This is a genomic window from Pseudonocardia abyssalis (assembly GCF_019263705.2).
In the GTDB taxonomy this organism is placed as follows: Bacteria; Actinomycetota; Actinomycetes; order Mycobacteriales; family Pseudonocardiaceae; genus Pseudonocardia; species Pseudonocardia abyssalis.
Genome location: NZ_JADQDK010000001.1, coordinates 4,811,542 through 5,707,159, shown reverse-complemented (window position 1 = coordinate 5,707,159; position 895,618 = coordinate 4,811,542). Strand labels below are relative to the sequence as shown.

Below are 895,618 nucleotides of genomic sequence, written 5' to 3'. Positions count from 1 at the left end.
GCTCGCGGATCTTCGCGAAGGAGACCCGGGTGGGGGCTCCGGGGAGGGCCATGTGGTCCGAGGTGGTCGCGGGGGTCTTGGTGGCGTGCGGCGATGCCAAGATGCGTCCTTCCGGAACTGCGCTCTTCATCTGGCGTGGTCCGGGTTCCTCGCGCTACCGTTTCGTTCAGTCCGGTAGGAGCGGGAAGTTCCGGGTCACGCCGTCTGTTGTCAGGGCGCGACCGCCGACCACCTTCGCGAGCAGTTCGGGGTGGACCACCGGGGTGGGACTCCTCGAAGCGCGCGCAAAGCTGGACGGAGGCAGCGCAAAGAGGCAGTCTAGCTGCATATGCAGCCGCTGTCGAGACAGGTCCCCAAGGAAGCCATCGAGACCTAAGAGTGACCTGACAGGCGCACCGAGTCAAGACGCTACGCGTCGGTAAGTGGTCCGTTTCGTGGGACGACCGGCCTCTACGGCCCCGTTCCTGCACTCCGCAACCGTTCACCCGGGAAGTTCACCCCGTCGGGTCGACCGCCGACGGAGCCTCGGTTCGCCGTCGCTTTCCGTGTCCACCCGGCCGGCGGCACGGTGAACGGCGGCACCTTGACAGGCTGTGAGAGGCGACACGACCATCACGGGCGTCAACACTTCTGTCGACGCACGAGGAGACAACGATGTCCGACGCCCCCGCCATGCGCGATCTACTGGGCGCCGACGCCCCGTCCAACTGGGGCAAGTGGGGTCCGGACGACGAGCTCGGGGCTCTGAACTACCTCGACGCCGGCGAGGTGCTCCGCGGCATCCGGCACGTGAAGTCGGGCGAGACCTTCACGCTGCAGATCCAGATGGGCCGCACCGACGGCCCCGGCGACCCGCTGTGGCCCGGCCGCGAGGGCATCAAGCGCAAGAACGAGCTCGACGAGGGCACCTGGGACGGCGAGGGCGCACCGGCGTTCCCCGGCGGCCTGCACTACGCCGACGACACCGCGCACATCTTCCTGCAGGGCTCCACCCAGTACGACGCGCTGGGCCACGTCTGGTACGACGGCAAGCTGTGGAACGGCTACGACGCCCGCTCCACGATCGACGCGATGCAGAAGGCCTCGGTGCTCCCGATCGCCGAGAAGGGGATCGTCGGCCGCGGCGTCCTCATCGACATGGCCCGACACCGCGGCAAGGACTACCTCGACAAGGGCGAGACGTTCGACCACACCGACCTCGAGGCGGCCGCGGCGGCCCAGGGCGTCACCATCGAGCCGCACGACATCCTCTGCGTCCGCACCGGCTGGATGAAGTACTGGTACGAGCTCAACGACCCGGCCGCGTTCTACGACGGCTTCAAGGAGCCGGGCCTGACCTACTCCCGCGAGCTCGTGCAGTGGTTCCAGGACCGTGAGGTACCCAACCTCGTCACCGACACCATCGCCAACGAGGTCACCTACGAGCCGGAGACCGGCGTCGCGCTCCCCCTGCACTGCGCCCTGATGCGCAACCTGGGCGTCACCCTCACCGAGATCGCCTGGCTCGACGACCTCGCCGACGCCTGCGCCGCCGACGGACGCTGGAGCTTCCTCTACGTCGCCGCGCCATTGAAGGTCGTCAACGGGACGGGTGCGCCGGTGAACCCGATCGCGATCCGATGACGCCCGCCGCCGAGTCGACGATCTACGGTTCGAAGCCCTGGCTGGCCCGCTACGCGGCCGGTCAGCCCTCGTCGATCACGGTCGAGTTCGACAGCGCGCTGGACATGTTCCGGGCCGCCGTCGAGCGCGACCCGGACGGCGACATCATCCGGTACTTCGACGGCCGCATCACCCTGCGCGAGCTCGACGGCCTCACCGACGCGTTCGCCGCGGCGATCGTCGACGCCGGGTTCACCGCGGGCGAGCGGGTGGCCGTCTACCTGCAGAACGTGCCGCAGTTCCTGATCGCGCAGATCGGGGCCTGGAAGGCCGGCGGCATCGCCGTGTCGATCAACCCGATGAACAAGGAGCGGGAGCTCACCGAACTGCTCACCGACTCCGGCGCGACCGTGCTCGTCTGCCTGGAGAGCCTGCACCGCGACGTCGCGGCGAAGGTCGTGCCGGGCACCGCGGTCCGCACGGTGATCACCACCTCGGAGCTGGAGTACCAGACCCGCGACGACCCCCGGATCTTCACCGGGGTCGAGCGGATCGCGTGCGAGGGCACCCTGGACATGGCGCAGACGCTGGAGCGGTTCGCCGGACAGGCCCCGCCCGCGGTGGTTCTGGGTCCGGACGACATCGCGTTCCTGACCTACACCTCCGGCACCACGGGCCCGCCCAAGGGTGCGATGACGACCCACCGCAACGTGGTCTTCAACGCGCAGACCTACCGCGACTGGGTCGGCCTGACCAGCGACGACGTCGTGCTCGGCGTCGCCCCGCTGTTCCACATCACCGGCCTGATCGCGCACATCGCGATCTCGCTGCTGATCGGTGCGCCGCTGGTGCTCATGTACCGGCTCGACCCGGCCGTCACGATCGAGACGATCCGGGACGAGCAGGCGACCTTCACGGTCGGCTCGATCACGGTGTTCATCGCGCTGATGAACTCCCCCGCGGCCGAGAAGGACGCGCTGGCGACGCTGACCAAGATCCTGTCCGGTGGGGCCCCCATCCCGCCGTCCACGGTGAAGGCGTTCGCATCGACGTTCGGGCACTACATCCACAACGTCTACGGCCTCACCGAGACGACGTCCCCGAGCCACGGCACGCCGTTCGGCTCGGAGGGTCCGGTCGACGAGGCGTCCGGCGCGCTGAGCGTCGGCGTGCCGGTCTACGACACCGTGGTCCAGATCGTCGACGACCAGGGCGACGACCTCCCGGTCGGCGAGATCGGCGAGCTGGTCACCACCGGCCCGCAGGTCGTCGTGGGGTACTGGAACAAGCCCGAGGAGACCGCCAAGGCGCTGCCCGGCGGCTCGTTGCACACCGGCGACGTGGGTTACATGGACGCCGACGGCTGGTTCTACATCGTCGACCGCAAGAAGGACCAGATCAACGCGGGCGGCTACAAGGTCTGGCCGCGCGAGGTCGAGGACGTCCTCTACGAGCACGAGGCCGTCCGGGAGGCGGCCGTCGTCGGAGTGCCGGACGAGTACCGCGGCGAGAGCGTCAAGGCGTTCGTCAGCCTGCGTCCGGGGAGGTCGGTGACGGAAGCGGAACTCATCGCGTTCGCGAAGGAGCGGATGGCGGCATACAAGTACCCGCGGGCGATCGAGTTCCTCGACGAGATCCCCAAGACCGTGACGGGCAAGCTGCTGCGGCGCGAGCTGCGCGGGCGGTAGCGAACGCGCGACAGGGGCGGCACCCGGTCCGGGTGCCGCCCCTGTCGTGCGTGCGGTGGTGACGCGGTGATCAGCTCAGGCTGACCTTCGCGCCGGCCTCCTCGAGCTTGGTCTTGGCGGCCTCGGCGGCAGCCTTGTCGACGCCCTCGAGCACCGACTTGGGGGCGGCCTCGACGAGGTCCTTGGCCTCCTTGAGGCCCAGGCCCGAGACGAGCTCGCGGACGACCTTGATGACCTGGATCTTCTTGTCACCGGCGGCGTCGAGGACGACGTTGAACTCGTCCTTCTCCTCCTCGGCGGGGGCGGCGGCAGCGGCACCGCCGGCGGCGGCGACGGCGACCGGGGCGGCCGCGGTGACGTCGAAGGTCTCCTCGAACTTCTTCACGAACTCCGACAGCTCGATGAGGGTGAGGTCCTTGAAGGCCTCGAGCAGCTCGTCGGTGGACAGCTTCGCCATGGTGGCGGTCCTTTCTCAGGGGTGCAGCACAGGTGCAGCAGGTGGGGGTGGAGCTCAGCTCTCGGCGTCGGCCGGGGCCTCGGTGGTGTCGGCGTCGGCGGCGGCGTCATCGGTGGCGGCGGCCGGGGCCTCGCCACCCTCCTCCGCACGCTTGTCGGCGAGCGCCTGCGCCAGGCGCGCGACCTGCGACGCCGGAGCGGCGAACAGACCGGCGGCCTTGGACAGGTTGGCCTTCATCGCGCCGGCCAGCTTGGCCAGCAGGACCTCGCGCGACTCCAGGTCGGCGAGCGAGGCGACCTCGGCGACGGTCAGGGCGCGACCGTCCATGTAGCCGCCCTTGACGATCAGGGCCTTGTTGTCCTTGGCGAAGTCGCGGATGGCCTTCGCGGCCTCCGACGGCTCGCCGTTGATGAACGCGATGGCCGTCGGGCCGACGAGCAGCGACTCGATGCCGCTGACTCCGGCATCCTCCGCCGCCCGCTTCACCAGGGTGTTCTTGGCGACGCGGTAGGTGGTGTCGTTGCCCAGAGCGCGCCGCAGGGCGATCAGCTGGGTCATGCTGAGGCCGCGGTACTCGGTGACGACCGAGGCGGACGCGCCCCGGAACCGGCTGGCGATCTCGTCGACCGCAGCGACCTTGTCGGATCGAGCCATTCCCTGCCTCCTCTCGGGTAGTCGTCGGTGATGTGAACCCACCGGCGACTGCCCCTGGAGACGCGAGACGCCCCGGCGCAGAGCGCACGGGGCGTGAACGGGCGCACGACGGCGACCGGAGCTACCTCGTCCTCCTGCGCGGGTCGCCCGCTCCTGGCGGGGCCTTCGTACGCCCCCGTGATGGCGGGCGCAGACCTGCGGTCTTCGGTGGAACCGTGCGCCAGACTACGCCCCCGCGCCGGGTCCCGGCGCAGGGGGTGGCCGGGTCAGCGGCTCTCGACCGAGGCGATCCTCCAGCGGCCGTCGACGCGCTCACCGGTGACGGTGAGGCGGCCCGCCGCGGCGACCTGCTCCGTCGAGGCCGCGGTGCTGGCCTGCTGGTCCATGAACGCGACGAGCACCGCGGTGTCACCCTCGATCGATTGCACCGCGGAGACCGTGACGACCGCCGAGACGACCGCCTGCTGCTGCGGGGCGAGCTCGCGGACCTGGGTGAACAGGCGGTCGAACTCCGGCGTGAAGCCCTCGGTGATGACGTCGCGGGCCGCGCGCTCGTTCTCGTCGAGGCGGGCGAAGTCGTAGGAGTAGAGCAGCTCCAGCGCGTCGCCGAGCTGGGTGCTCACCTCCGACGTCGCCGTGAGGTCGGTCAGGGCCGTGTTCGCCGCCGACGGGGAGCTCCGCAGCGCCGCGGTGGCGATCCCGAAGAACACCGACAGGGCGACGAGGACGACCAGCAGCGCGGCGAGCACGGGCATGGTGCGCAGGCGGGAGAGCACGGCGGCCCCGCGGCCGGTACCGGTGGGCTCGGCGGGGTCGCCGGATCCTGCGGCGGGCCGTGACCTGCGACGGCCGCGGGGAGTGGTCGCGGGGTCGGCCCCCGTCGTGGGCTCCGCCGGGTCGACCGACGCCGGGTCCCCGGCGGGACCGGCCGGTGCGTCGGCGACCGCTGCGTCGCTGGGGGCGTCGGCGACCGGGGCGTCGGCGACCGGGCCCGCCGGCTGCGTCCGGACGCGGGCCGCGACGGATGCCGGGGGCCGGGGCCCGCGGACCCCGGTGAGAGTGGGGCCTTCGCCGTCGGTCTCGGGACGGCCGGGGGCCGCGGTGCCCGCGACCTTCGGACGGCGGGTGGCGGGACTGGGGATCGTGCGGCGGCGTGCGGGCATCGGTCGCACCTCCTGCTCGGGGCGGTCGGGTCGGGGGCCGGTCAGCGGACGACGTCGGCCCGGCTGGCCTTCCAGCCCTGGTCGGTGCGGGTCATCTCGATCTGCAGGCGCTGCCGCAGCAGCACCGGGTCCTCGTCGGGCACCGTGACCTGCACGTCCACCCCGACGACGACGCGGGCCACGCCGGAGCGCAGGTCCAGCTCGGCGACCGCGGCGTCGGTGACGGACGCGGAGGTGCTGCGGCCGGACTCCGTGACCAGCCCGGCGTACTCGGCGCGGTTGGCGCGGAACTCGTCGAGCAGCCCGCCGGTGGAGGACTGCTCCCACAGGTCGAGGCCCGGCTCCACGTCCGCCGAGTCGAGGGTGTTCAGGTTGATCGCGGCCTGGCGGGCGTCGAGCAGCACGACGTCGCGGGACTGCGCGAGGTCGCGGTCGTCGTCGGTGACCGTCAGGGCCCACAGCACGCCGAGCACCAGAGCGACGACGGCGGCCGCGGCGACCAGCACCGTGAGCAGCCGGACCGGGTCGCGGCGGGGCGCGGCGGCCGGTTCTCCGGCGGTGTCGCGTTCGTCGAGCAGGGTCATGCGCCCTCCATGGGGGAACGCGGCCTAGGGGAGCAGGCCGGTGAGGATCTGGGCCGGGCTGCTCAGCGGGGTCTCCGAGCCGACCGGCGCCGTGCCGGCGAACACACCGCCCGACGGCGGTCCGACCGGGGCGTCCTTGGGCGGCATGGGGGTCTCCGCCCGCGGGACATTCTGCGCCCCGCGCACCGAGATCGGGCTACCGGGGGGTTCCGCGCAGTACGCGTCGGCGTTCGCCGGGGTGTCCTCGATCTCGATGCCGGAGCGCCGCTGGGTGCCCTCGTACCCCTGCGTGCACGGGTAGGGGTCGAACAGGTTGACCGCGAGGCCGAGGTGCGCGGTGCCGTCGCCGGGGGCGACCGTGTAGGCGACCGAGGCGAAGGCCGGGTAGGTCACCAGCAGCTGCCGCAGGCCCGCCTGGCGCGGCTCGGCGACGCGGGCGACGGTGAGCAGGTCGGAGATCAGCGTGGACAGCCCCGGACCGCTCTCGCGCAGGAGCCCGGTGATCTGCTCGGAGGCCTCCGGGGCGGTCTCCAGCAGACGCCGCAGGTCCGGGTCGGAGGTCCTGAGCTGCTCGGCCAGCAGCGCCAGGTCGGCACTGAAGTTCTGGAACGACCCGGACACCTCGTTCTGCGTGGTGAGCACGGTGCGCCCGTCGCGCAGCAGGTCGAGGGTCTGCGGCAGCGCCTCGACGGCGTCCTCGCTGAACGCATCGGTGGTGGCGAGGATCCGCTGCAGCGGGCCCGCGGTGCCGTCGAACGCCGTGCCGAGCTCGGAGACCACGGTCTGCAGCGACTGCAGGGGGACCGAGCGGGCCAGGTCGTCGACGCCGACGACGAGCTCCTCCACCGGCACCGGTGTCGAGGTGCGGTCGACGGGGATGACCGACCCGTCCTCGAGCAGCGGCCCGCCGTCGGAGGCGGGCTGCAGGTCGACGTACTGCTCGCCGATCGCGGAGAGGTTCCGGACGGCCGCGTCGACGTCGACGGGGATGTCCGGGGCGCTCCGCTCGACGTCGAGCTGCACGTCCACGCCCTGGGGCGTGAGCGTCAGCGCCCCGACCCGACCGACGGAGACGCCGCGGTAGGTGACGTCGGCGCCGGTGAAGATGCCGCCGGAGTCGGCGAGCCGCATCGTCACGGGGTAGGTCGTGGTGCCGAGGACGTCGCCGAAGCCCGCGTACCGGAAGCCGGTGTACCCGACGCCGAGCACGGTGAGCAGCAGGAACGCCACCAGCTGGATCTTCGTGGCCCGCGTGATCATCGTCCGCCTCCCAGCAGGCCGCCGAGCAGGCCGCCGTCGCCCTGTCCGGCGTCCGGCTGCCGGGTCGGTGTGGCGGGCGGCGGGGTCGTGGATCCCTCCGGAGCACGCTCGGGCAGGGGTTCCACCTGGCCCGGCAGGATCGGCAGCGCGTCGCCGAGCAGCGGGAACTCCTGCAGTCCCTGCAGCGCGCCGGTCGGGCCGAGCAGCGGCCCGAGCAACTGGCCGGTGGGCGGCAGCGCGGCGAGCGGGCTGTCCGGGCCCAGCAGCGGTTGCTCGGACCGGGTCAGGTTCGCCAGCACGGAGCCGAGGTCGAGGTCGACCGTGGCGTAGAGGTTCGCGTAGTCACCCGCGAAGGCCGCCTCGCCCGCGTCGGTGAACGGCGGGGTGAACAGCAGCTGCAGCGACTCCGGCAGGTCGGCGCCGGACTCCGCGAGCTTCTGCAGCACCGGGCGCAGCAGGTCCAGGTCGGCCAGCAGGTCGTCGCGGCTGCGGTTGACCACGTCGGTGCCGACGACGGAGAGCCGGTCGAGGGCCTGGAGCATGTCGACGAGCTGCTCGCGCTGGTTCTCCAGCTCGGTCAGCCCGGGCTCGAGGTCGTCGAGGGCCACCTCGATCTGCCCGCGGCGGTCGGCCAGCGTGATGCTCAACCGGTTGACCTCGTCGAGAGCCCGGGTGATCTCGGTCTTGCGCTCGTCCAGCGCGCCGACCAGCGTGTCGACGTCGTCGAGCAGCGCCCGGATCTCCGGCTCGTTGCCGTCGAGGGCCTGGTTCAGCTCGTCCGCGATGGTCCGGATCTGCGCGACCCCACCGCCGTTGAGCAGCATCGACAGCGCGCCGAGCACCTCCTCGACCTCGGCGGCCCGGCCGGAGCGCTCCAGCGGGATCACCGCGCCGTCGGCGAGCGAGCCGGCGCCCGCGCCGTCGGACGGGCCGCCGAGCTCGACGAACTTCTCCCCCAGCAGGCTCGTCGTGCGGACCCGGGCGGACGCGTCCGACGGCAGCTCGACGTCGTCGTTGACGAGCATCGTGACCATGGCGGTCCACCGGTCGCTGACGGTGATGCCGGTGACGGTGCCGACCGGCACGTCGTCGACCATCACGAGCGACTGGGGCACGAGGTCGACGACGTCGCTGAACTCGGCGGTCACCTCGAACGGCGTGTCGCCGAGGTCGGCACCACCGGGGAGGGTGACCCCGCGCAGGCCGTCGGACAGCAGGCCGCAGCCGGAGGTGAACACGGTCGCGACCGTGAGCACGGCCGCCAGCCGCAGCTTCCGGGCGATCATCGGCCACCCTCCAGGGGGACGGCGGGCGCGGCGGGCGCCGCGGCCGCGGGGGCGGTGGGCAGCGCCAGCCCCGGGACCGGGGGGACCTCGCCCGCCTGCAGCGAGGTGATCACCTCGGCCGCCGACGGCAGCGGCAGCTGGTCGAGCGGGCCGAGCGCGGCGCAGGCGTCGGAGACCCCGATCGGGAGGTCGGCCAGCGCCTCCGGCGTGCCGCGCTCGAGCAGCTCGCAGATCAGCACGAGCGGCGGGAGCGTCAGCTCGTTGATGTTGGCCCGGGTGTCGAGCGTGCCCGACGAGCCGTTGTAGGCGTTGGCGAGGTTGCCCAGCGCGGTCGGCGCGGTGTCCAGGGTCTCGGCGAGCGCCTGCTGCTGCCGGACCAGCACCCCGGTGACGTCGGTGAGCCGGTCGACGTTGGAGGCGAGGATCTCGCGGTTGTCGCGGACGAACGCCGCGACCTCGCCGAGGGCGATCGAGAGCTCCTGCAGGGCCGCGCCGAGGTCGCCGCGCTCGTCGGCGAGGAAGCCGGAGACGTCCTCGAGGCGGGTGTTGAACTCGCGGACCTCGGCGTCGTTCGCGGCGATCACCGAGACGAACCGCTGCAGCTCGGTGACCGTGCCGAACAGTTCCTCGCGGGAGTCGGCGAGGGTGCCCGACAGCTCCCCGAGGTCGGTGATGGTGTCGTTGATCGCCTGGCCGTTGCCGCCCAGGTTCTCCGCGCCGACGTCGAGCAGTCGCGACAGCGACCCGTCGCGGTTGACTCCGTTGGGGCCCAGCGCCTCGGTGAGGTCGGTGGCCGTGCGGGCGAGGTCGTCGACGTCGAGCGGGACCGCGGTGCGCTCCACCGGGATCTCGGCGCCGTCGGCCAGCTCCGGGCCGCCCGAGTACGTCGGCGTGAGCTGGACGTAGCGGCCGGTGACCAGGCTCGGCGAGATCACGACGGCGCGGGCGTCGGCGGGCAGGACCAGGTCGGGGTCGTCGATCGTCATCTCCACGCGGACCCGCGTGCCCTCGGGGACGACCCGGTCGATCGTGCCGACGTTCACGCCGAGCACCCGCACCGAGTTGTCCTCGAACACCGCGGTGGCCGAGGTGAAGTAGGCGACGACCGAGCGGCCCGGCGGGCGGGCGATGACGACGAACGCCGTCGCCAGCAGCACCGCGATCACCGCGACCAGCCCGACGAGCTGGAACTGCCGACGGTCGGTTGCGTTGAGCGCCATCAGCAGCCGCCTTCGTTGATCGGGCCCAGCGGCGGGAAGACGAGGCCGCAGATGTAGTTGTCGAACCAGCGGCCGTTGCCGACCGCGTTGCTGAACAGGCGGGTGAAGACCGCCTGCCGCTCCAGGGCCAGGTCGAGGTTGTCGCGGTTGCGCTGCAGGATCTCCGCGACCCCGTCGAGCGCCTCCAGGGTGGGCGTGAGCTGCTCCTGGTTGTCGGCGACGAGCCCGCGCAGCTGCACGGACAGGTCCCGGGTGCCGTCGAGCAGGGCACTGATCGCGTCCTTGCGGCGCTGGATCTCCGCGAGCAGCAGGTTGCCGTCGGAGAGCAGCCGCTCGAACTCCGGCGCCCGGTCGGCCAGCACACCGGAGAGGTTCTGCGTGCCGGCGAGCAACCTGCGGATCTCCTCGTCGCGGCTCGCGATCGTCTGCGAGAGGCGCGACAGGCCGTCGAGCGCGCCGCGGACCTCGGGCGCGGTGCCGGAGAACGTCTCCGACAGCGTGTCCAGGCTCGCCGCGAGCTGGTCGGTGTCGAGCGCGTCGATGGTGCTCGACAGCCCGTTGAAGGCCTCGACCACGTCGAACGGGGACGCGGTGCGGTCGAGCGGGATGACGGCGTCGGAGACGATCTCGGCGTCGCCCTGCGGGTCGAGCGCGAGGTACTTCGCGCCGAGCAGCGTCTTGACCTCGATCGACGCCGTCGTCCGGTCGCCGACCCAGGCGTCCTTGACGTCGAAGGTGACCAGCACGCGGTCGCCGGCGAGCTCGACCGACTCGACCCGGCCCGCCTCGACACCGGCGATGGTGACCAGGTCACCGGACTGCAGCCCGGCGGCCTCGCTGAACTCGGCCCGGTGGATCTCGCCGCGGGTGAGCGCGGCCGGGAGGGTGAACGCCGCGACCAGCACCGCGAGGATGACCACGATGCCGATCAACGCGATCGGGACGGGTCCGCGCTTCTCGGGCATCAGTTCTCCCCCAGCAGCGGGATCGCGGGCAGGTCCGGCGAGGACGGCAGGGCCGGCAGCGGCCCGCCCAGCAGGCTGGTGTCGCCCTCCGCGCCGCCCGACGGGTCGGCGCCGCAGCGCGGCTGCGTGTTCGTGTAGGCGTCGAACTGGAACGACGGGACGAACGGCGAGAGGCCGACCGTGCCGCTCGCCTGGCAGAGGTAGAAGTTGAACCAGCTGCCGTAGCTGCCGGCCCGGGTGATCGTGTTGAGCTTGCCGGGCCAGTTGACCAGGAAGCTCTCCAGCGCGGGCTCGCTCGCGTTGAGGTTGTCGGACAGGTCGCCGAGCGCGGCGATGTCGTCGCGCAGCGCGGGCCGCCCGTCCTCCACGAGGTCGGCGGTGACCTGGGTGAGGTCCCCGATCGAGGCCAGCGCCTGACCGATCGGCTCGCGGTCCTGCGACAGCCCGGACACCAGCTCCTGCAACGAGATCACGAGGTTCGACAGCTCCTCGTCGCGCTGGTTGACGGTGTCGAGCACGAGGTTGAGGTTGTCGATGACCTGGCCGATGACCGCGTCGCGGTCGGCGATCTCGTTGGTCAGCGACGCGGTGCTCGCGAGCAGGCTCTGGATCGTGCCGCCCTGGCCCTGCAGCACCTCGATGATCTCGAAGGAGAGCTTGTTGACCTGGTCGGCGTCCAGCGCGGCGAACAGCGGCTTGAACCCGTTGAACAGCGTCGTCAGGTTCAGCGGGCCGCGGGTGCGCTCCACCGGGATGGTGGCGCCGTCGGCGAGCACCTCCCCGGTCGGGCCGGACCCCTGCGCCAGCCCGAGGTAGCGCTGGCCGACGAGGTTCTTGTAGTTGATCGACGCCGACACCGACGCGGGCAGGTCCTGCGCGCGGTCGACGCTGAACGAGACCTCGGCGAAGCGGCGGTCGACGATCCGGACGTCCTCGACGGCGCCGACGACGACACCGGCGATCCGGACGTCGTCGCCGACCAGGAGGCCCGCAGCGTCGGTGAAGCGCGCGCTGTAGGTCGTGCGCTCGCCCCCGGAGCCGTTCGCGATGGTCACCCCGAGCACGGTGGTGGCCAGCGCGACGACGACGGCGAGCGCCAGGAACTTGAGCAGGGGCGCGAGAGGCAGGTTCCTCACGTCAACGTCACCTCCGCACCGCGGTAGAGCGGGCCGACCATCATCGAGCTCCAGCTGGGCACCGCGGCCGGGTCGCCACCGTCCTGCGCCGCGACCAGCTCGGCGACGAGCTGCCGCTCACCGGGCGAGTTGGGCAGTCCCATGCCCTCGTAGGCGATGGCCTCGACCGGGAGCCCCGGCAGGCCGGGCAACCCCGGTAGGCCGGGTAGGCCGCCCTCGGGGGCCTCGCCGCGGGCGCTCGAACCGTCCTCGCAGGTGTAGGAGGCGTCGCCAGTGCCGAAGGTGTCTCCGCCGAGGTCGTCGACGTCGCCGCGGGGCGAGTCGGCAGGCGGGGGCGGCGAGAGCGATCCGTCGCAGAACGGGCCGTCCGGCGGCTCCTGCGGACCCAGCGGCAGGATCGGGTAGCAGCGCGGGCCGCGGTCGTCGAGGTACTCGGGCTCGTCCTGGTTCGGCACGTACTTGCCCTTGTTGTTGACGATCTCCACCGTCACGTAGACGCCGGGACGGCCGTTGCCGGCGCCGAACACGTCGTCGAGGCGCGGGATGAGCCCGTTGAGCTGCTGGAAGAAGCAGGGGAACTCCGGCGAGTAGCGCGCCAGGCTCTCCAGCGTCGGCCGCGAGGCCGCCGACAGCGAGATGATGTTCTCGCCGTTGCGGTCGAGGAAGCCGCGCAGATCGTCGGACGCGGTGGTGACCCCGCCGATCAGTGCCCGGAGCTGCTCGCGCTGCTCCGACACCGTCCGCGTGGTCACGGTGAAGTCCTCCAGCGCGTCGAGCAGGTCCGGCGCGGCCGAGTCGAGGTTGGCCGCGAAGTCGGCGAACTGCGTGATGTCCTCCTGCAGGTCCGGGATCCCCGGACGGAGGCCACCGGTCAGCTCCTGCAGGCGCACGAGGGTGTCGCCGAGCCGCTCGCCGCGGCCCGACAGCGCCTGCGACAGCGCGCCGAGGGTCGTCGCGAGGTCGTCGGGCTTCACGGCCTGCAGCAGCGGGAGCAGGCCGTCGAGCGCCGCGTCGATCTCACGGGCGGTCTCGCTGCGGTCCATCGGGATGACGTCGCCCGCCGCGATCGTGCTGCTCCCGCCGTTCTCCGGCGGCACCAGCGACACGTACTTCTCGCCGAACAGCGTCTTCGGCAGCAGCCGCGCGGAGACCCCGGCGGGGATCATGTCGATCATGTCGGGCCGCAGCGACAGGGTGACGTCGGCGCCCGAGCCGGTGGTGCTGATCTGCTCGACCGTGCCGACGATCAGGCCGCGCACCTTGACGTCGGAGCGCTCGGTGAGCTGGTTGCCCGCGCGGTCGACCTGCAGGGTCACGGGGACCCCGCTCTCGAACGCACCGTTGTACTTCGCGATCGCCAGCCCCAGCAGGGTGACGATGACCAGGACGAACGCGAGGCCCTGGATCCGACGCCTGATCATCCGGCCACCCGCACCGAGGTCTCCGTCCCGTAGATCACGAGGGTGAGGAAGAAGTCGAGGATCGCCGTGCTGACGATCGACAGGCGGACCGAGCGGCCAACCGCGATACCCACGCCCGCCGGCCCGCCCTTGGCCGAGTAGCCGTAGTGGCAGTGGATCAGGATGATCACGATCGCGAAGACGATGACCTTGAGATAGGAGTACAGGACGTCGCTGACCGGCAGGAACAGGTCGAAGTAGTGGTCGTACGTGCCGCCAGGCAGCCCGTTGATGAGCGTGACGTTGAGGCGGGAGGAGATGAAGCTCGCAAGCAGGCCGATCGTGTAGATCGGGATGATCGCGATCGTCCCGGCGATCACGCGGGTGGTCACGAGGAACGGCACCGACGGCACCGCCATGACCTCCAGTGCGTCGACCTCCTCGGAGATCCGCATGGCGCCGAGCTGGGCGGTGAAGCCCGCGCCGAGCGTGGCCGTCAGCGCCGCGGCGGCGACCAGGGGCGCGATGTCGCGGGTGTTGAAGTAGGCGGTGATGAAGCCGGTGAGGGCCTCGACGCCGAGCGAGTCGAGTGCGCGGAAGCCCTGCAGACCCACCAGCGAGCCGACGAACAGCGACAGCGACAGCATGACGCCCGCCGTGCCGAGGATGACGATGAGCGCACCGGACCCGAAGCTCACCTCGGCGAGCAGCCGCGCGATCTCCGAGCGGTAGCGCCGCAGCGTGCGCGGGATCCAGCCGATCGCGCGCCCGTAGAGCGAGAGCTGGTCGCCGAACTCGTCGAGCTGCTCGAGCGGACCCCGGACGAGGCTGCGGGCCCGGGAGGTGAGGGTCGCCATGTCAGGAGCCCTTCGGCGGGACGAGGTCCAGGTACAGCGTCGTCAGAACGAGGTTGAGGAAGAACACGAGCACGAAGGAGATGACGACGGCCTGGTTCACCGCGTCGCCGACGCCCTTCGGCCCGGGAGGGGGGTTGAGGCCCCGGTACGCCGCGACGATGCCCGCGGTGAACCCGAACAGCAGGGCCTTCAGCTCGCTCACCAGGATGTCGCTGACCTGCGCGATCGAGGAGAACGCCGCGATGTAGGCGCCGGGCGTGCCGCCCTGGACGATGACGTTGAAGAAGTAGCCGCCCGCGACGCCGACGACCGTGGCCAGCCCGTTGAGGACGACCGCGGTGGTGGCCATCGCGAGGACCCGCGGCACGACGAGCCGTTGGATCGGCGAGATGCCCAGGACCTCCATCGCCGCGATCTCCTCGCGGATGGTGCGCGCCCCGAGGTCGGCGCAGACGGCGCTGCCGCCCGCACCGGCGATCAGCAGCGCGGTGACGATCGGTGCGGCCTGCTGCACGATCGCCAGGACGCTGCCGGCCCCGGTCTGGCTCTGCGCGCCGAACTGGCGGGTGAGCTCACCGAGCAGCAGCGCGATCGTCGCGCCGAACGGGATGGTGAACAGGGCGGTCGGCAGTGCCGACACCTTCGTGACGAACCAGGTCTGCTCGATGTACTCGCGCAGCTGGAACGGCGGCTTGAAGGCGCTGACGACGACGTCGACGCCGAGGGAGAACAGGCGGCCGACCGGGGTCAGCGCACGCGTGAGGGGAGCGCTCATGGTGTCGGGGCCCTACATCCGCGGCCGGTGCCGGCCGGGACCGGTGAACCAGGTGGGCGGGTTGTCGCCGGGGTTGAGGACCTCGGTGGCTCCCGGCGCACCGGGCGGGACGCGCTGCGGCAGCGGCCCTCCCCCTCCGGCCATCGCGGTCACCGGCTCGTTCGCGTAGCTGCGGCGGATCGCGTCCTGCGCGGCGGGCGGCAGGGTGTGCAGCATCTGCTGCACCCGCTCCCGACGTCGGCCGACGGCCTTGCGCTCCGGCACGCCCGGACTGACCTCGAGCTGCGGCTTCATCTCCGGCAGCCCGGCCAGCTCACCGGCCTCGGCCATCTCCCGCTGCGCCTGCGCGGTGTCCTTCTCCTCCGACATCCCGATCGGCCCCTGACGGCGACCGTTGAGGAACTGGCTGACGACCGGCTCCTCGCTGGTCAGCAGCACCTCCCGCGGGCCGAACATCGCCAGGTGCTTGCGGTAGAGCATCCCGATGTTGTCCGGGACGGTCTGCGCGGTGTTGATGTCGTGGGTGACGATCAGGAACGTGGCGTCGGTCTGCGCGTTCAGATCGATGATCAGCTGGTTCAGGTACGCCGTGCGCACCGGGTCCAGGCCCGAGTCCGGCTCGTCGAACAGGATGATCTCGGGGTCCAGCACCAGCGCCCGGGCCAGGCCCGCCCGCTTGCGCATCCCGCCGGAGATCTCCCCGGGGAGCTTCTTCTCGTCGCCCTTGAGGCCGACCAGGTCCATCTTCTCCGCGACGATGTCCTTGACCTGGGCCTCGGACTTCTTCGTGTGCTCGCGCAGGGGGAACGCGATGTTGTCGAACAGGTTCATCGACCCGAACAGCGCGCCGTCCTGGAACAGCACCCCGAACAGCTTGCGGATCTCGTAGAGCTTCGACTCCGAGCACCGCACGAGATCGACGTCGTTGATGACGATCGAGCCCTTCTCCGGCTTCAGCAGCCCGATCAGGGTCTTGAGGAACACCGACTTGCCGGTACCCGACGGACCCAGCAGGACCGACACCTCACCGGGCGGCAGCGTCAACGACACGTCCGACCAGATGTTCGCCCGGCCGAAGGACTTCGAGAGCCCTTCCACCTTCACCTCGACACCGGCCACGGCGCCGCCTCCTCGTTCAGGTTCCGGGCGGATCGCGACCGCGGTGCGGGGAGCGGGCGGCCGACTGCCCACAACATCCCAACGACGAATAGTGAGGTGGGTTACTGACCAGTTGCTGGGAAACCCCAGGTTGGTCCGATCGCGCGGCACGCATCACCCAGCAGGTGTAACCAACGGTACCCCCAGCTCACGGTGTCGCTACGCTCGGTCCGTCGTCGCTACCGAGCGTGCGCGCGGACGATTGCCTCGAAGTCGTCGAGGAGCCCCCCGAGGACGTCGACGACGGGGGGCACGCACGTCTGCTGGAAGCCGACGAGTACCGCGAGCCCGAGCACCGCGAGACGGCGCGCGACCTCCGGATCGTCGACGATCCCGGAGACGACCCGTTCCACCGCCGCCCGGCGCTCGTCGTCGACGCGCGCCTGCGCACGGCCGACGTCCGGGTCGAGCGCTGCCCACACCCGGATCGCCGCCTCCGCCTCGTGCGGCACCGTCGCGGCCAGCTCCTTGAGCACTGTGACGCGCTCGCCCGGGTCGGCGGTCGCCGCCGCGAGCGCGACGATGCGCGCGGTCTGCTCGGTCTCCCAGTGCTCCAGCAGCGCGACGACGAAGCCCGCCCAGCTCCCGAAGTGGTGGTAGAACGACCCACTGGTGACGCCGAGCGCGCGGCACAGCGGCGCGATCTTCAGCCCGGACGTGCCGTCGTTGGCCAGAATCGCCATGGCGCCGTCGAAGTACTGCTCGGGTCCGACCTGGACGGACTTCCCCGCCACGTCAGATCACCTTCCGCAGCAGCTTCTCGGCCAGCGTCCCGTAGGGCGGGTAGACGAACCCCGGGTCGGGGCGGGTCGGCTTGGTGAGCACCGAGCGGCGGTGGCTGAACGTCTCGAACCCCCACCGCCCGTGGTACGCGCCCGTCCCGCTGCGCCCGACGCCGCCGAAGGGCAACTGCGGCACGAGCACGTGGAACATCAGGTGGTTGACGACGGTCGCGCCGGCGTCGAACTCGGCCGTCACGCGGTCGGCGGTGGCACGGGACCGGCTGAACAGGTAGACGGCCAGCGGCTTGGGCCCGGCGACGACGTGCGTGATCGCCTGCTCCAGCCCGTCGACGGTGACGACCGGCAGGATCGGGCCGAAGATCTCCTCCCGCATCAGCGCCGATCCCGGGTCGGGGTCGAGCACGACCGTCGGCTCGCCGGTGCGGGCGCCGGGGTCGATCCGGCCGCCGGTGACGACCGTGCCGCCGCAGCCGTCGAGCAGGCCCGCGAGACGGGCCGCCTGCCGGGCGTCGACGATCCGGACGGCGCCGGCGGGGCGCATCCGCTCCAGGGCGGCGACGATCCCGGCCACCAGCTCGTCGCGGACCGACCGGACGACGAGCACGTGGTCGGGCGCGACGCAGGTCTGCCCGGAGTTCATCAGCTACGTCCACGCGATCCGCTTCGCCGCGATCTCGACGTCGGCGTCGGCCGCGACGATCACCGGGCTCTTGCCGCCCAGCTCGAGGGTCACCGGGGTGAGGTGCGGCGCGGCGGCCGCCATGACCTTCGCCCCGACCTCCGGGCTGCCGGTGAAGAACGCGTGGTCCAGGCCCTGCGCGAGCAGCTCCTGGGTCTCCCCCGGCCCGCCGGTGACGACGGCGACCGCACGGGGGTCGAGGTACTCCGGCAGCAGCCGGGCGAGCAGGGCGGCGACCGCGGGCGCGTGCTCGGACGGCTTGACGACCGCGCAGTTGCCCGCGGCCAGCGCCGCGACGAGCGGGGCGAGCGTCAGGTGCACGGGGTGGTTCCACGGCCCGATGACGAGCACGACGCCGAGCGGCTGGTACTCGTAGCGCGCCGACCCGGGCTGCACGGACAGCGGCAGGCCCACGCGGCGCGGCCGGGCCCAGCGGTGCAGTCGCTTGCGGGCGTACGCCGACTCCGCGGTGGTGGGCGCCAGGTCGGCCGGCCATGCGTCGACGGCGGGGCGGCCGAGGTCCTCGGCCAGCGCCGCGGAGAACTCGGACTCCCGCTCCGCGAGCATCCGCTCCAGGCCGCGCAGCTGCGTGACGCGCCAGGCCAGGTCCTTGGTGACCCCGCTCGCGAAGGTGGCGCGCAGCCCGGCGACGACCGCGTCGACGGGCCTGGACTCCGTGGTCGTCGCCTCGGTCGTCATGCCGCTCCGTCGCTCGATGGGGTGTGGTCCGGGTAACATAACCCATGTTACGTTCCGGCCGAAGGGACCACCCCTGCTACTCGACGTGGAGGATTCCGTGGCCGGTTTCGCCGACGAGGACGAGCTGTACCGCTACATCGGCGGCATCTTCGAGACCGCTCTGGCGGACCCGGAGCTCGCACCCAAGCTCAACGCGACCGGGCTGGTGCTGCGGATGCAGTGCACCGAGCCGGACAGCGCACTGATCATCGACCTGCCCGGCGGCGTCGTGCACAAGGGCTCCGCGCCCGACCTCCCCGCGGCCGGCGCGACGATGGCGATGAGCACCGAGACCGCCAACGCGTACTGGCAGGGCAAGGTCAACCTCACGTTCGCGATGGCCAAGGGCAAGGTGAAGGTCGAGGGCACCGTCACCAAGCTGCTCCAGCTCGCGCCGCTGTCCAAGCGGCTGTTCCCGGTCTACGTCGAGCGGCTGCGCGCCGACGGCCGTGACGACCTGGTCGTCGCGTGACCACCACCGAACGGGCCTACGACCCGATCGACATCTCCAGCCACGCGTTCTGGGCGAAGAGCCCCGCCGAGCGCGAACCCGCGTTCGCCGAGCTGCGCCGCGAGCGCCCGCTGTCCTGGCACCGGCCCGCCGAGACCGACCTGCTGCCCGACCCCGACGCCCCCGGCTTCTGGGCGCTGGTCACCCACGCCGACATCGTGGCCGTCAGCCGCGACGCCGAGACCTGGGGCTCGGGCCAGCAGTACGGCGGCGTGATGCTGGAGGACGTGCCCGAGGACGTCCTGGAGGCCGCGCACTCCATCCTCGCGATGGACGCGCCGCGGCACACGGTGTCGCGCAGGGTGATCAGCTCGGTGTTCACGCCGCGCCGCGTCGCCCGGATCGGCGACCAGATCCGCGAGCAGGCCCGCCGGATCGTCGACGACATCGCACCGCTGGGTGAGATCGACTTCGTGGAGGCCGTCGCGGCCCGGCTGCCGATGTGGACGGTCTCGCAGATGATCGGCATCGCCGAGGCCGACCGGGAGCGGGTGGCCCGCGCGGCCAACGCGCTCGTCGCCTGGAACGACCCCGAGTTCGTCGGGGACGGCGACCCGATGGGTGTTCTGCTCGACGGGCTGATGACGCTGCACACCGCGGCGTTCGACCTCGTGGAGAAGCGCCGTGCGGCGCCGGCCGACGACCTGATCACGGCGCTGGTACAGGCCGAGGTCGAAGGCGCCCGGCTCACCGAGGAGGAGATCGCGGCCTTCTTCGTGCTGCTGTGCGTGGCGGGCAACGACACCACGCGGCAGACCGCGAGCCACAGCGTCCTCGCGCTCGACCGCAACCCCGAGCAGCGCGCCGCGCTGATGGAGGACTTCGACGGGCGCATCGACGGGGCCGTCGACGAGTTCGTGCGGTGGGCGAGCCCGGTGCTCACGTTCCGGCGCACGGCCCGCCGCGACACCGAGATCCGCGGGCAGCACATCGCCGCGGGCGAGCGGGTCGTCATGTTCTACCTGTCGGGCAATCGCGACGAGACCGTGTTCGCCGACGCCGACCGCTTCGACCTCGCGCGGCGACCCAACCCGCAGATCGGCTTCGGCGGCGGCGGGCCGCACTTCTGCCTGGGCAGCCACCTCGCCCGGATGCAGCTCCGTGCCCTGTTCGACGAACTGCTGCACCGGCTGCCGGACCTCACCGTCGGCGAGCCCGAGCACCTGGCGGGCAACTTCATCAACGGCATCAAGCGGCTGCCGGTGCGGTTCACGCCGGTCTGACGGTGATCAGGCGGCGGACAGGTCGGCCTGGTCCTCGGCGTGGAAACGCTCCTCGAGCGCCTCGGGGGTCGCGTCCACGTCGATGACCAGCAGATCCGCTCCGCGGGCCGACTCGATGGCGCCGAGGCGACGGCCGATCTTGTCCATCGCGTACTCGGCCAACTCGTTCAGCTCGATCGCGAACGGGGGCTCGTCGCCCTCGGCGATCCGGTCGAACGGCTCGGCGACCACGCCCATGGCCGGTACCAGCAGCTCCTGCATGCGCTCGTCGACGACGTCCCACAGGGTGTCGTCGGCGGCGACGTGTCGACGGCAGGTGAACGTGCCCCACGCCATGTGGCGGCGCTCGTCGTCGCCGATGTGCTTGATGAGCTGCTGCATGCCGGGCAGGATCCCCCGGCTCCTGCAGATCCTCGCCCAGATGAAGTAGCCGGTGAGCGCGAGCGTGCCCTCGACGATGTGGTTGTAGGTGACGGAGGCGCGGATCTGGTTGCGCGGCGACGGGTCCCCGGCCAGCGCGTACAGGCTGTCGGGCAGCTCCTGGGTGAAGATCTGCTGGTAGGAGGCGTTGTCCGCGATGTAGGGGTGCAGGTCCTCGGTGATGCCGACGGCGTCGAACCACCGCCGGAAACCCTCGGTGTGCTTGGCCTCCTCGAACACGAACTGCGTCAGGTACATCTCGTCGGCGAGCCGGCCCTCCGCGGCCATCGCGGCCACGAACGGCTGCAGGTCCTGCGTCACCGACTCCTCGCCCGCCATGAACTGGGTGGCGAGCATGGTCGTCCACCAGCGCTCGGCGTCGGTCATCGCGGCGACGTCACGGGCGTCCTGGGCGAAGTCGATGTCGGCCGGGTTCCAGTGCCGCGCGTTGCCCTTGGCGAACAGCCGCATCGGGAACGAGTCGAAGTTCAGGCCGCCCTTGCCCAGGGTGGCGAAACCGGTCCGCTTGCCGTGCTCGATCGATCGCGTCATTGCGGTGATCCCCTCGTCAGTACCGGATGAGACCGCGGATGTTGCGGCCCTCACGCATGTCCTCGTAGCCCTGGTTGATCTCCTCCAGGGAGTACTCGCGGGTGATCAGCTCGTCGAGCTTGAGCTGCCCGAGGTTGTACATCTCCAGCAGCCGCGGAACGTCGTGCTGACCGTTGGAGCTGCCGAACAGGGCCCCGCGGATCTGCTTCTCGTAGAGCGTGAGGTCGAGCAGCGACAGCGACGCGGTGTCCTCGTCGGGGTGGCCGAGCGCGGTGACGACCACGCGGCCCCTCTTGCCGACGAGCTGCAACGCGGGCTGCAGGTAGGAGCCCTCGGCGACGCCCGTCGTCAGGATGGCGGCGTCGGCTAGCTGGCCACGGGTCAGGCTGGACACGACGTTCCATGCCTCGTCCATGCTGGCGGCGGAGTGCGTGGCGCCCAGCTCCAGCGCCTTCTCGCGCTTGAACTCCACCGGGTCGACGGCCACGACGTAGCGGCAGCCGGCGATCCTCGCCCCCTGCACCGCGTTCGCCCCGATCCCGCCGATGCCGATGACGACGGCGGTGTCGCCCGCGCGCAGCTCCGCGGTGCGCACGGCACTGCCGAAGCCCGTCGTCACGCCGCAGCCGACGAGCGCGGCGAGGTGCAGCGGGAAGCCCTCGTCGATCTTCACGACCGACTTGACCGGCACCACGGTGTGCTTGGCGAACGTGCCGAGCAGGCACATCTGGCCGACGTCCTCGCCGCGCGCGTGGAAGCGGTAGGTGCCGTCGAGCTGCGGGCCGAGGGTGGCGCCCGCGCCGTCGTCGCACAGGGCGGTGTAGCCGCGCACGCAGTACGAGCAGCGCCCGCAGCTGGGCAGGAACGTCATGACGACGGGGTCGCCGACCTCCACGTCGGTGACGCCGGGGCCGATCTCGACGACCCGCCCGGCACCCTCGTGCCCGCCGACCATCGGGTACCCGACCGGCAGGTCCCCGGTGACCAGGTGCTCGTCGGAGTGGCACAGCCCGCTCGCGGCGAGCTCGACCAGCACCTCACCCGCGTTCGGGGGATCGAGCTCGACCTCCTCGACCTCCCACTTGCCGCCCTGCTCCCACAACACCGCCGCCTGCGTCAGCATGGGGGAAGCATGGCGGGCCGACCGCCGGCGACGCACCGGTCCGGGGGTTCCGCCCTTGGCCCGCGGGTGCCACCCACCCGCCCGGGCGCCGGGACTCGTGGGCGCGGGAGCAGCGACTCGCGGGCCCGAGAACAGCGACTCACGGGCGGGGATCCAGCGACTCGCGGGCGGGGATCCAGCGACTCGCGGAACGGGATCACCCCCACCCCGCGAGTCGCTGTTCCTCCGCCCCTGAGTCGCGGGTCAGGGGGCGGGGAGGGGGAGCTCGAGGTGGGCGACCAGGCCGCCGCCGTCGCGCGGTTCCAGGCTCAGCTCGCCGTCCATCGCCGCCACCAGCGCCTCGACGATCCACAGCCCCAGACCGGCAGTGCCGCGCCGCTCCCCCAGCGCCACACCCTTGGCCGTGACGACGCCCTCCTGTCCGGGCGGGAGGCCGGGGCCGCGGTCGCGGACCTCGGCGACCAGCACGCCGTCGGCGTGGCGCAGATCCAGCTCCACGGGGGCGTCGCCGCTGTGCCGGGCCGCGTTCTCGACGAGGTTGGTGAGCACGCGGCGCAGGCGTTGGGGGTCGCAGCGGACCGCCGCACCCTCCGGCGCCACCGACGGGCGGCGCCGCGCCGCGGCCACCCCGGCCGCGTCCAGCACCGCGTCGGCCAGCTCGGAGAGCGCCACGACCCGGGCCCGCACCCGCCCGATCGGACTCCCGTCGGTGACGGCGACGTCGGCGAGTCCGTCGAGCATGTCGCGCAGGTGCACCGCGTGCTCGGCCAACAGGCGCGTCGCGACCGCGCGGGACGGCTCGGGCAACCGGTCCGCGGCGAGGTCGGCGCTCAGCGCGGTCAGCGACGCGACCGGCGTGCGGAACTCGTGCAGCACGACCCGCACGCCGTCGAGCCGGGCCTGCTGGGCGGCGAGCAGCCGGGCCCGCAGGTCGCGCTCCTCCAGGAACGCCTCGTGCTCCGACCGCGCGGCGGCCGCCGCAGCCAGCTGTCGCTCCAGCATCTGCACCAGCGCGCCGACCAGCACCGCCGCGGCCACCAGGAACCCGGTCCACCACGCCCCGGCGAGCCAGCGGTCGGCGAGCGGGACCTCGGCGTCGGACCCGAGGACCGACCCCACGGTGAACCCTGCCCCCGCGACGACCGCGGCGAGCCGCCCGACCACCGCGCCGCCGCGCACCGACGCCGCGATCACGATCAGCGGCAGCAGCGCGACCATGATGCTCTCGGCCCCACCGGTCAGCCCGCAGGCGACGAGCACCAGCACGCCGTCGAACGCGGTGGCGACCCGCGGCGGGAGCAGCCGCCACCCCCGGAACTCCGCGACGGCGAGCAGCACGGCGTAGGCGAACGCGGCCACCACCAGCGCGGTGAGGGGCGCGACGAGGCCGCGGGCGAGCTGCGGCCCCAGCAGCAGCGCCAGCCCGACCGCCGCCACCGCGACGACCCGGATGACGACCGCGGGCCGGTCCTCCCCTGAGTGCTCCACGGGACGAGCATGACGGGCCGGTGCTCAGTAGTAGCCCGTCACCCCGTCGAGCTGCTCCCGGATCGTGTCGAGGTGCCCGACGTGGCGGGCCGTCTCCTCGAGCATGTGCAGCAGGATCCAGCGCAGGCTCGCCGCTCCCGCGGAGAAGTCGGGGTGCCGCCCGGTGTCGTCGAGGGAGTGCGCGGCGACGATCTCGTCCGACCTCGCCCACTGCGCGTCGAACTCGTCGAGGAGCCGGGCGAGCGGGACGCCGTCGGGCCGCATGTCGGCGTCCTCGACGTCCGTGTCGAACTGCGGGTTGCCCGCGGACGGGCCGCCGAGGAAGAGCACCTCGAACCAGCAGTGCTCGGTCCAGCGCAGGTGCGACACGAGCCCGGCCACCGTCATCAGCGGGGAGCCGGGCAGGACCGCCCGCCGCGCCTGCTCGTCGGTCAGCCCCGCGCACTTCCACCGCACCAGCGCGCGCTGCAGGTCGAGCCAGCCGACGAGCTGGGTGCGCTCGTCGGCGACGACGGGTGGCCGGGCGTGGGAGGGGGGCACGGGCGGACGGTAGGGCCGGCGGCCGTGGCCCGTCGCCTGGTTTAGTGTCCGCTCCGTGCGCGACGGCCGCTACGTCGTGGTCATCGTCGACGACCACGCCCTCTTCTCCCAGGGTCTCGCCCTGCTGCTGGAGTCCCGCGCGGGCGACACGTTCGTCGTGGCCGGCTCCACCACCGCGGGCGAGGACGCGGTCGCGCTCGTCGGTCGCGAGGCCGCCGACATCGCGATCGTCGACCTCGCCCTCCCCCCGCTCGGCGGCGTCGAGACGATCCGGCGGGTCACCGCGGCGTACCCGCGGACGCACGTGCTCGCCCTCTCCGGCACCGACGACCTGGGGCTGGCCACGGCGGCGCTGCGGGCCGGGGCGGGCGGGTTCCTCGGCAAGTCCGCCGACCCGGAGGTGCTGGTCGCGCCACTGCTGGCGATCCTGGCCGGGGTGCGGGTGGTGCGCCCCGACCTGCTCGACGCCCTGCTCGCCGCGGGCGACCGCACCGGCGACGGGCTGCTGGAGCGGCTGGGCCCGCGCGAGGTGACGCTGTGGCGGCTACTGGCCCGCGGCCTGGAGACCAGCGAGATCGCGAAGCCGATGCTGGTCAGCGAGCGCACCGCGAAGCGGATGATCGCCTCGCTGCTGCACCGGCTCGGTGCGGCCAACCGCATCGAGGCGGCCGCGCTGGCCGGGCGCTACGGCCTGCTCGACGACTCCGACGACACCACGGGACGCTGAGCCGGGAGCACCGCCGGCACGGACAGCTCGACGGCGGGGGCGGGCCAGGGCCCCGAGCCGACCCTGGCCCGCACGGGCCGCACATGGCCCGTCCGTGGTCCTGCGCCCGGTCGCCGCGATGCGCGAGACTCCCCCGACCAGCAACCCACCCAGCGAAGGGGCCGACGTGGCGGCGTTCAGCAGCGAGGCAGAGGTCTACGAGTTCCTGGGCGGGGTGTTCCGCCGAGGCATGGACGACGCCGACCTCGTCGCCAAGCTCGAACCGACCGGCATCGTCCTGCGCATCACCTACACCGACCCCGACGCCGTGATCACCGTCGACATGCCGGGCAAGGAGATCCACGAGGGCGCGGGGCTCGGCCCGGAGCCCAACGTCGAGCTGTTCATGACCGCCGACACCGGCAACCGGTTCTGGCTCGGCAAGGTGATCCTGCCGGTTGCGCTGGCGAAGGGGCAGGTCCGCGCGAAGGGACCGGTCGCGAAACTGCTCAAGGTGCTGCCGCTGGCCAAGCAGATGTTCGGCCCGTACCGCGAGCACCTGGAGTCCGCCGGGCGGTCGGACCTCCTCGGCGCGTGACCCGATCGGGTGATCCGCCGCGCCGCCGATCGCGGGCACCCCGATACTCCCGGTCCATGGACCAGGTGTGGCTCGACGTGCAGATGTGGACCGGGCTCCGCGGCAACTTCCACCCGTTCACCGACGTCGTCTGCGACGCACCCGAGCCGCTGCCCGAGGTCGTCGACGACTGGCAGCGGTGGGCGGCGGCCTACCTCGACGCCGTCGCGACGCACGAGGGATGGCAGTCCGGCCGCTACCACTACAGCGCCGAGCAGCGCGACGACGGCGGGCACACGCTCGCCGTCTTCGCCCGCGGCACCTGGGACTGGAACACCTGACCCAGCCGGGCGAGGTCACCACGCACCGTCGGGCCCCGACGCGGGTGCCCGTCCCACCGGCTGTCGACGCCGTAGCGGGGGGCCGCGACGGCGATCAGGACGAGGACCACGTACACCCAGATCTCCATGCCGCTCATCGTCATCCCGATTGGCCTTGGCATCGAGGGCCAATTCCGCGAAGGTGGACCGCATGGACGATGTGGACCGCCGGATCGGCGCGCGCAGCTTCACCCGGCTGCTCGGCGACTGGCGCCCGCCCGACGGGCGGGGCCTCGCCGACGCTCTCGCCGACCGCGTCCGGCTCCTCGTCCTCGACGGCCGGCTGCCGCTGCAGACCCGGATGCCCGCCGAGCGGGAGCTGGCCGGCGCGCTGGGCCTCAGCCGCACCACCGTCGCCGCCGCCTACGACACGCTGCGCGACGCGCGCGTCCTGCACAGCAGGCGGGGGTCCGGGAGCTGGACCCGGCTCCCCGACGAACCCGCGGGCGGCAGCACCCAGTCACCGTTCTCCCCGCACGGCGACCGGTCGCTGTTCGACCTCGCCCACGCCGCCCTCCCCGCACCCAGCGCCGAGCTGCGCCGGGCCGCGGCGGGCGCCGTCCACGATCTCGACGCCCTGCTCGGCGGCCACGGGTACGACCTGCTCGGGCTCCCCACCCTGCGCTCCGCGATCGCCGACCGGTTCACCCACCGCGGGCTGCCCACCACACCGGACCAGGTGCTCGTCACGGCGGGTGCGCAGAGCGCGATCGGGCTGGTGCTGGCCGCGTTCACCGCGCCCGGTGACCGCGTGCTCCTGGAGCACCCGACCTACCCCAACGCCCTCGACGCCGTCACGGCCCGCGGCGCCCGCGCCGTCCCGCTCCCGATGGGTGCGAGCCCGGACGGCACCGGCAGCTGGGACCTCGACCTGCTCGCCACCGCCGTCCGCGACGCCGCTCCGCGCCTGGCGTACGTCATCCCGGAGTTCCAGAACCCCACCGGTGCGGTGCTCGACGCCGCGGGCCGCGAGCGGCTCGTCGACCTGACGCGCCGTACCGGAACCCCGTTGGTCGTCGACGAGACGCTCGCCGAGCTCGCGCTGGACGGTCCGCTGCCGCCGCCGGTGGCGACGTTCGGCGACTCCGCGAACCTGCTCACCGTCGGGTCGGCGAGCAAGGTCTTCTGGGGCGGGCTGCGCATCGGGTGGATCCGCGGATCGGCGTCCACCGTCCGACGACTGGCGGCGCTGCGCGCGTCGATCGACCTCGGCGGGCCCGCACTGGAACAGCTCGTCGTCGCGCGTCTGCTGGCCGACGTCGACGCCGTGGCGGCCGCGCGCCGCACCGAGCTCACCGCCGCCCGGGCCCACCTGCTCGACCGCCTGGCCGAGCTGTTCCCGCGCTGGCAGCCGTCCCGGCCCGGGGGTGGCCTGAGCCTGTGGGTCGACCTCGGCGAGCCGGTGTCGAGCCGGCTCACCGTCGCCGCCCGCCGGCACGACGTACTGCTCGCCGCCGGCCCGCGTTTCGGCCTCGACGGCGCCTTCGAGAGACGGCTGCGGCTGCCCTACACGCTGCGTCCCGACCGCGTCGACTCCGCGCTGGAGCGGCTGCTGCTGGCCTGGCGCGGACTCGATCACGTCGACGCGGGAGCGACCTCGGAACCCGTGGCGGTCGCCTAATGTCGGGTCGACGATCACGAGGAGGTAATCGGTGAGTGGACCGTTGACAGGGTGCAAGGTCGTGGAGCTGGCCGGGATCGGACCCGGCCCGCACGCCGCGATGATCCTGGCCGACCTGGGGGCCCAGGTCGTGCGCGTGGACCGTCCGGGCGGGCTGCAACTCGGTGACGCGGACGCCCCGGACCCCACTCTGCGCGGTCGTCGCCGGGTGGCCGCCGACCTCAAGTCGCCCGACGGCGTCGAGACCGTGCTGCGGCTCGTCGAGCAGGCCGACGTGCTGATCGAGGGCTACCGGCCCGGTGTCACCGAGCGACTCGGCGTCGGCCCGGCCGACTGCCACGCGCGCAACCCGAAGCTCGTCTACGCCCGGATGACCGGCTGGGGGCAGGACGGCCCGATGGCCCAGCGCGCCGGGCACGACATCAACTACATCTCGCTGACGGGCGCGCTGCACGCCATCGGCCGCGCGGGCGAGCGCCCGGTGCCGCCGCTGAACCTGGTCGGCGACTTCGGCGGCGGCTCGATGCTGCTCGTCGTCGGAGTGCTCTCGGCACTGTGGGAGGCGGGCCGCTCCGGTGAGGGGCAGGTCGTCGACGCGGCGATGGTCGACGGAGCGTCACTGCTGAGCCAGATGTTCTGGGGATTCCTGTCGCAGAAGGTCTGGGTCGACGAGCGCGACTCCAACGTCCTCGACGGCCACTGCCCGTTCTACGACACCTACACCTGCTCCGACGGCAGGCACGTCGCCGTCGGGTCGCTGGAGCCACAGTTCTACGCGGCGCTGCTCACCGGGTTGGGCATCGACCCCACCGACCTGCCGCAGCAGTACGACCGCGAGCAATGGCCCGTGCTGCGCACCCGGTTCACCGAGGTCTTCGCGAGCCGCAGCCGCGACGAGTGGGCGGCGGTGTTCGACGGCACCGACGCCTGCGTCACGCCGGTGCTCGCGTTCGGGGAGGTCGCCACGCACCCGCACATCGCGGCGCGCTCGACGATCGTGGAGGCCGACGGTGTGCCGCAGGCCGCCCCCGCCCCCCGCTTCTCCCGCACGACGCCTGTCCTCCCACGGTCGGCGACCGCCCCGGAGGACGTCGACACGGTGCTGGCCGACTGGTCCTGAACCCCGCACACGAGAACGCCCCCGCGGCCCGGAGTGGGCGGCGGGGGCGTCGTCGAGGGTTCGGCGTCAGGCCGAGGGGTTCTCGTCCACGAGCAGGTTGCGCGTACGCAGCGGGTCGATCTGGATGCCCGGTCCCGTCGTGGTGGAGACGGTGATCTTCTTGATGTACTTGCCCTTGGCGGCACTCGGCTTGGCGCGCAGGATCTCGTCGAGCGCGGCGCCGTAGTTCTCCACCAGCTTCTCGGTGTCGAACGAGGCCTTGCCGATGACCATGTGCAGGTTGGCCTGCTTGTCGACGCGGAAGTTGATCTTTCCGCCCTTGATGTCGTTGACGGCCTTGGTGACGTCGGGCGTCACGGTGCCGGTCTTCGGGTTCGGCATCAGGCCACGCGGGCCGAGGATGCGCGCGATCCGGCCGACCTTGGCCATCTGGTCCGGGGTGGCGATGGCGGCGTCGAAGTCGAGCCACCCGCCCTGGATGCGCTCGATGAGGTCCTCGGCGCCCACGACGTCGGCGCCTGCGGCCTCGGCCTCGGTGGCCTTGTCGCCGGTGGCGAACACGATGACGCGGGCGGTCTTACCGGTGCCGTGCGGCAGGTTGACGGTGCCGCGGACCATCTGGTCGGCCTTGCGGGGGTCGACACCCAGCCGCATGGCCACCTCGACGGTGGCGTCCATCTTGGTGCTCGCCGTCTCCTTGGCCAGGGCGGCGGCCTGGAGCGGCGTGTACAGGTTGTCCTTGTCGATCTTCTCCGCGGCTTCGCGGTAGGCCTTGCTGCGCTGTGCCATCTGAATCCTCAGTCTTGTTCAGGTCGTGGTGCGAGCCGCGCCCGGCTCTCCCACGCATGCATGTGGGGTGGTGCTCAGCCCTTGATCGTGATGCCCATCGAGCGCGCGGTACCGGCGATGATCTTCGCGGCCTGCTCGATGTCGTCGGAGTTGAGGTCGGCCATCTTCGTCTGGGCGATCTGGCGCACCTGGTCCATGGTCACCGAGGCGACCTTGGTGGTGTGCGGCGTGCCGCTGCCCTTGTCGACGCCGGCTGCCTTGAGCAGCAGGCGCGCGGCCGGCGGCGTCTTGAGCGCGAACGTGAACGAGCGGTCCTCGAAGACCGAGATCTCGACGGGGACGATGTCGCCCCGCTGGGACTCGGTGGCCGCGTTGTAGGCCTTGCAGAACTCCATGATGTTGACGCCGTGCTGGCCGAGCGCGGGGCCGACCGGCGGGGCCGGGGTCGCGGCCCCGGCCTTGATCTGGAGCTTGATGATCGCGGAGAGCTTCCGCTTCTTGGGGGGCATCTCTGTGTCCTCGTACTAGATCTTGGAGACCTGGCTGAATGCCAGCTCGACAGGTGTCTCGCGGCCGAAGATCGACACCAGCACCTTGAGCTTCTGGGCGTCGATGTTGACCTCGTTGATGGTGGCCGGGAGCGTGGCGAACGGACCGTCCATGACGGTGACGGACTCGCCGACCTCGAAGTCGACCTCCACCGTGGGCTTGCCGCCGGTGCTCGCGGCACCGTCACCCTTGCCGCCCCCGGCGGCCGGCTTCGGCTCGACCTTGGGCAGCAGGAACTTGAGGACGTCGTCGTGGCTCAGCGGCGACGGCTTGTTCGTGGCGCCGACGAACCCGGTCACGCCGGGGGTGTTGCGGACCGCACCCCACGACTGGTCGTTGAGATCCATCCGGACCAGGATGTAGCCGGGCAGCACCTTGCGCTGCACCTGCTTGCGCTGGCCGTTCTTGATCTCGGTGACCTCCTCGGTGGGCACCTCGACCTGGAAGATGAAGTCCTCGACGTCGAGCGTCTGCACGCGCGTCTCGAGGTTGGTCTTCACCTTGTTCTCGTAGCCGGCGTAGGAGTGCACGACGTACCAGTCGCCGGGGGCGCGCCGCAGGGCGGTGCGCATCTCCTCGACGGGGTCGACCTCTTCCTCGACCTCGGGCTCGGCGGCGACCTCGTCGGTCGCGACCTCGCCGGCCGCGGCCTCGTCGGTCGCGGCGTCGTCGGCGCCGGGCTCGTCCTCGGTGTAGCTGTCGGACACGGACTCGGTGCCGTGGGCGGCCTCGACGTCGGCGTCCTGCACGGCCTGCTCGGGGAGATCAGCGTCGGGAGTGGCCTCGGCCGTGGCGTCGAGCGCGGCCTCGTTGGCCTCGATCTCGCTGTCGGACAGCTGTGTGCCGCCGTCTGGGGAACTCACGTACGTCTCGCTTCCTTCTCCGTGTCGTGCCGGGTCACGTGCCGAACAGGTACGTGACACCCTGCGCGAACACCAGATCCAGCAGTGCGACGAACGCGACCATGAAGGACACGAAGACCAGCACGACGATCGTGTAGGTGATGAGCTGCTTGCGCGTGGGCCAGATGACCTTGCGCAGCTCGGCTATCACCTCGCGCAGGAACCGGATCAGCCTGCTCGGCAGCGAGACCTTCTCGGGACGGCCGTCCCGGACCGCGGTGGCCCGACCCTTGCCGCCGTCGCCGGTCGGCGTGGAGCCGGCCCGTCGACCCCGACGGTCGGCAGCGGAGCCCGGGCGTTCCCGCCCGTCTTCGCTTGCCTCGCGCTCGTCCGTCACGACCGTCCTCCAGCTCGCCGTCGGATGGCCGACCGGCAGGAACTGCCGGTCGGATCCGCTGCTTCCGTCCTGTACGCAGTGCAGGGGTGACAGGACTTGAACCTGCAACCTGCGGTTTTGGAGACCGCTGCTCTGCCAGTTGAGCTACACCCCTAGACCACCCCGCCGGGAGACCTGCCCGCCGACGGAGAGATACGTCGCATGACGACGCACCCAGCACGACGAGTGTACGGCACCCGGTGGAGCGGTTCCGCCCGCCCTACTTGTCCAGCGGGCCCAGCGCGACGAGCGCGGCCGCGCGCTGCGCGTACTTCCAGTTGCCCAGGTCGGCGACGGTCTTGATGCCGAGGTCGGCGAGGATGGCGTCGTGCCGCTCGCTCAGACCCTCCAGGGCCGACGGCGGGGCGGCGAGGACCTCCTCGGCGGACTTGTCCTCCCACGCCTTGTCCACGAGCTTGCCGAACTTCACGTGGTGCTCCCTCCGGTCGGTGTGTTCCTGACGCGGGGCAGCATCGACCCAGCGCCGGAACGCGGGCAACTCGGGGCGCTCAGGACGGGAGCGCGACCTCGGCCACGGCCCGCCCCAGCACGGTCTTCCCGTCGCAGCGGGCGGTGATCGCGACCTTGGCGATCCCGTCCGTCACGTCGGTGACCTTGCCGGACAGCTCGACCAGAGCGCCCTCGTCGTCGTCGGGGACGACCACGGGACGGGTGAAGCGGACCCCGTAGCTGCGGACGGCGGACGGGTCGCCCACCCACGCCGTGACGAACCGGGCGGCCAGCGCCATCGTCAGCATCCCGTGCGCGATCACGCCGGGGAGGCCGACACCGGTGGCGACGCGGTCGCTCCAGTGGATCGGGTTGAGATCGCCGGACGCGCCCGCGTAGCGGACCAGGTCGGCCCGGGTGACGCGCAGCTCCAGCGGGGGGAGCTCGGTGCCCTTCTCGACGGCGCTCACGAGTCCTCCTTGCTGACGCTCGCCGGCCGCGTCCGCGGCGCAGCTGCGTCCGATGGTGAGCTCACGAGCCCGTCACCAGCAGGGCCTTCGTGGTGGCGACCGCGGTGCCGTCGACGGCGGTGACCTCGCAGCGCAGCGTCAGCATGTGACTGCCGGCACGGGTGCTGAGGTCCTCGACGTGGATCACGGTGACGAGCTCGTCCCCACCGTGGATCGGGCGGTGCAGCACGATCGACTGGTCGCCGTGGACCATCCGCGAGTAGTCCCATCCGAAGGCCGGGTCGCGCAGGAAGCCCTCGATCAGCGGCATCGTGAAGGTGACGGCGAAGGTGGGCGGCGCGACGACGTCGGGATGGCCCGCGGCCCGGGCCGCGTCGACGTCCGAGCACACGGAAGCGCCCTCGCCGACGGCGAGGGCGAATTCCTTGATCTTCTCCCGGCCGACCAGGTACGGCGCCGAGGGCGCCAGTGCCGTGCCGACGAACGAGGCGTCGGGCACCGTCAGCGGGTCTCGCGGTGCTCGCGGTGCGTGCCGCAGTTGGCGCAGAACTTCTTGATCGCGAGGCGATCGGGGTCGTTGCGCCGGTTCTTCTTCGTGATGTAGTTGCGGTGCTTGCACTGCTCGCACGCCAGCGTGATCTTCGGCCGGACGTCCGTGGCCTTACCCATCGCGGGTGCCTCCATGATTGGTCTTCTGGAACTGGTAGCGGTGGCCGGACTTGAACCGGCGACACAGCGATTATGAGCCGCTTGCTCTACCAGCTGAGCTACACCGCTGTATGAGGCGGCTCACGCCGCCTCATCGAGCCCCTTTACGGAATCGAACCGTAGACCTTCTCCTTACCATGGAGACGCTCTACCGACTGAGCTAAAGGGGCGGTACGGACCTGCGGGCGGTCACTTCCCGCGGCCGTTGAAGATGCTACACACCCTCCGCGGCGACCCGAAATCGGCTCCCGTCACCAGCTCGACTTGCGCACCCCGGGCAGGTGGCCGGCGTGCGCGAGCTCCCGGAGCTTCACCCGGGAGACGCCGAACTTCCGCAGGTAGCCGCGCGGGCGACCGTCGGCCGCGTCGCGGTTGCGGACACGGGTGGCGCTCGCGTCGCGGGGCTGGCGGTTCAGCTCACGGATCGCGGACGCGCGGTCGTCGTCGGACGTGGTGGGCCGGGCGATGACGGCCTTGAGCCCGGCGCGGCGCTCCGCGTACTTCGCCACGACCGCCTTGCGCCGCTCGTTCTTCACGATCTTGCCGGTCTTGGCCATCAGACCTTCCCCCCGCGGGCCCGGATGCGGGCCACCGCGGCGTCGATGCCGATGCGGTCGATCGTCCTGATCGCGTCGGTCGAGAGGCGCAGCCGCACCGTGCGGCCCTCGAACCGGTAGCGCTTGACCTGGATGTTCGGGTCCCACCGGCGGCTCGTGCGGCGGTGGGAGTGGGAGACGTTCTTGCCGAAGCCGGGTTCGCGCCCGGTCAGCTCGCAGCGCATCGACATCAGGACCGTCCGGGGTGCGGGAAGGGCAGCAGCGCCATCTCGCGGGCGTTGCGGATCGCGGTGGCGACCTGCCGCTGCTGCTGCACGGTCAGACCGGTCACGCGGCGGGCGCGGATCTTGCCGCGGTCGGAGATGAACTGGCGCAGCAGGTTCGTGTCCTTCCAGTCGACCTCGGTGATCTTCTTCGCGTGCAGCGGGTTGACCCTCTTGCGCGGCACCCGGGTAGGGCGGACGGCCATCTCAGCGCTCCTCACGGAACTCGACGTGGCGCCGCACGACGGGGTCGTACTTGCGCAGCGTCATGCGGTCGGGATCGTTGCGCCGGTTCTTCCGCGTGACGTACGTGGTGCCGGTTCCCGCCGTCGAGCGCATCTTCACGATCGGCCGGAGCTCGTTGCCGCGGGCCATCGCCCACCTCCTTGTGTAACGACATTCGTTTTCATCTACGGTGGAGGCTACCCCACCCCAGGAGGTCCCGTGTCCCGCCCCGAGCTCCTCGTGCTCACCGGGCTCACCGCGCCCGGCGTCGAGGACGTCGTCACCCGCATCCGCTCGCTCGACCCCGACGTGGCCGTGCTGCACCACGACCTGCGCGACGTCGGCGACGGGCTGGTGCGGCGCAGGCTGCGCAGCCGCGACTCCGACGTCACCACCACCGTCGGGCTGGCCCACGGCTGCGTGTCCTGCACACTGCGCGAGGACCTGCTCCCACAGCTCCGGGAGCTGGCCGGGCCCGGTGGACCGGCGCGGATCGTGCTACACCTCGACCCGGCGCTCGAACCCGAGAACCTGTGCTGGTCCCTGCTGCACGTGCTGGTCGGCGACCGGCCCGTCGTCGACGACGTCGAGCTGCTCGGGGTGGTGACGGTCGTCGACGCGGGCACGTGGTTCGCCGACGCCACCGGCGACGCGACGCTGCCCGAGCGCGGCTGCCCGGAGCTCGGGCGGGCGGAGGACGGCGCGGACGAGCGGACCGTCGCGCAGGTGGCCGTCGGGCAGGCGGAGTTCGCCGACGTCGTCGTGGTCACCGGCACCGCGGACCCGTGGGAGCTGGCCCGGCTCGACGCCGTGCTCGCCCGGCTCGCCCCCGCCGCGGTGCGGCTGCGCGCGGGCGGACTCGACGAGCGGGTCCTCGCACCCGGTGCGGCCCGCCGCGGGCGGCCCGACGACGTGCACGCGCCGCTGCTGCGCGGCACCCCCCCGCTCGACGGCGAGTGCGGCGTGCGGCTCGTCGTGTTCTCCGCGCGGCGCCCGTTCCACCCGTTGCGGCTGCACGACGCGCTCGACGTGCTGCTCGACGGCGTCGTCCGCGCCCGCGGCCGGATCTGGCTCGCGACCCGACCCGACGCGGTGCTCTGGCTGGAGTCGGCGGGTGGCGGCCTCCAGGTCGGCCACGCGGGCGGCTGGCTCCACGGCGCGGGCGACGGGGCGTGGGAGGCGGCGTCACCGGAGCGGCAGGCGTTCGCGGCACTGGGCTGGCACCCGCGCTTCGGCGACCGGGCGCAGGACCTCGTCGTCCTCTCCCACGCCGCCGACCCCGACGAGATCGACGCCGTCCTGCGCGAGGCCCTGCTCACCGACCTCGAACTGGCCGCCGGACCGGACGTGTGGAGCGCCCTGCCCGACCCTTTCGGCTGGTGGCACACCGACCCCTGCGAACCCGCCGCCGATGTGGTGGCGGGCGCCGAGCACCACTCCGAGGAGGAGCACTGATGGCCGTTCCCAAGCGCCGGATGTCCCGGTCCAACACCCGCAGCCGGCGGGCGCAGTGGAAGGCGGCGGCGCCCGACCTGGTGCCGGTGCGGATCGACGGACGCGAGTACCGCGTGCCCCGGCGGCTGGTGCGGGCCTACCAGCGCGGCCTGATCACCCCTCCCGGGCAGCCGCGGGGGTAAGGGTCCTTACCCCGGCCCACACCCCGGGCGGACGGGAACCGGCGTGATCGCCCGATGTCGGGCCCCGGGCCTCAGCACGAGGCTCGTCGCATGTTCTTCGACAGCCCGGGCCACTCCCGCACCGCCGAGCTCCGCCACCGCGAGCTGCTCGCGGAGGCCGAGCAGTTCCGGCTCGGCCGCCTCGCCCGCGCCGCACGCCGGGCCCGCAGGTCGGAGCGGTCACCGATGCCTCCCGCACCGCCGGACCGTCCCACCTCACCCGCCGCGAACACGGACGCGAACTGTCGGTACGCCGTGCCACGATGACCCGCGTGACGCGGATCGGGGCGGGCATCGAGCTGGTGGGCCGCCGGCACGAGGTGTCGGCGCTGGCCGCGGCGCTCGAGCGTGCGTCCACGGGCTCGCCGACGGGGGTGCTGCTCTCCGGCGACGCGGGCGTCGGCAAGTCCCGGCTCGTCGCCGAGGCGGTCGCGCGGGCGTCCGCGGCGGGGTTCTCCGTGCTCACCGGGCGCTGCCTCGACACCGCGGAGGCCGCGCTGCCGTACCTCCCGTTCACCGAGATCGTCGGCGCGCTCGCGGTGCGGCGGCCCGAGCTGGTCGCCGCGCACGGGGCCCTGCGCCACCTGCAGCCCGGCGGTCCGCCGCGGGCCGAGCCGGAGGCTGACCGGTCGCTGGGCCAGCTCCGGGTGTTCGACGCCGTGCTGTCGGTGCTCGACGAGCTCACCGCCGACCGGCCCGCACTCGTCGTGCTGGAGGACCTGCACTGGGCCGACCGGTCGAGCCGCGACCTCGTCGTCTTCCTGCTCTCCCGGCTCGACGCGCAGCGCCTGGTCGTGCTGGCCACCTACCGATCCGACGACCTGCACCGCCGCCACCCGCTGCGGCCGGTGCTGTCGGAGCTGGTGCGGCTGCCGGCCGTCGAGCGGGTGGAGCTGGAGCCGCTCGACGCGGCCGACGTTCTCGCACTCGTCCGGCTGCTCGCCGACGGGTCGCTCACGCCGCAGCTGCTGCACAGCGTCGCCCGGCGCAGCGAGGGCAACGCGTTCTTCGCCGAGGAGCTGGTCTCCAGCTGTTCCGACGGCCTGCCGCACAGCCTCGTCGAGGTGCTGCTGGCCCGCGTCGAAAGCCTCACCCCGGCCACGCAGCGGCTGCTGCGGGTGGCGTCGGTCGCCGGGCGCCGGGTCCGGCACGACCAGCTCGCCGCCGTCGCCGGGCTCGACGTCGACGAGCTGGAGCTGGGGCTGCGCGAGGCGGTGCACCACCACGTCCTGGTCGCCGACGGGCACTCCGGCGACGACTACGTCTTCCGGCACGCGCTGCTGCGCGAGGCGATCCACCACGACCTGCTCCCCGGGGAGCGCAGCCGGCTGCACGCCGCGTTCGCCGCGCTGCTGGCCGACCCGTCCGCCCCCGACGAACCGGGCCGCGCAGCGATGCTCGCCCACCACGCGCTGGCCGCGCACGACCTGCCCACCGCGCTCACCGCATCGGTGTCGGCGGCCCGCGAGGCCGACGGGCAGGAGGCCCCCGCCGAGCTGCTGCTGCACGCCGAGCGGGCGCTGGAGCTGTGGCCCGCCGTCCCCGACGCGGAGACCGTCGCCGGCGCGCCGGAGCACCAGCTCACCCGGATGGCCGCCTGGGCCGCGAGCGCCACGGGCGACCCCGAGCGGGGCACCGCGCTGGGCCGGCGCGCGCTGGAGCTCGCCGAGCGCCACGGCGACCCGGTGCTCACCGCGACGGTGCGGGTCAAGTACGCCCTGCGGCTGCTGGAGCGCAGCGACGACAGCTACGCCGATGCCCGCGACGCCGCCGAGCAGGCGATGACGGTGTTCGGCGCGCGCCCGCCGTCCGGTGACCTCGCGTGGTGCCACGCCGTGCTCGCCAGGGCCCACTACCGGGTCGACGAGTTCCCCGACGCGGTGCGCGAGGCCGAGCGGGCCGTGGGGGTCGCGTCCGCCCTCCCCGACGCCGACCGCTTCGCCCACGCCGCGGCCGCCGACGCACTGGTCACGATGGCGGGGTGCGAGGCGTACTCGGGCCGGCCGGAGCAGGCGCGGGCGCGGCTCGCCACCGCGCGCTCGCTGGCGCGCCGCGCGGGCGACCTCGGGGCCGAGCTGCGCACGTACTCCGGTGTCGGCTTCTCGCTGCTGGAGGAGTGCCGCTTCGCCGACGCGGCCGAGGAGCTGGCCGAGGGCGAGGACCGCGCCGCCGCCACCGGCCTGCGGTGGAGCATGCCGGGGCTCGACGTCCGGGTCGCCCACGTGGCGGCCCGGTACCTCGGCGGCGACTGGGACGCCGCGGAGACGGCCGCCGACCTGGCCGGGGCCGCGGTCCCGGCGTCGGTGTCGGCGCGGCTCGTCGCGGCCGGGCTGCTCGTGGCCACCGCACGCGGCCGGTTCGACGTGGTGGAGCGGCGCTACGCCGAGCTGACGGCGCGGCCGCTGGAGGGCATGCAGGCCACGGTCTACCTCGGGGTCGCCGCCGCGGAGGCCGCGCTCTGGCAGGACCGGCCCGACGACGCCGTCGCCCGGGCCGCCGCCGCGCAGTCGGCGCTGGACGCGATCGAGGGGTACGCGTTCGGCGGGATCGCGCTCGCCGCACTGGGCATCGCGGGCCTCGTCGCCGGCGCGGGCGACGTCGAGGGCCACGCGCGGCGGCTGGTCGCCCACGCCGAGGAGACCGCGCGGCGCGGCCTGCCCCGCGGCACGGAGATGGGGCCGGAGGGCCGGGCCTGGCTGCTGCGGGCGCACGCCGAGCTCACCCGGCTCACCGCGCCCGACCCGTCGGCGTGGGACGCCGTCGTCGAGGCGTTCGCCTACGAGCCCGCCGGCCTCGGGTACCGCGGTGCATACGCGCGGCTGCGCCGGGCCGAAGCCCGGCTCGCCACCGGGCTCGCCGCGGCCGACGTCGCCGACGACCTCCGCCACGCCCACCGCACCGCCACCGCCCTGCGGGCCGTCCCGTTGCTGACGGCCGTCGACGCTCTGGCAGCCCGGGCCGGGGTCACGCCCGACGGGAAGACCCCGGCCCCCGACGTCCTCACCCCGCGGGAGCGCTCGGTGCTGGAGCAGGTCGCGCAGGGCCACACCAACCGGCAGGTCGGCGCGGCCCTGTTCATCAGCGAGAAGACGGTGAGCGTGCACCTGTCGCGGGTGATGGCGAAGCTGGGTGCCGCCAGCCGTACCGAGGCCGTGAACATCGCCTACGCCCGCGGCCTCCTCGCCCCACCGGTGCCCGCGTGACGCGGCGGATCGTCGCGCTCGGCGGGGGGCGGGTTCTCCACCGCGACGGCACCCGCCCGACCCACCTGCCCCCCCGACCGCGCCGTATCACCGCGCGAGCCGAGCGGCTGGCCCCCGCGGTCCGGGGCGCGGCCCCTACGGCCCCTTGCCCGCTACCTCCCGGTAACTAGTGTGGGTGATCCGACCCACAGCGAGGAGGTTCGGCGATGCCGCCGAGCACCACCTGGGCCACCCGCCCGGACCTGTCCGACATCGAGCGGTTCTGGACGGCCCCCATCTCCGAGCGGGCCGCGGCGTTCGCGGCGCTGCGCGAGCGGGAGCCGGTGCCGTTCTTCGCCGAGCCTGAGGCCTCGTTCCTGCCGAAGGGCCCGGGGTACTGGGCCCTGACCCGCCTCGACGACCTGGTCGAGGCCAGCCGCAACGCGAAGGTGTTCACCTCCGGCGCGGGTGCGACGAACGTCGCCGACCTGCCGCCGGAGTTCCTCGAATTCTACGGTTCGATGATCAACACCGACGACCCGCGGCACGCCCGCCTGCGCCGGATCGTCTCGCGCGGGTTCACCCCGAAGCGCCTCGCCGCGATCACCGACGACGTGCAGGCGATCGCCACCCGGATCGTCGACGACGTGGTCGACGCCGGGGAGTGCGACGCCGTCTCCACCATCTCCGCCCGACTCCCGCTGAAGATCGTCTGCGACATGATGGGCGTGCCGGAGAGCCAGTACGACTTCGTGTTCCGGACGTCGAACGTGATCCTCGGGGCGAGCGACCCCGAGTACGTCCCGGACGCCGAGAACGTCATCGTCGCGCTGCTGCAGGCGGGCAACGAGCTCGCCGAGCTCATGCGCGACCTGGCGGAGCACCGCGAGCAGCGACCCACCGACGATGTGACGTCCGCGCTGATCAACGCCGAGATCGACGGCGAGCGCCTCACCCCCGACGAGCTCGCGAGCTTCTTCATCCTGCTGGTGGTGGCCGGCAACGAGACCACTCGCAACGCGATCAGCTGGGGCCTCAAGCTGCTCACCGACCATCCCGAGCAGCGCCGGATCTGGCTCGGCGACCTCGACGGCGTCACCCCGACCGCCGTCGAGGAGATCGTCCGCTGGGCCTCACCGGTGATCTTCATGCGCCGCACCCTGGCCGTCGACGCCGTGCTCGGCGGGCAGGACATGACCGCGGGCGACAAGGTGCTGCTCTTCTACTGGGGCGCCAACCGCGACCCGGCGCACTTCACCGACCCCGACGCGTTCGACGTCCGCCGCTCCCCCAACCCGCACGTCGGGTTCGGCGGTGCCGGTCCGCACTTCTGCCTCGGCGCGCACCTCGCCCGCCGCGAGATGTCGGTGATGTTCCGCGAGCTGCTCACCCGGGTGCCCGACATCCACGCCACCGCCGAGCCCCGGAGGCTGCAGTCGATGTTCATCAACGGGATCAAGGCGATGCCGGTGAGCGCCCGGTGATCTACCCCGAGGTTCCCGTCGGCGCCCTGCTCGCCGGGTCGGCACGGCGGTTCGGCGAGCGCACCGCGATCCACTACGCCGGTCGCGAGCTGACGTTCGCCGCGCTCCACGAGCGGGCCTGCGCCTTCGCGAACGCACTCCGCGCGGAGGGGGTCGGCCGCGGCGACGTCGTCGCGATCCACCTGCCCAACTGCCCGCAGTACGCGATCGCCTACTACGGGACCCTGCTCGCGGGGGCCACGTTCTCCCCGACCAACCCGCTGCTCCCGCCACCCGACCTCGCCGCGCAGCTCGCCGACTCCCGGGCCGTCGCCGCCGTCACCTGGGCCCCGGCCGCCCCGGCGCTGGCCGCCGTGCGCGACCGCACCGTGATCCGGCTCGTGCTGGTCACCGACCGCGAGCAGGCGCTCGACCCGACGCACCGGCTCGCCGTCGACGGGATGGTCGACTTCGAGGCCTTCCACGGCGACGCCCCGACCACCGCGCCCGTCGTCGACATCGACGTGCACCGCGACCTCGCCCACCTCGCCTACACCGGCGGCACGACCGGGCGGTCGAAGGGCGTGCAGCTGCCGCACCGCAACGTGGTCGTCAACGTGCTGCAGTACGCGTGCCGGGGCTCGGGCTCCCTCCCCGCGCTCGACGGCGAGGGCGGCGTGGTGCTCGACCAGGTCGAGCCGGCCGAGGAGTACCCGACGCGGCTGGGCACCGGCGTCGCGATCGGCCTGGCCCCGTGGTTTCACGCGATGGGCACGATCGGCGGGCTCAACGTCCCCACCGTCACCGGCGCCACGACGGTGCTGCACGAGCGGTTCGACCCGGCGGCCTACCTCGCCGACGCCGAGCGGTTCGCCGTCACCGGCATGAGCGGGGCCCCGCCGATCTACGGGGCCCTGCTGCAGCACCCCGACTTCGCCACGCGCGACCTCTCGTCGATCCGCAGCATCAGCTCCGGGGCCGCTCCGCTACCCGTCGAGATGATCAAGGGCCTGCAGCGCAGGCTCGGTGCGGACGTCGTCATCGCCGAGGGGTACGGACTCACCGAGGTCACGATGGGCGCCACGATCGGCCCGGCGGCGCGGTCGGCGGTGCGCAAGGTCGGCACCGTGGGCCTGCCGGTGCCCGACACCGAGGTGCGGATCGTCGACCCTGCCGGCGACGACCTCGCCGCACTGCCCGTCGGGGAGCCGGGCGAGGTCGTGATCCGCGGGCCGCAGGTGATGGTCGGGTACCAGGACCGGCCCGAGGACAACGCGGCCACGCTGGTCGACGGCTGGCTGCGCACCGGCGACATCGGCGTCCTCGACGACGACGGCTACCTCTCCATCGTCGACCGCAAGAAGGACATGCTGATCTACAAGGGCTACAACGTGTACCCGCGCGATCTGGAGGAACTGCTGCACGCACAACCCGGGGTGGCGGGGGCCGCGGTCGTCGGGCGCCCCGACCTCAGCGCCGGCGAGCTGCCCGTGGCGTTCGTCGTGGCGCCGGGCGCCGACCCCGACGCGCTGATGGAGGCGGTGAACGCGCAGGTCGCGCCGTACAAGCGGATCCGGGAGCTGTTCCTCGTCGACGCGATCCCGGTGTCGGCGGCGGGCAAGGTCCTCAAGCGAGAGCTGCGGGAACGGCTACAGAAGGACACGAACGGGTGACGCACAGCTAACGATCGGCGGTACGGGGGCGATAGGTCGTACGTACGGACACCCGGCAGCGCGCACCGGCCCGGACACCTCTCCCGTCCCGCTGATCGAAACGGTGCCGCCATGTCCGCTTCATTCCTGACCGCAGGACGCCACCACCGCACCACCACGTCCCGCCGCGAGCGCGCCCTGCGCGCCCTCGACGTGGCGGGCCGGCTGGGCACGCTGGTGACGCTCGCGGCCCTGCTGGTCGTCGCGGGGGCCGTCGGCGGCCTGTTCGACGGCACCCCCGCGACCGAGAACGCCACGGTCACGGCGACGTTCGGACGCTGACGCTCCGGGCGCTCAGGCGGCCTCCGCCTGCCCCAGCGGCGTCTTGAGCACGTGGTCGACCAGCCGCATGACCAGCTGACCACCGCCGAGGCGGTACCCGAACTCCTCCCAGGTGAGCAGCTCCCGCGAGAGCACCTCACCGACCGGGCCGGGGTACAGACGGGTCACCCGGAACGCGGCTGCGCGCAGCCGCATCTTCTCGTGATGATCCATGGGTACGGGGCTCATTCCGACTCACCTCCGCGTGCGATGCGGGGCTCTCAGCGTTGAGTGGCCACCCTGGGTTCCGTTCATAGTGCTGCCGGCTGCGCTGCCCGCACCCCATCGTACCCGAAGAGTGACTAGGATCTCACCCTCCGCGCACAGGTCGTACGGATGCCGTGACCGAGCGCTAACGTGATCTTCGTGGCCCCCCGTGACGTGCTCTGGTCCGACATCACCGGCATCTACGAGGCGATCCTCGCCCACCCGTTCCTGTCCGGCCTCGCCGACGGCACGCTGCCGCGCGAGTCGTTCCGGCACTACGTCGTACAGGACGCGCACTACCTGCGCGGCTACGCGAAGGCCCTCGCGGTGTGTGCGGCGAAGGCCCCGACCGAGGACGCCACCGTGATGTTCGCCCAGCACGCCGCCGGGGCGATCGCGGCCGAGCGCGACCTGCACGCGTCGCTGCTCGACGAGCTCGGAACGCTGGACGACCCGGTCGCCCCCGCCACCCAGGCCTACCTCAGCTACCTGCTCGCCACCGCGCACGGCGGCTCCTACGCCGACGCGGTCGGCGCGGTGCTCCCCTGCTACTGGATCTATGCGCGCGTCGGCGAGACCCTGCTGGAGACGGGCTCGCCCGATCCCCTCTACGCCCGCTGGATCGCGATGTACGGCGGCGACGACTACCAGGGCGTCGTCGACGCGGTGCTGGCCGAGACCGACCGCGCGGCCGGGACCCTGTCGGAGCCCGACCTCGCGCGGATGCGACGGCACTTCACCACGACGTCGCGCTACGAGTGGATGTTCTGGGACGGGGCGTACCGGCAGGAGACGTGGCCCGTCTGATCAGCGCTGGTCGATCCGGTCCGGGATGACGACGTGCAGCACGAACCCGACCACGGCCACCACGATCGCTCCGACGAACGCCGCCCCGAACCCGCCGACGGTGAACGGCAGCCCGAGCCCGCCCGCGATGAAGCCGACGAGCAGGAACAGCAGCGCGTTGACGACGAGCCCGACCAGCCCGAGCGTCAGGACGTAGAACGGGCAGCCGACGACCTTGATCAGAGGCTTGAGCACGGCGTTGACCAGGCCGAAGATCAGCGCGACGGCGACGAGCGTCCCGACCCGCGCCCCGGTGCCGCCCGCGGAGTTGTCGATGCCGGGGACGATCAGCGTGGCGATCCACAGGCTGACGGCGACGACCGCCACCCGGACGACGAAGGCGAGTGCGTTCGACATCAGGCCACCAGCGCCTGGGTCACGAGCGTGCGGAGCTGCGGCCGGATCGGGTACGTGCTCGACGGCATGAGCTGGGTGAAGAACATGGCGGTGATCTCCTCGACCGGATCGACGTAGAACGCGGTGCTGGCCAGCCCGCCCCAGGCGTACTCACCGGTGCTGGTGAGGGCCTTCCCGGCCGCCGGGTCGACGACCACGGAGAAGCCGAGGCCGAACCCGACGCCGTGGTAGGTCGACTCGGCGAAGATGGGCCGGCCGAACGCCTGCAGGTCGACGTTGCCCGGCAGGTGGTTGCGGGTGGCGTAGGCGACGGTGCGCGACCCGAGCAGTCGCACCCCGTCGACCTCGCCCCCACGGGCGAGCATGCGGGTGAAGCGGTGGTAGTCGGCCGCGGTGGAGACGAGCCCGCCGCCGCCGGACAGGAAGGTGGGCGCGCGCAGCGCGGCGTCACCCATGCGGTCGTGCCGGTGCAGGCCCCCGCCCGGCCGCGGGACGTAGAGCGCGGCGAGCCGGTCGGGGTCGGCCGCGCCGAACCCGGTGTCGGTCATGTCGAGCGGGCGCAGGATCTCGTCGGTGAGGAACGCGTCGAGCGACCGGCCGGACGCCACCTCCACGACGCGGCCGAGCACGTCGGTGGCCACCGAGTAGTTCCACTCCGCGCCCGGCTGGTGCACCAGCGGCAGGCTCGCCCATGCGTCGCAGGCGGCGGTCAGGTCCATCCCGGCGGGCACGCCGAACTCGAAACCGCGGCTGCGGTACGCCTCGTCGACGGGGTGCGCGTGGTGGAAGCCGTAGGTCAGGCCCGCGGTGTGGGTGAGCAGGTGCCAGATCCGCACCGGCTCGGCCGCGGGCTCGGTGCCGGGGTCGGCCGCCGAGCCGCCGCGGTAGACGCGCAGGTCGGCGAACGCCGGGATGTACCGCGAGACCGGGTCGGTCAGCGCGATCAGCCCGCGCTCGTAGAGCATCAGCGCGGCCACCGAGGTGACCGGTTTGGTCATCGAGTAGATCCGCCACAGCGTGTCGTCGCCGACGGGGCGGGCGGCCTCGACGTCGGCCAGGCCGTGGTGGCTCAGGTGCACGACCCGGTCGCGCCGGGCCACCGCGACGGTCCAGCCGGCGAGCCGCCCGTCGTCGACGTAGCGGGCGAAGTGCGCATCGATCCGGCCCAGCCGGTCGGGGTCGAAACCGACCTCCGCCGGCTCCGCGTCCACCTTCAGTTCCGCCACGCCTCCACCCTACTGATCACCGGGCGGGGCGAGTCCGGCCGCGACGTCGTCGATCACCAGGACCCAGTCCAGGTCGGCGTCCTCCGGCCCTGTGACGGGCGGGAAGAACGACGTCGACCCCGAGCGCTGCACCGACCCGGCGTCGACGGGCTCGCCGGTGCGCGGGTCGAACCACCACGCGTGCAGCGCGTCGCCGGACAGGCCGGTGGTGTCCAGGGCGAAACCCCGGCCCGCCGGGGCGTGGGCCAGCAGGTGGTCCGGGCCGCGCAGGACGCCCGCGACCCCCTCGGTGAGCAGATCGGGGGCCGGGGTGCGGGCGCCGCGGGAGTCGGTCAGGGCGCGCAGGTGCGCCATCTGCGTCGCGCCCTCGTCGACGAGCGCGGCGGCGCGGGCCGCGGGGTCCTCGGCCCAGGCCGCGTGGTGGCCGTAGGTGTGGCCCGCGGCTCCGGCGAAGACGTCGGCGTAGGCGCTGCGACGCACGTCGAGCGCGTCGGCGCGGCCGGGGCCCGCGCAGTCCGGGGCGTCCTCGTAGGTCGGCTGGGCGTCGAGGACGGGGCGGACGGGCGGGCGGCTGCGCAGCCGGGCGACGAGGTCGTCGACTGCCCCGTGTCCTGCGGGAGAGCACAGCCCGCCGCTGTACTGCGCGAACGACAGCCACGACGCCGCACCGACGGCGTCGGACGACGACGTGCCCGGGCCCGGCACGAAGGTCATGAGCGGGTCGGCACCCGCGGCTGCCGCGATACCGTCGGCGACCGCCGACCACTCCTCGGCGTCGTCGCCGCTGCCGTCGCCGAGCACCCACACGACCCGGTCGTCGTAGCGCCGACCGAGGAACTCGCCCAGCCCCGGCTCCGGCTCCGCCGGGGTGATCGCCATGCGGAGGCCGCGCTCGGCCGCCTCCGCCACCGCGGTGTCGACGCGGGACCACTCGCCCCCGTCGGGGATCGCGGTCTGCACCACCGTGAAGCCCTGCGCCGCGCGGACATCGAGGTAGCGCTCGACCTCCACCGGGTCGGTCGAGGACAGCAGCCCCCACGCCGTGTCGCCCAGCCAGAGGAACGGCGCACCGCCCGCGGTGAACGAGCGGCCGTCCGGGCCGACCTCCAGCGGCGGCAGCCCGGGCGCTGCGGCCGCGGTGAGAGGTCCGGCGAGTGCGGCGACGAGCACCGCGGCCAGGGTCCGGTTCTTCACGGGGCCACCTCCAGGAGACGGTCGAGTGCACGGCGGAGCAGGACGCGCTCGTCGGGCGCGAGCGGGGCCAGCAGCCGCTGCTCGCACTCGGCCAGCCGCCGGGCCGCGTCCGCGAGCAGGGCCGAACCGTCGGGCGTCAGCTCCAGGACGAGTACCCGGTTGTTGCCGGGCATCGGGGTGCGCCGGACGAGGCCGCGGTCGTCGAGGCGGCGCACCAGCGACGCGGTGGTGGTGCGGTCCAGCCCGATCGCGGCACCGAGCTCGTGCTGGCGCGCGACCGGGCCGCCGGCCAGGAGCTCCAGCAGCGCGAAGTGCCGCACCGGCAGGCCCACCTCGGCCAGCGCGCGCTCGTCGAGGTCCTCGGCCCGGCCCAGTACGGACCGGAGCCGTGTGGTCATGGTGTCCATCGGTCCTCCGTCCGGTCGGGGACCGATCCTCACCGGGCCGGGGCCGGGGCACGCGATGGCGCGCGGCGAGGACACCCGAACGGGAACGGGCCGGTGCAGTCGGCTGATCCGGTCACACTCCTCCCGGTAGGGAGGCGACACCGGGGATGATCCGGGCATGCTCCCCCTCCCCGGTGACGACGAGGTGCTCCGCGCGCTGGTCCGCCGCCGCGACGCAGGGGTCCGCGACGACGGCCACCGCATCGCCCTCGTCGTCAGCGGCGGCGGGATGCGCGGGGTCTACGCGGGCGGGATGGCCCACGCACTCGACGACGCCGGGCTCGGCGACTGCTTCGACGTCGTCTACGGCAGCTCCGCGGGCGCCTACATCGGCGGCGCGCTGCTGCTCGGCGACGGCCGTGGCGCCGCGCACATCTTCTTCGAGGACATGGCGTGCCGGGCGTTCATCGACCCGCGACGCCTGGGCACGCGGCGTCCGATGGTGTCGCTGGACCACCTGCTCGGCCACATCCTCACCGTCGCCAAGCCGCTGCCGTGGGAGCGGCTGATCGGCTCCCCTCTGCAGGTGGTCGCCACCGCGGCCGACGACCTCACCGGGCACGTCCTGGAACCGCGGTCCGCGCCGGAGTGGCGGCTCGCGCTGCGCGCCACCGCGGCGATCCCGGTGCTCGCCGGGCCTGCGGTCCGGCTGCACGGGCGCCGCTGGATCGACGGGTCGGTGGCCGAGCCGCTGGCCGTGCAGCGGGCCCTGCGCGACGGGGCCACGCACGTCCTCGCGCTGCTCAACCGCACCCTGCCCGAGCTGCGCGCCGCCGACCCCGGCGCGGGTCCGGCCCGTTGGGCCCGCGCACTGGACCGGTTCGCCCCCGGCCTCGGTGCGATGGCCCAGGAGAGCGCCCGGCACGGCCCGTCCCTCACCGTCCTCGACGACGCCGCCCACCCGTCGCGCAGCGGCGTGCACCTGCTCGCGGTGCTCCCCACCGCCGACCTCGGCGTCCGGGGGTTGACCATCGACGCGGAGCGCGTGGAGCGCGCCGCACGGGTCGGGTACACCTCGATGGAGGGGGCACTGGGCCGGGTCGACGGCTCGACTCGCCCCGCCCGGGCCGCGGACGGGCGGCGTCCGTAGGCTCCGCCCGCAGTCCGAGATGCCCCGGACACCACCGGACGCTCGCCGCTCGGCGTGGAGGTGTCGTCGCGATGGGGCTGTCCCCGCATGGATGAGACCGCCGCGCTGGTGGCGATGCTCGCCGGCATCGTCGCCGACAACGGGCCGACGAGTCCGCGGCGGATCGGCGAGGCCTGCGTCGCCGCGCTCCCCGTCGACGGCGCCGCGATCACGGTGATGGTGAGGCCGGACCGGCAGGAGCCGATCTGGGTGAGCGACGACGAGGCGGGGCGCCTCCAGGAGCTGCAGTTCAGCCTGGGCGAGGGTCCGTGCGTCGAGGCCGTCACCGAGCGCCGCCCGGTCCTCGTCCCCGATCTCCGCGCCGCCCAGGGCGACCGCTGGCCGGTGTTCGCCGCGGCCGCCCGGCGCACCACGACGCGCGCGATATTCGCGCTGCCCCTGCAGGCCGGCGCGATCTGCGTCGGAGTTCTGGACCTGTACCGGCGGGAACCCGGCATGCTGGGACCGATCGAGCTCGCAGGGGCCCTGCGCGGAGCCGACGCCGCGCTGTGGTCGCTGCTCGGTCTGCGGTCCGACGACGGGCACGACGGCACGGGGGACGACGCCTGGCTGGCGGGGTCCCCGCTGCGGCACACCGAGGTGTACCAGGCGACGGGGATGGTGATGGTCCAGCTCGGGGTCACCCCCGAGGTGGCGCTGAGCAGGCTCAGGGCGTTCGCGTTCGTCCGCGACCGCGCGATCGACGAGGTCGCCCGCGACGTGGTGTCGCGGCGGCTGCGGTTCGACGAGGAGGAGCGAGGATGAGCACAGCCGAGCACGACAACCGTGAGCGGTCGCTGGCCGAGGCGTTCGTCGGGCTGGCCGACACCCTCGTCGCCGGGTACGACGTCATCGAGCTGCTGCACCGGCTCAGCGCCGACTGCGTCGCCCTGCTCCCCGTCGACGCGGCGGGGCTGATGCTCTCCGACCAGCGCGGCAGGCTGACCGTCGCCGCGTACTCGACCGGGGCGGCCCACGACCTGGAGCAGTTCCAGCTCCGGTCGGCGGAGGGTCCGTGCGTCGACTGCTTCCACGACAGCACGCAGGTCGTGGCGGCCGACCTGGCCGAGGAGTCCCGCTGGCCGCAGTTCACGCCGTACGCCCGCGACGCCGGCTACCTCTCGGTGCACGCGTTCCCGCTCCGGCTGCGGGCGGAGACGATCGGCGCGCTGAACCTGTTCGGCGCGGTCCCGGCCGAGATGTCGGCCGACGACCGCCGCATCGGGCAGGCGCTGGCCGACGTCGCCACCATCGGGATCATCCAGGAACGGGCGATCGCCCGCCGCGACCTGCTCGCCGAGCAGCTGGAGGGGGCGCTGAACAGCCGGGTGACGATCGAGCAGGCGAAGGGCGTGATCGCCGAGCGTCGCGACGTCGACATGACCGTGGCGTTCGACGTGCTCCGGCGCCACGCCCGCGCCACCAACCGGCAGCTCACCGAGCTGGCCCGCGCGGTCGTCGACGACAGCACGGTCGTCGACGACCTGCCCCCGGTCTGAGGCCGATGGAGGCCGCCGACGTCGTGGCCCGGCTGCGCGCCGCGGGCTGCGTGTTCGCCGAGGACGAGGCCCGGCTGCTGCTCGCGGCCGAGGTCCCCCCGGCCGCCCTCGACGCGCTGGTCGGGCGGCGGGTCGCGGGCGAGCCGCTCGAGCACCTCCTGGGGTGGGCGGAGTTCTGCGGGCTGCGGATCGCGGTCGGTGCGGGGGTGTTCGTCCCGCGCAGGCGGACGGAGTTCCTCGCGGAGCGGGCGGTCGCGCTGGCCAGGCCGGGGGCCGTCGTCGTGGACCTGTGCTGCGGCACCGGGGCCGTCGCCGCGGCCGTGCACGCCGCCGTCCCGGACGCGGAGGTGCACGCCGCCGACGTCGACCCGGCCGCGGTCGCGCTCGCCCGGCGGAACCTCCCCGGCGGGCACGTCCACGAGGGCGATCTCGACGCCCCGCTGCCCGCCGCGCTCCGCGGCCGCGTCGACGTCCTCGTCGCGAACGCCCCCTACGTCCCGACCGACGCGATCGCCCTCATGCCGCCCGAGGCCCGCCTGCACGAGGCCCGCGCCGCGCTCGACGGCGGTCCCGACGGCACCGGGATCCAGCAGCGCGTGGCCGCCGCCGCACCCCGCTGGCTCGCTCCCGGCGGGCACCTGCTGATCGAGACCAGCGACCGCCAGGCCCCGCTGACGGCCGCGGCGATGGAGCGCCACGGCCTCGTCGCCCGCACGGTCGTCGACGACGAGCGGGAGGCGACGGTGGTGATCGGTAGCGTCGCCGCCGTGGACGAGCCCGAGTTCCTGCGCCGCACCCGCGACTCCTACGACGCGATCGCCGCCGAGTACGTCGGGTACGTCGGTGACGAGCTGCCCCGGCGGCCGGCGGAGCGGGCGCTGCTGCGCTGGTTCGCCGACGTCGTCGGGAGCGGCCCGGTCGTCGACGTGGGGTGCGGCACCGGGCGGATCACCGCGCACCTGCACGGCCTCGGCGTCGACGTCTCCGGGATCGACCTGTCGCCGGGGATGGTCGAGCAGGCCCGCCGCTCGTACCCGGAGCTGCGGTTCTCCGTCGGGTCGATGACGGCCCTGCCGCTGCCCGACGCCTGCGTCGACGGGCTCGTCGCCCACTACTCGACCATCCACGTCCCCGACGACGAGCTGCCGGGGGCGCTCGCGGAGTTCGCCCGCGTCCTCTCCCCCGGCGGCCACGCCCTGCTGACGTTCCAGGTCGGGGACGAGCCGCTGCACCTCACCGACGCCCTCGGCCACCCCGTCGACCTGCTCTTCCACCGCCGCCGCCCGGAGCGGATGGCCGCCCTGCTGGAGGCCGCAGGCCTCCCGGTGCACGCGCAGACCGTCCGGCAGGCGGAGGACGGCGAGCGGACGCCGCAGGCCTCCCTGCTGGCCCGCAGGCCGTAACCCGGTCGCACCCGGCCCGGTCACGACGGCAGGGTGGGCCCCGATGCTCCCGATCGACGAGTCACTGGCCCGGCGGCTGGTCGCCGCGCAGTTCCCGCGGTGGGCCGACCTCCCGGTCGTCGCGGTGCCCCGCCAGGGCGTCGACAACCGCACGTTCCGGCTCGGGGAGAGCCTGTCGGTCCGGCTGCCGAGCGCCGCGGGCTACGTCGCGGCGGTGGAGAAGGAGCTCCGGTGGCTGCCCCGGCTGGCCCCCGGGCTGCCGCTGCCGATCCCGTCCCCGTCGCGGCGGGCGCGCCGTCGGAGCACTACCCCTGGGCGTGGTCGGTGCGCCGCTGGATCGACGGCTCCCCCGTGAGCGACGCCCCGCCGCCCGACCCGCACGCCTTCGCGCGGGACCTGGCCGGCTTCCTCGGGGCCCTGCGGCGGATCGACGCGTCCGGCGGCCCGGTCGCCGGGGCGCACAGCTTCCAGCGCGGGGCCGACCCCGCGTTCTACGACGACGAGGCCCGCCGCGCGCTGGCCCCGCTGCCCGCCGCCCTGACCGCGATCTGGACGGACGCCCTCGCCGCGACCCGGGACGGCGACCCCGTCTGGTTCCACGGCGACGTCGCCGCGGGCAACCTCCTGCTCGACGCCGACGGGCGGCTCGCCGCGGTCATCGACTTCGGGACGTGCGGGGTCGGCGACCCGGCCTGCGACCTCGTGATCGCCTGGACCCTCCTCGACCCCGACGCCCGCGCGACCTTCCGGGCCGCGACCGGCGCCGACGACGCGACCTGGGCCCGCGCCCGCGGCTGGGCGGTCTGGAAGGCCGCGATCTCGCGCGACGCGCGGGTGCTCGACGAGCTGCTCGCCGAGCGGCGCGGCGGGACGACCGGGTGACCGTCCGCCGCGCGACCGCCGCCGACCTCGACGCCCTCGCCGCCTTCCCGCTCGACGACCCGGTCGGCGGGATCGACGCCGCGCGCCTCCGGGCCGAGCACGCCGCGCACCGCCTCCGTCCGGAGTGGACCTGGGTGGCCGAGCAGGACGGCGCGATCGTCGGCCGGGCGTTGTGGTGGGGGCGCTCGGACGACGCCGCTCCGGTCGCGCTGGACTGCCTGCACGTCCGGCCGGGTGTCCCCGATCGGGCGGGGCTCGCGCACCGGCTCCTGACCGCAGGGCACGCCGCGCTGGCCGCCCGGCCGCGGTACGAGCTGACGCTGCCCGGCGGCCGGCGCGACCGGCCGGACGTCGTCGCCGCCGTGGCCTGGCGGACGGACGCGGCCCGGCGGGCGGGGCCGACCGTGGAGGTCGAGCGGCTGCGCTACGAGTGGACGCCGGACGCCCCGGTCCCGCCCCCGTCGACGCGGCTCGCGTTCCGCCCCGAACCCGACGACGAGGTGTTCGTCGACGCGTTCCGGCGGGTCGCCGCGGGCAGCCTGGACGTCGCGACGCGGCGCGAGGTCGCCGACGTCGGGGCGGAGCGGCAGGCCCGTGACGACCTGGAGTTCTACCGGGGCTGCCCCGGGGATCGGGAGTGGTGGCGGCTCGCGCACACCCTGGACGGGGCCCTCGCCGGGTTCGCCGTCCCGTCGGCCACCCCGTACGGCCGCAACGTCGGCTACCTGGGCGTCGTGCCCGGGATGCGCGGGCGCGGGTTCGTCGACGACGTGCTCGGCGAGGTCACCCGCATCCACGCCGCCGACGGGGCCGAGTGGATCACGGCCACGACCGACGTCGTCAACGCCCCGATGGCCGCGGCGTTCGGGCGGGCCGGCTACCGCGCCACCGAGGTCCGGCTGGTCATCGAGTTCAGAGGGTCCGGAAGTAGCGGCTGATCGGGAGGTGCGTGAACCCGGCGGCCTCGTAGGTGGCGCGCGCCGGCGCGTGGCCCGGGTCGCCGCCGGTCTCGACCATCGCCGTCGTCATCCCCTGCTCGCCCATCCACCCCGAGCGCGAACGCCGTCAGCCGCGCCCCGAGACCCCGGCGCTGGAACGCGGGGTCGACCGCGACCATGTGGATCTCGCCGATGCGGTCGTCGGCGTGCAGGACGACGGCGACGAACCCGGCGACGACCCCGTCGACCTCGATCACCCAGACCTGCCCGGAATCGCACACCTCCCCCACCGCCTCAGCCTGCGCGGCCGCCCACCCACGCGGGTTTGGAGGTCGAACACACCGGACCCGTGCAGCACGGACCGCAGCGAGGCGAAGACGGGCTCCCAGGCGCGCAGCGACAGCGCCACCACGGCGTCGCGGTCCCCGGACCCGAGCGGACGGATCGTCATGCGCCGCATCCTCACCGACCGCCGCCGCGGCGCCACGGGAATCCGCCGGCCGGCGCGGTCGTCCCCGGCGGGGATCGTGCCCGTCGTGGCCCGGGAGGACTGCGAGCCACCTGTCGGTGGGGCCTGGCACGGTCCGTTCCATGCCCACGCAGAAGGACGATCTGCTCCAGTACCTGAACGAGGCCCGCGAAGCGGTGCTCTGGAAGCTCACCGGCCTCGACGAGTACAGCGCGCGCCGCCCGATGACACCCACGGGGACGAACCTGCTCGGCCTGGTCAAGCACCTGACCAGCGGCGAGCTCACCTACTTCGCCCGCACGTTCGACCGGCCGAGCCCGGACCTCGGCTACCTCGACACCGTCGACGCGTGGGAGAACGGGGACATGTGGGCGCGCGCCGACGAACCGCGCGACGAGATCGTCGACCGCTACCGCCGCGTCGCCGCGCACTCCGACGCCATCGTCACCGCGCTCCCGCTCGACACCGTCGGGCGCGTTCCGCACTGGCCCGCCGAGAGGGCCGGGACGACGCTGCACCACGTGGTCGTCCGCATGATCGGCGAGACGCACCGCCACGCCGGGCAGGCCGACATCGTCCGGGAGACCCTCGACGGGGTCGTCGGGTACCGGGCCGACAGCGACTCGCTGCCGTCCGACGACCGCGCCTGGTGGACGCGGTACGTGGAGAGCGTCGAGTCGGCGGCCCGCAGGCGTCCTCCTGACCCGGCGTCCCCTTCGGGGCTCCGCCGGGGCGGTGCTGCACCACCACGATCCCGGGCGTTCCGCGGAACGCGTTCACCCGTCCCGGTCGGCCGCGCCCGCCAGGTCGCCCGCCTCACCCGAGAACGGAACGACGATGTCGAGCAGCTGGAGCACCCGCGCCGAGACCGACGCGGACATCCCACCATCCACGAGATCACCAGCGCCGCCTTCGACACCGCGGCCGAGGCGGACCTCGTCGACGCCCTGCGCGCCTACCCGCACTGGATCCCCGAGCTGTCCGTCGTCACCACCGACGAGGCGGGCACCGTCGTCGGCCACGCGCTGCTGACCCGGTGCCACATCGGCGACACCGCGGCCCTGTGCCTGGCCCCGTGCGCGGTCCTGCCGCGCTACCAGCGCACCGGCGCCGGGTCCGCGGCGATCCGCGCCGGTCTGGACCGGGCCCGCGAGCGGGGCGAGAGGTACGTCGTCGTCCTCGGCCACCCGTCCTACTACCCGCGCTTCGGGTTCGGCCGGGCGAGCGAGCACGGCATCCGGCTGTCGGTCGAGGTGCCCGACGACGCCCTCATGGCGCTGTCGCTCGACGGCAGAGGCGGACGTCGAGCACGTCGTACGGACCCAGGTCGCCGTCGAGTATCCATGCAGGCTGCTCGATGACGTCCGCTTGGACACGGCGCCACTCCGCAGGTGGCAGCGGGTTCAGATCCGCGTGCTGCCAGAACACCGTGTCCAACTCGATCACGGGGACGTCGATGACAGCGCTGAGCTGCCTGGACAGGACGGATTTGCCGGCCCCGCCGCGGCCGAGAACGAGTACACGTCGCACAGGATGATCCTCGCGGGCCCGCGACGCCTCGTCTCCGGCCAGGATGCGACGGTCCGGCGCCGGGTCGAGGACGCGCTGAGACAGGGAAGTTCATGATCGCGTACGTGGATGGTCGTGAACAGCCGGACAGACGCAGAAGCGGCCCCCGACCGTGTATCTGCTGGTCAGGGGCCGCTTCTGCGGGGTGTGGCAGGTGAAGGATTCGAACCTTCGTAGGCTAAGCCGACGGATTTACAGTCGCCGATTTCACCCGGCTGGAGTAGACGACCTGGGACTATGCGGGCAGGAGAGGCACGGTCGACCGCCGCAGGTGCAGGGTGGGACGCGAGTTCATGGACAAGTCCATGGACAGATGATCAACAACGTGCAGGCTCGCGCGGCTACCGGCGTAGCGGGCGAACTCGCCGGACGAGGTCGCTGATCGCAGCCTCGTCGAACTCGGGTGGTTGCCGGTCGTCGTCGCAGCAGGGCGGCTTCGTCCGGGGCTGGGCCGGGCGGGGGACGCCGGCGAGTTCGTACAACATCCACGGCGGCGTCCCCGTCGGTGTGCGGGCCGACCAGCAGCACCCATGCTTCGTCGCCGGAGAACGCGACGACGACCCGATCGTTGCCGCGCAGGTGCTTCACGCACAAGTTCGGAAGCGGCTCGTCACCGGTGAGCCGGTAGCCGAGCGCGGCGCATCCCTGCAGGGCGAGCGCATGCTCGAACTCGTTGTAGGCCTTGCGCCGGGGCCCGCGAAGACTGTTGATCTGCCGATCGGACACTCGCGTCGACCTGACGAGGTAGGGCACCGGGGGACTATGCCGAAGGCTTCGCCACCCGTGTGGTTCCCTCGCCGTGGCGCATCTGTTGCAGCGACTCGGCCAGGTCGTCGCGCTCGAGCCAGGTGGCGTCGACGAGTCGGCGATGGACTTCGTCGAGCAGCCCGGTGGTCCGGCCGGCGACGCGCAGGTCCGCCAGCAGGTGCAGAACCTCGTGGACCCTTCTGGCGTCGAGCAGGAGCCGGGAGGAAGATCCGGCGGCCCGGGCGAGGACTCCTTCCTCAACCCATGCACGGACCGTCTTCTCCGACAGCCCCAGCAACTCGGCGGCGATGCGCGGCCTGAGCGCAGGCGCCCCGGCCAGATCCTTCTCGACGAGGTCGAGCAACGCCGACCGTCGTTCGTCCTGGTCGGGGAGAGACTTCGCCACGCTCTCCAGCGTCTCGATGCGCTCGATCAGATCGAGGGCTTGAGTCGTCTCGTGCGCGACCGTGGACATGGCGACCTCCCACCAACGGTTCTGATTATTGGCTACATTATCGGAAGCCACAAGCCCACCCGAACGCTGCCTCAGCAACCACGCATCGATCACACCCCGACTGCGCGACGCCATCAGCACCTCGGAACGCCCCCGTTCCAGCAGCCACGGGTCTGGCGATATACATCGCCACTATCTCGCTGCTTCTTCAGCCGTGGGTTCAGCCTGAACGTACTGTCTACAACTCGGCCCATAGTCCCAGTTGGACACAGATCCAAGGCGGTTGGGCAGCGTCCGCTGCGCACAGACACCTCGTCGCCGCGATAACCGCTCCCGGCTCAGGCTGCGAACGAGCGCTCGGCGGCTACGACCTCAGCGACGCCGGGTGCGCTCGTCCAGCTGGGATGAGTCCGTCACGGAACCGCGGTGTGATCAGACGGCGCCGGTACGGGGGGCGTACATGATGACGGCGACCCCCGCCAGGCAGACGAGCGCGCCGGTCACGTCGTAGAGGTCGGGCCGGTAGCCGTCGGCGACCATCCCCCACACCAGCGAGCCGGCGACGAACACCCCGCCGTAGGCGGCCAGGATCCGGCCGAACTGGGCATCGGGCTGAAGGGTGGCAACGAATCCGTAGAGGCCCAGGGCGATGACCCCGGCACCGATCCACACCCATCCCCGATGCTCGCGGACTCCCTGCCAGATCAGCCAGGCGCCGCCGATCTCGAACAGTGCGGCGATGACGAACAACGCGATGGACCGGGCGATCAGCACTGTCCCCGGTCCGGCGTCAGCGGGCAACCACACCCATCGTGGCCCCCGCGCCACCGGACCGGAAGAACCGGTTTCAGCGCGGAACGCGCGGCCCGCCAGGGATACAAAGGCTGAGTCGGGATCAAAACGGTACGGAGGCCGTGTGTGCGGCGACGACCGCCGCGCTAACCCGCGCGATCAACTGACGCAACCGCCCAGGCCGAGCGAAGGCCGACTCGGCCGTGTCCGCGACCGTGCGGGGACGCCTGGTCGCGGGCCGGGTCGCGCGGAATGTCGTGGACGTGGAGTTCATCGGATCCTCGGCTCAGGGGGCGACAGGACAACACGCCACATCCGAGGGCCGCAGGCCGCTCAGCGGATGTGGGAGTCCTGACAACAGAGCCGGTCGTCGATGGAGAGCTGATCCATCGCGAGCAGGCACACACAGAACGTGTGCGCCTTCCACGACGCTCCGGCGGTCATGCCACCAGTGGACCATTCCGAAGCCGGTGAACGCAACGCCGCCCCCGGCCGAGCCGGCGACGGGGCCAGGCGATACCGCGCAGCATCCCCGCGCGGGTGGAGGCCGGGGGTCGGCCGGCGCAGTCCAGCTCGACAGTTGCTCGACGCCCGTCGCGGCCCACGTCCGCCCCGGGCCGGTGACCTTCGGCCAGTCCGGCGGGATCCCCGGGCACCTCACAAGGTGGTCGAGCGTGACCGCCAACCCGTCGTCGAGCCTGCCGCATCCCGTTCGGCGGGACGGGCCCCGCAGCGAGGACGTGTCGTCATGCTCGTTGCTCTGATCGGGTGAACAGTGACCGGCTCGTCAACAGCGGGGCGGCCGCCCGGTAGTCCCCTGCGTAGGAGGTGAGGCGGTGTCGCGGACAGCGCTGGGGGACGAGCGGGCGGTGGGTGCGGCCTACGCCGCGCACGGTGCCGAGCTGTTCCGGCTGGCGCACCGGCTGCTGCTGGACCGCTCGGCCGCCGAGGACGCGGTGCAGGAGACGTTCGTACGGGCCTGGCGGTCGTCGGCGCACTTCGACCCGGCCCGCGGATCGCTGCGCACGTGGCTGTTCGCGATCGCGCGCAACGTGTGCGTGGACGCCGCCGCCGCGCGGGGCCGCCGGCCGTCCCCGCAGGCCCGGGAGGTCCTCACCCCGCTGTTCGTGGCCGAGCCCGCCGACCCGTTCGACGCCGTGCTGGCCGGCTGGCTGGCCGACGAGGCGGCCCGCCGGCTCAGCGCCGAGCACCGGGAGGCGCTGCTGCAGGTGCACCTGCTCGGCCGCGACTACACCGACGTCGCCGCGGAGCTGGGCATCCCGGAGTCGACATTGCGCAGCCGCGTCTACTACGCCCTGCGCGCGGCGCGGCTCGCGCTGGAGGAGATGGGATGGACCGGATGAGCGCACGGTGCCGGGACCGGCGTCCCGAGCTGGTCGACGTGGCGCGCGGCACCGCCGCGCCGTCACCGGGGCTGCTCGCCCACCTCGACGGCTGCCCGGACTGCGCCACCGAGCTCCGGGAGCTGACGGCCGTCGCGGCCGCGATGGCGCGCGCCGACCCGGCCGCGCTGCGGACGCCCGGCGCCCACACCTCGGGTCCGCAGCCCTCCGGGGCGCTGGGCGCCCGGGTGGTCGCCGCGGTCCGCGCCCGGCGCAGGCGGCGCACCGTCACGGCGGCGCTGGCCGCCGCCGCCGTCGTCCTCGCTCTGGCCGGCGGCGCCGCGGTGCTCGTCACCCGGGCGGCCCCGGCGGTCCCGGCCACGACGGTCGCGCTGAGCGTGGTCGAGACACCGGTGCCGTGGGGCACCCGGCTGCAGATCGAGGCCACCGGGCTCCCGGCCGGCGGCCCGTTCCGGGTCTGGGTCGAGGACGCCACCGGCACCCGCACCCCGGTCGGCTCGTTCGGGCCGACCGACGACGGGCGGGCCTCCGTGCCCGCCGCCACCGAACTGGCCCCGGGCGGCATCCGCCGCGTGGGGCTGTCGACGGCCGGCGGCGAGGATCTCGCCGCCGTCGACGCCTGAGCACCAACACGAGGAGAGCACATGAAGTTGACCAGGATCCTGACCGCCGCCGCCGCCGCGGCCCTGCTGACCGGCGTGTCCGGCGGCATCGCACTCGCCCAGGAGACCGACCCGGTCACCCTGACCACGTCGGGCAGCGGCGCGGAGGAGGTGCCCTCGGGCACCGGGCAGGACGGTGCCACGCTGGCCGGCACGTTCACCCTCGCCGCCGACGACACCCTCACCTACACGCTGTCGGTCACCGGGGCCGATGAGCCGCTCACCATGGGCCACATCCACCAGGGCGCGGCCGGCGCCAACGGCGACGTCGTGGTGCCCCTCGACATCGCGGCGATCAGCGCGGGTACCGAGGCCACCGCGATGGTGCCCGCTGAGGTGGCCGACGCGATGCGCGCCGACCCCAGCGGCTTCTACGCCAACGTGCACTCCGCGTCCTACGCCCCGCCCGCCGGGGTGGCCCGCGGCCAGCTCTCGCTGGACGGGGCGGCCGCCCCGTCGGTGGTGAACACCGGTACCGGTGGCCAGGCCGCCGGACCCGACGCCGGAGCGCTCGCACTGCTCGGCGGCGTCGGCCTGGCCGCGGTGGCCGGTTCCGTGCTCGTCGCGCGGCGCCGTCGCACCTCGTGACACCCGGTTCGCCGCGTGATCAGGTGTGCTCCGTGGTCCGGCGCGTCCCGTGACCGGAAGCCCCCCGTGATCGCGCGTCCGGCGCCGGCCCCGGTCCTCCGGGGCCGGCGCCTGGCCGCGGGGCTGCTGGTCGCCGCCCTCACCACCGGTTGCGCCGGCCCCGCAGCCACCACCCTCCCGGCCACCACCCTCCCGGCCGCAGCCCCCGTCCCCGCCACGGCCACCGCCGCGGGCGGGGTGGTACCCGCGGCGCTCGAACTCCCCGAACAGCAGGTGCGGGCGGGCGTCCAGCCGTCCGCGGCGGCACCCGACGGCGAGCTCGCCGTACCCGAGGACCCGCAGCGACTGGGCTGGTGGGTCGGCGGCGCCCGCCCCGGGGACCCCACCGGCACCGCGGTCGTCGCCGGACACGTCGACTCCGCCCGGGCCGGGCTCGGCGCGTTCGCCGCCCTGCGCGACACCGACGTGGGCGACCCGGTCACCGTCCGCGCCGCCGACGGCACCGCGCGCGAGTTCGTCGTCACCGACGTGCTGGAGTTCGGCAAGCAGAACCTGCCCGCCGAGCTGTTCACCCGGGACGGCCCGCCCCGGCTGGCCCTGATCACCTGCACCGGCGCTTTCGACCGCGAACGCGGCAGCTACGCCGACAACCTCGTCGTCCTGGCCGCCCCGGCCCCGGATGTGTCCGAACGATGACGGTGACGCCGGACCGCACACCCCACTCAGACGATCATGAAAGGGTCGGATCATGCGACGCATCCCGGTTCTCGCCCTCCTCGCCCTCCTCGCCGCCCTCGCCGCCGGCTGCTCGACCGCCCCCGCGACCACCGCACCGACCCCGTCAACGTCCGGCACCCCGGCGGCCGATACCCCTGCCGACGACTCCGGCGCGGTGACGGAGCAGCGCTTCCCCGACATCGTCGACGTCGCGGTCACCGGTTCCGCGCCCACGTTCTCCTTCGCGGTGACCGTCAGCTCGCCCTACGACTCTCCCGAGCGCTACGCCGACGCGTTCCGGGTCCGCGGCGAGGACGGCACCGTCTACGGCGTCACCGAGCTGACCCACGACCACGCCACCGAGCAGCCCTTCACCCGCAGCCTGTCCGGCGTCACCCTGCCCGCGGGGGTGAGCAGCGTGGTCGTCGAGGGCCGCGACCAGGCCAACGGCTGGGGCGGCGGCACGCAGACGATCGACGTGACCGGCTGACCGGGCCTGCGCCGGCCGGGGTCTCGATCAGGCGGGGGCCGGGGCGGGCGGCAGGAACAGGTGGCCCCGGGCACTCCCCCGGGCGGTTCGGGCCGCGACCGTGATCCACGCGCCGACCAGCCCGGCGTAGAACACCACCGCCAGCACGGCCAGCACGGAGTCCCCGGTGTGCAGCGCCAGCGCGCTCGTGCCGGTGACGACGGTGCCCACGGGGAAGGTGAACGACCACCAGGTCAGCGAGAACGGCAGGCCCGCCCGGGCGGTGTGCACGGTGACCGCGCCGGCCAGCGCGATCCAGAGCAGCGTGAACCCGAACACCGGCACCCCGTAGACCACGCCGAACACCTCCAGCGCGGTGGACAACGGGGCGGGCAGGGCCAGGTGTGCCACCCCGCCGAGCAGGTTGACCGCGGTGATCGACTGGCCGAGCCAGCCCAGCACGATCCACATCGTCGGCACCGTCGCCGCGGGCCCGGTCCCGTGCACCGCCAGCCGGTACAGGATCAGCGTGGTGATCATCACCGACGCGAGCAGGCTCAGCCCGAACATGGCGTAGCAGGCCAGCAGCAGCGATAGCCGGGCCTGTCCCGGCGCGGCGTAGGGCACCAGCAGCGCCCCGGTGGCGGCCGAGACCATCGGCGGCACCACCGGCATCAGCCAGCCGGCGAAGACCGAGTCCGAGCGCAGCTCGTGGCGGGTGATCATGAGAAACGGGATGATCACCGCGCTGGCCAGCCCGGCGACGGTGCCGACGGTCCACAGCACCCAGTCGATGTGCACGGCCAGGCTCTCCCCCAGCAGGTCGCGGCCCAGCAGCAGCGTGCCCGCACCGACGGTGAGCAGCGCCATCGGCGGGGCGCCGTAGAACTGCGCCATCACCGGGTTCGCCGCGTGCCCGCGGGCGTGGTCCCGGTGCCGGGTCCAGTGCGCCGCCCACGCCACCGTCAAGGCCACCAGCATGATCGCCGCGACGCCCCAGACGACCGTGGCCGCCGCGCGCAGACCGGCGAACTGCAGCGGGAGCGTCACCGCCGCGTTGGCGACGATGCCGGTGCCCATGATCGAGGCGTACCAGTTCGGTCCGAGGTGCGCGATGACGTGGCGCGGGTGCTCCAGGTCGGCGAACAGGCCGATCCGGTGCAGCAGGTGCGGCGTGGCTGCCGGACGTCCGGGGGCGGTCGTGGTCGTGGTCATGGTCCCGATCATCGGCGGGTGTCCGGCCGTCCGGTAGCCACCCCGTCGCGGGGTATCCCCAAAGCGGCTTTGTGGCTCGGCCTACCCTGCGGACGTGGCCCTGTCCCCGCACGTCCCCGACCTGAGCTCGCTGGAGCTGCTGGTCACCGTGGCCGGCACGGGCAGCTTCGGGGCGGCCGGACGCGAGCTCGGCCTGACCCAGCAGGCGGTCTCGGCCCGCATCCGCACGATCGAACGGCTTATCGGCGTCCCGCTGGTGCAGCGCACCCCCCGGGGCAGCCGCCTGACCGACGCCGGGCGGCTCCTCGTCGGCTGGTCCACACCCGTGCTGAACGCCGCCGCCGAGCTCGACGCCGGCATCGACTCGCTGCGCGAACGCCGCGACGGGCACCTCGCGATCGCGGCCAGCTTCACCGTCGCCGAGTACCTGCTCCCCGGCTGGCTCGTCGCGCTGGCCGCCGAGCAGACCGCCGCCGCGCGTCCCCGCACCGCCGTGCACCTCGCCGTGCACAACAGCGACCAGGTGATCGCCGAGATCCTCGACGGCACCACCGAGCTCGGCTTCGTCGAGGGACCCGACCTGCCGCCCGGGCTCGCCCACCAGGTCGTCGCCCGAGACGAGCTGGTCGTCGTCGTGCCGCCCGGCCATCCGTGGACCCGCCGGGCCCCCGACGTCGCCGCGCTCGCCGCCACCCCGCTGGTCGCCCGCGAGGCCGGCTCCGGCACCCGACGGGCCTACGAACGCGCGGTGTCCCCCGCAGATCCCGCCGTGGAACTGTCGTCCACCTCCGCGATCCGCAGCGCGGTGCTCGCCGGCGCCGGGCCCGCCGTGCTCTCCGACCTCGCCGTCCATGACGACCTCGCCACCGGCCGGCTCATCCGAGTGCGGGTGCACGGCCTCGTCCTCACCCGGGACCTGTCCGCGGTCTGGGCCGATGGCTCCACCCCCACCGGACCCGCCCGCGACCTGCTCCGCATCGCCACCCGCCGCCGATGACCCTCGGACAAGCGCCGGCCGTCACGAGACGTACGGTCCGCGGTCAGCCGCCCGCGGCGGTGCCGGTGAAGGTCGTCGTAGCCGTCTCGACCATGTCCAGCACGCCGTCCACCCCGCTCAACCCGTGCCGCTGCGCCAGTACCCGGATGTCGGGATGCCCGACGTGCACCACACCCGCCTCGTCCTCCCAGGCCAGATAGCGCACCGGCAGGTCGATGCCCATCGTCTGGTTCGCCTGCAACAACATGGTGCCGACCTGCGGGTTACCGACGAACGTCACCGACGTCGGGCGCAACTGCTCCCCGATCGACGCCGCACCCGCCGCGTGGTCCACCGTCGCCACCGGCATCAGGTCCTTCGCGGCGAACGCCTCCTCGTAGCGGGTGATCGCCTCGGCCACGCCGACGTCGCTGACCTGCTCGACGAGGTAACCGTCGCCGGACACCTCACCCTCACCGGTCGTCACCGGCTCGTCGTTGCCGCCGGCCGTCGCGGAGATCATCGCGGAACCCATCCGCAAGCCCTCCAGAGCCTCCGAGCCGGCCGCGATGCCCGCGCGGGCACCGATGTACTCCGCGGAGTTGTAGCCCAGGTAGACGGTGCCGTCCTCGGCCTCCCAGCTCAGGTACTTCTGCGGCAGGTCGACCCCGGCGGTCTGAGCCTCGCTCATGACCGGGGTGCCCGCCATCGGTGCGCCGCCGATCACCAGCGTGGTCGGGCGCAGCTCCTCTCCGACCGACTCGGCGTTCGCGGCGTGGTCGACCACCGCGGTCACCATCCCGGCCTCGGCCAGCCCGGACTGCACCCGCTCGCTGGTCTCGGCGACGTCGTAGGCGCTCTCGTACACCACCAGGCCGGGCACCTGCGGCGCCTCCGCACCGCCCGCCGCCGGTGCCGCCGCCGGGGCGTCCCCGGTGCCGCCTCCACCGGATCCGCAGCCGGCCAACGCGAGCGCCGCGGCCGCGGCGAGGGTCAAGGTCGTTCGGCGCATCGTCGAACCTCTCGTTGTCGTGATGGTGAACTCAGGCCACGCGGCCGGGGGTGCCGTCGGCGCCCCGGACCGGCAGCCCGTCGCGGGTCCCATCCCTGCATGCCGTCGACCATCACCTGCGCCGACAGACCCGCTTCGGTCAGGTGCTCGGTCGCCTTGGCCGCACGCCCGCCGGTGCGGCACACCGTGACGACGGGGCGGCCGTGTCGAGCTCATCGAGGCGGTCCCCCAGCTGTCCAGCGGGATGTGTCGGGCGCCCTCGACTCGGCCCGCGGACCACTCGTCGTCCTCCCCGACGTCGAGCACCTCCAACTCGGCGCTGCGGTCGTACACATCTCGGGGCTGCACTGTCGTACCCCTCTCGTGATCGATGAGCTCAGTCGGGACGGCGTCTGCGCCGGTACCGCACGAACGCCTCCCCGAGGCTGCCCACGAGCATTCCGAACGACCCCACCACGAACAGCCACAACGCGGCCGTCTCCAGGCTCGGGACCAGGAAGAACGCGCTCCCCACCAGGAACGTCGCGTTCCCGACCCCGCCGATGATCAGATGGATCACCGGGAAGTCGTCGACGAAATCACGGACCAGGGCGGAGCCCACCCCGCTCCACTGCTCACCCATACCCACCAGCCTCCGCATCCGACGCCACGGGCTGTCGCCGGGGCCTGGAGCAACGCCCGGGACGGTATCGAGGATCACTGATCGGCGCAGGCCGGGCGGCCGGCGTGGCGTGGTGGCTCCATCCGCCGCCGGACCCGGCCGGCACGGCCTCGACCCGAGCACGCCGGGGATCCAGGACGCGTCGGGCCTGCGCCTCCGGTCCGCGGCGTCGGGGTCGATCGGGTAGTCGCCAGGCTGATCGCGGTACGAGATGCACGGCGCCCGGCGAGGTCGGCGGAGACGGCCGGTGCCGTCTCGTCGGACGGGTGGCCGCTGTAGCCGGTCGCCCTCGTCCTGGGTGAGGTGGTCGGTGCGCCCCGCTGCCCCCACCTCCGCGATCCACGGCGACCGCGAACCAGACCAGCCGGTCCACGGCCACCGTCACCGCCACGGCGCCGATCAGCGCGACCGCCCGGACGAGCTCGCGCGGTTCGGTCGCGCCGAACGCGGGTCGCACCTGCAGACCCACCAGCACGAACAGCGCACCGTTGAGCAGGAACGTGGTCAGCTGCCAGGAGGCGCGCGACGGCAACCGGGTCCGTGCCCGGATCCCCCGCGGGCTCAGCCTGCTGTGCGCCAGGCCGTAGACCACCACCGCGATCACCCCGAGCCGTGCACCACCTCCGCGGCGAGCAGTACCGACCGGCAACAGCGACCGGATCTCCCGCAGGGAGGTCGTGCGAGCCTCCCAGCAGAGCAGTGCGAAAGGAAGATTCAGCACCACGACGCCGGGAGCGAACCCGACCTCGTCCGGACCCAGAAGGAACGACAGACCGATCCCACCGGCGACCAGGACGGCGGACGACGGCCGCAGCGAGAGTCGGCCCCGGCCACGTTCAGGGTGCGGCGGGCTGCGCGGTGTCTGCCCGACAGTCCGCCGACGCCCGCTGCGGCCCGGCTGTTGCTCGCCCGCGGCAACCGGCCGGACACCATGCCCCGACCGCCGATAGGCTCCGCGGATGCCGCTGCCACCTCGGGTGCCCGACATCGGGGCCCTGGACCTGCTGCTCAGCGTGGCCCGGCTGGGCAGCCTGGGACGGGCCGCGCAGGCGCACGGGATCTCCCAGCCCGCGGCCGGGTCGCGGATCAGGCACCTCGAGGGTCTGCTCGGGCTGTCGCTGATCGACCGCTCCGCCCTGGGCTCGGCGCTCACCGCGGACGGTGCGGCGGTGGTGGGGTGGGCCCGGGACGTGGTGGACGCGGCCGTGGCCCTCGACGGCGGGGTCGAGTCGCTGCGCAGCGGCCACACCCGGCAGCTGCAGGTCGCGGCCAGCCTGACCGTGGCGGAGTACCTGGTGCCCTCGTGGCTGACCGGGCTGCGGGCCCGGCGGCCGGACGCGGTCGTCTCGGTGCGGGTGGTGAACTCCGCGCAGGTGGCCGAGCAGGTGCTCACCGGCGGGGTCGGTGTGGGTTTCGTGGAGGGCCCGTCGACACCGGCCGGCCTGGAGAGCTGCCCCGTGGGGCACGACCGTCTCGTCCTGGTCGTGGCGCGCGAGCACCCCTGGACGCGGTGTGGCCGGCCGGTGGAGGTCGCCGAGCTGGCCGGCACACCGCTGGTGCAACGCGAGCCGGGGTCGGGCACGCGCGAGACGACCGAGCTGCTGCTGCACGGGCTGCCGGACGTGGCGGCGCCCTCGGTCGAGCTGTCGTCCACCACCGCGATCAAGGCCGCGGTCGCGGCCGGGGTCGGACCCGCGGTGCTGAGCTCGCTCGCGGTGGCCGAGGAGCTGCGACACGGTCAGCTGGTGGCGGTACCGGTCATCGGGGCCGCTCTGGACCGCACGCTGCGTGCGGTGTGGGCCACCGGGCGCACGCTCGGACCGGAGTCGCGCGACGTGCTCGCGGTGGCCACGGCGCACTCCGCGGCCAGGCCGGACCCCGGCGGTTGACGGCGGTCAGGACGGGGGGACCACGAGGACCGGCCGGTGCTGGCGGTGGATCACCGCGTGCGACACCGACCGGTCGAGCACCCGCTCGAACACCGCGGACACCCCCTCCCCCTGGGTCCCGACCACGATCATCAGCGCGTCGACCTCCTGGGCGAGAGCGACGAGCAGGTCGGCCGGGTCGCCGCGGCCGGCGTGGTAGCTCCACCCACCGAGGGCGCCACCGGCGACGTCGCGCACCGCCCGCCGCTGTTCCTCCAGCGCGCGGGCGGCCTGCTGGTCCCAGTCCGCGCTGTCCGGATCGATCGGGTAGTCGTCGAGATCGACACCGTGTACCACGTGCACCGCCGCCCCGCCGAGCCGCCGGGCGAGGTCCACCGCCACCTCCAGGGCCCGCCCGGCCGACGCGGAACGGTCGTGGCCGACCACCAGATGTCCCGCCGCCGGGCCGGCGGCGGCCTGCAACTGCACCCGGTCGCTCATGTCACCCTCATCCCGATCAGGTAGCCCAGCGACGCCGCGGCCAGGCCGGCCACGACGCTCCCCACCACGTACGCGGCCGCGACCCGCACCCGGCGGCGCTCCAGCAGCCCGGCGCTCTCGTAGGCGAACGTGCTGTAGGTCGTCAGCGCCCCGCAGAAGCCGACACCGACCGCGGCGACGAGCGCCGGGCCGGGCGCCAGGCCCGTCACCAGGCCGAGCACGAACGACCCGGCGACGTTGACGACGAACGTGCCCCACGGGAACGACGAGCCGTGCCGGCCCTGCACCGCCCGGTCCACCAGGTAGCGTAGCGGCGCGCCGACCGCGGCCCCCACCGCCACCGCGAGCACCCCGACCAGCGCCGTCACCGCCGCACCCCCGCCCACCTGCGGGTCACGACCACCCCGAGCGTCGCCGCCGCGACTGCCAGCAGCGGGGTGACCACGACGTAGCCCAGCGCGATCCACGGCCGCCCGGCCACGACGGCGCCGAGGGCCTCGACGGTGTAGGTGGAGAACGTGGTGTAGCCGCCGAGCACCCCGACCCCGAGCAGCGGCCGGGCCAGCGGGTGAGCCCGGTACCGCTCGGTGACCAGCACCATCAGCACCCCGATCAGCAGGCACCCCGAGACGTTGGTCAGCAGCGTCGCCCACGGGAAGCCGCCGGCGCGGTGCGGCAGGACCATCCCCAGCACGTAGCGCGCCTGCGCGCCGATCACCCCGCCGACCGCGATCGCCGCCAGTACCCGCCACCGGGCCGGCGCGGCGAGCTCGGCCCGCTGGGCCGGAACGTGCAGGTCGACGTCCGGGTCGACGGCCCGCCGCGCGTCCCTGCCGGTCATCGCGGCTGCGCCCCGCCGGGATCGGCGGCGTACCGGGCCGGGATCCAGCACAGCAGCAGCGCGACCATCCCACCGGCGACGAATCCGCCGTCGGGCAGCACCACACCGGCCAGCAGCATCAGCGCGCCACCCCAGGCCAGTGACCGCGTCACCCACCGGCCGACGACCAGCAGCCGACCCGGCCCCTCGCTCAGCGCGGCAGCCAGCACCGGGTCGTCGACCGACAGCGCCCGCTCGATGTCGCGCAGCGCCCGGCGCTGTCGTCGATCCAGGGTCACCGCCCACCACCGGAACGGCTTGACGTCGCATTCACGAGGACGGCCTCCTACCCACGGTGGTCCGGGTAGGAGCTATCAGCCTGGACGGCGGTTGACGGCGAGCCCCATCGCCTGTGCTGGGAGGCTACGCCCGTCCCGGCGTGGACGCACCCCGTCGCCGGATAAAGGAATGCCGTAGCCGGGCCATGGAGGCCCGGCGCGGGCACAACCGCGATCATCGGCCGCTGCGGGCCGACGACACGGAACATCTCCCGGACGGCCCGAAGGGCGGGTCCGACCCGGACTACCGGTTCGCCCTCGCCAACGAGCGCACCTTCCTGGCGTGGTTGCGCACCGCGCTCGCGCTGGACGCCGGAGGGATCGCCGTGGTGACCCTGCTGCCACGGTTTGGTCCGGCCGGTGGCCGCGAGGCCGTCGGGATGGCCCTGACCGCGCTGGGAGTGGCCGTGGCCGCCGCGGCCGTGTGGCGCTGGCACCGGGTCCAGCAGGCGATGAGCCGCGACGAGGACCTCCCGCCGACCCGGATGCCGGTGCTGATCGGCGCCGCGCTGGTGCTGCTCGGCGCCACCGTGGCGGTACTGCTCGCCCTACCCGCATGACGCGGCCGCACCGCACGGCCGCCGGGGTGCGCGGAGGCCGTTCGGACCGGCCCGGGCGCCAGGCCGAGCGCACCGGGCTGGCCTGGGAACGCACCGCGCTCGCGCTGCTGGTCAACGGCAGCCTGCTGTTGCTGCGGCACAGCGCCACCGGCGGCCCCGCCGTCCTCGCCGCGGTGATCGCCACCGTCGCCGCCCTCGCCACCGCCGCCCTCGGGCTCCTCAGGGCACGACGCATCCGGGCTGCGGCGCACCGCGTCCCGGTCGAACGCGGTGCGATGTGGACGGTCGGGGTGCTGGTGATCGGGGTCGGCGCAGCCGTCGGCGCGGCCGAACTCCTGTTTCGGGCCTGAACCCACCCGGCCGGGTACAAGCCCGGACTTGGGACTTCCGAGGCCGGCGTGGGGTGGCGCCCGGCTCGGCGCCGCTCCAGGCTCTGCGCGATGCCTGTTCCCGACCCGACCCAGGCCGAACGGGCCCGCGTGGCCGCCCGGATCCGCGCCTGCCGGCGCTGCCCCCGCCTGGTCGCCTGGCGCGAGGACGGCGACCGCGGCCTGCCGGTCCCCGGCTTCGGCGACCCGGCCGCCACGGTGTTCCTGCTGGGCCTGGCCACCGCGGCGCCCGGCAACCCGACCGGCCGCCCGTTCACCGCCAACCGGTCGGCGGACTTCCTCGTCGCCGCCCTGCACCGGGCCGGCCTCGCCGACCAGCCGCGATCCGAGCACGCCGGCGACGGCCTGCGGCTGAGCGGGGCGTGGATGGCCTCGGCGGTCCGCTGCCCGCCACCGGGCCACCGCCCGCTGGCCGCCGAGCGCGACGCCTGCCTGCAGCACCTGCGCGACGAGTGGCACGCGCTGCCGCACCTGCGGGCCGTCCTCGCCCTCGGCGCGTTCGCCTGGGACGCCGCACTGCGCGCCGCCGACGTCGACCCGAGGCCCCGGTTCACCCACGGCGCCCGAGTCGCCACGCCGGACGGCCCCGTCCTGCTGGCCAGCTACCACCCGAGCCCACAGAACACGAACACGAACCTGCTCACCGCCGCCATGTTCGACACCGTGCTGGGCCGGGCCTGCGCAGAGGGCCGGTACGCGCCCCCGACCACCTCCGAGGAGTCGACATGACACAGGTCCAGCCCGAGCCGTCACCACCCGGGAGTACCCGGCGCGCCGGACCGGGAAAGGATCGACGTTCCTGAAGATGATCAGGACGAGCGATCCGAAGGACATCGCGATCCTGTACCTGGTGACCGCGTTCGGGTTCTTCCTGGCCGGTGGGGCGATGGCGTTGCTGATACGCGGGGAGCTGGCCGCGCCGGGGATGCAGTTCCTGTCCACCGAGCAGTACAACCAGCTGTTCACCATGCACGGCACGATCATGCTGCTGCTCTACGCCACCCCGATCCTGTTCGGGTTCGCCAACTACATCCTGCCGCTGCAGATCGGTGCCCCCGACGTCGCGTTCCCGCGGCTCAACGCGTTCTCCTACTGGCTGTTCCTGTTCGGCGGGCTGATCGTGCTCTCGGGGTTCCTCACCCCGGGCGGGGCGGCGGACTCGGGATGGTTCGCCTACGCGCCGCTGTCCGGGCCGGTGCACTCGCCCGGCGCTGGGCAGGACCTGTGGATCGTCGGGCTGATCGTGTCCGGGCTGGGCACCATCCTGGGCGCGGTCAACATGATCACCACGGTGGTGTGCATGCGGGCGCCCGGGATGACGATGTTCCGGATGCCGATCTTCGTGTGGAACATCTTCGTCACCAGCCTGCTGATCCTCATCGCCTTCCCGGTGCTCACCGCGCTGCTGGCCGACCGCCATCTCGGGGGGCACGTGTTCGACCCGGCCAACGGCGGGGCGATCCTCTACCAGCACCTGTTCTGGTTCTTCGGCTCGTCGGTGGGCGCGTTCGTGCTCGGGGCGTCGACGCTGCCGTTCATCTGGAACGTCTTCAAGTCCTACCGCTACGGCCGGGTCGTCACCGTCGACGACCCGTGGGGCTTCGGCAACTCCCTGGAGTGGGCCACGAGCTGCCCGCCGCCGCGGCACAACTTCACCGAGCTGCCCCGGATCCGTTCGGAGCGCCCGGCGTTCGAGCTGCACTACCCGCACCTGGTCGAGCAGACCCGGTCCGAGGCACACAGCGGGCGAGCCGCAGCCTGGGGAGGTGCCCCGTCCGAACGGCTCGCCCAACGCGCCGGCCGGGAGAACCAACCCGACGACGACCCCCGCTCCCGCTGAGCCCCACGACCACCGCGATGGCTTCGCTGGACGACTCGGGGGACCGGCCCCTCGACGCCCGGGAGCGGCGCGCGCTCACCCACATCGAACTGGGGCTCGGCCGGGCACGGCGGCGCCGATGGGGCGTCGGGCTCGCCGTGGGCTGCGTCGCCATCGGGGTCGGCGCGGCCGCCGGTGCCGTGGCGCTCGTGCTGCTCGTCGTCGCGGTCATGACGATGACGGCCGTCCGTGCCCTGTTCTGACTGCCGCGCAGCACGCTGCAACCCGGCCGTCACCGCCCTCGTCGGCAGTGTGCTCTTCCTGATCCCCGGCCTGGAGCAAGTGGCTCAGGGGCTGAGGTACGGCTCCCCTCCGACCCGCCTTGCCACCGAAGTAGTCGACGACCTCCTTTAGCTTGGTTCGATCGTGCGGGTCGGTCCGTGGTCAGCCAGTGACCACGGACCGACCACGCATCGACAACCCGATCGACCACGCTGCGGCAGCGGCCGTCGACGAGGCTCGCCGCGATGGAAGCCAACCCAGCATCGGTCCCGCGTCGCGGTCAGCCGCACGCGGCTGCGCCGCGGCGGCGGCAGGTGTTGGTGCGACTGTCCGACGCCGACCTCGCGGCGGTCAAGGCCGGTGCGGCGCGGGAGGGGCTCGCGGTCGGGGCATGGATGCGGGAGCTCGCCGTCCGCGCGGCCGACGGCGGCGCGGGCTGGGACCTGGCGACGTCCCGGCGCGAGGTCGTCGCGCAACTGGTCCGGGTGCGGGTCGAGGTCGCCGATATCCTCGGTGCCGACGACGTCCCGGCCGTCCGCGAGCGCGTCATGGTCGCGCTGCTCGGTCTCGACACGCTGATCGGTGACGCCGCCCGGAAGCCACCCCGGCGGTGATCACCAAAGTGGTGCACGGCTGGCGTCCGGGCGGGCTGATCGCCTACCTGATGGGCCCCGGCCGCGCCGAGGAGCATCGACACCAGCGGGTCATCGCGAGCTGGGACGGCCTCGACGCCGCATGGCAGCCGGCGCGGACCGGTACGGGTCCATGGGATCTGGACCTCGGGCCGCTCGCCGCGGCCCTGCGCGCGCCAGCGGTCGCCGCCGGGCTGCCCGACCGCCGCGACGACAGCGGCAAGCGCGGGTACGTCTGGCACTGCTCGGTCCGGCTCGCGGCCAACGATCGGGTGCTCAGCGACGGCGAGTGGGTGGGGATCGCCCGCGAACTGCTCGACGGTGCGGGTATCGCGGGCCGGGACGACCCGGGCGGGCCGCGGTGGTTCGCCGTGCGGCACGCCGATGACCACATCCATATCGCCGTCGTGCTGGTCCGGCAGGACACGGGCAGGCGGTTCTGGCCGTACCGGGACTACCCGCGACTGCGCGAGACCGCGCGGGCGGTCGAGCGACGCCTCGCGCTGACCGAGACGGCGGCGGCCGATGGGACCGCGGCGCGGTCGCCGTCGCGTGGGGAGATCGAGAAGGCGACACGGCAGGGCCGGGAGCCGGCGCGGGTGGGGCTGGTGCGTGCGGTGCGCGAGGCCGCGATCGCGAGCAGCGGCGCCGAGGCATTCATCCAGGCGTTGTGCGCCGCCGGGTATCTGGCCGAGCTGCGGCGGGCCCCGTCCGGCGATCCGATCGGGTTCAAGGTGGCGCGACCCGACGACCTCAGCTCGGCGGGTCAACCCGTGTTCTACAGCGGCAGCAAGCTCGCCGCGGACCTGTCCCTGCCCAAGCTGCTGCAGCGCTGGGCCGACAGCGCCGGAGGATCCGCTACCGGTCGTTCGGCCACGGCCGGGCAGGTCGCACGGGCCCGCCGCGCGGTGGCTGCGGCCCGTCGTGGCGCAGGCGTCGAGGACGTCGACGGCATCGGACACGCGACCGGCGACCTGCTGACCGCGCTCCGCGGATGGCCGGGTGCGGGACGAGACCTCGGGGAGGCGGCGGACCTGTTCGACCGGGCCGCCAGGGCACCGGGTCGCAGCGTCGGGCGGGCGGGTCCGTCGAGTGTCGGTCTGCGCCGCATGGCGCGGCAGCTGATCCGGCAACGGCGGGTCGCGACCGACGACGACCTGGGCGCGGTCATCGTGCTGGCCGTGGCGGTGGCCGTACTGGTCCGGGAGATCGCAGCGTGGCAGCGGGAAGGTGGCCGCACCCACCAAGCCGACGCGGCGGACGCAGCTGCGGACGTGGTCGACCGATGGTCCGCGTCGCGCCCAGGCGCCGTCCGGAAGGTCCAGGCACAGCGAGCCCGCCCGGGCCTCGACCGCGGTACGACCGCCATCAGGCCACGACACGGGTCGCCCGCTCCGCGGCTCTCGCCCTCCGTTCGGGCCTGATGCTCCGGCGTTCCCAGCAACGCCACGACCACGGATCCGCAACGCTGCGACCACCGACCGGGTCGGGATCCCTCCGTGGGGTCGATGGAGCCGTTGCCCGCGACCACGCATCCGCCGCCGGTGCTCGGCACGCTCGTCGGACGGATGTCGGCAGCTCGGCGACGTTCGGAGACGCACCCGAGGGAGCCCGCCATGACGACGAACGGACCCATCTTCTACACCGTGGCCGAGGTCGCCGAGATCCTGCGAGTGGATGCTGCGACCGTCTACCGGTCGATCCGCGCGGACGCGTTCCCGGCGGTCCGGATCCGGAGCCGCTACGTCATCCCAGCAGGCGCGGTCATCGAGATGGCAGAGGAGGCGGCGAGGTCCGGTGGCTGCATCGACCTCGCCCGCCGCACGCAGTCGGCCCGCCACCACCGAGCAGACCACCAGCGCTGATCAGCTGCGGCCGGGGCGCTTGGGCATCCGGGAGCCCAGGATCTCCGCCGCCTGGCGATCGGTCGCCGCCACCCACGCCGCGTACACCCGCAGCGTCGTGGCTCCGCCGCCACCGTGACCGAGCCGGCCGGCGACGGTGCGCAGGTCCACGCCGGCGGTCAGCAACTCCGTCGCCGAGTAGTGCCGCAACGCGTGGATGTGGGTGTCGATGCCGAGCCGGCGGGCGAGGTTGCGGTACCGGCTCGACACCGAGTGCGGCGAGCACGGCGTGGTCGGCTCGAAGCGGCGGGAGTTGGAGAACACGTACATGTCATCGGCCAGCTCAGCCCCGAGCTCGCGCAGCCGCTGCGCGCAGCGGTCCTTGTGCTCGGTAAGCAGGACGACGGTCTCGGTGTCCAGCGCGATGCGGCGCATCTGGTGGGTCTTCGTGTCCTTCTCCGTCCCGACGCCGTGGCGCAGCCGGTAGCTGCGGCGGACGTCGACCACGCCGGTGTCCAGGTCGATGCGCGACCAGCGCAGCGCGCAGACCTCGCCCCGTCGCATCCCGGTGGTCATCACCAGCCACACGAGCGTGCCCCAGTCGTCGTCGACGGCGAATGCCCCGTCGACGAGCCGTGCCGCGTCCGACGGCGACGGCGGATCCGGCTGGGGCGGCAGCTGCCGGGGCCGCTGCGCACCGCGGGCCGGGTTGGTCGTGATCCAGTCCCAGCGCACCGCGGCGCTCAACGCACCGCTGATGACGGCGTGGACCTGACGGACCGTCGAGGCCGCCATCGGCCGGCAGACGTGCGGGTGGCAGCCGGACGGGTCGCAGTCGTGCTGCCCCTCGACCTGGTGGACGACGAACGAGCGCCCCCCGCACCGGGCCCGGCACCGCCGGAGCTCGGCGTAGAGCGTCTCCAGCATCCGGGTGGAGATGCGCGAGATCGGCACCTGGCCGAGCGCGGGGCGGATCGTGCGCTCGACGTAGCCGACGTAGGTGTCGCGGGTGCTGTCCTCGATCTCGACGGTGCTCAGCCACTCGTTGATGGCGTACTCCAGAGACACCGTGCTCTGCGCGGAGCGCTGGCCGTCGACCTGCGCCTGCAGCCGGGCGAGGACCTTGTCCGCTTCCCGGCGCGCGGCGCGGTCGGTCCCGCGGACCGTCTCCGACAGGTACCGGTCGCGCGCCGTCACCGGGTCGACACCGGCGAACACGCGGACCTGGAGTGACCCGCCGCGGACGCGCACGCTGCCCCGCCTGCGGTCCGCCGACGTGCCACCTGCCCTGGTCACGCCGCTATGGTAGGCAGAAATCCATGGACGCGGGCATGGACGACGATCGGCGGCTGATCACGCGGGCCCGGACAAACCTACGGCCCCCTGACCTGTTCTAGCTGGTCAGAGGGCCGTAGACCGGGGTGTGGCAGGTGAAGGATTCGAACCTTCGTAGGCTAAGCCGACGGATTTACAGTCCGCTCCCTTTGGCCACTCGGGCAACCTGCCCCGGTGCGCCTCGGCGCTGGAGAAGGATACGACAGCCGGTAACCGGGTTCGTCCCCGGCCCCGGTGATCAGGAGGACACATGGCAGACCCGTCGTTCGACGTCGTGAGCAAGGTCGACCGCCAGGAGGTCGACAACGCCCTCAACCAGGCCGCGAAGGAGCTCTCGCAGCGCTTCGACTTCCGCGGCACGGGCACGTCCATCGAGTGGGCGGGCGAGGAGGCGCTGACGATCGAGTCGGAGACCGAGGAGCGTGCGCTCGCCGCGGTCGAGGTGTTCAAGGAGAAGCTGGTCAAGCGCAGCATCTCGATGAAGGCGTTCGAGGCGGGCGAGCCGGCGATCTCGGGCAAGGTCTACAAGGTCAACGGCAAGATCCTGCAGGGCATCGAGGCGGAGAAGGCCAAGGAGATCAGCAAGGCCATCCGCGACGAGAAGTTCAAGGGCGTCCAGGCGCAGATCCAGGGCGACCAGCTGCGCGTCTCGGGCAAGAAGAAGGACGACCTGCAGGCCGTCATCGCCCTGCTCAAGAGCCGGGACTTCGGCATCGCGCTGCAGTTCACCAACTACCGGTGACCCACCGGCCCTGACCTGCCCGGGCCACGGTCCTGCGCCCCGGCGATCACGCGACTACGGTCCCGGTCCATGGTCGTCGCCAAGCCGCCCGTCGTGTCCCTCGCCGACTGGAAGGAGGCGGTCGCCCGGACGAACGAGCAGGAGGTGGCCGTCGCCGCCGAGATCGACCGGCTCACCGCGGCGCGCAAGCGGATGCCGATGGTCCGGGTCGAGGGCGACTACCGCTTCGAGGGTCCCGACGGGCCGGTCTCGCTGCTCGAGCTCTTCGAGGGGCGCAGCCAGCTGATCCTCTACCGGTTCTTCTTCGAGGAGGGGGTCGGCGGGTGGCCCGACGCCGGGTGCGTCGGGTGCTCGTCGTGGGCGGACGGGGTGGCCGAACTCGGTCTCCTGCACGCCCACGACGTCACCTTCGCGATGGCCTCGCCCGCACCGCAGCAGGCATTGAGGGCCTACGCCGAACGGATGGGCTGGACCGGCCTGCCCTGGTACACGATCGCGACCGACTCCTTCACCGAGGACTTCGACGCGACGGAGTGGTTCGCGATCAACGTCTTCCTGCGCGACGGCGACGACGTCTACCGGACCTACTTCCTGCAGAACGGTCCGATGGTGCGGCACATCGGCAGCGTCGCCGGCCTGCTGGCCCTGACCCCGTACGGCGACCAGATCGAGGGCGAGGACGTACCGGACGGGTGGCCGCAGGCGCCCTTCTCCTTCTGGATGCGCCGCCACGACGAGTACGACGAGCCCGCACCGTCCGCCCGCGGATGATCCGCATCCCCCGGACGACAGCGCTGCCGCGGTCGGCGGGTCACCGCAGCTCCGACTCGCGCCGGGTGAGCACCAGCGGCGCGTCCTCGGTGACGGCCACGGTGTGCTCCGAGTGGGCGGTGCGCGAGCCGTCGGCCGACCGGATCGTCCAGCCGTCGGGGTCGTGGACGATCCGGTCGGTGGTGCGGGCGAACCAGGGCTCGAGGGCGAGGGTCAGGCCCGGCCGGAGCCTCAGGCCGCGGCCCGCCCGGCCCGTGTTCGACACGTGCGGGTCCTCGTGCATCGTGCGGCCCAGGCCGTGGCCGCCGAACTGGTCGTTGACCGGGTAGCCGTGGCGGTGGGCCACCGCCGCGATCGCCGCCGAGATGTCGCCGAGGCGGTTGCCCGGGCGCGCCAGCGCGATCGCCGCCTCCAGCGCCTCCTCGGTGGCGCGGACGATCCGCAGGTCCTCCTCCGCGGGGGTCCCGACGATCACCGTGCGCGCCGAGTCGGCCACCCAGCCGTCGATGCCGACGGCGAGGTCGGCGGTGAGCACGTCCCCGTCGCGCAGCACGTAGTCGTGCGGGAGGCCGTGCAGGACGGCGTCGTTGACCGCCAGGCAGAGGACGTTGCGGAACGGCCCCCTCCCGAAGGACGGCGCGTAGTCCCAGTAGCACGACTCGGCCCCCCGACGCCGGATCATGGCGCGGGCGTGGTGCTCGAGGTCGAGGAGGTTGACGCCCACGTCGGCGAGCCCGCCGATCTCGGTGAGCACCTCGGCGACGAACCGCCCGGTCACGTGCATGCGCTCGATCTCCGCGGGCGTCTTCAGCTCGATCACGGGCACCCTCACGTCGCCGGTATAGTTATACCGAACCTAGCACGCCCCCAGGCAGGCCGGCCGCGCCGTGAGACGGGCCCCCGTGAGCCCGGCGGGCCGCGCCTGCCGCAGGTCGGCGAACGGGACGTCGAGACGGGCGTCGGGGAAGTCCTCCCGCAGCACCTCGACCAGGACGCGCAGCTCGAGCCGGGCCAGGTGCGCGCCGGTGCAGTAGTGCGGGCCCGCGCCGAACGACAGGTCGGCCCCGGCCGCGTTGGCCCCCTCGATGTCGACGAGCACCGGACTGCCCGCCGGCAGGGTCACGCCGCCGAGCACGATCTCCTCCGTCGCGAACCGCCACAGGCTCAACGGGGCCGGCGGGTGCCGGTGCAGGACGTCGTGGACGAGGTCCTCGGCGGGGGTCCCGTCGCGGGCCCCACCCAGGAGGTGGGCGAGCACGAACCCCGCGGTCGCCTCGGTGGTGAGCTGCCCGGCGAACAGCAGCGTGAACATCAGGTAGTGGAGGGTCTCCGTGGACGTGCCGGCGGGGACCCTCCCGCGCAGCTCCGCGGCCAGCCCGGTCCTCCCCTCGCCCAGCGCGGCCGCGGCGAGCTCGGCGTAGGTGGCCATCGCCCGGCTGACCCGGCACGGTCCGAGCAGCCCCGGCGAGCTCGCGAGGAGGGTCGGCCTGACGAGCGGGGCAGCGTCCCGCATGATCGAGCGGCCGCCGGCCACGTCCGCCGCGTGCCCGACCCGCACGACCGCAGGCGGGTGCTGGTCGAGCCGACGCCGGAGAGCCCGGAGCGGGTCGCGCGGCTCTACGCCCCGCTGACCGACCGCCTGCACGCCCACCTCGCCGCACTCGACACCGACCAGCTCGCGGCGAGACTGGAGTTCGCCACCGCCGCGCAGGCGAGCACCGACGCCGAGATCCGCGACCTCGGCGCCGGGTGAGGTCCGGTCAGGGCGTGTAGGTCAGGTGCACGACGCCGTTGTCGAACGACTCGCTGCCGCCGAGCCTCAACGTCGACCGCGTCCCCTCCGGGAACAGCTTCGGCCCGTCGCCGACCGCGACCGGGTAGAGCCACAGGTGCAGCTCGTCGACCAGGCCGTCGGCGAGCATCGCGCGCACGAGGGTGCCGCTGCCGTAGCAGTAGATCCCGCCGTCGATGCCGTCCTTGAACCTCCGCAGGGCCGCGGCGTCGTAGCCGCCGAGCAGCGAGGAGTGCGCCCAGCCGTCGGCGTCGGTGCGGGACGCGGACACGACGTACTTGGGCGTGTCGTTGAAGAACGGGGCGCCGGGGTCGTCCGCCATGTCGCGCGAGGTCCAGGCCGGGCCCGACTCCTCCCACGTGGTGCGCCCGAACAGGATCGCCTCCGAGCCCCCGGAGGTCAGCCGGCCCATGGCCTCGCCCATCGCGTCGGTGAACGGGTACTCGAACGTGAAGGTGGGCGCCCCGATCACCCCGTCGAGGGTGATGAACTCGCTGACCTTGATCTGTCCCACGGTGGTCTCCTTCGGCAGGGGTGTCACAGCATGGACGACGACACCGGCCCGGACTCATCGCACAATCGACGGATGGACGTCCGTGAGATCTACACCCGGTGCAGCGCCGCGTTCGGCGAGCGCGTGCAGGCCGTCGACGGCCGCTGGGCCGCACCCACCGTCAACCCCGGCTGGGACGTGCGCGACCTGGTCGACCACCTCGTCAACGAGGAGCGGTGGACGCCGCTGCTGCTCGGCGGGGCGACGATCGCCGAGGTCGGCGACCGGTTCGACGGGGACCTGCTCGGCGCCGACCCGCTCGCCACCTACGACGAGGCCGCGGCCGCCGCGCTCGCCGCGGTGCTCGCGGAGGGCACCGTGGAGGGGGTCGCACACCTGTCGTTCGGCGACCGGCCCGCGCGCGAGTACGTGCTGCAGCTCTCGGCCGACCACCTGGTGCACGCCTGGGACCTCGCCCGCGCGCTCGGCACCGACGAGACGCTCGACGCGGAGGTCGTCGAGGCGCTGCTGGCCTGGTACGTCGAGGAGACCGAGGCCCTCTACCACCGCATCGAGGTGATCGGCCCGCGCGTCGAGGTCCCGGCCGGGAGCGGGGCGCAGGCGGAGCTGCTGGGGAGGTTCGGCCGCACCCCGTAGGGGCCGCACCCCGGAGAGGGCGACCGGTCAGTGCCGGTGCAGGCCCATCTCCTCCAGCCGCCGGATGCGGTCCTCCATCGGCGGGTGCGTGGCGAACAGCCGGGCCATGTGCTCCCCCGCCCGGAACGGGTTGGCGATCATCAGGTGCGACTGGGCGGTGAGCTGGGGGTCGGGCGGCAGCGGGGCGAGCTGGGTGCCCGCCGCCAGCTTGCGCAGCGCCGACGCCAGCGCCAGCGGGTCACCCGTGAGCGCCGCACCGCTCGCGTCGGCCTGGTACTCCCGCGACCTGCTCACGGCCATCTGCACCAGCCCCGCGGCCACCGGTCCGAGGAAGGCGATCAGGATCATCGCGATCGGGTTGGGACGGTCCTCGGAGCTGCCGCCGAACAGGCCGGAGAACATCGCGATGTTGGCCAGGAAGCCGACGGCCGTGGCGAGTGCACCCGCGACCGAGGAGATGAGGATGTCGCGGTTGTAGACGTGCGAGAGCTCGTGGCCCAGCACCGCGCGCAGCTCGCGCTCGTCGAGGATCTCCAGCAGCCCGGTGGTGGCGCAGACCGCGGCGTGGCGGGGGCTGCGGCCGGTGGCGAACGCGTTGGGGGCGGCCGTCGGGGAGATGTAGAGGCGCGGCATCGGCTGGCGCGCGGCGCGGGAGAGCTCGCGGACGATCCGGTACATCGCCGGGTGCTCCGGCTCGGTGACGGGCCGGGCGTGCATCGCCCGCAGGGCCACCTTGTCGGAGTTGAAGTACGCCCACCCGTTGATCGCCAGCGCGGCCACGACGGCGATCACGAGCCCGGCCCGGCCGAACATCGACCCGACGAGCAGCACCAGCCCGCTCATCCCACCGAGCAGCAGCGCGGTCCTGAGGCCGTTCATGACGGGTTCCGTCCCTTCCGGTGTCGCTTGCACCTTCAACGAGCCACGACGGGGTGGTGTTCCGAAACCGCTTGACGTCCACCCGCTGTCAGGTCGCACTCTCGGCGCGTGACCACGCTCGACGCCGACGGCTACCTGCTGCTCCCCGACCTCCTCGACGCCGCCGCGCTCGACGGCGTCCGGTCCGCGATGGCCGACGCCCTGGACCGCGACGGCCCGCGCGGCCCCGGCGGGACGCTGCACGTCGACGACCTGCGCGGGCCCGCGGTCGAGGCGGTCTGGACGGCCCCGCGGCTGGTCGCGGCGGTCGAGCACGTGCTCGGGCCGGACCCCGGCCGCGGCGCGCTGCACGTCCGCGCCCCGCACCCCGGGTTCGGCGCGCAGGCCCTGCACGCCGACTTCGGCGGGCCGCCACCGCCGCAGCCGCAGGTCGCCGTGGCGATCGTCGCGCTCGTCGACGTCAGCGAGGACGGCGGCGCTACCCGCGTCGTCCCGGGCACGCACGTCTGGAAGCGCGCCGCGCCGGGCGACACGGTCGACCGCACCTGGCCCGGCGAGCGGCGCATCGCCCTGACGGCCGGGTCCGCGGTGGTCCTCAACGGGCACCTGTGGCACTCCGGCACCCGCAACCGCTCGACGGTCCGGCGCGACGCGCTGCAGGTCACGTGGCGGCGCCGGTGACGGACGACTGCCCGGGCTGCGGCACCGGGGACGGCCCGCCCGTCCCGTCCGCGGCGTGCGCGGAACGGGCGCTGGTCGTCGCGGAGCGCGAGTTCTCCGATCCGGCGTACTTCGCGGTGCACCGGATCACCGTGGCCGCCTACACCCTGCAGCACCCGGCGTCGTCGAGCGGGCACGCGGTCGCCGTGCACCTGGCGGCGCTGCGGGGCGCGGTCGAGCAGGGGCTGGACGCCGACGCGCTGGGCCGGCACGTGCGATGGGCCTCCGACGCCCTGCGGCGCCGCCCGACCGGGCCGCTCGTGCCGCCCGCCCGGCGGGGCGCCCTCACGATCGTCGACGTGGTGGCCGCGCGTGACGCCGGGGAGCACTGCACGCTCGTGCGGCGCTGGGCCGCGCAGGTCCGGGAGGCGTGGAGGCCCGTCGCCGACATGCCGGAGGTGTGACTCACCAGCCGCGCAGGTCCACCGCCCAGGTGTCGAGGACCTCGTCGCCCCGGACCGGGTGCACCCGCTCGTGCAGCGCCATGGTCGGGTCGACGTGCGCGGGCACCACCCGGACCCGGTCTCCCACCGCGACGGGCGCGTCGGGCGCGAACGTCAGGTGCTCGTCGGAGCAGAACCACACCTGGGCGCCCGGGACGGCGGGGTTGCCGTGGTCCATCCCGAGCGCCTTGAGCCCGACGTCCGCGACGGCCCAGCCGGGCGTCTCCCCGGCGGGCGCGGTCACGGAGATCACGGTCCCCAGCACCGTGAGCGCCTGGCGGAACGGGATCCCGGCCGCGGTGTAGGCGGTGTCCATCAGCGCGTAGGAGCCGGCCTGGACCTCGGTGACCCAGGTGTTCAGCGCGTACGTGCCGGTGCCGCCGCCGGACACGATCTCCCCGCCGACGTCGGCGTGCGCCGCGAGCAGCCGCTCCATGCACTCCTGCGTGAGCCGCCCGCGCTCGGCGACGTCGTCGAGCATCATCAGGTGCCCCTCGTAGCCCATGACACCGCGGACGGTCAGCCCGGCGGCGCGGGCCCGGTCGGCCAGCCACCCCGCCCGCGACGGCGCGATCCCGCACCGCGGCAGCCCCACGTTGACGTCGACGAGGACCTCCCGCACCCCGCCGTCGACGGCCGCGCGCAGGGTCTCCTCGGAGTCGATCGCCAGCGTGACCCGGGCGTCCAGCACCCCGAGGCGGCGGGCGTCGAGGACCTCGTTGGCCAGCAGCAGGTCCTCCCCCAGCCCCGCGGCGGCCATGCCCTCGACCTCGCGGACCGTGGCGCAGGTGAACCCGGCGTGGCCGATCGCGGCCTGCCGGGCGGCGAGGGCCGTGGTCTTGTGCGCCTTCACGTGCGGGCGCAGCCGGGGGCCGGGCAGCGCGGCGGCCATGTCGGCGAGGTTGGCGTCCAGCGCGTCGACGTCGACGAGCAGGGCGGGCGTGGTCAGGTCGTGGACGGTCGTCATCCGAGCACCCGGTCCAGGTAGGGGTTGGTGAAGCGGCGGTCGGGGTCGAGGCGGTCGCGCAGGGCCGTGAACGCGTCGAACCCCGGGTAGAGCGGGCGGAGGTCGTCCGCCGTGCGCGTGTGCAGCTTGCCCCAGTGCGGGCGCCCGCCGAGCGCGGTCATCACGTCCTCGACGGCCCCGAAGTACGCCTCGTGCGGCTGCCCGCGGTGAACGTGCACGGCGACGTAGGCGCTGTCGCGGCCGCACGCCGTCGACAGGGGGACGTCGTCGGCCGCCGCGACCCGCACCTCCACCGGGAACGGCACGACCCGCGCGTGCCGGGCCGCCGCGGCGCGCATCCCGTCGAACGCCTCGCGCAGCGCGGCGCGCGGCACCGCGTACTCCATCTCCAGGAACCGCACCCGGCGCGGGCTGGTGAACACGCGGTAGGAGCGGTCGACGTACTCGCCCGCCGCCATCCGCCCGGCGACGAACCGGTTGAGCCGCGGCACGAGCACCGGCGCCGCCCGCCCGAGCCGGCAGACCGCGCCGAACCCGGCGTTGCCGAGCACCTCGTCGCCGACCCAGCGCGCGACCCGTCCGCGGTCGGGCCCGGGGGCGACGGGGTCGTTGCGCTTCGTCGCCGCCGTGCCGGAGTGCGGGAACCAGTAGAACTCGACGTGCTCGGCGGAGGTGAGGAACGCGTCGAGGTCGCCGAGCACCGCGGCCAGCGGCTCCACCCGCTCGACGGCGCGGAGCCGGAACGCGGGGACCGTCGCCAGCGTGACGCCGACCAGCACCCCGAGCGCCCCGAGCCCGACCCGCGCGGCGGAGAACACGTCCGGGTGCGACGACGGGGACAGCTGCAGCAGCGTCCCGTCGGCCGTCACGAGGTCGAGCGCCCGGACCTGCGCGGCGATCCCGCGGTGCGCGGCCCCGGTGCCGTGCGTGCCGGTGGAGATCGCGCCCGCGACGGTCTGGACGTCGATGTCGCCGAGGTTGGGCAGGGCGCGCCCGCGGTCCCAGAGCAGCGCGTTGAGCGCGTGCAGGGACAGCCCGGCCGGCACGGTGACCAGGTCGCCGTCGACGCGCACCGCGGCCGGGGCGGCCGGGGCCCGCACGGCGACCCCGAGCGGCGCCCCGATCGCGGTGAACGAGTGCCCGGAGCCGAGCGCGGTGACCCGCAGCCCGTCGTGCCGCGCCGCCCGCACCGCGTCGACGACGTCACCGGCGTCGCGCGCCACCACCGTGCGCACCGGGTCGGCGCGCTGGTTGCCGGCCCAGTTCCGCCACATCGGCTACTCGGGGGTGCCGTGCTCGGCGAAGTGCGTCATCGGCACGACGACGAACAGCGCCGTCGCCGTGGCCGCGAGCGGACCGTCGGGCGCGTCCAGCCGGGCCTCGCCCTCGCACCAGACCTTGCGGCCCTCGCGCCCGACGATCCGGGTGCGCAGGTGCAGCACGGAACCGACCGGCACGGGCTTGCGGAACTGGGTCTGCAGGCTCGCGGTGACCGCGGGCTCGCGGTGGTGCACGGCGAGCAGCCCGAGCGCCTCGTCGAACGCGGCCGAGACGACCCCGCCGTGCGCGATGCCGGGGGCGCCCTGATGGTGACGCTCGACCGGGAACGTGCTGGTGACCACCAGGTCGTCCCCGACGACGAAGCGCATCCGCATCCCGCCCTCGAGGTGACCGCAGCCGAAGCAGCCGTCGTAGTGGGCCGGCAGCTCGGTGCCGGGCGGGGGCGTGTCGGGATGCGAGGCGGGCCGGACGGCGCTCTCGGGCACGGAGAGGGACATGTACCGGACGGTAGCCGGGGCTGGGGCAGGATGCGGCCATGGCCGACATCACTGTCCACAGCGCGATCACCGACGGCGTCGCGCTCCTCACGCTGTCGCACCCGGCGCGCCGCAACGCGATGAACCTGGAGCTGTCCGGGCTGCTGGAGGCCGCGGTCGCCGCGGCCGTGGCGGACCCGGCGGTCGGGGCGATCGTCGTCACCGGGGAGGACCCGGGCTTCTGCGCGGGCGGCGACCTGGCCGAGCTGGCGACGGCGGACCCGGCCACCCTGAGGCGGGTCTACGCGGGTTTCCTGGCGATCGCCGACTGCCCGCTGCCGACGATCGCCGCCGTCAACGGGGCCGCGGTCGGGGCCGGGATGAACCTCGCCCTGGCCGCCGACGTCCGCCTGGCCGGCCCGAAGGCGAGGTTCGACGCCCGGTTCCTGCCCCTGGGCCTGCACCCCGGCGGTGGCTACACCTGGATGGCGCACCGGGTCCTCGGCGCGCAGGCCGCGGCCGCGCTGACGCTGTTCGGCGAGGTCGTCGACGCCGCCGAGGCCGAGCGGATCGGGCTGGCGCACCGCGCCGTCGACGACGTGGTGGCGGCCGCGATCGAGATGGGCGCCCGGGCCGCGGCCAACCCCCGCGACCTCACGATCACGACCAAGGCGACCATGCGGTTGGCGGCGGCGCTCTCGACGCAGGCCGAAGTGCTGGAGATCGAGGTCCGGGCCCAGGCCGAGTCGGTGCACTCCGAGGAGTTCCGCACCCGCCTGGCCGCGCTCCAGGCGAAGATCAGCCGTTCCTGAGCACGGGACGCCGACCTGTTGACGAGGTGTGACATCAGGCAGGGTGCGGGGGCACTGGGACGAATTGGGAGTTAACCTCGCCTCAGTACTCTCCGCACCCGTCCGGAATGAGGACACGACCGACCTATGACTGCCACCCCCGACACCGCCGTCGACCGTTCGCAGGTCGTGGAGAAGGACCGTGTCGTCATCCGCTTCGCGGGCGACTCCGGCGACGGCATGCAGCTCACCGGTGACCGGTTCACCTCCGAGACCGCCGCGTTCGGCAACGACCTCTCGACGCTGCCGAACTTCCCCGCGGAGATCCGGGCGCCTGCCGGGACGCTGCCGGGCGTGTCGTCGTTCCAGCTGCACTTCGCGAACTACGACATCCTCACCCCCGGCGACCGCCCCGACGTCCTCGTGGCGATGAACCCGGCCGCGCTCAAGGCCAACATCGCCGACCTGCCCCCGGGTGGCGTGCTGATCGTCAACACCGACGAGTTCACCAAGCGCAACCTGACGAAGGTCGGGTACGCGGCGAACCCGCTCGAGGACGACTCGCTGGAGCAGTACGCGGTGCACGAGGTCGCGATGGCCACCCTGACGATGGGTGCGCTGTCGGAGACCGGGCTGAGCAAGAAGGACGCCGAGCGGGCGAAGAACATGTTCGCGCTCGGGCTGCTGTCGTGGATGTACCACCGCCCGCACGAGGGCACCGAGCGGTTCCTGCGGGAGAAGTTCGCGCGCCGCCCCGACCTGGCCGAGGCCAACATCCTGGCGTTCAAGGCCGGGCACGCCTACGGCGAGACCACCGAGGCGTTCGCCGTCACCTACGAGGTGAAGCCCGCCCCGCTGCCCACCGGCACCTACCGCCAGATCACCGGCAACACCGCGCTGTCCTACGGCCTGGTCGCCGCGGGCCAGGTCACCGGGCTGCCCGTGTTCCTCGGGTCGTACCCGATCACGCCGGCGTCGGACATCCTGCACGAGCTGAGCAAGCACAAGGGCTTCGGCGTCACCACGTTCCAGGCCGAGGACGAGATCTCCGGCGTCGGCGCGGCGCTGGGTGCGTCGTTCGGCGGCGCTCTCGGGGTCACCACCACCTCGGGGCCCGGCCTGTCTCTGAAGTCGGAGACCGTCGGCCTCGCGGTGGCGCTGGAACTGCCGATGATCGTCGTCGACGTCCAGCGCGGCGGCCCGTCCACCGGCCTGCCCACCAAGACCGAGCAGGCCGACCTGCTGCACGCGATGTTCGGCCGCAACGGCGAGTCGCCGGTGCCGATCGTCGCCCCACAGAGCCCGGGCGACTGCTTCGACGCCACGCTGGAGGCCGCGCGCATCGCGGTCACCTACCGCACGCCGGTGCTGCTGCTCTCCGACGGATCGCTGGCCAACGGCTCCGAGCCGTGGAAGGTGCCCGACGTCGACACCCTGACGCCGATCGACCCGGGCTTCGCCACCGAGACCAACGCGCCCGACGGGTCCGGCGAGTTCTGGCCCTACCTGCGCGACGACGACACCCTCGCCCGCCCGTGGGCGATCCCGGGCACGAGGGGTCTCGAGCACCGGATCGGCGGCCTGGAGAAGGCCGACGGCCGCGGCTCGATCTCCTACGACCCCGCCAACCACGACCGCATGGTGCGGCTGCGCGGGGCGAAGATCGACGGCATCACCGTCCCCGACATCGAGGTCGACGACCCCACCGGCGACGCGTCGCTGCTGGTGCTGGGCTGGGGCTCCACCTACGGTCCGATCGGCGCCGGTGCCCGCCGCGTCCGGGCGCTGGGCCACAAGGTCGCGCAGGCCCACATCCGGTTCCTCAACCCGTTCCCGGCCAACCTCGGTGAGGTGCTGGCCCGCTACGACACCGTCCTGGTGCCCGAGATGAACCTCGGTCAGCTGGTGCTGCTCCTGCGCGCGCGGTACCTCGTCGACGCGAAGAGCTACACGAACGTCACCGGCCTGCCGTTCAAGGCCGAGGAACTGCAGGACCTGTTCCTGAGCTACCTGTCTGGAGAGCTGGCATGACCGCGCTCGATCTCGGACTGCCGTCGATCGGGGGCCTCGACGGGGTCCCCACCACGACCGACAAGCAGACCGCCAAGGACTTCACCTCCGACCAGGAGGTGCGCTGGTGCCCCGGGTGCGGCGACTACGCCGTGCTCGCCGCCGTCCGCCAGTTCCTGCCCACGCTGGGGATCAAGCGCGAGAACACGGTGTTCGTGTCCGGCATCGGCTGCTCGTCGCGGTTCCCGTACTACCTCAACACCTACGGCATGCACTCGATCCACGGGCGCGCCCCGACCATCGCCACCGGCCTCGCCGTGTCGCGGCCGGACCTGTCGGTGTGGGTCGTCACCGGCGACGGCGACGCGCTCTCGATCGGCGGCAACCACCTGATCCACGCGCTGCGCCGCAACGTCAACCTCAAGATCCTGCTGTTCAACAACCGGATCTACGGTCTGACGAAGGGCCAGTACTCGCCCACCTCCGAGGTCGGGAAGGTCACCAAGTCCACGCCGATGGGCTCGGTCGACCACCCGTTCAACCCCGTCTCGCTCGCGCTCGGGGCCGAGGCCACGTTCGTCGGGCGGGCGATCGACTCCGACCGCAAGGGGCTCACCGCCGTCCTCGGCGCGGCCGCCGCCCACCGCGGCACCGCACTCGTCGAGATCTTCCAGGACTGCCCGATCTTCAACGACGGGTCCTTCGACGTCCTGCGCAAGGGCGACGACGTCGAGGAGCGGCTGATCCACGTCACCGACGGTGAGCCGATCCGCTTCGGCCCCGCGGGCGACGACGGCCTCGGCACGTTCGCCGTGGTCCGGGAGGGCTTCGGACTGGGCATCGCGAAGGCCGCCGAGGTCGACGCGTCGGAGATCGTGGTGCACGACGCGAACGACCACAACCTCGCGTTCGCGCTGTCGCGGCTGTCCGACCAGGACCTCACGCACACCGTCACCGGGATCTTCCGCAACGTCGACAAGGTCACCTACGACGACGCGGCCCGCGCCCAGGTGAACGCCGCGAAGGAGAAGACCGCCGCGGCCGGGGGCCCCGACCTGCAGGCCCTGCTCAACGGCCGCGACACCTGGACCGTCGTCGGCTGACCCAGCCCGCACGTCCCACGGATCCGGTCCCTCACGAGGGGCCGGATCCGTGCTGTCAGGGGGTCTCCTCGTCGGCGGGGCCGTGCTGCGTCGGGATCGTCGGGGCCAGCCCGGACGGGGAGACGCCGAGCCGGTCGAGCGCGTCGCTCGCCCGCACCCCTGTACCCCGGGGACGGGCCGGGGCCTCCAGGGCCGACAGCGCGGGGTCGGTCGGCGGGGCGGCCGGGTCGACCAACCGCGGCTCCTCGCGCGGGGCCGCGGGCACGGGCTCCGCCGCCGGGGCCACGGGCGGAGCCGCCGCCATCGGACGCGCCTCCCGCAGCGGCCGCACGAACAGCAGCCAGGTGACGCCCGAGCCGAGCACGAACGCCACCGCACACAGCACCCACACCTGGGCGACGAAGCCGGCCACGGTGCCTCCTACCGGATCTCGAACTCGACGCGGCGGCTGGCCGCCCTGGTGTCCAACGGTTCGGCCGCGCCCCGGCCCGCGGTCGTGATCCGGGTGCGGTCGACCCCGCCGGTGACGAGGGCGTCGGCGACGGCCTCGGCCCGGCGCAGCGACAGCGCCTGCGCCCCCTCCGGCGACCCCGGGGTGTCGGCGACGTGGCCGGTCAGCACCACGGTCGCCTCCGGAGCGACGGCCAGCACGGCCGCGACCGCCCGGACGGTGTCGACCGCCTCTCCCTCGAGCGCGGCGCTGTCGGCGGTGAAGCGGACCGGTCCGGCCGTCACGAGCGCGGCGACCTGCTCGGCTGCGGGGACCGTGCCGGTCGTCGGGGCCGGGGCGGTCGGGGCCGAGCCGTCGACCGGCCCTGGCCCGTCCGGATCGGGGGTGGCCGGGACGGTGGCCGTCGCGACGTCCGTCCCGTCCGTGCCCCCCGCGCCGGCTGCTGCGGCGGCGGTGGCTGCGGGGGCCCCGGGCCACACCGTGCCCACTCCCGCGAGCACCGACGGCACCACGACGAGCGCCGCGCACCACAGGAGCACCGGGGTGCGACGAGGGGCCATCGGGTCTCCAGGTGGGTCGCGAACGAGAGCAGGATGCCACGACGCGATGTCGGCCGGGTCACGGATACCCCTGGAGCGACCGTCCGGACGCCCTCGGTGATCGTTCCGAGGTGGGGGCGGTGGTGGTTCCGAGCATGTCGTCGCCCGGCTCGCGGCGATCCCCGGCGACGCGGCGGATCCGGAACCCCGCGGGAGGCCCGACGCGGCGGACCGGCCCGCCCGGTGTTCTGATGGCGGCATGGCGTCGACAGGGCTGGACGGGCGGGGCGTCGCGGCGGCCGTGGGGGCCTACTCGATCTGGGGTCTGTTCCCGGCCTTCTGGCCGCTGCTCGCGCCCGCGGTGCCGGTGGAGGTGCTCGCGCACCGCATCGCCTGGGCCGCGGTGCTGATGGCCGTCGTGTTCACGCTGGTCCGCGGCTGGGGCGAGCTCGGCACCCTGCGGCCCCGCGGCTGGGCCATGGTCGCCGCCGCGGGCGTGCTGATCACCGTCAACTGGGGCTTCTACATCTACGCGGTGTTCGCCGGGCACGTCGTGGAGGCCGCGCTGGGGTACTTCATCAGCCCGCTGGTGAGCGTCCTGCTCGGCGTCGTGGTGCTGCGCGAGAGGCTGCGGCCGGTGCAGTGGGTAGCCGTCGGCCTCGCGGCAGTGGCGGTCGTCGTCATCGCGGCGGAGAGCGGCAGGCCGCCGTGGCTGGCCCTGACGCTGGCGTGCTCGTTCGGCCTCTATGGGCTGATCAAGAGCACCGTGCCGCTCACGGCGACCGCCAGCCTCACCGCCGAGGGGCTGGTGCTGGGGCCGATCGCGCTGGGCGTCGTCGCGTGGTTCGAGCTGACCGGCGCCGGCACGATGACCGGCCACGGCTCCGGCCACGTCGTGCTCCTGCTGCTCGCGGGCCCGGTCACGGCGATCCCGTTGCTGCTCTACGGCGTCGCCGCACGGCGGGTCCCGCTGAGCACCATCGGCGTGCTCATGTACATCAACCCGACCCTGCAGTTCCTGTGGGGCGTGCTCGTCCTGCGCGAGACGATGGAGCCGACGCGCTGGATCGGCTTCGTCCTGGTCTGGGCCGCGCTCGCGGTCTTCACGGCCGATCTGATCCGTACGTCCCGCTCCGACCGCCGGGCCGCCCGACTCGCGCCGGTCGCGTAGCCCGTACCGCATCGGCCAAGACCCCGGGCGTCATCGGCAAACTCGCCGGGTGGGGGCGGCAAACTCGCGGGGGGTGGGCGCGAGTTTGCCCCTCGTGTGCGGTGTCTTGGCCGATCGTGTGCGGCGGCTCAGGCGGTGCGGTCGACCATGTACGCGGTCAGGGTGGCCAGGGCGTCGGCGGCGGGGCAGGCCGGGAGCTGGGCCAGTTCCTGCTGGGCCTCCTTCGCCTGCAGCGCCAGTACCTCACGGGCGCGGGCGATGCCGTCGCTGCGCCGCAGCAGGGCGAGCGCCTCGTCCACGAGTGCGTCGTCCTGGATCGGCTTCGCGAGCAGCACCCGCAGGCGGTCGGCGTCGGGGCCGGTGCCCTGCAGCGCGAACAGCATCGGCAGCGTCTTGACGCCCTCGCGCAGGTCGGTGCCGGGCGTCTTGCCCGAGTCCTCCGACGCCGAGGAGATGTCGATGATGTCGTCGGAGATCTGGAACGCGGTGCCGACGACCGCCCCGAAGCGGTGCAGCGACTCGATCTGATCGGGCGAGCAGCCGGAGAACATCCCGCCGTAGCGCCCGGACGTGGCGATCAGCGACCCCGTCTTCTGGGCGATGACCGTGAGGTAGTGCTCGACCGGATCCTCGTCGGGGCCGGGGCCGCGGGTCTCCCGCATCTGGCCCGTGACGAGCTCGGCGAACGTCTCCGCGATGATCCGCACCGCGTCGGGTCCGAGGTCGGCCACGAGCCGCGAGGCGTGCGCGAACAGGAAGTCGCCGGTGAGGATCGCGACGGTGTTGTCCCAGCGCTCGTTCGCGCTCTCCGCGCCGCGCCGCATCGTGGCGGAGTCCATGACGTCGTCGTGGTAGAGCGTGGCCAGGTGGATCAGCTCCACGACCGCCGCCGCTGTGACGACGTCGGTCGAGTCGGGCCGCGGCCCCATCTGCGCCCCGAGCAGGGTGAACAGCGGGCGGAACCGCTTGCCCCCGGCCTCGATGAGGTGCAGCGACGTCTCGGTGACGAACCGGTAGTCGCTGTGCACCTCGCGGCGCAGCAGGTCCTCGACCTGCTCCAGGCCGGCCGTCGTGGCCCCCGCCAGCTCCGCGTCACCCAGCTCGACGCCCGCCACCTCGTAATTGCTCACCACGTCAGCTTACGAACACTCCGCCGGCCGCCCACTCCAAGGCCAGCGTCGGGAGGATGCCCAGCAGCAGGGTGATCAGCACACCGAGTGTGATCGCGGCCGTGGTGAACGCCCCGGGGATGCTGACGGCCGGGCCGTCCGCGGCCGGCTCGTTGAAGAACATCAGCACGATGACGCGCAGGTAGAAGAACGCCGCGATCGCGCTCGCGACCAGCGCGATCACCACCAGGGGGGTCATCCCGTCGGCCAGCGCCGCCGAGAACACGGCGAACTTGGCGGTGAAACCGCTGGTCAGCGGGATACCGGCGAGTCCGAGCAGCAGGAACGCCATCGTGTACGCGAGCACGGGCGAGCGCTTCGCCAATCCGGCCCACTGCGACAGGTGCGAGGCCTCGCCGTCGGCGTCGCGGACGAGGCTGATCACCCCGAAGATCGCGATCGTGTTGAAGCCGTAGGCGAGCAGGTAGAACAGCGTGCCCGAGATGCCCTCCGGCGTGACGGCCATCGCACCGAGCAGCAGGAATCCCGCGTGCGCGACCGACGAGTACGCCACCATCCGCTTGATGTCGGTCTGGGTGAGACCGATCACGGCCCCGATCGCCATCGACGCGATCGCGACGGCCCACAGCACCCCGCGCCACTCCCAGCGGGTGTCGCCGAACGCCACCTGCAGCACGCGCAGGATGGCACCGAACGCCGCGACCTTCGTGCAGGCCGCCATGAACGCCGTGACGGGCGTCGGGGCACCCTGGTAGACGTCCGGGGTCCAGGTGTGGAACGGACCGACCGACGCCTTGAACATCAGGCCGACGACCAGCAGCGCGAGCCCGCCGAACAGCAGCGCGTCCGACCGCGCGGAGCCGACCGAGGCCTCCGCGATGTCGGAGAACCGCACCGAACCCGCGTAGCCGTAGATCAGTGCGAGGCCGTAGAGGAAGAACGCCGAGGCGAACGCGCCCAGGAGGAAGTACTTGACCGCCGCCTCTTGCGACAGGAGCCGGCGCCGCCGCGCGAGCCCGCACATCAGGTACAGCGGCAGGGAGAGCACCTCGAGCGCGATGAACATCGTCAGCAGGTCGTTCGCCGAGACGAACGTCATCATGCCGCCGAGGGCGAAGAACGTGAACGGGAAGACCTCGGTCTGCATGGTCGGCGCCTGGTCCGGCGAGCCGTAGTCGCGGTCCTCCGGACCGGTCCCCGTGCCCGTCGTCCCGCCGCCGACGGCCGCGCGCGCGATCGCCGACGGGATGAACGCCCCGCCGGGCTCCACCGAGCGGTCGGCGATCAGCAGCACGCTGGCCAGGCCGAGCGCGAGGAGGGTGCCCCACAGGAACAGCGTGGGCCGGTCGACGGCCAGCGCCGCGGACAGCGTGACCACGCCCTCCGGGCCGCTGTTGCCCGCGTACACGCCGAGCGAGAGCCCGGCCGCCGCGATGCCGACGACCGACAGCGCGACCTGGGCCGGCCAGCGCTGGTGGCGCGGCAGGAACGCCTCGACGAGCACGCCGACCAGCGCCGTGCCGAGGATGATCAGCAGCGGTGCGACGGCCGCGTAGTCGATCGGGGGCACCTCGATGCCCTGGGCCAATACGGAACTCACTGGGCCAGTCCTCCCACCGGGTCGGACAGGCCGACCTCGTTCAGGGTGTCGATCACCGACGGGGTGATGACGTCGAGCACCGGGCCGGGGAAGAACCCGAGCACCAGGATGAGCACGATCAGCGGGGTGAGCACGGCGATCTCGCGCCTGCCCAGGTCGGGGAAGTCCGACGAGTCACGGGATGCCTCGACGGCCGGGTCGAGCATCGTGCCCGGCCCGCCCTTCCCACCGACGGCGGCGAGGACCGCGGCGCCGCGCACCGGGCCCTGCATGACCTGCTGGTAGACCCACAGCACGTACAGCGCGGCGAAGATGATGCCGACCGTGGCCAGGATCGTGAAGACGGGCTGGCGCGGGTAGGACCCGACGAGCACCAGGAACTCGCTGACGAACGAGTTGGTGCCCGGCAGCGCCAGCGACGACAGTCCGGCGATCAGGAACGACCCGGCCAGCAGCGGCGCGAGCTTGTGCACGCCGCCGTAGTCGCCGACGAGCCGCGACCCGCCGCGGGCGATCAGCAGGCCGACCACGATGAACAGCATCCCGGTCGAGATGCCGTGGTTGACCATGTAGAGCGTGGCCCCGGCGAACGCCTGGCTGGAGAAGGAGAAGATCCCCAGCGCGATGAAGCCGAAGTGCGCGATCGAGGTGTAGGCGACGAACCGCTTCATGTCGGTCTGGCCGACGGCGAGCAGCGCGCCGTAGAGGACGCCGATCACCGCGAGCGTCAGGACCAGCGGCGCGAGGCGCTGGCTGGCCAGTGGGAACAGCGGCAGGCAGTAGCGCAGGAAGCCGAACGTGCCGACCTTGTCCAGGACGCCGACCAGCAGCACGCCCGCCCCGACCGGGGCCTCGGCACCGGCGTCGGGCAGCCAGGTGTGGAACGGCACCAGCGGCGCCTTGATCGCGAACGCGAGGAAGAAGCCGAGGAACAGCCAGATCTGGGTGGTCTCGTCGACGCCCGCGGCCATCCGCTGCAGCTCGACCCAGGTGAACGTGCCCTGGCCCAGCTCGGTGCCGCTGACGACGAACAGCCCGATCACCGACGCGAGCATGATCAGCCCGCCGAGCAGCGAGTACAGGAAGAACTTCACCGCCGCGTACTGGCGGCGCGGGCCGCCGAAGCGCCCGATCATGAAGTACATCGGGACGAGCATCGCCTCGAAGAACACGTAGAACAGGAAGACGTCGGTGGCCGCGAAGACCCCGACGAGCAGGCTCTGCGTGGCGAGGATCAGCGCGAACAGCCCGCTGACGCTGCGGCCCTCGGGGAGCTTCTCCTCCCACGAGAACAGCAGCACGATCGGCACCAGCACCGCGATCAGCGCGAGCATCACCAGCGCGATGCCGTCGATGCCGAGCGCGAACGACGTGCCGAACGCGGGGATCCAGGGCACCGACAGCTCGAGGGCGAACCGGCTGTCGGACCGCGCGCCGAGGTAGGCGAACCAGACGACGGCGGTCAGCGCCAGCGAGGCGAGCGAGAAGCCGATCGCGACGAGCTTGGCCAGCCGGGCGTTGGCCCCCACGGTGGCGACGACCGCGGCCCCGACCATCGGGAGCAGCAGCAGGGTGAGCAGCAGCAATCCTGAGTTCATCAGACGAACCTCACCGCGAGCAGGGCCGCGATGACGAGCACCGTGCCACCGAGCATGGACAGCGCGTAGGACCGGACGAACCCGGTCTGGAGCCTTCTCATCCGCCCCGACGTGCCGCCGAGCAGGGCGGCGGTGCCGTTGACGACCCCGTCGACGCCCCTGTTGTCGACGAACACCAGTGCGCGGGTGAGCCAGGTGCCGGGCCGCGCGATGAGGGCCTCGTTGACGGCGTTGGCGTAGAGGTCGCGCCGGGCCGCCCGCACCGGCAGGGACACCTGCTCCGGGCGCTCGACCGGGGTCTTCCTCCGGCCGACCGTCAGGTACGCGACCAGCACGCCGATCACCGAGATCCCGACGACCAGGAACGGGGTGAGCGAGTGCGGCACGGCGTTGGCCTCGCGCTCGACCAGCTCGCCGATCGAGGGGGCGAGCCACTCCTCGAGCACGTTGCCGTTGTGGAGCAGGAAACCGGCGAAGACCGAGCCGAACGCCAGCACGATCATCGGCACCGTCATCGACAGCGGCGACTCGTGCGGGTGGTAGTCCTGCCCGTCGGCCGACTTCAGGTCCTTCCAGCGCTTCTCGCCGAAGAACGTCATCAGCATCAGGCGCGTCATGTAGAACGCGGTGAGCCCGGCCGCGAGCAGCGCGGCCCCGCCGAAGACGTAGCCCTGCCAGCCCGGCGAGTCGAACGCCGCGGCGATGATCTCGTCCTTGGAGAAGTAGCCGGACAGGAACGGGAAGCCGATCAGCGCGAGGTAACCCAGGCCGAACGTGACGAACGTGATCGGCATGTAGCGGGCGAGCCCGCCGTAGCGGCGCATGTCGACGTCGTCGTTCATCGCGTGCATCACCGAGCCCGCCCCGAGGAACAGCCCGGCCTTGAAGAAGCCGTGGGTGAGCAGGTGGAAGATGCCGAGTGCGTACCCCGCCGGGCCGAGGCCGACGGCCAGGATCATGTAGCCGATCTGGCTGACGGTGGAGTAGGCGAGCACCTTCTTGATGTCGTCGTAGGCGCACCCGATGATCGCGCCGATCAGCAGCGTGATCACACCGATGATCGTGACGACGAGCCGGCCCGTCTCGGACAGGTCGTAGATCGGGCTCGCCCGCGCGATCAGGTAGACGCCGGCGGTGACCATCGTCGCCGCGTGGATCAGCGCGGAGACCGGCGTCGGGCCCTCCATCGCGTCGGGCAGCCAGGACTGGAGCGGGAACTGGCCGGACTTGCCGCACGCCCCGAGCAGGAGCAGCAGCGTGATCGCGAGGACCGCGCCGGGGTCGATCTCCCCGATGCCCGCGAAGACCTCGGTGTACTGGACGGTGCCCAGCTGCGTCCACAGGATGAAGATCGCGATGGCCAGCCCGACGTCACCGACGCGGTTCATCAGGAACGCCTTCTTGGCGGCCGTGGCCGCGGACGGGCGGTCCTGGTAGAAGCCGATCAGCAGGTACGACGCCAGGCCGACGCCCTCCCAGCCGAGGTAGAGCATCACGAAGTTGTTGCCCAGCACCAGCAGCAGCATCGCGGCGACGAACAGGTTGAGCTGCCCGAAGAACCTGCGGCGGCCCGGGTCGTGGCTCATGTAGCCGACCGAGTAGATGTGGATCAGCGATCCCACACCGGTGATGAGCAGCACGAACGTCAGCGACAGCGGGTCGAGACGCAGCCCGAAGTCGATGTTCAGCCCGGCGACGGAGATCCAGTCGAACAGCGACAGCTCGCGGGTGCGCTCCTCCGCCGGGAGCGCGACCGTCTCCAGGAAGATCGCCAGCCCGACGCCGAACGAGGCGAGCACCGTGAGCACGCCGAGCCAGTGGCCCCACGCGTTGGCCCGTCTGCCCGCGACGAACAGCAGCAGTGCCCCGACCGCGGGCAGCACGAACAGCAACCAGGCCAGCGACGCGACGCCGGTGGCGGTGCCGACCTCGGGCAACTCCGTCACGGGGTCACCTCGCGTCGGTACGGGGTCCTGAGCACGGGGAGCACTCCTAGTACTTGAGCAGGTTGGCGTCGTCGACCGACGCGGTCCGGCGGGTGCGGAAGATCGAGGTGATGATCGCGAGGCCGACCACGACCTCGGCGGCGGCGACGACCATCACGAAGAACGCCATGACCTGGCCGTCGAGGTCGCCGTTGATGCGCGCGAACGTCACCAGCGTCAGGTTCACGGCGTTGAGCATCAGCTCGATGCACATGAACACGACGATCGCGTTGCGGCGCACCAGCACGCCCACCGCGCCGATGCTGAACAGCAGCGCGGAGAGCAGCAGGTAGTAGGTGGGGGTCACTTGTCCTCCACGTCGCGGGCGGACTTGTCGGAGGAGCGGCCGGTGAGCGCGTGCGCATCGGGGAGCACGTCGTCGACCGGGGCGACAGGGGTGGCATCGATGATCGCCGCGACCGACTCGGGGGCGATCGAGCCGTCGGGAAGCAGTGCGGGCACCGCGACCGAGTTGGCCGTGGCGAACACGCCGGGGCCGGGCAGCGGGGAGATGCGGTCGTGCTCGCCGCGCAGGCGGGCCTCGACGGTGGCGCGCTGGCCGCGCTTGTTGTGCGCGGCGGACTGCGCGAACGCCAGCACCATCGCCCCGAGCGCCGCGGTGATCAGCAGCGCCGAGGTGAGCTCGAACGCGAACAGGTACTCGGTGAAGATCAGCTGCCCGATGCCGGCGATGTTGTTGCCGGAGCCCTGGCCGCCCGCGGTGAGCCCGGCCGACTGCACCGAGACCAGCGACGGGCCGATGCCCGCGACGAGCAGACCGGCCAGGCCGACGCCGAGCACGAGGCCCGCGACGCGCTGGCCGCGCAGCACCTCGACCACGGAGTCGGAGCTGTCGCGCCCGACGAGCATGAGCACGAACAGGAACAGCATCATCACCGCGCCGGTGTAGACGATGATCTGCACGAACCCGAGGAACGGGGCCTGCTGCACCATGTAGAACACGGCCAGGCAGAACATCGTCAGCACCAGGAACAGCGCCGAGTGCACGGCGTTGCGGGCGAAGATCATGGCCAGCGCCGCGGCGAGCGCGACCGGGCCGAGGATCCAGAAGACGACCGCCTCACCGGTGGAGACGGTGTCGACCGCGGCCTGGGCGAGAACCATGCTCATCGGCCCGTCTCCGCGGCCACCGCGGTCATGTCGACCTTCGCCAGGCTCGGGCCCTGCACGTAGTAGTCCTGCTCGTGGTCGCCGAGCCGCATCGGGTGCGGCGGCTGCTCCATGCCGGGCAGCAGCGGGGCCAGCAGGTTCTCCTTGGTGTAGATCAGGTTCTGCCGGTCGTCGTCGGCCATCTCGTAGAAGTTGGTCATCGTGAGCGACCGGGTGGGGCAGGCCTCGATGCACAGGCCGCAGCCGATGCAGCGCAGGTAGTTGATCTGGTAGATCGCGCCGTAGCGCTCACCCGGGGAGTAGCGCTCCTCCTCGGTGTTGTCGCCGCCCTCGACGTAGATCGCGTCGGCCGGGCAGGCCCAGGCGCAGAGCTCGCAACCCACGCACTTCTCCAGCCCGTCCGGGTGCCGGTTGAGCTGGTGGCGCCCGTGGTAGCGGGGGGCGGCGGGCGGGAAGTTCTCGGGGTACTCCTCGGTGACGACCTTCTTGAACATCGTCGAGAAGGTGACGCCGAAGCCCTTGAAGAACTCGAACATTCTCTTCACTCCTTCCCGGAGGAGAGGGGGGCGGGCTCGCGGGCGGGCGGCCGGGCGCGCAGCTTGTGCCGCGACGGGGTGGGCACGGCGAGGTCGAGCGGCGGCACCGGGTAGTCCGACGCCAGCTCGATCACCGACTCGGTCTGCTGGCGGTCGGGCACCAGGAACGCCACCAGCAGGACGACGGCCAGCACGATCCCGATGACGAACAGCAGCGCGGTGAGGTCGCCGCCCTCGCTGTTGCGCCAGGTACGGATCGCGAAGATCGTCAGGATCCACAGCAGGCTGCCGGGGACCAGCACCTTCCAGCCCAGCCGCATGAACTGGTCGTAGCGCAGGCGGGGCAGCGTGCCGCGCAGCCAGATGAACAGGAACAGGAAGATCGAGGTCTTGATCAGGAAGGCGACGAACTGCAGCCAGCCGTTGTCGGCGATGAACGCGGGGAGGAACGGGATCTGCCCACCGCCGAGGAACAGCGTGGTGGCCATCGCGGAGACCGTGACCATGTTGACGTACTCGGCCAGGAAGAACAGCGCGAACTTCAGCGACGAGTACTCGGTGTGGAAGCCGCCGACCAGCTCCGACTCGGCCTCGGGGAGGTCGAACGGGGCCCGGTTGGTCTCCCCCACCATCGCGATGACGAACACCACGAAGCTCGGGATCAGGAGCCAGCCGAACCAGCCGTTCGCCTGGGCCCCGACGATGTCGGCGGTGCTCATCGACCCGGAGTAGAGGATGACCGCGACGATCGAGAGGCCCAGCGCGATCTCGTAGGAGATCACCTGGGCCGCGGAGCGCAGCGCCGCGAGCAGCGGGTACGGCGAACCGGAGGACCAGCCGCCGAGCACGATCCCGTAGACGCCGATCGAGGAGCAGGCCAGCACGACCAGCACGCCGACGGGGAGGTCGACGAGCTGCAGCACCGTCTGCTCGCCGAAGATCGTGACCTCGCCGCCGAACGGGATCACCGAGAACGCGACGAACGCGGGGATCGTCGCGATGATCGGCGCGATGAAGTAGACCGGTTTGTCGGCCATCACCGGCATGATGTCTTCCTTGAACGCGAGCTTGAGCCCGTCGGCCAGGGACTGCAGCCATCCGCCCGGTCCGGTGCGGTTGGGGCCGGGACGCTGCTGCATCCGGCCCACGACCTTGCGCTCGGCGTTGATCATGACCAGCGTCAGGACCACGCCGATCGCGAACAGCACCACGACCTTGAGCAGGATCAGCCAGATCGGGTCGTCGGCCAGCAGCTGCTGGGTCCGGGTCAACCCCTCCACCGGCTCGGGCTCCTGCGCGAGGTAGGAGATCATGCGGTCACCTCCACCAGGTCGCCGTGCCCGGCGCCGAGCAGCGCGCGGACGCGGGAGTCACCGGAGTTGCCCGGCAGCCACACGACGCCGTCGGGAAGGTCGGTCAGCGCCACCGGCAGCGTGATCATGCCGCGCGTGGTGCGGACGGTCGCCGGGGCGCCCTCGGTGAGCCCGAGGCGCTCCGCGGTGGCCACGTTCACCCGCACCAGCGCGGGCCGCGCCGTGCCGGCCAGTGCCGGCTCGTCGACGGCCAGGCTGGCGTGGTCGATCAGCTGGCGCCAGGTGGCGAGCACCGCCTGGCCGGGCGACGTGGGCCGCTTCGGCTGGCCGGGGGCCGTGGTCGGCGCCGCGGGGGCGGGACCCGAGCGGACGCCGAGGCGGTCGAGCTCGCCCCCGGCGGCCGCCGGGGTCTGCGTGAACAGGTCGACGTCCATCTCGACGGCGAGGGTGTCGAGCACCCGGCAGTCCGGCAGCACGCCGCTGGCGTCGAGGGCGGGCTCGAACGCGCGGCGCCGGCCCTCCCAGTTGACGTAGCTGCCCGCGCGGTGCGCGTCGGGGGCCACCGGGAGCACGACGTCGGCCAGCTCGGTGACCGCGGAGGTGTGCATCTCCAGGCTCACCAGGAACCCGACCTCGCGCAGCGCGGTGATCGCCGCGGCCGGGTCGGCCAGGTCGTAGGGGTCGAGCCCGCCGACGACCAGCGCGGCGAGCTCGCCGTCGGCCGCGGCGGTGAGGATCTCGGCGGTGCCGCGGCCGGGGGTGGCCGGCAGGCTCCCCGCGGCGAGGCCCCACGCCGTCTCGACCTCGGCGCGCGCGGCGGCGTCGGCCACCGGGCGTCCGCCGGGCAGCAGGTTCGGCACCGCGCCGGCCTCGAGCGCACCACGGTCGCCCGCGCGGCGCGGCACCCAGCCGACCGCCGCGCCGGTGCGGGCACCGAGTGCCGCCACCGCGGAGTACAGACCGGGCACCTCGGCGGCGCGCTCGCCGACGAGGACGACCCCGCCGCCGGTCAGCGCCTCGATCACGTGCGCGGGCAGGTCGGCCAGCACCGCGGCCTCGGCCCCCGGGACGGCCGGGACCAGGTTGTCCTTCGCGGCGGGCGAGGCCGCGCCGGTCTCGGGCGAGGTGCGCTCCACCGCGGGGGTGGTCCACTGGCCGAGGTGGAAGACCCGCTGCCCGTGCTTGCGGGCGGCCTTGCGCAGGCGGAGGAAGACGACGGGCGCCTCCTCCTCCGGCTCCAGCGCGACGCACAGCACGGCGGGGGCGGCCTCGAGCCGCGTGTAGCTCAGCTTCTCGGGGCCCTGCCCGACGACGTGGGCGGCCAGGAAGTCCAGCTCCTCGGCCGAGTGCGGCCGGGCGCGGAAGTCGACGTCGTTGGTTCCGGCGGCGACGCGGGCGAACTTGCCGTAGGCGTAGGCGTCCTCGACGGTGAGCCGGCCACCGGCCAGCACCCCGATGCCGCCCTCGCGCGCGGCGGCGAGGCCCCGGGCGGCGACGGACAGCGCGTCGGTCCAGGACGTCTCGGCGAGCACACCGTCGGCGCCCCGGACCATCGGCCGCGTGATCCGGCCGGCGGAGGAGAGGTAGCGGAACGCGAAGCGCGTGCGGTCGTCGATCCACTCCTCGTTGACCTCGGGGTCGTTGCCGGCGAGGCGCCGCAGCACCGTGCCGCGGCGGGTGTCGACGCGGATCGCGGCCCCGCTCGAGTCGTGCTCGGTGACGCCGGGCGTCGACTTCAGGTCGAACGGGCGCGAGCGGAAGCGGTAGGCCGCGCTCGTGAGTGCACCGACCGGGCAGATCTGGATCGTGTTGCCCGAGTAGTAGCTCTGGAACGGCTTGTCGTCGGCCACGCCCACCTGCTGCTGCGCGCCCCGCTCGAGGAGCTCGATGAACGGGTCGCCGGCGATCTCCTCGGAGAACCGGGTGCACCGCTGGCACAGGACGCAGCGCTCGCGGTCGAGCAGCACCTGGGAGGAGATCGGGAGCGGCTTGGGGAACGTCCGCTTGGTCTCCTCGAAGCGCGACTCGGTGCGCCCGGAGGTCATCGCCTGGTTCTGCAGGGGGCACTCGCCGCCCTTGTCGCAGATCGGGCAGTCCAGCGGGTGGTTGATGAGCAGCAGCTCCATCACCCCGGCCTGGGCCTTCTCGGCCACCGCGGAGGTGTGCTGGGTCTTGACGACCATCCCGTCCGCGACGGTCATCGTGCAGCTGGCCTGCGGCTTGGGCATCGGGCGCCCGCCCATCTCCACCTCGACCAGGCACTGGCGGCAGGCGCCCGCCGGGTCGAGCAGGGGGTGGTCGCAGAAGCGCGGCACGATGATGCCGAGCCGCTCGCAGGTGCGGATGAGCAGCTCGCCCTGGGGGGCGTCGATCACGCGGCCGTCGATCGTGAGCCGGACGTGCCCCTCGGGGACGGGCGTGGCGTCGGTGCCCGAGTCCTGGGTCAAGGTCATGCCATTGCTCCAACGGGTTCGACGTTCTGCGCCGCGCACAGGTCCAGGAACTCCTGGCGGAAGTACTTGATGGCGCTGGTGATCGGGCTGGTGGCGCCGTCGCCGAGCGCGCAGAAGGACCGGCCGAGGATGTTGTCGCAGATGTCGAGCATCGTCTCGACGTCGGTGGCGGTGCCGTGGCCCTCCACCATCCGCTCCAGGATCTGCACCAGCCAGTAGGTGCCCTCGCGGCACGGGGTGCACTTGCCGCAGGACTCGTGCTTGTAGAACTCGGTCCACTTCATGACGGCCCACGGCACGGACACGGTCTCGTTGAAGACCTGCACCGCGGTGGTGCCGAGCATGGAGCCCGCGGCCGCCGCTCCCTCGAAGTCCAGGGGGACGTCGAGGTGCTCGGCGGTGAACAGCGGGGTGGACGAGCCGCCCGGCGTCCAGAACTTCAGCGGCACGCCGCCCTTCATCCCGCCCGCGAGCTCGAGGAGCTGGCGCAGGGTGATGCCGAGCGGGGCCTCGTACTGGCCGGGGTGCTCGACGTGGCCGGAGACCGAGTAGATCTTCGGGCCGGGGCTCTTCTCGCTGCCCATCGAGCGGAACCACTCCGAGCCGCCCTGCACGATCGCGGGAACCGAGGCGATGGTCTCCACGTTGTTCACCACGGTGGGCGAGGCGTACAGACCGGACGTGGCCGGGAACGGGGGCTTGAGGCGGGGTTGACCGCGACGACCTTCGAGCGAGTCGAGCAGTGCCGTCTCCTCGCCGCAGATGTAGGCCCCGGCGCCGGCGTGCACCACGATGTCGAGGTCGAAGCCCGAGCCGAGGATGTCCTTGCCCAGGTAGCCCTTCGCGTACGCCTCGTTCACGGCGTTGCGGACGCGGCGGATCGGGTGCAGCGCCTCGCCGCGGATGTAGATCGCGCAGAAGTTCGCGCGGATCGCGAAGCTCGTGATGATGCAGCCCTCGATGAGCGAGTGCGGGTCGGCCATCATCGTCGGGATGTCCTTGCAGGTGCCCGGCTCGCCCTCGTCGGCGTTGATCACGAGGTACTTGGGCTTCGCGCCGGGGCCGTCGGGACCCTGCGGGATGAAGCCCCACTTCAGGCCGGTCGGGAAGCCCGCGCCACCGCGGCCGCGCAGGCCGGAGTCCTTGACGAGCTGGATCAGCTGGTCCGGGTGGGCGGTCAGCGCGGTGCGCAGGGCCTGGTAGCCCTCCAGCTGCTCGTAGGTCTCCAGCGACCACGAGCGCGGCGACTGCCAGCGGCGCGTGAGCACCGGCGTGAGGATGTCGGTCATGACTTCTTCTCCGGCGGGCTCGGGAAGGCGGGCGGGGAGTCCGGCATCGACGGGGCGCTCCAGCCCCGGTCGGTGGCCAGGCGGGCCCCGCGCATGGTCTCGACGGCGCTCGACGCACCCTCGACGGTGTGCTCCAGGTCGGTGAACACCCCGGCCAGCTCCAGGGACACGGTGCGGAAGTCGGTGAGCGCCGCGCCGCGGGTGGGGTGCGGCTTCTCGCCGCGCTGCAGCGCGTCGACCAGCGCGTCGGCGGTGTCGACCGTCTGGTTGTCGAAGAACTCGTAGTTGACCTGCACCACGGGCGCGAGGTCGCACGCCGCGAGGCACTCGGCGTGCTCGAGGGTGATCGAGCCGGTGGAGCCGGGCTCTCCCGCCGTCTCCTCGTGACCGACACCGAGCTTGGTCTTGAGCCGGGTGTAGATGTCGTCGCCGCCGAGCACCGCGCACAGCGTGTTGGTGCAGACGCTGACCAGGTGCTCACCGCAGGGCGTGCGCTTGTACATCGTGTAGAACGTGGCGACCGCGGACACCTCGGCGGTGGTCAGCTCCAGCGCGTCGGCGCAGTAGCGGATGCCGTCCTGGCTGACGTGGCCCTCGACGGACTGCACGAGGTGCAGCAGCGGCAGCAGCGCCGACCGCGACTGCGGGTACAGCGCGATGATCTCCTTGGTGCGCTGGCGCGTGAGCTCGTCGAACACCGGGGAGACCGGCGACTGCGGCGGCGGGCCGTCCCAGACGCGCTCCTCCGGAGCGGCCACGGGCCCGTTCGTCTCCGGGTTGGGGGTGGTCATCGGTCCACGCCTCCCATGACGGGGTCGATCGACGCGACGGCCGCGATGACGTCGGCGACCATGCCGCCCTCGCTCATCGCGGGCATCGTCTGCAGGTTCACGAAGCTGGGTTCGCGCACGTGCACGCGGACCGGACGGGTGCCTCCGTCGGAGACCAGGTGGAAGCCCAGCTCGCCGCGCGGCGACTCGACGGAGGTGTAGACCTGCCCCGCCGGGACGTGGAAGCCCTCGGTGACCAGCTTGAAGTGGTGGATCAGCGACTCCATCGACTGACCCATGATCTTGCGGACGTGCTCGAGCGTGTTGCCCATGCCGTCGGAGCCGACGGAGAGCTGCGCGGGCCAGGCGACCTTGCGGTCCTCGACCATCACCGGGCCCGGCTCCATCTTCTGCACGGCCTGCTCGACGATCTTGAGCGACTCGTGCATCTCCGCGACGCGCAGCCGGTAGCGCGCGTAGCAGTCGGCCTCCGTGGCCACGGGGACCTCGAAGTCGTACTCCTCGTAGCCGCAGTACGGCTCGACCTTGCGCAGGTCCCACGGCAGGCCCGCGGAGCGCAGGATCGGACCGGTGGCACCGAGGGCCAGGCAGCCGTCGAGCGGCAGGTAGCCGACGTTCTCCAGGCGCTGGCGCCAGATCGGCTGGCCGGTGAGCAGCTTGTCGTAGTCGGGCAGGCGCGACCGCATCAGCGCGACGAACTCGGTGACCTTCTCCTCCCAGCCGTCCGGGAAGTCCTGTGAGAGCCCGCCGGGGCGGACGAAGGCGTGGTTCATGCGCAGGCCGGTGAGGAACTCCAGCAGGTGGAGCACCTCCTCGCGCTCGCGGAACCCGGCCGTCATGCCGGTGAGCGCGCCGAGCTCCATGCCGCCGGTGGCCAGGCACACCAGGTGCGAGCCGATCCGGTTGAGCTCCATGAGCAGCACGCGCGCGACGGTGGCGCGGCGCGGCGCCTCGATGCCGAGCAGCTTCTCGACGGCGAGGCAGTAGCCGACCTCGTTGAAGATGGGCGCGAGGTAGTCCATGCGCGTCACGAACGTGACGCCCTGGGTCCAGGTGCGGTACTCGCAGTTCTTCTCGATGCCGGTGTGCAGGTAGCCGATCACCGAGCGGGCCTGCTGGACGGTCTCGCCCTCCAGCTCCAGCACCAGGCGCAGCACGCCGTGCGTCGACGGGTGCTGCGGGCCCATGTTGATGACGATGCGGTCGTCGTGGTCCTCGTCGAGGAGGGTGTCCCAGTCGCCACCGGTGACGGTGTAGACGGGCCCCTCGGTCGTGATCCGCTCGTCTGCCGGAGTGGGAGTGGTCACGAGTACGACCTCCGCTCATCGGGCGGCGGGATCTCCGCACCCTTGTACTCGACGGGGATGCCGCCGAGGGGATAGTCCTTGCGCTGGGGGTGGCCCTCCCAGTCGTCCGGCATGAGGATCCGGGTCAGGGCCGGGTGACCGTCGAAGATCACGCCGAACATGTCCCAGCACTCGCGCTCGTGCCAGTCGGCCGTGGGGTAGACCTCGACGACGCTCGGCAGGTGCGGGTCGTCGACGTCGAGGGCGACCTCGAGCCGGATCCGGCGCCTGTAGGTCATCGACGTCAGGTGGTAGACGACGTGCAGGCGCTGCGCGACGCTCTCGCCGTAGTCGACCCCGGAGATCGAGCTGCACAGCTCGTAGCGCAGGCCCTCGTCGTCGCGCAGGGTGCGGCAGAGGTCGAGGATCCGCTCGGGCTGCACGTAGAACGTGATCTCGCCGCGGTCGACCGTGACCTGCTGGATCGCGCCGGCCGGCACGCCGCGCTCGGCGAGGGCCTCGGTGAGGTCGTCGGCGAACTCGTCGAACCAGCCGCCGTAGGGCCGCTCGGCCGGGGCCGGGGCGTAGCCGGGCAGGCGCAGGCCGCCGAAGCCCGACGTGTCACCGGAGCCGGAGACGCCGAACATGCCCTCGCGGGCGCGGGCGGGGGCCTGCCGGGTGCCGCCCTCGGCGGTGGTACCGGTGCGGTCGACCTCGGCGCCCTCGGCGTCGACGGCCGCCTGCTCGGGCTCACCCGCGGCGGGGGTGGTGCCGCCCGCCGCGCGCTGGGCGTCGCGGTCGGCGCCGCTCGACTCGGCGGAGGACTGCTGCCCGCCGGTGGGTTCGGCCCCGTCCTTGGAGGTTCCTGCGGTCACGACGTCGCCTCGATGGTGTCGGCCGACTTCGGCGCGGTCTTCTTCGCCTTGGGCGCGTACTTGACCGACGACGGGATCATCGGCGTCTTGTAGCCGCTCTCGGCGAGCTCCGTGGCGCGCTTGGCGCCCAGCGGCTCGTCCATGATCTTGGCGTGGATCTTGAGGATCGCGTCCATCAGCATCTCCGGGCGCGGGGGGCAGCCCGGGAGGTACATGTCGACGGGGACGACGTGGTCGACGCCCTGCACGATCGCGTAGTTGTTGAACATGCCGCCGGAGCTGGCGCACACGCCCATCGCGAGCACCCAGCGGGGCTCGGGCATCTGGTCGTAGATCTGGCGCAGGACCGGGGCCATCTTGTTGCTGACCCGACCGGCGACGATCATCAGGTCCGCCTGGCGCGGGGAGGCGCGGAAGACCTCCATGCCGAAGCGCGCGAGGTCGTAGCGCGGCGCACCGGTCGTCATCATCTCGATCGCGCAGCACGCCAGCCCGAAGGTGGCGGGCCACAGCGAGGACTTGCGGGTCCAGTTGACCAGCTTCTCGACGCTGGTCAGCAGGACGCCGCTGGGCAGGTTCTCTTCGAGACCCATGTCAGTTCCAATCCAGGCCGCCGCGGCGCCACACGTAGACGTAGGCGAACCCGACGGTGACGATGAACAGCACGATCTCCACCAGCCCGAACAGCCCGAGCATGTCGGCGCTCACGGCGAACGGGTAGAGGAAGACCATCTCGATGTCGAACAGGATGAACAACATCGCGGTGAGGTAGTACGCCACCGGCATGCGTCCGCCGCCGACGACGGGGTCCGGCGACGGTTCGATGCCGCACTCGTAGGCGTCGAGCTTGGCGCGGTTGTAGCGCCGCGGGCCGATGTAGGGCGCGGACACCACCGAGAACAGCGCGAATGCACCGGCCAGGGCGAACATCAGCACCAGCGGGAGATACGGATCGAGCATCCTGCGCAGTCCTCGCCGTCGACGGATCACATTCCGGGCGCGACCCTAGGTCGCGGTGACCCTCCCGGCCGAAGCCAGGGGAGCCTTACTCGCACCCCGTGCGGGCCTGGTCACCGTCGTGGTCGTCGGTCTCGACGCCCGCTGCGAGTGGTGGTCCGCATGCGGCCTTGCGACTCCTTGTGAAGATATTCACGAAGTCGGGGTGAGTCTAGACACCCGGGTGCGGACGCGCTCGTCCGGTTCGCTCAGCCGTAGCTGCGGCGGGCCCGGTGCAGGGCCACGGCGCCGAGGGTGAGGTCGCGCCAGGCGACCTCACCCCAGCCGGCGCCGGCGATGCGGTCGGCCAGCTCGGGCTGGGGCGACCAGTCGCGGATCGACTCGCCGAGGTAGCGGTAGGCCTCGGCGTTGCTCGAGACCCGCGAGGCGATCGCGGGGAGCACCGTCTCCAGGCCGAGATAGTAGGCGGCGCGGAACGGTGCCCAGGTCGGGGTGCTGAACTCGCAGACCACGAGCCGGCCCCCGGGGCGGGTGACCCGGGCGAGCTCGCGCAGGGCCAGGTCGGTGTCGGCGACGTTGCGCAGGCCGAAGGAGATCGTCACGGCGTCGAAGGACGCGTCGGCGAACGGGAGGTGCAGCGCGTCGGCGGCGACCTTCGGCACGGCGCGGTCGGACCCGGCGCGGAGCATGCCGAGCGAGAAGTCGGCGGCGACGCACCATGCGCCGGAGCGCTCCAGCTCGACGGTGGAGACCGCGGTGCCCGCGGCGAGGTCGAGCACCTTCTCCCCCGGGCGCAGGTCCAGCGCCTGTCGGGTGAGCCGGCGCCAGCGCCGGTCCTGGCCGCCGGACAGGACGGTGTTCGTCACGTCATAGCGCCGGGCGACACCGTCGAACATGGCGGCGACGTCGCGGGGCTTCTTGTCCAGGTCGGCGCGGCTCACGGTGTCGACGCTACCCGCCGGGTACCCGCTCCAGCTCGTTCAGGTACCCGACGCGGGCGCGCTCGGCGAGCTCGTCCCACTCCGGCTCGGGGCGGCCGAGCGCGGTGCCGTCGGCGAGGGACGCGCCCATGCCGTGCAGGCTGATCCAGCGGTGGTCGTAGTCGTGCGGGGTGGCGCGGTCCCACGCGACGGCGTGCGGTGGACGGCGATCATCAGATGAGGCGCGCGCCGGTCGGGCGCTACGCGGCGGCGCGGGCGGTCGTCGACAGGCCGATGACGTCGGAGTAGTGGGCCAGCAGCTCGTCGCACACCGTCGACCAGGTGCGGCGCAGCACCGACTTGCGGGCGGACGCGCCGAAGCGGCGGCGCAGGGCGTCGTCCTCGGTGAGGGCGAGCACGGCGGCGCGCAGCCGGGCGTCGGCGGCGACGGACGCCGGGTCGTCGACGTCGGCGTGATCGGGGCGGGGCGGCACGAGGTAGCCGGTGCGCCCCGGCAGGACGAGGTCGCGCGGCCCGCCCGCGTCCGGCGCGACCACCGGCAGTCCCGACGCGAGCGCCTCCTGCGCGGCCTGGCAGAACGTCTCCGAGGGGCCGGTGTGCACGAACACGTCGAGCGAGGCGTAGATCCGGGCCAGGTCGTCGCCGCCGCGGAAGCCGAGGAACGCCGCGTCCGGCAGCGCCGTGCGCAACCGCTCCTCGCTCGGCCCCGCACCGACGACGACGAGCCGCGTGCCGGGCAGCCCGTCCAGCGCGACGAGCCGCTCGACCTGCTTCTCCGGGGCGAGGCGCCCGACGTAGCCGATCAGCAGTTCGCCGTTCGGGGCGAGGTCCGCGCGGATCCCGGCGTCGCGCTTGGACGGGGTGAACCGGCAGGTGTCGACGCCGCGCGCCCACTGGTGCACCCGCGGCACCCCACGCGCCCGCAGGGCCTCGGTCGCCCAGCTGGACGGCGCCAGGGTGCGGTCGGCCTGGCCGTGCAGCCGGCACGTCCAGCGCCACGCGGCGCGCGCCGTCAGCCCGAGGCCGTAGGAGGAGGCGAAGCCGGCGACGTCGGTCTGGTAGACCGCGACGGTCGGGATCCCGAGGCGCCGCGCGGCGTGGAGCCCCCGGTACCCGACGACGAACGGGGCCGCGAGGTGCACGACGTCCGGGCGGAACCCGCGCAGCGCCGTCAGGATCCGACGGCTCGGGACCCCCACCGGCATCGAGGTGACGACGGGCAGGTCCAGCGAGGGCACGCGGACGATCGGTGCGCCCAGGTAGTCGGTGGGTCCGCCGGTCCCGGGGGCGATCACGAGGACGTCGTGCCCGGCCGCGGTGAGGTGCTCCACCACCCGCAGCACGGAGTTGGTGACGCCGTTGACGACGGGCAGGAAGCACTCGGACACGATCGCGACTCGCACGGGGTGAACGTCCCGCACGCCCATGACCACACACCCAACTCACGGACAACTCCGCATGGCGGTCGCACAGTTGGCCCGGTGATGGGCGACACGTCACCCGGCCGTTCCACCCCCGACACCGGGTCCGGTGACCCTCGGGACACATGAGCCTCCAGCACGAGACGCGCCGCATCCCGCCCGCGGACCCGGGGCTGCTCTCGCGCGCGCTGGAGGTGGCGGGGCGCCTCGCGAACGACGCGGCCGAGGTGATCACCGCGACGGCGGGGCGGGACCGGCTCACCGACACCGTCAAGGCGCACCCCTTCGACTGGGTCACCGACACCGACCGCACGCTGGAGCGGCACACCCGCCGCGTGCTCGCCGCGGAGTTCCCGGACGTGCCGGTGCTCGGCGAGGAGTACGGCGCCGACCCCGGCGTCCACTCGGCGCCGCTGCGCTGGGTCGTCGACCCGGTGGACGGCACCGCCAACTACGTGGCCGGGTTCCCGTGGTGCGCCTACAGCCTGGCCCTGGTCGACGCGTACGGGCCGGTCGTCGGGGTGATCGCCGACCCCAGCCGCGCCCAGATCTACGCCGCCGCCCGCGGTCGGGGGGTGCGCGCGAACGGGGTGCCGGTGCGGATCGCGCCGCGCCCGGTCGTCGGGGGCCTGGTGTGCGCGGAGCTGTCGCTGGAGCGCGCACCCGGGTTCACGGCGCGGGCTGCCGCCGCGCACACCGGCGTCCGCGTGCTCGGGTCGGCCGCGCTGGCGATCACGCAGGTGGCGCTCGGGCACGCCGTCGCCGCCGTGCTGGACCGGTACGAGGAGTGGGACGTCGCAGGGGCACTGTGCCTGGCCTCGGAGGCGGGGGCCGTCGTCGTGGACGCGCAGGGCAACCCCGACCCCCTCCCCACCGACGACCTGATCGTCGCCGTCCCCGGGGCCCTGGACACGGTCCTGGACTGGTGGCACCACCCCTGACCCGGGTTAGGGTCAAAGCCGTTCAGTTAGCGGTCGCGGCTGCTGGTCAAGGATCTTGTTGCGGCGTGTCGTTGCCGGAGATGGGAGCGGAGCTCCGGTAGGAGAGGGCGTCCTCCAAGACAGCCTCGACACCACCGGGAGCTCCGCTGAGCGCGAATTCTGTCATCACCCGGGTCGTCACCGTGGCCGGTGGGTGTTTCGCTCCTGGTCATCTGGGCGAGTTGACCCGGATTGTGCCCTTCGAGATGGTCGATGCCGCGTTGGTCGAGACCCACAGCGTGCAGCGGCGGCTGCGGTTGTTGCCCTCGCGGGTGGTGGTCTACCTCCTGCTCGCGGCCGGGTTGTTCACCGAGATCGGCTGGTCACAGGTCTGGGCGCGGCTGTGCACGGGCCTGGACGGGCTGGGGGTGGCCACCCCGAGCGCGAGCGCGTTGGCCGCCGCCCGAGCCCGGGTGGGGGTGGCGCCGTTGCGGGTGCTGTTCGACCTGCTGCGCGGCGCCGAGACCGGCTGTGTGCAGATCGGCGCCGCCCGCGCCGCCCGCCCGGGAGTGTTCTGGCGGGGCCGGTTGGTCACCGCGGTGGACGGCACCATCCTGTGCTGCCCGGACACCCCGGCGAACCTGACCGAGTTCAGCAAGGGCGGCAGCTCGCACGGCACCACCACCGGCTATCCGATGGTGCGGGTTCTGGCGCTGGTGGCGTGCGGCACCCGCACGATCATCGACGCGGTGTTCGGCACCGACCGGGTCGGTGAACTCGGCTACGCCCCACAGCTGCTCGCATCGACCCGGGCCGGGATGATCGTGCTCGCCGACCGCAACTTCGCCGCCGCCGACTGGATCACCGCACTGGCCGCGACCGGCGCGGACGTGCTGGTCCGGGTCAAGAACCACCGCCGACTCCCGATCTGCCGCACGCTGGCCGACGGGTCGTCGGTGTCCCGGATCGGCCGGGTCGAGGTCCGAGTGGTCACCGCCAAGGTCACGATCACCACCAGCGACAGCGCCCGGACCGAGACCTACCGGCTGGTCACCACCGTGCTCGACCCCGACGTGCCCGCGGTCGAGATCGTCGGGCTCTACCACGAACGCTGGGAGATCGAGACCTGCTTCGCCGAGCTCAAGTCCACCAGCCTGGGCGGGCGGGTCCTGCGCTCACGCACCCCGACCGGGGTCGCCCAGGAGATCTACGCCCTGCTGATCACCTACCAGGTGCTGCGGATCGCGATCAGCGACACCACTCTGCACCGAGCCGACGTCGATCCCGACCGCGGTAGCTTCACCGTCGCCCGCCACGCCGCCCGTGACCAGCTCATCGCCGCCGCCGGCATCATCGCCGACACCGTGCTCGACCTCGTCGGCACGATCGGCCGCCACGTCCTGGACCAGCTCCTGCCCGCCCGCCGAGTCCGAACCAACCCGCGCGTGGTCAAACGCGCGATCTCCAAGTACGTCGCCAGCACCGCCAAAGGCCGCCACCGCGGCCCCAGCCGCCCCGCGCTGATCACCATCGAGATAGAACCGATCTTGACAGCCCAGCCACCGGACTAACTGAACGGCTTTGGGGTTAGGGTCGGACCATCGCCACCACCTCCGGGACCCGCGACGCCGCGGCCCTCCTCGTCCGCGCCACGCCTGTGCTGTTCGTCCTCATCTGGGCCACCGGGTTCGTCGTCGCCAAGTACGCGGCGCCCTACGCCGAGCCCCTGAGCTTCCTGCTGGTCCGCTACGCGGGCGTCGTCGTGCTGATGCTCGTGCTCGCCCTCGTCGCGAGGGCGCGCTGGCCGCGCGGGAGGGCGATCGGGCACCTCGCCGTCGCGGGGATCGGGATCCAGGCCGGTTACCTCGGCGGGGTCTGGGGCGCCGTCGCCGCGGGTATGCCGGCCGGGGTCGCCGCGCTCGTCGTCAACCTGCAGCCGGTGCTCACCGCGGTCGTCGCCGGGCTCACCGGGGCACGACTGGGGCGCGTGCAGGTGGCCGGCCTGGCGCTGGGGTTCCTCGGGGTCGTGCTGGTGGTGTCGAGCAAGCTCACGACGGTCGGGATCACCGCGACGACGCTCGGGCTCACCACGATGGCCCTGCTGACGATCACGATCGGCACGCTCTACCAGAAGCGGTTCTGTCCCGAGTTCGACCTGCGCACCGGCCAGGTCGTGCAGTTCACCGCGTCGATCCTGGTGACGCTGCCGTTCGCGTTCGCGTTCGAGTCGTTCCGCCTCGACTGGACGCCGCAGCTGATCGGCGCGCTGTCGTGGTCGGTGCTCGTACTCACCGGCGGCGGGATCTCACTGCTGTTCCTCATGCTGCGGCGTGGGGCGGCGGCGCAGGTGACCAGCTACTTCTACCTCGTACCCGGCATCACGGCGTTGCTCGCGTTGGTCATGTTCGGCGAGACGCTGGGGTGGTTCGCGGTCGTCGGGATGGTCGTCGCGGTGCTCGGGGTGGCGCTGGCGACGCGCGCGGCACCGCCGACGCCGCAGCCCCCGCAGTAGTCAGGCGCGGCTGCGGCGGCGACGCAGCCAGAACGCGAGCGGGCCGAGCACCACCCACGTCCCGACGACGCCCAGCACCGTCGGGACGATCCCGTCGACGGTGCTGCGACCGGCCACGCGGACCAGTTCGGGCTCGGTGACGTCGTACTCCACGGCCACCCGCTCGCCCGCAGAGAGCCCGCGGGGGTGGAAGACCCCGTTCTCGGGGACGACCGACTGCCCGTTCGCGACGGTGAACCGCACGAGCGTGCGGAAGAACGTCGAGCCCTCCAGCACGTCGGCCTGGGCGGTGGCGCGGTTGCGGTCGATGGCGGCGTCGTCGACGGCGGAGCCGATCAGGGCGAGCCCGGCCAGCACCGTGACCAGCACCGCGAGTCCCAGAACCAGCTCGGGGAGGCGCCTGCGGACGAACCGCGCGGTGGGCGCGACGGTCGCCGCCATCTCGTCGAGTGCCCGCGGTTCCGCCACGGCGACGGAGTCTAGACGCCGTCGCCGAGGCCACTGTGGCCAGCGACTCCCCGGGGCGGACGAGCGTTCGGCCCCCGCGCCTCCTACGCTCGGAAACGTGACGATCGCTCCGCTACCGGCCGGTGTGCGCGTCCGAACCAGGCCTGTCGACGACCTCGGCGGCCTGCTCGAGCTGCTCCCCGACGCCCGTACCCCGAAGTCCTGGGTGCGCGGCGACGACGGTCTGGTCGGCTGGGGCGAGGTCGCCCGATGGACCGGGTCCGGGCCCGACCGCTTCGCCGACGCCGACGAGTGGTGGCAGGCGTTCGTCGACGGCGTGCAGGTCCGCGACGAGGTCGGCGAGCCCGGAACGGGGCCCGTAGCGTTCACCAGCTTCACCTTCAGCGACGACTCCGCCGGGTCGGTCGTCGTCGTCCCGCGGGTGGTCGTGGGGCGCCGCGGCGGCCGTGCCTGGATCACCGAGTTCTCCCACGGCGACGGCCCCTCCGGCGTCCACGCGATCGACCCGGTGCGGCCGGCGGGCACCCTGCGCTACTCCGACGGCCGGCTGCCCGTCGACCGCTACCGCGCCGCCGTCGCCGAGGCCGTGCGCCGGATGCGGGAGGGCGAGCTGGACAAGGCCGCGCTGGCCCACGACCTGCTCGCCGTCGCCGAGGCCCCGCTCGACCCGCGGCATCTGCTGGGCGGGCTCGCGCGCCGCTACCCGACGTGCTGGTCGTTCGCGGTGGAGGGGCTCGTCGGGGCCACCCCGGAGCTGCTGGTCCGGCGCACCGGAGACGTCGTCGAGTCCCGCGTGCTCGCGGGCACGATGTGGGCCGCCTCCCCCGGCACCGGCACGCTGGGCGACCGGTTGATGAGCTCGGCCAAGGACCGCCACGAGCACGCGCTGGCCGTCGACTCGCTCACCTCCGCGCTCGCGCCGCTGTGCGCCTCCCTCGACGCCCCCGCCGTTCCCGACGTGCTGACGCTGCACAACGTCTCCCACCTCGCCAGCGACGTCCGCGGCCGGCTCGACCCCCTCGGCCCCGCCTCGCTGCTGCGCCTCGCCGGGGCCGTGCACCCCACGGCGGCCGTCGGCGGCACCCCGCGCAAGATCGCCGTCGAGCTGATCACCGAGCTGGAGGAGATGGACCGCGGCCGCTACGCCGGGCCCGTCGGCTGGATCGACTCCCGCGGCGACGGTGAGCTCGGCATCGCCCTGCGCTGCGCCCAGCTCGACGGCCCCACCGCCCGCCTGTTCGCCGGGTGCGGGATCGTCGCCGACTCCGATCCCGACACCGAGGTGCGCGAGGCGGCGGCCAAGCTGGTGGCCGTCCGCGACGCGCTCGAGGGCTAGCCGAGCTCCAGACGCGGCCAGTGCGCCGTGTCGCGCAGCAGCCGCCGGTCGTGGGTGGCGAGCACGACCGCGGCCGCGGTGGTCTCCAGGGCCTCGGTGAGCTCGTCGACGAGTGCGGCCGAGAGGTGGTTGGTCGGCTCGTCGAGCAGCAGGACGTGCGGGAGGTCGGCGAGGACGCGGGCCAGGTCGAGGCGCCGGCGGGTGCCGACCGACAGCCCTTTCACGTCCTCCACCAGGCCGAACGCCGGGATCGCCGACCGTCCGGAGGCATCCGACTCCTGGGCCAGCCGGCCGACCCGGACACCACTGCCGCGGGTGACGGCCCCGGTGTCCGGTTCGAGGGATGCGCCCAGCACCGCGAGCAGCGTCGACTTCCCGGCCCCGTTCGGTCCGGTCACCACGAGCCGCGCCCCCGACGCCAGCGCGACATCGCAGGGCCGCGGCAACCGCCCGTCGACGGTCACCGCGTCGGCGCGCAGCAGCAGCCCGGGCCGGACCGGCAGCTCGGGCGGGGCGAACCGCAGCGGTGGCCGCGGCACCGACACCGTGTGCGCGGCGAGCTGTTCCTGCCGCCGGTGCACGGCCCGGACCAGCGCGGGAGCCCGTGTCGCCCGGGTGTGCTTGCCGGTGCCCTTGTCCGGGCGCCACCCGTCGCGCAGTCGGTTCTGCGCGGTGGAGAGGTCGTCGGCCAGGCGGCGGCGCTCCCCGATCTGGTCGAGGTGCAGCGCCTCCCAGCGCTCCCGCTCCGCCCGCCGCCCCGCGACGTACCCGGCGTAGCCGCCGCCGTAGGTGCGCGGGCGGCCGTCGGAGGTGGGGTCGAGGTCGAGCACGGTCGTCGCGACGTCGGCGAGCAGGGCCCGGTCGTGGCTGACCAGCACGACCGCGCCGGGGTGGTGCAGCAACCGGTCGGTGAGGTGGTCGAGCCCGGCGGCGTCGAGATGGTTGGTGGGTTCGTCGAGCAGCAGCACGTCGTGCCCCGCACCGAGCAGGCAGGCGAGCCGGACGCGGTGCCGCTGCCCGACCGACAGCGTCGCCAGCGCGCGCGACCGGTCGTCGACGGCACCGAGCGCGGCCAGCGACACCTCCACGCGCCGGTCGGCGCCCCACGCGTCGAGGGCGTCGACGGTGGCGAGCGCGGCGGTGTAGGCGTCGGTCGACCCCGGCCGGCCGGTGGCGAGCGCGTCCGCCGCCTCGTCGAGAGCGCGCAGCGCGGCGCGGACCGTGGCGAGCTCGACGTCGATCAGGTCGCCGACGGTGCCGTCGACGGGGAGCTGCTGGTCGGCGACCCCGAGGCTCCCCGAGCGGTGCACCCCACCCCGGTCGACGGGCAACCGCCCGGCCAGTACCTGCAACAACGTGGTCTTGCCGCGGCCGTTCTCGCCGACGACGGCGAGGCGGTCACCGGCGGAGGCGGTGAGGTCGACCCCGGCGAGCACGGGGCGCCCGCCGCGGGAGAGGTGGACGTCGACGGCGCTCACGTGGGCCGTTCGGACAGGGGACAGCCGGGACATGGGGGTACCTCGGGGTGATGGCAGGAACGACGGAAGGGCGCCGCGTCACGCGGCGCCTGTGGGGGTCTCGTCGTCGCTCAGTGGAAGAGCAGTTGCTGCATCACGGGTCGAGGATACGGCGGGAACGGCGGCGGGTCGCCCGGTTCATCCCTTCCGGGCCTGTGCGAGGGCGGACACCTCGAGCTGCGAGGTGACCTCCAGCTTCGCGAGGATCGACCGGATCTGGGTCCGGACCGTCGCCACCGAGACGACGAACTCCTCGGCGATGGCGGCCGGGCGGCGGCCCGCGGCGATGCGGTCGACGATCTGCAGCTCGCGCGGTGTCAGCCGGTCCCAGCGGTCCCGGACCAGGCGCCGCTCCTGCGACCGCACCGATGCCGTGGCCTCGATCCGCCTGCGCTCGTCGTCGCCGATCAGGGGGCGGCCCTCCGCAGCTCGGGTCGCTGCGGCGACCAGCTCGGGGAACGGGGCCGACTTGCGGACCCGTCCCAGCGCGCCCGCCGCGATGCCCGCGGCGATGCGGTCCTCGTCGGTCGAACCGGTGACCAGCACGACACGCCATCCCGAGCGACGCAGCCGCGGGACGAGGTCGACGCCGTCGAGGCCGTCACCGAGGTCGAGGTCGAGCAGCACGAGCGCCCCGGGCGCGGCGGGCACGTCGACGCGGGGCAGGAACTCGGCGGGCAGCAGCGCCGTGGCCTCGATCCCGCCGGAGCGCAGCGCCATCACGAGCGCGCCGGCGACGAGTGCATGGTCGTCGACGATGACGACCGGACCACCCGTCACGCGAGGACCGGGGTGCGGCACGCCGCGGCCGGCAGCTCGAGCACCGCCGTGCACCCGGCGCCGGAGACCAGGGAGAAGGTACCGCGGTGCCGCTCCACCAGCTCGGCGGTGATCGACAGGCCGAGCCCGCCACCCGACGACGCCGGCCCGCGCACGCCGCGTTGGAGTACGACCTCGGGTGGCGCGCACAACCCGGGGCCGTCGTCGGCCACCTCGATGCGCACCTTCCCGGCCTGCACACCTGCGCGCAGGGTCACCGATGCACCCGGTGCGTGCCGGCGGCAGTTGATCAGCAGGTTCGTGATCACCTGGGCGAGAACGGCCGGGTTGATCGCGGCCTCGGGCTCGCCGACGACGTCGACGTCCACGTCCAGCCCCGCCGCGCGGTGCACCACCGCCAGGTCCTCGAGGATCGTGGTGACCCGTGCCTCCGCCGGGCCCTGCTCGAGGACGGCGCCGTCGAGCATCTGCTGCAGGCGCGCGAGCTCCGCGGTCGCGGCCAGCAGCAGTTTGCGCCCGTCGTCGGACCGGCCCAGCTCGTCGTCGCGCAGGACGCTGGCCGCACCGTTCAGTCCGGCGACGACGTTGCGGAGCTCGTGGTCGCGCTCGGCGACGGACGCCATGACCGCCTCGACCTCGGCGAGCCGGCTGCGCGAGAGCTCCTGCTGGCGCCCGATCGCCCCGATCGCGGCCACCATCAGCGTCGTCGCTGCGACGAGGAGCATCGCGACCGCACCGAGCTCCAGAGCACCGGCGAGCAGGGGACGTCCGGTGAGCGTCCCGAGCGCGTGCGCGGACCCGAGCGCGGCGAACGCCAGACCGGTGCGTCGAAGCAGCGGATGACCGGCCGCCAGTCCCCTCCCGACCAGCAGCAGTCCGGCGGCGCCGACGACGGCCCACCCGGCGAGGTCGGTCCAGCGCACCAGATCGGGCGACGGGGTGTAGGCGGGCGCGAGCAGCGCCACCACCGCCATCGGCACCGTCCCGGCCACGGCGACGACCGAAACGCCGCGACCGCGGCCCATGCGCCACGACGGGCGGGCCGCGAGCACCAGAAGCCCGGCCACGGCGAGGACCGAGACACTGCCGACGATCGCCCACACCCCGCCCTCGGCACGCACGGCCTGGAGCCACAACGCCCCGGCGGTGTACACGCCGACGGCCGCGGCGACGCGACGGGCCCGACGGCTGGCGCTGAGCCAGGCCGCGACCCCCATCAGGATCGTGGCGGCGACGCCGGCGGCGAAGGTCAGCGTGCCGAGGCCCCGCTCCGGCATCTCTCGTCCCTGCAGGTGGCCCACGACGGCCACCGCGAGACCGACGAGGACCACCTGGAGGACGATCTCCACCGCGGCGGTGCATCGGTGACGCCGTCGTGCGACCGGACTTCGCTGCCCGGTGGAAGTGCTGGTCACGAACAGACCCCTCGGACGTACGGGGGCGATCGGCCACGCGGACCGATCGGGTGCTGGGGAGCTCCGGTCAGTCCTTCGTGTGTTCCGCCAGGGCGTTACGGCCGTACACGCTCCGTGTTCGTTCAGTGGACCACGGCTCAACGGTCCTGGCGCCTGCGCCGATCGGCGGTCACAGGCGTGCGCGAGCGGGGGACCAGCAGATACGCCGCCACGGCCAGCAGCGCCACACCGGCGGCGAAGTACACACCGGGCGGTGTGAGAAGTCGTTCCCTGAGCAACCCCACGTAGGGCACGTGGTACCACTGCACGCCGCGGACGTCGACGGCCTCGACGACACCCGGGTCGTCGGCGTTGTTCGCATCGCCCCGCGTCACGAACACCGGTCCGGGCTCGACCCCGACCACCCGGTGCGTGACGACCCGCGTCTCGACGCTGCCCTCGTCGCGGTCGGTGAACGTGATGACGTCGCCGACGACGATCTCCGCGGCCGGGCGCGGCCGGACGATCACGGTGGACCCGACCGGCAACGCCGGTTCCATGCTCCCGGACAGGACCGTCAACGGGGTGGCCCCGCCGATCGCCGGGACGATCGCGACGGCGACGGCGAGCCCGACCACCAGCAGCAGGGCCGTCGCGGCCGCCCACCCCAGCACCCGGCGCATCGGGTGCGGCTCGGGCTCACGCTCCCCCACGATCGGAATGCGCTCGGTCACCGGTTCCGCAGCCATCGTCCCCCCTCGGACACACGAAGAGCGCAGTATGCGGCCGCGTGGAAGCGCCTGTCGTACCTCAGATGAGGTACGTGCTGAGCAGGGCGAATACCCAGGTTGGGGTATGCGCGGCAGGGCCCGTCGCCGTCATCGTTCCCGGCAACGCGGTCCGACGGATCGCCCAGCACATCGCGATCCCGAGGAGCACCCGTGTCGATCCTGCAGAAGAACAAGAAGCTCGCCGCCGGCATCGGCGTCGCCGCCGTGGCCGCCGCCGCCATCGCGCTGGGCGCGGGCACCTACGCCGCGTTCACCGACACCGAGGCCGGCCCCGGCGGGACCCTCGCCGCCGGTACCCTCAACCTCGACGTCACGACGAACGGCTCGTCGACCATCGAGCTGTTCAGCGCCGACAACATCGCGCCCGGCTACGTCTCGCCCGCGCGGACCTTCACCATCAAGAACTCCGGAACCATCAACGGCGTCCTGAACGGCTCCTCGACGGTCACCGAGAACACCGGCGGCGATCTCGACAGCCAGCTGTTCGTCAGCGGCAGCTGCACGGGCACGCCCACGTTCAACAACGTGCCCGTGACCGCCCTGGCCACCACCTTCTCCAACGTGCCGCTCAACGCCGGCGCGTCGGCCAACTGCTCGCTGGTCTTCTCGTTCCCGGACGCCTTGAACAACAACCTGGCGCAGGGCGACAAGGTCGTCATCACCTCGACCCTGAACCTGACGCAGGCGCCCTGATCCCGGGACTCCACACGAGCGGCGGGCCGGAACTCCCGGCCCGCCGCTCCGTCGTCGTACAGCCCGCCGCTCCGACCGATCGGCCGCACCCGAGATACCCACGTTGAGGTATGCGCGGCACCTGGTCGTCGCGCCACCCTTGACGCAAACGCGGTCCTCCGGTCCGCACACCCGCATCACGAGGAGCACCGTGTCGATCCTGCAGAGGAACAAGAAGCTCGCCGCCGGGATCGGCGTCGCCGCGGTCGCGGCTGCCGCCGTCGCTCTCGGCGCGGGCACCTACGCCGCCTTCACCGACACCGAGACCGGTCCCGGCGGGACTCTCGCGGCCGGCACCCTGAACCTGGACATCGCGTCGACCCCGACGGCCACCACCCAGTTGTTCAGCGCGTCCAACATCGCACCCGGGTACGACTCGGGCCCGCTGGTCTTCACGCTCACGAACACGGGATCGATCGACGGCACGCTGCGGGGCGACGCGACCGTCGAGGAGAACACCGGCGGCGACCTGGACCGGGAACTGCGTGTGTCGGGCAACTGCCCGGGCACCGCCTCGAACTTCGCCGACCAGCCGGTCAGCATCCTGCTCACCGGGTTCAACGCCGACCTCGATGCGGGCCAGACCGTCACCTGCACGTTCCGGTTCACCTTCCCGGACGGGCCGAACAACAACGACGCCCAGGGCGACACCGTCACCATCGCCTCGACGTTCGTCCTGACCCAGAGGTAGATCGACTTCGCAGGGCGGGGCTGCCGCCCGGTGCCCCGCGATGTCCACGTCACACAGCACGTCCTGCACCCCGGCTGGTCCGGGACCGCGGGAGCATCACCGCTCATCCCGGGGGAACCGTGAACTCACGCCTTGTCGCCATCGCCGTCGTCGGTTCCGTGGCGGTGGTGGGCGTGGCTGTCACGGCTGCGCTCTCCGGGGGCACCCTCGCCTCGTTCTCCAGCACCGTCACGAGCTCGCCGAGCACCATCGGCGCCGCTCGGGTCACCCTCGGCGGTGGTGACGACGCCGGTCCGGAGCTCGGCTACACCGACCTCCGGCCGGGTGCGTCCCAGACCGTGGAGCTGACGGTCGCCTACGAGGGCACCGTCGCCGCGGAGATCGGGCTGTCGCTCACCCCCGCCGCCGGTTCGCCGTTCTGCGAGCAGCGCGACGGCAGGTGGGTCGCGAAGCCCGGAACGGCCGTGACCCTGAAGATCGGCAGCAACCCGGCCGAGAGCTACTGCTCCCTCTACGACGGGCGCGTGGTGCCCCTCGGCACCGCACAGCCGAGCGCGGAGCCCGTGCGCATCCCCGTCACGCTGACCCTCGCCGAGGGTGCCGCTCCCGGGTCGGCGGGTCTCGACCACACCGACGTCGCGACGATCCACGCCGAGGGCGGGTTCACCGACCGTGCGGACGGCCACCTCCGCGTCGCCACCGCCGCCGACCTCCCGTCGGACACCGCTCCCGCGCCGGTCTCCGTGGCGTTGGCCCTTCCCGGAGAGGCCCCGCCCCCCGACCTGGCCGACCCGGCCGGATCCGCCCGCGGCGAGGGCGGCGCCGCCGCAGTGGCACTTCCCGCCGAGTGCACCGCCGCCGGGATGACCGCCGCGGACTTCGTCGAGGTCATCGCGCTGGACCCGGCGAAACCGGTCTGGGACGCGGTGGTGAGCCGGGGTCGAGGCGCCGGCCCGTTCGTCGTGCTCGGCACCCCGGGCGACGACACGATCATCGGCTCGGCCGTCGACGACTGCATCGTGGGCGGGGCCGGCGACGACTCCCTCACCGGTGGCGACGGTGACGACGTGCTGATCGGTGGGGCCGGCGACGACGTCCTCCACGGCAACGCAGGCGCCGACATCCTCCTCGGCGGCCCCGGGCGCGACGATCTCCGCGGCGGCGACGGCCGCGACGCCTTCGACGGCGGACCCGGCAGCGCGACCTGTGACGCCCTCCCGACGGAGAGCACGGTCGCGTGCACGGCCCCTGCGCCCGCTCCGGCACCCGTGGCGCCCCCCGCCCCGGCTGCACCCGCACCCGCCGCCCCCGAACCCCGGCCCGAGTCGGCCCCACCGGTGGCTCCCGAGCCCGCGCCGCCCGCGCCGCAGTCGGCCGAGCCGGCGCCCGCTCCGCTGGTCGAGGAGGCTCCGTCGGTCGAGCCGAGCCCCACGGCCTCCCCCGCGGTCACCACCGAGGCCGCGCCGGTCGAGCCCGTCGCCTGATCACGACGCCGCGCCACGGCCTCCCGCAGCGCCGCGTGCACGTCGCGCGACGTCGCCCGCTAGGCGTGCACCTCCACCGCCCGGATCCCCGGCGGGAGGGTGTCGGACCGCACCTCGTGTGGATCCCCGGCGATGTCGAGGTCCCCGGCCGATCCCGGCCGCCGCGCCGGAACACCTCGTCCGCACGGCCGCACGATGGTCGCGCGGGATCGTCGTCGGGGCGCTGGTCATGGGGGTGGGCGCCACCGCGGTGCTGCCGGTCCCCGCGTCGGCGACGGCACTGGCGATCGCCGGGCACTCCTCGGCGCGCTCGGCGCGTTCGCCCCGCCGCTGTTCGCGTTCGCCGTCTGGTTCGGCGGCTGGCCCGCGCTGCGCCAGGGTGGGCGGCTGTTGCTCGCCGAGCCCGGCTGCGCCGCACTGGTGGCGGCCGGCCGGGACGGGCCGCCGCGCGCCGACTCGTCGGGATGGCGGCACGGCCCTCGCTCGCGGCCGTCGCGACGCTCGGCGCGCTCATCGCCTTCACCGTGACCGCACCCGATCCGCAGGCCGCGACCGCCGAGGTGCTGCGGGTACTGCTCGCGCTGACGGTGCCGCACATGCTCGTGATCGGGTGGCTGGGCCGCCGCGCCCGGTGACCGGTCGGGTCACCGCCGCGCCACGGCCTCCCGCAGCGTCGCGTGCCCGCCGCGCAACGTCGCCCGCTCCGCGCGCACCTCCACCACCCGGATCCCGGACGGCGGATCGAGGCGCAGGCCCAGCGCGTGCTCGACGCCCATCGCCGTACACAGGGCGGCCAGGTCGACGTCCTGCGGCGTGCCGAACATGCGCTCGAACGCCGCCGAGTGCTCGGCCGCGCCCTGCTCCAACAGGCCGAAGATGCCGCCACCGGAGTCGTTGAGGACCACGATCGTCAGGTCCGGGCGGGGTTCGCCGGGCCCGATCAGCAGGCCGGTGGTGTCGTGCAGGAACGTCAGGTCGCCCATCAGCGCGTAGCTGGGGCCGTCGTGCGCGAGCGCCGCGCCGACCGCCGTCGACACCGTGCCGTCGATGCCGGCCACACCGCGGTTGGAGTGCACCGTCAGCCCGGGTCGCGGGACGGCGGCCAGCGCGACGTCCCGGACGGGGTTGGACGAGCCGAGGACGAGCTGGGCGCCGTCGGGCAGGGCGGCCACCACCGCGCGGGCCAGGCGGAGGCCGACGGGGGCATCCCCCAGCGAGCGGTCGAGAGCGGCGGAGGCGGCCGCGTCGGCGGTGCGCCACCGGTCGAGCCAGCCTGCGGGGGGCGTCAGCCCGGGCAGTGACCCGACGGCCCGGACCGTGCCGGGCACGTCGGTCCACGGCCCGTCACCGGCGAGCGCGTACACCGCGACGGCCGGGTCGGCGAGCAGCCGGGCGACTCCGCGGTGCAGCGTCGGGCGGCCGGCGACGACCACCTGGGCCGGGCGCAACGCCGGGTCGTCGAGCAGCCACGGCCCGGCGCGCACCGCGTCCGGCCAGGCCGCCGACGACGGCTCCGCGACGACGGGAGCCGCCACCCCGCTCAGCGCGGGCGCCCCGGGACCGGCGATCACCAGGGTGGGGGCGGACGGGTCGAGCGGGAGCGGGTCGGCGGTCCGCGCGTGGGGCGTGACCGCCGTCCACGGGGCACCGCCCGCGCGCCCGTCCGGGAACCCCGGCCCCGACGGCACCAGCGGCTCCGTGAACGGCGCGTTGAGGTGCGCGGGACCGCCGACCGCCAGCACCCGGGAGACGACCGAGCGCCAGTGCGCGTTGCCGCCGGCGAGCGACGCGGTGACGGTCGGCAGGCCCAGCACGCCGTCCTGCTCGATCGTCTGGCTGGCCCCGGTGCCGATCAGCTGCGGGGGCCGGTCGGCGGTGAGCGCGATCACCGGGACCCCCGAGTAGGCCGCCTCCAGCATCGCGGGGTGCAGGTTCGCGACGGCGGTGCCGGACGTCGTGCAGACCGGGACCGCGCGCCCCGACCGCAGCGCCAGGCCGAGCGCGAGGAAGCCCGCCGTGCGCTCGTCGATCCGGACGTGCAGCCGCAGCAGGCCCGCCGCGTCGGCGTCGTGCAGGGCGAACGCCAGCGGCGCGTTGCGCGAGCCGGGGCAGAACACCGCGTCGGTGACGCCGCCGCGCACCAGCTCGTCGACGAGCACGCGGGCCATCGCCGTCGAGGAGGTCACCGCGCGAGCCTAAACCGTGATCATCCGCACGGCCCGGCACGGAACAGCACGCGCGACCCGGATGGTTGAGACCTCACGTGACTCAGAAGCCGCTCACGTCCGACAGCCCGCTCCTCCAGCCGGTCACCGCCGGTGCGCTGCAGGCGAAGAACCGTCTCTGGATGGCGCCGCTCACCCGCAACCGCGCCGACGCCGACGGCACCCCGAACGACCTGTCCGTCGAGTACTACCGCCAGCGCGCGGAGGCGGGCGTGATCGTCAGCGAGGGCAGCCAGCCGTCCGCGGTGGGCCAGGGCTACCCCAACACCGCCGGCGCCGTGACCGACGCCAACGAGGCCGGTTGGGCGCGCGTCGCCGATGCCGTCCACGCCGACGGGGGCCTGCTCGTCGTCCAGCTCATGCACGCGGGCCGCATCTCCCACACCTCGACGATCGCCGGGCAGACGCCCGTCTCGTCGACCGCCACGCAGGCCGCGGGCCAGATCTTCACCGTCGACGGCCAGCAGGACCACACGCCGCCGCGCGCGCTCGCCACCGACGAGCTGCCCGGGGTGGCCGCCGAGTTCGCCGACGCCGCGCGCCGCACGGTCCGCGCCGGTGCCGACGGCGTCGAGCTGCACGCCGCCAACGGCTACCTGCTCCACCAGTTCCTCGCCGACGGCGTCAACGACCGCACCGACTCCTACGGCGGCTCGCCGGAGAACCGCGCGCGCTTCGTCGTCGAGGTGGCGAAGGCCACGGCGGACGCGATCGGCGCCGACCGCGTCGGCATCCGCCTCTCGCCCGGGCACCCGTTCAACGACATCACCGAGGACGACCTGTCGGTCTACGAGACCCTCGTCGCGCAGCTCGCCGACCTCGGCCTCGCCTACGTCCACCTGCTCGCCGAGGCCGACGACCCGATCGTCGGCAAGCTGCGCGCGGTGTGGCCGGGCACGTTCGTGCTCAACACCGGCTTCGGCGTCGACGACGCCCGCGACGAGATCGAGCGGCTGCTGGCCGACGGCGTCGCCGACGCGGTGGCGGTCGGACGCCCGTTCCTCGCCAACCCCGACCTCGTGACGCGCTGGACCCAGGGCGCCGACCTGAACGAGCCGGACCAGGAGACGTTCTACGGCGGCGGCGCCGAGGGCTACACCGACTACCCCCGACTCGCGGGCTGAGACCCCGCGGGCCCACCACGGCCCGCGGTGACGAGGGCGGGCGTCCGGGCGATCCCCGGACGCCCGCCCCGTCAGTAGCGGCACACTCGGCGGGCGGCCGCGGCACACTCGCCGGGCCGGAACGGCACACTCGCCGGTGGGGTCCGCGCCGGCGGGCTCACAGGGCGATCAGCTCGAACGCCGTCGCCAGCGTCGCCCCCGGCAGGAGCGCACCGTCCGCCTCCGCGATCGGCCGCAGAAAGCTCCCCGGGTCGGACATGTCCCCTTCGAGCGCGTCGAGGTAGGCGCGGTGCGCGGCGAGCGAGGCGACGCCGCGGTCGAAGTGCTCGCCGACGTCGACGGCGTGCGAGTTCTGCGGTGACGCCGCGACCGCCACCCAACGCACCCCCGTCCACGGCTCCCCCACCTCGGGGAAGAGCCAGCGGTTGCCCGCGTCGCGCGCCGCGTCGAGGACGGCCCGCCCGACGGCGACGTGGTCGGCCATGTTGTACCCGCCGCCCGGCCAGGTCTCGTGGAAGTTGCCGGTGACGACCAGCTCGGGTCGGTGCCGCCGGATCGCCGCGGCGATGTCGCGGCGCAGCGGGATCCCGTGCTCGATCAGCCCGTCGGGGTGGTCGAGGAACTCGACGACGTCGACGCCCACCTCCGCCGCCGCGGCCCGCTGCTCGGCCTCGCGCAGCGGCCCGCACTCCGCCGGCGGGAGCGTGTCGATCCCCGCCTCCCCGCGCGTGGCCAGCAGGTACCGGACGTCCTTGCCCTCCGCCGTCCAGCGGGCGATGGCGGCCGCGCCGCCGTACTCCAGGTCGTCGGGGTGTGCGACGACCGCCAGCGCACGGGTCCAGTCGGTGGGCATCGGCTCGTAGGTCACGCCGCTTATCGTGGCCCGACCGGGGACCGCGATCTACCCGACATCGGGCAGCGGTGCGACGACCGCGCAGACCCGCGGTCACCGCGCAGGGCGCCGGCGGTCTGCGCGGTGACGCGGGGGTCTGCGTGGTGACGCGGGGGTCTGCGCGGTGACCGCCCTGGCGCGCCGCACCGCCGGGGACGCCCCGGGGAGACCCGTTCCGGCCGCCGGGGCAGCAGCAGCCCCGCACCCTCCATGACGCTCCCGCCCCACGGCACCGAGTACCACCCGACACCGCGGACGTCGGCGGGCGCGACCAGGCCGGTGTCCGGCACGGTCTCGATCACGACGACCGGGGTCATCGGACCGCGATCGCTGACGGTGGCCGCCCCGGCCGCCGCGCGCACGGCCGCGGTCGCCGCGCCTGCCCCCGCCGAGTGCACCGGGTCGTACGCCGAGACCGTCGTCCTGACGGCCGACCGGCCGCGGTTCGTCGCGGCCGAGGACCGGCCGGGCGCACCGGGCCCGTTCCTGGTGCAGGGCACGGGCGGCGACGACGTCGTCACCGGCTCCGCGGCGGGCGACCGCCTCGTGGGCGGCGGCCAGGCCGACGGCGGCACCTGCGACGCCGACCCGGCCGACACCGTCATCTCCTGCACGGTCCCCGTCCCGGTCGCGACGCCGGAGGGCACTCCGGACGCCCCCTCCCCGCTCCGCCCGCCGATCCGGTGCCGGTCGCGGCACCCGCGCCGACCCCGGCCGAGCCCGCACCCGCACCCGTCGAACCGCGCCGGTCGCGCCGACGGAACCGGTACCGGCCGATCCCGCGCCGGTCGAACCCGCACCCGCGCCGGAGCAGGGCGCGCCCGTGCCGGAGGGTTCGGCCGATCCCTCCGCGGGCCCCGGCGGGTGGCGACCGACGTCCCGGTAGCGTTCGCCCCGTCATGAGCGCGACCCTGCAGGCCACCGACCTCGCCGCCGGCCACGGCGCCCGCGTGCTGTTCTCCGGGCTCGACCTCGTCGTCGCCCCCGGAGACGTCGTCGGGCTCGTCGGGGCCAACGGCGCCGGCAAGTCGACGTTGCTGCGCCTGCTCGCGGGCGAGCTCGACCCCGAGGACGGCACGGTCGCGCTCAGCCCGCCCGACGCGACCGTCGGGCACCTCCCGCAGGAGCCCGAGCGACGCGACGGCGAGACCGTCGCCGCGTTCCTGGCCCGGCGCACCGGCGTCACGGCGGCGCAGGTCGCGATGGACGCGGCCGCGGAGGCCCTCGGCGTGGGCGCCCCCGGCGCGGACGACACCTACGCCACCGCGCTCGACCGCTGGCTCGCCCTCGGCGGCGCCGACCTCGACGAGCGCGCCGGCGAGGTGGCCGCCGACATCGGGCTGGGCGTCGACCTGGACACCCCGATGACGGCGCTGTCCGGCGGGCAGGCCGCCCGCGCGGGGCTCGCCGCGCTCCTGCTGTCGCGCTACGACGTCCTGCTGCTCGACGAGCCCACCAACGACCTCGACCTCGACGGCCTGGAACGGCTGGAGCGGTTCGTGCAGGGGCTGCGGAGCCCGGCCGTCGTCGTCAGCCACGACCGCGAGTTCCTGGCCCGCACCGTCACCCGCGTCGTCGAACTGGACCTCGCGCAGCAGCAGGTCGGCGTCTACGACGGCGGGTACGACTCCTACCTCGCCGAGCGCGAGGTGGCGCGGCGGCACGCCCGCGAGGCCTACGAGGAGTACGACGACAAGCTCGGCTCGCTCAAGGACCGCGCGCAGATGCAGCGCAACTGGATGGCCCAGGGCGTGCGCAACGCCCGGCGCAAGAGCACCGACAACGACAAGATCGGCCGCAACAAGCGCGCGGAGACCAGCGAGAAGCAGGCCGCGAAGGCCCGCCAGACCGCGAAGATGATCGAGCGGATGGACGTCGTCGAGGAGCCCCGCAAGGAGTGGGAGCTGCGGATGACGATCGCCGCGGCCCCGCGCTCGGGCACCGTCGTGGCGTCGATGAGCGCGGCGGTGGTGCGGCGCGGGTCGTTCGTCCTCGGGCCGGTCGACGCCCGGGTCGACTGGGCCGACCGCGTCGTGATCACGGGCGCGAACGGGTCGGGCAAGACCACGCTGATCGCCGCGCTGCTCGGCCGGATCCCGGTCGACTCCGGGAGTGCGGGTCTGGGGTCGGGCGTCCGCGTCGGGGAGATCGACCAGGCCCGCGGGCTGTTCCTCGGGCCGCAGCCGCTCGCGCGCGCGTTCGGTGACGCGGTGCCGGACTGGGCGGAGTCCGACGTGCGCACGCTCCTCGCGAAGTTCGGCCTCACCGGCGACCACGCCCCGCGCCCCGCGGTGTCCCTGTCCCCCGGCGAGCGCACCCGCGCGGCGCTCGCCCTGCTGCAGGCCCGCGAGGTCAACCTCCTCGTCCTCGACGAGCCCACCAACCACCTCGACCTGCCCGCCATCGAGCAGCTCGAACAGGCCCTCGACGGCTTCGGAGGCACCGTCCTCCTCGTGACGCACGACCGCCGGATGCTGGAGTCGGTCCGCACCACCCGGCACTGGACCATGGCCGACGGGCGGCTCCGCGAGTCCTGATGGGCCGTTCGGGGTCGACGGGTCAGCGGATGTGACACCCCGTGCCGGGCCCGGCACTCGATCCGGGCCGGTCCGGCCCGTCGCGTTAATGGGTCCCTCCGGATCGCCGACGATCGGGGTATGGCGACCGCAACGGCGACCGGCGCAGTGGCGACGAGCCTGCCGCCCGGTGGCGCCACGCTGGCCCGCTGGGTCGGCGACCGGCCGCACGACGCCGTCGTGGCCACCGTGCTCGGGCCGGGCGGCACCGGCAAGTCCATGCTGCTCGACGTCCTCGCCGACCTCTACACCGATTCCGGGGTGCCGGTGGTGCGCTACGACGGCGCGTCGCCGCTGGCCCCGTCGACCGCCGTCCTCGTCGACGACGCCCACCGGCTTCCGCCCGACCGGCTCGACGCCCTGCGCGCATTCGCCCGCACCGACGGCGCCCGGATCGTGCTCGCGCACCGGCCGTGGCCGCGGCCCGACGGGCTCGCGGAGCTCAGCGCGGGCGTCGGGGCGCGGCGGATGGTCGCGATCGTCGGGCACCTAGACCGGGCCGCGGTCGCCGACCGCCTCGCCACGCGGCTGGGCGGCGAGGCGCCCGGGCCGATGGTCGATCTGGTGCACCGGCAGTCCGGTGGGCTGCCCGCACTCGTCGACCTCGTCACGCAGGGCCTGGTCGACGGCGGCCGCGTCGACCTCGCACGTCCCGAGCGGTTCGCCGCGCCGGAGCGGATCACCGTCTCGACGGCACTCGCCGAGCGGCTGCGCCACCGCGTCGACGCGTTGCCCGCACCGGTGCAGGACCTGCTCACGGTCCTCGCGCACGGGGCACCCCTCGACGGCGACGTCCTCGCGCAGCTGCTCGCCCCCGGCGCGGAGCTGGAGGCTGCGGTCGAGGCCGCGCGCGCGACCGGGCTGCTCACCGAGAGCGGCGAGCTGATCCCGCTGATCGGCGCCCTGTTCGTCAAGCTGACGCCGGTGCTGCGCACCCGCGACCTGCACCGGCGGCTGGCCACCATCGAGCTGGACCGGGGCGGGTCCGTGCTCGCCGCGGGCCGTCGCCTGCTCGGCACCGGGGCGAGCGGCACGCATATCGCCGCCGTCCTGTGCAGCGCGGCGGAGGAGGCGCTGGCCGAGTCGCCCGCGCTCGCCGCCGAGCTGCTCGCCGCCGCCGTCGACGCCGGGCACCCACGGCTCGCCGTCGCGGGCCGCCGTGCCCACGCGCTCGCACTGGCCGGGGAGATCGGGCCGGCGTTGCAGGTCGCGGACGAGGCGCTCGACGGGCCGGACCGGGCCGACGCCGTGGTCGCCGCGGCCACCGCGCTCGCCCACCGCGGTCTGCCCGGACGCAGCGCCGAGCTGCTGGGCACGCTGGAACCGGGCCGGGCCGTACTCGCAGTGCCCACGCTCGTCGTCACCGGGGACCTCGACGGGGCCCGCGCCGCCCTCGCCGCCGCCCACGCCACCTCTGGTTCGGGCACGCTGCTGGAGGGTGCGGCCCGGATGCTCGGGCAGGGGATGGTCGGCACGGCCACCGGGTCCGCCGCTGCACTGTCCCGGCTGGCGCAGGCCGCGTCGATGCTCGAACCCGTGGCCGCCTCCACGCTGCTGCCCGACACCCCGGCCGCGCTCACCGCCGTGGTCGCGGGCCTGTCCGGGCAGCCCGGGGTCGCCGAGTCGACGCTGCGCCGCGCCATCGAGGGCCGCCACGGCGGGCGGGTCGCGGTGCTGCGGCACCGGCTGCTGCTGGCGTGGGTGCTGATGTCGCGGGGCACGATCGGGCCGCCGACGGGCCTCGTCGAGCGGATCTCGCGCCAGGACTCCCCGCCGGAACCGCGGGATGCGCTGCTCGCCGCGACGCTCGAGGTCGCGCTCGCCCGGCGCCGCGACGACGCCGGTGCACTCGCCGGGGCGTGGGCCCGCGCCCGCGACGCCCTGGTCCGCCAGCCCGCCGACCTCACGCTCATCCCGCTGCTCGGTGAGCTCTCCGTCGCGGCCACCCGGCTCGGCGAGGGCTGCTGGCTCGACGGGGCCGTCGAGGACGTCGAGGACGTCCTCCGCAGCCTGGGCCACCCCGGTCTGTGGGCCGCGCCGCTGGCCTGGGGCCGGTTGCAGGCCGCCGTCGCCGCGGAGGATCCCGCCGACGTCGCCCGGCACGCCACCGCCCTCGACGCCACGGCCGACGCCTCGCCGTACGCCGCCGTCCTCGCCGCCGCGGGCCGGTGCTGGACCACCGTGCTCACCGGCACCCCGGACGTCGACGACGTCGTGGCGACCGGACGTCGGATGGCCGGGGTCGGTCTGGGCTGGGAGGCCGCGCAGCTCACCGGCCGGGCCGCGGGGAGCACGGGAGACCGCCGCGCGGCGCAGGGCCTGCACGCCGTCGCGCGCTCCCTCGACCCGGCCGCCGCCGCGGCTCCCCCGGAGGAGGGGGCCCCGGTCGAGAAGGCCGACACCGGCACCCTGACCGAGCGCGAGAAGGAGATCGGGCGGCTCATCCTTGCCGGTCGGACCCACAAGCAGATCGGGGAACGGCTCTACATCTCGGCGAAGACCGTGGAGCACTACGTCGCCCGGATGCGCCAGCGGCTCGGCGTGGCGACCCGCGGCGAGCTGTTCGCCCTCCTGCAGTCCACCCTCGACCCCACCCCCTGACCCGGCGAGTTTGCCGATCCCGTGCGGCGCGTTGGCCGATCCCGTCCGTGCGTGGGTGGCCAAGACACCGCTCCTCGACGGCAAACTCGCGCTAGGTGGTGACCAGGCCCTCACAGGTCCGCACCACCGTGCGGCACGCCGCGGTGACGGAGCGGTCGAGCATCGGGTTCTCCGCGTGCTCCTGCCAGCGGGCCAGCGCGTCGAGGGCGGCGGCACGCAGGTCGTCGGGCCCGGCGTCGGCGGGCAGGCCCAGGCGCGCGGCCGGGCCGGCGCCGGTCCCCCCGAGCAGCGCGGCCCCCTCGGCCGCGATCGCGCGCGGCAGCACCACCGAGCCGAACCGCAGCTCCCCGAGCAGCCGCAGCTCGGTGAACTCGTGCGCGCCGGTGAGGATCCGCTCCAGCTCCGCCGACAGCTCGCGCGAGCCGGGCACCGGGTCGTCCTGCACGACCTGGTGCACGGCGAGCAGGGCCGAGCGCGCCTTGAGCACCGTGCGGCGCTCGACGAACTGGCTCTCCAGCGCGGCCTGCAGCTCGCCGAGGCCGCTGCGTTGCACCAGGTCGGCGGCCAGCGCGGCCGGCGTCGCGACGCCCTGGCGGATCAGCATGGTCGACAGCCGCAGCCCGAACACCCCGAACCGCCGCAGCAGCCCGGCCCGCTGGGCCGCCGTCAGCTCCGGCACCGCGCGGGCGATCGGCGAGTCCGCCGCGACGAACCGGTCGACGGTGAGCAGCGACGCCTCGACCGCCTCCTTCGGCTGCCGCGCCAGCGACGCCAGCACCGTGAACTCGGTCTGGCGCAGCGTCCGCGCGGTCTCCCCCACCAGCCCCGCCACCGCGACGATGTTCTGCGCCAGCCCGCGCAGCGCCGGATCGGAGCGGTAGCGCCGGGCGATCGCGCGCGCCGAGACCATCGCGTCGACGCGCCCGCCGCCGATCTCGTCGGCGCGGGAGATCACCGCCAGCGAGTTCACCGACGCCGTCTGCGCGACGCCCCGCCCGCGGAACGCCTCCAGGAACTCCGCGTCGCCGGCGTGCAGGTGGCGCATGAGGTAGACGACGGCGTCGGCGTCGGTCGGGCGCTCGTCGTCGGGGTGCAGGAAGCGCAGCGTCCGGCGCCCCACCTCGTGCGAGAGCGACGCGAGCCCCGGCGTGTCGATCAGCGTCGCCACCCGCAGGCTCTGCGACGGCCAGTCGACGACGAGCATCTCGACGTCGTCCGCCGACCTCCCCTGCAGGTCGATCAGCAACGCACCGTCGCGACGGTCGACGGGCAGCTCGTGCAGCGACCCGTCGGTGCCGACCATCGTCACCGCGGACGTCGGCGCGTCCCGGAACCAGGTGACGACCTTCGTACACTCCCCCGCGTCGACGGGTGCGAGCCGCTCCCCGACGAGCGCGTTGAGCAGCGTCGACTTGCCCGCCTTGACCTTCCCCGCGACGGCGAGGCGCAGCGGCTCCTCCAGCCGGTCGACCTGGTGGGTGAGCCAGCCCGCGGCGCCCGGGTCGTCGCGGTAGACGCGGGCGGCGTCGAGGAGGAGGTCGCGGGCGGCGTCGGTGAGGGAACGGGTCACGGGGTCGGCACGGGCACCGGTTCGACGGCGATCCGGCCCGGCTGGGCACCCGTCGCGGGCACCAGCGTGCGCACCCGCGCCTGCAGCTTCTCCAGCGCCGCGATCTGCTCCGGGATCTGCGCGAGCCGCCGCGCCCGCTCGCCCTCGGTCGTCTTCACCGAGCGTTCCGCGGTGGACAGCGAGTCCTTGAGCGAGGTGTTGAGCTGCTCGGCGAGCTCACCGAAGTGGTCGCGCAGGTCGCGCTGGACGTCGCGGAGCATGTCGCGGGAGTCCTTGCCGACCTGGAAGGTGACGTCGTCGACGTAGCGGCGCACCGCGCCCTTCGCCTCCCCCTGGCGACGGCTGACGATCCGGCGGCGCTCGTCGCTGATCGTCTTGCCGCCGAGCAGCAGCCCCGCACCGAGGGAGAACGGGTTGATCAGCGTCAGGCCGACGAGCGTGCCGAGCAGGCCGAACATCAGCACGCCGATGTAGCCGCCGCGCAGCCCGGCGAGCGCCTGCTGGCCCAGGTTCCACGGCTCGCCGTCGCGCACGCGCATCTCCCGCGCCGCCCCGACCGCCGCCGACGCCTCGGTGCGCAGCGCGGGCAGCACCGCCTCCCGGTCCTCGGCGAAGTGCGACGCGACCTGGCCGGCCAGGAACCGCGCCCGCTGCGTCGCCCACAGGAAGTTCGTCGACGCCGCCGCCGCGACCTGCTGCTGGATCCACGCCGAGAGCTGGTCCCAGTTCTTCGTCGGGTCACCGCCGTCGTCGATCTCCTCCTCCGCGAGGCGGGTGATCTCCCGCATCCGGTCGCGGAGGTCGTGGTCGATGTCGGCGTTGAGGTCGGCGACGCCGTCGCCCAGAGTGTGCTGCCAGCGCGCCGAGCGCTCCTTGAGCGCCGCCGCCCGCTCCTGGGCGCCGCGCAGCGAACGGATGAGGTCCTGCACGCCGTTCGGGTCGCGGTGCGAGGACTCCTCGGCGCGCAGCCCGTCGCGCAGCTGGTCGGTGACCGCCACGACGTCGTGCACGGTGGAGCGACGCGCCAGCAGGTCGGCCTGCCCCAGCACCTTCCGCGCGAGGTAGGTCTCCAGCGCGGGGAAGCCGGACTCGGCGTTGAGCGCGGCGTCGGCGGTGACGACGGCCTGCCAGCGCACCGTCGACGACACGGCGATCAGCTCGGCCTCGATCCCGGCGTCGCGCAGGTGGCGACGGTCGAGCTCGGCGATGCGCCGCCACTCCGGGTACATGTCGGTCTTGGTGAGCACGCACGCGACGTTGGGGCACAGCCGGATGGCCTGACGCAGGAACTCCAGCTCGGGTGCGGTGTACTCCTGCGAGGCGTCGGAGACGAGCAGCACGGCGTCGGCCGAGGGCAGCGCGGCCATCGTCGCGGCGCCGTGGATCGAGGTGAGCCCGCCGACCCCGGGGGTGTCGACGACCTCCAGCCCGGCCTGCAGGATCGTGCGCGGGATGCCGATCTCGACGGCGGCGAGACCCTGCGCGTTCTGGGGGTTGCGGGCCTCGGTGACGTACCCGGCGACGACGTCGGAGAGGTCCTGCAGCGGGATGTCGGCGCGGTGCGTGCGGACCTGCGTCGGCAGGCCGTCGGGCCCGTCGGCCCGGGTGTGGACGAGCGTGAGCACCGGCTCGTCGGCGTAGGACACCGCGGTCGACACGGCCGTCGCGACGTCGTCGAAGACGGGGCAGACCGGGGCACTGAGCAGCGCGTTGACCAGCAGGCTCTTGCCCTGCTTGAACTCCCCGACGACGAGGACGCGCACGCGGTCGTCGAGCAGGCGGGCGCGGGCCTGCTGCAGCCGCGACTCCAGGTCGGGCCGGTTGTACGGGGCGATCGTCGCCAGCGCGAGGTCGACGGCCTTGACCGTCAGGGGACGCTCCACGGGATCCTCCACGCGGCTCAGTCTGGGACACCGCACGGGCGTACGGCGGCGCCCTCCCCCGGACGGGGGAGGGCGCGTGTCGGACGGGTCACACGCCGTCGGGCACCAGGTCCGGCGCGGCGTCGGCGGGGGCCTGCTGCACCACCGCGTAGGAGTCGCCCTCGGCATAGGTGTCCACGACCGCGGTCGTGCTCGAGTCGTCGAAGCTGTCGGTCACCGTCGTCGAGTCGTCGCTCGCGTCGTTGAGCGAGTCGACGATCACCACGGTCTCGCCGGCCTCCTCGTTGTAGGAGTCCTGCACCACCGTCGTCTCCGTGGTGTTGCCCGCGGTGTTCTCGTCACCGACGACGACGGTGCTGTCGTCGATGACGCCGCCCTTGTTGTCGACGCCGTCGTTGTCCTGGTTGAACGAGTCGCGGACGTAGGTGCCGCCGTCCTCCACGTACACGCTGTTGTCCGTGTAGTGGAACTCGCTCGTGTACTGCTTGTACTCGATGTTGGTCGTGACCGACGGGCCGTCGTGGTGCTGCTCGCGGACGACCTCGCGCTCGGCGCTGTGGCTGCGCGTCACGTGGTGGATGACCCGGACCGGGTCGTCGTCATGGGCGTACCCGCGGTGGCCGCCGCCCCCGTTGCCGCCGCCTCCGTTGCCGCCGCCACCGTTGCCGCCGCCGTCGTTGCCGCCGCCGTCGCCGCGGTAGGAGACGCCGTCGCAGTCGGCGAGCATGGGCTGCACGTCGCGGACGTCCTGGGCGGTGATCCCGGCGAGGTCGTGGCGGGCCAGCACCCCCTGCGGGTCGCGCGCGAACTCCGCCTGCGCGTCCTCGTCACGCAGCAGGCCGAGCAGGAAGTCGATCAACGAGGACAGGGAGAGCATCGCGTTTCACCTCCGGAGGTGGGGACGGTCCGGGCCCGCTGCTCGCGGACCCGGACCGGGGTGGCTGGATCAGGGGACGAGGCCGTCGATGCCGTTGCCGGAGAGGATGTCCCCGATCTCCAGGTCGACGTCGAGCAGGTCGGGGTCGAAGTTGTTCGAGTCGTTGACCGAGTTGTCGTCACCGGTGTCGTTGTTGTTGCCGACCACGATGTCGTCGATGTCCAGGTCGAGGTCGAGGGACTGGTCGTTGAACGAGTCCGACACGGTCGTCGAGTTGTCGGAGTAGTCGTTGCCGACGTTGTCCAGGACCGTGCGGACGCTCTCGTCGACGTTGTAGGAGTCGCGGATGGAGATGTTCTCCGTGACGTTGCCGATCGAGTTGCCGTCGCCGTTCGCCACGTTGGAGTTGACGATGTAGCCGTGGCTGTTGTCGATGCCGTCGTTGTCCTGGTTGAACGAGTCGACCACGTAGCCGTCGTTGTCGAAGCCGTCGTTGTCGCCGAACGCGCCGTTGTCGAAGCTCAGGTCGGCGGTGGTCGTCGTGGCCTGGCCGTTGACGTTCGCGCCGCCGTTGCCGCCCGCGCCGCCCGCGCCGGTGCCCGCCGCCTGGCCCAGGGCCGGGCCCGCACCACCCGCTCCGCCGCCGGCCGCGCCGCCCGTCGCCGCGCCGTTACCCGCCGCACCGAGACCGAGGCCCGCGCCGCCGACCCCGGTACCGACACCCGGTCCGCCCAGGCCCAGCAGCGACAGGAACGCGTCGCCGCCCTCACCGAGGCCGAAGCCGCCGCCACCCGTACCGGTGCCGGTGTCGCCGATGTCCTGCGAGGCGTCCCCTCCGGTGGCGCCGCCGCCCGCACCGCCGTCGCCGAGTGCGAGGCCGAGGTTCGAGGCGTCGCCGCTGTCGCCGCCCGCGCCGCCCGAGGCGTCCTGGTCGTTGTTGTTCACGGGGACGACGAACTGGGCGAAGTTGAAGCTGGGGCCGTTGGCCATGGTTCCGGTCCTCTCTCGGGGTGCCGGTCGCTTCCGGCTTGGGAGAAGACTGGCGCCGGGGCCGCCCCCGAGGCAGCGGGGACGATCCCGTACCCCGCACCGACCCCCATGGGGGTCCGGGGGCGGACCCCCATGGGGCTCAGCCGGGGAGGGCGGCGAGCACGGGCGGGAGCAGCGACTGCAGCGCGGTGCACGAGTCGGGGGCGCCGCCGTCGAGTGCTCCGCCGTCGAGGGAGACGAGCAGGACCTGGTCCGCAGCCACACCGATGTCGTACTGGCAGAACTCGCCGGAGCCGGTGAACGTCTCCAGTGCGGGGTAGCCGGCCAGCCGCACGCGCGTCGTCGTCGGCTCGCTGTTGGAGGCCAGCGTGGCCAGCCCGCCGTCACCGGTGAAGACGGTGACGGTGAGCAGCTGCCCCGCCGGGCCCCGCCACTCGCAGCGCGGCCCCTCCGGTCCGACCCCTGCCGTGCCCGTGCCGCCGACGCCCGCCGCGGCCAGCGCGGCGCCGTCGGGGACCGCGCAGGCGTCGAGCCCGCGGACGTCCCGCGGGTTCTCCACCGGCGGCACCCCGGGCGTCGTCGACGGGGCCGAGCACGCCGTGAGCAGCGTCAACCCGACCGCGAGGGCACCCGCGCTCCACATCCGGCCCATCCGCACCCCCTCTGATGCACCCAGTGTGACCGACTAGCTCCTTCGGGCGACATTGGGCCGTTCGGCGCTAACGGATACATCATTCTGGCCGATGACCGAACGATCGCGGTGGGTTTCCGACTCGTCACGGAGCGACAAGGGGGCGGTTCGTCATGGCTTATCAGCTCGGTATCGACCTGGGCACGACCTGGACCGCGGCCGCGGTGTGCCGCGACGGCCAGGAGCGGCCGGAACTGCTGCACCTGGGCGGCGCGTCGAGCGCCGTCGCCACCGTCGTCTTCCGCGCCACCGACGGCACCCTCGTGCACGGCGAGGCCGCCCAGCGGCGCGCGCTGACCGAGCCCCGCCGCGTCGCCCGCGAGTTCAAGCGGCGCATCGGCGACGACACCCCGATGGTCGTCGGCGGCGAGCCGATGACCGCCGCCGACCTGTGCGCCCGGTTCGTGGCCTGGGTCGTCGGGGAGGCGGAGAGCCGCGAGGGCGGCCCGGCCGCGTCGATCGCCGTCACGCACCCCGTCGAGTGGGGCGACCACAAGCGCGCGACGTTCGCCGCCGCACTCGCCGACCACGGCCTCGGCCACGCCGTCTTCCTCACCGAGCCGCAGGCCGCGGCCGTCGGCTACGCCAGCACCGAGCGCATCGAGCCCGGCGGGATCGTCGGCGTCTACGACCTGGGCGGCGGCACGTTCGACGCCGCCGTCGTGCGCAAGCTCCCCGACGGCGGGTTCGTGCTGCTCGGGCGCCCCACCGGCATCGAGCGGCTCGGCGGCGTCGACTTCGACGACGCGATCCTCGGCCACGTCCGCACCGCCCTCGGTACGGCGTGGGGCGAGCTGGACGCCGCCGACGCCAGCGTGCAGGCCGCCGTCGCCGGGCTCCGGCGGGAGTGCACCGCGGCGAAGGAGGCGCTCTCCGCCGACACCGAGGTCATGGTCCCGGTGATGCTTCCGGGCACCCACACGCAGGTCCGGCTGGGCCGCGCCGAGTTCGAGGACATGATCCGCCCGTCGGTGGGCGAGACCGTCGAGGCGCTGCGCCGGGCCGTCGACTCCGCCGGGCTCACCCCCGCCGACCTCGACGCCGTCCTGCTCGTCGGCGGGTCGTCGCGGATCCCGCTGGTGTCGCAGCTGGTCTCGGCCGAGCTCGGCCGGTCGATCTCGGTCGACGCCGACCCGAAGGCGGTCGTCGCGGCCGGGGCGGCGCTGACCGCGCGGTCACTGGTGACGCCCGTCGCGCCCGTCGCGCCCGTCGACGAGGTGCCGGACGTGCTCCCGGTCGTGCCCGCCGTCGCATTCGACGCCCCGCCCGACGAGGACGCCCCGCGCCGTCGCCGCGGCGGCACCCTGGTGGTCGCCGCGTCGATCGCGGTGATCGCCACGTTCGGGCTGTCCGCGACGCTCGCCACCGGTGTGGTCCCGCTGCCGGCTGCGGTGTTCGGGGACGCCGTCGCCGTCGGTGACGGGGTGGCGCAGGCCGAGACCGTGCTCGCCGACGCCCCCGCGATCGACCCGTGGACCGGTGCGGCGCCCGCCGAGACCACGGTCGCCGGCCCGCGCCGGCCCGAGGCCGTCGCGGCGGCGGTCCGGCCGGTCGCGCGGGTCACGCCGACCGGTGCGGTCGGGGCGTCGCGGACCGTCCCGACGCGCGCGGCCCCCGTTCCCGCCGCGCCGGCGGCCCCTGTTCCCGCTGCCCCAGCTGCCCCCGTTCCCGCCGCTCCGGCGGTTGCGGTCCCCGGGCCGACAGGTACCGAGGGCACCACGACCGACCCCGGTGGGTCGACGGGCGGCGGCAGCACGGACGGCGGCGACACCGGTGGCGGGTCGACCGGCGGTGAGACCGGTGACGGATCGACCGGCGGAGACACCGGCGGCAGCACGGGTGGGGACACCGGTGGCGGCACTGGTGGGGACACCGGTGGCGGCTCGACGAGCGGCGACACCGCGGACCCGGGCACCGGCGGTGGAGCCGAGGGCGGCGGGACCGAGGGCGGCGGGACCGAGGGCGGCGGGACCGAGGGCGGCGCGTCGGGCGGGGGCGGCGCGTCGGGCGGGGGCACGACCGCCCCCGGCACCCCGACCGGCGGGACCGAGGCGGTCGCCGCAGGTCCGTCCACGGTGTCGGCCGCGCCGGCCGCGCCGTGAGACGCACCCTCGGCGTCACTTTCGGTGCACGGGCCGATGGGTACGGTGACGACGTGACGCCGCACGATCCTCAGCCACCCGGCCGGCCCCGCTTCGAGTTCCGGCAGCGGCCGTCGGAGGCGGTGGCCCGCCGGGCCCGCTCCGTCGACGTCTCGTTCGCCCTGTGGTCGGTCGCCGCCCTGCTCGGGCTCGCCGCCGCACTCGTGATGCTGCTGGACCTCGACGGGGTGCAGGCCGCGGTGCGCACCGTCGTCGACCGGGACTTCTCGAACGAGACGGCCGTGACGCGCGACCGGGCCGTCGCCGCGGCGGCCGCCGTGCTCGTCGGGGGCGCGTTCCTGCTCGGCGTGCTCACCGGCATCGCCGCCACCGCGATGCGGGCGGGGCGGGGCGGGGCGCGGTTCGTGCTGCTCCTGCTGCTCGCCGTGACGGTCGTGGAGATCGTGCTGGCGGTCGGTGTGGTGCCGCCCGCGGTGGTGGCGCTGTTCGTCGTCGCCGCGGCACTGGGCGTGGTCGCCGCGGTGCAGATGTACCTGCCGGGTGCCAACCGCTGGTTCGCCGCCCGCCGACGCTGACACGCGTCGGGCCCCACACCCGGAGGTGCGGGGCCCGACGGAGTGCCGATGCCGTCAGTCGTCCGGCTGGTCCTGCCGCAGATCCGCCTGCGGCCCGATGGCGAACCGCAGTTCCTGCTCGCCGTCGACACCCTGGACGGGCTGCACGTCGAGCACCTTGTCGTCGAGGACCTGCGCCGCGACCGGTTCCAGGAACACCGCGACGCCGTCCCCCGACAGCACGACGTCGTCGGCACCGGGCTGCCCCGCGAGGGACAGCTCGAGACCCTGGTCCGGACTCGGAGCGGCGATGCGCAGTCCGCCGCCGTCGGGCAGCTCCGCATCGGTGGTCAGCGACTTGATGGCTTCGGCCGCGATATCGGTGATTGCCAACATGGGCGTCGACAGTAGGCGCGGACCACGGATCCCGCAGTGCGGGGCGCCGGATCAGCCGAAGTCGTCGGGGTTCGGGCCCATCCGCTCACCGGTGTCCAGCTCACCGATCGTCGCCATGTCCACAGGCGCGAGCTCGATGTCGAAGACGTCGATGTTCTCGCTGATCCGCGACGGGGTGACCGACTTCGGGAACACGATGTTGCCGAGCTCGATGTGCCAGCGCAGCACGATCTGCGCGGGGGTCTTGCCGTACTTCTCGGCGAGCCCGACGAGGCGCTCGTTGCTCAGCAGGTCGCCGCCCTGGCCGATCGGGCTCCACGCCTCGGTCGCGATGCCGTGCTCGCGGTGGTAGGCGCGCAACTCCTCCTGCGGGAGGTGCGGGTGCAGCTCGATCTGGTTCACCGCGGGGACGGTGCCGGTCTCGGCGGCGAGGCGTTCCAGGTGCGGGACCTGGAAGTTGGAGACGCCGATCGCGCGCGCCCGGCCGTCGGCGGCGAGCTGCTCGAAGCCCTTCCAGGTCTCGACGTAGCGGTCCTCGGACGGCCGCGGCCAGTGGATCAGGAAGAGGTCGACGTGGTCGAGGCCGAGCCGGTCGAGGCTCTCGCCGAGCGCGGTGACGGCCTCGTCGTGACCGTGCCGGTCGTTGTCGAGCTTGGTGGTCACGAAGACCTCGTCGCGACGCAGACCGGAGGCGGCGATGGCCTTCCCGACCTCGGTCTCGTTGCGGTACATCTGCGCGGTGTCGACGTGCCGGTAGCCCGCCTCGAACGCCGCGCCCAGTGCCGGGCCGACGCCGTCGGGGTCGATCTGGAAGACGCCGAATCCGAACTGGGGGATCTCTACGCCGCTGTTCAGACGAATGTTCGGTACCTGAGCCATGTCGGGCGGTTACCCGTTATGAGTGCCCCCAGACCGCCACGATGGCGTCCGTCACGTCCGCGGCCTGGGCCCGGCCGGCGCGCGCCGAGCCGGCACGCCGGGCGGGGTCGAGCACGTTGCGCCCGATCGCGGCGACGGACGCTGCGTCGGGGGCCACCAGCACGACCCGCGACCCGGCCGCCCGCAGCGCCTCGACCTGCGGCGCGACCGCCACCTGTGGGCCGATCCCGCGGACGATCGGCGCGAGCACGACGACCCGCTCCGCGCCCTCGGCGAGATCGGCGTTGACGGGTGAGCGGACGCCGCCGTCGACGTACCGGGTGCCGCCGGTCGTCACGGGCGGGTAGACGCCCGGCACGGCGCAGCTCGACGCGACGGCCTCCACGAGCGGTACCCCCGAGGTGCGGTCGAGCACCCGGAACGCGCCGTCGTGGGCGTCGACGGCGGTGATCCGCAACGACCGCTCCGGCCACTCCTGCACCGGCAGCCGCGCACCGATGACCGCGAGCCGCTCGGTCTCCGGCATGGTCACCGTCCTCGACGCGAGCCGACCGATCCGGGCCCGTACGCGCTGCGGGTCGCGCGGCCCGATCAGCGCCAGCCCGAGCCGCAGCATCGTGCCCACCCCGAGCGAGACCGCGACCTCCCCGGCCGGGTCGACGAGCTGCGCGGCGTAGCGCTCCTCGATGTCGACGCCGGTGGCCAGCTGCGTCGCGACCACCGACCCCGCCGAGGTGCCGACGACGTCGTCGGCGGCACGCAGGTCCACCCCCCGCTCCGCGAGCCCGGCCACCAGCCCCAGCATCCACGCGATCCCGGTGATCCCACCGCCGCCCAGTACCAACGTCCGACCCGTCATGCGGTGATCGTCGCACCCCGCGGACCGGGCGCGGACGCGACGACCCGCGGACGGGAAGGCGGCGACTCAGGCGGTGCGGAGGCCGAGGGCCCGGGCGGCGAGCTGGGCCAGGTGCACCGGTTCGCGGGTGCCTGCCTGGCGCAGCTGGGTGCGGCAGGAGAAGCCGTCGGCGAGCACGGCGACGTCGGCCTCGGCGGCCCGGACCGCGGGCAGCAGCACCCGCTCCGCGCACGCCATCGACACCTCGTAGTGCCCCTTCTCGAACCCGAAGTTGCCGGCGAGGCCGCAGCAGCCGGAGTCGAGCACCTCCGCGTCGACGCCGATCGCGGCCATGACCGCGCGGTCGTCGTCGGTGCCGAGCTCGGCGTGCTGGTGGCAGTGCACCTGCACGAGCGCCTTCACCGCCGGTCCGGTCGAGGCGGCCTTGAGCTCGTCGACGTGCTCGCCGAGGACCTCTGCGAACGTCCGGACGCCCGTGGACAGCGCGGCGGCGAGCGGCTCGTCGGGCAGCAGCTCCGGGCCGTCGGCGCGCAGCGCGGCCGTGCAGGACGGCTCCAGCCCGACGACGGGCACCCCCGCCGCGAGCCACGGCTCGATCGTGCGCAGGCTGCGTCGCAGGACGCGGCGGGCGGCGTCGACCTGGCCGGTGGAGGTCCAGGTGAGCCCGCAGCAGACGTCGCGGGGCGGCAGCTCGACGGTGTAGCCGAGCCGCTCCAGCACCGCGACGGCGTCGACGGCGATGGCGGGGTCGAAGTGGTTGGTGAACGTGTCGGGCCACAGCAGCACCCGTCCGCGCGATGGCAGCAAGGCCACCTTGCCGCCATCTCCTTGCGGCATCGTGGCCTTGCTGCCACTTCCGAGCCGCCGCCGCACCACCGCGGGCAGCGCCGACCGGACCCGCGACGCCAGACGGGCGGCACCGTCGGGCCCCGCCGGACTCCGGGTGTACGGCGTGCGGGCGATCGGCGGGATCGCCCGCTCCGGGGTGATGCCCCCGGCCCGCTTCGCCAGCGCGGCGAGCGGGCTGCGCGCCGCCAGGTTCAGGACGTCGACGACGCCCGCCGGCAGCTTCCCGACGATCCGCATCCAGCGCGGCAGCGCGCCCATCGAGTAGTGCGACGCCGGGCGCACCTTGCCCTGGTAGCGCTGGGCCAGGAACTCCGTCTTGTACGACGCCATGTCGACGCCGACGGGGCAGTCGCGCTTGCAGCCCTTGCAGGACAGGCACAGGTCGAGCGCGTCGTCGACCTCGGTGGAGTCCCACCCGCCCTTGATCACCTCGCCGTTCGCCATCTCGAACAGCAGCCGCGCCCGGCCACGGGTGGAGTGCATCTCCTCGCCGGTGGCGCGGTAGCTCGGGCACATCACGCCGCCCGACTCCGTGACGCACTTGCCGACGCCCAGGCAGCGCCGCGTGGCCCGGCCGAACGAGCCGCGGTCGTGCCCGAACGCGAGCATCGGGGCGTCGACCATCGTCGGCATCCCGACGAAGATCCGCAGGTCCTCGTCCATCTTCTTCGGGCGCACGACCGAGCCGGGGTTCATCCGGTCGTCCGGGTCCCAGATGCCCTTGAACTCCTCGAACGCCGCGATGATCTCCGGCGGGTACATCCGCGGCAGCAGCTCCGCGCGGGCCGTGCCGTCGCCGTGCTCGCCCGAGAGCGAGCCGCCGTGCGCGACGACGAGGTCGGCGCCCTCCTCCATGAAGCCGCGGAAGTTGGCGATCCCCTCCTTCGTCAGGAGGTCGAAGTCGATGCGGACGTGCAGGCAGCCGTCGCCGAAGTGCCCGTAGTAGGCGCCGCGGCGGCCGTGCCGGGCGAGCAGGGCGTCGAACTCGCGGAGGTAGGCGCCGAACCTCTCCGGCGGCACCGCGGCGTCCTCCCAGCCCGGCCAGGCCTCGCCGCCGTCGGGCGAGCGGGTGAGGATGCCGGCGCCGTCCTCGCGGATGCGCCACAGCGCCTTCATCCGGCCCGGATCGCTGACGACGACCGAGCTGCGCGTGTACGGCTTCATCGCCGTGACGACGGCTTCCGCGGCCGCCTCGGCCTCCGCGCGCGTGGACCCACCGGTCTCGACGTAGAGCCAGCCGCCGCCCTCGGGCAGCGCCCGCGACGCCGTCTCCAGCGGGTTGGCCGCCTTGAGCGCCGCGATCAGGCCCGCGTCCATGCCCTCGATCGTGAGCGGGCCGAGCTCCCGGATGGGCATGACGTTGTCGGCCGCGATGTAGGCGTCCGGGAACCCGAGCACGGCCAGGGCGCGGAACGCCGGCGACTCGACGAGCCGGACCGTGGCCCCGAGCAGGGTCGCGCAGGTGCCCTCGGTGCCGACGAGCGCCTTGGCCAGGTCGAACCCGTTCTCCGGGAGGAGCTGGTCGAGGTTGTAGCCCGACACCCGCCGCGTCAGGTCGGGGAACGAGGTGCGCACCTGCCCGCCCATGCGGTCGGCGAGTGCGCGCAGCTGTGCGGGGATCCCCGCCCCCTCCGTGCCGGGGCCCAGCTCGAGGCGCTGCCCGCGGTAGGTGAGGACGTCGAGGGCGTGGACGTTGTCGACGGTCTTGCCCCACGCCACGGAGTGCGACCCGCACGCGTTGTTGCCGATCATCCCGCCGAGCGTGCAGCGGTTGTGCGTCGACGGATCGGGCCCGAACGTCAGGCCGTGCGGACGCGCGGCGTCGCGCAGCTTGTCGAGCACCACGCCCGGCTGCACGCGGGCGGTGCGGGCGTCGGGGTCGATCGACTCGATCTTGTTGACGTACTTGGTGAAGTCCAGGACCACCGCGTGGTTGACGGCCTGGCCCGCGATCGAGGTGCCCGCCCCGCGCGGCAGCACGGGCACGTCGTGCGCGGAGCACACCGAGACGGCGGCCTCGACGTCGTCGACGTCGACGGGGGTGACCACCCCGATCGGCACCCTCCGGTAGTTCGAGGCGTCCGCCGCGTACATCGCGCGGTGCGCCGGATCGAACCGGACGGGACCGCGCACGGCCCTGCTCAGGGCGGCGGACAGGTCGTCGACGTCGGAACTGCTCACGGCGTCAGTCTGATCCGCCCGCCGGGGAAGCACCCGTCGACCCCGGGGTGGGCTTCGTCGCAGGCGCCGAACCGGTGCCGTGACCATGGCCGTGCCCGCCGTGTCCGTGGCCGTGCCCGGTGGACGGGGCCGGTTCGGCGACGTCGGCCGCAGGGCCGTGACCTGCGGCTCCGCCGAGCGGGACGTCCCCGGCCCGCAGCGGCGCGGCGTGGTAGCGGCCCTCGTGCGCGATGATCGGCCGCTGGTCGCCGGCGATCTCGGGGTGCTTCGCCTCGACCTGCTGACGCTTGTCCCACTGCCGGCGCAGGTTCGTGACGTACTCGCGGTCACCGTTGTAGGTGCCGCGCCACGTCTGCGGCATCTGCTCCTTGGACAGCCCGGCGCTCGCCTGACCGCCCAGGCTGAACCCGGCGGGGATCTTCCGGGTCTCACCGCCGCACGACGGGCAGCCCGGCGCGGCGGCGTCGAACGAGGCCAGGTACTCGAAGCGGTACCCGCACCCGCACTTGAAGACGTAGATCGGCATGGGGCCCTCCGGGCCTCGTGCGCGGAGACCCTGGCCGGGGCCACGGTCTCCGCGCACAGGGGCTACCAGTTCTCGATGGACCGGGTCAGGATCCCGGCGATGTCGTCCTCGGTCGGCGTCTTCGGGCACGTCGCGAGCAGGCGGGCCTGCTTCATCGTGCCGGGGACGAGGTCCGGGACGTCCGACTCGGTGTAGCCGACGCCGCCGATCCCGTTGGGGATGTCGATGTCGCGCATCAGCGAGACGAGCACCGACGGCAGCTGCTCCGACGGCTTCGCGTGCTTGTCGGCGCGCGGGTCCATCAGCTCCGCGGCCCGCAGGTGCCGCTCGGGGGCGGACTCGAAGGAGAAGCGGAACGCCTCGGGCGCGGTCAGCGACACCGACTGGCCGTGCGGCACCATCGGCTCGTCCTGCGGGTAGCCCGCCGGGCGGTAGTCCTTGACCATGCCCGCGATCGGGTAGGCGTTGGCGTGCGGGATGTGCACGCCGGAGTTGCCGAACCCCATGCCCGCGAACGTCGCGGCCATCATCATGTTGGAGCGGTCCTCCAGCGACCCCTCCCGCACCGACCCGCGGAACGACTGCGCGATGAGCGCCATCGCCTTCTCGCACCACAGGTCCGACACCGGGTTCGAGCCGCAGTAGGTGACCCGCTCCTCGGGCTTCTTGCGGTCGAACGTCGTGTAGTAGCGCGCGGTGTAGCTCTCGACCGCGTGGCACACGATGTCCATCCCGGACGCCGCGCTGACCTCGGGGCCGAGCGTCATCGTCAGCAGCGGGTCGATGACGGCCAGGGTCGGGCGCAGCCGCCAGTGGCTGATCCCGGTCTTGACCTTCATCGACAGGATGTCCAGCACGCACATCGCGGTGGACTCCGAGCCGGTGCCCGCCGTCGTCGGCACCGCGATCAGCGGCTTGAGCTGCCCGGGCGGGGCCTTGGCCGCGCCGATCGGCTTGTTGATGTAGTCCATCAGCTCGCCGGGGTGCGACGTCAGCAGGTTGATCGCCTTGGCGGTGTCGATCGCCGACCCACCGCCGACGGCCACGAACCCGTCCCACTCACCCTGCACCCGGGCGTACTCGACGGCCTTGTTCATCGAGTCGTCGGTGGGCTCGACGTGCACGCCGTCGAAGATCTCCGAGGAGATGTCGTAGCGCGAGAGCGTGTCGGCGATGCGCTGCGGGATGCCCAGCGCGCTGACGCCCGGATCGGTGACGATCAGGACGCGCTTGACGCCGTAGCCGGACATCTCGAAGCCGATCTCGTCCGAGGCGCCCGCCCCGAACTTCAGCGGGGGCGCACCCCACGTGAAGATCGTCTCCTCCTTCAGTTCGATCCCGGTCACGTGTACGACCCGTCCGGCGCCACGCGCAGCTGGTGGATCTGCTCGGCGTCGTGGCCGAAGACCATCTGTGCGCCGGTCTTCTCCTGGATCCCGCGCAGCTTCTCGACGGACCGGTAGAAGTCCTCGAGGTTGTTGACGATCGCGGCGGGCGTGGCGGGCGGGCCGAAGCTCTCGCCCATGTAGACGGCGTCCGAGGTGAAGATCATCGTGCCGGTGTCGGGCAGGTCGACCTGCATCGACATCGTGCCGACGGTGTGGCCGGGGGTCTCGATGAGCTTGATGCCGGGGAGGAAGTCGGTGTCGCCGGAGACGGTCTGGAAGTCCAGGCCCTCGTAGTCGGCCTTGAGGTGCGCGCCGTTGAACGGGCCCTCGAAGTTGAACGCGAAGTCCTTCTCGCGCTCGTGGCAGACCAGCTTCGCGTTGGTGTTCTTGAACATCTGCGCGTTGCCGGCGTGGTCGAAGTGCAGGTGCGAGAGGATCACGTAGTCGATCTCGTCGAGGCCGACGCCGAGCTGGTTGAGCCGCGCGTCGAGGTACTCGTCGTCGCCGGCCTTGTCGTAGGGGAAGAAGTCCTGCAGGCCGGTGGGCGCCCAGCGCTCCTCCCAGTCGCTCGGACAGCTGGTGTCCCAGAGGACCTTGCCCTCGTCGGTCTCCACCAGCACGCAGTGCGTGGGCACGTCCACCCACGGCGGCGGGGCGTCCTTGTGGTGGCGGTCGGTGATCGACTTGCCGGGCTTGATCAGGAGCCAGGTGAGGTCGGCCGTCATCGCCCCGCAGGGGATGACGGTGACCTTGTTCGCGGTGGCCATGAGGGATCCTCTCGCCGTCGAGGGACGCGCTCGGACGCGCCTGACCGCACCGTGACATGTGACATGCCACTCGTCAATCCGTGCGCATCCGATCATGGGTCGTCCAGGCCAGGTCGATCTCGACGGTGCCCGCGGGCTCCCCGCTCTCCTGCGCGATGAGCAGCTCCGCGGTGTGCCGGACGTGCGCGTGCATGGCCGCCGCGGCCCCGTCGGCGTCGGACGCCTCGATCCGTTCCAGGATCACCACGTGCTCGGCGACGATGTCGTGCAGCGAGCGCGACGACCGCGCCGTCGACACCCCGCGCCGCAGGACCGTGTCGCGCAGCCCGTCGACGTACTGCGCCAACCGCCGGTTGCCCGACGCCTCCAGCACCGCCCGGTGGAAGCGCCGGTCGTGCTCCCAGAGCGCGAACTCGTCGTCGGCGTCGGCGGCGCGCTCCATCGCCCGGAAGATCCTGCGCAGGTCCCGGCGCCCGGCGGCGTCGAACAGGGCGCAGGCGCGGCGGGTGGCGGGCACCTCGAGCAGCAGCCGGAGCGCGAAGACCTCCTCGAGGTCGTGCAGCGAGGTCTGCAGCACCCGCACGCCGCGGTTGCGCTCGAACCGGACGATCCCCTGCTGCGCCAGCTGGATCAGCGCCTCCCGGACGGGCGTGCGCGACACCCCGAGCTGGGTCGCGAGCTGCTGCACCGAGTGCAGCGAGCCCGGCGCCAGCTCCCCGGAGATGACGGCCGTGCGCAGCGCCCCCAGCACCCGGGCGCCCATCGGGTCCGCGCCGACCTGCTCCACCGCTAGCCCAGGTCCCTCAGCAGCGCCTCGGCCGGGCCGTACATCGCGCGGACCGTCTTGCCGTCGTGGAACTCGCCGATCGCGGTCATCGTCCAGGCGGCGCCCGCGCGGCGCAGCACGGACATGATCACGCCGGTGTGCGGCTTCGAGTCGGTCAGCTCGAAGCGGACGAGCTCGGCGCGGGTGTCGAGGTCGACGAGGCGGCAGTAGGCCCGGGCGACCTCGGTGAACTTCTGGCCCTGGAAGGAGTTGACGACGAACACGATCGCCTGCACGTCGTCGGGGAGCTTCGCGAGGTCGACCTGGATGGTCTCGTCGTCGCCGTCCCCGGCGCCGGTGAGGTTGTCGCCGGAGTGCTCGAGCGCGCCCCTGAAGGCGCTCTTGCTCATGAACCACACCGAGTCGGTCTTCTTGCCGCGGCTGCCGATCACGACGGCGGACGCGTCGAGGTCGATGCTGCGCCCGCCGCGGGCCGGGTCCCAGCCCAGGCCCATCGCGACGCGCCGCAGGGCCGGTGCACCGGTCTTCGTCAGCGAGACGGTCTGCCGCTTGGCCAGCGACACCTTCCCCTTGTCGAGGTTGACGACGGACGGGGCGGCGGGCGGCGCGGGCGCCACCGGGGCGGCCGCCACCTGCGCCGGCTCGTCGTCGACGGAGATGCCGTAGTCGGTGGCGATCCCGCCGAGCCCGTTCGCGTAGCCCTGCCCGACCGCGCGCACCTTCCACTGCGCGCCGCGCCGGTAGATCTCCACGCACAGCAGCGCCGTCTCCGCCCCGAGTCCCTCGGGGGTGAACGTCACCAGCGGCGACCCGCCGACCGCGACGTCCATCCGCAGCCCGCCGAGCGCCCCGAACGTGGCGGGCCCGCGGCCGTCGAGGCTCGCGGTGACGACGACGGTCTCGATCGCGTCCTCCACCGCCGACGGGTCGACGTCGACGCCGTCGGGGTTGTAGCGGACGCCGGCCGCCTGCGGCTGGTTGTAGAACACGAAGTCGGCGTCGCCGCGCACCTTGCCGGTGGCCGCGACCAGCAGGGCCGAGATGTCGACGGGCGCGGCGGCCGTGACGCGCACCGAGACGGGACCGGGCGGGAGCGGCGCGTTGGCGCCCTTGGGCAGGGTCTGCACGAACCCGATCCTGCCAGTGCGGCGGGCGTCGTGGCCGCACACCGTCGCGTGCTCCCGTCCCCGCAGGCGTCCACCACGGCTCGCGTACCCGGCGCGGCCCCCACCCCGGCGGCGACGAGCGCGGCGGAGCGGCACCGGATCCGGGGGCGTGTCGGCACCGGCGCCACGGGCCGGGCGTGCCGGCCCGCCAGGACCGGCTCATGACCGGCGAGGTGCTGCGGTGTGTCAGGGCCTCCACCACCTGGCGGTCAAGCCGCTCGCCGAGGAACCGGGCGCGCTGTCGGCCACGATGTGGTCGGTCTGGGCGACTGCTGGCCCTCCCGGCGCTGCCCGCCCTGCTCGCCGACCTGCCCGACGCACCGACCGGCGCGACCGCGACGGCCGTGGCGCTCGGGATCGTGCCGTCGGCACCGGGTTGCCCGGCCTGGTCCGACCGTGTCGTGCACGACGGTCGCCCACAGCACCGTGGCGCTCCACCTGGTGCCGGCGTGGCTCGGCGAGCGGGCGACGGTGCCCGGCGGCGCACTGGCCGTCGCCGGGGTGGTGCTCGTCCGGCGGACGGGTCAGGCCGGCCGCGCCGCGTACGCCAGCGCCCCGCACCCGACGCCGATCGCGAGCACCGCCAGGCCGCCGGAGGGCCAGTAGATGTGGCCGTGCAGGAAGTTCGCCGCCCCGCCGAACAGGATCACCGCGCCGGGCAGGGCCGCCCGCCCGTCGCGGCGCACCAGCAGCACTCCGACGAGCACTGTGGCCACGAGGAACGACCAGGACCCGATCATGCCGAGGTCGTTGCCGAGCGCGCGCAGGTCGTTGGCCTCCTGGCTGCCGCCCCGGGCCTCGTCGACGAGGTACCCGGCGCCGATCCCGGCCAGCACGTCGAGCGCCGTGTAGAACGCGGCGTAGCCGTAGGCGGCGATCCGCGCGAGCCACGCCAGCACGCCCCGCTCCCCGCGCAGCAGCACCCACAGCGCCACGGCCAGCAGCGGGAACAGCGGTAGCAGGACGACGTGCAGGTTCCACCAGAGTGTGGCCGTCGACGGGGCGAGCGCACGGGGGTGGAACAGCCCGGCGACGGCGAGCACGAGCCCGGGGGCGGCGACGGCGACCACCGGCCCGACCCGGCGGCGGGTGGTCACTCCCGTGGGCGCGGTGTCCGTCACGCCCCCAGCGTCGCAGACCGCCCGTCACCCCGCCCGCAGACCGGATACACCGGATACACCGGACACACCGGACCGTCACCGCGACGGCGGGTTGCGGACGGACCCCCGGACCGGGCCCATGATCGCCGTCTCGGCGCGTGTCCGGCCGCCCACTGCCGGACACGCGCCGAACCGGTGATCATGGAGTGCCTCCGGAGGCGAGCGGCGGCGACCGCCGCACCGCCGCCATCAGCCCGGACCCGGTGGCCACCAGCAGCATCGCGAGCACGCCTACGGGGTGGAAGATGTGGCCCGTCATGAAGGGGAAGCACGCGACGGCGAGCACCGCGGCCCCCGGGAGCACCCGCACGCCGTCGCGGGGCAGCAGGGCGAGGCCGGTCAGCACCGCCGCGGCGAGCAGCATCCAGACCCCGGCGTGCCCGAGCGCGTCACCGACCCCGAACAGCCGCCCGGCGAGCTCGGGGACGCCCGCCTCGACGACGAGCCCCGCGCCGATGCCGGAGAGGACGTCGAGCGCGGTGTAGAACGTCGCGAACCCGTACGCCGCGACCCGCGCGAGCCCCGCCACCGGCCCCGTGACGCCGCGCAGCAGCGCCCACAGCGCGAGCGAGATCAGCGGGAACACCGGAACCAGGTACACGTGCACCGTCCACCAGGCCCGCGCGGTGGACGCGTCGAGGAAGCCGGGGTGGACCAGGTACCCGACCGCGGCGAGCAGCAGCCCGGGCAGGGCGACCAGCACGATCGTCAGCGGGGGTCTCATCTCGCACGATCCTGCCGGGCCGGTGGGCCTGCCGCCCGCCGCGTACGGGATCCGTAATGTGCGCGCCGTGGCCGTCTCCGAGATCTTCGACCCCTCCGCGTGGCGTCCGGTGGAGGGGTTCGACTTCGTCGACATCACCTACCACCGCGCCGTCGACACCGGTGCCGTGCGCATCGCGTTCGACCGCCCCGAGGTGCGCAATGCGTTCCGCCCCGGCACCGTCGACGAGCTGTATCGCGCTCTCGACCACGCCCGCCAGACCCCGGACGTCGGCTGCGTCCTGCTCACCGGCAACGGCCCGGCGCCGAAGGACGGCGTGTGGGCGTTCTGCTCGGGCGGCGACCAGCGCATCCGCGGCCGCACCGGCTACCAGTACGCCGATGGCGACACCTCCGACACGGTGCAGGCCGGCCGCGCGGGGCGCCTGCACATCCTGGAGTGCCAGCGGCTGATCCGGTTCATGCCGAAGGTCGTCATCGCCGTCGTCAACGGATGGGCCGCGGGTGGCGGGCATTCGCTGCACGCCGTCGCGGACCTCACGCTCGCCAGCGCGGAGCACGGCCGCTTCAAGCAGACCGACGCCGACGTCGGCAGCTTCGACGGCGGCTACGGCTCGGCCTACCTGGCCAAGCAGGTGGGTCAGAAGTTCGCCCGCGAGATCTTCTTCCTGGGCCGCGAGTACTCCGCGGCCGACGCGCACCGGATGGGTGCGGTCAACGCCGTCGTGCCGCACGCGGAGCTCGAGGCCACCGCCCTGCAGTGGGCGAAGGAGATCAACGGCAAGTCGCCCACCGCGCAGCGGATGCTCAAGTACGCGTTCAACCTCACCGACGACGGGCTGGTCGGGCAGCAGCTGTTCGCCGGCGAGGCCACGCGGCTCGCGTACATGACCGACGAGGCCGTCGAGGGCCGCGACGCGTTCCTGCAGAAGCGCGAGCCCGACTGGGCCGCGTACCCCTGGCACTACTAGGCCGCGTCCGGCACGACCCGCCGTCCCGTGCACCCGGCGGCGTACCGGATGTGGGAGGGCACGTGCCGGGCGGCGCCGCGCCGCGGGGCGGTCGTGCCGCCCGCCCGGATCGCGGCGCCCACGAGCAGGGCCAACGGCACCGACGTCGCCATCCACGTCGTCACCCCGACCGCGACCCAGCTCATGATCTCCACACCTCCCTATCGCGGGCCTGAGCTGCGGTATTTCGCGCCGACGGGGTGAGTGCACAGCACGTGTGGGTGGCGGGTTCGGCACGGTCGGTGACGCTCGGGGCCCCGGATGAACGCCGGGCGCGGCGACCGTGTGGACTCGGACCCATGCGGACGATCACGCTCGACGGCTCCCCCGACGGCGTCGACGCGCTGGTCGGGGCACTGGCGGCGGCGCTGGACGGCGGCCCCGCGGTACTCCCGTGGACCGGTGCCGCACCATTCCCGATCGAGCCGGCCCCACCGGGCACCGCGGTCGTCATCGCGACGTCCGGATCGACCGGTGAGCCCCGGCTGGTGGCACTGACCGCGGCCGCGCTGCGGGCGTCGGCCGCAGCCACGGCGGCCCGGCTCGGCGGCCCGGCCCGCTGGCTGCTCGCGCTGCCGGCCGAGCACGTCGCCGGGGTGCAGGTGATCGTGCGGGCGCTGCTGGCCGGCGCGCCGCCCGTCGTGCAGGACCTGCGCACCGGCTTCCGCCCCGACACCTTCGCCGCCGCCACCGACCGGCTGGGCCCCGGCGCGCGGCACACGAGCCTCGTCCCGACCCAGCTCCTCCGCGTCCTGGACGCCGGCGGCGACGCCCTCGACGCGCTGCGCGGCTACCGCGCGGTGCTCGTCGGCGGCGCGGCTCTGGACACGGGCCTGCGCCGCAGGGCACTCGACGCGGGCGTCGCCGTCGTCACCACCTACGGCATGAGCGAGACCGCGGGCGGTTGCGTCTACGACGGGCTGCCGCTCGACGGCGTCGGCGTCGACCTGGAACCCGACGGCCGCATCGTGCTCACCGGGCCGACCCTGGCCACCGGCTACCTCGGTGGGTCGCCGTTCGGCGGGCGGTTCCGCACCGGCGACCTCGGCCGCTGGACCGACGGTCGGCTGGAGGTGCTCGGCCGGGCCGACGACGTGATCGTCACGGGCGGGGAGAAGGTCGCGCCGGCCGCCGTCGAGCGGGTGCTGACCGCTCAGCCGGGGGTGCTCGCGGCGTGCGTGGTCGGGGTCGCCGACGCGCAGTGGGGACAGGTCGTCGCCGCCGCGGTGGTGCCCGGAGCCGACCGCCCCGACGACGACAGCCTCCGCGACGCCGTGCGCGACGCTCTCGGCCGGGCCGCGGTGCCGCGCCGGCTCGTCGACGTACCGGAGATCCCGATCCGGGGGATCGGGAAGCCCGATCGTGCGGCCGTGGCCCGGCTCGTCACGGTGACGGACCGGCCGGAGCCCCTGACCGGGTGACCGGAGGCGCCATCACATCAGGTCGCTCACTCTGCGTTGATTGACCACTACTCCCCCATCAGGTCTGCTGCGCTCTCACACGCACCATCGGTACCTGCAGTCACAGCAACAACACGGGGAGTTCTCAGCATGCGGATGAGGTTGCGCACCGCGACCCTGCTGGCCGTCGTCGGCGCACTCGCGCTCGGCACGGCCGGACCGGCCGCCGCCACCGAGCCCAGCACGGCGTCCTGGGCTCCTGATCTCGTGGCCGGGGAGACCGCGGGCGTGACCGTCGCCGACGGCACCGCGCGGCTCGACCACGCGGACACCCACCTGCTCCCCGCCGACTCCGACGGCACGCCGGTCCCGACCGGCCTCCTGACGATGCCGACGCACACCCTCGACGCCCCGACCGACCGCGTCGACGCCGCCGTCGACGGCGACCTCCCCGAGGGCAGCACCGCACTGGTCGACGTCCGCGGGCGCCGCACGTCGGGCGGCTGGACGGAGTGGGTGCCCGCCACCTCCGGCACGGCCACGCTGCCCGAGCCGACATCGGAGGTGCAGACTCGCCTGGTCCTCACCGGCGACCCGGCCGCGGAGCCGTCCGTCCGGGGCGTCACCGTCACCGCGCACCCGGCCGCGGCCCGCACCGAGGCCGTCGTCGAGTCGGCGGCGCTGAACTACCGCGTCTTCGCGACCCGCGAGGGCCTCGCGGGCGGCACCACCGCCAACGGCCACGTGATCGCCGAGCGTGACCACTTCGTCGCCCTGCCCTCCCGCCGCGCCCTCGCCCCCCGCGACTCCAGCGACTACTCCGTCAAGGTGTGCGCCCCCAACGGCCGCTGCGCGTTCGCGCCGGTCTGGGACGTGGGCCCGTGGAACACCCGCGACGACTACTGGAACCCCTCCGGCCAGCGTCAGGAGTGGCGCGACCTTCCCCAGGGCGTACCGCAGGCCCAGGCCGCACACGCCGACGGCTACAACGGTGGCCGCGACCAGTACGGCCGCACCCCCTCCAACCCGGCCGGCATCGACCTCGGCGACGGCCTGTTCTGGGACGCTCTCGGCCTGACCGACAACTCCTGGGTCACCGTCGACTACCTGTGGACCGGCTCGGTCCGCCTCTCGCTGGTGAACTCCGACGGGCCGGTCGACGTCCTCGCGGCCCCCGAGGCCGGTGCCGAGGTCGTGGGCGTCGCCGCGCAGCGCGCCGCGGTGCCGGTGGAGTGCGCCCTGTCCGCCGCGTCCGGTATCTGGCTGCGGGTCGGCACCGACCAGTACATCGAGGCGGACGAGGTGAGCGACGCCGAGGGTGTGGCCGACTGCGACACCTCCGGCCCGTCCCCCGAAACCACCCCGGCTCCCGACGCCACCGCCGACACCCCGACGGTCGCCGACGCCGACACCCCCGCCGACGCCACCCCGTCCAGCAGCACCTCCCCGTCCAGCAGCACCCCGTCCGACGCCACCCCGTCCGACGCCACCCCGTCCGACGCCACCCCGTCCGACGCCACCCCGTCCGACGCCACCCCGTCCGACGCCACCCCGTCCGACGCCACCCCGTCCGACGCCGGCCCGTCCGACGCCGGCCCGTCCGACGCCGGCCCGTCCGACGCCACCGTGTCCTCCCCGTCCGACGCCACGGACGCGACCACCGCCCCCGCCGACGACCCTGCCGCCTCCGCCCCGACGGGCGCCGCCGCTCCGGCCGGACCGACCGCCACCACCGACCCGACCGCGACCACCTCCCCCGGGTGATCGTTCCGAGCTGAGCGGCACGGTCGCCGGACCGACCACCACCCCACCTCGGAACGATCACCGACACCGCCCACCCACGGTGATCGTTCCGAGACGGGCGATGTGGCGACCGGCCCCGCCACCGCGCTCACCTCGGACCGATCACCCCTCCGCCCCGACGCCCGTCGGTGAGGCGGGCCACGTGGCGACCGGACCGATCACCACCCACCGCGGCGACCGCGGGGACCGGGCCGGATAGCGTTCCGGTGTGGCCACGTTGAACCAGTGGGTGCAGGGCGCCCGCCCGCGCACCCTGCCGACCGCCGTCTCCCCGGTCGTGGTCGGGACCGGGGCCGCGATCGGGGCCGGGACCGTCGCCCCGGGCCGGGCACTGCTGGCCCTCCTCGTGGCCGTCGCGCTGGTCATCGGGGTGAACTTCGCCAACGACTACTCCGACGGCATCCGCGGCACCGACGACGACCGGGTCGGGCCGCTGCGCCTCGTCGGGTCGAAGCTGGCGGCGGCCTCCACCGTCCGCTCCGTGGCCTTCGGCTGCTTCGTCGTCGCGGGTCTGGCGGGCCTGACGCTGGTGTCGATCTCCCGGCAGTGGTGGCTGATCGCGGTGGGGGCGCTGTGCATCGCGGGCGCCTGGTTCTACACCGGCGGCTCCCGGCCCTACGGCTACGCGGGGCTCGGCGAGGTGGCGGTGTTCGTGTTCTTCGGGCCGGTCGCCGTGCTCGGCACCGTGATCACCCAGAGCGGGCCGCCGAGCCCCCTCGCGGTGATCGGCGCGGTCGGGGTCGGGCTGCTCACGTGCGCGGTGCTCGTCGCCAACAACCTGCGCGACATCCCCACCGACGCCGTCTCCGGCAAGCGCACGCTCGCGGTCCTGCTCGGCGACACCGACACCCGCCGCCTCTACGTCGCCCTCGTCGCGGCGCCGTTCCTGCTCTCCGCACTGGCCGGCCTGCGCAGCTGGCCGATGCTGATCGCCCTGGCCGCGCTGCCGCTGGCGTTCCTGCCGGCCCGCCAGGTGCTCGCGGGGGCCGACGGGCGCGCGCTCGTCCGCGTACTCGGAGCCACCGGGGTGACGCTGCTCGGATGGTCCGTCCTCACCGGCGTCGGCGCGGCACTCAGCGGCGTGCTCTGACCCCCGGGGGCGCGCAGAGGGCGGCCCTGACGAGCGACTCCGCGCACGGGCGGCGCAGCCGCTACTCGCTCTCCCCGCGCAGCCGCGACCGCAGGGCCTCGCGTTCCACCCCGCGCCGCCGGGAGGCCTCGGCGAGGGCCGCGTCGAGCCGGGACCGCAGCCCGCGGAACAGCACCATCGACAGCGGCAGCGCGACGATCAGCCCCACGAGGACGGCGACCAGCACCGGGACGCCGGCCAGTGCGAGCAGCGCGGCGACGACGGCGACGAGCCCGAGCCGCGCGAGCGCGTAGAGCCCGATGGTGGGCAGCAGGCCCGGGGCCGGTGGTGACGTCATGCCCCGAGCCTACGACGCCGCCGAAGGGCCCGGACGATCGTCCGTTTCGTCCTTTAGGCGCCCTTTACCTCCGGACAACCGTTCGAGTACCCGGGGTCCCGAGTGTCACGATGTATCAGGACATTCCACCTGGAGGCGCACCATGGCAGCACCCACGAGCAGCGAGGAACGACTCCTCACCCCCGGCGAGGTCGCCGGCCTGTTCCGCGTCGACCCCAAGACCGTCACCCGTTGGGCATCGGCCGGTCGGATCGGCTCGATCCGCACCCCTGGCGGGCACCGTCGGTTCCGCGAGTCCGAGGTCCGCGGCCTGCTCGCCGACCTGACCAGTGAGGCGACGCTACCGCCCGCGCACGGCTGACCACCCTCCGCCGAACGCATCCGGCGGCTTCACCCCCGTCACGCCCCACCTCCGCTAACCTCGACGGCGGAGGTGGTGGCCATGCTGTTCTTCATCGCGTTCGTCGGCGCCGCGATCATCGCACTGGTGCTCTGGAAGGCGATGAGCACCGTTCGCGGTGACGCACCGCCCACCGGGGAGCCGGCCGTCCCCGGCCCGTCGCGTCCGCGCGTCAGCGGCCCGGACGACGACCCCGACTTCCTGCGCCAGCTCGACGAGCGGGTGAAGCGCCAGGACGACCCCCCGGCCTGATCCCGGGGTTCAGCCACTGCTGTGGGCCGAGGCGAACGCATCGGCCACGGCGGCGGCCAGTTCCAGCAGGGCCAGCCGCGTCTGCGGCTCCAACCTGTCCAGATCGACCTCCGCGCCCTCCTGCAGGTGCGCGTCGAAGGGGATCTGCACGACGGCCCGGCAGCGTGCCGCGAAGTGCTCGGCCACCCGGTCCAGGTCCACGCCGCCCGTCGAGCGGCTGACGCTGTTGACCACGGCCACCGCGTTGCGCACGAGGTCGCCGTGGCCGTGGGCGTCGAGCCAGTCCATCGTGGCCGACGCGCTGCGCGCCCCGTCGATCGAGCTCGACGACACGATGATCAACTGGTCGGCCACGCCGAGCACGCCGTACATCGCGGAGTGCATCAGTCCGGTGCCGCAGTCGGTGAGGACGATGTTGTAGAAGTGCTCGAGGAGGTTGACGGTGCGGCGGTAGTCGTCCTCGCTGAACGCCTCCGACACCGCCGGATCCTGCTCGCTGGCCAGCACCTCGAGCCGCGACGGGCCCTGCGAGGTGTAGGCGCGCACGTCGGTGTAGCGGCGGACGCGCTGCGCGTCGCGGAGCAGGTTGCGCACGGTGGCGCTGGTCTCCAGCGGGATCTTCTGGCTCAGCGTGCCGCGGTCGGGGTTGGCGTCGACGGCCACCACGCGGTCGCCGCGCAGCGACGCGAACGTCGCGCCGAGCGTGGCCGTCATCGTGGTCTTGCCGACGCCGCCCTTGAGGCTCAGCACCCCGATCTTGTAGCAGCCCAGCAACGGCTGGTTGACGCGCACGGTGAGCTCGCGGCGGCGCACGTCGAGCGGGCTCTCCCCCGGGTTGATCAGGCGCCCGGACAGCACGTAGACCAGCCGGCGCCACCCCGACTGCGGGGGGCGCTTGCTCGGACGCAGCAGGCGGGCCGAGGACAGGTCGGGCTGCTCGGGGTTTCGCGCGTGCTGCGCCTGCTGCGCGGCGACGGCGCCGGGGTCGGTCCACCGCGGCGCTCCGCGCGGCGGGGTGCGGGGGCCGGTGTCGGCGGCGCCGTTGCCCGTGGCGGAGGGTCCCGTGGCGGAGGGTCCCGTGGCGCCGGAGGGGTCGGGCTGGATCGGGGGGCGCGGCGGGCGCGCGGGCGGCGGTGCGGCGGCCGGGGGCCGGGACGGCACCGGGTGCGCGTCACCCGTCCCGCCTCCCGTGCGGTCGTCGACGGGAGCGGCGGCACGGCGCGGGTCCGCCCCCCGGACGTCGGCGGGCCGGGCATCGGCGGACCAGGCATCGGCGGACCGGGCTTCGGCACCGCCGCGGGCGTCGGGAAGGCTCTCGGGCATCCGGGGCTCCGGCGCGCGGGCAGCGGGAACACGGGACTCCGGTACGGGGCCAGCGGAGCGCACCTCGGTGGAACCCGCCCCGGCCTCCCGGGACCCGTCGTCACCCCCACGCCCCTCGGCACCGGTGGGCGGACGCGTCGCCGCCGCCCGCCCCCGCTCCGCCCATGCCGCGACGTCGTCGTGCCCGGCCAGCTCGTCGAGCCGGTGGGCCGGTGGTGCGGGGCGCAGGGGCAGCGAGGAGTCACCCGCGAGCTCGTCGTCGGCCGTGGTCCCGGGTTCCGGCTCCTGCACCGGCGCCACGTACGGGCGGGTCTTGCGAGGTGGGGCCGCGGCGCCCCACTGCTCGCGCACATAACGACCGACCGAGCCGTCGGCGTAGTCCCCGTCGCCCTCGGAATCACGCTCCGTCATCAACGCTTCCCGTCGAACCCGTCGTACCGACCGCTTGACCCTGCCACGGACGCCGACGGTAGTCGCGTCGCCGCCCGTGGTCGAGGCGCGTACGGGTGGCCCTGACGCGATCAGCCCAGGCCGGCGTAGGAGTGCAGGCCGGCGACCACCATGTTGATGAAGAACAGGTTGAACAGCACGGTGGCGAACCCGGCCACGTTGATCCAGGCCGCGCGGGCCGCGCGCCAGCCGGCGGTGGCCCGGGCGTGCAGGTAGGCCGCGTAGACCACCCAGGAGACGAACGCGACGGTCTCCTTCGGGTCCCAGCCCCAGAACCGGCCCCACGCCGCCTCGGCCCAGATCGCCCCGGCGATGACGGCGAACGTGAACAGCGGGAACGCGATGATCGTGACGCGGTAGGCGAGCCGGTCGAGGACGTCGGACGACGGGAGCCGGTCGGTCAGCCACCCCGCCCCGCGCACCAGGAACAGGATGCTCGCGACACCGGGCACCAGCAGCAGGCCCGACGAGATCGTGATCGTCGTGACGTGGATGACCAACCAGTACGACTGCAGCGCGGGCACGACCGGCGCGGCCTGGGCGTACAGCACGGTCCCGGCGAGGAACAGCAGCACCACGACCAGCAGCACCACGAACGGACCGACGGCGCGCGTCACCGGCGAGCGGCGCAGCATCACCAGCCATCCGACGATCGCGGCCAGGCAGATCGCGGAGACGAACTCGTACATGTTGCCCAACGGCCAGCGCTCCGCCGCCAGCCCACGGGTGACGATCGACGCGAACTGCAGTGCCGCGCCGAGCACCGTCAGCGAGACGGCCATGCGTGCACAGCGCTCGCTGCGGGCGGGCGCGGGAGCGACCTCGACCACGTCCGGTCCCCCGGCCCCCACCAGCACCGGCTTCGCCGACCGGGCGGCGGCGAACTCGACGGCGTGCAGCACCATCGCCAACACGTACACGCCGACGGCGGCCATGAAGAGGAGGTCGCTGTATTGAGCGAGCATCAGGCGTCCTTCACCACGTGGGGTTCCAACAGGTCCGCCCGGAGGCGGTCGAACTCCTCGCCGTACCCGGCGCGGTCGGTGCGGGCGAGCCCACCGAGCTCCACCACGCTACGTCCGGGCTGGTCGGAGGGGGTGAGCCGGGCCCAGAACCGGCGGCGCCGGACCCCCAGCGAGGCCGCGAGACCGGTCAGCATCGTCACCGCGAACACCAGTACCCAGATCTGGCCGGGATCGTGGCTGATCTGCAGGTTGACCCACTTGCGCACGCCGTCGAACCGGATCTGCGTGCCGTCGTCGAGCGTGAGGCTCTGCCCCGGCACCAGGTTCTCCCGTGCCACCCGCACCAGCTCGCCGGAGTCGACCTGCGCCTGGTCCACCTCGAAGATCGACTGACCGCGGCCGTCGTCGAGGCCGAGGTCACCACGCAGCACGTCGATCGCGACCTCCGGGTCGCGCAGGTCGGGGAACACCGAGGTGACGACGGTGCCGCCGGACGTCGTGGGCGCGAGCAGCCCGGTGATCGCGAGCTGCCCGGTGCGCCGCTGCTCCTCGTCGGTGACGCCGGGCGGCTCGAACTTCGTGGCCCCCTCCGACAGCAGCGTCGCCTGGTCGACGGGACGCCACTGGACGTCGCCGGTGCGGACGTCGCCGTTGGGGAAGGTGACGGTGAAGATCGGCGCGTACCCGTTGCCCAGCAGGTAGACGCGGGCGCCGTCGGTGCGCAGCGGGTTGTTGACCGACAGCGGGAACGAACGCCACGCGTCGGCGCTGCCGGTGTCGAGGTCGTCGCCGGTCTGGTAGCTCAGGGCGGCGTCGTAGCGGTCGGGCTGGCCGGTGGGCAGGTAGGTGGCGGTGAAGTCGTCGACGCGGACGCAGAACGGCGCGAGGTCGGTGCCGTCGACGAGCGTGCCGGCACGGAAGGAGTCGTAGCCGAGGATCCCGGTGTTGCAGAACTCCCCGCCGCCCGCGGGCACGATCACCTGCCCCTCGTAGCCGAACAGCTTGCCGGCCGCGAACCCGATCAGCAGCCCCACCAGCGACAGGTGGAAGACCAGGTTGCCGATCTCCCGCGAGTAGCCCTTCTCCGCGGAGAACGTGCGGCGCCCGCCGTCCTCCTCGCGCTCGGCGACCCGCCAGCCGCGCAGCTGCCCGCGCACCCGCTCGGCGGCCCCGTCGAGGTCGGCGTCGAGGGTGCCCGCGCCGTGGTGCGGCAGCCGGGCGAGGTTGCGCGGGGTGGCGACGGGTTTCGCGCGCAGCGCGCGGGCGTCGTCGACGGTGCGGGGCAGGACGCACCCGATCAGCGACACCATCAGCAGCAGGTAGATCGCGGCGAACCACGGGGCGGCGAACACGTCGAACGCGTCGACGCGGTCGAGCAGCGGCGCGAGCGTCGGGTAGTCGACGAAGTACTGGTCGACGAGACGCTGGTTGAGCGAGCGCTGCGGCAACAGCGCCCCCGGCATCGCCGCGACGGCCAGCAGGAACAGCAGGATCAGCGCGGTGCGCATGGACGTCAGCGCGCGCCAGGCGTTGCGCAGCGCGATCCAGCCCGGCGGGGGTGTGCGCGGCGGGGTGGGCCGGACGGGCGTGTCGGTGACCATCTACAGCGCCGGGGTGAAGCCGGCGATCGAGACCTGCAGCTGGGCCAGCAGCCCGCCCCACACCCCGGTGACGAGCAGGACGCCGACGGCCACCATCAGCACGCCGCCGCCGATCTGGATGGCGCGGGTGTTGCGGCGCAGCCAGCCGAGCGCGGTGACGGCGCGCGACGCCCCCAGCGCGATGATCACGAACGGCAGCCCGAGGCCGGCGCAGTAGGCGAGCGTGAGCACGACGCCGCGCAGCGACCCGCCCCCGGTGCCCGCGGCGACCGCGACGACCCCGGCCAGCGTCGGGCCGATGCACGGGATCCAGCCCAGCCCGAACACCGCACCCAGCAGCGGCGCGCCCCACAGCCCGGCGCGCGGCACCCAGTGCACGCGGCGCTCGTTCTGCAGCACCGGGATGAGCCCGACGAACGCCAGCCCCATCGCGATCATCACGACCCCGCCGACGCGCTGCAGCACCGCCTCGTTCGCGACGAGCGTGTCGGCGAGCCACACGACGCCCGTCAGGATCGCGCCGAACACCACCGTGAACCCGGCGACGAACAGCCCCGCCGCCCCGGCCACCCGCCACTTCCCGCTGCGCCGCTGCTGCGCCTGCGCCGCGGTGGCCGGCGGCGAGTCGGCGCCCACCAGACCGGCGAGGTAGGCGAGGTAGCCGGGTACCAGCGGGACGACACACGGGGACGCGAAACTCACCGCTCCCGCCAGCACGGCCACGAGGGCCGCGACCAGCAGCGGGCCGGAGACCGCGAGGGTGGTCGAGGGGTCCATCACGGTTCAGGGTAGGCCCGCCCAGCCCGGTCCCGCGCGCCGGGTTCTACAACGTGTAGTGCGAGTCAGGCGGGCTCGGCCACCAGCCGCTCGACGACCGGGATCAGCTCGGTGATCCGGATCTGCGTCAGGTACACCGCGGCGACCCGGTGCTGCTTGTCCAGCACCAGCGTCGACGGGGTGGTGTTGCGCGGGTAGCCCGACAGCTGCGCGAGCGTGCGGGCCGGGCTGTCGTAGATCGAGTCGAACGTCAGCCCCCGGTCGCGCACGAAGTCGGCGGCGGCGTCACGGGAGTCCCGGACGTCGAGCCCGAGCACCGACACCCCCTCGACGGAGTCCTGCACGAACTGCAGGTCGGGCATCTCGTCGCGGCACGGCCCGCACCACGAGCCCCAGACGTTGAGGATCACGACCTGGCCCGGGTAGTCGTCGACGCCGACCTCCGTGCCGGGGTTCAGCAGGCTCTCACCGGAGATCCCGGTGACACGACCGCGGTCGGCGGGCGGGTCGTAGAGGATCGTGGTCTGGCCGCCCGGCGCGACGAACGTGAACTCCCCGTCGTTCGCGACGGCGTCCCGGCTGGTGGAACAGCCGGCCAGCGCCAGCACCGCGACGACCGCGAGGGCGAGCCGTCTCATGCGCCGGTCGTCCGCGGGTCACTGGCCCCCGCGGGCTCGGAGTAGCGCAGCTGGGTCAGCTCGGCGTCGTCGAAGACCAGCGTCGTCAGCGAGGCCAGCCCGCACTGGCGGCGGCGCGGGTCGTGCCACAGGCGCTGCCCGGTGACGAACCGGCGCAGCGTCCAGATCGGCAGCTGGTGCGACACGCACAGGACCTCGCGCCCCGGCGCCAGCTCGCGCGCGCGGTGCACGGCCCCGAGCATCCGGTGCGCGATCTCCAGGTACGGCTCGCCCCACGACGGCGTGAACGGGTCGCGCAGCTTGGGCCAGTGCCGCGGCGAGCGCAGCGCACCGTCGCCGACGGCGACCTTGAGCCCCTCGAACTGGTTGCCCGCCTCGATCAGCCCCTCGTCGGTGCCGATGTCGAGGCCGTGCGCGGCGGCGATGGGGGCGGCGGTCTCCTGCGCGCGCTGCAGCGGCGACGCCACGACGGCGCCCAGGTCGGCCTCCGACAGCGCTTTCGCGACGAGCTCGGCCTGGTGACGGCCGTTGTCGGACAGCCGGAAGCCGGGAATGCGGCCGTAGAGGATGCCGTCGGGGTTGTGCACCTCTCCGTGGCGCAGGACGTGGACGGTCGTGCGCGTCCCTGGACGTGTCACTGGCCCGCCTCGGCGGGCGAGGTGGCCGTGGCGGCGGCCTGTGCGGCGGCGGGCAGCGCGGCCTCGATGGTCTCCCAGCACCGGTCGTCGAGGGCAGCGGAGACGAACCAGGCCTCGAACGCGCTCGGCGGCGGGTACACCCCGCGCTCGAGCAGCGCGTGGAAGAACGCGGGGAAGCGCCAGGTCGCCGCGGCCTGCGCGCCCGCGTAGTCGTGCACCTCGTCCTCGGTGAAGAACACCGAGAGCATCGAGGCCGCGTACTGCACGCGGTGCGGGACGCCCGCCGCCGACAGCGCGTCGCCGAGCAGCGTGCCGAGGCGCTTCGCGTTGGCGTCGAGGGTGGCGTAGACGGCGTCGTCGGCGGCGCGCAGCGTCGCGAGCCCGGCGGCGACGGCCACGGGGTTCCCGGACAGCGTGCCCGCCTGGTAGACCGGCCCGGCCGGGGCCAGGTGGGACATGTGCTCCACGGATCCGCCGAACGCGGCGGCGGGCAGACCGCCGGACATCACCTTGCCGAAGGTGTAGAGGTCACCCGCCACCCCGTCGACGCCGAACCAGCCCGACGACGAGACGCGGAAGCCCGTCATCACCTCGTCGACGACGAACAGCGCGCCGTGCTCGTGGCAGATGTCGCGCAGCCCCGCGTTGAACCCGGGGACCGGCGCGATCGCGCCCATGTTGCCCGCGGCCGCCTCGGTGATCACGCAGGCGATCTCGGAGCCGCGCTCGGCGAACACCGCGCGCACGGCGGCGAGGTCGTTGTAGGGCAGGACGACGGTGTCGGCCGCCTGCGCACCGGTGACGCCGGGGCTGGTCGGGAGCCCGAGCGTCGCGACGCCGGAACCGGCCTGGGCGAGCAGCGCGTCGACGTGGCCGTGGTAGCAGCCCGCGAACTTGACGATCACCTTCCGGCCGGTGATGCCGCGCGCCAGCCGGATCGCGCTCATCGTGGCCTCGGTGCCGGAGTTGACCAGCCGCACCTGCTCCACCGGCCCGACGCGGCCGATGATCGCCTCGGCGAGCTCGATCTCCGCGGGGGTCGGTGCGCCGAACGAGAGGCCCTGCCCGGCGGCGCTGCGCACGGCGTCGACGACGGCCGGGTGCGCGTGCCCGAGGATCATCGGGCCCCAGGAGCAGATGAGGTCGACGTAGGTGTTGTCGTCGGCGTCGGTGAGCCACGGGCCCTGCGCCGAGGTCATGAACCGCGGCGTGCCCCCCACCGAGGTGAACGCCCGGACCGGGGAGTTGACCCCGCCCGGGATCACGGCGGAGGCGCGGGCGAACAGTTCCTGGGACGACGTCGTGCGTGAGGCCACGGCCGCCAGTCTCACATCCGCGCGGACCGGCCGCGCGGGCGGCTCAGCGCCGGGAGAAGTAGGCGTTGGACGCGGGCAGGAACAGGATCACCACGCCCGCGACGGCCAGGGCGACCGGCCCGAGCAGGATCGCCGCGCTCGCCGGGTCGGCCGCACCGCCCGAGACCGCCGCGAACAGCAGGAACAGGGCGAACCCCACGGTCATGACGGTGACGAGGATGCGCGACCAGTTGCGGCCGGCGAACGCCAGCACCGCGAACAGGATGTAGAGCACGGCCAGGACCGCGAAGAACCCGCCGATCACCCGGACGACCGACAGCAGCGTCTCCGTCGTCAGCCCGGCCTCGGCCAGCTCCGGCGCGTCGAGCAGCTCCGGCGGGATCAACGAGGCGTCGAGCGGCACCACCAGGAACAGCACGCCGAACGCGAGGTAGGGCAGGGCCGCGAGGACCTTCAGCACCAGTGCGAGGACCATGATCCCCGGACGGGTGACCGGGCCCGACGCCTTGTCGTCGAGACCGGCCGGGTAGCCGCCGTAGGGCGACTGGCCGTACGGCGACGCCTGGCCGTAGGGGTTGTACGGGTAGCTCTGGCCCTGGTTCGCCGGCCCCGGGTACGGCTGGACCGGCGGCTGCGGCGCCGGGGCCTGGCCCTCCGGGTACGGGTACTGCACACCGCCGTACCCGGTGCCGTAGGCCGGCCGCCCCTGCTGACCGGGGTCGGGCTGGCCTTGCGCGGGGTCCGACGGTGTGCTCACGACGCCACCGTATGTCCCGGCCCGGGCGCTGTCCACGCGGCTCCCCGGACCGGGACCATGATCGTCACCGACGGTTGTGGATGTCCTCGGACATGCGCACGACGGCGTAGTAGAACTCCAGCGACACGCGCAGCAGCGCGATCGTGAACAGCGCGAAGATCGCGCCGACGATCAGGATGCCGATGCCGGCGGCGGCGCCGAGCGCGGAGAAGCCGACCACGACGTAGCCGAGCCAGCCGAGCACGATCAGCACGGTGCCGATGATGTAGAGGATCCGGATCAGGCCGGGCGTCGCGAAGCTGTTGAAGCTGAAGTCGAACAGCGCCGAGAAGAAGCTCTTCGCGTCGGGAGAGCCCTGGCCGCCACCGGGGCCGGGGCCACCGGGGCCGACACCGGGGGGCGGGCCCCAGCCTGCGGGCGGCTGCTGGCCGTAGCCACCGGGAGGCGGCGGGTACGGGGGCTGCTGCCCTCCCTGCCAACCCTGTCCTCCGGGCTGGCCGCCTGCGGGGTCGTAGCTCATCGTTCTCCTCGGTGCGCTCGCTCGGCGCTTCGCAGAAGCCCCGTGATCACTGGCGGCGCCACCGTACACCCGGAAACCGCCGGTGAGAGGCCCTCGACACTCAGCCGCGACCGAGTCGCAACGCCACTTCGGTGGCCCAGTACGTGAGGACGACGTCGGCGCCGGCGCGGCGGATCGAGGTGAGTGTCTCGGTGATCGTCCGCTCGCGGTCGATCCAGCCGTTGGCCGCCGCCGCCTCGACCATCGCGTACTCCCCCGACACCTGGTACGCCGCCACCGGCACGTCGGCGACCTCGGCCACCGCGCGCAGGACGTCGAGGTAGGACATCGCGGGCTTGACCATCACCATGTCGGCGCCCTCGTCGAGGTCCATAGCCAGCTCACGCAGCGACTCGCGGACGTTGCCCGGGTCCTGCTGGTAGGTCTTGCGGTCGCCCTTCAGCTGCGAGTCGACGGCCTCGCGGAACGGCCCGAAGAACGCCGACGCGTACTTCGCGGTGTAGGCCAGGATGCCGGTGTCGGGGTGCCCGGCGGCGTCGAGCGCGTCGCGGATGACCCCGACCTGGCCGTCCATCATCCCGCTGGGGCCGAGCAGGTGGGCCCCGGCGTCGGCCTGCGCCACGGCCATCTGCGCGTAGACGGCGAGGGTGGCGTCGTTGTCGACGGCCCCGTCGGCGTCGAGGACGCCGCAGTGGCCGTGGTCGGTGAACTCGTCGAGGCAGGTGTCGGCCATCAGCACCGACGCCTCGCCGATCTCGGCCCGGACGTCGCGCAGGGCCGCGTTGAGCACCCCGTCCGGGTCGACGCCCGCGCTGCCTCCTGCGTCGCGCACCGCCGGGACGCCGAACAGCATCAGCCCCCCGACGCCCGCCTCCACGGCCTCGACGCACGCCTTCCGCAGCGAGTCGCGGCTGTGCTGCACGACCCCCGGCATCGACGCGATCGGCACGGGCTCGGCGATCCCCTCCCGCACGAACAGCGGGAGCACGAGGTGCCGCGGGCGCAGGTCGGTCTCGGAGACGAGCCGCCGCAGTGCCGGGGTGGACCGCAGCCGACGGGGCCGCTGGGTGGGGAACGCCATGAGGAGCACCCTACGACCGCCGCAGACTCCCGCCCCTGCGACTCCGTCCCGGCCCATGATCACCGTTTCGGAACGGGCAACGGGCACCGGCCCGCAGCCCGTTCCCGAACGCTGATCACGAGCAGAACCGCGCTGACCGTCGGGAACGACCCGCAGGCACTGGCGGCTCCACGTCGCGAGTCGCAGGTCGACCTCGGTATCGGTCATCGACACCGCCGGTCGACGGCGATCCGAACGAGGTCCGGTCGACGACCCCGAGGCTCTCCATCCGGTCCCCGGAACGGCACGAAGGCTCGTCCTCGGCCCCGACGACGCGACGATCGGACAACTGGACGGCTTCTGAGCGCGTACCGAAACGGCGAGTGCCACCTGGGCAGCGCTTCTGACGCGCTCAGGTGGCACTCACGGGGGTCGCCGTATCTCAGCGGCGGCGGGCCTTCGCCTTGCGGGGCGGGGGCAACGCACCTTCGGCCCGAAGCCTCGCGGCGTGGGCGGCCAGCGCGTCGACCAGGGCCGGGACCCTGGCCTCCTCCGGCTGCACGTCGACGCGCAGCCCGAACTCGCGGGCCGTCTCCGCCGTCTGCGGGCCGATGCACGCGACGATCGTGCGGGCGTGGGGCTTGCCCGCGATGCCGACGAGGTTGCGCACGGTGCTGGAGCTGGTGAAGCACACCGCGTCGAACCCGCCGGTCTTGATCGCCTCGCGGATCGGCGCGGGCGGCGGCGCGGCCCGGACGGTGCGGTAGGCGGTGACGTCGTCGATCTCCCAGCCGCGGTCGCGCAGACCGGCGGCGAGTGTCTCGGTGGCGATGTCGGCGCGCGGGAGCAGGACGCGGTCCACCGGGTCGAGCACGTCGTCGTACGGCGGGAAGATCCCGAGCAGCCCCTCGGAGCTGGACTCCTGCGACTCCTCGATGTCGGGCACCAGCTCGGGCACGATGCCGAAGCCGCGCACCTTCTCCGCGGTGGCCGTGCCGACGCAGGCGATCTTGACGCCGGAGAACGCGCGGGCGTCGAGGCCGAACTCCGCGAACTTCTCCCACACGGCCTTGACCGCGTTGGTCGAGGTGAACACGACCCACTGGTAACGCCCGTCGACGAGCCCCTTGACGGCGCGCTCCATCTGCGTGGGCGACCGCGGCGGCTCGACGGCGATCGTCGGCACCTCCTCCGCGGAGGCGCCGTGCACGGCGAGGCGGTCGCTCATGGCGCCGGCCTGGTCCTTCGTGCGCGGGACCAGCACGCGCCACCCGTACAGCGCGCGCGACTCCCACCAGGACAGCTCGGCGCGCAGCCCGACCTCGTCGCCGACGGTGACGACCAGCGGCCCCTCGAGCTCGGAGGCGTCGGCCGCGAGCGTGGCCAGCGTGGCCTGCACGGTCTTCTGCGTGGTCTGCGAACCGCTCGCGGTGACCGCGACCGGCGTCTGCGACGCCTTGCCGTGCTCGGTGAGCCCGCTCGCGATCTCGGCGAGGTGCGTCGGGCCGGCGTGCAGCACGAGGACACCGGGCGCCACGGCGAGCGCGGCCCAGTCGACGCCCGCGCGGACGTCGGCCTCGATGTGCGCCGACCCGAGCGGGACGCCCGCGTACGCCGGCACCGCGGTGCCCGACGGCACCCCGGGGACGACGTCGAACGCCACCTCGGCGCCGGACACCGCGATGGCCTCGGCCACCACGGCGTCGACGGTCAGCGGGTCGCCGCTGACCAGTCGCGTCACGGTGCGCCCGGCGCGGGCCTCGGCGACCAGGTCACGCGCGACGTCGGCGGGCTGCCCCACGGCCGGTCGCACCTCGGCCCCCTCGGCGGCGAGCGCCAGGATGGCCTCGGGCACGTCGGGATCGGTGACGATCAGCGGCGCGGAGGCGATGGCGTCCCGTGCACGCACGGTGAGCAGGCCGGGATCGCCGGGGCCGCTGCCCACGAAGGCGACCCGTCCGGTGGTAGGTGCTCGGTTCATCTGTTCTCTGAACTCCCGGTCAGCGGTTTCCCAGGGACAGCGAGCTGCCCCCCAAGTCGAGAAGCTCCGCGGCGAGTGCCGCTCCGAGCTTCTCGGCGACGTCCATGTCTCCGGTGATCGACGCGCGGATCAGCGCGTCGTCATCGGTGCCCACCACGGCGCGTAGTGAGATGCGGTCGAGCACGTTGCCGTCGTCGTCGATGTCGGAGACGACGTCGGCGAGCGCCCCGACGGGCGCCTGACAGCCGGCCTCCAGCGTGGCCAGCACCGCACGTTCCGCGACCACGGCGGCCCGCGTGAGCGGGTCGTCGAGCGCGGAGGCGAGCGCGTCGGACAGTGCGGTGTCGTCGGCGAGGCACTCGATCGCCAACGCCCCCTGCGCCGGTGCGGACAGCATCTGCACCGGATCGAGCAGCTCGGTGGCTTCGTCGATCCGGCCGAGCCTGCGTAGCCCGGCCGCGGCCACGACGACGGCGTCGAGCTCGCCGGAGCGCACCTTGCCGATGCGCGTGTCGACGTTGCCGCGGATCGACACGATCTCCCACTCCGGGCCCAGCCCCAGCAGCTGCGACGCCCGGCGCGGCGACCCGGTCCCGATGCGGGACCCGACCGGCAGCTCGCCGAGCACCAGCCCGTCGCGGGCCACCAGAGCGTCGCGGGGGTCCTCCCGCGGCGGGACGGCGGCGATCACGAGACGGGGGTCGGGCGCGGTGGGCAGGTCCTTGTAGGAGTGCACCGCCACGTCGATCCGGCCGTCGACCAGCGCCTCGCGCAGCGAGGAGACGAACACGCCGACGCCCAGCTCGACGACGGGCGCCATCGAGCGGTCGCCCGGCGAGCTGATCTCCACGAGCTCGCACTCGTGCCCCTTCGCCCGCAACCGCTCCGCGACGTGCCCGGACTGGGCGACGGCGAGCCGGCTGGGACGGGTACCGATCCGGATCATCGGTGGTCCTCCGATCGGACTTCGAGTGCGGCGAGCACGTCGCCGCTGCGGGCGAGGGCCACGGCCGCGGGCGTCTGCGGGTCGAGCTCGAACAGCTCGCGCAGCGCCTCGGCGTAGCTGCTGCCGTCGGGGCCCTCGGCGAGGCGCTTGATCTGCACCGTCGGGGTGTGCAGGAGCTTGTCGACGACGCGGCGCACGCTGCGGCCGAACTCCTCGCGCACGCGGTCGTCGAGGTCGGGGAGCTTCGCGTCGAGACGCAGCAGCTCGGCGTCGATCACCTCGGACGCGCGGCGGCGCAGCGCGGTGACCGTGGGTGTGACGGCGGCGGAGCGCTGCGCGGCCAGGTAGGCCTGCGCCTCCCGCGACACGAGATCCTGCGCCTGTGCGACGGCGGTGCCGCGCTCGCCGGTGGCCAGGCGGGCCTGCAGAGCGATGAGGTCGACGACCGTGACGCCGGCCAGTGCGGCCACCCCGGCGTCGACGTCGCGGGGCAGGCCGAGGTCGCAGACGGCGAGCGGTCGCCCGTCGCGCGCGGCGACGGCCTCCGCCACCACGGCACGCTCGACGACGGTGCCGATCGCACCGGTGCAGGCCACCATCACGTCGGCGGCGACGAGCTCGGCGGCGAGCACGTCGAGCGAACCGGCACGGGCCGGGGTGCCGAACTCGACGGTGGTGGCGGCCAGGTGCTCGGCGCGATCGACCGACCGGTTGAGGACGACGATCTCGGACGCGCCCGCGCGGCGCAGGTGGGCCGCGGCGAGCGCGCCCATCGCCCCGGCCCCGACGAGCACGGCGCGGCGACCCGCGAGGTCACCGCCGAGGGCACGGGCGGCGTCGGCGAGCGCCTCGGAGACGACGGACGCGCCCGCGGTGTCGATGCCGGTGCTCGCGTGCACGCGCTTGCCGACCCGCAACGACTGCTGCGCGAGCTCGTGCAGCGCGCGGCCCACGGTCCCGGCCTCGTCGGCGGTGGCGTAGGCGGTGCGGAGCTGGCCGAGGATCTGGGCCTCGCCGACGACCATCGAGTCGAGCCCGGCCGACACCGCGAACAGGTGCTGCACCGCCGAGCCCGCGTAGTGGACGTAGACGTGCTCGGTGAGCTCGGCCAGCGGCATCCCGGAGTGCCGGGACAGCACGGCGGAGACGTCGGCGAGACCGCCGTGGAAGGCGTCGACGACCGCGTAGACCTCGATGCGGTTGCACGTCGAGAGCATCATGACCTCGGAGACGTGCTCCGCGCGCAGCATCTCGTCGAGGAGCTTGGGCACGTCCGGAGCGGCGACCGCGGCCCGCTCGAGCACCTCGACCGGCGCGCTGCGATGCGACAACCCGACCACCAGCACACTCATGACCGTTCCTCCGACGCCGTCGTCCCGTCCACCAGAGGGAACGTACGGACGGCTGATGCGTGCCCGTTGCCGCCGTGACCGTTCCCACCGTGCACCGCGACACCCCGAGGGTGCTCCGCGACGTGGCGCCGCGCCACGTGGAAGGCCAGGACCTGCAGTTCGACGGCGAGGTCGACCTTGCGGACCTCGACCTCGTCGGGTACCTGCAGGACGACCGGCGCGAAGTTGAGGATGCAGCGCACGCCCGAGTCGACCAGCAGGTCGCAGGCACCCTGCGCGGCCGGGCCGGGGGTGGCGATCATCCCGATCGTGACGCCGCGCTCCGCGCACACCGGCGGGATCGCACTGACGTGCTCGACGAGGATGCCGTTGATGTGGATGCCGACCAGGTCGGGATCGACGTCGAACAGCGCGGCGACGGGGAACCCGCGGCCGCCGAAACCGGTGTAGCCGGCCAGTGCGTGCCCGAGGTTGCCGACCCCGACCACCGCGACGGCCTGGCGGTGGTTGAGGCCCAGCACGCGCTCGAGCTGATGCAGCAGCGACGTGACCTCGTAGCCGACGCCGCGGATCCCGTGGGAGCCGATGTAGGAGAGGTCCTTGCGGAGCTTCGCCGGGTTGACACCGGTGACGCCGGACAGGTCGTCGCTCGATACGGTCTCCGCACCCTGCTCCGCGAGCTCACCGAGAACCCTCAGGTAGAGCGCGAGCCGGGCGACGCTGGCCTCGGGTATGGTCCGCGACCCGGCGGCTCCACCATCGGAGTCGGCCTGCGGCGGCACGGTCACGGGCGAAAGCTCCTCGGGCGGTTCGGTGGTGGTCCGACGGGCCCATGGGGCCAGGACCCGGGGTGAACATCCCCCCGGCCGGTCGATGGGGCCTTGACGGCGACTGGACAACACGGTAGCCGCTTGTGAAGACCCGCACAAAGTTGCGATCTTGAACGCGACCGTGCTCACGGAGGGCCGTCCCGGCGACCTACCGGTGGTCGCGGCGAACGGGCCGCTCGACGCCGCAGGGGCGGCCCCGGACAACCGGGACCGCCCCTGCGGACGTCGTGCTGGCGAGCTGGGATCAGCTGGCCGGCATGAGGATGGTGTCGATCACGAACACGGTGGCGTTCGCGGTCGGGACGTTGCCACAGAGGTTCGTGGCGGCGGTGCCGTTGCCACCGTCGAACGTGGGGGCGTCAGCGGTGCCACCGATGGTGACGGTGCCACCCGAGAGGACGTCGACCGAACCGGCCTCGACCAGGCCGGCGGCGTCGTAGCGGGTGCTGGAGACGTGACCCTGCAGGATCGGGCCCAGCGTCGCCGGGTCGGCCACGAGCGCCTCGACGGTGCCCGCGGGGAGCGCCTCGAAGGCACCGTTGAACGGCGCGAAGACGGTCAGCGCCGGCGCGGCGTTCAGGGTGTCGGCCAGGCCGGGGACCGCACCGACGGCGGTGACCAGCGTGGACAGGAGCGGGTTGTTCGACGCGGCGGTGGCCACCGGGTCGTCGATCATGCCGGCCGCGGAGCCTTCGCCCTCGGTCGGGACCTGGTCGCAGGCCGGGCCGAAGATGTCGTCGATCGTCGTGACGCCGTCGCTGGCGGCAGCGGCCTCGGTCGTCGCCGCGGCGGACGGGGCCGACGAGGCGGGGGCCTCGGCGGAGGGGGTCTCGGAGCTGCTGCACGCGCCCAGCGCCACGGTCAGGGCGGCCATGGCGCCGACGGCGGCCAGTCGCTGGATCTTTCGCACGGTATGTCCTCCTCGAGCTCGACCCGGTCTGTCCGGGTCGCTACATCAGAACCTTCGACATCGAGCCAAAGGTGGTTCACTCACGGGACGTAACGTTTCGGCAACGAGGCCGACCGTCTCGTGGGGGTCATCTATTCAGACCAACGGGATCGGCTGTTCGACGCACGATCCTTCATACGAGCGGCCTATGACACCGTGAAGATAGTGGCCGGCCACCCAGATGCGCCATCCGGGATGGGATCGGCACGCATCTCAGTCTGTGTTACACCATCACGGTCAGTAGCGCGCGTTTGAACGGTGTGACTGCCCGGCGTCAGGTCGAAGTCGGCGCGCCACATCCGCCAGGTGCGGGTGTTGACCTCGTCGGCCAGCTCCGCGTCCTGCCACTCGCCGCCGTCCATCCGCACCTCGACGCGGCTGATCCCGGTGGGCTGCGACCAGGCGATACCGGCCACGGTCAGCCGGCCGGGGGGCTGCGTCGACAGGCCCTTCGGGAAGTCGATCCGGGACTGGGTCTTGATCGGCGCGAACTTCCCCCACCCGCGCTGCAGCCAGTAGCCCTGCGCGGCGTCGAACGTGGTGAGCTCGATGTCGGTGACCCACTTGGTCGCCGACAGGAAACCGTAGAGGCCGGGCACGATCAGCCGCGCCGGGAAGCCGTGCTCGGCGGGCAGCGCCTCGCCGTTCATACCGACCGCGATCAGCGCGCCCCGGCCCGGCTCCATGATCACGTCGGTGGGCGACCCCGCCGTCCACCCGTCGAGACTGGTGGAGAGCAGCTGGTCGGCCCCGGGGCGGACCCCCGCCTCCAGCAGCACGTCGCGCAGCTCCACGCCGACGAAGTCCGCGGTGGAGATGTACGGGCCACCGACGACGTTCGACACGCAGGTCATCGTGATCGTCCGCTCGACGAGCGGGCGGGACATGATGTCGTCGAAATCGAGGGCGATCGGGCGGTCGACCATCCCGCCGATCCGCAGCGACCATGTCTGCTCCGACTGCAGCGGCAGCGAGAGCGCCGTGTCGACGCGGTAGAACTCGGCGTTGGACGTGACGAACGGCGGCGTGCCGCTCTCGACGAACGCGGCGCCGGCCGGGATGGCGGGAGCCGTCTCGGTCAGGGTGGCGGCCGCGAGGCGTGCGGTGACGCGGGCCCGGGCGTCGTCGATGCTGGGCGCGAGCAGCACCCCGCCCCCGCCTGCGACGACCGCACCGGCCCCGACGGCCGCGGTCCCGATCAGGACGTTGCGCCGCGAGACCTCCGGACCGCCCGTCCGCGCGACGGCGGCGCGGGTCGCGAGCCGGTGCAGCCACAGGAACGACGCGACCCCGGCGACGATCGACGCGATCGGGGCGAGCACCGACAGCGGGCCGAACGTCGGGGCGAAGATCACGACCACGAGGCCGACCACCCCGAGCACGACGACGAGCGTCAGGCCGGGGCGCGCGCTGCGCCGCGACGCCAGGCCGGCGACCGCCGCGACGATCGCGATGACGACGGCCATGCTGCCGAGCAGGATCGGCTTGTCGGCGGTGCCGAAGGTCGTCTTGGCGAACTCGGTGAGCCACTGCGGGGAGAACCGGATGACGGTGTCGCCCACCGCGAAGAACGGCGACGAGCCCGGCGCCAGGAGCGCCACGAGGTGACCGACGCCCAGGGCGGCGGCGACGGCGAGCAGTCCGATCAGTGCAGCGAGGCCGCGCGGGATCGCAGCGGGCCGTCCGGGTTCGGTGGTCTGCTCAGGAGGCGCTGCAGTGGTGCTCACAGCGGAAGGTTCGCCCGTCAGGCGGCTTGCGGTTCGCCGGAGCGCAGATCTTCACCGGACCGAGGCCAGGTCCTTCCGCAGACGCGGCTCATCGACGCGCCAGAAGCCGTGCTCGCGGTCGTCGACCAGGATCACCGGCACACGGTCGCCGTACTCGGCGCGGATCTCCGGGTCGGAGTCGACGTCCACCGCCCCCCAGCCGACGCCCAGCTCGCCGCAGATCCGCTCGACGTCCGCCTCCGCGGTGACGCACGCGGAGCACCCCGCGCGGGTGTAGACCGTCACGCGGATCACGACCCCTCCCCCGACACCTGGGCGAGCCGCCGGCGCGCGACCTTGCCGGTCGGCGTGCGCGGCAGGTCCTCGACGAACGCGATGACCGACGGCGTCTTGAACCGGGCCAGGCGCACCGCACAGTGCGCGCGCACCTCCTCCTCGGTCAGCGACGAGCCGGCCGACCGCACCAGCACGGCCTTCACCGCCTCGCCGGTCCGGTCGTCCGGCACCCCGACGACGGCGGCGTCGGCCACTCCGTCGAGCTCGGCGAGCACCCGCTCGACCTCCCGCGGGTAGACGTTGAAGCCGTTGACTATCACCAGGTCCGACGAGCGGTCGACCAGGTGCAGGTCGCCGTCGGCGTCGAGGAACCCGACGTCGGCCGTGCGGAACCAGCCGTCGTCGTCGGGGCCGCCCGCACCGTCGGGCCAGTAGCCGGAGAACAGGTTCGGCCCGCGCACCGCGACGAGCCCGGTGTCGTGGCTCGGGTCGGACACGGCGTCGAGCTCGTCGTCGTCGGGGTCCTCGGTGTCGATCGGCCGCCCCTCGCCGTCGACGAGCCGCAGCTCGATGCCGGGCAGCGCACGGCCGACCGACCCCGGCTTCGCGACGCCCCCGACCCCGTTCGTCGTGATCACGGGGCCGCCCTCGGTCAGCCCGTAGCCCTCGAAGATCCAGAGTCCGGTGGCGGCCCGGAAGTCGGCCAGCCAGCGGGCCGGCAGCGGCGCTCCCCCGGAGGTGCACATGCGCAGGTCGGCGGTGGCGGCGCGCAGGTCGGCCGCGGGCAGGTCGAGCAGCGACCGGAACATCGAAGGGACCCCGGCCACGCCGCTGACCCGCTGCTCCACGAGCACCTCCGCGGTGTGCTCGGGGTCGAACCGCTCGGTGAGCACGGCGGTCGCCCCGGCCCAGCACACCTGCAGGAAGCCCGCGGCGAGCCCGAAGACGTGGAACAGGGGCAGGGAGAGCAGCACCCGGTCGACCGGGGTGACCGGGGCCGGACGGAGCTCGGCGGCCTGCGCGCGGTTGGCCAGCAGGGCCCGGTGGGAGAGCCGGACGCCACGCGGCGTGCCCGTCGTGCCGGAGGTGTAGACGAGCAGTGCGACGTCCTCCGCACCGACACCGTGCGTGACGGACTCGCCCTCCGCGACCCGGGCGGTGAGGTCCGGCGGCCCGATCAGGGTGGCTCCCGAGGTGGCCGCGCACCCCGCCGCGTCGGCGTCGTCGGGGCTCGTGACGACGACCGTCGGCGAGCAGTCGGCGAACACGATGTCGAGCTCCCGGGGGACCGCGATCGGGCCGATCGGGACGGCCACGGCGTCGGCCCGCAGTGCACCGAGCACGGCGATGCAGAAGGGCGCACCGTTGGCCAGCCGCACCGCGACCCGATCACCGGGCCCCACCCCCGCCCCGCGCAGCCGTACGACCTCGGCCACCGTGGCCGCGTCGACATCGGCCCAGGTCAGCGTGGTTCCGCCGGCCACATCGACGATCGCCGGATGATCGGGGGTGCGGGCGGCGGCGCGCGTCACGAGCTCGGCGAGGTGCCGGGGTCCACCGGTTCCCTGCGGGCTGGTCGGGCTGTCCACGGTGCTCCTGGGTGCAGTCGGTGGGGTCGACGCGGGGGCACGGGCACGGTGCCGCGACCCGCCACCCGAGTCTGGCACGGGCGACCCGCCGCACGGGTGTGTGTCGCGCGACGCGCGACACACACCGGTAGGCGGACAACACGCCCCGCAGCCATGACGCTGACCGCGCGTAACCGTCCGCTCACCGGAACAGGACCACGGCAAGTGGATGCTGCGTGCTTCACCACATCGGTTCGCCCGTATGCTCACCGAACCTTCAGACGTCTCAACGCGTCAGCTCCCCACTAGACGCGGCGACTCACCCAAGGGAGTGGCATGCAGCCTGTAGCCAGCGCACCGCGGGCCGACCCCTGGCGTGCTGACCGACGTACCCGGTTCGCCGGTCGGGAGGCATGACCCGCCCGATGCGACCGTCCCGACTGCTCCGTACCGACACCGCCCGCCGACCCGCGGGTGGGGAGGTCGACATGTCCACGACTGCACCACCGGCGGCCCCCGAAGCCGCCATGCCGCTGCCGAGGCAGCGGCCCCGCGAGAACGCCCCCGCCGCCGCGGCCCCCGAAGCCGTCGGCCCCGACGGCGCGACCCCCGACGGGGCCGACGTGAACCCCGACGACGCCTCCCCCGAGACCGCGGGCGCCTGGTCCCTCGTCCGTGCCGCCCAGGAGGGCGACATGGAGGCGTTCAGCGAACTGTACGAGCGCTACTACGACGTCGTGTTCCGCTACGTCCTGTTCCGGATGAACGACCGGACGCTGGCCGAGGACATCACGCAGGAGGCGTTCGTCCGGGCGCTGCGGCGCATCGGCTCGGTGACCTACCAGGGCCGCGACATCGCGGCCTGGTTCGTCACCATCGCCCGCAACCTGATCTTCGACCACGTGAAGTCCAGCCGGTACCGGCTGGAGTCCACGACGGCCGACATCATCGACCTCTCCCCGACCACGCACGGCCCCGAGCAGCAGGTACTCGACGGCGCCACCAACGACGAGCTCATCCGCTGCGTCCGCAAGCTCAACCCGGACCAGCAGGAATGCATCACCCTGCGATTCCTGCAGGGGCTCTCGGTGGCCGAGACGGCGCGCATCATGGATCGCAACGAAGGGGCCGTCAAGGCCCTGCAGCACCGTGCGGTGCGCCGGCTCGCCCAGCTGCTGCCCGAGGGGCTGAGATGATCGGCGGCTATATCGTCTCACCGGTCGCAGACGTTACGGGTGCGGCGAACGAACAACTCGATGCGGTGAACGGTCTCACAGCCGTAACCCCTCGCCCGGAGGCTCGTTGTACCGGCGAAAGTCGAGCAAGCGCAGCACGACCGGGCGCCGCGACATTGAGCGCAGGGATGCAGTGAGGACGGCCAACATGCCCGCCGGACAGGGCAAGGACGCAGAGCAGCTGGATGCCGCGATCGAGCAGGGGACACCCCCCGGCTCCGTCGCCGATTCCGAGCTCGCGCGTGATCTGGAGATCGTGGCGATGCTGCGGTCCCGGCGTGCGGCGTACGACCCGCACCCCGTGGCCCGCAGCGACGCCAAGCAGCGGTTGATGGCTGCGCTGCTGGCAGCGCAGGCGGAGGACCGGGCCGCCTCGGCGGCACCGGTCCCCCATCCCGCCGAGCTCACCGCGCCTCTGCCGTCCGTCGCCGGATCGCCCGCCCCGGTCGCCGGGGCCACCGACGAGACCGCCGTCTTCGGTCGTGTCACCGACCACGACGTCGACGGGGACACCGGCCTCGAGGCCGAGCCCCTCTCCGTCGAGGCGCCGGTGGTCAGGTCCGCCCGCCCGGGACGGCACAGCATGCCGACGCGCCCCGGTTCCCGCGGCCGCTCGCGCGCGGCCGACCGCCCGCCGGCCCGCGGGCTGCGTCGCCGGTTCGCGTTCGTCGGTGCGGTCGCGATGGTCGCGCTCGTCGCCATCACCACGGCGGGCAACTTCGCCAGCCGCAACGCGCTGCCCGGTGACGCCCTCTACGGTGTGAAGCGCGCCTCCGAGGACACCGGTCTCGCCTTCACCTTCGACGACACCGAGCGCGCACAGCAGTACCTCGCGCTCGCCACCACGCGGCTCGACGAGGTGGAGCAGCTCGTCCGTCTCGGGGCCGGCGCCACGAGCGCCGACCCCGCGCTCGTCGAGAACGCGATGCGCGACTTCGACCTCTCCACCGGCGAGGGGTCGCGGATGCTGCTGGGTGCGGAGGACGCGGCCGGTGCCCCGGCACTGGGCGACCTGCGCACCTGGGCCGCCGAGCAGGCCGCCCGCCTGTCGGTACTGCGGTCCTCGCTGCCCGAGACCGCGGTCCCCGAGGCCGACAGCTCGCTCGCGCTCCTCGACCGCCTGGTCGGGCGCACCGAGGCCCTCGAGGCACGCTCGTCGTGCTCCGAGGTCACCTCGAACACCGTCGACGACCTGGGCCGGCTCCCGGCCGAGGGCACCTGCTCCCCCCAGGCGCAGGTCGCCGACGACCCGACGACGACCGTCGACGAGAGCGTCGCGCCCACGACCACCCCGGACGGCACGACGCCCACGACCACCCCGGACAGCACCACCACCCCGGAGACCTCCACCTCCGACGACGGCGGCCTGCTGCCCGAGCTCGGATCCGACGGCCTCCCGCTGCCCGACTCCGAGGGCCTGTCCACCAGTGGTGGCTCGGGCCAGGGCGACAACCAGGTGTCGGTCCCACTGCCCCTGGTCCCGCCGATCCAGCTGCCTCCGCTGCTCCCGGGCCTGCCCGGCGTGTCGATCGGCTGACGCACCGCTCGTGCTCGACCCAGGACCGCTGCGGGATCCTCCGCGGCGGTCCTGCTCGTTAGGGTGGGGCGACCCCGACCGTCGACGTACCCGAGGAGCGCAGGTGACAGGCGAGACCCCGGGGATCGACGCGTCCACGGCGCTCGATCCCGCCGTCCGCGCCGGGGAGGCCTCGGCGGCCGCGGCGGTGGCCGCCGGCGACAGCGGCCCCGGCGACGTGCCCCTCACCGACCTCACCGCGGCGGCGTTCTTCGACGTCGACAACACGATGATGGTCGGCGCGTCGATCTTCCACTTCGCCCGCGGTCTGGCCGCCCGCAAGTTCTTCACCACCTCCGACCTCGCCGGGTTCGCCTGGCAGCAGGTGAAGTTCCGGGTCGGAGGCCGGGAGAGCACGTACTCCACGACCACCGGGCGCGACACCGCGCTCACCTTCGTCGCCGGTCGCGGCGTCGACGAGATCACCGAGCTCGGCGAGGAGATCTACGACGAGCTGATGGCCGACCGGATCTGGGCGGGCACCCGCGCGCTGGCCCAGATGCACCTCGACGCGGGCCAGCGCGTCTGGCTGGTCACGGCCACCCCCGTCGAGCTCGCGCTGATCATCGCGCGCCGGCTCGGGCTCACGGGGGCGCTGGGCACCGTCGCGGAGAGCGTCGACGGCGTCTACACCGGTCGCCTCGTCGGCGAGATCCTGCACGGGCCCGCGAAGGGGCACGCAGTGCGGGCGCTCGCCGTCAGCGAAGGGCTCGACCTGCGCCGCTGCACGGCCTACTCCGACTCCGTCAACGACGTGCCGATGCTCTCGGCCGTCGGCACCGCGGTGGCCGTCAACCCCGACTCCGGCCTGCGCGACGTCGCCCGCGAGCGCGGCTGGCAGATCCGCGACTTCCGCACCGGACGCAAAGCGGCCCGCATCGGCGTGCCGTCGATGCTGGGGGCCGCGGCGGTCGCCGCGGCCGGGATGGCCGTGCGAAAGCGCTAGCTACCCCAGGAAGGCGTTGCGGCGCTGGCTGAGCAGGCGGTAGAGCGTGTGCTGGATGGTCTCGCGGACCTGGTCGGTCAGGTTGAACACCAGCATCGGGTCGTCGGCCTCGGTGACCCCCAGGCCCTCGGTGCAGATCGGCTCGCCGAACTCGATGTACCACTTCGACGGCAGCGGGATCAGGCCCAGCGGGCCCAGGTGCGGGAACGTCGGCGTCACCGGGAAGTACGGGGCGCCGAAGAGGCGGGCGAGCGCCTTGATGTCGCCGAGCTTGGGGTAGGTCTCCTCGGCGCCGACGATGGAGCACGGGATGATCGGGACGCCGGTGCGCAGCGCGGCGGAGACGAAGCCGCCGCGGCCGAAGCGCTGCAGCTTGTAGCGGTCGCGGAACGGCTTCCCGATCCCCTTGAACCCCTCCGGCCACACCCCGACGAGCTCGCCCGCCGACATGAGGCGTTCGGCGTCCGGGGCGCACGCCAGCGTGCTGCCCTGCTTGCGGGCCAGCGACCCGAGCACCGGGAGCTGGAACATGAGGTCGGCGCCGAGCATCCGCAGGTGGCGCTGGGCGGGATGGTCGTCATGCAGGGCGACCGCCGTCATCAGCGCGTCGAGCGGGATCGTCCCGGAGTGGTTGGCGACGATCAGCGCGCCACCGGTGTCGGGCACGTGGTGCATGCCGATGGTCTCGACGCGGAACCAGCGCTCGTAGAGCGGGCGCAGGGCGGGCAGCAGGACGTTGTCGGTGAGCTCGGCGTCGAAGCCGAAGTCGTCGACGGTGTAGTCGCCCGCGAGGCGCCTGCGCAGGAAGGCCAGCGCCTCGACCAGGGGCTCCTCCCCGTCGGCGACGGTGTCCGGTTCGGGCCGGAGCAGCGGCTGGGGCTCCGGGGCGGGCTGCGCACCGTCGCCGAGGCGCCAGCGGGTGCGGGCACCCGTCCGGTCGGCGTGCAGCGGGATGACGTGGGCGTCGGACACGGCAGTCCTCCTCGCGTCGGCGTGCGTCACCGGAGGCTCCGGGCGGCGGCGAGCAGGCCGCGCTCCACCGTCTCGATCTGGTCGGCGGAGATGACCGGGCGCAGCGCGCGGCCGCGCACGTAGTCGTCGAAGGCCTGGGTCGTGGTCCAGCGCGGGGTGAAGCCGAACTGGCGGCGCAGCCGGCCGGTGTCGACGACCCGGCCGAAGTTGAGGAAGCGCATCTGCTCCGGTGAGAAGTCGACGAGCCGGGCACTGCGGAAGATCCGGCTCACCGGCCCGACGGCTCCGCTCGGCACCGGCAGCGGCACGCGTCCGGCCCGCCGGATGGCCTGGGAGAGCAGCAGCACGCCGTCGGCGGCGACGTTGTAGACGCCGGGGATGTCCTGGTTCGTGGCGCGCTCCAGCACGGCGAGCGCATCCTCCTCGTGCAGGAGCTGCACCCGGGCGTCGTAGCCGAGCACGGTGGGGATGACGGGAAGCGCGAAGTAGCGCGTCAGCACCGTGTCGATGCGCGGGCCGATGAAGTTGGAGAACCGCAGGACGGTGACCGACACGTCCGGGCGGCGCCTGCCGAAGCCGCGCAGATAGCCCTCTATCTCGACGGCGTCCTTCGCGTACCCGCCCGACGGCAGGTCCTTCGGCGTGGTCGTCTCGTCGAACAGGGCCGGGTCGCGCGGGCTCGACCCGTACACCGCGGTGGTGGACTTGAGGATCATGCGCTTGATCGTCGGCGCCTTCTGGCACGCGGCGAGGAGTTGCATCGTCCCGATGACGTTCATCTCCTTCATCGTGGCGCGCCCACCGGAGGATCCCGGGTTGGCCGACAGCGACGCGTGCACGACGGTGTCGACCTCGGCGTGCTCGATGACCTTGGAGATGAGCGGGTTCCGGATGTCGGCGCGCACGAACTCCGCACGCCCCATCCGCCGCAGGAGATCGCGCGGCGGGGGGACGGTGTCGACCCCGAGGACGCGGTCGATGTCGGGGTTCGCGGCGAGCCGGGCGGCGAGGTGCCCACCCAGGAAGCCGCTGACCCCCGTGACGAGCACGACAGATGGCGTCACGGAACTACTCCGAAGAAAGAACGGTGCGGTGAGTGGCCGATGCTAGACCTTGCGCACTCACCCCGGGTCGGGTCGTGGTCACCGACACCCGCGGGAGGGGCCGGCGGTCACCCGCCGGCGCGCCTCACTTGCCGAGCTTGCGACGCTGCACGCGGGTCTTGCGGAGAAGCTTGCGGTGCTTCTTCTTCGACATCCGCTTGCGGCGCTTCTTGATGACTGAACCCATGCTGGGAGCCTTCCTGGTCTACGGGTGGAGCGGACGGGCCCGCGCGGGGTGACGACCGGTGTTCCACCTTACCGGGGCACTCCGGCCGACCGTCAGCCCGCGTCGAAGTAGGCGTTGCGGAGGTAGTCCTCGACCGCGGGCTTGGGCACGCGGAAGGAGCGGCCGACCCGGGCCGCCGGCAGTTCGCCGGAGTGCACGAGGCGGTACACGGTCATCTTCGAGACCCGCATGGTCGCCGCGACCTCGGCCACGGTCAGGAACTGCACCTGGGCGAACCCGTGCTGTTCGGACGCCATCCCACTCACCGCTTTCGTCTGGTCACCAGACACGGCACTGGTGTTCTGCATGAGCTTAGCGGTGTCCCTGTGACGACTTCGACACGCATCGCCACACGAGCGTGGGATTCAGCCTCGCGTCAGGGTGATGTGGGGTCCTCCGATCGGGTCACCGACCTGCCGCCGCGCGACCCAGTTCGACCGATCGGTCGCGCGCCGCCTCGATCGCGTCGATCAACGCCGCCCGCACACCGTGCTTCTCCAGCTCCCGGATCGCGGCGATCGTGGTGCCCGCCGGGGAGGTGACGGCCTCACGCAGGATCACCGGGTGGTCGTCGGACTCGCGGAGCATCACGGCGGCCCCGAAGGCCGACTGGATGATCAGGTCGGCCGCCACCGCGCGCGGCAGCCCGAGCAGGATCCCGGCGTCGATCATGGCCTCGACCAGGTAGAAGAAGTACGCCGGCCCCGATCCCGACAGCGCGGTCACGGCATCCTGCTGCCCCTCCGGCACCCGCACGACCCGGCCGACGGAACCGAGCATCTTCTCGACGGAGGCGAGCTGCTCGTCGGTGCTGTGCGCCCCGCCGGACACCGCGCTCATCGCCTCGCCGACCAGCATCGGCGTGTTCGGCATGACCCGCACCGCGGCCGTGCCGTCGGGCAGCCCGCCCTCGATGACGGCCAGCGGGATGCCCGCGCACAGCGACACCACGAGCGTGCCGGGACGGATCTCCGCGCCCAGCTCGGTGAGCACCGCGACGATGTCCTGCGGCTTGACCGCGATGACGACGATCTCCGCGTGCGCCGCGGCCGCCGCGACGTCGACCGCGGCGACGCCCAGGCGCCCGGTCAGCTCCGCGGCCCGCTCCGGGTGCCGCTCGGTGAACACCAGGTCTCCGGGCGCCCGCCCGGCCGCCACCAGGCCCGCCAGCAGCGCCTCGCCGATCTTCCCCGCCCCGAGCACCGCGATCCGTGTCATGGGGGGAGACGGTAGCCCGCTACCGCTGCAGCGGGGCCAGGGCCAGCTGCCGCGCCTGGCAGACCAGCCGGCCCGCCGCGTCGACGACGGTGGCGTCCTCGTCGAACCAGGTGCCCGCGACGGTCCGCGACCGCGACTCGACCCGCAGCCAGCCGGGGGCGGGCCGCGCGCGCAGCAGTGCCGTCAGCTGGACGGTGGGGGCCCAGCCGAAGCGCCCGCCGACGTTGAACACGGTGGGAGGCAGGATGTCGCCCGCCATCAGGGCGTAGAGGACGTCGGTGGGCTCGTCGCGTGGGCGTGTCCAGCCGCGCACCACCGGCGGCGCCACCTCGCGCCGCATGAACGCCGTCGACGACTCGTCGAAGCGCAGGTCGCACGACGTCGACAGGCCGAACACGGTCTGGGCCGACCCGGGGTCGAACGCGTCGGCGGGCGGCTCGGCCGCCATCTCCGGCAGCTCCGCGTACTGCGGCTCCTCGACGGGCAGCACCCCACCGGTGACGGTGGCCGCGAGCATCGCCTTCCCGCCCTGGGTCATCCGCACCTGAACGACCGACACCGTGCGCCCGAGCTTGAGCACCTCCGTCATCATCTCGACGGGACCGGGGTCGGGGGCGCGCAGGAAGTCGGCGGCGATCACCAGCGGGTCGGGGGCCGCACCGGGCGCATCGACGGCGAGCCGGGCCAGGCCCGCGCGGGTGAGCAGCACCAGCAGCAGCCCGCCGTGCGCCTTGGGGCCCACCGTCCAGTGTTGCCCGAGCTCGGCGCCGAAGCGACCGTCGCCGAGGTCCTCGATGGCGATGGCGCGGCGGAAGGGCGCCGTCTCCGTCCCTGTCGTCATGCAGAAGCTCTACCACGCACCCGGCGCGGGACTGGTGATCAGGGCAACGCGTGGTCGGGTGCGGCCTGCAGGTGCAGCCGCGCGAACAGCAGCGACTCGGCCAGCAGCGAGGTCCGCTCGTAGCGGGTGCGGCAGCGGCGCGTGCTCACCTCCAGCACCACGACACCGGAGAAACCGGACGCCGCGAGCCGTTCGCACACCTCCGCGCACGGCTGCGTGCCGCGCCCTGGCACCAGGTGCTCGTCGCGCGGCGACCCGCTGCCGTCGGTGAGGTGCAGGTGGGTGAGGCGATCGCCCATGCGGTCGAGCATCGCGAGGGCGTCGGAGCCCGCGGCCGCGGTGTGCGAGAGGTCCAGCGTGTAGTGCGCGTGGCCGACCTCGGTGGGGTCGAACCCGGGGCTGTAGGGCACCGCGCGCACCGGGCCGCGCTGCACCGGGAACATGTTCTCGACCGCCAGTGCGACGCCGCTGTACTCCCCCGCCCTGGCCACCTCGTCGGCGAACTGCGCGGCGTAGCGGCGCTGCCAGCGGAACGGCGGGTGCAGGACCACGGTCGACGCGCCCAGCTTCGCGGCGGCGTCGACGGAGCGGCGAATGCGGACGATCGGGTCGGCGCCCCAGACCCGCTGGGTCACCGCGAGGCAGGGGGCGTGGACGGCCAGCACCGGCGTCCCGTGGCGCTCGGCGAGCCGGTCGATCGCGGCGACGTCCTGGCTCACCGGGTCGGACCAGACCATCAGCTCGACGCCGTCGTAGCCCAGCTCCGCGGCCACCTCGAAGCCCGCGGCGACCGGTTCGGGATAGACCGATGCCGTCGACAGGGCGACGGGGGGCGAGGGCCTCATCTGCCCATGAGAACCAGGATCGCGGGCGACACGGTCAGCAGGAGCCCCACGAGCACCGCGAAGATCGTGGTGCGACGGTCGTCGTTGTGCAGCAGCGCGCGCACGATCACCACGAGCCCGACCGTGACCAGCACCGCCGACGCCAGCGCGACGACGGGCAGGTTGCGCCACAGGAACCGGAACAGCACCCACAGCACGGCGCCGCCGAGCGCACCGGCGATCCACTGGACCATCACCGCCGCCCATGACGGGGCCGCGGCCTCCTTCGCCGCCGAACCGCGGCCGAGACGGCGCTCGCGGGCGGGCGGGCCGTCGTCGAACTCGTCCGGGTCGACCGGCCCCAGCCCGGCGGGCTCCTCGTGGGCGTCGACGGGGCCCTCCGGCAGCGGCGGGCCGCCGTCGATCGCGGACCCGTCGCGCACGGCGTCCTCGGTGCGGGCCCGGTGCCAGGACTCGGCCCCGACGGGCGCCGCCCCGACCATCGTCGGCGGGCCCTCGTCGACGTCCTCGTCGGGCGCGGACTTCTGCTGTGGGATCGGCCGGGTGAAGAGGTCCTCGGCCTCCTGCGGTGCGTCGCGGTAGCGCGGCATCACGTCGGTGGGGCGGTCGCGCTCCGGACCGGCGGGACGCGCAGGCGGGGCGGACGTGCCCTGCTGGGCCGTCGGCTGCGGGGACGCCTGTTGCTGGCCCGCCTGCCGGGTGGCCGGCGGGGTGGTGGCCGGCGAGGCTGCGGACGGCGAGGCTGCGGACGGCGAGGCTGCGGACGGCGAGGCTGCGGACGGGGTGGCAGCGGACGGGGTGGCAGCGGACGGGGTGGCAGCGGACGGGGTGGCAGCGGACGGGGTGGCAGCGGACGGCGCCTGCCGGGCGGGCGGTGCGACCGGCGGGGCCTGCACCGTGGGGGGCTGGACCGCGGCGGGCGCCGGGCCGTCGGACGGCTGGACGGGCGCCTGGCCTGCCGGCGCCGCGACGGGTGGGGGCGACACGGGGGGGACCGGCCGGCTCTGGACCTGCTGGGGCTGGACCTGCCGAGACTGGACCTGCTGCGACGCGGACTGCCGGGGTGCGGACTGCTGGGGTGCGGACTGCTGGGGCAGCGCGGGCGCCGCCGCGCGGCGCTCGTCGGGACCGGCCACGCGGGCGGGCGGGACGGGATCGCGCAGCACCGCGCGGTCGGGCGGGGCGAACGGGGCGACCGGGTCCCGCGTGGCGATCGGGGCCTGCTGACCGGGCGGGGCGCCCTCGTCCGGCTCTTCCTCCCGGCGGCGACGACGTCGACCGGACGGACCGCCGTTGCCGTGCTCGGCGAGCAGCTCGGCGACGGTGCGCTGACGGGGGTGGTCGGTCTCGGAACTCATCCTGTACACCGTGCCTCGTACGACGTCAAGCGTCCAAGTCCGTCCGGCGCGTCCTGCGCCGAGCGGTCGGTCTGTGCCGAGGGCGGGCGGGTCGACGCCTCCAGCGTGTCGAGCCGCCGGAGGATGACGCCCTCCCGCAGGGCCCACGGGCAGATCTCCAGCTGCGTGATCTGCAGCGCGCGCATCGCGGCCTCGGCGACCAGCGCGCCCGCCACGAGCTGGTGGGCCCGGCTGGGGCTCACGCCCTCCAGCTCGGCGAGGTCGCCCGCCGACATGCGGGTGATGAACGCGGTGAGCTGGCGCAGCCCGACGTCGGTGAGCAGGCGCCGCGCCCGCGGCCCCGCGCTCGACGGCGCCGCCCCGGTGAGCCGGGCCAGCGAGCGGAAGGTCTTCGACGTGCCGACCGCGAGGTCCGGCACACCGGCCCGCCTCATCCGCCGGGCGACGGGGGCGAGCTCGGCGTCGAGGTGGGTGCGCAGGGCGTCGATCTCCCGGCGCGAGGGCGGGTCGGACCGGAACCACTCGCGCGTGAGCCGCCCGGCCCCGAGCGGCAGCGACGCGGCCACCGCCGGGTGCTCGTCGCGGCCGGCCGCGAGCTCCAGGGATCCGCCGCCGATGTCGAGCACCAGCAGCCGCCCGGCCGACCAGCCGTACCACCGGCGGACGGCGAGGAAGGTGTAGCGCGCCTCGTCGTCACCGGGCAGCACCTGCAGGCCGACCCCGGTCTCGTCGCGGACGCGGGCGAGCACGGCCGCGGAGTTGGTGGCGTCGCGCAGGGCGGAGGTGGCGAAGGCGAGGAGGTCGGTGCAGCCCGCCTCCGTGGCCGCGGCCCCGGCCTTCGCGACGGTGCGGACCAGTTTGTCGGCGCCGGCCTTCGTCAGTGCCCCGGAGGCGTCGAGGTTCTCGGCGAGGCGCAGCTCGTCCTTCTCCGACGTCATCGGCGTCGGGTGCCCACCGCGATGCGCGTCCACCACGAGCAGATGGACGGTGTTGGAACCGACGTCGAGCACACCCAGGCGCACGACCCCCACGCTACCGCCCCGCCGTGACGCGGCCGTGACCGAACCCGTCACACTGCGGGATTGTCAACTACCCGCAGTGACTTCTTGCCACCCTGAGCCCGCTGATCACGGCGCGGACGTGGTCAGTGGATCTTCGGGAGCGACGTTCGCGCCGTGATCGGCGGACTTCGGTGGTGCCGCGTGACGGTCGCGGGGTTGTCCACATCGCCGGTGGGTTGTCCACAGTCCAGCCGGTACAGCTGTTCGGCGAGCACGCGTCGCCGGACCGTCGGGGCATGCGGACCCCCTGCGCTCCTGCGCCAGCACGGTGCCTTCCAGGCCCGGCAGGCACTCGCCCGATGCTCCCCCGGCGAGGTACGGGCCAGGGTCGCGGCAGCCCTCCGTCGACGCGGCATGCGGTGGTGACCCCGCCGATCGAGGACAGACGTCGCTCCGGGTGATCCACCAGCGACATCGACGCCTTGATCGGCGGGTCTCCCACCCGCTTCAGGCCTCGAACTTGTACCCGAGACCTCTCACCGTCACCAGGTGCCTCGGGGCGCCCGGGTCGGTCTCGACCTTGCTCCGCAGCCGCTTGACGTGCACGTCGAGGGTCTTGGTGTCCCCCACGTAGTCGGCGCCCCAGACGCGGTCGATGAGCTGGCCGCGCGTCAGCACCCGCCCGACGTTGCGCAGCAGGTACTCCAGCAGGTCGAACTCCTTGAGCGGCAGCGCCACGTCGGAGCCCCCCACCGACACGACGTGCCGCTCGACGTCCATCCGCACCGGCCCCGCCTCCAGCACCGCGCCGCTGCTCCAGCCGCCGGAGCCGTCCATCTCCACGCCGCCCTCCCCACCGCGACGCAGGACCGCGCGCACGCGGGCGATCAGCTCGCGCGCCGAGTAGGGCTTGGTGACGTAGTCGTCGGCGCCCAGCTCCAGGCCCACGACCTTGTCGATCTCGCTGTCCCGCGCCGTCACCATGATCACCGGGACGGCGGAGCGGGTGCGCAGCGCCTTGCAGACGTCGGTGCCGCTCATGCCGGGGAGCATGAGGTCGAGCAGCACGATGTCGGCGCCGTTGCGGTCGAACTCCTCGAGCGCGTCCTGGCCGGTCGCGGCCACGGCGGTCGTGAAGCCCTCCTTGCGCAGCAGGAACGCGAGCGGGTCGGCGAAGGACTCCTCGTCCTCGACGATCAGAACCCTGGTCATCCTGTCCTCCTCGGTTCGTGACCCACCGGCAGGGCGATGCCCTCGGGGTCGTCGTCGTCGATGTCGTCGAGCTCCGCGGCGTGCACGGGCAGCCGCATGGTGAAGGTCGAACCGGTGCCCGGACTGCTCCACAGCCGCACCTCGCCGCCGTGGTTGGCCACGACGTGCTTGACGATCGCGAGCCCCAGCCCGGTGCCGCCGGTGGCGCGCGATCGGGCCGGGTCGACGCGGAAGAAGCGCTCGAACACCCGTGCCTGGTGCTCGGGGGCGATGCCGATGCCGCGGTCGGTGACCGAGACCTCCACCCAGTCGCCGACGCGCCGGCGCGAGACCGACACCGACGCCTCAGACGGCGAGTACGCGATCGCGTTCTCGACGAGGTTGGACAGCGCGGTGACCAGCAGCGTGCGGTCGCCGTCGACCTCCAGGCCGGTGGGCCGGTCGACGGTGATGTCGATGCGTGACCCCTCCGCGGACAGCCGACTGCGGGCCATGGCCTCGCTCACGACCTCGTCGACGTCGACGATGCCCAGCTCGGGCAGCCGCTCCGCCCCGGTCAGCCGCGACAGCGCGATCAGCTCGGTGACCAGCGCGCCGAGCCGGTTGGCCTCGTTGAGGATCTTCGTGCTGAACCGGCGGACCTCGACGGCGTCGTCGGCCGCGTCCAGCACCGCCTCGGCGAGCAGGCCGACCGCGCCGACGGGGGTCTTGAGCTCGTGGCTGACGTTGGCGACGAAGTCGCGACGGGTGGCCTCGAGCCGCACGGCGTCGGAGGTGTCGGAGGCCTCGGCGACGGTGTATCCCCCGCCCAGCGGGCGCACCTCGGCGACGACGGCGGCGGGCTGGCGACCACGCTGCTGGTCCAGCGGCGACAGGTCGACGGTGCCGGGCTGACCGGAGCTCTCCGCCCGCTGGCACGCGGCCCACGCCCGCGCGTCGGGCAGGTCGCCCCGCACGAGGCCCAGCTCGACCGCACGGTCGTTGTGCAGCACCACGTCGCCGGCGTGCGTGAAGACCGCGAGCCCCGCATCGGAGGAGCGGAACACGCGCTCGAGGAGGTCGGCCATCGGCGGCCCGGAGGTCGGCGGGGCCGGGACGGGGGCGGGCTCGACCCGCCGGCGCCCGGTACGCATCCCGACGACGACGCCGAGCACGAGAGCGGCGGCCGCGATCAGCACGCACAGCAGTGCGGTCACGGGCGGCATCGTAGGCAGCCGGAGGGCGGCATTGGCCAGCCCAGGACCCCGGTCGTGACCGCGGTGACGTCCGGGAACGGCACATTTCGGCCCGCGTTCACACCGCGTTCACTACATCGGCCGTCCGCCCCCCGATTGCAGTACAGCCACCTTCCCGCAACGAGATGGCGGGAAGGTGGCTGTGCTGCAACGGCGGGACGGGCGTCAGCGCCCCTGCGACGCCACCGCGGCCGCGGCGTCGGCCGCAGCCTGCGGGTCGAGGTACGTGCCTCCGGGGACCGTGGGGCGCATGTCGTCGTCGAGGTCGTAGCGCAGCGGCATGCCCGTGGGAATGTTGAGCCCGGCGATGTCGGCGTCGGAGATCCCGTCGAGGTGCTTGACGAGCGCGCGCAGCGAGTTGCCGTGCGCGGCGAGGAGCACCACCTTCCCGGCCCGCAGGTCCGACACCACCTCGGACTCCCAGTACGGCAGGAAGCGCGTCACGACGTCCAGGAGGCACTCGGTGCGCGGAACGGTGATCCCGGCGTAGCGGGGGTCGCCGCTCTGGTCGAACTCGGAACCGACCTCGATCTCCGGCGGCGGCGTGTCGTAGGAGCGGCGCCAGAGCATGAACTGCTCCTCGCCGAACTCCGCGAGCGTCTGCTTCTTGTCCTTGCCCTGCAGCGCGCCGTAGTGGCGCTCGTTGAGCCGCCAGTCGCGCTTGACCGGGATCCAGTGCCGGTCGCACGCGTCGAGCGCGAGGTGGGCGGTGGAGATCGCGCGGCGCATCAGCGAGGTGTGCACCACGTCGGGCAGCAGCCCGGCCTCTCGCAGCAGCTCACCGCCACGGCGGGCCTCCTGCTCACCGGTCTCGGTGAGCGGCACGTCCACCCAGCCCGTGAAGAGGTTCTCGGCGTTCCACGCGCTCTGCCCGTGACGGAGCAGCACCAGGGTTCCCATGGGAGATCACTCTGCCAGCCGGGCCTCCCGGCCGGGCCACGTGGTCGGCGCATCGAGGCCGTCCAGGATCGTCCGGCCGATCTCGCGGAGCTGGCCCACCTGCTCGGGGCTGAGCCGGTCGAAGACGTGCGTGCGCACCGTGGCGACGTGGCCAGGAGCGGCGGCGGCGAGGACGTCGAACCCGGCGTCGGTGAGGCGGGCGAGCGTGCTGCGCCGGTCGTCGGGGCATGGGATGCGGCGGACCCAGCCGTTGCCCTCCAGCCGCGACACCGCGTGCGAGAGCCGGCTCTGCGAACTCTGCGTCATGACGGCCAGGTCGCTCATCCGCAGCGTGCGGCCGGGCACGTCGGAGAGCATCGCCAGGATCAGGTAGTAGGCGTGCGGCAGGCCGGCGTCGCGCTGGAGCTGGCGGTCGAGCGCCGCGTCCAGGAGCGTGGAAGCCGCCTGGAACGTCAGCCACGCGTCGAGCTGGTCCTCGGTGAGCCACCCGTCGTCCGTCACACGGCGCAGCGTAGCCGAAGACAGTTGAACTTTCATGTGTTAATGTATGAGCGTTCAATCAAAGGAGATCCGATGCCCGTCCAGCGCCTCAACCACGCCGTCCTCTACGTCCGTGACCTCGACACCAGCGTCACCTTCTACCAGCAGGTCCTGGGATTCCGCACCGTCGCCGGCGTCCCCGGGCGAGCCGCGTTCCTACAGGCCGAGGCGTCGACCAACGACCACGACCTGGGCCTGTTCGCGATCGGCGCGCAGGCGGGGGCCTCCGGTGCGGGCCGGAGCACGGTGGGGCTCTACCACCTGGCCTGGGAGGTCGACACCCTCGGCGAGCTGCGGCGTATCGCCGGCGTGCTGCGCGAGCACGGCGCGCTCGTCGGCGCGTCCGACCACGGCAGCACCAAGGCGCTCTACGCCCACGACCCCGACGGCATCGAGTTCGAGGTGAGCTGGCTGGTGCCGGCCGCACTGCTGGACGGGGACGCGACCATGCGCACGGCGGCGCTGGACATCGACGCGGAGATCGCCCGCTACGGGGCCGACACCCGCGGCGGCGTGGGCGTGTCGGTCCCGGTCGGCTGAGCGACCCCGGCGGCGCGCAGCTGGCGACTCAGGTCGTCGAGGGTGCGCCGCAGCTCGGCGATGTCGTCGTGGGTCAGCCCGGTGGCCAGGCCGACCCGGCGCTGGATGTCGGGCACCCGCTCACGCAGCTCCCGACCCGCCGCGGTGAGCGACACGAGCACCGATCGCTCGTCGGTCTCCTGGCGGCGCCGGTCGACGAAGCCGGCGGCCTCCAGCCGCTTGAGCAGCGGCGAGAGCGTGCCGGTCTCCAGCTGCAGGGCCGCGCCGATCGAGGTGACCGTGGCCTCCTCGCGCTCCCAGAGCACGAGCATCACGAGGTACTGCGGATAGGTGATGCCGACGGCGTCGAGCTGAGGGCGGTAGCAGCTGATCATCGCCCGGGACGCGGCGTACAGCGAGAAGCACAGCTGCTCGTCGAGGTTCATCGACCACGCGGATTCCGACTGCGCCATCGACCTACTGTAGGCGCGCCCGCCGGGTCCGACGCCCGAACCCTCGGCACGACAGGGACTATGCGTCCGTTCGGCGGTATCGATTCGCCCTTTCAGTTCACTGTAGGCACCGATGAGTTCCCCCTCGCCGGACGGTCCATCCCCTCGACGACCCAGGAGGACCACATGGCCACGACCCTGTACTCCGCGACGATGTCGCTCGACGGCTTCATCGCCGGCCCAGACGGCGACATGTCGTGGCTGACCGAGCACCTGACCGGCGGGAACCCGACCGCGGAGCGCCTGCTGGCCGGGGTCGGCGCCATCCTGGCCGGCCGCACCACCTACGGCGGCGACGACCCCAACCGCGGCACCGAGAAGGAGGGGGCGTTCGGCGGCGCCTACCACGGCCCGGTGGTCGTCCTGACCCACCGTCCGCCCGCCGACCCACCACCGGACGTCGTGTTCTGCACCGACCTCCACGACGCCGTCGCGCGGGCGTGCGGGGCGGCGGGCGAGGGCTACGTCAACGTCCTCGGCGCCGACGTCGCCCGGCAGTGCGTCGCGGCCGGCCTGCTCGACGAGGTGCTGGTGTTCGTCGCCCCGGTTCTGCTCGGCGACGGCGTCCGCCTGTTCCACCACCCGGGAGGTGCGCAGGTCCGGCTCGAACGGCTCCCGGGCGAGACGGAGCACTGGTACCGCGTGCTGCGCCGGGGCGGCGCCGACGCTGCCTAGATTGGCCCGGATGCCGGCATGATCACGGTGTCGGCCCACCATGAGCTGGTGCTCGACGACGGCCGCCGGGTGCACCTGCTCGACGACCGCGGCTGGGCTCGACCGAGCGGTGGGCCGGGACGTCGGAGGAGGACGTGCGGGAGACCTCTCGGCGGAGGACATGGCGACGGGGCGCTGGACGACCCTGCGGAACGTCGCCCTGCGCCATGGCGTCACCGTCGAGGTGGACGAACTGAGGCGGCTGCCGCACGACGTCGTGCTCGGCCCGGACGTGGGCCCGTCGGTCCGGCCGTCGACGTCGGCTGCGGCACCGGCATGTCGTCGCAGGCGGTCCGGGGCGGTCGCAGCCGGGTTGCGGTTCGTCGGGGCCGAGGAGCTCGGCCACGAGGTGCCCATGACGGCCGACACCCTGACCCGCTACCTCCTGAGCCAGAGCAGCGCGACCAGCGCGATCGACTCCGGCCGCACCACGACGGACGCCCCGCACCTCGGGCTCCGGGCCGGGATCGGGCGACGGATGCCCGGCGGCCCGGTGTCGGCGCGGTCACGGGCACGGCCTGGTGCTGCCGCCGGTCGGCCTGACGACCGCCGGGAGGAGGTCCGACCGACCTGGGCACGGGCCGCCTCGCGTACGCCGAGGTGCGGCGCGGCCTACGTCCGCACGCGGAAGCGGAGCATCGTCACGGAACCCGACTGCGTGGTGCCGAACGGTTCCAGGTCGATCCTGCCGAGGCCCGGGGCCGAGAACCGCACGCCGTCACCGAGCAGCACCGGCAGGACGTAGACCAGGATCTCGTCGACGAGTCCCCGCTGCAGGCACTGACCGGCCACGTCGGCACCGAGGATCTCCAGGTCCTTCCCGCCCGCGGAGGCCCGCGCCGTGGCGACGGCCTCCGCGAGATCGCAGGTGAGGAACGTGACGCCGGGCTCCGGCTCGTCCGGCGGCCGGTGCGTCAGGACGAACACCGGTCCCCCGTCGTACTCGGCGCCCTCGGGAGGGGACATCCGCTTGGCGACCTCGTGGGTGCGCCGGCCGACGAGCATGGCGCCGGTGGCCTGCACGACCTCGGGGAACAGGTCGTTCCCGAAGTGCTCGAACATCCAGTCCATCACGTCGTCGGGGCCGGCGATGAAGCCGTCCAACGACATCGCCCTGTTCACCACGACCTTGCCCGGGCCCGCATCCGCATCGCTCATGCCGGTACTGACACGGAGTGGGGCACGAACTCATCGGTGACGCGGGCCGCAGGTCGTGGACCCGCGCGTCGTGGTCAACCCGGCGCAGGCGCGGCAACTGCTCGCAGCGGTGACCTACGTCGGGGGCCGGCGGCGTCAGGACCAGGACCGTGGTCGGCGGCTGCACGCGTTCTCCGCCCGCATCCACTACGCCGGTCTGCGACCCGGAGAGGTCCAGTTGCCGCGGGAGGCGGACTGCGCGTTGCCCGCCTCGGGTTGGTGAGCTGGTGCTCACGGGTTCGCGCTCGGAGGTCAGCGCCGGCTACTACGCACCGCGGGGGAAGCGGCACCACGAGCGTCCGTTGAAGCGCCGTGCGGGGGACGAGGTACGACCGGTGCCGATCCCGCCCGCACTCGTCGAGATCCCGCGCGCGCACCTGGCGGAGTTCCGGACGACGCGGGACGGTCGGCCGTTCTCCGGCATCGAGTCGGGCGAGAACGCGCCGGGCTCGGTCTACTCCCGGGTGTGGGAGCAGGCCCGGGCGATCGGCTCAGCCCCGCGCAGGAGGCGTCCCCGCTCGCCCGACGTCCGTACCTCCGCCACGCCGCTCTGTCGAGCTGGTGGGCCGCGGGGGTCCGCCCACCGAGGTGGCCGAGCGCGCGGAGAACTCCGTCAGGGTGCTGTCGACGGTCTACGCGACGTGTCTGGACGGGCGGCGTTCGGCCTACAACGACCGCATCACGACGCTGCTCGACGGATGAGGGCGGGAACGGCAGAGGCCCCGGCGGTCCACGGTGACAGTTCCACTGTGGACGCCGGGGCCTCTCCGCGTTCCGTACCGGTCCCGTGGACAACCCCGGATCACCCGGCACTACGCCGTTCCCTCACCGAGGGGGAGCGGGAGCGGTCGGGCGTTCGTGCTGGTCAGGGCCTCGTTCCGGCTGGTCCGCCGTCTCAGGCGTTGGCGGCTTCCCGAGCGCGGAGGTCCTTGCGCAGGATCTTGCCGCTGGCCGACTTCGGGATCTCGTCGATGAACTCGACCACGCGCACCTTCTTGTGCGGGGCGATGCGCTCCGCGACGAAGGCCATGACCTCGTCGGCGGTGATCTCGGCGCCCTGCTGCGTCACGATGAACGCCTTCGGCACCTCCTCGCCCTCGGCGTCCTTCACCCCGATGACGGCGGCGTCGGCGATCTTCGCGTTCGTCAGCAGCAGGGCCTCCAGCTCGGCGGGCGGCACCTGGTAGCCCTTGTACTTGATCAGCTCCTTGACGCGGTCGACGATCGAGAAGACGCCCTCCTCGGTGACCTCCGCGACGTCGCCGGTGTGCAGGTAGCCCTCGTCGTCGAGCGTGGCGGCGGTGGCCTCGGGGTTGTTGAGGTAGCCGACCATCACGTTGGGACCCTTGACCCACAGCTCGCCGCGGCCGCCGGGGCCGACCTCCTCGCCGGTCTCCGGGTCGACGAGCTTGCACTCGATGTTGGGCAGCGCGAAGCCCGAGGAGTTCAGGTCGAGATCGGCGCGGTCGTCGGGCATGCAGTGACTGACGGGCGAGAGCTCCGTCATCCCGTAGCCCTGCAGGACGGTGCAGCCCAGCCGCTTGCCCATCGCGTGCCCGAGCTCGGCGTCGAGCGGGGCGGCGCCGGAGAAGATGATGTCGATGCAGGACAGGTCGTACTGGTCGACGATCGGGTGCTTGGCCAGCGCGACGGCCACCGGCGGCGCGATGTAGACGCGCTGGATCTGGTACTCGGAGATGATCCGCAGGAACTCCGGCAGGTCGAACTTCGGCATCGTGATCACCGTGGCGTTCGCATGCAGGCCCTGGTTCATCATCACGGTCATGCCGTAGATGTGGAAGAACGGCAGGACCGCGAGGATCTTCGTCTCGCCGGTGACGGTGCCCATCTGCTGGATCTGCAGCAGGTTCGCCACCAGGTTGCGGTGCGTCAGGATGACGCCCTTGGCCAGGCCCGTGGTGCCGGAGGAGTACGGGAGCACCGCGGTGTCGGTGGCCACGACGTCGGCGGCGGGCACGTCGGCGGTGCTGCCGAGCAGGTCGCGCAGCGAGGGGTAGCCCTCCGCGCCGTCCAGCACGATGATCGAGTCGGCCGGCAGGCCCGCCTGCTCGACGGCCGCGGCCGCGCGCTCGAGGAACGGCGATGCGGTGAACAGCAGCTTCGCGCCGGAGTCCTTGAGCTGGTGGGCGAGCTCGCCGGGGCTGTAGAGCGAGTTGGCGCTGGTGACGATCGCGTTGGCGCGCAGGATGCCGTGGAACACCGCCGCGTAGTACGGCGTGTTCGGGGAGAAGATGCCGACGACGTCACCCTTGGTGATGCCCCGCTCGGCCAGCGCCGCCGCGATCCGCTCCGACATCCCGCGGAGCTCGGCGAAGGAGATCGACGCACCCGAGCCGCCGTCGATCAGGGCGGGCTCGGCGTCGCGGCCACCGAAATCGGTGAACAGGAAGTCGAACAGGGAGATCTCCGGGATCTCGACGTCCGGGTACGGGCTGCGAACGGGCATTGCTGCACTCCCTCGGGCACACCCGGGCGGACCTGCTCCGGCGGGCACCCCACTCTAGGTCTCGGACAGAACACCCGAACGGGGTAACCCGAAGGGGTTGTCGCGGCCGTCACTCACTGTCATCGTGGCGCGATCGGCCGGGCGGGCCACCCACCCGCCCCGGCCGTCCGGGTGGTGCCCCCGCGCCACCCGACGCCTCCGGGCGTGCGGAGCCCCCGACCGCACGGCCGCGGCGGCACGGCGCGGGGTGGGCCGAGTTCCTGACTCCCCCTCATGACCCGGACCACTCCGCGCCCCCGCTCAGCCGGGCGGCAGCACCGCGCCGGGGGTCGCGGGCGCCTCGATCGACGGGAACCCGCCGCCCAACTGCTCCAGCGCGGCCTGGGCGCGGCCGAGCTGCACGTACCCGTAGATCACCACGGCGATGAACAGCAGGCTGGCCAACGACGTGAGGACGTAGGCGGTGCCCCGCAGTGCCGTCATCGCGGTGCCGTCGCGCGGCGGGATGATGATCGTCTTGGTGCGGGTCTGCACGGGCGGGGCGGCCCGGGTGAACGGCTGCGACGGGTGCCCGTAGGGATCCCGGGGCCTGCGCTGCGGCGGTATGCCGGACTGCTGCTGGTACATGTCGGTCACGGGACCCCCGTCGTCGTTGTGCGATGACCGTCCTGTCGCAGCGTGTGGACCAGGCGTTACGTCGCCGGGGTGGAGCGTCGGCGCCGTCGCACCAGCAGCCACGCGAGCCCCGCCGGCAGTGCGACGACCGGGACGAACGGCAGGAGAAACCCGAGCACCGTCCCGACGCCGGTGCCCAGCGCCAGCAGCCCCTCCCAGCCCGCCGCCAGGCCCGGCCCGAACCCGGCGGCCGACGGCGGCTCGTCGTCGGCACCGACGTGGGGGACGCGCAGGTCGACGGTCAGGGTGGAGAACGCGACCTGGTCGCGCACCGCGGCGAGCCGCCCGGTCAGCGAGTCCAGCTCGGCCTCGCGGGACGTCAGCTCCGACTCGATCGCGACGACCTCGCCGATCGTCGTGGCCTCGGCGAGCAGCGCCCGGACGCGCGCGACGCTCGCCTGCTGGCTCGCGACCCGCGCGTCGAGGTCGACGACCTGCTCCGTCGCGTCGACGACCGACGAGGACCGGTCGGTGACCTCGCCGACCGCCCCGACGGCGTCGAGCACGCGGTCCAGAGCGTCGGCGGGCACCCGCAGCACGACGGAGCCTCCGTGGTCACCGGAGCGCTCCTCCGCGACGAACCCGCCCGCCGCGACGGCCGCCGCCCGCACGTCCCGCACCCCGGCGACGGCGTCCGCCACCTCGACGGTGACCTCCGCGGTCCGTACGAGCGAGCGTTCCACCGCACCGACGGGCACCCCCGGCGCCGCCGGCGCGACCGACGGTGCCGCCGCCGACTCGTCCGCCAGCCCGCCGGACCGCTCGGGGGCCGGCTCGGCGAACCCGATCGACGGGGCCGAGGACACCGACGCCGAGTCCCCCGACGCCGACCCTCCGCCGCCCCCGTCGACGAGCACCACCGCGAGACCGGCCAGCACCAGCAGCGCGGTCGCCACCGCGACCACCACCCTGCGCGACACCCGTCGAGCCACCCTGATCGCCTCCTCGGCACCCGGATCCGTTCCGGGACTCCCACCGCAGGGACGGGGCCGGCGCCGCGACCGGTTGGCCGGACCAGGTCACGATCAGGTGAAGAGGTGCTCGAACGCCTTCAGGTTGGCCGTGGACTCGCCGCGCTCGGAGCGCCAGGCGTGCTCGCGGCGGATCGAGCTCGCGAAGCCGAGCTCGAGGAGGGTGTTGAAGTCGCCGTCGGCGGCCTCCAGCACCTGGCCGAGCACCCGGTCGACCTCGTCGGTCGTGACGGCGTGCAGCGCGATGCGGCCGGTGAGGTGGATGTCGCCGATGCGGTCGATCGTGTAGTGCACGCCGTAGAGACGGGCGTTGCGCTGCAGCAGGAACCGGTAGACCGCCTCGAACTCCTCGTCGGGGCGGCGGCACACGAACGCCTGCACGAAGACGGCGTGGTCGCGGACGACGAGCCAGCAGTGCGTCTGCAGCCGGGCGGTGCCGGGCAGCGTGACGAGGAACTGCCCGGGCTCGCGCTGGTGGTGGTCGACCTCCAGCTCGGCGAGGGCGGCGGCGATGAGGTCGGCGGGGCTGGCACTCACAGGGCGATCATCCCCGCGGGCACTCCCTGGCGCTCGCCGAACTCCGCGGCCGCGCCCGCGTAGGTCTCCAGCAGCGACTCCGTGGTGCGGTCCCAGGAGAACCGCCGGGCGTGGACGACCGCGCCCGCGCCGAGGTCGTCGCGCCGGGCCAGGCCCGCCCGCAGCGCGTCGGCCCACTGGCCGGAGCCGTGCCCGGGCACCAGCAGCCCGGACCGCCCCTCCGCGACGGCCACCGGCAGGCCGCCGACCCGCGCCGCGACGACGGGCGTGCCGCACGCCTGCGCCTCCAGCGCGACGAGGCCGAACGACTCGTTGTGACTGGGCACGGCGACGAGGTCGGCGGCGCGGTAGACGTCGACGAGCCCGTGCCCGCGCTGCGGCGGCAGGAAGCGCACGACGTCGGTGATGCCCAGGGACGCGGCGAGTGCCTGCAGCGAGGTCGGCGCGGCCAGCCCGCTGCCCGACGGCCCGCCCGCGACGAGGACGACGAGCCGCGCGCGCAGCGCCGGATCGCGCCGGAGCATCTCGGCGGCGGCGCGGAGCAGGACGTCGGGGGCCTTCAGCGGCTGGATCCGGCCGACGAACGCGAGCACGACGGCGTCGGGGGCGAGGCCGAGAGCATGGCGGGAGGCGGCGCGGTCGCCCGGGACGAACCGGTCGAGGTCGACGCCGGGCGGGATCGTGACGACGCGGCGCGGGTCGGCCCCGTACAGCTCGATCAGCTCGCGGGCCTCGGAGTCGGTGTTGCCGATCAGGCGGTCGGCCTCGGCGACGACCTGGTCCTCGCCGATGACGCGCACCATCGGCTCGGGCGGGTCGCCCTCGGCGAGCGCGGCGTTCTTGACGCGCGCGAGCGTGTGGGCGCTGTGCACGAGCGGCACGCCCCAGCGGTCGCGGGCCAGCCAGCCGACCTGCCCGGAGAGCCAGTAGTGCGAGTGCACGACGTCGTAGTAACCGGGGTCGTGGCGGGCCTCGGTGCGCAGCACGCCCGCGGTGAACGCGCACAGCTGGCTGGGCAGGTCGTTCTTCCCCAACCCCTCGAACGGCCCGGCCGCGATGTGGCGCACCAGCACCCCGGGGGCCAGCTCCACGACCGGTGGGTGCTCCGAGGACGTGGCCCGGGTGAAGATCTCCACCTCGACGCCGCGCTCCGCCATCCGGCGGGCGGTCTCGACGATGTAGACGTTCATGCCCCCCGCGTCGCCCGTGCCCGGCTGCTCCAGCGGCGAGGTGTGCACGGACAGCACGCTGACGCGGCGGGGCCGGCGCTGGAGGGTCACGCTTCTGTCTAGCACGTGTCGTTCACTCCGCAAGTAGTGCGAGTAGGGCCCGGAGGGGGTCATCGGCGTGCCAGCCGCCCACCCCGTCGGGCCAGGCCGGAACCCGGAAACGGCCGGTGACGGGCCGGGTGACCCGCACCCACAGCTCGTCGTGGAGGATCACCGATCCACCGGGGACGGCGACGCCGAGCGTGTGGCACGCCACCACGACCTCGGCGACGTCGGCCCAGTCGACGGCCTTCCCCGCCCCCTCGACGACTCCGGCCACGATGTCGGTGGCGAGCGGGAGGTCGAGCAGGTCGGCGAGCAGTGCGGGGTCGCCCCCGGCCACCAGTTCCCCGGCCGGGAGGACGGAGGCGGGCCACGGGGCGTCGAGCACCACGGCGACGTCGACGGACACGACCGAGCCGTCGAGCGCGCGGACGTTCTCCGGCGCGTCGAGATCGGCCGGGTCGACACGCCCGGCGGCGACGGCGTCGGTCAGCGCGATGTGCGCGTCGGCGACCAGCGCGACGTCCGGGTGCCGATCGGGGTCGGCGAGGCGGTCGAGCAGGTCGGTGGCCCCACGGGCGTCGGCGACGACCAGATCGGCGCGGACACCGGCGGCGAGCCACACACCCTCCGCCGGCGAGTCCCCACCCTCCCGTGAGTCGCTGTTCCCCCGCCCCCGGGTCGCCGGTTCCGGGACCTGGTCGTAGAGAGCCGCGATCCCGTGCGCCGACGGGAGCCGCCAGTGATCGGGGCGGCGACCGTCGAGTCGGGCATGTCGGGCCAGCCACCAGGCGGTGTAACCGCCGCTCAGAGCTTCACGGGTCTCGCGGCCGGCGCCGAGCAGGGCGAGCGCGGCGGACCAGGCGTCGTCGTCGACGAGGTCGAGGTCGCGCACCGCCACCAGCCGCCGCGGGGGCTCGGGCAGCGAGTCCCACCAGCGCTCCTCGTCATCGAGGTCGTGGTCGGGGCCGGTCGGCTCCTCGTCGACGACGAGCGCGAACCCGTCCAGCACGCCGACGGCGACGAGCGCGGCGCGGTCGGCCCACGGCGCGTCGACGACGCCCAGCGGCGGGTCGTCGCCGAGCAGCGGGGCGAGCGCGGCGTCGGGGAGCATCAGCTCGTCGGCGCGGGCCGGGAGGCCGTCGTCGGCGGGCAGGGCGAGCGCACCGCAGCCGTCGACGGTGCCCACCTGCGCCACGAGCGCGAGCACCGCCTCGGCGAGCGGGCGGACGTCGAGCCCGGCGTCGGCGTCGTCCAGGGAGCTCTCGACGGCGGCGAGCAGCGCGGGGTGCTCCAGCAGCGTGCGGGCGTCGGCCGTGGTGGCGCCGAGGCGCGCGAGCAGCGGGTGCACGGCGTCGGGGTGGGCTAGGTGCAGGCCGGGCAGCGACACCCCGAACGCGACGCCCGACGGGAGCAGCACCGTCGGCGGACCGAGCGCGACGCGGCCGTCGGCGAGCGGGACGGGGAGCGCGCGCAGGTCCTCGGAGAGCCCGGGGACGACGCCGACCAGCGGCGCGAGTGCGGCGTAGAGGGACTTCCACCAGGTCGGCGGGCGGTCGACGCCGGTGAGCCGCTCGACGAGACCGGCCGCGGACAGACGCTCGACGTCGAGTGCGACGGGCGGCGGGGCGGCGGTCAGGTCGGCGAACCCGAGGAGGGCGAGGAGATCGCCCGGGTCGGGGAGGTCGAGCCACCGCGCCCGCGCCGGGACCAGGTCCGAGCCGTCGGCTCCGGGGAGCCACGCGGTGCGGCGCAGCGCCTCGACGATCCCCTCGCGCAGCCGGCCGTCGAGCGGGGAGCGCGGGAAACCGGGCTCCGGGACGAGCGCGGCCCGCTCGGCGGGCGGGGTCGCGCGGACGAGGTCGAGATAGGCGTCGACGGCCCCGGCGAGCACCGCGTCGGTTCCGGGGCCGGTGCGGGCGCGGCGGCGGTCGGGCTCCATCGGGACGGTCGCGACGAGCCGCGCGGGCAGCCCGAGGCGCTCGCCGGTGGCGGTCGGGGCGTACAGGACCTCGTCGTCGATCAGCGCACGGTCGAGCGGGAGGGCCCAGGTGGCCGACCAGTCCCGGCGTCCGCGCTGCTCGACGGCCCCGTCCGCGTCCCGCTCCAACCGCCCGGTTCGCCCGGCCAGGCGCCACCGGTCGTCGCGGGACCCGGCGTCGACGCGGGTGGCGATCGTCGCCACGTCGCCGTCGTCGGCGCGGGTCACGACGGTGCCGCCGACGGTGATCTCGACCAGGTCGGGCAGGGCGAGCAGCAGGTCCGCGGCCTCGGCGGCGGCCGACGCGAGCAGCGCACCCCCGTCGACGCCGGGACGCAGCGGCATCCGGACCTCGGTGTCGAGACCGGGTTCCCCGTCCACCGGCCAGGCCAGGCGCAGCACCGGCGGCTCGTCGCGGCGGGCCAGCTCGGCGACGACGGCGGGCAGGTCCGCGACGGCGTCGATGGTGCGGGCGGCGGAGAACGCGATCCCGCCTGTCCTCGAGAGGACGCGGGGCGCGTCGGTGACGGCGAGGACCGCGGCGAACCCGACCCCGAACCGGCCGACGGAGTCGGTGTCGCGCTTGGCCGAGGCCCGCAGCGACGCGAGAGCGGCGACCCCGGCGGCGTCCAGCGGGGTGCCGGTGTTGGCGACGCGCAGTTCGCCGTCGACCAGGGCCACCACGATCCGGCCCGGCACCCCCGCGGCGCGCGCGGCGTCGGCGGCGTTCTGGGCGAGCTCGACGAACCACGCGTCGGCGTAGCCACCGAGGCAGAGGTCCTCCTCGGCGTTGGCGTCCTCGCGGAAGCGCGTCGGTGAGGACGCCCAGGCGTCGAGGACCGCGGCCCGCAGCGATGCGGTGCCGAACGGGTCGTTCACGAGGTGGCGACCGGCTCCAGGTCGACGCCGTCGTCGTAGACCAGCTCGGCGACCATGACGGGCGAGCCGGCCTCGACCACCACGTCGGAGTGCGCGCCGCAGCCGAACCCGACGGCCACGACCGCGCCGTCGGCGGGGGCGTACTCGTTGCCGCACACGCCGAACGCGCCCCGCATCGAGCCGGCGAGGGACAGGAAGAACCCGCAGGTCCCGCACGATCCGGGGGCCGCCTTGGCCATGTCGGTACCCGGGCCGTGCGGGCCCTCGAACCAGCGCTCGGCCGCCGAGTCGCGACCGGCGCGGGAGAGCACCTTGGTGCGACCCAGCCCGACCTCGACCGCGATCTGCACGTCGAGGTCGGCGTCGTCGACCGCGACGTAACCGGGCACGAGGCGCTCGTCGTCGTCGGCTGCGGGGAGGAGGTCACCGACACCCAGGTCGCCGGGACGGACCCGCTCCTGCCACGGCACCCAGGCGGGCGCGGTGACCGCGTCGGTGCCGGGCAGCAGCACGACCTCGCACACGGTGATCGGGCCGTCGTCCTCGCCCTCGGGGGCCGCGACGGTGACCGACCAGCGCCAGCCCCGGTACCCGCCGTGGCGGGCGGCGAAGAAGTGGGTGAGCGTGCCCGGGTCCTCGACCACGGCCTCGAGGTGCTCGCCGACGGCCGACTCGGCGCTCGCGCGCCCCAGATCGGTGGTGGCGTCCTCGACGGCGGCGGCCCTGGCCAGCTCGACGGCGTGAACGAGCCGGGCGGGAGGGGTGGATTCGGCGCTCACCGCGGTGATTGTGCCACCCTGCCGACCATGACGTCCGGGCGCGCGCTCGTGTTCGCCACCGTGCTGGCGATGGCGGGCTGCGCGGCGGCCGTCCCCGCCGACGCGGTGCCGGTGCTGCGGCCCGAGGTCCTCGCCGAGATCCCGCACGACCCGTCGGCGTTCACACAGGGGTTCGAGATCGCCGACGGCGTGGTGTACGAGGGGACGGGGCTGGTCGGGGGCTCGCAGCTGCGCGAGCTGGACCCCGCCACCGGGGACGTGCGCCGGGCGGTCCCGCTACCGGACGGGGTGTTCGGCGAGGGGATCACCGTCGTCGGCGACCGGATCTGGCAGCTCACCTGGCGCGACGGCGTCGCCTACGAGTGGGACCGGGCGTCGCTGACGATGCTGCGGTCCGTACCGCTGACCGGCGAGGGCTGGGGGCTGTGCCACGACGGCGGGCGCCTCGTCCGCTCCGACGGAACCGCCCTGCTGCGCTTCCACGACCCGGCGACGTTCGCCGAGACCGGCTCCGTGACCGTCACCGAGGGCGGGGTGCCGGTGACGCGGCTCAACGAGCTCGAGTGCGTCGACGGGCAGGTGTACGCGAACATCTGGCGGACCGACCGGATCGTGCGGATCGACCCGTCGGACGGGCGGGTGACGGCGGAGGTGGACGCGAGCGGCCTGCTCGACCCCGCCCGTCGCGCGGACGCCGACGTCCTCAACGGCATCGCCGACGCGGGGGGCGGGGAGCTGCTGCTGACGGGCAAGCTCTGGCCGTCGACCTTCCGCGTCCGCCTGGTCCCCACCCCCTGACCCGCGAGTTCGCCGCCGCCGCCCGACCCCCGGGCACGCCACGCGGGCGACGCCCTCCCCGGGGTGTACGGATGCGTCAGAATGGGGACGTGGCGCGCTCCGGTTTCTCCTTCCTCCGCGGCCGCAACGCGTCCCGGAAGCCCGCACCCCGCCCGGCCGGCGGCCCGCGGCCGACCGCGCAGTTCCCGTCGCCGCAGCCCACCGCGCACCCGCCGACGGCCCCGTTCCCGGCCGCCCCCCGACCGGCCGGCCAGCACCCGACCGCCGGGCACCCCACGACCGAGCAGCCCTCGACGGCGTCCCACGACGACCGGTACGTCCCCCGCCGCCGCTACCCCTGGCACGACGACCCCGGCTACGACCCGGCCGCCCACCGCCGCACCCCGCCGCCCGCGCCGTCGTGGACCCCTGGGGCTCCGCCCGTCCCGCCGCAGTCCTGGACCCCCGGTCCGCCCGACGCCCGCGGCAAGGTGCTCTGGACCGAGGCCGGACCGCCGCCGGTCGCGGAGGCGGCGCCCGAGCCCGAGCCTCCGGCCGCGGTCGAGATGCCGCGCAAGCTCACCGTCACCCGGGTCGCGGCGATGCGCAGCCGCCAGATCACCGGCAACGGCATCCGGGCGTTCCAGCGCGCCGCCAGCGCCGACGGGGCCGACCGCTCCGGCCTCACCGCGCTCACCTACGCCACGATGATGACCTACGCCGTCGACGCCGCGGTGGCGGTCGCGCTGGCCAACACCCTGTTCTTCGCCGCAGCGAAGGCCGAGAGCGTCACCAACGTCGCGCTCTACCTCGCCATCACCGTGGCCCCGTTCGCGGTGGTCGCGCCGGTGATCGGCCCGCTGCTCGACCGCCTGCAACGCGGCCGCCGCGCCGCGCTCGCGGTCTCCTTCGGCGGGCGCGCGGTCCTCGCCGTCGTCATGGCCCTCAACTACGACAACTGGGGCCTCTACCCGGCCGCGCTCGGCGTCATGGTGCTGAGCAAGACCTACCACGTGCTCAAGTCCGCGGTCACGCCCCGCGTGCTCCCCACCAGGATCACCCTGGCGACGACGAACTCGCGCCTCACCACGTTCGGGCTGGTCGCGGGCGGGGTGTTCGGCGGTATCGCGGCCGGCATCGCGGCGCTGGCCGGCTCCCCGGGGGCGCTGTTCTTCACCGCTGCGCTCGCCGTCGCCGGCACGCTGCTCTGCCTGCGGATCCCGCGCTGGGTGGAGTCGACGGCGGGCGAGGTGCCCGCGGCCCTGCGCAGCACGCAGCGCGGGAGGCGGCAGCCCGTCAGCCGCGGGGTCGTGGTCGCGCTGTGGGGCAACGGGTCGATGCGGTTCCTGACGGGCTTCCTCACGCTGTTCGTCGCGTTCACCGTGCGGGCGCAGGCCGGTGACGACCCGACACAGCAGCTGTTCCTCATCGGGATCGTCGGCGCGGCGGCCGGGATCGGGTCGTTCAGCGGCAACGCGGCCGGGTCGCGACAGCGGTTCGACAAGATCGACACGGTGGTCGTCGGCTGCATCGCGGTGGCCGTGGCGTCGGCGGTCGTGGCCGCCGTCCTGCCCGGCATCGCGACGGCCGCGATCGTCGCGCTGGTGGCGTCCACCTGCAGCGCGCTGGCCAAGGTCTGCCTCGACGCGGTGATCCAGCGCGACCTGCCCGAGGAGTCGCGGGCGTCGGCGTTCGGCCGGTCGGAGACGGTCCTGCAGCTCGCGTGGGTCTTCGGCGGCGCGCTCGGTGTGCTGCTGCCGCACGACACCTACGGGCTCGGGTTCGTCGTCGCCTCGGCGATGGTCGCGATCGGCGGCGTGCAGACGGCCCTGATCGCCCGCGGACACAGCATCCTGCCGTTCCTGGCGCCGCGCTCGGAGCCCGCCCGCACCCGTACGTAGGGTGACGGCGTGCGCCGCGTACTCGCCCTGGCCCTCGCCGTCCCGCTGCTGGCCGCGTGCGGGACGGACGCCCCGCCCGAGGTGACCTTCGCCGCCGGGGCACAGTCGGCCGTCGCCGCACCCACCCAGTACTGCCAGGACGACTTCGTGACCTGTACCAACGACGCGAACGCCCCCGTCACGCTGCCGGTGCCGCCGGGCACGCCGGTGCTCGTCACGGTGCCGACGGCCGTGTCCGACACCCCGTGGCAGATCGTGTTCACCTACCGCGACGGCGCGGGCGAGCAGCTCGACGAGCGCACGACGGTGTTCGCGCCGCAGGCCCGGGAGAGCTACTCCCTCGAGCTCCCCGCGGACGCCCGCCTGCTCACCGCGCAGGTGCAGCAGTACGGGCCGCCCCCGGAGATCGACGAGGCGACCGGCGAGATCGTGTTCCCGATCCGGTCGAGCTGGGTGCTGACGGTCGCGGGCTGAGGATCAGCCGTCGAGGTCGCGCGCCACGGCCCGGACGACCTCGGCCGCGAGCTTCGCGATCTTGCGCTCCGGGTAGCGGCCGCGGCGCAGGTCGGGCTGCACCTTCGTGTCCAGCAACCGGATCATGTCCTCGATCAGGCTGTGCAGGTCCTCGGCGGGGCGGCGCGCGGCCTCCACGACCGACGGCGGCGCATCCACCAGCTTCACCTGCAGCGCCTGCGGGCCGCGCCGGCCCTCCGCCATCCCGAACTCGACGCGCTGCCCCGGCTTGAGCGACTCCACCCCGGCGGGCAGCGCGGCCTTGCGGACGTAGACGTCCTCGCCGCCGTCCTGCGCGAGGAAGCCGAAGCCCTTGTCGGCGTCGTACCACTTGACCCTGCCGCTCGGCACCTGGACCCACCCGTTCCTCATCGTCGCGTTCCTCGCGCACCGCGCCTTCGCGGATGCACGACGAACGCGCCCCTGATGCCTGGGCCGCCTTCTGGGCCCACCTGACGACACCGGGACGCGCCCGTCCACCTTAGCCCCGCGACACCCGTCCGTGCAGCCGCTGATCAGCGTCGGTGGGACCACTGTTCCGCACCGCGGTCCCCGCGACGACGATGAGCCGGTGCCCGACACCGCCGCACGTCACGAGCGCAGGCTGCTGCTCGCCTCCCGACCGGCACTGGCCGCGCTGCTCATCGGCGGCCGCCTCGCCGTCCCGATCCGGCGGGTGCCGCGGCTGGGCTGGGTCAGCGCGGACCCGCGGATCGCCCGGGAGATCCTCACCGACCACCGCTCCTTCACCCTCCTCGGCGAGGGCGGGGTCGGGCACCTGTGGGCTCAGGTCCTGGGCGACTGGGTGTACGACCTCTTCGACGGGCCGGGCCACCACGACCTGCGCACCCGCGCCCGGGACCTGTTCACCGAGGCGACGGCCGCGCGACTGGTGAGCGGCGCGTGGTCGCGGCGGCTCGCGACCGCCCGGGCCGACCTGGCGTCCGGCGCACCCGTGGACGTCGCCGACCTCGGCCGCGTGCTCGTCGGACGGATGCTGGCGTCGCTGCTCGGGCTGGGCGACCTCGACGACGCCGAGGCCCGCACGCTGTTCGTCACCGGCGAGCGGCTCGCGGCCACCGCACTGGGCAGCGCAGCCGACACCGCCCTCACCCCGGAGGCGGTGGCCGGGGCGAAGGCGATCGTCGACGACCTGACGCGCGGCGTCCCCGACGCCTGGCGCGACGCCCCGCCGGAGACGCTGCTCGGCCGCTGCCGCGAGCTGGGCCTCGGGTTGCGGGAGACGACCGGGCTCGCGGCGCTGCTGATGGTGGCCGGGACCGAGACCGCGGCCTCGGCGATGGCGCGCACCGTGGCGCTGCTGCACGACACCGGGGACCAGCACCGCCTGCTCGCCGACCCCACCCGGCTCCCCGACGCCGTCCGCGAGGGTCTGCGGGTGACGACCCCGGCCCCGGTGATCGGCCGGTCGGTGAAGCGTGACGTCACCGTGGCCGGGCGGCGGCTGCGCGCGGGCGAGCGCGTCCTGCTGCTGACCTGGACGGCCAACACCGCTCCCGGCGGCTTCGACCTCGACCGCCCCTACCTGCCCGACAACCGCAGGCTCTGGTTCGGCGCCGGCCGCCACCTCTGCCTGGGCGCGGCACTGGCGCAGGCGGAGGTGGGGGCGATGGTGGAGACGGTGACGGCCGCCGGCCGCCCCTGGACGGTGGAACGCCGCAGGCCGGCCCGCAGAGCCCTGATCCCCGCCTACGCGGAGCTGCGGGTGCGGCTCCCCCACCTGCAGTAAAGCCACTGTGCTGCCGTCTCGTGGCGGCACAGTGGCTTTACTGCCGAGTCGGGCCGGGGGCCGCCGGTGGACCTACGCGTTCTGCACCGCTGCCGCGTCCTCCAGGCCGAGGAGCCCGACGCTCTTCTCCCGCATCTCGATCTTGCGGACCTTGCCCGTGACCGTCATCGGGAACTCCGCCACCACCATCACGTAGCGCGGGATCTTGTAGTGCGCCAGCTTGCCGGTGGCGAACTCGCGCACCTTCTCCACCGTCAGTTCCTCGGCGCCGTCGCGCAGCGTCACCCAGGCGCACAGCTCCTCGCCGTACTTGGCGTCGGGCACGCCGATGACCTGGGCGTCGAGGATGTCGGGGTGGGTGTAGAGGAACTCCTCGATCTCGCGCGGGTACACGTTCTCCCCGCCGCGGATCACCATGTCCTTGATCCGGCCGGTGATGTTGAGATAGCCCTCGTCGTCCATGATCCCGATGTCGCCGGTGTGCATCCAGCGTGCCGCGTCGATCGACTCGGCGGTCTTCTCCGGCTCGTTCCAGTAGCCGAGCATCACCGAGTAGCCGCGGGTGCACAGCTCGCCGGGCTCGCCGCGGGGCAGCGTCAGGCCGGTCTCGGGGTCGACGACCTTGACCTCCAGGTGCGGCCCGACCCGTCCGACGGTGGACACGCGGCGCTCCAGCGAGTCGTCGGCGCGGGTCTGCGTCGACACCGGGGAGGTCTCGGTCATTCCGTAGCAGATCGACACCTCCGTCATCCCCATCCGGTCGACGACCTGCTTCATCACCTCGACCGGGCACGGCGAGCCCGCCATGATCCCGGTACGCAGCGAGGAGAGGTCGTAGTCGCCGAAGGTGGGGTCGTTGAGCTCGGCGATGAACATCGTCGGGACGCCGTAGAGCGACGTGCACCTCTCCTGCTGCACGGCGAGCAGCGCGGCCTTGGGGTCGAAGCCCTGCCCGGGGATCACCATCGTCGAGCCGTTGGACGTGCACGCGAGGTTGCCCATGACCATGCCGAAGCAGTGGTAGAAGGGCACCGGGATGCAGACGCGGTCCTCCGGCCCGTAGTCGCACAGGCGTCCGACGCTGTAGCCGTTGTTGAGGATGTTGTGGTGGCTGAGCGTGGCGCCCTTGGGGAAGCCCGTGGTGCCCGAGGTGTACTGGATGTTGATCGGGTCGTCCGGGCTCAGGTCGGCCTGGCGGCGGGCGAGCTCCGCGGCGTCGCCGGTGCGGCCGGGCTCCACGAGCGCGTCCCAGTCGGGAGTGCCGATCAGCACCACCTGGCGCAGGTCGGGGCACTTCGGCCGGACGTCGGCGATCATGGCCGCGTAGTCGGACGTCTTGAACGCCGTGGCCGCCACCAGCACGGAGATCCCGGCCTGCTTGAGCACGTACTCCAGCTCGTGCGTGCGGTACGCCGGGTTGATGTTGACGAGCACCACGCCGAGCTTCGCGGTGGCGTACTGGATCAGCACCCACTCGGCGACGTTCGGGGCCCAGATCCCGAGCCGGTCGCCCTTCTCCAGGCCCGCGGCGACGAGGCCGAGCGCGACCGCGTCGACCTCGGTGCGCAGCTCCCCGTAGGTCCATCTCCGGCCGGTCGGCACCTCGACCAGCGCGTCGACGTCGGGCTGCGCGAGCGCGGTGCGGTCGAAGTTGTCCCCGATCGTGTCGCCGAGCAGGGGCACCTCGGAGGTGCCGGAGGCGTAGGAGGGGACGGCAGGGGCCAGGGACACGGGAGGACCTTTCGCACGGCAGTGTGGTTCACCGCACATCCTGCGACGAGCGGCTCGCCCGTCGCCACCTCCGGATGGGGAGGCGTGCCGATAACCCGCTCGCGCACCGCCGATACCCTGGACCGATGCACGACCCCCGCGTCCTGCTCGACCCCGCCACCGACGCCGTCCGCAAGCTGGCGCGGCGCGGCTTCGCCCTCGACGTCACCGCGCTCGAGAAGCTGCTGGCCGCCCGCAACTCCGCGATCGGGCGCGGTGACGACGCGCGCGGGGAGTCCAAGCGCGTCGCCACCTCGGTCAAGGGCGCCTCGCCCGAGGAGCGCCCGACACTGGTCGAGCGGGCCCGCGAGCTCAAGACCGTCGTCGCCGCGGCGGAGGAGGAGCACCGCGCGCTGGAGGCCGAGCTGCAGGAGCTGCTGCTCGGCATCCCCAACCTCCCCGCCGACGAGCTGCCCGACGGCACCTCCGACGCCGACGCCGAGCTGGTCCGGAGCTGGGGTGAGCCGCAGCGGATCGAGAAGCCGCTCGACCACGTCGACCTCGGCGAGAAGCTCGACATCCTCGACTTCGCGCGAGCGACGAAGCTGTCGGGCCCGCGCTTCGCGGTGCTGAAGGGCAAGGGCGCGAAGCTCGAGCGCGCGCTCGCCCGCTACTTCCTCGACCTCGCCGAGCGGCACGGCTACACCGAGTTCTCGGTGCCCACGCTGGTCAACACCACGACGATGACCGGCACCGGGCAGCTGCCGAAGTTCGAGCAGGACCTCTTCCGGACCGGCGTCGACGAGCGCGCGCTCTACCTCATCCCCACCGCCGAGGTCCCGCTGACGAACCTGCACGCCAAGGAGACCCTCCCCGCCGAGGACCTCCCGCTCGCCTACACCGCACACACGCCGTGCTTCCGCTCGGAGGCCGGCTCCTACGGCCGCGACACCCGCGGCCTGGTGCGGCTGCACGAGTTCTCGAAGGTCGAGCTGGTGCGCCTCGTCGACCCGGCGCGCTCGCGCGAGGAGCTGGAGCTGCTCCTCGGCCACGCCGAGGCCGTCCTGCAGGGTCTGGGGCTCGCCTACCGCGTCGTGCGGCTCGCGGCGGGCGACATCGGGTTCTCCGCGGAGTGCACCTACGACATCGAGGTGTGGCTGCCCGGGCAGCAGGCGTTCCGCGAGATCGCCTCGGCGTCGGACTTCGGCGTGTTCCAGGCCCGCCGGGCCGGGATCCGCACGAAGGCCAAGGACGGCACCCGCGGCTTCGCGGCCACGCTCAACAGCTCGGCGCTGCCGATCGGCCGCACGCTCGTCGCAATCCTGGAGCAGGGCCAGCAACCCGACGGCTCGGTCCGCCTGCCGCAGGCGCTGTTCCCCTACACCGGCTTCGAGGTGCTGGAACCCGCCTGAACGACGGCGCTACAGCCCGCCGGTGTTGAGCAGCAGGTTCGGGGTGTCGCCCGTCTCGCCGCCGCGGACCACGCCGGGCGTCGCGTTCTGGACGAGCCACTGCTCGACGGTGCTGCTCGGGGCGTCGCCGAAGGTCTGCTTGTAGAGCGCGGCCACGCCCGCGGCGTGCGGGGCGGCCATCGACGTCCCCGTGTAGGACGCCGTGCCGCCGCCGGGGACGCTGGAGATGATCCCGGTGCCGGGGCCGTAGAGGTCGACGCACTCCCCCGTGCTCGACGACGACGCGCGCTGGTCGTCGATCGTGGAGTTCGCGACGACGAGCACCCCGTCGGAAGCGCGGGGGGCGACGCCGCAGTCGTCGCCGCCGGTGTTGCCCGCCGACGACGCGACGAAGACGCCGCGGCCGACCAGCTCGCTGACCGCCGCGAGCAGCACGTCGGACGGGCCGTAGCTCCACGACATGACCGCGACCGACGGGCCCCGCTGGTTGCGTGCCACCCAGTCGATGCCCGCGAGCAGCGAGGACAGGGTGCCGGCCCCCGTGCAGTCGAGGACCTTCACCGAGCGCACCTGCGCGCCCTTGGCCACCCCGAAGTCGCGGGCCGCGGCGATGCCGGCGACCACGGTGCCGTGGCCGTCGCAGTCGCCGGAGATGTCGTCGATGGTGTTGACGGCCTCGCTCGCGCGGCCGTCGAACTGCGGGTGGCTGACGTCGACCCCGGTGTCGAGCACGTAGACCGTGACGCCCTCGCCCGTCGCCCGGGTGGTGTAGCTGTTGTCCAGCGGCAGGTTGCGCTGGTCGATGCGGTCCAGGCCCCAGTTCTGCGGATTGGTCTGGGTGCCCTCGGTGAGCTGGTCGCTCATCCGCTGCGACCGCGGCTCCAGCGGCGTGATCCGCAGGTCCTCCTCGACGCCGATCACGCCCGGCCGGTCCTGCAGCTCCGCCACCTGCGTGCGCGAGAGCCGGGCGGCGAACCCGGAGAAGGCCCGTTCGAACAGCACCGTCGGCTCGACGCCCAGCGCACGCGCCGCGGCCCTCGCCTCGGCGGCCGTGCGGGCGTGCACGACGTAGTCGGAGGAGAGGTCCGGCTCGGGCTGGGTCGCGTACGCGGCCGGTCCGACGAGCGTCGAGGCGCACAGCAGCGCGATCACCAGAGGGGCGATGCGCATGATCAAGCGGGTCACAGGGAGCGACGCTACGTTCACCGCGCGATCACCGACAGGGACACGATAGGGGCTCGGGTGACGCATGTGCCTGATGGTGTGACGCTGGGTTGACGGCCCTATCCTCGGCCAGCATGAGCCGTACGCCGTCGTTCGCGCTGATCACCCCGCCGCTGATCACCCTGCTCCTGGTGGCGGGCTGCGCGGGCGCCCCACCCAGCACCCCGTCCCCGTCGGCGGTCCCGACGACGACCACGCCGCCCGCCGCGACGACGACCGCCCCCGCCCCGCCGACGGTCGTGCCGACCGCCACCGAGGCCTCCTCCGACGCCGGCGGGTTCGGGCTGCTCAGCGCGGTACGGGTGGCCGGGCAGGGTGCCACCGACCGGATCGTGTTCGAGTTCGCCGAGGCCGTCCCCGGGTACCGGATCTCCTACGTCGACCTCCCCGTCACGAGCGACCCCGCGGGCGAGGAGGTGCCGCTGGCCGGCAGCGCGGCGCTGCAGATCTCCCTGATCGGGTCGAGCGCGTACCGGGAGGTCGGCGACGCGGAGCCCGCGTTCCCGGTGCCGCGCCGGCTCTCCGGCGACACCTCCCAGGTCACCGAGCTGGTGAACCTCGGCGACTTCGAGCGCGTGCTCGTCTGGGCCGCCGGGGTGCGCGAGCGCACCGGGTTCACGGTCACCACGCTGGACGCCCCGCCCCGCCTGGTGATCGACGTCGCCCGCTGACCCGGCCCGCACACAGGCCGCGCGGGAGGTGTGTGCGGGCTCAGCCGGCGCCGTGGATGGCCACCTCGGTCGCCTTGATCACGAACCAGAGCTCGTCACCGGGCTCCACCGCCAGGTCGGCGACCGCGGCCGGGGTGACGTCGGCGGCGAGGCCGTCGGCCCAGGCCGGTCCGCCCGGCGCAGCCCCGGCGCGCAGCCGCACGACGTCGCCCCGCGGCTCGATCGCGGCGAGCCGGACCCGCAGCGCGTTGCGCGGGCTGCCGCCGGGCCGCGTCGTGTGGACGGCGACGGCCGACGGCGGGAACACCGCGACCGCCGCGTCCCCGACCTCGACGCCGTCGGCGCGACCGGAGACCAGCAGCCCGTCCGGGGTGCGCAGGCCGTCGACGTCGCGAACCCCCGGGATCAGGTCGAGCCCGGCGATCCGGGCGGTGAACGGACTGCGCGGGCGGGCCAGTACCTCGCGGGTGCCGCCGTCCTCGACGACCCGCCCCTCGGTGAGCACGACGACGCGGTCGGCGAGCACCAGCGCGTCGAGCGCGGAGTGCGTGACGAGCACCGCGGTCTGCTTGCCGTCCCGGATGACCCGGCGCAGCAACGCGCGCATCGCCGGGGTGGCATCGACGTCGAGGGCGGCGAGCGGCTCGTCGAGCAGCAGCAGCCCGGGTTCGGGCGCGAGCGCGCGGGCGAGCGCGACCCGCTGCTGCTGGCCACCCGACATCTGCGACGGCCTGCGGTCGCCGAGCGCGGCGGCGTCGACGCCCGTCAGCAGGACCTCGGCGCGCGCCTGGGCCTTGCGGCGCGGCACCCCGTGGGCCCGCGGGCCGAACGCGATGTTGTCGAGCGCGGTGAGGTGCGGGAACAGCAGCGCCTGCTGGGCCAACAGGCCCACCCCGCGCCGGTGCGGCGGGACGTGCACGCCCGCCGAGGTGTCGGTGACGACGTGCTCGCCGACCCGCACGAATCCCTCGTCCGGGCGCAGCAGCCCGGACAGCACACCGAGCAGCGTCGACTTGCCCGCACCGTTGGGTCCGAGCACCGCCAGCACCTCACCGGGTGCGGCGGTGATCGAGACGTCGAGGGTGAAGGACGGGCGCCGTACGACGATCCGCGCCTCCAGACCGGTGCTCATCGCACTCCCTCGCTGCTCGCGCTCGGTGCTGCGCGCAGGCGCTGCGTCGATGATGGGCCCGCAAGCTCGCTCATGACGCCACCGTCCGCGGCCGCGCGATCGCGATCACCAGGATCGCGACGACGACGAGCAGCAGCGACAGCGCCACCGCGGCGTCCACGTCGGACTCCCTGGCCAGGTAGACGAGCAGCGGCAACGTCCGCGTGGTGCCCTCCAGGCTCCCGGCGAACGCGATCGTGGCCCCGAACTCGCCCAGGCAGCGGGCGAAGGCGAGCACGGCCCCGGACAGCAGCCCGGGCAGCACGAGCGGCACCGTCACCCTCCGGAACGCGAGTGCGGGCGACGCCCCGAGCGTGGCCGCGACCGCCTCGTAGCGCTGCCCGGACGTCCGCAGTGCCCCCTCCAGGCTGACGACGAGGAACGGCAGCGCGACGAACGTCTGCGCGAGCACGACCGCGGCCGTCGTGAACGGCACGGTGATCCCGAACGCCAGCTCCAGCCCCTGCCCGACGAGCCCGGTGCGCCCGACGAGGTAGAGCAGTGCCAACCCGCCGACGACGGGCGGCAGCACCAGCGGCAGCAGCACGATCGAGCGCAGGAACTGCAGCCCGGGCAGCCGGCCGCGGGCGAGCACGACCGCGAGCGGCCCGCCCAGCAGGATGCAGATCGCGGTCGAGCAGGTCGCGGTGATCAGCGACAGGCGCAGCGCGTCGAGCGAGGCCTCGCTGAGCAGGAGCTCGGGCAGCCGCGGCCAGTCGGTCCGCAACCCCAGCCCGACCACGGGCAGCGCGATCAGCGCGAACGCGAGGCCGGCCGGGATCCAGAGGAAACGGGGAAGGCCGACCGCGGCCTGTTCGCTGCGGCCGACCCTCCTCGTGACGGGCGGAGCGGTCACGGAGCCCCGACGAAGCCGGCCCCCGTGAGCACGGCCTGGCCGTCGGCGCCGGTGACGAGGTCGGTCCAGGCCTGGGCCAGCTCGGGCTGCGGGGCCGAGGTCAGGACGCCGATCGGGTAGTCGGTGACGGCCGAGTCGGCCTCGGGGAACGCGATGCCCTCGACCGTGTCACCCGCCGACGCGACGTCGGTGACGTAGACCAGACCGGCGTCGGCGTTGCCGGTGGTGACGCGGCCCAGCGTCGAGCGGACGTCCGGCTCCTCGCTGACCGGGGTCAGCGTGATGCCGGTGGCCATCTCGACCTTCTCCGCCGCGGCACCGCAGGGGACCTGCGGGGCGCAGACGACCACCTGCAGGTCGGGGCGGGCGAGGTCGGCGAAGCCGGTGATGTTCTCCGGGTTGCCCGGCGCGGTGACGATCTGCAGCTTGTTCTGCGCGAACACCTCCGGGTCGCCCTCGATCAGGCCCGCGTCGGTGACGGTCGTCATCGTGGCCGCGCTCGCCGACGCGAACACGTCGGCCGGTCCGCCGTTGACGAGCTGCTGCGCGAGGTCGGAGGACGCACCGTAGTTCAGGACCACGTCGACGCCCGGGTTGTCCCTCTCGAACTGCGTCTCCAGCTCGGTGAACACGTCGGTCAGCGACGCGGCGGCGAACACCGTCAGCGTGCGCGCCTCGGGGGCAGCCGACTCCGCGGGTGCGGCGCTGTCGGTCGCACCGCCACAACCCGCCAGGGCCAGCACGGCCGCACCGACGGCCAGTAGACGCACCTTCATGACGCTCCTCCGGGGGTTTCCACGACCACGTTGGTCGACTTGATGACGGCGACCGCGAGGACGCCGGGTTCGAGCTTCATCTCGTGCACCGCTTCGGCGGACAGCAGGGAGACGATCCGGTGGGGACCGCACTGGATCTCCACCTGCGCCATCACCGAATCGGTCTTCACCGAGGTCACGAGCCCGACGAGGCGGTTGCGCGCCGAGCGCTGCACCCCCGAGGGGTCCGGTGGGACGTGGGCGCTCTCGCGCGCGAACTCGGCGAGCGCGGCCCCGTCGATCACCTTGCGGTTCGACGCGTCGGCATGCGCGGGGAGCGCCCCGGCCTCCACCCAGCGACGGACGGTGTCGTCACTGACACCCAGCAGTCGGGCGGCGTCGGCGATCCTGAACTGCGGCACGTGGCGGACCCTATATCCGATCCTGCGGTTTGGCCGATCGCCGTAGGAATATCGTGACCGGAGCGCTGTGGTCTGATGCGGGTGTGGACTTCGAACCCAGCGCCGTGGCCGCCGACTACACCGAGCGCATGCGCGCGTTCCTCGACGAGAAGGTCCTCCCGGCCGAGGCCGGGTACGACGCGTTCCGCGCCGAGCGCCGGGGCACGCCCGACGAGTGGGCCCTGCCGCCCGTCGTCGAGGAACTGAAGACCGAGGCCCGTGGCCGCGGGTTGTGGAACCTGTTCCTGCCGTCGCTCTCGGGCCTGACCAACCTCGAGTACGCGCAGGTCGCCGAGGTGTCCGGCTGGTCGCCGGTGATCGCCCCCGAGGCGATCAACTGCCAGGCCCCCGACACCGGCAACATGGAGACGCTGCACCTGTTCGGCACGCCGGAGCAGAAGGCCGAGTGGCTGGAGCCGCTGCTGGCCGGGGAGATCCGGTCCGGGTTCGCGATGACCGAGCCCGACGTCGCCTCCTCCGACGCCACCAATGTGCAGACGACGATCCGCCGCGAGGGCGACGAGTACGTCATCTCCGGCAGGAAGTGGTGGATCTCCGGCGCGGCCGACGACCGCTGCAAGATCTTCATCGTGATGGGCAAGACCGACCTGGAGGCGGCCACCCACCGCCAGCAGTCGATGGTCCTCGTGCCCCGCGACACCCCCGGCCTGACGATCACCCGCAACCTGCCGACGTTCGGCTACCAGGACCAGCACGGCCACTCGGAGCTCCTGTTCACCGACGTGCGCGTACCGGTCTCGAACCTGCTCGGCGAGGAGGGCGGCGGCTTCGCCATCGCCCAGGCCCGCCTCGGCCCCGGCCGCATCCACCACTGCATGCGCCTGATCGGCATGGCCGAGCGCGCGATCGACCTGATGGTGCGGCGCGCGCAGTCCCGTGTCGCGTTCGGCCGCCCGCTCTCGGAGCAGGGCGTGGTGCGCGAGCAGATCGCGCAGTCGCGGATCGAGGTGGAGCAGGCCCGGCTGCTCGTCTACAAGACGGCGTGGCTGATCGACCGGTTCGGCGCCAAGGGGGCCGCCACGGAGATCGCCGCGATCAAGGTGATCACCCCGCGGATCGCCTGCGACGTCATCGACCGCGCCATCCAGATCCACGGCGGTGCCGGCATGAGCGACGACACCCCGCTCGCGTACTTCTACGTCTGGGCCCGCGCGCTGCGCCTGGCCGACGGCCCCGACGAGGTCCACCTGCGCACGGTGGCCCGCCAGGAACTGGGCCGCCACAACTGACTCACCTTTCGGACAGCCGGAGAACCGGGTATCTGCGGCGCGGAACGGAGATCGGGTCCGCGTCTGCGGAGGCACCCGTTTTCGCAGGTCGGGGGCCGAATGGCCGAGTCACGGGCCGGTTACGCTGAGGGGGTGACGCCCTCCGAGCTCGGCCTCCCCGCAGTGCGTGGAGCCACCACCCGAGACCCGGCCCGGCCCGACGACGCCCGCCTGATCGACACCTTCGGGCGGGTCGCCACGGACCTGCGGATCTCGCTGACCGACCGCTGCAACCTGCGCTGCTCCTACTGCATGCCCGCCGAGGGCCTCGACTGGATGCCGCGCGACGAGCAGCTCACCGACGACGAGCTGATGCGCCTGATCGGCATCGCGGTGCGCGACCTCGGCATCGAGGAGCTGCGGTTCACCGGCGGCGAGCCGATGCTGCGCAAGGGACTGGAGGGTCTGGTGTCGGCGTCGGCCGCGCTGGAGCCCCGCCCCGACATCTCGTTGACCACGAACGGCATCGGCCTCGCGCGCCGTGCCGAGTCGCTGGCGGCCGCGGGCGTCAACCGGCTCAACGTCTCGATGGACACGCTGCGCCCCGAGCGCTTCGCCACCATCACCCGCCGCGACCGCCTCTCCGACGTCCTCGACGGCCTCGTCGCGGCCCGGGAGGCCGGACTCGGCCCGGTGAAGATCAACACGGTGCTGCTGCGCGGGATGAACGACGACGAGGCCTGCGACCTGCTGCGCTTCGCGGTCGAGGGCGGCTACGAGCTCCGCTTCATCGAGCAGATGCCGCTCGACGCCCAGCACGGCTGGGAGCGCACCGAGATGATCACCGCGGGCGAGATCCTGGAGAAGCTGCAGGCCGAGTTCACGCTCACGCCCGACGCCGTCGCCCGTGGCGGGGCCCCGGCGGAGCGTTGGATCGTCGACGGCGGACCGGCCGCGGTGGGCGTCATCGCCTCGGTCACGCGCCCGTTCTGCGGCGCCTGCGACCGCACGCGCCTCACTGCCGACGGCCAGGTGCGCTCGTGCCTGTTCGCCCGCACCGAGACGGACCTGCGCGCGATGGTCCGCGGCGGCAGCTCCGACACCGAGATCGCCGACACCTGGCGCCACGCCATGTGGGGCAAGCTCGCCGGCCACGGCATCGACGACCCGGGCTTTCTGCAGCCGGACCGTCCGATGAGCGCGATCGGCGGCTGAGGGAGGATGGCCACCGTGACCACCACCACCGTCGCCGTCCGCTACTTCGCGGCCGCCCGCTCGGCGGCGGGGGTGGAGACGGAGAAGGTCCAGCTCCCCGCCGACGCCACCGTCGCCGACGCCCTCACCGTGCTGCGCGCGCAGCACGGCCCGGGGTTCGGCACGGTGCTCGACCGCTGCAGCTTCCTGCTCGACGAGGTGGCCGTGCGCGACCGCTCGACGGTGCTGGGCGCCGGCGCCGTGCTCGACGTGCTGCCCCCCTTCGCCGGGGGCTGAGCCCCCGGCGACGAGGGGTGGGCCTCAGGACAGTGAGCGGGCGAACCCCGCCACGTCCCGCACCGCCGCGGCGTAGACGTCCGGCAACGCGGTCGGGAACAGGATCTCGCCGACGTGGCACAGCCCGGCGTTGGTCCGCCCGACCGAGCTGACCCCGGCCCGGAGCAGCAGGCGGTGGTAGGCCAGCCCCTCGTCGCGCAGCGGGTCGAGCTCGTTGACCGCGATGACGTGCGGCGGCAGCCCCTCCACGTCGGCGACGCCGGCGGCGTACGGCCAGCACGTCGGATCGGCGGCGTGTGCGCCGTCGGGGTCGTAGACGGCTCCCAGCACCGGGAACAGTGAGACGTTGAGCCAGTACCGGTCGTTCTCCCGCAGCGACGCCAGCTCCGCCGGGACCTCGGCCCACGAGCCGAGGATGTACGGGGACTGCGCGTAGACGCCGGCGATCTCGTCGGCCCAGCCGTCCCGCTTCGCCCGGAGCGCCAGCGCGAGGGACAGGTTGGCCCCGCCCGAGTCGCCCGTCACCACGACGTGCGAGCCGCCCAGCTCCGCCAGGTGCGCGTGCACCCAGCGCAGCCCCGCGACGCAGTCGTCGAGTCCGGACGGGAACGGGTGCGCCCCGAGCACCCCACCGCCGTTGCGGTACTCGACGCCCACCACGACGTTGCCCGCAGCGGCGAGCCGCCGACGCCAGTGCGTGTACAGCGGGCCCTCGGCCGCCAGCATGACCATCCCGCCGCCGTGCACCTGGTAGATGCACGGCACCGGCCCGTCGACGCCGTCGGGCCGGTGGACGTGGAGCCGGATCTCGTGCCCGCCGTCGCCGGTGATCGTGACCAGTTCCTCGCTGACGCCGTCGACCGGCGGGGCGTCCTGCGCCAGCGCGGCGAACAGCCCCTCGAACCCGACCTCCACCGCCTCGACGAACCCGAGAAGCTGCTCGCGCGGTGCGTCGGGGCCGAGCGGGGCGCCGTCGGCGTGCCCGTCGATGCCCAGCGCGGCGAACACCGCGACCATCCGGGGGTCGGCCCGCGGGTCGGTGCCGATCGTCAGGGACGGGTCGCCCAGGCGGCCGGGGGCGGTGCCCACGGTGGTGTCGGTGCTCATGCGCTCTCCTCGTCGAGATCGTGCGACACATCAGTCGTCTGTCGCGTCGATGCGACAGAGGCGCTTCTATGTCGCTAGTATGAGCTGGCTCACAGACCGCGTCAACGCCACCGGAGAGGACCCGTGTCCGCCACACCGTTGCAGCGCCGGCTCGCCGGGGGCACCGCCGAACGCCCCACCGCGCTCGACGCGTTCTCCCTCGCCCGTCGCACGTTCCAGGACGGGCAGCGGCTGGACATGCAGGCGCTCGCCGCCGAGCTGCGCGTCAATCGCGCCACGCTCTACCGCTGGGTCGGCTCACGCGAACTGCTGCTTCGCGAGGTGATCTGGTCGCTCACCGAACGCACGCTGGCCCGCCCGCCCGACGGGGCCCCGCTCGCGGAGACGCTCACCCGCTTCGTCCACGACGTCCTCGCCCACCCCGGCATGCACCGGTTCCTGGCCGAGGAGGGGGAGTTCGCGCTGCGGCTGCTCACGATGCGGGCCGGCGGGTACCAGCAGCGGTTGATCGCGCTGGTGCACGAGATGATCGACGCCGAGATCGCCGCGGGCCTGCTGCACAGCCCGGTCCCGGTCGACGACCTCGCCTACACCGTGGTCCGGGTCGTCGAGTCCTACGTGTACCTCGAGGTGATCACCGGCGAGGAGCCCGACGGCGACCGCGCGGGCCGGGTGCTCAGGGCGCTGCTGCCGACCACGTCGCGGTAGCCGCGCCAGCCGCCGACGGACTCCGCGGCGAGCACGGCGTGCACGGTCGCCCGCGAGACGACGTCGGCCGCCGCGGCCTGCAGCGCGAAGATCTCCGGCGGTCCCGCCGCCGGGCGGGCAGCGGTCGACAGGCCGAAGACGACGTCGCCGTCCATGATCGTGTGCACCGGCGAGACGGCTCGGGCGAGCCCGTCGTGCCCCATCGTCGCCAGGCGCCGGCAGCCCGCCTTGTCCAGCTCGACGTCGGTGGCGACGACGACGAGCGTGGTGGCGGTGCCCGGCTCCGGGGGTCGTCGCGGCTCCCGCAGCACGGCGCGGGCGGTCTCGTCCACCGTGATCTCCGGGAACTCCCCCGGTAGCCCCAGCCGCAGGGCGAGCGGCACGCCGGTGGCGGGGTCGAGCGCCGAGCCCACCGCGTTGAGGACGACGAGCGCGGCGACCGTCGCACCGCCGTCGAGCACGACGCTCGCGGTGCCGACGCCGCCCTTGAGACCGCCCGCGACGGCCCCCGTCCCCGCGCCGACCGCGCCCTGCCGCACCGGCCCGTCAGAGGCGTCGTCGTACGCGGCGGCACCCAGCGCGGCGTCCGGACGGGCGGCGAAGTCGCCGCCGCGGCCCAGGTCGAACAGCACCGCACCCGGGACGATCGGCACGACGCCGCCGGGTACCTCGAACCCGGCCCCCGCCGCCTCGAGCCGGGCGACCACCCCGCCCGCCGCGGCCAGCCCGTACGCACTGCCCCCCGTCAGCAGGATCGCGTGCAGGCGCTGCACGGTGGCGCCGGGGTCGAGCAGGTCGGTCTCGCGGGTGCCGGGGGCGGACCCCCGCACGTCGACGCCGCCGACGGCACCGCCGGGTGGGGCGAGCACGACCGTGGTGCCGCTGAGCGCTCCGGGGCCGTCGAGTGCGGCGTGCCCGACCCGCAGACCGGTGACATCGGTGAGGGCGTTGTGCTGTCCGGGACGCATGACGCCATCCTGACCCAGGTCAGTCGACCGCGACGGCTGCGACGACGACCAAGCGTCCGATTCCCGCCGGAGCGGACCCGCGGGAGGTGCCACGGTGGACGCCGTGCGCATCCTCGCGGTCCCGGACCCCGGCCCCCGTCTCGACGCCGACGGCGTGGCCGTCCTCCCCGGCCTGCTCACCGCGGACGAGTGCGCCGGGGCCGTCGCGCTGTTCGACGACGACGCCCGCTTCCGCAGCACCGTCGTCATGGCCCGGCACTCGTTCGGTGAGGGGAGCTACCGCTACTTCGCCGACCCGCTCCCGCCGCTGGTCCAGCACCTGCGCGAGACGCTCTACCCGCCGCTCGCGGAGGTCGCGAACCGCTGGGCGGAGCGGCTCGGCGAACGCGCGTTCCCCTCGACGCTCGACGCGCTGCGGGCCGAGTGCGCCGACGCGGGCCAGACCCGACCGACCCCCCTGCTGCTGCGCTACGGGCCGGGCGGCTACAACTGCCTGCACCAGGACGTCTACGGCGATCTGACGTTCCCGCTGCAGGTCGCGGTGATGCTCAGCCGTCCCGACGAGGACTTCACCGGAGGGGAGAGCGTGTTCGTGGAGCAGCGGCCGCGCCGGCAGTCCCGACCGGTCGTGCTGCGGCCGGCGCAGGGCGACGCGATCGTGTTCCCCGTCCGGCACCGCCCCCGGCTCGGTGCGCGCGGCTGGAGCCGGGTGCAGCTGCGGCACGGCGTCAGCGCGGTGCACGGCGGCAGCCGACATGTGCTCGGCGTGATCTTCCACGACGCGCGCTGATGGGACTCTTCCCCCGCGAACGTCGCGTGCTGGCGCCGGGCGCGGTGCACGTCCCGGACTGGCTCGACCTCGACCACCAGCGGGCCCTCGTCACGGCCTGCCGCGGGTGGGCGGCCGAGGGACCGGGGATCCGGGCCGCGACGCTGCCGAACGGCGGGCGGATGTCGGTCCGCGCCGTGTGCCTGGGTTGGCACTGGCTGCCCTACCGCTACTCCCGCACCCGTGACGACCAGGACGGGTCGGCGGTCACCGCGTTCCCGGACTGGATGGGGGACCTCGGCCGCGACGCCGTCCGCGACGCCTACGGCGACGGGCGCGACTACCGCCCCGACATCGCCGTGATCAACCACTACGCCGCCGACGCCCGCATGGGCCTGCACCGCGACGCCGACGAGTCGGCCCCCGACCCGGTCGTCTCGCTGAGCATCGGCGCGCCGTGCCTGTTCCGGCTGGGCAACACCGAGACCCGCGGCCGCCCGTGGACCGACATCGAGCTGCGCTCCGGTGACCTGGTGGTCTTCGGTGACGCGGCCCGCCTCGCCCACCACGGCGTCCCGAAGCTGCTGCCCGCCGACGACGTGCCCGACACGGGCCTGGCGGGTGGCCGGCTCAACATCACGCTGCGCGTGTCCGGCCTGACTTGATCCCGCGAGTCGCTGTTTCCACGCCCCCGAGTCGTACACCGACTCGGGGGCGGAGATCTCGCGACTCGCGGGCGTAGGAACAGCGACTCGCGGGGCGGACGCAGAACGGGCCGGTGCCGACGTCGTCGGACCGGCCCGTTCACCGAGGTGCTGCTCAGGCGCGGGCGCGCCGGATCAGGAAGACGATCAGGAACAGCAGCGCGCCGCCGCCGAGGACCGGGGCGAGGCGCTTGAGGACGGGCGAACCCGCGGTGTCGAGCAGGTCGATCGCGTCGATCTCGCTCTTCATCGGGGTGAACTGCCGCGCGGCGGGCGCGGTGGCCGTGACACCGGACGACGCCGGGGTCGACGACAGGGCCGGGCCCGCGGCCGCGGTGCCGTTCGTGCCGGCCGGGGCGTCGGCGACGGGGGCCGGGGCGGACTCCGCGGGGGCCTCCGCCTCGGGCGACAGCTTCTTCGCCACGCACGCCGCGAACTGACCGATGATCTTGTCGGCGACGTCGGAGATGACACCGCGGCCGAACTGCGCGGGGCGCCCGGTGATCGTCATGTCGGTGACCATCGTGACCGCGGTCTTGTTCGGACCGTCGGCGACCATCGTGCCGGTGACGGTGGCGTTCGCGGTGCCGTTGCCGCGGGAGTCGCGACCGCTGGCCTCGATCTTCACGGTGTGGTTGGCATCGTCGCGGTCGATGTAGGTGCCCTTGCCCTTGTAGGTGAGCGAGATCGGGCCCAGCTTCACCTTGACGGTGCCGCTGAACGACTCGCCCTCGTACTCGGTGAGCGTGGCGCCCGGGAAGCACGGCGCGATCATGTCGGGGGTGTTGAGCGCGACCCACGCCTTCTCGATGGGTGCCTCGATGGTGAACTTGTTCTCCAACTGCATGGGGTCTCCTCACGAGACAGACGCCCGCCCCGGTGGCCGGGACGGGCGTCTGCGAATCGGTACGAGCGTCAGCCCGCGGCGGCCAGCACCGCGCGGCCGGTCAGCACCTTGGCCAGGTGCTCACGGTAGTCCGCGGCGGCGTCGGCGTCACTCGGTGCCGCCGTGCCCTCCGTCGCACGCTCGGCCGCGGCGCGGATCGAGTCCGCGGTGGCGGCCTGGCCCACGAGCGCCTGCTCCACGCCGGTGGCGCGGATCGGCGTGGTGCCCATGTTCGTCAGCCCGACGCGGGCCTGCGAGATGGTGCCGCCGTCGACCTTGATGGCCGCCGCGACCGCACACATCGACCAGGCCTGCGCCGTGCGGTTGAACTTCTCGTAGTGGCTGCCCCACCCGGTGTACTTCGGGAACCGGATCTCGGTGAGGATCTCGCCCTCGCCGATGGCGGTGGTGAAGTAGTCGACGAAGAACTCCTGCGCCGACACCGTGCGGGTGCCGCCGGAACCGGCGATGACCAGCTCGGCCTCCAGAGCGAGCGCGACCGCACCCAGGTCACCGGCGGGGTCGGCGTGGGCCAGCGACCCGCCGAGGGTCCCGCGGTGGCGGACCTGGTTGTCGGCCACCGTCTCCGTGGCCTGGGCGAGCAGGTTGACGTGCTGCTTGACGAGGTCGTCCCGGACGATGTCGTGGTAGACGGTCATCGCGCCGATGGCGATCTTGTCGCCGTCCTCGCGGATCCCACGGAGCTCGGCGATCCCGCCGAGGTCGATGATCACCGACGGCGCCGCGAGGCGCAGCCGGAGCACCGGGATCAGGCTCTGGCCGCCGCCGAGGATCTTGGCGTCGTCCCCGCCCTGCTCCAGGGCCGTGATCGCCTCCGCGACGGATGCAGGCTTGACGTAGTCGAACTTGGAGGGGATCACGACTCGGTCTCTCCCTGCGGGTTGTTCGGGTCGATCGAGCCGAGGCCGGCACCCGGGCTGTGGGTGGCGACGTCGGTCTCGGTGGTGCTGACGCCCTTGGCGGCCTGGATGGCCCGCCACACGCGCTGCGAGGTGCAGGGCATCTCGACGTTCGTCACGCCCAGGTGGCGCAGCGCGTCGATGACGCTGTTGACGATGGCCGGCGTCGAGGCGATGGTGCCCGCCTCGCCGACGCCCTTGACGCCCAGCGGGTTCGACGTGGCCGGCGTCGACACCGTGGCGGTGTCGAAGTTGGGCAGGTCGGCCGCGGACGGCAGGGTGTAGTCGACGAACGTGCCGTTGACCAGGGTGCCCTGGTCGTCGTAGTTCGCCTCCTCGAACAGGGCCTGCGCGATGCCCTGGGCGAGACCGCCGTGCACCTGGCCCTCGACGATCAGCGGGTTGACGACGGTGCCGATGTCGTCGACGCAGACGTACTTGCGGAGGTCGACGTGCCCGGTCTCGGTGTCGATCTCGACGGCCGCGAGGTGCGTGCCGTGCGGGAACGAGAAGTTCTCCGGGTCGTAGACGGCGTCGGCGTCGAGGTTGGGCTCCATGTCCTCGGGATAGTCGTGCGCCATGAAGGCGGCGAACGCGATCTCCTGGATGGCCTTGCCCTTGTCGGTGCCCTTGACCGTGAACGTGCCGGCCGAGAACTCGATGTCGTCCTCGGACGCCTCGAGCAGGTGCGCGGCGATCTTCTTGGCCTTGGCGACGACCTTCTCCGCGGCCTTGACGATCGCGATGCCGCCGACGACCAGCGAGCGCGAGCCGTAGGTGTCGAGGCCCTTCGGCGAGATCTGCGTGTCGCCGTGCAGGATCTCGACGTCCTCGAACGGCACGCCGAGCTGGTCGGCGACGATCTGGCTGAACGCCGTCTCGTGGCCCTGCCCGTGCGCGGACGCACCGGTGATGACCTCGACCTTGCCGGTGGCGAGCATCCGGATGCTGGCGGCCTCCCAGCCACCGGCGCCGTAGGCCAGCGAGCCGAGCACGCGGGACGGCGCGAGGCCGCACATCTCGGTGAACGTCGAGATGCCGATGCCGAGCTGCACCTTGTCGCCGTTGGCGCGGCGCTCGGCCTGCTCGCGGCGCAGGCCCGCGTAGTCGAAGGACTCCATCGCCTGGGCGGTGGCCTGCTCGTAGTTGCCCGAGTCGTAGGTCAGACCCACGACCGTGGTGAACGGGAACTCCTCGTGGGTGATCCAGTTCTTCTTGCGCAGCTCCATCGGCTCGATGCCGAGCTCGACCGCGAGCTCGTCCATGATCCGCTCGATGCCGAACGTGGCCTCGGGACGACCGGCGCCGCGGTAGGCGTCGGTGAGCGTCTTCGTGGTGAACACGTTGGTGCAGGTGAACTTCAGCGCCGGGAACTTGTAGATCGAGTTGAACATGAACGCGCCGAGGATCGGCACACCCGGGCCGACGAGGCCGAGGTAGGCGCCCATGTCGGCGAGCAGGTGGACGTCGAGGCCGGTGACCGTGCCGTCGCGCTTGGCGGTGATCGTCAGGTCCTGGATCTGGTCGCGGCCGTGGTGCGCGGCGAGCAGGGACTCCGAGCGGGTCTCGTTCCACTTGATCGGCTTGCCGGTCTTCTGCGCGAGGACGACGCAGAGCATCTCCTCGGGCAGGACGCCGATCTTGCCGCCGAAGCCGCCGCCCACGTCGGGGGCGATGACGCGCAGCTTGGACTCCGGGACGCCCAGCGTGACCGTGGTCATGGTGCGCAGGATGTGCGGGACCTGCGTGGCGGCCCAGACGGTGATCTGCTCACCGGTCGGGTCGACGACGCACGCGCGCGGCTCCATGAACGCCGGGATCAGGCGCTGCTGGATGAAGCGGCGCTTGAGGACGATCGAGTCCGGGTCGGCCTCGGCGGCGGCGATGGCCGCGGCGACGTCCTCGCCGGTGCCGGCCGCGCCCGAGTCGAAGACCCAGGTGGCGTTCTCGTTGGTGCCCAGGTCCGGGTGGACCAGCGTGGCACCCTCCTTGATCGCGTCCTCCATGTTGAGGACGGGCTCGAGCGGCTCGTAGTCGACCTCGACGAGGTCGGCCGCGTCGCGCGCCTCGGCGGCGGAGCGGGCGAGCACCACGGCCACGCCCTCACCGGCGAAGTGCACGGTGGTGGTGGCGAGCAGCGGGCGCTGCGGGGCCTTCATGTCGGGCGTGATCGGCCAGGCGCAGGGCAGGCCGACGGCCTCGACACCCAGGTCGGCGGCCGTGTAGACGCCGATGACGCCGGGCGAGGCCTCGGCGGCGGACTTGTCGACACCGGTGATCGTGGCGTGCGCCAGCGGCGAGCGCACCACGTGCAGGTGCAGCATGCCGTTGAGGTTGATGGAGTCGGTGAACTTGGTCCGGCCGGTGATCAGGCGCGCGTCCTCCTTGCGGGTGCGCGCCTTGCCGAACTCGAGCGTGGTGGGATCAGCGGTGGTCGTCATGCTCAGTTACCCCCTCCGGCCACGGAGACCGGGGCGTCGGTCTGGGCGTGCGCGCCGGGCTTCATCTTCTGCGCCGCCGACTGCACCGCCCGGACGATGTTCTGGTAGCCCGTGCACCGGCAGAGGTTGCCCTCGATGCCCTCACGGACCTCGTGCTCGTCGGGGTCGGGGTTGTCCCCGAGCAGGTCGATGGCCTGCATGATCATGCCCGGCGTGCAGTAGCCGCACTGCAGGGCGTGCTTCTCGTTGAAGGCTTCCTGCACGGGGTGCAGCTTGCCGTCGCGGGCGATGCCCTCGATCGTGGTGACCTCAGCGCCGTCCGCCTGGACCGCGAGGACCGAGCACGACTTCACGCTCTGGCCGTTGAGGTGCACGGTGCATGCACCGCAGTTGCTGGTGTCACACCCCACGAGGGTGCCGGTCTTGCCGAGGCGTTCCCTCAGGTAGTGGACCAACAACGTACGGGGCTCGACGTCGTCGGCGTAGTTCACGCCGTCGACGGTGACCCGGACCTGTGCCATATGTGTTCTCCTAGGCAACGACATCGGTGACTGTTCACGCACCACGCCCTTGTGGTGGCGCCCACATCTCACCGCTGATCATCGGGCCGTGCAACGAAGCCCACCCTGATCTCGCCGGCCGCGATCGACCCTGGTCACGCCTATCTCACAGCGACTCCGCTGACGCGGGTCGGATTCCGAATCGACTCCGCAGGAGCGGAGCAGAATCGTCAAGTTTGTCAACCATTTGGACCAACCCTGACGGACGGCCCGGACGGCGTCAGCGGAGCGACGGTGCGGTACCCCGCGGCGCCCCACCAGAGCCCCGCGCCGTAGGCGAGGTCGTCGAGGCGGTGGGCGAGCAGGTGTGAGGCCGGGTCCGGGCGGACACGGACGTCGCGGTCGCGGTGGCGCCACCAGTCGACCGCCCCCTCGGCCAGCGCGATCGCGAGCACCCGTCGCCGGGCCCGGCGCGAGACGGCGCACGCGGCCAGCGACAGCGGCCAGTAGTGGCGCGTCACGGCGTCGGCGGTCTGCGAGAGCGCCCCCAGCGACCCGAGCCCGACCAGCCGGGCCGCGGTGGCCCGCGGGTGCCGCACGTCGAGCCTGCGGGAGAGCCGTTCGACGGCCACCGCCCCCACGACGCCCGCGGCGGCGACCGCCCACGGCCGCGCGAGCAGGGCCAGCCCGGCGACGGCCGCCGAGGTCGGGCTCAGCACCATCGGCGGCACCGATCCGTGGTGGCGCAGCGCGAGCGGGGCGGCACCCGTGCCGTACTGCGCCTTGCGCCACCACCACTTCCCGAGCGCGGTGCGGTGGTCGTGGGCGACGCGCGAGCCGGGGGCGTAGCGCAGCCGCCAGCCTGCGGCGTGCAGGCGCAGCACGAGGTCGACGTCCTCCGCGACGTGCATGTCCTCGTCGAACCCGTCGCCCACGGCGTCGCGGCGCACCACCATCGCCGCACTCGGTACGTAGGCGACCCGGGACCGCGGCACGATCAGCGCGGGGTCGGGGCCCAGGTCGAGCGAGGAGTGCACGGCCTCGTAGCGGCCCAACCAGCCGACGACCGGTGCGAGCGCGACGATCCGCGGCGCGGCCAGCCCCACGGCCGGGTCGGCGAACACCGCGAGCAACGGGGCCAGCCAGCCCTCCTCGGGCTCGACGTCGGAGTCGAGGAACGCGACCAGCGGCGTCGTCGCGGCACGCAGCCCGGTGTTGCGGGCGGCGGACGCCCCACGGCTCACCTCGTGGCGCAGCACGGTGGCCCGCGGCCCGGCGGCCGCGCGGATGGCGTGCGGGTCGGCGGAGCCGTCGTCGACGACGACGAGAGCGCCCACCTCCCCGATCGCCGCGACGAGGCGCAGCAGCCCGTCGACGCGGTCCTTCACCGGTACGACGACGGTGACGGTCTCCGGCCCCGGACCGGGCGGCCCGTCGACCGGGTGCGCGATGCCGACGTCGAGCAGGCGGCGGGCGAGCGCGCGGGATGTCGGCCCGTCGACGGTGAACGCACCCCCGGCGAGCAGGGCCCGTCCGGCGGGGGCGAGCTTGAGCATCCGTGGTGGGGCCCCGCCGAGGAGCACCGCACCGTCGTCGACGCCGCGGGTGCGGCGGTCCAGGGCCACCCGGAGCCCGTCGGGGAGCACGGTGTCGGCCGGCCCCGCGCCCGGTCGGCCCGGTCGCGTCACCGTCTCGGGCATGCCGCAGCCGTTTCGTGCATGCGGGCAGCCTAGGTGTCTGCCACGCTCGCGCCGTGGATTCCCTGCCCCGCTACGGTCACCGATCGCTCGCCGAGGTGCTGCCCGCACTCATGCACGCGCTGGGGATGCCGGAGCCGGCGTCGGACCTCGTCGTGGAGCCGGTGCGGGCGGCGGCGCTGCTGCTCGTCGACGGGCTGGGGCGCGAACTGCTCGACGCCCATGCCGCCGACGCCCCGTTCCTCGCCTCGCTGCCCGACGCCGGACCGCTGACCGTCGGCTTCCCGTCGAGCACCTCGATCAGCCTCGCGTCGCTGGGCACCGGGTTGCCACCGGGCGCGCACGGGCTGCTCGGCATCACCTTCCGCCTCGACGGCGAGCTGCTCGACTCCCTGAAGTGGACATCCCACGGCACCGGCCGCCCGGTCGACCTGCGGGAGTCGCAGCCGCCGGAGCAGGTCCAGCCCGCGCCCACCGCGCTGGAACGGGCGGCGGCCGCGGGGATCGGCGTCACCGTGGTCTCGAACCAGCTGTTCCGCGGTTCCGGGCTGACCCGCGCGGCGCTGCGCGGCGGGCGCTTCCGCGGCGTGCACGCGCTCGGCGACCTGGCCGCGGAGGTGCTCGCCGCACTGGCCGGCCCGGAGCGCAGGCTCTGCTACGGCTACCACGCAGACCTCGACGCGATGGGTCACCTGCACGGCCCCGGCAGCCTCGCCTGGCGGCTGCAGCTCTCCCAGGTCGACCGCCTGGCCGAGCGGATCGTGGAGAATCTGCCGCCCGACGCCGTCCTCGCGGTGACCGGTGACCACGGCATGGTGTCGGTCGACCGGATCTTCGACGCCGACACCGACGAGGCGCTGCAGCGCGGGGTCCTGCTGCTGGGCGGCGACCCCCGCGCCCGGCACGTCTACGCCCGCCGCGGCGCGGCCGACGACGTGCTGGCCGCGTGGCGGGCCGTCCTCGGCGACGCCGCCTGGGTGGTGCCCGGGGAGCAGGCCGTGGCCGACGGATGGTTCGGGCCGGTCTCGCCCGGGATGCGCGACCGGGTCGGCGACGTCGTGGTGGCCACCCGCGGCACGACCGCCGTCATCCGGTCCGAGGCCGAGCCGCTGATCTCGACGATGCCCGGCCAGCACGGCTCGCTCACCTCCGCCGAGCAGCTCGTACCGCTGCTGCTGGCTACCGGATGACGCGGTAGCGCAGGTGGGTCACGGTCGGCGACGCGATCACCTCGACGGGCTCCAGCCCCATCCCGGTCACGCCGCAGTCGTCAGCCGAGGCGGCCCCGGTCGTCGGGGAGCCAGCGGGCCAGGCGCTCGCGCAGCTGCCCGACCATGTCCCCGAGCAGGTCCTCGCCCTCCCGCGCGGTCGCGCCGCGGGGATCGCCGAGGATGCCGTTGGGGCTGGCCGCGGCCACCCCGCCACGGACCAGGACGGGCAGCAGGTCCCGCAGCGGGGCGGTGTTGCCGGGTTCCAGCGCCTCGATCCGGACGACCGACGGGTCGAGCGCCAGCATGATCGAGGTCTCGGTGCGCCCCGCGTGGGCGTCACCGCGCGGGACGGCGCACCCGAACCACGCGACCTCGCGGCCCTCGTGCCGGAGCTGCGCGACGGCGTCGGGCACGGTCGGGAGGTTGCCGCCGTGGCCGTTGACGAACACGAGCCGCGCCGCCCACTGCGCCGCGCTGCGGCCCAGCTCGACGAGCACCGCGCGCAGGGCGTCGTGCCCGATCGACAGTGTCCCGGCGAACCCCTCGTGCTCCCCGGACGCCCCGTACGCCAGCGGCGGTGCGACGAGCAGCGTCGGATCGCCGTCGGCGGCCCGACGGGTGACGGCGGCGGCGATGCGCGCGTCGGTGTCCAGCGGCAGGTGCGGACCGTGCTGCTCCAGGGATCCGACGGGGACGAGCACGGTGGGCCGCGGGCCGACGAGGTCGGTCCAGGCGCGTTCTCCGAGGCGGTTGGCCGTCACGGGCCCACACTATTCACAGCGCCACCGCCACGCGGTCGCCCTCGACCACGGCGGCGTGCACGCGGCGCGGGGCGAGGCAGTCGCCGACGCGGTGGACGGGGCGCGGGCCGTCGCGCAGGGCTACCCACAGGGCGTCGTCGGGTTCGGCGGGCACGACGGTGACGACGAGGTCGAACCGCCGCTGCTCGACATCGCCGACGGTGTGGTGCAGCACCGCCACCTCCGGTCCGTCGACGGCCCCGGTGATCACGCGGTCGGTAGAGAGCACGATGCCGGCGGCGTGCGCACGGCGGTGGAACAGCTCCATGTCCAGGGTGGTGCCGAGGTCCTGGGCCACGACCAGCCCCGGTGTCATGATCTCCACGGTGGCGCCCGCCGCCGCCAGCCACTCCGCGGCGGCGGGGGCCTGGTGGAAGCCCAGCTCGTCGTAGACCAGCACCGAACCCGTCGTGTGCACCCGACCCGAGAGCACGTCGCGCACGTCGACCACCCCGGCGATCCCGCGCGCCCAGTCCGGTACGCGCGCCCGCGCGCCGGTCGCCAGCACCACGACGTCGGGCGCCTCCCGGTCGACGTACGCCGGGTCGACGTCGACGCCCGTCCGGATCTCGACGCCCGCGGCCCGGCACTCCGCGAGCAGGTCGCGCACCACGTTCCCGAACTCGGCCCGCCCGGGCGCGGCGGCGGCGAGGCGCACCGCCCCGCCCGTCGCACCGTCGCGTTCGCACAGCACGACCCGGTGCCCCCGCACCGCCGCGGTGGCCGCGGCCCGCAGCCCGCCCGGCCCCCCGCCGACGACGAGCACCCGCGTCGGGACTCCCGGCGCGGGCAGAGCCACGGCCTCCCGCCCGGCCCGCGGATTGACCACGCAGCCCAGCCACCGGTTCTGTCCCACCCGCCCGACGCACTCCTGGTTGCAGCCCACGCACGCGCGCACCGGCGCCGAGGCGAACGCGGGCTCGGCGATCTGCCCGCGCACGACCCCGACGAGGTCGCAGGCCCCGTCGGCCAGCGCGCGCTCGGCGTCGGCGGGGGTGGTGAACCGCCCGACCCCGATCACCGGCAGGTCCACGGCCCGCCGGATCGCCGCCGGGATGGGCAGCGCGTAGCCCGGGGCGAACCGGAGCGACGCCTCGATCAGGTGGAGCGTCGAGGTGGCGACGCCGATGGAGGTGTTGAGGTAGTCGACGCGCGACGCCAGCCCACGGGTGGTCGCGACCGCGGCATCGATCCCGATGCCCTGGTCGATGCCTTCCTCGCCGCACAACCGCACGCCGAGCACGCGGTCGGGCCCGATCGCGGCGCGGACGGCGTCGACGACCTCGATCAGGAAACGGTCCCGGTCGCGGCCGTAGGAGTCGGTGCGGTGGTTCGTCGCGGGTGAGAGGAACTGTCGGATCAGCGACGAGTGCGATCCCTGCAGCTCGACGCCGTCGAACCCGCCCGCGACGCACCGGGCCGCGGTCTCCGCGTAGCCGTCGACGATCCGGGCGATGCCCGCGGTGTCGAGCTCGACCGGGACCTCTCGGAACAGTGGGTCCGGCACCGGCGACGGTGCTTGCACCGGCCGGCGCGAGTACATCCCACTCGCCTGCCCGCCGTTGTGGGTGAGCTGCGCGAACACGGCGGCCCCGTGGGCGTGCACCGCGTCGGTGATCGCGCGGTAGCCGGGGAGCGCGTCCGCGCACGAGTGGATCAGCTTCTCGTAGGGACGGTCGTGCCGGTCGACGCCGTGCTCCTCGGTGATCACCAGCCCGGCCCCGCCCGCGGCGCGCGCCGCGTAGTAGGCGGCGTGCTGCGCGGTCGGGAGGCCGTCGACGGCGTAGTTCGTCAGGTGGGCGGAGAAGACGACCCGGTTCCGCAGCGTCAGCGGGCCGAGGCGGAGTGGGTCGTTCAGCACGGCCGTGCGCGGAGACGCTCGCCCGGGCCGCCTCGTCCGCGCACGGCCTCCACCGCGGCCCGACGGCCCTCCAGCACGGCCTCGTGCACGGTGCGCGGCGCGACGCAGTCGCCGGCGCGCGGCAGGTGGGGCCGGGCGCGCCACAGGGCGTCCTCGGGGAGTCGGTGGCCGCAGTCGACCACCGCGGCACACGCCACGGTGCGACGCTCCCCGGTCCAGACGTGCGCCAGCACCGCCCGCCCGTCGCGCACGTGGACCAGCCGGGAGCGCAGCTCGCGCACGACCCCGGCCCGGTCCAGCCGGGCGTTGGCCGGGGCCAGGTCGCCGGTGATCGCGAGCTGGGTTCCCGCGACCTGGTCGGGGGTGACGAGCACGGTCTCCCGGCCTCCGGCGGCGAGCTGCTCGGCGATCCCGACGCCGGTCCAGTCGCCGAGCGGGTCGTGGACGAGGACGGGACCCGGCGGCAGCCCCGCTCCGGCCAGGACGCCCGCCTCGAACTCCGCCGCGGCGAGGACCGGCCCGTCGGTGTCGTACGGGAGCGGGCCGGGGCGCGACCCGGTCGCGAGGACCACGTGCGGCCCCGCGGCGTCGAGGTCGTCGGCGGTGACGCGGACACCGGTCTCGACCGCCACCCCCAGCCGCGCCAGTTCGGCGGTCCACCACGGCACCAGCAGCCCCATCCGCGCCCGCCCGTGGACCGCCGCGGCGAGGAGCAGCGCCCCGCCCAGCACGTCGGCCTGCTCGACCAGCCGCACCCCGTGCCCGGCCGTCGCCAGCACCCTGGCCGCCTCCAGCCCCGCCGCACCGCCGCCCACGACCAGCACGTCGCGGGGCGGGCCGGCCGGCGGCGGGACGGGGTCGGTCTCGTGCCCGGCGTCGGGCTCGGCCTCGTCGGAGACGATCGGGTTGCGCGGGTCGCGTACCGCGGAGCGCTGGTTGGACAGCGTGCACGGCCGGATCCGCTCCGGGGTGCCCGCGCGGACGTGGGCGACGAGGTCGGGGGCGGCGATCTGCGCGCGCGTCATCTCGACGAGGTCGCACACCCCGTCGTCGAGCGCGGCCCGGGCGTCCTCGGGGGACACGACGCTGCCCTGCAACACCACCGCGACCCGTCGACCAAGGCCGGAACGTCGTCCCTGGAGATCATCTGACGACCTCCCCGCCCTGATCGGCGGGGTTCCGCCCTCCGCTCCCAGCCCCGGCGCCGCGCCCACGGTGCCGCAGAGGGCACGGTTGAAGCCGGGAGGGGTGTGCAGGTCGGGGCGGGTGGCCGAGACGGACAGGCCGCTGCCGCGGACCGGCACGACGTAGTCGGCCTCCCCGCACCCCGCGAGGGTCGCGGCCGCCGAGTCGGGCGTGATGCCCGCCCAGGGCGCGAGCTCGTCGCAGCACAGGCGCAGGCCCAGCACGTGGGCGTCTCCGATCGCGGTGCGCACGGCCGCGAGCACCTCGCGCAGCAGCCGGTCCCGGTCGGAGTAGGCGTCGGTGCGGTGGTTCGTCAGCCCGGACAGGAACTGGCGCAGCAGCGAGTGCTGCCCCGCGTCGACCTCCACGCCGTCGCACCCGGCGTCGACGGCCCACGCGGCGGCGGCCGCGAAACCGGCCACCAGCGCGACGATCTCGGGCTGCTCCATCTCCGTCGGCACCTCGCGCGAGGCCACGTCGGCGACGCGCGACGGGGCCCACAGCGCCTGCTGCCCGTACGCCGAGCTGCCCTGTGCACCGGCGTGCCCGAGCCCGGCGAGGACGAGCGCCGGACGGCAGGCCCGGACTACGGACGCCCACCCGTCGGCGCAGTCGGCGGCCAGCGGGGCGCGCTCGTAGGGCCAGTCGGATTCGTGCACCGACGCCGTCTCGGTGACGATCACGCCCGCACCCCCGACGGCCCGCCGCGCGTAGTACGCGACGTGCCGCGGGGAGACCGAGCGCCGGGACCCGAGGTTGGTGACGTGCGGCCCGAACAGCACCCGCGACGGGGCGGTGCGCCCGCGCAGGGTCACCGGGCCGACCAACGAACGAACGGCACCCTCGTCCCCACCCACTGGACGAGAGTGCCGTTCGTGTCGCGGCGAGGTCAGGCCCGCGCCGACGCCTGCGTCAGCGCCGCCGGTGCGGCCAGCGGGCTCGGGTCGCACGACTTGTCCGGGCGGCCCATGCCGATCTGCAGCATCACCGGCGCCTTCGGCGTGCGGGAGTTCCGCGGGGCCGAGCGCGAGTGGTCGACCTCGGACTTCGGGATCTCCACGCCGTCGCGCGCCGCGAGGGCCTGCTCGCCGAACCCGCGGACGCACTCCGGGTCGGGCCCGTCGAGCGGGAGGCCGGTGAAGAACTTGGCCGCCATGCACCCGCCCTGGCACGAGTCGTAGTGCATGCAGGACGCGCACGCGCCACCGGTCTGCGGCTGGCGCAGCTCGGTGAACAGCTCCGAGTTCTCCCAGATCTCCTGGAAGCCGCCGGGCGAGCGGAGGTTGCCGGCGAGGAAGTTGTCGTGGATCGCGAACGGGCAGGCGTAGACGTCCCCGACCGGGTCAATCAGGCAGACCACGCGGCCCGCACCGCACAGGTTCAGCCCGGGCAGGGCCTCGCCGAACGCGGAGAGGTGGAAGAACGAGTCGCCCGTGAGGACCGAGTCGCCCTTGGCCACCAGCCAGTCGTACATCTGCTTCTGCTGCGACGGGAGCGGGTGCAGCTCGTCCCAGACGTCGGCGCCGCGGCCGGACGGGCGCAGCCGGGTGATCCGCAGCTGGGCGTTGTACTTGTCGGCGATCGACTTGAACTCGTCGAGCTGGTCGACGTTCTGCCGCGTCATGACCACCGAGATCTTCGGCTGGCCGAAGCCCGCCTCGGCGAGGTTCTCCAGCGCGCGGATCGCGGTGTCGTAGGAGCCGGGGCCGCGGACGTGGTCGTTGACCTCGGCGGTGGCACCGTCGAGCGAGATCTGCACGTCGACGTAGTCGGTCCGTGCGAGCTGCGCCGAGCGCTTCTTGTCGAGCTTGATGCCGTTCGTCGAGAACTTGACGCCGACGTTGTGGTCGATCGAGTAGTCGAGCAGCTCCCAGAAGTCGGGACGCACGGTCGGCTCACCACCGCCGATGTTGATGTAGAAGACCTGCATCCGCTGCAGCTCGTCGATCACCCCCTTGGCCTCGGCCGTGGTGAGCTCGTTGGGGTCACGGCGGCCGGAGGACGACAGGCAGTGCACGCACGCCAGGTTGCAGGCGTAGGTGAGCTCCCAGGTCAGGCAGATGGGGGAGTTCAGGCCGTACTGGAAGTGGTCGACCAGCTTCACGGGCGCTCCAGACTCAAGATCGCGGTTCGATGGTGCCGTTGGCGGCGAGGCCGGCCAGGGCGCGCAGGTAGGCGGGGCGCTGCGACTCCTCGACGCCGGCCGCCTCGATGGAGGCGTGCACGTCGGGGTACTGCTCCAGGTCCCGGACGACCACCACGAGCTGCGGGGTCTTCAGGAACGAGAGCTTGCGGGTGCCGAAGTGGTAGACGAGCGCGCCGAAGGGCTCGGGGCGCAGCGCCACGCTCGGGCTGCACCGGAACGGCAGACCGGGGTCGAACGCCGGGCCTGCCGAAGCAGACCCGGCGTCGACATCAGCCGCCACGGTTCTAGTAGACACCGCACATGCCGTCGATCGAGACCTCTTCGACGAGGGTCTCCTCGACCACGGGCTCCTCGGGGGCGGACTGGGCGTCGGGCGCGGGGGCCATGGGCGGCTCCTGTCGTCGAGCGATAAGGACGGGTCGGACGCTAATTGGCACCGGGTGCCAGAGACAAGACCCGCCCGCCCAACGGTCGGGGCTCCCCCTCCGATCGGAGGGGCGCAGGATGACGTCGTGAGCGACGTCCTGCTGCATCTCGCGACCACCACCGAGTGGCGCCACCACCTCGCGACGGGCGCCGTCGTGCCGTCCGTGGCGGAGTTCGTGCACCTGTCAACGCCCGACCAGGTGACCCTGCCCGCGAACCGGCTCTTCGCCGGCCGCACCGACCTGAACCTGCTGGTCCTGGACCCGTCCCGGATCGGGGTCGAGGTCCGGTTCGAGCCCGGCGTGCCCACCGATCCGGCGTCGATGCGGTTCCCGCACGCCTACGGGCCCGTCCCCGTGTCGGCCGTGCTGGCCGTCGTGCCGTACCGCGGCGCGGGCGGGTTCGGCCCGCCGGTGCTCCCGGGCGTCGACCCGGCGGGCCGCCAGGCCGCGTTCGAGCCGTCGCTGGTCCGGCGCACCGCCACCGGCGAGGTCCCGGTGACCGGCGGGGTCGCCGTGCGGACCGACCCGGTGCCCGCGTCACACAAGCACAACCGGCTGCTGCTCGACGGCGACACCGACGCCGTCACCGTGGCCGCCGACGCCGAGCGCAGCGGGACGGGCCGCGCCACCCTGTTCGGCGACCGGCACGCCTGCACGGCCGCGGCGCTCACCGGCGCCGGATGGCGGGTGCGGGAGCTCGTCGGCATGACCGGCCCGGCCGGGGGCACGTGCGGCCGCACCGAGGTCGTCGACGTCGAGGCCCTGCGCCCGACTTGGGACGCCGAGTGGCGCCGACACGGCGTCGACGACGCCGACGTCGCGCAGCTCACCGACCGCCTCCTCCTGGAGGAGCGGGTCCTCGACCTGCGGGCCCTCGCCCTGCGCGTCGACGGCGAGGTGGTGGCGTCGGCCGTACTGCGCATCGACGGGGCCACCGCCGATCTCGACGGCGTGGAGGTCGGAGCCGCGCACCGCGGGCGCGGACACGGCGACGCCCTGCTCGCCGACGCCCGCGCGATCGCCGCCGGGGCCGGCTGCGACCTGGTCACGCTCACCGCCGCGGCCGACGACCACCCCCGCTCCTGGTACGGGCGGCGCGGCTTCGTCGAGGCGAACCGGCTCTGGGACGCGGGCCGGACCTGACCCCTCCGACCGGAGGGGGCACGACCCACCCACGAGTAGCTGTTGCAGATGAATTGCAACAGGCAGGGTGTGGCGAGTCAGTAGTCGCCTCGTCGAGGAGTGCACATGGCCATCGAGCTCAACCAGATCTGGGACTTCCCGATCAAGGAGTTCCACCCGTTCCCGCGCGCCCTGCTCGGGGTCGGCGCGCACGACATCCTGGGTGTCGAGGCGAAGAACCTGGGCTTCAAGCGGACCCTGCTCGTCACGACCGGTCTGCGCGGTTCGGGGATCATCGACGAGCTCAAGGGCAAGATCGAGCACCAGGGCGTCGAGGTCGTCGTCTACGACAAGGTGGAGTCCAACCCCAAGGACTACAACTGCATGGACGCCGCCGCGCTCTACCAGAGCGAGAAGTGCGACTCCATCATCTCGGTCGGCGGCGGCTCGTCCCACGACGCCGCCAAGGGCGCCCGCGTCGTCATCGCGCACGACGGCCGCAACATCAACGAGTTCGAGGGCTTCTCCAAGTCCACGAACATGCAGAACCCGCCGCATATCGCCGTGTCCACCACGGCCGGCACCGGCTCGGAGACGTCCTGGGCGTACGTCATCACCGACACCTCGGACATGGACAACCCGAAGAAGTGGGTCGGCTTCGACGACGCCGTCGTCTGCACCCTGGCGCTCGACGACCCGCTGCTCTACTACACCTGCCCCCAGCAGTTCACCGCGTACTGCGGCTTCGACGTCCTCGCACACGGCTCCGAGCCGTTCGTCTCCCGCCTGGACTTCGACGCCTCGCTGGGCAACGCGCTGTACTCGATCGAGCTGGTCGGCAAGTACCTGCGCGAGGCGGTGTTCGAGCCGCGCAACCTGGAGGCGCGCTCGAAGATGATGAGCGCGCAGTACATCGCGGCGCAGGCGTTCAACTCCGGCGGCCTGGGCATCGTGCACTCCGCGTCGCACGCCGTCAGCGCGTACTTCGACACCCACCACGGGCTCAACAACGCCATCGCGCTGCCCCGCGTGTGGGAGTACAACCTCCCCAGCCGCTACGAGCGCTACGCGAAGATCGCGAAGGCGCTCGGCGTCGACACCACGAACATGACCACGGTGCAGGCCGCCGACGCCGCTGTCGAGGAGGCCATCCGGCTCTCCCAGGACGTGGGCATCCCGGACAACTTCGGTTCGCTGACGCCCGCGACCTACGACAAGAACCGGATGAACACCGGCAAGTACAAGGGCGTCGGCGAGGTCATCCCCACCGACGACGGGACGATCCGCAAGATCTCCGAGCACATGATGGGCGACTACTGCACGCCGGCGAACCCGCGGGAGTGCACCGTCGAGTCGCTGATCCCGGTGGTCGAGCACTCGTTCTCGAAGTCCTACTGACCCCAGCCGGATGGCAGTAAAGCCACTTTGCCGCCACGAGACGGCAGCAAGGTGGCTTTACTGCCGTTCCCGACCGCCCCGGGAGAGCCCAACCCGTGTACGAGACCGCCGAACAGGTCGCCGAGGCCCTGCGGGGCCAGGACTACGTCATCGACTCCGACCTCGCCGTCGTGGTCCTGCTCGCCACCCGCCTCGAACGACCACTGCTGCTGGAGGGGCCGGCCGGCGTCGGCAAGACCGAGCTCGCCAAGTCGCTGGCGCTCGCGAGCGGGCGCCGGTTGATCCGGCTGCAGTGCTACGAGGGCCTCGACGACGGCCGCGCCCTCTACGAGTGGGACTACGGCAAGCAGTTGCTGCACGTCCAGATGCTGCGCGACCGGATCGGGGAGACGCTCGCCGACGCCCCCGACATGGCGTCCGCGGCGAAGCGCCTGCGCGACCAGGACACCGGCCTGTACTCCGAGCACTTCCTCTCGGTGCGCCCGCTGCTGGAGACGGTGCTGTCCGAGGACCCGGTCGTGCTGCTCGTCGACGAGGTGGACAGGACCGAGGAGTCGATGGAGGCGCTGCTGCTGGAGGTGCTCGCGGAGCGGCAGATCACGGTGCCCGAGGTCGGCACGTTCACCGCGCGCTCGACGCCGTGGGTGGTGCTGACCTCCAACGACACCCGTGAGCTCTCCCCCGCGCTCAAGCGCCGCTGCCTGCACTTCCACGTCGACTTCCCGGACGCCGCCCGCGAGACCGAGATCGTCTCCCGCCGCGCCCCCGAGGTGGCCGACGACCTGATCGGCGACGTCGTCGAGCTGGCCCGGAAGCTGCGGGAGATGCCGCTGCGCAAACCACCGTCGATCTCCGAGGTGGTGGACGCCGCCCGGGCCGCCGCGGTACTCGGCGGGGTCGAGCGGGGTCCGCTGCTCGCCACGTTGCTCAAGTACTCCAGCGACGTCGACCTCGCCACCCGTCGCCTCGCCGGGGACGCCGAGCCGGAGCCCGAGGTGCCGGTCGCGAAGGACGAGTGGGTGACACCCAGCCGCCCGCGCAACACCACGACCGCGGCCTTCCGCGGCCGCGGCGGCAACAACAGCAACCGCTACGACCAGCCCCGTCGCGGACGGCGATGAGTCCCCTCGACGTCGTCGCGGCGGCGTTCGGGCGGGTGCTGCGGCGCCAGGGGGTGGCCGCGTCACCCGCCGAGGTGATCGAGGTCCGGCGCGTGCTCACGATGCTGGGCGCCGCCGACCTCGACGCCCTGCGCTCCGGGCTCCGCGCCGTCACCGTGAAGTACGACCACGAGCGCCCCGGCTTCGAGCGGTCGTTCACGGCGTTCTTCTCCGCGACGGAGATGGCCGCCGCGACGGCGGGCGGGGGGCGTGGGCTGCTCGAACCCGGCGCCGAGGGCCTGCCCACCGAGCTGGAGCTGGGCGAGGACGACGATCCGCTCGGCCGCTACGCCGACTACAACCCGCGCGCCGCCGAGGTGGGCGATCTGGTCGACGCCCCCGAGAAGGACCAGGGCTTCAACCCCCACCGCGACGACGACGACCTGTCGCTGGCCGGGGCCGACTCCGAGCTGTCGGTGTCGAGCGGGGAGGACCAGGGCCGGCGGGGCATCAGCTACACCGTCGACCTGGACCGGGCCGGCAGCGCGGTCGCGAAGGAGCTGACGTCGGGCCGCAGCGCCCCGGTCGCCGGCAGCATCGACCTCGACGACCCCGCCGCCATCCTCGCCTGGCTCGCCGCCTACGACCCGCACGCGATCTACGCCGACGGTCCGGGCGGGGACCAGCTCTCCGCGACGCAGCTCGACCGGCTCGTCGAGGCGATCACCGACTTCGTCGAGGCACTGGCCGAGCGGGCCGGGCTCGGGCGCGTCGACGATCCGGACGCGACCGGCGACGGGGACCACGCCGACGTCCGGTTCGCCTGCCACGAACTGCTGCGCCGTATGCGGGGAGCGCCGCGGCGGGTGCCGCGTGAGCACAGCCGCGGCCCGCTCGACGTGCGGCACACCGTCCGGGCGAGCATGCGCACCGACGGCGTCCCGTTCCACCTGGTGGTGCGCCGCAGCACGCCGGACAGGATCCGCCTGCTCGTCGTCGCCGACGTGTCGCTGTCGGTCCGCTCGATCACCGCGTTCGCCCTGCGGCTGGCCCAGACCCTGCACGGCATGGCGTTCCGCTGCCGCGTGCTGGCCTACGTCGACACGCCCGTCGACGTCACCGACGTGCTGCTGCGCTCGCGGGGCGACGGCGCGCTGGCCGCGGTGCTCGCCGCACCCGGCCTCGACCTGGACGCCACCAGCGACTACGGCCGTGTGCTGGCCGCGATGAACGCCGAGCACGCCGGCCTCGTCGACAAGCGCACGGCCGTGCTGTTCGTCGGCGACGGCCGCTGCAACGGGCTGCCCGACGGCGCCGAGGACCTGCGCCGCCTCACGCGCCGCGCGCACCGCGTCGGCTGGATCACCCCGGAGCCGCGCCGCTACTGGACCCAGGCGTCGTGCGCGATGCCGACCTATGCGGAGATCGTCGACCACGTGACGATCGCCCGCGATCCCGCCGAGCTCGCGGGGCAGGTGGGCGAGCTGGGTCACGCACTCTCCTGAGCACTGCTGCCATACTGTGGCAATTGCCTGGTCAGAGCATCAAAGCGGGGGCTAGCTACCCGATCAGACGGGGTTCCCCCGTCCCTCCTCATGGGCTTTCTATGCCGGGGGTCACACAGGTCCTAACGTCGGGGCCCAGACCCGTCACCTGTACAGAAAGAGGTTGCCCATGCAGGTCGAAGAGATGCTTCCGCAGTTCCCGATCAAGGAGTTCCACCCCTTCCCCCGTGCCCTCATGGGCCCGGGTGCGCACGAGCTGATCGGCCCGGAGGCCCTCAAGCTGGGCTTCAAGAAGACGCTGGTCATGACGTCGGGCCTGCGCGGCTCCGACATCGTCCACAAGATCGTCGAGTCCATGAAGTACCACGGCCTCGAGGTCGTGGTGTACGACAAGGTGGAGTCCAACCCCAAGGACTACAACGTCATGGACGCCGTGGGGATGTACCAGCAGAACAACTGCGACAGCTTCGTCTCCATCGGTGGCGGCTCGTCGCACGACGCCTGCAAGGGCGCCCGCGTCTCGGTCGCCCACGACGGCCGCAACGTCAACGAGTTCGAGGGCTTCAACAAGTCCGAGAACCCGAAGAACCCGCCGCACATCGCGGTCTCCACCACGGCCGGCACCGGCTCGGAGACCTCCTGGGCCTACGTCATCACCGACACCACGACGGACCCGAAGAACCCGCACAAGTACGTGGCGTTCGACGACGCGTCGGTCACGACCCTGGCGATCGACGACCCGGTGCTCTACTACAGCTGTCCGGTCGACTACACCGCGCAGTGCGGGTTCGACGTGCTCGCGCACGCCTCGGAGCCGTACGTCTCGCGCATCAACTTCGACCCGTCGCTGGGCAACGCCCTGCACGCGATCAAGCTGACGAACCGCAACCTCCGCGAGGCGGTGTGGAACCCGCAGGGCTACGAGGGCCGCTTCGGGATGATGAACGCGCAGTACATCGCGGCGCAGGCGTTCAACTCCGGTGGCCTCGGCATCATCCACTCGATCAGCCACGCCATCTCGGCGTTCTACGACACCCACCACGGCCTGAACAACGCCATCGCGCTCCCGCGCGTGTGGGCGTTCAACATGCCGACGCACTACAAGCGCTTCGCCGACATCGCCGAGGCGATGGACATCGACACGCACGGCATGACCAACGTCCAGGCCGCCGAGGCCGCGCTCGCCGCGTCCATCCGGCTGCTGCGCGACGTGGGCATCCCGGAGCGCTTCGTCGACGTCAAGCAGGACTCGTACTCGAAGAACCGGCTGGGCCAGGGCCCGACCGAGTTCTACAAGGGCGAGGGCATCATCAAGGGTGACGCGGCGGACGTCGACCGCATCACCAACCACGTCCTCGGCGACGCCTGCACCCCGGGCAACCCGAAGGAGTGCACGTTCGAGACCGTGCGCCCCGTGGTCGACCACTGCATGAACGGCGACCTGGACGACCTGCTCACCTGAGTTTTCCCGCTTACAGTCGAGGGGGCGCCGGCAGCTGCCGGCGCCCCCTCGACCAGGTAGTCACTGGTCATGGAGGAACGGAGCAGCATGTCGCAGTTCGAGTCCGGGAGCGGACAGTTCGATTCCGTCGACGAGGTCGTCGACGCGCTGGGCGAGCAGGGCTACATCGCCGACGCCCGCCTGGCCACCACCGTCTTCCTGGTCAACCGGCTCGACAAGCCGCTGCTCATCGAGGGTCCGGCCGGTGTGGGCAAGACGGAGCTGGCGAAGGCGCTCGCGAAGGCCACGGGCCGGCGCCTGCTGCGCCTGCAGTGCTACGAGGGCCAGGACGAGACCAAGGCCCTCTACGAGTGGGACTACGGCAAGCAGCTGCTCTACACCCAGATCCTGCGCGAGAAGATCGGCCAGGTCGTCGCCGACTCCCCCACCCTGGAGGACGCCGTCGACCGCATCGGCGCCCAGGAGAGCGTGTTCTTCTCCGAACGCTTCCTCGCCTCCCGCCCGCTGCTGGAGGCCATCCGCTCCGACGAGCCGGTCGTGCTGCTGATCGACGAGGTCGACCGCGCCGACGAGGCACTCGAGGCGGTGCTGCTCGAGACCCTCGCCGAGTACCAGGTGTCGGTGCCCGAGGTCGGCACGTTCACCACGACGACCCCGCCGTACGTGGTCCTGACGAGCAACAACACGCGTGACCTCTCGGCCGCTCTCAAGCGCCGTTGCCTGCACCTGTTCCTGGACTACCCCACCGCGGAGCGCGAGCTGGAGATCGTCCGGAGCAAGAAGACGGGCCTGCCGGACGCGTTGGCCGAGCAGCTCGTCGGCGTCGTGCGCGGGCTGCGCGAGCTGGAGCTGCGCAAGTCGCCGTCGATCTCGGAGACCATCGACTGGGCGCGCACGCTCGCCGTCCTCGGGGTCGAGGAGCTCAACGCGACGGTCCTGTCCGACACCGTCTCCGTCGTCGTCAAGTACGACAAGGACGTGCGCAAGGCCATCGGCGCGCTGCCGAAGCTGGTCGACCCGAACGCGACCGTGCCGGAGAAGGACCACGGCCACGGCCACGGCCACGGGCACGGCCACGACGAGGAGCAGCCGAAGAAGCCGGCTCGCGCCGACGAGACCGAGGACGAGGTCGACGGCCGCGCGATCCGCGCCGCGAAGGACACCCCCGGCCGCTTCGGCAACACCTACGGCAGCAACCCCCTCGGCGGCGACACCGGCGCGTCCCCGAGCAAGCCGCCGAAGGTCCCCGCCGACCGCGGCAAGAGCAGCTTCGGCGCGGGCCTCGGCCGCAAGCGGGCCCTGTGACCGCGACTCCGCCGCCCGTGCGCGGAAAGGTGCGCCCGGGCGGGCGTTTCCGCTCACGAGCACCGGAGGTGCGCTGATGGAGAACGCGCTGCACCGCTTCGTCCGGCTGCTGCGCCTGCGCGGCATCCGGATCTCCATCCCGGAGGCCCTCGACGCGATGGCGTGCGCCGCACAGCCCGGGATGATGGGCGACAAGGAGCAGCTCCGCGCCGCGCTGCGGGTCGCCCTGATCAAGGACCGGCGCGACGAGGAGATCTTCGACGACATCTTCGACCAGTTCTTCGCGCTGGTGAAGGTGGGCGGCGCCGACACCGGGCACGGCCACGGGCACGGCCACGGCGACCTGTCCGACTCCGGTGAGCTGGAGTCGTTCACGCTGTCCGAGGAGCCGAGCAACACCCCGGAGCAGGGCCACGAGCACGGCAAGCCCGCCGACATCCGGGACTACTTCGACCCCGACGACCTGGCGCAGCAGTACAACCTGCACCAGGAGGCCAACAAGATCGACATGGCCGCGATGACCGACGAGATCGTGCTGTCCAAGGACAGCCAGGGCATCGACGGCGAGGGCCAGCGGGTCCAGATCGAGACCGACAGCCTGCACAACGCGGGGATGCCGGGCGAGATCTCCCAGCAGCAGGGCACGAAGGTCGACGCCGACCTGTCCGTCGCGCAGCAGGAGATGCTCTTCGGCTGGCTCAACGACGGCGACGGCGAGTCGCAGGAGGGCACCGAGGACGACGCGGCGGCCCTGCGGCGGCGGATGACCGGCGTGCTCGCCGGGCTCCCCGAGGCGCTCAAGAAGCACCTCGAGGCGCTGATGGCGCTGGAGAACAAGATCGTCGAGGGCGTCGAGGAGCAGAAGGTCCGCGAGGTCGACCGCGTCGGCGAACACGAGCGCATGGAGCTGGAGGAGTCGATCCGGCGCCTCGCGCACACCCTGCACGGTGGGCTCACCCACAAGCGCAAGGTGTCCAGCCGCGGCCGTATCGACTCGGGCCGCACGATGCGCCGCAACATGCGCTTCGACGGCATCCCGTTCTCGCCGGTCACGGTCACGCGCTCGGAGGACAAGCCGCGGCTGGTCATCCTGGCCGACGTCTCGCTGTCGGTGCGGGCCACCGCCCGGTTCACCCTGCACCTGGTGCACGGGCTGCAGAACCTGTTCGGGCAGGTGCGGGCCTACGCCTTCGTGTCCGACATGGTGGAGGTCACCGACCTGTTCGAGGACCACCCCGTCGAGCAGGCGCTGGGCCTGATCTTCGGCGGGGAGGTGCTCGACGTCGACGCCAACTCCGACTACGGCAAGGCGTTCGGCACGTTCCAGGAGGACTACGCCTCCGCGGTCAACCGGCGGTCCACGGTGATCATCCTGGGCGACGGGCGGGGCAACGGGAACGACCCGAACACCGAGGCGTTCGCCGAGATCACCCGCCGTGCGCGGGAGACGATCTGGCTCACCCCGGAGCCCCGCTACTCCTGGGGCCTCGGCGGCTGCGACCTGCCCGAGTACGCCGAGTACTGCTCACGGGTCCGGGTCGTCCGCGACCTCACCGGCCTGGAGACCGCCGCGCACGAGATGGCGGCGGAGCTCGTCGGACGCTGAGACCCACGGTCAGGGCACCGACACCGTCGTCGCGGCGGTGTCGGTGTTCCCGCCGAAGTCGGTGACGGTCAGGCCGGCGTACAGCGTCGATCCGGACGGCAGCGGGGCCAGGTCGTACCGCAGGGCCGGCAGGTCGGCGTAGAGGCCGACGCCGGTGGTCGCGGTCCAGGTCTGCTCGCCGTCGGCGCCGACGGCGAGGACCTCCGGCACGATGATCCCGGCCGGGTCGGCCGTCAGCTCACCGAAGGTGCCGAGCTCCTCGTCGTAGGCGTAGTAGGTCTCGTTGACAACGTCGCCGGTGCCGGCGTCGATCGTGATGGTGAGCAGGACGTCCTGGTACTCCTGGGCGCCGGGCGCGTAGTAGGCCATCGGCACGTCGATGCTCAGTGCGCCGTCCCCGGCGTCGGTCAGGGTCAGGTAGGCCTGCGCGGTGTCCTGTCCGTCGGAGATCGTCAGCTGCGTCAGGTCGTAGACGCCGACCACCTGCCCGTCGTCGCCGACGGTCGCGGGCTCCTCACCGAGGAACGTGGTGCCGCCGCCGTCGACCACGAGGCCGTAGGTGATGACGGCCTCGGACACCGCACCCGCCGCGGCCGGGTCGACCGCGCCGACCAGGGTGAGGCCGTCGGCGTCGAAGGACGGGTCGGGGTCGCCGAGCAAGCGCGGCCGCTGATCGACGGGCAGGGCCTCGCCCGCGCCGTAGTAGCCCTGCAGGAACCGGGTCCACGGCCCGGCCCCCGGCACGTCGGCGTAGGCGGTGTCGAAGTACTCGGCCTGCGGCGGGAAGTAGATCGAGAGTCCGGTCGCGCCGCGCATCGCCTGCCCCGCGACGCGGTCGACGACGGCGTCGTTCAGGGCCCGGACCAGCGCGTCGGCCTCGTCGGAGACGTCGAGCGTCTCGACACCGATCTGCGCGGCGAGGATGCCGAGATCGGCCATGTGGGTGTCCTCGACGGGGTCGGGGCTGCGCCCGAAGCCCAGTGTGGACGCGCGCTGCGCGCCGACGACGGGGGCCAGTGTCGCGACCCGCTCGGTCAGCGCCCCGCCGAACGCGGTCATGGCCTCATCGACGGTCGGCATCCGCGTGAGGTCGACCAGGGACAGCGTGATGTCGGCCTCGGTTCCCTCCTCCTCCGCCTGAGCGTCGAAGCCGTCGATCAGCGCGCCGCCGAGCGCGTCGACGGTGGTGGCGGGGTCGTCGGCGAGCATCTGCAGCACGCGGTAGTCCCATCCGTGACCGGGTTCGAGCTCTTGGGAGGCGAGCATCCGGTCGGCGACGCCCGCGAACGTGCTCGCCGTCTCGTAGGTGGCCATCAGGCAGGCGTCGAAGCCGAGGAGGTCGAGCCGGTCGACACCGGCGTCGGCGAGGCCACCGGACACGGCGTCGCGCATCTCGGCCAGCGTCAGGACGTCGGAGCCCGCCGACTCGTCGCCGCCGACGCCCGACCATGCCGCGCCGTGGTCGGTGAGGATCACCGCGGTGTTCTGCGCGGGGTGCGCGGCCAGCCCGTCGGCGACGAAGCGGCGCAGCACGTCGGGATCACCGGTGTTGACCTCCCCCAGCTCCTCGACGACCTCGACCCCCGCGTCGGTGTACTGCAGGACCTTGCCGCCCTCCCAGTCGCCGAGGCCGAGCGCGGGCTCGTCGGTGTAGCCCGCGGCGCGGTCGGCCAGCGCCGAGATCGCGACCTCGCCGGTCGTGCCCACCTCGCCGATCTCGCCCAGGTCGGTGAGCAGGAACGGCTCGAGGTCGGTGTCGGCGATCGAGTAGACCAGCACGGTCCAGCCGGGCGGGGCGTCGTCGGGGACGGGCCCGGCCGAGCACCCCGCGGCGAGCAGGCAGGCGACAGCCGGCCCGGCGAGACGTCGACGCATCGGAGCCCTCCTCAGGTGCACCGACGGGCGGTGGCTGCCGATTCCTACCAGACGATCTTCGTTCTGCGCCCCGGGCAGGGTGCGCGACCTCGGACTCGCGCTCCCGCCCGCCGCCGAGGGCCTGTTCTCCGGCGAGAACCGCCCGCCGGTGCAGCTGAGCCCCGAGCAGCTCGACGTACTGGAGGCCGACGTCCTCGTCGTCGGCCTCTACGGCACGTTCGCCGACGACGCCACGATCGCCGACCCGCCGTTCCGGAACCTGCGGGTCGCGCAGGAGGGCCGCGCGATCCTGCTGCCGGAGCTGAGCGAGACCAACGGCGCGATGTCGTTCGGCTCGGTGCTGAGCCTGCCGGTCGCGCCGGAGCAGCTCGCCCCGCGCCTGGCCGCGGCGCTGGACGGCGACCCGGCCACACCGGTCCCTGCGGCCTGACCGTTCCGGCAGGTGTCCCGGAGCGGGGAGCCACATAGGGTCGGACGATGACCACCGCGGCCGTCCCCCGACTCACGATGGGCACCGACGGGCGGCTGCGGCACCGGATCTCCGTGGGCGAGATCAGCAACGACCTGGCCGGCTGGATCGCCGACGACCTCGTCGCCCCCGGCCACATCGAGGCGTCGGCGTTCGAGCGGACGTTCGTCTCGGTCGTCGCGTCGGTCGACCCCGGCTGGACCGCGTTCTACCGCAACACCCTCGACGAGCTGGGCCGCGGCGGCGCCCCGGGCGGCACCAACGCCGGGATGGCGCCGGTGCACGACCGGGCCGTCGAGCTCGCCGTCGGGTCCGTCGTCGAGCTCGGGTGCTGCTTCGGGTTCCTGTCGCTGCAGCTCGTCGCGGCCGGGCACGACGTCACCGCGGTCGACCTGTCCGCGGGCACGGTCCGGCTCCTCGCCGGCGTCGCCCCCGCACTGGACCTGCCGCTGCACACCCTCACCGGCGACGCCACCGCGGTGCCGATGGCCGACGACTGCACCGACACCGTGTTCGCCGTCCACCTGCTGGAGCACCTGCCGCCTGCACTCGCCCCGGTCGTCGTCGCCGAGATGCTGCGCCTCGCGCGGTACCGGGTCGTGGTGGCGGTGCCGTACGAGGACGAGCCGAACGAGGCATGGGGCCACGTCCGCACCTTCGACGCGGCCGCCCTCGACGCGCTCGGCGCCGCCACCGGACGCCCGTACCGGGTGGACGACCACCACGGCGGCTGGCTCGTGGTGGACGCCTGACTCAGCCGGTCGGCGCGAGGCAGAGCACCGTCCCCTTCTCCCCGACGCCCTCCCGGCCCTGCCAGTAGGACGTCGTCGCGGTGGGGAAGTCGGAGCAGGCGAACAGGCCGGCGTCGATCGACGTGCGGTCCACCAGCTTCCCGACGACGGTGTACTCCGCGGTCGGGGCGTCGCAGGCCACGACGGACAGGCTGTCGGTGCCGGTCGACTCCAGGCAGGCGCCGACGTCGGCCGCGACGGCCTCGCCTTGGCGCAGGGTCGCGAAGCCGACCGCCGCGGCGCCGAACAGGGCGAGCACCACCACCCACAGCGTGACGGTGCGGCGGCGGGAGCGAGATGGGGTGGTCACGTCGGAACCTCCGGGGATCGACGCCGGTCGGTCCGGCTGTCGCCGACGCTAGGGAGGCGGGCCCCTCGGCGGATCGGGAGAACTCCCTACATCCACGCACCAGGGTTCCCCGCCCACGGCCTGCTCCCCTCCCGGTACCCGCCCGCCGACCGGCGCTGGTCCACGGGGACGAAGCCGCCGTCGCCGAGGCGGTGGACCCACCGACGCGCAGATCGCCGAGCGCCTGTTCGCGGGCCGGCCGCGGCCCACCGACGCGGGCTCGTGCCCGATCAGGCCCGCACGTCGGAGCCACCGCGGTAGAGGTGGTGCGTGAGCAGCTCCACGGGGCCGCGGGGGAACCGCCGCAGCCACGCGGGTGCGGCCAGCAGCAGCACCAGCGAGATCCCGGCCCACAGCCCGACCACCCACCACGGCCGGGCGTCGGTGAAGCGGGTAGCGAGGCCGAGACCCCAGTCGAAGCACAGTGCCGCGGCGAGCGCGTTCTGCAGGACGTAGCACGACAGCGCCGTCCGCCCGACGGCCGCGAGCCCGCACCGCAGCACCCCGCCGCGCGTGCGGGCGACCAGTTCGGTGATCGCGCCGAGCAGCCCGAGCGCCACCAGCGGCGGCACGAGGTAGCGGTCGACGAGGACCCAGCCGGGCCCGGCGAGAGCCGTCAGGGCGTTGATCGGGACGCCGACGCCGAGCCCGGCCACCGCGAGCCGGCGCCGCAGCCGGGTGCCGCCCGCGTCGAACGCGCCCGCGCGCAGCAGCCGGGACCCGAGCAGGAACAGCACCGCCGCCGACGGGACGATCAGCAGCAGCTCCGCGCGGAACAGGGCGAACCCGGTCACCCGCTCCGCGACCTGCGCCGTCCAGCTCGCGGTGCTCCCCGCCGGGACCGGGACGCTCGCCGTCGTCGGCGGGGCCGTGACCAGCAGCGCGGTCACCCCGAGGAGCACCACCGCGAACACCGACCCGCTGCCCCACATCCAGGCGCGCACGACCCGGTCGCTGCGCCCGATCAGGTGCGCGACGAGCAGCGAGGTGATCGCATAGCCCATGAGCACGTCGAACTCGAAGACGAGCAGGTAGTGCAGCAACCCCTCGACGAACAGGATCGCGGCCCGCACCGGGTAGCGCCCCGGCCACGGGACGCCGCGGCGCACCGCGGACCCGTACTGGATCTCCAGCCCGACGCCGAACAGCAGCGTCAGCAGGGCGAGGAACTTGCCGTTCGACAGCGTGATCAGCGCGGTCCGGACGGCGTCGGTCGCGTCGACGCCGCCCTTCAGCAGCGCGGCCGGGCCACCGACGGCGGTGAACAGCCAGACGTTCGAGGCGAGCGTGCCGAGGATGGCGACGCCGCGCAGGACGTCGAGGGCCGGGATGCGGTCAGGCACGCGCCGGCTCCCGCGGCGGGGCCAGCGTCGTCCACCCCGGGCCGACGGCGAACCAGATCAGCACGACCGGGAGCAGCCGCGAGCCCCAGCCCCACATCGGGTCGGCGGGCCACGTCGTGGGGTCCGGGATCCCGGTGCCCGCGACGAGCGCCGTCGCCGCCAGCACGGCCAGCGCGATGCCCCAGCCGAGCAGCAGGCGGCCCCACCCGCGCCACTCGTGCACGACCTTCGCGGTGCCGTACCGCGGCGGACCGGCCGGGGCGGGGGCGCCGGCGAAGCGGTACGCGAACCGGCCGTCGACCCAGCGGACGACCGAGTGCCCGAACGCGACCGTGAAGCCGAGGTAGACGGCCGCCAGTCCGTGCGTCGCCCCGGGTGCGGAGCCGCCGGCCACGTCCAGCAGCGACGCCGACACCAGCACGACGTCGAGCACCGGCACGCCGACCAGCAGCACGGCGCTCAGCCGCCGCCTGCGCAGGACGTACCGCACGGCGAGCCCGCCGAGCAGGAACACCCAGAAGAACACCTCGCACGCGCCGATCAGGATGACCAGCGGGTTCTGCGACAGGAACTCGACCATGGCGACGAGCGTGCCGCCAGGAGGGGCCGTGGTCGTCGGGCGCGAGGAGCATCCCGGTGTACCTCCTTCGATCGACGCGCGTCGGCCGGACCCGTGGTGGGATGGGATCCGTGAGCGCCCGGGAGGTCTACGAGGACGTGCTGCGCGCCCTGCTGCTCCTGGCCATCGGCGTGGCCCTGCTGTTCGTCGTCCCCGACGCGGCGGTGCAGTGGGGCGGACCGCCGGGGTCGACGGGCGGGGCCGTCGGGGTGCTCGCGGTGGCCTGCTCCGGGGTCGTCCTACGTCGACGCCGTCCGGTGGCCGGGCTGCTCGTCACCACCGCGGCCCTGGTCGCGAGCCCGTTCGTCGTCGGCGCCACGCACACCGGGATGCTGCTCGCGTTCGGTGAGGTGCTCTACAGCGCGGTCCTGCACTCCTCGCGGCGGGCGAGCCGGTGGGTGTGCGCCGCCGCGGGTGCCGTGGTGGCGCTGCTGGCGCTGCGCAGCCTGCTCCTCGAGGACGCCGCCGCGGCCGTCCGCACCCTCATGAGCCTGGGGCTGCTGCTCGCGGTCCCGGTGTGGTGGGCGCAGGAGGTGCGCCAGCACCGGGAGCGCGCCGACGCCGAGCACGACCGCGCCGAGCAGGAACGCCGGATGGCCGAGCTGGACCGCGCCGCCGCCGTCACCGCCGAGCGCAACCGGATGGCCCGTGACCTGCACGACGTCATCGCCGGGCAGCTCTCGGCCATCGCGCTCCAGTCGGAGGCGGCGCTGACCGTGCCCGGTGCCGACCCGGAGACCCTGCGCCGCGTGCTGGCCCAGGTCCGCCGGGGCAGCGTCGCGTCGCTGGCGGAGATGCGCACGATGATCGGCCTGCTGCGCGCCGACGGTGCCGACGAGCCCCGCACGGCCCCGGCCGGGCTCGACCGCGTCGAGGCGCTCCTCGACGCCGGACGCGCGTCGGGCCTGCGGGTCGACCTCGACGACCGCCGCCCGCCTGGTGACCTCCCGGCCGCGGTCGACCTGGCCGCGTACCGGATCGTGCAGGAGTCGCTGACCAACGCGGCCAAGCACGCCCCCGGCAGCACGGTGCGGGTCGTCCTGCGCCAGGAGGGCGGCGAGCTGCGGGTCGAGGTGGCCAACGACCTGGTCGACGGCGCCCCCGACGGCGGCGGCACGGGCACCGGCCTGCTCGGGCTCACCGAGCGCGCCGCGGCCGTCGGAGGGCGGGTCGTCGCCGGTCCGGGCGACCGGGCGTGGACGGTGCGGGCGGCCCTGCCGACCGCGGTGCCGCGATGACCGTCCGGGTTGTCGTCGCCGACGACCAGGCCGCGATCCGCACCGGCCTGGTGATGATCCTCGACTCGGCCCCGGACGTGCAGGTCGTCGCGGAGGTGGGAGACGGCCTCTCCGCCGTCCGTGCGGCCGGCGAGCTGCGCCCCGACCTCGTGCTCATGGACATCCGGATGCCCGGCATCGACGGGATCGAGGCGACGCGGCGGCTCGCCGACACGTGCCCGGTGCTCGTCCTCACCACGTTCGACCTGGACGACTACGTCGACGGAGCGCTGGCCGCGGGCGCCGCCGGGTTCCTGCTGAAGTCGGTGTCGGCCCCGCAGTTGCTCGACGCCGTGCGCGCGGTGGCCCGCGGTGACGGGGTACTCGCCCCGGAGGTGACCCGCCGCGTGCTGGCCCGCCTCGCCGCCCCGGCCCGCGCCGTCGCACCACCGGCCGGGCTCGCCGACCTCACCCCCCGCGAGACCGACGTGCTCACCTGCCTGGGGCGCGGCCTGTCCAACGCCGAGATCGCCGGCGCACTGGCGATCACCGAGGCCACGACGAAGACCCACGTGTCCCGCGTGCTCGCGAAACTCGGGGTGCGCTCACGCGTGCAGGCGGCGATCGCGGCACAGGAGGCAGGCCTGTCCTGACGGGGGCACACCCGGTCCGACGCAGCCCGGTCCGACGCAGCCCGGTCCGACGCAGCCCGGTCCGACGCAGCCCGGTCCGACGCAGCCCGCCGATCAGGGCGTCGATGTCGCTCCGGTGACCCACTGACGACGTCTGGACCTTGACCGGCGGGGTCAGCGTTCACCGGCCGCAGGGACCACCGCAGGAGAGGCGACGACGGGGGCCGGGTCCGTCGGGCCGAGCAGCAGGGCCGTTCCCCCGGCCGCGGCCAGGACCAGAGCGGTGGCGGCGAGCGGCACGACCCCCCGACGCCGACCGGAGCTGCGCCGGTGGCGCCCGCCGCCCCCGACGGACGGGACGGCGTGGATCGGGGTCACGGCGAGCGCCGCAGCGACGGCGGCGGCCGTGGGTCGAGCGGCCGGGTCGTCCTCGGTCATCGCGATCAGTACGCCACCGAGATCGTTCGGGAGCCCGTCGGGGACGTGCGGGCGGCGGTGCAGGCGGGCGGTCGCCGACTCCGCGGCACGGCCGGGGTACTCCCGGCGCCCGGTCAGCGCCTCCAGCAGCACCAGGCCGAGCGCGTAGACGTCGGCGGGCGGTCCGACCCGCTCCCCGCGCGCCTGCTCGGGCGCGAGGAACGCTGCGGTGCCGACGATCATCCCGGTCTCGGTGGCCGCGGCGCCGTCGAGGGCCTTCGCGATGCCGAAGTCGGCCAGGTGGGCGTGGGTGCCGTCGCCGAGCAGCACGTTGGCCGGCTTCACGTCCCGGTGCACGATGCCGCCGTCGTGGACATGGGCGAGTGCGTCGGCCAGTTCCGCGCCGAGGCGGCGGACCTGCTCGGGCGGCAGCGGGGCGAGCCCGATCTGCTCGGCGAGCGTGGGGCCCTCCACGAGGTCGGTGACGACGAACGGGCGCCCGGACTCGGTGCCACCGTCGCGCAGGCCCACGAGGCCGGGATGGTCCAGGCGCGACAGCGCGTCCATCTCCCGGCGCTGCTGGCGACGGTCGTGCAGCGTTCCCCCGGGGTGGAACAGCTTCACCGCGACCCGGACGCCGTCGTGCAGGTCGCGTCCGCGGCGCACCACGGCCGAGGACCCGATCCCGATGACCGGCCCGAGCCGGTAGCGGCCTGCGACGAGCCGGCCCTCGGGTACCGCACCCTCGTCGTCGATCACACCGCTCACGTTCCCCCGTTCGCGACGTTTCATGCGCGACCGACACGGATCGTGTCCGCGGGTCCCGCGCAACACGCCCGCGAGTCGCTGTTCCCGGACCCGCGAGTCGCTGGAAACACGCCCGCGAGTCGCCGGACCCGAGCCCGTGAGTCGTGCCGTTCCCGCCCTCGGGCCGTCGTGACCCGGACCGATCACGACGACTCGGGGGCGGAGAAACAGCGACTCGCGGGGTGGGGTGGGTCGGTCAGGCTCCGGCGGCGGCCGTCGTCAGGGCCCGCTTGGTCAGCACGCGGGCGAGGTGGCGGCGGTAGTCGGCCGTGGCCGTCAGGTCCGCCGTCGGCTCGGTGCCCTCGGCGGCCAGCGCCGCGGCGTCGGCGATCGACGCCCCGCCGGCCAGCGCGGCCTCGGTGGCCGTCGCCCGCAGCGGGGTCGGGCCCATGTTGACCAGCCCCACCCGCCCGTCGACGGCGGCGACCGCGACGATCGCCCAGTCGTTGGCCCGGCGGGTGAACTTCTCGTACGCCCAGCCCGCGGAGCCGGTGCGCGGCACGCGGATCTCGGTGATCAGCTCGTCGGCCTCCTTCACCGAGGAGAACATCCCGGTGTAGAACTCCGTGATCGGCACCGAGCGCTCACCGCGCGGCCCGCGCAGAACGACCGTGCCGCCGAGCGTGAGGACGGCCGCCGGCAGGTCCGACGCCGGGTCGGCGTGCGCCAGCGACCCGCCGAGCGTGCCGCGGTGACGGATCTGCGGGTCGCCGACGGTGCGGGCGACGGCCGCCAGCAGCGGGACCTCCGCCAGCACGACCTCCGACGACTCGACGGTGCGGTGCTTGGTGCCCGCCCCGATCGCGACCTCGTCGCCGTCGACGCGCACGTAGTTCAGCTCGGTGAGCCGGCCGATGTCGATCACCAGCTCGGGGGCGGCCAGGCGCAGCTTCATGACGGGCAGGATCGAATGCCCGCCGGCCAGCACGGTGGCCTCGTCGCCGTGCTCGGCGAGCAGCGCGAGCGCGCCGTCGAGGGTGTCCGGACGCTCATAGGCGAAACCGACGGGGATCATGCGCCACTCCCGGTGGAGAAGCCGGGCGCGACCTCGACGCCACCGGAGGGCGCCTCCTCGGCGTGCCCCCCGGCGGTGAGCGCGTCGGGGTCCTGGCCGCTCGCGGCCAGCACCGCCCGGACGATGTTGTGGTAGCCGGTGCACCGGCAGAGGTTGCCCTCCAGGCCCTCGCGGACCTCGCGCTCGGTGGGCTTCGGGTTCTCGGCCAGCAGGCTGACCGTGGCCATCACCATTCCGGGCGTGCAGAACCCGCACTGGAGGCCGTGCTCCTCGCGGAACGCGGCGGCCACGGGGTGCAGGTCGTCGGCGGTGGGCGAGAGGCCCTCCATCGTCTGCACGGAGGCCTCGTCGGCCTGCACCGCGAGCATGGTGCAGGACTTCACCGACTCCCCGTCGACGAGCACGGTGCACGCGCCGCAGGAGGTGGTGTCGCACCCGACGTTGGTGGCCTTGAGCCCGAGGGTGTCGCGCAGGTAGTGGGCGAGCAGCAACCGCGGCTCGACGTCGGCGCTGGTGTCGGCGCCGTTCACCGTCATCTGGACCTTCACTTGGCGCCCTCCTGGGCAGCGGCGTTGATGGCCTCCCAGACCCGCAGGGGGCTGGTCGGCATGTCGATGTGGCGGACGCCCAGGTGGGACACGGCGTCGACCACCGCGCTCTGCACGGCGGGCGTGGCACCGATGGTGCCCGCCTCGCCGATGCCCTTGGCGCCCAGCGGGTTGATGTGCGTCGGCGTGGCCATGTCGAGCAGCGTGAAGCTGGGCAGCTCGGCCGCGGACGGGAACGCGTAGTCGGCGAACGTGGCCGTCAGCGGGTTGCCGTCGGCGTCGTAGACGACCTCCTCGAGCAGGGCCTGCGAGATGCCCTGCGCGATGCCGCCGTGGCGCTGCCCCTCGCACAGCAGGGGGTTGAGGACGGGGCCGGCGTCGTCGACGGTGATGATCTTGTCGACCACCGCCTTGCCGGACTCCACGTCGACCTCGACGACGGCGACGTGCGCGCCGAACGGGAACGTGGGCGCGCCGCTGTCGAAGTTGGAGTCGACCTGCAGCCGCTCCTTCTCCGCCAGCGCCGCGAGCGTGACGCCCTTGTCGGTGCCGCGGACGTTGACCGAGCCGTCGACGACCTCGAGGTCGTCGACGTTGGCCTCGAGCAGGTCGGCCGCGCGCTGCTTGGCCAGCTCGACGAGCTCGCCCGCCGCCTGGTAGACGGCGACACCGCCGGTCTGCAGGCTGCGCGAGCCCATCGTGCCGCTGCCGCGGGGGATGAGGTCGGTGTCGCCGTGCAGGACGGTGATCTTGTCGATGCCGATGCCGAGGTGCTCGCTGGCGAGCATCGCCCACGCCGTGGCGTGGCCCTGCCCGTGCGGCGAGGTGCCGGTGAGCACGGTGACGGTGCCGTCGGGGTGGACCTCGACGGAGGCGTCCTCGCTGAACGCGCCGCCGCCGGTGATCTCGACGAACACCGAGACACCGATGCCGAGCTGCACGACCTCGCCGGCGTCGCGGCGGCGCTTCTGCTCGGCGCGCAGCTCGCTGTAGCCCGCGGCCTCGAGGACCTTGTCGAGCGCCTTCTCGTACTCGCCGCTGTCGTAGGGCGCACCGCCCTTGGTGGTGAGCGGGAACTGCTCGGGCTGCAGCAGGTTGCGCCGGCGGACCTCGGCCGGGTCCATGCCGATCTCGGCCGCGAACATGTCCATCGAGCGCTCGATGGCCGCGGTGGCCTCGGGGCGCCCGGCACCGCGGTAGGCCGCGGTCGACGTGGTGGTGGTGACCAGCACCCGGGCCCGCGACTCGACCTTCGGGATGTCGTAGACGCCCGGGGCCATCATCCGCGTGAACATCGGCAGGACGGCGCCCAGGCGCGGGTACGCGCCCGCGTCGGCGAGCACGTCGAGGCGGTAGGCGAGCACCTTGCCGTCGCGGTTGCCGCCGATGGTGACCGTCTGCAGCTGCGCGCGGCCCTGGACCATCCCGGTCATGTTCTCCGAGCGGGTCTCGTTCCAGCGCACGGGACGGCCGGTGTGCCTGGCGAACCACGAGACGAGCGCGAACTCGGGGTCGGCGCCGATCTTCGCGCCGAAGCCGCCGCCCACGTCGGGGGTGATCACGTGCACCTGGTCGGCCTCGACGCCGAGCCAGCCGGCGACCTCGGCCTTCGCGCCCTGCGCGGCCTGGGTGGAGCACCAGAGCGTGAGCCGCCCGTCCTCGCCCCAGACGGCGCTCGCGGCGCGGGTCTCCAGCGACGCCGCGGCGAGGCGCTGGTTCACGATCTCCTTCGTGACGACGACCTCGCAGTCGTCGAACAGGTGCTCGTCGAACTCGTCCTTCAGCCCGAAGCCGTTGGAGGTGTTGGTGCCGACCTCCTCGAACAGCAGCACCTCGTCGGATGCCGCTGCCTTGAGGTCGATGACCGCCGGCAGCGGGTCGTAGTCGATCTCCACGAGGTCGGCGGCGTCCTGGCCCTGGTAGGCCTCCTCGGTGAGGACGGCCACGACCGGCTCCCCGACGAAGCGGACCTTGTCGGTCGGCAGCCAGGACCGGACCATGCCCTTGTTCGCGCCGCCGAACAGCAGCGCGGGCTCCAGGTCGATCTCCGCGCCGGTGATCACCGCGACGACGCCGGGGGCCGAACGGGCCTCCTCGACGTCGATGGAGGTGATGCGCGCGTGCGCGAGCGGGGACCGGACGAGCGTCAGGTGCAGCGCACCGGTGAGCCGTTCGTCGGTCAGGTCGTCGGTGTAGGTGGCACCCCGCGAGAGGAAGAGGGGGTCCTCTCGGCGGACCACGCGCGTGCCCATGATGCTCATTCGGGCGACACTAGCCGGGCGTCGCGCGGCACGCGCGCGCCAGTCCTGTTGTGCACGACCCTTTACGGAGGGTGTCCGGGAGATGCGGCGGTACCCCGGCCGGAACCGCCGCACCTGCGGCCAGGTGGCGTGTCACGGGCAGGTGCACCCGGCCGCCGTCCACGCGCTGCGCCGGCCGCACCCGGACGGGTTCTGCGGTCGGCGGCTGCATCCCGCCCTCTCGGCCCGCCGCGTCAGGAGCTCCCGCGTCGAATGTCCCGGGCGTCGGACTCCCACCAGGGCCGGACCGCCCACAGCGGCGACACCGGGCCGTGCCCGGCGCCGAGCGGGTACGCGTGCCGGACGGCCTCGGTGATGTAGCGCTTGCCGAACGCGACGGCCGCGGGTACGTCGAGCCCGCGCGCGAGTCCGGACGCGATCGCCGAGGCCATGTTGTCGCCACCGCCGTGGGTGTGGCCGGTGTCGAAGCGGGGGCCGGGCAGCTCGGTGAAGGTGTGCCCGTCGTAGAACAGGTCGACGCACTCGTCGGTGTCCTCGGCCAGGTGCCCGCCCTTGACCAGCACGTACCGCGGTCCGAGTGCGTGCAGCGTCTTCGCCGCGTCGTACTGGCCCGCGCGGTCGTGGACGTCGACGCCGACCAGCAGGCGCACCTCGTCGAGGTTGGGGGTGACGAGGGTGGCGCGCGGGAACAGCAGCGTGCGGAACGCGTCGAGGGCGTCGTCGGCGAGCAGGGGGTCGCCGTGCATCGACGCGGCCACCGGGTCGACGACGAACGGGGTGCGTCCGTCGGCCCCGATCCCGGCGCGGTCGCACGCCGCCGCGACGGCCTCGATCGTGGCCCGCCCGGCCAGCATCCCGGTCTTCGCGGCGTCGAGCCCGATGTCGGTCGCGACGGTCTCGATCTGCGCCGCGACCGTCTCCGGCGGCAGCACGTGCACCCCGCTGACGCCGAGCGTGTTCTGGACCGTCACCGCCGTGACGGCGACGCAGCCGTGCACCCCGCAGGCCGCCATCGCGCGCAGGTCGGCCGCGACCCCCGCGCCGCCGCCCGAGTCGGTGCCGGCGATCGTCAGCACGCGGGGCGGGGTGGTGCCCACGGTCGGTTCCATGTCCGTACCTCCTGCAGCCGGCATTACCCGGTCTGGTTCGACGGTCGGCGGCGCTGCGAACCCGCCCTCTCAGCCCGCTGCGCGCGAGCTCCCGTGTGATCCCGACCGTAACCCGCCCGGCGTGCCTCGGGGAAGGCGTGTTCGATGGGGGTATGCCGCTTGAAGGAGAATACGAGCTCAGCCCCGAGGGCTGGGTCCGCGACCAGACCGAGAAGATCCTCGAGACCGGGACCACGGAGAGCGTCGACATCAAGGGCCGGCCCGTCATCCTGCTGACGACCCGGGGCGTGAAGTCGGGGAAGCTCCGCAAGGTGCCGCTCATGCGCGTGGAGCACGACGGCGAGTACGCGATCGTCGCGTCGCTGGGCGGGGCACCCAAGCACCCCGTCTGGTACCACAACGTGAAGGCCGAGCCGCACGTCGAGCTGCAGGACGGCCGGGTGACCAAGGACTACGACGCCACGGAGATCACCGGCGAGGAGAAGGCCGTGTGGTGGGAGCGCGGCGTCGCGACCTTCGCCGACTACGCCGACTACCAGGCGAAGACCGACCGCGAGATCCCGGTCTTCAAGCTGACCGAGCGCGCCTGACCGCGTGCGGTGGGTGCCACGCTCGTCCCGACGAGGGCGGTCGGAGACGATCCAGCCGTGGCCCCCACCGCACCCCCCGTCGCCAGTCGCGTCGTCGCCGTGGGGCCCACTCCCCGGGGTCCGTGCCCACCGACCGCGTCCACGAGCGCGGTGAGCACGCCGACGCCGGCATCCCGCACTACTGGATCGTCGACGTCACCGAGCCGGTCTCCCTGCGCGCCTGCCACCTCGCCGGCGGGTTCGGCTACGGCGACGGCGGGGCGGTGACCGGCACGTCCCCGGCCACCGCACCCATCCCGTCGAGATCGATCTCGACGGGCTCCGCCGGTCAGTCCTCCCGCGCCGACTCCGTCGTCACCGACCGCAGCAGCGGACGCGACGCCGCCGACGCCCCCGCGACGAGCAGTACCCCCAGCACGACGACGACGCCGAGCAGCAGCAGACCCGACGGGGCGAACGCGTCCGACGCCACGGCGAACGGCGACGCGCAGACCAGCCCCATCGCCAGCCCGATCCCGCCGAGCACCAGCAGCGGTCGGACCGTCTCCGCGCGCCGGGCCGCGTCGAGCACGGCCAGCGGGGTTCCGGCCAGGCGCAGCAGCCGCAGCGGGCGGCGGTGATCGAGGATCCGGGCCGCCGCGGTCGTACCGGTGGCCGTCGCCGCGATGACGAACGTGCCGACGAGCACGACCAGGGTGCCACGCTGCAGGTCCTGCGCGAGGACGAGGTCCGCGCCCGTCGCCTCCCCGCCGAGCGAGGAGGTCAGAGGGGCCAGGAACCCCGCCACGAACACCGCCAGGGTGAGCCCGGCGAGCGGACGGAAGGCGCCCTTCGGGTCGTCGAGCAGCCGGCGCCCGGCGAGCAGCGTCCCCGCGGACCGGGCCGAGCGCACCATCCCCGCGCCGAGCAGCCGCACCACCAGCGGCCCGACCAGCGACACCGTCCCGAACAGGATCAGGACCCCGATCCCGAACACCAGCCCGGTGATGTTCGCGGGCCCGGCGTCGCGCACGGTGTTGACGATCCCGAACGCGACGAGGCCCGCGACCACCCCGAGCAGCCTCAGCAGCCGCACCCCGCCCGCCCCCTGGCGTCGGACCACCCCGAGCGGCCCGACGACGACCTGCCGCATCCCGCCGACCGCCGCCCCCGCCGCCAGCAGCGCGACCCCGGCGACGACGGCGAGCAGCGTCGGCGGGGCCGGGCGGACGTCGTCGGCGAACCACCGGCCGCCGCCGAGCTCGATCCACGCCACCGCGGGGGCGGCCAGCCAGTACAGCGCGACGCCCAGCGCCGCGGCCGCCGCCGCGACGGCGACGACCTCGGTGACGGCGGCGACCGTCACCTGCCGGGTCGACGCCCCGAGCAGCCGCAGCAGGGCGAGCCGTTCCGTGCGGCGCGCGGCCGTGAGCCGGGCCGACGCCCCGAGCAGGCTCGCCACCGGGAACACCAGCAGGGCCGCCGCCACGTAGGTGAGCTGGCGGTAGACCTCGATGATCCCGAAGTCCCCGGTCGGGCCGAAGCCTGCGAGCGGGACGAGGTCCGGGGCGTCGGTGGGCACCCCGACCACCGCGACCAGCTCGTCGGGCCCGCGGAGTCCGGCGTCGGCGATCGTCCCGGTCGGCACGAGGCCGTCGACCGGTCGCTGCGCGAGCAGATCCGCGAGTGCGGGCGACACCAGCACCTCCCCCGGCGCGGGCACGTGCACGAGGCCGGGCGGCGGGGCCTGGCCGGGCACGGTACCGGCCAGGTCGACGATCTCCGTGCTCCGCCCCGCCACGACCTCGGCGCGGGTCGCGGCCAGCGCCACCGGCGACCCGGCGGGTTCCCGCTGCGCCAGGTCGGTGCGCCAGCCCGTGCGCTCGTCGCGGGCGTCCCAGCCGTGCACCCCGCCGAGCGCGAGCGCCAGCAGCATCGTCCCGACCGCCACCCCGGCGCCGACCAGCCCGGCCGACAGCGCCGCCCGCCGCCCCCCGAGCCGTAGCAGCCGCAGCGACAGCCGCGCGACGCCGATCACCGGACCACCCGCTCGTCGGCGGCGAGCCACCCGACGGGCGGCGCGGCATCGACCGGCACAGGGCGACCGTCGCGCAGCACCACCGTGCGATGGCAGCGGGCCGCCACCTCCGCGTCGTGGGTGACGACGACGAGCGCGGTGCCGGTGCGCGTCACCAGGTCGCGCAGCAGCGCCATGATCCGCTCACCGGTGGCGGAGTCGAGGGCGCCGGTGGGCTCGTCCGCGAACACCACCTCCGGCGAGGTGACGAGCGCCCGCGCGATCGCGACGCGCTGCTCCTGCCCCCCGGAGAGCTGGCCGGGCCGCCGCTGCTCGAGCCCGTCGAGCCCGAGCGGCCGGAACCACGCCGCCGCCCGCGCGACGGCCTCGCCGCGGCGCATCCCGCCCAGCATCAGCGGCAGCGCCACGTTCTCCACCGCGGGCAGCTCCGGCAGCAGCTGACCGAACTGGAACACGAACCCCAGCCGGGCCCCGCGCAGCGCGGTGCGCCGCGACTCCGACCACCCGTCGATCCGGTCCGGTCCCAGCCACACCTCCCCCTCGGCGGGCCGCAGGATCCCGGCCAGGCAGTGCAGCAGCGTCGACTTCCCCGACCCCGACGGCCCCGTCACCGCGACGGTCTCGCCCGGGTGCACCGCGATGTCGACGTCGTGCAGCACCGTCGTGGCGCCGAACCGGTGGGTGAGGCGCACCCCGCGCAGGACCGGGTTCATCCGCGGTCCCCGACGTTCTCGAGCCACGGCAGCGCCGCCATCACCAGGAGCAGGAGCACGCCCGCCGTCCATGCCGCGGTGCCCAGCACCGTCGTGATCAGATCCATGACCGGGACGATGCCGCGCGGCGGGGCCCCGCCACCTCGGTCGACGGACCGAGTCCCCGTCCGGGTGCTCGTACTTCCGGACGAGGGTCCGGCGCCGGCGCCGGACCTAGGCTGCGTCCGTGATCCGACTGCTCCGCGGGGTCCGGCGGCACTCCGGGCTCACCGCCGAGATCCTCGGCTACCTGTTCTGGTACCTCGTCGACGTCGTGCTCCTGGTCTCCGGCGGATCGCGGTTCAACCTGGTGGGAGGGCTCGTCGTCCCGCTGATCGTGCTGTGGCGCCGCCGCGGGGATGTGGCGCTGGTCCCGGTCGCGGCGGTCGCGCTGGGTGCCTCGATCGTCCTGACGACGATCACGGCCGGGGCGGGCGCACCGGCCGCCACCGACATCTCCTTCGCCGAGCAGCTCGCGCTGGCCGTCCTCGTGATCGCGGTGCTCCGCAGGGCCCCCCCTGCGACCCGCGGTGCTCCTCACTGCGGTCGCCGCGCTGGCGATCGTCGGGTCGGCGCTGCTGCGCACCCCGGAGGGGGCGGCCCCGTCCCTCTCCGTGCTCTCCGCGCTGGGTTGGGGCGGCGCGGTGGGGATCGGGCTGCTCGTGCGCGACACCGAGACCCGTCGCCGCGCGGCGCTGGAGGAGGTCCGGTCCGCCGAGCGGATGGAGCTGGCCCGCGACCTGCACGACGTCGTCGCCCACCACGTCACCGGCATCATCGTGGCCGCGCAGGCCGCCTCCGTCGTGGCCCGCAGCTCCCCCGACGACGTCGACCGCGCCCTCGCCGCGATCGAGACCGCCGGCGTCGACGCGATGGCGGCGATGCGCGCGATGGTCGGCGTGCTGCGCGGCCAGGACGCGGAGGGTGCGCGCACGCCCGGTGCCGAGCTGGCCGGGCTGCCGTCGCTGGTGTCGCGGTTCGACCCCGACGGGGAGGTGGTGCGGCTCGCCGGCGACCCCGGGCTGGTGCACGCCGTCCTGCCCGCCGGGGTGGCCGCCACCGGCTACCGGGTCGTCCAGGAGGCTCTGACCAACGTCCGGCGGCACGCTCCGGACGCCGCGGCCGTGGAGGTCGATCTCCGGTTGCGTGCGGAGGCACTGCTCGTGTCGGTGCGCAACGACGGGGTGCCGTCCACGCTGCCCGCACCCGGGCCGCGCGGGTTCGGGCTGGTCGGGATGGCCGAGCGGGTCACCGCGCTGGGCGGCGACCTGACCGCGGGCCCGGCCGGGCCGGGCCTGTGGACCGTGTCGGCCCGGATCCCGCTGGTGGTGCGCCGGTGATCCGCGTCCTGCTCGCCGACGACCAGGAGATGGTCCGCACCGGGTTCCGGCTGATCCTCTCCGCCGAGGACGGCATCGAGGTCGTCGGCGAGGCGGGCACCGGCGTCGACGCCGTGGCGCGCTCCAGGGACCTGCGCCCCGACGTCGTGCTGATGGACATCCGCATGCCCGAGCTCGACGGGCTGGAGGCCACCCGCCTGCTCACCGCCGACGCCGAGCCGCCGCGGATCGTCGTCGTGACCACCTTCGACCTCGACGAGTACGTCTACGGCGCCCTGCGCGCCGGTGCGTGCGGGTTCCTGCTCAAGGACGCCGGGCCGCGGCTGCTGGTGGAGGCGGTGCGCGCGGCCGCCGCGGGCGAGGCCCTGGTCTCCCCCGCGGTCACGGTGCGCCTGCTGGAGCACTTCGCCGAGCCGACGCGCCCCGCATCCGTCGACGGGGTGCTGTCCCCGCGCGAGCTCGACGTCGTGCGCTCGGTGGCCCGCGGGCGCACCAACGCGGAGATCGCGGCGGAGCTGTTCGTCTCGCTCTCCACCGTCAAGACGCACCTGACGAACGTCCAGCACAAGCTCGACGCCCGGAACCGCACGGAGATCGCCGTCTGGGCCTGGGAGCACGGCCAGGTGCGCTAGACGTCCTCGGCGAGCTGGGTCGACGGGTCCCACGCGAGCCCGGGGACGCCCCAGCCGAGCCTGCGCAGCGTCTTCTTCGCCGCACGGGCGTTGCGCCCGACGAGCCGGTCGACGTAGATCACACCGTCGAGGTGGTCGACCTCGTGCTGCAGGCAGCGGGCGAGGAACCCGTGCCCCTCGACCTCGACCGGCGCGCCGTCCACGTCGACCCCCGTGACCTTCGCCCACTCCGCGCGGCCCGTCGGGAACGCCTCACCCGGCACCGAGAGGCAGCCCTCCTCGTCGTCGTCGGGGTCGGGCATGCCCTCCGGCCGGGGCGTGGTCTCCAGCACCGGGTTGACGACGACGCCGCGCACGCGCGAACGGGTGACCTCGTCCGGGCAGTCGTAGACGAACACCCGCAGGTCGACGCCGACCTGGTTGGCCGCGAGACCCACCCCCTCGGCGGCGGCCATCGTGTCGAACATGTCCGCGACCAGCACCTTCAGCTCGTCGTCGAACGCCTCGACGGGTCGCGTGGGGGTGTGCAGGACGGGATCACCGATGATGCGGATCGGTCGGACGGCCACGGGTCCGGAGCCTACGACGTACCGGATCGTCACCCGTCGGGCGGCGCGTCCCTGCCCCGGTCCTGTCGGTCCCCCGTGGTTGAATGGCCGCCGTGAATGACACGCGTGTCATTCAGTTGAGCGAGGCCGCGAGGAGCGTGATGGAGTCCGCCACCGAAGCCAGTGGGGCATCCGCCACAGGCAGCAGCACCGCCCGTGTCCTGGACCGCCGGGAGCGGGAGATCCTCGCCTTCGAGGGCCAGTGGTGGAAGTACGCGGGGGCCAAGGAACAGGCGATCCGCGAGCTGTTCGACATGTCCGCCACACGCTACTACCAGGTGCTGAACGCGCTCGTCGACAAGCCGGAGGCACTCGCCGCCGATCCGCTGCTCGTCAAGCGGCTGCGCAGGCTCCGGCAGAGTCGGCAACGCACCCGTGCGGCGCGTCGGCTGGGCATCGAGCCCTGGTAGGGACACCATGATCCTCCGTACGACCTGACCTGACATCGGAGGACGCTCGTGACCGCACCCGCCCCGTCCGGGGGACCGTCGCCCCTGCGGATCGGCGGTCTCGCCCTGCTCGGGGTGGGCGCCGTCGCCGGCATCATCGGCATCGCCACGCTGGCCACCGGCGGCGGCGACAGCGGTTCGAGTGCCGCCCCGGCCACGAGCGTCAGCGCCGCCCCCGGCAACGGCTTCACCCCCACCGACGGCGTCACGCCCCCCGGCGGGGTGGCCCCCACCGACGGTGCGACCGGTGGCGAGGGCGGCGTTCCCGTGCCCTCGTTCGGTCCGGAACCCACGGGCGGGATCGCGGCGCCCGGTGAGGGCGCGGACGGGACCGGCGGCACGGGCACCGGTGGCACCGGGTCCGGCACGGGCACCGGAGCAGGCGGCGGGACCGGCAGCGGCGTCGGGTCCGGCGGTGGCGCCGAGAGCGTCCGCATGCCGCTGCGCGTCTACAACAACAGCACGATCCCGGGGCTCGCGGCCCGCGGCGCGGCCGACTTCGAGGCGGCGGGCTGGACCGTCACCGACACCGGCGGCTACAACGGCCTCATCCCGACCTCCACGGTCTACTACCGCGAGGGCACCGCGGAGCGCGACGCCGCCGAGTTCCTGGGCACCGCCTTCGGCCTGCGCGTCGAGCCGCGCTTCGACGGCATCCAGGACTCCACCGCGGGCGTCGTCATCATCCTGACCCGCGACTACCAGGGCGCCTGACGCTCACCCGCGGCGCTCGGCGTACGCGGCGAGCTCCGCGAGCTGCACCGGGTCGAGCGACGCGGGCACGGCGGCCCGGGCCGCCGCGATGTGCGCCGCCGTCACCTCCGCGGCCTCGCGGGACTCCCGCATCGCGGTGAGCGCGGCCTCGCGCAGCACCGCGGCGCAGTCGGCCGCGGAGTAGCCGTCCAGGTCGGCCCCGAGCGCATCGAGGTCGACATCGTCGGCGAGCGGCGTGTTGCGCCCCGCGGCGCGCAGGATGTCGGCGCGCGCCTCGGCGTCCGGCGGCGGCACGTAGATCAGGCGCTCGAGGCGGCCCGGTCGCAGCAGCGCGGGATCGATCAGGTCGGGCCGGTTCGTCGCGCCGACGACCACGACGTCGCGTAGCGGCTCCGCACCGTCCAGCTCGGTGAGCAGCGCGGCCACGACGCGGTCGGCCACCCCGGAGTCGGTGGACCCGCCACGGCGCGGGGCCAGCGCGTCGATCTCGTCGAGGAAGACCAGCGCGGGCGCGGCGTCCGCGGCCCGGCGGAACAGCTCGCGCACCGCCCGCTCCGACTCCCCCACGTACTTGTCCAGAAGCTCCGCCCCCTTCACGGCGATGACGTTGAGCTGTCCGGTGCCCGCGAGCGCGCGCAGCAGGAACGTCTTGCCGCAGCCGGGCGGGCCGTAGACGAGCACTCCGCGCGGCGGGGCGACACCGAGCCGCGCGAACGAGTCGGGGTACTGCAGCGGCCACAGCACCGCCTCGGTCAGCGCCTGCTTGACCTCGACCATGTCGCCGACCTGATCGAGGGTGATCCCGCCGGTCTGCAGCGTCGCCGAGGACGACATGGAGATCGGCCGGACGGAGCCGACGGCGTCGAGCAGGTCCTGCTGGCCGATGTCGTCCCCGCCGCGCAGGGCTGCGCGCACGGCGGCCTCGCGGCGCAGCGCGACGAGGTCGGCGACGACGAACCCGGGCGTCCGCTCGGCCACCGCCTTCAGGTCGACGCCGTCGGCCACGGGCACCGCGGCGAGGAGGCGGCGCAGCAGTTCGGTGCGGACGCGCAGGTCGGGCAGGGCGAGACCCAGCTCGCGATCGGCGAGATCGGGGGCGCGCAGCCGCGGATCGACGGCCTCGGGGGCCGACGTCGTGGCGACCAGCACCAGCCCGGGGACGGAGAGGGTCTCGCGGAGCGCGTCGAGGACCAGCGTCGAGAGCGGCGGCGGAGCGGCCACCGGGAGCAGCGCCTCGACGTCGGTGACGAGCAGGAGCACGCGCTCCCCGGCCCGCGCCGCCGTGCGCGCCGCGGCCAGGACGTCGTGCACGCGCTGGGAGGCGTCGGCCGTGGCCACCACCGCGGGCCCGGCGAGCTCGACGCATCGCGCGCCGACCGCGGAGGCGACGCTCCGCACGAGTGTCGTCTTGCCGACGCCCTCCGGCCCCACGACGAGCACGCCGAGCCGCGCCGACCCGCCGAGCCGGGCGAGGAGCTCGGGGCGGTCCAGGCTCAGCTCCAGCCACTCCGCGAGGCGACGCGCGGCGTCGGTGTTGCCGATCAGGTCCTCGACGGACAGGGCGGGGGTCGGGGCGGCGGGCGCCATGTCGGCGACTCGGGGGCGGGAGACCGGCGACTCGCGGAGGGGGAGGGAGGGAGTCGCGGGGGTGGGTGCGTCCGCGGTCGACGGGCCGTCGTGCCAGCCGACGACGCTGCTCGGGTGCACGGTGACCGCCCCGGCCGGTTCCACCGCCGCCACCGTCAGCAGCTCCGTGGTCCACGCCCCGCCCAACGCCCCCGCGATGCGCTGCCGGGCGAGCGACGGGTCCAGCCCGGGGGCGGGTTCGAGGTCCTGCGGGAGCAGCGACACGGCGTCGCCGCCGGTCACGATCTTGCCGAGCAGTGCCAGCCGCAGCGTCTCCGGCGACACCGACGCCCTGGCCAACCGCGACCCGGTCAGCTGCACTCGCCGCGCGGGCTCGACCCCCGCCGCGGCCACGACGACCGCGGCCCCGTCGGACAGGCCGGCGTTCGACAGCGTCACGTCGTCGAGGGTGGCCTGCCCCGGCGGCCCGTCCCCCGGTGCGGCGAGTGCGGTCGTCACGCGGGCGCCGGTGAGCGTCACGGCGTCCCAGGAGCGCAGGCCGAGCGCGTCGAGCACTTCGGGATGCAGCCGCACGACCCCCCGCCGGGCATCGGCGGCGGACGCGGCGAGCCGGGCGACGAGCGTGATCACGACCCCACGCTATCCACCCCGCCGAGTGTGCCGCTCACGTACGACGGCAAACTCGCCGGGCGGGGACGGCGAACTCGCCGGGGCGGGCGTCAGCGGCGACGGGCCCGGCGCAGGCCCAGGCGGTTGCGGTCGGGCGGGGGCGCGGCCGGGCCCGGTCCGGGGGCGCGGCGCTGCGGCGGACCGTCGTCGCCCAGGCGCCGGACGGCCCCCGCGACGGCACCGCGGGCGCGGCCGGCCACCTCGCTGGCCCGGCCCGCGACGCGGCGGCGCAGCGGCGGACGCAGCCCCAGCCGCCGGGCCGACCGCGCGGCGCGGACCACGGCGCGGCGCTCACGACCGGGCACGTCCCACGCCTCCGGGTGCCGGGACAACCAACGGTGGCGGTGGACCGTGTACGGCAGCGCGCAGAGGTAGAGCACACCGATCGCGGCCAGGGTCAGGAACGGGGCGGTCACCAGCACCGCGGCCAGCAGCCCGACGAGCACCAGCAGCGGCGCGATCAGCCGCGGCGCGACCCGCACGGTCTTGAACGACAGCGTCGGCAGCCTGCTCACCATCAGCCCAGCCGCGACCAGCATCCACACCCCGACGACGACCGGGGCCGACCACCATCCCTCGCCCAGCTGCAGCGAGGTGAACAACGGGATCCCGGCCACGAGCGCCGCGGCGGGCGCGGGCACCCCGACGAAGAACTCCTTGGTGAACGGGTACGCGTCCTCCTCGTCGAGAAGCGTGTTGAACCGCGCGAGCCGCAGCGCCATGCACACGGTGAACGTCAGCGCGACGACCCAGCCGAACCGGCCCTCGCCGCCGATCTGCCACGACTGGAGCTGCCAGACGTAGAGGACGAGCGCGGGCGACACCCCGAAGGACACGAGGTCGGCGAGCGAGTCGAGCTCCGCGCCGATCCGGGTGCTGGCGTCGAGGAGCCGGGCCAGGCGCCCGTCGAGCGCGTCGCAGAGCGCGGCGACCCCGACGGCGAGCACCGCCATGTCGAACCGCTCGCCGAGCGCGAAGTAGACCGCCGACAGCCCGGCGCTCAGCGCGATGACCGTGACGGCGTTGGGCAGCAGCCGGACGCCCGCGGGATAGGGGGCGGGCACCGGTCAGGCCCCCGCCGGCAGAGCGGCCAGCACGGTCTCGCCGCCGACGGTCCGCTGCCCCACCGCCACCTCGACGACGCTGCCGGGCGGGAGGTAGGTGTCCACGCGGGAGCCGAAGCGGATCAGGCCGTAGGTCTCCCCCGCCGCGACCTCGTCGCCGGGGGCCACCTCGCAGACGATCCGGCGCGCCAGCAGCCCCGCGATCTGGACGACACCGACGCGCGCGCCGCCGGTGCTCTCCAGCAGCACGGAGTTGCGCTCGTTGTCCTCGCTGGCCTTGTCGAGATCGGCGGAGAGGAACACGCCGGGGGTGTACTCGACGGCGAGCACCCGCCCGTCGACGGGCATGCGCTGGGTGTGGACGTCGAGCACCGACAGGAAGACGCTGACGCGGGGAACGACCTCGGCCGACAGCCCCAGCTCCGGCGGGGGGAGCACCTCGGACACGGTGGCGACGGTGCCGTCGGCCGCGGCCAGCACGACCCCGGTCCGCGGCGGCGGCACGCGGTGCGGGTTGCGGAAGAACGCGGCGGTGGCGGCGGTGGCCAGCAGCCCCGTGGCGGTGCCGCGACCGGACAGGGCCCGGACGACCCCCGACACGAGTGCGACGGCCGCGACGAGCGGGCGTCCGCCGGGGTGCATGGGTGGGATCGCCTCACGCACGAGACCGGCGACGTGGCGCGGGGAGAAGCCGGCGGGGGTGTCGGGGTCGGACATGGGGTGCGTTCTCGGCTCCTCCGGCGAGGGGTGACCCGCAGAGGGGGTCACAGTGGCCGCGGCTACGGTACGCGACCGTCGGGACACAAAAGGGCCGGGGCCGTCATCCCCCGAGACGACGACCCCGGCCGTGGAACCGCTCGTCCGCTCCCCAGCGACGGGCGGTAGGTCCTTTGCGACGAGCCCTGGTTACCCGGGCCTGCGGAAAGTATCCCTGAGCGTGCGATCGATCGTCCAGATCGCGGAGAGAGGAAGCCCGCGATGTGCACCGATCGGCCGAACGTTCACCGGTATGACGTCCCCGGCCCGCCGAATGTTGCATCCATCGACTGTGACTTGCCTCACACAAAGTGCGCCACTCACCCGTCCAACAACCAGACCTCGACCGGCGAACCCGCCGGGAGGTCGGTCACGTCGGCCGGGACGGACACCAGACACTCCGCCCTGGCGAGCGCGGCGAGGAGGTGCGAGGCCGGGTTCCCCACCTCCGCCACGGTCCCGCGCACCGCGTCGACGGCCCCACGACGGAACTGCCGGCGCCCCGAGGGGGACGTCCAGTGCTCACCCAGCGTGGCGGTGACGACCGGCCGCTCCGGGTGCGGATGGCCCATCGCGGCCCGCAGCGCCGGGCGGAGGAACACCTCGAACGACACCTGCGAGCTGACCGGGTTGCCGGGCAGCGTCACGACGGCCACCCCACCGAGCGCGTCGACCCGGCCCGCCCCCTGCGGACCGCCCGGCTGCATCCCGACCTTGACGAACTCGACCCCGCGCCCGGTGAACGCGTCCTTGACGACCTCGTAGGCCCCGGCGCTGACCCCACCCGAGGTGACCACCAGGTCGACGCCCTCGATCCGCTCCGCCAGCCGACCCAGGAACTCCTCGACGTCGTCGGGCACGAACCGCAGCAGCTCCGCGACCCCGCCCGCCTCCTCGACCGCCGCCGCCAGCATCGGGCCGTTGGACTCGTAGATCTGGCCCGGACGCAGCGGCGTACCGGGCGCCACCAGCTCCGACCCGGTGGACAGCACGAGCACCACCGGGCGGCGGCGCACCGGGAGCTCGGCCAGCCCGACGGCCGCCGCGATCCCGATCTGCGCGGCCTGCAGCACGGTGCCGGCGTCGATGACGACCCGACCCTCCACCACGTCCTCGCCGATCCGGCGGACGTGCACGCCGACCTCGGGCGCGTGCCGCAGCGACACCCGCTCCGTGCCGCCGTCGGTGAACTCCACCTGCACGATCGCGTCCGCCCCCGCGGGCATCGGGGCCCCGGTCATGATCCGCGCGGCCGTGCCCGGCTCCAGCGCGGGGACGTCGGTGCGCCCGGCCGGGATGTCGGTGGCCACCGGCAGCACGACGGGCGCGTCCTCCGACGCCCCGGCCAGCTCGGCGGCCCGGACCGCGTAGCCGTCCATCGCGGAGTTCTCGAACGACGGGAGGGAGACCCCCGCCACGACGTCCTCGGCCAGCACCCGGCCGCGGGCCTGGGCCAGTGGCACCACCTCGGTGGGCTGGGCGGGGACGAGGGCCGCGACGACGGCCCGGTGCTCTTCCACGGAACGGATCACGGCACGCATCCTCCCCCACCGCGGTGTCTTGCACTCGGCATACCCGAGTGCTAGAACCGCGTTGGCACTCGGCACGGTAGAGTGCCAATCAGTCGGGCCGGCGAGATCGGCGCAGGGTTGCCGGTCGTCCGTCGCGGGCGCCAGGTTCGACACAGTGACTTTTCGGTCATCCCAAACGGAGGACTACACACCCATGGCGAAGATGATCGCTTTCGACGAGGAGGCGCGCCGCGGGCTCGAGCGCGGCATGAACGTCCTCGCCGACGCCGTTCGCGTGACGCTCGGCCCGCGTGGCCGCAACGTCGTGCTGGAGAAGAAGTGGGGCGCTCCCACCATCACCAACGATGGTGTGTCGATCGCCAAGGAGATCGAGCTCGAGGACCCCTGGGAGAAGATCGGGGCCGAGCTCGTCAAGGAAGTTGCCAAGAAGACCGACGACATCGCGGGTGACGGCACCACCACCGCCACCGTGCTGGCGCAGGCGCTCGTCCGCGAGGGTCTCCGCAACGTCGCCGCCGGCGCCAACCCGATGGCCCTCAAGCGCGGCATCGAGAAGGCCGTCGACGCCGTCTCGCAGCAGCTGCTGAAGACCGCCAAGGAGGTCGAGACCAAGGAGCAGATCGCCGCCACGGCGTCCATCTCCGCGGCCGACGCCTCCATCGGCGAGCTCATCGCCGAGGCGATGGACAAGGTCGGCAAGGAAGGCGTCATCACGGTCGAGGAGAGCCAGACCTTCGGTCTGGAGCTCGAGCTCACCGAGGGCATGCGGTTCGACAAGGGCTACATCTCGCCCTACTTCGTCACCGACGCCGAGCGCATGGAGGCCGAGCTGGAGGACCCCTACATCCTCCTGGTCTCCTCCAAGATCTCCACCGTGAAGGACCTGCTCCCGCTGCTGGAGAAGGTCATGCAGGGCGGCAAGCCGCTCGCGATCATCGCGGAGGACGTCGAGGGCGAGGCCCTGGCCACGCTCGTCGTCAACAAGATCCGGGGCACCTTCAAGTCCGTCGCCGTCAAGGCGCCGGGCTTCGGTGACCGCCGCGAGGCCATGCTGGCCGACATCGCCATCCTCACCGGTGGCGAGGTCATCTCGGAGAAGGTCGGTCTCAAGCTCGAGAACGCCGACCTCTCGCTCCTGGGTACCGCCCGCAAGGTCGTCGTCTCCAAGGACGAGACCACCATCGTCGACGGTGCCGGCGACGCCGAGCAGATCGCCGGCCGGGTCTCCCAGATCCGCAACGAGATCGACAAGACCGACTCGGACTACGACCGCGAGAAGCTGCAGGAGCGCCTGGCCAAGCTGGCCGGCGGTGTTGCGGTCATCAAGGCCGGAGCCGCGACCGAGGTCGAGCTCAAGGAGCGCAAGCACCGCATCGAGGACGCCGTTCGCAACGCGAAGGCGGCCGTCGAGGAGGGCATCGTCGCCGGTGGCGGCGTGGCGCTCATCCAGGCCGGTGCGGGCCTGTTCGAGGGCCTCGGTCTCGACGGTGACGAGGCCACCGGCGCGAACATCGTCAAGGTCGCGCTGGAGGCTCCGCTCAAGCAGATCGCCATCAACGCCGGCCTCGAGGGCGGCGTCGTGGCGGAGAAGGTCCGTGGCCTGCAGGCCGGTTGGGGCCTCAACGCGGCGACCGGTGAGTACGTCGACCTGATCGCGGCCGGGATCATCGACCCCGCCAAGGTCACGCGCTCGGCGCTGCAGAACGCGGCGTCCATCGCCGCGCTCTTCCTCACCACCGAGGCCGTCATCGCCGACAAGCCGGAGAAGGCCCCGGCCGGCGGCGGGGGCGACCCCACCGGTGGCATGGGCGGCATGGGCGGCATGGACTTCTGAGTCCCGCCTCCCCGCACGTCGCACGACCGCACGTCCCGCAGGGGCGGCACCCGATCCCGGGTGCCGCCCCTGCGGCGTTGCGACCCGGCGTCGTGGTCACGGCCCGAACTGCGCCTGGAAGACCGCCATCGGCAGCAGGTAGCCCGAGACGCTGACCAGCACCCGGACGAACAGCGCGTCGGCGTCCGGCGCGCGGCCGCCCCACACGCGGACGGCCACCGGAACCGCGAACGTGGCCAGGCAGCTGGCGAGCACCAGCACCGCCCCGCGCGCGGAGCCGTCGGCCGCCGCGAGGACCGTCACCCCGAACGCCGCCGCCAGCACGGCACCGGCGGAACTGGCCTGCACGGCCCGGGCGTGCGCTGCACTGCTCATGCGGGGAACGGTAGGTGTCCCGGCCTCCCCGCACCTCCGTACGATTACTCGTCGGTAACCGGCGTTCCCGCCGGACTTGGGGCACTGTCGGGGTGTGGGAGAACTCTGGTTCGTGCTCGCCGCGGTCTGCATCGCGGCCGGGCTGGCGCTGCTGTGGTACGACCGCCGTGGGCGGTCGCGGCCCACACCCCCGGCTCCGACCGTCGAGCCCGGCCCCGACGAGCCGGGCGCCCTGTTCCGGGACGACGGCCCCCGGTCATGATCGCCCCGCGCCGACGACGACCGGCACCCTCACGGTCGGTCGTACGGTCGGGCCGTCGCCCGCGCCCGCTCCGCCAGCGCGCGGCGCAGATCCGGCGGGGACAGCACCTCCGCGTCGGGCGACAGCGACCACAGGACCCCCATTGCGTGGTCCCGGTCGCCGAACCGGACGTCGAGCACGAGGTGGTGGCCGTCGCGTTCCTCCGCGTCGACCGGGAGGTTCGACGGCAGCGCGCCGCGCCGGGCCGCCGGGATCCGGATCCGCACGGGCAGGGTCGCCAGACCCTCCCGGAAGCGGGTGCGCCGGGCCTCCCACAGCGCCGCGACGTCGACGTCGCCCGCCGTCGCGGCGGGCTCGTCGAGCACCTCCGCCGCGCCGGCGCGGGAGAGCCGGTAGGTGCGGTCGGCGCCGTCGCGGGTGCCGAGGAGATACCACTGCCCACCCGCGTCGACGAGCCCGAGCGGGTCGACGGTGCGCCACCGCGGCTCCTCGTCGCGCGCGGCGTAGAGCAGGCGCACGCGGCGCGCGGAGAACACCGCCTCCTGGACGGTGCGCAGGACACCGCCGTCGTCGGACGCCCGGTCGTTCAGCATCCGTTCCGGGCGCTGCACGACCCGGCCCGCCGCCCGGGTCGCGGTGTCGCGCTGGGCGTCCGGCAACGCCGCGACGACCTTGCGCATCGCCGAGGCCAGCGCGGGTGACGGCGTGCGGGCCCCGGCGACCAGCAGGGCCCGCGCCTCGTCGTGGGTGAGGCCGGTCAGGTCGGTGGTGTAGCCCGGCAGCAGCGCGAAGCCACCGGTGCGGCCGCGCTCGGCGTAGACCGGGACGCCCGCGACGGACAGGGCGTCGATGTCGCGCAGCACCGTGCGCGTGGAGACCTCCAGCTCTCGGGCCAGCGCCGCGGCCGACATCCGGCCGCGGTGGCGCAGCAGCAGGATCAGCGAGAGGAGCCGGTCGGCACGCATCCGTCGAGAATGGCACGGATACACGACAGAAGGTGTCGTGATTGCGCGCGAGGCTCCTCCCATGACCACCGCAGCGATCACCGACCCCCGCCCCTACTACGCACAGGCGCTCGCCTGGGTCCGGGACCTCATGGCCGCCGTCCCGGCCGACCGGCTCGACGACCCGACCCCCTGCTCCGCGTACGACGTCCGGGCGCTGCTCGGGCACCTCGTCGCCACCGTCGGGCGCGCCCGCGTCATCGGCGAGGGCGGCGACCCCGGTACCGAGCCCGTCGTCGTCACCGGCGTGCCCGACGACGGATGGGCCGACGCGTACGCCGCGGCGGCGGAGCGGATGTGGCCCGTGTGGCGGGCGGCCGGCATGCTGGACCGCGAGGTCGTCGCCCCGTGGGGCACCGCGCCCGGCCGCACCGCGGTGTGGGCGTACCTCAACGAGACGCTCGTGCACGGCTGGGACCTGGCCGTCGCCACCGGGCAGCCCGCGGAGTTCGCCGATCCGGCGGTCGCGGAGCAGGTGCTCGCCGCCGTGGCGGACCTCATCCCGGCCGGGACGCGCGGTGGCCCGGTACCGTTCGCCGCGGTCGTCGCGTCCCGGCCGGACGCGGGTCCGACCGAGCGGCTCGCCAATTGGTCCGGGCGCGGCAGGGGCTGAGGACCGGACCGGGGATCGGCGGCCGGACCGATCTGGCCACCCGCCGCCGCGTCGTGCACCATCTGCGCATGGCGACACCACGGCGGGCCCGGCTGGAGACCCGCGACGGCCTCACCACCGTCACCACGCTGGAGTTGTTCTTCGACCTGGTCTTCGTGTTCGCGCTGACCCAGGTCACCGACCTCATGGCCGACGACCCGTCGGCGGTCGGGCTGTTCCGCGGCGCACTGATCCTCACCGTCCTGTGGTGGTGCTGGGTCGGCTACGCGTGGCTGTGCAACGTGGTGAAGGCCGACGAGGGCGTCATCCGGGTGGCGATGTTCGCCGCGATGGGCGCGATGTTCGTCGCCGCCATCACGATCCCGGAGTCGTTCGACGACCTGCCGGGCGGCCTGTCCGGCCCGGTGGTGTTCGCAGCCTGCTACTTCGTGGTCCGCGCCGTGCACATCGTCATGTTCTGGCTGGTCAGCGCGGGGGACCCGGAGCTGCGCAAGCAGGTCCTGCGGTTCGTCCCGTCGATGGCCATCGGCACGGTGCTGCTGCTCGCCGCGTCACAGACGTCCGGTGCGCTGCAGACCTGGCTGTGGGTGGCCGCGATCGTCGGCGACTACCTCGGCACGCTCGTCGCGGGCACCGGCTGGCGCCTGGCGTCGGCGGGCCACTTCGCCGAGCGGCACGGGCTGATCGTGATCGTGGCGCTGGGCGAGTCGATCGTCGCCACCGGCATCGGGATCGCCCAGAAGCCGATCAGCTGGCCGATCATCGCGGCGTCGACGCTCGCGCTGATCGTGTCCGCCGCGCTGTGGTGGGCCTACTTCGACGTCACCGCGATCGTCACCGAGAAGGCCCTGCACGCGGCCGACGGCGCACGGCAGATCCAGCTCGCCCGCAACGGCTTCTCGTTCCTGCACCTCCCGATGATCATCGGGATCATCATGATGTCGCTCGGGCTCAAGAAGGCGCTGGGGCACGTCGCGGGCGACGACGACTACACGCTGGCCGACCCGCTCTACGGGCTCCCGCTCGTCGCGCTGTTCGGCGGCGTGGCGCTGTTCCTGCTCGCGCACGTCGCGTTCACGCGGGCGGTGGTGGGCCGCACCAAGTGGGAGCGGGTCGTCGCGGCCGGGGTGCTCGTGGCGCTGATCCCGCCGTCATCGATGGTGCCCGCGATCTGGACGCTGGTGATCCTGGCGGCCGTGCTCGTGGCGCTGCTGGGCTTCGAGACCCGGCGCTACGCCGACGAGCGCCACGAGATCCGGCACGCCACCGGTCACTGAGGGGCCGGCCCCTCAGGAGGTGTGCTCCTCCGGCATCAGGATCCATGCGGCCACGTAGGCGATCGCGCCGGCACCGGCCCCGAACACGGTGAGCAGGACGAGTACCAGGCGCACCAGCGCCGGGTCGAGGCCGTAGGCGCGGGCGGCACCGCCGCAGACCCCGGCGATCATCCGTTCGTCGCGGCTGCGGGTGAGCCGGACGACGGGGCGGTGGGCGGGGGTCGTGTCCGTGTGCTGTTCCATGCGTTCCACCCTGCCGCCCGCCGACCGCCCGGAACTCCGGGACGACCCCCATCCCGACCCCGGGAAACGCCGACGGGCCCCGGGGGTGCGTACCCCGGGGCCCGTCGGTCGGGTGGGTCAGCTCTCCTGGAAGGGAGCCACGTAGGTCTCCGCCTCCGGCGCGGTGAACAGCGGCGCGACCTCGCGCAGCCCGCCCTCGACGGAGCCGTCGACCTGCGCGATGTAGACGCCGCGGGTGGGGGGCGATCCCGGCGAGCTGTAGTCGAGCACGTCGACCAGGCCCTCGGTGTCGACCGACGTCAGCGTGGTGAGCGCGGTCTTGACGCCCGCCCGGCTGAGGTCACCGGCCTCGCACGCCGCCTCGAGCACGTTCTGCCACACGAGGCCCTCGGTGTAACCGGTGGTGATGCCCGCGTTGCGCGGCGCGTCCGGGTACGCCGTCTTGAACTCCGTGGTGACCTCGACGGCCTTGGGGTTCGGCGAGGAGAACGGCGCGTTCGACGCCGAGACGTAGAGGTTGCCCAGTGCCGACGCGGCCGGGGTCTCCAGCAGCGCCGGGTCGAACGTCGGGTTGTTGCCGAGCACCGGCACGTTGAGCCCGAGAGCCTGGTTGGCGGCCAGCGCCGACGCGGTCTGGCCCGGGGTCGTGGTCAGCACGATGGCCTTCACGCCCGCGCCACGCATGCCGGTGACGATGCCGGTCAGGTCGTTGTCGGTGGAGGTCACCTTGGCCTCGTTGATCGTGATGCCGTGCTGCTCGGCGTAGTACTGCGAGCCCTTGAGGCCGTTGCCGCCGTACTCGCCGTCGATGTAGATGTGGCCGATGGTGTCGCCGTCGGCGATCAGGCCCTGCTGCTGCAGGTAGGCCAGACCGTTGACGACCTCCAGGTCGTAGGTGGTGCCGATCATCATGATGCCCGGGTTGTCGAGCACCTCCGAGCTCCACGACGCCGGTGCCGCCAGCATGTCGTCCTCGATGAGGTTCGGCTCCAGCGCGGCGAGCACCGGGGAGCCCAGCAGCTGCACCATGCCGAGGACGTTCGGCTCGAGCTGCGGGTAGAGCGTCTTCGCGACGTCGGCCTTGTAACCGTGGTCGACGACCTCGATCTCGACCTGGCGCCCGCAGATGCCGCCCGCGGCGTTGACGTCGTCGGCCCAGAGCTGGTTGCCGGCGTTGAGGCCCGCGCCGAGGTTCTTGAACACCCCGCTGGTGTCGCCCATGATCCCGAGCGTGATGGTGGTGTCGGTGACGCCCTTGTCGGTGATCACACCGCCGGCACCCTCGGTGCCGCCCGCGGTGTCGGCCGTGCTGCCGCACGCGGCGAGCAGGAGGGAGCTGGCCAGTGCGCCGGCGATCAGCGCCGACCGCCCGGCTCTACGCGCTGCGATCATGATCGATCCTCTCGGGGGGTGGTCCGTCCGCCATCGTCGGTGGACGGGACATCTGGGGAACGGCGACGGGCCAGTAGCCGCCTGCCGATGGCGGCCATGCCGCCGGGTTCGAACAGGATCACCAGCACGATCGCGGCACCGTAGACGAACGCGCTCACGACCACGGCGCTGAACCCGCCGAACGCCGCGTCGGCGAACCAGCCGAACTGCTGGGAGCCGAGCAGGAAGAACTGCTGCAGCCCGAACACCAGCGCCGCGCCGATCACTGCTCCGGGCACCGACCCGAGCCCGCCGATGATCACGACTGCGAGGAACGCGATCGCGACCGTCAGGGAGTAGGTGCCGGTGAACTCGTTCTCGTCGGGCTTGACCAGGTCGAGCCACAGCGCCGTCATGACACCCGCGAGGCCGGCGAACGCCGAGGAGATGACGAACGCCCCCGCCTTCACCCGGGTGACGTGGACGCCCATCGAGGTGGCGGCGGCCTCGTTGTCGCGCACCGCGCGCCACGAGCGCCCGATGCGGCTGTTGACCGCTCCGCGGGCCAGGAAGTAGCTGATCAGGGCGAACGCCAGGAACAGGTACCAGAGACGCTGCTGCTTCTGGATCGCGACGCCCGCGATCGTCGGCGCCGGGGTGGAGTTGGCGAACTCGAATCCGAACAGTGCGAACACCGGCGCGTTGCGGCCGCTGGACGTACCGCCGGAGAACATGTCGAGCGACTGGCCGAGCCAGAGCCCGAGGAACACCAGCGACAGCGACGCGACGCCGAGGTAGATGCCGCGCAGCCGCCCGGCCACCGGCGCGAACGCCAGCCCGACCAGCCCGCAGAGCACGATCGCCCCGATCACGGCCACCAGCGGCGGCAGCCCGAGCCCGACGAGGTCGTCGGACTCCTCCGGGTCGCCGGCCAGCACCGCGTAGCCGACGGCGCCGACGAGCAGGAAGAACGGGTGGGCGAGCGAGAGCTGCCCGGCCTGCCCGACCAGCAGCGTCAGCCCGATCCCGCCGACGGCGCCGATGAGGATGTACTGCGCGAGCTTCAGGTAGGCCACGCCCCCGTTGCCGACGATCACCGGCAGCAGCAGCAGCACGACGAGCAGCACGGCCGTGGCGACGATCTTGAGCCAGTTGGGCGGGTGTTTCGTCGTGGTCGCGGGTGCCTTCGGCGGGGCGGCGGGCGGGGTGAAGGTCTCAGACACGACTGAGCTCCTTCGTGCCGAACAACCCGCTCGGTCTGATCACCAGCACCACCAGCATCACGAGGAAGACCGCGCTCTTGGAGAACTCGAAGGAGATGTACTGCGCCGACAGCGCCTCGGTGAGCCCGACGACGATCCCGCCCACGACCGCGCCCTCCGTGGAGTCGAGGCCGCCGAGGATCGCGGCGGGGAACGCGATCAGCGCGATCGCGTGCGTGCCCCGGCCCAGCCCGGCCCCGGAGAAGTCCTGGGTGGCCATGAACAGCACCGCGACCCCGGCGAGCGCGCCCGCCACCAGCCACGCCGTGGCCGTCACGCGGGAGCTGTTGATGCCCATGAGCGCGGCGGCCTCCCGGTTCTCCGCCTGCGCGCGCATCGCGACGCCCCAGTTGGAGTAGCGGAAGGTCAGCAGGAACGCCGTGATCAGCACCGCGCCGACGACCAGCGCGATCGCCTGCGTGCGGAAGACCGTGAGGTCCCCGATCTGGATGGGCTGCGAGTCGTAGGGGTCGCCGATGAACGGGATGTCGGCGCCGACCCGGCGCACGACCTCCTCGGTGATGATCACGTCGATGCCGATGGTGAGCAGCGCCAACGAGTTGTGGTCGGCGCTGCGTGCGTTGCGCAGCAGCACCCGCTCGATCAGCAGCGCGGCCAGTGCCGCGCCCACGATCCCGATGACGGCCGCGAGCACCCAGCCGAGGGCGTCCTTGAGCTCGTAGACGAGGTAGCCGCCGACCAGCACCAGCGAGCCGTGCGCGAAGTTCACCACCTCGGTGGCCTTGAAGATGATGACGAAGCCGAGCGCGAGGAGCGCGTAGACCGCACCCTTGCCCAGCCCGTTGACCAGCAGTTGCAGGAAGGTGTTCATTCCGCGGCCTCCTCGGCCTCGGTGCCCAGGTAGGCGCGGATGACGTCGGGATCGGCCTGGACCTCGGCCGGGAGCCCGTCGGCGATCAGCTTCCCGAAGTCCAGGACGGTGACGCGGTCGGCGATACCCATGACCAGCCCCATGTCGTGCTCGACGAGCAGCACCGAGATGCCGAGCGCGTCGCGCAGGTCGCGGATGGTGACCGCCATCTCGGCGGTCTCGGTGGCGTCCAGGCCGGCCGCGGGCTCGTCGAGCAGCAGCAGGGTGGGTTCGACGGCGAGTGCGCGGGCGATGTCGACCCGCTTCGCGATGCCGTAGGGCAGGGCCGCGACCGGGGAGTCGAGCCGCTCGGCCACGCCGAGGAAGTCGCAGATCTCCTCGACGCGCGCGACGTGCCTGCGCTCGGTGCGCCGGCCCAGCCCGAGCCCGCCGGAGAGGAACCCGCCGGTGGTGAGGACGTGGCGCCCGAGCATGACGTTGTCGCGGACGGTGGAGCCCGGCGAGAGCGCGATGTTCTGGAACGAGCGGCCGATGCCGAGCGCGGCGAGCCGGTGCGGCGCGAGCGCGGTGAGCACGTCGTCGCCGAGCCGGACCCGGCCCTCGGTGGGGCGGTACAGCCCGCTGATGACGTTGAAGCAGCTGGACTTGCCCGCGCCGTTCGGCCCGATCAGGGCGTGCACGGTGCCGGGCGTGACGGTGAAGCTGACGTGGTCGAGCGCGGTGATGCCGCCGAAGCGCAGCGTCACGTCCTCGATCGCCAGCTCCCGGACGCCCTCGCGGAGCTCGACGGGGGCGGCGGTCATCCCGTCCACCTCGACAGCGTCTTGCCGGCCCGGTGGTCGAGCGCCTCGTGCTGCTCGGCCTCGGCCTGCTCCTGCGACTCGGCGTGCCCACCGAGGTAGAGCCGCTGCACGTCGTCGCTCGCGGCCAGCTCGGCGGCCGGGCCGGACAGCGCGACGCGCCCGACCTCCAGCACGACGGCGTGGTCGGCGACCTGCAGCGCCATCGTGGCGTTCTGCTCGACGAGCACGACGGCCGTGCCCTGGGAGTGGATCTCGCGGATGATCCGCGCGATCCGGCCGACCATCTGGGGCGCGAGACCGAGCGACGGCTCGTCGAGCAGCAGGAGCTTCGGGCCCGACATCAGGGCCCGGCCGATCGCGAGCATCTGCTGCTCACCGCCCGACAGCAGGCCCGCGCGTTGCCCGGACCGCTCGTCGAGGACCGGGAACAGCGTCCGGATCCGCTCGCGGGCCGCCGTGCGGACCTCCGCGGACCGCGCGCCCAGCCCACCGGCGCGCAGGTTCTCCTCGACCGTCATGCGGGCGAACACCTGACGGCCCTCCGGCACCGCGACGACGCCGGCGCGCACGATCAGCGCCGGGTCGAGCTTGTCGATGCGGTTGCCGTCGAAGACGATCTCGCCCGCGGACACCGCACCACGGTGCAGCGGCAGCGTGCCGGACACCGCCCGCAGCAGCGTCGACTTGCCCGCGCCGTTGCCGCCCAGCACAGCCAGCACGCCGTCGGCCTCGACCTCGAGGTCGACGTCGGACAGCGCGTGCACCGAGCGTCCGTACCGCACCGACAGCCCGCGCGCGCTCAGCACGGTAGTTCCCGAACCACGTTGAGGCCCCCTTGCCCGCCACCCCCGGTCGGAGTAGCGGGCACATCGTGTGGGGCGTCACACCCTTCAGGCACCCCCACGTGGAGAGGGGTCCGGGCAATGATGACTGTCCGTTACCTCCGGAGAGTCACGATCCAACGACCGGACGAAACAGCGCGACCGCTCAGAGCAGCCCGGCCTCGCTCGCCTTGCCGATCGCCTCGACACGGTTGCGCGCACCGAGTTTGTGCAGGGCGGACTGCAGATAGGTCTTGACGGTGTTGCGTGCCAGACCGGTGCTCTCCGCGATCTCCGGGTTGGTGCGGCCCTGCGCGGCGAGGCGCAGCACCTCGTACTCGCGCCGGGTGAGCCCGCTGCGGGCCAGCGCGGCACCCCGTCCGTCGACGCCCGGGGTCATCCGCGGGTCCGACACCCGCTCCCCCTTCAGCACGCGCCGTAGCGCAGCGACCAGGTCGGTGGCCGCGGCGTCCTTGAGCAGGGCGCCGTGCGCACCCGCGTCGAGCGCCGCCTGCACGCCGTGGTGGTCGCCGTGGGCGGTGAACACCACGACCTTGGCCTCCGGGCAGCCCGTCCGCAGGCCCGCGACCACCTCGGGCGCGAGCATGTCGGGCAGCCGCAGGTCGAGCAGGACGAGGTCGGGTCGCAGGCCGGGCGCCCGCTCCAGCGCGGTGCGGCCGCTCTCCGCCGCCCCGACGACCACCAGCGACGGCTCCCCGCGCAGCAGCAGCGCGACGCCGTCACGCACCACCGGGTGGTCGTCGACGACCATCACCCGCGCCGCGCTCACCGATGCACCGGCAACAGCATGCGCAACGTCGTGCCGCCGTCCTCGTCGTGGACGAGGCTGACCCGTCCGTCCAGGCGCGCGGCCCGCTCCACCAGCATCCGGATGCCCAGCCCCGCCCCGTCGGCCGGGTCGGCCGCACCGTTGTCGGCGGGCGACCCGTCGTCGGCCACCGCCACCTGCACCCCGCCGTCGACCATCCCCAGGCTGACGACGACGGTCGCGGCCCCGGCGTGCTTCTCGACGTTGAGCAGCCCCTCGCGGACGGCCCCGGTCAGCAGCGCGGTGCGCTCGGCGTCGAGCGGGACGACCTCGCCGAGCTGCACCAGCCGGGCCGGCACGCCGGTGCGGGCCTCGAAGCTGCGGCAGTGCTCGGCCAGCTCGATCGGCAGCGCCCGCTCGGGGCTCGACTCGGCCAGCGCCAGCAGCGACTCCCGCAGCGCGAGCGACGCGGCGGACACGTCGAGCTCGAGGCGCCCCAGCCGCGTGCTCAGGATCGGGTTGTCGGGCATGGTCGTGCGCAGGTCGCGGACCTGCGCCCCGATGGAGAACAGCATCGCGCCGACCGAGTCGTGCAGGGAGGCCTGCATCCGCTGACGCTCGGCCGCCACCGCGGTGGTCCGGCCGGCCTCGGCCGCGTCGGCCAGCCGCAGTGCGCGCGACGCCTCGCGGGCCACCGCCTGCACGGCGCCCACCGCGTCGTCCCCGAACTCGCCGGGCCCGCGCAGCGCCGCGTAGGCGACGGCGACCGTGTCGACCCGCCCGTCCCGCTCGGCGAGCACCGGCACGGCGAGCATCGCCGACATCGCCTCCCGGCGCACCATCCCGTCGAAGTGGTGGGTGATGCTCGACGACGTCACGTAGTCGCTGACCCGCACGGGTTCCCCGACCGCGAGCACCCGACCGCCCACGCCCTGACCGATCGGCACGGCGAGGTCCTTCAGCGAATCGGTGCGGCCCCCGGCGATCCAGCGGATGACGGCCTGGCCCGGACCGTCGAGGTCGGCGACGAACCCGGCGTCGGCACCGGCGGCGTCGCGGATCAGGCGTGCGGTGCCCTGCAGGGCGAGCACCCGGTCGAGCACGGAGAGCAGGCCGTCGCGTTCGGCGAGGAGCGCGTTGAGCGCGTGCTCCTGCTCGCGGGCCCGCTCGGCGGCGCGGTCGCTCGAGGGCATCCGCGGACGATCGCACACCGGAGGGCCTGCGCGACACACCCGATCGGCGACCCGGGACGGATCAGCGACCACGCAGCTCGCGGTCGAGCTCCACGGGCTCGGGCAGCGACTCCGGCGCCCGGCGCGGGGAGGGGATGCCGGCCACCGGCACGTCGGGCGACGCCGGGCACGGCGACCGCACGGGGCCGCGGTCGTGTACGGGGTCGCGCCGGGGGACCTGACGGTCGCGCAGGCGCACCATTGCACCGATCGTGATCGCGACGCACAGCGCTGTGACGCACCACGCCGCTGCGACCAGCGCGACCCATCCGATCACGGATCCGTTCACCCCCCGACACCTCGTGTGCACAGAGTGTGGGGCCTGCTTCCGTTCCGCGCACGACAGCGCACCCGGACGTGCGTACCTGATCGTGCACATGCCGTACCTCACGGCGACCGAACGGCGTCCCTGAACGCCCTATCCGACGTCGGGGACGGCGGGGCCCAGCAGGTCGTCGGCGTCGACGATCCGGTAGGCGTACCCCTGCTCGGCGAGGAAGCGCTGGCGGTGGGCGGCGTAGTCGGTGTCGAGGGTGTCGCGCGAGACCACCGAGTAGAAGTGCGCCTGCCGCCCGTCGGCCTTGGGCCGGAGCAGCCGCCCCAGCCGCTGGGCCTCCTCCTGCCGCGACCCGAACGTGCCCGACACCTGGATCGCGACGCTCGCCTCCGGCAGGTCGATGGAGAAGTTCGCGACCTTGCTGACCACGAGCACCGGCAGGTCGCCCTGGCGGAACTGCTGGAAGAGGACCTCGCGCTCCTTGTTGCGCGTTGACCCCTGGATGACCGGCGCGTCGAGGACCTCGCCGAGCTCGTCGAGCTGGTCGAGATAGGCGCCGATGACGAGTGTCGGCTCGCCGGGGTGCCTCGCGAGGATCGACTTCACCACGGCGAGCTTCGTGTGCGCCGTGGACGCCATCCGGTAGCGCTCCTCGGCCTCGGCGACCGCGTAGGACATGCGCTCGGCGTCGGTCAGGGTGACCCGGACCTCGACGCAGTCGGCGGGGGCGATCCAGCCCTGCTGCTCGATGTCGCGCCACGGGGCGTCGTAGCGCTTGGGCCCGATCAGGGAGAAGACGTCGCCCTCGCGGCCGTCCTCGCGCACGAGCGTGGCGGTGAGGCCGAGCCGGCGGCGGGACTGCAGGTCGGCGGTCATCCGGAAGACCGGCGCGGGGAGCAGGTGCACCTCGTCGTAGATGACCAGGCCCCAGTCGCGGGAGTCGAACAGCTCCAGGTGCCGGTACTCGCCCTTGGTCTTGCGCGTGATCACCTGGTAGGTGGCGATGGTGACCGGCCGGATCTCCTTGCGCTCGCCGGAGTACTCGCCGATCTCCTCCTCCGTGAGGCTCGTGCGGGCGATCAGCTCGCGCTTCCACTGCCGACCGGCGACGGTGTTCGTGACGAGGATGAGCGTGGTGGCCTGGGCCTGCGCCATCGCGGCCGCGCCCACCAGCGTCTTGCCCGCGCCGCAGGGCAGCACGACGACACCGGAACCACCCGCCCAGAACCCCTCGACGGCCTGGCGCTGGTAGTCACGCAGCGTCCAGCCGTCCTCGGCGAGGGAGATGGGGTGCGCCTCGCCGTCGACGTAGCCCGCGAGGTCCTCGGCGGGCCAGCCGGCCTTGAGCAGCGCCTGCTTGAGGTGTCCGCGCTCGGACGGGTGCACGATCACGGTGTCGTCATCGACGCGCGCGCCCAGCAGCGGGGCGATCTTCTTCTGCCGGAGGATCTCCTCCAGCACCGCGCGGTCGAGCGCCACGAGCACCAGACCGTGCACCGGCGACTGGACGAGCTGCAGCCGTCCGTAGCGGCCCATCGTGTCGACGACGTCGACGAGCAGCGCCTGCGGCACGGCGTAGCGGGAGAAGCGCACGAGCGCGTCGACGACCTGCTCGGCGTCGTGCCCGGCGGCACGGGCGTTCCACAGCGCGAGCGGGGTGACCCGGTAGGTGTGGACGTGCTCGGGTGCGCGTTCCAGCTCGGCGAACGGCGCGATCGCGACGCGGGCGGCAGCCGCGTCGGCGTGGTCGATCTCGAGCAGGAGCGTCTTGTCGGACTGGACGATGAGTGGTCCATCGGTCACGGCGAGTGTGCCTCCGAGCCTACGAGGATGTGATCGGCGTCTCGGTGAACGGCGCACGGTCGTCGACCGGCGGCCGTCACGACGACGGGGGCGGCGCCGAGGTTGGGCTATGCTCGATGCGCACCATCAGCGAGAACGCACGAGTCCCAGTACGATCATACCCGCTCCGAGCGGCCGCCACCCTTCCCCAGAGGGCGCGTGTCGCCGACACCCGGGTGCACGGAACGACGCGGACGCCGGCGACCCGGCGGCCGCCCACGACAGAAGGCGCGCATGCCCGACCCGACACCCCGAACGATGCTCCCCGAACCCGACAGGCGGCCACCCACCGCCGCTGGGGGGCGTTTCGGCTCCCTCGGTCTCGCGGTCGGGCACCCCGGCGTGTCAAGGTTCGTCGGATCGTCGCCGGCAATCCTCAGGGGGACGTTGACGTGACCACCACCGAGCTCGGGGCCCCGTGGTCCGAGCGCCTGAACCCGCGCAACTGGTCGCTGGCGTGGAAGCTCATCGCCATCGGTCTGGTGCCGGCGCTGCTGGCGCTCACGCTGGGGGTGCTCCGCATCTCCGACCAGGCGGGTGACGCGGCGACGCTGGGCACGAGCAACCGCCTGCTGGAGATCCGTGGGCAGGTCGCGGGGGCCGCCGACGCACTGCGCCAGGAGCGCGACGAGGCCGCTCTGTTCGTCGCCACGGGCCGCACCGACGACCGCGGCGTCCTCGACATCGGCATCGGCCAGACCGACGCCGACGTGCAGGAGGCGGTCGACGCCGTCTCGGGGGCCGGGCCGGACGAGTTCGACAACACCACCCGCAACGCGCTCGCGGGCACGCAGGACGCGCTCGGCCAGCTCGGCGCGCTGCGCACCGACGTCGCCACCAGCCAGAACACCGGCCCTGACCAGGTGGTGGAGCGCTACAGCGCGGTCATCGCCCGCGTCGACGGCCTGGAGCGCGCCCTGCTGCGCCAGCTCCGCACCCCCGACGTCGCCGGCCTGGCCGACGCCCTCACCGCGGCCACGAGCGCGAGCGAGCAGCTCGCCGTGCAGCACACGGTGCTCGGCGCCTCGATCCGCGCGGGCCAGCTCCTCGATCCCGCCCGCCAGGCGAGCATCGCCGCCGACAACCGGCTGACCTCGGCGTACAGCGACTACCAGGTCGCCCTCACCCCGGAGCAGCTCGCCGCGTTCGGCACGTTCGACGGCGGCGACGCCACCGGCGCGCTGTCCACCGTCAAGCAGCAGATCCTCGCCACCCCGGCGGACCGGCCGGTCGTCGTCGACCCCGCCCAGTGGGACGCCGCGTTCGCCACCGCGCTGGCCGCGGTGCAGAACTCCGGCTCGCTGATCCGCGACGACATGGTGGCCCGCAGTAGCGCGGCCGAGGAGCAGGCCAGCAACCTGGCCGGCATCAACTCCGTGATCCTGATGCTCGGCCTGCTGGTCGGCATCACCATCGCGATCCTGGTGGCCCGGGCGCTGGTCCGGTCGCTGCGGGTGCTGCGCACCGCGGCACTCGACGTCGCCGAGCGGCGGCTTCCGCAGGCGGTCGAGAGCATGCGCGCGGGCGACGCCCCCGACGTCACGGTCGACCCGGTTCCGCTGAACACCAGCGACGAGGTGGGCCAGGTGGCCCGCGCGTTCGACGCGGTGCACGGGCAGGCGATCCGCCTCGCGGCCGACCAGGCCGCGCTGCAGACCAACGTCAGCTCGATGTTCGTCAACCTCTCCCGCCGCAGCCAGGCCCTCGTCGAGCGCCAGCTGCAGCTCATCGAGCAGCTGGAGAGCAACGAACAGGACCCCGACCAGCTGTCGAACCTGTTCCAGCTCGACCACCTCGCCACCCGCATGCGCCGCAACTCCGAGAACCTCCTGGTCCTCGCGGGCACCGACCTCGCGAAGCGCAACATCGCGCCGGTCCCGATGGTCGACGTGCTCCGGGCCGCGGTGTCGGAGATCGAGCAGTACCAGCGCATCGTCGTGCAGGCCCCGCCGACCACCACGATCGTCGGCCGCGCCGCGAGCGACCTCGTCCACCTGCTGGCCGAGCTGCTCGACAACGCCACCAACTTCTCCCCGCCCGACTCGCAGGTGGTCATGAGCACCACCCGCACCGCGGAGGGCGACATCCTGGTCGAGATCGCCGACCGCGGCGTCGGCATGATCGACTTCGAGCTGGCCGACGCCAACCAGCGCCTCGGCGGCCCGTCCTCGGTCGACGTCTCCGCGTCGCGCCGCATGGGCCTGTTCGTGGTCGGCCGCCTCGGCGCCCGCCACAACATCGAGGTGCAGCTCAGCACGTCGTCGACGGGCGGGGCCGGCACCGGCCTCACCGCATCGGTCACCGTGCCCGCGCAGCTCGTGCCCACCACCGAGCGGGAGCTGGCCCGCCCCGTCCCCGCCATCGCGCAGGGCGGGAGCGGTCCGTCCGCGTTCGACGTGCCGCCGCAGCGCGGAGGGGCCAACGGCAGCGGTCGCAACGGTTCGCTCTCCGCCCTGGTCGCGGGCGCCGACGGCCCGGCCACGCCGGCGTCGGCGTTCGACCCCGGCCCCGGCGGGTACCCGCCGGTCAACGGATCGTCCACCGCAACGCCGTCGCTGCCCACCCGGCGGCCCGGGTCGTCGCTGCACCCGGACGGTCCCTCCGTCGCCGAGCAGGCCCGCCAGGACCAGCTCGCCGCGGCCGAGCGGTCCCGCCAGGAGCGCTCCGACCGTCCCGACCACGGCGCCGGGTACGGCACTCCCGCAGGCCAGGGCCCCGACGACACCGACGGCGTCGAGCACACCGCCAGCCTGTTCGACGGTGCCGACCGGGACGCAGAGGACCGGGACGCAGAGGACCGCGACGCAGAAGACCGCGGCGCCGCCGAGCAGGACGCAGAGGACCGCGACGCAGAGGACCGCGACGCAGAAGACCGCGACGCCGCCGAGCAGGACGCAGGCGAACAGGACACGCGCGGGGCGGACGAGCAGGACGCAGCCGGGCGCGACGACGAGCCGGACACGACGGTGGAGGGCGGGCCCGACGACACCGCCACCACGGCGTACGCGATCGTCGCCCCCCGCGAACAGCCCGCCGTGGAGGCCGACCGCGCCCGTCACGTCCTCGCCGATCCCGACGAGGACGAGACCGCGCACGCCACCGACGGGGAGCCGGGTCCCGACCCGGCCGACCGCGCGGACCCGGCCGCCGACTCCACCGACGCGGGCACCGCGCGCCGCACGGCCACCGGCCTCGCCGCCGGTGCCGCCGCCGCCGCGGGTGCCGCCGCAGCGGCCGGTGGCTCCGGGCCCGACGCCCCTCCGGCCGGGGACCGGGCCGCCTCCAACGGGGCGATGCCGCGCAACCCGTGGCCGCAGGGCGGGCCGCCGCACGCCCCGGCCGCCCAGCCGCCCCCCGCGGCACCGGCCGGCAACGGCAACGGCCCGGCCCCGCACACCGGCAACGGCTCGGCGCCCGCCCCGCAGGCCGACCCCGCCCCGCAGGCCACGCCGGCCGACCGGCCGGCCCCGCCCGCACTGCCGCAGCGCCGGCCCTCGCCGGTCCGGCCGGCCGCGGCCGAACCGGCCGAGCAGGCCGCCCCTGCCACGGCGCCGATCCCCTTCGCCCGTCAGGCGACGCCGCCGGCACCCCCCGCCTCGATGCCGCCGGCGTCGATGCCCGCCGCGGCCGCCCCAACACCCTCCTTCCCGGCGACGCCGGTCCAGGAGCCCTCCACCGCCGGGTCGGACGGGCTGTTCGCGCCGAGCACACCTGCCGACCGCACCGAGGCTCCGCCGGCCGCCGCTCCGCCGGCCGCCACTCCACCGGCCGCCGCCTCGGGGGCCCCGGCCGACGCCGTCCCGGCCGGGCGGCCCGAGGGCAGCGGGTTCGAGCTCGGCGAGACGACCCCGATCTTCGAGGAGATCGCGTCGGCCTGGTTCCGCTCCAACCGGCCGCTCCCGGTCGACTGGGAGGCGGAGGCCCGGTCCGCGGGTCCCTCGCCGCAGGTCCGGCCGCGTCCGGCCGCGGGGCTGTCGCCCGCACTCCCGGTCCGGCCCGCCCGACCCGTCACCGGGCCGCCGCCGGTGGCGCCCTACGCCCCGGCTCCGCAGCAGCCGGCCCAGCAGCCCTCGGTCCCGCAGCCTGCGGCCGCACAGCCGCCGGCCGCGCCGCCGCAGGCGGCCCCGCTGCCCCCGGCTCCCCAGCCGCCGGTGCCGCCCGCACAGGCCGTACCCCCGGTCCAGCCCCGGTCCACGCCGGTCGCGCCGCCCGTGGCGGCCCCGGCCGAGCCCGCGCCGGCGCTGTCCGCGCGGTCGGAGCCGACCGCGTTCTCCAGCTCCGCCGACGAGGGCTGGCTGGCGGCGAACAACGCCGCTCCGGTCACCGACCGGCCGGACGAGGTCACTGCAGCCGGGTTGCCGAAGCGCCGTCCGCGCGCACGGCTCGTCCCGGGCAGTGCAGGATCTGCCGTGCTGGCCCCGCCCGTCTCCCCCGCACGCAGTGCGGAGAGCGTGCGCGGCCGGCTCGCCAGCTACCAGCAGGGTGTCCGTCAGGGGCGCGAGAGCAGGCACCGCGGCGATGTCGCCAACGGTGCCACCGAGTCCGCCAACGCGGGCGGAAACCACGACGAGGAGCGACAGTGACAGCGCCACAGACACAGCCGAGCCGGTTCGGATGGCTGGTCACCAACTTCGCGGAGCGGGTCCCCGGTGTCGCGCACGCCATCGTGGTATCCGCCGACGGCCTGCTCCTCACCAGCTCCGACCGGCTCCCCCGCGACCGGGCCGACCAGCTGGCCGCGGTGGCATCCGGCCTGATCAGCCTCACCCAGGGCGCCGCACGGTGCTTCGACGCGGGCGGGGTGGTGCAGACGGTCGTCGAGATGGACCGGGGCATCGTCCTGCTGATGTCGATCAGCGACGGGTCCTGCCTGGCCGTGCTGGCGTCACCGAGCTGTGACATCGGCCTGATCGGATACGAGATGACCCTGCTGGTCGACCGCGTCGGCCAGCTGCTGACCCCCGAGCTGCGCGCCGAGCTGCAGGGCTCCTTCGGGCCCTGAGCCACGCGACCCGTCCACCACGATCGGTAGAAGAAGGCAGGTGATGTTCCGATGACCTCCGGTCCCGACGACGAGCGCCGGCAACCCTCGGAGCCGACTTTCGCCGACGTCATGAACGGCTTCAGCTTCGACAGCGCGCGTCCGTCGCGCCGTCGCCGGTGGGGTCGCAAGCGCGACGACGACGCCGAGCAGGCCCCCACGCCTGCACCGTCCTCCGTCCCCACCGCCCGCCCTGCCGTCGAGCCGGTCAACCCCGGCCCGATGACCGGGCCGATCGACATGCGGGTCAACGACGCCGAGCAGTTCGGCACGGGCGGCGGCGCGTCGGCCGTCCGGCCGTATGCGTGGACCCGCGGACGCACGAAGTCCGGCTTCGACCTGGCCATCGAGACCCTCGTCTCCACCAGCCAGCGTGGCCGCGACCAGATGGGCCTGCTGCAGGTCGAACACCGCGCTGTGGCCGAGCTCTGCGAGGCCGCGCGCTCGGTCGCCGAGGTGGCCGCCCTCCTCTCCCTGCCCCTGGGCGTCGCCCGGGTGCTGCTGGGGGACATGGCGGGCCTCGGCGTCGTCACCGTGCACCAGACCGCGAGCAGTGCCGGCAGCGCGCCGGACCTCGCCCTGATGGAAAGGGTTCTGAGTGGACTCCGTCGGCTCTAGGCCTCAGACGATCGCCACCACGGCGACGATCTCGGCCAAGATCGTGGTGGCCGGGGGCTTCGGCGTCGGCAAGACCACGTTCGTGGGCTCGGTCTCCGAGATCGTCCCGCTGACCACCGAGGCGGTGATGACCGAGGCGAGCGCCGGTCACGACGACCTCACCGCAACCCCGAACAAGACCACCACCACGGTGGCGATGGACTTCGGCCGCGTCTCCCTGGACAAGGAGCTGATCCTCTACCTGTTCGGCACCCCCGGGCAGCACCGGTTCTGGTTCATGTGGGACGACCTGGTGCGCGGCGCGATCGGTGCCGTCGTCCTCGTCGACACGCGGCGCCTGGCCGACTCGTTCGCGGCCATCGACTTCTTCGAGGACCGCGGGCTGCCCTACGTCGTCGGCCTCAACTGCTTCGACGGGCTGCAGCAGCACCGTGTCGAGGACGTGCGGGAGGCGATGTCGATCGACCCGGCCGTCCCGATCGTCACCTGCGACGCCCGGAACCGGGACTCCACCAAGGCCGCCCTGATCTCGCTGGTCGAGCACGCGATGGCCCACCGGATGGCGGCTCGCGCCGGACGCTGAGCCCGGGTCAGTCCTCCACGAGCGCGATGGAGGTGATCCGGTGCAGAGGTACGCGGTGCAGCCCGCCGTCGGTGCGGTCGCGGCCCTCGACCACGCCGCCGCCGACGGTGAGCGGCTCCAGCACGCGCTCGCCCGCCACGCCGTGCCCGTCGACGAACCCGAGCCAGACCGTCAGCTTCTCCTGCGCCGCGCGGCGCAGGGTGTCGAGCGTGCTCGACCGACCGTTGGTGGCGCTGCGGCGCACGCCGGCGAGCGCGTCACCCGCGCGCATGCGGGACACGAGCGCGGTCAGCTGGGCGGGGTCGGGTTGGGGCGGCAGGCCGCGCTCCGGTGAGCGGCGGGCGGGCGTGGTGCGCCTCCCCCGGGCCGCCAGGTCGAGGACGGCTCCGCCGGTGTCCTCCGCGGCGGGGGTGAACCCTGCGGCGCGCAGCCCGTCGAGCAGCTCCACCAGCGGCAGGGGGCTCACGACGACCGTCGGGGCGATCCGCCGCAGCTCCAGCCCGATGGTGTCCGGGTGGGCCAGCACCTCCGAGATCAGCACGTCGTCGTCGGAACGCAGGAACGCCGCGGCCGCGCCGCCGCGCAGGCGCCCGTGGCGGCGTGCGACGTCGTCGACGAGGTAGGTCAGGCCCTGGGGCACGGGCGTGGCGGAGCGGCGCGCCAAGAGCTCGTGCAGGTCGGCGGCGCTACGGCCGGCGTCCAGCGCCCGGCGGACGGTGGCCTCGGTGAAGCGGTAGACCGTGGCGCCACCCGCCGACTCGACCTCCGCCATCAGGTCGAGCTCCCTGGCCAGCTCGGGCACGAGCGGGCCGGGCGCGACGGCGGTGAGGTCGGCCTGCAGGAGCACGTGGTCGATCGGCTCGGGCAGTGCGGCCCGCAGCGCCGCGACGATCCGGTCCGGGTCCTGCAGCACCGCCCGGCCGGGCGTGGACAGCGCGTCGAGGGCGACGACGCCGAGCACGGTGCCCTCGGTGAGCGCCCAGCCGACGACCTCGTCGCGCAGCCGGCCGCCACGGCGCGGGGCGCGCCAGGCGAGGAGGTCGGCCAGCGCGGCGGGCGAGGAGGGGGCGGTACCCGGCGGGAGCTCCGCGAGCCCGGCGAGGACGCGGCGGCGGTCGCGCGGGGCCAGTGGGCGGCGCACGGCGTCGGACAGCGGGCTGATCGGACGCCCGGCGTCGTCCTTGCGGCCGACCAGCCCGGGCAGCCGGGGCAGCGCGAGCCAGGTGCGGGCCAGCAGCGACCAGCGCACCTCCGGGCCGCCGGCCAGCCACACGTCGGCGTGGGTCGTCGGCAGGAACTCCGCGGGCACGCCGTCGGTCGTCCCGACGAGGTCGGCGGCCACCATCACCTCGACGAGCAGCGCGGCCGTCGGCTCGTCGACGTCCATCTCCTTGGCCGCGCGGCGCAGCTCGCGCACGCCGAGGCCCCCGGAGCGCAGCGCGGGCGGCGGGGTGCGGCCCCAGAACGCGAGGAGCAGCTCCACCTGCCGCAGGACGCCGAGTGCGGCCCCTGCCGCGGTGCCGTCGACGACGTCCGCGCCGCGGTCGCGGGGGGCGAGGTCGGGCGGGTCGACCACCACGGACCCCAGCGGGCGGTCGCCACGCAGGACCAGGCCGACCTGGCGGGGCAGCTCGACGGTCTCGGGGTCGGTACGCAGCAGCAGCCCGCGGCTGAGCAGGCGCCCGACCGGGGTGTCGCCCGCGCCGCGGCTGCGCCCGATCGGCGGGCCCGCGGCCAGCGTGTCCAGCACCCGCCGCTCCTCGTCGTCGACGCCGGCGAGCAGGTCGGCCAGCGCGGAGGACCCCGCGGGCCCCGTCGACGCCCGGCCGAGCCCACCGGGGTGGCGGGGCACGACGTCGCGGACGGCCGGGACGACCGAGATCTCGGCGTCGGGGCCCCAGGCGACAGCGCGGGCGCGCAGGGCGTCGAGGGCGTCGGTCAGGACAGCGGCGGGGACGTCGGGGCCCAGGAGGCGGGCGATCTCGGTGCGGGGCACGGGTGCGGTGTCGGCGTCGGCCACGGCGAGGGCCTCGAGCACGGCGAGGGTGACGGTGTCGAGCTCGTCGCAGGTGCGGTGGACCGAGGCCCGGATCGCGGCGCGGGTGGCGAGCACGGTGACGTCGGCGGGCGGGGGCACCCCGAGGTCGGGGCGCAGCGCCAGGAGCCGGGCGAGCGTGTCGTCGTCCTGGGCGCGCAGCCAGTCGACCAGCGGCGTGGGCACCGGTCCACGGTAGTCGGTGGCATGGGAGATACTGGCGGTCGACCACCGACACCTGGAGGAACCGTGGCGAAGGCCGCCCCCGCAGGACGCATCGACCCCACCTGGCCGGAGCTGCCCGAGGGCGAGCACCCCGTCAGCGAGCTCGCCAGCCCCGTGCAGGGCTCGCTGTCGCCCTTCGGCGACATCGAGTTCCCGCTCGACGAGGTGCCCTACGTGCACCCCGTCACGGAGATCAACCGCTGAGCCGTCCATCGACGGTCACCGGCCTGCTGCTCGCGGCCGGTGCGGGGCGCCGGATGGGCGGCCCCAAGGCGCTGGTCGAGCTGCACGGCGAACCGCTCGTCCGCCGGGCCCTGCGCGTGCTCGCCGACGGCGGCTGCGCCCCGCTGGTCGTGGTGCTGGGCGCCGCCGCCGACGACGTGGCCGCGGCGCTGCCCGCGGGCGTGCACACCGTGCGGGCCCCCGACTGGGGGTCCGGCATGGGCGCCTCGCTGCGCGCGGGCCTCGCAGCCCTCGACGGCGACGCCGCCCTCGTGCACCTCGTGGACCTGCCGGGGGTCACCGCGGAGGCGGTGGCGCGGCTCGTGGCCGCCCCGGTGGGCCCCACCGCGCTGCGCCGCGCCGCCTACGACGGCCGCCCGGCCCATCCCGTGCTGCTCGGCCGCACCCACTGGGACGCGGTCGCCGCGTCGGCCACCGGTGACGCCGGGGCCCGCGCCTACCTCGGCGGGAACCCCGACGTCGAACTGGTCGAGTGCGGCGACGTCGCCGATCCCGACGACGTCGACACCCCCGAGGCGCTGGCCCGGTTCACGGGTCAGAGAGACAACCGCTGACCCTCGCGGATCACGTCCGGGTTCGCGGCGAGGCCCGGGTTCTTCTCGACGATGGCCTGCCAGCCGCCCGCCACGTTCCGGGCACTCGCGATACGGCTGAGCGTGTCGCCGCGCTGCACGACGTACCCGCCGTCGGTGGGGCCGCTGAGCCGCACCCGCTCCGGCTGGGCGGCCGGCGCAGCAGCCGGGGCGGAGCGCTCCGAGGCCGCCTCCCCGCGCACGCCGGTCTGGCGCGAGCAGCTCGGCCAGGCGTTCCAGCCCTGGACGGCGAGCACCCGCTCCGCGACGACGATCTGCTCCGCGCGGCTCGCCTGGTAGGCGACCGGGGCGAACTCGCCGCCGCCGAACCCGCGCCACGTGCTCGGGGAGAACTGCAGGCCACCGTGGTAGCCGTTGCCGGTGTTGATGTCCCACCGGCCGCCGCTCTCGCACTGCGCGAGGCGGTCCCACGCGCTGTCCGGCGCCGCGCTCGCGGCGGGGGCCGCGATCACGAGCGGGACACCGGCGACGGCTCCGGCGAGCGCGGTGCGGGCGATGGCCCGCCCGGCGCCGTCGAACTTCGCGGGGGCACGGTGACGGCCGCGGTATCGAGCCATGGGTCTTCTCCGGCGCGGCGCACGGACGCGGGCGGGGAGCGGCCGGTCCGTTCCTGTCCCACGCGGAATCCGTGAGGAGGTCGGGTCTCCGGGTCGCCGGACAGGGGAGCGCTGCGACACCGGGGGCCGTCCGGATCGGGGGTCCGGGCGGCCGTCGGCGACGCTACGTGCGGTTGGGGCGGACTCCAAGACGGCGTGTCCGCGCGACTCGCCGTCCAACCTGGACACGGCCGGCCCGATGGGGTGACGTCTGCGCAGGTCACCGCGACCGATAGTCACGACGCGCGTCACCGGAAAGGGTTGCGCCCATGTGAGGCACATCACTTCCGCCGGCGGTTCCGTGGCGGCCGACACGTCCCCGGGCCCGCGCCGTAGGGTCTGCGTCGTGGAGCTGACGCACGTGGACGGGGCCGGCGCGGCCCGGATGGTGGACGTCACCGACAAGGTGGCGACGGCGCGCACCGCGGTCGCGACGGGGGTGCTGCGCACCACGGCGGAGGTGGTGGACCTGCTGCGCCGCGACGGCCTGCCCAAGGGCGACGCGCTGGCGACCGCCCGCATCGCCGGGATCATGGGCGCCAAGCGCACCCCGGACCTCGTCCCGCTGTGCCACCCGATCGCACTGAGCGGCGTCGTCGTCGACCTCACGCCCGACGGCGCCGAGGTCGGCATCCGCGCCACCGTGCGCACGACCGACCGCACGGGCGTCGAGATGGAGGCGCTCACCGCCGTCGCGGTCGCCGGGCTGGCGCTGCACGACATGGTCAAGGCGGTCGACCCGGCCGCGGTGCTCGACCACGTGCGCGTCGAGCGCAAGGACGGCGGGAAGACCGGCACCTGGGTGCGGCCCGAGGACCGTTCGTGAAGCGCGCGCGGGTCGTCACCGCGTCCAACCGGGCGGCGGCGGGCGTGTACGCCGACCGCGGCGGCCCGCTGATCGCCGACTGGCTGCGCGAGCGGGGCTACGAGACCCCCGACCCCGCGGTCGTGCCCGACGGCGAGCCCGTCGGTGACGCGCTGCGCGCCGCGGTCGCCGACGGCGTCGACGTCGTGATCACCACGGGCGGCACCGGCATCTCGCCGACCGACGCCACGCCGGAGGTCACCCGCGGCGTCCTCGACTACGAGGTGCCCGGCCTGGCCGACGCGATCCGCGCCGCGGGCGCACCGACCGTGCCCACCGCCGTGCTCTCGCGCGGCCTCACGGGTGTCGCGGGCCGCACGCTGGTCGTGAACCTCCCCGGATCGACAGGGGGAGTTCGCGACGGTCTCGGCGTGCTCGCGGGCGTGCTCGACCACGCCGTGGACCAGCTCAGGGGAGGCGACCACACATGACGATCGTCGTACGTGCCGCGGTGGGCGAAGAGCCCCTCGACGTGGCCGAGCACGCCGCACTGGTCGACCACGCCGCCGCGGGCGCCGTGGTGACGTTCGCGGGCGTCGTGCGCGACCACGACGGCGGCCGTGCGGTGCGCGGGCTGGAGTACAGCGCGCACCCCACGGCCGGGTCCGTCGTGGAGCAGGTGGCCGCCGACGTGGCGGCCCGGTCCACCGGCGTCCGCGCGATCGCGGTGAGCCACCGGGTGGGTCGCCTGGAGATCGGCGAGGTCGCGCTGGCGTGCGCGGTCGCCGCCGATCACCGCAAGGAGGCCTTCGACACCTGCGCCGAGCTCGTCGAGGAGGTGAAGCGCCTGCTGCCGGTCTGGAAGCACCAGGCGTTCGCCGACGGGTCCGACGAGTGGGTCAACTCGACCTGAGCGTCAGACCTGGATCGACTGCCCGACACGCAGCACGTTCGGGTTGCTGAGCACGTCGCTGTTGTCGTTCCACAGCTGCTGCCACGTGGTGCCGTTCGCGGCGGCGATCCGGGAGAGCGTGTCGCCCGCGCGGACGGTGTAGTTGCCACCGCCGGACGACGACGGGGCTGCCGCGGCGGGGGCCTCGACGGGGGCGGAGGCGCGCACGCGGGTGGGCTCGGCGGAGCCGTTGAGTCCGAGCTTGCGGGAGCAGGCGGGCCAGGCGCCCCAGCCCTGCGCGGCGAGGGTGCGCTCGGCGACGGCGATCTGCTCGGCGCGGCTCGCGTTGTGCGGCGAGCCGGTGCCACCGAAGGCGCGCCAGGTGGTGGGACTGAACTGCAGGCCACCGGAGTAGCCGTTGCCCGTGTTGATGCTCCAGTTGCCACCGCTCTCGCACTGGGCCAGGCGGTCCCAGTCGGAGTCGGGTGCGGCATTGGCGGTTCCGGCGAGGGCGAGGGGGGCGCCCACGACAACTGCGCCGGCAACGGCCAGCCGCAGGAGACTTCGGCCCGTGGTGATTGCAGGTCGAGAAGTCATTTTCAATGCTCTCCAATTCGCACCGTATCGGAGGACGTGCTCGTCAGCGGCAGGGAGTGATCCGCGGACGCGTCCTTTGCCGGTCCTCGATCACCGTCGTGCAGTGGCCGGGAATCGGCGTCCTCATCCCTGTCCCGTGTTCATCTCGACGGACCGGAGCCGCGGGACAGGGTGTGGCGCGACGGTTCCGGATGCATTTTCGGACGACCCTCACGGATCGACCGACGGACGACGCTACGAGCCGGAACAGGCAGAACGTCCAACTTCCGTGGAGTGACGATTGTCACGGTAACGGCAGCATTACGTGGGCGATACGTGGACATCACCAGGTCACGCGCCTGCCATCACGGGTCGATCACGGCCGAACCATTGCGTTCAAAGTGAAAGTATTGCCGAACCCGTCACACCTTTTGCTCGACCGAGCGTCATCGCCCGTGCACCCACCGCGAGCGGCCCTGCCGCCCGAGGTGGCTTGTGCCCGGGCGGTCCGTCATGCTGGGGCCGTGAACGATCGCCCCGCAGGTCCGGCGGACTCCCCCGCCGCGTTGGCCGCAGCTCTGCGCTCCACCGGATATCTCGCCGACGACGGGCTGGCGACCGCCACGTTCCTCGCGATGCGGATGAATCGCCCCTTGTTCTGCGAGGGGGAACCCGGAACCGGGAAGACCGCACTCGCCCAGGCACTCGCCCAGGTACTGGGCGCGAAACTGATCCGGCTCCAGTGCCACGACGGCATCGACGCCTCCCAGGCGCTCTACGACTGGGACTTCCCGCGGCAGCTCCTGCACCTGCGCGCCCTCGAGGCCACGGCCGGTAGCGGGGCCCTCGACACCGAGGCCGTCGAAGCCTCCCTCTACGACCCGCGCTTCCTGCTCGCCCGCCCGATCCTCGAGGCGCTGCAGACCACGCCGAGCGTGCTGTTGATCGACGAGATCGACCGCGCCGACGACGAGTTCGAGGCGTTCCTGCTGGAGGTGCTCACCGAGCACGCCGTCACGATCCCGGAGATCGGCGAGATCCGGGCGACGGTCCCGCCGCTGGTCGTGCTCACCTCCAACCGCACGCGCGAGGTGCACGACGCCCTCAAGCGCCGCTGCCTCTACCTCTGGCTCGACCACCCCGACCTGGCGCGCGAGATCGAGATCCTGCACTCGCGCCTGCCCGGGATCCCGGAGCGGCTCGCCGCCCAGGTGGCCGGGGCCGTCCGCGCGCTGCGCCAGGCCGACCTCCTCAAGCCCCCCGGCGTCGCGGAGACCATCGACTGGGCCCGGGCGCTGCAGCTCGTCGGCGCGAACCACCTCGACGTCGACAGCGCGGCGGCCACCCTCGGGGCCGTGCTGAAGTACCGCGAGGACGCCGACCGCGTCCGCAAGCAGCTCGACACCCTGCTCGCCTCCTGACGGGCCCGTGACCAGCACCGAGACCCCGGTCGGCGATCCCATCGAGGGACTCGTCGGCTTCACCGTCGTCCTGCGCAGCGCAGGGCTGGCCGTCACGACCGACCGGGTGGCGGCCTTCCTGTCCGCCCTCGACGCACTCGACGTCACCAGCCGCACCCAGACCTACTGGGCCGGCCGCCTCACGCTGTGCTCCGACCCCGACGACCTGCCGCGCTACGACCGCGCCTTCGAGGACTGGTTCACCCCGCCACGCGGCGGCGGCCGCACCCGGATCGTCGACGAGCGCAAGCCGCCGCCGCCGAAGCTGGCCGCACTCACGCCGTCGACGCAGGGCGAGTCCGACGACGAGGGCACCGAGAGCACGCAGGTCTTCACGCGCGCGAGCGGCAACGAGGTGCTGCGCAACCGCGACCTCGCCGAGCTCACCCCGTCCGAGCGCGAGCACCTGCGCCGCCTCCTCGCACTGCTGCGCCCGGAGCTGCCGACCCGGCGGTCGCGGCGGTTGCGGCCCTCCCGGCACGGGGCCACCGACCCGGGCCGCACCCTGCGCGCCGCGCTGCGCGACCACGGCGAGATGCGGCACCTGCGGCGCCGCGACCAGTCCCGCCGACCGCGCCGCGTCGTGCTGCTCGTCGACGTCTCCGGGTCGATGGAGCCCTACGCCGACGCCCTGCTGCGCTTCGCCCATGTCGTCGTGCGGCGCTCGCCGGGCACCGTCGAGGCGTTCACGCTGGGCACCCGACTCACCCGCATCACCCGCGAGCTCCGCATGCGCGACGCCGACCGTGCGCTCGCCGCAGCAGGCCGGGCGATCCCGGACTGGTCCGGCGGCACCCGGCTCGGCGAGGTCATGCGCGCCTTCGTCGACCGGTGGGGGCAGCGCGGCGCCGCCCGGCGCGCGGTCGTCGTCGTGTTCTCCGACGGGTGGGAGCGCGGCGAGACCGAACTGCTCGGCGTACAGATGTCGCGGCTGCACCGGCTCGCGCACAAGCTCGTCTGGGTCAACCCGCACGCAGGCAAGGACGGGTACGCCCCGGTGCAGGGCGGAATAGTCGCCGCCCTACCGTACTTGGACGATCTGCTGGCCGGGCACAGCCTGGCCACCCTGGAAGAGCTTCTCGAGGTGGTTCGGAATGCGTGACGTACTGGGCAAGCTCGACGAGTGGTGGGCCAAGGGCGAGACGGCCGCACTGGCCACCGTCGTCGGCACCTACAGCTCCGCTCCCCGCCAGCCGGGCGCGTCGATGCTGATCGGACCGAACGGCGAGGCCGTCGGCAGCGTGTCCGGCGGCTGCGTCGAGGGCGCGGTGTACGAGCTGGGCCAGGAGGTCCTCGCCGAGGGCCGCCCGCTGTTCCAGCGCTACGGCGTGTCCGACGAGGACGCGTTCACCGTCGGCCTGACCTGCGGCGGGATCATCGACATCTTCGTCGAGAAGGTGAACCCGGAGACCTACGCCGAGCTCGGCCGGATCGCCGAGGCGATCCGCGGGGAGTCCCCCGTCGCCGTCGCCACCGTCATCTCCGGGCCCGCCGAACGACTCGGCAAGCGGCTCATCGTGTGGCCCGACCACGTCGAGGGCGGTACCGGGGCGTCGCGGCTCGACGACGCCATCCGCGACGACGCCCGCGGCCTGCTCGACGCCGGCCGCAACGGACAGGTCACCTACGGTGTCGACGGCCAGCGCCGCGGGGAGGGCCTCACCGTCTTCGTGGAGTCCTTCGCGCCGCCGCCCCGGATGATCGTGTTCGGCGCGATCGACTTCGCCGCGGCCGTCGCCCGCATGGGCAGCTTCCTCGGCTTCCGCGTCACGGTGTGCGACGCGCGGCCGGTGTTCGCCACGGCCTCCCGGTTTCCCGGGGCGAACGAGGTCGTCGTCGAGTGGCCGCACCGCTACCTGCAGGCCGAGGCCGACGCCGGGCGCGTCGACAGGCGCACGGTGCTCTGCGTCCTCACCCACGACCCCAAGTTCGACGTGCCGCTCCTCGAGGTCGCGCTGCGCCTGCCGGAGGTCGCCTACATCGGCGCGATGGGCTCGCGACGCACCCACGACGACCGGGAGGCGCGGCTGCGCGAGAAGGGCCTCACCGAGGTGGAGCTCGCGCGCATGTCGTCGCCGATCGGGCTCGACCTCGGCGCGCGCACCCCGGAGGAGACCGCGGTGTCGATCGCCGCGGAGATGATCGCGCAGCACTGGGGTGGCGCCGGCGTCCGCCTCGCGGAGCGCGACGGCCCGATCCACGTCGGCTGATCCCGTCCGGACGGGCAGGGTCGGTTCCGGAGCCTGCGACACCCGGACCACCCGACCTCCCCGATCGGCGGACACCGCACCCTTTCGCCCCGCCCACTCGACCCGCTCCTCTTGTAGCCTCGACTGCGCTGTGCATCACGTCACCTCGGTGTGCAGGCCGAAGCAATGCAAGGGGGCAATGTGGTCCTCGTCGGAGAAGCGCGCCGGGTCGGCGATTCGGTGCTCCTCGCTCGACGCAGCCCGGAGCAGCGTTCCGAGCACGAGCCGCTGCGGCTGTCGAAGTTCCATGCTCCGGAGATCGTCTTCGGGGAGGGTTCACTGTCCGAGGCCGCGCACGCCGCGGTCCGCCTCGGCGCGCGGCGGCCGTTCGTCGTCACCGATCCGGGGGTGATGGACGCGGGCTGGCCCGCGGAGCTGCTGGCCCAGCTGACCGCCGCCGGGCTCGCCCCGCACGTGTGGCTCGACCTCACGCCCAACCCCAAGGACCACGAGATCGAGGCGGGCTACGAGCGCTACCTCGAGTCGGGTTGCGACGTCGTCCTCGGCATCGGCGGTGGCTCGGTCATCGACGCGGCGAAGGGCATCGCCCTGCTCGCCGCCAACGGCGGGCGGATCCTCGACTACGAGGGCATCGACCGGATCGCGCACCCCATCCCGCCGCTGATCATGATGCCGACGACGTCGGGCACCGGGGCGGACGTCTCGCAGTTCTGCATCGTCACCGACACCGAGCGGCACACCAAGATCACGATCATGGGCCGGGCCCTGGTCCCCGACGTGTCGGTCGTCGACCCGCGGCTGCTCGTCACGATGCCGGAGTGGCTCAACGCGGCCACCGGTCTCGACGCCCTCACCCACGGCATCGAGGCGTTCGTCTCGCTGGCCCACGGCCCGCTCACCGACCACCACGCGCTGCAGGCGATCTCGCTGGTCAACTCGAACCTCGCCGAGACGATGCTGCGCCCGCGCAACCCGGAGGCCCGCTCACTGATGGCGCAGGCCGCGCTGGAGGCCGGGCTGGCGTTCACCAACGCGATCCTCGGCGCCACGCACGCGATGAGCCACCAGGTCGGCGGGATGCTCGACCTGCCGCACGGCGTCGTCAACGGGGTGCTGCTGCCGCACGTCATCCGCTTCAACGGGGCCGACTCCCCGGAGCGCTTCGTCCCCATCGCGCAGGCCATGGGCCTGGACGTGCTCGGCGCCCCCGCCGACGAGGCCGTGCACATGGTCGCGGAGACCGTGCGCGAGCTGGGCGACGAGGTCGGGGTGCCGAAGGGACTGTCCTCGCTCGGCGTCACCGACGCCGACATCCCACGCCTGGCCCAGCTCACGCTCGGCGACGCCTGCCTGACGACGAACCCGCGGGGCGCGTCGTTCGACGACATCGAGAGCCTGTTCCGGGCGGCGATGTGACGGCCAGGTGACCACCGCCGCGTGGCCCCCCAAGCGCACCCCGGCGCGGCCCCGGCCGGACCTCGAGGCACTCACCGGGCTGCGGTCGGGCAAGCCGCACTACTACCCGGAGTACCGGGTGTCCGCGGAGCGCATGCGCCGGGTCATCCATGCCCTGGATCGGATCTCCGCGGCGCTCGTCCGCACGATGGAGGGATCCGAGGCGCTGGTGCGGGCCGTCGTCGAGGCCGCGGCCAACCACCTCTCGGCGGAGTGGGTCGCGTTCGCCATCGTCGACGGTGAGCTGCCGGACGCGGCGCCGCGGCACCTCGTGCGCGGCCCGGACGGTGCCGAGTGGCCCGACCTGGCGACGGTGCCGGTCCGGATCCGCGACCACGTCCGGCACGTCCACCTCGGCGACGCCGACGACGACACCGACCACCAGCACGCGGCCGAGGTCACCCGCCGGCACCTGCACGTGCCCGTGCGGCTCGACGGGAAGGTCGTCGGCGGGTTCATCGCCTGGACGCCCGAGGACCGCGAGATCGACGCCACCGACCAGTCGGTGCTGCGCATCCTGGCCGGTCAGACCGCCGCCGCGCTGCAGAACTGCGCGCTGCACGAGCACTCCGCCCGCCTCTACGCCCGCGCCACCAGCCAGGCCGACGACCTCAAGGCCCGCAACGACCAGCTCCTCGCCACGCAGGCCGAGCTGGGGGCGGCCCGCCAGCGCGAGGTGCTCGACGAGGAGCGCCACCGGATCGCCCGCGAGCTGCACGACAGCGTCACCCAGTACGCGCTGTCGGCCGGCATGCACATCGAGCTGGTGCGCTCCGAGATCGACGACGAGCGGCTGCGCGGACAGCTCGACACCGCGAAGGACCTCACCCGCCGCGCCGTCGAGCAGCTGCGCTCGGCGATCTACGCCCTCAACGAGCGCGACGGCTGCGCCGACGAGGACCTGCCGTCGATGCTGCGGCGCCTCTCGGGTGTGCACATGCCCGACGAGCTGCGGGTCGAGGTGCGGATCGGCGGCAAGCCGGTGGCGCTGCCCGCCGACTGCGAGCAGTCGCTGTTCCGGATCGCCGGCGAGGCCCTGTTCAACACCGCGGTGCACGCCGACGCGAGCAAGGCCGTCGTGCGGCTCGCGTACACCTGCGGGCAGGTCCGGCTGACCATCTCCGACGACGGCCGCGGAAGCCCCGACGCCGTGCGGCGAAGCCTGCGGGTGAGCGTCGCCACCCCGTCCGGCGAGCACCGCGGACTGGTCAACATGCAGACCCGCGCCCGCGAGCTGGGCGGATCGCTGACGTTCCGGCGCGCCCGGCTCGGCGGGCTACAGGTGCAGGTGGACGTCCCCGTCCCCTGCGCACCCGACAGGAGCACACCGTGAATGCCGCCACCCGTACCGACACCCCGACGCGGGCCCGGCCGATGCCGACGCGGATCGTTCTGGTCGACGACCACTCGATCATGCGCCAGGGACTGCGTGCCGTGCTGGAGCGCGAGGACGACCTGCGCGTCGTCGGGGAGGCCGGCACGCCGACCGACGCCATCGCCGCCGTCGCCGCGTCCCGGCCGCACGTCGTACTGCTCGACCTCAAGCTCACCGCGGGCCCGCAGACCGACGGGCTCGACGTCTGCCGCCGCCTCTGCGCCGCCCACCCCGGCCTCGGCGTGCTGGTACTGACCACGTTCGCCGAGGACCGGCTCGTCGTCGAGTCGGTGCAGGCGGGCGCACGCGGGTACGTCGTCAAAGACGTCGACACCACCGAGCTGGTGCGCGCGATCCGCGCCGTGTCGCGCGGGGAGAGCGCGTTCGACGCCCGCAGCGCGTCGGCGATGGTGCGGTCGCTCTCCGGCGGCGTCCCCGACCGGGAGCGGCTCACCGAGCGCGAGCTCGACGTCCTGCGCCTGCTCGCCCGCGGCCTGTCCAACCGGGCGATCGGCGCGGAGCTGTTCATCTCCGAGACCACGGTCAAGTTCCACGTCGGCAACCTCATGCGCAAGCTGATGGTCAGCCGCCGCGCCGAGGCGGTCTACGCGGCCACGAAGCTCGGCCTGCTCTGACCTACTCGCCCGGTGCCTCCGGCAGCCGCTCCAGCACCTGACCGACCAGCTGCGTGAGCGAGCGCAGCTGCCCGTCGACGGAGTCGAACCGCGCCGTGTGCTCGGTCTGGACGTCCTGCACGGCCCGCACCTCGTGCCGGATCTCCTTGACGTCGTCGTCGAGCCGGAGCGCGAGCCACCGCGTCTCGGCGTGCTCGACCGACAGCTTCCGCACCCGGCGCTCGAGACCCTCGTCGGACATGACCCGATGGTCCCACGGCGTGGTCTCCTCCCGCAGCGGTTCACGTGATCCCGCCGCGGATACGCTGCGCGGCCATGCGCCCCTACGCCGAACGCCCCTCCCGCATGGCGCTCCAGATCCTCGCCGACGTGCTAGCGGTGCTGTGGGTCGTGCTGGTCGTCAACGTCGCTCAGGCGGCCAAGGCCCTGGTCAACGGGCTGCAGGGGCCGGCGATGACGCTGGCCGACGCCGGGGACGCCGTGCGGTCGGCGTTCACCGACGCCGCGAACGCCGCGCGCGGGCTGCCCTTCATCGGGGAGGACCTGGCACGGTCGCTCGGCGCGGGGACCGGGGCCGGGGAGTCGCTGGGCAACGCCGGACGCGAGCAGGTGGCCGCGGTCGCGACCGCGGCCACGGGCACCGCCGTCGGGATCGTCCTGATCGGTGCGGCCCCGGTGGTGCTGGTCTGGCTGACGCTGCGGGTGCGTTGGATCATCGCGGCCCGCTCCGCACGGACGGCCCGCGCCGTCGACACCGATCTTCTCGCCCTGCGGGCACTGACCCGTTCGCCGGTGCGCAGGCTGCTCGCCGTCTCCCCCGACCCGGCCGCGGCGTGGCGCCGCGACGACCGGGTGACCGTGCACCGCCTGGCCGAGCTGGAGCTGGCCGGCCTGGGCCTGTACCCGCCGCCCCCGCCCCCGCCGGTTCCGCCCCCGCCGGTTCCGCCCCCGCCGGTTCCGCCCCCGCCGGTTCCGCCCCCGCCGGTTCCGCCCCCGCCGGTTCCGACGCTGCCGCAGCCGACCCCGCCGCCCCTGCCCTGAGCCGGGTCGGCGTCAGCCGGTCACCGTGATCGCCTTGTCGTCGGTCAGTACGGGACGCCCCTCCCCGTCGGACGGGTCGTCCTCCGCGATCCGCACGACGTGCTCCCCCGGCGGGAGGTCGACGGTGAACGCGAACGCCGCGAACACCTGCCCCTCCGCGGTGCCCGTGAACCCGGACGCCACGACCTCGCCGTCGCTCAGCACCTGCCAGTGCAGCGTCGCCTCGAACACCGCGGCCTCGCCGGTGACCTCGACCGGACCGCCGACCACCGCCCCGTCGGCCGGGGCGTCGATCTGCACCAGCGAGCGGGTGGCGTAGGGGTCGGCGCGGGGCACCGGGTCCGCCAGCCCGTCGACCGGTTCGCCGTCGACCAGGATCCGCACCGGGTCCGTCGACCGCAACGCACCCTGCACCGTGTACACGAGCTGCTGCAGGGGCAGGCCGAGGTCCGCCGGGAGTCCCGTGAGGTCGACGGTGATCACGCCGCTCCCGGTCCCGACCGGCGCGCGCAGGGCCGTGCCGGCCGGCCAGGGTGTGCGGTAGTCGGGGTCGACCGCGCCCGCGAACATCTCCCGCACCGCGTCGCTCGCCGGATCCGCGGTCTCGACCCGGCGGAACTCCCGGTAGAGCCGCGGCCCGTCGGCGGTCTCGGCGACGAAGTAGACGGGCAGCGCCGACGCGGTGACCGCCGGTCCCGACGACGCGGGCGCGGGGACGGGCGCCGCGCACGCGGCGAGCAGGACCAGCAGTGGCGCCATCCATCGCTTCACGAGCACCAGGTTGCCCCCTGCGCGACCCATCCCCCGTCCGATCCACCCGACCGGGTGCGGCACGCTGCGACCATGCCGCTGTTCTCGTTCGAGGGGATCTCCCCCACCGTGCATCCCGAGGCGTTCGTCGCCCCCACCGCCACCCTCGTCGGCGACGTGCGCGTGGAGGCGCACGCCTCGATCTGGTACGGCGCCGTGCTGCGCGCCGACTTCGGGCCGATCATCGTGCGCGAGGGCGCGAACGTGCAGGACGGGTCGGTGCTGCACGGCGGCGACGACCCCGTCACCGAGATCGGCGCCGGTGCCACGATCGGCCACCTCTGCGTCGTGCACGGTTGCGTGATCGGCGCGGAGGCCCTGATCGGCAACGGCTCGACGATCCAGGACGGCGCCCGGATCGGGGCACGCTGCCTGGTCGGCGCGGGAGCCACCGTGCCGCCGAACACCGTCGTCCCCGACGGACAGCTGGTCCTCGGCGCGGTCGCGCGGACGAAGGGCCCGCTCACCGAGACCGCCCGGTGGTGGGTGGAGGGCAACCCGCAGATCTACCGCGACCTCGCCCGCCGACACCGCGACGGGGTGCGGCCCGTTGAGTGAGCACGACCGGCAGGTGGAGCGCCTCGAGAACGAGGTCAGCATGCTGCTGCGGCGCTCCCGGAGCGTCCTGCGCACACTCGCCACGCGCCTGCACCCCGGCGTCGACGCCGGGAGCTACGCGGTGCTGCTGGCCATCGCGCGGATGGCGCCGGTGCGCCTCGTCGACCTCGCGGAGGAGTTCGGGCTCGACAAGTCGACGATGAGCCGGCAGGTCTCGGCGCTGCTGGAGCTCGGTCTCGTGGAGCGCAGACCCGACCCCTCCGACGGCCGCGCGTTCCTGCTGGAGCTCGGCGACGAGGGGCGCGCCCGGCTCGACGAGGTCTCCCGCGCGCGGCACGAGGAGTGGCGCAGCCGGCTGGAGACGTGGTCGACGCAGGACATCGCGACGCTCGCCGACGGGCTCACCCGCCTCTCGACGACCCTGAACCCGCCGGAGGCGGACCTATAGGTTGCATGCCGCAACCATGTTCCATATAGTTGTCGTATGCACACGATCTCCGGCGACGACGCGGTCGACGAGCTGGCCGACGCCGTCACCTCCCTGGTGCGGGCCTGGCGCGGTGCGGGGCGGCGCGTCCCCAACGCCACCCACTCGACGCTGGCGCTGCTCCAGCTCGCCGGCCTCCTCGACGAGGGCGAGCACCGCGTCGGGGAGATCGCCGAGCTCCGGGGCGTCGACCAGTCGGTGGTGAGCCGGCAGATCGGCGAACTCGCCGCCCGCGGGCTGGCCTGTCGCCGCCCGGACCCCTCCGACCGCCGCGCCGGCCTCGTCTCGCTCACCCCGGCCGGCCACGCGCTCGTCGAGCGGACCCGCAGCCTCAAGCGCGACCTGGTCCGCAGTGCCCTCGAACGCAGCGACGCCGGCGACGTGCACACCGTGGCCCGCCTCGTGGTCGCGCTCGCCGAGGAGATCGACGCCCGTGCCGGCGACCTCGCCGCACTCTCCTGAACATCCCCCACCGCACTCCCGAAGGACCTCGTCATGACCACCACCGCTCCCGCGCGGGTCACCGCCACGCCGCCGGAACCCGTGCGCAGCCGGCGTGAGGTGCTCACCGCGCTGAGCGGGCTGCTGCTCGGGCTGTTCATCGCGATCCTGTCCAGCACGATCGTGTCCAACGCGCTGCCGACGATCGTCGCCGACCTGCACGGCGACCAGACCGGCTACACCTGGATCGTCACCGCCACCCTGCTGACGACCACGGCGTCCACCCCGATCTGGGGCAAGCTCGCCGATCTGTTCAGCAAGAAGCTGCTGGTCCAGGCGGCCATCCTGATCTTCGTCGGCACCTCGATCGGGGCCGGGTTCGCCGGGTCCATGGGCGAGCTGATCGCCTGGCGCGCCGGGCAGGGCCTGGGTGCTGGCGGTCTGCAGGCACTCGCGCAGGTCGTCATCGCCGCCCTGATCCCGCCCCGTGAGCGGGGCCGCTACTCCGGCTACCTCGGCGCCGTCCTCGCCGCCGCCACCGTGTCCGGGCCGCTGATCGGCGGACTGCTCGTCAGCACCCCGGCTCTGGGCTGGCGCTGGACGTTCTTCATCGGCGTGCCGATCGGCCTGGTCGCGCTCGGCGTGCTGCAGAAGACGCTGCACGTGCCGACGATCAAGCGCGAGGTGCACCTCGACTACCTCGGTGCCGCGCTGATCTCCGGTGGCGTCTCGGCGCTGCTCATCTGGATCTCACTGGCCGGCTCGCAGTTCGCCTGGGGCTCGACGGTCTCGCTCTCGCTCGCCGGGCTCGGCGTCGCCGCACTCGTCGCCGCGGTGTTCGTGGAACTGCGGGCGAAGGAACCGGTGGTCCCGATGACGCTGTTCCGGGAGCGGACCGTCGTGCTGTCGGTGGTCGCGAGCCTGGTCGTCGGCGTCGTGATGTTCGGCAGCACGGTCTACCTCGGCCAGTACTTCCAGATCGCCCGCTCCTACGACCCCACGACGGCCGGCCTGCTCACACTTCCGCTGGTCGGCGGACTGGTCGTCGCCTCGACCGGGTCCGGACAGCTGATCAGCCGCTTCGGGCGCTGGAAGGCCTTCCTCGTCGCCGGGGCGGCCCTGATCACGACCGGGCTCGGCCTGCTCTCCACGATCGACCACACCACCCCGGTGCCCCGGATCGGGGTGTTCCTCGCGATCCTCGGACTCGGGATCGGGATGAGCATGCAGAACCTCGTGCTGGCCGTGCAGAACACCGTCGACGTCCGCGACGTCGGTGCCGCGAGCTCGCTCGTCGCGTTCCTGCGCTCGCTCGGCGGCACGATCGGCGTCACGATCCTCGGGGTCGTGCTCAACGCGCGGGTCATCTCGCTCAGCGGCACGGCGTCGGGTCTCGGGGGTCTCGCGACCGACACACCCGCCCAGGCCGAGGCCGTACGCGCGGCCTACGGCGACGGGCTGGCGCTGGTCTTCGGCATCGCGGCGATCGCGTCGCTGGTGACGCTGGTGGCCGTCCTCCTGATCCGTGAGGTCCCGCTGCGGACGACGGTGGGACCGGCCCCGGAACCCGAGGACGTCCCGGACGACGAGGCGGCCCCGGTGGGGCGGCACGCCGCTCCGACCGAGGCCGCGCGTGACCGGCTCCTCGCCGTGCTCGTGCCCGAACCGCAGAAGGCACTGGAGGCCCTGGACGACGTGGAGCGCGCCCGCCGCGACCTCGACGTCACCCGCGAGCGGCTCGACGCCTCACTGGCCCGGCTCCGGGCGATCGGCCTGGACGAGCGCCAGCTCTCGCGGGTGACGCGGTAGCCCGCGCCGCCGCTCCCGCCCCCCGGGTCAGGCGTCGGGGTCCGGGCTCGACGCCTTCGCCCAGTACCGGCGCGGGATCCGGCCCGCGCCGTGGGCCGCCCGGCCGGCCTCCACGCCGAGGCGCATCGCGTGGGCCATCCGCTCGGGGTCGGCGGCGCGGGTGACGGCGGTGGCGAGCAGCACGGCGTCGCAGCCCAGCTCCATCGCCTGCGCCGCCTCCGACGCGGTGCCGATCCCCGCGTCGAGGACGACGGGGACCCCGGCCGCCTCGACGATCATCGCGATGTTGTGCGGGTTGCGGATGCCCAGCCCGGTGCCGATCGGCGACCCCAGCGGCATGACGGCGGCGCACCCGACCTGCTCCAGCTTCCGGGCCAGCACGGGGTCGTCGTTGGTGTAGGGCAGCACCGTGAACCCGTCGTCGACGAGCTGCTCGGCGGCGTCGAGGAGCTCGAACGGGTCGGGCAGCAGGGTGCGGTCGTCGGCGACGACCTCCAGCTTCACCAGCGCGGTCTCCAGCGCCTCCCGCGCGAGCTGCGCGGTGAGCACGGCCTCCGCCGCGGTGCGGCAGCCCGCGGTGTTGGGGAGGACCTCGATGCCGAGGCGGCGCAGGAGGTCGAGCACGCCCGTCCCTGTGGCGGCGTCGACGCGGCGCATCGCGACCGTCGTCAGAGTGGTGCCGGAGGCGAGCAGCGCGCGCTCGAGCACCTCCAGGTTCGCCGCACCGCCGGTGCCCATGATGAGCCGCGACGCGATCTCGTGACCGCCGATGACCAGCGTGTCGTCCATGTCAGCCTCCCTGCACCGCGGTGAGCACCTCGACGCGCGCACCCTCGGTGAGCGCCGTACCGGCCCAGTCGGCCCGCCGCACGACGGACCCGTCGACGGCGACCGCGACGCCGGTGCGCGGCACGCCGAGGACGTCCAGCACGTCGAGGACGGACGCGCCGTCGGCCAGCTCCCGGGACTCCCCGTTGAGGAACACCGTCATGCGGCCACCTCCTGGAACCGGGTCGGATCGGCGTCGGCGGGCCCGGGTTCGCCGCGCAGCAGGCCGAGCACCGCGTCGGCGGTGAGCGGCGCGAGCAGCATCCCGTTGCGGCCGTGGCCGGTGGCCACGAGCAGGCCGGTCGGACCGAGCGCACCGATCAGTGGGCGGTTGTCCGGCGAGCCGGGACGCAACCCGGCCGCGGTCTCGCGCAGCGCGTACTCCGCGATGCCCGGCAGCACGCGCTCGGCGTCGCGCAGCAGATCGCGCACGCCGCCCACCGTGACGTCGGTGTCGAACCCGGTCTCGGTCTGCGTCGCGCCGACCACGAGGCCGCCGTCGTCGCGCGGGACGAGGTAGACGGCCCGGCCGTCGACGAGCGCGCGGACGGTCCGCCGCGGCGGCGGGAACGCCCCCGGCCGGTGCCCGAGCCGCAGGATCTCGCCCTTCACCGGGCGCACCAGCCCGTCGAGGACGGGGTGCAGGGAGCCCGAGTGCGCGCCCGCGGCGACGAGCACGAAGGTGGCGGGGAGCACGGTCCCGCGCACCGGATCGTCGTCCGCGCACGTCCCGACGTGCGCGAGCGACGGATCGGTGCGCGAAGCCCCCAGGACCACGCCCGTCACGCGCTCGCCGTCGTCGACGACCGCCTGCGCCGCCGACGCGACGAACCGCACCCCGGACGCCTCGGCGGCGCGGCGCAGCGCGGCGAGCAGCACCCGGTTGTCGACGGCGAGGTCACCGGGAACGGACAGGCCGCCGCGGACGTCCGGTCCGATCGCCGGTTCCAGCCGCCGCAGCTCGCGCCCGGAGAGCCGCTCCACGTCGCGCCCCAGGCGGGAGAGGTGCCCGGCGACGGCGTCGAGCTCCGCGCGGTCACCGGACCCCGTGGCGGCCACGACGGTACCCTCGGTGCGCAGCCCGCACGGCCCCAGGTCGGCGGCGAAGCCGGGCCAGCGGCGCAGTGACTCGACACCCAGGTCGAGCAGCCGCTCCTCGCCCGGCCAGGCCTCCGTGACGGGGGCGAGCATGCCGCCCGCCACCCACGACGCCCCGGACGCGGGCGCGGGGTCGATCACCGTGACCCGCCACCCCGCCACGGCCGCACGCCATGCGCAGGACAGGCCGATCACGCCCGCGCCGATCACCGTCAGTTCCTGCATGCTCCCCGCTCCCTGCGCCGGCATGACCCGGATCAGGTTCGACGGTCGGGATCCGGGGATCCCCTCTCAGCCCCACCGGGGCTCCCGTGCGTCACCTGTCGGCCAGCCTACGCTCACGGGCGTGCCCGGACTCGATGGTGACGCCCTGCGCGCGCGGCTCGACGACGCCCGCCTCTACCTCTGCACGCCCGCCCGCCCCGACCTCGCGGAGTTCGCCGACGCCGCGCTGTCCGGCGGCGTCGACGTGATCCAGCTCCGCGACAAGGGGATGGAGGCGCGCGACGAGCTGGCCGCCCTGGAGGTGCTCGCGGAGGTGTGCGCGCGGCACGGCGCGCTGCTCGCGGTGAACGACCGCGCCGACGTCGCGCTCGCCGCGGGGGCCGACGTGCTGCACCTCGGACAGGACGACCTGCCGGTGGACTGGGCGCGCCGGATCGTCGGCGACGACGTCGTGATCGGGCGCTCCTCGCACAGCGCCGACGAGACGCTCGCGGCCGCCGACGAGCCCGGCGTCGACTACTTCTGCGTGGGCCCGTGCTGGCCGACGCCGACCAAGCCCGGCCGCCCCGCCCCCGGGCTCGGCCTGGTCCGGACCGTCGCCGACCGGGCCCCCGCGCGCCCGTGGTTCGCGATCGGGGGGATCGACCACGAGCGGCTCTCCGAGGTCCTCGACGCGGGCGCCGGGCGGATCGTCGTGGTGCGGGCGATCACCGAGGCCGAGGACCCGGAGGCCGCGGCGATGGCGCTGGCCGCGCGCCTGTCCTAACGCTGCGTGGGCTCCGTCGTGGGCTCCGCGGTGGCGGTCGCCGGTGCGTCCGATTCCGTGGGCTCCGGCGTGGCCGAGGGGTCGGCGGTCCCGCTGCCGCCGTCGTCCTCCGACGACGGCGTGAGGTCCTCGTCCGAGGAACTGTCGGAGGAGCCGTCGGAGTCCTCGGTCGTGTCGGTGGGGGTCGTGTCCGGAGCGGCCTCCGGGGCGATGACCCGGCTCACCGAGGTGCCCGTCTCGTCGGTGGTGAGGCTCGAACCGTTCGCCCACTCCAGCCCGGTGACGGCGGCCAGGCCCAGCACGAACACGACCAGCGCACCGACGACGGCCCGGCGCCACCGCCGCCGCGGCGGCGGGACCGGGGCGATGATCACCGTGTCGGCCCCCTCGGAACCCCGCTGCGCCGGGACCACCGGCCGGATGCGGGCGACGACGGTGTCCCGGGTGCGGTCGAGCGAGCGCTGGTAGAGCGTGGTGGCCACCGTGCTCGCGACCGACCCGATCGCGGCCCCCGCGACGGTGCCCGCCGCCCCCAGGTAGGAACCCAGCACCGCGGCGGTGGCCGCGGCCCCCGCCCCGGCGATGATCTTGTTTATCGTCAGGTCCGGACCCTTCGGGGGCGTCACGACCTCGACGGTGGGCGGGGCGGCGGGGTGGCGGGTCATGGCTCCGTTCGCGTTCCTGATCGGGTGGTCTTCACCCTGTTCAGCGAACGGCGGCTCTGGATCGTTTCCGATGATCACGCCCGAGTGGCGACCCTCACCGGGGGTGCCGGATCCCCCCGTGCCCTTCGGGCAGCGCCGAGCGCACCAGCGGCCAGGACGCCGCCACGCAGATCGCGACGAGCGGCCACGTCAGCACGGTCTGGGCGACGCCGAGCGCCACCACGAGGTTCGCGGAGTACAGCGGCAGGAACACCGCCAGCCGCACGACGTACTGTCCGACCCACACCCAGCTCGCGCGCTGGTAGCCGCGCAGCAGGTCCGGATCGCGGCGCCAGCGGGTCTGCTGCCCGAGCGCCGTGCCGACGACGAGCCCGAGCAGCGGCCAGCGCACCACGATGGACACCGCCCAGGCCAGCGCGCTCACGGCGTTGCCCAGCAACCGGACCAGGAAGAAGTCCGCCGCGTTGCCGGTGGCCAGCGCGACGATCGCGGCGATCGTGACCCCGAGCAGCCCGAACACGACGGCCCGCGGCCGGCTCCCCGCGCGTAGCCGCACGACCCCGATGACGCCGGCGGCGAGCACCGCGGCCCCGCCGCCCCAGGCGACCGGCCCGGACCAGCCCAGCATCCCCGCCAGGCCCCATCCGGCGACGAACGCCGCCACCGGCACCGTCGCGTCGACGGCACCACCACGGCCGCCGAGGACCTCGGTCAGCGACGGTTCGGTCGGGGTCACCCACTGAGGGTGCCCTATGGACACGGATAGATCACCGGTACTGGCGCGGATCGTCGCCGATGGGTGATCCTGGGATGACCTTCATCCGTCGACCGGATGAAGCCGACGTGAACAGGAGGCGGTCGTCATGGGCAGCTGGAACAGCTTCGTGGCCATCGGCGACAGCTTCACCGAGGGGCTCGACGACTGGAGACCCGACGGCTCGCCCCGCGGCTGGGCCGACCGCGTCGCCGAGCAGATCGCGGCGGGACGGCCCGGCTTCCGCTACGCCAACCTCGCGGTGCGCGGCAAGCTGCTCGACCAGATCGTCGACGACCAGCTGCCCATCGCGGAGCGGTTGCGCCCCGATCTCGTGGCGTTCTGCGCGGGCGGCAACGACCTGATCCGCTTCGGCTGCGACACCGACGACCTCGCCCGCCGCTTCGACGACGCTCTCGGCCGGATCGCCGCCACGGGGGCCGAGGTCTTCATCTTCACCGGCTTCGACCTGGGGCGGATGCACCCGCTGATCCGCAGGCTCCGGGGTCGCGTCGCCTGCTTCAACGAGTCGATGCGGGCCATCGCGGAGCGGCACGGCAGCCACGTCGTCGACCTGTGGGGGATGGCCCCGCTCGCCGACCCGCGCGCGTGGGGGCCCGACCGCCTGCACCTGCGACCCGACGCACACCGGCGCGTCGCGCTGCGGGTGCTGGAGACGCTCGGCCAGCCCGTCTCCGAGGACTGGCGCGCCCCGGTCCCCGACGGCGACCCGATGCCGTGGCGCGCCCGCCAGGCCGACGACCTGCGCTGGATGCGCGAGTTCGCCGTGCCGTTCGTCCGCAAGCGGATCCAGGGCAGGCGCACCGGCGACGGGTTCGTGCCCAAGCGGCCCGACCTGCTGCCGCTCGACGCCGGGTAGGGCTGGTCAGACCGGGGCCACCGCGCGCGCCGCGACGTGCCGCGGCCGCGGGGCCGGAGCCGCGAACGGCTCCTGCAACCGGTTCTGCACGCTGTTGAACACCACGAAGATGTTCGACCGCGGGTACGGGGTGATGTTGCCGCCCGAGCCGTGCATGCAGTTGGAGTCGAACAGCGTGGCCGACCCGGCCGCACCGGTGATCATCGCGATCCCGTGCCGGTCGGCCAGCGCCGTGAGGCTCTCCTGGTCGGGGGTGCCGACCTCCTGCTCCTTGAGCGACTCCTTGTAGTGGTCGGCGGGGGTCTCCCCCACGCAGGCCACGAACTCCTTGTGCGACCCCGGCATGATCATCAGGCAGCCGTTGTGCGCGTAGTTGTCGGTGAGCGAGATGGAGATGCTCACCGCGCGCGGCGACGGCATGCCGTCCTCGGCGTGCCAGGTCTCGAAGTCGGAGTGCCAGTAGAAGCCGCCGCCGCCGAACCCGGGCTTGTAGTTGATCCGGCTCTGGTGGACGTAGACCTCGGAGCCGAGGATCTGCCGCGCCCGGCCGGCCACCCGCTCGTCGGCGATCAGGTCGGCGACCTTGCGGCTCAGCGCGTGGACCTCGAAGACCGAGCGCACCTGCCCGGAGGACTTCTCGGTGATCGTGCGCTCGTCGGCGTGCACCGCGGGGTCGGTGGCGAGGCGGTCGAGCTCCGCGGAGAACTCGACCACCTCCTCGGGGGTGAGCAGCCCGGGGACCGAGACGAAGCCGTCGCGTTCGTGCGCCGCGAGCTCGTCGGCCGAGAGCAACCCCGGGGCCGTGCTCCACACCGCGGGTTCCGCCCGGTCGATGATCACCGGGCGGTCCGCCACCCGCGTGGGGTAGCGGTCGCCGTGGCGTGCCGTCCGTCGGTCCGTGACTGCCATGCCCTACGAAGCCTCCTTCTCCTCCTCGTCCACCGTGATCAGCGGGTACACGCCGTTCTCGTCGTGCACCTCACGCCCGGTGACGGGAGGGTTGAACACGCACACCGTCCGCATCTGCGTGCGCGGACGCAGCTGGTGGCGCTCGTTTCCGTTGAGGACGTAGATCGACCCGGGCGCGAGCGCGTAGGTCGTGTCGTTGTCCTTGTCGTACAGCTCGCCCTCACCTTCGGTGATGAAGACGGCCTCGATGTGGTTCGCGTACCAGAAGTCGTTGACGGTGCCGGCCTGCAGCACCGTCTCGTGGACGGAGAACCCGACCCGGTCGCCGCCGAGCACGATGCGCTTGCTGCGCCAGTTCTCGGTCTTGACGTCGCGGTCGGTGTCGGTGATCTCGTCGAGCGTGCGGACGATCATCTACTGGGACATCCCTTCGGTGACGGCGGCCACGGACTCCGCGACGATGGCGAGACCCTCTTCGAGCTCGTCGTCGGTGATGGTCAGGGCCGGGAGGATCTTCATGACCTCGTCGGACGGGCCGGAGGTCTCCATGAGCAGTCCCCGTTCGAACGCCGCGGCACACGCCTTCGCGGCGAGTTCCGGCTGCTCGAACTGGAGTCCGCGGGCGAGGCCGCGACCCTTCGGGGTCAGCTCGACGGTCTGCGAGCGGGCGGCGATCGCGGAGAACGCCTCGTGGACACGCTCGCCCTTGGCCAGCGTCGAGCGCTCCAGCGCGTCGTCGCTCCAGAACTCGTGGATGGCGGCGGTGGCGGTGACGAACGCGGGGTTGTTGCCGCGGAACGTGCCGTTGTGCTCGCCGGGGCCCCACACGTCGTGCTCCGGCTTGATCAGCGTGAGGGCCATGGGGAGTCCGTACCCGCTGATGGACTTCGAGATGCAGACGATGTCGGGCTCGATGCCCGCGATCTCGAAGGAGAAGAACGGGCCGGTGCGGCCGATGCCCATCTGCACGTCGTCGACGATGAGCAGGATGCCGTTGCGCTTGCACAGCGCGTCGAGGCCCTGCAGCCACTCGACGCGGGCGGGGTTGATGCCGCCCTCGCCCTGCACCGTCTCGACGATCACCGCGGCGGGCTCGTTGAGCCCGGAGCCGGAGTCCTGGAGGAGCTTCTCCATCCACAGGAAGTCGGGCTGGGTGCCGTCGAAGTAGTTGTCGTAGGGCATCGGGGTGGCGTGCACCAGCGGGATGCCGGCCCCGCCGCGCTTCATCGAGTTGCCGGTGACCGACAGCGCGCCCAGCGTCATGCCGTGGAACGCGTTGGTGAAGTTGATCATGGCTTCCTTGCCACTGATCTTGCGCGCCAGCTTCAGCGCCGACTCGACGGTGTTCGCGCCGGTCGGGCCGGGGAACTGCACCTTGTAGTCGAGACCGCGCGGCTTGAGGATCTTGTCCTCGAACGCGTGCAGGAAGTCGCCCTTGGCCGTGGTGTACATGTCCAGGCCGTGGGTGATGCCGTCGCGGGCCAGGTACTCCAGCAGCGGCTTCTTCAGAGCGGGCGGGTTGTGCCCGTAGTTCAGCGCGCCTGCGCCGGCGAAGAAGTCGAGGTAGGTGTTGCCGTTGACGTCGGTGAGGCGCGAGCCGACAGCGGTGTCGAACACGACGGGCCAGTTCCGGCAGTAGCTGCGGACCTCGGACTCCAGGTCTTCGAACACGGTCATCTCGTCATCACCTTCGCGTCAGCGTCTTCAGATCCATGGGCCCGATTCGGTAGAAGTACTCGGGTTCGTGCTCCGTGCCGAGTTCGGACTCGCCGAACAGTTCCGTTCGTTCCATCGACGTTCCCGTCCGCTTCGCCAGCCCGGCGAACATCGCGAGCGACGCGGCGTTGTCGTCGGTGACCGTCGTCTCGAGATACGGCACCCCGACCCGGGCGACCAGGTCGTCGAGCATCGTGGACGCCGCCCGCTTCCCGCGCGCCTCCTCGTGCACCGCGACCTGCCAGACGAACAGCGTGTCGGGCTGGTCGGGCCGGACGTAGCCGGTGACGAAGCCGACCACGCGGTCGTCCAGGCGGGCGACGATCGAGGTGGCGGCGAAGTCGCGGCACCAGAGCACGTACGCATAGCGCGAGTTCACGTCGAGGAAGGGCGAAGCGGACACGATCTCCCACATCACCGCGCCGTCGGCCGTGGTGGGAGCCCACGTCGTCATCGAGCCGGTTGCGGACATGACCAGGAAATCTACAGGTAAAGAGCTCGTCGGACAGGCGTACGGAACCTGACGTGACCCGTTCCGACGGATATCCGTGACGGCGGTCACCATCCGGTTTACCGGGTTCCGGTTGCGGCTACCGCTCCGTTCCCGCTGCTCCGGACGCCCGCCGGAGGAGGCCCGAACGCCGTGCCGGACGGCCTCCCCCGGCCTCCGCGAGGTTCCTCACAGCCGGCTCACCCCCGGCGCAGCAGGCTCGTGAACGCGCCCAGCGCCAACGCCGCCACGAGCCCCGCGAACACGACCGCGGTGGGGACCAGCCCGAACACCTGGACCCCGGCGCCGACCCCGATGACCGGGATCGAGATCGCCACGTAGACCAGCAGGAAGTAGCTCGACGAGACCTCGCTGCGGCGCGCGGCGGGCGCGGCGCCGGTGACCGACTGCAGCCCCGCTCGGAAGCTCGCGCCCTGCCCCGCTCCGGCGACGACCGCCCCGGCCACGAGCACCGGCAGCGAGACGATGCCGACCCCGAGCCCGACGACCGCGATCCCGACGGCCAGCGCGAGGCAGCCCCCGAGCAGCGACGTGCGCAGCGGGAGCCGCGCGGAGAGCAGCTGCCCGGCCGTCGAGCTGCCGAGCAGGGAGAACACGACGAGGCCGGAGAGCAGATGGCTCGGCTCGCGCAGGGTATGCGCGACGAACAGCGGCGTGACCGCGGTGAAGAAGCCGAGCACGGCGAACCCGGCGAAGCCCGCGATGCCGGCGCGGACGAACACCGGGCGGACATCGGCCGGCACGGACAGCCGCTGGATCTCCAGCCGCACCGGACCGCCGTCGCGGGTGACCGGCTCGGGCACCGCGAACACCGCGACCGCCCCGACGGCCACCAGCCCGAGGTGCACCAGGTAGGGCAGCACCAGCGGGAGGGGCGCCAGGTCGGCGAGCGCGCCCGCCAGTACGGGGCCCAGCCCGAGCCCGAGCATGTTGACGGCGGCGGCGAGCAGCCCGGCCCGCGCCCGGCCCTCCGGCGGGGCGAGGTCGACGATCGTGGCGGTCGCGACGCCGGTGAAGATGCCCGCCGAGAGCCCGGACAGCAGCCGCCCGGCGAACAGTGCGGGCAGGCTGTCCGGGATCAGGAAGACCAGCGAGCTGGCCGCGGCCAGGGCCAGGCCGGGCAGCAGCACCGGCCTGCGCCCGATCCGGTCCGAGAGCCGCCCGAACAGCAGCAGCGCGGCCAGCACCCCGACGGCGTAGGTCGCGAACACGACCGTGACCATCAGCCCGCCGAACCCGAGTTCCTGCTGGTAGATCGGGTAGAGCGGGGTGGGGAGGGTCGTGCCGATCATCGTCGCGAGGAACGCGACCGCGACGAGCAGCCCCGGCGTCCCCTTCGTCCGCACCTGATCCACTCGGCCACACTAAGCCGCTACTTCAGCGTGCGCCCCGCGACGATCGAGAACGGGCGCTGGTAGGCCGAACCCAGGAGGCGCACGAGGGCGTCGAGCACCTTCGCGTCGTTGCCGACGAGCACGCGGGCCCGGTTGCGGCGCACGCCGGCGAGGATGACGTCGGCGGCCTTCTCCGGGGTCATCCGCAGCATCTGCTTGTCGAAGCGCTCCATCGCGGCGCCGTCCTCGAAGCCCTTGCCGCGTGCGGCGTTGCGCGCGATGCCGGTCTTGATCCCGCCGGGGTGCACGCAGGTGACCTGCACCGGGTACTTCGCGATCAGCATCTCCTGGCGCAGCGACTCGGTGAACCCGCGCACCGCGAACTTCGCCGCGTTGTACGCGCTCTGGCTCGGCACCGAGAGCAGCCCGAACAGGCTGGACACATTGATCACGTGCCCGTCGCCGGAGTTGATCAGGTGCGGCAGGAACGCCTTCGTCCCGTTGACGACGCCCCAGAAGTCGATGTCGACGACGCGCTCGATCTCCTCGAACTCCGAGGTGAGGATGTTGCCCGCGAACGCGATGCCCGCGTTGTTGTAGACCTGGTTGACGCGGCCGAACTGCGCCACGACCTCGTCGGCGTAGGCCAGCACGGCGGCGCGGTCGGTGACGTCGAGGGCGTCGCTGCGCACCTCGGCACCGGACAGGGAGCCGACGGTCTCCGCGAGCCCGTCCTTGTCGACGTCCGAGAGCGCAAGCCGGGCCCCGCGCCGCGCGAGATCCTGGGCCAGTGCCCGTCCGATACCCGATCCCGCCCCGGTCACCACAGCGACGCGTCCCGCGAACTCACTCATGCCGCCAGATGGTGCCCTACTGACGAGTAACTGGCTAGCGCGAGGTGAGCTCGAACCCCGGATAGCCGTCGGCGACCACCTCGGCGCAAGCCCGCGCGTAGGCCGCGAACCCGCCCGCGTACGGCATGAAGACGCGCGGCTTGCCCGGGACGTTGGCCCCGAGGTACCAGGACGTGGCGGCCTCCGGGAGCAGCGTGCGCGCGGCCACCTCGTTGACGTGCGCGACCCACGCGTCCTCCGCGGCGGGGGTGGCCTCCATGCGGTCGATGCCCTCCTCGCGCAGGTGCACGACGGCGTCGGTGATCCAGTCGACGTGCTGCTCGATCGAGGTGGGCATGTTCGTCAGCACCGAGGGGCTGCCGGGGCCGGTGATCGTGAACAGGTTGGGGAAGCCGGCGACCTGCAGGCCGAGGTAGGTCACGGGCCCCGCCGCCCAGCGCTCCCGCAGCGTGACGCCGCCGGTGCCGCGGACGTCGATGTTCAGCAGCGGGCCGGTCATCGCGTCGAAGCCGGTGGCGAAGACGATCACGTCCAGCTCGTGCTCGCCCGCGGTCGTCCGCACGCCGGTGGACGTGATCTGCTCGATCGGCGTCGCCCGGACATCGACGAGGGTGACGTTCTCCCGGTTGAAGGTCTCGAAGTAGTGCGTGTCGATCGGCGGGCGCTTCGTGGCGAAGGGGTGGTCGAGCGGCACGAGCTTCTCCGCCGTCGCCGGGTCGTGCACGATGCCGCGGATCTTGTCGCGGATGAACTCCGACGCCGTGTCGTTGGCGGCGCGGTCGACCAGCAGGTCGGCGAACGACGCCCGGAAGCGCAGGCCGCCCCGCTCCCACGCGGCCTCGTAGATCGCCCGGCGCTCGTCCTCGGGGACCTCGAGTGCCGAGGTCGGGCTGATCAGGAAGGGATGGCCGTTGGTCGAGGCGCGCTGGACGGCGCGGATGTCGGCGTACCCGGCCTTGACCTCGTCCCGGAACGCCTGGTCCACCGGGCTGTTGCGCGCCGGGATGCTGTAGTTGGCGGTGCGCTGGAAGACCGTGAGGTGCGCGGCCTGCTCGGCGACCACCGGGATGACCTGGATCCCGGTCGATCCGGTGCCGACGACGCCGACCCGCTTCCCGGCCAGGTCGACGCCATCGTGCGGCCATCGCCCGGTGTGGAACCAGTCGCCGCCGAAGCCGTCGAGACCGGGGATCTGCGGGATGTTGGCCGCGGACAGGCAGCCGACCGCGGTGACGACGAACTGCGCCGACCACCGTTGCCCGCCGGCGGTGTGCACGCCCCAGCGGCCCGTGCCGTCGTCGAACTCGGCGCGGGTGACGCGGGTGCCGAACCGGATGTCGCGGCGCAGGTCGAACCGGTCGGCGACGTGCTCGAGGTAGCGCAGGATCTCCTCCTGCGCGGGGTAGCGCTCCGTCCACTCCCACTCCTGCTGGAGCTCCTCGGAGAACGAGTACGAGTAGTAGTAGCTCTCGGAGTCGCACCGGGCGCCCGGGTAGCGGTTCCAGTACCAGGTGCCGCCGACCCCGTCGCCCGCCTCCAGCACCACCGCCGACAGACCGGTGCCGCGGAGGCGGTGCAGCATGTAGAGCCCGGCGAACCCGGCGCCCACGACGACGACGCCGACCTCGTTGCGACCCATCGCACCACCTTCCCAGCTCGGCCGTCGATCCGCCGGGTGTCAGACTGCGCGGGTGTCGGACTTCCGTTCCGCGTACCGCCACGGCTTCGTGCGCGTCGCCGCCTGCACCCTGCACACCACGCTCGCCGATCCCGCCGCGAACGCCCGCGCCGTGCTCGAGTCGGCGCGCGCGTGCCACGACGACGGCGTCGGGGTGGCGGTGTTCCCGGAGCTGACGCTGTCGGGCTACTCGCTCGAGGACGTCGTCATGCAGGACGTGCTGCTCGACGAGGTGGAGCGCGCGCTGCTCGACGTCGTCGCCGCGTCGGCGGACCTGCTGCCGGTGCTCGTCGTCGGTGCCCCGCTGCGGCTGCGGCACCGGATCCTCAACTGCGCGGTCCTGGTCCACCGCGGCGCGGTGCTCGGGGTGGCCCCCAAGTCCTATCTCCCGACGTATCGGGAGTTCTACGAGAAACGCCAGATCGCCGCGGGGAACGACATACGCGGGACGATCCGCCTCGGCGGGGTCGACGTGCCGATCGGGCCGGACCTGCTGTTCGCCGCCGACGACGTGCCCGGTCTCGTGCTGCACGCCGAGGTCTGCGAGGACATGTGGGTGCCCGTGCCGCCGAGCGCGGAGGCCGCACTCGCCGGGGCGACCGTGATCGTCAACCTGTCCGGCAGCCCGATCACCGTCGGCCGGGCCGACGACCGCAAGCTGCTCGCGCGGTCGGCGTCGGCGCGCTGCCTCGCGGCCTACGCCTACGCGGCGGCCGGCGAGGGCGAGTCGACGACCGACCTGGCCTGGGACGGCCAGACCATGATCTACGAGAACGGGCGGCTGCTCGCCGAGACCGAGCGCTTCCCGATCGGCCCGCGCCGGTCCGTGGCCGACGTCGACCTCGACCTGCTGCGCGCCGAGCGCCTGCGGATGGGCACGTTCGACGACAACCGCCGCCACCACGCCCCCGAGACCCGAACGGTCGCCTTCCGGCTCGACCCGCCGACCGGCGACATCGGGTTGCTCCGCGAGGTCGAGCGCTTCCCGTTCGTGCCGTCGGACCCGGCGCGGCTGGAGCAGGACTGCTTCGAGGCGTACAACATCCAGGTCTCCGGGCTGGAGCAGCGGCTGCGCGCGATCGGCCAGCCGAAGATCGTCATCGGGGTCTCGGGCGGGCTCGACTCCACCCACGCGCTGATCGTCGCCGCCCGCGCGATGGACCGGGAGAACCGCCCGCGCACCGACATCCTCGCGTTCACGCTGCCCGGCTTCGCCACCGGCGACCGCACGAAGAACAACGCGATCCGGCTGTCCGAGGCGCTCGGCGTCACCTTCGAGGAGATCGACATCCGGCCGACGGCATCGCTGATGCTCGACAACCTCGGGCACCCGTTCGGCGACGGCGAGCCCGTCTACGACGTGACGTTCGAGAACGTGCAGGCCGGGCTGCGGACCGACTACCTGTTCCGCGCGGCCAACCAGCGGGGCGGCATCGTGCTCGGCACCGGCGACCTGTCCGAGCTGGCGCTCGGGTGGTCGACCTACGGCGTCGGCGACCAGATGTCGCACTACAACGTCAACGGCGGCGTGCCCAAGACCCAGATCCAGCACCTGATCCGCTGGGTCGCGGCCACCGACCTGTTCTCCGACGACGTGTCGACGATCCTCCTCGACGTCCTCGACACCGAGATCACGCCCGAGCTCGTGCCCGGCGACGACGTGCAGAGCAGCGAGGCGACGGTCGGCCCGTACGCGCTGCAGGACTTCACGCTGTGGCACGTCCTGCGGTACGGGTTCCGCCCGTCCAAGATCGCGTTCCTGGCCTGGCACGCCTGGCACGACGCGGAACGGGGTGACTGGCCGCCCGGGCTGCCGCAGGACAAGCGCGTCGCCTACGACCTCGCCGCGATCCGCCGCTGGCTGGAGGTCTTCGCCCGGCGCTTCTTCGGGTTCAGCCAGTTCAAGCGCTCCGCGCTGCCCAACGGCCCGAAGGTCTCCTCCGGCGGCGCCCTGTCCCCCCGCGGCGACTGGCGCGCCCCGTCGGACATGTCGGCCCGGATCTGGGTCGAGGAGATCCGCCGCGAGGTGCCGGATGCCTGACGGGGAGGTGGTGCTCCGGGCCGAGCGGGACGAGGACGGCGTCCGCCACCTCGCCGCGCGTCTCACCGCCGAGGGCGACCTCGTCGTGGAGGGCCAGGACATCGGGCCGGGCGTCGAGGAGTTCTTCGGCGAGGGCAACACCGAGTACGAGTGGGCCCACACCGTCCGCGTCGCGGACCTGCCGCTGCTCGTCGCGGCACTCGGCGGTGCTCCCGGCGACGACGTGCTCGCCCTCCTCGCGGAGCGCTGCGACGGACCGGACTCCGACGAGCTGTCCCGCCTGCTCGGCCCGGACGGCCCGGTGCCCGCCGACCGCTGGTCCCGGATCGGCGGCTGACGGCATCGTGGCGGCGAGCGAGCACGACCGCACCGACGCGTTCCGCGGAGCGCGGTTCACGCGGTCCGACCTGTCCGGTTCGACGTTCCACGACTGCGACCTGAGCGGGGTCCGGATCACCGGGGCCTTCCTCGACGGGCTCTCGCTGTCCGGCGTCTTCACGCGGCTCCTCGTCGACGACGTCGACGTGACCGGGTTCGTGACCGCCGAGCTGGAACGGCGGCACCCGGAGCGGGTGCTGATCCGGACGATGCGGACGGTCGACGAGCACCGTGCGGCATGGGCCGAGCTCGAACGGCTGTGGGAGCGGACCGTGGAACGGGCCAGGGGACTGCCCGAGGCGGCCCGCCACGAGCGCGTCGACGAGGAGTGGTCGTTCGTCGAGACGCTGCGCCACCTCGTGTTCGCCACCGACGGCTGGGTGGGCCGGATGATCCTGGAGCAGCCCGCGCCGTACCACCCGCTCGGCCTGGTACCCGCCGACTTCGAGTCCGCCGACGCCGCCGCCGGCCTCGACCCCGACGCACGGCCCTCGTTCGAGGAGGTGCTCGTGGTGCGCGCCGGGCGGACGGCGCTGGTCCGGGCCCTGCTCGACGACCTCACCGACGACGGGCTCGACCGCGTCTGCCCGGGGTCCCCGTGGATCGGCGACCCCGACCAGCCGCGCGCGGTCCGCGCCTGCCTGCGCGTGATCATGAACGAGGAGCACCAGCACCGCCGCTTCGCCGAGCGCGACCTGGCGGTGCTGGAAGCTCGCTGACCGTGGGGTGGTCCGGCCGCATCCGGACCGGGACGAGCGGCTACGAGGTGTGGTGCACCTCCTGCAGCCTGTAGACCGGCGTCGGGATGCCCTCGACGCGCGCCTTGAGCTGCAGGGCGAGGTAGAGCGAGTAGTAGCGGCTCTGGTGCAGGTTGCCGCCGTGCACCCACAGGTTCTCCACGTTGGTGGGCTTCCACATGTTGCGCTGCTCGCCCTCCCACGGGCCGGGGTCCTTGGTGGTGTCGGAGCCCAGGCCCCACACCTTGCCGAGCCGGTCGGCCGTCTCCTGCCCGAAGATGCCGGCCGCGGTGCCGTTCATCGAGCCGTAGCCGGTGGCCCAGACGACGAGGTCGGCCTCCAGGCGGGTGCCGTCGGCGAGCACGACCTCCTTCTCCGTGAGCTCGGTGACCTGCCCGTGCGCGAGCTTGATGCTGCCGTTCGCGACGAGCTCGGACGCACCGACGTCGATGTAGTACCCCGAGCCGCGTCGCAGGTACTTCATGAACAGGCCGGAGTCGTCGTCACCGAAGTCGAGACGGAACCCGGCCTTCTCCAGTGCCGCGTAGTAGTCGGCGTCGCGCTCGCGGATCGCGTCGTAGGTCGGCTTCTGGAACTGGTGCATGATCCGGTACGGCAGCGACGCGAAGATCGTGTCGGCCTTGAACGTGGTGACGCCCGCCTCCAGCGCCCGCTCGGAGTACAGGTCACCGAGGCCGAGGTCCATCAGCGAGTCCGACCGCACGATGTGCGTGGAGGACCGCTGCACCATCGTGACGTCCGCGCCGGCCTCCCACAGCGCCCCGCAGATGTCGTGCGCGGAGTTGTTCGAGCCGACGACCACGACCTTCTTGCCCTTGTAGGCGTCGGGGCCGGGGTGCCCGGAGCTGTGGTGCTGCTCGCCGCGGAACACGTCCTGGCCCGGCACCGTCGGCACGTTCGGCTTGCCGGAGACACCGAGCGCGATGACGACGTGCTTCGGCCGCAGCGTCACCTCCTCGCCCGCGCGGTCGACCACGACCTCCCAGGTCTCACCGCTGCGCTGCGCCGACTTCGCGGTGGTGGAGCCCCAGTAGTTGAGCTCCATGACCTTGGCGTACATCTCCAGCCAGTCGCCGACCTTGTCCTTCGGCGAGAACACCGGCCAGTTCTTCGGGAAGTCGATGTAGGGCAGGTGGTCGTACCAGACCGGGTCGTGCAGGGCGAGGGACTTGTAGCGCTTGCGCCACGAGTCACCGGGCCGCTCGTTGCGCTCCACGATGATCGTGGAGACGCCGAGCTGGCGCAGCCGCGCACCGAGCGCGATGCCGCCCTGCCCGCCGCCGATGATCACGACGTCGGGCTGGGTCGTGTAGCCCAGCTCCGCCGCCTCCTTCTCGCGGCTCTCCAGCCAGGTGACGCGGTCGGGGTTGGCCCCGTGCTCGGCCCCCATCGGGCGGCGGTCGCGCGAGGGCTCCTCGTGGCCCTTGAGCTCGTCGAGCGTGGTGAGGAACGTGAACGCCTTGCCGTCGGCGGTCAGGCGCAGCAGCCCGCTGCCCCGCCCGACGGCGGTCTCGAACGCGATCCACGCCGTGGTGACGCCGTCGGCCTCGGCCGGCTCCTCGGTCGTGCGGAAGTCGGTGGCGCCGGCGTCGGTGTTGCGGAGCAGGTCCGCGACGCCCTCGGGGCCCTCGACGGTGGTGAGGTTCCAGCTGAACGCCACCAGGTCGCGCCAGAAGCTCTCCGCACCGAACAGCGCGGCGGCCGCGTCGGCGTCACCGGAGGTGAGGGCGGCCTGGAACGCGCCCAGCCATTCGTCGACGCGGACGGCGGCGTCGGTGCGGTCGATCGTGGACGTCATGCTGCTCCTTCTGCTGTGCTGGCCATGCCTGTGACCCACCTCATCCCGTCGGACGCTCCGGGGCAACCGTTGCAGCCGGGTTGCACAGCCGTCGGATCCCCGGAGCCGTCGACGTGCGCAGCACCCCGAGATCGGGCAGCACGACGTCGACCGTGGGGGCGATCCGGTAGGGCCGGGCCAGCAGCAGGCCGCCGAGCGACCGGCGCAGCCGCGACATCTCCGCGCGCACCGTGACGAGGTGCTCCCGGTCGCCGTAGAGGGCGGCCGACAGCGCGCCAGCGTCCATCCCGACGGCGCCCGCGTCGGCGAGCAGCACGAGGACCTCCGCGTGCCGCGTGGACAGCGGGTGCACCCACCGGTTGGCGCCGTCGACGACGGCCCGGGGCGGGCGCTGCGCGAGGTCGAGTTCCAGCCGGATCGGCGCGACGCTGGCGACGCGCAGCAGCCAGCCCCCGGGAACCGGCTCCGGCAGGCAGACCCCGACCCCGTGGATCGCGATCGGGTGGCCCGGCCGGGGCACGGCGATCCGGTCGACGTTGGGCATCCCGGCGACGGCGGCGACCCAGCCGTGCTCGTCGGCCACCAGACCGGGGCCGCGCAGGTCCACCAGCAGCGGCGCGGCGACGTTGCGCAGCATCTCCAGGCGTGTCTCGTGGGTCCGCCACAGGCTCGCCTCGGCCAGCTTCACCGCCGTGCCGACGAGCGCGACGGTCGTCGGGTGGACGGTCTCGGCCGGGCCGCTGACGTCGACGACGCCGAGCAGCTCGCCGGTGCGGGGGTCGTGCACGGGGCACGCGGTACAGGTCCAGACGTGGTGGCTGCGCACGAAGTGTTCGGCGGCGAACATCTGCACCGGCGTGGCCTCGGCGATCGCGGTGCCGATGCCGTTGCTCCCGACGACGCCCTCGGACCAGTTCGCGCCCTCGGTGAAGCCCAGCCGGTCGGCGCGGTGGCGCACGGCCGTGGACCCCTCCCGCCAGAGCAGCACGCCATCGGCGTCGGTGATGACCATGATGTGGCGGGCGTCCTCGGCCACCGAGGTGAGCGCGGCGCGCAGCTCGGGGAGCACGCGCTGCAACGGGCTCGCGGCGCGGCGGGCCTCGACCTGCTCGGCCCCCATCAGATCGGGCGGGTCGCCCAGGTCGGGGTTGACGCCCTGCGCGCGGACGCGGCGCCAGGAGCGCGCCACCATGCCCCGCGGGTCGGCGGGCAGCCGGTCGCCGGAGAGCAGCGCGTCGTGCACGCGCGCGAGCATGCGGGCGTGCCGGGCCACGTCCACGCCCGATCTGACCGCGCAGACGCCTTCGTCCACGGTCACCTCCACCGATCCCGCCCTCCGGGCACCATAGCCGCCGGCGGCCCCCAACGGGGCGGGTCGCGCTCAGGCCGGGCGGCTCAGGAACGCCTCCGCGTGGAACCAGCCGTCGGCCTCCAGACCGGTCGGGTCCAGGCCCAGCAGACGCGCGTCGTGGACGGCGGCCTCGGCCTCCGCCGCGTCGGCGAAGCGGCGCTGCGGGTGCGTCCCGGGCAGCTTCTCGGTGATGAGACCGTGCCCCGCGAGCGCCGTGGCCACGTCGTCGTAGGGGAAGACCCGCAGGACGAACGCGAGCACCCAGGCGTCGGGGGCGTGGGTGAGGATCCGGTCGAACGTGGCCGGGCCGACGTAGCCGACCCCGCCGGTGCACAGGACCAGCGAGACGTCGGCGAGCGCGTCGATCAGCGACGCGGACGGGTCGGCCGCCTCCAGGTCCTCGGCCCATCCGTCCGCCATCACCCCGGTGGCGACGGCGTAGTCGATCGCGGGACGGGACACGTCGAGGCCGAGCACCCTGAGCCCGGGCCGGCGACGGCGGGCGGCGAACCACGCGGCGTCCTCGGCGATCACCTGCCCGTGGGTGAGACCCGCCCGCCCGGGCTCGACGGCGTGCGCGCCGAGCCCGTCGAGGTCGACGTCGTGGCCCAGCAGGGTGGCGTTGATCCCGTAGGAGCAGCAGACGTCGAGCACGGTGCCCGGGTGCTGCTCCAGCACCGACTCGACGACGGGCAGCGCGTGCTGCGGCACCTGGTACTCCAGCGGGATCAGCGTCCGGAAGTACTCCCGCGGGTCGCGCCCGCGGTAGATGTCGGTGAAGTCGGCCTTCTGCTCGCCGGTCTGCGTGCCGTCATTCCCCATCGGTGAGCAGCGCCTCCAGCTCGCTGACGGCCACCGGCAGCTCGCGGGCGAACACCGCCATCTGGTCGGCCACGGTGCGCGGGGTGCTGAGGTAGAGGTCGAAGCGGTCGGGGAGCATCGCGTAGCCGACCCCGATGCACTTCTCGCTCGTCGACCCGAAGCCCCAGTAGCGGATGTGCGGCGACGGGACCGCGCTGGTGCTCAGGTGGTCGTCGCGCATGACGGTCCAGCCCGGGGAGTCGAACAGCGTCATCGGCTCGCCGCCCCCGTTGCGCTTCTGCCGCATCTGCAGCTCCCACAGGTGCTGCTCCGGCGCGAGCCCGCCCTGGCACTGCCTGGCCCGCGCGACGTGCGCGTCGGCGGCGGCCCGGAACGCTTCGCGGCGCGTGTCGGGGTCCGGCTGGTCCATCGCCGCGACGAACGCCAGCACCTCGGGGGTGATCACGCGCATCGCCTCGGTCCGGCCGTGCCGGAACGAGCGCGTGGCGATCGACTCGTAGGTGGCGCCGACGTGGCCCTTCGCCCGCTGGTGCGCGAGCTGGAACGCCAGCTGCGCGAACGCGTCGGGCGAGCACTTGAGCGCCTTGGCGCGCTCGGCGTCGAAGTCGACCGAGAGTGTGACGGTGGCGGTCGACGCCGCGAATGCCGCGAAGTCGGCGCGGGCGGCGGCGACGTCGGCGCGCAGCGCGTCGTCGAGGGTCCACTCCAGCCGTCGCGTGGCAGGCACGGCGGTGCCGCCCCCGCCGGACGGCACTGCCTCCAGGATCGCGTCCAGGAAGGCGATGATCGTGGTGCCGTCGAGGTTGCAGTGCTCGCCGTTGAAGCCCGCCGTGCCGTCGGCGAAGACGATCAGCGAGACGCCCTTGTCGAACCAGCGGTTCGCGCTGTCGCCGTGCAGCAGGGCGTCGGAGGCGGCCAGGGGGTCGGCGGGCGTCGCGTCCTCGAGCGCGACGCAGAACAGCGCGCGCTCCAGCACGTCGAGGGTCCCGGCGTTGCCGGCGTCGAGCAGCGCGGCGCGGCTCGCGGCCCACTCCGCGCGGGCCTTGCTGGTCAGGGCGCCGACGCCGTCGCCGGGGGCCTCGTCGAGAACGGCGCGCAGGCCGGTGGCGATCTCGTCGGCGGTGTACGGGCGGCCGTCCGGGTCGATGACGTCGAGTGCCACCTGCGCGCCGCGGTGCAGCACCACGATGTGCCGCTCCTGCGACGGGCCGGGCCACTCGTCGGTGTAGGGCGTGCGGGAGGAGTCGCGCGGGTCGCCGGGGATGCGGGTCGCGGAGAACAGGTAGCGGTTCTGCTGCATCGACAGCGGCTTGCCGCGCTGCTCCGCGACGGGAAGCGTCTCGTCGTCGATGGAGAGCTTGTAGGCCACCGCCGACGCCGTGAGGTGCGCGGCGCGCTCGACCTGCCCGAGCTCGGAGTCCTCGAAGAGGAAGAAGAAGTTGGCGTTGAGCGCGATGCGGTCGCGGCGGCCGAGGTAGCGGTCGCGCCAGAAGTCGTCGAGCCAGCTCGCGACGCCGGGCTGCGCGTCGTAGGCGACGAGATCGGCGTGCAGGGCGTGGGCGGGCGAGCCGGGGGCCAGCAGCTCGGTGACGGCGGCCTCCGTCTCGGCGAGCTGCCCGGGGGTCAGCAGGGGCGCGCTCCAGGCGAGGAACCGGTCGGCGGACTCCTCCAGGGTGGGCAGCGGGACCCGGGGGAGCTCGTCCTCGTGGGAAAAGGTCGGCACGTCGTCGTCCTCGATCTCGTCAGTCCATCAGCTGGTCGACCCGCACGCGGGCCTCGGCCGCGCGGTGGGCGGGCGTGATGCGGCCGAAGAGCTGCCGCGTCCGGGCGACCGTACCGACCACCCCCGGCCGCTCGCTGTAGGCGAAGATCGCGGAGTGGCGCGCCGTGGCGCCCGTCACGGGGGTGACGCGGTGCAGCGAGTAGCGGCCGGCGAACAGCTGCAGGTCACCGGGGCGCAGCGCCAGCCGTTGCGCCGGGTACCGCCCGTCCAGCGCGGCGCGCACGTCGTCGACGTTCTCGGCGCGGGCCGACCGGATGTTCGGGCAGAACTCGAAGGCGCCGCCACCCTCGGGCTCCTGGGTGAGCATGCTGACCGTGAACTCGTTGGTGTCGAAGTGCCACGGGTGGCTGCGGCCGGGCGTCACGACGTTGAGGACGAGTCCGGAGAGCGGGTCGGCCAGCGGGAACACCTCGGGCAGGCCGAAGCAGTCGGCGACGAACCGCTGGAACCGCGGGTCGGTGTAGAGCCGCTCGATGATCGCGCCCGCGGGCAGGGCGTCGCGGGCGACGAAGGCGTTGCCGCGCTCGACCGTGCGGTGCGCGGGATGGTCCGGCGGCAACGTCGGGTCGGGTGCGGTGTTGTAGACGTTCACCGTCTCGACGTCGTAGTACGCGCGCGGCGCGGCCGCCGCCCCCTCCGCCCGCAGCGCCTCGCGGAGCTCCGGGGGCACGAAGTCGGTCACCACCGAGCACCCGTCCCCGGCGAGGTCCCGGCGCACCCGCGCCACCGTGTCGGCCAGCTCGACGTCGTCGTCGTCGATCAACAGCATCCGTCTATCCAAACCCGGGGACGCACCGAGTAGGAAGAGGTGTGCGTGAGATCGCCTGCGACGAGTCGGGTTACGAGGGTGCCCGGCTCGTCGGCGGCGTCACCGACGTGTTCGCGCACGCGGGGGTGGAGCTGACGATCGACGCGGCGGCCGACTGCGTCGCCGACCTGCGGCGCCGGATCCGCTCCCCCGCCCAGGAGTACAAGGCCAACCACCTGCTCCGCGCCAAGCACCGCGGCACCCTGCTGTGGCTGCTCGGGGCGTCCGGTCCGGTGCTCGGGCACGCCCACGTGCACCTGGTCGACAAGTCGGTGTTCCTGGGGCGCGGGGGGACCGACCTGCTCGTCCCGGCTCTGCTGGAGGCCTCGCGGGTGTGGGGCGACGGGATCACCGTCGTGCACGACCGGCAGAACGCACTCACCCCGGACCGCCTGGCCGCCCTCCCGTTCCCGGTGCGGTTCGTCGCGTCCGGGGACGACGCGCGCGTGCAGGTGGCCGACTTCCTCGCCGGGGTCGCGACCCGGGTGGCCTCGCAAGCGCGGGCCGGGCGGCCCGACCCGGAACTGGCCGCCCTGCTGCGGCCCTACCTGACGCCGACGTCGGACCCCCTGCTGCTCTGACCGCCTGGAGCTCGGCGTCGGCGAACGCCTGGGGGTATGGATCAGCGGTGGAGGCGCACGAGGGCGGCCGCGGTCGGTTCCAGGCCGCAGGCGTCGACGTAGAAGGGGGTCAGGTCGGCGGCGAAGTCGACGTGCAGCCAGGTGCAGCCCGCGTCGGCCGCCGACCGCACCGCGCGCGTGACCAGCTCCGTGCCGATGCCGGCACCACGGTGCGCCGGAGCGACGACCGTGTCGAGCAGGAACGCGTGCCGGTCGCCGTCCCAGGCCAGGTTGACGAACCCGACGAGCCGTTCGCCGTCGAACGCGCCGAGCCAGCTCAGGCTGTGCCGCTCCAGGCGCTCGCCCCACGCCACCAGCCGGGCGTTCTCTCCGAAGGCCGCCGCGTGCAGCTGGGACAGGGCCACGTCGTCGACGGGGCAGCGCTCGCGGATGTCCACACCGACGATGATCGCAGCTGCGCAGGCCCGGGGCGCGGACGCCGGTCAGCCCGACAGCGCGGCGATCCGGGCGAGCCGCAGCTCCAGGTCGGTGACGCGGAGCTGCGCCGCGACCAGTGCAGCCACGACCGACCCGAACGCCTCGACGGTCCGCAGGTCCGCCGGGAGCAGCCCGCGGTCGGACCGGGTGATCACGAACAGGGCACCGACGGGCTCGGCGTCGTCGACGCAGAGTGGCACCACCGCACCGTGCCCGGTCGAGCGCGGCTCGGGGAACGCGGCCTCGGCCGGGTCGAACACGCGGTGGCCGCGGCTGCGGTGGGCCTGCGCGACGGCCGCGGGGGCGGGGGTGTCGGCGAGCCGTTCGGCCAGCCAGCGCGGCACGCCGAACGCGGCGCAGAAGTGCAGGCCCGCGTCCGGTCCGGCCAGGTAGACACCCGTCGACTCGGCGTCCAGGGCCCGGGCGAGCGGCCGTACCGCGGCCCGGACGGCGGGCACCAGGTGCACGGCCTGCGGGGCCGGGACGGGGGGTGGCTGCGCGGCCACGGGATGGGCCCGCCCCAGAAAGCGGTCGAGGTCGGCGGGGTCGTAGCGGCGGTGCCCGCCCGGCGTGCGGCTCGGCACGAGCAGGCCGGCCTCCTCCGCCGCGAGCAGTGTCGTGCGGCACATCCCGAGCGCGCGAGCCGCCTCCCCCACCGTCAACCGCCGGGGCACCGTCATGAGCCGCCTCGATTCGCCCTGGATCCGTTCAGGAACGACTTGGGACCATCACCCGATGGTGGTACACCTCACTCCTTGACGCGGTCAACCCCCGACGAACCGGACACGACCGAAACGATTTCAGACGGTTCGGAGGTGGGGGACGTGGCGGCGACAGGACCCGTCGACCTCACCGGGCAGGTCGCCCTCGTCACCGGGGCCGGGCGGGGCCAGGGCCGCTCGCACTGCCTCGCCCTCGCCGACGCCGGGGCCGACATCGCCGCCCTCGACGTCTGCCGGGACCTCGACGTACCCGCCTACCCGCTGGCCACCCGCGCGGAGCTCGACGCCGTGGTCGCCGACGTGGTGGCCCGCGGCCGGCGCGCGATCCCGTTGGTGGCCGACGTGCGCGACCCCGCCGCGGTCGAGGCCGCCGTCGCCGCCGTCGAGTCCGCGTTCGGCCGGCTCGACGTGCTGGTGAACAACGCCGCCGTCGTCACCAGCGCCCCGTTCTGGGAGCTGTCGGAGCAGCAGTGGAGCGCCGTCGTCGACACGAACCTGTCCGGGGTGTGGCGCACCACCAAGGCGGCGTCGGCGCTGCTGCGGCGCTCCCCGCGCGGCCGGGTCGTGCACATCGGGTCCACCGGCGGGGTGCGCGCGGTGCCGGAGTTCGCGCACTACGTGGCGGCCAAGCACGGCGTCGTCGGGCTCACGCGGGCGATGGCGATCGAGCTGGCCCCGGACGGTGTCACCGTCAACGCGATCCTGCCCGGCGCCGTCGACTCGCCGATGCTCTCCGGCCTGGCCGACGAGCTCGGCCTCACCCCCGACGACGTGCACAAGCGCTGGCTGCACGACCAGCTGCTGATGGAGGTCATCTCGCCCGACGAGGTGACCGGGGCCCTGATGTGGCTGCTGTCCGACCCGGCCCGGCACGTCACGGGCCACTGCCTCGCCGTGGACGGGGGAGCCCTCGCCCGCTGAAGTCACCACCGACGCTCGAGGAGGAGCGATGGGGAAGTTCGACGGCAAGGTCGTACTGATCACCGGAGGGGCCCGCGGTCAGGGCCGCTCGCACGCACTGGCGTTCGCCCGCGAGGGAGCCGACATCGCGTTCTGCGACATCGCCGCGCAACTGGACTCGGTGCCCTACCGGATGGCGCGGCCCGAGGACCTCGACGAGACCGTCACGCTCGTCGAGGAGCTGGACCGGCGCTGCGTCGCCGTCCGCGCCGACGTGCGCGACCCGGGCCAGGTGCAGGCCTTCGTCGACCGGGCCCGCACCGAGCTCGGCCGCGTCGACGTCCTGCTGGCCAACGCGGGCATCTTCTCCTTCTCCACGGTCGCGGACATGACCGAGTCCGTTTGGCAGGAGATGATCGACGTCAACCTGACCGGCGTGTACCACGCGATGCGGGCCGTGGTGCCCGCGATGATCGAGCAGGGGTCGGGCCGGATCATCGCGACGTCGTCCATGGCGGGCAAGGTCGGCATGCCCAACATCGGCCACTACGTCGCCGCGAAGTGGGGTGTGATCGGCCTGGTGAAGTCGCTGGCGATGGAGGTCGGCGCGCACGGGATCACGGTCAACGCCATCTGCCCGACGAGCGTCGACACCGACATGATCCAGAACAGTGCCGCCTACGAGCTGTTCCTCCCCGACACCGAGAACCCGACGCGCGAGGACGCCGCCCCGGCGTTCCAGGCGATGAACGCGATCCCGGTGCCGTGGATCGAGCCGGTGGACATCTCCAACGCGATGCTGTTCCTCGCCTCCGACGAGGCCCGCTACGTCACCGGCGAGACGCTCGCCGTCGCCGCGGGCATGAACGCCGGCAACGCGGCCTGAGGGAGAGGAGACGATCATGGCTGGTCGATTGGAAGGCAAGGTCGCGCTGGTCTCGGGGGCCGCGCGCGGTCAGGGGCGGTCGCACGCGCTGCGGCTGGCGCAGGAGGGCGCGGACATCATCGCCTTCGACGTCTGCCGCCAGCTCGGGTCGGTGCACTACCCGATGGCGGAACCGGAGGACCTCACGGAGACGGTGCGCCAGGTCGAGGAGCTCGACCGGCGCATCGTCGCCCGGGAGGCCGACGTCCGGGACACCGGCGCGGTGCAGGCCGTCGTCGACGAGGGGGTGGGCCAGTTCGGCCGCCTCGACATCGTCCTCGGCAACGCGGGCATCGCCGGGTTCTCGGCGAACGCCTGGTCGCTCACCGACGAGGAGTGGGACGAGATGATCGGGGTTAACCTGACCGGGGTGTTCAAGACGGTCCGGGCGGCGGTCCCCGCGATGATCGAGGCCGGCAACGGCGGGTCGATCGTGCTCACCAGCTCCACGGCCGGGATCAAGGGGATGGCGCGCACCGCCCACTACGTCGCGGCGAAGCACGGCGTCGTCGGGCTGATGCGGGCGCTCGGCAACGAGCTCGCCCCGCACTCGATCCGCGTCAACACCGTGCACCCCACGGGCGTCAACACGCCGATGATCAACAACGACTACATCGGCAGCGTGCTCGCCGACGATCCGGACTTCGGTGCGAACCTGGCCAACGCGCTTCCGGTGGACATGGTCGAGCCCGTCGACATCTCCAACGCGATCCTCTGGCTCTGCTCCGACGAGGCGCGCTACGTCACCGGGGTGTCGCTGCCCGTCGACGCGGGGTTCCTGCAGAAGTGACCGCCACCCACGCGTCCCGGCGTGACGACATCGCCCGGACCGTCGTCGGGCGCCGCCGCGAGCTGGACCTGGTGCTCGCGGCGGTGTCCGCCGGACGGGACGTGATGCTGGAGGGCCCGCCGGGCACGTCGAAGTCGACGATCCTGCGCGCGATCACCGCGAACTGGGGCGTGCCGTTCGTGCTGGTCGAGGGCAACGCCGAGCTCACCCCGGCCCGGCTGGTCGGCCACCACAACCCCGCCCGGGTGCTGCGCGAGGACTACTCCGCCGACAACTTCGTGCCCGGCCCGCTCGTGGAGGCGATGCAGCAGGGCGGGTTCCTCTACATCGAGGAGCTCAACCGCGCCCCGGAGGACACCCTCAACACGCTGCTCGCCGCGATGGCCGAGCGGGAGGTCGCGGTTCCCCGCGTCGGCCTGATCACCGCGCTGCCCACCTTCCGGGTGCTGGCGTCGATGAACCCGTTCGACAACGTCGGGACCGCCCGGATCTCCGACTCCGTCTACGACCGGTGGTGCCGCCTCGCGATCGGCTACCAGGACGCGACGGAGGAGGCCGACATCGTCGCGGTCCGCACCGGTTCACCGGACGGTGAGCTGGTCGCCGACGCGGTGGCGCTGACCCGCGCGACCCGGGCGCACCCGGACCTGCGCCGCGGCTCGTCGGTGCGGGGTGCGATCGACCTGGCCGCGATCGCCGCCGAGCTGGAGCACCTGGGCAGCTACGACGGCGACCGGCCCCGCCGCATCCTCGACGCCGCCCTGCTCGCACTCTCCGCGCGGATCGGGGTGGACGAGGCGGCCGACGTCACCCCGGAGCAGGTGATCACCGAGATCTGGGAGAACCATTTTTTCTCGCGCCCCGGCGGGCCGCGCCGGGACCCCACCACCTCGACGTCGACAACGCCGTAGAGCTGCCCGGGGCCGGCGGCGGCCCGCGCGGCCTCACACCCCTGCGGCGCAGGCCCAAGCAGCTCGCCGAGGCCCCGGCGCTGTTCCGCACGGGGGCGGGCACCCCGGTGGTCGTCGACCTGTCCGGCGAGCGGGGCACCGGTGACCTGGCCCAGGCCGCGGGCGGGCAGGGCGTGCTCACCACGAAGCAGACCGCGCGGCACCGCGAGGTGGCCGAGCTGCTGGAGGACCGCACGCCCGACCCCGAGGTGGCCGCGCTGGCCCAGCGGATCGCCCGGCGCCTCGCGATCCGCCGCCGCCCGCGTGACCCCCGCGCCGAGCGCGGCTCCGGCCGGCTGGCGTCGGTGCCCTACCGGTACCGGTCCGACGACATCGACCTCGACCGCACCATCGAGGTCCTCACTGAGCGCCCGGTGCCCGAGGACACCGACATCGTGGTGCGCGAGCGGATGCGCTCGCGCCGCGACGTCGTGCTGATCGTGGATGTCTCGGGGTCGATGCGCGGGGAGAAGGTGCGGATGGCCGCCGCCACGGTCGCCGCGCTGTCGGCCGACCTCGTCGACGACCGGCTCGCGCTGGTGGCGTTCTGGTCCGACGCCGCGCTGCTCACCCCGCTCGAGCAGTACGTCCCCGCGTCCCGGCTGCTCAACCAGCTGCTCCGCATCCCCGCCCGCGGTCTCACCAACGTGCACTTCGCGCTCACCGTGGCCCACACCGAGCTGGCCCGGTCCTCGGCCCGGCGCCGCACCGCGGTCCTGCTCACCGACGCCGTCCACAACGCCGGGCCCGACCCCCGGCTCGTCGCCCGCCGCTTCCCCGAGCTGCACGTCCTGCTGCAGACCGACGGCGAGCACGACGCCCCCCTCGGCGCCGACCTCGCCCGGCTCGGCCACGGCCGGTTCGCCCCCGTCGCCGGGCACCGCGACGTCGCGCCCGCCCTGAACCGGCTGCTGCGCTGACCGGCTGCTGCGGTGACGGCTCAGTCGGCGGCGTCGCGCAGCCGCAGGACCACGCGCAGGACGTACTCCACGGCCGTCTCGTACGCCCCGCCGCGCAGCTCACCGCGCTGAGCGAGGTTGCGGGAGGCGAACTCCAGCTGCCGGTCGGGACCGGCGCGGCGGACGACCACCGCGGCGATCTCCTCGAGGTCGAGGCCGGGGTGGTCGAGCCGCGCGAGCGCGAACTCGACCACCAGCTCCTCGTCCGTCACCCCGTCATCGTCGCGCGTTGCGCACCGCCCACGCCAGGACGTAGTCGGCGATCTCCTCCCAGCCGGGCGCGGCCGGCAGCAGGTGCGGCTTCCCCCCGAACTCGACGTACTCGGTGAGCGTCCCGTCCGCCGTGTAGTGCTTCGCGTTGGAGCGCTGCACGGCGGGCGGCATGATGTGGTCCTCGCTGCCGCCGACCAGCAGCAGCGGCGCGCGGCCCGCGTTGGCGTAGTCGACGTGGGTGCCGCCGTGGCCGGGGGTGAGGTTGGCCAGTGCGCTCTCGAACAGGATCCGCCCGGAGACCGGCACGGCGTAGCGCTCGTAGAGGGCGCGGGCGCGGTCCTCGGGGAAGGTGTTGGTGAAGGCGTAGTTCCAGTGCTCGAAGTCGTAGGCGATGGCCCGGTGCCGGTTGGCCGGGTTCTTCAGCACCGGGAACGTCGACCTGACCTGGCTCAGCGGCACGATCGGCACGCCCTCGGTGGGCGCCGAGTTCAGCGCGACGCCGGCGGCGCCGAAGCCGTGGTCGAGCAGGATCTGGGTGAACGCCCCGCCCGCCGAGTGGCCCATGATGATCGGCGGCGCGTCGAGCCCGCGGACGACGGACTCCAGGTGCTCGACGATCGAGGTGATGGTCACCGCCTCGACCGGGGACGGGTCGGCGTTGAGCGCCTCGACCTCGACCTCGAAGCCGGGGTAGGCGGGCGCGAGGACCCGGTAGCCCTTCGCCTCGTAGTGCGCGATCCAGTCCTCCCAGCTCCGGGGGGTGACCCAGAAGCCGTGGACGAGGACGATGGTGTCGGGTGCGGTGGTCATGACGGGCCTTCCGGTGGGGCGATGGGGACCCGTCGAGCGTGGCGGCGGCCCCCGCCCGGCGGCGAGGTTCCCGCGGACACCGCTGGGACGTCCGGATTGTCCGCACGCACACCCGGTCCCGGGTCCTAGGCTCACGCCGTGGCCGACGTCCCGAGCGCGCTGCCCCTCGTCGCCCCCGCCCTGCTCCGGCGCCTCGACGAGGTCGCCGACCGGATCGTGGCGCGCGTGCAGGGCGACCTCCCGCTCTACCGCGACCAGACCTACGTCAGCACGGAGGCGCTGCGGACCGCCGCCGTCGACAACGTCCGGTACCTGCTGCGCACCGACCCGCTCCCCGACGGCGCCGACCTCGCCGCCGCCCGCCGCACCGGCGAGCTGCGCGGCCGGGCCGGCGCGCCGCTGCCCGAGCTCCTCGCCGGTTTCCGGATCGGTTTCGCGGTGTTCTGGGAGATCCTCGCGGCCGAGGCGATCGGGGCCGGCGTCGACGCGCGGGGGCTCGCCGCGCTGGCCACGCACGTGTTCTGGAAGGCCGACGAGTACTCCGCGGTGCTCACGACGGCCCACCGCGACGCCACCGCGCACCTGCTGCGCCGCCACGAGCAGGAGCGCTCGGCGCTGGTGGAGGCCCTGACGACCGGGGCAGTGGGCTCGGTGTGGGAGATCGCCAACGGCCTGGACCTGCCGTCGACCGGTTCGTTCGTCACCATCGCGGCGGAGGTGGCCGCGGTCGGCACGGTCGCGCTGCCGGAGATCGCGTCGAAGCTCCGTGCCGTCAACGTCTCCTCGGCGTGGCGGCTGCTGCCCGACATCGAGGTCGGCGTGGTGTCGCTGCCCGGCCCCGACGCCTCGGACGCCGTGCGGGTCGTCGGTGCTGCGGCGCCCGGGCGCGTCGGCGTCAGCCCGGTCTACCCGGCGCTCGCCGAGACGCCCCGAGCGCTCTACCTCGCCCGCATCGCGCTGCAGAGCGCACCGGCCGGGGCCCCGTCGGTCCGGCGCTTCGACGACACGCCGCTCGCCACGCTCGTCGCCGCCGCCCCGGAGGCCGCCGTGCAGATCGCCCGTCGCGTGCTCGGCGACCTGCTGGAGCTGCGCCGCGACGAGCAGGACGTGCTTCTGGAGACGCTGGAGACCTGGCTCGCCACCGGCGGCTCGGCGACCGTCACCGGCTCCCGGATGTTCGTGCACGCCAACACCGTCCGGCACCGCCTGCGCCGGATCGCCGAGCACACCGGGCGCAACCTGGAGCACCCGACCGCGCTCGCCGAGCTGTCGACGGCCCTGCACGCACTGCGACTGCTGCCGGGTGTCCGCCGTGCGTCGCACGATGAGACGCCCGGGACCATCCCAGGGTGAGACGGTCCCCTGACTGCGCGCCACCGCAGTCGGAACGGGAGAGTCCATGTCGGACGCTGAAGGACCCATCGGGGTCACCACGTGGCACCGGCACCTGTTCGCGAGGGTGGAGCGGTGGCCGTGGCTGAAGTCGCTGGAGGAGTCGGTCTCGGCGGTGTCGCAGCCGCTCTACGACCGCCACCGCGACAATCTGCTGGTCGAGCTCATGCACGGGGGCCGCTGGGCCGGGCACTCCCTGCACGCGGCGCTCAGTGACCTGCCGATCGGCTTCTGGGCCGGCACCGTCGTCCTCGACGCGCTGGGCAAGGACACGTCGACCGACGGGGGCCTCGACGCCGCGGGCACGTTGAGCGCCGCCGGGCTGCTCGCCGCCGCCGGCACGGTCGCCACCGGCTTCACCGACTGGACCGTCAGCGACGGCGACGACCGCCGCACCGGCCTGTTCCACGGCCTGCTCAACCTCGCGGGCACCGCGCTGCAGGGCGCCTCGCTGGTCGCGCGGGTCAACGGGCACCGCCGCCCCGCGCAGGTGCTGGGCCTGGCGAGCATGGCCGTCACGGGCGCCGCCGGGTACGTCGGCGGGCACCTGGTGCAGGGCAAGGCCGTCATGGTCAACCGGGTCGCCACGACGACCGGCCCGACGCGCTGGGTGCAGGCGGTCGAGGAGTCCGACCTGCCCGACGGCGCGACCGCCGGCGTCACCGTCGACGGCCGGCAGGTGATGCTGCACCGCTCGGGCGACACCGTCCACGCGATCGACGACCTGTGCAGCCACGCGGGCGCGCTGCTCTCGCGGGGCCCGGTCGTCGACTGCGTCGTGACCTGCCCGCTGCACGAGTCCAGGTTCGACGTGCGCGACGGCCGGATCGTCCGCGGCCCTGCGCACCACCCCCAGCCGGTCCTGCCCACGCGCCTGCGCAACGGCTGGGTCGAGGTCCGGGGCTCCCTGCCCGCGGCACGACGCAAGAAATCCTAGGAGGAACCATGACGTGGGAAGCGGTCGCGGACCTGGACCAGCTCGAGGAGGGCGACATGATGGTCGTCCAGCTGGCGGGCGAGCCGGTCTGCCTCGTCCGGCTCTACGAGGACGAGGTCGCCGCGGTGCACAACACGTGCACCCATCAGCAGCAGCCCCTCAACGAGGGTTATCTGCAGGAGGACGACACCCTGATCTGCCCGGCCCACAACTCGTGCTTCGACCTGCGCACGGGCGAGCCGAAGGGCGTGCCGGCCGTGGCCCCGATCCCGGTCTACGCGTGCAAGATCGAGGACGACGCGATCTGGGTCGACATGGACCAGCAGCTCAACGACGCCGCGATCCCCCACAAGCCGTACCACTAGCCGTCGTGGAGCAGTGGCGGACCGTCGACGAGGGCTGGGGTCGGCGGGCCGCCGACTTCGCCACCCTGATGGAGCCCGCCGCCGTCCGGGAGTACCTGCACGTCCACCGCCTGCTCGGGATCGGGCCGGGCAGCACCGTGCTCGACATGGCGTGCGGGTCCGGGCTCGCGATGGAGCTCGCGCGGCTGACCGGGGCCGAGGTGTCCGGTGTGGACGCCTCGGTCCGGCTCGCCGCGGTGGCCGCGCTGCGCAACCCGGACAGCCGCGTCGTCGTCGGCGACATGGCCGAGCCGCATTTCCCCGCCTCGTCGTTCGACGCCGTCACCAGCTTCCGCGGCATCTGGGCCACCACCCCGGGCGCGATCGCGCAGGCCCGGCGCGTCCTTCGCCCCGGCGGGCGGGTGGCGATCACGTTCTGGGGCGAGATGGCCGCGTCGCAGGGCGGCCCGCTGTTCGCCCCGTTCCGGCTGGCGACACCGCCGCAGGTCGACCGCCAGTCCGACATGGTCGCCCTCAAGCGACCCGGGGTGGCCGCGGAGTTCCTCGCCGCGGCCGGCCTCGAACCCGGGGAGCTCTTCGACGTCCCGTTCGTGCTGGAGTTCGCCGACGCCGAGCACTACGCCCGCGGCCTGGCGTCGACCGGACCGGGTTACGAAGCGGTCGTCGCGGCGGGCGAGGAGGCCTTCCGGGACGCGTGCCTGCAGGCGGCGGCCCCGTTCGTCAGGACTGGGCTCCCGATCAGGGCGACGCTGCAGCTGCGCGGGATCATCGGCACCGCACCCGCCTGACGACTCGGGGGACCACCGTGGACATCGTCGACAACATCGCGCGCCCCGCCGCCGCGGCCGCTGTGCTCTTCCTCGACCACGACGGGCAGGTCCTGATCGTCGAGCCCACCTACAAACCCCGCTGGGAGATCCCCGGCGGTGAGGTGGAGAAGGGCGAGACGCCGCGCGAGGCGTGCACGCGGGTCCTGCACCACCAGCTGCGGCTCGACCTGCCGCCCGGGCCCCTGCTCGTCGTCGACTGGGCCCCGCTGGTGCGCGAGGAGCGGGTCCGCTTCGTCTTCGACGGCGGCACGCTCACCGAGGCGCAGCTCGACCGCATCGAGCTGGCCCCCGATGTGCTGACGTCGTGGGCCTTCCTGTCGCCCGACGAGCTGTTCGTGATGATGGAGCCGCGGTCGGTCCGCCGCGTGCTGGCCGCCATCGACACCCGGCGGACCGGTGTGCCGGCCTACCTGGAGTCCGGGCTCCCGGCCGACTGACCCTCCCGGCCTGCGATCATCCCCGCCATGGACATCGCGGGGGGCATCGCGGGCCTCACCGCGGCCGAGGTCGAGCAGCGCCGCCGGGCCGGTGAGTCGAACGTCGCCGTCAGCGGCACCTCGCGCACCTACGCGACGATCCTGCGCACCAACGTCTTCTCCTTCTACAACTCGATCCTGTTCGCCATCGGGGTCACGCTGCTGACACTGGGCCGCTACAGCGACGCGCTGATCAGCGTCGGCCTGGGGCTGATCAACGCGATCATCAGCGCCACCCAGGAGATCCGGGCCAAGCGCAAGCTCGACGGGCTGCAACTGCTCGACCGCGCCGTCGTGGTCGTCGTCCGCGACGGCGCCGAGGTCGAGGTCCTCCCGGTCGACGTGGTCCGCGGCGACGTCGTGGCGGTGCGGCCGGGCGACCAGGTCGTCGTCGACGGACCGCTGCTCGACGGCGCGCGCGTGGAGATCGACGAGTCGCTGCTCACCGGCGAGTCCGACCCGGTCGCCAAGGCCCCCGGCGACGAGCTGCGCTCGGGCAGCCTGTGCGTGGCGGGCGCGGGCCGCATGCTCGCCCGCGACGTCGGCACGGCGAGCTACGCGGGGCGGCTCACGCTGGAGGCGCGGCGCGTCACCACCGACAAGACGCCGCTGCAGCGGCGGATCGAGTTCGTCGTCCGCCTGGTCATGGCGCTGACGGTGCTGATGAGCGGCGCGATCCTCGCCCAGGCCGCGATCGAGGGGATCTCGCTGCTGCGCGTCGTGCAGACCACGGCGGTGCTGTCCGGGCTGGTGCCCTACGGGCTGTTCTTCCTCATCGCCGTCGCCTACACCGCGGGGGCGGCGCGGATCGCCGGGCGCGGGGCGCTGGTGCAGCAGGTGAACGCCGTGGAGTCGGTCAGCAACGTCGACGTCGTCTGCACCGACAAGACCGGCACGCTGACCACCGGCAAGCTCGTGCTCGAGGAGATCGAGCCGTGCGGCGGGGCGGCAGGCGTCGAGGCCGCGCTGGGCGACTTCGCGCACAGCGTCACCGTCGCGAACCTGACGACCACCGCGCTCGCCGCCGCCCTGCCCGGCACCGCCCGCACCGTGCACGACGAGGTGCCGTTCGCCTCCTCGCTGCGCTGGTCGGGGATCACCACCGACGACGGCACGTGGGTGCTCGGCGCCCCCGACACGCTCGCCCCGCACCTCGCCGACCCCGCCGCCCTCGACGCGGCCGTCGCCGGACGGGCGGCGCGGGGCCTGCGGGTCCTGCTGCTCGCGCGGGGCGCCGACCTGCGCGACGACGACGGCCGGCCCGCTCTCGATGCGCTGGAGGCCGTCGCGGTCGTGGTGCTGGCCGACGAACTGCGGCCCGAGGTCGCGGAGTCGATCGCCCGGTTCCGCGCGGCGGGTGTCGCGCTCAAGGTGCTCTCCGGCGACGACCCGCGCACCGTGGCCGCGCTGGCCACCCAGGCCGGGCTCGACGCGGGCGACCCCGTCAGCGGACGCGATCTGGACGTCCTCGACGACCCCGCCCTCGACGCCCTGGTCGCGCGCACGACCGTCTTCGGCCGGGTCGCCCCCGAGCAGAAGGTGCGGATCGTCGCGTCGCTGCGCCGCCACGGCCACTACGTCGCGATGATCGGCGACGGCGTCAACGACGCCCGTGCGCTCAAGGGTGCCCAGGTCGGGGTCGCGATGCGCAGCGGGAGCGCGGTCACCCGCGACGTCGCCGACATCGTCCTGGTCGACGACTCGTTCGCCGCTCTCCTGCCCGCCCAGGCCGAGGGCCGCAAGATCATCAACGGCATCGCGATCTCGATGTACGTCTTCCTGGCCCGCGTCGCGACGCAGGGGGTCGTGATCCTCGCGGTCACGATGCTGGGACTGGGATTCCCCTACTCCCCCACCCAGGTCGGACTGACGCTGCTCACCGTCGGTGTGCCCACCCTGTTCCTCACGTTCTGGGCGCGGGCCGACGCACCGGACGAGAACCTGCTCGGCAACCTCGCGCGGTTCGTCGTGCCCGCCGCGGTGATCACCGCGGGGTTCGGCACCGCGGTCTACACCGTGCTCTACCAGGCGGTGCTGAACGGCTTCTCGACCGGCCGCACACCGGAGTCCGTCATCACCGCCTTCGAGGGCTACACCGGCCTGACCTACGGCACCGACACCGACTTCGTCGAGGCCGCGGCGACGATCGGCGCCCAGACCGGCCTCTCGACCTTCGTCACCCTGGCCTCGTTCGGGCTCATCCTGCTCCTCATGCCACCGGCCCGGATCTTCTCGGCGTGGACGGCCCCGACCGGTGACCGCAGGCCCGCCGTGCTGGTCGCCGTCCTCGTCGTGGCGTTCGGGTTCGTGCTGTTCGTGCCGGTGCTGTCGGACTACTTCGGGCTGACGGGCCCGGCCCGGCCGGTGTTCACCACGGTGCTGCCCGCGCTGGTGACCTGGTTCGTGGTGCTGTCACTGGCCTACCGCTTCCGGCTGCTCGACCGCCTCCTCGGCCTCGACGCCCTCCCCCGCCCACAGCGGACACACAGCTAGCTCACCGACGGCTCCCACCCCGGCCGCCCACCCTGGGCGTACCGAGCAGAAGGAGCAGTCGTGAGCGACGAGCAGCCGGCCGGCGGGTCCCGATGGGAGCCGACGGCGGACGACCAGCACTCCACCGACGTCATGGAGCAGGTGCCCCCGGCCGCTCCGCGACCGGGACGCCGCCGACGCGCTGTCGTGGCCGCGGCCGTCGCCGGGCTGCTGCTCGTCGGCGGGGCGGGCGGGTTCGCGATCGGGCAGGCGACCGCCGCCCCGGGCGCGCCGACGTCGGTCCAGCCCGACCGCGACGGCGGGCCCGGCGGGTTCCGCGGCGGGCCGGGCCGCGACGACGACTCCGCCGACCCCGGGACCGGGACCGGGACCGGGACCGGGACCGGGACGTCCACGTGACCGCGCTGCTCGACGCACCCCGGGACGCGATCGACGTCCGGGCCGCCCGGACGGACGCGACGGCCCGCACCGCGGCCGCCGTGCTCGTCGGCGCGAGCCTGCTCGTCGTCACGGGGCTGTGGGCCGCGGGCGGCGGGCCCGCGCTCTCCGGCTGGGCCGACGGCCCGACCTCGCTCGGGCGGCTCACCGGGCTCCTGGCGTCGGACCTGCTGCTGGTGCAGGTCCTGCTGATGGCCCGCATCCCGGTCGTCGAGCGGGCCGTCGGGCAGGACCGCCTCGCCCGGATGCACCGCCTCGCGGGCTTCACGTCGTTCACGCTGATGCTCGCCCACATCGGACTGATCTCGTGGGGCTACGCGGCCGGCGACCTCGCGCAGGTCCCGGGCACGCTCTGGGACCTCACCGTCACCTACCCCGGCATGCTGCTGGCCGCGGCCGGCACGGCCTGCCTGGTCATGGTGGTCGTCACCAGCGTCCGGGCCGCGCGGCGCCGCCTGCGCTACGAGTCGTGGCACCTGCTGCACCTCTACGCCTACCTGGGCGTCGGGCTCGCGCTGCCGCACCAGCTGTGGACCGGCCAGGAGTTCCTGTCCTCGACCGCCGCCACCGTCTACTGGTGGACGCTGTGGGCCGCGGCCGCCGGAGCGATCCTGGTGTTCCGCGTCGGGACGCCGGTGGCGCGGACGCTGCGCCACGACCTGCGCGTCACCTCGGTCGTGCGGGAGGACCACGACGTCGTCTCCGTCTACGTCACCGGCCGCCGGCTCGACCGGCTGCCGGTCCTCGCCGGGCAGTTCCTCACGTGGCGCTTCCTGACCGGGCCCGGCTGGACCCGCGCCCACCCCTACTCGCTCTCCGCCGCTCCCGACGGGCGCAGCCTGCGGATCACCGTCAAGGCGCTCGGCGACGGGAGCGCGCAGGTCGCGGCGCTGCGGCGCGGCACGCGGGTGGTCGTCGAGGGGCCCTACGGGCGGCTCACCGAGCGGCCCCGCACGCGGCGCAGGCTCGCGTTCGTCGGCGCGGGCGTCGGCGTCACGCCGCTGCGGGCGCTCGCCGAGGGCCTGCCCTACGCCCCCGGTGACGCCGTGCTGATCCAGCGCGGCACCGCCCTGTTCGCCCGTGAGTTCGACGTCCTCGCCCACGAGCGCGGCCTGCGGGTGCTGCACCTGCCGGGCCCGCGCCGGGCCCCGGGTTCCTGGCTCTGCTCCGGACCGGTCGACGACCGCACCGCACTGCTCGGCTGGGTGCCCGACATCGCCGAGCGCGACGTCTACGTGTGCGGCCCTGAGGAGTGGACCGCGTCGGTGCGGCGCACGCTCGCCGCGGCCGGGCTGCCCGCCGCGCAGTTGCACGTCGAGACCTTCGCGTGGTGAGCGGCGTGCGACGCGTCAGCGCGTGGTTCCTCAGCACGATCGCGATCGTGACGTTGCTGTTCGGCTACCGGACCTCGACGTCCGGCCCTGACCTCGCCGTGGCCGTCGCGGCGGCCCCGTCGACCACGTCCCCGTCCCCCACGTCCCCGTCCCCCGCGTCCCCGTCCGCGACGTCGTCCGGCACCGTCACCGGCTCGGTGGCGCAGACCCGGTGGGGCCCGGTCCAGGTGCAGCTGACCGTGGCCGACGGCGTGATCACCGCGGTCGACGTCGTGCAGTACCCGCAGGGCAACGACAAGGACCAGCGGATCAACGCCCGTGCGCTGCCGGTGCTGGTGCAGGAGACGCTGGGCGCGCAGAGTGCCGACGTCGACATGGTCAGCGGGGCGACCGTCACCTCCGAGGGCTACCTCGAGTCGCTGCAGAGCGCCATCGACCAGGCGGGCCTGGCGTGATCCGGCACGTCGAGCACGTCATGGGGATGCCGATCAGCGTCGCGCTGCGCGGCCGGCACGCCGCCGACGCCCGTGGGGCCGCGGCCTGGGCCGACGCGCTGAGCGTGCTACGCGGCGCCGACCGGGTCTTCAGCACCTACCGGCCCTGCTCGGTGATCTCCCGGCTCGGACGCGGCGAGATCGCGCTCGCCGACTGCCCGCCGGAGGTCGCCGAGGTGCTCGGGATCGGGGACGCCGCGCGCCGGGCGTCGGACGGGGCGTTCGACGTCCACCGCCCCGACGGCACCCTCGACCCGTCCGGGGTCGTGAAGGGCTGGGCCGCGGAACGCGCGGCGGTGCACCTGGGCGCCCTGCCGGACACCGACTTCTGCCTGTCCGCGGGCGGCGACATCGTCTGTCGCACCCTCGACGCGGACGCCGCGCCGTGGCGGATCGGCGTCGAGGACCCGCACGCCCCGGGCCGGATCGCGGCGGTCGTCCCGTTGCACACCGGCGCCGTCGCCACGTCCGGGGCGGCACGGCGGGGGAACCACATCGTCGACGGGCGCACGGGGCGGCCGCCGGAGGGGATCGCGTCGGTCACGGTCGTCGGCGACTCGTTGACCGTCGTCGACGTCGACGCGACGGCGGCGTTCGCCCTCGGAGCGCAGGGCGAGAGCTGGCTGGCCGGGCGCGGGCACCGGGCCGTGTTCGTCGTGCCGGTCTAGCCCGCCAGGTGCAGGCGGGCCCCGGTGGTCTGCACGACCTCAGGCTTCATCGCGGTGAGCACCATCATCAGGCGGTTCTTCGCGGCCTCGCGGGCACCGGGCTCCGGGTCGAGCGCCGGGCGCAGGCGCCGGAGCGCGTTCATCACATCGAGCTCGCGGTCGGTCGCCTCGTACGCTCCGACGCCGGTGACGTGGGTGTTCATCGGGGCTCCTTCCGATCGGGTGTCTCACGCCCTCCATCGAAGTTACCCACTGCAGCGTTTCGGTAACCACATGCTGTCACCCGATCGTGTGGTCTCCGACGACGGGAGGGCCCTGGTCTACGTTGGTCCGGTGAAGGTGCTCCTCCTGGAAAACATCCACCCGGTCGCGGCCGAGGCGTTCCGCGCCGCGGGCTTCGAGGTCGACGTGCGCTCGGGCTCCCTGAGCGAGGACGAGCTGCTCGACGAGCTGCCGGGAGTGTCCCTGCTCGGGATCCGGTCCAACACGAAGATCACGTCCCGCGTGCTGGAGGCAGGCAAGGACCTGCTGGCCGTGGGGTGCTTCTGCATCGGCACCAACCAGGTCGACCTGGCCGACGCCGCCGAGCGCGGCATCGCGGTCTTCAACGCGCCGTTCTCCAACACGCGCAGCGTCGTCGAGCTGGTCCTCGGCGAGATCCTCACGCTGACGCGCCGGCTGCCGGAGAAGACCCAGCGGATGCACGACGGCGTGTGGGACAAGTCGGCCAAGGGCAGCCACGAGGTCCGCGGCCGGACGCTGGGCATCGTCGGCTACGGCAACATCGGCACGCAGCTCTCGAACGTCGCGGAGGCCGTCGGGCTGCGGGTGATCTTCTACGACACCGCCGACCGCCTGGCCCACGGCAACGCCCGCCGCGTCCCCTCGCTCGACGCCCTGCTCGCCCAGGCCGACATCGTGAGCCTGCACGTCGACGGCAGGCCCGGCAACGCCGGCCTCTTCGGCGCCGACCAGTTCGCGAAGATGAAGCCGGGCTCGGTGTTCATCAACGCCTCGCGCGGGATGGTCGTCGACGACGCCGTGCTGCGCGAGCACATCCTGTCCGGCCACCTCTCGGGCGCGGCGATCGACGTCTTCCCGATCGAGCCCAAGGCCCAGGGCGACGCCTTCGAGTCACCGCTGCGCGGCCTCGACAACGTCATCCTCACCCCGCACGTCGGTGGCTCGACGCAGGAGGCGCAGGAGGAGATCGGCCACTTCGTCTCCACCAAGCTGATCGGCTTCGCCGCGGCCGGCGCCACCGCCCTGTCCGTCAACCTCCCACAGGTCGCCCCGCCGACGCCGGCCGGCGCGTTCCGGATGGGCTACCTGCACACCAGTCGCCCCGGTGTCCTCGCCGGCATCAACCAGCTGCTCGCCGACACCGGCGTCAACGTCATCGGGCAATCGCTGTCGACGAGCGGGGAGCAGGGTTACGTCGTCACCGACACCGACGCCGTGGTGCCCGAGGCCGCCCTGTCCGACCTGCTCCGGTCGCCGCAGACCATCTGGCTGAGGTCCTGGCGACCGTAAGCGCCGAGTGACGGGTGTAACACGTTCCGCAGTCGGGGCGAAGGCCGGTCGTACGCGCTCCCGCCGTGCGTCGTCCCGCGCGCGCGGAGTGCGTCGCTCCCCGAACTCGACGTAGAGGAACCATGCGCCCCCGTACCTTCACCGTGTCCCTCGTCGCGGCCGCCGCCGTGATGCTCCCGCTCGCCGGCGTGGCGATCGCCCAGCCCGGCGACCGCGACTGCGCGGACTTCTCCTCCCAGGAGGAGGCCCAGGCCGCCCTGCTCCCGGGCGACCCCGAGCGCCTCGACGCCAACGGCAACGGCCAGGCCTGCGAGAACTACGACTACGGCTCGGCCACCCCGGCGGAGACCACCGACCCGGTCGACGAGCAGCCCGAGGAGACCGCCGCGCCCACCACCGCACCGGTGGAGGCCGACGACTCCCAGGTCGCCGTCGTGCCCCGCGGCGGGGTCGACACCGGTGACGGCACCTCCGGCTCCGAGCCCGCCCCGTTCCTGATCGGCGGGGTGCTCGTGGTCGGTGCGGTCGCTGCGGCCGCGCGGCGCCGCGCGCACACCGCCCGCTGAGCGTGCGTCTCCGACCCCGCCACCTGGTGGCGGGCGCAGCTGCTGCGCTCCTGCTGGCCGGCTGCGGCACCCCGCAGCCGGCCACCCCCGCGCCCGCGCCCGCGGCCGCACCGGCCGCCACCCCCGCACCGGCGGAGGGCCCGACGGTGCTGACCGAGTCCCGCCCGGAGCGCGTGATCATCCCGGCCCTGGGCGTCGACAGCGCGATGATGGACCTCGGCCTGCAACCCGACGGCACGATGGAGGTCCCACCCGACGGCACCACCGCCGGCTGGTACTCGCTGTCGCCCACCCCCGGCGAGCTCGGCCCTGCGGTGCTCGCCGCCCACGTCGACTGGAAGGGCGAGCCGGGCGTCTTCTACCGCCTGCGCGACACCGAACCCGGCGACGAGGTCCGGGTGCGGCGCGAGGACGGCACCACCGCCGTCTTCACCGTCGGCCGGGTCGAGCAGTACGCCAAGGACAGCTTCCCCACCGACGCCGTCTACGGCGACGTCGACGCCGCGGAGCTGCGCATGATCACCTGCGGCGGGGAGTTCGACGACGGGACGGGGAACTACGAGGACAACATCGTGGTCTACGCCCGGCTCACCGGCGCGGCCTGAGACGGCGCCGAGGGATCAGGGCACCAGCCCGTGCTCCCACGCCCACACGGCGATCTCCACCCGGTTGCGGACCACGAGCTTGCTCCGAACGGTCGTGATGTGCGTCCTGACGGCGGAGGTGCTCACGTGGAGCACCTCCACGACCTTGCAGTTCGTGCGCCCACGGGCCACCGCGCGCGCCACGTCGAGCTCTCGGCGCGACGACGGCCGTCCCGCCGCTCCCGGACGGGCGAGAACCGCATCGGGGGCGCATCATGCGCGAGCCTCGCGGCCGACACCCTGCGATGCGGCGTGCTCGTCGTCGACCCACTCCAGCAGGTCACCGGGCTGACAGTCGAGCACCCGACACATGGCCTCCAGCGTGCTGAAGCGCACCGCCTTCGCGCGGCCGTTCTTCAGCACGGCCACGTTCGCCGGGGTGAGTCCGATCCGCTCGGCGAACTCGCCCACGCTCATCTTCCGCTTCGCCAGCTCGACGTCGATGCGCACGACGATGGCCATCAGATGACCGCCTCCATGTCGACCCGCAGCGTCGTCGCCTGCCGCAGCAGCGCCCGCATGACGACCATCAGCAACCCCACGGCCGCTCCGACGAGAACGAGCACCAGGTGCAGTGCGGCCAGGCCGGGGGCGTCGTCGAGCTCGGCGACGACGTAGACGGGCACCGCCGCACACAGCAGCAGCACCCACCCGGCGACGATCGCCCGGACGATCGCGTCCACCCACGGCAGCGCCCCGTCGCTGAAGATGCTGTCGCGGGCGACCATCGACAGCAGCTTCCCCGTGCAGACGATGACCACCTGCACGCACAACAGGCCCAGCAGGGTGACCGCCAGCATCGCCCAGCCCGGCCGCGACAGGTCGAAGGACTCCCCCGAACTCAGCTCGACCCACCCCTGGTACACCACGGCACCCTGGCCGACCGTCACGACGAGCAGCAGCAGTCCGAGCAGAACTCCCAGCGGCACCACGGCCCGACGTGTCGTCATAGGGCGAGTATCGATGTAATTCTATCGACTGTCAATCGTTCGAGACACGGCGGCGCGCCCCGGCCCGGAGGCACATCCCGTGGCACGGGCCCGATGCTCGGCGGGCCGACCTCACCAGGTGCGCCCAGACACTCCGTCCGCAACGATGTCGCGGCACATCCCGTGGCACACCGGCGGCCGAGCCGCTGATCACGACGAGTAACCGCGGCCGGGCCCGGCTCGTGCGCCGCGCGATCAATCTAGGACTGATCACCGAGGAAACCCGCGCGCGAGTGCAACGTCTCGACCGCGACCGACGACAGGAGAATGTCCGATTCGTCGTCAGTGAGGTCAGTGTGGGCATAGGCAAGGTCGTGCTGGGAGCTGTGGCGGTGCTGCTCGTGATGGGGGCCTGCAACGACGCAGGAAAGGACGGGCCCGCGCTTCCCGCCGAGGCGTCGACGGCATCAGGGATCGACCAGGAGACCGGCCTCGGCGGATCGGCTGCCGACGTCGCACCGGCGTCGACGTCCGGGGTGGGCTCGTCGGCAGTCGCCGACGACGAGACCGGTGTCGTCGCGTCAGTCATCGACGGCGACACCCTCTCCTTGACCGATGGCCGAACCGTGCGGTTGCTGGGCATCGACTCCTGCGAGACCGTCACCCACTCCGGGCGGCAGGCCCGGGCCGACGCCCAGAGGCTGTTGCGTGTGGGGCAGACCGTCAGCCTGCGCTCGGAACGAGGAGTCGACCGCGACATCTACTACCGCCACCTCCGCTACGTCTCGCTGCCCGACGGACGGGACTACGGGCAGGCGATGATCGGCTTCGAACACACGGGGATCTACGAGGGTGGAGACGCCTCCACGGCCTACACCGCGCAGCTGCGTCGCCTCGACGACGGGCCGCGGGAGTGCAGGTTCCTGACGCCGACCACGAGCGCAGCGCCGACCACCACCACTGCGCGGCCGACACCCCAGGCCGATCCGGTCCCGGCGCCGAGACCCGCCCCTCGGTACTCACCCGAGCCGGCTCCACCTGCACCTGCACCCGCGCCCGCACCCAGCCAGTCGACCGGCTCGAACTGCCATCCCAGCTACACACCCTGCGTGCCGGACGGACCGGACCTCGACTGCGGCGACATCCGAAAGCTGGTGATCGTCACCGGGCCGGACGAGTTCAGGCTCGACGGCGACGACAACGACGGGCGAGGGTGCGAGAGCTACGGCTGAACGAGCAGGCGGGCGAGGGCAAAGCCGCCGGCGGGCTCAGCGTCCCGTCGACTTTCGCCGGTCGCAACGGAGACAACTCATGGCCTGCGACGCGGACCTGGCGTTGAACCGACGGATTCGCGTGTCAGCGAACCGGAGGCTCGCCTGGCGAGCTCGTACAGGTCGCCAGCACGCCGCGACGCTGCAGTCTCGAACCGTCAAGCCCACAGCGTCACCAGCTGGTCGGTGGTCATGCCGTACAGGTCGCCGATCGTGTTGTCGCTGGAGCCTTCGGACCCGGACTCCGGATGAAGCAGACCAGCCGAGTACGCGGTCGCGACATCCTGAATCGCGGCCAGTGACTTCGGGCCGATGTTGCGGATGTTCAGCAAGGCCGACTCCGGGGTCACCACAACCTCGTCGACGGTGCGGAAGCCAGGAGCTGCTCGACCGTCGCAGAGGTGCGCGGGTTCCGCTTCTCCGCGATCTCGTGCAGGAACCGGTCGAGGGTGCGCTTCGCCTCGCGCTTGGCATCCGGGCCAGGCGGGATGATCGCCACCAGGTCGTGCCGCTTCCCCGTCACCGGTCGACGCCGGCGTACGCACGCACCCTCAGAGCACCGCTACGGAGAGTGCCGATGTTGCCTCTCGCGCGGGCCTTGCCGACCGCCGGACGCCCTGCCATGACGCCAGTTGTCCCGCGGTTCGCGGCACATCCCCTGGCACGACTGTCGCAGAGACGATCTTGCCAGCAGAGAAACTGCTGGTCAGACCTGGAGCCGGAGGTCGGGATCGAACCGACGACCTTTCGCTTACAAGACGTCCGCTCGATGACTGACAGGGCATCTACCTGCGCCGATGTTCGGCGAACGAGCCTCGTCGGATGCGTCCAAGCACTCCGTTCGCAACGGTTTCGCGGCACATCCCGTGGCACAGATGCCCCTCAGACGTTGCTCACGACGAGTGACTGTCGGGCTCAACCCGGCAAGGGCTGCCACGGACGTCCGGCCCAGGGGGCGACCACAGAAACGCTACTGCGGCAGCTGCAACATCTTGGCCCCGACCGACGACAGGAAGGTGTCCGGTTCGTCGTCAGTGAGGTCAGTGTGGGAATAGGCAAGTTCGTGGTGGGCGGCTTGGCGGTCCTGCTCATAGTGGGTGCCTGCAACAACGCAGATGAGAGCGAGAGCAGTCAGAGCCCCGTCGCCTCCGAAGCATCGGCCGACGACGCATCCGGCGGCGGTGGATCAGCGACCGGCGACCAACCGACCTCGACGTCCGGAGTCGGCTCCTCGAGCGTCGCAGAGGACGCGATCGGCGTCGTCGCCTCCGTCGTCGACGGCGACACCCTTGCCTTGGCCGACGGCCGGGTCGTGCGCGTGCTGGGCATCGACTCCTGCGAGCTCATCACTCATTCCGGTTTGGAGGCGCGCTCGGACGCTCAGCAGCTGCTCCGTGTGGGACAGACCGTGTCGCTGCGTGGAGAGCTTGGGGTCGATCGCGACGTCTATCGACGCCACCTGCGCTACGTCACAACCCCCGACGGACGGGACTTCGGGAGCGCGATGATCGGGTTCGAGCACACCGGCGTCTATGAAGGCGGCGATGCGTCCGCGGCGTACACCGCGCAGATGAGACGCCTCGACGACGGCCCACGGGACTGCACCTTCCTTCCACCAGCCACGAGCACGGCGCCAACCGCCACCGTCGCGCGGCCCATCCCGCCTGCTGACCCTGCTCCAGCACCCCGGCCGGCGCCCCGCACCGCACCTGAAGCGGCCCCCGTGCCGGAGCCCCGAGAGCCGGACGATGCGAACTGCCACCCCAGCTACACACCGTGCGTACCGGATGGACCGGATCTCGATTGCGGGGACATTCGGAAGCTGGTGATCGTGACCGGGCCGGACGAGTTCAGGCTCGACGGCGACGACAACGACGGACGTGGCTGCGAGAGCTACGGATAGGACGACGGTGAGCAATAGTCAAGACCTGTGGATGAAGATCTTTAGGCGGCTTCCGGTTGGTGGTGGTCGTCGGGTCGTTCGACGAGCTTGCCGTTGACGAACAGGGCGCCGGCGCGGACGAGCGCGACCAGGTGTGGGCCGTTCACGGCGCGCCAGCGGTCCTGGGCGGCCTCGATGAGCTTGAACGCCATCGCCAGCCCGGCTGCCCGCGAGCCGGGACCGCGAGTGATCTTCGTGCGGTGCCGGACGGTGGCGAAGGTCGACTCGATGGGGTTCGTGGTGCGCAGGTGGATCCAGTGCTCGGCGGGGAAGTCGTAGACCGCGAGCAGCACCTCGACATCGTCGGTGATCTTCGCGACCGCCTTCGGGAATTTCGCCCCGTAGGCGGCCTCGAATGCTTTCACGGCGTCGAGGGCGTGGCGGCGGTCTTCGGCGTTCCAGATCTCCGCGAGTGCCTTCTTCGCCCCCGGGTGCGCGGATTTCGGGAGGGCGCCGAGCACGTTGGCGATCTTGTGGAACCAGCAGCGCTGCTCGCGGGTCGCGGGGAACACCTCGCGCAGCGCGGCCCAGAACCCCAGCGCGCCGTCTCCGACCGCGAGGACCGGGGCGCGCATCCCTCGCCGGGCGGCATCGCGCAGCAGGTCCGCCCAGGACTCGGTCGACTCGCGGTAGCCATCGGCCAGCGCGACGAGCTCCTTGCGCCCGTCAGCACGGACGCCGATCAGCACGAGCAGGCACAGCTTGTGTTCTTCGAGGCGGATGTTGACGTGGATCCCGTCGGCCCACAGGTAGACGTAGTCGGCTCTGGACAGGTCGCGGGCGGCGAAGGTGCGCTGTTCGGCCTTCCAGGTCTCGGTCAGCTTCGTGATCACCGGCGCCGAGAGCCCGGCGGTCGAGCCGAGGAACTGGCCCAGGGCGGGCACGAAGTCGCTGGTCGAGAGCCCGTGCAGGTAGAGCAGCGGCAGCACTTCGGTGATCTTCGGGGTCTTGCGGCACCAGGGCGGCAGGATCGCCGAGGAGAACCGCGCCCGCTCCCCGGTCTGCGGGTCGGTGCGCCGGTCGTTCACCCGCGGCACGGTCACCTCGACCGCGCCGGCGCTGGTGAGCACCTCGCGGGGCTGGTGGGTGCCGTTGCGCACGACCAGCCGGCGGCCGTGCTCGTCGCGCTCGCCGACGTGGCGGGCAATGTAGTCGTCGACCTCGGCCTGCAGAGCCTCGGCGAGCATCCGGCGGGCGCCCTCGCGGACCAGCTCGTCGATCAGCGAGCCGCCGTCCCGGTGGGGTTCATCTGCGTCGGCAGCTCCAGGAACTACGGTGAGCACGGGTCGTACCCTTCCGACCGGCGTTGGCGCGCCGATCTTGCTTGATGGCCTCAAGATCACCGGAAGGGTACGGCCCCTCCGGTCATCCACAGGTTTCAAGCATTGCTCGACGACGGTCCCGGGACAGACGAGTAGGTCAGACGGGGTCAACCGAGCCGTCGCAGTCGGCGCTCCGGGCGTGGCCCTGGTCTCCGGAGTGACTCGCGCCGTAGCATCGCAAGGCCGCGCTTCCCTCACGGTCGACCAAGCATCAAAGCGTCGACGTGAGGGGTGCCCTGTGGGCAGTAACAGCCGCTACGACCGAACCGCGAAGGTCACGGGCCTCGAGGCCGACGAGGCTCGAGCTCTGCACGTGATCGCCGACCTGCTCGACGACTACCCGGGGATCGACGCACCGGTCATCGCGCGCCGGCTGGGCGAGATCCTGCGCTGCACCGCGATCGAACTGAACGCCGGGCGCGACGTGCCCATTGGGATCCGTCGAGCCGTCCGCCACCTCGCTGACGCGGTGAGGGTCGAGATGCAACCCCCGCGTAGGGACTCACGCCGCTTTGGTCGGGGTGATGGCGAGGGTGGCCGCCGGCGTTGTCCCAGTTGGCGAAAGTCACGTCGGTCGAGCCGTGGATCGCCTCGCTATCCAGCCGTACCCGGTGCCGTCCTTCTATACGACACCACAGCTCGCTCTCGATACGAACGACGTCACCCATTCACCAATCGGTAGCGGTTCAGGAGTGAATCCACTACCTCGCATTGTCGACCCTTTTCCAACCGCTCCCGTCCGGATAGATGACGCAGACACCGGCAGCGCCGAGATAAGCCAACAGGTCAGCGCGTGGCCGGGACGGCACAAGGACGGCGTGCGTCGTCGCATCAGCGAAGCGACCGTAGTCGAGCAACTGTCCGACTGCTTGGCGGAGGTGATCACGGGTGACACTGCTCTTAGCTTCAACGAGTTCCCGTGTTGTGCAATCCCAAATGTCGCTATAGATCGGGCGCGATTCGCCGGGGGGCAGCACGCGCAGGCGGCCAACGCTATGACCTATAGCCTGCAGATAGTCGCAGTAGCGGCCGACTAGCTTGGCTTCGCTGAGTTCGGCTTCGTAGGGCTCGCGGTCTGGGCTGACATAGGCGCGTTCGGTGTGCTGCTCCGCGATAGGGACAGTCTCGACCTGGGCCGAGAGTCTTGGCGTGAACGGCAATGGGGGCAGGTCGACGTTGACTTCATTGAGCGGTCGCAATTTGAACACCACAACTTGCCGAATGACATCGGGGTTGCTTGTTTCGTGTGCGTCTGTGAAGTAGAAGTCGACTAGTTCGAACTCTCCCACATACGTGACTAGTCCGCGAGACCCTCGAAAGCATTCGAGAGTTCGACCCTTGTCATGATGCGTAACGATCGCGCTGTTCATCCCCGCGAGTGTTTGATCTCCTCGCTGACCGGCGCCGTAATAGTGAAATAGCTGGTCAGCACCCCAACCGTCGTAGTAGCCATGCCTGTGCCCCGTCTTGGGGTCCGTGAAGAAGCAGACCGTCTTGGATGCGTTCGATGGTGCGATACCCCCTTGCGTCGAACATCCGTAGCGCCGGTGCAGCTCGACTCGCGTCAACTGCTCTCCTGGCTTCAGTCCATCGAGCACCCCACGACCCCCTTCTCGTTCCGATGAGGTATCGAAATTCCCACATGTTCGTCGCCGACCGATTCGCGCTTCGTCGCATCGGGGAGTCCCCGTATCTGATGCCCACGTATCGCTCATCAAGACGTCAGTCCAAGCGAGAACGAAGCTACGAATGAGACTGGGACAGAAGGTCGCCTAGTCCCCTTGTGAAAATTAGGCGTCGCGCCCAGTCTGCCACCTAAGCACTTGTCCTCGAATCAATCGGACATCGACTTCGGAGATCACTGCCGAAGCCGCGGCGAGTCTCGAATAGCGGTTCGAGTCCGCCCAGGCTAAATCAATATTTATGCGCCTACCGGACACCTGCGGCCAACCCTGAACGCTCAGCGAGCGTCCGTCAACAAAGATCACAATCCCGCTGCATTCTTCGTACATTGCTACTCGACTCTCCCTGGACTCGCAGCGCAGAACGAAACCCCAGCCGTCAAGCCGCTCCTTTCTAATCCCCATTATAGAGGCACCCACCGTGAAACGTCTAGTGCGCTTGGGGACGAGCGCCTGCAGGGAGCGGGACACCTGTAGCGCAGAAGCGGCGCCATGCGGAAAGCCAGGTGTTTCCAACTCATCTCGCTGCTGCCGCTCTTCGGCGTGCTTCTTGGCCAGGTCAGCCTTTACTGCTGCGGCGATTCTTGCCCTTCGCGCAGACTCCTGCGCCTCCTTCCGCGAGCATTCCAGACACAGAAAACGTCGGGAAACGATCGAGCTATGCAAACCGCAGCACCCGTTACCGCACTCGGCGCAATACCCGAGTGCCGGAATCCCACAATTTGTCCCGGCACAGGGGATACTTGGAAACGCTGCAGGATCAACTGGGATCTTGTAGAAGGTGCCACAAGAGTCATAGACCGGCGCAGGCAGGCCGTAGACGTGCCTCATGCCAATCAAGACATCGGACAGACATTCGACTAACTCAGGCGATATACGCCGAGTAGACGAACCGCCACATTGGGGGCAGACCGCACGACCCATGGCAGTGATCACCCTCTGCTAGAAGAGCCGGACCACGAACGATGTCGCAGCGTGTGCATGAATTGTTACTGACCCGATTCGCTGGTGGTGATCACCTAATGTTGGCCCGGGTTCATCCCTGCAGGGCAGGCAATTTGGCGTGTAGGCCATTCTAGGTTCCGAATGCAGGGACTGTCACTGTCCGACTGCTGATCGAGGAACCGTTTCCTGTGGCTGTGGCCTGCAGGCTGTGGCCTTGGCTACCGTCTGCGGAGACTGTCGGCGGGATTGACCCGCCCGGCATGGGGCAGGGGCCGGACCAGCGTTCGGTGCCGTCAAGGACTACCGCGCACCGCTCGCCTGGCGATCCGGGCCCCTCGGTCGTGAGATTGACACGCAAGGTTGTGGGCGAGACCCAGTCTGCGGCTATTGAGAGCGAGCCTGAGGTCTCGACAGCAGGTTCGGGCTCGGAGGCTTGCGGGGTCAACGGGCGAGGTGCTCTTTGCCTGGCATTTGCGATGAACAGGTTCACGGTGAGCGCGTCCCGCGAGAAGGCGAATGTCGTTGCGAGGTCGACCGTGAGGAAGGTTAGTTCGCCGATCGCGGCATAGCGAGTGAGCAGCTTCCGAGCGGACAGTAGACCGTTGATCGCTCGGTCCATCGCGGTGGCCGACACGGTGCGGCTCAGGACGTCGATCACGAGCTCCGGATGCTCAAGCGCGCACGTCGCAAGTCCCGCGACGGCACGAAGGGTGGACGCTACATCAGCGTCCTCGGGAACCGCTGCCTGCACACATCCGGCCAGCAGTGCGAGCATCACGGCAGCAGTCGAACTCGTGCCGAGCTCCCTTTCCAGTAGCCGCATCAGGATTCCCCAGGCCGCTGCATCGGGGGACACGGTTCCGACGATGCGGGCGGGTATGGGTTGTCCGTCAAAGCGATCCTGCGCGAAGCCGATGTGCACCGACTGTCCCGGGGCGAGCAGGTACGTGCGGTCGCGTGCGTCCGCGTCAATCGCGAGCCGGCCGAGCACCACGGTCAGGAGGTCCGGTGCCCAGGACTCAGCGGCCGTACCGGTGATCGTCTCGTAGGCCCAACTCGGCCGTACCGGTGAGGTGACCACCAGTCCGGTTCCTCGATTGTTCGTGATCTTCACAACGCCGATGTCGGCATCGGCGGGATCGGCCCCGACACAGACGAGCATCGGAGCGTTCGGGCCCTCCACGAAGTTCGCAGTCAGCCAGCGGGGTCTGGGCGCCTGACATTCCGGTGGGTCGAACCGTAGGCCGGCGAGGCGCCCGATCTCGGCGGTGAGGTCGTCGAGGCGGTCGGACACCCAGGACTTCCAGCTCAGGTGATCGACCCCGGTGACGATGGCGGTCATCCGGTCGGGGCTCAGCTCGGCCAGGCGTAGCCGCGTCGGAGTCATCGTTGGGCCGGCTGCGGGGTCGGCGGTGAAAGCATCGCCGTCCCCGTCGTCGTCGAGTAGGTACACGACCTGGTTCGCGGGCAGCGGGGCATCGAATCGGTAGGTGAAGGTGAGTGGCGCGGTTGGCTGTCCGGTCGAGAGGGTGAGGCGCGCGGACGCGAGAACCTCAAGTCCAGGAACCTGCGGGGGTGGGGCCGGCGAGGTCATCAGCTCACCACCGGTCGGCCCGGCAGCACCGGCGGGGAACGACACGGACCATCGGTCATCGACCGGCAACGTCACTGCAGCTCCGGATGGCACGGCGGTGATTGGGCGGTTCGTCGGCTCGTCGACCTGCGCACAACCTGAGAGCGCGAGTACTGCGGCAATGACAAGTGCCGAAGCAACGACCCAGGCCGGGCGGCGGTGCATCACGACCGGATGTCGTACTTCGGTCCGATCCCGTTACCCCAGGACCTTGGCGTCGAGGACGCACCGACCTAGACGACACAGGAGATGGCAGCCGAGAGCGAGGCGGCTAGCCGCCGTGCACGGACGGCGTATCCTGCCGCCTTGGGCAAACCCGCGCACACGCACGAATCGGAAGGCTCGAAGGTCGAGGCGCTTGCCAAGTCGCTCGACCTGACCCTATCGGATATGTAACGCCAAGGCCGATGTGGCCGACCTACGGCAGGTGGCATCTCTTGAAAGCCTCAAATTCTCGCGGCGGGAGTTTTATGAAGAGCTCAACGGCATGGGTGGGCTTCGGGCTGATAGTTGTGATAGCGATGATGTCAGGCTGCTCAGCGGGGGAGCCTTCAGCTGCCCCAGACAGGCAGCCATCAATCGGCGGAACTACAGTACCTTCTACGGCTGCCGACGCTTCTGCTCAGGACAATGCATTCACATGCCCAATCGACGCGGCGGAGGTCAGCAGTTTACTGGCCATCGATGTGAGTCTGAATCCTGGGGCCCCTAACAGTTGTACGTTCACGAACGAAGTCGGCACGGCGCTAGTTCAGATTCAGCAACTGACGGGAAGCACCTTCGATGCTGTGCGTTCCACAATCTATCCGGAAACTCAGTCCGGATGCAGTACCGTCGAGACTGAGGTTGCTCGCTTCAAAGCAATCCAGGTGGAGTGCAGCACGACCTCGTCGAAAGGGGGGTACGTTCTACGTGAATCGCTCGGACCCTCTCCGTGTAACGTAGCAATTACGACTTTCAGATCAGACCTCCGATCAGGTTCCGATTTGACCGCTACAGCACTGAGGATCGCTGGTGACACAACCTGGTGCTGATCAATTGCCGACAGTAGAGGGACTTACAGAATCTCGGGCTGACCTCTGGCCATCATCCACTCATCCCGATCTTGCTTGGCTAGGCCAGTGCTGCTGATCGGAATGTTCACCATCGAATCATGGATCGTGGCTGTCCTGGTGGACTGATCGTGAGCGGCGTCTCCGGCGAATGGCGATGCTGCGCGGAAGGCGACTGCTGATCCCACCTCGTGTTGCCTGCGTAAAGCGCGCTCAGACTCGGCAGATCGGTCGGCTGCCTTCTCAGGTCGTGCGAGTGAGACACCGGTGTCGGTGAGCATGCTCAGGTCTAGCGACCATTGCCGCGCGGATCGACTGGTCCACAGGTCCCCGGCGGCCTGGACGTGGCGGGAGATCTCTGCCTCGGTCATTCCGGTGACGGCGCGCAGGTGGGCAAGGGCGTGGTCGGCGCGGCCGGTGACGTTGGCGTACCCAAGGTGGGTGGATATGTGGCAGTCCGAGCACAGGCAGATCAGCCGGCGCAGCGCCTGCACGGCGGCCCGGGCGTCGTAGGCCCATCGCTCGTGTGCTTCCAGCCGGCGCGCCGTGGAACGGTCTTCTACCGCTCCACACGCTTCGCACCGTTGCCCGGCACGCCGGGTGATCATCCGCCGGATCCGTTCCCAGTCTTGTGGGGAGACGCAGGTGCGGACGTTGGTGAACCAGCACGAGCGCGGCACCATGTCGACGAACAGGCCGGCCCCGAACGAGCGGTCCTCTCCGGGTAGCAGGTCGGGTACCGGCGACAGCGCGGCCCATGGGGCGAGTCCGGCGGTGGGCGGGCTCGGGTCATACCAGCGGCGCGCGGCTGGGTCCCAGCGTGCGCCTAGCGCCTTCGCGGCGTCCTTCTCGGTGAAGGGAACGTCCAGGTAGGTCCGTCCGGGCGGCGACTGCGCTGGCCGGTGGGACGAGTGGTTCTGTTCCATTGACGCCTCCGCGCGGCTCGAACGGCTGCCACATGCAGCGTCGCACGCTGCCCCGACATCGCTGGGGCCGCGGAGCTCCGGCCGCGCCTGCCGGTCTGTCGCAGAGGCTGGTGCGTCGCGTCGGGGCCGGAGCGTTCGGCTGGGGCCCGGCGTTCCCGTGGTCGGGGTACCGGTCGTCACCGGATAGGTCGGTCTGAGCGGTTCCACCGTCGATCGGGCGTGCGTAGCAAGGCTGCGCCGTCGGTGGGGCTGCAAGGCACGGCGGTGGCGGTGGGTGCGAGGCATGCTGTTCGCCTCGGGCCCACCGGCGCCGTCGTGGTCTCGCCTTGCGGCCCCGCCGTCGGTGTGGCATCCCTCTGGGCGCCTGGTCGGCGGTGGAACCGCGACCCCTCACGCTCTCCACGGCCCGTTCGCCGTGCTCGTCGTGGTCGGCTCCACTGGAGCGAGGGTCGGGTCCGGGCGGAGCCCGGGTCGTTCGTGGTTCCGCATCATCAAGGTTTGGCCGATTACTCGGCTCGGCTCATGTCCACGCTGGTCTTGCCGTCACGGGTGGTCCCGGACGTCGACGCGGTGCGGCAGCGGGAGCGTGGGCCGGCTCGGGCGCCGGGCGTTGACCGCCCGCGATGCCGGCGTGGCGCCGCGCTGGTGTGGCCTGACGCTCGGTGAGGGTGTCGCCGATGACCCGACGCGGGTCGCCGGGCGAGCACCGCGCGTAGGTCGTGCTCTGCGTGGCGGCCGGAGCACCGACACCGACAGCATTAGCCCAACGCATCCGAGACAAGGTTTCGCCCTCAATCCGACCCGGTGATCTTGTCGGGAGATATCAGAACTGGCGGCCTTCCACGTGCACTCATTCGCAAGCTGTATCCCCGCTTCAGCCACGGCGACAGGCGTTCACCGATAGGTACACGGACGTAGTCCCGCTTGAATCTTGTAAAGCTTACTACGTAACAACCGTCGGCATGCTCATGTGGCCGAAGCACAAGCCCTGCATCCCGTCCGCGCACGACCACATAGGAGAACTTCGACCCCATCAAGACCTGCGGTGTCTCGATCTGTGCGGACTGAAGTATCTTCGGTTCTGGCGTACTGCTCACAGCACCTCGCTTCGAACCCTCGAGCTGCACCTCAGTTGGGCCCACACCGCGATTCATTGCCGATTCCTGCCCGTAACTCGCCAAGTCAATCAAGACTGTGGTGGCGGACGATTCCCTGGAAATTTCTACTTCGGCCCACGCCTCGCGAGCAGCGTTGAATTCTATGTACGCCTTATCCAGCCAATCGAGCCGTGCGCGGACCGGATCGGACGGGTGAAGGTCATCGCGGCTCTTCTTCCGCAGAAAGTAATCGACCTGGCTTCCGCCGGACGTTGATGGGTGCGGAAAGGCGCCCAACAGCTGATTTGCGCCGAGCAGCTGCTCATCGACGCACCAGGTCAAGGCGTCTAGCGCCGTTGGGCCGAGGGCTATGTAACGGGCAGCCGAACCCAGCACCCTCAAGGTTGGCAAAAAGTCTTTCGAAAAGCACTGGGCAAAGACCGAACTTCGCCGCACCTCGTCAAATGTTCCTGCAAAAGGGTGGCCCCTCCTGAAGGCGGCGTGCGGAATCACGGACGTGCTGTGCAGGGCGCCAGATGATGCACCCCATAGATCCGCCTCGTGTGCAATACCCAGTAGGGCGGCCACGCGGAAGTGTTGTAGTAGCCGAATCAGATTGGGCCGCATTGCCGATCCACCGAACCCAGCAACCTGCTTTACTGATCGCTCTACAGAGTCCCAGTGCTCACCGGACTGGACACGACGGCGAGCCTCGTCGTACGCTAGGCGCAGCTGGTTTGGCCCAGGCGTGATGCCGACCAATATGAGCTTGGCGCCCTGCTCGACGTGCTCGAAAGGGATATAGACGAGTTCATCGTCCTTCTTCGAGTCAATTGTAGTCATACGTCGCTCTAGCGCGCCCGCTCCGTGCGCAGCTATTGCGGCACGAAATGGCGCAATTTCGTCCGGCCGCAACAATTCAAACCTCCTCGCGACAACGCGGTATCTGGGCACAGGAGCGTACCCATCTGGGCGACGCCAACGCAACGACGTATGCCGCTCCTGTCAGCCGCTCCGGCTGATTCAGCGACACAGCCGGTCGATGTTGGCGCGTTTAGGGACTTCGACCAGAACCTTCGGACGGCGTCTTGATCGACCAAGACCCCGACGGCGCTTGTCGAGCCGAGTGCCCTCACCAGGCTTGGCACGTCGCGCGAGCCCCACTACCGCTGTGTGCACAACTCGGTTTTGGTCGGAGCTTGCCGATAGGGTCAGCCCCGGCCGGGAGCGAACACACCGGAGCCGGACGCAGCCTGACGGGAACGAGCCCACTGTGGCAGGACACCTGGGGAGAGCCGACGCGACCCTACGCGTGCAAGCTGGAAGAGCCACTGACGCCGAAGCCCGAGCTTCGAAGCCAGCGCGAGAGGCACATTATGTCTGCTACCGTTCCGGATAATCAATTTTCCGAGATCTTGCTGGATTGCCCGGATTATCTCGGTTCCCGTCGAGTCGACTTCGATAAGCGCACTATTGTTCTGCATGGGTCGATATGACACGCGCGGGATGGTGGCGCTCCATCCTAGTTGTCTTGACAGTTCTAGGCGGGGCGGTGGCACTCTGGATTTCAGTTCCCTCGTTCTATCCCATTCTTACGGACCCGCTATCCGAAGATCCAGCCGTGATAACGCAGCGAGAAGCGATTCGTTCGAGCGCAATCGTTACAACGCGCGCGAGCATTCTTGCGGCACTCGCGGGCCTTGGTGCAGTTATATCTATCGTAATAAATGCGCGGAACTCGCAGATTGCCGCCGAGACCGCCGAAATTTCTGCGAAATCATTGGCTGAGACCAGTCGCTCATTCCGGGCGGCCGAGGTGGACCGTGTACGAGACATCACTCAGCGCGAGCGGCAAGCTGAAGCGACACTCAAGCTTCAAAGCCAGATGGCTACAGATTCTGCACTCGACGCCGCCCATAGGCGGACTACCGACCTCTACGCCAAGTCTGCCGAGATGATCGGCTCAGAGAAGGTCACTGTTCGCCTAGCCGGGCTTTACTCGCTCGAACGCCTTGCCGAGAACTCGCAAGATCAGCGCCGCACGAGCCTGGATGTGCTGTGCGCATACTTGCGAATGAGTGCCCCAACTGGCGACTTCCCTGCCGAGGAAATGTTGGTTAGGCTCGCCGCTCAACGGATAGTTGTACGACATCGCCGTCGCGTGTCCCCGAAGGATTTCTGGGAGCACGATCAGATCGACCTGACCGGCGCGCAACTTGTTGGCGTATCGTTCGCTGGAATCGACTTGAAATTTGCCGATCTCGCAGGAGTTGACCTTCGTGGGTCGTCGTTAGCTGATGCACAGCTTCAATCAGCAAGGCTGTCCGATGCCAATCTTACTGGTGCCAATATGGCCCGAGCTGATCTCTCATATGCGAACCTGGAGAGGGCGAAGCTGGATAGTGCTTCGCTCGAGTACGCAGACCTTTCACGTTCTCGCCTCAACGGTGCATCACTGATTGGCGCAAATCTTCGCTCAGCGCGAATGATCCACGCTCAACTGAACGTGGGAGCCAATCTCTCGGAAGCTATTCTGGGAGGGGCCATCATGACCTACGCTCGCATGTCGAATGCCAACTTGGAAGGAGCCATTCTTGGTGGTGCAATGCTGTCAAGCGCTAAGCTGGGCAACGCTCGGCTGACCAACGCCGACCTCACGAGCGCGAAGCTGCGCGGGACAGTCCTTAATGGAGCTGATCTGACTGGAGCAACACTCGACCGCGCAGACTTGTCGAACGCAGACTTGCGGAATGCAAATTTCAACAGCGTCGATTTATCGCGCTCAGTTGGCCTCACGCTTGATTCCCTCTCGGCACGTCAGCGCTCTCAGGCAAGCCGTCTCCCGCCTCAATAGCTCGGCTAGGGCGCAACAGCCGAACCTACCCTGCGTCGCAATGAATGCCGGAGATGGCCGTCGTACTAGTAGCTGGCTGCCTCGATTCCGCTGTAGGACGGGCGTGTGCAGCAAGACCGTGCCGCCAGTGTGGCATCCCTAAGGCGACCGAGCGTCGACGAAACCTCTCGTCCACCCCCTGTCGCAGCGCTTGTCATTGGGTCTGCTCCGCCGGAGTGAGGGCCGGCGGTTCGGGGGCGAAGCCCCGTGCGGTTGCCCGTGCCTCTCGCAACGCTGACTATGCGGCCGGCTCCTCGCCGGGACCGCTTTCGGGCACCGGCTCAGTCCCGGGCGTGGGTTCGGGTTCGATCGGAGGCGGCGGGGGGTCGGTGGGCGCGACGGGCGGGACCGGCGAGTCGATGGTCGGTGGTGCCGTGGTCGGCGCCTGCGGGGGCTGCTCCGTGGTCGGCACGACCGGATCAGTGGTCGGGGTCGGCTGGGGGTTTTGGATCGGGGGTTGGCCGCTCACGGAGGTGCAGTAGTAGCCGGGGGTGCGGTTGATCGGGGTGCAGTACATGTAGAAGCCGTCGGCATTGGGCGGCGTCGCGGGGTCAGCCGGGAGTGCTGGCGACGGCGTGGATGCCTCGGCGGCGGGCACGCAGCCGGTGAGGAGACCGGTCGCGGCGGCCGCGGACAAGGCGAGCAGGACGCGGCGGATGTGCGGGGGCATTCAGAACCTTCCGGCGATGGTGCGGGTGCCCTCACTCGTCGTCGTCCGGACGTGATCGTTACGCCGGCCGTGATGGTCCTGTTCCCGGCGGGTTGTTGTGGCTGGTCAGCCGGATTCGGCCGGTTCGTCGCGATCTTGGGACTCGGCTGGCTGGGGGTCGACCCTGTCGTCGCTTTGCTCGCTGCCCGGTCGGTCTGGGTCGCAGCCGATACGGAGAAGGCGGGCTCGGATGCCGCTGGTGCTGCGCCCCATCGCCTCGGCGATCTCCTCGATTATCGGGGCGGGGGTGGTGGCGGTGCAGGCGAACCAGGTGTCGCGGAGTTGGGTGTCGAGGTCCTCGGTCCAGGGTTGATGACTGTGGGCTGGCCGCAGCTCGCCCGTCCGGCCCGCGCTGGGCAGGCCGGGTCCGGCGCCGCTGGGGTGGTCGTCGTCGTGCAGGGCGGCGCGTAGCGCGAGCAGCAGTGATCGCGCGGACACCTGGATTGCGCTGAGCTGTACGGCGGGGTCGCCGTTCTCGTCGCCGATGTGCACGCCGATGTAGGCCTGTCCGGCGATGACGGCGAGGTTGAGGAGGCGGGAGGGTGGCTCGGTGATGTCGTCGTCGTTCCAGTCGGCGGCGCTGAGCCAGACATCGCGGATCATGCCCGCGATGCTGGCACGCGGCACTGACACGTTGGGCCCGATTGGTCAAACCTGGGCATGCCGACGCGGGAACGGCGGAACCCGGGGACGGTCAGTAGTCCTGCGCGCTGATCATTGGCCAGCGGTGTCTGCTTGCACGCACGGCGAGGAGGCGATGAGAGCGACGTCCCCGCGGGCATTGACCGTGATCGTCATCCCGAAGTCCGCATCGTCGGCGGCCGCGATGGTCTGGTTCTGCGGTCGCTCGTCTCGGGTGATGCGGTAGCCCTGGGCGACCCAGTGCTCGGCCATCGCGGCGACCAGTTCGGACGTGGGGCGGTCCGCGGGCAGCCCGGCGAGGAAGTAGCTGCGGCCGGGCTGGACCTGGCCGTTGAACTGGCTGCCGTCCGCGCCGGGATCCAGGCAGGGGATGTCGGTGTCCCCGATCAGGGTCAGTTCGGGGGTCGGGGTCAGGAATGTCGCGGCATCGGAGATCAGGCGCTCGACACGATCCACCGCGTAGCTGTAGGTCACGGTCGGCACGGGCGCTCCTGGGGTGTCGGTGCTGGGGCTGAGCGGGTTCTGAATGCCCCCGCAGCCGGCGAGGAGAACGCCGGCAGCGGAGACGGCGATGATTCGGGTGATCGGGTTCATCGGGTGACCTGCTCGTAGTTGCCGGTGGCGATCCGCCCCAGGTTGAGCAGCGATTCGGAGTCGCGGTCCCAGTACTGGCTGTGGGCGTCGGGGCCGAGGCTGCCGTCCTGAGCGCCGAAGACCTGTGCGCCGAACCCGGGATCACTGGGGTTGACCCCGTGGATGAGCCCGGTCCCGCCCGGGCTGGGATCGGGCAGCCCGATCCCGACCTGGAGCTCGCTCGGGCTGATCCCGTACTGGATCGGGTCGTTGTCGATGTGGCCCGACCACACATGATCGGAATCGTGACCCAGCTCCGCGGCGGTGTCGGCGCCGACGCCGGGGCTGCCGATGAACACCAGATCATCGACGGCGAGGCCCTGCTCGCGGGCGCTGTAGCCGACCACGGTGGAACCGTAGCTGTGCCCCAGGACCGTGTTGTGCGACGGCGCCCCCTCATGGGTGGCGCGCAACCCGTCCTGGAACCGGTCGAGGCCCGGCCCGGCCTGGTGGGCGTAGTCGGGGTTGGTGGCGTCGGTGCCATCGGGCGGCAAGTCGATGATGGTCTGGGGGGCGTCGTAGCCCACCCACGTGATCGCCGCGGTACTCGCGGCCGGATCGGCCGCCCGCGCTGCCTCGACCACGGCGTCGGCGCGCATCACGTCCCCGGGTGTGCCGCCCAGGCGGGCCCCGGTACCCGGGACGTAGGTGATGACGTTGTCGGCGGTGTCCGGGTTACCGACCGCGACGATGGCCCGCCCGGTGCCGGTGGTGTCGAGGCCGAGCAGGTAGGCCGGGGGGCCGCTGGTCGCGGTGAGCCGGTGCTCGATCGCGTCGAGCGCGCGGCCCTTCTCCTCGACCGCGGCCAGCGCGGTATCGCGCGTCTCGCCCGGTGGCAGACGCAGGACCGCGTCGCGTTCGTTGGCGACCTGCTCGTGCGCTGCTGACAGGCCGATCCGGTTGGCCCGGTCCCGGTAGACCGCGGGCACCCCGTCCAGCCCGCCGATGCGGGCCGGGTCGGTGGAGAGCAGCTGCTCTCGCTGGGCCGGGTTGAGGCCGGCCCACCAGCGCGCGACCTCGGCCGGGGGAGTCGAGGACGCCGGCACCACCACCGCCGGCGACTTGCCTCCACCAGACCCGGGCGACTGGGTACCGGCCGCGCGCAGCGCGTGGGCGGTCTCGGCGTCGATCCGCGACGCTTCGGCCAAAATCTGAGTCAACTCGGCCGCGAGTTGCTCGCTGCGCTGCTGCAGGGTCGTGATCTGCCACGGCGCGAGCACCGCGCCGGCGATGGCCAGTGGGGTGACGCTCACGGTGCCGTCCGGCCCGATCTCGTGGGTCGGGCCGGCGGCCTGCGCCACCGCGATCGCCCGCCCGCGCACGGTGGCGATCCGATCCGCGTGCGCGGCCAGGACCCGGCCCACCTGCTCCAGGGTGTCCACCCGTCCGCGCCAGGTCTGCACCACACGTCGGCTGTGATCCAGCGCCGCAGCAGCGTCCCCACCGCGCCAGCCTGCGGACAGGTCCTGGTTGTGCCCCTGCAGCGCCGCCGCCTGCCCGTCGAGCTGGGTGCTCAGGCGGGTCCACGCGGTGGCTTGGTCGCGCCAGATGCTCGGCTCGGCAGCCACCAACTCGGCATGGGTGACCATGCTCAGCCGCCGCCCAGGGAGGCGGCGATCGCGGCGTCGGCCTGCTGCCACGCCGTGGCCGCCGCTGCGATGTCGTGCCCGAACTGCGCCACGTCGGTCGCGGTCTGGTCCAGCTGCCTGCTCCAGCCGGCCCACAGCTCGTTCGCGGCCAGCGTCGCGACGAATCCGGGCGGGGCATCGGGCCGCACCGTGTCGACCTCGGCAGCGGCGATCGTGCCGCGCACCTCGTCGGCCAACCCCAGCAAACTGCCCGCGGTGCGCTGGACCACCTCCGGGTCGATGTGCACATCCGGAGCCACCACGACCACTCCCTTCTGCGGCGCTTCAAGGTGCAGGATCGCACCGAGGTCCGCCGCCATGGGGCGGTTTGGAGAAACCTGAACAGGGCCCACCGTGTTGCGCTGGAAGATCGGCGCATCGAACGCTCCAACGCGGGGCGCTGCTGCCCCGCACGATTCACAACGAGATGTCGGGGGTTCGCTTCACAATGGGGCAATGGACCCCGCGTTGGACGCGCTAGTCGATGCCGTCGAATCGGGCAGCGTCGACCTGGCCGACGCTGCCTTGCGTCGGGACAGCGCGGTGCCGCCGCCAACCGTGCACCTCCTGCACAAGCATCTCCGGCAGCCGTACATCGGCAGCGTGGCCACCCGGCCATTCCGACGTGGCGCAGACGCCGCGGCTGCGGTGACCAGGCTCGGCCTGCTCCCATCGGTAACTCTCGCAACCCGGCTGGTCGTCGTCTGGGAGTACGCCGATCTGTGCGCGGCTCTCGACTTCCCCGGCGGGCCGTTTCCGCTCGGACTCGTGGTTCTGGACGCGGACCTGACGGACCACGTCGTCCATTGGCACCCCTTCCAGTTGCGCGGAGACCCCATCCGGCCGGAGTGGGGGCCGGTTTTGCGCCACCCGGCTGCGCAGCTACCGGCGCCCGTCGCCGAGCTGCTGGCCCTATGGCGCGAACTGCGCCGCCACGACGTCACCGAGACGCGAGCGAAGCTGGAAGGGGCCGGGTTCGTCATCACATGGGCGGCGGACCTGGCTGCGAGTACGGCGACAGCACCGCGGGGCCTCACTCGTCGCGACTGAGTACGGGCGCGTCATCCACTTGTCCGGACCCGTCGGCGCCGTAACCCTCGTAGCCGGCTTCGGCGGACCAGTCGGTGAGTTCGGCCCGTCGAGCGGATTCGGCAGCGTCTCGCGCAGACGCGTCGGATTCCTCCCGAGCGGCGTCTGCCGCCTCGCGCTGTGCGATCTCCGCGAGCGACAACTGCGCGCGATGGACGGCGACCGTCGTCTCGTCCACGGGCCGGACCCGGCGCCGCTGCGTCGGGTCGGCGGCCTCCGTGGGGTCCACCGTGCTGACATCCCGTGCATCAGGAACCTCAGTCTCGATGCGATCTTGTTCGGGAGGCGTCCGAGAGGTGTCCGGCCTTGTCGGGCTGATCTGCTCGTCGTCCCATCGCTCATCGACGTCGGACTCTGTGACGGGTTGATCGCGCTCCCGGTCTTCCTGCTCCGCGCGATGCAGAGCGAGCCATTCCGGGCCCGTCGTTCGGTCAGCAGGGTGGTCGGGGTCGACGCCACGAGCCTTCAGCTCGACGGTAGACCGCTCGGCGCGGTCTCGGGTGATGGCGGTGTGGGTGAACCACCGGGTCCGGGCCTCGTCCGCAACCTCGAGCTGCGTGATCTGCTCGGCGAGTCGGGCGGCTTCGGCGCGGGCTCCTTCGGCGTCGACCCGGAGCCGGGTCGCGTCGGCTGAGTCGGTGTCGGGTGCGTCGGCACGGGCGGTCCACACCGTCGCGTCGGTCGTGGCGCGGCTATGGGCCTGGTGGGCGGCGGCAAGCTCGTCGTCGACCCACCGCGGCGCCCAGGTCAGCTCCCGCTCATAGGCGCGAACCCGCGAGCGCAGGGCGCCGTCGGACAGGTTCGCCTCCTCGGCTCCGGCGTCGACGAGCGCCAGGGCCTCGTGCGCAGCCCGGAACATCACCGCGTGCTCGGCGCGACCCTTGCCCGGCGCGTTGCCGAGCGGGTCGTGCTCGTCAGTGTGGTCGACGAGTTCCCGGTAGGCCGCGGCCCATCCGGCGCGGTGCTCCCAGTCCTGGCGGGCGACGACCTGCTCCGGGTCCGGGACGGGCCCGAGGGCGTCGATCGCCCAGACGGGCGCCTGCTCCGCCGTGAGCGCGCCGAGTTCGTGGCGGCGGGTGTCCGCCGCGTCGGCGAGCTGGTGCAGTCGGGTGGCGCGCTTCTCATCCACGGGTAGTGCGTCGGCGGCGTCGCGCAGGTGATGCGGGATCAGGTCGGCCGCGCCCCCGCTGAGGTGCGGGGTGAGCCGGCCGTTCAGGGCGTGGGTGATGCGGTGGTGGATGACCTGGGCCGGGGAGTCGGCGCCCATCAGGCTGCGGGACTCGATCGCGTCCGTCAGGACTTGGTCGGCGTCGTGCCCGGCGAGCTCGGCGGTACGCAGCAGCCGCTCCAGCGAGCCGAAGGCGTCGTCAGCGGCCAGGAGGCCGCGCTCGTGCGGCGTGAGGTGCCCGCCGGCGGCGAGCCGGTCGAGCGTCGAGGCAGTGCGGCCGGCGTTGACCTCGCGGATGAGGTCGGCGATCCGGTCGACCTGGGTCATCACCGAGCGGGCCTCGGTCTCGGCGTGGGCCTGTTCGGCCTGTGCGGAGCGGTCCTCGCGCAGGTTCGCGAGACCGTCGGCGAGCACGGCCTCCGGGGTGCGCTCGGCAATGTCGAACGTCTCGCCGGTCTCGGCGTCGGGCGCGAGGTGGCGGGTGACGGCGTAGATCGTGTTCCGCTCGCGGCCGCGGGTCGCCGGGACGTAAAGCCCGGCGGCGTCGGTGCCGGGGCCGATCACGGAGTGGCTGGTGTCGACGTTGCGGCCCTGCGCGGCGTCCTTGGTGCTGGCGTAGCCCAGGCTGACGTGGTCGCGGACGTAGGTGCCGGGCAGCTGCATCGGCGCGCCGAGGATCTCTCCCCAGGCGTTCCGCTCGCCGTCCTCTGCGGCGCGGTCGACGGGTGCGACGGTCAGCCCGCCATCGGGGCGGGTGGCGAGCACCCGGTAGGTCCGGCGGGTGATCGGCGCGGCCGTGTTGCCCTCGAACCCGCGCAGGTGCCAGGCGAGCGTGCGGGCCTGCACGAGGTCGCCGACCCCGGCGACCGAGCCGCGCCAGTCGGCGAGCGCCGGCCCTTCGCCGAGTGGGACACCGTCCTCCTCGACCCGGCCAAGCCGGACCAGCTCGGAACGCAGCCCGGCCGCGACCCGCGCGGCGGTCGCGTTCGTGCCGACCATCAGCAGCGACTCGCGACCGTCGAGCGTGTCGGCCAGCCACGCCCGCGACGCGGCAGCCTCGGCCTGCTCGGCGGTCCCGCCGTCGACGAGCCGGCCGCGCTTGGCGTACTCGGCGAGCACGTCGGGATCGCCGTCGCGCAGTCGCAGCGACGCCGGGCCCTCCCAGGCGTTGTCGAACCGGCGGACCTCGGAGAGCTGGTAGGTGATGCCGTGCTCGCCGATGTCGGCGAGTGCACCGCCGGGACCGATCGCGGTCAGCTGGCGCGGGTCGCCGACGAGCAGGAGCTTCGCCCCGGCCGTCTGGCAGCGGGCGTGGATGGCGACGAGATCGCCGGTCTCGGCGGTCCCGGCCTCGTCGACGACCACCAGGTCGCCGCGCCGGAGCCGCCACGCCTCGTCGTCACCGGTCGGGCCGGTCGCGTTCTGCCCGGGGCGGGTGCGGTCGATGCGGTTCTGCGTCGCGAGCCACGCGCGGACGTTCTTGGTCGCCAGACCTTCGCCGGCGAGCACCTCGGCCGCGTTCTGGTACGGCGCGAGCCCGAACACGCGACGGGGCAGCTCGTCGTCGGGATCGCCCTCCGGGTCGGTCCACGTGCCGGCGATCGCACCGACGACGAACGACTTGCCGGTGCCCGCCGCGGCGGTCAGGACCTCGACCTGCGCGCCGGAGGTCAGCACGCCGCGCAGCGCGGCCTCCTGGTCCGGGCCCAGGCGCGTACCGGACTCGGCGAACCGCCCGCACACCTCGTCGACCCGGTCCTCGGTGAGCCGGTGCGCCCCGCGCTGCACGGCGGCCGCGATCAGTGACCGCTCCGCCGCGAGCTGGCCCGGCGTGGAGTAGCGGACCGACCCGTGCCGGGCGTAGACCGACTCGCCGTTCGCGAGCCGCAGCTCGTCGGGCAGCGCGGCGGCGTCCTCGACCGGCGTCAGGCGCTGAGCGAGGTCGAGCGCGGCGTCGGTGAGCCCCATCAGGAGCGGCTCGACGTCCTCGGGCGCGACGCCCAGGTGCCCGGGCAGCGCGTTGGAAACGGCCTGGATCATGTCCGAGCGCGAGTAGTGCGCGCGGGTCGCGCTGATGTCGGCGACCGCACGCTCGATGACGTCGCGCGGGGAGAACTCGGCGTCCTCGCCCGGGTCCTGGGCGCGGGCGACCAACTGCTCGGCGAGCGTGGTCAGCCCGCCGGTCACCCGGCCGCGGGCCATCTCCTCCCACCGGGTGAACTGCTCCTCCCGCGTCTCGCCGTCGTGCGACTTCGCCTTGCGGGTCACGAGCGTCGCCTGCTCGTGAATCACGACCTTCTCGTACGGCGACGGCTCGCGACCCTGCGCGGCGGAGAACTGGCGGATCAGCTCGGCGGCCTTCGGGCCGATCTGCGCGCGCCGCGACGAGTAGAGGTCCATCAGGCCGCGGTCGACGCCGACGACCTCGCGCGCCTTCCCGTCGGGCCGGGTCTCGGTCCGCACGCCGAGCGACTGCGCGAGGTGCGCCTCCATGACGCGCTCGGCGATCGCGCCGGCGGCGGCCTTGTGCTCGTCGATCGCGCGCCCATCGACGCCGCGCCAGACGCCGTCGGCGCACAGGACGCGGTTGAGGATCGCGTTGTGGATGTGCCACTGCGGGTCCCGCTCGCGGGAGTCGTGCTGGAAGAACTGGGCGACGACGAACTCGTGGGCGTCGATCCAGCGCCCGGACCCGCCACCGTGGTGGCCGACGCGGGAGTAGCCGGCGTGCTCCTGCAGGTAGGCGAGCCCGGCGCGGACGCCGGCCATCATCGCGTCCTCGACGGCCTGCGAGTGGGTGTCCCACGCCTGCGCGGCCTCGACGTCGCCGCGAGTCCGGGCGTCGTTCGCGGCGCGCTCGAACGCCAAGCCGGTGACGGTCACGGACTTGGGCGCGGAGAACGTGACGTCAATGAACGACACGGCCTGCCGCGCCGAGCGTCCGGCCTGCGCCCGCAGCGCCGCGCGCTCCTCGGGGCCGGCGTCCGGGCGGGCGTCGAGCAGCGAGGCATAGATCTGCTCCGCGCTCCGGTACTTGCGGTGCCCGGTCGCGAGCGCCTCCGCCTCGTCCCAGGTGGCGCGGTCGTGCGCGGCCGGGTCGCGCGGGTCGAGCAGGCGCGTGTAGACGGCCTCCATCAGATCGGCGTCGACTTCGCCCGTCAGGCCGAGGGTCTGCGCGCCCTGGCCCCACCACTGCCCCGGAGGCTCGCCCGCTGCGACAGCGCCGGTGTAGTAGCCCTCGCGGGCCTTGGCGACCTCGTCGGTGAGGTACCGGACGGAGTGCCCGCGGTGGACGCTCAACACGACGAGCTCCCGCCGTGGGCAGCGTCGTCGGCGTACCAGCGCACGAGCACGTCGTGCTGGGCCGCGCGCGCCGCGGCGGGGTCCGGGCCGATCATGGCGGCGATCGCCGCGCGGGCCCGCCTGACCGAGTCGGCGAACTCCGGCCCGTCCGCCAGATCGAGCAGTGCCCGTCCCGCGTCCGGGCTGTCGTCGTCGCGGCGGCAGGCCTCGACGGAGCGGAGCGCGCCCAGTCGGTGGAACCGCTCGCTCTCCTCCATCCGCTCGACCCAGGCCGCGTACTCGGCCACGGGGTCGGGGTTCTCCGGCTCCTCGGCCGCGAGGATCTCGGAGTTGCTCGCGCGGGCCAACCCGAGGTCGCGCTGGGCGATCGCGAGGAAGATCGCGGCGTAGCGCTCGGCCGGATGCCGGGCGTCGTGCAGGTGCTTTCCGGTGGTGGTCAAGGCGTGCTCCTCAGCGCCGAGTCGATCATGAACGGCGGGTTCCGAGCGGGCCCGCCAGGGCCCGCGACGGGCACCACGGGATCGTGATGCGTGGGTGTGGGTCTTGCTCTTGCTCGCGTTGGTACGGGTCTCTTCGTCCTGCTCTTGGTGGTCGTCCTGCTGCTGATGGGTGCTCTCGTCGTGGTCAGTCGTCATCGGGTTGTGTGGGGTCGGGATCGGATCGGGACGTCGTTGGCTCGGAGGAGTCGGAGGACGGTGTTCGGGCTGGTGTCGAGCAGTGCGGCGATTCCGGCGGAGCTGGCTCCGCCTCGGTAGAGCCGGGTGACGCGTTCGGCGTCGAGCGGTTCGCCGGTCGAGCGGCGGTGGCAGGAGCGGCAGCGCGGGCGGTAGCGGGCCAGGTCGAGGCTGTAGCGGTAGCCGCGTGACGAGTCGGTGCACTCGTCGGGATCGGCGCCGTCGTAGGACCACAGGCAGGCCGTCCGTGCGCACTCGGCGCAGGCCCGGCCGGCGGCCGGGCCGCGCGTGTCTGTGAGCCTGCGGCGAAGGGCGAAGTAGCTCGGTGCCCCCGTGGTGTCGCGGATCGGGTCGGCGGGCCGGAGAGCGCCACGACGGGCGCGGCGCCAGTGCGGCCGGCACCAGCCGCGCGCGTGGTGCGGGCGACCGCACCCAGGCACGGCGCAGCCGCTCATCTACTCCCCCGGTGCTGCGTGTACTCGGCCTGCTCGGCCTCGGCGAGGACGTCCTCCGTCGGCACAGGACCAGCGGTGCGCACGGAGACCCAGTGGGCGGCCACGGCGGCGTGATGGTCAGCGAGCGGCGGCGGGACCGGCTCCACGACGTCGGCATGGCGTCCGTTGCGGTCGGCGTGCCGCGACAACGAGCACTTGCCGAGCAGCCCGTTCAGGCGGCGCTCGACGCCGGGGCGCTGCCGGTCGTGCCAGTCCCCGGCGCGCATCCACGAGCCGTTCTCGGGGTGGTAAGCCTCGGCGTGCGCCCAGCGCAGCCACCACAGCTCCTCGATCGCCTCGGGGTGCCACAGCCAGCAGGAGGAGAGCTGCGCGCGGGTGTAGCGGACGTAGACGCGGCCCACCCAGTCCACCAGGTCGGCGGCGTCCTTCACGGCCTGCACGGTGTCGGTGGCGAGCAGCCAGGAGCGGACCCCCGCCGCCTTCGGCTCCTCGGCGGGTTCGGCCCGGCCGAGGAGCGCACGCAGGGCGGCGACGTCCGAGGCGAGCTGCAGCAGGTTGGTGTCCACCGTGTCGATCCGGCGCAGCGCGCGCGAGACCGAGCGCCCGAGCGCGGCGACGGTGGGGTCGGTGGTCATCGCGTTCCCCTCTTGGGATCACCCGGCGCCAGGCGCGGGCCGGGCGGTTCGTACCGCTGGATGGCGGGCGGCAGCCTCCATCCGGCGCCGCGGCGCCGTTGCGCTCGGCCGGCCGGGTAGCGCGGGAGGCTCCGGCGGCGGGTCATCGCCCGTTCTCCCGCGTGAGGTCGTCGCTGGCGGAGTCCTCGTCGGCGCGCCGGTCGTCGAGATGCTCGGCATCGGCACGTGGCCGGCCCTCGGGACAGCGCAGGACCACCGGTGCCACGGCTTCGGCGCCGCGCGCGGACGACTCGATCGCCGTCAGGTCGAACTCGTCGAGGCCCCACAGGTGGGCGGGCGTTCCCACCCGGTCGGAGGTGTCGTCGAGGTAGTCGCGGACCAGTGCGCGGGACTCGTCGAGGGTGCGGCCGGGCCCGGTGAGCCGCCGGGCGGCCTCCTCGGCGGACATCGGCGGCGCGGGCTCGTGCCGCCCGGCCTGGTCGGGGATGCGGTCGAGCAGTGCGCGCTTGTCGGCCAGGAACGCCGCCCGCTCGGCGGGATCGGCCTCCCGCCCCCGGGCGGACAGCTCCCGCAGGCGGGCGGTCAGCTTCGCGATCCCCCGCACCGTGGGTGGGGTGGTCATCGCGCGTCCCCCCACGGATCGTCCGGCTCGCTGCCGGGCAGCTGCGGGAACGGGATCACCTCGGCCTCGTGCGGCCCTCGGCGCTGGTCGACCACCTGCCCCGGCACTACGGTCGGGCTCTCGTAGCGGATCGGCCCGCCGCGCCCGGTGACGCGCACCCGCAGCGCCGTCCAGCGCGCGGCGCACCATCCGACGACGGCGCGACGGCGAGCCCCGAACCACGTCCGGGCAGGCCGGGTGCGGCGGGCGATGACGGCGGCGGCGCGGGTGACCTGCTGGCGCCGCCAGGCCCGGGCCCGGACGGTGAGCGCGTCGGGATGGTGGACGGCGTGCACGTCGGCCCGGCGCCAGGCCTGCTCGACACGGCCGATGACAGGCGGCATGTCCCGGCGGAACACCACGACCCGCCCGGCCGGGAGGTTCGCCAGCTGCGCGGGCGAGAGCACCGGGACCCGCCGCGTTGTGCGGGACGCCAGCCGCCCGTGCAGGTCCGTCGTCGTCGTCGGCTCGTCCCGCTCCCCTGCCAGCGTCGACCAGTAGTTGAGGTCGTCCCGGTCAGCGGTCCCTCCGAACAGTTCCCGGGCCCCGGAGTTGTTGAGGGTGACGGCCGATTTGGCCACCCCGTAACAGTCCACCAGCTGCGCCCGGCTCTGGAAGCAGGCCACGATCGAGATGCCGCGCCCACCCATGTCGGCCGACCACTTGTCGAGAGGGATGGGGCAGATCAGCGCGGCCTCGTCGAGGCGCAGCGACAGCGGCGGGTCGAGCCTGCCGCCGGGTTGACGGTCGGCCAGGCGGCGGGCCTGCCGGGCGATGTAGCCGGTGAGCGCGCAGACCAGCGGCGCGACCTGGGCCTCCTCACCGCCGAGCATGTAGACCGTTACCTTCGCGGCGAGGAGGGCGGCGACGTCGAACGGCTGCCCACCCTCGGCGATCGGCCGTGCGGCCTGCTTGGCGGGGCCGTGGGTGAGCCAGCCGATCGCGGGGGCGATGGTCGACGTGATCGACGTGCGGGTGCGCTCGTTCGTCCCGATGAACTGCCGGACGGCCGCCTCGAACGCCGGCTCCGGGCTGCGGTTGCGCAGGAGCAGCAGGATGCGCTGCTGGTGATCGTCCAGCTCGGACAGCCACGTGCCGACGTCGGCCATCGTGTGCCCGCCGAGCGCGGCAGCGTGCATGAGCGCGGCGAGGTTGCGGCGGCCCTGGTCGTCCCAGAACTCGCGGTCCGGCCCCCCTCCGCGGTTCGCGGCGGCGAGCATGTCCGCGGCCCGCTCGTTCGCGGCCACGGGGTCGTCGCAGTCGGTGAGCGGATCGAACGTGATCGTCGACGGCAGCCCGCCGAGCCCGACGGGGTTGAACACGAACACCGGCCCGACCTGGGCCCGCAGGGCAGCGGTCTGGTTGAGCAGGTCGGTACGGGTGCTGGTGACGAGTACGGCACCGGGAGCGTCGATGATCCGTCCGGCCAGCCACTGCGACTTGCCCACGCGCGGCCCGCCGAACGCGAGGACGACGTCCTCGATCGACGCCCACACCTTCAACCCGGCGACCTGGCACAGTTCGACGCCCACCGCGACGGCGGGAAGCCGGACCAGCTGCACGAGCCGCGCCCAGCGCGAGGTCGCGCGCAGCGACGGCCGGACCTGCGGGGTCCGACGGCGCATGGCCAGCGCCGATCCCGCGCGGACGATGTCGCCGGTCGAGGCGACGCCGGCCTTACGCCGGCTGCTGCTGCCCCAGCGGGTGACCGTGGCCATCGTGCGGCCGTGCCGCATCCACAACCACCCGGCCAGCGCCAGTGCCATGGCGCCGACGAGCAGCGGGTGGGAGGTGCGGACCAGGGCCCACGCGGGCATGGCCGCCAGCACGGTGGCCCCGACGGCGACCACGAAGGCGCCCCGGCGGTGGGAGATCGCGGCGATCGCGGCCAGGACCACGAACAGCGTGAGGAGGGAGGTATTCATGACGACGTCCTTCCGGAGCCGTTGACGGCGAGGGCCGGCGGCTCGGTACGGGTGCGGTCGAGTAGTTGGCGGGCCTCGTACTCGCTGATGCCCAGCTCCCGGGCCAGCCGTCGGCGGCCCGCACCGGCAGCGATCAGGTCCCCGACCCGTTCGGCGGGCCGGGCGGAGTCATTCGGTTCAGGGACGTCCATGTCGTCGACGCGGCCGACCAGCACGGCGAGGTGCACGACGGCCCCGAGCACGGCCGGGGCGACGGCAGAGACGATGACGACCACCCACCACGCCGGGGCGAGCGCGAACGCGGCCAGGCCGTGCCCGAGCGCGTTGGCGGCCACCGACAGCGTCAGCAGGGCGAGCGCGAGCGATCGGGCGAAGGTGCGGGCCGAACGCCCGGTCCGTCCGCCCAGCCACACCAGTGAGCCCGCGGCGGCGCCCGCGTCGACCACGACCGGGAGGAGCCAGGCCAGCTGTGGGGAGAACCCGCACACCAGCGCCAGGTCGCGCAGGGCGGCGAACGACAGCACCGCGGCCGCCCCTGCGACGACGGCGAGCAGGCCGTAGAGCATGGCGCGGGTCGTCATCCGTCTGCTCCGACCGCGTGGGCGACCGCTGTGGCGACCGCGCGGGCGTTGCCCGGCCCCATCGCCCGGAACCGGAAGCGGTCGGTGCCCAGCGTGATCGCCAGGTCGAGCACCGCCAGCTCCGTTGTCGACGCGGTGTCGAAGGCGCCGTGCTCGAACGCGGTCCGGGCGGCGCGGAAGTCGATCCACCACCCGCCGTCCGGGCTGTGGTGCACGCACGCGCGCAGGAAGTCCGCGCGTCGCGGCCACACCTCGTGTGCGAGCAGCAGCCAGACCGCGGCCTGCACATGCGCGTCGTGCCCGTCGATCCACCGGTGCAGCCCGGCGACCACGGCGCCGGTGCCGCCGATCGGGCGCACTCGCGCGTTCATCGGGACACCTCGCCCTCGGCGGCCGGGCCGTCCTCGACACCGATGTGGCTGATCGCGTTCCAGTAGCGATCGGCGGACCAGATCACCGAGCCCAGGGCGTCGGCGACGGCCTCCAGCTCGACGGCGGCCGCGGTGAGCCGATCGTGCGGGTCGACCTCGCCGGAGTCGTCGTAGACCTCGCGCTGCTCGCCGTAGCGCTGCACCTGCCGGTCCAGCAGCCGGGCCAGGTCCTGCAGCGCCCGCAGCGTCCCGACCATGTCCGCGCCGAGCTTGTAGAAGTCGCTGTGGTCCGCTGAGGCGTCGAGCTGGTGGCGGACGACCGTCACCCAGGCGTCGGCGCCGGCCTCGGCGTACCGGACCGCCGGTGGGCGGTCGTCGTGCTCGTCGGGGGTGTTCATCTACGCTCGGTTCCCTTCCGCTCGTGTCCCTGCCTGGGTTGCTGTGTGGGAGATCTGGAGGGGAGCCCGGTGGCCGCCGCGGCTCCCCTCCGTCATGCCCCGCCCGCGTGTTCCGGACGTCGTGCTGCGGGCCCATCGCTGGGCGGTGCGCAGGCTGACCAAGAACGTCGCGGCTACCTCCTGCACGTCCATGCCCGCGGCGAGCGCGGCCCGGCCGACTCGTGCGACCTCGGCGCGCGTCCCGCCCGCGGGTCGTTCCGGTGTGCGTCTACGGCGTCGCGCGTCGCGACGTCGGGCCTGCTCCCGACGGCGCTCGTCCTCGGTCATGCCACCGGCGATTCCGTCCGGCAGGTGCGTGATGGCCCACGTCAGACACTCGGCGCGAACCGGGCAACCGGCGCACACCGCCTTGGCCGCGCTCACCTGCCGCTCGGCCTCGCGACCCCGGACCGCGGTCGGGAAGAACACCTCGGCATCGATCGAGCGGCACGCCGCCCGGTGCCGGAAGTCGTCCGGCCGCACATGCTGGGTCGACCGTGTCGTCGCGGTGGTCATCCCACCGCCTCCGACCCGCCGGTGAGCGGCTCCGACGCCTGCGACACCGACGACATGAAGTCGGTGAGCATCCCCGGCAGCCCGGCTCCGGCCGGGGTGGAGATGAACAGCCCGAGCGCGATGAGCGAGAACACCACCGCCCCGCCCGCACTGCGCGACTTCGCACAGATCACTGCGCCGACGACGGCGAAGAAGATCAGGACTCCGATCGTTCCCACGGCTCACACCACCCATCCGGCGGCGTCGACGACGGTCTGCTCGGCGGTTGCCGTGTCGGCCATCGCGTCGACGGCCTTCGCCGGGACGATCAGCCGGCCGCGGATGCGGACGGCAGGGAACTCCCCCGCGGCGATGGCGCGGTAGAGGGTCATCGGCGACATGCCGAACATGGCGGCGACCTGGGCGACGCTGTAGAACTTCGGCGCCGCCGTGACCACCTGGGGCTGGAATGTCCTCATTGCTTCTCTCCTGACTCGGGAACCGCCTGAGGTCTAACCGTGGTACTGATATTAGCACTTACTTTAGTTGATCGGCCCGGCGTCGTGCGCAGCTTGTGGATAGGCCGCTAGCCTCGGTACTGAAATCAGCAGGTACGGAGGTATGTGTGGCGAAAGACTGGGACGGCGTCGCCGCTGCGATCCGCACCCGCATGGCCGAGATCGACATGACGCAGGCGGACCTCGCCTCCCGGGCCGGCGTGGCGCTCATGACCGTCCGGGAGCTGCAGCAGAACCTGCAGCCGCGGCGACGCAACCCGCGCACGCTTGCCGCCGTCTCCGAGGCCCTCGGCTGGCCCGGCGATCAGATAGCCCGGATCCTCGAAGGCCAGTCGGTGACGGACGTCGATCAGGACGATCCGGTGCTCGCCGAGCTGGACGCGGTCAAGGCGGACCTGACTGCGATCTACCGACGGCTCGACGCCATCGAGCGTCGGCTAGGTACCGGCGACGAGCCGTCCTGAGCTGCTCGACGCGCTGCAGCGCCGCCTCGACCTCCGTGCGGAGTTCCTGAATCGGCCCCGGAGTGTCGGGAGGCTGTGGTGCACTGGGGTTCATGCCGATGACGATCGCGACTCCGGGCGAGACAACGCAGGTCAAACGCCCGGCACCGCACGGCAGAACCCCGGCATTCCAGCGGTAGGCGGCGGAGGGACCGGCCATGACGGGCACGCAGGGCGCCATCGACGAGCCGTGGGGCCACCGGCTCCGGCACTGGCGCAGCGAGACGATGAACTGGTCTCAGGAGGAGCTCGTCGCGCACGTCACCCGCGTCGCGTACGAGAACAAGGAGGAACGCGGCACCTCGCTGGACGTCCGCCTCGTCAACCGGTGGGAGAGCGGCAGGGTCCGGCGGCCGCAGGCCGTCTACCGCCGGCTGCTCGTCCAGCTCGGAGCCCCGCCGCCCAGCGAGCCGCCCCCCGCGCTCACCACACGCCGAATGCCGGGGTCTTGCCCTCCCGATGTCCCCGAACCGCACCTAGCGTCGCTGGCGACCGCTGACGACTTCGACCTGGGAGACGGTGACCCCTCGGTGCAGCGACGCGACTTCCTCCGCACGAGCTCCACGCTCGCGATCTCCGGTCTGCTGGCCGCGGTCGTCGGTGGTGGGGCCTCCGCGGGCAGCACGACGCAGGACGTCGTCGACGAGCTGCGCCAGCGCCTAGTCAGCCTCCGCAAGCTCGACGACACGCTCGGCGGAGGCGATACCTACCGCCTCTACGCGGCGGAGGCGGAGCTGACCGGCCATCTCCTGCGCGAGGGCGTGAGCCGGGAGGTCGTACAGCGCGACCTCCTCGCGCTGCATGCGGAGCAGTCCCAGCAAGCAGGCTGGGCTGCGTTCGACGCGGGATGGCACAGCGACGCACGCGACCACTACCGGCGCAGCCACGCCGCGGCGACGGAGGCCGGCGACGCCGGTCTCGCCGGCAACGCCCTGGCCTTCCACGCTTACCAGCTCATCGGCCTCGGCCAACCCGCCCGGAAGATCTCGGAGAAGTCCGTGCACGCGGCGGAGCAGCCGGGCGTCGACCCCGGAGTCCGCGCGCTGCTCCTCTCCCGCGCCGCTTGGACCTTCGCCCTCGACGGCGACGCGGACGCCACCGCCCGCTGCCTCGGCCGCGCGGAAGATGCCCTCGCGCTCGCCAACGGCCAGACCCCGGACTACGCGGCCTGGATCGACGAGACCGAACTCGCGATCATGACCGGCCGCTGCTGGAGCGAACTCCGCCGCCCGCTGCGCGCGGTCCCTGTCCTGGAGTCAGCCCTCGCCCACTACAGCGACGCCCACTCACGCGACAAGGCACTCTACTCGTCCTGGCTCGCCGACTCCTACATCGACGCCGGCGAAATCGAGCAGGCGGCGACAGTCGTCGAATCGAGTCTCACGGTGATGGGCGACGTGTCGTCGGTCAGGCCACGTGAGCGTCTGGTGCAGGTCGCCGGCCGACTCGCCGAGCACGGCGACCTACCCGTCGTCCGCGACCTTCTTGGCCGTCACGCGCTGAACCCACTCGACGTACGACGCTGACGCTCGCGCCAATGGAACAGCCGTCACCTCCGGGTTCTGCCACTCGTGGTGCTCGATGAGATGCGCTTCCAGCTCGTCATACCGAGCGGCGGTGGTCTTGAACGAGACCACCCACTCTTCCCCCTGACCGAACTCGCCGTCGTGCCAGAAGGCGGACGCCACCGGTCCGGCCATCTGAACTCCCGCGGCGAGCCCCGCCTCGGTCGCAGACTTGGCGAGTCGCAGTCCAGCCTCGCGGGTCGGAGTAGCAGTCGAGACAGTCAGCACCTCAGTCACAGAACCAGCCTACGACCAAAGCCTCGCCCTGGTGATGTAGGCGCAGGTACCTGGGGACGATGTAGCCAGCTGCCACAAGCCGCCACGTGGGTTCCAGTCAGCGGGCAGGTCGAGCAATGAACGGCACTAGTCTTGAGCGCCGTCCAGAAAAGCCGAGCTTAGCGACCCGTATCGTGTCGGCGCATCTATCCTCAACGGGTGACCCGGATTGCGCACGATGACTCCGTCGACGATTACCGTCGTCCCTGTACGCATCCACTCATGTGATCGATCAATATCTTCGAGTCCCAAGCGAACTCGAATCTCCGCGGGCCGACCGTTTCGTGTGGTCTGCACAGCTACCTCGCCAAAACGATCCGGTGGCACATGTCGGACCTCGACAATCGGGCCAGTAACACTCTGAGGCGGATCGCGTCTTGTCGCCTTCAATAGTTGAGCAGCCTGGTCCAGCAACTCCACGCTCGCAGGCGGAATAGATACCGTCACTGGCACGTCGCTGGTCGTGCGAACTGCGGTCGCCCAGATGAACGTAGCTTCAAACTCGGCGACGGCCGGCTGGGCCACTATTCGAGATAGCGCGGTAACAAACTCACGACTAACTCCCGCAACTACAAGGCTCGGCACGTCGCTTTGTCGAGGCTGCCTAGCAGGCTCAACAATAACACGATTGACTGCGTTAAGCGCCTGCGCAAAAGTGCGCATCACACGCCGCTCCGGAGACTCCGGCGCCGCTCTATGCCCCTCAATCCCGGTGATTTCCAGATCACTGGCCGTGCTCGTCGGCTCGAATGGAAGCGGCATTAGCACTGGGATCGCATAGGAACGGTCAATTGTATGCCCCAGGCGCGCTTGCTTGACTAGCGCGTCCCCGATCTTCGAGAAGTTCCCATCGATTTGAGCCCTAGCCCGCTGAGCAGTCGTTGCACTGGACCTAAGCATCTCCTTGGCCGAAGCCACTAACGTTGCACCAGCATCCAATGGAATAGAGCCGGAGATGACGAGATCATTAGCGGCCCTCAGATGGGTAACGTCTGTGTACTGGTTCTCAATGTTGGACGCAACTTCGAGCGGATCCCTCCGCTCGTGGATCGCAATTCTTTCAACAACGCTCCGCCATGCACGATCACCTCGCTTGATCTCCCCCATTGGTACAGCAATTACGTCGACCTCGCCGGGGTTCGAGGACCGCCAAAGCGACCCGACGGGCCCTTCCGACTCACGGACCCACCCTTGCTGATCAAGGTAGGCGACTACGGAGCGGGCGAATCGAACCGGAGTACTCATGCCGCCCCCCCTGTAAAGGATTCGAGCATGTCGCGATGCCAGATCGTCAAGGTTTCAGCTGTCAAACGCTGACTCTTCGGGACATCAATTCGGGCACCCAGGTCGACCGGCGAGATCCGCGTCCAAAAGGCGGCGGCTCGGCAAGTTGTCCCGTTCTTATCATGTGAAAGCCAGGCCGCTGGATTCTTGTTGACAATCACAAGAACGAAGTAGACAGGCAGTAGCGCATCCGACCACTTGCGGATCCAAGCAGGATCAAGTTCCCAGCTAGCACTGCGACCGCCGATCGTCAGCGAGCTCGTGCACTTCACCTGCACACCCACACTCGCCTCCTTGAACTTGACGTCACCGTCGATCGCCTGTACGTCCTCGTCTGGTGAAGTCTCCGTGAAACCCACCCCCGCCTGCGCACAGATGCCCCGGACGTAGGCCACTCCGAAGCGCGCCTTCTGCCCGTTGGCGTCAAGTGACGCACACAGCCCCGACAGTTCCGGTAGGTCAGGCTCGCTGGCCGAGGCCGGTTGGGGATGGGACACGGCGCACACTGTAGGGCTAGCGGGCCCTCCGTCATGAGGAGCGAGACCGGGCGAGTCACAGGCAACCTCCGCACCTTCACCGTCGCGCGCCCACAACAGTAGACGCCTAGCGCGCGTCCTGATGATCTTGTCGCCACCGCCCGTAGATGACGGGTTGCGATGATGCTCAAGTAGCGGATGGCGCGCGAGTGGCTGCTACTCCCTCCTGGTGGGTGGACGCTTGGGCATCCGACCTCCGAGACTCCTGGCCGCTCGTTGATCAGCCTCCGATACCCAGGCTGAGTAGGTCTTTAGGGTGGTCGTGCCGCCCCCGCCGTGACCAAGCCGGCCTGCAACCGTCCTCGGGTCGACGCCCGCGGCGATGAGCTCGGTGGCCGAGTAGTGACGGAGGCGGTGAAACGTCGTCGCGATCCCGAGCCGCACTGCCAAGCGGTCGTACCGCTGCGTCACGCTGTCCGGGATCGGGGAGGTCGAGCTGTCGGGCGAGCCGGAGAACAGGAAGGCGTCGGCGGGCAGATTGAGCCCGAGGGACCTTGCACGGGTGCGGGCGCGGTCGACGTGCTCGCGCAGAATCTCTGCCGTCTCGGCGTCGAGCGCGACCCGCCGCTGCTGGTGGGTCTTCAGCTCCGCCTCGACGAGCACCCCGTGTTCCTTGCGGATCGCCCGGCGCAGCCACAGCGTCTCGCGGCCCTCGTCTAGGTCCACCGAGTGCAGGCGGAGTGCGCACAGCTCGCCTCGACGGGCGCCCGTCGTCATCGCCGTCCAGACCAGCGCGCCCCAGTCCGGGTCCTTCCAGGACTCCTCGACGATCCGGGCCGCCTCGCGCGGTGATGGCGGTTGCGGGTTCGGCCGCGGCGCGGGCGGCGGGGAGGCCATCGTGACCGGGTTGATCCCCACCCACCGCCACCGCACGGCCCGCTCGAACGCGCCGGAGAGCAGGAAGTGGACGTGGCGGACCACCGACGCGCCCAGGGGGCGGCAGACGTGCGGGCGGGCGCAGCGGCGGTCGCACGCGTGCTCGTGACGGCTCCAGTGCTGCGGGCCGCGCTTGCCGTTGCAGTGCAGCCGGCACCGGCGGAGCTCGGCGTACAGAGCGTCCAGGATCTCGGCGTCGAGCGCGCCGACCTTCACGTGCCCGATGAACGGGGAGACGTGGTTGCGCATGTAGCTGCGGTAGATCGTGAGGGTGTTGGGGGCGCCGTCGAACTGGTCGAGGTAGCGGGTGAGCAGCTGGTCGACCGTCGCGGACGTGCGCGGGTTCCGCTTCTCCGCGATCTCGTGCAGGAACCGGTCCAGGGTGCGCTTCGCCTCGCGCTTGGCGTCGGGGCCGGGCGGGATGATGGCCACCAGGTCGTGCCGCTGCCCCGTCACCGGGTCGACGCCGGCGTAGGCGCGCACCCTCAGCGCGCCGCTACGGAGAGTGCCGATATTGCCTCTCGCGCGGGCCTTGCCGACCGCTGGACGCCCTGCCATGTCGCCAATTGTCCCGCGGTTCGCGGCACATCCCGTGGCACGAGTGTCGCAAAGACGATCTTGTCGGTGAAGAAGCTGCTGGTCAGACCTGGAGCCGGAGGTCGGGATCGAACCGACGACCTTTCGCTTACAAGGCGAGTGCTCTACCACTGAGCTACACCGGCCGGTGTGTCGATCCTAGAGCGTCCGGGCCGGGTCGGCCGTGACGGCCCGGGCCAGGCGCTCGATGGCGGGGGCGGCGGCGCGGAGGAGGGCTTCGTCGTCACCGGAGAGCAGGTCGGCGAGGATGGCGGCCCAGGCCTTCTCCAGCATCTCCCGGTGCCGCACCGCGTCGGGGCTGTGCCACAGGAGCGTACGGCGCTGGTCGTCGGGATCGGTGGTGCGGTCGACCAGGCCGCGGGCGACGAGGCCGCGGACGGACGTGCTGACGTTGCTGGTCTGCAGGCGCAGGGCGCGGGCGACCTCGGAGACCGAGGACCCCGGACGGGCCCCGATCTGCTGCAGCACCTCCGACTCCGACGGCGGCAGGACGTCGAGACCCACCTGCGCGACGCCGCGGCGGTGCAGGGACCGGGACAGCACGTGGACGGCGGTGGCGATGGTCCGGAGCTCCGAGTCGGTCACATCCGGCAGGCTACGCGACTATTTTATATCTAACGTCATAACTATGCCTCGTGCCGAGAAGCTCTGGATCACCGTCCTCGCCCTGCTGACGTCGATCGCGCCGCTCGCCACGGACATGTACCTGCCCGCACTCCCCCACGTCGTCGACGACCTCGGCACGACCGCGTCGGGGGTGCAGCTGACGCTCACCGCGTTCCTGGTGGGGCTCGCGGTCGGGCAGCTCGTCATCGGCCCACTGTCCGACGCGCGCGGGCGGCGGCCGCTGCTCCTGATCGGCGCCTCGGTGTGCACGCTGGCCGGGGTCGCGGTGGCGTTCGCGCCGAGCATCGAGTTCATGGTGGGTGCGCGGTTCGTCCAGGGCTTCGCGGGAGCGGCGGGCATCGTGCTGGCGCGCGCGGTGATCGTCGACCGGACCTCGGGTCGCCGCACCGCCCAGCTGTTCACGCTGATGATGGCGATCAACGGGGTCGCCCCGGTCGTCGCGCCACTGATCGGCAGCGGACTGGTCGAGTCGATCGGCTGGCGCGGGATCTTCGGCGTACTGGCCGGGCTCGCCGTGCTGATGGTGGTCGGCGTGCTGGTGGCGGTTCCCGAGTCGCTGCCCGTGGAGCGCCGTCGCAGCGGCGGTCTGCGCCGCACCGCCGCCGACATCGCCTCGGTCCTGCGCCGCGGCCCCTACCTCGCCTGGACCCTGGTGCTCGGCCTGTCGTTCAGCACCATGTTCGCCTACATCTCCGGGTCGTCGTTCGTGCTGCAGGACGTGCTGGGCCTCTCGACGACCGGGTACGCAGCGGCGTTCGCGGCGAACGCGGGGGGCCTGGTCCTCGCCTCCCTGCTCGGCGCGCGCTGGGACGCCGACCCGCGACTCAAGGCCACGATCGGCGTCGCGGTACTCGTCACGGCCGCCGCGGCGCTGCTGGTGGTGGTGACGCTGGCCGGCGCCCCGACCTGGCCGGTGCTGGCGCTGCTGTTCCTGACCGTGGCGAGCCTGGGACTGATCATGGGCAACGCGACCGCGCTGGCCACGAACCACGTCCGTGACGTCGCCGGCACCGGGTCGGCCCTGCTCGGGGCCCTCCAGTTCGGGCTGGGTGCCGCCGTGTCGCCGCTCGTCGGATCGAGCGCGGCGGCGATGGCCGTGGTGATGCTCGCCACAGCGGGTCTCGCCGTGATCGCCCTGCTCACGGCGCGTCGGCTCGATCCCGCGGACGCCGTGACGACGCCCGCCGCAGCCGTCGTCTGACGGCCCCTACCCTGGCGTCCATGCCCCGCACGACCCTCGCCGTCACGAGCGGCTGAGCATGTCCGACCAGCCCCCCCGCTTCACCCGGCGCGTCCGCAGCAAGCTCCGCAAGGAGGCCCACGACCTGCTGCAACCCGGGCCGCCCAGCATGCAGCTGCTGTGGCCGATCGGGCCCCAGGTACCCGACGACGCCCGGGTGCAGGAGGTGCTCGACCTCTGTATGCGCGTGGGCGAGGTGCTGCTGTCCAGCGGCGAGAGCGTCGACGAGACGACGGGTGTCATGCTGCGCCTGGCGGCGGCGGCGGGCCTCTCGGCGGTCGACGTGGACATCACGTTCACCTCGATCACCATGTGCTGCCATCGCGGGATGGCCGCCGCCCCGGTGACGTCGATGCGGCTGGTGCAGTACCGCTCGCTCGACCTCACGCGGCTGATCGCCGTCGGGAGGATCATCGAGCGCGTCGAGAGCGGCTCGGTCGACGTGCGCACCGCGGCGATCGAGCTGTCCGAGGCCGTCCGCTCGCGGCACCCGTACCCGCGATGGGTGGCCACGGTCGGGTGGGCCGGGCTGGCCGCGTCGATCGCGGTGCTCCTCGGCGGCGGCTGGATCACCGGCCTCTACGCGTTCGCCGTCACCGCCGCGATCGACCGGATCGGGCGGCTGCTCAACCGCCGCGGACTGCCCGCGTTCTTCCAGCAGGTCGTCGGCGGGGCGCTCGCCACGGGCGCGACGGTGACCCTGTTCGGCGTCGGCGCGTTCCCGCCGGGCACCCGGCCGTCGCTCGTCATCGCCGCGACGATCACGGTGCTGTTGTCCGGCCTGTCGGTCGTCGGCACCGTGCAGGACGCGATCACCGGCAACTACGTCACCTCGGCGGGCCGGGCGATGGAGATCCTCCTGCTCTCCGCCGGTCTGCTGGTCGGGGTCGTGATGGGCCTGCGCGTCGGGCTGGAGTTCGCGCCGCCGCTGGAGGTGGCGGGCGAACTGCCGACCGGGATCGGGCGGTTCTGGCTGTCCACCGTGGCCGCAGGGGTCGCCGCCGCCTGCTACGCGCTCGCCGGCTACGCCCCCGGGCGCTCGCTGCTGGCCGCGGCGATCGCCGGCGCGGCCGGTTTCAGCAGCTACAGCCTGCTGGTGCAGGTCGCGGGCATCGGCCCGGTGGCCGCGACCGGCGCCGCCGCGATCGTCGTCGGGCTCGCCGCGGGCCTGTTCCGCCGCGGCGGCGGGGTGCCGCCACTGGTGATCACCCTGGCCGGCATCACCCCGCTGCTGCCCGGGTTCAGCGCCTACCGCGGCTTCTACCAGCTCGCCATCGAGGGCGTCTCCGACGGCCTGGTGACGATCACGCTCGCACTGGGCATCGGGCTCGCCCTCGCAGCCGGGGTGGCCCTCGGCGACTTCCTGACGCGCCCGGTCCGCCCGTCCGGACCGGCCGTCGCGGAACCCGCACCGGAGCCCGGCGCCGCGTAGGCTCACCGCCGTCGATGACCCGTACGACGAGGAGAGTCCGTGGCCGAACAGAGCGCCGAGTTCGTGGTGGTGGCCAACCGGCTGCCGGTGGACCTGGAGAAGCTCCCGGACGGCACGCAGCGGTGGAAGCGCAGCCCCGGCGGCCTGGTCACAGCGCTGGAGCCGATGCTGCGCAGCCGTGAGGGGGCGTGGGTCGGCTGGCCGGGTCTCGCCGACGCCGAGGCCGAGCCGTTCGTCGAGGACGGGCTGACGCTGCACCCGGTGATGCTCACGTCGAAGGACGTCGAGGACTACTACGAGGGTTTCTCCAACGGCACGCTGTGGCCGCTCTACCACGACGTCGTCGCACCGCCCGCGTTCCACCGGCACTGGTGGCAGGCCTACGTCCGGGTCAACAAGCGGTTCGCCGAGGCCGTCGCCGAGGTGGCCGCGCCGAACGCCACGGTCTGGATCCAGGACTACCAGCTCCAGCTCCTCCCCGCGGAGCTACGCGTGCTGCGCCCCGACCTGCGCATCGGCTTCTTCCTGCACATCCCGTTCCCACCCACGGAGCTCTACCAGCAGCTGCCGTGGCGCAAGGAGATCGTCGAGGGGCTGCTCGGCGCCGACCTCGTCGGCTTCCACACCCCCGGCGGCGTCCGCAACTTCCGCTGGCTCGCCACCCGCTTCACCGACGCCAAGCCGGGCGCGCGCAACGAGGTCAGCTACGACGGGCGCACCGTCAAGCTCGGCGCGTTCCCGATCTCCATCGACTCCGCGCAGCTCGACGAGCTCTCCCGCACCCCGGAGGTGCAGCAGCGCGCGAAGGAGATCCGCAACGACCTGGGCAACCCGGAGCGCGTCATCCTCGGCGTCGACCGCCTCGACTACACCAAGGGCATCGACGTCCGGCTCCGGGCGTTCGAGGAGCTGCTGCAGGAGGACCGCGCCGGCGACACCGTGATGATCCAGCTCGCCACACCCAGCCGCGAGCGCGTCGAGCACTACCAGACGATGCGCGCGGGCATCGAGCAGTCGGTGGGCCGGATCAACGGCACGTTCGCGCGCGTCGGGCACCCGGTGCTGCACTACCTGCACCAGGCGCTGCCCCGCGACGAGCTCGCCGCGTTCTTCGTCGCCGCCGACGTCATGCTGGTCACGCCCCTGCGCGACGGTATGAACCTCGTCGCCAAGGAGTACGTGGCCTGCCGCAGCGACCTCGGCGGCGTGCTCGTGCTCTCGGAGTTCGCCGGCGCCGCGATCGAGCTCAAGGAGTCGGTGCTGGTCAACCCGCACGACACCGACGGAGTCAAGAACGCGCTGCACCAGGCGTTGACGATGCCGGCGGCGGAGTCGCGCAAGCGGATGAAGTCGCTGCGCCGCCAGGTGCTCTCGAACGACGTCGACCGCTGGGCCCGCTCCTTCCTCGACGCGCTGGGGCTGCCGTCGTGACCGACCTCGACGCCGCGATCCGCGAGATCGCTTCGGCGAGAACGCTGCTCGTCGCCCTCGACTTCGACGGCGTGCTCGCCCCCCTCGTCGACGTGCCGTCGGAGTCGCGACCGCTGCCGGAGTCGGCCGCAGCGCTCGGCTCGCTCGCGACGCTGCCCGGCACCGTCGTGGCGCTGGTCTCCGGACGCGGGCTGGCCGACCTCGCCGCCACCTCCGGCTTCGGCACGCCGATCCGGCTGGTCGGCAGCCACGGCGGGGAGTTCGACGACGGCGGCGCCGTCCTCGACGACGACCAGCGCGCCCTGCTCGACGCCCTGACCGCCGAGGTCACCGCGCTCGTCGACGGCGAGCCGGGCGTGAAGCTCGAGCACAAGCCCGCGGGGATCGCGGTGCACGTGCGGGGCACCGGGCCCGAGGTCGGTCCGCGGGTGCTCGACGCCGTGCGCACCGGCCCCGCCGCCCGCCCCGGCGTCGACGCCACCCCGGGCAAGGACGTGCTCGACCTCGCCGTACTACAGGTGAACAAGGGCATGGCCGTCGACGTGCTGCGCGAGCGCGTGGGCGCCGACGCGGTGCTCTTCGCGGGCGACGACGTCACCGACGAGACCGCGTTCGCCCGGCTGGGCCCCGGCGACGTCGGGGTGAAGGTCGGCGACGGCGACACCGTGGCCGGTCACCGGGTCGCGGGCCCGCCCGACGTCGCCCGGGTGCTGGAACTGCTGCTCGCCACCCGTTCGCAGGCCTAGCTACCAGCCGGGGAACCAGCGCTCCGCGCGCGGCGCCGCCCCGGTGGTACCGACGATCAGCTCGGTGGGCAGCAGGACGGTGCGGGGTCGGTTGCGGTCGCCGCGGTCGAGCAGCAGCTCACCGGCCGCCCGCCCCTTCTCCAGGACGGGCTGGCGGACCGTCGTCAGCCCGGCGCGCAGGCCCTCCGGGACGCCGTCGAAGCCCGTGACCGTGAGGTCCTCGGGCACGCTCAGCCCGCGCTCGGCGGCGTGGCGCAGCGCGCCGAGGGCGAGGATGTCGGACGTGCAGGCGATCGCGGTGATCTCCGGGTGGGCGGCGAGGAGCTCCGCTGCGGCCGACTGTCCCGCGTCGACGCTGTGGGCGAACCGCTCGTGCACGGGGACGCCCGCCCAGTCGATCCCGGCCTCGGCGAGCCCGTCCCGCAGGCCGCCGAGCCTGTTGCGCTGTACCGGGTAGGTCGAGCCGTTCTGCCGGTCGTCGTCGGCCGGGCCGTCGTATCGCCCGGTGCCCAGGCGCATGCAGAGCACCCCGATGCGCCGGTGGCCCAGCCCGGTGAGGTGGCGGGCGAGGTCGAGCATCGCGGCGCGGTCGTCGATGCCCACCCGGTCGACACCCTCGACGTGCAGCGGCTGGTCGCACACCACGGTGGGCACCGGACGCTCCAGCACGGCCTTGAAGTGCGGGTCGTCCTCGCGCACCGAGTAGACGACGAAGCCGTCGACGCCCGCCTGGTGCACCGCGGTGACGTCGGCGAGTTCGGGACTGACCGGCACCAGCAGCAGCCCGGACCCCGCCCGCTCGCAGGCCAGCGCCAGCCCCTCCAGGAAGCCGGTGGCCGCCGGGTCGCGGAACGCGTAGGACAGCGCCTCGGTGAGCAGCAGCCCCACCGCGCCCGCGCGGCGCGTCCGCAGGGACCGGGCGACGGGGTCGGGCCCGGGGTAGCCGAGCCGCCGGGCCGCCTCCAGTACCCGCGCCCGCAACGGGGCGGAGAGCTGGTCGGGGCGGTTGTAGGCGTTGGAGACGGTGGTGCGGGACACGCCGAGCTCGGCGGCCAGGGACGCGAGCGTCGCCGGGCGCCGTACGTCACGGGATCCGCGCATCGGGGCAACCGTAACGGTTCAGACGCGGGGTCGAAAGCCCGGCGGCCCCGCACCCGCACCACACGCTAGAGTGAATCGACAACGGTTATCGCTACTGCACGGGAGTTCGTCGCATGCGACTGCGTCCACTGGCCGGGGCGGCCACCGCCCTCGCCGCCCTCACGCTGACCGCCTGCGGCTCGGGCGGGGCACCCACACCCGCCGCCGCCGACGACGGCACGCTCACCGTCGTCGCGTCGACGAACGTCTACGGCAGCATCGCGGAGGCCGTCGGGGGCGCCGCGGTCACGGTCACCTCGCTGATCAGCGACCCCGCCGCCGACCCGCACTCCTACGAGAGCACCCCCGCCGACGCCGCCACCGTCGCGGGCGGCGACGTCGTCGTCTACAACGGCGGCGGGTACGACGAGTTCATGCCGCAGCTGCTGGAGTCCGCGGGCGGCGAGCGGACCGTCATCGACGTCGCGGAGCTCTCCGGGCTGGTCCCCGCCGAGGAGGCGGGCGAGGAGCACTCGGCGGACGACGGGCACGACCACGGCGAGTTCAACGAGCACTTCTGGTACAGCCTGCCCACGATGCAGACCCTCGCCGACCGGCTGGCGCAGGAGCTCGGGGCCGCCGACCCCGCGAACGCCGCCACCTACACCGCGAACGCGCAGTCCTTCGACGCCTCGGTCGCGGGTCTCATCGAGCGGGTGGAGGCCGTCGGTGCCTCGGTGCCGGGCGGTCGCGTCGCCGTCACCGAGCCGATCCCCGGCTACCTCATCGAGACCGCGGGCCTGATCGACGCGACCCCGCCGGAGTTCTCCGAGGCCGTCGAGGAGGACACCGACCCGCCCGCGGCCGTCGTCGCCGCCACACTCGCCCTGTTCGACCCGGCCACCCCGGACCCGCTGCGCGCCCTGATCCTCAACGCCCAGACCGAGACACCCACCACCGACCAGGTGCGCCAGGCCGCGGACGCGGCGGGTGTGCCGGTCGTCGAGGTCACCGAGACGCTGCCCGAGGGCACCGACTACCTCGGCTGGATGGCCGCTCAGGTCGAGGCGCTGACCGCCGCGCTGAACCCCGTCTGATGGTCGTCACACTGGAGCGCGTGCCCGCCGTCGCCCCCGCCGTGGCCCTGCGGGGCGCGAGCGTCCGCTTCGGCGAGCGCACGCTCTGGGACGGGCTCGACCTCGACGTGGCACGCGGGGAGTTCCTCGCCGTGCTCGGCCCGAACGGCTCGGGCAAGACCACACTGATGCGGGTCCTGCTGGGACTGCTGCCGCTCTCCGGCGGTGAGGTGCGGATAGCGGGCACCGCTCCCCGCCGGGGCAACCCGACGATCGGGTACGTGCCGCAGCAGAAGGCGCTCGATCCCGACCTGCCGCTGCGCGGGCGCGATCTCGTCGGCCTCGGACTCGACGGCCACCGCCTCGGGCTCGGCCTGCGCGGGCGTCGCGAGCGCCGGGCGAAGGTCGAGGCGGCACTCGCGTCCGTCGGCGGCACCGGCTACGCCCACTCGCCGGTCGGGCGCCTCTCCGGCGGCGAGCAGCAGCGCCTGCGCGTCGCCCAGGCCCTCGTCGGCGACCCCGACGTGCTGCTGTGCGACGAACCGCTGCTCTCGCTCGACCTCGCCCACCAGCGCACCGTCACCGACCTGATCGACGCCCGGCGCCGCGACCACGACACCGCGGTCCTGTTCGTCACCCACGAGATCAACCCGGTGCTGCCGCTCGTCGACCGGGTCCTCTACCTCGTCAACGGGAAGTTCCGGATCGGGCCGCCGTCGGAGGTGATGACGTCGACGGTGCTCTCCGAGCTGTACGGCACCGACGTCGACGTGCTGCGGGTGCGCGACCGGCTCGTCGTGGTCGGTGCCGACGGCCGCAACGGGGTGCACCACTGATGGACCGGCTGTTCAGCTTCGAGGGCATCGGCCAGCTGCTGACGTTCGACTTCGTGCAGAACGCGCTGATCGCCTGCGCGGTGCTCGGGATCGTCGCGGGCGCACTCGCCCCGCTGATCGTCTCCCGCGGCATGGCGTTCGCCGTGCACGGCACCGCGGAGCTCGCGTTCACCGGCGGCGCCGCGGCCCTGCTGATCGGCGTCGGCGTCGGGATCGGGGCGGTCGTGGGGGCCGTCGTCGCGGGGCTGGTGTTCGGCATCCTCGGGCTGCGGCAACGCGAGCGCGACTCCGTGATCGGGGTGGTGCTCGCGTTCGGGCTCGGCCTCGGAGTGCTGATGCTCTCGCTCTACAGCGGACGGGCGTCCAACAAGTTCGGACTGCTCACGGGGTCGATCGTGTCGGTCAACAGTGCCGACCTGATCGTGCTCGCGGTCGTCGCCGTCGTCGTGATCGCGGTGCTCGCGGTGCTCTACCGCCCGCTGCTGTTCGCCAGCACCGACCCGGACGTCGCCGTCGCGCGCGGGGTGCCGGTACGGGCTCTGTCGCTGGTGTTCGCGGTGCTCGTCGGGCTCGTCACGGCCCTCGCGGTGCCGATCGTCGGGGCGATCCTGGTGCTGTCGGTGATGATCGCGCCGGGCGCGGCGGCCGCGCGCGTCACCGCGAGCCCGTTGGCCGCCACGGTGATCGCGGTGCTGTTCGCCGAGATCGCGCTGGTGGGCGGAGCACTGCTGTCACTGGCCCCCGGGCTGCCGGTGTCGGGCTACGTCGCCGCGATCTCGTTCGTCCTCTACGTCGGCTGCCGGGTGGTGGCCCGCCTGCGCGGGCGGGCCACCGTCGTCGCCGCCTAAGGCTCAGCGCAGGCGCGCCCGGCGCTGGCGCGCGATCTCGGCGAGCACCACACCGGCCGCCACCGAGGCGTTCAGGCTCTCGACCGGGCCGGCCATCGGGATCGAGACCGTGAGGTCGCACGTCTGCTTGACCAGCCGGCTCAGACCCTTGCCCTCCGACCCGATCACGATCACGACCGGGTCGGTGGCGAGCTCGAACTCGTCGAGGGTGACGTCACCGTCGGCGGCGAGTCCCGCGACCATCAGCCCCGCGCTCGCGTACTCCTGCAGCGTGCGGGTGAGGTTCGTGGCCCGGGCCACCGGCACGCGCGCCGCCGTGCCCGCCGAGGTGCGCCAGGCGACGGCCGTCATGCCGGCGGCGCGGCGCTGCGGCACGACCACACCGTTGCCCCCGAACGCGCCGACCGAGCGCACGACGGCACCGAGGTTGCGCGGGTCGGTGACGCCGTCGAGCGCGACGACCAGGCCGGGCTCGCCGCTGTCGGCCGCGATCTCCAGCAGCTCGTCGGGGTGGGCGTAGGCGTACGGCGGCACCTGCAGGGCGAGGCCCTGGTGCAGCGCGCCGCCCGCCATCTTGTCCATGTCGCCCTTGGCGACCTCGAGGATCGAGATGCCCATGTCGGCGGCGAGGTGCAGGGCCTCGCGCACCCGTTCGTCTGTGGTGCCACCGATGACGACCTGCAGCGCGGTGGCCGGGACCCCGGCGCGCAGGCACTCGACGACGGGGTTGCGGCCGAGCACCGTCTCCGGCGTCTCGCCGTCACCCGCACGACGGCGGTTGGCGGTGGTACCCGGCTTGCCGTGGTTGGCCGCCGAGCGCTCCGCGAGCTTGGCCCGGCGCGCCGCGGGGTGGTGGGGACGCTCCTCCTTGGGCGGGGTCGGTCCCTTGCCCTGGAGCTGCTTGCGCCGCTGACCGCCGGAACCGACGACCATCCCCTTCTTCGTGCCGTCCTTGCGCATCGCACCGCGACGCTGGGAGTTGCCGGCCATCTAGTTCTCTTCTTCCTCAAGCATCTTTGAGCGTCCAGGTGGGTCCGTCGGGGCCGTCCTCCACGGACACCCCGGCGGCGGTGAGACGGGCGCGCACGTCATCCGCTGTGGCGAAGTCGCGGTCGGCCCGCGCCTTCGTGCGCTGCGCGAGCAGCCCGTCGACCAGTGCGGTGAGCGCGGACGCGGTGGCGTCGTCGGCTCCGGAGCCCGCGAGCCAGCGGGGGTCGAGCGGGTCGAGGCCCAGCACGGCGGTCATCGCGCGCACCGACTCCGCGGCGGCCGTGGCGCCGGCGCGGTCGCCCGCGTCGAGTGCGGTGTTGCCCTCGCGCACGGTGTTGTGGACGGCCGCGAGCGCGCCGGGCGTGCCGAGGTCGTCGTCGAGCGCCGCACCGAACGCCGCGGTCGGTGCGCCGACGTCGGGCAGCCCGACCCGCTCGCGCACCCGGTGCACGAACGACTCGATCCGCCGGTAGGCCGCGACGGCCTCCTGCAGCGCCGCGTCGGAGAACTCGATCGAGGACCGGTAGTGCGGCCCGACGAGGTAGTAGCGCAGCTCGACGCCGCGGACCCTGCGCAGCAGGACCTCGATGCCGAGCGTGTTGCCCAGGGACTTCGACATCTTCTCACCGCCCATGGTGACCCAGGCGTTGTGCAGCCAGTAGCGGGCGAACGGGTCGCCCGCCGCGTGGCTCTGCGCGAGCTCGTTCTCGTGGTGCGGGAACACCAGGTCGAGCCCGCCGCCGTGGATGTCGAACTCCGCACCCAGGTACGTCGTGGCCATCGCCGAGCACTCCAGGTGCCAGCCCGGACGGCCGGCGCCCCACGGGGTCGGCCAGCTCGGCTCGCCCGGCTTGGCCGCCTTCCACAGCGCGAAGTCGACGGCGTCGCGCTTGTCGCCGCACTCCACCTCGCCCTGCTCGACCTCGTCGACGCGCTGGCCGGACAGCGCCCCGTACTCCGGGAAGGAGCGCACCGCGAAGTAGACGTCGCCGCCCGCAGGGTAGGCGTGCCCGGCGTCGATCAGCCGCTGCATCAGCTCGATCATCTGCGGCACGTGACCGGTGGCCCGCGGCTCGAGCGACGCGGGCAGGCAGCCGAGCGCGTCGTAGGCGGCCTGGAAGGCGCGCTCGTGCGTGGCGGCCCACTCCCACCAGGGGCGACCGTGGTCGGCGGCCTTGGTGAGGATCTTGTCGTCGATGTCGGTGACGTTGCGGACGAGCGTGACGTCGAGCCCGGAATGGGCGAGCCAGCGCCGGAGCACGTCGTAGTTCAGCCCGCTGCGGACGTGCCCGATGTGCGGCAGGCCCTGCACGGTGGCCCCACAGACGTAGATCGACGCAGCCCCGGGACGCACGGGGACGAAGTCCCGCTGCTCTCGTGTGGCGGTGTCGAACAGGCGCAGGGTCACACGGTCCAGAGTACGGACCCCCTCCGTCCCGGCTCCTAGCAGGGGACATCCGCTTTGTCCACGACGGGGCCCGCGCGCTGCGTCACGCTGCACCCATGACCGATCTCTACCCCCGCCTCGTCGTGGCGGACGCCGACAGCGCACTGGCCTTCTACTCCGCAGCCCTCGACGGGGAGGTGACCGAGCGCTTCACCGGACCCGACGGGAAGGTCCAGCACGCGATGGTCGCCGTGGACGGCGTCAGGTTCGCGGTGAAGGACGCCGACGACACCGATCCCGCCCCGCGGCCCGGCTCCGTGCCGGTGATCATCGCGCTCTACGTCGACGACCCGGACGCGGTGGCCGACCGCATGGTCGCCCACGGCGCGACGGTGCTCTTCCCGGTGGCCGACCACGACTACGGCGAGCGAGGCGGCCGCCTCGCCGACCCGTACGGCCACCTGTGGATGGTCGCCCGCCCCCTCTGACGCCGAGTTTGCGGTCGGAGCTCGGTGTCTTTGCCGACCAGCAGGACAAGACACCGTGCGCGAACGGCAAACTCGCGGTCAGGGGCGCAGGAGAAGGGCCGTGGCCACGGCCGCGATGCCCTCGCCGCGGCCCGTCAGGCCCAGGCCGTCGGTGGTCGTGCCGGAGACCGCGACCGGGCCGCCCACCGCGTCGGAGAGCACCTGCTGGGCCTCGGCGCGGCGGGTGCCGATCTTCGGGGTGTTGCCGATCACCTGCACCGCGGCGTTGCCGACGGTCCAGCCGTCGGCCTCGACGAGCCGGCGCACCTCGGCCAGCAGCGTCACCCCGCTCGCCCCCGACCACTCGGGACGGCCGGTGCCGAACACCGCACCCAGGTCCCCGAGCCCGGCGGCGGAGAGCAGCGCGTCGCACAGGGCGTGGGCGGCGACGTCACCGTCGGAGTGGCCCGCGCAGCCGTCGACGCCGGGCCAGAGCAGTCCGGCCACCCAGCAGGGGCGGCCCGCCTCCACCGGGTGCACGTCGGTGCCGATGCCGACCCTCACGAGCGGATCGCCCGCTCGGCGAGGGCGCGGTCCCAGTCGTCGTGGACGGCGAAGGCGAGCGGGTGTCCGGGCACGGTGTGCACGCTCTCACCCGCACCGGTCCAGGCCCGCACCGGATCGTGCTGCGCGACGTCGAGCACGGCGCGCAGCAGCGACCCGTCGAAGCCCTGGGACCCGTCGAAGCCCTGGGGCGTCTGCACGACCCGCAGGGTGGACCGGTCCGGGGTGGCGTGCAGCAGACCGCCCGCGTCGACCTCCTTGACGGTGTCGACCAGCGGCAGCACCGGCACCACGACCCGGTGGCCCGCGCACACCGCATCCACGACGGACCGCGCCGTCGCCACCGGAACGAGTGGGCGGGCGGCATCGTGGACGAGCACGCAGGAACCGTGCGTCATCAGGCCGTCACCAACGGCGCCACCCGGTCGTTGACCGGCGTGTGCCCACCGACCACCTGCGCAGAGAGCAGCGACCGAGCCGTGGACGGCTACGGGCAGCCCTGCGCACGCGACGTCCACATCGGACATGCGCGACGGTGGAACCAGGAGATGGACACGCCGGATCCCCGGAACGGCCAACATCGCCTGCACGGAACGCACCACGAGTGGTACGCCTCCGAGCAGACTGCCGGCGTCCGGGGACGGCGCGACGACCACGACCGCGTGTACGAGCACGCGGTGCGGGATCAGGCGTTGGCGGTGGCGAGAACCTCGTCGAGGAGAACCTCGGCGCGCTCCTCGTCGGTGCCCTCGGCCAGGGCCAGCTCGCTGACGAGGATCTGCCGGGCCTTGGCCAGCATGCGCTTCTCGCCCGCGGACAGGCCACGGTCCTTCTCGCGGCGCCACAGGTCGCGGACGACCTCTGCCACCTTGTTCACGTCACCGGAGGCCAGCTTCTCGAGGTTGGCCTTGTACCGACGTGACCAGTTCGTGGGCTCTTCGGTGTGCGGTGCACGAAGCACCTCGAACACCTTGTCGAGACCCTCTTGGCCCACCACGTCACGAACGCCGACGACCTCGGCGTTCTCGGCGGGAACACGCACCGTGAGATCACCCTGGGCCACCTTCAGGACGAGGTACTTGCGCTCCTCGCCCTTGATGGTCCGGGTTTCGATGGCCTCGATGAGAGCGGCACCGTGGTGCGGGTAGACAACGGTCTCTCCGACCTTGAAAACCATGTGTCCATAGCCCCTTTCGCTGACCCCAGGTTAACACGCCCGGACCGACCCCCGCCGCTCGGGCCGCACCGTCGTCGCAGGTCAGGGGATTGACAAGGAGCGGCAAACGTGGTGGGCACAGCCGCGTCGGCGGTCCCGTGATCGCTTGACTAGGCTGCAAGCCCTGGTCGCCGGTGCGCCCGTGGCGCGACGAATCCCCGCCGGCACGGAGAGGACGAAGCAACCGTGAGCCGCACTGCGCGCACCCGCCCCGCCACCCCGTCATCGAGGTCCGGCCTGCTCGCAGGCGTGCTGATCGGAGCGCTGGCCCTCACGGGCTGCGGCGCGGGCCAGGTCGCCGGCACCGCCCAGCAGCAGGCGGCGGTGGCAGGGAACAACACGACGGTGGGGCCGATCGCCGTCCGCGACGCCGTCATCGTCTTCGCCGAGCAGCCGGTCGAGGGCGGTGCCGTGCACGCCCGCGGCAGCGACGCCCCGCTGAGCATGACGATCGTCAACGAGGGCACCGAGTCCGACCGCCTCGTCTCCGCCAGCAGCCCGTGGGCGAGCTCGGTGGAGATCACCGGCACGTCGGAGGTCCCCGCCGGCCGGTCGATCGTGGTCGAGGGCGCGGCCCCCGAGGTGCTGACGCCGACGACCGGGATCCCCACCTCCGGCACGCGGCCGACCCCGTCCGCCGCTCCGAGCTCGGCGCCCGCCTCCGAGCCGGCCGCCGCCGAGGGCACGCAGATCGTCCTCACCGGGCTGCTCGACGACATCCGCGCCGGCGTGTCCTACGACGTCGTGCTGGTGTTCGAGCGCGCCGGCGAGGTCCGCTTCCAGGCCCCCGTCGGCAGCACCGAGGAGCCGCGCGAGGACGAGCCCGCCGAGTGACGGCATGACCGGTCGCACCCGCGCCCCCCGCAGCGCCTACCGCTGCTCGGACTGCGGGCACCAGGCCGCGCAGTGGGTCGGGCGCTGCCCGTCCTGTCAGGCCTGGGGCACGCTGGAGATCACCGCCGCGGCGGCCACTCCGGCGCGTTCCCGGGTCGTCGCCGCGGGCGCCCCGAGCTCGCCCGCCCGCCGGATCGGCGACGTCGACCTCGACGTCGCACGGGCCCGGACCACCGGGGTGTCCGAGCTGGACCGCGTGCTCGGCGGCGGCATCGTCCCCGGAGCGGTGGTGCTGCTGGCCGGGGAGCCGGGCGTCGGGAAGTCGACGCTGCTGCTCGAGGTGGCGGCCAAGGCGACCGGCCGCGTGTTGTACGTCACGGGCGAGGAGTCCGCGGGGCAGGTCCGGCTGCGCGCCGAGCGCACCGGGGCCGTGCGCGACGAGCTGTACCTGGCCGCCGAGTCCGACCTGGGCGCGATCGTCGCCCACATCGACGACCTGCGCCCCGACCTGCTCATCGTCGACTCGATCCAGACCATGTCCACCGCCGACGTCGACGGCTCGCCCGGTGGCGTCACGCAGACGCGCGCGGTCACCGTGGCGCTCACCGGGCTCGCGAAGGACCGCGGGCTACCGGTCCTGCTCGTGGGACATGTCACCAAGGACGGCAACATCGCCGGGCCGCGCGTGCTGGAGCACCTCGTCGACGTCGTGCTGTCCTTCGAGGGAGACAAACACTCGACGCTGCGCATGGTGCGCGGGGTGAAGAACCGCTTCGGCCCCGCCGACGAGGTCGGCTGCTTCGAGCTGCGCGACTCCGGGATCGTCGGGCTGCCCGACCCGTCGGGGTTGTTCCTGGCGCGCTTCGGCGGTCCCCCGGTGCCGGGTACGGCCGTCACGATCGTCATGGACGGACGGCGGCCGCTGCCCGCGGAGCTGCAGGCACTCGTCACCGGGAAGGACATCCCGAGCCCGCGGCGGGCCGTCAGCGGGCTCGACAACTCCCGCGTCGCGATGCTGCTCGCCGTGCTGCAGAAGCGCGCGGGGGTGAAGCTGCACGACGCGGAGGTCTACGCGGCCACCGTCGGCGGGATGCGGGTCGTCGAGCCGGCGGCCGACCTCGCGATGGCACTGGCGATCGCGTCGGCCCGCACCGACGTCGCACTGCCGTCGGACCTCGTCGTACTCGGGGAGCTGGGGCTGGCGGGCGAGGTGCGGCGGGTCACCGGGCTCGACCGGCGCCTCGCCGAGGCCGCGCGGCTGGGCTTCACGCACGCGCTCGTGCCGCCCGACCCGGGGACCACCCCGAAGGGGATGCGGATCACCGAGGTGCACGACATCGAGTCGGTCGTGCGCACGCTGCGCTGATCCCCCGGCCCGGCGCTCTGGCATCCTGGCCGCGCATCGACAAGGGGGTGGGACCGTGGCCGACTTCCGGCACCTGGTGGACCAGGCCAGGGGCGAGGGCATGGCCATCGAGCTCTACGAGCTCGCGCTGCGCAAGGACGGCGGACACACCAGTTCCACCACCGGCTACGTCTCCTCGGCGTACGCGACGCGGCAGGTCAGGATCGTCCTCGACGGTGGCGGCGCGCTGCTGGAGCCGGGGGCGCTGCAGTACGCCAAGGGCCGGCTGAAGATCGACGTGCAGAAGGCGCAGGGGGCGGGCGGGCTGCTGCGCAGGCAGGTCGTCTCCGCAGGCACCGGTGACGCGGCCTTCGCCACCCGCTACTCCGGGCACGGCGAGGTGTGGACCGAGCCGACGCGCGGACACTTCGTCCTCGCCTCGATGGACGGCCCCGAGGACTCCCTCATCCTCGACGACGGGGCGTTCTACGCCTGCGAGGGCACCGTCGAACTCGGCCACCACACCCACCGCTCGGTGAGCGGCGTGCTCTCCGGCAACGGACTCGTGCAGCCGAAGCTCACCGGCCGTGGCGTGTTCATCGTCGAGTCGCCGGTGCCGGTCGAGGAGATCGAGGCGATCGAGATGGACGGCACGGACGAGCTGATCGTCGACGGCGACGTGATGCTGATGTACAGCGCCACGCTCACGGTGGAGCTCCGCCCGCTGGTCTCCGGCCTGCGGAACGCCGCGCGGTCGGGCGAGGGTCTGGTCTTCCGGTTCACGGGCACCGGAACCGTGTGGCTCACCCCGACGGCGCGGGTGCACTGAGACCGCTCAGGGGTTGCGCAGGAACGGCGCGGGCTGGCTGATCACGTCGTCGACGCGGGTGAGCACGCGGTACGCCCCGGCCGGCACCTCGGTGCGCGTCTCCGCGCACCCCGGTGTCGACGTGCGACCCGCCCAGCGCACCGCGAACACGACCGGCTGGCCGGGCACCAGCGTGCGCAGGTCGACCGTCGTCGGGTTGACGCAGTCGTTGCTCGACCACAGCCGGTCCACCCCGTCACCGCTCCACACGACGATCTCCTGGCGGGCGCCGTCGAGGTCGCGGACGCAGGGCTGCTCGCTGATGTTGACCACGACCAGGCGCAGCGTCGGGCGTTCCCCGACGCGGTGCTCGGGCTGATCGATCTCCGCGCCGACCGAGATCATGTCGTTCGTGCACGGCACCGGGCCCGACGGTGGGACGGGCACCGACGGCGGCACCGGGACGGCCGCGCGCGGCGTGTCGTCGGGGAGCACGATCTCCGACGTCGTGGCCGGCGGTTCGGAGGTGGCCGACTCCGCCGTGCTCGAGCCGGCCGGGGTCGGCGTCGATCCCTCCCCCGCGGTGGACGACGGACCCGTCCCCGGCGACGACGCGGGCGCCGGGGACGGGTCGGCCTGCTGGGGAGCGGTCATGGCAGCCCGTCCGGGCTGGGCGGTGGGGGTCGACGCGGGCGGGGCCAGCAGCACCGCCACGGTCCAGGCCACCGCGACCAGCGCGGCGACCGTCGACAGGATCGCCACGAACCGCCGCCTCCAGTAGACGGAGGCGGGAAGCGGACCGACCGGCTCCCACATGTCACGGAGCGTATCCGAACAGTTACCACGAGTTGCGGACCGTCGCAGCGTCGGCGCGTCGTGGGTGAACGGTAACCACCCGTCCGGCGGACCGGGTTGCCCCGGGGGTGCGCGTCACGGTTGACTCATGCCGTGATGCGCATGCTGCTCGAGGCCTTCTGGCCCAGCCGTCGCGTCATGGAGTTCGACGAGTTCTGTCGCCCGGCCGCGTAGCGCGACCGCACCCTCCCCCTCCGCCCGGTCGCCGCGTGGCCGCTTCACGTCCGCACCCACCCGACCTCCCGGAACCGGAGAACACCCATGTCCGTCACGGACGACCTCCTCGCCAACAACGCCAAGTACGCGGAGTCCTTCCAGGGCCCGCTCCCCCTGCCCCCGGCCAAGCAGATCGCCGTCCTCGCCTGCATGGACGCCCGGCTGAACGTCTACGGGATCCTCGGCCTCAACGAGGGCGAGTCGCACGTCATCCGCAACGCGGGCGGCGTCGTCACCGACGACGAGATCCGCTCGCTCGCCATCTCCCAGCGCCTGCTCGGCACGAAGGAGATCATCCTCATCCACCACACGGACTGCGGGATGCTCACCTTCACCGACGACGAGTTCAAGAAGGGCATCCAGGACGAGACCGGCCTCAAGCCCCAGTGGGCCGCCGAGTCGTTCACCGACCTGGACACCGACGTGCGGCAGTCGATCAACCGCATCAAGGCCAGCCCGTACATCCCGCACACCGACCAGGTGCGCGGCTTCGTGTTCGACGTGGCGACCGGCAAGCTGAACGAGGTGGCCTGACGGCCCCGTGCGCGGAAACGGTGGCCGGGGCCGCCGTTTCCGCGCACGACCTGCGTGGCACCATCGGCCGGTGCCACTGCCCGACCTCGTGCTCACCTGGTACCGATCCGAGGCCCGCGACCTCCCGTGGCGCCGCCCCGGCACCACGGCGTGGGGCGTGCTGGTCAGCGAGTTCATGCTCCAACAGACGCCGGTAACCCGCGTCGAGCCGATCTGGACCGACTGGATGGCGCGCTGGCCCACCCCGTCGGCCCTCGCCGCGGCATCCCGCGCCGACATCCTGCGCGCCTGGGGCAAGCTCGGCTACCCGCGGCGCGCGCTGCGCCTGCACGAGGCCGCAGCCACGATCGCCGCGGCGCACGACGACACCGTCCCGTCCGGGACAGACGACCTGGAGGCGTTGCCGGGCATCGGTTCCTACACCGCGCGTGCCGTCGTGGCGTTCGGGTACGGACGGCGCGCGCCCGTCGTCGACACCAACGTCCGGCGCGTCGTCGCCCGGGCGGTGCACGGAGCCGGTGACGCCGGACCGGCCCGGACGAAGCCCGACCTCGCCGACGTCGACGCCCTGCTCCCCCCGGACGACGCCACCGCGGCGGAGATCTCGTCCGGGCTCATGGAGCTCGGCGCGGTGGTCTGCACCGCGCGCGCCCCCCGCTGCGGGATCTGCCCCGTGCACGCCGAGTGCGCCTGGCAGGCGAACGGACGCCCGGCCTACGACGGCCCGCGCAAGCCGGTGCAGGGCTTCGCCGGCACCGACCGCCAGGTGCGGGGCAAGCTGCTCGACGTGCTGCGCGGCACGGCCCACCCGGTACCGCGCGACGCGCTGGACGCGGTGTGGCCCGACGCCCCGCAACGCGACCGCTGCCTGCACTCCCTCCTCGTCGACGGGCTGGCGGAGCAGCACGACGACGGCCGCTTCGCGCTCCCCGCCTGATCCGTGCCCCGGACCTGATCATGGCCCAGACCGTGCGCTTCCGGCTCGACCCCGACGCCGTCGCGGCGCTGCACGCGCTACGCGGCAGGCTCCCGCGCGACCTCGCCGCCGTCGACGAGCCCGCGGTCACCGTCGCCGCCGCGACGTCGGTGCCGCCTGCCGCCCGGGCGGCTCTCGACGCCGAGCTGCGGTTGCTGGTGGTGCCGTCGATCTGGCTGGCCACCCTGGGCACGGTCGCGGGCCGGCCGGACCAGCTGGTGCTCGCCGCCGTCGTCGACGCGGAGCTGCTCGCCGTGCACGCCGCCGTCCACGACGCCCTCGCAGGGCGGGTGAAGGGGCCGGTGGCGGCCCACCTGCCCGGCGCGTGGCTCCCGCACTGCGTACTCGCGACAGAGCGGCCCGCCGAGGCGTTCGCCGCGCTGCACCCGGTGGCGCCGGTGCGGGCGCGCGTCGAGGGCGTGGAGGTCAGCGGGTGAGGAACCCCTCCACCGCCGCGCGGTAGGCCTGCGGCGCGGCCGCGTGCACCAGGTGGCCGGTGCCCGGGATGCGCACGTGCCGGGCGTCGGGCAGGCGCCGCGCCATCTCCGCCATCTGCCCGGGTGGCGCGACGGACTCCGCCGCCTCGATCAGCAGCACCGGGCACCGCACCGCGTCGAGCAGCGGCCAGAACGCCGTGCGCGCCCACTCCCCGGCGACGTCCGCGGCGTGCTCGGCCGACGTGCTCAGGTACAACCCGTCCGGCCCCGCCCGGACACAGCGCGCCATGTACTCGCCGAACTCCGGGCGCGGCCACCCGAACGCCTCCCGGACGACGTCGAGCGACGGGAACGGCTGCGGCACGGCCGCGAACCAGGCGCGGGCGGCGTCGGCGTCGCGCCCGACGAAGTCGACCCCCATGTCCTCGACGACGAGCGCACGCACCAGATCGGGGCGGGCGGCGGCGAGCGCGATGCCGTGCAGCCCGCCCATCGAGTGGCCGATCACGGTCGTCGGCCCCGCGAGCACCCCCGCCGCGTCGGCCGCCATCCGCTCGACGGTCCACGGACCGCGTGCTCCGGAGCGCCCGTGCCCGCGGGCGTCGAGGCCGAGCACCCGGCCGTGCGCGGTGAGCCAGCGCGCCACCGGTTCCCAGGTGTCCGCGCATCCCATCAGGCCGTGCAGCAGCAGGATGGGCGGACCCTCGCCGCCGAACTCGCGGACCGCGAGATCCACGTGTTCGCCGTCTCGCGAACTGGGGTCGACCGGCATACCGGACAACATCTCACCCCACGAAGGACTCCCGCGGGCCCGCACCGTTCGAGCACCGGGGCGACGAGCACGGCGCTAGGCGGTGCTGTTGACGGGACCCGCGGCCGGGCATCGCGATCGGGCCGCTCATCACGTCGCGCGCGACCCGACGACATCCAGCCGGCGCTCTCCACATGAACACCTGACGTGCAGCTGCGGCATGCTGGGGGGTATGGACGAGCACGTGCGTGCCGCAGAACTGGTCGCGGCGGAGGAGAAGGCCGAGCTGTTGTTCGCCGAGGTCACCCGGCGCGGTCTGGTCGCCGCCGGGGTGCGCGAGTCGGTCGTGAGCGATCGCGTCCGCGACCTCGGCGCCGAGCTGTTCGGCATCGAGCGGCACTGGCACAAGCGGGTCGTACGGGCCGGGCCGAACACGTTGGCGCCGTACCAGGAGAACCCGCCGGACCGGGTCATCGAGGACGACGACATCGTCTTCCTCGACTTCGGGCCGCTGCTGGAGCGGTGGGAGGCCGATTTCGGCCGCACCTACGTGCTCGGCGACGACCCGGCGAAGCTCGCGATCGCGGCCGCCCTGCCGCGCCTGTGGGCCGACGGCCGTGCGCACTTCGAGGCCCACCCGGACATCACAGGGGCCGAGCTGTACGCCCACGTCGGCGAGCTGGCCAGGGAAGCGGGCTGGGAGTTCGGCAACTCCCACGCCGGGCACCTCGTCGGGGAGTTCCCGCACGAGCTGGTCGACGGCGCGAAGATCGAGAGCTACATCGCGCCGGAGAACACGAACCCGATGCGGCGCACCGACCGGAACGGCGCGCAGTGCCACTGGATCCTGGAGATCCACATCGTCGACCGGGACCGGGGGTTCGGCGGCTTCCACGAGCAACTGCTCACCCTGCGCTGATGACCCCTGCGCTGATGACCCCTGCGCCGACCGCCCGCGCCGCCCGGCGCACCCGCACCGCGTAGACCAGGGCGGACCCGACGAACAGCACGCCGGTGACGCCGAGCCAGCGACCGAGGTAGACATCGGTGCCCAGCCCCGTGGCCCCGGTGAACGCATCCTCGCGCCCGCCCAGGATCAACGGGAACCAGACCAGCATCAGCAGCCCGGAGAACGCGACGGGCACCCGGAGGTGGTTGATCCACGCGACGCCCGACGCCGCGGGCAGCGGGCGGCGGCGCCGGAACAGCCGGCTCTGGGCCGTCGCGTCCGCGAAGGCGTAGACCGGCAGGAACACGAGGTCGTGCAGCACCGCGGCCCCGACGAACCAGGTCAGCAGCGCGAACCACGGCGCCCCCTCGGCCAGCACCCGGCTGGCCGCGTACCCGGCGAGCCCGATCGCGGCGAGCTGGAGCAGCAGGTGCAGCGGACGCTCGCCGTAGAACCTCCGGAACGCGTTCACGCCGTCACCACCGTGAGGCGGCCGACCCACTTGGTGGCGTGCACGCCCGGCGCCGCCGGGATGATCGTCCGGGCCGGGTAGCCGTGATCGAGCGAGAGCTCCTCGCCGCCGACGAACAGCGCGAGCAGCGACTCGTCCGCCTGCGACTGCCCGACGCTCAGGCTCACCTGCCCGAACGCCCCGCCCGCCTGGAACGACTCGACGAACAGTCGGTCCTGTGTGGACCCGCCCGCGAGCCGCACCAGGTCGGCGAGCCGCACCCCCGTCCACGTGCAGGAGATCGACCAGCCCTCGACGCACGCGATCGGCAGGTCGTAGGTGTGCTGCGGCAGGGCCGCCAGGTCGGCGCGGGTGAACCGCTGCGTCCCCGACGGCCCGGCCAGCTCGAGCCGCCAGGCGTCGGCGCGCGCCCGGGTGACACCCGCCGTCTCCGCGGTCTTGTTGACGGGGAACGCGTTCGCGCCCTCGCCGAGGTCGCGGTCGTGCGGTGCGAACAGCGCGGTGCGGCGCAGCGGCCCGTCGAGGGTCTGTCCGACGTAGAGCCCGAACAGGGTGGCCGACGCGGCCCCGACGAAGGCCGCGGCTCCGCGCCGCGACATCGTCGGCGGGGACGGGTCGGTGGCCACGAGCGGGCCGTCGGGATCGGGGCGGGTGTCGGCGGTGGACGTCGCCAGCACCTCGCGGACCGGCCGGGCGCGCAGGGACCGCACCATCGTCGGGAACTTGAGCAGCACGTGCGCGACGAACGCCCCGATGAACACCCACGCCCCGTAGAGGTGCGCGGTGTAGAAGGAGAACGGGAAGACGTAGAAGACCTGGATGTTCAGGATCCCGGTCACGAACTCGAACACGATGCCGCCGACGAGCAGCAGCAGCGAGGCCCGCTCCAATGCGTGCCCGATCGACCGGACGGGCGGCAGTTCGAACAGCTTCGGGATCACCGACCACAGCTTCGCCAGCACCACCGGCACCAGCGCGATGCCGAGCGCGACGTGCGCACCCTGGGTGAGCCGGTAGAGCCACGGCGGGTCGGTCGGCCAGTCGAACAGGTAGAACCCGAGCAACTCCTTCCCCGGCGTCGCGTCGTTGCCGGGCAGGTTCGGCTCGTACGCCGCGTAGGACAGCAGCCCCGTGACGATGACGACGACCAGCGGGACGAGCAGGGCCAGCCCGAGTGCGGCCGTCAGCCACGGGCCGCGCAGCGGACTGCGCCAGATCGTTCTCTCCCGAATCTCCACGCCACAGTGATAGCCCCCGGAAGGGCCCCGGGAGGCCCGGGTCACCGTTCCGTAAGCCGATCCCACCCGCCCGGCTAACCTGGGTGACATGTCCGTTGTGAAGATCAACGCCATCGAGGTCCCCGACGGCGCAGGCCCCGAGCTGGAGCAGCGGTTCGCCAACCGCCTGCACGCCGTCGACGGGGAGCCCGGGTTCGAGTCGTTCGAGCTGCTGCGCCCGGTCGCCGGCGAGACCCGCTACTTCGTGGTGACGCACTGGGCCGACGAGGAGTCGTTCCAGGCGTGGATGAAGGGTTCCGCGATGGCCGCGCACTCCGGCGAGCGCGCGCGGCCGGTCGGGACGGGATCGGCGGTGCTCGAGTTCGAGGTCGTGCAGCGCTCGGTCGCCTCCTCCTGAACCCCGGCCCGAGCCCCGTCCTGGACGCCGACCTCGACCGCGCCACCGACCTGCTCAGCGGGGCGGGGGCGCTGCTGGTGTGCGCGGGTGCCGGCATCGGCGTCGACTCCGGGTTGCCCGACTTCCGCGGCCCGGAGGGGTTCTGGCGCGCCTACCCGCCGTACCGGGCACTCGGGCTGCGCTTCGCCGAGATCGCCGACCCCGTGCACTTCCTCGACGACCCCGAGCTCGCCTGGGGCTTCTACGGCCACCGGCTCGGGATCTACCGCGCCACGGTCCCGCACGTCGGGTTCGAGGTGCTGCGCGCGTGGTCGCGGCAGCGGCCCACGCGCGTGTTCACCTCCAACGTCGACGGCCAGTTCCAGCGGGCCGGGCTGACCGACGTCGCCGAGTGCGACGGCTCCATCCACCACCTGCAGTGCACCCTGGACTGCGGGCAGCCGGTGTGGCCGGCCGACCGGGTCGCCGTCACGGTCGACGAGACGACGATGCGCGCGGTGTCGCCGCTGCCCCGGTGCCCGTCCTGCGCGGGCCTCGCGCGGCCCAACATCCTCATGTTCGGCGACGTCGAGTGGGACCCGGCACGCTCGGGCCTGCAGATGGCCGCGCACCGCGCCTGGCTCCGCGAGCACCGCAGCGACCTCGCCGTCGTGGAGATCGGGGCGGGCAACGAGATCCCGACGGTGCGCCGCGAGGCCGAGCTCGCCTCGGCCTCGACCGGTGCGCTCGTCCGGATCAACCCCCGCGAGCCCGATGTGCGGCACGGCCGCGGGGTCGGGCTCGCCGCCCCCGCCGCCGCGACGCTCACCGCTCTGGACGAGCGCCTCCGAGGTCGCTGAGCAGCTCGGGGTGCCCCGCGTGCCCCGCCCAGTCGGCCGCGGTGGCGTCGAACCGCCCGTCGCGGACGCCCGGGTCGGCGCCCAGGTCCAGCAGCAGCCGCGCCAGCTCCGCATCCCCCTGTCTCGCGGCGTGATGCAGCGCCGTCTCCCACCCCTGCTCCGACGGGACGTCGGTGCGGGCGCGGGCGGACACGTCCCAACCCAGCTCCACGGCGAGCCGGACGGCCTCGGGCCCGGCCGCGACGGCGGCCCACACGACGAGCCCGGGACGCACCGCGCGGGCCAGGGCGAGCGCGTCGGGATCGTCGGCGGCCGACCGGTCCCCGGCGAGGACGGCGGCGATCACCCGTTCCTCCGGTAGCAGTTCGACCGCGGCGCCCAGCCGCTCCAGCAGCTCCGCGACGGCGAACCGGCCGCTGGTCGTCGCCACGACGTACGGCGGGCGCTGCGCCACGCCGTAGCGGCCGGGCAGCGGGGCCGCCACGTCCACGCCGTGCCCGGCGAGCAGGGCGACCCGGGCGACGAGGCCGTGCGTCACCGCCCAGTCCAGCTGTTGGCGCAGCATCTCGGTCGGGCTGTCCAGCGCCGCGCCGAGCCTGCGCCGCCACGGCCCGCCGGCACCGCGGCCGAGACCGAACTCCAGGAGCAGTTCCAGGTGGTCGTCAGCGGGGGTGAACATGCGGTTGTAGAGGGTCTGGGCGTCGTTGGGGTCGGCCCCCGCCTCCAGCAGCACCCGCGCCAGTTCGGGCCCGTGCGGGTGCGCCGGCTGACCGCCCTCACCGCCCCCGAACGCGCCGGTGAGCACCGTGAACGGCGACGGCAGGCCGTGCCAGAGATATCCGGTGTCCGGATCGGCGCCGTGCTCGAGCAGCAGCCGGGCCGTGGCGACGACGGCGTCGCGGCCCGGCGCCGGGTCGTGCCGGGCGAAGGCCAGGTAGGCGATCGGGGACCAGCGGTGCGGGCCGCCCTCGCGCACGGCGAGCCCGGGGTCGGCGGCGAGCAGGCGCGCCACCTCGCCGACGTCGGCGCGGGCGGCGGCCACCCACACATCATCACGGGCGATGCCTGGGTGCTCGGCGAGCACGACGGCCGCGGACGCCTGCAGCGGGCCGTCCGCGGCGCCGAACGTCAGGCACGCCCGGCGCAGGAACTCCGTGGCCGGGTCGTCCGACGGCGGCGCGGTGTCCGGCACCCGGCGGTGTTCGGTGACGATCCCGACGTGCCGCACGAGCGCGGGCCAGCTCGGGAATCGGTACAACCGGGCGAGGACGAGCTGGGCTGCGTGCAGCGGCCAGCGCGCTGGATCGGCGGGGGCGCCGTCGGGATGGAGCTCGGCGACCAGGTCCAGCGAGCCCATCCAGCCCGAACGCACGTTCGTCTGCAGGTCGCGAGCCTGCTTGCGGAGCTGGCCGAGGTCGGGGTCATCAGGCAGGGGGACGGTCGGCATCGCGACCTCCTTCACACGGCCCGCGGTCCGCGACGCCGGCTCGGTGAGGAGGTGCGGGATCCGGGCCGTACCGAAGTGCTCCCGAGGGGCTCTGCCCTGCCCGCGGACCGGTGGCGTACGGGAACGCCGGATCCGAGGATACTGAGCGGTCGTGAAGACGTCGATCGTCGACCGCTTCCCCGCGGTCCTCCTGCTGGCCTGGCGACCGCACCTGACCGTCCTGGCGCTGGCGGTGACCGTCGCGATCACCGCCGCTTCGCGGGTGTGGGGCGGCGCCGCGGGGGCGGTCGTGCTCGCCGGGGCGGTACCCGCGGTGCTGCGCCGGCGACCGGCGCCGAGCCGGGCCTCGTCGGCCGACGACGTCGTCGTGCTCGTCCTCAACGTCTGGCACGGACGCGCCGACCCCGCCGCACTCGCCGCACTCGTCGGGCGCGCGAAGCCCGACCTCGTCGTGCTGCCCGAGGCCGGGCACGACTACCTCGGGCGGATCCTGGAGCTGGTCCCGGGCTACCACGGGGTCGCGTCGCTCCCGGCCGGACGCCGCGACGGGTGGGGCGTCACGGTGCTGGCGGGACCGCGCGCCGCGGACGTCACGATGGAGCGGGGGCACCAGATGCGGCTGCCGCACCTGCGGGTCACCGGCGGGCTGCTCGGCGACCGCGTGCTGTACGCGGTGCACACCACCGCCCCGGCGCGCCTCGGCGTGGTGCACGACTGGCGCCGCGACCTGCGCACCGCGGCCGCGTGGACGGCGGAGGGGGCGATCGTCGCGGGGGACCTCAACGCGACGGTCGACCACCGGTTGCTGCGCGCCGCCGGGCGCAGCGCGGGACCGACCGGGGCTGGCACGTGGCCGGCCCGGCTGCCACGCTGGGCGGGAATCCGGATCGACCACGTGCTGCTCCCGGACGGGGTCGGGTCCACCGGCGCATCGGTGCACGACGTGCCGGGGAGCGACCACCGGGCGGTGCTCGCGCGGGTGCGCCTGTAGTCGGGACTCCGCTAGTCCGGGATGCCCGCCGAGGTCGGGACGACGAGACCGAACAGGTCGGAGATCGCCGCGAGGCTGCTGGCCTGCAGCGCCGACGCCGCCACCGGGTTCCCGTCGACCCCGGGCAGGGCGCGGGTGGCCGTCGCGGCCGCCACGACCGACGGGCTGTGGCCGAGGCTGAACGCGCCGCGCGCCGTCGAGTTGATGCACATGTGCGTCATGAACCCGGCGAGCACCAGGTTGCTGCCGGGGGCGAGCCGGTCGTCGAGGTCGGTGGCCGTGAACGAGTTGGGGAAGTTCTTGACGATCACCGGCTCGCCGTCGCGGGGCGCGACGCGGTCGACGATCGCGCCGATCTCCGCACGCACGTCGTAGGGCGATCCCTCGCCCGAGTCGTGCTGGATGTGGAAGATCGGGATTCCCGCGGAGCGGGCGCGGTCGAGCAGTGCGGCGGCCTCGTCGATGGCGGGCTGCACGTTCTCCAGCTCCATCACGCCGCGGGTGTAGGTGTTCTGCAGGTCGACCATGATCAGCGTCGACTCGGCCAGGCTCGCCGGTTCCTGGGGCAGGCCGACCAGGTTGCGCAGGGTCGTGGGCTCGGACATCGTCGGGCGATCCTCTCGTCTGCGGAAACGGCGGGGCCGGACCAGTGCGGTCCGGCCCCACCGCGGTGTCACCCGCCGTTCAGTGCCGCCGACTCCTCGTCGGAGAACAGCCGCGAACGGATCATGAATCGGACGCCCTCCGGCGCCTCGACCGAGAACCCGCTGCCTCGACCCCTCACGACGTCGACGGTCAGGTGGGTGTGCTTCCAGTACTCGAACTGCGACTCCGACATGTGGAACCCGATGGGGGCCGGGAGCCCCTCGACGACCAGGTCGCCGAGGTGCACGTCGGATCCGCCGAGCGTGAAGTCCCCGTCCGGATAGCACATGGGCGAGCTGCCGTCGCAGCAGCCGCCGGACTGGTGGAACATCAGCGGGCCGTGGAACTCCGTCAGCTTCTTCAGGAGCTCCGCAGCTGCCGGCGTCATCGTGACCCGCTCGCCCATCAGAAGAAGCCCTGGGCGTTCTGCGAGTAGGAGACCAGGAGATTCTTGGTGTTCTGGTAGTGGTCGAGCATCATCTTGTGGTTCTCGCGACCCACGCCCGACTGCTTGTAGCCACCGAACGCCGCGTGCGCGGGGTAGGCGTGGTAGTTGTTCACCCACACCCGGCCGGCCTGGATGTCGCGGCCCGCGCGGTACGCGGTGTTGCCGTCGCGCGACCACACCGCGGCACCGAGACCGTAGAGCGTGTCGTTGGCGATCTTCAGCGCGTCGTCGTAGTCGGAGAAGCGCGTGACCGAGACGACCGGCCCGAAGATCTCCTCCTGGAAGATGCGCATCGCGTTGTTGCCCTCGAAGACGGTCGGCTGCACGTAGTAGCCGCCCGACAGGTCGCCACCGAGGTCGGCGCGCTCGCCACCGGTGAGCACCTTCGCGCCCTCCTGACGACCGATGTCGATGTAGGACAGGATCTTCTCGAGCTGGTCGTTCGACGCCTGCGCACCGATCATGGTGTCGGTGTCGAGCGGGTTGCCCTGCTTGATCTGCTCGGTGCGCTTGACCGCCTGCTCGAGGAAGTCGGTGTAGATGCCGCCCTGGATGAGCGCGCGCGACGGGCAGGTGCAGACCTCGCCCTGGTTGAGGGCGAACATCGCGAAGCCCTCGAGCGCCTTGTCGTAGAACGAGTCCTGCTGGCTCGCCACGTCGTCGAAGAAGATGTTGGGGCTCTTGCCGCCGAGCTCGAGGGTGACCGGGATCAGGTTCTCCGACGCGTACTGCATGATCAGGCGCCCGGTGGTGGTCTCACCGGTGAAGGCGATCTTGCGGATGCGCTTGTTCGACGCCAGGGGCTTGCCGGCCTCGACACCGAAGCCGTTGACGATGTTCAGCACGCCGGCGGGCAGCAGGTCGCCGATGAGCTCGATGAGCACGAGGATCGACGCCGGGGTCTGCTCGGCGGGCTTGAGCACGACGCAGTTGCCCGCGGCGAGCGCGGGGGCCAGCTTCCAGATCGCCATGAGGATCGGGAAGTTCCACGGGATGATCTGCCCGACGACGCCGAGCGGCTCGTGGAAGTGGTAGGCGACCGTGTCGTCGTCGATCTGCGACAGGCTGCCCTCCTGGCCGCGGATCGCGCCGGCGAAGTAGCGCAGGTGGTCGATCGCGAGGGGGATGTCGGCGGCGAGCGTCTCGCGGCACGCCTTGCCGTTGTCCCACGCCTCGGCGATGGCGATCAGCTCGAGGTTGGCCTCGATGCGGTCCGCCATCTTGTTGAGGATGATCGAGCGCTCGGTGACCGACGTCTTGCCCCAGGCGGGGGCAGCTGCCCACGCGGCGTCGAGCGCGAGCTCGATGTCCTCGGACGTACCGCGGGCGACCTCGGTGAACGCCTGGCCGGTGATCGGCGTGGGGTTCTCGAAGTACTGGCCCTTGACCGGCGCGACGAACTCGCCGCCGATGAAGTTCTCGTAGCGGGACTTGAAGGCGACAACACTGCCGGGCGTGCCGGGAGCCGAGTAAATGGGCACTTGTGGTCCTTCCACATCGTTGGAGAACTGGTGACAGCGGACACTAGGAAGGGAGGGGTTGCAGAGAGGTTGCACGCAGATGCGGATCACACCACCTGACCAAACCGCCAGTGCGATTTCGACGCAGGTTTGCCTTCGCTGACCGGCGGGAGGACCATCGGCACCGTGTCGGTCGACGACCAGGTGCAGCACGCTCGGGCCCTCGCGCGGGTCCGAGAGGCGACGCTGGCGGGCGACCGGTCCGGCCCCGCCCCGCGCGACGTCGTCTCGGCGTCGTGGCAGCGGTCGTTGGCGGCGCGGGTCGACCCCGACGAGCACGGCGGGCCGCCGCACGTCTACTCCCCCGCCGAGGTCGGCGGCATCCGCGGCGGCCACCCGCTCGCCGCGGTGATCCCGGTCCTGCGCGACACGCTGGTGTCCATCGCCGACGAGGCGATGCACATGATGATCGTGACCGACGCGCAGGGCCACATCCTGTGGCGCGAGGGCCAGCGCGACGTGCTGCGCCGCGCCGAGGGCGTCGGACTGGTGGAAGGCACGCGCTGGACCGAGGACAGCATCGGCACCAACGCGATGGGCACCGCGCTCGCCGCCGACCGGGCGGTGCAGATCCACTCGGCGGAGCACCTGGTCCGGACGTACCACAGCTGGACCTGCGCGGCCTGCCCCATCCACGACCCAGACTCCGGCGAGGTGATCGGCGCCGTCGACGTCACCGGGCCCGCGCGCACGTTCCACCCGACGACGCTCGCCCTGGTCGTCGCGGCGGCGCGACTGGCGGAGGGCCACCTCGGCGCCCAGCTCGCCATGCGCAACGAGCGGCTGCTCGCCCGCAACCTCACCCACCTCATCGGGCTGCGCGACGAGCCCGGCGCCCTGCTCACCCCCAGCGGACGGGTGCTGGCCGCGCAGCCACTCGGCTGGCTGCCCGCGCGCGTCGACCTGCCGTCGGTGGGCGACCGCGTGGCACTGGGCGAGGCGGGCGAGGGCCTCCTCGAGCAGCTCGCCGAGGGCTGGCTGATGCGGCTGCACCGCACCGGGTCGGCACCGCGACCGGTGCTGTCGCTGCCCTTCCTCGGGGCCACCCGCGCGCTGGCCTGCCTCGACGGCGGCCACGTCCGGCTCACGCTGCGCCACGCCGAGGTGCTCACGCTGCTCGCCCTGCACCCCGACGGCCTCACCGCCGACGAGCTCGCCACCGCCCTGCACGGCGACGCGGGCAAGGCCGTCACGGTGCGGGCGGAGATGCACCGGCTCCGCGTCGCGCTCGGGGCCGGGGTGCTGCGTACCCAGCCCTACCGGCTGCGGGCCCGGGTCGACGCCGACTTCGTCGAGGTCCGCTCGGCGCTGGCCGAGGGCAACATCCGCGAGGCCGCCCGGGCCTATCGCGGCCCGCTGCTCCCCCGCTCCGAGGCACCCGGGGTGCGGGAGGAACGGGAGCTGCTCGCCGTCGCACTGCGCCGGGCCGTGCTCGACAGCCTCGACGTCGACGCCATGTGGGCGCTGTCCGGGACCGTGGACGGGGCCGACGATCCCGAGCTCTCCCAGCGCCTGCTCCGCGCCCTCCCCCCGCGCGACCCCCGCCGCCCGGTCCTCACCGCCCGCCTCACCATCTCCGCCCCCTAGCCCGGGGCGCGGAAACAGCGACTCGCGGGCGCGAACCCGGCGACTCGCGGGCGCGAAAGCAGCGACTCGCGGAATCCGGCCCCGCGAGTCGCTCCTTCTCCGCCCGCGAGTCGCTGCGGATCAGCCCGTCAGGTGGGTCAGGGCGTGCTCCCAGAACGGGACGACGAGCAGGTGACCGACGCCGGGCAGCACCTCGAGCCGGGCCGTGGGCAGGGCCTTCCCCCACCACTGCCCGTGCTCGGGGCCGACCGCGACGTCGGCGGCTCCGTAGGCGAGCAGCACGTCCGCCCGTACGTCCGCGGGGTCGAAGCCCCAGGGTGCGAGGGTGTAGCCACCCACGTCCGCAGCCATCCCCGCGCCGCCCTGCCGCAGCGCGGCGCGGAGCATCGCCCGCAGCCGGTCGGCCGTCCCGGGCGCGTCGAGCAGGTCCGCGTCCACCTCCGGGTCGGCGACGAGCGCGAACCGCGCGTCGCCCGTCGTGTGCTCCACCATCGGTCCGAAGGCCCCGTCGAGCGCGGCCCGTGCGTCGGGTACCGACAGACCGCGCAGCGGGTCGATCATGCCTGCGAACTCCCCGTACCAGGGCACCTCCTCGTCGGGGGCGGGCGTGCCGATCACGGCGACCCGTCCGGCCAGCTCGGGGCGCCTCGCCGCCACCGCGAGCGCGACGCGTCCGCCGGCCGACCAGCCCGCCAGTGCGGCCGTGTCGCCGGGTGGGAGTACGTGGTCGAGAACCGCTGCGGCGTCGTCCGCGGCCAGATCGACGGTCGTGAGGCCCGGCACCGGGTCGGACCCGCCGTAGCCGGGGCGGTCCGGGGCGACGAGCCGGACGCCCGCGGCGGCCGTCGCGGCCGGGTCGGGGTCGAACGCGCCCGAGCCCGGGGCCGCGTGCGAGAGCAGGACGACCGGTGCACCGGCCGGGGCGTCGGGCGTGAGTTCGTGGACGGCGACGCGACGGCCGTCGGGACGGTCCAGGTGCCAGATGGTCATGTGACCAGGATGGCGGGGGGTCGGTGACACCGTGGTGTCACCGATTCTGCGGCATCCTCACGGATGTGAACCGCACCGAGCGCCTCTACGCGATCGCCGAGGAGCTGCGTGCCGCCGGCCCCGCCGGGCGCACCGGGCCCTGGCTCGCGCAGCGCCTGGAGGTCTCGACGCGCACGATCAAGCGCGACGTCGACGCGCTGCTGCAGGCGGGCGTCCCGCTGTGGGCGCAGTCCGGTCCCGGCGGCGGGTACGTCCTCGACACCGCCGCCACGCTGCCCCCGCTGAACCTGACCGGCGCGGAGGCCGCGGCGATCGCCGTGGCGCTGGCCGCCCTGCCGACGCTCCCGTTCGCCGCCGACGCCCGCAGCGCGCTGAGCAAGGTCCTCGCCGCGATGCCGGACGCGGAGCTGGCCCGGGCCGAGTCGATCGCGGCGAGGCTGTGGCTGCGCATCCCCGAGCAGGCGCCGCGCCCGGCCGTCGCCCGCGTCCTCGACGAGGCCGTCCGACGGCGGGTGGTCACCGTGCTGCGCTTCGCCGACCGCGACGGGGCCGTCACCGAGCGGGCCGTCGAACCGGCCGCGCTCGCCGCGACCGGCGGGTTCTGGCACCTGCTGGCGTGGTGCCGACTGCGGGAGGGTCCGCGCTGGTTCCGCACCGACCGCATCCTCGCCGCGCACCTGACGTCGGAGATCGGCCCCGAGCACGACCCGGCCACCCTCTTCGGCACCCCGCCCGACGACGCGCGGCCCGTACGGCTGCGCTAACCGATCAGCAGGTCCACCAGCTCCACCGGGCGGGACAGGGCGACGAGGTGGCCACCCGCCATCTCCTCGGGGTCGGTCCCGAGGCGCTCGCGGGCGATCCGGCGCTGGAACTCGACCGGGAAGAAGCGGTCGTCACGGGTCGCGACCACCCGCGTAGGGACGTCCGGCCAGGTGCCCGGCCAGGCGTCGGCGAAGATCCCGTCCTCCTGCTCGAAGGGACGCTCGAACACCGCCTGCGCCACCTCGGGGGGCACGTCGTGGAACATCGTCTCCCGTTGGTCGGGGTCGGCTGCGAGATCGCGTCCGTCGCGCTCGGCGGCACCGCTGATCGCCGCCTCGAAACCGGTGTTCTCCCACCACTGGCCCCCCGTCTCGCCGGGTGTCGGGATCATCGCGTTGACCAGGACGAGTCCGACGGCCTGCAGCGGCCGGCAGGCGAGCGGGGCGCTGAACCCGCCGAGCGAGCTCCCCACCAGCACGACGCCGGTGCGCCCGTCCGCTCCGGCCACGACCGCGTCGACGTAGTCGGCCAGCCGGGCGTCCGGGTCCCCGGACGGCAGGTCGACCGCGATCCCCTCGTGCCCGCGACGCTCCAGCTCCCGCACGACGAGGTGCCAGTAGAAGGCCGCGCCGCCCGCGCCGGGCACCAGCACGAACGCCGTCACCGCCCACGCTCCGCGAACCCGGCGGGGAAGCGGGTGCGGAAGTCGAGCGCACCCACCCAGGTCGGGCGCAGCCCGATCCGCACCATCCGGACGCCGGGCACGTCCACCTCGGCCCGGGCGGCGGCCGCGAACTCCGCTCCGAGGTAGCGGACCTGCATCTCGGTGTACTCCGGCAGCACGCCCGCCACTTCCGTCAGCTCTACGCGGCCGCGCAGCAACAGGACGTCGGGCGGCGGGCCGAGCGTGTCGATGGTGATCGCCACGTCGGGCCGGGCCCGCAGCGCGGCGACCTTCGCCGAGCCTGCGAACGAGGCGAGGACGAGCTCGTCGCCCGACCAGAGGAACCACATCGGCAGCACCCGGGGCGTCCCGTCGGTCGCCGTGTAGGCCAGCCGGGCGGGCTCCGTCGAGGCGAGGAGGCCGCGGGCGATGTCGGTGTCGAGGAGGGCGGGGTCGCCTTGCGTCAGCATCATACTCCTAATTTAGGAGTCAAGACTCCTGATTAGCAAGCTAAAGTTGTGGCATGCGGAGCTACGACGATCCCTGCGGCGTCGCCAGGGCCCTCGACGCGGTCGGTGAGCGCTGGGCCCTGCTCGTGGTGCGCGACCTGCTGCTCGGCCCGAAGCGCTTCAGCGACCTCGCCGCCGGACTCGCGGGGATGAGCCAGAACGTCCTCGCGCAGCGGCTGCGCGACCTGGAGGCGCAGGGACTCGTCCGGCGGCGACTGCTGGGGCCGCCGTCGAGAGCCCGGGTCTACGAGCTCACCGACGCGGGGTACGAGCTCGAGGAGGTCGTACTGGCGCTGGCGCGGTGGGGCAGTCGGGCCCCGCAGGTGGCCCGGGCCACCCTCACCGCCGACGCGCTCGCGCTCGCCCTGCGCACCACCTTCGACGCCGGCGCCGCGGGCGATCTGCACGCGCGCGTGGACCTGCACCTGGGCGCCGACCGGTTCGCCGCCGAGGTCACCGCCGGCCGCATCCGCATCGGCCGCGGCGAGTCCGTCGATCCCGACGCCGTGGTCACCATCGATGCGGCCGCGATGCAGGCGATCGTGTTCGGCGGCGCGGACCTGCCGTCCGACGTCGTCTCCGGCGACCGCGAGCTGGCCGAGCGCTTCGTGCGGGCCTTCCCGCGACCGGAGCCGCGCGGGGCGTCAGCGACCGGGTGAGTCCGGGTGCTCGTCGAGCCCGTCGGGGATGCCGTCGTCGTCGCTGTCGGGCAGCAGGGGGTCGGGCCGGCCGGCGCGCACGGCCTCCAGCTGCGCGGCCAGCGCGATCCCCATGAGCAGCGCGATGCCGGTGAGGTTGGCCCAGATCAACAGCGCCATCACCGCCGTCAGCGGGCCGTAGGTCTCGTCGAACCCGGCCGCGGCCACGACGTACAGAGCGAGCAGGCCCGACGCGATCAGCCAGGCCAGCACGGTGACCGCCGCCCCGACCGCGAGCCAGCTCAGCTGCGGCTGCCTGCGCCGTGGCGCGAACCGGAACAGCAGTGTGACCGCGACGACGAGCAGCGCGAGCCCCACCGGCCACCGGACGACGTCCCAGACCGTCTCCGCGGCGTCGCCCCAGCGGTAGACCTCCTCCAGCGCCTCCCCGAACGGCTCCCCCGCGACGATCAGCAGGAGCCCTGCCGCCATCGCGACGCCCGCGGTGGCGGTGAGCAGGGCCGCGTTGCCGTACTTGCGCAGGGCCGGCCGGTCGCGCTTGGTGCCGTAGATCCGGTTGGCGCCGCGCTCGAGCTGGGCGAACGCCGACGTGGCCGCCACGAACGCCGTGAGCAGCCCCAGCACGACCACGACCTCGCCGCGCTCGCTGCCCTCGTCGGCGCCCGCGATGACGTCGGCGAGCAGGGCGTCGCTGCTCCCGGGGGAGATCGCGACGACGGTGCGCGCCACCACCTGCGCGATCGACTCCGCCCCGAGCGCGGTGGCGAGCCCGGCCCCGGCGATGACGAGCGGCACGGCGGCCAGCGCGAGCTGCAGCGCGAAGGCCCGCGCGTGGCTGAACCCGTCGCCGTAGCGGAAGCGGACGAACGCCGTGGAGAACAGCTGCCCGAGGTGGTAACGGCGCACGGTGTGCCAGGCGTCGTCGGCGGAGAGCTCCTCGCCCATCAGCTCGGTCTCGGGGACCGCACGCACCGAACTCACGAGCAGAACGTACGCGAACGGCCCGCCGGGACCGAAGTCCCGACGGGCCGTGTGCGGTGGTGCGGGGTGACTACTCGTCGCCCGACTTCGCCAGGTCGACCGGCGGGGAGTCGGGGACCATGACGGGCTTGGGCTCACCGCGGAAGGTGAACTTGGCCTTGTCGTCGGCGGCCTTCGAGTCCTCGGCGTCGGGGTCGATGCCCTCGACGTCGACGAGCACGATCTGCCCGGGCGAGATCTCCCCGAACAGGATCTTCTCCGACAGCTGGTCCTCGATCTCGCGCTGGATGGTGCGGCGCAGCGGCCGCGCCCCCAGCACCGGGTCGAAGCCGCGGCGGGCCAGCAGGCCCTTGGCGGCCGGGGTGAGCTCGATGGCCATGTCCTTGTTGGCCAGCGCACCCTCGACCCGGGTGATCATGAGGTCGACCATCGTGATGATCTGCTGCTCGGTGAGCTGGTGGAACACCACGATGTCGTCGATGCGGTTGAGGAACTCCGGGCGGAAGTGCTTCTTCAGCTCGTCGTTGACCTTCGACTTCATCCGCTCGTAGTTGGACTGCTCGTCGTTGTTCTGGGCGAAGCCCAGGCCGACGGCCTTGGAGATGTCCTGCGTACCGAGGTTGGACGTGAAGATGATGACGGTGTTCTTGAAGTCGACCGTGCGGCCCTGGCCGTCGGTCAGGCGACCGTCCTCCAGCACCTGCAGGAGCGTGTTGTAGATCTCCTGGTGCGCCTTCTCGATCTCGTCGAACAGCACCACCGAGAACGGCTTGCGACGCACCTTCTCCGTCAGCTGGCCGCCCTCCTCGTAGCCCACGTACCCGGGAGGGGCACCGAACAGGCGCGAGGCGGTGTAGCGGTCGTGGAACTCGCCCATGTCGATCTGGATGAGCGCGTCGTCCTCGCCGAACAGGAAGTTGGCGAGCGCCTTCGACAGCTCCGTCTTACCGACACCGGACGGGCCGGCGAAGATGAACGAGCCGGACGGGCGCTTGGGGTCCTTCAGGCCGGCGCGCGTGCGGCGGATCGCCTTCGCGACCGACTTGACGGCCTCCTCCTGCCCGATGATCCGCTTGTGGAGCTCGTCCTCCATCTTGAGGAGACGGGTGGTCTCCTCCTCGGTGAGCTTGAAGACGGGGATGCCGGTCCAGTTCGCGAGGACCTCGGCGATCTGCTCCTCGTCGACCTCGGCGACGACGTCGAGGTCGCCCGACTTCCACTGCTTCTCCCGCTCGCCCTTCTGGGCCAGGAGCTGCTTCTCCGAGTCGCGCAGGTTCGCCGCCCGCTCGAAGTCCTGCGCGTCGATCGCGGACTCCTTGTCGCGACGGACGTTGGCGATCTTCTCGTCGAACTCGCGCAGGTCCGGCGGCGCGGTCATCCGGCGGATGCGCATGCGCGCGCCGGCCTCGTCGATGAGGTCGATCGCCTTGTCGGGCAGGAACCGGTCGGAGATGTAGCGGTCGGCCAGCGTGGCCGCCGCGACCAGCGCCGCGTCGGTGATCGTGACGCGGTGGTGGGACTCGTACCGGTCGCGCAGACCCTTGAGGATCTCGATGGTGTGCGTGACCGTGGGCTCGCCGACCTGGATCGGCTGGAAGCGACGCTCCAGGGCCGGGTCCTTCTCGACGTACTTGCGGTACTCGTCGAGCGTGGTGGCGCCGATCGTCTGCAGCTCGCCGCGGGCCAGCATCGGCTTGAGGATGCTGGCGGCGTCGATCGCGCCCTCGGCCGCACCCGCCCCGACGAGGGTGTGGATCTCGTCGATGAACAGGATGATGTCGCCGCGCGTGCGGATCTCCTTGAGCACCTTCTTGAGGCGCTCCTCGAAGTCACCGCGGTAGCGGGAACCGGCGACCAGCGAGCCCAGGTCGAGCGTGTAGAGCTGCTTGTCCTTGAGGGTCTCGGGGACCTCGCCCTTGATGATGTTCTGGGCCAGGCCCTCGACGGCCGCGGTCTTGCCGACGCCCGCCTCACCGATCAGGACCGGGTTGTTCTTGGTCCTCCGGGAGAGGACCTGCATGATCCGCTCGATCTCCTTCTCCCGGCCGATGACCGGGTCCAGCTTGCCCTCACGGGCCTGCTGGGTGAGGTTGCGACCGAACTGGTCGAGCACCAGCGACGAGCTGGGCGTGCCCTCGCCACGGCCACCGGAGGCGCCCTCGGCGGGCTCCTTGCCCTGGTAGCCGGAGAGCAGCTGCAGGACCTGCTGGCGGACCCGGTTGAGGTCGGCTCCCAGCTTGACCAGGACCTGCGCCGCGACACCCTCGCCCTCGCGGATCAGGCCGAGCAGGATGTGCTCGGTGCCGATGTAGTTGTGGCCGAGCTGGAGCGCCTCGCGCAGCGAGAGCTCCAGGACCTTCTTGGCCCGCGGCGTGAACGGGATGTGCCCGCTCGGTGCCTGCTGGCCCTGGCCGATGATCTCTTCGACCTGCTGCCGGACGCCCTCCAGGGCGATCCCGAGGGACTCCAGGGCCTTGGCGGCCACTCCCTCTCCCTCGTGGATGAGGCCGAGGAGGATGTGCTCGGTGCCGATGTAGTTGTGGTTGAGCATCCGGGCCTCTTCTTGGGCCAGGACGACAACACGCCTTGCTCGGTCGGTGAACCTCTCGAACATTTCGTCTCCTCGCCTGCTGCGCCGTGCTACGCGCCTACGCCACTGTATCGGGCGGGCCCGGGTGCGCGCCTCCGTTGCGGGCCGCACGTACGTGGTCGTCGCAACATGTGACGGTCACGCGGCATTCCGGATCAGTTCTCCCGGTGGTACGCCTCGAGCACCTCGGAGGGGATCCGGCCCCGGTCGGAGACCTTCATCCCGCGCTTGCGGGCCCAGTCGCGGATGGCCTGGTTCTGCTCGCGGTCGATGACCGGACGGCGCGCGGCGGCGGCCGAACCGCGACGGCCTCGGGCTCCGGCGACCTTGCGCGCCGACGCCACGAATTCCGCGAACGCGTCGCGCAGCCGTCCCGCATTGCTCGACGAGAGATCGATCTCGTAGCTCTTGCCGTCGATCGCGAACTCGACGGTCTCGTCCGCGGACTTCCCGTCCAGATCGTCGACGAGCCGGATCTCCTTGACCTGCGCCACCGTGAGGCCCCTGTTCCTGTCGTCCCGTACGGCGGTTCTGCCGTTCCCGGACAACATACCTACTCGCGCGTAGGTCGCTTACTCCGATCGCACCAACGGGTACAGGATCGTCTCCCGAATACCGGCGCCGGTGAGCGTCATCAGCAACCGGTCCATCCCCATTCCCATACCGCCGGTGGGCGGCATTCCGTACTCCATCGCGCGCAGGAAGTCCTCGTCGAGCTGCATGGCCTCGACATCGCCCGCCGCGGCGAGCAACGACTGCGCGGTGAGCCGTTCGCGCTGCACGACCGGATCCACGAGTTCGGAGTACGCCGTGGCCAGCTCGGTGCCGAAGACGATGAGGTCCCATGCCTCGGCCAGGCGCGGATCGTCACGGTGCTGCCTGGTCAGGGGCCGGACCTCGACCGGGTAGTCGCGCACGAAGGTGGGTTCCTGCAGCGTGTGCTCGACCAGCTTCTCGAACAGTTCCAGCACGATCTCGCCCGCGCCCCAGGAATCCTTGATCTCGACCTCGCGGTCGGCGGCGATCTTCTGCAGTTCGGCCACCGACGTGTCCGGGTTCACATCCGTGCCCACGGCCTCGGCCACCGCGTCGTGGAGGGTGACCGAGCGCCACTCACCGCCGAGATCGTGTTCCGACCCGTCCCCATGGCGCACGACCGTGGAACCGAACACGGCGCGTGCGCTCTCGACCACGAGTCGCTGAGTGAGGTTCGCCATGTCGTCGTAGGTGGCGTAGGCCTGATAAGCCTCCAGCATCGCGAACTCGGGCGAGTGCGTGGAGTCGATCCCCTCGTTCCGGAAGTTGCGATTGATCTCGAAGACCCGCTCGATACCGCCCACCACACAGCGCTTGAGGAACAGCTCGGGAGCGATGCGCAGGTACAGATCCGTGTCGAGCGCATTCGCGTGCGTGACGAACGGGCGTGCGGTGGCCCCGCCGTGCTGCAGCTGCAGCATCGGGGTCTCCACCTCGACGAACGACGCGTCGTGCAGCACGGAGCGGACCGTGCGCACGACATCCGAGCGCATGCGCACCATCTCGCGGGCCTGCGGGCGCACGATGAGGTCGACGTAGCGCTGACGCACCCGCGTCTCCTCGGACAGCTCACGGTGCGCCACCGGCAGCGGCCGCACCGACTTGGCCGTCATCGCCCACGCGTCGGCCATCACCGACAGCTCGCCGCGGCGGGACGTCGCGACCTCGCCGTGCACGAACACGTGGTCACCCAGATCGACGCTGGCCTTCCAGCGCGTCAGCTCCTCGTCGCCGACGAGCGCGAGGCTCAGCATCGCCTGCAGCTCGGTGCCGTCGCCCTCGCGCAGCGTGGCGAAGCAGAGCTTGCCGGTGTTGCGCAGGAAGATCACCCGTCCGGTGACGCCGACGACCTCGCCGGTGGACGTGTCCGGCTCGAGGTCGGGGTGGGCGTCGCGGACCGCGCGCAGGCTCGTGGTGCGCGCGACCGCGACGGGGTACGGGTCGACTCCCGCGGCGAGCATGTCCGCCCGCTTGGCCCGGCGCACCCGCATCTGCTCGGGCAGCTCGTTCTCTCCGGCGTCAGGCGCATCGGTACTCACACGCCAAGATTAGTGACGCCCGCACACCGGTTCCCGGCCGGTGCACGGGTCCGGACCTGACGGCCGCCACCGCCGACCCGTGTCGCGGATCCCGCGCGCCCGGGTCTTCGGGTCCGTGGCTGCCGCGTACGCCGAGCGCCGCCCGCACCACGCACCCGACGCCGTCGTCTGGGCGCTCGCCCCGGTGGCCGACCGGCCGTCGCCGCAGGTGGTCGACCTCGTGGCGGGCACGGGCCGGATCACCCGCTCGCTGTCCGCTCGACGCGGGTCACGGCCGTCGAGCCGGACCCGGGGATGCTCGCCGGGCTGCACCGCCTGCCGCCGGTCGTCCGTGCCCTCGCGGGCGGCGCCGGCCGGTCGACCGCGAGGCGGCGTCCGACCGGATCCGCGGCTACCTGGCGGCGCACCCGGACACGAGCGGCGGGGAGTTCGTGCCGCCGGTCGTCACCGACGGGCGGCGGGCCGTCCGGCTGCCGTGACGGGCACCTCGGCGTTGCGCAGGTAGGTCAGGCGCAGACCGACCAGGGTGAGGTCGGGGACGTACTCGGTGATCGTGTCGGACACCCCGGTCATCAGCGGGGCGAGGCCGCCGGTGCCGAGCACCGTCACCGGGCCGGCCTTCGGGCCGAGCTCGGCGAGGATGCGGCGGACCAGGCCGTCGACCTGGCCGGCGAAGCCGTAGAGCACGCCGGACTGCAGGCACTCGACGGTGTTCTTGCCGATCACCGACCGCGGCGCGACGAACTCCACGGTGCGCAGCGCGGCCGCGCGGGCGGCGAGGGCGTCCATCGAGATCTCGATGCCCGGGGCCAGCGCACCGCCGAGGAACTCGCCCTTCGCCGAGACGACGTCGATGTTCGTCGACGTCCCGAAGTCGACGACGACGCATGCCGTGCCGAACATGCGGTGCGCGGCGAGGGTGTTCATGACGCGGTCGGCGCCGACCTCGCGCGGGTTGTCGACCAGTAGGGGGACGCCGGTGCGCACGCCCGGCCCGACGATCACCGCCGGGTCGCCGCGGCGCTCGATGAGCATCCGCAGCTCGCGCAGCAGGCTCGGCACCGTCGACAGCGCGGCCACGCCCGTGACCTGGTCGGCGTACCGGCCGAGCAGGCCGCCGAACGCGACCTCCAGCTCGTCGCCGGTCATCCGCGGGTCGGTGCGCATGCGCCAGTCCCGCAGCAGGGCCGGGCGCACGACGTCGGGGTCGATGTCGGGGTAGACACCGAGCGCGATCTGGGTGTTGCCGACGTCGACGCAGAGCAGCACGGCGCTACGCCACCCCGGGCAGCTGGATCGTGATGTTGTCGATCAGCCGGGTCGTGCCCAGACGCGCGGCGACGAGCAGCCGCGCCTTCCCCTGCTGCACGTCGGGACGCAGGTCGGGATCGCGGAGCTCGAGGTAGTCGAGCACCAGCGCGGGTTCCCGTGCGAGGACCGCACCGGCCGCCTCCAGGACGGCGTCGGGACCGTGGGCCGAGACCGACGCCCCGGCCCGGAGCGCCTCCTGCAGCGCGGCCGCGCGGGGGCGGTCGGCGTCGGAGAGGTAGGCGTTGCGGCTCGACAGCGCCACGCCGTCGTCCTCACGGACGGTGGGGACGCCGACGACGTCGAGCGGGAAGTCCAGATCGCGCGCCATCTTCCTGACGAGCACGAGCTGCTGGTAGTCCTTCTCCCCGAAGTACGCGACGTCGGGTGCGACGACGTGGAACAGCTTCGACACGACCGTCAGCACGCCGGCGAAGTGCCCGGGCCGGACCGCGCCCTCCATGACGGACCCGAGCGCGCCCGGGGCGACGGTGGTGTCGGCCCCGGCCGGGTACATGTCCTCGACGCCCGGGGTGAAGACCAGCTCGACGCCCTCCTCGCGGCAGATCTCCAGGTCGGCCTCCAACGGCCGCGGGTAGCGCTCCAGGTCCTCGCCCGCGCCGAACTGCAGCGGGTTGACGAAGATCGACACGACCGTGACCGACGCGCCCTTGGCCAGCCGCGCGTGCCGGATCAGCTCGCGGTGCCCGTCGTGCAGCGCACCCATCGTCGGGACGAGCGCGATCCGTCGCCCGGCGCCCTTCAACGTGCGTGTGACGGCGTGCAGCCCCGAGGGGTCGGCGTGCACGGTGAGCCGGCCCGCGGTGAACGTCCGCGGCTTCGTCGAGGTCACGACAGCTCCTCGCCGACGCTCGACGCACCCGCGACCGAGGGTCCTGCGTCTGATGGTGATCTCGCGAGCTCGTTCACGTCGGGTCCTCCTGCAGGGTGCGCAGCACGTCCTGCGCGGCGTGGTCGGGGAGCAGTCCGGCGGCCCGCGCGCGGTGCGCGGTCCGGGTGGCGAGCGCACGGTAGGTGCGCGCGAGATCGGGGTCGGCGGCGTCGAGCTCACGCAGGTGGACCGCGACGGTGCCGGCGTCGCCGCGCGCCACCGGCCCGGTGAGCGCGCGGTCGCCGTGGCGCAGCGCATTGTCCAGAGCGGCCGAGAGCAGCGGCGCGATGAGCCGCTCGGCGGGGTGGACGCCGGCGCGCTCGAGCAGGTCGGCGCAGTCGCGCACGAGCGTGACCAGGTGGTTCGCGCCGTGCGCGAGTGCGGCGTGGTAGAGCGGCCGGACGGCCTCGGGCACGCGGACCGGCTCCGCCCCCATCTCGACGACGAGGGCCTCGCCGACGCTCCATCCGACCTCGTCGCCCTCGGTCGCGGTGACCCCGACACAGGCGCCGGCGAGCCGGGCGACGTCCTCGGCGCGGCCGGTGAACGTCAGCACCGGGTGCAGTGCGAGCGGCAGCACCCCGTGCTCGACGGCGGGGGCGAGGACGCCGACCCCGTGCGCCCCCGAGGTGTGCACGACGATCTGGCCGGGGCGGAAGCAACCCGCGGCGGCGAATCCGCGGACCAGCCCGGGCAGCACGTCGTCGGGGACGGCGAGCAGGGCGAGGTCGACGCCCGCGACGACGTCGTCGGGCGACTTCAGCGGTACGCCGGGGAGCAGTGCCTCCGCACGGCGCACCGAGTCGCGGGACACCCCGGAGGTGGCGACGACGTGGTGGCCCGCAGCGGCCAGCGCGGCCCCGAGGACCGCGCCCACCCGCCCGGCGGAGACCACTCCGACGGCGAGGCGCGCGGGACGGCCGACCGCCATCGCCACTCCTTCAACCCGTTCCGGTCCCGCGGGCGGGTACCGGACGTCGCGCCGCCGTCGTCGGTGGCGCGAGAACAGGCTAGGGCCAACCCCGTTCCGCCGACGAGTCGCGGTGACAGGCTTCACCAGCCCGCACTGCAGCATGGCCACCTTCACGCAACCGGGCGGCGTGAAGGTGGCCATGCTGCAACCAGAAGTGGGGGTGTCAGTCGTTCCGGTCGCCCCGGATGAAGTCCTCGACCGCGTCGCGGGCCTCGCTGTCGCTGTACTGCACCGGCGGGGACTTCATGAAGTAGCTGCTCGCCGACAGGATCGGGCCGCCGATGCCGCGGTCCTTGGCGATCTTCGCGGCGCGCACGGCGTCGATGATGATGCCGGCGGAGTTGGGCGAGTCCCAGACCTCGAGCTTGTACTCCAGGCTCAGCGGGACGTCGCCGAACGCGCGGCCCTCGAGGCGGACGTAGGCCCACTTGCGGTCGTCGAGCCACGCGACGTAGTCGGACGGGCCGATGTGGACGTTGTCCTTGCCCATGTCGCGGTCGACCTGCGAGGTGACCGACTGCGTCTTGGAGACCTTCTTGCTCTCCAGCCGCTCCAGCTCCTTCATGTTCAGGAAGTCCATGTTCCCGCCCACGTTGAGCTGCATCGTGCGGTCGAGCTGCACGCCGCGGTCCTCGAACAGCTTCGCCAGCACGCGGTGGGTGATGGTGGCGCCCACCTGGCTCTTGATGTCGTCGCCGACGATCGGCACGCCCGCGGCGCGGAACTTCTCGGCCCACACCGGGTCGGAGGCGATGAACACCGGCAGTGCGTTGACGAACGCCACGTTCGCGTCGATGGCCGCCTGGGCGTAGTAGCGGTCGGCCGCCTCGCTCCCGACGGGCAGATAGGACACGAGCACGTCGGCGCGGGTCTCGCGGAGCACCCGGGCGACGTCCACGGCCTCCTCGTCCGCCTCGGTGATCGTCTCGCGGTAGAAGCGACCCAGCCCGTCGAGCGTGTGGCCGCGCTGCACCGGCACGTCCAGCGGCGGCACGTCGGCGATCTTGATGGTGTTGTTCTGGCTGGCGCCGATGGCCTCGGAGAGGTCGCGGCCGACCTTCTTGGCGTCCACGTCGAACGCGGCGACGAACTCGATGTCGCGGACGTGGTAGCCGCCGAAGTCGACGTGCATCAGGCCGGGGACGCGCTGTGTGGGGTCGGCGTCGGCGTAGTACTGCACGCCCTGGACGAGCGACGCGGCGCAGTTGCCGACGCCGACGATGGCGACACGAACCTGGCTCATGGCCGGCTCCTTCTCACTCGGGGTGGGTCTCGGGGGCGTCGCGGCGCTCCGCCCGTTCGTTCTCGATCAGTTCGTTAAGCCAGCGGACCTCGCGCTCGGAGGTGTCGAGCCCCAGCTGGTGCAACTCGCGGGTGTAGCGGTCGATCTGCTCGCCGGCCCTGGCGAGCGCGGAGCGCAGACCTTCCCGGCGCTCCTCGACGGCCCGGCGCCTGCCCTCCAGGATCCGCATCCTGGCCTCGGCGGGGGTCCGCGAGAAGAACGCGAGGTGGACGCCGAAGCTCTCGTCGTCCCATGCCTGCGGCCCCGACTCGGACAGCAGTTCCGCGAAGCGCTCCTTGCCCTCCGCGGTGATCCGGTAGACCTTCCTGCCGCGCCGCGACCACGCGCCCGGCTCGGACTCCGGGCCGGTGTCCTCGACGATGAGCCCGGCCCGGGTGAGCCGGCGCAGGGCCGGGTAGAGCGAGCCGTAGGAGAAGAGACGGAACCCGCCCAACCGGACCCCGAGCTGCTTGCGCAACTCGTAGCCGTGCGCGGACGCCTCGTGGAGCAGGCCGAGGATCGCCAGCTCCAGCACGCGGACCCCCTCCTGCCCCTGTGGGCCCGTTTCGTCGACGCCGTTGTTCCGACCCATCATATCGCCGCGATACATCTGCGCGACGGGTCGAGACACTCGTCACTGCGGTCGGAGCCGACCACCCGCCGATCACCGACCGCTCGTCGGGCCGGTCACCGGGCGTTCTCCCCACCCCCTCCGGCGGCCCGCGTACCCTGACCGGGTGCGCACCCAGCGGCAGGTGGTCGACTACGCGTTGCAGCGCCGGGCGCTGCTCGCCGACGTCGCCTCCGGACGGGTCGGTGCGGCGTCGGTCTGCGACGCGGGCCCGTACCTGCTCCGGGCCGCCCGCTTCCACGGCGAGCAGACCGACCTGCCCTGCCCGCTGTGCCACAGGGAGAACCTGACGAACGTGTCGTGGATCTTCGGCGACGCGCTGAAGCACGCCTCCGGCTCGGCGCGCAAGCCCGCCGAGCTCGACGAGCTGGCCACGCACTACGACGACTTCTCCGTCTATGTCGTCGAGGTCTGCCGGACCTGCAGCTGGAACCACCTCGTCCTGTCCTACGCACTGGGCACCGGAGCCCCCACCAAGCGACGCCGGACCGCGGCCGAGTGAACTCCCCACACTCGCGGCGCGTGTACCGGACACCCCCGATCCACAGGAGCCAGTGGTGACCGACCAGCGCGACCCCCGCCTCGGCAGGGGACGTCCCCCCGGCCACGCGGACCTGCCCGCCGGTCCCCGACCGGGTCCCGTTCCCCCGCCCCGCCCGCAGCGCCCGGGCGGCGCGCCGCACGCGCAACCCCCGCACGCGCAGCCCCCGCCCGCGCAGGCCCCGCACGCGCAGGCCCCGTACGGGCCGCCGCCCGGCTCGTACGGTCCGCCGCCCGGGGCCCGCCCCGGCGGTCCGCGCCAGGCCGGGCCGCCGGCGCCGCCGCCCGGCCGGGTCCCCCCGCAGCGCCACCTGCCCCCCGCGGCCCCCGAGGAGCGCGCCCCGTACCGCTCCGGCGACATGCCGCTGCTCACCCACGAGGAGACCGGATCCGCGGCGGTCGCCCGCACCCACGCCGTCGCGTTGGCCGAGCGGCCCGAGCGCGAGAGCCGTCCCGAACGGCGGGGCCCCGCGCCCCGCGGCCGCAGCGTGTGGTCCCGGGTCCGGCGCGCGATCTACGTCCTGCTCGGTCTGCTGATCCTGGGCCCGGTGATCGCGTTCGTCGTCGGCTGGCTGATCTTCCCGGTGCCGTCCTCCGACGAGCTGGCGGTCGACCAGGTCTCGCAGTTCACCTTCGCCGACGGCTCACCGCTGGCCACCGTGCGTCCCGAGGGGGTCAACCGCCGGGTCGTCCTGCTCGACGAGGTCCCCGTGCCCGTCCGGCAGGCCGTGCTCGCCGCCGAGAACCGCTCGTTCTACAGCGACCCCGGCTTCGACATCACCGGCATCCTGCGAGCGGTCTACAACCAGCTCACCGGCGGCGTCGGCGGCGGGTCCACGATCACGCAGCAGTACGTCAAGGTGATCACCGGGGAGGACGACTTCTCGCTGATCCGCAAGTACAAGGAGGTCGTGCTCGCGGTGAAGATCACCCGCGAGCAGACCAAGGACGAGATCCTCGAGAACTACCTCAACGTCATCTACATGGGCCGCAGCTCCTACGGAATCCAGGCGGCCAGCCAGGCGTTCTTCGGCAAGGACGTCAAGGACCTCACCGTCTCCGAGGGCGCGATGCTGGCCGGCATGATCCAGGCGCCGTCGCGCTGGGACCCGGCGAAGGACCTCGAGGGGTCGCAGCGACGCTGGACCTACGTCATGGACCAGATGGTCGACGCGGGGTTCATCACCCCGCAGGAGCGCGCCGCCGACGCGTTCCCGACGAACTACCTGCCGGAGGCACCGGCCCTCGACGGCATCCCTGCCGACGACCGCGGGCACATCTACGAGCGGGCCCGCGACGAGGTCATCGCCCGGGGCATCGTCACCGAGGGCGAGTTCAACACCGAGGGCCTGACGGTCACCACCACCGTCGACCCGGCGCGGCAGCGGGAGGCGGCCGAGGCCGCCGTCGAACAGCTCGACGGCGAGGACCCCGACCTGCGCACCGCGCTCGTGGCGATCGATCCGCGCACCGGCGCGATCCAGTCCTACTACGGCGGTAGCGACGGGCAGGGCACCGACTACGCCGGGCAGGGCCTGCGCCCGCCGGGCTCGTCGTTCAAGCCGTTCGTGCTGGCCGCGGCGATGGCGCGCGACCCGTCCATCGGCCTGGGCAGCACCTACGACGGATCGTCGGGGCAGACGCTCGCCGGCACCGTCGTCGACAACTCCGAGGGCTTCGACTGCGCCCGGTGCACCGTCGAGACGGCGATGACGCGCTCGATCAACACGATCTTCTACCAGCTCGGCCTCGACGCCGGGCCACAGAACGTGATCGACACCGCGCACGCCCTCGGCATCCCGGACAACCTGTTCAACGAGGCCCGCGGCGGGGTCGCGCTCGGCGACCAGGACGTCCACCCGATCGACATGGCGTCGGCGTACGCCACGCTCGCGGCGAACGGGGTGTACCACGAGCCGTTCCTGGTCTCGCGGGTCACGGCGGCCGACGGTCGCGTGCTCTACGAGCGGGCCGAGAGCGCGGGCGAGCAGCGGATCGACCCGGGCATCGCCCGCAACGTCACCGAGTCGATGCTCGCCGTCGCCGAGTCCTCGCGCATCGGGCTCTCCGGCGGCCGCGAGGTGGCCGGCAAGACCGGCACCCAGCAGCACCCCACGCTCGACCGGCAGAACAAGGACGCGTGGATGGTCGGCTACACGCCGTCGCTGGCCACCGCCGTGTGGCTCGGTACCGACGGCAGCAAGCCGATCCAGACCGCGGGCGGCTCGCCCATCTACGGCCGCATGATCCCGGGCTCGATCTGGCAGAGCTACATGAACGCGGCGCTGCGCGGCACGCCGAACGAGGAGTTCTCCCCGTTCGTCGCGCTGGGTGCGCCGCCGTACGTCGAGCCGACCGCCACCCCCGAGCCGGACAGCAGCTCCGGGGACGAGAGCTCCGACAGCCGCGACGGCGACAACAACGGCGACAACAACGGCGACGGCGACTCCGGCAACGGGGACAACGGCAACGGCAACGGCAACAACGACGGGAACGGCGACAGCGGGAACAGCGGCGACGGCAACGGCAACGGCGACAGCACGTTCGGCGGCTTCCTCGACAGCAATCCCGGCAACAGCGACGGCGACGGGTGAACCGTCCCGACCCCGCGACAGGACCCCGCGGCGTCGGGACGCAGGAGTCGGCCGATCCCGCGCGGCCGGCCGTCCGGGTCGTCCCGACGTGGTCGGAGCCGCTGGCGGCGGCCGCGAGCCGGGTCGTCGGGGGGCCGTTGGGTCGCCACGCGTTGATCGGGCGATCGGCATTCTGGACGCCTCTGCGGGTGGTCCTGCTGGTGGCCGTGGCCGTCCTCGCGCTCGGCTGGCTGGGCAAGTCGCCGTGCCTGCAGCAGTACAGAACCGACGAGGGCGGCTTGGCGCTGGACTGGCGCGAGAGCCGCCAGTACGTCGCGATGTGCTACTCCGACACCGTCCCGCTGTGGAGCATCGAGAACCTCGACGACCCGTCGGCGCTGCCGTACCGCGACCCGTGGTTCGAGAACGCGGGCGAGCCGGACGAGGCGGTGCGGTACATGGAGTACCCGGTGCTCACCGGGTTCCACCAGTGGGCGGCGGCCCGGTTCGCCGACGGCTGGCGGGTGATGGCCGACGCGGTCGGCTGGCTGCCGTCCGGGCTGCCAGTCGTCGTCTACTTCGACGTGTCCGCGGCCTGGCTGGCGCTGGCGTGGCTGGTCACGGTGTGGGCGGTGCACGCGCTGCGCCCGTCGCGGCCGTGGGACGCCGTGTTGGTGGCCCTGTCCCCGCTGGTCGCCGTGCACGTGTTCACCAACTTCGACGCGCTCGCCGTGGCCGCGGCCACCGCCGGGATGCTCGCGCTCGCCCGCAACCGGCCGCTGCTCGCGGGGGTGCTGCTCGGGATCGGCGGCGGCTTCAAGTTCTACCCGCTGCTGCTGCTCGGACCGATCCTGCTGGTGGGGCTCCGCCGGTGGTACGACGGCTCCGGTGGGCTCGCCCCCGCCCTGCGCACGGCCGGGGCCGCGCTGGTGACGGTCGTGGCCGTCAACCTGCCGGTGGCGCTCGCCTGGCCCGTCGGGTGGGCGGAGTTCTTCCGGCTCAACCAGACCCGCCCCGCCGACCCCGACTCGATCTACTTCGCGATCAGCCACTTCAGCGGCTGGGCCGGCTTCGACGGGCAACTGGCCCCCGGTGAGCCGCCCGCGGTGCTCAACCTCGTCTCGCTGGTGCTGTTCGCCCTGTGCTGCGCCGCGATCGCGGCCCTCGCCTGGTGGGCACCCCGGACACCGCGGCTCGCGTCGCTCGCCTTCCTCGTCGTCGCGGCGTTCCTGCTGGTCAACAAGGTGTGGAGCCCGCAGTACTCGCTCTGGCTGGTGCCGCTGGCGGTACTCGCGCTGCCCCGCGCCCCGATCCTGTTGGCCTGGATGCTGATCGACGCGCTGGTCTGGGTCCCGCGGATGTACTACTACCTGACCCCGGCGAACATGGGCCTGCCCCCGGAGTGGTTCCTCGGCGCGGTGCTGTTGCGCGACGCCGCCGTGGTCGGGCTGTGCGTCCTGGTGGTCCGCTCGGTCCTGCGGCCCGTCACCGATCCGGTGCGCGCCGTCGGCCTGGAGGACCCCGACTGGCCCTCGCCCGTCGCACCCGTCAAGGTCGCGGCATGACCGACCGATCCGACGTCGCCACGGCACTGGCGGCCTTCAGCGCGTGGCCGATCGACCGCCCGGACCTCAAGCGCTCCGCGGTGGGGATCGTCCTCGTCGAGGAGCCTGCGGGCCCGGCGTTCCTGCTGACCCGCCGCGCGTCGACGCTGCGCCGCCACACCGGGCAGTGGGCGCTGCCCGGTGGCCGCACCGACCCGGGCGAGGGCCCGGGCGAGACGGCCCGGCGCGAGCTGTTCGAGGAGCTGGGTCTCGGACTCGACGACTCCGCCGAGATCGGGGTTCTCGACGACTACGCCACGCGCTCCGGCTACGTCATCACGCCGGTCGTCCTGTGGGCGGGGCCCGTCGGCGAGCTGACGCCGAACCCCGACGAGGTGGGCGAGGTGCACCGGGTGCCGCTGGAGCTGATCGACGTGGAGCCGCGCTTCCTCACGATCCCGGAGTCGGACGCACCGGTGATCCAGCTCCCGTTGTTCGACCGCTTCGTGCACGCCCCCACCGGCGCCGTGCTCCACCAGTTCCGCGAGGTCGTGCTGCACGGGCGGGCTACGCGGGTGGCGCACCTGGAGCAGCCGGTGTTCGCGTGGCGCTGACCCCGCCCCGGGAGAGGGGATCGGGCAGCCTCAGGAACATCACGAACAGCACGACCAGCAGCACCGCCCGGCCCCACACCCCGACCACGACGGCCTGGGCCGCCACCCCGTCGTAGATGCCGCCCTCGCCGGCCTTGAACGCGTAGAACCAGCGGAAGATCCCGATGCCCATGACCGCGTCGGCGACGAGGTACGCCGCGATCCAGCTCCACGGCACCGCGAGCAGCACGAGGAACGGCAGCAGCCACAGCGTGTACTGCGGCGAGTGGACCTTGTGCAGCAGCATGAACCCGCACAGCATCGCCGCGCTCACCGCGATCCACGGGTAGCTGCCCTCGCGCCGGAACCGCCACCAGCCCACCCCGGCGGCCACCGCGAACGCGAGCAGCACCAGCAGCGGCGAGACGAGGTCGACCGCGTCCTGGAAGTCGAGGTTCTCCGGGTCGGACCCGGGACGGAAGCCCCAGTACCAGATCGAGTTCGTCGTGAGGTCGACGTTGCGCAGCTGCTGGAAGGTGAACGACGCCCGCCATCCCTCGTAGCCGATCACCGCGAACGGCAGGTTGACCAGCACGACCGTGGCCGCGGCGGCGAGCGGGACGCGCAGCGCACCGCGCCAGTCGAGCGAGCCGGGCCGCGACTGCGCGAGCACGTACAGGGCCAGCGGCAGCACGAACGCGCCCGGGTACAGCTTGAGCGCGAAGCCCAGCCCGAGCAGCACCGCGGCGACGGTGGCCCGGTCGGCGAGCGGGCGGTCGCCACCCCGCCCGTGCATCACGTAGATCGCGCCCACCGCGCAGGCGACGACCGGCAGGTCCCAGTTGTGGAAGGCGTAGAGCACCAGCGGCGGCCCGACCGCCCACAGCAGTGCCCGCCAGCGCGCGAGCCGCCCCAGCATCCAGCCGGTGAGCAGACCGAACGGGGCCATCAGCACCGCTGAGGCGAGCAGGAACGCGCCGTCGGTGTGGGCGAAGAACGCGCCCGCCCAGATCAGCAGCCCGGTGAGCACCGGGTACTCGACGACCCCGCCGACGAGCTGTCCGTCGGGGGTGATCGACCCGGAGACGTAGGGGAAGACGTGCTTGTCGACGTCGCGGCCCAGCCACAGGTACTGGATGTCGGAGTAGCAGACGTCGCGGTCGACGCGGATATCGTAGTCGGGCTGGCTGCGGCCCGCCGCGTCGTACTCCGGGCCGGTGCAGCGCGCCTTGTTCGCATAGCCCAGCAGCATCGTCAGGCCGGTGAGCAGTACGAGGACGGCGACGACGACCCGCGTGCCGGCCCCGGCGCCGCGGGCGGCCCGCTCGGGCGCCCGCGGGACGTCGAGGGCCGTGCGCGTCACCGCGTCAGCCGCTCACGGAGGAACGCGATGTCCTTCGCCTGGCCCTCGGCCGGGGTCTCGACCACCACCGGCGCGTCGGCGGCGGCGCACACGGCGGCCAACACGTCGGGCTCGATGGTGCCGGAGTCGATGTTGGCGTGCCGGTCGCGCGCGGAGTCGAACCCGTCGCGGGAGTTGTTGAGGTGCACCAGGTCGATCCGGCCGGTGATCGCCCGCGCCCGGTCGACGACACCGACGAGCTCCTCGCCGCCCGCGTACGCGTGGCAGGTGTCGAGGCAGAACCCCGCGCCGAACTCGCCGATCGCGTCCCACAGCCGGGCCAGCGCGTCGAAGCGGCGGGCCATCGCGTGGTCGCCGCCCGCGGTGTTCTCGATGAGGATGGGCACCGCGAAGCCGCCGTCGTCGGCCTGGCGGGAGAAGAACTTGCGCCAGTTGTCGACGCCGGTGGCGGCGTCCTCCCCCTGCGTGACGTGCCCGCCGTGCACGACCAGCCCGATCGCCCCGACCTCGGCCGCGGCCTCCGCGTGCTGCACGACGAGCTTGCGCGACGGGATGCGGACGCGGTTGTTGAGCGAGGCGAGGTTGACGACGTAGGGGGAGTGCACGACGACCGCGACATCGCTCGCGCGCAGCTCCGCGGCCTGCGGGTGCGGCGGCGGCTTCTTCCAGCCCTGCGGATCGGCCAGGAACATCTGCACGATGTCGGCGCCCCGTTCGGCCGCCGTGGCGACCGGGTCGTCCTCGTACACATGGGCCCCGATGAGCATGGTGCCGAGGATAGTGTCCGGCACCGGCGGTCTCCGGTGCGCACTCCCCGCACCGGGCCCGTGCCGGTGCCGGGTACGCGTGTTCGCGCTGGTAGCCTCGTCGAGACACCCCGACCGGCGTCCCTCTGGACGCTGTCGTCGCACCCCCATCACCATCGCGGGGCCCGATTCTGTCGGGGTGCTCTGAGAACCTCCTGCCGCGGACGTACCGCGGCCGTCAGACCGTAGGAGGTGAGTGGTTCTCATGCGCCATTACGAATTGATGATCATCCTGGACCCCAGCCTGGACGAGCGCACCGTGACGCCGTCGCTGGAGCAGTTCCTCACCGTCGTGAAGAACGACAAGGGCACCGTCGAGAAGATCGAGGTCTGGGGCAAGCGCCGCCTGTCCTTCGAGATCCTCAAGCACGCCGAGGGCATCTACGCCGTCATCGAGATCACCTGCGAGCCGGCCACCGTGTCCGAGCTCGACCGCCAGCTCGGACTCAACGAGTCCGTGCTGCGCACCAAGGTGCTGCGTCGCGAGCCGAAGAAGAAGCGGACCGCCCCGGCGCCCGCCGTCGCGGCCGTCGCCGCGGCGAGCTGAGGCGGGCCCGATGGCCGGCGAGACTGTCATCACCGTGGTCGGCAACCTCACCGCCGATCCGGAGCTGCGGTTCACCCCGTCCGGCGCGGCGGTCGCCAACTTCACCGTCGCGGCCACGCCGCGCACCTTCGACCGCGCTTCCGGCGAGTGGAAGGACGGCGACGCGCTGTTCATGCGCTGCAACGTGTGGCGCCAGGCGGCCGAGAACGTCGCCGAGACGCTCACGCGTGGCATGCGCGTGATGGTGTCCGGTCGGTTGCGGCAGCGCTCCTTCGAGACCCGTGAGGGCGAGAAGCGCACCGTCGTGGAGCTCGAGGTCGACGAGGTCGGCCCGTCGCTCAAGTACGCCACCGCCAAGGTCAACAAGGTCAGCCGTGGAAGCGGCGACGGCGGGGGCTTCGGCGGCAGCGGGAGCGGCGGCGGATCCGGAGGCAGCTCCGGTGGCGGCGGCTACAACGGCGGCGGCGGATCCTCCCGCGGTGGCCAGAACGACGACCCGTGGGGCTCCGCCCCGCCCGCCGGGAGCGGCCCCGCCGCCGACGACGAGCCCCCTTTCTAGATCCACCCCCTCCCGCGCTCGCGCGCGGTGACCGAGAACCACCAGGAGTACCCCCATGGCCAAGCCCGTCCTGCGCAAGCCGAAGAAGAAGGTGTGCGCGTTCTGCAAGGACAAGGCCCAGGACATCGACTACAAGGACACCGGCCTGCTGCGGAAGTTCATCTCCGACCGCGGCAAGATCCGGGCCCGTCGCGTCACCGGCAACTGCCGTCAGCACCAGCGTGACGTCGCGGTCGCGGTCAAGAACTCCCGCGAGGTGGCCCTGCTGCCCTACACCTCGACCGCCCGATAAGCGAGGACTGACCAGATGAAGCTCATCCTCACCGCCGACGTGCCCAACCTGGGTGCGCCCGGCGACATCGTCGAGGTCAAGGACGGCTACGGCCGCAACTACCTGCTCCCCCGCTCGCTGGCCATCACGGCCACCCGCGGCGCGGAGAAGCAGGTGGCGTCCATCAAGCGCTCCCAGCAGGCGCGGCAGATCCGCGACCTCGGGCACGCCAAGGAGGTCGCCACCCAGCTCGGTGACCTCAGCGTCACCGTGAAGGCGAAGGCCGCCGGCGACTCGGGCCGACTGTTCGGCTCCGTCACCACGGCCGACATCGTCGAGGCCGTGCGGGCCGCGGGCGGTCCCGCCCTCGACAAGCGCGCCGTCGACGTGCCGCAGATCAAGACCACGGGTTCGCACGCGGTCACGGTCCGGCTGCACCCCGAGGTCACCGCCGAGGTCCGGGTCGCCGTCGTCGGCCAGTAGCAGTACCCGCCGGTTCACCGGCACCGATCACGCACCGTCACCGGGGCGGGGTCCGGGCTCCGCGCCCGGGTCCCGCCCCGGCGTCGTTCCTCGACGGGTCGCGGCGCCCTGCCCCCGCGGCGCGCGATGACACGCCGGATGGGTACGCCCGCGTCGACGAGTGACCGTCCCGATGCGCCGGGTGGGGATCGTTGCGACACGCCGAAGGCGGCGTGTCGCGCGACACGCCCACAATGTTGTCCACAACCACCGATCATGCTCTGAGCTGCGAAGATACCGCTTATCGGCGAGTTGTCCCCACTTTGTCCACAGCACGCTCCCGACGCCGTCCAGGGCATCCACCGATCCGTGCACAGGTCCTCCCCAGGTTCGTGCACAGGCCTGTTAGGCGGGTGCGGTCCGAGCGCCTACCTTCGGACGCAGGTTCGATCGACGAGCCGGGCGACGCCGACCGTTCACCGAGCGGTGGACGGGAGTTCGCCCGTGCGTCTCGAACGCTCGTTCGATATACTGGAAGTGGGGGTGACGCTGCGTATGAGCCGGATCCGGGTGACCCGAACACAGGTGGCGCACGCATGGCACTGACCGACGACCGGCCGGCCGGGCGACGGCCGGGCTCCGACCGTCCGCTGCGGCCCGCGGGCGAGGGCGGCGAGGGTGGCTCGCCGTTCGACCGCCAGCCCCCGCAGGACCTCACGGCCGAGCAGTCCGTCCTCGGCGGCATGCTGCTGAGCAAGGACGCCATCGCCGACGTCGTCGAGGTGCTGCGCCCCGACGACTTCTACAAGCCCGCCCACCAGACGGTCTACGACTGCATCCTCGATCTCTACGGCCGGGGCGAGCCCGCCGACGCCGTCACGGTCTCGGCGGAGCTGCAGCGCAAGGGCGACCTCATCCGCCTCGGCGGGGCCCCCTACCTGCACACGCTCATCGCCACGGTCCCCACCGCGGCCAACGCCGCCTACTACGCCGAGATCGTCGCGGAGAAGGCGATCCTGCGGCGGCTGGTCTCGGCCGGCACCCGCATCGTGCAGCTGGGCTACCACGGCGCCGACGGCGCCGACGTGGCCGATGTCGTCGACCGCGCGCAGGCCACGCTCTACGACGTCAGCGACCGCTCCACGAGCGAGGACTACGTCGCGCTGGAGGAGCTCCTCCAGCCCACGATGGACGAGATCGACGCGATCGGGTCCCGCGGAGGGGCGTCGGTCGGCGTGCCCACCGGTTTCGCCGACCTCGACGCGGTCACCAACGGCATGCACCCGGGCCAGATGATCGTCGTCGCGGCCCGGCCGGGTCTGGGCAAGAGCACGCTGGGCCTCGACTTCGCACGCTCGTGCTCCATCAAGCACGGCATGACCAGCGCGGTGTTCTCCCTCGAGATGAGCAAGTCCGAGATCGTGATGCGCCTGCTCTCGGCCGAGGCCCAGATCAAGCTGGCCGACATGCGCGCCGGCCGGATGAGCGACGAGGACTGGACGCGCATGGCGCGGCGGATGAGCGAGATCAGCGAGGCGCCGCTGTTCATCGACGACTCGCCCAACCTCACGCTGATGGAGATCCGGGCGAAGGCGCGGCGGCTCAAACAGCGTCACGACCTGAAGCTGATCATCCTCGACTACCTCCAGCTCATGACCTCCGGCCGCAAGGTCGAGTCGCGCCAGCAGGAGGTCTCGGAGTTCTCCCGGCAGATCAAGCTGCTGGCCAAGGAGCTCGAGGTGCCGGTCGTCGCGATGAGCCAGCTCAACCGCGGCCCCGAGCAGCGCACCGACAAGCGGCCGATGCTGTCGGACCTGCGAGAGTCGGGCTCGATCGAGCAGGACGCCGACATGGTGATCCTGCTGCACCGCCCTGACGCGTTCGAGCGCGACGACCCCCGCGCGGGCGAGGCCGACCTGATCCTGGCCAAGCACCGCAACGGGCCCACCACCACGATCGTCGTCGCGCACCAGCTGCACTACAGCCGGTTCGCCGACCTCGCCCACGGCTGAGGCTCAGCGCAGGTCGGCCGGTCAGCGGAGGTTGACCTGGTCGTGCCGCAGCGCGATCGCGTCGATCTCCGCGGTCGTCGGTGGCACGTCCCGGTCGGCCAACGCCGCCATCTCGGCGAAGTACTCCTCGCGGGGCTGCCCGGCCGGGGTGAACAGGATGAGGAAGCGCGTCTCGTCGTCGCCGTCGGGTCGGAACGCGTGCACGCCGCGGCGCGGCACCCGGACGAGGTCGCCGCTGCCCGCCGAGGTCCACAGGTCGCCGGTGCGCACCGCGAGGCGCCCGGACAGCACGTAGAACGACTCGCTGAACCCCTCGTGGTAGTGCGGCAGCGCGCCGGGCGCACCCGGCGACAGACGCACCTCGAACAGCCCGTACTCCTGCTCCGTGGTCGAGCCGGGGGCCACGATGACGGTCGTCATCACCGGTGAGGTGATGACCGCCTGCTCGGCGACGGTCCGGATGACGGCGTCGGGTCCGGGGAGGCTCATGTCCACGACGCTAGGACGGCCGGTCCGCAGCCGGAAGACCGCACTTCCGCGTGCTATAGGTACCTGGTGGTGCCCACCCGACGCGAGACCGGCGACGAGATCGTGATGCGCGCCCAGTGCCCGACGCACCGGCTGATGGGCGTGATCGGCGACCGCTGGTCGGTGCTCGTGCTCATCGCTCTGCACGATGGCGGGGAGACGCGCACGGCGGACCTCAGGCGGGCGGTGGAGGGCGTCAGCCAGAAGATGCTCACGCAGACACTGCGCCGGCTGCAGGACCACGACCTGGTTTCCCGGGCGGTGGAGGCCACCGTCCCGGTGTCGGTGAGCTACACGCTCACCGACCGCGGCCGCGGCCTCTGCGCCGCGCTCGCGCCGCTACGGGCGTGGGCGGAGACCCACGTCGACGACCTCAGGCGGGACTGAAGCCCGCGGCGCCGTTGCGCTGGAAGGCGACGACCAGTGCACCCGCGGCCACCGCCATGCCGAGCACCGCGACCGGGACCGCCATGACGGCGGACCCGAGCACCATCAGCGCGAGCCCGAGCACCAGGAGAAGGCTGGGGTTGACGCCGGCGCGGCGCGGGGTCGCAGCCCGGAAGAGCTGGATGAACTCCGGATCGGTGATCGCCAGGTGGTGCTCGATCCGGGCGAGGACCTGTCTCTCACGGTCGTTCAGCACGTGCGATCGCCTCCGATGGAGCTCGTGTCCGATCCCGAGCTCCTCGTCGACCCCGGTACCTCCGTCGGGCTCAGAATAGGCGGCGGCAGGCCTGGCTAAACGGAGGGGTTGGTCACGCTGTGGAGTTGCCGGCGATCAGCTCAGCGGCTTGCTCCGATTGCTCAATCGTCGCGAGGTGCGCGGCGTCGAGGACCTCCAGTCGGGCACCCGGGATGCCCTCGACGATCGTGCGCGCGTGCGGCTCGACCGGCGTCGACGGGTCCGCGGAGCCGGCGATCACCAGCGTGGGGGCGGTGATCGCGCCGAGGCGCGGGCGGTGGTCGAAGTCGCGCAGCGCCGCGCAGCAGGACGCGTACCCGTCGTCGGGCGTCATCGCGACCTGTCCGACGGCCCCGGCGACGACCTCGGGACGAGCGTCGGCGAAGGACGGGGTGAACCAGCGCGACACGATCGTCGCGGCGATCGGCGCGGTGCCGCCGGACTCGACGGCGGCGATCCGGTCGACCCACACGCTCGGGTCCGGCCAGTACGACGACGTGCAGCACAGCGTCAGCGCGCTGATCCGCTCGGGCGCCTCGGACGCCAGGTGCATGCCGACGCACCCGCCCATCGACAGGCCGCAGTAGGCGACGCGGTCGAGGCCGAGTGAGTCGAGCAGGGCCAGGACGTCGCCCGCCATGTCGGCGATCGTGTACGGACCGGGCGGGACGGGCGAGCCGCCGTGGCCGCGGTGGTCGACGCGGATCACCCGGAACCGCTCGGTCAGCGGTTCGACCTGGGGGCTCCACATCTCGACGGTGGAGCCGAGCGAACCGCACAGCACGATCACGGGCGCGTCGCGCGGGCCCTCGTCGACGTGGTGCAGGGCGACGGTCACGACGCGCCCACCGTCTTCAGCCCGCGCAGCGTCGAGAGTTCCTTCTCGGTGGGCGGTGCGGTGATCTTCAGGTCGGGCGAGATCTCCAGCTCCCAGCCGGTCTCCGCGTGCACCTGCTCGATCGTGATGCCGGTGTGCAGAGCCGTGAGCACCAGCTCCGCCGACTCGGGGTCGGGTTCGAGCACGCCGAGGTCGGTGATGACCCGGACCGGTCCGGCGCCGCGCAGGCCGAGGCGGGCGCGGTCGCCCGGGCCGGACCCGTGGCCGACCGACGTCACGAAGTCGACCTGGCTGACGAACGCCCGCAGCCGCTGGCGCATCACGACGATCACCTCGCGGCACGACGCCGCGATCTCCGGCGCCCCGCCGGACCCGGGCAGCCGCACCGACGGCTCGGCGTACTCGCCGATGACGGTGGTGTTGATGTTGCCGAACCGGTCGATCTGGGCCCCGGAGAGGAAGCCGACGTCGATCCGCCCGGGCTGCAGCCAGTAGTTGAAGATCTCCGGGACCGAGACGACCGACAGCGCGGACTCGGCGAGGATCCCGTCGCCGATGGACAGCGGCAGCTCGTCGGGCTCGGTGCCGATGGTGCCCGACTCGTAGATCAGGACGAGGTCCGGCGCGTGCAGGCGGCGGGCGAGGTTGGCCGCGGTGGACGGCAGCCCGATCCCGACGAAGCACGCCTGGCCGTCGCGCAGCGCGCGCGACGCGGCGACGCTCATCATCTCGTCGGCGGTCCACGTGAGCTCTGCGGTCGTCACGACGCGTTCTCCTTCAGGTCCTTGAGCCACACCGAGAACGCCTCGCGGTCCCGGCTGACCTTGTCCCACGCCTTGTACGCGGCGTTGTCGCGGTCGTAGTAGCCGTGGGCGTAGGACGGGGCGGCGCCGCCGGGGGCCACCACCACCGCGTCGAGCACCCAGCTCGGGAGCACGACCGCACCGGGTACCGGCGTCAGCTCGTCGACGATCTCCTCGACGGTGACGATCGCCCGCTGCGCCGCGAGCACCGCCTCCTTCTGCACGCCGAGGATGCCCCAGAACTGCACGTTGCCCGCGCGGTCGGCGCGTTGCGCGTGCACGATCGACACGTCGGGGTTCAGCGCCTTCACCGCGGCGAGCTCCTCGCCGGTGAACGGGCAGGTGACCGTGGAGATCGTGTCGGTGTGCTCGGGCAGCTCCGTGCCTGCGTAGCCGCGCAGCACCGCGAACGGCAGCCCGGACGCCCCCGCGACGTAGCGGTTGGCCATCCCCGCGTGGCTGTGCTCCTCGATCTGCAGCGGCACCGGCCAGCCGGCGCCCAGCGCGTCGCGCATGCGGTGCAGGGACCCGACACCGGGGTTGCCGCCCCAGGAGAACACCAGCTTCGACGCGCAACCCGCACCGATCATCTGGTCGTAGACCAGGTCGGGGGTCATGCGCACGAGCGTGAGATCCCGACGGCCCTGACGGATGATCTCGTGTCCCGCCGCGAACGGGATGAGGTGCGTGAAGCCCTCGAGCGCGACGACGTCCCCGTCGTGCACGAGCTCGGACACGGCCTGCGGCAGGGACTGGATCTTCGATGACGCGATCTTTGCCACGGCGGAACGCTAGCCCCCGCCGCCTGGCCCGGCAATTGCGCGTGACGCGGTCGGCGCGGCGACGACCGTCACGATCGGCTGCAGGTCGGTCGCGGACCGTGGAACGTGAGGTGATGACCTCCTCCTTCCGCATCGGCGACGGGCCGGCCGTGAACCGGCTCGGCTTCGGCACCATGCAGCTCACCGGGCCCGGCGTGTGGGGCCCGCCCGCCGACCCCGACGCCGCGATCGCGGTGCTCCGCCGGGCCGCCGAGCTGGGCACCGACCTGTTCGACACCGCCGACTCCTACGGCCCCGAGGTCGCCGAGGACCTGCTCCGGCGTGCCCTGCACCCGTACGCGGGCCTGACGATCGCCACGAAGGCCGGCCTGCTGCGCACCGGACCCGGTGAGTGGCACCCGTGCGGGCGGCCGGAGTACCTGCGCCAGCAGTGCGAGATGTCGCTGCGGCGTCTGGGCGTGGAGCGCATCGACCTGTTCCAGCTGCACCGCGTCGACCCGGCCGTCCCCGCCGACGAGCAGTTCGGCGTGCTCGCCGCGCTGAAGGCCGAGGGCAAGGTCGCCGAGATCGGGCTGTCCGAGGTGGGGATCGAGCAGATCGAGCAGGCCCGCCGGACCGTCGACGTCGCCACGGTGCAGAACCGCTACAACCTCGTCGACCGCGCGAGCGACGCCGTACTGCGGTACTGCACCGAGCAGGGCATCGGGTTCGTGCCGTGGTTCCCGATCGCCTCGGGCCGCCTCGCGGAGCCCGGCGGGCCGGTCGCCGAGACCGCCGAACGCCTCGGGGCCACCGCGTCGCAGGTGGCGCTCGCCTGGCTGCTGCGCCGGTCGTCGGTGATGTTGCCGATCCCGGGCACCTCCTCGCTCGCCCACGTCGAGGAGAACGCCCGGGCCGCCGAGCTCGTGCTCGACCAGGAGACCGTGGAGAAGCTCGACGCCGCGGCGTAGGTTCCCGATCATGGATCCCGGGAGCAGGAGCACCGCCCCGCGCCGGTGAGCGCCCCGCGCATCCGTACCCGCAGCGAGCTGCGCCGGCGCCGCAGGCCACGTCGGCACCCTGCCGGGACCACATCGTCGGCGCCCCGTTGTGGCCGCTGCACGGCACGAACTCGGCACCCCGCAGCACACCGTCGTGGTGCTCGGGCCACAGGAGCGACGGCATCCGCCGGAGGCGTCGGCACTGCTCGCCCGGGTCGTCGAGATCCCCGTGATCGGCACGGGGAGCAGCCTCGACGTCGCCGTAGCCGGATCACTCGTCGCGTACCGACTCGCCGGGCTGGTCTGAGGCGGGGCTGCGCAGCCGGCGCAGGGACAACCGGATCCGGCCCGGGGCCGGCGACGGTAGCGGGGGCCCGGGCTGGGCCTGGCGCGGGTCGACGGCGTCGATCGTGTCGGGGGCGGGTTCGGCGTCGGCGGTCAGCGACTTGACCGCGGTATTGAGCACGGCCAGCAGCGGCACGGCCAGCAGGGCGCCGGTGATCCCGGCGACGACGACTCCCGCGGCCACCGCCAGCACCACCGCGAGCGCGTGCAGTCGGACCGCCCGCCCCAGCAGCAGCGGCTGCAGGATGTGGCCCTCCAGCTGCTGCACCCCGATGACGATCAGCAGCACGATCAGCGCCGGGATCGGGCCGTTCGCGACGAGCGCCACCAGCACCGCGACACCACCGGTGACCACCGCACCGACCGTCGGCACGAACGCCCCGAGGAAGACCAGCGCAGCCAGCGGCACCACCAGCGGCACGCCGACGATCGCCAGTCCGAGCCCGATGCCCACGGCGTCGACGACCGCCACCAGTGCCGTCGCGCGGACGTAGCCGACGAGGCAGGCGAACGCGCGCCGCCCGGCCGCGTCGACGCGGTCGCGGCGCACCCTCGGCGCCGCGCGGAGCAGGAAGCGCCAGATCACCGGGCCGTCGTAGAGGAAGAAGATGAGCGCGAACAGGGCGAGTGCGGTGCCCGCGGCGATCTCGGTGACGGTCGCCGCGGTGCTGAGCGCGCCGGAGGTCAGCGCGTTGCGGTTGTCGCTGATCGTCTGCCCGAGCTCGGCGGGCAACGTGCGCAGGACGTCGGGCGGCAGCGTGAACGGCGCACCGGAGAGCACCCGCTCGATCGAGCCGAAGCTCTTCCTCAGCTGCTCCTGCAGTGCGGGGAAGCCGCCGATGAAGGTGTTGACGACGAAGGAGAGCAGCCCGCCGAGCAGCGCGAGGCCGGTGACGAGCACGAGTGCGGTGGCGACACCGCGGGGCACGCGGCGGGTCGTCAGCCACTGCACGGCCGGCGCGAGCAGGGCGGCCAGCAGCACCGCGATCGCCACCGGGATGACGACGACGCGCAGCTGCACGACGAGGTAGATCAGCAGGGCCAGTGCCGCCGCGACGACGAGCAGGCGCGCGCACACCTCGGAGGTGACGCGCAGCGGTGTGGGGATCGGCGATCGCCGTTCGGTCACGATCCGCACGGTAGCGCTCTCCGGGGGCCGTGGATCCGTGGTACCGACGCGGACGTGGCCCGGGATCCGGTGGCGGTGCCGGCCGCGGGGCACGAGCTCGACCTCGGCGGTGACGAGCTGACCTCGCCCACCGTCGACGCCCTCGACCTGACCCGCATGACGCTGGACGGGGCCTGCCCGCTACGCCCTCAACGCCTACGGCCTGACGACCGCGGAGCTGGTCGCGGAGCTCGCCGAGACACCGCGCGGGGATGGTCCGGCTCGAACAGGCACAGGTCGGCGCTTTCCGCGATTCCCCGACATTGTGGCTGGGCCGTTCGGCACGCGGATTCCGTGCTTCTCGACGGATTCGCCTACGGTGCGTTGAACGACACCCGGTCAGTGGACGTCCGAAAGCGGCTCCATTGCATCGCTCGGGTGAGTGATGGCTACGCTCCGGCGTTCTGCGACCGATTGTCCGCCGCGTACCAGTGCGCGAGGCAGGACGAGATGGCCGAGCCGGTGCTCATCGCACGGCAGCACCGACGCTACGCCACGACCGGTCCGGCGGCCCGGATCCGAGGTGCGCTGCAGCGCTGGACCGTGGGTCACGGGTACCGCCCGTGGCTGGCCGTGTGCTGGTCGATCGGCGTGTGGGCGCTCGGGACCGACTGGTTCGCGTTCCACGAACGGTGCCGATCGACGCCGACCAGAACCCCCGCCTCGAATCCCCGGTTGTTCGCCGCCGACATGCCGCCCCCGATCGTGGACCTCGGGCAGGACGGGTACCGGCGGCTCGTCGGCGCGTCGCAGTAGATCGCCGGTGCGCTCGTCTCCGCGGGCTGGATCCTGGCCACGACGGCTGCAGCGGGCGCTTCCCGGACACTCAGGAGAGTGTGATCGGGAACAGAGTCCACCCGAACGAGCGTAATCTTGCCGAATCGCTGTAACCGTCGCCCCCGAACCGTTTCCCCGAGCGAGTGTCCCCCGTTGTGGCTATCAAGTGCGCTGAACGGTCCACATGAGCGGTGCACTCGGAGCAGCGGAGGTGCGTGGTGTCGGACGTGGTCAGGGGATACGGCGAGATGCGGCGATCGGCCGTCCACGGAGGCGGTGCCGCGGGGCGGCACGCCGTCAACGAGGACGCGGTGCTGACCCCGATCTTCCACGCGCTCAATCGCGTGGACTGGCCCGGCCGCCGGGCCGAGGGGCCGGGCCGCAGGCGGCAGGACGCGCCGGCCCCCAGCGAGGTGGACGAGTTCCGCCGCGACCCGCTGACGGCGCCGATCCCGGTACAGGCCTTCGCGGCCGCCGCGGCGCCCTCGCCCGTGCTGCCACCGCGGGTCCCGCGGCGCCGCCGGTCGGCGACGACGGACTCGGGCGCCCACGCGCTCGTCGAGCCGCGCGAGGGCGGACGACACCACTTCCGGCTGGAGAGCGCCGGAAGTCGTTGAGACGACCGCCGCCCCGGATCGTGCCGGGGCGGTGGGATGTGCGGTCGGCTGGGGAGCGGACCGCACGCACGGACGGGGCCGGCGGCCCGCGGGGAGGCGACGACGGACCGCCACCCCGCGGCCCCGGCCCTTCCTACGTCCACCCCCACCCCGCCCGCGAGTCGCCACTTCCCCGCCCGCGAGTCGCCACTTCTCCGCCCGCGAGTCGCTGTTTCCCTGCCCGCGAGCGCCACTTCTCCGCCCGCGAGTCGCCCGACGGCGGGCGAGTTGTCCACATCGGTCGTCGACCATCCCCAGGTTCCGGGTTCGTCGTCGCAACCGGGCCGCTGGCCGTCACCGTCGAGGGATGTTCCCGATGGATGTCCCCCACGGCGCGTGCCTGCGCCGCGACGCGGTCCGGTTGATCGGCGAGAAGCGGGTCCGATCCGCGATCGCCGACGGCACGTTCGCCACCCCCTGGCCGGGCGTGGTGGTCGATCCGGCCCGCGCCGCCGAACCGCTCACCGTCGTCGCGGCCGGATTGCTCGCCGGCGGACCGGAGGCCCGCGCGTCGGGACCGACCGCCGCGTTCCTGCACGGGTTGGACGCCGTCGATCCGACACCGGTGGATCTCCTCGTCCCCTACGGCAGCACGCGCCGGACCGGCAGGGGCCTCGTCGTCCACAACGGGCGCGACCTCGTCGACGACACGACCGAGATCCACGGCCTCCCCGCGCTCTGCCTCGGTCGCGTCCTGTCCGATGTGCTGTGCAGCCGACGGCACCAGGACGCGCTCGCTCTGGTGGACCAGGCCCTCGCCCGGTTGCCCCCCGAGCAGCGGGAGGCGTTCCGGGCCACGCTGCACGACCGGTTGCGGCGCAGGCCCGATCCCCGGGGCACCCGGGTCGGAGCCCGACTGCTGGACCTGGCGACCGGACTCGCCGAGTCCCCGGCGGAGAGCTGGATGCTGTGGCGGATCGTCGACCTCGGGTTCCCCGTCCCGGAGGTCAACCACTCGATGAACGACGTCCAGGGGCGTCCGCGGTGGCGGCTCGATCTGAGCTGGCCGGCCCTGCGGATCGCCGTCGAGTACGACGGGCGTCTGGCCCACCTGGACCGGACCGAGCTGGACGGGATGCGCGTCCAGGCGCTGCGGGGCCTCGGGTGGATCGTCATCGTGGTGGACGTCGACGATCTCCGGAGCACGCTGCGGGTCGAGCGGGAGCTGCACGAGGCGTTCGTGGCTCGGGGGCTCGACCCCCGCGGTCGTACGGCCGGGGCGCTCCGCCCCCGACCGCATCGGGAACGACTCGTCGGATGAGCGACTCGGGGGCGGAGAGGCAGCGACTCGCGGACGTGGAGCCGGCGATTCGCGGGCCGGGAAGCAGCGACTCGCGGGCCGGTTCCGAGGAACTCGCCGGGGACGGTGGCCTGGGTCAGGCGCGGAGGCGGGTGGCCACGTCGCGGATCGCCGCGGTGGTCTCCGCGCGGGTCACCCGAGTCGGCTCGCCGTCGGCCAGCACCTGTTCACCGGCCACCCACACGTCGCGCACCAACCTGGAACCGCCCGCCCACACCAGGTTCGACAGGAGCTGGGCGTCGTCGGCGGGGTCGGTGAAGACCGGGTCGTCGAGGTCGACGTGCACCAGATCTGCCCAACGGCCGGGCTCCACCGCACCGAGGTCGTCGCGACCGATCGCGGCCGCTCCGTCGCGGGTCGCCATCAGCAGCAGCTCCGACGCGGTGAGCGCGGCCGCGTCACCGCTGGTCACACGCGCAAGCAGGCCTGCGAGACGGGCCTCGGACCAGACGTCGAGATCGTCGCCGGAGGCGGGGCCGTCGGTGCCCAGCCCGACCCGCACGCCCGCGCGGCGCAGCGCGGTGACCCTCGCGATCCCCGCGGCCAGCTTCGCGTTCGAGCCCGGGCAGTGCGCCACGGCGGTGCCGCGCGCGGAGAACAGGGCGATGTCGTCGTCGGAGAGCTGGATCGAGTGGGCGGCGAGCACGCGGCCGTCGAGGACGCCGAGGGCGTCGAGCAGAGCGGGCACCGAACCGTGCGACGCGCGCGCGGCCGCGTCCTCCTCCTCCGCCTCGGCGACGTGGACGTGCAGCAGCGCGCCCCGGGCCTGCGCGTGCTCGCCGATCGACGCGAGAGCCTCGGGCGGCAGCGTGTACGCGGAGTGCGGCCCGTACCCGAGCTCGACGCGCCCGTTCACCACGCCGTCGGCGTCGATGCGGGCGGAGATGTCGTCGCGCATCTGCTGCCACGTGCCGAGTCGGTCCCAGCCGGGGGCCGCGATGACGCCGGGCGTCAGCACGACGCGGGAACCGACGGTGTGCACGGCGTCGAGCACGGCCTGGGTGTGGAAGTACATCTCGACGCTCGTGGTGCAGCCGGTGCGCAGCAGCTCGACGCCGCCGGCCGTCATCGCGGCGCGCACGTCGTCGCCGGTGAGCCGGGCCTCCATCGGCCACATGACCTCGTGCAGCCAGCGCAGCAGCGGCAGGTCGCCGCCCGCACCGCGCAGGGCGAGCATCGGGGTGTGGGCGTGGGTGTTGATCAGCCCGGGCAGCAGGACGCCGGGCAGCGCGCGCACCGGGGCGTCCGACGCCGGAGCCGACGCGCGGGGCCCGACGAAGGTGATCCGGCCGTCGTCGGAGACGTCCACGACGCCGTCGCGCAGCACCGAGCACGCCGGGTCGCACGGAAGCACGACCGGCGCGGTCAGGCGGATCACCGGCGGGGCTCCAGCAGCGAACGCAGCGAGCGGAACGGCGGGAGCCAGGCGCCGCCGTCGGGCAGCGAGTCGAGCGTGATCCGCGGGAGCGGCTCGCGGAAGACGCCGTCGATCTCCTCGAGGTCGACGAACTCCATCACGTCCGACGCCACCGCGAACGTCGCGTGCTCGCGGAACCCGATGACCGTGACGTAGGTGCCCCTGGCCCGCAGCTCCTCCAGCGGCTCGCGGAACGCGCGGCCGTCACCGGAGGCCACGACGACGTGCTCGAGCAGCCCTTCGTCGGCGCGCAGGCGGATGTGGGCGAGCATGTCGTCGTCGACGTCGGAGTCGTCGGAGATCTTCGGCTTCGCAAACACCGCGAAGCCGACGTTGCGCAGCGCCTCCACCCAGGGGCGGACGACCTCGGTGCTGCCGGGGACGACGTTGGTGAACACGGTGGCCTCGGCGAGCGACTCCGGCCCCGCGAGGTCGAGCAGCCAGCGCCCGACCGCGTCGAACCGGGGGCGGAAGGCCGCCGTCGGCCGGGCGCCCAGGAGCGAGCCCAGGCTCATGTCCATGTTCGGCGCGTCCCAGACCAGCAGCACCCGGGGGGCAGGCGGCGAGGTCGGCGCGGGGGTCGTCATGGCCCGGACCCTATCCCCCGGCCCCGGATAGCATCCCGCCACGATGACCGAGCCCACCGAGATCGCCCGCCGCACCTCCGCCGCCATGGAACGCACCGACGCCGCCGCCCGTGGTGCGGGCATTCGGCTGCTCGACGTCGGCCCCGGAACGGCCGTCGTCACGCTGACGGTGGCCGAGCGCCACCTCAACGGGCACGGCATCTGCCACGGCGGGTTCGTGTTCCTGCTCGCCGACGCCGCACTCGCCCATGCGTCCAACAGCCACGGCGTCTCCGCGGTCGCCGCCGGGGCCGACATCACGTTCCTGCGGCCCGGTGCGTTGGGCGACGAGCTGGTCGCGACGGCCGTGGAGCGGGCGCTGGCCGGTCGCTCCGGGCTCTACGACGTGACGGTCCGGGCGGGCGACGTCGTGGTCGCGGAGTTCCGCGGCCGCACCCGCCAGGTGCCCGGCCTCGCGGCCCCGGGCTGAGGGCGACGGACGCAGGACCCGCGACTCGCGGGCCCGAGAACAGCGACTCGCGGGCGCAGATGTAGCGACTCGCGGGGTGGGGTCAGGGCGTGGGCGTCGGCGGGAGGTAGGCCGGGCGCATCTCGGGGTCGGGCTCGTCGTAATAGCGGTGGTAGACCTTCGTGAGGCCGCCGCTGACCGGGGGGACGATCCAGCTCCAGTCGGCCGGGCAGCGGCGCCCCGCGATCTCCTCGCGGGCGACATGGGTGAGGAAGCGCTCCGACTCGGTGTGGTGGTCGGCCATGGTGACGCCCACGGAGTCGAACGAGTGCTGCACCGCACGCAGCATCTCCAGCATGGCCCGGTCGCGCCAGAGCGTGCGTTCGGAGGTCGTGTCCAGACCGAGCCGGTCGCCGATCACCGGGAGCAGGTCGTAGCGGTCGGCGTCGGCGAGGTTGCGGGCGCCGATCTCGGTGCCGAGGTACCAGCCGTTGAACGGGGCCGCCGGGTAGGTGATGCCGCCGATCTCGAGCGGCATGTTGCTGATCGCCGGCACCGCGTGCCAGCGCAGCCGCAGGTCGGTGAACCACGCGAACTCGGGGTGGTGCAGCGCCACCTCCAGCACCGCGTCGGCCGGGATCTCGAACAGCTCCGGCTGCGCGTCGCCGCGGGAGATCAGGAGCGGCAGGACGTCGAACCGGCCGGGTGGCTCCGGACGTTCCCAGCCCAGCTCGACGGCCCGGTCGGTGAAGTCGGCGTACCTGCCGTCACCCCGGACCTGACCGCTCGCGGTGCGGTGCCCGGCGTAGCGGACCAGCTGCTCGTTGTGGATGCGCGGGGCGGCCTCGCCGGGGCGGTCGGGCGCGAACACCGTGATGGTGGACCGGATCCGGCCGTCGCGCCCGGCGTCGCGCAGGTGCGCGACGCACTCGGCGGCCACGTCGGCCGGCTCGGCGATCCCGCGGCGATCCCGCACACGCAGGCTGTGCCAGTACAGACGGCCGATGCAGCGGGCCGCGTTGCGCCAGGCCACCCGCGCGCCGAACGTCAGCTCGTCGGGGGTGTGGACGTAGGTGCCCGTCTCGTCGATCTCGCGGCACACCTCGTCGAGCCGGCCCGCGAGCGTCTGCGCCGGGGTCGTCTCCCCGTGGAACTGCTCCAGGAACGCCGTCGCGGCGTCGATCGAGACAGCGGCGACCGCCGCCGGGGCGGACGGACCGTGGTTCGCCGGGCAGGTACGGGGTGCCGGGACAACGGTGTTCTCATCGACGAACGCCGTCACACACGCCTCACTCTCCCCGACAGCCTTCCCCGTACCGGGGCCGTCGACCTTCCTACACGGTCACGAAGCGTGATCGCTAGTGCGCCCAGCGGAGCCGCGCCGGTAGAGAAGATCATGAACGGCACGTCCTCCCAGGTGGGCGCGCTGCTCGAACTTGGTCACCGGGCGCCAGTCCGGGCGCGGGAACCAGCCACCCGGCTCATCGGCGGCCGTGTTCACCAAGGAGTGTTCACCGTCACACACCGCACGCATCTGGGTCGCGTAGTCGTCCCAGTCCGTGGCCAGGTGCAGCGTCCCACCCGGGGCGAGCCTGGACGCGACGAGCGCCGCGATCTCGGGCTGCACCAGACGGCGCTTGCGGTGCTTGCGCTTGGGCCAGGGGTCCGGGAAGAAGATCCGGACGGCGCTGAGCGAGCCCTCGGGGACCCGGGCCCGCAGCAGCTCGACGGCGTCGCCGCGGAGCAGTGCGAGGTTGCCCAGTCCCAGCTCCTCGACGCGCATGAGCAGCTGCGCGAGGCCCGGCTCGAAGACCTCGACCGCGAGGTGGTCGTACTCCGGAGCGGCGGCGGCGAGCGCGGCCGTCGACTCGCCCATGCCGGACCCGATCTCCAGCACCAGCGGGGCGGTGCGGCCGAACCAGGCGGGCGGGTCGTAGGCGACGGAGCCGTCGACGACGTCGTCGACGTCGCGGCCCAGCACCGGCCACGACCGGTCCCAGGCCCGCTGCTGGCCCTCGGTGAGCCGCGCGCGGTGGTGCACGAAGCTGGTGATCCGGGGCCGGTCCTCGGTAGGCGGGCGCGTGGTCACGCGGGCTCCTTCAGGGGTGGGCCGGGGGCCGTTCACGATCGCACACCGTCTCGCCGTTCCTCCCCGCGCCGGTGCCCGGCCTGCCACCGTGCCGCCATGGCCGACCGTTATGCCGACGCCGTGCGCGCCCGGCGCCACGAACTGCGCGCGCAGCAGGCACTGCTCGTGCCCGGACGCACCGACCTGCGCGACGCCCTCGCCGCGGCCAGGACGGGCACCCTCGCCGAGGCCGCCGCCCATCTCGCCGACGTCCGCCGCGCGCTGGACGGCCATCCCGCGGCCGCCGTGTCCGCGGCGGCCCGGGCGATCGAGACGGCCGCGTACGCACGCTGGGCCGACCGTGCGGTCGGTGCCGAGCGCGGCACGGCCGCGGACCGGGGCGTGTTCCTCCCGGTCCCGCCGGACGATCCGCCCCCCGCACCCGTCCCGGATCCACCGATCCCGCCCCGCGCCCGGATCGTCGAGGTGCTCGCCGACGCCGGGGCCTGGCGACTGGCGGTGCTCCCGCTCGCCGCGCTGTCCGGCTTCGCAGGCCCCGCCGTGCTGCTACCCGCGCTCGGCGGGGCCGTACTGGTCCTGGTGGCCGCCGTCCGCGCCCGACGGGCCGGCGTCGACCGCGCCCGGCTCCACCGGTGGGGCACGGACCTGCTGGCCGTCACGCACGCCCGCGTCGACGCGGAACTGACCCGTCGCACCGCCGCCCGCGCGACGACGGCCACCGCCCGCCTCGACGCGGCACTGGCCCACCGACGTGCGGAGATCGACGCCGAGCTGACCCTGCTCGCACCGCGGGAGGTCGCCGATGCGTGATCCCCGCGCGGTGCCCGACGGCGACGCCTGCCCCGACGTCACGGCCGGGTTCGACACCGACGACGACGGCACGCCCGACTCGCTGTTCACCGACGACCCCTCCGGCGATCTGCTCCTGCACACCGATCTCGACGCCGACGGTCTCGCCGACCGGACCCTGGCCCTGCACGCCGACGGGAGCACCGACGTCGAGCCGTGCGTCGACGACGGCCCGCCGACCCTGGTCGACGTGCTCACGCGACTGCTGCGCTGGGGGGCGTGATGCTGGGGGTCGTGATGCCGGGGGTCGTGATGCCGGGGGTCGTGATCCATCCGTGACCGGATCCGGGTAGCCGTACGCATCCGTCCGGACCGCCCGGGCCCGATCATGGCCCCCATGACCAGCACATCCGACCCGACGGCCGCGCTCACCGCCGAGATCGCGCGCCTCGGCCACCGGCTCGACCGCGTCGAGGCCCGGCTGCAGTCGCTCGGCGCGCCGGACGTCGAGGGTGGCGAGATCACCGGGGTGCTGGAGCGCCCGGTCGTCGGCGCGTCATCGGGCCCGCCCGGCACCGCGCCGCCGTGGAGCGCGCCGCCGTGGCAGGGACCGGCCGGGCAGGGACCGGCCGGGCAGGGACCGACCGGGCAGCGACCCTGGTGGGCCGCACCGCCCGCGGACGCCGGGTACCCCGGCTGGCCGGCACCGCCCCACGCGGGCGCGCCGGGACAGCCGGCCCCTCCGTGGGCGCCGGTGCCCGGCGTGCCGTCGGGATGGACCCCGCCACCGGGGCCGCAGCCGTTCGGCCCCACCGGCGTTCCGCAGCCGCGGGCGACGGCCGGCGGCGCGCGGCTACTGGCGTGGACCGGTGCCGCGATGACGCTGCTGGGCGTGGTGCTGTTCCTGGCGCTGGCCGCGTCGCGCGGCTGGGGCACGCCCCCCGTGCGGGTCGGGGTGGGGACCGTGCTCGGCCTCGTGCTCGTGGGGGTCGCGGTGTGGCTGCACCGCACGGAGGCGCGCCGGGCCGGGGCGATGGCCCTGGCCGGCACCGGGTTCGGAGCGCTGTACCTGGTGGTGGCAGCCGCGAACCGGCTGCTCGACGTGCCCGGTCCGCTCGCGGTCCTGCTGGCACTGGTGGTGGCCGGGGCCGGGCTGGCGCTGGCCGACCGGTGGCGCTCCGCGCTGCTCGCGGGCGGGATCGTGGTCGGCGGTGCCTGGCTGGCCCCGGCGTTGGTCGAGGGGCCGCTGCTGGTCGCACTGCTGCTCGCCCTTCAGGCCGTGACCACCGTGGTGGCGCTGCGTCGTGGGGTCGAGGGTCGTGGGGGCGAGGGACGGGGCTGGGCATGGCCCGCGGTGCTCTCCGCGGTGGGCCCCGCTCTCGCCGCGTCGGCCGTCGCCGTCTCCGAGGAGCCTCTGCGCGTCGTCGCGGTGATCGCGGTGACGCTGCTCGGCCTCGCCGGTGGCGCGCTCTCGGTGCGCCGCCTGCCGGAGCAGGCGGTGGTCGCGCTCGTGGCACTGGCCCCGCTGCCGATGCTGGTGCTGGGCCCGGTCCTCGACGGCTGGGGTGGAGCGGGGGTCGCGGCCGCCGCGGCGCTGCTGGTCCTCACACTGCTCGCGGTGCCGGGCGTCGGGACCCGACTGCGCACCGCGATCGCCGCGGTCGGTGCGATCGGTGTGCTGGAGGCTGTGCTGATCGGCCTGGACGGGCCGGTCGCCACCGGCGGGCTGCTGGTCGTCGCGATCGCGCTGTCCGTCGTCGCGGTCGCCGTCGGCAACCGGCTGCCGCTGCTCGTCGCGGGTGGGTTCTGGCTGGTCGGGACCGTGCTGGCGCTCTCGGCCGACGCCCCGCTCACCGCACTCGTCGACTTCCCGGCCGATCCGTACGTCGTCGACGGGACGGCCCGACCGGGCGCGCTGGTGGCCGGGGCGGTGGTGTCGCTGCTGGTGCTGGCCGCATCGGCCGTGATCACGGTGGTGGCGGGGCGGTTGGGGCTGGTGCGGCCCGACTCGAGCACCGCCGGGATCTGGGTCCCGCTCGGCGTCGCCGGTCTCTACGGCACGGCCGGTCTGATCATCTCACCGGCGCTGCTGGTGGCCCCGGACCGCACGGCGTTCACCGTCGGGCACGCGATCGTCACGGTCTCCTGGACGGTGGTGGCGCTGGTGCTGCTGGCCCGCGGCCTGCGCCGTCCCGCGCTGCGGGTGACCGGGCTGGTGCTGGTGGCGGGCGCCGTCGCCAAGCTCGTGCTGTTCGACCTCGTGGTGCTGGACGGGCTGGTGCAGGTCGGGGCGTTCCTCGGGGCCGGGCTGGTGCTGCTGACCGCGGGCACCCGCTACGCGCGGATGGTCGCGGAGGCCCAGTAGGTAGGTTCGGCCCCATGCCAGACCTGGACCCGGCGTTCGCGGGCCTGCCGCTCGCCGCACTCGCCGACGCCGCCCTCTCCCGCGCCAGGGACCTGGGCGCACAGCACGCCGATCTGCGGGTGGAACGGATCGTGTCCCAGTCCGTCGACCTGCGCGACGGGCGCGTCACCGGCGTCGCCGACGACGTGGCGATCGGGCTGGCGGTGCGCGTGATCGTCGACGGGGTGTGGGGTTTCGCCTCCCACGGCGACCTCACCCCGGAGCGCGCCGTCGCCACCGCCGAGCGCGCGGTCGCCGTGGCGCGGACGCTGGCGCCGGTCGCGATCGAGCGGGTGGATCGGGCCGACGAGCCGGTGTACCCGGGCGTCGAGTGGATCTCCGCCTACGACGTCGACCCGTTCGACGTGCCGACGCGGGAGAAGGTGGACCTGCTCACCGAGTGGTCGCAGCGTCTGCTCGCCTCCGACGGCGTCGACCACGTGCAGGCGGGCGTCGCGCAGGTGCGGGAGAACAAGTTCTACGCCGACCTCACGGGCACCCGCACCACCCAGCAGCGCGTGCGGATCTCCCCGTCGTTCACCGCCACCGCCGTCGACCGCGGGGCCGGCGCGTTCGAGACGATGGGCACCCTGGCCCCGCCGGTGGGCCGCGGCTGGGAGTACCTCACGGGGACGGGCTGGGACTGGGACGCCGAGCTCGCGCGGGTGCCGGAGCTGCTGGCCGAGAAGACGAAGTCCCCGAGCGTCGCGGCCGGGGCGTACGACCTGGTCATCGACCCGACGAACCTGTGGCTGACGATCCACGAGTCGGTCGGGCACGCCACCGAGTACGACCGGGCCATCGGCTACGAGGCCGCGTACGCCGGGTCCAGCTTCGCCACCCCCGACCTGCTCGGCACGCTGCGCTACGGCTCCGAACACATGCACGTCACCGGCGACCGGACGGTCGAGCACGGCCTCGCGACCATCGGCTACGACGACGACGGCGTGGCCACCTCGACCTTCGACCTCGTCCGCGACGGCGTGCTGGTCGGCTACCAGCTCGACCGCACGTTCGCGCCGCGCCTCGGGCTCGACCGCTCCAACGGCTGCGCGTTCGCCGACTCCCCGCACCACGTGCCGATCCAGCGGATGGCGAACGTGTCGCTGCAGCCGGACCCGGTGCGCGACACGCCCACCGCGGAGCTGATCGCGGGCGTCGAGCGCGGGATCTACGTCGTCGGCGACAAGTCGTGGTCGATCGACATGCAGCGCTACAACTTCCAGTTCACCGGCCAGCGGTTCTACCGGATCGAGAACGGCGAGCTGGCCGGGCAGCTGCGCGACGTCGCCTACCAGGCCACCACCACCGACTTCTGGGGCTCGCTCGACGCCGTCGGCGGCCCGTCGACGTGGGTGCTGCACGGCGCGATGAACTGCGGCAAGGCCCAGCCCGGACAGGTCGCGGCGGTGAGCCACGGCTGCCCGTCGGCCCGGTTCCGCGGCGTCACCGTGCTCAACACCCAGGAGGAGGGCCAGTGAGGCCGCAGGAGATCGTCGAGCGGACGCTGGCCGCGGCCACGCACCTGCGGGGGTGCGTCGTGCTCGTGCAGGAGTCCAGCGAGGCGGTACTGCGCTGGGCCAACTCGACGATGACGACCAACGGCCACACCACCTCCGGCCGGGTCACGGTGATCGCGCTGGTCGCCGTCGACGGCGGGACGGCCGCTGGCGTCGTCAGCACGGCGGTGACGATCACCGACCCGGCCCGGCTCGAGGACCTGGTGCGCGCCGCGGAGGCCTCCGCGCGCGACGCTGGCCCGGCGGAGGACGCGATGGACCTGCCCTCGCCGACCGACACGGACGCGAGCTGGGACGACGACGCCACCGAGACGTCGATCGGCGTGTTCGGCGCGTTCGCGCAGGGCCTGGCCGAGGTGCTCGCCGGCCCGCAACGCCAGTACGGTTTCGCCAGCCACGAGCTGACGACGACCTGGCTCGGGACGTCGGCCGGGGTGCGGCGGCGCTGGGTGCAGCCGACGGGTTCGGTGGAGCTGAACGCGAAGACCCCCGACCTGTCCGGCTCGGCGTGGGTGGGCGCGTCCACCGCCGACTTCGCCGACGTCGACGTCGTGGACCTCGCCGCGCAGGCCGCGCGGCGGCTGGAGTGGGGGGAGCGGAAGGTCGAACTGCCCGCGGGGAAGTACGAGACGCTGCTTCCGCCGTCGGCCGTCTCGGACCTGATGATCTACCTGGCCTGGTCGATGGACGGACGCCCGGCGCACGAGGGCCGCAGCGCGCTGTCCGGCCCCGACGGCACGCGCGTCGGTGAACGCCTCGGCGCGCTGCCCCTGACACTCACCTGCGACCCGGCCGCCCCAGGGATGGAGTACGCGCCGTTCCTCTCCACGACCCGGTCCGGCGACGCGATCTCGGTGTTCGACAACGGCGCACCGGTCGGGCGCGTCGACTGGGTCCGCGAGGGCGTCGTCTCCGAGCTCGGCTGGTCGCGGGCGGAGGCCGCCGAGTTCGGTACGGCGTTCACCCCGCCCGGCGACAACCTCCTGCTCACCGGCGGCTCGGACGCATCGCTCGAGGAGATGGTCGGGCGCACCGAGCGTGGGCTGCTGCTGACGTGCCTGTGGTACATCCGGCTGGTCGACCCGGCCACCCTGCTGCTCACCGGCCTCACCCGCGACGGCGTCTATCTGGTGGAGGGCGGGGAGATCGTCGGCGAGGTCGACCACAACTTCCGGTTCAACCACTCCCCGCTCGACGTCCTGCGTCAGGCCACGGAGGCCGGCGCCACGGAGCGGACCCTGCCGCGGGAGTGGAAGGACTGGTTCACCCGCGCCGCGATGCCCCCGGTGCGGGTCCCGGAGTTCACGATGTCCTCGGTGTCGCTGGGTCGCTGAGGTTCGCCGCGGCCGGCCACCCGTCCGGCGATCCGCTGGTCACCTGACCAGGGGTGAGCGGTCGCACACGGCGCGTGATGGACACCATCGGGCGACACCTGGCGTGCCGATGCAGACCCGGTCGGGGTCCGTGCCGTTGACTGTGCGGGAGTCGACGTCGCAATCCCGGTTCGAGCCCGAGAGGGGCGTACCCGTGTCCTACGAGATGGTCAGCGCCTACACACTGCTGGTCGGTCAGACCGACGGCGAGCCCAACGTCAGCGTGCACACCACCGCCGACGACGCCTGGCGCGCGCTGGACCGGGTGGTCCGCGACCGCTGCGGCATGCGCCCCCGCCCGCGCCGCAAGGCCGACGCCGACGCCACCGCCCGCCTGGCCAACGCGTGGCGCGCGGGTGACCCGGAGAACCGCTACTGGAACGTCACGACGCACCGGCTGCCCATCCCGGTCCCGGAGATCGCCCGCAACCCGGCACCGCTGGAGCCCGCCCCGTCCCTGGTCCGCGCGTCCTCGCGATGGATCTTCGGCTAGAGCTTCCGGCGGAGCTCGCCGACGCGTTCTCCGACTCGCCGGGACGCCGCGCGTCGCCGGCCGACCGCTGACCCTCGACCCGCCGTTCCGGCCCGGCGGGGAGACCGCGTGGGTGGCGCCGACCCGCGACGCCGCGGGCCGTGACCTGGTGTTCGAGATCGGCCGACGGAGCCCACCAGGTCGAGGGGCCTGGAGCGGCCGCGGCGCCGTCGCGGAGCACGGGTCGTGGGCCGAGGGGCGTCGGTCGCACGGCTGCTGGAACGGGCCCGGCCCGGCACACCGCTGCGCGATCTCCGCCCGCTGCCCGAGCAGGATGAGGTCGTCGCCGCGACCCTGCCCGTGACATCCCGCCGGCGACCCGTGCCTCGACGTGCATCAGCACATCCTCGACGACCGGCGCGCCGCCGCCGACCCGCACGCGATGGCGGACCGGATGGCCGACCTCACCGGCTGGACGTCGCCCGCGTGCGCGTGTGGTCGTTCGCACGGTGCGTCGTGGAGTCGGCGTGGTCGGCGTGGTCGGCGTGGTCGGAGTGGATCGGTCGCGGCCGCGCTCGCACCCCCGGCGAACCGCCGACCCACGGACGGAATCTCGCGACTCGCGGGCGGGAATCTCGCGACTCGCGGGGTCAGGGGTCGGCCGCCGGGAAGTGCTGGCGCAGGCGGGCCAGCAGGTCCTCCACCCCGAGCCCGGGCGGGAGCGGGGTGCCGGTGAGGGTGCGCAGGTACAGGCCGTCCCCCACGAGCTGGGCGAGCCAGGCGAGCACCGGGTCGTCCAGCTCCGCCCGCAGCGCGGCGTACGCGTCGGCGTCGACCTCGGCGAGCGCATCACGGATGGCCTGACCGGTCGCGCTCCCCTCGGAGATCCGCAGGACGGCGAGGTAGCTCCGGGTGACCCCGCCCGGGATCGTCCCGCCCGGCGCGGACGTGCGCAGGTAGTAGGCGACGGCTCCGTCGGAGGAGGTGCGGATCGCGTCGGCGTCGGCGGCGCTGCGCTCGCGCAACCGGTCGAGCAGCCCCGTGACCAGAGCGTCCTTGGACGCGAAGTGGTAGAGCAGCCCGCCCTTGGAGACCTCGGCCGCCGCGGCGACGGCGTCGAGCGTGGCCGCGCCGGGGCCGTGGTCGATCAGGAGCGTCTCGTACGCGTCCAGCACGCGGTCGCGGGCGCCGGTCATCGACTGAGTCTAGGTGGGCCGGCCCACGTCGCGGACGGGCCGGGAATGCCGGGCGCTACTGTACCGTCTGGACGGTATACGAACGCGTGAGGAAGCCGTCATGACCGTCATCGCCCCCCGCCCCGTCGACGCCCGCGCCGGACTCCGCGCATGGGCCGGCCTCGCCGTCCTGTTCCTGCCGACGCTCCTGGTCGCGGTCGACAACACCGTCCTGGGCTTCGCCCTGCCCGCGATCAGCGAGGCGCTCGGACCGTCGGCCACGCAGCAGCTGTGGATCGTCGACGTCTACCCGCTCGTCCTCGCCGGACTGCTCGTCACGATGGGCACGCTCGGTGACCGCATCGGCCGTCGCCGCGCGCTGCTGATCGGCGTCACCGGGTTCGGGGCCGTGTCGTTCGCCGCCGCGTTCGCCACCGACCCCACCCAGCTCGTGATCGCCCGCGCGCTGCTCGGATTCTTCGGCGCCATGCTCATGCCGGCCACGCTCGCGCTGCTGCGCACGCTGTTCCCGCACCGGGCACAGCGGCGTACCGCGGTCGCGATCTGGGCCACCGGGTTCGCCGCGGGGGCCGCGGTCGGCCCGATCGTCGGCGGGCTGCTGCTCGCGCACTTCTGGTGGGGCGCGGTGTTCCTGGTCAACGTGCCGCTGATGCTGCTGATCCTGGTGGCGGGCGCGGTACTGCTCCCGGAGTCGCGGATGGCGGCGCCCGGCCGGCTCGACCCGTGGGGCGTGCTGTTGTCGCTGCTCGCGATGGGCCCCACCGTGCTCGCGGTCAAGACCGTCGCCCACGACGGCGTCACGGGCACCGCGGTGCTGTCGCTGCTGGTCGGCGTCGGCGCGGCCGTGCTGTTCGTCCGTCGGGCCCGCGCCCGGATCGCGGCCGGCGAGGAGCCGCTGCTCGACGTCACCCTGTTCTCCTCGCCGGTGCTGCGCCTCTCGGCGCTGGCCAACGCGACCACCATGTTCGCGCTCACCGGCCTGCTGTTCTTCTCCGCGCAGTACCTCCTGCTCGTCGTCGGGCTCGACCCCCTCGACGCCGGGCTCGTCCTGCTCCCGGGGTTCGCGATGACGATGGTGGCCGGGCTGGCGGCCAGCCGGCTCGCCCGCCGCTTCCCGCTGCGCCTGCTCGTGCCGACGGGTCTGCTGCTCGCCGCCGCGGGCTACATCCTGTGCACGCAGCTCACCGGGGCTCCCGCGGTCGGCCTGCTGGCCGTGGCCGCCGTGCTCGTCGGGGCCGGGATCGGGCTGTCCGAGACGATCACGAACGACGCGATCCTCTCCGCGGTCCCCGCCGACCGGGCCGGCTCGGCTTCGGCGGTGTCGGAGACGGCGTACGAGATCGGTGCCGTGCTCGGCACCGCGGTGCTCGGCAGCGTGCTCGCCGCCGTCTACCGCGCCGGGGTGCGCGTCCCGGGCGGCTTCGGGCCCACCTGGGCCGACTCCGCCCGCGAGACCCTCGCCGGGGCGGCCGGCACCGCGGACCGCATCGGCGGCGCCGACGGGGCCGCGCTGCTGGCGTCGGCCCGGTCCGCGTTCGACGCGGGCGTCGGCGTCACCGCGGCCGTCGGGGCCGGGGTGCTCGTCGCCGTCGCGGTGCTGGTGGTGGTCGGGCTCAGGCCACGGGCCTGAGCCGGCTCACGGCTGCTTCGGGATGACCGGGCGTGTGCCGATGCGCTCCTCGGGGGCGGGCCGGGGGGCGGGGGCGGAGCGCTCCGCGAGCCGCTCCTGCACCTGCTCGGAGACCTGGTCGACGCGGCGCCGCTCGCGGACGCGGATGAGCACCAGCATCGAGACGCCGTAGGCGACGCCGAGCACGAGCAGGACCACCCCGAGCTTGACGACGAAGTTCTGCAGCGGGGCCTGGCCGCCGGCGATGTCGATCACCGAGATGATCGCCAGCACGCCGAGGGTGATCAGGTGGAACAGGACGGACAGGAGCAGGTTCACCGACCGCGTGACCTTGGTGTCCTGGAACACCTCCTGCAGGAACGGCTCGCCCGCGGTGACCAACAGCCGGCCCACGAGGAACGTGAGGGCGATCGCCACGACGAGCAACGTGATGTACATGCCGGTGTCGCTCATCTACGCGCTCCCTCGCTGCGCCGGATACGGGCGAAACGCTACGCCCGGTGGGCCCACCGGTCCAGGCGTGGCGACGGGGCCCGAACGTCACGCACGTCACTGTCCGTCCCGGATGAATAGCTCTCTGACCTCTACTGAATCGATTAGTTGACCGGTTCTGTGAGTCAATCGACAGCGACCAGCGGTGGGGAAAGCCGGACACCGCCGGTACCGTCGCTATTCATCTTCGACAGGCGCGTCCGGCCGTTCCCACGGCTCGGGCGCGCGCAGCGTTCCCGAATGACCCGGTCCGCCGGTGAGGAGACAGGACGAACATGACAGCAGCCACCGTGCCAGGGCTCGACGAGTCGCCGACCGACAACACGCGACTGCTCTCGTGGGTCCGTGAGGTGGCCGAACTGACCACGCCGGACCGCGTCGTGTGGGTCGACGGTTCCGACGAGGAGTGGGAGCGGATGACGAGCGCGCTCGTCGACGCCGGCACCTTCACGCGCCTGGAGAAGAAACCGAATTCCTTCTACGCGGCCTCCGATCCCGATGACGTGGCGCGCGTCGAGGAGCGCACGTTCATCTGTTCCGTGGATCAGTCGGGCGCGGGTCCGACGAACAACTGGGTCGACCCCGTCGAGATGAAGTCGACGATGTCGGAGCTGTACCGCGGCTGTATGCGCGGTCGCACGATGTACGTCATCCCGTTCTGCATGGGCCCTCTCGACGCCACCCCGCCGATGCTCGGCGTGGAGATCACCGACTCCGAGTACGTCGTCGCGTCGATGAAGATCATGACGCGGATGGGCGCCTCGGTGCTGCCGCTGTTCGCCGAGCGCGGCGACTCGTTCGTCAAGTGCCTGCACTCCGTCGGCGCCCCGCTCGAGCCGGGCCAGGCCGACGTCGCGTGGCCGTGCAACGTCGACAAGTACATCTCCCACTTCCCCGAGACCCGCGAGATCTGGAGCTACGGCTCCGGCTACGGCGGCAACGCCCTGCTGGGCAAGAAGTGCTACGCGCTGCGCATCGCCTCGGCCATCGCCCACGACGAGGGCTGGATGGCCGAGCACATGCTCATCCTCAAGCTGATCTCGCCGGAGGAGAAGGCGTACTACGTGGCGGCGGCATTCCCGTCCGCGTGCGGCAAGACCAACCTCGCGATGCTGCAGCCGACCATTCCGGGATGGCGTGCCGAGACCGTCGGCGACGACATCGCCTGGATGCGTTTCGGTGAGGACGGCCGTCTGTACGCGGTCAACCCCGAGTTCGGTTTCTTCGGCGTCGCGCCGGGCACCAACTGGAAGACCAACCCCAACGCGATGCGCACGATCGACGAGGGCAACGCGCTGTTCACCAACGTCGCGCTCACCGACGACGGTGACGTGTGGTGGGAGGGCCTGGAGGGCGATCCGCAGCACCTGACGGACTGGAAGGGCAACGACTGGACGCCCGAGTCCGGCACCGACGCCGCGCACCCCAACTCCCGCTACACCGTGCCGATCGGGCAGTGCCCGGTCGTCGCACCGGAGTGGGAGGACCCCAACGGCGTGCCGATCTCGGCGATCCTGTTCGGCGGGCGCCGCAAGACGACGGTCCCGCTCGTCACCGAGGCCCGCGACTGGCAGCACGGCACCTTCATGGGTGCCACCATGTCGAGCGAGAAGACCGCGGCGGCCAAGGGCGGGCTCGGCGAGGTCCGCCGCGACCCGATGGCGATGCTGCCGTTCCTCGGCTACGACGCCGGCACCTACTTCCAGCACTGGGTGAACGTCGGCAAGGGCGCCGACGCCGACAAGCTGCCGAAGATCTTCTACGTCAACTGGTTCCGCCGCGGCGACGAGGGCCAGTTCCTGTGGCCCGGGTTCGGCGAGAACAGCCGGGTCCTCAAGTGGTGCATCGAGCGCATGGAGGGCACGGCCGCGGCCACCGAGACCGCGATCGGCTACGTCCCCACGACGGACCAGATGGACCTCGACGGCCTCGACGCCGCCGTGGCCGACGTCGAGGCCGCGCTGGCCGTCGACGTCGAGGAGTGGAAGGCCGAGATCCCGCTCATCGAGGAGTGGTTCGACAAGATCGGCGACGGCCTGCCGACGTCGATGCGCGACGAGCTCGAGGCCCTCAAGCTCCGCCTCGGCGCCTGACCCAGCCGACCGGACGGCCCGCCGCATCCCGCGGCGGGCCGTTCGTCGTCTCCGGATCGGTGCACGCGAACGGCTGACAGCGCACGATCCGGGCTTTATGGTCGCCACACACGCGGGACCGTCGGGGGGCTCCGCGAGGATTCGAGAGGTGTGGGCGACGTGGCCACCACGGAGATGTCGGGCGCGCGGAAGCCCGACGGGACGGCGCGCAGGCGGCCGGACCTGCGGCAGATCCTGATCTGGTCGGCGGTGGCCCTGGTGGGCGCCGTGGCCTGGGGGGTCATCGCGCTGAGCCGCGGCGAGGAGATCTCGGCCGGCTGGCTGGTGTTCGCCGCGCTGGCGTCCTACGCCATCGGCTACCGGTTCTACTCGCGGTTCATCTCGCGCAAGGTGCTGCAGGTCGACGACACCCGCGCCACCCCCGCCGAGCGGCTCGACGACGGGCAGGACTTCCAGCCCACCGACCGCCGCGTGCTCTTCGGCCACCACTTCGCCGCCATCGCGGGCGCGGGCCCGCTGGTCGGGCCGGTGCTGGCCGCGCAGATGGGTTACCTGCCCGGCACGATCTGGATCATCGTCGGCGTCATCTTCGCCGGGGCCGTGCAGGACATGGTCACGCTGTTCTTCTCCACCCGCCGCGGTGGCCGCAGCCTCGGCCAGATGGCGCGCGAGGAGATCGGCCCGGTGGGCGGCATCGCCGCGCTGATCGCCGTGCTCGCCATCATGATCATCCTGCTGGCCGTGCTCGCGCTGGTCGTCGTCCAGGCGCTGGCCAAGTCGCCGTGGGGCACGTTCTCCCTGGCCATGACGATCCCGATCGCCCTGTTCATGGGTTGCTACCTGCGCTACATCCGGCCAGGGAAGATCATCGAGGGCTCGGTCATCGGCGTGGCGCTGCTGCTGCTGGCCATCGTCGCGGGCGGGTGGATCGACAACTCGCCGCTGGCCGAGGCGTTCACGCTGTCCGCCAACCAGCTCACCCTCGGCCTGGTCATCTACGGCTTCGTCGCCTCGGTGCTCCCGGTGTGGATGCTCCTCGCGCCGCGCGACTACCTGTCGAGCTTCATGAAGATCGGCGTCATCGTCCTGCTCGCGGTGTCGATCCTGGTGGCCTGGCCGACGATGCAGGCCGAGGCGTTCACCGACTTCGCCGCGAACGGGATGGGCCCGGTCTTCGCCGGCTCGCTGTTCCCGTTCGTCTTCATCACGATCGCCTGCGGCGCGCTCTCCGGCTTCCACGCGCTCGTCGCGTCGGGCACCACGCCCAAGCTGATCGAGAAGGAGTCGCAGATCCGGCTGATCGGCTACGGCGGCATGCTCACCGAGTCGTTCGTCGCGATCTGCGCGCTCGCCGCGGCGTGCGTGCTCGACCCCGGGCTGTACTTCGCGATGAACATGCCGGCCACGGTGCTCGGCCCGACCGTGGAGACCGCGTCGGCCGCGGTGGCCAACATCGGGTTCACGATCTCCCCCGCCGAGCTGGCCGCCGCGGCGGCCGCGGTGGAGGAGGAGACCCTCGTCGGGCGCTCCGGCGGTGCCCCCACGCTGGCGGTGGGGCTGTCCCAGATCTTCTCCGAGGTCTTCGGCGGCGACGCCCTGCGCGCCTTCTGGTACCACTTCGCGATCATGTTCGAGGCGCTGTTCATCCTCACCACGGTGGACGCCGGCACCCGCGTCGGCCGCTTCATGCTGCAGGACACCATCGGCGCCGTCTGGCCGAGGTACAAGGACACGTCCTGGAAGCCGGCCGCCTGGTCGGCGAGCGCGATCATCGTCGGGGCGTGGGGGTACCTGCTCTACGCGGGCGTCAACGACCCGCTCGGCGGCATCTACCAGCTCTTCCCGCTGTTCGGCATCGCCAACCAGCTCCTCGCCGCGGTCGCGCTGGCCGTCTGCACGACGCTGTTGATCAAGTCCGGGCGGGCGCGCTATGCGTGGATCACACTGGTACCGCTGGCCTTCGACGCCGCCGTCACCCTCACGGCGAGCTACCAGAAGATCTTCTCGCCCGACCCGACGCTGGGCTTCTGGGCCCAGCGCCAGCGCTACCAGGCCGCCCTGGACGCCGGGGAGACGAGCCTGGGCACCGCGAAGTCGGTGGAGGACATGCAGCAGGTCGTGTTCAACACGACGCTCGACACGGTCCTGACCGCGCTGTTCGCGAGCCTCATCGTGATCATCCTGATCGACTCGATGCGGGTGTGGGTCACCGCGCTGCGCGGAGGCACGCTGCCCAGCGGGTCGGAGGACCCGTACGTCCGGTCCACCCTCGTCGCCCCGGCCGGACTCATCGCCACCCGCGAGGAGAAGGAGGCCATCCGGGAGCACGAGCTGGCCGCGGCGGGCAGCCGGAAGTCGACGTGAGCGTGCGGGAGGGGTTGCGCGAGGCGTGGCAGCTGCTGCGCGGCTTCGCCGGGGAGCAGGCCTACGAGCGCTACGTGGCCCACCACGTCGCGCACCATCCCGGGGTGCCGCCGATGGCCGAGCGCGAGTTCTGGCGGAGACACACCGATCGTGGCGACCACACACCGTCTGCACGGTGCTGCTGACCGCTCGTCGCGCTGAACACACCATTCGGCGATGAAGCCGATCAGGGGTGACGCGACACCGCCGTTCACCACGATGTCACTGTGTCGTCGTTCGGCCGTTCACTCGAACGAGTGCCGGACACCGCCGAGAGTGACCTTTCGGCGGCGCACGATTGCCCCGCCACTCGTTGGAGGTGCAACATCCTGTGGACCCTTGCGATACGAAGGGTGATCGCTGCCATGCCGGGCGGCGACAGTCGGAGGTGACCGCGGTGATGGATGTCGGACCCGGGAGCGCGCACGATCGCGCGTCTGCTGGAGAGGACGCCGAGGACCTCCTGGTGTTCGTCGACCGGCTCGCAGCGGCGGCCCAGGACGAGCCCACGACGGCTCGCGCCAAGGAGCAGATCGGCACGATCGTCCGGGCGGGCTCCACTCCCCCCGGGCTGCGCAGGCTCGCCGAGGCGCTCGCCGCGTCGGTGGCGGAGATCCCGCCCGCCCAGCGCCACCCCGCCGACGACCCGACGTCGGTCGTGCCGGCGATGCGCAACACCGCGCTCGTCGTCCTCGACGAGGCGGGGCCGGCCGAGGTGGCCACGGCGATCTCCGCACTGGTCGCCGACGGCCGGCGCGTCGTCGTCACCGCCGAGACCGACGCCGAGCTCGACGAGGTCCGGATCGGGGTGGCCACCGGCCGCACCGTCGATGCACTGCCCGACATCCCGCACGCCGAGCTGCGCGAGCTGCGCCGCCTGCTCGCCACCTCCACCGCGGCCGCCAGGGCCCGGGCAGGGCAGGACCTCCCCGCGGCCGACGCGCTGCCGCCCGTCGACGAGGTGCGCAGGCTCTGCGAGCAGGCCGCCCGGTCCGGTCACCCGGAGGACGCGGGCACCGTCGTGCCCGCACTGCTGTCGCGGGTGGAGCCCGACCGCCGCGAGGCCGTCACCTCGATCGCCCGCTGCGTCAGCGCCCGGCTCGACGCGCTCGGGACCCGCCGGCAGTTCCCGTGGGAGTGGGAGCTGCTCGGGCACCTGATCCACACCCGGCACCGCGCCACGTTCGACCGGACGCAGGAGGACGTCGCGCAGGCCGCGACGATCGTGCACGCACGGCGCAACGCCCCGCCCGTCACGTTCCTCGGGCCGCTCTCCGCCGACGCCGTCGACCTGCTCTGCAACTACTACGAGTTCCTGGAGGCCGGCGGCCGCACCCGTGCGTACTTCCGACCCACGGTGCAGCGCGACGTGCAGCCGGTACTGCGGCGCATCCGCGTGGCCGACCGCGAGCCCGTCACCGCGCCCGACGTCCTCCGCGTGCTCGACCACCTCGAGCTCGCCGAGCGCATGGGGCGGATCGTCACCGGTTGCACCGAGATGGGTGTCCCGGCCCCGCGCGGGCCGGGTGACCTCTCGGCGCTGGCCGAGCGGCTCGTGCTGGTGGCCAACGCGGCCCGGTCCGTGGGCTCGCTGCGCCACGACGTGCTGTTCCTCGCCGCCGACTCGCCGCTGTCGGTGCCCGACGTCGACTCCGCGGCCCGGGTGTCGAGCGCGATCCTCGACTACGCGGAGAACGGTTCGCCCGACGAGGCCGGGCACCGGCTGGGCCTGCTCGCCGACCAGCTCGCCGACCGGGCCGCGGTCACCGTCACCGCCCCGGAGCACCAGGTCGCCGTCGACGCGCTGCGCCGCCGCGACGCCGACGCCTACGAGAACGCCGTCGACGCGCTGGGGGCCGCCCGCCGCGAGCTGCGCGACGAGGTGCGCCGCACCACGCTGCTCCGCAGGCTGCGGGCCACCGCCCCGACGCTGGCCTCCGCGTGGGACGAGTTGCACGAGCGCGACTCCGGCTCCTACGGCCTCGCCTGCTTCACCCGTAGCGACGTCCTCCTCGGCGCGCTGCCCGCCCCCGACAGCGCCGACGTCGTCGTCGTGGTCGGGGCGGCCCAGCTCGGCGTCGAGCGGCTGCTGCTCACGGCGGTGGCCCCCCGGTTGATCGCCGTGGTCGCCCCCGACGAGCAGCCGGAGGGGTCGCCGTCGCTGCTCAGCGTGCTGCAGCGCGCCGCGGCACTGGTGATCCGCGGGCGCACCACCGACGCCGGCCCCACGGGCCGGGTCGTGCAGTTCAACCCGGCCGCGCGGGCGGCCGAGGCGGTGTCGGCGGTGGGTCAGGCCGGCGCCTGAGCCTCCAGCAGCGCGATCGGGTCCGGGCCGTCGGAGGTCCGGGTCCACCCGCCGCCGTCGGGGCGGTAGAGGGTCCAGTGCCCGGCGTCGTCGACGTCGAGGCGGGCCAGCGGTGTGCTGCTCCATTCGACGTCGAGTTCCGGGTGGGCCGGGGCGCGACGGTCGCTGATCGTCACGGTCCCGTCGTGCACGGCGTAACCGATCCGGCGGCGCTCGCGCTCGCCCTCCGGGATCTGCCGCGCGCACCAGCCCGACAGCGAGTGGCCGATCTCCTCCGGTACGTCCATGGCTCGACATCGTCCTCGGCACTACGGTCGGACGCCATGGGAGACACGCACGAGGTGAGCCGGTTCGGACACGTGGAGCTGGCCGACATGCCCGACGACCTGCGCGAGCGGATCGGGGCGATCGCGGAGAAGTCGGGGTTCGTCCCGAACGTCTTCCGGGCACTGGCGCGGCGACCGCGCGAGCTGCGCGCGTTCCTGGACTACCACGACGCGCTGATGGAGTCGAACGACGGACTGAGCAAGGCCGAGCGCGAGCTGATCGTCGTCGCGACGTCGGGGGCGAACAGCTGCACCTACTGCGTCGTCGCGCACGGGGCGATCCTGCGGGTGCGCACGAAGGACCCGGAGATCGCCGACCGCGTCGCCATCAACCCCTTCGGCGTGGCGCTGTCGCCGCGCGAGCGCGCGATCGTCGACCTCGCCCTGCTGATCGGGACCGACTCCGCCGCACTCACCGACGCCGAGCTCGACGACGCCCGCCTCGCCGGCCTGTCCGAGGACGAGATCTGGGACATCGGGGCCATCACCGCCCTGTTCGCGATGTCCAACCGGCTCGCCCACCTGACCGCGCTGCGGCCCAACCCGGAGTTCTTCCTGATGGGCCGGTTGCCCCGGCCGTGAGGGTCGGGTCGTGACCCGGCGCAACCGCGTCGATCCGTGGGGCGACCTGCACGCCGTCCCGGCGCGGGGGATGTTCACCGGCAACCGCGGCTGCCTCGTCGACGACGACGGCACGGTCGTCCGGCACCACCGGGGCAACCTGTGGATCTCCTGCGTGACGCGGTTCCGGGACCGGCGGGTCGGGCTGGCGCGGCCCGGCCGCTGGACGCCCCTGTTCTTCCTCGACGACGCCGTGGCGCTCGCCGCGGGGCACCGGCCCTGCGGCGAGTGCCGGCACGGCGCCTACCTCGCCTACCGGGAGGCGGTGACCGCGGCACTCGGTGAGCCGGTGCGGGCGGGCGACCTCAACCGGGCGCTCGCCGCTGAACGCCTGCGCCACGGCCGCGGGCTGGTCCGGGCGGGCGACCGGCGCACGTGGTGCGGCCCCGACCTTCCCGACGGGACCGTCGTGCTCGCCGACGGGCCGCGGCTGGTGCTCGGCGACCGGCTGTTCGCCTTCTCCTTCGACGGCTGGTGCGACCCCGTCCCTCGCCTGGCCGGGGATCTGACGGTGCTCACCCCCCCGACCTCGGTCGCGGCTCTGCGGTACGGCTTCCGGCCGGTACTGGCTTCCCACGATGCGGGAGGCGGGGATTACTGACGGTGGCTCTCGGTTGGTACTCCACACAGGCGCGTTAGGTCGCGCACAACAGATTTCGTCCGGAGGTTCCGCATGGCCACCGTCAACGTCAGCACCGAGAACGACGCCCCCGTCGAGCTGTACTACGAGGACCACGGCTCCGGCCGCCCGGTCGTCCTCATCCACGGGTGGCCGCTGTCCGGCCGCTCCTGGGAGGCGCAGGTGCCCGCGCTGATCGACGCCGGCTACCGCGTCATCACCTACGACCGCCGCGGGTTCGGCCAGTCCTCGCAGCCGTGGGACGGCTACGACTACGACACCTTCACCGACGACCTGCACGCCCTGCTCGTGCACCTCGACGTCACCGACGCCGCACTCGTCGGGTTCTCGATGGGCGGCGGTGAGGTCGTCCGCTACGTCGCGAAGCACGGCGACAACGGCCGCGTGAGCCGCGCCGTGCTGGCCGCCGCCGTGCCGCCGTACCTCTACAAGTCCGACGACAACCCCGACGGCGGGCTCGACGACGCCACCATCGAGGCGTTCCAGGGCGGCGTGACGGGCGACCGGCTCGCGTTCCTGGAGGACTTCACCACCAGTTTCTTCTCCGCGAACGGCGAGCTGAAGATCAGCGAGGACCAGCGGCTCTACGCGAAGGCCATCGCCGCGGGCGCGTCGCCGAAGGGCACGCTCGACTGCATCACCGCGTTCGGCCGCACCGACTTCCGCGAGGACGTCGCCGCGATCTCGATCCCGACGCTGGTGATCCACGGCGACGCCGATGCCGTCGTGCCGTTCGAGGTCAGCGGCAAGCGCAGCGCCGAGTCCATCAAGGACAGCGAGCTCGTCGTCATCGAGGGCGGACCGCACGCGATCAACGCGACGCACGCGGAGGAGTTCAACTCCGCCCTGCTGGAGTTCCTGGCCAAGTAGCACCAGGGGCGACCGGATGCTCGCCCGCATCCCGCACACGTCCGTCGCCGCCCGGAACGCCTACGCACAGGTGGCGATCCGGGCGGCGGCGAGTGCCTGGTCCTCGTCCCGGACGGCCCGCAGCGGCTGCTGTCCCCCGCCGTCCCCGGACGGTCGGTCAGGTGGCCTTCTGCAGCACCCGGGCCAGGAAGTCCCTGGTCCGCTGCTGCTGCGGGTTGCCGATCACCTCCGACGGCGGACCGATCTCGACGATCTTCCCGTCGTCGATGAACAGCACCCGGTCGGCCACCTCGCGGGCGAACTGGATCTCGTGGGTGACCACGAGCATCGTCATCCCCTCCGCGGCCAGGGTGCGCATGACCCCGAGGACGTCGCCGACGAGCTCCGGGTCCAGGGCGGAGGTGGGCTCGTCGAACAGCATGACGTCGGGGTCCATCGACAGTGCCCGCGCGATCGCGACCCGCTGCTGCTGGCCCCCGGAGAGCTGCGCGGCCTGCGCCTCGCCCCGCCCCGCGAGGCCGACCTTCTCCAGGTTGGCCAGCGCCACCTTCTCCGCGTCGGCCTTGCTCCGCCCGAGCACCCGGCGCTGGGCCAGCGTCAGGTTGGCCAGCACGTTCAGGTGCGCGAACAGGTTGAAGCTCTGGAACACCATGCCGACACTGCGGCGGGCGGCGTCGATGTCGCAGTCCGGGTCGGTCATGTCCCGGCCGTCGACGACGACGGTGCCGCTGGTCGGCTCCTCCAGCACGTTGACGCAGCGCAGCAACGTCGACTTGCCCGAACCGGACGGCCCGATGATGCACAGCACCTCGCCGCGGGGGACCGTGAGGTCGATGCCCTTGAGCACCTCGCGGGGCCCGAACGACTTGTGCAGACCGGTGATGACGACGGCCGCGTCACTCATACTGCCGCTCCCTGGGGTTGGCCCGCGCTGCCGAACCGGCGCTCCAGGCGACGGGCCAGGAACGACAGCGGCAGCGTGATGATCAGGTAGCAGAGGCCGACCACGAGGATCGGCGTGAGACCGGGGTTCTGGTTCAGCGCCGCCCGGCCGAACTGGGCGAGCTCCTGCTGGGTCAGGGTCGTGCCCAGCAGGAACGCGAGCGACGAGTCCTTCGTCAGCAGGATCAGCTCGTTCGTCAGCGGCGGCAGGATGATCCGGAACGCCTGCGGGATCACCACGAAGATCATCGTCCGCGCCGGGGACATGCCGAGCGACCGGGCCGCCTCGACCTGCCCCTTCGGCACCGCCTGGATACCCGCCCGGATCGTCTCCGCGATGTAGGCCGAGCCGACGATGCCGAGCGCCGCCGTGATCGTCACGATGCGGTCGAGCTGGATCTGGAACGCCAGCGGGACACCGAACCCGATCGCGATGAAGATCAGCAGCGCCGGCAGGCCGCGGAAGAACTCGATGTAGATGCCCGCGGCCCAGCGGTACACCGCGATCGACGACAGCCGCATCAGCGCCAGCACCAGCCCGAGGGCCAGTGCCAGTGCGAAGCCCAGCACCGTGAAGGTCAGGGTGTTGAGCAGCGCGGTCGTGATGACCGCCGGGAACAGCCCGGCCGCGACGTCGAGGTTGAAGAACGTCCGGCGGACGACGTCCCAGTCGGCGGTGAACGCCACCAGGAGGACGACCGCGACCGCGATGCCGTACTGGATCCCCCGGGACAACCGGGTGCGTTGACGGCGGGTCAGTGCCACGGCGTGCTCAGTTCGCCGGCGCCGCGGTGCCGAACCACTTCTCGTACGCCGCGTCGTAGGTGCCGTCGGTCCGCGAGGTGGCCAGCACCTCGTTGACGACCTCGAGCAGCGCGGTGTTGCCGGTGCGCACGCCCATGCCGTACTGCTCGCCGGTGTCGAACTCGGTGGTCACCGTGAACTCGGGGTTCTGGGTGGCGAAGCTCAGCAGCGGGCCGTTGTCCTGGATGACGGCGTCGACCTGGCCGGTCTGGATCGCGGTGGTGAGCAGGCCCAGGTCCTCGAAGGTGATGAGGTTGGCGCCCGGGATGTTCGTCGCGGCGTAGTCGGCTCCGGTGGTGCCGTTCTGCACACCGACGTTGCGGCCCGCGAGCTGCTCGGCGGTGGTGATGCCGGAGTCGCCGCGCACGAGCAGTGCCTGGGTGGCGTCGAAGAACGGCTCGGAGAAGTCGAAGTTCTCCTCGCGGACGGGCGTGATCGTCATGCCGGCGGCGGCCAGGTCGCAGGTGCCGACGGTGAGGTCGGTGCCGGACTGGATGCCCTCGAACGCGGTGACGACCACGGTGGGGGTGGCGTTCAGCCGCTCGGCGATCAGGGCTACGAGATCGACCTCGAACCCGACGACCTGGTCGCCCTGCTGGAACTCGAACGGCTCGTAGGGCAGCGAGGTGCACCACGTCAGCTGGCCGTCGTTGGTGAGCTCGACGCCGCCCTCGGCCGCGGGTGCCGCACCGTCACCTCCGCCGCCGCACGCGGCGAGTCCGACGGTGAGCACGGCGACGGACAGGGCCGCTGGGATGGTGCGACGCAACACGGGGGAACCTCCACGATGGTGTGATTACCGCCGGGATGTTGCCATCGAGTCACCCGATCGACACCCGGAAGCCGGTCACCGTTGCGTGAAGTCACCCTGCGTCACGATCGTCCGTTCGAGAGTGATCATCGATCGGGATGGGTACCGTGAAGAGATGTCCCTGTTCAAAAGACTCGCCACCCTCGCCACGGCCGCAGAGGCGGCCCGCCGCTACGCCAGGAGCAACCCCGACAAGGCCGGGAAGTACCTCGACCAGGCGGCCTCGTTCGTCGACAAGCAGACCAAGGGCAAGTACCGCACCCAGATCGACGGGGTCGCGAAGAAGGCCAAGGGCGCGGCGGGGATCCCCGCGGGCCCCGGCGCCGCGGGCAACGGCCACAGCACCTACGGCCAGAACCCCGCCTACGGACAGCCCACCGCGTACGGCCACGACGCCCCGACCCAGGTGAACCAGCCCGGCACCGCCGACTACCGGCCGCCGCAGCCTGGCCCGCGCGAGCACGGGGCCTGATCCACCGATACTCCACCGCGGACGCTCCCGCACCGCCGCCTCCCCGTGTCAGGATGGCGGGAAGGATCCGTCACGTGCGTGGGCCCACACCCCGGGCCCGCGCACGCCGGACGACCCGTCCCGCGCCCGCCACGAACCGGACGCGGGCCGACACCGCGAGGAGCACCCGTGTCCACACCTCAGGACTGGACGCCGCCCACGTCCACCGACTCCCACCCCGGCCACGACCACGTCGTCGCCGGGTTGAAGGGCACCGACGAGGGCGGGGCCGACCTGGTCCAGCTGCTCACGCCCGAGGGCGAGCGGGTGCCGGACCCCCGCTTCGACGCCTACGCGGCCGACGTCGACGTCGAGATGCTGAAGAACCTCTACCGCGACCTCGTGCTGGTCCGCCGTTTCGACCGCGAGGGCAACGCGCTGCAACGCCAGGGCCAGCTCGGGATCTGGGTGCCGCTGCTGGGCCAGGAGGCCGCGCAGATCGGCGCCGGCCGCGCGATGGCCCCGCAGGACATGGCGTTCCCGTCCTACCGCGAGCACGGCGTGGCGTGGACCCGCGGCGTCGACCCGACCGACCTGCTCGGCATCTTCCGCGGCACCGACCACGGCAGCTGGGACCCGAAGGCCACCGGCTTCCACCTGTACACGATCGTCATCGGCAACCAGTGCCTCAACGCCACCGGGTACGCGATGGGCCAGAAGTTCGAGGGCAGGGTCGGCGGCGACGACGCCGAGGCCACGATCTGCTTCTTCGGCGACGGCGCCACGTCGCAGGGCGACGTGCACGAGGGTTTCGTCTGGGCCGCGGTCTACGACGCGCCGGTCGTCTTCTACTGCCAGAACAACCAGTGGGCCATCTCCGAGCCCACCGAACGCCAGACCCGCGTGCCGCTCTACAAGCGCGCGCAGGGTTACGGCTTCGACGGCATCCGCGTCGACGGCAACGACGTCATCGCCTGTCTCGCCGTCACGCGCTGGGCGCTGGAGGAGTGCCGCACCGGCAACGGCCCGGTGCTGATCGAGGCGTTCACCTACCGGATGGACGCCCACACCACCTCCGACGACCCCACCCGCTACCGCCTCGCCGACGAGCTGGAGCTGTGGAAGCTCAAGGACCCGATCGAGCGGGTGCGGGTGCACCTGGTGCGCTCCCTGGGCGTCGAGCCGGAGTTCTTCGACGGCGTGCAGGCCGACGCCGATGCGCTCGCCGCGCGCTTCCGCCAACACTGCGTCGACATGCCGGCGCCCGCAGCGGACCGGATCTTCTCGGAGGTCTACGCCGACGGCTCGCCCGCGGTCGACGCCCAGCGCGAGGCCTTCCTGGCGTACCACGCGTCGTTCGAGGGGGTCTGACATGGCCGTGCTGACGATGGCGAAGGCGATCAACGACGGGCTGCGCGCCGCGATGGAGCGCGACCCGAAGGTCCTGGTGATGGGCGAGGACGTCGGCAAGCTCGGTGGCGTCTTCCGCGTCACCGACGGGCTGCAGAAGGACTTCGGCGAGCAGCGCGTGCTCGACACCCCGCTCGCCGAGAGCGGCATCATCGGCACCGCGGTCGGCCTGGCGATCCGCGGGTTCCGGCCGGTGTGCGAGATCCAGTTCGACGGGTTCGTTTTCCCCGGCTACGACCAGATCGTCTCCCAGCTCGCGAAGCTGCACTTCCGCTCGCAGGGCAAGGTGCCGATGCCGGTCGTCGTGCGCATCCCGTTCGGCGGCGGGATCGGGGCCGTCGAGCACCACAGCGAGTCGCCCGAGGCGCTGTTCGCGCACGTCGCGGGACTGAAGGTCGTCGCGTGCTCCAACCCCGTCGACGCCTACTGGATGATCCAGCAGGCCATCGCCAGCGACGACCCGGTGATCTTCTTCGAGCCGAAGCGTCGGTACTGGGAGAAGGCCGAGGTCGACGTGACCGCCGAGCCGCAGCCGCTGCACACCTCGCGGGTCGCGCGGCCCGGCTCGTCGCTCTCGATCGCCGGGTACGGGCCGGTGCTCAAGACCTGCCTCGACGCCGCGGAGGCCGCGGTCGCCGACGGCCACGACATCGAGGTGATCGACCTGCGCACGCTGTCCCCGCTCGACCTCGGCCCGGTGTTCGACTCGGTGCGGCGCACCGGGCGGCTCGTCGTGGTCGCGGAGGCACCGTCGGAGACGTCGGTGGCCGCGGAGGTCTGCGCGCGGGTGCAGCAGGAGTGCTTCCACTCGTTGGAGGCCCCGGTGCTGCGGGTGACGGGGTTCGACACCCCGTACCCGCCGTCGAAGTGCGAGGAGGACTACCTCCCCGACCTCGACCGGGTGCTGGACGCCGTCGACCGCTCGATGGGCTGGTGACCGCGATGCTGCGCGAGTTCGCCATGCCCGACGTCGGCGAGGGGCTGACCGAGGCCGAGGTCGTCACGTGGAACGTCGCCGCGGGTGACGTCGTCACGGTCAACCAGATCCTGTGCGAGATCGAGACGGCGAAGGCCGCGGTGGAGCTGCCGTCGCCGTACGCCGGGACCGTCGGGAAGCTGCTGGTGGAGCCGGGGCAGACCGTCGCCGTCGGGTCGCCGATCATCAGCATCGAGACCGCCGAGGCGGCCCCCGCCCCTGCGGCCCCGGTGGAGGAGGAGCAGGGCGCGAAGATCGGCGAGCCGGGCAAGGACGGCCGGATCGCCAACCTGGTGGGCTACGGCCCGCGCCCCGGCGCCCAGACCCGCCGCCCCCGCCGCGGCACCCCCGCACCGCCCACGGCCGCCGCGCCGCCCGCGGCCCCTCCGCCCCCCGCCCCGGTGCAGCACAGCCACTTTGCTGCCACCTCACGGCAGGAAAGTGGCTTTACTGCCATTCCGGGGGACGTTGTGACCGCCGGGGCGTCCGTCGTGCCGTTGGCCAAGCCGCCGGTCCGGAAGCTCGCGCGGGACCTCGGGGTCGACCTGCGGGCCGTCACCCCCTCCGGCGCCGGGGGCGTGATCACGCGGGAGGACGTGCAGGCGCACGTCGCCGCACCCGCCCCGGTCGCCCCCGCCGCCGTCGCCTCCACGGGCGGGGTCCGGCGCGAGCCGATCCGCGGCGTCCGCAAGCACACCGCGGCGGCGATGGTGAGCAGCGCGTTCACCGCGCCGCACGTCACGGAGTTCCTGGCCGTCGACGTCACGGCCACGATGGCGCTGCGCGACCGGCTCCGCGCCACCCGCGAGTACGCCGAGGTGAAGCTGACGCCGCTGGCCTTCGTCGCGAAGGCCGTGTGCCTGGCCGCGCGACGCACCCCGGAGCTCAACGCGCGGTGGGACGAGGCCGCGGGCGAGATCGTCTACTTCGACCGGATGCAGCTCGGGATCGCCGCGGCCACCCCGCGCGGGCTGATCGTGCCGAACGTCCGCGACGCCGACACGCTCACCCTGCGCGAGCTGGCGTCGGCGCTGGGCGAGCTGACGGCCACGGCGCGGTCGGGGAGGACGCCGCCGGCCGACATGGCGGGCGGCACGTTCACGATCACCAACGTCGGCGTGTTCGGCGTCGACACCGGCACGCCGATCCTCAACCCGGGCGAGGCCGGGATCCTGGCGGTCGGCGCGATCAAGCCGACGCCGTGGGTCGTCGACGGCGAGCTGGCGGTGCGCACGGTGTGCCAGCTCGCGCTGTCGTTCGACCACCGACTCGTCGACGGCGAGCAGGGCTCCCGCTTCCTCGCCGACGTCGGCGCGCTGCTCACCGACCCTGGGCTCGCCCTCACCTGGTAGCGGCGGGAAGCTTCTTCAGCAGGCGCCGGTACCTCGGGCCCAGCACGAGGTCGTGCAGCACGAGGACCGGCGCCGGCAGTCGGTCACGCAGGAACGCGACGCGGTCGGGCTGGGAGTAGGCCAGGAACATCGGCAGCAGCACCGAGGTGTCGCGGCCGTGTCCCTGGTCGGCCAGTGCCTTCTCCAGCGCCGTCCAGTCGGCCGCGCCGATGCGGTGGCGCATGACGGGCAGCACGAGCTCCTCCTCCGAGGCCAGGTGGCGGCGCAGGTAGGTGTCGAGACGGGAGAGCGCGGCCGCCAGCTCCTCGGCGGCGGGCCGGAACCCGGGCTCCGCGAGGGTCCCGATCCGCTCCAGGGCGGTGGTGACGGCCGCGAGGTCGGCGTCGAGCGGCGCGTGCTCGGCCTCCAGGCGCCGCACCTCCGCGGCCAGCTCGGGGGCGGTGGCCAGCACGAGCGGCCAGAGCTCGGTGTCCTCCGCGACGTGGTGGTGGTGCAGCGCCCGGGAGAACACCGCCCACCAGCGGACGAGGGCCCGGGCGGCGCGGCGGTCGCCCGGGCGCAGGGCCCGGACGTGGCGGGCCGCCTCCGGGACGACGGCGCGGATCTGGTCGTGCATGAGCAGGAAGCCCCGGACGTCGTTGCCGGAGATGTCCAGGGACGGATCTGTCGTGGTCATGCCGGGATCGTGCGCGCGGGCGCTTGGCGCGGACTGCGTCCCGCGGCACCAGCGCGCCGCAAGCCGGCCACAAGTCGACCCGGCACACTGGCGGCATGGCCGAGTCGCACCTCATGCGCCGCACGCCGCACCGGGGCACGGGTCCCGACGGCACGGTCCGGTACACGCTGGAGGACCTGACGGACCCCGCGGGCGAGGACCCCAAGGCCGTCATCGAGGTGCGGCGGACGGGGCCGGTGGCGCGGGTCGTCGGCGGGGGCGTGCCCGAACGGCACCTCGGCCACGGCCACGGGCGGCGCCTCGCCGCACAGGTGATGGCCGCGCAGCGGGCTGAGGGCTGCCGCACCGTGCTCATGGCGGAGCCGGCCGAACCCGCCGGCCTGCGGATGATGCGGGAGCTGGGCTTCGTGCCGGTGGAGCCGGGCACGTGGCAGCTCACGCTCTAGCCGCCTACCCTGCGTCCGTGCAGTTCCGGGTACTCGGACCCCTGGAGGTCGTCTCCGACGGACGGCCGGTCGACCTGGGCAGCCCGAAGCTGCGCGCGCTGCTCACGCTGCTGCTCGCCGACCACGGCCGGGTCGTGCCGCTCGACCGCATCAACGAGACCCTCTGGGCCGGCGAACCGCCCGCGACCGCCACCGGGACCCTGCAGTCCTACGTCTCCCAGCTGCGCCGCCTGCTGGAGCCGGACCGCGCCCCGCGCGCCGCGCCGCGCGTCCTGCTGACCCGCCCGCCGGGCTACCTCCTCGACGCCGACGACCTCGACGTCGTGCGGTTCGAGCGGCTCCTCGCCGACGGTCAGCGGCTGCTCGCGGCGGGCCGACCGGCCGAGGCCGACGCGCTGCTGATCGACGCGCTGGCGCTGTGGCGTGGCGAGCCGTTCTCCGACCTCGGCGACGGCGAGCGCGCCGCCGTGACCGCCGACCGCGCCCGCCTCGCCGAGCTGCGGGCGGTGGCGCTGGAGCGTCACGTCGAGGCGCTGCTCGCCGACGGGCGGCCGGAGAGCGCCGTCGCGGAGCTGGAGCGCCTGGTCGCGGTGCACCCGATGCGCGAGCGGCTGTGGGGTTCGCTGATGCTCGCGCTCTACCGCACCGGACGCCAGGCCGACGCCCTGCGCGCGTTCACCACCTGCCGCGACCTGCTGCGCGACGAACTGGGCATCGACCCCGGCCCCGAGCTGCGCCGCCTGGAGCAGGCGATCCTCACGCAGGACGCGACCGTCGACGGCCCGCAGCCCGTTCCGGCGCCCGTCCCCGTCACCTCCGCCCCGGTCGAGCCGCCGCGCCGGACCGGGTTCGTCGGACGTCGGACGGAGCTGTCCGCACTGGTCGGGCGGCTGTCCGCCGCCGCGGACGGCTCCGGGTCGGTGGTTCTGGTCGGGGGCGAGGCCGGGATCGGCAAGACCCGTCTCGCCGAGGAGGCCGTCGCCGCCGCCGCGGCGGTCGGGGCCCGGGTGGCGTGGAGCCGCTGCGCCGACGAGGCCGCGGCCCCCGCGCTGTGGCCGTGGACGCAGGTGCTCCGGGCACTCGGCTCCGACGCCGGTGCGACGATGGCCGGTCCCGGTGACTCCGACACCCGCCGCGCCGAGCTGTTCGAGCGGATCGCCGCCGCGCTGCTCGTCGCCGCGGCCGAGCGTCCGCTGCTCGTCGTACTCGACGACCTGCACGGCGCCGACCCGCTCTCCCTGCACCTGCTGCGCTTCCTCGTCGGCCGGATCGCCGCGGCTCCCGTGCTGGTACTGGCCACCCTGCGCGACACCGCGGACGAACGCACGGACGCGCTCGTCCACACGCTCGCCGACCTGGCCAGGGAGCGGTCGGTCACGCGGCTGCGCCTCGGCGGGCTGCCGGCCGACGAGGTCGGCGAGCTGCTCGTCGACCGGGGGCTCGACGACCCGGCGCTGGCCGGGGAGCTGCGCCGCCGCACCGAGGGCAACCCGTTCTTCCTGGTGGAGCTGATCGAGCTGCTCCGCAGCGAGCGCCGCCTCGACGCGCGCCCCGCGTCGGCCGACATCCCCGCCTCGGTCCGCGACGTGCTGGAGCGACGACTCGGGCGGCTGCCCGCCGACACCCGGGCGCTGCTCACGATGGCCGCGGTGATCGGGCGCGAGTTCCCACTCGACGTGCTGGAGGCCGCGAGCGAGATCGACGCCGAGCAGATCGCCGCGCTGCTGGAGCCCGCCGTCATCACCGGGGTGGTGGTGGAGGAGGGAGACGGCTGGGTGTGGCGCTTCGGCCACGAGCTGGTGCGCGAGACGATCGTCGCCGGCCTGACCCGCCTGCAGCGGGCCCGGCTGCACCGCCGGATCGCCCAGGCGCTGGAGGGGCTGCCGGTGGCCGGACACCTCGACGCGCTCGCCCACCACTCCTACCTCGCGGGCCCGTTCGCCGGAGCGGGCGCGGCGCTGCGGCACGCGCTCGCCGCGGCCGACGCGGCGCGCGACCGGTTCGCCCACGCCACCGCGGCCGGGCACCTCGCCCGGGCCGTCGAGCTGGCCGATCCCGCCCAGGTCCAGGAGCTGCTCGTCGCGCTGGGCCGGGACCTCCGGGCCGCGGGCGACCTGGTCGGTGCGCACGCGGCGCTGTCGCGGGCGATCACGCTGGCCACCGAGGCGGGTGACGCCGACCGCGCGGCCGAGGCGACGGGCGTCTTCGGCGGGGTGGCGCTGTGGAACTGGCGCGCGTACGGCACCAGCGACGCGACCGTCGTCGACCGGATCGACGAGCTGCTCGCCCGCACCGGCGACGGCGTCCGGCGCGCCGAGCTGCTCGGCACCCTGGCCTGCGAGCTCTGCTACACCGACCGGCGGGCCGAGGGGATGGACGCCGCCCGCGAGGCCGCCCGGATCGCGCGCGACCTCGGCGACGTCGCGCTGCTCGGCCGCGCGCTGAACAACTTCTACCTCGCCGGGTGGGTACCCGGTCAGGAGGCGGCGCGGCGGGCCGTGCTCGACGAGTCGCTGGCCATGGTCGGCTCCGGGCTGCCCGCGCACACCGAGGCCGTGGCCCGACTGCACCGCGCCGCGCTGGCCCTGCGCTTCGCCGAGCCGGACCTCGCCCGGGCCGACCTCGCCCGGGCCTCCCGGCTGGCCACCGAGCTGGGGCTCGCCGAGCTGCGCGCGCAGGTGAGCTACCAGGAGGCCGGTCACGCGACGCTGCACGGCGCGTGGGACGACGCCGAGAAGCATGCCGAGGAGGCCTACGCGCTGCAGCGACGGACCAGCCTGTGGGGTGCGGGCTGGTGCCGGCTGGTGCAGCGGATGACGGTGCGCCGCGGCCAGGGTCGGCTCGACGAGGTGGTGAACGAGCTCGTCGACGGCACCACGAACGACTTCCCGGTGCTCCGGCCGGTCGCGCTGCTCGCGCTCGTCGAGCTCGGCGACGCGGACGGGGCCCGGCGGTTGCTGGCGCGCACCGAGGTGGACATCCCGGTCGACTGGAGCACCGACTTCCTGCGCTGCGCGTGGGGCGAGGTGGCCGCCGCGCTCGGTGCCCCCGATCCCGCGCGGCTCTACCGCGAGCTGCTCCCGCAGTCCGCCGAGCTGGTCGTCGCCGGCACCGCCAACGCCGCCTGGGGTTCGGTGCACGGGGTGCTCGGACGCCTCGCCGCCCGCACCGGCGACGTGGCGGCGGCACGGACGCACCTCACCGAGGCCGTCCGCGTCGACACCGCCGTGGGTGCCTGGCCATGGGCCGACCGGGCCCGCGCCGACCTCGTCCGACTGGGCCCGTAGTCGGCCTCAAGTCGGTGCCAGTCGCCCGCAAGGCCGGCGTCGCACGGTGTCCCCACCACGGCAGCCGACCGGCCGCCGGACGTACCCGGAGACCTCGATGACCTCGCCCCACCCCCGCCCCATGCTGTTGCTCGCCGCCGCCGGGCTCACCCTCCTCACCGCGTGCGGCACCTCCGCGCCGGCCGACGCCGTCGAGCAGCAGATCGTGTCGCAGCTCGGCGCCGCCACCGCCGACTGCCCCGACGACCTCGACGGCACCGTCGGCGCGGTCCTCACCTGCGGCGCGACCGACGCCGCCGGCCCCTTCGACGTGACCGTCACCGTGACGTCGCTGACCGGGAGCGACATCAACTTCGACATGGAGCGGGTGTCGTCGTGACCGCCTCCACCCATCTCGTCCCGCAGGTGAGCGGACCGGTTCTGGACGGCGCCGACCCCCGCGTCGCCGTCGAGGTCGCCGCGTTCAACACCACCCACACCGCCCGGCCGGCCGTGGTCGTCGGCGCCACCGGCACCGCGGACGTCGTCGCCGCCGTGCGCTGGGCGACGGCGAACGGCCTCCGGGTCGCCGTGCAGTCCACCGGCCACGGCCTGGTGTCCGACCTCGCCGGGACCGTCCTCGTCACCACCCACCGGATGTCCGCGGTCGCGGTCGACCCGGCGGCCCGCACCGCACGCGTCGGGGCCGGGGTGCGCTGGGCCCAGGTGATCGAGGCCGCGGCCCCGTTCGGCCTCGCGCCGCTCAGCGGGTCCGCGAGCGGGGTCGGCGTCGTCGGCTACACCCTCGGCGGCGGGCTCGGCCCACTGGCGCGGCGCCACGGCTTCGCGGCCGACCACGTCCGGTCCGTCGAGCTCGTGACCGCCGACGGCGAGGTGCGCCACGTCGACGCGATCAGCGACCCGGACCTGTTCTGGGCGCTGCGCGGCGGCTCCGGCAACTTCGGCATCGTCACGGAGCTGGAGTTCGACCTGGTGCCCGTCGCGCGCCTGTACGGCGGCGGGATCTTCTTCCCCGGCGCGGTGGCGGCCGACGTCCTGCACGCCTACCGCACGTGGGTGGCGACGCTGCCCGAGGAGACGACGACCTCGGTCGCGCTGCTGCGGCTGCCCCCGCTGCCGACCCTGCCCGAACCGCTGCGCGGGCAGTTCGTCGTCCACCTGCGTGTCGCCCACCTCGGCCCTGCCGAGGAGGGCGCGGCCCTGCTCGCCCCGATGCGGGCGGTGGCCCCGGCCCTGATGGACCTGGTCACCGACATGCCGTTCGCCGCCGTCGACTCCATCCACATGGACCCCACCGACCCGATGCCGACCTGGGACCGGGGCACCACGCTGCGCGAGCTGCCCGCCGAGGCCGTCGACGAGCTTCTGGCCATCGCGGGGCCCGACGCCGTGGTCCCGCTGATCATGGTGGAGCTGCGTCAGCTCGGCGGGGCGCTCGGCCGTCCGGCCGCGGTGCCGAACGCCGTCGCGGGCCGTGACGCCGCGTTCTCGGTGTGGGCCCTCGGTCCGACGGCGGGTCCGCTGGCCGAGACGATGCCCGCGATCACGCAGTCCGTCGTCGACCGGATGGCGCCGTGGGCCGCCCGCGGCGCCCTGCTCAACTTCCTCGGCGCGGCGGGTCCCGAACGCGTCGCCCGGCTCTGGGGCGACGCCGACCGCGAGCGGCTGCTCGCCGTCCGCGACCGGCTCGACCCGGGCCGCGTCCTCGCGCCGGGACTCGCGCTCACGAGGTGACACCAAGTCGTGACAGATCGACGGGAGCACGAACGGCCCCTCGCGCGTTGTGCGGATATGCCGTTCGTGCTCCTGTACCTCGTCGTCGAGATCGTCGCCCTCGTAGCGCTCGGCTCGGTGATCGGTCTCGGCTGGACGATCGTGGTCCTGCTGGCCGGTTCCCTGCTCGGGCTCTGGCTCGCCCGCCGGGAGGGGGTACGGGCCGCGCAGGCGCTCGCCGAGGCCGTGAACAACCGCCGGGTGGCGCACACGGAGGTCACCGACGGGCTGCTGGTGGCGGCGGGCGGGGTGCTGCTGTTCGTCCCCGGCCTGGTCACGGACCTGGCCGGGCTGCTGCTGCTGCTTCCACCCACCCGCTCACTCGTGCGCAGGCGGCTGGTCACGGCCGCGGAGCAGCGCGCCCCCGGGCTGAAGACGGCCCGGATCCACTCCGAAGGACGGGTCGTGGACGGCACGGTCGTGGACGAGCCCGCCCCGCGGGACACGCCCGTCATCGAGGGCGAGATCGTGGATCCCCGGGACCGGAAGGCGTCCTAGAAGCCCTCGGTCACGCGTCCGCTCCACACGGGCTCGACCCGCGCCCAGTCCGACGCCCAGCGGTCGCTCTCGCTGTCGTCGAGGCGGCGGCGGCCGACGGTGCCGATGCACGCCACCAGCGTCGCGCCGACGAGCAGGGTGCCGAGCGCGGCGAGCGATCCGTCACCGGTGGCGCCCCCGCCGGTGACCGACGACTCGGCGGTCGGGGTGACGACCTCCTGCCGCGCGGTCGTGCCGGCGGCACGCGCCTCGACCCGGGACTGCACGAGGTGCCCCAGGACCACGGCCGCGAGGACGACCCCGACGGCGAGGATCAGCTGGACCCACCCGAGGGTGCGCCGCAGCGCTGCGGTCGGTCGTCGGAGCGGCAGGTCCACGACTCTCTTTCGCGCCCGACACGGCAGTGTTACGCCGTCGACTACGCAGAGGTGGCCCACGTCGTCGTGCACTGCACCGTGACGCGGACCGGTTCGGGCTCCAGACCCAGCTCACGGACGTCCGGTGCCGTGGCGTCCTTCGCCATGGCCATCCGCATCGACAACCCGGACGGGTGATGGTCCGGTGCTTCCGACAGGCGCAGCAGGCCGCCCAACGTGACCCCCAGCGCGGCCGCGTAGCCCTCGGCGCGGTCGCGCGCGTCGGCGACGGCCCGGCGCTGTGCCTCCCGGCGTGCGGCGGCGGGGTCGGTCAGCACCCAGCGCGGGCCGTCGAGGCTGGTCGGCTCGGCCCCGATCAGAGCGGCGAGCACCTCCTCCAACACCGTGACGTCGGTGACGACGAGCCGGACGTCCTCGCCCGCCCGGCAGCCCACCACCCGGTCGCGCCGCCACTCGTTGTGCACCCAGAGCCTGCGGTGCTCCACGGTGAGCCCGTCGGCCTCCAGCGCGGGTGCCGCGGCGGCCAGCTGCCCGCCGAGTGCCGTGACCGCCGCCGAACGGGTCTTCGCGGTGGCGGCGAACCCGACGTCGAGCTCCGCACGGTCGCCGGGTTGCTCGAACCAGCCGCTGCCCTCGGTGACGATCTCGGTCATCGCACCAGCCAACCAGATCGGGCTCTCTGTACACATCTGCCGATGACGCTAGAGAGCCGAAGAATTCGCGAGGAAGGGCGGGACGGGAAGATGGGCGGGTGACCGGCCCGCTCGTCCGCCTGCGTCGCCTCGTCCGGGGCGGCCCCTCCGACGCGCCCGGACCGATCGTCGACGCGCTCGGGCGCGGTGGGCTCGTCGGGTACGGACTGGTGCACCTGCTCGTCGCGTGGCTGGCCCTGCAGGTCGCCTTCGGCGCCCCCGTGGCCCCGGCCGACCCGGACGGCGCGATCGGCACCGTCGCCCGCACCCCCGGCGGGTTCATCACCCTCGCACTCGGAGCCGTCGGGCTGGCGGCGTTCGCGCTGTGGCAGGTCAGCGCCGCCGCGCTCGGGTTCCGCTGGGTGCATGGCGGCGAGCGGGTCCGCAAGCGACTCGGTGCGGTGGCCAAGGCGATCGCGACGGGCGGGCTCGCGCTGGTCGTCCTCGACTACCTGCTCGGTATCCGCCGCCCCGGTGGCGACACCGCGGTCCGCTCCCTCGCCGCCACCGCGCTCGGCCTGCCGTTCGGCCGGGTGCTGCTCGGGGCGGCCGCGGTGGGGGTGCTCGGGCTCGCCGTGGCGATGACGTACACGGGCGTGCGCCGCACCTTCCTCGGCGATCTCGACCTGCGCCGGGTCGGGCCGGTCGCGCGCGCCGCCATCGCCTGGCTGGGCGTCGCCGGGCACCTGTCGCGCGCGCTCGCGCTCGGGGCGATCGGCGTGCTCGCGGGCACCGCGGCGATCTCGTCGGACCCCGGCCGCGCCGGCGGGCTGGACGCGGCCCTGCGGGTGCTCGGGTCGTCGGTCGCAGGGGCGGGACTGCTGATCGTCGTGGCCGCGGGGATCGCCGCATTCGGCCTGTTCTGCCTGGCCGACGCGGCGACCCGTCGGGCGTAGCCGAATCTACTTCTTTCTCCGGTTGACACCAGAGAGCCGGATACGGACCGATCGACGACACGCCATCGCCTTCGATAGCGATGTCTACGGTTTCACCGAGAACCGCGGATACCGTCCGATCCGTGGACCCCGTGCGCAACCCCTTCGCCCCAGGCGCCGGCCAGCGGCCGCCCGAGCTCGCCGGCCGCGACCGCGAGCTCGACGCGTTCGAGATCGTCCTGGAGCGCGTCGCGCGCGGGCGTCCGGAGCGCAGCCTCGTGCTCACCGGGCTGCGCGGCGTCGGGAAGACCGTGCTGCTGGGCGAGCTGCGGTCGATGGCCGTCCGTGCGGGCTGGGGAGCCGGGAAGATCGAGGCCCGGCCGGACGCCGACCTGCGACGCCCGCTGTCCGCGGCCCTGCACCGCGCGATCCGCGACCTCGCCGTCCGCCATCCCGACGGCGAGCGCGTCGACGAGGTGCTCGGCGTCCTCAAGGCATTCGCGCTGCGCTCCGCCCCCGCCGACGCCAAGCTGCGCGACCGCTGGCAGCCTGGCATCGACGTTCCGGTGCGCACCGGCAAAGCCGACTCCGGCGACATCGAGATCGACCTCGTCGAGCTGTTCACCGAGGTCGCGACGCTCGCGGCCGACCTGGAGACCGGCGTCGCCATCCTCATCGACGAGATGCAGGATCTCCGCGCCGACGACGTCTCGGCCCTGTGCGCGGCGTGCCACGAGCTGTCGCAGTCGCGGTCGCCGCTGGTGGTGGTGGGCGCCGGGCTGCCGCACCTGCCCGCGGTGCTGTCCGCGTCGAAGTCGTACTCGGAGCGCCTGTTCCGCTACGCCCGGATCGGCCAGCTCGACCGCGCCGACGCCGACTTCGCCCTCCTCGCCCCCGCCGAGCGCGAGGACGCCACGTTCGACGTCGACGCCCTGGACGCCCTCTACGAGCGCTCCGGTGGCTACCCGTACTTCGTGCAGGCCTACGGCAAGGCCGCGTGGGACGCCGCGCCGCGCACCCCGATCTGCGCGGCCGACGTGAAGATGGCCGCGCCGGAGGCGGAGGCGGAGCTCGCCGTCGGCTTCTTCGGGTCGCGCTTCGAGCGCGCCACCCCGGCCGAGCGCGAGTACCTGCGCGCGATGGCCGAGCTGGCCGACGGCCGTGACGAGCCCGTCGGGACCTCGGGGATCGCCGAGCACCTGGAGCGGCGGGCGTCCTCCCTGTCGCCCGCCCGCGACAGCCTGCTCAAGAAGGGCCTCGTCTTCTCCGCGCAGCGCGGCCAGATCGCGTTCACCGTGCCGCACTTCGGCCGGTACCTCCTGGCCCAGACCTGACCGTCGCTGCGCCGAACGGGTGAAAAGCCGATGCGGCGGCCGCGGACGCTAACGGTTCGGGCCCGGAGGCCGATTCCCAGTACAGCCTCGCGGTGCTGTCGGACCCCCGACCTGACAGCACCGCGGGGCTTTCCAGTTTCCGGGAGCCGTGCGGGCGCCCGTCGGGGCGTCGGCGGGGGCCCGTAGCATCTGCGCGGTGCAGGACAAGCTCGAGATCCAGATGCTGCACGACCGGGTGATGGTGCGCGACACCGAGGGCACCGGGGAGCGCCGCAGCAACGCGGGAATCGTGATCCCGGCAACCGCAGCGGTCGCCAAGCGTCTGGTCTGGGGAGAGGTGTTCGGCATCGGGCACCACGTCCGCACCGTCCAGGTGGGGGACCGCGTGCTGTTCGCGCGGGACGACCAGTACGAGGTGGAGGTTCAGGGGTCCACGTACCTCGTCATGCGGGAACGTGAGCTCCATGCCGTCGCCACCGAGCGGACGGAGCACGGCACCGGCCTGTACATGTAGGCCGTGCGACGGCGGTGACGATCGGAGCCAGGGGGCCCGGTCGCGTGTTTGAGGGGAAGTCGGACCACATGCCCGAGCGGCAGTCCTCGCCCGGCGAGGCGACGACGCGTCCCGAGACGGACGGGTCGACCAACGGGAGCTCCACCCACGAGAACGGCTCCCCCGGCAACGGGACGCCCGGCAACGGGGCGCCCGGGAACGGGGCGCCCGGGAACGGGGTCCCGGTCGACGACGGTGCCCGGACCGGAGCCACCCCGGCTGCCCGGGAGACGCCCGGGGGCACGCCCGCGCCGGTCGCCGACCAGGTGGCCGATCAGGTGGCTGCGGAGCCCGCGGCCGTCGATCCCGCTCCGGCCGGGCCGGGGGACGAGGTGCCCGACGGCGGTGAGCCGGTGATGACCGGAGACCGCGCGGTCGGCATCGCCGGGGACGTCCCCGCCGCCGCCGATGTCCCTGCCGCCGATGTCCCCGCTCACGCCCCCGCCGCGGACCGTCCCGCTGCGGTCCCCACGCCGGACGTCCCGGCCGACGCCCCTCCGGCGCACCCGGCCCCGCGGTCGTTGTTCGACCCGATCACCCCGCCCGGTGACGGGCCGTCGATGCACCCGGCCGCCCCGGCGGCCGACAGCGGTCAGCAGGCCGAGCCCGCCGACACCCCCTCCGGTGTCGAGGCGACGACCACCGCCGTCCCCGCGGCCACCCCGCGGCCACGTCCGCGCCCGGCACCGACGCCCGCCCCGGCCGACGACACGGTCCGCACCCCGGTACCCGCCGCGGAGGAGGGCCCGACCCGGCCCACGCCCCGGCCGGGCACCGACGCGCCGACCGTCGCCGTACCGGCGGCCGCAGCTGCGGCGGCCCCCGACGCGGCGCCCACCGAGACCGACCCCGCGCCGACCGAGCGCACACCGAACTGGGATTCCGAGGCGACGCAGGTGATTCCGATCAGCAAGGGTGCCGCTGCGGCACCCTCCACGACCGGACCGGCCGACCCGCCCACCGAACGCATCCCCGTCGCCGCGGCGGCGGCCGACACGCCGCCGAGCCGTCCCTCGGGCGGGGAGCCCCCGTCGACCGGACGGTCGCGGCGGCGCCTGCCGCTGCTGATCGTCGCCGCGGTCGTGGCCGTGCTGGCGATCGTCTACGTCGCCGACCTGCTGATCAGCTCCGGATCGGTGCCCCGCGGGGTCACCGTGGCGGGCGTGGCGGTCGGCGGGATGAGCCTGGTCGACGCCGAGCAGGAACTCCGCACCGAGATCGAGCCGCGCACCACGGTGCCGGTGGAGGTCACCGCGGGCGAGGTCACCACCCAGATCGACCCCATCACGGCGGGCCTGTCCGTCGACTGGGCCGGCACGCTCGCCCGCGCCGGCGAGCAGCCGCTCAACCCGATCACCCGGATCACGTCGTTCTTCACCCAGCGCGAGCTCGGCGTCGCCACCGCCGTCGACCGCGCGGCCGTCGACGGTGCACTCGGTGAGCTCCTGCCGATCGTCGACAAGGTCCCGGTCGAGGGCACCGTGCAGTTCGAGGGCGTCACGCCGATCCCCGTCGACCCGGTGCCCGGCCAGCACCTCGACCAGCCCGCCGCCGTCGACGTGCTCTCGCGCGACTGGGCATCGGGCCGTCCGGTGGCCCTGCCGCTGATCGCGGTGCCCGCCCTCACCACCCCCGAGGACGTCGCGAACGCGATCGAGCAGGTCGCGGGCCCCGCCGTGTCGGCCCCCGTCACGGTCGTCGGCGAGGAGGGCTCGGAGGGCGTGCTGGAGCCCGCCGTCATCGCCCAGGCACTGACCTTCGAGCCCGGTGAGACGGGCGGTCTGGAGCCGGTGCTCAACCCGACCGTCATCACCGACGCCCTCGACGACCAGCTCGCCGGCTCCGAGCGCGAGCCCGTCGACGCGAGCCTGGACTTCTCCACCACCCCGGCCACCGTCGTCCCGTCGCAGGACGGCCGGGGTGTCGACTACGACGCCACGCTGGCCGATCTGCTGACCGTGCTCACCGGTACGGGCCCGCGGCAGATCACGGCGGTCTACGCCGACCAGCCCGCCGAGGTCACCACCGAGGAGCTGCAGTCCCTCGGCAGCGCCGGTGTGATCAGCGAGTTCCAGACCGGCGGGTTCGCCGCGGACTCCGGCATCAACATCCGCCGGGCGGCCGAGCTGATCAACGGCATGGTCGTGGCCCCCGGCGAGACGTTCAGCCTGGATGCCGCCAGCGGGCCGCGGACCCCGGCCAACGGGTACGTCGAGGCCGGTGTCATCGACAACGGCCAGCCCGCCCGCGGCATCGCGGGCGGGGCGTCGCAGGTGTCCACGACGCTGTTCAACGCGGCCTACTTCGCCGGCATGACCGACGTCGAGCACCGCGCGCACAGCTTCTACATCAGCCGTTACCCCCCGGGCCGGGAGGCGACCATCTCCGACGGAACCATCGACATGCGGTTCCGCAACGACACGCCGACCGCGGTGCTCATCCAGACGGTGTGGACGCCGTCGTCGATCACGGTGCGGCTGCTGGGCACCAAGTACTACGACGTCGAGTCGCAGACGGGGCCGCGCACCAACCCGACGAGCCCCAACACCGTCAACGTCCCGGCGGGCGAGGACTGCAACCCCAGCCAGGGCGCACCCGGGTTCACGATCACCGACACGCGGCGCCTGACCGACGTCCGCACCGGTGAGGTCCGCACCGACCCGACCACCACCACCCGCTACAACCCCTCTCCGCGGGTCGTCTGCGGGTAGCCCGTCCCGCTCGCGCAGTAGCCCGTCCGTGGCCGGGGTCTTCCGTGACCCCGGCCACGTTCGTACCCTCGGTGCATCCAACGACGGATCGGGGACGCCATGCGCATAGCGGACGTACTACGGAACAAGGGCACCGAGGTGGTGACCGTCCTCCCCACCGCGACGGTGGCCGAGCTGCTGGGCCTGCTCGCCGAGCGCAACGTGGGTGCGCTGCCGGTCGTCGAGGACGACCGGCTGGTCGGGATCGTCTCCGAGCGCGACGTGGTGCGGCGCCTGCACGCGGGCGGCGCTGCCGTCCTGGAGGCGCGGGTCACCGACATCATGACCACCTCCGTCACGACCTGCTCCCCCGACGACGACGCCGCGAGCCTCGCCGGGGTCATGACCACCGGACGCTTCCGGCACCTGCCGGTCGTCGTCGACGGGGCGCTCGCCGGCATCGTCAGCATCGGCGACCTGGTGAAGACCCGGATCGACATGCTCGAGGCCGAGCGCGAGCAGCTGCAGAGCTACATCGCGAGCTGACCCGGGAACGGGGATCACTGGTCTCCCGGGAACGGTCGCCCGGATCGTCGGCACCTCCACCGACGATCGGAGACCGCCATGACCACCACCCCCGTCCGACCGCCCCGCACCGACGGCGCGCTCCACCGCACCGCCGGATGGGGCGCGCTGGGCGCCGCCGTCGCCTACCTCGGCCAGCCCCTCGCGGTCGCACTCCTGTTCTCCGAGTACCCCGACGACGCCCCGGTGGCCGACCGGATCGCGGCCGCACCGTGGAACGGCGCCGTCGAGGGCGTGATCTTCGGCGGGCTCGGGCTGGGCATGCTCGTCCTGGTGCTGGCCGTGGGCCGGCTGCGGGGCGGCGCGTCGGTCGCCGGCCGGGTCGGGGACGCCCTGGGCCTGGTCTCGGCCGCGGCGTGGATCCTGATCGGCGGGATGTCGCTGGCGAAGTACAGCTCGGTCACCGCAGGCATGGGTGAGGACCTTCCCGGCGCGCAGGACCAGCTCGCCGTGATCACCGCGCTCGACACCGTCATCATCGGTCTGGTCGCCACGGCCGGGATCGGGGCCGCGGGCTGGCTCGTCGGGCTGGCCACGGCCGGGCGCCGGGTCGGCGTCGTCGGCACGGGCCTCGCCGTCGTCTGCGCCGTCGCGGCCGCGGTCATCGTGGTGCCGATGTTCGTGCTCGCCGTGCCGTTCGGGGTCCTCGTGCTCATCCCCGTGCTGCTCGTCCTGGGTGCCGCGTTCCTGCTCCGCGGCCGGCGCACTACCGCGGACCGCGTCCGGACCGGATGATCCGACCATCATGGACGGCGAACCCCTCCTGCTCGCGAGCACCGTCGCGGGTCACCTGACGGCCTGGCCGCTCGTGGCCCTGCTCGCCGTGGCGGTCGCGCGGCGGCGGTGCCCGGCGCTGCCCGCGCTCGCCGTGGCCGCGCTGCTGGTGGAGCTCGCGCTGCACCGGGCCGGGATCGACTCCGGCGGCGGCGTCTGGTTCGCCGCCCTGCCGCTGCTGCTGGCGGCGTACCCGGACGGGCGGTTCGTCCCGCGCTGGTTCGTCGGGCCGGTCGTCGTCTCGCTGGCGATCGGGGCGGCCGTGCTCGTCACCGGCGGGGCCGTCACCGACGAGCCGTGGTTCGCCCCGTGGGTGGGGATCGCGCAGGGCCTGCTGATCGGCGGGCAGGTGCACCGCTACCGGCGGCGGGCCTCCACCGCCGAGCGGGAGAGCGTGCGGTGGGCGATCCTCGGTGTGGTCGTGTGCGTGCTGTGCTTCGCCCTGCTGGCGGCGGGCGGGGGCCCGATCGGGGAGGGGAGCGCGACCGCGGTGGCACTGGCCGACCTGGCCGTGCTGCCCGCGCCGGTCGGTGCGGCGATCGGCCTGCTCCGGCCCCGCGTCCTCGACGTCGACGCGCCGCTGCGGATCGTGCTCGCGGTCGCGCTCGCCGCGCCGGTGCTGGCGCTGGCCTACGGCGCGACGCTGGCTCTCGTCGGCGGCTGGTGGGGCGCGGCCGTCGTGGCCGCGGCGGCCGTCCCGGTGATCCGGCTCGCCGCCTGGACGTCGGCCTGGGTGGTGTACCGCGGACGGCGCGACGGGGCCGCGGCCGTCACCGACCTGGGACGGCGCCTCGACGCCCAGCCGCAGGCCCGGCTGGTGCCCGAGACCGTGCTGCGCACCCTGGTCGACAGCCTGCACCTCGACGGTGCCGCGCTGCGCGGGGCCGGGGCCCTCGACGCCGCCGTCGGCGAGACCCCCGAGGAGGCGGAGGAGTTCCCGGTCGTCTACCAGGGCGAGCAGCTCGCGGTGCTGGCCGTCGCACCGCGGCGCGGGGAGACCGCGCTGACCGGCCACGACCGGCACGTGCTGCGCCTGCTCGCCGTCCACGCCGCGCCCGCCCTGCACGGGGCACGGGCGCTGGACGAGCTGACCGCCGCCCACTCCCGGATGCTGCTGGCCCGCGAGGAGGAGCGCCGCAGGCTGCGCCGCGACCTGCACGACGACCTCTCGCCCACCCTCGCCGGGCTCCGGCTCGGCGCGGCGGCCGTCGCCCGACGGGCGACCGGGGCCGACCCGGAGCTGGCCCGCCTCGCCGCCGACCTGCAGGACGACATCGCCGGGGCGGTGGCCCAGACCCGCGAGATCGCCTACGGGCTGCGCCCCCCGGTCCTCGACGACCTCGGGCTGGTCGCCGCCATCGCCGGGCGCGTCCACGGCCCCGACGGGCTGACCGTACGCATCGACGGGCCCGCCGAGCCGCTGGAGCTCCCCGCCGCCGTCGACCTGGCCGCGCTGCGGATCGTGCAGGAGGCCGTGTCGAACGTCCGCCGCCACGCCGGGGCCACGCGGTGCACCGTGGCGCTGGCCCTGCGCGACGACACCCTGACCGTGCGCGTCACCGACGACGGGGTGGGGCTGCCCGCCCGGGTGCGGCCCGGCATCGGGCTCACCTCGATCCGCGAGCGGGCCACCGAGCTGGGCGGCACGGTCGAGTTCGGCACCGCCGACGGCGGGGGCGCCCGGGTGGACGTGCGGCTGCCGGCCGGGCGCGGGACGACGTGAGCACCCGCGTGCTCGTCGTCGACGACCACCCGGTCTTCCGCCGGGGGATGACGGCGCTGCTGCGGGCCAGCGGCTTCGACGTCGTGGCCGAGGCGGCGAGCGGCTCGGAGGCGGTGGCGGCCGCCGCGCGGGAGGTCCCGGACGTGGTGCTGATGGACCTCGGGCTCCCCGACCTCGGCGGTGCCGCGGCGACCGAGCGGATCACCGCGGCGCACCCCGACGTGCGGGTCGTCGTGGTCACCTCCTACGACGACGAGGCCTCGGTGCGGGCCGCGCTGGACGCGGGCGCCAGCGGCTACGTCACGAAGGACGCCTCCCCCGACCAGATCGTGGCGGCCGTCGAGGCGGCGACGATGGGTGCGCTGTGGCTCGGCAGCGGGGTGCCGCGCCCCGGTGCGACGGCCCCGACCCCCGCCCCGGCGTTCCCCGGCCTGAGCCCGCGGGAGGCGGCGGTGGCCGACCTGCTGGGCCGGGGCCTGTCCAACCCGGTGATCGCGACGCGCCTGGGTCTGTCGTCGAAGACGGTGGCCAACTACGTCTCCACGATCCTGCTGCGGGTGGGGGCCGCGGACCGGGCGGAGGTGATCCGCCTGATCCGCGACCGCCGCAGCGGCTGACGCGACCCTAGAAGGCGGCCTCGGCCAGGTCCATCAGGCTGTTGTCGGCCTGCTCCAGGATCACCCGCTGGCTGGTGAGCAGCGGGAGCTGGGTCTTGGCGAAGAACCGGGCGACGCCGAGCTTGCCCTCGTAGAAGGCCTGGTCCTTGGCGGAGACCGAGCCGCCCAGTGCGGTCAGGGCGACCTCGGCCTGGCGCAGCAGCAGCCATCCGACGAGCAGGTCGCCGAGCGCCATCAGCAGCCGCACGCTGTGCTGGCCGACCTTGTAGATGCTCGACGGGTCCTCCGCCGACGCCATGAGGTAGCCGGTGAGCGTGCCGAGCATCCCCTGGACGTCGGCCAGCGCGGTGGCGAGGAGCGCGCGCTCCTCCTTGAGCCGGCCGTTGCCCGACTCGGCGTCGAGGAAGGCCTGGATCTCCCCGGCGACGTGCCCGAGCGCCTGCCCGTTGTCGCGGACGATCTTGCGGAACAGGAGGTCGAGCGACTGGATCGCCGTGGTGCCCTCGTAGAGGGAGTCGATCTTGGCGTCGCGGATGTACTGCTCGATCGGGTAGTCCTGCAGGTAGCCGGAGCCGCCGAGCACCTGCAGCGCCTGCGGGAGCTGCTCGGTGGCGCGCTCCGAGCCGACGCCCTTGACGATGGGCAGCAGCAGGTCGTTGACGCGCTCCTCCAGGGAGACGTCCTCGCCCGCGGCCCTCCCGACGCGGATCCGGTCCTGGAACGTGGCGGTGTAGAGGTACACCGCGCGCAGGCCCTCGGCGTAGGCCTTGTTCGTCATGAGCAGGCGGCGGACGTCGGGGTGGTGGGTGATCGTGACGCGCGGGGCGGTCTTGTCGAGCATCTGCGGCAGGTCGGCGCCCTGGACGCGGTCCTTCGCGTAGTCCAGCGCGGCGAGGTAGCCGGCCGACAGCGTGCCGATCGCCTTGGTGCCGACCATCATCCGCGCGTGCTCGATGACCTCGAACATCTGCGCGATGCCGTCGTGCACCTCGCCGAGCAGCCAGCCGACGGCCGGGGTGCCGTGCTGGCCGAACGTGAGCTCGCAGGTGGTGGAGGCCTTGAGCCCCATCTTGTGCTCGACGCCGGTGACGAAGGCGCCGTTGCGCTCACCGGGCTCGCCGGTCTCCGGGTCGAAGTGGAACTTCGGCACGAGGAACAGCGACAGGCCCTTGGTGCCCGCCTTCGCACCCTCGGGGCGGGCCAGGACCAGGTGCATGATGTTCTCGGCCATGTCGTGCTCGGCCGAGGTGATGAAGCGCTTGACGCCGTCGATGTGCCAGGTGCCGTCGCCCTGCTGCACGGCCTTGGTGCGGCCCGCGCCGACGTCGGAGCCCGCGTCGGGCTCGGTGAGCACCATCGTCGCGCCCCAGGCCCGGGAGATCATCAGCTCGGCCCAGTGCTGCTGCTCCTCGGTGCCGTTGCGGTGCACCACGGAGGCGAAGTTCGGGCCGGCCATGTACATGAACGCGGCCGGGTTGGAGCCGAGGATCAGCTCGGCGGCGGCCCACTGCACGGTCGGGGGGATGCCGTAGCCGCCCAGCTCGACGGGCAGGCCCAGGCGCCACCACTCGCCGTCCCAGAGGACCTTGTAGGAGTCCTTGAACGACTGCGGCAGCGTGACCGTGTGCGTGGCCGGGTCGAAGACGGGCGGGTTGCGGTCGGCGTCGGCGAAGGGCTCGGCCAGCGGCCCGGTGGCCACGGTGTTGAGCTCCCTGAGCGTGTCGCGCGCCGTCTGGAGGTCGACGCCCTCGAACGGCCCGCTGCCGAGTCGGTCCTGGACCGCGAACACCTCGAAGAGGTTGAACTCGAGGTCTCGCAGGTTGCTCCTGAAGTGGCCCATGGCCCCGTCACTCCTTCTACCCGTCGGTAACAACAGCGTATTACTCATCGGTAACCACGACAAGGGGGAGTACCGCCCGGCGACTCACCCCTCCCGGGCGATCACACCTTGGTGTTCTGATGTTGTGCACGGTGCGTGAGCGAAGCAGGGTTCTCCTGGGTCGGATGGTGCACAGGGGGAGTAACTGTGGGTGCAGCTCGTGTCACGCGGCGTGGTTTCCTTCTCGGCGGAGCCGCCCTCCTGGCGCTCCCCGGGACGGCGCTCGCCGCGACCGCCCCGGAGATCGCCGACTGCGCCGCCTGGGGGGCCCGGCCCAACAGCCGGGTCGTCAACGTCGTGGTGCAGCGGCCGGTGAAGATCCTGGTGCACCACACCGCCACCCCCAACGTCACCGACCTCTCGCGCGGTGCGGCCGACGCACTCGCCCGCGGCATCCAGAACTTCCACATGGACCGTCGGGGATGGCTCGACTCCGGGCAGCACTTCACGATCAGCCGCGGCGGGTTCGTGCTCGAGGGCCGCCACCGCAGCCTCGAGGCGCTGCGCAACGGGCGCAAGCAGGTGGAGGGGGCGCACTGCACCGGGCAGAACCTCGTGTCGATCGGCATCGAGAACGAGGGCACCTACATGGACACCGAGCCGACCGGAGTGCTGTGGGACCGGCTCCGGGAGATGTGCGCCTACATCTGCGGCCAGTACGGGATCGCCCCCACGGAGATCTACGGCCACCGCGACTTCAAGGACACGCTGTGCCCCGGCGACGTCCTCTACGGGATGCTGCCGCGGCTGCGCGGTGAGGTCGGCGGGATGCTCGGCCAGCGACTGGAGGGGTCCTCGGTGCGCGCCGCGTCGTGGCCGGTGCTGCGCGAGGACGACCGCGGCCCGGTCGTCGAGGCCGCCCAGCGTCTGCTGCGCGGGGCCGGTCGCACCGAGGTCGCCGTCGACGGCACGTTCAGCGCAGCGATGGCGGAGTCGGTGCGCGTGTTCCAGGCCGAGCACGCCACCGAGGAGGTCAACGGGATCATCGGAGGCGAGTCCTGGCCGCTGCTCGCCGCGCCCGTGCAGGCGGGCGACGGCGGGGAGGCGGCGGAGGCGGTCGAGACGCTCGCCGCCACCAGCTCCACCCGACCTCCGTCGCGGGTCGGCCCGGAGCAGTGGCAGCAGCTCCTGACCGCCGCCCGCTGAGCCGCCTCCCGTTCGGACTCAGTCCCAGAGCTTCCAGGGCGCGTCGCCGGCGGCCCACAGCTCGTTGAGCGCCTGGTAGTCCTTGTAGGTGTCCATCGCGGCCCAGAAGCCCTCGTGCTTGTTCACGGTGAGCTGCTGGTCACGGGCGAGGCGCTGCAGTGGCTCGGCCTCCAGGAACAGGCCCTCGGAGTCGTCGAGGTAGTCGTCGAGGAAGCTGCGGTCGAACACGAAGTACCCGCCGCTGACCCAGCCGGTGACCTGCGTCGGCTTCTCGTTGAACTCCGCGACGACGTCCCCGTCGACGTTCATCTCCCCGAACTTCGACGTGGGGTGCACGCCGGTGACGGTGCCGACCCGCCCGGCCTTCTCGTGCAGCGTGGCCAGCTGCTCGATGTCGACGGCGCTGACGCCGTCGCCGTAGGTCATCATGAAGTGCGGGGTGTCGACGTAGTCGCGGATGCGGCGCAGCCGGGCGCCGGTACCGGCGTCGAGGCCGGTCTCCGCGAACGTGATCTCCCAGTCCTCGTCGCCGCGGCCGTCGGTGTACTGCGGCTCGTGGTCGCCGTCGGCGAGCGTGAGCGTGAAGTCCGACAGGTGCGCGCGGTAGTCCATGAAGAACTGCTTGATCTCCCAGCCCTTGTAGCCCAGGCACAGGATGAAGCGCCGGTACCCGTAGTGGCTGTAGAGCTTCATGATGTGCCACAGGATCGGGCGGCCACCGATGTCGACCATGCCCTTGGGCAGCTTCTCGCTGACCTCGCGGATACGGGTCCCCTGACCTCCGCAGAGGATGACGACGGGGGTGTTGGGGTCCATCAGCGGGGGTGTCCTTCCCTCGGGAGGGCGATCCTGTCCAGGATCGCGAGCTCGTCCGGCGTGGTGACGTGCAGGTTGGCGGGGTCGCCGGGCACCGTGTCGACGCGGTGCCCGCGTTCGACCAGCAACCCGGAGTTCTCGACGGGCCGGGGCCGGTCGACGTGCACCTCGCGCAGCACCGCGACGTCGAACGCCTGCGGGGCCTGGGTGAGCACGAGGTCGTGCTTGGGGATCGTGGCGACGACGCGCCCGGCCTCGACGCGCTGCACCACCTCGAGGATCGGCACCACCGGCACCGCACCGGCGGCACCGCGGCGCACGGCGTCGACGACGTCGAGGAACAGGCGGTCCGGCGCCAAGGGGTGGGCCGGATCGCAGACGACGACGATCGCCGCCTCGTCGGGGACGGTGGCGAGCCCGGCGCGCAGCGACTCCGACTGGTGGTCGCCGCCCACGGCGAGCGCGTCGACCGCCTCGCCGTCCCACGCCCGGCCCGGCGGCAGGACGACCGTGACCCCGGAGCAGGTGCGACGGGCCGCCGCCACGGTGCGGTCGATCATCCGGATGCCGCCGACGGGCTCGAACTGCTTCGGCCGCCCGCCGAAGCGCTGCCCGCTGCCGCCGGCGAGCACGAGCGCCCAGACGTCCGTCACGTCTGGGCATCCTTCCAGTGCCACCCGATCGGGCGGGGATCGGGCGGCGACGCGGGCCGGATCGTGACCGGCGCTACGCTCGCCCCCGCCCGGCCGGTACCGACGGAGGGGGAGACCAACGGTGAACACGTCGACACTCGCCGACGGAGCGCGGTCCACCCTGCGGGACATCGCGGCCGACCCCTTCACCGCCCGCCGGATCGACGTCGTCGGCCCCGGTGGGTACGGCAAGACCGTCCTGCTCGCCGCCGTCGCCGCCGCGTACACCGATGCGGGCGTCCCCGTGCGCCGCGACGCCCCGGCTCCCGGCGAGACCCTCGCCCCCGACGTCGCGCTCGTCGTCGACGACGCCCACCTGCTCCCCGACGACCTGCTGCGGCACCTCACGGCGCTGGCCGCGGGCGACGCGGGCCGCATCGTGGTCGCGCACCGGCCGTACCCGGAGTCGCGGGCGATGGCCGCGTTGGGCGCCGAGCTCGCCCAACGCGGGCGGCCCGTGGTGCTCGGGGTGCTGGACCGGTCCGGGGTCGCCACCCGTGCAGAACTCCTGCTCGGCGGGCGGCCGGACCCCGACGTCGTCGACTCGGTGCTCCGGCGCACCGCGGGGATCCCCTCTCTCGTCGACACCCTGCTCGGTGCGCACACCGCGGCCGAGGCCAGCGTCCTCGCCCAGCTCGGCTACGCGCTGGAGGAGCTGCCGCCGGGCGTGCGCGACCTGCTGCTGGCCCGGGCCATCGGCGCTCCCGTCGACGCCGAGGTGCTCGTCCCGCTGCTCGGGCTGCCCGGCGCCGGCGCCGTCGACGGGCTGGTCACCGCCGCCTGGGCCGAAGGTCGGCTGCTGGCCGACGGCGGGGCCGTCCCGCTCGTCTCGTCCGCGGTGCTGGCCCGCACGCCCCCCGCCGCCGCCACCGAGATGCGCCGCGCGCTCGCCGAGATCGAGCTGGACCGCGGCGGCGACGTCCTGGGCGCGGCCCGCGGGCTGCTGCGCGCGGGGGCCACGGGCAGGGGCGTGGCCGCGGTGTTCACCGCGGCGGGCGACCAGGCCGTCCGCACGGCGGCGGGCGAGGCCGACGAGTTCTACGAGGGCGCGATCCGGGCCGGTGCCGCCCCGCTGCTCCTGGCCCCGCGCCGGGCCGAGGCCGCCGTGATCGCCGGTGACCTCGACGTGGCGCTCGACCACGCCGACCTGGTCCTCGACAACGTCGACACCGTCGAGGACGCGGGTGCGCGCCGGGCCGGGGCCGTGGCCGCCGCGGTCCTCGCCCGCCGCGGCAACCTCGCCCGCAGCGCCGACCTCTACCGCTGGATGTCCTCCCTCGGCGGGCCCACCGTGCTCGCCGTGCCCGCACTCGTCGGGACGGGGGCGCTCGACGAGGCCCGGGCCGCGGTGGCCGGGCAGGCCGCGCCGGACCGCAGGCCTCCGACGCTGCGCTCGGGCGCCGAGGAGCTGACCGCGCAGGGCGTGCTGGAGTCGGTGGTGGGTGCCCCGACCGGCGCGATGTCGAAGCTGGTGCGCGCGGCGGGCCTGTTGGAGCCGCCCAACCGGGCCGCGCTGCTCACCGACACCCCAGCCGCCCTGGCCGCGCTCGTCGCCGTGCAGTGCGGGGAGCTCGCCGTCGCGCAGTCGGTGCTCGAGCGCGCGGAGCGCACCGGGCTCGGCGGGTGCGGCGCGGCGGTGCGGCACCGGCTGCTGCTGGGGTGGATCGCGATGTACCGCGGCGCGCACGCGACCGCGCGGGCCGCGCTCGACGTCGGGCGCCTGCTCGAACCGCGCGACGAACTGCTGGCCGCGGCGCTGGAGGTGGCGCTGGCCCGGCGGGCGAGCGACCCCGCCGCGCTGATGGTCGGCTGGGCCCGGGCGCGCGAGGCGATCGTGCAGCACCCCGTCGACCTGTTCGTCCTCCAGCCGCTCTCCGAGCTGCGCGTCGCGGCCGCCCGGCTGCGCGAGCAGAGCTGGGTCGCCCCGCACCTCGACGAGGCCGCCGCCCTGCTGGCCCGGCTGGGCAACCCGCTGCTGTGGGCGGCCCCGCTGCACTGGGCCGGGGTGCACGCGGCGATGTTCGCCCAGAACCCCGACGCCGCCGCGCCCGACGTCGCCGCGCTGCAGGCCGGGTCCTCCACCAGCCGCTACGCCGCCGCGATGGCCGTCGGGGCGCGGCAGTGGCTGCTCGTGCTGCGCGGGGAGGTCGATCCGGCCGCCGTCGAGGCCGCGGCGCGGGGGCTGCACGCCGTCGGCCTGACCTGGGACGGTGGCCGCCTCGCCGGCCAGGCCGCGATCCGGACGCGCGACAAGAAGGGCATGGCCTCGCTGCTGGGCACCGCCCGCGCGCTGCACGTCGTGGAGCAGGTGACGGCCGTCGAGTTCGCGCCGGAGTCCCCGGCGCCGGGCACCGGCCCCGACGACGTGCTCAGCGACCGCGAGCGCGAGGTGGCCGCACTCGTGCTGGAGGGGTTGACCTACAAGCAGATCGGCGAGCAGCTGTTCATCTCGGCGAAGACCGTGGAGCACCACGTCGCCCGGATGCGCCAACGACTCGGCTCCGGCAGCCGCGGCGAGCTGTTCGCCCACCTGCGCTCGATCGTCCGCAGCTAGCTGTCCTGGGTCACCACGGCTAGCGGGGGAGACTCGCGAGCAGCCCCTCGCAGGTGCGGACCAGTGTGCGGGCCGTGCTGACCTGCGCCCGGTCCGACAGCGGGCTCTCCGCGCGCCGCTGCCACCCGCCGAGCGCGTCGAGGACGGCCTCGCGCAGCTGATCCGGGTCGGCCGACGGGTCGAGGCCCAGCCGGGCGGCCGGGGTGCCGCCGTCACCGCCGAGCAGTCGCTCCGCCTCCGCCTTCACGTCCTTCGGCAGCGTCACGACCCGCGTCCGCAGTGCGGTGAGCAGCCGCAGCTCGGTGAACTCGTGCGCCCCCGCGGTGATCCGCTCGACCTCCCGCGCCAGCGGCAGGGACGCCGGGATGGGCTCGCGCTGCAACACCAGTTCGAGCGCGAGCAGAGCGGAACGCGACTTGAGCAGGTCGCGGCGCTCGGTGAACTGCGTCGTCAGCACGGTGCGCAGCTCGTCGAGCCCGCTGCGTGTGACCAACTCGGCCGAGAGCCGGCTCGGGTCGTCGGTGCCGCGGCGGATCAGCGTGATCCCCAGGCGGACGCCGAACAGGCCGAAGCGGTCGAGCAGCGCGGCGCGGGTCTCGGGGTCGAGCGGGGCCGTCTCGGACGCGCGGACGAACCGGTCGGCCGAGAGCAGCAGCGGCTCGGTGTCGGACGCCTCCGCCTTGGCCAGCGTCGCGAGCGCGGTGAACTCGGCCTGGCGCATCGTCCGCCCGCTCTGCGCGAGCAGGCCCGCCACCGCGACGACGGTCTGGCACAGCGAGCGGAGCTTGTCGTCGCGGCGGTAGCGGCCCGCGATCTGCCGGGCCGAGGCCATCGCGTCGAGCCGGCCGACGCCGATCTCGTCGGCGCGCGACAGGATCGCGACGGTGTTGACCGGAGCCGCCTTCGCGACGCCCTGGTCGTGGAAGGACTCCAGGAACCGCACGTCGGACTGGTGCAGGTGGCGCATCAGGTAGAGCACCGCGTCGGCCGGGGCGGGGGCGTCCTCGGGCACGAGGAACGCGCCCGCGCGCGCCGAGGTGTCGGCCGACATCGACGCGATGCCCGGGGTGTCGATCAGCGAGGTGGCGCGCAGGCTCTGCGACGGCCAGTCGACGACGAGCCGGTCGACGCGCTCCGCGGGCGTGCCGCCGAGATCGATCGTCAGCGCGCCGTCGCGGCGGGCGACCGTGAGCGGCCGGGACGGCCCCTCACGCGGGATCATGATGACCTTCGGGCTCGGCCCGTCCTGGTACCAGGTGACGACGCGCGTGCACTCGCCCGCGTCGGTGGGCGCGATCTCCTCGCCGACCAGCGCGTTGAGCAGCGTCGACTTGCCCGCCTTGACCTTCCCCGCGATCGCGACGCGCAGCGGCTCCTCGAACCGCGCGAGGTGCTGGCGCAGCCACGCGGTGGCCTGCGGGCTGTCGCGGTAGGCGTCGACGCCGTCGCGCAGCAGCCCCCGCACCGCGACGCCCAGCGGCGTCACGGGGACTCCTCGCCGAGGCTCGTCGCGCCCGCGCCACGGCGTGCTGTGTCGAACGGTGTCCTCGCAAGCTCGGTCACACGAGCACCTTCCGCGCCGCCGGCGCGAGTGCGCGGGCCTTGTCCTCCAGCTTGCCAATGCGGTCGAGCTCGGCCTCCAGGTCGCGGATCCGGCCCCTGCGCACGTTCTCGTCGCCGCTGACGGCCTTCTGCGCCGCCTTCACCGACGTGTCGACGGAGGTCTGCAGCTCCTCGGCGAGGGAGGTGAAGTGGTCGCGCAGCTGGCGCTGCACCTGGCGGAGCATGTCGCGGGAGTCCTTGCCGACCTGGAACGTCACCTCGTCGAGGTGCTTGCGCATCGCCGCCTTCGACTCCGCCTTGCGGCGGGCGAGCTGCCGCGCCTGCTCCTCGCGCACCGTCTTCGCGCCGAACAACAGGCCCGCGCCGATCGAGAGGGGGTTGAGCATCGCGAAGCCGGCGAGCGTGGTCGCCAGCCCGATCATCAGCATCCCGCCGTACCCGCCGCGCGCGCCGATGTAGAGCTTCTGACCGAAGCCGATCCGCTCCTGCTCGGGCCGTTCGAGTCGGCCGACCTGCCCGTGCACGTCGGAGGAGCGACCGGAGCGCAGCGCCGGCAGCACGGAGTCGCCCTCCGCCGCGAAGTGCTCCGCGACCTGCGTGGCCAGCCACTCCGCGCGCTGCCCGGCCCAGACGAAGTTCGCCGACATCGCGGTGGCGACCTGGCCCTCGAGCCACTCGGCGAACTGCTCCCAGATGTCGGCCGGGTCGGCGGCGTCGAGGAGCTGCTCACCCTCGCGGCCGATCGCCCGCAGCCGGTCGCGCATGTCGTACTCGATGTCGGCGGTGAGGTCCTGCACGCCGTCGTTGAGGGTGTGCTGCCAGCGTGCCGACCTGTCCTTGAGCGCGGCGGCGCGCCCGCGCGCGATCTCCAGGTCCGACACCAGCGCCCCCGCGAGCTGCGGGTCGCGCTGCGCGGTGAGCTCCGCGCGCATGCTCGCACCCAGCTGGTCGGCCACGGCGAGCACGTCCTGGCTGGTGGAGCGGCGGTCCAGCTCGTCGGCGCGGGCCAGCACCTCGGTGCGCAGGAACGTCACCAGCTCGGCGAAGCCGGACTCCTTGTTCAGCTCCGCGTCCTCGCTGCGCACCGCCTCCAGCCGCAGCACCGACGACACGGGGAACAGCTCCGCGGTGATCCCCGCGGTCGCGAGGTGCCCGCGGTCGAGGTCGGTGATACGCCGCCACTGCGGGTAGAGGTCGGTCTTGGTGATCACGCCTGCGACGTTGGGGCACAACCGCATCGCCGTGGACAGGAACTCCAGCTCCGGCGCGGTGTACTCCTGCGAGGCGTCGGAGACGAGCAGCACGGCGTCGGCGGTGGGCAGGGTCGCCATCGTGGCCGCGCCGTGGGCCGAACCGAGACCGCCGACGCCGGGGGTGTCGACGAGGACCAGCCCGTCCTTGAGCAGGTTGCGCGGCAGCCCGACCTCGGCGCGCGAGAGACCCTGCCGGTTGCCGGGGTTGCCCGCCTCGGAGACGTAGTCGGCGAGCTTGGCCACCGGCACGTCACTGCGCCGGCGCTGCTCGCCGTCCCAGACCAGGGTGACGGCGGGCTTCTCGGCGTAGAGGACGGCCGTGGGCACCGCGGTGGCCAGGTCGTCGTCGACGGGGCAGACGGGCGCGTTGATCAGCGCGTTCACCAGCTGGCTCTTGCCCTGCTTGAACTCCCCGACGATCAGGACCCGGACGTTCGGGTCCTCCAGGCGGCGGCGGGTGTGCTCCAGCCGGGTCGTCAGGTCCGGGCGGTCGTACGCCTGGGTCGCCCGCAGTGCGAGATCGACCAGCTCCATCGCAGCAGGTACCGCCACCGACGCATCCCTCCCCGGACAACGGGGCCACCATACGACGAAGCCGACGCCACCCCCGGTATCCCCGGGGGTGGCGCCGGCTGTGTAGCCCGGACGGGTCGAATCAGGCGTCGACGTCGTCGCCCGCGAGAACGACGTTGCCATCGTTGCCGGGGTCGCTGTTGTCGGAGTTGTCCTGGAACGAGTCGTCGACGTCGGTGTTGGCCTGGAACGAGTCGTCGATGTCGACGTCCACGGTGGTGGTGGTGCTGTTGTCGACCGTGGTCGTGGAGTTGTCGTCGTTGTCCTGGTCGTTGTCCTGCGAGTTGTCGTCCTGCGAGCCGGACGCGTTGCTGCCGTTGCTGGCGTAGGCACCACCGTCGTCGACGTTCACGTCGCCGGCCACCGAGCCGGCACCGAACGCGCCGTCGCCGACCTGGTTGCCGTTGCCGATGATGTTGTCGTCACCGGTCACGATGTTGCTGTCCTCGATGTCGTCGCCGGCCGCCACCGCGCCGTCGCCGGAGGCGGAGACGATGTCGTTGTCGAAGGTGACGTCGCCGTCGGCGATGACCGTGCCGTTGAAGGACTGGTCGTTGTAGACGTCGTTGTCCTCGTTGGTGATGTAGGTGTCGCCGTAGTTGTGCACGATCTCGGTGAGGTGCCGGGCGATGGCCTCGTGGTCGCTCTCGCCGTCGCGGGGGACCGTGTTGGTGAAGGTGCCGCCCAGGTTGACGTCGTCGCGGCCGTTGTTCTCGACGAAGGCGACGATCGCGTCGTCGAAGTCGGCGCAGGACAGGTCGTCGAGACCGTTGTCGGCCAGGAAGCCCTCGGGGTCGGCGAGGAAGGCGGCGCGCTCGGCCGGGTCGCCGAAGATGTTGTTCAGGAACTCCATGATGGTGGCGCTGAGGCTGGCACTCATGATGACTCCAGGGTGTGTGGGGAGAGCTCGGTGTGGGTCTCGCTCACCGGCTGATCCGGCGTTGAGGTGAACGTTAGGCACCCCGGGGCCCCGGGCCATCGGGGATCACCCACAGTTCGCCCGAGGTGATGACCGGGGAAACGCGTTGGGGGGCGTTAGGGGGTTGGGGGATGCAGGCCCCGATCGGGTCGTGGTCGAGACTGGGGGCTAACAACTGGGCGTGTTCCTCCGATGGCGAGGAGTAGGGCGCGCCATCGGGGGCACGAGGGGACGGCCATGGGATACCAGCTCGGGATCGACCTGGGGACGACGTACACGTCAGCAGCGGTGTGCCGGTCCGACGACCGGCGCTGGGTGGAGCCCGAGGTCGTCACGCTCGGGACCCGCGGCGCGACCATCCCCTCCGTGCTGTTCCTGGCCCCCGACGGCTCCGTCGTCGTCGGCGACGCCGCCGAGCGCCGCGCGCTCACCGACCCCGACCGCGTGGTCCGCGAGTTCAAGCGCCGCATCGGCGACCCCACCCCGATCGTCGTGGCCGGCCGCGCCTGGGCGCCCGAGGAGCTCTCCGCCCGGCTGGTCCGCTGGGTCGTCGACCGCGTCGCCGAGCGCGAGGGCGGCCCGGCCACCCGGATCGCCGTCACGCACCCGGCGTCGTGGGGCCCGCACAAGCGCGACCTGCTGGCGGGCGCCCTCGCCGCGCAGGGCGTCTCCGTCACCTACCTCGCCGAGCCCCAGGCCGCGGCCCTGCACTACTCCTCCGCCGAGCGCGTCGAGCCCGGTTCCACGATCGCCGTCTACGACCTGGGCGGCGGCACGTTCGACGCCGCCGTCGTCCGCAAGGCCGACCCGGCGCGCGCCGGCTCCGGGACCGCCGGGTTCGGCCTGCTCGGGCGGCCCGAGGGCCTGGAGCGCCTGGGCGGCATCGACTTCGACGAGGCCGTCTTCGACCACGTCCGTGACGGGCTGCCCGAGGTCTTCGCGAACCTCGACGCCACCGACCCCGCCACGCTGTCGGCCGTCGCCCGCGTGCGCCGCGACTGCACCGAGGCCAAGGAGGCGCTGAGCAGCGACACCGAGGTCTCCATCCCGGTGCTGCTGCCGGGGTCGCGCGGGTCGGTCCGCCTGCACCGCAGCGAGTTCGAGTCGATGATCCGGCCGCACGTGGAGGAGACCGTCGCCGCGCTGCGCAGCGCGGTCCGCTCCGCCGGGCTCACACCCGACCAGCTCACCGCCGTGCTGCTGGTCGGCGGGTCCTCCCGGATCCCGCTGGTCGCGCAGCTGGTGTCCGAGCAGCTCGGGCGGCCCGTCGCGGTCGACACCGACCCGAAGAACGCCATCGCGAAGGGCGCCGCGCTCGCGGTCTCGCCGAAGCCCACCGCGTCGTGGCCCGGGGTGTCGATCCCGGTCGTCGCGGGTGCCGGTGCCGCGGGTGTGGCCGGGGTGGGGGCGGCCGGGGCCGACATGGTCACCTCGCGCGTCGCCGCACCCACCGGCCCGCCGCCGCGCCCGGGGCGGGGCACCGGCACGCCGCCGCACGGGGTGGCGCAGTCGGCTCCCCCGCGGTCCCCCGCGGTCGCCCTGTCCTCCGCGCCCGCCCCACAGCAGTCCTACCCGCCCCAGCAGTCCTCCCCCCAGCAGTCCTACACCCCGGCCCGCGGCGGGCCGACGCACGAGCCGGCCACCGCGCTGCTGTCCGGTCAGGGCGCCGGCCCGTCGGCGCCGCCGCGTCCCCGGGCCCTGCCTCCCACCGACCACGACGACCACGACCGCTACGACGGCTGGTCGGACGACGAACCGCGCAGCCGCCCGATCGGCCTGCTCATCGGCATCGGCGGGCTGGTCGCCGTGGCCCTGCTGATCATCGCGGTGGTGGCGTGGCCCCGATCCGAGGGCGGTGTGACCGGCACGCCGTCGATCGGCAACGCCGGCGACACCTCCGTGCCCACGAGCGAGGTCGACGCCCCCACCGAGGCACCCACCGACCCCGGGGCCGGCAGCGGGTCGGGGTCGTCGGGCGGGAGCGGATCGGGCAGCGGATCGGGCAGCGGTTCCGGGAGCGGTTCCGGCACCACCACCGGTGGCGGTCCCACGTCGCAGGCCCCGGTGTCCTCGGACCCGCCGGTCGTCAACCCGCCGGTGGAGTCCCCGGTCGTCGAGTCGTCGGTCGTCCCGGTCGAGCCCGGCGCCGGGGCAGGAACCGGCGGCGGCACCGACACGCCGCCTGCGGGGCAGGGCACCACCACGCCGGGCGGCACCGACGGCTCGAGCACGCCGGCCGAGCCGGTGGCCAGCCCACCGACCGCGTCGACCGGAACGCCCTCCACCACCGGCCAGGCGGTCTGAGGCCACGAACTCCTCCGCCGATCAGGTGGAGGTGGAGCTGGGATCGGCGCGGAGGGGAGCCCCGCGCCGATCCCGGACTCGAGCAGGTACGACACGAATCGAGAATGCGGAGTGGGTCCTGTGGTGAGGGTGGGCGCGGCGGTCGTCGCGATGGAGGTGGCGGCGCTGGCTTTGGCGACGCTGTCGTTCGGCCTGGTGGCGCTGGTCGTCGGCACGCCGGTGCTGTTGGCGACGGTGCTGGTACTGGTCGGGCTGTGGGTGTCGCGCAGGCCGCTGCGCCGGTTGCAGGAACGGCGCGCCGCCGGCTTCGACGAGGACGGGCCGGAGCGCGGTGGCCTGATGAGCGGGTTCTTCGAGGTCCCCACGGCCTGATGCTGGACCTCCGGCGGGCACGGGCGGGAGAGGCCGCCGAGCTGGCGGCGCTGGCCGTCCGCTCGAAGGGGCACTGGCCCTACCCGCCGGAGTTCCTGGCCCGGTTCGCCCGTGTCCAGGGGTTGTCCGAGGAGGTGGTGGCCGCCAACGAGGTGTGGGTCGGCGAGCGCGACGGCGTGGTGCGCTGCTTCTGCACGCTGCTGCACCGGGCCGGGCGCACGATCCTCGACGACCTGTGGCTCGATCCCGCCGAGATCGGCCGGGGCAGCGGGCGGCTGCTGTTCGAGCACGCCGTCGCACGGGCGGTCGCCGCCGGGGCGCGGGTGCTGGAATGGGACGCCGACCCGTACGCCGTCGGCTTCTACGAGCGGATGGGCGCGGTCACCGTCGGCTGGTCGGACTCGCCGCTCGGCCGCCCCCTCCCGCAGATGCGTCTGCCGCTGGACGGGTGAACCGACACGGTTCGCGCACCCACCGGTCGTCCGCGCTTGTCCGGACGTGCGCGGACCACCATCCGGTGCGCGACACCGGGCCCGCGGCGCGGCGCGGCTGCCGGCACGGTCCGGGCCGGGCATGCTGGATCGCGTGCTGATCGGGGTGGGAGCGGCTCTCGTCGCGATGGTCCTGAACAGCCTGGGCGCGCTGCTGCAGGCCGACGGTGCCCTGCGCGCCAGCCGGACCCGCCCGATCGCGCTGCAGCCGCGCTACCTCCTCGGCCTCGGCGCCGACGTCGTGGCCTGGCTGTTCAGCGTGGTCGCACTGCGGTTCCTGCCGGTCTTCGCGGTGCAGGCCGTACTGGGCGGCACCATCGCGCTGACGGCGCTGGCCGGGGAGCGGCTGTTCGGCACGGTGCTGCGGCGCGTCGACCGGCTCGCGGTCCTCGCCTGCCTGGTCGGCCTGGTGCTCGTGGCGTCGTCGGCGGGGCAGACACGGCCGCCGATGCGCTCGCCGATCGTCGACGTCGTCCTGCTCGTCTCGGTCCTGCTGCTGTCCGTGATCGTGCTCGTGCTGCGCCGCGGGCGCCGCGCGTGGCCGCTCGCCGTCGTGGCGGGCCTCGGGTTCGGCGGGTCGACGCTCGCGGTGCGCGCCGCGCACGTGCAGGGCGGGCTGGACCCGTCGATGCTGCTCGTCCAGCCGGCCAGCTACCTCGTGCTGGGCTTCTTCCTCGTCGGGCTGCTGGGGTACTCCGCGGCTCTGACCCGCGGCGAGGTCTCGTCGATGACGGCGCTGCTGACCGTCACCGAGGTGCTCGTCCCCGGTCTCGTCGGGATCTGGCTCCTCGGCGACCCGGTCCGCCCCGGCTGGGAGCCGGTGCTCGCGGCGGGGCTGACGATCGCCGTCGCGGGCGTGGTGGTGCTGGCCCGCTCGCCGCACGAGCGACCGGCGCGTCGATGAGCTCTACTGGGCGTCATGATCGTCGAACGCGGTGACGCCCGGCTGTCCGTCGTCGACCAGGGGTCCGGGCCCGCGGTACTGCTGCTCGCCCCCGGCGGGCTCCGCTCGTCGGTGTCATGGTGGGAACGGGCCCCGTGGAACCCGATCGAGCACCTGTCCGGTACCCACCGCGTCATCGCGATGGACCAGCGCAACGCGGGCGACTCCACGGCTCCCGTCACGGGTGACGAGGGCTGGGACACCTACGCCGACGACCAGCTCGCCGTGCTCGACCACCTGGGTGTCGAGGAGTTCGCGGTGCTCGGCATGTGCATCGGCGGCCCGTTCGCGCTGACGCTCGCGCAGCGGGCCCCGGACCGGCTGCGCGCCGCCGTGGTGCTGCAGACCATCGGCCGCGACGGCAACCGCGTCGCCTTCGACGACTCGTTCCGGTCCTGGATCGGGGAGCAGGCACCCGCGCACCCGGAGGCGCACGAGGAACAGTGGGCGCGCTACCACCGGGCGATGTACGGAAGCGACCACACGCTGTTCAGCGTGCCCGACGCCGAGCTCCCGTCCATCACCACACCGTTGCTCGTGCTCCCCGGCGACGACCTGCACCACCCCGCGAGCGCGTCCCGGCTGCTCGCGACGCTGCCGGGGGCCGAGGTCGTCGAGCGCTGGAAGGAACCGGCCGACCAGCCGGCCGCCCGCGAGGCGATCGAGCGGTTCCTCTAGTTCCGCTTCGTCCACGACGACGGCCGTCCGGGCCGCCAGGATGGGCCCATGCCGAACTGGGACGACGTCGTGCGGATCGGGTGTGCACTGCCGGAGGTCGAGGAGTCGACCTGGTATCGCACCCCGGCGCTGAAGGTGAAGGGCAAGGGCTTCGTGCGGCTGCGCACGGAGGCCGAGGGGCTGCTGGTCGTCATGTGCACCCTCGGGGAGAAGGAGGCACTGCTCGCGTCGGGCGACCCCACGTTCTCCACGACGGCGCACTACGAGGGCTACGGGGCGATCCTCGTCGACCTCGACGCGGTCGACGGGACCCAGCTCGCGGAGCTGCTGGAGCAGGCGTGGCGGCTCAAGGCGCCCGCCTCGCTGCGGCCCACTCCGCGCGGGTGATCTCGTAGAGCACGTCGCCGTGCTCGGTGCCGGGCACGGGGTCGTCGTAGTGCGGGTGGACGGTGCCGACGTAGCGCATCCCCAGCTTCTCCATGACCCGCCGGGAGCCGGTGTTGATCGTCATCGTGTCGGCGACGACCGTGTCGATCGGGAGCTCGGCGAAGCCCTTGTCGACGAGCCTGCGAGCGCCCTCGGTGGCCAGTCCGCGGCCCCACGCCGCCCGGTGCAGCCGGTACCCCACCTCGATCACCCCCGGCCGCGGGTCCTTCCGCGGCGCCCGGAACAGGAACCACCCCAGGAACGCCCCGCCGTCCCGCTCGATCGCCACGCGGTAGCCGAACCCGTCGCCGAGCTCGTCGAGGGAGTGCCAGGAGGGCAGGACCGCGTCGCGCACGTGTTCGGCGGTCTCGTCACACGGGCCCAGGTAGCGCATCACGGCCGGGTCGGTGTGCAGGGCGACGAGGTCGTCGACGTCGGCGGGGGTGCAGCGGCGCAGGACCATCCGCTCGGTCTCGATGTCCACGCCACCCATCCTGCCGTCGGCGATTGACCACCGACGAGTGCGTGTACGACCATCCGGCTGCGCGGGAGGAGGCCCAGTGGCGGTGTGGGATGTCGCGGCCCGGCCCGACCGGGAGCAGTTCGACTACTGGCACGAGGTGATCTGCCAGGCCTTCGTGCCGCTGGTGCCCCGTCGCTCCGGGCCCGGCACCGGCTTCGCCGCCCGGGTGGAGACGCGCCCGCTGCAGCGCGTCGTGCGGGCCCACATCACCTCGCAGCCGCAGGAGACCGTCCACGGTCCGCGCGAGGTCTCCCGCACCGACGACGCGTACTTCTTCGTCAACCTGCAGGTCGCGGGCCGGTGCCGGGTGCGCCAGGACGGGGCGGAGTCGGTCGTCGGGCCGGGCGATTTCACGGTCGTCGACACGACCCGGCCCTACCGGTTCGACTTCGACGCGCCGTGGCAGATGCTGTCCTACCGGGTGCCGCACGCGCTGCTCGACGGCCGGGCCGCCGCGGTCCACGCGCAGGTCGGCGCGCGGTTCGACGCGACCGGGCCGGGCGGGGTGGTGCGGGCGCTGATGGCGTCGCTGTGGGACGTCGACGCCGGACCGGTCGCCGCGGCGGAGCTGGAGCAGGCGTTCGCCGCCACTCTGGCCGCCACGACGTCCGGCCGCACGGGCGACGGGCCGCCGCGCGCCGTGCTGCGGGCGGAGATCGAGCGGTACGTGCGCGGCCGGTTCGGGGACCGGTCGCTGTCGGTGCGCACGGTGGCGCGCCGGTTCGCGATCTCCCCGCGCACGCTGCACGCGACCTTCGCCGGCGGTGAGTCGTTCGCCGCGATGGTGCGGCGGCTGCGCCTGGACCGGTGTGCCGCGCTGCTCGCCGCCCCCGGCCCGGGTCCGACGATCACCGAGATCGCCGCGTCGGTGGGCTTCGACGACGCCGCGTCGTTCAGCCGGGCGTTCCGCCGTGAGTTCGGGTGCACGCCGAGCGCCGTGCGGCACGGTGCACGGGATGCACAGCCCCCGCGCGCGCAGGGACAAGACGGCGACGGCTCGTCGCGGGAGCCTGACGGCTGACCGCCACCCCGACCGTCGGAGGATCCCGTGCCCGTCTCGTTCTCCCTCTCGCCCGAGCAGGAGCAGCTCAAGCACGGTGCCCGCCAGTTCGCCGAGGCCCACCTGCGTGACCTCGCCGACGCCGTACGCGCCGAGCCCGACCCGCTGCGCCGCGCCCTGCTCGCCCGGCCCGCGTTCGAGAAGGCCGTGGAGGCCGGGTTCCTGAAGGGGTTCGTCCCGGTGCCGTTCGGCGGGGCCGGCGGCGGCGGGGTCGACGCCGCGATCCTCATCGAGGAGTGGGCCGCGCACAGCCCCGACTTCGTCATCTCGATGGCCGGGCCGCTGATCGCGCTGGCGCCGGTCTACCAGGTCGGGACGCCCGAGCAGATCGAGCGGTTCGTCGCACCCTTCCTGGCCGACGCCGGTGCGCCCGTCGCCGCGATGGCGTACTCCGAGCCCGGTGGCAGCGCCAACTTCGACCTCCCCGCCCCCGCCGAGGGCACCCGCACCACCGCGGTCGACGACGGCGACCACTGGGTCGTCAACGGGCGCAAGGCGTGGGCGTCGCACCTGCCCGGCTGGGACGGAGACGGCCCCGACGTCATGACGATCGTCTGCCGCACCCCGGGCGGCGTCTCGCTGGTCGTGGCCGAGCGCGAGCACCTCGCCGGGCACATCGAGGTGGAGCAGTACTACGACCTCCCCGGCCTGCGCGGCTGCCTCACCGCCCGGATCCGGTTGGTCGACGTGCGCGTCCCCAAGGCCAACCTGCTCGGCGCGGAGGGCCAGGGCGTCGAGCTCACGCGCAACGCGTTCGTCGGCAGCGGGGCGTCGATCGGGACCTTCGCCGTGGCCGCGATGCGCCGGGCGTTCGACGTGGCCCACCGCTTCGCCACCACCGAGCGGCGCGGCGGCGCCGTCCCGATCATCGAGCACCAGTCCGTCGCCGACGTCCTGACCGACGCCAAGGCCCGGATCGAGGCGGTCCGCCTGCTGTCGTGGCGAGCACTCGACGCCGCACTGTCCGGCCACCCGTCGGGGCTGGAGTGGGCGCTGCACGCGAAGGTGTTCGGCTCCGAGACCGGCGTGGACGTCATCAACGACCTGATCAGGCTCGTCGGGGTCTCGGCGTACGACCACGACTTCCCGCTCGTCCGGTACCTCAACGACGCGCTGGCCTACCCGGTCATCGAGGGGTCCAACATCGGCGTCCGCCGTCGACAGATGCAGGCGCTGCTGATGGGGGAGGGCTACGACGCGCTCGCGGCGTCGGGCATGAGCTGACGCGACCGGTACCGTCGGCCGCCCGCTGAGCCCGGACCGACGGCGGACGGGCCCGGCGCCGCACACCGGCCTCGCCCCCGGGGCAGCGCGCGTTCCCCGACCGGGGGTTCCCGAACAGGTGAAGCTCGACGCGTTCGCGCATCGTCCCAGGTGGGGGCGAGTTGTCCATTCGAAACCGTCCCCCGAATGGCCGAGGATGTCCATGCGCCGCCGCCCCATCACCGTGACCGCCGCACTCGGTGCCGCCGTCGTCGCCGCCACGATCCTGACCGCCCCCGTCGCCCTCGCCGACGACAGCGTCGTCGAGGTGCCGATCTCGTTCACCGTGCAGAACACGAACACCACGACCGTGCCGTGTGCCTCGGACGGCGCGGAGTACACGGTGCGGGGCACGCTCGTCGCGCCCGCGCAGGCCGTCGAGTCCGGCGGATCCGTCTCGCTGCTGCTGCACGCGGTGACGTTCGACCAGGACTACTGGCAGTTCGACGGCGTCGAGGACTACAACGTCGCGCGTCAGCTGGCCGAGGAGGGCCACGCGATCGTCGCGGTCGACCGCCTCGGCTACGGCGCGAGCGACCACCCGGCCGGCCTCGCCACCTGCTTCGGCTCCGAGGCCGACGTCGCGCACCAGATGGTGGACGCGCTGCGGTCGGGCGACTACGAGCTGGACAAGGCGAAGGCACCGGCGTTCGACCGGGTCTACCTCGGCGGCTCGTCGGTGGGCGGGATGATCTCGAACCTGACGGCCGCGCACTACGGCAACGTCGACGGCGTGCTGAACTTCTCCTGGGGCGACTTCGCGGCCTCGCCGTACGGCGTGCTCGAGGTCGCCGACGCCACGCGGCGCTGCCTGCTCGGCGGCGACCCCGGTGCGGAGCCGAACTACGCGGTGTTCGCGAAGGACAGCATCGACACGTTCTACTTCAACAGCGCCGAGCAGGCCGTCCGCGAGGCGGTCCCGACGCCGAACGCCGACCCCTGCGGCCAGGTGCTCTCCCTCGGCCCGGCACTGACGGTCGACACCGCCATGCTCGCCCGCATCGACGTTCCGGTACTGGTCCAGTTCGGCGACGCCGACGCGATCTTCCCGCCCCCGGCCGCCGACCTGCAGGCCGCCCGCTACCTCGGCAGCCCCGAGGTCACGAAGTCGATCATCGCGGACGCGTCGCACTACCCGGTGCTGGAGGCGAACCACGCTCAGGTCGTCGACGACGTCGACGCCTGGCTGGACGCGCGCACCGGCTGATCCCGCCCGCTGCGGACGACCGCGCCCCGTACACCCCCGGTGCACGGGGCGCGGTCGTCCGCCCCTCGGACCCGGCCGGGCTCAGCCGCGGCCGTTCCTGTTCCAGAACTGGTGCGTCAGGCCGCTCGACGAGGCGATCGACTCGACGGTGAAGCGGTCCTCGACACCGCTCACCCCCTCCCACAGGGACACACCCCGGCCGAGGGTGACGGGCACGACCACGAGGTGCATGAAGTCGACCAGGTCGGCCTCGAGGAACTGGCGGACCGTCGAGGGGCCACCGCCGAGGCGGACGTCCCGCCCGCCGGCGGCCTCCCGGGCCAGGGCGAGCACCTCGTGCGGCGACCCCTCGACGAAGCGGAAGCTCGTCCCGTCGGGAAGGTCGATCGGCGGACGGGGGTGGTGCGTCATGACGAACACCGGGGTACGGAAAGGCGTCTCGTCGCCCCACCACCCCCGCCATCCGTCGTCGGACCACTCGCCGACCTGCGGCCCGAACTTGCGCCGCCCCATGATCTCGGCGCCGATCCCCTGACCCCACAGGGTGGTCAGGGCGCGGTCCAGCGTGACGGGGGCATCCACGGCGTCCATGCCGTGGATGAACCGCCCGTCGAACCCCGCGAAGAGCCGTTCGGCGCCGCCGATCGGGGCGTCGAGGGTCACGTGCTCACCGGCGGCATAGCCGTCGAGCGAGATGTTCAGGTTGTGCACCCGGGTCCGGGGCATGAGGGCTCCTCGCGATCGTCGGAACGGTGTGTCACGAGGATCGACCGCGGAGGACGGCGGAACTCATCGCCGCCCGCTCCGTGGACGACGAAGGCCCAGCTCGGCGGTGACGCCTCTGAGCTGGGCCTTCGTGTCTGAGCGGATGACGGGAATCGAACCCGCGTATTCAGCTTGGGAACCAGCGGCGCGGCTGCCGCCGCGGACCTTGACCTGCGATAGCGGGTGGCTGGCAGCGACCGTGATTGACCGCTGCTCGCCGGGGCTTGTTGCTGGGTTTCGCTGCGAACGCTCACACGCCTTCGAGCTCTGCCGACGCCCGTACGACGGCGGTCCCGAGCGTCTTGCCTGGTCCACCACTCCCCCATGGAGCGAGTCGGACGTACATGAACGGCGGCAATCGAGACTACGAATGAGACTGCCTGCGGTCCGGACCCGCCCTCCGGCGGCCGGACCGTTCCCAGTCGCTGGACTGCGCCAAAGCCCTGGAGATATCTAGGAATCCCTCTAGAGCCTTGCAGAGCTACCTCAAAAGGGGCTAGAGTTACCTCAACGGAGGGCCGCGGGCTGCTCCACCAAGCGCAGGAGCAGCAATGATCGACATCACCGTGAAGGTCCCCGAAGACCGAGTTCCGGAGTTCTACTCGATGTACGGGACTTGGCTCAACAGCCCGGCACCCGTCGAACCGCTGGTCGACTTGCAGTCGCAGGGCGACGCCGGACACTTGCCGTGGACCGACGCCGACGCCGACCTGGCGGCCATCGTCTGGGACAAGCTCAGCGACACGGCCAAGGGCCTGTTCTCCGCCCTCATCGACAACCCCGAGCAGCGCTTCAGCGGAGACGAGCTGTCCGAGATGCTCAGGATCCCCAACGGCAAGCACGGTGTCGCCGGTGTGCTCGCATGGCCGGGTCGTCACTGTGCCGCGGTCAACCGGACGTGGCCCTGGTCGTGGAGCAGCTACCTGCAGGAGGGAACGCCGGGCTACTGGTTCACCCCCGATGTGGCGCAGCTCTTCCGCGACGCACGGGACCGCTGAGCCCTTCGCGTCTCACGACAAGTGGTGATCTCCTCGCGGCGCGGGTTCATCCCTGCCGGGCCGCCGGTCTGGCCGCCTCTGGCGCGCCGTGAGGAGATCACCGCCGCACCGCAACTCCCCCGATCTCTGAGCGGTGCCGGGTCCGGCCGGGCAGCGCCCGGGTACCTCGTCGTCGGTCGTGCTGATGATCGGGCTCTGGGATGAGGTCGCGTCTATCGGTGGGAGCGGGGGGGGTAGACCGAGTTCGTCGAGCCGGCGGAGGACGCGCTGGTCTTCACCGGCGTGCAGGGGAGGGCGCTGCGCCGTGGCGCATGGAGTCAGCGCGTGAAGTGGCCCGAGCTCGTGACGAAGATGCGCCTGCCCGGCGTGCACTTCCACGACCTCCGGCACGCTGGAACATCTGGGCGTCGAAGGCCGGCGTGTCGACCGAGGACCTGATGTCCCGGACCACGACGACATGCGGGCCGCGCTGATCTACCAGCGCGCGACGAGCGACGCCGACCGCCCATCGCGGATCGGCTGTCGTCACTCATCGACGAGCACCGCGACCGCGAGGAGGACCCGGACGATGACGACGGCCCGGTGGGTGCTCTGGTCCCCGTTGCCTAGTTGCTGGGCTGTTGCTGTGGACGCGAGTACCCCGTCAACGACGAAGGCCCAGCTCGGAGGGAAACACCCTCTGAGCTGGGCCTTCATGTCTGAGCGGATGACGGGAATCGAACCCGCGTATTCAGCTTGGGAAGCTGATGTTCTACCATTGAACTACATCCGCACTGCGTGATCCGAGCCTAGCAGCTCACCCTGAGCGAGGACAGTTGCGCATCCAGTACCACCAACCGGGTGGTATGAGCTCCGGATGCCTCGCCAGGTGGGATCCCCACTCGACGGGCCGTGCCGCTTCGGTTCACACTGACGGGGCCCCGTAAGGCCAGCTCCCCCGGCCGAGAAGGACCCGAGCATGACCCAGATCGAACCACCCCTGGGCTCGCTCCCGGATCAGGACCATGACCACGATGTCCTGTTGATCGCCGGTAGCCGCCCCGAGGTCGCCCGCCTGGCCCCCGTGGCCACGGCGTTCAACGATGCCGCCCGCATCCGTGCGCTCACCATCGCCACGGGTGTCGACCCGATGAGCGTGCACGAGGCGTTCGAGGCCCTCGGGGTACCCGCCGACGTCACGCTGCTGCTGCGGGAGGCCCCCGGTACGCACCCGGCGGCGGTCGGCGCGATGCTCATGACCCGGATCGACGAGCTGCTCGTCGATCTCGACCCGTCCGCGGTGATGGTCTACGGCGGTGGGATGACGGCCGCGATGGCCGCCCAGGTCGCGTTCTGGCGCCAGATCCCGGTCGTGCACCTGCAGGCGGGTGTGGCCAGCGACGACCTGCTGTGCCCCTTCCCGCAGGAGGCCAACCGGCGCATCATCGGCCAGCTCGCCTCGCTGTTCCTCACCACCGGCGGCGCGGCGCTGGGCAGCCCGATCGGGCCCAACGCGATCCCCGTCGGCGACACGATGGCCGCCAACCCGCAGCCGGCCGACCTGCGGTTCGCCCGCCTGGTCCGACGCGTCCGCGCGGGCGACTCGAAGCTGGTGCTGGTCGGTCTCGACCGGCCCGACTCCCTCGGCGTGCTCGCCGGCCTGCCGAATCTCCTCGACCGCGAGTCCGACGTCGAGATCGTCGTCTACGGCGAGCTCGCGGCCCACGGTGCCGCCGCCCCGATCGCCCAGCACGACCGGGCCATCGCGGTGCGCGCGCTCCCGCTGGCGGAGCTGGTCGGGCTCATCGCCGCGGCCACGGTGCTCGTCTCCGACGATCCCGAGCTCGTCACCGACGCCCCGGGGCTCGGCACGCCCGCGGTGCTGGTCGACGGCCCGCACGTGGCGCAGCCGGGCGACTCGATACGGAGCATCCTGAGCCCGCGCGTGATGACCACGGTGCGGCAGGTGCTGGCCGTGTCGCCCAAGCACGAGGTGGAGCCGTCCGACGGCAAGGAGGCGGAGCGCGTCGAACAGTCCGTCGCCTGGATGTTCGGGCTCACGCCGTCGCCCGTGCTCACCGAGCCGGTGGTGCCGGAGCAGGCGGCCGCGGAGCCGGTCGTCGACAGCGAGGACGCCGACGAGCCGTCGAACACCGAGGCCTAGTCTGGCGTCGTGCTCCTGTCCGACGGTGATCTGCTGAAGGAACTCGACGGCGGCCGACTGGTCCTCGATCCGTGGGACCGGGCGATGCTGCAGCCCTCGAGCATCGACGTGCGCCTCGACCGCTTCTTCCGGGTGTTCCAGAACTCGCGGTACACCCACATCGACCCGGCGGAGCAGCAGGACGAGCTCACCTCCGCCGTGGAGCCCGACGGCGACGAGCCGTTCGTGCTGCACCCCGGCGAGTTCGTGCTCGGGTCGACCTTCGAGGCCGTGACCCTGCCCGACGACCTGGCGGGGCGCCTCGAGGGGAAGAGTTCCCTGGGCCGCCTCGGCCTGCTGACGCACTCCACCGCCGGGTTCATCGACCCGGGCTTCTCCGGGCACATCACGCTGGAGCTGTCGAACGTCGCGAACCTGCCGATCACACTGTGGCCGGGGATGAAGATCGGCCAGCTGTGCCTGTTCCGGCTGTCCAGCCCGGCGCAGCGCCCCTACGGCAGCGACGGCGTCGGGTCCCGCTACCAGGGGCAGCGCGGTCCGACGCCGTCGCGGGCGCACCTCAACTTCCACCGGGTCGACACCCGGCGCTGACACCTCAGACGCGCGGGTCCCAGCGGAACCGGCGCTGGGCCAGCACGGCGAACGCCACCGTCCAGCCGATCAGGCTGACGACGCCGGGCAGCGCCGCGGGCAGTCCGAGCAGGCCCGGGGCCCAGGTGCCGCCGGTGAACGCGAGCTGGGTGAGCAGCCCGATCGGGGCGCCGGGCACCAGCACCAGCGCCTGCCACCACGAGTCGACCGGCAGGATCGGCACCACGAACGCCGCGGCGAACATGAGGAAGAACAGCGGCAGCGTGGTGATCTGCGCGCGCTCCGGCGTCGGCGTGACGATCGACGTCGCGAAGCCGGCGGTGACGCACACCGCGAGCCCTCCGACGACGGCGAGCGCCAGCGGCACGACGTCGGCCGGGAACGGCGCCCCGAGGAGCGTGTTGATGATCGCGTAGAGCACCAGGTGCACCAGCGCGATCGCGACGGCCGGACCCGTGGTGGCGATCAGCACGCCGGCGTCGGACAGGCTGCTCGTGCGCATCCGCTTGAGCACCCGTGTCTGCCGCCGCGCCACCACGGTCTGCGTGATCGTGATGTAGACGCCCATCGTGAACGTCAGCACCAGCTGCAGCGCCGCGATCGTCGCCCAGATCCCCGGCCCGCTCTCGGAGCCCGCGTCGAAGGTGAAGGCGAAGAACACGCCGAACGCGATCGGCAGGAACAACGACGAGATCGCGGCCGTCCGGTTGCGCAGCAGCAGCCGCACCTCGGCGGCGCCCAGCGCGAGGACCCGCGAGGCGTTGCTCCCGGGGGTGGTGACCGGGGTGGGGGCGGCGGTGGTCATGGCTGCTCCGATCCGGTGCGCACAGCGTGGTAGATGTCGGCGAGCGAGGCGGGTGCCGCCCGCAGGTCGGACAGCCGAACCCCTCGATCGGCCGCCCAGGTCAGGAACGCGGTGAGGTCGCCCTGCAGGTCCTCGGTGCGGACGCGGACGCGGTCACCGTCGCGCTCGACCGTCCCGCCGACGACCGGCAGCTCCCCCACGTCACCGGGCAGCGTCGCGGAGAAGCCCGACGGCTGCGCCGCGACGATCCCGGCGAGCGACCCCGCCACCGCGACCCGCCCCTCGTGCATGATCGCGACCCGGTCGGCCAGCGCCTCGGCCTCCTCCAGGTAGTGCGTGGTGAGCACGACCGTGCGCCCGGCGTCCTGCAACTCCTGGATCGCGTCCCAGGTACGGCGGCGCGACTCCGGGTCCAGCCCGGTCGTCGGCTCGTCGAGGATCACCAGCTCCGGGGATCCCCACACCGCCATCGCGAGGTCGAGCCGCCGCTTCTCCCCACCCGAGAGCTTGTTGACGCCGACGTCGCGCCGGGCCGTCAGCTCGAAGCGCTCCATCAGGCGTTCGGGACGGTCCGGCCGCTCGACGAGCCGCTGCCACAGCTGCAGCGTCTCCAGCACCGTCAGCTCGTCGACGAACCCGCCCTCCTGCAGCTGGACACCCATCCGCGGTTGGAGCGCGGCGCGGTCGACCGCGGGGTCGAGACCGAGCACCGACACCGTGCCGCCGGTACGCGAGCCGAAGCCCTCCAGCACCTCGAGCGTGGTGGTCTTGCCCGCTCCGTTCGTGCCGAGCAGGGCGAAGATCTCGCCGCGGCGGACGTCGAGGTCGATGCCGCGGACGGCGTCGAAGTCGCCGTAGCTGACGCGGAGGTCCCGCACCGAGATCGCGGTGTCCTGATCCGCCGCCCGCGGGACGGCCGCGGGTCCGGTGGTCGTCTGTGTCATGAGAGCAAGGGTGCCGACCGCGGAGGGTGCCGCAGTAGTCGCGACGGTCACCACCAGGCATGACAGCTGTCATCGACCGCGACGACGACGGAGATCGCTCGGCTACGGTTGCCGCGTGGACACCTCGCCGCCCGGTTTCGAGGAGCGCCGCGTGCGCTCGGCCCGCCGGTTCGGGCGCATCGGCCTGGTGAGCACGCTGCTCTACCTCGCGCTGGTGCCGATCCCCCTGTTCCTCGACGCGGTCCGGCCCGAGTTCGTGGTGATCATGATCGTGCTCTACGTCGCCGGGTTCGGCCTGCACCTGTGGCGGATCCGTGAGCTCATGCGGTCGCTCGGCCGCCCGGCCTCGCTCTGGTTCACGATCTCCGCGTCGGTGGTCGGGCTCGCCGTCACCATCGTCGGGCTGGGCAGCGGCGCGCTCGGGTTCACCTGGTCCCTGCTCGGCGGGGTGCTGCTCGGCGACATCGTCGGGGGCCGTCGGGCGCGGGTCACGCTCCTCTGGGTGACCGCGGCCGCCGTGCTGACGGCCGTACTCGGCTACTGGACGACCGGCCTGATCTACCCGCTCGACCCGGACTCGCAGGCCTTCCGCTGGTTCACCGTGGGCCTCGCCGTCACCTACGTCGCCGGCATGTGGATCCTCGACGTCGAGCGGCTGTGGTGGCTCAAGGCCGTGATCGACATCGACGGGTCGCGCCGCACCGCCGCCGAGCTCGCCACCGCCCGCGAGCGGCTGCGCCTGGCCGACGACCTGCACGACATCCTCGGGCACGCGCTCGAGGTCGTCGCGTTCAAGAGCGAGCTGGCCGCGCGCCACCCCGACCACGAGCGCGCCCGCGCGGAGATGGTGGAGGTGCAGCGGGTGGCCAGGGAGTCGCTGACGGAGGTGCGCGCGCTGGTCCGCGACACCCGCACGATCGACCTCGTCACCGAGCTCGTCGGGGCCCGCGCCGTGCTGGACTCCTCCGGGATCGCCCTCGTCGTCCGCGGCGACCCCGAGACCGTCGGACCGACCGCCCGCAACGTGCTGGGCCGGGTGCTGAGAGAGGCGATGACCAACGTGCTGCGCCACGCGGAGCCCAGCCACTGCTCCATCGAGATCGACGTGAGCGGTGGCGACGCGCGGCTCGTCGTCGTCAACGACGGAGCCCTGCCCACCGACGCGGCCGACCCCGGCACCGGCCTGGCCGCACTGGAGCGCCACCTCGCCGAGCACGCGGGCCACCTCGACGCCGGGCTCACGCCCGAGGGCACGTTCCGGCTCGACGCATCCCTCCCCGTGGGGGTTCGGTGACTGCCATCCGCGTCGTCCTCGCCGACGACGAGTCGCTGACGCGCGGCGCGGTCGGCGCGCTGCTCGGGCTGGAGTCCGACCTGGAGATCGTCGGGGAGGCGGGCACCGGCGACGAGGCCGTCGTCGCGATCCGGGAGCACCGGCCCGATGTCGCCGTGCTCGACGTCGAGATGCCCGGCCGCGACGGGGCCGAGGTCGCTCAGTGGGTCGCCGCCAACGAGCCCGGCACGCGCTGCATCATCCTGACCCGGCACGCCCGGCCCGGGGTCCTGCGACGCGCGCTCGCCGCCGGCGCGGCCGGGTTCGTCACGAAGAGCGCGCCCGCCACGCTGCTCGCCGACGTCATCCGCCGCGTGCACCGCGGCGGCCGCTACGTCGACCCGGACCTCGCGATGACCGCGCTGATGACGGAGGACTGCCCGCTGACCGACCGCGAGCTCGACGTCCTGCGTCACGTCGCCCCGTCCGGTACCGCCGCCGACATCGCCGAGCGCGTGCACCTCTCGCCGGGCACGGTCCGCAACTACCTGTCCTCGGCGATGCACAAGCTCGGGGCGGGCAACCGCTCGGAGGCGGTCGAGCGCGCCCGCGACCACGGCTGGTTGTAGCCGGGACCCAGTAGGGTCGGCGATCGATGGACGAGCCGCGCGCACCCGGGGGGCCACCCGTCCCGTGGAACCCCGCCCCTCCGCCCGCCCCGTGGACCGGCGACGTCCCGCCGCCGCCCCCGCCGTCGCGCGGCGAGATCCTGTGGAAGCGGCTCACCCGTACCCCCTACGGCACCGCGGCGCTGGGCATCGGCGCCACGGCGGTACTCCTGACGCCGTTCTCGGGGTGGTCGCCCTGGCCGTGGCTGGCCGGGATCGCGGTGCTGGTGCTGCTGGCCCTGCTCCGCGTCGACCGGTTGCTGGGCCGCTGGGTGTGGCCGCTGGGCGGACTCGTCGTCGTCGCCGGGTTGATGCTGTCGACCACCCCGTGGGCATGGGTGCTCGCCGCGAGCATCGGCGTGCTCGTCGCGGGGGTGCTGCGGCTGCCGCGGTGGCGGCTCGCCGCCGTCGGGGCGGTGCTGTGCGTCGTCAGCGGGGGGGCGTACGCGTTCGTGAGCGCGCAGGACGCCCGGCAGGCTGCGCAGGCGCAGGCCCGGACACAGGAGGAGAGCAAGGGTTTGCAGGGCGTCCCGGCCCCGACCCGGCTGCTCCCGGTGCTGCTCAACCGCCTGGCCTACGGCGACCGGCCCGGGGCCCCGGGGGCGGTGTGCGACAACCTGCTCGCCGAGGCCGCCCGCGCCGCCTTCGTGGCGTCCGTGCGGGCCCCCGACTGCGTCACCGCGGTGCAGGCCGTGACCGCCGGGGTCACCGATCGCAACTCCTACGCCGACGCCGAGGCCCCGACCCAGGAGCAGGGCGACGGCCTCGTCGTCGACGCGTGCGAACTGACCTGGGACGCCGGGGTCGCCGGACCCCAGATCGGGGTGCTCACGGTGGGCCGCGAGCCGACCGGCCAGAGCTACGTCGTCACCGGCTTCACCCCCTGCGGGGCACCGACGGGCTGATCACCTCGGGACGACGACGGCGGGGCCGACCGGAGAAGTCCGGACCGGCCCCGCCGTGGTCGTCGCGTCAGCTCTGCGAGTCGCCCTCGGCCGGCTCCTTCTCCTGCGCGGGCGCGGTGGCGGCGCCGTCGGTGGAGTGACCGTTCGTGGAGGCGTCGCCGCGCTTGACCGCGGTGAGCAGCATCTGCGAGACGTCCTGCACCTGCATGCCCTCGCCGGAACCCTCGCCCTGCTTCTGGGTGAGACCGTCGGACAGCATGGTCTTGCAGAACGGGCAACCGACCGCGATGGTGCCGCTCACGGCGCCGTCACCACCGGCGACGGGGGTGTCGGAGTTCGCGCCGCGGGCGTTGAGGGCGGCCTCGCCCGGCGTCGCCGCACCGGAGAGCGTGGCGATGGCCTCCTCGGTGCGGTTGACGTTCACCCGCTGCCCGATCCGCTCCTCCATCCACATCTGCGCGCCACCGGCCCCACAGCACATGGACCGGTCTGCGTGCCGCGGCATCTCGGTGATGGTCGCGACCGCACCGACGAGCTCGCGCGGCTCCTCGTAGATCTCGTTGTGCCGGCCCAGGTAGCACGGGTCGTGGTAGGTGACCGGGGCCAGCTTGTCCTCGGCCGGGGCCGCGACCGGGACGAGCTTGCCCTCGCGCACGAGCTTGTTGAGCAGCTGCGTGTGGTGGACGACCTCGTAGTGCCCGTCGAGCTGCGGGTACTCCCGGCCCAGGGTGTTGAGGCAGTGCGGGCAGGTCGTGACGATCTTGCGGGTGCCCGCCTCGCGGCCCTCGAACACCGCGTTGAGGACCTCGACGTTCTGCTGGGCCAGCATCTGGAACAGGAACTCGTTGCCCGAGCGCCGCGCCGGGTCACCGGTGCAGGTCTCCTCCGGGCCGAGGACCGTGTAGGTCACCCCGGCGCGGTGCAGCAGCTCCGCGGTGGCCTGCACGGTCTTCTTCGCGCCGTCGTCGAACGCGCCGGCGCAGCCGATCCAGAACAGGTACTCCGTCTCCGGGGCCAGCTCTCCGTCGAAGACGTTGACGGTGAAGCCGAGCTTCTTCGTCCAGTCCAGGCGCTCCTTGGCGTTCTGGCCCCAGGGGTTGCCCTTGTTCTCCAGGTTCTTGAACAGCGTGCCGAGCTCGGAGGGGAACTCCGACTCGATCAGGACCTGGTTGCGGCGCATGTCGACGATGTGGTCGACGTGCTCGATGTCGACGGGGCACTGCTCGACGCACGCCCCGCAGGTGGTGCACGCCCACAGGACGTCGGGGTCGATGACCCCGCCCTGCTCCGCGGTGCCGACGAGCGGGCGCGCGGCCTGCTCGGGGCCGGAGCCGGTGATCCGCTCGTAGCCGGACTCGGGGACGCCGTGCCCGGGGTGCGCGGTGAGACCGGCGGAGAAGTCGATCGAGCCCTCGGCGGGCATCTCCTTGCCGCCGATCATGTACGGCGCCTTCGCGTTCATGTGGTCGCGCAGGTCCATGATCAGGATCTTCGGCGAGAGCGGCTTGCCGGTGTTCCACGCCGGGCACTGCGACTGACAGCGACCGCACTCGGTGCAGGTCGCGAAGTCGAGCATGCCCTTCCAGGTGAAGTCCTCGATCTTCCCGCGGCCGAACGTGTCGTCCTCGCCCGGGTCCTCGAAGTCGATCGGCTTGCCGTCGGACTCCATGACCTGCAGCGGGCCCAGCGCCTTCGGGAAGCGCTTGGCCGAGACGTTGATCGGCGCGGTGAAGATGTGCAGGTGCTTGCTGTAGGCGATGATCACCGTGAAGACCAGCATCACGCCGATGTGCAGCAGCAGGCCGACGGACTCGATGATCTCCAGCGTCGGCTCGGGCACCCCGGCGAACAGGGTGCCCAGCCCGATCGACGCCCAGGCGCCGGAGGTGTAGGGCAGGTAGCCCAGTGCGGACGCGGCGGCGCGGTAGAGGAACAGCGTCCACAGGACGTTGAAGATCATGAACAGGATCAGCCACGCGCCACCGGTGTGACTGCCGTAGAAGCGGGAGTCCCGCGCGCGACGCTCGGGGGCGTTGCGCACGCGGATCACCGCGAACACGCCCAGGGAGATCATCGCGAGCACGGCGATGGTGTCCTGCAGGAACCCGAGCACGGGCCACGTGCCGATCAGCGGGATCGCGAAGTCCGGCACGAACAGCGCGCCGTAGGCCTCGAGATACACCGTGATCAGGATGACGAACGCGTAGAAGGTGAACAGGTGCGCCAGGCCGGGCACCGACCACTTCAGCAGCTTGCGCTGACCGAAGACCTCCACGAACTGCGCGCGGACCCGCTGGCCCAGCCCTTCGGCGCGGTCGTTGTCCGGCTGACCCGACGAGATCAGCTTGTAGATCCAGAGCGCCCGGCGGCCCGAGACCGCAATGGCGATCACGGTCATCGCCAGGCCGATGATCAGTCTCACGAGCACGGGTGGTTCCTCCCAGGACAGGTCCGCGAGTGGTGGATCGCGGACCGATGCGCAGCAGACTAGCCCGCCGCCACCTGCTCCGACGGCGTCCGGACCGCGCATGAACTTACCCGTCGGTAACAGACACCGCGGGCGCGGCACGGGTGAGAAGGTTCGCACGACGGGCTCGTGCACCGGATCGGACGCGCCGACACGCATCGGACGCGAAGCATCGGCGGTACCGCCGAACGGCGGGCGACCGCGACGCGCCCGGTCGCCCGCCGTGAGATCCGTGTGTGCGCCCGCGAACGGCCCGCGCCCGGACGGGCCGTAACCGCGCGTGCACCCTAGGATTGTCCGGTGACTCGTGTTTCACTCGGTGCCGGGCTCTGCCGGACGGCACCGCCCGCCCGCACTGGGACGTGCACGCCCCACGAACGGGAGGAGTCGCCGTGATCGATCCAGAACTGTTCGCGCTCGCGCAGGGCGGAGTGGGCACCGGTGGACTGCAGACCTGGATCCAGGAGAACGTCGTTCCCCTGGTACTCCTCGGCATCGCCGTCATCCTGCTGTGGATCGGTGGCCGCGGCGACAACGCGGGCGTCGCCCGGCGGAGCGTCGGTCTGATCATCGGACTGGTGGCGCTCGGCATCGCCGTGTCGGGGAACGGTCCGCAGATCGGCAGTTTCCTGGCCAGCCTCCTCACCGGGTGACGGGCGTGCTCGTCCGCACCGACGACGAGGTGTACCGGGTCGACTCGGTCTGGCTCGGCCCGCCGCGCGCCACCTTCCCCTGGCGCGCCCGCTACGTCTCCTACGGCGTCGGCCTGCTCGTGATGATCCTGGTGATGTTCGTCCAGCGGCGCCTGGGCATCGGGCTCGACTTCTTCTCCGTCGCCTGGTCCCTGGTGATCACGGTGGTCGCCACGCGCTTCCTCGGGCAGCGCATCGACTACGAGCGCCCGCTCGGCCAGGTCGTCGCACTCTTCGGCCACGAGGTGCGCGGGCCCCGGGCCAGCACCGCGACGGCCGGGGGTGCCGTGCGCTCCGGGCACGTCCGCACCGGCCCGCCCGTCGCACCGGCCCGCCGCAGGGGGGGGCGCCGGCGTGGCACGACGTGACGAGAACGGCGCCGCCGAGGGGAAGCCGCGCCGCCGGCGCGGGCGATCGCTGGCCGGGGAGTCCGGGCTGCCGAACTACACCCCCGAGATCGCACTGCGCTCGATCGACGGCCACCTGACGCGCACCGGCACCCAGGTCATGGCCTGGTACCGGCTCGCCGCGCAGGCCTGGAGCTTCCGCAGCGACTCGCAGCGCGAGGTGCTGATCCGTCAGATCGCCGCGCAGCTCGGCGAGCTGCAGGGCCGCTGGCTGCATCTGCGCGTCACGACGCGGCCCTACCCGGTGCACATGTGGGCGGAGTCGTTCGACAACAACGCGCTGGGCCGCATGCCCGACGTCGCGGGCGCGCTCGGCTGGGACGGGTTCCTGGAGGGCGAGCAGCGCCACCTCATGGGCCTGAGCATGAGCGACAAGGAGGTGTTCCTCGGCATCGAGGTCTCCGGTCGCGGGATGCTCGACCGCTGGGTCGACGCCGCCGCCCCCGTGCTGGAGCGGATCGCACCGGCCGCGGTGCGGGCCGAGCTGGCCGCGCTCGACTCCGAGGTCGCCCACATCGACGAGCTGGTCGCCGGCAGCGGCCTCGACGCCGTCCCCGCCCGCCCCGACGACGTCGCCTGGCTCATGCAGCGCTCCTGCGCCCTCGGCCTGCCCGCGCCGCGGACGCTGTCGGTCGTGCCCGGCGGGGTGTCGCGGTGGGAGACCGAGGACCTCGCGGGCTTCACCGACGGCGTCGACATGTACCAGGAGCCGTACGCGCCGACCGTCAAGGTGATCGGGCGGATCCGGTCGCAGACGGTGCAGCGCAACGTCGCCGTGCTCTCCGTCGGGCTGATGGAAGGGCTGCGCATCCCCGAGATCGACGACCCGTGGATGCAGCACAGCGACCGCCTCCCGTTCCCGGTGGAGTGGTCGGCACGGATCTACGTCCGGCGCCCGGAGGAGGTCGCGGGCGAGCTGCAGCGGCAGATGGGCAAGGTCCGCAGCCAGATCCGGCACTACACCCACGACCACGACCTCGACCCCCCGATGTCGCTGGCCCGCCAGGCCGACCGGGTGCTGGAGGTCGAGGACGAGCTGACCACCGGGCTGACCCAGCTCAACACCCGCCTCTACGGCTGGTGGCGGGTCGCGGTGTCCGGCAAGGACGAGGCCGAGGCCGTCAGCCGCGCGCAGCAGGTGCTCGACGTGTACCGGCCCAAGGTGCAGATGGAGCACCCGGAGGCGCAGTACAAGTACGCGCGCGAGTTCATCCCCGGTGAGCCGCTGGCGTCCACCGCGTACCGGCGGCGCGGCTCGGTCACCTGGGCGGCCGCGGCCGTCCCCGCGGCCACGGCGTCCGTCGGCGACCGCCGCGGCATCATGATCGGCGAGACCTGCACCGCCACCCGACGGCCCGTGGCCTGGGACCCGTGGCTCGCGCAGGAGGTGCGCCGGGCGTCCGGGCTCACCGCCGTCGTCGGCGGGCTGGGATCGGGCAAGTCGTTCCTGACCGGGCTGATCGTCTACAAGACACTGCGGTCCGGGGCCACGTGGACGGTGCTCGACCCGTCCGGACCCCTCGCCGAGCTGACGAAGCTGCCGGAGCTGGCGCCGTTCTCGCGGCACATCAACCTGCTACGCGCCGACCCGGGCATCCTCAACCCGTACCGCGTCGTCGCCGAGCCGCGCCAGGACCACTTCGTCGACGAGGAGGACCCCGAGCGGGCGTGGCGCCGCGAGCGATCACTGGCCGCGGCCACCCGCAGGCGTCTCGTGCTCGACGTCCTCACCGGCCTGCTGCCCTACGACATCTCGCGGATGCCGCACACCCGGATCGTGTTGCTGCGCGCCGTGCGCGAGGTGGGTGGCGCGAACGACCGCCACCCCGGGCTCGTCATCGACGCCCTGCGCCGCCACGCCCGCGACGGCGAGGAGCACGCCGGGGTCGTCGCCGACTTCCTGGAGGAGCGCCGCGAGCTGCCGCAGGCCGCACTGCTGTTCCCCGACACCACCCGCGACGACCCGTGGCACGCCGACCGCGACTACCGGCTCACGGTGCTGACGATGCAGGGCATGACGCTGCCCCGCCCGGGCAGCCCGCGCGAGGAGTGGACCGACGGGGAGTCGCTGGCCGTCGAGCTGCTCAACCTCGCGTCCTGGCTCACCCAACGCACCATCTACGAGGCCGACCGCAACCTGCGCAAGGGCGTGGCGCTCGACGAGACGCACTTCCTCTCGCAGGTGCCCACCGGCAAGGTCCTCATCGACCGCCTCGCCCGCGACTCCCGCAAGTTCAACGTGCGCGCGCTGTTCGCCTCGCAGCTCGCCGGCGACCTGCTGCGGGTGTCGGGCTTCGCGTCGCTGGTCAACGCCGTGTTCGTGGGCCGCACCGACGACGGCGAGGCCCAGGACGAGGCACTGCGCCTGCTCAAGGTGCCCACCGGCGTCGGCTACGAGCAGATGCTCGGCACGCTCTCGCCGCGCCCGCGCCACGACGACCGTCCCGACGACACGCCGCGGCAGTTCGTCTTCGCCGACGGTCACGGCGGCGTCGAGAAGATCCGCATCGACCTCGAGGGCCCGCACCTGGAGCACGTGCGCGCCGCGCTCGACACCAACCCCGACGCCAGCCGCGTCTCCGCGCGCGGGGTGCCCGTCGCGCCGACCACCGCGCCCGCCGCGGTGCGCGCTCCCGACGAGCCGCCCCCGCCCGTCACGCTGGTGGCGGGGCCCGGTTTCGCCGACGACGACGCGTACTCCGACGGTGACGTGCTCTCCGACGACGACGTCCTCGACGACTTCGCCCCGCACCTGCCGCCCGTCCTCCCCGCCGGCGCCGAACTGCTCGACGACGAGGAGCTCGACCTCGTCGACGACCTCGACGGCAGCCCCGCCGGGGACGACCGGGCGCCGCACACGAACGGCAACGGCCACGACCGGGCGCGCTCGGCCGGGGAGGCCGTCAGGTGATGGGGGCACCGGCAGGCGTGCTGCCGGTGGGGTTGGTGATCCTGGCCGCCCTGCTGGTCGCGGCCCATCGACGGCGCAGACGCGAGCGGCCCGACCGGCCGCGGTCGCGTCGCGCGGCCCTGCTGGTGGTCACCGCACTCGTCGGTGGTTCGGTGCTGATCGGCACGCCGGCGATGGCGCAGCCGTTCGACTGCAAGGAGTCGCCCGAGCCCGACCGGCCCGGCACCGGGCTCGTCGGCTCGCTCGACCCCCCGGTCTACGGCGTCGGCGAGCCGGGCAGCGTCTACGACGAGGTCGGCTACGCCGGGCTGCTCTGGCACAACTACGACCTCGGCTGTGCGGGCTCCGCGGTGTTCAACCCGGCCAGCACCACCGACACGTGGCTCGGCAACCAGGCGTTCAACGTCGCCAAGTTCACCGTCGGCGGCGTCAACTGGTCGCACTACCTGATCGCCGACGGCGGGGAGCTGCTCTCCCCCCTCGACGACCTCATCACGACGGGCACCACCGCGATGTACGACGCGGTGTTCTCCACGTTCATCGGGCCCGTCCTCGCGGTGCTCGCCGTGATCCTGCTGATGCTCGCCCTGCGCGGCGACCTCGCGCAGCAGGCCCGGCGCGGGGCGTTCGCGGTGGCGGCGCTCGTCATCGGGTCGGCGGCGTACCTCACCCCGATCGACTGGGCCAAGGCCGCCGACGGTCTGCTGCTCGACGGCGTCACGTCGATGCAGGAGGGGTTCCTCGACCAGGTCGGGCTGGGCAACCGCGACACGCTGCCGACCGTGCTGGTCGACAACGTGATCTACCAGAACTGGCTGCGCGGCGAGTTCGGCGCACCCGACGTGCCGCAGGCCCAGGAGCTGGGCCGCGACCTGCTGCGCGCGCAGACCTTCACCAAGGCCGAGATCGCCGAGGGCCGCGACACCCTGGAGCTCGCCGAGCAGAAGAAGGCCGACTTCGCCGCGATCGGCGAGCAGATGGGCGACCGCTACCCCTACTTCACCGGCGAGGCGGGCAGCCGCACCGGCGCCGGGATCCTCGCCGTCGTGCAGGCGATCTGCATCGCGCTGTTCCAGCTGCTGTCCAAGGTGCTCGTGCTCGTCGCGATGCTGATCCTGCGCCTGATGGTGATGACCGCGCCCGCGATCGCCGTCGTCGCGGTGCTCAAGCCCGACATCCTGCCCGCGTTGCTGCGCGTCGGCGGGGCGGCGATCGTCAACACGCTGGTCGTGGGCGCGCTCGCGGGGCTGCACGCACTGCTGGTCGTCTCGCTGTTCCGGCCCGGTTCGGGGATCGACCTGTGGCTCGCGCTGCTCGTCACCGGCGTCGTCACGGTGGTGCTGTGGGCCGTCGCGCGGCCGTTCCGGCGGCTGGTGTCGATGGTCTCGCTCACCCGTGAGCAGTTCGGCGGGATCGTGCCGGGCGCCGGTTCCGGGCCGATGTCGCGGGTCTGGCAGCGGATGCGCGGCGGTCCGGAGGACGACCGCCAGTCGCGCTGGTGGGACGAGCGTCGCGGCGCCGCGGCCGGGGCCACCGTCGGTGGCGGCAGCCGCCCCGAGGCCGAGGCGCCGATGCGCGTGCGGGCCACCGCCGAGCGAGTCGGGCGGCCCCGTACCGAGATCGAGATCCCGTCCACGCCCACGCTCGTGCCCGGCGCGCGGCGCCCGGCGCTGCCGTCGGGTGGCGGCGGGGTCGGGGGCTCGGGGGCGTCACCTCGCTGGTCGGAGCCCGGAGAGGTCGACGACCGCACGATCTACCGCAGGCCCGACTCCTCGCCGATGCGCCCGGGGGCCGCCCGCCCGGTGCAGGCCGAGATCGTCGACGGCGTACCCGTCTACCGCATCTACCGCCCGCCGACGCGCGGCTACTCCGGCCCCGTCTACGACCGGACCGGCGGCGGCCGTGCCGATTAGGTCCCCGCGCGGCCGCGTTGCGGCCTACCGGGCGTTGTGGCAGTGGCCGCTGCGATCCCCCGCCCGGCTCGCGGTCTCCGGGGTGGCGGCCCTCGCCGTGGTGCTGGGCATCAGCACGGCGCTCACCGCGATCAACCCTCCCGAACCGGCGCCCGCCGGCGTCACGACGACGGGCACGAACGCCACCGCTCCCGGCAGCACCCGGTCGACCCGCGCGCCGGGCACCCCGGTCCCGACCGCGCTGCCCCCGGTCTCCGAGCTCGCCCCCACCTCGCTGCCCGTCTCCAGCGCCCCCGCGGCCGCCCTGCAGGCCGCCGCGAGCTGGTCGGCCGCGTGGATCCGCCCACCCGACGGCACCCCCGCGGACCGGTGGATCGAGGGCCTGCGCCCGTTCACCACCGAGGAGTACCTCGGCGTGCTCGCCACCGTCGACCCGGGCGCGGTGCCGGCCACCGTCGTCACCGGGCCGGCGCGGGCGGTGCGGGTCGCCGCGAGCTCCGTCGACGTGGAGGTCCCCACCGACGCCCTGACACTGCTCGTCCTCGTGGTGCGCACCGAGGCGGGCGACTGGCGGGTCTCCGGCTACGACCGGGCGGCCTGACGTGCGCCTGCTGCGGCCGGTGCGCCTGCTCGTCCCGGCGGTCGCGGTGTTCGCCGCACTCGGTCTGGTGCTGGTCGTCAGCCTGATCGCGTTCACCGTCAACGGCGGCGGGGCCCGGTCGACGACCCAGACCGGATCCTGCGACGCCGGGCTGCGCGGCGGCGTGACGCTCGCGGGCGGGGCGGGCGGCACCACGGCGGCCACCCTGTCCGACGAGCAGCGCACCAACGCCGCCACGATCATCGGCGTCGCCCGGGGGATGGGCGCCCCGCCGCGGGCCTGGCTGGTGGCGCTGGCCACGGCGATGCAGGAGTCGACGCTGCGCAACATCGACTACGGCGACCGGGACTCCCTCGGACTGTTCCAGCAGCGCCCGTCGCAGGGGTGGGGGAGCCCGGCCCAGGTCACCGACCCGATCTACAGCACGACGATCTTCATCGAGCGGCTGCTCGAGGTGCCGGGCTGGGACACGATGCCGGTCACCGTCGCCGCGCAGACCGTGCAGCGCTCCGCGTTCCCCAACGCCTACGCGAAGTGGGAGAACCTGGCCGCGGAGCTGGTGCAGGGACTCGCCGACGTGGCCGACCCGATCGGCTGCCGGCCCACCGCCGTGCTCGCCGACGGCGTGGCCGGCACCGCGATCTCCTTCGCCCTCGCCGAGGTCGGCTCGCCCTACCTGTGGGGCGGCAACGGGCCCGACCGCTGGGACTGCTCCGGGCTGCTCGTCGCCGCGTTCCGCGAGGCCGGGATCACGCTGCCGCGGGTCTCGCGCGACCAGTACAACGCGGGCGGGCATCTCCCCGTCCGCGAGATGCAGCCCGGTGACCTGCTGTTCTACGCCACCGACCGCAACGACCCCCGGACCATCCACCACGTCGCCATGTACATCGGCGACGACCAGATGGTCGAGGCCCCGTACACCGGCGAGTTCGTCCGCGTGCGGCCCGTGCCGTGGGACTACGAGGAGCTCGTCCCCCTCGCCACGCGCCCGGGAACCGCCCCGAACCGAGCCTGATCAGCGCACCCAGCTGTGCTCGATCTCGATCCCCACCGACCCCGGCGCGGAGGTGGGGGCGGCGCCACCCAGGAGCTGCCGCAGACCGGGGCCGAGGTCGCGCTCCATGAACGTCTCGGCGTGCTCGCGGGAGTCCCAGACGGCGACGATGCACAGCTTGCCGTCCACCGTGCCGGCGTAGCGGGCGGCGAGGCCCTCCGGGTCGGGCAGGATCTCGGTCATCAACCGGTCGAGGTTCTCGATCGAGCCGGCGGGCGAGTCGTCGACGACGGTGACGTAGGACATGGCGGCCTCCTGGCTGCTCCGCGGCCGGTGGACCCGGCCGTCACGCAGGACGCTAGGAGCGCAGCGGCGGCGCGACATGAGCCGCATCACTCACCGTGGTGCTCATCCGCGGCGAGGCCCAGGCCGCGATCTGGCTGCGCGAGGTGAAGCCCAGCTTGGTGAGGATGTGCGCGACGTGGTTGCCCGCCGTGCGCTCGGAGATCACCAGCCGCTGGGCGATCCCGCGGTTGGACAGCCCCTCGGCCACGAGCGCGGCGACCTCGGCCTCCCGCGCGGACAGCCCGCCGTCGCCGGGGCCGAGCCGCCGCAGCAGCTCCGCGCTCGGACCGGCGAACGCCGCCATCCCGAGCGCCCGCACCAGCCGGTCGCTCTCGGTGGCGAGGCGCCGGGCCCGGTCCCGGTCGCCGGGACCGGCCCGCGCGACCAGCGCCCGGGCCAGGTGGTGGCCCGACTCGGCGAGGAACGCGGGCACGCCGGCCCGGTCGCACGCCCGGACGGCGACGTCGAGATCGGCCACGGCGTCGTCGAGCCGGCCCCGGGCGAGCGCCCCGATGCCGAGCGTCACCTCGGCCGGCCCGCAGTAGCTCACGCCGCTCCCGACGACGTGCTCCCCGCGGAACGCCTCCAGCGCGGCCAGCGCGGCGTCCCGCTCCTCCCGCCGGTCCAGCTCGATCGCCACCAGCGCGGCCAGCACCGAGCCGGGCGCGACGAAGAACACCGGCCACGACCACGCCTCGGGCGGCCCGGCCTGGCGGAACTGGACGGCGGCCTCCTCGGCGTGGCCGGCGCGCAGCAGGAGGTAGGCCCGCGAGACCCGGCCCATCGTCCGGAACCGCGGCGGCGGCTCCACCCAGGTCCGGGCGAACGCGAGCCCGTCTGCGGAGCTCCCCACGTGCCGGGCCAGGGCCCAGTGCGTGCCCAGGAACACCCCGGTGGCCGACGACGGTTCGATCCGCCGCATCCGCTCGTACCCGCGGGCCGCCGCCTCCGCCGCCTCGGCGAAGCGCCCACGGGCCTGCGCCACGCACGCGGCGACCCGGTCCAGGTGCCAGGGACCAGCCGGTCCGCCGACGCGCTCCACGTCGGCGGCGAGCGCCCCCAGCTCGTCCTCGGCCGCGGTCAGCGCCCCGTCCTCGACGAGCGCGTCGATCCGCCACAGCCGGCCCCACATCGCCGCCCGGGCGTCACCGGTCACCGCCAGCATCTCGGCGGCCAGCGCGAGGCGCTCCGGCCGTCCGGCGGGCCCGGGGCAGGCGTCGTGCCGAGCGCGCAGGGCTGCGACCAGCGCCCCGTCGTCGCCGGTGCCGCGGGCCAGCTCGACGGCCGCGGCCGCCGCCGCGCGCGTCAACTCGTGGTCGCCCGCGTAGAAGGCGAGCTGGCTGCGCCGGGCGAGCAGCCGGGCCCGCAGGGCCGGGTCACCGGGCTCGCCCACGGCGCGCAGCGCCTCGCCGCCGAGCCGGTCCAGCACTGCGGTGATCGCCGGGTCCGGCACCGGCTCCACCACGAGCGCGGCCTCGGCGAGCAGGTCCGGCCGGCCGGCCTGCCGCGCGAGGTCCCCCGCGGCGACGGCGGCGGCCAGCGCCCCGTCCAGGTCACCGGCCAGGGCGCAGGCCCGCCCGAGGTCGAGCCGGGTGCGGCACGGCCCGTCGGCGTCGGGCCAGGCGTCGGGGACGGCCAGCGCCGCCCGGTAGAGCCGCACCGCCTCCTCCGGGGCGAGCCGCCGCACCGACGCCGCGGCCGCGCGCAGCGCCCATCGGCGGGCCCGCTCTCCCTCGCCGTAGGGCGCCAGCGCGAGGCGGTGCCAGGCCAGCTCGGCGAGGTGCTCGTCCAGCTCGCCCGCCCAGTGCGCCTCCAGGGCGTCGGCCGCCGCGCGGTGCAGGGCCAGCAGCTCACCGGTCGGGACCGAGGCGCGGACGGCGTCCCGGGTCAGTGCGTGGGCGAACCGCAGCTCGCCCGCCCCGCTACGGGCGAGCAGCCCGGCGGCGACGGCCGCGTCGGCCGGCCCGGGGACGTCCGCCACCGCGACACCGAGGACGTCGGCCACGACCGCGGGTGCGAACCGCCTGCCGAGCACGGCGCCCGCCTGCAGCAGCCGCCGGACCTCGGGCGCCAGCCGGTCGACCCGGGCCCGGACCGCGTCGCGGACGGTCCGCGGCGCGGCGCCCGGCATCCAGGTCCCGTCCAGGACCGAGCGGGCGACCTCGCGCACGAAGAACGGGTTGCCGCCGGTGGCGTCGTGCACGTCGGTGGCGGGGACGCCGGTGGCGCCGAGGGCGTCCAGCTGCCGGCGGACGTCGTCCGGGCCCAGGCCACCCAGCTCGACCAGCTCGGCGTCCGGGGCGCGCTGCAGGTCCGCGAGGGCGGCCGGTCCGGTGTCGCGAACCGTGGCGACCAGCAACAACGACACTCCCGGCGCCTGGTCGGCGAGCCGCTGCAGCACCAGCACGGACGATTCGTCGGCCCAGTGCAGGTCGTCGACGACCACGAGCAGCGGCCGCGCGGCGGCCAGCACCGCGGCGGCCACCGCGTCGACGGCGTGGAAGCGGTCCTGCGGCGAGTCCGGACCGGCCGCGGGAGCGGTCACGGACACCCCGAGCGCGCGCAGCACCTGCTGCCACGGCCAGAACGGCGGGGCACCCTCGGTGTCGACGCAGTGCCCCCACGCGACGGCCACACCGTCCCGGGCGAGCTCCTGCGCGAGGCGGGTCTTGCCGATGCCCGCCTCGCCCCGGACCAGCACCAACCGCCCGTGGCCCGCGACCGCGCCGTCGAGCCAGCCGCGCAGGGCGGCCAGCTCGCGGTCGCGGCCCGGCAGTCCTGCGGTCATCCGTCCAGCATGGCGCACCGGGCCCCGGCGCGGGCGCATGTCGTGGCGGGCTGGGACGCTGGGGGGACGTACGACCCCAGGAGCGAACGATGCCCCCCGAACCCCCCGCCCCGGCCTCCACGACCCCGGTGGCGGACTACCTCGACCGACCCGCCCGCGGCGCCACCGAGGACCACCTCGTCGTGCCGCGCTCGCTCGCGCAGTCGATGCCGCTGCGCTGGCAGCAGGTGTTCGTCGGCCTGCTCGCCGACCTGCACGACGCCTACGGCGACCTCCCCTGGCCGGACTACCGCGTGGTCCCGAGCCGCTGGGAGCTGCTCACCGACCTCGACGAGGAGCAGCTCGCCGCCGCCGGCTACCACGCCGACCTGGGCGCCGACGGCGAGCTGGAGTACCGCGACGCGCGGGACGAACCGGTCACGAACCCGGCGGCGCACCGCGTACTGGCCCCGGTGGACGACCCCCTCCCCAGGTCGACGGGCGGCCGGGTCGAGCCCCGCCCCGCCGCCCCCCTGTAGGAGAGCCGGGCCACACCTCCCGGGGCGATCCGGGATCGCGGAACAAGCGCGCCCCCTCCGCCGTTGGACGGTTCGAGCAAGTTGAGCCAGACCCACTCAACCCGAGTGGACAGGTCGTGGCAGACTTGAGCCGGACCAACGCAAGGCAGAGAAAGAGGGGCATCACCATGGCTCGTGCGGTCGGGATCGACCTCGGGACCACCAACTCCGTCGTCGCCGTCCTGGAGGGTGGCGAGCCGACGGTCATCGCCAACTCCGAAGGCGCGCGGACCACGCCGTCCGTCGTCGCGTTCGCCCGCAACGGCGAGGTGCTCGTCGGGCAGTCGGCGAAGAACCAGGCCGTGACGAACGTCGACCGGACGATCCGCTCGGTCAAGCGCCACATCGGCACCGACTGGAAGACCGGCGACGTCGACGGCAAGACCTACTCCGCGCAGGAGATCAGCGCGCGCGTGCTGCAGAAGCTCAAGCGCGACGCCGAGTCCTACCTGGGCGAGGACATCACCGAAGCCGTCATCACCGTCCCCGCGTACTTCGAGGACGCCCAGCGCCAGGCCACCAAGGAGGCCGGCGAGATCGCGGGCCTCAAGGTGCTCCGCGTGGTCAACGAGCCCACCGCCGCCGCGCTGGCGTACGGCCTCGACAAGGGCGACAAGGACCAGACGATCCTGGTGTTCGACCTCGGCGGCGGCACGTTCGACGTGTCCCTGCTGGAGATCGGCGAGGGCGTCGTGGAGGTCAAGGCCACCAACGGTGACAACCACCTCGGCGGCGACGACTGGGACGAGCGGATCATCACCTGGCTCGTCGACAAGTTCAAGAGCAGCCAGGGCATCGACCTGACCAAGGACAAGATGGCCGGTCAGCGCCTCCGCGAGGCCGCCGAGAAGGCCAAGATCGAGCTGTCGAGCCAGAACACGGCCACGATCAACCTGCCCTACATCACCGTCGACGCGGACAAGAACCCGCTCTTCCTCGACGAGACGCTCTCGCGCTCGGAGTTCGAGAAGATCACCGCCGACCTGCTCGACCGCACGCGCAACCCGTTCAACCAGGTCGTGAAGGACGCCGGCATCTCGGTCGGCCAGATCGACCACGTCGTCCTCGTCGGCGGCTCCACCCGCATGCCGGCCGTCACCACGCTCGTCAAGGAGCTCACCGGCGGCAAGGAGCCCAACAAGGGCGTCAACCCGGACGAGGTCGTCGCGCTCGGCGCGGCCCTGCAGGCCGGCGTGCTCAAGGGCGACGTCAAGGACGTCCTGCTGCTCGACGTCACCCCGCTGTCCCTGGGCATCGAGACCAAGGGCGGCGTGATGACCAAGCTCATCGAGCGCAACACCACGATCCCCACCAAGCGGTCGGAGATCTTCACCACGGCCGACGACAACCAGCCGTCCGTGCAGATCCAGGTGTTCCAGGGCGAGCGCGAGATCGCGGCGTACAACAAGAAGCTCGGCATGTTCGAGCTGACCGGGCTGCCGCCCGCGCCCCGGGGCGTGCCGCAGATCGAGGTGTCGTTCGACATCGACGCCAACGGCATCGTCAAGGTCTCGGCCAAGGACCAGGGCACCGGCAAGACGCAGGACATGACGATCACCGGTGGATCCGCCCTGGGCAAGGACGAGATCGACCGGATGATGCGCGAGGCCGAGCAGCACGCCGAGGAGGACAAGAAGCGCCGCGAGGACGCCGAGGTCCGCAACCAGGCCGAGTCGCTCGTCTACCAGACGGAGAAGTTCCTCAAGGAGAACGACGAGAAGCTCCCGTCCGACGTCAAGGACGGCGTGCAGGCTGCGGTCACGGAGACCCAGGAGGCCCTCAAGGGCACCGACTCCGAGGCGATCAAGGCCGCGTCGGAGAAGCTCGCCACCGAGTCGCAGAAGCTCGGCGCCGCGCTCTACGCCCAGCAGGAGGGTGCCGCCGCCACCGGTGACGCCCCGGGCGCCGACGGTGCACAGTCCCAGGCCGACGACGACGTCGTCGACGCCGAGATCGTCGACGAGGAGAAGGACCGCACGTGAGCGACCACGACCGCAACACCGAGGGTGAGCCGGTCGTGGTCCGGGACCGGCGCCGGGTCGACCCGGTGACCGGTGAGGTGCGCACCCCGGCCGAGGAGGAGTCCCCGGCCGGGGGCGCGACCCCCGGCTCGACGCCGGCAGAGGAGGACGTTCCCGTGAGCGAGACCGGCCTCGACCCCCGGGTCGAGGAACTCACCGCCGAGGTGGCCGAGCGCACCGCCGACCTGCAGCGGGTCAGCGCGGAGTACGCCAACTACCGGCGCCGCGTCGACCGCGACCGGGAGTCGGTGCTGGTGGGGGCGCGGGTGCAGTTCGTCTCCGAGCTGCTCACGACCCTCGACGACATCGACCGGGCCGCCGCGCACGGCGATCTCACGGGCCCGTTCAAGTCCGTCGCCGACAAGATCGTCGCGGTGGCGCAGAAGCAGGGCCTGGAGCCGTTCGCGGCCGACGGCGACCTGTTCGACCCGTCGCTGCACGAGGCCGTCCAGCACGAGAGCGGCGACGTGGCCGGGCCGTCGGTCGCGGTCGTGTCGTCGGTGCTGCGCCGCGGCTACCGCATCGCCGACCGCGTCCTGCGGCCGGCGATGGTCACGGTCGTCGACCAGGCCGTCGACCCGTCCGCTCCCGACCTGGTCGAGAGCCCCGAGCAGTAGCGAGAGGAGCGAGGCGACATGACCCAGCGCGACTGGATCGAGAAGGACTTCTACCGTGAGCTGGGCGTCTCCTCCGAGGCCACCGGCGAGGAGATCAAGAAGGCGTACCGCAAGCTCGCCCGCGAGCTGCACCCGGACGCCAACCCCGGTGACCCGAAGGCCGAGGCCCGGTTCAAGACCGTCTCCGAGGCCTACGGGGTGCTGTCGGACGACAAGAAGCGCAAGGAGTACGACGAGACGCGCGCGCTGTTCGCCGGGGGCCGTGTCCCCGGCGGCTTCGGCGGCGGCGGCTTCCCGGGAGGCGGGGGCGGGGCTCAGGGCTTCGACCTCGGCGACATCTTCGGGCAGGCGCAGCGCGGCGGCGCCGGGGCCGGTGGTCTCGGCGACATCTTCGGCGACATCTTCGCGAACCAGGGCGGCGGCCGCCGCGGGGGCGCCCCCTCGGGGGCCCGCCGCGGCGCCGACGTCGAGACGGAGCTGCGCATCGACTTCGTGCAGGCCGTCCGGGGCGCCGACGTCCCGATCCGGCTGTCGTCGCCGGGCCGCTGCGACCGCTGCGGCGGTACCGGGGCGAAGCCGGGCAGCACGCCGCGCCAGTGCCCCACCTGTGACGGGGTGGGCCTGGTCAGCCGCAGCCAGGGCGCGTTCGCGTTCTCCGAGCCGTGCCGCGACTGCCGCGGCACCGGCCGGCTGATCGACGACCCGTGCCCCGAGTGCGGCGGCGACGGCGTGAGCACCCGCACCCGCCAGATCACCGTCCGCGTCCCCGCGGGCGTCGACGACGGCAACAAGGTGCGGCTGAAGGGCCAGGGCGAACCCGGCCGGGGCGGTGCTCCGGCAGGCGACCTCTACGTCACGGTGCACGTCACGCCGCACCGGCTGTTCGGGCGATCCACCCGCAACGCCGACGACCTCACGCTCACCGTGCCCGTCACGTACCCGGAGCTCGCTCTGGGCAGCACCGTGACGGTGCCGACGCTGGAGTCCACCGTGTCGCTGCGGATCGCGCCCGGCACCACGTCGGGGCGCACGTTCCGCGTCAAGGGGCGCGGGGTGGAGCGCAAGACGTCGAAGGGCGATCTGCTCGTCACAGTCGAGGTGGCGGTGCCGAAGTCCCTCGACGACACCGCCTCCGCGGCGCTGCAGTCCTACGCGGAGGCCACGAAGGGCTTCGACCCGCGGGCCGACCTGCTCAGGGACGTCCGGTGAACCTGCCGCTCGGCCCCTCTCCCGACCAACCGGTCTTCGTGATCTCGGTGGCCGCGGAGCTGGCCGGGCTGCACGCCCAGACGCTGCGCAGCTACGACCGGCTGGGGCTCGTCAGCCCCGGCCGGTCAGCGGGAGGCGGGCGGCGCTACTCCGCGCGCGACATCGCCCTGCTCCGCGAGGTGCAGCGCCTCTCCCAGGAGGAGGGCGTCAACCTCGCGGGGATCAAGCGGATCATCGAGCTCGAGCAGCTCGTCGACGAGCTCCGCACCCGGCTCGACGAGCTGGCCCAGGAGGTGCTGGCCGCCCGCGCCGCCACCGAGCAGGCCACCGCCACCGTGCACGCCTCCTACCGGCGCGATCTCGTGCCGGTGGAGCGGAACCAGGCCCTCGTGGTGTGGCGGCCGAAGCCGCGGAAGTGAATCTCAGTCCATCGTGAACGGGTCGTAGCGGATGCGGTCGAGCGGCGTGCCCGCCACCAACATCCGCGAGACCGTGGCCCGGATCATCGACGGCGAGCCGCAGACCAGCACGTCGTGGTCGGCCCACGCGCCGTAGCGGGTGACGACGTCGGCGAGCGTGCCACGCTCGGCACCGGTCTCGTCGTCGTCGGACTCCACCACGGGGACCACGTCGAGCCAGTTGTTGGAGTACGACAGCTTGCGCAGGGCGCCGAAGTCGTAGAGGTCCTCCCAGGTCCGCCCACCGACGAACACCTGCGTGCGGGGCCGCTTCGGCTGGGCCACGAGGTCCTCCAGCAGTGCCTTGAGCGGCGCCATGCCGGTGCCTCCCGCGATCATCAGCAGCTCGCGGGTGGACTCCTTGTCGATGCTCATGCGGCCCATCGGGGGGCCGATGCGCCAGGTGTCGCCGATGCGGGAGTGGGCAACGATCGCGCGGCTGACCCATCCGCTGTTGACGGCGCGGACGTGGAAGTCCAGCGTGCCGTCGGGGCGGGGGGCGTTGGCCGGGGAGAGGTAGCGCCACAGCCGGGGACGCTGCGGGGTCTCGACGCTGAGGTACTGACCGGCCCGGTACGGGATCGGCTCGCTGGTCTGCACGGTGATGACGGCGAGGTCCCAGCCCAGGCGCCGGTGCCCGACGACCCGGCCCAGCCACGACGCCGGGCCGCGCTCGTTCTGCGCGGCGGTGCGCATGGCGTTCGCGACCACGACGTAGGCGTCGGTCCACGCCTTCTCGACCGGAGGGGTCCAGGCGTCGCCGGCGAACTCGCCGATCGCCGACACCAGGGCCGCACCGACCGCGTCGTAGTGCTGGGTGAGTACACCGAACTTGCGGTGGTCGCGCCCGAGCTGTTCCAGGAACGGCACCAGGTCGTCGGGCTGGTCGACCATCTGGACGACGTGCACGAGCGCCCGGAGCAGGCGGCTGCGCTGCACCTCCATGTTGACCGGGAAGAGGTCCCGGGTCTCGGGGGCGCGGCTGAACAGCGTGGCGTAGAAGTGGCGGCCGACGTTCTCCGCCTGCGGTTCGACCACCGCCCAGCTGGACCGGATGACCTCGACCATCCCGGTCGCCTCGCTGCGGGTCTCACCGACCGTGGGGAGATCGGCGGTGAGCAACTGTTCAGCGGTCATCGACGGCCGGCTCTCTCTGCTCGTGGTGGACCTGCGTCGGGGAGCGGTGACGCGGGGTGCTAGCGGGTCAGCCTAAAGCACGGACGGGGGGGTGACGCCACCCAGGCGACCGAGTCCGCGCGTGACCGGAGGTGGTCCCGGATGGCACGGTGGGGGTGTGACGTCGCGCAACTCCCCCCTCTCCCGCCGTCCGCCGGCGGCACCCACCGAGGTCACGGCACCGGTCGAGCCCCACGACCAGCCCGGTTCCGAGGGCGAGCACGCGCTCCAGTGCGCGTACGGCACCGCCGACCGCGCCGGGAAGTTCTACGCCGAACAGGTGAGGGACCGACTGCTCCCCGCGATGGCCGCCTTCGTCCGACGGATGGAGATGGTGTTCGTCGCGACCTCCGATTCCCGCGGTGAGTGCGACGCCTCGCTGCGGTCCGGTCCGCCCGGGTTCCTCGCCGTCCTCGACGACCGCACGCTCGCCTACCCGGAGTACCGCGGCAACGGTGTGCACGCGAGCCTGGGCAACATCTCGGAGAACGCGCACGTCGGGCTGCTGATGCTCGACTTCGAGCACGACCGGATCGGGCTGCACGTCAACGGCACCGCGCGGATCGTCGACGCGGAGCCGTTCCACGCCGCGCAACCGGACGTCCCGCGCGACCCGGCCCCCGGACGTCAGCCGGACCGCTGGGTCGTGGTGGACGTCGAGGAGGCGTACGTGCACTGCCGCAAGCACATCCCGCAGATGCAGCGCGTGCCGCTGCGCCGGGCGTGGGGCACCGACGACCCGGCCCGCAAGGGCGGCGACTACTTCGGGGCGAAGGACAACCCCTGATCAGGACCGCCGGTTGCGGCGGGCGAGCCCGACGACCACCGCGACCACGGCGAGCAGCGCCAGCACCCCCCACACCAGCACCGCGATGACGGCGACGCCGGTCACCGCCACCAGGGCGAACAGCCCCACGCACAGCACGAGCGCGACGCCGGTGAACGCGAGCGGCCGGTCGGCGCGCACCGCGGCGAGCGTGGCGGGCCGGGTGCTGGGCGGCAGGTCCCGGACCGTGCGCCAGGTCAGGAACGCGACGACGGCGAGCACCAGCGCGCCGGCGATCCGGACCGCATCCGTCGGCGTCGCGCCGTCCTGCGCCCCCACCCCGATCACGACGAACACCGCCACGACCAGCACGATCCGCAGCAGCCAGGCCAGCTGCCACAGCACGGCGGCGATGTTGCCCAGCACCAGCGGCTGCGTCGGGTCCATGGTGCCCGCCTCCACCAACCCACGGAGGGCGTCGCCGGGGCGGCGGGAGTGGAGGTCGAGCACGGCGAGGTCGTGGCGGGCCGCGGCGTTGTCGGGGTCGAGCCTCAGCGTCTCGGCGTAGGCGCGGCGGGCGGTGGCGGTGTCGCGGCGCTGGGCGGCGATGTCGGCCAGCCGCAGGTGCGCAGCAGGCTCCTCCGGGGCGAGCGCGACGGCCCGCAGCGCCACCTGCTGGGCGTCGTCGAGGCGCCCGGCCAGCTGCAGGACGGTGGCGTAGCCGAGCGCGGCGAACGGCTCGTTCGGAGCGAGGCTCACGGCCGCGTACCCGGCCTGCAGGGCCTCGGGATGGCGGCCCAGCCGGGCGAGCAGCACCCCGCGGATGCGGTGCACGCGCTCGTCCTGAGGTGCGACGGCCGCAGCGGCGTCGGCCGCGGTGAGCCCGTCGGCGTTGCGCTCCGCGGACAGCAGGACGGCGGCCAGCTCGGTGAGCACGGCCGCGTCCTGCGGGTCGACGGCCAGCGCCTCACGCGCGATCCGCTCGGCCTCGTCGAGCCGGCGCAGCGTCCGGAGCTGCGCGACCCGGGACGCGGCGCCGCTCACAACTTCCGGTTCCGCTTGAGGTAGGCGGCCAGGTCGTCGTAGCTCCCGTCGGTGTTGGCGAACGCGACGACGTTGCGGGCCGTGCCGAACCACGGGCCGGTGCTCGGCCGGACCTCGCGCAGCGCGGCGTCGAAGTCGGGCATCCCGACGGGCCGGATCGAGCCCAGGCGCACCGAGTCGGCCAGCGCACGCTCGACGGCGGTGGTGCACAGGTGGGCGAGGTCGGCGCCGGAGAAGTGCTCGGTGGAGCGGGTGAGCCGGTCGAGGTCGATGCCGCTGACGGGCCGGTCGCGCAGGTGGTGGCGCAGGATCGCCGCGCGGGCGGGCGGGTCGGGCGGCAGCACCAGCAGCATCCGGTCGAAGCGGCCGGGGCGACGCAGCGCGCTGTCGACGTCCCACGGGTGGTTGGTGGCGCCGAGCACGAACACGCCCTCGTTACGGCCCGCGTCCATCTCCGCCAGGAGCGTGTTGACGGTGTTGCGCATGCTCGAGGAGTGCGTCAGGTGCGAGCGCTTCTGCCCGAGCGCGTCGACCTCGTCGAAGAACAGGACGCACGGCGCGTTGCGGCGCGCGGCCTCGAAGACCTGGGTGAGGTTGCGCTCGCTGGAGCCGGTGTACATGTCGAGCACGTCGGAGATCCCGACCTCGTAGAACGACGCCCCCAGCTCGCCCGCGACGGCCCGCGCCACGAACGTCTTGCCGCAGCCGGGCGGGCCGTAGAGCAGCAGTCCGCCGCCGGTGCTCGTGCCGAACGCCTTCGCCAGCTCGGGGTTGCGCATCGGGCCGAGCAGCGTCAGCTCCAGGCGCCGCTTGACGTCCTCCATCCCGCCGACGTCGGCGAGGCGCAGCGACGGCCGCTCGACGTCCTCGGTGACGGCGTCGGGACGGAACTCCTGCGTGAACTCCTTCTGGGCGAACTCGGGAACCGGCCCGATCTCCTCCTCCGCGCGCCCCCAGTCGAACGGCTCCGGCTCGACCGGGCGCGCGATCGCGGCGGTGAGTCGCTGCAGCATCGCGACGGCCCCCGGGTCGCCCGGCGCGCGGGTCAGCGCCTGCGTCACGTGCGCGAGCGCCTCGGGGAGCCGGTCGCGGGAGGCGAGCAGGTCGGCGACGTGCAACCGCAGCGGCACGTCGTCGGGGGTGGCTTCGACCGCCGCGAGGAGGCTGGTGAGGAGGGCGTCGTCGGGCACGTCCCCAGTATGGCGACGCCGCCCGGGGACCCTCCCGGTGATAGGACAGGCGCATGACCCCGACGCGCGTGGCGCAGTTCTGCGACCGGTTCGGCCTGCGGATCCCGGTCCTGTCCGCCCCGATGGCCGGGGCCTGCCCGCCTTCGCTCGCCGTCGCCGTCGCGGAGGCGGGCGGGATGGGCGCGGCCGGTGTGGTGCTCGACGGCCCGGAACGCATCGCGGGGTGGACCGCGGAGTTCCGGGCGGGCTCGGCCGGGGCGCTGCAGCTCAACCTGTGGATTCCCGACGAGCCGGTCGACGACCCCGCGGGTACCGCCGCCGCGTCCGCGTTCCTCGACCGCTTCGGCACCCCCGGCGGCCCCGGACCGGCCGCCCCGGTGTTCGCCGAGCAGTGCGACGCGGTGCTCGCGGCCCGGCCCACCGCCGTCTCCTCGATCATGGGGGTGTTCGACGCCGCGTACGTCGGGCGGCTGCACGCCGCGGGCATCGCCTGGTTCGCGTGCGCCACCACGCTCGACGAGGCACTCACCGCGCAGGAGGCCGGCGCCGACGCCGTCGTCGCGCAGGGGATGGAGGCCGGCGGGCACCGGGGGACGTTCGCCCCGGCCGCCGCCGAGGCCACGACGGTCGGCCTGTTCGCACTGGTCCCGCGCCTGGCCGACGCGCTGGACGTCCCGGTGATCGCCGCGGGCGGGATCGCCGACGGCCGGGGCGCGGCGGCCGCGATCGCGCTCGGGGCGAGCGCGGTGCAGGTCGGCACGGCGCTGCTGCGCAGCCCGGAGACCGCGATCGCGGCGGAGTGGGCGGCCGCGCTCGACGGGCTCGCCCCGGAGGCGACCGTCACCACCCGGGCGTACACCGGGCGCCTGGCCCGCGCCGCCCCGACGCCGTACGTCACGGCGTGGGCCGCCCCCGACGCCCCGGCCCCGGCGCCGTACCCGCAGCAACGCGCGCTCGTCGCCCGGATGCGGCGCGGGGAGCCGGGCAGGCTCGACCGGTCCAACCACTGGGCGGGGCAGTCGGCGGCGCTCGCCACCGCGGAGCCGGCGGGCGAGGTCGTGACGCGGATGTGGCGGGAGGCGGAGGCCCTGCTCGGGTGAGTTCGCCTCGACGGTCGGGGAGTAGGCGCGGTGGCGCCGGCGTCCCGGCTGAGCGGACGCATCCCCAGCCGCATGGGCACCGATGAGGAAGTCGGGCCGGGCCGACGTGCGGGCACCGCGCGCCGCGGCGATGGTCGCGCAAGCACCGGGTCGCGCAAGCACCGGGTCGCGCAAGCACCGGGTCGCGCAAGCCACGATCTCGGCGGTGCCCAGATCGACGTCGGCCTCGCCGAGCAGCGCCTCGACCATCCGGCGGCCGAGCGCGGTTCGTGTCGGACCTGCGGGGGGCGTGGTGATCTGACCCCTGGCGCCGATACGCACCAGGGAATCCTACTTGAGCGGAACACACTCAACTTTCCTGACGTTAGGAGAGTCGATGGGCACGATAGATGCCCTGGCGACACGCAGGAGGACCCGAGCGGATGGACTCGTTCAACCCCACCACCAAGGCCCAGCAGGCCATCTCCGCCGCGGTGCAGGCCGCAGCGCTGGCCGGTAACCCCGACGTCGGCCCGACCCACCTGCTCGGTGCACTGCTCGCACAGGGCGACGGCATCGCCGCGCCCCTGCTCACGGCCGCGGGCGCCGACCCGGCCGCCGTGCGCTCCGAGCTGGCCCAGCTGGGCAACCGACTGCCCTCGGCGTCGGGCTCGACGGTCAGCGCCCCGCAGCTCAGCCGCGACGCGCTCGCCGCGATCACCGCGGCCCAGCAGCTGGCCACCGAGATGGGCGACGAGTACGTCTCCACCGAGCACCTGCTCGTCGGGCTCGCCTCGACCGGGAGCCCGGTGGCGCAGCTGCTCGGGCGCCACGGCGCCACCCCCGACGCGCTGCGCGAGGCGTTCAGCAAGGTCCGCGGCTCCGCGCGGGTCAGCAGCCCCGACCCCGAGGGCACCTACCAGGCGCTGGAGAAGTACGGCGTCGACCTCACCGAGCGCGCCCGCTCCGGCGAGCTGGACCCGGTGATCGGGCGCGACACCGAGATCCGCCGCGTCGTGCAGGTGCTCTCGCGGCGCACCAAGAACAACCCGGTGCTGATCGGCGAGCCCGGCGTCGGCAAGACCGCGATCGTCGAGGGGCTGGCGCAGCGGATCGTCGCCGGTGACGTGCCGGAGTCGCTGCGCGGCAAGCGCGTCGTCTCGCTCGACCTCGGCTCGATGGTCGCGGGCGCGAAGTACCGCGGCGAGTTCGAGGAGCGGCTCAAGGCGGTGCTCAAGGAGATCACCGACTCCGCGGGCCAGGTCGTCACCTTCATCGACGAGCTGCACACGATCGTCGGCGCGGGCAACGCCGAGGGTTCGATGGACGCCGGCAACATGATCAAGCCGATGCTGGCCCGCGGCGAGCTGCGCCTCGTCGGCGCCACCACGCTCGACGAGTTCCGCCAGCGCATCGAGAAGGACCCCGCGCTGGAGCGGCGCTTCCAGCAGGTCTACGTGGGCGAGCCGTCCGTCGAGGACGCCGTCGGCATCCTGCGCGGGCTCAAGGAGCGCTACGAGGTGCACCACGGCGTACGGATCACCGACGCCGCACTCGTCGCCGCGGCCACGCTGTCCGACCGCTACATCACCGCACGCTTCCTGCCCGACAAGGCGATCGACCTCGTCGACGAGGCAGCCTCGCGGCTGCGCATGGAGATCGACTCGCGGCCGGTGGAGATCGACACCGTCGAGCGGTCGGTGCGCCGGCTGGAGATCGAGGAGATGGCGCTGGCGAAGGAGTCCGACGCCGCGTCCGTCGACCGGCTGGCCGCTCTGCGTGCCGAGCTGGCCGAGAAGAAGGAGACGCTCTCCGCCCTCACCGCGCGCTGGCAGAACGAGCGCGGCGCGATCGAGGACGTCCGCGAGCTCAAGGAGCAGCTGGAGTCGCTGCGCGGGGAGTCCGAGCGCGCCGAGCGCGACGGCGACCTCGGGCGGGCCGCCGAGCTGCGCTACGGCCGCATCCCGGAGTTGGAGAAGCGGCTGGCCGCGGCCCCGGTCTCGACGGGGGCCGACCTCATGCTCAAGGAGGAGGTCGGGCCCGACGACGTCGCCGACGTCGTCTCGGCCTGGACCGGCATCCCCGCCGGCCGGATGCTGGAGGGCGAGACCGCGAAGCTCCTGCGCATGGAGGACGAGCTGGGCAAGCGCGTCGTCGGGCAGACCGAGGCCGTGCGCGCCGTCTCCGACGCCGTGCGTCGTGCCCGCGCGGGCATCGCCGACGAGAACCGGCCCACCGGCTCGTTCCTGTTCCTCGGGCCCACCGGCGTCGGCAAGACCGAGCTGGCCAAGGCGCTCGCCGGGTTCCTGTTCGACGACGAGCGCGCGATGGTGCGCATCGACATGAGCGAGTACTCCGAGAAGCACTCGGTGTCCCGCCTCGTCGGCGCCCCTCCCGGCTACGTCGGCTACGACCAGGGCGGGCAGCTCACCGAGGCCGTGCGGCGCCGCCCGTACACCGTGGTGCTGTTCGACGAGGTCGAGAAGGCGCACCCGGACGTCTTCGACACGCTGCTCCAGGTGCTCGACGACGGCCGCCTCACCGACGGCCAGGGCCGCACGGTCGACTTCCGCAACACGATCCTGGTGCTGACGTCGAACCTCGGCTCGGGCGCCAACCAGGACCTCGACGACACCGAGCGGCGCCGGTTCGTCATGGACGCGGTGCAGCGGCACTTCAAGCCGGAGTTCCTCAACCGGCTCGACGACGTCGTGGTCTTCCATGCGCTGTCGACCGAGGAGCTGACGCACATCGTCGACATCCAGCTCGACGTCCTGCGCACCCGGCTCGCGAAGCGGCGCCTGACGCTGGACGTGTCCGACGCCGGACGCGAGTGGCTGGCGATGAACGGGTTCGACCCCGTCTACGGGGCCCGGCCGCTGCGGCGGCTGGTGCAGAGCTCGATCGGCGACCAGCTCGCGAAGGAGCTGCTATCCGGGGAGGTGCGCGAGGGCGACACGGTCCGCGTCGACCTCGACCCGACGGCGGCGGGGGGAACCGGCGGCCTCCTGGTCGGGAGGACCCTCCCGGCGAAGGCCCTCTGACCCCGCGCCACGCCCGCGCGGGCAGCCCGCCCCGCGGACCGCAGTGGGGTGGCTCTGCTCCGACCTGGTTGGAGTGGAGCCACCCCACTGCAACGCGCGCGACGCGGCCGCGCGGCGGGGCGGCGCGCGACGCGGCGTGTCGCGGTTCCCGGGTTCCGCCACCGCGCGGGGCTAGGGTCAAAGCCGTTCAGTTAGTCCGGTGGCTGGGCTGTCAAGATCGGTTCTATCTCGATGGTGATCAGCGCGGGGCGGCTGGGGCCGCGGTGGCGGCCTTTGGCGGTGCTGGCGACGTACTTGGAGATCGCGCGTTTGACCACGCGCGGGTTGGTTCGGACTCGGCGGGCGGGCAGGAGCTGGTCCAGGACGTGGCGGCCGATCGTGCCGACGAGGTCGAGCACGGTGTCGGCGATGATGCCGGCGGCGGCGATGAGCTGGTCACGGGCGGCGTGGCGGGCGACGGTGAAGCTACCGCGGTCGGGATCGACGTCGGCTCGGTGCAGAGTGGTGTCGCTGATCGCGATCCGCAGCACCTGGTAGGTGATCAGCAGGGCGTAGATCTCCTGGGCGACCCCGGTCGGGGTGCGTGAGCGCAGGACCCGCCCGCCCAGGCTGGTGGACTTGAGCTCGGCGAAGCAGGTCTCGATCTCCCAGCGTTCGTGGTAGAGCCCGACGATCTCGACCGCGGGCACGTCGGGGTCGAGCACGGTGGTGACCAGCCGGTAGGTCTCGGTCCGGGCGCTGTCGCTGGTGGTGATCGTGACCTTGGCGGTGACCACTCGGACCTCGACCCGGCCGATCCGGGACACCGACGACCCGTCGGCCAGCGTGCGGCAGATCGGGAGTCGGCGGTGGTTCTTGACCCGGACCAGCACGTCCGCGCCGGTCGCGGCCAGTGCGGTGATCCAGTCGGCGGCGGCGAAGTTGCGGTCGGCGAGCACGATCATCCCGGCCCGGGTCGATGCGAGCAGCTGTGGGGCGTAGCCGAGTTCACCGACCCGGTCGGTGCCGAACACCGCGTCGATGATCGTGCGGGTGCCGCACGCCACCAGCGCCAGAACCCGCACCATCGGATAGCCGGTGGTGGTGCCGTGCGAGCTGCCGCCCTTGCTGAACTCGGTCAGGTTCGCCGGGGTGTCCGGGCAGCACAGGATGGTGCCGTCCACCGCGGTGACCAACCGGCCCCGCCAGAACACTCCCGGGCGGGCGGCGCGGGCGGCGCCGATCTGCACACAGCCGGTCTCGGCGCCGCGCAGCAGGTCGAACAGCACCCGCAACGGCGCCACCCCCACCCGGGCTCGGGCGGCGGCCAACGCGCTCGCGCTCGGGGTGGCCACCCCCAGCCCGTCCAGGCCCGTGCACAGCCGCGCCCAGACCTGTGACCAGCCGATCTCGGTGAACAACCCGGCCGCGAGCAGGAGGTAGACCACCACCCGCGAGGGCAACAACCGCAGCCGCCGCTGCACGCTGTGGGTCTCGACCAACGCGGCATCGACCATCTCGAAGGGCACAATCCGGGTCAACTCGCCCAGATGACCAGGAGCGAAACACCCACCGGCCACGGTGACGACCCGGGTGATGACAGAATTCGCGCTCAGCGGAGCTCCCGGTGGTGTCGAGGCTGTCTTGGAGGACGCCCTCTCCTACCGGAGCTCCGCTCCCATCTCCGGCAACGACACGCCGCAACAAGATCCTTGACCAGCAGCCGCGACCGCTAACTGAACGGCTTTGGGGCTAGGGTGCCGCCGTGGGCATTCCGTCGGGCGTGTGGTTCGTCATCGCCGTCATCGCACTGCTGGTCGGCATCGCGCTGCTGGTCCTCGACCGGCGCCGGGCCGACGGGGGCGGGGCGCGCGACCGGCGCCGCTGGGCCGCGGCCCGCGGCTGGGAGTACCTGGACAGCGATCCGGTCCTGCCCAGCCGCTGGCGCTACGGCACCATCCACCAGGGCGGGCCGGGCATCGCCCGCAACCTGATCAGCGGCGACGTCCCCACCCCCGACGGCCCGCGCCAGGCCTACCTGTTCGACCACGAGCAGGCCGGGCGCCTCAGCTCGGTCCTCGCCGCGGTGCAGGTGCGCAACCCGGTGCCTGCCGCCGTCGAGCTCCGGCTGCCCTCGGCCCCGCTCCCCGACGACGCCGGTCTCGACCTGCTCGAGCCCGTGGGCGCCCGCTACGCGTTCGTCGCCGACGCCGAGGCCGTGCGCCCGCTGCTCACCCCGCGCCTGGCCAAGGCCGCCGACGAGGTCGGTGACGACGTCGAGCTGCTCTGGGCCGAGGAGGCCTGGGTGCTCGCGACGGCGCCGCTGAACTCCACCGTCGAGCGCCTGCAGGACCTGCTCGCCGACCTGTCCGAGGTCGCGACCGCCCTGGAGCGCGCCGACCGCAGCACCACCCCGCACTAGCACCGATGCCCACGGCCCTGGTCACCGGCGCCACCGCCGGCATCGGTGCGGCGTTCGTCTCACGGCTGGCCCGCGAGGGCCGCGACCTCGTGCTCGTCGCCCGCGACCGCGAGCGCCTCGACGCCACCGCCGCGTCGCTCACGGGCGTCGACGTCGAGGTGCTGCCCGCCGACCTCGCCACCCCCGACGGCCGCGACGCCGTGGCCGAGCGACTGGCCGGTGCGCCCGTCGACCTGCTCGTCAACAACGCGGGCTTCGCGATGCGCGGCACGTTCCTGGAGTGCGCACCCGACGACCTCGCGCGCCAGCTCGCCGTCAACGTCGAGGCGGTGCTCCTGCTGACCAGGGCGGCGCTGCCCGGGATGGTCGCGCGCGGGCGCGGCGGGGTGGTCAACGTCTCCAGCGTCGCGGGGTTCCTGGCCGGGCGTGGATCCACCTACAGTGCCGACAAGGCGTGGGTCACGGCGTTCACCGAGGGGGTCGCGGCGACGCTGCACGGCACCGGGGTGCGCGCGATGGCGCTGTGCCCGGGGTTCGTGCGGACGGAGTTCCACGAGCGCGCGGGCATCGACGTCGGCACGCGCTCCGGACCGCTGTGGCTCGACGCCGACCGGGTCGTCTCCGACGCCCTGGCCGATCTCGCGAGGGGGAAGACCGTGTCCGTACCGAGCCCGCAGTACAAGGCGATCGTCGCGCTGGCCGACGTGCTGCCGCGTGCGCTGATGCGCCGGATCACCGCCACGTTCGACCGGGACCGCACATGACCTCCCCTGCGCAGGCGAGCGCGGAGCTCGCCGAGCTGGCCGCACTCGTCCGCGAGCTCGGCGTGGTGCACGGCAAGGTCACGCTGTCCTCCGGCGTCGAGTCCGACCATTACGTCGACCTGCGGCGCGTCACGCTGCACCACGCCGCCGCCCCGCTGGTCGGGCGGCTGATCCGGGTACTCACCGCCGACTGGGACTACGTCGCCGTCGGCGGGCTGACGCTCGGCGCCGACCCGATCGCCGACGCCGTGCTGCACGCGGCGTCCGTGGAGCCCGACGCCGCACCCGTCGACGCGTTCGTGGTGCGCAAGTCCACCAAGGAGCACGGGATGCAGCGGCTCATCGAGGGCCCCGACATCACCGGCCGCCGCGTGCTCGTCGTCGAGGACACGTCGACGACCGGGGGCTCGGTGCTCACCGCCGTCCGCGCCGTCCGCGGGGCGGGGGCCGAGATCGTCGGCGTCGCCACGATCGTCGACCGCGACACCGGCGCCCGCGAGGCCATCGAGGCCGAGGGACTCGCCTACCGCGCGCTGCTCGGACTGCCCGATCTGGGTCTCTAGGGCTGTCTAGTCGGTTACCTGCCGGCAACCGTTCGGGCGATCCGCCGCGCCGTTTCGTGACGCATACTCGTGCATCACGAGAAGGTCACGGCGGGAGGCCCTCATGCGGTTTCGCACTGGTCAGCGTTCCGTCGCCGCTCTGGTCGTGGCCGTTGTCGGCACCCTTCTGACCGTTTCGTGTGGTTCGCCGGAATACAACTACGTCGCGAACTCCGACGATCGCACGTACGTCCGGCTGCCCGTCGCATGGCAGGCCGTCGACGAGACCGAGCTGGCCACCTCGCTGGGTCTCGACCCGAGCCTGACCGCCGACGAGCAGGGCATCTGGCTGGAGGGTTACGACGCCGATCAGCTGCCCTCCAGCACGCACCTCCTGGGCCCGCACGCCCCGGCACCCACCGGGCTGCTGCTCGTCCAGGACGTCCCGCAGCCGATGCGCGGGCAGTACTCCCTCGATCGTCTCCGCGACCTGTTCCAGCCGACGTCGGCGAGCGGGCGCCAGCAGCTCGCGTCCAACCCGGGTACCGCACTGAGCGACTTCGCGCTGCTCGCCGACGAGGTGCTCACCCCCGGCGACGGCATCCGCGGCGTCCACGTCGTCTACCGCTACCGGGTCGCAGGCGGCCCCATGCAGGTGTTCGACAAGACCGCGTACGTCAACGACGACGCCAGCAAGTTGTACGTGTTCGTCGCCCGCTGCTCGTCGGAGTGCTACGGGCAGCGCCAGCAGGAGATCGAGCGGGTCGTCTCCTCGTTCACCGTCCTGGAGGGGTCATGACCACCACCGAGACAGCCGAGGGCCTCACCCCTCCCGACGGGCACCCGACCCCGAAGCGCCCGACGCGCAAGCCCGCGGCGCCGTGGGACCGCGTGCGGCTGCTCCTTCTGCTGGCGCTCGCGTGGTTCGTCGTCGTGTGGTCGGCGATGGCCGACAACCCGCTGCTGCCCTTCGTCGACGCGATGCGCATACACCTGGTCGAGTCGCAGTGGCTGCTGTGGCTCGCGGGCGCGGAGGTCGTCCGCCAGCTGCACTTCCTCGTCAGCGAGCGGTCCGCCGGCTACCACCGGTTCTGGTCGCACACCGTGTTCGGCGGCACCGACCGCCAGCTGCGCCGCAGGCTCTCGGACTGGTCGCGCTTCCGGCTCTCCCGGCTCCTCAAGTGGCTGGCGTTCATCACGCTGTTCGCGCTGGTCGCGGCGCAGATCCTGGAGACCAGCCCACCGCTGGCACTGTTCGAGGCACCCGCGCTGCTGTTCTCCGCGCTGCCGTTCGTCCTGCAGCTCTCGTTCGGGTTCCTGTTCGTCGCGGTGCAGTTCGGCGGCCTGTTCTGGCTGCTCTCGCGCGGCGGCGTCGACACCTACTACCCCGACGACATCTCCACCCGATTCCACGACGTGTGGGGCCAGGACCACGTGGTCGACCGGATCAAGGAGAACATCCTGTTCCTGGAGGACCCCGAGGAGATCGAGCGCAAGGGCGGCTACGTCCCGGGCGGCATCCTGCTGTGGGGACCGCCCGGGACCGGGAAGACGCTGATGGCCGAGGCGGTGGCGGGGGAGACCGGGAAGCCGTACGTCTTCGTCGACCCGGGCGCGTTCATCAACATGTTCATGGGCGTCGGGATCCTCAAGGTCAAGTCGCTGTTCCGGAAGCTGCGCAAGCTCTCGCTGCGCTACGGCGGCGTGATCGTCTTCTTCGACGAGGCCGACGCGCTGGGCAACCGCGGCTCGCTGGCCGGCGTCGGGCCGGGCGGGGTGCGCGGGTTCGGCCCGTTCCACGCCGCCGGCTGCCACGGCGCCACCTACCTGTCGAACGACACGCGCTGGATGCTGGCCCGCTCGTCGGCGGCGGCCGGACCGGTCGACACCGGCCGCGACAAGATCATGATGGGTGGCATGGGGGGCGGCGGCGGAGGGATGGGCACGCTGCAGGCGCTGCTCACGGAGCTGTCCGGGCTGAAGAAGCCGCGCGGCCTGATCAACCGCTGGGGCCGGCGGGCGCTGGGGATGCGCCCGAAGGCACCGCCCAAGTACCGGCTGCTGGTGATGATGGCGACGAACATGCCGGAGTCGCTCGACGAGGCGCTGCTGCGCCCTGGCCGCATCGACCGGATCTACAAGGTCGGCTATCCGAGCAAGGCCGGCCGGATCCGCACGTACCGGGGCTACTTCGACAAGGTGCCGCACGAGGTCACCGACGAGCAGCTCGACAAGCTCGCCACGATCACGCCGTACGCCACCGGCGCCACGATCAAGGACCTGGTGAACGAGTCGCTGATCACCGCGATCCGCGACGGTCGCGAGGTCATCGCGTGGCGCGACGTGCTGAAGGCCAAGAAGCTCAAGGACCTCGGCCCGCCCGAGGACGTGGAGTACATCGAGCGCGAGCGGCACGCCGTCGCCGTGCACGAGGCCTGCCACGCCGTCGTCGCCTACCGCACGCGCCACCACATGGAGATCGACCTCGCCACCATCGAGAAGGGCAGCGACTACCTGGGCATGGTCGCGTCGATCCCGCCGGAGGACCAGTTCACCCGGTGGCGCTCGGAGTTCGAGGCCGACATCCTCGTCTCGCTCGCGTCGCTGGCCGGGGAGCGGATGTTCTTCGACGGCGACTCGTCGTCGGGGGTGTCGGGCGATCTGGAGTCGGCCACCGCGATCGCGTCGTTCATGGAGGGCTACTGGGGAATGGGCGCCACCGTGTCGTCGTACTCGACGGCCCGGCGCCTCGAGGTCGGCAGCCCCGGTGGCGGCCGGGGCGCGCCCACCGAGAACGCGGACGCGGTGCTGCGGCGGGCTCTCGCCGACCGGATCGAGGACTCGTTGGCCGACCTGCTGGGCCGGGCCGAGCAGATCCTGCGCGACAACCGGTCGTCCGTGCTCGCCGTGGCCCACGCCCTGGAGACGCACAAGACGCTGACCGGCGACGACATCGAGGCTGTTCTCGACGGCCGCGAGGGAGTCTCGGTCGACGGACGCGATTACCACGACCCGGCCTTCGTCGCGAAGCTCGAGGAGTACCACGCGGCCGCTGCGGGGGCCCACCACGGCCACAGCGCGGTGACCCTCGCCCTCCCGAACGGCGGACGACTGGCCCGACCCGGCTCGGAGGCGGCCGCCACCCCGCACACGGAACCCTGACCACCACCCCGCGAGTCGCCGTTCTCCCGCCCGCGAGTCGCCGCTCCCCGCCCGCGAGTCGCTGTTCCCACGCCCGCGAGTCGCTGCTCCCACGCCCGCGAGTCGCTGTTCCCACGCCCGCGAGCCGCTGCTCCCACGCCCGCGAGCCGCGGAGCACGGCCGGTGTGCGGGTGATCGTCACCGCGGCGGATCATCTTCCGGGTGGAACCGGACGAGCCTCCCGCCCAGGGCACCGGCCCCGAGGGCGCGGATCCCGCGACTCGGGAGCAGAGGAACCGCGACTCGCGGGAGGAGGCGGAACGGGGCGGCGAGGGGGCCGGGCCGAGCGAGTGGGGCGGGTCGGGGCAGGTGGGGGTCGGGCCGTGGCCGGGCGACCGACCCACCGGCGAGCACTACGACCCCGAGCTCCTCGAGCACGGCGACACCCGCAACGTCGTTGATCCCTACCGCTACTGGCGCCGGGAGGCCGTGGCCGCCGACCTGGCCCGGCGGGCGCACCCGTTCCACGTGGCGATCGAGAACTTCGGGCACGACCACAACATCGGCACGGTGGTGCGCACCGCGAACGCGTTCGGTGCGGCGGGGGTGCACATCGTCGGGCGGCGGCGCTGGAACCGGCGCGGGGCGATGGTGACCGACCGTTACCTCGACGTGCACCACCACGAGGACGTGGCCGGTCTACTCGCGTTCGCCGCCGCACACGGTCTCGCGGTGGTCGCCGTGGACAACACCCCTGGTGCGCAGCGGCTGGAGACCGCCGACCTGCCGCGCGACTGCGTGCTGCTGTTCGGCCAGGAGGGCCCCGGCGTGACCGACGACGCCCACGCCGCAGCCGCGCTCACCGTGTCGATCGCGCAGTTCGGCTCCACCCGCTCGATCAACGCCGGGGTGGCGGCGGGCATCGCGATGCACGCCTGGGTGCGGCAGCACGCCGACCTCGACACCGCCTGGTAGGCGCAGCCCCGGTCAGCGCGACCGCACCGCAGTCGTGGGGACCGCACCGGCGCCCCGACGGCGGTGCGGTGGGCGGAACGGCGGTGCGGTGGCGCTCACCCGCAGAACGCGCAGCGGCCGTCCTCCCCGGGCGTCTCGACGAGGTCGTCGGCCGGCACGACCAGCATCGCCGGGACCTGCCCGCCGTAGAGATCGCGCGCGGCGTAGAGCCAGTGCTCGGCCTCCGGGAACGCCAGCAGGTGCACCCCGCCGCTGCGCAGCGCCACGCGCTCACCCGGCTCCAGGATCCGACCCGCGCGCACCAGCTCGCCGAGGTCGTTGAGCACCGTGGCCGCCGTGGCCTGGGAGGTGGCGAACAGGATCAGCTCGGGATGGCCGAAACCGTAGAGCCCGATCGTGTAGACGAACGGGGGCGACTCCTCGTCGCCCAGGACCGCCTGCAACGCCCAGCCGTGGTGCCGGATCGTCTCGCGCTGCCACGCGTCGTACTGGTCGACCTGGTGGATGAAGCGTTCGGTGGTCATGGCGGGCACGGTAGGGCCGACCACCGACAGTTCGGGGCTCCTAGGCTGTGCGCGTGCCCGTCGACCCGTTGACCGCCCCCGCCGTCTCCTGTGTGTTCGTCTGCCACGACGCCGAGGGCCGGATCCTGCTGGCCCGGCGCGGCGCCGGGGCCCGCGACGAGCCCGGCACCTGGGACTCCGGCGCGGGCGCGCTGGAGCACGGCGAGGAGCTGGCCGAGGCCGTGGCGAGGGAGGTCCGCGAGGAGTACTCCGTCGACCCGGTGGCCGTCGAGGTGATCGGCGTCCGCAACGTCCTGCGCGGCGATCCGGTGGCGCACTGGGTGGCCGTCGTGCACGCGGTGCTCGTCGACCCGGCAGGGGTGGCGATCGGCGAGCCCGGCAAGTTCGACGAGCTGGGCTGGTTCAGCCTCGACGACCTGCCGCACCCGCTGCACAGCCAGCTCCCGGCCGCGCTCGCGCTGTTCCGCGACCGTCGGTAGCCCGAACGAGCGGAGTGCGGATCAGTAGACCGCCTCTCCGGGCTTCACGATCGCGAAGGTCCACTCGTTCCCCTCCGGGTCGAGGACCCGGCAGCGGTAGTTCCACTCGGAGTGGTGCGGCTTCCAGACCGGGACCGCCCCGGCCGCGGTCGCCGTCACGAACACCGCGTCGACGGCCGCCTCGTCGGGCACGCTGAGGTATGCGCCGCGGCCGGTGGTCTCGCCCCGCAGCACCGGGTGGTCGTAGCCGGCGCCGTCGTCGCTGAACACCACCACGACCGCCGCGTCCCGACGCGCCTCGGCGTGGGTGATGCCGCCGTGGTCGTCGGGGAACTCGTTGATCGTCTCGAACCCGAAGGCCCGCTCCAGCCAACGCAGGGCGGCCGGGGCGTCGCGGTAGGCGAGGAGGAGGTGCAGGGCGACGGGGCGCGGCGTCGTCTCGGTCATGGGGCCAGCCTCGATGGCCCTGCGGCCGCTTCCCGACCGCTACCGCGGTCGATGCCCGACGTACTCGTGCGGGCGCAGCAGCATCGCCGCCACCATCGCGGGCAGCATCAACAGGTGACCCAGCAGCATGACGCCGTCGCCGGTCAGCCACCCCGCCCACAGCGGCGGGAGGAGCACGAGGAACGGGACGTACATCGCCGCGGCCATCTGCGCCACGGAGACCCGCGGGTGCCGGCGCCAGAGCATCCACGCGGACATCCCGACCGTCATGTTCGTGGCCATGACCAGCACCGTCGCCTCGATGCCGGGCACGTGCGGCCAGAGCATCCCCAGCACGACCATGCCGAGGACCATCGCGACGAGCATCTGCAGGTAATGCGTCCAGAACCCCCGGTCGGCGAGCGCCGTGCGGGCGGTGACGGTGGCGGTCATGCCCGCAACGCCGCGTACTCGGCCACCCGCGTCATGACCTCGGCGGACACCCTGCTCGGGTGCCCGGCGTCGAACGGCGGCTGCGGGTCGTACTCGATCGACACCTGCGCGGCCTGTGCGGCGACGTCGTCGACGAGCAGCTCGACCAACCGCAGCCCCATGTCGATGCCGGCCGACACCCCGGCGGCGGTGATGACGCGTTCGGCGGCGTGCTCGACCACACGCCGGTCCACCGGGACGGCCCCGAGCTCGTCCAGGTGCTCCATGACGCTCCAGTGCGACGTCGCGGTGAGCCCGTCGAGCAGTCCGGCGGCGGCGAGCAGGAGCGAGCCGCTGCACACCGACGTGGTGAACCGGGTGGTCGGGTGCGCGCCGCGGACCCAGTCGAGCAGCGGGCCACCGCCGAGCAGGTCGCGGGTGCCGATGCCGCCGGGCACCAGCACGACGTCCGGCGCGGGCAGCTCGTCGAACGTCGCGTCGACGGTGAGCCCGAGGAACCCGTTCTCGGTGCGCACCTCTCCGGGCCGCTCACCGACGAACGTGACGTCGATCGACGGGACACGTTGCAGCACCTCGTAGGGTCCGATGGCGTCGAGCGCGGTCAGCCGGGGGTACAGGGCGATGGCGACCTGCATGGTGACTCCTCACGGGGTGGTGGCGAAGTGGCGGCGGTAGTGGTCGGGGGACACGCCGAGGCGGCGCAGGAACGCGCGGCGCATCGTCTCGGCGGACCCGAAGCCGGCCCGGGCGGCGACGACGCCGACGAGCAGCGACTCGGACTCCAGCAGGCGCCGGGCGGTGTCGACGCGCACCTGCTCGACGTAGTCGCCCGGCGGGCAGCCGACGAGCCGCGTGAACTCGCGCCCGAAGTGCCGCTCGCTCATCCCGACGTGCGCGGCGAGGGCGGGGATGCGCAGGTCGGCCGCCGGGTCGGCGTGGACGAGGTCCTGGGCGGCGCGGACCGACGGGCGGGGCGCGGGGTCCGTCCAGACCGGTGCGGCGAACTGGCTCTGCCCGCCGGGGCGGCGCAGGAAGACGACGAACTCGCGGGCCAGGGACTGCGCGACGCCGGCGTCGTGGTCGGCCTCGACGAGGGCCAGAGCCAGGTCGATCCCCGCGGTGACGCCGGCGGAGGTCCAGATGCGGCCGCTGCGCTCGTAGATCGAGTCGGGGCGGACGTCGACGGCGGGGTACGCGGCGGCCATCGTGCCCGCCCAGCGCCAGTGCGTGGTGGCCCGCCTCCCGTCGAGCAGGCCGGCCGCGGCCAGCAGGAACGATCCGGTGCACACCGACGCCACGCGCTGCGACCGGCCGGCGGCCCGGCGCAGCCAGCCGACGAACCCGGGATCGGTCATCGCCGCGCGGGTGCCGAACCCGCCGGGCACCAGGAGCGTGCCGATCGGACCGGTCTCGGGCAGTCCGTGCGTGGCGACGATCTGCAGCCCGCTGTCGGCGGTGACCGGCCCCGGCTCCGCCGCGACGAGCGTGACGTCGTAGCCGCGGTCGGGCTCGCCCCGGTCGGCGAACAGGGCGGACGCGCCCCTCAGTACCTCGTGCGGCCCGGTGACGTCGACCGGCTGGAACCCCGCGAACAGCGGGAGGACGACCTGGTGGGCGGGCACCGGACCACGGTCGCGCGACCGCGGGACGGCGTCAACGACGCGGTGCCCACGGATCCGGCCATCAGCGGGCGGCGTGCGCCCCGGGGGTGCGCCGGGCGCGGATGATCTCGATGACGATCGGCACGACGGAGAGGAACACGATCAGCAGCAGCATCAGCTCGATGTTGTCGCGCACGAACTGGAACTGCCCGAGCCAGAACCCCAGCACCGTGACGCCCGCGGCCCACAGCACGCCACCGATCAGCGAGTAGGTGAAGTAGCGCTTGGCGTCCATCTTGCCGACGCCCGCCATCACCGTGATGAAGGTGCGCACGATCGGCACGAACCGGCCGAGCACGATCGCCCGGGTGCCGTACTTGTCGAAGAACTCCTGCGTGCGCGCCACGTGCTTGGGCTTGAACAGCCTCGACTCGGGTTTGTCGAACACGGCGGGGCCCGCGGCGCGTCCGATGTAGTAGCCGACGACGTTGCCCGCGAACGCGGCCACCACCAGCAGCACGCACACGATCCACAGGGGGAACCGGATGGCGCCCTGCGCGACGAAGAGCCCCGCGGTGAACAGCAGGGAGTCGCCGGGGAGGAAGAAGCCGAGGAGCAGGCCGCACTCGGCGAACACGATCAGTGCCAGCCCGACCAGCGCCCAGGGGCCCAGCCAGCCGATGATCACGTCGGGCTTGAGCCACTCCGGGCCGAGGGCGAGCGTGGTCGTCATCACCCCGTGACGATACCGAGACCGGTTCAGCCCAGTGCGGGCAGCACTCCCGGCGCGAGGAGCGAGAGCAGGGCCAGCACGGCGCCCAGGACACCGCCGCCGAGCAGGGCCAGCAGCAGGGCCGTGCGCACCGACATGCCGGTCTCCCGCTCCGGCTCGCCGCGCGGGGGTGTCATCGGACGGCCGCCCCCGCGGGCCTGCGCGCGCAGCGCCTCGGCGAGCCGGCGTTCCGGATCGGCGGTCATCGCGCGTCCTTGGGCTTCAGCACGTGCGACACCGCGTCGAGCGCCCGGCTCGCCGTCGACTTGACGGTGCCGCGGCTGATCCCGGTGGCGTCGGCGATCTCCGCCTCGCTCAGCCCGCCGTAGTAGCGCAGGACGAGCACCTCGCGCTGGCGCGGGGGCAGCGTCGCGAGCGCGTCGACGACGGCCTGGTGCTCGGCCGAGAGCATCGCCAGCGACTCCGCGGAGCGGGCGTTGACCTGGTGCGGCGGCACGTACTCGCGCGCGGTGCGGCGGCGGCGCAGCACCGACCGCGACCCGTTGACGACGGCCGTACGCAGGTAGCCGACAGCCGCGGCCTCGTCCCGCAGCCCGGACCAGTGCCGGTGCAGCCCCGCGAACGCCTCCTGGACGACGTCCTCCGCGGTGGCGGGGTCGTCGACCAGCAGGACGGCGAGGCGGACCAGGCGGGTGCGGTGGTCGCGGTAGAGGTCGGCCAGCGTCAGCGGCGCGTCCGGGGCGGGCACCGGCGGTATCGGGTCCAGCCTGCGCATGCCGCTGAGCGTCTGCTCGACGGCGCGCTCGATACCGTCGGCAGCCACGACGGTCAGCGTAGTGCGCGATACTGCCGTCGAAGAAGCGCACCGGTCAGACGTCGAGGAGGGCCACACCCGTGCCTATCGCCACGCCCGAGATCTACAACCAGATGCTGGACAACGCCAAGAGCGGCCAGTTCGCCTACCCCGCCATCAACGTCACCAGCAGCGAGACGCTGAACGCGGCGCTGCGCGGCTTCGCCGAGGCGGAGAGCGACGGCATCATCCAGGTCTCCACGGGCGGCGCCGAGTTCCTCTCCGGCACGCGCGTCAAGGACATGGTCGTCGGGGCGACGGCACTCGCCGAGTTCGCCCACGTCGCCGCGCGCCACTACCCGATCAACGTGGCGCTGCACACCGACCACTGCCCCAAGGACAAGCTCGACGGGTTCGTCCGCCCGCTGATCGCGATCAGCCAGGAGCGCGTCGACCGCGGCGAGAACCCGCTGTTCCAGAGCCACATGTGGGACGGCTCCGCGGTCGAGCTGGAGGAGAACCTCTCCATCGCCGCCGAGCTCCTCGAGCTGGCCGGCAAGGCACGGATCATCCTCGAGGTCGAGATCGGCGTCGTCGGCGGCGAGGAGGACGGCGTCGCGAACGACATCAACGACAAGCTCTACACCGCCCCCGGCGACTACGAGCGCACCGTCGAGGTCCTGGGCGCCGGCGAGAAGGGCCGCTACCTGCTGGCCGCCACGTTCGGCAACGTGCACGGCGTCTACAAGCCGGGCAACGTCAAGCTCCGCCCGGAGATCCTCAAGCAGGGCCAGGAGGTCGCGATCGCCAAGCTGGGTCTCGACGCCTCGGCGAAGCCGTTCGACCTGGTGTTCCACGGCGGCTCGGGTTCGCTGATCGAGGAGATCCACGAGGCGCTCGACTACGGCGTCGTGAAGATGAACGTCGACACCGACACCCAGTACGCGTTCACGCGGCCGATCGCGGGCCACATGTTCAGCAACTACGACGGGGTGCTGAAGGTCGACGGCGAGGTCGGCAACAAGAAGACCTACGACCCGCGCACCTACCTCAAGGCCGCGGAGCTCAACATGGCCGAGCGCGTCACGCTGGCCTGCGAGAACCTCCGCTCGACGGGGCAGAAGCTGAAGTAGGGATCACGGCGGACCCGGCGGTCCGGGTCGGGGACACCGAGCGGCGCGCTGCGGACGAGCGTCTGCAGCGCGCCCTCGGCGGGTGCCGGTTGGCCCTCTCCGGGTACGAGGAGCGCTCCGGCGGCGTCTGGGCGACCCGGACGCGTGCCGACCTGCACGCGCTCACCGCCGACCTCCCGGCCCCGGCACCGGTGCTCCGGGAGCCGGTCGCCGCCGACCGGGCGTCGGACACGGCGTCGAGGGCCCGGCGCGCGGGCGTGCTGCTCGGCACGCCCGTCGTCGGGGCGGCGGTGCTCTGGGGCGGCGGGCAGCTCCTCGGCCGCGACGACGGCGCGGCGGTGTTCAGCAGCCGCACGATCCCGGTGGCCGCCGGCGACGACCGCGTCGAGCTCGGGTTCCTGTTCTCCAGCGCCGAGGTCGTGGTCCCCGACGACGCCCGGGACGCGGCCTGTGCCGGGACGGGCACCGGCCCCGAGATCACGGTCGACGCCTCCGGCGCGTTCGGCAACGTCGACGTCCGGACGCAGACCGAGGCATCGGCCGCCGACCGCGACGACGACGACAACGACGACAACGACAACGAGGACGACGAGGACGACGACGACTGACGTGGTGGGCGGACCGACGTGCCGAGCAGGCAGGATGGGCCCATGACGCTGCACGGCAACCTCCTCGGACCCGACCCCACCCTGCTCCCGGTCGACCCGGCCGCCGCCGAGCTCGACGGCGGCGCCGACCCCGCGAAGGTCGCCGCCGACCATCCCACGTCGGCGATCGCCTGGGCCCAGCTCGCCGAGAACGCGCTCGACGCGGGCGAGACGGTCACCGGTTACGCCTACGCGCGCACCGGCTACCACCGCAGCCTCGACATGCTGCGCCGCAACGGCTGGAAGGGCTTCGGCCCGGTGCCGTGGTCGCACGAGCCCAACCGCGGCTTCCTGCGCGCGCTCGCCGCCCTGCACCGCGCGGCCGTCGCGATCGGGGAGTCCGACGAGGCCGAGCGCACCGCCACCTTCCTCGTGGAGTCCGATCCGGCCGCTCCCGCCGCACTCGGCCTGGCCTGATCCACGTGCGCGGCCGTCGACTGCGGGCCCACCTGCGGGCCAGGGGTCGGCGGGTCGCGCTGTCGGCCCTGCCGATCCTGCAGTGCGCGGTGGCCGCGGGGCTCGCCTGGTACGTCGCGAGCGACCTCGTCGGCCACGCGCGGCCGTTCTTCGCCCCGATCGCCGCGGTCATCTCCCTCGGCCTGTCACTCACCAGCCGGTTGCGCCGCGTCGCGGAGCTGGTGGCGGGCGTCAGCGTCGGGGTGCTGGTCGGCGACCTGCTGATCTCCCAGATCGGCTCCGGGGCGTGGCAGATCGCGCTGGTCGTCGCGCTCGCGATGTCGGTGGCGGTGTTCGCCGACGGCGCCACGCTGCTCGTCGCGCAGGCCGGATCGTCGGCGGTGCTGGTGGCCACGCTGCTGCCGCCCGGCGACGCGGGCGGCATCGACCGTTGCATCGACGCCCTGATCGGGGGCGTCGTGGGCGTCGTCGTGGCGGGCCTGATCCCGACCGACCCGGTGCGCCCGGTGCAGCGCGGGGCCCGATCCCTGCTCGACGAGCTCGCCGCCGTCCTCGCCCGCACGGGCGACGCGCTGCGCGTGCGCGACCCGTCGATCGCGCTCGCCGCGCTGGAGCAGGCCCGCGCCTCCCAGCCCCTGATCGACGATCTGCGCTCCGCCCTGCGCGGTGGCCACGAGGTCGCCACCGTCGCCCCCCTCTACCGACGGCGCCGGCTCCAGCTGGGCCGGTTCAGCGAGCTGGCCGAACGCACCGACTACGCGATGCGCAACGCCCGCGTGCTCGCCCGACGCACCTACCAGGCCCTGCTCGATGACGAACCCGCCGCTGCGGAGCTCGCCGACGCACTCGGCGAGCTGTCCGCGGCCGTCGGCACGCTCACCGCCGAGCTGGGGCGCGAGGGCGACCGGAAGCGGGCCCGCGAACCGGTGCTCGACGTCGTCCGGCATGCGGTGGTGCTGTCGGAGGTGTGGGTTCCGGGGCCGTCGGAGCAGGTGATCGTCGCGCAGCTCCGCAGCATCGCGCTGGACCTCCTGCAGGCGACGGGCCTGACGCGCGCCGAGGCGCTGTCGGCGATGCGCTCGTAGCCCGCAGAATGCGGCGATGACCCCCGACGACGTCGCCGACGCCCTCGACCGCTCGCTCGCCCGCGTCGACGCCGCCCTCGACAGCGCGTACCCGGGGGATCCGGGCACGCGGCAGCCGGTGCACACCGTCTACGTGCCCGCCGACCGGTTCCACCCGGGCACCTCCGCCGAGTGGGGTGCCGCGGCCCTGGAGCTGTTCGACGCCCATGCCGCCTCCCCGGCCGACGTCGCCGCGGTCTGGGGGCTGCCGCCGGCCCTCGCCGACGAGGTGCACGGGCGGGTGCGGGCCAAGCTGGCCGCCGAGCCGATCGAGGACCTGCGCGTCGACTTCGAGGACGGCTACGGCCCCCGCGCCGACGACGAGGAGGACGCCGAGGCGGTGCGGGTGGCGGGGGAGATCGCGGGGGCGGCGCCGTTCGTCGGCATCCGGTTCCGCAGCTTCGAGGCCGCGACGCGCCGGCGCGGGGTCCGCACGCTGCACGCGTTCCTCGGGGCACTCGGCCCCGTGCCCGACGGGTTCGTGCTGACGCTGCCGAAGGTGACCGCGCCGGAGCAGGTGTCGGCGCTGGTCACGGTGCTGGAGGGACTGGAGGCGGAGCACGGGCTGGCGCCGGTGCGGTTCGAGATCCAGGTGGAGACGCCGCAGTCGGTGCTCGGCCCGGACGGCACGTCGCCGCTGCCGCGGATGATCGCGCTGGCCCGCGGCCGCTGCACCGGGCTGCACTACGGCACCTACGACTACTCCGCGTCGCTCGGGATCGCCGCTCAGCACCAGAGCACGGAGCACCCGGTGGCCGACCACGCGAAGGCCGTGATGCAGGTGGCCGCCGCGGGCACCGGCGTCCGGCTGTCCGACGGGTCGACGAACGTGCTCCCCGTCGGCTCCCGTGACGACGTCCGCGCGGCCTGGTCACTGCACGGCCGGCTCGTACGGCGCAGCCTCGAACGCGGCTTCCACCAGGGCTGGGATCTGCACCCCGGACACCTGCCGAGCCGGTTCGTCGCCGGGTTCGCGTTCTACCGCGAGACGTTCCCCGCGGCCGCCGCCCGCCTGCGCGCCTACCTCGACCGCGCCGACTCCGGCTTCCTCGACGAGCCGGCCACCGCCCGCGCGATGGCCGGCTACCTGCTCCGCGGCCTGCGCTGCGGGGCGGTGGACGCCGCGGAGCTGGAGGCGGCGACGGGCCGCCCGGTCGACGAGCTGGGTCGGTGAGCGGCGGGTCCCTCCTGCTCCGAGGGCTGCGAGAAGTGGTTGAACGCCAGGTTCAGCAGCACCGCCACGATCGCGCACGCGCTGATCCCGGACTCGACGATCTGGTGCAGCCAGTCCGGGATGTCGTAGACCTCGGGCACGGTGATCGGGATCATCCCGACGCCGATGGAGGCGGCGACGACGAGGACGTTCGAGTTGGTGGACTCCACCTTCGACAGCGTCCGGATCCCGGCCGCGGCCACCGACCCGAACAGGACGATCCCCGCGCCGCCGAACACGGGCAGCGGGGTCGCATTCATCACCCGCCCGAGCACCGGGAGCAGGCCGAGCAGCAGGCTGGTGGCGGAGCCGAAGTCCGGGTTGTCCACCACCGCGCCGGAGGCGTCGCGGATCGTCGGGTTGCCCCGGATCCAGCGCAGGGCCACCGGGAACAGCGACAGCCCGATGATCGTGATGACGCATCCGGTGACGACCGGCGGGAGAACCGCACCAGCCCCGCGAACACGGGCGCGATGAGGAACCCGATCAGCCCGGCGACGATCACCGCACCGAAGATCGTGGCGAGCCGGGTGGCCGGGGCTCCGAGCGAGGCGTCGGTGGCGACCGCCGTCATCGTGCCGACGGCGGCGAACGACACGCCCTGCACCAGCGGCGGCTTCGAGCCGACGTAGGGCGGCCCGAGCGCCTGGAGCGGCGTGCCGAGGCCGGAGACGAACAGCGCGGCCGTGACGAGCGGGGCCGACTCGACCGGCGTGAGCCCGGCGGCGGAGCCGATGATCAACGGCGGCCAGACGACGCCGCGTACGTCGCGAGGATGTGCTGCAGTCCGTAGAGGAACGCGGTGCCGACCGGGACCCGTCCGTCCTCGGGGGCGACCTTCTCGATCGTCGTCACCTCAGACGAACCCCGCGATCCCGGCCCACGCGGCGTCGGCCGGCGGCACGTCGTCCTGTACCACCGCGGCCTCGATCAGGCCGTACGGGCGGTCGGCGGCGTACCAGACCTCGTTGGGGTTGTCGAGGCCCCACGTCGAGAGGTCGACGAGGAAGTGGTGCTTGTTCGGCATCGAGAACCGGATCTCCGCGATCTCCGGATGGGCCTCCAGCACGCCGCGCCCCATCGCGTACAGCGTCTGCTGCAGCGAGAGGCTGTGGGTGAGCGCGAAGCGGTCGAGCAGGATCTGGCGGACGCTGCCGTGCGCCTTGTCCCAGTCGACGTCGACGCCCAGATAGCGCCACCGGGCGGTGACCGCGGTGGCGAGGATGCGGTCGTCGGTCTCGACGAGCGAGGTGTACGGCACGTCAGGGAAGCCGTGGAACTCGCTGCCGGTGCTCTTGAGCACCACCAGCCCGGAGACCCCCGAGATGACGATCTCCTCCGCGCCGGTCTTGGTGACGACGGTCGTGCGCGTCTCGCCGGAACCCCGGCTGAACGCGTGGTCGTGCTCGCCCGCCTCCGAGGTGACGATCCGCTCCCAGCCGTGCTCCTCCACCTCCTGCCGGGCCCCCGTGACCTGCTCGAACCCGTCGACGAAGTGCCGCGCCACCCGCAGCGCGAAGTCCTCGACCGCCCCGACCCCGCCGAGTCGGGCCAACGCGTAGACGGTGTTCTTCTGGGTGTCGGTGGCGATGACGGCGCTGTTGTCCCCGGTCTCGTGCGTGGCGGAGAAGTCGCCCCGCAGCTGGCTGGTGACCGTCACGTCGGTGATCCGATGGCGCGGACCGGACCGGTCGACGTGCACCATCCGCACCTCGGCCTTGCCGTACTGGTTGACCCCGAGCGAGATGCCCATCGTCGCCTCCCCGTGTAGACCCCGGAAACGGTAGGCGTTCCGACGGCCCGTGCGTCTCGATTTCACAGGGATGTGCGACCGCCGAAACACGGTGATCAGGGAGGATGGACCGATGCGGCTGGACACGTTCAACGCACTTCCCGCATCCGAGGCGACGACGCACCTGACGGCGTGCTGCGCGTCGCCGGAATGGGCGGGGGCGCTCGCGGCGGGGCGCCCGTACCCGAGCGTCGAGGCCCTCCTCGCGCAGGCCGACGCCGAGCTCGCCGTCCTCGACGAGCCGGAGGTCGACCTCGCACTGGCCGGGCACCCGAGGATCGGGGAGCGGTCGGCGCACGCGGCGTCGCAGCGCGAGCAGGCCGGCGTCGCGGCGGCCGACGCCGCGGTGCTCGCCGGGCTGGCCGACGGCAACCGGGCGTACGAGGAGCGGTTCGGGTACGTCTACCTGGTGTGCGCCGACGGGCGCCCGGCCGCCGACCTGCTCGCGGTCCTGCACGAGCGCCTCGCGCACGACCCGCCCGCCGAGCGCCGGGTCGTGCGCGCCGAGCTGGCGAAGATCAACGACATCCGCCTGAGGAGGCTGCTGGAATGAGCATCTCCACGCACGTGCTCGACGCGGCCCTCGGCCGTCCCGCGGCGGGGGTCGCCGTCGCCATCACCGCCCCCGACGGCGCGGTCCGCGAGGGCGTCACCGACACCGACGGGCGCATCGGCGACCTCGCACCCGGCACGCTGCCGGGCGGCACGTACCGTCTCCGCTTCGACACCGGGGCCTACTTCGCCGCCACCGGCCAGTCGGGGTTCTACCCCGAGGTCGTCGTGGCCGTCACCGTCGACGCCGACCGGCCGCACACCCACGTGCCGCTGCTGCTGTCGCCGTTCGCGTACTCCACCTACCGGGGGAGCTGAGATGGGAGCTGACATGTCGGACCTCGACTGGCTCACCGCGGCCGTCGACCTCGCCGTCGCCAACGTCGGTGCAGGTGGCGGCCCGTTCGGTGCGGTGCTCGTCGCCGACGGGGTGCAGATCGGCAGCGGGCAGAACCGGGTGACGCGCGACAACGACCCCACCGCGCACGCGGAGGTCGTCGCGATCCGGCGGGCGTGCGCCGGGCGCGGCGACTTCTCGCTGGTCGGGGCCACCCTGTACTCCTCGTGCGAGCCGTGCCCGATGTGCATGGCGTCGGCGCTGTGGGCGCGGGTCGACCGGGTGGTCTACGCCGCGGACCGGCACGACGCCGCCCGCGGCGGGTTCGACGACCTGGCGTTCTACGAGCTGTTCGCCCGTGACCGCAGCACCTGGGCCACGCGGGTGGACGCCGTCGCGCTGCCGGCGGGCCCGAAGCCGTTCGACACCTGGCTCGCCGCCGCCGACCGGGTCGCCTACTAGTGGACCTCCCCACCGTCACCACGCTGCGCCGGCCCGTCGACCGGGCGGGGCTGGCCGGGCTCGGTCCCGGGGCGGCCGTGCTCGCCGGGGGCACGTGGCTGTTCTCCGAGCCGCAGGACCACCTGCACACCCTCGTCGACCTCGACGGCCTGGGCTGGGAGCCGGTCACCCGCACCGCCGACGGCGTGTCGGTCGCGGCGACCTGCACCCTCGACGAGCTCGTCGCGGCCGGGATCCCGCTCGCGGACGAGTGCGTCGGCGCGCTGGCGGCGTCGTTCAAGATCACCTCGCTGGCCACCGTCGGCGGCAACGTCTGCCTCGCGCTGCCCGCGGGGTCGATGACGTCGCTGGCGGTCGCGCTCGACGGGGTCGCGGTGCTGTGGGGGCCCACCGACGACCGGCGCGTCCCGGTCGTCGACCTGGTCACCGGCGTGCGGACGACGGCGCTGCGCCCCGGCGAGGTGCTGCGCGCCATCGACCTGCCGGCAGCGGCGCTCACGGAGCGGCTCGCGTTCCGGCGGGCCGCGCTGTCGGCACAGGGGCGCTCGGGATCGGTGGTGATCGGGCGTCGGGGGGCCGGGCTCGTCCTCTCCGTGACGGCCGCGACCCCGCAGCCGCACCGCCTGGCGTTTCCCGACGTCCCGACCGCATCGGAGCTGGTCACGGCCCTGGACGCGATCCCGGAGTGGTACGACGACCCGCACGGCTCGCCCGACTGGCGCCGGCACGTCACCGGGCGCCTCGCCGAGCAGATCCGGACGGGGCTCGGGTGAGGTTCACCGTCGACGGCACCGCGTCCGAGACCGACCCCGCACCCGGTCAGTGCCTGCGCACCCTGCTGCGCGACGGCGGGCACACCGCGCCGAAGAAGGGCTGCGACGCGGGTGACTGCGGTGCGTGCTCCGTCCTCGTCGACGGCACCCCGGTGCACTCGTGCGTCTACCCCGCGTTCCGCGCGGACGGACGTTCCGTCACCACCGCGGCGGGCCTGGGGTCGCCGGAGGACCTGCACCCCGTGCAGCAGCGGTTCGTCGACGCGGGCGGGTTCCAGTGCGGGTTCTGCACCGCGGGGATGGTCGTCACGACGTCGGCACTGCCCGACGGCGACCGCGGACGGCTGCTCAAGGGCAATCTCTGCCGCTGCACCGGCTACCGCGCGATCCTCGACGCGCTCGACGGCGCGGTCACCACGGAGAAGTCGGCCAGCGCTCCGGGCGGGTCGCTGCCGGCACCCGCCGGACGCCGGATCGTCTGCGGGCGGGAGCCGTACACGCTCGACGAGCCGCCTCCCGGCGTCCTGCACCTCGCCGTGCTCGGCAGCGCGCACGCGCACGCGCGGATCCGGTCGATCGACACCTCCGTCGCCGCGGCGCTCCCGGGCGTCCACGCCGTGCTCACCCACCTCGACGCGCCCGCCGTCGCGTTCTCGACCGGGCGTCACGACAACCGGCTCGACGACCCCGACGACACGCTGGTGCTCGACCCCGTCCTGCGCTTCCACGGCCAGCGCGTCGCCGCGGTGGTGGCCGACTCCGTCGGGATCGCGCAGGCCGCGTGCCGCGCGCTCGTCGTCGATTACGAGGTGCTGCCCGCGGTCCTGCATCCCGGGGCGGCCCTCGTACCGGGCGCGCCGGTGGTGCACGGCGACAAGAGCGGGCCGGACGCCCGGATCGCCGACCCGTCGCGGAACCTGGTCGCCGAGCAGCACGGGGAGGTCGGGTCGGTCGCCGACGGGCTCGCGGCGGCCGACGTCGTCGTGGCCGGGACCTGGCGAACCGGACGCGTCTCGCACACGTCGCTGGAGACGCACGGCACCGTCGGCTGGCTCGACGGCGACCGGCTCGTCCTGCGCACCGGCACCCAGGTGCCGTTCCTGGTGCGCGACGAGATCGCGCGCGTCTTCGATCTGCCCCCGGACGGCGTACGCGTGTTCACCGCGCGCGTCGGCGGCGGGTTCGGCGGCAAGCAGGAGATGCTCACCGAGGACCTGGTGGCGCTCGCCGTGCTGCGGACAGGTCGGCCCGTCCAGTACGAGTTCACCCGCGCCGACGAGCTGACGGTCGCGCCGTGCCGGCACCCGATGAGCGTGTCGGTGCAGGTGGGGGCCACGTCCGACGGCGTGCTGACGGCACTGGCGATCGACGTCGTCGCCGACGCCGGTGCGTACGGCAACCACAGCCCCGGCGTGATGTTCCACGGCTGCCACGAGTCGATGGCGCAGTACCGGTGCGCGAACAAGCGGGTGGACGCGCGGTCGGTCTACACCCACACCATCCCGTCGGGGGCGTTCCGCGGGTACGGGCTCGGGCAGGTGATGTTCGGGATCGAGGGGGCGCTCGACGAGCTGGCGCACCGGCTCGGGATCGACCCGTTCGAGCTGCGCCGGCGCAACGTCGTGGTGCCCGGGGACGCGTTCGTCGCGTCGTCGGACGAGCCCGACGACCTCACCTTCGGCGACAGCTACGGGCTCGACCAGTGCCTGGACCTGGCGCAGGCCGCCGTGCGGCGCGACGCGCTCCCCGCCCCCGACGGCTGGGCGGTCGGCGAGGGGATGGCGGTGGCGATGATCGCCACGATCCCGCCGCGCGGGCACCGCGCCGAGGCGTCGGTGACGCTGGAGGCCGACGGCACCTACACCGTGCGCGTCGGCACCGCGGAGTTCGGCAACGGCACCACGACCGTCCACGTGCAGCTCGCGGCCACCGTGCTCGGCACGTCGGCGGACCGGGTGCGGATCGTGCAGTCCGACACCGACGCCGTCGGGTACGACACGGGGGCGTTCGGATCGGCGGGATCGGTGGTGGCGGGCCGCGCCCTGCACGCGGCGGCGGCGGAGCTGCGGGACCGGATCCTGGCCGCGGCCGACTTCTCGCGCACCTCCCGCCCGTCCGCGCACGCCCGGACGTGCGCGGACCGCGAGCAGGTGCGCGAACCGGTACTGGGGCCGCACGGCGTGCAGGACGGGGACCGGTTCGTCGCGTTGACCGCTCTCGCTCCGCTCGCCGCGACCGCCACCCACGACGGCACCCCGCGCTCGGTCGCCTTCAACGTCCACGCGTTCCGGGTCGCCGTCGACCCCGGCACCGGGGAGGTCGCGATCCTGCGGTCGGTGCAGGCCGTCGACGCGGGGGTGGTGCTCAACCCCGAGCAGTGCCGCGGGCAGGTGGAGGGCGGGGTGGCGCAGGCCCTCGGCTCGGCGCTGTTCGAGGAGGTCGTGCTCGACGACGCCGGCCGCGTCACCACGTCGGTGCTGCGCAACTACCACGTGCCGCAGGTCGCCGACGTCCCGCGCACCGAGGTGCTGTTCGCCGACACGTCCGACGAGCACGGCCCGTTCGGGGCGAAGTCGATGAGCGAGGCCCCCTACAACCCGGTGGCCCCGGCGCTGGCGAACGCGATCCGCGACGCGCTCGGAGTCCGCCCGACGGTGCTCCCGATGACCCGCGACCGCATCTGGCGCCTGCTCCCCGCCCCCTGACCCCCTCCCGCCGAGTTTGCCGTTGAGGTACGCCGTGTTCGCCATCCGCGTCGCGGTGCGGTGCCCGATAGCGTGCCCCGATGGCCGACGACCCGACCGCGGCCGTCCGGCACAGGTACCGGGCGACGGCCGCGCAGCGGTGGGCCGTCGTCACCGTCTCGGTGGGGGCCGTGCTCCCGGCCGTCGGAACGCTGGTCGTGCTCCGCGTCCCGGCCCGATGCCGGCCGGTGCCGCGGCGTTCCTGGTCGGTGTCGCAGCGTTCCTGGTCGGTGTCGCAGCGGTGGCCTGCTGGGAGTGCGTCCGGACCGCCACGGTCGTGACGCCCGACGTGATCGTCGTCCGCTCCGGCTACCGCTCGACACTGCACCCGTGGGGCCCGGATCCTCGACGTCCGCGCCCGGCCCCGCCTTGACCCGACCGGGCCCCGGCTGGTGGCCGTGCTCTACGTGGAGGGGATCGACGCGCACGTGCTGCCCTACGTCGACTCCCGCCACCTCGGCGGCCCGGCGGCACTCGCGGCCGAGATCGACCGCCCGCCGGTGGGTCGGGCCGCAGATCTCGACCCGCTGCTCCCGGACCTCGACGAGCGGATGCGGGCCCGTCGGCGGGCGTCGGACCGGCGGGGCGCGTGCCTCGGGGCCTGTGCCGCCCTCGTGATCGTCGCGTACCTGGTCCTCGCCATCCCGCTCACCGGTTGACGCCGCCGTTGCGAGCGGGCGGCGTCGGCAAACTCGCCGTACGTGATCGGCAAACTCGCCGGGTGGGATCGGCAAACTCGGCGGGTCAGGTGGTGAGGGTCGTCAGGAGGGTGTCGGGGTCGGTGGTGCCGAGGTCCGCGCGCACCGTGTCGAGGTGGGCCTCCGGGAGGGCGTCGAGGAAGCGGCGGGCCGCGGTCGCGCGGGCCGTGGGCGTCAGCTCGCCGTGGGCGCGCAGGCGGGCGAAGCCGCCGTCGGGGTGGATGTCGACGCGCAGCCGCGACACCGGCGGGGCGTCAGGTGCGATCCGGAAGCGGTGCGGGGTGTCGGGCTGCACCCGCCGCTTCGGGACGACCACGGTGCCGTCGCCGTCGCTGATCTCGACCCATCCCGGCGCGTTACCGAGGAAGTGGCCGGTGTCGAACACGATGTCGCGCAGCCGCGTCTCACCGGCGAGTGCGACCAGCACCCAGTCGTTGCCGTCGTCGCGGCGCCGCGCGGTCTCCCAGCCCTCGCCCATGTTCCGGGCCGGGCCGGGGAGCAGCAGGTTGGCGGGCGAGGAGTAGAAGAGGTTGGAGCAGTCGAGGATGCCCGACCCGTTCTCCAGCGCCGCGACGTCGACGGTCCCACGCAGGTCACGGGGGTCGGGCACCGCCTCGCCGTGCACACGGAACCGGGCGACGCCCCCGTCGGGGTGCATGGTCAGGCGCAGGTGGGTGAAGCGGTGCCGGTCGTCGACGTCGTAGGCGTTGGCGGTGTCGCCCTTCGCCGCGACGCGCGGCACGAGCGGGGTCCAGCTCGCCCCGGTGAGGTCGTGGTCGTCCACCGCGGTGCCGTCGACGGAGATCTCCGGCGGGTAGTTGCCGCGGAAGAACGCCGTGTCGACGACGACTCCGTGCACGATCCCCGGCGCCCCCAGCCGCACGACGGCGTGGTCGACGCCGGATTCGCGCCGCCGACGGGTCTCCCAGCCGTCGTAGACCTTGCCGCGGTAGCCGAACTCCGGGTGCTCCCGCACCGGGTACGGCTCGACGAGCGCGGCGCGGTCGGCGAAGAAGTCGTCGTTGGCCTCGACGACGGCGCCCCCCAGCGAACGGGCGGCGAGGTCGGGAAGGTTCACGAAGGTCACGGCTCTCCTCGTCGCAGGAGACGCCCCTGCGGCGTCCCCGTCACCTCGATCCTCCGCCCGCGCAGCCATGTCCCGCGCACCACCCCCGTGAGCGCACACCCGTCGTAGGGGGTGACCGGGTTGCGGTGGGCGAGGCGCTGGACGTCGACGACGGTGGCCTCGTCGGGGGCGAAGACGACCAGGTCCGCGTCACGGCCGGGGACGATCGCCCCCTTGGCGTCGAGGTTCGCCAGGCGCGCGGGCGTCGTGGCCATCCAGCCGACGACCTCGGTGAGCGTGTGCCCACGCACGCGCGCCCCGGACCACACCACGGGCAACCCGACCTGCAGCGACGCGATCCCGCCCCACGCCTCGCCGAAGTCGCCGGTGTCGAGGCGCTTGAGCTCGGGTGTGCAGGGGGAGTGGTCGGACACGACGATGTCGATCACACCGTCGCCCAGGCCCGCCCACAGCAGCTCGCGGTTGGCCTCCTCGCGGATCGGCGGGCAGCACTTGTACTGCGTGGCGCCGTCGGGCACGGTCTCGGCCGCGAACGTGAGGTAGTGCGGGCAGGTCTCCACGGTCACGTCGACGCCGTCGCGGCGCGCGGAGGCGAGCATCGGCAGGGCGTCGGAGCTGGACAGGTGCAGCACGTGCACCGCCGCCCCGGTCCACCGCGCGCGCTCCAGCAGCCAGGCGATGGCGAGGTTCTCCGCGCCGCGCGGGCGGGAGGCGAGGAAGCGGGCGTACGCGGAGCCGTCGGGCGGGGTGGCGCGGTCGATCGACTCGGCGTCCTCGGCGTGCACGATCAGCCGGCTCCCGCAGGCGACCAGCTCGCGCAGCACCGGTTCGAGCTCCCCGGGCGGCAGCGGCGGGAACTCCTCGACGCCGGAGTGCAGCAGGAAGCACTTGAACCCGAACACGCCGGCGTCGTGCAGCGGTCGCAGGTCGGCGAGGTTGCCGGACACCGCCCCGCCCCAGAACCCGACGTCGACGTGGCACTTCTCCCGCGCGGCGTCGCGCTTGGTCTCCAGCGCGGCCACGTCGACCGTCGGCGGGATGGAGTTGAGCGGCATGTCGATCAGGGTGGTGACGCCGCCGAGCGCGGCCGCCGCCGTCGCGGACGCGAACCCCTCCCACTCGGTGCGACCCGGCTCGTTGACGTGCACGTGGGTGTCGACGAGGCCCGGGATCAGCACCTCGTCGGCGGCGAGATCGACCACCTCCCCGTCGACGGCGGCGTCGAACGGCAGCACCGCGGCGATCCGGCCGTCGCGCACGGCCACGCAGCCCGCCACCTCGCCGTCGGGGGTGACGATCCGCTGCGCGCGGAAGACGAGGTCGTACAGCAGTTCGGGCACGCGGGGAACCTCCGGTAGTACGTCCGTCCCGGTTGCAGCAAGGCCACCATGCTGCCGTGACGTGGCGGCATGGTGGCCTTACTGCAACGAGGGAACCGCCGCCAGCACCGTCGACGACCACCCGGGGTGCGCCGCCACCGCCGTCGCCAGGTCCCGCTGCGTCGTCACCGCGTCGGGGCCCACCGCGGTGGCCAGGGTCCCGCCCCGGGCCAGCGGCGTCAGCGACCACCACTCTCCCGTCGACGCCTCCGCCGGGTCCTCGCCCCACACCAGCACCTCGGTGGCGAGCACGCGCCGGCCGGCGAGGTGGGCGGGCGACGGGTCGAGGTCCTGGGTCTGCACCAGCAACGGCCCGCCCGGTCCGGTGACCCGCGTCGATCCCCGGTACCGGCCCGGCGCCTCCCCGTGCCGCCCGGCCACGAGGACGTCGCGGCACCGCAGGCGGGCGCCGTCACCGAGGACGGCGTCGAGGACGGTGAGGTGGTCGGCCCGGCGCGTCACCACCGTCGGCTCCGGCAGGTACCGCACCGACGCCCCGCCACCGATCTCCAGGCGCACCGCGAACCGGCTGCCCCCCGGCGCCGCGAGGGCGACGGCCGCGGCCACGCCCGTCAGCACGAGGTGCGCACCCGGCTCCACGACGACGTCGAGCTCGACGTCGTCGCCACCCAGCGGGGTCGCCGCGGACCCCACGAGGTGCACGGTCAGCGCGGGGTCCCGACCCGCCGCCGTGCCACGGCGGGGCAGCAGCGTCAGCGGGGCCTGCGAGCGCAGCTCCCGGACGGCCCCGCCCGCCGCGACGACCAGCCGCGCACGCGAGCGCACGTCAGACGACCGCCCCGCGCACGGCCGCCACCTGCGCGAGCACCCACTCCGCCACCTCGGTCGCCGCGGGGTCGCGCACCAGCGACTGCGTGACGACGGGCAGCGCACCGCGCACCCGCGCGGCGTCACCGGTCATCACCTCCATGTCGGCGCCGACGAGCGGCGCGAGGTCGACCTTGTTGATGACGAGCAGGTCGGCCGTCGTGACGCCGGGCCCACCCTTGCGCGGCACCTTGTCCCCGCCCGCGACGTCGACGACGAAGATCTGCCGGTCGACGAGGCCGCGGCTGAACACGGCGGTGAGGTTGTCGCCGCCGCTCTCCACGAGCACGAGATCGAGGTCGCCGAAGCGCTCCTCCAGCAGCTCGACGGCGTCGAGGTTGGCGGTGATGTCGTCGCGGATCGCGGTGTGCGGGCAGCAGCCGGTCTGCACCGCCTCGATCCGGTCGGGGGCGAGCACGCCGGCGCGACGGAGGAAGTCGGCGTCCTCGGTGGTGTAGATGTCGTTGGTGACGACGGCGAGGCGCAGCCGCCCGGCGAGCGTCCGGGCCAGAGCCGCGACCAGCGCGGTCTTCCCGCTGCCGACCGGGCCGCCGATGCCGATGCGGACCGACCGTCCGGCCTCGGCCGGCGCCGGGTGGGGGTCGGGTTCGACTGCCGTCGGGTCGAGCGAGTGCCCGTGACCGTGTCCGTGTGACTCAGCTGGCAAAGAGACGCACCTGCTCCCGATGGTGGTGGACGTGGGCCTGGGCCATGAGGTCGAGCGCGGGCGCCCCGGGCGACGGCAGGTCCGCGACGGGGCCCGCCGCCGCCCGCACGGCGGTGTCGACGACGTCGCGGAGCACCGCGGCGAGGCCGGTGACCACGGCGTTGACGGCGAACGGATCGAGCCCGAGCAGCCGGGTCGCCGCCGATGCCGGACCGCTGATCGCGAGGTAGCCGACGCACTGCGCGGCGTCGGCCGCCGAGCCGCCGTCGGCCCCGACCACCGCGCCGACGAGCAGCGCGTGGTGCGGGCGGGGGTCGACGGCGCACAGCGCGTCGAGAGCGGTCGACGGCCAGGCGAGACGCGCGGCACGCAGCGTGGCCCGACCCTGCGCGCGGGAGACCGTGCGCTGGGCGGGCGAGGGCGTGCGGGCATCGAGCTCGGCGTCGAGGAGGGCGAACCCCGTCCCCGCGACGGAGGCCGCCGCGAACGACGCGGCCACCAGGCCCGCCGTGCGCAGGCGGCCGTCGAGGAGCGCGGCGAGGTCGTCGACGCAGGTCACGAGCCCGCGGGCCACCGCCTCCTCCACCCCGCCGGAGTGCACGTGCCCCCCGCCGGGGAAGCGTGCGTCGGCCAGCGTGAGGGCCGCGAGGGTGGCCATCAGGCGGCCGCCCCGTGAACGTCACACGTGTGGGTGCGGAACCTTCCCGGCGGTCCGGGCGTCCTCTCTACGTGACCATCATCGACATGCCCCGGGGCGGCCTCGTGCGCGTCGCCGCCGTGTGGGTGGGCGCCACCCTGTTCGGGCTGCTGGTCGCGGCCACCACGACGATCGGCCCCACCGTGCTCAGCCTGAGCTACAACCACGGCGTGCACCTGGGCGACCTCGTGGCCTTCGCCGGCGCGTACCTGATGGCCGCCGCCGTCACGGTCTCCGAGTTCGAGCGGCATCAGAACAGGAAGTAGCGCTGGGCCATCGGCAGCTCACTCACCGGGGCGGGTTCCACGAGGTCACCGTCGATCCGCACGGCGAACGAGTCCGGGTCGACCGTGACGTCCGGCAGCGCGTCGTTGCCGACCATCTGCGCCTTGGTGACACGGCGGGTGTCGGCCACCGGGACGCACGGTGTGCGCAGCTCCAGGTGGTCGAGCCCGGCCTCCAGTGCGGCGACGGAGACGAAGTTGCGGCTGGTCAACGACGCCACCGCGGGCGAGGCCCCGAACATCGGACGCGCGAGCACCGGCTGCGGCGTGGGGATCGAGGCGTTCGCGTCGCCCATCGCGGCCCACGCGATGAACCCCCCCTTGAGCACGACGTGCGGGCGGACCCCGAAGAACTTCGGGTCCCACAGCACCAGGTCGGCGAGCTTCCCCACCTCGACCGAGCCGATCTCGTCCGCCATGCCGTGCGCGAGCGCCGGGTTGATCGTGTACTTCGCGACGTAGCGCCGCGCCCGCACGTTGTCGGCGGCCCCGTCCCCGGGCAGCGCGCCGCGGGCGGCCTTCATGACGTGCGCGGTCTGCCAGGTCCGGATGATCACCTCGCCGATCCGGCCCATCGCCTGGCTGTCCGAGCTCATCATCGAGATCGCGCCGAGGTCGTGCAGCACGTCCTCCGCGGCGATCGTCGTGGGCCGGATCCGGCTCTCCGCGAACGCCAGGTCCTCGGTGACCGACGGGTTGAGGTGGTGGCAGACCATCAACATGTCGAGGTGCTCGTCGATGGTGTTGACGGTGTGCGGCCGCGTCGGGTTCGTCGACGACGGGAGCACGTTGCCCTGCGAGACGACCTCGATGATGTCCGGCGCGTGCCCGCCGCCCGCGCCCTCGGTGTGGAACGCGTTGATCGAACGCCCCGCGATGGCCTCCAGCGTGGACGCGACGAAGCCCGCCTCGTTGAGCGTGTCGGTGTGGATCGCCACCTGCACGCCGGACGCGTCGGCGACCCGCAGGCAGGCGTCGATCACGGCGGGGGTGGTGCCCCAGTCCTCGTGCAGCTTGAACCCGCCCGCCCCGGCGCGGAGCTGCTCCCACAGCGCGTCGGCGCTGGTGGTGTTGCCCTTGCCCATCAGCAGCAGGTTGATCGGGAGGTGGTCCATCGCCTGGAGCATCCGACCGATCGCGCGCGGACCGGGCGTGATCGTGGTGGCCTTCGTGCCGTCGGCGGGGCCGGTGCCGCCGCCCGCGAGCGTCGTCAGGCCGCTGGCCAGCGCCGTGTCGACGAGCTGGGGGCAGATGAAGTGGACGTGGCAGTCGATGCCGCCCGCGGTGAGGATCCGGCCGTTGCCCGCGATGATCTCCGTCGACGGCCCGATCACCAGTTCCGGTGTGACACCGTCCATGACATCGGGGTTGCCGGCCTTGCCGATGCCGACGATGCGGCCGTCGGTGATGCCGACGTCGGCCTTGACGACACCCCAGTGGTCGAGGATCACCGCCCCGGTGATGACCAGGTCGGGGGCGCCCTGCGCGGACGTGCGCGCCGACTGGCCCATCGACTCGCGGATCACCTTGCCGCCGCCGAACAGCACCTCGTCGCCGGACCCGGCGCCGCGGCTGCGGTCCTCGGTGACCTCGATCAGCAGGTTGGTGTCGGCGAGGCGGATCCGGTCGCCGACGGTGGGGCCGAACAGATCGGCGTAGCGGCCGCGCTCGATCGAGGTCATGTCCGCTCCCCGCCTGCGCCCGGCGCGGCCATGCCCAGGGGTGCTGCGCTGAACGGTGCCCTCGCAAGCTCGGTCACGCTTCTCCGTAGGTCAGGGGGCCCGGGGTGTGGTCGCGCTCGTCGAGTGGTCCGGCGAACTCCACGCGCAGGCCGGGTACGGTGCGCGCCCCGGCCAAGGGCACGAGCACCACCTCGCGCTCGACGCCCGGCTCGAAGCGCACCGACGTGCCGGCGGGGATGTCGAGGTGCTGCCCCCACGCCGCCGCGCGGTCGAACTCCAGACCGGGGTTGACCGCGGCGAAGTGGAAGTGCGAGCCGACCTGGACGGGACGGTCGGCGGTGTTGGCGACGACCAGCGTCGTGCGTTCGCGGCCCGGGTTGAGCGGCACGTCGCCGGAGCCGGGGAGGATCTCGCCGGGGATGCTCGTAGGTTCCTTCACGAGATCGGGCTGTGGACGGTGACGAGCTTCGTCCCGTCCGGGAAGGTGGCCTCGACCTGCACCGAGTCGATCATCTCCGGGATCCCCTCCTGGACGTCGGTGCGGCCCAGCACGGACCGTCCGCTCGACATCAGCTCGCTGACGGTGCGCCCGTCGCGGGCGCCCTCCAGCACGTGGTCGGTGATCAGGGCGACGGCCTCGGGGTAGTTCAGGAGCACGCCGCGCTCCCGGCGCGCGCGGGCGACGCCGGCCGCCACGTGCACCAGGAGCTTGTCCTGCTCCTGCGGGCTCAGGTACATGGCGGCCATCCTCACCGTGCGGTGTTACTCCCGTGTGCCGGTGGTGTTACCCCCGTCCGCGCAGCGCGTCCCAGGTCGTGGCCCGGAGCCCGCGCGGCACCTTCGGGGCGGGGGCGTCGCGTCCGTCGCTGGTCAGAGCCTCGGGCAGCCAGGTCGCGGGCAGGGCGTCGCGGTCGAGGAGATCGTCGGACCAGGCGTGCAGCGGGCCGTCGAACGGGAGGAGCTTCCGGTAGGCCGGGCCGGACCAGCTCCAGGCGACGGGCCGCGCGGGCAGGCCCAGCCAGCTGCCGCCGGGCGCGAGGTACTCGTCGCGTTCACCGGTGACGTAGAGGGACCGGCCGGTCCAGGTGTGCCCGCGCTGCACCGACGCACTCGCCCAGAACGCCGCCGCCGCCCCGGCGACGCCGACGAACAGCGCGCGCAGCGCGACCGGGTCGACGTCGCGGTCCAGTGTCATCGCGTGCACCGCGACCCGCCCCCGCCCGCTGCCCGCGAGCGACCCCTCGAAGCAGGGGCGGGTGGCGCGGTAGAGCAGTGCGCCCCCCTCGCGCAGCGCGGCGTCGTGGGCGGCGACGAATCCGGCGTCGCCCTCCTCGTCGAACCGGTTCCGCGGCGGCTCGCTGTCGCCGAACCGTCGCGGCAGGGCGGCGGGCAGGTGGGCTCTGCAGAGATCGAGCCAGCGCTGCGCGAGATCGGCCGGGGCGTCGGCCCGGCGCGCGTACCAGCGCAGTTGGACGACGTCGACGAGCCGGTCGCCGCTCGACGTGGGGGTGTGCAGCATCCCCGCGGACCACAGCCCGGTGGCCGCGTCCTCCACGATCCCGGTGCCGACGGCCAGCGCGCGGGCGAACGCCTCCGCCCGCTCGACGCCCGCGGGTGCGCTGCCCTGCACCACGACCGACACGCTCCATCGGCACGCCGCGACGTCGAGCTCCGGCACGTCGGCGGGCTCGACCTGCGTCGGGACGTCACCGGTCTCGACCGGCTCGGGCCCGCCGACGTCGGCGACGTACTCCCCGTCGAGCCGCAGGATCGCGTCCCCGTCGATCACGAGACCGACGGACCGGGCCGCCGCCGCGACGTCGGGCCACTCGCGCAGGTAGACGCTCAGATCGCGGGACACGCCGCCATCCTGCCGTCGCCCAGCGCCACCTCGCGGCCGGCCCAACGGCGCCGCAGCCACCGGTCGTGGCTCGCGACGACGACCGCGCCCGGGCTCGTGCCGAGCGCCTCCTCCAGCTCGTCGCACAGCGCGGGGGACAGGTGGTTCGTCGGCTCGTCGAGCAGCAGGAGCTGGGGCGCCTCCACCACGAGGAGCGCCAGCTCGAGGCGCCGCCGCTGGCCCACCGACAGCACCCCGACGGGCCGGTCGACGTCGCGCGGATGGATCAGGCCGAGGTCGCGCAGAGGGACCGGACGCTCCCCGTAGTACTGCCGCGGCGTGCGGTCCGGGTCCGGCAGCTCGATGTCCTGAGCGAGCATCCCGATCCGCAGGCCGCGCCGCCGGTGCACCGTGCCCTCGGCCGGCAGCCGCCCGGCCAGCACGGCGAGCAGCGTCGACTTCCCGGAGCCGTTCGCCCCGGTCACGAGCACGCGGTCGGTCGCGCCGACGTCGAGCATGGGCAGTACGAGGCGGCCGGTGACCCGGACGTCCCGCAGCGCCGCGGCCGGCCCGGTGGCCGCCGCGCCGATGCCCCCGTCGAACCGCAGCGGCTCCGGTGGGCGACGCACCTGGTCGCGGTCGAGCTCGTCGAGGCGACGCCGGGCGTTGCGGACGCGGCGGGAGACCTGGCTCTGCACCCGCCCGCGCTTGAACCCGTAGAACAGCTTGGGCTCGTTGCCCCGCGGCCGTCCCGGCGCGACCTCGCGGGCCGTGACCGCGACCGAGACCCGGAGGTCGGCCAGCTCCTCCTGCTCCGCCGCGTACCGCTCGGCCCAGCGGTCACGGGCGGCGAGCCGCTCGGCGAGGTAGTCGCTGTAGCCGCCGCCGTACCGCGTCGGGCCGTCGACGGCGGGATCGAGGTCGACGACGTCGGTGCACACCGCGTCGAGGAACGCGCGGTCGTGGCTGGCCAGCACGACGACCCCGGGCAGCCCGCGCAGCGTCTCCTCCAGGAAGGCCGCCGCGGCGTCGTCGAGGTGGTTGGTGGGCTCGTCGAGCAGCAGCGCGTCGGGCCGCCGGACCAGCAGCGCGGCCAGTCCGACGCGGCTGCGTTGGCCACCGGAGAGCGAGTCCAGGGTGCGGTCGTGCGCGATCCCGGACAGGCCGAGGCCGCCGAGGGTCAGCTCGGCGCGGCGGTCGGCGTCCCAGGCGTCGTGGTCCTGGGCCCACTCCAGGCGCTCGGCGTACTCGTCGGCGCAGTCGGGGAGCAGGGCGGCGAGCTCGTCGATCGCGGCGACGGCGGCGCGCGCGTCGCGCAGCGCGTCGTCGAGGACGTCGGCGATCGTCGCGGAGCCCGGGTACGGCAGCTCCTGGTGGCCGAAGCCCAGGTCATCGGGCCGTTCGACGGTACCGGCGTCGGGCTGCTCGACGCCGGCGAGCAGGCGCAGCAGCGTCGACTTCCCGGCGCCGTTCTCCCCGATCAGGCCGATGCGGCGGCCGGGGGCGGCGGTGAGGGAGACGCCGTCGAGGACGGTCCGGTCGCCGTGGACACGGACGACGTCGTGGGCGAGGAGGGCTGAGGGCATGGGCACACCACCGGGAGTTCGGGTGACGGGCAGCCGCCGGGCAGGGCCACGGGCGGGTGCGGGGTGCGCTCAGATCCACATGAGGGGTCCGACTGTCCCCCGCCCGTCGCCGGTACGCAACCCGTTTACTGGGCCGATCGGGTGGCCCGGCACACGCGCGGGAACCGGTCGGTCACGCCCGGCGTTCCCCGCCCGTGCATCTCCTCGTGCGCTTCGTGCTCGCCCCGCTCGCCCGCCTGCTCTGGCGGCCCGTCGTCCACGGTGCGGAGCACCTGCCGAAGCGTGGGGCGCTGATCATCGCGTCCAACCACCGTGCCGCCGTCGACACCGCCGTCATCGCGCTCACCGCGCGCCGGCCCGTCGCGTTCCTCGGCAAGGCCGAGTACTTCCTCGGGCGGGGGATCAAGGGGCGCGCGCTCGCCCGGTTCCTCTCGGCGCTGGGGTACGTGCCGGTCGACCGCGGCTCGGCGAAGGCCGGGCTCGCCGCGCTGCACGCGGGCCGCTCCGTCCTCGACGCCGGTGGGGCGTTCGCGATCTACCCGGAGGGCACCCGTTCGCTCGACGGCCGGTTGCACCGCGGCCACACCGGCGTCGCCACGCTCGCCCTCGGCGCGGGCGCCCCCGTGGTGCCGGTCGCGCTGCTCGGCACCGAGCGCGTGCAGCCGGTGGGCAAGCGCCTCCCGCGGCTGCGCCGGGTCGTGATCCGCTACGGCGCCCCGCTCGACTTCTCCCGCTACGACGGCCTGGAGAGCTCCCCGGCGATCCGACGCGCGGTGACCGACCAGATCATGGACGCCATCGCGACGCTCTCGCAGCAGGAGTACGTCGACACCTACCACGAGCGGCCTGCGGCCTAGGCCCGGTCGATCGCGCCGAACAGGGCGTGCAGCCGGGCGCCGCGCCCGGGGTGGGCGTGGCGACCCAGGAGACACGGCCCGCCAGGTGCTCCCGGAACGCGGGGTGCCCGGCCCGGTTCTGCGTGTCGGGCCCGGTGCGGGCGCAGTCGTGCAGCAGCGCGCGCAGGGGTCGTACTCGGTGCGCGCGACGGCTCGACCGGCCACCGCCACCGCCCGGGGCGGCGGATCGTCCACGACGGCATGCCGGCAGCGAGGACGATCGGCCAGCAGCACCGCGATCTCCGCCCCGACGAACTCCCGGGACGCCTGCGGGGCCCGCCGCCGGCGCGCGGGCAACCGCGCTTCGCCGTCCCACCTCGTCCGGCCCCGCCCCAGCCGACGAGGGGCGTGAGGCGGTCGGTGCGGGCGTCGGGGGTCCGGTGGCCGTCCAGGGCCGCGGCGGTGACGGTGTGTGGATCAGGGGCCATCACGGGCCCTGCCACGCGCACGTTCCGGCACCCCGCGCATGTCCGGGCGTGCACGAACGACCGCTCGGTGCGCGGGCGGAGGGTGATGCAGCGGCCGCGGACGACCGGTGTTCCCGTCGGCCGCGCAGCGTGGGCATCCGTACCTGCCGTACCTGCCGCACCTGCGCGGGATGCCGGGCCGCGCGGAGGTGGTGCGCCGCGGGGTCGCCCCGGAGCCACGAGACCCGCCGCGGAGGCCGGGCACCGGCCGTCTCGACCGCGCGCCGCTGCATCGCCCCCGACGCTCACACCCCCCGACACCCGGCTCGCACACCGGTGCGCGAGCCCGGTCAGGGATGGGCCAGGAGCCAGTCCGACGTGTGGCGGTACCAGGTGCGGCGCTCCAGTGGGCGGGGGTGCGCGACGCCGTCGGACACCGCGGTGAACGGCCGCCCGCCCACCTGTACCGCCCGGCCCAGCGCCGAGCCGCGTCCCCGGCGAGCGGTGGGGTCCACCGGATGGGCGGCACCGGTGGGCAGCCGCGAGCCGCGCCCGGTCCGCACCGCGATCCCGTCCGGCATCGGGGCCACCACGAGGCGGGGCCCCCGTCCGCGCAGGACGAGGGCGTCGTCGCAGTAACACTCGCCGTCGAGGTCGCGGATCTCCCCGCGCCCGACGAGCACGCCGCCGGTGTCGTCGCGCACCAGCGGAACCGCCGACGCCGGGCCGTGCAGCGCCGTGTCGAGCGGACCGACGCCCCAGATCGCGGCCACCACCGACCGCCGCGAGGACGGGACGTAGCCGATCTCCACGTGCAGCCGCTCGGTGCGCAGCAGGCGGAGCAGCACCGCGGCGAGGTCAGCGTCGGTGCCGTGCACGACCACCCGCCGCGGGTCGTGCTCGGCCAGCACCGGGTCGATCTCCGCGCGACCGGGCCGGGCGGACAGCGCGACGGTGGGCACCCCGTCGAACGCGGGCGGGCGCCGACTACCGTAGAAGGGGAGCCTCCGCTCCCGGCCGGGGTCCGCGCAGGTCAGCACCAGTCGCTTCGAGTCGATCGTGTCCACCTGATCGGTTACCCTCCCGCCGCAACGTCTGCCCTAGGTCTGGAGTCTCACATGCCCGCGATCGTGCTGATCGGCGCCCAATGGGGCGACGAGGGCAAGGGCAAGGCCACCGACATCCTCGGCGACCAGGTCCAGTGGGTGGTGCGCTACCAGGGCGGCAACAACGCCGGCCACACGGTCGTGCTCCCCGACGGCCAGAACTTCGCGCTGCACCTGATCCCGTCCGGCATCCTCACGCCGGGCGTCAAGAACGTGATCGGCAACGGCGTGGTGGTCGACCCCGGCGTCCTGCTCACCGAACTGAAGGGCCTGGAGGACCGCGACGTCGACACCAGCGGCCTCCTGATCAGCGCCGATGCGCACTTGATCATGCCGTACCACGTGGAGATGGACAAGGTCACCGAGCGGTTCCTGGGCAAGGCCAAGATCGGCACGACCGGTCGCGGCATCGGCCCGGCGTACCAGGACAAGGTGTCGCGGGTCGGCGTGCGCGTGGCCGACGTGCTCGACGAGAAGATCCTGCACCAGAAGGTGGAGGCGGCCCTGCACCTGAAGAACCAGATTCTGGTGAAGGTCTACAACCGCCGCGCGCTCGACGTCGAGCAGGTCGTCGACACCGTCCTCGGGCACGCCCAGCAGTTCGCCTCCCGCATCGCCGACACCCGCCTGCTGCTCAACAAGGCTCTCGAGGCGGGCGACTCGATCCTGCTGGAGGGCTCGCAGGGCACCCTGCTCGACGTCGACCACGGCACCTACCCCTTCGTCACCAGCTCGAACCCCACGGCGGGCGGCGCGGCTGTGGGCTCCGGCATCGGGCCGAACAAGATCACGCGGGTGATCGGGATCCTCAAGGCGTACACCACACGCGTCGGCTCCGGCCCGTTCCCGACCGAGCTGCTCGACGCCATGGGCGAACACCTGCGCAAGACCGGCGGCGAGGTCGGCGTCACGACCGGGCGTCCGCGGCGCTGCGGCTGGTTCGACGCCGTGATCGGCCGCTACGCCGTGCGCGTCAACGGCATCACCGACTTCTTCCTCACCAAGCTCGACGTGCTGTCCGGCCTGGAGACGGTGCCGGTGTGCGTCGCCTACGAGGTCGACGGCAAGCGCGTCGAGGACATGCCGATGACGCAGACCGACGTGCACCACGCCGTGCCCGTCTACGAGGAGCTCCCCGGCTGGTTCGAGGACATCTCCGCCTGCCGCACCTTCGACGAGCTGCCCGCCAACGCCCGCGCGTACGTCGCCCGGATCGAGGAGCTCACGGGCGCCCCGGTCAGCGCGATCGGCGTCGGACCCGGGCGCGACGAGACGATCACCCGGGACGTCTGACACCTCGCACGGTCAGTTCACGCAGGCCCCGGTGTCGACCTCGGCGCCGAGCTGGGCCTGCGGGTTCACCGACGCCGCGACCTGCTCGTTGGTGAGCACGAACCCGGTCTCGCTGTCGTCGAGGGCCGCGCCGAACACCACTCCGATGACCTGGCCGTCGCGGTCGATCATCGGGCCGCCGGAGTTGCCGGAGCGGACCACCGCGCGGACCGTGTAGACGTTGCGCGAGACCGTGGCGTCGTCATAGATGTCGGGCCCGTTGAGCGTGATCTCCTGGCGCACCTTCGCCGCCGACGCCGTGAACGGGCCGTCGAGCGGGTAGCCGAGGATGATCGCGTCCTCGCCGACCTGCGCCGGGGCCGGGCGGAACGGCAGCGTGGGCGCGTCGAGGTCGGGGATGCGCAGCACCGCGATGTCGACGGCCGGGTCGTAGAGGACCACCTCGCCGCCCAGCTCGACGATGCGCCCCCGGCTGTTGACGACCTCGACGCCGATGTCGTCGGTGCCCGCGACGACGTGCGCGTTCGTCATGACCAGGCCGTCGCCGATGACGAAGCCGGTGCCCTCCAGCGCGCGCTGGCACGACGGGGCGCGGCCCCTCACCTTCAGCACACTGTCGGCGACGTCGCTGACGATCGGGCTGGAGGCGAGCGACGGGTCGGGCGGGCCGACCTCCTCGATCGGCGTGCGGTCGAACGAGTCGAGGATCCGCGGGAAGCCGGACGTGTCGAGGAGCTGGCGGAGCTCCTCGGGGAGCGCGCGGGCCCCGGCCGGCATCACCGAGTCGACGACGCGCAGCACCTCCGAGCTCCGGACGCCCGACGCGAGGCCGGGGAAGCTCGCCGAGGCCAGCGGCAGCGCCACCAGCCAGGCCGCGATGACGACCGTGAGCGCCTGCAGGACCGAGCCCAGCGTCGAATCGACGCGCAGGGTGTTCTCACCGGTGATCCGGTCGCGGATGCGGCGGCCGAAGAAGACACCGGTGGTCTCGCCGAGCGCCACGAGCAGCACGACGACCACGATGCTGACGATGATCCGCGTGCTGGTGGACTCGATGCCGGAGGCGAGCAGCGGCGCCAGGCGCACACCCAGGATCGCCCCGCCCAGCACCCCGACGAACGACAGCAGCGCCACGGCCATCCCGTGCCGCCACCCGGACACCCCCGCAACGAGGGCGAGCGCGATCACGATGAGGTCGACCCAGCTCACGACGGTCTCCTCATGCTTCTGCGCGGGCTCGCGACCACGCCTCGTCCAGATCCAACACCCGGGTCGGCTCCCAGGGCTGCGCCCACCCACCCAGATCCAACAGCGCGGACAATAGGCCCCCGGTGAAGCCCCACACGAGCAGGCCCGCGACCAGGAACGCCGGGCCCGTGTAGCCGCTCGGATGGCCCACCGAGACCCGGTTCGCCGGATCGACGAGCACCGACAGCGGCACCCGGACGACGGCCGCGGTCTCCCCGGCGTCGACGGCGCGCACCGCACTGGGCCGCTCCCACTGGGCGAGGACCGGCGTGACGACGAACCCCGAAGGCGGGATGAACAGCTCGGGGAGCAGGGCGAGCGGGACGACGCCGGCGGGGTCGAGCCCGGTCTCCTCCTCGGCCTCGCGCAGGGCCGTGGCGACGGCGTCGGCGTCGCCCGCGTCGGAGCCGCCGCCGGGGAAGGCGACCTGCCCCGCGTGGTCGCGCAGGGTGCTCGCGCGCTCGACCAGCAGCACGTCGGGCCCGTGCCCGGGGTCGTGGCCGACCAGGATCAGCACCGCTGCGCGACGGCCGCCCTCGGGCGGCGGGACGCGGTGGCGGCTCAGGGTGAACGCGTCGACGTCGCGGACGGCGGCGAGCAGCGGGCGCAGCGGCTCGGCGGCCCGCTCGGGGCGCAGCGCGCTCACGACAGCTCCGCGACCGCGGCCGCCACGGCGTCGGCGCTCGTGAAGGGCACCGGGGGGTCGACGCGGCCGACCGTGCCGTCGGGGAGCGCGAGGAAGGAGTACGGCAGCCCGGGCGGCACGTCGAGAGCGGTGCGCAGCGCGGAGCCCGTGTCGAGCGCCGACGGCAGCGCGACGCCGAGCTCGTCGAGCGTGCGCAGCGCGGCGCGCGGATCGTCGTCGACGTCGATCAGCAGCACCGGCACCGAGCCGGGACGCGCCGCGTACTCGGCGAGTGCGGGCAGCTCCTCGCGGCACGGGCCGCACCAGGAGGCCCAGAGGTTGAGCAGCACGGGCCCCTCCGCGGCGACCGCACCGAGATCGACGGCGCCCTCCGCGCCGAGGCACGCGACCGTGACACCGGCCAGTGGCCCGTCGGGGGCGGCCGCCGCGGACACCGGGCAGGGCGGGAGATCGGCGTCGGCGCGCAACGGGGCCAGCTCGGCGTCGGACACGGCGACGGCCTGCTGCGCGACCGGCGCGTCGGCCGTCGACGGGTCGGGGGCCGACCGCGGCCACAGCGCGAACACCGCCAGCGCGACGAGCAGCACGACCACCGCGGTGGAGACGACCTCCGCCCGCCCCGGCCCGACCCGGGCGCTCACCCGACGACCCGGCAGCGGCCCCGGGCGCACGTTCCGACGCCACGCGCACCGTCGAGGGTGCGCGCGAAGCGACGAGGTACGCGTGGCGGACCCGCCGACCGCGGCTCCCCGCCCCACGCGCACGTTCCGTCGCCACGCGCACCGTCGAGGATGCGCGCGGGGCGACGGGGTGCGCGCGGCGGGCCGGCGGGGTGACGGGGGGTGCGGCGCGGCGTCACGGCACGTCCCGCTCCGCCGCGGCCGGGGTGGCCGCGGCGGCATCGAGGCCGGCCGGGGAGTCGGCGGGGACCTCGAGGGGCGCGCCGTCGTCGTCCAGGCCGACGTGCGCGAGCAGGAACGGCCGCGACGGCCCCTTGACCAGCTTCGCGGCCTGCACCGGGTCGGTGGGTCCCTCCCCGTAGGCCGGGCAGTCGGCGGCCAACGAGCAGGCGCCGCAGGCGGGCTTGCGGGCGTGGCAGACGCGGCGGCCGTGGAAGATCACGCGGTGCGATGCCATCGTCCAGTCGCGCTTCGGGATCAGCTCGCCGACCGCGTGCTCGACCTTGACCGGGTCCTCCAGGTCCGTCCAGCCCCAGCGGCGCACCAGGCGTCCGAAGTGGGTGTCGACGGTGATCCCCGGGACGTCGAAGGCGTTGCCCAGGATGACGTTAGCGGTCTTGCGGCCGATCCCGGGCAGCCCGACCAGCTCGTCGAGCGTGTGCGGCAGCTCGCCGTCGTGCTTGTCCACGACCGCGGCGCCCAACCCGATCAGCGACGACGCCTTGTTCCGGAAGAACCCGGTGCTCCGGATCATCTCCTCCAGCTCGGACCGCTCGGCCTGCGCGTAGGCGAGCGCGGTGGGGTACCGGTCGAACAGGGCCGGGGTGACGAGGTTGACGCCCTTGTCGGTGCTCTGCGCGGACAGGATCGTGGCGACGGCCAGCTCCAGCGGCGTGCGGAAATCGAGCTCGCAGTGCGCGTCGACGTGGGTGTCGGTGAGTTCGCGCAGCATGCGGCCGACGCGGCGGGACCGCCCGAGGGACGGCTCACCGGCCGCCACGCGCTTCGCGAGAGCGGCCGCCTTGCGAGTCAGTGGGGAAGATCCGGTCACACCGTCGAGCCTACGGCGGCCCCCCGACGGTCCGTCGCCGGTCACCACAGGCGAACACCCGGACACGTTTGGGTATCACCGGTGCGGCACACCGACCCCGGTCCACCGTAACTCCGGACCGTGCGGGAGCATCTTCCTCGACATGACTGCCTGGCTTTCCGTCCTCGTACCGCTGCTGGTGATGTTCTTCGCGCTCGGCATGGAGCGCGTGGAGTCCAAGCTGCGGGAGTCCACCGTGCGCCCCGAGGAGCTCGAGGAGCTGCTCGAGCGCCCCCGTCCGGACGAGGTTCGCGCCCTGTTCCGTCAGGGCACGGGCCGCGCGCTGGAGCTGTTCCGGTTGCGCAACCGCGCGCCGCGCGGTCGCAAGCCGCAGAAGCGCGACAAGGCCGCCTGACCTCCTCCGGGGCTCCCGGTTCGGGTGGAGGACGGTGGTTCGACCCCGATGTCGCCCGGTCGTGCACGGAAAACGACCCGCGCGACGTCACAGACTCCGGGCGCACCCCCTAGACTGGCGCGCCGGTGATCCGCCGCGGGGCAGCGGCCGGGACGAGGAGCGGTGAAGTGGACGAGATTCTGATCCGCGCAGGCATTTTCCAGGGGGTCGAGCCGCACGCGGCCGACGCCCTGGCGCAGGCGCTGGAACCGGCGGAGTTCCCGCGTGGGCACGTGATCTTCGCGGAGGGTGAGCCGGGCGACCGTCTCTACATCGTCGCGTCCGGGAAGGTCAAGATCGGCCGCAAGTCGCCCGACGGCCGCGAGAACCTGCTGATGGTGGCCGGCCCGTCCGACATGTTCGGTGAGCTGTCGATCTTCGACCCGGGCCCGCGGACGTCGTCGGCCACGGCCGTCACGGAGGTCCGCTCCTACACGATGGACCGCACCGCACTGCGGGAGTGGATCGGCAAGCGCCCCGAGATCGCCGAGCAGCTGCTCCGCGTGCTCGCGCGCCGGCTGCGGCGCACCAACAACATGCTCGCCGACCTGATCTTCACCGACGTGCCGGGCCGCGTGGCGAAGTCGCTGCTGCAGCTGGCGCGCCAGTTCGGGTCGCAGGAGTCGGGGCTGCTCCGCGTCACGCACGACCTGACGCAGGAGGAGATCGCGCAGCTCGTGGGCGCGAGCCGCGAGACCGTCAACAAGGCCCTCGCCGACTTCGCCCACCGCGGCTGGCTGCGCCTGGAGGGCAAGAGCGTGCTCATCCTGGAGCCCGAGCGGCTGGCCCGCCGGGCCCGCTAGACCCCTGCGACGAACAGCACCTCCCCGGTCGGGGAGGTGCTGTTCGTCGCGTCCGGTGACAATAAAGTGGTACGGGCGTGCCAGATTGTGCGACCCTGCTGGACGTGTCCTCCTCGTCCGCGGCCCTGGCCGACTACCGCGCCGCCCTGACCTCTCCCGGTGCGCTCGTGCCGACGCTCGCCTCCGCGCTGGCGCGGCTGCCGATCGCCATGACGACCCTGGCCGTGCTGCTCTACGTGCAGCGCGCGACGGGCTCGTACGCCGTGGCGGCCGTGGTGTCGGCAGGCACGCTCGCCGGGGAGTCGCTCGGCGCGGTCGCGCAGGGACGCTGGATGGACCGGGTCGGGCCGATGCGGCCGCTGCTGCTCGCGGCCGGGCTGTACGCCGTCGCCGCGACCGGGCTGATCCTCGTCATCGAGAGCGGTGCGGCGATCCCGGTCATGGTGGCCGCGGCGGCGTTGTCGGGGCTGGTGCGGCCGGCGATGCCCGGGGCGTCGCGGGCGCTGTGGGGGCGGCTCGTGCCCGCCGGCCCGCGCCGGGACGCGGCCTACAGCTACGAGGCGATCAGCCTGGAGACCTTCTTCATCCTCGGCCCGGCGCTCGCCGCGTTCCTGGTGACGGCCCCGTGGCCGGGCACCGCACTGGTCGTCGCGGTCTCCGGCATGGTGGCGGGCACGACCGTGTTCGCGCTCAGCCGCCCGGTGCGCACGCAGGTACCCGCCGTCGGAGGGCCGTCGATCGGCCTGCTCGGCGCGGTGGCACGGCCCGGGATGCGCACCGTCGCGCTGGCGTCGCTCGGGTTCGGGCTCGTGATCGGGTCGGTCGAGGTCGGCGTCAACGCGGTGGCCACCGAGCAGGGGTCCCCGACCCTGGGCGGGCTGCTGCTCTCCGCATGGTCGGTGGCCTCGGTGCTCGCCGGCGTCCTCTACTCGCTGCGCCCGTGGCCCCGCCCGCTGCACCTGCGGATGCCGTTCCTGCTGGGGGCCTTCGCCGTCTGCGTGATGGCGATGGCGCTGGTCGGGCCGCTCGCGTCGCTGCCGGTACTCGTCGTCGCGATGCTGGCGGCCGGTGCGCTGATCACGCCCCAGGTCACTGCCCACTCGCTCGGCGTCGAGGCGGCCGCGCCCGCCGGGACGGCCACGGAGGGCTTCGGCTGGATCGTCACCGCGGCGGTGCTCGGGATCTCCGCCGGTCAGGTCGCGGCGGGGGTCGCCGTCGACGTCGCGGGGGCGGCGAGCTCGTTCCTGGTGGGCGGGCTCGCCGGGGCGCTGGTGGCCGGGGTCCTGTGGTGGCGCCGCACCACCCTGGCCCCGGAGCCGCAGGAACAGCTCACGACCGCCTGACGCCCGCCCGGCGCGACCCGGACCCGGTCGCAGTGGGGTGGCTTCACTCCGATCTGGTCGGAGTGAAGCCACCCCACTGCAGTTCGATGGACGTCAGGGCCGTAGGTGGGCCAGTTGGGCCTCCACCGACCACTCGGCCGCGGGCCACAGCGACTCGTCGACGTCGGCGTACACCAGCTCCACCACCTGGCGGGCGGTCGCGTCGACACCGAGGGTCACCAGTGCGCCGCGGACCTGGTCGAGGCGCTGCTCGCGGTGCGCCAGGTAGGCGGTGGCGACGGCGGGGGCGTCCGGCAGCTCCGGCCCGTGACCGGGGAGCACCGCGGTGCCGGGCGCGAGATCCGCGAGGCGGCGCAGCGAGTCGAGGTAGGGACCCAGCCTGCCGTCGGGGTGGTCGATGACGGTGGTGCCGCGGCCCAGGATCGTGTCGCCGGTGAGCACGGCCTGCTCCGCGCCGGGCCCGTCGAGCAGGAACGACACCGAGTCCGACGTGTGCCCCGGTGTCCCGACGACCCGCAGCTCGACGCCCGCCAGTGCCACCACGTCGCCGACACCGAGCGCCTCGGAGCCCAGCACCAGCGACGGATCGAGCGCCCGCACCGGCGCCCCGGTCAGCTCCGCGAAGCGCGCGGCCCCGCCGGCGTGGTCGTGGTGGCGGTGGGTGAGCAGGACGAGCGCGACGGGGCCCTGGGCGGCGACACGTTCGAGGTGCCCGATCTCGTCGTCACCGGGATCGACGACGACGCACTCCTCCACCCCGGGCGCGCGCAGCACCCAGGTGTTGGTGCCCTCCAGCGTCATCGGGGAGGGATTGTCGGCGAGCAGCACCGACGCGAGCGGCGTGACCGGGCGCAGTGTCCGGTAGGCGGGGTGGGTCATCGGAGGTCCCCCGGCCGCAGATGGCCCGCCGCGACCTCGAACCCCTCGTCGCCGGGCAGCACGACCACCACCTCGTCACCCTCGCGCTTGACGCGCGGGATCACCGGCCGCACGGTCCGCGCGGCGGCCGCGGCGAGCACCGACGCGGTGTCGGGGTGCTCGGCGATCTCCTGCAACGTGCGGAACGTGGGCGCCATCAGCTCCATCTCGCCCGCCTTCCAGCGCTCCAGCGCCTCCGCGGGGTGCCACCACGCCGCCTCGACGGCCTCGGTGGTGTGCGCGTCGGCCTGCTGGCCGTGCGGCACCGCGGCGACGAAGAACGCGGTGTCGTAGCGCCGCGGCGACTCCTCCGGGGTGATCCAGCGTGACCACGCGTCGAGCAGGTCGGCGCGCAGCACGAGGCCGGTCTCGACGAGGACGTCACGCAGGGTCCGGCGGTGCGCGACGAGGTCGGCGCGCGCCTGCACGAGGATCATCGGGTCGGGGGCGGAGCCGTCGGGACGGGCGGCGAGCAGCACGCCGCACTCCTCGAACACCTCTCGCACCGCCGCGTGCACGAGCCGCCCGGCCGCCTCGGCATCGGCCTCGAACCGCTCGCCCCACCACGACGGGTCCGGGCCCTCCCACAGCACGGGGTCGGGCGTGTCGGCGGCGTCGACCCCGCCGCCCGGGAACACCGTCATCCCGCCCGCGAACGCCATCCCGGCCACCCGGCGCTGCAGGAACACCTGCAACGGCCGTTCGGCGGGGGTGTCCCGGAGGAGCAGCACGGTCGCGGCGGGTCGGGGTACGACCGGTTCGGGGGTCACTCACGCACCCTAAAGGGCATGATGTGGTCCCGTGCGGACTGTGCGGGTGGGACTGGTCGGGGGCGGGCCGTGGGCGCGGCGGGTGCACGGGCCGGCGCTGGTCGCGCACCCCGGCACCGAGCTGACGACGCTGTGGACCCGGCGACCCGAGGTGGCCGCGGAGCTCGCCGGTGAGCTGGGCGGGCGGGCCGTCGGGTCGTTCGAGGAGCTGCTCGACGACGTCGACGCCGTGGCGTTCGCGGTGCCCCCGCAGGTGCAGGGCGAGCTGGCCGTCCGGGCCGCCGTCGCCGGGAAGCACCTGATCTGCGAGAAGCCGCTCGCCGCCGACCTCGACGGGGCCCGCGCGGTCGCCGAGGCCGCGGCCGGTGTGGTCTCGGCGGTCGTGCTGACGCTGCGCTACGACGCCGGGATCGCCGACTGGCTCTCCGGCGTCCCCGCCGGGGCGGGCCCCGACACCGTCGGCGCGATCCGCTGGCTGTCCGGCTCCCTGCTCGGCGGGCCGTACGCGACGTCGACATGGCGGGCCGAGCGCGGCGCGCTCCTCGACCTCGGCCCGCACGTGATCGACCTGCTGGACACCGCCCTCGGACCCGTCACCGGCGTCGACTGGGCCCACCTCGACGAGCCCGACCTCTGGCGCTTCGCGCTGCGCCACGACGGCGGCGCGCACAGCACCGTCACGGTCTCGCTGCGGCTGCCCGTCGACCCGTCGGAGATCGAGCTGACGGTGTTCGGCGGCGTCGGGCGGCACCGCTTCTCCGGTGGTGCCGCCGACGCCCGCACCTGCTATAGGCGGCTGCTCGACGGGTTCGTCGGCGCCGTGCACGGCGGCCCGCCGGTCGTCCTCGACGCCGCCCGCGGGCTGCGCCTGCAGGAGATCGTCGACGAGGTGGGCCGGGTCGCCGGCTGAGGATCAGCCCGCGATGTCCGGCGGCGGGTGCGGCCCGCGGCCGTTCGGAGCGGGGCGCGGGGCACCGTTGCCGTTCTCGCCTGCGATGCCCGCCCGACGCGAGACGCGCGGCCGGGGCGCGTCCCCACCCAGCTCGGACTGCAGGCGGGCGAGAAGGTCGCGATCGGCCTCGGAGAGCCGCGCGGCCGTCTCCGCGGTCGGATCGGCCTGTGCCTCGGGGGACGGGGGCCGGACCGGGGACGGTCGCGGGGGCAGCGGAGCGGGTCGGGCGGACGGCTGCGGAACGGGCCGGGGAGCGGGCCGCGGGGTCGCCCGCGGCCGCTCGTGGGGGGCGTCCGGCCGAGGAGTGGCGTCGATCTGCTCGGCCTCGACCGCCGTCGGCGGACCCGGAAGGGGCTGCTCCGGGTCGAGCGGGTCGGGGCCCGTCGCCGAGCGCGACATCGCCCAGTCACCGGAGATCCAGTCGGCCAGCCAGTCATCGGCGACCTGAGCGGCCGCCTCGCCGTCGTTCCCGTCGTCGCGGTGCCCGCCCTCGTGCTCGACCGGGAGCCGGCCGACGCCGAGCGGGTCGGCCTCGTCGATCGCGGGCAGCGTCAGGGACACCTCGCGGTCGTCGATCGGGCCGCCGAACGGATCGCCGATGGAGGCCAGTGCGGGGGCGTCGGACCCGGGGGCCGGGTGGCGGGGGAAGTCGGAGACCGGCGCCAGCGGGCGTCGCCGGGCCAGCGGCGTGGGGGGCTCGGGATCGGCCGGCCGCGGCAGCGGGGGCACCGCGGTGGGGCGCGGGCGCGGCAGGTCGGTGCGGGACCGCAGCGGGGTGACCGGGGCGGGCGGGCCGTCGGCGAGGCGCGTCTCGGTGTCGGTCGCATCGTCGTCGGCGGTGCCGAACGACCCGGCGGCGAACGCCGCGGACCGGGACCGGGCGATGGCGGGCCAGCCCGAGAGCGGCTGCGCACCGCGGTCCGTCCCGGGGCCGGGATCGGCCCGGTCGACGCCGAACAGACCGGGGGCGGCACCGGACGGCCCGGGGCCGTCGTCTTCGGTCCGGTCGACGTCGGTCCGGCCGTCTTCGGTCCGGTCGACGTCGGTCCGGTCGACGTCGGTCCGATCGACGTCGGTCCGATCGACGTCGGTCCGGTCGACGTCGGTCCGGTCGACGTCGGTCCGGTCGACATCGGTCCGGTCGACATCGGTCCGGTCGACATCGGTCCGGTCGACATCGGTCCGGTCGACATCGGTCCGGTCGAGGTCGGGGCGGTCGAGGTCGGGGCGCCCGGCCGCAGGAGGCCCGGGAGCCGACCCCTCGTCGTCGGACAGGTCGATGCCGGACCGCTCCGGCGCGAGGAAGCCGGTGTCGGAGATCCCGGGGCCGCGTCGACCGGCGTCCACCGGATCGCCGACGGACCGGTGATCGTCGGGCCGGACGGGGTCGGCACGGTCGGAGTCGGCACGGTCGGGGTCGGCACCGCCGACGTCGGTCCGGTCGACGTCAGCGCGGTCGACGTCAGCGCGATCGACGTCAGCGCGATCGACGTCAGCGCGATCGACGTCAGCGCGATCGACATCCGCACCGTGGCCACGGTCCGCCGTGGACGGGTACGGGTCGGTCCGGGACAGATCGGACCGGTGCTCGTCGGCCCGGTCGTCGTCGGCCCGGTCGTCGTCGGCCCGGGAGCCCTCGGCCCGGTCGTCGTCGGACCCGTCGACGTCGGAACGGTCGCGGCCGAACAGCGCGGAACCGCCGACCCCCTCGTCGACGAACGGCCGGACCGCGGGGGTCCCCCCGGCGGGGGTGATGCGGTCGGCCGACGCGGCCCCGAAGTCCCAGGACCCCGCGGCACGGGCGTCCTCCGACTCGCGGGCCTCGCGCCGGGACCGGCGGTCGAGGGGGGCCGCGTCGGCGGTGTCCGGCTCGGGGGAGCGGAAAGCCCGTGCCGAGGGCGGCATCACCAGGCTCCCGAGCGAGGGCCACGCGGACCCGGCGGGCGACTCCGGGATCCCGGCCGCCGGCGTCTCCACCTCGGAGTCCGGCGACGGCGGGGCGGGGGTCTGGACTGCGAAGGTGTCGGTGTCGAGCGAGGCCGACTCCTCGTCGGCGCCGTGCACCGGGAGGGCGGAGGCGAGCGCGGCGAGCTGGTAGCCGGGCCGGACGGACCCAGCGACCACGACCTCCACCGCGGCCGGAGCGCCGACGCGGGCGCAGGCGATGGCCAGCTGGTAGCCCAGCACGTCGACCGGGCGCTGGTCGTCGGCCGCCACCTCGACGAGCACGACGGGCTGCGGCAGCGGGCCCGGTGCGGACCCGGCGGGCGTGGTCCGGAACGTGACCCAGGTGCGGCAACCCGCGACCAGGCGCTCGGGCAGGGCCCCCACGGCGGCGGCGAGGTTCTCGATGCCGTGACCGGCGTCGAAGCGGTGGGCGGTGACGGCCTCGGCGGCGGCAGGCGGCAGGACCGCGTCGACGTCGAGATCGGTGCGGGCGGCCCGCGCGGCCGCGACGACCGCGGCCCGGTCACCGGGCGGGAGCGCCGTGCCGTCGGCCACGAGCGTGCCCGCGATCAGCTCCAGTGCCCGGCCGTCCTCGCCGACCGCGACGAGCTCGCGGCACCAGGCCAGCAGGTCGTCGTCGATGCGGCCGGCCAGCGCCAGCAGGATCTCGTGGGGCGAGTCGCCCGTCGTCCGGTCGTCCACCGGCCCTCCCGTTCCGTGCGTTGCGTCTCAGCCGGCTGCGACGGGCTCCATCGACGACGACGCCGTCGACTGCCACAGCGGCGCCGATCCGATGATGGCCGCCTGGTGGTAGGCCGGGGGTTCCCCGTGCGCCGGGAGCACCTCGACGCACGGTGTGCGGTCGCCGTGGGCCCGCAGGACGCGCTGCAGCGTGCCGGCCAGCGTCCACGGCCGTTCACCGCCGTGGACGACCAGCACGCGCTGGTCGCCCCGTGGTCCGACCCGCCACGCCTGGCGCAGCTCGACGCATCCCGGGTGGCCGCGGACGACCCCGAGGACGCTCAGCGCGGCGGCGTCGAGGGCGTCGGGGCCGGAGCGGAACACGACGTCGGTGTGCAGCGGCCCGTCGAGCGGGAGGACCGCCTCCAGCAGCCGCCGCGACGCCCCCCACTCGCCCGCACCGGCCACGAGCAGCGTGCGCTCGGCGTCGGTGAGTCCGAGGCGGTGGCGCAGCAGCTCGCGGGTGAGCATCGCGGCCAGCGGCTCGTGAGCGCCGGCGGCGAGCCAGTCGCGCAGCCGCCACAGCACCTCGTCGGGCAGCCGCCCGGCCAGCGCGACCAGCAGGTCGTGCGTCGACCGCTCCGCCGAGGTCATCCCGCCACCTCGACGACGATCTCCACCTCGACCGGGGCGTCCAGGGGCAGCACCGCGACCCCGACGGCCGAGCGGGCGTGCGCGCCCGCCTCGCCGAAGACCTCACCGAGCAGCTCCGACGCCCCGTTGATCACCGACGGCTGGCCGGTGAAGTCGGGCGCGGAGGCGACGAACCCGACCACCTTCACGACACCGACGATCGCGTCGATCCCCACCAGCGCGTCGACGGCGGCGAGCGCGTTGAGGGCGCAGGTGCGGGCCAGATCACGGGCGGTGTCGACGTCGATCTCGGCCCCGACCTTGCCGGTGGCCGGGAGCTTGCCGTCGACGAAGGGCACCTGCCCCGCGGTGAACACGAGGTTCCCGGTGCGCCGCGCCGGGATGTAGGCGCCCGCGGGCGCCGCGACGGTCGGCAGCTCGATCCCGAGCTCGCGGAGCTTCGCGGAAGCGCTCACGTCTGCGCCGGTCGCTTGAACCAGGCCACCAGCTGCTCGCCGTTGGCGCCGGTGGTGACCTGCACCAGCTCCCAGCCGTCGCGGCCGAAGTTGTTGAGGATCGCCTGCGTGTTGTGGATCAGGACGGGGGCGGTGAGGTATTCCCACCTGGTCGCTGAGGGGGAGCTCATGGAGGGGACTGTAGCCAGCGCCTCACCCCGATCGGGCGACCGGGCAGGTCGTCGGCTCGTAACCTGGCGGACATGACGACACCGGGGTGGCCCGATCAGCTCGCGCAGGCGCGGCTGCACGTGGTCACCGGCAAGGGCGGCACCGGCAAGACCACGGTGGCCGCCGCACTCGCGCTCGCGCTGGCCGCGGGTGGGAAGCGCACGCTGCTGGTCGAGGTGGAGGGCAGGCAGGGCATCGCGCAGCTGTTCGACACCGCGCCGCTGCCCTACGAGGAGCGCCGGATCGCGGTGGCCCCCGGCGGCGGCGAGGTCCGCGCGCTGGCGATCGACCCCGAGGCCGCGCTGCTGGAGTACTTCGAGCTGTTCTACCGGCTCGGGATGGCCGGGCGGACGCTGCGCAAGATGGGCGCGATCGAGTTCGCCACCACGCTCGCGCCGGGCCTGCGCGACGTGCTGCTGACCGGCAAGGTCAAGGAGTGCGTCACCCGCAAGGAGAAGGACGGCACCCCCGTCTACGACGCCGTCGTCCTCGACGCACCGCCCACCGGCCGCGTCGTCAGCTTCCTCGACGTCACCAAGGCCATGGCCGACCTCGCGAAGGTCGGCCCGATCCACACCCAGGCCGAGGGCGTGGTGAAGCTGCTGCACTCCCCGCTCACCGCGGTGCACCTGGTGACACTGCTGGAGGACCTGCCCGTCACCGAGACGCTGGAGGCGATCGAGCAGCTGCGCGACGCCGAGCTGAGGCCGGGTGCGGTGATCGTGAACCAGGTCCGGCCACAGTGGCTGCCCGACCGCTCGGTCACGGCCGCCGCCAACGGCCGGGTCGACGCGGAGCGCATCCGCGCCGGTCTGGCCTCGGCCGGGCTCGACCTGGCCCCCGACGTCATCGACGGGCTGGTGGCCGAGACCGTCGACCACGCCGTCCGCATCCACGCCGAGGGCCTGGCGCTCGCCCGCCTCGACGCCGGCACCGACCGACCGCGCCTGGAGCTGCCGACGCTGCTCGACGGCGTCGACCTCGGCTCGCTGTACGAACTCACGGAGGAACTGGTGGAGCAGGGCGCAGGATCCGGGGTGCCGGTGTGAGGACCGCACCCGAGCTGGACGTCGACGCCCTCATCGACGACCCGCTGACCCGCGTGATCGTGTGCTGCGGCTCGGGCGGGGTCGGCAAGACCACCACGTCCGCGGCGCTCGCGATCCGGGCCGCCGAGCGCGGCCGCCGCACCGTCGTGCTGACGATCGACCCGGCGAAGCGCCTCGCCCAGGCGCTGGGCCTGCAGGCGCTGACGAACGAGCCCGGTCTCGTCGCCGACGCCGACGGCGACCTGCACGCGATGATGCTCGACATGCGCCGCACCTTCGACGAGATGGTGGAGACGCACGCGGAGCCCGGCCGGGCCGAGACGATCATCAGCAACCCCTTCTACCAGACGATCTCCTCGTCGTTCTCCGGAACGCAGGAATACATGGCGATGGAGAAGCTGGGGCAGCTCGCGGCCACCGGCGACTGGGACCTGATCGTCGTCGACACCCCGCCGTCGCGGTCGGCGCTCGACTTCCTCGACGCCCCGCAGCGCATGTCCACCTTCCTCGACGGCCGCATGATCCGGCTGCTGTCGGCTCCCGCGCGGGCCGGCGGGCGGGGCCTGATGAAGATCGTGGGGGCCGGGTTCTCGCTGTTCGCGAAGGCGGTCTCGACGATCCTGGGCGGGCAGCTCCTCGCCGACGCGTCGGCGTTCGTGCAGGCCTTCGACACGATGTTCGGCGGCTTCCGCGAGCGCGCCGAGGCCACCTATGCGCTGCTGCGTTCCCCGGGCACCGCGTTCGTCGTGGTGGCGTCGCCGGAGCCGGACGCCCTGCGCGAGGCCGCGTACTTCGTGGAGCGCCTCGCGGGCGAGGGGATGCCGCTGGCCGGGCTCGTGCTCAACCGCACCCACCCGGCCCGTGCCGAGCTGTCGGCAGGCAAGGCCCGCGATGTGGCCGACGGCCTGCGCGGCGCCCCGCTGGCCACCGCGGTGCTGCGGTTGCACGCCGACCGCGTCGACCTCGCCGAGCGCGAGGAGCGCCTGCTCGCCCGCTTCGCCAACGCCCACCCCGGCGTCGCCGTGGCCCGGGTGCCGGTGGTGGCGGCCGAGATCTCCGACCTCGACGGGCTGCGCGAGGTGGGCAACCGGCTGGCCGCCGCGGCCACACCCCCGCCGACCCCGACCCCGCTGCGCACGGCCCAGTAGGCCTACGCCGACTCGCTCAGCCGCCGCGCCGTCCGCTCGGCCACCGCGTGCTCCGCGGCCCTGGCCAGCCCCGTGGCGGTGTGCTCGAAGGGCCTGGCGTCCGGGTCGGCGGCGTAGTGGGCGGTGCGGGCGCCCGTCAGCAGGTCGTACCAGGACGTGACCTCGGGCCGGGTGCGCAGCAGGGCGCGGCGCTCGCGCTCGGTCATCCCGCCCCACACCCCGAACTCGACGGCCTCGTCGAGCGCGTGGGCCAGGCACTCGGTGCGGACGGGGCAGGAGCGGCAGAACATCCGCGCCTCCCGCTGCTGCGCGCCGGTCACGAACAGCTCGTCGGCGTCGTCCGTGCGGCACCGCGCCGCGCTCCGCCAGTTCCACCGCTCCGTCATGGCCCCTCCCGAGGTAGGTCGACTCGACCCGCTACAGACGGATCCTGGGGCGCCGCGGTTCCCTCCGGGAGGGAGCAAAAATACTCGGTTCCGACGGGAGGGCACCCCGACCTGACCGGGGCCCGACATCGGGCGGCGTACGCTCGCGCTCCGTGAGCTTCCCGCGCCATCTGATCCGGCCGGTCGGCCTGTTGCTCGGCCTCTGCGTTCTGGCGGGGGTCGTCACGGCCGGCATCGCGTTCCCGGCCGCGATCGGGCTCGGGCTCGTCGCGAACGACGCCAGCGACAGCGTCGGCAGCGTGTCCACCGAGGTCCTCGACCAGCCGCTGCCCCAGACGACCATCGTCACCGACAACGCGGGCAACACGATCGCGCAGCTGTTCGTCCCGGACCAGAACCGGCGCTCGGTCACCTCCGACGAGATCTCCCCGGCCATGAAGGCCGCGATCGTCGCCGTCGAGGACCGTCGCTTCTACCAGCACCAGGGCGTCGACTGGCAGGGCACGGTGCGCGCCGTCGTCACCAACTCGGTGTCCGGCAGCATCGAGCAGGGCGCCTCGACGCTCACGCAGCAGTACGTCAAGAACTACCTGCTCTACGTCGACGCGCAGACCGAGACCGAGCGGCTCAAGGCCACCGAGCAGACCCCGGCGCGCAAGCTCAAGGAAGCCCAGATCGCGCTGCAGCTCGAGCAGTCGCTGAGCAAGGACGAGATCCTCACCCGCTACCTCAACATCGTCCCGTTCGGCAACGGCGCCGCCGGCATCTCCTCCGCCGCGCGCACCTACTTCGGCGTCACCCCCGCCGACCTGACGGTGCCGCAGGCCGCGCTGCTCGCGGGCATGGTCCGCAGCACCACCGCGACCGACCCGGTGCAGAACCCGCAGGCCGCTGTCGAGCGGCGCAACCTGGTGGTCCAGCAGATGCTGGAGCAGCAGATGATCGACCAGACGCAGGCCGACGCCGCGCTGGCCCAGGGGCTGGGGATCGCGCAGCCGCTCAACACCCAGGCCAACGGCTGCATCGGTGCGGGGCCGGCCGGGTTCTTCTGCCAGTACGTGCAGGAGTACCTCACCGAGGCGGGCTTCTCCACCGAGCAGCTGCGCCGCGGTGGCTACACGATCCAGACCACGCTCGACCGCGGCGTGCTCGACGCCATGCAGGCCTCGCTCACCGCCGAGGTGCCGCCGGACCAGCCGAACGTCGCCAACGTGATGGCCACCGTCCGGCCCGGCACCGACCGGCACGAGGTGCTCGCGATGGGCTCCAGCCGCGTGTACGGCCTCGACGGGGACGCGCTGGAGACCAGCTACGGGCTGCCCTACATCCCGGTCCCGCTCGGCGCGGGCTCGGTCTACAAGACCTTCACCGCCGCCACGGCGCTGGAGAAGGGGCTCGGCATCAACTACCAGCTCTCGGTGCCGCCGAGCGGGTACGCCTCCCCGATCTACGTCGACGGCGGCGGCCGCCCGCTGCCCGTCCAGAACTCCGGCAACTACGCCGAGCGCCTCTCCCTGTCCGACGCGCTCGCGCAGTCGCCGAACACCGCGTTCGTCAAGCTGATGGAGTTCACCGGCGTGCCCGACGTCGTCGACATGGCGGTGCGCCTGGGCATGCGGTCGCTGGCCACGGAGCGCTTCGTCGACCCGAACACCGGCCAGCCGACCGACCGCTCGATCGCCGAGGTCACCAAGGCGCAGCGGCAGGCGTCGTTCACCCTCGGCGTGAGCCCGACGAGCGTGCTGGAGCTGTCGAACGTCGGCGCGACGCTGGCCAGCGGTGGGATGTGGTGCCCGCCGACGCCGATCGCGTCGATCACCGACTCCGTCGGCAACCCGGTGCCGGTCACCGAGGCGCCGTGCGAGCAGGTCGTCGACCAGGGTCTGGCCAACGCGATGATGACGGCGATGAGCAAGGACGACCTGCCGGGCGGCACCGCGGGTGGCGCGGCGCGCCAGGTCGGCTGGGACCGCCCGATGGCAGGCAAGACCGGCACGACCCAGGACCACAAGTCGGCGGCGTTCCTCGGCTACCTGCCGACGATCTCCGGCGCGGTCATCACCTACGACAACGACAACCGCCCCGACCAGCTCTGCGACGGTGCGGGCGCCCCGTTCGCCTGCCGCAGCGGCAACATCTTCGGCGGCAAGACACCCGCCGAGACATGGTTCGGCACGATGACGCCGCTGCTGGAGGGCCAGCCGGTCAGCCCCCTGCCCGCCGTCGACGAGCGCTACCTGGAGGGCGGCGCCGAGTCCCGTGTCCCCGACGTCGTCGGCAGCGGTCAGAACGACGCCCGGGCCACCCTGGAGTCGGCGGGCTGGGTTGTCACCACGCGCACGCAGGACAACGCGGCGTCGCGCGGCACCGTGATCGGGCAGAGCCCGCGGGGCACCGCGCTGCCCGGCGAGACGATCGTGCTGACGATCAGCAGCGGCGAGGTCCCGCCGCCGCCGGAGGCACCCACCGAGGCCCCGACCGACGGCGGTGAGGTGCCCCCGCCGGACGGCGGTGACGGAGGGGGAGCCCCTCCGGGCGACGGGGCCGCACCTCCCGCCGACGGGGGATGAGTTTCGCCCGTGCGGGTGGTCGGCCGCCGTACCGCGGGTGATCACCGCACGGGCGGCCTAACATCGCCGTCCATGAGGCTCGGCGACGCACCGGACGGTTCCCGTCTCGCCGAGGCGGTGCCGATCACGTCCCGGTCGGGAGGTCTCGCCCTGTTGGACGCCGACGACCTCGTCGACGGGCTCGCGCCGCCGTGGCGGCGGATGCCGGTGACCCCGCCCGCGGAGCGGCTTGCCGCGGCGCCCGTCCCGCCGGCCCCTCGCCCGTCGGCCGACCGCCCGGTCCGGCCGGTCACCGAGCTCGCGACCCGTCGCGAGCACCGCCCGCCCGTGCCCTCGGCGCGCCCGCGGGTGGTCGAGGAGCCGAGCATCCTGGGGCTCTCCCGACGCGCGCGCAGCCGCCTGGGGTCACGCCTGTTCACGCTGTTCTTCGTCGCCGTGTTCTCGCTGATCGCCCTGCAGATGGTGCTGGCGATCCTCTACGGCTGACCCGTCGGTGGCCCGGTTACCCTGGCGACCGGTGAGTTCCGCCGAGCGCCGAGGAGGTGAGCCGCCGTGACCACGCCGTCCGCGCCCACCTCGCACCGGGTGCGCAGCGTGCTGGCCATCCCCGCGTTCCGGCGGCTGTGGCTCGTCACGGCCGGGTCGGCCACCGGTGAGTGGCTGAGCCTGCTCGCGCTCTCCGCACTGGCCACCCAGCTGACGTCGGGCTACCAGGCGCAGAGCTTCGCGCTCGGTGGCGTCGTCGCCACGAAGCTGCTGCCCGCGCTGCTGCTCGGGCCGCTGGCGGGGGCGCTGGCCGACAAGTTCGACCGCCGCCGCGTCATGGTCGTCTGCGACGTCCTGCGCTTCGGCCTGTTCGTGTCCATCCCGATCGTCGGGTCGCTCGTCTGGCTGTTCGTCGCGGTGTTCCTCATCGAGATCTGCGCGATGTTCTGGATCCCGGCGAAGGACGCCGCGGTCCCCAACCTGCTCAAGCGCCCCGACCAGGTCGAGACGGCCAACCAGCTCGCGCTGGTCGTCACCTACGGGGTGGCGGTGCTGCTGGCGTCCGGGCTGTTCACGGCGCTGTCGAGCATCGGGTCCACGTTCGGCGGCGACGCGGGGGAGACGGCCACGCTGTACGTCGCGCTCGCCGTCACCGGGTGCGCGTACCTGGTCATGGCGATCACCGTCGGGTTCTTCATCCCGGAGATCTCCGGGCGGGCCACCGCGGCGCGCGAGCAGGCGCCGGGCGTGGTCACGCTGTTGCGCGACGGCGCGAGGTTCGTCGTCGGCACGCCGCTGATCCGCGGGCTGGTGGCGGGCATCGTCGGGGCGTTCGCGGCGGGCGGCACGGTCGTCGGATCGGCCACGCTCTACGCGGCGAGCCTCGGCGGCGGCAACGCGGCCTACGGGATCCTGTTCGCCGCCGTGTTCGTCGGGCTGGCGCTCGGCATGGCCGTCGCGCCGGGGATGGCGCGGCGGATCCCGCACAACCGGCTGTTCGGGGCCGCGATCGTCGCGGCCGGGTTCGCGCTCGTCCTCGTGGCGCTGGCACCGCACCTGTTCGTCGCGATCGCCGCGGTCGGCCTGGTCGGCGGGTTCGCCGGCATCGCGTTCCTCACCGGGCTCACGATCATCGGCACCGAGGTCGCCGACGACATCCGCGGCCGCATCGTCGCGTTCGTGCAGTCGATCGTGCGGCTCACGCTGCTCGGCTCGATGGCGCTGGTCCCGCTGGTGGTGGGGCTGGTCAGCACGCAGCGCGTCGAGCTGCTGGGGCGGTCGTTCCTCATCGACGGCACCCGGATCGTCATGCTCGCGGGCGGGCTGGTGGCCGCGGTGGTCGGGATGGTCGCCTACCGGCAGATGCACGACCAGCGCACCGAGCCGATGCTGCCCGACCTGCTCGCGGCGCTGCGCCGGGGCGTGCCGCGCGCCGGGTCCGGGCTGCTCGTCGCCATCGAGGGCGCGCCCGCCGAGGAGACCGCCGAGCAGGCTGCGCGACTGGCGGCGCGGCTGCGGTCGGCCGGGCACACCGTGGTGGAGCTCGACGACTCCGGGCGCGACCGCGAGCGCTGGGAGGCCGCCGTCCGCGAGGCCGCTCTCGGGGGTGCCCGCGCGCAGGCGCTGGCCGCCGCCGCGGTGCGGGCCGACCTCGTCGAGCGCGTGATCCGGCCCGCCCTCGCGCAGGGTGCGGTCGTCGTCGTCGACCGGTTCCTGGCCGGGCTCGTGCAGTACGGGGTGGCAGCCACCGAGGTGGAGCCCCGTGAGCTCGACAGCCTCGTCCTGTGGGCCACCGGACGGTTGCGCCCCGACGTGTCGGTGCTGCTCGACCGCGCCACCCCCACGGCCCCCACCGGGCTGCCCGGCGAGGAGCACCTGCGGGTGCAGCGGCTGCTCACCCGCATGGCCGCCGCCGAGCCGCACCACTACGCCGTGGTCGAGGCGGAGGGCACGGCCGACGAGGTCGCCGAGCGGGTGTACACCGGGCTCGCCCCGATGCTCCCCAGTACCTCCACCACGCTCACCGCGCCGTGAGCGTCTGGGACGAGGTCGTCGGCCAGCCCGACGCCGTCGAGGAGCTGGGGAACGCGGCGCGCGAGCCGTCGGCGATGACGCACGCGTGGCTGTTCACCGGGCCGCCCGGGTCCGGCCGGTCGGTCGCGGCGCGGGCGTTCGCGGCGGCGCTGCAGTGCCCCGAGCACGGCTGCGGCCACTGCGCCGCCTGCCACACCGTCCTGAGCGGCACCCATGCCGACGTGCGCGAGGTGGTGCCGGAGGGGCTGAGCATCGGCGTCGACGCGATGCGCAGGCTCGTCGCGCTCTCGGCCCGCCGCCCGTCGACGGGTCGGTACCAGATCCTGATCATCACCGACGCCGACCGGCTCACCGAGAGCGCGGCCAATGCGCTGCTCAAGGCGGTGGAGGAGCCGGCCGAGCAGACGGTGTTCCTGCTGTGCGCCCCGTCGGACCACCCGGAGGACGTCAGCGTCACGATCCGCTCGCGGTGCCGCGTCGTCCCGTTGCGCACGCCGTCGGTCGACGCCATCACCGCCGTGCTGGTACAGCGCGACGGCATCGACGCGGAGAGGGCCCGGTGGGCGGCGTCGGTGTCCGACGGGCACGTCGGCCGCGCCCGGCACCTCGCCCGCGACGAGGAGTCCCGCGCCCAGCGCGAGGCGGTGCTCGCCCTGCCCCTGCGTACCCGCTCGCTCGGCGACGCCTTCGCGTTCGCCTCCGACCTCGTCCGCGGCGCGAAGGCCGAGGCCGGAGCGCTGAGCGAGGCCCGCGACGGCGCCGAGCGCGAGGAGATGAACGTCGCGATGGGCGGCGGCGGCGTCGGCAAGGGCGTCGCCGGGGCCGCGCGCTCCGCGAAGGCGGCCGAGCGCGACCTGGAGAAACGCCAGAAGTTGCGCAACACCCGCAACCAGCGCGACGCGCTCGACCGCGCACTCGTCGACCTCACCTCGTTCTTCCGCGACGTCCTCGTGACCTCCGCGGGCGCCGAGGTCCCCCTCGCCAACCCCGACCGCTCCGCCGACGTCCGCCGTGCGGCCCAGGAGTGGACCCCCGAGTCCACGCTGCGCCGCCTGGAAGCCGTTCTGGCCTGCCGGGAGGCACTCGACCTGAACGTCAAACCGGAGATCGCGGCCGAGGCGATGATGACGGCGATCCACACGGGTTGAGCCCCCGTCGCGGCGGGGTAGCCGGGCCGTGCAGGACGACGGGATCACCGACGGCCGCGCCTGACGCCTGGCCGCCGGTCTGCTGACCTTCGAGCAGGACTCCGACGTCACCCCGTTCGCCGCCCTCTTCGCCGACGACGCCGTCACCCGGCGCTTCGACGCCCGCGGCGAACGACACGGCGAGGTGGCGCAGTCTGGACCGAGTACGCGACCAGTCCACCGACATCACGACCGAGTTCTCCGACGTCGTCGAGGGCACCGACCGGTTCGCCCTGGAGTGGACGAGCACCGGCATCCTGCGCAGCAACCGCCCCATCTCCTGCCGCGGCGTGACCGTGATCGACCTGGCCGACGACAAGATCGTCCGGCTGAGCACCTACTACGACTCCGCCGCCTTCGTCCCGGTCCCGGCGGAGACCACCTGACGTCGGGGGCGCCGGACCCCGCCGGTACACTGGCGCCCGCACATCGCCGCCTTAGCTCAGTCGGTTAGAGCGACGCACTCGTAATGCGTAGGTCTGGGGTTCGACTCCCCAAGGCGGCTCCGCAGGTCAGAGGCACTACCTGACCCTCCCGGAACCCACTCAGGCGGTCCTCGTGGCCTCCAATCGTTGCATCTTCGCCCTCGTGGCCTCCTCCCGGTCGTCTCGTGGACGTCATCGCGGCACCATCGGCTGGCTGCCGAGCGGCTCCGCGCGGGTGAAGGTCTACGCCGGGATCGACCAGCTCACCGGCGAGAAGCTCTGGATCCGACAGACCGTCGCGGCCCGGGCGACACGCCAGGAGACGAAGAGGGAAGCCGAGAAGGTCCTCACCCGTCTCCTCAACCAGGTCGACGAGCGTCGGAGCCCGAAGACCGAGGCCACGGTCAACCAGCTGCTCGACCGCTGGCTCGAAGTCATCGACGTCGAGAAGACGACCAGGACCGGCTACATAGGGAAGATCGAGAAGCACATCCGGCCCACCATCGGCCGGCTGCAGGTGGGCCGGATCACCGCCCAGACTATCGAGGGCCTGTACGCCCAGCTCCGCCGCTGCCGAGATCACTGCCGCGGCAAGAAGCACGTCCAGCACCGCACCACAGCCGAGCACGCGTGCGACGAGCACTCGCCTCGGCGGAAGTGCGCCAAGGTCGCCTCGGGCGACGTCGATGCCGCGTGTCGCTGGTGCGAGCGGACGTGTGCGGCTCACCGGTGCACCCCACTCGCGGCCGGGAGCATCCGCGTCGTGCACGCGATCCTGAGCGGCGCGTTCATGCGCGCGGTCCGGTGGGGCTGGATCGCCATCAGCCCGATTGACCAGACCGAACCGCCCTCGGCCCCCCGCCCCAACCCGTCGCCGCCGACGACCGAGGAAGCGGCCCGGATCCTCACCGAGGCGTGGAAGGACCCCGACTGGGGCGTCCTGATCTGGTTCGCCATGACCACCGGCGCCCGACGAGGCGAGGTGTGCGGCCTCCGCTGGTCACACCTCGACCTGGATGCAGGCGTTGCCAAGTTCCAGGCGAGCATCGGCCAGATCGCTGGCGACGTGTGGGAAAAGGACACCAAGACCCACCAGCACCGCCGCGTGACCCTTGACGCCGAGCTCGTCGACGTCCTGCGCGAGCACCGGGTGCGCTGCGACGAGCGCGCCGCCCTGGTCGATACCCGTGTGCGCCGCGACGGGTTGTCTTTTCCTCCGTACCGGACTGCTTCAAGCAACTGAGCCCGGATAGCGTCACGCAGCGATACGGGCGCCTGGCCGCTCGACTCGGCATCAGCACCCACCTGCACAGCCTGCGCCATTACTCAGCCACCGAACTGATCGCTGCCGGCGTCGACATCCGGACTGTGGCCGGCCGGCTGGGGCACGCCGGAGGTGGATCGACGACGCTGCGGACGTACACAGCATTCGTCGAAGAGGCCGACCAGCGAGCTGCCGCTGCACTTGCAACACGACGACCCCGGCCGGTGATCAGGCCACGATTTGGAGTCTGACTACAGCGAACGAATGGGCCACCGAATGAATAGAATGTGCTTTGTGTGGCAAACCCGCCGCAGCTCGGCAGTAGGTGCGCCGCTTCACGGTCTCTGACTCCGATAGTGCGGAGGCGGTGCTGAGCAGAGCCATCTACGGCGGGGACTCCTCAGTGACGAGAAGTTCAACGGTCACGGCGACACGACTACTGGCCGGATCAATTATCCCGCCGTGGACGGCGCCGGTGGCATCACCGACGATGACATGGAACGGCTCGACTGGACGGCTGCCGTCCACGGTGCCCCACAATGACACGAGCTCGGCGCAGGGGCCCGGCAGCGGAGCTGTGGGCTCCTTCTCCAGGAAGATGGGGCCGACGAGGCTGCCCAAGCTGGCTCGGATAGAGGCCCGGCGGATGTCTGCCTGGGCGCACATTCGGGAGGCGGCCCTCAGCAGGTCCTCCCCGGGCAGCACGCGGGCGAGCACCACCCGGCAACCCGTCGTGCCGGCGGGACCGCTCCGGTACGGGGTGAATACCGGCATCCCGGTCTCCGGGTCGACGGCGTTGCGCGAGCTGACGCCCGGGAGCGGGTGGACGACGGCGGCCAGCGGGCTTGGTCCGATCGTCGTCTGAGGCCACACGTGACCAGCCTGGACCACCCCGGCCGTGTCGATCCAGGCGGCGTGACAGTGCAGGTACGGTCGGCCCTCAAGGGACCCCAGGGTGACCGACCCGCTCAGCAGGTTCACCGGCCCCCGAGCCGTCCGTATGTCGCTGTAGACGAGTGCGCGACCGGTGTTGTCGCGGCAATCCTGTGGCAGTGAGTATTGGACATTGCGCAGAATCCCGCCCAGCAGCTCGACCTGGGCCGACTCCACACCCAGGGCTTCGGCCGCCCGGGACAGGGCGGTCAGCAGTTCGATGCCTCCCGGCACCTGCACCGGCACGGGATCGGCGCGCGTCGCAACGGCGATCAACCGCGACGGCGACGGGGGTCCGGGATGGGTCAGGGCGGCGATTCGACCACCCGCGTTCATCGCCCGTCCCCGGGCTCGCCGTTCGACCAGCCGGCGGCGACCAGCCGATCGCGGATCTCGCGCTTTACGATCTTGCCGTAGCCGGACTTCGGCAGCTCCGGCCATCGCAGGAAGTGCAGCGGCAGCTTGTACCGCGCCATCGTCGGCTCGAGCCAGCCACGGAGGTCTTCGGCCGTGGCCGCTGCCTGCCTGTCGGGACCGTCGGCGGACACCCAGACCGCCACCCCGACCTCGCCCCACTCCGGATGCGGCATGCCCAGCACGGCGACCTCACTGACCCCGGGATGCGCGGCGAGCTTCTCCTCGATATCGCGTGGGTGGATGTTGGACCCGCCTGAGATATACATGTCGGAGGCGCGGCCGGTGATGTAGAGGTAGCCGTGCTCGTCGACCATCCCCAGGTCGCCGGTGCGGAACCAGCCATCCTGGAAGGCGTCGCGGTCGGCGTCGTCGTTGTCGAGGTAGCCGTGGCACACCGCCGGGCCGGCAACCTGGATCTCGCCCGTCGTGCCCGCTGGCTGTGGCTGCCCGTCCACGTCCGCGATCATCAGCTCCATTGCGGTCCGGATCCGGCCGCACGTGCCGAATGCGACGCCGTCCGGTCGTAGCCGGTCGTGCTCGGCCGGGGTCAGCACGGTGATGTTGCCGGTGACCTCGCCGAGCCCGTAGTACTGCACGAGCACGTCGCCGAGCACCGCACGGGCGTGATCCTGATCGGCGTGGTACATCGGGGCGCCGGCATAGATGACGTATCGGAGGCTCGAGTGATCCCGGTGGCTGGCGTCGGGGTGCTCCACCAGCCGTTTGAGGATCGTCGGCACCGTGAACATGTTCGACACCCGCTCGCGCTCGACCAGCTCCCACACCTCGGCCCCGTCCAGCCGTCCCGCGGTCAGGACCGACCGAGCCCCTCGCGCCACCTGGGGCAGCAGGTGGATTCCGGCACCGTGCGAGAGCGGGGCGACGACGAGCGACGCGTCGTGCTCGGTGGTTCCCGGCATGAGGTCCGCCAGGTGATTCGTGACGACGAAGCCCATCTGATCGTGGGTCAGCACCGCAGCCTTGGGACGGCCGCTGGTGCCGGAGGTGAAGAAGTACCAGGCGTGCTGCCCCGGCTCGACCGGCGCGTCCGGCCACGCGGTGCCGTTACCGTCGAGCGGCGCGACCCGGGAGACGGCATCGTCGCCGGCGGCGTCTATCCACAGCGGGTCGCAGACTAGGGTGGCGGCCGCCCGGCCGATCTCCGCGGCGTGCCCGGTCTGCGCCGAGTGGCACACGACGGCGGCGGGCCGGCACGCCCGGGCCAGTGCCGCGACCTCGGCCGGGGTGGAGCGGCTGTTGGTCGGGGCCACCGCGGCACCGACCCGCCACGCCGCGAACATCGCCTGCACGAACTCGACGTGGTTGGGACTGTGCAGCAGGACGCAGTCGCCCCGACGGACGCCGCGGGCGTGCAGCTCTCGGGCGAGCGCGCTCACGCCGGTGTCCAGCGCGCGCCAAGACCAGCGCCGGTCCCCGGCCACGACGGCGTCGCGGTCCGGGAGCCTGCGGGCGGTCTGGGTCAGCAGGGTGGCGAGGTTGACTGCCCTGCGCCGCGGGGTCATCGGGCCGCCCCCAGCACCGAGGCATAGTTGGCGACCGCGACGCCGCCCATGTTGAAGACCGCGGCCCGCTCGACGCGGGCGAGCTGCATGTCCCCGGCCTCCCCGACGAGCTGCATCGCCGCCATGACGTGCTGCGACACCCCGGTCGCGCCGATCGGATGGCCCTTGGCCTTGAGGCCGCCGGACACGTTCACCGGCAGCGCCCCGTCCCGGTGGGTCCGGCCTTCGGCCAGCACTTCCCCGGCCTTGCCGGCGTCGGCGATCCCGAACGCCTCGTACTGGAGGATCTCGGCCTGGGTGAAGCAGTCGTGGGTCTCCAACAGGTCCAGGTCGGCCAGGCCGAGCCCGGCCTCGCGGAGGGCACCGTGGAAGGCCCGACGAGCACCGTCGAAGGCCAATGGATCGGGCCGGGATTCGATGGCCAGATGGTCATTGGCCTGTGCCCGGCCCAGCCACGCGACGGCGCGGCGGGCGCCGCGGGCGAGGTCCGGCCCGGCGACGACGACGGCGGCGGCGCCGTCAGAGACCATCGAGCAGTCGGTGCGCAGCAGCGGGTCGGCGACCACGGGATTGCGGTCGGAGGGCGTGGCGCAGAAGTCAACCCCGAGGTCCTTGCGGACGTGGGCGAACGGGTTGTCGACCCCGTTGCGGTGGTTCTTCGCCGCGACCTGCGCCAGCGCGAGTCGATGGTCGCCGTAGCGGTCGACGTACCGTCGGGTCAGCTCGGCGAAGATGGCCGGGAAGCTGCCGTAGGTCTCCTCCGTGCGGCGCAGGCACGCACCGAGCAGGCCGTCGCCGACGGCCGGGCCCGAGACGGCGGTCATCTTCTCGGCGCCCACGACGAGCGCCGCGCGGACGCGGCCCGACTCGACCGCGTCGAGCGCGGTGAACAGGGCTGCGCTGCCGGTCGCACAGGCGTTCTCCACCCGCACCGCGGGCACGGCGGCCAGGTCCGGGTTCCCGGAGCCGACCAGTGCGCCGTCGAAGCTCTGGCGGGAGAAGCCGGGGTTGAACACGCCGACCGAGATCAGCTCGATGTCGTCGGGCCCGAGCCTGGCGTCGGCCAGCGCGGCGGCCGCGACCTCACCCATCAGCGTCTCGACGTCCGGGGCCGCCGACCGGCCGAACGGTGTGTGGGCCCAGCCGATGAGCTGCGCGGATGTTGTCATGTCGTCCTCCGGATCCGGGCGGGGTGTGCCCGGCGTCGTGGTCGCCCCGAGGTGGCGGGGCGTTCTCGCGGGGTCGGTGGGGATCCGGTGTCGCCACGGTGGTGACGACGGTCGACCCGAACCGAGGTGTCGCCCCGGCCGGTGTTCCGGCCGGGTTTCGTCCGGTGCGCCGGCGGCGTCAGAGGCGGATCCCTCCGTTGACGTCGAGGACCGCTCCGGTCATGTACGACGCGGCGGCCGACCAGAGGAAGAGCACGCCGTCGGCGATCTCCTCGGGGTCGGCGAGCCGGCCGGCCAGCGTCCGGCGAGCCAGCTCGTCGTGCACCGTGGGGTCGTCGCCGAGCATCGTGGTCCTCGTGCAGCCGGGGGCGACGCAGTTGACGCGCACCCGACGCGGGGCCAGCTCGCGGGCCGCGCCCTTCGTCAGGCTGATCACCGCCGCCTTGGACGCCCCGTAGACCGGGCCGCCGACGTACCCGCCGCCCGTGTAGGCGGCCACCGAGGCGCACAGCACGATCGACGCACCGGGCGCCAGGTGCGGAACGGCGGCGTGGATCACGTTGACCGCGCCGAGCACGTTGGTCAGCAGGCACCGCTGCGCCTCGGCTGCACTCGTGGTGAGCAGCGGCGTCGGCAGGGTGACCCCGGCCGGGACGAAGACCGCGTCCACGGCACCGTGCGCGGCCGCGGCCTCGAAACCCGCGTGCAGCGCGTCCGGGTCCAGCACGTCGGCCCGCTCGTACCGTGCGCCGAGGAACTGCGCAGCGACCTCGGGGGCGTGCTCGGGGAGGTCCAGGACGGTCATGGCACCCACCCGCCCGGCTGCCCGCCGCACGGTGGCCAGCCCGATGCCCCGGGCACCGCCGACCACCACGGCGTTGCGGACCGGCGTGGACACGATCGTGGAGCTCATCTGCATCCCTCCCCGGCGACCTGGAGCCGGGCGAGGTCGGCGCGCACCGCGTCGGCGAACCGGGTGGCCGGACGGCCGAGCAGCCAGGACAGAACGTTGGGGTTCCCCGGGAGGCCGTGGTCGGTGTACTCGCGGCACATCGCGACGAGGGTCTCCGCCTCGGTCGAACCGGGATCGAACAGCGACCAGCCGCCGGGCGGGAGCCGGTGGGGCCGCAGCGGCCGCCCCGTGACGTCGGCGACCTGCTGGACCATCGCCGCGAGCCCCAGGCGTTCGGGCCCGGCCAGCTCGTAGGTCGCCCACTCGTGACCTGGGCCGGTCAGGATATTCGCCGCGGCCTCGGCGACGTCGCCGAGGTGCACCGCCGACATCGGCGCGTCGGGGTCCCAGGGCAGCCCGACGTCGTCCCCGGTGCCGACGACGATCTCGCTGACCGTCTGCACGTACATCGCCGGCTGGACGATCGTCCAGGGCACGCCGCAGCGGCGTACGGCGTCCTCGCCGACGGCCTTGAGCACGTGGTGGGGCATCGTCGCGGTGTACGGGTGCAGGACGGAGTGCAGCACGACCCGGCCGACCCTGGCCCGGGCCGCGGCCCGGGCGGCCGCGGCGATCAGCACGTCCTCGTCGGGCCGGTAGACCGGCGGGATGACGTAGACGGCGGCCGCGCCCTCCAGGGCGCGCACGAGCGAACCCTCGTCGGCGAGGTCGGCCGTGTGCCCCTCCCGGGCGCCGGGCGGCGCGGGCGAGCTGCGGGTGACGGCCCGGACCGGTGTCCCCCGCCGGGCCAGCGCGTCGACGACCCGACGTCCGGTTCGCCCCGACGCGCCGAGGACGGCGACGGTCCCGTTCTGCGCCATGGTCAGAACCCCGAACTCAGGGGCAGGACGTCGAGCCCCGCACGCACGGTCTGCCGGGTCTCGCCGAGGCCCTCGCCGCGCAGCGAGACGACGTCACCGGGCTGGAGCCAGCGGCTGAACCCGGCCAGGTCGGGGGTGTCGACGTGCTCGAGCAGGCACCCGCCCGGGATGGTGCCCGAACCCAGCACCGCACCCGGGGTGATGTCGGTGCCGCGGGACACGAACGCCACGACCTCGCCGAAGCTCCAGTCCATCTGCGCGAGCGTGCCGCGGGTCAGCTCCTTCCCGTTGACCTCCGCGGAGAGCTCGAACGTGAAACGCCCGTCCCGCCGATGGGGCTCGAGCTCGTCGACGGTGACCAGCGCGGGGCCGAGCGTGATCGCGCTGTCCTTGCTCTTGCCCATCCCGATGCCCTGGGCGGAGTCGCGCAGCTGGATGTCGCGGGCGCTCCAGTCGTTGTAGAGGGTGTAGCCGACGATGTGCTCCTCGGCCCGTGCCGGGTCCAGGTCCCGGCCGCCGCGACCGATCACCGCGCCCACCTCCAGCTCGAGGTCGAACATCGAGCAGCCCGGGGAGATGGGGACGTCGTCGTAGGGGCCGACGATCCCGTCGGCGTTGGCGAAGTAGAAGGCCGGGGTCTGGTACCAGGCGGGATGCAGATCGCCGTCGCGACCAAGCGCCCGGTAGCCCGCTCGCAGGTGGTCGAGAAAGCACAAGCAGTCACGGACCGATGGCGGGCGGGGAAGCGGAGCCCGCAGGACGACGTCGGCGAGGTCGCGGACCTCGTGGGGGTCGCGCAGCGCGCCCTCGCCGGCCTCGGCCAGCTGCCCGTCGGTCAGCAGGCCGAGCAGCGTCGTTCCCGGGGCGAGCCCGCGGACGGAGTCCTCGGCCAGTACTCCTGTGCGGGCGCCGTCCCCGGCGTCGTAGGTGACCCACTTCATGGGTGATCTCCGTTCGTCTGGTTCACAAGGGGTTCTGGTCTCCGGTCGCGGCGGGCTTCGACGGTGTGCGCGCTGCGCAGCGCGGCCTTACGGACCTTGCCGACGCTCGTCCGGGGCAGCTCGTCGCGGACGACGACCTCGGCGGGAACCTTGAAGCGGGCCAGGCGTTCGTGACACCACGCGATGACGTCGGCCGGCTCCAAAATGGCACCCGGCCGCGCGACGACGTGAGCGACGACCACCTCGTCGAGGACGGGGTCCGGCACGCCGTGCACGGCGCACTCGAGCACATCGGGATGGTCGTTGACGACCCGCTCGACCTCACCGGCGGAGATGTTCTCCCCGGCACGCTTGATCATGTCCTTGGCGCGGTCGACGAAGTAGCCGCTACCCTGCTCGTCGATCCTGACGAGGTCGCCGGTGTGCAGCCACCCGTCGGCAAGGAGCTCTGCGGTCTCCGCGGGCCGGTCGTGATACCCCGCGGTGACGTCGCGTCCCGGCTCACCCCCGACCAGCAGCTCGCCGGCCGCTCCAGGCGGGACGTCGCGTCCGGCCGGGTCGACAACGCGGATCCGCACGCCGGGCAGCGGCCGCCCGATGGAGTCCCAGCGCCGACCGTCGCCGACCGGGTTGACGAACGGAGGAGTGATCGTCTCGGTCATGCCGTAGAGCTGCACGAGTGGGGCGGCGAACCGCGACTCGAACGTCCGTGCCTGCTCGTCGGCGAGGTTCTGGGCGAACAGCACGGCCCGCAGGGCGTTCGCCCCGTCGTCGGCGGGATCGGATCGCGCGAGGATCATCCGGACAGGTGCGGCGAAGAGGCTGGCCAGGGTGGGCCCCAGGTCGCGGGCCTGCCGCGGCCACGCCGTAGCCGAGAAGCGCTGCGTCAGCGCGACGGACGCGCCGACGGTCAGCGCCGACATGAGGCAGTAGTACTGGGCGTTGGCGTGGAACAGCGGCAGTGTGACCAGCCACCGGTCGGCCGCAGTGAGGGCGAGGTGCGCCGCCATCGCCGACCCGACCGCGACGTAGTTCTCGTGGGAGACGAGCACCCCCTTGGGCAGGCTCGTCGTACCGGAGGTGTACATGATCGCGGCGGTTCCGTGGCGCGGTGTTCGTGCCGGGAGCCTCGACGGCTCCGTCGCGAGGTCGGCGACCGCGACGACCGGAACTCCGCCGGCCTGGCCCACCGGGTCCTCCAGCCCCGGTCCTGCAACGGATACCCGGGCACCGGAGTCCGTGAGCTGGTGGCGCAGCTCGGTCGGGGTGGAGAGTGGGCTGACCGGGACGAGCACAGCGGCCAGCGCGGCACAGCCGAAGAGGACGTCGAGGAACTCAGGCCGGTTGTCCATGACCACATGCACCCGGTCACCCGCGCCGACTCCGTGCGCGGACAGCACCGCGGCGGCAGCCCCGGCCCGGCCGAGCTGTTGTGCGTAGGTCCGCTCCGTGCGGGTGCCGTCCGCGGCCTCGTGGACCAGGAACACCCGCGCGGCGTCTGCGGCGTGCCGCGACAAGAGCGCGAGTACGTCGCCGGTCACGGATGGGCCCGGACGAGTGTGGTGTCGACGCCCAGCGGGCCCAGCAGGGCGGCTCCGCCCGGCATCCCCAGGGGTGAGGTGAGCCCGGGAAGCAGTTCGGAAAAGAACGCCGCGTTGTCGGCCACGTGCTGATCCTGGCCGGCCACAGGCAGACGGTCGTTGAAGATCGCGGACACCGGGCACGCCGGCTCACAGTTCCCGCAGTCGATGCATTCGGCCGGGTTGATGTAGAGCTTGCGCTCGCCCTCGTAGATGCAGTCAACCGGGCACTCATCCACGCACGAGCGGTCGGTCTCGTCGATACAGGTCCCACCGATGACGAAAGGCACGTTCAGCTCCGGGTTCCCGTGAGGATCGATTGTTCGGTCGAGTGCCCGGGAACGACCTCGGCTGTCGGGTCAATCCAGACGCACGCGTTGTTCACAGCTGTCGCTGCCTCGGCGAAGCCCACGGCGATCAGCGGGACTTTGCCGGGGTAGGTCGCGATGTCCCCGGCGGCGTAGACCCCCGGGACCGCGGTGCGCATGTCCGTTCCGACGGGAACGTGCCGGTGGTCGCGGACGTCGAGGCCCCAGTCGAGTACTGGACCGAGCCGGGCAGTGAACCCGAGCGCGGCGACGATTTGCTGGCAGGGGACCACGACCGAGGCGCTGCGGCCGCGCACCGCGACCTCAAGGGTGCTCAGCCCCTGATCGCGACGACCGAGAACCGGGGTGGCGTCGGTCAGGATCCGTACGCCAAGTCGTTCCGCCTCGGCGACCGACGCCGCATGTGCCCGGAAGGCCGCGCGGCGGTGCACCAGCGTGACGGAGGCGGCCGCGGGGGCGAGCGTCGTGGCCCAGTCGAAGGCGCTGTCACCCCCGCCGACTACCACCACGTCCCGGCCCGCGTAGACACCGGGGTCCGGAACGAAGTAGGCGATGTCGTCGCCGGTGACGCCGCGCACCGGCGGCAGAGACCGCGGCGTGAAGTGACCGATCCCGGCCGCGATGATCACGGCTCGGGAACGGATCCGGCGCCCGGTGGATGTGCGCAGCACCAGTGCCTGGTCGGTTGGTTCAAGCTCCGCGGCCTGCTCACCGAACACATAACCGGGCCCGAACCGATCGGCCTGGCTGGTGAGCCGATCGACCAGTTCACGGCCTGTCACGGCAGGGAAACCGGCGACGTCAAAGATTTGCTTCTCCGGGTACAGCGCACTGATCTGTCCGCCCGGCTCCGGCAGCGCGTCGACAAGCACGGCGCGAAGGCCCCGGAATCCCGCGTAGTAGGCCGCGAATAGACCGGCCGGCCCGGCTCCGACGATGGCGAGGTCGACGTCGTGGACTGCCCCGTCGGCCGCGTCAGCCAAGGGGGTCCCCGTTCTCGTCGACGACCTCGATGACCGCCAGCGGGCAGGCGTCCTGCGCGTCGAGCACCTGGTCGAGTCGCTCGGCTGCTGGGTGAGGGTCGAGGAGGACCACCCAGCCGCGGCCGTCGGCCCCGAACACCTCGGGCGCCACGCGCCGGCATGCACCACTGCCTGCACACTGGTCCGCGAGCACCCGAACGGTCGGCCCGAATCCCAGGGGGCTCATAGGATCACCGGCCTGGTTTCCCATCCCCGCGCGATCGAATTCGTGGCCCGCCGCAGCGCCGGTGCCGTTCCCGGTCGAATACCTGGGAAGCTGCGCAGGATGTGCTCGAACACCACCTGGCCCTCCAGGCGGGCGAGGGGTGCACCGACGCAGAAGTGGATCCCGTGGAAGAACGAGAGGTGCTTGTTGTTCTCCCGGGACACGACGAGCGCATCAGGCTCGGTGAACCTGCGTGGATCGCGGTTGGCCGCCGCCGCGCCCGCCCAGACGATCGAGCCGGCCGGGATGACCCGGTCGCCGAGCGGGGTGTCGACCGCCGCCTTCCGCAGCACCCAGTGCAGCGGCGCGTCCAGCCGCAGGAACTCCTCGACGGCGTCCGGTACGAGCGACACGTCGTCCTGCAGCCCGCGCAGGACGGACGGATTGTCGAAGAGCAGGGTCAGGCCGGAGCCGATCAAGGTGGTTGTGGTCTCGTTGCCGGCCACCAGGAGCAGTGCCAGCTGCGCCAGGAGCTCGACGTCCCCCAGGTTGTCCCCGTCGATGGTCTTCGTCTGGACGAGGGTCGTGATCAGATCCTCGCGCGGCTCGACCTTGCGCGCCGCGACGAGTTCACCCAGGTAGTCGAACAGCTCGAGTGACGTCGTGATGGCTCGGTTTCGTTGCGCGCCGCGGATCATCGGGTCGAAGGTCGATGCGTAGGCGTAGGACCACTCTCGGAACCGGGGCCGCATATCGTCCGGAACGCCGAGGATCGCCGCGATGACTGCGACCGGCACGTCGGCGGCGAAGCCGGGCATGATGTCGAACTCCTCGCCGCGGGGGTAGCGGTCGATCAGCTCCGTCGTGATCCGTTCGACGATCGGCCGCCACGCCTCGATAGCCTGGGGGGTGAAAGCGTGGCGGAACGTGGAACGGATGCGCGTGTGCATCGGGGGGTCGGCGAACATGAAGAGCCGGGATGCGGCGTCGAGGAAGCGCAGGTGTTCAGACTCGCCCGCGTCGTGCCAACTGGGGGCCGAGTCGTAGAACAGGTCGCTGGAGAAGACCTTCGGGTTGCTGCCGACCTTCCGGGCGTCCGCGTACCGGGTGACGAGGTATCCCTGCATCACATCGGACCAGTGAACCCCGTCACCGATTTCCTGGAGCTCCGAGTAGGCCGGGTAGGGGTCCTGCAGCTCACCCCCGAACAGTGCGGCCATGAGCTGGTCCGCGCGGGGGGAGGACTGCCGTGGATCCGTACCGAGGTGGGTGGTCATGAGTTCTCCCATGTTGGTAGTGGTTGTCGGATCTGCCGGCGCGGATCACGCTGCAGACGGGCTCTTCGGACTAGCGTTGCGTCCGACGAACCCGACACAGGCGAACACCACACTGATGACCCCGAGGAACACCCAGCCGCTGTTCCAGCCGTAGACGGGCACGATCTGGCCGAAAACGAAGGGAACGATGAAGCCGCCGATGGCGGCCAGAGTGAACATGAGCCCGATCGCCGTACCAAGGTGCTCGTGCGGGGTCCTGGCCACCAGGGCTGGCACGGATGCCCAAGCCGCGTACTGCAGCAGCTGGAAGAAGCCGATTGCGATACCGATTGCCCACAGCCAGGGACCGGGGGCCACTGGGATCAGCAGCAGCAGCAAACCGTTGACGACAAGTGGGATGACTGCCAGGCCTCGCACGCCAGAGATTCGGTCGGCCCAGTATCCGCCGACAATGCTCCCAGGAATCCCGGCCAGACCGATCAGCGCTACGAGTAGGCCGGCCGACGCCGGGCTGAACCCGTGCTGGGTCACGGCATAGTCACTGAGCAGCTGCGATGCGGTGAAGTAGGCCCCATAGGCCCCGAGCAGGGCAATCCCGTAGATCCACAGGTCGCGGTGCAGCAGGGCCTTCCGCAGGCCGGACGTAGTTACGGTGACCCCGCTGAGGTTCACCGCGCCCGGAGGGGTTCGGAACCCGGCCGCTGTGACGACCGCGACGGCGATCCCGATCAGACCGCCGATGACCAGGCCGGCGTTCCAGCCGACCGCCGCCTGCACGAACACCCAGACGTAGAGTCCGACGGCGATCCCGACACTGAACCAGACCCCGGCGGCGATGCCGAGCGCCAGCGCGAGTTGTCTGCCCTCGAACCACACGACGAGGGCGCCGTAGGCGGCGGCGACGAAGATCGACGCACCAATCCCGGCGATCACGCGGCTCGTGGCCAGCAGCGCGTAGTCCGGTGCGATCCCCGACGTGACGCCCGCCAGCCCCTGCAACAGGACACCGAGTACCAATGTGCGTTTGAGGCCAAGCCTCGTGAGAACCATCCCGGCCGGGATGTGGGCGATCCCGTAGCCGACAACGAACAGCGAGATGAGCAGGGCCAGCTCGGGGATGCCGACCCCGAGGTCGACCGCCATCAGAGGGAAGGCCGGAGCCACGTTGAACCAGTTCAACGTCAGGCAGAAGAATCCCGCACTGACGATCGCCGCCATATACCAGCGCGCGGCGAGTGCGTCGGGCAGAGCCGCGGATCCTGACTGCGGAATGGAGGAGGAGGGGGAAGTGGGCATCGTCGACCGTCCGGATGGGAGGACTCGGCGGAGCCGAGCAGGTGAAACTACGGGGAGGAACACCGTTCGTGGGCGCGTACCGTCTGTCCAGTACGACGAACTGAAATAGAAGGAGTGACGGGTCCGCGGTGGGCTTCAATACGCGCCCGCGCCGGGTCAGGCGGTCGAGTCCTGCGGGAGTGGCTGGCCCTTTTCGCCACTGCGTTCGGCCAGGAAACCCTCACGCGCCGCGATACGCCCAAACACGCCGGCCTGGTCCGGCATGGGCAGGGCGTCGTCAAGCTGGTGGTAGACGTTCAGGACGTTCTGCACGATTCGGCCGCTCTCGGGCACACCGGCGTAGGGGCCGAGGTCGATGACCTCCACTGCTTGCTCGGGGGTGAGGCCGTCCTCGAACAGCTCGGTCGTTCGCGATTCGACGAACACGAGGTAGTCCCGCATAGCCACGACCGCAGACTTGTCCGTAACAGCCCCATGGCCAGGGACGATCGTTGTGACGTCCAGGTCCAGAATCAGGTCGCAGGCCGCTACCCACCGATTGAGGGGGCCGGCCCAGACCACGGGTGTCCCGCCGTTGAACAGGATGTCTCCGGTGTAGAGCAGCTGTGCGTCGGGAACGTAAACAAGAGTGTCACCCGCCGTATGGGCCGGGCCGACCTGAATCAGCTCGACCGGCCGACCTCCGATGTGAAGTGACATTCGGTCGACGAAGGTACGGGTCGGCGCCGTGGCGATGATCCCGTCGAACTGGAACGGCGCGAAGATGTGGCGCGCGAAGTCACCGGCCGGACCGTCGAGGGTCTTTAACCGCTGCAGCGATGCCACGGCATCCTGGGTGACGAGCTCGGCCGTGGCAACCGACCCAACGATCTCGGCGCCGCGGGCTGCGAGCAGCTGGTTGCCGAAGGTGTGATCCCCGTCGGAGTGGGTGTTGACGACGGTCGTGATGGGTCGGCCCTCGGTGATCGGCCCGAAGCCCGCCAGCATCTCCGCCGCCAGGTCGAGATCGAACAGCGTGTCCACCAGCAGCGACTCCCCCTCACCCACGATCAGGCCCGCGTTGCTCCAGCCCCAGCTGCCGTCCGGCAACATCCACGCATGGCAGTCGTGACCAAGGCCGACGGACCCGCGTGGGAAGGTCGATGGACTCACGAAGCTCTCCTTGTGGTCGGGCCCCTACGCTAGGTGCCGTGAGGTACGATCCGAATATCGGCATTTTGCTTAGCTTGTTTGCCGATATCGGGAGTGTGCGCGGACACAGGAAGGAAGTCAAGATGGCCGGTAGACGGAGACGGCAGGAGCTCGACGCTGTCGATCGCAGGCTTGTAGCCGAGCTCAAGCGGGATGGAAGGGCCCCGAACGTTGCCCTTGCCAAATCGCTGGGTGTTTCGGAGAAGACGGTTCGCCTACGCATCGCCCGCCTCCAGGACGCCGGAAAACTCCGAATTTCGGCAGAGCTGACCGAGGACGAGCCACGCAGCCGCATGATCTACCTGGTCAAGGCGCGGCCGGGGGAACGCATCGAAGTGGCGGAGTTCCTGGCCGCACAGCCAGGTGCCGAGATCGTGTACCTCACCACCGGTGCAGCCGACGTCATCGTCGTCGGAGCCTTCGACGACGACACCAGCGCACTGCGCTTCCAGGTGCAGACGATCGAGGGCCATGAAGGGGTGGCCTCGGCGGAGTCGTGCCACCTGATCACCAAGGCCGGGGTCAGCAATGGGACTGCCGGCGGCGCGGCGCCCGCTGTCGACCCCGAAGTACTGGCAACCGTCATGGGGCTCGCCCGCGGCGCCTCATTGGAAGAGCTGTCGCAGATTGTTTGCACGGTGGGAACGGCGGGACTCGGAGCGGATCGAGTGCTGGTCGTCATCGCCGACGACAGTGGCCGTCGGCCGTGGAGAGTGACTCGGTCCCACGGTATCTCGACTACCTACCTGAACGCCCTGGATCAACTGATTGATGATGGCCTGACCGACGGTGTCATCAAGAAGGTCTGGCAGACCCAGCTGCATATGCTCGTCACAGATGCCCGTACCGACCCGCTTTTTGCTGCCGCTCACGGACTGGTGCTTGCCGAGGGTTATGTATCTATCTTGACACTGCCGATGCTCTACGGCGATTCACTCGTCGCAAGCATCAGCCTCTACTATGACTCGAAGTACTCGTTTGACGAAACTTACGTTGCCACCGCCCAAGGTGCGGTCGACAGCTTGACGATCGGGATAGCACGCTCACTCGGCAAGGCGCCGTCCTTTAATGTCATTCAGCGCTGAAGCTCTAATCTCGACTACGCCACCCGCTAAACCATTCGTCGCGAAGCACACCGTTGAATGGTGCCGCATTTGCATCGTTCGTCTACAAATCTTCTCTACGCTAGAGCAGCAGCATCTAGGTCTCGTCGTCAGCGGTTGTTGATACAAGGTTCTCGAATACACCGTGCGAGCCCACCGGCGCCACTCTCGGGCAACGGCCCGAGCTGATTTCGGAATACTGCGGAATGCGTCGCAACCGAGGCAAGCTGGGAGTGCACGCTCTAGCGATCGGTCCTACTGATGGGTCAAATGAGTATCTAAAAAGGCGACTAGCTGCGTCTACATCTGAACACCGTCCCTCCCACTAAAGCGTCGCTCAGTCATCAAGATCGATACATTGCACAAGCTGCTTTCGGCCAATCATTTTCTGCGCGTTATGAGGGCATCGATGATGCCGGGCCCATGGGCAGCGCCCATGCCGTGCTGCGCACCGGACTGCGGCGGGGAGAACTCGCACCAGGCGGCCAGCCGGGTCGACGATGATCATGCCCGGCGGCTCGACGAGCTGCCCGCCGGGTGGCCGGGTGAGATCAGCTGGTGAGACGCGTAGCGGTTTCGAGCGCGCAGAGCTCGCCGGGACGATCCGCGAGATGGGGCACCTCCGGCTCGACCACCCGGTCTCGCCGGGGCAGGAGACAGGACCGGCACCGCGCAGTCGCCTCGGCCACCCTGCCCACGGCTGGTCCATCGGAACGCCCTCGGACGACCTCGCCTTCGCCCGTCCTGGTCGTCGGAGCCGGGAAGCACCGGCCCCGGTGGGCGTGGGGGCGTGGCGTTCCTCCTCGGACGACCGTGACTGGGCGCGATCCGCGTTCTCGCACGCAGGAGACCGAGGCGCCGCCCCTCCCCGCGGCGACGCCACGCGGCCCTCACGTTACTTCCATCCACCCGCCATACTATGCGGTATGGTATGGTCGGCTCATGAGCCTGGACAGCCCGTCGGCCGGAAGGCCGGAGACTGATGTCGACGTGATGATCGTCGGGGCCGGTCCGACCGGGCTGGCCCTGGCGGTTGACCTGGTCCGGCGGGGAGTCGAGGTGGCGCTGATCGAGGAGGCGCCGGCGCTGCCCCGCGAGTCCCGAGGCAAGGGCCTGCAACCCCGAACCATGGAGGTGCTGGAGGACCTCGGCGTGGTCGACGCGATCCTGGCGCACGGCGAGGCGCGGCAGGATATCTCGCTCTACTGCGACGGCCGGCGTGTCGCGCGGCTGCCCGCCGGCCTGGCCCGGTCGCGCTCGGACCTGCCGTATCCGAACATCGTGATGATCCCTCAGTGGTGCACGACCGCAGTTCTCGCGGACCGTCTCCGGGAACTCGGCGCCGTGGTGCGGTTCGGTACCCGGCTCGAGTCCTTCACCGTGGACAACCAGGCCGTGCGCGCCGTATCGACCTCGCCGGACGGCGGCCGCGTCGAGGTGACGGCCCGCTTCCTCGTCGGCTGCGACGGCGGGCACAGCCTGGTGCGTCGCATCCTCGGCCTCGAGTTCGCCGGGACCTCCGACGAGGCGCGGTGCTACCTGCTCGGCGACGTCACCGTTCCCGGGTGGGAGCCCGAGGTTGGGGGTGCCGTGCGCTCGCACGCCTGGTTCGGAGTCGACGGGTCGTTCCTTGGCCTCGCGGGTCTCCCCGGGGCCGCGCAGTGGCAGATCGGGGCGAGCGTCCCCGTCGACGACGCCGTCGAGCCGACTCTCGGGTCGCTGCAGCGGCTGTGGGACGAGCGCACCGGCCACCACGAGGTCCGCCTCGCCGCGGCGACCTGGCTGTCGAACTTCCGGGTCAATGTCCGCATGGTCGACACCTATCGCCGAGGCCCGGTCTTGCTCGCGGGCGATGCCGCGCATGTGCACCCGCCCACCGGGGGCCAGGGCATGAACACCGGGATCCAGGACGCCTACAACTTGGGCTGGAAGCTCGCCGCCTGCCTCGACGGCCACGACGACGCCTTGCTGGACAGCTACCAGGCCGAACGCCTGCCGGTCGCCCGGCGCGCGCTGAAGCAGAGCACCGACATCCTCGACGTGGTCACCAACCGCAACCCGCTCGTCCGGTTCGCTGTGCACCGCCTGCTCCTGCCGATGCTCAGCCGCCCCGCGCTCAACCGCCTGCTCACCGCCCGGGTGTCCCAGATCGACATCGGCTACCGGGACGGGCCCCTCGCGGAGGGCCGGTCGGTCGGCGGCAGGGTGCGCGCGGGCGACCGTGCGCCCGACGCCCACCTCGTCGATGCGACCGGACGGCCGCTACGGCTGTTCGACCTGCTCCGCGGGCCGCACTGGACCCTTCTGCTCGTCGGTGAGGCGGCCGCTCAACACCTCGACGTCGAGGTCCTGCCGGACGACGTCCACGCTGTCATGATCGCCGACCCTCAGCCGACGTCGTTCCCGGGCCGGGTCGTCGGCGACCGTGGTCGGAGCTTCCGCCGGTCGTACCGGGCGCGGCCCGGCACCGCCGTGCTGATCCGTCCCGACGGCTATGTCCGCCGGTGCATGACGGCGCCTCGCGCCGACGCGGTGACCGCGAGTCTCGGCGTCGATCGAGCGGCCGGGCCGGACGAGACCCGTCGACCAGGCGGGGGCCGATTCCGGCACACGATGCGAGGAGTCCCGAGATGATCCAGCCCTGGTGGCCGCTCGCCCTGCTGGCCGCTACCCAGCTCGGTGATGCGGCGATGTGTCTGAAACCGATCGACTTCATCCGACAGTGCCTCACCGACGTCCACTTCCCGGTGCGGTTCTGGAAGGTGCTGCCCCCACTGAAGGCCGGCGCCGCGACCGGGCTCGTGATCGGGATCTGGGTGCCGCCGTTGGCGGTGCTCGTCTGCGCGGCGCTGGTGGGCTACTTCGTCCTCGCGGTCGTGGCGCATCTCCGCGCTCGTGACTTCGGCCGCGCCCTCTTCCTGAACGCGACCGGGATGCTGGTCCTCTGCTCGGCGACGCTCGTCTTCACCCTCCTGGCTGGGTGACCGACCGGTCAGACGTGGGGGAGCAGGTCCGGCAGCAGGTCGAAGAGCGCCTGCCGGCTCGCGCTGTCGAGGGGTGGGTGGACCGAGCCGGCGCCGATCAGGAGCAGGTGCGGCAGCAGCGCCGCGGCGTGCGCGCGAGAGGGGTCGGCGACGACGCGCCGCCACAGCGCCTCGAGGAACTCCAGCCGCGCCCGGTCGATCCGCTCGACGGTGTCGCCCGCCTCGCGGTGTCCGACCGCCCACGCCCGCAGGGCGCGGTCGAGGTCGGCATCGACCAGCTCGTCCAGCCGCGCGGGGAGTGAGCGCAGCGCGTCGACCGGGGTGAGCGCCGCCAGCTCGGTCGACACGGCGCCCAACAGGGCGACCTGCATCTGCTCGAGACGCTCGAGCAGCGCCGCGCGGTAACCGCCGATCCCGCTGAAGTGGTGGTGGAAGGAGCCCTTCGACAGCCCCACCCGAACGGCCAGCCGGTCGATCCGCACAGCGTCGGGTCCTTCGTCGGCCAGGGCGGCGGCGCCCGCGCTCAGCCACAGGTCACGTGTCGACACCCCATCACCATGCCATACGGTATGGCCCAGCGTTCGCTAGGCGAGCTCGGGCAGCGCCGCGGGGTCGGGGCTGTAGGCAACCATCCAGGTCGGTTCGATCCGGTAGTAGCTCACCTCGGTCCAGACGAAGGCCTCCGGTCCGTAGTGGTCCTTGAGGTAGTCGAGGGCCGCCGGCCAGCGTGGGTCCTCCGGACCGCTCGGCGGGTTGAGCGGGCGCGCCCGGCCGTGGACGAAGACGCCGAGGGTGTCTCCGCGCATGTGGGCCACGCTGACCGCGGGTCGAGCCGTGAGGTGGCGGGCCTTGGCGGCCGAGGGGGCGGTGCCGACCAGCCATTCTCCGTGGAAGAGGTGTCCGTCCACCCCACTGACCCGGGGCTCGCCCGCCCGGGTCACGGTGGCCAGCGCGAGCGTGCACATCCCGCTCACCACGCGGACGAGCTGCTCCGCGTCGAGCGTCCGCTCACCGGGGGTGACGATGCTCTGCAGGTGCGGGGTGGACTTCCGGACCGAGGCGTCCAGCAGCTCCTGAAGGCGGCTGAGCTCGGCGGCGGTCTCGAACATGACTCTCCTGTCGTCGTCGGACGGGGTCGGGCAGGGTCGGTCCCGGGAGGTGTCGGCGCAGGTGACGGGCGGTCACCGTGTCGGCGGTCGCGACCTCCTGCGGGGTGCCCGCGGCCACCACGGACCCACCGTGGCGCCCCGCCCCGGGGCCCAGATCGATGATCCAGTCCGACGCGGCGGCCACGCCGAGGTCGTGTTCGGCGAGGACCACGGTGTTGCCCGCCGTGACCAGGTCGTCGACCACGTCCACGAGCCGCTGGGTGTCGGCGGGGTGCAGACCGGCGGTGGGCTCGTCCAGCACGACCAGCCCGCGTGTCCGTCCCGTGGCGCCGCGCTGGATCGCGGCGGCGAGCTTGAGGCGCTGAGCCTCGCCACCGGAGAGCTCGGTGGCGCTCTGGCCGAGCTGCAGGTAGCCGAGCCCGACGTCGGCGAGTGCGGTGAGGACGCGGCCGAGCTGCTCGGGACCGGTGAGCCGGTCGACGGCCTCGGCGACGGTCAGGCCGAGGACCTCGTCGATCGTCAGCCCCGCGTACCGGACGACCGACGCCTCCGGTCGATAGCGTCGACCCTCGCAGGCCGGGCACACGACCCACACGTCCGGGAGGAAGTGCATGTCCACGAGGGTCCGGCCGTACCCGGCGCAGGCGGTGCACCGGCCACCGTCCGCGGCGTTGAACGAGAACCACGAGGCCGTGAGCCCCCGGTCCCGGGCGGCCGGGGTGGCGGCGAACAGGGCGCGCAGGAGGTCGAAGGCTTTGCTGTACGTGGCAGGGTTCGACCGGGGAGTGCGCCCGATGGGCTCCTGGTCGACGACGGTCACCCAGCCGATCGGTCCGACCCCCTCAAGCCGGTCGGTGCCGGTCGTGCGGTCCACGCCGCGACGTCCGTCGACGGCCGCGGCGACGCCCTCGGCGAGGGCGACGAGCAGGCTGCTCTTGCCGCTGCCGCTGACCCCGGTCAGACACGTCAACCGCCCCAGCGGCAGGCCCACCCGGTCGACCTCGAGGGAGTGCACCCGTATCCCGTGCAGGGTGAGCCAGGAGGTGTCGGCGTCGATGCGCCGCCGGTCGCGCCGCAGATGGTGACCGCGCTCGGCGAGGTGGCGGCCGGTCACCGATCCGGCCTCGGCGGCCAACCCGGCAGGCGGGCCGGAGAACACGACGGAGCCACCGTGGCGCCCGGCGCCCGGGCCCATGTCGACGACCCAGTCGGCACGGGCGATCACCTCCGGATCGTGCTCGACCAGGACCACCGTGTTGCCGGCGGCGCACAGCTGCCGCGCGATGTCGGACAGGTGGTCCTTGTCGGCGGGGTGCAGCCCGCTCCCCGGCTCGTCGAGGACGAAGGTGATCCCGCTCAGCTCGGTGCTCAGCTGTCCGGCCAGCCGCGTGCGTTGCCGCTCACCGCCGGACAACGAGGTCGCCGTCCGCGAGAGCTGGAGATGGGCGAGGCCGAACCGGCAGGTCAGCTCGAGGCGGCGGTCGAGATCGTCGAGCAACGGCGCCCCCACCTCCCGGTGGGCGTGCCGGAGGCCTCGGCGCACGAGGTCGCTCCACTCGCGGACCTCCCACAGCTCTCGGTCGACGAGGTCGACGTAGGTGACCCCGCCCAGGGTGATCGTGCGGGCGTCCTCGCCGAAGCCGGTGCCGCCACAGCCGGGGCAGGACGTGGTGCGCAGGTAGCGGAGATAGCGCTGCTTGGCCGTGGCGGTCGTGGCCTGCGCGAACACCCTCTCGACCTCGGCCAGCGCGCCCCGCAGCGGCTTGGTCGTCGTGTAGGTCCAGGACGCGGTCTCGTTCTTGTTGGGCATGTCGACGGTCGCCTCGACGCCCTCGTCGCCGGTACCGTGCAGCACCTCGTGGCGGAAGCGCTCGGGGAGCGCCTCCCACGGCTGGGCGAGATCCACGCGGCGCATCGCCGCGAGCGCCGGGACGAAGGCGTGCTCCCCGGACCGCCACTTCGCGAACCAGGGCGACGCGCCGTCGAGCAGCGGCAGGTCCGGCCGCGTGATGATCGACTCCTCCGACGCCCGCCACCGTCCGCCTGCGCCGTGACACTCGCGGCACCGACCCTCGGCCGCGTGCCGGTCGAAGTGTGTCGTCGAGAGGGGTCGTCCGAGGTCCGCGGTGAGGCCGGGGAGCCGGGAGTACAGCAGGCCGAGGTACCCGTCGATGCCGGTCAGGGTGGCGATGGTGGACCGGGGGCTGGTGCTGAGCCTGCGTTGGTCGACGGCGAGGGTGGCCGTGAGCCCGCCGATCCGGTCCACCTGCGGCCGGCTCCGTTGCGTAAGGTACTGACGGACGAACGGCGACAGCCCTTCCAGGTAGCGCAGCTGTGCCTCCGCGTGGAGAGTGTCGATCGCCAACGACGTCTTGCCGCTCCCGCTCACCCCCGTGACGGCGACGACCCTCCCCTTCGGGATGCGCACCGAGACGTCGCGGAGGTTGTGCGTCCTGGCCCCGACGATCTCGATCGCCTCGTCAGGACCCTGGAGCCGATCCGGTCCCGCGGCCATGTCCCGCTCTCCCTCTCTCATGCGCGCGCACGGCGTTCAGACGGCACGAGCAGGCCCACGATCTCGGTGATGCTGTCGGTCAGGTACTCCTCCAGCGGGACCGACCGTCGGAACAACCACCAGATCAGCGCCCCCTGCCACTGCGAGGCCAGGACGCGGCCGATCTGATCCGGAGCGTCCGGCGTCGAGGAGAAGCAGTCGTCCAGGGCCTCGACGAGGGCGCTCTCCCAGGCCACCCCCCGTTCCCGCAGCACCGGATCCCGCAGGTCCTCGCGCAGGAGTAGTAGGCCGCTCCCCTCGTAGTCCGGCCGCTCGTGTCCTCGTGAGAGCCCGACGAGGAACTCGACCGCGCCGGCGGCCGTCCTGGGGACCGTCGCGGCGAGCTCCGCCGTCAGGTCGTCGAGCTGGTCCCACGCCTGCAGCAGGGCTCGGCGACCGAGCTCCGGCTTCGCGCCGAAGCGCTGCACGAGAGTCGCCGCGGAGAGCCCGGACCGTGCTGCGAGAGCCGCGAACGTCAGCCCCTCGACACCGCCTTCGCGGAGGAGAGCCAACGCCGCGTCGAGGACTTGCTCGTCGGACTGCGACTTCCTGCGGGGCACGGTCCGATTATAACCGAATGCTTGTTTATATTCAGCTCGATGTCACCGACCGCACCATGCCGGGTCGTCCACAGGGTGATGCGGCACGCCTCGTGGCGTGGGGCCCGCTGCCGCACGATGCTCGTTCGGTAGGGCTGGCTGCGTGGGTTGGGACGTCATCCCCGCGAGCTGTCCAGGCTGGGCGGGCTGGGCAGTGGATCCGGCGCATACCGGCCGTGTCCTGCGAGGAGCGCGCATTCGTGGCCTCCCCCGTGGCTCGGTCGGAGTTCTCGAACGCCACGACCACTCGGGACGCGTCGAACGTCGACCCAGCAAGCCCCGTCGCCCGCACCGCCTGCGCCGCATCCTCGCCCCGGTACATCCGTCGCGACGTCAGATGACCGACGTACGGCGGATCCAGGCCATCGACGAGGACACGCACCGGCGCCAATGATCTTCATCGTGGCACGGTTCATGGCAGGAGATGCAGGCTCGCGGAGCCCGCGCGGCCTGAACCACCTACCGAACCGCGGTCAACCGAAGTCTGGTCAGTCCCAGTTTGCCGAGTCCGCTCAGGTGTTGGAGGGCGGGGCGTAGAGGGCGGTGAGCAGGTGCACGGCAATCGGGGTCGCGGGGTGCGGGGCGTCGCGCCACCAGGTTAGGTGCACCGGGATCGGCGGGGCGTCACGCACCGGGCGGTAGACGACTCCCGGGCGGGCGTACTGGTGCGCGGTGGCCTCGGCGGTGATGCCGACACCGTGGCCGGCCGCGATCTCGGCGAGCCAGTCGTCCACTTCATGGATGTCGACGGTCTTCGGTCGCGCGTCCTGCGGCCACATCTCGGCGGTCGTGGTGCCGGTACGGCGGTCCACGAGCAGCGGGCGTCCTGCGATCTCGGCCAACGTCACACTGCGCCGCCGCGCCCATGGGTCGTCGGCGGCCACAGCGCATAACCGTCGTTCCCGACCCACGACCACGGAGTCGAACCGGTGATCCTCGACCGGTACGCGCACCACGGCGACGTCGCACGCCCCCTCGGCGAGCCCGCCGGTGACGGAGCTGGTTCGCACTAGCCTCAGATCGACGTCGGGCGCGGCGACCGGCCAACGGCGCTGGAACGTCACGGTGTGGCGACCCATCGCCGACCAGGCGTACCCCAGGCGCAGCCGGGAAAGACCGGAGACCGCATCCCGGACCAGCTCGTCGGCCCCGGCCAGCAGCCGCCGAGCACGGGCCAGTACGCGCGTACCGGCCGCGGTGGGCACGACGCTCCGGGAGGTCCGGTTCAGCAGCCGCACCCCCAGCTCGGACTCCAACGACGCAAGTGTGCGCGACACAGCCGCCTGGGAGAGTCCCAGCTCGATCGCGGCGTCGGTGAACGTCCCGGTCTCGACGATCGCGACGAGGCAGCGCAGGTGCCGCAGTTCCATCACGTCACCGTATCGATGCGTCAGACGCATGGACCGGCGTCCGGACGCATTATGGGCACGACCGTGCGGTCCTCAGGATCAGGCCCATGCAGCGGACCGGAGTGGCGATGATGACGGGCAGCGCACTGTCCAACCAGGTCGGAGCCGCGATCGGAGCACTGGCGTTCCCCGTGATCGGCCCCGTAGGAGTTGTGGCGGTGCGGCAGTGGATCGGCGCGGCGGTGTTGCTGAGTGCTGGGCGGCCCCGGGTGCGAGCCTTCACGTGGTCGCAGTGGTGGCCGGTCCTGACGCTGGGAGCGGTGTTCGCGACCATGAACGTCTCCCTGTACTCCGCGGTCGACCGGCTCGGCCTCGGTCTGGCGGTGACACTGGAGTTCCTCGGCCCGTTGGCGGTCGCGCTGGCCACGTCGCGTCGCCGGATCGACCTGGGCTGCGCACTGGTCGCGACAGCAGCCGTGGTGATCCTGAGCCGTCCCCAGCCCAGTACCGACCGGGTCGGCATCGCGTTCGGCCTGCTCGCCGCGGCGTGCTGGGCGGCCTACATCCTGCTCAACCGCCTGGTCGGGGCCCGGTTGCCCGGTGCGGAGGGCCCGGCGGCGGCATCGGCGCTCTCGGCACTGCTGTTCGTGCCGGTGGGGATCGTCGTGCTGCTGGCGCACCCGCCGACCCCGGTCGCCCTCGCCTGCGCCGCCGCCGCGGGGGTGCTCTCCTCCGCGGTGCCGTTCCTGGTCGACATGCTCGCCCTGCGGCGGGTCCCCGCCCACACCTACGGGATCTTCATGAGCGTCAACCCGGTGCTCGCGGCCGTCGTGGGCGTGGGCGTGCTGGGCCAAGCCCTCGGCTGGACCCAGTGGCTGGCGATCGCCGCGGTCGCCGGGGCGAACGTGGTCAGCGGACGATTCCGCACCCGGACCTGCAGAAACGTCTCCAGGTCCGACACCCGCAGTGCCCGCTGAACCCGTGACATGACCGCCACTCCCTCTGATTCGACAACGATCGACCTGGGCGTTGCGCTCTGGATCGACGCCTGTCAAGGTAGAAGCATGTCGAAGCAAGAGCGGATGCTCGTCGAGCTGGCCGACCAGGTGGAGTGTTGTTCCCCGTTGGTTCGCGAGCCGCTGGCACCGGGCCAGGCGGTCGAGCTGGCGAGGGTGTTCAAGGCGCTGGGTGATCCGGTCCGGCTGCGGCTGGCGTCGCTGATCGCCTCCCATGACGGTGGTGAGGCGTGCGTCTGCGATCTCACCGACGCCTTCGAGCTGTCCGGCCCGACGATCTCGCACCACCTCAGGGTGCTGCGCGAGGCGGGCCTGATCACCGGGGAGCGCCGAGGCACGTGGGTGTACTACCGCATCCAGCCCGACGCCCTGCGGCGGCTCTCGGCCGTCCTGGTGCTCGACGACACCGCGGCCGTGACCGCATGACCGCCACCCCGCAGACCGATGCGCCGGTCGTCGCCCGACTCTCCACCCTGGACCGGTTCCTGCCGGTCTGGATCATCGCCGCGATGGTTCTCGGGCTCGTCGCCGGGCGGTTGATCCCCGGCCTGGGTGCCGCGCTCGGGGCGGTCGCGATCGACGGGGTCTCCCTGCCGATCGCGATCGGGTTGCTGGTGATGATGTACCCGGTGCTGGCGAAGGTGCGCTACGACCGCCTCGACACCGTCACCGGCGACCGTCGGCTGCTCGGCGCGTCGCTGGTCCTGAACTGGGTCCTGGGCCCGGCGCTGATGTTCGCCCTGGCCTGGCTGATGCTGCCCGATCTCCCCGAGTACCGCACCGGCCTGATCATCGTCGGGCTCGCCCGCTGCATCGCCATGGTCATCATCTGGAACGACCTGGCGTGCGGGGACCGCGAGGCCGCGGCGGTGCTGGTCGCGCTGAACTCGGTGTTCCAGGTGTTCGCGTTCGCCGTGCTCGGCTGGTTCTACCTCACGGTGCTGCCCGGCTGGCTCGGCCTGCCGCAGGCCGACCTGGACGTGTCCCCGTGGCAGATCGCGGTGTCGGTGCTGATCTTCCTGGGTGTCCCGTTGGTGGCGGGCTACCTGTCGCGCCGGCTGGGGGAGCGGGCGAAGGGCCGGGAGTGGTACGAGTCGAAGTTCCTGCCCGTGATCGGCCCGTTCGCGCTCTACGGCCTGCTGTTCACCATCGTCGTGTTGTTCGCGCTGCAGGGCGACGCGATCATCTCGCGGCCGTTCGACGTGGCCCGGATCGCGCTGCCGCTGCTGGTGTACTTCGCCGTCATGTGGGCCGGGTCCTACGCGCTGGGCAAGGCGATCGGCCTGTCCTACGAGCGGACCACGACGCTGGCGTTCACCGCGGCGGGCAACAACTTCGAGCTCGCCATCGCCGTCGCGATCGCGACGTTCGGTGTCACCTCCGGGCAGGCGCTGGCCGGGGTGGTGGGGCCGCTGATCGAGGTCCCCGTGCTCGTCGGCCTGGTCTACGTCTCGCTCGCCCTGCGCCGCCGCTGGCGCTCCGGCGCCGACCGTTCCACCACCTGAGCCCCGCTCCGTCCACCAGCCCGTCCGGAAGCCCCCTGAGGAAGAAGGCCGTCGTGACCAGCACCTGGCACCGCGACACCCTGTCCATCGACCAGCGACTCGCCCTGAAGACCGCCGCGGGCAACCTCGCCCGGCAGTTCGACGGCACCTTCGGCACGGAGACCATCGAACGGTTCCTGCATGCCTCCTACGACGAGTTCGCCGGCCGCGCGGTCGTGCTCAACTACCTGCCGCTGCTCGCGGAGAAGTTCGCCCGCCAACAGCTGCGGGCCCTGGCCAAGATCGAGGGCCGCAGCGGCGACGACCGGCCGGTGGTGCTGTTCCTGTGCACCCACAACGCCGGCCGCTCGCAGATGGCGTTGGGCTTCTTCACCCACCTCGCAGGCGACCGGGCCATCGCCTGGTCCGGCGGGTCCGAACCCGGCACGTCGGTCAACCCGGCCGCGGTCGCCGCCATGGCCGAGCGGGGGATCGACATCTCCGCGGAGTACCCGAAGCCCTGGACCGACGAGATCGTCCGCGCTGCGGATGCGGTGATCACCATGGGATGCGGTGACGCCTGCCCGGTGTTTCCCGGGCGCCGCTACGAGGAATGGGTCCTCGACGACCCCGCCGGACTCGCCGTCGACGACGTCCGACCCATCCGTGACGAGATCGAGCGCCGGGTCCGGGTGCTGCTCGCCGAGCTCGTCCCAGCCGCACGATGACCGAGGATTCGATGACCGTCCCCGAGGTGTTGTTCGTCTGCGTCCACAACGCCGGTCGCTCGCAGATGGCCGCCGCCCTGCTGGCGCACCACGCCGCGGGCTCGGTGCGGGTCACCTCCGCCGGGTCCGCACCCGCCGACACCGTCAACCCCGCCGTCCGCGAGGTCATGTCCGAGATCGGGCTGGACCTGTCGCACGAGATCCCGAAGAAGCTGTCCACCGACGCCGTCGAGGCCGCCGACGTCGTGATCACCATGGGCTGCGGCGACGCCTGCCCGGTCTTCCCCGGCAAGCGGTACCTCGACTGGGACCTCACCGACCCCGCAGGCAAGGCGGCAGCGGAGATCCGCCCGATCCGCGACGACATCGACGCCCGTGTGCGCGGGCTCCTGGCCGAGCTGACCGCCCGATGACCCCGTCGGTGCTGTTCGTCTGCGTCCGCAACGGCGGCAAGTCCCAGATGGCGGCCGGGCTGATGCGCCACGCCGCGGACGGACGGGTCGTCGCCCACTCCGCGGGGACCCGGCCCGGTTCGTCGATCAACGCGCTCTCGGTGCAGGTGCTCGCCGAGGTCGGCGCCGACATGTCCGGCGAGGTTCCGAAGCCCGTCGATCCGGCGCTTCTCGCAGGTGTCGATGTCGTGGTGACGCTGGGCCGCGAGGCACAGCTCGACGTCCCTCCCGGCACCGACCTGCGCAACTGGGACACCGACGAGCCCTCCGAGCGGGGCATCGACGGCGTCGAGCGGATGCGCCTGGTCCGCGACGACATCGACGGCCGCGTTCGGCAGCTGCTGCACGAACTCGTCCCGGTCCAGGGCACGTAGCGGCCCGTCAGGCGGCGTTCGGCGTCCGCGGAATGCTGCCCGCCGCGAGGACGGCGGCGACTGCGGCGATGACGGCCAGCAGGGCGAACACCAGTGGGTAGCCGCCCAGCGCGGTGGCCAGGACCGCGCCGGCCCAGGGGGACAGCGCGGTCGCGATCCGGCCGCCGTGGGTCGACCCCCAGCGGTCGCTGATCGCGGTGGCCTGCAGCAGGGTGAAGACCCCTCGGGTCGCGCCGGCGAGCATCGAGCACGTACAACACCCAGCTGGTGACCTCGGTGACGCACAGGACCACCAGCACACGGCGAAGGCCGGCGCCGGACAGCGCGCCCGGCTCCGCCGTGTCGGCGTTCGCCGACGGCAGTGTTCCGTCAGCCTGCCGCCCCGGACCGGCCCCCGATCGAGAGCGGCTCCACCGGTCCGCAACATCCTGCGGCGGTCTCGGAGTCGTCGTCGGCGGGTGCGTCGACGAGCCCGGCGCCACCGCAGACCCCGGTCTCGGGCAGGACCAGCTCGACCCGGTCGGCCCCGGCCCGGTCGCCGGCGATCGCGGCCACCACCGAGCGGGTCTGCTCGTAGCCGGTGAGCGCGAGGAAGGTGGGGGCGCGCCCGTAGCTCTTCATGCCGACCAGGAACAACCCCGGCTCGGGCTGGGTGAGCTCGCGGGCACCGTGTGGGTACACCGTGCCGCAGGAGTGCACGTTCGGATCGATCAGCGGGGCGAGTTCGCGCGGGGCCTGCAGCACCGGGTCGAGGTCGACACGTACCTCGGAGAGCCAGCTCAGGTCCGGACGGAACCCGGTGAGGACGACGACCTCGTCGACGGGGTCGAGCTGCCGGTCCCCGAACGACGACAGCACCAGTCGGCCGTCGTCGTCGCGGTCGACGCCCGCGGTACGGAAGCCGGTCACCGTCGTGACCCGCCCGGCGCGGACGGCCTCGGCGGCGCGCAGCCCCAGCGCGCCACGGGCGGGGAGCTGATCGGCGTCGCCGCCTCCGAAGGTGGTGCCGATCGCGGCGCGGCGCAGCAGCCACTGGACGTGTGTGCCCGGGTTCTGCTCGGCCAGCTCGGCGAACGCGACCAGTGCGGTCAGCGCCGAGTGGCCGCTGCCCGCGAGCGCGATCCGCCGGCCCGCGTACCGCTGACGCACGTCGGGATCGGTCAGGTCCGGCACGCGGTAGGTGATGCGGTCGGCCGCTGCCGACTCGCCCAGTGCCGGGAGGCCGTCACCACCGAGCGGGCTCGGCACGGACCAGGTCCCGGACGCGTCGATCACGGCCCGCGCGAGGATGCGCTCCTCACCATCGGCGGTGGCGACACGAACGCTGAGGGGTTCGGTGTCGCGGGCCTGGTCGACCAACCGGTCCCAGCCGCGGCGCGCGACCCCGACCACCCGGGCGCCGTAGCGCACCCGGTCACCGAGTGCGTCGGCCAACGGCTGCAGATACGACTCCGCCCACTCCGCACCGGTCGGGTACGCCTTGGCGTCGGGGAACCTCCATCCGGTGGGCGCCAGGAGCTTCTCCGCGGCCGGCGCGACCAGTTCGCCCCACCGGGAGAACAGCCGCACGTGATGCCACTCCCGTACCCCGGTCCCGGCCGACGGCCCGGCCTCGAGCACGACGACCGGCAATCCCCGGTCCACCGCCTGCGCAGCCGCGGCCAAGCCGGCCGGGCCAGCGCCCACGACGACCACCGGAAGCTCGTCCACGCTCATCCTCACTCCTTCATCGATGACGGTCGATTCACGGTGCGGACTGTATCGACGGGCATCGATTGACGCAACCATCGACAGGCGTCGATACTCGGAGCATGACGACATCGCTGGGGACCCCGCCGGCCGTGCAGTTGGCGCCGGCCGATGCGAGCACCTACGCGGAGTGGTTCGCGTGCCTGGCCGAACCCATGCGGGTCCGCCTGCTCCACGCCGTGGCGGTCGCGGGGCGGGCAGTGACGGTGGGGGAGCTGACCGAGCAGCTCGGCATCAGCCAGTCCACCTGCTCACACCACGTGCGCAAGCTCGCCGACGTCGGCTTCGTGCACCTGCGCAAGGACCGCACCGCGACCCTGATCTCGGTGAACCCGGCCTGCTGCACCGGTCTACCGCACGCTGCCGACGCCGTCATGGGGATGCTCGCCCCCCGCCCCTGCTGCCCCGAGGACCTCCCGGCCGACGTCGACGTCCGAGCACTCGAACCCGGTGACTGGACGCATGTCCGCCGGATCTACGCCGAGGGGATCGCCACCGGACACGCGACCTTCGAGACCGAGGTCCCCACCCGCGACGCACTCGACGACGCCTGGCTGCCCGCGCACCGCTGGGTCGCCGAGATCGACGGCCGGGTCGCCGGCTTCGCCGCCGCACGGGCCGTCTCCACCCGGCCCGTCTACGCCGGAGTCGCCGAGACCTCGATCTACGTGGGCGACGGTCTCCGCGGCCGCGGCGTCGGAAGAACACTCATCCACCGACAGGTCAACGCAGCCGACGACGCCGGACTCTGGACGCTGCAGACCAGCATCTTCCCCGAGAACCGGGCCAGCCTGGCGCTGCACCAGTCCGCCGGCTACCGCACCCTTGGCCTCCGCGAACGCATCGGCCAGCATCACGGAGTCTGGCGCGACACGGTCTTCCTCGAACGGCGCAGAGCCGACGACCGGACCGGGATCACGGGCTGACCAGGTTCCTCGCCGAGATCGATGAGTGCCCTGTCGGGTCGGATGCGACTGCCGGGCGGCCGGCCTTGCATCGGGGTCGATGCGACCCTCCAACCGGACTCGTGGCGTCGAGCGACCGGGGACCACCGATGGTCGAGCACCCAGCACGACCCCGCCCGCAGCGGAGCGGGCCGGCCGGGTGTACCCGGACGTGCCAGGTGCCGAGAAGGACGCCGCGAAAGCCGTCGGCGCCCGCTCGGACCAGACCGCCGGGCGATGGTACGACCGGAGGCCGCCGACAGCGGCGCTGCGCCACCGGGCCGCCCATCCACCCGTGCCTGACCTGCTCCCGGGGGGACCGCGCGTCCGGGGCCGGGCTGTTCGTCGACATGGTCCCGCGATCGTGCTGGCTCACCAGTGTCCGGACCTGCGTGAGCCGACAGGACTGGGAGCAACTCCGCCGCATGATCACCCGCCGGGCCCAGCAGCGGTGTGAAGCCTGCGGAGCGACCGAGAATCACGCACGAGGCGGTCACCGGAGGCGCACGAGCGGTGGGCCTACGACGACCGGGCCGAGGTCCCGTCACCGGGCCGGCTGATCTGCCTGTGCTCGGCGTGCCCCCTGTCCACCCATCTCGGCTTCGCCAACGTCACCGGCCGCGCCGACCGGACACCCCGGGGACCAGGGCGACGCACTGGGCGGCCCCGACGACGAGCGCGTCGCGCAGGCGGATGTCGCCCTCGGCCCGTTTCCGGGTGGCGACGAGTTCGGCGACACACGTCACCGCGCTCCAGGCGGTGAGAGCGACGGCGACGACCCACAGGTCGCGCAACGGGCCGGAGACGATGTCTCGGGCGGCGAGGCCCACCACGCCGATCGGGACTGCCCCGACGACCGAGGTCGACAACGAGGAAGTCGGCGGCGGACTCGCCGACGGTGGTGCACAAGATCTTGATCAGCCAGAGCCAGAGGGTGACCTGGGGACCTTGTTCAGCAGTTCCCGGGTCGAGGTGTGGGTGGCCACGGCGCGGCTCAGCGGGCCGAACGGGCGCGGACCCGGGCGAGTACGGCGACGGCGAGCAGGAGCAGCGCGGTCTCGACGGCCATGGCGAGCACGCCGAGGGGTTCGGTCCAGTTGCCGATGTCGTCGGTGGCGTCGGGCAGGCCGACGCTGCGGCTGACGACGATCCCGAGCAGCGGTCCGGCGGCGACTCCGATCGCGAGCAGCCACCCCGACCGGGAGCGGGTCAGGAGCAGGACCGCGCACACCAGACCGGCGAGCTCGAGGACCCAGTAGCCGTAGCCGAGGTAGGCGGGGTCCTTCATCGCGGTCAGCCCGCCCTGGTCGAGCACGTGGATGACCGAGACGGCGAGGGCCAGGACCGCCCCGGCGATGCCGGCCAGGCGCAGGCCATCCGTCCGGCGCTCGGAGTGCTGACGGTTCGTGGTGTCGGGACGGTTCACGGGGCCTCGTTCGGGTCGGTGTGCGGCGGACCCGGACGGCCCGCTCGTGACCGAGCCTGTCGACCGGTTCTGTGAAGGTTCTGGGAACCGCACCGCCGCAGTCGGAGCAGTGACACCCGCGCCGTCACCGGCGGGGAGGAGTTCCCCGATGTGGGCGCGGGTGGGGCGGGGCACGGGAACGCTGAAGTGCCCCCGGGGGCCATCCGGTCCGGGCCGTTCGGGTATCCGGAGCGGAACGGGCGACTCAGTGGAGGAGCGTGAGCAGACCCTCGAGTCCGCGGGTGAACGCCGCGCCGACGTGGGTGGCGCCGTCGAGGTGGGCTCCGGCCATGGCTCCGTCGCGCATCATCAGGAAGTGCTGGGCAGCGTGCTCCGGCCTCCCTCGCCGCGGTGAGCTCCCGAAGACCTGCGTGAACAGGTCGGTGAGGGTGGCGACGTACCAGGTGCGGTGGTCGACCACGACCCGGTGCACGGCGTTCTCGGAGTCGGGGAACTCGGCCGCCGCCTTCAGGAACGCGCACCCCCGGAACTCGGGCCGGGACAGATCGCCCACGAGGGAGGTACCGATCGCACGGACGGCGTCGCCCGGCGAGGCCGCGGACCGGATGGCCTCGTGCACGACGCCTCGGGTGTGGACGTCGACGCCGTGCAGGTAGGCGACCACGAGGGCTTCCTTCGAGGGGAAGTGCCGGTAGAACGTGGCGCGCGTGGTCGGGGTCTCGGCGACGATCCGCTCGACCCCGACGGCCCGGATCCCCTCGCGGTAGAACAGCCCGCTGGCCGTGGACAGCAGCCGCTCGCGCGCCTCGGACCGTCCTGGCCCTGCCGTCGAGCCCCCGTCGGGGCTGGCCGCAGGGATGTCGGAGGTCGTACGTGGCGCCGGACTCACGACGTGACGGTAGCAGAAAGAACGATCGGTCTTGCATGGGCAGCGGCCGGGTGGCAGGGTGCCCACCACAAGGAAGAACGGTCTTTCTACTTGGAGGAAGCATGTCGAGCTCTCACGTGGCCAGTCGGAGACGGCCCTTGGCCGGTGCCGCGCCCGCATTGCGGCGGCTCCACCTCGTGCGTTTCGGATTCGCGCTGGTCTGGGCGGTCCTGCTGGTCCTGAACGCATCGAGCATCAGCCCGCTCACCGCGGTGCTGCTCGTGATCTACCCGCTGTTCGACGTGGCCGCCGCCGTGGTCGACCTCCGCTCGTCGCGGGCGACCGCGACCGGGGCCGCCGCGGGTCCGTACGCCACCGTCGCCCTCGGCGCGCTCGCCGCGATCGGGCTCGCCGTCGCCGTCACCTCGGGTGTCCCGGCGGTCCTGCGGGTATGGGGTGTCTGGGCCGTCGTCGCCGGGGGCGTCCAGCTCGCCGTCGCCCTTCGGCGCCGCGGACTCGGCGGACGGTGGGCGATGATCGCCAGCGGCTCCCTCTCCGTACTGGCCGGCGCCTCCTTCGTCGTCATGGCCTCGAGCGCCACGGGGTCGCTGGCCGGCATCGCGGGCTACGCCCTGCTCGGCGGCGTCTTCTTCCTCGTCTCGGCACTGCGCCTCGGCCGCGACGCGGGGAGGAGCTGACATGAGCGCCCACTCCACCGGCGCGCCGGAACAGCAGCTACGACGTGATCGTCATCGGCGGCGGACCGGTCGGAGGACGCACGGGATCGTCGAGGGGCTGGGGCCGGACCGCCGCCGGCTCGTCGTGGGGTCGTGGTCGTGGCACGGCATGGCGGCCGACCTCGGGCGGTTCGACGCCGACGCCGACGCCGACGTCGAGGTCGAGGTCGTCGGGGCCGTCGAGCTCCGCGCCGCCGTCGCGCGGCTCCCACGCCGCGGCCGCCCTCGACCCGGGATCACGCCGACGGCGAACTCACTGGCCCGACCGGTCCGGTGTCGGGCAGGTTCACGGGCATGAGGCTGCTGGTGCTGGGCGGGACGCGCTTCGTCGGCCGGGCCGTGGTGGCCGACGCACTGGCCCGGGGGTGGGACGTCACGACGCTGCACCGCGGCGTGACCGGCGTCTCGCCCGACGGCGTGACGACCCTGGTCGCCGACCGCACGTCCGGTCCCGCGCTCGCCGCGGCGCTGGGCGACGGTGAGTGGGACCTCGCCGTCGACACGTGGTCCGGGGCCCCCGCCGTCGTCGACGACGCCGCGCGCCTGCTCCGCGGCCGCGTGCGCCACGTCGGGTACGTCTCCACCGCGTCGGTCTACGCCTGGGGCAGCCACGTGGACGAGACCTCACCGCTGGTCGACGGCGACCCGCGGGCCGGTGACGGCGACTACCCCGCGCTGAAACGGGGGTCCGAGCTCGCCGTGCTGGAGTCGTTCCCCGACGCGCTGCTCGGCCGCGCCGGGCTGATCCTGGGGCCGCACGAGGACGTCGGACGACTCCCGTGGTGGCTGCACCGCATCTCCCGCGGCGGGCGGGTCGTGGCGCCGGGTCGCCCCGACCGCCCACTGCAGTACGTCGACGCCCGCGATCTCGCTGCCTGGATGCTGTCCGGGCTCGCCGACGGCCGGACCGGTCCCGTCGACGTCGTGAGCCGCTCCGGGCACGCGACGACGGAGGACCTCCTGCGCGCGGCCGTCGCGGCCACCGGGTCCGACGCGGAGCTGGTGTGGATCACCGAGGCCGAGCTGGCCGAGGCCGGTGCGGAACCGTGGTCGCAGCTGCCGTGCTGGGTGCCCGAGGCGGGGGAGTTCGCCGGCTTCCTCGAGGCCGACACCGCGCTGGCGGCTGCGACGGGACTGGTCTGCCGGCCCGTCGAGGAGACCGTGCGCGACACCTGGACGTGGCTGCGGCGCGACGGATGGCCCGAGCAACGGCCGGACCGTCCCGTCCACGGTCTCCCGACCGAACTGGAGGACCGACTGCTCGCTCGGCGGTGAACCGGGCCGCGTCAGATGGGCCGCCGGGCCGCCGCGACGACCGTCACCCGATCTTCGTCGTGACCAGCAGGTCCTCCGGGTAGGGGTGCAGGGCGTCGGCGAGCACCTCCTCGTTGGAGCCCCGGCCGGCAGCCGCACCGCCCCGAACCCGAGCCGCCCCACCGTGCGGTCGCCGCCGACGTCGAACGTGCTCGCGGTCCCTTCGTAGGGTTCGGCCGGCCCGAGGAGCCACCGTCCCGACTGCGGGAGCTGCCGAACCGGCTGCTGCTGCAACTCCTGCGCCCGGCCGACCGGCTGGTCGGTGACGCGCTCGGCCACCCGGACCCCCGGACCGGCTACGCCGTGCTCGCCCCGCCGGTGGAGTTCGGGGCGATGAGCCAGGCTGCGCCGACCGTCGCCGCAACACCGTGGCGGTCACGCCCGCCGTACGCCGCAGGCCCGACGCCCATGCAACGCCGGGTCGAGGAGGCCCAGGACCGTCTGCTGGCCCCGCTGGACCCCGCCCGCCGGTCCGCGCTGCTCGCGACCCTGCAGGAACTCGTCGAGCACCACCGCCGACCGTGACACGCACTACCGTGGGGTGATGGAGCCCGCGAACCGCAACCCCGAGGTGGACGCGTTCCTCGACGGGCTCACGCACACCCGGACGGAGGAGGTCCGGCAGATCCGGCTCGCCGTCCTGCTCGGTGAGCCCGCGATCACCGAGACCGTCAAGTGGAACGCCCCGAACTTCCGCTACGCCGACGAGGACCGGGTGACCTTCCGCCTCCAGCCGCGCGACCGGGTGCAGCTCGTCCTGCACCGCGGTGCGCGGGTCCGCGACGACGCCGACCTGTTCCGCTTCGACGACCCGTCCGGTCTCCTGCGGTGGCTCTCGCCCGACCGCGGCATCGTCACGCTCGCCGACGACGCCGAGACCAGTGCCCGTTGCGACGACGTGGTGGACCTCGTGCGGCGCTGGATCCGGGCCTGACTGCGCGCGCACGTTTACGCTCGGGGCGTGCCACCCACCGGCGGGGAGAACCCGCGCCAGCATCCTGCACGCACCGCCGCGCTCACCGGCGTCATCAGTGACGCCGGGGGCGGGGGCCGGCGGGTGTTCATCGACGCGACCGGGGCCTCGGTGCAGCTGCCGGCGTCGGTGCGCCGACTGGTCGCCACCGACGACGTCGTGGGCGCGATGCTGCTGGGGCTCGGTGCGGAGCTGGTCGGCTGCGCCGGAACCCTCGACGGAGTCGAGCCGGTCGGGGAGGCCCGGGCCCCGGACCTGCGGGCCGTGGCCGCTCTGAAGCCCGACCTGATCGTCGCAGGGGCCGCGGACCGTGCGCACGACCTCGCCGACGCGAGGCTGGTCGCGGCGCTGCGCCGGGTGGCCCCGGTCGTGGCCGTCGACACCGGGCGCCCGGCCGCCGCGCACGCCGACCTGCGGGCCCTGCTCGGTCCCGGCAAGGCGGCCCCGTCGACGGCGAAGCCCCCACGCCCCCGGCCGCCGGCGCCGAACCGCTCGCCCGGGCCGCCGTCGACCACGCCCGACCTGTTCTAGAACTCCGTGACGCCCGCGCCCGGCGCGAGCTCGTGCGCGGTGACGTGGCGCGAGTCGTCGGAGGCGAGGAACAGCACGGGACCGGCGACGTCCTCTGGCGCGGTGGTCTGCACGGGCAGCAGGTTCATGAACATCGCACCCAGGCGCTGGTCACCGGCTCCAGTGCGACGGCCGGGCCCCCCACCACGGCGACGGCGACGATCCGGTTTCAGCGTGACCATCGGCCCCGGGGCCAGAACGGTGGGCGCCTCGTGGAGCCCGAGGCGCCAGTCGGGTCCGGTGACAGCGGATCGAGAAGTGAACCCGCTCGCCGTCGGGGTGGCCGCGGTGGCGGCGTTCGTCGCGAGCGGCGCGTACTACGGCGCCCTCGCCGCCCGCCTGGCCCGCCTCTCGCCCGCCTACGCCGGGGAGCGCCGCTCGGTCGCCACCACGGCAGGGTTCGAACTGGTCCGCAACGTCGTGCTCGCCCTCGTGATCGCCGGCCTCGCCGCGGGGCTGGGCGTGACCGCGCTCGGACCGGCGCTGCTGCTCGCCCTCGCGCTGTGGGTGGCGTTCCCGGCCGTCCTGCTCACCGGGTCGGTCTTCCACGAGCGCGTGCCGGTGGCGCTCGCGGGCATCCATGCGGGTGACTGGCTGCTCAAGGTCCTGATCATCACGCTGGTGGTCGGCATCCGGGCGTAGCCGCCCCCACGACAGGACCTGTCGCCGCGATGGGTGGCCCGGCCGAAGGTGGGCCTCACGCGCAGTGCTGGGGCCGGTCCGGCCCGGGTCGGCGGCCGCTCTGCGTCGCACGCCGGGGGAGGGCGGTGCGCTCGTCCTCGCCGGCGACCGGCTCGGGGTCGATCGGCACCGAGGGATTCTCCAGCGCCGGTGCCGTTGTGCAGCGTTACGCCCTGCCCCGGCCGGGGTCAGCCGACATTGACCCCGAAGTCGCGCGCGATTCCCGCGAGCCCCGAGGCGTAGCCCTGCCCGATCGCGCGGAACTTCCACTCGCTGCCGCGCCGGTAGAGCTCGCCGAAGAGCATCGCGGTCTCGGTGGAGGCGTCCTCGGTGAGGTCGAAGCGCGTGATCTCGGCCTCGCCCGCCGCGTTGACGACGCGGATGAACGCGTTCGCGACCTGGCCGAAGCTCTGCCTGCGGTTGTCGGCGTCGTAGATGCTCACCGGGAAGACGATCTTGTCGACCTGCGGTGACATCCCGGCCAGGTCGACCTTGAGCTGCTCGTCGTCGCCGTCGCCCTCACCGGTGAGGTTGTCGCCGGTGTGCTCGACGGTGCCGTCCGGGCTGGTCAGGTTGTTGAAGAAGACGAAGTGGGCGTCGGAGAGCACCCGGCCGTCGGCGCCCAGCAGGATCGCGGAGACGTCGAGGTCGAAGTCGGCGCCGGTCGTGGCGCGCACGTCCCACCCCACACCGACGATCACGTTGGTGAGGCCGGGGGCCTCCTTGCTCAGGCTGACGTTCCCGCCCTTGGCCAGGCTGACGCTCACGTGCACTCCGTCCGGTCGATGATCTGCACTGCGATGCTAGGGGCATGAGCGTGCGCTGGGGGATCGTCGGGCCGGGTCGGATCGCGTCGAAGGTCGTGGCGGACTTCCCGCACGTGCCGGGCGCCGAGGTCGTGGCGGTCGCGTCGCGGTCGGCGGAGCGCGCGTCGGCGTTCGCGGCCGAGTTCGGCATCGGGCGCGTCCACGACTCCTACCGCGCGATCGTCGACGACGACGGGGTCGACGTCCTCTACATCGCCACGCCGCACCCGCAGCACCGGGCGGTCGCGCTGGCGGCGCTGCGGGCGGGCAAGGCCGTGCTCGTCGAGAAGGCGTTCACGGTGACGCCCGCCGCGACCCGCGAGATCGTCGAGGCCGCCGGTGCGGCCGGCGTGTTCGCGATGGAGGCGATGTGGACGCGCTTCCAGCCCGCGATCGTGCGGATGCGAGAGCTGATCGCCGACGGGGCGATCGGGGAGGTGCAGTCCGTGCAGGCCGACCTGGGGGCGCAGCACCCCACCGACCCGTCGGACCGCTTCTACGACCCCGCCGTCGGGGGAGGGGCGTTGTTCGACGTCGGGGTGTACCCGATCTCCTTCGCGCAGATGGTCCTCGGCACCCCCGACGCCGTCGCCGCGCACGGCACGCTGGCCCCCAGCGGCGTCGACGTCGAGGAGGCGGTGCTGCTGTCCTACCCCGACGGCCGGACCGCGTCGCTGCTCGCCTCGCTGCGCTGTGCCACCCCGGGGACCGCGCGCGTCGTCGGCACCGGCGGCTGGATCGACGTCCCCCCGCGCTTCCACCACCCGGACGCGATCGTGCTCTGCCGCAACGGGGCGGAGCCGGAGCGGATCGCCGCCCCACCTGCCGGCACCGGCTACGCGCACGAGCTGCGGGAGGTCACCGACTGCATCGCGGACGGGCGCCTGCAGAGTGCGGTGATGCCGCTCGCCGACACGGTGGTGGTGCAGGACGTGATGGACGCGGTGGCGCGGCGGCTCGGGATGGAGCCGCAGGAGGGGCCGGCCGAGCTGTAGAAGTTCTGTGGCCGGGAAGACCGTCCAGCCCCCTCCAGCGGAGGTCCTCCCGTGCCGCACACAGCAGTAGTCCGCCGCCGGGCCGTGCACAACTGAACGGTGCCCGCCGCTCGCTTGGCGGACAACTGACCGTCGCGAACCGGACAGCACGGCAGGCATAGTCCGGATGGTCGAGTGCGCATACCACCACGGCCGAACTAGCCTCCCTTGCTCGGCAAGGGAGAGGTTCATCAGTGACGGAATCGTTGATGCGACTGCACATCGAGACCAGGGATCCGGACGAGGCACACGACTGGCTGCGTGGCGCCTACGCCGACCACCGCGTGTCGCTCTCCGGACCGTCGACCGCGTTCCACTTCTCCCACAAGGTCGCCGACCTCGGCGCCGCCAAGGTCGGCGTCGCCCGGCACTCCATGTCGCTGCGCGGCACCTGGGACCCGCTCGACGACATCCTCCTGTTCAGCCACCTCCTCGAGGGACGCTTCACGATCCGCTCGCCGACCAGGGAGGTCGCGGCCGGTCCCGGCGACCTGTTCTCCTACGACCCCGACACGCAGATGACCGTCGAGTGGCACGACATCCGGATGGCCCAGGTGCGCATCCAGCGGTCGGTGGTGGAGCGGCTCGCCGCCGAGATGCTCGGCGACGACCGGCGCGTGCACCCGGTGAACTTCGACCTCGGCCGCCCGGCCTCCGCCACGAAGGCCGTGCACTGGAAGCGGCTCATGCAGTACATCACCGGCGACGTCGCGACCAACCCCGCGGCCCACGGCAGCCCGCTGGTGATGCGCCAGGTGCAGCGCATGCTCGTCGCGACGCTGCTCGACACCTTCCCGAACTCGGGCACCTCCGACGAGCCCCGCTCGTCCAACACCCCCGCCTCCCCGGACGCGGTGCGCCGCGCGATGGTGTTCATGGAGGAGCACGCGGCGGACGATCTCGACCTCACCGCCATCGCCCACGCCGCGCACGTGGGTCCGCGGGCACTGCAGCGGGCGTTCCGCCGGTCGATGGACACCACCCCGCTGGGCTACCTGCGCTCGGTCCGGCTCGACCACGCCCACGAGGACCTCCGCGCAGCCGATCCGGGCGACGGCGCCACGGTCGGCGCGATCGCCGCACGCTGGGGGTTCGGCCACCCCGGACGCTTCGCCGCCGACTACCGCGCACGCTTCACGAGATCACCCAGTGACACCCTGCGGGGGTGACACGCTGCGGGGATGACGGGACACTGTCGCGATGTCGATGATGACGATGCGCGTTCTGCGGCTGGTGGTCCACGTGCGGACCCGCGAGCCGGTGCTGCTCCTCGGTGAGGTCGACGGCGAGCGCTGCCTGCCCGTGTTCCTCCGCCGGCCCCAGGCCGACGCGATCGCGCTGGGCGCGCGCGGGGAGGACGACCCGCAGCTGCCCCAGGACGTGGTCGTCCCGCTGCTGCAGGGGCTGGGCCACGAGATCGTCGGGGCCGAGATCGTCGCGCTCGTCGACAGCAAGTTCCAGGCCGACCTGGTCTTCGCCGACGGGGCGCGGGTCGAGCTGCGCCCGAGCGACGCACTCGCCGTCGCGGTGCGGGAGGGCCTGACGATCGGGGTGGAGTCCGCGATCCTCGACGACGTGGGCCAGCCCATCGCCGACCTGTTCCCCGACGGCACCGACGCACCGCCGGAGAAGCAGCTCGAGGACTTCAAGAAGTTCATCGACGGGGTCTCACCCGACGACTTCGCCTGACCGCGGCCGCGGCGACCCCTCAGAAGCGTCCGCCGCCGCCCCGGCGTCCCCGCGACGACGAGCCGCCGAAGCTTCCCGGCGAGCGGCCGCCGCCACCTCCGCCACCGAAGCCGCCACCCCCGCCGAAGCCGCCGCCGCCACGGGTGGCCCCGGAGATGATGCCGCCGAGGATGAGGCTGCCGAGATCGACGCCGAGGCTGCTGCCCGACGACGACGGAGCCGACCAGTTCGACACGTCGGACTGGGCCAGCCGCAGCGCCTCCTGGGCCAGCGAATCGGCCTGCTGCGCCTCCCGCAGCGCGACGGCCGGGTCGCCGCCGGACGTCGCGAGGCCGAGGTGGCGCTGGGCCTCGGCGAGCCGCGTGCGGGCCGGCGCACCCACCGCCCCGCGCCGGGTCGTGACGAAGTCCGACGCCGCCGCGACGGCCGAGCGGGCGGTGAGCACGGTCTGCTCCAGCACCGCGGCGGTGCGCCGGCGCCGGTCCTGCTCCGCGCGGGCGGCCGCGATGGCCTCGTCGAGCGCGGTGCCGGCCTCGTCGAGCAGCCGCAGGGCCGCGATCGGGTCGGACGCCTCGGCCTGGTCCGACGCCGTGACCGCGGCCTCGGCCCTGGCGACGACCGGCGCGAGCGACGGGTCGAGCGCGCGGGCCTCGGCCAGGTCCTGCCCGGTCTCCGCGCGCGCGGCCGGGAGGGCCGCCGCCGCCTCGACCAGCTCGGCGCCGCGACGCGGGATGCCGTCGAGCAGCGTCTCGGCCTGGGTGACGGCATCCTCCGCGGCCCGGCCGGACACGACCGCGGCCGGGCGGGTGCCCGCGTCGAGCTGGGAGCGGGCGGCGGTGACCTCGGTGCCCGCGACGTCGAGCAGGTGCCGGGCCCGGTCCAGCGACTCGGCCACCGGCTCCAGCGCACTCGGGGCGTAGCGCGCGGAGAGCTGCGCCCAGGTCGCCTCGGACTGCGGGATCCGGGCGAGCACGGTCTCGCGGCGCCCGGCGAGGCCCGCGACGTACTCCGGGGCGGTGGCCTCGAGGTTGCGCAGCGCGTCGAACGCGGCGACCTGGGTGTCGAGGCGCTCGTCGGCCGCCCGGCACGCGCGGATGATGTCGGCGTACATCCGGCGCTTGGCCGGCTCGTCCTCGGGCACGTCGTCGTCGAGCAGCTGGCGGACGCCGAACGCGCGGAGCATGTCGGCCTTCGACGCCTCCAGGGCCGCGGCGAACCCGGCGACGGCCTCGTCGCCGAAGTGGCCGCGCGCGGCCGAGAGCTCGACCTCCGACGTGCGCACCGCCTCGTCGACCTCGATCAGACCGGCACTGGCCTGGTAGGCGAGGTCGTCGGTGGCAATGTCGGTGAACTCGTCGCGGGGCGCGGCGGGCTGGTCGGCCGGGGCCTGCGCCTGCGCGGTGCGGGTGCGCCGGCGGCGGCCCACCAGGTAGACGCCCCCGCCCACGACGACGACCCCGCCGAGCACCGCGGCCGCGACGGGGAACCCGCCCGCCCCGCCGCCGAGCCCGTCGGACAGCGCGATCGCCGCGCCCGCCCAGTCGTCGGCGGCGAGCGAGTTCTCGGCGTCGATGATCGCGGAGGCCACCGTCGAGTCCGACTGTCCGTAGTCGTCGGCGACCGAGACGCCGTAGGCACGGTCCCCGGTGGCGACGGCGAGCAGCACGTCGTCGCGGCCGAACTGGGACAGCGACGCGGACTCGTCGGCCCACTCCTGCCCGCCTGCGCCGTCGAAGGAGTCGACATAGACGACGAACAGCTGGGTCCCGTTGGCCTCGCGGAGCCGGCCGAACGCCTCGGTGATCCGGGCCTCGTCCCCGGCGGCGAGCACGCCCGCATTGTCGGTGACCGTCGGCCCGACGCGCGTCGGCGGCTCGGCCGCGGCGATCCCGCCCCCGAGCAGCCCGACCCCGACGAGCAGAGCCCCCAGCACCAGCAATCTGCGCACGACGACCTCCGCACCCGGGAATGATCCGCTCATCATGGCGCCCCGGCCGTCCGCCGCCGCCACGGACCGCCCGCAGGGCCACCCGGGCCGAATTGGCTATGGATCACCGGTCCACACCGGCGACGATGACGACATGGCCGCGATCGAGCTCCGTCCCCTGCCCGTCACCCAGGACCCGGTCCGGCGGCTCGCCCAGCTGGTCGCCGGCCTCGCGCTGTACGGCACGTCGATGGCGATGCAGATCCGCGCGACGCTCGGGCTCAACCCGTGGGACGTGCTGCACGAGGGGTTGGTCGAGCAGACCTCGCTCGGCTTCGGACTGATCACCGCGATCACGGGCGTCGTGGTGCTGCTGCTGTGGATCCCGCTCCGGCAGCGACCGGGGATCGGGACGGTCGCGAACGTGCTGGTCATCGCCGTCACCGTCGACGCCGCACTCGCCGTGATCCCGGCCCCGGAGGGACCGGTCGCCCGCATCGCGCTGATGACGGCCGGGATCGTGCTCAACGGGGTGGCGTCGGCCGCCTACGTCGGCGCGCGACTGGGGCCCGGCCCGCGCGACGGCCTGATGACCGGACTCGCCGCCCGCACCGGCCGCTCCCTGCGGCTGGTGCGGACGGGCATCGAGATCACGGTGCTGGCCGTCGGCTGGCTGCTCGGCGGGACGGTCGGCGTCGGCACGGTGCTCTACGCGCTGGCCATCGGCCCGCTCACGCAGGCGTTCCTGCCGTACCTGGTCGTGGGGGCCCGAACTCAGTGAACCGGCACGGCGGCGGAGTCGGGCTCCACGTCGGCGAGCGTCCACGGCCGCACGACCGTGATCAGCACGACGAGCGCCAGGAACAGGCCACCGGCGACGACCGTGCCCATCGCGAGCGCGTCGTTGCCCAGCACCCCGACGACCGGCGAGATCACCGCGCCGATGCCGAACTGGACGGCACCGAGCAGGGCGGCTGCGGTGCCCGCGGCCTCGCCGTGCCGCGACAGCGCGACGGCGGGGGCGTTCGGAAGGGCGAAACCGACGGTGAACAGCACGACCCACATCGCGGCGACGAGCCCGACGAGCCCGCCCGCCCCGGTGGCGGCGACGACGACCAGCACCGCACCCGCGACGGCCCCGGCGGCGACGGCGGCCGTGAGGATCTGACGGGGGTCGAACCAGCGCAGCAGCACCGGGTTGGCCTGGGTCGCCGCGATCAGCCAGATCGCGCCCGAGCCGAAGACCAGGCCGAACTGCTGCTGGTCGAGCCCGTACTGCTGCTGGAACACGAACGACGAGCCGGAGACGTAGCCGAGCAGCGCCGACATCGCGAGCCCCGCGACGATCACCAGCCCCACGAACGCGCGATCGCCGAACAGGGCGCCGTAGTCGCGGATCGTGCCCGCGACGCCCGCGGTCCGGCGCCGGGCCTGCGGCAGGGTCTCCGGGAGGAAGCGGTACGCGATCGGGATGAGGACGAGGCCGTACACGGCCAGCGCGGCGAACACCCCGCGCCAGGACGTGACCGACAGCAGGGCCCCGCCCAGCGTCGGCGCGACGACCGGGGCCACGCCCATCACCAGGATCAGCCGGGACAGCATGGTGGCAGCCGGGCGGCCGGTGTAGAGGTCGCGCACGATCGCCAGCGCGATGACGGCCCCCGCGGCCGCGCCGACGCCCTGCAGGACGCGCAGCCCGCCGAGCACCGCGACGTTCGGGGCCACGACGCACAGCACGGACGCGAGGACGTGCAGACCGGTGCCGAGGAGCAGCGGGCGCTTGCGGCCGAACGCGTCGGACAGCGGCCCGATCGCGAGCTGGCCCAGCGCGAGCCCGATCAGCGTGCCGGTCAGCGTCAGCTGGACCGTGGCGCTCGTGGTCAGGAACTCGGCGGTGATGGTCGGCAGGGCCGGGAGGTACATGTCGATCGTCAGCGGGCCCAGCGCGATCAGCGCGCCCAGGATGACGATCAGCCGCAGCCGCTGACCCCGGTCGGGGGCCGTGCTCAGCTCGACACGATCGGGGGTGGTCGTCACTGGGCGGGTTGTCGTCACTGAGCGGTCAAGGAACGATGTCGGGCGCGTTGTTCCCGTTCACCGTCGGGTGTGACGGCGCGCACAGGATGCGGCGGGTTACCGTGCGCCCATGCTGGTCGAGCGGATGCAACCGTTCACGTCCACGATCTTCGCCGAGATGTCGGCGCTGGCCCTGCGGACGGGGGCGATCAACCTCGGCCAGGGCTTCCCCGACACCAACGGACCGCCGTCGCTGCTCGCCGACGCGGCGGCCAACATCACCGGCGGGGTCAACCAGTACCCGCCCGGACCCGGCGTCCCGGCGCTACGGGCGGCGGTGGCGGAGCACCAGAGCCGGTTCCACGGCCTGTCGGTCGACCCGGACGACGTGCTCGTCACGACCGGGGCCACCGAGGCGATCGCGGCCGCGGTGCTCGGGCTGTGCGAGCCGGGCGACGAGGTCGTCACGTTCCAGCCGTTCTACGACTCCTACGCCGCGACGGTGGCGCTGGCCGGGGCCGTCCTGAAGGCCGTGCCGCTGCGACCGCCGTCGTTCGGCTTCGACCCCTCCGAGTTGCGCGCGGCCTTCTCGGCGCGGACCCGGGTCGTACTGCTCAACACCCCGCACAACCCGACCGGGGCGGTGTTCACCGCGGTGCAGCTGGCCGAGATCGGCGAGCTGGCCGCGGAGTTCGGGGCGGTGGTCGTCGCCGACGAGGTGTACGAGCACATGGTCTTCTCCGGCGCCGTGCACACCCCGATCGCGACGCTGCCCGGGATGGCCGAGCGCACGCTGACGATCTCCTCGGCCGGCAAGACGTTCTCGGTGACGGGGTGGAAGGTCGGCTGGGTGCACGGGCCCTCCGAGCTGGTGGCGGCGGTGCGCGCGGCGAAGCAGTTCCTCACCTACGTCAGCGGGGCGCCGTTCCAGCCCGCCATTGCCGCCGCGCTCGCCCTGCCCGACTCCTTCTACACCGACCTCGCCTCAGGCCTGCAGGGCAAGCGCGACCTGCTCTCCGACGGCCTACGTGCGGCGGGCCTGACCGTGTACCCCTCGGCGGGTACCTACTTCGTGGTCACCGACGTCGCGCCGCTGGGCGTCACCGACGGGGCGGACTTCTGCTGGCGGCTGCCGGAGCTGATCGGGGTGGCCGCGGTGCCGGTGTCGGTGTTCTGCACCGACCCGGAACTGGGTCGCACGCTGGTGCGGTTCGCGTTCTGCAAGCGCGACGAGGTGTTGACGGAGGCGGTCTCCCGGCTCGCCGGGCTGCGGGCCGCCCTGGGATCGACGCCGTGAGGGGCTACGGGTTCACCGCCGTCGGGGGACCGGAGCACGAGGCGTTCCTCGACGTCCCGGAGCCCGAACCGGGACCGGGCGAGTTGCTGGTGCGGGTACGGGCGGCCGGGGTCAACCCGGGTGACTGGCGGCTGCGCGACGGCGCCTACGGGGTGGAGCCGCCGGCCGTACTGGGCCGGGAGGTGGCGGGCACGGTCGTCGGCCTGGGCGCCGGGGCCGAGGGGTTCGCCGTCGGCGACGAGGTGTTCGGCGGCTGCCCCGGCATGGTCGGCGGATGGGCGCCGCTGGCCCGGGTCACCGCCTCGTTCGCAGCGCTGCGACCCGACGGCGTGGCGCCCGCCGACGCCGCCGTCCTCCCGGTCGCCGCGGGCACCGCGTACGACGCCCTCACCGGCCTCGATCTCCCGCCCGGTGCGACGCTGCTGGTCAACGGCGCGGGCGGCGGGGTCGGCGTGGCCGTGGTGCAGCTCGCCGTCGCCCGCGGTCTGGTGGTGGTCGGCATCGCCGGCCCGGCCAAGGAGGAGTTGCTGCGCCGCTTCGGGGCGGTGCCGGTGGCCTACGGCGACGGGGTGCTCGACCGGGTGCGCGCCGTGGGCCCCGTCGACGCGGTGTTCGACCTCGTCGGCGGCACCGCGCTGCGCACCGTCGCGGAGCTGGTGCCCGACCGGTCCCGGCTCCGGTCGGTGGCCGACAAGCCGCTGGTCGCCGAGCTCGGCGGCGCCGACGTGACCCGCGACCGGAGCACCGCGGTGCTCACCGAGCTGGCGCGGCTGGTCGCGGCGGGCGAGCTCGACCCGCACGTCACCGGGGTGCACCCGTTCGAGGCGGCCGGTGCCGCGCTGGCCGCGGTCGAGCGCGGCCACGAGGCCGGCAAGGTCGTACTGGAGATCGCCTGACAAGCACGCTTGACATTCGGACGCGGCAGGCGCACGGTGGAGGCGTGACAAGTGAACTTGACAAGAGCATGGGTGACCGCGCCCGCACCAGCGCCTACCACCTCGACTTCTGGCCCGGCATCGTCGGCTACGTCGTCGTGCTCGGGGCGGTGACGGTCCTCGGCGACCTGGACGGCACGAGCCCGTGGCGGTTCCTGTGGGCGCTGCTCCCGGTGCTGCCCGCGCTGTGGGTCATCCGCGCCGTGGTGCGGCACGTGCGCCGCATCGACGACTACCAGCGCGGGCTGCTGCTGCGCGGGCTCGCCGTCGGCTTCGCCGCCGCGATGATCGCGTCCATCACGATCGGCTTCCTCGACGTCGCGGGGCTGGACGTGCCGCTGGCCGGCTGGATCGTCTACGGCGTCGGCATGGTCGGCTGGGCCCTCGCAGCGGCGGTCACGAACCGGTGAAGAACAGCCTCAAGGCGCTCCGCGAGGCCCGGGGCTGGACGCAGGGGGCGCTCGCCGACCGCCTCGACGTCTCCCGGCAGACCGTGAACGCCCTGGAGAAGGGCCGCTACGACCCCAGCCTCCCGCTCGCCTTCCGCATCGCGCACCTGTTCGAGCGGCCCATCGAGGCGATCTTCGAGCCCGACACCGTGCCGGCACCCTGACCCGGGTCGTGACATTTGTGCGTACCGACCGGCGGGGTCCGGGCGCCAGGATCGCTCCATGAACATCGGGGCGCTCGTCGGCGGGTCGTTCGGTCTGGTCTACGTGCTGGTCAACGCGGGGGCGCTCGGCTCGCCGACCGGACCGGTGCTGCAGGTGGCGGGCGTGCTCGCGTTCGTCACGCTGGTGGTGCTGACGTTCCGCGGCCGCGGCGCGGGTCCCGGCGAGCGGCCGCACTTCGACCGCCTCTACTGGCTCGTCGTGCTCGGCGAGGTGGCCGCGATCTTCCTGGGGTCGCAGGTGCTGAACGCGCTGGGCCTGCCGCCGCTGCCGTGGGTGACGATCGTCGTCGGCCTGCACCTGCTGCCGCTGGCCCGGATGTGGAAGGCCCCGGTGCTGGGCCGGGCCGGCGTCGTCCTCGCCCTGCTGGGCGCGGCGGGCCTCGTCGCGGCGGTCGCCGGGGGGTCGGCCGCCGTCGTCGCGCTGCTCGCCGGGGTGCTGCCGGGCGTGTTCATGCTCGGCGGCCTGCTCCGGGGCGCCGCCCGCCCGGCCCGCGTGGCCGCCTGACGCTGCGACCCGTCAGCGCTCGAGGCGGACCACGACCCACTTCGACGTCGGGGTGTTGGACTCCAGCGCCACCGAGTCGAGCGGGATCAGCGGGTTCGTCTCCGGGTAGTACGCCGCGACGCAGCCCTTGGGCGTGGAGTACTCGACGAGCCGGAAGCCGTCGGCCCGCCGCTCGACCCCGTCGGACCACTCGCTGACCAGGTTCACCACGTCGCCGTCGGCGAAGCCCAGCTCGGCCAGGTCGGCGGCGGAGACGAACACGACGCGGCGGCCGTGGTGGATGCCCCGGTAGCGGTCGTCGAGGCCGTAGATCGTGGTGTTGAACTGGTCGTGGCTGCGCATCGTCTGCAGCACCAGCCGCCCCTCCGGCACCTGCACCGCGGCCAGCGGGCTCACCGAGAACACGGCCTTGCCGGGCTCCGTCGGGAAGGTGCGGCTGTCGCGCGGGGGGTGCGGCAGCGTGAATCCGCCGCGGGCCCGGATCTTCTCGGCGTAGTCGTCGCAGCCGGGCACGACGCGGGCGATGCGGTGCCGGATCTCGTCGTAGTCCTTGGCGAACGCGTGCCACGGGATGCCGTGGCGGTCGCCGAGGGTGGCGGCGGCGATGCCGCACAGGATGCCCACCTCGGAGCGCAGGTTCGCACTCGCCGGCTCCATCCGCCCGCGCGACGCGTGCACCGCCGACATCGAGTCCTCGACCGTGACGCGCTGCTCGGTCCCTCCGGACAGGTCCTTCTCGGTGCGGCCCAGCGTCGGCAGGATCAGCGCGGTCTCCCCGCAGACCACGTGGCTGCGGTTGAGCTTCGTCGAGACCTGGACGGTGAGGGCGGCCCGGCGCAGCGCCGCCTCGGTGACGTCGGTGTCGGACATGGCCGAGACGAAGTTGCCGCCGAGGCCGACGAAGACCGTCGCGTCGCCGTCGCGCAGCGCCCGGACGGCCTTGACCGCGTCGAACCCGTGCTCGCGCGGGGGCTCGAAGCCGAACTCGTCGCGCAGCGCGTCGAGGAAGGAGTCGGGGGAGCGCTCCCAGATGCCCATCGTGCGGTCGCCCTGCACGTTGGAGTGCCCGCGGACCGGGCACAGGCCGGCGCCGGGCTTGCCGATCATGCCCTGGAGCAGCGCGACGTTGACGAACTCCTTGATCGTCGCGACGGCGTTGCGGTGCTGGGTGATGCCCATGGCCCAGCAGTTGACGATCTTGTGCGACCGCGCGAAGACGTCGGCCAGCTCCTCGATCTGCTCCCAGCGCAGGCCGGTGGCGGCGAGGACCTCGGCGCGGTCGATCTCGGCCAGGTGCGCGGCGTAGGCCTCGAACCCGACGGTGTGCTCGGCGATGAACGCCTCGTCCGCCACGCCCCTGCGCAGCAGCAGGTGACCCAGCGCCTGCCAGAGCGCGAGGTCGCCGTCGGAGCGGACCTGCAGGTAGTGGTCGGCGAGCTCGGTGCCGCGCCCGGCCATGCCCGAGGGCTTCTGCGGGTTGTTGAACTTGAGCAGCCCGGCCTCGCGCAGCGGGTTGATCGCGACGATCGTGGCCCCGTTGTGCTTGGCGATCTCCAGCGCGGAGAGCATCCGCGGGTGGTTCGTGCCCGGGTTCTGCCCGGAGATGACGATGAGGTCGGCCTCGTGGACGTCGTCGAGGGAGACCGAGCCCTTGCCGATGCCGATCGTGTCGGCGAGGCCCACCGAGGTGGACTCGTGGCACATGTTCGAGCAGTCGGGCAGGTTGTTCGTGCCGTAGGCGCGGGCGAAGAGCTGGTAGACGAACGCGGCCTCGTTCGACGCCCGGCCCGAGGTGTAGAACAGCGCCTCGTCCGGGGACGCGAGCCCGTTGAGGTGCTCGGCGACCAGCGCGAACGCGGCGTCCCAGGTGATCGGCTCGTAGTGCGTGCCGCCGGCGCGGCGGACCATCGGCTCGGTGAGCCTGCCCTGCTGGCCCATCCAGTACTCCGAGCGCGTCTCCAGGTCCGCGAGGGAGTGCGCGGCGAAGAAGTCGGGCCCGATGCGGCTCGTGTCGCCCTCCCAGGCGACGGCCTTGGCCCCGTTCTCGCAGAACTCCGCGGTGTGGCGGTGCTTCGGGTCCGGGTCGGGCCAGGCGCAGCTCATGCAGTCGAAGCCGTCGACCTGGTTGAGGCGCAGCAGGTTGCGCGCCGTGCGCACCGGCCCCATCTGCTTGACCGCCATCCCGAGGCTGACGGCGACGGCGGGGAGTCCGGCGGCGGCGGTCTTCGGCTGGCCGACCTCGATGTCGGGCTCGGGCTGTACGGCGGTCATGCCCTCGATGCTAGGCAGAACGCCCGTACCGGACCCTGCCGGAGTCCTCCGGTGTGACCAGTTCGTCCAGGGAGAGCCCGAGCGCCGTGGCGAGGGCCGCGACCGTGAAGAACGCCGGGGTCGGGATGCGCCCGGTCTCGATCTTGCGCAGGGTCTCGGGCGAGATCCCGGACTCCGCGGCGACCTCGACGAGGCTCCGGTCCCCGCGCGCCGCGCGCAGCACCGCGCCGAGCTGCTCGCCGCGCTCGCGCTCGGCCGGGGTGAGGGGGACGCGGACCATGGGGGCGATAGTAATACCGGCAGACTCCGGAGCATGACCGTGCTGAAGACGCCGTCCGAGATCGACGCGATCGACGCCGCCGGGACCGTCGTCGCCTCCGTGCTGGCCGCCGTCCGGGCCGCGGCGGCCCCCGGCGTCCGCCCGAGCGATCTGGACGACCTGGCCTCGGACCTGATCGCTCAGGCGGGGGCGGTGTCGAGCTTCCGCGGCTACCACCCGCAGTGGGCGCCCGGGCCGTACCCGGCGGTGCTGTGCGTCAGCGTCGACGACGCGGTGGTGCACGGGATCCCGTCCACCGACCCGCTCGCCGACGGCGCGCTGCTCAGCGTCGACTTCGCCGTGCACCTCGACGGCTGGTGCGCCGACGCGGCGTTCTCCACGGTCGTGGGCACCCCGTCACCCGGTGACCAGGCCCTCATCGACACCGCCGAGCGCGCGCTCGCCGCCGGGATCGCCGCGGCCGTGCCGGGGGCGCGGATGGGCGACGTCGCGCACGCGATCGGGTCGGTGGCCCGCGGCGCGCGCTACGGGATGCTCGCCGACCACGGCGGGCACGGCGTCGGGCGGGCGATGCACGAGTCGCCGCCCGTGCCCAACGAGGGGAAGGCCGGGAAGGGCCCGCGGCTGAAGCCCGGTCTGGTGATCGCGATCGAGCCGATGCTCACCCACGGCACCGACCGCTACCGCCACGACCCCGACGGCTGGACCCTGCGCACCGCCGACGGCAGCCGAGCGGCGCACGCGGAGCACACGATCGCGGTGACGGACGCGGGTCCGCGGGTGCTGACGACCCGCTGAGCCCGACCTCAGTTCTGCGGCGGGCCGCCGGGGGCCGACGACACCTGGGCCTGGGGGAGCAGGACCTCCTGGCCCTCGCGCAGCCCGGAGCGCACCTCGGTGTACTCGTCGCCCACCGCGCCGGGGGTGAACGGCGTCGTCACCGGGTCGCCGCCGTCGACGCCGGGGACGCTGACGACGCGGCGGCCCTCCTCCGTGCGCACCGTCGAGGACGGCACCCGCAGCACGTTCTCCACCGACTCGACGCGGACGGCGGCGTCGGCGGTCTGGCCGTCGCGCAGCTGCGGGTCGCTGCGGTTGAGCACGACGGTGGCGTAGTAGTTGACGATGCCGGAGACGTCGGCGCCGGTCGGGGCCACGGCGAGCACCGAGGCCGGCACGGTCAGCCCGGGCACCGCGTCCACCGTGACGTCGACGGCCTGGCCCGGCTGCACGCGCGCCGCGTCGGACTCCTCGAACGGCACGACGAGCTGGAACGAGTCGACGTCGTTGAGCACCAGGAACGCCCCGCCCCCGGCCGTCGCGGCGCCCGCGCCGGTGCCGGAGGAGTCGGTGACGCCGGGCAGGCGCGCGCTGCTGCCGGGGGCGAGCGAGGTGGTGCCGGACGCGGCGCCGACGAACTCGCCGACGGCCCCGTTGATCTGCGAGACGACTCCGGCGACGGGGGCGCGCAGCGCGGTGTCGTCGAGGTTCCGCTGGGCCAGGGCCACGCCGGCCTCGGCGTCGCGGACCATCGCCTCCTGCGCGCTCGTGTCGGCCGGGCGGTCGGAGCCGGCCTGGTCGAGGGTGTTCTGCGCGGTCACGACGCTGTTGCGGGCCTGCTCGACCGACAGCCGGCCGGAGGCCTCGTCGACGTTCTCGCGCTGCTCGGCGGTGTCGAGCGCGGTCTCCGAGGCGATGACGGTGCCGCGGGCCTGCTGCACGGCGGTCTCGTCGGCGGGGATGGCCTCGCACTCGGGGTCCGTGACGACCGGCGTGGTGGCCTGGCTCGGCGCCGTCGACCCGGTGAGGAGGCCCTCCGACTGCGCGGGCTTGGTGGTCGTCGGCGGCGGGGACGAGCTGCATCCGGCCCGGTCGCGCGCCAGCTGCTCCTCCGCCCGGTCCAGCTGCCCGCGGTCGAAGTCGAGCTGGACCCGCGCCCGCTCGGTGGCCACGTCGTTCGCGCTGTTCGTGGCGTCGACCTGCTCCTGCGTCGCGGTCAGGATCGTGCTCGCCTGGTCCAGTGACGCCTGCGCCTGCTCCACCGAGTTGGCCCCGGTGATCTTCGCGAGGTTCGCGCGGGCCTGGTCGAGCTGCGCCCGGCTCTGCTCCAGCGCCTGCTCGAGGGCGAAGTTCTCCAGGCGCGCGAGCACGTCGCCGGCCTGCACGCGGTCGCCGACCGCCACGAGCACCTCGGCGAGCTGCCCGCCCTCGGCGAACCCGAGGTTCTGCTCGGTGATCGCGACGAGCGACCCGGACGCGGTGACGCTGGTGGCGACGAGCCCGCGGTCGACCCGGACGACCGGTGGTGGCGCCGACTCCCCGCTGCAGGCGGCGAGCGCGAGCACCGCCCCGACGGCGGCGACGACCCGGACGTGGGACAGAGCGATCTTCATTGGAACCTCAGCGCTTCGATGGGGCGCAACCGCGCTGCACGGTTGGCCGGGTAACCACCGGCGACCAGGCCGATGAGCAGGCTGATCCCGAACGAGATCAGCACCGAGTTGACGTCGACGACGGGCGGCGGGAAGTCCGGGATCGCCTGCGGCAGCAGGATCGCGGCCGCGGTGGAGAACCCCACGCCGATGAGGATGCCGACGAGCCCGCCGAACCCGGCGAGGATCGTCGACTCCAGCAGGAACTGCTGCAGGATGGCCCGCTTCCGGGCACCGATGGCCTTGCGGATGCCGATCTCGCGGGTCCGCTCGGTGACGGTGACGAGCATGATGTTCGCGACGCCGATGCCACCGACGATCAGCGAGATCGCAGCGACGGCCACGGTGAACAGGGTGAGGAACCCGAGCGTCTGGTTGACCTGGTCCAGCAGGCTCTGCTGGGCGGTGGCGGTGTAGTCGCGCTCGGCGGGCTCGTCGATGGAGTGGCGGTCGTCCAGGATCGTGGTGACCTGCGCGAGAGCGTCCGGCACCGTCTCCGGCGAGCGGGCGACCACGACCACGGTGTCCACGGCGTCGCCGCCGCCGAGCAGGAAGCTGCGCGCGGTGCCGAGCGGCGTGATCACGGTGTCGTCCTGGCCGGTGGCCTCGACGACCCCGATCACCCGGAACGCGGTGCGCCCGATCCGCACCTCGCTGCCCAGCGCCGCCCCGGCGTCGCCGCCGAAGAGGTCCTCGACCGGGCCCGGCGCCAGCACCGCGACCTTGGCCCGCCGCTCGGCGTCGTCGAACATGCGGCCCACGACCAGCGCGCGGTCGGTGACGTCGAGGTAGTCCGCGGTCGTGCCGGTCACCGAGGAGCGGAACTGCGTCCCGCCCGGCAGCTGCACCGTGACCGGCCCGCTGACGATCGGGGTGGCGGTGGCGACGTCGGGTGCGTCGGCGGGGTCGGCGAGCGCGTCGACGTCGGCGTCGGTGAGGTCGCGCGGCGTGCCGTTCGTGCCCTCCTGGTTGGCGCTCACCGTGATCTGCGTGGCCAGCGAGCCGAACGAGTCGGTGAACCCGCTCTGGATGCCGTTGCCCAGCGCCACCAGGATGATCACCGCGGCGACGCCGATGATGATGCCGAGCGTCGTGAGGCCGGAGCGGAGCTTGTTGGCGCGTAGCCCGCGGAACGCGAGGCGGGCGGCCTCCCAGACGTTCATGCGCCCGCCCCCCTCACGAGCGCAGCTCCTTCTGCCGGACGTCGCTGACGATCCGGCCGTCGCGCAGCCGGACCACGCGCCGCGCGAACGCGGACACCTCGTCCTCGTGGGTGATCAGGACGACGGTGCGCCCGGCGTCGTTCAGCTCGACCAGCAGCTGCATGACCTCGTTGGTGGAGACGGTGTCGAGGTTCCCGGTGGGCTCGTCGGCCAGGATCATCGCCGGCCGCGTCACCAGGGCGCGGGCGATCGCGACGCGCTGCTGCTGCCCGCCGGAGAGCTCGTTGGGCATGCTGCCGCCGCGGCCGTCGAGACCGACGCGGGCCAGTGCGTCGCGGGCACGGTCGCGGCGCTCGCGGCGGCCCACCCCGGCGTAGACGAGCGGCAGCTCGACGTTGCGCGCCGCGCTCGTCCGCGGGATGAGGTTGAAGGACTGGAAGACGAAGCCGATGCGCTTGTTGCGCAGGTCCGCGAGCGCGTTCTCCCGCATCCCGACGACGTCGGTGCCGCTGAGCCGGTAGTGGCCGGTCGTCGGGACGTCGAGGCAGCCGAGGATGTTCATCATCGTCGACTTGCCGGACCCCGACGGGCCCATGATCGCGACGAGGTCGCCCTCGTCGATCGAGAGGTCGACGGAGTCGAGCGCGCGGACGGACACCTTGCCGGCCTGGTAGACCTTCGTCACCGCGTCGAGCTCGATCATCATCATCGCGACCCCCGGTGCGGCAACGACGGGCCGCGGCGGACCGGTGCGGTGCACGGACGGACGTCACCGGGTCGTGATCGGGGCATGGGGTTCCATCTCGCGGCTGTGTCCATGGTGCGGTGGGGGGCCGCGCGGGCGGGGAGCGGCGCGGTCGGTGGCCGGAACCTAGCCGGGTCGGGGCCGCGCGTGCGCGCGCCGTTCTCAGCGGGCTCTTAGAGTTCACCTCGTGCGCCGCGGACTGCCCTGGGCCTGGGGCGCGACCGACCCCGAGATCGACGACGCCTACCCCTGCGCCGCGCTGGTCCCGGAGCCGGCCGCGCGGATGATCCGGGCCGTCGACGTCGCCGCGCCCGCGGACCACGCCTTCCGCTGGGTCGCGCAGCTCACGCAGGCCCCCTACAGCTACGACCTCGTCGACAACCTCGGCCGCCGCAGCCCCCGCACCCTCACCCCCGGGGCCGACGCCCTGGAGCCGGGCACCCCGTTCGTCATGATCTTCCAGGTGGTCGACGTCGTGCCGGGCCGGGAGGTCACCGGCGTCGGGCGGCCGGGGCCGACGCGCCGGTTCGGGCCGATGGCGTGCACCTACCGCGTCACGCCGACGGGCGAGCGGTCCTGCCGGCTGATCGGTCGCCTCGACCTCACCGCCGGCCTCCTCGCCGCCCCGATCGCGTGGGGCGACCTGGTGATGATGCGGAAGCAACTGCTGACTCTGGCCGCATGTGCGGAACGGACATCCTGACCCCTCCGACCGGAGGGTGTTCCCGCCGCGTGCGGGCGGATAGACCGGGACGATGACGGTCACCGCGATCCACCGCTACCCGGTCAAGTCGATGCTCGGCGAGTCGCTCACGCGCTGCACCGTGGGCCCGACGGGGGTGGTCGGCGACCGCGCGTACGCGCTGATCGACTCCGAGACCGGTGTCGTCGCGAGTGCGAAGGTCCCGCGCCGCTGGGCCGACCTCCTCGCCTTCTCCGCCCGCTTCGTCACCGAGCCGGAGGCCGGGGCCGCGCTGCCGCCGGTGGAGATCACGTTCCCGGACGGCTCGGTGCACCGCAGCGACGACGCCGACATCGACGACGCCCTCTCCTCCGCGCTCGGGCGCCCCGTGCACCTGGCCGCCGAGGCGCCGGAGGGTGCGTACTTCGAAGAGCTGTGGCCCGACGTCGAGGGCCTCGCGCCGCAGCAGCTCATCGACGACACCACGATCCGGCACGAGGAGACCGGCGAGGTGATCAGCAAGTTCGACATCTCCGCGTTCGGCGCGAAGGGCACGTTCTTCGACCTCTCCCCGCTGCACGTGCTCAGCGAGGCCACGCTCGACCACCTGCGCGAGCTCGCCCCCGACGCCACCTTCGACGCCCGCCGCTACCGGCCGAACTTCGTGGTGAGCGGCGACGCCGGCTTCGCCGAGAACGACTGGCCGGGCCGCAGCGCCACCCTCGGCGGCGCCACCGTCACGTTCTCCTTCGCCACCATGCGCTGCGTGATGACGACGCTCGAGCAGGGCGACCTGCCCCGCGACGTCGACACCCTGCGCACCATCGCGAAGCACAACCGCATCGAGATCCCGCAGATCGGCGGCGTGTGGGCGTGCGCGGGCGTCTACGCCGACGTGACCGAGCCGGGCGAGGTCTCCGTCGGTGATCCGCACACGGAGGTGTCGACGTCCTGATCGGTGGGGCAGGATCGGCCGCGTGACGTTCACACCCGGCACCGAGGCCGCCATCGCCCGCACCCGTCAGCATTCTCTGGGTGACCTGCTGCGCCGCTCGGCACTGCGGTACCCCGACAAGCTCGCGATCGTCGACGGTGACCGGCGCGTCACGTTCGCGGAGTTCGACGCCGCCGCGAACCGCACCGCGCACGCGCTCACCGCGCGGGGCCTGGAGAAGGGCGACCGGCTCGCGCTGCTCGCCCGCAACTCCTACTCCTACGCGGTGCTCGCCTTCGCCACGGCGAAGATCGGCGTGGTGCTGGTGCCGGTCAACTTCATGCTCGGCGCCTCGGAGATCGCGTTCATCCTGACCCACTCCGGCGCGTCGGGGATGGTCGCGCAGGACGCGCTGGCCGGCACCGCGGCGAAGGCGCTCGCCGAGGCGGGCGTCGAGGGCGGGGTCCGCGGCTGGATCGGCGCCGAACCCGCCGAGGGCTGGGAGGACGTCGAGACCTGGCTGGGGCAGGGCCCCGACCACGACCCGGAGGTCGCCGTCGGCGACGACGACCCGCTGCGCCTGATGTACACCTCGGGTACGGAGTCGCGACCCAAGGGCGTGATGCTGTCGAGCCGCTCGCTCATCGCGCAGTACGTGAGCTGCACGATCGACGGCGGCATGAGCGTCGACGACATCGAGGTGCACTCGCTGCCGCTCTACCACTGCGCGCAGCTCGACTGCTTCCTCTCCGTCGACGTCTACCTCGGCGCCACCTCGATCATCCTGCCCGGGCCCGACCCGGCGACGCTGCTCGCGACCGTGGAGCGGGAGAAGGCGACGAAGCTGTTCTGCCCGCCGACGGTGTGGATCTCGCTGCTGCGCCACCCCGACTTCGACACCCGCGACCTGTCGTCGCTGCGCAAGGGGTACTACGGCGCATCGGCGATGCCGGTGGAGGTGCTCAAGGAGCTGTCGCGGCGGCTGCCCGACGTCCGGTTCTGGAACTTCTACGGCCAGACCGAGATGTCGCCGCTGGCCACGATCCTGCGACCGGACGAGCAGCTCCCGCGCGCCGGGTCGGCCGGGCGGGCGTCGATCAACGTGGAGACCCGCCTCGTCGACGACGACGGGCAGCCCGTCGCGCCGGGGGAGATCGGCGAGATCGTGCACCGGTCCCCGCACGCCGCGCTCGGCTACTACGAGGACGAGGACAAGACCGCGTCGGCGTTCCAGGACGGCTGGTTCCACTCCGGCGACCTGGGGATCATGACCGAGGACGGCTACCTCTCCGTCGTCGACCGCAAGAAGGACATGATCAAGACCGGTGGGGAGAACGTCGCGTCCCGCGAGGTCGAGGAGGCGATCTACCAGCTCGAGGGCGTCGCCGAGGTGGCCGTGTTCGGCATCTCCCACCCGACGTGGATCGAGGCCGTCACGGCGGTGGTGGTCGCGAAGGAGGGCGTCGAGGTCACCGTCGAGCAGGTGGACGCGCACGCCCGCACGGTGCTGGCCGGCTACAAGCGCCCCAAGTACGTCGTGCTGGCCGACGCGCTGCCGAAGAACCCGAGCGGCAAGATCCTCAAGCGGGAGCTGCGGTCGGAGCACGCGAACCTTGCCCAGTAGTGCCGTGCGCGGGAGCCGTGGCTCCGACCTCGGTTCCCGCGCACAGGGGGTGGCCGTCGGCGGGGTCGCCCTGTTCTGGCTCGTCTCGCTCGTCGCCGGTTCGCTGGTCCCCGGCTACTCCGTCCGCGGCGACTACGTGTCCAGCCTGGCCGGGCGCGGGTCGTCGGTGGCCGTGTTCGGGATCGTCGCGATCGCCGCGCTCGGCGTCGCGCACCTCGGTGCGGCGGCCGCGGGGCGCGGGGTCGTCGCGGTCCCGCTCGCGCTGGCCGGGCTCTCCGGGCTGACGATCGCCGCGTTCCGCACGGCGTGCCCGCTCGGCGCGGCCGGCTGCGGGACGGCGCCGAACGACGCCCCGCCCGACCTCGCCGGCACCGTGCACGTCCTCGCCGTCGTCGGTTACGAGATCGCGCTGGTCGCGGCGATGGTCGTGGTGGCGGTGCGACTGGTGCGCACCCGGCCGCTCGCCGCCGCGCTCACGGTGGCCGCGGCCGTCGCGTCGGTGGTGCTGGCCCTGAACATCGGCGGCCCCGACCTCGGGGCGTGGCAGCGGGCGTGGCTCGTCGTCAACACCGCGTGGCTCGTGGTGGCGGTGACCCGCCTGCGCTGACGGTCGCTCAGGCGAGTGCGGCCGTCACGGCGTCGCGCAGGCTCGTGGCCGGACGGCCGAGGAGCTTCTCCAGGTCGTCGGAGGGCTCGGCGAACAGGCCTGACGCGATGAGGTCGTGGACGAAGCCGATGCCGCCGAGCTCCGCGGACGGCGCGGCGCGGTAGGCCACCGGGGTGCCCGACACCTCGCTCACCACTGCGGCGAGGTCGGCGAGCGTCCAGAGCGGACCGCGCAGCTCGTGGGCGACGCCGTCGTGCCCGTCGCCGGTGAGCACGGCGGACGCGGCGAGGCCGAGGTCGCGGATCGTCGCGAAGTTGACGGGCCGGCCCCCGTCGGCGCCCACGATCTCGCCCGCGTCGACCGCCGCGCGCAGGCCCGGGTTGACCAGCGCCTCCTCGTAGAACGTGTTGCGCAGCAGCGTGTGCGGCACGCCGGAGTCGCGCAGCAGGCCCTCGGTGGTGGTGTGGTCGGCGAGGAAGCCCTTGCCGTTCTCCGCGCCGATCGCGCTGGTGTAGACGATCCGGCCGACGCCGGCGGCCGTCGCGGCGTCGATCGCGGTGCCGTGCTGGCGGGGGCGGACGCCGGGCGTCACGTCGGGGGAGGAGACGAGCAGCAGCACGTCGACGCCGGCGAACGCGGTGCGCAGCGAGGCGGCGTCGTCGTAGTCGCCCGCGCGGACGTCGACGCCGCGGTCGGCCAGGTCGGCGGCCTTGCGCGGGTCGCGGGCGAGCGCGACGAGCTCGGTGGCGGGGACGCGGGTGAGGAGGTCGTCGACGACGACGCGGCCGAGGTTCCCGGTGACTCCGGTGACAGCGATCATGGATCCGACGGTAGTCTTTGCACTAACGATTCGTAAGTACGTACCTGAAAGTAAGCGACGGAGGCACAGTGCTCGCGGCGGACGTGTTCAGCAGCAGGTGCCCCAGCCGGTCGGTCCTCGACCACGTCACGAGCAAGTGGGCGGTGCTCGTGCTGGCCGCGCTCGCCGTCGAGCCGCTGCGGTTCAGCGCGCTGCGTCGCCGGATCGACGGGGTGAGCGAGAAGATGCTGGCCCAGACGCTGCGCACGCTGGAGGCCGACGGGTTCGTCGACCGCGTGGTCACCCCCACCACCCCGCCGCAGGTCACCTACAGCCTCACCGACCTCGGCCGTGGCCTCACCGGGCACCTCACGGGGCTGCTCGGCTTCATCCAGACCCGCCTGCCCGAGATCGAGGCGGCCCGCAGCACCTGACCCGGGCCCGGCGCGTCGACCGCAGTCCCGACCAGCGCAGCGGTCCGCGGTCATCACGCACGAGATGGACGTCAGAGGGGCTGCGGCGGGGCGCACCCCCTCTGACGTGGATCTCGTGCGGAATCGCCCGTCAGCACACCCGCCGGGTGAGATCGGCAAACTCGCCGAGCCGCAGCGGCAAACTCGCCGGGTGGGGGCGGCAAACTCGCCGGGTGGGGTCAGCCGACGGCGGTGAGGGTGTCGGCGTGCTGTCCGTCCGCCGGCGACGTCTGCGTGCGCTCGCCGTCGAGGAGGGGGCAGTCGAGCCAGTTCTGCGGGATGCCGAAGCCGTCGACCAGCTCCCGCGCGTGCGGGCGGAGCTCGCCGCACAGGGCGTTGATCGCCTTCGCGACGGTCTTGGTGCGGGCCGCCGTCAGGTACCCGTGCTCGACAGACCACGCGCGGTCACCCTCGATCACGGAGAGTCCGTGCAGCGCGAGGACCCGGTCGAGCAGCGGGTGCTGGTCGGCGACCGCGGCGAAGGCGTCGAACACGATCCGGTCGACGTGCGCGCGGGCGGCGGCGAGCAGGTGGTCCTGGGCCCCGTTGAAGATCGCGAACTGGTCGGCGCCGGGGGCAAGGGCCTTGCGCATCCGCTGTGCGCCGCTCGCGATCAGGTGCTCTTCGCGCTGGGCGAGCAGCCACCGCTGGTAGTCGCGCGAGCGGACGTCGCCGCGGTGCAGGACCGAGCGCGCGCCGGTCTTCTCCAGCACCGTGCCCGCGACGAGGTCGGCGCCGAAGCGGACCTTGCCGCGCAGGTCGAGCTGCCCGACGCGGCGGCCGTAGTCCGACAGCAGCGTCTTCGCGACGAGCTGCAGCAGGACGGTGTTGTCGCCCTCGAACGTGGTGAACACGTCGGTGTCGGCCTTGAGCGCGGGCAGCAGGTTCTCGGCCAGGTAGCCGGCACCGCCGCACGCCTCGCGGCACATCTGGATGGTGCGCGTGGCGTGCCAGGTGCCGATCGCCTTGATCCCCGCGGCGCGGGTCTCCAGGTCGCGCTGGCGCTCCTCGTCCGGGACGGCGCCGGGCTTCTGCAGCTCGTGCATCTGCCCGACCAGGTCGTTCTGGGCGAAGTGCAGCGCGTAGGACGTGGCGATGGCGGGCAGCAGCTTGCGCTGGTGGACGAGGTAGTCGAGGACCACCACCTCCTCGCCGGTGGCCGGGTTGCTGAACTGCCGGCGGGTGGCGCCGTAGCGGGTGGCCAGCGTGAGGGCCTTCTCGGCGGCGCTCGCGGCACCGCCCGCCACGCTGATCCGGCCGCGCACGAGCGTGCCGAGCATGGTGAAGAAGCGGCGGGTCTCGTTGGTGATGTCGCTGGAGTAGGTGCCGTCGGGGGAGACGTCGGCGTAGCGGTTGAGCAGCGCCTCGCGGGGCACGCGGACGGAGTCGAAGACCAGCCGCCCGTTGTCGACGCCGTTGAGGCCGGCCTTCACGCCGCAGTCGGAGATCGTGACTCCGGGCTGCGCGTCGCCGTCGGCGGTGCGGATCGGCACGAGGAAGCAGTGCACGCCGTGCGTCTGCGACACCTCGTCCGGGCCCCTCGTGACGAGCTGTGCGAACACCGCCGCCATCGTCGCGTCGCGGGCGGCGCCGCCGATGTAGTCCTTGCGCGCGCCCGGCTCCGGGGTGTGGATGACGAACTCGCCCGCGTCGGCGTCGTAGGTGGCGGTGGTGCGCAGGTGCTGCACGTCGGAGCCGTGGCCGGTCTCGGTCATCGCGAAGCAGCCGAGCAGGGTGCCGTCCATCATGTCGCGCAGGTACGCGTCGTGGTGGCGCTGCGTGCCCAGCGCCGCGAGCGCCCCGCCGAACAGGCCCCACTGCACCCCGGCCTTGACCAGCAGCGACAGGTCGCCGTGGCCGAGCATCTGGAACGCCGCGACGACGCCGCCGACGTCACCGTCGCCGCCGTAGGCCGGGTCGAAGCCCTGGTGCGGGCGGCGGCTGCGCGCGAGCGTGCGCACGGCGTCGGCGATCTCGGCGCGGTACTGCTCGGTGGACGCGTCGGGGTCGGGGGTCAGCTTCAGCTCGCCCATCTGGGCCCGGACGTCGTTGCGGACGTCGGCCCAGCGGCCGTCGAGAACGGTCTGCAGGTCACTCATGTGTCCTCCTTCGAGGCGGTGACTCCGGAGAGCCCGGCCCAGGCGAGTTCGGTGAGGTGGGCGGCCAGTTGCGAGCGGGTCATCCCGGTCGGGCGGGCCAGCCAGTTGTCGGCGGCGGCCCGCACCATCCCGACGATGCCGTGGCCCCAGGGGATCGCGGCCGCGGAGTCACCCGTGCGGGCGGCGACCACGGCGGCGACCTGGTCGCCGACCAGTGACACGAGGTCGGCGACCGGGTCGGCGCCGGGGGACCGGTCGACCAGCGGGCGGTGCACCACGAACCGGTAGACCTCGGGGTCGTGCTCGATGAGCCGCAGGTACGCCTCGATGCCCGCGGCGATCTGCGCGTGTGGACCGTCAGCGCCGTCGATGGCTGCGCGAACCTGACCCAGGAGGACGTCCGCCACGCGGACGCAGACCGCCACGTAGAGCTCGGTGCGGTCGGCGAAGTGCCGGTAGACGACGGTCTTGCTGGTGCCCGCCTGCGCCGCGACGTCGTCCATGCCGACGCCCGCGCCGTGCGCCCGGATCGCCAGGATCGCGGCGTCGGTGAGCTCGACGCGCCGCGCCTGCCGGTGGGCGTCCCACCGGGTGGCCCGTCGATCCCGCACAGTCTTCACGGGACCGACAGTACCGAGTACTCACGGTATCGACTAGGTGAAGGGCGTCACGTATGCGGGACCGGCAGTACCCGGTACCGTTCGTACCATGACCCGTTCAGCCCGGCAGGCCGCCGTCATCGGGGGCAACCGCATCCCGTTCGCCCGTGCGAACGGGGCCTATGCCCAGGCCACCAACCTCGACATGCTCACCGCGACCCTCGACGGCCTCGCCGCCCGCTTCGGCCTCGCCGGCGCGCGCATCGGCGAGGTGGCGGGGGGCGCGGTCCTCAAGCACTCGCGCGACCGCGACCTCACCCGCGAGTCCGTGCTCGGCAGCCGCCTGTCGCCGTACACCCCCGCCTACGACGTGCAGCAGGCGTGCGGCACCGGCCTCGAGACGGCTGTCCTCGTCGCCAACAAGATCGCGCTCGGTCAGATCGAGAGCGGCATCGCGGCCGGTGTCGACACCGCCAGCGACGCCCCAGTCGCCCTCAACGACGACCTGCGCCGCGTCCTCATGAAGCTCAACGGCGCCCGCTCGTTCGCCGACCGCCTCCGCGCGATCGCCGGGATCCGCCCCGGCCAGGTCGTGCCGGAGATCCCGCGCAACGCCGAGCCGCGCACCGGGCTGTCGATGGGTGAGCACGCCGCGCTCACCGCGCTGGAGTGGCACGTCACCCGCGAGGCGCAGGACGAGCTCGCCGCGGCCAGCCACCGCAACCTCGCCGCCGCCTACGAGCGCGGCTTCTTCGACGACCTCGTGACACCGTTCCAGGGCCTCACCCGGGACCAGAACCTGCGCGCGGACTCGACGGCCGAGAAGCTCGCGAAGCTCAAGCCGGTCTTCGGTGGCCCGGACGGCACCATGACCGCCGGCAACTCCACCCCGCTCACCGACGGCGCGTCCGCGGTCCTGCTCGGCTCCGACGAGTGGGCCGCCGAGCACAAGCTGCCGGTGCTCGCGCACGTCGTCGACGCCGAGACCGCGGCGGTCGACTTCGTGCACGCAGGTGATGGCCTGCTCACCGCCCCGGTCCACGCCGTGCCGCGGCTGCTGGAGCGCAACGGCCTCACGCTGCAGGACTTCGACTTCTACGAGATCCACGAGGCGTTCGCGTCCACCGTGCTCGCCACGCTCGCTGCGTGGGAGGACCCGGCGTACGCGAAGGAGAAGCTCGGCCTCGACGCGCCGCTGGGCTCGATCGACCGGTCGAAGCTCAACGTCAACGGATCGTCGCTGGCGACCGGACACCCGTTCGCCGCCACCGGCGGGCGGATCGTCGCGAGCCTGGCCAAGCAGCTGCACGAGAAGGGGTCCGGCCGGGGCCTGATCTCCATCTGCGCAGCGGGCGGCCAGGGCGTCGTCGCGATCCTCGAGGCGGCCTGACATGAGCAACGACACCTTCCGCGACCTGTCCCAGAACCCGCTCGTCCAACGGCTCGGGGTGCCACGCATCCCGGTGCTGCGCCGCCACACCCCCGGCGCCCCCCTGCTCGACGGGCCCGCGCTCGTCGGGTCGGTCGGGGCCGGCCGGTTCGCCGAGCCGATCCGCGCGCTGCTCGAGGACGCGGGCGTCGTCGAGACGGCGGAGGGCAAGGTCGCCGCGGTCGTCCTCGACGCCACCGCCGCGACCACGCTCGACGACCTCTGCGCCGCCCAGGTGTTCCTGACGCCCGCGGTGAAGCGGCTCGCCCCGAACGGGCGGCTGCTGGTGCTCGCCCCCGAGCCGTCCGAGGACCCCGAGGCCGCCGCCGTGGCGCAGGCGTTCGACGGGATCGTGCGGTCCGCGGCCAAGGAGGTGCGGGCCGGTGCGACCGCGAACCTGCTGGTCGTGACGCCCGACGCCGACGTCGCGTCGTCGGTGCGGTTCTTCCTGTCCGGGCGCTCCGCCTACGTCGACGGGCAGGTCGTGCACGTCGCCGCTCCGGTCGGGGCGCAGCCGGAGGAGTCCGACGAGGAGCGTCCGCTGGCCGGACGGGTCGCCGTCGTCACCGGGGCGGCGCGCGGGATCGGCGCAGCCATCGCGGAGACCCTGGCCCGCGACGGCGCGACGATCATCGCGGTCGACATCCCCGCCGCAGGCGAGTCGCTCGCCGCCGTCGCCAACGCCACCGGCGGCACGGCGCTGCAGCTCGACATCACCGCCACCGACGCCGCCGACCGGCTGCTGGCACACCTGCGCGAGCGGCACGGGCGCGTCGACGTCGTCGTCCACAACGCCGGCATCACCCGCGACAAGCTCCTCGCCAACATGGACGCCGACCGCTGGAACTCCGTCCTCGCGGTCAACCTGCGCGCCCAGCTGACGATCAACGCGGCACTGCTGGCGAGCGACCTGCTCGGCGACACCGGCCGCATCGTCTGCGTCGCCTCCACCAGCGGCATCGCGGGCAACCGCGGCCAGACCAACTACGCCGCGAGCAAGGCGGGCGTGATCGGGATGGTCCGGGCGCTCGCGCCGCAGGTCGCGGCGAAGGGCGTGACGGTCAACGCGATCGCCCCCGGGTTCATCGAGACCGCGATGACCGCGAAGATGCCGCTCGCCACCCGCGAGGGGGGCAGGCGGATCAACAGCCTGCGCCAGGGCGGGCTGCCCGTCGACGTCGCGGAGACCGTCGGCTGGCTGGGCCGCGCGGAGAGCGGCGGCGTCACCGGGCAGGTCGTGCGCGTGTGCGGCCAGAGCCTGATCGGGGCCTGAGATGTCGTTGGGGCCGCTGTACGCGAAGGCCGCCGTGGGCGCGGTCGGGCCGCGCGCGTCGACGCTGCCCGACACCGTGCTCCGCCGGAGCGTCGACGTCGACCGCACCCGTCTCGCCGACTACGCGCGGGTGTGCGGCTTCCGGTTCGCCGACGCCCTGCCGCCGACCTACCCGCACGTCCTCGCGTTCGCACTGCAGGTGGAGCTGATGGCGGGGCGCTCGTTCCCGCTGCCGCTCCCCGGGCTCGTGCACGTCGCGAACACGATCACCGTGCACCGGCGGATCGACGCGGGCGAGCGGCTGGGGATCGCGGTGCACGCGGAGCGGTTCGTCGGGCACCCGAAGGGCGCGCAGGTCGATCTCGTCGCGGCCGTGGACGTCGCGGGCGAGCGGGTCTGGGACGGGCGCAGCACGTACCTGGCCCGGGGCGCGCACGCACCGGAGCCCGGTGAGCAGCAGCCGTCCCCACCGGAGATCACCGACGGCCCGCCGTCGGCGCTCTGGCGGGTCGACGGCGACACCGGGCGCCGCTACGCCGCCGTCAGCGGTGACGTCAACCCGATCCACCTGCACCCGTTGAGTGCGAAGGCGTTCGGGTTCCCGCGGGCCATCGCGCACGGCATGTGGACCGCCGCCCGCTCGATGTCCGCACTGCAGGGGCGCCTGCCGGACGCGCTGACGCAGGCCGTCGCGTTCGGGCGGCCACTGCTGCTGCCGTCGACCGTCGAACTGCGGACGCGGCGCGTCGGCGACGGCTGGGGGGTCGACGTCCGGTCCCGGAAGGGCCCGCACCTGACGGCGGCCATCACCGTCTGACCTGCCAGACTCCCGCCATGGCGCGGCGGCGGTGGGTGGTCGCGTGGCCCGTGCGGGTCGCGCTGCTGTTCGCCGTCGTCGTCGCCAACATCATCGGGGCCGGTGTCGTGCTGGTGCTCTCGGCGTGGGTGCTGCCCAACGGGCCGCTCGCCGATCCGGACCGCACACGGGTCGTCAACCTGATCATGTTCGGCTGCTACCTGCTGCTCGCCCTCGTCATCGGCGCGGTGTGGGGCGGCAGGCGGTTCCGGATGAAGCTCGGCGGGGGCACGGAGGTCGAGCAACGCCGCGAGCACCGGCGCGTCCTCTACGGGCCGCTGCGGCTGACCACCGTGCAGGGCGTCCTGTGGCTCACCGCGGTGCTGCTGTTCGGCGGGGTCAACGCGCAGTACTCGTGGCGCCTCGCGCTGTCGGTCGCCGAGACCACCCTGCTCGGCGGCATCACCACCTGCGCGCTGGCCTACCTGCTCAGCGAGCGGATCCTGCGCCGCACCACCGGGCGCGTGCTGTCGCGGCAGCCCCCGCGACGGCGCGTGCTGCCCGGCGTCGTGGTGCGGTCGCTGCTGTTCTGGGCGCTCGGCACCGCGGTGCCGGTGGTCGGGGTGCTGCTCGCCGCGGTGTCGGCGCTGGCCCACGGCGACATCCCGTCCGCGCAGCTCGCGGTGATCATGCTGACGCTGGGCGGTACGTCCCTGATCACCGGCTTCCTCGCGACGGTCGGGTCGGCCCGCGCCGTCGCCGACCCGGTGAACGCGGTGCGCCGAGCGATGCGCCGCGTCGAGCGCGGGCGGTTCGACGCCGAGGTCACCGTCTACGACGGCACCGAGCTGGGCCAGCTGCAGAGCGGGTTCAACACGATGGTCGCGGGCCTCACCGAGCGCGAGCGGATCCGCGACCTGTTCGGCCGCCACGTCGGGCGCGACGTCGCGGAGGCCGCGGCGGCCGCGCAGGAGGTGCGCCTCGGCGGCGAGGTGCGGTCGGTCGCGGTGCTGTTCGTCGACCTGGTGGGGTCCACTCAGCTCGCCGTGCGGCGCCCGGCCGCGGAGGTCGTCGGGGTGCTCAACCGGTTCTTCGGAGTCGTCGTCGAGGTGGTGGAGGAGCACGGCGGCTGGATCAACAAGTTCCAGGGCGACGCCGCGCTCGCCGTGTTCGGCGCACCCGTCGCCGTGTCGGACCCCGCCGGCTCGGCGCTCGCCGCGGGCCGCGAGCTGGGCGCCCGTCTCGCCGCGGAGCTGCCGGAGATCGAGGCCGGGATCGGCGTCTCCGCGGGCGACGCGGTGGCCGGCAACGTCGGCGACGTGCGGCGCTTCGAGTACACCGTCATCGGCGACCCGGTGAACGAGGCCGCGCGGCTGACCGAGCTGGCCAAGTCGGTGCCCGGCGGGGTCGTCGCGGCCGGGCGGGCGGTCGGGCTCGCCGCGGAGGGCGAACGGGCCCGCTGGGAGCTCGGCGGCGAGACCGAGCTGCGCGGCCGCGGCGAGGTGACCCGCCTCGCGACCCCGCTCGGCAGCATGTCGACGGACGATGGCGGTAAACCGCGCGAGATCGCGGGCGACCGGTCGTAGCGTCGACGGGGTGAGCACCACCGCCACCCCCCGCGTCCGGTCCGGAGCCCTCCTCGCCGTCGTCGTCACGGTACTGGCGTGGGCGTCGGCGTTCGTCGCGATCCGCGCCGTCGGCGCGTCCTACGAGCCGGGGCCGCTCGCGCTGGGCCGCCTGCTGGTCGGGGCGCTCGCCCTGGGTGCCGGGGTACTCGTGAGCCGCCGCTGGGTCGCCCCGACCGCGCGCGAGTGGGGCCTGATCATGCTGTGCGGGATCGCCTGGTTCGCCGTCTACAACGTCGCGCTCAACGCCGCCGAGCAGCGGATCGACGCGGGCACCACGGCGATGCTGGTCAACGTCGGACCGATCCTCATCGCACTGTTCGCAGGGCTGCTGCTCGGGGAGGGGTTCCCGCGGTGGCTGCTGATCGGCGGCGGGATCGCGTTCGGCGGCGTCCTGCTGGTCGGCGCGGCGACGGCGGACACCGACTCCGCCGACGTCCTCGGCGTCGTCCTGTGCCTGGTCGCGGCGGTGACGTACGCGGTCGGGGTGCTCGCGCAGAAGCCGGTGCTGCGCCGGCTGCCCGCGCTGCAGGTGACGTTCCTGGCGTGCGTGATCGGGGCCGTCGCGTGCCTGCCGTTCACCCCGGGCCTGCTCACCGACCTCGCCGCGGCCCCGGCGGGCGCCACGGCCGGGCTCGTCTACCTCGGCGTCGTCCCCACCGCGCTGGCCTTCTCGACGTGGGCGTACGCACTGGCCCGGATGGACGCCGGCCGCCTCGGCGTCACCACCTACGCCGTCCCGCCCATCACGATCGCGCTCTCCGCGGTGCTGCTCGGCGAGCTGCCGCCGTGGCTCGCGCTCGTCGGCGGGCTGGTCTGCCTGGTCGGCGTGGGTCTCTCGCGGCGGCGGTGACTCAGACCCGGTAGTCGTCGTCGCGCGCGTCGGTGATCAGCATGTGGCCCGGCGCGTGCGCGACGGCCAGCGGCGGCCGCGACTCCACCACGGCCGCCTGCGGGGTCACCCCGCACGCCCAGAACACCGGCACGTCACCCGGCTCGGGACGGACGGCGTCGCCGTGGTCGGGGGCGTCGAGGTCGGCGATCCCCAGCTCACGGGGGTCGCCGACGTGCACCGGCGCACCGTGGACGGCCGGGTAGCGGGCCGTCACGGCCACCGCGGTCTCCACCAGGGAGCCCGGCACGTAGCGCATCGAGACCACCAGCGGGCCCGAGACCGCTCCGGCCTCCCGGCAGCGCCACGACGTCCGGTACATCGGCACGTTGACGTCCTGCTCGACGTGGCGCACGGGCACGCCGGCCGCACCCAGCGCCCGCTCGAACGTGAAGCTGCAGCCGATGAGGAAGCTGACGAGGTCCTCGCGCCACCAGCCGCGGACGTCGGCGACCTCCTCGACGAGCTCGCCGTCGACGTAGACGCGGTAGAGCGGGAGGTCGGTGCGCACGTCGCCGTCGAGCAGGGGCCCGGCGACGGCACCGGCGTCCAGGACGTCGAGGACGGGGCACGGTTTCGGGTCGCGCTGGGCGAACAGCAGGAAGTCCCAGGCCTGCGCGCGCGGAACGGTGATCAGGTTGGCCTGCGTGAACCCCGGGCACCAGCCCGCGGTCGGGGTGACGACGCCGTCGCGGAACCGTCGGCGTGCCTCGGCGGGGATCATCGGGGCTCCTCCAGGAGTCGGAAGCGGACCTGCTGTCCGGGACGGATCTGCGCCGCGCGGTCCATGTCGGCGTCGAGCACCACGGCGACGACGGGGTAGCCGCCGGTCACGGGGTGGTCGGCGCCGAACAGCACGGGTTCCCCGCCCGGTGGCACCTGGACCGCCCCGCGGACCATGCCCTCGCTGGGCAGCTCGCCGTGGTCCCGGCGGCGCAGCGGGGCACCCTCCAGGCGCATGCCGACGCGGTCGCTGCGGCCCGACGCCGTCCAGGTGGTGGCGGCGAGCGCGGCGGGATCGGCGACCCAGTCGGCCCGCGGGCCGGGCACCGCGCGCAGCGTCACGGCGTCGCCGGGGGGGACGGCGACCGGTGCGACGTCGACGCGCGGCAGGTCGGCGGGCTCCGGCCCGACCGGCAACAGGTCACCGGCCGCGAGCGGGGCGGGCCCGACCCCGGACAGCACGTCGGTGCTGCGGGAGCCGAGGACCGCGGCGACCTCGACCCCGCCGCGCACGGCGAGGTAGGTGCGCAGCCCGGTGGGCGGGGCACCGAGGCGCAGCGTCTGCCCGGCCCGCAGCGTGACCAGCGCGTGGTGGCCGACCGGGGTGCCGTCGACGTCGGCGGGTGCGGGGGCGCCGGTGAGGGCGAGCAGCAGCGGGGCCGGGAGGTCGGGCCCGGCCCGGACGGCCAGCCCGCCGAACACGACCTCGACGGCGGCGGCGGACGGGGGATTGGCGACGAGCCGGTTGCCGAGCCGCAGGGCGGCCCGGTCCGCGGCCCCCGAGCGCCCGACCCCGGTGGCCCCCGCGCCCGGACGCCCCAGGTCCTGCACGAGCGCGAGCGCACCGGTGGCCAGCACCTCCAGCATCCGCCGCGCTGCACACTTCGGAGCCGTACTGCTGTTCCGCCCCCCCTGCGGAGCGCGTTGTGGCTCCGAGGTGCGGACGAAGCGGACCTCCGCTCCCGGGCGCAGGAGCGCCGCGGGGGTGCGGTGCGCGTCCCAGAGCTGCACCGTCGTGCTGCCGATCAGCTGCCAGCCGCCGGGGCTCGCCCGCGGGTAGATCCCGCTGAACTCGCCCGCCAGGCCGACCGACCCCGCGGGCACCGTCGTCCGCGGCTCGTCGCGGCGGGGGACGTGCAGCCGCCCGTCACCCCCGGCCAGGTAGGCGAAGCCGGGCGCGAACCCGCCGAAGCCGACCCGCCACGGGGTGGCCGTGTGCGCCTCGACCACACCCTCGGCCCCGAGCCCGGTCAGCCGCCCGACCTCGTCGAGGTCCGGCCCGTCGTAGACCACCGGGATCTCGACGGTCTCCCCGTCCGGCGCGGCCGCCGACGGGTCGACGGGCAGGGCGAGCACCGCGCGGCGCAGCGTCCCGAGATCGGTGCCCGGAGCCGTCAGCAGCAGCACGGTGCGGGCCGCAGGCACGACGTCCAGCACCGCGGGGAACGCCGCGGCGCGCACGGCGGCGGCGAGCGCGAGCACGGCGTCGAGATCGGCGACCTCGCACAGCAGGGCGGAGTCCCCGCACGCCAGTACCCGCACGGCCGGGTGCGAGCCGGTCACGCGAACGCCTCGAGCGCCACGCCGTCGGCCTCCAGGGCCGCCCGGACCGCCGCCGCCATCGCCACCGCGCCGGGGCTGTCGCCGTGCACGCACGCCGACTCCGCCCGGACCGTCACGTCCGTGCCGTCCACCGCCCGCACCACGCCTTCGGCGAGCAGCCGCCGCACCCGGTCGGCCACCTCGTCGGCGTCGTGCAGCAGCGCGCCGGGCTCCGCACGCGGCACCAGCGTGCCGTCGCCGGTGTACCCGCGGTCGACGAAGAACTCCGGCACCGCCCGCAGCCCCGCCGCCTCGGCCGCGCGCAGCAGCTCCGACCCGGGCAGGCCGAGCACCGGGAGCGCGGGGTCGTAGGCGCGCACCGCGTCGACGACGGCCCGCGCCTGCGCCGCGTGGTGCACCACCGCGTTGTAGAGCGCCCCGTGCGGCTTGAGGTAGCGCACCGCCGTACCCGCGACCCGGCACATCCCGTCGAGCGAACCGAGCTGGTAGACGACGTCGTCGGCGAGCTCGCCCGGGTCCATGTCGACGAACCGCCGCCCGAAGCCGGCCAGGTCGCGGTAGCCGACCTGCGCGCCCACGACCACCCCGCGGGCCGCCGCCGCCGCGCACGTGCGGCGCAGCGTCGTGGCGTCACCCGCGTGGAAGCCGCAGGCCACGTTGGCCGAGGTGACCAGGTCGAGCATCGCGTCGTCGTCGCCGAGCGTCCAGCGGCCGAAGGACTCGCCGAGGTCGGAGTTGAGATCGATCCGCACGCTCACAGCTTCGCCAACCCCCCGATCGACTGGTAGCCCAGGTACAGCGTCAGCAGCCAGGCCAGCACGCCGATGCCCAGCAGCCAGACCGGGTAGCGGTAGCCGCCGAGCAGGTCGCGCCGGCGCCACGCCACCCACAGCACCACGGTGAACCCGAGGGGGAGGATCAGCCCGTTGAACGCGCCCGCGAACACCAGCAGCGTCACCGGGGCGGTGCCGACCAGCAGGTAGATCGTCGCGGACAGCGCGATGAAGGCCACGGTGTACGCGTTGCGCCGCCGCGGCGACGTACGGCTCGACGTCAGGAACGACACCGACGTGTAGGCCGCGCCGATCACCGAGGTGATGCTCGCGGCCCACAGGATGATCCCGAAGACCCGCAGCCCGACCTGCCCGGCCGCCGCCTCGAACGCGCTGGCCGCCGGGTTGTCCTGCGCCAGCGTGACGCCGCCCGCGACCACGCCGAGCACGGCGAGGAACAGCAGCACCCGCATCACGCCGGTGACCAGGATCCCGACGATCGAGCTGCGGGAGATCGCGCCGACGTGCTCGGGCCCGGTGAGCCCGGAGTCGAGCAGTCGGTGCGCGCCCGCGTAGGTGATGTAGCCGCCGACGGTGCCGCCGATCAGCGTCGTGATGACGAGGAAGTCGACCTGGTCGGGCAGCACGGTCTGGCGCAGCGCGTCGCCGACGGGCGGGCCCGAGACCACCGCGACGTACGCCGTCATCAGGATCATCGCCGTCCCGAGCACCACGACGATCCGGTCCAGCGCCACGCCGGCCCGCTTGCTGAGGAAGATCGCGATGGCGAGCGCGGCCGAGATCGCGCCCCCGATCTTCGCGTCGACGCCGAGCATGGCGTTGACCCCGAGCCCGGTGCCGCCGACGTTGCCGATGTTGAACACCAGCCCGCCGACGACGACCAGCACGGCCAGCGCGTACCCGACACCGGGCAGCACCTGGTTGCCGAGCTCGTGGGCGCGCTGCCCGCTGACGCCGATGACCCGCCACACGTTCAGCTGGACCGCGACGTCGACCAGGATCGACACGAGCACCGCGAACGCGAACGCCGCCCCGAGCTGCGCGGTGAACGTCGTGGTCTGGGTGATGAAGCCCGGCCCGATGGCACTGGTGGCCATCAGGAACATCGCGCCGAGCACCGCACTGCGGCTCGTCGCCGATCCGATTGCTGCCTTCACGTTCTCGGCCATTGTGTCCTCCCTCACGCCAGATGTGGTGAGCGTAGGGATTGTTCAACAATCCGACAAGAGTATCGGCGGATCGGAAACACGTCCTTCACCTAGGCTGGCGCCATGACCTCGGCCGACGCCCTCGCCTCCCTCGGCCGCGCGCGGGCACTCGTCGCCCGGTCCACCACGGCCGAGCGGGTCGCCGACGCGGTGCGCGAGGAGGTGGTGGAGGGGCGGCTGCGCCCCGGCGAGCGGCTCCCGGAGCAGGACGTGTGCACCGCGCTGGCCGTCTCCCGCAACACCGTCCGCGAGGCGCTGAGCCAGCTCGTGGCCGAACGGGTGCTGGTGCGCGAGGCCAACCGCGGTGTGTTCGTCGCGCGCCCCGACCGTGACGCCGTGCGTGACGTCTACCGGGCCCGTCGCGTCATCGAGCCCGCCGCGGTCCGCCACGGTGAGGCGTGGTCGCCGGAGCAGGTGGCCCTCGTCCGCACCGCCGTGCGAGAGGGCCGGGCGGCCGCCGCGGTCGACGACTGGAGCGCCGTCGGAAGCGCCAACCAGCACTTCCACCGCGCGCTGGTCGGCCTGGCAGGCAGCCCGCGCCTGGACCAGCAGATGGGCCTGCTGCTCGCCGAGATGCGCCTGGTCTTCCACCGCATGCCCGACGTCCGCGAGTTCTTCGAGCCGTACCTGACCCGCAACGACGCCATCTGCGGCCTCCTGGAGTCCGGCGACCGGGAGTCCGCGGCCCACGCCGTCACCGAGTACCTGGACGCGGCCGAGGCCCAACTGCTCGCCGCGTACGACACCCTGGACGCATGACCGACCGCACCGGACCCTTCTGGGACGCCGTCGCCGGCCGCGCCCCGATGCCTCCCGCCGCACGGACGCTCGGCTGGGAGTTCGTCGACGTCGACGTCGACGCCGGCACCATCGAGGTCGCGTTCACGATGGGCGAGGCGTTCCTCGACGTCCGCGGGCACGTCCTCGGCGGGTTCGTCTCCGCGATGCTCTACGACACGATGGGGCCCGCGCTGATCGCGACGCTCCCGCCGGGCCGCTTCCCGTCGACGCTCGACCTGAGCGCCGTGTTCCTGGCCCCCGCCGGTCCGGGCCGCTTCACCGGGACCGGCCGGGTGCTGCGCAGACGCGGTGACGTCGCCTTCCTCGCCGCCGCCCTGCACGGCCCCGACGGCACGGTCGTCGCCACCGGGACGGCGACCGCGCAGATCGATCCCCCGCCCGACCGATGAGTTCTCCCGGCGCCGGCCGTCTCACTGACAACGAGCACCGCCGAACCGGGGAGACGACATGACCGCCACCACCAGCACCCGCACCAGCTCCCGGCGCGCCGGGAGCATCGCCCTCGCGGTGCTGCAGGGCCTGATCGTCGTGGCCTACCTGTTCTCCGCGTACTCCAAGCTCTCCGCCGACCCCCAGGCCGTCGCCGGCTTCGAGATGATGGGCCTCGGGAACGTCGGCCTCTACGGGATCGGCACGATCGAACTGCTCGGCGCGCTCGGCCTGCTGATCCCGCGACTGATGGGTCTGGCCGCGACCGGCCTGGTGCTGCTGATGATCGGCGCGGTGATCGCCACCCTCGTGTTCGTGGGCGGCCCGCTCGTCGCGGTCCCCGCGGTCTACCTGGTGCTGGTCTCGATCCTGGCCTGGGGCCGCCGGCGCAGCACCGCCGAGCTGGTCGCCTCGCTGCGCCGCTGACCCACCCGGGACAGACGAACGGCGCGGTGCCCCCGAGGGGAGGGCACCGCGCCGTCGTCGTGCGTGGGGGTCAGGCGTGTCTAGGTCGGTGGCGAGCAGCTCGGCCGGCGCCTCGACGGCGGCCCCGGAGTCGGCGCCGTCCTCGGCGGCGAGCAGGACCTCCTCGCCGCTGCCCACGCCGAGCCCGAGCACGTCCCCGTCGCCTCGGACCTCGCCCCCGCCGACACCGCGGGTCTGCGTCCGGGCATCGCGCTCGCGCTCGTCACCGGGCAGGGCGGCCCGACCAGCCACACCGCGATCCCGGCCCGCTCGCTCGACATCCCCGCGCTTGTCGGGTGCGCGGGGGCGACGTCGTGGAACTCGTGGTGGCGGAGCAGGCCGCCTGAGCCCGACCGCACCGCCGTTCTCCGGACCGCACCACCGCCCGGACGGCGGTGCGGTCCCCACGACGGCGGTGCGGTCGGGGTGGAGCTAGTGAGGCAGGGCCGCCGGTTGCCCGACCCGCAGGGCCTCGGTGAGCAGCGCACGCACGCCGTCGCCCGCCGAGTAGTAGATGAACGTGCCCTCGCGGCGACCCTCGACCAGGCCCGCGAGGCGGAGCTTGGCCAGGTGCTGACTGACGGCGGTGGGGGCGGCGCCGACGAGCTCGGCCAGGCACGCCACCGACTCCTCACCGTGCAGCAGGGCCCAGAGGATCTTGATGCGCGTGGGGTCGGCGAGCAGGCGCAGCGAATCCGCCGCCCGCCGGACGTCGTCCGGGTGGGGCATCGCGAAGCCGGGGATGCCGTCGTGCACGGGACGAGGATACCCGCATCTCCCGGATCCGAAGGTTCCTCAGTGTCCGCACTCCCTGCTCGGGCGCGCCGAGACCTACCTCGCCGTCGACGTGCCGGCGTGGGTCGGGCAGCACCTGCAGGTCGACCCGGTCCGGCGCGCGATCGGCGGGTTCTCCTTCGGCGGCACCTGCGCGGTGCAGCTCGCTGTGCACCGCCCGGACGTGTACCCGACCTTCCTCGACGTCTCCGGCCGGTCCGAGCCGACACTGGGCGACCGCGCGTCCACCGTGGCCCGGGCCCTCGGCGGTGACGACGACGCGTTCCGCCGCGCCGCCCCGCTCGACGAGCTGGCGTCGGGGTCGCGGCCGGGCAGCGCCGGCGTGTTCGCGGTGGGCACGACGACCCGGACCATCTCCCGCAGACCGAACAGGTCGCCGCGGCGGCGGGGGATAGCGGTGACGGCGGTGACGATCGGGGTCCGCGACGGCCTGTCGACCCGGCGACGCCCTCGACCCCCCGACCGCCTCCCGCCGGTGATCGTCGTCCGGGAACGGGGAGCGGGCTCCGGCGCGCAGCCCGTTCCGAGTCGCTGATCATCCGGCGCGGCGGTGGCACCGGTCGGGCCACCCGCGCTGTGGGGCCGGATCGGTCCGGGCCGTGGGTCCGGCCGGGTCGGGTCCGAGCTGCGAGCCCTGGTCAAGACGGGGCCGGCGCGCTGAGGAGCCATGATCAGCGTCTCGGAACGCGGGGCGGGTCCCGGCCCGCACCCCGTTCCGAGACGGCGATCGTGCCGGGGCACCACCGTTTGACCGCGGACCCACGCTGCATACCTACGCAGTTGCGCAGCTATGGTGGCACTCATGTGGTCGATGCCCGAGGTCCGTTGGGCCATGCTCTCCCTCGCCGCGTTCACGCTGGCGGTGCCCGCCGACCTGCTCGGCGCCCCGGTCCTGCTGGTCGGCGTGCTCTACGCGGTCTGCTACCTCGCGGGCGGGTGGGAGCCGCTGGTCGAGGGCGTGCGCGCACTGGGGGACCGGCGGCTCGACGTCGACCTGCTCATGGTGGTCGCCGCACTCGCCGCCGCGGGCATCGGCCAGTACCTCGACGGCGGCCTGCTGATCGTCATCTTCGCGAGCTCCGGTGCGCTGGAGGCGGTGATGACCGCGCGGACCCGGCGCAGCATCGAGGCCCTCCTCGACCTGACGCCCGAGACCGCCGCTCTGGTCGCCGGCGACGGGGAGCGCACGGTGCCCGCGGCCGACCTGGCCGTCGGCGACGAGGTGGTCGTGCGGCCCGGCGAGCGGATCCCCGCCGACGGGCGCGTCCTCGACGGCGCGAGCGACGTCGACACCGCCGGGCTCACCGGCGAACCGCTGCCCGTCCCCCGTAACCGCGGCGACGACGTGCACGCGGGCACCGTCAACGGCACAGGGACCCTGCGGGTGCGGGTGACGCGCGACCCGGCCGACTCCGTCGTCGCCGGGATCGCCGTGCAGGTCCGCCGGGCGACGGGGACGAAGGCGGAGCGGCAGCTGTGGATCGAGCGGATCGAGCAGCGCTACTCGGTGATCGTCGTGGTGGCGACGCTCGCGCTGCTCGCGGTCCCGCTCCTGCTCGGTGCGGCGTTCGAGCCGACGCTGCTGCGCGCGATGACGTTCATGATCGTCGCGTCGCCGTGCGCGGTGGTGCTCGCGACGATGCCGCCGCTGCTGGCCGCGATCGCGGTCGCCGGGCGCCGCGGGGTGCTGCTCAAGGACGCCACGGTGGTGGAGTCGCTCGCCGACGTCGACGCGGTGCTGCTGGACAAGACCGGCACCGTCACCCGCGGGCGGCCCGAGGTCGTGGCCGTCGAACCGGTTGCCGACCTTCCCCGCGACCGGGTCCTCGCTCTGGCCGCGGCCGCCGAAGCGGGCAGCGAACACGTGCTGGGCCGGGCCGTGCGGGAGTCGGCGGCGCACCTGACGGTCCCGCGGGCGACGGCGTTCGCGGCGGAGCCGGGAGTCGGCGTCCGCGCGGAGGTGGCGGGCGCGGTGGTCCGAGTGGGCCACCCCGGCCGCCCCGCCGTCGCAGTGGGGTGGCCCGACTGCGACGAGGTTGCAGTGAAGCCACCCCACTGCGATCCGGGGGCCGACGTGGACGCCGCCGTCGCCCGGCACGAGCGCGCCGGGCGCACCGCCGTCGTCGTCTCCGTCGACGGGCGGCCGGTCGGGGTGCTCGCCCTGGCCGACGAACTGCGGCCCGGCGCGGCCCTCGCGGTGTCCGACCTGACGGCCCTGCTCGGCACCGCTCCCGCCCTCCTCACCGGTGACGCCCCGCGCCCCGCCGCCGCCGTGGCGACCGCGCTGGGCATCGACGACGTCCGCGCGGACCTGCTCCCCGTCGACAAGGCCGCGGCCGTCGACGCCCACCCCGGCACGGTGCTCGCGGTCGGCGACGGCATCAACGACGCCCCACTCCTCGCCACCGCCGCGGTCGGTCTGGCGGTCGGCGAGGGGGCCGGGGCGCTGAGCGTCCAGGCCTCCGACGGGGTCCTGCTGCGCGACCCCCTCGGCTCGCTGGCCCCCCTGATCACCCTCGCCCGGCGGGCGCGGCGCATCGCGCGGGCGAACCTGGCGTTCGCCGCGGCCGTCATCACCGGGCTGGTGACGTGGGACCTCGTCGGCACGCTCCCGCTGGCCGTCGGCGTCGCGGGGCACGAGCTGAGCACGGTCCTGGTGTGCCTCAACGGGCTGCGGCTGCTGGTCCGGCCGGGATGGCCGGCACCGCGGGCCGAGAACCGCGTCCGGGAGGCCGTCAGCGTCGGATGATCGGGCGAGCACGTCGTGCAGCGCGTCCGGGCCGTTGCGCAGCACGTCGTGGGTCTCGTCGAGGTCGTGCACGACCCAGGACGGGTCGGCGCACAGCCGGTCGGCGACCTGCACGAAACGGTGACCGCGGAGTCCACTCCGGCGAGGCCGCGAACACGTAGTGCCGGTCGGTCACGCCCGCCACGCTCCGGTCAGCCGCGAGCGCTGGGTGAGCGTGGCGGGCGGGTGGACCACGGTGCGGTCGGCGAAGAACGGGAGCTCGACGTACGGACCGGTCCGCCCGGCCCCGTCGACGAACCACTCGCGCTCCCACTCCAGCGTCATCGACCACGCCGAGTCGCCGTCCTCCGGCACGAACGCGTCGACGCGGACGAGGCTGCGGAAGCGCTCCGGCACCGCGTCGGCCGCCCGGACAGCACGCTGCCCGCGTGACTGTGGCCGACCACCACCGCGGGCGCGGCGAGCCCCGCCACCAGCTCGACCAGCTCCGCGACGTGCGTGTCGAGGGCGATCGCGCGGTCGGGTTCGGGATCGGCGGGCGGGGTCCAGCCCGTCGAGCGTGACGGCGTGGGCGCGGCGGCCCTGCGCCTCCAACCGCTCGACGACGGGCCGGTACCACCAGCCACCGTGGTTCGCTCCGGGCAGGTACGACATCCATGCCGAGGACTCTGGCCGCCCTTGCGGACACGTACGGTCCGGACGTAGCGGCGTGTCACGATCGGGAGATGACGGGACGACGCGCGGCACTGGTCACCGGCGGAGCGAGCGGGATCGGACTGGCCGCGGTCACCCGGTTCGTGGCCGACGGCTGGCGGGTGGTGCTCGCCGACTACAACGCCGACGCCGGGGCGCAGGCGGCCGCGACCTTCGGCGACGACGTCCGGTTCGTGCGCACCGACGTGGCCGTCGAGCCCGACGTCGAGGCCGCCGTCGCCGCGTGCGTGGAGTCCTTCGGCGCGCTGGACTGCATCGTCAACAACGCGGGCGTCGGCGGGGCGTTCGGGCGGCTCACCGACATCGAGGTCGACGACTGGGACTACACGTTCGCCGTCCTCGTCCGCGGGGTGTTCCTGGGGATCAAGCACGGTGCGCGGGCGATGCGCGGGCGCGGCGGGTCGATCGTCAACATCGGGTCGATCGCGGGGTTCGCCGCAGGGGCCGGTCCCCAGGCGTACTCGGCGGCGAAGGCCGCGGTGATCAACCTGGGTCGTTCGGCCGCCACCGAGCTCGGACCGGACCGGATCCGCGTCAACACCGTCTGCCCCGGCCTGATCGTCACCCCGCTGGTCGGCGACGGGTCGGCCGCCGCCGGGGTGATGGCCGACGCCCAGCCGTGGCCCGACCTCGGCCGGCCCGAGGACGTCGCCGCCGTGATCGCGTTCCTGGCCGGCGACGACGCGCGGTTCGTCACCGGCCAGGAGATCACCGTCGACGGCGGGCTGACCGGCGCCGGACCGCGGATGCAGGAGGCCTACGGCGGCGACCCCGGCAGGCGCGGGCTGGTCGGGGTCAACCGCGGCTCGACGGGCGAGGCGCCGACGGTCCGCCGGGCCTGACGGCTCAGCCCGTGTTGCGCAGCCCCGCCGCGATCCCGTTGATCGTCAGCAGCAGGGCGCGGTGCACGTCGGCCTCGGGGTCCTCGGTGCGCCGGCGCTGCGCGAGCAGCTCGACCTGCAGGTGGTGCAGCGGCTGCAGGTAGGAGTCGCGGACGGCGAGGGTGTTGCGCAGCACCGGGTGCCGGGCCAGCAGCGTGGTCGACTCGGTCAGCCGCAGCACCTCCCGCAGCGTCAGCGCGTGCTCGGCGACGATGTCGTCGAAGATCGGGTGCAGCGACGGGTCGACGAGCTCCTCGACGTAGCGGCGGGCGATGTCGAGGTCGGTCTTGGCCAGCGTCATCTCGACGTTGCCGAGCAGGTTCGTGAAGAACGCCCACTCGCGCATCTCCTCGAGCACCGGCCCGTGCCCGGCCTCGCGGGCCGCCCTCAACCCGCTGCCGAGGCCGTACCAGCCGGGCACGACCATCCGCGTCTGCGTCCAGCCGAACACCCACGGGATCGCGCGCAGGTCGTCGAGCGAGGCGGCCCCCTGCCCCGGGCGCCGCGACGGCCGGGAGCCGACGTTGAGCCTCCCCAGCTCCTCGACGGGCGTGGCCGCGGTGAAGAACTCCGGCAGCCCCGGCCGCTCGACGAGCCCGCGGTAGGCCGCGCGGGCGGCGTCGCTGACCACGCCCATCGTGTCGTCGAAGCGCTCCAGCGAGGCGTCGTCCCAGCGCGAGGACTGGTGCAGCAGCGTGGCCTCCAGCATCGCCGCGAGCATGATCTCCAGGTTGTCGTGCGCGAGCGCGGGCAGCGAGTACTTGTCGGAGACGACCTCGCCCTGCTCGGTGACCTTCATCGTCGCGTCCACCGACCCGAACGGCGCCGACGCCACCGCCTCCGCCGACGGCCCGCCGCCGCGCCCGACCGACCCGCCGCGGCCGTGGAACAGCCGCAGCCGCACCCCGTGCTTCGCGCCGACGTCGCGGAGCTGGCGCTGCGCGCGGTGGATCTCCCACTGCGACGTCGTGATGCCGGCGCCCTTGTTGGAGTCGGAGTACCCGAGCATGACCTCCTGCAGGTCACCGCGGTTGCGGACGTGCTGCCGGTAGCCCGGGACCGACAGCAGCCCGTCGAGCAGGTCGCCGGCCTGCGACAGCTCCTCGACGGTCTCGAACAGCGGCACCAGGTCGAGCGAGGACCGCGGGTCGTGGCGCAGCTCCACCATGTACGCCTCGCGGGCGAGCACGGCGACGGCGAGCAGGTCGTCGACGCCCTGGCACATCGACACGATGTACGTGCGCGCCACCTGCGGCCCGTAGCGGTGCTGCATCTCGTGCAGCAGGTCGAACGTGGCGAGGACGTCGGCGGCCTCGTCGGGCAGGCCGTAGTGGCGGCGGATCAGCGGGCGCCCGGCGTCGAGCTCGGCGGACAGGAGATCCAGGCGCTGCTGCCGCGACAGCGACGCGTACGGCACGTCCAGCTCGCCGAGCGCGTCGTAGACCGCACCGAGGGCGTCGTGGTGGCGCCGGCTGTGCTCCCGCACGTCGAGCTCGGCGAGGTGCAGCCCGATCGCCCGCCCGGTGCGCAGCGCACGGGCCAGCGTGCCGTCGGCGATGCGGCCGCCGAGGTGCCCGCGCAGGGAGCGGTCGATCACCCGCAGGTCGTCGAGGTAGCCGTCGGGGCCGAGGTAGTCGCGGCCCGGGACGTGCTCGGTGCGCGTGCGGGTGTTCGCGAGCCGCGCCGCCACGTAGGACAACTTGAGGCGGTAGGGCTCGGTCGCGTTGAGCCGGATGAAGCGGTCGTGGATCTCCGGGAGCGCGCGCCGGTCGCGGGCCAGCGAGGACCGCAGCTCCTCGGACACCCCGATCACCCGCGTGCTGATCGACAGCTCGCCGATCAGCTCCTCGACCAGCCCCTCGTGGATCCGCAGCGCGCGGTCGGAGTACAGCTCCAGCACCTCGCGCGTGACGGCCGGGGTGACGTTGGGGTTGCCGTCGCGGTCACCGCCCACCCAGCAGCCGAGCACGAGCGGCCCGGACCCGGCCGGCACCTCGAACCCGGCCGCGCGCACCTCGCGCTCGTACTCCGCGAGCAGCTCCGGGACCGCGCCGCGGCCCAGCTGCTCCATGTACCAGCCGATCGCCCGCGCCTCGTCGGCGACGGTGGGCTTGCCCGGGCGCAGCTCGTCGGTCTGCCACAGCAGCTCGACGAGTGCTTCGAGCGCGTCGTCGGAGGCGCCGCGGTCGAGCCCGTCGGCGACGCGGCGCACGATCGCGAGCACCGACTGCCGCGAGGACTCGGTGGGGTGCGCGGTGAACACCGGGCGCAGCTCGGCGCGGGCCAGCACGTCCTGCACCTCGTCGTGGTCGCACTCCGCGGCGACCCGCTCCAGCAGCCGCCGCAGCGGGCCCCGGCCGTCGGTGGCGGCGAGCTCCTTGGCGCGGTGGCGCTGCTCGGCGATGTTGGCGAGCTGGAAGTACTGCGAGAACGCCCTGGCCAGCGCGACGGCGGTGCCCGCGTCGAGGCCGGAGAGCAGCGCCTGGGTGTCACCGTGGCGCGAGCCGTGGCGCACCTGCTCCACCAGTTCCAGCAGCTCCGGGCCACCGTGGTGCACGAGCGTGCGGCCGAGCATCGTGGACAGCCGGCGGATGTCGGCCCGCAGCGCGTCGTGCCCGGACTCCGACGTCACACCGGCGTGGGTGGCAACCGCGTTCACTGTGGATCTCCGATCGGCCTCGGGGAGGGCCGCCCGCACCGCTGGGAACGACAGGTCTGCGGCGGTGATGCTACCGGGGCAGGACGCCCAGCAGCTCCTCGTGGATCGCCCCGTTCGTCGCGACGACGTCGGTGACCTCCGCGCTCGCGACACGGGTCCCGGCGAAGTCGGTGAGCCGCCCGCCCGCCTCCTCCAGGATCAGCTGGCCCGCGGAGATGTCCCACGGCGCCATCGCCCGCTCGACGTACGCGGTGAAGTGGCCTGCCGCGATGTGGGACAGGATCAGGGCGGGCGCTCCGGGGAACCGGACCCCGCCCGCCGCGTTCATCAGCGCCTCGAACAGCACCACGAACTCGCCGATCTCCGCCCGGTCCGACGACTGGATCTGGCTGACGACCACCGCGCGCGCCACGGCGTCGGTCCCGGCCACGCGCAGCGGCACCCCGTTGCCGGTGGCCCCGCGCCCGCGCCCGGCGGAGTAGAGGACGTCGTGGACGGGGTCGAACACCGCACCGGCGACGACCTCGTCCCCGCAGCGCAGCGCCACGGACACGCAGTACCAGGGGATGCCGTGGGCGAAGTTGCTCGTGCCGTCGAGCCCGTCGACGTACCAGACGTGCCGGGCGTCGGAACCGGGTTCGGTGCCCTCCTCGCCCACGACGACGTGCTCGGCGAACGCCGCGCGCAGCACCCCGACCACCGCGGCCTGCGAGGCCAGGTCGGCCGAGGTCGTGACGTCGACGCGGGCGTCCTTGAGCGTGACGTCGATGCGCGTGCGGTCGGTGGCGGCGAGCACCGCCCCGCCGGCGCGGGCCGCCTCGGCCGCCGTGGCGAGGGCGGCGTCGACCAGTGCACAGCTCACGCCCGCACCACCACGAGGTCGGTGAGCGCCGCCAGCGCCATCCGGCGCAGCAGGGCCGCGGCGCCCGCGCTGCGCCCGGCGTGCGGCGTGGAGTTGAGCAGCCCGAACGCGCCGTGGGCGGCGACCCGCGCGTCCTCGACGGACAGGCCGGGGTGCACGCGGCGCAGCGTGTCGACCCAGATCTCGACGTAGGTGCGCTGCAGCCGGCGCACCCGCCGTCGCGAGGTGGGCGGGAGGTTGGCCAGGTCGCGGTCCTGCACGACGATCAGCTCGGGCTCGCGCAGCGCGAACTCGGCCTGGAAGTCGACGAGCGCGGCGAGCACCTCGTGCGGGTCCTCCGACGCGGCGGCGCGCTCCTGCCCGCCGGCGAGCAGGTGCTCGCTGATGCCGACGAGCAGCTCCGCGAGCAGGGCCTCCTTGCCGGGGAAGTGCCGGTAGAGCGCCGGACCGCTGACGCCGACGGCCGCCCCGAGGTCGGCGATGCTCACGCCGTGGAAGCCGTGGCGGGCGAAGAGCTCGGCGGCCACGGTGAGGATCTGCTCCCGACGGCCCACCATCGCAGCAGCATAACCGGTTACCGACCACTAACCGACCCCCTGGCGTGATTCGTTAATGACCGTTAACATCGCGGCCGTGTCCACCACCGAGACGCTCACCGGTCACCGCGCACTCGTCGACGACCTGCGCAGCCAGCTCGCCACCGCGCGGCTCGGCGGCCCGGAACGGTCCCGCCTGCGCCACGTCGAGCGCGGGAAGCTGCTGCCGCGCGACCGCGTCGACTCCCTCGTCGACCCGTCGAGCCCGTTCCTGGAGCTCTCGCCGCTGGCCGCGCACGGCCTCTACGACGGCGACGCCCCCGGCGCGGGGATCATCACCGGCGTCGGGCGGGTGGCCGGGCGCGAGTGCGTGATCGTCGCCAACGACGCCACCGTCAAGGGCGGCACGTACTACCCGATGACGGTCAAGAAGCACCTGCGCGCGCAGGAGGTGGCCCTGCACAACCGGCTGCCCTGCCTCTACCTCGTCGACTCCGGCGGTGCGTTCCTCCCGCAGCAGGACGACGTGTTCCCCGACCGCGAGCACTTCGGCCGGATCTTCTACAACCAGGCGCAGATGTCGGGGCTGGGCATCCCGCAGATCGCCGCGGTGCTGGGCTCGTGCACCGCGGGCGGCGCGTACGTGCCCGCGATGAGCGACGAGGCCGTGATCGTCCGCAACCAGGGCACGATCTTCCTCGGCGGCCCGCCGCTGGTGAAGGCCGCGACCGGCGAGGTCGTCACCGCCGAGGAGCTCGGCGGCGGCGACCTGCACTCGCGGACCTCCGGGGTCACCGACCACCTGGCCGAGGACGACGCGCACGCGCTGTCGATCGTCCGCCGGATCGTCGGCACGCTGGGTCAGCGCAGCCCGCGCCCGTGGGACCTCGCGCCCGTCGAGGAGCCGAAGGCCGACCCCGCCGAGCTCTACGACGTCGTGCCCACCGACTCCCGCACCCCCTACGACGTGCGCGAGGTCATCAACCGCGTCGTCGACGGGTCGCGGTTCCACGAGTTCAAGTCCGAGTACGGCACCACGCTCGTCACCGGGTTCGCACACGTCCACGGGCACCCGGTCGGGATCGTCGCGAACAACGGGATCCTGTTCTCCGAGTCGGCCCTCAAGGGCGCCCACTTCGTGGAGCTGTGCGACCAGCGCGGCATCCCGCTGGTGTTCCTGCAGAACATCTCCGGGTTCATGGTCGGCCGCGAGTACGAGGCGGGCGGCATCGCGAAGAACGGCGCGAAGATGGTCACGGCCGTCGCGTCCACCCGCGTCCCCAAGATCACGATCATCATCGGCGGGTCGTTCGGCGCGGGCAACTACGCGATGTGCGGGCGGGCGTACTCGCCCCGGTTCCTGTTCATGTGGCCCAACGCCCGGATCTCCGTCATGGGCGGGGAGCAGGCGGCCACCGTGCTGGGCACGGTCGGGGCGGACCCGTCCACGATCCGCGACCAGTACGAGACCCAGGGCCACCCGTACTACTCCACCGCCCGGCTGTGGGACGACGGCGTGATCGACCCGCTCGACACCCGCACCGTGCTCGGCCTGTCCCTGTCCGCCGCCGCCAACGCGCCCCTGGCCGATCCGGCCTTCGGCGTCTTCCGGATGTGAGGCCCATGTTCGACACCGTGCTCGTCGCCAACCGCGGCGAGATCGCCGTCCGCGTCATCCGCACCCTGCGCTCGCTCGGCATCCGGTCCGTCGCCGTGTACTCCGACGCCGACGCCGGGTCCCCGCACGTCACCGCGGCCGACGTCGCCGTCCGGATCGGGCCCGCGGCCGCCGCCGAGAGCTACCTGTCCATCGAGAAGGTGATCGCGGCCGCCCGGGCCACCGGCGCGCAGGCGATCCACCCCGGCTACGGCTTCCTGTCCGAGAACACCGCGTTCGCCGCCGCGTGCGAGGAGGCGGGGATCGTGTTCGTCGGCCCGCCCGCCTCGGCGATCGAGGCGATGGGCGACAAGATCCGCGCGAAGCAGACGGTCGCGAAGGCCGGCGTCCCGGTCGTCCCGGGCTCGGACGGGTCGGGCCTCGACGACGCCGCGCTCGCCCTCGCCGTCAGCGACGTCGGGTACCCGGTGCTGCTCAAGCCGTCGGCGGGCGGCGGGGGCAAGGGCATGCACGAGGTGCACCGCGCGGAGGACCTCGACCACGCCATCGCCGCGGCCCGGCGCGAGGCCCGCGGCTCCTTCGGCGACGACACGCTGCTCGTCGAGCGGCTCGTCACCACCCCGCGGCACATCGAGATCCAGGTCCTCGCCGACGACCACGGCGCCGTGATCCACCTCGGCGAGCGCGAGTGCTCGCTGCAGCGGCGGCACCAGAAGATCGTCGAGGAGGCCCCCTCCGCGCTGCTCACCGGGGCGCAGCGCGCCGCGATGGGCGCCGCGGCCTGCGAGGCCGCCCGCGCGTGCGGCTACTCGGGAGCGGGCACCGTCGAGTTCATCGTCGGTGCCGACGCCCCCGACGAGTTCTTCTTCATGGAGATGAACACCCGTCTGCAGGTGGAGCACCCCGTCACCGAGCTGGTCACCGGGCTCGACCTCGTCGAGCTGCAGCTCCGGGTCGCCGCGGGCGAGCCGCTGCCGATCACGCAGGACGACGTCCGGCTCGACGGCCACGCGATCGAGGTCCGCGTCTACGCCGAGGACCCGGCCGCGGGCTTCCTCCCCACCGGCGGCGACGTCCTGCACTGGACCCCTCCGACGGGGGTGCGCGTCGACGCGGGCATCGCCGAGGGCGGCGTCGTCGGCTCCGACTACGACCCGATGCTCGCCAAGGTCATCGCCCACGGCGCCGACCGTGCCGAGGCGATCCGCAGGCTCGACGCCGCCCTGGGCCAGACCGTCCTGCTCGGGCTCGGCACCAACATCGGCTTCCTCCGCGCGCTGCTCGCCGACGACGACGTGCGCGCCGCCCGGCTCGACACCGGGCTGGTCGGGCGCCGGGTCGAGGACTGGACCCGTGCCGAACTGCCCGACGACGTCCTCGCCGCCGCCGCCGCCCACACCCTGCTCGAGCTGGAGCCCACCGGCGCGGTCGTCGACCCGTTCGACGTGCCGGGCGGCTGGCGCGTCGGCGAGCCCGCGTGGACGACGTGGCGGATGGTCGTCGCCGGTCACGAGCCCGTCGACGTACGGGTGCGGGGCCGGGCCGCCGCGGCCGAGGTGGCCGTGGGGGACGCCGCGCCGGTAGCGACCCGGGGGCGGAGGAACGGCGACTCGCGGGGGGTGGCGGTGGACGTCGACGGCGTCACCCGCACCTACTCCGTCGCCCGCGCCGGCGACACCCTGTGGATAGGCCGCGACGGGCGGACGTGGGCCGTGCGCGAGCAGGCCCCGCTCGACGCGGCCGCCGAGGCCGACGCCGGGGCGGGCGGGCCGGTGCTGTCGCCGATGCCCGGGACGGTCACGGTCGTCGAGGTCACCGAGGGCCAGCGGGTCGCCGCGGGCGACCGGCTCGTCGTCGTCGAGGCGATGAAGATGGAACACGTCCTCACCGCCGCAGTCGACGGCACCGTCCGACAGCTCCGCGCCAAGGCGGGCGCCACCGTCGCGCGGGACGCCGCGCTCCTGATCGTCGAACCGCTCGGAGAGGAATGACCATGGACCTCACACTCAGCGAGGAGCACGAGGCGCTGCGCGCCACCGTCGAGGACTTCGCGCGCAAGGAGGTCGCCCCCGTCATCGGTGACCTCTACGAGCGCGAGGAGTTCCCGTACGAGATCGTCGCGAAGATGGGGGCGATGGGCCTGTTCGGGCTGCCCGTCGCCGAGGAGTACGGCGGCATGGGCGGCGACTACTTCGCCCTGTGCCTCGCGCTGGAGGAGCTCGCGCGCGTCGACTCGTCGGTCGCGATCACGCTGGAGGCGGGCGTCTCGCTCGGTGCGATGCCGATCTACCGCTTCGGCACCGACGAGCAGAAGCAGGAGTGGCTGCCGTCGCTGGCGGCGGGTGAGAAGCTCGGTGCGTTCGGGCTCACCGAGCCCGGCGGCGGCTCCGACGCGGGCGCCACCCGCACCACCGCGGAGCTCGACGGCGACGAATGGGTGATCAACGGGTCGAAGGCGTTCATCACGAACTCCGGCACCGACATCACCTCGGTCATCACGGTCACCGCGATCACCGGTTCGCCCCAGGCCGACCGCAAGGAGATCTCGGCGATCATGGTCCCGGCCGGGACGCCGGGACTGCGGGTGGCGAAGCCGTACTCGAAGGTCGGCTGGTGCAGCTCCGACACCCGCGAGCTGTTCTTCGACGACGTGCGCGTGCCCGCGGCGAACCTCGTCGGCGAGCGCGGCCGCGGCTACGCGCAGTTCCTGTCCATCCTCGACGAGGGCCGCGTCGCGATCGCGGCGCTGAGCGTCGGGCTCGCGCAGGGCTGCGTCGACGAGTCGGTGCGCTACGCCCACGAGCGCGAGGCGTTCGGCCAGAAGATCGGCAACTACCAGGCCGTCGCGTTCATGATCGCCGACATGGAGGTGCGCGCCCACACCGCGCGCCTGGCCTACTACGCGGCCGCGGCGAAGATGCTGAAGGGCCGGCCGTTCAAGAGGGAGGCGGCGATCGCGAAGCTCGTCTCCTCCAACGCGGCGATGGACAACGCCCGCGCGGCCACCCAGGTCTTCGGCGGCTACGGCTTCATGAACGAGTACCCGGTCGGCCGGTTCTACCGCGACGCGAAGATCCTGGAGATCGGCGAGGGCACGTCCGAGGTGCAGCGCATGCTCATCGCCCGCGAACTCGGCCTCTGAGCCGGTCCGCGCGCGTTCCCGGGCACCGCGAAACCCCGGGGCCGCGCGGAACCCGGTTCGGCGCGCGGTCGGGCCCGGGCCCGACCGCGCGGGCGGCGGGGCGACCGGCCAGGATGGAACCGTGAATGCACGGTTCGCCCGGTTCGTCGTGCTCGTGAGCGGGGCGGCGATCCTGGTCGTCGAGACACTGGCCACGCGTCTCGTCGCGCCCTACGTCGGGCTGACGCTGGAGTCGACTACCGCGGTCATCGGCGTGGCCCTCGCCGGGATCGCGGTCGGGGCGTCGCTGGGCGGGCGGTGGGCCGACGTGTTCTCGCCGCGCCGGGTCGCCGCGGGGGCACTCGCCGTCGGCGGTCTCGGGGTGCTCGCCGTCCGACCGCTCGTGCGGCTGCTCGGCCCGGTGCTGGGACCCGGGCCGGTCGCCGCGATCCTGCTGGTCGCGGCGTCGACGCTGGTGTCGGTCACGGCACTGGCAATGGTGACGCCGGCGATCACGCGGGCGCGCCTGACGACCGTCGACGGCTCGGGCAGCGTGATCGGGGAACTGTCGGCCGCGGGCACGATCGGGTCGCTCGCCGGCACCTTCCTCACCGGGTTCGTGCTGGTCACGTTCCTGCCGGTCACCGCGATCCTGCTGATCACCGCGGCGGCGTGCCTGCTGCTGGCGCTGCTGGTCGTCGAGGACGCCCGGCGGTCGGCGCTGGTCCGGGGCGGAGTGGCGACGCTGCTGCTCGCCGTCGCACTGGTCGCCGTACCGGGCCGCTGCGACGCCGACACGGTCTACTACTGCGCCCGCGTCGACACCGACCCGGAACGGGCGAGCGCACAGGTCCTCGTCCTCGACGACCTGCGCCACTCCTACGTCGACCGCGCCGATCCCGCGCACCTGGAGTTCGCGTACACGCAGCGCTTCGGGGGCGCGATCGACGCCGCCTTCCCGGCCGGCGAGCCGCTGCGCGCGGTGCACGTCGGCGGCGGAGGGTTCACGATGCCGCGCTGGCTCGCCGCGACCCGTCCGGGCTCCACGTCCACCGTGCTGGAGGTCGACCAGGGCGTCGTCGACCTCGGGCGTCGCGAGCTGGGCGTCGGCGAGATCCCCGCCCTCGACGTCCGCGTCGGCGATGCCCGCACCACCCTCGCCGAGCTGCCCGACGGATCCGCCGACCTCGTCGTCGGCGACGCGTTCGGGGCGCGGTCGGTGCCCTGGCACCTGGCCACCACGGAGTTCGTCGACGAGGTGCGCCGCGTCCTGCGCCCCGGGGGCCTCTACGTCCTCAACATCATCGACCGCGACCCGCGCGCACTGCTGGCCGCCGAGACCGCCACCGTCGCCGGCCGGTTCGTCACCGTCGCCCTGCTGATCCGCCCCGACCAGCTCAGCCCCGGCAGCGGGGGCAACGCGGTGCTGGTGGCCTCCGACCGCGCGCCCGACCTCGCCGCACTCGCCGCCACGGCCGCCGCCCGCGGGGAGCCCGGCTCGGTGCTCGACGACGCCGCGACCCGCGCACTCGCCGCGGACGCCCCGGTGCTCACCGACGACCGCGCTCCCGTCGACCAGCTGCAGACCTAGGAGGGTGCTGAAGATCTCCGGCCGTTGCGAGCGACGGCCAGCCGGCGGTAGGCCCGAGATCCTCAGCGCGCTCCTCGTCGCGGTACGGTCCGCACCATGGCGAGCTGGGACGACCTGGGGTCCTTCGTACGGGTCCGCTACGAGATCATGCGCCAGCGTGAGGGCGAACTGTGGTTCAACCTGCCCACCACCGGCGAGCGGACGCAGATCGTCGCGGTCCGCCTGGTCACCGGCGAGGACGCACACCCGTGGGCGCAGATCACCTCACCGGTGGGCCGGCCCGACCAGATCGACCTGACGAAGGCGCTGGAGATGGCGGCCGAGCCCGTCACCGGCGGGTTGGTCGTCGAGAACGGACTGGTGCTGTTCCGACACTCGATCCCGCTCGGCGACACCGCTCTCGACGGCTTCGACCGCTCGTTCCATCTCGTCGTCGGCGTGGCCGACCGGATGGAGCACGCGCTGACCGGGGCCGACGAGCACTGACGGTCAGACCGGCTGCGGCGCCAGGTCCAGGGCCTGTTCGAGCAGCACCTGCATGCGCGCGAGCAGCTGATCGGCCTCACCGAAGGTCAACGCCCCGGTCTGCACCCCCGTGCGGATCTCGTCGGCCACCGTCCGGGCGAAGTGGGTGCACCACTCAGCGCTGCTCTCACTGTCACGCATCGTGAGATCATGCCCTGTGACGTCCGTCACATCGTCACCGGGGTCACTCAGTTCACACGAGCCACAGCCAGCACGCCGGGACGTGCGCTGATCGTCTCCAGCCGGGTCAGCGTGGGGTGGCCCTCGATCAGGAGCGCGACGTCGGTGCCCGGGACCGGCGAACGCGACTCGCCCAGGCTCATGTGCAGCCCGTGACCGTCGTCGCCGGAGCGCTTGTCGACCCGCACCTGCACCGAGCCGAACGCGGCCAGGGTCGCCTCGCGCAGTTCACCCAGCTCCTCCGGTGAGCGGTCGGGCACGTTGAGGTTGAGGACGGTGGCCTCGTCCTCGGCGAGCAGGACGTCGAGGACCGACGGCAGGACGTGCCGCACCGCGTCCCAGTGCGGGTGCTCCGGCGGGTTCCATCCGGTGTCGAGGGAGACCGCCAGAGCGCGCCAGCCGTGGATCCCGGCCGTCAGCGCCGCGCCGACCGTGCCGGAGTGCAGCACCGCGCGGCCGACGTTCGAGCCGAGGTTGATGCCGGAGAGCACGACGTCCGGGGCCGGGTCGAGCCAGCCGCGCGCCGCCGAGTGCACGATGAACGCCGGGTGCCCCTCCACGCCGTAGGCCGGGACGCCGTCGAGACCGGGGAGCTCCCGCGGGTGCAGCCGCACCCGCCCGTCCTCGCGCACGGCGAGCACCGACCCGCCGACCCCGCTCGCGTCGACGTGCGGTGCGGCGACCGTCACCTCGAACCCCGCGTCCCTGGCCCCCTCGGCGAGAGCCCACAGCCCGGGGGAGTCGATCCCGTCGTCGTTGGTGATCAGGGCCCTGAGGCCGGTTGCCGGGGGTCGTCGCGAGGAGGCCACCCCTGCACGGTAGGCGAGGGAGGTGACCGGAGGGTGGCGCCGCGACGACGCTCACCCGGGCTCCCCGCCTCCCACCCGAGTTGCGCACACCAGCCGAGCGTCAGCGCCCGACCGCCCCCGCCGGTAGCCTCCCGGCGTGCTCATGCCGATGCCGCCGACGGGCGAGCAGTTCGAGATCCGCTCCGGGGCCGCGCAGGCCGTCGTCACCGAGGTGGGGGCCGGGCTGCGGGCGTTCTCCGTCGACGGCCGCCCCTTCGTCGAGACCTTCGACGCCGATTCCCGCCCGCCCCGCGGCGCGGGTTGCGTCCTGGTGCCCTGGCCCAACCGCACCGCGCGCGGCCAGTGGCTCTGGGACGGCGGACCGCAGCAGCTCGCGCTCTCCGAGCCCGCGGCGGGCAACGCGATCCACGGCCTGCTCCGCCACACCCTCTACCGGGCCGACGAGCAGTCGCCCGACGCGGTGACGCTGAGCGCGGTCGTCGCGCCGCAGCCGGGATGGCCGGTGCCTCTGGCCACGTCGGTGCGCTACGCCGTCGACGCGGGCGGGCTGACCGTCACCCACACCGTCTCCAACGTCGGCACCGCCGCGGTGCCGTTCGGGGTCGGCGCCCACCCCTACCTGCGCGCGGGCGCGGCCGACACCGACGACTGCACGCTGCACCTCGCCGCCACCACGGCACTGCCATTGGGCGGAGGTCTCCCGGTCGCGCCCGCCGCACCCGTCCCGCGGCCGGAGATCACGCTGCGCGGCGCGGAGCTCGACCACGCCTTCGGCGGCTGCGTCCCCGTCGGCGACGACGACCTCGTCCGGCACCGCCTCTCCGGTCCCGACGGCGAGGTCGAGCTGTGGGCCGACCCCGACTTCGGGTGGGTCCAGGTCTTCACCCCCGACGACCACCCGGGCCGCGGGCGCGCCGTGGCCGTCGAGCCGATGACGTGCCCACCCGACGCGCTGAACTCCGGCACCGGGCTGCTGGTCGTCGGGCCGGGGGAGACCTGGTCGGGCCGCTGGGGGATCTCACCGCGATGACGTTCCTGACCGGGCCGAAGGTCCTCGTCCGGCAGGCCACCGCGGAGGACTGGACCCTGGAGGAGGAGCTGGTCTACCGGGGCCGCACGGAGGAGTTCGTGGTGCCGCGGGGCACCCTCACCGACTTCGCGTCGGTGCCGCGCGTGTTCGTCTGGCTGGTGCCCAAGTTCGGCCGCTACACCGCGGCAGCGGTCCTGCACGACCACCTCGTGCGTGTCGAGCGGCCGGCCGGACGGATCGGTGCGGTCGACGCCGACGGCCTGTTCCGGCGCGCGATGCGCGAGCTCGGCGTGCCGTTCCTGTTGCGCTGGTTCATGTGGGCCGCGGTGCGGCTGGGCTCGCTCACCGAGCCGGCGGGGCGCGTCGGGTGGCTGCGCGACCTGCCCGCGGTCCTCGCCGTCACGCTCGTCGCGCTGCCGGTGGTGGCGCTGCCCGCCGTCGCGGTCGTCGTCGGGCTGGTGCTGTTCGGGGCTCTGGAGTTCCTGGTCTGGCCGGTGCTGCTGGTGGGTCGCCGCCTGCGCCCCGGCAGCGACCGCGCGGTCAACCGGCCGGACCCGGGGTTCCGCACTTAGATCAGTTGAGGTGCGCCTTCAGGCTCTTCGCCGCGGTCCGCAGCCGCTCCGCGTGCGCCGCCGACGCCGCGGGCACCCGGTCCTCCAGCAGCTTCGCGCCCTCGAGCCAGCGGCCCTGGTCGCCGAGGGCCTCGCCGAGCTCGAGGACGTCGGCGAGCCGGACGCCCGGCAGCAGCAACCGCATCCGCAGCACCCACTCCAGGTCCCCGGGCCTGCGGCGCGCCCCGTAGACCGCGCGCAGGTTCTCCAGCATCCGGGCCAGGATCGCCCGGGTCGGGGTGGGGGTGAGCAGGTGTGGGCCGAACGGGATCTCGGGCCCCGCACCCGTCGCGCCGCGGAACAGCTCCTCGCACCGGGCCCCGCTGATCTCGACGCCGCCCGCGAACACGTCGAGGTAGCGGCTCGTCCCCGTCGGGCGGACGAGGAAGTGCCCGGGCATCCCGACACCCTCCATCGGCAACCCGGCCCGGCGCCCCACCTCCATCGTCACGACGGCGAGCGTGATCGGGATGCCGAGGCGACGGCCCAGGACGTGGTGCAGCAGCGAGTTGCGGGGGTCGGTGTAGTCGCCGACGTTGCCGCCGAACCCCTCGTCGACGAACAGCCGCTGGCACAGGCCGTCGACGGTGCTCACGCCCGCGGCGAGACGGTCGAGCTCGCGGAGCCAGCGCGTGATGTCGAGGTCGGGCTGGGCGCCTGCGGCGAGCGCCAGCGCGGCCCGGTCCAACGGGGGATCGGGGGCGCCGACCACCCGGCCGAACCGCTGCACGGGGTCCACGGGTCCATCGTGCGCCCCGGACCGCCGGGAGTCGAGCGGCCGGGTAGACAGGCGGCATGACCGACAACCACCAGGTCCGCCTCGCCGCCCGCCCCGAGGGCCTCCCCACGCCCGAGGTGTGGGAGCACACCACCGAACCCGTCCCGGAGCCCGCCGACGGCCGGTTCGTCGTCCGGATCACGCACCTGAGCCTCGACCCGGCCATGCGCGGCTGGATGAACGCCGGCCGCTCCTACGTGCCGCCGGTGGGCGTCGGGGAGGTCATGCGGGCACTCGGCGCGGGGCAGGTCGTGGCGTCGAGGCACCCCGACTTCCCGGAGGGTGCGTACGTCACGGGCATCTTCGGGGTGCAGGAGTACGCGGAGTCCGACGGCGGCGGCGTCACGGTCGTCGACCCGTCGGTGGTGCCGCTGCCCACCTACCTCGCCGTACTCGGCATGACGGGCATGACCGCCTACTTCGGCCTCCTCGACGTCGGCGCGCTGCGCGACGGCGAGACCGTCGTGGTGTCGGGGGCGGCGGGCGCGGTCGGCAGCGTCGTCGGGCAGCTCGCGAAGCTGAAGGGCGCCCGGGTGATCGGCATCGCCGGCGGCGCCGAGAAGTGCGCCTGGATCGTCGACGAGCTCGGCTTCGACGCCGCGATCGACTACCGCACCGAGAACGTCGGCAAGGCCCTGCGCACCCATGCCCCCGACGGGGTCGACGTGTACTTCGACAACGTCGGTGGCGAGATCCTCGACGCGGCGCTCGCCCGACTGCGGCTCGGCGCGCGCGTGGTGATCTGCGGCGCGATCAGCACCTACAACGCGACCGAGCGCCCGGCCGGGCCGGTCAACTACATGTCCCTGCTGGTCAACCGCGCGCGGATGGAGGGCTTCGTGGTCTTCGACTACGCCGACCGCTACGCCGACGCCGCCGTCGAGCTGGGCGGCTGGCTGCGGGAGGGGAGGCTGCGCAGCCGCGAGGACGTCGTGCGCGGGGGCGTCGCCGACTTCCCGGACACCCTGCTGCGGCTGTTCCGCGGCGAGAACACCGGCAAGCTGATCCTGCAGATCGGCGAGTAGCCCTACTCCATCCGGACCCGGACGACGGTGCCTTCGTCGTCGCTCCACACCTGGAGGACGTCGGTCAGCTCGGAGGCCAGCCACAGGCCCCGTCCGCGCGCACCGGACGACGACGGGCGCACCAGCCCGGGGAACGGCACGTTCATCCGGCCCCGGTCGGCCACCTCCGCGATGACCGACCCGGCCGTGGCCCAGAGCTGCAGCCGGGCCGCCCCCGGGCCGTGCTCGACGCTGTTGGTGGCGAGCTCGTTGACGGCCAGCACGAGGTCGTCGGCGCGGTCGTCGTCGAGGCCCGCGGAGGCGGCGGCGGCGGCGACGCGGCGACGGACCGCGGACAGGTCCGCCATGCGGAAGGCCACGTCGGTGTCGGCGGGCCCCAGGTGCGGCGGCGGGGGCGGCGGGTACTCGACGAGTGCCTCGGGTGGCGGCCGGTAGCCGGGCCCGGGCCGCGGGCCGTCGGCGGTGAGCAGCTGGGGATGGGTCACCCCGATCACCGGGTCGGAGTCGGGGCACGCGCAGAGCACGGTGATCGGCAGGCCCTCGATGGCCACGTCGATCGCGAGGTCGAGCCGTGCCCAGTGCTCGACACCCACGTCGGGCAGCTGCAGGTGCTGCCCGATCACCAGCACCCGACCGGCGACGGCCTGGCGCGCGAGCCGCGCCCAGCGCACCGCGACGGTGAACGCCGGAACCGCGTGCACCCGCACCGGATCGGCGAAGTCGACCCGCGACGCGTCGGGCCCGAGCAGTGCGCTCACCGCGTCGCGCTCCGGGTCGGCGAGCACGGCGAGGACCGGGTCGCCCGCCGTGAGGGCGGTGCCGAGCGCGGGCTCCAACCGGGCGGCCAGGTCGTGCGCACCGGCGAAGGGAACCGCCAGGTGGTCGACGCCGCTATCCATCGCCCACCCCCCAGTCGCCTCAGCGGACAGTAGCGGCCGCCACCCCACACAGCAGTGCGGAGCGTGGCAGGGTGTGTCGGACACCGAGAGATCAGGAGCAGTGATGCGCGTCTTCGACGGAGTGGACGACCTGCGGGCGGCGACGGGCACGCAGCTCGGCGTGGGCGAGTGGGTGACCATCGAGCAGGGCCAGATCGACACGTTCGCCGATGCGACCGACGACCACCAGTGGATCCACATCGACGCGGAGAAGGCGAAGGACGGCCCGTTCGGCACGACGATCGCGCACGGCTTCCTCACGCTGTCGCTGCTGTCGTCGCTGGTCGCGAAGGTCTTCGCGGTGGAGAACACCAAGATGGGCGTGAACTACGGCCTCAACAAGGTGCGTTTCACCTCACCCGTCCCGGTCGGCAGCAAGGTGCGCGCGAACGTCGAGCTCTCCGACGTCTCCGACGTCACCGGCGGCGTGCAGATCACCACGAAGGTCACCGTCGAGATCGAAGGGTCGGAGCGGCCGGCCCTGGTCGCCGAGTGGCTCACCCGCCGGTACGTCTGATGCGCGATGCGGTGATCTGCGAGCCCCTGCGGACGCCCGTGGGGGGCTTCGGCGGCTCGTTGCGGGACGTCCCGGCCCACGAGCTGGCCGCCATCGTCATCCGCGGCCTGCTCGACCGCACGGGGCTGGCCCCCGACGCCGTCGACGACGTGATCCTCGGCCACTGCTACCCGACGATGGACGCCCCGGCCATCGGCCGGGTGGCCGCACTCGACGCCGGGCTGCCGGTCACCGTGACCGGGCTGCAGCTCGACCGCCGCTGCGGCTCCGGCCTGCAGGCCGTGCTCTACGGGGCGATGCAGGTGCAGGCGGGGGCGTCGGACGTGGTGCTGGCCGGCGGCGCGGAGTCGATGTCGAACGCGTCGTTCTACTCCACGTCGATGCGCTGGGGCGCTCGCGGAGGCACCCCCGGGGTGATGCTGCACGACTCGCTCGCCCGCGGCCGCGTCACCGCGGGCGGGGTCAACTTCCCGGTGCCCGGCGGCATGCTGGAGACCGCGGAGAACCTGCGACGCGAGTACTCCATCCCGCGCGAGGAGCAGGACGAGTTCGCGGTGCGCAGCCACCACCGGGCCGCCGCCGCGCGCGACGCGGGCCGGTTCACCGACGAGATCGTCCCGGTCACCGTGAAGGGCCGGAAGTCCGACACCGTCGTCGCCGCCGACGAGCACATCCGCGCCGACTCCTCGGTCGAGAAGCTCTCCACGCTCCGCCCGATCCTCGGCAAGGGCGACCCGGACGCCACCGTCACCGCGGGCAACGCCAGCGGGCAGAACGACGGGGCGTCGATCTGCGTCGTCACCACGCCGGAGAAGGCCGCGGAGCTGGGCCTGCGCCCGCTCGCGCGGCTCGTCTCGTGGGGCGTCGGCGGCGTGGCGCCCGCGACGATGGGGATCGGGCCCGTCCCGGCCGTCGCGAAGGCACTGGGTGCGGCGTCGCTGACGCTCGCCGACATCGACCTGATCGAGCTGAACGAGGCGTTCGCGGCGCAGGTGCTCGCCTGCACGCGCGAGTGGAAGTTCACCGACGCCGACTTCGACCGGGTCAACGTCAACGGGTCCGGCATCTCGCTCGGCCATCCCGTCGGGGCCACCGGTGGTCGCATCCTGGCCACACTGACGCGCGAGATGGTGCGGCGCGACGCCCGCTACGGCCTGGAGACGATGTGCATCGGCGGCGGCCAGGGACTCGCGGCGGTGTTCGCCCGCGTGTGAACGGCGTATGTCCGCAGATGAAACACCCGGACGGCGGCAGCCGATTCATCCTGTAGCACGACGAGCGCAGGGGAGTCGGGGATGACGGACATGATGCCGGTCGGGGTCACGGTCAGCGGCCGAGAACGGGCGCTGCTGCGGGCGGTGGCGGCCGGACGCTGCCAGTTCCGCGGCGGCTGCGAGCCGGTGCTGCTGGTCGACGGTCTGGCGTGCGCCGACTGGTCGGTGGCACGGCGCCTCGTCGAGAGCGGTCTCGTCGAGCCCCCCGACCCCCGCGTTCCTCTGGCCCCCGCTGTGCTCACCGAACCGGGGTCGGCGCTGCTCACGACCGTCTAGGTCACACCGAACCGACTTGCCGACGCCCGGCCACGGGTACATGCTTGCATCCGACAACTTGTTGTATGCCACATGCAAACCCGAGGTAAAGACCGTGCCATCCGATGCCGAGCTGGCCACCGCCGACGTGGTCGGCACCCAGCTCATGCGGCTCGTCCGCCTTCTGGAGCGCAAGCACGCCCAGTACCAGGCCGACCACCCCGACGCCGTCGAGCGCGCGACGTACATCCTGCTCGTCCACCTCGTGAAGGACGGACCGCAGCGGGCGGGGACCCTCGCCGAGTCCGTGCACTCCGACCCCTCGACGATCAGCCGGCAGATCGCGCAGCTCGTGCGGCTCGGGCTCGTCGAGCGCACCGCCGACCCCGAGGACGGCCGGGCGACGCTGCTCGCCGCCACCGGGGAGGGGATGCGCGTGTTCGAGCAGAACCGCCGTTCCCGCAACGAGCGCATCGCCTCCCTGATCACCGAGTGGGACGACGACGACCGCCTGCGGCTCGCCGACCTGCTCACCCGCTTCACCACCGAGTTCGAGAACCACAGGAACAACACCGAGGCCGCCGCCGTGGCGACCCGGTCGTGAGGAGACCCGCAATGTCCGCCCCCACCGCGGAGGCCTCGCCCCCCGCCGGACTGCTGACCCACCGGCAGATTCTCACGATCTTCGCCGGGCTGATGATCGGCATGTTCCTGGCCGCGCTCGACCAGACGATCGTGGCCACCTCGATCCGCACCATCGCCGACGACCTCGACGGCCTGAGCCTGCAGGCCTGGGCCACCACGGCCTACCTGATCACGGCCACCATCACCACGCCGCTCTACGGCAAGCTCTCCGACATCTACGGCCGCAAGCCGCTGTTCCTCACGGCCATCGGCATCTTCGTGCTCGGCTCGATCGCCTGCACGTTCGCCACGTCGATGTACCAGCTCGCCGCGTTCCGGGCGATCCAGGGACTCGGCGCGGGCGGCCTGTTCTCCCTCGCGCTGACGATCATCGGCGACATCGTCGCCCCCCGTGAGCGCGCCAAGTACCAGGGCTACTTCGTGGCCGTGTTCGGCACGTCGAGCGTGCTCGGCCCGGTCGCGGGCGGCTTCTTCGCCGGCCAGGCCGAGATCCTCGGCATCACCGGCTGGCGCTGGGTCTTCCTGATCAACGTGCCGCTGGGCATCCTCGCGCTCGCCGTCGTCACGAAGGTCCTCAACGTCCCGCACACGAAGCGCTCGCACCGCATCGACTGGCCCGGCGCGCTCGCGCTCGTCGTGGGGCTGGTGCCGCTGCTGATCGTCGCCGAGCAGGGACGCGTCTGGGGCTGGGACTCCGGGCGCTCGATCACCTGCTACGTGCTCGGCGTGCTCGGCATCCTCGCGTTCGTCCTGCTGGAACGGCGCATCGGTGACGACGCGCTGCTGCCGCTGCGGATGTTCCGCAACGGCGTCTTCAGCTGGGGCTCGATCGCGGGCTTCGTCGCCGGCGTCGGCATGTTCGGCGCGCTGGCGCTGCTCCCGCTGTACCTGCAGATCGTCAAGGGGTCGACGCCCACCGAGGCCGGCCTGCAGACGCTCCCGCTCGTGCTCGGGATCATGAGCATGTCCGTGTTCTCCGGTCAGATGATCTCCCGCACCGGCCGCTACAAGATCTGGCCGATCATCGGTCTCTCGTTGATGATCGTCGGGATCGGGGCGCTGTCGTTCATCGGCGTCGACACCCCGTACTGGCAGGTCGCTCTGATCATGGTCGTGATCGGCTGGGGCCTGGGCGGCAACATGCAGCCCCTCACGTTGGCCGTGCAGAACGCCGCCGCGCCGCGGGACATGGGCGTCGCCACCGCGTCGGCCACGTTCTTCCGGCAGATGGGCGGCACGCTGGGCACCGCGGTGTTCATCTCCGTGCTGTTCAGCGTCCTGGGCGGGCAGGTGGCCGACAACTTCCGCGCCGCCGCGGGCACCCCGGCGTTCCAGGCCGCGCTCGCCGACCCGGCGGTGCTGTCCAACCCGGCCAACGCCCCGATCCTGCAGGGCCTGCAGGGCGGCGGCGGGCTGTCGCTCGACGACTCCTCGTTCCTCGCCACGGCCGACCCGACGCTCGCCCGTCCGATCCTGGAGGGCTTCGCGGGCTCGATGAGCATCGTGTTCCTCGGCGCCGCCGCCGTGCTGATCATCGGCCTGTTCGCGGTGATCATGATGAAGGAGGTGCCGCTGCGGACCCAGTCCGGCGTCGACGCGCGGAACTCCGAGGACACCACCGCCGCCGCGGCCGCCGCGGCGGAGGGCGGGCCCGACGCGGTCCCGGCCGACTCCGACCGACCGGCTCCCGCGCAGAACGGTTCCGCACCGGTCCTGACGAAGGCGATCCCCGCCGCCGGGGGCTCGACCAACGGGGTCTCCACCAACGGGTCCCACTCCAACGGCTCGCACCCCAACGGGTCCGCGCCCGTCGGGGTGCTCGCCGAGCCGCGGACCGAGCGGATGGCGGCGCCCACGGGCACCGACGCCCGCGACCGGCTGCTCGCGATGCTGCTGCCCGACCCGGACCGCGCGCTGACCGTCGTCACGACGGCGGAGCGGGCCCGGGACGCGGTCCGGCACGCGCGCACGGAGCTGGAGGTGCGCACCGCCGAGCTCGACGGGGCCGCCGAGGAGCTCGTCGCGCAGGGTCTGAGCCCGCGCCAGGTGCAGGACCTGCTCGGCCTCACCGAGGACGAGGGCCCGCTGGCCGCGCGGCACGGGGCGCACGCGGCGGAGTAGCCCTACCGCAGTTGCAGGAAGGCCACCTTGCCGCCATCGGATGGCGGCAAGGTGGCCTTCCTGCAATGCGGGTGGCTCAGTGCCCGGTGGAATCTCCCTCGGCCGCCTCGGCCGACCCAGCCGCCTCGGCTGCCTCGGCCTCGGCGATCTGCGCCCGCTTCCAGGACGCCTGGATCTCGCGCTCGGCGTCGGCGCGGCCGACCCAGGTGGCGCCCTCGACGCTCTTGCCGGGCTCCAGCTCCTTGTAGATCTCGAAGAAGTGCTGGATCTCCTGACGGTCGAATTCCGCGAGGTGGTGGATGTCGCGCAGGTGCTCCTGGCGCGGGTCGGCCGACGGGACGCAGAGGACCTTGTCGTCGCCCCCCATCTCGTCCTTCATCCGGAACATGCCGATGGCGCGGCAGAGGATGATGCAGCCCGGGAACGTCGGCTCCCGGACGAGGACCAGCGCGTCGAGCGGGTCGCCGTCCTCCCCGAGGCTGTCGTCGATGAACCCGTAGTCGGCGGGGTACTGGGTGGCCGTGAACAGCGTGCGGTCCAGGCGGATACGCCCGGTCTTGTGGTCCACCTCGTACTTGTTGCGGCCACCTTTCGGAATCTCGATGGTGACGTCGAAGTCCACGAGGGTGCTCTCCTGAGGTTCGGGAACGTGCGTGTATCGGACCCCTCTAGTGTGGGGGACCGCCTCCCCGTGGACGTGACCGGCCGACAGTGCTGTTGCGCACCCCCCCGTCGGGCGAGGTGAACGAGGAGGGTCGGCGTGGGTTTCGGTGGACGGATCGGCGACACGTTGCGTGTACCCGGTCGCGGACTTCGACGGGGCATCGCGGTGCTCACCGTCCTGGTGCTGGCCGGCGGCGTGGGCAGCGCGGTCTCGCTGACGGCGCCGTCGCTGATCTCCGACCTCGGGCTCACCGGGCCGCCCGCCGCGCTGGAGCCGACCGCCCCGGTCCCGGCGCTCGGCCCGCTGGCGGCCACCGCGCCGCTGCCCAGCACCGCCGGGTTGGAGGCGGCGCTCGGCGAGGCCGTCGCCGACATGCCGGGCCGCTTCACCGGCACCGTGCTCGACCCCGCCACCGGCCAGGTCATCTGGGCCACCGACGCCGAACGCGCGCTGGTGCCCGGCTCCACCGCCAAGATCCTCACCGCCGCGGCGGCCCTGCTGACGCTCAATCCGACCGACGGCTTCGTCACCCGGGTCGTCGCGGGGACGCAGCCGGGCACCGTCGTCCTGGTCGGGGGCGGCGACCCCACGCTCACCGCGCTGCCGGAGGGCGAGGACGGCGTCTACCCGGGGCCGGCGCGGCTCACCGAGCTCGCGCAGGAGGTGCAGGAGCAGATGCCCGGCCCGATCGACACGGTCGTCGTCGACACGAGCCGCTACTCCGGATCCACGTCGGCACCGGGCTGGGACCCCACCGACATCGCCGCGGGCTTCGTCACGCCGATCGAACCGCTCATGCTCGACGGCGGCCGCATCGACCCCACGCTGCAGGACACCCCCCGCACCGACGAGCCCGCGCTGGTCGCCGGTCGGGCGTTCGCCGAGCTAGTCGGGGCCGACGACGTCGAGACCGGCACCGCCCCCGGCCAGGGCGAACGCCTCGGCTCGGTCACGTCGGCGCCGTTCAGCGAGCTGATCGAGCACACCATGCGCACGTCCGACAACGTGCTCGCCGAGGCGCTCGCGCGCGAGGTCGCGGTCGCGCGGGGCGGACAGCCGTCGTTCGCGGGTGCCGCCGAGCAGACCCTCGCCGCGCTCACGCAGGCCGGGTTCGACCCGTCGGGCGCGGTGCTGGTCGACGGCAGCGGTCTGTCCACCGAGGACGAGGTACCCGCGCAGGTGCTCGGCGCGTTGCTCTCGGCCGCGGCCACCCCCGCCGAGAGCGACCGCGACACCGACTTCCTCCGCCCGCTGATCACCGGGCTCCCGGTGGCGGGCGGCGACGGCACGCTCGACGACCGCTTCGGCGTCGACACCCCGTCGGCGTCCGGGCGGGGCACGGTGCGCGCCAAGACCGGCACGCTGACGAACGTGAGCAGCCTCGCCGGGCTGGTCACCGACGCCGACGGCAGACTGCTCGTGTTCGCGTTCATGTCGAACGGCGCATCGCCCGCCACCGTGCGTCCCCGGTTGGACGCACTCGCCGCCGAACTGGGCGGCTGCGGCTGCCCCTGACGGTGCGTAGCGTGGGGCGGGTGCCGCAGACGATCGAGGACATCCCCACCGAGCAGGGCCTGCCCGTCGACTGGCGCCTGGCGGCGCGCACCGCGGCCCGCCTGACGTCCTCCGGCCCGCCCGCCACCGTCGCCGAGGCCGCCGAGCTGGTGGCCCGGCTGCGCACCGACGCCGCCGTCGCCGAGGGGCACGTCCGCGACGTGACCGGGCTCGGTGCGGGCCTGCCGCTGCTGCCCGCCGACGTCGTCGACCGGCCCGCGTGGGCGGCCGCCGCCGTCGACGGGATGCGCTCGCTCACCGACGGCGCCCGCCTGCCCGCCACCCCGCGACTGGCCAGGGCCGTCACCGCGCGCACCGCCGGTCTGCAGATCGGCGGCGTGCTCGGCTACCTCGGCGGCCGGGTGCTCGGCCAGTACGACCCGTTCGGCGGGCCCGACCACGAGGGTCGCCTGTTGCTCGTCGCCCCCAACGTGCACGCCGCCCAGCAGGCGCTCGACGTGCCGTCCACCGACTTCGGCCTCTGGGTCTGCCTGCACGAGGCCACGCACCGACTGCAGTTCACCGCGGTGCCGTGGCTGCGCGACTACTTCGCGGCCGAGGTCGGCACGCTGCTGTCGATCTCACAGGCCGGGACCGCCGGGCTGGCCGAGCGGCTGCCCGAGGCCGTGCGCGCCCTGCGCGACTCGAAGGGCGACGCGCTCGCGATCGTCGAGCTGCTCCAGGGGCCCGAGCAGCGGCTCGTGCTCGACCGGCTCCTCGCCCTCACGACCCTGCTCGAGGGTCACGCCGATCACGTCATGGACGCGGCGGGGCCCGAGGTGGTGCCCAGCGTCGCCACGATCCGGCGCCGGTTCACCGCCCGTCGGCGCGGGGGTGGCGTCGTCGACCGGGTGCTGCGCGCGCTGCTCGGCGTCGAGGCGAAGGTCAAGCAGTACGCGGTGGGGGCGGCCTTCACCCGGCACGTGGTGCTGGCTGCGGGCATGGACGGCTTCAACACGGTCTGGACGGGCCCGGACACCCTCCCCCTGCGCTCCGAGCTGGAGGACCCGGCGGCCTGGCTCCGGCGGGTGGGCCCCTGACACACGCCCACCCCACCCCGCGAGTCGCTGTTTCCCCGCCCGCGAGTCGCTGAATCTCCGCCCCTTCCCCGCCCGCGAGTCGCCCGAGCCACCGGTCCGACGGGCCGGACGAGATCTACGTGGGAGGGGTCCCCGCAGGCCGAACCCCTCCGATGGAGATCCCATGGCGGCGGGCCGGCGGGCATGGTCCGCCGTGGCGGACGAGGGCGGTGGGCCGAACAGGCACGGGCAGAGCCCAGAGGCGGTGCGGTGCGGTGCGGCTAGCGGCAGCACGCCAGGGCCGGAACTCGACGACTCGCGGGCGGAGATACAGCGACTCGCGGGCGGGGAAACAGCGACTCGCGGGCGTGGGACCGTGGGCGGGTGTCCGCCGGTCCTCCCCTTCCCGTCGCCGAGGTCCGACGGGTCGTGCGGGCCGCGTTGGCGCCGTTCCGGGACGTCCCCGTGCTCGTCGCCTGCTCCGGCGGCGCCGACTCCCTCGCCCTCGCCGCCGCCGTCCTGACCCTGCGCGACGGCGTACACGCGGCGGTCGTCGACCACGGGCTGCAGGACGGGTCGACGGAACGCGCCGTCGAGACCGTCGCCGTGCTGGAGCGGATGGGGGCCACCGCGGCCGTGCACCGCGTCGAGGTCACCGGACCCGGCGGGACAGAGGCGGCGGCCCGCACGGCCCGCTACGGCGCCCTGCGCGCCGCCCGCCCGCACCCCGGGTCTCCCGTGCTGCTCGGCCACACCCTCGACGACCAGGCCGAGACGGTGCTGCTCGGGCTGGGCCGCGGGTCCGGCGCGCGCTCGCTGTCGGGCATGCGCACCTGGGACGACCCGTGGCTGCGCCCGCTGCTCGACATCCGCCGAGCGACGACCCGGGCCGCATGCGTCGCCCAGGACCTCCCGATCTGGGACGACCCGCACAACGCCGACCCCCGGTTCACCCGCGTGCGCCTGCGCCACGAGGTGCTGCCGCTGCTGGAGGACGTGCTGGCCGGCGGGGTGGCGGGGGCGCTGGCCCGCACCGCCGCGCAGCTGCGCGAGGACGACGAGGCGCTGACGGCGGTCGCGGACTCCCTGCTCGCGACCGCGGCGGACGAGCACGGCCTCGCCCACGACGCGCTGGCGACGCACCCGGTCGCGGTCCGCAGGCGGGTCCTGCGTGCCTGGCTGCACGCGTCCGGCGTCACCGGGCTGACCGCGGAGCACCTGCACGGGGTCGACGCGCTCGCCGTCCGCGGGCCCGATCGAACGGGTACGGCACTGCCGGGCGGGTTGGACGTGGTCCGCGCGCGTGGCAGGCTCGTGCTGCGACCGGGGAACTGGCCCGGGACCCGCTGACCCCGATGCAGGAGGCCCCCCGCCGTGTACGACGGTGACATCGCATCCACGCTGGTCACCGAGCAGGCCATCCGCGAGAAGACCGCGGAGCTGGCCGTGCAGGTCGGCAAGGACTACGCGGAGATCTGCTCCGGCCTCGGCCGCGACTCCGACCTCCTGCTCGTCGGCGTCCTCAAGGGCGCGGTGATGTTCATGACGGATCTCGCGCGCGCCCTGCCGCTGCCGGTGCAGCTGGAGTTCATGGCCGTCAGCTCGTACGGGTCGTCGACCTCGTCGTCCGGGGTGGTCCGGATCCTCAAGGACCTCGACCGCGACATCGCGGGCCGCCACGTGCTCATCGTCGAGGACATCATCGACTCGGGCCTGACGCTGTCCTGGCTGCTCAAGAACCTGGAGTCGCGCGGGCCGGCGTCGCTGGAGGTCTGCACGCTGCTGCGCAAGCCCGACGCGGTGAAGGTCGAGGTGCCCGTCAAGTACGTGGGCTTCGACATCCCCAACGAGTTCGTCGTCGGCTACGGCCTCGACTACGCCGAGCGGTACCGCGACCTGCCCTACATCGGCACGCTCGACCCCTCCGTCTACGCCTGAGTCGCCCGTCCGCGGGCGCGGAACGGGCGACTCAGGGGCGGAGGAACAGCGACTCGCGGGCGCGGGAACAGCGACTCGCAGGGTGGGGTCAGCCGTTGACCGGCGGGCCGGCCGGCGGGGAGACCGCCGTCAGCGGCACGCCCGCGGGCAGAGCCGAGAACGCCTCGGTGCCGGGCACCAGCGCGATGTCGCCGACGCCGCCGAACTCGTTGGCGTAGGCCAGCGCGAGCGCGAGGTCGGCCACACCGTTGCTCACCGGCAGCGGGGCCAGGTTGAGCGTGGACAGGATGCCGACCGCGTCGCCGTCGCCGTCGAGGAACGCGCTGCCCGAGTCACCGGGGACGCCGGGGGTGACGGTGTAGACCTCGTGGGAGAAGCCGCCGCCGGTGTCGCCCGCGCTCACGCCGACCTTCGGGCTGAGCTGCTCGATGCCCAGGCGCAGCGGCGAGTTGCCGTAGCTGAAGACCTGCTCGCCCGCGGGGAGGCCGTCGGTGTCGAGGCCGACCGGGCCGCCGAAGAACGGGATGCTCGGGTTGACGTCGACGACGTCCTCCGGCGCGATCTCGACGAGCGCGAAGTCGTTGAACTGGCAGGTGTCGGGGTCGGCTTCGCCGTTCTCCTGCATCGTGACCCAGGAGCTGTAGGCCAGCGTGCCCGCGCGCTCGGTGCCGTCGGCGGCCAGGATCGTCACCGCGGTGCCGAGGGGGCCGGTGCCGGAGTCGCACCCGTTGGTCTCGGTCGCCTCGCCGGTGCCCGCGCAGTGGGCGGCCTGCCCGATGAAGGTGCGGTCACCGCTGGTGAAGACGAAGTTGCTGGTGCACGCGCCGCCGCCGGCCGATTCCGTGACCACGCCGGGTCGGATCGCCGCGCTGTCGGCGGGGGCCCAGTCGGCGGCGACGGACGTCGCCGCGGGGGCCGCGACCAGCGGTGGCGCCGCGGTGGCCGCGGGGGCGATGAACACCGCGACGGCGACGACACCCGTCACCGCGCCGAGCGACGCCAGAGAACGATTGCTGACCCTCATGCACGAACCCCCGTCTTCGCCGGGCTGCCCGTCACATCCCCGCGGCAGGTTAACGACCGCGCAGTGGCGCGCGTTACCCACCCGTTGGGGTGAGCGGGAACATCCCCCCACGGGCGTTCGTTGTCCGCTCGGCACACCGGCCCGGAGTCCGCCGTCGACAGCCACGGCGCAACGCGCCCACCCGACCGCTACCCTGGTCGGATCAGGGCAGGTCGCGCCGCGGATGGTCGCGGGCGTGGCCTCCCGGCAGGCATTTCCGCACCAGGGAGGGTGAAGGCCGACTCAGGCCGAAGCTGCATGGACCGCAAGCGTCTGCTCCGCAACCCGTTGATCTGGATCCTCGTCGCGGTCCTCGTCTACTTCACCTTCAGCCTGCTCTTCGACGACACGCGCGGCTACACCCGTGTCGACACGTCGGTGGCGCTCGCGCAGATCGAGTCCGGCAACGTCACCGAGGCCCTCGTCGAGGACCGCGAGCAGCGCCTGCGGCTCACGCTCGCGCAGCCGGTCGACGGCGAGACCGAGATCCTGGCCCAGTACCCCGTGCAGACGAGCGACCGGATCGTGCAGGCCCTGCAGGCCGCGCCGAACACCCCGTCGTTCGACGTCGCCGTGCGTCAGGACTCGTTCCTGACCACGATGCTGATCTACCTGATCCCGCTCGGCCTGGTGCTGCTCGTCCTGTTCTGGATGATGAACAACGCCCAGGGCGGCAGCAACCGGGTGATGTCCTTCGGCAAGTCCAAGGCCAAGCAGCTCAACAAGGACATGCCGAAGACCACGTTCGGTGACGTCGCGGGGGCCGACGAGGCCGTCGAGGAGCTCTTCGAGATCAAGGACTTCCTGCAGAACCCGCAGCGCTACCAGGCGCTCGGCGCGAAGATCCCCAAGGGCGTGCTGCTCTACGGGCCCCCCGGCACCGGCAAGACGCTGCTCGCGCGCGCCGTGGCGGGCGAGGCGGGCGTGCCGTTCTACACGATCTCCGGCTCCGACTTCGTGGAGATGTTCGTCGGCGTCGGCGCCTCCCGGGTGCGCGACCTGTTCGAGCAGGCCAAGCAGAACAGTCCCTGCATCATCTTCGTCGACGAGATCGACGCGGTCGGCCGCCAGCGCGGCGCCGGCCTCGGCGGTGGCCACGACGAGCGCGAGCAGACGCTCAACCAGCTCCTCGTCGAGATGGACGGCTTCGACGCCCGTGGCGGCATCATCCTCATCGCCGCCACCAACCGTCCCGACATCCTCGACCCCGCGCTGCTGCGCCCCGGCCGCTTCGACCGGCAGATCCCGGTCGGCGCCCCCGACATGGCGGGCCGCCGCGCGATCCTGAAGGTGCACTCCGCGGGCAAGCCGTTCGCTCCCGACGTCGACTTCGACTCCCTCGCCAAGCGCACCGTCGGCATGTCCGGCGCCGACCTGGCCAACGTCATCAACGAGGCCGCGCTGCTCACCGCACGCGAGAACGCCACGCTGATCAACGGGGCCGCGCTCGAGGAGTCCGTCGACCGCGTCGTCGGCGGCCCGCGCCGCAAGGGCAAGATCATCTCGGAGCAGGAGCGGAAGATCACGGCGTACCACGAGGGCGGGCACGCGCTCGCCGCGTGGGCCATGCCGGACCTGGAGCCGGTCTACAAGCTCACGATCCTGCCCCGCGGCCGCACCGGCGGCCACGCGCTCGTCGTCCCCGAGGACGACAAGGGCCTGATGACCCGCTCGGAGATGATCGCCCGGCTGGTCTTCGCCATGGGCGGCCGCTCGGCCGAGGAGCTCGTCTTCCACGAGCCCACCACCGGTGCGTCCTCCGACATCGACCAGGCCACCAAGATCGCCCGCGCGATGGTCACCGAGTACGGCATGAGCGCCCGGCTGGGTGCCGTCCGCTACGGCCAGGAGCAGGGCGACCCGTTCCTGGGCCGCTCGATGGGCAACAAGGCCGACTACTCGCTCGAGGTCGCCCACGAGATCGACGAGGAGGTGCGCAAGCTCATCGAGGCCGCGCACACCGAGGCGTGGGAGATCCTCAACACCTACCGCGACATCCTCGACGCGCTCGTGTTCGAGCTCCTCGAGAAGGAGACGCTCACCCGCAAGGACCTGGAGCGGATCTTCGACCGGGTCGAGAAGCGGCCGCGGATCACCGCGTTCAACGACTTCGGCGGGCGTACGCCGTCCGACAAGCCCCCGATCCTGACGCCCGCCGAGCGGGCCAAGGAGCGCGGCGAGCCCTGGCCGCCGCACGCCGAGCCCACCCGCGAACCCACGCCCGTCGGCTCGTTCCCCGGTGGCGCGCACGACGTGCCCGTCCCCGGCCCGGGCGGCGGGTCGCCCGCCCCCGGACCGCAGGGCGGCTACCCCGGCGGGTTCCCGACGCACCAGCCGACCGGTCCGCAGCAGACGTGGGGCACCCCCGCCCCGCAGCAGGACGCCCGGCCCAACTCGGTGCCGCACAACTACGGTGCGCCGCCGGACTGGCGCCCGGCCACCACGCCGTCCGGTCAGACCTGGCCGCCCGCCGGTCAGTGGGAGCCGCCGCGCCAGCCCCCGGCCCCGCCGTGGGAGCGCCCGACCGGAGCCAACGGCAACGGGATCCCCGGCAACGGGAACGGCAACGGCGCCCACCCCGGCGAGCCGGGCCCGGCCGCCGGGAACGGCCACGGCGGCGACACCCCACACCCGGGCGACGCGAACGGCGACGCCGACCAGGGCGGGTCCCGCTGAACGCGGGGGTCCCCGGGGGCACGGTCTCCACGCCGGCCGGCCCGGGTACCACCGCTCCCGGCGGCGACCGTCCGGTCGTCGACCGGCCGCGGGCCGAGGCTGCCGTGCGGGAGCTGCTGATCGCGGTCGGGGAGGATCCCGACCGCGAGGGTCTGCGGGAGACGCCGGCCCGGGTCGCGCGCGCCTACGAGGAGATCTTCGCCGGGCTCTACACCGACCCGGACACGGTCCTGGAGAAGACGTTCGACGAGTCGCACCGCGAGCTCATCCTCGTCAAGGACATCCCGATGTTCTCCACCTGCGAGCACCACCTGGTGCCCTTCCACGGGATGGCGCACGTCGGCTACATCCCGGGGGAGAACGGGCGCGTCACCGGCCTGTCCAAGATCGCGCGCGTCGTCGACCTCTACGCCCGGCGCCCCCAGGTGCAGGAACGGCTCACCGGGCAGGTGGCCGACGCGCTGGTGCGCAAGCTCGATCCCCGCGGCGTCATCGTCGTGATGGAGGCCGAGCACCTGTGCATGGGCATGCGCGGGATCCGCAAGCCCGGGTCGCGCACCATGACCTCCGCGGTGCGCGGGCTGTTCCAGACGTCGCCCTCGTCACGAGCCGAGGCGTACTCGCTGATCCGGGGTACCTGACGGTCATGCTGCACCTGCCGCACCCCGGCCGCTGCGCCGTCCTCGGCGTCCTGAACGTCACCCCCGACTCCTTCTCCGACGGCGGCCGCTACGTCGACCGCGAACACGCCGTCGCGCACGGGGTCGCCATGCGTGACGCCGGAGCCGACCTGGTCGACGTCGGCGGCGAGTCCACGCGGCCCGGTGCCGGTCGCGTCGACGCGGCCACCGAGCAGGACCGGGTCGTCCCGGTGATCCGCGACCTCGTCGCCGAGGGCGTCCGGGTCAGCGTCGACACCACCCGCGCCGCGGTCGCCGAGGCCGCGATCGAGGCGGGGGCCACGGTCGTCAACGACGTCTCGGGCGGCCTGGCCGACCCGCGGATGGCCGCCGTCGTCGCGTCGGCGCGGGTGCCGTGGATCCTCATGCACTGGCGCGGGCACAGCGATCGGATGGGTGAGCTGGCCTCCTACGAGGACGTCATCGGCGAGGTCCGCGCGGAGCTGGTGGCCCGCGCCGACGCCGCGGTGCTGGCCGGCGTCGACCCCGGTCTGCTCGTGCTCGATCCCGGTCTCGGGTTCGCGAAGACCGCCGCGCACAACTGGGCGCTGCTGCGCCGGCTCGACGTGCTCGTCGCGCTCGGGTTCCCGGTGCTGGTCGGGGCGTCGCGCAAGCGCTTCCTCGGCGAGCTGCTGGCCGACTCCGACGGTGCACCCCGCCCGACCCCCGGCCGCGACGGCGCCACCGCCGCGATCACCGCACTGGCCGCGCAGGCCGGCGCGTGGGGCGTGCGGGTGCACGACGTCGACGGGAGCATGGACGCCGTCGCGGTCGCCGCTGCGCTGCAGCTCGGGGCGTCGCGGGCCCGGACCGGCCCCCCGGCCAATCCGTACTCGTGAGTCACGGCGACCGGATCGAGCTGCGCGGCCTGCGGGTCCGCGGTCACCATGGCGTGTTCGAGCACGAGCGCCGCGACGGGCAGGACTTCGTCGTCGACATCACCGTGTGGATGGACCTCGCCCCCGCCGCCGCGTCCGACGACCTCACCGACACCCTGCACTACGGCGAGCTGGCCCAGCGGGCGGCGGAGATCGTCGGAGGGGAGCCGTGTGACCTCATCGAGACCGTCGCCGGACGCATCGCGGCCGACGTCCTCACCGACGCACGCGTGCAGGAGGTCGAGGTCGTGCTGCACAAGCCGCAGGCCCCGATCCCCCTGGAGTTCGTCGACGTGGCGGTGGTGGCCCGACGCACCCGGCCCGCCCGGTGACCCGCGCGGTGCTCTCCCTCGGCTCCAACCTCGGCGACCGGATCGCCCATCTTCGGGCCGCGGTCGCCGGCTTCGCCGACGTGCTGGTCGGCGTGTCGCCGGTGTACGAGACGGCGCCGTGGGGCGGGGTCGAGCAGGCCGACTTCCTCAACGCGGTGATCGTCGTCGACGACCCGGCCGCAGACGCGCGGGAGTGGCTGCGGCGCGGACAGGCCCTGGAGGACGCGTCGGGCCGCGTGCGCGAGGTGCGCTGGGGGCCCAGGACGCTCGACGTCGACGTGGTCACGGTGACGGGTGTCGACGGGCCGGTGCTCAGCGACGACCCGGACCTGCTGCTCCCGCACCCCGGCACCCCGGACCGGGCCACCGTGCTGCGGCCGTGGCTCGACGTCGACCCCGCCGCCGTGCTGCCCGGGCACGGACCGGTCGCGGCGGTCCTCGCCGCGCTCGGCCCGGACGCCGAGGACGGCATGCGCCCCGGGCCGGTCCTGTGAGTGCCCGTGCGCGGAGGGACGCGCCAGGGCCCTGTCCTCCGCGCACGGGGTGGTTGCGGTGACCACCACCCGGTCGCGCGACCTGCTCGTCGCCGCCCTCGTCGCGGCCGTCGTCGCCAACCTGCTGGTGCGGCTGACCTACGGGTCGCTCCCGGCGATCCCCGCGTTCGCCGGCGTGACGCTGGGGGTGCTCGGGATCGCCGAGGCGATCGCGGGAAACGTGCTGCGCTCCCGGATCGAGCGACGTCCCGGCACCACGCCCGTGCCGCCTCTGGTCGCGGCGCGGGCGGTGGTCGTCGCGAAGGCGTCCGCGCTCGGTGGGGCGATCGTGGCCGGGGCGTGGGCCGGGCTGGCGCTGCACGTGCTGCCCCGGGCCGCGGAGATCGTCGCCGCCGCGGGTGACTCCGCGGGCACCGTGATCGGGCTGGTCTGCGCTCTGGTGCTGGTCGGCGGGGCGCTGTGGCTGGAGCGGTGCTGCCGCACCCCGGAGGACCGTCGTCCCGAACCCGAGCGGTGATCAACCCGTAGGCTCCCGGGGCATGACGCAGCTGACACAGGGGTGGGGGGCGCCACCGCAACTGCCGACGCCGGAGCGGCAGCGCCGGATCGTGCTCGGCCCGATCATCGGGCTGGTGGTGCTGGCGATCTGCGGCCTGCTGGTGATCGGACTGGTCGCGGGCAGTGTCGGGCCGGGCGGGGTGGTCGTCGGGGCGCTGTGCGCGCTGCTCCCGGTCGGGCCGGTCGTCGCCGCGTTCCTGTGGATCGACCGGTGGGAACCCGAGCCGCCCATGCTGCTGCTGTTCGCGTTCCTCTGGGGCGCCTGCTTCGCCACGCTGTCCGCGCTGCTGATCAACTCCGGCGCGGCGCTGCTGATCGACCAGCTGACCGGGGCCGGCGACGTCTACGGGGCGGTGATCGTCGCCCCGATCGTCGAGGAGGCGTTCAAGGGCGCGTTCCTGGTCGGGCTGCTGCTGTTCCGCAACCGCGAGTTCGACGGCATCGTCGACGGCATCGTCTACGCCGGGCTGGTCGCGGCGGGGTTCGCGTTCACCGAGAACATCCTCTACATCGGCCGCGCGTTCGCGGAGGACTCGATGGCCGGCCAGAGCGGGGCTGTGCTCGGCGTGCTGCTCGTCCGCGGGCTGCTCTCGCCGTTCGCACACCCGCTGTTCACCGCGATGATCGGAATCGGGGCGGGGATCGCGGCCCGGCACCGCAGCCCGCTCGTGCGGATCGTCGCGGTCGCCGTGGGCTACCTCGGGGCCGTGCTGCTGCACGCGCTGTGGAACGGCTCGGCCACCGTCGGGGGCGGCGGCGCGTTCCTCGGGGTGTACGCGTTCGTGATGCTGCCGCTGTTCCTCGGCATGATCGGCGTCGTCGTGTGGCAGCGCCGCCGGGAGCAGCGCACGGTGGCCGAGCAGCTGCCGCGCTTCGCTCAGGCCGGCTGGATCGCACCGAGCGAGGTCACGCTGCTGTCCAGCCTCGCCGGGCGGCGGGGCTGGCAGGCCGCGGTGCGGCGCCGTTCCGGCCGGGCCACTGCGAAGGCCGTCGTGGAGTACCAGGCCGCGGTCACCGAGCTCGCGTTCCTGCGGGCGCGGATCGCCCGCGGCACCGTCGGGTCGTCGGCGCCGATCTGGCACGAGCAGGCCCTGGGCACGCTGCGCCGGGCGCGGGCCGCGGCCGTCGGACACCCGGAGGCGTTGACGGTCGCGATGCAGCACCGCGGCCCGCAGAACTGGACCCCGCCGCCGCCCGGACCGCCCCCGCCGCCCGCCGCCGGACCGCAGTCCTGGCCGCCGCCCGCCCCGCAGCAGCCGACGTACCGACCGGGCCCGCCGCCGCCCGGACCGTGGCCCTCGGGGCCCCGATAGTCCTTCGTTTCTGCAACCTTTTCAGAATGTCGGAGCGGTACCGAACCGGAACTGTTTTCACTCGTTCAGTCGGATCTCGACCCGATTTCGGTTCGGACGGCAGCGCAGGTCACCCGCAGGACGACGAGTACTCCATGATCACCGATATCACCACGGTGTGATTCGTCTTTTCGGGTCGCGCAATCGGTGAGTACGGTCACAAGAACGGACCACGGGTAAAGAGACCTTGGTCATGCTTTCTCGCGAAATGCGTTCGTAATGTGGCGGACGGCCTTGCGACACCACCGCTCACCCGGAGCGGAGGGCGCAGGGTCACCGTCCCGACGGGCGGGGAACGGCGTGCCCGGTCAGGACGACGGCACGTGCCCAGCAACCTCGTGGGAGTTCCCCGTACGACCGCCGCGTGCTCCCCGGCCCGCGATCGCCGTCGGACGGTGCGCACCCTGAGGACCCCCATCCGTGCCGATCCACCCTGCGTCGATCCGTTCTGCGCTGCTCCACCCCGCGTCGGACCGGGCCGCGACCACCCCGTCGCCCGCCCGCCCCGCGCGCCACCACCTCCGCCGGTACGCGACCCGTGCCGCGGTCGTGGCCACCACCTCCGCCGCGGCCGCGGCGCTGATCGCGTTCCCGACCGCCGCCCAGGAAGCCGCCCCCGCGGCTGCTCCGGCACCCGCGGCCGTCACCTCGGCCGCCGCTCCCGCTCCGGTCCTCACCACCCGGATCGCGCCGGTCGCCGTCTCGGCGCCCGCCGCCGCACCCGCCGCAGTGTCGTCGGCCCGCCTCTCCGCGGTCGACCTCGCGCTGTCCAAGGTCGGCTCCCCCTACCGCTGGGGCGCCACGGGCCCGTCGGCGTTCGACTGCTCCGGACTCGTCAACTGGGCCTTCGAGCAGGCGGGCATCGAGGTGCCGCGCACCTCGCGCGCGCTGTCGCAGGCCGGAACCGCGGTCTCCCGCGGTGACCTGCAGCCCGGCGACCTGGTGTTCTTCTACTCGCCGGTGAGCCACGTCGGCATCTACATCGGCAACGGGCAGATGGTGCACGCCAGCACGTCCGGCAAGCCGGTCGCGATCTCCTCGATCGACGGGCGCCAGTACAACTCGGCCCGCCGCCTCTGATCCACACCGGATAGTGTGCGGCCGCATGAAGCCCGTCGCACTCGTCACCGGGGCGTCCCGGGGCATCGGTGCCGCAGTGGCCCGGGCCCTGGCGCCCGGCCACGACCTGCTGCTCGGCGGGCGCGACCACGCCGCGCTCGCCGCGCTCGCGGCGGAACTGCCCGGTTCGCGGCCGTGGCCCGTCGAGCTGACCGATCCCGCGGCACTGGCCGAGGCCACCGCGGGCATCGAGCGGCTCGACGTGCTCGTGCACTCGGCCGGGGTCGGCCTGCTCGGCACCGTCGCCGACACCCCGGCCGCCACCTGGCGCCGGCAGTTCGAGGTCAACGTCGTGGCCGTCGCCGAGCTCACCCGGCTGCTGTTGCCCGCACTGCGGGCCGCCCGCGGCCGGGTCGTGCTCGTCAACTCCGGTTCCGGGCTCACCGCGAAGGCCGGGTGGGGTTCCTACGCGGCCAGCAAGTTCGCGCTGCGGGCGTTCGCCGACGCGCTGCGCGCCGAGGAGGCCGGCGCCGGCGTGCGCGTCACGTCGGTGCACCCGGGCCGCGTCGACACCGACATGCAGCGGGCGGTCGTCGCGCACGAGGGCGGCACCTACGACCCCGGCGCCTACCTGCGGCCGGAGTCGGTGGCGGGGGCGGTCCTGCTCGCCGTGACCGCTCCGCCGGACGCCGCGCTCACCGAACTGGTCCTGCGGCCGGCCGGGTCCACCTGACAGTTGTCACCATCCTCCGCTCGACCGATGCGCGGGCGACCCCACCGCGCCTACTCTGGTGGACGTGAGCGGGGACATCGAACGCGCGCGACTGCGGGCCTCCGACGCCGACCGGTCGGCGGTCGCCCAGCGGCTGCAGTTCGCGGTCGACGAGGGCAGGCTCGACCTGTCCGACTACGACGAGCGCCTGCGCGACGCCTACGCCGCCCGCACCTACGGCGAGCTCGAGAAGCTCACGTCCGACCTCCCCGCACCGACGCCGGCCGTGCCCGCGGTCACCGACCGGTTGGCCGTGGAGAAGGCCGAGTGGCGCGACGAGTGGCGCTCCTGGGGCGGCACGGCGATCGTGCTCGTCACGATCTGGGGCATCACGTCGCTCGCGACCGGGTCCCTCATCTTCTTCTGGCCGATGTTCCCGATCGGCATCTGGGGCGCCATCCTGCTCGCTTCGGCGCTCGGCGGCCGATCGCACGGGTCAACCTGACCCCCGCAGCGGTACCGTCGTCAGATGCTCGATCCGGAGTCGGTTGATCTCGACGAGCTGTGTGCGGCCCTCGAGGACCGCAGCTCGGGTGTCTCGTGGTGGATCGACCCCGACTCGGGTGCGATCTCCTCACGCCTGGCCGACGTCGGTGGCCCCAGGCCCACCGGCGTGCGGATCCGGCGGACGGAGTCGCGCGAGAGCTACCAGGACATGGCGCAGTTCGTGGCGGCCGTGCACCACCGCCGAGCGGCCGACCTCCTCGACCGCGCGATCAGCGGTCCGGGTGCGTTCCGCCGGTTCAAGGACACCCTCTTCGAGTTCCCGGAGCTGCGGGACCAGTGGTTCCGCTACCGGGGTGCCCGCGGCCGGCGGCGTGCGGTGCACTGGCTCGCCGACGTCGAGCTGATCACCCGCGCCGAGGCCGAACGGCTCGCCGCGGGCTTCCCCGACCCCACCGCGGGCGACGAGGACCTGCCCGCCGCCGTCGCCGTCGACCTCGGGATGCTCTACGGCGACCGGCTCGAGCAGGTCATGGTGTTCGGGTCCTGGGTGCGCGGCGAGGGGCCGGGGGAGTTCGACCTGCAGCTGCTCGTCGTACTGGCCGACCTGCGCTCGCAGTGGGAGGAGCTGCACCGCATGGACGACGTGCTGTGGCAGCACACCGAGCGGTCCGGGTTCACCGTGACCGCGGTTCCGGTGAGCGCCGCGGAGCTGGCCGCGCCGCGCACGTCGCTGCTGGTGCGGGCCGTGGCCGAGGCACGGGTGGTGGCGTGAACGGCGTCGGGGTGGTGCGGGCGCGCGAGGAGCTGTTCGCCGCACACCTGCTGGGCACCACCGGGTTCGCCGCGCAGACCGTCGCGCTGGCCTTCCGCGCCGCACTCGCCGCCGCCGAGGCCGCGCTGCTGGAGCTCCAGCGCCCACCCGAGCCCGAGGCGGCCGCGGTGGTGTCCGCGTTCGTCCGGCACGTCGTGCACGAGCGCGGCCTCGACCCGGAGGTCGGCCGGCTGCTGCGGTCCCTGCACAACCGGGCCGAGCTCGCCCACGCCGACGGCACCGTGCCCACCGCGGAGGGCCCGGTCGCGATCAAGGACGCCACCGAGGTCGTCGACGCCGTCGAGGCCTGGCTGACGCACGCCGACTTCGTCGCCATCGCGCGCGGTGCCCCGAGGGGGCCGTCGGCGGGACCGAAGCCGAAGCCCCCGCCCCGCCGACGCCGCTGAGAACGGTCAGAGCACCACGTTGACCAGGCGGCCGGGAACCACGATCAGCTTGCGCGGGTCCTTGCCGCCCAGCGCCGCCGCCACCTTCTCGTCGGCCAGCGCGATCGCCTCGACCTCGGCCGGGGTGGCGTCGGCGGCGACGGTGATCCGGGAGCGGACCTTGCCGTTGACCTGGATCGGGTACTCGACGGTGTCGGCCACCAGGTACCGCTCGTCGGCGACCGGGAACCCGGCGTAGGCCAGCGTCTCGGCGTGCCCCAGCCGCGACCACAGCTCCTCGGCGATGTGCGGCGTCAGAGGGGCCATCATCAGCACCAGCGACTCCGCCACCGACCGCGGCACACCGGTGCCCGACTTCGTCAGGTGGTTGTTCAGCTCGATCAGCTTCGCCGCGGCCGTGTTGTAGTGCAGGGCCTGGTAGTCGGCGTGCACCCCGGCGATGGCCTTGTGCAGGGCGCGCAGCGTGTCGACGTCCGGCTCGGCGTCGGTGACCCGCACCTCGCCGGTGTGTTCGTCGATCAGGTTGCGCCACACCCGCTGCAGGAACCGCTGCGACCCGACGACGTCCCGCGTCGACCACGGCCGCGACACGTCCATCGGGCCGGTCGACATCTCGTAGAGGCGGAAGGTGTCGGCGCCGTAGCGCTCGCACATCTCGTCGGGCGTCACCACGTTCTTCAGCGACTTGCCCATCTTCCCGTACTCACGGCGGACGGTCTCGCCGTTCCACGTGAAACCACCCTCGGCGGTCTCCGTGACCTCCTCGGCCGGGACGTACGTGCCGCGGGCGTCGGTGTAGGCGAACGCCTGGATGTAGCCCTGGTTGAACAGCCGACGGAACGGCTCCTCGGAGCTCAGGTGGCCCAGGTCGTGCAGCACCTTGTGCCAGAAGCGGGCGTACAGCAGGTGCAGCACGGCGTGCTCGACGCCGCCGACGTACAGGTCGACGCCACCCGGGTCGTTCGGCTTCGACGGGTCGGCGCCCAACCAGTACTTCTCGATGTCGGGGTCGACGAACCGCTCGGTGTTGTCGGGGTCCAGGTAGCGCAGGTGGTACCAGCAGGAACCGGCCCACTGCGGCATCGTGTTGGTCTCGCGGCGGTAGGACGCCGTGACCGGCGCCCCCCCGTCCGTCGAGGGCAGAGTCAGGTCGGCCACGACCCAGTCCTCGTTGCGCGACAGCGGCGGCTCCGGCTCGGTGTCGGCCGCGTCGGCGTCGTAGGTCTTGGGGGAGTAGTCGTCGATCTCGGGCAGCTCGACGGGCAGCTCGGAGTCGGGCAGCCCGACCGGCAGGCCGTCGGCGTCCCAGACGACCGGGAACGGCTCGCCCCAGTAGCGCTGGCGGGAGAACAGCCAGTCGCGCAGCTTGTACTGGGTGACCGCCTCGCCGTCGCCGCGGGCCACCAGCCAGTCGGTGATCGTGCGCTTCGCCTCGGCGACACCCAGCCCGTCCAGGCTGATCTCGGCGTTGGCCGAGTTGATCGCCGGGCCGTCGCCGGTGAACGCCTCGCCCTCCCACTCACCCGGGTCGACGGTGCGGACGACGGGCAGCCCGAACGCGGCGGCGAAGTCCCAGTCGCGCTGGTCCTGGCCGGGCACCGCCATGATCGCGCCGGTGCCGTAGCCCATCAGGACGTAGTCGGCGACGAACACCGGCACCTGCTGACCGTTCACCGGGTTGACGGCGTAGGCGCCGGTGAAGACGCCGGTCTTCTCCTTGTTCTCCTGGCGGTCGAGGTCGGTCTTGCGACCGGCCTCGAAGCGGTAGTCCTCGATCGCCAGCGCCGGCGTGCCCGCGCCACCGGTCCAGCGCTCGTCGGTGCCCTCGGGCCATTCCAGCGGCGTCAGGCTCCCGACCAGCGGGTGCTCGGGGGCCAGGACCACGTAGGTGGCACCGAACAGCGTGTCGGGACGGGTCGTGAAGACCTCGATGTCGACGGGCGAGCCGCTGCCGGTGGCCGTGCCGAACCGGACGACGGCGCCCTCGGAGCGGCCGATCCAGTTGCGCTGCATGGCCTTGACGGAGTCGGGCCAGTCCAGGCGGTCCAGGTCGGCGACCAGACGGTCGGAGTACGCGGTGATCCGCATCATCCACTGCTTCAGGCTGCGCCGGAACACGGGGAAGTTGCCGCGCTCGCTGCGGCCGTCGGCGGTGACCTCCTCGTTGGCCAGCACCGTGCCCAGCCCGGGGCACCAGTTCACCGGCGCCTCGGAGATGTAGGCCAGACGGTGACCGTCGATCACCTTCCGCTGCTCGACGCGCGACAGCTCGTCCCACGGCCCGCGGGTGCCTGCGGCGTACTCCGCCTCCAGCTCCGCGATCGGGCGCGCCTTCTGCTGCTCCGGGTCGTACCAGGCGTTGTAGATCTGCAAGAAGATCCACTGGGTCCAGCGGTAGAACCCGACGTCGGTGGTGGCGATCGAGCGACGGTCGTCGTGGGCCAGGCCCAGCTGGCGCAGCTGCTCCTTGTACCGCCGGATGTTGGCCTCGGTGGTCGTGCGCGGGTGCGTGCCCGTCTGGACGGCGTACTGCTCCGCGGGCAGGCCGAACGAGTCGAAGCCCATCGTGTGCAGCACCGTGCGGCCGTTCATCCGCAGGTAGCGGCCCAGGACGTCGGTGCCGATGAAGCCCAGCGGGTGCCCGACGTGCAGCCCGGACCCGGACGGGTACGGGAACATGTCCATCAGGTAGACCTTCTCGCCCGCGTCGGGCCCGGGACGGCTGGGCGTGTGGAACGTGCCCTCGCGCTCCCAGCGGTCCTGCCAGCTGCGCTCGATCTCGGTGGCCAGCGCGGCGCCGTAGCGGAACGGCGGGGCGTCGGTGTCGGCGGCGGTGCTGGTGTCGGTGCTCATGTCCATCCCGGTGATGTCGTGTGGGCCCGGAAAGCCGTGTGGGCCCGGAAAGCAAGGAACCCCTCCGCCGTGAGGCAGGAGGGGTCGCCGCGCCGGTGTCGTGTCAGACCGGCACGGCCTGGAGAAGAAGGCGACGGGCCACGCGCCCAGGGTAACGCCGGTGCGGGTCGCGCCGCGATCGGGTTGACCTACGCTGGTCACGTGCCCCTCGTGCCCCGCCTGATCATCGCCGTGCTGCTCGTGCTCGCCGGTCTGGCGCTGCTCGCCGTCGCGGTCCTCGGGGCGCGCGGGCGGCTGCGGCGCAACCGCTGGATCGGGGTCCGCACCGCCGAGACCCTGGCGTCGGACGCCGCGTTCGCGCTGGCCAACCGCGTCGCCGCCGCCCCCGTCGGGGCGGCCGGGGCGGTGGCCCTCGTCGGCGGGGCCGTGCTGATCGCCGGGCCCGTGGGCGCGGTGTCGGTCGTGGTGCTCGCCGTCGCGGTCGTCGGGACGCTGGCGCTCGGGGCGTTCGGCGGGATGGTGGGTCAGCGCGCGGCGGCGACGGTCCCGGTCGAGCCGGAGCCCGTGGCCTGCGGCGGGGTGTGCGCGGGCTGCGACCTCGTGGCCGGCTGCCGCCCTACCAGCCCCACGAGCCCGGACCTCCCTTGAACGGTCCCACCACCTCCGGCGTCACCCAGCCTCCGTAGAACCCGCCGGGCTGCGGCAGCACGGTCACCCCGTCGAGGGTGATCTCGTCGAACGCCGCGGCGTAGACGGCGACGCGGTCCAGCAGCTCCGGGTAGCGACGGTCGGGTTCGGGATACCACCAGCCGACCTCGCGCAGGGGCTGCGCGCCGGGGACCACGACGTCGACGTAGCGGGCGACGCCCTTCCACTCGCAGAACGTGGTCTTCTCGACCGGCGTCAGGTACTCGCCGAACGCGGTGCGCGGCAGGTAGAACGTCGGCGGGTGGCTGGTCTCCAGCACGCGGACGAGATCGGTGGTGTCGGCGACGACCACCCCGCCGTACCTCAGCACGGCGCGTCGGTGGTCGGGCTCGGCGCGCGGCGGGCGCGGGTAGTCCCAGACGGACTCCTGGCCGGGGCCTGCGGGTTCGGGGCGGGGTCGGGGCACGGGTCCATCCTGGCGCGCCCGGGCGGCGGCCGCGCGGCGGTCAGTTGAGCTTCACGTCGTCCGGGAACGTGGCCAGCAGCGCGACCGGGACCCCCTGGCGGCGCAGGACACGGGCCCACAGCTCCGGGCCGTGCCCGGCGACGACGTCGTCGGGCAGGGCGGGCACGACGATCCAGTCGCCGCGGTCGATCTCCCCGGCGAGCTGGCGGGCGTCCCAGCCGGAGTACCCGGCGAACACGCGCAGGCCGCGCAGGCGGGGGGCGAGGGCGCGGGGGTCGCCGTCGAGGTCGACCAGTGCCACCGGACCGCGGACGGCGACCAGCCCGGTCACCCCGTCGACGGTCTGGCCGGTGCGCAACGCGGCCAGGCAGAGCGCCGTCTCCGACTCCACGGGCCCTCCGACGAACACCGCCTGCGGCGTCGACGACAGCGGCGCCCACGACGGGAGGACGTCGTGGACGGTCACCTCGCTGGGCCGGTTCAACACCACGCCGAGGCTGCCCTCCGGCCGGTGCTCGATGACGTAGACGACCGTGCGCCGGAAGTTGGGATCGGTCAGTCCGGGGGCGGCGACGAGCAGCATCCCGGGTGCGACGCCGGTCGGGTCAGAGGCACGCTCGTCCACCACGGCCCCATCGTCGCACCCCCGGCCCCTGCGTAGCCTTCCCACCGTGCCGACGACCCAGCCCGAGAACCGGCTCGGGTTCGCCGGCCTCGTCGCCACCCCCGGGTACGCCCGCCTGCTCGGGCTGCGGTTCTCCGCGCAGTGGGGCGACGGGCTGTTCCAGGCCGCGCTCGGCGGGGCCCTGCTGTTCAACCCGGAGCGCCAGGCCGACCCCCTCGCCGTCGCCGCGGGCCTCGCGGTACTGCTGCTGCCGTACTCGCTGATCGGGCCGTTCGCGGGCGCCCTGCTCGACCGCTGGGACCGCCGCCAGGTCCTGCTCTACGCCAACCTGCTGCGCGGGGCACTCGTGCTCGTCGTCGCCGCGGTGGTGCTGGGTGGGGTCACCGGCCCCGGGCTGTATGTGGCCGCGCTGTCGGTGGCCGGGGTGGCGCGGTTCATCCTCGCCGGGCTCTCGACGGCGTTGCCGCACGTGGTGCCGCGGCAGCACCTGGTGGAGGCCAACACGCTCGCCGTCACGGCCGGGGCGGCGGTCTCGGCACTGGGCGGGGTGAGCGCCGTCGGGCTGCGTGCGCTGCTCGGCGCCGACGACGCGGGCTCCGCGGCGACGGTCGGGATCGCGGTCGTCGGGTCGGTGCTGGCCGCGGTGTTCGCCGCCCGGTTCCGGTCGGGCCGGCTCGGCCCCGACGGGACGGGCGACAGGGCCCGCACCACCGCGCGGGCCGTCGCGGGCGGCTTCGCGGACGGGGCCCGCGCGGTCGCGGGCACCCCGTCGGTCGCGGCGTCGTTCGCCGCGCTCGCCGCGCACCGGCTCGCCTTCGGCGTCAACACGCTCACCACGCTGCTGCTGTTCCGCTACGCCTTCACCGACCAGGGCATCCTGCGGGCCGGGTTCGCGGGGCTCGGCGAGGCCGTCGTCCTCGCGGCGGCCGGGCTGGGCGTCGCGGCGGTGGTCGCGCCGTGGTCGATCCGCCGGATCGGCCGGGCGCGGACGGTGCGGGCCGCGCTCGTCGTCGCCACCGTCACGCAGCTCGCGCTGGCCGCGTTCCTCAGCCTGCCCGCCGTGATGGTGGCGGCGTTCGTGATCGGGATGACCGGGCAGGTCGTGAAGCTGTGTACCGACGCCGCGGTGCAGGGCGAGGCGGGCGACGGAGTGCTGGGGCGCGTGTTCGCGCTCTACGACATCGTGTTCAACGTCGGCTACGTGCTGGCGGTCGCGGTGACGGCCCTGCTGAGCCCGCCCGACGGCCGCGCACCGCTGCTGCTGGCGGGGGCGGCGCTGCTCTACGTCGCCGGGCTGCTGGCGCACGACCAGCAGCTGCGGCGACGCCGACCCGCTCTGCAGTAGGCAGGCTCAGCCGTTGCCGGCCGCCCACCGCCGCAGCTCCGCCTCGGCCTCGTCGCGCGTCAGCGGGCCCTGCTCCATCCGCACCGCGAGCAGGTGCTTGTAGGCCTTGCCCACCTGCGGGCCCGCGGGGATGCCGAGGATCTCCATGATCGCGTTGCCGTCGAGGTCGGGACGGATCGCATCGAGCTGCTCCTGCTCGCGCAGGGCCGCGATCCGCTCCTCCAGCCCGTCGTAGCTGCGCTGCAGTGCGGCGGCACGGCGGCGGTTGCGGGTGGTGCAGTCGCTGCGCACGAGCCGGTGCAGACGCTCCAGCAGCGGGCCGGCGTCGGTGACGTAGCGGCGTACCGCGGAGTCGGTCCAGGCCCCGTTGCCGTAGCCGTGGAAGCGCAGGTGCAGGAACACGAGCTGCGCCACCTCGTCGATGACGGCCTTCGGGTAGCGCAGCTCGCGCAGCCGCCGCCGCGTCATCTTCGCGCCGACGACCTCGTGGTGGTGGAAGCTGACCCGCCCGTCGGCCTCCTTGCGCCGCGTGGCGGGCTTGCCGATGTCGTGCAGCAGGGCGGCGAGGCGCAGGACGAGGTCGGGGCCGTCGGTCTCGCGGTCGATCGCCTGCTCCAGTACGACGAGCGAGTGGACGTAGACGTCCTTGTGCTGCATGTGCTCGTCGACGGCGAGCCGCATCGCGGGGACCTCGGGCAGCACGATCTCCGCCAGCCCGGTGTCGACGAGCAGCTCGATCGCCCGCCGCGGGTGTGCGCCCAGGAGCAGCTTGGACAGCTCGGCCTGCACGCGCTCCGCGGTGATCCGGGAGAGCTCGCCCGCCATCGCCGTCATCGCGGCGACCACCCGCGGGGCGGGCGCGAGCCCGAGCTGGGAGACGAACCGCGCGGCGCGCAGCATCCGCAGCGGGTCGTCGGAGAACGACTGCTCCGGCGTGGCCGGCGTGTCGAGGGTGCCGGCGTGCAGGGCTGCGAGGCCGGAGTGGGGGTCGACGAACATGCGCTCGCCCGTCAGCTCGACGGCCATGGCGTTGACCGAGAAGTCGCGCCGGACCAGGTCGTCGTCGATCGACTCGCCGAACGCGACGACGGGGTTGCGCGTGACGCCGTCGTAGCTGTCGGCGCGGAAGGTCGTGATCTCGACGGTCTGGCCCTTGCGGCGCGCCCCGACGGTGCCGAACGCGATCCCGGTGTCCCACACGGCGTCGGCCCACCCGGCGAGTGCGGCGAGCACGTCCTGCGGGCGGGCGTCGGTGGTGAAGTCCAGGTCGTTGACCCCGCGACCGAGCAGTGCGTCGCGCACGCTGCCCCCGACCAGGTACAGCCGATGACCGGCCGCGGCGAACCGCTGGGCCAGCTCGTCGGCCACCGGCGGGATCGGCACGAGGTCCACGAGCGCATTGTGCTGCGCGCGGAGGAGGTCGGTGGGAGGCACGACCGGTCAGTCTAGGCGGCGTCCCGCGGGCACGCGTCGGGATACCGGCCCGCGCGCCCCCGGTGCGGTCGCGATCGGCTCGTTACCATCGCCACATGTCCACATCCCGCGGTCGCTCGGGTGGGCGCCGCGCGGGTGGCCCACCGGATCGTCGGCGCAGGCTGCGCACCGTCGACGAGACGTCGGCAGGCGGCCTCGTCGTCGACCACGCCTCGGGAACCGCAGCCGTCATCGGGCGGCTCGACCGGCGCGGACGGCTGCTCTGGTCGCTGCCCAAGGGGCACATCGAGGCGGGCGAGACCGCCGAGCAGGCGGCGGTGCGCGAGGTCGAGGAGGAGACCGGCATCATCGGTGCCGTGGTCGCACCCCTGGGCACCATCGACTTCTGGTTCGTCGCGGAGGACCGTCGCGTGCACAAGACCGTGCACCACTTCCTCATGCGCGCCCTGGGCGGCGAGCTGTCCGACTCCGACGTCGAGGTCTCCGAGGTGGCATGGGTGCCGCTGCAGGAGCTCGAGTCGCGACTCGCCTACGCCGACGAACGACGGCTGATCCGGCGGGCCACCGAACTCCTGGAGGACTCGGCGTGAAGCGGATCGCGACCCTGGTCGCGATCATCGTCGTGCTGCTCGTCGGCCCCGTCACGGGTGCGGCGCTCGCGGCACCGCGCCAGCCTGCCCCGAGCGCGGTGGCGGGCGCCCTCACCCTCGTCCTCGACGAGCTCGCGCCGCGCGTCGTCACCGCCTCCGGGCCGACCGTCCTCACCGTGACGGGCACGCTCACGAACACCGGCGACGAGACCGTCACCGACATCGGGGTCCGTCTGCAGCGCGGGCAGCCGCTCACCTCCGAGGGCGCGGTGCGCGACGCGCTGGAGGGCGGCGCCCCGACCGACTCCATCGCGCCGCAGTTCCAGGAGCTCCCCGACGCGCTCGACGTGGGGGATCGGGTGCCGGTCCGGCTGACGGTGCCGCTGAGCGGTGCCCCCGAATCCACGCTGGCCCTGGCGGCGACCGGGGTCTACGAGCTGCTGGTCAACGTCAACGGCGTGCCCGGCGAGGGCGACCGGGCCCGGCTCGCCGCGGTGCGGATGCTGCTGCCGGTGGTGGGGCTGCCCGACCTCGACGGCGCCGACGCGGTGAGCACCCCGCCCGCGGCCGCCACCCCGTTCTCGCTGCTCTACCCCGTCGTCGACGTCCCTCGGCGGCTGACGACCGCACCCGGCGAGCCCGTCCGGCTCACCGACGACACCCTCGCCGACTCCTTCGCCCCCACCGGACGCCTCGGCGGGCTCGTGGCGGCGCTCGCCGAGGCCGCCCCCGCCGGGTCCCCGGTGCGCACGGCCACCTGCGTCGTCACCGACGCCGACCTCCTGCAGACCGCGCAGGCGATGAGCCAGGGCTACGTCGTCCCCGGCGCCGACGGCTCGCTCGTGCCGGGCCGCGGCGCCGAGGTCGCGGGGGCGTGGCTCGCGTCGTTCGCCGAGGCGGCACGGGGCATGTGCGTGCTCGCGCTCCCCTTCGCCGACGCCGACGTCGTCGCGCTCACCCGGGGCGAGCTCGAGACCAGCGCCGTCGGGGCCGTCACCGCCGGGCGCGGGCTCGTCGCCGACCTGCTCGGCACGCCGGTGCTCCCCGACACGGCGTGGCCGGCCGACGGCGTCGTCGACGAGGCGGGCCTGGCCACGTACGCCGAGGGCGGCGTGCGGTCGCTGGTGCTCTCCGCCGACGGGCTCGACCTACCCGCGCAGGCCGAGTCCGCCGGAACGGTGCCGGTCGCCACGACCGGGCCCGCGACCACCGCGGTCGTCGCCGATCCGCTGGTGACGCTCGCCGCCGGCGGACCCATCAGCGTCGCCACCACCGTTGCGGGGCGGGGCGGGGCGGCGGCCGCCGCCGCCGCGGGCGGCCCGCTCTCCGGCCAGGACGTGCTGGGCACCGTGGCGTTCCGGGCCGTCGAGGACGCGCCGACCGGTGGCCCGCTGGTGATCGCGCCGCCGCACCGCTGGAACGTCGACGGCGTCGCCGCCCGGGCCCTGCTGGACGGGTTCGGCACGCTGGTCGACGAGGGACTCCTCACCGCGCGAGGCCTGGGCTCGGCGCTCGCCACCCCCACCTCCACGACCGAGCGGACGCTGGACTACCCGATCGGCGCCGGCGCCCGCGAGGTCGCCCCGAACGCCGTCGCGGCCATCGGCCCGGTGCTCGACGACATCGGCGACCTCGACTCCTCCGTCGTCGACGACGAGCTGGGCGTCGACCCGGACGACCTCTTCGACCCCCTGGTCCTCGGCGCCGTCCGACCGGCCTCGGCCGCCTGGCGGGGCACCCCGGAGCTCGCGACCGACGCGGCCGCCGCGCTCGCCGACCGGGTCACCGAACTCCGCGGCACCGTCGCCGTGCTCGAACCCCCGAGCCCGTTCTCCCTGGGCACGTCGACGTCCCCGCTGCTGCTCACGGTGGCCAACGGGCTCCCGGTGACCATGCGCGTGCGCGTCGAGATCTCCAGCACCTCGGGGCTGCGGGTCGCGCCGATCCCGGTCGTCGAGGTACCCCCGTTCGGGCGTCGGCAGATCCAGGCCAGCGCCGAGGTCCAGCGGTCCGGGGTGTTCACCGTCGACGCCACCGTCCGCACGATCGACGGCGGGTTGCTGGGTGCGCCGAGCCGCCTGCAGGTGCGCTCCACCGCCTACGGCACGATCACCCTGTGGCTGACGGGGACCGCGGGGGTGCTGCTCGTGGTGCTGGCGGCACGCCGGATCCTGAGGCGGATCCGGTCGGAGCCGGGCCGGAACACGCCCCGGCCGCCGCGGCCGGGCTCCCCGGAGACGATCCCGGACACCGCGGAGACGGCGCTGCCGGCCGACCTGCGGGGCCCCCCGCCGACCTCGACGCCGCCTCCGGCGCCGGAGGACCGGACGCTCCCGGCCCCGCCGCGGCCCCTTCCCGCGTCGAACGGACCGATCCCGGCTGGCCCGACGACTGGCCGGAACCGACCCGGGCCGTCCGGCCCGTCCGGGCCCGCCGGACCCCCGGTGCGCCGTCCGGACGTCCCGGGCCACGTCCCGGTCCCGCCCGGTACCGGCGCGCCGCTCCAGGGTCGGCCCCCGCTCCGTCCGCCGGGAGCCCGCTAGTGCCCGGCGGAGGGGACCCGCACCCCGACGAACAGCAGCCCGGCGAACGGCAGCCCGACGAACGGCAGCCCGGCGACCGCCACCACGACGGTCGGCGCCCCGGCGACCGTCCGTCCGACGGACCCGATCCCGGGTCGCGCGTACCCGGGCGGCGACCGGCCGCCCCCCCTCCCGGCCCGATGACACCTCCCGGCCCGATGACACCTCCCGGCCCGATGCCGCCCCAGCACGACCAGCGGTGGTCCGGCGGCCCGGTCCCGCCCGCCGGACCCGGGCCGCACCCCGACGTGCCCCCGTTCCCCGGGCCGCCGTCGCACGCCGGACCCCCGCTGCCCCCGCCACCCGGACCCCGGCACCCACGTCCGCAGAACCCTGGCCCTCCCGGTCCGGTCCCACCGGGCCGGCCGCTGTCCGGCCGACCCCCGGCCGGGCCGCACCCCGCACCCCCGCGCCCGCCCGGTCCGAACCGCTCGGGTCCCGGCGTACCCCCGCGACGCCCACCCGGAGGCCCGGGAGGACCCGGAGGCCCGGGAGCTCCGGACCCGCGCGGGCGTCGACCGCAGGGACCGCCGCCCGGGCTGCCCGGCGTCCCGCCCCCCTGGGCGGACTCCCGGCGCCCCGGCGCGGCGCGCCCCGACCGCACCGGCGACCAGCCGACCGGCATCATCCGGTCGCGCTACGCCCCACCGCCCAGCTCGGACGAGATCACCCAGATCTTCGCGCCGATCACCGACGCCGAGCCCGCACCGTCACTGGGCCGCTCCAGCAGCCTGATGGCCATCGCGAGCCTCGTGTCCCGGGTGACCGGGTTCCTGCGCCAGATCGTGCTGGTCGGCGTGCTGGGCCTCGGGCTCGTCAACAGCTCGTACACGGTCTCGAACAACCTGCCGAACATCATCTACGAGCTGCTGATCGGCGGGGTGCTCTCCAGCGTGCTCATCCCGCTGCTGGTCCGCGCGCAGACCGAGGACGAGGACGGCGGCGACACCTACACCCGCCGCCTGCTCACCCTCGCCGGTTCGGCCCTGCTGGTGGCGACCCTCGTCGCGATGGTCGCGGCACCCCTGATCACCTCGATCTACGTCGGATCGGCCGACGACCCCGCCACCGGTCCGCTGACCACGGCGTTCGCCTACCTGCTCCTGCCCCAGATCTTCTTCTACGGCCTCGGCGCGCTGTTCGGCGCGATCCTCAACAGCCGCGGCGTGTTCGGGCCGTTCGCATGGGCGCCCGTCCTCAACAACGTCGTCGTGCTGCTCGTGCTCGGGGTGTTCGTGCTGCTCCCGGGCGAGATCAGCATCGATCCCGTGCGGATGGGGGAGCCCAAGCTCCTCGTCCTGGGTCTCGGCACCACGCTGGGCATCGTCGTGCAGGCCGCCGTGCTGATCCCGGCGATGCGCCGGATCGGGTTCCGCTACCGGCCCACCTGGGGCTGGGACCGCCGGCTCACCGAGACCGGCGGGCTCGCCCTGTGGGTCGTGGGCTACGTGCTGATCGGGCAGGTCGGCCTCATCGTCACGACGAACGTCGCGATCGGCGCCTCCGCGGGTGGCCCCGCGACCTACACGAACGCCTGGCTGCTGCTCCAGGTCCCGTACGGCATCCTCGGGGTCTCGATGCTCACCGCGCTGATGCCGCGGATGAGCCGGGCCGCCGCGGAGGGCCGCACCGCGGACGTCGTCTCCGACCTGGCGCTGGGCAGCAGGCTCTCCGCGGTCTTCCTGGTGCCGATCTCGGCGCTGATCACGGTGTTCGGCACCCCGATCGCACTGGCGCTGTTCGCCTGGGACGCCGACAACATCCCGGGTGCGCAGGTGCTCGGCGGCGCGCTCGCCGTCTCCGCGTTCGGCCTGCTGCCCTACGCCATCACGATGTTGCAGCTGCGGGTGTTCTACGCGCTCGCCGACAGCCGGACCCCGACCCTGGTCCAGGTGTTCACCGTCGGGGTGAAGATCCCGATGCTGCTGCTCGCCGGCGCGGTGCTCCCGCCGGAGCAGGTGGTGCTCGGGCTGTCGGCGGCCAACAGCGCGTCGTTCGTGTTCGGGGCGGTGCTCGGCCAGGTCCTGCTGCGCCGCAGGCTGGGGCAGCTGCCCACCCTCGAGGTCATCGGGACCATGGCATCGGTCACGGTCGCGGCGCTGCTGGGAACCTTCGTGGCGTTCGGCGTGGTGACGCTCCTGCCCCTCCCGGCCGGCTGGTCGGCCCCCGCCACGGCGTGGACCTCCCTGGTCGTCGCCTTGATCGTCGCCGCGCCCGCGATGCTGGCGGCGATGCGGTTGCTCAAGGTCAAGGAGGTCGACGGGGTCGTCGACCGGATCTCCCGCCTCGCCGCGCGCGTGATACCTCGTCGCGGGAGCGGCGCCTGACGTAGGCTGTGCGACGGGGCGGAACGGCCGATCATGGTCCGGGGGAGGTGTGTGGTGAGCGAGCTCGCGAGCCGCCCGTCGCCGCCCAGTGAACCCCCGGGACTGATCCCCGTGCAGGCCGGTCCGGCCGAGCGCGACTCACCCCCGTCCGCCGGGCCCGGGGCGATGCTCGCCGGCCGCTATCGCCTCCGCACCCGCGTCGGGTCCGATCTCCTCGCCGGGGCCGAGTTCTGGCAGGCCGAGGACACCGTGCTGCGCCGCGACGTCGCCGTCACGCTGCTGCGCACGCTCGCACCCGAGCACGGGGCGATCGGCGGCGACGAGGACCCCACGGGGGCCACCCGCGCCGGCGAGATGATCGTGCGTGCGCTGCGGTCGGGGTCCTTCGAGCACCCCGGTTGCGCCCGCCTGCTCGACGTCCTCGCCCCCGACGCCCCCGGCCTGCCCGGTGACGTGCTCGGGGCGGCCGTCACGGAGTGGGTCAACGGGCGCAGCCTCGCCGAGGCCGTCGCGGAGGGCATGCTCCGGCCGCTTGCCGCCGCACGCGCCGTCGTGCCGCTGGCCGCAGCGGCCGAGGAGGCCCACCGGCACGGCTTCGTGCTGGGGTGCGACCACCCGCAGCGCGTCCGCGTCACGCCCGACGGCCGCGCCCGCATGTGCTTCGCCCTCCCGCGGCCCGGCCTGCGCCCCTCCGACGACGTGCGCGGGCTCGGCGCCGTCCTGTTCACCCTGCTGACGTCGCGCTGGCCCCTGTCCGGCGCCGACGCCGCCCGCGCCGGGCTGCCGGCCGCCGTCCGCACTGCGGGAGGAGCGCTGGAGCCCCCGTCCGCGGTGCGCCCCGGTGTGCCGCTGGAGCTCGACACCGTCGCCAGGGGAGCGTTGGGCCCGGAGAACGCCCCCGGGCACGTGCACACCGCGGCGGCCGTGCACCGGATCCTCGGCGACGTCGTCAGCGAGGACGAGCGCAACGCGTTGTTCCCGCCCGCACACGACGGCGGCCCGTCCGATCCCGACGACGTCTGGCAGGACCGCGGCCGCCCCGCCGACCCGCCCGATCCCGTACGCCGCAGGCGGCTGCTCGTCGGCCTGGCCACGCTCGCGGTGGCCGTCCTGCTGGTGCTCGGGTACGTCGGGGTGCAGGTCACCTCGATGTTCTCGGACCCCTCCACGCCCACGATCGTCGTCGGACCGAACGCGGGGGGCACCGATCCCGCGCCCGCCGAGGGCGCCGCCCCCGCGGCCGGACCCGTCCGGGTGGCCGAGGTGGCGGTCCTCGTCGAGTCGGGCGACCGCGACAACGTCAACCGGATCACCCGCGTCATCGACGGAGACCCGTCCAGCACCTGGGGCACGGTCACCTACCGCCAGCAGTTCCCCGCGCTCAAGCCCGGGATCGGGATCATGGCGTCCTTCGCCTCGGCGGTGCAGCTCGCCGAGCTGTCCATCACCTCGCCCAGTGCCGGCACACGCGTCGAGGTGCGATCCGCCCCCACCGCCGACGCCGCCCTCGACGACACCGAGCTCGTCACCGAGGCCACCCTCGACAGCGGCACCACCGTCGTCATGCTCGACGGGAGCCAGCCCGTCGAGCACATCCTGCTGTGGATCACCGAGCTCGCGCCGTCTGGTGACGGGTTCTCCTCCGAGGTCGGCGAGGTGGAGTTCCGCCGGGCGGGCTGAGTTCCCCCGTTCGCCCACGGAGCCCGCGGCAGCCGACCTACCCTCCGCGCGTGACCACCGCCCGGAGCGACACGCAACTGCTCGTCGCGCACCGCGACGGCGATCCGGGTGCCTTCGCCGAGCTGGTGGCCCGGCACACCGACCGGATGTGGGGGGTGGCGGTGCAGACGCTCGCCGACCGCGACGCCGCCGAGGACGCCGTGCAGGAGGCACTGCTGGCCGCGCACCGCAACGCCCACCGGTTCCGCGGCGACGCGTCGGTCCGCACCTGGTTGCACCGGATCCTGGTCAACGCGTGCATCGACCGGATCCGGCGGGAGGCGGCCCGGCGCACGGTGCCGTGGCCCTCGCACGACGTCCCGTCGCGGCGCCCCGACCCGGCGAGCGAGCTGGCCACCCGGATGGCCGTCGCCGACGCGTTGGCCGAGCTGCCGACCGAGCAGCGGCTGGCGGTCGTGCTCGTCGACGTGCAGGGTTTCTCCGTGGCGGAGGTGGCGCAGATCCTCGACGTGCCGGTCGGCACCGTGAAGAGTCGCTGCGCCCGTGGTCGCACCCGGTTGGCGCGGCTGCTCGGACATCTGCGGGAGGAGGCGTGATGACCGATCCGGACGCCCCGGACGTCGAGCTGCTGGCCGATCTCGACGCGGGCCTGCTCGCCCCTGCCCGCGCCGACGAGGTACGACGGGCCGCGGTCGCCGACCCCCGCTGCGCCGCCGTGCTCGACGCGCTGGCCGCCACCCGGGCCGATCTCGCCGCCGTGCCCACCCCGCCGGTCCCGTCGGGTCTGCGGCGCTGGACCGCACCGGGGGGCCCCTCCGACTCCCACCGCGGCATCCCCGGTCCCGGCCGGTCCCGGCCGCGGCACCCCCGGACCCGACCCGGGTCCGGTCACCGGGCGCGGTGGGTCCTCGCCGCGGCCGCCGCGGCCGTCGTCGCACTGCTCTGCGGCGTGCCGGCGAGCGGTCCGGACGCGGCGCTCGACGTCAGCCGGGTGGAGCTCGCCGCCGTCGCCCGCTCGACCGTCGGGCTCACCGATCTGGGCGACCTCACCGACCCGGCGCGACGCGACGCGTGCCTGCGTGACGCGGGGCTCCCCGGCGCCGCGGTGCTCGGCGGGCGGCAGGTGCGCCTGGAGGGCACGCCCGGGGTGCTGCTGGTGCTGTCCACCGGCGAGCTGGGCCGGATCCGGGTGCTCGTCGTCAGCCCCTCCTGCGCGGTGCTCGACGACACCGTGGTGGGCGGTCCGTAGCCCGGTCCGGCGCGGAATGTCCGCCCCTGGGATCGTGTTGCAGGCGATGTACCGCCGCACAGTCGAGAGGACGGGGTTGCAGTGACCACCGACGAGGTGCACGAGCTGATCATCATCGGCTCCGGACCGGCCGGCTACACGGCCGCGGTGTACGCGGCGCGCGCGCAGCTGGCGCCGCTGGTCTTCGAGGGCTCCCAGTTCGGCGGGGCCCTGATGACCACCACCGAGGTGGAGAACTACCCCGGCTTCACCGACGGCATCATGGGCCCCGAGCTCATGGAGCAGATGCGCGGCCAGGCCACCCGCTTCGGGGCCGACCTGCGCTCCGAGGACGTCGAGAAGGTCACGCTCGACGGCGACGTCAAGATCGTCGAGGCCAACGGCGTCACCTACCGGGCCCGCGCCGTCATCCTCGCGATGGGTGCCGCCGCGCGGTACCTGAACGTGCCCGGCGAGCAGGAGCTCCTCGGCCGCGGCGTGTCCTCGTGCGCCACCTGCGACGGGTTCTTCTTCCGCGATCACGACATCACCGTGGTCGGCGGTGGCGACTCCGCGATGGAGGAGGCCACCTTCCTCACCCGCTTCGCGAAGTCGGTCACGATCGTGCACCGCCGCGAGGACTTCCGCGCTTCCAAGATCATGGTGGAGCGGGCGAGGAACGACCCGAAGATGCGCTGGGCGCTCAACGCCGAGGTCGTCGGCGTCGAGGGGGAGGGGAGCGTGTCGGGCGTGAAGCTGCGCGACACCGTCACCGGCGAGGAGCGGACGATCGAGGCCACCGCGATGTTCGTCGCGATCGGCCACGACCCCCGCAGCGAACTCGTGAAGGGCCAGCTGGAGCTCGACGACGCCGGCTACGTGAAGGTGCAGTCGCCCAGCACGTACACCGCGATTCCCGGGGTCTTCGCCTGCGGCGACCTCGTCGACCACACCTACCGGCAGGCGATCACCGCGGCCGGCTCCGGCTGTTCCGCGGCGATCGACGCCGAGCGCTGGCTCGCCGACGGCGCGGTCAGCACAGAGATGGCGGGCGGTGGCTACGGCCAGGCGTCCGAGCAGGTCGCTGCCGTCACCGGCTGAGACTTCTCCGACCTAACGAGAGGGAGCAATCCACCCATGGGCAACAACACCGTCGACGTCACCGACGCCACCTTCGACGCCGACGTCCTCAAGAGCGACAAGGTCGTCGTGGTCGACTTCTGGGCCACCTGGTGCGGCCCGTGCAAGATGGTCGCGCCGGTGCTGGACGAGATCGCCGGGGAGAACAAGGAGAAGCTCACCGTCGCGAAGCTCGACATCGACGCCAACCCGGAGACCGCCCGGACCTTCCAGGTCATGTCGATCCCGACGATGATCGTGTTCCAGGACGGCAAGCCGGTCAAGCAGATCGTCGGCGCCAAGCCGAAGGCCGCTCTGCTCCAGGACCTCGCCGACTACCTGGGCTGATACCGGCTCGCGTGCCCCGTTCCGTATGGAGCGGGGCACGCTTTTATCACGACTCGAACACGCCGGGGAACCGCCCGCTGTCCTCCTTCCGGGTAGCGGCAGGGCACAATGAGTCCCCGGGCCGCCCGATGCCGGGTGGTGTGAGCGACACCGAGTGAGGGGTGCATGCAGCTGTTGCGCCGAGGTGACAGCGGTCGGGCCGTGGTCGAGGTCCGGGCGACGCTGCGGCAGTTCGGCATGCTGCCCGGGCCACAGCCCGGATTCCCGGACGAGGTCTTCGACGTCCACGTCGAACAGTCCGTCCGGGCGTTCCAGCAGCGCCGGGGCCTGATCACCGACGGGATCGTCGGGCCGGCCACCTACCGCGCGCTGCGCGAGGCGGGCTGGAGCCTGGGCGACCGGATGCTCGCCCTGATGATCTCCGCGCCGATGAGCGGCGACGACGTGACCACGCTCCAGGAGCGCCTCCTCGAGCTCGGGTTCGACCCGGGCCGACCGGGCGGGGTGTTCGACGAGCGCACGGAGAAGGCGCTGCGCGCGTTCCAGCGCGAGTACGGCCTCGTCCCCGACGGCGCCTGCGGGCCCGCCACGCTGCGCTCGCTCAAGCAGCTGGGTCGCAAGGTCACCGGTGGGCGCCCGCACCTGCTGCGCGAGCAGGAGCTGCTGCGCGAGGCCGGCCCGCGGATGCGCGGCAAGCGCATCGTCGTCGACCCGGGGCACGGCGGGCTCGACCGCGGTGTCAGCGTCTCCGGGGCCACCGAGGCCGACCTGATGTGGGACCTCGGCCGCAGGCTCGTCGGGCGGATGACCGCCACCGGCATGGAGGCGATGCTCTCGCGCCGCGAGGACACCTGCCCCAGCGACCTCGAGCGCGCGGAGTTCGCCAACACCGCGGGCGCCGACCTCGTGCTGTCGCTGCACACCGACGCCAACCAGAGCATGCACGCCAACGGGCTGGCCACGTTCCACTTCGGCAACGGCTCCGGCTCCACCTCCACGGTGGGTGAGGCGCTGGCCGGGCTGATCCAGCGCGAGCTGCTCACCCGCACCGCGATGACCGACTGCGGCACCCAGGGCCGCACCTGGGAGCTGCTTCGCCTGACGCGCATGCCGACGGTGCGCATCGAGGTCGGCTACCTGACCCACCTCGGCGACCGGCGTAACCTGCTCGACCCCGGATTCCGCGACGTCGTGGCCGAGGGCATCCTCGTCGGCGTGAAACGGCTCTACCTGCTCGGCCAGAACGATCAGCCGACCGGAACCTTCACCTTCTCCGACGTGCTCGCGCACGAACTGGAGCGGGGCGGGGCGCAGGCGATCTGAAGGCCCGCCCCGGGCCCCTCACCTGCGGTGACCCGGGACAGGCCGTCAGCGTTGATCTCAGGACGCCCTGAGATCGCCGCTGACGGGTGATCAGGACCGGGCCGGTACCCGCTCGACGGGCGCCGGGGCCTGCATCGGGATCGTGATCGAACCCAGCAGTTGCTCGAGCGCCGCCTCGACGTCTTCCTTCCACGTCATCGCCGACCGCAGCTCCATCCGCAGCCGCGGCCAGCGCGGGTGCGGGCGCACGGTCTTGAAGCCGACGCTGCGCAGGAAGTCGGCCGGGATCATGCAGCCGGGCTCGGTGCCGGGGCGCGCCTCGCCGAAGACCTCGATCGCCTTGACGCCGCGGCGCGTGAGGTCCCGCACGACCGCCTGCGCGAGCATCCGGCCCAGACCCTCGCCCGCGAACTCCGGCATCACCTGCATCGTGGTGAGGAGAACGGCGTCGGCGCTGACCGGTCCCGTCGGCAGCTCGGCGGCGCGGGGAGAAGCCGAGGGCGGCGCGTAGATGACGTAGCCCGCCGGGGCGCCGTCGACGTGGACGATCCGCCCGCACGACCCCCACTCCAGTAGGACCTCGGAGACCCAGGCCTCCTTCTCCAGCTCCACCGAGCCGAACTCCACGGCCTGTTTGCCGAGCGTCTCCGACAGCTCCCAGAACACACAGCGACGACACCGCTTGGGCAGATCGTCCAGATTGTCCAGAGTGATCGGAGCAACGTGCCAGGACACAATTACCTCCGGCGGCGAGCTCCAGGAACAGCGTCGCCGCCCGACGCGCCGACGTCCCGACGATAGATCGATCCAGCTCAGGAAGGTAGGCATTGTGCTGCGACCGGTGCCTCACCCACGACGAAGGGCCGTCGACCACTCCACCTGGTTACACTCGATCGGATCTCTACCCCGGGAGGAACCGTGTCCGACGCGCTGCCCCAGCCCCACCGACCGTCCGCGACGGCCCCGGCGGAGCGGTTCGCAGCACGTACCGCGGGGATGACGGCGTCGGAGATCCGGGCCCTGTTCGCCGTCGCGAGCCGTCCCGAGGTCGTCTCGCTGGCCGGGGGGATGCCCAACATCGCGGCGCTCCCGCTCGACGCGCTCGCCGTCGAGGTGGCCGATCTCGTCGCGCGCGAGGGTCAGGTCGCCCTGCAGTACGGCTCCGCTCAGGGCCGGCCCGAGCTGCGCGAGCAGATCTGCGAGGTGATGGCGCTGGAGGGTATCCGCGCCGATCCCGACGACGTCGTGGTCACCGTCGGCTCGCAGATGGCGCTCGACCTCGTCACCCGCATCTACTGCGACCCGGGCGACGTCGTGCTCGCCGAGGGGCCGTCCTACGTCGGCGCTCTCGGGAGCTTCGCGGCGTACCAGGCGCGCGTCGTCCACGTGCAGATGGACGAGCACGGGCTCGTGCCGTCGCTGCTGCGCTCGGCGCTGCAGTCACTGGCGCAACAGGGGATCACGCCCAAGTTCCTCTACACGATCCCGAACTTCCACAACCCCGCCGGCGTCACGCTCGCGGTGCCGCGGCGCGCGGAGGTCCTCGCGATCTGCGCGGAGTACGGCGTCGCGGTCGTCGAGGACAACCCGTACGGGCTGCTGGGCTTCAGCGGCACGATCTACCCGGCGCTGCGGTCGATGGACCGTGACGTCGTGTACCTCGGGTCGTTCTCCAAGACCTTCGCGTCCGGGCTGCGCGTCGGCTGGGCGCTCGTGCCTCCCGCGGTGCGCGAGCGTCTCGTGCTGGCCGCCGAGTCGGCCACGCTGTGCCCGCCGTCGTTCAACCAGATGCTGGTGTCGCGCTACCTCGCCGCGCACGACTGGCGCAGCCAGGTGAAGACCTACACCGAGGCCTACCGCGACCGTCGCGACGCGATGCTCCGCGCGCTGGAGACCTACCTCCCCGAGGGCTGCACCTGGAACGTCCCCGACGGCGGCTTCTACGTGTGGCTCACCGTGCCCGAGGGCGTCGACACGAAGGCGATGCTGCCGCGCGCGGTCACCGCGCGGGTGGCGTACGCGTCGGGCACCGGCTTCTACGCCGACGGGTTCGGCAGCCGGCAGCTGCGGCTGTCCTACTGCTACCCGACGCCCGAGCGGATCACCGAGGGCGTCCGGCGGCTGGCCGCGGTGCTGGAGGCCGAGCTCGACGTCATGCGCACGTTCGGCACGCCCGCCCGGCTGCCCGCCACGCCGCCGGAGCCGCGCGACGGCCCGCAGGCACCCTCGCCGCACACGCCGTAGCACGCGGGCCCTGCACGAGGACCGCCACCGCCCGCCGTCCGGAGGGATGGCGCAGAATGCGGCGGTGACGTTGAGAACGGTGGCCGTGCTGGCCGGTGGGTTGTCCCACGAACGCGAGGTGTCCCTGCGATCCGGGCGACGGCTGGCCACATCGCTGCGCAACGCCGGGCTCTCGGTCGTCGAGTGGGACGCCGACGCGACGCTGCTGGGGCGGATCCGCTCGGAACGCCCCGACGCGGTCGCGATCGCGCTGCACGGGGGCGAGGGGGAGAACGGGTCCGTACAGGCGGTGCTGGACCTGCTCGACGTGCCGTTCGTCGGCACCCCGGCCTCCGCGTGCCGCCGCGCGTGGGACAAGCCGACGGCGAAGGCGGAGTTCCGACGAGCGGGGCTGACGACACCCGACTGGGTGGCGCTGCCGCACAGCACGTTCCGCGAGCTCGGCGCGCAGGCGGTCCTGGACGCGATGGTCGAGCGCCTCGGCCTGCCGCTGATGGTGAAGCCGGACCAGGGCGGGTCGGCACTCGGCGCGCAGGTCGTCCACCAGGCGTCGGAGCTTCCGGCCGCGATGGTCAGCTGCCTCGCCTACGCCGACACGGTGCTCGCGGAGCGGTTCGTCGCAGGCACGGAGGTGGCGGTCTCGGTGGTGCACGACGGAGCCGAGCCGCGCGCTCTGCCGCCGGTGGAGGTCGACACCGCAGGCGGGGTCTACGACTACACCGCCCGCTACACGCCGGGGGCCACCACCTTCCACTGCCCGGCCCGGCTCGACGCCACCACGATCGCCGCTCTGGAGGACGCCGCACTCGCGGCGCACCGACTGCTCGGGCTGCGTGACGTGTCCCGGCTCGACGCCGTTGTCGACGCGGAGGGTCGCGTGCAGATCCTGGAGGTGAACGTGTCGCCCGGGCTCACCGACACCTCACTGCTCCCGACCGCCGCCGCCACGGCCGGGATCGAGCTCGGCGACCTCTACGCCGCACTGGTCGAACGCGCGGTGGAGCGCGGCGACTGACCGGTGTTCCACGTGAAACACAGCGATGTTGTTCCACGTGGAACAGGGACTGGAAGCGTTACGCGGCCACGCCCCGACGCCGGCGCCAGGAGAGCCGCACAACCGGCGCGACGTCCGGGGAGCGCAACCGGGGCGGCACGGGCGGTCGCGGTTCGTCGCCTGCACTCCCCGGCGTCACTCGGGAACGTCGGTGCCGCTCGACGACGACGCCCGGCGGTCGACCGCCCCGGGCGGCGGCCACCGGCCGATGGCCCCGACCGGCACGAGATCAGGGGCGATCACTGCCTGCCGTGTCCGCCTCGCGGGCCGCGCGGGACACCGGCGGCGGGACCAGCGGTGTCACCGTCACGAGCAGGCGCCCCGGCTCTGCGAGGCACCGCGGCCGCACGCACGGGTGGACCGCTGCGATCGGCGACCACCCTTCGTACGACACGACCGCCGGGAATCGAGCGGGCCGCGAGCCGACGGGCGACACCGGCCGAGCCACGGAGTGCCGCCGCGGCGCACAGGACCCGGTCGCGCGGGACCACGGCGGGCTCCCTGCGCGACGGCCTCAGCGGGGGAGCCCGCACCCCGGCGGGCCCACCCCGCGCAACCGCGGTATGCCACTGCCGATCGACGATCGCCCTACGGCCGATCGTTGTTTCACGTGAAACAACGCGAACGTCAGTCCTGGGGCACCGATCGGTTCATCAGGCCGGCGATGCGCTCGAGGTCGTCGACCGACCCGAACTCGACGACGATCCGTCCCTTGCGCTGACCCAGCTCGACCTTCACACGCGTGTCGAACGCGTCGGACAGCTTCTCCGCGAGCTCCTGCAGACCGGGCGCCTGCATGGGGCGACGGCGGACCGGCTTCGCCGTCGGGGTGTCGCGGCGGGCGAGGACGACCGCCTCCTCGGTGGCGCGCACCGACATCCCCTCGGCGACGATCCGGGTGGCCAGCTCCTCCTGTGCGCCGGCGTCCTCGAGACCGAGGAGCGCGCGGGCATGGCCCGCGGAGAGCACGCCGGCCGCGACGCGGCGCTGCACCGAAACCGGCAGCTTCAGCAGCCGGATCGTGTTGGTGACGACGGGGCGGCTGCGGCCGAGGCGGTCGGCGAGCTCGGTGTGGGTGACACCGAACTCGGCGAGCAGCTGCTCGTACGCGGCCGCCTCCTCCAGCGGGTTGAGCTGGACGCGGTGGATGTTCTCCAGCAGGGCGTCGCGGAGCATGACGTCGTCGCCGGTGCTCCGGACGATCGCCGGGATCCGCTCCAGCCCGGCGCGCTGGGTGGCGCGCCACCGGCGCTCGCCCATGACGAGCTGGTACGAGCCGGGGGAGACCTCGCGCACGACGACGGGCTGCAGGAGCCCGAACTCGCGGATGGAGTGCTCCAGCTCGGCCAGGGCCTCCTCGTCGAACTGCGAGCGGGGCTGCTGCGGGTTGGGGTGGATCGCCGCGACGGCGATCTCCCGGTACTCCGCCCCCTCGACGACCGTCGGACCACCGTCCGCCTCGGGGGCGGTGCGCGGCGCCGGGGCGCTGCGGTCGAGCGGCGTCAACACCGGCGCCTCGTCGAGGGTGGGCGCCACGAGGACCGGACCGGGCGGCGGCCCGGTCGGGATCAGTGCGGCCAACCCCCGGCCGAGGCCGCCCTTGCGCTCCGGGGTCTTGCGTTCGGCCACCGTGCTACCGCCCGTCGGTCCGGATGCGACCGGAGGCGCCGCGTTCGGCGATCTCCCGGGCCGCATCGACATAGCTCATCGCCCCGCGCGAACCGGGGTCGTAGGCCAACACCGTCTGGCTGTATCCCGGCGCCTCCGAGACCTTGACGCTGCGCGGGATGACGGTGCGCAGGACGGTCGGGCCGAAGTGGGTCCGGACCTCGGTGGTGACCTGATCGGCCAGCTTCGTGCGCCCGTCGTACATCGTCAGCAGGATCGTCGACACGTGCAGGTCGGTGTTGAGGTGCGCGCGGACGAGATCGATGTTGCTCAGGAGCTGCCCCAGCCCCTCCAGCGCGTAGTACTCGCACTGGATCGGGATGAGCACCTCGTCGGCGGCGACGAGTGCGTTGACCGTGAGCAGGCCGAGCGAGGGCGGGCAGTCGATCAGGACGTAGTCGACGTCGAGCTCGTCGAGGGCGTCAGGGGTCAGCGCCTGCTTCAGCCGCTGCTCCCGCGCCACCATGCTGACGAGCTCGATCTCCGCGCCGGCCAGGTCGATCGTGGCGGGGACGCAGAGCAGGTTGGGCGATGCGGTGCTCTCGACCGCGGCCTCGGCGAGCCGGATCTCCCCGAGCAGCACCTCGTACACCGACGGCGTGCCGAGGCGGTGCTCGACGCCGAGCGCGGTGGAGGCGTTGCCCTGGGGGTCGAGGTCGATGACGAGGACGCGGACGCCGTGCATGGCGAGCGCCGCGGCGAGGTTCACCGTGCTCGTGGTCTTACCGACGCCGCCCTTCTGGTTGGCGACCGTCAGCAGGCGGCGGTGCACCGGGCGCGGCATGCCGTGCCGGTCCGGGTGCAGCACCCGGGCCGCACGCTCCGCCTCCTCGGCGATCGGCGTCCACTCCGGTGTTTCACGTGAAACATGCTGCTCCGTCACACCCACGAACCCTCCTCGCCGTCTGTCACTTCTTGTCGCGCCGGACCGGACGGCCGGTGCCACGCTGCCGTTCCACCACGACGACCGTGGTGGCGGGGTCGACGACACCGTGGCCGCAGAGCACGATCTCCGGATCACCGCCGCCGAGCTTGCGGACCGCGGCGGCGTCGCGCGCGATCTCCTCGGGCGCCGAGGCGCCCTTGACCGCCAGCAGGCGTCCGCCGGTACGCAGCAGCGGGAGCGCCCACCCCGCGAGGCGGGCGAGCGGCGCCACGGCACGGGCGGTGACCACGTCCGCTCCCTCCCATCGCCGCCGCACGGCGGTCTCCTCGACCCGGCCCCGGTCGACCCGGACGTCGAGCCCGAGATCGGCGATCACCTCGTCGAGCCAGTCCACCCGACGGGCGAGCGGTTCGACGAGAGCGACCTGCAGATCGGGGCGGGCCAGGGCCAACGGTATCCCGGGAAGGCCCGCCCCCGAACCCACGTCCACCAGACGGGCGCCGTCCGGCAGGAGTTCGGCGACGACCGCGCAGTTGAGGACGTGCCGGTCCCAGATCCGGGGTGCCTCGCGCGGGCCGATCAGCCCGCGTTCCACGCCGGAGGTGACGAGGTGCTCCGCGTAGCGCCGAGCCAGCGGGAGGCGGTCACCGAACACACGCTCGGCGACCGCCCGGTCGACCACCAGGTCGACGTCACCCATTGCGGAAGACGACGACCTGCCGACGCGGCTCCTCGCCCTCGCTCTCGCTGGACACGCCCTTCACCCGCGCGACCGCGTCATGGACGACCTTGCGCTCGAACGGCGTCATCGGCCGCATCCGGGCCGACTCACCCGACTCGAGGACGTCCTTCGCGGTGCGGGTGCCCATCTCGGTGAGCTCGTCGCGGCGACCCTGACGCCACCCGGCGATGTCGAGCATCAGCCGGCTGCGGTTGCCCGACTCCTGCTGCACCGCCAGGCGCGTGAGCTCCTGGAGCGCCTCGAGGACCGCACCGCGGTCGCCGACGAGCTTGTTGAGGTCCTCGCCGCCGTCGATGCTGACGATCGCCCGGCCGGCCTCGACGTCGAGGTCGATGTCCCCGTCGAAGTCGAGGACGTCGAGCAGCCGCTCCAGGTAGTCACCGGCGATGTCGCCCTCGCGGACGAGCTGCTCCTCCGCCGTGGTGGCCGCCTTCGGCGGGGTCGCGGCAGTGTCCTCAGCCGTACCGTCCTGCGCAGTCTGGGGCACGATGCGTCTCCTCTCCGAGATGGGCCGGTGGCGTCCGGACGGTCCCGGACGTCACCGCAGCGACCGCCGACGCGGGCGGCCGCAGGTGGTTCGTGGGTCAGCGGCGCTTGCCCTTGCGGCGCGCCGGCGGGCGCGAACCCCCGCCGGCCCGACGTGCGGCGGCGCCTGCCGAGGTGGCTCCGCCACCGGCGCCACCGGTCGGGGCGCTGCCGTTGGCGGCTCCGCTGGTCGCGCTGTCGGCCGCGGGGGTGCCGTTGGAGGCACTCCCGTTGGCACTCCCGTTGGCGCTGCCGTTCGAGGCGCTGCCGTTGGTCGACGTCGCGGAGGTGCCGTTGCCCGACGTCGTCTTCGAGGCGGCCGGCGTCTTGCGCAGGACAGGCTTGGCCCCGGGGATCTTCTCGGGCGCCTCGACCGCGGCGGTCTCCGGACGCACCGGCTTCTGACCGGGCTTGGGGGCGCGGGTCTGCCGGTCGACGACGGCCTTCTCGCGCTTCGCCGTCTCCTCGACGTCGATCCGCTTGTAGACGACGTACTGCTGGCCCAGCGTCCACAGGTTGTTCGACACCCAGTAGAGCAGGACCGCGAGCGGCAGGAACGGCGCTCCGACGACGACGCCGATGGGGAAGACGTAGAGCATCAGCTTGTTCATGATCGCGGTCTGCGGGTTGTCGCCCTGCGCCGCGGTCTGGCGCGCCACCGAGTGCCGCGCCGTGATGTGGGTGAACACGCCGGCCACGATCATCAGAGGGATCATCACGATGAGCATCGACGTCATCGACGTGCCCTCGGCCAGCATCGCCTCGGGACCGTTCACCACGATCGCACCGAGCTTGGCGCCGAGGAAGTCGGCCCGGATGAACGAGCTGACCTCCTCCTGCCCGAAGAAGTAGTTCTCGGTGCGCGGCGACCCGTCGCCGTTGAGCGGGGTGAAGTTGCGCAGCACCTGGAACAGGCCGATGAACACCGGCACCTGCACGAGCACCGGGAGGCAGCCGGCGACCGGGTTGACGCCGTGCTCCTTCTGGAGCTTCTGCATCTCCTCGGCCTGCTTCTGCCGGTCGTTGCCGTACTTCTTGCGGAGCTTCGCTATCTCCGGCTGGAACTCCTGCATCTTGCGCATCGAGCGCACCTGGCTGACGAACGGCTTGTAGAGGATCGCGCGCAGGGTGAAGACGAGGAAGACGACCGACAGTGCCCAGGCGATCCCGTTGTCGGCACCGAGGACGGCACCGAACACCTTGTGCCAGGCCCACAGGATGAAGGAGACCGGGTAGTAGATGAAGTTCAGCACGGCGCTTGCTCCTCGTGGTGGTTCGGTCGGGCCGGAACCAGGTCGATACCGCCAGGGTGCCACGGCGCGCACTTGAGCAGGCGCCGGAGCGTGAGCCAGGAACCGCGCAGGGCCCCGTGCACCTGCAGCGCCTCGACGGCATAGCTGCTGCAGGTGGGGTGGAACCGGCACACGGGAGGGAACGCGGGGGAGACGTAGGTCTGGTAGCCGCGGAGCAGGGCGATCAGGGGGCGGGCCGCGCGCGAGGCGGTCACCGTCGTGCCCCGGGGGAGGGGAGCTTGCGGAGCGCGCCGCGCAGGCCCGCGTCGAGGTCGACGCCGAGCTCGGCCGACGTCGCCGTGCCCGCCGGGGGCAGGGCCCGCACCACGACACAGGCCCCGGCGGGCAGCGAGGCCAGCCGGGGTGCGAGGAGATGGCGCAGACGCCGGGACACGCGGTGGCGCACGACGGCACCTCCCACGGCACGGCTCACGACGAGACCGGCGCGCGGCGCGGCGTCGGTGTCTCCCATGATCTGCAGATGAACGACCATCCGGGGCCTGCCGCTGCGCCGACCCCGACGGATGACCGAGGCGAACTCGTCGCCCCTGGTCAGTCGGGAAGCGGCCGGCAGCACCGGCGGGGCCGGATCAGGCCGAGATCTTGTCGCGGCCCTTGCCGCGGCGGGCGGCGAGGATCGCGCGGCCGGCCCGGGTACGCATGCGCAGCCGGAAACCGTGCGTACGCGAACGGCGGCGGTTGTTCGGCTGGAAGGTGCGCTTGCCCTTGCTCACGGTCGGCTCTCCTGCTCGACGGCGCGGGGACCGACGCCGCGGACTCCGGCGACGCGTCCGCCGTCCGCTGTTGTCTCGGAACGGTGTGACTGCTTGACGTACTGGTACATGCGGTGCCCAACCTGCGGCACTCCTGGGACCAGGGTACGCAGCCCGCTCGATGAGGGTCAAACCACCCCGCCACCGGGCCCGCCGGTCGCGCGGGGGAGCGGCTTGTGGGTGGCGGTCGGTGTTGTTACCTTGCCCCCTCACAGTGTCGATCCGGGGGGATCGGTCGCACCACAGCAGGACAGCACGGGCCCGCGGGATCTCCTTCCCGCCGGCCCGCGTACGGTCCTGCACACAGGTGTGGACAAGTCTGGGGATGGTTCCCCGGCCGGCCCGCGGTGGCCACTGGATCGAAGCGAAGGAGGTCGGCGTGGCTGATCAGCCGGGCGACCTCGGACAGGTCTGGAACCGCGTCATCGCCGATCTCTCCGGCGCCGCGGGCGGGCCCAACTCCCTGCAGGCGCTGTCCTCACAGCAGCGCGCCTTCCTCCGCCTGACCCGTCCGCTGGGTCTCATCGACGGCACCGCTCTGCTGGCCGCGCCGAGCGAGTTCGCGAAGAACGCCATCGAGCGCGTCCTGCGCCAGCCGATCAGCGATGCGCTCGGCCGTCATCTCGGCGTCACCGTCAACCTCGCCGTCGTCGTCGACGCCTCCGCGGCGTCCGGCGGCACCGAGGTGCCCGATCCGCCGGGGCAGCAGTCCCACGACCACCGTCCCGCGGAACGCGACCCGATGGGCCGGGGCGACGTCGACGGCACCGGTCCGCTGCCCGTCCGCGCGCCGGGCTACGACACCGCCGACACGCACACCAACGGTGACTCCCCCGACCGCCGACCGGGCCCGCCGCTCGCCGTCGACCCGCCGCCCCGCGGCGGTGGGCCGGGGCAGCCCGACGGCCGCACCACCGACGGGCGCATGCCGGACGGCCGCATCGGCGAGGGCCGCGCGGAGGTCTGGCCCACCTACTCGGCGCCGCACGCGAGCGAGCCGGCCGCGGCGCCGCGCTCCCAGTCGCGCCTCAACGAGAAGTACATCTTCGACACCTTCGTGATCGGTGCCTCCAACCGCTTCAGCCACGCCGCGGCCGTCGCCGTCGCCGAGCAGCCCGCGCGGGCCTACAACCCGCTGTTCATCTGGGGCGACTCCGGGCTGGGCAAGACCCACCTGCTGCACGCCGTCGGGCACTACGCGCAGCGGCTGTTCCCCGGCATGCGCGTGCGGTACGTCAGCACCGAGGAGTTCACGAACGACTTCATCAACTCCCTGCGCGACGACCGCAAGGTGGCGTTCCAGCGCCGCTACCGCGACGTCGACGTGCTGCTGGTCGACGACATCCAGTTCCTCGAGGGCAAGGAGGGGACCCAGGAGGAGTTTTTCCACACCTTCAACACCCTCCACAACGCGAACAAGCAGATCGTCGTCTCCTCCGACCGGCCGCCGAAGCGCCTGGAGACCCTCGAGGACCGGATGCGCACGCGGTTCGAGTGGGGCCTCATCACCGACATCCAGCCGCCCGAGCTGGAGACGCGCATCGCGATCCTGCGGAAGAAGGCCGCGCAGGACCGGCTCGCGGTCCCCGACGACGTCCTCTCCTTCATCGCCGAGCGCATCGAGCGCAACATCCGCGAGCTCGAGGGCGCGCTGATCCGGGTCACGGCGTTCGCGTCGCTGAACCGCCAGCCCGTCGACACCCAGCTCGCCGAGATCGTGCTGCGCGACCTCATCCCCGACTCCGGCGCCTCGGAGATCACCGCGTCCACGATCATGGGCGTCACGGCGGAGTTCTTCGGCGTCACGATGGACGAGCTGTGCGGGCCGGGGAAGACGAAGGCGCTCGCGCAGAGCCGTCAGATCGCCATGTACCTGTGCCGCGAGCTCACCGACCTGTCGCTGCCGCGCATCGGGCAGACCTTCGGCGGACGCGACCACACCACGGTCATGCACGCCGACAAGAAGATCCGCAACGAGATCGCTCAGCGCCGCAAGACCTTCGAACAGGTCCAGGAACTGACGGCCCGGATCAAGCAGCGCGCGCGTCACTGAAAGTCCCTCCGCGCGGTCGTGATCGTCGCGAGATGTGCGGGACGGCGGTCCCGGTGACCTTCCGACGCGTATCGCGCCGCTCACCTCCGGTCGTCCCGGGTCCCCGCGTCGACGACACGCGCCCCGGTCCGGGCCGGCGACTCGCCGCCGGGGACGGACCGTTCGCCGTCGAGACGGTCGCGCTCGGCGCCGGACGGTGTGTCGGTCACGAACGGATAGTGACCCGCATGGTGACGCAGCGTTGATCCCGGTGTGTCGCGCGGGAACTCTGTGAGTTCCCCGCCGTCGAACGGCCACGCCGAGCGCGACGAACCCGTCGCCGTGCGTCCCCGTGCGAGCGCACTTTCACCCACATCTGGGGACAACTCTGTGGATTGTCGTGCGCAGACCGGTGGACGGATGCCCGTGAATCGGTGGACAACCGGTGTTCATCCGGGGGACAACCCTGTGGGCCCCGCGTCCATCCACCGGTCGACCGAACCGTCCCCCGGCCGACCCACGACGGGCTCCACAGGACGCCACACCCTGCGACCTGCGGAGATGCGCTCCATCCACACAACTCACAGGTGTGAGTACTACTGCTGGATCTCTCTTCTTCATGAACTACAAGAAGAACAAGCGTGTGGACGGAGCTCCGGTCGGGCGCCGATCGGGCGGGATGACACCCGCCGCCGGAAGGCTCTACGGTGGTGGTCCTCCCGGCTCCCCAACCGACCGGTGAGTCCTTCCCTGCCGCGAGAGGTCCCCGCCATGAAGTTCCGGGTCGAACGCGACGTCCTGGCCGACGCCGCCGCGTGGGTGGCGCGCAGCCTCCCGGCGCGGCCGCCCGTTCCCGTGCTCGGTGGGGTGCTGGTCGAGGCGAGCAGTGGCGAGGACGGCGACCGGCTCACGGTCTCGGGTTTCGACTACGAGACCTCGGCGCGGGTCGAGCTGGACGCCACGATCGGCGACCCGGGCCGCGTGCTCGTGTCGGGGCGCCTGCTGGCCGACATCACGCGGGCGCTGCCGTCGAAGCCGGTCGACCTCGTCGTCGACGGGTCACGCGCCACGATCAACTGCGGCAACAGCCGGTTCAGCCTCCCGACGATGCCGGTCGAGGACTACCCACAGCTGCCCGCGATGCCCCAGCACGCCGGAACCGTCGCGGGCACCGACCTCGCCGAGGCCGTCGCCCAGGTGGCCGTGGCCGCAGGCCGCGACGACACGCTCCCGATGCTCACCGGCATCCGGCTCGAGATCGAGGGCAGCCGGCTGACGCTCGCCGCCACCGACCGCTTCCGGCTCGCCGTCCGGGAGCTCGACTGGGAGCCGGGCGAGGACCTGGCTTCCGGTTCCGTCGCCGTGCTGATCCCGGCCAAGACGCTCTCCGACGTCGCGAAGTCCCTCGCCGGTGCGGGACGCGTCGAGATCTCGCTGTCCGCAGGCGACGGGATGCTCGGCATCACCGGCGCCGGCCGGCGCGCCACCACACGGCTGCTCGACGCGGAGTTCCCACGCTTCCGCCAGCTGATCCCGGCCGAGCACACGAGCGCCGCGACCGTCGAGGTGGCGGGGCTGGTCGAGGCGATCAAGCGCGTCGCGCTGGTCACCGACCGGGTCGCGCAGGTCCGCATGGAGTTCGGCGAGGACGGCCTGCGCCTGGCCGCGGGCGGCGACGACGTCGGCAGCGCGGAGGAGGAGCTCCCCTGCGAGCTCGACGGCTCCCCGTTGACGATCGCGTTCAACCCGACCTACCTGCTCGACTCCCTCGGCGCGCTGCACACCGACCGCGCCCAGCTGACGTTCACGACGCCGAACCGGCCCGCGCTCGTGCGCCCCGTTCCCGCGCCGCCCACCGGCACCGGCGATGATGGTGCGGGCGCCACCGCCGACGCCGTCCCCGGATACCTGCACCTGCTGATGCCCGTCCGCCTGCCCGGCTGAGTCCGGTCCCGCACGGCGTCACCCCGAGAAACCAGGAGAGCGACACCGTGCAACTCGGACTCATCGGTCTGGGCAAGATGGGCGGCAACATGCGCGATCGCCTGCGCGCCGCCGGCCACGAGGTCGTCGGGTACGACCCGCGCCCCGAGGTCACCGACGTCGACTCGCTGGTATCCCTCGCCGCGGCGCTGACGGCCCCGCGCGTCGTCTGGGTGATGGTGCCCTCCGGCGACGCGACGCGGAGCACCGTCCAGGCGCTGGCCGGCGTGCTGGAGCCCGGCGACCTCGTCATCGACGGCGGCAACTCCCGCTACACCGACGACGCCCCCAACGCCGCGCTGCTCGACGCGAAGGGGATCGGCTACCTCGACTGCGGCGTCTCCGGCGGCATCTGGGGCAAGGACAACGGCTACGGCCTGATGGCCGGCGGCACGCCCGAGCACGTCGCTCTGGCCATGCCGATCTTCGACGCGCTGCGCCCCGAGGGACCGCGCGAGGAGGGTTTCGCGCACGCCGGTCCGGTCGGCGCCGGGCACTTCTCGAAGATGGTCCACAACGGCATCGAGTACGGCCTGATGCAGGCCTACGCGGAGGGCTTCGAGCTGCTCTCCGCCGTCGACCTCGTCACCGACGTGCCCGCGGTGCTGCAGGCCTGGTCGCGCGGCACGGTCGTCCGCTCCTGGCTGCTCGACCTGCTCGTCCTGGCGCTCAAGGACGACGCGTCGCTGAGCAAGCTCGACGACTACGTCGACGACTCCGGCGAGGGTCGCTGGACGATCGAGGAGGCCATCACCCACGCCGTGCCGCTCCCCGTCATCTCTGCGGCGCTGTTCGCCCGGTTCGCCTCGCGGCAGGACTCCTCGCCCGCGATGCGGGCCGTCGCGGCGCTGCGCCAGCAGTTCGGCGGGCACGCCGTGCGCGCGGCCGGCCCGGCCGGAGCCCCCGGCGACCACGCCGGCCCCAGCTCGGGCACCGGTTCCACCCAGAGCTAGACCCAGCCTGGATGCACCTGCGCCGCCTCGCCGTCACCGACTTCCGCTCCTGGGAGTCGGCCGAGCTCGACCTCGAACCGGGTGTCACGGTGCTGGTCGGGCCGAACGGCGTCGGGAAGACCAACCTCGTCGAGGCCGTCGGCTACCTCGCGACCCTCGGCTCGCACCGGGTGGCCTCCGACGCCCCGCTGATCCGGCGCGGCGCCGACCGGGCGATCGTGCGCGGGTCGGTGGTGCACCTCGGACGCGAACTGCACGTCGAGCTGGAGATCACCGCCGGTCGCGCCAACCGGGCCCGGGTGAACCGGGCGCCGGTGGCGCGACCGCGCGACGTCCTCGGGATCCTGCGCACCGTGCTGTTCGCGCCGGAGGACCTCGCGCTGGTGCGGGGCGACCCGGGGGAGCGCCGCCGGTTCCTCGACGAGCTCCTGACGATCCGCTACCCGCGCTACGCGTCGGTCCGCTCCGACTACGACCGTGTTCTCAAGCAGCGTTCGGCCCTGCTCAAGACCGCGCGCAACGGCCGGGCCGACCTCTCCACCCTCGACGTGTGGGACGGCCACCTCGCGCGCACCGGCGCGGCACTGCTGGCGGGGCGCCTCGACCTGGTCGCCGGGATCGCGCCGTACACCGTCGAGGCGTTCGCGGAGGTCGCGCCCACGTCGGACCCGATCGCGCTGCGCTACCGATCCAGCGTGCCGGGCGGGCTGCCGTCCTCCCCGGCCGATCTGGAACCCCTCCTGCTCGACGAGCTGGCCCGCGTGCGCCGCCAGGAGGTGGAGCGGGGGGTGTGCCTGGTCGGCCCGCACCGCGACGACCTCGACCTTTTGCTCGGCCCCGGACCCGCGAAGGGCTACGCCAGCCACGGCGAGTCCTGGGCGCTCGCGCTCGCCCTGCGCCTGGGGTCCTACCGCCTGCTCTGCGCCGACGACGTCGAACCCGTCCTCATCCTCGACGACGTGTTCGCCGAGCTCGACGCGCGGCGCCGCCGGGCGCTCGCCGACGTCGCCCGGCGCGCCGAACAGGTGCTCGTCACCGCCGCGGTGGCCGAGGACGTCCCGGACGGCCTCGACGGCGCGCGCCTCGCGGTGGGCGGCGGGGAAGTCACCGCCGGGACGCGAACCGGCTCGTCAGGAGCGTGACCGTGAACCCGACCGGCTGTGGACAAGGTTGTGGATACTGTGGATAACTCGGCCCGTACTGGTGATGACCGGCCGGAACGACCGTCGAGCGTGTCCGGTGAACCGCCCGCCGCGACCCGATCGGGGGGGTTTGTCCCCACCCCTGGGGATGACGGCCCACCGACCGCCGGTCGTGGATCGGACATCGCGCGGGAGGCGCTGCGGGCCGCTCGGGAGGCCTCCGCGGAGAGGTCGGCCCAGCGCGCGACGGAGCGTCGCGGCACGCGGTCGAGCGGGCGCAGCGGGCGGCGGCGCCGGTGGTCGGGCCCCGGCCCCGACGACCGCGACCCCCAGCTGCTCGGCCGCGTCGCCTCCCGCGTCTCGCTCGACCGCGGATGGTCGCCCCGGCTCACCGACGCCACCGTCCTGGGCCGCTGGCCGCAGCTCGTCGGCGCCGACATCGCCGACCACTGCACACCGGTGTCGCTGCGCGACGGCGAGCTCGTGCTGCAGGCGGAGTCGACGGCGTGGGCCACGCAGCTGCGGACGCTGCAGCGCCAGCTGCTCGTGCGCCTGGCCGGGGCCGTCGGCAAGGACATCGTGCGGCGGATCCGCGTGGTCGGTCCCAGCGGTCCGAGCTGGCGACACGGCCCGCGCACCGTCCGGGGCCGCGGGCCGCGCGATACGTACGGCTGATCAGCCCGAACGCTTCTGTGGCCACTCAGGGCGACATGACGTCGCCGGAGGCGCCGCTCACCCCCCGCCCGTGCCGCCGGACCCGAACCGGCGACTGTTCGGCGTTCTGTGAGGCATCTGGGCGGGTCCTAGCCGCCGTTCTGTCGGACCGCCCCGGTAGGATGGAAGGAGTGTTTCCGGGTGCCCAGGCGGGCCCGGTCGAACGCCCGGACCGATCTCCCCGCGGCCCGGGCTGGTGCAGCGAGGAGACAGACGGCCCGTGCCGGAGCAGAAGAGCTCGTACAACGCCAACTCGATCACGGTCCTGGAAGGCCTCGAGGCCGTCCGGAAACGACCCGGCATGTACATCGGGTCCACCGGTGAGCGCGGCCTGCACCACCTGATCTGGGAGGTCGTCGACAACGCGGTCGACGAGGCGATGGCCGGGCACGCCACGCGCGTCGAGGTCACGCTGCAGGACGACGGCGGCGTCCGCGTCGTCGACGACGGCCGTGGCATCCCGGTCGGCATGCACCCGGTGGAGAAGAAGCCCGCCATCGAGATGGTGCTCACGATGCTGCACGCCGGCGGCAAGTTCGACAGCGACTCCTACGCCGTCTCCGGCGGTCTGCACGGCGTCGGCGTCTCCGTCGTCAACGCGCTGTCGGTCGCGCTCGACGCGGAGATCCACACCGACGGTTTCGTGTGGCGCCAGCACTACGCGCGCTCGATCCCCGGCCCGCTGCGCAAGGGCGAGGAGACGACGCGTTCCGGCTCGTCGATCACCTACTGGGCCGACCCGGACATCTTCGAGACCACCACCTACAACCTGGAGACGATCCGTCGCCGGCTGCAGGAGATGGCGTTCCTCAACAAGGGCCTCACGATGGTGCTCCGCGACGAGCGCAACGGCACTGCGCCCGAGGGGGCCGAGGAGCCCGACGCCGAGGGCTACGTGGCGAAGACTGTGGAGAACGTCTACTGCTACCCCAACGGGCTCGAGGACTTCGTCGCGCACCTGAACAAGTCGAAGGACCCGATCCACAAGAAGCTCGTGTCGTTCTCCGGTGAGGCCGAGGGGCACGCGCTCGAGGTGGCGATGCAGTGGAACTCCGGCTACACCGAGTCGGTCTACACGTTCGCCAACACGATCAACACGCACGAGGGCGGCACCCACGAGGAGGGCTTCCGCTCCGCGCTGACCAGCACGGTCAACCGCTACGCGCGCGCGCAGAAGCTGCTCAAGGACAAGGACCCGGCGCTCTCCGGCGACGACATCCGTGAGGGGCTCGCCGCGATCGTCTCGGTGAAGGTCAAGGAGCCCCAGTTCGAGGGGCAGACCAAGACCAAGCTGGGCAACACCGAGGTCAAGTCGTTCGTGCAGCGGGTCAGCAACGAGTGGCTCTCGGACTGGTTCGAGCGCAACCCGGCCGAGGCGAAGATCATCGTCAACAAGTCGGTGCAGTCGGCGCAGGCCCGGGCGGCCGCCCGCAAGGCGCGTGAGCTGGTGCGCCGCAAGAGCGCCACCGACATCGGTGGGCTGCCGGGCAAGCTGGCCGACTGCCGCTCCACCGACCCGGTCAAGTCCGAGGTCTACATCGTGGAGGGCGACTCCGCGGGCGGCTCGGCCAAGTCCGGCCGCGACTCGATGTTCCAGGCGATCCTGCCGATCCGCGGGAAGATCATCAACGTCGAGAAGGCCCGGATCGACCGCGTCCTCAAGAACACCGAGGTCCAGGCGATCATCACCGCGCTGGGCACCGGCATCCACGACGAGTTCGACGTCAGCAAGCTGCGCTACCACAAGGTCGTGCTGATGGCCGACGCCGACGTCGACGGTCAGCACATCCGCACGCTGCTGCTCACGCTGCTGTTCCGGTTCATGCGCCCGCTCGTCGAGCACGGCCACGTCTTCCTCGCCCAGCCCCCGCTCTACAAGATCAAGTGGGGCGGCCGCGGGGCGGAGCCGGAGTTCGCCTACTCCGACCGCGAGCTGCAGGGCCTGCTCGAGGCCGGCCGCGAAGCGGGCAAGAAGATCCCCCGCGACGAGGGGATCCAGCGCTACAAGGGCCTCGGGGAGATGAACGCCAAGGAGCTGTGGGAGACCACGATGGACCCGGCGCACCGGGTCCTGCTGCGGGTCACCCTCGACGACGCCGCCACCGCCGACGAGCTGTTCTCGGTGCTGATGGGCGAGGACGTCGAGTCGCGCCGGTCGTTCATCACCCGTAACGCCAAGGACGTGCGCTTCTTGGACGTCTGAGTCCGAGAACCGCGGAAGGAACTCACGTGACAGACACCTTGGATCCCACGCTGCCCCCGACGGGCGGAGGCGACCGCACCGAGCCGGTCGACATCCAGCAGGAGATGCAGCGCTCCTACATCGACTACGCGATGAGCGTCATCGTCGGCCGGGCGCTGCCGTTGGTCGAGGACGGCCTCAAGCCGGTGCACCGGCGCGTCCTGTACTCGATGGGCGAGAACAACTTCCGCCCCGACCGCAGCTACGTGAAGTGCGCTCGCGTCGTCGGTGAGGTGATGGGCAACTACCACCCGCACGGCGACAGCTCCATCTACGACGCGCTCGTGCGGCTCGCCCAGCCGTGGGCGCTGCGCTACCCGCTGATCGACGGCCAGGGCAACTTCGGCTCCCGCGGCAACGACCCGGCCGCGGCGATGCGCTACACCGAGTGCCGCCTCTCGCCGCTGGCGATGGCGATGCTGCAGGACATCGAAGAAGACACCGTCGACTTCTCCGACAACTACGACGGCAAGGCGCAGGAGCCCGACGTCCTGCCGTCGCGCGTGCCCAACCTGCTGATCAACGGCAGCTCCGGCATCGCCGTCGGTATGGCCACCAACATCCCGCCGCACAACCTGCGCGAGGTCGGCGCGGGCGTGGTGTGGGCGCTGGACAACTGGGAGGCCTCCGACGAGGACACCCTCACGGCGCTGATGGAGCGGATCAAGGGCCCCGACTTCCCGACCTCCGGACTCATCGTCGGCCGCGACGGCATCGAGCAGGCCTACCGCACCGGCCGCGGGTCGGTGCGGATGCGCGCCGTCGTCGAGGTCGAGGAGGACGCCAAGGGGCGCACGATCCTCGTCGCCACCGAGCTGCCCTACCAGGTCAACCCGGACAACCTGATCGAGTCGATCGCCACGCAGCACCGCGACGGCAAGCTCGCCGGCATCGCCGAGATCAACGACGAGAGCTCCGACCGCATCGGCATGCGGATCGTCATCACGCTCAAGCGCGACGCCGTCGCGAAGGTCGTGCTGAACAACCTCTACAAGCACACCCAGCTGCAGTACGGGTTCGGCGTCAACATGCTCTCGATCGTCGACGGCGTGCCGCGCACCCTGCGCCTGGACCAGATGGTGCGGCACTACATCCGCCACCAGATCGAGGTCATCGTCCGGCGCACCCGCTACCGGCTGCGCAAGGCCGAGGAGCGGGCCCACATCCTGCGCGGCTACGTCAAGGCGCTCGACGCCCTCGACGAGGTCATCGCCCTGATCCGGGCCTCGGCCACGGTCGAGGTCGCGCGGGCAGGCCTGATCGAGCTGCTCGACGTCGACGACATCCAGGCCCAGGCCATCCTCGACATGCAGCTGCGGCGCCTCGCCGCGCTGGAGCGTCAGAAGATCATCGACGAGCTGGCCGAGATCGAGCGCACCATCGCCGACCTGCAGGACATCCTCGACCGCCCGGAGCGCCAGCGGCAGATCGTGCGCGACGAACTCACCGAGATCGTCGAGAAGCACGGTGACGAGCGGCGCACCCAGATCATCGCCGACGACGGCGACGTCACCAACGAGGACCTCATCGCCGTCGAGGACATCGTCGTCACGATCACGCAGACCGGCTACGCGAAGCGCACCAAGACCGACCTGTACCGGGCGCAGAAGCGCGGCGGCAAGGGCGTGCAGGGCGCGGCGCTGAAGCAGGACGACATCGTCGCCCACTTCTTCGTCTGCTCCACGCACGACTGGATGCTGTTCTTCACCAACAAGGGCCGGGTCTACCGGCTCAAGGGCTACGAGCTGCCCGAGGCCAACCGCAGCGCGCGCGGCCAGCACGTGGCCAACCTGCTCGCGTTCCAGCCCGACGAGCACATCGCCCAGGTCATGCAGATCAAGAACTACGAGGTGTCGCCGTACCTGGTGCTCGCCACGCGCACGGGTCTGGTGAAGAAGTCCAAGCTCACCGACTTCGACTCGCCCCGCACCGGCGGCCTGATCGGGGTCAACCTCCGTGAGGACGACGAGCTGGTCGGGGCGGTCCTCTGCTCCGCCGACGACGACCTGCTGCTGGTCTCGGCGGAGGGCCAGTCCATCCGGTTCACCGCGAGTGACGAGGTGCTGCGCCCGATGGGCCGCGCCACGTCGGGCGTGCTGGGGATGCGGTTCAACGTGGGCGACCGGCTGCTCTCGCTCGGTGTGGTGCAGGACGACCGTTTCGTCCTGGTCGCCACCACGGGTGGATACGCGAAGCGGACGCCGATCGAGGACTACCCGGTGCAGGGTCGCGGCGGGAAGGGCGTGCTGACGCTCCAGTACGACCGGCGTCGTGGCACGCTGGTGGGTGCGCTCATCGTCGGGATCGACGACGAGCTGTACGCGATCACCTCCACCGGTGGGGTGATCCGGACGTCGGCCCGGGAAGTGCGCAAGGCGGGCCGGCAGACCAAGGGAGTCCGTCTGATGAACCTCGGCGAGACCGCCACGCTGCTGGCTGTCGCGCGCAACGCCGAGGACGACGCGGACGCCCCCGAGGTCACCGGCGGGGCCTGACCCCGCACCGCCCCCCAGTACCGAGGAGATCTCCACCTCGTGAACGACAAGACGAGCACCCCGGACGAGCAGCCGGACCGCGACGACACGGACCACCGCGACCCGGACACCGGGTCCACGGTGGTCACCGACGAGTCGACCGCGCCGGACGACACCGGCGGCGCTCCCGTGCCCGCGGGTGGTCCGGTCGACGCGGATCCGGGTGCTCGTCCGGCCGACGCGGGCGCCGTCCCGCTGACCAAGGGCGCCGTCCCGGTCGTCGAGGACGAGACGGTCGTCGACGTGCCCGTCGTCGACGGGCCTGTCGCCGACGGGCCCGTCGCGCCGCCGGATGCGCCGACCACGCAGATGCGCGTGCCCGACGCGGCCGGCAGCAACGGGAACGGTAACGGCAGTGCACCGGTCACGGCCGCCGCCGACGCCCCGACGCAGCAGGTGTTCCGGCCGTCGGGCGGCGGCCCGGTTCCCGCTCCGGGCCCGGTGCCCGGACCGGGGCCCGACGCCGCCACCCCGCCCCCGTGGCACCGCATCCCCGGACAGGGCGGCCCCGACCCGCGCGAGGCCACCCGCGAGGCGGCTCCGGCCGGGGGCCTGCTCGACGAGGGCCCCACGGCTTTCCTGCGCGCCCCGGAGCCCGAGCCGGCCCGCGGGGAGGACGGCACCAGGTCACCGGTCCGCGCAGCCCGCAGCCGTGCACCGCGGCAGGCGGCGCTGCAGCTGCGCCGCCTCGACCCGTGGTCGGCGCTCAAACTGGCCCTCGTGCTGGCCGTCGTGCTGTTCTTCGTCTGGTTGGTCGCAGTGGGCGTCCTGTACGGCGTCCTCGACGGCATCGGCGTCTGGGACCGCCTCAACGGCACCTACGCCGACCTCGTCTCCGGCCAGGCCCAGACCGGTGCCCCGCTGATCAGCGCAGGCCGGGTGTTCGGGTTCGCGGCCGTCGTCGGGGCGATCAACAGCCTGCTCTTCGCCGTCGCCGTCACGATCGCGGCGTTCGTCTACAACGTGTCCGCCGACCTGGTCGGCGGCGTCGAGGTCACGCTCTCCGAGCGCGACTGACCCCACCGGTGAAGGCGGTGGAGGCTCTGGGGTAACCTCGTCTCCGCCGCAGGGGCCTATAGCTCAGTTGGTTAGAGCGCGTCGCTGATAACGACGAGGTCGGTGGTTCAAATCCACCTAGGCCCACTCCTCACACTCCTCCGGCACACAGGACGTGATCTTCGATGAAGAAGCTCCTCACCGTCGTCGCCGCACTCGCCGCCGGCGCGCTCGTCTTCTCGAAGATCCGCGGCTCGCGCCCGGAGGCCGACCTGTGGCACGAGGCCACCACCCGCTGAGCGGGTATCGTCTCTCCACAGCATCACGGGGACGTAGCTCAATTGGCAGAGCACTGCCTTTGCAAGGCAGGGGTTAGGGGTTCGATTCCCCTCGTCTCCACCAGCTTGACCAGCTAGAACAGCCTCGATCCGCACGCCGGAGTCGATCAATGGCATCGGCGATGGCATCGAGAACGATCGGGACGTGGCCAGAGAGCCTGCTCAGGGGCGCCCGCGCGGCATGATCCGCCGCCGCGGGAAGTCTTCCAAGTGATCGACTACGCCGGCCAGGACCCGCTGACGGGCGAGCCGCCGAGTCTGCGGAGTCCACGACCGACGAGGCCGAGGCCCGCCGGATCCTCCGCCGCCTCAGCGCGCGTATCGACGAGCAACGCCACGCCACGACCAACGCGTCCTTCCGGGTCGCGATGGAGGCGTGGCTACGGACGCACGAGATCGAGGAGACCACGCGCGCCAGCTACGAGCTGTACGCCCGCGTGCACATCTACCCGGCCTTCGGCGACGAGCCGATCGGCAAGGTGTCCACGAGGTGCCGGGTGGCGATCGGCCCGGCGGCGGCCTGCCCGAGCGCGACGACGGTGATGCCGGCCAGGGGGAGCTCCGGTGCCGTGGTCACGACCGGGCCAGTGCCTGCCGGACCAGGCCGCCGCCGATGATGAGGCGCTGGATCTCGCTGGTGCCCTCGTAGAGGCGCAGCAGCCGGACGTCGCGGTAGATCCGCTCGACCGGGATCTCCTTCATGTAGCCGGCGCCGCCGTGGACCTGGACGGCGAGGTCGGCGACCTTCCCGACCATCTCGGTGCAGAACAGCTTCACCGCCGACGGGGCGATCCGCCGGTCCTCGCCGCTGACGTAGGCGCGGGCGGTCTCGCGGACCATGGCCCGCCCGGCGAGGACGCCGGTCGCCATGTCGGCGAGCATGGCCTGGACCAGCTGGAAGTCGCCGATGCGCTGCCCGCCCTGGGTGTTCTGCGCGGCGTAGGCGACGGACTCGTCGAGTGCGCGCTGTGCGGTGCCGACGGCGAGCGCGGCGATGTGCACCCGCCCGCGGGCCAGCGAGGTCATCGCGGCCTTGTAGCCCGCGGCCTCGTCGCCACCGACGAGGGCGTCGGCGGGGACCCGGACGCCGGTGAACGCGACGTCGGAGGTGGTCGATCCCTCCTGGCCCATCTTGGCGTCCTTCGGGCCGACGGTGACGCCGGGTGTGTCCGCGGGGACGAGGAACACCGCGATCCCAGGGGCGCCGGGCACCGCGTCGGCGTAGCGGGCGAAGACGACGAACAGGCCCGCCGAGGAGGCGTTGGTGATGTACTGCTTCTGGCCGTCGATCACCCACCCGTCGCCGTCGCGCCGGGCGCGGGTGCGCAGCCCGGCGGGGTTCGATCCGGCGCCGGGCTCGGTGAGGGCGAACGATGCGACGACCTCGCCGGTGGCGATCCGGGCGAGCCACTCGTTCTTCTGCCCGTCGGTGCCGAAGCCGACCAGCACCTGACCGGCGATGCCGTTGTTGGTGCCGAACATCGACCGCAGCGACAGCGAGGTGTAGCCGAACTCCATCGCGAGCTCGACGTCCTGGGTCAGGTCGAGGCCGATGCCACCCCACTCGGACGGGATCGCGTAGCCGAACAGTCCTATGTCGGCTGCGGCCGCACGCAGGTCGTCGGGGATCCGGTCGGTCCGCATGATCTCGTTCTCCCGTGGGACCACGGCGGTCCGGACGAAGTCACGGACCTGCTCGTGGATGAAGTGGAAGTCCTCCGCGGACACCTCTGAGGTCGACGTCGCTGGCTGGCTCATGCGTCCACGGTGCCCTGCAGACCCGTCACCCGTCCAAGACCAGTACACCGCCTACTGTTGCGTTCGACGCATCAATGAGGGGTGGGAGATGGACGAGCAGAAGCTGCGTGTCTTCGTCGCCATCGCCGAGGAGCTGCACTTCGGGCGTGCGGCCGACCGGCTGTACCTGGCGCAGCCCCACGTCAGCCGCAGTGTGCGCGCGCTGGAGGCCGAGCTCGGCGCGGAGGTCTTCCGGCGCACCACCCGCACGGTCGAGCTGACGCCGGCCGGAACCGCGCTGCTGCCGCACGCGCACGCGCTGCTGGCCCGGACCGGGGAGGCGCGCGCGGCGGTCGTGGCCGCCCGGGACGGCCGCAGCGGCCGGGTCCGGATCTCGTTCGCGGGACCGTCGGCCCACGTCGTGGTCGGTCAGCTGGCCCGCGCGGTGCGCGAGCAGCATCCGCTGGTCGACCTCGAGTTCCTGCCCGGTCGCTACGGCACCGCGGCCGTCGCAGAGCTGCTCGGCAACGAGTCCGATCTGGCGCTGGCCCGGTTCGCGCAGCCGCCCGTCGGGGTCGCCGGCCGGAGCGTGGCGCGCGACCGGTGCGTCGTCGCCGTCCCCGTGGGGCACCGGCTCGCCGTCGCCGACGAGGTGCGGATCGCCGACTTCCGGGACGAGCCGGTCGTCGCCTTCCCCGAGTCGTTCGGCTCGGCCGTCCGCGCGATGTTCGTCGAGCGGTGCCACGCTGCGGGTTTCGCTCCCCGCTTCGCACAGTCCGCACCCGACTCGTGGACGGCCACGGCGCTGGTCTCGGCCGGGGTCGGCCTGCACTTCACGACCGCGAGCGCGATCGAACACCTCCCGCTCGAGGGCGTCCGCGTCCGCCAGATCGCCGACCGGTTGCCCGCGATCGACGTGTTCCTCACATGGCGCCGCGACGACGACTCACCGGTCCTGCACCGGGTCCTGCAGACCTCGTGGGACGTATTCCCCGGCGATGGGGCCGACTGATCGGATGTGCGAAGGAATCGGCTGGCTATCGGTAGTGCATCTCAGACCCTGTCGAAGACGGGCGGCGAGGCCCTGACCGCCGCCGATGCACATCGTCTCCAGGCCGTAGCGGGCATCCCGGCGGACCATCTCGCGGGACAGCGTGGCCAGGATCCGGCCGCCGGTCGCACCGACCGGGTGGCCCGGCGAGATTCCCGAGCCGTTGACGTTGGCCCGGTCGAAGTCGGCGTCGGTGAACTCCCACTCGCCGGCACACGCCAGGACCTGCGCCGCGAACGCTTCGTTGAGCTCGATCAGGTCGCTGTCAGCCCGCGTCAGCCCGGCCACCGACAGGGCCTTCGCCGTTGCCGGTACCGGGCCGATCCCCATCGTCCGAGGCGCCACCCCGGCCAGTTCCCAGGACCAGCTGGACCAGCGGGCGCAGGCCGTCGTTCTGCCCCGACGCGTTGCCCGCGGTGAGGGTGGACGCCTCGTCGTCGCGGCCGAGGATCGGGCGCAGCGTGGACAGCTTCTGCGCGGTCGAGTCCGGTCGGATGTGTTCGTCGGCCTCGACGACGGGGTCGCCCGGTGAACCGGTAGGGATCGGCGGGAGGGGTGGGCGCGGGGGACCGGGCCCACCCCCGGCGAGGTCAGCTGCCGGAAGGGATCCGGTACTCCTGCAGCTTGCGGTACAGCGTGGTCCGGCCGATGCCGAGTGCGGCGGCCGCCTTCGTCCGGTTGCCGCCTGCTCGGTGCAGCGCGGTGATGATCGCGTCGCGTTCCGCGGTCTCGATCATGCCCCGTCCGCGCAGTGCAGCCTGCTGCATTCTCGGCGGCAGATCGGCCGTGCCGATGCTGCGGCCGGGCCGCCGACGCGCCAGCTGTTCGACGGTCCGCCGGAGCTCGGCCAGGTTGCCGGGCCACGACCAGCGTATGAGGGCTTGCAGCGCGTCCGAGGTGAACCGGGTGTCCCGCTGGCCGGGTGGTAGGCCCGCCACGATCCGGGTGACCAGGCGGGGCACCTCGGCGGACATCGCCGGTAGCGACGGCAACCGGACCGTCGTGCACAGTGCCGCGACCACGGCCGCAACGCCGTCGTGGGCGGTGTCCAGGTCGACGGTGAGCGCGACCGGCACGCTCGCGTCCTCGATGGCGGTCCTGACGCGGCGCAGGTGCTCGCCAGAAGCGTCGTGCACATGGTGGAGCACGACGGCGATGGCGCCGGTCTCCGCGAGGGACTTCGGGCACTCGGCCCGGGCGAGGTCGATGAGGAGCGGTGGCGAGCCGGTCCTCTCGGCCAGTGCCGCGGTGGCCGCGGTGAGCTTCCCGCTGCCCGCGGGACCGTCGACGGCTAGCACCTCACCGAACCCGACGGCAGTGCGCAGCTGCTCGGAGATGTCGGCGAGGGGGTGCAGTAGGGCCGGTGCCGTGCCGCTTCGTCGTGCCCGTCGAGAGGGCGGCGTCCGGTCGCGTTCGGGATTGCGCGGTGAGTCGAGCAGCCGTACGCAGAAGGCCGGCCCGGTCGGGCCGACACCCTCGACCCGCTCGACGAGGGCGTCAGCCCGACCGCTCGCCAGCTGCACCACGCGCCGGTGCCGGCCCGCGCGCAGCCCGGACTCGACGAGGTCGCACCAGAGCAGGGCGTGCGTCTCGGGTGTGACGTGGACGAGTCCGGCGGTGTTGCCGAAAGCCGTGTTCTCGGTGACGACGATGACCGGCTGCCGTTCGGAGCGTGTCGCAAGCAGGAAGGCCTGGATCAGCATGCGTTCGTGTGCGCCGAGCATCGCGGTGAGGTTGCCCTCGATCTGCCGGCCGACGTCGGTGGCCATCGCCGTCATCAGCGGGCTGGCCTGGTCGGTCCGACAGGCCAGCGCGAAGGTGCCCAGCAACTGCTGCGTGAACGGCTCGAAGATCGGGGTGCCGGCACAGGTCAGTGGTCCGAGGAGTTCGTTGTAGTGCTCGGAGCCGTGGACCAGTAGCGGGCGGCGCTCGCGGGCGACCGTGCCCAGGCCGTTGGTGCCGATCGAGGTCTCGGAGAAGTCGAAGCCCTCGGCGGCGCAGGAGTCGTCGAGGGTGCGGAGCTGTTGAGACTCCCCGGCGCGGCGCATGATGATGCGCCCCTGGTCGTCGCTGAGGAACATCGCCACGCGGGCGTCACCGAGGTCGTCGCCGAGGCGGTCCAGCACCGGTGCCGCCGCGGCGTGCAGCCGGGGAGCGATGTCGTGCACGTCGGCGACGTAGGGGATGTCGTGGCGGCCGATCGGCACCTCGGCGCCGACGCAGCGCCGCCAGCTGCGCTCGATGACGTCGCGGACACCGGACTGGGCGACCGGCGTCGCGAGGAGTCCCTGATCGAGGAGCCGCTCGAGGGCCTGCCGGGTGCGTGCCTGGTCGGACCGCACCCGTCGGGCCGGTCCGGGATCCGCGGTGTCCGGGATCGGTGTCGGTTCGCTGGCCACTGCCGCTCCTCGTCGTCGAGTCGGCGCGATCGGGGCACCCGAGGGGTCCCGAACTCCGATGATAGCCGGGCTGGTGACGCAGACCACACGGTCGGCATCACCAGCCCGTTCAGGCGGACCGCCGGCCGTCAGACGGCTGCGGTCTCCTTGGCCTTCTGCTCGAAGCCCTCGTAGCCGTTCTCGGCGACCTCACCGAGCTTCTGCCGGTAGGCGCCGATCCCGGCCATGTAGAACATGACCGAGCTCTTCTTACCCGGGATGTTCTGGCCGAAGATCCAGGACTCGACCTTCGGGAACAGCGTGAAGTTCGCGATCTCGTTGCAGGTGGCGGTCCAGCCGTCCTCCGCGGCCTGGGTCGGCTCGACGGTCCGGATGCCGTTGCGTTCCGCGTCGCCGATCAGGTCTCCGATCCACTCGACCTGGGCCTCGATGCTCGGCGGCAGGTTGGTGAACGGCCCGTTCGGGCCGAGGATCATGAACATGTTCGGGAACCCGGACTTCGCCAGGCCCAGGTAGCTGGTCGGGCCGTCGGTCCAGTGCTCGTCGATGTGGCGGCCGCCGCGGCCGCGCAGGTCCATCGCCCGGTAGTTGCCGTCGACGGCGTCGAACCCGGTGGCGAAGACCAGCACGTCGAGCTCGTGAACGACCCCGTCGGCGGTGCGCACCCCGGCCGGGGTGATCTCGGTGATCGGGTTGTCCGCGATCGAGATCAGCGACACGTTCTCGCGGTTGAAGGTCTCGTAGTAGCCCTCGTTGCACAGCGGGCGCTTGGCGTAGAGGCCGGTCGGGGTGAGAGCGCGGGCGGTCTCCGGGTCCTGCACGATCTCGGAGATCTTCGAGCGGATGAACGCCGCGGCGGCCGCGTTCGCCTCCGGGTTGACGGCGATGTCGGCGAACGTACCGAACATGAACCGGAAGCCGTTGCCCTTGTCCCAGTTCTCCTGGAACACGCGCTGCCGCTCTTCCTCGGACACGCTCATCGCCTCGACGCCGCTCTCCTGGAACCCGAAGGCGACCACCGAGTTGCGGACCTGGTCCCAGATCGCGTCGAAGTTCTTCTTCGTCCTCTCGACCTCGGCCTGGTCGACCGGACCGTTCCCGGACGGCACGCAGTACTGAGGTGACCGCTGGAACACCGTCAGGTGCGCCGCGGTCTTTCCCGCGGCGACGATGAACTGGGTGCCGGTCGAGCCGGTGCCGATGACGCCGACACGCTTGCCGGTGATGTCCAGGTCCGCGGGCCAGGCGTTGGTGTGCACCGCCTGCCCGGCGAAGGTGTCGATGCCCGGGATCGCCGGGATATTGGTCTTGGCCAGCAGACCGAGCGCGTTCACGACGTAGCGGCTGGTGACGCTGGCGCCGTCGGCGGTGGTCACCGTCCAGTGGTCGGTGTCCTCGTCGAAGACGGCCCCGGTGACCTCGGTGTTCAGCTGGATGTCGCGGCGGAGGTCGAAGCGGTCCACGACGTGGTTGAGGTACTCCTCGATGGCGGACTGCTCCAGGTAGCGGGTGGACCAGTCCCACTCCTGCAGCAGGTCCTTGTCGAAGGAGTAGCGGTAGACGAAGCCCTCGGTGTCGGACTTGGCGCCGGGGTAACGGTTGAAGAACCAGGTGCCGCCGACGCCGCCGCCCTTCTCGAAGGCCTGCACGGTCAGACCGAGCTCGTTGCGCAGCTTGTGCAGCATGTAGATGCCGCCGAACCCGGCGCCGATGACGACGGCGTCGACGTCCGGGGTGGTGGTGGTGCTCATGAGGTGCTCCTGTGGGTCGGGTGGAGTGAGGGCGGGGTCGCGCTCAGGCGCGGTACCACGCGGCGATCTCGGCGATCTCGGCGTCGGCCTCGGGGGCGTTCCCGGCCAGGAACGGGAAGACGTGCTGCATGCCGTCGACGACGTTCAGCGTGACGTCGACCCCGGCGGCCCGCGCCCGATCGGCGAGGCGGGTGGCGTTGTCCAGCAGGGACTCCGCCCCGCCGGCGTTGACGTAGAGCCGCGGGAAGCCGGTGAAGTCGGCGTGCAGCGGGTTGGCCAGCGGCGTCGTCGCGGGCACGGCGCCGCCGGCGAGCACGCCGGCGATCATGCCTTCGAGCAGCGGTACGGAGATCAGGGCGTCGGTGGCGTCGTTGGTCACCAGGGTCTCGCCCTTGTTCTCCATGTCCAGCCACGGGGAGAACGCGATCACCCGGCCGGGCAGCGGCCTGCCCTGCTCGCGCAGCGCCAAGGCGATGGCGACGGCCAGGTTGCCACCCGCCGAGTCGCCGATCGTGGTGATGTCGGCCGGTGCGATGCCGCGCTCGGTCAGCGCGGTGAACGCCGCGACGCCGTCCTCCACCTGCGCGGGGTGCGGGTGCTCGGGGGCGCGGCGGTAGTCCAGAACGAACGTCGTGACGCCGAGTGCCTTAGCCACGTGCGCCGCGAGCTTGCGGTGGCTCGACGCCGAGCCGACCGCGAAGCCCCCGCCATGGGTGTAGAGCAGCACCTGAGAGGTGTCCGCACCCGCGGGCAGCGCCCAGATCCCGGGCACCCCGCCGACGACCTCCTCCCGGTAGGTCACGTCCTCGGGCTCGCGGGTGGGCTGGTGCCACTCGTCGAAGATGCTGCGGAACAGCCGCATGGTCAGGTCGGGCGTAGTGGCGATGATGTTCGACCAGTCCGCGTAGAGCGCGCGCAGTGCGTCGGACTCGGGCGAGGTGGACGTCGGCCGAACCGACGGAGCCGCTGTCATGTGGTCCTCCTTGACCTCCGGCGTGGGCAACTGGGCTCACGCTGTGACTTCTGGCTCACACTCTGGCGATCGCTCCACCGTCATAGTTGTTCCGATGTGGAACGCTCCGCCGCGGCGGGTGTTGTCAGCCGCGCCGGCGACTCGAGGGCGCCACATAGGCCATTCGCAGTGGCAGGGGCGCCCGGAACGGCTCCCAACGGCCGACCGGTCGGGCGAGCCGGTCGAAGATCGCCCAGATCACTGCCGGGTGGTGGACGAGGCCGAGATGACTCGAGCAGACACCGATGTTCCCCGTCCGCGCTCTGGTAGCCGACCGCGAACCGGTTCCACCGGTCGTAGACCCGGGCGGTCCCGACGTTGTCGAACGGATTCATCGAGGCAAGGACCCGGAACGTGGCGGGAGCGGTGACGGTGCCGACCCGCGGCACCGTCACCGCCCGCTCCGCCATGGCGCCCAGCAGGACGCTGAGCGTGTCCTCGGGGGCGCGGTTGAGCTCCTCGATGTGGAGGAAGCCACCACCGCGCATCGCCTCGACCAGTGGTCCGGCGACGAAGTGGTCTGCCGAGTAGTCCTCCCGGAGCACCCGAGCCGGGCCGTGATGTCCGACCAGGCGCGCCGGCGTCAGCTCGGCATTGCTCTCGACCAGGACGAACGGCACGCCCCAGTGCGCGGTGATCGCCCGCAGGATGGTCGACTTCGATGTTCCCGGTGGGCCCTCCAGCAAGGCGTCTCACCCGGCCGTGACGGCGGCCAGGACAAGGGTCAGCTCGCGTTCCCGGCCCACCACCCTGCGCGCGATCTCCGCTCGCGCCGAGTCCTGCCTCCCCGGGGGGTGGCGGGTGCCTCCGAGCACTGCTTCACGTCGTCTCCTCCTGCATCACCGGAGCTCACCGCGGGACTCAGCGCACGGACCAGCCGGCGTCGACCGGGATCTGCACGCCGGTCACGTAGCGCGCCTCGTCGGAGGCGAGCCACAAGACCGCATTGCTGATGTCCACCGGCTCCACGTACGGGATGGGCATCTTCGTCAGGGTGGCGAAGCCTTCGAGCGCCTCCTCCTCGGTCGGGTTCTCGAGGTCCGGCCGGAACACGTTGAAGATCGCCTGGTTCTTGATCATCGGGCTGTTCACCGTCGTCGGGTGCACCGAGTTGACCCGGATGCTGTGCTGGGCCAGCTCGTGGGCCAGGTTGCGGGCAAGGCCTGTGACACCGTGCTTGGACGCTGCGTAGTGGCTCATCCCGGCGAGCGGTCCGATCCCGGCGATGGAGCTCGTCAGGACGATCGATCCACCCTGGCCGCGTTCGATCATGCCGGGGATGGCGGCCTTGGCCGTGTGCCACACGCCCTTGAGGTTGATGTCGTGGACCGTGTCCCACTGCTCGTCGGTGACTTCCCAGCCCGGGGCGATCGACAGGATGCCCGCGTTCGCGACCACGATGTCGACGTGGCCGAACTCGGCGACGCCTTCGTCGTAGACGGCCTTGAGCGCGCTGAACGAGCGGACATCCGCCTCCCGCGCGATGATCCGCCGGTCGTGGTCCTCCACCGCGGCGACGGTCGCCTTCAGGTCGTCGACCGTCGAGCCCGGGTAGGGCACGGTTTCGATGTCCGTGCAGATGTCCACCGCGATGATGTCGGCGCCCTCCTCGGCCAGTCGCACCGCGTGTGAGCGGCCCTGTCCCCGAGCGGCCCCGGTCACGAACGCCACTTTCCCCTCGACCCGTCCCATGCTTCGCTGCCTTTCGGTTGACGTCGTCGGCACGGCGAACGTTTCATGGAGGCCGTCGTCGCGGTTGTTCCGATTCGGGACGCGGAGTTGCCTGAACGCGCGAAGCTCGGCGCGCTCGGCCATGTTCGGCGCCATCGAGCGACACAGCGCGCAGAGCCACCGGCTCCCACACGGGTCGGTGGAACTTGCGCTCTGGGCCGCGCGGGCCACGGAACTGCTGAACGGATGCTCTGCGACGCCACCGCCTACACCTCGATACTGCGGGCCTGGCGGCAGGCGACTCGGCTGCTCGGGGAGAACCCCCGAGGACGAGTAGGAGCGTCGGGTTGTGGACAACTCGGTGCGTCGCCGACACGGCCGCACCGGGTCCGCGACCCTGCGCGAATGAACACCACCTGGACGCTCGGCGTGCTCAGCGCCGGAGCGGAGAACGTGCAGCCTCTGGCCGGCGGCACTGGGTCGACGCGGGCGGGAGCGGTCGAAGCGGCATCCGACGCTCTGGTCGTGGCGGCGATGGATCGCGGCCACGAGGAGTACCGGGTCTCCTTGACCTACACCCGCATCGTCGTGCGTCCGGGCCTGACCGACCGCGGCGAGGTCGACCTCCTGGATCTCGCCGATGCCCTCCGCGACATGGAGGTCCTCCGCACGTAGGTGACAGTCGCGGCGCGGCTACCTGCCGAGCCGGTGGAGGCGAATCGCGCATCGTCGACCGGCGGGTCACGTTGGTCGATCCGTACGCCCGGCTGCTCTTGGTCACGATCGAGGCCGACATCGAGCGCCTGGACGCCGTCGCGGCCGAATGCCGACGAGATGCAGTACCTGCGTGATGCTTCAGCGCAGTGCCGCCGCGACCGCGGTGGCAACGGCGAGCGCATCGTGCACCCCGTTGTCGGCGCCCTTCTCGAAGTCGTCGCCGTCGGTGGCCATGGTGTTGGTGATGTGGGCCAGGCAGACGACGGCTCGCTGGCGGGCGGTGGCGTAGGCGTAGAGAGCGGCCGCCTCCATCTCCACGCAGGCGATGCCGTCTTCTTCCGCAGCGGCGATCGCAGCGGCGGTCTCGCGGTAGGGGGCATCGGTGGTCCAGGAGGACCCGGTGAGCACCGGTTCGGGTAGTGCGGTGAAGGCGCCGTCGAGCTTCGCGGCGAGCGTCTCGTCGAGCCGGCTCCACCGGCCCGGCGGCAGGTAGTGGGCGCTGGTGCCCTCGTCGCGCAGGGCGCGGTCGATGAGCACGAAGCACGGCAGGGCGCCGAGCGGGGAGATCTGGCCCGCCGAGGTGATGCTGATGACGAGCTCGGCCCCGGAAGCGGCCAGCTGCTCGGCGACGAGCACGGCGAACGGGGCGCCGACGGCCACGCCGACGACGCCGATCTCGGTGCCGTCGACGTCCACCGTCCACATGTCGGTGTGGTAGCAGGCCCAGCCGGGGTGGCGGCGTCCCGTGCCGGTGCGGGCGAGGTGGCGGACGATGTCGCCGTCGGGGTCGAGCAGCGCCACCGCGGGCACGTCGACGTCGGGCAGGTTCTTCTGACGACGGGCCTCGCGCAGCAGGTTCGCCGGCTCGAACAGTGACGGGGCCTCGTGGTCCTTGGCCTGCAGCAGGGGGAGGTCGGCGTCGGTCATACCGCCGCCACCTCGACCGGTCGGTCGTCGAGGCGCCACTCCAGCATCCCGTCGACGAGCCGGTACGCCCGGTGTCCCCGGGCGGTGAGCAGCCGGACGGCGTCGTGGGAGAGAACGCACCAGGCGCCACGGCAGTAGGCCACCACGTCGACGTCGTCCGGGAGCTCGTCGAGCCGGTCGGCCAGCTCGTCGGCCGGGATGGAGACAGCCCCCGGGATGTGCCCGGCCCGATACTCGGACCTGGGCCGCACGTCGAGCACGACGATCTCGCCGGCCCGGGCCCGGCGCAGCAGCTCGTCGCGGCCGATCTCCTCGCGGGCGGGGTCGTCGCGGGCCGGGTCGTCGGTGGTCGGGAGGCCGAGGTAGCGGTCGCGCGCGGCGACGACGTCGGGCAGGTGGACGGTCGCCACGGCGCGCACCGCGGCGAGCAGGGCCGCGACGTCGGGCCCGGAGAGCCGGTACCGGATGGTGGTGCCGTCCCGGTCCCCGGTGACGAGACCGCCGCGGCGCAGCGTCTGCAGGTGGGCCGAGGTCGTGGTCAGGCCCAGCCCGGCGGCCGCGGCGAGGTCGGCGACCGACCGCGGTCCCTGCGTGAGCAGGTCGAGCAGCTCCAGTCGCGTACCGCTGCCGAGAGCCTTGCCCACCCGGGCCAGCTCGTCGAGCAGGTTCGTCTTCGCTGAGCGGTCGCCCACGTCATCCTCCATAGATCCGTGGATCACGGTAGTCGGTGTCGCCACACGGGTGGTCGACGACGTGGCGGGGGAGGTGATCGAGCCCTGTGGGCAGCCCGCCGCGTAGCGGCGCGACAGAGCGTCGCAGTGAGGTTCCGTCGGGCGACCGGTCGGCGGGTGGTGGGGCTCGTGCAACCTCGGTCATACTAATCCATTGATCGTTGGAATAACGTACGATGGGCCGGATGCGGAACACGATGACGAGCGAGCGAGCGGCGCACTGGCGCGACACCTACACGCAGCGCGGCGACGCCGAGGTCAGCTGGTTCTCCATCGAGCCGACCTGCTCGATCGCGCTGATCGACGCTGGGGGAGCGGACCCAGGGCGGCCGGCCGTCGACGTGGGCGCAGGCGCGTCCCGACTGGCCGACGTGCTGCTGGAGCGCGGCTTCGTCGACGTCACGGTGCTCGACGTGTCCGACGACGGGCTTGCTCATACCCGGGAACGCCTCGGTGCCGACGCATCCCGGCTGCGTTGTGTCGTCTCCGATGTTCTGGACTGGGTGCCGGACCACCGGTTCGGTCTGTGGCACGACCGCGCGGTGTTCCACTTCCTCACCGATGCGGCGGATCGCCAGCGTTACCGGGACCTGCTGGACTCCGCGCTCACCCCGGACGCGCTGGTGGTGGTCGGGACGTTCGCCGCCGACGGTCCGGAGTCCTGTTCGGGGCTTCCCACGGCCCGCTACTCGCCCGAAGCGCTCGCGGCTGAACTGGGCGCCGGTCCGGGGTCCGGCCTGCGGGTCGTCGCGCAGCGCCGCGAGGAGCACCGCACACCGTGGGGCGCGGTGCAGCCGTTCACCTGGCTGGCTCTGCGTCGCGAGTGACGGCGGCCCGCCGCGCTGCGCGCTTCAGAACGGCCACCGATCGCCGAAGCGGGCGGCCAGACGCCCGTCGAGACCCCACATGCGGCCCGCCGGGAAGATCGCGAGCAGCAGCAGCGGGAGCAGGTCGACCGGGTAGGTCCACAGGTACTGCGTGGCCGCCGATGCCAGGTACATGACCCAGATCGGGCCGATCAACAGCAGCGTGCCCAGTGCCGCGGCGCGGGTGACCACCCCGAACAGCAGGGCCAGACCCGCGGCGATCTCGACGATCGTGAGGAAGGTGCCGAAGAAGCCGAAGTTGGGCAGCACCACCGATTGGTAGAAGGCGCCGACAGGGCCGAGGAATGTGGTGCCGGAGGCGTCGTCGGCGATGTACTCGGCCTGAGGCAGCCAGAGCAGCCCGAACGTCGCGAAGCCGAGGTCGTAGGAACCCACGTCGACGAGCTTGGCGATGCCGTTGCTCAGCCAGATCACGCCGAAGAAGATGCGCAGGATCGCCACAGCCTGCGCGAGCGAGCGGTACGACGCGGGGATCGTCGCCGGCTGTCCGGTCACGGAGGGGTCGGTCACGGACGGGTCGGACACAGGTGCACCTGCCTGAAGGTTGTGCCGAGCAGGGAAGTCGGAATCGATGGGGAGAGGTACAAGGAGATCATGCTCAAGGGGTGCTGAGCTCAAGTCCGCTCCGCCGGGCCCGAAGCGTGCAGACCACTCGCGGCCGGGCGTCGGTGCTGCTGACGCCCGTGGAGATCTACCTCGGCGCAGGTGGGCCTAACGGGCTCGCGCGCGCCCGCACGGCGACCGATCTGGACCCCACCGACGCCGAAGTGCGGCTGACGCTGCACGTCGCGATGCTCGGCGTAGGGCTCCTGGACTGGCCCGCTACGGCGCTCCCCGTGAGGGGGTGACCGTTCCACAGCAGCGGCTCGGCTCGTCAGACGGATCCCAGATGCTCCAGGTGTGTCGCTCCTGACCATCCGGGGCCAGGTGGTTCACCGAGCAGACTCGTCAGGTCGCGACAGCCGGGTCGGCGGCGGCAGCGGACGATCCTCGGGCAGGTCGTTCCCTCAGCGCGGCGACGGTCGCGGAGACGGTCGGGTCTGCGCTGTCCCGGTTGATCGGGAGCCGGGCCAGCATCGACCCCATGGCGCAGGTGTCGGACAGGGCCGAGAACGTCAGTCCGGCACCGATGCCTGCGGCGAGCAGGCGGGCGTTCGGGTGGAGGAACCGGCCGGCGCCGAGGCCGGCCAGTACGAGGCTACCGGCGGCGAGGCGCACCTGACGCTCCAGCGCCCAGACGCGGCGGCCGCGGACGACGTCGCCGCCGGCGGCGGCGTAGGCCGGAACGCCACCGTCGAGGACGTGCGCGTGGTCGAGGCCGGCGGCGGCGAGGTGTCGGCGTGCCTGCTCGGCGCGGACGCCGGACTGGCAGACCAGGACGACGGGGCTCGACGGGTCGTCGAGGTGGCGGGCGAGCTCGGCCGTGTGCTCGGCGAGAGTCTGCGCCGGCACGTGGTAGGAGCCGCGGATGTGCACGGTGTCGTACTCGGCGATGCTCCGGACGTCGATGACCATCGGGCCATCGGGGACGTCGGCGGCCCGTTCGACCCAGGTCATCAGCGTCGACGGGTCCACTGTCCGGGTCTCGTCGGAGCGGCCGGAGGGGGTGCGGGTCACGTGGTGATCTCCTGTCGGGGGAACGGTTTCCGGTGGTCGGGGGGTGGTGCATTCCCTACCCGGTAGGGGTATATCGAGTCGGTACGTCGATGTCGTGGGTCCGGCTCGGCGTCGGATGCGGCGCGGACGACCGGGTGGGCGCTCCGCTCAGTCGGTGAGGCCGAGTTCCTGGGCGTGCGGGAACTCGTCGGCGACGAGGACGACGTCGAAGCCGGCGCGATCGAGCAGGCTGGCGCCGATGGAGGCGCGGTAGGCGCTCTGGCAGTGCACCCAGAGCTGCCGGTCGGGCAGTTCGTCGAGGCGGGCGGCCAGCTCCGGCAGTGGGATGTGCAGGGCCCCGCGGATGTGGGCGACGGCGTACTCGTCGTCGCGTCGGACGTCGACGACGACGGGCTCCTCGGCGCGGTCGCCGCGGCCCGCGTGGAGGTCGTCGAAGGTGGCGGTGGGGTAGCTGCGGGTGGGGCGGCCGTCGGCGAGGGCGTCGACGGTGCCGGTGGCCCGGCCCGCGGGTCGGTCGATGCCGATCCGCACGAGCTGGCGCTGGGCGTCGGCGACCTGTTCGGCGCTCTCACCGATCAGGGTGAGCGGGGTGTCCCAGGGGATGACCCAGCCGAGCCAGGTGGCGAACTGCGGGCCCAGTCCGATGCCGACGCTGCCGGTGAGGTGTTCGGCGGCGTAGGCGGTGCGGTCGCGCAGGTCCACGACCCACTCGCCGGCGTCGATCCGCTTGGCGAGCTCGGCGGGATCGAGCGTCGGCAGCGGTGAGAGGTCGACGGGCGCGGGCCCGTGCAGGTTCACCGGCGCCATGTGCGCGTAGTAGGCCGGGTAGGCGGTGAGACCGGCGACGAGGCGGGCCACGAAGGCGTCCTCGTCGGGCTCCAGGACGGCGTCGTTGCGGGTCCGTTCGTCGGCGATGGTCCCGCTCGGGCCGCCTGCGGTCGGTCCCGCGGAGCAGAAGCTGCCGAAGCCGTGGGTCGGGTACACCGCGGTCTCGCCGGGCAGGCTCTCCGCGAGGTGGCGGGCCGAGTGGTACTGGGCGCGGGTGAGTTCGTCGGTGCGGGCGGGGTCGACCAGGTCGGTGCGCCCGACGCTGCCGTAGAGCAGCGACCCGCCGGTGAACACCGCGGGCGGGCCGTCACCGTCGCTGATCACGTACGCGAGGTGGGTGAAGGTGTGGCCGGGCGTCGCGACGACCCGCACCGTCATCGCCCCGGCGGTCAGCTCGTCGCCCGCGCGGACCGCGACCCGGTCGAACGTGACCGGGTCCTCGGCGTTGACGACGTAGCGCGCACCGGTGCGCGCGGCGAGCTGGAAGCCACCGGTGACGTAGTCGTTGTGGATGTGGGTCTCGACCACCAGCTCCACCGTCAGACCGCGCTCGGCGAGCAGCGTCTCGACGCGGTCGATGTCGCGCTGCGGGTCGACGACCACCGCCACCACACCGTCGTGCGCGAGGTAGCTGCGGTCCCCGAGTTCCTCGGTGGGGATCACTTCGACGTTCACCATGCGGACCCTCCGTTGAAATGTCCGTACATCTACTCGGGGACGGTAGGCGTCAGCGCCTCTCGCGGTCAAGTCGAACCCGTCAGATCGGCATCGAACCACGCGCGGGCAGTCATCGGATGCGAGCCGGCAGGTTGTGATCCCAACCACTGAACGATACGGTCAGATGTCCGTACATTCGACGGAAAGGGGTCGGCCATGGCTCGACACAAGATCGTCATCGTCGGTGGGGGCAGTGCCGGACTCACCGTCGCCGCCCGCCTGAAGCGTCAGGGCCAGACCGACGTCGCCGTCGTCGACCCGGCGTCGACGCACTACTACCAGCCGCTGTGGACGCTCGTCGGTGGCGGTCGGGCGCCCGTCGAGGCCAGTGCGAGATCGCAGTCGGCGGTGATGCCCAAGGGCGTGACGTGGATCCGGCGCGCCGCGGTCGGGGTCGACCCCGACGCGAAGCAGGTCGCCCTCGACGACGGCTCGCACGTCGACTACGAGTACCTGGTCATGTGTCCGGGGATCCAGCTCGACTGGGAGAAGATCACCGGGCTCGGGCAGACCCTCGGGCGTGACGGGGTGTCGAGCAACTACCTCTACGAACTCGCCCCGGCGACGTGGAAGTTCATCCGGGACACGCGCTCGGGCACGGCGGTCTTCACCATGCCGGCCGGGCCGATCAAGTGTGCGGGAGCGCCGCAGAAGATCGCCTACCTCGCTGCCGACTACTGGCGCGAGCAGGGCGTGCTGGACAAGATGGACATCCACCTCGTGCTCCCCACCCCGGGGATGTTCGGCGTCAAGGAGTTCTCCGACATCCTGGTCGGGGTGGCGAACCGCTACGGCATCACGGTGCACCTGCAGAGCGAGGCGATCAGCGTCAACCCCGACGCGCGGGAGGTCACCATCGCGGACCGCGCGAACGACACCGAGGCCACGCTCGGTTACGACGTCATGCACATGGTCCCGCCGCAGTCCGCGCCGGACTGGGTGAAGAAGAGCCCGCTCGCCGACCCGGCCAACCCGGCCGGCTACGTCGAGATCGACAAGCACACCATGCAGCACACCCGGTACCCGGACGTGTTCGCCCTGGGCGACGCCGGGTCCAGTCCGAACTCCAAGACCGGCGCCGCGATCCGCAAGCAGGCCCCGGTCGTCGTCGCCAACCTGGTCGACGTCATGGCCGGCCGGGCGCCCTCGGCCCGCTACGGCGGCTACGCGTCCTGTCCGCTCACCACGTCCCGGCACGCGATGCTGCTCGCCGAGTTCGACTATTCGATGAAGCCGACGCCGTCGATCCCGGTGATCGACACCATCAAGGAGCGGCGCGACATGTGGTACCTCAAGCGCTACGGCCTCCCGGCGCTCTACTGGCAGGGGATGCTGCGCGGCGTCGCATGACCGCTGGCCCGCCCGCGCCTCCGGGCGTGGTCAGAACGGCACCGCCGCCGCGTGCGCGGCACGAACGGCGTCGGCGATGCGGACCAGGACGTGTCGCCGGGGTGCCTCCACGGACTCGCGCCCGTCGGCGTACTCATCACCGACCCCCGGGCCGGGGGAGTGGTCCGTGGCCGAGCGGTGGGGACGGGCGTCGGTCGTGCTCATCAGGTGAACGCTTTCGCTGGTCGGGGGGTGACCGGGTCCTAGGCACGTGCCCGGACCGTCAGATCACCGGGTCTGGAGGCCCGTCCGACAGCGACGATCGTCGACAGACAGCTGATCCGTCGCCAGCAGGCACACGCAGAACGTGTGGCGCGTCGAGGACGTCACCGTGGTCACGTGACCATTCGACCACCGCGGCCGCCCGTTCGGCAACGCATCGGCCCAGGTGGTGGGAGCCGTCGGATCCGGTGCTTGCCGCACCGGACAAATGAACGTACATTTACGGCAACAGTCCACGATGTGGCAGGAGATAGCTGATGGTCGCCGTTGATCCGATCGTCGAGGTGGATCCAATGACCGCGCAGGAGATGGCCGTGCGCGGCGCCCTACTCCTCGACGTCCGCGAGCCCGACGAGTGGCGTACCGGGCACATTGCCGACGCCGTCCACCTGCCCCTGGGTGACCTGCAGCCGGCGTCGGTCCCGCGCGACCGGACCGTGATCGCGGTGTGTCGCTCGGGCAACCGGTCGGGCAAGGCGGCCGTCGCTCTCGCCGCCGCCGGGGTCGACGTCCGCAACATGGCCGGCGGGATGAAGGCCTGGGCCGACGCCGGACTCCCGATCACCACCGACGACGGCACGCCGGGCGCGGTCGGCTGATGACGGTCCTCGCAGCTGCGCTCGGCCTGCTCATGGGCCTGGTCGTCGGCGCGCTCGGCGGAGGCGGCGGGGTGCTGACCGTCCCGTTGCTGGTCTACGTCCTCGGACTCACCGCGCAGAGCGCGACGACCAGCAGCATCATCATCGTCGGCATCACCGCACTCGTCGGCACCCTGGCCCGCCTGCGCGGGGACCGCATCGACTGGCGCACCGGACTGACCTTCGGGGCGCTCGGCATCCCCGCCGCGTTCCTCGGCACCCTGCTCAACCGGCACGTCGACCAGCGCGTGCTGCTCCTGGCCTTCGCCGCGGTCACCGTGCTCACCGCCATCGCCATGCTGGTCAACAGCCGCTCCGGTCGCCGCAAGCCCGAGGAGTCGGCCGGCGAGCCGTTCCCCTCGGCGCGGCCGGACGGCTCTGTGTCGACCGCCGTCCGCCTCCCGGTGCGGGTGCCCACCCGGCGCAGGCGACTGCTCGTCACCGCGACCAAGATCGTGCTGAGCGGTCTCGTCGTCGGCTTCATGACCGGGTTCCTCGGCGTCGGCGGCGGGTTCCTCGTCGTCCCGGCACTGGTGATCATCCTGCGCATGCCCATGTCGCACGCCGTCGGCACCTCGTTGCTGATCATCACCCTCAACGCGGTGTCCTCGATGGCGTCCCGGGTCGGTGCCCCGCTGGACCTGGACTGGCGGATCGTCGTGCCCTTCACCCTGCTCTCCGTCGTCGGCAGCTTCCTGGGCAAGCGGGTCGCGGACAAGCTCTCCGGCGACACCCTCACCAGGAGCTTCGCCGTCATGCTGATCCTGGTCGGTGGCTTCGTCGCCGTGCAGGCCCTCGGGGTGTTCTGACCGGCCCGAGTACGTGCCCCTGCCATGCGCTGGCCCGCTCGATCGCGAGCAGAACCTCAGCTGCGACACCGGCTGCGGCCCCAGCTGAGGGAGTTCGGACACGACCCGGACCACCGGTTCTCGCCGGCCGACGAGCGCACAACCTGACCCCCGAGCTGCTGCGCGACGGTTCGACCATCACGCTGGCGTTCCTCGCCGTCGCGCAGGCGGTGCGCAGCCACGCACGGTGGGATCGGGCGGAGCGGGTGATCCGGGCGGACCGCCGTCGTTCGCCGGTGGGGGGCTCGTGCGGTTGTTCGCCGCGAGTACCGCGATCGTCGGTGTCGGGGTTCTCGTGCTCGTTGTCGTCGGACGCTGAGGTGGTCGACGGGGTTCTCGGGGAACGCACCGTCCTCGAGTGGCGGCGCACCGGGTGGACGGGTGTGTGGCGGGAGCGATGGTTCTGCGCTCCGCCTCGACGGGAGTGATCGTCAGGATGCGGCCGGATCAGCGCCTGTCAGGTGCCCCGTCGTGGCGTTCTGCCTCGTCGTCGCCGTAGCCGTCGTGTGCCCGGGGATGTCTCGTGCACCCGCTGTGGACGGGGTGGGTGTCGTTGGCCACGTCGAGGTCGTGGAGCAGGCGGTCCAGTGAAAGGTCACCTGCGGAGCCGGTGCAGGTGATCGTGGTCATGTCGTCCCGCGGTTCAGGCATTGGCCGGCGACGGTGCGTCGTGATCTGCGCAGGCTGTGGTCCGGTGCGGGGCGGTAGCTGCCGCGAACTCGCGGAACGCGGCGTAGGCGCGGGGCCCGTACACAGTGGCGGGTCCGCCGTTCATCAGGATGGCGACACCCATCGCCTCGGCGACCTCGTCGGCCGTCGCGCCACTGCGTGCAGCCCCGTCGGCATGAGCGGCGATACAGCCGTCGCACTCTTTCGTCACGGCGATGGCGAGCGCGATCAGCTCCTTGACGCCCGCGCTCAGCGCGCCTGGTTCGAGCACGGCGCCGTACAGCTGCGCATAGGCCTCGTAGGTGTCGGGTATCGCCCGGCGCAGTTCGCGCCCGAGCAGGCGCGCCTCCCGTTGCCGTGCGGCGGCTTCTCCCATGTCGACCTCCGTGTTGCCGGGGCTCCGATCGGAGCGCCTCCAGCTCCCAGCATCACGGGTGACGGCGGTCCGGGCATGAGGCCTTCTGCCCGGACCTACCGTCCGTCCGGCCCGGTGGTTCGGGTCGCTCAGTTCCCGGGCTGTTCGGCGACCGCGCGCCGGACGTCGTCCATGTCGACGCCCCGGACCTGCTCGATGAGCTGTTCCAGTGCCGACTCGGGCAGCGCCCCGGGCTGGGAGTACAACACGACCCCGTCGCGGATGGCCATCAGCGTCGGGATCGAGGAGATGCCGAACGTCCGGGCGAGCTCGGTCTGGGCCTCGGTGTCGACCTTGCCGAACACGACGTCGTCGTGCTTGCCGGCCGCCTTCTCGAAGACGGGGGCGAACATGCGGCACGGACCGCACCACGACGCCCAGAAGTCGAGGAGCACGATCCCGCCGTGCTCGACGGTGTCGGTGAAGTTCTCGGTGGTCAGTTCGATCGTCGACATGGTTCCCATCTCTCCTGCTCGGATACCCCCTACGGTATAACTCAACCTACTCGCGTTGGCGGGTGTTCCCGCTTCCGTGGCACGGTCGGTCGACGGGCCGGGCCGCCGGGGGTGGCCCTCACCGGCCCCGAGGCCCGAACCCACCTCGTCGATCCTGCGGCGTCCTGCTGGGGGTCGAACGACCCCACGCGACGGGGTCGTTCGGCGCCCCACAACTGCTACTCGAGAGGGTTCGGTGGGGAGCGTCGGACGAATCGACGAGGCCGCCCTGGTCGTCGGGCGAGAGTGCCCGGCCGCCGCATCACGCGGCGCACATGACCGGTGACGACGGCTGCGGCCAGGTCGTGCCGCACGAACCACGATGCACGATCGAGAGGACTCCATCCCGATGAGCCTGCACCTGGGGGACACCGCCCCCGACTTCGCCGTCGAGTCCACCCGTGGCCCGATCCGTTTCCACGAGTGGCTCGGCGATTCGTGGGGGATGTTGTTCTCCCATCCGGCCGACTTCACGCCGGTGTGTACGACCGAACTGGGCGCCGTCGCCCGCCTCGGCCCGGAGTTCAGGGCGCGCGGGGTCAAGGTCATCGGCCTGTCTGTCGACTCGGTCGAGTCGCACCTGCGCTGGGAGGGCGACGTCGGCGAGACCCAGGGCACGCCGGTCGACTTCCCGATGATCGCCGACGTCGACCGGACCGTGTCGGAGCTCTACGACATGATCCACCCGGGTGCGAGTGCGACGTCTACGGTGCGCACCGTGTTCGTCGTCGGACCGGACAAGACGATCCGTCTCATCCTGACCTACCCGATGTCCACCGGTCGCAACTTCGCCGAGATCCTGCGCGCCATCGACAGCCTCCAGCTCACCGACGCCTACCCGGTCGCGACGCCCGCGGACTGGCAACCCGGCGAGGACGTGATCGTCGGGCTGGGCGTCGACGAGGAGGATGCCGCGAGGCTGTTCCCCCACCATCGCGTCGTGAAGCCCTATCTGCGTCTGACCGGCAGTCCCGACCGCGCTCCGGCGTCCGCCTGACCACCACGCCTTCCGGGTGACCGTGTGCCGTGGTGGTCTCCGGTTCAGGCGACCACCACGGTGGCCATCATCCCGGCGTCCTCGTGGTCGAGGATGTGGCAGTGGTAGACGCTGCGTCCGGTGAGGGTGGTGAACGGGATCCGTAGCCGCACCCAGCCGCGGGGCGGGACGATCACGACGTCCTGCGGTGTGCCGGTGGTGGGGCGGTCGTCGCTGGTGGCGAGGACGGTGAACGGCCACACGTGGATGTGGAACGGGTGGGCGAGCGGGCTGGAGTTGGTGACGGTCCATTCCTCGGTGCTGCCGAAGGTGACGGTCTGGTCGTCACGGTCGTGGTCGAACGTGCGTCCGTCGACGGACGCGGCCATCCCCGCCCCGCCGCCCATGCCCCCGCCGCCCATGCCCATCCGGAAGTCCGTCGTTCGTCTCCGGGTGGCGGGAGCGGTGGACGGGTCCTCTGCCGGGAGCGCGGCCGGAAGTGGCGCGGCGCCGCGCAGCGGGCCGGACGTGATCAGTGTGGCCAGCGGCGTCGACCCGGCGCCGACGGTGCTGCGGCCCATCATGGAGCCGCGGTCGTAGGGATCGGTGAGGAGCGTGAACCGGCCGGTGTCCTGGGGGCGGACGAGGATGTCGGCGCGGTTTCCCGGGGCGAGGACGACGCTGTCGTGGCCGGTCGGTCGGGGGAGGAACGACCCGTCCAGGGCGATCTGGTCGAGCTGGTGGCCCTCGAGGCGCAGGGCCAGGAACCGGGACGTGCAGGCGTTGACGATCCGCCAGCGCTCGGTCGCGCCCGGTGCGGCGGTGATGGTGGGCTGGTACTGCCCGTTGACCAGCAGCAGCCGGCCTTCGCGGCCGACGGTCCGTTCGGTGGCGGTCGCCGGCACGACGGCTCCGGTGCCGTCGAGGGTGATGTCGGTGACCAGCAGCAGGCGGTCCGTGGTGACCGGGACGTCACCCCCACGGTCGACGATCAACCCGCCCACCAGTCCGCCGTAGAGCTGGTCGGCGACCGTGCCGTGGTGGTGCGGGTGGTACCAGTGGGTGCCGGCCGGGTGGTCGGCGGGGATCCGGTAGAGGTAGTCGAACGACTCCCCGGGGTCGATCCGGAGCAATGCTTGAAACCTGTGGATGACCGGAGGGGCCGTACCCTTCCGGTGATCTTGAGGCCATCAAGCAAGATCGGCGCGCCAACGCCGGTCGGAAGGGTACGACCCGTGCTCACCGTAGTTCCTGGAGCTGCCGACGCAGATGAACCCCACCGGGACGGCGGCTCGCTGATCGACGAGCTGGTCCGCGAGGGCGCCCGCCGGATGCTCGCCGAGGCTCTGCAGGCCGAGGTCGACGACTACATTGCCCGCCACGTCGGCGAGCGCGACGAGCACGGCCGCCGGCTGGTCGTGCGCAACGGCACCCACCAGCCCCGCGAGGTGCTCACCAGCGCCGGCGCGGTCGAGGTGACCGTGCCGCGGGTGAACGACCGGCGCACCGACCCGCAGACCGGGGAGCGGGCGCGGTTCTCCTCGGCGATCCTGCCGCCCTGGTGCCGCAAGACCCCGAAGATCACCGAAGTGCTGCCGCTGCTCTACCTGCACGGGCTCTCGACCAGCGACTTCGTGCCCGCCCTGGGCCAGTTCCTCGGCTCGACCGCCGGGCTCTCGGCGCCGGTGATCACGAAGCTGACCGAGACCTGGAAGGCCGAACAGCGCACCTTCGCCGCCCGCGACCTGTCCAGAGCCGACTACGTCTACCTGTGGGCCGACGGGATCCACGTCAACATCCGCCTCGAAGAACACAAGCTGTGCCTGCTCGTGCTGATCGGCGTCCGTGCTGACGGGCGCAAGGAGCTCGTCGCGCTGGCCGATGGCTACCGCGAGTCGACCGAGTCCTGGGCGGACCTGCTGCGCGATGCCGCCCGGCGAGGGATGCGCGCCCCGGTCCTCGCGGTCGGAGACGGCGCGCTGGGGTTCTGGGCCGCGCTGCGCGAGGTGTTCCCCGCGACCCGCGAGCAGCGCTGCTGGTTCCACAAGATCGCCAACGTGCTCGGCGCCCTCCCGAAATCCGCGCACCCGGGGGCGAAGAAGGCACTCGCGGAGATCTGGAACGCCGAAGACCGCCGCCACGCCCTCGACGCCGTGAAAGCATTCGAGGCCGCCTACGGGGCGAAATTCCCGAAGGCGGTCGCGAAGATCACCGACGATGTCGAGGTGCTGCTCGCGGTCTACGACTTCCCCGCCGAGCACTGGATCCACCTGCGCACCACGAACCCCATCGAGTCGACCTTCGCCACCGTCCGGCACCGCACGAAGATCACTCGCGGTCCCGGCTCGCGGGCAGCCGGGCTGGCGATGGCGTTCAAGCTCATCGAGGCCGCCCAGGACCGCTGGCGCGCCGTGAACGGCCCACACCTGGTCGCGCTCGTCCGCGCCGGCGCCCTGTTCGTCAACGGCAAGCTCGTCGAACGACCCGACGACCACCACCAACCGGAAGCCGCCTAAAGATCTTCATCCACAGGTCTTGACTATTGCTCGTCGATCCGCAGGAAGGGGTTGTCGCTGTTGCCCTGCGGGGAGACGCGCAGGCCGTGGGTGTGCAGGTTGGTCGGCTGGCGGAGTCGGTTGGTGAGCCGTACGGCGAGCTCGTCGCCGGGGCGGACGCGCAGGGTCGGGCCGGGGGAGTCGCCGTCGAAGCCCAGGGCTGCGGTGTCGCGGCCGGCCAGCCGGGCACCCACAGCGGCGACCAGTTCCACGGAGAGCCTGCCGTCGCGGCTGTCGAGTACGGGGGGCTGAGACAGTTCCCCGCCGGTGGTGCCGGGCTGGAACTCCCCGGTGTCTGCGATGACCGTGGCGATCCATCCGGTGGTCCCCGCGACCAGCCCGCCCGCGCCGAGACCGCCGAGGATCAGGGCGCGGCGGCGGCTGATCGGTACCGGCGTCACAGGAGCTCGGCCCGGCGGCGGTGCTCGGCGACGTCGATCTCGCCGCGAGCCGGGCGATCGTCGAGGATGCGCCGGGCCGCTGGGCGTTCGCCGCCCCGGCCTCGGGGAAGCCGGTAGGCGAGGTAGCTGAGCAGCGCGAGCCCGATGACGACGAGGGTCGGCCAGATCCAGAACCAGCTCATCGCCGCTGTACCCGTCATGGAGGTGCGGTCCTGTCCGTCGGTGGAGGTCGACGGTCGTCTCCTCGGTCGAGGTGGACGAGGGGCGGACGCCCTGTCCTTCCGGGCCGGAGGGCCGTGGTCCTCAGCCGGTGAGGGAATCGAGTGCGGCGTGCAGGCGTGCTGAGGCGTCCGTGGCGACGGCGGCGAGCTCGGCCGGCTGCGGGCCGCCGTCGCCGGCCATGGCGAGCAGTTCGGCCGGGTCGACGGCCTGCACGAGGGTGTGGCCGCCGGACTGCCGGACGGTGACGTTGCAGGGCAGCAGCAGCCCGATCTCGGGGTCGGTGGACAGGGCCTGGTGGGCCAGTGCGGGGTTGCAGGCGCCGAGGATCGTGTAGTCCTCCACGTCCTCACCGAGCTTGGCCTTCAGGGTGGCGCGGACGTCGATGGTGGTCAGGACGCCGAATCCCTGGGTGGCGAGCGCCGCGGTGACGGCGTCGATGGCGTCGGTGTGGGAGAGGTCGAGCGTGACGGTGTGCGCGGACATGGGTTCTCCTCGGTGGGGTGATGGGTCAGGCGAGGGACAGGAAGAGCTTCTCCAGCTGGGCGCGGTCGACCTTGCCGTCCTCGCCCGCGGCGATGCACTGCTCGAGCCCGGAGGCGATGACGGCGAACCCGGCCTTGTCCAGGGCGCGGGACACGGCGGCGAGCTGGGTGACGACGTCCTTGCAGTCGCGGCCCTCCTGCAGCATGCGGATGACGCCGCCGAGCTGGCCCTCCGCGCGGCGCAGGCGGTTGACCACGCTGCCGACGACATCGTCCTCGATCTTCATCGCCACTCCTCCGGTAATACCCCTGGGTGTATGTGTCGCCACGGTACTCTCCTTGCCGACGTCGGGGGTCGTGGTGTTCACGCCGCAGCCCGGGCGGTGGTCGAGGTGAGCCCGGCCGCGACGGCCCGGGCGAAGTCGTCGTCGATGGCGACGACGTCGTGGCCGCGGGCGTGCAGCAGGGAGGCGACGACGCCGGCGCGGTAGCCCCCGGCGCAGTGCACCCACACGGTTCCGGAGGGGACCTCGTCGAGGCGGGTGAGGATCTCGTGGATCGGGATGTGCACCGACCCGTGGACGGCGGCGTCGGCGCGCTCGGCGGTGCGCCGGACGTCGAGGACGGCCGGGCCGGTGCCGGTGGCGCGCTCGGTGGCGAGATCGGCGAAGGTGGCACGGCGGAAGGACACCGGGGCTGCGGTCCAGTCGGCGGGCACACCGGTCGCCATCGCGGCGAGCCGGTCGATGCCGATGCGGACGAGCTCACGCTGGGCGTCGGCGACCTGGGACGGGGTCTCGCCGAGCAGCGTGACCGGGGTGCCCCACGGGATCAGCCAGCCGAGATAGGTGACGAACTGCCCGGTGAGGCCGATGTTGACGCTGCCGGCGACGTGCCCGGCGGCGAAGGCGGTGCCGTCGCGCAGGTCCACGACCCACTCGCCGGTGTCGATCCGTCGACGCAGCTCGCCCGGGTCGGCCGTGGCGGGCGGGGTGAGGTCCGGGGTGTCGGGGCCGATGCTGTTGGCCGGGGCCATGTGGGCGTAGTAGGCGGGGAAGGCGTCGAGCCCGGCGAGCAGGTCGTGGACGTAGTGCTCCTCGTCCAGGGTGAGCGCGGGGTTGGTGCGGGTCTCGTCGCCGACGGTGCCCGCGGTGCCACTCGCTGTCGCGCTCGCGGAGCAGAAGCTGCCGAACCCGTGCGTCGGGTGCAGCGTCGCGGACCCGGGCAGCTCGGTCGCGAGCCGGTGGGCGGAGTGCCACTGGGCGCGCACGAGGGTGTCGGTGTGGTCGGGGCCGAGGAGGTCCGGGCGTCCGGTGGCCCCGAACAGCAGGGAGCCGCCGCTGAACACCGCGACCGGGTCGCCCGCCGCGTCGAGCAGCGCGTAGGACAGGTGGGTGTGGGTGTGACCCGGCGTGTGCAGCGTCCGCACGGCCATCTCCGGGCTGACGGTCACGACGTCCCCGTCGTGCAGGCCGGTGCGGTCGAAGGCGACGGCGTCGTCGGCGTTGAGGAGGTAGGCGGCGCCGGTGGCCCGGGCGAGGGCGAGGCCGCCGGTGACGTAGTCGTTGTGGATGTGCGTCTCGAACACGTGCGTGATCACCACACCGGCCTCGGCCGCACGGGCCAGGACCCGGTCGATGTCGCGCTGCGGATCGACCACGAGCGCGACGCGCCCGTCGTGGGCCAGGTAGCTGCGATCGCCCAACCCGGGGGTCTCGATCGTCAGGATCTCGATCATCGAGTCGCCTCCGTCGCGGTGCCGTGCTCGACAGGCTGACCGGTCTGGATCCAGGCGGCGGTGCCGCCGCGGACGTTCACGGCCTCGACACCCACTCCGCGCAGCATCCGCGTGGCCTGGGCACTGCGACCGCCCGACTGGCAGACCACGTACACCGGCCGGTCGCGCGGGAGCTCGGGCACCCGTGCACCCAGGACCCCCAGTGGCATCGACCGGGCGCCGGGCACGTGCCCCGCGCGGTACTCGTCCGCCTCGCGCACGTCCACCACGGTCACCGTGGCGGCCGTACGCATCTGGGCCAACTGCTGTGGATCGATCTCCGGCAACATCTCTGCACCTCTCCGTCGTAGTACCCCCTGGGGTATACGGCACAACGGTGGCGCTCTGACTTCCATGCCCCAGGGGGCATCTCTGTGGCAGGGGTCTCAGATACCCTATGGGGTATGCTGGTTCCTTCGATGCGAGCGATGGAGGACCACGTGTGCCAGCGAGTGATGTGCCGGACGTGCAAGAAGGCCACCTACCGCGGATGCGGACAGCACGTCGATCAGGTCCTGGCCGGGGTACCGGCATCGCAGCGCTGCAGCTGCGCGGCGACGACGGGTTCCGGCGGTGCGTGGCGGCGGTGGTTCCGGCGTTCCTGACCGCGACGGGGCGCGCCCGGTCGAGCCTGCTGCGCGCCGCCGTCGTGGAGGCGCTACGGCCTCCCGGGGGTGGGAAGTGCTGCCCCGAGCGGTCGGCTCCCGACTCGTGCGACGCCCGGTTCTTTCCTGCCACCGTGTCTCTTTCCTGCCACCGTGTCGAGTACGCATCCGATGGGATCGTGGAGACGTGGTGGGCGACCGTCTCGGCGGACAGGCCGAGGCGGGCGGCGATCACCTGGTCGGTCAGGCCGCGTCCGAGCAGTTCGGCCACTGCCGATTCCGGCGCGACGGGCCGGGGACGACCGGGTCGGGCGAGGCGGCGGCGGTGGATCCGCCGGGCCGCGGGACACTGCTGCCCAGCCACTGCGTGCCCATCCGCACGGCGTCCAGCGCCGCGATGATCTGCTCGGGCGAGGATTCCTTCACGATGTAGCCGTCTGCACCGGCGTCGAGCACGGCCCTCACCGAGGCTTCGTCGTCGAACAGGGTGATCACCTCGGCCACCACGTCGTACCCGCCGGCTTCGAGCAGTGCGATGAGTCCACGGCGGAACATCGGGTGGTCGTCGACCACGAGCACCCGGGTCATGCCGTACCCACCGGGAGACGGACGACGACCCGGGTGCCGGGGGTGAGCCGGTCGATCTGCACGCTGCCGGCCCGGACGATCCACGAGGTGTCGATCAGGGTGGGCCGGGCGGCACGGCGGCGGGGGAGGCGATGTGCGCGGCGAAGCGGCCGCCTGGGCCGGCCGTCATAGCCGCGATCGTCTCCTCGTAGGCGTCGGAGACGGAGGCCAGGCAGTCGATCACGATCGTGCGCTCGGCAGGTGTCAGAGTCTCGGTCGCCCGCAAGGTCACGTCGGTGACCACGGCGAACATGTCCTCCATCTTCGACCGGGCGGTCGCACTGAGCGTCACGACGATCTTCCGCCGGTCTGTCGGATGCGAACTGCGCACCACGAGGCCACCCGAGACGAGCCTGTCGACCAGGTCTGTCACGGAGGGGGTTGTCAGGTGGAGGTGACGCGCGAGTTCGGTCGGAGTGCTCGACTCGGTGACGAACAGCTGTGAGAGGGCTTCCATCTCGGTGTCCCCGACGCCGAACGCGGTCCTGGCCGCCTGCAGGCGGTACCGCTCGACGGTCAGGACGATCTGCCGGATGGCCGCTGCCAGTCTCGCCCCGTCGTTCACGAACACGAGCGTATCGAGAGGGATGCGTTCGGGCCGATCAGTCCGGGCCGATCAGTCCGGGGCCGATCAGTCCGACGTCATCGAGCAGGCCTCGGTCGCCCGGGCGGGCGAGGACCGGCCGCTCGACGTCCTGACGCATCCAGGGGGCCGTTCGCTCAGAGTCCGCGGGGTTGTCGCTCTGCGTGGCACATCGATCGCGGATGGTCCAGACGGCGGGCGATGACAACGCCTGAATCGGTCACAAAGCCCTCATATCGGCATTCACTTCACTATTGCCTCTTCCGGCGACCGTCTCGCCATAGAGGCTCGGCAGCCATATAGTTCGACAGGCTTATTACTTCGACCCCTCAGAGGCGGGGCCCCGACCAGGTCGCTGGTGATCGTGTGACCTCAGGACCGTGGTGGATGAGAACCGCATCGAGGAGGTAGTGGCGTGCTGGAGCCAGACTTGCCCGGGCTCGGCGAGCTGTCGAGGTCGCGATCCGATGCCGAAGAGGCGTATCCACTCCTGGCCCGGCTGCAGATGGTGTCCGCAGCCTGTGCTGAATCGATGAGTCTGGACGATCTCGGGTCGGTGGCGCTCGGGCAGGGTGTCGGTGCGATCGGGGCCGCGGGTGCGGTGCTCTACCTGTGTCGTCACGACGGCCTGAGTCTCGCAGGGAGCCTCAGGATGGGTCGTTCGAGTGACGGGTGGGAGTTGATCCCCTACGACGAGACGTTGCCCATCACCGACGCCCTCCGTCGGCGCAGTGCCGTCTGGCTCCCGAGTGTCCTGGTCAAGCAGCAGCTCTATCCCGCTCTCGCGGCGATCGGGTCGGGGTTCGGCGCGACGGCTTCGCTTCCCCTCGTCGCGGACGACCGCGAGCTGGGCGTACTCGGTGTCGCGTTCACCGGGGAGCACTCGTTCTCCGCCGCTGAGCGGTTGTTCCTGCTGGCGCTGTCGGATCAGATCGCGGGCGCGCTCGCCCGGATCGCCGACGGGATCACGGTGGGTCCGCCCGGCGCCCGGCGGGTGTGCATCCCGCTCTCCGACCCTGGTCGGCTGGCCGCGGTGCAACGGCTGCGGTACTCGGTCGGGAACGTGCGGGCCGGCCTCGACCGGTTCGCGCGGCTGGCCGCGGGAGTGTGCGACGCGCCCCTCGCCCATGTCGCGCTGGTCGATCAGGACCGCACCGTGGTCGGAGGTCACGGAGAGGGTCCGCTCGGGGCCGATCAGCCCGTCGAGGAATCGCTGTGCCTGGTCACGCTCTCCGAGGACGGGCCGGTGGAGATCCCGGACGCGACCCGGGACGGCCGACTCAGCTCGTTGCCGGCGGTGACGTCCGGGGCCGTGGGTGCCTACATCGGAGTTCCGATCTCGAGCGAGGGACACGTGATCGGCGCGCTGTGCGTCGTCGATCGGTCACCGCGCGAATGGCCTGCATCCGCCGTCGGTTCCCTCACCGACGTGGCCGCTGCGGTCGGCCACGAGCTGGCCATGCAGGCTGCTCTCCGCGACCAGCGGAGAGCGGCGGACCGGGCGGCGCGGCTCAGGGCGCTGCGGGACTCACTGATCGGGACCGAGACCGCCGCCGCGGTCGCCGAGATCGCTGTCGATCACCTGACCCGGTTGCCCGGGGTCAAGGGAGCGGCGTTCGTCCCGGCACCCGGGTCCGGCGACCGCGATCCGGCCCCGGGTGCGATGCGCGGGCTGGCTGTCGACGCCGCGTACTCCACCCCCGGGGTCCAGGAGTGCCTCCAGCTGCACCTACCGGTGCACGCACCCGACCTGACGGAGGTGATGGCGCGGTTCTCCGCGCTGCTGCCGGACCTGCTCGTCCTCGGCGCCCCGGCGGTGGTGGCCTGGCCGTTGCCCACGGCCCGGCCCGCCGTGATCGTGCTGGCCCTGGAAGGGGGCCGACGCATCGGATCGAGTGGTGAGGACGTGATCGGAGAGATGGCCGGAGTGCTCGCCAGGAGTCTCGCCCGTATCGAGCTCGCCGGGCAGGACGAGACTGTCCGCGCGGAGATGGCCTTCCTGATGGAGGCGTCGTCGCAGCTCGATCTCGGACTGGACGTCGAACAGACGCTGGCGCGCGCCGCCCGGATCGCGGTCCCGGGTCTCGCCGGGCGGTGCGTGGTGCATCTCGTCGACGACGGAACCCTGCGTCCGGCCGCCGTCGCCCACGTCGACGCCCGGGCCGAGGCGGAGATGTGGACGGAGCAGCAGCGGGCCACGCACCCGACTGCGGGCAGCACTGCCGGCTTCGGACTGGCCGAGCGGGTACTGGCCGGCGGCCGGACCGAGGTCGGCACCGTCGCCGGGTGCTGGGTGCTGTCGGTGCCACTGCGAGCACACGGCCGACTGCTCGGCGTGGTCTCCCTCGCCCAGGCCCGGCCCGGTCTGGGCGGACGGCCCCCGCGGATCCCGTTCGTGGAGTCGCTGGTCTCGCGCATCGCGGTCGCCATCGACAACGCTCTGCTGTACCAGCAGCGCGACGAGGCGGCCCGGGCCCTGGCCCGCAGGCTCTTGCCACCGTCGTTGCCACAGCTCCCCGATATCGAGTTGGCCGCCCGCTACCACCCCGCAGACACCGCGCTGGGCATCGGCGGCGACTTCTACGACGCCGTCCCGCGCCCGGACGGTTCGTTGGCCGTCGTCATCGGGGACGTGTGCGGGCGCGGGCCGCAGGCCGCGGGCATCACCGCGATCGCGCGGCACACACTGCGGGTGGTGCTGGAGGACGGTGCCAGCCCCTCCGCCGCGCTGTCCCGGCTCAACCGCACCCTGCGCAGCAGCATCCCGGGGTACGAGCGGCTCACGACGGCCGTGGTGATCAGCATCTCGGTCGACGGCCTGCACACCGAGGTCACGGTGTGTGCCGCCGGCCATCCCCTTCCCGTACTGATCCGCGCGGGCGAGCCTCCGGAAGAGATCGGGACGGTGAACCCCATGCTCGGGGCGATCGGCGATCCTCCGTTCGCGGAGACATCGATCCGCCTCGATGCCGGCGACACCGTGCTCATCTACACCGACGGCGTGACCGAGTCGCGTGGCCCGGCCGGCATGCTCGAGACCGATGGGCTGTTACTGGGTCTGGCCGATTCCGCCGGCCTCCCGTCCGGTCTGTTGCTCGACCGGATCTCGGACCTGTTGGCGAGGTACCGCGACCGCGACGACGACGACGTCGCGATGGTGGCCGTGCGGTTGCGCGGTCAGCCGGTCCTCTAGACCACGATTCCTCCCGGGCAGTACCTCGCCGGTCGGGTGCGGGCCGCGGTGATCGACGGCCTGGGCAGGGTGGGACACCGCCGGCCCACCGAACGGCCGAGCGTCATCGCGACGATCGTGGGGCATCTCGCCGACCGGTGGACCACCGCCGCGGAGTCGGGGTGCGAGCTGGTGGTCTTCGAACTCGGCCGCGGCCTGCGTTTCGAGCTTCGTGTGGCGGTCGCGTCACCGCCAGGCGTCGGGGGCGACCGGCAACCGCCCCCGATGGGCGAGGGCCCCTTCCACACGGCGGCGTTGCGTCTGGGAGCACTCGACGGGATGGCGCCGGGGTTCTGGTGTGAGGTCGAGATGGAGCACGGATGACTGATCTGGTCCTGATGATCGAGGACTCCGCCGAGGACGTCGAAGCCGTGCAGCGCACCATGGCCCGGTCGTACCCCACGACGGAGTTGGAGGCGATCGCCGACGGCCGTCGTGCGCTCGACCGGCTGCTCGATGACACCGTCGGCCGACCGGACGTCGTGCTGCTCGACCTGAACCTGCCCGGGGTCGACGGGCGCAGCGTGCTGAGCGAGATCCGGGGTCGGCCGGAGCTCGCCGACCTCGTGGTCGTGGTGCTGACGTCCTCCACCGATCCACGCGACGTCGAGCAGTGCTACCGGGCGGGGGCCAACGGCTACGTGTTCAAACCGGTCGACTACGCCATGTTCTGTGCCGCGCTGTGCGGTGCCCTCGACTACTGGCTCCCGCACGGCGGGGCCGTGACCGCATGAGCCGGGCCGTCGACCACGACACGGCTCTCGACGCGGCGGCGGAGTACGCGTCGGGCACCCCGGTCGACCTCGAGGTATGCCGGTCCGAGCCGATCCATCTCCTGGGGGCCACGCAGTCCCACGGTGTGCTCGTCGCCGTGGACACGGCCCTGGTGGTGCGGGTGGTGAGTGCCAACTCGGGGCCGGTGCTGGGCCGGGAACCGGACCGGTTGCTGGAACGTCCGATCACCGACCTGATCGGCGCAGGCCAGACCGAGCTGCTCCGTCGCGCCGTCCACGACCTCGCAGCGGGTGAGTCCTCGCTGCTGCCGATGCGCCTGGAGCACCTCGGTGAGCCGGGACCTGACGCGGCGACGGACGTCGACGTGACGGTGAGTCGTAGCGACGGCCTGGTCCTCTGCGAGTTCGAACCGGCCCGACGGGAGGGACCGTTCGCGTTCTCCGCGTTCACCGGCCGCATCCGGCGAACGCTGCAGACCCTGCAGAGCTCCCCGACCGTGGTCGAACTCGCCGACCGGGCGGTGGAGGAGATCCGGCGACTGACCGGCTACAGCCGGGTCGTGATCTACCGCTTCGACGGTGACGGGCCCGGCCACGTGATCGCGGAGGACCGTCACCCGGACTGGGAGTCCTGGCTCGGCCTGTGGTTCCCGGCGATCGACGTGCCGCCCCAGGCCCGGAGGCTCTACCTGCGCAACTGGATCAGGTCGATCGCCGACGTCGACGACCCGTCCGCCGCGCTGGTGCCGCCCACCGTCCCGGGCACCGACCGGCCCCTCGATCTGTCGGGCTCGGTGCTGCGCAGCCTGTCCCCCTACCACCTCGACTACCTGCGCAACATCGGTGTCGCCGCATCGATGTCGATCTCCCTGATCAAAGACGGAAGCCTCTGGGGTCTGGTGGCCTGTCACCACTCACGGCCACTGCTCCTGGCCCCGGAGACGCGCGCCGCCTGCGAGTTCCTCGGCGCAGCGCTGTCGCTGCAGCTGGTGGCGATCGAGCGCAGCGAGCAGGAGAGGGCCCGGGCCGACGCGCACACCACCCTGACGCGCATCGTCACCGCCATCCCCGCCGGGCCGCCGGCCGCACTACTCGCCGACGACCACGGCCTCCTCGATCTCGTCCCCGCCTCCGGGGCGCTCGTCCGGCTCCACGGCCGGATCGACGGCCGCGGGGACCTGCCCGACGCCACGGTGGTCGCCGACCTCCTCGACCGGCTGCCGATCGGGCCGCCGGGGTCCGTCTGGAGCACCGACCGGCTGTCGGCGGCGTTCCCGGAGTTCGCCGATCTCGCCGGGCCGACGAGTGGGGTGCTGGTGCTCCCGCTCAGCGGTGACGGCGACCTGATCGCCTGGTTCCGGCCGGAGATCCTGCGCACGGTCGAGTGGGCGGCCGATCCGTCGCGTCCTGCAGTGATCGGCTCGCGCGGCCAGCGGCTGAGCCCACGCGGCTCGCACAGCGTCTGGCGCGAGACCGTCCGCGGCCGCTCACGGCCCTGGTCGGCCACCGAGGTGGAGCTGGCCACCAGTCTGGGACGGGCCGTGTCCGAGCTCGTCCTGCGGCATGCGGCCGAGCTCGGCGAGGCCAACGCCGAGCTCCGACGGAGCAACGACGATCTCGACTCGTTCGCCTACGTCGTCGCCCACGACCTGAAGGAGCCTCTGCGAGGAATCGCGAACTCGGCGGACTTCGCCCTCGAGGACGCCCCGGACCTCGACGCCGGCACCGTCCGCCGGCTGCAGACGACCCGCGTGCTCGCCGGGCGGATGGACGAGCTCCTCACCTCGCTGCTGCACTTCTCGCAGGTCGGCCGCAGCCAACCCGGCACCGCAACCGTGGACATGACCACCCTCGCCGACCAGGTCATCGAGCTGGTCGCCGAACGCGCGTCCGCGGCGGGCGTCCGGATCCGCAGATCCAGCGCGCTCCCGGTCGTCTCCGGCGAGCGGGCACTGCTGCGCGAGGTGCTCACGAATCTCGTCGTCAACGCCATCAAATACGCCCACGACGAACCCCGTTGGGTCGACATCGGTACTGCGCCCGTCCAGCCACCGCACACCCGGGGTTCGGTCGATGCCGTGTACGTGCGCGACAACGGCATCGGGATCGCACCCCACCACCACGAAGACGTGTTCCGGCTGTTCCGGCGGCTGGACCCGGACCGCGGCTCCGGCATGGGGGCCGGCCTCGCGATCGCCCGGAAGATCGTCGAGCGCCACGGCGGCCGGCTCTGGGTCGACTCCGACCTCGGGCACGGGGCCACCTTCTGGCTCACCCTTCCCACGACCCCGCCAGGTCGGAGCTGACCCGCCGTGCGATCCCTCCTGGCGGAGCACCTGCGCACCCACACACGCACCTGCCACGCGCGTCTGGACGCCCGGCTGGGGCTGCCCGGCTCCGTTCGTACCCGCACGGACCTGGCCGTCCTGCTGCACGCCCTCGTGACCGCGTGGCAGCCACTCGAGGAGGCCCTGCACGGAGTGGACGGTTGGGCCGAGGTGGGTCTCGATCCCCGGCTCGGCGACGCCTCGGACCTCCTGCACCGTGACCTCGACGTCCTCGGCCGGCCCGACACCCCCGCCGCGCACGTGGTGGCACTGCGACCTTTCGGGTCGCTTCCCGAAGCGGTCGGCGCCCGCTACGTCCTGCTCGGCAGTGCGATGGGCGGCCGCGCGATCGCCCCCGTCGTCGAGCACGAACTCGGTCTCGTCCGAGGTGAGGCGACCGGGTTCTTCCGCCGCAGCGGCATGGATCCCGGCGCTGACTGGGCCCGCTTCCAGCGCGCCACAGCGGACCTCGACACCCCGGCGGCCCTGGCCGGCGCCCTCAGCGGGGCACAGCTCGCCTTCGACGTCATCGGAGCGGCGGCGGCTGCGCAGGTGCCGTGGCCACTTCCGGGCCGGCCGGACGGCCTGGGACGGCCCGCGGGTCCGGCCGGTGAGGGCCGCGTCCGGGTCGTGTCGCGACCTCCTTCCTGAGCCATCCACCAGCTACAGGTCGACCGAGTTCTCGCGGTCCCCACGCCTGATCAGGCGACCGCGGCCTCGCCGAGGGCCGGCGCCGCGGCCTGCTCCTGATCGCGGCGCTGATGGGCGAGACGGCGGACCGCCGGGGGGCCGACCCGCACCTGGGTAGGGAGGTCGCGATGGTCAGCTCCGCGGTCGGAGGACACCGGCCCAGCGCGTAGGGATCGCGCCCGACGGTCGGTGTGCTGCTCCTCGCCGGGCGGGATGGGGCGAGCGCGAGAGCGGGGTGTGTTCGGTCGGCCCGATGACGACTCCACGACTACGGCCGCGACCGCATGCAGTGGTCATGCCCCGCGGGAACCGAGGCCCGGGTCATCGCGCGGCTCGGCCCGACGGCCCACGACAACGGTTCGGCACGACCGGTGAATGCGGGCCGTCGCCCGGGCACGTCGCGGTAGCCGTGCCGTCGTGGGAGTCCGCGTGATCGAAGGCCGGACTGCGACGCAGCACGGCGAGGGACCTCGCGAGGATCCGGGAGACGTGCATCTGGGACACCCCGATCCGTTCCGCGATCTGCGTCTGGGTGAGGTCGTCGAAGAAGCGGAGTCCCACGACGTACCGATCACGGGCGGGCAGGACCGAGAGGGCCGAGCGGAGCCCGAGCCGGTCGTCGGTCAGGTCGAACCCCGGGTCGGGACGTCCGAGGACGTCGCCCAGTTCTGTGTCGGAGTCCGAGAGGTGCTCGTCGAGGGAACTGCTCCGATCGGTGTGTCGGGCGTGCAGAGCCTCGAGGACCTTCTCGGTGTCCACACCGAGGTGGATCGCGAGTTGGCTGGGTCGCGGCGCCCGTCCAGTAGCGGCCGACAGTTCCTGGATGGCTGCGGGAAGGCGTGAGTGGAGGTCTTTCACCGGGCGGGGAACATGCATCGACCAGGCTCGATCGCGGAAGTGACGTTTGATCTCGCCGGTGATGGTCGGCACGGCGAAGCTCAGGAAGTCCTTGCCTGTTCCGGGGTCGTACCGTTTCAGTGCGCCCAGCAGTCCGATGGTGCCGACCTGTTCCAGATCGGCGGAGGGCTCGCCGCTGTTGCGATACCGGCGGGCGATGTGCTGCACCACCGGAAGGAAACCGATCACCAGTTCCTCCTGCAGCGTTCGCCGCAGGGGGTCATCGGTCGGGAGGCCGGCGAACCGGGCCAGGAGCGGTCGGAGATCCGAGTACTCATCGACCCGGCGGCCAGACCTGTTCGGCGCCACCGATCGAGATCGTCCCTCGTGAGTCGTGCAGTTGCCTCCGGCATCAGTGCGTGCCCGGGTCCCGGAACGGGTCGACGAGTTCACGGTGACACCCTGTCCGGTCGGACCCACTTCAGGGACGGGATCGTGGGTTCAGCGGGCGACGCCTCGCCGGCCGTAGGTGCCGGAGACGATGGCGACACCGATGACTGCGAGGACGAGTTGGACGAGGAGCTCGATCCAGTCGATGCCGTTGGTGGCGGTCGGCAGGCCGAGGGCGCGGGCCAGGAAGGTGCCGAGAAGCGCGGCGACGATTCCGACGACGATGGTCAGCCAGATCGGGATGTTCTGCTTTCCCGGGAGAATGAGCCGCGCCAGAACGCCGATGATCGCGCCGATGACGATTGCAGTGATGATGCCGGTGACGGTCATGGTGTCGGTTCCTCTTCGTGATGAGACGTCTGCTCCCTGCAGGGCACGCAGAGTGTGGCGCTTCACTCGGCAGGCTGCATGACGAGGAGTCGGGTGGGTATCGGATCGTGATGTGGATGCACGCTTCGGATGGATCTTGACTATGGGTGGCGATACGTTCGTATCTGGTGAGGCAGCCTTTGCTCTTCACCCCTGCCGCACGCATCCGTCAGGCGCAGGAGGGTGTTCGTCATGGACGCCTGCCGTCCGTCGACGTGCTCGCGGCGAGCTGGCAGACGACCTCGGCGGCAGCGGCCACGTGCGCCCGCTGGGCGTTCGTGGCCGAACAGGTGCCGCTGTCGATACCGTCGACCAGCGCTCGCAGGATCGTCAGCACATCGACGAGCTCATCGTTGTTCCATCGGTCGGCCATGAGTTCAGACTCCTACCACTGCGGCCCGCTCGGCGCCGTCCGAATGCCAAAGGCGATGGTCTGAATAGACGAATCTCGCCGGTGAGGTGAATGGTGCTCGGAAAGCGCGGCAACCGGTAGCGCTGCGACTTCCGGTGCGTGTCGTGCCGGTATGGTGACGAGCGGCGCAGTCGGCCGATCAGCCGGGCTCGTGCCGGTCGGGCGGGGTACGACACCGCACGCGTGTATGTCGGAGGGCGAAGGACTTCGAGTCGCCGTCCCTGCCGGCTCGTGCTTGATGTGGGCGCGAACGGGGAATGCGGTGCGTGTGACGACGAGATCGCCGGGGGCGGACCATGCGGACGGTCTCCTGGGCGGGTGTTACGTGCTGCGTGAGGTCCTCGGGGTCGGGTCCTCGGCGGTGGTCCACCGTGCCGAGGACGTTCGCACGGGACGGGCCGTCGCAGTCAAGTTGTTCTCGACCGCGGGCTCCCCGGTGGATCACCGCAGGCGTCGCCGCGAGGTCGACGCCCTGACGCGGCTGCGGCATCCGGGTCTCGTCCGTCTGCTCGACGGTGACCCCACCGGTCCGCGCCCGTTCGTCGTCACCGAGCTGGTCGAGGGGCCGACGCTCGCACAGGCACTGGCCGAGGGACCGTGGGGGTCGGATCGGGTCCGACGGGTGGGGGCGGTGGTCGCGGCCGCCCTCGCGGTCGTGCACGCGGGCGGGTTCGTGCACCGGGACGTCAAGCCGGCGAACGTCCTGCTCGACAGCGGTGGGCGCCCCCTGCTGGCCGACTTCGGCGTCGCCTGGACCATCGACGGGGCGACGGCGACGACGGCCGGGGCGGTCGTCGGCACCGCCGCGTACATGTCGCCCGAGCAGGTGGGCGGTCACGACGTCGGCCCGGCCACCGATGTCTACGCGCTGGGGCTGGTGCTGATCGAGGCGTTGACCGGTCGACGGGAGTACCCGGGATCGGCGGTGGAGTCGGCTGTGGCCCGCTTGAGCCGGTCGCCCCGGGTGCCGGGTGGGCTACCGCCGATACTGGGCTCGACCATCGAGGCGATGACCCGGACCGATCCGTCGCGGCGCCCCGGGGCGGCCGAGGTGGCGACGATGCTGTCGGACACGCCGACCTCGACGGTCGGGCTGCGCGCACCGGCTCTCCGGGCCGGGCACTCCCGCTCGCGGCGGGGCCTGCTGGCCGCCGCGACCTGCGTGGTCGGACCGCTGCTGGTTCTCGGCGCGGCCGGGTCGAGCGTGACCACGTGGGTACCGACCCCCCCGGTCGTCGAGTCTGCAGCGCCCGCTGAGGTGGCGCCGCCGCCGACCGGGTCCGCGGTGCCGACCGGATCTGTGATGGGCCGGCAGGATGCGGCCGCGCCGATCGGGGCCCCGTTGCCTTCCGGAGCCGGGCCGAGCGAGGTCTCCGTCGCCCCGGACACGTCCGTCAGCGTCGGTTCTGCGGCACGGTCTCCCGACGCGGTCTCCGTCGACGCCGCGACCGGCGGCCCGGTCGGTGACACCGATGAGCTCGATGGCGGCACGGGCGGGGACGAACTGTCCGAGGACGAGGCGGTCCGGCCCGGGAACGATCGCGGACCCGGCAACGGCGGCCGGGGCAGGGACCATCAGGTCGGGCCGCCCGAACACGCCAACGACTAGCCCATCCCAGTCGGCCGCGGGCTCGGTCGCCACCGCGGTGGACGGGTCCGGCGGGGCCGCGACCGGGGCCGCGACGGGGCCGGTCGCGCCGCCGCACCCGGTCAGGGCCAGCGGGACCGCGACGATCGGCAGGAGCGCCGTCCGCCGCGGACCGCGACCCGGGTGCGGTTCGAGCGGGATCAGCCGCCGTGCCGCGGCGACGCGGGCGCCCACGCCCACGACGGCCGCGCCGCCGACACCCAGCAGCAGCGCCCACGCGGGCAGGCCGGACCCGGACGGGGCGCCCGACGGCGCACCGGACGGCGCGCTGGGCAGCCCGTCGACCGTGAACACGACGAGGTGAGGTTCCCGGCCTCCAGCGAGCCGATGGGGTGCACGAACGTCACGGTGGCCCTCGGCGAGGTCGAGATCGGCCGGGCCGATCACGGGGTCGGTGGTCCCGGCGGCGGCCACCGCGGCGGACACGGTCCCCGCGGGGACCTCCCAGCGCCTCCTGGTTGGGGTTGGTGAGCCCGGACACGACCGGCGAGCACGCCGACGGCGGGCGGTGGCGGTGTGCCGCACGACCAGGCGGGCCTGCCCGGCGGGCACGGGGAGACGTCGTCGACGAACGGGGTGACGGTCGGGGCGCCGCTCTCGGACAGGTGGGCGACGAGCGTGACGTTCCCGCCCGCGGGCAGGTCGGCGGTCGCGGAGAGCAGCGGCTCGCCGGAGCCGTCGGGGGCGTCGGCGGGGGAGATCGCGACCTCGCGGCTGCCCGCGGGCAGGTCCACCGGGCCCGCGTTCGTGCCGGGCTGGAAGTCGTCGAGGGCGCGGGTGCCGTCGACGTAGACGTCCACGGGGTGTGTCCGATCGCGGTGCGAACGCCGCCGCACCGGGCGGCCGACCGGTCGTCGACGGCGCGGTGGGACGGGTGGTTGGGTCTGTGCATGAGCACCGCAGAGCCGGTTCCGGGGTACGACGCCGAGTTCCTCGGTGCGTCGGCCGCCCTGCCGATACCCGTGGACACGCGCGTGGTGCGGGAGCTGACCTACGTGCACTTCACGGTGCTGCTCGACCCGGCCCGGCGACTGGCGGTGGCGACCGGGGTCAACATCGACGGGTCCGAGCTGCGTGAGCTCGGGCGCAGTGACGACTGGCGCCCGGACCCACGGGTCGGGGCGGAGGAGCAGGCCGGAGCGGACCTGTACCTGGACAACGACCTCGACCGCGGGCACCTGGTGCGCCGTAGCGATCCGGTGTGGGGTGCGCCTGCGGTCGCGGAGCAGGCCAACAGCGACACGTTCGTCTACCCGAACGCTGCGCCGCAGGCGGCGCAGTTCAACCAGTCCAAGCAGCTGTGGCTCGGTCTCGAGGACTACGTGCTCACCCACGCCGACACCTACGACACGAGGCTGAGCGTGTTCACCGCCCCGGTCCTGGCCGCGGACGACCCGCAGTACCGGGGCGTCGGGATCCCGCGGTCGTTCTGGAAGGTGGCCGCCTGGGCCGCGGCCCCGGGGCAGGGCGAGGACCTGCTGCTGATGGCGACGGGGTACGTGCTGGACCAGACCCCGCAGCTCGACGACGTCGACCTCTCGGACGGCGGCGCCGTCCCGGCCGCGGGCCCACCGCCGCTGGGTCCGTATCGCACCTACCAGGTGCCCATCGGTGACATCGCCGCCCTCACCGGCCTCGACCTGGGCCCGCTCGTCGCCGCCGACCGCTTCACCGCCCCTGCGCCGGTCGGTGTCGGCTCCCGCGACCGATGGGTCCGTCTGGATGCCCTCACCGGGGTCCAGCTGTAGTACGGGAGCTGCGTGTGCCCGTCGGGCTTCGGCCGGTGTCGGTGTAACCCGCGAGGCGTCGGCGGCATCTGTGTCCACGAGAGGCCACCCCGGCCGCCGCGAACACCCCCGGAGGATCCGATGTCCGAGTGCTACGACCCCGCCCCGATCGACACCACCACCCCCGCCCAGCCCGACATCGAGGACGGCACCTTCGGCTACGTCGACCTCGACGGCGACGGCTACACCGAGACCACCCAGCTCGACACCAACGGCGACGGCACCCTCGACACCGTCCTGGTCGACGTCGACGGCGACTTCTACGACGACCTCGCCGCGTTCGACAACACCCCCGGCGACGGCACCTTCACCGCCGACGTCATCGCCCTCGGCTTCGACGCCGACGGCCTCGCCGACGTCGTCCTCGACGACACCGACCTCGACGGGGACTTCGAGACCGTCACCCCGGGCGCCGACGAGCCGCTGCCGTACGCGAACCCGTACGAGACCTCCGCGGGCGTCGCCCCGCTCGGGGAGATCTTCGCCCAGCGGTGAGTGCTACCGCAGGCGCACGACGCGGAGCTCCACGACGTCGCTGACGTACCGTCCGCCGCGGACGTCACCGGGCACGATCAGCCGCGGCCGCTCGAGGGCCTGTCCGTCCTCGACGAGCGACAGGAGCAGGCCGCGGTCGCCGAAGTCGGCCGAGACGTCGCCGTAGGCGACGGCGGCGGAGTACCCGTCGGCGCCGATCGCGAGCACCGCGAAGGACAGGAGGTTGTTGCGCCGGTCCGCTGACACGGCCAGCGCGTCGACCGGCAGCACGTCGGCGAGCGCGGGCCCGGTCTCGGAGTGCGTCTGCTGCCCCTGGCTGCTGCCGAACGTGACCTCGGCGGTCTGCTGGGGCAGCGCGGCGAGATCGTCGATCGTGAGGTCGGTCGGGGTCACCAGGTCGCCGCTGAGCCGGACGGTGCCGGCCGGTGGGACCTCCACCGAGGCCGGTGCGGCGGTGCCGACGGGCCCCGCCGCGGCCGGTGCCGTGGTGGCCGCCGGCGCGCCGCAGCCCACCAGCAACCCCGCCGCGAGTGCCACACCGGTGATCAGCAGACGCGTCATGGACGAACCATAGAACTCGCTGATGCGGTGAATCAAGGACTCGATTCCCTCAGGAGCGGATAATCCTCGGGGTCAGTGTCCGGACATCCCGGCGTCCACGGCGAGGGTGCTGCCGGTGATGTAGCTGGATGCCGGGCTCGCCAGGAAGACCACCGCGGAGTCGAGCTCCTGCTGCTCGCCGAGCCGGCCCAGCGGGCTGCGGCTCGCGACGAACGCCGACAGCTGCTCGGCGGGGATCTCCGCGGTCATCTCGCTGGCGAAGTAGCCGGGGGCGATCGCGTTGACCCGGATCCCACGGCGCCCGGCCCACTGCTGCGACAGGTCGCGGGTGAGTCCGATCAGGCCGGCCTTGGTCGCGGCGTAGGCGGCCTGGGGGGCGTAGGAGGCGATGAGCCCGAGCGCGCTGGAGATGTTGACGATGCTGGATCCGCGCCCCATCACACGGGCGCAGGACTGCGCCATCCAGTACGCGCCCTCGAGGTTGACGGCGACGACCCGCCGGAACTGCTCGGGCGATTCCTTCAGCGCCGGGACGGCGGTACCGAGACCCGCGTTGTTGATCAGGACGTCGATCCGGCCGAACTCCGCGACCGCGGCGTCGACCAGGGCGGTGCAGGCGTCGGGATCGGTGACGTCGGTCGGGACGGCCAGCACGCGGCGGCCGACCGCCTCGACCGCGGCAGCGGTGGCGGCGAGCTGGTCGGCGCGGCGGGCGGCGAGCACGAGGTCGGCGCCGGCGTGGGCCAGCGCGACGGCGAAGCCGGCCCCGAGGCCGGAGCTGGCCCCGGTGACGACGGCGACGCGGCCGTCGAGGCGGAACCGGTCGAGGACGGGGTTGGTCACGGCTGTCCTTTCGAGGAGCGGGGGCCTCCCAGAGCGCGCAGGCCGGCCGCGGCGAGCGGGGCCGTCGCCTCGCCGACGGTGGCGAAGCCGTCGCCGCGGGTGTCGCCGCGTTCGTGGCGCTGGTGGATCCCCTCGGCGATCACCGCGATCTTGAAGTAGGCGAGGGCCAGAGGGAAGCCGAGGTCGGTGAGGTCGCGCCCGGAGGCCCGCGCGTAGCGCTCGGCGAGGTCCGCGGTGGCCGGCATCCGGTCGCTGGTCGACGCGGCCGCGCCGCCGAGGATCGGGGCGAAGGCCGGGTCGCGGTAGGCCAGATGGACCCCGAGGTCGGCCAGCGGGTCGCCGAGGGTCGCCATCTCCCAGTCGACGATCGCGCGGACCCGGGCGGGGTCGTCGGGGTCGAGGATGGTGTTGTCGATACGGAAGTCGCCGTGGACGATCGCGGTCCCGCTCTCGTCCGGGCACGCCGCGTCGAGGCGGGCGTGCAGGGTCTCCACGTCGGGCAGCTCACGGGTGCGGACGCGTTCCCACTGCCCGTACCAGCGCCGGACCTGTCGCCGCAGGAACCCCTCGGCCCGGCCGAAGTCGGCGAGCCCGACGGACGCCGGATCGACCGCGTGCAGGGCGGCGAGCGTGTCGACGAGCCCGAGCGCGCAGCGCCGCACGTCGTCGTCGGCCAGTGCGGCGAGCCCGGACTCGTCGGCGATCACCGTCCCCCCGACGAACCCGACGACCGCGAACGGCACGCCGATCACGGAGTCGTCGGCGAGCGCGACGGCGGGTGCGACCGGCACGTCGCTCGCGCCGAGCGCGGCGACGACGCGGTACTCGCGCGCCATGTCGTGGGCCGACGGGGTGAGGGTGCCGAGCGGGGGCCGGCGCAGGACCCAGGTGCTGACGCCGTCGGTCAGGCGGTAGGTCAGGTTGGACCGACCACCGGTCATCAGCTCGGCGCGCAGGTCGCCCGCGTACCCGGGGACGCGCGCGGCGAGGAACCGGTCGACGGCGGGGAGGTCGAGGCCCTCGACGGCCGCCGAGCTCATGCCGGCACCGGGGCGGTGGCAGCGGGAGTGGCGGCGGTGTGACGGCCCACCACGCGCCGGGAGATCGACCAACGGTGGGTCTCCGACGGCCCGTCGTAGATGCGGAACGGGCGGACCTCGCGCAGGAACCGGGCGAGCAGGATGTCACCGGAGACGCCCAGCGATCCGCACAGCTGCAGGGACCGGTCGACGACCCGCCACACGGCCTCCGCGGTGAAGGTCTTGGCGATCGACACCGACTGCGACCCCGACCGTCCCTGGTCGAGCTCCCAGCAGGCCTGCAGGATCAGCCCGCGCGACGCGGCGATGTCGATCTCGTTGTCGGCGATCATCTGCTGCGCCATGCCGAGATCGGCCAGCCGGGACCCGAACACCTGACGCCCGGCCGCGCGGGCGACGGCGATGTCCTGGGAACGCCGCGCGATGCCCAGCCAGCGCATGCAGTGCGTCATCCGGGCCGGGCCCAGGCGCACCTGCGCGTAGCGGTAGCCGAGGTCGACCTCGCCCAGCACGGCCTCGTCGGGCACGACGCAGCCCGCGAACTCCATCTCCAGGTGGCCGCCGTAGAGGCTCTCGTCCAGCGTCGGGATGTGCCGGCCGACGTGCATGCCGGGGTTGTCGGCGTCGACGAGGAACATCGTGGCGCTGCCGCGCTCGCCCGGCTCGCCCGCGGTGCGCGCCATGCAGATCGCGAACCCGGCCCCGTCGGCACCGGTGATGAACCACTTGCGGCCGTCGATCCGCCAGCCCTCGGCCACCCGCACCGCCCGGGTGGTCAGCGCGTCCGGGTCGGAGCCCGCGCCGGGGGCGGGCTCGGTCATGGCGAAGCAGGAGCGGATGTCGCCCGCGGCGAGCGGGGCCAGGTAGCGCTGCTTCTGCCCGGTGGTCGCGACCGCCTCCAGCAGGTGCATGTTGCCCTCGTCCGGGGCGGCGATGTTCAGGGCCAGCGGACCGAGGAGGGAGTAGCCGGCCTCCTCGAACACCGCGGCGCGGCCGGTCATGTCCAGCCCGTGGCCGCCGAACTCGGGGGAGACGTGCGGGGCGAAGACCCCCGCCCGCCGCGCGGCCGCCTGCAGGTCCGCGCGCACGTCCTCGGACGGGACGACGCCGTCGTGGGCGACCTCGACCGGGACCACCGCCTCCCGGACGAACGCGGCGGTGCGCTCGGCGAGATCGGCCACCGCGGGGTCGGGTGCGAGATCGATCGGCATGGAGGTCCCTTCGGCTAATGATTGTTAGCCAGCTGATCAGACCACTGATCAGCGCGAGGAGCAAGAATCTGCCGCCTCCGTCACACTCTGCTAACGTCGATTAGCGATTGGGGGGTCCTGTGACCGAGACCGCGAAGGCCGTGCGCGCAGCCGAGATCCGGGCCGCCGCACTCGACCTGTTCACCCGCCGGGGCTACGAGGCCACCACGATGGCCGACATCGGCGCGGCCGTCGGGATCCGGGGTCCGAGCCTCTACAAGCACGTCGCGTCCAAGCAGGAACTGCTCGCGAGCCTGATGACGGCGACGATGGACGACCTGCTCGCGGCACACCGCGTCGCCGTGGCCGGCACCGACGACCCGGTCGAGCGGTTGCGGCGGGCGACCGACGCGCACGTCCGCTTCCACGCGCGCCACCGGCGGGAGGCGTTCGTCGGCAACCGGGAGCTGCGCGGCCTCGTCGAGCCATACCGCGGGGCGGTGCTCGCGCGCCGCGCCGACTACGAGCAGTGCTTCCGTGGGCTCGTCGAGGACGGCATCGCCGCCGGGGTCTTCCGCGTCGCGTCGGCGCAGCTCGCCTCGTACGCGATCCTCGACCTCGGGATGGGCGTGGCGGTGTGGTTCCGCGAGGACTCCGGACCCGGTGAGAACGAGGTCGCGTGGCAGTACACCGAGTTCGCGATGGGCATCGTCAGGGTCCGCGAGCCGTTCGGCTGATCCGGCCCTCAGGACGCCAGCGGTGGGCGCCGGCCGGATCCGTGCCGCACCGGCAGCTGGGTGCGGTGCAGACGTGCACCGCACCGGCGAGATCGCCGACGCGGCCCGCCGCCCGGCGCGGCCACCCCGGACCGCCGAGGACCACGGCGCTGGGCGTGCGCGCGGCGCGGCGAGCCCTGGGTGCCGGGCGGTCTCCGGGGTGCGGGCCCACAGGGAGGACCGCGCCGGGTTCGAGCCGGCCGACGGTGTCGAGGACGGCCCGCGGTGGCGTCGACGCGCCCAGCAGCACGCTGAGGCGGTGCGCCTCGGCCAGTACCTCGGCCGGCACCTCGGCCGGCACCTCGGCCGGCGCCGCGGCCAGTGCCAGCAGCGGGAGCACGTCCAGCTGATGGCGCCGTACGCGGGGGAGTCGAGCTGCTCGCACTGGCCGGGGACCTGGAGGGCGTGCTGCGGTGGGCCGCGCACCGGCCCGAGGTGGTGGCCGGCCGAGGCCGGCCGGTGGATACGGCCCGGCGATCTCCGGATATCGCCGGCCCCGCCGCGCTCCCTACCGTCGACGGCATGGATGACGTGGTGCAGGAGCAGGTCGTCGGGCCGAGTCGGATGCGGGAGGTGCTGGGGCACTTCGCGAGCGGCGTGGTGGTGGTGACGGCGGCCGGGCCCGACGGGCCCGTCGGGTTCACCTGCCAGTCGTTCACGTCGCTGTCGCTGGACCCGCCGCTGATCAGCTTCGCACCGGCCCGGACGTCGTCGACGTGGCCGCGGATCCGTGAGGTCGGCCGCTTCTGCGTCAACGTGCTCGCCGACCACCACGAGGGGCTCTCGAACGCGTTCGCCCGCTCCGGCACCGACAAGTTCGCCGGGGTCGTCTGGGCCGCTGGTCCGTCCGGGTCACCGGTGCTCGACGGCGCGTGTGCGTGGATCGACTGCTCCCTGTCCGACGAGCACGACGGCGGCGACCACACGATCGTCGTCGGGCGGGTGCACCACCTCGGCGCCGACGGCGACCGGCTCCCGCTGCTGTTCCACCGCGGGGCGTACGGGATCGGCTAGACCGGCCGCGGGATCGGACGGGACGGCCCGCCGGCCCGGTGGAGGCTGCTCGGCAGGGCGTGACCGACGGCCCGCTCCACCACCGCGGCGGCCTCCAGGACGTGCCCGAGGTCGAGACCGGTGGTGAACCCCGACCCCTCCAGCAGATACACGACCTCCTCGGTGGCGATGTTGCCGCTCGCGCCGGGGGCGAACGGGCAGCCGCCGAGCCCGCCGACCGCCGCGTCGATCTGCGTGACGCCGATCTGCACGGCGGCCAGCACGCACGCGATCCCCGAGCCGCGCGTGTTGTGCAGGTGCACCCCGACCTCGACGCCGGGGCACGCCGCCCGCACGGCTTCGACCAGCTCGACGACCCGGCCGGGCACGGTCGTGCCGATGGTGTCGCCGAGGCAGAGCTGGTCCGCCCCGAGCTCGACGGCGCGGCGCGCGACCTCGACCGTGCGCTCGACCGGGGTGCGGCCGTCGAACGGACAGTCCCACGCGACGGCGATGATCGCCTCGCAGAACCCGCCCGCGTCGTGGGCCAGCGTCGCGATGTCGGCGGTCGCCGCGACGGCATCGTCGGAGGTGCGGCGGGCGTTCGCGAGGCTGTGCCCGTCGGAGGCGGAGATCACGTACTCCAGGTGCGGCAACCCGGCGGCGACGGCACGCCGCGCACCCCCGTAACCCGCGACGAGCGCCGAGAACCGCAGGTCGGGCCAGCGACCCAGCTCGGCGACGACCTGCTCGGCGTCGGCGAGCGCGGGCACCGCGGTGGGGGAGACGAACGAGGTGACCTCGACGCGGCGCACCCCGGTGCGGGACACGGCGTCGAGGATCTCCAGCTTCGTCGCGAGCGGGACGGGGGCCTCCAGCTGCAGGCCGTCGCGTAGGCCCACCTCGCGGATGTCGACGGGCGTGGTCATGGTTCTCCTTCAGACGATCCGGTCGGCGACGAGCTGCTCGAGCTCGTCCTCGCCGAGCCTGAGCAGGCCGGTGTAGACCTCGGTGTTGTGCGTGCCCGGGTGGCCCGGCCCGGCCCACCGCACGGACCCGGGGGTGCGGTCGAGCTTGGGCACCACGCCGGGGCCGAGGACGTCGCGGCCGATGGCCTCGTCGTGGTGCGGGACGAGCATGTCGCGGGCCAGGAACTGGGGGTCCAGCACGACGTCGGCGACGGTGTTGACCGGGCCGACGACCACCCCGGCCGTCTCGAGCAGGGCGGTCAGGGCGTCGGCGTCGTGGCCCGCGGCCCAGTCGCCGACGATCGCGTCGATCTCGTCCTGGTTGCGGCCGCGCGCGGTGTGGGTCGCGAACCGTGGGTCGGCGGCCAGCTCGGGCTGCCCCATCGCGGTGCACAGGCGGCCGAACACGGTGTCCTGGTTGGCCGCGATGATCAGCCACCGGTCGTCGGCGCAGCGGTAGAGGTTCGACGGGGCGAGCCCCTCCAGCCGGGTGCCGCCCGGGCCGCGGACGTGCCCGGTGGCCGAGTAGTCCGGGATCGTCGACTCCAGCATCGCCAGGCAGGACTCGGCCAGGGAGACGTCGACGACCTGCCCGGGCCCGCCGTCGCGCTCCCGGGAGAACAGCGCGGTCAGCACCCCCTGCATCGCGAACATGCCGGCGAGCGAGTCGCCGAGGGACAGCGCCGCGCGGGGTGCGGGCTCGTCGGGGAAGCCGTTGAGGTGGCGCATCCCGCCGACCGCCTCCGCCACCGACGCGTAGCCGGGGCGCCGGCTGTGCGGGCCGGTCTGGCCGTAGCCCGACACCCTGGCCAGCACGATGCGCGGGTTGCGTGCGCTCAGCACGTCCGGTCCGATGCCCCAGCGCTCCAGCGTGCCCGGCCGGAAGCTCTCCAGGACCACGTCGGCGGTGTCGACGAGGTCGAGGAACAGCTCACGGCCCCGGTCGCTGCGCAGGTCGAGGGTGATGCAGCGCTTGTTGCGGGCGTGCACGGTCCAGAAGAAGTGGTGGCCGTCGACCTCGGCCTGGCCCCAGTCGCGCAGCGGGTCGGGCCGGTCGGGGGCCTCGATCTTGATCACGTCGGCGCCCTGGTCGGCGAGCAGCCGCCCGCAGAACGGACCGGCGATCAGGGTGCCGAGCTCCAGGACGCGGACGCCGTCGAGTGCGGGGTTCACGCGGTCGACCCTAGGAACGGGGGAGGCCGACCGCTATCCCGTGGCGGCCGGGGAGTATCCGCGCAGGGTCTCCCGCGGAAGCTCGCCGAAGCGCTCGCGGTACTGCTGGGCGAAGCGGCTCTGGTGCAGGAACCCCCATCGGACCGCGACGTCGGTGACCCGGACCAGCGACGGGTCGCTGCGCTGCAGCTCCGTGCGGACGTGGTCGAGCCGGATCCGGCGCAGGTAGCTCATCGGCGACTCGCCCAGCGCCTGCTGGAAGGTGGCGTGCAGCGTCCGCACGCTCATGCAGCCCACCCGGGCCAGCTCCTGCGGGGTCAGCGGCTCGTCGGCGTGCTGCTCCATGTGCTCGAGCACGGGGGCGAGCCGACCGTGCCGGGTCGGCTCGGCCGGTGCGTGCAGGTCGTCGGTGAACTGGTGGCGCCCGGCGTGCAGCAGCTGCGTCATGACGAACGCCTCGAGCTGCTCGCGGGCCAGCGGCATCTCGGCCAGCCCGCCGGGCCGGTCGAGCTCGCGGGCCAGGAACTCCACCGAGGCGAGGAGCGTGCTGCCCTGTGCCCCGGCCAGGTCGAGGCCGAAGTCGAAGTCGACGACGTCGTGCACGCGCCGGCCCAACAGGTCGCCGAGGTGGCCCTCCAGGCCGGCGCGGGGGATCTTGAGGATCAGCTGTTCGGCGTCGGGCGTCCAGCGCACGGTGTTGCGCTGCTGCGGGGAGAGCACGAGCCCGCTGCGCCGCGCGTGCGTGCTGGCCCGGCCGCCGTCGGCGCGGTCGGCGTCGGTGCGGCCACCCAGCGTCAGGTTGACGTGGTAGCAGTCCTCCGTCGGCGGCATGACGAGCGTGGCCGACGCCCCGTACGCCAGGTACCCGAGCGTGAAGTGGCGATCGGACACCGCGTTGAGCGTCATGCGCATGGTGTCGCTGGGCGCGGTCAGCTCGTGGTCGAGGTAGACGCGGGTGACGGCGTCGCGGGCCTCGTCCAGGCTCGTCGTGCCCAGCACCGGGAACCGCGACAGGTCGGGCGTGGTCTCCATCCCGTCTCGACACCTCCTCGTGTCAGCCCCCTGCACCCGAGACTAGGCACGCGGACGGCGGTCGACCAGCCGCTGAGCGCGGTACACGACTGCGCTCAGCGGATCGACCCGCGCCGTCGCGGGATATCGGCGTCCGCGCTCCCGTCCCTAGCCTCGCCCCAGCAACCGACGAGGGAGAGGGCGATGACGCCACCCGCACAGCTCGAGGAGCTCAGGCTCTTCATCCACGGGAAGTCCGTCGACGCACGGTCCGGCCGGACGTTCGAATCCCAGAACCCCTACACCGGCGCGGCGTGGGCCCGGCTCGCCGACGGCGGCCCCGAGGACGTCGACGACGCCGTCGCGTCGAGCCGCAGCGCGTTCGACGGCGAGTGGGGCGCCATGACGGGCTTCCAGCGCGCCGCGATCATCCGGAAGGTCGGCGACGCGATCGCGGCCAACGCCGAGCGGCTGGCCCGGCTGGAGGTCAACGACTCCGGCAAGCTCTACCGCGAGATGATCGGGCAGCTCACCGCGCTGCCGAACTGGTACTACTACTTCTCCGGGCTGGCCGACAAGATCGAGGGCCGCACGGTCCCGCCCGTGAACCCGAACTACTTCGGGTTCACCACGCGCGAGCCGGTCGGGGTCGTCGGGGCCATCACGCCGTGGAACTCCCCGCTGCTGCTCCTGACGTTCAAGCTCGCCCCGGCGCTGGCGGCGGGCTGCACGATGGTCGTCAAGCCGTCGGAGCACGCGCCGGCCTCGACCGTCGCGTTCGCGGAGATCCTGCACGCGGCCGGGCTGCCCGCGGGCGTGCTCAACGTCGTCACCGGGTGGGACCGCTCCACCGGCGAGGCGCTGGCCACCCACCAGGGCGTCGACAAGATCGCGTTCACCGGGTCGTCGGCGACGGGGGCGAAGGTCGCGCAGGCGGCGGTGGCGAACTTCAACCGCGTGACCCTGGAGCTGGGCGGCAAGAGCCCGCAGATCGTGTTCCCCGACGCCGACCTCGACGCCGCGGCCAACGGTCTGATCGCCGGCGTGTTCGCCGCGACCGGGCAGACCTGCATGGCGGGCTCCCGGCTGATCGTGCACGCCGACGTGCACGACGCGCTGATCGAGAAGGTCGTGGCCCGGGCGAACAGCATCAAGCTGGGCGACCCGAACGAGGCCGAGACCGAGATGGGTCCCGTCGCGAACCGGCCGCAGTACGAGAAGGTGCTCGGCTACCTGGAGGGGGCCGCGGCCGAGGGGGCGACGTTCGCCTGCGGCGGCGAGCCCGACGCCGAGCGCGGCGGGCTGTTCGTGAAGCCGACGGTCGTGACCGGCGTCGGCCCGGAGAACACCATCGTCCGCGAGGAGGTGTTCGGGCCGGTGCTGGCCGCGTACACGTTCACCGACGAGGCCGAGGCCCTCAAGCTCGCCAACGACACCCCCTACGGCCTGGCCGGGTCGGTCTGGACGAAGGACGTGCACCGCGCCCACCGGGTCGCCTCGAAGCTGCGCGCCGGCACCGTCTGGATCAACGCCTACCGCGTGATCGCCCCGAACATGCCCTTCGGCGGCTTCGGCGCCAGCGGCATCGGCCGCGAGAACGGCGTGGACGCGATCCAGGAGTACACCGAGAACAAGTCGATCTTCGTGGAGCTCACCGGCGGCACCCGCGACCCGTTCCAGCTCGGCTGACGCCCCGACCACCCAGAGGAGAAGACGATGACCGTCACCGCCAACGAGCGCCTCGGCCTCGCCCCCACCGACCCCCGCCCGGCCGCCGAGACGCAGCCCGCGGCCGACCGCACCGAGACGAACCCGCTGTTCGGCGACCAGAAGATGAAGCTGGGCCTGTTCGGTACCAACTGCTCCTACGGGCTGATCATGAGCCACGCCCCGAGCAGCTACGAGATCACCTGGGAGCACACCAAGGAGATCGCGCAGCGCGCCGACCGCCTCGGGTTCGACGTGCTCGTCCCCGTCGCCCGCTGGAAGGGCTTCGGCGGTTCGACGAACTTCAACGGCAACTGCTTCGAGACCTACACCTGGGCCGCCGGGATCGCCGAGGCGACCGAGCGGATCGCCATCGCGGCCACGAGCCACCTACCGACGATGCACCCGATCGTCGCGGCCAAGCAGGCCACCACGGTCGACCGGATCTCCGGCGGGCGCTTCGCGCTGAACATGGTTATGGGCTGGGTGCCGCCGGAGATGGAGATGTTCGGCTCCGAGCAGCGCGAGCACGACGAGCGCTACGCCTACGGCCAGGAGTGGCTCGACTTCGTCAACAGGCTGTGGACCGAGGAGGGCACCTTCGCGATCCACTCGACGTACTTCGACGCCGAGCTGCTCGAGGCCTACCCGAAGCCGCACCAGGGCCCGCGGCCCGCGCTGATCAACGCGGGCAACTCGCCGTCGGGCATCGAGTTCTCCGCGCGCAACGTCGACTTCAACTTCGCCTCGCTGGACACGCTGGAGAACATCAAGGGCTACACGACGAAGCTCAAGGCGAAGGCGCGCGAGGAGTACCAGCGCGAGATCCACGCGATGACCTACGGCCTCGTGGTCTGCCGTGACACCGAGGAGGAGGCGAAGCGCGCGTTCCAGCAGGTCGTCGACGAGGGCGACTGGGGCGCGGCCGGCAACGTCATCAAGATCGCCGGGTCCGGCGCGAGCCAGTCGTTCGACCACGCCGTCAAGGAGATGCAGGAGCGCTTCATCGCCGGCTGGGGCGGTTACCCGATCGTCGGCACCCCGGAGCAGGTCACCGAGGAGCTGGGCAGGCTCAACGAGGCCGGTATGGAGGGCATGATCTTCGGGCTCATCGACTACAACGAAGAGCTCAAGTACTTCGGCGAGGAGGTCATGCCGCTGCTCAAGCAGGCCGGCCTGCGACACTGACCCGGGGCGACCGGTTCGGGGGTCGGGCGTCCGCGTCCCGATTTCCGCCGCGGACCGTTTCGTGCCACCGTTGAAGGGCACACGACCTCTCGCGCCCGGCACCTCGTGCCCTGCGGCGCAACCGCCCCAGCCCCCGGCGGCCATCCGCACGGCCCTCACCGTGCGCGGACGGACGGAGCAGGCGCCATGACGAGCGTGACCCGGGCGAGGCCCGGCGACGTGCAGGACATCGGGTGACCCGGCCCGATCGGGAGGAGCGGGTGGGCCGGGCGTTCGTCGCGCTGGCCGACAGCCTGGTCGACGACTACGACGTCGTCGACCTGCTCAGCCGACTCGTCGTACACAGCGTGGAGCTGCTGGCGGCGGACGCGGCCGGGCTGCTGCTCGCCGATTCCCGCCAGGAGCTGCGTGTGGTCGCCGCGTCCAGCGAGGACGCCACGACGATGGAGCTGCTCGCCCTGCAGTCCGACGAGGGGCCATGCCTGGAGTGCTACCGCTCCGCCGCGCAGGTCCGCGTGCCCGACCTGGCCGACCGGACCGCGACCTGGCCCGCGTACACCGTGGCCGTCGAGCGTTCCGGGGCGTTCCGGTCGGTGCACGCGCTGCCCCTGCGTCTGCGGGGGCAGGCGATCGGGGTGCTGGCCCTGTTCCACCGCAACCCCGGACCGCTCCCGGAACCGGACCTGCTGCTGGGCCAGGCACTGGCCGACGTCGCGACGATAGGGATCCTGTCCGAGCGGGCCATCCGGCGCGGCACCGTCCTCAACGAGCAGCTGCAGTCCGCCCTGGACAGCCGGGTGGTCATCGAGCAGGCCAAGGGGGTGGTCTCCCAGCGCACCGGGCTGGGGATGGACGAGGCGTTCACGCTGCTGCGCAGCTACGCGCGGCGCAGCAACACGCGTCTGGCCGAGATCTCGCGGCAGATCGTGGATCGCGAACTCGACCCGGCCGCGCTCCCGGTGCCCCGACCTGCCCGGTCGGGGCCCCGGACGCGCTGAGCCCGCCGGGTACCGCCCGCCGGGTCCCACCGGTGGGCCGCCTACGCTGGTGTCGTGGTGTGGGGCCTGCCGGAGTGGACGGTCCTCGCCGTGCTCCGCGAGGGGCCCCTGCACGGGTTCGCGGTCGCCGCGCTCACCGCTGCGGACGGGGAGCTGGGCCGGATCTGGCAGATCCCGCGGCCGGTGGTCTACCGCGCGCTGAAGCGGCTGGAGGACGGCGAACTGGTGTCGCCGTCGGCGGTGGAGGCCGGGTCGGGGCCCCCGCGCACGGTCTTCGGCGTCACCGCGGCCGGCGCCGCGGCCGTCGAGGGCTGGTTGGGGGAGCCGGTGCCGCACGTCCGGGACGTGCGCTCGCACCTCCTGGTCAAGCTGGCGCTGCTGCACCGGTCCGGGCGCGACGACGCCGCGCTGCTCGCGGCGCAGCGGCAGGTGCTCGACCGGATCCTCCGGAAGCTCGACGAGGCCGTCGACGACGGCGGTTTCGGTGACGTCCTGCTCGACTGGCGCCGCAGCGCCGCCGCCGCCGCGCTCGACTTCGTGCAGCGGCGCTCGGCCCGGTAGTGCCGGGGAACCTCAGTCCGGCAGGCCGGCCCGTCGACGCACCCAGGTGGCCGGCCGTCCGCACTCGGCCGCGATGGCCCGCCAGCTCAGCCCGGCCGCGCGACGCGCGTCGAGGTACTCGGTGAGGTCGGTGTGGCCGAACCGGGCCGCCACCTCGGCGGCGCGGTCCTCGGTGGCGCCGCGGGTCCGGGCGTGGGCGACCTGCGTGATGCCGTGCCGGGCCAGTGCGCCCTGCACCGACGCGCGGCACATCCCGACCTCGACGGCGATCGTGCTGACCGTGCACCGACGCACGACGTGGCGGTCGACGAGGTAGGTCGCGACGCAGGGGAACCCCAGCCCGGCCAGCACCGGGAGCCACGGGGCGTCGAGCCGGGCCCGGCGGCCGGACTCCTGCACCTCGCGGGCGGCGTCGGGGTCGACGGTGGCGAGGTGGCGGCAGAGCCAGTCCTTGTGCAGGCCGGCCTCGCGGCTGATCGCGGCCAGGCTGGCCCCGGCCGCGACGCGGTCGCGCACCAGCGCGCCGATCGAGTCGAACCCGAGACGCGCTGCGGCGTCGCGGGAGACGGTGCCGAGCTGGGCGTGCCGGAAGCGGCGGGTCCCGGCGTCGCGGGCCTCCGGGGAGATCGCGGCGAGGGAGGCGAGGGTCTTGCGGCGGCGCTGCTCGGGCTGGCGGCGCCCGCGGGCCGCACGGGCGGCGGCGCGCGTCAGCTCGCCCGAGCGCGCCAGCCCGATCCCGGCCGCGCTGCCCGCGCGCACGGCGGGGTCGCGCTCGCGGCGCACGCGCAGGGCCCCGGCCCGGCGCCCGCGGGTGGCGTCGCCCTCCAGTGACTGGCCGCGTTCGAGGCCGAACGCAGCGCGGTAGGTCAGCTGGTCCCAGCCGTGCTTGCGCAGGTGCGGGAGGACCGACCGGTACCAGCCTCCGCACAGGTGGCAGCGCACACGCGAACCGTCGCGGTCGACCGTCCCGACGGGGGCGAAGTACGGGGTGCCGTCGTCGAGGACCCCGACCACGGCGTGCATCCCACGGCGTCGTTCCGGTACGGCCGCAGGCTGCGGGAACGCGACGGACACGGACCACCTCCCGAGTAGTTACAGTGAGACTAGTACGAGGTGGTCCGTGCGGTACAGGAGATCAGCCCTGAGGTGCGGCCGCCGGCGTACACCGACTCCCGGCGTCGGGGTGTGGACGCGCACGACGCGCGTCATCGCCGTCCGGGGAAGGGCCGGGAACGCCGACAGCCCCGACCGGAGAACCGGTCGGGGCTGTCGGGACGAACGTGCTGGATCAGGCCAGGTCGTAGCGGTCGAGCTGCATGACCTTGTCCCACGCCGCGACGAAGTCCGTGACGAACTTCTCCCCGGCGTCGTCGCTCGCGTACACCTCGGCGATGGCCCGCAGCTCGGAGTTCGAGCCGAAGACCAGGTCGGCGCGGGTGCCCGTCCACTTCACGGCGCCACTGGCGTCGCGACCCTCGAACGAGTCCTCGTCACCGCCCACCGACGACCACTGCGTGCCCATGTCGAGCAGGTTGGTGAAGAAGTCGTTGGTCAGCGTGCCCGGCCGGTCGGTCAGGACGCCCGCGGTGGACCCACCGCTGTTCGCACCCAGCACGCGCAGGCCGCCCACCAGGACGGTCAGCTGCGGCGCGCTGAGGTCGAGCTGGTTCGCCCGGTCGACGAGCAGGTACTCGGCCGGCAGGCGGTGGCCCTTGCCGCGGTAGTTGCGGAACCCGTCCGAGGTCGGCTCCAGGTAGGCGAACGACTCGACGTCGGTCTGCTCCTGCGTGGCGTCCTTCCGGCCCGGGGTGAAGGGGACGGTCACGTCGTGACCGGCGTCCTTCGCCGCCTTCTCCACGGCCGCGACGCCACCGAGGACGACGAGGTCGGCGAAGGAGACCTCCTTGCCGAAGGAGGACTGGACGCCCTCCAGGGCCCGGATGACCTGGGCGAGCTCGTCGGGGTCGTTGGCCTCCCAGCCGACCTGCGGCTGCAGGCGGATGCGCCCGCCGTTGGCGCCACCGCGCTTGTCGCTGATCCGGAAGCTCGACGCCGCGGCCCACGCGGCCGACACCAGCTGCGCGACGGTGAGGCCCGAGCCCAGGATCGACGCCTTGAGCGCGGCGACGTCCTCGTCGGTCAGGGTGTAGTCGCCGCGGGCGGGGATCGGGTCCTGCCAGAGCAGCTCCTCCTGCGGGACCAGCGGTCCGAGGTAGCGCTGGATCGGGCCCATGTCGCGGTGGGTCAGCTTGTACCAGGCGCGGGCGAACGCGTCGGCGAACTGGTCGGGGTTCTCCAGGAACCGCCGCGAGATGGGCTCGTAGATCGGGTCGACGCGCAGGGCGACGTCGCTGACCAGCATCGTCGGGTAGCGGTTGAGCTCGCCGGTCTCCGGGTCGGGGATGGTGTTGGCGCCGGCGCCGTCCTTCGGCCGGAACTGCCACGCGCCCGCGGGGCTCTTCTCCAGCTCCCACTCGTAGGCGAACAGGTTCTCGAAGTACTTGTTCGTCCACTTGGTGGGCTCGGAGGTCCAGGTGACCTCGAGGCCGGAGGTGATGACGCTGCGGCCCTTGCCGTCGTTGAGGCTCTGCTTCCAGCCGAGACCCTGCTGCTCGATGGACGCGCCCTCGGGCTCGGCACCGACGAACTGGTCGGGGTCACCCGCGCCGTGGGTCTTGCCGAAGGTGTGCCCGCCCGCGATCAGCGCGACGGTCTCCTCGTCGTTCATCGCCATGCGGCCGAACGTCTCGCGGATGTCGCGGGCCGAGGCCAGCGGGTCGGCGCTGGCGTTCGGGCCCTCCGGGTTGACGTAGATCAGGCCCATCTGGACGGCGCCGAGCGGCTTCTCCAGGTCGCGCTCGCCGGTGTAGCGCTCGTCGCCGAGCCACTCCCGCTCCGGGCCCCAGTAGATGTCCTCGTCGGGCTCCCACACGTCGGCGCGGCCGCCGGCGAAGCCGAAGGTGGTGAAGCCCATCGTCTCCAGCGCGCGGTTGCCCGCGAAGACCATCAGGTCGGCCCAGGAGATCTTGTTGCCGTACTTCTTCTTGATCGGCCACAGCAGGCGGCGCGCCTTGTCCAGGTTGCCGTTGTCCGGCCAGCTGTTCAGTGGGGCGAAGCGCTGCATGCCGGCCCCGGCGCCGCCGCGGCCGTCCTCGACCCGGTAGGTGCCGGCGCTGTGCCACGCCATGCGGATCATGAAGCCGCCGTAGTGGCCGAAGTCGGCGGGCCACCAGTCCTGCGAGTCGGTCATGAGGGCGTCGACGTCGGCGGTGAGCGCGTCGAGGTCGAGGCTGGCGAACGCCGCGGAGTAGTCGAACTGCCCGCCGAACGGGTCCGACGCGGGCTGGTGCTTGCGCAGGATCTTCAGGTTGAGCTGGTTCGGCCACCAGTCGGTGTTGCTGGCGCTCTCGGTCGGGTGCCCCATGCGACCGGCGTGGACGGGGCAGCCGCCGGCCTGCTCGGAGTTCATGTCGGCTTCGACGGTCTCGTGATCAGCGGAGAGCTGGTCGTCAGTCACGGGGGTCCTTCCGTAATCAGTGGATGGCTGTGGTGGTGGAGCAGGCGGAGCACAGGCCCCAGTAGATGACCTCGGCCTCGTCGATGGAGAAGCCCTGGTCGTCGGCCGCCGTCAGGCACGGGGTGGTCCCGACGGCGCAGTCGACGTCGGCGATGACGCCGCACGACCGACACACGAGGTGGTGGTGGTTGTCCCCGACCCGCGACTCGTAGCGCGCCCGGGAGCCCTGCGGCTGGATGCGGCGGACCAGGCCGGCGGCGGTGAGCGCGCGCAGCACGTCGTAGACGGCCTGGTGGGAGACCTCGCCGAGATCCCCGCGCACGATCCGGAGGATCGAGTCGGTGTCGGCGTGGGGATGGTCGTGCACCGCGGAGAGCACCGCGAGCCGCGGACGCGTGACGCGCAGGGTGGCCCCGCGCAGCATGCGTTCGAAGTCCGGCGTCGGCACGGGCCCGAGTGTGGCCCTGTTTCTGGAATCAATCAAGAACAGTCTCAGTCTGCGACAACCCGTTCGGGTCTCGACGGGAAGCCGCAGACGAGGTCCGTGCGCGATGAGCGAAGTACTGAGCGACGACCCGGTCGTCGCCGCGCCGGTCGGGCGGGTACTGGCGTTCGGGCCCGGCGAACCGGCTGCGGTGCGGCGGTTCACGCGGGACTGCGCGGCCGTGGCGGGGCTCGCCCCGGAGCGGATCGACGACATGGTGATGGCGGTCAACGAGGCCGCGACCAACGAGGCCGCGACCAACGAGGCCGCGACCAACGAGGCCGCGACCAACGAGGCCGCGACCAACGCGATCGAACACGGTGGCGGGCGAAACAGTCCGCGCACCGCCATTGACTGACGTGATGCCGGATCCGGTCACCGTGCGGCTGGGGGTTCTCGAACCCCGACGCCCCACGCCAAGTCAGAGACCTGCGGGCGGCGACCCGACGGCGCTTGAGGTGCTGCCCGTCGGGTGGTCGCACTGGTGTCGGGGCGGTCGGGCGAGCAGGGTGGGGCCATGGGTTCCCCGTCCTCCGAGCCGGTGCGGCCGATGCTGGCCACCGCGGGTGTCGCCCCGGTCGTCACCGCCGGGTGGGCGGTGGAGTTCAAGTGGGACGGGGTGCGGGCGATCGTCACCGGCACCCGCGACGGTGTGGCACTGACCAGCCGCAACGGCAACGACGTGACCGCCGGGTACCCGGAGCTCACCCGGGCCGGGTCCGTGGGGGGCTGGGCGACGGGCCGCTCGGTCGTGCTCGACGGCGAGCTGGTCGTGCTCGACGCGGCAGGGCGCCCGGACTTCGGGCTGCTCCAGCACCGCATGCACCTGCGCCACCCGGCACCCGAGGTGGTGGAGCGGATGCCGGTGGAGCTGTACGTGTTCGACGTGCTGGAGACCGACGGACGGAGTCTGCTCCGCGAGCCCTACGACGTGCGGCGCGAGCGGCTCGACGCCCTCGGTCTGGGGGAGGTGCCGCGGGTGCAGGTGCCGCCGTCGATCTCCGACGTCCCGGCCGTCCAGTTGCTGGAGGTGGCGCGGGCGCACGGGTTGGAGGGGATCGTCGCGAAGCGTCGCGGGTCCCGCTACGAGCCGGGGAGGCGGTCGGCGTCGTGGGTGAAGACCGCGCTGCTCTCGACCCAGGAGGTGCTGGTCGCGGGCTGGACGGCGGGGGAGGGTCGTCGCGCCGGCGGGATCGGGGCGCTCCTGCTGGCCGCCCACGACGGTGCGGGGAGGCTGCGGTTCCTCGGCCACGTCGGCACCGGTTTCACCGACGCGGTGCTGCGCGACCTGCACGGGCGGCTCGCGCCCCTGCGCCGCGACGACAGCGCGTTCGACGACGACGAGGTGCCCCGCGAGTACGCCCGGCCCGCGCGCTGGGTCGATCCCGTGCTGGTGGGGGAGGTCGAGTACCGCACCCTCACCCACGACCACCGCCTCCGGCACGCGGTGTGGCGCGGGCTGCGTCCCGACCGCGACCCCGACGAGATCGTGCTGCTGCCGCGTCCCTAGTGCCTGAAGCCGGACCAGTGCCGATGCCGGGATCAGTGCCGCCGGAGCAGGTTGTCGGCCGGGAGATGATGCGCGACGTTCTGCAGGTGACGGCGCATGGCGCCGTGGGCGCCGTCGGGGTCGCGGTCGCGCAGCGCGTCGACGACGGCGGTGTGCTCGCAGTGGTAGCGGCGCCTGCGCTCGGGCGTGACGCCCGGCGCTTGAGGCTGCCCCACACCGGTAGGGCGCGGGCGGTGTTCATGACGTCGAACATGTTCATGAGCTGGCCGTTGTGCGCGGCCTCGGCGATGGCGCGGTGCAGCTTCGCGTCCCAGCCCTCGAAGTCGTCGCCGGCCCCGCCGCGGTCGAGGCACGCGTCCGCCCCCTGTTGCGGTCACTGGTCCTGCCCGTCGTCGTGGTCGGGACGCTCGGCCCGGCCGCGTGCGGCACGGCCGCCACCACCGACACCACGGCGGCCGCTTCCTCCACCGAGGCGTCCGGCGGAGCGGCCGGGGGCACCGCGCCGGTCCCCGACGAGGAGTTCACGGCGTGCCCGGCCGAGAACGGCGTGCCCTGCCCGAGCCCGCAGCCGCGGGTGGTGTCGCGCCGCCGTCGGGCGACGCGGGCGCGACACCGCCGTCCGGTGCGCCCGGAGACGCCGGTGGCATCCCGCCGACGGGTGGGCCGGGCGGCGATGCGTCCGTCGCCCCGCCCGGGGTCGACGCCGCCGCGTGGGCCGCCGCGCAGCCGGCCTGCGCCGACCCGGCGCCCACCGGCTGAGTCGGACCTGATCAGCCCGTCGCGAACCCGTGCGCCGCCGCGATGATCCCCGCGACGACGTCGACCTCACCCGCGTCGCGCGGGCCGGGCACCAGCACCACCCCCGAGCGGACGCGGACCCCGGCCAGCGGGTGCGGCACCGCCCACCCCTTCGCGATCGCGTCGTAGGCCAGCTCGTCGGGCAGTGCGACGTGCAGGCTGCCGTCGGGGTCGGGGTGCAGGTGGGCGAACTCGCCCAGGTCGGGAAGGAGGTACCCGGAGTCGGGGCCCGACGTGGCGGTGCGGTCCAGCAGCAGCGACCGGGTGCCGTCCGGGCCGACGGTGGCGGGTGCCGTGGTCACCGCGTCGAGCGCGGTGAGCCGCGTCAACAACTCCTCCTGCAGCGCGGCGGGCGCGGTCTGCGTCACCTGGGTCTGCGGGGTCGTGGTCGTGACCTCGGGTGGTGGTCCCTGCCGGGTCGGGAGGCGGCCGCCGGGCACGGTCGGCCACGGCGGCTCGTCGCCGTCGGGGAGGGGGTTCTCGCCGTGGGCCCGGATGTGGTCGAGGCGGTCGCCGAGCCAGGTGCCGAGGTGCCCGACGACGGCCCCGACGAGCTGCTCCCCGCCCGGCTCGCTTTCCGCCCACAGCGGTGCGCCACTCTCCTGCGCCAGCCAGTCCCAGGTGCGGGCGAGCAGCGGGGCAGGGGTCCGGACGTCGTCCTGGCCGTGGGCGAGGAACACCGGCATCCCGGACAGCGCGCCGCGGTCGGTCTTGAGGCCCGAGTCCAGCGGCAGGGCCCCGTAGATGAGGCCGGCCCCGGCGAACCGTTCCGGCGCGGTGAGCATCAGGGCCCCCGCGAACGTGACGCCCTCGCGGAAGCCGATGAGCAGCACCGGTCGGTCGGGGTCGCCCTCGGTGTCGAGCCAGTTCAGGAACCACGTGCAGGTCAGTGCGAGGTCGTCGGCGTCCGGCGGCCCGTCGCCGGGATCGGCGAACCACGCGTACCCGCTGCCGAGCTGTAGCGGCCCGCGCATCGCGACGTACGCGACGGGGCCGTGCGGCAGCCACGGGGAGATCTCGATCAGCGAGTGCTCGCTGGTGCCGCGGCCGTGCAGGGCGACGACGAGCGGGGCCGCCGGATGCTCGGTACCCCACCGGGCGACCAGGGGGATGTCGGCCGGTCCGGCGAGGCGTTGGTCACCCATCGCGCCACGGTAGAGGCGGGCGGCCGGTCCACCGGTCTCAGTTCGATACGGCGTCTCATCCCGGGACGTTCCACGTGAAACAGCGACGGCCGTCACTAGCATGTGCCCCATGATCCTGATCAACGTCAAGTTCCCGGTCCGCCCCGAGAAGGTGGACGAATGGCTGGCACTGGCCGAGTCCTACGCGACCGCGGTCAACGCGGAGGAGGGCTGCGTCTTCTTCGAGTGGTCGCGCGGCCTGACGGACCCGCTCGACTTCGTGACCATCGAGTGCTTCACCGACGCCGACGCCGGCGGTGCACACACGAAGACCCAGCACTTCGCGGACTTCGTCGAGAAGGCCCCCGACCTGGTCGCCCGGCAGCCGCAGATCATCTACGTCGACGACGAGCAGGTGAAGGGCTGGGGCCCGATGGGCGAGATCACGCCCCGCTGACGTGCCCGATCCGGCCCGGGTGGGCTCGGTCCGGCGCGCGCGCCGGGCCGACCTCCCCGCGCTGGTGGCCCTGCTGCGCGACGACCCGCTGGGCGCCGCGCGCGAGTCCACCGATCCCGCGCCGTACGAGGCCGCCTTCGACGCGATCGACGCCGACCCGAACCAGGCGCTCGTCTGCCTGGACGACGCCGACGGCCCGGTGATCGGGACCCTGCAGCTGACCGTGATCCCCGGGCTGTCCCGGGGCGGGCGGTCGCGCGGTCAGATCGAGGCGGTGCGCGTGCGTGCCGACCGGCGGGGCACCGGTGCCGGGCGGCTGCTCGTGGAGTGGGCGGTGGCGGAGTCCCGCCGGCGCGGGTGCGGGCTCGTGCAGCTCACGACCGACCGGTCCCGCGCCGACGCCCACCGCTTCTACGCCGGGCTCGGCTTCGTCGACTCGCACCGGGGCTTCAAGCTCGCCCTCTGACGCTCAGCGCATCCGCCGCAGGCCCAGCCACTGCAGGTCGGCGAACACCGCGACCGCGACCGCCTGGACCAGCACGACCGCGACGCCGAGCCCGGTGAGTGCCTCCCCACCCAGCACGACGGCGAGGACGCTGGCGACGACCCAGCCGGCGTTGCCCAGCACGACCGTCCACGCGGCGGGTCGTGGGATCGACCGGCGCGAGGCGAGCACCAGCAGCCCGGCCGCGAACACGACGAGGAACGCGCCGACACCGACCAGCACCGGGGCGGGCGGGCCGAGCACGTCGACGAGCAGTGGGGCCGCGGCGAGGGAGAGCACCCCGAGCGCACCGGAGGCGGCGGCGTCGATCCGCAGGGCCAGTCGCAGGAAGGCGTCGGAGGTGCGGGCGGGGGAGAGGTCGGTCATGGTGTGCGCTCCTGTCGTCGAGGTCATGACAGGAACTGTCGTGCAGCGAGGTCGTCGGGTCGATGACCTGCGGGGTAACGGACAACGGCCCGCCGCGCACCGATGCGCAGCGGGCCGCCGAGTCCGGCGTGGATCAGCCGATCTGCTGGTTCTGCGTCACGGACTCGCCGGCCGCCGCACCCTGCGCCAACTCGAGCATCATCTTCGCCATGTCGGCCGCAGCGAGTGCGCCGACCTGGTTCTGGCCGAAACCGTCGGGGGTCGGGCCGTTGACCTGCTCGAGCCCACCGCCCATGTTGACGACGCCCTCGGTCGACGGCGCCTCCGGCAGGGCCGGGGCCTCGGGAGCGGCCGGCAGCGCGTCGGTTCCGGGCAGGGCCGGCGCCTCGGGCAGGCCCTCCGAGATCGGCAGCGCAGGGAGCTCGGGCGCGGTCGGCAGCGCGAACGCGTCACCGGCGGGGAGCTCCGGCGCGGCGGTGTTGACGCTCGGTACCTCGATGTTCATGACGCCGGGGATGCTCCAGCCCTCGGCCGACGGCAGGCCGGGGGCGGCCAGGTCTCCAGGAGCGGCCGGGGCCTCGGGAAGGGCGGGCAGCCCGTCGGTCCCCGGCAGCGCCGGGAGCTCCGGGGCGGCGAAGGCGTGGCCGGCGAGGCCCACGCCGAGTGCGGCGATTCCGGCCACGGTGGCTGTGGTGCGCAGGCTGCGCCGAGCAAGGCTGCTCATGCGGGATGTCCCTTCAGACGCGATGGTTGTCAGACCGGATAACGAAACGGTCTGCAACCAGTTGTGCACTTAACGTGTCCGTCATCGTCTTTCACTCGTTATGGTGGGCATCGCGCGAACACCGGCGTGTCGGACATCATCGACACCGTGACAGTGGTGGCGAGGACAGTGGTGGCGAGGCTCGCGGCGGCAGGCGCAGGTGTCGGGATCGGCTCCGCTCTCGGCGGGATCGGCTGGTTCTACTCCGGCGTCCTGCTCGACACCCGCCGACAGATGGTCTACCCGGAGCGCGTCCTCGCGGTCACCGCGACGACGGTGACGCTCGCGGAGTCGCGGCTGACGCGCCAGCCCGGGACGTGGGGGCTGCGGTGGGTCGGCGGGCTGGCGCAGCTGGGGCCGGTCGCCGAGGTCGTCGACGGCACCGTGCTCCGTCCGCTGGTCGGCGGTGACGTGCCCGTCGTCGGCACCGCGGCCGTCCTCGACACCGGCCCGTGGGACGACCCGGCGGCCCGCGGCTTCGCCTACTCCGACGTCGACGTGGACACACCGCTCGGCCCGGCCCCCGCCTGGCTGGTGCCGGGCCCGGCGTCCCCGGCCGACGGCGACACGACCGGCGACACCTGGGTGATCGCCGTGCACGGGCGGGGCGGGACCCGCCGCGAGGCCCTGCGGGTGCTCCCGGCGCTGCACGCGCTCGGCCTGTCGGTGCTCGTCGTGAGCTACCGCAACGACGGTGACGCCCCGGCCAGCCCGGACGGGCGCGACCACCTCGGTGACGCCGAGTGGGAGGACGTCCAGGCCGCGGTGCTGTTCGCCCGGGAGCGCGGGGCGCAGCGGATCGTGTTGTACGGCTGGTCGATGGGCGGCGCGATCACGGGCGCGTTCCTGGACCGGTCCGCGGACGCACCCGACGTCGTCGCGGTCGTCTGGGACGCCCCGCTCGTCGACTGGATGGCCACCCTGCGCCAGCAGGCCCGCAACCGGCGGCTGCCCCCGGGGCTGACCCCGCTCGCCGCCGCGATCACCAGCCGGCGCATCCGGATCGACTTCGGCCGCTTCGACCTCGCCCGCCGTCCGCCGGCCGTCCGCCCGCCGACTCTGCTCTTCCACACCGACGACGACACGTCCGTCCCCGTCACCGCGAGCCGCGCGCTCGCCGCCGCGGCGCCCGGGCTGGGGTGGCCGCTGCGCTACGTGGAGGTCGCCGGACCGGAGCACACGGCGGCCTGGAACGCCGACCCGGCCGCCTACGAGGACACCGTGACGTCCTTCCTCTCCGACGTGCTGGCACGATGGGGTCCGTGACGGAACCAGGCAACGCCAAGAACACCGCGACGCTGCGGACCTCCGAGGGCGACATCGTCGTCACCCTCTTCCCCGACCATGCGCCGAAGACGGTCGCGAACTTCGTCGGGCTCGCCACGGGGGAGGGGAACTACAGCCAGCCCAACGCCAGCGGCGGCGACTCCGGCCCGTTCTACGACGGCTCGGTCTTCCACCGCGTGATCAGCGGCTTCATGCTGCAGGGCGGCGACCCGACCGGCACCGGCCGCGGCGGCCCCGGCTACCAGTTCGGCGACGAGTTCCACCCCGAGCTCCAGTTCGACCGCCCGTACCTGCTGGCCATGGCCAACGCGGGCCCCGGCACCAACGGCTCGCAGTTCTTCATCACCGTGGGCCCCACGCCGCACCTCAACCGCAAGCACACGATCTTCGGTGAGGTCGCCGACGCCGACTCGCGCGCCGTCGTCGACAAGATCGGCGCCACCAGCACGGACCGGTCCGACCGGCCGCTGACCGACGTCGTCATCCAGAAGATCGAGATCTCCTGAGCGACGTGCCGTGACGTACCCCGCCGGCCCACCGACCGGAGCTCCGGCGGTGTGCGTCCGCCATCCCGACCGGCCGACCGGCCTCGCCTGCACCCGTTGCGGGCGTCCGGCGTGCCCGGAGTGTCTCCGGGAGGCGTCGGTGGGGTACCAGTGCGTCGACTGCGTCCACCAGGGTCAGCGGGAGGTGCGCCGCGGCACCACCGTCGCCGGCGCCGACCCCGGGGCACGGCCGTTGGTCGTGCCCACCCTGGTGGTGCTCAACCTGCTCGCCTTCGCGGTCACGGCCGTGCAGGCGGGCAGCATCGCGTCCAACACCCGCTCCGCGCTGTTCGTCGACTGGGCGCTCTCGCCCGGCACGGTCGCCGCCGGGGAGTGGTGGCGGCTGGTCACGTCGGGCTTCCTGCACATCGGCCCGCTGCACATCGCGTTCAACATGTTCGCGCTGTGGGTGATCGGCCGCGACATGGAGACCCTGCTCGGCCGCGGCCGGTTCCTCTCGGTGTACTTCCTGGGGATGCTCGGCGGTGCGGCCGCGGTGATGCTGCTCTACGGGCCCGGCGAGTACGTGGCCGGTGCGTCCGGTGCGGTGTTCGGGCTGATGGGCGGTCTCGCCGTCGCCCTGCTGCGACTGCGCAGGCCGCTCAACCAGGTCATCGGGCTCCTCGTCGTCAACCTGGCTCTGGGGTTCTTCGTCCCCGGCATCTCCTGGCAGGCCCACGTCGGCGGCCTGCTCGCCGGCGCCGCGGCCACCGCGGTGATCGTGTACGCCCCACCAGCCCGGCGCGCTCCGCTGCAGGTCGGCGGTCTGGCCGCGATCACCGTGGTCCTGCTGGTGGTCGTCACCGCGGGCGCGCTGCTAGTGGGGTCGTAGGTCCATCAGCTCGGGGGCGACGTCCTCGGGGTCGGCGCCGAGGTCCAACCGGCCGAACAGCAGCAGCCGCTCGTCGCCGTCGGCGGTGACGGTGTCGACCTCCAGCAGCGAGCTCTCCCGGCCGAACCGGCGCGTCCGCAGCACGCGCACGCCCTGCACGAGCGGCCAGGGATGGTGCCTCGCGCGCAGCAGCCCGCCGACGGTAAGCCCGTCGGCGTCGACGCGCAGGCGCGGTCGGGCGCGCGTGCCGTACAGAGCGGCGACGGCGATACCGAGTGCCGCGCAGCCCGCCAGCAGGCGGCCCGCCGGGTCGGCGCCGGAGGTCGTCAACAGGACGCACCACGCCGTCGCGGCGACCGCGGCGGTCCAGCCCACAATGACCAGCCCGGCCGCCGGACTATACGTCCGAACGGCCGATTCATGATCACTCACGGTAGTCTGTCCACAGTAGTTGTCCACACTGGGGACTACCTACATCCATGTGTTTCCGCTGTTCAGCGCCATCTCATCGTCATCAGAAGCCCGATTACGATGAGTGAGAAGCCGATGAGGAAGTTGAACGGGCCCAGTGCGGCCATCCACGGGATGTAGTCCACAGCCAGGTAGTTGACCACCAGCCAGACCAGCCCGAGCACCATCAGCCCGAGGAAGACGGCGACGTAGATCGGGTTCGTGGGGCCCTTGACCTTGACCGGCGTGGTCGTCCGCTTGTCGCCGGGAGGCGGGGTGTAGACGGCCTTCTTGCGGACCTTGCTCTTCGGCATCTGCAGACCTCGTGAGACGGCGGCTCCGGCGCGCACCGCACCGGACTCTGGTGCCACGGTATCGCGCGCACGACCCCCACCAGCACTCCCGCCGCCCCGCCCCCCGCGAGTCCCCCGTTCACCGCCCGCGAGTCGCTGCCATCGCGCCCGCGAGTCGCTGTTCCCGCGCCCGCGAGTCGCCGCTTCCTTCACCGTCCGGATACCGGGTCGCCGAGGTGATCGGTCCGATCCGCACCTTGCGGCCCCGTGGAGGGCGACGGCGTGCGGCCCGCGGCGATCATGGAGGTTCTCGCGCCGGAGCGCCTCTGCTCAACCCGGGGGCGGCGGTCTCCCGTCCGCCCGGTGACCCATACGCCGTCAGCCACCGGCCGGGACCCGCAGCTCGTTGGTCGGCGGAACCGCGGCTCACGAAGTCGCGACTCACGGGCGCAGAAACAGCGACTCACGGGCGGAGGAACAGCGACTCGCGGGCGGAGGAACAGCGACTCGCGGGCGGAGGAACAGCGACTCGCGGGCGGAGGAACAGCGACTCGCGGGCGGAGGAACAGCGACTCGCGGGCGGAGGAACAGCGACTCGCGGGCGCGGGAGCAGCGACTCGCGGGTGGACGGGAGGACTCACGCGGGGTGGGACGTGCGGAGTGGGTCAGGCTCGGGCGCTGAGGGCGGCCGTCTCCGCTGTGAGGGCCTCCACCAGCGGCTCCGGGGCGGGGTGGCCGGCGGCGGCCATCCAGTTGGCCAGCATCCGGTGGCCGAACTCGGTGAGCACCGACTCCGGGTGGAACTGCACGCCCTCGATCGGCAGCGACCGGTGCCGTACGGCCATGATCACGCCGCTCTCGGTGCGGCCGGTGACCTCCAGCTCGGCGGGCAGGGTGTCGGGGCGGATCGACAGCGAGTGGTACCGCGTGGCGACGAACGGGTCGGGCAGTCCGGCGAGCACCCCGGCCCCCTCGTGGTGCACCAGCGACGTCTTGCCGTGCAGCAGCTCGGGCGCCCGCTCCACGACCCCGCCCCACGCCAGGCCGATGGCCTGGTGACCCAGGCACACGCCCAGCAGCGGCAGCTCGCGGTCGGCGCAGTGCCGGATCGCCTCGACGCTGACGCCCGCCCGCTCCGGCACTCCCGGGCCGGGGCTGACCAGCACACCGTCGACGTCACCGAGCTCGTCGAGGTCGACCTCGTCGTTGCGGCGCACCGTCGTCTCCGCACCGAGCTGGGCGAGGTACTGGACGAGGTTGTAGACGAAGCTGTCGTAATTGTCGATCACCAGCACGCGCATGGGTACCAGTGTGCCCTGGCGCGCGACTCAGTTCCCGCCGAAGAACCCGCCCCCGGCGTCGCCGATCGTGATGACGAGCTCGTCACCGTCCTCGAAGGGCTGCCCCTCCGAGATCGACTGCTCGATCACCCGGCCGTCCTGCGACGAGTCGCTGACGCCGCGCTCGCGTTGGTCGACGTCGCTCAGGCTGATCCCGGCCGCCTGGATCGCGCGCAGGGCGTCGTTGCGGTCGAGGCCGACGAGGTTGGGCACCGTGGCCTGGTTGCCGCGGGAGAGCTGCAGCGTGACGGTGGAACCCGGTGCGGCCTGGGTGCCCGCCGCCGGGTTGGTCCCGAGCACGTCGCCGCTGCTGCCGCCGCCGTCGACCTCGGTCTCGCCGACCTGGAAGCCCGCCGCCTCCAGCGTCTGGGTGGCCTGGTCACGGCTCTGGCCGCTCACCGACGGCACCGCGATGGTGGTGGGGCGCGTGCCGACGACGACGGCCACCGCGCTGCCGCCGGGTGCGTCCGCACCTGCCGCCGGCGTCGAGCGGATGATCTTGTCGATCAGCGCCTCGTCGGCGGTCTCCTCGGGTGTCTGCTCGCCCAGGGTGAGGCCGCGGGCGGCCAGCGCCGTCTGGGCGTCGGCGAGCGACAGCCCGGCCAGCGGCGGTACGGCGGCGACGGCGGGTCCGGACCCGACGAAGAGCGTGACCGCCCGCCGCTCCTCGACCTGGGTGGCCGCGGCGGGGTCGGTGCGCACGACGCGGCCCTGGTCCTCGACCGACGACTCCTCGGGCTGGACGGTCGGGTTGAGGCCCGCGTTGATCAGAGCGGTCCGGGCCGCCTCCTGCTCCTGTCCCACGACGTCGGGCATGGCGAACTGCTCCGGCGCGGCCGGGCCCCCGAAGATCTGGTAGGCCACGAAGCCGATCAGGGCCAGCGCGACGGCCACGGCCGCGGCGATCCCGACGATGCGGCCGGTGTTGCGGCGCGACACCTCGTCGTCGTAGTAGGCCGGGGCCGACGGCGGCATCGTGTGCCGGCCGCCGCCGTTGACCCGCCGCGTCGGGCCGGTCTGGCTGGCGAGCATCGCGGTGCGCTCGTCCTCGCTCATGACGGCGGGTGCCATCGGCGCCTGTCCGCTGCGGACGCGGACGAGGTCCGACCGCATCTCGGCGGCGGACTGGTAGCGGTTGGCCGGGTTCTTCGACAGCGCCTTGAGCGCGACGGAGTCGAGCGCGGCGGGGATCGAGGGGTTCAGCTCCGACGGGTGGCGCGGGTCCTCGCGCACATGCTGGTAGGCGACCGCGACGGGGGTGTCACCGGTGAACGGCGGTTCCCCGGTGAGCAACTCGAAGAGCACGCACCCGGCGGCGTACACGTCGGACCGGGCGTCGACGGCCTCGCCGCGCGCCTGCTCGGGCGAGAGGTACTGCGCGGTGCCGATGACGGCCGCCGTCTGCGTGACGTTCTGGCCCTCGCCGAGCGCGCGGGCGATGCCGAAGTCCATCACCTTCACCGCGCCGGCGTTGTTGATCATGATGTTCGCCGGTTTGACGTCGCGGTGGATGATCTGGTGGCGGTGGCTGAAGTCGAGGGCGGCGCAGACGTCGGCCATCACCTCGATGACCCGCTGCTGGCTCATCGGCCCGGTGGTCTTCACGATGTCGCGCAGCGTCTGTCCGTCGACGTACTCCATGACGATGTAGGGCAGCGGCCCGGACTCGCTCTGCACCTCGCCGGTGTCGTACACGGCGACGATCGCGGGGTGGTTGAGCGCCGCGGCGTTCTGCGCCTCGCGCCGGAAGCGCATCTGGAACTGCGGGTCGCGCGCGAGGTCGGCGCGCAGCACCTTGATGGCGACGTCGCGGCCCAGCCGCGTGTCGAGCCCGTGGTGGACCTCGGACATGCCGCCGTAGCCGAGCGTCTCGCCCAGCTCGTAGCGCTCGGACAACAGTCGGGGGGTGGTCATCGCGCCCTCTGGGAGGTTCGTGTGGACGAGGTCATCATGCCGGGCGCGGTGTGCGTCCGGGGTGTACCGCCGACCATCCGAGCGCCGGTCGGCGGGTTGTGCGGGCTCACCGGACGACTTCGTTGTCGATCACCGGGGTGGACGCCGCCCCCACGGACGCCACGATCCGGACCCCCGCGCCCGTGCCGGGGTCGTCCCCGCCGAGAGCGCGGAGCACGAAGATTCCGAACACCACGGCGGCGACGGTCAACAGGACGAACAGGACGATCAGCAACCCGCGACCCGGCCCGGCGGTGGGCTGGAGCCGCAGCGGTTCCGTCGACGGCGCGGGCCGGCGGGCGGGTGTGTAGGGCTGGTCGCCGATGTAGACGTCGCTCTCGCCGTCGTCGTGTCGCTGCTCCTCGACGCGGTACGGGTCGGGCCCGGCGTACCGCTCGGGTGCGTACCGCTCGTCGGGCTCGAACGCGGGTGGCGGCGCGGCGGCGGTGCGGCGGGTGTGCGGCTCCACGGCGGCGGACCCGCCGTGCGGTGTGAACCCGGACGGCACCGGCATCGCCTCGCCCCGGCGGACGGCGGCCACGGCCTCGGCGAACTCCCCGCCGGTGGCGTAGCGCTGCGTCGGGTCCTTGACCAGCACCGACTCGATCAGCTCGCGCGCCTTCAGCGGGATCGTGTCCGGCAGCGGCGGCGGCTCGTCGCGCACCTGCATCATCGCGACGGCCACGGCGCTGTCGGCGCGGAACGGCCGGTGCCCGGCGAGGCACTCGTAGCCGACGATCCCGAGCGAGTACACGTCGCCCGCCGGCCCGGCCTCGGCGCCGCTGGCCTGCTCGGGGGCGATGTAGTGGGCGGTGCCCATCACCATGCCCGAGCGCGTGACCGGCACGGCGTCGGCGGCCTTCGCGATCCCGAAGTCGGTGATCTTGATGAGGCCGTCGGTGCGGACGAGGATGTTGCCCGGCTTGACGTCACGGTGCACGAAACCGCGCTCGTGCGCGGCCTGCAGCGCGCGGGCCGTCTCCTCGATGATCCGCAGCGTCTCGGCGGTGTCGATCGGGCCGCGGGCGATGACGGCGGACAGCGGTTCGCCGCGCACCAGCTCCATCACCAGGTACGCGGTGCGCCGCCCGCTGTCGGACGGGTCGTCCTCGCCGTAGTCGTGCACCGCGGCGATGCCGGTGTGGTCCAGCGACGCGACCGTGCGCGCCTCGATCCGGAACCGGTGCAGGAACTCCTCGTCGTCGGAGAGCTCCGGTCGCAGCACCTTGACCGCCACGCTGCGCCCGAGCCTCGTGTCGGAGGCCTCCCACACCTCGCCCATCCCGCCGACGGCGATGCGCCGGTCGAGCTGGTACCGGTCGGCGATGAGCACGCCGGCCGCGAACGCCCTCACCGGCGCCGGCCCGTCACTGGCATGCCCGTCGCCGGTACGCCCGTCACTGGGATCCCCGCAGTGCCGCGCCGATCACCGCGCGGCCGATCGGGGCCGCGACGGCGCCACCGGTGGCGGCGAGGTTGTTGCGGTCGCCGCCGGACTCCACCAGCACGGCGACGGCGACCTGCGGGTTCTCGGCGGGGGCGAACGCGACGTACCAGACGTGTGGTGGCGTCGACTTGGGGTCGGCGCCGTGCTCGGCGGTGCCGGTCTTGGCCGCGATCTGGACGCCGCGGATCTTGCCGGCGCCCGTGTAGCTGTTCTCGTTGTTGACCATCAGGTCGGTGAGCGTCTGTGCGACGCCGGGGCTGACGGACTGGCCGAGCTGGTCGGGCTCGGTGGTGTCGAGGGTCTCCAGGTCCTGGCCCTGGATCTCCGAGATCAGGTACGGGGCCATCAGGCGCCCGTCGTTGGCGATGGCGGCGACGACCATCGCGTTTTGCAGCGGGGTGAGCGCGACGTCGCGCTGCCCGATGCTCGTCTGCTGCAGCGCCGCGGTGCTCTCGATGTCGCCGATCGTGGACGGGACGACGCCCATCGGGATCGCGATGTCCTCGGTGCCGATCCCGAACGCCTCGGCCTGGTCGCGGATGGCCTGTTCGCCCAGCTGCTGGGCGAGCTCGGCGAACGCGGTGTTGCACGAGCGCTGCAGCGCCTCGCGCAGGGACGCGGTCGCCGCGGTGCCGCAGGCGTTGCCGTTGAAGTTCTGCAGCGGCGTCGCGGTGTCGGCGAGGGTGATGCTCGACGCCGCGGTGAGCTGGCTGTCGGGGGTGTAGCGGCCGCTCTCCAGCGCCGCGGCGACGTCGATCAGCTTGAACGTCGACCCGGGAGGGTAGATCTCCTGGATCGCGCGGTTGGTGAGCACCGGCGGGTCGGCCGCGGTGTACTCCGCCCACGCGTCCTGCTGGGTCTGGGCACTCTGCGACGCCAGCGGGTTCGGGTCGTAGGACGGCGTCGACGCCATCGCCAGGATCGCCCCCGTGGCCGGCTGCAGCGCCACGACCGCGCCGGTGTAGCCGGCGTCGGACAGTGCGTCGTAGGCCGCCTGCTGCACCGCCGGGTCGATCGTGGTGACGACGTTGCCACCGCTCGGGTCGCGACCGGTGATCAGGTCGGAGAGGCGGCGCGTGAACAGGCGGTCGTCGCTGCCGTTGAGCACGTCGTTGGCCGCGCGCTCCAGCCCGCCCGCGCTGTAGACGAGCGAGTAGTACCCGGTGACGGAGGCGAACGCCGAGCCGTCGGGGTACTCGCGCTGGTAGGGGTACTGCCCCTCGGTCTCGACGCTGCGGGCCAGCACCTGCCCCTCCGCGCTGATCTGCCCGCGCTGGCGCGAGTACTCGGCGAGCAGGACGCGCTGGTTGCGCTGGTCGGTGCGGTAGTCGCCGGCCTTGACCACCTGGATGTAGGTCAGGTTGGCCATGAGCAGCAGGATCATCGCCATCACGGCGATGGCGATGCGGCGGACGGGAGTGTTCACGAGGGACGCTCCACCAGCTCGGTGCCGGCCTCCGCGATCGGCGGCAGCGGCGTGGCCGGGCGGCGCGGCAGGGGCGCGCGGGCGGCGTTGGAGATCCGCAGCAGCAGAGCGACGAGGGCGTAGTTGGCGACGAGCGAGCTGCCACCGTAGGACAGGAACGGCAGCGTCAGGCCCGTCAACGGGATCAGCTTGGACGCCCCGCCCGCGACGATGAACACCTGCAGCGCGAGCGTGAAGGCGAGCCCGGTGGCCAGCAGCTTGCCGAAGCTGTCGCGCACGGCGAGCGCGCTGCGCAGCCCGCGGGTGATCAGCACCAGGTAGATCACCATGATCGCGGCGAGCCCGATCAGACCCAGCTCCTCGCCGAGCGAGGACAGCATGAAGTCGCTCTCGGCGAAGGGCACCAGCTCCGGGCGGCCCGCGCCCAACCCCGTGCCGCCGAGCCCACCGGTACCCAGCCCGAACAGCGCCTGCCCGATCTGGAAGCCGGCGCCGTCGAAGTCGGCGAACGGGTCGATCCAGATCTGCACACGGGTGCGGACGTGGCCGAACAGCTGGTAGGCGACGAACCCGCCCGCGGCGAAGAAGGACAGCCCGATGAGCATCCAGGAGACGCGCTCGGTGGCGGTGTAGAGCAGCACCAGGACGATGCCGAAGAACAGCAGCGAGGTGCCGAGGTCGCGCTCGAGCACGAGGACCCCGACCGAGAACGCCCACGCGACGAGCAGCGGCGCGAGATCGCGGGCCCGGGGGAGCTCCATGCCGAGGAAGCGACGACCCGCCGTGGAGAACAGGTCACGTTTCTGCACGAGGAACGCGGCGAAGAAGATGATCAGAAGGATCTTCGCGAACTCGCCGGGCTGGATCGAGAAGATGCCCAGCCGCAGCCAGATCTTCGCGCCGTTGACCTCGGAGATCGACGACGGCAGCACGCCCGGCAGCGCGAGCAGGATCAGCCCGGCGAACCCGGCGGTGTAGGCGTACGCGGCGAGCTTGCGGTGGTCGCGGACGATCCACAGCACGCCGACGAACAGCAGCAGTCCGACGCCGGTCCAGGCGACCTGGCGGGGCCACAGCAGCGTCGGCAGGTCGTTGCCCAGCGCGACCGCGCGGTCGGCCTTGGCCAGGTCGAGCCGGTAGATCATGACCAGGCCGAGCCCGTTGAGCAGGGCCACCGCGGGCAGGATGAGCGGGTCGGCGTACGGCGCGAGCCGGCGCACGGCGATGTGGGCCGCCACCAGCAGCGCCAGGTAGGCCGCGCCGATGAGCAGCAGGTCGACGGTGAGCGTCTGCTCCTGGTTGGCCTCGACGAGGATCAGCGCGCCGGTGACCAGCACCGCCGCGAACGCCAGCAGCACGAGCTCGATCGTGCGGCCGGTCGGCGGACCCGCCTGGTCCCGCGCCTCGCCCACCACCGCCACGTCAGCCCACCGGCCGGCAGTTGATCCCCGGCTCGGGCGGCACGCTCGGCAGCGGAGTGGTGCCGTAGTCGGGGAAGGTCACGTCGGGCAGCGTCGGCACGAGCGCGGTCTCCGGCGCCGGCACGGTGGGCGCCGGGCAGGGCTCGAGCATCTTCGTGCGCAGCCGCTCGACGACGCCCTGGGCGCCCTCGATGCCCGCCGCGTCGATGCCGCCGCGGACCAGGGAGCGGTCGGACTCGGGCAGGTCGTCGAGCGCGATGTCGGTGCGCTCGGCGACGGTGTGCAGCGGCACGCCCAGCACGTCGCCCTGTACGCCCTGGAAGATCGTGACGCGGTCGGTGTCGGCGCCCACGTAGTACTGCTGCAGCACCCATACGCGGGCGAGGAACCCGCCGCCGACGAGCACGACCAGCACCGCCACCGCGGCGACGACGAGCCGCACCCGGGAGCGCGGCGCCGCGGGTGCCTGCGCGGCGGGTGCGACGCGCTGCGGGGCCGGGCGGGTCAGGGTGGCGGCCGACGCCCGGGCGGCCGAGGAGTCGGGCCGGGCGACCTCGTCGTCGCGGCCGTCGCCCGCGGCGCCGCCGACGATCGGGGCGTCCTCGCCGAACTCGATGTCGAGGACGTCGGCGACGATGCAGGTGATGTTGTCGGGCCCGCCGCCGCGCAGTGCCAGGTCGATCATCCGGTCGGCGCACTCGCGGGGGTCGCGGTAGCCGCGCAGCGTGTCGGCCAGAGTCTCGTCGCTCACCACGCCGGACAGGCCGTCGGAGCACAGCAGGTAGCGGTCGCCCGCACGGGCCTCGCGGATCGTCAGCGACGGGTCGATGTCCTGGCCGGTGATGGCGCGCAGCAACAGCGAGCGCTGCGGGTGCGTGTGCGCCTCCTCCTCGGTGATCCGGCCCTCGTCGATCAGCGACTGGACGAACGTGTCGTCCTTGGTGATCTGGGTGAAGGTGCCGGCGCGGAGCTGGTAGGCGCGGGAGTCGCCGATGTGGACCAGGCCCAGGCGCGATCCGGCGAACAGGATGGCGGTGAGCGTGGTGCCCATGCCCTCCAGGTCGGGGGCCTCCTGGACGTGCTGGGTGATCGCGGCGTTGCCCTCGACGGTGGCGTCGCGCAGCTCGCGGAGCAGGTCGTCGCCGGGGTCGTCCTCGTCGAGCGGGGCCAGCGCGGAGATCACCAGGGAGGAGGCGACCTCGCCCGCGGCGTGACCGCCCATGCCGTCGGCGAGTGCCAGCAGCCGGGGACCGGCGTAGACCGCGTCCTGGTTGTTCTGCCGGACGAGCCCGCGGTCGCTACGGGCCGAGTAGCGCAGGACCAGCGTCATCAGGCGGCTCCGGCGGCTCGGTCGGCGGGCCCGGAAGGGAACCGGTTCATGATCGGAGCTCGATCACCGTCTTGCCGATGCGGACAGGGACTCCCAGGGGGACCCGGGTGGGTCCGGTGACCTTAGCCCGGTCGAGGTAGGTCCCGTTCGTCGACCCGAGATCCTCGACGTACCACTCCTCACCCTGCAGGGAGATGCGTGCGTGACGGGTCGAGGCGTAGTCGTCGTCGAGCACCAGGGTGGAGTCGTCGGCCCGGCCGATGAGGATCGGCCGGGAGTCCTCCAACGACACCCGGGTACCCGCCAGCGCGCCCGCCGTGACGAGCAGTTGCCGGGGCATGCGGCCCCGGCTCCCGCCACGGGGTGCCGCACGACCGCCTCCGGGCAGCATCGACCGGAGCCCGGACGCGGCATACAGATCCGACCGCACCACCCGGAGCGCGACCAGCACGAACAGCCAGAGGAGGGCGAGGAAGCCCGCCCTGGTCAGCTGCAGCACCAACTCCGGCACTCGCGGCGAACTCCGTTCTGGGATCTTGAGGAACGACTACTGGGTCCGGAAGACCAGGCTCGAGTGCCCGACCCGGATGACGTCGCCGTCGTTGAGCTGCCACGTCTGCACCGGGTTGCCGTTCACGGTGGTGCCGTTGGTGGAGCCGAGGTCGGTGAGCGTGGCCGACTGACCATCCCAGCTGACCTCCAGATGGCGGCGCGACACGCCGGTGTCCGGAAGGCGGAAAGCCGACTCCTGGCCACGGCCGATCACGTGGCTGCCCTGGGTGAGCTCGTAGTTGCGGCCCGAGCCGTCGTCGAGGCTCAGCGTGGCGGAGTAGCCCTGCTGGCCGTAGCCCTGCTGCTGGCCGTAGCCCTGGTCGTAACCCTGCTGCTGGCCGTAGCCCTGCTGCTGGCCGTAGCCCTGGTCGTAACCCTGCTGCTGGCCGTAGCCCTGCTGCTGGCCGTAGCCCTGGTCGTAGCCCTGCTGGCCGTAACCGGGCTGCTGCTGGCCGTAGCCCTGGTCGTAACCGGGCTGGCCGTAGCCGGGCTGCTGACCGCCCGCGTAGCCCTGCTGCTGGCCGTAGCCCTGGTCGTAGCCCTGCTGGCCGTAACCGGGCTGCTGCTGGCCGTAGCCCTGCTGCCCGTAGGGGTCGGGGGCGGCGCCGCCCTGCTGCTGGCCGTAGCCCTGCTGGCCGTAGCCCTGCTGCCCGTAGGGGTCGGGGGTGCCGGGAGCGCCCGCCTGCTGGCCGTAGCCCTGCGGCTGCTGCTGTCCCTGGTCGTAACCCTGGCCCTGGTCGTACCCCCCCTGGCCCTGGTCGTAGGCGGGCGGGGCGTACGTCTGCTGCCCGTATCCGCCGGGGGCGGGACGGTCGTAGCCGTACTGCCCGTTCTCCTCGGGGTGGCCCGGTTGCTGGCTCATGGGTGCTTCTCCTGCGTCGCGTGCTCGCGTGGCGTCCCGACGGGAAGCGTCGGGGTCCACGGACGAGCGGGTGCGGAACTGTCCCGTGTGCAGCGCATCGGAGCGCTCCAGAAAGACTACGACCTCGCCGTAGGTGTCCCATCCCTGGTCGGCGAGTTGTTCGGTGACGTAACTCGAGAGCGAGTCCACGATCTGCGCGGTGTCACCGGCCATGCGATCGAAATCAGCGGGTCCGAGCAGCACCGTGTAGCGGTTCGGCGCCAGGAGTCGTCCCCCCGCTAGCTGCTCGATGTGGTCCTCGGCTTCCCGGAGCAGCCCCTGCATGACCTCCTGGGGGACGACGCTGCCACCGAAAACCCGCGCAAAGGCGTCGCCCACCATCCCTTGTAGACGGCGCTCGAACCTTCCGACGCGGCCCAACCGATCTTCCTCCGATCACGACGGCGTGTTGCTGACAGCACCGATCGTATCTGTGCTACCCCCCAGCGTGCCGCCCCCCGATGCGGGGGTCTGCGACGGGGGGTCGCCCGACCCGTGCTAGCTTTCCACCTGCCAGGGCGAGTGGCGGAATGGCAGACGCGCACGGTTCAGGTCCGTGTGTCCGAAAGGACGTGAGGGTTCAACTCCCTCCTCGCCCACAACATCGTTTCAGGTCTCCGTCGAGGCCGTACGGTCTCCCGGGATCCTGGTCGAGGCCCTCTTCCGGCCCGTTACGGGACCGAGACCCGTCGCCGAGCACGACCGTGGCGTCGCCGAGCGGTAGCCGATCACCGGCGCACCGCGGGCCGGTCCGGGCGATCGGCCAGCACCAGCAGGTCGGCGGTACCCGCCGGGTCCCGTTCCGCGGCGTAGCGGGCGTGCGCCGGGAGTGTCCAGCGCTCCGCCTCCGGCAGCTTCCTGGCCAGCGCGCCGGGGCCCATCCGCAGGTGCACCGCGAGGTCGAACGGCAGCCCGCGGCCCAGCAGCAGGGCGCCGGCGACGATCACGACCCCGTCCGGCGGGAGCTGGATGTACCCGTCGCGGAACGCGCGGTCGCTCGCCGCGTCCCACAGGCGCGGCAGCACTCGGCCCGTCGAGGCCGCAGGGCCGAGGACCTCGCGACGCAGGGCGGCGTCGTCGAGCCAGCCGTCGAGGAGCTCATCGGGGTCCTCGCGCCCGTGCTCGAAGCGCACCGACGCGGGCCGGAGGTAGTCCGTGGCCACCACGACGGCCGCGGCCCGGCCGCGTGTCCGCAGGTCTCCCGCGACCCGGTCGGCGAGCACCTCCGGGTGTGTCGGGGTCGGGCCGTCGACGGCCAGGCGCACCCGGCCGGGCCGTGCGTCGACGAGCCCGACGACCTCGACGGCGAGCCGGTCGGGGGTCAGCGGGGTGACCAGCACGGGCTACTGCCGGTAGCCCTCGACGGTGCCGGCGTCGCGCTCGGTGGCACCGTCGGGGTCGAGCCCGGCCCGGCGGCGGGCGTCGCGCTGGCGCAGCAGGTCCCACGTGCGGTCGAGCTGCACGCCGAGCTGGTCGAGACGGGCCTTCTCCTCGCCCGAGAGTGCCGAACCGACGTGGGAGCGCTCCAGGCGGTGCTCCTCGGCGACCAGCTCGTCGATGCGGTGGTGCAGTTCGTCGTCGTCCATGGTGTCGATGCTGCCAGGTCGGTGGCTCAGCCCGCTGCGGGCAGCAGTGCGCCGCTCGCGTCGAGCACCTCCAGGTGCGTCACCACCGGCTCGCCCGACGGCCGCGCGCCGCCGAAGGCGCGGTCGACCGCCGGGTGGATCCGCTGGTCGAACGCCCGGCTGCAGTGCTCGCGCGACTCCCACACGTCGATGTAGCGCAGCCCGCCGTCGGGGCGCCGCACGCACAGGTGCAGCAGCTGACCATCGAGCGGCTCGGGGCCGATCTCGTCGAGGATCCGCCGGTAGAGGTCGGTGTCGATCGGCACGTCCTGGGTGTAGGCGTAGACCATGGTCCGCCCCCTCATTTTGATCCGAACTGATTTCGGATGAATACGGGTAAGGTTGACGCCGATGGGCGACGACGTCAAGGGCCGGCGGGGGTACCGGGCTCCGCGGCGTGCGGAGCAGGCGGCGGGTACCCGGCGCGCGGTCCTCGACGCGGCGCGCGAGCTGTTCCTGGCGCACGGGTACGCGGCCACCACCGTCGCGCAGATCGCCGAGCGGGCAGGTGTCAACGTCGACACGCTCTACGCCTCCGTCGGCCGCAAGCCGGAGCTGCTGCGGGAGGTGGTGGAGACCGCGATCTCCGGGTCCGACCGCGCGCTGCCCGCCGAGCAGCGTGACTACGTCCGGCGGATCCGGGAGGCGACGGGCGCGCAGATGAAGATCGAGATCTACGCGGCGGCCGTCGCCGAGATGGGCCCGCGCACCGCCCCGATCTTCACGGCGCTGCGCGACGCCGCGGGCCGCGACCCGCAGTGCGCCCGGTTGCGCACCGAGGTCACCCGGCGCCGGGCCGGCAACATGCTGCTCTTCGCGGCCGACCTGCGTGCCACCGGCGAGCTCCGTGCCGACCTCACCGACGACGAGGTCGCCGACATCGTCTGGAGCACCAACTCCGCCGAGTACTACGTACTGCTCGTACACGAGAGGGGCTGGACACCGGAGCGGTTCGGGGCGCACCTCGCGGACCTGTGGTGCCGGATGCTGCTGGCGCCCGACGGCTGAGCGGTTGGACACTGGGGGCGTGCAACCCGAACGCAGCACCGGCACGTCGATCACGCGCGCGCTGCGGGTCGTCGAGGCCGTCGCCTCGGCGGGTGACGGCGTCACGGCCAAGGCCATCGCCCGGCGTCTGGCCTGCCCGCTGCCCACGGTCTACCGGATGCTGGGCACGCTGGTGCAGGAGGGCTACCTCGTCCGGCTGCAGGAGAGCCGCGGCTACGGGCTCGGCTACCGGATCGCCGAGCTGCACCGCAGCCTCGCCGACCAGGTCCGGCCGGCGTCACCGGTGCGGACGCTGCTGCACGAGCTGCACAGCACCGTCGGCGCAGCGTCGCACCTGGTCGTGTTCCGCGACACCGACGTCGTCGTCGCCGCCGTCGACGACTGCGCCGACCATCCCCGCCCCGACGGCTTCGACGTCGGCGAGCCGACGCCCGCGCACGCCACCGCGGGCGGCAAGGTCCTGCTCGCCCCGCTGCGCCCGGCCCGGGTGAGCGAACTGCTCACGCCGTACGGGATGCCCCGGCTGACCTCGCGCACGCTCGTCGAGCGCCGCGGCCTGGACCGGGAGCTGATGCGGGTGCGGTCGGCGGGTGTCGGGGTCGAGGTGGAGGAGTACCGGCCGGGGATCGCGGGCGTCGCGGCCCCGGTGCCCGGGCCCGGCGGTGCCGTGCGGTCGGCGATCGGGGTCACGGTGTCGCGCGCGGAGTTCGCGGCGCGGCGCTGGGAGCTGGAGGTCGCCGTGCGCGAGGCCGCGGCGCGCGTCGCGCGGGCCGAGACCGACGACGCCCGCGCGACCGGCGGGCACTAGACCAGGGCCGCGAGCCCGTCGAGCTCGTGCAGGGTGGCGTCGGTACCGCCGGGACCCGGGTCGGTGAGCTCGAACAGCACCCGGTCGACCCCCGCGGCGGCGTAGGACGCGAGCGCCTCCGGCTTCGGCGACGCCCCGTAGAGGGTGACCGGCAGCGGGTCGCGCCCGGCGTCGGCGGCGCGCCGGCGCAGTTCGGCGACGCGCTCGCCGAACGCGTCCAGCGCCGACACCGGGACGCGCAGCGGGATCCAGCCGTCGCCGTGGGACAGGACGCGGTCGAGCACCGTCGGCCCGCCACCGCCGATGAGCACCGGTGGCACGCGCGTCGGCTTGGGCCAGGACCAGATCGGGGAGAAGTCGACGAACCGGCCGTGGTACTCGGCCTCGTCCTCGGTCCAGATCACCCGCATCGCCTCGACGTGCTCCAGCATCCGGGCCGTCCGCCTCCCGGGGTCGACGCCGTGGTGCGCCATCTCCTCGACGTTCCAGCCCGGCCCGATCCCCAGCTCGAAGCGCCCGCCGGCGATCCGGTCGAGGCTCGCGACCGTCTTGGCCAGCACGATCGGGTCGTGCTGGGCGATCAGTGAGACGGCGGTGCCGAGCCCGATCCGCTCGGTCGTGGCGGCGACCGCCGCGAGCGCGACGAACGGGTCGTAGGTGTGGGAGTAGCGGGTCGGCAGCTCGGAGCCGCCCGGCCACGGCGACTCGCGGCTGGTCGGGATGTGGGTGTGCTCGGTGAGGAACAGAGCGCCGAGCCCGCGCTCCTCGACGGCCCGGCCCAGCTCGACGGGGGCGATGCCGTAGTCGGTCAGGAAGGTCACGACGCCGATGTCCATGAGCTGATCATGCAACCGATGCGCCTGCGGGCATAGCCTCACGGCATGACGGCTCCGTTCCGCGCCGACCACGTCGGCAGCCTCCTGCGCCCACCCGCGCTGCTCTCCGCGAGGGAGCAGCACGCCGCGGGCTCCCTCGACGACGCCGGCCTGCGTGCCGCGGAGGACACCGCGATCCGCGACGTCGTCGCACTGCAGGCGGAGGCCGGCCTGCGCTCGGCCACCGACGGCGAGTTCCGCCGCACCTCGTGGCACATGGACTTCATCTACCGGCTCGGCGGCATCACGAAGACCGACCAGCGGATCGAGGTGAAGATGCGCAACGCCGCGGGCGAGGGCGCGTTCACCTCCGCGGGCATGGCGGTCGACGGCCCGGTCCGCCTGGAGAACCCGATCTTCGCCGACGACTTCGCGTTCCTCGCCGAGCAGGTGGGCGCCGGACGGGCCGGCACCGTCGTGCCGAAGCTGACGATCCCGTCGCCGAGCATGGTCTACGCCCGCGGCGGCTCCGCGGTGATCGACCGCGGCGTCTACCCCGACCTCGAGCAGTTCTGGACCGACCTCTCCGCCGCCTACGCCGACGAGATCACCGCCCTGCACGGCCTCGGCTGCCGCTACCTGCAGCTCGACGACACCGCGCTGGCCTACCTCAACGACCCCGCCCACCGCGCCGACCTGGCCGCGAAGGGCGACGACCCCGGGACCCAGCACCTGCGCTACATCCGCCAGATCAACGCCGCGATCGCCGACCGGCCGTCGGACCTGCGGGTCACCACGCACATGTGTCGCGGCAACTACCGCTCGTCGTGGGCGGCGGAGGGCGGCTACGACCACGTCGCCGAGGCGCTGTTCGGCGAGCTCGCCGTCGACGGCTTCTTCTGCGAGTTCGACGACGAGCGCTCCGGCGGGTTCGAGCCGCTGCGGTTCGTGCCGCCGGGCAAGAAGGTCGTGCTCGGGCTGGTCACGACGAAGACGGGGAAGCTGGAGGACGCCGACGCCCTCAAGCGCCGCATCGACGAGGCCGCGGCGCACGTGCCGCTCGACCAGCTGTGCCTGTCCCCGCAGTGCGGCTTCTCGTCCACGGTGGAGGGCAACGACCTCACCGTCGACGAGCAGAAGGCGAAGCTGGAGCTGATCGTCCGGGTCGCCGACGACGTGTGGGGGTCGCGGTGAGCGAGGGACCCGCGGGCTGGGCCGTCCCGCTGTACGAGGCCGTCCTCGACGCCACCGGTGTGCGGGAGGGCACGCGCGTGCTCGACGTGGGGTGCGGCGGTGGCGGGTTCTCCCGCGCCGCGGTGGCGCGCGGGGCGCAGGTGCACGGCGTCGACGGCGACCCGTCGGCCGTGGCGCTGGCCGCGCGGGAGGTGCCGGAGGCGACGTTCGCCGTCGGCGACGCGGCCGATCTCGGTGACGTCGGACCGGTCGACGTGGTCGGCCTGGTGCAGCTGGTCGCCCACCTGCGCGACCCGCGCCGGGCGCTGGCGGAGGCCGTGCGCGTGGCGCCGGGCGGGCTCGTCGCCGTCACGGTGTGGGGCCGTGAGCAGGACTGCGAGGTGCGCGCTTTCGGCGAGGCGCTGGCGCCGTGGCTCGGGCCGCGCCGCCCGCCGCCCGAGGACGGCCCCGACCAGCTCGCCGACCTCGTCGGCGGGGCGGGACTGCGGGTCGTGTCGTCCGAGCAGGTGGTGTGCGCGTTCCGCTACCCCGACGAGGACGCGGTCGTCGGCCCGCTGTTCGACTCCGGCATCGGCCGGCACGCGATGAACGCGGCGGGGCCCGCCACGGTGCGTGCGGCGGTGCTGGACCGCCTGGAGCGCCACCGCGACGGCGACGGCTACGTCCTGAACAACACGTTCCGGGTCCTGGTCGCCCGACCCTGAGACGACGAACGGGCCCCCGCGGTGGCGGGGGCCCGTTCGCCGGTGCGGATCAGGTCACTCGAACGGCCCGTCCTGGACGATCCCGCTGAGCGGACCCTCGACGAAGCGGGGGTCCGCGTCGATCGGCTCGACCTCGGTGCCGTCGACGCCCTCGGGCCGCGGGCCGTCGACGAAGTCGGTCAGCTGGGCGCCCAGGTCGCCGAGCAGTGCGGTGACGGCGCTGCCGCCCTGGCCCAGGTCGTCCGGGGTGGAGATCGGGTCGGCCACGGCCACACCGGCCCCACCGACCACGGTGGCGGCGACGAGCGCGCCCACGATGAGCTTCTTCTTCATCCGGGTGCCCCTCACATGTTCTCCGCGCCGGCGTAGATCGCCTCGCGGATGCGGTTGTAGGTGCCGCAGCGGCAGATGTTGCGGATCTCCTCGATGGCGGCGTCGTCGAGCTTGCGGCCTTCGTCGGCGCACTGGCGGACCTTGGCGACGGCGGCCATGATCTGGCCGGGCTGGCAGTAGCCGCACTGGGCGACGTCCTTGTCGATCCAGGCTTCCTGCATGGGGTGCAGGTCGGCGTCGACGGTGTCGGCGAGGCCTTCGATGGTGGTGATCTCGTCGTCGGCGGAGATCTCGCCGACGGGGACGCTGCAGGGGTTGAAGGCCTTGCCGTTGATGTGGCTGGTGCAGGCCTTGCAGACGTTGATGCCGCAGCCGTACTTGGGGCCGGTGACGCCGAGGATGTCGCGGATCACCCAGAGCAGGCGGACGTCGTCCTCGGTCTCGACGGTGACGGACTCACCGTTGAGGTTGAAGGTGTGGGTAGGCATGACGTACTCCTCAGAAGGTGAAGTCGAGGCCGTCGGTCGGCGACTGCGGGATGGGGGGGACGACGGGCTTGGGCTCGAACGGGAACGGTTCCTTGTGGTGGATCGGGAAGTACTCCGGCGTGATCCCGGTGGCCCGCCGGTAGGCGTTGGCCACCGCGGCGCCGGTGGAGGCCACGCCGGCCTCACCGATCCCGCCGGGCTCGGGGAACCCGGAGTCGACGATGTGGATGTCCATCTCGATCGGGGTGTTCCACTGGCGGGTGTAGAAGTAGTTGTCCCAGCTCGCCTCGACGAAGTAACCGTCCTGCAGGTGCAGGCCCGCCGTCAGGATGTTGGCGATGGCGTCGTTGATGCCGCCCATCATCTGGGCCTCGATACCCCGCGGGTTGATCACCAGGCCGGGGTCGATCGCGAAGGTCACCTTGGTCACGCGCGGGCCGGTGACGCCCTCGCGGATCGGCCGGTTCACCGTCTCCGGGCGGCAGTCGATCTCGACGAGGCAGGCGGAGACGCCCTTGTACTCGAAGTGGAAGCCGATCCCCTGGGCGGTGCCCTCCGGCATCGACCTCCCCCAGTCACCCTCCTCGGCGACCTTGTCCAGCACGCCGCGCGCCCGGTCGGACTTGAGGAACTCCCGGCGGAACTCGTAGGGGTCCTTGCCCATCTGCTCGGCGATCTGGTCGACCATGAGCTCGCGGGCGGCGGTGACGTCGGGTGAGTAGATGTTGCGCGTCGACTGCGTGTTGAAGCGCATGTCGACCTCGTTGAGCAGGCGTGTGCTCACCCCGAAGTCGTAGTGCGCGACCTGCGTCAGCTCGAAGACCGACTCGGAGAACGTGAGGTTCGCGAGCGGGGCCTTGATCGCGGCCGCGGTGATCGGCTCGCCCAGGCCCGGATTGATCTCGGAGGAGACGCTGGTGTGGCGCTGCTCGAAGCTGAGCACCTTGTCCCCGGCGACGACGGCGCGGATCCGCGAGGTGCACAGCGGGTGCACCCGTCCGACGCGCGAGTCGTCGGCGCGGTGCCACATGAGGTTGACGGGCTTGCCCATCTTCTGCGAGATCTCCGCGGCCTCCAGCGCGCCGTCGAAGAACAGCTTGCGGCCGAAGGAGCCACCGCCCTGGACGACGTGGAAGGTCACGGCGCCCACCGGGAGGCCGAGGATCTTCGCGATCTCGCCCTGGGCCGCGATCGGGTTCTTCGCCGGGCCCCAGATCTCGGCCGAGCCGGCGCGCACGTCGGCGATCGCGGAGTTGGTCTCCAGCGAGCTGCCGCTGCGGAAGTAGAACGTGTGCTCGCTCTCGATGCTCTCGCCGACCACGCCGGCGGGCACGACCAGCGGGAGCTGGGCCGCCCGGACCTGCTCCAGGACCGAGTCGTCGCTCGCGCCCTCCGCGGTGCCGGCGCCCCACTGGGCCCGCAGCACCTGGATGGCGTCGATGCACTGGCCGAAGGTCGCGGCCCGCACGGCGATGCCGGTCCCGACGACCTCGACGTCGGTGACGCCGGGCATCCGGCGGACCTCGTCGATGTTGTCGACGGACTCGACGGTGCCGTTCAGCGTGGGTGCCCGGCAGACCATGGTCGGCAGGGCGTCGGGGATCTTCAGGTCGGTCACGAACTTCTTCGCGCCGGTGACCATCGCGCGCTGGTCGTGCTTGTTGCGCGGCTTGCCGATGACGCTGAACTCCTCGCGCGGCTTGAGGAGGACCTCGACCGGCTCGGTCACATCGCTGGCGGCGATCTCGGCCAGGTCGCCGATCGGGATGGCCGCACCGAGGGTGTCGGTGATGACGCCCCGACGGGTGGTGAGGAGGTTGACCTCCTGCTGCAGCTGCGCGGCGGCCGCGTTGAGCAGGCGGCCGGCGGCGATGGCCGCCGCGACCCGGATCGGGGTGTAGGTGGTGAAGACCGTGCTCGATCCGCCGGTGAGCTGGTTGAACAGCAGCTCCGGGCGGGCGTCGGCCAGGGTGACGATCACCTGTTCGGGATCGAGCCCCATCTCCTCGGCGATGACGATCTTGGCGTAGCCGATGATGTCCTGGCCGTTGTCCGAGCGCGGGAGGTCGAAGGAGACGGTGCTGTCGCGGTTGACCTGGATGCGGATGAGGTTCGCCGTCGGGCGGGCCGCGTCGCGAAGCGCGTCGAGCAGGTCGTAGATCTCCGGCGTCTGCGGAACGGAGACGAGCGGGTCGGCCGCCGCGCTCGGGGCGAGACCGAGGAACCCGGTGGTCATCTCCGCGGCGACCACCAGCGTGGGGGCGGCGATGACGAAGCCGAGGAAGCTGCGCCGGCTGACCTGGGCGCGGGGTGCTGCGGGTGGTGGGGAGGCGAAGCGGTGGTGGGCCATCCAGAGGTCCTGTTCTTCAGCCGCCGACGGGGGAGCGCGGCGCGTTCGGGTGGTCCGGGTCCGCCGGGGGCGGATCATCGTGCGGACGCGTCCCCGCCCATGCGAACGACCGGAGCGCCGAGTTCGGCGTTCCGGTCGTCGTGGGTGGAGCGGGCATCGTCGTCCTCTCGCCGAGGATGCCGGCGGCACGGGTGAGCCGTGTCGCCCGACATCGTCGGAAAGTCAACGATCCGTGCGTCGCTCCGGATACGCGGTGTCGCACGACCCCGGGGAGCGAACAGGAGCTCCATGGGGCCGGTGATGGCCCGAGAGCCGCATCCCAGTCGCAGATGCGGGAAGAATCGGGTTACTGCTTACTCAACGACGGGTCCACGGTGGCCGACAGGGTCACTCGAACGGGTGACCGCGTCGGGCCGACCAGCCGGGTGGTGACGGACCGGCCACGGGAGGAGATGGCCCGGAGCCGGTCCGTCGTCGGTGGGGTCCGGCTCCCTAGTCGAACGGACCGTTGAGCAGTCCGCCGACCGGGCCCTCGACGTAGCGGGGGTTGACGGGCGGGAACTCGTTCTCGACGCCGTTGGCGCCGTCGGGCCGGTTGTCGCCGTTGAGGGCGTCGGTGCCCTGGAAGGTGAGCTCGCCCAGGATCGCCGTGACCGAGGTGCCGACCTGGCCCGGGTTCTGGGTGTTGGTGTAGTCCGCGTCGTTGTCGTCGGCTGCCGCGACTCCGGCGCCGATCAGCAGCAGGCCACCGGCAACGACGGCCAGGGTCACGCGCTTTGCTGTGTTCATGCGGTTCGTCCTCGTCTCTACTTGAAGGATGGGGAGGTGGGCCCGGGAGCAGATCCCGGGCCCACCGCGATCACATGTTCTCGGCGCCGGCGTAGATCGCCTCGCGGATGCGGTTGTAGGTGCCGCAGCGGCAGATGTTGCGGATCTCCTCGATGGCGGCGTCGTCGAGCTTGCGGCCTTCGTCGGCGCACTGGCGGACCTTGGCGACGGCGGCCATGATCTGGCCGGGCTGGCAGTAGCCGCACTGGGCGACGTCCTTGTCGATCCAGGCTTCCTGCATGGGGTGCAGGTCGGCGTCGACGGTGTCGGCGAGGCCTTCGATGGTGGTGATCTCGTCGTCGGCGGAGATCTCGCCGACGGGGACGCTGCAGGGGTTGAAGGCCTTGCCGTTGATGTGGCTGGTGCAGGCCTTGCAGACGTTGATGCCGCAGCCGTACTTGGGGCCGGTGACGCCGAGGATGTCGCGGATCACCCAGAGCAGGCGGACGTCGTCCTCGACCTCGACGGTGACCTGCTCACCGTTCAGGTTGAAAGTCTGTGTGGGCATGTCAGGCTCCTCAGAAGGTGAAGTCGAGGCCGTCGGTCGGCGAGGTCGGGATCGGCGGGGAGGTCGGGTACTGCGTGAAGCCCTCCGGGAACGGCTCCTTGTGCAGGACCGGGGTGTACTCCGGCTCGATCCCGGTGGCGCGCCGGAAGGCGTTCACGACCGCCGACATGGTGGCGGCGACCGAGACCTCACCGGCACCACCGGGCTCGGGGTACTCGGAGTCCTCGATGAGGATCACGTTGACCTCGGGCGGGGTGTTCCACTGCCGGGTGTAGAAGTAGTTGTCCCAGCTCGCCTCGACGAACGATCCATCGACCAGGTGCAGGCCGGCGGTCATGGCGTTGGCGATGCCGTCGTTGATCCCGCCCTGCACCTGTGCCTCGAACCCGAGCGGGTTGAGCAGCAGGCCGGGGTCGACGACGAAGGTCACCTTGGTGACGCGCGGGCCGGTGCGGGCCGAGCGGATGCTGCGGTTCACCGTCTCGGGCCGGGCGTCGATCTCCACGACGCAGGCCGTGGCGCACTTGTACTCCTGGTGCACGCCGATGCCCTGGGCGGTGCCCTCCGGCATCGACTTGCCCCAGTCGGCCTCGTTGGCCGCCCGCTCGATGACCTTCCGCAGGCGGTCGGTCTTGACGAACTCGGTGCGGAAGTCGACCGGGTCCTTGCTCAGCCGCTCGGCGATCCGGTCGATCATCAGCTCGCGGGCGGTGCAGGTGTCCGGGCCGTACACGTTGCGGGTCGAGCCGGTGTTGAAGCCGTAGTTCGTCTCGACCATGAGCCGGGTGTTCACGCCGAAGTTGTAGGGCGTGTGCACCGAGATCTCCCAGAAGGTCTCGGACACCCCCAGGTTCCCGCCCGGGGCCTTGATCAGCTGCGACGAGAGCACGTCGGTCAGCCCCTCGTCGACCTCCATGTTGACGCCGGAGTAGCGGAGCTCGAAGCTCGCCACCGCGTCGTCGGTGACGACGGCGCGGACCCGCGTGACGCACAGCGGCTTCACCCGGCCCTGCCGGCAGTCGTTGGCGCGGTCCCACATCAGCTTGACCGGCTTGCCGATGGCCTTAGCGGCCTCGGCGGCCTCCTGGATGTGGTCGTTGAACAACCGCCGGCCGAACGAGCCACCACCCGGGATGACGTGGAACGTGACGTCGTTCTGCGCGAGGCCGAGCTTCTCGGCGGCGATCTTCTGGCCGGCGATCGGGCTCTTCGCCGGGGCCCAGACCTCGGCCTTGCCGTCCTTGACGGAGACGATGGCGCAGTTCGTCTCGAGGGCGGAACCGTTGCGGGAGTAGTGCACCAGCTCCTGCTCGAGGGTCTTGCCGGGGATCGGCGGCGTGACCAGCGGCAGCTCGGCCCGGCGCAGCCCCTCGACGATGTCCTCGTCGCTCTGGCCGGCGACGGTGCCGGGCTTCCAGTTCATCTCGAGCGCGTTCACGCCGTCGATGGCCTGGCCGAACGTCTGCGCCCGGACGGCGATGCCGTTGCCGATCGGCGCGACGTCGGTGATGCCGGGCATGTTGCGGACCTCGTCGAGGTTCGAGGGCCCGCCGTCGGGGAAGCCGTTCAGGTCGGGCGCCCGGCAGATCACCGTGGGCAGCGCGTCCGGCGGCTGCAGGTCCATGGCGAACTTCTTCGCGCCGGTCACCATGGCGCGCGCGTCGGTCTTGCCCCGCGACTTGCCCAGGACCGTGAACTCCTCGCGGTCCTTCAGGATGACCTCGGCCGCCGTGGTGACCGGCACGGCCGCCAGTCGGCTCAGCTCGCCGAAGCCGATGGCCCGGCCGCCCGTGTCGACGATGGTGAGGCCCGCGGTCTCGAGCAGGCGCTTCTCCTGGCCGAGCTGCGCGGCGGCGGCGTCGAGCAGCGCGCCCTTGGCGATCGCGGCGGCGACCCGGACCGGGGTGTAGAGGGAGTACGTCGAGCTGGATCCACCGGTGAGCTGGTTGAAGATCAGCTCGGGGCGGGCGTCGGCCAGCGTGACGTCGACGTCGGACGGATCGATGCCCATCTCCTCGGCGATGACCATCGCGAAGGAGGTGATGATGCCCTGGCCGTTGTCCGAGCGGGGCAGCGCGAACGCGACCCGGCCGTCCTCTTTGACCTCGACCGCGAGGAGGGGGTTGGTGGGGCGGCAGGCGTCGCGGTACGCGTCCACGAACTCGTAGAGCTCGGGGGTCTGCGGCGGCGAGGGCAGCGCGGCGGCGCTGGCCTGTGCGCCGCCCCAGGCCGCCTGGCGGCCGACGTCGGCGACGACGACGAGCGTCGGCGCGGCGACGAGGTAGCCGAGGAACTTCCGGCGGCCGACCGTCATGAACCCGGTGCCGGAGTCACGTGACTCGGAGCGTGTGGTGGTGCCTGCGCTGTGAGCGGGCATCGATGTCCTCCTGTCAGGGTTCCCGCCCCTGACAGGAGGGTGCGGGGGGAGTGAACCCAGTTCGGAACTGCGTGGTGGTGAGTACGGCTAGGTGCGGCTCGGGGGCGCGCCCACGCCGAATACCGGCACACCGGGAAGCTGGTGTGTGCCGGTCGTCGCAAGGTGAGCGGACACCGTCGTCCTTTCGTCAGACTCCGACTCGCAGGGGTCACCCGCGTCCGGCATTGTCGGAGACCAAACGAACTGCGAAGCGGCCCAGTTATGGGCGATAAGCCCAGGTCAGCCGATCGAGGCGTGCAGAGTTCCCGAGTCACCCGGTGTTACGCGTCACATGGATCGATTGTGTGTCCGCTCCTGCGGATTCAGTGCCCAGGATCGTCCGCTTCAGCGGATTTGAGCTGACGCGGGTCGAATCACCCGTTCGAGGGACATCATCAGCCGATCAGTACAGCGTGCCGACACCCGGTCGGGTCAGCAGCCGAGGCGTTCGGCCAGGCCGACGAGTGAGTCGACGGAGACGTCGGCGGCCGGGTCGTGATCCGCGATCGCGACATCGGGACCCTTCTCGTCGGGCCGGTGCACGTAGGCCGTGCGCATCCCGCGGTCGCGCGCGGCCGCCAGGTCGTCGAGGTGCGCGGCGACCATCAGCACCTGCCCCGGCACGACGTCGAGCAGGCGGGCGGCGCCGTCGTAGACCTCGGGGTCGGGCTTGTAGTGCCCGAACAGCTCCGCGGACAGCACCGTGTCCCACGGCAGCCCGCCGTGGCGGGCCATGTCGACGAGCAGCGAGACGTTGCCGTTGGACAGCGTCGCGACGACGAACCGCGACCTCAGCCGGTGGAGCCCCTCCACGGAGTCGGGCCACGGGTCCAGCCGGTGCCAGGCGTGGACCAGCTCGACGCGCACGTCCTCGGGGGTGGCCGGCACGCCGAACTCGTCGAGCAGCTCGTCCAGGGACGCGCGGTGCAGGCCGTCGAGCCCGGTCCACGGCCGCTTGCCTCGCCGGACGCGGTCCATCGACGGCAGGTAGTGACCGCGCCAGGCGTCGGCGAACGCGCCTGCGTCGACCTCGGGGCCCAGTAGTCGCGCGACCGCCGCGGCCACGCCCGAGCGCCAGTCGACCACGGTGCCGAACACGTCGAACACCAGTGCGCGCACGTCCACCCGGGCAACCTAGACCTCTCCCCGTCCGGAGGCGCCGCGACCTGCGGGCCGGAGGTCAGGAGACACCCAGCCGGGTGCGCAGCCCCGTGTGGTCCCACAGCGTGCGGTAGGACGAGATGAGTGACTCGACGACGGCCCCCCGGGTGCGGTGCCGGAAGGCGACCACGGAGATCGCGAGCACCTCGACCCTGCGATGGGTGGGTGCGATCCCGGGCAGCAGCCACGGCAGCTCGCGGTCGTGGGTGAACCCGACGATCCGCTGGTCGACCAGCGTCCGGACGTCGACCGTGCGCGTGACCCGGCGGAAGCTCAGATCGTCGGGCAGGTGCGGGAGCACGTCCTCGGCGAGGTGGCGACGCAGCTCGTCGCCGGAGCGCGGTCCGCCGACCGGGACGTCCTCCACGGTGCCGTCCGGGGTGATGGTCGCGAGCGCGGCCTCGATGTCGCCCGTCGTGTGGATCGCCGCCCGGAAGGCGTCGGTCTGCTCCTGCGCCGCCGTGGCCAGCCTCTGCATCGCCACCGTCATCGGCGACCCGTCCCTCTCCGTTCACGACGATGCCCCGACCCCGAACGTTCCGGGGCCGGGGCATCGTCGTGGCTGTCGGGCTACGGAGCCCCGACCGCCAACTTGGTCTGCATGATGTCCCGACAGATGTGGCCGTTGGCCTCGATGCCGACCCGTCGCAGCCGGGCCCGGCGCAGGTGCAGCGGCACCTGTTCCGTGGTGACCCGGCTCCCGTCGGCGTGCATGAGCAACGGGGCGTCGTCGCCCGCCGGCAGACCCACCTTCCGCCGCCGGTCACGGAGCCGGTCGAGGTCCACCGACGGTGGAACCTCGCCCAGCACCATGGCGGCGAGCTGGTCCGGATGCGCCCCCTCGTCGACCAGAGGTTGGGCGACCCGGTCCTGACCGGCGATCGCGGCCTTCGAGAGGAACTCCGTGCGCAGCTCGTCGAGCTCCGCGGTGGCCTCCCCCTCGAACGCCTTGACGAACCCGGACTGGGCGGCGACGCCCTTGTTGATCGCGTCCGCGGTCTGGTTCTCCTGCAACGTCACCACCGCGTGCCGAACCCCGTCGACCTCCATGACCGCGTCGTAGGCGTCGGCGACCATGAGGAAGGCGAAGTTCGGAGCGCAGAAGAACGTCGGGAGCCGCAGCACCACGGTCGCGACCCCGTCGTCGGAGACGGTGTGGGACTCGACGAACTCGAGGTCCGTGATGGGCTCGTCGAGTTCCGGGTCCATCACCGTCTCCAACGCCCGCCAGACGCCGTCGACGGTGGCGGTCATGCGTCGACCAGCTGCTCTCCGGGCTGCGCCGGGTCGTCGGTCGGCAGCTGCAGCTCGGCGGGAACCGGGATGTCGTAGAGCCGCGCGGCGTTGAGGCCGAGGATCTTCTTGCGCGACGCCGTGGTCATCCGCGGGTAGTCCGAGAACGCCGGGTCGTCGGGCATCTGCCAGTCGACCAGGCCCTCGACCTGCCACTTGGGGGTCCAGATGTTGTAGTCGCCGCCGAAGGTCATGCGGTCCTCGCCGACCCAGAACAGCAGCTCGCCCATCACCTTGGCGAAGAACTTCGGGCGGGCGTGCATGAGGCCACCGACGACGACGGACAGGCCGGCGTAGACGTTGGGCTCCTGGACGGCCATGAAGCAGAAGTCGTCGATGCGCGGGATGGCCGCGTGCTCGATGATGAAGTTCAGGCCCTGGTGGTCGGTGGCGCACTGGTCGACGTCGTCGGCCGAGAACGCGTCCTTGTTCAGCGGCCAGATCGTCGGGCCCTTGTGGGCGTGGATGTTCTTGATGCCCAGGTCCTGCGCGGCCTGCAGGAAGTCGTAGCACGCGGGGTCGGTCAGCTTGTAGCCGCGCGAGTCGCCGTTCCACTCCGCGGTGTAGAGCTTGCAGCCCTTGAGGTTGTACTTCTTGGCGTCCGCCTCGAGCTGCTTGAGGCCCTCGGCGCCGTCGCGCGGGTCGAAGCGCCCGTTGACGATGACCTTGTCACCGAGCTCCTCGAGCAGCGCGGCGTTCTGGTCGACCGTGTTGAAGCCCTCGGTGTACCACTCCTTGAGGTACGTCGACTGGAAGATCGCGACGTCGACGTGCCCCTCCTCGTACATGTCCCGCTTGAAGTCCTCGGGGGTGACCTTCAAGTACTTCTCGTAGTCCCAGTGGGTCTCGGGCGGGCCGAGCTGGTGGTAGCCGTAGAAGCAGTCGATCCAGCCCTTCGCGAACTCCTCGCGACCTTCGCGCCAGTTCTCGCGGCTCGCGTCCCAGAAGTGGGAGTGGGAGTCGACTACGAAGTACTTCTCGCCATCTTTTTCGTACATGGTGGTGGGAACCTCTCTGCGTCAGTACTTACGGAACGAGGATTGCGCGGCCGCGGACCCGACCGGCATCGAGATCGTGGAGGGCGTCGAGCGCCGCTTCCAGCGGGTACTGCTTGGTGTGCAGCGTGACCTTGCCGGCCTGCGCGAGGACCATCAGCTCGGAGAGGTCGGAGTAGGTGCCGACGATGTTGCCGATGACGTTCTTCTCGCCGCCGACGAAGTCGAGCGTGGGGGCCCTGAACTCGCCGCCGTAGCCGAGGATGTACTGCGATCCGGCCGGGGCGGTCATCTGCCAGGCGTCGAGCTCGGCACCCTGCTCGGCGACGAAGTCGAAGACCACGTCACCGCCGAGGCCGTTGGTCAGGTCCTTGACGGCCTGGACCTGGTTGCCGTCGGCCAGCACCGTCTCGTCGGCGCCGAGCTGCTTGGCCAGCGCGAGAGCATCGGGGTTGCGGTCGACCACGATGATCCGCGCGCTGGTGATCGCGACGAGGGACTGGATGCCGATGTGGCCCAGCCCGCCCGCGCCCTGGACCACGGCGGTGGTGCCGGGGAACAGGCCGCCCGCGGCCTTGCGCACCGCGTGGTAGGCGGTGATGCCGGCGTCGGCCAGGGCGGCGACGTCGGCCGGGTTGGTGCCCGCGTCGAGCTTGATGCAGGCGCGGGCGGTGGTGCGCAGGTACTCCGCCATGCCGCCGTCGTTGTTCGAGAGGCCGGGGAAGAACGCGGCCTCGCACTGCATGTCGCGGCCACGTCGGCAGGCCAGGCACAGCCCGCACGAGGGCTGCGGGTGCAGGATCACGGTGTCGCCGACGGCGACGTTGGTGACGCCCGTCCCGATCTCGTGGACCCAGCCCGCGTTCTCGTGGCCGATGACGTAGGGCAGGTTCGGGTTCTGGGCCTCGGCCCAGTCGCCGTTGATGATGTGCAGGTCGGTGCGGCAGACGCCGGCGCCACCGACCTTGATGATCACATCGAGCGGCCCCTGGATCGTGGGCTCCGGAATGTCGTCGATCTTCGGATCCTCGTGGTACGCGTGTACCCGAACGGCCTTCACCGGTGGGACCTCCTCAGGGTCGGGGACTGCCCCCGATTCCAGTGCCGAGTGCTCCCGCTCACAACCGGACCTATTCCACATGACGAGAAAACGGGCATATCGGACTTAGGCTGACCTGTGGTCGGACGGACGCCCGGACCCCTCCGGCAGCAGGGCGGTGGTCTGCGGAGACCGACGCCCGGCATCCCGGCCGGACGTCTGCGCACCGCCTGGCCTTACCCGTGGGTAACATGCGGCCATGACGACGGACACCAGCTGGGTCGGCCCCGCGCTGACCCAGACCGTGCACTGGGTGCGCACGGTCGGGATCACCTTCGGCGAGACCACGGCGCAGCGCGCCGTCGCCCACCTCCCCGACGCCCCCGACCTGCACAACCACGTCGGCGGACCGCACGCCGCAATGATCTTCGGGCTGGGGGAGACGGCGTCCGGCGCCGTCGGGCTGGCCGCGTTCGGAGCGGTGCTGGAGCGCGCCACACCGCTCGTCGTGCGCTCCGACATCGCCTACTCGCGGCTCGCGACGGGCCCGCTCACGGCGGTGGCCGTCCTCGACCGCCCGGCCGCCGACGTGCTCGCCGAGCTCGATGCAGGCGTCCGTCCGGAGTTCACGGTGAGCGTGACGATCACCGACGCCGACGACCGCGAGACGACCCGTATGACGGTGGTGTGGACGCTGCGCCCGAACCGCTGAGCGGTGGCCGTGGTGGCGGTCCCCGACCCGACCGGACCGGCGTGAGCGCCCTGTCGGGTCTAGCGTCGCGCCCGTGCATGTCGTCATCGCAGGTGGACACGGGAAGATCGGGTTGCGGCTCGCCGCACTGCTGGCCGGGCGGGGGGACACGGTCACGGCCGTGGTGCGCAACCCCGACCACCGGGCGGACGTGGAGACGGCCGGCGCGACCTGCGCCGTCGTCGACCTGGAGTCGGCTCCGGTCGACGAGCTCGCGTCGCATCTCCAGGGCGCCGACGCGGTCGTCTTCGCCGCGGGGGCCGGCCCGAACAGCGGGGTGGAGCGCAAGGACACGGTCGACCGCGCCGCGGCGGTCCTGCTCGCCGACGCCGCGAAGCAGGCCGGCGTGACCCGGTACCTGCTCGTCTCCTCCACCGGCGTCGACGCCGATCCCGACCCGGGCAGCGGCGAGGTCTGGGTCGCCTACCTGGCGGCGAAGAAGGCCGCGGAGGACGCGATCCGCGCCACCGACCTGGCCTGGACGATCCTGCGCCCCGGCCGGCTCACCGACGACCCCGCCGTCGGTACCGTGCTGCTCGCGTCTCCTCCGGTCGATCGCGCCGACGTCACCCGGGACGACACCGCGGCCGTGCTCGCGGCCCTGCTCGACGCCCCCGGCACCGCGGGCCGGGTGCTCGAGCTGCGCGAGGGCGACGTCGACGTGCTCGAGGCCGTCGTCGCGGTCACCTCGTGACCGGGTTCGACGTCGTCGTCATCGGGGCCGGGGCGGTCGGCGAGAACGCCGCGGGCTACGCCGCGCAGGCCGGGCTGTCGGTCGCGATGGTGGAGTCCGAGCTGGTGGGCGGGGAGTGCTCGTACTGGGCGTGCATGCCGTCGAAGGCGCTGCTGCGCACCGGGCACGCCGCCGCCGCGCTGCGCCGCCTGCCCGGCACGACGGCCTCGTTCGACCCGCAGGCGGTGCTCGACCGCCGCGACTCCTTCACCCACGACTGGGACGACGCGAGCCAGGTCCAGTGGGCCGAAGGCGCGGGAATCACGCTGCTGCGCGGGTACGCGCGGATCACCGGCGAGCGCGCGATCGAGATCGACGGGCAGGCGCACACCGCGCGGCACGCCGTCGTCGTCTGCACCGGCAGCACGCCGGTCACGCCCCCGGTCGACGGCATCGACACCGTCCGCACCTGGGGCTCCCGCGACGCCACCTCGGCGAAGGAGATCCCGGCCCGGCTCGGCGTGCTCGGCGGCGGCGTCATCGGCTGCGAGCTGGCCCAGGCGTTCCAGCGGCTCGGTTCGCAGGTCGTGCTCGTACAGCACGGGTCGTCGCTGCTCGCGTCGATGGAGCCGTTCGCGGGGGAGCGGGTGGCCGCCGCGCTGCGCGAGGAGGGCGTCGACCTGCGGATGGACGCGTCGCTCGACGCCGTCTCGGCCTCCGGCGACGCGATCGCGCTGCACGTCGGGGGCGAGGAGATCGTCGTCGACGAGTTCCTGGTCGCCACCGGGCGCCGGCCGAACACCGCAGACGTGGGCGTCGAGACCGTGGGGCTGGAGGCCGGCGAGCCGCTCGACGTCGACGACTCCGGGCTCGTTCGGGGCGTCGACGGCGGCTGGCTCTACGCCGCGGGCGACGTCACCGGCCGCGCACCGCTGACCCACCAGGGCAAGTACGCGGCGCGGATCGTCGGCGCGGTGATCGGGGCGAAGGCGGCCGGGAAGCCGGTCGACCCGACACCGTGGGGAGAGTACTGCGCCACCGCCGACCACGTCGCCGTGCCGCAAGTGGTGTTCACCGACCCCGAGGTCGCGTCCGTCGGCAGGACCGAGGCGCAGGCGCGCGAGGCCGGGCTCGACATCCGCGTGGTCGACATCCCGATCGCCGTCGGCGGGTCGTCGTTGCAGGCCGACGGCTACGACGGGGCGGCCCGCATGATCGTCGACGAGAGGCGCGGTGTGCTCGTCGGCGTGACGTTCGTGGGGCAGGACGTCGCGGAGCTGATCCACGCGGCGACGGTCGCGGTGGTCGGGGAGGTGCCGTTGCACCGGCTCTGGCACGCGGTGCCGGCCTACCCGACGATGAGCGAGGTGTGGTTGCGACTGCTGGAGGCGTACAGAGGTTAAGGAGGCGTCTGGGTCAGCGCCGCGGCCAGCCCGAGCGTGACCGCCATCAGCGCCACCTCGATCCCGGCCCAGCGCAGCACCGGGGTCCGGCCGGCCGCGAGCCGTCGGCGGGCCAGCCAGCCCAGCCCGCCGAGCGCCACCAGCGCGACGCCCTTGGCGACGACCAGCAGCCCGTAACCGGTGGTGAGCAGCGCGCCCCAGTTCTCCAGGCGCACCTGCGCACCGAGCACCCCGGTGATCGCGACGATGACCACGCACAGGCCCGCGAGCTGCGAGAACCGGCCGATCGTGGCGTCGAGCAGCGGGCGGTGCGCGGCGACCAGCACCAGCAGCGCACCCAGCCCGCCGACCCACAGCGCCGCCGCCCCGGCGTGCAGGGCGGCGGTGACGACGGCGAGCTGGTGGTCCGGGGCCGACCCGGCGTGGCCGGTGACGGTCGGCGTCAGCACGCCGAGCAACGCCGCGATCAGCGGGATCCGTACGGCGATCCGGTCCGGGTCGCGCAACCGCACGACCGCGCAGACCAGCACGACCAGCGCGCAGCCCGCCGTCAGGACCATCCCGCGGCCCGCGGCCAGCCGCGTCGACCACGCGACGACCTCGCCGCCGCCGAGCTGACCGAGAGTGCGGCCGAACGCGTCGGCGGAGCGGAGGGTGACGCCGAGCAGGACCAGGACGACCCAGGCTCCGCCCAGCACCAGCAGCGCCCGGTCGACGCGGGTGTCGATGCGGGCGAGATCGCGCCGGGTGGCGCCGGTCGGGCCCGGCAGCAGAACGGCGACGAGCGCGAGCCCGACGCACGCGACCCCGGCCACGTCGGCGCCGACCCGTGTGACGGCGACGCCCAGCGACACCGCGGCTCCGGCGAGTGCAGTGGCGGCCCCCGCCGCCCCGACCGCGAGAGCGGCCCACGCGGCCGGCCGGAGCCGGTCGCGCGTCGTCGCGGTCGGGACGGTCACCGAGCCAGCTCGCCCGGGATCGTCGTCACGACCGGCCGAACCGCAGCGCCGCGCCGACCCCGCCGCCGACCAGCACCACCGCGCCGACGATCCACGGCCAGACGGGCGTGCCGCCCTCGTCGACGGCCACGGCGGGGGCCGCCGCTGCGGGTGCGGGGGTCGCGGCGCCCGGTGTCGCCGAGGTGGGGGCGGCGGCCACCGCGGGGCCGTCGGTCGTCAGCGTGAACGCGACGCTGCCCGTGACCGGGTGCCCGTCCTCGGAGATCACGCGGTAGCCGATCTCATAGACCCCGGCCGCGCCGAGCGGGGACACCCCGATGCCGACGGCGCCGCCGTCGGCGGTGACCTCACCGGTCTGGAACTGGGTGCCGTCCGGTCCGACGACCGTGATCGTCGAGAAGTCGGCCTGCATCGTCTCGTTGAACTCCAGCGAGACCCGGGCGGGACCGGCGTCGAGAGTGGTGCCGTCGGCGGGGTCGCTGCCGATCAGACGGGTGTGGGCGGACGCGACGCCGGTGCCGAGCAACAGGGCGAATCCGCACAGCAGGGTCAGGGCCACGGTACGCAGGGTGCGGGTCATCGGTTGCTCTCCTTCGCGTTGCGTCGGTTCTGGAGGACGGCTCCGCCGCCGAGGCCGAGGCCGAGTGCCCCGACCAGCAGGCCCGCGCCGCCGATCCAGCGGGCCGTGTCGTCGCTGGTGGCCGCCTCGGTTCCGGAGTCGGCGGGCAGCAGTTCGACGGTGGGGGCCGGGCGCTCGGGCTCGGAACCGTCGGTGTTGGGCGGCTGGTCCCACGCCACGACCTCGCCGTCGTCGTAGGTCTGGACGGTCGGGAGCACCAGCGCGTCGGTGTCGGTGGGCAGCGGGCCCAGCGACAGGGCGAAGTCGGCGAACTGGCCGGGCCCGATGCGGACGCCGGGGTCGGCGGTCCAGGTGACGCCGGTGACGGTCTCGCCGCTGCGTGCGAGCACGGCCGTCCAGCCGGGCACGGGGCTGGTGCGGACGGAGCGGATCGGGTGGTCGGCGGGCAGCGTGACCTGCAGCGCGACGGTGCCCGCGGTCTCGGACTCGGTGGGCACGCGCAGGTTGACGACGCCGTAGCCGCCCTGGCGGGCTTCGCCGGGCTGGGCGGTGACGTGGGCGAACGCGGGAGTCGTGCCGAGCAGCACGAGTGCGCCCGCGGACGTGAGGACGGTGACGGCGCGCAGCGCGAGCCGTCGGGGACGTGTGGACATGGTGATCTCCGGAGGTGGGGTGCAGGTGGGGTCAGCACCCCAGCGGCGGACCCCTCCGGAGCCGGGCGGCGGCGAGCGCCCCGGCCAGACGCAGGCCGGTGGCGGGCGCGGCCGGGACCGGGGTGGCCAGCGGGCGCCGGGCGGGCGGCGGCACGGGACGGCGGGGCAGGACCCAGGCCGCGCGCACCGCGTCGACGGCGGTCTCGGCGTGCCGCACCGCTGCGGCGACGACGAGGGTGGCCGCGCCGTGCATCACCCACATCCCGCCCGGTCCGAGCAGGGCGGGGGCCGCGGTGTGCGCGGGGTGCAGCAGTTCGAGGAGGTGGTGCAGCAGCAGTTGGCCGGCGGCGAGCGTGCCGAGGAGCCCGACGACCCCGGTGGCGCGGTCGGCGACCGTGACGAGGGCCCCGCACAGCAGGGGCAGGAGGACGACCAGGAGCGCGAGGTCGGGGACCGCGCCGCCGGCCGCGGCGTGACCCGCGGCCGTCAGCAGGGCGCTGAGCAGCGCCAACGCGCTCCCGCGCACTCCTGCACCGACGCCGATCACGCTCCCGACGGTAGTCGGTGGGTCAGCCGGTCGCGACGCCCAGGTGCGTCAGGAGGTCGATCTCGATGCGGTCGAGCTCGTGCCCGATGGCCTTGTACGCGGTGCGGCGCCGCGCCGTCGGCATCTGCTCGGCGGCGCGGACGGCGACGGCGAGGTCGGCCAGGCGGGGTCGCGTGTCGGCGACGAACGCCGTCGCGCCGTCGGTGGCGTGCGTCGTCGAGGACTCCAGCTCGGTGAGCGTCTCGGCCACGCGCGACAGCCGCGCGTGCAGCGCGCCGCCGGGGCCGGCGTAGGCGCCGAGCTGGTCGGCGGCGATGCCGAGCCGAGCGGCCTTGCGGGCATCCCACGCCCCGCGCGCCGCACCGGCCGCGGCCAGCGCGTACGGGGCGAGCAGCGGGGCCACGGCCGTGCCCACGCCGATCATCCGCTTCGCCTGCTTGCCGGTCATCGGCTTCTTCACCGCCTTGCCGACGTCGGCGGCCGCGTTCGTGACGGCCTTCGCCGGGTCGGTCCGTCGGGATCGTCGCCCCAGAGCCATGTGCGTCCTCCTCGACCGGATGGTGCACGCAGCCTATGACGATCAGCCCGGCCCGGCAGGCGCGGAGGTTGTCAGGGGTGCTCATTACCCTCGGGCGTGTGACGGCGACCGCTGGTACCTCCTGCCCCCCTGCCGTCCTGCTCGACGCCGGGTCGCTCACCCGGTGCCGTCGGCGGATCCACCTCGACCACGACCCGTCGGCGGTCGACGTCCCGCGCGCGCTGCCCGACCCGTCGCTGCAGCAGCGCCGGGCCGACGCCGCCGCGCACCGCGAGCAGTTCGGGGCGCAGCTCGCCGCCGTGCTGCCGGGCTTCGTCGCGGCCGGGAGCGCCGCGGCCACCGCCGCCGCCGTCGCGGAGCAGGCGCCGTACGTGTGGGGGGCGGTGCCGCCCTCCGACGGCGCCCGCCGCGGCGGGGCCGAGCTGCTCGTGCGCCTCGCCGGGGGCGGATACGTGCCGCTGATCGTGGTGCGGCACCGGATCACCGACCCCGGCACCGGGGCCGTCACCTCGCCCCTGCTGGCCCCGCACCCCGACCGCGCGCAGCCCGACGACGTCCGCAAGATCCGCTCGCAGCCACGCGACCTGCTGCGCCTGGCCCACCTGCACCGCCTGCTGCGCTCCGCGGGCTGGGCCCCGGCCGACGACGCGCGCCACGCCCACGCGGGCGGGGTCGTCGGGCTCGACGCCGACGCCGTGGTCTGGCACGACCTGCGCGCCGGGCACTGGCCGGGTGGGCGCTCCACCCTCGCCGAGTACGACGTCCGGCACGCCGACCGGTCGGCGGTCGCGCTCGCCGCCGTCACCGGAGCGCCCGCGCTCGCCGCGCCGTCGCGGGTCAACGAGTGTCGGCACTGCCCGTGGTGGCCCACCTGCGAGGCGGAGCTGCGCACCGTCGGCGACGTGAGCCTCGTCGTCCGGGGGGAGATGGCGGTGGCGCTGCGCGAGGTCGGCGTGCACACCGTCGAGCAGCTCGCCGCACTCGATCCCGTCGCCGAGCCCCCGGTCCCGTTCCCCGCACAGCCCTACCCCGACGTCGTCGCTCTGGCGAGGGCGTGGCGGCGCGACCTGTCGGTGGTCCGCCGCGTGCCGCGGGTGCCGGTCCTGCGCGCCGACGTCGAGGTCGACGTCGACATGGAGAGCTTCGGGGAGTCCGGCGCGTACCTGTGGGGTGCGCTGCTCACCCATCCCGGCGGCGCGCGCCCCGGTGACGACGCCGACGGCTACCGCGCGTTCGCCACCTGGGACCCGGTGCCCACCCTCGACGAGGCCCGCTCGTTCGCGGAGTTCTGGACGTGGCTCTCCGCAGTGCGGGCCCGTGCCGCCGCGTCGGGGCGCACGTTCGCCGCCTACTGCTACAACGAGCAGGCCGAGAACCGCTGGCTGCTGGGCTCCGCGCAGCGCTTCGCCGGGATGCCGGGCATCCCGCCGCTCGACGAGGTACAGGCGTTCATCGACGACCCGTCCTGGGTCGATCTCTTCGCGGTGGTCAACGACTGGTTCCTGTGCGCGCACGGCAAGGGCCTCAAGCGCATCGCCCCTGCCGCCGGGTTCGCCTGGCGCGACGCGGAGGCGAGCGGGGAGAACTCGATGCGCTGGTACCGAGACGCCGTGGGGCTGGACGGCGCCGCGCCCGACGCCGTCCAGCGCGCCCGGCTGCTGGAGTACAACGCCGACGACGTGGCCGCCACCCACGCGGTGCGGCACTGGATGACGTCCCCGGCGATCGACGACGTCCCGCTGGCGGCCGACCTCTGAGCTCGCTCCCGTGCGACGCCGAGCACGGTCGCCGGACCGGCGGTGATCAGCGTTTTCGGTACCGGTGACGGGCCCGGGCCCGCCGCGAGTTCCGAATCGGTGATTCATGGGGCCGGTCGATGATCACCGATTCGGAACCGGTAGCGGGTCAGGGCCCGTTCCCGGTACCGAACCGTCGATCATGGGCCCGTGGCCGGGCGGGTCCGGTCGTGCGGGCGGGGGCGGGGGGCGTCAGGCTGGCGCCGTGGCACCGACGAAGCACGAGCAGCGGGGGCCGGCCGGGGCCGCCTCCAGCACCCACTACCTCGGCACGTCCACGGCGATGTCCGTGCTCGCCCGCGGCGGCAACGCGTTCGACGCGGCGGTGGCTGCGGGGTTCGTGCTGCAGGTCGTCGAGCCGCACCTGTGCGGGCCGGGGGGTGAGGTTCCCGCGGTGTTCGTCACCGCCTCCGACGCCGTCCCGCGCGTGCTCTGCGGGCAGGGCGTCGCGCCGGCGGCGGCCACGATCGAGCGCGTCCGCGACGGCTTCGGCCTCCCGATCGTGCCGGGCACGGGGCTGCTCGCCGCGACCGTCCCCGGGGCGTGGGACGGCTGGCTGACGCTGCTGCGCGACCACGGCACCTGGAGCCTCGCCGACGCTCTCGCCCCCGCGCTGGCCTACGCGGCGGGCGGGTTCCCGCTGGTCCCGCGGATCGCCCCGACGATCGCGACCGTCGCCGACCACTTCCGCGCGCACTGGCCGTCGTCGGCGCGGACGTGGTTGCCGGACGGCTCGGTGCCCACGTCCACGCACCGGCTCCCGGCACTCGCCGCCACCTGGCGTCGGCTGCTCGACGCGGCCACCGGCCCGACCCGCGAGGCGCGGATCGACGCGGCCCGAGACGCCTGGTACCGCGGTTTCGTCGCCGAGGAGATCGCGGCGTTCTGCACGACCCCCGTGCGCGACGAGACCGGCCGTGACCACCCCGGGCTCCTCGTCGCCGACGACCTCGCCCGCTGGTCGGCGACCTACGAGGACGCGTTGACCGTCGACGTCGGCGGGGGGTGGACGGTGGCGAAGCCCGGCGGCTGGTCGCAGGGCCCGGTGCTCCCGCAGATGCTGCAGCTCCTCCGCGACGACGTGCGCTACGCCGACGGCGTGGCCACCGCAGACACCGTGCACCGCGCCGCCGAGGCCGCCAAGCTCGCCTTCGCCGACCGCGAGGCCTGGTACGGCGACAGCGCCCCGGTGCCGCTCGCCGCGCTGGTGTCCCGCGCGTACGCCGACGAGCGACGGGCGCTGATCGGAGTGGAGGCGTCGCGCGATCTGCGCCCCGGCACCCCCGACGGCCGCGCACCGCGGCTCGGTGGGTACGCCCGCCGACCGGGTATGCGGCGCAGCGACGGCACCGGCGGGCCCGGCGTCGGCGAGCCGACCGTCGGCCGGACCGGGGCCGTCCGCGGCGACACCGTGCACGTCGACGTCGTCGACGCCGCGGGCAACATGGTCTCCGCGACGCCCTCGGGCGGCTGGCTGCAGTCCTCCCCGACGATCCCCGCGCTCGGCTTCTGCCTCGGCACCCGCGCGCAGATGTTCTGGCTGGAGGAGGGACTGCCGTCGTCGCTGGTCCCGGGCCGGCGCCCGCGCACCACGCTGTCCCCGTCGCTGGGGCTCCGCGACGGCGAGCCGCGGCTCGCGTTCGGCACCCCGGGCGGTGACCAGCAGGACCAGTGGCAGCTGTGCTTCTGGCTCGCCCACACCGTCGGCGGGCTCGACCTGCAGGCCGCGATCGACACCCCCGCCTGGCACTCCACCGCGTTCCCCGGCTCGTTCGCCCCGCGCGGCTGGGAGCCGGCCGGTCTCGTCGTGGAGTCGCGGTTGGGAGCGGCGACGCTCGCCGACCTGCGCCGACGCGGGCACGAGGTCGTCGACGCGGGGGAGTGGGCGCTCGGCCGGATGTGCGCGGTGGGCCGGGGTGAGGGCCCGCTGCTCCGGGCCGCCGCCGACACCCGCAGCGGCGTCGGCGCCGCCGCCGCCCTCTAGAACGGCCCTGGCCCGGCCCCACCCCCCATCCGCGAGTCGCTGCTTCCCCGCCCGCGAGTCGCGAGATCCCCGCCCGCGAGTCGCTGTTCCTCGGCCCGCGAGTTGCGGCCCCCCGTTCGCGAGTCGCGTCCGTGAGCTGGACGCCGTCGGCGGTGCGGAGCGTGCGCCGACCCCGACTCGTGGGCGGGGAAGTCGCGACTCGCGGAGGTCCGTGGAGGCGGATCGCGCCGGTCCCGCCGTGCGTAGCCTGGGCCGATGGGACTGTTCGGACGTCGGAAGATGGTCACCGCCGACCGTGCGCTGCCGGGGCGGCCGACGCCGTTGCCCGTGACGGGCCGGCACGTGATCACCGGTCAGCGCATCGCGCCGCCGTTCCCGGCCGGCCTGGCCACCGCCGTGTTCGGCATGGGGTGCTTCTGGGGTGCCGAGCGGCTGTTCTGGCAACTGCCGGGGGTCTGGTCGACGGCCGTCGGCTACGCGGGCGGGTTCACCGAGAACCCGACCTACGAGGAGACGTGCTCGGGCCGCACCGGGCACGCCGAGGTGGTGCTGGTCGTGTTCGACCCGGCCCGGATCGGTTACGCCGACCTGCTCCGGACCTTCTGGGAGGGGCACGACCCGACTCAGGGCATGCGCCAGGGCAACGACCGCGGCACGCAGTACCGCTCGGCCGTCTACACGATCGACGACGACCAGCGCACCCTCGCGGAGGCAGCCGCCGCGTCGTACGCCGACGCGCTGACCGCCGCCCGACGCGGCGCCGTCACCACCGAGATCGCGCCGCTCGGCACGTTCTTCCACGCCGAGGACCACCACCAGCAGTACCTCGCGAAGAACCCCGGCGGTCACTGCGGGATCGGCGGCACCGGAGTGGCCTGCCCCGTGCTAGCATGATCATATGTAGCGGCACTCTGTAATGCTCTTATAGAACAGCATTACAGATCATCACTACAGCAAGGAGTTCCGTGCCCATCGGGACACGTTCGGCGCGGGCCGAGGCCACGCGCACCCGGATCGTCGATGCCGCTGCGCCACTGTTCGTCGAGCGCGGCTACCTGGACACCACCATGTCCGGGCTGGCGAGGGCCGCCGGGGTCGCCGTGCAGACGCTCTACCTCTCCTTCGGCAGCAAGGCCGCGGTACTGGAGGCCGTTCTCGACGCGGATCGCGAGGATCACCGGTCCGGGTGGGATCCGCGGTCGGCGCCGGACGGTCCGGCGGTCCTGTCCGCATACGTCGAGGCGGCCGCGGCCGAGGTCGCCCGCAGGCATCCGCTCGACGCCGTGCTCCGCGCCGCGGCCGCCGACCCCGACCCCGCCGAGCTACTCGACCGCTCCCGGCGCGCGGCACTGGCCGCACACGCCCGCGTCGTCGACGAGCTGGCCGACCGGCCCGGCTTCACGACCCGGGTGTCACTGCAGCGGGCCACCGAGATGCTCGACGCCCTGCTGTCCCCCGAGGTTTACGGGCGGCTCGTCGTCGGCCACGGCTGGACCGTCCCGGACTGGTCGGACTGGACCACCCGCCACCTCCGGGCGGACCTGTTTCCCTGACGGCCGCGCTCGCACACGTTCCGATACCTCGCACTGGCACAGCGTCTGCGACGAGCCAGGGGCCCTGCGACGGCAAACTCGCCGGGCGTCGTCCGCAAACTCGCCGGGCGTCGTCCGCAAACTCGCCGAGGGCTGAGGCAAACTCGCCGGGTGTCGTCGGCAAACTCGCGGGGTGGGTGGCGCTCGCCGGGGCCGCTCGCCCGGCAGGTGGGGGAGACTCGGGGCATGAGTGAGCACGTCGACGTGCCTGCCCCGACCCATCCCGCCGCCCCGGAGCTCGCCGTCTCCGTCCTGCCCGCCCCCGGGCCGATCGGGGCGCTCACCATCGGCGTCACCGGGGTGGGGTTCGCGCTGGTCGTGTTCGGTGACGACCGCGCCACCGCCGCACGGGCGGCGACCCGGCTGGGGGCCGGGGTCGTTGAGTCCGCCGACACCGAGGCGCACGCCCAGCTGACGGAGTACCTCGCGGGCGGACGGCGCGTGTTCACGACGCCGCTGGACTGGCGCCTCACCTCCGGCTCCCAGCGCCGGGTGCTGGAGTCGCTGTTCACCTCCGTGCCGTTCGGGGCCACCGTCACCTACGGGGAGCTGGCCGTCCGCAGCGGACTGGGGAACCCGCGCGGCGTCGGCTCGATCATGGGTTCCAACCCGATCCCGGTCGTCGTGCCGTGCCACCGCGTGCTGGGTGCCGACGGGCTGGGCGGGTTCGGCGGCGGCCGGGCCACGAAGGAGTGGCTGCTGGCACTGGAGGGCGTACTCCCGGCCGCGCTGGACTTCTCGTGAGCATCGACGTCTTCGACCCCCGGGTCTTCGCCGCCGGCGTCCCGCACGAGGCGTTGCGCACACTGCGCGACACCGATCCGGTCAGTTGGCAGGACGAGCACGAGGTCGGCATCTGGCCCGCCGGTCCGGGGTTCTGGGCCGTCACCCGCTACGACGACGTCCGCCACGTGCTGCGCACCCCGCAGGACTTCTCCTCGTCGCTGGGCGCCACGCAGATCCGCGACCCCGACCCCGCCGACCTGCCGTTCATCCGACGGATGGTCCTCAACATGGACCCGCCCGAGCAGGTGCGGCTGCGCACGCTCGTCACCGGCGCGTTCACCCGCAGGCGCCTGGAGCGCTTCGCGGACGGGATCCGGGAGCGGGCGCGGGCGCTGCTCGACGCGGCCGGCGACCGCTTCGACCTGACCGACGTCACCGACGACCTGCCGCTGCAGAACCTGTCCGACCTGCTCGGCGTGCCGTACGCCGACCGCCCGCTGCTCAAGGAGTGGACCGACCGCGTCATCGGCTACCAGGACCCCGAGCACGCGGTGGTCGTCACCGACGCCGACGGGCGCCCGGTCAACCCGCGCTCGCCCGCCCAGCTGGCCGACATGTTCGCCTACGCCGGGTCCCTCGCCGACGCCAAGCGCGCCCACCCGGCCGACGACGTGATGACCGCGCTCGTGCAGGCCGAGGTCGACGGCGAGCGCCTCACCGACGCCGAGCTGCACATGTTCTTCTTCCTCCTGGTGATCGCGGGCAACGACACCGTCCGCAGCGCGCTGCCCGGCGGCGTCCTGACGCTACTGCGCAACCCCGACGAGTACGCCCGCCTGCGCGCCGACCCGGGCCTGCTGCCCGGCGCGATCGAGGAGATGCTGCGCGTGCACCCTCCGGTGCTGACGTTCCGCCGCACCGCCACCCGCGACCTCGTGCTCGCCGGGCGGGAGATCGCGGCGGGCGACAAGGTCGTCGTCTACCACTGCTCCGCCCACTCCGACGAGCGCCGCTTCCCCGACCCGCTGCGCTTCGACCCCGCGCGCACCCCGAACGAGCACCTCGCGTTCGGTCAGGGCCCGCACCTGTGCCTCGGCGCGGCGTTCGCCCGCCTCCAGATGCGCGCGTTCTTCACCGAGTTCCTCGCGCGGCCGCCGGTCGAGCTCGACGGCGAGCCGCGCCGCCTCACGTCCAACTTCATCAACGGCCTCACCCGCCTCCCCGTGCGCGTCACCCCGGCAGGGGGGCACCGGAGGAGGGGCGGATGATCCTCCCCACTACCGTGGGTGGCCGAACGACCGCGGGAGGTTCGCGTGCGCAGGACGGTTCGGATGGTGGCGGTGCTCGGCCTCGCCGTCGCACTGGCCGGGTGCGCGGAGCCGGGGCAGCTCGGCGACCCCGTCGAGAAGACGACGACCGACGCGCCGCAGGTCGTCGACGGATCGGCCCCGCGGCTGCCGCAGCTGCTCGGCAGCGGCCTGGTCGAGCAGCCGTTGCAGGTCGAGACGCCCGGGCCCGCCGTCTACTCGGTGCGCACCGCGAGCATCCCGCCCGGTGTCTCGATCGGCTGGCACCGGCACCCCGGCACCGAGACGACGATCGTCACCGCGGGCGCCGTGACGCTCCAGACCCGCGACGGCTGCGACCCCGTCACCTACGAGGCGGGTGAAGCCCTGTTCGTCCCCGACGCAGTGCCGCACACGCTGCGCAACGACGGCGACGTCACCGCGGAGCTCGTCGTCGCCTATCTGCTCGCGCCGGGTGCCCCCGACCAGCTCAGCGCCCCTGCGGCGTGCCCCGCCGCCTGACGAACGCTCCCGCCCGCAGGGGCTCCGGTGTGGGACAGTTGACGGCGTGGGAACGAAGACGGTCGCCGGCGTCGACGGACGCACCTGGCAGGTGCGACGCAACATCGAGTGGTCCGTGCCCGCGACGGGCGACGACTTCGAGCACGACGTCGACGGCGGCCGCGGCGCCGCGGTCCTCATCCTGTCCGCGCTGTTCCTGTTCTGGGTGATCCTGATCGTCTGGACGCCGTCGCTGGTGCACATCCCGTGGTTCCTGGTCGTGCTGGCCGTGGCGGTGCTGCTGTTCTTCCCGATCCGCTGGTGGCTGCGCAGGCCGTGGACGGTCGTCGCCGAGACGGCGGGCAGCTACGACCAGCCCGCCGAGCGCTGGACGGGCCTGGTCCGGGGCGGGGCGAAGGCCCGCGAGGAGCTGCGGATCGTCGTGCGGCGGCTCCGTACGCAGGGCACGCCCGGTCACGCCGACAGCCCGCTGCAGCCGGTGAACTGAGGCCGATGCCCGAGCTTCCCGAGGTCGAGGCGCTGGCCCACCACCTTCGCGAGCACGCGATCTACCGGCCCGTCGCGCGCGTCGACGTGGCGTCCATGAGTGCGGTCAAGACGTTCGACCCGCCGGTCACCGCGTTGGCCGGGCGGGTCGTCACCGGGGCGGCGCGGTACGGCAAGTTCCTGTCCGTCGAGTTCCTCGACCGGCCCGACGACCCGCTCCACCTCATCACCCACCTGTCCCGGGCCGGCTGGCTGCGCTGGCACGACACGGCGACCCTCACCCCGCCCAAGCCCGGCCGCGGGCCGCTGGAGCTGCGGGTGCACCTCGACCACGTCGGCGGGCCGGGTTTCGACCTCACCGAGGCCGGCACCCAGAAGCGCCTCGCCGTCTACCTGGTGACCGACCCCCAGCAGGTCCCCGGCATCGCGCGCCTGGGCCCCGATGCGCTCGCGCTGTCCCGCGACGAGTTCGCCGCCCTGCTCACCGGGCGCGGCGAGCGGATCAAGACGCTGCTGGTGGAGCAGACGGTGCTCTCGGGCGTCGGCAACGCCTACAGCGACGAGATCCTGCACACCGCGAAGATCTCGCCGTACGCGTCGTCGGGGCGATTGGGCACCGATCAGGTCGACGCGCTGTATGCGGCGCTGCGCTCGGTGCTCACCGACGCCGTCGACCGATCGGTGGGGCAGAAGGCGGCGGAGCTGAAGGGCGAGAAGCGCTCCGGCCTGCGGGTCCACGCCCGGACCGGCCTGCCGTGTCCCGTCTGCGGCGACATCGTCCGAGAGGTCTCCTTCGCGACGAAGTCGTTCCAGTACTGTCCGGGTTGTCAGACCGGCGGCAAGCCGCTGGCGGATCGTCGACTGTCCCGGCTGGTGAGGTAGAGGCGTGGAAGCGTTGTCCCCGGCCCTCCTCGTGCTGGCCGGCCTCCTGGTCATCAGCGTGGCCGCAGCCGTCTTCTACTTCCTCCGCAACAAGCGCAACACCTTCGCCAACCCGCTGGAGAAGGCGACGTTCGGCACGCTGCACACGGTCGCGCTCGCCGCGCCCGCGCTGCGCGAGGGCCTGTCGCCGCAGTCGGCCCGCTTCGCCCTGCCCTACCTGCGCACGCTGCTGGAGACCTGCGCGCTGGCGATGACCGACAGCCGCGGCGCCACGCTGGCCTGGGACGGCGACTCCGACCAGCACCAGCCCGACGTCCGGGTGCTGGCCGAGAAGGTGATCGCCACCGGGCGCCAGGACGTCCTGTCGCACACCTCGATCTCCTGCGACCACCCCGGCTGCGAGGTGCGCGGCGTCGTCGTCGTGCCGCTGGAGTCCGACGGCAACATCATCGGCACCCTCGCCGCGCTCACGACGTCGACGGCCGGGCCGGTCCTGCTGCGGGCCACCGCGGAGGTCGCGCGCTACGTCTCCAGCCAGCTGGAGCTCGCCGAGCTCGACGAGTCGCGGCGGCGCCTCGACCGCGCCGAGGTCCGCGCCCTGCGCGCCCAGATCTCCCCGCACTTCATCTACAACGCGCTGACGACGATCGCCTCGTTCATCCGCACCGACCCGGTCCGGGCCCGGGAGCTGCTGTTGTCCTTCGCCGACTTCACCCGCTACTCGTTCCGTACCGCGGGGGAGTACACGACGCTGAAGGAGGAGCTGACCAACATCGAGCGCTACATCGAGCTCGAGAAGGCCCGCTTCTCCGATCGGCTCAACATCAAGCTGCAGATCGCGCCCGAGGTGCTCGGCGTCGTGCTGCCGTTCCTCGCGCTGCAGCCGCTCGTCGAGAACGCGGTGCGGCACGGACTCGCGGGCAAGCCCAGCGGCGGCACGATCACCCTCACCGCCGAGAACGCCGGATCCGAGTGCGTGATCATCGTCGAGGACAACGGCGTCGGCATGGACCCCGCGCGGCTCACCGAGGATCTCGACGACGCCCACCTCTCCGGCGCCCACGTCGGGCTGGGCAACGTCGACGACCGGATGCGCTCGGCCTTCGGCGACGACTTCGGGCTGGTCGTGGAGACCAACATCGGCGAAGGCATGAAGATCACCCTGCGGGTGCCGAAGTTCCGCGCCAACGTCCGGGTGTGATCCGCGCGTAGCGTGGCCGGCATGGACGTGCTGCGCTTCCCCGACGCCCTGACCTCCCGGCTCCCCGGAGCACGCTCCGACAAGCCCGTCGTGTCCCTGGTGCGGCTGCACGGGGTGATCACGCCGACGGCCGGTCCGGTGCCGCGGGCGGTGATCAACGCCCAGACCGTCGAGAAGACGCTGGAGCGGGCGTTCGCCCCCGACCGGCTCGCCGCGGTCGCGCTGCTGATCAACTCGCCGGGCGGGTCGCCGACGCAGTCCGCGCTCGTCGCCGACGCGATCCGCCGCCACGCCGACGAGAAGGGCGTGCCGGTGCTGGCGTTCTGTGAGGACGTCGCCGCGTCCGGCGGGTACTGGCTCGCGTGCGCTGCCGACGAGATCCACGCGCACCCGACCTCGCTCGTCGGCTCGATCGGGGTCGTCAGCCAGGGCTTCGGGCTCGACGGCCTGATCGAGCGCTACGGCGTGCGGCGCAGGCTCTACACCGCGGGCGGGTCCAAGGCGCGGCTCGACCCGTTCCTCCCGGAGAAGCCCGAGGACGTCGCCTGGCTGCGCGATCTGCAGGACCAGCTGCACACGATGTTCCGCGACTGGGTGACCTCGCGCCGGGGCGACCGCCTCGCCGCCGACGCCGATCTGTTCACCGGCGAGGTCTGGACCGGCGCGAAGGCGGTCGGGCTGGGCCTGGCCGACGGCCTCGGCACCGCCCACTCGGTGCTGGGCGAGCGGTACCCCGACGCCGAGCTGGTGACCGTCGACGCGCGCAAGCCGCTGCTCGCCCGACTGGGGCTGGGCGGTCCGGCCGCGGGCGGTGCCCCGTTCGGGACGGACGGCCTGCTCGGGATGGTGCAGGCGGCCGAGATACGCGCGAACTGGGCACGGTACGGTTTGTAGCGGCGTGTGATCGAACGAACCCGAATGGTGCGTGCCTCTGGCACTCACACGGATTGGCCGTCACCATGGTTGACGGCACCCGTGATCGTCGCGGGCAGGATGAGGAGATCGTGGACAGCAACGACAGCTCCGGTGGCCTGGTCGTCCTCGCCGTGGACGACGAGGAACCGGCACTCGAGGAACTCGCGTACCTGCTGGGCGAGGACCCCCGTGTCGGCCTCGTGCTCAAGGCGTCCGACGCCACGGACGCCCTGCGGATCCTGAACAGCCGCCAGGGCGTGCGCGAGGCGGCCACGGCCGGTCAGGCCCCGCGCGGGTCGATGAACCAGGCCACGGGCACCCGGGTCGCCGAGCGCACCGACGTCGAGGTCGTGTTCCTCGACATCCGGATGCCGGGCCTCGACGGGCTCGAGCTCGCCCGCGTGTTCTCCTCGATGGCGGTCCCCCCGTCGGTGGTCTTCGTCACCGCGCACGACGACCGCGCCGTCGACGCCTACGAGGTCGGCGCCGTCGACTACCTGCTCAAGCCACTGCGCTCCGAGCGACTCTCCGCATCGATCGACCGGATCCTGGCCAGCCGCACCGCGGC

At 73.2% G+C, this 895,618-nt stretch carries 908 protein-coding genes, 10 tRNA genes, 13 pseudogenes and 2 riboswitches (2 of these 933 running past the window's edge); of the genes and pseudogenes, 445 read left to right on the top strand and 486 right to left on the bottom strand.

All coding sequences use genetic code 11. The features are described from left to right. Positions 1-100, bottom strand: the 5' end (the start) of a protein-coding gene (rpoB, locus tag I4I81_RS28150; protein ID WP_372478327.1) for a DNA-directed RNA polymerase subunit beta. The gene continues 3,431 nt to the left of window position 1, outside the view; only the first 100 of its 3,531 coding nucleotides appear in the window; the start codon lies at positions 98-100; the stop codon falls past the left edge of the window. Between the two features lie 554 nt (positions 101-654). On the opposite strand from rpoB, the gene I4I81_RS28145 reads away from it, so the two are divergent. Both I4I81_RS28145 and I4I81_RS28140 read left to right on the top strand, forming a co-directional pair. Further along, complete coding sequence (locus I4I81_RS28145) at positions 655-1,623, top strand: cyclase family protein (protein WP_218604751.1); 969 nt, start codon at positions 655-657, stop codon at positions 1,621-1,623. Next, positions 1,620-3,290 (top strand): AMP-binding protein, encoded by a 1,671-nt coding sequence (locus I4I81_RS28140; protein ID WP_218604750.1) that lies wholly within the window; start codon positions 1,620-1,622, stop codon positions 3,288-3,290. Before I4I81_RS28145 ends, I4I81_RS28140 begins: the two co-directional genes overlap by 4 nt. Positions 3,291-3,360: 70 nt before the next feature. Here I4I81_RS28140 and rplL read toward each other — a convergent pair whose 3' ends face one another. From rplL to I4I81_RS28065, 15 genes and pseudogenes are all read right to left on the bottom strand, one after another. Then, a complete protein-coding gene (gene rplL / locus I4I81_RS28135; RefSeq protein WP_218604749.1) occupies positions 3,361-3,747 on the bottom strand; it encodes a 50S ribosomal protein L7/L12 in 387 nt (128 codons plus the stop codon). Between the two features lie 54 nt (positions 3,748-3,801). Further along, positions 3,802-4,401: a 50S ribosomal protein L10 gene (rplJ, locus tag I4I81_RS28130; RefSeq protein ID WP_218604748.1), complete on the bottom strand. Its 600-nt coding sequence runs from the start codon at positions 4,399-4,401 to the stop codon at positions 3,802-3,804. Between the two features lie 266 nt (positions 4,402-4,667). Beyond that, positions 4,668-5,564, bottom strand: a complete 897-nt coding sequence (locus I4I81_RS28125; RefSeq protein ID WP_218604747.1) for a nuclear transport factor 2 family protein — start codon at positions 5,562-5,564, stop codon at positions 4,668-4,670. 41 nt (positions 5,565-5,605) lie between these two features. Further along, on the bottom strand, positions 5,606-6,148 hold the full coding sequence (locus tag I4I81_RS28120; protein ID WP_218604746.1) for an Rv1363c family protein: 543 nt from the start codon (positions 6,146-6,148) through the stop codon (positions 5,606-5,608). A gap of 24 nt (positions 6,149-6,172) precedes the next feature. Further along, complete coding sequence (locus I4I81_RS28115; RefSeq protein ID WP_218604745.1) at positions 6,173-7,408, bottom strand: MCE family protein; 1,236 nt, start codon at positions 7,406-7,408, stop codon at positions 6,173-6,175. After that, a complete protein-coding gene (locus I4I81_RS28110; protein WP_218616448.1) occupies positions 7,405-8,694 on the bottom strand; it encodes an MCE family protein in 1,290 nt (429 codons plus the stop codon). Before I4I81_RS28110 ends, I4I81_RS28115 begins: the two co-directional genes overlap by 4 nt. After that, entirely contained in the window at positions 8,691-9,914 is a 1,224-nt protein-coding gene (locus I4I81_RS28105) for an MCE family protein (protein ID WP_218616447.1), read from the bottom strand. The genes I4I81_RS28110 and I4I81_RS28105 overlap by 4 nt, the downstream gene beginning before the upstream one ends. Further along, positions 9,914-10,879 (bottom strand): MCE family protein, encoded by a 966-nt coding sequence (locus tag I4I81_RS28100; RefSeq protein ID WP_218603393.1) that lies wholly within the window; start codon positions 10,877-10,879, stop codon positions 9,914-9,916. Before I4I81_RS28100 ends, I4I81_RS28105 begins: the two co-directional genes overlap by 1 nt. Beyond that, entirely contained in the window at positions 10,879-12,015 is a 1,137-nt protein-coding gene (locus I4I81_RS28095; RefSeq protein ID WP_218603394.1) for an MCE family protein, read from the bottom strand. Before I4I81_RS28095 ends, I4I81_RS28100 begins: the two co-directional genes overlap by 1 nt. Next, positions 12,012-13,436, bottom strand: a complete 1,425-nt coding sequence (locus I4I81_RS28090; RefSeq protein WP_218603395.1) for an MCE family protein — start codon at positions 13,434-13,436, stop codon at positions 12,012-12,014. The genes I4I81_RS28095 and I4I81_RS28090 overlap by 4 nt, the downstream gene beginning before the upstream one ends. Then, the gene (locus I4I81_RS28085; protein ID WP_218603396.1) at positions 13,433-14,272 is read right to left on the bottom strand and encodes an MlaE family ABC transporter permease; all 840 of its coding nucleotides are present in this window, start codon (positions 14,270-14,272) and stop codon (positions 13,433-13,435) included. The genes I4I81_RS28090 and I4I81_RS28085 overlap by 4 nt, the downstream gene beginning before the upstream one ends. A 1-nt stretch (position 14,273) precedes the next feature. Continuing rightward, the gene (locus I4I81_RS28080) at positions 14,274-15,047 is read right to left on the bottom strand and encodes an MlaE family ABC transporter permease (protein ID WP_218603397.1); all 774 of its coding nucleotides are present in this window, start codon (positions 15,045-15,047) and stop codon (positions 14,274-14,276) included. Between the two features lie 12 nt (positions 15,048-15,059). Next, complete coding sequence (locus I4I81_RS28075; protein ID WP_218603398.1) at positions 15,060-16,166, bottom strand: ABC transporter ATP-binding protein; 1,107 nt, start codon at positions 16,164-16,166, stop codon at positions 15,060-15,062. A 218-nt stretch (positions 16,167-16,384) separates the two neighbouring features. Continuing rightward, positions 16,385-16,939, bottom strand: coding sequence for a TetR/AcrR family transcriptional regulator (locus I4I81_RS28070; RefSeq protein ID WP_218603399.1), 555 nt, complete (start codon positions 16,937-16,939; stop codon positions 16,385-16,387). Position 16,940: 1 nt separating this feature from the next. Beyond that, positions 16,941-18,326, bottom strand: a pseudogene (locus tag I4I81_RS28065) (aldehyde dehydrogenase family protein). An 85-nt stretch (positions 18,327-18,411) separates the two neighbouring features. Between I4I81_RS28065 and I4I81_RS28060 the strand changes: the two are divergent. Together I4I81_RS28060 and I4I81_RS28055 are read left to right on the top strand one after the other, a co-directional pair. Then, complete coding sequence (locus I4I81_RS28060; protein WP_226363607.1) at positions 18,412-18,837, top strand: SCP2 sterol-binding domain-containing protein; 426 nt, start codon at positions 18,412-18,414, stop codon at positions 18,835-18,837. Beyond that, positions 18,834-20,099: a cytochrome P450 gene (locus I4I81_RS28055; RefSeq protein WP_218603400.1), complete on the top strand. Its 1,266-nt coding sequence runs from the start codon at positions 18,834-18,836 to the stop codon at positions 20,097-20,099. Before I4I81_RS28060 ends, I4I81_RS28055 begins: the two co-directional genes overlap by 4 nt. A gap of 6 nt (positions 20,100-20,105) precedes the next feature. On the opposite strand, the gene I4I81_RS28050 is transcribed toward I4I81_RS28055, so the two are convergent. The 4 genes from I4I81_RS28050 to I4I81_RS28035 form a co-directional block, all read right to left on the bottom strand. Then, entirely contained in the window at positions 20,106-21,071 is a 966-nt protein-coding gene (locus I4I81_RS28050; RefSeq protein ID WP_218603401.1) for a R2-like ligand-binding oxidase, read from the bottom strand. A gap of 16 nt (positions 21,072-21,087) precedes the next feature. After that, a complete protein-coding gene (locus I4I81_RS28045; protein ID WP_218616446.1) occupies positions 21,088-22,194 on the bottom strand; it encodes an NDMA-dependent alcohol dehydrogenase in 1,107 nt (368 codons plus the stop codon). Positions 22,195-22,437: 243 nt separating this feature from the next. Then, positions 22,438-23,682: a sensor histidine kinase gene (locus I4I81_RS28040; protein WP_218616445.1), complete on the bottom strand. Its 1,245-nt coding sequence runs from the start codon at positions 23,680-23,682 to the stop codon at positions 22,438-22,440. Between the two features lie 24 nt (positions 23,683-23,706). After that, entirely contained in the window at positions 23,707-24,222 is a 516-nt protein-coding gene (locus I4I81_RS28035; RefSeq protein ID WP_218606377.1) for a DinB family protein, read from the bottom strand. A 55-nt stretch (positions 24,223-24,277) separates the two neighbouring features. Here I4I81_RS28035 and I4I81_RS28030 point away from each other — a divergent pair, with 55 nt between their 5' ends. From I4I81_RS28030 to I4I81_RS28010, 5 genes are all read left to right on the top strand, one after another. Then, complete coding sequence (locus I4I81_RS28030) at positions 24,278-24,949, top strand: response regulator transcription factor (protein WP_218616444.1); 672 nt, start codon at positions 24,278-24,280, stop codon at positions 24,947-24,949. A gap of 94 nt (positions 24,950-25,043) precedes the next feature. Further along, complete coding sequence (locus I4I81_RS28025) at positions 25,044-25,526, top strand: sterol carrier protein (RefSeq protein WP_226363606.1); 483 nt, start codon at positions 25,044-25,046, stop codon at positions 25,524-25,526. Positions 25,527-25,582: 56 nt separating this feature from the next. After that, the gene (locus I4I81_RS28020) at positions 25,583-25,846 is read left to right on the top strand and encodes a hypothetical protein (RefSeq protein WP_218603262.1); all 264 of its coding nucleotides are present in this window, start codon (positions 25,583-25,585) and stop codon (positions 25,844-25,846) included. A gap of 190 nt (positions 25,847-26,036) precedes the next feature. Next, a complete protein-coding gene (gene yczR, locus I4I81_RS28015) occupies positions 26,037-27,506 on the top strand; it encodes a MocR-like transcription factor YczR (RefSeq protein WP_218603263.1) in 1,470 nt (489 codons plus the stop codon). Positions 27,507-27,537: 31 nt separating this feature from the next. Then, positions 27,538-28,626: a CaiB/BaiF CoA transferase family protein gene (locus I4I81_RS28010; RefSeq protein ID WP_218603264.1), complete on the top strand. Its 1,089-nt coding sequence runs from the start codon at positions 27,538-27,540 to the stop codon at positions 28,624-28,626. Positions 28,627-28,692: 66 nt separating this feature from the next. On the opposite strand, the gene rplA is transcribed toward I4I81_RS28010, so the two are convergent. The 15 genes from rplA to rpmG (I4I81_RS27935) all read right to left on the bottom strand — a co-directional run bounded on the left by rplA (position 28,693) and on the right by rpmG (I4I81_RS27935) (position 34,065). Then, the gene (gene rplA, locus I4I81_RS28005) at positions 28,693-29,415 is read right to left on the bottom strand and encodes a 50S ribosomal protein L1 (RefSeq protein WP_218603265.1); all 723 of its coding nucleotides are present in this window, start codon (positions 29,413-29,415) and stop codon (positions 28,693-28,695) included. A 74-nt stretch (positions 29,416-29,489) separates the two neighbouring features. Then, positions 29,490-29,924 carry a 50S ribosomal protein L11 gene (gene rplK / locus I4I81_RS28000; protein ID WP_141278820.1) on the bottom strand — a complete coding sequence of 145 codons (435 nt, stop codon included), beginning with the start codon at positions 29,922-29,924 and terminating at the stop codon, positions 29,490-29,492. 15 nt (positions 29,925-29,939) lie between these two features. Then, the gene (gene nusG, locus I4I81_RS27995) at positions 29,940-30,827 is read right to left on the bottom strand and encodes a transcription termination/antitermination protein NusG (RefSeq protein ID WP_226363605.1); all 888 of its coding nucleotides are present in this window, start codon (positions 30,825-30,827) and stop codon (positions 29,940-29,942) included. 34 nt (positions 30,828-30,861) lie between these two features. After that, a complete protein-coding gene (gene secE / locus I4I81_RS27990) occupies positions 30,862-31,203 on the bottom strand; it encodes a preprotein translocase subunit SecE (protein ID WP_218603266.1) in 342 nt (113 codons plus the stop codon). An 81-nt stretch (positions 31,204-31,284) separates the two neighbouring features. Next, a tRNA-Trp gene (locus I4I81_RS27985) sits at positions 31,285-31,357 on the bottom strand. A 105-nt stretch (positions 31,358-31,462) separates the two neighbouring features. Continuing rightward, complete coding sequence (locus I4I81_RS27980) at positions 31,463-31,672, bottom strand: hypothetical protein (RefSeq protein ID WP_218603267.1); 210 nt, start codon at positions 31,670-31,672, stop codon at positions 31,463-31,465. A 79-nt stretch (positions 31,673-31,751) separates the two neighbouring features. After that, positions 31,752-32,162, bottom strand: coding sequence for a MaoC family dehydratase (locus I4I81_RS27975; protein WP_218603268.1), 411 nt, complete (start codon positions 32,160-32,162; stop codon positions 31,752-31,754). A 61-nt stretch (positions 32,163-32,223) separates the two neighbouring features. Further along, positions 32,224-32,661 (bottom strand): FAS1-like dehydratase domain-containing protein, encoded by a 438-nt coding sequence (locus tag I4I81_RS27970; protein ID WP_218603269.1) that lies wholly within the window; start codon positions 32,659-32,661, stop codon positions 32,224-32,226. A gap of 2 nt (positions 32,662-32,663) precedes the next feature. Beyond that, the gene (rpmG, locus tag I4I81_RS27965; protein WP_218603270.1) at positions 32,664-32,846 is read right to left on the bottom strand and encodes a 50S ribosomal protein L33; all 183 of its coding nucleotides are present in this window, start codon (positions 32,844-32,846) and stop codon (positions 32,664-32,666) included. 17 nt (positions 32,847-32,863) lie between these two features. Beyond that, positions 32,864-32,939, bottom strand: a tRNA-Met gene (locus I4I81_RS27960). A gap of 28 nt (positions 32,940-32,967) precedes the next feature. After that, positions 32,968-33,040 (bottom strand) — tRNA-Thr (locus I4I81_RS27955). Between the two features lie 81 nt (positions 33,041-33,121). Beyond that, entirely contained in the window at positions 33,122-33,427 is a 306-nt protein-coding gene (gene rpsN / locus I4I81_RS27950) for a 30S ribosomal protein S14 (RefSeq protein ID WP_218603271.1), read from the bottom strand. Further along, positions 33,427-33,657, bottom strand: coding sequence for a 50S ribosomal protein L28 (gene rpmB / locus I4I81_RS27945; protein ID WP_218603272.1), 231 nt, complete (start codon positions 33,655-33,657; stop codon positions 33,427-33,429). The genes rpsN and rpmB overlap by 1 nt, the downstream gene beginning before the upstream one ends. Then, on the bottom strand, positions 33,657-33,896 hold the full coding sequence (rpsR, locus tag I4I81_RS27940; protein ID WP_218603273.1) for a 30S ribosomal protein S18: 240 nt from the start codon (positions 33,894-33,896) through the stop codon (positions 33,657-33,659). The genes rpmB and rpsR (I4I81_RS27940) overlap by 1 nt, the downstream gene beginning before the upstream one ends. Position 33,897: 1 nt before the next feature. Beyond that, complete coding sequence (gene rpmG / locus I4I81_RS27935) at positions 33,898-34,065, bottom strand: 50S ribosomal protein L33 (RefSeq protein WP_218603274.1); 168 nt, start codon at positions 34,063-34,065, stop codon at positions 33,898-33,900. A 69-nt stretch (positions 34,066-34,134) separates the two neighbouring features. Here rpmG (I4I81_RS27935) and mrf point away from each other — a divergent pair, with 69 nt between their 5' ends. The 7 genes from mrf to I4I81_RS27900 all read left to right on the top strand — a co-directional run bounded on the left by mrf (position 34,135) and on the right by I4I81_RS27900 (position 42,230). After that, positions 34,135-35,370 carry a ribosome hibernation factor-recruiting GTPase MRF gene (gene mrf / locus I4I81_RS27930; protein WP_218603275.1) on the top strand — a complete coding sequence of 412 codons (1,236 nt, stop codon included), beginning with the start codon at positions 34,135-34,137 and terminating at the stop codon, positions 35,368-35,370. Beyond that, the gene (gene rpmF / locus I4I81_RS27925) at positions 35,370-35,552 is read left to right on the top strand and encodes a 50S ribosomal protein L32 (RefSeq protein WP_218603276.1); all 183 of its coding nucleotides are present in this window, start codon (positions 35,370-35,372) and stop codon (positions 35,550-35,552) included. The genes mrf and rpmF overlap by 1 nt, the downstream gene beginning before the upstream one ends. Before the next feature lie 90 nt (positions 35,553-35,642). Continuing rightward, positions 35,643-35,858, top strand: coding sequence for a hypothetical protein (locus tag I4I81_RS27920; protein WP_218603277.1), 216 nt, complete (start codon positions 35,643-35,645; stop codon positions 35,856-35,858). Positions 35,859-35,863: 5 nt separating this feature from the next. Beyond that, entirely contained in the window at positions 35,864-38,794 is a 2,931-nt protein-coding gene (locus I4I81_RS27915; protein ID WP_218616443.1) for a helix-turn-helix transcriptional regulator, read from the top strand. Positions 38,795-39,000: 206 nt separating this feature from the next. After that, complete coding sequence (locus tag I4I81_RS27910) at positions 39,001-40,257, top strand: cytochrome P450 (protein ID WP_218602920.1); 1,257 nt, start codon at positions 39,001-39,003, stop codon at positions 40,255-40,257. Continuing rightward, complete coding sequence (locus tag I4I81_RS27905; protein WP_218602919.1) at positions 40,254-41,909, top strand: class I adenylate-forming enzyme family protein; 1,656 nt, start codon at positions 40,254-40,256, stop codon at positions 41,907-41,909. The genes I4I81_RS27910 and I4I81_RS27905 overlap by 4 nt, the downstream gene beginning before the upstream one ends. 111 nt (positions 41,910-42,020) lie before the next feature. After that, entirely contained in the window at positions 42,021-42,230 is a 210-nt protein-coding gene (locus tag I4I81_RS27900) for a hypothetical protein (protein ID WP_218602918.1), read from the top strand. A 12-nt stretch (positions 42,231-42,242) separates the two neighbouring features. On the opposite strand, the gene I4I81_RS27895 is transcribed toward I4I81_RS27900, so the two are convergent. Then, positions 42,243-42,458 carry a hypothetical protein gene (locus I4I81_RS27895; RefSeq protein ID WP_172157642.1) on the bottom strand — a complete coding sequence of 72 codons (216 nt, stop codon included), beginning with the start codon at positions 42,456-42,458 and terminating at the stop codon, positions 42,243-42,245. A gap of 177 nt (positions 42,459-42,635) precedes the next feature. On the opposite strand from I4I81_RS27895, the gene tenA reads away from it, so the two are divergent. After that, entirely contained in the window at positions 42,636-43,283 is a 648-nt protein-coding gene (gene tenA / locus I4I81_RS27890; RefSeq protein WP_218602917.1) for a thiaminase II, read from the top strand. Here the strand turns inward: tenA and I4I81_RS27885 are convergent, their stop codons facing one another. Genes I4I81_RS27885 through I4I81_RS27870 form a run of 4 tightly spaced genes read right to left on the bottom strand, consistent with a single transcriptional unit; the run spans position 43,284 to position 46,497 of the window. Beyond that, positions 43,284-43,679 carry a phage holin family protein gene (locus I4I81_RS27885; RefSeq protein WP_218602916.1) on the bottom strand — a complete coding sequence of 132 codons (396 nt, stop codon included), beginning with the start codon at positions 43,677-43,679 and terminating at the stop codon, positions 43,284-43,286. Next, complete coding sequence (locus I4I81_RS27880; protein WP_218602915.1) at positions 43,679-44,905, bottom strand: serine hydrolase domain-containing protein; 1,227 nt, start codon at positions 44,903-44,905, stop codon at positions 43,679-43,681. The genes I4I81_RS27885 and I4I81_RS27880 overlap by 1 nt, the downstream gene beginning before the upstream one ends. Positions 44,906-44,914: 9 nt before the next feature. Next, positions 44,915-46,099 carry an apiosidase-like domain-containing protein gene (locus I4I81_RS27875; protein WP_218602914.1) on the bottom strand — a complete coding sequence of 395 codons (1,185 nt, stop codon included), beginning with the start codon at positions 46,097-46,099 and terminating at the stop codon, positions 44,915-44,917. Next, the gene (locus tag I4I81_RS27870) at positions 46,096-46,497 is read right to left on the bottom strand and encodes a MarR family winged helix-turn-helix transcriptional regulator (protein WP_218602913.1); all 402 of its coding nucleotides are present in this window, start codon (positions 46,495-46,497) and stop codon (positions 46,096-46,098) included. The genes I4I81_RS27875 and I4I81_RS27870 overlap by 4 nt, the downstream gene beginning before the upstream one ends. A 166-nt stretch (positions 46,498-46,663) precedes the next feature. Here I4I81_RS27870 and I4I81_RS27865 point away from each other — a divergent pair, with 166 nt between their 5' ends. From I4I81_RS27865 to I4I81_RS27830, 7 genes and pseudogenes are all read left to right on the top strand, one after another. Next, positions 46,664-47,635, top strand: a complete 972-nt coding sequence (locus I4I81_RS27865) for a patatin-like phospholipase family protein (RefSeq protein ID WP_218602912.1) — start codon at positions 46,664-46,666, stop codon at positions 47,633-47,635. Positions 47,636-47,722: 87 nt separating this feature from the next. Next, positions 47,723-48,439 carry a GAF and ANTAR domain-containing protein gene (locus I4I81_RS27860; protein ID WP_218602911.1) on the top strand — a complete coding sequence of 239 codons (717 nt, stop codon included), beginning with the start codon at positions 47,723-47,725 and terminating at the stop codon, positions 48,437-48,439. Beyond that, positions 48,436-49,173: a GAF and ANTAR domain-containing protein gene (locus tag I4I81_RS27855; protein WP_218602910.1), complete on the top strand. Its 738-nt coding sequence runs from the start codon at positions 48,436-48,438 to the stop codon at positions 49,171-49,173. The genes I4I81_RS27860 and I4I81_RS27855 overlap by 4 nt, the downstream gene beginning before the upstream one ends. Before the next feature lie 5 nt (positions 49,174-49,178). Next, positions 49,179-49,931, top strand: a pseudogene (locus tag I4I81_RS27850) (putative protein N(5)-glutamine methyltransferase); the annotation flags it as partial. After that, a complete protein-coding gene (locus I4I81_RS27845) occupies positions 49,917-50,576 on the top strand; it encodes a class I SAM-dependent DNA methyltransferase (RefSeq protein WP_308187792.1) in 660 nt (219 codons plus the stop codon). The pseudogene I4I81_RS27850 and the gene I4I81_RS27845, both read left to right, overlap by 15 nt. Positions 50,577-50,619: 43 nt before the next feature. Further along, positions 50,620-51,458 (top strand): annotated as a pseudogene (locus tag I4I81_RS27835) (aminoglycoside phosphotransferase family protein). Further along, positions 51,455-52,396 carry a GNAT family N-acetyltransferase gene (locus tag I4I81_RS27830; protein ID WP_218602907.1) on the top strand — a complete coding sequence of 314 codons (942 nt, stop codon included), beginning with the start codon at positions 51,455-51,457 and terminating at the stop codon, positions 52,394-52,396. The pseudogene I4I81_RS27835 and the gene I4I81_RS27830 overlap by 4 nt, the downstream one beginning before the upstream one ends. A 176-nt stretch (positions 52,397-52,572) precedes the next feature. Here the strand turns inward: I4I81_RS27830 and I4I81_RS31700 are convergent. Beyond that, positions 52,573-52,989, bottom strand: a pseudogene (locus tag I4I81_RS31700) (hypothetical protein); the annotation flags it as partial. Here I4I81_RS31700 and I4I81_RS31475 point away from each other — a divergent pair. Then, complete coding sequence (locus I4I81_RS31475) at positions 52,988-54,226, top strand: GNAT family N-acetyltransferase (protein WP_308187710.1); 1,239 nt, start codon at positions 52,988-52,990, stop codon at positions 54,224-54,226. The pseudogene I4I81_RS31700 and the gene I4I81_RS31475 overlap by 2 nt on opposite strands. A gap of 499 nt (positions 54,227-54,725) precedes the next feature. Here I4I81_RS31475 and I4I81_RS27810 read toward each other — a convergent pair whose 3' ends face one another. From I4I81_RS27810 to I4I81_RS27800, 3 genes are all read right to left on the bottom strand, one after another. Next, positions 54,726-55,187 carry a hypothetical protein gene (locus I4I81_RS27810; RefSeq protein ID WP_218616442.1) on the bottom strand — a complete coding sequence of 154 codons (462 nt, stop codon included), beginning with the start codon at positions 55,185-55,187 and terminating at the stop codon, positions 54,726-54,728. A gap of 7 nt (positions 55,188-55,194) precedes the next feature. After that, positions 55,195-55,656 (bottom strand): hypothetical protein, encoded by a 462-nt coding sequence (locus I4I81_RS27805; RefSeq protein ID WP_218605813.1) that lies wholly within the window; start codon positions 55,654-55,656, stop codon positions 55,195-55,197. Positions 55,657-56,067: 411 nt separating this feature from the next. After that, positions 56,068-56,409, bottom strand: a complete 342-nt coding sequence (locus tag I4I81_RS27800) for a YnfA family protein (RefSeq protein WP_218605815.1) — start codon at positions 56,407-56,409, stop codon at positions 56,068-56,070. A gap of 854 nt (positions 56,410-57,263) precedes the next feature. Between I4I81_RS27800 and I4I81_RS27795 the strand changes: the two genes are divergently transcribed. The 5 genes from I4I81_RS27795 to I4I81_RS27775 all read left to right on the top strand — a co-directional run bounded on the left by I4I81_RS27795 (position 57,264) and on the right by I4I81_RS27775 (position 60,248). Next, positions 57,264-57,791 (top strand): sigma-70 family RNA polymerase sigma factor, encoded by a 528-nt coding sequence (locus I4I81_RS27795; protein WP_218605812.1) that lies wholly within the window; start codon positions 57,264-57,266, stop codon positions 57,789-57,791. Continuing rightward, complete coding sequence (locus I4I81_RS27790; RefSeq protein WP_218605811.1) at positions 57,788-58,414, top strand: hypothetical protein; 627 nt, start codon at positions 57,788-57,790, stop codon at positions 58,412-58,414. Before I4I81_RS27795 ends, I4I81_RS27790 begins: the two co-directional genes overlap by 4 nt. Positions 58,415-58,435: 21 nt before the next feature. Next, positions 58,436-59,041 carry a CHRD domain-containing protein gene (locus I4I81_RS27785; protein WP_218605810.1) on the top strand — a complete coding sequence of 202 codons (606 nt, stop codon included), beginning with the start codon at positions 58,436-58,438 and terminating at the stop codon, positions 59,039-59,041. Between the two features lie 66 nt (positions 59,042-59,107). After that, the gene (locus tag I4I81_RS27780) at positions 59,108-59,737 is read left to right on the top strand and encodes a class F sortase (RefSeq protein WP_218616441.1); all 630 of its coding nucleotides are present in this window, start codon (positions 59,108-59,110) and stop codon (positions 59,735-59,737) included. Positions 59,738-59,789: 52 nt separating this feature from the next. Further along, entirely contained in the window at positions 59,790-60,248 is a 459-nt protein-coding gene (locus I4I81_RS27775) for a hypothetical protein (RefSeq protein ID WP_218616440.1), read from the top strand. A 27-nt stretch (positions 60,249-60,275) separates the two neighbouring features. On the opposite strand, the gene I4I81_RS27770 is transcribed toward I4I81_RS27775, so the two are convergent. After that, the gene (locus tag I4I81_RS27770; RefSeq protein WP_218616439.1) at positions 60,276-61,442 is read right to left on the bottom strand and encodes a TDT family transporter; all 1,167 of its coding nucleotides are present in this window, start codon (positions 61,440-61,442) and stop codon (positions 60,276-60,278) included. Positions 61,443-61,536: 94 nt separating this feature from the next. Between I4I81_RS27770 and I4I81_RS27765 the strand changes: the two genes are divergently transcribed. Further along, the gene (locus I4I81_RS27765; protein WP_308187709.1) at positions 61,537-62,439 is read left to right on the top strand and encodes a LysR family transcriptional regulator; all 903 of its coding nucleotides are present in this window, start codon (positions 61,537-61,539) and stop codon (positions 62,437-62,439) included. A 43-nt stretch (positions 62,440-62,482) separates the two neighbouring features. Here I4I81_RS27765 and I4I81_RS27760 read toward each other — a convergent pair whose 3' ends face one another. Then, the gene (locus tag I4I81_RS27760; RefSeq protein WP_218616438.1) at positions 62,483-63,430 is read right to left on the bottom strand and encodes a DUF302 domain-containing protein; all 948 of its coding nucleotides are present in this window, start codon (positions 63,428-63,430) and stop codon (positions 62,483-62,485) included. A 376-nt stretch (positions 63,431-63,806) separates the two neighbouring features. Further along, positions 63,807-64,052 carry a YrhK family protein gene (locus I4I81_RS27755; protein WP_218605808.1) on the bottom strand — a complete coding sequence of 82 codons (246 nt, stop codon included), beginning with the start codon at positions 64,050-64,052 and terminating at the stop codon, positions 63,807-63,809. Positions 64,053-65,050: 998 nt separating this feature from the next. Between I4I81_RS27755 and I4I81_RS27750 the strand changes: the two genes are divergently transcribed. Further along, the gene (locus tag I4I81_RS27750; protein ID WP_218605807.1) at positions 65,051-65,980 is read left to right on the top strand and encodes a LysR family transcriptional regulator; all 930 of its coding nucleotides are present in this window, start codon (positions 65,051-65,053) and stop codon (positions 65,978-65,980) included. Positions 65,981-65,986: 6 nt separating this feature from the next. Here I4I81_RS27750 and I4I81_RS27745 read toward each other — a convergent pair whose 3' ends face one another. From I4I81_RS27745 to I4I81_RS27730, 4 genes are read right to left on the bottom strand one after another with little or no spacing between them, the layout of a single operon-like run. Further along, entirely contained in the window at positions 65,987-66,460 is a 474-nt protein-coding gene (locus I4I81_RS27745) for a universal stress protein (protein WP_218605806.1), read from the bottom strand. After that, positions 66,457-66,828 carry a fluoride efflux transporter CrcB gene (gene crcB / locus I4I81_RS27740; protein ID WP_308187708.1) on the bottom strand — a complete coding sequence of 124 codons (372 nt, stop codon included), beginning with the start codon at positions 66,826-66,828 and terminating at the stop codon, positions 66,457-66,459. Before crcB (I4I81_RS27740) ends, I4I81_RS27745 begins: the two co-directional genes overlap by 4 nt. After that, entirely contained in the window at positions 66,825-67,301 is a 477-nt protein-coding gene (crcB, locus tag I4I81_RS27735) for a fluoride efflux transporter CrcB (RefSeq protein WP_218616437.1), read from the bottom strand. The genes crcB (I4I81_RS27740) and crcB (I4I81_RS27735) overlap by 4 nt, the downstream gene beginning before the upstream one ends. After that, positions 67,298-67,579 (bottom strand): DUF3040 domain-containing protein, encoded by a 282-nt coding sequence (locus tag I4I81_RS27730; protein ID WP_218602105.1) that lies wholly within the window; start codon positions 67,577-67,579, stop codon positions 67,298-67,300. Before I4I81_RS27730 ends, crcB (I4I81_RS27735) begins: the two co-directional genes overlap by 4 nt. Positions 67,580-67,638: 59 nt before the next feature. Beyond that, a riboswitch (Fluoride riboswitch) is annotated at positions 67,639-67,700 on the bottom strand. Positions 67,701-67,764: 64 nt separating this feature from the next. On the opposite strand from I4I81_RS27730, the gene I4I81_RS27725 reads away from it, so the two are divergent. From I4I81_RS27725 to I4I81_RS27690, 8 genes and pseudogenes are all read left to right on the top strand, one after another. After that, complete coding sequence (locus I4I81_RS27725) at positions 67,765-68,178, top strand: YidH family protein (RefSeq protein WP_218602104.1); 414 nt, start codon at positions 67,765-67,767, stop codon at positions 68,176-68,178. Further along, positions 68,175-68,528: a DUF202 domain-containing protein gene (locus tag I4I81_RS27720; RefSeq protein ID WP_218602103.1), complete on the top strand. Its 354-nt coding sequence runs from the start codon at positions 68,175-68,177 to the stop codon at positions 68,526-68,528. The genes I4I81_RS27725 and I4I81_RS27720 overlap by 4 nt, the downstream gene beginning before the upstream one ends. Positions 68,529-68,618: 90 nt before the next feature. After that, positions 68,619-69,296, top strand: a complete 678-nt coding sequence (locus I4I81_RS27715; protein ID WP_218602102.1) for a uracil-DNA glycosylase family protein — start codon at positions 68,619-68,621, stop codon at positions 69,294-69,296. After that, positions 69,293-70,407 (top strand): annotated as a pseudogene (locus I4I81_RS27710) (cytochrome c oxidase subunit I). The gene I4I81_RS27715 and the pseudogene I4I81_RS27710 overlap by 4 nt, the downstream one beginning before the upstream one ends. A gap of 17 nt (positions 70,408-70,424) precedes the next feature. After that, positions 70,425-70,649, top strand: a complete 225-nt coding sequence (locus I4I81_RS27705) for a hypothetical protein (RefSeq protein WP_218602101.1) — start codon at positions 70,425-70,427, stop codon at positions 70,647-70,649. Positions 70,650-70,988: 339 nt separating this feature from the next. Then, positions 70,989-71,282, top strand: coding sequence for a hypothetical protein (locus I4I81_RS27700; protein ID WP_218602100.1), 294 nt, complete (start codon positions 70,989-70,991; stop codon positions 71,280-71,282). Beyond that, positions 71,279-72,724, top strand: coding sequence for a relaxase/mobilization nuclease domain-containing protein (locus I4I81_RS27695; RefSeq protein WP_218602099.1), 1,446 nt, complete (start codon positions 71,279-71,281; stop codon positions 72,722-72,724). The genes I4I81_RS27700 and I4I81_RS27695 overlap by 4 nt, the downstream gene beginning before the upstream one ends. 192 nt (positions 72,725-72,916) lie before the next feature. Next, entirely contained in the window at positions 72,917-73,165 is a 249-nt protein-coding gene (locus I4I81_RS27690; RefSeq protein ID WP_218602098.1) for a helix-turn-helix domain-containing protein, read from the top strand. On the opposite strand, the gene I4I81_RS27685 is transcribed toward I4I81_RS27690, so the two are convergent. Both I4I81_RS27685 and I4I81_RS27680 read right to left on the bottom strand, forming a co-directional pair. After that, positions 73,166-74,440, bottom strand: a complete 1,275-nt coding sequence (locus I4I81_RS27685) for a tyrosine-type recombinase/integrase (RefSeq protein ID WP_218602097.1) — start codon at positions 74,438-74,440, stop codon at positions 73,166-73,168. A 128-nt stretch (positions 74,441-74,568) separates the two neighbouring features. Next, a tRNA-Tyr gene (locus tag I4I81_RS27680) sits at positions 74,569-74,650 on the bottom strand. Positions 74,651-74,729: 79 nt separating this feature from the next. On the opposite strand from I4I81_RS27680, the gene I4I81_RS27675 reads away from it, so the two are divergent. Then, a complete protein-coding gene (locus tag I4I81_RS27675; protein WP_218602096.1) occupies positions 74,730-75,221 on the top strand; it encodes a YajQ family cyclic di-GMP-binding protein in 492 nt (163 codons plus the stop codon). Positions 75,222-75,290: 69 nt separating this feature from the next. Beyond that, complete coding sequence (locus I4I81_RS27670; protein WP_218602095.1) at positions 75,291-75,992, top strand: DUF899 family protein; 702 nt, start codon at positions 75,291-75,293, stop codon at positions 75,990-75,992. 40 nt (positions 75,993-76,032) lie between these two features. Here I4I81_RS27670 and map (I4I81_RS27665) read toward each other — a convergent pair whose 3' ends face one another. Both map (I4I81_RS27665) and I4I81_RS27660 read right to left on the bottom strand, forming a co-directional pair. Beyond that, on the bottom strand, positions 76,033-76,812 hold the full coding sequence (gene map, locus I4I81_RS27665) for a type I methionyl aminopeptidase (protein WP_218602107.1): 780 nt from the start codon (positions 76,810-76,812) through the stop codon (positions 76,033-76,035). Positions 76,813-76,848: 36 nt separating this feature from the next. Continuing rightward, positions 76,849-77,421: a cytochrome P450 family protein gene (locus tag I4I81_RS27660; RefSeq protein ID WP_218602094.1), complete on the bottom strand. Its 573-nt coding sequence runs from the start codon at positions 77,419-77,421 to the stop codon at positions 76,849-76,851. Between the two features lie 114 nt (positions 77,422-77,535). On the opposite strand from I4I81_RS27660, the gene I4I81_RS27655 reads away from it, so the two are divergent. Then, complete coding sequence (locus I4I81_RS27655; protein WP_218602093.1) at positions 77,536-77,745, top strand: winged helix DNA-binding protein; 210 nt, start codon at positions 77,536-77,538, stop codon at positions 77,743-77,745. A 7-nt stretch (positions 77,746-77,752) separates the two neighbouring features. Here the strand turns inward: I4I81_RS27655 and I4I81_RS27650 are convergent, their stop codons facing one another. Next, positions 77,753-78,298, bottom strand: coding sequence for a dihydrofolate reductase family protein (locus I4I81_RS27650; RefSeq protein WP_218602092.1), 546 nt, complete (start codon positions 78,296-78,298; stop codon positions 77,753-77,755). A 72-nt stretch (positions 78,299-78,370) separates the two neighbouring features. Here I4I81_RS27650 and I4I81_RS27645 point away from each other — a divergent pair, with 72 nt between their 5' ends. Beyond that, entirely contained in the window at positions 78,371-78,934 is a 564-nt protein-coding gene (locus tag I4I81_RS27645) for a TIGR03086 family metal-binding protein (RefSeq protein ID WP_218602091.1), read from the top strand. Between the two features lie 27 nt (positions 78,935-78,961). Here I4I81_RS27645 and htpX read toward each other — a convergent pair whose 3' ends face one another. Beyond that, positions 78,962-79,813, bottom strand: coding sequence for a zinc metalloprotease HtpX (gene htpX / locus I4I81_RS27640; protein ID WP_218602090.1), 852 nt, complete (start codon positions 79,811-79,813; stop codon positions 78,962-78,964). A gap of 108 nt (positions 79,814-79,921) precedes the next feature. On the opposite strand from htpX, the gene I4I81_RS27635 reads away from it, so the two are divergent. Further along, positions 79,922-80,494, top strand: a complete 573-nt coding sequence (locus I4I81_RS27635) for a phytanoyl-CoA dioxygenase family protein (protein WP_218602089.1) — start codon at positions 79,922-79,924, stop codon at positions 80,492-80,494. Beyond that, complete coding sequence (locus tag I4I81_RS27630; protein ID WP_218602088.1) at positions 80,491-80,937, top strand: DUF5946 family protein; 447 nt, start codon at positions 80,491-80,493, stop codon at positions 80,935-80,937. Before I4I81_RS27635 ends, I4I81_RS27630 begins: the two co-directional genes overlap by 4 nt. Position 80,938: 1 nt before the next feature. Here I4I81_RS27630 and I4I81_RS27625 read toward each other — a convergent pair whose 3' ends face one another. The 3 genes from I4I81_RS27625 to I4I81_RS27615 are packed head-to-tail and all read right to left on the bottom strand — an operon-like array spanning position 80,939 to position 83,721. After that, positions 80,939-81,943 (bottom strand): alanine racemase, encoded by a 1,005-nt coding sequence (locus I4I81_RS27625; RefSeq protein ID WP_218602087.1) that lies wholly within the window; start codon positions 81,941-81,943, stop codon positions 80,939-80,941. Next, positions 81,940-83,217: a D-arabinono-1,4-lactone oxidase gene (locus I4I81_RS27620; RefSeq protein WP_218602086.1), complete on the bottom strand. Its 1,278-nt coding sequence runs from the start codon at positions 83,215-83,217 to the stop codon at positions 81,940-81,942. The genes I4I81_RS27625 and I4I81_RS27620 overlap by 4 nt, the downstream gene beginning before the upstream one ends. A gap of 3 nt (positions 83,218-83,220) precedes the next feature. Then, positions 83,221-83,721: a PaaI family thioesterase gene (locus I4I81_RS27615; RefSeq protein ID WP_218602085.1), complete on the bottom strand. Its 501-nt coding sequence runs from the start codon at positions 83,719-83,721 to the stop codon at positions 83,221-83,223. A 38-nt stretch (positions 83,722-83,759) separates the two neighbouring features. On the opposite strand from I4I81_RS27615, the gene I4I81_RS27610 reads away from it, so the two are divergent. The 3 genes from I4I81_RS27610 to I4I81_RS27600 all read left to right on the top strand — a co-directional run bounded on the left by I4I81_RS27610 (position 83,760) and on the right by I4I81_RS27600 (position 87,604). After that, positions 83,760-84,512, top strand: coding sequence for an enoyl-CoA hydratase (locus I4I81_RS27610; protein WP_218602084.1), 753 nt, complete (start codon positions 83,760-83,762; stop codon positions 84,510-84,512). A 126-nt stretch (positions 84,513-84,638) separates the two neighbouring features. After that, positions 84,639-86,522, top strand: coding sequence for a 2-oxoacid:acceptor oxidoreductase subunit alpha (locus tag I4I81_RS27605; protein WP_218602083.1), 1,884 nt, complete (start codon positions 84,639-84,641; stop codon positions 86,520-86,522). Then, positions 86,519-87,604 (top strand): 2-oxoacid:ferredoxin oxidoreductase subunit beta, encoded by a 1,086-nt coding sequence (locus tag I4I81_RS27600; protein ID WP_218602082.1) that lies wholly within the window; start codon positions 86,519-86,521, stop codon positions 87,602-87,604. The genes I4I81_RS27605 and I4I81_RS27600 overlap by 4 nt, the downstream gene beginning before the upstream one ends. A gap of 55 nt (positions 87,605-87,659) precedes the next feature. Here I4I81_RS27600 and I4I81_RS27595 read toward each other — a convergent pair whose 3' ends face one another. Together I4I81_RS27595 and I4I81_RS27590 are read right to left on the bottom strand one after the other, a co-directional pair. Continuing rightward, on the bottom strand, positions 87,660-88,016 hold the full coding sequence (locus tag I4I81_RS27595; RefSeq protein ID WP_218602081.1) for a hypothetical protein: 357 nt from the start codon (positions 88,014-88,016) through the stop codon (positions 87,660-87,662). A gap of 8 nt (positions 88,017-88,024) precedes the next feature. Beyond that, positions 88,025-88,615, bottom strand: coding sequence for an OmpA family protein (locus I4I81_RS27590; protein WP_218602080.1), 591 nt, complete (start codon positions 88,613-88,615; stop codon positions 88,025-88,027). 238 nt (positions 88,616-88,853) lie between these two features. Here I4I81_RS27590 and rarD point away from each other — a divergent pair, with 238 nt between their 5' ends. Further along, positions 88,854-89,765, top strand: coding sequence for an EamA family transporter RarD (gene rarD, locus I4I81_RS27585; protein ID WP_218602079.1), 912 nt, complete (start codon positions 88,854-88,856; stop codon positions 89,763-89,765). A gap of 128 nt (positions 89,766-89,893) precedes the next feature. Here rarD and I4I81_RS27580 read toward each other — a convergent pair whose 3' ends face one another. The 17 genes from I4I81_RS27580 to I4I81_RS27500 form a co-directional block, all read right to left on the bottom strand. After that, entirely contained in the window at positions 89,894-90,895 is a 1,002-nt protein-coding gene (locus I4I81_RS27580) for a polyprenyl synthetase family protein (protein ID WP_218616436.1), read from the bottom strand. Positions 90,896-90,899: 4 nt separating this feature from the next. Beyond that, a complete protein-coding gene (gene nuoN / locus I4I81_RS27575; RefSeq protein ID WP_225926304.1) occupies positions 90,900-92,483 on the bottom strand; it encodes an NADH-quinone oxidoreductase subunit NuoN in 1,584 nt (527 codons plus the stop codon). Positions 92,484-92,491: 8 nt separating this feature from the next. Continuing rightward, entirely contained in the window at positions 92,492-94,093 is a 1,602-nt protein-coding gene (locus I4I81_RS27570) for an NADH-quinone oxidoreductase subunit M (RefSeq protein WP_218604935.1), read from the bottom strand. Beyond that, positions 94,093-96,039, bottom strand: a complete 1,947-nt coding sequence (gene nuoL / locus I4I81_RS27565; RefSeq protein ID WP_226363603.1) for an NADH-quinone oxidoreductase subunit L — start codon at positions 96,037-96,039, stop codon at positions 94,093-94,095. The genes I4I81_RS27570 and nuoL overlap by 1 nt, the downstream gene beginning before the upstream one ends. A gap of 46 nt (positions 96,040-96,085) precedes the next feature. Continuing rightward, positions 96,086-96,385, bottom strand: a complete 300-nt coding sequence (gene nuoK / locus I4I81_RS27560; RefSeq protein ID WP_218604934.1) for an NADH-quinone oxidoreductase subunit NuoK — start codon at positions 96,383-96,385, stop codon at positions 96,086-96,088. Further along, entirely contained in the window at positions 96,382-97,203 is an 822-nt protein-coding gene (locus I4I81_RS27555) for an NADH-quinone oxidoreductase subunit J (RefSeq protein ID WP_218604938.1), read from the bottom strand. The genes nuoK and I4I81_RS27555 overlap by 4 nt, the downstream gene beginning before the upstream one ends. Positions 97,204-97,205: 2 nt before the next feature. Further along, positions 97,206-97,745, bottom strand: a complete 540-nt coding sequence (gene nuoI / locus I4I81_RS27550; protein ID WP_218616435.1) for an NADH-quinone oxidoreductase subunit NuoI — start codon at positions 97,743-97,745, stop codon at positions 97,206-97,208. Positions 97,746-97,750: 5 nt separating this feature from the next. Next, on the bottom strand, positions 97,751-99,016 hold the full coding sequence (gene nuoH / locus I4I81_RS27545) for an NADH-quinone oxidoreductase subunit NuoH (protein WP_218616631.1): 1,266 nt from the start codon (positions 99,014-99,016) through the stop codon (positions 97,751-97,753). Positions 99,017-99,054: 38 nt separating this feature from the next. Beyond that, complete coding sequence (locus tag I4I81_RS27540; protein WP_218603651.1) at positions 99,055-101,511, bottom strand: NADH-quinone oxidoreductase subunit G; 2,457 nt, start codon at positions 101,509-101,511, stop codon at positions 99,055-99,057. Beyond that, a complete protein-coding gene (gene nuoF, locus I4I81_RS27535) occupies positions 101,508-102,800 on the bottom strand; it encodes an NADH-quinone oxidoreductase subunit NuoF (RefSeq protein ID WP_218603650.1) in 1,293 nt (430 codons plus the stop codon). Before nuoF ends, I4I81_RS27540 begins: the two co-directional genes overlap by 4 nt. Next, positions 102,797-103,591, bottom strand: a complete 795-nt coding sequence (gene nuoE / locus I4I81_RS27530) for an NADH-quinone oxidoreductase subunit NuoE (RefSeq protein WP_218603649.1) — start codon at positions 103,589-103,591, stop codon at positions 102,797-102,799. The genes nuoF and nuoE overlap by 4 nt, the downstream gene beginning before the upstream one ends. Then, positions 103,588-104,898 (bottom strand): NADH-quinone oxidoreductase subunit D, encoded by a 1,311-nt coding sequence (locus I4I81_RS27525; protein ID WP_218603648.1) that lies wholly within the window; start codon positions 104,896-104,898, stop codon positions 103,588-103,590. The genes nuoE and I4I81_RS27525 overlap by 4 nt, the downstream gene beginning before the upstream one ends. Continuing rightward, a complete protein-coding gene (locus I4I81_RS27520) occupies positions 104,895-105,752 on the bottom strand; it encodes an NADH-quinone oxidoreductase subunit C (protein ID WP_218603647.1) in 858 nt (285 codons plus the stop codon). Before I4I81_RS27520 ends, I4I81_RS27525 begins: the two co-directional genes overlap by 4 nt. Then, entirely contained in the window at positions 105,749-106,345 is a 597-nt protein-coding gene (locus I4I81_RS27515) for a NuoB/complex I 20 kDa subunit family protein (protein WP_218603646.1), read from the bottom strand. Before I4I81_RS27515 ends, I4I81_RS27520 begins: the two co-directional genes overlap by 4 nt. A 1-nt stretch (position 106,346) precedes the next feature. Beyond that, positions 106,347-106,712 carry an NADH-quinone oxidoreductase subunit A gene (locus tag I4I81_RS27510; RefSeq protein WP_218603645.1) on the bottom strand — a complete coding sequence of 122 codons (366 nt, stop codon included), beginning with the start codon at positions 106,710-106,712 and terminating at the stop codon, positions 106,347-106,349. Positions 106,713-106,957: 245 nt separating this feature from the next. Further along, entirely contained in the window at positions 106,958-107,650 is a 693-nt protein-coding gene (locus I4I81_RS27505; protein WP_218603644.1) for a demethylmenaquinone methyltransferase, read from the bottom strand. A gap of 239 nt (positions 107,651-107,889) precedes the next feature. Continuing rightward, the gene (locus I4I81_RS27500) at positions 107,890-109,053 is read right to left on the bottom strand and encodes a glycosyltransferase family 4 protein (RefSeq protein WP_218603643.1); all 1,164 of its coding nucleotides are present in this window, start codon (positions 109,051-109,053) and stop codon (positions 107,890-107,892) included. Positions 109,054-109,196: 143 nt separating this feature from the next. On the opposite strand from I4I81_RS27500, the gene I4I81_RS27495 reads away from it, so the two are divergent. From I4I81_RS27495 to I4I81_RS27485, 3 genes are all read left to right on the top strand, one after another. Further along, positions 109,197-110,012, top strand: coding sequence for an inositol monophosphatase family protein (locus I4I81_RS27495; RefSeq protein ID WP_218603642.1), 816 nt, complete (start codon positions 109,197-109,199; stop codon positions 110,010-110,012). A gap of 182 nt (positions 110,013-110,194) precedes the next feature. After that, positions 110,195-111,562, top strand: coding sequence for an IS4 family transposase (locus I4I81_RS27490; protein WP_226363566.1), 1,368 nt, complete (start codon positions 110,195-110,197; stop codon positions 111,560-111,562). Between the two features lie 86 nt (positions 111,563-111,648). Continuing rightward, positions 111,649-112,503 carry a DMT family transporter gene (locus tag I4I81_RS27485; RefSeq protein ID WP_218604292.1) on the top strand — a complete coding sequence of 285 codons (855 nt, stop codon included), beginning with the start codon at positions 111,649-111,651 and terminating at the stop codon, positions 112,501-112,503. On the opposite strand, the gene I4I81_RS27480 is transcribed toward I4I81_RS27485, so the two are convergent. After that, positions 112,504-112,971, bottom strand: coding sequence for a DUF3592 domain-containing protein (locus I4I81_RS27480; protein WP_225924715.1), 468 nt, complete (start codon positions 112,969-112,971; stop codon positions 112,504-112,506). Between the two features lie 97 nt (positions 112,972-113,068). Between I4I81_RS27480 and I4I81_RS27475 the strand changes: the two genes are divergently transcribed. Next, positions 113,069-114,307, top strand: a complete 1,239-nt coding sequence (locus I4I81_RS27475; RefSeq protein ID WP_226363602.1) for an isochorismate synthase — start codon at positions 113,069-113,071, stop codon at positions 114,305-114,307. Here I4I81_RS27475 and I4I81_RS27470 read toward each other — a convergent pair. From I4I81_RS27470 to I4I81_RS27455, 4 genes are all read right to left on the bottom strand, one after another. After that, positions 114,304-115,818, bottom strand: coding sequence for an ATP-binding cassette domain-containing protein (locus I4I81_RS27470; protein ID WP_218604295.1), 1,515 nt, complete (start codon positions 115,816-115,818; stop codon positions 114,304-114,306). The genes I4I81_RS27475 and I4I81_RS27470 overlap by 4 nt on opposite strands. A gap of 144 nt (positions 115,819-115,962) precedes the next feature. Continuing rightward, positions 115,963-116,604, bottom strand: coding sequence for a response regulator transcription factor (locus I4I81_RS27465; protein WP_218604296.1), 642 nt, complete (start codon positions 116,602-116,604; stop codon positions 115,963-115,965). After that, positions 116,601-117,953, bottom strand: coding sequence for a sensor histidine kinase (locus I4I81_RS27460; protein ID WP_218604297.1), 1,353 nt, complete (start codon positions 117,951-117,953; stop codon positions 116,601-116,603). Before I4I81_RS27460 ends, I4I81_RS27465 begins: the two co-directional genes overlap by 4 nt. Positions 117,954-118,156: 203 nt before the next feature. Then, a complete protein-coding gene (locus I4I81_RS27455; RefSeq protein ID WP_218604298.1) occupies positions 118,157-118,732 on the bottom strand; it encodes a signal peptidase I in 576 nt (191 codons plus the stop codon). Positions 118,733-118,939: 207 nt separating this feature from the next. On the opposite strand from I4I81_RS27455, the gene I4I81_RS27450 reads away from it, so the two are divergent. From I4I81_RS27450 to I4I81_RS27435, 4 genes are all read left to right on the top strand, one after another. Further along, positions 118,940-119,482: a TasA family protein gene (locus tag I4I81_RS27450; RefSeq protein ID WP_218604299.1), complete on the top strand. Its 543-nt coding sequence runs from the start codon at positions 118,940-118,942 to the stop codon at positions 119,480-119,482. 190 nt (positions 119,483-119,672) lie between these two features. Next, positions 119,673-120,212: a TasA family protein gene (locus I4I81_RS27445; RefSeq protein WP_218604300.1), complete on the top strand. Its 540-nt coding sequence runs from the start codon at positions 119,673-119,675 to the stop codon at positions 120,210-120,212. Positions 120,213-120,385: 173 nt separating this feature from the next. Beyond that, positions 120,386-121,696 carry a calcium-binding protein gene (locus I4I81_RS27440; RefSeq protein ID WP_218616434.1) on the top strand — a complete coding sequence of 437 codons (1,311 nt, stop codon included), beginning with the start codon at positions 120,386-120,388 and terminating at the stop codon, positions 121,694-121,696. A 464-nt stretch (positions 121,697-122,160) separates the two neighbouring features. Further along, complete coding sequence (locus I4I81_RS27435; RefSeq protein ID WP_218605622.1) at positions 122,161-122,331, top strand: hypothetical protein; 171 nt, start codon at positions 122,161-122,163, stop codon at positions 122,329-122,331. A gap of 9 nt (positions 122,332-122,340) precedes the next feature. On the opposite strand, the gene menD is transcribed toward I4I81_RS27435, so the two are convergent. Continuing rightward, positions 122,341-123,882 carry a 2-succinyl-5-enolpyruvyl-6-hydroxy-3-cyclohexene-1-carboxylic-acid synthase gene (menD, locus tag I4I81_RS27430; protein WP_218605621.1) on the bottom strand — a complete coding sequence of 514 codons (1,542 nt, stop codon included), beginning with the start codon at positions 123,880-123,882 and terminating at the stop codon, positions 122,341-122,343. Between the two features lie 77 nt (positions 123,883-123,959). Here menD and I4I81_RS27425 point away from each other — a divergent pair, with 77 nt between their 5' ends. Beyond that, on the top strand, positions 123,960-125,045 hold the full coding sequence (locus I4I81_RS27425; protein ID WP_218605620.1) for an alkene reductase: 1,086 nt from the start codon (positions 123,960-123,962) through the stop codon (positions 125,043-125,045). Positions 125,046-125,202: 157 nt separating this feature from the next. Here the strand turns inward: I4I81_RS27425 and I4I81_RS27420 are convergent, their stop codons facing one another. Then, positions 125,203-125,898, bottom strand: a complete 696-nt coding sequence (locus tag I4I81_RS27420) for a PIG-L deacetylase family protein (protein ID WP_218605623.1) — start codon at positions 125,896-125,898, stop codon at positions 125,203-125,205. A gap of 249 nt (positions 125,899-126,147) precedes the next feature. Here I4I81_RS27420 and I4I81_RS27415 point away from each other — a divergent pair, with 249 nt between their 5' ends. The 3 genes from I4I81_RS27415 to I4I81_RS27405 all read left to right on the top strand — a co-directional run bounded on the left by I4I81_RS27415 (position 126,148) and on the right by I4I81_RS27405 (position 131,114). Next, on the top strand, positions 126,148-126,840 hold the full coding sequence (locus I4I81_RS27415; RefSeq protein ID WP_218616433.1) for a hypothetical protein: 693 nt from the start codon (positions 126,148-126,150) through the stop codon (positions 126,838-126,840). After that, complete coding sequence (locus tag I4I81_RS27410; RefSeq protein WP_218603635.1) at positions 126,837-128,474, top strand: ABC-F family ATP-binding cassette domain-containing protein; 1,638 nt, start codon at positions 126,837-126,839, stop codon at positions 128,472-128,474. The genes I4I81_RS27415 and I4I81_RS27410 overlap by 4 nt, the downstream gene beginning before the upstream one ends. Positions 128,475-128,594: 120 nt before the next feature. Next, positions 128,595-131,114 (top strand): helix-turn-helix transcriptional regulator, encoded by a 2,520-nt coding sequence (locus I4I81_RS27405; protein ID WP_218603636.1) that lies wholly within the window; start codon positions 128,595-128,597, stop codon positions 131,112-131,114. Between the two features lie 91 nt (positions 131,115-131,205). Here I4I81_RS27405 and I4I81_RS27400 read toward each other — a convergent pair whose 3' ends face one another. From I4I81_RS27400 to I4I81_RS27380, 5 genes are all read right to left on the bottom strand, one after another. Then, positions 131,206-132,684: a dynamin family protein gene (locus I4I81_RS27400; protein ID WP_218603637.1), complete on the bottom strand. Its 1,479-nt coding sequence runs from the start codon at positions 132,682-132,684 to the stop codon at positions 131,206-131,208. Continuing rightward, the gene (locus tag I4I81_RS27395) at positions 132,681-134,579 is read right to left on the bottom strand and encodes a dynamin family protein (protein ID WP_218603638.1); all 1,899 of its coding nucleotides are present in this window, start codon (positions 134,577-134,579) and stop codon (positions 132,681-132,683) included. The genes I4I81_RS27400 and I4I81_RS27395 overlap by 4 nt, the downstream gene beginning before the upstream one ends. 76 nt (positions 134,580-134,655) lie before the next feature. Continuing rightward, the gene (locus I4I81_RS27390) at positions 134,656-135,444 is read right to left on the bottom strand and encodes an IniB N-terminal domain-containing protein (protein ID WP_218603639.1); all 789 of its coding nucleotides are present in this window, start codon (positions 135,442-135,444) and stop codon (positions 134,656-134,658) included. Between the two features lie 69 nt (positions 135,445-135,513). Further along, positions 135,514-136,434, bottom strand: coding sequence for a hypothetical protein (locus I4I81_RS27385; protein ID WP_218603640.1), 921 nt, complete (start codon positions 136,432-136,434; stop codon positions 135,514-135,516). A 139-nt stretch (positions 136,435-136,573) separates the two neighbouring features. After that, positions 136,574-137,086, bottom strand: a complete 513-nt coding sequence (locus I4I81_RS27380; RefSeq protein WP_218603641.1) for a DUF3558 family protein — start codon at positions 137,084-137,086, stop codon at positions 136,574-136,576. A 152-nt stretch (positions 137,087-137,238) separates the two neighbouring features. On the opposite strand from I4I81_RS27380, the gene I4I81_RS27375 reads away from it, so the two are divergent. Together I4I81_RS27375 and I4I81_RS27370 are read left to right on the top strand one after the other, a co-directional pair. Beyond that, on the top strand, positions 137,239-139,227 hold the full coding sequence (locus I4I81_RS27375; RefSeq protein WP_218616432.1) for an Hsp70 family protein: 1,989 nt from the start codon (positions 137,239-137,241) through the stop codon (positions 139,225-139,227). 53 nt (positions 139,228-139,280) lie between these two features. Next, the gene (locus tag I4I81_RS27370; protein WP_218616431.1) at positions 139,281-139,802 is read left to right on the top strand and encodes a hypothetical protein; all 522 of its coding nucleotides are present in this window, start codon (positions 139,281-139,283) and stop codon (positions 139,800-139,802) included. Positions 139,803-139,856: 54 nt separating this feature from the next. Here the strand turns inward: I4I81_RS27370 and I4I81_RS27365 are convergent, their stop codons facing one another. The 11 genes from I4I81_RS27365 to I4I81_RS27315 all read right to left on the bottom strand — a co-directional run bounded on the left by I4I81_RS27365 (position 139,857) and on the right by I4I81_RS27315 (position 151,463). Further along, positions 139,857-140,177, bottom strand: coding sequence for an adhesin (locus I4I81_RS27365; protein ID WP_218603063.1), 321 nt, complete (start codon positions 140,175-140,177; stop codon positions 139,857-139,859). Between the two features lie 51 nt (positions 140,178-140,228). Then, complete coding sequence (locus tag I4I81_RS27360) at positions 140,229-141,056, bottom strand: aldo/keto reductase (RefSeq protein WP_218603062.1); 828 nt, start codon at positions 141,054-141,056, stop codon at positions 140,229-140,231. A gap of 16 nt (positions 141,057-141,072) precedes the next feature. Next, the gene (locus I4I81_RS27355; RefSeq protein WP_218603061.1) at positions 141,073-141,915 is read right to left on the bottom strand and encodes a patatin-like phospholipase family protein; all 843 of its coding nucleotides are present in this window, start codon (positions 141,913-141,915) and stop codon (positions 141,073-141,075) included. A gap of 66 nt (positions 141,916-141,981) precedes the next feature. Continuing rightward, positions 141,982-144,945 carry an FAD-binding and (Fe-S)-binding domain-containing protein gene (locus tag I4I81_RS27350; protein WP_226363601.1) on the bottom strand — a complete coding sequence of 988 codons (2,964 nt, stop codon included), beginning with the start codon at positions 144,943-144,945 and terminating at the stop codon, positions 141,982-141,984. A 4-nt stretch (positions 144,946-144,949) separates the two neighbouring features. After that, a complete protein-coding gene (locus tag I4I81_RS27345; RefSeq protein WP_218603059.1) occupies positions 144,950-145,471 on the bottom strand; it encodes an FmdB family zinc ribbon protein in 522 nt (173 codons plus the stop codon). 62 nt (positions 145,472-145,533) lie between these two features. Continuing rightward, a complete protein-coding gene (locus I4I81_RS27340; RefSeq protein ID WP_226363600.1) occupies positions 145,534-146,817 on the bottom strand; it encodes a hydroxyacid-oxoacid transhydrogenase in 1,284 nt (427 codons plus the stop codon). Further along, positions 146,814-147,626 (bottom strand): N-acyl homoserine lactonase family protein, encoded by an 813-nt coding sequence (locus I4I81_RS27335; RefSeq protein WP_218603058.1) that lies wholly within the window; start codon positions 147,624-147,626, stop codon positions 146,814-146,816. The genes I4I81_RS27340 and I4I81_RS27335 overlap by 4 nt, the downstream gene beginning before the upstream one ends. Positions 147,627-147,699: 73 nt before the next feature. Further along, positions 147,700-148,413: a GntR family transcriptional regulator gene (locus I4I81_RS27330; protein WP_372453578.1), complete on the bottom strand. Its 714-nt coding sequence runs from the start codon at positions 148,411-148,413 to the stop codon at positions 147,700-147,702. Between the two features lie 2 nt (positions 148,414-148,415). Beyond that, positions 148,416-149,540: a TerD family protein gene (locus I4I81_RS27325; protein WP_218603057.1), complete on the bottom strand. Its 1,125-nt coding sequence runs from the start codon at positions 149,538-149,540 to the stop codon at positions 148,416-148,418. A gap of 563 nt (positions 149,541-150,103) precedes the next feature. Then, positions 150,104-150,700, bottom strand: a complete 597-nt coding sequence (locus I4I81_RS27320; protein ID WP_218603056.1) for a hypothetical protein — start codon at positions 150,698-150,700, stop codon at positions 150,104-150,106. 178 nt (positions 150,701-150,878) lie between these two features. Then, complete coding sequence (locus tag I4I81_RS27315; protein ID WP_218603055.1) at positions 150,879-151,463, bottom strand: hypothetical protein; 585 nt, start codon at positions 151,461-151,463, stop codon at positions 150,879-150,881. 67 nt (positions 151,464-151,530) lie between these two features. On the opposite strand from I4I81_RS27315, the gene I4I81_RS27310 reads away from it, so the two are divergent. Then, positions 151,531-152,433 carry a 1,4-dihydroxy-2-naphthoyl-CoA synthase gene (locus I4I81_RS27310; protein ID WP_218603054.1) on the top strand — a complete coding sequence of 301 codons (903 nt, stop codon included), beginning with the start codon at positions 151,531-151,533 and terminating at the stop codon, positions 152,431-152,433. Here I4I81_RS27310 and I4I81_RS27305 read toward each other — a convergent pair. Next, positions 152,430-152,618, bottom strand: a complete 189-nt coding sequence (locus I4I81_RS27305) for a hypothetical protein (protein WP_218603053.1) — start codon at positions 152,616-152,618, stop codon at positions 152,430-152,432. The genes I4I81_RS27310 and I4I81_RS27305 overlap by 4 nt on opposite strands. A gap of 153 nt (positions 152,619-152,771) precedes the next feature. Between I4I81_RS27305 and menE the strand changes: the two genes are divergently transcribed. From menE to I4I81_RS27290, 3 genes are all read left to right on the top strand, one after another. Further along, positions 152,772-153,893, top strand: coding sequence for an o-succinylbenzoate--CoA ligase (gene menE, locus I4I81_RS27300; protein ID WP_218603052.1), 1,122 nt, complete (start codon positions 152,772-152,774; stop codon positions 153,891-153,893). Positions 153,894-154,028: 135 nt separating this feature from the next. Further along, a complete protein-coding gene (locus tag I4I81_RS27295) occupies positions 154,029-155,636 on the top strand; it encodes a DUF8814 domain-containing protein (protein ID WP_218616430.1) in 1,608 nt (535 codons plus the stop codon). Between the two features lie 247 nt (positions 155,637-155,883). Next, the gene (locus tag I4I81_RS27290; protein ID WP_218606152.1) at positions 155,884-156,765 is read left to right on the top strand and encodes a 1,4-dihydroxy-2-naphthoate polyprenyltransferase; all 882 of its coding nucleotides are present in this window, start codon (positions 155,884-155,886) and stop codon (positions 156,763-156,765) included. 61 nt (positions 156,766-156,826) lie between these two features. On the opposite strand, the gene I4I81_RS27285 is transcribed toward I4I81_RS27290, so the two are convergent. Then, a complete protein-coding gene (locus I4I81_RS27285; RefSeq protein ID WP_225924713.1) occupies positions 156,827-157,102 on the bottom strand; it encodes a DUF4229 domain-containing protein in 276 nt (91 codons plus the stop codon). A gap of 142 nt (positions 157,103-157,244) precedes the next feature. Between I4I81_RS27285 and I4I81_RS27280 the strand changes: the two genes are divergently transcribed. After that, complete coding sequence (locus I4I81_RS27280; RefSeq protein WP_185721249.1) at positions 157,245-157,463, top strand: BldC family transcriptional regulator; 219 nt, start codon at positions 157,245-157,247, stop codon at positions 157,461-157,463. 81 nt (positions 157,464-157,544) lie between these two features. Next, a complete protein-coding gene (locus I4I81_RS27275) occupies positions 157,545-157,754 on the top strand; it encodes a hypothetical protein (protein WP_218606151.1) in 210 nt (69 codons plus the stop codon). A 9-nt stretch (positions 157,755-157,763) separates the two neighbouring features. Here the strand turns inward: I4I81_RS27275 and I4I81_RS27270 are convergent, their stop codons facing one another. From I4I81_RS27270 to I4I81_RS27185, 18 genes are all read right to left on the bottom strand, one after another. Further along, complete coding sequence (locus I4I81_RS27270; RefSeq protein WP_218616630.1) at positions 157,764-159,077, bottom strand: MinD/ParA family ATP-binding protein; 1,314 nt, start codon at positions 159,075-159,077, stop codon at positions 157,764-157,766. 521 nt (positions 159,078-159,598) lie between these two features. Beyond that, positions 159,599-160,492 (bottom strand): c-type cytochrome biogenesis protein CcsB, encoded by an 894-nt coding sequence (gene ccsB, locus I4I81_RS27265; protein ID WP_218605073.1) that lies wholly within the window; start codon positions 160,490-160,492, stop codon positions 159,599-159,601. Further along, complete coding sequence (gene resB, locus I4I81_RS27260; protein ID WP_218605074.1) at positions 160,492-162,093, bottom strand: cytochrome c biogenesis protein ResB; 1,602 nt, start codon at positions 162,091-162,093, stop codon at positions 160,492-160,494. Before resB ends, ccsB begins: the two co-directional genes overlap by 1 nt. Next, on the bottom strand, positions 162,094-162,870 hold the full coding sequence (locus I4I81_RS27255; protein ID WP_218605075.1) for a cytochrome c biogenesis CcdA family protein: 777 nt from the start codon (positions 162,868-162,870) through the stop codon (positions 162,094-162,096). 65 nt (positions 162,871-162,935) lie between these two features. Continuing rightward, the gene (locus tag I4I81_RS27250; RefSeq protein WP_218605076.1) at positions 162,936-163,508 is read right to left on the bottom strand and encodes a TlpA family protein disulfide reductase; all 573 of its coding nucleotides are present in this window, start codon (positions 163,506-163,508) and stop codon (positions 162,936-162,938) included. Further along, positions 163,505-164,146 carry a histidine phosphatase family protein gene (locus I4I81_RS27245; protein ID WP_218605077.1) on the bottom strand — a complete coding sequence of 214 codons (642 nt, stop codon included), beginning with the start codon at positions 164,144-164,146 and terminating at the stop codon, positions 163,505-163,507. Before I4I81_RS27245 ends, I4I81_RS27250 begins: the two co-directional genes overlap by 4 nt. Continuing rightward, positions 164,143-165,462, bottom strand: coding sequence for a glutamate-1-semialdehyde 2,1-aminomutase (hemL, locus tag I4I81_RS27240; RefSeq protein ID WP_218605078.1), 1,320 nt, complete (start codon positions 165,460-165,462; stop codon positions 164,143-164,145). Before hemL ends, I4I81_RS27245 begins: the two co-directional genes overlap by 4 nt. A gap of 43 nt (positions 165,463-165,505) precedes the next feature. Continuing rightward, a complete protein-coding gene (locus tag I4I81_RS27235) occupies positions 165,506-166,219 on the bottom strand; it encodes a hypothetical protein (protein WP_218605079.1) in 714 nt (237 codons plus the stop codon). A gap of 64 nt (positions 166,220-166,283) precedes the next feature. After that, on the bottom strand, positions 166,284-166,739 hold the full coding sequence (locus I4I81_RS27230) for a DUF4282 domain-containing protein (protein ID WP_218616429.1): 456 nt from the start codon (positions 166,737-166,739) through the stop codon (positions 166,284-166,286). A 100-nt stretch (positions 166,740-166,839) separates the two neighbouring features. Next, on the bottom strand, positions 166,840-167,820 hold the full coding sequence (hemB, locus tag I4I81_RS27225; protein WP_218603873.1) for a porphobilinogen synthase: 981 nt from the start codon (positions 167,818-167,820) through the stop codon (positions 166,840-166,842). Between the two features lie 421 nt (positions 167,821-168,241). Beyond that, positions 168,242-169,780 carry a bifunctional uroporphyrinogen-III C-methyltransferase/uroporphyrinogen-III synthase gene (locus tag I4I81_RS27220; RefSeq protein WP_218603874.1) on the bottom strand — a complete coding sequence of 513 codons (1,539 nt, stop codon included), beginning with the start codon at positions 169,778-169,780 and terminating at the stop codon, positions 168,242-168,244. Between the two features lie 19 nt (positions 169,781-169,799). Beyond that, entirely contained in the window at positions 169,800-170,726 is a 927-nt protein-coding gene (hemC, locus tag I4I81_RS27215) for a hydroxymethylbilane synthase (protein ID WP_218603875.1), read from the bottom strand. Beyond that, positions 170,723-172,078 carry a glutamyl-tRNA reductase gene (locus I4I81_RS27210; protein ID WP_218603876.1) on the bottom strand — a complete coding sequence of 452 codons (1,356 nt, stop codon included), beginning with the start codon at positions 172,076-172,078 and terminating at the stop codon, positions 170,723-170,725. Before I4I81_RS27210 ends, hemC begins: the two co-directional genes overlap by 4 nt. Continuing rightward, the gene (locus I4I81_RS27205; protein ID WP_218603880.1) at positions 172,075-172,860 is read right to left on the bottom strand and encodes a redox-sensing transcriptional repressor Rex; all 786 of its coding nucleotides are present in this window, start codon (positions 172,858-172,860) and stop codon (positions 172,075-172,077) included. The genes I4I81_RS27210 and I4I81_RS27205 overlap by 4 nt, the downstream gene beginning before the upstream one ends. Positions 172,861-173,152: 292 nt before the next feature. Next, positions 173,153-173,818, bottom strand: a complete 666-nt coding sequence (locus tag I4I81_RS27200; RefSeq protein ID WP_218603877.1) for a fasciclin domain-containing protein — start codon at positions 173,816-173,818, stop codon at positions 173,153-173,155. Between the two features lie 185 nt (positions 173,819-174,003). Continuing rightward, positions 174,004-175,584, bottom strand: coding sequence for a molybdopterin-dependent oxidoreductase (locus I4I81_RS27195; protein WP_372453615.1), 1,581 nt, complete (start codon positions 175,582-175,584; stop codon positions 174,004-174,006). Positions 175,585-175,635: 51 nt separating this feature from the next. Further along, positions 175,636-175,878, bottom strand: a complete 243-nt coding sequence (locus tag I4I81_RS27190) for a glutaredoxin family protein (protein WP_218603878.1) — start codon at positions 175,876-175,878, stop codon at positions 175,636-175,638. Continuing rightward, positions 175,875-177,449 (bottom strand): AMP-binding protein, encoded by a 1,575-nt coding sequence (locus I4I81_RS27185; RefSeq protein ID WP_218603879.1) that lies wholly within the window; start codon positions 177,447-177,449, stop codon positions 175,875-175,877. The genes I4I81_RS27190 and I4I81_RS27185 overlap by 4 nt, the downstream gene beginning before the upstream one ends. Positions 177,450-177,955: 506 nt before the next feature. Here I4I81_RS27185 and I4I81_RS27180 point away from each other — a divergent pair. The 3 genes from I4I81_RS27180 (at position 177,956) to I4I81_RS27170 (ending at position 181,185) form a co-directional block, all read left to right on the top strand. Further along, a complete protein-coding gene (locus tag I4I81_RS27180; protein WP_218616629.1) occupies positions 177,956-178,624 on the top strand; it encodes an RNA polymerase sigma factor in 669 nt (222 codons plus the stop codon). A 187-nt stretch (positions 178,625-178,811) separates the two neighbouring features. Continuing rightward, on the top strand, positions 178,812-180,200 hold the full coding sequence (locus tag I4I81_RS27175) for a DUF5667 domain-containing protein (RefSeq protein WP_218604617.1): 1,389 nt from the start codon (positions 178,812-178,814) through the stop codon (positions 180,198-180,200). Positions 180,201-180,303: 103 nt separating this feature from the next. Then, complete coding sequence (locus tag I4I81_RS27170; protein WP_218604616.1) at positions 180,304-181,185, top strand: HAD family hydrolase; 882 nt, start codon at positions 180,304-180,306, stop codon at positions 181,183-181,185. Here the strand turns inward: I4I81_RS27170 and I4I81_RS27165 are convergent, their stop codons facing one another. The 13 genes from I4I81_RS27165 to I4I81_RS27105 form a co-directional block, all read right to left on the bottom strand. Continuing rightward, positions 181,186-182,157 (bottom strand): lysophospholipid acyltransferase family protein, encoded by a 972-nt coding sequence (locus tag I4I81_RS27165; RefSeq protein WP_218604615.1) that lies wholly within the window; start codon positions 182,155-182,157, stop codon positions 181,186-181,188. Positions 182,158-182,183: 26 nt separating this feature from the next. After that, positions 182,184-183,221 carry an NAD-dependent epimerase/dehydratase family protein gene (locus tag I4I81_RS27160; RefSeq protein ID WP_218604614.1) on the bottom strand — a complete coding sequence of 346 codons (1,038 nt, stop codon included), beginning with the start codon at positions 183,219-183,221 and terminating at the stop codon, positions 182,184-182,186. A 124-nt stretch (positions 183,222-183,345) separates the two neighbouring features. Further along, positions 183,346-183,447 carry a 30S ribosomal protein bS22 gene (locus I4I81_RS27155; RefSeq protein ID WP_010241351.1) on the bottom strand — a complete coding sequence of 34 codons (102 nt, stop codon included), beginning with the start codon at positions 183,445-183,447 and terminating at the stop codon, positions 183,346-183,348. A gap of 92 nt (positions 183,448-183,539) precedes the next feature. Continuing rightward, entirely contained in the window at positions 183,540-183,743 is a 204-nt protein-coding gene (locus I4I81_RS27150) for a helix-turn-helix domain-containing protein (RefSeq protein WP_172157430.1), read from the bottom strand. Between the two features lie 148 nt (positions 183,744-183,891). Further along, positions 183,892-184,704: a pyrroline-5-carboxylate reductase gene (gene proC / locus I4I81_RS27145; protein WP_218604613.1), complete on the bottom strand. Its 813-nt coding sequence runs from the start codon at positions 184,702-184,704 to the stop codon at positions 183,892-183,894. Positions 184,705-184,723: 19 nt separating this feature from the next. Next, complete coding sequence (locus I4I81_RS27140; protein ID WP_218604612.1) at positions 184,724-185,545, bottom strand: thioesterase family protein; 822 nt, start codon at positions 185,543-185,545, stop codon at positions 184,724-184,726. Positions 185,546-185,583: 38 nt separating this feature from the next. Next, positions 185,584-186,390, bottom strand: a complete 807-nt coding sequence (locus I4I81_RS27135) for a sugar phosphate isomerase/epimerase family protein (protein ID WP_218604611.1) — start codon at positions 186,388-186,390, stop codon at positions 185,584-185,586. After that, the gene (locus I4I81_RS27130) at positions 186,387-187,748 is read right to left on the bottom strand and encodes an Rv0497 family membrane protein (protein WP_218616428.1); all 1,362 of its coding nucleotides are present in this window, start codon (positions 187,746-187,748) and stop codon (positions 186,387-186,389) included. The genes I4I81_RS27135 and I4I81_RS27130 overlap by 4 nt, the downstream gene beginning before the upstream one ends. Then, positions 187,745-188,770, bottom strand: a complete 1,026-nt coding sequence (locus tag I4I81_RS27125) for a Ppx/GppA family phosphatase (protein WP_218606047.1) — start codon at positions 188,768-188,770, stop codon at positions 187,745-187,747. Before I4I81_RS27125 ends, I4I81_RS27130 begins: the two co-directional genes overlap by 4 nt. Before the next feature lie 486 nt (positions 188,771-189,256). Continuing rightward, positions 189,257-189,961, bottom strand: a complete 705-nt coding sequence (locus I4I81_RS27120) for a response regulator (RefSeq protein ID WP_218606048.1) — start codon at positions 189,959-189,961, stop codon at positions 189,257-189,259. Beyond that, entirely contained in the window at positions 189,958-191,157 is a 1,200-nt protein-coding gene (locus I4I81_RS27115) for a sensor histidine kinase (protein WP_275967491.1), read from the bottom strand. Before I4I81_RS27115 ends, I4I81_RS27120 begins: the two co-directional genes overlap by 4 nt. 204 nt (positions 191,158-191,361) lie before the next feature. Further along, positions 191,362-192,096 (bottom strand): phosphoglyceromutase, encoded by a 735-nt coding sequence (locus I4I81_RS27110; RefSeq protein ID WP_218605135.1) that lies wholly within the window; start codon positions 192,094-192,096, stop codon positions 191,362-191,364. A gap of 6 nt (positions 192,097-192,102) precedes the next feature. Next, the gene (locus I4I81_RS27105) at positions 192,103-192,597 is read right to left on the bottom strand and encodes a MarR family winged helix-turn-helix transcriptional regulator (RefSeq protein ID WP_226363599.1); all 495 of its coding nucleotides are present in this window, start codon (positions 192,595-192,597) and stop codon (positions 192,103-192,105) included. 72 nt (positions 192,598-192,669) lie between these two features. Here I4I81_RS27105 and I4I81_RS27100 point away from each other — a divergent pair, with 72 nt between their 5' ends. After that, positions 192,670-193,176 carry a VOC family protein gene (locus I4I81_RS27100; protein ID WP_218605133.1) on the top strand — a complete coding sequence of 169 codons (507 nt, stop codon included), beginning with the start codon at positions 192,670-192,672 and terminating at the stop codon, positions 193,174-193,176. Here the strand turns inward: I4I81_RS27100 and I4I81_RS27095 are convergent. Continuing rightward, entirely contained in the window at positions 193,125-193,628 is a 504-nt protein-coding gene (locus I4I81_RS27095) for a MarR family winged helix-turn-helix transcriptional regulator (RefSeq protein WP_225924710.1), read from the bottom strand. The genes I4I81_RS27100 and I4I81_RS27095 overlap by 52 nt on opposite strands. A 165-nt stretch (positions 193,629-193,793) precedes the next feature. On the opposite strand from I4I81_RS27095, the gene I4I81_RS27090 reads away from it, so the two are divergent. Next, positions 193,794-194,342, top strand: coding sequence for a dihydrofolate reductase family protein (locus I4I81_RS27090; protein WP_218605132.1), 549 nt, complete (start codon positions 193,794-193,796; stop codon positions 194,340-194,342). A gap of 651 nt (positions 194,343-194,993) precedes the next feature. On the opposite strand, the gene I4I81_RS27085 is transcribed toward I4I81_RS27090, so the two are convergent. After that, positions 194,994-195,539 carry a dihydrofolate reductase family protein gene (locus tag I4I81_RS27085; RefSeq protein ID WP_218605131.1) on the bottom strand — a complete coding sequence of 182 codons (546 nt, stop codon included), beginning with the start codon at positions 195,537-195,539 and terminating at the stop codon, positions 194,994-194,996. 55 nt (positions 195,540-195,594) lie between these two features. Here I4I81_RS27085 and I4I81_RS27080 point away from each other — a divergent pair, with 55 nt between their 5' ends. Together I4I81_RS27080 and I4I81_RS27075 are read left to right on the top strand one after the other, a co-directional pair. Then, on the top strand, positions 195,595-195,801 hold the full coding sequence (locus tag I4I81_RS27080; protein ID WP_218605129.1) for a hypothetical protein: 207 nt from the start codon (positions 195,595-195,597) through the stop codon (positions 195,799-195,801). 338 nt (positions 195,802-196,139) lie between these two features. Next, positions 196,140-196,280: a hypothetical protein gene (locus I4I81_RS27075; protein ID WP_218605128.1), complete on the top strand. Its 141-nt coding sequence runs from the start codon at positions 196,140-196,142 to the stop codon at positions 196,278-196,280. Positions 196,281-196,473: 193 nt separating this feature from the next. Here I4I81_RS27075 and I4I81_RS27070 read toward each other — a convergent pair whose 3' ends face one another. From I4I81_RS27070 to I4I81_RS27040, 7 genes are all read right to left on the bottom strand, one after another. Further along, complete coding sequence (locus I4I81_RS27070; protein ID WP_218605127.1) at positions 196,474-198,045, bottom strand: AMP-binding protein; 1,572 nt, start codon at positions 198,043-198,045, stop codon at positions 196,474-196,476. A gap of 300 nt (positions 198,046-198,345) precedes the next feature. Next, positions 198,346-198,681 (bottom strand): hypothetical protein, encoded by a 336-nt coding sequence (locus I4I81_RS27065; protein WP_218616426.1) that lies wholly within the window; start codon positions 198,679-198,681, stop codon positions 198,346-198,348. A 56-nt stretch (positions 198,682-198,737) separates the two neighbouring features. Beyond that, a complete protein-coding gene (locus tag I4I81_RS27060; protein ID WP_218605959.1) occupies positions 198,738-199,640 on the bottom strand; it encodes a DUF4349 domain-containing protein in 903 nt (300 codons plus the stop codon). Between the two features lie 105 nt (positions 199,641-199,745). After that, a complete protein-coding gene (locus I4I81_RS27055; protein WP_372453709.1) occupies positions 199,746-200,204 on the bottom strand; it encodes a type III secretion system chaperone family protein in 459 nt (152 codons plus the stop codon). A 20-nt stretch (positions 200,205-200,224) separates the two neighbouring features. Next, positions 200,225-201,508, bottom strand: a complete 1,284-nt coding sequence (gene mshA / locus I4I81_RS27050) for a D-inositol-3-phosphate glycosyltransferase (protein WP_226363598.1) — start codon at positions 201,506-201,508, stop codon at positions 200,225-200,227. A 22-nt stretch (positions 201,509-201,530) separates the two neighbouring features. Beyond that, the gene (locus I4I81_RS27045) at positions 201,531-204,359 is read right to left on the bottom strand and encodes a sacsin N-terminal ATP-binding-like domain-containing protein (protein ID WP_218616425.1); all 2,829 of its coding nucleotides are present in this window, start codon (positions 204,357-204,359) and stop codon (positions 201,531-201,533) included. Beyond that, on the bottom strand, positions 204,356-205,138 hold the full coding sequence (locus tag I4I81_RS27040) for a DUF3027 domain-containing protein (protein ID WP_226363597.1): 783 nt from the start codon (positions 205,136-205,138) through the stop codon (positions 204,356-204,358). Before I4I81_RS27040 ends, I4I81_RS27045 begins: the two co-directional genes overlap by 4 nt. Before the next feature lie 27 nt (positions 205,139-205,165). On the opposite strand from I4I81_RS27040, the gene I4I81_RS27035 reads away from it, so the two are divergent. The 3 genes from I4I81_RS27035 (at position 205,166) to I4I81_RS27025 (ending at position 208,290) form a co-directional block, all read left to right on the top strand. Beyond that, positions 205,166-205,936, top strand: a complete 771-nt coding sequence (locus tag I4I81_RS27035; RefSeq protein ID WP_218616424.1) for a glutaminyl-peptide cyclotransferase — start codon at positions 205,166-205,168, stop codon at positions 205,934-205,936. Between the two features lie 71 nt (positions 205,937-206,007). After that, entirely contained in the window at positions 206,008-207,816 is a 1,809-nt protein-coding gene (locus I4I81_RS27030; protein ID WP_218616423.1) for an MFS transporter, read from the top strand. A 9-nt stretch (positions 207,817-207,825) separates the two neighbouring features. Then, positions 207,826-208,290 carry a DUF2771 family protein gene (locus I4I81_RS27025; protein ID WP_218604862.1) on the top strand — a complete coding sequence of 155 codons (465 nt, stop codon included), beginning with the start codon at positions 207,826-207,828 and terminating at the stop codon, positions 208,288-208,290. A 3-nt stretch (positions 208,291-208,293) separates the two neighbouring features. Here the strand turns inward: I4I81_RS27025 and I4I81_RS27020 are convergent, their stop codons facing one another. After that, positions 208,294-208,680, bottom strand: a complete 387-nt coding sequence (locus I4I81_RS27020) for a cold-shock protein (RefSeq protein ID WP_218604864.1) — start codon at positions 208,678-208,680, stop codon at positions 208,294-208,296. A 220-nt stretch (positions 208,681-208,900) separates the two neighbouring features. Between I4I81_RS27020 and I4I81_RS27015 the strand changes: the two genes are divergently transcribed. Next, entirely contained in the window at positions 208,901-210,079 is a 1,179-nt protein-coding gene (locus I4I81_RS27015; RefSeq protein WP_218604861.1) for a cytochrome P450, read from the top strand. 72 nt (positions 210,080-210,151) lie between these two features. Here the strand turns inward: I4I81_RS27015 and I4I81_RS27010 are convergent, their stop codons facing one another. Then, the gene (locus tag I4I81_RS27010) at positions 210,152-211,810 is read right to left on the bottom strand and encodes an AMP-binding protein (protein WP_275967490.1); all 1,659 of its coding nucleotides are present in this window, start codon (positions 211,808-211,810) and stop codon (positions 210,152-210,154) included. Between the two features lie 125 nt (positions 211,811-211,935). Between I4I81_RS27010 and serS the strand changes: the two genes are divergently transcribed. Then, positions 211,936-213,201 carry a serine--tRNA ligase gene (gene serS / locus I4I81_RS27005; protein ID WP_218604859.1) on the top strand — a complete coding sequence of 422 codons (1,266 nt, stop codon included), beginning with the start codon at positions 211,936-211,938 and terminating at the stop codon, positions 213,199-213,201. Between the two features lie 9 nt (positions 213,202-213,210). Here serS and I4I81_RS27000 read toward each other — a convergent pair whose 3' ends face one another. Further along, the gene (locus I4I81_RS27000) at positions 213,211-214,386 is read right to left on the bottom strand and encodes a S8 family peptidase (protein WP_226363596.1); all 1,176 of its coding nucleotides are present in this window, start codon (positions 214,384-214,386) and stop codon (positions 213,211-213,213) included. A 113-nt stretch (positions 214,387-214,499) separates the two neighbouring features. Between I4I81_RS27000 and I4I81_RS26995 the strand changes: the two genes are divergently transcribed. Continuing rightward, complete coding sequence (locus I4I81_RS26995) at positions 214,500-215,096, top strand: AMIN-like domain-containing (lipo)protein (RefSeq protein ID WP_218616422.1); 597 nt, start codon at positions 214,500-214,502, stop codon at positions 215,094-215,096. Between the two features lie 40 nt (positions 215,097-215,136). Here the strand turns inward: I4I81_RS26995 and I4I81_RS31785 are convergent, their stop codons facing one another. The 5 genes and pseudogenes from I4I81_RS31785 to I4I81_RS26975 all read right to left on the bottom strand — a co-directional run bounded on the left by I4I81_RS31785 (position 215,137) and on the right by I4I81_RS26975 (position 218,300). Further along, positions 215,137-215,703, bottom strand: a complete 567-nt coding sequence (locus tag I4I81_RS31785) for a TOBE domain-containing protein (protein ID WP_443690198.1) — start codon at positions 215,701-215,703, stop codon at positions 215,137-215,139. A 39-nt stretch (positions 215,704-215,742) separates the two neighbouring features. After that, a pseudogene (locus tag I4I81_RS31780) lies at positions 215,743-216,168 on the bottom strand (ATP-binding cassette domain-containing protein); the annotation flags it as partial. Positions 216,169-216,298: 130 nt separating this feature from the next. Then, complete coding sequence (locus I4I81_RS26985) at positions 216,299-217,123, bottom strand: ABC transporter permease (protein WP_226363595.1); 825 nt, start codon at positions 217,121-217,123, stop codon at positions 216,299-216,301. Further along, complete coding sequence (gene modA / locus I4I81_RS26980; RefSeq protein WP_218604913.1) at positions 217,120-217,899, bottom strand: molybdate ABC transporter substrate-binding protein; 780 nt, start codon at positions 217,897-217,899, stop codon at positions 217,120-217,122. The genes I4I81_RS26985 and modA overlap by 4 nt, the downstream gene beginning before the upstream one ends. Then, a complete protein-coding gene (locus I4I81_RS26975) occupies positions 217,896-218,300 on the bottom strand; it encodes a TOBE domain-containing protein (protein ID WP_218604912.1) in 405 nt (134 codons plus the stop codon). Before I4I81_RS26975 ends, modA begins: the two co-directional genes overlap by 4 nt. Positions 218,301-218,383: 83 nt before the next feature. Here I4I81_RS26975 and I4I81_RS26970 point away from each other — a divergent pair, with 83 nt between their 5' ends. From I4I81_RS26970 to I4I81_RS26960, 3 genes are all read left to right on the top strand, one after another. Beyond that, positions 218,384-219,589: an acyl-CoA dehydrogenase family protein gene (locus I4I81_RS26970; RefSeq protein WP_226363594.1), complete on the top strand. Its 1,206-nt coding sequence runs from the start codon at positions 218,384-218,386 to the stop codon at positions 219,587-219,589. Positions 219,590-219,721: 132 nt separating this feature from the next. After that, positions 219,722-220,783: a GTP 3',8-cyclase MoaA gene (gene moaA / locus I4I81_RS26965; RefSeq protein WP_372453659.1), complete on the top strand. Its 1,062-nt coding sequence runs from the start codon at positions 219,722-219,724 to the stop codon at positions 220,781-220,783. Positions 220,784-220,789: 6 nt separating this feature from the next. Next, on the top strand, positions 220,790-221,059 hold the full coding sequence (locus I4I81_RS26960) for a MoaD/ThiS family protein (RefSeq protein WP_218604910.1): 270 nt from the start codon (positions 220,790-220,792) through the stop codon (positions 221,057-221,059). Between the two features lie 24 nt (positions 221,060-221,083). Here the strand turns inward: I4I81_RS26960 and I4I81_RS26955 are convergent, their stop codons facing one another. Next, positions 221,084-222,166 carry an alpha/beta hydrolase gene (locus tag I4I81_RS26955; protein WP_218604909.1) on the bottom strand — a complete coding sequence of 361 codons (1,083 nt, stop codon included), beginning with the start codon at positions 222,164-222,166 and terminating at the stop codon, positions 221,084-221,086. A 123-nt stretch (positions 222,167-222,289) separates the two neighbouring features. Between I4I81_RS26955 and I4I81_RS26950 the strand changes: the two genes are divergently transcribed. Beyond that, positions 222,290-222,874, top strand: a complete 585-nt coding sequence (locus tag I4I81_RS26950) for a QsdR family transcriptional regulator (protein WP_218616421.1) — start codon at positions 222,290-222,292, stop codon at positions 222,872-222,874. On the opposite strand, the gene I4I81_RS26945 is transcribed toward I4I81_RS26950, so the two are convergent. Beyond that, entirely contained in the window at positions 222,781-223,842 is a 1,062-nt protein-coding gene (locus I4I81_RS26945) for a P1 family peptidase (protein ID WP_218616420.1), read from the bottom strand. The genes I4I81_RS26950 and I4I81_RS26945 overlap by 94 nt on opposite strands. Before the next feature lie 94 nt (positions 223,843-223,936). Between I4I81_RS26945 and I4I81_RS26940 the strand changes: the two genes are divergently transcribed. Together I4I81_RS26940 and I4I81_RS26935 are read left to right on the top strand one after the other, a co-directional pair. Continuing rightward, positions 223,937-224,632: a 2OG-Fe(II) oxygenase gene (locus tag I4I81_RS26940; RefSeq protein WP_372453618.1), complete on the top strand. Its 696-nt coding sequence runs from the start codon at positions 223,937-223,939 to the stop codon at positions 224,630-224,632. Next, positions 224,632-225,276 (top strand): alpha-ketoglutarate-dependent dioxygenase AlkB family protein, encoded by a 645-nt coding sequence (locus tag I4I81_RS26935; RefSeq protein ID WP_218604039.1) that lies wholly within the window; start codon positions 224,632-224,634, stop codon positions 225,274-225,276. Before I4I81_RS26940 ends, I4I81_RS26935 begins: the two co-directional genes overlap by 1 nt. A 154-nt stretch (positions 225,277-225,430) precedes the next feature. On the opposite strand, the gene I4I81_RS26930 is transcribed toward I4I81_RS26935, so the two are convergent. From I4I81_RS26930 to mftF, 5 genes are all read right to left on the bottom strand, one after another. Beyond that, complete coding sequence (locus I4I81_RS26930) at positions 225,431-226,162, bottom strand: SRPBCC family protein (protein WP_218616419.1); 732 nt, start codon at positions 226,160-226,162, stop codon at positions 225,431-225,433. A gap of 68 nt (positions 226,163-226,230) precedes the next feature. Next, a complete protein-coding gene (locus I4I81_RS26925) occupies positions 226,231-227,082 on the bottom strand; it encodes an FAD binding domain-containing protein (RefSeq protein WP_218604041.1) in 852 nt (283 codons plus the stop codon). Beyond that, positions 227,079-229,562: a xanthine dehydrogenase family protein molybdopterin-binding subunit gene (locus I4I81_RS26920; protein ID WP_218604042.1), complete on the bottom strand. Its 2,484-nt coding sequence runs from the start codon at positions 229,560-229,562 to the stop codon at positions 227,079-227,081. Before I4I81_RS26920 ends, I4I81_RS26925 begins: the two co-directional genes overlap by 4 nt. Positions 229,563-229,564: 2 nt before the next feature. After that, complete coding sequence (locus tag I4I81_RS26915; RefSeq protein ID WP_218604043.1) at positions 229,565-230,083, bottom strand: (2Fe-2S)-binding protein; 519 nt, start codon at positions 230,081-230,083, stop codon at positions 229,565-229,567. Between the two features lie 218 nt (positions 230,084-230,301). Continuing rightward, positions 230,302-231,762, bottom strand: coding sequence for a mycofactocin biosynthesis glycosyltransferase MftF (gene mftF, locus I4I81_RS26910; RefSeq protein WP_218604044.1), 1,461 nt, complete (start codon positions 231,760-231,762; stop codon positions 230,302-230,304). 110 nt (positions 231,763-231,872) lie between these two features. Between mftF and I4I81_RS26905 the strand changes: the two genes are divergently transcribed. Next, entirely contained in the window at positions 231,873-232,949 is a 1,077-nt protein-coding gene (locus I4I81_RS26905) for an alkaline phosphatase family protein (RefSeq protein WP_218604048.1), read from the top strand. Positions 232,950-233,029: 80 nt separating this feature from the next. Here the strand turns inward: I4I81_RS26905 and mftE are convergent, their stop codons facing one another. The 6 genes from mftE to mftA form a co-directional block, all read right to left on the bottom strand. Continuing rightward, positions 233,030-233,731, bottom strand: a complete 702-nt coding sequence (gene mftE / locus I4I81_RS26900) for a mycofactocin biosynthesis peptidyl-dipeptidase MftE (protein ID WP_218604045.1) — start codon at positions 233,729-233,731, stop codon at positions 233,030-233,032. A 13-nt stretch (positions 233,732-233,744) separates the two neighbouring features. Then, positions 233,745-235,631 (bottom strand): mycofactocin system FadH/OYE family oxidoreductase 2, encoded by a 1,887-nt coding sequence (locus tag I4I81_RS26895; RefSeq protein WP_218616418.1) that lies wholly within the window; start codon positions 235,629-235,631, stop codon positions 233,745-233,747. Continuing rightward, positions 235,625-237,631, bottom strand: a complete 2,007-nt coding sequence (locus tag I4I81_RS26890; RefSeq protein WP_226363593.1) for an oxidoreductase — start codon at positions 237,629-237,631, stop codon at positions 235,625-235,627. The genes I4I81_RS26895 and I4I81_RS26890 overlap by 7 nt, the downstream gene beginning before the upstream one ends. Positions 237,632-237,705: 74 nt before the next feature. Beyond that, positions 237,706-238,920, bottom strand: coding sequence for a mycofactocin radical SAM maturase (gene mftC, locus I4I81_RS26885; protein ID WP_218602272.1), 1,215 nt, complete (start codon positions 238,918-238,920; stop codon positions 237,706-237,708). Positions 238,921-238,933: 13 nt separating this feature from the next. Then, positions 238,934-239,242 (bottom strand): mycofactocin biosynthesis chaperone MftB, encoded by a 309-nt coding sequence (gene mftB, locus I4I81_RS26880; protein WP_226363592.1) that lies wholly within the window; start codon positions 239,240-239,242, stop codon positions 238,934-238,936. A 4-nt stretch (positions 239,243-239,246) separates the two neighbouring features. Next, positions 239,247-239,348, bottom strand: a complete 102-nt coding sequence (mftA, locus tag I4I81_RS26875) for a mycofactocin precursor MftA (RefSeq protein WP_141279391.1) — start codon at positions 239,346-239,348, stop codon at positions 239,247-239,249. Between the two features lie 126 nt (positions 239,349-239,474). Between mftA and I4I81_RS26870 the strand changes: the two genes are divergently transcribed. The 7 genes from I4I81_RS26870 (at position 239,475) to I4I81_RS26840 (ending at position 248,888) form a co-directional block, all read left to right on the top strand. Further along, entirely contained in the window at positions 239,475-240,533 is a 1,059-nt protein-coding gene (locus I4I81_RS26870; RefSeq protein WP_226363591.1) for a GNAT family N-acetyltransferase, read from the top strand. A 105-nt stretch (positions 240,534-240,638) separates the two neighbouring features. Then, on the top strand, positions 240,639-241,910 hold the full coding sequence (gene mdo, locus I4I81_RS26865) for an NDMA-dependent methanol dehydrogenase (protein ID WP_225924708.1): 1,272 nt from the start codon (positions 240,639-240,641) through the stop codon (positions 241,908-241,910). A gap of 95 nt (positions 241,911-242,005) precedes the next feature. Continuing rightward, positions 242,006-243,031, top strand: a complete 1,026-nt coding sequence (locus I4I81_RS26860; protein ID WP_218602275.1) for a MadB family AAA-type ATPase — start codon at positions 242,006-242,008, stop codon at positions 243,029-243,031. Continuing rightward, complete coding sequence (gene madC / locus I4I81_RS26855) at positions 243,028-244,515, top strand: MadC family VWA domain-containing protein (RefSeq protein WP_218602276.1); 1,488 nt, start codon at positions 243,028-243,030, stop codon at positions 244,513-244,515. Before I4I81_RS26860 ends, madC begins: the two co-directional genes overlap by 4 nt. A 169-nt stretch (positions 244,516-244,684) precedes the next feature. Beyond that, the gene (gene mdo, locus I4I81_RS26850; RefSeq protein ID WP_218602277.1) at positions 244,685-245,977 is read left to right on the top strand and encodes an NDMA-dependent methanol dehydrogenase; all 1,293 of its coding nucleotides are present in this window, start codon (positions 244,685-244,687) and stop codon (positions 245,975-245,977) included. 87 nt (positions 245,978-246,064) lie between these two features. Continuing rightward, positions 246,065-247,282, top strand: coding sequence for an AAA family ATPase (locus I4I81_RS26845; RefSeq protein WP_218602278.1), 1,218 nt, complete (start codon positions 246,065-246,067; stop codon positions 247,280-247,282). Positions 247,283-247,358: 76 nt separating this feature from the next. After that, positions 247,359-248,888, top strand: a complete 1,530-nt coding sequence (locus tag I4I81_RS26840) for a VWA domain-containing protein (RefSeq protein ID WP_218602279.1) — start codon at positions 247,359-247,361, stop codon at positions 248,886-248,888. Between the two features lie 9 nt (positions 248,889-248,897). On the opposite strand, the gene I4I81_RS26835 is transcribed toward I4I81_RS26840, so the two are convergent. Further along, the gene (locus I4I81_RS26835; protein WP_218602280.1) at positions 248,898-250,763 is read right to left on the bottom strand and encodes a clostripain-related cysteine peptidase; all 1,866 of its coding nucleotides are present in this window, start codon (positions 250,761-250,763) and stop codon (positions 248,898-248,900) included. Between the two features lie 79 nt (positions 250,764-250,842). On the opposite strand from I4I81_RS26835, the gene I4I81_RS26830 reads away from it, so the two are divergent. Further along, positions 250,843-251,193 carry a TroA family protein gene (locus I4I81_RS26830; RefSeq protein ID WP_218602281.1) on the top strand — a complete coding sequence of 117 codons (351 nt, stop codon included), beginning with the start codon at positions 250,843-250,845 and terminating at the stop codon, positions 251,191-251,193. A 47-nt stretch (positions 251,194-251,240) separates the two neighbouring features. After that, complete coding sequence (mftM, locus tag I4I81_RS26825; protein ID WP_218602282.1) at positions 251,241-251,984, top strand: mycofactocin oligosaccharide methyltransferase MftM; 744 nt, start codon at positions 251,241-251,243, stop codon at positions 251,982-251,984. 1 nt (position 251,985) lies between these two features. Here the strand turns inward: mftM and I4I81_RS26820 are convergent, their stop codons facing one another. From I4I81_RS26820 to I4I81_RS26810, 3 genes are all read right to left on the bottom strand, one after another. Continuing rightward, complete coding sequence (locus I4I81_RS26820; RefSeq protein ID WP_218602283.1) at positions 251,986-252,333, bottom strand: LppU/SCO3897 family protein; 348 nt, start codon at positions 252,331-252,333, stop codon at positions 251,986-251,988. Positions 252,334-252,602: 269 nt separating this feature from the next. Beyond that, the gene (locus I4I81_RS26815) at positions 252,603-253,715 is read right to left on the bottom strand and encodes a DUF418 domain-containing protein (RefSeq protein ID WP_226363590.1); all 1,113 of its coding nucleotides are present in this window, start codon (positions 253,713-253,715) and stop codon (positions 252,603-252,605) included. Then, complete coding sequence (locus I4I81_RS26810; RefSeq protein WP_218602284.1) at positions 253,708-254,295, bottom strand: hypothetical protein; 588 nt, start codon at positions 254,293-254,295, stop codon at positions 253,708-253,710. Before I4I81_RS26810 ends, I4I81_RS26815 begins: the two co-directional genes overlap by 8 nt. Positions 254,296-254,405: 110 nt before the next feature. Between I4I81_RS26810 and I4I81_RS26805 the strand changes: the two genes are divergently transcribed. After that, entirely contained in the window at positions 254,406-255,572 is a 1,167-nt protein-coding gene (locus I4I81_RS26805; protein WP_218602285.1) for a sensor histidine kinase, read from the top strand. Next, a complete protein-coding gene (locus I4I81_RS26800) occupies positions 255,569-256,204 on the top strand; it encodes a response regulator transcription factor (protein WP_218602286.1) in 636 nt (211 codons plus the stop codon). Before I4I81_RS26805 ends, I4I81_RS26800 begins: the two co-directional genes overlap by 4 nt. Before the next feature lie 153 nt (positions 256,205-256,357). Here I4I81_RS26800 and I4I81_RS26795 read toward each other — a convergent pair whose 3' ends face one another. The 5 genes from I4I81_RS26795 to thiD form a co-directional block, all read right to left on the bottom strand. Further along, the gene (locus tag I4I81_RS26795; RefSeq protein ID WP_218602287.1) at positions 256,358-257,359 is read right to left on the bottom strand and encodes a serine/threonine-protein kinase; all 1,002 of its coding nucleotides are present in this window, start codon (positions 257,357-257,359) and stop codon (positions 256,358-256,360) included. Between the two features lie 244 nt (positions 257,360-257,603). Next, on the bottom strand, positions 257,604-258,422 hold the full coding sequence (locus I4I81_RS26790; protein ID WP_218616416.1) for an FAD binding domain-containing protein: 819 nt from the start codon (positions 258,420-258,422) through the stop codon (positions 257,604-257,606). Next, positions 258,419-258,970, bottom strand: coding sequence for a (2Fe-2S)-binding protein (locus tag I4I81_RS26785; protein ID WP_275967489.1), 552 nt, complete (start codon positions 258,968-258,970; stop codon positions 258,419-258,421). Before I4I81_RS26785 ends, I4I81_RS26790 begins: the two co-directional genes overlap by 4 nt. Beyond that, on the bottom strand, positions 258,967-261,231 hold the full coding sequence (locus I4I81_RS26780; protein ID WP_218605359.1) for a xanthine dehydrogenase family protein molybdopterin-binding subunit: 2,265 nt from the start codon (positions 261,229-261,231) through the stop codon (positions 258,967-258,969). The genes I4I81_RS26785 and I4I81_RS26780 overlap by 4 nt, the downstream gene beginning before the upstream one ends. A 233-nt stretch (positions 261,232-261,464) precedes the next feature. Continuing rightward, positions 261,465-262,340: a bifunctional hydroxymethylpyrimidine kinase/phosphomethylpyrimidine kinase gene (gene thiD / locus I4I81_RS26775; protein ID WP_218605358.1), complete on the bottom strand. Its 876-nt coding sequence runs from the start codon at positions 262,338-262,340 to the stop codon at positions 261,465-261,467. 152 nt (positions 262,341-262,492) lie between these two features. On the opposite strand from thiD, the gene I4I81_RS26770 reads away from it, so the two are divergent. Next, positions 262,493-262,930: a nitroreductase family deazaflavin-dependent oxidoreductase gene (locus I4I81_RS26770; RefSeq protein WP_218605357.1), complete on the top strand. Its 438-nt coding sequence runs from the start codon at positions 262,493-262,495 to the stop codon at positions 262,928-262,930. Between the two features lie 328 nt (positions 262,931-263,258). Here the strand turns inward: I4I81_RS26770 and I4I81_RS26760 are convergent, their stop codons facing one another. Further along, positions 263,259-264,947 carry an FtsX-like permease family protein gene (locus I4I81_RS26760; RefSeq protein ID WP_218616415.1) on the bottom strand — a complete coding sequence of 563 codons (1,689 nt, stop codon included), beginning with the start codon at positions 264,945-264,947 and terminating at the stop codon, positions 263,259-263,261. Further along, entirely contained in the window at positions 264,944-265,660 is a 717-nt protein-coding gene (locus I4I81_RS26755; RefSeq protein WP_218616414.1) for an ABC transporter ATP-binding protein, read from the bottom strand. Before I4I81_RS26755 ends, I4I81_RS26760 begins: the two co-directional genes overlap by 4 nt. A 569-nt stretch (positions 265,661-266,229) precedes the next feature. Between I4I81_RS26755 and I4I81_RS26750 the strand changes: the two genes are divergently transcribed. Together I4I81_RS26750 and I4I81_RS26745 are read left to right on the top strand one after the other, a co-directional pair. Then, complete coding sequence (locus tag I4I81_RS26750) at positions 266,230-267,039, top strand: sensor histidine kinase (RefSeq protein ID WP_218605408.1); 810 nt, start codon at positions 266,230-266,232, stop codon at positions 267,037-267,039. Further along, positions 267,036-267,671: a response regulator gene (locus I4I81_RS26745; RefSeq protein ID WP_218605407.1), complete on the top strand. Its 636-nt coding sequence runs from the start codon at positions 267,036-267,038 to the stop codon at positions 267,669-267,671. Before I4I81_RS26750 ends, I4I81_RS26745 begins: the two co-directional genes overlap by 4 nt. Here I4I81_RS26745 and I4I81_RS26740 read toward each other — a convergent pair. Continuing rightward, positions 267,668-268,240, bottom strand: a complete 573-nt coding sequence (locus tag I4I81_RS26740) for a peptide deformylase (protein WP_218605406.1) — start codon at positions 268,238-268,240, stop codon at positions 267,668-267,670. The two genes, I4I81_RS26745 and I4I81_RS26740, sit on opposite strands and share 4 nt — an antisense overlap. A gap of 140 nt (positions 268,241-268,380) precedes the next feature. Here I4I81_RS26740 and napA point away from each other — a divergent pair, with 140 nt between their 5' ends. Next, complete coding sequence (gene napA, locus I4I81_RS26735) at positions 268,381-268,689, top strand: nucleoid-associated protein NapA (protein ID WP_185721161.1); 309 nt, start codon at positions 268,381-268,383, stop codon at positions 268,687-268,689. 48 nt (positions 268,690-268,737) lie between these two features. Then, positions 268,738-269,442 carry a LytR C-terminal domain-containing protein gene (locus I4I81_RS26730; protein WP_218605405.1) on the top strand — a complete coding sequence of 235 codons (705 nt, stop codon included), beginning with the start codon at positions 268,738-268,740 and terminating at the stop codon, positions 269,440-269,442. A 3-nt stretch (positions 269,443-269,445) separates the two neighbouring features. Here the strand turns inward: I4I81_RS26730 and I4I81_RS26725 are convergent, their stop codons facing one another. The 4 genes from I4I81_RS26725 to moeA form a co-directional block, all read right to left on the bottom strand. Further along, a complete protein-coding gene (locus tag I4I81_RS26725) occupies positions 269,446-271,659 on the bottom strand; it encodes an AAA family ATPase (RefSeq protein ID WP_218616413.1) in 2,214 nt (737 codons plus the stop codon). A gap of 89 nt (positions 271,660-271,748) precedes the next feature. Continuing rightward, positions 271,749-272,762: a CDP-alcohol phosphatidyltransferase family protein gene (locus I4I81_RS26720; RefSeq protein ID WP_218616412.1), complete on the bottom strand. Its 1,014-nt coding sequence runs from the start codon at positions 272,760-272,762 to the stop codon at positions 271,749-271,751. A gap of 3 nt (positions 272,763-272,765) precedes the next feature. Continuing rightward, positions 272,766-273,479 (bottom strand): phosphatidylserine decarboxylase, encoded by a 714-nt coding sequence (locus I4I81_RS26715; protein ID WP_218606300.1) that lies wholly within the window; start codon positions 273,477-273,479, stop codon positions 272,766-272,768. A gap of 359 nt (positions 273,480-273,838) precedes the next feature. Next, on the bottom strand, positions 273,839-275,059 hold the full coding sequence (gene moeA, locus I4I81_RS26710; protein ID WP_218616411.1) for a molybdopterin molybdotransferase MoeA: 1,221 nt from the start codon (positions 275,057-275,059) through the stop codon (positions 273,839-273,841). Positions 275,060-275,243: 184 nt separating this feature from the next. Between moeA and groL the strand changes: the two genes are divergently transcribed. Beyond that, on the top strand, positions 275,244-276,884 hold the full coding sequence (gene groL, locus I4I81_RS26705; RefSeq protein WP_218604497.1) for a chaperonin GroEL: 1,641 nt from the start codon (positions 275,244-275,246) through the stop codon (positions 276,882-276,884). A gap of 96 nt (positions 276,885-276,980) precedes the next feature. On the opposite strand, the gene I4I81_RS26700 is transcribed toward groL, so the two are convergent. After that, positions 276,981-277,259: a hypothetical protein gene (locus I4I81_RS26700; RefSeq protein WP_218604498.1), complete on the bottom strand. Its 279-nt coding sequence runs from the start codon at positions 277,257-277,259 to the stop codon at positions 276,981-276,983. Positions 277,260-277,353: 94 nt separating this feature from the next. Here I4I81_RS26700 and I4I81_RS26695 point away from each other — a divergent pair, with 94 nt between their 5' ends. Further along, the gene (locus I4I81_RS26695; RefSeq protein WP_218604499.1) at positions 277,354-277,521 is read left to right on the top strand and encodes a hypothetical protein; all 168 of its coding nucleotides are present in this window, start codon (positions 277,354-277,356) and stop codon (positions 277,519-277,521) included. A gap of 29 nt (positions 277,522-277,550) precedes the next feature. Here the strand turns inward: I4I81_RS26695 and I4I81_RS26690 are convergent, their stop codons facing one another. Continuing rightward, positions 277,551-278,486 carry a helix-turn-helix transcriptional regulator gene (locus I4I81_RS26690; RefSeq protein ID WP_218604500.1) on the bottom strand — a complete coding sequence of 312 codons (936 nt, stop codon included), beginning with the start codon at positions 278,484-278,486 and terminating at the stop codon, positions 277,551-277,553. 61 nt (positions 278,487-278,547) lie between these two features. On the opposite strand from I4I81_RS26690, the gene I4I81_RS26685 reads away from it, so the two are divergent. Both I4I81_RS26685 and I4I81_RS26680 read left to right on the top strand, forming a co-directional pair. Beyond that, positions 278,548-279,138: a TIGR03086 family metal-binding protein gene (locus tag I4I81_RS26685; RefSeq protein ID WP_218604501.1), complete on the top strand. Its 591-nt coding sequence runs from the start codon at positions 278,548-278,550 to the stop codon at positions 279,136-279,138. A gap of 68 nt (positions 279,139-279,206) precedes the next feature. After that, positions 279,207-280,415, top strand: coding sequence for a low temperature requirement protein A (locus I4I81_RS26680; RefSeq protein ID WP_218604502.1), 1,209 nt, complete (start codon positions 279,207-279,209; stop codon positions 280,413-280,415). A 12-nt stretch (positions 280,416-280,427) separates the two neighbouring features. Here I4I81_RS26680 and I4I81_RS26675 read toward each other — a convergent pair whose 3' ends face one another. From I4I81_RS26675 to I4I81_RS26630, 10 genes are all read right to left on the bottom strand, one after another. After that, complete coding sequence (locus I4I81_RS26675) at positions 280,428-280,658, bottom strand: PspC domain-containing protein (protein ID WP_218604503.1); 231 nt, start codon at positions 280,656-280,658, stop codon at positions 280,428-280,430. A gap of 117 nt (positions 280,659-280,775) precedes the next feature. Then, a complete protein-coding gene (locus I4I81_RS26670) occupies positions 280,776-282,050 on the bottom strand; it encodes an ABC transporter substrate-binding protein (protein ID WP_218604504.1) in 1,275 nt (424 codons plus the stop codon). Continuing rightward, a complete protein-coding gene (locus I4I81_RS26665) occupies positions 282,047-283,252 on the bottom strand; it encodes a branched-chain amino acid ABC transporter permease (protein WP_218604505.1) in 1,206 nt (401 codons plus the stop codon). The genes I4I81_RS26670 and I4I81_RS26665 overlap by 4 nt, the downstream gene beginning before the upstream one ends. Continuing rightward, positions 283,245-284,123 carry a branched-chain amino acid ABC transporter permease gene (locus I4I81_RS26660; RefSeq protein WP_218616410.1) on the bottom strand — a complete coding sequence of 293 codons (879 nt, stop codon included), beginning with the start codon at positions 284,121-284,123 and terminating at the stop codon, positions 283,245-283,247. The genes I4I81_RS26665 and I4I81_RS26660 overlap by 8 nt, the downstream gene beginning before the upstream one ends. Beyond that, the gene (locus tag I4I81_RS26655; protein ID WP_218604363.1) at positions 284,120-284,926 is read right to left on the bottom strand and encodes an ABC transporter ATP-binding protein; all 807 of its coding nucleotides are present in this window, start codon (positions 284,924-284,926) and stop codon (positions 284,120-284,122) included. The genes I4I81_RS26660 and I4I81_RS26655 overlap by 4 nt, the downstream gene beginning before the upstream one ends. Then, positions 284,923-285,732, bottom strand: coding sequence for an ABC transporter ATP-binding protein (locus I4I81_RS26650; protein WP_218604362.1), 810 nt, complete (start codon positions 285,730-285,732; stop codon positions 284,923-284,925). Before I4I81_RS26650 ends, I4I81_RS26655 begins: the two co-directional genes overlap by 4 nt. 181 nt (positions 285,733-285,913) lie before the next feature. Then, complete coding sequence (locus tag I4I81_RS26645) at positions 285,914-286,519, bottom strand: response regulator (protein WP_218604365.1); 606 nt, start codon at positions 286,517-286,519, stop codon at positions 285,914-285,916. Positions 286,520-286,533: 14 nt separating this feature from the next. Further along, positions 286,534-287,709 (bottom strand): GAF domain-containing sensor histidine kinase, encoded by a 1,176-nt coding sequence (locus I4I81_RS26640; protein WP_218604361.1) that lies wholly within the window; start codon positions 287,707-287,709, stop codon positions 286,534-286,536. Between the two features lie 61 nt (positions 287,710-287,770). Next, entirely contained in the window at positions 287,771-288,037 is a 267-nt protein-coding gene (locus tag I4I81_RS26635; protein ID WP_218604360.1) for a hypothetical protein, read from the bottom strand. Positions 288,038-288,166: 129 nt separating this feature from the next. After that, positions 288,167-289,828 carry a DNA repair helicase XPB gene (locus I4I81_RS26630; protein ID WP_218604359.1) on the bottom strand — a complete coding sequence of 554 codons (1,662 nt, stop codon included), beginning with the start codon at positions 289,826-289,828 and terminating at the stop codon, positions 288,167-288,169. 431 nt (positions 289,829-290,259) lie between these two features. Between I4I81_RS26630 and I4I81_RS26625 the strand changes: the two genes are divergently transcribed. From I4I81_RS26625 to I4I81_RS26610, 4 genes are read left to right on the top strand one after another with little or no spacing between them, the layout of a single operon-like run. Then, a complete protein-coding gene (locus I4I81_RS26625; RefSeq protein WP_218616409.1) occupies positions 290,260-294,450 on the top strand; it encodes a sensor histidine kinase in 4,191 nt (1,396 codons plus the stop codon). After that, entirely contained in the window at positions 294,447-294,869 is a 423-nt protein-coding gene (locus tag I4I81_RS26620; RefSeq protein WP_185721140.1) for a roadblock/LC7 domain-containing protein, read from the top strand. Before I4I81_RS26625 ends, I4I81_RS26620 begins: the two co-directional genes overlap by 4 nt. 51 nt (positions 294,870-294,920) lie before the next feature. Further along, complete coding sequence (locus I4I81_RS26615; protein ID WP_218606286.1) at positions 294,921-295,526, top strand: DUF742 domain-containing protein; 606 nt, start codon at positions 294,921-294,923, stop codon at positions 295,524-295,526. Continuing rightward, entirely contained in the window at positions 295,507-296,109 is a 603-nt protein-coding gene (locus tag I4I81_RS26610; protein WP_218606285.1) for a GTP-binding protein, read from the top strand. The genes I4I81_RS26615 and I4I81_RS26610 overlap by 20 nt, the downstream gene beginning before the upstream one ends. A gap of 7 nt (positions 296,110-296,116) precedes the next feature. Here the strand turns inward: I4I81_RS26610 and I4I81_RS26605 are convergent, their stop codons facing one another. Next, positions 296,117-298,330: a helicase-associated domain-containing protein gene (locus I4I81_RS26605; protein WP_218616408.1), complete on the bottom strand. Its 2,214-nt coding sequence runs from the start codon at positions 298,328-298,330 to the stop codon at positions 296,117-296,119. A gap of 63 nt (positions 298,331-298,393) precedes the next feature. Here I4I81_RS26605 and I4I81_RS26600 point away from each other — a divergent pair, with 63 nt between their 5' ends. Further along, entirely contained in the window at positions 298,394-298,573 is a 180-nt protein-coding gene (locus I4I81_RS26600; RefSeq protein ID WP_218605552.1) for a hypothetical protein, read from the top strand. Then, positions 298,570-299,166: a nucleotidyltransferase family protein gene (locus I4I81_RS26595; protein ID WP_218605557.1), complete on the top strand. Its 597-nt coding sequence runs from the start codon at positions 298,570-298,572 to the stop codon at positions 299,164-299,166. Before I4I81_RS26600 ends, I4I81_RS26595 begins: the two co-directional genes overlap by 4 nt. On the opposite strand, the gene I4I81_RS26590 is transcribed toward I4I81_RS26595, so the two are convergent. After that, positions 299,148-299,762 carry a LysM peptidoglycan-binding domain-containing protein gene (locus tag I4I81_RS26590; RefSeq protein ID WP_218605553.1) on the bottom strand — a complete coding sequence of 205 codons (615 nt, stop codon included), beginning with the start codon at positions 299,760-299,762 and terminating at the stop codon, positions 299,148-299,150. The two genes, I4I81_RS26595 and I4I81_RS26590, sit on opposite strands and share 19 nt — an antisense overlap. 385 nt (positions 299,763-300,147) lie before the next feature. Here I4I81_RS26590 and moaC point away from each other — a divergent pair, with 385 nt between their 5' ends. Together moaC and I4I81_RS31360 are read left to right on the top strand one after the other, a co-directional pair. Next, positions 300,148-300,627: a cyclic pyranopterin monophosphate synthase MoaC gene (gene moaC / locus I4I81_RS26585; protein WP_218605554.1), complete on the top strand. Its 480-nt coding sequence runs from the start codon at positions 300,148-300,150 to the stop codon at positions 300,625-300,627. Next, positions 300,624-301,519, top strand: a pseudogene (locus tag I4I81_RS31360) (molybdenum cofactor biosynthesis protein MoaE). Before moaC ends, I4I81_RS31360 begins: the two are co-directional and overlap by 4 nt. Before the next feature lie 3 nt (positions 301,520-301,522). Here the strand turns inward: I4I81_RS31360 and I4I81_RS26570 are convergent. After that, positions 301,523-302,095: a LysM peptidoglycan-binding domain-containing protein gene (locus I4I81_RS26570; RefSeq protein ID WP_218616407.1), complete on the bottom strand. Its 573-nt coding sequence runs from the start codon at positions 302,093-302,095 to the stop codon at positions 301,523-301,525. A gap of 503 nt (positions 302,096-302,598) precedes the next feature. Here I4I81_RS26570 and I4I81_RS26565 point away from each other — a divergent pair. The 6 genes from I4I81_RS26565 (at position 302,599) to I4I81_RS26540 (ending at position 309,209) form a co-directional block, all read left to right on the top strand. Then, positions 302,599-303,495 carry an AAA family ATPase gene (locus I4I81_RS26565; RefSeq protein ID WP_218604855.1) on the top strand — a complete coding sequence of 299 codons (897 nt, stop codon included), beginning with the start codon at positions 302,599-302,601 and terminating at the stop codon, positions 303,493-303,495. A 7-nt stretch (positions 303,496-303,502) separates the two neighbouring features. Continuing rightward, positions 303,503-304,636 (top strand): vWA domain-containing protein, encoded by a 1,134-nt coding sequence (locus I4I81_RS26560; RefSeq protein WP_218604854.1) that lies wholly within the window; start codon positions 303,503-303,505, stop codon positions 304,634-304,636. Further along, positions 304,629-305,744, top strand: a complete 1,116-nt coding sequence (locus tag I4I81_RS26555) for an XdhC family protein (RefSeq protein ID WP_218604853.1) — start codon at positions 304,629-304,631, stop codon at positions 305,742-305,744. The genes I4I81_RS26560 and I4I81_RS26555 overlap by 8 nt, the downstream gene beginning before the upstream one ends. A gap of 219 nt (positions 305,745-305,963) precedes the next feature. Continuing rightward, positions 305,964-307,160 carry an iron-containing alcohol dehydrogenase gene (locus I4I81_RS26550; RefSeq protein WP_226363589.1) on the top strand — a complete coding sequence of 399 codons (1,197 nt, stop codon included), beginning with the start codon at positions 305,964-305,966 and terminating at the stop codon, positions 307,158-307,160. A gap of 7 nt (positions 307,161-307,167) precedes the next feature. Then, positions 307,168-308,532, top strand: coding sequence for a MadS family sensor histidine kinase (locus I4I81_RS26545; protein WP_267461534.1), 1,365 nt, complete (start codon positions 307,168-307,170; stop codon positions 308,530-308,532). Between the two features lie 41 nt (positions 308,533-308,573). Continuing rightward, positions 308,574-309,209: a MadR family response regulator transcription factor gene (locus tag I4I81_RS26540; RefSeq protein ID WP_218604857.1), complete on the top strand. Its 636-nt coding sequence runs from the start codon at positions 308,574-308,576 to the stop codon at positions 309,207-309,209. A 1-nt stretch (position 309,210) separates the two neighbouring features. On the opposite strand, the gene I4I81_RS26535 is transcribed toward I4I81_RS26540, so the two are convergent. Next, on the bottom strand, positions 309,211-309,450 hold the full coding sequence (locus tag I4I81_RS26535) for a hypothetical protein (protein ID WP_218604851.1): 240 nt from the start codon (positions 309,448-309,450) through the stop codon (positions 309,211-309,213). Between the two features lie 74 nt (positions 309,451-309,524). On the opposite strand from I4I81_RS26535, the gene I4I81_RS26530 reads away from it, so the two are divergent. Then, entirely contained in the window at positions 309,525-310,250 is a 726-nt protein-coding gene (locus I4I81_RS26530) for a hypothetical protein (RefSeq protein WP_218616406.1), read from the top strand. Positions 310,251-310,262: 12 nt separating this feature from the next. On the opposite strand, the gene I4I81_RS26525 is transcribed toward I4I81_RS26530, so the two are convergent. Further along, positions 310,263-311,021 carry a Gmad2 immunoglobulin-like domain-containing protein gene (locus I4I81_RS26525; RefSeq protein ID WP_218616405.1) on the bottom strand — a complete coding sequence of 253 codons (759 nt, stop codon included), beginning with the start codon at positions 311,019-311,021 and terminating at the stop codon, positions 310,263-310,265. Between the two features lie 72 nt (positions 311,022-311,093). Here I4I81_RS26525 and I4I81_RS26520 point away from each other — a divergent pair, with 72 nt between their 5' ends. From I4I81_RS26520 to I4I81_RS26505, 4 genes are read left to right on the top strand one after another with little or no spacing between them, the layout of a single operon-like run. Further along, positions 311,094-311,618 (top strand): gamma carbonic anhydrase family protein, encoded by a 525-nt coding sequence (locus I4I81_RS26520; RefSeq protein ID WP_218604968.1) that lies wholly within the window; start codon positions 311,094-311,096, stop codon positions 311,616-311,618. Continuing rightward, positions 311,611-312,066 carry a MarR family winged helix-turn-helix transcriptional regulator gene (locus I4I81_RS26515; protein ID WP_218604969.1) on the top strand — a complete coding sequence of 152 codons (456 nt, stop codon included), beginning with the start codon at positions 311,611-311,613 and terminating at the stop codon, positions 312,064-312,066. The genes I4I81_RS26520 and I4I81_RS26515 overlap by 8 nt, the downstream gene beginning before the upstream one ends. A 36-nt stretch (positions 312,067-312,102) precedes the next feature. Continuing rightward, entirely contained in the window at positions 312,103-312,567 is a 465-nt protein-coding gene (locus I4I81_RS26510; RefSeq protein ID WP_218604970.1) for a MarR family winged helix-turn-helix transcriptional regulator, read from the top strand. A gap of 33 nt (positions 312,568-312,600) precedes the next feature. Then, complete coding sequence (locus tag I4I81_RS26505; RefSeq protein WP_218604971.1) at positions 312,601-314,355, top strand: MFS transporter; 1,755 nt, start codon at positions 312,601-312,603, stop codon at positions 314,353-314,355. Positions 314,356-314,382: 27 nt separating this feature from the next. Here the strand turns inward: I4I81_RS26505 and I4I81_RS26500 are convergent, their stop codons facing one another. The 3 genes from I4I81_RS26500 to I4I81_RS26490 all read right to left on the bottom strand — a co-directional run bounded on the left by I4I81_RS26500 (position 314,383) and on the right by I4I81_RS26490 (position 316,506). Next, on the bottom strand, positions 314,383-315,144 hold the full coding sequence (locus tag I4I81_RS26500; RefSeq protein WP_218604972.1) for a thiazole synthase: 762 nt from the start codon (positions 315,142-315,144) through the stop codon (positions 314,383-314,385). A 1-nt stretch (position 315,145) separates the two neighbouring features. Then, positions 315,146-315,346, bottom strand: coding sequence for a sulfur carrier protein ThiS (gene thiS / locus I4I81_RS26495; RefSeq protein WP_218604973.1), 201 nt, complete (start codon positions 315,344-315,346; stop codon positions 315,146-315,148). Beyond that, positions 315,343-316,506, bottom strand: coding sequence for an FAD-dependent oxidoreductase (locus I4I81_RS26490; protein ID WP_218604974.1), 1,164 nt, complete (start codon positions 316,504-316,506; stop codon positions 315,343-315,345). The genes thiS and I4I81_RS26490 overlap by 4 nt, the downstream gene beginning before the upstream one ends. Continuing rightward, positions 316,499-316,604, bottom strand: a riboswitch (TPP riboswitch). Its footprint overlaps the gene before it by 8 nt. Positions 316,605-316,627: 23 nt before the next feature. Between I4I81_RS26490 and thiE the strand changes: the two genes are divergently transcribed. Further along, complete coding sequence (gene thiE / locus I4I81_RS26485) at positions 316,628-317,272, top strand: thiamine phosphate synthase (protein ID WP_218604975.1); 645 nt, start codon at positions 316,628-316,630, stop codon at positions 317,270-317,272. On the opposite strand, the gene I4I81_RS26480 is transcribed toward thiE, so the two are convergent. Together I4I81_RS26480 and I4I81_RS26475 are read right to left on the bottom strand one after the other, a co-directional pair. Beyond that, positions 317,269-317,937 (bottom strand): hypothetical protein, encoded by a 669-nt coding sequence (locus I4I81_RS26480; protein WP_218616404.1) that lies wholly within the window; start codon positions 317,935-317,937, stop codon positions 317,269-317,271. The two genes, thiE and I4I81_RS26480, sit on opposite strands and share 4 nt — an antisense overlap. Before the next feature lie 94 nt (positions 317,938-318,031). Continuing rightward, a complete protein-coding gene (locus I4I81_RS26475; protein ID WP_226363588.1) occupies positions 318,032-318,673 on the bottom strand; it encodes a DUF3159 domain-containing protein in 642 nt (213 codons plus the stop codon). 127 nt (positions 318,674-318,800) lie between these two features. Between I4I81_RS26475 and I4I81_RS26470 the strand changes: the two genes are divergently transcribed. Continuing rightward, the gene (locus I4I81_RS26470) at positions 318,801-319,571 is read left to right on the top strand and encodes an SGNH/GDSL hydrolase family protein (RefSeq protein ID WP_218601485.1); all 771 of its coding nucleotides are present in this window, start codon (positions 318,801-318,803) and stop codon (positions 319,569-319,571) included. A 6-nt stretch (positions 319,572-319,577) separates the two neighbouring features. Here the strand turns inward: I4I81_RS26470 and thpD are convergent, their stop codons facing one another. The 7 genes from thpD to I4I81_RS26435 form a co-directional block, all read right to left on the bottom strand. Then, positions 319,578-320,480, bottom strand: a complete 903-nt coding sequence (gene thpD / locus I4I81_RS26465; RefSeq protein WP_218601486.1) for an ectoine hydroxylase — start codon at positions 320,478-320,480, stop codon at positions 319,578-319,580. Positions 320,481-320,483: 3 nt separating this feature from the next. Beyond that, on the bottom strand, positions 320,484-320,894 hold the full coding sequence (locus tag I4I81_RS26460; RefSeq protein ID WP_218601487.1) for an ectoine synthase: 411 nt from the start codon (positions 320,892-320,894) through the stop codon (positions 320,484-320,486). Beyond that, positions 320,895-322,157, bottom strand: a complete 1,263-nt coding sequence (gene ectB, locus I4I81_RS26455; RefSeq protein WP_218601488.1) for a diaminobutyrate--2-oxoglutarate transaminase — start codon at positions 322,155-322,157, stop codon at positions 320,895-320,897. A gap of 7 nt (positions 322,158-322,164) precedes the next feature. Further along, complete coding sequence (gene ectA, locus I4I81_RS26450) at positions 322,165-322,761, bottom strand: diaminobutyrate acetyltransferase (protein ID WP_226363587.1); 597 nt, start codon at positions 322,759-322,761, stop codon at positions 322,165-322,167. Positions 322,762-322,886: 125 nt separating this feature from the next. Continuing rightward, positions 322,887-324,062, bottom strand: a complete 1,176-nt coding sequence (locus I4I81_RS26445; protein ID WP_226363586.1) for an MFS transporter — start codon at positions 324,060-324,062, stop codon at positions 322,887-322,889. A gap of 17 nt (positions 324,063-324,079) precedes the next feature. Then, entirely contained in the window at positions 324,080-324,895 is an 816-nt protein-coding gene (locus I4I81_RS26440) for an SDR family NAD(P)-dependent oxidoreductase (RefSeq protein ID WP_218601490.1), read from the bottom strand. 34 nt (positions 324,896-324,929) lie between these two features. After that, positions 324,930-326,534 carry a flavin-containing monooxygenase gene (locus I4I81_RS26435; protein ID WP_218601491.1) on the bottom strand — a complete coding sequence of 535 codons (1,605 nt, stop codon included), beginning with the start codon at positions 326,532-326,534 and terminating at the stop codon, positions 324,930-324,932. A 52-nt stretch (positions 326,535-326,586) separates the two neighbouring features. Between I4I81_RS26435 and I4I81_RS26430 the strand changes: the two genes are divergently transcribed. From I4I81_RS26430 to I4I81_RS26420, 3 genes are read left to right on the top strand one after another with little or no spacing between them, the layout of a single operon-like run. Beyond that, on the top strand, positions 326,587-328,614 hold the full coding sequence (locus I4I81_RS26430) for an NAD(+) synthase (protein WP_218601492.1): 2,028 nt from the start codon (positions 326,587-326,589) through the stop codon (positions 328,612-328,614). Continuing rightward, complete coding sequence (locus I4I81_RS26425; protein WP_218601493.1) at positions 328,607-328,951, top strand: hypothetical protein; 345 nt, start codon at positions 328,607-328,609, stop codon at positions 328,949-328,951. Before I4I81_RS26430 ends, I4I81_RS26425 begins: the two co-directional genes overlap by 8 nt. A 7-nt stretch (positions 328,952-328,958) precedes the next feature. Continuing rightward, positions 328,959-329,711: a DinB family protein gene (locus tag I4I81_RS26420; protein WP_218601494.1), complete on the top strand. Its 753-nt coding sequence runs from the start codon at positions 328,959-328,961 to the stop codon at positions 329,709-329,711. 40 nt (positions 329,712-329,751) lie between these two features. On the opposite strand, the gene I4I81_RS26415 is transcribed toward I4I81_RS26420, so the two are convergent. From I4I81_RS26415 to I4I81_RS26395, 5 genes are all read right to left on the bottom strand, one after another. Continuing rightward, complete coding sequence (locus I4I81_RS26415; RefSeq protein WP_218601495.1) at positions 329,752-331,548, bottom strand: flavin-containing monooxygenase; 1,797 nt, start codon at positions 331,546-331,548, stop codon at positions 329,752-329,754. A 40-nt stretch (positions 331,549-331,588) separates the two neighbouring features. Then, positions 331,589-332,860 (bottom strand): GAF domain-containing protein, encoded by a 1,272-nt coding sequence (locus I4I81_RS26410; protein ID WP_226363585.1) that lies wholly within the window; start codon positions 332,858-332,860, stop codon positions 331,589-331,591. A gap of 69 nt (positions 332,861-332,929) precedes the next feature. Further along, positions 332,930-333,721, bottom strand: coding sequence for a class I SAM-dependent methyltransferase (locus I4I81_RS26405; protein ID WP_218601496.1), 792 nt, complete (start codon positions 333,719-333,721; stop codon positions 332,930-332,932). Beyond that, positions 333,711-335,444 (bottom strand): choline/carnitine O-acyltransferase, encoded by a 1,734-nt coding sequence (locus I4I81_RS26400; RefSeq protein ID WP_218601497.1) that lies wholly within the window; start codon positions 335,442-335,444, stop codon positions 333,711-333,713. Before I4I81_RS26400 ends, I4I81_RS26405 begins: the two co-directional genes overlap by 11 nt. A gap of 19 nt (positions 335,445-335,463) precedes the next feature. After that, a complete protein-coding gene (locus I4I81_RS26395) occupies positions 335,464-336,273 on the bottom strand; it encodes a HalD/BesD family halogenase (protein ID WP_218601498.1) in 810 nt (269 codons plus the stop codon). A 41-nt stretch (positions 336,274-336,314) separates the two neighbouring features. Between I4I81_RS26395 and I4I81_RS26390 the strand changes: the two genes are divergently transcribed. After that, complete coding sequence (locus I4I81_RS26390) at positions 336,315-336,893, top strand: NAD-dependent protein deacetylase of SIR2 family (RefSeq protein WP_218601499.1); 579 nt, start codon at positions 336,315-336,317, stop codon at positions 336,891-336,893. Positions 336,894-336,934: 41 nt separating this feature from the next. Here the strand turns inward: I4I81_RS26390 and I4I81_RS26385 are convergent, their stop codons facing one another. Both I4I81_RS26385 and I4I81_RS26380 read right to left on the bottom strand, forming a co-directional pair. Further along, positions 336,935-337,330, bottom strand: coding sequence for a GNAT family N-acetyltransferase (locus I4I81_RS26385; RefSeq protein WP_218601500.1), 396 nt, complete (start codon positions 337,328-337,330; stop codon positions 336,935-336,937). A 45-nt stretch (positions 337,331-337,375) separates the two neighbouring features. Continuing rightward, the gene (locus I4I81_RS26380) at positions 337,376-338,050 is read right to left on the bottom strand and encodes a MerR family transcriptional regulator (protein ID WP_218601501.1); all 675 of its coding nucleotides are present in this window, start codon (positions 338,048-338,050) and stop codon (positions 337,376-337,378) included. Between the two features lie 144 nt (positions 338,051-338,194). Between I4I81_RS26380 and I4I81_RS26375 the strand changes: the two genes are divergently transcribed. The 5 genes from I4I81_RS26375 (at position 338,195) to I4I81_RS26355 (ending at position 342,577) form a co-directional block, all read left to right on the top strand. After that, the gene (locus I4I81_RS26375; protein WP_218601502.1) at positions 338,195-339,013 is read left to right on the top strand and encodes an SDR family oxidoreductase; all 819 of its coding nucleotides are present in this window, start codon (positions 338,195-338,197) and stop codon (positions 339,011-339,013) included. Between the two features lie 28 nt (positions 339,014-339,041). Beyond that, positions 339,042-339,878 carry a mycofactocin-coupled SDR family oxidoreductase gene (locus I4I81_RS26370; protein ID WP_218601503.1) on the top strand — a complete coding sequence of 279 codons (837 nt, stop codon included), beginning with the start codon at positions 339,042-339,044 and terminating at the stop codon, positions 339,876-339,878. Positions 339,879-339,894: 16 nt separating this feature from the next. Beyond that, positions 339,895-340,707, top strand: a complete 813-nt coding sequence (locus I4I81_RS26365; RefSeq protein ID WP_218601504.1) for a mycofactocin-coupled SDR family oxidoreductase — start codon at positions 339,895-339,897, stop codon at positions 340,705-340,707. Continuing rightward, the gene (locus I4I81_RS26360; protein WP_226363584.1) at positions 340,704-341,618 is read left to right on the top strand and encodes an AAA family ATPase; all 915 of its coding nucleotides are present in this window, start codon (positions 340,704-340,706) and stop codon (positions 341,616-341,618) included. The genes I4I81_RS26365 and I4I81_RS26360 overlap by 4 nt, the downstream gene beginning before the upstream one ends. Positions 341,619-341,725: 107 nt before the next feature. Then, positions 341,726-342,577, top strand: a complete 852-nt coding sequence (locus I4I81_RS26355) for a vWA domain-containing protein (protein WP_226363583.1) — start codon at positions 341,726-341,728, stop codon at positions 342,575-342,577. Positions 342,578-342,597: 20 nt separating this feature from the next. Here I4I81_RS26355 and I4I81_RS26350 read toward each other — a convergent pair whose 3' ends face one another. Together I4I81_RS26350 and I4I81_RS26345 are read right to left on the bottom strand one after the other, a co-directional pair. Further along, a complete protein-coding gene (locus I4I81_RS26350; RefSeq protein ID WP_218601505.1) occupies positions 342,598-342,828 on the bottom strand; it encodes a hypothetical protein in 231 nt (76 codons plus the stop codon). 4 nt (positions 342,829-342,832) lie between these two features. Further along, positions 342,833-343,639 carry an alpha/beta hydrolase gene (locus tag I4I81_RS26345; RefSeq protein WP_218601506.1) on the bottom strand — a complete coding sequence of 269 codons (807 nt, stop codon included), beginning with the start codon at positions 343,637-343,639 and terminating at the stop codon, positions 342,833-342,835. A 138-nt stretch (positions 343,640-343,777) separates the two neighbouring features. On the opposite strand from I4I81_RS26345, the gene I4I81_RS26340 reads away from it, so the two are divergent. From I4I81_RS26340 to I4I81_RS26295, 10 genes are read left to right on the top strand one after another with little or no spacing between them, the layout of a single operon-like run. Beyond that, entirely contained in the window at positions 343,778-344,992 is a 1,215-nt protein-coding gene (locus I4I81_RS26340) for a PucR family transcriptional regulator (RefSeq protein WP_218601507.1), read from the top strand. 46 nt (positions 344,993-345,038) lie between these two features. After that, positions 345,039-345,968, top strand: a complete 930-nt coding sequence (locus I4I81_RS26335) for a Rieske (2Fe-2S) protein (protein ID WP_218601508.1) — start codon at positions 345,039-345,041, stop codon at positions 345,966-345,968. Positions 345,969-345,976: 8 nt separating this feature from the next. After that, the gene (locus I4I81_RS26330; RefSeq protein ID WP_218601509.1) at positions 345,977-346,333 is read left to right on the top strand and encodes a Rieske (2Fe-2S) protein; all 357 of its coding nucleotides are present in this window, start codon (positions 345,977-345,979) and stop codon (positions 346,331-346,333) included. 5 nt (positions 346,334-346,338) lie between these two features. Beyond that, the gene (locus I4I81_RS26325) at positions 346,339-347,121 is read left to right on the top strand and encodes a class I SAM-dependent methyltransferase (protein ID WP_218601510.1); all 783 of its coding nucleotides are present in this window, start codon (positions 346,339-346,341) and stop codon (positions 347,119-347,121) included. A gap of 17 nt (positions 347,122-347,138) precedes the next feature. Then, positions 347,139-347,600, top strand: coding sequence for an NUDIX domain-containing protein (locus I4I81_RS26320; protein WP_218601511.1), 462 nt, complete (start codon positions 347,139-347,141; stop codon positions 347,598-347,600). Between the two features lie 27 nt (positions 347,601-347,627). After that, on the top strand, positions 347,628-350,132 hold the full coding sequence (locus I4I81_RS26315) for an HAD-IC family P-type ATPase (protein WP_218616403.1): 2,505 nt from the start codon (positions 347,628-347,630) through the stop codon (positions 350,130-350,132). 60 nt (positions 350,133-350,192) lie between these two features. Next, complete coding sequence (locus I4I81_RS26310) at positions 350,193-350,531, top strand: hypothetical protein (protein ID WP_225924703.1); 339 nt, start codon at positions 350,193-350,195, stop codon at positions 350,529-350,531. Continuing rightward, positions 350,528-351,904 (top strand): ferredoxin reductase family protein, encoded by a 1,377-nt coding sequence (locus I4I81_RS26305; protein ID WP_226363582.1) that lies wholly within the window; start codon positions 350,528-350,530, stop codon positions 351,902-351,904. Before I4I81_RS26310 ends, I4I81_RS26305 begins: the two co-directional genes overlap by 4 nt. Before the next feature lie 5 nt (positions 351,905-351,909). Further along, the gene (locus I4I81_RS26300; RefSeq protein WP_218616628.1) at positions 351,910-352,359 is read left to right on the top strand and encodes an FMN-binding protein; all 450 of its coding nucleotides are present in this window, start codon (positions 351,910-351,912) and stop codon (positions 352,357-352,359) included. Further along, a complete protein-coding gene (locus tag I4I81_RS26295; protein ID WP_226363581.1) occupies positions 352,356-353,066 on the top strand; it encodes an FAD:protein FMN transferase in 711 nt (236 codons plus the stop codon). The genes I4I81_RS26300 and I4I81_RS26295 overlap by 4 nt, the downstream gene beginning before the upstream one ends. Here the strand turns inward: I4I81_RS26295 and I4I81_RS26290 are convergent. Next, positions 353,063-353,269 carry a hypothetical protein gene (locus I4I81_RS26290; RefSeq protein ID WP_218606125.1) on the bottom strand — a complete coding sequence of 69 codons (207 nt, stop codon included), beginning with the start codon at positions 353,267-353,269 and terminating at the stop codon, positions 353,063-353,065. The two genes, I4I81_RS26295 and I4I81_RS26290, sit on opposite strands and share 4 nt — an antisense overlap. Before the next feature lie 130 nt (positions 353,270-353,399). Here I4I81_RS26290 and serA point away from each other — a divergent pair, with 130 nt between their 5' ends. The 3 genes from serA to I4I81_RS26275 all read left to right on the top strand — a co-directional run bounded on the left by serA (position 353,400) and on the right by I4I81_RS26275 (position 355,770). Next, on the top strand, positions 353,400-354,599 hold the full coding sequence (gene serA / locus I4I81_RS26285) for a phosphoglycerate dehydrogenase (protein WP_218606126.1): 1,200 nt from the start codon (positions 353,400-353,402) through the stop codon (positions 354,597-354,599). Positions 354,600-354,721: 122 nt separating this feature from the next. Continuing rightward, complete coding sequence (locus tag I4I81_RS26280) at positions 354,722-355,165, top strand: excalibur calcium-binding domain-containing protein (protein WP_218606127.1); 444 nt, start codon at positions 354,722-354,724, stop codon at positions 355,163-355,165. Continuing rightward, positions 355,162-355,770, top strand: coding sequence for a class F sortase (locus tag I4I81_RS26275; RefSeq protein WP_504959513.1), 609 nt, complete (start codon positions 355,162-355,164; stop codon positions 355,768-355,770). Before I4I81_RS26280 ends, I4I81_RS26275 begins: the two co-directional genes overlap by 4 nt. Before the next feature lie 15 nt (positions 355,771-355,785). Here the strand turns inward: I4I81_RS26275 and I4I81_RS26270 are convergent. From I4I81_RS26270 to I4I81_RS26260, 3 genes and pseudogenes are all read right to left on the bottom strand, one after another. After that, a pseudogene (locus I4I81_RS26270) lies at positions 355,786-355,959 on the bottom strand (response regulator transcription factor); the annotation flags it as partial. Between the two features lie 63 nt (positions 355,960-356,022). After that, positions 356,023-356,271: a helix-turn-helix domain-containing protein gene (locus tag I4I81_RS26265; protein ID WP_218605700.1), complete on the bottom strand. Its 249-nt coding sequence runs from the start codon at positions 356,269-356,271 to the stop codon at positions 356,023-356,025. After that, on the bottom strand, positions 356,271-356,759 hold the full coding sequence (locus tag I4I81_RS26260) for a DUF2975 domain-containing protein (protein WP_218605699.1): 489 nt from the start codon (positions 356,757-356,759) through the stop codon (positions 356,271-356,273). Before I4I81_RS26260 ends, I4I81_RS26265 begins: the two co-directional genes overlap by 1 nt. A gap of 221 nt (positions 356,760-356,980) precedes the next feature. On the opposite strand from I4I81_RS26260, the gene I4I81_RS31290 reads away from it, so the two are divergent. Beyond that, positions 356,981-357,970 (top strand): thermonuclease family protein, encoded by a 990-nt coding sequence (locus I4I81_RS31290; RefSeq protein ID WP_218605698.1) that lies wholly within the window; start codon positions 356,981-356,983, stop codon positions 357,968-357,970. 197 nt (positions 357,971-358,167) lie between these two features. On the opposite strand, the gene I4I81_RS26250 is transcribed toward I4I81_RS31290, so the two are convergent. Continuing rightward, positions 358,168-358,359: a hypothetical protein gene (locus I4I81_RS26250; protein WP_218605697.1), complete on the bottom strand. Its 192-nt coding sequence runs from the start codon at positions 358,357-358,359 to the stop codon at positions 358,168-358,170. Continuing rightward, a complete protein-coding gene (locus tag I4I81_RS26245; RefSeq protein WP_218605696.1) occupies positions 358,356-358,532 on the bottom strand; it encodes a hypothetical protein in 177 nt (58 codons plus the stop codon). The genes I4I81_RS26250 and I4I81_RS26245 overlap by 4 nt, the downstream gene beginning before the upstream one ends. Before the next feature lie 522 nt (positions 358,533-359,054). On the opposite strand from I4I81_RS26245, the gene I4I81_RS26240 reads away from it, so the two are divergent. Further along, positions 359,055-359,912 (top strand): thermonuclease family protein, encoded by an 858-nt coding sequence (locus tag I4I81_RS26240; protein ID WP_218605695.1) that lies wholly within the window; start codon positions 359,055-359,057, stop codon positions 359,910-359,912. 41 nt (positions 359,913-359,953) lie between these two features. On the opposite strand, the gene I4I81_RS26235 is transcribed toward I4I81_RS26240, so the two are convergent. The 5 genes from I4I81_RS26235 to I4I81_RS26215 form a co-directional block, all read right to left on the bottom strand. Then, the gene (locus I4I81_RS26235) at positions 359,954-361,234 is read right to left on the bottom strand and encodes an IS256 family transposase (RefSeq protein ID WP_218606453.1); all 1,281 of its coding nucleotides are present in this window, start codon (positions 361,232-361,234) and stop codon (positions 359,954-359,956) included. A 740-nt stretch (positions 361,235-361,974) separates the two neighbouring features. Continuing rightward, positions 361,975-362,871 (bottom strand): SRA domain-containing endonuclease, encoded by an 897-nt coding sequence (locus tag I4I81_RS26230; protein ID WP_218604073.1) that lies wholly within the window; start codon positions 362,869-362,871, stop codon positions 361,975-361,977. 1,159 nt (positions 362,872-364,030) lie between these two features. After that, positions 364,031-365,701: a hypothetical protein gene (locus I4I81_RS26225; protein ID WP_218604074.1), complete on the bottom strand. Its 1,671-nt coding sequence runs from the start codon at positions 365,699-365,701 to the stop codon at positions 364,031-364,033. 889 nt (positions 365,702-366,590) lie between these two features. Further along, positions 366,591-367,511: a DUF5710 domain-containing protein gene (locus I4I81_RS26220; protein WP_218604075.1), complete on the bottom strand. Its 921-nt coding sequence runs from the start codon at positions 367,509-367,511 to the stop codon at positions 366,591-366,593. Positions 367,512-368,302: 791 nt separating this feature from the next. After that, positions 368,303-369,451 carry a hypothetical protein gene (locus I4I81_RS26215; RefSeq protein ID WP_218604076.1) on the bottom strand — a complete coding sequence of 383 codons (1,149 nt, stop codon included), beginning with the start codon at positions 369,449-369,451 and terminating at the stop codon, positions 368,303-368,305. Positions 369,452-370,229: 778 nt separating this feature from the next. On the opposite strand from I4I81_RS26215, the gene I4I81_RS26210 reads away from it, so the two are divergent. After that, positions 370,230-371,462 carry a pentapeptide repeat-containing protein gene (locus tag I4I81_RS26210; protein ID WP_218604077.1) on the top strand — a complete coding sequence of 411 codons (1,233 nt, stop codon included), beginning with the start codon at positions 370,230-370,232 and terminating at the stop codon, positions 371,460-371,462. A gap of 814 nt (positions 371,463-372,276) precedes the next feature. On the opposite strand, the gene I4I81_RS26205 is transcribed toward I4I81_RS26210, so the two are convergent. The 4 genes from I4I81_RS26205 to I4I81_RS26190 all read right to left on the bottom strand — a co-directional run bounded on the left by I4I81_RS26205 (position 372,277) and on the right by I4I81_RS26190 (position 375,376). Then, positions 372,277-372,837, bottom strand: a complete 561-nt coding sequence (locus I4I81_RS26205; protein ID WP_226363580.1) for a hypothetical protein — start codon at positions 372,835-372,837, stop codon at positions 372,277-372,279. Positions 372,838-372,924: 87 nt separating this feature from the next. Then, complete coding sequence (locus I4I81_RS26200; RefSeq protein ID WP_218601025.1) at positions 372,925-373,446, bottom strand: hypothetical protein; 522 nt, start codon at positions 373,444-373,446, stop codon at positions 372,925-372,927. Beyond that, positions 373,443-375,053 carry an alpha/beta hydrolase gene (locus I4I81_RS26195; protein ID WP_218601026.1) on the bottom strand — a complete coding sequence of 537 codons (1,611 nt, stop codon included), beginning with the start codon at positions 375,051-375,053 and terminating at the stop codon, positions 373,443-373,445. The genes I4I81_RS26200 and I4I81_RS26195 overlap by 4 nt, the downstream gene beginning before the upstream one ends. Positions 375,054-375,076: 23 nt before the next feature. After that, positions 375,077-375,376 carry a type VII secretion target gene (locus tag I4I81_RS26190; protein WP_218601027.1) on the bottom strand — a complete coding sequence of 100 codons (300 nt, stop codon included), beginning with the start codon at positions 375,374-375,376 and terminating at the stop codon, positions 375,077-375,079. 193 nt (positions 375,377-375,569) lie between these two features. Here I4I81_RS26190 and I4I81_RS26185 point away from each other — a divergent pair, with 193 nt between their 5' ends. Next, positions 375,570-376,163 carry a hypothetical protein gene (locus I4I81_RS26185; RefSeq protein WP_218601028.1) on the top strand — a complete coding sequence of 198 codons (594 nt, stop codon included), beginning with the start codon at positions 375,570-375,572 and terminating at the stop codon, positions 376,161-376,163. On the opposite strand, the gene mobF is transcribed toward I4I81_RS26185, so the two are convergent. From mobF to I4I81_RS26130, 11 genes and pseudogenes are all read right to left on the bottom strand, one after another. Further along, positions 376,147-380,673: a MobF family relaxase gene (gene mobF / locus I4I81_RS26180; protein WP_218601029.1), complete on the bottom strand. Its 4,527-nt coding sequence runs from the start codon at positions 380,671-380,673 to the stop codon at positions 376,147-376,149. The genes I4I81_RS26185 and mobF overlap by 17 nt on opposite strands. Beyond that, entirely contained in the window at positions 380,667-381,113 is a 447-nt protein-coding gene (locus I4I81_RS26175) for a hypothetical protein (protein WP_218601030.1), read from the bottom strand. Before I4I81_RS26175 ends, mobF begins: the two co-directional genes overlap by 7 nt. A gap of 685 nt (positions 381,114-381,798) precedes the next feature. Then, positions 381,799-382,437: a hypothetical protein gene (locus I4I81_RS26170; protein WP_218601031.1), complete on the bottom strand. Its 639-nt coding sequence runs from the start codon at positions 382,435-382,437 to the stop codon at positions 381,799-381,801. Positions 382,438-382,579: 142 nt separating this feature from the next. Next, complete coding sequence (locus tag I4I81_RS26165; protein ID WP_218601032.1) at positions 382,580-383,059, bottom strand: hypothetical protein; 480 nt, start codon at positions 383,057-383,059, stop codon at positions 382,580-382,582. Continuing rightward, positions 383,056-385,023 carry a type IV secretory system conjugative DNA transfer family protein gene (locus I4I81_RS26160; RefSeq protein WP_218601033.1) on the bottom strand — a complete coding sequence of 656 codons (1,968 nt, stop codon included), beginning with the start codon at positions 385,021-385,023 and terminating at the stop codon, positions 383,056-383,058. The genes I4I81_RS26165 and I4I81_RS26160 overlap by 4 nt, the downstream gene beginning before the upstream one ends. Then, a complete protein-coding gene (locus I4I81_RS26155) occupies positions 385,020-385,604 on the bottom strand; it encodes a DUF2637 domain-containing protein (RefSeq protein WP_218601034.1) in 585 nt (194 codons plus the stop codon). Before I4I81_RS26155 ends, I4I81_RS26160 begins: the two co-directional genes overlap by 4 nt. Next, positions 385,601-385,975, bottom strand: coding sequence for a hypothetical protein (locus I4I81_RS26150; protein ID WP_218601035.1), 375 nt, complete (start codon positions 385,973-385,975; stop codon positions 385,601-385,603). Before I4I81_RS26150 ends, I4I81_RS26155 begins: the two co-directional genes overlap by 4 nt. Beyond that, positions 385,972-386,373: a hypothetical protein gene (locus tag I4I81_RS26145; RefSeq protein WP_218601036.1), complete on the bottom strand. Its 402-nt coding sequence runs from the start codon at positions 386,371-386,373 to the stop codon at positions 385,972-385,974. The genes I4I81_RS26150 and I4I81_RS26145 overlap by 4 nt, the downstream gene beginning before the upstream one ends. 279 nt (positions 386,374-386,652) lie before the next feature. Then, positions 386,653-386,928 (bottom strand): annotated as a pseudogene (locus I4I81_RS26140) (WhiB family transcriptional regulator); the annotation flags it as partial. Continuing rightward, entirely contained in the window at positions 386,925-387,146 is a 222-nt protein-coding gene (locus tag I4I81_RS26135; RefSeq protein ID WP_218601038.1) for a hypothetical protein, read from the bottom strand. The pseudogene I4I81_RS26140 and the gene I4I81_RS26135, both read right to left, overlap by 4 nt. 3 nt (positions 387,147-387,149) lie before the next feature. Then, positions 387,150-387,386 (bottom strand): helix-turn-helix domain-containing protein, encoded by a 237-nt coding sequence (locus tag I4I81_RS26130; RefSeq protein WP_218601039.1) that lies wholly within the window; start codon positions 387,384-387,386, stop codon positions 387,150-387,152. A gap of 146 nt (positions 387,387-387,532) precedes the next feature. Between I4I81_RS26130 and I4I81_RS26125 the strand changes: the two genes are divergently transcribed. Together I4I81_RS26125 and I4I81_RS26120 are read left to right on the top strand one after the other, a co-directional pair. After that, positions 387,533-387,889, top strand: coding sequence for an XRE family transcriptional regulator (locus tag I4I81_RS26125; RefSeq protein ID WP_218601040.1), 357 nt, complete (start codon positions 387,533-387,535; stop codon positions 387,887-387,889). 197 nt (positions 387,890-388,086) lie between these two features. Beyond that, entirely contained in the window at positions 388,087-389,454 is a 1,368-nt protein-coding gene (locus I4I81_RS26120; RefSeq protein WP_218601041.1) for an NsdA family TPR-like regulatory protein, read from the top strand. Here I4I81_RS26120 and cutA read toward each other — a convergent pair. From cutA to I4I81_RS26095, 5 genes are all read right to left on the bottom strand, one after another. After that, positions 389,392-389,730: a divalent-cation tolerance protein CutA gene (cutA, locus tag I4I81_RS26115; protein WP_218601042.1), complete on the bottom strand. Its 339-nt coding sequence runs from the start codon at positions 389,728-389,730 to the stop codon at positions 389,392-389,394. The genes I4I81_RS26120 and cutA overlap by 63 nt on opposite strands. A gap of 1,280 nt (positions 389,731-391,010) precedes the next feature. After that, entirely contained in the window at positions 391,011-391,550 is a 540-nt protein-coding gene (locus I4I81_RS26110) for a DUF4365 domain-containing protein (protein WP_218601043.1), read from the bottom strand. 195 nt (positions 391,551-391,745) lie between these two features. Beyond that, positions 391,746-393,023 carry a site-specific integrase gene (locus I4I81_RS26105; RefSeq protein WP_218616400.1) on the bottom strand — a complete coding sequence of 426 codons (1,278 nt, stop codon included), beginning with the start codon at positions 393,021-393,023 and terminating at the stop codon, positions 391,746-391,748. Positions 393,024-393,112: 89 nt separating this feature from the next. Continuing rightward, a tRNA-Thr gene (locus I4I81_RS26100) sits at positions 393,113-393,187 on the bottom strand. A gap of 13 nt (positions 393,188-393,200) precedes the next feature. Further along, positions 393,201-393,647: a MarR family winged helix-turn-helix transcriptional regulator gene (locus I4I81_RS26095; RefSeq protein WP_218601045.1), complete on the bottom strand. Its 447-nt coding sequence runs from the start codon at positions 393,645-393,647 to the stop codon at positions 393,201-393,203. Positions 393,648-393,690: 43 nt separating this feature from the next. Between I4I81_RS26095 and I4I81_RS26090 the strand changes: the two genes are divergently transcribed. From I4I81_RS26090 to otsB, 4 genes are read left to right on the top strand one after another with little or no spacing between them, the layout of a single operon-like run. Then, the gene (locus tag I4I81_RS26090; protein ID WP_218601046.1) at positions 393,691-394,890 is read left to right on the top strand and encodes a multidrug effflux MFS transporter; all 1,200 of its coding nucleotides are present in this window, start codon (positions 393,691-393,693) and stop codon (positions 394,888-394,890) included. 58 nt (positions 394,891-394,948) lie between these two features. After that, positions 394,949-396,361: a threonine/serine exporter family protein gene (locus I4I81_RS26085; protein WP_218601047.1), complete on the top strand. Its 1,413-nt coding sequence runs from the start codon at positions 394,949-394,951 to the stop codon at positions 396,359-396,361. A gap of 39 nt (positions 396,362-396,400) precedes the next feature. Next, positions 396,401-397,792, top strand: a complete 1,392-nt coding sequence (locus tag I4I81_RS26080; protein WP_218601048.1) for an alpha,alpha-trehalose-phosphate synthase (UDP-forming) — start codon at positions 396,401-396,403, stop codon at positions 397,790-397,792. Then, positions 397,789-398,538, top strand: a complete 750-nt coding sequence (gene otsB / locus I4I81_RS26075; RefSeq protein WP_226363579.1) for a trehalose-phosphatase — start codon at positions 397,789-397,791, stop codon at positions 398,536-398,538. The genes I4I81_RS26080 and otsB overlap by 4 nt, the downstream gene beginning before the upstream one ends. Here otsB and I4I81_RS26070 read toward each other — a convergent pair whose 3' ends face one another. Beyond that, positions 398,539-399,639, bottom strand: coding sequence for a LacI family DNA-binding transcriptional regulator (locus I4I81_RS26070; RefSeq protein WP_218601049.1), 1,101 nt, complete (start codon positions 399,637-399,639; stop codon positions 398,539-398,541). Between the two features lie 113 nt (positions 399,640-399,752). On the opposite strand from I4I81_RS26070, the gene I4I81_RS26065 reads away from it, so the two are divergent. From I4I81_RS26065 to I4I81_RS26055, 3 genes are read left to right on the top strand one after another with little or no spacing between them, the layout of a single operon-like run. Further along, a complete protein-coding gene (locus tag I4I81_RS26065) occupies positions 399,753-400,715 on the top strand; it encodes a metal ABC transporter solute-binding protein, Zn/Mn family (RefSeq protein WP_218601050.1) in 963 nt (320 codons plus the stop codon). Next, a complete protein-coding gene (locus tag I4I81_RS26060; protein WP_218601051.1) occupies positions 400,715-401,530 on the top strand; it encodes a metal ABC transporter ATP-binding protein in 816 nt (271 codons plus the stop codon). Before I4I81_RS26065 ends, I4I81_RS26060 begins: the two co-directional genes overlap by 1 nt. Then, a complete protein-coding gene (locus I4I81_RS26055) occupies positions 401,530-402,378 on the top strand; it encodes a metal ABC transporter permease (protein WP_218601052.1) in 849 nt (282 codons plus the stop codon). The genes I4I81_RS26060 and I4I81_RS26055 overlap by 1 nt, the downstream gene beginning before the upstream one ends. 3 nt (positions 402,379-402,381) lie before the next feature. Here the strand turns inward: I4I81_RS26055 and rlmB are convergent, their stop codons facing one another. Next, positions 402,382-403,368 carry a 23S rRNA (guanosine(2251)-2'-O)-methyltransferase RlmB gene (rlmB, locus tag I4I81_RS26050; protein WP_218601053.1) on the bottom strand — a complete coding sequence of 329 codons (987 nt, stop codon included), beginning with the start codon at positions 403,366-403,368 and terminating at the stop codon, positions 402,382-402,384. Between the two features lie 16 nt (positions 403,369-403,384). Continuing rightward, positions 403,385-404,776 carry a cysteine--tRNA ligase gene (gene cysS / locus I4I81_RS26045; RefSeq protein ID WP_218601054.1) on the bottom strand — a complete coding sequence of 464 codons (1,392 nt, stop codon included), beginning with the start codon at positions 404,774-404,776 and terminating at the stop codon, positions 403,385-403,387. Between the two features lie 95 nt (positions 404,777-404,871). On the opposite strand from cysS, the gene I4I81_RS26040 reads away from it, so the two are divergent. Next, positions 404,872-405,243, top strand: coding sequence for a VOC family protein (locus I4I81_RS26040; RefSeq protein WP_225924698.1), 372 nt, complete (start codon positions 404,872-404,874; stop codon positions 405,241-405,243). 78 nt (positions 405,244-405,321) lie between these two features. Here the strand turns inward: I4I81_RS26040 and ispF are convergent, their stop codons facing one another. The 3 genes from ispF to I4I81_RS26025 all read right to left on the bottom strand — a co-directional run bounded on the left by ispF (position 405,322) and on the right by I4I81_RS26025 (position 406,963). Beyond that, positions 405,322-405,786, bottom strand: coding sequence for a 2-C-methyl-D-erythritol 2,4-cyclodiphosphate synthase (gene ispF / locus I4I81_RS26035; RefSeq protein WP_218601055.1), 465 nt, complete (start codon positions 405,784-405,786; stop codon positions 405,322-405,324). Beyond that, positions 405,783-406,367: an IspD/TarI family cytidylyltransferase gene (locus I4I81_RS26030; RefSeq protein ID WP_218601062.1), complete on the bottom strand. Its 585-nt coding sequence runs from the start codon at positions 406,365-406,367 to the stop codon at positions 405,783-405,785. Before I4I81_RS26030 ends, ispF begins: the two co-directional genes overlap by 4 nt. A gap of 104 nt (positions 406,368-406,471) precedes the next feature. Continuing rightward, a complete protein-coding gene (locus tag I4I81_RS26025; RefSeq protein WP_073457680.1) occupies positions 406,472-406,963 on the bottom strand; it encodes a CarD family transcriptional regulator in 492 nt (163 codons plus the stop codon). A gap of 225 nt (positions 406,964-407,188) precedes the next feature. On the opposite strand from I4I81_RS26025, the gene I4I81_RS26020 reads away from it, so the two are divergent. Genes I4I81_RS26020 through I4I81_RS26010 form a run of 3 tightly spaced genes read left to right on the top strand, consistent with a single transcriptional unit; the run spans position 407,189 to position 410,010 of the window. Next, complete coding sequence (locus tag I4I81_RS26020) at positions 407,189-407,836, top strand: copper chaperone PCu(A)C domain-containing protein (RefSeq protein ID WP_218601056.1); 648 nt, start codon at positions 407,189-407,191, stop codon at positions 407,834-407,836. Positions 407,837-407,840: 4 nt separating this feature from the next. Continuing rightward, complete coding sequence (gene radA, locus I4I81_RS26015; protein WP_218601057.1) at positions 407,841-409,202, top strand: DNA repair protein RadA; 1,362 nt, start codon at positions 407,841-407,843, stop codon at positions 409,200-409,202. 55 nt (positions 409,203-409,257) lie between these two features. Further along, complete coding sequence (locus I4I81_RS26010) at positions 409,258-410,010, top strand: AIM24 family protein (protein WP_218601058.1); 753 nt, start codon at positions 409,258-409,260, stop codon at positions 410,008-410,010. A 6-nt stretch (positions 410,011-410,016) separates the two neighbouring features. Here the strand turns inward: I4I81_RS26010 and I4I81_RS26005 are convergent, their stop codons facing one another. Continuing rightward, on the bottom strand, positions 410,017-410,805 hold the full coding sequence (locus tag I4I81_RS26005; protein ID WP_218616399.1) for a hypothetical protein: 789 nt from the start codon (positions 410,803-410,805) through the stop codon (positions 410,017-410,019). Between the two features lie 300 nt (positions 410,806-411,105). Here I4I81_RS26005 and I4I81_RS26000 point away from each other — a divergent pair, with 300 nt between their 5' ends. The 3 genes from I4I81_RS26000 (at position 411,106) to I4I81_RS25990 (ending at position 413,007) form a co-directional block, all read left to right on the top strand. Further along, entirely contained in the window at positions 411,106-411,594 is a 489-nt protein-coding gene (locus I4I81_RS26000) for a beta-class carbonic anhydrase (RefSeq protein WP_218603471.1), read from the top strand. Between the two features lie 70 nt (positions 411,595-411,664). Continuing rightward, entirely contained in the window at positions 411,665-412,531 is an 867-nt protein-coding gene (locus I4I81_RS25995) for an HhH-GPD family protein (protein ID WP_226363578.1), read from the top strand. Between the two features lie 20 nt (positions 412,532-412,551). After that, positions 412,552-413,007 carry a 2'-5' RNA ligase family protein gene (locus tag I4I81_RS25990; RefSeq protein ID WP_218603461.1) on the top strand — a complete coding sequence of 152 codons (456 nt, stop codon included), beginning with the start codon at positions 412,552-412,554 and terminating at the stop codon, positions 413,005-413,007. Here the strand turns inward: I4I81_RS25990 and I4I81_RS25985 are convergent. Further along, complete coding sequence (locus tag I4I81_RS25985) at positions 412,997-413,743, bottom strand: alpha/beta fold hydrolase (RefSeq protein ID WP_308187703.1); 747 nt, start codon at positions 413,741-413,743, stop codon at positions 412,997-412,999. The genes I4I81_RS25990 and I4I81_RS25985 overlap by 11 nt on opposite strands. Positions 413,744-413,990: 247 nt before the next feature. On the opposite strand from I4I81_RS25985, the gene I4I81_RS25980 reads away from it, so the two are divergent. Continuing rightward, the gene (locus tag I4I81_RS25980; RefSeq protein WP_225924697.1) at positions 413,991-414,677 is read left to right on the top strand and encodes a M24 family metallopeptidase; all 687 of its coding nucleotides are present in this window, start codon (positions 413,991-413,993) and stop codon (positions 414,675-414,677) included. Here I4I81_RS25980 and I4I81_RS25975 read toward each other — a convergent pair. After that, positions 414,664-415,179, bottom strand: a complete 516-nt coding sequence (locus I4I81_RS25975; RefSeq protein WP_218603463.1) for a hypothetical protein — start codon at positions 415,177-415,179, stop codon at positions 414,664-414,666. The genes I4I81_RS25980 and I4I81_RS25975 overlap by 14 nt on opposite strands. Beyond that, complete coding sequence (locus I4I81_RS25970; RefSeq protein WP_226363577.1) at positions 415,176-416,417, bottom strand: molybdopterin-dependent oxidoreductase; 1,242 nt, start codon at positions 416,415-416,417, stop codon at positions 415,176-415,178. The genes I4I81_RS25975 and I4I81_RS25970 overlap by 4 nt, the downstream gene beginning before the upstream one ends. 88 nt (positions 416,418-416,505) lie before the next feature. Between I4I81_RS25970 and I4I81_RS25965 the strand changes: the two genes are divergently transcribed. Together I4I81_RS25965 and I4I81_RS25960 are read left to right on the top strand one after the other, a co-directional pair. Beyond that, the gene (locus I4I81_RS25965; RefSeq protein ID WP_218603465.1) at positions 416,506-416,814 is read left to right on the top strand and encodes an antibiotic biosynthesis monooxygenase family protein; all 309 of its coding nucleotides are present in this window, start codon (positions 416,506-416,508) and stop codon (positions 416,812-416,814) included. Between the two features lie 77 nt (positions 416,815-416,891). Continuing rightward, the gene (locus tag I4I81_RS25960) at positions 416,892-417,653 is read left to right on the top strand and encodes an SIR2 family NAD-dependent protein deacylase (protein ID WP_226363576.1); all 762 of its coding nucleotides are present in this window, start codon (positions 416,892-416,894) and stop codon (positions 417,651-417,653) included. Here the strand turns inward: I4I81_RS25960 and I4I81_RS25955 are convergent. Then, positions 417,619-419,100: an ankyrin repeat domain-containing protein gene (locus tag I4I81_RS25955; RefSeq protein WP_218603466.1), complete on the bottom strand. Its 1,482-nt coding sequence runs from the start codon at positions 419,098-419,100 to the stop codon at positions 417,619-417,621. The two genes, I4I81_RS25960 and I4I81_RS25955, sit on opposite strands and share 35 nt — an antisense overlap. Before the next feature lie 151 nt (positions 419,101-419,251). On the opposite strand from I4I81_RS25955, the gene I4I81_RS25950 reads away from it, so the two are divergent. Next, on the top strand, positions 419,252-420,091 hold the full coding sequence (locus I4I81_RS25950) for an endonuclease/exonuclease/phosphatase family protein (RefSeq protein WP_218603467.1): 840 nt from the start codon (positions 419,252-419,254) through the stop codon (positions 420,089-420,091). An 11-nt stretch (positions 420,092-420,102) separates the two neighbouring features. On the opposite strand, the gene I4I81_RS25945 is transcribed toward I4I81_RS25950, so the two are convergent. The 3 genes from I4I81_RS25945 to adh all read right to left on the bottom strand — a co-directional run bounded on the left by I4I81_RS25945 (position 420,103) and on the right by adh (position 422,665). Further along, positions 420,103-420,696, bottom strand: a complete 594-nt coding sequence (locus I4I81_RS25945) for a cysteine hydrolase family protein (RefSeq protein ID WP_218603468.1) — start codon at positions 420,694-420,696, stop codon at positions 420,103-420,105. A 68-nt stretch (positions 420,697-420,764) separates the two neighbouring features. Continuing rightward, complete coding sequence (locus I4I81_RS25940) at positions 420,765-421,142, bottom strand: DUF779 domain-containing protein (RefSeq protein WP_218603469.1); 378 nt, start codon at positions 421,140-421,142, stop codon at positions 420,765-420,767. Continuing rightward, positions 421,142-422,665 carry an aldehyde dehydrogenase gene (adh, locus tag I4I81_RS25935; RefSeq protein ID WP_218603470.1) on the bottom strand — a complete coding sequence of 508 codons (1,524 nt, stop codon included), beginning with the start codon at positions 422,663-422,665 and terminating at the stop codon, positions 421,142-421,144. Before adh ends, I4I81_RS25940 begins: the two co-directional genes overlap by 1 nt. Before the next feature lie 165 nt (positions 422,666-422,830). Between adh and I4I81_RS25930 the strand changes: the two genes are divergently transcribed. Beyond that, positions 422,831-424,291, top strand: a complete 1,461-nt coding sequence (locus I4I81_RS25930; protein WP_226363575.1) for a GAF domain-containing protein — start codon at positions 422,831-422,833, stop codon at positions 424,289-424,291. A 120-nt stretch (positions 424,292-424,411) separates the two neighbouring features. Here the strand turns inward: I4I81_RS25930 and I4I81_RS25925 are convergent, their stop codons facing one another. Continuing rightward, on the bottom strand, positions 424,412-425,281 hold the full coding sequence (locus I4I81_RS25925) for an alpha/beta fold hydrolase (protein WP_218603135.1): 870 nt from the start codon (positions 425,279-425,281) through the stop codon (positions 424,412-424,414). Positions 425,282-425,346: 65 nt separating this feature from the next. On the opposite strand from I4I81_RS25925, the gene I4I81_RS25920 reads away from it, so the two are divergent. Further along, positions 425,347-426,045, top strand: coding sequence for a helix-turn-helix transcriptional regulator (locus I4I81_RS25920; RefSeq protein WP_218603136.1), 699 nt, complete (start codon positions 425,347-425,349; stop codon positions 426,043-426,045). Here I4I81_RS25920 and I4I81_RS25915 read toward each other — a convergent pair. Beyond that, positions 426,042-426,710, bottom strand: a complete 669-nt coding sequence (locus I4I81_RS25915) for an alpha/beta fold hydrolase (protein WP_218603137.1) — start codon at positions 426,708-426,710, stop codon at positions 426,042-426,044. The genes I4I81_RS25920 and I4I81_RS25915 overlap by 4 nt on opposite strands. Continuing rightward, positions 426,707-427,183, bottom strand: coding sequence for a pyridoxamine 5'-phosphate oxidase family protein (locus I4I81_RS25910; protein ID WP_218603138.1), 477 nt, complete (start codon positions 427,181-427,183; stop codon positions 426,707-426,709). Before I4I81_RS25910 ends, I4I81_RS25915 begins: the two co-directional genes overlap by 4 nt. 50 nt (positions 427,184-427,233) lie before the next feature. Between I4I81_RS25910 and I4I81_RS31285 the strand changes: the two genes are divergently transcribed. Beyond that, positions 427,234-427,878, top strand: a complete 645-nt coding sequence (locus tag I4I81_RS31285; protein WP_218603139.1) for a winged helix-turn-helix transcriptional regulator — start codon at positions 427,234-427,236, stop codon at positions 427,876-427,878. Here I4I81_RS31285 and I4I81_RS25900 read toward each other — a convergent pair. The 9 genes from I4I81_RS25900 to I4I81_RS25860 form a co-directional block, all read right to left on the bottom strand. Continuing rightward, positions 427,864-428,859, bottom strand: coding sequence for a YihY/virulence factor BrkB family protein (locus I4I81_RS25900; RefSeq protein WP_218603140.1), 996 nt, complete (start codon positions 428,857-428,859; stop codon positions 427,864-427,866). The two genes, I4I81_RS31285 and I4I81_RS25900, sit on opposite strands and share 15 nt — an antisense overlap. A gap of 70 nt (positions 428,860-428,929) precedes the next feature. Then, positions 428,930-431,473 (bottom strand): ATP-dependent Clp protease ATP-binding subunit, encoded by a 2,544-nt coding sequence (locus I4I81_RS25895; protein ID WP_218603141.1) that lies wholly within the window; start codon positions 431,471-431,473, stop codon positions 428,930-428,932. A gap of 131 nt (positions 431,474-431,604) precedes the next feature. Further along, entirely contained in the window at positions 431,605-431,943 is a 339-nt protein-coding gene (locus tag I4I81_RS25890; protein WP_218603142.1) for a histone-like nucleoid-structuring protein Lsr2, read from the bottom strand. Between the two features lie 78 nt (positions 431,944-432,021). Beyond that, positions 432,022-433,476: a lysine--tRNA ligase gene (gene lysS / locus I4I81_RS25885; protein ID WP_218603149.1), complete on the bottom strand. Its 1,455-nt coding sequence runs from the start codon at positions 433,474-433,476 to the stop codon at positions 432,022-432,024. 492 nt (positions 433,477-433,968) lie between these two features. After that, positions 433,969-434,793, bottom strand: a complete 825-nt coding sequence (locus I4I81_RS25880; RefSeq protein WP_218603143.1) for a type III pantothenate kinase — start codon at positions 434,791-434,793, stop codon at positions 433,969-433,971. A gap of 4 nt (positions 434,794-434,797) precedes the next feature. Beyond that, positions 434,798-435,685, bottom strand: coding sequence for a pantoate--beta-alanine ligase (gene panC / locus I4I81_RS25875; RefSeq protein WP_218603144.1), 888 nt, complete (start codon positions 435,683-435,685; stop codon positions 434,798-434,800). A 73-nt stretch (positions 435,686-435,758) separates the two neighbouring features. Then, positions 435,759-436,655 carry a Rossmann-like and DUF2520 domain-containing protein gene (locus I4I81_RS25870; protein ID WP_218603145.1) on the bottom strand — a complete coding sequence of 299 codons (897 nt, stop codon included), beginning with the start codon at positions 436,653-436,655 and terminating at the stop codon, positions 435,759-435,761. A 205-nt stretch (positions 436,656-436,860) separates the two neighbouring features. Further along, entirely contained in the window at positions 436,861-437,940 is a 1,080-nt protein-coding gene (locus I4I81_RS25865; protein ID WP_218603146.1) for an inositol-3-phosphate synthase, read from the bottom strand. Positions 437,941-437,953: 13 nt separating this feature from the next. After that, a complete protein-coding gene (locus tag I4I81_RS25860) occupies positions 437,954-438,514 on the bottom strand; it encodes a PadR family transcriptional regulator (protein ID WP_218603147.1) in 561 nt (186 codons plus the stop codon). Positions 438,515-438,716: 202 nt separating this feature from the next. Here I4I81_RS25860 and I4I81_RS25855 point away from each other — a divergent pair, with 202 nt between their 5' ends. The 4 genes from I4I81_RS25855 to I4I81_RS25840 are packed head-to-tail and all read left to right on the top strand — an operon-like array spanning position 438,717 to position 443,881. Further along, positions 438,717-439,112: a DUF5318 family protein gene (locus I4I81_RS25855; protein ID WP_218603148.1), complete on the top strand. Its 396-nt coding sequence runs from the start codon at positions 438,717-438,719 to the stop codon at positions 439,110-439,112. 55 nt (positions 439,113-439,167) lie between these two features. Beyond that, entirely contained in the window at positions 439,168-441,744 is a 2,577-nt protein-coding gene (locus I4I81_RS25850; protein ID WP_226363574.1) for a transglycosylase domain-containing protein, read from the top strand. Beyond that, positions 441,741-443,288, top strand: coding sequence for a glycosyltransferase family 87 protein (locus I4I81_RS25845; protein ID WP_218604964.1), 1,548 nt, complete (start codon positions 441,741-441,743; stop codon positions 443,286-443,288). The genes I4I81_RS25850 and I4I81_RS25845 overlap by 4 nt, the downstream gene beginning before the upstream one ends. Beyond that, entirely contained in the window at positions 443,285-443,881 is a 597-nt protein-coding gene (locus I4I81_RS25840; RefSeq protein WP_218604963.1) for an NUDIX hydrolase, read from the top strand. The genes I4I81_RS25845 and I4I81_RS25840 overlap by 4 nt, the downstream gene beginning before the upstream one ends. Here the strand turns inward: I4I81_RS25840 and I4I81_RS25835 are convergent. Then, on the bottom strand, positions 443,835-445,223 hold the full coding sequence (locus tag I4I81_RS25835; RefSeq protein WP_372453662.1) for a glycosyltransferase family 87 protein: 1,389 nt from the start codon (positions 445,221-445,223) through the stop codon (positions 443,835-443,837). The two genes, I4I81_RS25840 and I4I81_RS25835, sit on opposite strands and share 47 nt — an antisense overlap. Next, a complete protein-coding gene (locus I4I81_RS25830; protein ID WP_218604962.1) occupies positions 445,220-445,990 on the bottom strand; it encodes a deoxyribonuclease IV in 771 nt (256 codons plus the stop codon). The genes I4I81_RS25835 and I4I81_RS25830 overlap by 4 nt, the downstream gene beginning before the upstream one ends. Before the next feature lie 244 nt (positions 445,991-446,234). Between I4I81_RS25830 and rpsF the strand changes: the two genes are divergently transcribed. The 5 genes from rpsF to dnaB all read left to right on the top strand — a co-directional run bounded on the left by rpsF (position 446,235) and on the right by dnaB (position 449,880). Beyond that, positions 446,235-446,576 carry a 30S ribosomal protein S6 gene (gene rpsF, locus I4I81_RS25825; protein ID WP_218604961.1) on the top strand — a complete coding sequence of 114 codons (342 nt, stop codon included), beginning with the start codon at positions 446,235-446,237 and terminating at the stop codon, positions 446,574-446,576. A 10-nt stretch (positions 446,577-446,586) separates the two neighbouring features. Next, positions 446,587-447,135, top strand: coding sequence for a single-stranded DNA-binding protein (locus I4I81_RS25820; protein WP_218616398.1), 549 nt, complete (start codon positions 446,587-446,589; stop codon positions 447,133-447,135). A 55-nt stretch (positions 447,136-447,190) separates the two neighbouring features. Next, a complete protein-coding gene (gene rpsR / locus I4I81_RS25815; protein WP_094923024.1) occupies positions 447,191-447,427 on the top strand; it encodes a 30S ribosomal protein S18 in 237 nt (78 codons plus the stop codon). Between the two features lie 15 nt (positions 447,428-447,442). After that, positions 447,443-447,889, top strand: a complete 447-nt coding sequence (gene rplI, locus I4I81_RS25810; RefSeq protein WP_218604100.1) for a 50S ribosomal protein L9 — start codon at positions 447,443-447,445, stop codon at positions 447,887-447,889. Between the two features lie 575 nt (positions 447,890-448,464). Next, entirely contained in the window at positions 448,465-449,880 is a 1,416-nt protein-coding gene (gene dnaB, locus I4I81_RS25805; protein WP_225924695.1) for a replicative DNA helicase, read from the top strand. A 21-nt stretch (positions 449,881-449,901) separates the two neighbouring features. Here the strand turns inward: dnaB and I4I81_RS25800 are convergent, their stop codons facing one another. Then, positions 449,902-450,369 carry a cupin domain-containing protein gene (locus I4I81_RS25800; protein WP_218604101.1) on the bottom strand — a complete coding sequence of 156 codons (468 nt, stop codon included), beginning with the start codon at positions 450,367-450,369 and terminating at the stop codon, positions 449,902-449,904. Between the two features lie 66 nt (positions 450,370-450,435). On the opposite strand from I4I81_RS25800, the gene I4I81_RS25795 reads away from it, so the two are divergent. Continuing rightward, on the top strand, positions 450,436-450,795 hold the full coding sequence (locus I4I81_RS25795; RefSeq protein ID WP_226363573.1) for a winged helix-turn-helix transcriptional regulator: 360 nt from the start codon (positions 450,436-450,438) through the stop codon (positions 450,793-450,795). Here the strand turns inward: I4I81_RS25795 and I4I81_RS25790 are convergent. The 4 genes from I4I81_RS25790 to I4I81_RS25775 form a co-directional block, all read right to left on the bottom strand. Continuing rightward, positions 450,782-451,051, bottom strand: a complete 270-nt coding sequence (locus tag I4I81_RS25790; RefSeq protein WP_218604102.1) for a DUF3040 domain-containing protein — start codon at positions 451,049-451,051, stop codon at positions 450,782-450,784. The two genes, I4I81_RS25795 and I4I81_RS25790, sit on opposite strands and share 14 nt — an antisense overlap. 112 nt (positions 451,052-451,163) lie before the next feature. Then, positions 451,164-451,928 carry a 3-oxoadipate enol-lactonase gene (pcaD, locus tag I4I81_RS25785; RefSeq protein ID WP_218604103.1) on the bottom strand — a complete coding sequence of 255 codons (765 nt, stop codon included), beginning with the start codon at positions 451,926-451,928 and terminating at the stop codon, positions 451,164-451,166. Continuing rightward, positions 451,925-452,656 carry a CoA-transferase subunit beta gene (locus I4I81_RS25780; protein ID WP_218604111.1) on the bottom strand — a complete coding sequence of 244 codons (732 nt, stop codon included), beginning with the start codon at positions 452,654-452,656 and terminating at the stop codon, positions 451,925-451,927. The genes pcaD and I4I81_RS25780 overlap by 4 nt, the downstream gene beginning before the upstream one ends. A 32-nt stretch (positions 452,657-452,688) precedes the next feature. After that, positions 452,689-453,513, bottom strand: coding sequence for a CoA transferase subunit A (locus I4I81_RS25775; RefSeq protein WP_226363572.1), 825 nt, complete (start codon positions 453,511-453,513; stop codon positions 452,689-452,691). 113 nt (positions 453,514-453,626) lie between these two features. Between I4I81_RS25775 and I4I81_RS25770 the strand changes: the two genes are divergently transcribed. Beyond that, positions 453,627-454,463: an aldo/keto reductase gene (locus tag I4I81_RS25770; protein ID WP_218604104.1), complete on the top strand. Its 837-nt coding sequence runs from the start codon at positions 453,627-453,629 to the stop codon at positions 454,461-454,463. A gap of 139 nt (positions 454,464-454,602) precedes the next feature. Then, positions 454,603-454,800, top strand: coding sequence for an RNA methyltransferase (locus tag I4I81_RS25765; protein WP_218604105.1), 198 nt, complete (start codon positions 454,603-454,605; stop codon positions 454,798-454,800). Here the strand turns inward: I4I81_RS25765 and I4I81_RS25760 are convergent. Continuing rightward, positions 454,765-455,967 (bottom strand): AI-2E family transporter, encoded by a 1,203-nt coding sequence (locus tag I4I81_RS25760; protein WP_226363571.1) that lies wholly within the window; start codon positions 455,965-455,967, stop codon positions 454,765-454,767. The genes I4I81_RS25765 and I4I81_RS25760 overlap by 36 nt on opposite strands. A 333-nt stretch (positions 455,968-456,300) precedes the next feature. Here I4I81_RS25760 and I4I81_RS25755 point away from each other — a divergent pair, with 333 nt between their 5' ends. The 3 genes from I4I81_RS25755 to I4I81_RS25745 all read left to right on the top strand — a co-directional run bounded on the left by I4I81_RS25755 (position 456,301) and on the right by I4I81_RS25745 (position 458,700). Continuing rightward, positions 456,301-456,762 (top strand): hypothetical protein, encoded by a 462-nt coding sequence (locus I4I81_RS25755; RefSeq protein WP_218604107.1) that lies wholly within the window; start codon positions 456,301-456,303, stop codon positions 456,760-456,762. A gap of 248 nt (positions 456,763-457,010) precedes the next feature. After that, the gene (locus tag I4I81_RS25750) at positions 457,011-457,400 is read left to right on the top strand and encodes a hypothetical protein (protein ID WP_218604108.1); all 390 of its coding nucleotides are present in this window, start codon (positions 457,011-457,013) and stop codon (positions 457,398-457,400) included. A gap of 346 nt (positions 457,401-457,746) precedes the next feature. Further along, a complete protein-coding gene (locus I4I81_RS25745; RefSeq protein ID WP_218602238.1) occupies positions 457,747-458,700 on the top strand; it encodes a hypothetical protein in 954 nt (317 codons plus the stop codon). A 115-nt stretch (positions 458,701-458,815) separates the two neighbouring features. On the opposite strand, the gene I4I81_RS25740 is transcribed toward I4I81_RS25745, so the two are convergent. Both I4I81_RS25740 and I4I81_RS25735 read right to left on the bottom strand, forming a co-directional pair. Next, positions 458,816-460,117: an amidohydrolase family protein gene (locus tag I4I81_RS25740; RefSeq protein WP_218602237.1), complete on the bottom strand. Its 1,302-nt coding sequence runs from the start codon at positions 460,115-460,117 to the stop codon at positions 458,816-458,818. Then, on the bottom strand, positions 460,114-460,743 hold the full coding sequence (locus I4I81_RS25735; RefSeq protein ID WP_218602236.1) for an NYN domain-containing protein: 630 nt from the start codon (positions 460,741-460,743) through the stop codon (positions 460,114-460,116). The genes I4I81_RS25740 and I4I81_RS25735 overlap by 4 nt, the downstream gene beginning before the upstream one ends. Before the next feature lie 43 nt (positions 460,744-460,786). On the opposite strand from I4I81_RS25735, the gene paaI reads away from it, so the two are divergent. After that, the gene (gene paaI / locus I4I81_RS25730) at positions 460,787-461,212 is read left to right on the top strand and encodes a hydroxyphenylacetyl-CoA thioesterase PaaI (protein WP_218602235.1); all 426 of its coding nucleotides are present in this window, start codon (positions 460,787-460,789) and stop codon (positions 461,210-461,212) included. A gap of 82 nt (positions 461,213-461,294) precedes the next feature. Here the strand turns inward: paaI and I4I81_RS25725 are convergent, their stop codons facing one another. Beyond that, entirely contained in the window at positions 461,295-462,473 is a 1,179-nt protein-coding gene (locus I4I81_RS25725) for a nitric oxide synthase oxygenase (RefSeq protein WP_218602234.1), read from the bottom strand. A gap of 60 nt (positions 462,474-462,533) precedes the next feature. Further along, entirely contained in the window at positions 462,534-463,280 is a 747-nt protein-coding gene (trmB, locus tag I4I81_RS25720) for a tRNA (guanosine(46)-N7)-methyltransferase TrmB (protein WP_218602233.1), read from the bottom strand. A 96-nt stretch (positions 463,281-463,376) separates the two neighbouring features. Here trmB and I4I81_RS25715 point away from each other — a divergent pair, with 96 nt between their 5' ends. From I4I81_RS25715 to I4I81_RS25690, 6 genes are all read left to right on the top strand, one after another. After that, a complete protein-coding gene (locus I4I81_RS25715) occupies positions 463,377-464,090 on the top strand; it encodes a hypothetical protein (RefSeq protein WP_225924694.1) in 714 nt (237 codons plus the stop codon). Then, on the top strand, positions 464,083-464,352 hold the full coding sequence (locus I4I81_RS25710) for a hypothetical protein (protein ID WP_218616394.1): 270 nt from the start codon (positions 464,083-464,085) through the stop codon (positions 464,350-464,352). The genes I4I81_RS25715 and I4I81_RS25710 overlap by 8 nt, the downstream gene beginning before the upstream one ends. A gap of 114 nt (positions 464,353-464,466) precedes the next feature. Then, positions 464,467-466,434: a DUF2339 domain-containing protein gene (locus tag I4I81_RS25705; RefSeq protein WP_218616393.1), complete on the top strand. Its 1,968-nt coding sequence runs from the start codon at positions 464,467-464,469 to the stop codon at positions 466,432-466,434. A 14-nt stretch (positions 466,435-466,448) separates the two neighbouring features. Beyond that, positions 466,449-467,954 (top strand): TldD/PmbA family protein, encoded by a 1,506-nt coding sequence (locus tag I4I81_RS25700; RefSeq protein WP_218605091.1) that lies wholly within the window; start codon positions 466,449-466,451, stop codon positions 467,952-467,954. Then, the gene (locus I4I81_RS25695) at positions 467,951-469,327 is read left to right on the top strand and encodes a metallopeptidase TldD-related protein (RefSeq protein ID WP_218605090.1); all 1,377 of its coding nucleotides are present in this window, start codon (positions 467,951-467,953) and stop codon (positions 469,325-469,327) included. Before I4I81_RS25700 ends, I4I81_RS25695 begins: the two co-directional genes overlap by 4 nt. Positions 469,328-469,520: 193 nt before the next feature. Then, positions 469,521-469,859, top strand: a complete 339-nt coding sequence (locus I4I81_RS25690; protein ID WP_218605089.1) for a hypothetical protein — start codon at positions 469,521-469,523, stop codon at positions 469,857-469,859. A gap of 629 nt (positions 469,860-470,488) precedes the next feature. Here I4I81_RS25690 and I4I81_RS25685 read toward each other — a convergent pair. After that, positions 470,489-471,034, bottom strand: coding sequence for a TetR/AcrR family transcriptional regulator (locus I4I81_RS25685; protein ID WP_218605088.1), 546 nt, complete (start codon positions 471,032-471,034; stop codon positions 470,489-470,491). Positions 471,035-471,134: 100 nt separating this feature from the next. Here I4I81_RS25685 and I4I81_RS25675 point away from each other — a divergent pair, with 100 nt between their 5' ends. Beyond that, positions 471,135-472,664 carry an MFS transporter gene (locus I4I81_RS25675; protein ID WP_218616392.1) on the top strand — a complete coding sequence of 510 codons (1,530 nt, stop codon included), beginning with the start codon at positions 471,135-471,137 and terminating at the stop codon, positions 472,662-472,664. A gap of 6 nt (positions 472,665-472,670) precedes the next feature. On the opposite strand, the gene I4I81_RS25670 is transcribed toward I4I81_RS25675, so the two are convergent. Then, a complete protein-coding gene (locus I4I81_RS25670) occupies positions 472,671-473,117 on the bottom strand; it encodes a hypothetical protein (RefSeq protein ID WP_218616391.1) in 447 nt (148 codons plus the stop codon). A gap of 314 nt (positions 473,118-473,431) precedes the next feature. On the opposite strand from I4I81_RS25670, the gene I4I81_RS25665 reads away from it, so the two are divergent. From I4I81_RS25665 to I4I81_RS25650, 4 genes are all read left to right on the top strand, one after another. Continuing rightward, positions 473,432-475,249, top strand: a complete 1,818-nt coding sequence (locus tag I4I81_RS25665; RefSeq protein ID WP_218603007.1) for a phosphoenolpyruvate carboxykinase (GTP) — start codon at positions 473,432-473,434, stop codon at positions 475,247-475,249. A 174-nt stretch (positions 475,250-475,423) separates the two neighbouring features. Next, entirely contained in the window at positions 475,424-477,613 is a 2,190-nt protein-coding gene (locus tag I4I81_RS25660; RefSeq protein WP_218603009.1) for a carbon starvation CstA family protein, read from the top strand. Then, entirely contained in the window at positions 477,610-477,798 is a 189-nt protein-coding gene (locus I4I81_RS25655; RefSeq protein WP_218603006.1) for a YbdD/YjiX family protein, read from the top strand. Before I4I81_RS25660 ends, I4I81_RS25655 begins: the two co-directional genes overlap by 4 nt. A gap of 254 nt (positions 477,799-478,052) precedes the next feature. Further along, positions 478,053-479,957: a hypothetical protein gene (locus I4I81_RS25650; protein WP_218603005.1), complete on the top strand. Its 1,905-nt coding sequence runs from the start codon at positions 478,053-478,055 to the stop codon at positions 479,955-479,957. Here I4I81_RS25650 and I4I81_RS25645 read toward each other — a convergent pair. Next, a complete protein-coding gene (locus I4I81_RS25645; protein ID WP_218603004.1) occupies positions 479,942-480,244 on the bottom strand; it encodes a DUF3024 domain-containing protein in 303 nt (100 codons plus the stop codon). The two genes, I4I81_RS25650 and I4I81_RS25645, sit on opposite strands and share 16 nt — an antisense overlap. A 36-nt stretch (positions 480,245-480,280) precedes the next feature. On the opposite strand from I4I81_RS25645, the gene I4I81_RS25640 reads away from it, so the two are divergent. The 3 genes from I4I81_RS25640 to I4I81_RS25630 all read left to right on the top strand — a co-directional run bounded on the left by I4I81_RS25640 (position 480,281) and on the right by I4I81_RS25630 (position 482,414). Next, entirely contained in the window at positions 480,281-480,865 is a 585-nt protein-coding gene (locus I4I81_RS25640; RefSeq protein WP_218603003.1) for a peroxidase-related enzyme, read from the top strand. Positions 480,866-480,875: 10 nt separating this feature from the next. Then, positions 480,876-481,505 carry a hypothetical protein gene (locus tag I4I81_RS25635; protein WP_218603002.1) on the top strand — a complete coding sequence of 210 codons (630 nt, stop codon included), beginning with the start codon at positions 480,876-480,878 and terminating at the stop codon, positions 481,503-481,505. Between the two features lie 72 nt (positions 481,506-481,577). Further along, a complete protein-coding gene (locus I4I81_RS25630) occupies positions 481,578-482,414 on the top strand; it encodes an alpha/beta fold hydrolase (RefSeq protein WP_218603001.1) in 837 nt (278 codons plus the stop codon). Between the two features lie 157 nt (positions 482,415-482,571). Here the strand turns inward: I4I81_RS25630 and I4I81_RS25625 are convergent, their stop codons facing one another. Genes I4I81_RS25625 through I4I81_RS25615 form a run of 3 tightly spaced genes read right to left on the bottom strand, consistent with a single transcriptional unit; the run spans position 482,572 to position 484,929 of the window. Beyond that, positions 482,572-483,318 (bottom strand): amino acid ABC transporter ATP-binding protein, encoded by a 747-nt coding sequence (locus I4I81_RS25625; protein WP_218603000.1) that lies wholly within the window; start codon positions 483,316-483,318, stop codon positions 482,572-482,574. Beyond that, on the bottom strand, positions 483,315-484,121 hold the full coding sequence (locus I4I81_RS25620; protein ID WP_218602999.1) for an amino acid ABC transporter permease: 807 nt from the start codon (positions 484,119-484,121) through the stop codon (positions 483,315-483,317). Before I4I81_RS25620 ends, I4I81_RS25625 begins: the two co-directional genes overlap by 4 nt. A gap of 7 nt (positions 484,122-484,128) precedes the next feature. After that, complete coding sequence (locus I4I81_RS25615; protein ID WP_225926193.1) at positions 484,129-484,929, bottom strand: ABC transporter substrate-binding protein; 801 nt, start codon at positions 484,927-484,929, stop codon at positions 484,129-484,131. Positions 484,930-485,086: 157 nt separating this feature from the next. On the opposite strand from I4I81_RS25615, the gene I4I81_RS31470 reads away from it, so the two are divergent. The 4 genes from I4I81_RS31470 (at position 485,087) to I4I81_RS25595 (ending at position 489,160) form a co-directional block, all read left to right on the top strand. Continuing rightward, the gene (locus tag I4I81_RS31470) at positions 485,087-485,443 is read left to right on the top strand and encodes an antitoxin (protein ID WP_218602997.1); all 357 of its coding nucleotides are present in this window, start codon (positions 485,087-485,089) and stop codon (positions 485,441-485,443) included. Between the two features lie 168 nt (positions 485,444-485,611). Beyond that, positions 485,612-486,793, top strand: coding sequence for a thiamine pyrophosphate-dependent dehydrogenase E1 component subunit alpha (locus I4I81_RS25605; protein ID WP_218602996.1), 1,182 nt, complete (start codon positions 485,612-485,614; stop codon positions 486,791-486,793). Position 486,794: 1 nt separating this feature from the next. Next, positions 486,795-487,769 carry an alpha-ketoacid dehydrogenase subunit beta gene (locus I4I81_RS25600; RefSeq protein ID WP_218602995.1) on the top strand — a complete coding sequence of 325 codons (975 nt, stop codon included), beginning with the start codon at positions 486,795-486,797 and terminating at the stop codon, positions 487,767-487,769. A 5-nt stretch (positions 487,770-487,774) separates the two neighbouring features. Further along, positions 487,775-489,160 carry a dihydrolipoamide acetyltransferase family protein gene (locus tag I4I81_RS25595; protein ID WP_218616625.1) on the top strand — a complete coding sequence of 462 codons (1,386 nt, stop codon included), beginning with the start codon at positions 487,775-487,777 and terminating at the stop codon, positions 489,158-489,160. On the opposite strand, the gene I4I81_RS25590 is transcribed toward I4I81_RS25595, so the two are convergent. Beyond that, positions 489,150-489,836, bottom strand: a complete 687-nt coding sequence (locus I4I81_RS25590; protein WP_218604783.1) for a hemerythrin domain-containing protein — start codon at positions 489,834-489,836, stop codon at positions 489,150-489,152. The genes I4I81_RS25595 and I4I81_RS25590 overlap by 11 nt on opposite strands. Positions 489,837-489,931: 95 nt before the next feature. Here I4I81_RS25590 and I4I81_RS25585 point away from each other — a divergent pair, with 95 nt between their 5' ends. The 5 genes from I4I81_RS25585 to I4I81_RS25565 all read left to right on the top strand — a co-directional run bounded on the left by I4I81_RS25585 (position 489,932) and on the right by I4I81_RS25565 (position 495,840). After that, entirely contained in the window at positions 489,932-490,282 is a 351-nt protein-coding gene (locus I4I81_RS25585) for an N-acetyltransferase (protein ID WP_218604782.1), read from the top strand. A 17-nt stretch (positions 490,283-490,299) separates the two neighbouring features. Beyond that, positions 490,300-493,569: an ATP-binding protein gene (locus tag I4I81_RS25580; RefSeq protein WP_218604781.1), complete on the top strand. Its 3,270-nt coding sequence runs from the start codon at positions 490,300-490,302 to the stop codon at positions 493,567-493,569. 97 nt (positions 493,570-493,666) lie between these two features. Next, positions 493,667-493,948, top strand: coding sequence for a DUF4333 domain-containing protein (locus I4I81_RS25575; RefSeq protein ID WP_218604780.1), 282 nt, complete (start codon positions 493,667-493,669; stop codon positions 493,946-493,948). After that, the gene (locus I4I81_RS25570) at positions 493,945-495,303 is read left to right on the top strand and encodes an FAD-binding oxidoreductase (protein ID WP_218604779.1); all 1,359 of its coding nucleotides are present in this window, start codon (positions 493,945-493,947) and stop codon (positions 495,301-495,303) included. The genes I4I81_RS25575 and I4I81_RS25570 overlap by 4 nt, the downstream gene beginning before the upstream one ends. A gap of 57 nt (positions 495,304-495,360) precedes the next feature. Beyond that, positions 495,361-495,840 carry an FxsA family protein gene (locus tag I4I81_RS25565; RefSeq protein WP_218604778.1) on the top strand — a complete coding sequence of 160 codons (480 nt, stop codon included), beginning with the start codon at positions 495,361-495,363 and terminating at the stop codon, positions 495,838-495,840. Here I4I81_RS25565 and I4I81_RS25560 read toward each other — a convergent pair. Both I4I81_RS25560 and I4I81_RS25555 read right to left on the bottom strand, forming a co-directional pair. Then, entirely contained in the window at positions 495,837-496,217 is a 381-nt protein-coding gene (locus tag I4I81_RS25560) for a hypothetical protein (protein ID WP_218604777.1), read from the bottom strand. The two genes, I4I81_RS25565 and I4I81_RS25560, sit on opposite strands and share 4 nt — an antisense overlap. 41 nt (positions 496,218-496,258) lie before the next feature. Further along, a complete protein-coding gene (locus tag I4I81_RS25555) occupies positions 496,259-496,870 on the bottom strand; it encodes an SIMPL domain-containing protein (protein WP_218616390.1) in 612 nt (203 codons plus the stop codon). 98 nt (positions 496,871-496,968) lie between these two features. On the opposite strand from I4I81_RS25555, the gene I4I81_RS25550 reads away from it, so the two are divergent. The 8 genes from I4I81_RS25550 to I4I81_RS25515 all read left to right on the top strand — a co-directional run bounded on the left by I4I81_RS25550 (position 496,969) and on the right by I4I81_RS25515 (position 506,060). Then, the gene (locus tag I4I81_RS25550) at positions 496,969-497,805 is read left to right on the top strand and encodes a DUF1206 domain-containing protein (RefSeq protein WP_218616389.1); all 837 of its coding nucleotides are present in this window, start codon (positions 496,969-496,971) and stop codon (positions 497,803-497,805) included. A 122-nt stretch (positions 497,806-497,927) separates the two neighbouring features. Continuing rightward, complete coding sequence (locus I4I81_RS25545; protein WP_185720951.1) at positions 497,928-499,118, top strand: ATP-binding protein; 1,191 nt, start codon at positions 497,928-497,930, stop codon at positions 499,116-499,118. Positions 499,119-499,338: 220 nt separating this feature from the next. Beyond that, positions 499,339-499,632, top strand: coding sequence for a GroES family chaperonin (locus tag I4I81_RS25540; protein WP_218604681.1), 294 nt, complete (start codon positions 499,339-499,341; stop codon positions 499,630-499,632). 68 nt (positions 499,633-499,700) lie between these two features. Next, positions 499,701-502,382, top strand: coding sequence for a VanW family protein (locus tag I4I81_RS25535; RefSeq protein WP_218604678.1), 2,682 nt, complete (start codon positions 499,701-499,703; stop codon positions 502,380-502,382). 99 nt (positions 502,383-502,481) lie between these two features. Beyond that, positions 502,482-502,907: a CBS domain-containing protein gene (locus I4I81_RS25530; protein ID WP_218604676.1), complete on the top strand. Its 426-nt coding sequence runs from the start codon at positions 502,482-502,484 to the stop codon at positions 502,905-502,907. 78 nt (positions 502,908-502,985) lie between these two features. Further along, a complete protein-coding gene (locus I4I81_RS25525) occupies positions 502,986-503,681 on the top strand; it encodes a hypothetical protein (RefSeq protein ID WP_218604675.1) in 696 nt (231 codons plus the stop codon). Between the two features lie 10 nt (positions 503,682-503,691). Continuing rightward, positions 503,692-505,443 carry a sensor histidine kinase gene (locus tag I4I81_RS25520; protein WP_218604674.1) on the top strand — a complete coding sequence of 584 codons (1,752 nt, stop codon included), beginning with the start codon at positions 503,692-503,694 and terminating at the stop codon, positions 505,441-505,443. Beyond that, the gene (locus I4I81_RS25515) at positions 505,440-506,060 is read left to right on the top strand and encodes a response regulator transcription factor (RefSeq protein ID WP_226363570.1); all 621 of its coding nucleotides are present in this window, start codon (positions 505,440-505,442) and stop codon (positions 506,058-506,060) included. The genes I4I81_RS25520 and I4I81_RS25515 overlap by 4 nt, the downstream gene beginning before the upstream one ends. Before the next feature lie 7 nt (positions 506,061-506,067). Here the strand turns inward: I4I81_RS25515 and I4I81_RS25510 are convergent, their stop codons facing one another. Further along, positions 506,068-507,900 (bottom strand): acyl-CoA dehydrogenase, encoded by a 1,833-nt coding sequence (locus tag I4I81_RS25510; RefSeq protein ID WP_218603510.1) that lies wholly within the window; start codon positions 507,898-507,900, stop codon positions 506,068-506,070. Positions 507,901-508,086: 186 nt separating this feature from the next. Between I4I81_RS25510 and I4I81_RS25505 the strand changes: the two genes are divergently transcribed. Beyond that, positions 508,087-509,085: a peptidoglycan recognition protein family protein gene (locus tag I4I81_RS25505; RefSeq protein WP_218603509.1), complete on the top strand. Its 999-nt coding sequence runs from the start codon at positions 508,087-508,089 to the stop codon at positions 509,083-509,085. 18 nt (positions 509,086-509,103) lie between these two features. Here the strand turns inward: I4I81_RS25505 and I4I81_RS25500 are convergent, their stop codons facing one another. Together I4I81_RS25500 and I4I81_RS25495 are read right to left on the bottom strand one after the other, a co-directional pair. Beyond that, the gene (locus I4I81_RS25500; RefSeq protein WP_218603508.1) at positions 509,104-509,901 is read right to left on the bottom strand and encodes a glucose-1-phosphate cytidylyltransferase; all 798 of its coding nucleotides are present in this window, start codon (positions 509,899-509,901) and stop codon (positions 509,104-509,106) included. Beyond that, positions 509,901-510,554: an IspD/TarI family cytidylyltransferase gene (locus I4I81_RS25495; RefSeq protein ID WP_218603507.1), complete on the bottom strand. Its 654-nt coding sequence runs from the start codon at positions 510,552-510,554 to the stop codon at positions 509,901-509,903. Before I4I81_RS25495 ends, I4I81_RS25500 begins: the two co-directional genes overlap by 1 nt. A 121-nt stretch (positions 510,555-510,675) precedes the next feature. Here I4I81_RS25495 and I4I81_RS25490 point away from each other — a divergent pair, with 121 nt between their 5' ends. Continuing rightward, on the top strand, positions 510,676-513,147 hold the full coding sequence (locus I4I81_RS25490; RefSeq protein WP_218603506.1) for a helix-turn-helix transcriptional regulator: 2,472 nt from the start codon (positions 510,676-510,678) through the stop codon (positions 513,145-513,147). A 19-nt stretch (positions 513,148-513,166) separates the two neighbouring features. Here I4I81_RS25490 and I4I81_RS25485 read toward each other — a convergent pair whose 3' ends face one another. From I4I81_RS25485 to I4I81_RS25475, 3 genes are all read right to left on the bottom strand, one after another. Next, positions 513,167-514,633: a dynamin family protein gene (locus tag I4I81_RS25485; protein WP_218603505.1), complete on the bottom strand. Its 1,467-nt coding sequence runs from the start codon at positions 514,631-514,633 to the stop codon at positions 513,167-513,169. A 73-nt stretch (positions 514,634-514,706) separates the two neighbouring features. Next, positions 514,707-516,515: a dynamin family protein gene (locus tag I4I81_RS25480; protein ID WP_218603504.1), complete on the bottom strand. Its 1,809-nt coding sequence runs from the start codon at positions 516,513-516,515 to the stop codon at positions 514,707-514,709. 103 nt (positions 516,516-516,618) lie between these two features. Continuing rightward, positions 516,619-517,416 (bottom strand): hypothetical protein, encoded by a 798-nt coding sequence (locus tag I4I81_RS25475; RefSeq protein WP_218603503.1) that lies wholly within the window; start codon positions 517,414-517,416, stop codon positions 516,619-516,621. A gap of 276 nt (positions 517,417-517,692) precedes the next feature. On the opposite strand from I4I81_RS25475, the gene I4I81_RS25470 reads away from it, so the two are divergent. The 6 genes from I4I81_RS25470 (at position 517,693) to I4I81_RS25445 (ending at position 522,630) form a co-directional block, all read left to right on the top strand. After that, a complete protein-coding gene (locus tag I4I81_RS25470; protein WP_218616388.1) occupies positions 517,693-519,759 on the top strand; it encodes an Hsp70 family protein in 2,067 nt (688 codons plus the stop codon). Between the two features lie 123 nt (positions 519,760-519,882). Continuing rightward, positions 519,883-520,131 (top strand): hypothetical protein, encoded by a 249-nt coding sequence (locus tag I4I81_RS25465; protein WP_218603559.1) that lies wholly within the window; start codon positions 519,883-519,885, stop codon positions 520,129-520,131. After that, complete coding sequence (locus tag I4I81_RS25460; protein ID WP_218603558.1) at positions 520,131-520,583, top strand: GNAT family N-acetyltransferase; 453 nt, start codon at positions 520,131-520,133, stop codon at positions 520,581-520,583. The genes I4I81_RS25465 and I4I81_RS25460 overlap by 1 nt, the downstream gene beginning before the upstream one ends. Positions 520,584-520,716: 133 nt before the next feature. Beyond that, positions 520,717-521,526, top strand: a complete 810-nt coding sequence (locus I4I81_RS25455; RefSeq protein ID WP_218603557.1) for a DMT family transporter — start codon at positions 520,717-520,719, stop codon at positions 521,524-521,526. A gap of 15 nt (positions 521,527-521,541) precedes the next feature. Next, positions 521,542-522,243, top strand: a complete 702-nt coding sequence (locus I4I81_RS25450; protein WP_218603556.1) for an alpha/beta fold hydrolase — start codon at positions 521,542-521,544, stop codon at positions 522,241-522,243. Positions 522,244-522,291: 48 nt separating this feature from the next. Continuing rightward, positions 522,292-522,630, top strand: a complete 339-nt coding sequence (locus I4I81_RS25445) for an MmcQ/YjbR family DNA-binding protein (protein ID WP_218603555.1) — start codon at positions 522,292-522,294, stop codon at positions 522,628-522,630. On the opposite strand, the gene I4I81_RS25440 is transcribed toward I4I81_RS25445, so the two are convergent. Next, on the bottom strand, positions 522,590-523,153 hold the full coding sequence (locus I4I81_RS25440; RefSeq protein WP_372453597.1) for a GNAT family N-acetyltransferase: 564 nt from the start codon (positions 523,151-523,153) through the stop codon (positions 522,590-522,592). The two genes, I4I81_RS25445 and I4I81_RS25440, sit on opposite strands and share 41 nt — an antisense overlap. 76 nt (positions 523,154-523,229) lie before the next feature. On the opposite strand from I4I81_RS25440, the gene I4I81_RS25435 reads away from it, so the two are divergent. The 3 genes from I4I81_RS25435 to I4I81_RS25425 all read left to right on the top strand — a co-directional run bounded on the left by I4I81_RS25435 (position 523,230) and on the right by I4I81_RS25425 (position 526,722). Then, positions 523,230-524,213: an AraC-like ligand-binding domain-containing protein gene (locus tag I4I81_RS25435; RefSeq protein ID WP_218603553.1), complete on the top strand. Its 984-nt coding sequence runs from the start codon at positions 523,230-523,232 to the stop codon at positions 524,211-524,213. A gap of 27 nt (positions 524,214-524,240) precedes the next feature. Further along, on the top strand, positions 524,241-525,476 hold the full coding sequence (locus tag I4I81_RS25430) for an acyl-CoA dehydrogenase family protein (protein ID WP_218603552.1): 1,236 nt from the start codon (positions 524,241-524,243) through the stop codon (positions 525,474-525,476). A gap of 202 nt (positions 525,477-525,678) precedes the next feature. Next, a complete protein-coding gene (locus I4I81_RS25425; protein ID WP_218603551.1) occupies positions 525,679-526,722 on the top strand; it encodes an alpha/beta hydrolase in 1,044 nt (347 codons plus the stop codon). Between the two features lie 81 nt (positions 526,723-526,803). Here I4I81_RS25425 and I4I81_RS25420 read toward each other — a convergent pair whose 3' ends face one another. Next, entirely contained in the window at positions 526,804-527,448 is a 645-nt protein-coding gene (locus tag I4I81_RS25420) for a dihydrofolate reductase family protein (RefSeq protein ID WP_218603550.1), read from the bottom strand. Between the two features lie 590 nt (positions 527,449-528,038). Between I4I81_RS25420 and I4I81_RS25415 the strand changes: the two genes are divergently transcribed. After that, entirely contained in the window at positions 528,039-528,485 is a 447-nt protein-coding gene (locus I4I81_RS25415) for a DUF6416 domain-containing protein (RefSeq protein ID WP_218603549.1), read from the top strand. Positions 528,486-529,186: 701 nt separating this feature from the next. On the opposite strand, the gene I4I81_RS25410 is transcribed toward I4I81_RS25415, so the two are convergent. Continuing rightward, a tRNA-Gly gene (locus I4I81_RS25410) sits at positions 529,187-529,257 on the bottom strand. A 186-nt stretch (positions 529,258-529,443) separates the two neighbouring features. On the opposite strand from I4I81_RS25410, the gene I4I81_RS25405 reads away from it, so the two are divergent. Together I4I81_RS25405 and dcd are read left to right on the top strand one after the other, a co-directional pair. Beyond that, entirely contained in the window at positions 529,444-530,628 is a 1,185-nt protein-coding gene (locus tag I4I81_RS25405) for a UDP-N-acetylglucosamine 2-epimerase (RefSeq protein ID WP_218603548.1), read from the top strand. Positions 530,629-530,637: 9 nt separating this feature from the next. After that, positions 530,638-531,219, top strand: a complete 582-nt coding sequence (gene dcd / locus I4I81_RS25400) for a dCTP deaminase (RefSeq protein ID WP_218603547.1) — start codon at positions 530,638-530,640, stop codon at positions 531,217-531,219. A gap of 4 nt (positions 531,220-531,223) precedes the next feature. On the opposite strand, the gene I4I81_RS25395 is transcribed toward dcd, so the two are convergent. Both I4I81_RS25395 and I4I81_RS25390 read right to left on the bottom strand, forming a co-directional pair. Continuing rightward, positions 531,224-532,024, bottom strand: a complete 801-nt coding sequence (locus I4I81_RS25395) for an ABC transporter permease (protein WP_218616387.1) — start codon at positions 532,022-532,024, stop codon at positions 531,224-531,226. After that, positions 532,021-532,968 (bottom strand): ABC transporter ATP-binding protein, encoded by a 948-nt coding sequence (locus I4I81_RS25390; RefSeq protein WP_218616386.1) that lies wholly within the window; start codon positions 532,966-532,968, stop codon positions 532,021-532,023. Before I4I81_RS25390 ends, I4I81_RS25395 begins: the two co-directional genes overlap by 4 nt. A gap of 115 nt (positions 532,969-533,083) precedes the next feature. Between I4I81_RS25390 and I4I81_RS25385 the strand changes: the two genes are divergently transcribed. Genes I4I81_RS25385 through I4I81_RS25375 form a run of 3 tightly spaced genes read left to right on the top strand, consistent with a single transcriptional unit; the run spans position 533,084 to position 535,814 of the window. Beyond that, complete coding sequence (locus I4I81_RS25385) at positions 533,084-534,262, top strand: histidine kinase (RefSeq protein WP_218606186.1); 1,179 nt, start codon at positions 533,084-533,086, stop codon at positions 534,260-534,262. Next, on the top strand, positions 534,259-534,870 hold the full coding sequence (locus tag I4I81_RS25380; RefSeq protein ID WP_226363569.1) for a response regulator transcription factor: 612 nt from the start codon (positions 534,259-534,261) through the stop codon (positions 534,868-534,870). Before I4I81_RS25385 ends, I4I81_RS25380 begins: the two co-directional genes overlap by 4 nt. 26 nt (positions 534,871-534,896) lie before the next feature. Continuing rightward, positions 534,897-535,814, top strand: a complete 918-nt coding sequence (locus tag I4I81_RS25375) for a hypothetical protein (RefSeq protein WP_218616385.1) — start codon at positions 534,897-534,899, stop codon at positions 535,812-535,814. Positions 535,815-535,881: 67 nt separating this feature from the next. Here the strand turns inward: I4I81_RS25375 and I4I81_RS25370 are convergent, their stop codons facing one another. Continuing rightward, positions 535,882-538,242 (bottom strand): (Fe-S)-binding protein, encoded by a 2,361-nt coding sequence (locus I4I81_RS25370; RefSeq protein ID WP_218604628.1) that lies wholly within the window; start codon positions 538,240-538,242, stop codon positions 535,882-535,884. Between the two features lie 431 nt (positions 538,243-538,673). Between I4I81_RS25370 and I4I81_RS25365 the strand changes: the two genes are divergently transcribed. Genes I4I81_RS25365 through I4I81_RS25340 form a run of 6 tightly spaced genes read left to right on the top strand, consistent with a single transcriptional unit; the run spans position 538,674 to position 545,820 of the window. Beyond that, the gene (locus I4I81_RS25365; RefSeq protein WP_185720919.1) at positions 538,674-538,934 is read left to right on the top strand and encodes a hypothetical protein; all 261 of its coding nucleotides are present in this window, start codon (positions 538,674-538,676) and stop codon (positions 538,932-538,934) included. After that, on the top strand, positions 538,931-539,341 hold the full coding sequence (locus tag I4I81_RS25360; RefSeq protein ID WP_218604629.1) for a hypothetical protein: 411 nt from the start codon (positions 538,931-538,933) through the stop codon (positions 539,339-539,341). Before I4I81_RS25365 ends, I4I81_RS25360 begins: the two co-directional genes overlap by 4 nt. Beyond that, positions 539,328-542,291 (top strand): ATP-binding protein, encoded by a 2,964-nt coding sequence (locus I4I81_RS25355; protein ID WP_218604630.1) that lies wholly within the window; start codon positions 539,328-539,330, stop codon positions 542,289-542,291. The genes I4I81_RS25360 and I4I81_RS25355 overlap by 14 nt, the downstream gene beginning before the upstream one ends. Beyond that, entirely contained in the window at positions 542,291-544,204 is a 1,914-nt protein-coding gene (locus I4I81_RS25350) for a hypothetical protein (RefSeq protein ID WP_218616384.1), read from the top strand. The genes I4I81_RS25355 and I4I81_RS25350 overlap by 1 nt, the downstream gene beginning before the upstream one ends. After that, the gene (locus tag I4I81_RS25345) at positions 544,194-544,805 is read left to right on the top strand and encodes a hypothetical protein (protein WP_218616383.1); all 612 of its coding nucleotides are present in this window, start codon (positions 544,194-544,196) and stop codon (positions 544,803-544,805) included. Before I4I81_RS25350 ends, I4I81_RS25345 begins: the two co-directional genes overlap by 11 nt. Positions 544,806-544,815: 10 nt before the next feature. Beyond that, positions 544,816-545,820, top strand: a complete 1,005-nt coding sequence (locus I4I81_RS25340; RefSeq protein WP_443690159.1) for a C40 family peptidase — start codon at positions 544,816-544,818, stop codon at positions 545,818-545,820. Here the strand turns inward: I4I81_RS25340 and I4I81_RS25335 are convergent, their stop codons facing one another. Together I4I81_RS25335 and I4I81_RS25330 are read right to left on the bottom strand one after the other, a co-directional pair. Then, positions 545,821-546,105, bottom strand: a complete 285-nt coding sequence (locus I4I81_RS25335) for a hypothetical protein (RefSeq protein ID WP_218605730.1) — start codon at positions 546,103-546,105, stop codon at positions 545,821-545,823. Positions 546,106-546,157: 52 nt separating this feature from the next. Then, complete coding sequence (locus tag I4I81_RS25330) at positions 546,158-548,932, bottom strand: ATP-binding protein (RefSeq protein WP_218605731.1); 2,775 nt, start codon at positions 548,930-548,932, stop codon at positions 546,158-546,160. An 89-nt stretch (positions 548,933-549,021) separates the two neighbouring features. On the opposite strand from I4I81_RS25330, the gene I4I81_RS25325 reads away from it, so the two are divergent. The 5 genes from I4I81_RS25325 (at position 549,022) to I4I81_RS25305 (ending at position 553,755) form a co-directional block, all read left to right on the top strand. Then, the gene (locus tag I4I81_RS25325; RefSeq protein WP_218616382.1) at positions 549,022-549,450 is read left to right on the top strand and encodes a hypothetical protein; all 429 of its coding nucleotides are present in this window, start codon (positions 549,022-549,024) and stop codon (positions 549,448-549,450) included. A 167-nt stretch (positions 549,451-549,617) separates the two neighbouring features. After that, positions 549,618-551,471: a molecular chaperone DnaK gene (gene dnaK / locus I4I81_RS25320; RefSeq protein WP_218604958.1), complete on the top strand. Its 1,854-nt coding sequence runs from the start codon at positions 549,618-549,620 to the stop codon at positions 551,469-551,471. Then, on the top strand, positions 551,468-552,127 hold the full coding sequence (gene grpE, locus I4I81_RS25315; protein WP_218604957.1) for a nucleotide exchange factor GrpE: 660 nt from the start codon (positions 551,468-551,470) through the stop codon (positions 552,125-552,127). The genes dnaK and grpE overlap by 4 nt, the downstream gene beginning before the upstream one ends. Before the next feature lie 18 nt (positions 552,128-552,145). Next, positions 552,146-553,336 (top strand): molecular chaperone DnaJ, encoded by a 1,191-nt coding sequence (gene dnaJ / locus I4I81_RS25310; protein ID WP_218604956.1) that lies wholly within the window; start codon positions 552,146-552,148, stop codon positions 553,334-553,336. Further along, positions 553,333-553,755: a heat shock protein transcriptional repressor HspR gene (locus I4I81_RS25305; RefSeq protein ID WP_275967486.1), complete on the top strand. Its 423-nt coding sequence runs from the start codon at positions 553,333-553,335 to the stop codon at positions 553,753-553,755. The genes dnaJ and I4I81_RS25305 overlap by 4 nt, the downstream gene beginning before the upstream one ends. Positions 553,756-553,758: 3 nt before the next feature. On the opposite strand, the gene I4I81_RS25300 is transcribed toward I4I81_RS25305, so the two are convergent. Further along, a complete protein-coding gene (locus I4I81_RS25300; protein ID WP_218604955.1) occupies positions 553,759-554,931 on the bottom strand; it encodes a globin domain-containing protein in 1,173 nt (390 codons plus the stop codon). Between the two features lie 157 nt (positions 554,932-555,088). On the opposite strand from I4I81_RS25300, the gene I4I81_RS25295 reads away from it, so the two are divergent. After that, a complete protein-coding gene (locus I4I81_RS25295) occupies positions 555,089-555,757 on the top strand; it encodes a pyridoxamine 5'-phosphate oxidase family protein (RefSeq protein WP_226363567.1) in 669 nt (222 codons plus the stop codon). Here I4I81_RS25295 and I4I81_RS25290 read toward each other — a convergent pair whose 3' ends face one another. Both I4I81_RS25290 and I4I81_RS25285 read right to left on the bottom strand, forming a co-directional pair. After that, positions 555,758-556,780 (bottom strand): tetratricopeptide repeat protein, encoded by a 1,023-nt coding sequence (locus I4I81_RS25290; protein WP_218604953.1) that lies wholly within the window; start codon positions 556,778-556,780, stop codon positions 555,758-555,760. Then, a complete protein-coding gene (locus tag I4I81_RS25285; protein ID WP_218616381.1) occupies positions 556,777-557,970 on the bottom strand; it encodes an ATP-binding protein in 1,194 nt (397 codons plus the stop codon). Before I4I81_RS25285 ends, I4I81_RS25290 begins: the two co-directional genes overlap by 4 nt. A 53-nt stretch (positions 557,971-558,023) precedes the next feature. Between I4I81_RS25285 and I4I81_RS25280 the strand changes: the two genes are divergently transcribed. Together I4I81_RS25280 and clpB are read left to right on the top strand one after the other, a co-directional pair. Further along, positions 558,024-559,070 carry an NAD(P)H-dependent flavin oxidoreductase gene (locus I4I81_RS25280; protein ID WP_218605583.1) on the top strand — a complete coding sequence of 349 codons (1,047 nt, stop codon included), beginning with the start codon at positions 558,024-558,026 and terminating at the stop codon, positions 559,068-559,070. A 422-nt stretch (positions 559,071-559,492) separates the two neighbouring features. After that, the gene (gene clpB / locus I4I81_RS25275; protein WP_218605582.1) at positions 559,493-562,093 is read left to right on the top strand and encodes an ATP-dependent chaperone ClpB; all 2,601 of its coding nucleotides are present in this window, start codon (positions 559,493-559,495) and stop codon (positions 562,091-562,093) included. 191 nt (positions 562,094-562,284) lie between these two features. On the opposite strand, the gene I4I81_RS25270 is transcribed toward clpB, so the two are convergent. Continuing rightward, on the bottom strand, positions 562,285-563,652 hold the full coding sequence (locus I4I81_RS25270) for an IS4 family transposase (protein WP_226363566.1): 1,368 nt from the start codon (positions 563,650-563,652) through the stop codon (positions 562,285-562,287). Positions 563,653-563,837: 185 nt separating this feature from the next. On the opposite strand from I4I81_RS25270, the gene I4I81_RS25265 reads away from it, so the two are divergent. The 6 genes from I4I81_RS25265 to I4I81_RS25240 all read left to right on the top strand — a co-directional run bounded on the left by I4I81_RS25265 (position 563,838) and on the right by I4I81_RS25240 (position 569,916). Next, a complete protein-coding gene (locus tag I4I81_RS25265) occupies positions 563,838-564,494 on the top strand; it encodes a TtfA family protein (protein WP_218605578.1) in 657 nt (218 codons plus the stop codon). Between the two features lie 5 nt (positions 564,495-564,499). Further along, positions 564,500-565,258, top strand: a complete 759-nt coding sequence (locus I4I81_RS25260; protein WP_218605577.1) for an SDR family NAD(P)-dependent oxidoreductase — start codon at positions 564,500-564,502, stop codon at positions 565,256-565,258. Then, positions 565,255-565,821 carry an orotate phosphoribosyltransferase gene (gene pyrE, locus I4I81_RS25255; RefSeq protein ID WP_218605576.1) on the top strand — a complete coding sequence of 189 codons (567 nt, stop codon included), beginning with the start codon at positions 565,255-565,257 and terminating at the stop codon, positions 565,819-565,821. The genes I4I81_RS25260 and pyrE overlap by 4 nt, the downstream gene beginning before the upstream one ends. A gap of 103 nt (positions 565,822-565,924) precedes the next feature. Then, positions 565,925-566,599 carry a hypothetical protein gene (locus tag I4I81_RS25250; protein WP_218605575.1) on the top strand — a complete coding sequence of 225 codons (675 nt, stop codon included), beginning with the start codon at positions 565,925-565,927 and terminating at the stop codon, positions 566,597-566,599. Further along, on the top strand, positions 566,596-568,962 hold the full coding sequence (locus I4I81_RS25245; protein WP_218616380.1) for an AAA family ATPase: 2,367 nt from the start codon (positions 566,596-566,598) through the stop codon (positions 568,960-568,962). The genes I4I81_RS25250 and I4I81_RS25245 overlap by 4 nt, the downstream gene beginning before the upstream one ends. Before the next feature lie 348 nt (positions 568,963-569,310). Further along, positions 569,311-569,916, top strand: a complete 606-nt coding sequence (locus I4I81_RS25240) for a TrmH family RNA methyltransferase (protein ID WP_226363977.1) — start codon at positions 569,311-569,313, stop codon at positions 569,914-569,916. A gap of 95 nt (positions 569,917-570,011) precedes the next feature. Here I4I81_RS25240 and I4I81_RS25235 read toward each other — a convergent pair whose 3' ends face one another. Continuing rightward, positions 570,012-570,440: a DUF4262 domain-containing protein gene (locus tag I4I81_RS25235; protein WP_218604483.1), complete on the bottom strand. Its 429-nt coding sequence runs from the start codon at positions 570,438-570,440 to the stop codon at positions 570,012-570,014. A 53-nt stretch (positions 570,441-570,493) separates the two neighbouring features. Between I4I81_RS25235 and I4I81_RS25230 the strand changes: the two genes are divergently transcribed. After that, positions 570,494-570,919, top strand: coding sequence for an NUDIX domain-containing protein (locus tag I4I81_RS25230; protein WP_226363565.1), 426 nt, complete (start codon positions 570,494-570,496; stop codon positions 570,917-570,919). 21 nt (positions 570,920-570,940) lie between these two features. Here the strand turns inward: I4I81_RS25230 and I4I81_RS25225 are convergent, their stop codons facing one another. The 7 genes from I4I81_RS25225 to I4I81_RS25195 all read right to left on the bottom strand — a co-directional run bounded on the left by I4I81_RS25225 (position 570,941) and on the right by I4I81_RS25195 (position 574,907). Continuing rightward, positions 570,941-571,366 carry a VOC family protein gene (locus I4I81_RS25225; RefSeq protein ID WP_218604484.1) on the bottom strand — a complete coding sequence of 142 codons (426 nt, stop codon included), beginning with the start codon at positions 571,364-571,366 and terminating at the stop codon, positions 570,941-570,943. 39 nt (positions 571,367-571,405) lie between these two features. Continuing rightward, entirely contained in the window at positions 571,406-571,798 is a 393-nt protein-coding gene (locus tag I4I81_RS25220; RefSeq protein WP_218604485.1) for a hypothetical protein, read from the bottom strand. Next, positions 571,795-572,433 carry a DJ-1/PfpI family protein gene (locus I4I81_RS25215; protein ID WP_218604486.1) on the bottom strand — a complete coding sequence of 213 codons (639 nt, stop codon included), beginning with the start codon at positions 572,431-572,433 and terminating at the stop codon, positions 571,795-571,797. Before I4I81_RS25215 ends, I4I81_RS25220 begins: the two co-directional genes overlap by 4 nt. Positions 572,434-572,442: 9 nt before the next feature. Continuing rightward, positions 572,443-573,420, bottom strand: coding sequence for a GlxA family transcriptional regulator (locus I4I81_RS25210; protein WP_218604487.1), 978 nt, complete (start codon positions 573,418-573,420; stop codon positions 572,443-572,445). A gap of 61 nt (positions 573,421-573,481) precedes the next feature. Continuing rightward, positions 573,482-574,132, bottom strand: coding sequence for a DedA family protein (locus I4I81_RS25205; RefSeq protein ID WP_218604488.1), 651 nt, complete (start codon positions 574,130-574,132; stop codon positions 573,482-573,484). Between the two features lie 26 nt (positions 574,133-574,158). After that, positions 574,159-574,377 (bottom strand): hypothetical protein, encoded by a 219-nt coding sequence (locus I4I81_RS25200; RefSeq protein ID WP_218604489.1) that lies wholly within the window; start codon positions 574,375-574,377, stop codon positions 574,159-574,161. Continuing rightward, entirely contained in the window at positions 574,374-574,907 is a 534-nt protein-coding gene (locus I4I81_RS25195) for a SigE family RNA polymerase sigma factor (protein ID WP_218604494.1), read from the bottom strand. The genes I4I81_RS25200 and I4I81_RS25195 overlap by 4 nt, the downstream gene beginning before the upstream one ends. Before the next feature lie 119 nt (positions 574,908-575,026). Between I4I81_RS25195 and fbaA the strand changes: the two genes are divergently transcribed. The 5 genes from fbaA to I4I81_RS25170 are packed head-to-tail and all read left to right on the top strand — an operon-like array spanning position 575,027 to position 579,420. Beyond that, positions 575,027-576,058, top strand: coding sequence for a class II fructose-bisphosphate aldolase (gene fbaA, locus I4I81_RS25190; RefSeq protein WP_218604490.1), 1,032 nt, complete (start codon positions 575,027-575,029; stop codon positions 576,056-576,058). Beyond that, positions 576,019-576,666 carry a DUF1707 SHOCT-like domain-containing protein gene (locus tag I4I81_RS25185; protein ID WP_218604495.1) on the top strand — a complete coding sequence of 216 codons (648 nt, stop codon included), beginning with the start codon at positions 576,019-576,021 and terminating at the stop codon, positions 576,664-576,666. The genes fbaA and I4I81_RS25185 overlap by 40 nt, the downstream gene beginning before the upstream one ends. Before the next feature lie 42 nt (positions 576,667-576,708). Continuing rightward, positions 576,709-577,122, top strand: a complete 414-nt coding sequence (locus tag I4I81_RS25180; RefSeq protein ID WP_218604491.1) for a DUF3151 domain-containing protein — start codon at positions 576,709-576,711, stop codon at positions 577,120-577,122. 5 nt (positions 577,123-577,127) lie between these two features. Further along, the gene (locus I4I81_RS25175) at positions 577,128-578,207 is read left to right on the top strand and encodes an FUSC family protein (protein ID WP_218604492.1); all 1,080 of its coding nucleotides are present in this window, start codon (positions 577,128-577,130) and stop codon (positions 578,205-578,207) included. Between the two features lie 16 nt (positions 578,208-578,223). Further along, a complete protein-coding gene (locus I4I81_RS25170) occupies positions 578,224-579,420 on the top strand; it encodes a DUF6986 family protein (RefSeq protein ID WP_218616378.1) in 1,197 nt (398 codons plus the stop codon). Here I4I81_RS25170 and I4I81_RS25165 read toward each other — a convergent pair. The 3 genes and pseudogenes from I4I81_RS25165 to pucL all read right to left on the bottom strand — a co-directional run bounded on the left by I4I81_RS25165 (position 579,330) and on the right by pucL (position 581,212). Then, positions 579,330-579,845 (bottom strand): solute carrier family 23 protein, encoded by a 516-nt coding sequence (locus I4I81_RS25165; RefSeq protein WP_218605009.1) that lies wholly within the window; start codon positions 579,843-579,845, stop codon positions 579,330-579,332. The two genes, I4I81_RS25170 and I4I81_RS25165, sit on opposite strands and share 91 nt — an antisense overlap. 128 nt (positions 579,846-579,973) lie before the next feature. Next, a pseudogene (locus I4I81_RS31695) lies at positions 579,974-580,201 on the bottom strand (solute carrier family 23 protein); the annotation flags it as partial. Positions 580,202-580,315: 114 nt separating this feature from the next. Continuing rightward, entirely contained in the window at positions 580,316-581,212 is an 897-nt protein-coding gene (pucL, locus tag I4I81_RS25155; protein WP_218605010.1) for a factor-independent urate hydroxylase, read from the bottom strand. A 112-nt stretch (positions 581,213-581,324) separates the two neighbouring features. On the opposite strand from pucL, the gene uraD reads away from it, so the two are divergent. The 7 genes from uraD (at position 581,325) to I4I81_RS25120 (ending at position 586,778) form a co-directional block, all read left to right on the top strand. After that, positions 581,325-581,804 (top strand): 2-oxo-4-hydroxy-4-carboxy-5-ureidoimidazoline decarboxylase, encoded by a 480-nt coding sequence (gene uraD / locus I4I81_RS25150; protein WP_218605011.1) that lies wholly within the window; start codon positions 581,325-581,327, stop codon positions 581,802-581,804. Then, complete coding sequence (gene uraH, locus I4I81_RS25145; protein WP_218605012.1) at positions 581,801-582,121, top strand: hydroxyisourate hydrolase; 321 nt, start codon at positions 581,801-581,803, stop codon at positions 582,119-582,121. The genes uraD and uraH overlap by 4 nt, the downstream gene beginning before the upstream one ends. A gap of 1 nt (position 582,122) precedes the next feature. Then, complete coding sequence (locus I4I81_RS25140; RefSeq protein WP_218605013.1) at positions 582,123-582,602, top strand: nucleoside deaminase; 480 nt, start codon at positions 582,123-582,125, stop codon at positions 582,600-582,602. Next, positions 582,602-583,375, top strand: a complete 774-nt coding sequence (locus tag I4I81_RS25135) for an FAD binding domain-containing protein (protein WP_218605014.1) — start codon at positions 582,602-582,604, stop codon at positions 583,373-583,375. The genes I4I81_RS25140 and I4I81_RS25135 overlap by 1 nt, the downstream gene beginning before the upstream one ends. Further along, positions 583,372-586,080, top strand: coding sequence for a molybdopterin-dependent oxidoreductase (locus tag I4I81_RS25130; RefSeq protein WP_218616377.1), 2,709 nt, complete (start codon positions 583,372-583,374; stop codon positions 586,078-586,080). The genes I4I81_RS25135 and I4I81_RS25130 overlap by 4 nt, the downstream gene beginning before the upstream one ends. A gap of 80 nt (positions 586,081-586,160) precedes the next feature. Beyond that, positions 586,161-586,400 carry a hypothetical protein gene (locus I4I81_RS25125; protein WP_218616376.1) on the top strand — a complete coding sequence of 80 codons (240 nt, stop codon included), beginning with the start codon at positions 586,161-586,163 and terminating at the stop codon, positions 586,398-586,400. A 117-nt stretch (positions 586,401-586,517) separates the two neighbouring features. Beyond that, positions 586,518-586,778 carry a hypothetical protein gene (locus I4I81_RS25120; protein WP_218602962.1) on the top strand — a complete coding sequence of 87 codons (261 nt, stop codon included), beginning with the start codon at positions 586,518-586,520 and terminating at the stop codon, positions 586,776-586,778. Between the two features lie 85 nt (positions 586,779-586,863). Here I4I81_RS25120 and alc read toward each other — a convergent pair whose 3' ends face one another. From alc to I4I81_RS25095, 5 genes are all read right to left on the bottom strand, one after another. Further along, positions 586,864-587,904 carry an allantoicase gene (gene alc / locus I4I81_RS25115; RefSeq protein WP_226363564.1) on the bottom strand — a complete coding sequence of 347 codons (1,041 nt, stop codon included), beginning with the start codon at positions 587,902-587,904 and terminating at the stop codon, positions 586,864-586,866. Next, positions 587,901-589,244 (bottom strand): allantoinase AllB, encoded by a 1,344-nt coding sequence (gene allB / locus I4I81_RS25110; RefSeq protein WP_226363563.1) that lies wholly within the window; start codon positions 589,242-589,244, stop codon positions 587,901-587,903. The genes alc and allB overlap by 4 nt, the downstream gene beginning before the upstream one ends. A gap of 78 nt (positions 589,245-589,322) precedes the next feature. After that, positions 589,323-590,069: an urease accessory protein UreD gene (locus I4I81_RS25105; protein ID WP_218602964.1), complete on the bottom strand. Its 747-nt coding sequence runs from the start codon at positions 590,067-590,069 to the stop codon at positions 589,323-589,325. 1 nt (position 590,070) lies between these two features. Further along, positions 590,071-590,778 (bottom strand): urease accessory protein UreG, encoded by a 708-nt coding sequence (ureG, locus tag I4I81_RS25100; protein WP_218602965.1) that lies wholly within the window; start codon positions 590,776-590,778, stop codon positions 590,071-590,073. Beyond that, a complete protein-coding gene (locus I4I81_RS25095; protein WP_218602966.1) occupies positions 590,768-591,436 on the bottom strand; it encodes an urease accessory protein UreF in 669 nt (222 codons plus the stop codon). Before I4I81_RS25095 ends, ureG begins: the two co-directional genes overlap by 11 nt. A gap of 71 nt (positions 591,437-591,507) precedes the next feature. Here I4I81_RS25095 and I4I81_RS25090 point away from each other — a divergent pair, with 71 nt between their 5' ends. After that, on the top strand, positions 591,508-591,741 hold the full coding sequence (locus I4I81_RS25090; protein ID WP_218602967.1) for a hypothetical protein: 234 nt from the start codon (positions 591,508-591,510) through the stop codon (positions 591,739-591,741). On the opposite strand, the gene I4I81_RS25085 is transcribed toward I4I81_RS25090, so the two are convergent. The 5 genes from I4I81_RS25085 to I4I81_RS25065 all read right to left on the bottom strand — a co-directional run bounded on the left by I4I81_RS25085 (position 591,726) and on the right by I4I81_RS25065 (position 596,867). Then, positions 591,726-593,441, bottom strand: coding sequence for an urease subunit alpha (locus I4I81_RS25085; protein ID WP_218602968.1), 1,716 nt, complete (start codon positions 593,439-593,441; stop codon positions 591,726-591,728). The two genes, I4I81_RS25090 and I4I81_RS25085, sit on opposite strands and share 16 nt — an antisense overlap. A 73-nt stretch (positions 593,442-593,514) precedes the next feature. Further along, positions 593,515-593,880 (bottom strand): urease subunit beta, encoded by a 366-nt coding sequence (locus I4I81_RS25080; RefSeq protein ID WP_226363562.1) that lies wholly within the window; start codon positions 593,878-593,880, stop codon positions 593,515-593,517. Then, positions 593,877-594,179, bottom strand: coding sequence for an urease subunit gamma (locus I4I81_RS25075; protein WP_218602976.1), 303 nt, complete (start codon positions 594,177-594,179; stop codon positions 593,877-593,879). Before I4I81_RS25075 ends, I4I81_RS25080 begins: the two co-directional genes overlap by 4 nt. Positions 594,180-594,225: 46 nt before the next feature. Further along, positions 594,226-595,302, bottom strand: coding sequence for a hypothetical protein (locus tag I4I81_RS25070; RefSeq protein WP_218602969.1), 1,077 nt, complete (start codon positions 595,300-595,302; stop codon positions 594,226-594,228). After that, positions 595,287-596,867, bottom strand: a complete 1,581-nt coding sequence (locus I4I81_RS25065; protein WP_218602970.1) for an ABC-F family ATP-binding cassette domain-containing protein — start codon at positions 596,865-596,867, stop codon at positions 595,287-595,289. Before I4I81_RS25065 ends, I4I81_RS25070 begins: the two co-directional genes overlap by 16 nt. Positions 596,868-597,061: 194 nt before the next feature. Here I4I81_RS25065 and I4I81_RS25060 point away from each other — a divergent pair, with 194 nt between their 5' ends. After that, entirely contained in the window at positions 597,062-597,724 is a 663-nt protein-coding gene (locus I4I81_RS25060) for a lysophospholipid acyltransferase family protein (protein ID WP_218602971.1), read from the top strand. Between the two features lie 796 nt (positions 597,725-598,520). Here I4I81_RS25060 and I4I81_RS25050 read toward each other — a convergent pair. After that, the gene (locus I4I81_RS25050; RefSeq protein WP_226363561.1) at positions 598,521-599,237 is read right to left on the bottom strand and encodes a hypothetical protein; all 717 of its coding nucleotides are present in this window, start codon (positions 599,235-599,237) and stop codon (positions 598,521-598,523) included. 51 nt (positions 599,238-599,288) lie between these two features. Here I4I81_RS25050 and I4I81_RS25045 point away from each other — a divergent pair, with 51 nt between their 5' ends. After that, positions 599,289-600,569: an adenylosuccinate synthase gene (locus I4I81_RS25045; protein ID WP_218602972.1), complete on the top strand. Its 1,281-nt coding sequence runs from the start codon at positions 599,289-599,291 to the stop codon at positions 600,567-600,569. A gap of 12 nt (positions 600,570-600,581) precedes the next feature. Here I4I81_RS25045 and I4I81_RS25040 read toward each other — a convergent pair whose 3' ends face one another. The 4 genes from I4I81_RS25040 to nth all read right to left on the bottom strand — a co-directional run bounded on the left by I4I81_RS25040 (position 600,582) and on the right by nth (position 604,095). Beyond that, positions 600,582-601,778, bottom strand: coding sequence for a MarP family serine protease (locus tag I4I81_RS25040; protein ID WP_218616375.1), 1,197 nt, complete (start codon positions 601,776-601,778; stop codon positions 600,582-600,584). 10 nt (positions 601,779-601,788) lie between these two features. Further along, complete coding sequence (locus I4I81_RS25035) at positions 601,789-602,463, bottom strand: NUDIX hydrolase (RefSeq protein WP_218606471.1); 675 nt, start codon at positions 602,461-602,463, stop codon at positions 601,789-601,791. After that, positions 602,460-603,104: a TlpA family protein disulfide reductase gene (locus I4I81_RS25030; protein WP_226363560.1), complete on the bottom strand. Its 645-nt coding sequence runs from the start codon at positions 603,102-603,104 to the stop codon at positions 602,460-602,462. The genes I4I81_RS25035 and I4I81_RS25030 overlap by 4 nt, the downstream gene beginning before the upstream one ends. Before the next feature lie 214 nt (positions 603,105-603,318). Continuing rightward, complete coding sequence (gene nth, locus I4I81_RS25025) at positions 603,319-604,095, bottom strand: endonuclease III (protein WP_218616623.1); 777 nt, start codon at positions 604,093-604,095, stop codon at positions 603,319-603,321. 241 nt (positions 604,096-604,336) lie between these two features. Here nth and I4I81_RS25020 point away from each other — a divergent pair, with 241 nt between their 5' ends. The 3 genes from I4I81_RS25020 (at position 604,337) to I4I81_RS25010 (ending at position 606,773) form a co-directional block, all read left to right on the top strand. Continuing rightward, positions 604,337-604,588, top strand: coding sequence for a hypothetical protein (locus I4I81_RS25020; RefSeq protein ID WP_218605891.1), 252 nt, complete (start codon positions 604,337-604,339; stop codon positions 604,586-604,588). Between the two features lie 167 nt (positions 604,589-604,755). Further along, positions 604,756-605,430 carry a Crp/Fnr family transcriptional regulator gene (locus tag I4I81_RS25015; RefSeq protein ID WP_218605892.1) on the top strand — a complete coding sequence of 225 codons (675 nt, stop codon included), beginning with the start codon at positions 604,756-604,758 and terminating at the stop codon, positions 605,428-605,430. Positions 605,431-605,534: 104 nt separating this feature from the next. Continuing rightward, a complete protein-coding gene (locus I4I81_RS25010) occupies positions 605,535-606,773 on the top strand; it encodes an MFS transporter (RefSeq protein WP_218605893.1) in 1,239 nt (412 codons plus the stop codon). 93 nt (positions 606,774-606,866) lie between these two features. Here I4I81_RS25010 and I4I81_RS25005 read toward each other — a convergent pair whose 3' ends face one another. Together I4I81_RS25005 and I4I81_RS25000 are read right to left on the bottom strand one after the other, a co-directional pair. Further along, entirely contained in the window at positions 606,867-607,652 is a 786-nt protein-coding gene (locus I4I81_RS25005; RefSeq protein WP_218616373.1) for an MBL fold metallo-hydrolase, read from the bottom strand. Continuing rightward, positions 607,649-608,461 carry an NUDIX hydrolase gene (locus tag I4I81_RS25000; protein ID WP_218616372.1) on the bottom strand — a complete coding sequence of 271 codons (813 nt, stop codon included), beginning with the start codon at positions 608,459-608,461 and terminating at the stop codon, positions 607,649-607,651. Before I4I81_RS25000 ends, I4I81_RS25005 begins: the two co-directional genes overlap by 4 nt. Before the next feature lie 31 nt (positions 608,462-608,492). Between I4I81_RS25000 and I4I81_RS24995 the strand changes: the two genes are divergently transcribed. Continuing rightward, entirely contained in the window at positions 608,493-609,371 is an 879-nt protein-coding gene (locus tag I4I81_RS24995; protein WP_226363559.1) for a Gfo/Idh/MocA family protein, read from the top strand. 3 nt (positions 609,372-609,374) lie between these two features. On the opposite strand, the gene I4I81_RS24990 is transcribed toward I4I81_RS24995, so the two are convergent. The 4 genes from I4I81_RS24990 to sp36 are packed head-to-tail and all read right to left on the bottom strand — an operon-like array spanning position 609,375 to position 613,320. Then, positions 609,375-612,062 carry a hypothetical protein gene (locus I4I81_RS24990; RefSeq protein WP_218616371.1) on the bottom strand — a complete coding sequence of 896 codons (2,688 nt, stop codon included), beginning with the start codon at positions 612,060-612,062 and terminating at the stop codon, positions 609,375-609,377. A 27-nt stretch (positions 612,063-612,089) separates the two neighbouring features. Then, on the bottom strand, positions 612,090-612,695 hold the full coding sequence (locus tag I4I81_RS24985; protein ID WP_218602599.1) for a hypothetical protein: 606 nt from the start codon (positions 612,693-612,695) through the stop codon (positions 612,090-612,092). After that, positions 612,692-613,150, bottom strand: coding sequence for a RidA family protein (locus I4I81_RS24980; RefSeq protein ID WP_218602600.1), 459 nt, complete (start codon positions 613,148-613,150; stop codon positions 612,692-612,694). The genes I4I81_RS24985 and I4I81_RS24980 overlap by 4 nt, the downstream gene beginning before the upstream one ends. After that, positions 613,147-613,320, bottom strand: a complete 174-nt coding sequence (sp36, locus tag I4I81_RS24975; RefSeq protein WP_218602601.1) for a Sp36 family protein — start codon at positions 613,318-613,320, stop codon at positions 613,147-613,149. The genes I4I81_RS24980 and sp36 overlap by 4 nt, the downstream gene beginning before the upstream one ends. 72 nt (positions 613,321-613,392) lie before the next feature. Between sp36 and bagA the strand changes: the two genes are divergently transcribed. After that, positions 613,393-614,409: an ATPase BagA gene (gene bagA, locus I4I81_RS24970; RefSeq protein WP_218602602.1), complete on the top strand. Its 1,017-nt coding sequence runs from the start codon at positions 613,393-613,395 to the stop codon at positions 614,407-614,409. Continuing rightward, the gene (gene bagB, locus I4I81_RS24965; RefSeq protein WP_218602603.1) at positions 614,406-615,557 is read left to right on the top strand and encodes an ArsA family ATPase; all 1,152 of its coding nucleotides are present in this window, start codon (positions 614,406-614,408) and stop codon (positions 615,555-615,557) included. Before bagA ends, bagB begins: the two co-directional genes overlap by 4 nt. Before the next feature lie 2 nt (positions 615,558-615,559). Here bagB and I4I81_RS24960 read toward each other — a convergent pair whose 3' ends face one another. Then, positions 615,560-615,943, bottom strand: coding sequence for a WhiB family transcriptional regulator (locus tag I4I81_RS24960; protein ID WP_218602604.1), 384 nt, complete (start codon positions 615,941-615,943; stop codon positions 615,560-615,562). A gap of 152 nt (positions 615,944-616,095) precedes the next feature. Between I4I81_RS24960 and I4I81_RS24955 the strand changes: the two genes are divergently transcribed. From I4I81_RS24955 to I4I81_RS31690, 8 genes are all read left to right on the top strand, one after another. Beyond that, positions 616,096-618,513 carry a penicillin-binding protein gene (locus I4I81_RS24955; protein ID WP_226363558.1) on the top strand — a complete coding sequence of 806 codons (2,418 nt, stop codon included), beginning with the start codon at positions 616,096-616,098 and terminating at the stop codon, positions 618,511-618,513. Positions 618,514-618,585: 72 nt separating this feature from the next. Beyond that, on the top strand, positions 618,586-618,999 hold the full coding sequence (locus tag I4I81_RS24950) for a hypothetical protein (protein ID WP_218602605.1): 414 nt from the start codon (positions 618,586-618,588) through the stop codon (positions 618,997-618,999). A 66-nt stretch (positions 619,000-619,065) separates the two neighbouring features. Further along, positions 619,066-621,033: a bifunctional MFS transporter/dTMP kinase gene (locus I4I81_RS24945; RefSeq protein WP_218602606.1), complete on the top strand. Its 1,968-nt coding sequence runs from the start codon at positions 619,066-619,068 to the stop codon at positions 621,031-621,033. After that, positions 621,030-622,181: a DNA polymerase III subunit delta' gene (locus tag I4I81_RS24940; protein WP_218602607.1), complete on the top strand. Its 1,152-nt coding sequence runs from the start codon at positions 621,030-621,032 to the stop codon at positions 622,179-622,181. The genes I4I81_RS24945 and I4I81_RS24940 overlap by 4 nt, the downstream gene beginning before the upstream one ends. 194 nt (positions 622,182-622,375) lie before the next feature. Further along, positions 622,376-622,606 carry a nuclear transport factor 2 family protein gene (locus tag I4I81_RS24935; protein ID WP_218602614.1) on the top strand — a complete coding sequence of 77 codons (231 nt, stop codon included), beginning with the start codon at positions 622,376-622,378 and terminating at the stop codon, positions 622,604-622,606. A gap of 45 nt (positions 622,607-622,651) precedes the next feature. After that, a tRNA-Thr gene (locus tag I4I81_RS24930) sits at positions 622,652-622,725 on the top strand. 83 nt (positions 622,726-622,808) lie between these two features. Next, on the top strand, positions 622,809-623,888 hold the full coding sequence (locus I4I81_RS24925) for a tyrosine-type recombinase/integrase (protein ID WP_218602608.1): 1,080 nt from the start codon (positions 622,809-622,811) through the stop codon (positions 623,886-623,888). Then, positions 623,801-624,160 carry a tyrosine-type recombinase/integrase gene (locus I4I81_RS31690; RefSeq protein WP_218602615.1) on the top strand — a complete coding sequence of 120 codons (360 nt, stop codon included), beginning with the start codon at positions 623,801-623,803 and terminating at the stop codon, positions 624,158-624,160. Before I4I81_RS24925 ends, I4I81_RS31690 begins: the two co-directional genes overlap by 88 nt. A 133-nt stretch (positions 624,161-624,293) precedes the next feature. Here I4I81_RS31690 and I4I81_RS24920 read toward each other — a convergent pair whose 3' ends face one another. The 13 genes from I4I81_RS24920 to I4I81_RS24860 all read right to left on the bottom strand — a co-directional run bounded on the left by I4I81_RS24920 (position 624,294) and on the right by I4I81_RS24860 (position 637,487). Next, complete coding sequence (locus I4I81_RS24920) at positions 624,294-625,178, bottom strand: PCC domain-containing protein (RefSeq protein WP_218602609.1); 885 nt, start codon at positions 625,176-625,178, stop codon at positions 624,294-624,296. Further along, positions 625,175-626,782: an AMP-binding protein gene (locus tag I4I81_RS24915; protein WP_218602610.1), complete on the bottom strand. Its 1,608-nt coding sequence runs from the start codon at positions 626,780-626,782 to the stop codon at positions 625,175-625,177. The genes I4I81_RS24920 and I4I81_RS24915 overlap by 4 nt, the downstream gene beginning before the upstream one ends. Further along, the gene (locus I4I81_RS24910) at positions 626,779-627,951 is read right to left on the bottom strand and encodes a thiolase domain-containing protein (protein WP_218602611.1); all 1,173 of its coding nucleotides are present in this window, start codon (positions 627,949-627,951) and stop codon (positions 626,779-626,781) included. The genes I4I81_RS24915 and I4I81_RS24910 overlap by 4 nt, the downstream gene beginning before the upstream one ends. 178 nt (positions 627,952-628,129) lie before the next feature. Next, complete coding sequence (locus I4I81_RS24905) at positions 628,130-628,864, bottom strand: SDR family NAD(P)-dependent oxidoreductase (protein WP_218616370.1); 735 nt, start codon at positions 628,862-628,864, stop codon at positions 628,130-628,132. After that, a complete protein-coding gene (locus I4I81_RS24900; protein WP_218602710.1) occupies positions 628,861-629,724 on the bottom strand; it encodes an SDR family oxidoreductase in 864 nt (287 codons plus the stop codon). Before I4I81_RS24900 ends, I4I81_RS24905 begins: the two co-directional genes overlap by 4 nt. A gap of 2 nt (positions 629,725-629,726) precedes the next feature. Further along, positions 629,727-630,665, bottom strand: coding sequence for a fumarylacetoacetate hydrolase family protein (locus I4I81_RS24895; protein ID WP_218602709.1), 939 nt, complete (start codon positions 630,663-630,665; stop codon positions 629,727-629,729). Next, positions 630,662-632,206, bottom strand: a complete 1,545-nt coding sequence (locus I4I81_RS24890; RefSeq protein WP_218602708.1) for a class I adenylate-forming enzyme family protein — start codon at positions 632,204-632,206, stop codon at positions 630,662-630,664. The genes I4I81_RS24895 and I4I81_RS24890 overlap by 4 nt, the downstream gene beginning before the upstream one ends. Continuing rightward, on the bottom strand, positions 632,203-632,535 hold the full coding sequence (fdxA, locus tag I4I81_RS24885) for a ferredoxin (RefSeq protein ID WP_218602707.1): 333 nt from the start codon (positions 632,533-632,535) through the stop codon (positions 632,203-632,205). The genes I4I81_RS24890 and fdxA overlap by 4 nt, the downstream gene beginning before the upstream one ends. A gap of 2 nt (positions 632,536-632,537) precedes the next feature. Further along, entirely contained in the window at positions 632,538-633,557 is a 1,020-nt protein-coding gene (locus I4I81_RS24880; RefSeq protein ID WP_218602706.1) for an NAD(P)/FAD-dependent oxidoreductase, read from the bottom strand. Beyond that, positions 633,550-633,783: a ferredoxin gene (locus tag I4I81_RS24875; protein ID WP_218602705.1), complete on the bottom strand. Its 234-nt coding sequence runs from the start codon at positions 633,781-633,783 to the stop codon at positions 633,550-633,552. Before I4I81_RS24875 ends, I4I81_RS24880 begins: the two co-directional genes overlap by 8 nt. After that, complete coding sequence (locus I4I81_RS24870) at positions 633,780-634,982, bottom strand: cytochrome P450 (RefSeq protein ID WP_218602704.1); 1,203 nt, start codon at positions 634,980-634,982, stop codon at positions 633,780-633,782. The genes I4I81_RS24875 and I4I81_RS24870 overlap by 4 nt, the downstream gene beginning before the upstream one ends. Positions 634,983-635,084: 102 nt before the next feature. Continuing rightward, positions 635,085-636,335 carry an MFS transporter gene (locus tag I4I81_RS24865; protein ID WP_218602703.1) on the bottom strand — a complete coding sequence of 417 codons (1,251 nt, stop codon included), beginning with the start codon at positions 636,333-636,335 and terminating at the stop codon, positions 635,085-635,087. Between the two features lie 156 nt (positions 636,336-636,491). Beyond that, positions 636,492-637,487: an MBL fold metallo-hydrolase gene (locus I4I81_RS24860; protein ID WP_226363557.1), complete on the bottom strand. Its 996-nt coding sequence runs from the start codon at positions 637,485-637,487 to the stop codon at positions 636,492-636,494. A gap of 38 nt (positions 637,488-637,525) precedes the next feature. On the opposite strand from I4I81_RS24860, the gene I4I81_RS24855 reads away from it, so the two are divergent. The 3 genes from I4I81_RS24855 to I4I81_RS24845 all read left to right on the top strand — a co-directional run bounded on the left by I4I81_RS24855 (position 637,526) and on the right by I4I81_RS24845 (position 641,613). After that, complete coding sequence (locus I4I81_RS24855) at positions 637,526-638,611, top strand: AsnC family transcriptional regulator (RefSeq protein ID WP_218602702.1); 1,086 nt, start codon at positions 637,526-637,528, stop codon at positions 638,609-638,611. Between the two features lie 831 nt (positions 638,612-639,442). After that, entirely contained in the window at positions 639,443-641,263 is a 1,821-nt protein-coding gene (locus I4I81_RS24850; protein ID WP_226363556.1) for an FAD-dependent monooxygenase, read from the top strand. Continuing rightward, positions 641,260-641,613 (top strand): DoxX family protein, encoded by a 354-nt coding sequence (locus tag I4I81_RS24845; protein WP_218602700.1) that lies wholly within the window; start codon positions 641,260-641,262, stop codon positions 641,611-641,613. Before I4I81_RS24850 ends, I4I81_RS24845 begins: the two co-directional genes overlap by 4 nt. 8 nt (positions 641,614-641,621) lie before the next feature. On the opposite strand, the gene I4I81_RS24840 is transcribed toward I4I81_RS24845, so the two are convergent. The 5 genes from I4I81_RS24840 to I4I81_RS24820 form a co-directional block, all read right to left on the bottom strand. Then, positions 641,622-642,161, bottom strand: coding sequence for a TetR/AcrR family transcriptional regulator (locus I4I81_RS24840; protein WP_218602699.1), 540 nt, complete (start codon positions 642,159-642,161; stop codon positions 641,622-641,624). A gap of 36 nt (positions 642,162-642,197) precedes the next feature. Beyond that, the gene (locus I4I81_RS24835; protein ID WP_218602698.1) at positions 642,198-642,722 is read right to left on the bottom strand and encodes a pyridoxamine 5'-phosphate oxidase family protein; all 525 of its coding nucleotides are present in this window, start codon (positions 642,720-642,722) and stop codon (positions 642,198-642,200) included. Further along, positions 642,622-645,237 (bottom strand): excinuclease ABC subunit UvrA, encoded by a 2,616-nt coding sequence (locus tag I4I81_RS24830; protein ID WP_218602697.1) that lies wholly within the window; start codon positions 645,235-645,237, stop codon positions 642,622-642,624. Before I4I81_RS24830 ends, I4I81_RS24835 begins: the two co-directional genes overlap by 101 nt. Before the next feature lie 17 nt (positions 645,238-645,254). Beyond that, positions 645,255-645,836, bottom strand: coding sequence for a TetR/AcrR family transcriptional regulator (locus I4I81_RS24825; protein WP_218602696.1), 582 nt, complete (start codon positions 645,834-645,836; stop codon positions 645,255-645,257). A 551-nt stretch (positions 645,837-646,387) separates the two neighbouring features. Then, positions 646,388-647,245, bottom strand: a complete 858-nt coding sequence (locus I4I81_RS24820) for a LysR family transcriptional regulator (RefSeq protein WP_218616369.1) — start codon at positions 647,243-647,245, stop codon at positions 646,388-646,390. An 86-nt stretch (positions 647,246-647,331) separates the two neighbouring features. On the opposite strand from I4I81_RS24820, the gene I4I81_RS24815 reads away from it, so the two are divergent. The 6 genes from I4I81_RS24815 to I4I81_RS24790 all read left to right on the top strand — a co-directional run bounded on the left by I4I81_RS24815 (position 647,332) and on the right by I4I81_RS24790 (position 651,278). Then, a complete protein-coding gene (locus I4I81_RS24815; protein ID WP_225924689.1) occupies positions 647,332-648,201 on the top strand; it encodes an EamA family transporter in 870 nt (289 codons plus the stop codon). A gap of 87 nt (positions 648,202-648,288) precedes the next feature. Further along, the gene (locus I4I81_RS24810; RefSeq protein WP_218605198.1) at positions 648,289-648,666 is read left to right on the top strand and encodes an ArsR/SmtB family transcription factor; all 378 of its coding nucleotides are present in this window, start codon (positions 648,289-648,291) and stop codon (positions 648,664-648,666) included. Beyond that, positions 648,663-649,745 (top strand): ACR3 family arsenite efflux transporter, encoded by a 1,083-nt coding sequence (gene arsB / locus I4I81_RS24805; RefSeq protein ID WP_218605197.1) that lies wholly within the window; start codon positions 648,663-648,665, stop codon positions 649,743-649,745. Before I4I81_RS24810 ends, arsB begins: the two co-directional genes overlap by 4 nt. Before the next feature lie 53 nt (positions 649,746-649,798). Then, complete coding sequence (locus I4I81_RS24800) at positions 649,799-650,452, top strand: arsenate reductase ArsC (protein WP_218605196.1); 654 nt, start codon at positions 649,799-649,801, stop codon at positions 650,450-650,452. A gap of 11 nt (positions 650,453-650,463) precedes the next feature. Then, a complete protein-coding gene (locus tag I4I81_RS24795; RefSeq protein ID WP_218605195.1) occupies positions 650,464-650,865 on the top strand; it encodes an arsenate reductase ArsC in 402 nt (133 codons plus the stop codon). Beyond that, positions 650,862-651,278: an arsenate-mycothiol transferase ArsC gene (locus I4I81_RS24790; RefSeq protein WP_218605194.1), complete on the top strand. Its 417-nt coding sequence runs from the start codon at positions 650,862-650,864 to the stop codon at positions 651,276-651,278. The genes I4I81_RS24795 and I4I81_RS24790 overlap by 4 nt, the downstream gene beginning before the upstream one ends. 7 nt (positions 651,279-651,285) lie before the next feature. On the opposite strand, the gene I4I81_RS24785 is transcribed toward I4I81_RS24790, so the two are convergent. Continuing rightward, positions 651,286-651,522, bottom strand: a complete 237-nt coding sequence (locus I4I81_RS24785) for a hypothetical protein (protein ID WP_218605193.1) — start codon at positions 651,520-651,522, stop codon at positions 651,286-651,288. Between the two features lie 125 nt (positions 651,523-651,647). Further along, on the bottom strand, positions 651,648-652,988 hold the full coding sequence (locus I4I81_RS24780) for an FAD-dependent oxidoreductase (RefSeq protein WP_218605200.1): 1,341 nt from the start codon (positions 652,986-652,988) through the stop codon (positions 651,648-651,650). A gap of 101 nt (positions 652,989-653,089) precedes the next feature. Between I4I81_RS24780 and I4I81_RS24775 the strand changes: the two genes are divergently transcribed. Then, positions 653,090-653,953 carry a helix-turn-helix domain-containing GNAT family N-acetyltransferase gene (locus tag I4I81_RS24775; protein WP_218616368.1) on the top strand — a complete coding sequence of 288 codons (864 nt, stop codon included), beginning with the start codon at positions 653,090-653,092 and terminating at the stop codon, positions 653,951-653,953. Between the two features lie 79 nt (positions 653,954-654,032). Then, on the top strand, positions 654,033-654,428 hold the full coding sequence (locus I4I81_RS31685; RefSeq protein WP_225924687.1) for a DUF5710 domain-containing protein: 396 nt from the start codon (positions 654,033-654,035) through the stop codon (positions 654,426-654,428). A gap of 154 nt (positions 654,429-654,582) precedes the next feature. Here the strand turns inward: I4I81_RS31685 and I4I81_RS24765 are convergent, their stop codons facing one another. From I4I81_RS24765 to I4I81_RS24755, 3 genes are all read right to left on the bottom strand, one after another. Further along, on the bottom strand, positions 654,583-654,840 hold the full coding sequence (locus tag I4I81_RS24765) for an undecaprenyl-diphosphate phosphatase (protein WP_218606372.1): 258 nt from the start codon (positions 654,838-654,840) through the stop codon (positions 654,583-654,585). A 125-nt stretch (positions 654,841-654,965) separates the two neighbouring features. After that, positions 654,966-655,397, bottom strand: coding sequence for a hypothetical protein (locus tag I4I81_RS24760; RefSeq protein WP_218606373.1), 432 nt, complete (start codon positions 655,395-655,397; stop codon positions 654,966-654,968). A 244-nt stretch (positions 655,398-655,641) separates the two neighbouring features. Beyond that, the gene (locus I4I81_RS24755; RefSeq protein ID WP_226363555.1) at positions 655,642-656,286 is read right to left on the bottom strand and encodes a TetR/AcrR family transcriptional regulator; all 645 of its coding nucleotides are present in this window, start codon (positions 656,284-656,286) and stop codon (positions 655,642-655,644) included. A gap of 176 nt (positions 656,287-656,462) precedes the next feature. Here I4I81_RS24755 and I4I81_RS24750 point away from each other — a divergent pair, with 176 nt between their 5' ends. The 6 genes from I4I81_RS24750 to I4I81_RS24725 all read left to right on the top strand — a co-directional run bounded on the left by I4I81_RS24750 (position 656,463) and on the right by I4I81_RS24725 (position 659,820). Further along, a complete protein-coding gene (locus tag I4I81_RS24750; protein ID WP_443690150.1) occupies positions 656,463-656,963 on the top strand; it encodes a hypothetical protein in 501 nt (166 codons plus the stop codon). Position 656,964: 1 nt separating this feature from the next. Then, complete coding sequence (locus tag I4I81_RS24745) at positions 656,965-657,300, top strand: hypothetical protein (protein ID WP_218604133.1); 336 nt, start codon at positions 656,965-656,967, stop codon at positions 657,298-657,300. Beyond that, positions 657,297-658,277 (top strand): NAD-dependent epimerase/dehydratase family protein, encoded by a 981-nt coding sequence (locus tag I4I81_RS24740; protein WP_218604132.1) that lies wholly within the window; start codon positions 657,297-657,299, stop codon positions 658,275-658,277. Before I4I81_RS24745 ends, I4I81_RS24740 begins: the two co-directional genes overlap by 4 nt. Positions 658,278-658,619: 342 nt before the next feature. Next, positions 658,620-658,841: a hypothetical protein gene (locus I4I81_RS24735; RefSeq protein ID WP_218604131.1), complete on the top strand. Its 222-nt coding sequence runs from the start codon at positions 658,620-658,622 to the stop codon at positions 658,839-658,841. Between the two features lie 19 nt (positions 658,842-658,860). Next, entirely contained in the window at positions 658,861-659,250 is a 390-nt protein-coding gene (locus tag I4I81_RS24730) for a DUF1801 domain-containing protein (RefSeq protein WP_218604130.1), read from the top strand. A gap of 27 nt (positions 659,251-659,277) precedes the next feature. Then, a complete protein-coding gene (locus tag I4I81_RS24725) occupies positions 659,278-659,820 on the top strand; it encodes a TroA family protein (protein WP_218604129.1) in 543 nt (180 codons plus the stop codon). Here the strand turns inward: I4I81_RS24725 and I4I81_RS31280 are convergent. Then, positions 659,817-659,948 (bottom strand): hypothetical protein, encoded by a 132-nt coding sequence (locus tag I4I81_RS31280; protein WP_267460841.1) that lies wholly within the window; start codon positions 659,946-659,948, stop codon positions 659,817-659,819. The two genes, I4I81_RS24725 and I4I81_RS31280, sit on opposite strands and share 4 nt — an antisense overlap. A gap of 169 nt (positions 659,949-660,117) precedes the next feature. On the opposite strand from I4I81_RS31280, the gene I4I81_RS24720 reads away from it, so the two are divergent. After that, positions 660,118-660,501, top strand: a complete 384-nt coding sequence (locus tag I4I81_RS24720; protein WP_218604128.1) for a DUF1761 domain-containing protein — start codon at positions 660,118-660,120, stop codon at positions 660,499-660,501. Between the two features lie 227 nt (positions 660,502-660,728). On the opposite strand, the gene I4I81_RS24715 is transcribed toward I4I81_RS24720, so the two are convergent. Continuing rightward, entirely contained in the window at positions 660,729-661,307 is a 579-nt protein-coding gene (locus I4I81_RS24715; RefSeq protein ID WP_218604127.1) for a TerD family protein, read from the bottom strand. A 44-nt stretch (positions 661,308-661,351) separates the two neighbouring features. Here I4I81_RS24715 and I4I81_RS24710 point away from each other — a divergent pair, with 44 nt between their 5' ends. From I4I81_RS24710 to I4I81_RS24700, 3 genes are all read left to right on the top strand, one after another. Further along, positions 661,352-662,341 (top strand): Gfo/Idh/MocA family protein, encoded by a 990-nt coding sequence (locus I4I81_RS24710; RefSeq protein WP_218604126.1) that lies wholly within the window; start codon positions 661,352-661,354, stop codon positions 662,339-662,341. 233 nt (positions 662,342-662,574) lie between these two features. Next, entirely contained in the window at positions 662,575-663,549 is a 975-nt protein-coding gene (locus I4I81_RS24705; protein ID WP_218604125.1) for an AraC family transcriptional regulator, read from the top strand. A 31-nt stretch (positions 663,550-663,580) separates the two neighbouring features. After that, on the top strand, positions 663,581-664,069 hold the full coding sequence (locus I4I81_RS24700) for a bifunctional nuclease family protein (protein ID WP_225924685.1): 489 nt from the start codon (positions 663,581-663,583) through the stop codon (positions 664,067-664,069). Between the two features lie 19 nt (positions 664,070-664,088). Here the strand turns inward: I4I81_RS24700 and I4I81_RS24695 are convergent, their stop codons facing one another. Further along, a complete protein-coding gene (locus I4I81_RS24695) occupies positions 664,089-666,017 on the bottom strand; it encodes a TPM domain-containing protein (protein WP_218616365.1) in 1,929 nt (642 codons plus the stop codon). A 133-nt stretch (positions 666,018-666,150) separates the two neighbouring features. On the opposite strand from I4I81_RS24695, the gene yczE reads away from it, so the two are divergent. Continuing rightward, positions 666,151-666,777, top strand: coding sequence for a membrane protein YczE (gene yczE, locus I4I81_RS24690; RefSeq protein WP_218603609.1), 627 nt, complete (start codon positions 666,151-666,153; stop codon positions 666,775-666,777). Here the strand turns inward: yczE and I4I81_RS24685 are convergent. After that, positions 666,771-668,033, bottom strand: coding sequence for a multidrug effflux MFS transporter (locus tag I4I81_RS24685; protein WP_218616364.1), 1,263 nt, complete (start codon positions 668,031-668,033; stop codon positions 666,771-666,773). The two genes, yczE and I4I81_RS24685, sit on opposite strands and share 7 nt — an antisense overlap. A gap of 109 nt (positions 668,034-668,142) precedes the next feature. Between I4I81_RS24685 and I4I81_RS24680 the strand changes: the two genes are divergently transcribed. Genes I4I81_RS24680 through I4I81_RS24660 form a run of 5 tightly spaced genes read left to right on the top strand, consistent with a single transcriptional unit; the run spans position 668,143 to position 671,422 of the window. Beyond that, positions 668,143-669,309, top strand: a complete 1,167-nt coding sequence (locus I4I81_RS24680) for a pyridoxal phosphate-dependent aminotransferase (RefSeq protein WP_218603607.1) — start codon at positions 668,143-668,145, stop codon at positions 669,307-669,309. Continuing rightward, complete coding sequence (locus tag I4I81_RS24675) at positions 669,306-670,205, top strand: NADP-dependent oxidoreductase (RefSeq protein ID WP_218603606.1); 900 nt, start codon at positions 669,306-669,308, stop codon at positions 670,203-670,205. The genes I4I81_RS24680 and I4I81_RS24675 overlap by 4 nt, the downstream gene beginning before the upstream one ends. 44 nt (positions 670,206-670,249) lie before the next feature. After that, a complete protein-coding gene (locus I4I81_RS24670; RefSeq protein WP_218603605.1) occupies positions 670,250-670,654 on the top strand; it encodes a hypothetical protein in 405 nt (134 codons plus the stop codon). Further along, positions 670,651-670,857: a helix-turn-helix transcriptional regulator gene (locus tag I4I81_RS24665; RefSeq protein ID WP_218603604.1), complete on the top strand. Its 207-nt coding sequence runs from the start codon at positions 670,651-670,653 to the stop codon at positions 670,855-670,857. Before I4I81_RS24670 ends, I4I81_RS24665 begins: the two co-directional genes overlap by 4 nt. Positions 670,858-670,915: 58 nt before the next feature. Further along, the gene (locus I4I81_RS24660; protein WP_218603603.1) at positions 670,916-671,422 is read left to right on the top strand and encodes a hypothetical protein; all 507 of its coding nucleotides are present in this window, start codon (positions 670,916-670,918) and stop codon (positions 671,420-671,422) included. A 12-nt stretch (positions 671,423-671,434) separates the two neighbouring features. On the opposite strand, the gene I4I81_RS24655 is transcribed toward I4I81_RS24660, so the two are convergent. Then, positions 671,435-673,693, bottom strand: a complete 2,259-nt coding sequence (locus I4I81_RS24655) for an FdhF/YdeP family oxidoreductase (RefSeq protein ID WP_218603602.1) — start codon at positions 673,691-673,693, stop codon at positions 671,435-671,437. A gap of 10 nt (positions 673,694-673,703) precedes the next feature. Then, a complete protein-coding gene (locus I4I81_RS24650; RefSeq protein WP_218603601.1) occupies positions 673,704-673,973 on the bottom strand; it encodes a helix-turn-helix domain-containing protein in 270 nt (89 codons plus the stop codon). 33 nt (positions 673,974-674,006) lie between these two features. On the opposite strand from I4I81_RS24650, the gene map (I4I81_RS24645) reads away from it, so the two are divergent. Beyond that, a complete protein-coding gene (gene map / locus I4I81_RS24645; RefSeq protein ID WP_218603600.1) occupies positions 674,007-674,771 on the top strand; it encodes a type I methionyl aminopeptidase in 765 nt (254 codons plus the stop codon). An 8-nt stretch (positions 674,772-674,779) separates the two neighbouring features. Here the strand turns inward: map (I4I81_RS24645) and I4I81_RS24640 are convergent, their stop codons facing one another. The 3 genes from I4I81_RS24640 to I4I81_RS24630 are packed head-to-tail and all read right to left on the bottom strand — an operon-like array spanning position 674,780 to position 678,271. Then, positions 674,780-676,366 carry an efflux RND transporter periplasmic adaptor subunit gene (locus tag I4I81_RS24640; RefSeq protein ID WP_218603599.1) on the bottom strand — a complete coding sequence of 529 codons (1,587 nt, stop codon included), beginning with the start codon at positions 676,364-676,366 and terminating at the stop codon, positions 674,780-674,782. Continuing rightward, a complete protein-coding gene (locus tag I4I81_RS24635) occupies positions 676,363-677,568 on the bottom strand; it encodes an ABC transporter permease (RefSeq protein ID WP_218603598.1) in 1,206 nt (401 codons plus the stop codon). Before I4I81_RS24635 ends, I4I81_RS24640 begins: the two co-directional genes overlap by 4 nt. Positions 677,569-677,581: 13 nt before the next feature. Then, the gene (locus I4I81_RS24630; protein WP_218603610.1) at positions 677,582-678,271 is read right to left on the bottom strand and encodes an ABC transporter ATP-binding protein; all 690 of its coding nucleotides are present in this window, start codon (positions 678,269-678,271) and stop codon (positions 677,582-677,584) included. Positions 678,272-678,500: 229 nt separating this feature from the next. On the opposite strand from I4I81_RS24630, the gene I4I81_RS24625 reads away from it, so the two are divergent. The 4 genes from I4I81_RS24625 to I4I81_RS24610 are packed head-to-tail and all read left to right on the top strand — an operon-like array spanning position 678,501 to position 682,160. Continuing rightward, on the top strand, positions 678,501-679,016 hold the full coding sequence (locus I4I81_RS24625; RefSeq protein ID WP_218616363.1) for an SRPBCC family protein: 516 nt from the start codon (positions 678,501-678,503) through the stop codon (positions 679,014-679,016). A gap of 52 nt (positions 679,017-679,068) precedes the next feature. Further along, positions 679,069-679,950, top strand: a complete 882-nt coding sequence (locus I4I81_RS24620) for an MOSC domain-containing protein (RefSeq protein WP_218603088.1) — start codon at positions 679,069-679,071, stop codon at positions 679,948-679,950. Between the two features lie 22 nt (positions 679,951-679,972). Continuing rightward, positions 679,973-681,553, top strand: coding sequence for an acyl-CoA synthetase (locus I4I81_RS24615; RefSeq protein ID WP_218603089.1), 1,581 nt, complete (start codon positions 679,973-679,975; stop codon positions 681,551-681,553). A 4-nt stretch (positions 681,554-681,557) separates the two neighbouring features. Then, positions 681,558-682,160, top strand: coding sequence for a DUF998 domain-containing protein (locus I4I81_RS24610; protein ID WP_218603090.1), 603 nt, complete (start codon positions 681,558-681,560; stop codon positions 682,158-682,160). Positions 682,161-682,167: 7 nt separating this feature from the next. On the opposite strand, the gene I4I81_RS24605 is transcribed toward I4I81_RS24610, so the two are convergent. After that, entirely contained in the window at positions 682,168-682,980 is an 813-nt protein-coding gene (locus tag I4I81_RS24605; protein ID WP_218603091.1) for an NAD(P)H-binding protein, read from the bottom strand. Positions 682,981-683,063: 83 nt separating this feature from the next. Between I4I81_RS24605 and I4I81_RS24600 the strand changes: the two genes are divergently transcribed. Then, on the top strand, positions 683,064-683,393 hold the full coding sequence (locus tag I4I81_RS24600; protein ID WP_226363554.1) for a winged helix-turn-helix transcriptional regulator: 330 nt from the start codon (positions 683,064-683,066) through the stop codon (positions 683,391-683,393). Between the two features lie 218 nt (positions 683,394-683,611). Here I4I81_RS24600 and I4I81_RS24595 read toward each other — a convergent pair whose 3' ends face one another. Beyond that, positions 683,612-685,531 (bottom strand): acyl-CoA dehydrogenase family protein, encoded by a 1,920-nt coding sequence (locus I4I81_RS24595; protein WP_218603092.1) that lies wholly within the window; start codon positions 685,529-685,531, stop codon positions 683,612-683,614. Continuing rightward, positions 685,528-686,151 carry a TetR family transcriptional regulator gene (locus tag I4I81_RS24590; protein WP_218603093.1) on the bottom strand — a complete coding sequence of 208 codons (624 nt, stop codon included), beginning with the start codon at positions 686,149-686,151 and terminating at the stop codon, positions 685,528-685,530. The genes I4I81_RS24595 and I4I81_RS24590 overlap by 4 nt, the downstream gene beginning before the upstream one ends. 88 nt (positions 686,152-686,239) lie before the next feature. Here I4I81_RS24590 and I4I81_RS24585 point away from each other — a divergent pair, with 88 nt between their 5' ends. The 5 genes from I4I81_RS24585 to I4I81_RS24565 are packed head-to-tail and all read left to right on the top strand — an operon-like array spanning position 686,240 to position 692,106. Next, positions 686,240-687,520 (top strand): acetyl-CoA C-acetyltransferase, encoded by a 1,281-nt coding sequence (locus I4I81_RS24585; protein ID WP_218603094.1) that lies wholly within the window; start codon positions 686,240-686,242, stop codon positions 687,518-687,520. A gap of 1 nt (position 687,521) precedes the next feature. Continuing rightward, the gene (locus I4I81_RS24580; protein ID WP_218603095.1) at positions 687,522-688,832 is read left to right on the top strand and encodes a 3-oxoacyl-ACP reductase; all 1,311 of its coding nucleotides are present in this window, start codon (positions 687,522-687,524) and stop codon (positions 688,830-688,832) included. Position 688,833: 1 nt separating this feature from the next. After that, positions 688,834-689,649 (top strand): MaoC/PaaZ C-terminal domain-containing protein, encoded by an 816-nt coding sequence (locus I4I81_RS24575; RefSeq protein ID WP_218603096.1) that lies wholly within the window; start codon positions 688,834-688,836, stop codon positions 689,647-689,649. A gap of 17 nt (positions 689,650-689,666) precedes the next feature. Beyond that, positions 689,667-691,214, top strand: coding sequence for an adenylate/guanylate cyclase domain-containing protein (locus tag I4I81_RS24570; RefSeq protein WP_218603097.1), 1,548 nt, complete (start codon positions 689,667-689,669; stop codon positions 691,212-691,214). A 10-nt stretch (positions 691,215-691,224) separates the two neighbouring features. Beyond that, the gene (locus I4I81_RS24565) at positions 691,225-692,106 is read left to right on the top strand and encodes a DMT family transporter (protein WP_226363553.1); all 882 of its coding nucleotides are present in this window, start codon (positions 691,225-691,227) and stop codon (positions 692,104-692,106) included. Position 692,107: 1 nt separating this feature from the next. Here I4I81_RS24565 and I4I81_RS24560 read toward each other — a convergent pair whose 3' ends face one another. Genes I4I81_RS24560 through I4I81_RS24540 form a run of 4 tightly spaced genes read right to left on the bottom strand, consistent with a single transcriptional unit; the run spans position 692,108 to position 696,394 of the window. Further along, a complete protein-coding gene (locus tag I4I81_RS24560; protein ID WP_218603099.1) occupies positions 692,108-692,869 on the bottom strand; it encodes a putative hydro-lyase in 762 nt (253 codons plus the stop codon). Continuing rightward, positions 692,866-694,431, bottom strand: a complete 1,566-nt coding sequence (locus tag I4I81_RS31465; RefSeq protein ID WP_308187700.1) for a 5-oxoprolinase subunit B/C family protein — start codon at positions 694,429-694,431, stop codon at positions 692,866-692,868. Before I4I81_RS31465 ends, I4I81_RS24560 begins: the two co-directional genes overlap by 4 nt. Further along, positions 694,428-695,189, bottom strand: a complete 762-nt coding sequence (locus I4I81_RS24545) for a LamB/YcsF family protein (protein ID WP_218602811.1) — start codon at positions 695,187-695,189, stop codon at positions 694,428-694,430. Before I4I81_RS24545 ends, I4I81_RS31465 begins: the two co-directional genes overlap by 4 nt. Further along, on the bottom strand, positions 695,186-696,394 hold the full coding sequence (locus tag I4I81_RS24540; protein ID WP_218602826.1) for an NRAMP family divalent metal transporter: 1,209 nt from the start codon (positions 696,392-696,394) through the stop codon (positions 695,186-695,188). Before I4I81_RS24540 ends, I4I81_RS24545 begins: the two co-directional genes overlap by 4 nt. Before the next feature lie 102 nt (positions 696,395-696,496). Here I4I81_RS24540 and I4I81_RS24535 point away from each other — a divergent pair, with 102 nt between their 5' ends. The 4 genes and pseudogenes from I4I81_RS24535 to I4I81_RS31775 form a co-directional block, all read left to right on the top strand. After that, positions 696,497-697,192 (top strand): GntR family transcriptional regulator, encoded by a 696-nt coding sequence (locus I4I81_RS24535; RefSeq protein ID WP_218602812.1) that lies wholly within the window; start codon positions 696,497-696,499, stop codon positions 697,190-697,192. Next, the gene (locus I4I81_RS24530; protein WP_218602813.1) at positions 697,189-697,623 is read left to right on the top strand and encodes a PaaI family thioesterase; all 435 of its coding nucleotides are present in this window, start codon (positions 697,189-697,191) and stop codon (positions 697,621-697,623) included. The genes I4I81_RS24535 and I4I81_RS24530 overlap by 4 nt, the downstream gene beginning before the upstream one ends. Positions 697,624-697,681: 58 nt before the next feature. Next, on the top strand, positions 697,682-698,089 hold the full coding sequence (locus I4I81_RS24525; RefSeq protein WP_218602814.1) for a DoxX family protein: 408 nt from the start codon (positions 697,682-697,684) through the stop codon (positions 698,087-698,089). 192 nt (positions 698,090-698,281) lie between these two features. Then, a pseudogene (locus I4I81_RS31775) lies at positions 698,282-698,437 on the top strand (PEP-utilizing enzyme); the annotation flags it as partial. A gap of 123 nt (positions 698,438-698,560) precedes the next feature. On the opposite strand, the gene I4I81_RS24515 reads toward I4I81_RS31775, so the two are convergent. Further along, a complete protein-coding gene (locus I4I81_RS24515; RefSeq protein ID WP_225926133.1) occupies positions 698,561-698,857 on the bottom strand; it encodes an ArsR/SmtB family transcription factor in 297 nt (98 codons plus the stop codon). Here I4I81_RS24515 and I4I81_RS24510 point away from each other — a divergent pair. After that, the gene (locus I4I81_RS24510) at positions 698,790-699,458 is read left to right on the top strand and encodes an alpha/beta hydrolase-fold protein (RefSeq protein WP_308187699.1); all 669 of its coding nucleotides are present in this window, start codon (positions 698,790-698,792) and stop codon (positions 699,456-699,458) included. The genes I4I81_RS24515 and I4I81_RS24510 overlap by 68 nt on opposite strands. A 267-nt stretch (positions 699,459-699,725) precedes the next feature. Beyond that, positions 699,726-701,672: a heavy metal translocating P-type ATPase gene (locus I4I81_RS24505; protein ID WP_225924682.1), complete on the top strand. Its 1,947-nt coding sequence runs from the start codon at positions 699,726-699,728 to the stop codon at positions 701,670-701,672. A 171-nt stretch (positions 701,673-701,843) separates the two neighbouring features. Here the strand turns inward: I4I81_RS24505 and I4I81_RS24500 are convergent, their stop codons facing one another. Then, positions 701,844-702,068 (bottom strand): hypothetical protein, encoded by a 225-nt coding sequence (locus I4I81_RS24500; RefSeq protein WP_218602818.1) that lies wholly within the window; start codon positions 702,066-702,068, stop codon positions 701,844-701,846. Positions 702,069-702,100: 32 nt separating this feature from the next. Between I4I81_RS24500 and I4I81_RS31275 the strand changes: the two genes are divergently transcribed. Both I4I81_RS31275 and I4I81_RS24495 read left to right on the top strand, forming a co-directional pair. Further along, positions 702,101-702,235, top strand: coding sequence for a hypothetical protein (locus I4I81_RS31275; RefSeq protein WP_267460818.1), 135 nt, complete (start codon positions 702,101-702,103; stop codon positions 702,233-702,235). Positions 702,236-702,397: 162 nt separating this feature from the next. Further along, entirely contained in the window at positions 702,398-703,228 is an 831-nt protein-coding gene (locus tag I4I81_RS24495) for an SDR family NAD(P)-dependent oxidoreductase (RefSeq protein ID WP_225924681.1), read from the top strand. Positions 703,229-703,232: 4 nt separating this feature from the next. On the opposite strand, the gene ppc is transcribed toward I4I81_RS24495, so the two are convergent. The 3 genes from ppc to I4I81_RS24480 form a co-directional block, all read right to left on the bottom strand. Beyond that, positions 703,233-705,926 carry a phosphoenolpyruvate carboxylase gene (ppc, locus tag I4I81_RS24490; RefSeq protein ID WP_226363552.1) on the bottom strand — a complete coding sequence of 898 codons (2,694 nt, stop codon included), beginning with the start codon at positions 705,924-705,926 and terminating at the stop codon, positions 703,233-703,235. A 70-nt stretch (positions 705,927-705,996) separates the two neighbouring features. Then, positions 705,997-706,788: an inositol monophosphatase family protein gene (locus I4I81_RS24485; protein ID WP_218602821.1), complete on the bottom strand. Its 792-nt coding sequence runs from the start codon at positions 706,786-706,788 to the stop codon at positions 705,997-705,999. Next, entirely contained in the window at positions 706,785-707,345 is a 561-nt protein-coding gene (locus tag I4I81_RS24480; protein ID WP_218602822.1) for an SACE_7040 family transcriptional regulator, read from the bottom strand. Before I4I81_RS24480 ends, I4I81_RS24485 begins: the two co-directional genes overlap by 4 nt. 103 nt (positions 707,346-707,448) lie before the next feature. On the opposite strand from I4I81_RS24480, the pseudogene I4I81_RS24475 reads away from it, so the two are divergent. From I4I81_RS24475 to I4I81_RS24455, 5 genes and pseudogenes are all read left to right on the top strand, one after another. After that, positions 707,449-708,942: pseudogene (locus I4I81_RS24475) on the top strand (carboxyl transferase domain-containing protein); the annotation flags it as partial. Between the two features lie 5 nt (positions 708,943-708,947). After that, positions 708,948-710,933, top strand: a complete 1,986-nt coding sequence (locus tag I4I81_RS24470) for an ATP-binding protein (protein WP_218616362.1) — start codon at positions 708,948-708,950, stop codon at positions 710,931-710,933. A gap of 2 nt (positions 710,934-710,935) precedes the next feature. Beyond that, complete coding sequence (locus tag I4I81_RS24465) at positions 710,936-712,084, top strand: acyl-CoA dehydrogenase family protein (RefSeq protein ID WP_218605169.1); 1,149 nt, start codon at positions 710,936-710,938, stop codon at positions 712,082-712,084. A 121-nt stretch (positions 712,085-712,205) separates the two neighbouring features. Then, entirely contained in the window at positions 712,206-713,654 is a 1,449-nt protein-coding gene (locus I4I81_RS24460) for a fused MFS/spermidine synthase (protein WP_218605170.1), read from the top strand. A 96-nt stretch (positions 713,655-713,750) separates the two neighbouring features. Then, on the top strand, positions 713,751-714,140 hold the full coding sequence (locus tag I4I81_RS24455) for a hypothetical protein (RefSeq protein WP_218605171.1): 390 nt from the start codon (positions 713,751-713,753) through the stop codon (positions 714,138-714,140). 3 nt (positions 714,141-714,143) lie between these two features. Here I4I81_RS24455 and I4I81_RS24450 read toward each other — a convergent pair whose 3' ends face one another. Continuing rightward, the gene (locus I4I81_RS24450) at positions 714,144-714,320 is read right to left on the bottom strand and encodes a hypothetical protein (protein WP_218605172.1); all 177 of its coding nucleotides are present in this window, start codon (positions 714,318-714,320) and stop codon (positions 714,144-714,146) included. Positions 714,321-714,367: 47 nt separating this feature from the next. After that, positions 714,368-715,168, bottom strand: a complete 801-nt coding sequence (gene surE / locus I4I81_RS24445) for a 5'/3'-nucleotidase SurE (RefSeq protein WP_218605173.1) — start codon at positions 715,166-715,168, stop codon at positions 714,368-714,370. A 142-nt stretch (positions 715,169-715,310) separates the two neighbouring features. On the opposite strand from surE, the gene I4I81_RS24440 reads away from it, so the two are divergent. Together I4I81_RS24440 and I4I81_RS24435 are read left to right on the top strand one after the other, a co-directional pair. Continuing rightward, on the top strand, positions 715,311-716,198 hold the full coding sequence (locus I4I81_RS24440; RefSeq protein ID WP_218605176.1) for an aldose 1-epimerase family protein: 888 nt from the start codon (positions 715,311-715,313) through the stop codon (positions 716,196-716,198). Then, a complete protein-coding gene (locus I4I81_RS24435; protein ID WP_218605174.1) occupies positions 716,195-716,770 on the top strand; it encodes a DUF1353 domain-containing protein in 576 nt (191 codons plus the stop codon). The genes I4I81_RS24440 and I4I81_RS24435 overlap by 4 nt, the downstream gene beginning before the upstream one ends. A 1-nt stretch (position 716,771) precedes the next feature. Here the strand turns inward: I4I81_RS24435 and I4I81_RS24430 are convergent, their stop codons facing one another. Next, positions 716,772-717,548, bottom strand: a complete 777-nt coding sequence (locus I4I81_RS24430) for a transglutaminase family protein (RefSeq protein WP_218616361.1) — start codon at positions 717,546-717,548, stop codon at positions 716,772-716,774. Positions 717,549-717,604: 56 nt separating this feature from the next. Here I4I81_RS24430 and I4I81_RS24425 point away from each other — a divergent pair, with 56 nt between their 5' ends. Beyond that, positions 717,605-718,612, top strand: coding sequence for an NADP-dependent oxidoreductase (locus I4I81_RS24425; protein ID WP_218616360.1), 1,008 nt, complete (start codon positions 717,605-717,607; stop codon positions 718,610-718,612). A 2-nt stretch (positions 718,613-718,614) separates the two neighbouring features. On the opposite strand, the gene I4I81_RS24420 is transcribed toward I4I81_RS24425, so the two are convergent. Then, the gene (locus I4I81_RS24420) at positions 718,615-719,511 is read right to left on the bottom strand and encodes an ATP-binding protein (RefSeq protein ID WP_218604259.1); all 897 of its coding nucleotides are present in this window, start codon (positions 719,509-719,511) and stop codon (positions 718,615-718,617) included. 103 nt (positions 719,512-719,614) lie between these two features. Between I4I81_RS24420 and I4I81_RS24415 the strand changes: the two genes are divergently transcribed. The 5 genes from I4I81_RS24415 (at position 719,615) to I4I81_RS24395 (ending at position 724,362) form a co-directional block, all read left to right on the top strand. Then, positions 719,615-720,067: a MaoC family dehydratase gene (locus I4I81_RS24415; protein WP_218604258.1), complete on the top strand. Its 453-nt coding sequence runs from the start codon at positions 719,615-719,617 to the stop codon at positions 720,065-720,067. Next, positions 720,067-721,281: an acetyl-CoA C-acetyltransferase gene (locus tag I4I81_RS24410; protein WP_218604257.1), complete on the top strand. Its 1,215-nt coding sequence runs from the start codon at positions 720,067-720,069 to the stop codon at positions 721,279-721,281. Before I4I81_RS24415 ends, I4I81_RS24410 begins: the two co-directional genes overlap by 1 nt. Positions 721,282-721,362: 81 nt before the next feature. Then, positions 721,363-721,617, top strand: a complete 255-nt coding sequence (locus I4I81_RS24405) for a hypothetical protein (RefSeq protein ID WP_218604256.1) — start codon at positions 721,363-721,365, stop codon at positions 721,615-721,617. A gap of 94 nt (positions 721,618-721,711) precedes the next feature. Then, positions 721,712-722,200 carry a MarR family winged helix-turn-helix transcriptional regulator gene (locus I4I81_RS24400; protein WP_226363550.1) on the top strand — a complete coding sequence of 163 codons (489 nt, stop codon included), beginning with the start codon at positions 721,712-721,714 and terminating at the stop codon, positions 722,198-722,200. Between the two features lie 11 nt (positions 722,201-722,211). Continuing rightward, entirely contained in the window at positions 722,212-724,362 is a 2,151-nt protein-coding gene (locus I4I81_RS24395) for an MDR family MFS transporter (RefSeq protein ID WP_218604254.1), read from the top strand. 76 nt (positions 724,363-724,438) lie between these two features. On the opposite strand, the gene I4I81_RS24390 is transcribed toward I4I81_RS24395, so the two are convergent. Next, the gene (locus I4I81_RS24390; RefSeq protein ID WP_218604253.1) at positions 724,439-724,984 is read right to left on the bottom strand and encodes an inorganic diphosphatase; all 546 of its coding nucleotides are present in this window, start codon (positions 724,982-724,984) and stop codon (positions 724,439-724,441) included. 207 nt (positions 724,985-725,191) lie between these two features. Here I4I81_RS24390 and dacB point away from each other — a divergent pair, with 207 nt between their 5' ends. From dacB to hpt, 4 genes are all read left to right on the top strand, one after another. Next, complete coding sequence (gene dacB / locus I4I81_RS24385; RefSeq protein ID WP_218616359.1) at positions 725,192-726,541, top strand: D-alanyl-D-alanine carboxypeptidase/D-alanyl-D-alanine endopeptidase; 1,350 nt, start codon at positions 725,192-725,194, stop codon at positions 726,539-726,541. A gap of 20 nt (positions 726,542-726,561) precedes the next feature. After that, positions 726,562-727,620 (top strand): Rv3626c family coenzyme F420 biosynthesis-associated protein, encoded by a 1,059-nt coding sequence (locus tag I4I81_RS24380; RefSeq protein ID WP_226363549.1) that lies wholly within the window; start codon positions 726,562-726,564, stop codon positions 727,618-727,620. A gap of 363 nt (positions 727,621-727,983) precedes the next feature. Beyond that, on the top strand, positions 727,984-728,949 hold the full coding sequence (gene tilS, locus I4I81_RS24375; protein ID WP_218601562.1) for a tRNA lysidine(34) synthetase TilS: 966 nt from the start codon (positions 727,984-727,986) through the stop codon (positions 728,947-728,949). Positions 728,950-728,973: 24 nt separating this feature from the next. After that, positions 728,974-729,537 (top strand): hypoxanthine phosphoribosyltransferase, encoded by a 564-nt coding sequence (gene hpt, locus I4I81_RS24370; RefSeq protein ID WP_218601563.1) that lies wholly within the window; start codon positions 728,974-728,976, stop codon positions 729,535-729,537. 88 nt (positions 729,538-729,625) lie between these two features. Here hpt and I4I81_RS24365 read toward each other — a convergent pair whose 3' ends face one another. Continuing rightward, on the bottom strand, positions 729,626-730,561 hold the full coding sequence (locus I4I81_RS24365; protein ID WP_225924680.1) for a serine protease: 936 nt from the start codon (positions 730,559-730,561) through the stop codon (positions 729,626-729,628). Positions 730,562-730,858: 297 nt separating this feature from the next. Between I4I81_RS24365 and ftsH the strand changes: the two genes are divergently transcribed. The 12 genes from ftsH to I4I81_RS24300 all read left to right on the top strand — a co-directional run bounded on the left by ftsH (position 730,859) and on the right by I4I81_RS24300 (position 741,066). Beyond that, on the top strand, positions 730,859-733,276 hold the full coding sequence (gene ftsH, locus I4I81_RS24360; protein ID WP_218616358.1) for an ATP-dependent zinc metalloprotease FtsH: 2,418 nt from the start codon (positions 730,859-730,861) through the stop codon (positions 733,274-733,276). Beyond that, the gene (folE, locus tag I4I81_RS24355; RefSeq protein ID WP_218605804.1) at positions 733,273-733,917 is read left to right on the top strand and encodes a GTP cyclohydrolase I FolE; all 645 of its coding nucleotides are present in this window, start codon (positions 733,273-733,275) and stop codon (positions 733,915-733,917) included. Before ftsH ends, folE begins: the two co-directional genes overlap by 4 nt. 5 nt (positions 733,918-733,922) lie before the next feature. After that, positions 733,923-734,795 (top strand): dihydropteroate synthase, encoded by an 873-nt coding sequence (gene folP, locus I4I81_RS24350; protein WP_218605803.1) that lies wholly within the window; start codon positions 733,923-733,925, stop codon positions 734,793-734,795. Beyond that, positions 734,792-735,166 (top strand): dihydroneopterin aldolase, encoded by a 375-nt coding sequence (folB, locus tag I4I81_RS24345; protein ID WP_218605802.1) that lies wholly within the window; start codon positions 734,792-734,794, stop codon positions 735,164-735,166. The genes folP and folB overlap by 4 nt, the downstream gene beginning before the upstream one ends. Continuing rightward, positions 735,163-735,660 carry a 2-amino-4-hydroxy-6-hydroxymethyldihydropteridine diphosphokinase gene (gene folK / locus I4I81_RS24340; protein WP_218605801.1) on the top strand — a complete coding sequence of 166 codons (498 nt, stop codon included), beginning with the start codon at positions 735,163-735,165 and terminating at the stop codon, positions 735,658-735,660. The genes folB and folK overlap by 4 nt, the downstream gene beginning before the upstream one ends. A gap of 58 nt (positions 735,661-735,718) precedes the next feature. Further along, positions 735,719-736,177, top strand: coding sequence for a DUF3180 domain-containing protein (locus tag I4I81_RS24335; RefSeq protein ID WP_218605800.1), 459 nt, complete (start codon positions 735,719-735,721; stop codon positions 736,175-736,177). A 22-nt stretch (positions 736,178-736,199) separates the two neighbouring features. Continuing rightward, the gene (locus I4I81_RS31270) at positions 736,200-737,531 is read left to right on the top strand and encodes a PrsW family intramembrane metalloprotease (protein WP_267461533.1); all 1,332 of its coding nucleotides are present in this window, start codon (positions 736,200-736,202) and stop codon (positions 737,529-737,531) included. Between the two features lie 459 nt (positions 737,532-737,990). After that, positions 737,991-738,650, top strand: a complete 660-nt coding sequence (locus I4I81_RS31675; RefSeq protein WP_372478325.1) for a C40 family peptidase — start codon at positions 737,991-737,993, stop codon at positions 738,648-738,650. Positions 738,651-738,675: 25 nt separating this feature from the next. Then, a complete protein-coding gene (locus I4I81_RS24315) occupies positions 738,676-739,362 on the top strand; it encodes an SDR family oxidoreductase (protein WP_218605225.1) in 687 nt (228 codons plus the stop codon). Between the two features lie 64 nt (positions 739,363-739,426). After that, the gene (locus I4I81_RS24310) at positions 739,427-739,846 is read left to right on the top strand and encodes a DUF1707 SHOCT-like domain-containing protein (RefSeq protein ID WP_226363547.1); all 420 of its coding nucleotides are present in this window, start codon (positions 739,427-739,429) and stop codon (positions 739,844-739,846) included. A gap of 24 nt (positions 739,847-739,870) precedes the next feature. Next, complete coding sequence (locus I4I81_RS24305; RefSeq protein WP_218605224.1) at positions 739,871-740,620, top strand: UPF0158 family protein; 750 nt, start codon at positions 739,871-739,873, stop codon at positions 740,618-740,620. Beyond that, positions 740,617-741,066, top strand: coding sequence for a hypothetical protein (locus tag I4I81_RS24300; protein ID WP_218605223.1), 450 nt, complete (start codon positions 740,617-740,619; stop codon positions 741,064-741,066). Before I4I81_RS24305 ends, I4I81_RS24300 begins: the two co-directional genes overlap by 4 nt. A gap of 6 nt (positions 741,067-741,072) precedes the next feature. Here I4I81_RS24300 and leuS read toward each other — a convergent pair whose 3' ends face one another. Further along, positions 741,073-743,919 carry a leucine--tRNA ligase gene (gene leuS / locus I4I81_RS24295; protein WP_218605222.1) on the bottom strand — a complete coding sequence of 949 codons (2,847 nt, stop codon included), beginning with the start codon at positions 743,917-743,919 and terminating at the stop codon, positions 741,073-741,075. Between the two features lie 201 nt (positions 743,920-744,120). Between leuS and I4I81_RS24290 the strand changes: the two genes are divergently transcribed. Then, positions 744,121-744,567 (top strand): SdpI family protein, encoded by a 447-nt coding sequence (locus tag I4I81_RS24290; RefSeq protein ID WP_226363546.1) that lies wholly within the window; start codon positions 744,121-744,123, stop codon positions 744,565-744,567. Here I4I81_RS24290 and I4I81_RS24285 read toward each other — a convergent pair. Both I4I81_RS24285 and I4I81_RS24280 read right to left on the bottom strand, forming a co-directional pair. Beyond that, positions 744,536-745,033 (bottom strand): DUF427 domain-containing protein, encoded by a 498-nt coding sequence (locus tag I4I81_RS24285; RefSeq protein WP_218616357.1) that lies wholly within the window; start codon positions 745,031-745,033, stop codon positions 744,536-744,538. The genes I4I81_RS24290 and I4I81_RS24285 overlap by 32 nt on opposite strands. A gap of 40 nt (positions 745,034-745,073) precedes the next feature. Next, positions 745,074-745,661 carry a YqgE/AlgH family protein gene (locus I4I81_RS24280; protein WP_226363545.1) on the bottom strand — a complete coding sequence of 196 codons (588 nt, stop codon included), beginning with the start codon at positions 745,659-745,661 and terminating at the stop codon, positions 745,074-745,076. Between the two features lie 43 nt (positions 745,662-745,704). Here I4I81_RS24280 and I4I81_RS24275 point away from each other — a divergent pair, with 43 nt between their 5' ends. Next, a complete protein-coding gene (locus I4I81_RS24275; protein WP_218605280.1) occupies positions 745,705-747,003 on the top strand; it encodes an MFS transporter in 1,299 nt (432 codons plus the stop codon). Positions 747,004-747,009: 6 nt separating this feature from the next. Here the strand turns inward: I4I81_RS24275 and I4I81_RS24270 are convergent, their stop codons facing one another. Beyond that, positions 747,010-748,437: a CCA tRNA nucleotidyltransferase gene (locus tag I4I81_RS24270; protein ID WP_218605279.1), complete on the bottom strand. Its 1,428-nt coding sequence runs from the start codon at positions 748,435-748,437 to the stop codon at positions 747,010-747,012. Positions 748,438-748,532: 95 nt separating this feature from the next. Between I4I81_RS24270 and I4I81_RS24265 the strand changes: the two genes are divergently transcribed. The 9 genes from I4I81_RS24265 to I4I81_RS24225 all read left to right on the top strand — a co-directional run bounded on the left by I4I81_RS24265 (position 748,533) and on the right by I4I81_RS24225 (position 759,634). Further along, positions 748,533-749,027, top strand: a complete 495-nt coding sequence (locus I4I81_RS24265; RefSeq protein ID WP_218605278.1) for an NUDIX hydrolase — start codon at positions 748,533-748,535, stop codon at positions 749,025-749,027. Beyond that, positions 749,024-751,570 carry a DUF6049 family protein gene (locus I4I81_RS24260; RefSeq protein ID WP_218605277.1) on the top strand — a complete coding sequence of 849 codons (2,547 nt, stop codon included), beginning with the start codon at positions 749,024-749,026 and terminating at the stop codon, positions 751,568-751,570. Before I4I81_RS24265 ends, I4I81_RS24260 begins: the two co-directional genes overlap by 4 nt. Before the next feature lie 773 nt (positions 751,571-752,343). Continuing rightward, positions 752,344-753,936, top strand: a complete 1,593-nt coding sequence (murJ, locus tag I4I81_RS24255) for a murein biosynthesis integral membrane protein MurJ (RefSeq protein WP_218601234.1) — start codon at positions 752,344-752,346, stop codon at positions 753,934-753,936. 54 nt (positions 753,937-753,990) lie between these two features. Beyond that, positions 753,991-755,616: a protein kinase family protein gene (locus tag I4I81_RS24250; RefSeq protein WP_226363544.1), complete on the top strand. Its 1,626-nt coding sequence runs from the start codon at positions 753,991-753,993 to the stop codon at positions 755,614-755,616. A gap of 50 nt (positions 755,617-755,666) precedes the next feature. Further along, positions 755,667-756,212, top strand: coding sequence for an RNA polymerase sigma factor SigM (gene sigM / locus I4I81_RS24245; protein ID WP_218601208.1), 546 nt, complete (start codon positions 755,667-755,669; stop codon positions 756,210-756,212). Continuing rightward, on the top strand, positions 756,212-756,865 hold the full coding sequence (locus tag I4I81_RS24240; protein ID WP_218601209.1) for an RsmA family anti-sigma factor: 654 nt from the start codon (positions 756,212-756,214) through the stop codon (positions 756,863-756,865). The genes sigM and I4I81_RS24240 overlap by 1 nt, the downstream gene beginning before the upstream one ends. A gap of 81 nt (positions 756,866-756,946) precedes the next feature. Beyond that, positions 756,947-757,945 carry a thioredoxin-disulfide reductase gene (trxB, locus tag I4I81_RS24235; RefSeq protein WP_218601210.1) on the top strand — a complete coding sequence of 333 codons (999 nt, stop codon included), beginning with the start codon at positions 756,947-756,949 and terminating at the stop codon, positions 757,943-757,945. A 36-nt stretch (positions 757,946-757,981) separates the two neighbouring features. Continuing rightward, positions 757,982-758,311: a thioredoxin gene (trxA, locus tag I4I81_RS24230; RefSeq protein ID WP_218601211.1), complete on the top strand. Its 330-nt coding sequence runs from the start codon at positions 757,982-757,984 to the stop codon at positions 758,309-758,311. 165 nt (positions 758,312-758,476) lie between these two features. After that, positions 758,477-759,634: an N-acetylmuramoyl-L-alanine amidase gene (locus I4I81_RS24225; RefSeq protein ID WP_218601212.1), complete on the top strand. Its 1,158-nt coding sequence runs from the start codon at positions 758,477-758,479 to the stop codon at positions 759,632-759,634. Positions 759,635-759,724: 90 nt separating this feature from the next. Here I4I81_RS24225 and I4I81_RS24220 read toward each other — a convergent pair whose 3' ends face one another. Continuing rightward, positions 759,725-760,369 (bottom strand): GNAT family N-acetyltransferase, encoded by a 645-nt coding sequence (locus I4I81_RS24220; protein WP_226363543.1) that lies wholly within the window; start codon positions 760,367-760,369, stop codon positions 759,725-759,727. A 183-nt stretch (positions 760,370-760,552) separates the two neighbouring features. On the opposite strand from I4I81_RS24220, the gene I4I81_RS24215 reads away from it, so the two are divergent. Both I4I81_RS24215 and I4I81_RS24210 read left to right on the top strand, forming a co-directional pair. Further along, positions 760,553-761,878, top strand: coding sequence for an aminotransferase-like domain-containing protein (locus I4I81_RS24215; RefSeq protein WP_226363542.1), 1,326 nt, complete (start codon positions 760,553-760,555; stop codon positions 761,876-761,878). 64 nt (positions 761,879-761,942) lie between these two features. After that, positions 761,943-762,893 carry a D-alanine--D-alanine ligase family protein gene (locus tag I4I81_RS24210; RefSeq protein ID WP_218601214.1) on the top strand — a complete coding sequence of 317 codons (951 nt, stop codon included), beginning with the start codon at positions 761,943-761,945 and terminating at the stop codon, positions 762,891-762,893. A 666-nt stretch (positions 762,894-763,559) separates the two neighbouring features. Here the strand turns inward: I4I81_RS24210 and I4I81_RS24205 are convergent. From I4I81_RS24205 to rpmH, 8 genes are all read right to left on the bottom strand, one after another. Continuing rightward, positions 763,560-764,561: a ParB/RepB/Spo0J family partition protein gene (locus I4I81_RS24205; protein ID WP_226363541.1), complete on the bottom strand. Its 1,002-nt coding sequence runs from the start codon at positions 764,559-764,561 to the stop codon at positions 763,560-763,562. Positions 764,562-764,565: 4 nt separating this feature from the next. Next, positions 764,566-765,489: a ParA family protein gene (locus I4I81_RS24200; protein ID WP_226363540.1), complete on the bottom strand. Its 924-nt coding sequence runs from the start codon at positions 765,487-765,489 to the stop codon at positions 764,566-764,568. Between the two features lie 19 nt (positions 765,490-765,508). Then, entirely contained in the window at positions 765,509-766,186 is a 678-nt protein-coding gene (rsmG, locus tag I4I81_RS24195) for a 16S rRNA (guanine(527)-N(7))-methyltransferase RsmG (protein WP_218601217.1), read from the bottom strand. Then, the gene (locus I4I81_RS24190; protein WP_218601218.1) at positions 766,179-766,715 is read right to left on the bottom strand and encodes a Jag family protein; all 537 of its coding nucleotides are present in this window, start codon (positions 766,713-766,715) and stop codon (positions 766,179-766,181) included. Before I4I81_RS24190 ends, rsmG begins: the two co-directional genes overlap by 8 nt. Positions 766,716-766,812: 97 nt before the next feature. Continuing rightward, positions 766,813-768,006, bottom strand: a complete 1,194-nt coding sequence (yidC, locus tag I4I81_RS24185) for a membrane protein insertase YidC (protein ID WP_218601219.1) — start codon at positions 768,004-768,006, stop codon at positions 766,813-766,815. Beyond that, on the bottom strand, positions 768,000-768,260 hold the full coding sequence (yidD, locus tag I4I81_RS24180) for a membrane protein insertion efficiency factor YidD (protein ID WP_185720793.1): 261 nt from the start codon (positions 768,258-768,260) through the stop codon (positions 768,000-768,002). Before yidD ends, yidC begins: the two co-directional genes overlap by 7 nt. After that, positions 768,257-768,622 (bottom strand): ribonuclease P protein component, encoded by a 366-nt coding sequence (gene rnpA / locus I4I81_RS24175; RefSeq protein ID WP_218601220.1) that lies wholly within the window; start codon positions 768,620-768,622, stop codon positions 768,257-768,259. The genes yidD and rnpA overlap by 4 nt, the downstream gene beginning before the upstream one ends. Before the next feature lie 13 nt (positions 768,623-768,635). Continuing rightward, positions 768,636-768,779 carry a 50S ribosomal protein L34 gene (rpmH, locus tag I4I81_RS24170; protein WP_141282425.1) on the bottom strand — a complete coding sequence of 48 codons (144 nt, stop codon included), beginning with the start codon at positions 768,777-768,779 and terminating at the stop codon, positions 768,636-768,638. Positions 768,780-769,197: 418 nt separating this feature from the next. On the opposite strand from rpmH, the gene dnaA reads away from it, so the two are divergent. Further along, on the top strand, positions 769,198-770,871 hold the full coding sequence (dnaA, locus tag I4I81_RS24165) for a chromosomal replication initiator protein DnaA (protein WP_218601221.1): 1,674 nt from the start codon (positions 769,198-769,200) through the stop codon (positions 770,869-770,871). 80 nt (positions 770,872-770,951) lie between these two features. On the opposite strand, the gene I4I81_RS31265 is transcribed toward dnaA, so the two are convergent. After that, entirely contained in the window at positions 770,952-771,080 is a 129-nt protein-coding gene (locus tag I4I81_RS31265) for a hypothetical protein (protein WP_267461532.1), read from the bottom strand. A 541-nt stretch (positions 771,081-771,621) separates the two neighbouring features. Between I4I81_RS31265 and dnaN the strand changes: the two genes are divergently transcribed. The 10 genes from dnaN to I4I81_RS24115 all read left to right on the top strand — a co-directional run bounded on the left by dnaN (position 771,622) and on the right by I4I81_RS24115 (position 781,816). Next, entirely contained in the window at positions 771,622-772,794 is a 1,173-nt protein-coding gene (gene dnaN / locus I4I81_RS24160; RefSeq protein WP_218601222.1) for a DNA polymerase III subunit beta, read from the top strand. Next, positions 772,791-773,786: a phosphogluconate dehydrogenase (NAD(+)-dependent, decarboxylating) gene (gene gnd / locus I4I81_RS24155; protein WP_225926104.1), complete on the top strand. Its 996-nt coding sequence runs from the start codon at positions 772,791-772,793 to the stop codon at positions 773,784-773,786. The genes dnaN and gnd overlap by 4 nt, the downstream gene beginning before the upstream one ends. 11 nt (positions 773,787-773,797) lie before the next feature. Further along, entirely contained in the window at positions 773,798-774,928 is a 1,131-nt protein-coding gene (gene recF, locus I4I81_RS24150; protein WP_218601224.1) for a DNA replication/repair protein RecF, read from the top strand. Between the two features lie 90 nt (positions 774,929-775,018). Continuing rightward, positions 775,019-775,603 carry a DciA family protein gene (locus I4I81_RS24145; protein WP_218601225.1) on the top strand — a complete coding sequence of 195 codons (585 nt, stop codon included), beginning with the start codon at positions 775,019-775,021 and terminating at the stop codon, positions 775,601-775,603. A gap of 259 nt (positions 775,604-775,862) precedes the next feature. Further along, complete coding sequence (gyrB, locus tag I4I81_RS24140) at positions 775,863-777,845, top strand: DNA topoisomerase (ATP-hydrolyzing) subunit B (protein ID WP_218601226.1); 1,983 nt, start codon at positions 775,863-775,865, stop codon at positions 777,843-777,845. A 38-nt stretch (positions 777,846-777,883) separates the two neighbouring features. Continuing rightward, positions 777,884-780,379, top strand: a complete 2,496-nt coding sequence (gene gyrA, locus I4I81_RS24135; protein WP_225926101.1) for a DNA gyrase subunit A — start codon at positions 777,884-777,886, stop codon at positions 780,377-780,379. A gap of 39 nt (positions 780,380-780,418) precedes the next feature. Beyond that, positions 780,419-781,435, top strand: a complete 1,017-nt coding sequence (locus I4I81_RS31670) for a DUF3566 domain-containing protein (protein ID WP_372453522.1) — start codon at positions 780,419-780,421, stop codon at positions 781,433-781,435. A gap of 52 nt (positions 781,436-781,487) precedes the next feature. Then, a tRNA-Ile gene (locus I4I81_RS24125) sits at positions 781,488-781,561 on the top strand. 38 nt (positions 781,562-781,599) lie between these two features. Further along, positions 781,600-781,713: a DLW-39 family protein gene (locus I4I81_RS24120; RefSeq protein WP_218601228.1), complete on the top strand. Its 114-nt coding sequence runs from the start codon at positions 781,600-781,602 to the stop codon at positions 781,711-781,713. Between the two features lie 27 nt (positions 781,714-781,740). Beyond that, positions 781,741-781,816, top strand: a tRNA-Ala gene (locus I4I81_RS24115). 381 nt (positions 781,817-782,197) lie between these two features. On the opposite strand, the gene I4I81_RS24110 is transcribed toward I4I81_RS24115, so the two are convergent. Together I4I81_RS24110 and I4I81_RS24105 are read right to left on the bottom strand one after the other, a co-directional pair. Further along, the gene (locus I4I81_RS24110; RefSeq protein WP_218601229.1) at positions 782,198-782,329 is read right to left on the bottom strand and encodes a CoA transferase; all 132 of its coding nucleotides are present in this window, start codon (positions 782,327-782,329) and stop codon (positions 782,198-782,200) included. Beyond that, positions 782,326-783,510 carry an acyl-CoA dehydrogenase family protein gene (locus I4I81_RS24105; protein ID WP_218601230.1) on the bottom strand — a complete coding sequence of 395 codons (1,185 nt, stop codon included), beginning with the start codon at positions 783,508-783,510 and terminating at the stop codon, positions 782,326-782,328. The genes I4I81_RS24110 and I4I81_RS24105 overlap by 4 nt, the downstream gene beginning before the upstream one ends. An 88-nt stretch (positions 783,511-783,598) precedes the next feature. On the opposite strand from I4I81_RS24105, the gene I4I81_RS24100 reads away from it, so the two are divergent. Further along, the gene (locus tag I4I81_RS24100) at positions 783,599-784,501 is read left to right on the top strand and encodes a LysR family transcriptional regulator (RefSeq protein ID WP_218601231.1); all 903 of its coding nucleotides are present in this window, start codon (positions 783,599-783,601) and stop codon (positions 784,499-784,501) included. A gap of 60 nt (positions 784,502-784,561) precedes the next feature. Here I4I81_RS24100 and I4I81_RS24095 read toward each other — a convergent pair. From I4I81_RS24095 to I4I81_RS24070, 6 genes and pseudogenes are all read right to left on the bottom strand, one after another. Further along, positions 784,562-785,075 (bottom strand): annotated as a pseudogene (locus I4I81_RS24095) (thiolase family protein); the annotation flags it as partial. A 55-nt stretch (positions 785,076-785,130) separates the two neighbouring features. Next, positions 785,131-786,939: a sigma-54-dependent Fis family transcriptional regulator gene (locus tag I4I81_RS24090; RefSeq protein ID WP_218601232.1), complete on the bottom strand. Its 1,809-nt coding sequence runs from the start codon at positions 786,937-786,939 to the stop codon at positions 785,131-785,133. Positions 786,940-787,067: 128 nt separating this feature from the next. Next, on the bottom strand, positions 787,068-788,690 hold the full coding sequence (locus I4I81_RS24085) for a flavin-containing monooxygenase (RefSeq protein ID WP_218616356.1): 1,623 nt from the start codon (positions 788,688-788,690) through the stop codon (positions 787,068-787,070). A gap of 43 nt (positions 788,691-788,733) precedes the next feature. Beyond that, positions 788,734-789,663: an alpha/beta hydrolase gene (locus tag I4I81_RS24080; protein ID WP_218616355.1), complete on the bottom strand. Its 930-nt coding sequence runs from the start codon at positions 789,661-789,663 to the stop codon at positions 788,734-788,736. Positions 789,664-789,743: 80 nt separating this feature from the next. After that, positions 789,744-790,388: an AAA family ATPase gene (locus I4I81_RS24075; RefSeq protein WP_225924678.1), complete on the bottom strand. Its 645-nt coding sequence runs from the start codon at positions 790,386-790,388 to the stop codon at positions 789,744-789,746. 175 nt (positions 790,389-790,563) lie between these two features. Beyond that, a complete protein-coding gene (locus tag I4I81_RS24070; protein ID WP_308187697.1) occupies positions 790,564-791,529 on the bottom strand; it encodes a mycofactocin-coupled SDR family oxidoreductase in 966 nt (321 codons plus the stop codon). A gap of 249 nt (positions 791,530-791,778) precedes the next feature. On the opposite strand from I4I81_RS24070, the gene I4I81_RS24065 reads away from it, so the two are divergent. Continuing rightward, a complete protein-coding gene (locus I4I81_RS24065) occupies positions 791,779-792,048 on the top strand; it encodes a hypothetical protein (protein WP_218603116.1) in 270 nt (89 codons plus the stop codon). 180 nt (positions 792,049-792,228) lie between these two features. Here the strand turns inward: I4I81_RS24065 and I4I81_RS24060 are convergent, their stop codons facing one another. Both I4I81_RS24060 and I4I81_RS24055 read right to left on the bottom strand, forming a co-directional pair. Then, complete coding sequence (locus I4I81_RS24060) at positions 792,229-793,017, bottom strand: nucleoside phosphorylase (RefSeq protein WP_218603115.1); 789 nt, start codon at positions 793,015-793,017, stop codon at positions 792,229-792,231. Continuing rightward, complete coding sequence (locus tag I4I81_RS24055; protein ID WP_218603114.1) at positions 793,014-793,709, bottom strand: ArsR/SmtB family transcription factor; 696 nt, start codon at positions 793,707-793,709, stop codon at positions 793,014-793,016. Before I4I81_RS24055 ends, I4I81_RS24060 begins: the two co-directional genes overlap by 4 nt. A 224-nt stretch (positions 793,710-793,933) precedes the next feature. Between I4I81_RS24055 and I4I81_RS24050 the strand changes: the two genes are divergently transcribed. Next, positions 793,934-794,575, top strand: a complete 642-nt coding sequence (locus I4I81_RS24050) for a class I SAM-dependent methyltransferase (RefSeq protein ID WP_218603113.1) — start codon at positions 793,934-793,936, stop codon at positions 794,573-794,575. Positions 794,576-794,599: 24 nt separating this feature from the next. On the opposite strand, the gene I4I81_RS24045 is transcribed toward I4I81_RS24050, so the two are convergent. Next, positions 794,600-795,130, bottom strand: a complete 531-nt coding sequence (locus I4I81_RS24045) for a DoxX family membrane protein (protein ID WP_218603112.1) — start codon at positions 795,128-795,130, stop codon at positions 794,600-794,602. Positions 795,131-795,240: 110 nt separating this feature from the next. Between I4I81_RS24045 and I4I81_RS24040 the strand changes: the two genes are divergently transcribed. Continuing rightward, positions 795,241-795,483: a hypothetical protein gene (locus I4I81_RS24040; RefSeq protein ID WP_218616354.1), complete on the top strand. Its 243-nt coding sequence runs from the start codon at positions 795,241-795,243 to the stop codon at positions 795,481-795,483. Positions 795,484-795,583: 100 nt separating this feature from the next. Here I4I81_RS24040 and I4I81_RS24035 read toward each other — a convergent pair whose 3' ends face one another. Then, positions 795,584-796,252 carry a rhodanese-like domain-containing protein gene (locus I4I81_RS24035; protein ID WP_226363539.1) on the bottom strand — a complete coding sequence of 223 codons (669 nt, stop codon included), beginning with the start codon at positions 796,250-796,252 and terminating at the stop codon, positions 795,584-795,586. 147 nt (positions 796,253-796,399) lie between these two features. Further along, positions 796,400-797,758, bottom strand: a complete 1,359-nt coding sequence (locus tag I4I81_RS24030; protein ID WP_218603110.1) for an MBL fold metallo-hydrolase — start codon at positions 797,756-797,758, stop codon at positions 796,400-796,402. Positions 797,759-797,953: 195 nt separating this feature from the next. Here I4I81_RS24030 and I4I81_RS24025 point away from each other — a divergent pair, with 195 nt between their 5' ends. After that, entirely contained in the window at positions 797,954-799,147 is a 1,194-nt protein-coding gene (locus tag I4I81_RS24025) for an NAD(P)/FAD-dependent oxidoreductase (RefSeq protein ID WP_218603109.1), read from the top strand. Positions 799,148-799,177: 30 nt separating this feature from the next. Here the strand turns inward: I4I81_RS24025 and I4I81_RS24020 are convergent, their stop codons facing one another. Next, the gene (locus I4I81_RS24020) at positions 799,178-799,351 is read right to left on the bottom strand and encodes a hypothetical protein (RefSeq protein ID WP_218603108.1); all 174 of its coding nucleotides are present in this window, start codon (positions 799,349-799,351) and stop codon (positions 799,178-799,180) included. 350 nt (positions 799,352-799,701) lie between these two features. Here I4I81_RS24020 and I4I81_RS24015 point away from each other — a divergent pair, with 350 nt between their 5' ends. Both I4I81_RS24015 and I4I81_RS24010 read left to right on the top strand, forming a co-directional pair. Further along, on the top strand, positions 799,702-800,007 hold the full coding sequence (locus tag I4I81_RS24015; protein ID WP_218603107.1) for a rhodanese-like domain-containing protein: 306 nt from the start codon (positions 799,702-799,704) through the stop codon (positions 800,005-800,007). Continuing rightward, positions 800,007-800,855 carry a sulfite exporter TauE/SafE family protein gene (locus tag I4I81_RS24010; protein WP_218603106.1) on the top strand — a complete coding sequence of 283 codons (849 nt, stop codon included), beginning with the start codon at positions 800,007-800,009 and terminating at the stop codon, positions 800,853-800,855. Before I4I81_RS24015 ends, I4I81_RS24010 begins: the two co-directional genes overlap by 1 nt. 682 nt (positions 800,856-801,537) lie before the next feature. On the opposite strand, the gene I4I81_RS24005 is transcribed toward I4I81_RS24010, so the two are convergent. Then, the gene (locus I4I81_RS24005) at positions 801,538-801,939 is read right to left on the bottom strand and encodes a carboxymuconolactone decarboxylase family protein (RefSeq protein WP_218603105.1); all 402 of its coding nucleotides are present in this window, start codon (positions 801,937-801,939) and stop codon (positions 801,538-801,540) included. A 128-nt stretch (positions 801,940-802,067) separates the two neighbouring features. After that, the gene (gene trxA, locus I4I81_RS24000) at positions 802,068-802,433 is read right to left on the bottom strand and encodes a thioredoxin (RefSeq protein ID WP_218603104.1); all 366 of its coding nucleotides are present in this window, start codon (positions 802,431-802,433) and stop codon (positions 802,068-802,070) included. A 388-nt stretch (positions 802,434-802,821) separates the two neighbouring features. Here trxA (I4I81_RS24000) and I4I81_RS23995 point away from each other — a divergent pair, with 388 nt between their 5' ends. Next, positions 802,822-803,469 carry a peroxiredoxin gene (locus tag I4I81_RS23995; RefSeq protein ID WP_218603103.1) on the top strand — a complete coding sequence of 216 codons (648 nt, stop codon included), beginning with the start codon at positions 802,822-802,824 and terminating at the stop codon, positions 803,467-803,469. A 44-nt stretch (positions 803,470-803,513) separates the two neighbouring features. Here the strand turns inward: I4I81_RS23995 and I4I81_RS23990 are convergent, their stop codons facing one another. Continuing rightward, positions 803,514-804,581, bottom strand: a complete 1,068-nt coding sequence (locus I4I81_RS23990; RefSeq protein ID WP_225924674.1) for a multicopper oxidase family protein — start codon at positions 804,579-804,581, stop codon at positions 803,514-803,516. Between the two features lie 102 nt (positions 804,582-804,683). Between I4I81_RS23990 and I4I81_RS23985 the strand changes: the two genes are divergently transcribed. Further along, a complete protein-coding gene (locus I4I81_RS23985) occupies positions 804,684-805,964 on the top strand; it encodes an IS256 family transposase (protein ID WP_218606453.1) in 1,281 nt (426 codons plus the stop codon). A gap of 23 nt (positions 805,965-805,987) precedes the next feature. Here the strand turns inward: I4I81_RS23985 and I4I81_RS23980 are convergent, their stop codons facing one another. The 6 genes from I4I81_RS23980 to I4I81_RS23955 form a co-directional block, all read right to left on the bottom strand. Next, complete coding sequence (locus tag I4I81_RS23980; protein WP_218616353.1) at positions 805,988-806,404, bottom strand: multicopper oxidase domain-containing protein; 417 nt, start codon at positions 806,402-806,404, stop codon at positions 805,988-805,990. Beyond that, positions 806,401-806,604 (bottom strand): SHOCT domain-containing protein, encoded by a 204-nt coding sequence (locus tag I4I81_RS23975; protein ID WP_218606349.1) that lies wholly within the window; start codon positions 806,602-806,604, stop codon positions 806,401-806,403. The genes I4I81_RS23980 and I4I81_RS23975 overlap by 4 nt, the downstream gene beginning before the upstream one ends. A gap of 103 nt (positions 806,605-806,707) precedes the next feature. Further along, positions 806,708-807,109 (bottom strand): DUF302 domain-containing protein, encoded by a 402-nt coding sequence (locus I4I81_RS23970; RefSeq protein ID WP_218606350.1) that lies wholly within the window; start codon positions 807,107-807,109, stop codon positions 806,708-806,710. A gap of 25 nt (positions 807,110-807,134) precedes the next feature. After that, entirely contained in the window at positions 807,135-807,395 is a 261-nt protein-coding gene (locus I4I81_RS23965) for a metal-sensitive transcriptional regulator (RefSeq protein ID WP_218606351.1), read from the bottom strand. Between the two features lie 77 nt (positions 807,396-807,472). After that, a complete protein-coding gene (locus I4I81_RS23960) occupies positions 807,473-808,846 on the bottom strand; it encodes an MBL fold metallo-hydrolase (protein WP_218616352.1) in 1,374 nt (457 codons plus the stop codon). Then, complete coding sequence (locus tag I4I81_RS23955) at positions 808,843-809,175, bottom strand: rhodanese-like domain-containing protein (RefSeq protein ID WP_218603666.1); 333 nt, start codon at positions 809,173-809,175, stop codon at positions 808,843-808,845. Before I4I81_RS23955 ends, I4I81_RS23960 begins: the two co-directional genes overlap by 4 nt. Positions 809,176-809,289: 114 nt before the next feature. Here I4I81_RS23955 and I4I81_RS31815 point away from each other — a divergent pair, with 114 nt between their 5' ends. Further along, positions 809,290-809,490: a DUF8730 family Cys-rich protein gene (locus tag I4I81_RS31815; protein ID WP_504958315.1), complete on the top strand. Its 201-nt coding sequence runs from the start codon at positions 809,290-809,292 to the stop codon at positions 809,488-809,490. Between the two features lie 243 nt (positions 809,491-809,733). Here I4I81_RS31815 and I4I81_RS23950 read toward each other — a convergent pair whose 3' ends face one another. Both I4I81_RS23950 and I4I81_RS23945 read right to left on the bottom strand, forming a co-directional pair. Next, positions 809,734-810,078 (bottom strand): response regulator, encoded by a 345-nt coding sequence (locus I4I81_RS23950; RefSeq protein ID WP_218603667.1) that lies wholly within the window; start codon positions 810,076-810,078, stop codon positions 809,734-809,736. A gap of 94 nt (positions 810,079-810,172) precedes the next feature. Next, entirely contained in the window at positions 810,173-810,682 is a 510-nt protein-coding gene (locus I4I81_RS23945; RefSeq protein WP_218603668.1) for a MarR family winged helix-turn-helix transcriptional regulator, read from the bottom strand. 550 nt (positions 810,683-811,232) lie between these two features. On the opposite strand from I4I81_RS23945, the gene I4I81_RS23940 reads away from it, so the two are divergent. The 5 genes from I4I81_RS23940 to I4I81_RS23920 are packed head-to-tail and all read left to right on the top strand — an operon-like array spanning position 811,233 to position 817,644. After that, positions 811,233-813,893, top strand: coding sequence for a SpoIIE family protein phosphatase (locus tag I4I81_RS23940; RefSeq protein WP_218603669.1), 2,661 nt, complete (start codon positions 811,233-811,235; stop codon positions 813,891-813,893). 48 nt (positions 813,894-813,941) lie between these two features. Then, positions 813,942-814,256 (top strand): hypothetical protein, encoded by a 315-nt coding sequence (locus I4I81_RS23935; protein ID WP_226363538.1) that lies wholly within the window; start codon positions 813,942-813,944, stop codon positions 814,254-814,256. Continuing rightward, the gene (locus I4I81_RS23930) at positions 814,253-814,666 is read left to right on the top strand and encodes a response regulator (RefSeq protein WP_218603671.1); all 414 of its coding nucleotides are present in this window, start codon (positions 814,253-814,255) and stop codon (positions 814,664-814,666) included. Before I4I81_RS23935 ends, I4I81_RS23930 begins: the two co-directional genes overlap by 4 nt. Continuing rightward, complete coding sequence (locus tag I4I81_RS23925; RefSeq protein WP_218603672.1) at positions 814,663-816,972, top strand: ATP-binding protein; 2,310 nt, start codon at positions 814,663-814,665, stop codon at positions 816,970-816,972. Before I4I81_RS23930 ends, I4I81_RS23925 begins: the two co-directional genes overlap by 4 nt. Before the next feature lie 6 nt (positions 816,973-816,978). After that, entirely contained in the window at positions 816,979-817,644 is a 666-nt protein-coding gene (locus tag I4I81_RS23920; protein ID WP_218603673.1) for a biliverdin-producing heme oxygenase, read from the top strand. Positions 817,645-818,004: 360 nt separating this feature from the next. Here the strand turns inward: I4I81_RS23920 and I4I81_RS23915 are convergent, their stop codons facing one another. The 3 genes from I4I81_RS23915 to I4I81_RS23905 all read right to left on the bottom strand — a co-directional run bounded on the left by I4I81_RS23915 (position 818,005) and on the right by I4I81_RS23905 (position 819,712). Next, on the bottom strand, positions 818,005-818,889 hold the full coding sequence (locus I4I81_RS23915; RefSeq protein WP_218603674.1) for a SigB/SigF/SigG family RNA polymerase sigma factor: 885 nt from the start codon (positions 818,887-818,889) through the stop codon (positions 818,005-818,007). 132 nt (positions 818,890-819,021) lie between these two features. Further along, complete coding sequence (locus I4I81_RS23910) at positions 819,022-819,300, bottom strand: GlsB/YeaQ/YmgE family stress response membrane protein (protein WP_218603675.1); 279 nt, start codon at positions 819,298-819,300, stop codon at positions 819,022-819,024. Positions 819,301-819,529: 229 nt separating this feature from the next. Continuing rightward, entirely contained in the window at positions 819,530-819,712 is a 183-nt protein-coding gene (locus tag I4I81_RS23905; protein ID WP_218603676.1) for a hypothetical protein, read from the bottom strand. Positions 819,713-819,863: 151 nt separating this feature from the next. Here I4I81_RS23905 and I4I81_RS23900 point away from each other — a divergent pair, with 151 nt between their 5' ends. Further along, complete coding sequence (locus I4I81_RS23900; RefSeq protein WP_308187696.1) at positions 819,864-821,360, top strand: serine/threonine protein kinase; 1,497 nt, start codon at positions 819,864-819,866, stop codon at positions 821,358-821,360. Between the two features lie 422 nt (positions 821,361-821,782). Here I4I81_RS23900 and I4I81_RS23895 read toward each other — a convergent pair whose 3' ends face one another. Next, complete coding sequence (locus I4I81_RS23895; RefSeq protein WP_218606180.1) at positions 821,783-822,199, bottom strand: DUF4397 domain-containing protein; 417 nt, start codon at positions 822,197-822,199, stop codon at positions 821,783-821,785. Between the two features lie 90 nt (positions 822,200-822,289). Between I4I81_RS23895 and I4I81_RS23890 the strand changes: the two genes are divergently transcribed. After that, the gene (locus I4I81_RS23890) at positions 822,290-823,147 is read left to right on the top strand and encodes a DNA/RNA non-specific endonuclease (protein WP_218606179.1); all 858 of its coding nucleotides are present in this window, start codon (positions 822,290-822,292) and stop codon (positions 823,145-823,147) included. A gap of 120 nt (positions 823,148-823,267) precedes the next feature. After that, a complete protein-coding gene (locus tag I4I81_RS23885; RefSeq protein WP_218616350.1) occupies positions 823,268-823,681 on the top strand; it encodes a hypothetical protein in 414 nt (137 codons plus the stop codon). Positions 823,682-823,684: 3 nt separating this feature from the next. Here the strand turns inward: I4I81_RS23885 and I4I81_RS23880 are convergent, their stop codons facing one another. From I4I81_RS23880 to I4I81_RS23865, 4 genes are all read right to left on the bottom strand, one after another. Then, on the bottom strand, positions 823,685-824,242 hold the full coding sequence (locus tag I4I81_RS23880) for a molybdopterin-binding protein (protein ID WP_218601799.1): 558 nt from the start codon (positions 824,240-824,242) through the stop codon (positions 823,685-823,687). 72 nt (positions 824,243-824,314) lie between these two features. Continuing rightward, entirely contained in the window at positions 824,315-825,085 is a 771-nt protein-coding gene (locus I4I81_RS23875) for an SDR family NAD(P)-dependent oxidoreductase (protein WP_218601798.1), read from the bottom strand. Next, positions 825,082-826,125, bottom strand: coding sequence for a phosphotransferase family protein (locus tag I4I81_RS23870; protein ID WP_218601797.1), 1,044 nt, complete (start codon positions 826,123-826,125; stop codon positions 825,082-825,084). Before I4I81_RS23870 ends, I4I81_RS23875 begins: the two co-directional genes overlap by 4 nt. After that, positions 826,122-827,336: an acyl-CoA dehydrogenase family protein gene (locus tag I4I81_RS23865; protein ID WP_218601796.1), complete on the bottom strand. Its 1,215-nt coding sequence runs from the start codon at positions 827,334-827,336 to the stop codon at positions 826,122-826,124. The genes I4I81_RS23870 and I4I81_RS23865 overlap by 4 nt, the downstream gene beginning before the upstream one ends. Positions 827,337-827,455: 119 nt before the next feature. Between I4I81_RS23865 and I4I81_RS23860 the strand changes: the two genes are divergently transcribed. Next, on the top strand, positions 827,456-828,052 hold the full coding sequence (locus tag I4I81_RS23860) for a TetR/AcrR family transcriptional regulator (RefSeq protein ID WP_226363537.1): 597 nt from the start codon (positions 827,456-827,458) through the stop codon (positions 828,050-828,052). On the opposite strand, the gene I4I81_RS23855 is transcribed toward I4I81_RS23860, so the two are convergent. After that, a complete protein-coding gene (locus I4I81_RS23855) occupies positions 828,027-828,431 on the bottom strand; it encodes a hypothetical protein (protein WP_218601795.1) in 405 nt (134 codons plus the stop codon). The genes I4I81_RS23860 and I4I81_RS23855 overlap by 26 nt on opposite strands. Positions 828,432-828,613: 182 nt before the next feature. Here I4I81_RS23855 and I4I81_RS23850 point away from each other — a divergent pair, with 182 nt between their 5' ends. After that, positions 828,614-829,105, top strand: coding sequence for a flavin reductase family protein (locus I4I81_RS23850; protein WP_218601794.1), 492 nt, complete (start codon positions 828,614-828,616; stop codon positions 829,103-829,105). On the opposite strand, the gene I4I81_RS23845 is transcribed toward I4I81_RS23850, so the two are convergent. Genes I4I81_RS23845 through I4I81_RS23835 form a run of 3 tightly spaced genes read right to left on the bottom strand, consistent with a single transcriptional unit; the run spans position 829,102 to position 832,257 of the window. After that, positions 829,102-830,013: a hydroxymethylglutaryl-CoA lyase gene (locus tag I4I81_RS23845; RefSeq protein WP_218601793.1), complete on the bottom strand. Its 912-nt coding sequence runs from the start codon at positions 830,011-830,013 to the stop codon at positions 829,102-829,104. The two genes, I4I81_RS23850 and I4I81_RS23845, sit on opposite strands and share 4 nt — an antisense overlap. 9 nt (positions 830,014-830,022) lie before the next feature. After that, entirely contained in the window at positions 830,023-831,225 is a 1,203-nt protein-coding gene (locus I4I81_RS23840; protein WP_218601792.1) for a CaiB/BaiF CoA transferase family protein, read from the bottom strand. 33 nt (positions 831,226-831,258) lie between these two features. Further along, a complete protein-coding gene (locus I4I81_RS23835) occupies positions 831,259-832,257 on the bottom strand; it encodes an AraC-like ligand-binding domain-containing protein (RefSeq protein WP_218601791.1) in 999 nt (332 codons plus the stop codon). A 183-nt stretch (positions 832,258-832,440) separates the two neighbouring features. Between I4I81_RS23835 and I4I81_RS23830 the strand changes: the two genes are divergently transcribed. The 4 genes from I4I81_RS23830 (at position 832,441) to I4I81_RS23815 (ending at position 836,690) form a co-directional block, all read left to right on the top strand. Then, positions 832,441-833,925: an aldehyde dehydrogenase gene (locus I4I81_RS23830; RefSeq protein ID WP_218601790.1), complete on the top strand. Its 1,485-nt coding sequence runs from the start codon at positions 832,441-832,443 to the stop codon at positions 833,923-833,925. Between the two features lie 27 nt (positions 833,926-833,952). Further along, positions 833,953-835,131 (top strand): LLM class flavin-dependent oxidoreductase, encoded by a 1,179-nt coding sequence (locus I4I81_RS23825; RefSeq protein ID WP_218601789.1) that lies wholly within the window; start codon positions 833,953-833,955, stop codon positions 835,129-835,131. Positions 835,132-835,364: 233 nt separating this feature from the next. After that, positions 835,365-836,129 carry a GAF and ANTAR domain-containing protein gene (locus tag I4I81_RS23820; protein ID WP_218601788.1) on the top strand — a complete coding sequence of 255 codons (765 nt, stop codon included), beginning with the start codon at positions 835,365-835,367 and terminating at the stop codon, positions 836,127-836,129. 54 nt (positions 836,130-836,183) lie between these two features. Next, positions 836,184-836,690 carry a PadR family transcriptional regulator gene (locus I4I81_RS23815; protein WP_218601787.1) on the top strand — a complete coding sequence of 169 codons (507 nt, stop codon included), beginning with the start codon at positions 836,184-836,186 and terminating at the stop codon, positions 836,688-836,690. A gap of 12 nt (positions 836,691-836,702) precedes the next feature. On the opposite strand, the gene I4I81_RS23810 is transcribed toward I4I81_RS23815, so the two are convergent. The 3 genes from I4I81_RS23810 to I4I81_RS23800 form a co-directional block, all read right to left on the bottom strand. Then, the gene (locus I4I81_RS23810; RefSeq protein ID WP_218616349.1) at positions 836,703-837,764 is read right to left on the bottom strand and encodes a hypothetical protein; all 1,062 of its coding nucleotides are present in this window, start codon (positions 837,762-837,764) and stop codon (positions 836,703-836,705) included. 214 nt (positions 837,765-837,978) lie between these two features. Next, positions 837,979-840,159, bottom strand: coding sequence for a catalase/peroxidase HPI (gene katG / locus I4I81_RS23805; protein WP_218601806.1), 2,181 nt, complete (start codon positions 840,157-840,159; stop codon positions 837,979-837,981). Positions 840,160-840,223: 64 nt separating this feature from the next. Further along, positions 840,224-840,631, bottom strand: a complete 408-nt coding sequence (locus I4I81_RS23800) for a Fur family transcriptional regulator (RefSeq protein WP_218601805.1) — start codon at positions 840,629-840,631, stop codon at positions 840,224-840,226. Positions 840,632-840,758: 127 nt separating this feature from the next. Here I4I81_RS23800 and I4I81_RS23795 point away from each other — a divergent pair, with 127 nt between their 5' ends. Continuing rightward, positions 840,759-841,049 carry a hypothetical protein gene (locus tag I4I81_RS23795; protein WP_218601785.1) on the top strand — a complete coding sequence of 97 codons (291 nt, stop codon included), beginning with the start codon at positions 840,759-840,761 and terminating at the stop codon, positions 841,047-841,049. A gap of 159 nt (positions 841,050-841,208) precedes the next feature. Next, the gene (ligD, locus tag I4I81_RS23790) at positions 841,209-842,201 is read left to right on the top strand and encodes a non-homologous end-joining DNA ligase (RefSeq protein ID WP_225924672.1); all 993 of its coding nucleotides are present in this window, start codon (positions 841,209-841,211) and stop codon (positions 842,199-842,201) included. A 32-nt stretch (positions 842,202-842,233) separates the two neighbouring features. On the opposite strand, the gene I4I81_RS31665 is transcribed toward ligD, so the two are convergent. Then, complete coding sequence (locus I4I81_RS31665; protein WP_218601784.1) at positions 842,234-842,416, bottom strand: FCD domain-containing protein; 183 nt, start codon at positions 842,414-842,416, stop codon at positions 842,234-842,236. 313 nt (positions 842,417-842,729) lie between these two features. Here I4I81_RS31665 and I4I81_RS23780 point away from each other — a divergent pair, with 313 nt between their 5' ends. Next, positions 842,730-842,960 carry a hypothetical protein gene (locus I4I81_RS23780; RefSeq protein WP_218601783.1) on the top strand — a complete coding sequence of 77 codons (231 nt, stop codon included), beginning with the start codon at positions 842,730-842,732 and terminating at the stop codon, positions 842,958-842,960. Positions 842,961-842,971: 11 nt separating this feature from the next. Here the strand turns inward: I4I81_RS23780 and I4I81_RS23775 are convergent, their stop codons facing one another. Beyond that, positions 842,972-844,144, bottom strand: a complete 1,173-nt coding sequence (locus tag I4I81_RS23775; RefSeq protein WP_218601782.1) for a luciferase domain-containing protein — start codon at positions 844,142-844,144, stop codon at positions 842,972-842,974. Between the two features lie 109 nt (positions 844,145-844,253). Here I4I81_RS23775 and I4I81_RS23770 point away from each other — a divergent pair, with 109 nt between their 5' ends. Both I4I81_RS23770 and I4I81_RS23765 read left to right on the top strand, forming a co-directional pair. Next, positions 844,254-844,580 (top strand): putative quinol monooxygenase, encoded by a 327-nt coding sequence (locus I4I81_RS23770; protein WP_218601781.1) that lies wholly within the window; start codon positions 844,254-844,256, stop codon positions 844,578-844,580. Between the two features lies 1 nt (position 844,581). Further along, the gene (locus I4I81_RS23765) at positions 844,582-845,046 is read left to right on the top strand and encodes a GNAT family N-acetyltransferase (RefSeq protein WP_226363535.1); all 465 of its coding nucleotides are present in this window, start codon (positions 844,582-844,584) and stop codon (positions 845,044-845,046) included. A gap of 3 nt (positions 845,047-845,049) precedes the next feature. Here the strand turns inward: I4I81_RS23765 and I4I81_RS23760 are convergent, their stop codons facing one another. Next, positions 845,050-845,451: a hypothetical protein gene (locus I4I81_RS23760; protein WP_226363534.1), complete on the bottom strand. Its 402-nt coding sequence runs from the start codon at positions 845,449-845,451 to the stop codon at positions 845,050-845,052. A 133-nt stretch (positions 845,452-845,584) separates the two neighbouring features. After that, positions 845,585-846,175, bottom strand: coding sequence for a hypothetical protein (locus I4I81_RS23755; protein ID WP_218601779.1), 591 nt, complete (start codon positions 846,173-846,175; stop codon positions 845,585-845,587). Positions 846,176-846,331: 156 nt separating this feature from the next. Here I4I81_RS23755 and I4I81_RS23750 point away from each other — a divergent pair, with 156 nt between their 5' ends. From I4I81_RS23750 to I4I81_RS23740, 3 genes are all read left to right on the top strand, one after another. Then, positions 846,332-847,480, top strand: a complete 1,149-nt coding sequence (locus tag I4I81_RS23750) for an alpha/beta hydrolase family protein (protein ID WP_226363533.1) — start codon at positions 846,332-846,334, stop codon at positions 847,478-847,480. Then, positions 847,468-848,007, top strand: a complete 540-nt coding sequence (locus I4I81_RS23745; RefSeq protein ID WP_218601778.1) for a peptidylprolyl isomerase — start codon at positions 847,468-847,470, stop codon at positions 848,005-848,007. The genes I4I81_RS23750 and I4I81_RS23745 overlap by 13 nt, the downstream gene beginning before the upstream one ends. 139 nt (positions 848,008-848,146) lie before the next feature. Continuing rightward, the gene (locus I4I81_RS23740; RefSeq protein ID WP_226363532.1) at positions 848,147-848,878 is read left to right on the top strand and encodes a rhomboid family intramembrane serine protease; all 732 of its coding nucleotides are present in this window, start codon (positions 848,147-848,149) and stop codon (positions 848,876-848,878) included. Here I4I81_RS23740 and I4I81_RS23735 read toward each other — a convergent pair. The 10 genes from I4I81_RS23735 to I4I81_RS23690 all read right to left on the bottom strand — a co-directional run bounded on the left by I4I81_RS23735 (position 848,864) and on the right by I4I81_RS23690 (position 860,372). Next, on the bottom strand, positions 848,864-849,310 hold the full coding sequence (locus I4I81_RS23735; protein WP_226363531.1) for a PH domain-containing protein: 447 nt from the start codon (positions 849,308-849,310) through the stop codon (positions 848,864-848,866). The genes I4I81_RS23740 and I4I81_RS23735 overlap by 15 nt on opposite strands. Positions 849,311-849,372: 62 nt before the next feature. Continuing rightward, positions 849,373-849,642: a cell division protein CrgA gene (gene crgA, locus I4I81_RS23730; RefSeq protein WP_218601800.1), complete on the bottom strand. Its 270-nt coding sequence runs from the start codon at positions 849,640-849,642 to the stop codon at positions 849,373-849,375. A gap of 644 nt (positions 849,643-850,286) precedes the next feature. Next, positions 850,287-850,922, bottom strand: a complete 636-nt coding sequence (locus I4I81_RS23725; protein WP_218602437.1) for an aminodeoxychorismate/anthranilate synthase component II — start codon at positions 850,920-850,922, stop codon at positions 850,287-850,289. A 27-nt stretch (positions 850,923-850,949) separates the two neighbouring features. Then, positions 850,950-852,875 carry a Stk1 family PASTA domain-containing Ser/Thr kinase gene (pknB, locus tag I4I81_RS23720; RefSeq protein ID WP_218602436.1) on the bottom strand — a complete coding sequence of 642 codons (1,926 nt, stop codon included), beginning with the start codon at positions 852,873-852,875 and terminating at the stop codon, positions 850,950-850,952. 106 nt (positions 852,876-852,981) lie between these two features. After that, the gene (locus I4I81_RS23715) at positions 852,982-854,268 is read right to left on the bottom strand and encodes a serine/threonine-protein kinase (protein ID WP_226363530.1); all 1,287 of its coding nucleotides are present in this window, start codon (positions 854,266-854,268) and stop codon (positions 852,982-852,984) included. Between the two features lie 43 nt (positions 854,269-854,311). Then, on the bottom strand, positions 854,312-855,787 hold the full coding sequence (locus I4I81_RS23710) for a peptidoglycan D,D-transpeptidase FtsI family protein (RefSeq protein ID WP_218602435.1): 1,476 nt from the start codon (positions 855,785-855,787) through the stop codon (positions 854,312-854,314). Next, positions 855,784-857,199 carry an FtsW/RodA/SpoVE family cell cycle protein gene (locus I4I81_RS23705; RefSeq protein WP_275967480.1) on the bottom strand — a complete coding sequence of 472 codons (1,416 nt, stop codon included), beginning with the start codon at positions 857,197-857,199 and terminating at the stop codon, positions 855,784-855,786. The genes I4I81_RS23710 and I4I81_RS23705 overlap by 4 nt, the downstream gene beginning before the upstream one ends. A gap of 10 nt (positions 857,200-857,209) precedes the next feature. After that, positions 857,210-858,538, bottom strand: a complete 1,329-nt coding sequence (locus tag I4I81_RS23700; RefSeq protein WP_218602433.1) for a PP2C family protein-serine/threonine phosphatase — start codon at positions 858,536-858,538, stop codon at positions 857,210-857,212. Between the two features lie 46 nt (positions 858,539-858,584). Further along, on the bottom strand, positions 858,585-859,049 hold the full coding sequence (locus I4I81_RS23695) for an FHA domain-containing protein FhaB/FipA (RefSeq protein WP_218602432.1): 465 nt from the start codon (positions 859,047-859,049) through the stop codon (positions 858,585-858,587). 36 nt (positions 859,050-859,085) lie between these two features. Beyond that, entirely contained in the window at positions 859,086-860,372 is a 1,287-nt protein-coding gene (locus tag I4I81_RS23690) for an FHA domain-containing protein (protein WP_218602431.1), read from the bottom strand. Positions 860,373-860,507: 135 nt separating this feature from the next. Between I4I81_RS23690 and I4I81_RS23685 the strand changes: the two genes are divergently transcribed. Further along, positions 860,508-860,590 (top strand) — tRNA-Leu (locus I4I81_RS23685). Positions 860,591-860,719: 129 nt separating this feature from the next. On the opposite strand, the gene I4I81_RS23680 is transcribed toward I4I81_RS23685, so the two are convergent. Genes I4I81_RS23680 through I4I81_RS23670 form a run of 3 tightly spaced genes read right to left on the bottom strand, consistent with a single transcriptional unit; the run spans position 860,720 to position 861,921 of the window. Continuing rightward, the gene (locus I4I81_RS23680) at positions 860,720-861,331 is read right to left on the bottom strand and encodes a nucleoside/nucleotide kinase family protein (RefSeq protein WP_218602430.1); all 612 of its coding nucleotides are present in this window, start codon (positions 861,329-861,331) and stop codon (positions 860,720-860,722) included. Between the two features lie 3 nt (positions 861,332-861,334). Then, positions 861,335-861,577, bottom strand: a complete 243-nt coding sequence (locus I4I81_RS23675) for a DUF2630 family protein (protein ID WP_218602429.1) — start codon at positions 861,575-861,577, stop codon at positions 861,335-861,337. A 26-nt stretch (positions 861,578-861,603) separates the two neighbouring features. After that, positions 861,604-861,921, bottom strand: coding sequence for a hypothetical protein (locus I4I81_RS23670; protein WP_218602428.1), 318 nt, complete (start codon positions 861,919-861,921; stop codon positions 861,604-861,606). 46 nt (positions 861,922-861,967) lie between these two features. Between I4I81_RS23670 and I4I81_RS23665 the strand changes: the two genes are divergently transcribed. Beyond that, positions 861,968-862,624 carry a TetR/AcrR family transcriptional regulator gene (locus I4I81_RS23665; RefSeq protein WP_218602427.1) on the top strand — a complete coding sequence of 219 codons (657 nt, stop codon included), beginning with the start codon at positions 861,968-861,970 and terminating at the stop codon, positions 862,622-862,624. Positions 862,625-862,643: 19 nt separating this feature from the next. Next, complete coding sequence (locus tag I4I81_RS23660; RefSeq protein ID WP_218602426.1) at positions 862,644-863,432, top strand: IclR family transcriptional regulator; 789 nt, start codon at positions 862,644-862,646, stop codon at positions 863,430-863,432. Here the strand turns inward: I4I81_RS23660 and I4I81_RS23655 are convergent. Further along, on the bottom strand, positions 863,429-864,268 hold the full coding sequence (locus I4I81_RS23655) for an LLM class F420-dependent oxidoreductase (RefSeq protein ID WP_218602425.1): 840 nt from the start codon (positions 864,266-864,268) through the stop codon (positions 863,429-863,431). The two genes, I4I81_RS23660 and I4I81_RS23655, sit on opposite strands and share 4 nt — an antisense overlap. A 45-nt stretch (positions 864,269-864,313) precedes the next feature. On the opposite strand from I4I81_RS23655, the gene I4I81_RS23650 reads away from it, so the two are divergent. Both I4I81_RS23650 and I4I81_RS23645 read left to right on the top strand, forming a co-directional pair. Next, a complete protein-coding gene (locus I4I81_RS23650; RefSeq protein ID WP_218602424.1) occupies positions 864,314-865,441 on the top strand; it encodes a 5-methyltetrahydropteroyltriglutamate--homocysteine S-methyltransferase in 1,128 nt (375 codons plus the stop codon). After that, positions 865,438-866,145 carry a class I SAM-dependent methyltransferase gene (locus I4I81_RS23645; protein ID WP_218602423.1) on the top strand — a complete coding sequence of 236 codons (708 nt, stop codon included), beginning with the start codon at positions 865,438-865,440 and terminating at the stop codon, positions 866,143-866,145. The genes I4I81_RS23650 and I4I81_RS23645 overlap by 4 nt, the downstream gene beginning before the upstream one ends. A gap of 54 nt (positions 866,146-866,199) precedes the next feature. Here I4I81_RS23645 and I4I81_RS23640 read toward each other — a convergent pair whose 3' ends face one another. The 11 genes from I4I81_RS23640 to I4I81_RS23590 form a co-directional block, all read right to left on the bottom strand. Then, positions 866,200-866,493 (bottom strand): hypothetical protein, encoded by a 294-nt coding sequence (locus tag I4I81_RS23640; RefSeq protein ID WP_218602422.1) that lies wholly within the window; start codon positions 866,491-866,493, stop codon positions 866,200-866,202. After that, positions 866,490-866,966: a (2Fe-2S)-binding protein gene (locus I4I81_RS23635; RefSeq protein ID WP_218602421.1), complete on the bottom strand. Its 477-nt coding sequence runs from the start codon at positions 866,964-866,966 to the stop codon at positions 866,490-866,492. Before I4I81_RS23635 ends, I4I81_RS23640 begins: the two co-directional genes overlap by 4 nt. A gap of 10 nt (positions 866,967-866,976) precedes the next feature. Beyond that, complete coding sequence (locus I4I81_RS23630; protein ID WP_218602420.1) at positions 866,977-869,316, bottom strand: molybdopterin cofactor-binding domain-containing protein; 2,340 nt, start codon at positions 869,314-869,316, stop codon at positions 866,977-866,979. Positions 869,317-869,808: 492 nt separating this feature from the next. Then, positions 869,809-870,105: a hypothetical protein gene (locus I4I81_RS23625; protein ID WP_218616348.1), complete on the bottom strand. Its 297-nt coding sequence runs from the start codon at positions 870,103-870,105 to the stop codon at positions 869,809-869,811. A 70-nt stretch (positions 870,106-870,175) separates the two neighbouring features. Further along, positions 870,176-870,652 carry a (2Fe-2S)-binding protein gene (locus tag I4I81_RS23620; RefSeq protein ID WP_218615768.1) on the bottom strand — a complete coding sequence of 159 codons (477 nt, stop codon included), beginning with the start codon at positions 870,650-870,652 and terminating at the stop codon, positions 870,176-870,178. Positions 870,653-870,662: 10 nt separating this feature from the next. Further along, positions 870,663-873,029 (bottom strand): molybdopterin cofactor-binding domain-containing protein, encoded by a 2,367-nt coding sequence (locus I4I81_RS23615; protein WP_218603985.1) that lies wholly within the window; start codon positions 873,027-873,029, stop codon positions 870,663-870,665. Positions 873,030-873,500: 471 nt separating this feature from the next. Further along, positions 873,501-874,193 carry a haloacid dehalogenase type II gene (locus tag I4I81_RS23610; RefSeq protein ID WP_218603984.1) on the bottom strand — a complete coding sequence of 231 codons (693 nt, stop codon included), beginning with the start codon at positions 874,191-874,193 and terminating at the stop codon, positions 873,501-873,503. Between the two features lie 55 nt (positions 874,194-874,248). Then, entirely contained in the window at positions 874,249-874,719 is a 471-nt protein-coding gene (locus I4I81_RS23605; RefSeq protein WP_218616347.1) for a hypothetical protein, read from the bottom strand. Between the two features lie 80 nt (positions 874,720-874,799). Beyond that, entirely contained in the window at positions 874,800-875,483 is a 684-nt protein-coding gene (locus I4I81_RS23600) for an iron-sulfur cluster assembly protein (RefSeq protein WP_218603982.1), read from the bottom strand. After that, complete coding sequence (locus I4I81_RS23595) at positions 875,480-876,520, bottom strand: amidohydrolase family protein (RefSeq protein ID WP_218603981.1); 1,041 nt, start codon at positions 876,518-876,520, stop codon at positions 875,480-875,482. Before I4I81_RS23595 ends, I4I81_RS23600 begins: the two co-directional genes overlap by 4 nt. Before the next feature lie 28 nt (positions 876,521-876,548). After that, positions 876,549-877,577, bottom strand: a complete 1,029-nt coding sequence (locus I4I81_RS23590) for an NAD(P)-dependent alcohol dehydrogenase (protein ID WP_218603980.1) — start codon at positions 877,575-877,577, stop codon at positions 876,549-876,551. A 238-nt stretch (positions 877,578-877,815) separates the two neighbouring features. Between I4I81_RS23590 and I4I81_RS23585 the strand changes: the two genes are divergently transcribed. From I4I81_RS23585 to I4I81_RS23575, 3 genes are all read left to right on the top strand, one after another. After that, on the top strand, positions 877,816-878,268 hold the full coding sequence (locus I4I81_RS23585) for a DUF4442 domain-containing protein (protein WP_218603979.1): 453 nt from the start codon (positions 877,816-877,818) through the stop codon (positions 878,266-878,268). Positions 878,269-878,341: 73 nt separating this feature from the next. Next, on the top strand, positions 878,342-879,001 hold the full coding sequence (locus I4I81_RS23580; RefSeq protein ID WP_218603978.1) for an SDR family oxidoreductase: 660 nt from the start codon (positions 878,342-878,344) through the stop codon (positions 878,999-879,001). Further along, the gene (locus I4I81_RS23575) at positions 878,998-880,383 is read left to right on the top strand and encodes a dihydrolipoyl dehydrogenase family protein (protein ID WP_218603977.1); all 1,386 of its coding nucleotides are present in this window, start codon (positions 878,998-879,000) and stop codon (positions 880,381-880,383) included. Before I4I81_RS23580 ends, I4I81_RS23575 begins: the two co-directional genes overlap by 4 nt. Here the strand turns inward: I4I81_RS23575 and I4I81_RS23570 are convergent. The 5 genes from I4I81_RS23570 to I4I81_RS23550 are packed head-to-tail and all read right to left on the bottom strand — an operon-like array spanning position 880,380 to position 883,660. Beyond that, entirely contained in the window at positions 880,380-881,342 is a 963-nt protein-coding gene (locus I4I81_RS23570) for a CopD family protein (RefSeq protein WP_218603976.1), read from the bottom strand. The genes I4I81_RS23575 and I4I81_RS23570 overlap by 4 nt on opposite strands. Positions 881,343-881,367: 25 nt before the next feature. Next, positions 881,368-881,922: a copper resistance CopC family protein gene (locus I4I81_RS23565; RefSeq protein WP_218616346.1), complete on the bottom strand. Its 555-nt coding sequence runs from the start codon at positions 881,920-881,922 to the stop codon at positions 881,368-881,370. Beyond that, positions 881,919-882,575, bottom strand: a complete 657-nt coding sequence (locus I4I81_RS23560) for a YcnI family copper-binding membrane protein (RefSeq protein ID WP_218605888.1) — start codon at positions 882,573-882,575, stop codon at positions 881,919-881,921. The genes I4I81_RS23565 and I4I81_RS23560 overlap by 4 nt, the downstream gene beginning before the upstream one ends. A 31-nt stretch (positions 882,576-882,606) precedes the next feature. Further along, positions 882,607-883,122, bottom strand: coding sequence for a hypothetical protein (locus tag I4I81_RS23555; RefSeq protein WP_218605887.1), 516 nt, complete (start codon positions 883,120-883,122; stop codon positions 882,607-882,609). A gap of 22 nt (positions 883,123-883,144) precedes the next feature. Further along, complete coding sequence (locus tag I4I81_RS23550) at positions 883,145-883,660, bottom strand: DUF6474 family protein (protein WP_225924670.1); 516 nt, start codon at positions 883,658-883,660, stop codon at positions 883,145-883,147. A gap of 98 nt (positions 883,661-883,758) precedes the next feature. Here I4I81_RS23550 and I4I81_RS23545 point away from each other — a divergent pair, with 98 nt between their 5' ends. The 12 genes from I4I81_RS23545 to I4I81_RS23490 form a co-directional block, all read left to right on the top strand. After that, entirely contained in the window at positions 883,759-885,417 is a 1,659-nt protein-coding gene (locus I4I81_RS23545; protein WP_226363529.1) for a TM0106 family RecB-like putative nuclease, read from the top strand. Between the two features lie 244 nt (positions 885,418-885,661). After that, positions 885,662-887,440 carry a gamma-glutamyltransferase family protein gene (locus I4I81_RS23540; RefSeq protein ID WP_372478324.1) on the top strand — a complete coding sequence of 593 codons (1,779 nt, stop codon included), beginning with the start codon at positions 885,662-885,664 and terminating at the stop codon, positions 887,438-887,440. Between the two features lie 255 nt (positions 887,441-887,695). Next, positions 887,696-888,334, top strand: a complete 639-nt coding sequence (gene msrA, locus I4I81_RS23535; RefSeq protein ID WP_218606435.1) for a peptide-methionine (S)-S-oxide reductase MsrA — start codon at positions 887,696-887,698, stop codon at positions 888,332-888,334. 71 nt (positions 888,335-888,405) lie between these two features. Then, the gene (locus I4I81_RS23530; protein WP_218606434.1) at positions 888,406-888,993 is read left to right on the top strand and encodes a TetR/AcrR family transcriptional regulator; all 588 of its coding nucleotides are present in this window, start codon (positions 888,406-888,408) and stop codon (positions 888,991-888,993) included. A 225-nt stretch (positions 888,994-889,218) separates the two neighbouring features. Then, the gene (locus I4I81_RS23525) at positions 889,219-889,776 is read left to right on the top strand and encodes a methylated-DNA--[protein]-cysteine S-methyltransferase (protein ID WP_218616344.1); all 558 of its coding nucleotides are present in this window, start codon (positions 889,219-889,221) and stop codon (positions 889,774-889,776) included. After that, a complete protein-coding gene (locus I4I81_RS23520; protein ID WP_226363528.1) occupies positions 889,773-891,026 on the top strand; it encodes a cytochrome P450 in 1,254 nt (417 codons plus the stop codon). The genes I4I81_RS23525 and I4I81_RS23520 overlap by 4 nt, the downstream gene beginning before the upstream one ends. A gap of 45 nt (positions 891,027-891,071) precedes the next feature. Beyond that, positions 891,072-891,566 carry a cupin domain-containing protein gene (locus tag I4I81_RS23515; RefSeq protein ID WP_218605096.1) on the top strand — a complete coding sequence of 165 codons (495 nt, stop codon included), beginning with the start codon at positions 891,072-891,074 and terminating at the stop codon, positions 891,564-891,566. A gap of 46 nt (positions 891,567-891,612) precedes the next feature. Beyond that, the gene (locus tag I4I81_RS23510; RefSeq protein WP_218605095.1) at positions 891,613-892,053 is read left to right on the top strand and encodes a hypothetical protein; all 441 of its coding nucleotides are present in this window, start codon (positions 891,613-891,615) and stop codon (positions 892,051-892,053) included. Positions 892,054-892,058: 5 nt separating this feature from the next. Then, positions 892,059-892,934: an Fpg/Nei family DNA glycosylase gene (locus I4I81_RS23505; protein ID WP_218605094.1), complete on the top strand. Its 876-nt coding sequence runs from the start codon at positions 892,059-892,061 to the stop codon at positions 892,932-892,934. A 4-nt stretch (positions 892,935-892,938) separates the two neighbouring features. After that, positions 892,939-894,135 carry a sensor histidine kinase gene (locus I4I81_RS23500; RefSeq protein WP_226363527.1) on the top strand — a complete coding sequence of 399 codons (1,197 nt, stop codon included), beginning with the start codon at positions 892,939-892,941 and terminating at the stop codon, positions 894,133-894,135. Between the two features lie 30 nt (positions 894,136-894,165). After that, the gene (locus tag I4I81_RS23495) at positions 894,166-895,029 is read left to right on the top strand and encodes a S49 family peptidase (RefSeq protein WP_218605099.1); all 864 of its coding nucleotides are present in this window, start codon (positions 894,166-894,168) and stop codon (positions 895,027-895,029) included. 110 nt (positions 895,030-895,139) lie between these two features. Further along, positions 895,140-895,618, top strand: partial view of a LytR/AlgR family response regulator transcription factor gene (locus I4I81_RS23490; protein ID WP_218605093.1) — the 5' portion only. 394 nt of this gene lie beyond the right edge of the window; 479 of the gene's 873 nt are visible here — the first part of the coding sequence; it begins with the start codon at positions 895,140-895,142; its stop codon lies beyond the right edge, outside the window.

What these genes read in the sequence shown, in the direction of transcription:
- I4I81_RS27410 (WP_218603635.1), top strand. Translation starts at nt 126,837, where the DNA reads ATGAGCGCGACCCTGCAGGCCACCGACCTCGCCGCCGGCCACGGCGCC.
- I4I81_RS27030 (WP_218616423.1), top strand. Translation starts at nt 206,008, where the DNA reads ATGCGTCAGAATGGGGACGTGGCGCGCTCCGGTTTCTCCTTCCTCCGC.
- I4I81_RS26660 (WP_218616410.1), bottom strand. Translation starts at nt 284,123, where the DNA reads ATGAACACCTTCCTGCAACTGCTGGTCAACGGGCTGGGCAAGGGTGCG.
- mftF (WP_218604044.1), bottom strand. Translation starts at nt 231,762, where the DNA reads ATGCCCGAGACGGTGACGCGACCGGGCCGACCGGGCGCGGGGCCGGCC.
- I4I81_RS25045 (WP_218602972.1), top strand. Translation starts at nt 599,289, where the DNA reads ATGCCCGCGATCGTGCTGATCGGCGCCCAATGGGGCGACGAGGGCAAG.
- I4I81_RS23900 (WP_308187696.1), top strand. Translation starts at nt 819,864, where the DNA reads ATGGTGACGAGCGGCGCAGTCGGCCGATCAGCCGGGCTCGTGCCGGTC.
- I4I81_RS24835 (WP_218602698.1), bottom strand. Translation starts at nt 642,722, where the DNA reads ATGTTCGAGACCGCCGCCGAGCTCAGCCGCCTTCAGGAGCTGCTGGAC.
- madC (WP_218602276.1), top strand. Translation starts at nt 243,028, where the DNA reads ATGAGTCCCCTCGACGTCGTCGCGGCGGCGTTCGGGCGGGTGCTGCGG.
- I4I81_RS26395 (WP_218601498.1), bottom strand. Translation starts at nt 336,273, where the DNA reads ATGCTGTTGATCGACGACGACGACGTCGAGCTGGCCGACACGGTGGCG.
- I4I81_RS23605 (WP_218616347.1), bottom strand. Translation starts at nt 874,719, where the DNA reads ATGACGGTGGCGATGCAGAGGCTGGCCACGGCGGCGCAGGAGCAGACC.
- I4I81_RS27510 (WP_218603645.1), bottom strand. Translation starts at nt 106,712, where the DNA reads ATGCTCGATCCGTATCTCCCGCTGGTGCTGATGTTCGCCCTGGCCGGT.
- I4I81_RS24005 (WP_218603105.1), bottom strand. Translation starts at nt 801,939, where the DNA reads ATGGGAGAAGCCGCCGCACGGCAACGGGAGGCGCGCCTGCTCGGGCGC.
- clpB (WP_218605582.1), top strand. Translation starts at nt 559,493, where the DNA reads ATGGACTCGTTCAACCCCACCACCAAGGCCCAGCAGGCCATCTCCGCC.
- I4I81_RS23885 (WP_218616350.1), top strand. Translation starts at nt 823,268, where the DNA reads ATGTCCGAGTGCTACGACCCCGCCCCGATCGACACCACCACCCCCGCC.
- I4I81_RS23845 (WP_218601793.1), bottom strand. Translation starts at nt 830,013, where the DNA reads ATGACCACGCCCGTCGACATCCGCGAGGTGGGCCTACGCGACGGCCTG.
- sp36 (WP_218602601.1), bottom strand. Translation starts at nt 613,320, where the DNA reads ATGAGCTCCCCCTCAGCGACCAGGTGGGAATACCTCACCGCCCCCGTC.
- I4I81_RS25590 (WP_218604783.1), bottom strand. Translation starts at nt 489,836, where the DNA reads ATGACCACGACAGATCCGTCCCTGGACATCTCCGGCAACGACGTCCGG.
- I4I81_RS26905 (WP_218604048.1), top strand. Translation starts at nt 231,873, where the DNA reads ATGCACGCGCTGGGGATGCCGGAGCCGGCGTCGGACCTCGTCGTGGAG.
- I4I81_RS25125 (WP_218616376.1), top strand. Translation starts at nt 586,161, where the DNA reads ATGGCCGACGACCCGACCGCGGCCGTCCGGCACAGGTACCGGGCGACG.
- dnaN (WP_218601222.1), top strand. Translation starts at nt 771,622, where the DNA reads ATGAAGTTCCGGGTCGAACGCGACGTCCTGGCCGACGCCGCCGCGTGG.
- I4I81_RS23625 (WP_218616348.1), bottom strand. Translation starts at nt 870,105, where the DNA reads ATGAACACAGCAAAGCGCGTGACCCTGGCCGTCGTTGCCGGTGGCCTG.
- I4I81_RS24730 (WP_218604130.1), top strand. Translation starts at nt 658,861, where the DNA reads ATGGAGCCCGCGAACCGCAACCCCGAGGTGGACGCGTTCCTCGACGGG.
- I4I81_RS26670 (WP_218604504.1), bottom strand. Translation starts at nt 282,050, where the DNA reads ATGATCGCAGCGCGTAGAGCCGGGCGGTCGGCGCTGATCGCCGGCGCA.
- hemB (WP_218603873.1), bottom strand. Translation starts at nt 167,820, where the DNA reads ATGGCGTTCCCCACCCAGCGGCCCCGTCGGCTGCGGTCCACCCCGGCA.
- I4I81_RS24740 (WP_218604132.1), top strand. Translation starts at nt 657,297, where the DNA reads ATGAGGCTGCTGGTGCTGGGCGGGACGCGCTTCGTCGGCCGGGCCGTG.
- I4I81_RS27155 (WP_010241351.1), bottom strand. Translation starts at nt 183,447, where the DNA reads ATGGGTTCAGTCATCAAGAAGCGCCGCAAGCGGATGTCGAAGAAGAAG.
- I4I81_RS26040 (WP_225924698.1), top strand. Translation starts at nt 404,872, where the DNA reads ATGACCGATCTCTACCCCCGCCTCGTCGTGGCGGACGCCGACAGCGCA.
- I4I81_RS27140 (WP_218604612.1), bottom strand. Translation starts at nt 185,545, where the DNA reads ATGACGACAGGGACGGAGACGGCGCCCTTCCGCCGCGCCATCGCCATC.
- rplA (WP_218603265.1), bottom strand. Translation starts at nt 29,415, where the DNA reads ATGGCACAGCGCAGCAAGGCCTACCGCGAAGCCGCGGAGAAGATCGAC.
- I4I81_RS26570 (WP_218616407.1), bottom strand. Translation starts at nt 302,095, where the DNA reads ATGACTTCTCGACCTGCAATCACCACGGGCCGAAGTCTCCTGCGGCTG.
- I4I81_RS25650 (WP_218603005.1), top strand. Translation starts at nt 478,053, where the DNA reads ATGGATGTCGGACCCGGGAGCGCGCACGATCGCGCGTCTGCTGGAGAG.
- I4I81_RS23800 (WP_218601805.1), bottom strand. Translation starts at nt 840,631, where the DNA reads ATGCTGCGCGGGGCCACCCTGCGCGTCACGCGTCCGCGGCTCGCGGTG.
- lysS (WP_218603149.1), bottom strand. Translation starts at nt 433,476, where the DNA reads ATGCGGGTGCGCCGGGCCAAGCGGGCGGACATGCTCGCCGCGGGAGTC.
- rplK (WP_141278820.1), bottom strand. Translation starts at nt 29,924, where the DNA reads ATGCCCCCCAAGAAGCGGAAGCTCTCCGCGATCATCAAGCTCCAGATC.
- I4I81_RS25595 (WP_218616625.1), top strand. Translation starts at nt 487,775, where the DNA reads ATGCTGCGCGAGTTCGCCATGCCCGACGTCGGCGAGGGGCTGACCGAG.
- I4I81_RS25450 (WP_218603556.1), top strand. Translation starts at nt 521,542, where the DNA reads ATGATCGTCGAACGCGGTGACGCCCGGCTGTCCGTCGTCGACCAGGGG.
- I4I81_RS25990 (WP_218603461.1), top strand. Translation starts at nt 412,552, where the DNA reads ATGGCCCAGACCGTGCGCTTCCGGCTCGACCCCGACGCCGTCGCGGCG.
- I4I81_RS31470 (WP_218602997.1), top strand. Translation starts at nt 485,087, where the DNA reads ATGTCCCTGTTCAAAAGACTCGCCACCCTCGCCACGGCCGCAGAGGCG.
- crcB (WP_218616437.1), bottom strand. Translation starts at nt 67,301, where the DNA reads ATGACCGGCAGGGACGCGCGGCGGGCCGTCGACCCGGACGTCGACCTG.
- I4I81_RS25280 (WP_218605583.1), top strand. Translation starts at nt 558,024, where the DNA reads ATGACCCCGACGCGCGTGGCGCAGTTCTGCGACCGGTTCGGCCTGCGG.
- I4I81_RS27095 (WP_225924710.1), bottom strand. Translation starts at nt 193,628, where the DNA reads ATGGCGCAGTCGGAATCCGCGTGGTCGATGAACCTCGACGAGCAGCTG.
- I4I81_RS26835 (WP_218602280.1), bottom strand. Translation starts at nt 250,763, where the DNA reads ATGCGTCGACGTCTCGCCGGGCCGGCTGTCGCCTGCCTGCTCGCCGCG.
- I4I81_RS24515 (WP_225926133.1), bottom strand. Translation starts at nt 698,857, where the DNA reads ATGCCCCACCCGGACGACGTCCGGCGGGCGGCGGATTCGCTGCGCCTG.
- trxA (WP_218603104.1), bottom strand. Translation starts at nt 802,433, where the DNA reads ATGTCGACGATCGAACTGACCACCGAGAACTTCACCGACACCGTCGAG.
- trxA (WP_218601211.1), top strand. Translation starts at nt 757,982, where the DNA reads ATGGGCAACAACACCGTCGACGTCACCGACGCCACCTTCGACGCCGAC.
- I4I81_RS27210 (WP_218603876.1), bottom strand. Translation starts at nt 172,078, where the DNA reads ATGAGTGTGCTGGTGGTCGGGTTGTCGCATCGCAGCGCGCCGGTCGAG.
- resB (WP_218605074.1), bottom strand. Translation starts at nt 162,093, where the DNA reads ATGGTCACCGACACGCCCGTCCGGCCCACCCCGCCGCGCACACCCCCG.
- I4I81_RS26800 (WP_218602286.1), top strand. Translation starts at nt 255,569, where the DNA reads ATGACCGTCCGGGTTGTCGTCGCCGACGACCAGGCCGCGATCCGCACC.
- I4I81_RS23665 (WP_218602427.1), top strand. Translation starts at nt 861,968, where the DNA reads ATGGGCGACGACGTCAAGGGCCGGCGGGGGTACCGGGCTCCGCGGCGT.
- mdo (WP_218602277.1), top strand. Translation starts at nt 244,685, where the DNA reads ATGCAGGTCGAAGAGATGCTTCCGCAGTTCCCGATCAAGGAGTTCCAC.
- I4I81_RS25535 (WP_218604678.1), top strand. Translation starts at nt 499,701, where the DNA reads ATGCCCGAGCGGCAGTCCTCGCCCGGCGAGGCGACGACGCGTCCCGAG.
- I4I81_RS23650 (WP_218602424.1), top strand. Translation starts at nt 864,314, where the DNA reads ATGACGGCTCCGTTCCGCGCCGACCACGTCGGCAGCCTCCTGCGCCCA.
- I4I81_RS27620 (WP_218602086.1), bottom strand. Translation starts at nt 83,217, where the DNA reads ATGTGGCGGAACTGGGCCGGCAACCAGCGCGCCGACCCGGTGCGCACG.
- I4I81_RS27785 (WP_218605810.1), top strand. Translation starts at nt 58,436, where the DNA reads ATGAAGTTGACCAGGATCCTGACCGCCGCCGCCGCCGCGGCCCTGCTG.
- I4I81_RS26510 (WP_218604970.1), top strand. Translation starts at nt 312,103, where the DNA reads ATGCACACGATCTCCGGCGACGACGCGGTCGACGAGCTGGCCGACGCC.
- I4I81_RS26540 (WP_218604857.1), top strand. Translation starts at nt 308,574, where the DNA reads ATGCCGACGCGGATCGTTCTGGTCGACGACCACTCGATCATGCGCCAG.
- I4I81_RS25085 (WP_218602968.1), bottom strand. Translation starts at nt 593,441, where the DNA reads ATGACCTCGATCGAGCGCGGCCGCTACGCCGATCTGTTCGGCCCCACC.
- I4I81_RS27900 (WP_218602918.1), top strand. Translation starts at nt 42,021, where the DNA reads ATGTCCGCTTCATTCCTGACCGCAGGACGCCACCACCGCACCACCACG.
- arsB (WP_218605197.1), top strand. Translation starts at nt 648,663, where the DNA reads ATGACCGCCACCCCGCAGACCGATGCGCCGGTCGTCGCCCGACTCTCC.
- I4I81_RS27285 (WP_225924713.1), bottom strand. Translation starts at nt 157,102, where the DNA reads ATGACGTCACCACCGGCCCCGGGCCTGCTGCCCACCATCGGGCTCTAC.
- I4I81_RS31270 (WP_267461533.1), top strand. Translation starts at nt 736,200, where the DNA reads ATGACGCAGCTGACACAGGGGTGGGGGGCGCCACCGCAACTGCCGACG.
- I4I81_RS26755 (WP_218616414.1), bottom strand. Translation starts at nt 265,660, where the DNA reads ATGAACCCGGTCCTGCGCGGGGTGCGCCTCACCCACCGGTTCGGCGCC.
- I4I81_RS23770 (WP_218601781.1), top strand. Translation starts at nt 844,254, where the DNA reads ATGATCCTGATCAACGTCAAGTTCCCGGTCCGCCCCGAGAAGGTGGAC.
- napA (WP_185721161.1), top strand. Translation starts at nt 268,381, where the DNA reads ATGGAGTCCGCCACCGAAGCCAGTGGGGCATCCGCCACAGGCAGCAGC.
- I4I81_RS23965 (WP_218606351.1), bottom strand. Translation starts at nt 807,395, where the DNA reads ATGAAGATCGAGGACGATGTCGTCGGCAGCGTGGTCAACCGCCTGCGC.
- folP (WP_218605803.1), top strand. Translation starts at nt 733,923, where the DNA reads ATGCTGCACCTGCCGCACCCCGGCCGCTGCGCCGTCCTCGGCGTCCTG.
- I4I81_RS31285 (WP_218603139.1), top strand. Translation starts at nt 427,234, where the DNA reads ATGCGGAGCTACGACGATCCCTGCGGCGTCGCCAGGGCCCTCGACGCG.
- I4I81_RS27885 (WP_218602916.1), bottom strand. Translation starts at nt 43,679, where the DNA reads ATGTCGAACGCACTCGCCTTCGTCGTCCGGGTGGCGGTCGTCGCCGTC.
- pyrE (WP_218605576.1), top strand. Translation starts at nt 565,255, where the DNA reads ATGACCTCCCCTGCGCAGGCGAGCGCGGAGCTCGCCGAGCTGGCCGCA.
- I4I81_RS28110 (WP_218616448.1), bottom strand. Translation starts at nt 8,694, where the DNA reads ATGATCGCCCGGAAGCTGCGGCTGGCGGCCGTGCTCACGGTCGCGACC.
- I4I81_RS25195 (WP_218604494.1), bottom strand. Translation starts at nt 574,907, where the DNA reads ATGCGCAGGCTGGACCCGATACCGCCGGTGCCCGCCCCGGACGCGCCG.
- I4I81_RS25630 (WP_218603001.1), top strand. Translation starts at nt 481,578, where the DNA reads ATGGCCACCGTCAACGTCAGCACCGAGAACGACGCCCCCGTCGAGCTG.
- I4I81_RS26930 (WP_218616419.1), bottom strand. Translation starts at nt 226,162, where the DNA reads ATGCAGTTGGAGAACAAGTTCACCATCGAGGCACCCATCGAGAAGGCG.
- I4I81_RS26215 (WP_218604076.1), bottom strand. Translation starts at nt 369,451, where the DNA reads ATGACTACAATTGACTCGAAGAAGGACGATGAACTCGTCTATATCCCT.
- I4I81_RS26640 (WP_218604361.1), bottom strand. Translation starts at nt 287,709, where the DNA reads ATGCCCTCGAGCGACCGCGCCGCCGAGCGGGCCCGCGAGCAGGAGCAC.
- nuoF (WP_218603650.1), bottom strand. Translation starts at nt 102,800, where the DNA reads ATGACCGACATCCTCACGCCGGTGCTCACGCGCCGCTGGCAGTCGCCG.
- I4I81_RS25645 (WP_218603004.1), bottom strand. Translation starts at nt 480,244, where the DNA reads ATGGACGTACCGGAGGAGATCGGCCACTCGCTGTCGGGCTGGTGCGCG.
- I4I81_RS26265 (WP_218605700.1), bottom strand. Translation starts at nt 356,271, where the DNA reads ATGGCCATCGTCGTGCGCATCGACGTCGAGCTGGCGAAGCGGAAGATG.
- I4I81_RS27070 (WP_218605127.1), bottom strand. Translation starts at nt 198,045, where the DNA reads ATGCCCGTTCGCAGCCCGTACCCGGACGTCGAGATCCCGGAGATCTCC.
- I4I81_RS27625 (WP_218602087.1), bottom strand. Translation starts at nt 81,943, where the DNA reads ATGACGACCGTCCACGACCTGACCACGCCCGCCCTGCTCGTCGACGTC.
- I4I81_RS28090 (WP_218603395.1), bottom strand. Translation starts at nt 13,436, where the DNA reads ATGATCAGGCGTCGGATCCAGGGCCTCGCGTTCGTCCTGGTCATCGTC.
- I4I81_RS24960 (WP_218602604.1), bottom strand. Translation starts at nt 615,943, where the DNA reads ATGACGGAGCGGTGGAACTGGCGGAGCGCGGCGCGGTGCCGCACGGAC.
- thpD (WP_218601486.1), bottom strand. Translation starts at nt 320,480, where the DNA reads ATGGCAGTCACGGACCGACGGACGGCACGCCACGGCGACCGCTACCCC.
- I4I81_RS26535 (WP_218604851.1), bottom strand. Translation starts at nt 309,450, where the DNA reads ATGTCCGACGAGGGTCTCGAGCGCCGGGTGCGGAAGCTGTCGGTCGAG.
- I4I81_RS24985 (WP_218602599.1), bottom strand. Translation starts at nt 612,695, where the DNA reads ATGACCTCGGCGGAGCGGTCGACGCACGACCTGCTGGTCGCGCTGGCC.
- I4I81_RS25585 (WP_218604782.1), top strand. Translation starts at nt 489,932, where the DNA reads ATGGCCGAGTCGCACCTCATGCGCCGCACGCCGCACCGGGGCACGGGT.
- I4I81_RS23955 (WP_218603666.1), bottom strand. Translation starts at nt 809,175, where the DNA reads ATGTTGCCGGAGATCGATCCACAGCAGTTGGCCCAGATGCGTACGGCC.
- I4I81_RS25300 (WP_218604955.1), bottom strand. Translation starts at nt 554,931, where the DNA reads ATGACCGCTGAACAGTTGCTCACCGCCGATCTCCCCACGGTCGGTGAG.
- I4I81_RS24050 (WP_218603113.1), top strand. Translation starts at nt 793,934, where the DNA reads ATGCGGAACACGATGACGAGCGAGCGAGCGGCGCACTGGCGCGACACC.
- I4I81_RS24575 (WP_218603096.1), top strand. Translation starts at nt 688,834, where the DNA reads ATGTCGTTGGGGCCGCTGTACGCGAAGGCCGCCGTGGGCGCGGTCGGG.
- I4I81_RS27570 (WP_218604935.1), bottom strand. Translation starts at nt 94,093, where the DNA reads ATGAACTCAGGATTGCTGCTGCTCACCCTGCTGCTGCTCCCGATGGTC.
- I4I81_RS24405 (WP_218604256.1), top strand. Translation starts at nt 721,363, where the DNA reads ATGACGGACATGATGCCGGTCGGGGTCACGGTCAGCGGCCGAGAACGG.
- I4I81_RS24810 (WP_218605198.1), top strand. Translation starts at nt 648,289, where the DNA reads ATGTCGAAGCAAGAGCGGATGCTCGTCGAGCTGGCCGACCAGGTGGAG.
- recF (WP_218601224.1), top strand. Translation starts at nt 773,798, where the DNA reads ATGCACCTGCGCCGCCTCGCCGTCACCGACTTCCGCTCCTGGGAGTCG.
- I4I81_RS26415 (WP_218601495.1), bottom strand. Translation starts at nt 331,548, where the DNA reads ATGACGTCCACGATCGACCGCACCGACGCCGCCGTCCGCGTCGACGAA.
- I4I81_RS23595 (WP_218603981.1), bottom strand. Translation starts at nt 876,520, where the DNA reads ATGTACGAAAAAGATGGCGAGAAGTACTTCGTAGTCGACTCCCACTCC.
- I4I81_RS23655 (WP_218602425.1), bottom strand. Translation starts at nt 864,268, where the DNA reads ATGGACATCGGCGTCGTGACCTTCCTGACCGACTACGGCATCGCCCCC.
- I4I81_RS25800 (WP_218604101.1), bottom strand. Translation starts at nt 450,369, where the DNA reads ATGAGCCTCCCCGGACCCGACGCCGTCATCCGGACCGTCGCCGAGCAG.
- I4I81_RS26945 (WP_218616420.1), bottom strand. Translation starts at nt 223,842, where the DNA reads ATGCGTCCCGGACAGCACAACGCCCTCACCGATGTCACCGGTCTGCGG.
- I4I81_RS27120 (WP_218606048.1), bottom strand. Translation starts at nt 189,961, where the DNA reads ATGACCAGGGTTCTGATCGTCGAGGACGAGGAGTCCTTCGCCGACCCG.
- I4I81_RS26085 (WP_218601047.1), top strand. Translation starts at nt 394,949, where the DNA reads ATGTCCGACCAGCCCCCCCGCTTCACCCGGCGCGTCCGCAGCAAGCTC.
- I4I81_RS26260 (WP_218605699.1), bottom strand. Translation starts at nt 356,759, where the DNA reads ATGACGACACGTCGGGCCGTGGTGCCGCTGGGAGTTCTGCTCGGACTG.
- I4I81_RS26615 (WP_218606286.1), top strand. Translation starts at nt 294,921, where the DNA reads ATGACCTCCGGTCCCGACGACGAGCGCCGGCAACCCTCGGAGCCGACT.
- I4I81_RS23505 (WP_218605094.1), top strand. Translation starts at nt 892,059, where the DNA reads ATGCCCGAGCTTCCCGAGGTCGAGGCGCTGGCCCACCACCTTCGCGAG.
- I4I81_RS25390 (WP_218616386.1), bottom strand. Translation starts at nt 532,968, where the DNA reads ATGACACAGACGACCACCGGACCCGCGGCCGTCCCGCGGGCGGCGGAT.
- I4I81_RS24410 (WP_218604257.1), top strand. Translation starts at nt 720,067, where the DNA reads ATGCGCGATGCGGTGATCTGCGAGCCCCTGCGGACGCCCGTGGGGGGC.
- I4I81_RS23795 (WP_218601785.1), top strand. Translation starts at nt 840,759, where the DNA reads ATGAGCGAAGTACTGAGCGACGACCCGGTCGTCGCCGCGCCGGTCGGG.
- I4I81_RS24525 (WP_218602814.1), top strand. Translation starts at nt 697,682, where the DNA reads ATGACCGCCACCACCAGCACCCGCACCAGCTCCCGGCGCGCCGGGAGC.
- I4I81_RS24790 (WP_218605194.1), top strand. Translation starts at nt 650,862, where the DNA reads ATGACCCCGTCGGTGCTGTTCGTCTGCGTCCGCAACGGCGGCAAGTCC.
- I4I81_RS27345 (WP_218603059.1), bottom strand. Translation starts at nt 145,471, where the DNA reads ATGCCGATCTACGTCTTCAAGTGCGGGTGCGGGTACCGCTTCGAGTAC.
- I4I81_RS26070 (WP_218601049.1), bottom strand. Translation starts at nt 399,639, where the DNA reads ATGCGCGGATCCCGTGACGTACGGCGCCCGGCGACGCTCGCGTCCCTG.
- I4I81_RS25700 (WP_218605091.1), top strand. Translation starts at nt 466,449, where the DNA reads ATGCCAGACCTGGACCCGGCGTTCGCGGGCCTGCCGCTCGCCGCACTC.
- I4I81_RS25575 (WP_218604780.1), top strand. Translation starts at nt 493,667, where the DNA reads ATGACCTCGCCCCACCCCCGCCCCATGCTGTTGCTCGCCGCCGCCGGG.
- I4I81_RS27790 (WP_218605811.1), top strand. Translation starts at nt 57,788, where the DNA reads ATGAGCGCACGGTGCCGGGACCGGCGTCCCGAGCTGGTCGACGTGGCG.
- I4I81_RS23675 (WP_218602429.1), bottom strand. Translation starts at nt 861,577, where the DNA reads ATGGACGACGACGAACTGCACCACCGCATCGACGAGCTGGTCGCCGAG.
- I4I81_RS25075 (WP_218602976.1), bottom strand. Translation starts at nt 594,179, where the DNA reads ATGTACCTGAGCCCGCAGGAGCAGGACAAGCTCCTGGTGCACGTGGCG.
- I4I81_RS27110 (WP_218605135.1), bottom strand. Translation starts at nt 192,096, where the DNA reads ATGGGAACCCTGGTGCTGCTCCGTCACGGGCAGAGCGCGTGGAACGCC.
- I4I81_RS27405 (WP_218603636.1), top strand. Translation starts at nt 128,595, where the DNA reads ATGGCGACCGCAACGGCGACCGGCGCAGTGGCGACGAGCCTGCCGCCC.
- I4I81_RS27280 (WP_185721249.1), top strand. Translation starts at nt 157,245, where the DNA reads ATGGCAGCACCCACGAGCAGCGAGGAACGACTCCTCACCCCCGGCGAG.
- katG (WP_218601806.1), bottom strand. Translation starts at nt 840,159, where the DNA reads ATGAACTCCGAGCAGGCCGGCGGCTGCCCCGTCCACGCCGGTCGCATG.
- rpmG (WP_218603270.1), bottom strand. Translation starts at nt 32,846, where the DNA reads ATGGAGGCACCCGCGATGGGTAAGGCCACGGACGTCCGGCCGAAGATC.
- I4I81_RS27615 (WP_218602085.1), bottom strand. Translation starts at nt 83,721, where the DNA reads ATGTCCCTCTCCGTGCCCGAGAGCGCCGTCCGGCCCGCCTCGCATCCC.
- I4I81_RS26530 (WP_218616406.1), top strand. Translation starts at nt 309,525, where the DNA reads ATGCGCCCCTACGCCGAACGCCCCTCCCGCATGGCGCTCCAGATCCTC.
- I4I81_RS25940 (WP_218603469.1), bottom strand. Translation starts at nt 421,142, where the DNA reads ATGGGCGAGCGGGTCACGATGACGCCGGCAGCTGCGGAGCTCCTGAAG.
- I4I81_RS25405 (WP_218603548.1), top strand. Translation starts at nt 529,444, where the DNA reads ATGACCCAGATCGAACCACCCCTGGGCTCGCTCCCGGATCAGGACCAT.
- I4I81_RS23890 (WP_218606179.1), top strand. Translation starts at nt 822,290, where the DNA reads ATGAGCACCGCAGAGCCGGTTCCGGGGTACGACGCCGAGTTCCTCGGT.
- I4I81_RS25830 (WP_218604962.1), bottom strand. Translation starts at nt 445,990, where the DNA reads ATGCTCATCGGGGCCCATGTGTACGAGGACGACCCGGTCGCCACGGCG.
- I4I81_RS25665 (WP_218603007.1), top strand. Translation starts at nt 473,432, where the DNA reads ATGACAGCAGCCACCGTGCCAGGGCTCGACGAGTCGCCGACCGACAAC.
- I4I81_RS24635 (WP_218603598.1), bottom strand. Translation starts at nt 677,568, where the DNA reads ATGAACGTCTGGGAGGCCGCCCGCCTCGCGTTCCGCGGGCTACGCGCC.
- I4I81_RS23940 (WP_218603669.1), top strand. Translation starts at nt 811,233, where the DNA reads ATGAGTCTGGACGATCTCGGGTCGGTGGCGCTCGGGCAGGGTGTCGGT.
- hemC (WP_218603875.1), bottom strand. Translation starts at nt 170,726, where the DNA reads ATGATCCGGATCGGTACCCGTCCCAGCCGGCTCGCCGTCGCCCAGTCC.
- I4I81_RS24425 (WP_218616360.1), top strand. Translation starts at nt 717,605, where the DNA reads ATGACCGACAACCACCAGGTCCGCCTCGCCGCCCGCCCCGAGGGCCTC.
- I4I81_RS26220 (WP_218604075.1), bottom strand. Translation starts at nt 367,511, where the DNA reads ATGGAACAGAACCACTCGTCCCACCGGCCAGCGCAGTCGCCGCCCGGA.
- rpmF (WP_218603276.1), top strand. Translation starts at nt 35,370, where the DNA reads ATGGCCGTTCCCAAGCGCCGGATGTCCCGGTCCAACACCCGCAGCCGG.
- I4I81_RS25225 (WP_218604484.1), bottom strand. Translation starts at nt 571,366, where the DNA reads ATGACCGAGACGACGCCGCGCCCCGTCGCCCTGCACCTCCTCCTCGCC.
- I4I81_RS25350 (WP_218616384.1), top strand. Translation starts at nt 542,291, where the DNA reads ATGGGGGCACCGGCAGGCGTGCTGCCGGTGGGGTTGGTGATCCTGGCC.
- I4I81_RS23755 (WP_218601779.1), bottom strand. Translation starts at nt 846,175, where the DNA reads ATGAGCAGCCTTGCTCGGCGCAGCCTGCGCACCACAGCCACCGTGGCC.
- I4I81_RS25870 (WP_218603145.1), bottom strand. Translation starts at nt 436,655, where the DNA reads ATGGCGGTCGGCCGTCCCGCGCGCCTCGCCGTCGGAGTGGTCTCCGCC.
- I4I81_RS26790 (WP_218616416.1), bottom strand. Translation starts at nt 258,422, where the DNA reads ATGATCCCCGTCGGTTTCGCCTATGAGCGTCCGGACACCCTCGACGGC.
- I4I81_RS26330 (WP_218601509.1), top strand. Translation starts at nt 345,977, where the DNA reads ATGACGTGGGAAGCGGTCGCGGACCTGGACCAGCTCGAGGAGGGCGAC.
- I4I81_RS24060 (WP_218603115.1), bottom strand. Translation starts at nt 793,017, where the DNA reads ATGACCGACGCCGACCTCCCCCTGCTGCAGGCCAAGGACCACGAGGCC.
- I4I81_RS27295 (WP_218616430.1), top strand. Translation starts at nt 154,029, where the DNA reads ATGAGGTTGCGCACCGCGACCCTGCTGGCCGTCGTCGGCGCACTCGCG.
- I4I81_RS27100 (WP_218605133.1), top strand. Translation starts at nt 192,670, where the DNA reads ATGCCCGTCCAGCGCCTCAACCACGCCGTCCTCTACGTCCGTGACCTC.
- I4I81_RS25445 (WP_218603555.1), top strand. Translation starts at nt 522,292, where the DNA reads ATGCCGAACTGGGACGACGTCGTGCGGATCGGGTGTGCACTGCCGGAG.
- I4I81_RS24080 (WP_218616355.1), bottom strand. Translation starts at nt 789,663, where the DNA reads ATGACAGCGGCTCCGTCGGTTCGGCCGACGTCCACCTCGCCCGAGTCC.
- radA (WP_218601057.1), top strand. Translation starts at nt 407,841, where the DNA reads ATGACCGGTCGCACCCGCGCCCCCCGCAGCGCCTACCGCTGCTCGGAC.
- I4I81_RS24495 (WP_225924681.1), top strand. Translation starts at nt 702,398, where the DNA reads ATGACGGGACGACGCGCGGCACTGGTCACCGGCGGAGCGAGCGGGATC.
- I4I81_RS27315 (WP_218603055.1), bottom strand. Translation starts at nt 151,463, where the DNA reads ATGAGACCCCCGCTGACGATCGTGCTGGTCGCCCTGCCCGGGCTGCTG.
- moeA (WP_218616411.1), bottom strand. Translation starts at nt 275,059, where the DNA reads ATGCGTGCCGTGATCCGTTCCGTGGAAGAGCACCGGGCCGTCGTCGCG.
- mftA (WP_141279391.1), bottom strand. Translation starts at nt 239,348, where the DNA reads ATGGCCCCCGCGCCCGACGCCCAGTCCGCCCCCGAGGAGCCCGTGGTC.
- I4I81_RS25565 (WP_218604778.1), top strand. Translation starts at nt 495,361, where the DNA reads ATGCCGTTCGTGCTCCTGTACCTCGTCGTCGAGATCGTCGCCCTCGTA.
- yczE (WP_218603609.1), top strand. Translation starts at nt 666,151, where the DNA reads ATGGCCGCGATCGAGCTCCGTCCCCTGCCCGTCACCCAGGACCCGGTC.
- I4I81_RS27805 (WP_218605813.1), bottom strand. Translation starts at nt 55,656, where the DNA reads ATGTCCACGGTCGCGCACGAGACGACTCAAGCCCTCGATCTGATCGAG.
- I4I81_RS24100 (WP_218601231.1), top strand. Translation starts at nt 783,599, where the DNA reads ATGGACGAGCAGAAGCTGCGTGTCTTCGTCGCCATCGCCGAGGAGCTG.
- I4I81_RS27470 (WP_218604295.1), bottom strand. Translation starts at nt 115,818, where the DNA reads ATGTCCCGGCTGTCCCCTGTCCGAACGGCCCACGTGAGCGCCGTCGAC.
- I4I81_RS23620 (WP_218615768.1), bottom strand. Translation starts at nt 870,652, where the DNA reads ATGCCCACACAGACTTTCAACCTGAACGGTGAGCAGGTCACCGTCGAG.
- I4I81_RS23600 (WP_218603982.1), bottom strand. Translation starts at nt 875,483, where the DNA reads ATGACCGCCACCGTCGACGGCGTCTGGCGGGCGTTGGAGACGGTGATG.
- rpsR (WP_094923024.1), top strand. Translation starts at nt 447,191, where the DNA reads ATGGCCAAGCCCGTCCTGCGCAAGCCGAAGAAGAAGGTGTGCGCGTTC.
- I4I81_RS26915 (WP_218604043.1), bottom strand. Translation starts at nt 230,083, where the DNA reads ATGGCACAGGTCCGGGTCACCGTCGACGGCGTGAACTACGCCGACGAC.
- I4I81_RS25600 (WP_218602995.1), top strand. Translation starts at nt 486,795, where the DNA reads ATGGCCGTGCTGACGATGGCGAAGGCGATCAACGACGGGCTGCGCGCC.
- dnaJ (WP_218604956.1), top strand. Translation starts at nt 552,146, where the DNA reads ATGACCCAGCGCGACTGGATCGAGAAGGACTTCTACCGTGAGCTGGGC.
- I4I81_RS26185 (WP_218601028.1), top strand. Translation starts at nt 375,570, where the DNA reads ATGGACCCCGCGTTGGACGCGCTAGTCGATGCCGTCGAATCGGGCAGC.
- I4I81_RS24830 (WP_218602697.1), bottom strand. Translation starts at nt 645,237, where the DNA reads ATGGCCGCGGGACCGGATCGGCTCCAGGGTCCTGACGAGGCGATCGAG.
- I4I81_RS27555 (WP_218604938.1), bottom strand. Translation starts at nt 97,203, where the DNA reads ATGGTTCTCGCCCAGGCCGCGGTCGACACCGTCTCCACCGGTGAGGCG.
- yczR (WP_218603263.1), top strand. Translation starts at nt 26,037, where the DNA reads ATGGACGATGTGGACCGCCGGATCGGCGCGCGCAGCTTCACCCGGCTG.
- I4I81_RS26935 (WP_218604039.1), top strand. Translation starts at nt 224,632, where the DNA reads ATGGGACTCTTCCCCCGCGAACGTCGCGTGCTGGCGCCGGGCGCGGTG.
- I4I81_RS24225 (WP_218601212.1), top strand. Translation starts at nt 758,477, where the DNA reads ATGCAGCTGTTGCGCCGAGGTGACAGCGGTCGGGCCGTGGTCGAGGTC.
- I4I81_RS26555 (WP_218604853.1), top strand. Translation starts at nt 304,629, where the DNA reads ATGCGTGACGTACTGGGCAAGCTCGACGAGTGGTGGGCCAAGGGCGAG.
- rplL (WP_218604749.1), bottom strand. Translation starts at nt 3,747, where the DNA reads ATGGCGAAGCTGTCCACCGACGAGCTGCTCGAGGCCTTCAAGGACCTC.
- I4I81_RS23925 (WP_218603672.1), top strand. Translation starts at nt 814,663, where the DNA reads ATGAGCCGGGCCGTCGACCACGACACGGCTCTCGACGCGGCGGCGGAG.
- I4I81_RS25250 (WP_218605575.1), top strand. Translation starts at nt 565,925, where the DNA reads ATGCGGTTTCGCACTGGTCAGCGTTCCGTCGCCGCTCTGGTCGTGGCC.
- I4I81_RS23865 (WP_218601796.1), bottom strand. Translation starts at nt 827,336, where the DNA reads ATGCCGATCGATCTCGCACCCGACCCCGCGGTGGCCGATCTCGCCGAG.
- I4I81_RS26675 (WP_218604503.1), bottom strand. Translation starts at nt 280,658, where the DNA reads ATGGAACAGCACACGGACACGACCCCCGCCCACCGCCCCGTCGTCCGG.
- I4I81_RS27590 (WP_218602080.1), bottom strand. Translation starts at nt 88,615, where the DNA reads ATGGCCCCTCGTCGCACCCCGGTGCTCCTGTGGTGCGCGGCGCTCGTC.
- I4I81_RS26840 (WP_218602279.1), top strand. Translation starts at nt 247,359, where the DNA reads ATGGAGAACGCGCTGCACCGCTTCGTCCGGCTGCTGCGCCTGCGCGGC.
- I4I81_RS26770 (WP_218605357.1), top strand. Translation starts at nt 262,493, where the DNA reads ATGCCGCTTGAAGGAGAATACGAGCTCAGCCCCGAGGGCTGGGTCCGC.
- pucL (WP_218605010.1), bottom strand. Translation starts at nt 581,212, where the DNA reads ATGGGCATCTCGCTCGGGGTCAACCAGTACGGCAAGGCCGAGGTGCGG.
- modA (WP_218604913.1), bottom strand. Translation starts at nt 217,899, where the DNA reads ATGAAGGTGCGTCTACTGGCCGTCGGTGCGGCCGTGCTGGCCCTGGCG.
- I4I81_RS24895 (WP_218602709.1), bottom strand. Translation starts at nt 630,665, where the DNA reads ATGAAGTGGGTCACCTACGACGCCGGGGACGGCGCCCGCACAGGAGTA.
- I4I81_RS24820 (WP_218616369.1), bottom strand. Translation starts at nt 647,245, where the DNA reads ATGGAACTGCGGCACCTGCGCTGCCTCGTCGCGATCGTCGAGACCGGG.
- I4I81_RS24480 (WP_218602822.1), bottom strand. Translation starts at nt 707,345, where the DNA reads ATGGTGGGCCGTCGGGAGCAGATCCTCACCGTGGCCGCCGAGCTCTTC.
- I4I81_RS27600 (WP_218602082.1), top strand. Translation starts at nt 86,519, where the DNA reads ATGACCGCGCTCGATCTCGGACTGCCGTCGATCGGGGGCCTCGACGGG.
- I4I81_RS26405 (WP_218601496.1), bottom strand. Translation starts at nt 333,721, where the DNA reads ATGGGGAATGACGGCACGCAGACCGGCGAGCAGAAGGCCGACTTCACC.
- I4I81_RS27610 (WP_218602084.1), top strand. Translation starts at nt 83,760, where the DNA reads ATGGCCGACATCACTGTCCACAGCGCGATCACCGACGGCGTCGCGCTC.
- I4I81_RS24015 (WP_218603107.1), top strand. Translation starts at nt 799,702, where the DNA reads ATGACCGCGCAGGAGATGGCCGTGCGCGGCGCCCTACTCCTCGACGTC.
- I4I81_RS24795 (WP_218605195.1), top strand. Translation starts at nt 650,464, where the DNA reads ATGACCGTCCCCGAGGTGTTGTTCGTCTGCGTCCACAACGCCGGTCGC.
- I4I81_RS23970 (WP_218606350.1), bottom strand. Translation starts at nt 807,109, where the DNA reads ATGTCCGCGCACACCGTCACGCTCGACCTCTCCCACACCGACGCCATC.
- I4I81_RS25780 (WP_218604111.1), bottom strand. Translation starts at nt 452,656, where the DNA reads ATGATGAGCGTCGCCGCGTCGCGCGCGCTGCGCGACGGCCAGGCGTGC.
- ligD (WP_225924672.1), top strand. Translation starts at nt 841,209, where the DNA reads ATGGGTTCCCCGTCCTCCGAGCCGGTGCGGCCGATGCTGGCCACCGCG.
- rplJ (WP_218604748.1), bottom strand. Translation starts at nt 4,401, where the DNA reads ATGGCTCGATCCGACAAGGTCGCTGCGGTCGACGAGATCGCCAGCCGG.
- I4I81_RS24745 (WP_218604133.1), top strand. Translation starts at nt 656,965, where the DNA reads ATGAGCGCCCACTCCACCGGCGCGCCGGAACAGCAGCTACGACGTGAT.
- I4I81_RS26845 (WP_218602278.1), top strand. Translation starts at nt 246,065, where the DNA reads ATGTCGCAGTTCGAGTCCGGGAGCGGACAGTTCGATTCCGTCGACGAG.
- I4I81_RS28020 (WP_218603262.1), top strand. Translation starts at nt 25,583, where the DNA reads ATGGACCAGGTGTGGCTCGACGTGCAGATGTGGACCGGGCTCCGCGGC.
- I4I81_RS27150 (WP_172157430.1), bottom strand. Translation starts at nt 183,743, where the DNA reads ATGGCGTCCGAACAGCACGGGTTCGCCCAGGTGCAGTTCCTGACCGTG.
- mdo (WP_225924708.1), top strand. Translation starts at nt 240,639, where the DNA reads ATGGCCATCGAGCTCAACCAGATCTGGGACTTCCCGATCAAGGAGTTC.
- uraD (WP_218605011.1), top strand. Translation starts at nt 581,325, where the DNA reads ATGCGGCTGGACACGTTCAACGCACTTCCCGCATCCGAGGCGACGACG.
- I4I81_RS23995 (WP_218603103.1), top strand. Translation starts at nt 802,822, where the DNA reads ATGAGCCTGCACCTGGGGGACACCGCCCCCGACTTCGCCGTCGAGTCC.
- I4I81_RS25420 (WP_218603550.1), bottom strand. Translation starts at nt 527,448, where the DNA reads ATGCCCCGGACCCGGGTGCACAACCTGAACATCTCGCTCGACGGCTAT.
- I4I81_RS24450 (WP_218605172.1), bottom strand. Translation starts at nt 714,320, where the DNA reads ATGCGTGACAGTGAGAGCAGCGCTGAGTGGTGCACCCACTTCGCCCGG.
- nuoE (WP_218603649.1), bottom strand. Translation starts at nt 103,591, where the DNA reads ATGACCACCCCCAACCCGGAGACGAACGGGCCCGTGGCCGCTCCGGAG.
- I4I81_RS25500 (WP_218603508.1), bottom strand. Translation starts at nt 509,901, where the DNA reads ATGGACCCCAACACCCCCGTCGTCATCCTCTGCGGAGGTCAGGGGACC.
- I4I81_RS26505 (WP_218604971.1), top strand. Translation starts at nt 312,601, where the DNA reads ATGACCACCACCGCTCCCGCGCGGGTCACCGCCACGCCGCCGGAACCC.
- rpsN (WP_218603271.1), bottom strand. Translation starts at nt 33,427, where the DNA reads ATGGCCAAGACCGGCAAGATCGTGAAGAACGAGCGGCGCAAGGCGGTC.
- nuoI (WP_218616435.1), bottom strand. Translation starts at nt 97,745, where the DNA reads ATGTTCGAGTTCTTCAAGGGCTTCGGCGTCACCTTCTCGACGATGTTC.
- I4I81_RS24530 (WP_218602813.1), top strand. Translation starts at nt 697,189, where the DNA reads ATGACCGACCGCACCGGACCCTTCTGGGACGCCGTCGCCGGCCGCGCC.
- I4I81_RS24950 (WP_218602605.1), top strand. Translation starts at nt 618,586, where the DNA reads ATGAGGCTCGGCGACGCACCGGACGGTTCCCGTCTCGCCGAGGCGGTG.
- I4I81_RS25415 (WP_218603549.1), top strand. Translation starts at nt 528,039, where the DNA reads ATGATCGACATCACCGTGAAGGTCCCCGAAGACCGAGTTCCGGAGTTC.
- I4I81_RS28085 (WP_218603396.1), bottom strand. Translation starts at nt 14,272, where the DNA reads ATGGCGACCCTCACCTCCCGGGCCCGCAGCCTCGTCCGGGGTCCGCTC.
- I4I81_RS27230 (WP_218616429.1), bottom strand. Translation starts at nt 166,739, where the DNA reads ATGAGCTACGACCCCGCAGGCGGCCAGCCCGGAGGACAGGGTTGGCAG.
- I4I81_RS27515 (WP_218603646.1), bottom strand. Translation starts at nt 106,345, where the DNA reads ATGGGTCTCGAAGAGAACCTGCCCAGCGGCGTCCTGCTGACCAGCGTC.
- I4I81_RS27380 (WP_218603641.1), bottom strand. Translation starts at nt 137,086, where the DNA reads ATGGGCCGGATGTGGAGCGCGGGTGCCCTCGCGGTCGGGTTGACGCTG.
- I4I81_RS24560 (WP_218603099.1), bottom strand. Translation starts at nt 692,869, where the DNA reads ATGATCCCCGCCGAGGCACGCCGACGGTTCCGCGACGGCGTCGTCACC.
- I4I81_RS24915 (WP_218602610.1), bottom strand. Translation starts at nt 626,782, where the DNA reads ATGACCCCGCGGCGCAGGGCAGTCAACCTCGCCACCCTGCTGACCCAG.
- I4I81_RS27705 (WP_218602101.1), top strand. Translation starts at nt 70,425, where the DNA reads ATGGCTTCGCTGGACGACTCGGGGGACCGGCCCCTCGACGCCCGGGAG.
- I4I81_RS24845 (WP_218602700.1), top strand. Translation starts at nt 641,260, where the DNA reads ATGATCCAGCCCTGGTGGCCGCTCGCCCTGCTGGCCGCTACCCAGCTC.
- I4I81_RS26490 (WP_218604974.1), bottom strand. Translation starts at nt 316,506, where the DNA reads ATGCAGGAACTGACGGTGATCGGCGCGGGCGTGATCGGCCTGTCCTGC.
- I4I81_RS26480 (WP_218616404.1), bottom strand. Translation starts at nt 317,937, where the DNA reads ATGACCCGCCACCCCGCCGCCCCGCCCACCGTCGAGGTCGTGACGCCC.
- I4I81_RS28125 (WP_218604747.1), bottom strand. Translation starts at nt 5,564, where the DNA reads ATGCCCGCACGCCGCCGCACGATCCCCAGTCCCGCCACCCGCCGTCCG.
- I4I81_RS25685 (WP_218605088.1), bottom strand. Translation starts at nt 471,034, where the DNA reads ATGACCGGCGCCCGCGACCGCGTGCTGGACGCGTACGAGACGCTCCTG.
- I4I81_RS25895 (WP_218603141.1), bottom strand. Translation starts at nt 431,473, where the DNA reads ATGTTCGAGAGGTTCACCGACCGAGCAAGGCGTGTTGTCGTCCTGGCC.
- I4I81_RS24420 (WP_218604259.1), bottom strand. Translation starts at nt 719,511, where the DNA reads ATGGATAGCGGCGTCGACCACCTGGCGGTTCCCTTCGCCGGTGCGCAC.
- I4I81_RS24900 (WP_218602710.1), bottom strand. Translation starts at nt 629,724, where the DNA reads ATGGCGCAGAACGGGACCGTCGCCGTCCTCGGCGCGTCGGGGCGAACC.
- I4I81_RS27865 (WP_218602912.1), top strand. Translation starts at nt 46,664, where the DNA reads ATGCTCCCCCTCCCCGGTGACGACGAGGTGCTCCGCGCGCTGGTCCGC.
- I4I81_RS28120 (WP_218604746.1), bottom strand. Translation starts at nt 6,148, where the DNA reads ATGACCCTGCTCGACGAACGCGACACCGCCGGAGAACCGGCCGCCGCG.
- I4I81_RS25715 (WP_225924694.1), top strand. Translation starts at nt 463,377, where the DNA reads ATGGCCGACCGTTATGCCGACGCCGTGCGCGCCCGGCGCCACGAACTG.
- I4I81_RS23960 (WP_218616352.1), bottom strand. Translation starts at nt 808,846, where the DNA reads ATGATCGAGATCCTGACGATCGAGACCCCCGGGTTGGGCGATCGCAGC.
- I4I81_RS27375 (WP_218616432.1), top strand. Translation starts at nt 137,239, where the DNA reads ATGGCTTATCAGCTCGGTATCGACCTGGGCACGACCTGGACCGCGGCC.
- I4I81_RS24580 (WP_218603095.1), top strand. Translation starts at nt 687,522, where the DNA reads ATGAGCAACGACACCTTCCGCGACCTGTCCCAGAACCCGCTCGTCCAA.
- I4I81_RS27275 (WP_218606151.1), top strand. Translation starts at nt 157,545, where the DNA reads ATGCTGTTCTTCATCGCGTTCGTCGGCGCCGCGATCATCGCACTGGTG.
- proC (WP_218604613.1), bottom strand. Translation starts at nt 184,704, where the DNA reads ATGACACGGATCGCGGTGCTCGGGGCGGGGAAGATCGGCGAGGCGCTG.
- I4I81_RS24660 (WP_218603603.1), top strand. Translation starts at nt 670,916, where the DNA reads ATGAACATCGGGGCGCTCGTCGGCGGGTCGTTCGGTCTGGTCTACGTG.
- I4I81_RS24870 (WP_218602704.1), bottom strand. Translation starts at nt 634,982, where the DNA reads ATGGCCGCACTGTTCGGGGGTGAGCTGCAGGACCCCTACCCGGCCTAC.
- I4I81_RS25675 (WP_218616392.1), top strand. Translation starts at nt 471,135, where the DNA reads ATGACCGTCATCGCCCCCCGCCCCGTCGACGCCCGCGCCGGACTCCGC.
- I4I81_RS27385 (WP_218603640.1), bottom strand. Translation starts at nt 136,434, where the DNA reads ATGGCCAACGGCCCCAGCTTCAACTTCGCCCAGTTCGTCGTCCCCGTG.
- I4I81_RS25510 (WP_218603510.1), bottom strand. Translation starts at nt 507,900, where the DNA reads ATGGGCCACTTCAGGAGCAACCTGCGAGACCTCGAGTTCAACCTCTTC.
- I4I81_RS24470 (WP_218616362.1), top strand. Translation starts at nt 708,948, where the DNA reads ATGTTCGACACCGTGCTCGTCGCCAACCGCGGCGAGATCGCCGTCCGC.
- I4I81_RS27255 (WP_218605075.1), bottom strand. Translation starts at nt 162,870, where the DNA reads ATGGACCCCTCGACCACCCTCGCGGTCTCCGGCCCGCTGCTGGTCGCG.
- I4I81_RS26315 (WP_218616403.1), top strand. Translation starts at nt 347,628, where the DNA reads ATGGACATCGCGGGGGGCATCGCGGGCCTCACCGCGGCCGAGGTCGAG.
- I4I81_RS28080 (WP_218603397.1), bottom strand. Translation starts at nt 15,047, where the DNA reads ATGAGCGCTCCCCTCACGCGTGCGCTGACCCCGGTCGGCCGCCTGTTC.
- I4I81_RS25555 (WP_218616390.1), bottom strand. Translation starts at nt 496,870, where the DNA reads ATGACCGAGATCGTCACCGAGGGCAGCGGCTGGTTCGAGCAACCCGGC.
- I4I81_RS27725 (WP_218602104.1), top strand. Translation starts at nt 67,765, where the DNA reads ATGGAGGCCCGGCGCGGGCACAACCGCGATCATCGGCCGCTGCGGGCC.
- I4I81_RS25475 (WP_218603503.1), bottom strand. Translation starts at nt 517,416, where the DNA reads ATGAGTGCCAGCCTCAGCGCCACCATCATGGAGTTCCTGAACAACATC.
- I4I81_RS25325 (WP_218616382.1), top strand. Translation starts at nt 549,022, where the DNA reads ATGCCCCCCGAACCCCCCGCCCCGGCCTCCACGACCCCGGTGGCGGAC.
- I4I81_RS23760 (WP_226363534.1), bottom strand. Translation starts at nt 845,451, where the DNA reads ATGACCGACCTCTCCCCCGCCCGCACCTCCGACGCCTTCCTGCGACTG.
- I4I81_RS25865 (WP_218603146.1), bottom strand. Translation starts at nt 437,940, where the DNA reads ATGAGCCAGGTTCGTGTCGCCATCGTCGGCGTCGGCAACTGCGCCGCG.
- I4I81_RS26150 (WP_218601035.1), bottom strand. Translation starts at nt 385,975, where the DNA reads ATGAACGCGCGAGTGCGCCCGATCGGCGGCACCGGCGCCGTGGTCGCC.
- I4I81_RS24510 (WP_308187699.1), top strand. Translation starts at nt 698,790, where the DNA reads ATGCGCGTGGGGTCGGCGAGCAGGCGCAGCGAATCCGCCGCCCGCCGG.
- I4I81_RS31815 (WP_504958315.1), top strand. Translation starts at nt 809,290, where the DNA reads ATGCTGGTTCCTTCGATGCGAGCGATGGAGGACCACGTGTGCCAGCGA.
- I4I81_RS24605 (WP_218603091.1), bottom strand. Translation starts at nt 682,980, where the DNA reads ATGATCGCTGTCACCGGAGTCACCGGGAACCTCGGCCGCGTCGTCGTC.
- rpsF (WP_218604961.1), top strand. Translation starts at nt 446,235, where the DNA reads ATGCGCCATTACGAATTGATGATCATCCTGGACCCCAGCCTGGACGAG.
- I4I81_RS26380 (WP_218601501.1), bottom strand. Translation starts at nt 338,050, where the DNA reads ATGACGGTGCCCCGGCGGTTGACGGTGGGGGAGGCGGCTCGCGCGCTC.
- I4I81_RS27920 (WP_218603277.1), top strand. Translation starts at nt 35,643, where the DNA reads ATGTTCTTCGACAGCCCGGGCCACTCCCGCACCGCCGAGCTCCGCCAC.
- I4I81_RS25395 (WP_218616387.1), bottom strand. Translation starts at nt 532,024, where the DNA reads ATGACCACCGCCGCCCCCACCCCGGTCACCACCCCCGGGAGCAACGCC.
- menE (WP_218603052.1), top strand. Translation starts at nt 152,772, where the DNA reads ATGCGGACGATCACGCTCGACGGCTCCCCCGACGGCGTCGACGCGCTG.
- I4I81_RS24020 (WP_218603108.1), bottom strand. Translation starts at nt 799,351, where the DNA reads ATGAGCACGACCGACGCCCGTCCCCACCGCTCGGCCACGGACCACTCC.
- uraH (WP_218605012.1), top strand. Translation starts at nt 581,801, where the DNA reads ATGAGCATCTCCACGCACGTGCTCGACGCGGCCCTCGGCCGTCCCGCG.
- I4I81_RS27135 (WP_218604611.1), bottom strand. Translation starts at nt 186,390, where the DNA reads ATGAGGCCCTCGCCCCCCGTCGCCCTGTCGACGGCATCGGTCTATCCC.
- dnaK (WP_218604958.1), top strand. Translation starts at nt 549,618, where the DNA reads ATGGCTCGTGCGGTCGGGATCGACCTCGGGACCACCAACTCCGTCGTC.
- I4I81_RS26290 (WP_218606125.1), bottom strand. Translation starts at nt 353,269, where the DNA reads ATGAACACCCACGTCACCGGCGTCGGAGCGTACGAGGCGACCGACCGC.
- I4I81_RS25955 (WP_218603466.1), bottom strand. Translation starts at nt 419,100, where the DNA reads ATGCCGACCGTCCCCCTGCCTGATGACCCCGACCTCGGCCAGCTCCGC.
- I4I81_RS27305 (WP_218603053.1), bottom strand. Translation starts at nt 152,618, where the DNA reads ATGAGCTGGGTCGCGGTCGGGGTGACGACGTGGATGGCGACGTCGGTG.
- I4I81_RS24105 (WP_218601230.1), bottom strand. Translation starts at nt 783,510, where the DNA reads ATGAGCCAGCCAGCGACGTCGACCTCAGAGGTGTCCGCGGAGGACTTC.
- rlmB (WP_218601053.1), bottom strand. Translation starts at nt 403,368, where the DNA reads ATGGCCGGCAACTCCCAGCGTCGCGGTGCGATGCGCAAGGACGGCACG.
- I4I81_RS24065 (WP_218603116.1), top strand. Translation starts at nt 791,779, where the DNA reads ATGAACACCACCTGGACGCTCGGCGTGCTCAGCGCCGGAGCGGAGAAC.
- I4I81_RS26995 (WP_218616422.1), top strand. Translation starts at nt 214,500, where the DNA reads ATGAGCCGTACGCCGTCGTTCGCGCTGATCACCCCGCCGCTGATCACC.
- I4I81_RS31280 (WP_267460841.1), bottom strand. Translation starts at nt 659,948, where the DNA reads ATGAACCTGCTGCCCGTGCAGACCACCGCGCCAGAGGACGTCGCCGGT.
- I4I81_RS27435 (WP_218605622.1), top strand. Translation starts at nt 122,161, where the DNA reads ATGGCGGCACGGCCCTCGCTCGCGGCCGTCGCGACGCTCGGCGCGCTC.
- I4I81_RS23525 (WP_218616344.1), top strand. Translation starts at nt 889,219, where the DNA reads ATGAGTGAGCACGTCGACGTGCCTGCCCCGACCCATCCCGCCGCCCCG.
- I4I81_RS27605 (WP_218602083.1), top strand. Translation starts at nt 84,639, where the DNA reads ATGACTGCCACCCCCGACACCGCCGTCGACCGTTCGCAGGTCGTGGAG.
- I4I81_RS25200 (WP_218604489.1), bottom strand. Translation starts at nt 574,377, where the DNA reads ATGACCGCCGATCCGGAACGCCGGCTCGCCGAGGCGCTGCGCGCGCAG.
- I4I81_RS26165 (WP_218601032.1), bottom strand. Translation starts at nt 383,059, where the DNA reads ATGACCACCCCACCCACGGTGCGGGGGATCGCGAAGCTGACCGCCCGC.
- I4I81_RS24630 (WP_218603610.1), bottom strand. Translation starts at nt 678,271, where the DNA reads ATGATCGAGCTCGACGCGGTGACGAAGGTCTACCAGGCCGGCAAGGTG.
- I4I81_RS27720 (WP_218602103.1), top strand. Translation starts at nt 68,175, where the DNA reads ATGACGCGGCCGCACCGCACGGCCGCCGGGGTGCGCGGAGGCCGTTCG.
- I4I81_RS24595 (WP_218603092.1), bottom strand. Translation starts at nt 685,531, where the DNA reads ATGAGTGACCTGCAGACCGTTCTCGACGGCCGCTGGGCCGACGTCCGC.
- I4I81_RS26590 (WP_218605553.1), bottom strand. Translation starts at nt 299,762, where the DNA reads ATGGCTCGATACCGCGGCCGTCACCGTGCCCCCGCGAAGTTCGACGGC.
- I4I81_RS27390 (WP_218603639.1), bottom strand. Translation starts at nt 135,444, where the DNA reads ATGCTCTCCCTGTCCTCGTTGATCGACTTCCTGCTCGGCCTGCTGCGT.
- I4I81_RS27415 (WP_218616433.1), top strand. Translation starts at nt 126,148, where the DNA reads ATGACGCTCCCGCCCCACGGCACCGAGTACCACCCGACACCGCGGACG.
- I4I81_RS24700 (WP_225924685.1), top strand. Translation starts at nt 663,581, where the DNA reads ATGTCGATGATGACGATGCGCGTTCTGCGGCTGGTGGTCCACGTGCGG.
- I4I81_RS24640 (WP_218603599.1), bottom strand. Translation starts at nt 676,366, where the DNA reads ATGAAGATCGCTCTGTCCCACGTCCGGGTCGTCGCCGCCGTCGGGGCG.
- I4I81_RS24120 (WP_218601228.1), top strand. Translation starts at nt 781,600, where the DNA reads ATGAAGAAGCTCCTCACCGTCGTCGCCGCACTCGCCGCCGGCGCGCTC.
- I4I81_RS24025 (WP_218603109.1), top strand. Translation starts at nt 797,954, where the DNA reads ATGGCTCGACACAAGATCGTCATCGTCGGTGGGGGCAGTGCCGGACTC.
- I4I81_RS25770 (WP_218604104.1), top strand. Translation starts at nt 453,627, where the DNA reads ATGACCTCCTCCTTCCGCATCGGCGACGGGCCGGCCGTGAACCGGCTC.
- map (WP_218603600.1), top strand. Translation starts at nt 674,007, where the DNA reads ATGACCGTGCTGAAGACGCCGTCCGAGATCGACGCGATCGACGCCGCC.
- I4I81_RS26440 (WP_218601490.1), bottom strand. Translation starts at nt 324,895, where the DNA reads ATGAGTGAGTTCGCGGGACGCGTCGCTGTGGTGACCGGGGCGGGATCG.
- I4I81_RS23670 (WP_218602428.1), bottom strand. Translation starts at nt 861,921, where the DNA reads ATGAGGGGGCGGACCATGGTCTACGCCTACACCCAGGACGTGCCGATC.
- I4I81_RS25525 (WP_218604675.1), top strand. Translation starts at nt 502,986, where the DNA reads ATGACCACCACCCCCGTCCGACCGCCCCGCACCGACGGCGCGCTCCAC.
- I4I81_RS26200 (WP_218601025.1), bottom strand. Translation starts at nt 373,446, where the DNA reads ATGAACCCGATCACCCGAATCATCGCCGTCTCCGCTGCCGGCGTTCTC.
- I4I81_RS23745 (WP_218601778.1), top strand. Translation starts at nt 847,468, where the DNA reads ATGGGGTCCGTGACGGAACCAGGCAACGCCAAGAACACCGCGACGCTG.
- I4I81_RS25020 (WP_218605891.1), top strand. Translation starts at nt 604,337, where the DNA reads ATGACTGCCTGGCTTTCCGTCCTCGTACCGCTGCTGGTGATGTTCTTC.
- I4I81_RS28145 (WP_218604751.1), top strand. Translation starts at nt 655, where the DNA reads ATGTCCGACGCCCCCGCCATGCGCGATCTACTGGGCGCCGACGCCCCG.
- I4I81_RS27870 (WP_218602913.1), bottom strand. Translation starts at nt 46,497, where the DNA reads ATGACCACACGGCTCCGGTCCGTACTGGGCCGGGCCGAGGACCTCGAC.
- rarD (WP_218602079.1), top strand. Translation starts at nt 88,854, where the DNA reads ATGGCGTCGACAGGGCTGGACGGGCGGGGCGTCGCGGCGGCCGTGGGG.
- I4I81_RS26365 (WP_218601504.1), top strand. Translation starts at nt 339,895, where the DNA reads ATGGCTGGTCGATTGGAAGGCAAGGTCGCGCTGGTCTCGGGGGCCGCG.
- I4I81_RS25540 (WP_218604681.1), top strand. Translation starts at nt 499,339, where the DNA reads ATGCTGCACGACCGGGTGATGGTGCGCGACACCGAGGGCACCGGGGAG.
- I4I81_RS26700 (WP_218604498.1), bottom strand. Translation starts at nt 277,259, where the DNA reads ATGAGCAGTGCAGCGCACGCCCGGGCCGTGCAGGCCAGTTCCGCCGGT.
- I4I81_RS24315 (WP_218605225.1), top strand. Translation starts at nt 738,676, where the DNA reads ATGAAGCCCGTCGCACTCGTCACCGGGGCGTCCCGGGGCATCGGTGCC.
- I4I81_RS26025 (WP_073457680.1), bottom strand. Translation starts at nt 406,963, where the DNA reads ATGGTTTTCAAGGTCGGAGAGACCGTTGTCTACCCGCACCACGGTGCC.
- I4I81_RS25215 (WP_218604486.1), bottom strand. Translation starts at nt 572,433, where the DNA reads ATGCAGGTCGCCATCGCCCTGTACCCCCGGCTGACCGCGCTCGACGCC.
- I4I81_RS26055 (WP_218601052.1), top strand. Translation starts at nt 401,530, where the DNA reads ATGGACCGGCTGTTCAGCTTCGAGGGCATCGGCCAGCTGCTGACGTTC.
- I4I81_RS26690 (WP_218604500.1), bottom strand. Translation starts at nt 278,486, where the DNA reads ATGCGTGCCGACCGGCTCCTCTCGCTGATCCTGCTGCTGCGCCACCGC.
- I4I81_RS27130 (WP_218616428.1), bottom strand. Translation starts at nt 187,748, where the DNA reads ATGAGTTCCGAGACCGACCACCCCCGTCAGCGCACCGTCGCCGAGCTG.
- I4I81_RS26105 (WP_218616400.1), bottom strand. Translation starts at nt 393,023, where the DNA reads ATGGCAGGGCGTCCAGCGGTCGGCAAGGCCCGCGCGAGAGGCAATATC.
- ftsH (WP_218616358.1), top strand. Translation starts at nt 730,859, where the DNA reads ATGGACCGCAAGCGTCTGCTCCGCAACCCGTTGATCTGGATCCTCGTC.
- crgA (WP_218601800.1), bottom strand. Translation starts at nt 849,642, where the DNA reads ATGCCGAAGAGCAAGGTCCGCAAGAAGGCCGTCTACACCCCGCCTCCC.
- I4I81_RS24775 (WP_218616368.1), top strand. Translation starts at nt 653,090, where the DNA reads ATGACGACATCGCTGGGGACCCCGCCGGCCGTGCAGTTGGCGCCGGCC.
- I4I81_RS23830 (WP_218601790.1), top strand. Translation starts at nt 832,441, where the DNA reads ATGACGCCACCCGCACAGCTCGAGGAGCTCAGGCTCTTCATCCACGGG.
- I4I81_RS26685 (WP_218604501.1), top strand. Translation starts at nt 278,548, where the DNA reads ATGACCACCGCAGCGATCACCGACCCCCGCCCCTACTACGCACAGGCG.
- I4I81_RS25910 (WP_218603138.1), bottom strand. Translation starts at nt 427,183, where the DNA reads ATGATGCTGACGCAAGGCGACCCCGCCCTCCTCGACACCGACATCGCC.
- murJ (WP_218601234.1), top strand. Translation starts at nt 752,344, where the DNA reads ATGGCCATCGCGAGCCTCGTGTCCCGGGTGACCGGGTTCCTGCGCCAG.
- I4I81_RS28105 (WP_218616447.1), bottom strand. Translation starts at nt 9,914, where the DNA reads ATGGCGCTCAACGCAACCGACCGTCGGCAGTTCCAGCTCGTCGGGCTG.
- I4I81_RS28050 (WP_218603401.1), bottom strand. Translation starts at nt 21,071, where the DNA reads ATGACGCGATCGATCGAGCACGGCAAGCGGACCGGTTTCGCCACCCTG.
- I4I81_RS26680 (WP_218604502.1), top strand. Translation starts at nt 279,207, where the DNA reads ATGGCGACACCACGGCGGGCCCGGCTGGAGACCCGCGACGGCCTCACC.
- I4I81_RS23700 (WP_218602433.1), bottom strand. Translation starts at nt 858,538, where the DNA reads ATGACGCTGGTCCTGCGCTACTCGGCCCGTAGCGACCGCGGGCTCGTC.
- I4I81_RS27910 (WP_218602920.1), top strand. Translation starts at nt 39,001, where the DNA reads ATGCCGCCGAGCACCACCTGGGCCACCCGCCCGGACCTGTCCGACATC.
- I4I81_RS23775 (WP_218601782.1), bottom strand. Translation starts at nt 844,144, where the DNA reads ATGGGTGACCAACGCCTCGCCGGACCGGCCGACATCCCCCTGGTCGCC.
- I4I81_RS25235 (WP_218604483.1), bottom strand. Translation starts at nt 570,440, where the DNA reads ATGACCACCGAACGCTTCATCCACCAGGTCGACCAGTACGACGCGTGG.
- I4I81_RS25520 (WP_218604674.1), top strand. Translation starts at nt 503,692, where the DNA reads ATGGACGGCGAACCCCTCCTGCTCGCGAGCACCGTCGCGGGTCACCTG.
- I4I81_RS24920 (WP_218602609.1), bottom strand. Translation starts at nt 625,178, where the DNA reads ATGAACGCGGGTGGTCGAATCGCCGCCCTGACCCATCCCGGACCCCCG.
- I4I81_RS26370 (WP_218601503.1), top strand. Translation starts at nt 339,042, where the DNA reads ATGGGGAAGTTCGACGGCAAGGTCGTACTGATCACCGGAGGGGCCCGC.
- I4I81_RS26425 (WP_218601493.1), top strand. Translation starts at nt 328,607, where the DNA reads ATGCCTGACGGGGAGGTGGTGCTCCGGGCCGAGCGGGACGAGGACGGC.
- I4I81_RS24905 (WP_218616370.1), bottom strand. Translation starts at nt 628,864, where the DNA reads ATGAGCTCCACGATCGTGTCCACGCCGGTCCGCAACGCCGTGGTGGTC.
- I4I81_RS25925 (WP_218603135.1), bottom strand. Translation starts at nt 425,281, where the DNA reads ATGACCATCTGGCACCTGGACCGTCCCGACGGCCGTCGCGTCGCCGTC.
- I4I81_RS27895 (WP_172157642.1), bottom strand. Translation starts at nt 42,458, where the DNA reads ATGAGCCCCGTACCCATGGATCATCACGAGAAGATGCGGCTGCGCGCA.
- rpmB (WP_218603272.1), bottom strand. Translation starts at nt 33,657, where the DNA reads ATGTCGATGCGCTGCGAGCTGACCGGGCGCGAACCCGGCTTCGGCAAG.
- I4I81_RS25375 (WP_218616385.1), top strand. Translation starts at nt 534,897, where the DNA reads ATGGACGAGCCGCGCGCACCCGGGGGGCCACCCGTCCCGTGGAACCCC.
- I4I81_RS26345 (WP_218601506.1), bottom strand. Translation starts at nt 343,639, where the DNA reads ATGACCACCGCACCCGACACCATCGTCCTCGTCCACGGCTTCTGGGTC.
- I4I81_RS27355 (WP_218603061.1), bottom strand. Translation starts at nt 141,915, where the DNA reads ATGACGGGTCGGACGTTGGTACTGGGCGGCGGTGGGATCACCGGGATC.
- pknB (WP_218602436.1), bottom strand. Translation starts at nt 852,875, where the DNA reads ATGACCACCCCCCGACTGTTGTCCGAGCGCTACGAGCTGGGCGAGACG.
- nth (WP_218616623.1), bottom strand. Translation starts at nt 604,095, where the DNA reads ATGCTGCGCGAACTCACCGACACCCACGTCGACGCGCACTGCGAGCTC.
- I4I81_RS25660 (WP_218603009.1), top strand. Translation starts at nt 475,424, where the DNA reads ATGTCGGGCGCGCGGAAGCCCGACGGGACGGCGCGCAGGCGGCCGGAC.
- I4I81_RS28100 (WP_218603393.1), bottom strand. Translation starts at nt 10,879, where the DNA reads ATGCCCGAGAAGCGCGGACCCGTCCCGATCGCGTTGATCGGCATCGTG.
- I4I81_RS25095 (WP_218602966.1), bottom strand. Translation starts at nt 591,436, where the DNA reads ATGGCCACCCTCGCGGCCCTCACGCTGGCCGACGCACGCTTCCCCGGC.
- I4I81_RS25460 (WP_218603558.1), top strand. Translation starts at nt 520,131, where the DNA reads ATGCTGGACCTCCGGCGGGCACGGGCGGGAGAGGCCGCCGAGCTGGCG.
- bagA (WP_218602602.1), top strand. Translation starts at nt 613,393, where the DNA reads ATGACGACACCGGGGTGGCCCGATCAGCTCGCGCAGGCGCGGCTGCAC.
- I4I81_RS23615 (WP_218603985.1), bottom strand. Translation starts at nt 873,029, where the DNA reads ATGCCCGCTCACAGCGCAGGCACCACCACACGCTCCGAGTCACGTGAC.
- I4I81_RS25180 (WP_218604491.1), top strand. Translation starts at nt 576,709, where the DNA reads ATGACGCTGCACGGCAACCTCCTCGGACCCGACCCCACCCTGCTCCCG.
- I4I81_RS26160 (WP_218601033.1), bottom strand. Translation starts at nt 385,023, where the DNA reads ATGAATACCTCCCTCCTCACGCTGTTCGTGGTCCTGGCCGCGATCGCC.
- I4I81_RS24650 (WP_218603601.1), bottom strand. Translation starts at nt 673,973, where the DNA reads ATGGTCCGCGTCCCCCTCACCCCGGCCGAGCGCGAGCGCGGCGAGCAG.
- I4I81_RS25965 (WP_218603465.1), top strand. Translation starts at nt 416,506, where the DNA reads ATGTCCGTTGTGAAGATCAACGCCATCGAGGTCCCCGACGGCGCAGGC.
- I4I81_RS24070 (WP_308187697.1), bottom strand. Translation starts at nt 791,529, where the DNA reads ATGGCGCCGAACATGGCCGAGCGCGCCGAGCTTCGCGCGTTCAGGCAA.
- I4I81_RS26090 (WP_218601046.1), top strand. Translation starts at nt 393,691, where the DNA reads ATGCCTCGTGCCGAGAAGCTCTGGATCACCGTCCTCGCCCTGCTGACG.
- I4I81_RS25205 (WP_218604488.1), bottom strand. Translation starts at nt 574,132, where the DNA reads ATGACGACCACGCTCGCCCTCGGCCCGGAGTGGCTCAAGCCCGACGTG.
- I4I81_RS27540 (WP_218603651.1), bottom strand. Translation starts at nt 101,511, where the DNA reads ATGACCTTGACCCAGGACTCGGGCACCGACGCCACGCCCGTCCCCGAG.
- I4I81_RS26130 (WP_218601039.1), bottom strand. Translation starts at nt 387,386, where the DNA reads ATGAGGACATTCCAGCCCCAGGTGGTCACGGCGGCGCCGAAGTTCTAC.
- I4I81_RS24710 (WP_218604126.1), top strand. Translation starts at nt 661,352, where the DNA reads ATGAGCGTGCGCTGGGGGATCGTCGGGCCGGGTCGGATCGCGTCGAAG.
- I4I81_RS24815 (WP_225924689.1), top strand. Translation starts at nt 647,332, where the DNA reads ATGCAGCGGACCGGAGTGGCGATGATGACGGGCAGCGCACTGTCCAAC.
- I4I81_RS23950 (WP_218603667.1), bottom strand. Translation starts at nt 810,078, where the DNA reads ATGACCCGGGTGCTCGTGGTCGACGACCACCCGATGTTCCGCCGTGGA.
- I4I81_RS24415 (WP_218604258.1), top strand. Translation starts at nt 719,615, where the DNA reads ATGCGCGTCTTCGACGGAGTGGACGACCTGCGGGCGGCGACGGGCACG.
- I4I81_RS26155 (WP_218601034.1), bottom strand. Translation starts at nt 385,604, where the DNA reads ATGACGACCCGCGCCATGCTCTACGGCCTGCTCGCCGTCGTCGCAGGG.
- I4I81_RS27690 (WP_218602098.1), top strand. Translation starts at nt 72,917, where the DNA reads ATGACGACGAACGGACCCATCTTCTACACCGTGGCCGAGGTCGCCGAG.
- I4I81_RS31475 (WP_308187710.1), top strand. Translation starts at nt 52,988, where the DNA reads ATGCCCACGCAGAAGGACGATCTGCTCCAGTACCTGAACGAGGCCCGC.
- I4I81_RS24010 (WP_218603106.1), top strand. Translation starts at nt 800,007, where the DNA reads ATGACGGTCCTCGCAGCTGCGCTCGGCCTGCTCATGGGCCTGGTCGTC.
- I4I81_RS25640 (WP_218603003.1), top strand. Translation starts at nt 480,281, where the DNA reads ATGGGAGACACGCACGAGGTGAGCCGGTTCGGACACGTGGAGCTGGCC.
- leuS (WP_218605222.1), bottom strand. Translation starts at nt 743,919, where the DNA reads ATGAGCACCGACACCAGCACCGCCGCCGACACCGACGCCCCGCCGTTC.
- I4I81_RS26000 (WP_218603471.1), top strand. Translation starts at nt 411,106, where the DNA reads ATGTCCGTCACGGACGACCTCCTCGCCAACAACGCCAAGTACGCGGAG.
- I4I81_RS23560 (WP_218605888.1), bottom strand. Translation starts at nt 882,575, where the DNA reads ATGTCCACACGTCCCCGACGGCTCGCGCTGCGCGCCGTCACCGTCCTC.
- I4I81_RS24505 (WP_225924682.1), top strand. Translation starts at nt 699,726, where the DNA reads ATGTGGTCGATGCCCGAGGTCCGTTGGGCCATGCTCTCCCTCGCCGCG.
- I4I81_RS26335 (WP_218601508.1), top strand. Translation starts at nt 345,039, where the DNA reads ATGTCGGACGCTGAAGGACCCATCGGGGTCACCACGTGGCACCGGCAC.
- I4I81_RS23550 (WP_225924670.1), bottom strand. Translation starts at nt 883,660, where the DNA reads ATGGCTCTGGGGCGACGATCCCGACGGACCGACCCGGCGAAGGCCGTC.
- I4I81_RS27660 (WP_218602094.1), bottom strand. Translation starts at nt 77,421, where the DNA reads ATGGCCACCTACGCCGAGCTCGCCGCGGCCGCGCTGGGCGAGGGGAGG.
- rsmG (WP_218601217.1), bottom strand. Translation starts at nt 766,186, where the DNA reads ATGGGTGACGTCGACCTGGTGGTCGACCGGGCGGTCGCCGAGCGTGTG.
- I4I81_RS25140 (WP_218605013.1), top strand. Translation starts at nt 582,123, where the DNA reads ATGGGAGCTGACATGTCGGACCTCGACTGGCTCACCGCGGCCGTCGAC.
- I4I81_RS26520 (WP_218604968.1), top strand. Translation starts at nt 311,094, where the DNA reads ATGCCGCTGTTCTCGTTCGAGGGGATCTCCCCCACCGTGCATCCCGAG.
- I4I81_RS23725 (WP_218602437.1), bottom strand. Translation starts at nt 850,922, where the DNA reads ATGCGCGTGCTGGTGATCGACAATTACGACAGCTTCGTCTACAACCTC.
- I4I81_RS23630 (WP_218602420.1), bottom strand. Translation starts at nt 869,316, where the DNA reads ATGGCCCACCACCGCTTCGCCTCCCCACCACCCGCAGCACCCCGCGCC.
- I4I81_RS24535 (WP_218602812.1), top strand. Translation starts at nt 696,497, where the DNA reads ATGACCTCGGCCGACGCCCTCGCCTCCCTCGGCCGCGCGCGGGCACTC.
- ectA (WP_226363587.1), bottom strand. Translation starts at nt 322,761, where the DNA reads ATGGTGACCGCCGTCACGGATATCCGTCGGAACGGGTCACGTCAGGTT.
- I4I81_RS26645 (WP_218604365.1), bottom strand. Translation starts at nt 286,519, where the DNA reads ATGGTCGTCGACGACCACCCGGTGGTGCGTGACGGCGTCGCGCTGCTG.
- msrA (WP_218606435.1), top strand. Translation starts at nt 887,696, where the DNA reads ATGGGACTGTTCGGACGTCGGAAGATGGTCACCGCCGACCGTGCGCTG.
- I4I81_RS23880 (WP_218601799.1), bottom strand. Translation starts at nt 824,242, where the DNA reads ATGACGCGTCTGCTGATCACCGGTGTGGCACTCGCGGCGGGGTTGCTG.
- I4I81_RS24395 (WP_218604254.1), top strand. Translation starts at nt 722,212, where the DNA reads ATGTCCGCCCCCACCGCGGAGGCCTCGCCCCCCGCCGGACTGCTGACC.
- I4I81_RS23825 (WP_218601789.1), top strand. Translation starts at nt 833,953, where the DNA reads ATGACCGTCACCGCCAACGAGCGCCTCGGCCTCGCCCCCACCGACCCC.
- I4I81_RS26920 (WP_218604042.1), bottom strand. Translation starts at nt 229,562, where the DNA reads ATGACGACCACCGCTGATCCCACCACGCTCGAGTTCGGCAAGGCGCGC.
- I4I81_RS24240 (WP_218601209.1), top strand. Translation starts at nt 756,212, where the DNA reads ATGACCGATCCGGACGCCCCGGACGTCGAGCTGCTGGCCGATCTCGAC.
- I4I81_RS27670 (WP_218602095.1), top strand. Translation starts at nt 75,291, where the DNA reads ATGGTCGTCGCCAAGCCGCCCGTCGTGTCCCTCGCCGACTGGAAGGAG.
- I4I81_RS26960 (WP_218604910.1), top strand. Translation starts at nt 220,790, where the DNA reads ATGGCCACCGTGACCACCACCACCGTCGCCGTCCGCTACTTCGCGGCC.
- I4I81_RS25840 (WP_218604963.1), top strand. Translation starts at nt 443,285, where the DNA reads ATGACCGACCGATCCGACGTCGCCACGGCACTGGCGGCCTTCAGCGCG.
- I4I81_RS27645 (WP_218602091.1), top strand. Translation starts at nt 78,371, where the DNA reads ATGGACGTCCGTGAGATCTACACCCGGTGCAGCGCCGCGTTCGGCGAG.
- serS (WP_218604859.1), top strand. Translation starts at nt 211,936, where the DNA reads ATGCACGACCCCCGCGTCCTGCTCGACCCCGCCACCGACGCCGTCCGC.
- I4I81_RS26060 (WP_218601051.1), top strand. Translation starts at nt 400,715, where the DNA reads ATGGTCGTCACACTGGAGCGCGTGCCCGCCGTCGCCCCCGCCGTGGCC.
- I4I81_RS27745 (WP_218605806.1), bottom strand. Translation starts at nt 66,460, where the DNA reads ATGAGCGACCGGGTGCAGTTGCAGGCCGCCGCCGGCCCGGCGGCGGGA.
- I4I81_RS24440 (WP_218605176.1), top strand. Translation starts at nt 715,311, where the DNA reads ATGCCGATGCCGCCGACGGGCGAGCAGTTCGAGATCCGCTCCGGGGCC.
- I4I81_RS26005 (WP_218616399.1), bottom strand. Translation starts at nt 410,805, where the DNA reads ATGTGGGAGCCGGTCGGTCCGCTTCCCGCCTCCGTCTACTGGAGGCGG.
- I4I81_RS28115 (WP_218604745.1), bottom strand. Translation starts at nt 7,408, where the DNA reads ATGATCACGCGGGCCACGAAGATCCAGCTGGTGGCGTTCCTGCTGCTC.
- I4I81_RS27760 (WP_218616438.1), bottom strand. Translation starts at nt 63,430, where the DNA reads ATGCGCCGAACGACCTTGACCCTCGCCGCGGCCGCGGCGCTCGCGTTG.
- dnaB (WP_225924695.1), top strand. Translation starts at nt 448,465, where the DNA reads ATGGCACTGACCGACGACCGGCCGGCCGGGCGACGGCCGGGCTCCGAC.
- I4I81_RS25705 (WP_218616393.1), top strand. Translation starts at nt 464,467, where the DNA reads ATGACCAGCACATCCGACCCGACGGCCGCGCTCACCGCCGAGATCGCG.
- I4I81_RS23850 (WP_218601794.1), top strand. Translation starts at nt 828,614, where the DNA reads ATGGATGACGTGGTGCAGGAGCAGGTCGTCGGGCCGAGTCGGATGCGG.
- I4I81_RS26170 (WP_218601031.1), bottom strand. Translation starts at nt 382,437, where the DNA reads ATGACCACCGACCCCACCGTCGCCGCGCTCGGGCGCTCGGTCTCGCGC.
- I4I81_RS24365 (WP_225924680.1), bottom strand. Translation starts at nt 730,561, where the DNA reads ATGAGGGTCAGCAATCGTTCTCTGGCGTCGCTCGGCGCGGTGACGGGT.
- I4I81_RS25625 (WP_218603000.1), bottom strand. Translation starts at nt 483,318, where the DNA reads ATGAGTGACGCGGCCGTCGTCATCACCGGTCTGCACAAGTCGTTCGGG.
- paaI (WP_218602235.1), top strand. Translation starts at nt 460,787, where the DNA reads ATGACCGAGCCCACCGAGATCGCCCGCCGCACCTCCGCCGCCATGGAA.
- I4I81_RS25735 (WP_218602236.1), bottom strand. Translation starts at nt 460,743, where the DNA reads ATGACGACCCCCGCGCCGACCTCGCCGCCTGCCCCCCGGGTGCTGCTG.
- I4I81_RS24620 (WP_218603088.1), top strand. Translation starts at nt 679,069, where the DNA reads ATGACGGTCACCGCGATCCACCGCTACCCGGTCAAGTCGATGCTCGGC.
- I4I81_RS26435 (WP_218601491.1), bottom strand. Translation starts at nt 326,534, where the DNA reads ATGGGTCGCAACGAGGTCGGCGTCGTCGTCGTGGGCGCCGGGTTCGCC.
- I4I81_RS24265 (WP_218605278.1), top strand. Translation starts at nt 748,533, where the DNA reads ATGTCCACATCCCGCGGTCGCTCGGGTGGGCGCCGCGCGGGTGGCCCA.
- I4I81_RS25065 (WP_218602970.1), bottom strand. Translation starts at nt 596,867, where the DNA reads ATGCCCTCAGCCCTCCTCGCCCACGACGTCGTCCGTGTCCACGGCGAC.
- I4I81_RS28140 (WP_218604750.1), top strand. Translation starts at nt 1,620, where the DNA reads ATGACGCCCGCCGCCGAGTCGACGATCTACGGTTCGAAGCCCTGGCTG.
- I4I81_RS25745 (WP_218602238.1), top strand. Translation starts at nt 457,747, where the DNA reads ATGTTCCCGATGGATGTCCCCCACGGCGCGTGCCTGCGCCGCGACGCG.
- I4I81_RS31785 (WP_443690198.1), bottom strand. Translation starts at nt 215,703, where the DNA reads ATGCGCGCGTTGCTGCGCCGGGTCATCCGGGACGGCAAGCAGACCGCG.
- I4I81_RS26715 (WP_218606300.1), bottom strand. Translation starts at nt 273,479, where the DNA reads ATGTCCGACCCCGACACCCCCGCCGGCTTCTCCCCGCGCCACGTCGCC.
- rplI (WP_218604100.1), top strand. Translation starts at nt 447,443, where the DNA reads ATGAAGCTCATCCTCACCGCCGACGTGCCCAACCTGGGTGCGCCCGGC.
- I4I81_RS27360 (WP_218603062.1), bottom strand. Translation starts at nt 141,056, where the DNA reads ATGGCTCAGGTACCGAACATTCGTCTGAACAGCGGCGTAGAGATCCCC.
- I4I81_RS24305 (WP_218605224.1), top strand. Translation starts at nt 739,871, where the DNA reads ATGCTCGATCCGGAGTCGGTTGATCTCGACGAGCTGTGTGCGGCCCTC.
- I4I81_RS23565 (WP_218616346.1), bottom strand. Translation starts at nt 881,922, where the DNA reads ATGACCCGCACCCTGCGTACCGTGGCCCTGACCCTGCTGTGCGGATTC.
- I4I81_RS27180 (WP_218616629.1), top strand. Translation starts at nt 177,956, where the DNA reads ATGCCGCTGCCGAGGCAGCGGCCCCGCGAGAACGCCCCCGCCGCCGCG.
- I4I81_RS26500 (WP_218604972.1), bottom strand. Translation starts at nt 315,144, where the DNA reads ATGGACGACACGCTGGTCATCGGCGGTCACGAGATCGCGTCGCGGCTC.
- I4I81_RS23585 (WP_218603979.1), top strand. Translation starts at nt 877,816, where the DNA reads ATGACGACGGACACCAGCTGGGTCGGCCCCGCGCTGACCCAGACCGTG.
- I4I81_RS25245 (WP_218616380.1), top strand. Translation starts at nt 566,596, where the DNA reads ATGACCACCACCGAGACAGCCGAGGGCCTCACCCCTCCCGACGGGCAC.
- I4I81_RS27860 (WP_218602911.1), top strand. Translation starts at nt 47,723, where the DNA reads ATGGATGAGACCGCCGCGCTGGTGGCGATGCTCGCCGGCATCGTCGCC.
- I4I81_RS26470 (WP_218601485.1), top strand. Translation starts at nt 318,801, where the DNA reads ATGGGCAGCTGGAACAGCTTCGTGGCCATCGGCGACAGCTTCACCGAG.
- I4I81_RS26955 (WP_218604909.1), bottom strand. Translation starts at nt 222,166, where the DNA reads ATGAGCACCGACACCACCGTGGGCACCGCCCCCGGCCGCCTGGGCGAC.
- I4I81_RS26780 (WP_218605359.1), bottom strand. Translation starts at nt 261,231, where the DNA reads ATGAGCATCATGGGCACGCGCGTGGTCCGCCGAGAGGACCCCCTCTTC.
- I4I81_RS25980 (WP_225924697.1), top strand. Translation starts at nt 413,991, where the DNA reads ATGGACGAGCACGTGCGTGCCGCAGAACTGGTCGCGGCGGAGGAGAAG.
- I4I81_RS24865 (WP_218602703.1), bottom strand. Translation starts at nt 636,335, where the DNA reads ATGCCCACTTCCCCCTCCTCCTCCATTCCGCAGTCAGGATCCGCGGCT.
- ectB (WP_218601488.1), bottom strand. Translation starts at nt 322,157, where the DNA reads ATGACCGTGTTCGAAGACCTGGAGTCCGAGGTCCGCAGCTACTGCCGG.
- I4I81_RS23975 (WP_218606349.1), bottom strand. Translation starts at nt 806,604, where the DNA reads ATGACGGGTACAGCGGCGATGAGCTGGTTCTGGATCTGGCCGACCCTC.
- I4I81_RS25335 (WP_218605730.1), bottom strand. Translation starts at nt 546,105, where the DNA reads ATGTCCTACGTCACCGTCGTCGACGACTCGCCCGCCGGCTCGATCGAG.
- I4I81_RS23905 (WP_218603676.1), bottom strand. Translation starts at nt 819,712, where the DNA reads ATGGCCGACCGATGGAACAACGATGAGCTCGTCGATGTGCTGACGATC.
- I4I81_RS25710 (WP_218616394.1), top strand. Translation starts at nt 464,083, where the DNA reads ATGCGTGATCCCCGCGCGGTGCCCGACGGCGACGCCTGCCCCGACGTC.
- I4I81_RS27035 (WP_218616424.1), top strand. Translation starts at nt 205,166, where the DNA reads ATGACGTCCGGGCGCGCGCTCGTGTTCGCCACCGTGCTGGCGATGGCG.
- groL (WP_218604497.1), top strand. Translation starts at nt 275,244, where the DNA reads ATGGCGAAGATGATCGCTTTCGACGAGGAGGCGCGCCGCGGGCTCGAG.
- I4I81_RS23835 (WP_218601791.1), bottom strand. Translation starts at nt 832,257, where the DNA reads ATGGAGACCACGCCCGACCTGTCGCGGTTCCCGGTGCTGGGCACGACG.
- I4I81_RS25470 (WP_218616388.1), top strand. Translation starts at nt 517,693, where the DNA reads ATGGGATACCAGCTCGGGATCGACCTGGGGACGACGTACACGTCAGCA.
- I4I81_RS23910 (WP_218603675.1), bottom strand. Translation starts at nt 819,300, where the DNA reads ATGACCGTCACCGGCATCATCACTGCAATCGTCATCGGCGCGATCATC.
- I4I81_RS27675 (WP_218602096.1), top strand. Translation starts at nt 74,730, where the DNA reads ATGGCAGACCCGTCGTTCGACGTCGTGAGCAAGGTCGACCGCCAGGAG.
- I4I81_RS25220 (WP_218604485.1), bottom strand. Translation starts at nt 571,798, where the DNA reads ATGACCGCCACCGTCACCGCCCGCACGGCGCTCGCCGACCGGGGGTTC.
- I4I81_RS24030 (WP_218603110.1), bottom strand. Translation starts at nt 797,758, where the DNA reads ATGGTGAACGTCGAAGTGATCCCCACCGAGGAACTCGGGGACCGCAGC.
- I4I81_RS27250 (WP_218605076.1), bottom strand. Translation starts at nt 163,508, where the DNA reads ATGAGACGGCTCGCCCTCGCGGTCGTCGCGGTGCTGGCGCTGGCCGGC.
- I4I81_RS23870 (WP_218601797.1), bottom strand. Translation starts at nt 826,125, where the DNA reads ATGAGCTCGGCGGCCGTCGAGGGCCTCGACCTCCCCGCCGTCGACCGG.
- I4I81_RS27770 (WP_218616439.1), bottom strand. Translation starts at nt 61,442, where the DNA reads ATGACCACGACCACGACCGCCCCCGGACGTCCGGCAGCCACGCCGCAC.
- I4I81_RS26065 (WP_218601050.1), top strand. Translation starts at nt 399,753, where the DNA reads ATGCGACTGCGTCCACTGGCCGGGGCGGCCACCGCCCTCGCCGCCCTC.
- I4I81_RS24680 (WP_218603607.1), top strand. Translation starts at nt 668,143, where the DNA reads ATGCTGGTCGAGCGGATGCAACCGTTCACGTCCACGATCTTCGCCGAG.
- I4I81_RS24465 (WP_218605169.1), top strand. Translation starts at nt 710,936, where the DNA reads ATGGACCTCACACTCAGCGAGGAGCACGAGGCGCTGCGCGCCACCGTC.
- I4I81_RS26810 (WP_218602284.1), bottom strand. Translation starts at nt 254,295, where the DNA reads ATGGTCGAGTTCCTGTCGCAGAACCCGCTGGTCATCCTGATCGGCGCG.
- I4I81_RS26655 (WP_218604363.1), bottom strand. Translation starts at nt 284,926, where the DNA reads ATGACCGCCGCCCCCGTCGAGCTCCGCGAGGGCGTCCGGGAGCTGGCG.
- I4I81_RS31685 (WP_225924687.1), top strand. Translation starts at nt 654,033, where the DNA reads ATGCGACCCTCCAACCGGACTCGTGGCGTCGAGCGACCGGGGACCACC.
- I4I81_RS27715 (WP_218602102.1), top strand. Translation starts at nt 68,619, where the DNA reads ATGCCTGTTCCCGACCCGACCCAGGCCGAACGGGCCCGCGTGGCCGCC.
- I4I81_RS25670 (WP_218616391.1), bottom strand. Translation starts at nt 473,117, where the DNA reads ATGAGCGACACCGGCATGTACATCACGTTGCTCGTCGTGGCGATCGCC.
- I4I81_RS27365 (WP_218603063.1), bottom strand. Translation starts at nt 140,177, where the DNA reads ATGTTGGCAATCACCGATATCGCGGCCGAAGCCATCAAGTCGCTGACC.
- I4I81_RS24655 (WP_218603602.1), bottom strand. Translation starts at nt 673,693, where the DNA reads ATGACCGCCGTACAGCCCGAGCCCGACATCGAGGTCGGCCAGCCGAAG.
- I4I81_RS27335 (WP_218603058.1), bottom strand. Translation starts at nt 147,626, where the DNA reads ATGGCCACCGCGAACAAGGTCACCGTCATCCCCTGCGGGGCGATGACG.
- I4I81_RS25330 (WP_218605731.1), bottom strand. Translation starts at nt 548,932, where the DNA reads ATGACCGCAGGACTGCCGGGCCGCGACCGCGAGCTGGCCGCCCTGCGC.
- I4I81_RS24910 (WP_218602611.1), bottom strand. Translation starts at nt 627,951, where the DNA reads ATGACAACATCCGCGCAGCTCATCGGCTGGGCCCACACACCGTTCGGC.
- I4I81_RS27855 (WP_218602910.1), top strand. Translation starts at nt 48,436, where the DNA reads ATGAGCACAGCCGAGCACGACAACCGTGAGCGGTCGCTGGCCGAGGCG.
- I4I81_RS24785 (WP_218605193.1), bottom strand. Translation starts at nt 651,522, where the DNA reads ATGCTCGCCGGCGCGACCCGAGGGGTCTTCACCCTGCTGCAGGCCACC.
- rpsR (WP_218603273.1), bottom strand. Translation starts at nt 33,896, where the DNA reads ATGGCCGTCCGCCCTACCCGGGTGCCGCGCAAGAGGGTCAACCCGCTG.
- I4I81_RS27775 (WP_218616440.1), top strand. Translation starts at nt 59,790, where the DNA reads ATGCGACGCATCCCGGTTCTCGCCCTCCTCGCCCTCCTCGCCGCCCTC.
- I4I81_RS26145 (WP_218601036.1), bottom strand. Translation starts at nt 386,373, where the DNA reads ATGAACACCCCCGACGAGCACGACGACCGCCCACCGGCGGTCCGGTAC.
- htpX (WP_218602090.1), bottom strand. Translation starts at nt 79,813, where the DNA reads ATGAACGGCCTCAGGACCGCGCTGCTGCTCGGTGGGATGAGCGGGCTG.
- I4I81_RS24585 (WP_218603094.1), top strand. Translation starts at nt 686,240, where the DNA reads ATGACCCGTTCAGCCCGGCAGGCCGCCGTCATCGGGGGCAACCGCATC.
- I4I81_RS27420 (WP_218605623.1), bottom strand. Translation starts at nt 125,898, where the DNA reads ATGCCCACCGACTGGACCCGTGCGCTGGCGGTCGTCGCACACCCCGAC.
- I4I81_RS24435 (WP_218605174.1), top strand. Translation starts at nt 716,195, where the DNA reads ATGACGTTCCTGACCGGGCCGAAGGTCCTCGTCCGGCAGGCCACCGCG.
- I4I81_RS27495 (WP_218603642.1), top strand. Translation starts at nt 109,197, where the DNA reads ATGAGCCTCCAGCACGAGACGCGCCGCATCCCGCCCGCGGACCCGGGG.
- I4I81_RS26460 (WP_218601487.1), bottom strand. Translation starts at nt 320,894, where the DNA reads ATGATCGTCCGCACGCTCGACGAGATCACCGACACCGACCGCGACGTC.
- I4I81_RS27270 (WP_218616630.1), bottom strand. Translation starts at nt 159,077, where the DNA reads ATGCCCGAGAGCCTTCCCGACGCCCGCGGCGGTGCCGAAGCCCGGTCC.
- I4I81_RS25945 (WP_218603468.1), bottom strand. Translation starts at nt 420,696, where the DNA reads ATGTCCGAGCCCACGACCCTGCGCAACCTGGTCGGCCTGCCCCAGGAA.
- I4I81_RS26280 (WP_218606127.1), top strand. Translation starts at nt 354,722, where the DNA reads ATGCGCCCCCGTACCTTCACCGTGTCCCTCGTCGCGGCCGCCGCCGTG.
- mftM (WP_218602282.1), top strand. Translation starts at nt 251,241, where the DNA reads ATGACCACCGCGGCCGTCCCCCGACTCACGATGGGCACCGACGGGCGG.
- I4I81_RS25005 (WP_218616373.1), bottom strand. Translation starts at nt 607,652, where the DNA reads ATGACCCACCCCGCCTACCGGACACTGCGCCCGGTCACGCCGCTCGCG.
- I4I81_RS24570 (WP_218603097.1), top strand. Translation starts at nt 689,667, where the DNA reads ATGGCGCGGCGGCGGTGGGTGGTCGCGTGGCCCGTGCGGGTCGCGCTG.
- I4I81_RS28045 (WP_218616446.1), bottom strand. Translation starts at nt 22,194, where the DNA reads ATGCTGACGCAGGCGGCGGTGTTGTGGGAGCAGGGCGGCAAGTGGGAG.
- I4I81_RS25260 (WP_218605577.1), top strand. Translation starts at nt 564,500, where the DNA reads ATGCCCACGGCCCTGGTCACCGGCGCCACCGCCGGCATCGGTGCGGCG.
- I4I81_RS25170 (WP_218616378.1), top strand. Translation starts at nt 578,224, where the DNA reads ATGACCCCCGACGACGTCGCCGACGCCCTCGACCGCTCGCTCGCCCGC.
- I4I81_RS26030 (WP_218601062.1), bottom strand. Translation starts at nt 406,367, where the DNA reads ATGTTGGCCGTTCCGGGGATCCGGCGTGTCCATCTCCTGGTTCCACCG.
- I4I81_RS25425 (WP_218603551.1), top strand. Translation starts at nt 525,679, where the DNA reads ATGCGCCGCCGCCCCATCACCGTGACCGCCGCACTCGGTGCCGCCGTC.
- I4I81_RS24875 (WP_218602705.1), bottom strand. Translation starts at nt 633,783, where the DNA reads ATGAGCCCCCTGGGATTCGGGCCGACCGTTCGGGTGCTCGCGGACCAG.
- I4I81_RS23635 (WP_218602421.1), bottom strand. Translation starts at nt 866,966, where the DNA reads ATGCCTACCCACACCTTCAACCTCAACGGTGAGTCCGTCACCGTCGAG.
- I4I81_RS26120 (WP_218601041.1), top strand. Translation starts at nt 388,087, where the DNA reads ATGACGGGCACGCAGGGCGCCATCGACGAGCCGTGGGGCCACCGGCTC.
- thiS (WP_218604973.1), bottom strand. Translation starts at nt 315,346, where the DNA reads ATGACGGTGTTCCTCAACGGGGAGTCCCGGGAGCTGGCCGACGGCGCG.
- I4I81_RS27085 (WP_218605131.1), bottom strand. Translation starts at nt 195,539, where the DNA reads ATGAGCGATGCGGATGCGGGCCCGGGCAAGGTCGTGGTGAACAGGGCG.
- rpmG (WP_218603274.1), bottom strand. Translation starts at nt 34,065, where the DNA reads ATGGCCCGCGGCAACGAGCTCCGGCCGATCGTGAAGATGCGCTCGACG.
- I4I81_RS27220 (WP_218603874.1), bottom strand. Translation starts at nt 169,780, where the DNA reads ATGAACCGAGCACCTACCACCGGACGGGTCGCCTTCGTGGGCAGCGGC.
- I4I81_RS24455 (WP_218605171.1), top strand. Translation starts at nt 713,751, where the DNA reads ATGGCGAGCTGGGACGACCTGGGGTCCTTCGTACGGGTCCGCTACGAG.
- I4I81_RS27090 (WP_218605132.1), top strand. Translation starts at nt 193,794, where the DNA reads ATGGCCACGACCCTGTACTCCGCGACGATGTCGCTCGACGGCTTCATC.
- ccsB (WP_218605073.1), bottom strand. Translation starts at nt 160,492, where the DNA reads ATGCTCGCTCAATACAGCGACCTCCTCTTCATGGCCGCCGTCGGCGTG.
- I4I81_RS24085 (WP_218616356.1), bottom strand. Translation starts at nt 788,690, where the DNA reads ATGAGCACCACCACCACCCCGGACGTCGACGCCGTCGTCATCGGCGCC.
- I4I81_RS23930 (WP_218603671.1), top strand. Translation starts at nt 814,253, where the DNA reads ATGACTGATCTGGTCCTGATGATCGAGGACTCCGCCGAGGACGTCGAA.
- I4I81_RS25820 (WP_218616398.1), top strand. Translation starts at nt 446,587, where the DNA reads ATGGCCGGCGAGACTGTCATCACCGTGGTCGGCAACCTCACCGCCGAT.
- I4I81_RS27750 (WP_218605807.1), top strand. Translation starts at nt 65,051, where the DNA reads ATGCCGCTGCCACCTCGGGTGCCCGACATCGGGGCCCTGGACCTGCTG.
- I4I81_RS27175 (WP_218604617.1), top strand. Translation starts at nt 178,812, where the DNA reads ATGCCCGCCGGACAGGGCAAGGACGCAGAGCAGCTGGATGCCGCGATC.
- I4I81_RS25530 (WP_218604676.1), top strand. Translation starts at nt 502,482, where the DNA reads ATGCGCATAGCGGACGTACTACGGAACAAGGGCACCGAGGTGGTGACC.
- thiD (WP_218605358.1), bottom strand. Translation starts at nt 262,340, where the DNA reads ATGGAACCGACCGTGGGCACCACCCCGCCCCGCGTGCTGACGATCGCC.
- I4I81_RS24540 (WP_218602826.1), bottom strand. Translation starts at nt 696,394, where the DNA reads ATGGCCGAGAACGTGAAGGCAGCAATCGGATCGGCGACGAGCCGCAGT.
- I4I81_RS27755 (WP_218605808.1), bottom strand. Translation starts at nt 64,052, where the DNA reads ATGGGTGAGCAGTGGAGCGGGGTGGGCTCCGCCCTGGTCCGTGATTTC.